The sequence below is a fragment of the Pseudoduganella ginsengisoli genome, assembly GCF_009720865.1.
GTDB lineage: Bacteria > Pseudomonadota > Gammaproteobacteria > Burkholderiales > Burkholderiaceae_D > Rugamonas > Rugamonas ginsengisoli.
The window spans coordinates 57,672-980,417 of record NZ_WNLA01000001.1 but is presented as its reverse complement, the minus strand read 5'-3'; the positions used below and the strand labels follow the sequence as shown (position 1 = coordinate 980,417).

Annotated in this window: 803 protein-coding genes, 7 tRNA genes, 1 other RNA gene and 4 pseudogenes (2 of these 815 running past the window's edge); 435 read left to right on the top strand and 380 right to left on the bottom strand. The window is 60.4% G+C overall.

The annotated features are described in order from the left end of the window. The 4 genes in view from GM668_RS04300 to GM668_RS04285 are tightly spaced (at most 50 nt apart) and all read left to right on the top strand, a layout consistent with a single transcriptional unit that may run on beyond the window. On the top strand, nt 1-773 hold the final stretch of the coding sequence (locus GM668_RS04300) for an amylosucrase (protein ID WP_155437640.1). The gene continues 1,120 nt to the left of window position 1, outside the view; 773 of the gene's 1,893 nt are visible here — the last part of the coding sequence; its start codon lies beyond the left edge, outside the window; it ends in the stop codon at nt 771-773. Nucleotides 774-790: 17 nt separating this feature from the next. Next, a complete protein-coding gene (locus tag GM668_RS04295) occupies nt 791-1,723 on the top strand; it encodes a PfkB family carbohydrate kinase (RefSeq protein ID WP_155437639.1) in 933 nt (310 codons plus the stop codon). Between the two features lie 18 nt (nt 1,724-1,741). Beyond that, the gene (locus GM668_RS04290; RefSeq protein WP_155437638.1) at nt 1,742-3,079 is read left to right on the top strand and encodes an MFS transporter; all 1,338 of its coding nucleotides are present in this window, start codon (nt 1,742-1,744) and stop codon (nt 3,077-3,079) included. A gap of 50 nt (nt 3,080-3,129) precedes the next feature. Then, nucleotides 3,130-4,761 (top strand): hypothetical protein, encoded by a 1,632-nt coding sequence (locus GM668_RS04285; RefSeq protein WP_155437637.1) that lies wholly within the window; start codon nt 3,130-3,132, stop codon nt 4,759-4,761. A 47-nt stretch (nt 4,762-4,808) separates the two neighbouring features. Here GM668_RS04285 and bfr read toward each other — a convergent pair whose 3' ends face one another. Continuing rightward, nucleotides 4,809-5,285: a bacterioferritin gene (gene bfr / locus GM668_RS04280; protein ID WP_155437636.1), complete on the bottom strand. Its 477-nt coding sequence runs from the start codon at nt 5,283-5,285 to the stop codon at nt 4,809-4,811. Between the two features lie 244 nt (nt 5,286-5,529). Between bfr and GM668_RS04275 the strand changes: the two genes are divergently transcribed. Then, a complete protein-coding gene (locus tag GM668_RS04275) occupies nt 5,530-6,210 on the top strand; it encodes a Fe2+-dependent dioxygenase (RefSeq protein WP_155437635.1) in 681 nt (226 codons plus the stop codon). Between the two features lie 36 nt (nt 6,211-6,246). On the opposite strand, the gene GM668_RS04270 is transcribed toward GM668_RS04275, so the two are convergent. Together GM668_RS04270 and GM668_RS04265 are read right to left on the bottom strand one after the other, a co-directional pair. Next, nucleotides 6,247-6,954: an energy transducer TonB gene (locus GM668_RS04270; protein WP_155437634.1), complete on the bottom strand. Its 708-nt coding sequence runs from the start codon at nt 6,952-6,954 to the stop codon at nt 6,247-6,249. Nucleotides 6,955-7,065: 111 nt separating this feature from the next. Beyond that, nucleotides 7,066-7,272 (bottom strand): (2Fe-2S)-binding protein, encoded by a 207-nt coding sequence (locus tag GM668_RS04265; RefSeq protein WP_155437633.1) that lies wholly within the window; start codon nt 7,270-7,272, stop codon nt 7,066-7,068. Between the two features lie 205 nt (nt 7,273-7,477). Between GM668_RS04265 and GM668_RS04260 the strand changes: the two genes are divergently transcribed. The 3 genes from GM668_RS04260 to GM668_RS04250 are packed head-to-tail and all read left to right on the top strand — an operon-like array spanning nt 7,478 to nt 9,938. After that, a complete protein-coding gene (locus GM668_RS04260) occupies nt 7,478-7,741 on the top strand; it encodes a FeoA family protein (RefSeq protein ID WP_155437632.1) in 264 nt (87 codons plus the stop codon). Between the two features lie 3 nt (nt 7,742-7,744). Next, nucleotides 7,745-9,634 carry a ferrous iron transporter B gene (gene feoB, locus GM668_RS04255; protein ID WP_155437631.1) on the top strand — a complete coding sequence of 630 codons (1,890 nt, stop codon included), beginning with the start codon at nt 7,745-7,747 and terminating at the stop codon, nt 9,632-9,634. Nucleotide 9,635: 1 nt separating this feature from the next. Continuing rightward, nucleotides 9,636-9,938 (top strand): DUF6587 family protein, encoded by a 303-nt coding sequence (locus GM668_RS04250; protein ID WP_211923340.1) that lies wholly within the window; start codon nt 9,636-9,638, stop codon nt 9,936-9,938. A gap of 394 nt (nt 9,939-10,332) precedes the next feature. On the opposite strand, the gene GM668_RS04245 is transcribed toward GM668_RS04250, so the two are convergent. Continuing rightward, nucleotides 10,333-12,627 carry a catecholate siderophore receptor Fiu gene (locus GM668_RS04245; protein ID WP_229498882.1) on the bottom strand — a complete coding sequence of 765 codons (2,295 nt, stop codon included), beginning with the start codon at nt 12,625-12,627 and terminating at the stop codon, nt 10,333-10,335. A 233-nt stretch (nt 12,628-12,860) separates the two neighbouring features. Between GM668_RS04245 and GM668_RS04240 the strand changes: the two genes are divergently transcribed. The 3 genes from GM668_RS04240 to GM668_RS04230 are packed head-to-tail and all read left to right on the top strand — an operon-like array spanning nt 12,861 to nt 14,875. Further along, nucleotides 12,861-13,580 carry a glutathione S-transferase family protein gene (locus GM668_RS04240; protein WP_155437629.1) on the top strand — a complete coding sequence of 240 codons (720 nt, stop codon included), beginning with the start codon at nt 12,861-12,863 and terminating at the stop codon, nt 13,578-13,580. Nucleotides 13,581-13,634: 54 nt separating this feature from the next. Continuing rightward, nucleotides 13,635-14,414, top strand: a complete 780-nt coding sequence (locus GM668_RS04235) for a 5'-3' exonuclease (RefSeq protein ID WP_155437628.1) — start codon at nt 13,635-13,637, stop codon at nt 14,412-14,414. A 23-nt stretch (nt 14,415-14,437) separates the two neighbouring features. Further along, on the top strand, nt 14,438-14,875 hold the full coding sequence (locus tag GM668_RS04230) for a response regulator (protein WP_155437627.1): 438 nt from the start codon (nt 14,438-14,440) through the stop codon (nt 14,873-14,875). Between the two features lie 138 nt (nt 14,876-15,013). Here GM668_RS04230 and mnmA read toward each other — a convergent pair whose 3' ends face one another. Then, on the bottom strand, nt 15,014-16,108 hold the full coding sequence (gene mnmA, locus GM668_RS04225; protein ID WP_155437626.1) for a tRNA 2-thiouridine(34) synthase MnmA: 1,095 nt from the start codon (nt 16,106-16,108) through the stop codon (nt 15,014-15,016). 29 nt (nt 16,109-16,137) lie between these two features. Next, the gene (locus GM668_RS04220; RefSeq protein WP_155437625.1) at nt 16,138-16,617 is read right to left on the bottom strand and encodes an NUDIX hydrolase; all 480 of its coding nucleotides are present in this window, start codon (nt 16,615-16,617) and stop codon (nt 16,138-16,140) included. Nucleotides 16,618-16,966: 349 nt separating this feature from the next. Between GM668_RS04220 and GM668_RS04215 the strand changes: the two genes are divergently transcribed. From GM668_RS04215 to GM668_RS04205, 3 genes are read left to right on the top strand one after another with little or no spacing between them, the layout of a single operon-like run. Continuing rightward, entirely contained in the window at nt 16,967-18,079 is a 1,113-nt protein-coding gene (locus tag GM668_RS04215) for a Re/Si-specific NAD(P)(+) transhydrogenase subunit alpha (protein WP_155437624.1), read from the top strand. 11 nt (nt 18,080-18,090) lie between these two features. Next, entirely contained in the window at nt 18,091-18,393 is a 303-nt protein-coding gene (locus GM668_RS04210) for an NAD(P) transhydrogenase subunit alpha part 2 (protein ID WP_155437623.1), read from the top strand. After that, a complete protein-coding gene (locus tag GM668_RS04205) occupies nt 18,390-19,856 on the top strand; it encodes an NAD(P)(+) transhydrogenase (Re/Si-specific) subunit beta (RefSeq protein WP_155437622.1) in 1,467 nt (488 codons plus the stop codon). Before GM668_RS04210 ends, GM668_RS04205 begins: the two co-directional genes overlap by 4 nt. Before the next feature lie 64 nt (nt 19,857-19,920). On the opposite strand, the gene GM668_RS04200 is transcribed toward GM668_RS04205, so the two are convergent. The 6 genes from GM668_RS04200 to GM668_RS04175 form a co-directional block, all read right to left on the bottom strand. Then, nucleotides 19,921-20,352: an STY0301 family protein gene (locus tag GM668_RS04200; protein ID WP_155437621.1), complete on the bottom strand. Its 432-nt coding sequence runs from the start codon at nt 20,350-20,352 to the stop codon at nt 19,921-19,923. Between the two features lie 3 nt (nt 20,353-20,355). Then, nucleotides 20,356-20,739: a BPSL0067 family protein gene (locus GM668_RS04195; RefSeq protein ID WP_155437620.1), complete on the bottom strand. Its 384-nt coding sequence runs from the start codon at nt 20,737-20,739 to the stop codon at nt 20,356-20,358. Between the two features lie 98 nt (nt 20,740-20,837). Then, entirely contained in the window at nt 20,838-22,037 is a 1,200-nt protein-coding gene (locus tag GM668_RS04190) for an FAD-dependent monooxygenase (RefSeq protein WP_155437619.1), read from the bottom strand. Further along, complete coding sequence (gene pepP, locus GM668_RS04185; protein ID WP_155437618.1) at nt 22,034-23,374, bottom strand: Xaa-Pro aminopeptidase; 1,341 nt, start codon at nt 23,372-23,374, stop codon at nt 22,034-22,036. The genes GM668_RS04190 and pepP overlap by 4 nt, the downstream gene beginning before the upstream one ends. Continuing rightward, on the bottom strand, nt 23,371-24,078 hold the full coding sequence (gene murU / locus GM668_RS04180; RefSeq protein ID WP_155437617.1) for an N-acetylmuramate alpha-1-phosphate uridylyltransferase MurU: 708 nt from the start codon (nt 24,076-24,078) through the stop codon (nt 23,371-23,373). Before murU ends, pepP begins: the two co-directional genes overlap by 4 nt. Nucleotides 24,079-24,088: 10 nt before the next feature. Next, nucleotides 24,089-25,138 (bottom strand): aminoglycoside phosphotransferase family protein, encoded by a 1,050-nt coding sequence (locus tag GM668_RS04175; protein ID WP_155437616.1) that lies wholly within the window; start codon nt 25,136-25,138, stop codon nt 24,089-24,091. Between the two features lie 94 nt (nt 25,139-25,232). Between GM668_RS04175 and GM668_RS04170 the strand changes: the two genes are divergently transcribed. The 4 genes from GM668_RS04170 to rsmA are packed head-to-tail and all read left to right on the top strand — an operon-like array spanning nt 25,233 to nt 30,844. Next, nucleotides 25,233-27,509 carry an LPS-assembly protein LptD gene (locus GM668_RS04170; RefSeq protein ID WP_155437615.1) on the top strand — a complete coding sequence of 759 codons (2,277 nt, stop codon included), beginning with the start codon at nt 25,233-25,235 and terminating at the stop codon, nt 27,507-27,509. A 12-nt stretch (nt 27,510-27,521) separates the two neighbouring features. After that, nucleotides 27,522-28,955 carry a peptidylprolyl isomerase gene (locus GM668_RS04165; protein WP_229498880.1) on the top strand — a complete coding sequence of 478 codons (1,434 nt, stop codon included), beginning with the start codon at nt 27,522-27,524 and terminating at the stop codon, nt 28,953-28,955. 18 nt (nt 28,956-28,973) lie between these two features. Further along, a complete protein-coding gene (gene pdxA, locus GM668_RS04160) occupies nt 28,974-30,053 on the top strand; it encodes a 4-hydroxythreonine-4-phosphate dehydrogenase PdxA (protein WP_155437614.1) in 1,080 nt (359 codons plus the stop codon). Nucleotides 30,054-30,064: 11 nt separating this feature from the next. Further along, entirely contained in the window at nt 30,065-30,844 is a 780-nt protein-coding gene (rsmA, locus tag GM668_RS04155) for a 16S rRNA (adenine(1518)-N(6)/adenine(1519)-N(6))-dimethyltransferase RsmA (RefSeq protein WP_155437613.1), read from the top strand. 218 nt (nt 30,845-31,062) lie between these two features. Here the strand turns inward: rsmA and GM668_RS04150 are convergent, their stop codons facing one another. From GM668_RS04150 to GM668_RS04140, 3 genes are all read right to left on the bottom strand, one after another. After that, nucleotides 31,063-31,674, bottom strand: coding sequence for a hypothetical protein (locus tag GM668_RS04150; protein WP_155437612.1), 612 nt, complete (start codon nt 31,672-31,674; stop codon nt 31,063-31,065). Nucleotides 31,675-31,685: 11 nt separating this feature from the next. Continuing rightward, entirely contained in the window at nt 31,686-32,261 is a 576-nt protein-coding gene (locus GM668_RS04145; RefSeq protein WP_155437611.1) for a hypothetical protein, read from the bottom strand. A gap of 129 nt (nt 32,262-32,390) precedes the next feature. Then, nucleotides 32,391-33,812 (bottom strand): metallophosphoesterase family protein, encoded by a 1,422-nt coding sequence (locus tag GM668_RS04140; protein ID WP_229498878.1) that lies wholly within the window; start codon nt 33,810-33,812, stop codon nt 32,391-32,393. 60 nt (nt 33,813-33,872) lie between these two features. On the opposite strand from GM668_RS04140, the gene GM668_RS04135 reads away from it, so the two are divergent. Further along, the gene (locus GM668_RS04135) at nt 33,873-34,583 is read left to right on the top strand and encodes an HAD family hydrolase (protein WP_155437609.1); all 711 of its coding nucleotides are present in this window, start codon (nt 33,873-33,875) and stop codon (nt 34,581-34,583) included. 75 nt (nt 34,584-34,658) lie between these two features. After that, the gene (gene hrcA, locus GM668_RS04130) at nt 34,659-35,675 is read left to right on the top strand and encodes a heat-inducible transcriptional repressor HrcA (protein ID WP_155437608.1); all 1,017 of its coding nucleotides are present in this window, start codon (nt 34,659-34,661) and stop codon (nt 35,673-35,675) included. A 58-nt stretch (nt 35,676-35,733) separates the two neighbouring features. Here hrcA and fur read toward each other — a convergent pair whose 3' ends face one another. Continuing rightward, a complete protein-coding gene (fur, locus tag GM668_RS04125) occupies nt 35,734-36,165 on the bottom strand; it encodes a ferric iron uptake transcriptional regulator (RefSeq protein ID WP_155437607.1) in 432 nt (143 codons plus the stop codon). A gap of 78 nt (nt 36,166-36,243) precedes the next feature. Here fur and GM668_RS04120 point away from each other — a divergent pair, with 78 nt between their 5' ends. The 5 genes from GM668_RS04120 to GM668_RS04100 are packed head-to-tail and all read left to right on the top strand — an operon-like array spanning nt 36,244 to nt 39,145. After that, nucleotides 36,244-36,882 (top strand): outer membrane protein assembly factor BamE, encoded by a 639-nt coding sequence (locus tag GM668_RS04120; protein ID WP_155437606.1) that lies wholly within the window; start codon nt 36,244-36,246, stop codon nt 36,880-36,882. Nucleotides 36,883-36,889: 7 nt separating this feature from the next. Then, nucleotides 36,890-37,696 carry a 4-hydroxy-tetrahydrodipicolinate reductase gene (gene dapB, locus GM668_RS04115; RefSeq protein WP_155437605.1) on the top strand — a complete coding sequence of 269 codons (807 nt, stop codon included), beginning with the start codon at nt 36,890-36,892 and terminating at the stop codon, nt 37,694-37,696. Between the two features lie 2 nt (nt 37,697-37,698). After that, entirely contained in the window at nt 37,699-38,394 is a 696-nt protein-coding gene (locus GM668_RS04110; RefSeq protein ID WP_155437604.1) for a MotA/TolQ/ExbB proton channel family protein, read from the top strand. A 2-nt stretch (nt 38,395-38,396) separates the two neighbouring features. Next, nucleotides 38,397-38,819: an ExbD/TolR family protein gene (locus GM668_RS04105; protein ID WP_155437603.1), complete on the top strand. Its 423-nt coding sequence runs from the start codon at nt 38,397-38,399 to the stop codon at nt 38,817-38,819. Continuing rightward, entirely contained in the window at nt 38,819-39,145 is a 327-nt protein-coding gene (locus GM668_RS04100) for a barstar family protein (protein ID WP_155437602.1), read from the top strand. Before GM668_RS04105 ends, GM668_RS04100 begins: the two co-directional genes overlap by 1 nt. Nucleotides 39,146-39,203: 58 nt before the next feature. Here the strand turns inward: GM668_RS04100 and map are convergent, their stop codons facing one another. Further along, entirely contained in the window at nt 39,204-39,995 is a 792-nt protein-coding gene (map, locus tag GM668_RS04095; RefSeq protein WP_155437601.1) for a type I methionyl aminopeptidase, read from the bottom strand. Next, complete coding sequence (locus tag GM668_RS04090; RefSeq protein ID WP_155437600.1) at nt 39,988-40,218, bottom strand: ParD-like family protein; 231 nt, start codon at nt 40,216-40,218, stop codon at nt 39,988-39,990. The genes map and GM668_RS04090 overlap by 8 nt, the downstream gene beginning before the upstream one ends. Before the next feature lie 116 nt (nt 40,219-40,334). Here GM668_RS04090 and GM668_RS04085 point away from each other — a divergent pair, with 116 nt between their 5' ends. Further along, the gene (locus tag GM668_RS04085) at nt 40,335-40,757 is read left to right on the top strand and encodes a hypothetical protein (RefSeq protein ID WP_155437599.1); all 423 of its coding nucleotides are present in this window, start codon (nt 40,335-40,337) and stop codon (nt 40,755-40,757) included. A 93-nt stretch (nt 40,758-40,850) separates the two neighbouring features. Then, entirely contained in the window at nt 40,851-41,252 is a 402-nt protein-coding gene (locus GM668_RS04080) for a hypothetical protein (protein WP_155437598.1), read from the top strand. On the opposite strand, the gene GM668_RS04075 is transcribed toward GM668_RS04080, so the two are convergent. Further along, nucleotides 41,249-41,614 carry a VOC family protein gene (locus tag GM668_RS04075; protein WP_155437597.1) on the bottom strand — a complete coding sequence of 122 codons (366 nt, stop codon included), beginning with the start codon at nt 41,612-41,614 and terminating at the stop codon, nt 41,249-41,251. The genes GM668_RS04080 and GM668_RS04075 overlap by 4 nt on opposite strands. A gap of 260 nt (nt 41,615-41,874) precedes the next feature. After that, nucleotides 41,875-42,621 carry an AraC family transcriptional regulator gene (locus GM668_RS04070; protein ID WP_155437596.1) on the bottom strand — a complete coding sequence of 249 codons (747 nt, stop codon included), beginning with the start codon at nt 42,619-42,621 and terminating at the stop codon, nt 41,875-41,877. A 111-nt stretch (nt 42,622-42,732) separates the two neighbouring features. Between GM668_RS04070 and leuS the strand changes: the two genes are divergently transcribed. The 13 genes from leuS to GM668_RS04005 all read left to right on the top strand — a co-directional run bounded on the left by leuS (nt 42,733) and on the right by GM668_RS04005 (nt 60,611). Then, nucleotides 42,733-45,375, top strand: a complete 2,643-nt coding sequence (gene leuS / locus GM668_RS04065) for a leucine--tRNA ligase (protein ID WP_155437595.1) — start codon at nt 42,733-42,735, stop codon at nt 45,373-45,375. A gap of 2 nt (nt 45,376-45,377) precedes the next feature. Then, on the top strand, nt 45,378-46,079 hold the full coding sequence (locus GM668_RS04060; protein ID WP_308506805.1) for an LPS-assembly lipoprotein LptE: 702 nt from the start codon (nt 45,378-45,380) through the stop codon (nt 46,077-46,079). Nucleotides 46,080-46,172: 93 nt separating this feature from the next. Beyond that, nucleotides 46,173-47,189 carry a DNA polymerase III subunit delta gene (gene holA, locus GM668_RS04055; RefSeq protein WP_155437594.1) on the top strand — a complete coding sequence of 339 codons (1,017 nt, stop codon included), beginning with the start codon at nt 46,173-46,175 and terminating at the stop codon, nt 47,187-47,189. Nucleotides 47,190-47,205: 16 nt separating this feature from the next. Continuing rightward, nucleotides 47,206-48,471, top strand: coding sequence for a glutamate-5-semialdehyde dehydrogenase (locus tag GM668_RS04050; RefSeq protein WP_155437593.1), 1,266 nt, complete (start codon nt 47,206-47,208; stop codon nt 48,469-48,471). A 14-nt stretch (nt 48,472-48,485) separates the two neighbouring features. Next, nucleotides 48,486-48,911, top strand: coding sequence for a CopD family protein (locus GM668_RS04045; protein WP_155437592.1), 426 nt, complete (start codon nt 48,486-48,488; stop codon nt 48,909-48,911). 61 nt (nt 48,912-48,972) lie between these two features. Then, nucleotides 48,973-50,175 carry a THUMP domain-containing class I SAM-dependent RNA methyltransferase gene (locus GM668_RS04040; protein WP_371868624.1) on the top strand — a complete coding sequence of 401 codons (1,203 nt, stop codon included), beginning with the start codon at nt 48,973-48,975 and terminating at the stop codon, nt 50,173-50,175. A gap of 50 nt (nt 50,176-50,225) precedes the next feature. After that, nucleotides 50,226-51,512 (top strand): multidrug effflux MFS transporter, encoded by a 1,287-nt coding sequence (locus GM668_RS04035; RefSeq protein ID WP_155437591.1) that lies wholly within the window; start codon nt 50,226-50,228, stop codon nt 51,510-51,512. 216 nt (nt 51,513-51,728) lie between these two features. Continuing rightward, nucleotides 51,729-53,876, top strand: coding sequence for an HDOD domain-containing protein (locus GM668_RS04030; protein ID WP_155437590.1), 2,148 nt, complete (start codon nt 51,729-51,731; stop codon nt 53,874-53,876). 8 nt (nt 53,877-53,884) lie between these two features. Continuing rightward, nucleotides 53,885-56,161 carry a putative bifunctional diguanylate cyclase/phosphodiesterase gene (locus GM668_RS04025; protein ID WP_155437589.1) on the top strand — a complete coding sequence of 759 codons (2,277 nt, stop codon included), beginning with the start codon at nt 53,885-53,887 and terminating at the stop codon, nt 56,159-56,161. A 9-nt stretch (nt 56,162-56,170) separates the two neighbouring features. After that, nucleotides 56,171-57,766: an SEL1-like repeat protein gene (locus GM668_RS04020; RefSeq protein WP_155437588.1), complete on the top strand. Its 1,596-nt coding sequence runs from the start codon at nt 56,171-56,173 to the stop codon at nt 57,764-57,766. 106 nt (nt 57,767-57,872) lie between these two features. Beyond that, complete coding sequence (locus GM668_RS04015; protein ID WP_155437587.1) at nt 57,873-59,318, top strand: flagellin N-terminal helical domain-containing protein; 1,446 nt, start codon at nt 57,873-57,875, stop codon at nt 59,316-59,318. A 134-nt stretch (nt 59,319-59,452) separates the two neighbouring features. Continuing rightward, nucleotides 59,453-60,466, top strand: coding sequence for a TraB/GumN family protein (locus tag GM668_RS04010; protein WP_155437586.1), 1,014 nt, complete (start codon nt 59,453-59,455; stop codon nt 60,464-60,466). A 71-nt stretch (nt 60,467-60,537) separates the two neighbouring features. After that, a tRNA-Gly gene (locus GM668_RS04005) sits at nt 60,538-60,611 on the top strand. Between the two features lie 10 nt (nt 60,612-60,621). Here the strand turns inward: GM668_RS04005 and GM668_RS04000 are convergent. The 3 genes from GM668_RS04000 to GM668_RS03990 all read right to left on the bottom strand — a co-directional run bounded on the left by GM668_RS04000 (nt 60,622) and on the right by GM668_RS03990 (nt 63,113). After that, nucleotides 60,622-60,828, bottom strand: a complete 207-nt coding sequence (locus tag GM668_RS04000; RefSeq protein ID WP_155437585.1) for a hypothetical protein — start codon at nt 60,826-60,828, stop codon at nt 60,622-60,624. Nucleotides 60,829-60,979: 151 nt separating this feature from the next. Beyond that, the gene (locus GM668_RS03995) at nt 60,980-62,461 is read right to left on the bottom strand and encodes a DUF4214 domain-containing protein (RefSeq protein ID WP_170305470.1); all 1,482 of its coding nucleotides are present in this window, start codon (nt 62,459-62,461) and stop codon (nt 60,980-60,982) included. Nucleotides 62,462-62,603: 142 nt separating this feature from the next. After that, complete coding sequence (locus GM668_RS03990; RefSeq protein ID WP_155437583.1) at nt 62,604-63,113, bottom strand: hypothetical protein; 510 nt, start codon at nt 63,111-63,113, stop codon at nt 62,604-62,606. 155 nt (nt 63,114-63,268) lie between these two features. Here GM668_RS03990 and trmB point away from each other — a divergent pair, with 155 nt between their 5' ends. Next, a complete protein-coding gene (gene trmB, locus GM668_RS03985) occupies nt 63,269-63,949 on the top strand; it encodes a tRNA (guanosine(46)-N7)-methyltransferase TrmB (RefSeq protein ID WP_155437793.1) in 681 nt (226 codons plus the stop codon). Nucleotides 63,950-63,952: 3 nt separating this feature from the next. Here trmB and GM668_RS03980 read toward each other — a convergent pair whose 3' ends face one another. Next, the gene (locus tag GM668_RS03980; RefSeq protein ID WP_155437582.1) at nt 63,953-65,713 is read right to left on the bottom strand and encodes an amidohydrolase; all 1,761 of its coding nucleotides are present in this window, start codon (nt 65,711-65,713) and stop codon (nt 63,953-63,955) included. Nucleotides 65,714-65,722: 9 nt separating this feature from the next. Then, nucleotides 65,723-66,625: a DMT family transporter gene (locus tag GM668_RS03975; protein WP_155437581.1), complete on the bottom strand. Its 903-nt coding sequence runs from the start codon at nt 66,623-66,625 to the stop codon at nt 65,723-65,725. 161 nt (nt 66,626-66,786) lie between these two features. Here GM668_RS03975 and GM668_RS03970 point away from each other — a divergent pair, with 161 nt between their 5' ends. Together GM668_RS03970 and GM668_RS03965 are read left to right on the top strand one after the other, a co-directional pair. Beyond that, nucleotides 66,787-67,704, top strand: coding sequence for a helix-turn-helix transcriptional regulator (locus GM668_RS03970; protein WP_155437580.1), 918 nt, complete (start codon nt 66,787-66,789; stop codon nt 67,702-67,704). 22 nt (nt 67,705-67,726) lie between these two features. Beyond that, complete coding sequence (locus tag GM668_RS03965; RefSeq protein ID WP_155437579.1) at nt 67,727-68,170, top strand: hypothetical protein; 444 nt, start codon at nt 67,727-67,729, stop codon at nt 68,168-68,170. Here GM668_RS03965 and recQ read toward each other — a convergent pair. Together recQ and GM668_RS03955 are read right to left on the bottom strand one after the other, a co-directional pair. Then, nucleotides 68,167-69,987: a DNA helicase RecQ gene (recQ, locus tag GM668_RS03960; protein WP_155437578.1), complete on the bottom strand. Its 1,821-nt coding sequence runs from the start codon at nt 69,985-69,987 to the stop codon at nt 68,167-68,169. The genes GM668_RS03965 and recQ overlap by 4 nt on opposite strands. Before the next feature lie 14 nt (nt 69,988-70,001). Beyond that, nucleotides 70,002-70,835, bottom strand: coding sequence for an undecaprenyl-diphosphate phosphatase (locus GM668_RS03955; RefSeq protein WP_155437577.1), 834 nt, complete (start codon nt 70,833-70,835; stop codon nt 70,002-70,004). A gap of 235 nt (nt 70,836-71,070) precedes the next feature. On the opposite strand from GM668_RS03955, the gene GM668_RS03950 reads away from it, so the two are divergent. The 3 genes from GM668_RS03950 to GM668_RS03940 all read left to right on the top strand — a co-directional run bounded on the left by GM668_RS03950 (nt 71,071) and on the right by GM668_RS03940 (nt 73,585). Then, complete coding sequence (locus GM668_RS03950; protein WP_155437576.1) at nt 71,071-72,051, top strand: aldo/keto reductase; 981 nt, start codon at nt 71,071-71,073, stop codon at nt 72,049-72,051. A gap of 161 nt (nt 72,052-72,212) precedes the next feature. Further along, nucleotides 72,213-73,310, top strand: coding sequence for an alpha/beta hydrolase (locus GM668_RS03945; protein ID WP_155437575.1), 1,098 nt, complete (start codon nt 72,213-72,215; stop codon nt 73,308-73,310). Further along, entirely contained in the window at nt 73,310-73,585 is a 276-nt protein-coding gene (locus GM668_RS03940; RefSeq protein WP_155437574.1) for a DUF6881 domain-containing protein, read from the top strand. The genes GM668_RS03945 and GM668_RS03940 overlap by 1 nt, the downstream gene beginning before the upstream one ends. 13 nt (nt 73,586-73,598) lie before the next feature. Here GM668_RS03940 and GM668_RS03935 read toward each other — a convergent pair whose 3' ends face one another. The 3 genes from GM668_RS03935 to GM668_RS03925 form a co-directional block, all read right to left on the bottom strand. Then, entirely contained in the window at nt 73,599-74,243 is a 645-nt protein-coding gene (locus GM668_RS03935; protein WP_155437573.1) for a GNAT family N-acetyltransferase, read from the bottom strand. After that, nucleotides 74,231-74,488 carry a YkgJ family cysteine cluster protein gene (locus GM668_RS03930; protein ID WP_155437572.1) on the bottom strand — a complete coding sequence of 86 codons (258 nt, stop codon included), beginning with the start codon at nt 74,486-74,488 and terminating at the stop codon, nt 74,231-74,233. The genes GM668_RS03935 and GM668_RS03930 overlap by 13 nt, the downstream gene beginning before the upstream one ends. A gap of 81 nt (nt 74,489-74,569) precedes the next feature. Further along, nucleotides 74,570-75,199, bottom strand: a complete 630-nt coding sequence (locus GM668_RS03925) for a biotin/lipoyl-containing protein (RefSeq protein WP_155437571.1) — start codon at nt 75,197-75,199, stop codon at nt 74,570-74,572. Nucleotides 75,200-75,389: 190 nt separating this feature from the next. Here GM668_RS03925 and GM668_RS03920 point away from each other — a divergent pair, with 190 nt between their 5' ends. Both GM668_RS03920 and GM668_RS03915 read left to right on the top strand, forming a co-directional pair. Beyond that, complete coding sequence (locus GM668_RS03920; RefSeq protein WP_170305468.1) at nt 75,390-77,528, top strand: 7TM-DISM domain-containing protein; 2,139 nt, start codon at nt 75,390-75,392, stop codon at nt 77,526-77,528. After that, nucleotides 77,525-78,226 (top strand): response regulator transcription factor, encoded by a 702-nt coding sequence (locus tag GM668_RS03915; protein ID WP_155437569.1) that lies wholly within the window; start codon nt 77,525-77,527, stop codon nt 78,224-78,226. Before GM668_RS03920 ends, GM668_RS03915 begins: the two co-directional genes overlap by 4 nt. Before the next feature lie 71 nt (nt 78,227-78,297). On the opposite strand, the gene GM668_RS03910 is transcribed toward GM668_RS03915, so the two are convergent. Genes GM668_RS03910 through GM668_RS03900 form a run of 3 tightly spaced genes read right to left on the bottom strand, consistent with a single transcriptional unit; the run spans nt 78,298 to nt 81,404 of the window. Then, nucleotides 78,298-79,206, bottom strand: a complete 909-nt coding sequence (locus GM668_RS03910) for a sterol desaturase family protein (protein WP_170305467.1) — start codon at nt 79,204-79,206, stop codon at nt 78,298-78,300. After that, a complete protein-coding gene (arsN2, locus tag GM668_RS03905; protein ID WP_155437567.1) occupies nt 79,206-81,035 on the bottom strand; it encodes an arsenic resistance N-acetyltransferase ArsN2 in 1,830 nt (609 codons plus the stop codon). Before arsN2 ends, GM668_RS03910 begins: the two co-directional genes overlap by 1 nt. Nucleotides 81,036-81,092: 57 nt before the next feature. Next, entirely contained in the window at nt 81,093-81,404 is a 312-nt protein-coding gene (locus GM668_RS03900; RefSeq protein WP_155437566.1) for an ArsR/SmtB family transcription factor, read from the bottom strand. A gap of 118 nt (nt 81,405-81,522) precedes the next feature. Here GM668_RS03900 and GM668_RS03895 point away from each other — a divergent pair, with 118 nt between their 5' ends. The 7 genes from GM668_RS03895 to GM668_RS03865 all read left to right on the top strand — a co-directional run bounded on the left by GM668_RS03895 (nt 81,523) and on the right by GM668_RS03865 (nt 86,309). Continuing rightward, entirely contained in the window at nt 81,523-81,876 is a 354-nt protein-coding gene (locus tag GM668_RS03895) for an ArsR/SmtB family transcription factor (RefSeq protein ID WP_155437565.1), read from the top strand. Then, entirely contained in the window at nt 81,873-82,349 is a 477-nt protein-coding gene (locus tag GM668_RS03890; protein ID WP_155437564.1) for an arsenate reductase ArsC, read from the top strand. The genes GM668_RS03895 and GM668_RS03890 overlap by 4 nt, the downstream gene beginning before the upstream one ends. Further along, on the top strand, nt 82,346-83,053 hold the full coding sequence (locus GM668_RS03885; RefSeq protein WP_155437563.1) for an aquaporin: 708 nt from the start codon (nt 82,346-82,348) through the stop codon (nt 83,051-83,053). The genes GM668_RS03890 and GM668_RS03885 overlap by 4 nt, the downstream gene beginning before the upstream one ends. Nucleotides 83,054-83,099: 46 nt before the next feature. After that, complete coding sequence (locus GM668_RS03880) at nt 83,100-83,798, top strand: TetR/AcrR family transcriptional regulator (protein ID WP_155437562.1); 699 nt, start codon at nt 83,100-83,102, stop codon at nt 83,796-83,798. A 170-nt stretch (nt 83,799-83,968) separates the two neighbouring features. Next, nucleotides 83,969-84,622, top strand: coding sequence for a protein-L-isoaspartate O-methyltransferase family protein (locus GM668_RS03875; protein ID WP_155437561.1), 654 nt, complete (start codon nt 83,969-83,971; stop codon nt 84,620-84,622). Nucleotides 84,623-84,634: 12 nt separating this feature from the next. Beyond that, entirely contained in the window at nt 84,635-84,958 is a 324-nt protein-coding gene (locus GM668_RS03870; RefSeq protein ID WP_155437560.1) for a rhodanese-like domain-containing protein, read from the top strand. A gap of 40 nt (nt 84,959-84,998) precedes the next feature. Beyond that, nucleotides 84,999-86,309 (top strand): TolC family outer membrane protein, encoded by a 1,311-nt coding sequence (locus GM668_RS03865; RefSeq protein WP_155437559.1) that lies wholly within the window; start codon nt 84,999-85,001, stop codon nt 86,307-86,309. A gap of 58 nt (nt 86,310-86,367) precedes the next feature. Here the strand turns inward: GM668_RS03865 and gloA are convergent, their stop codons facing one another. Next, the gene (gene gloA / locus GM668_RS03860; RefSeq protein WP_155437558.1) at nt 86,368-86,778 is read right to left on the bottom strand and encodes a lactoylglutathione lyase; all 411 of its coding nucleotides are present in this window, start codon (nt 86,776-86,778) and stop codon (nt 86,368-86,370) included. A gap of 69 nt (nt 86,779-86,847) precedes the next feature. Further along, entirely contained in the window at nt 86,848-87,318 is a 471-nt protein-coding gene (locus GM668_RS03855; RefSeq protein WP_155437557.1) for an Lrp/AsnC family transcriptional regulator, read from the bottom strand. A gap of 147 nt (nt 87,319-87,465) precedes the next feature. Here GM668_RS03855 and GM668_RS03850 point away from each other — a divergent pair, with 147 nt between their 5' ends. Together GM668_RS03850 and GM668_RS03845 are read left to right on the top strand one after the other, a co-directional pair. After that, entirely contained in the window at nt 87,466-91,017 is a 3,552-nt protein-coding gene (locus tag GM668_RS03850; RefSeq protein WP_371868623.1) for an indolepyruvate ferredoxin oxidoreductase family protein, read from the top strand. A 301-nt stretch (nt 91,018-91,318) separates the two neighbouring features. Further along, nucleotides 91,319-93,958 carry a M1 family metallopeptidase gene (locus GM668_RS03845; RefSeq protein WP_155437556.1) on the top strand — a complete coding sequence of 880 codons (2,640 nt, stop codon included), beginning with the start codon at nt 91,319-91,321 and terminating at the stop codon, nt 93,956-93,958. Between the two features lie 68 nt (nt 93,959-94,026). On the opposite strand, the gene GM668_RS03840 is transcribed toward GM668_RS03845, so the two are convergent. The 3 genes from GM668_RS03840 to GM668_RS03830 all read right to left on the bottom strand — a co-directional run bounded on the left by GM668_RS03840 (nt 94,027) and on the right by GM668_RS03830 (nt 96,281). Then, nucleotides 94,027-94,623: a PRC-barrel domain-containing protein gene (locus tag GM668_RS03840; protein ID WP_155437555.1), complete on the bottom strand. Its 597-nt coding sequence runs from the start codon at nt 94,621-94,623 to the stop codon at nt 94,027-94,029. Between the two features lie 72 nt (nt 94,624-94,695). Further along, nucleotides 94,696-96,009, bottom strand: a complete 1,314-nt coding sequence (locus tag GM668_RS03835; RefSeq protein ID WP_155437554.1) for a PQQ-dependent sugar dehydrogenase — start codon at nt 96,007-96,009, stop codon at nt 94,696-94,698. Between the two features lie 14 nt (nt 96,010-96,023). Beyond that, nucleotides 96,024-96,281 carry a hypothetical protein gene (locus tag GM668_RS03830; protein WP_155437553.1) on the bottom strand — a complete coding sequence of 86 codons (258 nt, stop codon included), beginning with the start codon at nt 96,279-96,281 and terminating at the stop codon, nt 96,024-96,026. A 145-nt stretch (nt 96,282-96,426) separates the two neighbouring features. On the opposite strand from GM668_RS03830, the gene GM668_RS03825 reads away from it, so the two are divergent. After that, nucleotides 96,427-97,329, top strand: coding sequence for a DUF3667 domain-containing protein (locus GM668_RS03825; protein ID WP_155437552.1), 903 nt, complete (start codon nt 96,427-96,429; stop codon nt 97,327-97,329). Between the two features lie 39 nt (nt 97,330-97,368). On the opposite strand, the gene GM668_RS03820 is transcribed toward GM668_RS03825, so the two are convergent. Beyond that, nucleotides 97,369-97,749, bottom strand: a complete 381-nt coding sequence (locus GM668_RS03820) for a VOC family protein (RefSeq protein ID WP_155437551.1) — start codon at nt 97,747-97,749, stop codon at nt 97,369-97,371. 168 nt (nt 97,750-97,917) lie between these two features. Between GM668_RS03820 and GM668_RS03815 the strand changes: the two genes are divergently transcribed. From GM668_RS03815 to GM668_RS03730, 18 genes are all read left to right on the top strand, one after another. Then, a complete protein-coding gene (locus GM668_RS03815; protein ID WP_155437550.1) occupies nt 97,918-98,820 on the top strand; it encodes an NAD kinase in 903 nt (300 codons plus the stop codon). Between the two features lie 26 nt (nt 98,821-98,846). Then, nucleotides 98,847-100,526 (top strand): DNA repair protein RecN, encoded by a 1,680-nt coding sequence (recN, locus tag GM668_RS03810; RefSeq protein ID WP_155437549.1) that lies wholly within the window; start codon nt 98,847-98,849, stop codon nt 100,524-100,526. 84 nt (nt 100,527-100,610) lie between these two features. Continuing rightward, nucleotides 100,611-101,720, top strand: coding sequence for a ferrochelatase (gene hemH, locus GM668_RS03805; RefSeq protein WP_155437548.1), 1,110 nt, complete (start codon nt 100,611-100,613; stop codon nt 101,718-101,720). Nucleotides 101,721-102,085: 365 nt separating this feature from the next. Further along, nucleotides 102,086-102,637 carry a nucleotide exchange factor GrpE gene (gene grpE, locus GM668_RS03800; RefSeq protein WP_155437547.1) on the top strand — a complete coding sequence of 184 codons (552 nt, stop codon included), beginning with the start codon at nt 102,086-102,088 and terminating at the stop codon, nt 102,635-102,637. A 79-nt stretch (nt 102,638-102,716) separates the two neighbouring features. After that, entirely contained in the window at nt 102,717-104,663 is a 1,947-nt protein-coding gene (gene dnaK, locus GM668_RS03795) for a molecular chaperone DnaK (RefSeq protein ID WP_155437546.1), read from the top strand. Between the two features lie 102 nt (nt 104,664-104,765). Next, complete coding sequence (gene dnaJ / locus GM668_RS03790) at nt 104,766-105,890, top strand: molecular chaperone DnaJ (RefSeq protein WP_155437545.1); 1,125 nt, start codon at nt 104,766-104,768, stop codon at nt 105,888-105,890. Between the two features lie 138 nt (nt 105,891-106,028). Next, the gene (gene can, locus GM668_RS03785; protein ID WP_155437544.1) at nt 106,029-106,697 is read left to right on the top strand and encodes a carbonate dehydratase; all 669 of its coding nucleotides are present in this window, start codon (nt 106,029-106,031) and stop codon (nt 106,695-106,697) included. Between the two features lie 144 nt (nt 106,698-106,841). Next, the gene (locus tag GM668_RS03780) at nt 106,842-108,095 is read left to right on the top strand and encodes a putative DNA modification/repair radical SAM protein (protein WP_155437543.1); all 1,254 of its coding nucleotides are present in this window, start codon (nt 106,842-106,844) and stop codon (nt 108,093-108,095) included. Beyond that, nucleotides 108,071-109,606, top strand: coding sequence for a UdgX family uracil-DNA binding protein (locus GM668_RS03775; protein ID WP_155437542.1), 1,536 nt, complete (start codon nt 108,071-108,073; stop codon nt 109,604-109,606). Before GM668_RS03780 ends, GM668_RS03775 begins: the two co-directional genes overlap by 25 nt. Nucleotides 109,607-109,688: 82 nt before the next feature. Next, complete coding sequence (locus GM668_RS03770; protein WP_155437541.1) at nt 109,689-110,288, top strand: ANTAR domain-containing response regulator; 600 nt, start codon at nt 109,689-109,691, stop codon at nt 110,286-110,288. Nucleotides 110,289-110,505: 217 nt separating this feature from the next. Beyond that, nucleotides 110,506-111,648 (top strand): CmpA/NrtA family ABC transporter substrate-binding protein, encoded by a 1,143-nt coding sequence (locus GM668_RS03765; RefSeq protein WP_155437540.1) that lies wholly within the window; start codon nt 110,506-110,508, stop codon nt 111,646-111,648. Between the two features lie 17 nt (nt 111,649-111,665). Further along, on the top strand, nt 111,666-112,349 hold the full coding sequence (locus GM668_RS03760; RefSeq protein WP_155437539.1) for a methyl-accepting chemotaxis protein: 684 nt from the start codon (nt 111,666-111,668) through the stop codon (nt 112,347-112,349). Between the two features lie 10 nt (nt 112,350-112,359). Beyond that, nucleotides 112,360-113,118: a uroporphyrinogen-III C-methyltransferase gene (gene cobA, locus GM668_RS03755; protein ID WP_155437538.1), complete on the top strand. Its 759-nt coding sequence runs from the start codon at nt 112,360-112,362 to the stop codon at nt 113,116-113,118. Between the two features lie 313 nt (nt 113,119-113,431). After that, nucleotides 113,432-114,727: an MFS transporter gene (locus GM668_RS03750; protein ID WP_155437537.1), complete on the top strand. Its 1,296-nt coding sequence runs from the start codon at nt 113,432-113,434 to the stop codon at nt 114,725-114,727. 20 nt (nt 114,728-114,747) lie between these two features. After that, entirely contained in the window at nt 114,748-117,282 is a 2,535-nt protein-coding gene (gene nirB / locus GM668_RS03745; protein ID WP_155437536.1) for a nitrite reductase large subunit NirB, read from the top strand. A 69-nt stretch (nt 117,283-117,351) separates the two neighbouring features. Next, nucleotides 117,352-117,699 (top strand): nitrite reductase small subunit NirD, encoded by a 348-nt coding sequence (gene nirD / locus GM668_RS03740; protein WP_155437535.1) that lies wholly within the window; start codon nt 117,352-117,354, stop codon nt 117,697-117,699. Nucleotides 117,700-117,701: 2 nt separating this feature from the next. Next, complete coding sequence (locus GM668_RS03735) at nt 117,702-118,910, top strand: NAD(P)/FAD-dependent oxidoreductase (protein ID WP_155437534.1); 1,209 nt, start codon at nt 117,702-117,704, stop codon at nt 118,908-118,910. Between the two features lie 27 nt (nt 118,911-118,937). Continuing rightward, a complete protein-coding gene (locus GM668_RS03730) occupies nt 118,938-121,664 on the top strand; it encodes a molybdopterin-dependent oxidoreductase (protein WP_170305466.1) in 2,727 nt (908 codons plus the stop codon). An 844-nt stretch (nt 121,665-122,508) separates the two neighbouring features. Here the strand turns inward: GM668_RS03730 and GM668_RS03725 are convergent. The 6 genes from GM668_RS03725 to GM668_RS31715 all read right to left on the bottom strand — a co-directional run bounded on the left by GM668_RS03725 (nt 122,509) and on the right by GM668_RS31715 (nt 127,518). Beyond that, nucleotides 122,509-122,871, bottom strand: a complete 363-nt coding sequence (locus GM668_RS03725; RefSeq protein WP_155437533.1) for an NTF2 fold immunity protein — start codon at nt 122,869-122,871, stop codon at nt 122,509-122,511. A gap of 108 nt (nt 122,872-122,979) precedes the next feature. Then, nucleotides 122,980-123,222, bottom strand: a complete 243-nt coding sequence (locus GM668_RS03720; RefSeq protein WP_170305465.1) for a hypothetical protein — start codon at nt 123,220-123,222, stop codon at nt 122,980-122,982. Between the two features lie 90 nt (nt 123,223-123,312). Continuing rightward, a complete protein-coding gene (locus GM668_RS03715; RefSeq protein WP_155437531.1) occupies nt 123,313-123,651 on the bottom strand; it encodes a hypothetical protein in 339 nt (112 codons plus the stop codon). Then, nucleotides 123,648-126,884, bottom strand: coding sequence for an RHS repeat-associated core domain-containing protein (locus tag GM668_RS31555; RefSeq protein WP_155437530.1), 3,237 nt, complete (start codon nt 126,882-126,884; stop codon nt 123,648-123,650). The genes GM668_RS03715 and GM668_RS31555 overlap by 4 nt, the downstream gene beginning before the upstream one ends. 24 nt (nt 126,885-126,908) lie before the next feature. After that, on the bottom strand, nt 126,909-127,139 hold the full coding sequence (locus tag GM668_RS03705; protein WP_170305464.1) for an RHS repeat domain-containing protein: 231 nt from the start codon (nt 127,137-127,139) through the stop codon (nt 126,909-126,911). After that, nucleotides 127,096-127,518, bottom strand: coding sequence for a DUF6531 domain-containing protein (locus tag GM668_RS31715; protein WP_371868622.1), 423 nt, complete (start codon nt 127,516-127,518; stop codon nt 127,096-127,098). The genes GM668_RS03705 and GM668_RS31715 overlap by 44 nt, the downstream gene beginning before the upstream one ends. A gap of 561 nt (nt 127,519-128,079) precedes the next feature. Here GM668_RS31715 and GM668_RS03700 point away from each other — a divergent pair. Together GM668_RS03700 and GM668_RS03695 are read left to right on the top strand one after the other, a co-directional pair. Beyond that, nucleotides 128,080-128,829: a gamma-glutamyl-gamma-aminobutyrate hydrolase family protein gene (locus GM668_RS03700; RefSeq protein WP_155437528.1), complete on the top strand. Its 750-nt coding sequence runs from the start codon at nt 128,080-128,082 to the stop codon at nt 128,827-128,829. Between the two features lie 82 nt (nt 128,830-128,911). Next, the gene (locus tag GM668_RS03695; protein WP_170305463.1) at nt 128,912-130,282 is read left to right on the top strand and encodes a glutamine synthetase family protein; all 1,371 of its coding nucleotides are present in this window, start codon (nt 128,912-128,914) and stop codon (nt 130,280-130,282) included. A gap of 37 nt (nt 130,283-130,319) precedes the next feature. Here the strand turns inward: GM668_RS03695 and speB are convergent, their stop codons facing one another. Next, nucleotides 130,320-131,261, bottom strand: coding sequence for an agmatinase (speB, locus tag GM668_RS03690; RefSeq protein ID WP_155437527.1), 942 nt, complete (start codon nt 131,259-131,261; stop codon nt 130,320-130,322). A gap of 154 nt (nt 131,262-131,415) precedes the next feature. Further along, a complete protein-coding gene (pdxR, locus tag GM668_RS03685) occupies nt 131,416-132,906 on the bottom strand; it encodes a MocR-like pyridoxine biosynthesis transcription factor PdxR (RefSeq protein WP_155437526.1) in 1,491 nt (496 codons plus the stop codon). A 100-nt stretch (nt 132,907-133,006) separates the two neighbouring features. Here pdxR and GM668_RS03680 point away from each other — a divergent pair, with 100 nt between their 5' ends. From GM668_RS03680 to GM668_RS03665, 4 genes are all read left to right on the top strand, one after another. Beyond that, nucleotides 133,007-133,759, top strand: coding sequence for a gamma-glutamyl-gamma-aminobutyrate hydrolase family protein (locus GM668_RS03680; protein WP_155437525.1), 753 nt, complete (start codon nt 133,007-133,009; stop codon nt 133,757-133,759). A gap of 68 nt (nt 133,760-133,827) precedes the next feature. After that, on the top strand, nt 133,828-135,198 hold the full coding sequence (locus GM668_RS03675) for a glutamine synthetase family protein (protein ID WP_155437524.1): 1,371 nt from the start codon (nt 133,828-133,830) through the stop codon (nt 135,196-135,198). Nucleotides 135,199-135,210: 12 nt separating this feature from the next. After that, nucleotides 135,211-136,593: an aspartate aminotransferase family protein gene (locus tag GM668_RS03670; protein ID WP_155437523.1), complete on the top strand. Its 1,383-nt coding sequence runs from the start codon at nt 135,211-135,213 to the stop codon at nt 136,591-136,593. A 10-nt stretch (nt 136,594-136,603) separates the two neighbouring features. Further along, on the top strand, nt 136,604-138,091 hold the full coding sequence (locus tag GM668_RS03665; protein WP_155437522.1) for an aldehyde dehydrogenase: 1,488 nt from the start codon (nt 136,604-136,606) through the stop codon (nt 138,089-138,091). A 44-nt stretch (nt 138,092-138,135) separates the two neighbouring features. On the opposite strand, the gene panB is transcribed toward GM668_RS03665, so the two are convergent. The 8 genes from panB to GM668_RS03625 form a co-directional block, all read right to left on the bottom strand. Beyond that, nucleotides 138,136-139,017 carry a 3-methyl-2-oxobutanoate hydroxymethyltransferase gene (panB, locus tag GM668_RS03660; RefSeq protein ID WP_211923339.1) on the bottom strand — a complete coding sequence of 294 codons (882 nt, stop codon included), beginning with the start codon at nt 139,015-139,017 and terminating at the stop codon, nt 138,136-138,138. 101 nt (nt 139,018-139,118) lie between these two features. Further along, nucleotides 139,119-139,466 carry a DMT family protein gene (locus GM668_RS03655; RefSeq protein ID WP_155437520.1) on the bottom strand — a complete coding sequence of 116 codons (348 nt, stop codon included), beginning with the start codon at nt 139,464-139,466 and terminating at the stop codon, nt 139,119-139,121. A 78-nt stretch (nt 139,467-139,544) separates the two neighbouring features. Beyond that, the gene (locus tag GM668_RS03650) at nt 139,545-139,925 is read right to left on the bottom strand and encodes a 50S ribosome-binding protein YggL (RefSeq protein ID WP_155437519.1); all 381 of its coding nucleotides are present in this window, start codon (nt 139,923-139,925) and stop codon (nt 139,545-139,547) included. Continuing rightward, nucleotides 139,922-140,419 (bottom strand): 2-amino-4-hydroxy-6-hydroxymethyldihydropteridine diphosphokinase, encoded by a 498-nt coding sequence (folK, locus tag GM668_RS03645; protein WP_155437518.1) that lies wholly within the window; start codon nt 140,417-140,419, stop codon nt 139,922-139,924. Before folK ends, GM668_RS03650 begins: the two co-directional genes overlap by 4 nt. Further along, entirely contained in the window at nt 140,409-141,806 is a 1,398-nt protein-coding gene (pcnB, locus tag GM668_RS03640; protein WP_155437517.1) for a polynucleotide adenylyltransferase PcnB, read from the bottom strand. Before pcnB ends, folK begins: the two co-directional genes overlap by 11 nt. Further along, on the bottom strand, nt 141,799-142,470 hold the full coding sequence (locus GM668_RS03635; protein ID WP_155437789.1) for a histidinol-phosphatase: 672 nt from the start codon (nt 142,468-142,470) through the stop codon (nt 141,799-141,801). Before GM668_RS03635 ends, pcnB begins: the two co-directional genes overlap by 8 nt. Next, nucleotides 142,470-143,138, bottom strand: coding sequence for a DnaA regulatory inactivator Hda (gene hda / locus GM668_RS03630; protein WP_155437516.1), 669 nt, complete (start codon nt 143,136-143,138; stop codon nt 142,470-142,472). Before hda ends, GM668_RS03635 begins: the two co-directional genes overlap by 1 nt. A gap of 33 nt (nt 143,139-143,171) precedes the next feature. Further along, complete coding sequence (locus tag GM668_RS03625) at nt 143,172-144,254, bottom strand: AI-2E family transporter (protein WP_155437515.1); 1,083 nt, start codon at nt 144,252-144,254, stop codon at nt 143,172-143,174. A gap of 148 nt (nt 144,255-144,402) precedes the next feature. Here GM668_RS03625 and purM point away from each other — a divergent pair, with 148 nt between their 5' ends. Genes purM through GM668_RS03600 form a run of 5 tightly spaced genes read left to right on the top strand, consistent with a single transcriptional unit; the run spans nt 144,403 to nt 147,936 of the window. Then, on the top strand, nt 144,403-145,446 hold the full coding sequence (gene purM, locus GM668_RS03620) for a phosphoribosylformylglycinamidine cyclo-ligase (protein ID WP_155437514.1): 1,044 nt from the start codon (nt 144,403-144,405) through the stop codon (nt 145,444-145,446). A gap of 47 nt (nt 145,447-145,493) precedes the next feature. Further along, nucleotides 145,494-145,952 carry a type VII toxin-antitoxin system MntA family adenylyltransferase antitoxin gene (gene mntA / locus GM668_RS03615; RefSeq protein ID WP_229498876.1) on the top strand — a complete coding sequence of 153 codons (459 nt, stop codon included), beginning with the start codon at nt 145,494-145,496 and terminating at the stop codon, nt 145,950-145,952. Then, entirely contained in the window at nt 145,930-146,364 is a 435-nt protein-coding gene (hepT, locus tag GM668_RS03610) for a type VII toxin-antitoxin system HepT family RNase toxin (protein ID WP_155437513.1), read from the top strand. The genes mntA and hepT overlap by 23 nt, the downstream gene beginning before the upstream one ends. 20 nt (nt 146,365-146,384) lie before the next feature. Further along, nucleotides 146,385-147,167, top strand: a complete 783-nt coding sequence (locus tag GM668_RS03605; protein ID WP_155437512.1) for a type 2 periplasmic-binding domain-containing protein — start codon at nt 146,385-146,387, stop codon at nt 147,165-147,167. A 16-nt stretch (nt 147,168-147,183) separates the two neighbouring features. After that, nucleotides 147,184-147,936, top strand: a complete 753-nt coding sequence (locus GM668_RS03600; protein WP_155437511.1) for a hypothetical protein — start codon at nt 147,184-147,186, stop codon at nt 147,934-147,936. 9 nt (nt 147,937-147,945) lie between these two features. Here the strand turns inward: GM668_RS03600 and GM668_RS03595 are convergent, their stop codons facing one another. The 7 genes from GM668_RS03595 to GM668_RS03565 form a co-directional block, all read right to left on the bottom strand. Continuing rightward, nucleotides 147,946-149,160 carry a 6-phosphofructokinase gene (locus GM668_RS03595; RefSeq protein ID WP_155437510.1) on the bottom strand — a complete coding sequence of 405 codons (1,215 nt, stop codon included), beginning with the start codon at nt 149,158-149,160 and terminating at the stop codon, nt 147,946-147,948. Nucleotides 149,161-149,196: 36 nt separating this feature from the next. Beyond that, nucleotides 149,197-151,227 carry an alpha/beta hydrolase family protein gene (locus GM668_RS03590; protein WP_155437509.1) on the bottom strand — a complete coding sequence of 677 codons (2,031 nt, stop codon included), beginning with the start codon at nt 151,225-151,227 and terminating at the stop codon, nt 149,197-149,199. 8 nt (nt 151,228-151,235) lie between these two features. Further along, complete coding sequence (locus GM668_RS03585; RefSeq protein ID WP_229498874.1) at nt 151,236-153,224, bottom strand: alpha/beta hydrolase family protein; 1,989 nt, start codon at nt 153,222-153,224, stop codon at nt 151,236-151,238. 129 nt (nt 153,225-153,353) lie between these two features. Continuing rightward, nucleotides 153,354-155,393: a sodium:solute symporter family protein gene (locus GM668_RS03580; protein WP_155437508.1), complete on the bottom strand. Its 2,040-nt coding sequence runs from the start codon at nt 155,391-155,393 to the stop codon at nt 153,354-153,356. Beyond that, complete coding sequence (locus tag GM668_RS03575) at nt 155,390-155,671, bottom strand: DUF4212 domain-containing protein (RefSeq protein ID WP_155437507.1); 282 nt, start codon at nt 155,669-155,671, stop codon at nt 155,390-155,392. Before GM668_RS03575 ends, GM668_RS03580 begins: the two co-directional genes overlap by 4 nt. Further along, nucleotides 155,658-157,169, bottom strand: coding sequence for a sensor histidine kinase (locus tag GM668_RS03570; RefSeq protein ID WP_371868621.1), 1,512 nt, complete (start codon nt 157,167-157,169; stop codon nt 155,658-155,660). The genes GM668_RS03575 and GM668_RS03570 overlap by 14 nt, the downstream gene beginning before the upstream one ends. An 8-nt stretch (nt 157,170-157,177) precedes the next feature. After that, nucleotides 157,178-157,870, bottom strand: a complete 693-nt coding sequence (locus GM668_RS03565; RefSeq protein ID WP_155437506.1) for a response regulator — start codon at nt 157,868-157,870, stop codon at nt 157,178-157,180. A 161-nt stretch (nt 157,871-158,031) separates the two neighbouring features. Here GM668_RS03565 and recA point away from each other — a divergent pair, with 161 nt between their 5' ends. The 7 genes from recA (at nt 158,032) to GM668_RS03530 (ending at nt 164,102) form a co-directional block, all read left to right on the top strand. Continuing rightward, entirely contained in the window at nt 158,032-159,111 is a 1,080-nt protein-coding gene (gene recA, locus GM668_RS03560; protein WP_155437505.1) for a recombinase RecA, read from the top strand. A 169-nt stretch (nt 159,112-159,280) separates the two neighbouring features. Continuing rightward, nucleotides 159,281-159,736 (top strand): recombination regulator RecX, encoded by a 456-nt coding sequence (recX, locus tag GM668_RS03555; RefSeq protein WP_155437504.1) that lies wholly within the window; start codon nt 159,281-159,283, stop codon nt 159,734-159,736. 244 nt (nt 159,737-159,980) lie between these two features. Then, nucleotides 159,981-160,580, top strand: a complete 600-nt coding sequence (locus GM668_RS03550) for a DUF2889 domain-containing protein (protein ID WP_155437785.1) — start codon at nt 159,981-159,983, stop codon at nt 160,578-160,580. A gap of 63 nt (nt 160,581-160,643) precedes the next feature. Beyond that, nucleotides 160,644-161,810 (top strand): ADP-forming succinate--CoA ligase subunit beta, encoded by a 1,167-nt coding sequence (gene sucC, locus GM668_RS03545; protein WP_155437503.1) that lies wholly within the window; start codon nt 160,644-160,646, stop codon nt 161,808-161,810. Nucleotides 161,811-161,824: 14 nt separating this feature from the next. Continuing rightward, the gene (sucD, locus tag GM668_RS03540) at nt 161,825-162,706 is read left to right on the top strand and encodes a succinate--CoA ligase subunit alpha (RefSeq protein ID WP_155437502.1); all 882 of its coding nucleotides are present in this window, start codon (nt 161,825-161,827) and stop codon (nt 162,704-162,706) included. 104 nt (nt 162,707-162,810) lie between these two features. Beyond that, on the top strand, nt 162,811-163,419 hold the full coding sequence (locus GM668_RS03535; protein WP_155437501.1) for an FHA domain-containing protein: 609 nt from the start codon (nt 162,811-162,813) through the stop codon (nt 163,417-163,419). 212 nt (nt 163,420-163,631) lie between these two features. Then, nucleotides 163,632-164,102, top strand: a complete 471-nt coding sequence (locus GM668_RS03530; protein ID WP_155437500.1) for a pilin — start codon at nt 163,632-163,634, stop codon at nt 164,100-164,102. 70 nt (nt 164,103-164,172) lie between these two features. Here the strand turns inward: GM668_RS03530 and GM668_RS03525 are convergent, their stop codons facing one another. Both GM668_RS03525 and moaC read right to left on the bottom strand, forming a co-directional pair. Next, nucleotides 164,173-164,886 (bottom strand): flagellar brake protein, encoded by a 714-nt coding sequence (locus GM668_RS03525; RefSeq protein WP_155437499.1) that lies wholly within the window; start codon nt 164,884-164,886, stop codon nt 164,173-164,175. Nucleotides 164,887-164,979: 93 nt separating this feature from the next. After that, nucleotides 164,980-165,483 (bottom strand): cyclic pyranopterin monophosphate synthase MoaC, encoded by a 504-nt coding sequence (gene moaC / locus GM668_RS03520; protein ID WP_155437498.1) that lies wholly within the window; start codon nt 165,481-165,483, stop codon nt 164,980-164,982. On the opposite strand from moaC, the gene GM668_RS03515 reads away from it, so the two are divergent. Then, on the top strand, nt 165,482-167,095 hold the full coding sequence (locus GM668_RS03515; protein WP_155437497.1) for a M48 family metalloprotease: 1,614 nt from the start codon (nt 165,482-165,484) through the stop codon (nt 167,093-167,095). The genes moaC and GM668_RS03515 overlap by 2 nt on opposite strands. Nucleotides 167,096-167,128: 33 nt before the next feature. Here GM668_RS03515 and GM668_RS03510 read toward each other — a convergent pair whose 3' ends face one another. Genes GM668_RS03510 through GM668_RS03495 form a run of 4 tightly spaced genes read right to left on the bottom strand, consistent with a single transcriptional unit; the run spans nt 167,129 to nt 169,318 of the window. Next, entirely contained in the window at nt 167,129-167,692 is a 564-nt protein-coding gene (locus GM668_RS03510; protein ID WP_155437496.1) for a DUF2946 family protein, read from the bottom strand. Nucleotides 167,693-167,694: 2 nt separating this feature from the next. Beyond that, on the bottom strand, nt 167,695-168,666 hold the full coding sequence (locus GM668_RS03505) for a YheT family hydrolase (protein ID WP_155437495.1): 972 nt from the start codon (nt 168,664-168,666) through the stop codon (nt 167,695-167,697). A 2-nt stretch (nt 168,667-168,668) separates the two neighbouring features. Continuing rightward, nucleotides 168,669-169,094 (bottom strand): YybH family protein, encoded by a 426-nt coding sequence (locus GM668_RS03500; RefSeq protein ID WP_155437494.1) that lies wholly within the window; start codon nt 169,092-169,094, stop codon nt 168,669-168,671. A gap of 32 nt (nt 169,095-169,126) precedes the next feature. Then, nucleotides 169,127-169,318, bottom strand: a complete 192-nt coding sequence (locus GM668_RS03495; protein ID WP_155437493.1) for a zinc-finger domain-containing protein — start codon at nt 169,316-169,318, stop codon at nt 169,127-169,129. 162 nt (nt 169,319-169,480) lie between these two features. On the opposite strand from GM668_RS03495, the gene GM668_RS03490 reads away from it, so the two are divergent. The 13 genes from GM668_RS03490 to GM668_RS03430 all read left to right on the top strand — a co-directional run bounded on the left by GM668_RS03490 (nt 169,481) and on the right by GM668_RS03430 (nt 183,861). Beyond that, nucleotides 169,481-170,236: an AzlC family ABC transporter permease gene (locus tag GM668_RS03490; protein ID WP_155437492.1), complete on the top strand. Its 756-nt coding sequence runs from the start codon at nt 169,481-169,483 to the stop codon at nt 170,234-170,236. Beyond that, the gene (locus tag GM668_RS03485) at nt 170,229-170,561 is read left to right on the top strand and encodes an AzlD domain-containing protein (protein WP_170305461.1); all 333 of its coding nucleotides are present in this window, start codon (nt 170,229-170,231) and stop codon (nt 170,559-170,561) included. Before GM668_RS03490 ends, GM668_RS03485 begins: the two co-directional genes overlap by 8 nt. Nucleotides 170,562-170,624: 63 nt before the next feature. Then, on the top strand, nt 170,625-171,833 hold the full coding sequence (locus tag GM668_RS03480) for a phosphoglycerate kinase (RefSeq protein WP_155437491.1): 1,209 nt from the start codon (nt 170,625-170,627) through the stop codon (nt 171,831-171,833). Between the two features lie 128 nt (nt 171,834-171,961). Then, nucleotides 171,962-173,410 (top strand): pyruvate kinase, encoded by a 1,449-nt coding sequence (pyk, locus tag GM668_RS03475; RefSeq protein ID WP_155437490.1) that lies wholly within the window; start codon nt 171,962-171,964, stop codon nt 173,408-173,410. Nucleotides 173,411-173,443: 33 nt separating this feature from the next. Next, entirely contained in the window at nt 173,444-174,508 is a 1,065-nt protein-coding gene (fba, locus tag GM668_RS03470) for a class II fructose-bisphosphate aldolase (protein WP_154375999.1), read from the top strand. A gap of 98 nt (nt 174,509-174,606) precedes the next feature. After that, entirely contained in the window at nt 174,607-175,503 is an 897-nt protein-coding gene (locus tag GM668_RS03465) for a phosphoribosylaminoimidazolesuccinocarboxamide synthase (RefSeq protein WP_155437489.1), read from the top strand. 2 nt (nt 175,504-175,505) lie between these two features. Then, nucleotides 175,506-176,009 (top strand): 5-(carboxyamino)imidazole ribonucleotide mutase, encoded by a 504-nt coding sequence (gene purE, locus GM668_RS03460; RefSeq protein ID WP_155437783.1) that lies wholly within the window; start codon nt 175,506-175,508, stop codon nt 176,007-176,009. Continuing rightward, nucleotides 176,006-177,181, top strand: a complete 1,176-nt coding sequence (locus GM668_RS03455) for a 5-(carboxyamino)imidazole ribonucleotide synthase (protein WP_155437488.1) — start codon at nt 176,006-176,008, stop codon at nt 177,179-177,181. Before purE ends, GM668_RS03455 begins: the two co-directional genes overlap by 4 nt. Nucleotides 177,182-177,198: 17 nt before the next feature. Next, complete coding sequence (locus GM668_RS03450) at nt 177,199-178,326, top strand: L-threonylcarbamoyladenylate synthase (protein WP_155437487.1); 1,128 nt, start codon at nt 177,199-177,201, stop codon at nt 178,324-178,326. Between the two features lie 138 nt (nt 178,327-178,464). After that, complete coding sequence (locus GM668_RS03445) at nt 178,465-180,051, top strand: alpha/beta hydrolase family protein (RefSeq protein ID WP_155437486.1); 1,587 nt, start codon at nt 178,465-178,467, stop codon at nt 180,049-180,051. A gap of 39 nt (nt 180,052-180,090) precedes the next feature. Beyond that, nucleotides 180,091-181,608, top strand: a complete 1,518-nt coding sequence (locus tag GM668_RS03440) for an alpha/beta hydrolase family protein (protein WP_155437485.1) — start codon at nt 180,091-180,093, stop codon at nt 181,606-181,608. 149 nt (nt 181,609-181,757) lie between these two features. Then, complete coding sequence (locus GM668_RS03435; RefSeq protein WP_155437484.1) at nt 181,758-183,137, top strand: SGNH/GDSL hydrolase family protein; 1,380 nt, start codon at nt 181,758-181,760, stop codon at nt 183,135-183,137. A 31-nt stretch (nt 183,138-183,168) separates the two neighbouring features. Further along, entirely contained in the window at nt 183,169-183,861 is a 693-nt protein-coding gene (locus tag GM668_RS03430) for an OmpW/AlkL family protein (protein WP_155437483.1), read from the top strand. Nucleotides 183,862-183,997: 136 nt separating this feature from the next. Here the strand turns inward: GM668_RS03430 and GM668_RS03425 are convergent, their stop codons facing one another. Together GM668_RS03425 and GM668_RS03420 are read right to left on the bottom strand one after the other, a co-directional pair. Further along, nucleotides 183,998-185,182 carry an acyl-CoA dehydrogenase gene (locus GM668_RS03425; protein ID WP_155437482.1) on the bottom strand — a complete coding sequence of 395 codons (1,185 nt, stop codon included), beginning with the start codon at nt 185,180-185,182 and terminating at the stop codon, nt 183,998-184,000. 98 nt (nt 185,183-185,280) lie between these two features. Continuing rightward, the gene (locus GM668_RS03420; RefSeq protein WP_155437481.1) at nt 185,281-185,784 is read right to left on the bottom strand and encodes a flavin reductase family protein; all 504 of its coding nucleotides are present in this window, start codon (nt 185,782-185,784) and stop codon (nt 185,281-185,283) included. Nucleotides 185,785-185,894: 110 nt separating this feature from the next. Here GM668_RS03420 and msrA point away from each other — a divergent pair, with 110 nt between their 5' ends. From msrA to GM668_RS03405, 3 genes are read left to right on the top strand one after another with little or no spacing between them, the layout of a single operon-like run. Beyond that, entirely contained in the window at nt 185,895-186,422 is a 528-nt protein-coding gene (gene msrA / locus GM668_RS03415; RefSeq protein WP_155437480.1) for a peptide-methionine (S)-S-oxide reductase MsrA, read from the top strand. A 30-nt stretch (nt 186,423-186,452) separates the two neighbouring features. Then, the gene (locus GM668_RS03410) at nt 186,453-187,517 is read left to right on the top strand and encodes an HD domain-containing phosphohydrolase (RefSeq protein WP_155437479.1); all 1,065 of its coding nucleotides are present in this window, start codon (nt 186,453-186,455) and stop codon (nt 187,515-187,517) included. Nucleotide 187,518: 1 nt separating this feature from the next. Next, nucleotides 187,519-189,732, top strand: coding sequence for an ATP-binding protein (locus GM668_RS03405; protein ID WP_155437478.1), 2,214 nt, complete (start codon nt 187,519-187,521; stop codon nt 189,730-189,732). Here the strand turns inward: GM668_RS03405 and GM668_RS03400 are convergent, their stop codons facing one another. Together GM668_RS03400 and pdxH are read right to left on the bottom strand one after the other, a co-directional pair. Further along, nucleotides 189,733-190,905 (bottom strand): class I SAM-dependent methyltransferase, encoded by a 1,173-nt coding sequence (locus tag GM668_RS03400; protein ID WP_155437782.1) that lies wholly within the window; start codon nt 190,903-190,905, stop codon nt 189,733-189,735. Nucleotides 190,906-191,007: 102 nt separating this feature from the next. Continuing rightward, a complete protein-coding gene (gene pdxH, locus GM668_RS03395; RefSeq protein ID WP_155437477.1) occupies nt 191,008-192,237 on the bottom strand; it encodes a pyridoxamine 5'-phosphate oxidase in 1,230 nt (409 codons plus the stop codon). Between the two features lie 62 nt (nt 192,238-192,299). Here pdxH and tcdA point away from each other — a divergent pair, with 62 nt between their 5' ends. Continuing rightward, entirely contained in the window at nt 192,300-193,154 is an 855-nt protein-coding gene (gene tcdA / locus GM668_RS03390) for a tRNA cyclic N6-threonylcarbamoyladenosine(37) synthase TcdA (RefSeq protein WP_155437476.1), read from the top strand. Here tcdA and thpR read toward each other — a convergent pair. After that, nucleotides 193,151-193,675, bottom strand: coding sequence for an RNA 2',3'-cyclic phosphodiesterase (gene thpR / locus GM668_RS03385; RefSeq protein ID WP_155437475.1), 525 nt, complete (start codon nt 193,673-193,675; stop codon nt 193,151-193,153). The genes tcdA and thpR overlap by 4 nt on opposite strands. Nucleotides 193,676-193,708: 33 nt before the next feature. On the opposite strand from thpR, the gene GM668_RS03380 reads away from it, so the two are divergent. Both GM668_RS03380 and cysK read left to right on the top strand, forming a co-directional pair. Beyond that, a complete protein-coding gene (locus tag GM668_RS03380; protein ID WP_155437474.1) occupies nt 193,709-194,224 on the top strand; it encodes an FKBP-type peptidyl-prolyl cis-trans isomerase in 516 nt (171 codons plus the stop codon). Between the two features lie 42 nt (nt 194,225-194,266). After that, nucleotides 194,267-195,205, top strand: a complete 939-nt coding sequence (gene cysK / locus GM668_RS03375) for a cysteine synthase A (protein ID WP_155437473.1) — start codon at nt 194,267-194,269, stop codon at nt 195,203-195,205. A 7-nt stretch (nt 195,206-195,212) separates the two neighbouring features. On the opposite strand, the gene GM668_RS03370 is transcribed toward cysK, so the two are convergent. The 4 genes from GM668_RS03370 to GM668_RS03355 form a co-directional block, all read right to left on the bottom strand. Next, on the bottom strand, nt 195,213-196,220 hold the full coding sequence (locus GM668_RS03370; RefSeq protein WP_155437472.1) for a cation diffusion facilitator family transporter: 1,008 nt from the start codon (nt 196,218-196,220) through the stop codon (nt 195,213-195,215). A gap of 4 nt (nt 196,221-196,224) precedes the next feature. After that, a complete protein-coding gene (locus GM668_RS03365; protein WP_155437471.1) occupies nt 196,225-196,527 on the bottom strand; it encodes an ArsR/SmtB family transcription factor in 303 nt (100 codons plus the stop codon). Between the two features lie 322 nt (nt 196,528-196,849). Continuing rightward, nucleotides 196,850-197,773, bottom strand: coding sequence for a metallophosphoesterase family protein (locus GM668_RS03360; RefSeq protein WP_155437470.1), 924 nt, complete (start codon nt 197,771-197,773; stop codon nt 196,850-196,852). Beyond that, a complete protein-coding gene (locus GM668_RS03355) occupies nt 197,770-198,252 on the bottom strand; it encodes a CinA family protein (RefSeq protein ID WP_170305460.1) in 483 nt (160 codons plus the stop codon). The genes GM668_RS03360 and GM668_RS03355 overlap by 4 nt, the downstream gene beginning before the upstream one ends. Before the next feature lie 202 nt (nt 198,253-198,454). Here GM668_RS03355 and GM668_RS03350 point away from each other — a divergent pair, with 202 nt between their 5' ends. From GM668_RS03350 to GM668_RS03340, 3 genes are read left to right on the top strand one after another with little or no spacing between them, the layout of a single operon-like run. Then, a complete protein-coding gene (locus tag GM668_RS03350) occupies nt 198,455-199,021 on the top strand; it encodes a TOL_0243 family YfiR-like periplasmic protein (RefSeq protein WP_170305459.1) in 567 nt (188 codons plus the stop codon). After that, nucleotides 199,018-201,066, top strand: a complete 2,049-nt coding sequence (locus GM668_RS03345) for a sensor histidine kinase, YfiR-like protein-associated (protein WP_155437468.1) — start codon at nt 199,018-199,020, stop codon at nt 201,064-201,066. Before GM668_RS03350 ends, GM668_RS03345 begins: the two co-directional genes overlap by 4 nt. After that, a complete protein-coding gene (locus tag GM668_RS03340; RefSeq protein ID WP_155437467.1) occupies nt 201,063-203,726 on the top strand; it encodes an EAL domain-containing protein in 2,664 nt (887 codons plus the stop codon). Before GM668_RS03345 ends, GM668_RS03340 begins: the two co-directional genes overlap by 4 nt. A gap of 37 nt (nt 203,727-203,763) precedes the next feature. Here GM668_RS03340 and thiL read toward each other — a convergent pair whose 3' ends face one another. Genes thiL through GM668_RS03325 form a run of 3 tightly spaced genes read right to left on the bottom strand, consistent with a single transcriptional unit; the run spans nt 203,764 to nt 205,216 of the window. Then, entirely contained in the window at nt 203,764-204,741 is a 978-nt protein-coding gene (gene thiL, locus GM668_RS03335) for a thiamine-phosphate kinase (RefSeq protein ID WP_155437466.1), read from the bottom strand. A 39-nt stretch (nt 204,742-204,780) separates the two neighbouring features. Beyond that, nucleotides 204,781-205,011, bottom strand: a complete 231-nt coding sequence (locus GM668_RS03330) for a hypothetical protein (protein WP_155437465.1) — start codon at nt 205,009-205,011, stop codon at nt 204,781-204,783. Next, nucleotides 204,992-205,216, bottom strand: coding sequence for a hypothetical protein (locus GM668_RS03325; RefSeq protein WP_155437464.1), 225 nt, complete (start codon nt 205,214-205,216; stop codon nt 204,992-204,994). The genes GM668_RS03330 and GM668_RS03325 overlap by 20 nt, the downstream gene beginning before the upstream one ends. A gap of 324 nt (nt 205,217-205,540) precedes the next feature. On the opposite strand from GM668_RS03325, the gene GM668_RS03320 reads away from it, so the two are divergent. The 5 genes from GM668_RS03320 (at nt 205,541) to GM668_RS03300 (ending at nt 212,300) form a co-directional block, all read left to right on the top strand. Then, nucleotides 205,541-207,868 carry an NADP-dependent malic enzyme gene (locus GM668_RS03320; protein ID WP_155437463.1) on the top strand — a complete coding sequence of 776 codons (2,328 nt, stop codon included), beginning with the start codon at nt 205,541-205,543 and terminating at the stop codon, nt 207,866-207,868. 170 nt (nt 207,869-208,038) lie between these two features. After that, nucleotides 208,039-209,082, top strand: a complete 1,044-nt coding sequence (gene gmd, locus GM668_RS03315) for a GDP-mannose 4,6-dehydratase (RefSeq protein WP_155437462.1) — start codon at nt 208,039-208,041, stop codon at nt 209,080-209,082. Continuing rightward, nucleotides 209,082-210,017 carry an NAD-dependent epimerase/dehydratase family protein gene (locus tag GM668_RS03310; RefSeq protein ID WP_155437461.1) on the top strand — a complete coding sequence of 312 codons (936 nt, stop codon included), beginning with the start codon at nt 209,082-209,084 and terminating at the stop codon, nt 210,015-210,017. Before gmd ends, GM668_RS03310 begins: the two co-directional genes overlap by 1 nt. Nucleotides 210,018-210,021: 4 nt before the next feature. Beyond that, on the top strand, nt 210,022-211,137 hold the full coding sequence (locus GM668_RS03305) for a glycosyltransferase family 4 protein (RefSeq protein WP_170305458.1): 1,116 nt from the start codon (nt 210,022-210,024) through the stop codon (nt 211,135-211,137). 11 nt (nt 211,138-211,148) lie between these two features. Continuing rightward, nucleotides 211,149-212,300: a glycosyltransferase family 4 protein gene (locus tag GM668_RS03300; RefSeq protein WP_155437459.1), complete on the top strand. Its 1,152-nt coding sequence runs from the start codon at nt 211,149-211,151 to the stop codon at nt 212,298-212,300. A gap of 116 nt (nt 212,301-212,416) precedes the next feature. Here the strand turns inward: GM668_RS03300 and GM668_RS03295 are convergent. Then, nucleotides 212,417-212,501: transfer RNA gene (locus GM668_RS03295), tRNA-Leu, on the bottom strand. A 163-nt stretch (nt 212,502-212,664) separates the two neighbouring features. On the opposite strand from GM668_RS03295, the gene GM668_RS03290 reads away from it, so the two are divergent. Further along, a complete protein-coding gene (locus tag GM668_RS03290; protein WP_155437458.1) occupies nt 212,665-214,626 on the top strand; it encodes an APC family permease in 1,962 nt (653 codons plus the stop codon). A 23-nt stretch (nt 214,627-214,649) separates the two neighbouring features. Here the strand turns inward: GM668_RS03290 and GM668_RS03285 are convergent, their stop codons facing one another. Beyond that, entirely contained in the window at nt 214,650-215,117 is a 468-nt protein-coding gene (locus tag GM668_RS03285; RefSeq protein WP_155437457.1) for a GNAT family N-acetyltransferase, read from the bottom strand. 502 nt (nt 215,118-215,619) lie between these two features. Here GM668_RS03285 and GM668_RS03280 point away from each other — a divergent pair. The 3 genes from GM668_RS03280 (at nt 215,620) to GM668_RS03270 (ending at nt 217,274) form a co-directional block, all read left to right on the top strand. Further along, entirely contained in the window at nt 215,620-216,039 is a 420-nt protein-coding gene (locus GM668_RS03280; RefSeq protein WP_155437456.1) for a hypothetical protein, read from the top strand. A 140-nt stretch (nt 216,040-216,179) separates the two neighbouring features. Beyond that, complete coding sequence (locus tag GM668_RS03275; RefSeq protein ID WP_155437455.1) at nt 216,180-216,584, top strand: hypothetical protein; 405 nt, start codon at nt 216,180-216,182, stop codon at nt 216,582-216,584. A 309-nt stretch (nt 216,585-216,893) separates the two neighbouring features. Next, nucleotides 216,894-217,274, top strand: coding sequence for a hypothetical protein (locus tag GM668_RS03270; protein ID WP_155437454.1), 381 nt, complete (start codon nt 216,894-216,896; stop codon nt 217,272-217,274). Between the two features lie 45 nt (nt 217,275-217,319). On the opposite strand, the gene GM668_RS03265 is transcribed toward GM668_RS03270, so the two are convergent. The 9 genes from GM668_RS03265 to hutC form a co-directional block, all read right to left on the bottom strand. After that, nucleotides 217,320-219,230 carry an AAA family ATPase gene (locus GM668_RS03265; RefSeq protein ID WP_155437780.1) on the bottom strand — a complete coding sequence of 637 codons (1,911 nt, stop codon included), beginning with the start codon at nt 219,228-219,230 and terminating at the stop codon, nt 217,320-217,322. Nucleotides 219,231-219,461: 231 nt separating this feature from the next. Next, nucleotides 219,462-220,217, bottom strand: coding sequence for a substrate-binding periplasmic protein (locus GM668_RS03260; protein WP_229498872.1), 756 nt, complete (start codon nt 220,215-220,217; stop codon nt 219,462-219,464). 56 nt (nt 220,218-220,273) lie between these two features. Next, entirely contained in the window at nt 220,274-222,010 is a 1,737-nt protein-coding gene (locus GM668_RS03255) for an ArnT family glycosyltransferase (RefSeq protein ID WP_155437453.1), read from the bottom strand. Between the two features lie 91 nt (nt 222,011-222,101). Further along, nucleotides 222,102-222,371, bottom strand: coding sequence for a type B 50S ribosomal protein L31 (locus GM668_RS03250; RefSeq protein WP_155437452.1), 270 nt, complete (start codon nt 222,369-222,371; stop codon nt 222,102-222,104). Between the two features lie 231 nt (nt 222,372-222,602). Further along, entirely contained in the window at nt 222,603-223,865 is a 1,263-nt protein-coding gene (gene rho / locus GM668_RS03245; RefSeq protein ID WP_155437451.1) for a transcription termination factor Rho, read from the bottom strand. A gap of 133 nt (nt 223,866-223,998) precedes the next feature. After that, nucleotides 223,999-224,325 (bottom strand): thioredoxin TrxA, encoded by a 327-nt coding sequence (trxA, locus tag GM668_RS03240; RefSeq protein WP_155437450.1) that lies wholly within the window; start codon nt 224,323-224,325, stop codon nt 223,999-224,001. A gap of 266 nt (nt 224,326-224,591) precedes the next feature. After that, nucleotides 224,592-225,020, bottom strand: a complete 429-nt coding sequence (locus GM668_RS03235) for a response regulator (protein WP_229498870.1) — start codon at nt 225,018-225,020, stop codon at nt 224,592-224,594. Beyond that, the gene (locus GM668_RS03230; RefSeq protein ID WP_155437449.1) at nt 225,020-229,648 is read right to left on the bottom strand and encodes a PAS domain S-box protein; all 4,629 of its coding nucleotides are present in this window, start codon (nt 229,646-229,648) and stop codon (nt 225,020-225,022) included. The genes GM668_RS03235 and GM668_RS03230 overlap by 1 nt, the downstream gene beginning before the upstream one ends. Before the next feature lie 112 nt (nt 229,649-229,760). Further along, complete coding sequence (gene hutC, locus GM668_RS03225) at nt 229,761-230,480, bottom strand: histidine utilization transcriptional repressor HutC (RefSeq protein WP_155437448.1); 720 nt, start codon at nt 230,478-230,480, stop codon at nt 229,761-229,763. A gap of 176 nt (nt 230,481-230,656) precedes the next feature. Between hutC and ada the strand changes: the two genes are divergently transcribed. The 5 genes from ada (at nt 230,657) to GM668_RS03200 (ending at nt 235,949) form a co-directional block, all read left to right on the top strand. After that, nucleotides 230,657-231,712 (top strand): bifunctional DNA-binding transcriptional regulator/O6-methylguanine-DNA methyltransferase Ada, encoded by a 1,056-nt coding sequence (ada, locus tag GM668_RS03220; RefSeq protein ID WP_229498868.1) that lies wholly within the window; start codon nt 230,657-230,659, stop codon nt 231,710-231,712. Nucleotides 231,713-231,738: 26 nt separating this feature from the next. Beyond that, nucleotides 231,739-232,440, top strand: a complete 702-nt coding sequence (locus GM668_RS03215; RefSeq protein ID WP_155437777.1) for a 2OG-Fe(II) oxygenase — start codon at nt 231,739-231,741, stop codon at nt 232,438-232,440. A 122-nt stretch (nt 232,441-232,562) separates the two neighbouring features. Continuing rightward, on the top strand, nt 232,563-232,973 hold the full coding sequence (locus tag GM668_RS03210; RefSeq protein WP_155437446.1) for a type 2 periplasmic-binding domain-containing protein: 411 nt from the start codon (nt 232,563-232,565) through the stop codon (nt 232,971-232,973). A 27-nt stretch (nt 232,974-233,000) separates the two neighbouring features. Further along, nucleotides 233,001-234,164, top strand: coding sequence for a hypothetical protein (locus tag GM668_RS03205; RefSeq protein WP_155437445.1), 1,164 nt, complete (start codon nt 233,001-233,003; stop codon nt 234,162-234,164). A gap of 123 nt (nt 234,165-234,287) precedes the next feature. Then, a complete protein-coding gene (locus GM668_RS03200; protein ID WP_155437444.1) occupies nt 234,288-235,949 on the top strand; it encodes an amidohydrolase in 1,662 nt (553 codons plus the stop codon). Between the two features lie 50 nt (nt 235,950-235,999). Here the strand turns inward: GM668_RS03200 and GM668_RS03195 are convergent, their stop codons facing one another. After that, a complete protein-coding gene (locus tag GM668_RS03195; RefSeq protein ID WP_155437443.1) occupies nt 236,000-236,998 on the bottom strand; it encodes a hypothetical protein in 999 nt (332 codons plus the stop codon). Between the two features lie 202 nt (nt 236,999-237,200). On the opposite strand from GM668_RS03195, the gene hutU reads away from it, so the two are divergent. The 8 genes from hutU (at nt 237,201) to GM668_RS03155 (ending at nt 249,191) form a co-directional block, all read left to right on the top strand. Further along, entirely contained in the window at nt 237,201-238,904 is a 1,704-nt protein-coding gene (hutU, locus tag GM668_RS03190; protein ID WP_155437442.1) for a urocanate hydratase, read from the top strand. Between the two features lie 9 nt (nt 238,905-238,913). Then, entirely contained in the window at nt 238,914-240,479 is a 1,566-nt protein-coding gene (hutH, locus tag GM668_RS03185; RefSeq protein WP_155437441.1) for a histidine ammonia-lyase, read from the top strand. 11 nt (nt 240,480-240,490) lie between these two features. Further along, a complete protein-coding gene (gene hutG, locus GM668_RS03180; RefSeq protein WP_155437440.1) occupies nt 240,491-241,282 on the top strand; it encodes an N-formylglutamate deformylase in 792 nt (263 codons plus the stop codon). Continuing rightward, nucleotides 241,279-242,658 (top strand): formimidoylglutamate deiminase, encoded by a 1,380-nt coding sequence (locus tag GM668_RS03175; RefSeq protein WP_155437439.1) that lies wholly within the window; start codon nt 241,279-241,281, stop codon nt 242,656-242,658. The genes hutG and GM668_RS03175 overlap by 4 nt, the downstream gene beginning before the upstream one ends. Then, nucleotides 242,655-243,239 carry a HutD/Ves family protein gene (locus GM668_RS03170; RefSeq protein ID WP_155437438.1) on the top strand — a complete coding sequence of 195 codons (585 nt, stop codon included), beginning with the start codon at nt 242,655-242,657 and terminating at the stop codon, nt 243,237-243,239. The genes GM668_RS03175 and GM668_RS03170 overlap by 4 nt, the downstream gene beginning before the upstream one ends. 98 nt (nt 243,240-243,337) lie before the next feature. Then, nucleotides 243,338-244,540: an imidazolonepropionase gene (gene hutI, locus GM668_RS03165; RefSeq protein WP_155437437.1), complete on the top strand. Its 1,203-nt coding sequence runs from the start codon at nt 243,338-243,340 to the stop codon at nt 244,538-244,540. Between the two features lie 85 nt (nt 244,541-244,625). Beyond that, nucleotides 244,626-247,475 carry a zinc-dependent metalloprotease gene (locus GM668_RS31035; protein ID WP_229498866.1) on the top strand — a complete coding sequence of 950 codons (2,850 nt, stop codon included), beginning with the start codon at nt 244,626-244,628 and terminating at the stop codon, nt 247,473-247,475. Nucleotides 247,476-247,562: 87 nt separating this feature from the next. Then, entirely contained in the window at nt 247,563-249,191 is a 1,629-nt protein-coding gene (locus tag GM668_RS03155) for an ABC transporter permease/substrate-binding protein (RefSeq protein WP_371868619.1), read from the top strand. 139 nt (nt 249,192-249,330) lie between these two features. Here GM668_RS03155 and GM668_RS03150 read toward each other — a convergent pair whose 3' ends face one another. The 3 genes from GM668_RS03150 to GM668_RS03140 are packed head-to-tail and all read right to left on the bottom strand — an operon-like array spanning nt 249,331 to nt 251,212. Continuing rightward, nucleotides 249,331-249,810: a GNAT family N-acetyltransferase gene (locus GM668_RS03150; RefSeq protein WP_155437436.1), complete on the bottom strand. Its 480-nt coding sequence runs from the start codon at nt 249,808-249,810 to the stop codon at nt 249,331-249,333. Continuing rightward, on the bottom strand, nt 249,776-250,735 hold the full coding sequence (locus tag GM668_RS03145; protein WP_155437435.1) for a DMT family transporter: 960 nt from the start codon (nt 250,733-250,735) through the stop codon (nt 249,776-249,778). The genes GM668_RS03150 and GM668_RS03145 overlap by 35 nt, the downstream gene beginning before the upstream one ends. Nucleotides 250,736-250,774: 39 nt before the next feature. Then, the gene (locus tag GM668_RS03140; RefSeq protein ID WP_155437434.1) at nt 250,775-251,212 is read right to left on the bottom strand and encodes an Mpo1 family 2-hydroxy fatty acid dioxygenase; all 438 of its coding nucleotides are present in this window, start codon (nt 251,210-251,212) and stop codon (nt 250,775-250,777) included. 79 nt (nt 251,213-251,291) lie between these two features. On the opposite strand from GM668_RS03140, the gene GM668_RS03135 reads away from it, so the two are divergent. After that, entirely contained in the window at nt 251,292-251,777 is a 486-nt protein-coding gene (locus tag GM668_RS03135) for a DNA-deoxyinosine glycosylase (protein ID WP_155437433.1), read from the top strand. Between the two features lie 6 nt (nt 251,778-251,783). Here the strand turns inward: GM668_RS03135 and GM668_RS03130 are convergent, their stop codons facing one another. Continuing rightward, nucleotides 251,784-252,539 carry a DeoR/GlpR family DNA-binding transcription regulator gene (locus GM668_RS03130; protein WP_155437432.1) on the bottom strand — a complete coding sequence of 252 codons (756 nt, stop codon included), beginning with the start codon at nt 252,537-252,539 and terminating at the stop codon, nt 251,784-251,786. Nucleotides 252,540-252,614: 75 nt separating this feature from the next. Between GM668_RS03130 and GM668_RS31030 the strand changes: the two are divergent. The 3 genes and pseudogenes from GM668_RS31030 to GM668_RS03115 form a co-directional block, all read left to right on the top strand. Next, nucleotides 252,615-253,184: pseudogene (locus GM668_RS31030) on the top strand (GDP-mannose pyrophosphatase); the annotation flags it as partial. A gap of 812 nt (nt 253,185-253,996) precedes the next feature. Further along, the gene (gene infA, locus GM668_RS03120; protein ID WP_155437430.1) at nt 253,997-254,266 is read left to right on the top strand and encodes a translation initiation factor IF-1; all 270 of its coding nucleotides are present in this window, start codon (nt 253,997-253,999) and stop codon (nt 254,264-254,266) included. An 80-nt stretch (nt 254,267-254,346) separates the two neighbouring features. Beyond that, on the top strand, nt 254,347-254,682 hold the full coding sequence (locus GM668_RS03115; RefSeq protein WP_155437429.1) for a carboxymuconolactone decarboxylase family protein: 336 nt from the start codon (nt 254,347-254,349) through the stop codon (nt 254,680-254,682). Between the two features lie 60 nt (nt 254,683-254,742). Here the strand turns inward: GM668_RS03115 and GM668_RS03110 are convergent, their stop codons facing one another. Continuing rightward, a complete protein-coding gene (locus GM668_RS03110; protein WP_155437428.1) occupies nt 254,743-254,988 on the bottom strand; it encodes a DUF3297 family protein in 246 nt (81 codons plus the stop codon). Between the two features lie 121 nt (nt 254,989-255,109). Between GM668_RS03110 and GM668_RS03105 the strand changes: the two genes are divergently transcribed. Both GM668_RS03105 and GM668_RS03100 read left to right on the top strand, forming a co-directional pair. Beyond that, complete coding sequence (locus tag GM668_RS03105) at nt 255,110-255,940, top strand: alpha/beta hydrolase (protein ID WP_155437427.1); 831 nt, start codon at nt 255,110-255,112, stop codon at nt 255,938-255,940. 113 nt (nt 255,941-256,053) lie between these two features. Continuing rightward, a complete protein-coding gene (locus tag GM668_RS03100) occupies nt 256,054-257,448 on the top strand; it encodes a wax ester/triacylglycerol synthase family O-acyltransferase (RefSeq protein ID WP_155437426.1) in 1,395 nt (464 codons plus the stop codon). Between the two features lie 86 nt (nt 257,449-257,534). Here the strand turns inward: GM668_RS03100 and GM668_RS31025 are convergent, their stop codons facing one another. The 5 genes from GM668_RS31025 to GM668_RS03075 form a co-directional block, all read right to left on the bottom strand. Then, nucleotides 257,535-259,418 carry a methyl-accepting chemotaxis protein gene (locus GM668_RS31025; RefSeq protein WP_155437425.1) on the bottom strand — a complete coding sequence of 628 codons (1,884 nt, stop codon included), beginning with the start codon at nt 259,416-259,418 and terminating at the stop codon, nt 257,535-257,537. Nucleotides 259,419-259,591: 173 nt separating this feature from the next. After that, complete coding sequence (locus GM668_RS31550) at nt 259,592-261,532, bottom strand: methyl-accepting chemotaxis protein (RefSeq protein WP_155437424.1); 1,941 nt, start codon at nt 261,530-261,532, stop codon at nt 259,592-259,594. Nucleotides 261,533-261,652: 120 nt separating this feature from the next. Next, nucleotides 261,653-262,834, bottom strand: a complete 1,182-nt coding sequence (locus GM668_RS03085; RefSeq protein ID WP_155437423.1) for a tetratricopeptide repeat protein — start codon at nt 262,832-262,834, stop codon at nt 261,653-261,655. Between the two features lie 83 nt (nt 262,835-262,917). After that, complete coding sequence (locus GM668_RS03080; protein WP_155437422.1) at nt 262,918-264,111, bottom strand: DUF2863 family protein; 1,194 nt, start codon at nt 264,109-264,111, stop codon at nt 262,918-262,920. Continuing rightward, nucleotides 264,112-264,978, bottom strand: a complete 867-nt coding sequence (locus GM668_RS03075) for an HDOD domain-containing protein (RefSeq protein ID WP_155437421.1) — start codon at nt 264,976-264,978, stop codon at nt 264,112-264,114. Nucleotides 264,979-265,193: 215 nt separating this feature from the next. Here GM668_RS03075 and GM668_RS03070 point away from each other — a divergent pair, with 215 nt between their 5' ends. After that, nucleotides 265,194-265,766 (top strand): DNA-3-methyladenine glycosylase, encoded by a 573-nt coding sequence (locus GM668_RS03070; protein WP_155437420.1) that lies wholly within the window; start codon nt 265,194-265,196, stop codon nt 265,764-265,766. A gap of 1 nt (nt 265,767) precedes the next feature. Here GM668_RS03070 and GM668_RS03065 read toward each other — a convergent pair whose 3' ends face one another. Both GM668_RS03065 and GM668_RS03060 read right to left on the bottom strand, forming a co-directional pair. After that, nucleotides 265,768-267,423 (bottom strand): methyl-accepting chemotaxis protein, encoded by a 1,656-nt coding sequence (locus tag GM668_RS03065; RefSeq protein ID WP_155437419.1) that lies wholly within the window; start codon nt 267,421-267,423, stop codon nt 265,768-265,770. 7 nt (nt 267,424-267,430) lie between these two features. Continuing rightward, on the bottom strand, nt 267,431-267,889 hold the full coding sequence (locus tag GM668_RS03060) for a cache domain-containing protein (protein ID WP_155437418.1): 459 nt from the start codon (nt 267,887-267,889) through the stop codon (nt 267,431-267,433). Nucleotides 267,890-268,110: 221 nt separating this feature from the next. Here GM668_RS03060 and GM668_RS03055 point away from each other — a divergent pair, with 221 nt between their 5' ends. The 3 genes from GM668_RS03055 to GM668_RS03045 all read left to right on the top strand — a co-directional run bounded on the left by GM668_RS03055 (nt 268,111) and on the right by GM668_RS03045 (nt 271,850). Then, nucleotides 268,111-269,487 carry a KamA family radical SAM protein gene (locus GM668_RS03055; protein WP_155437417.1) on the top strand — a complete coding sequence of 459 codons (1,377 nt, stop codon included), beginning with the start codon at nt 268,111-268,113 and terminating at the stop codon, nt 269,485-269,487. Nucleotides 269,488-269,743: 256 nt separating this feature from the next. Further along, complete coding sequence (locus GM668_RS03050; RefSeq protein ID WP_371868631.1) at nt 269,744-271,051, top strand: MFS transporter; 1,308 nt, start codon at nt 269,744-269,746, stop codon at nt 271,049-271,051. Beyond that, complete coding sequence (locus GM668_RS03045; protein WP_155437416.1) at nt 270,999-271,850, top strand: fumarylacetoacetate hydrolase family protein; 852 nt, start codon at nt 270,999-271,001, stop codon at nt 271,848-271,850. The genes GM668_RS03050 and GM668_RS03045 overlap by 53 nt, the downstream gene beginning before the upstream one ends. Here the strand turns inward: GM668_RS03045 and GM668_RS03040 are convergent, their stop codons facing one another. Beyond that, entirely contained in the window at nt 271,851-273,218 is a 1,368-nt protein-coding gene (locus GM668_RS03040; RefSeq protein ID WP_155437415.1) for an aspartate aminotransferase family protein, read from the bottom strand. It abuts the gene before it with no gap. A 94-nt stretch (nt 273,219-273,312) separates the two neighbouring features. Between GM668_RS03040 and GM668_RS03035 the strand changes: the two genes are divergently transcribed. The 4 genes from GM668_RS03035 to GM668_RS03020 all read left to right on the top strand — a co-directional run bounded on the left by GM668_RS03035 (nt 273,313) and on the right by GM668_RS03020 (nt 277,858). Next, nucleotides 273,313-273,879, top strand: a complete 567-nt coding sequence (locus GM668_RS03035) for a carboxymuconolactone decarboxylase family protein (protein ID WP_155437414.1) — start codon at nt 273,313-273,315, stop codon at nt 273,877-273,879. Nucleotides 273,880-273,959: 80 nt separating this feature from the next. Next, nucleotides 273,960-274,622 carry a 2Fe-2S iron-sulfur cluster-binding protein gene (locus GM668_RS03030; RefSeq protein ID WP_155437413.1) on the top strand — a complete coding sequence of 221 codons (663 nt, stop codon included), beginning with the start codon at nt 273,960-273,962 and terminating at the stop codon, nt 274,620-274,622. Between the two features lie 30 nt (nt 274,623-274,652). Then, nucleotides 274,653-275,645: an FAD binding domain-containing protein gene (locus GM668_RS03025; protein WP_155437412.1), complete on the top strand. Its 993-nt coding sequence runs from the start codon at nt 274,653-274,655 to the stop codon at nt 275,643-275,645. Further along, entirely contained in the window at nt 275,642-277,858 is a 2,217-nt protein-coding gene (locus tag GM668_RS03020) for a xanthine dehydrogenase family protein molybdopterin-binding subunit (protein ID WP_155437411.1), read from the top strand. Before GM668_RS03025 ends, GM668_RS03020 begins: the two co-directional genes overlap by 4 nt. Here GM668_RS03020 and GM668_RS03015 read toward each other — a convergent pair. From GM668_RS03015 to yjgA, 3 genes are read right to left on the bottom strand one after another with little or no spacing between them, the layout of a single operon-like run. Next, nucleotides 277,848-278,522, bottom strand: coding sequence for an alpha/beta hydrolase (locus GM668_RS03015; protein WP_155437410.1), 675 nt, complete (start codon nt 278,520-278,522; stop codon nt 277,848-277,850). The two genes, GM668_RS03020 and GM668_RS03015, sit on opposite strands and share 11 nt — an antisense overlap. Nucleotides 278,523-278,538: 16 nt before the next feature. Continuing rightward, the gene (mog, locus tag GM668_RS03010) at nt 278,539-279,141 is read right to left on the bottom strand and encodes a molybdopterin adenylyltransferase (RefSeq protein ID WP_155437409.1); all 603 of its coding nucleotides are present in this window, start codon (nt 279,139-279,141) and stop codon (nt 278,539-278,541) included. Next, on the bottom strand, nt 279,131-279,736 hold the full coding sequence (yjgA, locus tag GM668_RS03005; RefSeq protein ID WP_155437408.1) for a ribosome biogenesis factor YjgA: 606 nt from the start codon (nt 279,734-279,736) through the stop codon (nt 279,131-279,133). Before yjgA ends, mog begins: the two co-directional genes overlap by 11 nt. Nucleotides 279,737-279,828: 92 nt before the next feature. Here yjgA and pmbA point away from each other — a divergent pair, with 92 nt between their 5' ends. Both pmbA and GM668_RS02995 read left to right on the top strand, forming a co-directional pair. Beyond that, entirely contained in the window at nt 279,829-281,181 is a 1,353-nt protein-coding gene (gene pmbA, locus GM668_RS03000) for a metalloprotease PmbA (protein ID WP_155437407.1), read from the top strand. A gap of 118 nt (nt 281,182-281,299) precedes the next feature. Next, a complete protein-coding gene (locus GM668_RS02995; protein ID WP_155437406.1) occupies nt 281,300-282,394 on the top strand; it encodes a TRAP transporter substrate-binding protein in 1,095 nt (364 codons plus the stop codon). Between the two features lie 86 nt (nt 282,395-282,480). Here the strand turns inward: GM668_RS02995 and GM668_RS02990 are convergent, their stop codons facing one another. Together GM668_RS02990 and GM668_RS02985 are read right to left on the bottom strand one after the other, a co-directional pair. Next, complete coding sequence (locus tag GM668_RS02990) at nt 282,481-284,709, bottom strand: TonB-dependent receptor plug domain-containing protein (protein ID WP_155437405.1); 2,229 nt, start codon at nt 284,707-284,709, stop codon at nt 282,481-282,483. A 59-nt stretch (nt 284,710-284,768) separates the two neighbouring features. Next, nucleotides 284,769-285,896, bottom strand: a complete 1,128-nt coding sequence (locus GM668_RS02985; protein ID WP_155437404.1) for a M14 family metallopeptidase — start codon at nt 285,894-285,896, stop codon at nt 284,769-284,771. Between the two features lie 175 nt (nt 285,897-286,071). Between GM668_RS02985 and GM668_RS02980 the strand changes: the two genes are divergently transcribed. Continuing rightward, nucleotides 286,072-287,157 carry a TRAP transporter substrate-binding protein gene (locus GM668_RS02980; RefSeq protein ID WP_155437403.1) on the top strand — a complete coding sequence of 362 codons (1,086 nt, stop codon included), beginning with the start codon at nt 286,072-286,074 and terminating at the stop codon, nt 287,155-287,157. 83 nt (nt 287,158-287,240) lie between these two features. Here the strand turns inward: GM668_RS02980 and GM668_RS02975 are convergent, their stop codons facing one another. Beyond that, nucleotides 287,241-288,707: a serine hydrolase domain-containing protein gene (locus tag GM668_RS02975; protein ID WP_155437402.1), complete on the bottom strand. Its 1,467-nt coding sequence runs from the start codon at nt 288,705-288,707 to the stop codon at nt 287,241-287,243. Nucleotides 288,708-288,893: 186 nt separating this feature from the next. Between GM668_RS02975 and GM668_RS02970 the strand changes: the two genes are divergently transcribed. Then, nucleotides 288,894-289,157, top strand: a complete 264-nt coding sequence (locus tag GM668_RS02970) for a hypothetical protein (protein ID WP_155437401.1) — start codon at nt 288,894-288,896, stop codon at nt 289,155-289,157. A gap of 32 nt (nt 289,158-289,189) precedes the next feature. Here GM668_RS02970 and paaX read toward each other — a convergent pair whose 3' ends face one another. After that, entirely contained in the window at nt 289,190-290,119 is a 930-nt protein-coding gene (gene paaX / locus GM668_RS02965; RefSeq protein WP_155437400.1) for a phenylacetic acid degradation operon negative regulatory protein PaaX, read from the bottom strand. Nucleotides 290,120-290,320: 201 nt separating this feature from the next. Here paaX and paaA point away from each other — a divergent pair, with 201 nt between their 5' ends. Genes paaA through paaZ form a run of 12 tightly spaced genes read left to right on the top strand, consistent with a single transcriptional unit; the run spans nt 290,321 to nt 302,119 of the window. After that, complete coding sequence (gene paaA, locus GM668_RS02960) at nt 290,321-291,310, top strand: 1,2-phenylacetyl-CoA epoxidase subunit PaaA (RefSeq protein WP_155437399.1); 990 nt, start codon at nt 290,321-290,323, stop codon at nt 291,308-291,310. A 10-nt stretch (nt 291,311-291,320) separates the two neighbouring features. Then, nucleotides 291,321-291,605, top strand: a complete 285-nt coding sequence (gene paaB, locus GM668_RS02955) for a 1,2-phenylacetyl-CoA epoxidase subunit PaaB (RefSeq protein WP_155437398.1) — start codon at nt 291,321-291,323, stop codon at nt 291,603-291,605. An 8-nt stretch (nt 291,606-291,613) separates the two neighbouring features. Beyond that, on the top strand, nt 291,614-292,366 hold the full coding sequence (gene paaC, locus GM668_RS02950; protein ID WP_155437397.1) for a 1,2-phenylacetyl-CoA epoxidase subunit PaaC: 753 nt from the start codon (nt 291,614-291,616) through the stop codon (nt 292,364-292,366). After that, nucleotides 292,366-292,926 (top strand): 1,2-phenylacetyl-CoA epoxidase subunit PaaD, encoded by a 561-nt coding sequence (paaD, locus tag GM668_RS02945; RefSeq protein ID WP_308506804.1) that lies wholly within the window; start codon nt 292,366-292,368, stop codon nt 292,924-292,926. Before paaC ends, paaD begins: the two co-directional genes overlap by 1 nt. A gap of 7 nt (nt 292,927-292,933) precedes the next feature. Beyond that, the gene (gene paaE / locus GM668_RS02940; RefSeq protein ID WP_155437396.1) at nt 292,934-294,010 is read left to right on the top strand and encodes a 1,2-phenylacetyl-CoA epoxidase subunit PaaE; all 1,077 of its coding nucleotides are present in this window, start codon (nt 292,934-292,936) and stop codon (nt 294,008-294,010) included. A 10-nt stretch (nt 294,011-294,020) separates the two neighbouring features. Next, nucleotides 294,021-294,812, top strand: a complete 792-nt coding sequence (paaG, locus tag GM668_RS02935; protein WP_155437395.1) for a 2-(1,2-epoxy-1,2-dihydrophenyl)acetyl-CoA isomerase PaaG — start codon at nt 294,021-294,023, stop codon at nt 294,810-294,812. 2 nt (nt 294,813-294,814) lie between these two features. Next, nucleotides 294,815-296,389 carry a 3-hydroxyacyl-CoA dehydrogenase PaaH gene (gene paaH / locus GM668_RS02930; RefSeq protein WP_155437394.1) on the top strand — a complete coding sequence of 525 codons (1,575 nt, stop codon included), beginning with the start codon at nt 294,815-294,817 and terminating at the stop codon, nt 296,387-296,389. After that, complete coding sequence (gene paaI, locus GM668_RS02925; protein ID WP_155437393.1) at nt 296,382-296,840, top strand: hydroxyphenylacetyl-CoA thioesterase PaaI; 459 nt, start codon at nt 296,382-296,384, stop codon at nt 296,838-296,840. The genes paaH and paaI overlap by 8 nt, the downstream gene beginning before the upstream one ends. 23 nt (nt 296,841-296,863) lie before the next feature. After that, on the top strand, nt 296,864-298,183 hold the full coding sequence (gene paaK, locus GM668_RS02920) for a phenylacetate--CoA ligase PaaK (protein ID WP_155437392.1): 1,320 nt from the start codon (nt 296,864-296,866) through the stop codon (nt 298,181-298,183). A 9-nt stretch (nt 298,184-298,192) separates the two neighbouring features. Next, entirely contained in the window at nt 298,193-299,413 is a 1,221-nt protein-coding gene (pcaF, locus tag GM668_RS02915; protein WP_308506803.1) for a 3-oxoadipyl-CoA thiolase, read from the top strand. 36 nt (nt 299,414-299,449) lie between these two features. Then, nucleotides 299,450-300,061 (top strand): phenylacetic acid degradation protein PaaY, encoded by a 612-nt coding sequence (locus tag GM668_RS02910; protein WP_170305456.1) that lies wholly within the window; start codon nt 299,450-299,452, stop codon nt 300,059-300,061. Between the two features lie 12 nt (nt 300,062-300,073). Further along, nucleotides 300,074-302,119, top strand: a complete 2,046-nt coding sequence (gene paaZ, locus GM668_RS02905) for a phenylacetic acid degradation bifunctional protein PaaZ (RefSeq protein ID WP_155437391.1) — start codon at nt 300,074-300,076, stop codon at nt 302,117-302,119. Between the two features lie 303 nt (nt 302,120-302,422). On the opposite strand, the gene GM668_RS02900 is transcribed toward paaZ, so the two are convergent. The 12 genes from GM668_RS02900 to GM668_RS02845 form a co-directional block, all read right to left on the bottom strand. Then, complete coding sequence (locus GM668_RS02900; RefSeq protein ID WP_155437390.1) at nt 302,423-303,652, bottom strand: M24 family metallopeptidase; 1,230 nt, start codon at nt 303,650-303,652, stop codon at nt 302,423-302,425. A 109-nt stretch (nt 303,653-303,761) separates the two neighbouring features. Beyond that, nucleotides 303,762-304,286, bottom strand: a complete 525-nt coding sequence (locus GM668_RS02895) for a type II secretion system protein (RefSeq protein ID WP_155437389.1) — start codon at nt 304,284-304,286, stop codon at nt 303,762-303,764. Further along, on the bottom strand, nt 304,286-304,657 hold the full coding sequence (locus tag GM668_RS02890; RefSeq protein WP_155437388.1) for a type II secretion system protein: 372 nt from the start codon (nt 304,655-304,657) through the stop codon (nt 304,286-304,288). The genes GM668_RS02895 and GM668_RS02890 overlap by 1 nt, the downstream gene beginning before the upstream one ends. Nucleotides 304,658-304,662: 5 nt before the next feature. Next, nucleotides 304,663-305,145: a type II secretion system protein gene (locus GM668_RS02885; protein ID WP_155437387.1), complete on the bottom strand. Its 483-nt coding sequence runs from the start codon at nt 305,143-305,145 to the stop codon at nt 304,663-304,665. Continuing rightward, complete coding sequence (locus GM668_RS02880) at nt 305,145-307,061, bottom strand: secretin GspD/PilQ domain-containing protein (protein ID WP_229498862.1); 1,917 nt, start codon at nt 307,059-307,061, stop codon at nt 305,145-305,147. Before GM668_RS02880 ends, GM668_RS02885 begins: the two co-directional genes overlap by 1 nt. After that, nucleotides 307,058-307,594 (bottom strand): hypothetical protein, encoded by a 537-nt coding sequence (locus GM668_RS02875; protein ID WP_155437386.1) that lies wholly within the window; start codon nt 307,592-307,594, stop codon nt 307,058-307,060. Before GM668_RS02875 ends, GM668_RS02880 begins: the two co-directional genes overlap by 4 nt. Next, the gene (locus GM668_RS02870) at nt 307,591-308,148 is read right to left on the bottom strand and encodes a hypothetical protein (RefSeq protein ID WP_155437385.1); all 558 of its coding nucleotides are present in this window, start codon (nt 308,146-308,148) and stop codon (nt 307,591-307,593) included. The genes GM668_RS02875 and GM668_RS02870 overlap by 4 nt, the downstream gene beginning before the upstream one ends. Then, nucleotides 308,136-308,726 carry a hypothetical protein gene (locus GM668_RS02865; protein WP_155437384.1) on the bottom strand — a complete coding sequence of 197 codons (591 nt, stop codon included), beginning with the start codon at nt 308,724-308,726 and terminating at the stop codon, nt 308,136-308,138. The genes GM668_RS02870 and GM668_RS02865 overlap by 13 nt, the downstream gene beginning before the upstream one ends. Next, nucleotides 308,717-309,595 (bottom strand): hypothetical protein, encoded by an 879-nt coding sequence (locus GM668_RS02860; protein WP_155437383.1) that lies wholly within the window; start codon nt 309,593-309,595, stop codon nt 308,717-308,719. Before GM668_RS02860 ends, GM668_RS02865 begins: the two co-directional genes overlap by 10 nt. Beyond that, nucleotides 309,582-311,267, bottom strand: coding sequence for a GspE/PulE family protein (locus tag GM668_RS02855; RefSeq protein WP_155437382.1), 1,686 nt, complete (start codon nt 311,265-311,267; stop codon nt 309,582-309,584). The genes GM668_RS02860 and GM668_RS02855 overlap by 14 nt, the downstream gene beginning before the upstream one ends. After that, entirely contained in the window at nt 311,267-312,487 is a 1,221-nt protein-coding gene (locus tag GM668_RS02850) for a type II secretion system F family protein (RefSeq protein ID WP_229498860.1), read from the bottom strand. The genes GM668_RS02855 and GM668_RS02850 overlap by 1 nt, the downstream gene beginning before the upstream one ends. A gap of 124 nt (nt 312,488-312,611) precedes the next feature. Further along, on the bottom strand, nt 312,612-315,143 hold the full coding sequence (locus GM668_RS02845) for a M4 family metallopeptidase (protein ID WP_155437381.1): 2,532 nt from the start codon (nt 315,141-315,143) through the stop codon (nt 312,612-312,614). 714 nt (nt 315,144-315,857) lie between these two features. On the opposite strand from GM668_RS02845, the gene GM668_RS02840 reads away from it, so the two are divergent. Next, nucleotides 315,858-316,523, top strand: coding sequence for an ACT domain-containing protein (locus GM668_RS02840; protein ID WP_155437380.1), 666 nt, complete (start codon nt 315,858-315,860; stop codon nt 316,521-316,523). 11 nt (nt 316,524-316,534) lie between these two features. Continuing rightward, the gene (locus GM668_RS02835) at nt 316,535-317,206 is read left to right on the top strand and encodes a DUF6445 family protein (RefSeq protein WP_371868617.1); all 672 of its coding nucleotides are present in this window, start codon (nt 316,535-316,537) and stop codon (nt 317,204-317,206) included. A 45-nt stretch (nt 317,207-317,251) separates the two neighbouring features. Here GM668_RS02835 and argH read toward each other — a convergent pair whose 3' ends face one another. Then, nucleotides 317,252-318,649, bottom strand: a complete 1,398-nt coding sequence (argH, locus tag GM668_RS02830; protein ID WP_155437379.1) for an argininosuccinate lyase — start codon at nt 318,647-318,649, stop codon at nt 317,252-317,254. Between the two features lie 142 nt (nt 318,650-318,791). On the opposite strand from argH, the gene GM668_RS02825 reads away from it, so the two are divergent. Beyond that, a complete protein-coding gene (locus GM668_RS02825) occupies nt 318,792-319,223 on the top strand; it encodes a GNAT family N-acetyltransferase (RefSeq protein WP_155437378.1) in 432 nt (143 codons plus the stop codon). A gap of 152 nt (nt 319,224-319,375) precedes the next feature. Here GM668_RS02825 and GM668_RS02820 read toward each other — a convergent pair whose 3' ends face one another. Together GM668_RS02820 and GM668_RS02815 are read right to left on the bottom strand one after the other, a co-directional pair. Further along, nucleotides 319,376-320,761, bottom strand: coding sequence for a YfcC family protein (locus tag GM668_RS02820; protein ID WP_155437377.1), 1,386 nt, complete (start codon nt 320,759-320,761; stop codon nt 319,376-319,378). Nucleotides 320,762-320,768: 7 nt separating this feature from the next. Beyond that, nucleotides 320,769-321,884 carry a succinylglutamate desuccinylase/aspartoacylase family protein gene (locus GM668_RS02815; protein ID WP_155437768.1) on the bottom strand — a complete coding sequence of 372 codons (1,116 nt, stop codon included), beginning with the start codon at nt 321,882-321,884 and terminating at the stop codon, nt 320,769-320,771. A 233-nt stretch (nt 321,885-322,117) separates the two neighbouring features. Between GM668_RS02815 and GM668_RS02810 the strand changes: the two genes are divergently transcribed. Both GM668_RS02810 and GM668_RS02805 read left to right on the top strand, forming a co-directional pair. Beyond that, the gene (locus GM668_RS02810; protein ID WP_155437376.1) at nt 322,118-323,323 is read left to right on the top strand and encodes a cyanophycinase; all 1,206 of its coding nucleotides are present in this window, start codon (nt 322,118-322,120) and stop codon (nt 323,321-323,323) included. Nucleotides 323,324-323,388: 65 nt separating this feature from the next. Further along, nucleotides 323,389-324,810, top strand: coding sequence for an IgA Peptidase M64 (locus GM668_RS02805; RefSeq protein ID WP_155437375.1), 1,422 nt, complete (start codon nt 323,389-323,391; stop codon nt 324,808-324,810). A 3-nt stretch (nt 324,811-324,813) separates the two neighbouring features. On the opposite strand, the gene GM668_RS02800 is transcribed toward GM668_RS02805, so the two are convergent. The 4 genes from GM668_RS02800 to GM668_RS02785 are packed head-to-tail and all read right to left on the bottom strand — an operon-like array spanning nt 324,814 to nt 331,903. After that, a complete protein-coding gene (locus tag GM668_RS02800) occupies nt 324,814-325,080 on the bottom strand; it encodes a PAAR domain-containing protein (protein WP_155437374.1) in 267 nt (88 codons plus the stop codon). Nucleotides 325,081-325,108: 28 nt separating this feature from the next. Continuing rightward, nucleotides 325,109-326,890 carry a type VI lipase adapter Tla3 domain-containing protein gene (locus tag GM668_RS02795; RefSeq protein ID WP_155437373.1) on the bottom strand — a complete coding sequence of 594 codons (1,782 nt, stop codon included), beginning with the start codon at nt 326,888-326,890 and terminating at the stop codon, nt 325,109-325,111. Then, nucleotides 326,887-329,112 (bottom strand): T6SS effector phospholipase Tle3 domain-containing protein, encoded by a 2,226-nt coding sequence (locus tag GM668_RS02790; protein ID WP_155437372.1) that lies wholly within the window; start codon nt 329,110-329,112, stop codon nt 326,887-326,889. The genes GM668_RS02795 and GM668_RS02790 overlap by 4 nt, the downstream gene beginning before the upstream one ends. A gap of 1 nt (nt 329,113) precedes the next feature. Then, complete coding sequence (locus GM668_RS02785) at nt 329,114-331,903, bottom strand: type VI secretion system Vgr family protein (protein WP_155437371.1); 2,790 nt, start codon at nt 331,901-331,903, stop codon at nt 329,114-329,116. 217 nt (nt 331,904-332,120) lie between these two features. Here GM668_RS02785 and GM668_RS02780 point away from each other — a divergent pair, with 217 nt between their 5' ends. From GM668_RS02780 to GM668_RS02770, 3 genes are all read left to right on the top strand, one after another. Further along, complete coding sequence (locus GM668_RS02780) at nt 332,121-332,609, top strand: hypothetical protein (protein WP_155437370.1); 489 nt, start codon at nt 332,121-332,123, stop codon at nt 332,607-332,609. A gap of 208 nt (nt 332,610-332,817) precedes the next feature. Then, the gene (locus GM668_RS02775) at nt 332,818-333,894 is read left to right on the top strand and encodes a porin (protein WP_155437369.1); all 1,077 of its coding nucleotides are present in this window, start codon (nt 332,818-332,820) and stop codon (nt 333,892-333,894) included. Nucleotides 333,895-333,899: 5 nt separating this feature from the next. Continuing rightward, nucleotides 333,900-335,879: a sensor histidine kinase gene (locus GM668_RS02770; protein WP_155437368.1), complete on the top strand. Its 1,980-nt coding sequence runs from the start codon at nt 333,900-333,902 to the stop codon at nt 335,877-335,879. 3 nt (nt 335,880-335,882) lie between these two features. Here the strand turns inward: GM668_RS02770 and GM668_RS02765 are convergent, their stop codons facing one another. From GM668_RS02765 to GM668_RS02750, 4 genes are all read right to left on the bottom strand, one after another. Then, a complete protein-coding gene (locus tag GM668_RS02765) occupies nt 335,883-336,752 on the bottom strand; it encodes a phosphate/phosphite/phosphonate ABC transporter substrate-binding protein (RefSeq protein WP_155437367.1) in 870 nt (289 codons plus the stop codon). Continuing rightward, the gene (locus GM668_RS02760) at nt 336,749-338,173 is read right to left on the bottom strand and encodes a GGDEF domain-containing protein (protein ID WP_155437366.1); all 1,425 of its coding nucleotides are present in this window, start codon (nt 338,171-338,173) and stop codon (nt 336,749-336,751) included. The genes GM668_RS02765 and GM668_RS02760 overlap by 4 nt, the downstream gene beginning before the upstream one ends. A 118-nt stretch (nt 338,174-338,291) precedes the next feature. Further along, nucleotides 338,292-340,694 carry a DNA topoisomerase IV subunit A gene (gene parC, locus GM668_RS02755; RefSeq protein WP_155437365.1) on the bottom strand — a complete coding sequence of 801 codons (2,403 nt, stop codon included), beginning with the start codon at nt 340,692-340,694 and terminating at the stop codon, nt 338,292-338,294. Nucleotides 340,695-340,709: 15 nt separating this feature from the next. Next, nucleotides 340,710-342,710 (bottom strand): DNA topoisomerase IV subunit B, encoded by a 2,001-nt coding sequence (locus GM668_RS02750; RefSeq protein WP_155437364.1) that lies wholly within the window; start codon nt 342,708-342,710, stop codon nt 340,710-340,712. A gap of 215 nt (nt 342,711-342,925) precedes the next feature. On the opposite strand from GM668_RS02750, the gene GM668_RS02745 reads away from it, so the two are divergent. After that, nucleotides 342,926-343,756, top strand: coding sequence for a PleD family two-component system response regulator (locus GM668_RS02745; protein ID WP_155437363.1), 831 nt, complete (start codon nt 342,926-342,928; stop codon nt 343,754-343,756). Between the two features lie 5 nt (nt 343,757-343,761). Here GM668_RS02745 and GM668_RS02740 read toward each other — a convergent pair whose 3' ends face one another. Both GM668_RS02740 and tssK read right to left on the bottom strand, forming a co-directional pair. Continuing rightward, on the bottom strand, nt 343,762-344,472 hold the full coding sequence (locus GM668_RS02740) for a PA4824 family protein (RefSeq protein WP_155437362.1): 711 nt from the start codon (nt 344,470-344,472) through the stop codon (nt 343,762-343,764). Nucleotides 344,473-344,556: 84 nt separating this feature from the next. Further along, on the bottom strand, nt 344,557-345,918 hold the full coding sequence (tssK, locus tag GM668_RS02735; protein WP_155437361.1) for a type VI secretion system baseplate subunit TssK: 1,362 nt from the start codon (nt 345,916-345,918) through the stop codon (nt 344,557-344,559). Nucleotides 345,919-346,088: 170 nt separating this feature from the next. On the opposite strand from tssK, the gene tssF reads away from it, so the two are divergent. The 7 genes and pseudogenes from tssF (at nt 346,089) to GM668_RS02700 (ending at nt 356,209) form a co-directional block, all read left to right on the top strand. Then, nucleotides 346,089-347,843 (top strand): type VI secretion system baseplate subunit TssF, encoded by a 1,755-nt coding sequence (tssF, locus tag GM668_RS02730; RefSeq protein WP_155437360.1) that lies wholly within the window; start codon nt 346,089-346,091, stop codon nt 347,841-347,843. Next, nucleotides 347,807-348,811 (top strand): type VI secretion system baseplate subunit TssG, encoded by a 1,005-nt coding sequence (gene tssG / locus GM668_RS02725; RefSeq protein WP_155437359.1) that lies wholly within the window; start codon nt 347,807-347,809, stop codon nt 348,809-348,811. Before tssF ends, tssG begins: the two co-directional genes overlap by 37 nt. Before the next feature lie 13 nt (nt 348,812-348,824). Continuing rightward, on the top strand, nt 348,825-351,599 hold the full coding sequence (locus tag GM668_RS02720) for a type VI secretion system Vgr family protein (RefSeq protein WP_229498858.1): 2,775 nt from the start codon (nt 348,825-348,827) through the stop codon (nt 351,597-351,599). Nucleotides 351,600-351,670: 71 nt separating this feature from the next. Further along, nucleotides 351,671-352,929 (top strand): annotated as a pseudogene (locus GM668_RS02715) (IS3 family transposase). Nucleotides 352,930-352,986: 57 nt separating this feature from the next. After that, a complete protein-coding gene (locus tag GM668_RS02710) occupies nt 352,987-354,903 on the top strand; it encodes a phospholipase D-like domain-containing protein (RefSeq protein ID WP_229498856.1) in 1,917 nt (638 codons plus the stop codon). Next, complete coding sequence (locus GM668_RS02705) at nt 354,900-355,907, top strand: tetratricopeptide repeat protein (protein WP_229498854.1); 1,008 nt, start codon at nt 354,900-354,902, stop codon at nt 355,905-355,907. The genes GM668_RS02710 and GM668_RS02705 overlap by 4 nt, the downstream gene beginning before the upstream one ends. Nucleotides 355,908-355,933: 26 nt before the next feature. Continuing rightward, nucleotides 355,934-356,209: a PAAR domain-containing protein gene (locus tag GM668_RS02700; protein ID WP_170305454.1), complete on the top strand. Its 276-nt coding sequence runs from the start codon at nt 355,934-355,936 to the stop codon at nt 356,207-356,209. A 10-nt stretch (nt 356,210-356,219) separates the two neighbouring features. Here GM668_RS02700 and GM668_RS02695 read toward each other — a convergent pair. From GM668_RS02695 to GM668_RS02665, 7 genes and pseudogenes are all read right to left on the bottom strand, one after another. Then, a pseudogene (locus tag GM668_RS02695) lies at nt 356,220-356,450 on the bottom strand (AAA family ATPase); the annotation flags it as partial. 230 nt (nt 356,451-356,680) lie between these two features. Next, nucleotides 356,681-358,027 (bottom strand): serine hydrolase domain-containing protein, encoded by a 1,347-nt coding sequence (locus tag GM668_RS02690; protein WP_155437358.1) that lies wholly within the window; start codon nt 358,025-358,027, stop codon nt 356,681-356,683. A gap of 24 nt (nt 358,028-358,051) precedes the next feature. After that, the gene (locus GM668_RS02685) at nt 358,052-358,627 is read right to left on the bottom strand and encodes a hypothetical protein (RefSeq protein WP_155437357.1); all 576 of its coding nucleotides are present in this window, start codon (nt 358,625-358,627) and stop codon (nt 358,052-358,054) included. A gap of 2 nt (nt 358,628-358,629) precedes the next feature. Continuing rightward, entirely contained in the window at nt 358,630-359,172 is a 543-nt protein-coding gene (locus GM668_RS02680) for an RNA polymerase sigma factor (protein ID WP_155437356.1), read from the bottom strand. Nucleotides 359,173-359,299: 127 nt separating this feature from the next. Beyond that, a complete protein-coding gene (locus GM668_RS02675) occupies nt 359,300-360,469 on the bottom strand; it encodes a vWA domain-containing protein (protein ID WP_155437355.1) in 1,170 nt (389 codons plus the stop codon). A gap of 2 nt (nt 360,470-360,471) precedes the next feature. Beyond that, nucleotides 360,472-361,068: a GNAT family N-acetyltransferase gene (locus GM668_RS02670; RefSeq protein WP_155437354.1), complete on the bottom strand. Its 597-nt coding sequence runs from the start codon at nt 361,066-361,068 to the stop codon at nt 360,472-360,474. Next, nucleotides 361,068-361,934 (bottom strand): AAA family ATPase, encoded by an 867-nt coding sequence (locus GM668_RS02665; protein ID WP_155437353.1) that lies wholly within the window; start codon nt 361,932-361,934, stop codon nt 361,068-361,070. The genes GM668_RS02670 and GM668_RS02665 overlap by 1 nt, the downstream gene beginning before the upstream one ends. 205 nt (nt 361,935-362,139) lie before the next feature. On the opposite strand from GM668_RS02665, the gene GM668_RS02660 reads away from it, so the two are divergent. The 4 genes from GM668_RS02660 (at nt 362,140) to GM668_RS02645 (ending at nt 365,561) form a co-directional block, all read left to right on the top strand. Beyond that, nucleotides 362,140-362,475, top strand: coding sequence for a c-type cytochrome (locus GM668_RS02660; RefSeq protein ID WP_155437763.1), 336 nt, complete (start codon nt 362,140-362,142; stop codon nt 362,473-362,475). An 11-nt stretch (nt 362,476-362,486) separates the two neighbouring features. Continuing rightward, nucleotides 362,487-362,828 (top strand): c-type cytochrome, encoded by a 342-nt coding sequence (locus tag GM668_RS02655; protein WP_155437352.1) that lies wholly within the window; start codon nt 362,487-362,489, stop codon nt 362,826-362,828. 124 nt (nt 362,829-362,952) lie between these two features. Next, nucleotides 362,953-363,420: a (2Fe-2S)-binding protein gene (locus tag GM668_RS02650; protein ID WP_155437351.1), complete on the top strand. Its 468-nt coding sequence runs from the start codon at nt 362,953-362,955 to the stop codon at nt 363,418-363,420. Then, nucleotides 363,417-365,561: a xanthine dehydrogenase family protein molybdopterin-binding subunit gene (locus GM668_RS02645; RefSeq protein ID WP_155437350.1), complete on the top strand. Its 2,145-nt coding sequence runs from the start codon at nt 363,417-363,419 to the stop codon at nt 365,559-365,561. The genes GM668_RS02650 and GM668_RS02645 overlap by 4 nt, the downstream gene beginning before the upstream one ends. A 119-nt stretch (nt 365,562-365,680) precedes the next feature. Here GM668_RS02645 and GM668_RS02640 read toward each other — a convergent pair whose 3' ends face one another. Together GM668_RS02640 and GM668_RS02635 are read right to left on the bottom strand one after the other, a co-directional pair. Beyond that, nucleotides 365,681-366,106, bottom strand: coding sequence for a DUF1841 family protein (locus GM668_RS02640; protein ID WP_155437349.1), 426 nt, complete (start codon nt 366,104-366,106; stop codon nt 365,681-365,683). A 124-nt stretch (nt 366,107-366,230) separates the two neighbouring features. Then, nucleotides 366,231-366,932 (bottom strand): RNA pyrophosphohydrolase, encoded by a 702-nt coding sequence (locus GM668_RS02635; RefSeq protein WP_155437348.1) that lies wholly within the window; start codon nt 366,930-366,932, stop codon nt 366,231-366,233. 203 nt (nt 366,933-367,135) lie between these two features. Between GM668_RS02635 and GM668_RS02630 the strand changes: the two genes are divergently transcribed. After that, complete coding sequence (locus tag GM668_RS02630) at nt 367,136-368,857, top strand: proline--tRNA ligase (RefSeq protein ID WP_155437347.1); 1,722 nt, start codon at nt 367,136-367,138, stop codon at nt 368,855-368,857. Nucleotides 368,858-368,940: 83 nt separating this feature from the next. Next, the gene (locus GM668_RS02625) at nt 368,941-369,546 is read left to right on the top strand and encodes a lytic transglycosylase domain-containing protein (protein ID WP_155437762.1); all 606 of its coding nucleotides are present in this window, start codon (nt 368,941-368,943) and stop codon (nt 369,544-369,546) included. 190 nt (nt 369,547-369,736) lie between these two features. On the opposite strand, the gene GM668_RS02620 is transcribed toward GM668_RS02625, so the two are convergent. Next, entirely contained in the window at nt 369,737-370,102 is a 366-nt protein-coding gene (locus GM668_RS02620) for an SWIB/MDM2 domain-containing protein (RefSeq protein ID WP_154378272.1), read from the bottom strand. Between the two features lie 249 nt (nt 370,103-370,351). Between GM668_RS02620 and GM668_RS02615 the strand changes: the two genes are divergently transcribed. Further along, nucleotides 370,352-372,001 (top strand): hypothetical protein, encoded by a 1,650-nt coding sequence (locus GM668_RS02615; RefSeq protein WP_155437346.1) that lies wholly within the window; start codon nt 370,352-370,354, stop codon nt 371,999-372,001. Nucleotides 372,002-372,106: 105 nt separating this feature from the next. Here the strand turns inward: GM668_RS02615 and ffh are convergent, their stop codons facing one another. Together ffh and GM668_RS31545 are read right to left on the bottom strand one after the other, a co-directional pair. Then, nucleotides 372,107-373,474 (bottom strand): signal recognition particle protein, encoded by a 1,368-nt coding sequence (ffh, locus tag GM668_RS02610; RefSeq protein WP_155437345.1) that lies wholly within the window; start codon nt 373,472-373,474, stop codon nt 372,107-372,109. 83 nt (nt 373,475-373,557) lie between these two features. Next, nucleotides 373,558-375,630: an NHL repeat-containing protein gene (locus GM668_RS31545; protein ID WP_155437344.1), complete on the bottom strand. Its 2,073-nt coding sequence runs from the start codon at nt 375,628-375,630 to the stop codon at nt 373,558-373,560. A 185-nt stretch (nt 375,631-375,815) separates the two neighbouring features. Between GM668_RS31545 and GM668_RS02600 the strand changes: the two genes are divergently transcribed. The 12 genes from GM668_RS02600 to GM668_RS02545 all read left to right on the top strand — a co-directional run bounded on the left by GM668_RS02600 (nt 375,816) and on the right by GM668_RS02545 (nt 389,372). Next, nucleotides 375,816-376,790, top strand: coding sequence for an ABC transporter substrate-binding protein (locus tag GM668_RS02600; protein WP_155437343.1), 975 nt, complete (start codon nt 375,816-375,818; stop codon nt 376,788-376,790). 9 nt (nt 376,791-376,799) lie between these two features. Then, on the top strand, nt 376,800-377,615 hold the full coding sequence (locus GM668_RS02595) for an ABC transporter permease (RefSeq protein WP_155437342.1): 816 nt from the start codon (nt 376,800-376,802) through the stop codon (nt 377,613-377,615). Next, nucleotides 377,615-378,412, top strand: coding sequence for an ABC transporter ATP-binding protein (locus tag GM668_RS02590; protein ID WP_155437341.1), 798 nt, complete (start codon nt 377,615-377,617; stop codon nt 378,410-378,412). The genes GM668_RS02595 and GM668_RS02590 overlap by 1 nt, the downstream gene beginning before the upstream one ends. 48 nt (nt 378,413-378,460) lie before the next feature. Then, a complete protein-coding gene (locus GM668_RS02585; RefSeq protein WP_155437340.1) occupies nt 378,461-379,258 on the top strand; it encodes a cytochrome C assembly family protein in 798 nt (265 codons plus the stop codon). Next, entirely contained in the window at nt 379,258-379,545 is a 288-nt protein-coding gene (locus GM668_RS02580; RefSeq protein WP_155437339.1) for a PP0621 family protein, read from the top strand. Before GM668_RS02585 ends, GM668_RS02580 begins: the two co-directional genes overlap by 1 nt. A gap of 9 nt (nt 379,546-379,554) precedes the next feature. Continuing rightward, a complete protein-coding gene (locus tag GM668_RS02575) occupies nt 379,555-381,240 on the top strand; it encodes a sensor histidine kinase (RefSeq protein WP_170305453.1) in 1,686 nt (561 codons plus the stop codon). A 9-nt stretch (nt 381,241-381,249) separates the two neighbouring features. After that, nucleotides 381,250-382,791, top strand: coding sequence for a sigma-54-dependent transcriptional regulator (locus GM668_RS02570; RefSeq protein ID WP_155437338.1), 1,542 nt, complete (start codon nt 381,250-381,252; stop codon nt 382,789-382,791). Then, on the top strand, nt 382,785-383,387 hold the full coding sequence (gene ampD / locus GM668_RS02565) for a 1,6-anhydro-N-acetylmuramyl-L-alanine amidase AmpD (protein WP_170305488.1): 603 nt from the start codon (nt 382,785-382,787) through the stop codon (nt 383,385-383,387). Before GM668_RS02570 ends, ampD begins: the two co-directional genes overlap by 7 nt. A 275-nt stretch (nt 383,388-383,662) precedes the next feature. After that, complete coding sequence (locus GM668_RS02560) at nt 383,663-386,563, top strand: ribonucleoside-diphosphate reductase subunit alpha (protein ID WP_155437337.1); 2,901 nt, start codon at nt 383,663-383,665, stop codon at nt 386,561-386,563. Nucleotides 386,564-386,635: 72 nt separating this feature from the next. Then, the gene (locus GM668_RS02555) at nt 386,636-387,742 is read left to right on the top strand and encodes a ribonucleotide-diphosphate reductase subunit beta (protein ID WP_155437336.1); all 1,107 of its coding nucleotides are present in this window, start codon (nt 386,636-386,638) and stop codon (nt 387,740-387,742) included. A gap of 77 nt (nt 387,743-387,819) precedes the next feature. Continuing rightward, the gene (locus tag GM668_RS02550; RefSeq protein ID WP_155437335.1) at nt 387,820-388,554 is read left to right on the top strand and encodes a HipA family kinase; all 735 of its coding nucleotides are present in this window, start codon (nt 387,820-387,822) and stop codon (nt 388,552-388,554) included. Further along, entirely contained in the window at nt 388,551-389,372 is an 822-nt protein-coding gene (locus GM668_RS02545; RefSeq protein ID WP_155437334.1) for a DUF3037 domain-containing protein, read from the top strand. Before GM668_RS02550 ends, GM668_RS02545 begins: the two co-directional genes overlap by 4 nt. Before the next feature lie 97 nt (nt 389,373-389,469). On the opposite strand, the gene GM668_RS02540 is transcribed toward GM668_RS02545, so the two are convergent. The 11 genes from GM668_RS02540 to GM668_RS31540 all read right to left on the bottom strand — a co-directional run bounded on the left by GM668_RS02540 (nt 389,470) and on the right by GM668_RS31540 (nt 399,973). Further along, nucleotides 389,470-389,895 (bottom strand): DsrE family protein, encoded by a 426-nt coding sequence (locus GM668_RS02540; protein ID WP_155437333.1) that lies wholly within the window; start codon nt 389,893-389,895, stop codon nt 389,470-389,472. Continuing rightward, nucleotides 389,892-390,710, bottom strand: coding sequence for an MBL fold metallo-hydrolase (locus GM668_RS02535; protein ID WP_229498852.1), 819 nt, complete (start codon nt 390,708-390,710; stop codon nt 389,892-389,894). Before GM668_RS02535 ends, GM668_RS02540 begins: the two co-directional genes overlap by 4 nt. A 200-nt stretch (nt 390,711-390,910) precedes the next feature. Further along, a complete protein-coding gene (locus GM668_RS02530; protein WP_229498850.1) occupies nt 390,911-391,336 on the bottom strand; it encodes a thioredoxin fold domain-containing protein in 426 nt (141 codons plus the stop codon). 5 nt (nt 391,337-391,341) lie between these two features. After that, on the bottom strand, nt 391,342-393,060 hold the full coding sequence (gene soxB / locus GM668_RS02525) for a thiosulfohydrolase SoxB (protein WP_155437330.1): 1,719 nt from the start codon (nt 393,058-393,060) through the stop codon (nt 391,342-391,344). A 6-nt stretch (nt 393,061-393,066) separates the two neighbouring features. Beyond that, nucleotides 393,067-393,672 carry a sulfur oxidation c-type cytochrome SoxX gene (gene soxX / locus GM668_RS02520; RefSeq protein WP_155437329.1) on the bottom strand — a complete coding sequence of 202 codons (606 nt, stop codon included), beginning with the start codon at nt 393,670-393,672 and terminating at the stop codon, nt 393,067-393,069. A 14-nt stretch (nt 393,673-393,686) separates the two neighbouring features. Beyond that, nucleotides 393,687-394,538 (bottom strand): sulfur oxidation c-type cytochrome SoxA, encoded by an 852-nt coding sequence (gene soxA, locus GM668_RS02515; RefSeq protein WP_155437328.1) that lies wholly within the window; start codon nt 394,536-394,538, stop codon nt 393,687-393,689. 10 nt (nt 394,539-394,548) lie between these two features. Next, entirely contained in the window at nt 394,549-394,860 is a 312-nt protein-coding gene (soxZ, locus tag GM668_RS02510; protein WP_155437327.1) for a thiosulfate oxidation carrier complex protein SoxZ, read from the bottom strand. A 30-nt stretch (nt 394,861-394,890) separates the two neighbouring features. Next, the gene (gene soxY, locus GM668_RS02505) at nt 394,891-395,343 is read right to left on the bottom strand and encodes a thiosulfate oxidation carrier protein SoxY (protein ID WP_155437326.1); all 453 of its coding nucleotides are present in this window, start codon (nt 395,341-395,343) and stop codon (nt 394,891-394,893) included. Nucleotides 395,344-395,362: 19 nt separating this feature from the next. Then, nucleotides 395,363-396,535, bottom strand: a complete 1,173-nt coding sequence (locus tag GM668_RS02500; protein WP_155437325.1) for a c-type cytochrome — start codon at nt 396,533-396,535, stop codon at nt 395,363-395,365. Next, nucleotides 396,535-397,878 (bottom strand): sulfite dehydrogenase, encoded by a 1,344-nt coding sequence (gene soxC / locus GM668_RS02495; protein WP_170305452.1) that lies wholly within the window; start codon nt 397,876-397,878, stop codon nt 396,535-396,537. The genes GM668_RS02500 and soxC overlap by 1 nt, the downstream gene beginning before the upstream one ends. A gap of 985 nt (nt 397,879-398,863) precedes the next feature. Beyond that, nucleotides 398,864-399,973, bottom strand: a complete 1,110-nt coding sequence (locus GM668_RS31540) for a hypothetical protein (protein ID WP_155437324.1) — start codon at nt 399,971-399,973, stop codon at nt 398,864-398,866. A 115-nt stretch (nt 399,974-400,088) separates the two neighbouring features. Here GM668_RS31540 and GM668_RS02485 point away from each other — a divergent pair, with 115 nt between their 5' ends. Beyond that, complete coding sequence (locus GM668_RS02485) at nt 400,089-400,604, top strand: YggT family protein (protein ID WP_155437323.1); 516 nt, start codon at nt 400,089-400,091, stop codon at nt 400,602-400,604. Between the two features lie 81 nt (nt 400,605-400,685). Here GM668_RS02485 and GM668_RS02480 read toward each other — a convergent pair whose 3' ends face one another. The 8 genes from GM668_RS02480 to GM668_RS02445 all read right to left on the bottom strand — a co-directional run bounded on the left by GM668_RS02480 (nt 400,686) and on the right by GM668_RS02445 (nt 407,965). Next, nucleotides 400,686-401,627 (bottom strand): carbohydrate kinase family protein, encoded by a 942-nt coding sequence (locus GM668_RS02480; RefSeq protein WP_155437322.1) that lies wholly within the window; start codon nt 401,625-401,627, stop codon nt 400,686-400,688. 7 nt (nt 401,628-401,634) lie between these two features. Further along, nucleotides 401,635-403,221 carry a DUF3426 domain-containing protein gene (locus GM668_RS02475; RefSeq protein WP_155437759.1) on the bottom strand — a complete coding sequence of 529 codons (1,587 nt, stop codon included), beginning with the start codon at nt 403,219-403,221 and terminating at the stop codon, nt 401,635-401,637. 15 nt (nt 403,222-403,236) lie between these two features. Further along, nucleotides 403,237-404,175 (bottom strand): 50S ribosomal protein L11 methyltransferase, encoded by a 939-nt coding sequence (prmA, locus tag GM668_RS02470; RefSeq protein WP_155437321.1) that lies wholly within the window; start codon nt 404,173-404,175, stop codon nt 403,237-403,239. A gap of 69 nt (nt 404,176-404,244) precedes the next feature. Beyond that, complete coding sequence (accC, locus tag GM668_RS02465) at nt 404,245-405,603, bottom strand: acetyl-CoA carboxylase biotin carboxylase subunit (protein ID WP_155437320.1); 1,359 nt, start codon at nt 405,601-405,603, stop codon at nt 404,245-404,247. Nucleotides 405,604-405,703: 100 nt separating this feature from the next. Then, nucleotides 405,704-406,183, bottom strand: coding sequence for an acetyl-CoA carboxylase biotin carboxyl carrier protein (gene accB, locus GM668_RS02460; RefSeq protein ID WP_155437319.1), 480 nt, complete (start codon nt 406,181-406,183; stop codon nt 405,704-405,706). Between the two features lie 81 nt (nt 406,184-406,264). Next, a complete protein-coding gene (gene aroQ / locus GM668_RS02455) occupies nt 406,265-406,702 on the bottom strand; it encodes a type II 3-dehydroquinate dehydratase (protein WP_154378240.1) in 438 nt (145 codons plus the stop codon). An 85-nt stretch (nt 406,703-406,787) separates the two neighbouring features. Continuing rightward, nucleotides 406,788-407,339, bottom strand: coding sequence for a TlpA family protein disulfide reductase (locus tag GM668_RS02450; RefSeq protein ID WP_155437318.1), 552 nt, complete (start codon nt 407,337-407,339; stop codon nt 406,788-406,790). After that, nucleotides 407,339-407,965, bottom strand: a complete 627-nt coding sequence (locus GM668_RS02445) for a hypothetical protein (protein ID WP_155437317.1) — start codon at nt 407,963-407,965, stop codon at nt 407,339-407,341. The genes GM668_RS02450 and GM668_RS02445 overlap by 1 nt, the downstream gene beginning before the upstream one ends. An 87-nt stretch (nt 407,966-408,052) precedes the next feature. On the opposite strand from GM668_RS02445, the gene mpl reads away from it, so the two are divergent. From mpl to corA, 9 genes are all read left to right on the top strand, one after another. Next, nucleotides 408,053-409,432, top strand: coding sequence for a UDP-N-acetylmuramate:L-alanyl-gamma-D-glutamyl-meso-diaminopimelate ligase (gene mpl, locus GM668_RS02440; RefSeq protein ID WP_155437316.1), 1,380 nt, complete (start codon nt 408,053-408,055; stop codon nt 409,430-409,432). Beyond that, on the top strand, nt 409,429-410,007 hold the full coding sequence (locus tag GM668_RS02435; protein WP_155437315.1) for a YqiA/YcfP family alpha/beta fold hydrolase: 579 nt from the start codon (nt 409,429-409,431) through the stop codon (nt 410,005-410,007). The genes mpl and GM668_RS02435 overlap by 4 nt, the downstream gene beginning before the upstream one ends. After that, a complete protein-coding gene (locus GM668_RS02430) occupies nt 410,004-410,600 on the top strand; it encodes a chorismate--pyruvate lyase family protein (protein WP_371868613.1) in 597 nt (198 codons plus the stop codon). The genes GM668_RS02435 and GM668_RS02430 overlap by 4 nt, the downstream gene beginning before the upstream one ends. 6 nt (nt 410,601-410,606) lie before the next feature. Further along, a complete protein-coding gene (locus GM668_RS02425; protein WP_155437314.1) occupies nt 410,607-412,664 on the top strand; it encodes a ribonuclease catalytic domain-containing protein in 2,058 nt (685 codons plus the stop codon). Between the two features lie 61 nt (nt 412,665-412,725). After that, nucleotides 412,726-413,610 carry a TonB family protein gene (locus GM668_RS02420; protein ID WP_155437313.1) on the top strand — a complete coding sequence of 295 codons (885 nt, stop codon included), beginning with the start codon at nt 412,726-412,728 and terminating at the stop codon, nt 413,608-413,610. Then, on the top strand, nt 413,611-414,444 hold the full coding sequence (gene aroE, locus GM668_RS02415; RefSeq protein ID WP_155437312.1) for a shikimate dehydrogenase: 834 nt from the start codon (nt 413,611-413,613) through the stop codon (nt 414,442-414,444). It begins immediately after the preceding gene. A gap of 2 nt (nt 414,445-414,446) precedes the next feature. Further along, nucleotides 414,447-415,163, top strand: a complete 717-nt coding sequence (gene mtgA, locus GM668_RS02410; protein WP_155437311.1) for a monofunctional biosynthetic peptidoglycan transglycosylase — start codon at nt 414,447-414,449, stop codon at nt 415,161-415,163. A gap of 26 nt (nt 415,164-415,189) precedes the next feature. After that, on the top strand, nt 415,190-415,585 hold the full coding sequence (locus tag GM668_RS02405) for a DUF4124 domain-containing protein (RefSeq protein ID WP_155437310.1): 396 nt from the start codon (nt 415,190-415,192) through the stop codon (nt 415,583-415,585). A 105-nt stretch (nt 415,586-415,690) separates the two neighbouring features. Next, nucleotides 415,691-416,656 (top strand): magnesium/cobalt transporter CorA, encoded by a 966-nt coding sequence (corA, locus tag GM668_RS02400; protein ID WP_155437309.1) that lies wholly within the window; start codon nt 415,691-415,693, stop codon nt 416,654-416,656. Between the two features lie 38 nt (nt 416,657-416,694). Here corA and GM668_RS02395 read toward each other — a convergent pair whose 3' ends face one another. Further along, on the bottom strand, nt 416,695-417,609 hold the full coding sequence (locus GM668_RS02395) for a LysR family transcriptional regulator (RefSeq protein WP_229498844.1): 915 nt from the start codon (nt 417,607-417,609) through the stop codon (nt 416,695-416,697). Nucleotides 417,610-417,701: 92 nt separating this feature from the next. Here GM668_RS02395 and GM668_RS02390 point away from each other — a divergent pair, with 92 nt between their 5' ends. Beyond that, a complete protein-coding gene (locus tag GM668_RS02390; RefSeq protein ID WP_155437308.1) occupies nt 417,702-418,283 on the top strand; it encodes a cysteine hydrolase family protein in 582 nt (193 codons plus the stop codon). On the opposite strand, the gene GM668_RS02385 is transcribed toward GM668_RS02390, so the two are convergent. The 4 genes from GM668_RS02385 to thiD all read right to left on the bottom strand — a co-directional run bounded on the left by GM668_RS02385 (nt 418,264) and on the right by thiD (nt 422,247). Then, a complete protein-coding gene (locus GM668_RS02385; protein ID WP_155437307.1) occupies nt 418,264-418,761 on the bottom strand; it encodes a hypothetical protein in 498 nt (165 codons plus the stop codon). The two genes, GM668_RS02390 and GM668_RS02385, sit on opposite strands and share 20 nt — an antisense overlap. A 34-nt stretch (nt 418,762-418,795) precedes the next feature. Beyond that, a complete protein-coding gene (locus GM668_RS02380) occupies nt 418,796-419,737 on the bottom strand; it encodes a hypothetical protein (RefSeq protein WP_155437306.1) in 942 nt (313 codons plus the stop codon). 255 nt (nt 419,738-419,992) lie between these two features. Then, the gene (gene hemL / locus GM668_RS02375) at nt 419,993-421,279 is read right to left on the bottom strand and encodes a glutamate-1-semialdehyde 2,1-aminomutase (protein ID WP_155437305.1); all 1,287 of its coding nucleotides are present in this window, start codon (nt 421,277-421,279) and stop codon (nt 419,993-419,995) included. A 20-nt stretch (nt 421,280-421,299) separates the two neighbouring features. Continuing rightward, a complete protein-coding gene (gene thiD, locus GM668_RS31000; protein ID WP_371868612.1) occupies nt 421,300-422,247 on the bottom strand; it encodes a bifunctional hydroxymethylpyrimidine kinase/phosphomethylpyrimidine kinase in 948 nt (315 codons plus the stop codon). Between the two features lie 95 nt (nt 422,248-422,342). Between thiD and GM668_RS02365 the strand changes: the two genes are divergently transcribed. The 6 genes from GM668_RS02365 to GM668_RS02340 all read left to right on the top strand — a co-directional run bounded on the left by GM668_RS02365 (nt 422,343) and on the right by GM668_RS02340 (nt 432,310). After that, a complete protein-coding gene (locus tag GM668_RS02365) occupies nt 422,343-422,495 on the top strand; it encodes a rubredoxin (RefSeq protein ID WP_155437756.1) in 153 nt (50 codons plus the stop codon). A gap of 94 nt (nt 422,496-422,589) precedes the next feature. Further along, nucleotides 422,590-422,991, top strand: coding sequence for a response regulator (locus GM668_RS02360; RefSeq protein WP_155437304.1), 402 nt, complete (start codon nt 422,590-422,592; stop codon nt 422,989-422,991). A 15-nt stretch (nt 422,992-423,006) separates the two neighbouring features. Beyond that, nucleotides 423,007-423,375 (top strand): response regulator, encoded by a 369-nt coding sequence (locus GM668_RS02355; RefSeq protein ID WP_155437303.1) that lies wholly within the window; start codon nt 423,007-423,009, stop codon nt 423,373-423,375. 3 nt (nt 423,376-423,378) lie between these two features. Beyond that, entirely contained in the window at nt 423,379-423,996 is a 618-nt protein-coding gene (locus GM668_RS02350) for a chemotaxis protein CheW (protein WP_155437302.1), read from the top strand. A gap of 57 nt (nt 423,997-424,053) precedes the next feature. Beyond that, nucleotides 424,054-426,378: a methyl-accepting chemotaxis protein gene (locus GM668_RS02345; protein ID WP_155437301.1), complete on the top strand. Its 2,325-nt coding sequence runs from the start codon at nt 424,054-424,056 to the stop codon at nt 426,376-426,378. Nucleotides 426,379-426,394: 16 nt separating this feature from the next. Further along, a complete protein-coding gene (locus GM668_RS02340) occupies nt 426,395-432,310 on the top strand; it encodes an Hpt domain-containing protein (protein ID WP_229498842.1) in 5,916 nt (1,971 codons plus the stop codon). Between the two features lies 1 nt (nt 432,311). On the opposite strand, the gene GM668_RS02335 is transcribed toward GM668_RS02340, so the two are convergent. Next, nucleotides 432,312-433,727: a cryptochrome/photolyase family protein gene (locus tag GM668_RS02335; RefSeq protein WP_371868611.1), complete on the bottom strand. Its 1,416-nt coding sequence runs from the start codon at nt 433,725-433,727 to the stop codon at nt 432,312-432,314. Here GM668_RS02335 and GM668_RS31710 point away from each other — a divergent pair. From GM668_RS31710 to GM668_RS02305, 7 genes are all read left to right on the top strand, one after another. Continuing rightward, nucleotides 433,657-433,806, top strand: a complete 150-nt coding sequence (locus tag GM668_RS31710; RefSeq protein WP_371868610.1) for a DUF2690 domain-containing protein — start codon at nt 433,657-433,659, stop codon at nt 433,804-433,806. The two genes, GM668_RS02335 and GM668_RS31710, sit on opposite strands and share 71 nt — an antisense overlap. 136 nt (nt 433,807-433,942) lie before the next feature. Then, a complete protein-coding gene (locus GM668_RS02330) occupies nt 433,943-434,599 on the top strand; it encodes a YqgE/AlgH family protein (RefSeq protein WP_155437300.1) in 657 nt (218 codons plus the stop codon). Between the two features lie 17 nt (nt 434,600-434,616). Beyond that, entirely contained in the window at nt 434,617-434,997 is a 381-nt protein-coding gene (ruvX, locus tag GM668_RS02325; protein ID WP_170305485.1) for a Holliday junction resolvase RuvX, read from the top strand. 19 nt (nt 434,998-435,016) lie between these two features. Further along, on the top strand, nt 435,017-435,541 hold the full coding sequence (pyrR, locus tag GM668_RS02320) for a bifunctional pyr operon transcriptional regulator/uracil phosphoribosyltransferase PyrR (protein ID WP_155437299.1): 525 nt from the start codon (nt 435,017-435,019) through the stop codon (nt 435,539-435,541). Beyond that, complete coding sequence (locus tag GM668_RS02315) at nt 435,534-436,499, top strand: aspartate carbamoyltransferase catalytic subunit (protein ID WP_155437298.1); 966 nt, start codon at nt 435,534-435,536, stop codon at nt 436,497-436,499. Before pyrR ends, GM668_RS02315 begins: the two co-directional genes overlap by 8 nt. Then, nucleotides 436,496-437,806 carry a dihydroorotase gene (locus tag GM668_RS02310; RefSeq protein ID WP_155437297.1) on the top strand — a complete coding sequence of 437 codons (1,311 nt, stop codon included), beginning with the start codon at nt 436,496-436,498 and terminating at the stop codon, nt 437,804-437,806. Before GM668_RS02315 ends, GM668_RS02310 begins: the two co-directional genes overlap by 4 nt. A gap of 8 nt (nt 437,807-437,814) precedes the next feature. Further along, entirely contained in the window at nt 437,815-438,558 is a 744-nt protein-coding gene (locus tag GM668_RS02305; RefSeq protein WP_155437296.1) for a lysophospholipid acyltransferase family protein, read from the top strand. A 2-nt stretch (nt 438,559-438,560) separates the two neighbouring features. On the opposite strand, the gene GM668_RS02300 is transcribed toward GM668_RS02305, so the two are convergent. After that, nucleotides 438,561-439,418, bottom strand: a complete 858-nt coding sequence (locus tag GM668_RS02300; protein ID WP_155437295.1) for a symmetrical bis(5'-nucleosyl)-tetraphosphatase — start codon at nt 439,416-439,418, stop codon at nt 438,561-438,563. A gap of 98 nt (nt 439,419-439,516) precedes the next feature. Between GM668_RS02300 and rfbB the strand changes: the two genes are divergently transcribed. The 12 genes from rfbB (at nt 439,517) to GM668_RS02240 (ending at nt 452,093) form a co-directional block, all read left to right on the top strand. Beyond that, the gene (gene rfbB / locus GM668_RS02295) at nt 439,517-440,581 is read left to right on the top strand and encodes a dTDP-glucose 4,6-dehydratase (RefSeq protein WP_155437294.1); all 1,065 of its coding nucleotides are present in this window, start codon (nt 439,517-439,519) and stop codon (nt 440,579-440,581) included. Continuing rightward, nucleotides 440,578-441,477, top strand: coding sequence for a glucose-1-phosphate thymidylyltransferase RfbA (gene rfbA / locus GM668_RS02290; RefSeq protein ID WP_371868609.1), 900 nt, complete (start codon nt 440,578-440,580; stop codon nt 441,475-441,477). The genes rfbB and rfbA overlap by 4 nt, the downstream gene beginning before the upstream one ends. After that, nucleotides 441,474-442,019 carry a dTDP-4-dehydrorhamnose 3,5-epimerase gene (gene rfbC / locus GM668_RS02285; RefSeq protein ID WP_155437293.1) on the top strand — a complete coding sequence of 182 codons (546 nt, stop codon included), beginning with the start codon at nt 441,474-441,476 and terminating at the stop codon, nt 442,017-442,019. The genes rfbA and rfbC overlap by 4 nt, the downstream gene beginning before the upstream one ends. Beyond that, nucleotides 442,016-442,873, top strand: a complete 858-nt coding sequence (rfbD, locus tag GM668_RS02280; RefSeq protein WP_155437292.1) for a dTDP-4-dehydrorhamnose reductase — start codon at nt 442,016-442,018, stop codon at nt 442,871-442,873. Before rfbC ends, rfbD begins: the two co-directional genes overlap by 4 nt. A 196-nt stretch (nt 442,874-443,069) precedes the next feature. Continuing rightward, nucleotides 443,070-444,164 carry a glycosyltransferase family 4 protein gene (locus GM668_RS02275; RefSeq protein ID WP_155437291.1) on the top strand — a complete coding sequence of 365 codons (1,095 nt, stop codon included), beginning with the start codon at nt 443,070-443,072 and terminating at the stop codon, nt 444,162-444,164. 79 nt (nt 444,165-444,243) lie between these two features. After that, nucleotides 444,244-444,546, top strand: a complete 303-nt coding sequence (locus tag GM668_RS02270) for an H-NS histone family protein (RefSeq protein WP_229498838.1) — start codon at nt 444,244-444,246, stop codon at nt 444,544-444,546. A 164-nt stretch (nt 444,547-444,710) separates the two neighbouring features. Next, a complete protein-coding gene (locus tag GM668_RS02265; protein ID WP_155437289.1) occupies nt 444,711-446,093 on the top strand; it encodes a phosphomannomutase/phosphoglucomutase in 1,383 nt (460 codons plus the stop codon). 41 nt (nt 446,094-446,134) lie between these two features. Beyond that, on the top strand, nt 446,135-447,124 hold the full coding sequence (gene waaC, locus GM668_RS02260; protein WP_371868608.1) for a lipopolysaccharide heptosyltransferase I: 990 nt from the start codon (nt 446,135-446,137) through the stop codon (nt 447,122-447,124). A gap of 9 nt (nt 447,125-447,133) precedes the next feature. After that, the gene (gene waaA / locus GM668_RS02255) at nt 447,134-448,435 is read left to right on the top strand and encodes a lipid IV(A) 3-deoxy-D-manno-octulosonic acid transferase (RefSeq protein ID WP_155437287.1); all 1,302 of its coding nucleotides are present in this window, start codon (nt 447,134-447,136) and stop codon (nt 448,433-448,435) included. Between the two features lie 112 nt (nt 448,436-448,547). Further along, on the top strand, nt 448,548-450,353 hold the full coding sequence (locus GM668_RS02250; protein WP_155437286.1) for a CIA30 family protein: 1,806 nt from the start codon (nt 448,548-448,550) through the stop codon (nt 450,351-450,353). 23 nt (nt 450,354-450,376) lie between these two features. Then, nucleotides 450,377-451,483, top strand: coding sequence for a sensor histidine kinase (locus GM668_RS02245; protein WP_229498829.1), 1,107 nt, complete (start codon nt 450,377-450,379; stop codon nt 451,481-451,483). A gap of 1 nt (nt 451,484) precedes the next feature. Further along, on the top strand, nt 451,485-452,093 hold the full coding sequence (locus GM668_RS02240) for a response regulator transcription factor (RefSeq protein WP_155437285.1): 609 nt from the start codon (nt 451,485-451,487) through the stop codon (nt 452,091-452,093). 1 nt (nt 452,094) lies between these two features. Here GM668_RS02240 and GM668_RS02235 read toward each other — a convergent pair whose 3' ends face one another. The 9 genes from GM668_RS02235 to GM668_RS02195 form a co-directional block, all read right to left on the bottom strand. Continuing rightward, the gene (locus GM668_RS02235; RefSeq protein ID WP_371868607.1) at nt 452,095-452,961 is read right to left on the bottom strand and encodes a M48 family metallopeptidase; all 867 of its coding nucleotides are present in this window, start codon (nt 452,959-452,961) and stop codon (nt 452,095-452,097) included. A 260-nt stretch (nt 452,962-453,221) separates the two neighbouring features. Beyond that, complete coding sequence (locus GM668_RS02230) at nt 453,222-453,914, bottom strand: lysophospholipid acyltransferase family protein (protein ID WP_155437749.1); 693 nt, start codon at nt 453,912-453,914, stop codon at nt 453,222-453,224. 65 nt (nt 453,915-453,979) lie between these two features. Then, complete coding sequence (gmhB, locus tag GM668_RS02225; RefSeq protein WP_155437284.1) at nt 453,980-454,528, bottom strand: D-glycero-beta-D-manno-heptose 1,7-bisphosphate 7-phosphatase; 549 nt, start codon at nt 454,526-454,528, stop codon at nt 453,980-453,982. Nucleotides 454,529-454,541: 13 nt separating this feature from the next. Then, nucleotides 454,542-456,647: a glycine--tRNA ligase subunit beta gene (gene glyS, locus GM668_RS02220; protein ID WP_155437283.1), complete on the bottom strand. Its 2,106-nt coding sequence runs from the start codon at nt 456,645-456,647 to the stop codon at nt 454,542-454,544. 4 nt (nt 456,648-456,651) lie between these two features. Beyond that, nucleotides 456,652-457,566: a glycine--tRNA ligase subunit alpha gene (glyQ, locus tag GM668_RS02215; protein ID WP_155437282.1), complete on the bottom strand. Its 915-nt coding sequence runs from the start codon at nt 457,564-457,566 to the stop codon at nt 456,652-456,654. A 101-nt stretch (nt 457,567-457,667) separates the two neighbouring features. After that, a complete protein-coding gene (gene lnt, locus GM668_RS02210) occupies nt 457,668-459,212 on the bottom strand; it encodes an apolipoprotein N-acyltransferase (RefSeq protein WP_155437281.1) in 1,545 nt (514 codons plus the stop codon). Continuing rightward, nucleotides 459,212-460,090, bottom strand: a complete 879-nt coding sequence (locus GM668_RS02205) for a CorC family transporter (protein WP_155437280.1) — start codon at nt 460,088-460,090, stop codon at nt 459,212-459,214. Before GM668_RS02205 ends, lnt begins: the two co-directional genes overlap by 1 nt. Before the next feature lie 108 nt (nt 460,091-460,198). Then, nucleotides 460,199-460,666 carry an rRNA maturation RNase YbeY gene (gene ybeY / locus GM668_RS02200; RefSeq protein ID WP_155437279.1) on the bottom strand — a complete coding sequence of 156 codons (468 nt, stop codon included), beginning with the start codon at nt 460,664-460,666 and terminating at the stop codon, nt 460,199-460,201. Further along, complete coding sequence (locus GM668_RS02195; protein ID WP_155437278.1) at nt 460,650-461,708, bottom strand: PhoH family protein; 1,059 nt, start codon at nt 461,706-461,708, stop codon at nt 460,650-460,652. Before GM668_RS02195 ends, ybeY begins: the two co-directional genes overlap by 17 nt. A gap of 164 nt (nt 461,709-461,872) precedes the next feature. On the opposite strand from GM668_RS02195, the gene GM668_RS02190 reads away from it, so the two are divergent. Next, on the top strand, nt 461,873-462,175 hold the full coding sequence (locus tag GM668_RS02190) for a hypothetical protein (RefSeq protein ID WP_155437277.1): 303 nt from the start codon (nt 461,873-461,875) through the stop codon (nt 462,173-462,175). Between the two features lie 245 nt (nt 462,176-462,420). Then, the gene (locus GM668_RS02185) at nt 462,421-462,765 is read left to right on the top strand and encodes a hypothetical protein (protein WP_155437276.1); all 345 of its coding nucleotides are present in this window, start codon (nt 462,421-462,423) and stop codon (nt 462,763-462,765) included. Nucleotides 462,766-462,885: 120 nt separating this feature from the next. Here the strand turns inward: GM668_RS02185 and GM668_RS02180 are convergent, their stop codons facing one another. After that, a complete protein-coding gene (locus tag GM668_RS02180) occupies nt 462,886-463,731 on the bottom strand; it encodes an HDOD domain-containing protein (protein ID WP_155437275.1) in 846 nt (281 codons plus the stop codon). Further along, nucleotides 463,728-464,072 carry a hypothetical protein gene (locus tag GM668_RS02175; RefSeq protein ID WP_155437274.1) on the bottom strand — a complete coding sequence of 115 codons (345 nt, stop codon included), beginning with the start codon at nt 464,070-464,072 and terminating at the stop codon, nt 463,728-463,730. The genes GM668_RS02180 and GM668_RS02175 overlap by 4 nt, the downstream gene beginning before the upstream one ends. A 175-nt stretch (nt 464,073-464,247) precedes the next feature. Here GM668_RS02175 and GM668_RS02170 point away from each other — a divergent pair, with 175 nt between their 5' ends. The 3 genes from GM668_RS02170 to GM668_RS02160 all read left to right on the top strand — a co-directional run bounded on the left by GM668_RS02170 (nt 464,248) and on the right by GM668_RS02160 (nt 466,879). Continuing rightward, the gene (locus GM668_RS02170; protein ID WP_155437273.1) at nt 464,248-465,834 is read left to right on the top strand and encodes a sensor histidine kinase; all 1,587 of its coding nucleotides are present in this window, start codon (nt 464,248-464,250) and stop codon (nt 465,832-465,834) included. A 78-nt stretch (nt 465,835-465,912) separates the two neighbouring features. Continuing rightward, on the top strand, nt 465,913-466,461 hold the full coding sequence (locus GM668_RS02165) for a DUF1697 domain-containing protein (protein WP_155437272.1): 549 nt from the start codon (nt 465,913-465,915) through the stop codon (nt 466,459-466,461). A gap of 16 nt (nt 466,462-466,477) precedes the next feature. Continuing rightward, a complete protein-coding gene (locus GM668_RS02160) occupies nt 466,478-466,879 on the top strand; it encodes a DUF3224 domain-containing protein (protein ID WP_155437271.1) in 402 nt (133 codons plus the stop codon). Between the two features lie 16 nt (nt 466,880-466,895). Here the strand turns inward: GM668_RS02160 and GM668_RS02155 are convergent, their stop codons facing one another. Continuing rightward, entirely contained in the window at nt 466,896-467,750 is an 855-nt protein-coding gene (locus GM668_RS02155) for a LysR family transcriptional regulator (RefSeq protein ID WP_155437270.1), read from the bottom strand. Nucleotides 467,751-467,826: 76 nt separating this feature from the next. On the opposite strand from GM668_RS02155, the gene GM668_RS02150 reads away from it, so the two are divergent. The 7 genes from GM668_RS02150 (at nt 467,827) to urtE (ending at nt 475,960) form a co-directional block, all read left to right on the top strand. After that, nucleotides 467,827-469,221, top strand: coding sequence for an MFS transporter (locus tag GM668_RS02150; RefSeq protein ID WP_155437269.1), 1,395 nt, complete (start codon nt 467,827-467,829; stop codon nt 469,219-469,221). Nucleotides 469,222-469,351: 130 nt separating this feature from the next. After that, nucleotides 469,352-470,437, top strand: a complete 1,086-nt coding sequence (locus tag GM668_RS02145; RefSeq protein WP_155437748.1) for a porin — start codon at nt 469,352-469,354, stop codon at nt 470,435-470,437. Nucleotides 470,438-470,458: 21 nt separating this feature from the next. Further along, nucleotides 470,459-471,706, top strand: a complete 1,248-nt coding sequence (gene urtA / locus GM668_RS02140) for an urea ABC transporter substrate-binding protein (protein WP_155437268.1) — start codon at nt 470,459-470,461, stop codon at nt 471,704-471,706. Nucleotides 471,707-471,721: 15 nt separating this feature from the next. Then, entirely contained in the window at nt 471,722-473,356 is a 1,635-nt protein-coding gene (gene urtB / locus GM668_RS02135) for an urea ABC transporter permease subunit UrtB (protein ID WP_155437267.1), read from the top strand. Then, nucleotides 473,353-474,474: an urea ABC transporter permease subunit UrtC gene (gene urtC / locus GM668_RS02130; protein ID WP_155437266.1), complete on the top strand. Its 1,122-nt coding sequence runs from the start codon at nt 473,353-473,355 to the stop codon at nt 474,472-474,474. Before urtB ends, urtC begins: the two co-directional genes overlap by 4 nt. After that, the gene (gene urtD, locus GM668_RS02125; RefSeq protein ID WP_155437265.1) at nt 474,471-475,253 is read left to right on the top strand and encodes an urea ABC transporter ATP-binding protein UrtD; all 783 of its coding nucleotides are present in this window, start codon (nt 474,471-474,473) and stop codon (nt 475,251-475,253) included. The genes urtC and urtD overlap by 4 nt, the downstream gene beginning before the upstream one ends. An 8-nt stretch (nt 475,254-475,261) precedes the next feature. Next, complete coding sequence (gene urtE / locus GM668_RS02120) at nt 475,262-475,960, top strand: urea ABC transporter ATP-binding subunit UrtE (RefSeq protein ID WP_155437264.1); 699 nt, start codon at nt 475,262-475,264, stop codon at nt 475,958-475,960. A 92-nt stretch (nt 475,961-476,052) separates the two neighbouring features. Here urtE and GM668_RS02115 read toward each other — a convergent pair whose 3' ends face one another. After that, a complete protein-coding gene (locus GM668_RS02115) occupies nt 476,053-477,009 on the bottom strand; it encodes a response regulator transcription factor (RefSeq protein WP_229498825.1) in 957 nt (318 codons plus the stop codon). Beyond that, a complete protein-coding gene (locus GM668_RS02110; protein ID WP_155437263.1) occupies nt 477,006-480,482 on the bottom strand; it encodes an ATP-binding protein in 3,477 nt (1,158 codons plus the stop codon). The genes GM668_RS02115 and GM668_RS02110 overlap by 4 nt, the downstream gene beginning before the upstream one ends. A gap of 75 nt (nt 480,483-480,557) precedes the next feature. Between GM668_RS02110 and GM668_RS02105 the strand changes: the two genes are divergently transcribed. Both GM668_RS02105 and GM668_RS02100 read left to right on the top strand, forming a co-directional pair. Beyond that, entirely contained in the window at nt 480,558-481,379 is an 822-nt protein-coding gene (locus tag GM668_RS02105) for a ChaN family lipoprotein (RefSeq protein WP_308506802.1), read from the top strand. Between the two features lie 25 nt (nt 481,380-481,404). After that, nucleotides 481,405-481,728, top strand: a complete 324-nt coding sequence (locus tag GM668_RS02100) for a thioredoxin family protein (RefSeq protein ID WP_155437746.1) — start codon at nt 481,405-481,407, stop codon at nt 481,726-481,728. An 18-nt stretch (nt 481,729-481,746) separates the two neighbouring features. Here GM668_RS02100 and GM668_RS02095 read toward each other — a convergent pair whose 3' ends face one another. The 4 genes from GM668_RS02095 to GM668_RS02080 form a co-directional block, all read right to left on the bottom strand. Then, the gene (locus tag GM668_RS02095; protein ID WP_155437261.1) at nt 481,747-482,712 is read right to left on the bottom strand and encodes a response regulator; all 966 of its coding nucleotides are present in this window, start codon (nt 482,710-482,712) and stop codon (nt 481,747-481,749) included. A 109-nt stretch (nt 482,713-482,821) separates the two neighbouring features. Beyond that, complete coding sequence (locus GM668_RS02090; protein WP_155437260.1) at nt 482,822-483,403, bottom strand: HD domain-containing protein; 582 nt, start codon at nt 483,401-483,403, stop codon at nt 482,822-482,824. A 59-nt stretch (nt 483,404-483,462) separates the two neighbouring features. Further along, nucleotides 483,463-483,539, bottom strand: a tRNA-Met gene (locus GM668_RS02085). 100 nt (nt 483,540-483,639) lie between these two features. After that, nucleotides 483,640-483,716, bottom strand: a tRNA-Met gene (locus tag GM668_RS02080). A 133-nt stretch (nt 483,717-483,849) separates the two neighbouring features. Here GM668_RS02080 and GM668_RS02075 point away from each other — a divergent pair. After that, on the top strand, nt 483,850-484,248 hold the full coding sequence (locus GM668_RS02075) for a VOC family protein (RefSeq protein WP_155437259.1): 399 nt from the start codon (nt 483,850-483,852) through the stop codon (nt 484,246-484,248). A 64-nt stretch (nt 484,249-484,312) separates the two neighbouring features. Here the strand turns inward: GM668_RS02075 and miaA are convergent, their stop codons facing one another. The 3 genes from miaA to GM668_RS02060 are packed head-to-tail and all read right to left on the bottom strand — an operon-like array spanning nt 484,313 to nt 488,206. Next, the gene (miaA, locus tag GM668_RS02070; protein WP_371868606.1) at nt 484,313-485,275 is read right to left on the bottom strand and encodes a tRNA (adenosine(37)-N6)-dimethylallyltransferase MiaA; all 963 of its coding nucleotides are present in this window, start codon (nt 485,273-485,275) and stop codon (nt 484,313-484,315) included. Further along, nucleotides 485,272-487,251 carry a DNA mismatch repair endonuclease MutL gene (gene mutL / locus GM668_RS02065; RefSeq protein WP_155437258.1) on the bottom strand — a complete coding sequence of 660 codons (1,980 nt, stop codon included), beginning with the start codon at nt 487,249-487,251 and terminating at the stop codon, nt 485,272-485,274. The genes miaA and mutL overlap by 4 nt, the downstream gene beginning before the upstream one ends. 34 nt (nt 487,252-487,285) lie before the next feature. Continuing rightward, on the bottom strand, nt 487,286-488,206 hold the full coding sequence (locus GM668_RS02060) for a peptidylprolyl isomerase (RefSeq protein WP_155437257.1): 921 nt from the start codon (nt 488,204-488,206) through the stop codon (nt 487,286-487,288). Between the two features lie 88 nt (nt 488,207-488,294). Here GM668_RS02060 and GM668_RS02055 point away from each other — a divergent pair, with 88 nt between their 5' ends. Both GM668_RS02055 and GM668_RS02050 read left to right on the top strand, forming a co-directional pair. Next, on the top strand, nt 488,295-488,957 hold the full coding sequence (locus tag GM668_RS02055) for a VTT domain-containing protein (RefSeq protein WP_155437256.1): 663 nt from the start codon (nt 488,295-488,297) through the stop codon (nt 488,955-488,957). 123 nt (nt 488,958-489,080) lie between these two features. Continuing rightward, entirely contained in the window at nt 489,081-490,169 is a 1,089-nt protein-coding gene (locus GM668_RS02050; protein WP_155437255.1) for a carbonic anhydrase, read from the top strand. A gap of 68 nt (nt 490,170-490,237) precedes the next feature. Here the strand turns inward: GM668_RS02050 and GM668_RS02045 are convergent, their stop codons facing one another. From GM668_RS02045 to tsaE, 3 genes are read right to left on the bottom strand one after another with little or no spacing between them, the layout of a single operon-like run. Then, a complete protein-coding gene (locus GM668_RS02045) occupies nt 490,238-491,035 on the bottom strand; it encodes a D-hexose-6-phosphate mutarotase (protein WP_155437254.1) in 798 nt (265 codons plus the stop codon). A gap of 51 nt (nt 491,036-491,086) precedes the next feature. Next, nucleotides 491,087-492,583 (bottom strand): N-acetylmuramoyl-L-alanine amidase, encoded by a 1,497-nt coding sequence (locus GM668_RS02040; protein ID WP_155437253.1) that lies wholly within the window; start codon nt 492,581-492,583, stop codon nt 491,087-491,089. Continuing rightward, nucleotides 492,547-493,032, bottom strand: coding sequence for a tRNA (adenosine(37)-N6)-threonylcarbamoyltransferase complex ATPase subunit type 1 TsaE (tsaE, locus tag GM668_RS02035; protein WP_155437252.1), 486 nt, complete (start codon nt 493,030-493,032; stop codon nt 492,547-492,549). The genes GM668_RS02040 and tsaE overlap by 37 nt, the downstream gene beginning before the upstream one ends. A 54-nt stretch (nt 493,033-493,086) precedes the next feature. On the opposite strand from tsaE, the gene queG reads away from it, so the two are divergent. Next, nucleotides 493,087-494,184: a tRNA epoxyqueuosine(34) reductase QueG gene (queG, locus tag GM668_RS02030; RefSeq protein WP_155437251.1), complete on the top strand. Its 1,098-nt coding sequence runs from the start codon at nt 493,087-493,089 to the stop codon at nt 494,182-494,184. A gap of 5 nt (nt 494,185-494,189) precedes the next feature. Here the strand turns inward: queG and GM668_RS02025 are convergent, their stop codons facing one another. Together GM668_RS02025 and GM668_RS02020 are read right to left on the bottom strand one after the other, a co-directional pair. Continuing rightward, a complete protein-coding gene (locus tag GM668_RS02025; RefSeq protein WP_155437250.1) occupies nt 494,190-494,777 on the bottom strand; it encodes a response regulator transcription factor in 588 nt (195 codons plus the stop codon). Nucleotides 494,778-494,789: 12 nt separating this feature from the next. Then, complete coding sequence (locus tag GM668_RS02020; RefSeq protein WP_155437249.1) at nt 494,790-496,817, bottom strand: sensor histidine kinase; 2,028 nt, start codon at nt 496,815-496,817, stop codon at nt 494,790-494,792. A gap of 130 nt (nt 496,818-496,947) precedes the next feature. On the opposite strand from GM668_RS02020, the gene GM668_RS02015 reads away from it, so the two are divergent. The 6 genes from GM668_RS02015 to GM668_RS01990 all read left to right on the top strand — a co-directional run bounded on the left by GM668_RS02015 (nt 496,948) and on the right by GM668_RS01990 (nt 501,939). Continuing rightward, nucleotides 496,948-497,934 carry a TRAP transporter substrate-binding protein gene (locus GM668_RS02015; protein ID WP_155437248.1) on the top strand — a complete coding sequence of 329 codons (987 nt, stop codon included), beginning with the start codon at nt 496,948-496,950 and terminating at the stop codon, nt 497,932-497,934. Between the two features lie 120 nt (nt 497,935-498,054). Next, nucleotides 498,055-498,609: a TRAP transporter small permease gene (locus GM668_RS02010; protein ID WP_155437247.1), complete on the top strand. Its 555-nt coding sequence runs from the start codon at nt 498,055-498,057 to the stop codon at nt 498,607-498,609. Further along, entirely contained in the window at nt 498,606-499,886 is a 1,281-nt protein-coding gene (locus GM668_RS02005) for a TRAP transporter large permease (protein ID WP_155437246.1), read from the top strand. The genes GM668_RS02010 and GM668_RS02005 overlap by 4 nt, the downstream gene beginning before the upstream one ends. Before the next feature lie 399 nt (nt 499,887-500,285). Beyond that, nucleotides 500,286-500,801: a methylated-DNA--[protein]-cysteine S-methyltransferase gene (locus tag GM668_RS02000; RefSeq protein WP_308506801.1), complete on the top strand. Its 516-nt coding sequence runs from the start codon at nt 500,286-500,288 to the stop codon at nt 500,799-500,801. Then, nucleotides 500,777-501,679: a site-specific tyrosine recombinase XerD gene (gene xerD / locus GM668_RS01995; RefSeq protein WP_155437244.1), complete on the top strand. Its 903-nt coding sequence runs from the start codon at nt 500,777-500,779 to the stop codon at nt 501,677-501,679. Before GM668_RS02000 ends, xerD begins: the two co-directional genes overlap by 25 nt. A gap of 62 nt (nt 501,680-501,741) precedes the next feature. After that, entirely contained in the window at nt 501,742-501,939 is a 198-nt protein-coding gene (locus GM668_RS01990) for a hypothetical protein (protein ID WP_155437243.1), read from the top strand. Nucleotides 501,940-501,958: 19 nt separating this feature from the next. Here the strand turns inward: GM668_RS01990 and GM668_RS01985 are convergent, their stop codons facing one another. Then, on the bottom strand, nt 501,959-505,075 hold the full coding sequence (locus GM668_RS01985) for an efflux RND transporter permease subunit (RefSeq protein ID WP_155437242.1): 3,117 nt from the start codon (nt 505,073-505,075) through the stop codon (nt 501,959-501,961). 3 nt (nt 505,076-505,078) lie between these two features. Further along, entirely contained in the window at nt 505,079-506,323 is a 1,245-nt protein-coding gene (locus GM668_RS01980; RefSeq protein ID WP_155437241.1) for an efflux RND transporter periplasmic adaptor subunit, read from the bottom strand. A gap of 224 nt (nt 506,324-506,547) precedes the next feature. On the opposite strand from GM668_RS01980, the gene GM668_RS01975 reads away from it, so the two are divergent. Then, nucleotides 506,548-508,632, top strand: a complete 2,085-nt coding sequence (locus GM668_RS01975; RefSeq protein ID WP_229498823.1) for a putative bifunctional diguanylate cyclase/phosphodiesterase — start codon at nt 506,548-506,550, stop codon at nt 508,630-508,632. Here the strand turns inward: GM668_RS01975 and GM668_RS01970 are convergent. Then, nucleotides 508,624-509,607 (bottom strand): endonuclease/exonuclease/phosphatase family protein, encoded by a 984-nt coding sequence (locus tag GM668_RS01970; RefSeq protein ID WP_155437240.1) that lies wholly within the window; start codon nt 509,605-509,607, stop codon nt 508,624-508,626. The genes GM668_RS01975 and GM668_RS01970 overlap by 9 nt on opposite strands. 141 nt (nt 509,608-509,748) lie before the next feature. Between GM668_RS01970 and ybaK the strand changes: the two genes are divergently transcribed. From ybaK to GM668_RS01910, 12 genes are all read left to right on the top strand, one after another. Next, a complete protein-coding gene (gene ybaK, locus GM668_RS01965; protein WP_155437239.1) occupies nt 509,749-510,240 on the top strand; it encodes a Cys-tRNA(Pro) deacylase in 492 nt (163 codons plus the stop codon). Between the two features lie 72 nt (nt 510,241-510,312). After that, entirely contained in the window at nt 510,313-510,945 is a 633-nt protein-coding gene (plsY, locus tag GM668_RS01960; protein WP_155437238.1) for a glycerol-3-phosphate 1-O-acyltransferase PlsY, read from the top strand. Nucleotides 510,946-511,021: 76 nt separating this feature from the next. Then, complete coding sequence (locus GM668_RS01955) at nt 511,022-511,669, top strand: DsbA family oxidoreductase (protein ID WP_155437237.1); 648 nt, start codon at nt 511,022-511,024, stop codon at nt 511,667-511,669. Nucleotides 511,670-511,754: 85 nt separating this feature from the next. Further along, nucleotides 511,755-512,807: a sensor domain-containing diguanylate cyclase gene (locus tag GM668_RS01950; protein WP_155437236.1), complete on the top strand. Its 1,053-nt coding sequence runs from the start codon at nt 511,755-511,757 to the stop codon at nt 512,805-512,807. Nucleotides 512,808-512,836: 29 nt separating this feature from the next. Further along, nucleotides 512,837-513,127, top strand: a complete 291-nt coding sequence (locus GM668_RS01945; protein ID WP_155437235.1) for a DUF427 domain-containing protein — start codon at nt 512,837-512,839, stop codon at nt 513,125-513,127. Between the two features lie 58 nt (nt 513,128-513,185). Continuing rightward, entirely contained in the window at nt 513,186-514,133 is a 948-nt protein-coding gene (locus GM668_RS01940; RefSeq protein ID WP_155437234.1) for a GGDEF domain-containing protein, read from the top strand. A gap of 75 nt (nt 514,134-514,208) precedes the next feature. Further along, entirely contained in the window at nt 514,209-515,432 is a 1,224-nt protein-coding gene (locus tag GM668_RS01935; protein ID WP_155437233.1) for a metal-dependent hydrolase, read from the top strand. 277 nt (nt 515,433-515,709) lie between these two features. Further along, on the top strand, nt 515,710-516,633 hold the full coding sequence (locus GM668_RS01930; protein WP_155437232.1) for a LysR family transcriptional regulator: 924 nt from the start codon (nt 515,710-515,712) through the stop codon (nt 516,631-516,633). Then, a complete protein-coding gene (locus tag GM668_RS01925; protein WP_155437231.1) occupies nt 516,615-517,547 on the top strand; it encodes a LysR family transcriptional regulator in 933 nt (310 codons plus the stop codon). The genes GM668_RS01930 and GM668_RS01925 overlap by 19 nt, the downstream gene beginning before the upstream one ends. Before the next feature lie 190 nt (nt 517,548-517,737). Then, nucleotides 517,738-518,979 (top strand): CmpA/NrtA family ABC transporter substrate-binding protein, encoded by a 1,242-nt coding sequence (locus GM668_RS01920; protein ID WP_155437230.1) that lies wholly within the window; start codon nt 517,738-517,740, stop codon nt 518,977-518,979. Between the two features lie 25 nt (nt 518,980-519,004). After that, nucleotides 519,005-519,913: a nitrate ABC transporter permease gene (gene ntrB, locus GM668_RS01915; protein ID WP_155437229.1), complete on the top strand. Its 909-nt coding sequence runs from the start codon at nt 519,005-519,007 to the stop codon at nt 519,911-519,913. Then, the gene (locus tag GM668_RS01910) at nt 519,910-520,710 is read left to right on the top strand and encodes an ABC transporter ATP-binding protein (RefSeq protein ID WP_155437228.1); all 801 of its coding nucleotides are present in this window, start codon (nt 519,910-519,912) and stop codon (nt 520,708-520,710) included. The genes ntrB and GM668_RS01910 overlap by 4 nt, the downstream gene beginning before the upstream one ends. A gap of 76 nt (nt 520,711-520,786) precedes the next feature. On the opposite strand, the gene tsaD is transcribed toward GM668_RS01910, so the two are convergent. Continuing rightward, complete coding sequence (tsaD, locus tag GM668_RS01905; protein ID WP_155437227.1) at nt 520,787-521,827, bottom strand: tRNA (adenosine(37)-N6)-threonylcarbamoyltransferase complex transferase subunit TsaD; 1,041 nt, start codon at nt 521,825-521,827, stop codon at nt 520,787-520,789. 127 nt (nt 521,828-521,954) lie between these two features. After that, entirely contained in the window at nt 521,955-523,013 is a 1,059-nt protein-coding gene (locus GM668_RS01900; protein WP_155437226.1) for a 3-deoxy-7-phosphoheptulonate synthase, read from the bottom strand. 103 nt (nt 523,014-523,116) lie between these two features. Here GM668_RS01900 and ybiB point away from each other — a divergent pair, with 103 nt between their 5' ends. From ybiB to GM668_RS01860, 8 genes are all read left to right on the top strand, one after another. Then, complete coding sequence (gene ybiB, locus GM668_RS01895) at nt 523,117-524,073, top strand: DNA-binding protein YbiB (RefSeq protein WP_155437225.1); 957 nt, start codon at nt 523,117-523,119, stop codon at nt 524,071-524,073. A gap of 307 nt (nt 524,074-524,380) precedes the next feature. After that, entirely contained in the window at nt 524,381-525,589 is a 1,209-nt protein-coding gene (locus GM668_RS01890; protein ID WP_155437224.1) for a BaiN/RdsA family NAD(P)/FAD-dependent oxidoreductase, read from the top strand. A 191-nt stretch (nt 525,590-525,780) separates the two neighbouring features. Further along, nucleotides 525,781-525,993: a 30S ribosomal protein S21 gene (gene rpsU, locus GM668_RS01885; protein WP_005665410.1), complete on the top strand. Its 213-nt coding sequence runs from the start codon at nt 525,781-525,783 to the stop codon at nt 525,991-525,993. A 125-nt stretch (nt 525,994-526,118) separates the two neighbouring features. Further along, entirely contained in the window at nt 526,119-526,568 is a 450-nt protein-coding gene (locus tag GM668_RS01880; RefSeq protein WP_155437223.1) for a GatB/YqeY domain-containing protein, read from the top strand. Nucleotides 526,569-526,683: 115 nt separating this feature from the next. Next, on the top strand, nt 526,684-528,483 hold the full coding sequence (gene dnaG / locus GM668_RS01875; RefSeq protein ID WP_155437222.1) for a DNA primase: 1,800 nt from the start codon (nt 526,684-526,686) through the stop codon (nt 528,481-528,483). Between the two features lie 464 nt (nt 528,484-528,947). After that, the gene (rpoD, locus tag GM668_RS01870) at nt 528,948-531,134 is read left to right on the top strand and encodes an RNA polymerase sigma factor RpoD (RefSeq protein WP_371868605.1); all 2,187 of its coding nucleotides are present in this window, start codon (nt 528,948-528,950) and stop codon (nt 531,132-531,134) included. A gap of 817 nt (nt 531,135-531,951) precedes the next feature. Further along, nucleotides 531,952-532,191, top strand: coding sequence for a DUF2442 domain-containing protein (locus GM668_RS01865; RefSeq protein WP_229498821.1), 240 nt, complete (start codon nt 531,952-531,954; stop codon nt 532,189-532,191). A gap of 81 nt (nt 532,192-532,272) precedes the next feature. After that, nucleotides 532,273-533,076 (top strand): nuclear transport factor 2 family protein, encoded by an 804-nt coding sequence (locus tag GM668_RS01860; protein WP_155437220.1) that lies wholly within the window; start codon nt 532,273-532,275, stop codon nt 533,074-533,076. Nucleotides 533,077-533,115: 39 nt separating this feature from the next. Here the strand turns inward: GM668_RS01860 and GM668_RS01855 are convergent, their stop codons facing one another. Further along, nucleotides 533,116-534,327 (bottom strand): right-handed parallel beta-helix repeat-containing protein, encoded by a 1,212-nt coding sequence (locus tag GM668_RS01855; RefSeq protein ID WP_211923337.1) that lies wholly within the window; start codon nt 534,325-534,327, stop codon nt 533,116-533,118. A 347-nt stretch (nt 534,328-534,674) separates the two neighbouring features. Here GM668_RS01855 and lpxO point away from each other — a divergent pair, with 347 nt between their 5' ends. After that, entirely contained in the window at nt 534,675-535,574 is a 900-nt protein-coding gene (lpxO, locus tag GM668_RS01850; protein WP_155437219.1) for a lipid A hydroxylase LpxO, read from the top strand. Here lpxO and GM668_RS01845 read toward each other — a convergent pair. Then, nucleotides 535,561-535,872, bottom strand: coding sequence for a hypothetical protein (locus tag GM668_RS01845; protein ID WP_155437218.1), 312 nt, complete (start codon nt 535,870-535,872; stop codon nt 535,561-535,563). The genes lpxO and GM668_RS01845 overlap by 14 nt on opposite strands. Nucleotides 535,873-535,907: 35 nt before the next feature. Beyond that, nucleotides 535,908-537,197 carry an NRAMP family divalent metal transporter gene (locus GM668_RS01840; RefSeq protein WP_155437217.1) on the bottom strand — a complete coding sequence of 430 codons (1,290 nt, stop codon included), beginning with the start codon at nt 537,195-537,197 and terminating at the stop codon, nt 535,908-535,910. A 153-nt stretch (nt 537,198-537,350) separates the two neighbouring features. On the opposite strand from GM668_RS01840, the gene GM668_RS01835 reads away from it, so the two are divergent. Next, nucleotides 537,351-539,069 carry a methyl-accepting chemotaxis protein gene (locus GM668_RS01835; RefSeq protein WP_155437216.1) on the top strand — a complete coding sequence of 573 codons (1,719 nt, stop codon included), beginning with the start codon at nt 537,351-537,353 and terminating at the stop codon, nt 539,067-539,069. On the opposite strand, the gene GM668_RS01830 is transcribed toward GM668_RS01835, so the two are convergent. Together GM668_RS01830 and GM668_RS01825 are read right to left on the bottom strand one after the other, a co-directional pair. Further along, entirely contained in the window at nt 539,070-539,255 is a 186-nt protein-coding gene (locus GM668_RS01830) for an oxidoreductase-like domain-containing protein (protein WP_155437215.1), read from the bottom strand. Beyond that, nucleotides 539,252-542,362 carry a diguanylate cyclase domain-containing protein gene (locus GM668_RS01825; RefSeq protein WP_229498819.1) on the bottom strand — a complete coding sequence of 1,037 codons (3,111 nt, stop codon included), beginning with the start codon at nt 542,360-542,362 and terminating at the stop codon, nt 539,252-539,254. Before GM668_RS01825 ends, GM668_RS01830 begins: the two co-directional genes overlap by 4 nt. A gap of 288 nt (nt 542,363-542,650) precedes the next feature. Between GM668_RS01825 and GM668_RS01820 the strand changes: the two genes are divergently transcribed. The 3 genes from GM668_RS01820 to GM668_RS01810 all read left to right on the top strand — a co-directional run bounded on the left by GM668_RS01820 (nt 542,651) and on the right by GM668_RS01810 (nt 545,805). Then, nucleotides 542,651-543,454, top strand: a complete 804-nt coding sequence (locus GM668_RS01820; RefSeq protein WP_211923336.1) for a glycosyltransferase family 2 protein — start codon at nt 542,651-542,653, stop codon at nt 543,452-543,454. Then, nucleotides 543,451-543,786 (top strand): DUF2304 domain-containing protein, encoded by a 336-nt coding sequence (locus GM668_RS01815; RefSeq protein WP_155437214.1) that lies wholly within the window; start codon nt 543,451-543,453, stop codon nt 543,784-543,786. The genes GM668_RS01820 and GM668_RS01815 overlap by 4 nt, the downstream gene beginning before the upstream one ends. 243 nt (nt 543,787-544,029) lie before the next feature. Further along, on the top strand, nt 544,030-545,805 hold the full coding sequence (locus tag GM668_RS01810; RefSeq protein ID WP_229498817.1) for a DEAD/DEAH box helicase: 1,776 nt from the start codon (nt 544,030-544,032) through the stop codon (nt 545,803-545,805). A 114-nt stretch (nt 545,806-545,919) separates the two neighbouring features. On the opposite strand, the gene GM668_RS01805 is transcribed toward GM668_RS01810, so the two are convergent. From GM668_RS01805 to GM668_RS01790, 4 genes are read right to left on the bottom strand one after another with little or no spacing between them, the layout of a single operon-like run. Next, on the bottom strand, nt 545,920-547,830 hold the full coding sequence (locus GM668_RS01805; RefSeq protein ID WP_155437213.1) for a glycosyltransferase family protein: 1,911 nt from the start codon (nt 547,828-547,830) through the stop codon (nt 545,920-545,922). A gap of 57 nt (nt 547,831-547,887) precedes the next feature. Further along, a complete protein-coding gene (locus tag GM668_RS01800) occupies nt 547,888-548,229 on the bottom strand; it encodes an SMR family transporter (protein WP_155437212.1) in 342 nt (113 codons plus the stop codon). Nucleotides 548,230-548,241: 12 nt separating this feature from the next. Continuing rightward, complete coding sequence (locus GM668_RS01795; RefSeq protein WP_155437211.1) at nt 548,242-549,702, bottom strand: UbiA family prenyltransferase; 1,461 nt, start codon at nt 549,700-549,702, stop codon at nt 548,242-548,244. A 19-nt stretch (nt 549,703-549,721) separates the two neighbouring features. After that, the gene (locus GM668_RS01790; protein WP_155437210.1) at nt 549,722-550,930 is read right to left on the bottom strand and encodes a right-handed parallel beta-helix repeat-containing protein; all 1,209 of its coding nucleotides are present in this window, start codon (nt 550,928-550,930) and stop codon (nt 549,722-549,724) included. A 114-nt stretch (nt 550,931-551,044) separates the two neighbouring features. Here GM668_RS01790 and GM668_RS01785 point away from each other — a divergent pair, with 114 nt between their 5' ends. Beyond that, nucleotides 551,045-553,159: an ArnT family glycosyltransferase gene (locus GM668_RS01785; protein ID WP_155437209.1), complete on the top strand. Its 2,115-nt coding sequence runs from the start codon at nt 551,045-551,047 to the stop codon at nt 553,157-553,159. Nucleotides 553,160-553,204: 45 nt separating this feature from the next. On the opposite strand, the gene GM668_RS01780 is transcribed toward GM668_RS01785, so the two are convergent. The 9 genes from GM668_RS01780 to GM668_RS01740 form a co-directional block, all read right to left on the bottom strand. Next, entirely contained in the window at nt 553,205-553,618 is a 414-nt protein-coding gene (locus GM668_RS01780) for a GtrA family protein (RefSeq protein WP_229498815.1), read from the bottom strand. Next, entirely contained in the window at nt 553,602-556,805 is a 3,204-nt protein-coding gene (locus GM668_RS01775; protein WP_155437208.1) for a glycosyltransferase, read from the bottom strand. Before GM668_RS01775 ends, GM668_RS01780 begins: the two co-directional genes overlap by 17 nt. Nucleotide 556,806: 1 nt before the next feature. Next, nucleotides 556,807-558,204: an FkbM family methyltransferase gene (locus GM668_RS01770; protein ID WP_155437207.1), complete on the bottom strand. Its 1,398-nt coding sequence runs from the start codon at nt 558,202-558,204 to the stop codon at nt 556,807-556,809. Beyond that, nucleotides 558,201-559,424 (bottom strand): ABC transporter ATP-binding protein, encoded by a 1,224-nt coding sequence (locus GM668_RS01765; RefSeq protein WP_155437206.1) that lies wholly within the window; start codon nt 559,422-559,424, stop codon nt 558,201-558,203. The genes GM668_RS01770 and GM668_RS01765 overlap by 4 nt, the downstream gene beginning before the upstream one ends. Continuing rightward, nucleotides 559,424-560,215 carry an ABC transporter permease gene (locus GM668_RS01760; RefSeq protein WP_155437205.1) on the bottom strand — a complete coding sequence of 264 codons (792 nt, stop codon included), beginning with the start codon at nt 560,213-560,215 and terminating at the stop codon, nt 559,424-559,426. Before GM668_RS01760 ends, GM668_RS01765 begins: the two co-directional genes overlap by 1 nt. A gap of 97 nt (nt 560,216-560,312) precedes the next feature. Further along, nucleotides 560,313-561,035 (bottom strand): Crp/Fnr family transcriptional regulator, encoded by a 723-nt coding sequence (locus GM668_RS01755; RefSeq protein WP_155437204.1) that lies wholly within the window; start codon nt 561,033-561,035, stop codon nt 560,313-560,315. A gap of 31 nt (nt 561,036-561,066) precedes the next feature. Further along, on the bottom strand, nt 561,067-561,408 hold the full coding sequence (locus GM668_RS01750) for a VanZ family protein (protein ID WP_155437203.1): 342 nt from the start codon (nt 561,406-561,408) through the stop codon (nt 561,067-561,069). Nucleotides 561,409-561,442: 34 nt separating this feature from the next. Further along, complete coding sequence (locus GM668_RS01745; protein WP_155437202.1) at nt 561,443-562,672, bottom strand: tetratricopeptide repeat protein; 1,230 nt, start codon at nt 562,670-562,672, stop codon at nt 561,443-561,445. After that, on the bottom strand, nt 562,669-564,426 hold the full coding sequence (locus GM668_RS01740; protein ID WP_229498813.1) for a CHASE2 domain-containing protein: 1,758 nt from the start codon (nt 564,424-564,426) through the stop codon (nt 562,669-562,671). Before GM668_RS01740 ends, GM668_RS01745 begins: the two co-directional genes overlap by 4 nt. A gap of 312 nt (nt 564,427-564,738) precedes the next feature. Between GM668_RS01740 and GM668_RS01735 the strand changes: the two genes are divergently transcribed. From GM668_RS01735 to GM668_RS01700, 8 genes are all read left to right on the top strand, one after another. Further along, nucleotides 564,739-566,148: a FecR family protein gene (locus GM668_RS01735; protein WP_155437201.1), complete on the top strand. Its 1,410-nt coding sequence runs from the start codon at nt 564,739-564,741 to the stop codon at nt 566,146-566,148. Nucleotides 566,149-566,601: 453 nt separating this feature from the next. Beyond that, on the top strand, nt 566,602-571,152 hold the full coding sequence (locus GM668_RS01730) for a hypothetical protein (protein ID WP_155437200.1): 4,551 nt from the start codon (nt 566,602-566,604) through the stop codon (nt 571,150-571,152). A gap of 156 nt (nt 571,153-571,308) precedes the next feature. After that, nucleotides 571,309-572,850, top strand: a complete 1,542-nt coding sequence (locus GM668_RS01725) for a class I SAM-dependent methyltransferase (protein ID WP_155437199.1) — start codon at nt 571,309-571,311, stop codon at nt 572,848-572,850. A 240-nt stretch (nt 572,851-573,090) separates the two neighbouring features. Further along, on the top strand, nt 573,091-574,971 hold the full coding sequence (locus GM668_RS01720; RefSeq protein WP_155437198.1) for a type I secretion system permease/ATPase: 1,881 nt from the start codon (nt 573,091-573,093) through the stop codon (nt 574,969-574,971). A gap of 3 nt (nt 574,972-574,974) precedes the next feature. Beyond that, nucleotides 574,975-576,333, top strand: coding sequence for an HlyD family type I secretion periplasmic adaptor subunit (locus GM668_RS01715; protein ID WP_155437197.1), 1,359 nt, complete (start codon nt 574,975-574,977; stop codon nt 576,331-576,333). After that, entirely contained in the window at nt 576,330-577,664 is a 1,335-nt protein-coding gene (locus GM668_RS01710; protein WP_371868604.1) for a TolC family outer membrane protein, read from the top strand. Before GM668_RS01715 ends, GM668_RS01710 begins: the two co-directional genes overlap by 4 nt. 7 nt (nt 577,665-577,671) lie before the next feature. After that, nucleotides 577,672-577,875: a DUF6447 family protein gene (locus GM668_RS01705; RefSeq protein ID WP_155437196.1), complete on the top strand. Its 204-nt coding sequence runs from the start codon at nt 577,672-577,674 to the stop codon at nt 577,873-577,875. A 118-nt stretch (nt 577,876-577,993) separates the two neighbouring features. Further along, nucleotides 577,994-580,267 (top strand): DUF4214 domain-containing protein, encoded by a 2,274-nt coding sequence (locus GM668_RS01700; protein WP_155437195.1) that lies wholly within the window; start codon nt 577,994-577,996, stop codon nt 580,265-580,267. A gap of 5 nt (nt 580,268-580,272) precedes the next feature. Here GM668_RS01700 and GM668_RS01695 read toward each other — a convergent pair whose 3' ends face one another. Then, nucleotides 580,273-581,172 carry a sulfurtransferase gene (locus GM668_RS01695; RefSeq protein ID WP_155437194.1) on the bottom strand — a complete coding sequence of 300 codons (900 nt, stop codon included), beginning with the start codon at nt 581,170-581,172 and terminating at the stop codon, nt 580,273-580,275. 119 nt (nt 581,173-581,291) lie between these two features. Between GM668_RS01695 and dnaE the strand changes: the two genes are divergently transcribed. From dnaE to GM668_RS01680, 3 genes are all read left to right on the top strand, one after another. Then, on the top strand, nt 581,292-584,819 hold the full coding sequence (gene dnaE, locus GM668_RS01690; RefSeq protein WP_155437193.1) for a DNA polymerase III subunit alpha: 3,528 nt from the start codon (nt 581,292-581,294) through the stop codon (nt 584,817-584,819). Between the two features lie 61 nt (nt 584,820-584,880). Continuing rightward, a complete protein-coding gene (locus GM668_RS01685) occupies nt 584,881-586,452 on the top strand; it encodes a DUF4214 domain-containing protein (protein WP_155437192.1) in 1,572 nt (523 codons plus the stop codon). 71 nt (nt 586,453-586,523) lie between these two features. Beyond that, on the top strand, nt 586,524-588,938 hold the full coding sequence (locus tag GM668_RS01680; protein ID WP_155437191.1) for an Ig-like domain-containing protein: 2,415 nt from the start codon (nt 586,524-586,526) through the stop codon (nt 588,936-588,938). Nucleotides 588,939-588,968: 30 nt separating this feature from the next. On the opposite strand, the gene GM668_RS01675 is transcribed toward GM668_RS01680, so the two are convergent. Further along, nucleotides 588,969-589,199 (bottom strand): DUF6139 family protein, encoded by a 231-nt coding sequence (locus GM668_RS01675; protein ID WP_155437190.1) that lies wholly within the window; start codon nt 589,197-589,199, stop codon nt 588,969-588,971. A gap of 80 nt (nt 589,200-589,279) precedes the next feature. Beyond that, nucleotides 589,280-590,245: a DUF535 family protein gene (locus GM668_RS01670; protein ID WP_155437189.1), complete on the bottom strand. Its 966-nt coding sequence runs from the start codon at nt 590,243-590,245 to the stop codon at nt 589,280-589,282. 132 nt (nt 590,246-590,377) lie between these two features. On the opposite strand from GM668_RS01670, the gene GM668_RS01665 reads away from it, so the two are divergent. Continuing rightward, the gene (locus tag GM668_RS01665) at nt 590,378-591,940 is read left to right on the top strand and encodes a sensor histidine kinase (RefSeq protein WP_155437188.1); all 1,563 of its coding nucleotides are present in this window, start codon (nt 590,378-590,380) and stop codon (nt 591,938-591,940) included. A 59-nt stretch (nt 591,941-591,999) separates the two neighbouring features. Further along, nucleotides 592,000-592,599 (top strand): response regulator transcription factor, encoded by a 600-nt coding sequence (locus GM668_RS01660; RefSeq protein WP_170305449.1) that lies wholly within the window; start codon nt 592,000-592,002, stop codon nt 592,597-592,599. Here the strand turns inward: GM668_RS01660 and GM668_RS01655 are convergent, their stop codons facing one another. Further along, entirely contained in the window at nt 592,600-593,475 is an 876-nt protein-coding gene (locus tag GM668_RS01655) for a glycosyltransferase family 2 protein (RefSeq protein ID WP_155437186.1), read from the bottom strand. A gap of 330 nt (nt 593,476-593,805) precedes the next feature. Here GM668_RS01655 and GM668_RS01650 point away from each other — a divergent pair, with 330 nt between their 5' ends. The 3 genes from GM668_RS01650 to GM668_RS01640 all read left to right on the top strand — a co-directional run bounded on the left by GM668_RS01650 (nt 593,806) and on the right by GM668_RS01640 (nt 597,460). Then, nucleotides 593,806-594,795 (top strand): O-antigen ligase family protein, encoded by a 990-nt coding sequence (locus tag GM668_RS01650; RefSeq protein WP_170305448.1) that lies wholly within the window; start codon nt 593,806-593,808, stop codon nt 594,793-594,795. 2 nt (nt 594,796-594,797) lie between these two features. After that, nucleotides 594,798-595,835, top strand: a complete 1,038-nt coding sequence (waaF, locus tag GM668_RS01645; RefSeq protein WP_170305481.1) for a lipopolysaccharide heptosyltransferase II — start codon at nt 594,798-594,800, stop codon at nt 595,833-595,835. Nucleotides 595,836-595,897: 62 nt separating this feature from the next. After that, nucleotides 595,898-597,460 (top strand): sensor domain-containing diguanylate cyclase, encoded by a 1,563-nt coding sequence (locus tag GM668_RS01640; RefSeq protein WP_155437183.1) that lies wholly within the window; start codon nt 595,898-595,900, stop codon nt 597,458-597,460. Nucleotides 597,461-597,463: 3 nt separating this feature from the next. On the opposite strand, the gene GM668_RS01635 is transcribed toward GM668_RS01640, so the two are convergent. Further along, nucleotides 597,464-598,945: an HD domain-containing phosphohydrolase gene (locus tag GM668_RS01635; RefSeq protein WP_155437182.1), complete on the bottom strand. Its 1,482-nt coding sequence runs from the start codon at nt 598,943-598,945 to the stop codon at nt 597,464-597,466. An 88-nt stretch (nt 598,946-599,033) separates the two neighbouring features. On the opposite strand from GM668_RS01635, the gene GM668_RS01630 reads away from it, so the two are divergent. Beyond that, complete coding sequence (locus GM668_RS01630; protein WP_155437181.1) at nt 599,034-599,504, top strand: hypothetical protein; 471 nt, start codon at nt 599,034-599,036, stop codon at nt 599,502-599,504. A gap of 9 nt (nt 599,505-599,513) precedes the next feature. Here the strand turns inward: GM668_RS01630 and rng are convergent, their stop codons facing one another. From rng to GM668_RS01565, 13 genes are all read right to left on the bottom strand, one after another. After that, a complete protein-coding gene (gene rng, locus GM668_RS01625) occupies nt 599,514-600,977 on the bottom strand; it encodes a ribonuclease G (RefSeq protein ID WP_155437180.1) in 1,464 nt (487 codons plus the stop codon). 72 nt (nt 600,978-601,049) lie between these two features. Then, nucleotides 601,050-601,670: a Maf family protein gene (locus GM668_RS01620; protein ID WP_155437179.1), complete on the bottom strand. Its 621-nt coding sequence runs from the start codon at nt 601,668-601,670 to the stop codon at nt 601,050-601,052. 47 nt (nt 601,671-601,717) lie between these two features. Beyond that, the gene (rlmH, locus tag GM668_RS01615; protein WP_155437178.1) at nt 601,718-602,188 is read right to left on the bottom strand and encodes a 23S rRNA (pseudouridine(1915)-N(3))-methyltransferase RlmH; all 471 of its coding nucleotides are present in this window, start codon (nt 602,186-602,188) and stop codon (nt 601,718-601,720) included. 6 nt (nt 602,189-602,194) lie between these two features. Next, nucleotides 602,195-602,938, bottom strand: a complete 744-nt coding sequence (gene rsfS, locus GM668_RS01610) for a ribosome silencing factor (protein WP_155437177.1) — start codon at nt 602,936-602,938, stop codon at nt 602,195-602,197. Between the two features lie 2 nt (nt 602,939-602,940). After that, entirely contained in the window at nt 602,941-603,579 is a 639-nt protein-coding gene (locus GM668_RS01605) for a nicotinate-nucleotide adenylyltransferase (protein ID WP_371868630.1), read from the bottom strand. Next, complete coding sequence (hemF, locus tag GM668_RS01600; protein ID WP_155437175.1) at nt 603,579-604,490, bottom strand: oxygen-dependent coproporphyrinogen oxidase; 912 nt, start codon at nt 604,488-604,490, stop codon at nt 603,579-603,581. Before hemF ends, GM668_RS01605 begins: the two co-directional genes overlap by 1 nt. Before the next feature lie 75 nt (nt 604,491-604,565). Next, the gene (locus GM668_RS01595; RefSeq protein ID WP_170305447.1) at nt 604,566-606,614 is read right to left on the bottom strand and encodes a TonB-dependent receptor; all 2,049 of its coding nucleotides are present in this window, start codon (nt 606,612-606,614) and stop codon (nt 604,566-604,568) included. A 22-nt stretch (nt 606,615-606,636) separates the two neighbouring features. Next, nucleotides 606,637-607,836, bottom strand: a complete 1,200-nt coding sequence (locus tag GM668_RS01590; protein WP_155437173.1) for a type III PLP-dependent enzyme — start codon at nt 607,834-607,836, stop codon at nt 606,637-606,639. Then, nucleotides 607,833-609,656 (bottom strand): IucA/IucC family protein, encoded by a 1,824-nt coding sequence (locus GM668_RS01585; RefSeq protein WP_155437172.1) that lies wholly within the window; start codon nt 609,654-609,656, stop codon nt 607,833-607,835. Before GM668_RS01585 ends, GM668_RS01590 begins: the two co-directional genes overlap by 4 nt. Nucleotides 609,657-609,691: 35 nt before the next feature. Next, nucleotides 609,692-610,876, bottom strand: a complete 1,185-nt coding sequence (locus GM668_RS01580; protein ID WP_155437171.1) for an MFS transporter — start codon at nt 610,874-610,876, stop codon at nt 609,692-609,694. Continuing rightward, entirely contained in the window at nt 610,873-612,729 is a 1,857-nt protein-coding gene (locus GM668_RS01575; protein WP_155437170.1) for an IucA/IucC family protein, read from the bottom strand. The genes GM668_RS01580 and GM668_RS01575 overlap by 4 nt, the downstream gene beginning before the upstream one ends. 211 nt (nt 612,730-612,940) lie before the next feature. Next, a complete protein-coding gene (gene purD, locus GM668_RS01570; RefSeq protein WP_155437169.1) occupies nt 612,941-614,209 on the bottom strand; it encodes a phosphoribosylamine--glycine ligase in 1,269 nt (422 codons plus the stop codon). Between the two features lie 154 nt (nt 614,210-614,363). Next, complete coding sequence (locus GM668_RS01565) at nt 614,364-615,089, bottom strand: YebC/PmpR family DNA-binding transcriptional regulator (RefSeq protein ID WP_155437168.1); 726 nt, start codon at nt 615,087-615,089, stop codon at nt 614,364-614,366. Between the two features lie 209 nt (nt 615,090-615,298). On the opposite strand from GM668_RS01565, the gene GM668_RS01560 reads away from it, so the two are divergent. Continuing rightward, on the top strand, nt 615,299-617,821 hold the full coding sequence (locus tag GM668_RS01560; RefSeq protein ID WP_155437167.1) for an alkaline phosphatase D family protein: 2,523 nt from the start codon (nt 615,299-615,301) through the stop codon (nt 617,819-617,821). On the opposite strand, the gene GM668_RS01555 is transcribed toward GM668_RS01560, so the two are convergent. Further along, complete coding sequence (locus GM668_RS01555) at nt 617,822-618,520, bottom strand: DUF2459 domain-containing protein (RefSeq protein ID WP_155437166.1); 699 nt, start codon at nt 618,518-618,520, stop codon at nt 617,822-617,824. Between the two features lie 89 nt (nt 618,521-618,609). On the opposite strand from GM668_RS01555, the gene GM668_RS01550 reads away from it, so the two are divergent. The 5 genes from GM668_RS01550 (at nt 618,610) to GM668_RS31420 (ending at nt 622,737) form a co-directional block, all read left to right on the top strand. Then, complete coding sequence (locus GM668_RS01550) at nt 618,610-619,518, top strand: DMT family transporter (RefSeq protein ID WP_155437165.1); 909 nt, start codon at nt 618,610-618,612, stop codon at nt 619,516-619,518. A gap of 27 nt (nt 619,519-619,545) precedes the next feature. Continuing rightward, entirely contained in the window at nt 619,546-619,929 is a 384-nt protein-coding gene (locus GM668_RS01545) for a methylglyoxal synthase (protein ID WP_155437164.1), read from the top strand. Nucleotides 619,930-620,008: 79 nt separating this feature from the next. Continuing rightward, the gene (locus GM668_RS01540) at nt 620,009-621,604 is read left to right on the top strand and encodes an alpha/beta hydrolase family protein (protein WP_155437163.1); all 1,596 of its coding nucleotides are present in this window, start codon (nt 620,009-620,011) and stop codon (nt 621,602-621,604) included. A gap of 12 nt (nt 621,605-621,616) precedes the next feature. Next, on the top strand, nt 621,617-622,591 hold the full coding sequence (locus GM668_RS01535; RefSeq protein WP_155437162.1) for a quinone oxidoreductase family protein: 975 nt from the start codon (nt 621,617-621,619) through the stop codon (nt 622,589-622,591). Between the two features lie 11 nt (nt 622,592-622,602). Further along, on the top strand, nt 622,603-622,737 hold the full coding sequence (locus tag GM668_RS31420; protein ID WP_260115488.1) for a hypothetical protein: 135 nt from the start codon (nt 622,603-622,605) through the stop codon (nt 622,735-622,737). On the opposite strand, the gene GM668_RS01530 is transcribed toward GM668_RS31420, so the two are convergent. Continuing rightward, nucleotides 622,728-623,144: a type II toxin-antitoxin system death-on-curing family toxin gene (locus GM668_RS01530; RefSeq protein ID WP_155437161.1), complete on the bottom strand. Its 417-nt coding sequence runs from the start codon at nt 623,142-623,144 to the stop codon at nt 622,728-622,730. The two genes, GM668_RS31420 and GM668_RS01530, sit on opposite strands and share 10 nt — an antisense overlap. Next, nucleotides 623,141-623,323: an AbrB/MazE/SpoVT family DNA-binding domain-containing protein gene (locus GM668_RS30995; RefSeq protein ID WP_170305480.1), complete on the bottom strand. Its 183-nt coding sequence runs from the start codon at nt 623,321-623,323 to the stop codon at nt 623,141-623,143. The genes GM668_RS01530 and GM668_RS30995 overlap by 4 nt, the downstream gene beginning before the upstream one ends. A gap of 250 nt (nt 623,324-623,573) precedes the next feature. Here GM668_RS30995 and GM668_RS01525 point away from each other — a divergent pair, with 250 nt between their 5' ends. Then, the gene (locus GM668_RS01525; protein WP_155437160.1) at nt 623,574-624,536 is read left to right on the top strand and encodes a DUF2157 domain-containing protein; all 963 of its coding nucleotides are present in this window, start codon (nt 623,574-623,576) and stop codon (nt 624,534-624,536) included. Next, the gene (locus GM668_RS01520) at nt 624,533-626,128 is read left to right on the top strand and encodes a GDYXXLXY domain-containing protein (protein WP_155437159.1); all 1,596 of its coding nucleotides are present in this window, start codon (nt 624,533-624,535) and stop codon (nt 626,126-626,128) included. The genes GM668_RS01525 and GM668_RS01520 overlap by 4 nt, the downstream gene beginning before the upstream one ends. Nucleotides 626,129-626,181: 53 nt before the next feature. Here GM668_RS01520 and GM668_RS01515 read toward each other — a convergent pair whose 3' ends face one another. Continuing rightward, nucleotides 626,182-626,829 (bottom strand): DUF4136 domain-containing protein, encoded by a 648-nt coding sequence (locus GM668_RS01515; RefSeq protein ID WP_155437158.1) that lies wholly within the window; start codon nt 626,827-626,829, stop codon nt 626,182-626,184. A gap of 225 nt (nt 626,830-627,054) precedes the next feature. Here GM668_RS01515 and pepN point away from each other — a divergent pair, with 225 nt between their 5' ends. The 4 genes from pepN to GM668_RS01495 all read left to right on the top strand — a co-directional run bounded on the left by pepN (nt 627,055) and on the right by GM668_RS01495 (nt 632,310). After that, nucleotides 627,055-629,700 (top strand): aminopeptidase N, encoded by a 2,646-nt coding sequence (pepN, locus tag GM668_RS01510; RefSeq protein ID WP_155437157.1) that lies wholly within the window; start codon nt 627,055-627,057, stop codon nt 629,698-629,700. Nucleotides 629,701-629,744: 44 nt separating this feature from the next. Further along, nucleotides 629,745-630,746 (top strand): class 1 fructose-bisphosphatase, encoded by a 1,002-nt coding sequence (locus GM668_RS01505; protein WP_155437156.1) that lies wholly within the window; start codon nt 629,745-629,747, stop codon nt 630,744-630,746. 95 nt (nt 630,747-630,841) lie between these two features. Then, a tRNA-Thr gene (locus GM668_RS01500) sits at nt 630,842-630,917 on the top strand. 178 nt (nt 630,918-631,095) lie between these two features. Then, nucleotides 631,096-632,310, top strand: a complete 1,215-nt coding sequence (locus GM668_RS01495) for a tyrosine-type recombinase/integrase (RefSeq protein WP_155437155.1) — start codon at nt 631,096-631,098, stop codon at nt 632,308-632,310. Between the two features lie 535 nt (nt 632,311-632,845). Here the strand turns inward: GM668_RS01495 and GM668_RS01490 are convergent. The 4 genes from GM668_RS01490 to GM668_RS01475 form a co-directional block, all read right to left on the bottom strand. Next, nucleotides 632,846-634,177: a hypothetical protein gene (locus GM668_RS01490; protein WP_155437154.1), complete on the bottom strand. Its 1,332-nt coding sequence runs from the start codon at nt 634,175-634,177 to the stop codon at nt 632,846-632,848. Beyond that, the gene (locus GM668_RS01485) at nt 634,177-635,397 is read right to left on the bottom strand and encodes a hypothetical protein (RefSeq protein WP_155437153.1); all 1,221 of its coding nucleotides are present in this window, start codon (nt 635,395-635,397) and stop codon (nt 634,177-634,179) included. The genes GM668_RS01490 and GM668_RS01485 overlap by 1 nt, the downstream gene beginning before the upstream one ends. 250 nt (nt 635,398-635,647) lie before the next feature. Then, nucleotides 635,648-635,848 (bottom strand): helix-turn-helix transcriptional regulator, encoded by a 201-nt coding sequence (locus tag GM668_RS01480; RefSeq protein WP_155437152.1) that lies wholly within the window; start codon nt 635,846-635,848, stop codon nt 635,648-635,650. Between the two features lie 62 nt (nt 635,849-635,910). Then, nucleotides 635,911-636,777 (bottom strand): phage integrase N-terminal domain-containing protein, encoded by an 867-nt coding sequence (locus GM668_RS01475; RefSeq protein WP_155437151.1) that lies wholly within the window; start codon nt 636,775-636,777, stop codon nt 635,911-635,913. 257 nt (nt 636,778-637,034) lie between these two features. Here GM668_RS01475 and GM668_RS01470 point away from each other — a divergent pair, with 257 nt between their 5' ends. The 4 genes from GM668_RS01470 (at nt 637,035) to GM668_RS01455 (ending at nt 639,729) form a co-directional block, all read left to right on the top strand. Next, nucleotides 637,035-637,244, top strand: coding sequence for a hypothetical protein (locus GM668_RS01470; RefSeq protein WP_155437150.1), 210 nt, complete (start codon nt 637,035-637,037; stop codon nt 637,242-637,244). An 852-nt stretch (nt 637,245-638,096) separates the two neighbouring features. Next, nucleotides 638,097-638,888: a PEP-CTERM sorting domain-containing protein gene (locus GM668_RS01465; RefSeq protein WP_155437149.1), complete on the top strand. Its 792-nt coding sequence runs from the start codon at nt 638,097-638,099 to the stop codon at nt 638,886-638,888. Nucleotides 638,889-639,037: 149 nt separating this feature from the next. Then, nucleotides 639,038-639,313, top strand: coding sequence for a hypothetical protein (locus GM668_RS01460; RefSeq protein WP_155437148.1), 276 nt, complete (start codon nt 639,038-639,040; stop codon nt 639,311-639,313). Then, nucleotides 639,301-639,729 (top strand): lysozyme inhibitor LprI family protein, encoded by a 429-nt coding sequence (locus tag GM668_RS01455; RefSeq protein ID WP_155437147.1) that lies wholly within the window; start codon nt 639,301-639,303, stop codon nt 639,727-639,729. The genes GM668_RS01460 and GM668_RS01455 overlap by 13 nt, the downstream gene beginning before the upstream one ends. A gap of 146 nt (nt 639,730-639,875) precedes the next feature. Here GM668_RS01455 and GM668_RS01450 read toward each other — a convergent pair whose 3' ends face one another. The 6 genes from GM668_RS01450 to GM668_RS01425 are packed head-to-tail and all read right to left on the bottom strand — an operon-like array spanning nt 639,876 to nt 647,038. Then, the gene (locus tag GM668_RS01450) at nt 639,876-641,279 is read right to left on the bottom strand and encodes a sensor histidine kinase (protein ID WP_371868602.1); all 1,404 of its coding nucleotides are present in this window, start codon (nt 641,277-641,279) and stop codon (nt 639,876-639,878) included. Further along, nucleotides 641,276-642,652: a sigma-54-dependent transcriptional regulator gene (locus GM668_RS01445; RefSeq protein ID WP_155437146.1), complete on the bottom strand. Its 1,377-nt coding sequence runs from the start codon at nt 642,650-642,652 to the stop codon at nt 641,276-641,278. The genes GM668_RS01450 and GM668_RS01445 overlap by 4 nt, the downstream gene beginning before the upstream one ends. Nucleotides 642,653-642,658: 6 nt before the next feature. Next, on the bottom strand, nt 642,659-643,858 hold the full coding sequence (locus GM668_RS01440) for an ABC transporter permease (protein ID WP_155437145.1): 1,200 nt from the start codon (nt 643,856-643,858) through the stop codon (nt 642,659-642,661). After that, nucleotides 643,858-645,105 carry an ABC transporter permease gene (locus tag GM668_RS01435; protein WP_155437144.1) on the bottom strand — a complete coding sequence of 416 codons (1,248 nt, stop codon included), beginning with the start codon at nt 645,103-645,105 and terminating at the stop codon, nt 643,858-643,860. Before GM668_RS01435 ends, GM668_RS01440 begins: the two co-directional genes overlap by 1 nt. 9 nt (nt 645,106-645,114) lie before the next feature. Next, entirely contained in the window at nt 645,115-645,780 is a 666-nt protein-coding gene (locus GM668_RS01430) for an ABC transporter ATP-binding protein (RefSeq protein ID WP_155437143.1), read from the bottom strand. A gap of 10 nt (nt 645,781-645,790) precedes the next feature. After that, nucleotides 645,791-647,038 carry an efflux RND transporter periplasmic adaptor subunit gene (locus GM668_RS01425; protein ID WP_155437142.1) on the bottom strand — a complete coding sequence of 416 codons (1,248 nt, stop codon included), beginning with the start codon at nt 647,036-647,038 and terminating at the stop codon, nt 645,791-645,793. A gap of 218 nt (nt 647,039-647,256) precedes the next feature. On the opposite strand from GM668_RS01425, the gene GM668_RS01420 reads away from it, so the two are divergent. Further along, nucleotides 647,257-647,475: a hypothetical protein gene (locus GM668_RS01420; RefSeq protein WP_155437141.1), complete on the top strand. Its 219-nt coding sequence runs from the start codon at nt 647,257-647,259 to the stop codon at nt 647,473-647,475. 3 nt (nt 647,476-647,478) lie between these two features. On the opposite strand, the gene GM668_RS01415 is transcribed toward GM668_RS01420, so the two are convergent. From GM668_RS01415 to GM668_RS01400, 4 genes are all read right to left on the bottom strand, one after another. Then, nucleotides 647,479-648,138: a PEP-CTERM sorting domain-containing protein gene (locus tag GM668_RS01415; protein WP_229498809.1), complete on the bottom strand. Its 660-nt coding sequence runs from the start codon at nt 648,136-648,138 to the stop codon at nt 647,479-647,481. A gap of 180 nt (nt 648,139-648,318) precedes the next feature. After that, nucleotides 648,319-649,395 (bottom strand): branched-chain amino acid ABC transporter substrate-binding protein, encoded by a 1,077-nt coding sequence (locus tag GM668_RS01410; protein ID WP_155437736.1) that lies wholly within the window; start codon nt 649,393-649,395, stop codon nt 648,319-648,321. A gap of 222 nt (nt 649,396-649,617) precedes the next feature. Then, nucleotides 649,618-650,403, bottom strand: coding sequence for a substrate-binding periplasmic protein (locus GM668_RS01405; protein WP_155437139.1), 786 nt, complete (start codon nt 650,401-650,403; stop codon nt 649,618-649,620). Nucleotides 650,404-650,530: 127 nt separating this feature from the next. Then, nucleotides 650,531-653,014: a coiled-coil domain-containing protein gene (locus tag GM668_RS01400; RefSeq protein WP_155437138.1), complete on the bottom strand. Its 2,484-nt coding sequence runs from the start codon at nt 653,012-653,014 to the stop codon at nt 650,531-650,533. A gap of 188 nt (nt 653,015-653,202) precedes the next feature. Between GM668_RS01400 and GM668_RS01395 the strand changes: the two genes are divergently transcribed. From GM668_RS01395 to GM668_RS01370, 6 genes are all read left to right on the top strand, one after another. Next, entirely contained in the window at nt 653,203-655,971 is a 2,769-nt protein-coding gene (locus GM668_RS01395) for a glycosyl hydrolase 115 family protein (RefSeq protein WP_229498899.1), read from the top strand. A gap of 134 nt (nt 655,972-656,105) precedes the next feature. Beyond that, nucleotides 656,106-656,516, top strand: a complete 411-nt coding sequence (locus GM668_RS01390; RefSeq protein ID WP_155437136.1) for a hypothetical protein — start codon at nt 656,106-656,108, stop codon at nt 656,514-656,516. A 55-nt stretch (nt 656,517-656,571) separates the two neighbouring features. Further along, nucleotides 656,572-658,863 carry a catalase gene (locus tag GM668_RS01385; RefSeq protein WP_229498807.1) on the top strand — a complete coding sequence of 764 codons (2,292 nt, stop codon included), beginning with the start codon at nt 656,572-656,574 and terminating at the stop codon, nt 658,861-658,863. Between the two features lie 241 nt (nt 658,864-659,104). Beyond that, a complete protein-coding gene (locus tag GM668_RS01380; RefSeq protein WP_371868600.1) occupies nt 659,105-660,673 on the top strand; it encodes an MFS transporter in 1,569 nt (522 codons plus the stop codon). Further along, entirely contained in the window at nt 660,673-661,800 is a 1,128-nt protein-coding gene (locus GM668_RS01375) for an HlyD family secretion protein (protein ID WP_155437133.1), read from the top strand. The genes GM668_RS01380 and GM668_RS01375 overlap by 1 nt, the downstream gene beginning before the upstream one ends. After that, nucleotides 661,797-663,212 carry an efflux transporter outer membrane subunit gene (locus GM668_RS01370; protein WP_155437132.1) on the top strand — a complete coding sequence of 472 codons (1,416 nt, stop codon included), beginning with the start codon at nt 661,797-661,799 and terminating at the stop codon, nt 663,210-663,212. The genes GM668_RS01375 and GM668_RS01370 overlap by 4 nt, the downstream gene beginning before the upstream one ends. 2 nt (nt 663,213-663,214) lie before the next feature. Here the strand turns inward: GM668_RS01370 and GM668_RS01365 are convergent, their stop codons facing one another. Genes GM668_RS01365 through GM668_RS01350 form a run of 4 tightly spaced genes read right to left on the bottom strand, consistent with a single transcriptional unit; the run spans nt 663,215 to nt 669,768 of the window. Further along, nucleotides 663,215-666,349, bottom strand: a complete 3,135-nt coding sequence (locus tag GM668_RS01365) for an efflux RND transporter permease subunit (protein WP_170305446.1) — start codon at nt 666,347-666,349, stop codon at nt 663,215-663,217. A 9-nt stretch (nt 666,350-666,358) separates the two neighbouring features. Next, complete coding sequence (locus tag GM668_RS01360) at nt 666,359-667,528, bottom strand: efflux RND transporter periplasmic adaptor subunit (RefSeq protein ID WP_155437131.1); 1,170 nt, start codon at nt 667,526-667,528, stop codon at nt 666,359-666,361. Between the two features lie 12 nt (nt 667,529-667,540). Further along, a complete protein-coding gene (locus GM668_RS01355) occupies nt 667,541-669,097 on the bottom strand; it encodes a TolC family protein (protein WP_155437130.1) in 1,557 nt (518 codons plus the stop codon). Continuing rightward, nucleotides 669,097-669,768 carry a TetR/AcrR family transcriptional regulator gene (locus GM668_RS01350; RefSeq protein WP_155437129.1) on the bottom strand — a complete coding sequence of 224 codons (672 nt, stop codon included), beginning with the start codon at nt 669,766-669,768 and terminating at the stop codon, nt 669,097-669,099. The genes GM668_RS01355 and GM668_RS01350 overlap by 1 nt, the downstream gene beginning before the upstream one ends. Nucleotides 669,769-669,982: 214 nt before the next feature. On the opposite strand from GM668_RS01350, the gene GM668_RS01345 reads away from it, so the two are divergent. Beyond that, on the top strand, nt 669,983-671,386 hold the full coding sequence (locus GM668_RS01345) for a DUF1800 domain-containing protein (protein WP_155437128.1): 1,404 nt from the start codon (nt 669,983-669,985) through the stop codon (nt 671,384-671,386). 2 nt (nt 671,387-671,388) lie between these two features. Next, nucleotides 671,389-672,672 carry a DUF1501 domain-containing protein gene (locus GM668_RS01340; RefSeq protein WP_155437127.1) on the top strand — a complete coding sequence of 428 codons (1,284 nt, stop codon included), beginning with the start codon at nt 671,389-671,391 and terminating at the stop codon, nt 672,670-672,672. Nucleotides 672,673-672,676: 4 nt separating this feature from the next. Here the strand turns inward: GM668_RS01340 and GM668_RS01335 are convergent, their stop codons facing one another. The 6 genes from GM668_RS01335 to GM668_RS01310 form a co-directional block, all read right to left on the bottom strand. Further along, the gene (locus tag GM668_RS01335; RefSeq protein WP_170305445.1) at nt 672,677-673,306 is read right to left on the bottom strand and encodes a PEP-CTERM sorting domain-containing protein; all 630 of its coding nucleotides are present in this window, start codon (nt 673,304-673,306) and stop codon (nt 672,677-672,679) included. A gap of 251 nt (nt 673,307-673,557) precedes the next feature. Further along, nucleotides 673,558-674,355: a response regulator gene (locus GM668_RS01330; protein WP_155437125.1), complete on the bottom strand. Its 798-nt coding sequence runs from the start codon at nt 674,353-674,355 to the stop codon at nt 673,558-673,560. Nucleotides 674,356-674,369: 14 nt separating this feature from the next. Continuing rightward, a complete protein-coding gene (locus GM668_RS01325) occupies nt 674,370-675,719 on the bottom strand; it encodes a hybrid sensor histidine kinase/response regulator (RefSeq protein ID WP_170305444.1) in 1,350 nt (449 codons plus the stop codon). 134 nt (nt 675,720-675,853) lie between these two features. Beyond that, nucleotides 675,854-676,585: a 2OG-Fe dioxygenase family protein gene (locus GM668_RS01320; protein ID WP_155437123.1), complete on the bottom strand. Its 732-nt coding sequence runs from the start codon at nt 676,583-676,585 to the stop codon at nt 675,854-675,856. 77 nt (nt 676,586-676,662) lie between these two features. Continuing rightward, entirely contained in the window at nt 676,663-677,007 is a 345-nt protein-coding gene (locus tag GM668_RS01315; RefSeq protein ID WP_155437122.1) for a hypothetical protein, read from the bottom strand. 33 nt (nt 677,008-677,040) lie between these two features. Next, nucleotides 677,041-677,508: a MarR family winged helix-turn-helix transcriptional regulator gene (locus GM668_RS01310; protein WP_155437121.1), complete on the bottom strand. Its 468-nt coding sequence runs from the start codon at nt 677,506-677,508 to the stop codon at nt 677,041-677,043. 185 nt (nt 677,509-677,693) lie between these two features. Between GM668_RS01310 and GM668_RS01305 the strand changes: the two genes are divergently transcribed. The 3 genes from GM668_RS01305 (at nt 677,694) to GM668_RS01295 (ending at nt 681,270) form a co-directional block, all read left to right on the top strand. Further along, entirely contained in the window at nt 677,694-677,933 is a 240-nt protein-coding gene (locus GM668_RS01305; protein WP_155437120.1) for a hypothetical protein, read from the top strand. Nucleotides 677,934-677,997: 64 nt separating this feature from the next. After that, the gene (locus GM668_RS01300; RefSeq protein ID WP_155437119.1) at nt 677,998-679,086 is read left to right on the top strand and encodes an HD-GYP domain-containing protein; all 1,089 of its coding nucleotides are present in this window, start codon (nt 677,998-678,000) and stop codon (nt 679,084-679,086) included. A gap of 165 nt (nt 679,087-679,251) precedes the next feature. Then, complete coding sequence (locus GM668_RS01295; protein ID WP_155437118.1) at nt 679,252-681,270, top strand: CHASE domain-containing protein; 2,019 nt, start codon at nt 679,252-679,254, stop codon at nt 681,268-681,270. On the opposite strand, the gene GM668_RS01290 is transcribed toward GM668_RS01295, so the two are convergent. Together GM668_RS01290 and GM668_RS01285 are read right to left on the bottom strand one after the other, a co-directional pair. Further along, nucleotides 681,258-682,076, bottom strand: coding sequence for a sugar phosphate isomerase/epimerase family protein (locus tag GM668_RS01290; protein ID WP_155437117.1), 819 nt, complete (start codon nt 682,074-682,076; stop codon nt 681,258-681,260). The two genes, GM668_RS01295 and GM668_RS01290, sit on opposite strands and share 13 nt — an antisense overlap. Then, the gene (locus GM668_RS01285; RefSeq protein WP_155437116.1) at nt 682,076-682,909 is read right to left on the bottom strand and encodes a phytanoyl-CoA dioxygenase family protein; all 834 of its coding nucleotides are present in this window, start codon (nt 682,907-682,909) and stop codon (nt 682,076-682,078) included. The genes GM668_RS01290 and GM668_RS01285 overlap by 1 nt, the downstream gene beginning before the upstream one ends. Nucleotides 682,910-683,017: 108 nt before the next feature. Between GM668_RS01285 and GM668_RS01280 the strand changes: the two genes are divergently transcribed. After that, complete coding sequence (locus GM668_RS01280) at nt 683,018-683,938, top strand: LysR family transcriptional regulator (RefSeq protein ID WP_229498805.1); 921 nt, start codon at nt 683,018-683,020, stop codon at nt 683,936-683,938. A gap of 37 nt (nt 683,939-683,975) precedes the next feature. Here the strand turns inward: GM668_RS01280 and GM668_RS01275 are convergent, their stop codons facing one another. After that, nucleotides 683,976-685,019, bottom strand: a complete 1,044-nt coding sequence (locus GM668_RS01275) for a hypothetical protein (RefSeq protein ID WP_155437115.1) — start codon at nt 685,017-685,019, stop codon at nt 683,976-683,978. A 188-nt stretch (nt 685,020-685,207) separates the two neighbouring features. Here GM668_RS01275 and GM668_RS01270 point away from each other — a divergent pair, with 188 nt between their 5' ends. From GM668_RS01270 to GM668_RS01240, 7 genes are all read left to right on the top strand, one after another. Next, nucleotides 685,208-685,666, top strand: coding sequence for a hypothetical protein (locus GM668_RS01270; protein ID WP_229498803.1), 459 nt, complete (start codon nt 685,208-685,210; stop codon nt 685,664-685,666). Between the two features lie 244 nt (nt 685,667-685,910). Next, on the top strand, nt 685,911-687,521 hold the full coding sequence (locus GM668_RS01265; protein ID WP_155437114.1) for a zinc ribbon domain-containing protein: 1,611 nt from the start codon (nt 685,911-685,913) through the stop codon (nt 687,519-687,521). Between the two features lie 5 nt (nt 687,522-687,526). Beyond that, nucleotides 687,527-689,080, top strand: coding sequence for a hypothetical protein (locus GM668_RS01260; RefSeq protein ID WP_170305443.1), 1,554 nt, complete (start codon nt 687,527-687,529; stop codon nt 689,078-689,080). Nucleotides 689,081-689,087: 7 nt separating this feature from the next. Next, nucleotides 689,088-689,561 (top strand): hypothetical protein, encoded by a 474-nt coding sequence (locus GM668_RS01255; RefSeq protein ID WP_155437113.1) that lies wholly within the window; start codon nt 689,088-689,090, stop codon nt 689,559-689,561. A 10-nt stretch (nt 689,562-689,571) separates the two neighbouring features. Beyond that, nucleotides 689,572-693,258, top strand: coding sequence for a tubulin-like doman-containing protein (locus tag GM668_RS01250; protein ID WP_155437112.1), 3,687 nt, complete (start codon nt 689,572-689,574; stop codon nt 693,256-693,258). 20 nt (nt 693,259-693,278) lie between these two features. Then, complete coding sequence (locus tag GM668_RS01245) at nt 693,279-694,706, top strand: hypothetical protein (RefSeq protein ID WP_155437111.1); 1,428 nt, start codon at nt 693,279-693,281, stop codon at nt 694,704-694,706. A 9-nt stretch (nt 694,707-694,715) separates the two neighbouring features. Further along, a complete protein-coding gene (locus tag GM668_RS01240) occupies nt 694,716-695,414 on the top strand; it encodes a hypothetical protein (protein WP_155437110.1) in 699 nt (232 codons plus the stop codon). Here the strand turns inward: GM668_RS01240 and GM668_RS01235 are convergent. The 7 genes from GM668_RS01235 to GM668_RS01205 form a co-directional block, all read right to left on the bottom strand. Further along, nucleotides 695,398-696,756, bottom strand: a complete 1,359-nt coding sequence (locus GM668_RS01235; RefSeq protein WP_155437109.1) for a hypothetical protein — start codon at nt 696,754-696,756, stop codon at nt 695,398-695,400. The genes GM668_RS01240 and GM668_RS01235 overlap by 17 nt on opposite strands. After that, the gene (locus GM668_RS01230; RefSeq protein WP_155437108.1) at nt 696,757-698,112 is read right to left on the bottom strand and encodes a hypothetical protein; all 1,356 of its coding nucleotides are present in this window, start codon (nt 698,110-698,112) and stop codon (nt 696,757-696,759) included. Beyond that, on the bottom strand, nt 698,109-698,942 hold the full coding sequence (locus GM668_RS01225; RefSeq protein WP_155437107.1) for an ABC transporter ATP-binding protein: 834 nt from the start codon (nt 698,940-698,942) through the stop codon (nt 698,109-698,111). Before GM668_RS01225 ends, GM668_RS01230 begins: the two co-directional genes overlap by 4 nt. Next, nucleotides 698,935-699,321 carry a GntR family transcriptional regulator gene (locus GM668_RS01220; protein WP_155437106.1) on the bottom strand — a complete coding sequence of 129 codons (387 nt, stop codon included), beginning with the start codon at nt 699,319-699,321 and terminating at the stop codon, nt 698,935-698,937. The genes GM668_RS01225 and GM668_RS01220 overlap by 8 nt, the downstream gene beginning before the upstream one ends. Nucleotides 699,322-699,324: 3 nt before the next feature. Continuing rightward, on the bottom strand, nt 699,325-699,675 hold the full coding sequence (locus GM668_RS01215; protein WP_155437105.1) for a DUF6404 family protein: 351 nt from the start codon (nt 699,673-699,675) through the stop codon (nt 699,325-699,327). Nucleotides 699,676-699,906: 231 nt separating this feature from the next. Next, complete coding sequence (gene phaP / locus GM668_RS01210; RefSeq protein ID WP_155437104.1) at nt 699,907-700,488, bottom strand: phasin family protein; 582 nt, start codon at nt 700,486-700,488, stop codon at nt 699,907-699,909. Between the two features lie 321 nt (nt 700,489-700,809). Next, entirely contained in the window at nt 700,810-703,020 is a 2,211-nt protein-coding gene (locus GM668_RS01205; RefSeq protein WP_155437103.1) for a molybdopterin-dependent oxidoreductase, read from the bottom strand. A 114-nt stretch (nt 703,021-703,134) separates the two neighbouring features. Here GM668_RS01205 and GM668_RS01200 point away from each other — a divergent pair, with 114 nt between their 5' ends. Beyond that, nucleotides 703,135-703,488, top strand: a complete 354-nt coding sequence (locus GM668_RS01200) for an apolipophorin (protein ID WP_155437102.1) — start codon at nt 703,135-703,137, stop codon at nt 703,486-703,488. Nucleotides 703,489-703,491: 3 nt separating this feature from the next. Here the strand turns inward: GM668_RS01200 and GM668_RS01195 are convergent, their stop codons facing one another. The 4 genes from GM668_RS01195 to phaP (GM668_RS01180) form a co-directional block, all read right to left on the bottom strand. Continuing rightward, a complete protein-coding gene (locus GM668_RS01195) occupies nt 703,492-705,564 on the bottom strand; it encodes a tetratricopeptide repeat-containing diguanylate cyclase (protein WP_229498801.1) in 2,073 nt (690 codons plus the stop codon). 222 nt (nt 705,565-705,786) lie between these two features. After that, nucleotides 705,787-707,568 carry an ABC transporter ATP-binding protein gene (locus GM668_RS01190; protein WP_229498798.1) on the bottom strand — a complete coding sequence of 594 codons (1,782 nt, stop codon included), beginning with the start codon at nt 707,566-707,568 and terminating at the stop codon, nt 705,787-705,789. Beyond that, nucleotides 707,555-709,324: an ABC transporter ATP-binding protein gene (locus GM668_RS01185; protein WP_155437101.1), complete on the bottom strand. Its 1,770-nt coding sequence runs from the start codon at nt 709,322-709,324 to the stop codon at nt 707,555-707,557. Before GM668_RS01185 ends, GM668_RS01190 begins: the two co-directional genes overlap by 14 nt. Nucleotides 709,325-709,435: 111 nt before the next feature. After that, nucleotides 709,436-710,074: a TIGR01841 family phasin gene (gene phaP, locus GM668_RS01180; RefSeq protein ID WP_155437100.1), complete on the bottom strand. Its 639-nt coding sequence runs from the start codon at nt 710,072-710,074 to the stop codon at nt 709,436-709,438. A gap of 266 nt (nt 710,075-710,340) precedes the next feature. Here phaP (GM668_RS01180) and GM668_RS01175 point away from each other — a divergent pair, with 266 nt between their 5' ends. From GM668_RS01175 to GM668_RS01165, 3 genes are all read left to right on the top strand, one after another. After that, nucleotides 710,341-711,624 carry an amidohydrolase family protein gene (locus GM668_RS01175; protein WP_155437729.1) on the top strand — a complete coding sequence of 428 codons (1,284 nt, stop codon included), beginning with the start codon at nt 710,341-710,343 and terminating at the stop codon, nt 711,622-711,624. 107 nt (nt 711,625-711,731) lie between these two features. Beyond that, a complete protein-coding gene (locus GM668_RS01170; RefSeq protein WP_155437099.1) occupies nt 711,732-712,241 on the top strand; it encodes a GNAT family N-acetyltransferase in 510 nt (169 codons plus the stop codon). Nucleotides 712,242-712,316: 75 nt separating this feature from the next. After that, nucleotides 712,317-713,930 (top strand): methyl-accepting chemotaxis protein, encoded by a 1,614-nt coding sequence (locus GM668_RS01165; RefSeq protein WP_155437098.1) that lies wholly within the window; start codon nt 712,317-712,319, stop codon nt 713,928-713,930. 9 nt (nt 713,931-713,939) lie between these two features. On the opposite strand, the gene GM668_RS01160 is transcribed toward GM668_RS01165, so the two are convergent. Continuing rightward, nucleotides 713,940-716,543, bottom strand: a complete 2,604-nt coding sequence (locus GM668_RS01160) for an alpha-amylase family glycosyl hydrolase (protein ID WP_229498796.1) — start codon at nt 716,541-716,543, stop codon at nt 713,940-713,942. 160 nt (nt 716,544-716,703) lie between these two features. Here GM668_RS01160 and GM668_RS01155 point away from each other — a divergent pair, with 160 nt between their 5' ends. From GM668_RS01155 to GM668_RS01145, 3 genes are all read left to right on the top strand, one after another. Then, nucleotides 716,704-717,666, top strand: coding sequence for an alpha/beta hydrolase (locus GM668_RS01155; RefSeq protein ID WP_155437097.1), 963 nt, complete (start codon nt 716,704-716,706; stop codon nt 717,664-717,666). Nucleotides 717,667-717,921: 255 nt separating this feature from the next. After that, complete coding sequence (locus tag GM668_RS01150; RefSeq protein WP_155437096.1) at nt 717,922-720,738, top strand: TonB-dependent receptor; 2,817 nt, start codon at nt 717,922-717,924, stop codon at nt 720,736-720,738. Nucleotides 720,739-720,811: 73 nt separating this feature from the next. Then, a complete protein-coding gene (locus GM668_RS01145; protein WP_371868599.1) occupies nt 720,812-722,311 on the top strand; it encodes a tryptophan halogenase family protein in 1,500 nt (499 codons plus the stop codon). A 104-nt stretch (nt 722,312-722,415) separates the two neighbouring features. On the opposite strand, the gene GM668_RS01140 is transcribed toward GM668_RS01145, so the two are convergent. Next, nucleotides 722,416-723,912, bottom strand: coding sequence for a tryptophan halogenase family protein (locus GM668_RS01140; RefSeq protein WP_155437094.1), 1,497 nt, complete (start codon nt 723,910-723,912; stop codon nt 722,416-722,418). Nucleotides 723,913-724,080: 168 nt separating this feature from the next. On the opposite strand from GM668_RS01140, the gene GM668_RS01135 reads away from it, so the two are divergent. After that, a complete protein-coding gene (locus GM668_RS01135; RefSeq protein WP_155437093.1) occupies nt 724,081-725,439 on the top strand; it encodes an alpha-amylase family glycosyl hydrolase in 1,359 nt (452 codons plus the stop codon). A gap of 2 nt (nt 725,440-725,441) precedes the next feature. On the opposite strand, the gene GM668_RS01130 is transcribed toward GM668_RS01135, so the two are convergent. Together GM668_RS01130 and GM668_RS01125 are read right to left on the bottom strand one after the other, a co-directional pair. Further along, a complete protein-coding gene (locus tag GM668_RS01130) occupies nt 725,442-725,825 on the bottom strand; it encodes a hypothetical protein (RefSeq protein ID WP_155437092.1) in 384 nt (127 codons plus the stop codon). Between the two features lie 38 nt (nt 725,826-725,863). Beyond that, complete coding sequence (locus tag GM668_RS01125; RefSeq protein ID WP_211923335.1) at nt 725,864-726,547, bottom strand: PEP-CTERM sorting domain-containing protein; 684 nt, start codon at nt 726,545-726,547, stop codon at nt 725,864-725,866. Nucleotides 726,548-726,678: 131 nt separating this feature from the next. On the opposite strand from GM668_RS01125, the gene GM668_RS01120 reads away from it, so the two are divergent. Then, nucleotides 726,679-727,077, top strand: coding sequence for an ester cyclase (locus GM668_RS01120; RefSeq protein ID WP_170305442.1), 399 nt, complete (start codon nt 726,679-726,681; stop codon nt 727,075-727,077). A 44-nt stretch (nt 727,078-727,121) separates the two neighbouring features. On the opposite strand, the gene GM668_RS01115 is transcribed toward GM668_RS01120, so the two are convergent. The 3 genes from GM668_RS01115 to GM668_RS01105 form a co-directional block, all read right to left on the bottom strand. Next, nucleotides 727,122-728,963 (bottom strand): M2 family metallopeptidase, encoded by a 1,842-nt coding sequence (locus GM668_RS01115; RefSeq protein ID WP_371868597.1) that lies wholly within the window; start codon nt 728,961-728,963, stop codon nt 727,122-727,124. A gap of 78 nt (nt 728,964-729,041) precedes the next feature. Continuing rightward, nucleotides 729,042-729,446 carry a GFA family protein gene (locus GM668_RS01110; protein WP_170305441.1) on the bottom strand — a complete coding sequence of 135 codons (405 nt, stop codon included), beginning with the start codon at nt 729,444-729,446 and terminating at the stop codon, nt 729,042-729,044. Nucleotides 729,447-729,487: 41 nt separating this feature from the next. Next, a complete protein-coding gene (locus GM668_RS01105; protein ID WP_155437089.1) occupies nt 729,488-729,763 on the bottom strand; it encodes a hypothetical protein in 276 nt (91 codons plus the stop codon). An 84-nt stretch (nt 729,764-729,847) separates the two neighbouring features. On the opposite strand from GM668_RS01105, the gene GM668_RS01100 reads away from it, so the two are divergent. Beyond that, a complete protein-coding gene (locus tag GM668_RS01100; RefSeq protein ID WP_229498794.1) occupies nt 729,848-730,636 on the top strand; it encodes an AraC family transcriptional regulator in 789 nt (262 codons plus the stop codon). On the opposite strand, the gene GM668_RS01095 is transcribed toward GM668_RS01100, so the two are convergent. The 6 genes from GM668_RS01095 to GM668_RS01070 all read right to left on the bottom strand — a co-directional run bounded on the left by GM668_RS01095 (nt 730,633) and on the right by GM668_RS01070 (nt 736,554). Continuing rightward, on the bottom strand, nt 730,633-730,977 hold the full coding sequence (locus tag GM668_RS01095; RefSeq protein ID WP_155437087.1) for a DUF3325 domain-containing protein: 345 nt from the start codon (nt 730,975-730,977) through the stop codon (nt 730,633-730,635). The two genes, GM668_RS01100 and GM668_RS01095, sit on opposite strands and share 4 nt — an antisense overlap. Next, entirely contained in the window at nt 730,974-732,536 is a 1,563-nt protein-coding gene (locus tag GM668_RS01090; RefSeq protein ID WP_155437086.1) for a PepSY-associated TM helix domain-containing protein, read from the bottom strand. Before GM668_RS01090 ends, GM668_RS01095 begins: the two co-directional genes overlap by 4 nt. Then, complete coding sequence (locus GM668_RS01085; RefSeq protein ID WP_155437085.1) at nt 732,533-732,802, bottom strand: DUF3649 domain-containing protein; 270 nt, start codon at nt 732,800-732,802, stop codon at nt 732,533-732,535. Before GM668_RS01085 ends, GM668_RS01090 begins: the two co-directional genes overlap by 4 nt. Before the next feature lie 113 nt (nt 732,803-732,915). Next, the gene (locus tag GM668_RS01080; RefSeq protein WP_155437084.1) at nt 732,916-733,101 is read right to left on the bottom strand and encodes a hypothetical protein; all 186 of its coding nucleotides are present in this window, start codon (nt 733,099-733,101) and stop codon (nt 732,916-732,918) included. Nucleotides 733,102-733,239: 138 nt separating this feature from the next. Then, on the bottom strand, nt 733,240-734,139 hold the full coding sequence (locus tag GM668_RS01075; RefSeq protein ID WP_155437083.1) for an alpha/beta hydrolase: 900 nt from the start codon (nt 734,137-734,139) through the stop codon (nt 733,240-733,242). 12 nt (nt 734,140-734,151) lie between these two features. Continuing rightward, nucleotides 734,152-736,554: a glycoside hydrolase family 31 protein gene (locus GM668_RS01070; protein ID WP_155437082.1), complete on the bottom strand. Its 2,403-nt coding sequence runs from the start codon at nt 736,552-736,554 to the stop codon at nt 734,152-734,154. A gap of 200 nt (nt 736,555-736,754) precedes the next feature. Between GM668_RS01070 and GM668_RS01065 the strand changes: the two genes are divergently transcribed. The 3 genes and pseudogenes from GM668_RS01065 to GM668_RS31705 all read left to right on the top strand — a co-directional run. Beyond that, a complete protein-coding gene (locus GM668_RS01065; protein ID WP_155437081.1) occupies nt 736,755-738,104 on the top strand; it encodes an MFS transporter in 1,350 nt (449 codons plus the stop codon). 131 nt (nt 738,105-738,235) lie between these two features. After that, on the top strand, nt 738,236-739,867 hold the full coding sequence (locus tag GM668_RS01060) for an alpha-D-glucose phosphate-specific phosphoglucomutase (protein WP_155437080.1): 1,632 nt from the start codon (nt 738,236-738,238) through the stop codon (nt 739,865-739,867). Between the two features lie 15 nt (nt 739,868-739,882). After that, nucleotides 739,883-740,362, top strand: a pseudogene (locus GM668_RS31705) (alpha-amylase family glycosyl hydrolase); the annotation flags it as partial. A 1,202-nt stretch (nt 740,363-741,564) separates the two neighbouring features. Here GM668_RS31705 and GM668_RS01050 read toward each other — a convergent pair. Together GM668_RS01050 and GM668_RS01045 are read right to left on the bottom strand one after the other, a co-directional pair. Further along, nucleotides 741,565-742,329, bottom strand: coding sequence for a LytR/AlgR family response regulator transcription factor (locus tag GM668_RS01050; RefSeq protein WP_155437078.1), 765 nt, complete (start codon nt 742,327-742,329; stop codon nt 741,565-741,567). Continuing rightward, on the bottom strand, nt 742,308-743,348 hold the full coding sequence (locus GM668_RS01045) for a sensor histidine kinase (RefSeq protein WP_155437077.1): 1,041 nt from the start codon (nt 743,346-743,348) through the stop codon (nt 742,308-742,310). Before GM668_RS01045 ends, GM668_RS01050 begins: the two co-directional genes overlap by 22 nt. Nucleotides 743,349-743,483: 135 nt before the next feature. Here GM668_RS01045 and GM668_RS01040 point away from each other — a divergent pair, with 135 nt between their 5' ends. After that, a complete protein-coding gene (locus tag GM668_RS01040; protein WP_155437076.1) occupies nt 743,484-744,320 on the top strand; it encodes a DUF2306 domain-containing protein in 837 nt (278 codons plus the stop codon). A gap of 16 nt (nt 744,321-744,336) precedes the next feature. On the opposite strand, the gene GM668_RS01035 is transcribed toward GM668_RS01040, so the two are convergent. The 9 genes from GM668_RS01035 to GM668_RS00995 all read right to left on the bottom strand — a co-directional run bounded on the left by GM668_RS01035 (nt 744,337) and on the right by GM668_RS00995 (nt 755,916). Further along, the gene (locus tag GM668_RS01035; RefSeq protein ID WP_155437075.1) at nt 744,337-744,735 is read right to left on the bottom strand and encodes a hypothetical protein; all 399 of its coding nucleotides are present in this window, start codon (nt 744,733-744,735) and stop codon (nt 744,337-744,339) included. 35 nt (nt 744,736-744,770) lie between these two features. Beyond that, nucleotides 744,771-745,274, bottom strand: coding sequence for a glycoside hydrolase family protein (locus tag GM668_RS01030; RefSeq protein WP_155437074.1), 504 nt, complete (start codon nt 745,272-745,274; stop codon nt 744,771-744,773). 85 nt (nt 745,275-745,359) lie between these two features. Next, complete coding sequence (locus GM668_RS01025) at nt 745,360-748,104, bottom strand: alpha-1,6-glucosidase domain-containing protein (RefSeq protein ID WP_155437073.1); 2,745 nt, start codon at nt 748,102-748,104, stop codon at nt 745,360-745,362. A gap of 202 nt (nt 748,105-748,306) precedes the next feature. After that, nucleotides 748,307-749,722, bottom strand: coding sequence for a sigma-54-dependent transcriptional regulator (locus tag GM668_RS01020; RefSeq protein WP_155437726.1), 1,416 nt, complete (start codon nt 749,720-749,722; stop codon nt 748,307-748,309). 2 nt (nt 749,723-749,724) lie between these two features. Next, a complete protein-coding gene (locus GM668_RS01015; protein ID WP_155437072.1) occupies nt 749,725-751,512 on the bottom strand; it encodes a sensor histidine kinase in 1,788 nt (595 codons plus the stop codon). A 20-nt stretch (nt 751,513-751,532) separates the two neighbouring features. Beyond that, nucleotides 751,533-752,330: an ABC transporter ATP-binding protein gene (locus GM668_RS01010; protein WP_155437071.1), complete on the bottom strand. Its 798-nt coding sequence runs from the start codon at nt 752,328-752,330 to the stop codon at nt 751,533-751,535. 2 nt (nt 752,331-752,332) lie between these two features. Beyond that, complete coding sequence (locus GM668_RS01005; protein ID WP_155437070.1) at nt 752,333-753,151, bottom strand: ABC transporter permease; 819 nt, start codon at nt 753,149-753,151, stop codon at nt 752,333-752,335. A gap of 12 nt (nt 753,152-753,163) precedes the next feature. Continuing rightward, nucleotides 753,164-754,135 (bottom strand): ABC transporter substrate-binding protein, encoded by a 972-nt coding sequence (locus tag GM668_RS01000; protein ID WP_155437069.1) that lies wholly within the window; start codon nt 754,133-754,135, stop codon nt 753,164-753,166. A gap of 167 nt (nt 754,136-754,302) precedes the next feature. Next, entirely contained in the window at nt 754,303-755,916 is a 1,614-nt protein-coding gene (locus tag GM668_RS00995) for a POT-type proton-dependent oligopeptide transporter (RefSeq protein WP_155437068.1), read from the bottom strand. Nucleotides 755,917-756,178: 262 nt separating this feature from the next. Here GM668_RS00995 and GM668_RS00990 point away from each other — a divergent pair, with 262 nt between their 5' ends. The 3 genes from GM668_RS00990 to GM668_RS00980 all read left to right on the top strand — a co-directional run bounded on the left by GM668_RS00990 (nt 756,179) and on the right by GM668_RS00980 (nt 760,353). Then, nucleotides 756,179-757,801: an alpha-glucosidase gene (locus tag GM668_RS00990; RefSeq protein WP_155437067.1), complete on the top strand. Its 1,623-nt coding sequence runs from the start codon at nt 756,179-756,181 to the stop codon at nt 757,799-757,801. Nucleotides 757,802-757,984: 183 nt separating this feature from the next. Further along, entirely contained in the window at nt 757,985-759,859 is a 1,875-nt protein-coding gene (locus tag GM668_RS00985) for a glucokinase (RefSeq protein ID WP_155437066.1), read from the top strand. A 116-nt stretch (nt 759,860-759,975) separates the two neighbouring features. Then, a complete protein-coding gene (locus tag GM668_RS00980; protein WP_155437065.1) occupies nt 759,976-760,353 on the top strand; it encodes a nuclear transport factor 2 family protein in 378 nt (125 codons plus the stop codon). A gap of 84 nt (nt 760,354-760,437) precedes the next feature. On the opposite strand, the gene GM668_RS00975 is transcribed toward GM668_RS00980, so the two are convergent. Beyond that, nucleotides 760,438-761,211 (bottom strand): hypothetical protein, encoded by a 774-nt coding sequence (locus GM668_RS00975; RefSeq protein WP_155437064.1) that lies wholly within the window; start codon nt 761,209-761,211, stop codon nt 760,438-760,440. A 128-nt stretch (nt 761,212-761,339) separates the two neighbouring features. Between GM668_RS00975 and GM668_RS00970 the strand changes: the two genes are divergently transcribed. Both GM668_RS00970 and GM668_RS00965 read left to right on the top strand, forming a co-directional pair. Next, complete coding sequence (locus GM668_RS00970) at nt 761,340-761,876, top strand: PadR family transcriptional regulator (RefSeq protein ID WP_155437063.1); 537 nt, start codon at nt 761,340-761,342, stop codon at nt 761,874-761,876. 9 nt (nt 761,877-761,885) lie between these two features. Further along, complete coding sequence (locus GM668_RS00965; RefSeq protein WP_155437062.1) at nt 761,886-763,124, top strand: MFS transporter; 1,239 nt, start codon at nt 761,886-761,888, stop codon at nt 763,122-763,124. Between the two features lie 42 nt (nt 763,125-763,166). Here the strand turns inward: GM668_RS00965 and GM668_RS30990 are convergent, their stop codons facing one another. From GM668_RS30990 to GM668_RS00940, 5 genes are all read right to left on the bottom strand, one after another. After that, nucleotides 763,167-763,709: a hypothetical protein gene (locus GM668_RS30990; RefSeq protein WP_229498790.1), complete on the bottom strand. Its 543-nt coding sequence runs from the start codon at nt 763,707-763,709 to the stop codon at nt 763,167-763,169. Nucleotides 763,710-763,824: 115 nt separating this feature from the next. Further along, nucleotides 763,825-765,471: a chaperonin GroEL gene (gene groL, locus GM668_RS00955; RefSeq protein WP_155437061.1), complete on the bottom strand. Its 1,647-nt coding sequence runs from the start codon at nt 765,469-765,471 to the stop codon at nt 763,825-763,827. 46 nt (nt 765,472-765,517) lie between these two features. Continuing rightward, the gene (groES, locus tag GM668_RS00950; protein ID WP_154371745.1) at nt 765,518-765,808 is read right to left on the bottom strand and encodes a co-chaperone GroES; all 291 of its coding nucleotides are present in this window, start codon (nt 765,806-765,808) and stop codon (nt 765,518-765,520) included. A 166-nt stretch (nt 765,809-765,974) separates the two neighbouring features. Continuing rightward, nucleotides 765,975-767,408, bottom strand: a complete 1,434-nt coding sequence (locus GM668_RS00945; protein WP_229498788.1) for a sensor histidine kinase — start codon at nt 767,406-767,408, stop codon at nt 765,975-765,977. Then, entirely contained in the window at nt 767,408-768,088 is a 681-nt protein-coding gene (locus tag GM668_RS00940; RefSeq protein ID WP_155437060.1) for a response regulator transcription factor, read from the bottom strand. Before GM668_RS00940 ends, GM668_RS00945 begins: the two co-directional genes overlap by 1 nt. 141 nt (nt 768,089-768,229) lie before the next feature. Between GM668_RS00940 and GM668_RS00935 the strand changes: the two genes are divergently transcribed. From GM668_RS00935 to GM668_RS00915, 5 genes are all read left to right on the top strand, one after another. Continuing rightward, entirely contained in the window at nt 768,230-773,131 is a 4,902-nt protein-coding gene (locus tag GM668_RS00935) for a beta strand repeat-containing protein (protein ID WP_170305440.1), read from the top strand. Between the two features lie 166 nt (nt 773,132-773,297). Beyond that, nucleotides 773,298-773,555: a hypothetical protein gene (locus GM668_RS00930; protein ID WP_155437059.1), complete on the top strand. Its 258-nt coding sequence runs from the start codon at nt 773,298-773,300 to the stop codon at nt 773,553-773,555. Then, a complete protein-coding gene (locus tag GM668_RS00925) occupies nt 773,552-773,863 on the top strand; it encodes a cell division protein ZapA (protein WP_170305439.1) in 312 nt (103 codons plus the stop codon). Before GM668_RS00930 ends, GM668_RS00925 begins: the two co-directional genes overlap by 4 nt. Before the next feature lie 47 nt (nt 773,864-773,910). After that, nucleotides 773,911-774,089, top strand: a non-coding RNA gene (gene ssrS / locus GM668_RS00920) — 6S RNA. 67 nt (nt 774,090-774,156) lie between these two features. Beyond that, nucleotides 774,157-774,615 (top strand): EVE domain-containing protein, encoded by a 459-nt coding sequence (locus GM668_RS00915; protein ID WP_155437058.1) that lies wholly within the window; start codon nt 774,157-774,159, stop codon nt 774,613-774,615. 30 nt (nt 774,616-774,645) lie between these two features. Here the strand turns inward: GM668_RS00915 and GM668_RS00910 are convergent, their stop codons facing one another. The 3 genes from GM668_RS00910 to GM668_RS00900 form a co-directional block, all read right to left on the bottom strand. Then, a complete protein-coding gene (locus tag GM668_RS00910) occupies nt 774,646-775,428 on the bottom strand; it encodes a PEP-CTERM sorting domain-containing protein (protein ID WP_155437057.1) in 783 nt (260 codons plus the stop codon). Nucleotides 775,429-775,586: 158 nt separating this feature from the next. Beyond that, nucleotides 775,587-776,405 carry a prolipoprotein diacylglyceryl transferase gene (gene lgt, locus GM668_RS00905; protein ID WP_155437056.1) on the bottom strand — a complete coding sequence of 273 codons (819 nt, stop codon included), beginning with the start codon at nt 776,403-776,405 and terminating at the stop codon, nt 775,587-775,589. Between the two features lie 5 nt (nt 776,406-776,410). Next, nucleotides 776,411-777,307, bottom strand: a complete 897-nt coding sequence (locus tag GM668_RS00900; RefSeq protein WP_155437055.1) for a LysR family transcriptional regulator — start codon at nt 777,305-777,307, stop codon at nt 776,411-776,413. A 121-nt stretch (nt 777,308-777,428) separates the two neighbouring features. Between GM668_RS00900 and ilvD the strand changes: the two genes are divergently transcribed. Continuing rightward, nucleotides 777,429-779,291 carry a dihydroxy-acid dehydratase gene (gene ilvD, locus GM668_RS00895; RefSeq protein WP_155437054.1) on the top strand — a complete coding sequence of 621 codons (1,863 nt, stop codon included), beginning with the start codon at nt 777,429-777,431 and terminating at the stop codon, nt 779,289-779,291. A 44-nt stretch (nt 779,292-779,335) separates the two neighbouring features. On the opposite strand, the gene GM668_RS00890 is transcribed toward ilvD, so the two are convergent. Continuing rightward, complete coding sequence (locus GM668_RS00890) at nt 779,336-779,557, bottom strand: TIGR04438 family Trp-rich protein (protein ID WP_155437053.1); 222 nt, start codon at nt 779,555-779,557, stop codon at nt 779,336-779,338. A 139-nt stretch (nt 779,558-779,696) separates the two neighbouring features. Here GM668_RS00890 and GM668_RS00885 point away from each other — a divergent pair, with 139 nt between their 5' ends. Then, nucleotides 779,697-780,008: a c-type cytochrome gene (locus tag GM668_RS00885; RefSeq protein WP_155437052.1), complete on the top strand. Its 312-nt coding sequence runs from the start codon at nt 779,697-779,699 to the stop codon at nt 780,006-780,008. 54 nt (nt 780,009-780,062) lie between these two features. On the opposite strand, the gene GM668_RS00880 is transcribed toward GM668_RS00885, so the two are convergent. The 7 genes from GM668_RS00880 to folD all read right to left on the bottom strand — a co-directional run bounded on the left by GM668_RS00880 (nt 780,063) and on the right by folD (nt 787,121). Beyond that, nucleotides 780,063-781,184, bottom strand: a complete 1,122-nt coding sequence (locus GM668_RS00880; RefSeq protein WP_155437051.1) for a branched-chain amino acid ABC transporter substrate-binding protein — start codon at nt 781,182-781,184, stop codon at nt 780,063-780,065. A 111-nt stretch (nt 781,185-781,295) separates the two neighbouring features. Continuing rightward, nucleotides 781,296-782,438, bottom strand: coding sequence for a branched-chain amino acid ABC transporter substrate-binding protein (locus tag GM668_RS00875; RefSeq protein WP_155437050.1), 1,143 nt, complete (start codon nt 782,436-782,438; stop codon nt 781,296-781,298). 204 nt (nt 782,439-782,642) lie between these two features. After that, entirely contained in the window at nt 782,643-783,035 is a 393-nt protein-coding gene (locus tag GM668_RS00870; RefSeq protein WP_155437049.1) for a DUF2486 family protein, read from the bottom strand. Beyond that, nucleotides 783,032-783,457, bottom strand: coding sequence for a DNA polymerase III subunit chi (locus GM668_RS00865; protein ID WP_155437722.1), 426 nt, complete (start codon nt 783,455-783,457; stop codon nt 783,032-783,034). Before GM668_RS00865 ends, GM668_RS00870 begins: the two co-directional genes overlap by 4 nt. An 82-nt stretch (nt 783,458-783,539) precedes the next feature. Then, on the bottom strand, nt 783,540-784,172 hold the full coding sequence (locus tag GM668_RS00860) for a glutaredoxin family protein (protein ID WP_155437048.1): 633 nt from the start codon (nt 784,170-784,172) through the stop codon (nt 783,540-783,542). Nucleotides 784,173-784,174: 2 nt separating this feature from the next. Next, a complete protein-coding gene (locus tag GM668_RS00855) occupies nt 784,175-786,268 on the bottom strand; it encodes a M3 family metallopeptidase (protein WP_371868596.1) in 2,094 nt (697 codons plus the stop codon). A gap of 7 nt (nt 786,269-786,275) precedes the next feature. Continuing rightward, complete coding sequence (folD, locus tag GM668_RS00850) at nt 786,276-787,121, bottom strand: bifunctional methylenetetrahydrofolate dehydrogenase/methenyltetrahydrofolate cyclohydrolase FolD (RefSeq protein WP_155437046.1); 846 nt, start codon at nt 787,119-787,121, stop codon at nt 786,276-786,278. A 328-nt stretch (nt 787,122-787,449) separates the two neighbouring features. On the opposite strand from folD, the gene aceE reads away from it, so the two are divergent. Genes aceE through lpdA form a run of 3 tightly spaced genes read left to right on the top strand, consistent with a single transcriptional unit; the run spans nt 787,450 to nt 793,629 of the window. Further along, nucleotides 787,450-790,146, top strand: coding sequence for a pyruvate dehydrogenase (acetyl-transferring), homodimeric type (gene aceE / locus GM668_RS00845; protein ID WP_155437045.1), 2,697 nt, complete (start codon nt 787,450-787,452; stop codon nt 790,144-790,146). A 20-nt stretch (nt 790,147-790,166) separates the two neighbouring features. Continuing rightward, a complete protein-coding gene (gene aceF / locus GM668_RS00840) occupies nt 790,167-791,846 on the top strand; it encodes a dihydrolipoyllysine-residue acetyltransferase (RefSeq protein ID WP_155437044.1) in 1,680 nt (559 codons plus the stop codon). A 10-nt stretch (nt 791,847-791,856) separates the two neighbouring features. Further along, nucleotides 791,857-793,629: a dihydrolipoyl dehydrogenase gene (lpdA, locus tag GM668_RS00835; protein WP_155437043.1), complete on the top strand. Its 1,773-nt coding sequence runs from the start codon at nt 791,857-791,859 to the stop codon at nt 793,627-793,629. A 122-nt stretch (nt 793,630-793,751) separates the two neighbouring features. On the opposite strand, the gene GM668_RS00830 is transcribed toward lpdA, so the two are convergent. The 4 genes from GM668_RS00830 to GM668_RS00815 form a co-directional block, all read right to left on the bottom strand. Then, entirely contained in the window at nt 793,752-794,042 is a 291-nt protein-coding gene (locus GM668_RS00830; RefSeq protein WP_170305438.1) for a DUF3144 domain-containing protein, read from the bottom strand. A 76-nt stretch (nt 794,043-794,118) separates the two neighbouring features. Then, nucleotides 794,119-795,351 carry an RNA polymerase sigma factor gene (locus GM668_RS00825; protein ID WP_155437041.1) on the bottom strand — a complete coding sequence of 411 codons (1,233 nt, stop codon included), beginning with the start codon at nt 795,349-795,351 and terminating at the stop codon, nt 794,119-794,121. 98 nt (nt 795,352-795,449) lie between these two features. Then, nucleotides 795,450-795,632, bottom strand: coding sequence for a hypothetical protein (locus tag GM668_RS00820; RefSeq protein ID WP_154371765.1), 183 nt, complete (start codon nt 795,630-795,632; stop codon nt 795,450-795,452). A 90-nt stretch (nt 795,633-795,722) separates the two neighbouring features. Continuing rightward, nucleotides 795,723-796,454 (bottom strand): TetR/AcrR family transcriptional regulator, encoded by a 732-nt coding sequence (locus GM668_RS00815; RefSeq protein WP_155437040.1) that lies wholly within the window; start codon nt 796,452-796,454, stop codon nt 795,723-795,725. Nucleotides 796,455-796,599: 145 nt separating this feature from the next. Here GM668_RS00815 and GM668_RS00810 point away from each other — a divergent pair, with 145 nt between their 5' ends. The 5 genes from GM668_RS00810 (at nt 796,600) to GM668_RS00790 (ending at nt 802,578) form a co-directional block, all read left to right on the top strand. Next, nucleotides 796,600-797,811 carry an HlyD family secretion protein gene (locus tag GM668_RS00810; RefSeq protein WP_155437039.1) on the top strand — a complete coding sequence of 404 codons (1,212 nt, stop codon included), beginning with the start codon at nt 796,600-796,602 and terminating at the stop codon, nt 797,809-797,811. A gap of 182 nt (nt 797,812-797,993) precedes the next feature. Beyond that, nucleotides 797,994-799,589 carry a DHA2 family efflux MFS transporter permease subunit gene (locus GM668_RS00805; RefSeq protein ID WP_155437038.1) on the top strand — a complete coding sequence of 532 codons (1,596 nt, stop codon included), beginning with the start codon at nt 797,994-797,996 and terminating at the stop codon, nt 799,587-799,589. Between the two features lie 14 nt (nt 799,590-799,603). Next, nucleotides 799,604-801,070 carry an efflux transporter outer membrane subunit gene (locus GM668_RS00800; protein ID WP_155437037.1) on the top strand — a complete coding sequence of 489 codons (1,467 nt, stop codon included), beginning with the start codon at nt 799,604-799,606 and terminating at the stop codon, nt 801,068-801,070. Nucleotides 801,071-801,228: 158 nt separating this feature from the next. Then, on the top strand, nt 801,229-801,864 hold the full coding sequence (locus GM668_RS00795) for a DUF3471 domain-containing protein (protein WP_155437036.1): 636 nt from the start codon (nt 801,229-801,231) through the stop codon (nt 801,862-801,864). A 114-nt stretch (nt 801,865-801,978) separates the two neighbouring features. Continuing rightward, the gene (locus tag GM668_RS00790) at nt 801,979-802,578 is read left to right on the top strand and encodes a short chain dehydrogenase (RefSeq protein ID WP_155437035.1); all 600 of its coding nucleotides are present in this window, start codon (nt 801,979-801,981) and stop codon (nt 802,576-802,578) included. On the opposite strand, the gene GM668_RS00785 is transcribed toward GM668_RS00790, so the two are convergent. Beyond that, nucleotides 802,563-803,480, bottom strand: coding sequence for a LysR family transcriptional regulator (locus GM668_RS00785; protein WP_155437034.1), 918 nt, complete (start codon nt 803,478-803,480; stop codon nt 802,563-802,565). The two genes, GM668_RS00790 and GM668_RS00785, sit on opposite strands and share 16 nt — an antisense overlap. 104 nt (nt 803,481-803,584) lie before the next feature. Between GM668_RS00785 and GM668_RS00780 the strand changes: the two genes are divergently transcribed. The 5 genes from GM668_RS00780 (at nt 803,585) to GM668_RS00760 (ending at nt 809,112) form a co-directional block, all read left to right on the top strand. Beyond that, entirely contained in the window at nt 803,585-804,187 is a 603-nt protein-coding gene (locus tag GM668_RS00780) for a short chain dehydrogenase (protein ID WP_155437033.1), read from the top strand. Between the two features lie 59 nt (nt 804,188-804,246). Continuing rightward, a complete protein-coding gene (locus tag GM668_RS00775; RefSeq protein ID WP_155437032.1) occupies nt 804,247-805,947 on the top strand; it encodes a dipeptidyl-peptidase 3 family protein in 1,701 nt (566 codons plus the stop codon). Between the two features lie 142 nt (nt 805,948-806,089). After that, a complete protein-coding gene (locus GM668_RS00770; protein ID WP_155437031.1) occupies nt 806,090-806,773 on the top strand; it encodes a hypothetical protein in 684 nt (227 codons plus the stop codon). 112 nt (nt 806,774-806,885) lie between these two features. Then, entirely contained in the window at nt 806,886-807,695 is an 810-nt protein-coding gene (locus GM668_RS00765; RefSeq protein ID WP_155437030.1) for a BON domain-containing protein, read from the top strand. A gap of 118 nt (nt 807,696-807,813) precedes the next feature. After that, nucleotides 807,814-809,112, top strand: a complete 1,299-nt coding sequence (locus tag GM668_RS00760; RefSeq protein WP_155437029.1) for an MFS transporter — start codon at nt 807,814-807,816, stop codon at nt 809,110-809,112. 7 nt (nt 809,113-809,119) lie between these two features. Here GM668_RS00760 and GM668_RS00755 read toward each other — a convergent pair whose 3' ends face one another. Next, nucleotides 809,120-809,563 carry a hypothetical protein gene (locus tag GM668_RS00755; protein WP_155437028.1) on the bottom strand — a complete coding sequence of 148 codons (444 nt, stop codon included), beginning with the start codon at nt 809,561-809,563 and terminating at the stop codon, nt 809,120-809,122. A gap of 119 nt (nt 809,564-809,682) precedes the next feature. On the opposite strand from GM668_RS00755, the gene GM668_RS00750 reads away from it, so the two are divergent. Continuing rightward, nucleotides 809,683-810,720 (top strand): lysozyme inhibitor LprI family protein, encoded by a 1,038-nt coding sequence (locus GM668_RS00750; protein WP_155437027.1) that lies wholly within the window; start codon nt 809,683-809,685, stop codon nt 810,718-810,720. 57 nt (nt 810,721-810,777) lie between these two features. On the opposite strand, the gene GM668_RS31700 is transcribed toward GM668_RS00750, so the two are convergent. Further along, nucleotides 810,778-811,968 (bottom strand): basic secretory protein-like protein, encoded by a 1,191-nt coding sequence (locus GM668_RS31700; protein WP_155437026.1) that lies wholly within the window; start codon nt 811,966-811,968, stop codon nt 810,778-810,780. 104 nt (nt 811,969-812,072) lie between these two features. Beyond that, nucleotides 812,073-814,226 carry a S9 family peptidase gene (locus GM668_RS00740; RefSeq protein ID WP_155437025.1) on the bottom strand — a complete coding sequence of 718 codons (2,154 nt, stop codon included), beginning with the start codon at nt 814,224-814,226 and terminating at the stop codon, nt 812,073-812,075. Between the two features lie 342 nt (nt 814,227-814,568). Between GM668_RS00740 and GM668_RS30980 the strand changes: the two genes are divergently transcribed. Beyond that, nucleotides 814,569-817,139, top strand: a complete 2,571-nt coding sequence (locus GM668_RS30980) for a chemotaxis protein CheB (protein WP_155437024.1) — start codon at nt 814,569-814,571, stop codon at nt 817,137-817,139. A gap of 11 nt (nt 817,140-817,150) precedes the next feature. Beyond that, complete coding sequence (locus tag GM668_RS00730; RefSeq protein ID WP_308506809.1) at nt 817,151-818,290, top strand: sensor histidine kinase; 1,140 nt, start codon at nt 817,151-817,153, stop codon at nt 818,288-818,290. Between the two features lie 170 nt (nt 818,291-818,460). Here GM668_RS00730 and GM668_RS00725 read toward each other — a convergent pair. The 4 genes from GM668_RS00725 to GM668_RS00710 all read right to left on the bottom strand — a co-directional run bounded on the left by GM668_RS00725 (nt 818,461) and on the right by GM668_RS00710 (nt 821,803). Further along, a tRNA-Lys gene (locus tag GM668_RS00725) sits at nt 818,461-818,536 on the bottom strand. A 62-nt stretch (nt 818,537-818,598) separates the two neighbouring features. After that, complete coding sequence (gene tfpB, locus GM668_RS00720; protein WP_155437022.1) at nt 818,599-820,368, bottom strand: type IV pilus assembly ATPase TfpB; 1,770 nt, start codon at nt 820,366-820,368, stop codon at nt 818,599-818,601. Between the two features lie 18 nt (nt 820,369-820,386). Continuing rightward, on the bottom strand, nt 820,387-821,208 hold the full coding sequence (locus GM668_RS00715) for a spermine/spermidine synthase domain-containing protein (protein ID WP_155437021.1): 822 nt from the start codon (nt 821,206-821,208) through the stop codon (nt 820,387-820,389). A gap of 79 nt (nt 821,209-821,287) precedes the next feature. Then, nucleotides 821,288-821,803: a glycine zipper 2TM domain-containing protein gene (locus tag GM668_RS00710; protein ID WP_155437020.1), complete on the bottom strand. Its 516-nt coding sequence runs from the start codon at nt 821,801-821,803 to the stop codon at nt 821,288-821,290. Between the two features lie 305 nt (nt 821,804-822,108). Between GM668_RS00710 and GM668_RS00705 the strand changes: the two genes are divergently transcribed. The 6 genes from GM668_RS00705 to GM668_RS00680 all read left to right on the top strand — a co-directional run bounded on the left by GM668_RS00705 (nt 822,109) and on the right by GM668_RS00680 (nt 828,345). Beyond that, entirely contained in the window at nt 822,109-822,507 is a 399-nt protein-coding gene (locus tag GM668_RS00705; protein WP_155437019.1) for a barstar family protein, read from the top strand. Between the two features lie 91 nt (nt 822,508-822,598). After that, nucleotides 822,599-823,207, top strand: a complete 609-nt coding sequence (purN, locus tag GM668_RS00700) for a phosphoribosylglycinamide formyltransferase (RefSeq protein WP_155437018.1) — start codon at nt 822,599-822,601, stop codon at nt 823,205-823,207. 13 nt (nt 823,208-823,220) lie between these two features. Further along, nucleotides 823,221-824,516 carry an RsmB/NOP family class I SAM-dependent RNA methyltransferase gene (locus GM668_RS00695; protein ID WP_155437017.1) on the top strand — a complete coding sequence of 432 codons (1,296 nt, stop codon included), beginning with the start codon at nt 823,221-823,223 and terminating at the stop codon, nt 824,514-824,516. Nucleotides 824,517-824,647: 131 nt separating this feature from the next. Next, the gene (locus GM668_RS00690) at nt 824,648-825,964 is read left to right on the top strand and encodes a mechanosensitive ion channel family protein (RefSeq protein WP_155437016.1); all 1,317 of its coding nucleotides are present in this window, start codon (nt 824,648-824,650) and stop codon (nt 825,962-825,964) included. A 151-nt stretch (nt 825,965-826,115) separates the two neighbouring features. Beyond that, nucleotides 826,116-827,315 (top strand): DesA family fatty acid desaturase, encoded by a 1,200-nt coding sequence (locus GM668_RS00685; RefSeq protein ID WP_155437015.1) that lies wholly within the window; start codon nt 826,116-826,118, stop codon nt 827,313-827,315. Between the two features lie 226 nt (nt 827,316-827,541). Then, nucleotides 827,542-828,345 carry a prohibitin family protein gene (locus tag GM668_RS00680; protein ID WP_211923334.1) on the top strand — a complete coding sequence of 268 codons (804 nt, stop codon included), beginning with the start codon at nt 827,542-827,544 and terminating at the stop codon, nt 828,343-828,345. Nucleotides 828,346-828,395: 50 nt separating this feature from the next. Here the strand turns inward: GM668_RS00680 and rpmG are convergent, their stop codons facing one another. From rpmG to GM668_RS00660, 4 genes are all read right to left on the bottom strand, one after another. Beyond that, entirely contained in the window at nt 828,396-828,563 is a 168-nt protein-coding gene (gene rpmG, locus GM668_RS00675; RefSeq protein ID WP_154371792.1) for a 50S ribosomal protein L33, read from the bottom strand. A gap of 14 nt (nt 828,564-828,577) precedes the next feature. Then, on the bottom strand, nt 828,578-828,814 hold the full coding sequence (gene rpmB / locus GM668_RS00670) for a 50S ribosomal protein L28 (RefSeq protein WP_093559101.1): 237 nt from the start codon (nt 828,812-828,814) through the stop codon (nt 828,578-828,580). 172 nt (nt 828,815-828,986) lie between these two features. After that, on the bottom strand, nt 828,987-829,661 hold the full coding sequence (gene radC, locus GM668_RS00665) for a RadC family protein (protein ID WP_155437013.1): 675 nt from the start codon (nt 829,659-829,661) through the stop codon (nt 828,987-828,989). Nucleotides 829,662-829,725: 64 nt separating this feature from the next. Further along, the gene (locus tag GM668_RS00660; protein ID WP_155437012.1) at nt 829,726-830,691 is read right to left on the bottom strand and encodes a hypothetical protein; all 966 of its coding nucleotides are present in this window, start codon (nt 830,689-830,691) and stop codon (nt 829,726-829,728) included. A gap of 148 nt (nt 830,692-830,839) precedes the next feature. On the opposite strand from GM668_RS00660, the gene GM668_RS00655 reads away from it, so the two are divergent. The 9 genes from GM668_RS00655 (at nt 830,840) to GM668_RS00615 (ending at nt 839,394) form a co-directional block, all read left to right on the top strand. Continuing rightward, nucleotides 830,840-831,295, top strand: coding sequence for an FKBP-type peptidyl-prolyl cis-trans isomerase (locus tag GM668_RS00655; RefSeq protein WP_155437011.1), 456 nt, complete (start codon nt 830,840-830,842; stop codon nt 831,293-831,295). 9 nt (nt 831,296-831,304) lie between these two features. Continuing rightward, nucleotides 831,305-832,237, top strand: a complete 933-nt coding sequence (gene ispH / locus GM668_RS00650) for a 4-hydroxy-3-methylbut-2-enyl diphosphate reductase (protein WP_155437010.1) — start codon at nt 831,305-831,307, stop codon at nt 832,235-832,237. Between the two features lie 356 nt (nt 832,238-832,593). After that, complete coding sequence (locus GM668_RS00645; RefSeq protein WP_155437009.1) at nt 832,594-833,523, top strand: branched-chain amino acid ABC transporter permease; 930 nt, start codon at nt 832,594-832,596, stop codon at nt 833,521-833,523. A gap of 10 nt (nt 833,524-833,533) precedes the next feature. Further along, nucleotides 833,534-834,751, top strand: coding sequence for an ABC transporter permease subunit (locus tag GM668_RS00640; protein WP_155437008.1), 1,218 nt, complete (start codon nt 833,534-833,536; stop codon nt 834,749-834,751). 10 nt (nt 834,752-834,761) lie between these two features. Continuing rightward, the gene (locus tag GM668_RS00635) at nt 834,762-835,532 is read left to right on the top strand and encodes an ABC transporter ATP-binding protein (RefSeq protein ID WP_155437007.1); all 771 of its coding nucleotides are present in this window, start codon (nt 834,762-834,764) and stop codon (nt 835,530-835,532) included. Next, nucleotides 835,532-836,254 carry an ABC transporter ATP-binding protein gene (locus tag GM668_RS00630; protein ID WP_155437006.1) on the top strand — a complete coding sequence of 241 codons (723 nt, stop codon included), beginning with the start codon at nt 835,532-835,534 and terminating at the stop codon, nt 836,252-836,254. The genes GM668_RS00635 and GM668_RS00630 overlap by 1 nt, the downstream gene beginning before the upstream one ends. Before the next feature lie 194 nt (nt 836,255-836,448). Then, nucleotides 836,449-837,474: a M14 family zinc carboxypeptidase gene (locus GM668_RS00625; RefSeq protein ID WP_155437005.1), complete on the top strand. Its 1,026-nt coding sequence runs from the start codon at nt 836,449-836,451 to the stop codon at nt 837,472-837,474. 34 nt (nt 837,475-837,508) lie between these two features. Beyond that, the gene (locus GM668_RS00620) at nt 837,509-838,258 is read left to right on the top strand and encodes an alpha/beta fold hydrolase (protein ID WP_155437004.1); all 750 of its coding nucleotides are present in this window, start codon (nt 837,509-837,511) and stop codon (nt 838,256-838,258) included. A 38-nt stretch (nt 838,259-838,296) separates the two neighbouring features. Then, entirely contained in the window at nt 838,297-839,394 is a 1,098-nt protein-coding gene (locus GM668_RS00615; protein ID WP_170305437.1) for a serine hydrolase domain-containing protein, read from the top strand. 137 nt (nt 839,395-839,531) lie between these two features. Here the strand turns inward: GM668_RS00615 and GM668_RS00610 are convergent, their stop codons facing one another. Further along, complete coding sequence (locus GM668_RS00610; RefSeq protein ID WP_155437002.1) at nt 839,532-840,089, bottom strand: phasin family protein; 558 nt, start codon at nt 840,087-840,089, stop codon at nt 839,532-839,534. 399 nt (nt 840,090-840,488) lie between these two features. On the opposite strand from GM668_RS00610, the gene GM668_RS00605 reads away from it, so the two are divergent. The 3 genes from GM668_RS00605 to GM668_RS00595 all read left to right on the top strand — a co-directional run bounded on the left by GM668_RS00605 (nt 840,489) and on the right by GM668_RS00595 (nt 843,287). Further along, nucleotides 840,489-841,358 carry a DMT family transporter gene (locus GM668_RS00605; protein WP_155437001.1) on the top strand — a complete coding sequence of 290 codons (870 nt, stop codon included), beginning with the start codon at nt 840,489-840,491 and terminating at the stop codon, nt 841,356-841,358. Nucleotides 841,359-841,363: 5 nt separating this feature from the next. Further along, the gene (locus GM668_RS00600) at nt 841,364-842,059 is read left to right on the top strand and encodes a nitroreductase (RefSeq protein ID WP_155437000.1); all 696 of its coding nucleotides are present in this window, start codon (nt 841,364-841,366) and stop codon (nt 842,057-842,059) included. Between the two features lie 118 nt (nt 842,060-842,177). Next, nucleotides 842,178-843,287 (top strand): serine hydrolase, encoded by a 1,110-nt coding sequence (locus tag GM668_RS00595; protein WP_155436999.1) that lies wholly within the window; start codon nt 842,178-842,180, stop codon nt 843,285-843,287. 66 nt (nt 843,288-843,353) lie between these two features. Here GM668_RS00595 and GM668_RS00590 read toward each other — a convergent pair whose 3' ends face one another. Continuing rightward, complete coding sequence (locus GM668_RS00590; protein WP_155436998.1) at nt 843,354-844,133, bottom strand: IclR family transcriptional regulator; 780 nt, start codon at nt 844,131-844,133, stop codon at nt 843,354-843,356. Between the two features lie 138 nt (nt 844,134-844,271). Between GM668_RS00590 and GM668_RS00585 the strand changes: the two genes are divergently transcribed. The 9 genes from GM668_RS00585 to GM668_RS00545 all read left to right on the top strand — a co-directional run bounded on the left by GM668_RS00585 (nt 844,272) and on the right by GM668_RS00545 (nt 853,339). Continuing rightward, nucleotides 844,272-844,667: a diacylglycerol kinase gene (locus GM668_RS00585; protein WP_155436997.1), complete on the top strand. Its 396-nt coding sequence runs from the start codon at nt 844,272-844,274 to the stop codon at nt 844,665-844,667. Nucleotides 844,668-844,777: 110 nt separating this feature from the next. Further along, entirely contained in the window at nt 844,778-845,782 is a 1,005-nt protein-coding gene (locus tag GM668_RS00580) for a sulfate ABC transporter substrate-binding protein (protein ID WP_155436996.1), read from the top strand. 97 nt (nt 845,783-845,879) lie between these two features. After that, the gene (locus GM668_RS00575; protein ID WP_155436995.1) at nt 845,880-846,518 is read left to right on the top strand and encodes a peroxiredoxin; all 639 of its coding nucleotides are present in this window, start codon (nt 845,880-845,882) and stop codon (nt 846,516-846,518) included. Nucleotides 846,519-846,719: 201 nt separating this feature from the next. After that, nucleotides 846,720-847,493 (top strand): sulfite exporter TauE/SafE family protein, encoded by a 774-nt coding sequence (locus tag GM668_RS00570; RefSeq protein ID WP_155436994.1) that lies wholly within the window; start codon nt 846,720-846,722, stop codon nt 847,491-847,493. Between the two features lie 323 nt (nt 847,494-847,816). Further along, nucleotides 847,817-848,629 (top strand): sulfate ABC transporter permease subunit CysT, encoded by an 813-nt coding sequence (gene cysT / locus GM668_RS00565; RefSeq protein ID WP_371868629.1) that lies wholly within the window; start codon nt 847,817-847,819, stop codon nt 848,627-848,629. Beyond that, nucleotides 848,630-849,523 carry a sulfate ABC transporter permease subunit CysW gene (gene cysW / locus GM668_RS00560; protein WP_155436992.1) on the top strand — a complete coding sequence of 298 codons (894 nt, stop codon included), beginning with the start codon at nt 848,630-848,632 and terminating at the stop codon, nt 849,521-849,523. After that, nucleotides 849,523-850,596: a sulfate/molybdate ABC transporter ATP-binding protein gene (locus tag GM668_RS00555; RefSeq protein WP_155436991.1), complete on the top strand. Its 1,074-nt coding sequence runs from the start codon at nt 849,523-849,525 to the stop codon at nt 850,594-850,596. The genes cysW and GM668_RS00555 overlap by 1 nt, the downstream gene beginning before the upstream one ends. After that, a complete protein-coding gene (locus GM668_RS00550; RefSeq protein WP_155436990.1) occupies nt 850,593-851,525 on the top strand; it encodes a CysB family HTH-type transcriptional regulator in 933 nt (310 codons plus the stop codon). The genes GM668_RS00555 and GM668_RS00550 overlap by 4 nt, the downstream gene beginning before the upstream one ends. A gap of 113 nt (nt 851,526-851,638) precedes the next feature. Then, the gene (locus GM668_RS00545) at nt 851,639-853,339 is read left to right on the top strand and encodes a methyl-accepting chemotaxis protein (protein ID WP_155436989.1); all 1,701 of its coding nucleotides are present in this window, start codon (nt 851,639-851,641) and stop codon (nt 853,337-853,339) included. A gap of 64 nt (nt 853,340-853,403) precedes the next feature. Here GM668_RS00545 and GM668_RS00540 read toward each other — a convergent pair whose 3' ends face one another. The 5 genes from GM668_RS00540 to GM668_RS00520 form a co-directional block, all read right to left on the bottom strand. Further along, nucleotides 853,404-854,450 carry an aldo/keto reductase gene (locus GM668_RS00540; protein ID WP_155436988.1) on the bottom strand — a complete coding sequence of 349 codons (1,047 nt, stop codon included), beginning with the start codon at nt 854,448-854,450 and terminating at the stop codon, nt 853,404-853,406. Between the two features lie 2 nt (nt 854,451-854,452). Then, nucleotides 854,453-855,499, bottom strand: a complete 1,047-nt coding sequence (locus GM668_RS00535; protein ID WP_155436987.1) for a quinone-dependent dihydroorotate dehydrogenase — start codon at nt 855,497-855,499, stop codon at nt 854,453-854,455. 76 nt (nt 855,500-855,575) lie between these two features. Continuing rightward, nucleotides 855,576-856,307: an arginyltransferase gene (locus GM668_RS00530; RefSeq protein WP_155436986.1), complete on the bottom strand. Its 732-nt coding sequence runs from the start codon at nt 856,305-856,307 to the stop codon at nt 855,576-855,578. A 91-nt stretch (nt 856,308-856,398) separates the two neighbouring features. Further along, on the bottom strand, nt 856,399-857,127 hold the full coding sequence (gene aat / locus GM668_RS00525; RefSeq protein ID WP_155436985.1) for a leucyl/phenylalanyl-tRNA--protein transferase: 729 nt from the start codon (nt 857,125-857,127) through the stop codon (nt 856,399-856,401). 12 nt (nt 857,128-857,139) lie between these two features. Continuing rightward, entirely contained in the window at nt 857,140-857,715 is a 576-nt protein-coding gene (locus GM668_RS00520; protein ID WP_155436984.1) for an NUDIX hydrolase, read from the bottom strand. Between the two features lie 195 nt (nt 857,716-857,910). On the opposite strand from GM668_RS00520, the gene GM668_RS00515 reads away from it, so the two are divergent. The 5 genes from GM668_RS00515 (at nt 857,911) to GM668_RS00495 (ending at nt 864,303) form a co-directional block, all read left to right on the top strand. Beyond that, nucleotides 857,911-857,987, top strand: a tRNA-Met gene (locus GM668_RS00515). 224 nt (nt 857,988-858,211) lie between these two features. Then, on the top strand, nt 858,212-859,294 hold the full coding sequence (locus tag GM668_RS30975; RefSeq protein WP_229498786.1) for a PEP-CTERM sorting domain-containing protein: 1,083 nt from the start codon (nt 858,212-858,214) through the stop codon (nt 859,292-859,294). Between the two features lie 138 nt (nt 859,295-859,432). After that, complete coding sequence (locus GM668_RS00505; RefSeq protein WP_170305436.1) at nt 859,433-861,220, top strand: serine hydrolase; 1,788 nt, start codon at nt 859,433-859,435, stop codon at nt 861,218-861,220. A gap of 45 nt (nt 861,221-861,265) precedes the next feature. Then, nucleotides 861,266-862,060, top strand: a complete 795-nt coding sequence (locus tag GM668_RS00500) for a hypothetical protein (RefSeq protein WP_155436982.1) — start codon at nt 861,266-861,268, stop codon at nt 862,058-862,060. Next, entirely contained in the window at nt 862,057-864,303 is a 2,247-nt protein-coding gene (locus GM668_RS00495) for a hypothetical protein (protein WP_155436981.1), read from the top strand. The genes GM668_RS00500 and GM668_RS00495 overlap by 4 nt, the downstream gene beginning before the upstream one ends. 1 nt (nt 864,304) lies before the next feature. Here GM668_RS00495 and GM668_RS00490 read toward each other — a convergent pair whose 3' ends face one another. The 4 genes from GM668_RS00490 to GM668_RS00475 all read right to left on the bottom strand — a co-directional run bounded on the left by GM668_RS00490 (nt 864,305) and on the right by GM668_RS00475 (nt 868,073). Next, nucleotides 864,305-865,147, bottom strand: a complete 843-nt coding sequence (locus tag GM668_RS00490; protein WP_155436980.1) for a class I SAM-dependent methyltransferase — start codon at nt 865,145-865,147, stop codon at nt 864,305-864,307. Nucleotides 865,148-865,199: 52 nt separating this feature from the next. After that, the gene (locus GM668_RS00485) at nt 865,200-866,096 is read right to left on the bottom strand and encodes a DNA-3-methyladenine glycosylase 2 (protein WP_155436979.1); all 897 of its coding nucleotides are present in this window, start codon (nt 866,094-866,096) and stop codon (nt 865,200-865,202) included. Continuing rightward, nucleotides 866,096-866,986 (bottom strand): DMT family transporter, encoded by an 891-nt coding sequence (locus tag GM668_RS00480; RefSeq protein ID WP_155436978.1) that lies wholly within the window; start codon nt 866,984-866,986, stop codon nt 866,096-866,098. The genes GM668_RS00485 and GM668_RS00480 overlap by 1 nt, the downstream gene beginning before the upstream one ends. A 70-nt stretch (nt 866,987-867,056) precedes the next feature. After that, nucleotides 867,057-868,073: an XdhC family protein gene (locus tag GM668_RS00475; protein WP_155436977.1), complete on the bottom strand. Its 1,017-nt coding sequence runs from the start codon at nt 868,071-868,073 to the stop codon at nt 867,057-867,059. Between the two features lie 273 nt (nt 868,074-868,346). Between GM668_RS00475 and GM668_RS30970 the strand changes: the two genes are divergently transcribed. Then, on the top strand, nt 868,347-868,955 hold the full coding sequence (locus tag GM668_RS30970; protein WP_155436976.1) for a PEP-CTERM sorting domain-containing protein: 609 nt from the start codon (nt 868,347-868,349) through the stop codon (nt 868,953-868,955). Here GM668_RS30970 and GM668_RS00465 read toward each other — a convergent pair whose 3' ends face one another. The 15 genes from GM668_RS00465 to GM668_RS00395 all read right to left on the bottom strand — a co-directional run bounded on the left by GM668_RS00465 (nt 868,956) and on the right by GM668_RS00395 (nt 886,322). Then, the gene (locus tag GM668_RS00465) at nt 868,956-869,372 is read right to left on the bottom strand and encodes a surface-adhesin E family protein (RefSeq protein WP_211923333.1); all 417 of its coding nucleotides are present in this window, start codon (nt 869,370-869,372) and stop codon (nt 868,956-868,958) included. Nucleotides 869,373-869,377: 5 nt separating this feature from the next. Continuing rightward, a complete protein-coding gene (locus GM668_RS00460) occupies nt 869,378-870,475 on the bottom strand; it encodes a M48 family metallopeptidase (RefSeq protein ID WP_155436975.1) in 1,098 nt (365 codons plus the stop codon). A 12-nt stretch (nt 870,476-870,487) separates the two neighbouring features. Next, nucleotides 870,488-870,937: a dUTP diphosphatase gene (gene dut / locus GM668_RS00455; protein ID WP_155436974.1), complete on the bottom strand. Its 450-nt coding sequence runs from the start codon at nt 870,935-870,937 to the stop codon at nt 870,488-870,490. A gap of 8 nt (nt 870,938-870,945) precedes the next feature. Beyond that, nucleotides 870,946-872,172 (bottom strand): bifunctional phosphopantothenoylcysteine decarboxylase/phosphopantothenate--cysteine ligase CoaBC, encoded by a 1,227-nt coding sequence (gene coaBC / locus GM668_RS00450; protein ID WP_155436973.1) that lies wholly within the window; start codon nt 872,170-872,172, stop codon nt 870,946-870,948. Nucleotides 872,173-872,181: 9 nt separating this feature from the next. Next, nucleotides 872,182-872,691 (bottom strand): signal peptidase II, encoded by a 510-nt coding sequence (gene lspA, locus GM668_RS00445; RefSeq protein WP_155436972.1) that lies wholly within the window; start codon nt 872,689-872,691, stop codon nt 872,182-872,184. 145 nt (nt 872,692-872,836) lie between these two features. Beyond that, complete coding sequence (ileS, locus tag GM668_RS00440; RefSeq protein ID WP_155436971.1) at nt 872,837-875,692, bottom strand: isoleucine--tRNA ligase; 2,856 nt, start codon at nt 875,690-875,692, stop codon at nt 872,837-872,839. An 82-nt stretch (nt 875,693-875,774) separates the two neighbouring features. Continuing rightward, nucleotides 875,775-876,746: a bifunctional riboflavin kinase/FAD synthetase gene (locus tag GM668_RS00435; protein WP_155436970.1), complete on the bottom strand. Its 972-nt coding sequence runs from the start codon at nt 876,744-876,746 to the stop codon at nt 875,775-875,777. A gap of 173 nt (nt 876,747-876,919) precedes the next feature. Then, a complete protein-coding gene (locus GM668_RS00430) occupies nt 876,920-878,137 on the bottom strand; it encodes a tetratricopeptide repeat protein (RefSeq protein WP_229498782.1) in 1,218 nt (405 codons plus the stop codon). Nucleotides 878,138-878,201: 64 nt separating this feature from the next. Continuing rightward, nucleotides 878,202-878,633, bottom strand: a complete 432-nt coding sequence (locus GM668_RS00425) for an ExbD/TolR family protein (RefSeq protein ID WP_211923332.1) — start codon at nt 878,631-878,633, stop codon at nt 878,202-878,204. A 56-nt stretch (nt 878,634-878,689) separates the two neighbouring features. Next, nucleotides 878,690-879,118, bottom strand: a complete 429-nt coding sequence (locus GM668_RS00420; protein ID WP_155436969.1) for an ExbD/TolR family protein — start codon at nt 879,116-879,118, stop codon at nt 878,690-878,692. Nucleotides 879,119-879,124: 6 nt separating this feature from the next. Beyond that, on the bottom strand, nt 879,125-880,036 hold the full coding sequence (locus GM668_RS00415) for a MotA/TolQ/ExbB proton channel family protein (protein WP_211923331.1): 912 nt from the start codon (nt 880,034-880,036) through the stop codon (nt 879,125-879,127). Between the two features lie 91 nt (nt 880,037-880,127). Continuing rightward, the gene (locus GM668_RS00410; RefSeq protein ID WP_155436968.1) at nt 880,128-880,790 is read right to left on the bottom strand and encodes an energy transducer TonB; all 663 of its coding nucleotides are present in this window, start codon (nt 880,788-880,790) and stop codon (nt 880,128-880,130) included. Nucleotides 880,791-881,386: 596 nt separating this feature from the next. Further along, on the bottom strand, nt 881,387-882,925 hold the full coding sequence (locus GM668_RS00405; RefSeq protein ID WP_155436967.1) for a SpoVR family protein: 1,539 nt from the start codon (nt 882,923-882,925) through the stop codon (nt 881,387-881,389). A 129-nt stretch (nt 882,926-883,054) separates the two neighbouring features. Next, nucleotides 883,055-884,323, bottom strand: coding sequence for a YeaH/YhbH family protein (locus GM668_RS00400; RefSeq protein ID WP_155436966.1), 1,269 nt, complete (start codon nt 884,321-884,323; stop codon nt 883,055-883,057). Between the two features lie 76 nt (nt 884,324-884,399). Next, the gene (locus tag GM668_RS00395; RefSeq protein WP_155436965.1) at nt 884,400-886,322 is read right to left on the bottom strand and encodes a PrkA family serine protein kinase; all 1,923 of its coding nucleotides are present in this window, start codon (nt 886,320-886,322) and stop codon (nt 884,400-884,402) included. A gap of 472 nt (nt 886,323-886,794) precedes the next feature. Here GM668_RS00395 and GM668_RS00390 point away from each other — a divergent pair, with 472 nt between their 5' ends. Next, a complete protein-coding gene (locus GM668_RS00390; RefSeq protein ID WP_155436964.1) occupies nt 886,795-887,808 on the top strand; it encodes an adenosine deaminase in 1,014 nt (337 codons plus the stop codon). 171 nt (nt 887,809-887,979) lie between these two features. After that, the gene (locus GM668_RS00385) at nt 887,980-890,502 is read left to right on the top strand and encodes an ABC transporter permease (RefSeq protein WP_155436963.1); all 2,523 of its coding nucleotides are present in this window, start codon (nt 887,980-887,982) and stop codon (nt 890,500-890,502) included. Nucleotides 890,503-890,512: 10 nt separating this feature from the next. Here GM668_RS00385 and GM668_RS00380 read toward each other — a convergent pair whose 3' ends face one another. Further along, on the bottom strand, nt 890,513-891,823 hold the full coding sequence (locus GM668_RS00380; RefSeq protein ID WP_155436962.1) for a HEAT repeat domain-containing protein: 1,311 nt from the start codon (nt 891,821-891,823) through the stop codon (nt 890,513-890,515). Nucleotides 891,824-892,039: 216 nt separating this feature from the next. On the opposite strand from GM668_RS00380, the gene GM668_RS00375 reads away from it, so the two are divergent. After that, complete coding sequence (locus GM668_RS00375) at nt 892,040-892,426, top strand: group II truncated hemoglobin (protein ID WP_229498780.1); 387 nt, start codon at nt 892,040-892,042, stop codon at nt 892,424-892,426. Beyond that, on the top strand, nt 892,426-893,688 hold the full coding sequence (locus GM668_RS00370) for a DNA recombination protein RmuC (RefSeq protein ID WP_155436960.1): 1,263 nt from the start codon (nt 892,426-892,428) through the stop codon (nt 893,686-893,688). Before GM668_RS00375 ends, GM668_RS00370 begins: the two co-directional genes overlap by 1 nt. Before the next feature lie 116 nt (nt 893,689-893,804). On the opposite strand, the gene moeA is transcribed toward GM668_RS00370, so the two are convergent. The 5 genes from moeA to GM668_RS00350 all read right to left on the bottom strand — a co-directional run bounded on the left by moeA (nt 893,805) and on the right by GM668_RS00350 (nt 900,908). After that, a complete protein-coding gene (gene moeA, locus GM668_RS00365) occupies nt 893,805-895,694 on the bottom strand; it encodes a molybdopterin molybdotransferase MoeA (RefSeq protein WP_229498778.1) in 1,890 nt (629 codons plus the stop codon). Nucleotides 895,695-895,770: 76 nt separating this feature from the next. Beyond that, nucleotides 895,771-896,877 (bottom strand): GTP 3',8-cyclase MoaA, encoded by a 1,107-nt coding sequence (gene moaA, locus GM668_RS00360; RefSeq protein WP_155436959.1) that lies wholly within the window; start codon nt 896,875-896,877, stop codon nt 895,771-895,773. 109 nt (nt 896,878-896,986) lie between these two features. After that, nucleotides 896,987-897,109: a hypothetical protein gene (locus GM668_RS31415; protein ID WP_260115486.1), complete on the bottom strand. Its 123-nt coding sequence runs from the start codon at nt 897,107-897,109 to the stop codon at nt 896,987-896,989. Nucleotides 897,110-897,146: 37 nt separating this feature from the next. Next, nucleotides 897,147-897,611 carry a hypothetical protein gene (locus GM668_RS00355; protein WP_155436958.1) on the bottom strand — a complete coding sequence of 155 codons (465 nt, stop codon included), beginning with the start codon at nt 897,609-897,611 and terminating at the stop codon, nt 897,147-897,149. Between the two features lie 129 nt (nt 897,612-897,740). Next, nucleotides 897,741-900,908 carry an Rne/Rng family ribonuclease gene (locus GM668_RS00350; RefSeq protein ID WP_155436957.1) on the bottom strand — a complete coding sequence of 1,056 codons (3,168 nt, stop codon included), beginning with the start codon at nt 900,906-900,908 and terminating at the stop codon, nt 897,741-897,743. A 572-nt stretch (nt 900,909-901,480) separates the two neighbouring features. Here GM668_RS00350 and GM668_RS00345 point away from each other — a divergent pair. From GM668_RS00345 to GM668_RS00330, 4 genes are read left to right on the top strand one after another with little or no spacing between them, the layout of a single operon-like run. Continuing rightward, nucleotides 901,481-902,500 carry an RluA family pseudouridine synthase gene (locus GM668_RS00345; protein ID WP_155436956.1) on the top strand — a complete coding sequence of 340 codons (1,020 nt, stop codon included), beginning with the start codon at nt 901,481-901,483 and terminating at the stop codon, nt 902,498-902,500. Nucleotides 902,501-902,531: 31 nt separating this feature from the next. Beyond that, on the top strand, nt 902,532-903,191 hold the full coding sequence (locus GM668_RS00340) for an HAD-IIIA family hydrolase (RefSeq protein WP_155436955.1): 660 nt from the start codon (nt 902,532-902,534) through the stop codon (nt 903,189-903,191). Then, nucleotides 903,191-903,565: a Rieske (2Fe-2S) protein gene (locus GM668_RS00335; protein WP_155437716.1), complete on the top strand. Its 375-nt coding sequence runs from the start codon at nt 903,191-903,193 to the stop codon at nt 903,563-903,565. The genes GM668_RS00340 and GM668_RS00335 overlap by 1 nt, the downstream gene beginning before the upstream one ends. A 13-nt stretch (nt 903,566-903,578) precedes the next feature. Continuing rightward, nucleotides 903,579-904,628: a S49 family peptidase gene (locus tag GM668_RS00330; RefSeq protein ID WP_155436954.1), complete on the top strand. Its 1,050-nt coding sequence runs from the start codon at nt 903,579-903,581 to the stop codon at nt 904,626-904,628. 173 nt (nt 904,629-904,801) lie between these two features. Here the strand turns inward: GM668_RS00330 and GM668_RS00325 are convergent, their stop codons facing one another. Continuing rightward, the gene (locus tag GM668_RS00325) at nt 904,802-905,092 is read right to left on the bottom strand and encodes a hypothetical protein (protein WP_155436953.1); all 291 of its coding nucleotides are present in this window, start codon (nt 905,090-905,092) and stop codon (nt 904,802-904,804) included. 142 nt (nt 905,093-905,234) lie between these two features. Here GM668_RS00325 and GM668_RS00320 point away from each other — a divergent pair, with 142 nt between their 5' ends. Further along, on the top strand, nt 905,235-905,948 hold the full coding sequence (locus tag GM668_RS00320; protein WP_155436952.1) for a pseudouridine synthase: 714 nt from the start codon (nt 905,235-905,237) through the stop codon (nt 905,946-905,948). A 585-nt stretch (nt 905,949-906,533) separates the two neighbouring features. Next, complete coding sequence (locus GM668_RS00315) at nt 906,534-908,906, top strand: SLBB domain-containing protein (RefSeq protein WP_229498776.1); 2,373 nt, start codon at nt 906,534-906,536, stop codon at nt 908,904-908,906. 415 nt (nt 908,907-909,321) lie between these two features. Here the strand turns inward: GM668_RS00315 and GM668_RS00310 are convergent, their stop codons facing one another. The 6 genes from GM668_RS00310 to GM668_RS00285 form a co-directional block, all read right to left on the bottom strand. Next, nucleotides 909,322-910,758, bottom strand: a complete 1,437-nt coding sequence (locus tag GM668_RS00310; protein WP_155436951.1) for a hypothetical protein — start codon at nt 910,756-910,758, stop codon at nt 909,322-909,324. Beyond that, a complete protein-coding gene (locus GM668_RS00305) occupies nt 910,712-911,530 on the bottom strand; it encodes a glycosyltransferase (RefSeq protein ID WP_155436950.1) in 819 nt (272 codons plus the stop codon). The genes GM668_RS00310 and GM668_RS00305 overlap by 47 nt, the downstream gene beginning before the upstream one ends. A 140-nt stretch (nt 911,531-911,670) precedes the next feature. Beyond that, nucleotides 911,671-912,939, bottom strand: a complete 1,269-nt coding sequence (locus GM668_RS00300) for an O-antigen polymerase (protein WP_155436949.1) — start codon at nt 912,937-912,939, stop codon at nt 911,671-911,673. Further along, complete coding sequence (locus tag GM668_RS00295) at nt 912,936-914,429, bottom strand: lipopolysaccharide biosynthesis protein (RefSeq protein WP_155436948.1); 1,494 nt, start codon at nt 914,427-914,429, stop codon at nt 912,936-912,938. The genes GM668_RS00300 and GM668_RS00295 overlap by 4 nt, the downstream gene beginning before the upstream one ends. A gap of 106 nt (nt 914,430-914,535) precedes the next feature. Continuing rightward, nucleotides 914,536-915,750 carry a GNVR domain-containing protein gene (locus GM668_RS00290; RefSeq protein ID WP_229498774.1) on the bottom strand — a complete coding sequence of 405 codons (1,215 nt, stop codon included), beginning with the start codon at nt 915,748-915,750 and terminating at the stop codon, nt 914,536-914,538. A 30-nt stretch (nt 915,751-915,780) separates the two neighbouring features. Beyond that, a complete protein-coding gene (locus tag GM668_RS00285; RefSeq protein WP_170305435.1) occupies nt 915,781-916,290 on the bottom strand; it encodes a hypothetical protein in 510 nt (169 codons plus the stop codon). Between the two features lie 467 nt (nt 916,291-916,757). On the opposite strand from GM668_RS00285, the gene GM668_RS00280 reads away from it, so the two are divergent. The 6 genes from GM668_RS00280 to GM668_RS00255 all read left to right on the top strand — a co-directional run. Continuing rightward, complete coding sequence (locus GM668_RS00280) at nt 916,758-916,952, top strand: hypothetical protein (protein WP_155436946.1); 195 nt, start codon at nt 916,758-916,760, stop codon at nt 916,950-916,952. After that, entirely contained in the window at nt 916,939-918,261 is a 1,323-nt protein-coding gene (locus tag GM668_RS00275) for a class I SAM-dependent methyltransferase (RefSeq protein WP_155436945.1), read from the top strand. The genes GM668_RS00280 and GM668_RS00275 overlap by 14 nt, the downstream gene beginning before the upstream one ends. Nucleotides 918,262-918,328: 67 nt before the next feature. Further along, a complete protein-coding gene (locus tag GM668_RS00270) occupies nt 918,329-919,363 on the top strand; it encodes a polysaccharide biosynthesis protein (RefSeq protein WP_155436944.1) in 1,035 nt (344 codons plus the stop codon). A 4-nt stretch (nt 919,364-919,367) separates the two neighbouring features. Next, on the top strand, nt 919,368-920,474 hold the full coding sequence (gene wbjC / locus GM668_RS00265; protein ID WP_155436943.1) for a UDP-2-acetamido-2,6-beta-L-arabino-hexul-4-ose reductase: 1,107 nt from the start codon (nt 919,368-919,370) through the stop codon (nt 920,472-920,474). Between the two features lie 2 nt (nt 920,475-920,476). Further along, nucleotides 920,477-921,610, top strand: a complete 1,134-nt coding sequence (gene wecB / locus GM668_RS00260; RefSeq protein WP_155436942.1) for a non-hydrolyzing UDP-N-acetylglucosamine 2-epimerase — start codon at nt 920,477-920,479, stop codon at nt 921,608-921,610. Nucleotides 921,611-921,620: 10 nt separating this feature from the next. Beyond that, nucleotides 921,621-922,746 carry the 5' portion of a glycosyltransferase family 4 protein gene (locus tag GM668_RS00255; RefSeq protein ID WP_155436941.1) on the top strand. Its footprint extends 101 nt past the window's final position, so only the first 1,126 of its 1,227 coding nucleotides appear in the window; it begins with the start codon at nt 921,621-921,623; the stop codon falls past the right edge of the window.

Here is a 922,746-nt window from a genome sequence, read left to right as displayed (position 1 = left end):
CCGTGATAGCCCGCACGCCGGCATTGCCGCCGGCGGCGTCGTGGCTGTCGTATGTGCGCTGCCATGACGATATCGGCTGGAATGTGTTGAAGGCGGAAGCGGCGGAAGCGCCGCCCGGTGGTGATCCCGCCGCGCGTCTTGCCCGTATCGCCCGGTTTTACACGGGCGAAGGAAACAGCTACGCGGCGGGCGCCTCCTTCCAAAGCAGCGATCCGAATGCAGCGCATGGCAGCAACGGCGCCACGGCATCGCTGCTGGGGTTGCAGACGGCGCGCGATGATGTTGAGCGCCGCGCGGCGCTGCGGCGCGATTTGCTGCTGCACGGGTTGGCGCTGGCGTTTGGCGCACTGCCGGTGCTGTACATGGGCGACGAACTGGCGCAGCAAAATGATGACAGCTACCGCGAGCGCCCGCAGCATGCGATGGATAGCCGCTGGCTGCAGCGCCCGTATCTGGACGAAGTGGCATTACAACACCGCCACGATGCCTCGACCGCCGCAGGCCAGATGTTTATGGGTTTGCGCGCGCTGCTGAGTGCAAGGCGCCGCTTGCCCGCGCTGGCGGCCGGTGCGCCGCGCACGGTGCTGCCATCGCCCCCGTCCGTGCTGGCGCTGGCGCGCGGCGACGATTTTATTTGCCTGTGCAATTTCTCCGCGCAACGCCAACCGCAGGGATTGGATGGCGTATGGTCCGATTGCTTGACCGGACAAGCCTTTTCAGGTGAAGTGGTGCTGGAGCCGTACGCCCTGCTGTGGCTGGAGCGTGCCGCATGAATGCACAGGAGAAGACGATGGACAGGCAGGCAATTGCAGTATTCGGTGAAGCGCTGGTCGATGATTTCGGCAGCGTGCAAGTGGTCGGCGGCGCCCCCTTCAACGTGGCGCGCCACCTGGCCGGATTTGGCTTGCAGCCGTTGATGATTACGCGCATCGGCAACGACGCCAATGGGGCGCTGGTGCGCGGCGAATTCGAGCGTTACCGCATGGATGGCATGGGCCTGCAAACAGGCGAGGGCGAAGCAACGGGCCGCGTGGCGGTGGAAATGGCGGCCGATGGCAGCCACCGTTTCGACATCTTGCCGCACCAGGCGTATGACGCCATCGATGCGCAACGTGCAGCACAAGCGGTGGCGCAGGCGCAGCCGGACGTGCTGTATTTTGGCACTCTGGTGCAGCGCGAAGAAACGTCGCGCGCTGCCCTGCTGGCGGTACAAAAAGCTGCCGGCGCGCTGCGCTACCTGGACTTGAATTTGCGCGATGGCCAATACACGGAGCGCACCGTGTTCGACTCGCTGTCGCAGGCCGACATCCTCAAAGTCAATGAAGACGAACTGGCGCAATTGTTCGACTGGTACAGCCATATGTGCCCGCCGCTGGACGACATGGCCAGCCTCGACGTGCGCATGGCGTGCGCACAGCTGATGTCGAACTTCACGCTGCAAGGCATGATCGTCACACTGGGCGCGCGCGGCGCCGTGCATTTCAGCGTGGATGGCGGCATGACGGCAGCCGATGGCGTCGTGGTGGAGCAGCTGGCCGATACCGTCGGTGCGGGCGATGCGTTTTCGTCGATCTACCTGCTGGGCCGTGCGCGCGGCTGGCCGCTGGACACCACGCTGCAGCGCGCCAGCGCCTTTGCCGGCGCCGTGTGCGGCCTGGCCGGCGCGGTCCCATCCAACCTGTCCTTTTATGCAGACTGGCGCCGCCGCTGGCAGCCAGACTGACTTTACCGGAGCATTCCAATGGCGCAGTACAAACCTCGCCTGTCGTTCTGGCAAGTGGTCAATATGAACGTGGGCTTTTTCGGCATCCAGTTCAGCTTTGGCCTGCAACAAAGCAGCATGAGCCCCATCTACAAATACCTGGGCGCCGATGAAGCCAGCCTGCCCTATCTATGGCTGGCCGGGCCGGTGACGGGGCTGCTGGTCCAGCCGTTTATTGGCGCCATGAGCGACCGTACCGTGTCGCGCTGGGGACGGCGCACGCCATACTTCCTGATTGGCGCCATCCTGTGCAGCCTGGGTTTGCTGGCCATGCCGTTCAGCCCCGCGCTGTGGATGGCGGCCAGCCTGCTGTGGATACTGGATGCAGCCAATAACGTGACAATGGAACCGTACCGGGCTTTTGTCAGCGACCGGCTGGACCAGGAGCAGCATTCGATCGGCTTCCTCACGCAAAGCGCGTTCACGGGACTAGGGCAGACGCTGGCCTACCTGACGCCGTCGCTGCTGGTGGCGTTCGGCATGAACCGCGATGCCGTCAACAGCCACCACATTCCCCATACGGTGATTGCCGCGTTCCTGATTGGCGCCGTATTTTCGCTGGCGTCCGTCTTGTGGACTGTGAAGACCACGCCGGAATTGCCGCTGGAACCTGCCGAGCTGGCGCGCATGAAAGCGGCGCCCGGCGGCTGGCGCCATACGCTGGCGGAAATTGCCGATGCATTGCGCGACATGCCGCTGACCATGCGCCAGCTGGCGCTGGTGAAACTGTTCCAGTGGTATGCGATGTTTTGCTATTGGCAGTACATCATGCTGTCGCTGTCGTCGACCTTGTATGGCACGACGGATTCAGCCTCAAGCGGCTTCCGCCAGGCGGGCTTGCTGAACGGGGAAATCGGCGCGTTTTATAACTTCATTGCGTTTATTGCCGCCTTTGCACTGGTGCCGTTCACGCGCCGTTTCGGACCGAAGAACATGCACAGCGTGTGCCTGTCGCTGGCGGGGATCGGCATGCTGTGCCTGCCGCTGATCACGTCGCCGGCGCTGCTGTATGTGCCGATGATCGGGATCGGCCTGGCGTGGGCCAGCATGATGGGCAACCCATATGTGATGCTGGCCGGCAGTATTCCGCCACACCGCACAGGGGTCTACATGGGCATCTTCAACATGTTCATCGTGATCCCGATGATCATCCAGATCTTTACGCTGCCGCTGGTATATCAGCCGCTGCTGGGCGGGCATCCGGAAAATGTGATCCGGCTGGCCGGTGCGTTGCTGCTGTGCGCAGCGGTGGCGGTCTTGTTTGTCAAGGTGGCGGGGCGCCGCGAAGAAACCGTATTGGCGCCTTCGCACGCGTGATGGCCAGTCTGTAGTGGGATACAATTGCCTTTTATCTAACTAAGGCGATCTTGAATCCCACCCTGTCTTTCGCTTTGCTTGGCGCGGCATTGGCATTGCCCGTCTGCCAGGCTGCCGATGTCGAAGTGTCTGTCCGCCTGGCGGAACCCGATGCACTGGAAGTCAGCTATCAATTGCCGCCTGGCTGCGACAGCCTGCCTTTTGTGGACAGCAGCGTTGCCCGCGCCAACTGGGCGCCGGCAGGCCAGTGCGGCAAGGTGGAGGCGGGCGCCCTGGTGCGGACAGACAGCGCTTGCACGGCGCTGGCCTTCCGTATTCCTGCCGCGGCGACATTCCGCGGTTATCCTGCCGCCTATCCAATGGGCGCCGGGGAAGGGATTTACCTGCACACGTCGCTGTATGCGCCGGCAGACCGTTGCGGCGCGGTCCATTACCGCTTTGGCGCGCCGGGCAGCATTGTCACGGGGGCGCAAGCCCACGCTGGCCGAGCCGCGCTGGACGGGCCGCAGGCGGGCGATACGGCGGTATTGTTATTGCAGAAAAAGCTGGCGCCATCGGACGGTGCGCTGCGCTACTTTGACTCGCGCCTTTCACCTGCGGCGCGCGCCCAGGTGGCGCGGGTGGCCGACGGCACGGCGGCGTATTTGCGCAAACGCTTGCCCGACGTGCCTTTTACGCAGCCGGCATTGGCAGCGTCGATCGCCACGGCGCCGGGCGGGCCGGAAGTCAATGGCAATGGCGGCGACTTGATGCGGCTGATTTTCTTCAACTGGCCGGAGCAGCCCGGTGTTGACGAGCAATACAAAATGACCTTGCTGGTGGCACATGAAATGAGCCACCGCTTTCAATTGCGCGACGCGCTCGATGGCTATCCTTCAGGCCGCCTGATCCATGAAGGCGGCGCGGAATTCCTGCGTTGGATGGCATCGATCGGCAATGGCTGGATCACGCCTGAGCAGGCTGCGCAAAACCTCGACGATGAATTAGCGCGCTGCATGGTGCAGGTGGAGGGCCGCAGCTGGGGCGAGCTGCCGCAACGGTTTATCAGCGGGAATACGCTGGAATATGCATGCGGCTTGCCGGCGCTGGTCTATGCGCTGGCTGCCCGCCAGGGCAACGACACCGTCTGGTCGCGCATCGGCGGATTTTATCGGGAACTGCGCCAGGGCAAACAGCCGGATTTCAGCCGCAGCCTGGAGTGCGGCAATGACGAGGCTTGCCAGCCGCGCTGGCTGCCGGCGCTGACGGGCAGGCAGGGCGCCATGGCTGACCACTGGCGCAAGCTGTTCGCGGATACCGGATTGGCCCATCCCCGCGAACCGGGGCCGCGCACCCGCAAGGCCATCTTGCTGAAGGCGGTGGGCCAATTGATGGAAGACGATTGTGGCGGGCACAAAGGCACGATGGATACGCCGCAGGGCATCTTCCTGTTTGGCCGCAGCGAGTGCAAGACGCTGAAAACCAATGTTGAATTGCGCAGGACGGAAGGCCACCCGCTGACTGGCGATCCGGCTGCCATGCCGGCCATGGCGGCAGCGTGTGCGGCACGCGGCGCCGTGCAATTTGAATCAAAGGATGGCGGCACGCTGCAATTGTCTTGCCAGCGCTTATACCGCGCGCCGGACGTGTTTTATGGCGCCGATATCGGCAAAGTGCTGGCGCGCCTGCGGGACAAAGAATAAGAAAAGGGGCGCTGAAGCGCCCCTTGAGTCTCGTGCGGGATGGCGGCTTATTCGCCAGGCGCCATCTGGCTTTGCAGGTAATTCTGGATGCCGATCTTGCCGATCAAGTCGATCTGGGTTTCCAGCCACTCGATGTGTTCTTCGGTATCTTCCAAAATCATCAGCAGCAAATCGCGCGACACGTAGTCGGCAGCTTTTTCCGCGGTGGCGATGCCTTCCTTGATGGTGACGTGCGCGGCGCGTTCCAGTTTCAAGTCGCATTCCAGCATTTCTTGCGTGGATTCACCAATCAGCAGTTTATGCAGCGCTTGCAGGTTCGGCAGGCCGTCCAGCATCAGGATGCGGTCGATCAGTTTGTCGGCGTGTTTCATTTCGCCGATCGATTCTTCGTATTCCTTCTTCGCCAGCTTTTCAAAGCCCCAGTGACGGTACATGCGGGAATGCAGGAAGTACTGGTTAATCGCGGTCAATTCATTGGTCAGCTGAGCATTCAGCAGACGGATCACATCTTTATCGCCCTTCATGGGATCGCCTTTTTTGTTAGATATCGGTGTGCCGGCCTTCAGGCCGGGCATCCGCATCTCAGTTAACGGAGCAGGATTTTTCGCCATTTTGCCACGAACCTGCTGATAACTGTAAGCAAATGTTTGAAAAATGACTAGATGACAGTGGTGGCAAAAATGCTGGTGAGAGCGCGAATAATAATCGTTCTCATTATGCTGGCGATGCCGCATAATGACGGCTGAGCTAATTGGAAGGGATCGCTACATGATGCTGCACATACCCGGCATTTTGACGCCGGATCAAGTCAAATATTTTCGCGAAAAGATGGCGGCCGCAGAGTGGGTCGATGGCCGGGCCAGCGTCGGGGCGCAGGGCGCGCAAGTGAAGCAAAACCGGCAACTAGCGGAAGGGTCGCCGCTGGCGCTGGAATTGGGCAATATCGTCACGCGTGCGCTGACGGCCAATCCACTGTTCTTTTCCGCCGTGCTGCCGCACCGCATTTTGCCGCCGTATTTCAACAGCTATGCCGGCGGCGAGCAATATGGCTTGCACATCGATGGCGCCGTGCGCGTCAACAGCACAAATATGCAGAGCATGCGGGCGGACGTGTCGACCACGGTATTCCTCAGCGACCCGGATGAATATGATGGCGGCGAACTGACTGTCATGGATACGTATGGCGCGCATGAAGTGAAATTGCCGGCGGGCGATGCGATTGTGTATCCGTCCAGCAGCATCCACCGCGTCAATCCGGTCACGAAGGGGGAGCGGGTGGCGTCATTCCTGTGGACGCAAAGCATGGTGCGCGATGACTGGAAACGGTCCATGCTGTTTGACCTGGACCAGAATATCCAAAAACTGCGCGGGCAGATCGGCGATGGGGATGCAGTGGTGGGATTGACGGGCCATTATCACAACCTGTTGCGGATGTGGGCCGACATGTAAAAGAAAGGGGCCTTGGCGGCCCCTTAACTTATTGGATCAGCTCAGCGAGAAGTTGATCGGCACCAGCACATACACTGGCACGGCTTTGCCATCTTCCATATAAGGCTTGAACAGTGCGCGCATGGCAGCCTGGCGGCCGGCTTCATCCAGGTTTGCGTAGCCGGATGATTTATTGATCTGTACTTGCTCCGGCAAGCCTTTTTCACTGACCAGCACACGCAGCATGACGACGCCTGTTTCGCCCAGGCGCTTCGATACCGATGGGTAGATCAATGCAGGCGGACGGACATACTCAACGCCTTGCACGGTGCGGGGGGACGCTGGTGCTGGCGGAGCAGGCGGCGCCGGTGGTGCGGACACCACGGCAGCCGGTGCGGCGGGCTGCTCTTGGGCCACGCGCGGCGCGGGTGGCGGCAGCGTAATCGTGTTTTCCACCACCGTATTTAATTGTGGCAGTGGCGGCGGCGTGACAGTCGGCGCTTTGGCGACTTCCACTGTCTTCGGCTGTGGCTTGCTTTCAGCAGGCGGGGGCGGCGGCGTCACGAACGTGACCATGACCGGCTCCGGCATGACGGCTTGCACAGCGCTGTGCAGCATGCCCGATTGCAGCATGGCAGCCAAGCCTACGTGCAAACCCACAACGACGGATACCTTGGTGATCTTGCTGCGATTCCCGCGCCAAAAAGCAGACAAACCAGACAGCGAACTCTCGGCATTATGCGCCGGCATCGTCATTGTGTTCATAGCATCCTTATCAAGTCGTTTCAAAAACGCCCACAGCGTTGTTGCAGCTCCTTGCCGTGCAGACGCACTGTCTTCGTCGCTGCGCCTGGCTACGGTCGTTTTGCAACAACTTTAGGCAGTAAATGATGGGCGCTTGAGCACAGTTTCGTTCAAGTTGCCCAGGTGTTCATTCAGGATTTCTGCGGCGGTATCGGCGCACTGGCCACAGCACGTGGCGAGGCCGAGGTCGCGGCGCAATTCATCCAAAGAAGTGATACCCAGTTCGATGGCTTGACGGACTTCGCGGTCGGAGATGTTGTTGCAGACACAAACGATCATTGCGGAACCTTCTGGCTAAAAACGGGATGGTTTCAATAACGATTTGCTACTGTTGCTCTCTGGTTAATGAGAATCGTTATCATTACGTTTCCTATTCTGCCCAACTCCGGCGTACAATGCAAGAAAATTCTGAGAATACAAACCATTCCCATTTACGCTTTATAATGACTGCTCAAAATTTCCTCACAGAACCCTCGGAATGACCATGACGCAAGCTCCAACCTTGATCCAGCTCGACACCCTGGCGGTCGGCAAGAGCGGCACCGTGGTCCATGTTGCTCCGGGCAATTACGAAGATGGCCACGACCTGGCGCGGCGGCTCATGGAGCTGGGTTTTGTGCCAGGTGAACGTATCCGCATGCTGAAACGCGGCATGCCGGGCGGCGAACCGCTGGCCATCAAAGTTGGCAATGCGACATTCGCTTTGCGCCGCTTCGAAGCGGCGCTGATCTCTATCCAACCGGAATAAAAAATGGGTGCAGTAGAAAAGCCGGCACAAGCCGTGGCGCAGACGCCGATGGTGGCACTGCTGGGTAACCCGAACTGCGGCAAGACGGCCCTGTTCAACCGCCTGACGGGTGCGCGCCAAAAGGTGGCGAACTATGCGGGCGTGACGATTGAACGCAAGGAAGGCCAGTTCACGTCGCCGGCAGGGCGCCCATTCCGGTTGCTGGATTTGCCGGGCGCATATAGTTTGTCGGCCCACACGCCGGATGAGGAAATCACGCGCGACGTGGTGGCGGGGTTGCGCAAAGGCGAATCGGCGCCGGACGTGGTGGTGTGCGTGGTCGATGCCACCAACCTGCGTTTGAACTTGCGCCTCGTCTTGGAAATCAAGCGCCTGGGGTTGCCGATGGTGCTGTCGCTGAACATGATGGACGTGGCAAAAAAGCGCGGCATCGCCGTGGATGCGAACAAGCTGTCGCGTGAACTGGGCATGCCGGTGGTGGAAACCATTGCCGTGCAAAGCGGCGGGGAAAAAGCGCTGCTGGAACAGTTGGACAGCATGTGGCCGATGCAACTGGGGACGCCGAATCCGCTGGCAGCCATTGATGCGGTGCCGGTCGAACAAACGCAGCAGGAAGTGCGCCGCATTTTGTCGCTGGTAGTAAATAACACGGCGGACACGGGCAATTTCTCTGAAAAGATCGATGATGTGGTGCTGCATCCGGTGGCGGGGCCCGTCATTCTTGCGGTGCTGATGTTCCTGGTATTCCAGGCCGTGTTCAGCTGGGCCGCCGTGCCGATGGACTTCATCAAGGAGAGCGTGGAAGGCGTCGGTGCGGTTGTGAAAGACCATATGGCTGACGGTGTGCTGCGCTCGCTGCTGGTCGATGGCATCCTGGGCGGCGTGGGCAGCGTGCTGGTGTTCCTGCCGCAGATTCTGATTTTGTTCTTCTTTATCCTCGTGCTGGAAGATTGCGGCTACCTGCCGCGCGCCGCGTTCTTGCTGGACCGGCTGATGGGCGGCGTGGGTTTGTCGGGCCGCGCATTCATCCCGCTGTTGTCCAGCTTTGCGTGCGCGATTCCCGGCGTGATGGCGGCGCGTACCATTCAAAATCCCCGCGACCGGCTGGTCACCATCATGATTGCGCCGCTGATGACGTGTTCCGCGCGCCTGCCTGTGTATGCGCTGGTGATTGCCGCATTTATCCCTGACCGTATGGTGGGGGGGCTGGTGAACTTGCAGGGGCTGGTGCTGTTTGCGCTGTATGTGTCCGGTATTGTCTCCGCGATGGCTGTGGCGTATTTCATGAAGCGCACGATGGGCGCGAACCGCCAGCAGCCGCTGATGCTGGAACTGCCCAGCTATCACATTCCCCACCTGCGCAACCTGGGCCTGGGCCTGTGGGAGCGCGCGAAGATTTTCCTGAGCCGCGTGGGCACCATCATTTTGACGCTGATGGTGTTGCTGTGGGCCTTGTCCAGCTTCCCGGGCGCACCGGAAGGCGCGACGCATCCGGCGATCTGGTACAGCGTGGCGGGCATGCTGGGCCGCGGCCTCGAATACATCTTTGCGCCGATCGGCTTCAACTGGCAGATTTGCATTGCGCTGGTGCCAGGGCTGGCGGCGCGCGAAGTGGCAGTGGGCGCGCTGGGTACCGTGTATGCGCTGTCGCAGACGGGCGATGAGCTGGCCGCGCAGCTGGAACCGATCCTGTCGCAAAGCTGGCCCCTGCCGACGGCGCTGGCGCTGCTGGCGTGGTACGTATTTGCGCCGCAGTGCATTTCGACTTTATCCGTGGTGCGCCGTGAAACGGGCCATGTGCGCTATGCGCTGATGATGGCCGGCTACATGTTTGCGCTGGCGTACACGGCATCGTTCCTCACTTACCGTATTGCTCTGGCCCTGGGAGGCTGATATGTGGCAGCAGATGATTGTTGGCGTGATTGTGGCCGTGTGCGCATTGCACGCTTGCGCGCGGTATATGCCGCTGGCGTGGCGCCAGCAGGTGGTGTACGCACTGACGCGCCGGGGTTTGGATCAGGCCCGGCTGGCCAAGTTGTTCAAGACGGAATCGAGCTGCGGCAGTGGCTGCGGCAGCTGCGGATCCGCATCGTCGTCCAAGGCCGCCGCTTGCGGCACGCCGTCATCCTCCGGCCCCACCGCGCCAATCGACTCCACCACCACCCGCCGCGTAATCCGCCTGCACGTACAGCGCTGATTTTTTTCACCCCCCATGGGGTCAGACGTGCATTGATGCGTCCCCCCGCTGGGGTCAGGCATGCATTCATGCATTCGCAGCGCCACCCAGCCAGCGATGCAGCTGCTGGCCACACGGAGGCGCCCGTAGCGCCTGCAGTTAAAAGAGTTTTGCAGATTGCAGCACGTCCATGGCGCAGCGCGGCGGAACGCCAGGCCGCAGCATAATCCAGTTCCTTCACTTGCTTGGGCGAGCATGCGGCAACGCAGGTGCCTCGGAGGCCCCGCCGTATAAGGCTCGCTGGAGAATGCATGAATGCACGTCTGACCCCACGTGCTGTGTGCACGAATGCACGCCTGACCCCACCATGAAAAACGCCACCCGAAGGTGGCGCTGGTTTTGATGCGTTGTGCTATCAGAAGCGGATATTGGCCGTCAGGCTGCCCGAGCGTGGGGCGCCTGGGGTATAGCGGTAGCCGGACTTGTTGATGGCCTGGATGTAGTCTTTGTCGAACACGTTGTTGATGTTCAGTTGCAGCTCGATGTTGCGTGTCACCTGATACGCCGCCATCGCGTTGACTACCCAGTACGCATCCGCATATGCCGGCGTGCCCACCGCGCCGTCCGTGCCGCGCTGCAGCTTGCCCACGTAGTTGGCGCCGCCGCCGATTTTCAAGCCCATCGGCAGCGTGTACGACGTCCACACGGTGAACGAATCCTTGGGCGTGTAGCTCAACACGTTTTCGTTGGAAGCCGTCATGACTTTACCGGACGTCACGCTGGTCTTCATGTGCGCGTAGCCGCCCGAAATCAGCCAGTTGCGGGCAATCTCGCCCGTCAGGCTGATTTCAACGCCATCCACGCGCTTCTTGCCGGTCTGGTAGTACAGCAAGTCGGTTGGATCCTGCTCGATCTCATTGCGCACGTCGGTGCGGTAAATCGCGGCGGCCAGCGCCAGCTTTTGCTTCAGCAAATCCCACTTGCCGCCGATTTCCTTGGTGGTGGTCGACTGTGGATCAAACTTCGGATTGGACACGCTGTTGGCCGTCGTGCTCAGCACCAGCGTGCCGCCGCCAGGCGGCTGCTTCGACGTCGCCACCGTCGCATACACGCTGCTGTTTGCCGTCGGCTTGTACAGCGCCGAGAATTTGCCTGTCCACAGCGTATCGCCCAGGTCCAGCTTGACCGGCAAGAATACGCCGGCAGGCGTGCCTGGATTCGACGTCGCCGTGGTCAGCACCGTGCCGCTGTAATTCGTCGTGTAGTGGTCCGCACGGATACCGCCGCTGAACATCCACTGCTCGCCCAGCTTGGCCGTGTCGAACAGGTACAGCGCCTGCGTGTTGACGGTGGTGTCGCCATAGACGGCGTTGCGCTTGGGCGCAGGCGCCGTTTCAAACGGCGCGTTGGGATCAGGGTGGTACAAATTGGCTGGCGCCAGTTTGCCCAGGCTTGCCGCGTCATACCCGTACGTCAGCTGCTTTTCATTGATGAATTCCAGGCCCGCCACCGCCGTGTGCTTCATGCCCGCACCATCGAAATCAAAGGTCACGGTGGTCTGGTTGGTCAGCAGCTGGTTTTCCTGGTCCTTGATGGTGCGCAGGTCAGGGCGCGCCAAGGTCCATTCGGAGGCCGGCAAGACCACGCCTGCTTTGGTTTCCGTTACCAGGTTGGCCGCGTTGCCACGGAAAGCGCTCAGCAGGTAATCCTGCTGCGTTTTGCCGTAACGGGTCATGTTCTGCAATTTCACGGCAGGCGAGAAATCGTGTTCGAGGCGCACAGTCGCCATGTCGGCCTTGACCTTGTCGTAATCGCTGGTCGAGCCATAGAAGCCGCGCGGATCGACGCGCTGCGCGTCATTCAGGTACGGGCGGCGTTTCGCCACGACAGGATTGGCGCTGTCCGGGCTGGTATAACCAGGCAAACCAATGGTCGGCACGCCGCCATCCGGGACGTTGTCCTGGTCCACGTGCAGCAAGCTCAGCGACACGCGGGTCGGGCTGCCGATGCCGAAGCCGATGGTCGGCGCCACGGCCCAGCGCTTGTTCTTCACCACGTCGCGGGCCGGGTTGCCGGAATCTTGCGCCAGCAGGTTGAGGCGGAAAGCCGTGCCGCTGTTGTAGTCGATGACTTTATTCAAGTCGGCGGTGGCGCGCTGTTGCTTGCCGCTGCCAGCCGTCACGATGCCCGAGTACGCATCTTGCATCATGGCTTGCTTCGAGCTCAGGTTGACGGAGCCGGTCGGCGAACCACGGCCGCCATCGGTACCCGCCGGGCCTTTGACGATGTCGATTTGCTCGACGTTGAAGATGTCGCGCGAAATCGAACCCATGTCGCGGATGCCATCCACGTAAATGCTGGACGAAGCGTCAAAGCCGCGCATGTAAATCGCGTCGCCGGTGTTGGTGCTGCCGTTTTCGCCGAGGAAGAAGGCGCCCACGCCCGGCGTGTTGCGCAGCGCGTCCGCCAAGGTCACGGCGCCTTGCTGCTCGATCAGTTCTTTTTTGATGACGGTAATGGTTTGCGGCGTATTAACGAGCAATTCCGTGTATTTGGCGGAAGTTGCACGATCTGCCTTGAAATCGTTTTCTTTGCTGCCTTCGACGCGCACTTCCTGCATCACGCCACCGGAAACGGGGGGCGCTGGAATGGCGTCTGCGGCGTGTGCTGCTGCAGCAGGCAACAGCATGGCAGCCAGGACAGTACTCATCTGGGTAACAGCTGGAGTCGAGTGTTTGCGGCTCTTGATTGCCATGATTGATCTATGTCATTGGTGAGTGAATATCCGAAAGATGATAGCAACTTCTCCCAGTGAAGTAAATGTGAATTATTATCATTTGCATTGAGTTTTGCGTATGTGACGGCCGTTTGCCGACGGAAACCGGGCGGAAATGCTAAGCTGGAGGATTGCGGCGCACGGCCGTGCTTTTTCGAGAAAACGCCATGATCGTTGTTCATCACCTCAATAATTCCCGGTCGCAGCGCGTGTTGTGGCTGCTGGAAGAACTGGGTTTGAAGTATGAAATCGTGCGCTACCAGCGCGATGCGAAGACCATGCTGGCGCCGCCATCGCTGCGCGCCATCCACCCGCTGGGCAAGTCGCCTGTCATTACCGATGGCGACGTGACGGTGGCGGAATCGGGCGCCATCATTGAATACCTGGTCGAGCGCTACGGCAATGGCAAGCTGGTTCCCGCCGCCGGCACGCCGGACAAGCTGCGCTGGCGCTATTTCATGCATTACGCGGAAGGCTCGCTGATGACGCCGCTGTTGATGAAGCTGGTGTTCGACCGCGTGGAATCGGCGCCCGCGCCATTTTTCGTCAAGCCAATTGCAAAAGCCATCGCGCACAAGGTGAAAAGCACGTACATCCAGCCGCAAATCGCTTCGCACCTGGATTACCTGGAAGGGGAGTTGGCGAAGGCGCCATGGTTCTCCGGCGCGGAATTCGGCGCGGCCGACGTGCAAATGAGCTTCCCGCTGGAAGCAGCTGCAGCCCGCGGCGGCTTAAGCAGTGTTGGCGGCAAGACTGCTGGATCGGCATCCGGCGGCGCCAGCGCGAACAGCCATCCGAAGCTGATGGCGTTCCTGGAGCGCATCCATGCGCGCCCGGCGTACAAAAAAGCGCTGGAGGCCGGCGGCCCTTATGAATTGCTGAAGTAAGCCGCCACGGCAGCGCGGGTACAATAGCCGTATTTGCAATGTGCTAGTTTTATTATGGCCAGACTCCTCGCCATTGACGGCTTGAACATTGTGCGCCGCGTGTATGAAGCCAGTCCCGAACCGGATTCGGACTTGAAGGCCGACATCGCGCTGCGCCATGCGCTGTCGTCGTTCCGCCATTTGATCAACGGCCACGAGCCGACCCACGTGCTGCCTGCCTTTGATTTCGGCGGCCGCACGTGGCGCCACGACCTCTATGAAGGCTACCGCGAAGGCCGCGCACCGATGCCGGACCCGCTGCGCGCCGCGCTGCCGGGCTTTTATGATGCGCTGTCGAAAATCGGCTTGCAGCCTGTCTCGTTGCCTGGCGTGGAAGCCGACGATGTGATTGGCACCGCTGTCATGCGCTGGCTGAACGAAGGGCGCGGCGATGCCGTGGTGGCCAGCACCGACAAGGATTTGCACTGCCTGATTGCCCATGGCGCCCTGGTCTGGGACCACTTCAAGGGCGAATGGCACGATGCCACATGGGTGGAAAACAAGTGGGGCGTACCGCCGGAACAATTGCCGGACTTGCTGGCGCTGATGGGCGATGCCACCGACAGCATCCCCGGCGTATCGCGTGTTGGCCAAAAGACCGCGGCCAAGCTGTTGCGCACATACGGCACATTGGATGCGATTATGGCCGGGGCTGGTATATTGAAAGATACTCTGGGCGAAACCTTACGAAAAGAACGGGAAATGCTGTATCTTTCGCGGCAGCTAGTGCAATTGAAAACCGATGTGAAGGTCGGCGTCAGCTGGAACATGCTGGCCTGGCAACAGCATCCATAACAACGATAAACAACGGGGATAAGATGTTAAAGGCGGTCATTATCGATTCCAGTGCGGTGGCGCGCGGCTTGCTCAATACCGTACTGATGGATGGCAGCTACGACGTGGTGGGACAAGGCCATACGGCCGCCAGCGCCAACGTGCTGATGGTCAAACACCAGGCGCAAATTGTCTGCATTTCGCGCGACGTGGTGGAAGCGGATGAAGCCGCGATTGCCGAGTTGCGCAGGAATTGGCCGAAAGCCATGCTGTTCATGGTGTCCAGCGAATTCGACGCGCCCACCGTGCAAAAAGCCCATGCGATGGGTTTTATCGGCTTTATCGTCAAGCCATTCAATGCGGGCACCGTGTTGAAGACCATCCGCAGCACCATCATTGCGACAGTGAAGCGGCAGCAAAAGGCGCAGGCCGACATGCAGGCCGCGGCCGGGGATGCGCCGCAGGCAGGCGCCGCCGAATGAAAAACGGCCCGGGTTTGCCGGGCCGTTTCATAAGACGACGGTTCAAGCCGTCGTCGTGATCCCGCCAATCATCCCGCCCCCAGGCACACGTCGCCGTCGTACAGCAATCTGCAGATTACCCTGGGCCAATAGTGCGAATTACGAGATAATCCCGCCGCCTAAACAGACCTCGCCATCATATAGCACGGCCGACTGGCCCGGCGTCACGGCCCATTGGGCCTCCGGGAAGGCCAGCGAGAAGTTCAGCAAGCCATCGGCCACCACGTCGCACGGCACGTCGGCCTGGCGGTAGCGGGTTTTCGCGGACAGGCGGCCCGCAGCCGGCGCTTCACCAGCGACCCAGCTGGCCTGGCCAGCCTGCAAGCCCGGCGACAGCAGCCATGGATGGTCATGCCCCTGCGCCACCCACAACGTGTTGGTGGCCACATCCTTGCGCGCCACATACCACGCGTCGCTGCTGCCATCAGCTTTCTGGTACGACTTCACGCCGCCAATGCCGATACCCTTGCGCTGGCCCAGCGTATAGAACGACAGGCCGATATGTTCGCCGACGACTTTGCCGTCCGGCGTTTTCATGGGCCCCGGCTTGTGCGACAGGTAGCGGTTCAAGAATTCGCGGAACGGGCGCTCGCCAATAAAGCAAATGCCGGTGGAATCCTTCTTGGCCGCGTTCGGCAACTTTAATTGTTCGGCAATCTTGCGCACTTCGGTTTTCGGGATGTCACCGAGCGGGAACAAGGTTTTTGACAGCTGCGCCTGGTTCAAGCGGTGCAGGAAATAACTTTGATCCTTCGTGTGGTCGAGCGCTTTCAGCAGCTCGAACTTGCCCGATGCCTGATTCTGGCGCACGCGCGCATAGTGGCCGGTGGCAATCAAATCCGCGCCGAGGTGCATCGCGTGGTCCAGGAAAGCCTTGAATTTGATTTCCGCGTTGCACAGCACGTCCGGATTCGGCGTCCGGCCGGCCTGGTATTCACGCAGGAATTCCGCGAACACGCGGTCCTTGTATTCGGCCGCGAAGTTCACCGCTTCGATATCCACGCCCACCACGTCAGCCACGCTGGCCGCGTCGATCCAGTCCTGGCGGGTCGAGCAATATTCGGAATCGTCGTCGTCTTCCCAGTTTTTCATGAACAGGCCAATGACTTCATAGCCTTGTTCTTTCAGCAGCCATGCCGAGACCGAGGAATCCACCCCGCCAGACATCCCGATCACGACTCGTTTCTTACTCATAATGACTCTTTTCGTTGATTCAGCTCAAATTACACATCGTCAAAGATCGACGAATGCGTGTGCAGCAGGTCTAATGGCGCGCGCTTGCCCGCCAGATACTCATCAATACACGTCAACAGCAGCGGACTGCGATGGCGTTCCGGGCAGGCGGCGATTTCTTCGCGCGTCAGCCACATGGTGCGCAAGATGCCGGCGTCGAGCGGGCGGTCCAGTTTGGCGCCCACTTCGCCGCAAAAGGCAAAGCGCAAGTACGTCACCGCTTCACCGGTGCGGGCGGAGCGGTAGCGCGACATGTACATGCCGACCAGTCCGGTCGGCTTGAATTCATGCGCGGTTTCTTCCAGCGCCTCGCGCACCACGGCTTGCTCCAGCGATTCATGCGGGTCCAGGTGGCCGGCCGGCTGGTTCAGGCGGATGCCTTCGCTGGTTTCTTCTTCAATCAGCAAAAACTTGCCATCTTTTTCAATGATGGCGGCAACAGTGACAGAGGGTTTCCAGGTTCGCGGCATAAGGTCGTCCATGAAAGAGCCGCCATTTTAGCGTGTTCCGCGGACGAAGCTCTGAAAAGCTTTTGTTTTCCGATGCAAATCCGACATCACGTCTTAACGGACTACGATCAGTACTGAATTTACATATATCTTCTATTAAAACCGGTTAATTGCACGAAGTGAGATATTGCTCTCACGCTATGAAAAATGCGGTTGGTCATGCGCTACAGAATATGGTTTATGCGCTCTAAAAAGGGGTAACTTTCGCGAAATTCATGTTATGGTCTTAGCAGAACGTCATACTTTTGCAACTTTTACCATCCATAATCATTTAATAATTTTCATATTCAACATCACACCGGAGGTAGTTATGAGGATAGGCATACCGGCCGAAACAAGGCCGGGTGAAACGCGGGTGGCGGCAACGCCCGAGACGGTGAAAAAGCTGGCGGCGAAACATCAGCTGCTGGTCCAATCCGGCGCGGGCTTGCAGGCATCGATCACCGATGAAGCGTACGTCGCGGCAGGCGCCACCATTGTGTCGGCTCAAGAGGCGTTCGGCGCAGATATCGTGCTGAAAGTGCGTGCTCCAAATGACGCGGAACGGGCGCAGATCAAGTCCGGCACTGTCGTCATCGGCATGCTGAACCCGTTTGATGCGGATAACACGGGTTTGATGGCGCAAGCGGGCTTGACCGCGTTTGCGCTGGAAGCGGCGCCCCGTATTACCCGTGCGCAATCCATGGACGTGTTGTCGTCGCAGGCAAACATTGCCGGCTACAAAGCCGTCATGATGGCGGCCAATACGTACCAAAGGTTTATGCCGATGCTGATGACGGCTGCCGGCACCGTGAAAGCGGCCCGCGTGCTGATCATGGGTGTGGGCGTGGCCGGTCTGCAAGCCATTGCTACCGCGAAACGCCTGGGCGCCGTGATTGAAGCCTCCGACGTGCGTCCGCCGGTCAAAGAGCAGGTGGAATCGCTGGGCGCGAAATTCATCGATGTGCCATACCTGACCGATGAAGAAAAAGAAATCGCGCAAGGCGTAGGCGGCTATGCCCGTCCAATGCCGGCCGAGTGGATGAAGCGCCAGGCGGAACTGGTACACGAGCGCGCCAAACTGGCCGACATCATCATCACGACCGCACTGATCCCGGGCCGCAAAGCCCCGGTCTTGATTTCCGAAGAGACCGTCAAAGCCATGAAACCGGGTTCCGTCATTGTCGACCTGGCAGCCGAGCAGGGCGGTAACTGCCCGCTGACGGAAGTCGGCAAGACCGTGACCAAACACGGTGTGCACATCATTGGCGAGCCGAACCTGGCCTGCCTGGTGGCGGCCGATGCATCCGCGCTGTATGCGCGCAACGTGCTGGACTTCCTCAAACTCGTCATCGACAAGGAAGAGAAGCTCGTCATCGACCGTGAAGATGAAATCATTAAAGCCACGTTGATCGCCTATGGCGGTGAAGTGCTGCGCAAATAAGGGGAAGCGACATGGAAGTCAGTCACACCATCATCAATCTCATCATTTTCGTGCTGGCCATCTACGTGGGTTACCACGTCGTGTGGACGGTGACGCCTGCGCTGCACACGCCGCTGATGGCCGTTACCAACGCGATTTCCGCGATCATCATCGTGGGCGCCATGCTGGCGGCCGCGCTGACGCAAGGCAAAGTGGGCCAGATTGCCGGCACCGTGGCCGTGGCGCTGGCCGCCGTCAATGTGTTCGGCGGATTCCTCGTCACGCAGCGCATGCTGGAAATGTTCAAGAAAAAAGATAAGGGGAACAAGGCATGAGTTTCATCAGCTGGAATCTCGTTACCCTGCTGTACCTGGTGGCATCGGTTTGCTTCATCCAGGCACTGAAAGGTTTGTCGTCGCCGGCCAATGCCCGCCAGGGTAATGCGTTCGGCATGATCGGCATGGCGATTGCCGTGGCCACCACGGTGGCGCTGATCGCCAAACTGCAGGCGGAAGCGCAAGCGTCGACCGGCGGCATGGGCTTTGGCCTGGTGGCGCTGGGCGTGGCGGTAGGCGGCGGTATTGGCGCTACCTTGGCCAAGCGCGTGGAAATGACCAAGATGCCGGAACTGGTCGCGGCCATGCACTCGCTGATTGGTCTGGCAGCCGTGTGTATCGCGGTGGCGGCCGTATCGGAACCGCAAGCATTCGGCATTGCTGCCGCAGGCGAAGCGCTGCCGATGGGTAACCGTATCGAACTGTTCATCGGTACCTTCGTGGGCGCGATAACGTTCTCCGGTTCCGTCATCGCATTCGGCAAACTGGCCGGCAAATACAAGTTCCGCCTGTTCCAGGGCGCGCCCGTGGTGTTCTCGGGCCAGCACATGCTGAACCTGATCCTGGCGACCGTGATGGTGGGCCTGGGCCTGGTGTTCGTGTTCGCTGGCGGCACCGAGCCTGCATGGACCCCGTTCCTGATCATGACGGCGATTGCCTTCGTGCTGGGCGTGTTGATCATCATCCCGATCGGCGGCGCCGACATGCCGGTGGTGGTGTCGATGCTGAACTCGTATTCGGGCTGGGCGGCGGCAGGCATCGGCTTCTCGCTGAATAACTCGATGCTGATCATTGCCGGTTCGCTGGTGGGTTCGTCGGGCGCGATCCTGTCGTACATCATGTGCAAGGCCATGAACCGTTCGTTCTTCAACGTGATCCTGGGCGGCTTCGGCGGCGATGCGGCTGCTGCTTCGGCTGGCGGCGGCGCACAGGCAGCCCGTCCGGTGAAATCCGGTTCGGCTGACGATGCGTCGTTCATCATGGCCAATGCGGAATCCGTCATCATCGTTCCAGGCTATGGCCTGGCGGTGGCCCGCGCACAGCACTCGCTGAAAGAACTGGTGGAAAAGCTGACGCACAAAGGCGTCAACGTGCGCTACGCGATCCACCCGGTGGCAGGCCGTATGCCGGGCCACATGAACGTGCTGCTGGCGGAAGCGGAAGTGCCATATGACCAGGTGTTCGAGATGGAAGACATCAACGGTGAATTCGGCCAGACCGACGTGGTCTTGGTGCTGGGCGCGAATGACGTAGTGAACCCGGCTGCCAAAGATCCGAAGTCGCCGATTGCCGGCATGCCGATCCTGGAAGCGTACAAAGCCAAGTCCATTATCGTCAACAAGCGTTCGATGGCGTCCGGCTACGCTGGTCTGGACAATGACTTGTTCTACCAGGCTAACACCATGATGGTGTTTGGCGATGCGAAGAAAGTCATTGAGGATATGGTGAAGGCGGTCGATTAAGACTGGCTGTCATCGATGAAAAACGGGTCCTGCGCGGACCCGTTTTTTTTTTAATATTTGCATGCTATTGGCACGTAATTTCGAATGCATTTTCGCCCGCATGCGGCCCTTTTCTTCCTTTAACAGTGCAGGCTTTGATGTCATCTGGAAGACGCACAGCCATGGCGACTTCTCCCAGCATGCCATAGTCGCACCGCAGCCATTTTCCTTCCGGGTAGGCTCCTTCCAGTGAATACTGATGCGTCCAAGACGACTTGGTCCGCTTCACGTCTTCTCCTCGAAGAATTCCCAGCCGTTCTGGCGGGCCATCAGCTGGGGCTGCGTTGCTCAAGTACAGTGGTGAGGCTACATAAGGCGTCCAGCCGGGAAATGGATTGTCCACTTTTATGGCATTTGCTGGCAGCGCGGCCGGGCATTCAAATCGAGATGGGGCGGCCTTGAGCGGAGCGATCATCACGAGGCAGAATAGCGCGGGCAAGATTCGGCATTTTTTCATGGTCTACTCGATGACGAAAAATGCGTCAGCATTGTCCGTAGGATTGATGAAGTTGCCCTTGGCATCTTTGCCTTTGCGGCGGATGAAGCGTTTCCCAATCTTTTGTCTGTCTACCCACTGGTCTACAACATAGATGCCGTCAGAAACCTGGCCCAGATAAAAGGCAGCGTGATTGCCATGAGATTTACCTGGCCATTTCCCGTCGACGAAATTTGCAATGGCAGTGCCGGGCGCAATGCTTTGGTTGCCGACGACCGATTCTCCCTGTTGCCATCGGCCGGTCCAGCCTGCATCAGTGTAGTGTTTAATGAGGGTTACACACTGGCCGTTGCCAATCTTGGGTTTTCCGTCCAGTTCTCGTGCAGCCGTGTAGATGTATGGTCCCATGTCGAATCCTCCTGATCATTGCGGGAGGATTCATCATCTATTCTTGTTGCTGCATTGCATTGATCTAGCTACATAATCAGCGTGTACTACCTCAAACGTTAGCGTCTGCCGTACATCATCAATTCTGCCAGCACGCCACGGGCCGGACTAACCAGATCAATCGCAGCCAGCGACGCCCCCAGCACCGCCTGCAATGGCGAGCGGCCGGCAAACAGCGTGGCCATGGCATCGGTCAGGTGCACGGTGGTCGAGCGGTCCTTTTCGCGCTGGCCGTGGAATTGCGCCAGATTGAAAGGGTTGGCGCCTTGCGATAGCAGGCGCGCCAGCACGGTGGCGTCGCGCAGGCCGAGATTTAATCCTTGCCCTGCCACGGGGTGCAAAGTCTGCGCGGCATTGCCAATGGCGGCAATGCGCGCGGTTCCTTGTGCACCTGCATTCAATCCCAGAGGGAAGGCGACGCGGCGCGATGTATTGGTGAACGTGCCGAGGCGCGAACCGAACGCCGTGCCGAGGCGTTCCAGGAACGCGGCATCATCGAGCTCCATCAATTCTTCCGTCGTGTGCGGCGTGGCGCACCAAACCATTGAATATTCATCGTCTTGCGGCAGCAGGGCCAGCGGGCCTTCATCCGTAAAGCGTTCATAGGCGCGGTGGGCGACGGGACGGCTGGCGCGCACTTGCGCGATGATCGCGGTCTGGCCGTAATCGCGCAGCATGGATTTCACGGTCTGTTCGCCAAACAGGCCGCCTTCGGCCTGCACTACGATGGATGCTGTAATCGTACGGGACGGCGCCTGCATGCAGGCGACAGTACCGCGGTCGCTGCCCGCAGCTTGCCCGCCTGGTAGCTCCTCTGCCAAGTACAGCGCCACATGGCCGCTGGCTTCGCGCAGCGCTGTCACCAGCGCAGGACGCAGCGCGGCAATGCCCAGCCGCTCGCACGCTGCACCCAGTTCCGCCACCAGCGCACCATAGCGCGTCACATAGCCCAGCGCCGGCAACTTGTGCTCACTGCTGGTGATCATGCTGCGGCCAAACTGGCCGCGGCGCGAGACGTGGATTTCATTGATGGCCGTGGCGGGAATCGGCCAGCAGCCGATTTCTTCCAGTATCTGGCGGCTGCCATACGACAGGGCCAGTGAACGGGGATCGTTGCATGCCTGCTGCAATGTGCGCGCATCGATCAACGCAATGCGGGAAGGAGTGACGCCCCGTTTGACCAGCAGCGCCGCCAGCGCCATGCCGGCCGGGCCTGCTCCGCAAATGGCGATATCGTATTCCGTAACCAACTCAGTCATGCTGCCATAGCCTGTTCAATTTCATCGACAGTCTTCGGTGCACCCGCGCTGAGGATGCTGTAACCGTCGTTCGTCACCAGCACATCATCTTCAATGCGGATGCCGATGTTCCAGTATTGCTGCGGCACGTCGTCGCCAGGACGCACATAAATACCCGGTTCCACCGTCAACACCATGCCGGGGCGCAGCGGACGCGAAGGCTTGCCCGGCGTGTGCACGTCGCGGTACTGGCCCACGTCGTGCACGTCCATGCCCAGCCAGTGCCCCGTGCCGTGCATATAGAAGCGCGTGTATGCCTTGGTGGCGATGATTTCATCGACAGTGCCATGCTTGCCGCCATTGAGTAAGCCCAGGTCCAGCATGCCCTGCACCAGCACGCGCACCGCCGCGTCATGCACGGACTGGTAAGGCTGGCCGGGACGGATCGCTTCGAATGCGGCAGCCTGCGCCGCCAGCACCAGTTCATACAGCGCGCGCTGCGGCGGGGTGAAACGGCCGTTGGCCGGATACGTGCGCGTGATGTCGGACGCATAGCCATCCAGTTCGCAGCCCGCATCAATCAATACCAGATCGCCATCCTTGATTTCATCATTGTTGGCGACATAGTGCAGCACGCACGCATTGGCGCCCGACGCCACGATCGATGTGTAGGCAGGCGATTGTGCGCCATTGCGGCGGAACTCATGCAGCAGCTCCGCTTCGATTTCATATTCGCGCATGCCGGGCCGCGTAGCCTTCATCGCGCGCGCATGGGCTTGCGCGGAAATCGCGGCCGCGCGGCGCATGGTGGCGATTTCCGTATCGTCCTTGAACAGGCGCATTTCATCGAGCAGCGGCAGCAGATTGTGCGCCGTATCGGGCGCCGTCACGCCGCCGCGTGATTGCGCACGCACCGCATCGAGCCAGCGCTTCACTTGCATATCGGTTTTGCGGTCGCGGCCCACCGGGTAATACACGGCAGGTGCATCGGCCAGCAGCCTCGCCATTTCCGCATCGAGTGCGGCAATGGCAAACGCAGCGTCAAAACCAAACGCGGTGCGGGCCGCTTCCGGGCCATAGCGGAAACCGTCCCAGATTTCACGCTCCGCATTTTTTTCACGGCAAAACAGCAGCGCCTGCGCAGGCTTGTCCGCCAGCGCGGCAACCAGGACCACAACAGCTTCCGGTTCCGGGAAGCCCGTCAGGTAAAAGAAATGGCTGTCGTGGCGATAAGGATAATCACTGTCGGCATTGCGCGCGACTTCGGGCGCCGTCCCCAGTACGGCCACGGCGCCGGGCGCCATTTGTTCCAGCAGGCGAGTGCGCCTTGCGGCAAACGCCGCCGGATGACATGTCATTGTGGTTTGCCCCCATTGAGCTCGTCCAATTGCTGCACCGTGCCGACGTTGACCCACTCGCCTTCATACAGTTCGCCGCCCACCTGGCCCAGGTCCACGTACTTGCGCAGCAGCGCACCCAGTCCGGCCTTGGCGCCCGGTTCGATACCGTCAAACATTTCAGGGCGGTACACGCCGATATTGCCGAAGTTGTACATCGTGTCGCCGGTATTGGCCAGCGTGTACATGTTCATGGCGAAGTCGCCCTTGGTGTTGTGCCACGGGTTCGGCGTCAGGTACAGCCATGCGATGTCGCGCTTTTCCGCCGGGTACGGATTGCCCCACATATCCTTGTCGTGCAACACATCCTTGACTTGCTCGAAGTCGAAGTACGGGCAATAGATATCGCCGGAAATCGCGAGGAATGGTTCGTCGCCCAGCAAGTGGCGCGCATACGCGATGCCGCCTGCTGTTTCCAGCGCTTCCGCTTCGCGCGAATACTGGATCTTTGCGCCATACTTACTGCCGTCACCGAGTGCTTCTTCAATCATGTGGCCCAGGTGGGCGTGGTTGATGACGATGTCCGTGATACCGGCACGCACCAGGTTCAGGATGTGCCACACGATCAGCGGGCGGCCCCGCACTTTCAGCAGGGGCTTCGGGATCGTGTCCGTCAGCGGACGCATACGCTCGCCGCGGCCGGCGGCAAAGATCATTGCTTTCATGCCGGATCCTTTAGAACGTGTAGCCCACTTGAGGCGCTTTGTTTTCCAGCGTATCGAGCAGCTTGACCAGCGGACGCAAATCCTTGTAGCGGTTGGCGGTCTTGCGCACGTAATCCATCACGGTCGGCAAATCATTCATGTAATTGGCTTTGCCGTCGCGGTAGTTGAGGCGGCAGAAGATGCCAAGGATCTTGATGTGGCGCTGCAAGCCCATGTATTCCATGTCCTTGTAGAACGAATCGATATCGCGGTGCACTGGCAAGCCTTCGGCTTTCGCGTGCTGCCAGTAGCGGATCGCCCAGTCGAGCACCAGTTCTTCATCCCACTGGATGTACGCATCGCGCAGCAGCGACGCCACGTCGTACGTGATCGGGCCATACACGGCATCCTGGAAGTCCAGGATGCCCGGGTTCTTTTTGCCGTCTTCCATCCACATCAGGTTGCGCGAGTGGTAATCGCGGTGCATATACACCTGCTGCTGCGCCAGGCAATTGGCGAGGATGGCGTCGAACACTTTTTGCAGTTCCGCGCTTTGCGCATCCGTCAGTTTGACGCCCAGGTGTTTTTCGATATACCACTCGGGGAACAGATTCATTTCGCGCAGCATGAACGCGCGGTCGAATTCCGGCAGTACGCCCGGCTGGCTGGCTTTCTGGATTTTCACGAGGGCGCCCAGCGCTTCCGCGTACAGGGTGGCGGCATTATCGTGGTCCAGGACTTGCAGGTAAGTGCTCACTCCAAGGTCGGACATCAGCACGAAACCCTGTGCCGCATCCTGCGCCACGACGTTTGGCACGGTGACGCCGGCATCGAGCAGCAATTGATCGACTTTCAGGAACGCCGGCACGTTTTCCCGCTCGGGCGGCGCGTCCATGGCCACCAGGGTGGCGCCATGTGTGGCCTGGTGGTCGGGCAGTACGTCGACGCGGAAATAGCGGCGGAAGCTGGCGTCGGCCGATGCGGGGCGGGCGCTGGCTACGTCGACCAGGCCGGTTGCGGTGAGCCACGCTTGCAGCGAAGCGAAACGGGCGTCTTGTGATGAATTAGGCAATAAAGACATGAAACAAAGTCTGACAAAAGCAGTTGAAGTCGCAGATTCCCATATAATAAGGGATTAACCTTAAAAAATCGCCAGTGTTACGACCCAACCATTCATGAGCCGGTTTAAAGCCCCACCCAACGCGCACCGCTGGGCGTTCGCCTTCACCGCGCTTGTTACTGCAACGACAAGTCACGCCCAAACTCCGTCTAAACAACAACGTCCGCAGCACGTGACGGACAAGGATGCGCCTACCATCGTGCAGGCCGAAGACATCACGGGCCGTCCGGACCGCGAACTGAACCTGGACCGTAACGTCGAACTTGTGCGCGACAAGACCCGCGTGATGGCGGATATCGCCTGTTTCCGCCAGATCGAAGACGAGGTGGAAGCGCAGGGCCATGTGCGCATCTGGCGTTATGGCGACTATTACACGGGCGATGAGGTCAAGCTGAACCTGGAATCGGGCAAAGGCTATATGCTGAACCCGACGTACAAGCTGGAATTGAATCAGGCGCAGGGCAAGGCCAACCGCATCAACTTCATCAATGAGGATGAAGCGGTGGTCATTGATGGCACGTACAGCACGTGCCAGGGCCCAAACCCGGACTGGTATTTGAAATCGTCCACCTTGACGCTCGACTCCGGGCGCGACGTGGGCGTGGCCGGTAAAACCGTCGTGTATTTCAAGGGCGTGCCGCTGATCGGGACGCCTGCGCTGTCGTTTTCGCTGTCGGGCGCGCGCCGCTCCGGCTGGCTGCCGGCGATCCCCGGCTTCGGCTCCAAGGGCCGCGCTGAATTGACGGTGCCGTATTACTTCAATATCGCGCCCAACCGCGACTTGACGCTGTTCCCGCGCTTGATTGCGCGCCGCGGCTTCCAGCTGGGCGCCCATGGCCGCTACATCGGCGAGACCGATGCCGGCAGCTATGCGGGCGACACGTTCATTGAATACCTGCCGAACGATAGCCAGGCGCACAAAGACCGCTGGATGATCAATTCCAATCACACGCAAGCCATTGCGAAGGATTGGACGTTTGGCTGGAATGCGCGTGCCGCGTCGGACAACAACTACCCGAATGACTTTTCCAAGACCGTATCGGGTAGTGCGGAGCGCCAGTTGCTGCGCGAATTGCGCAGCGACTACCGGGGCGAGTACTGGAGCTTGTCGGCCCGCGTGCAAAAGTACCAGGTGCTGCAAGATCCGGCGTCCGACAAAGATCCGTCGCTGTTCGTCACGCGCCCGTATGACCGCCTGCCAGCCATCAATTTCCATGCGGCGCGCTATGACGTGGCCGGCTTTGACTGGACGGTGGACAGTGAGCTGACCAGCTTCTGGCACCCGACGTCGATCCGCGGCAGCCGCTTCGTGGCGATCCCGCAGCTCAGCTATCCGATCATCGGCCCCAGCTTCTTCATCACGCCGAAAATCCAGCTGCATGCCAGCGCGTACCAGCTCGATGCGCACACGGAAGGGACGACGCACACGCCTGAGCATTCGCTGACGCGCGCCGTGCCGACCATGTCGCTGGACTCCGGCCTCGTGTTCGAGCGCGATACCAGCATGTTTGGCCGCGCCGCCACGCAAACGCTGGAGCCGCGCCTGTTCTACGTGAAGACGCCGTACCACGACCAGAAAGATTTCCCGAACTTCGACACGGCCGCGTCGACGTTCAACTTTTCGCAGATTTTCAGTGAAAACCGCTTCGTCGGCTCCGACCGCATTGGCGACGCCAACCAGGTGACGGCCGCCATCGTGTCGCGCTTCCTGGAAGAGAGCGGCGCCGAGCGCCTGCGCCTCGCGTTTGGCCAGCGCTTTTATTTTGCCGACCAGCGCGTACAGCTGGACGCCAGCACGTCGACCAAGGATGCCAAGTCCGACATGCTGCTGGCTGCGCAGGGCCGCATTTCTGACGCGTGGGGCGTGGACAGCGCCGTACAATACAATCCGTCGGACAAGCACGTGGTCAGCTCGAACTTCATGCTGAACTATATGCCGGCGCCGAAAAAGGTCGCGAACCTGGGCTACCGCTATCTGCGCGACACGTTCAACAGTACCACCGGCACCCGCAATAACGATGGTTTCCGCAACGTTGATTTGTCGAGCCAGTGGCCGCTGTCGCAGCGCCTGTTCGGCGTGGGCCGCATCAGCTACTCGCTGAAAGACAAGAAAATCCTTGAAGGCTTGATGGGCCTTGAATACAACGGTGATTGCTGGGTCTTCCGCATGGGCGCGCAGCGCTTCGTGACGACGGCCAAGCAAGCGTCGACCTCGACCTTTTTCCAGCTAGAGCTGAACGGCCTGTCCAAGTTCGGCATCGGCAATTCACTGGAAACGCTGCGCAACAGCATCCCCGGTTACCAGCGCCTGAACGACGGCAACCGCCATTAATCCACGAACCACATGAGCGTCACTTTTATGCGTAATGCCCGTATGCACCAATTGAAGATCGCAGCCTTGCTGTGCGCACTTGCCGCCGGCGCTTCCGGGGAAGCGCTGGCGCAGGCTGCCAAACCTGCCAATCCGCAGCCTGCCGCGGCAACGCCAGGCAAAGGTTTCACGCCGCCAGTGCCGGTCGGCCAGACGTCCAATGCGCCGATCGATTCGATTGCCGTGGTGGTCAATGACGACGTCATCACGCGCCATGAATTGACGGACCGCGTGAAAACCGTGATGCAGCGCATGAAGGCGCAAAACGTGCAGCTGCCTTCCGAAGCGGATTTGCAGCGCCAGATCCTGGAACGCATGATCGTGGAACGCGCGCAGCTGCAACTGGCCAAGGAAATGGGCGTGCGCGTGGATGACAGCCAATTGGACCGCACCATCAGCCGCATCGCCGAACAGCAAAAAATGACGGTGCAGCAGATGCGCAACCAGCTGGAAAAAGAAGGCACGACCTTTGCTGCCTTCCGCGAAGAGATTCGCGAAGAAATCATCATGACGCGCCTGCGCGAACATGAAGTGGACGCGAAGATCAATATTTCCGAAGCTGAAGTGGATGCCCACATCGCGGCGGAAAAGGCTGCCGCGGCCGAGCAGTTTGAAATGAATATTTCGCAGATCCTGATCCGCATTCCTGAAAATGCTTCCGCAGAAGTCATTGCGCAGCGCAAGGCGCGCGCCGATGAAGTCATGCGCCAGCTGCGCGTGGGCGCGGACTTCGCAAAAATGGCGGCCACGTATTCGGACGCTTCCGATGCACTGAAGGGCGGCGAGGTGGGCTGGCGTACGGCCGACCGTTTGCCGCCCGTGTTTGCGGAAGCGCTGTCCAAGCTGAAGCCGGGCCAGACCACGCAAGTGATGAAGAGCGTGTCGGGCTTCCACATCATCAAGCTGGTGGACAAGCGCAGCGTGGCCGAAGCGCAGGCTGCGGCGGCCGTGCAGCAGACGCACGCGCGCCACATCCTGATCAAGGTGACGCCGGCCGTGTCGGCCGCGGACGCCAAGCGCAAGCTGACGGAATTGAAAGAGCGCCTGGACAACAAGGCCGCCAAGTTTGAAGAATTGGCGCGCCTGTTCTCGAATGATGGTTCGGCCAACAAGGGCGGCGATCTGGGCTGGCTGTATCCTGGCGATACCGTGCCGGAATTCGAAGCGGCCATGGCTGGCTTGAAGATCGGCGAAGTGTCGCAGCCGGTTGAGACCCAGTTTGGCTTCCACCTGATCGAAGTCCTGGAGCGCAAGACGGAAGACGTGTCGAAGGAAAAAGAACGCAATGCCGCCCGCAATGCGATCCGCGAGCGCAAGCTGGAAGAAGCCACTGAAAACTGGCAGCGTGAGGTGCGTGACCGCGCGTACGTTGAATACCGCGCGGAAGACTTGAAAGACACCAAGTAACAAAGGAGGGAACGTTCCATGAGCGCCCATTTGCAAACCCGGCGCCGTGGAGCGCGCCCTGTGATTGCCGTGACCACTGGCGAACCGGCCGGCATTGGTCCGGAAATCGCCATCCGCGCAGCGTGGGCATTGCGCGATCAAGTCCATTGCGTGCTGCTGGGCGATGCCGCATTTCTCGCCATGACGGCAGCGGACATCGATCCCGCCATCCGTATTTCTTCGCTGTCGATGATGGCCGTGCGTAATGCCGGCGTGCCGCATTTCGGGCCGGACCGCATTACCGTCATCGATATCCCCGTCTCTGCCCACGTCCGGCCCGGTGTGCTCGATAAGGAAAACGGCCGCGCCGTGCTGGCCACGCTCGATGCCGCCATTGAGGGCGTCCAGGCTGGCTGGTTTGAAGCGGTGGCCACTGCGCCGCTGCAGAAAAGTACCATCAACGATGCGGGCGTGCCATTCTCTGGCCACACGGAATATTTCGCCGACAAGACCGGCACGCGGCAAGTCGTGATGATGCTGGCGGGGCAGCCTTTTGCGCCCGCCGATGCGCCGCCGCTGCGCGTGGCTTTGGCCACTACGCACCTGCCATTGAAAGACGTGGCCGGGGCGCTGACGCAGGCCGGCTTGGGCGACATCCTCGACATCATCGACCATGATTTGAAAACCAAATTCGGCATCGCGCAGCCGCGCATTCTGGTGGCCGGTCTGAATCCGCACGCGGGTGAAAATGGCTATCTGGGGCGCGAAGATATCGACGTGGTGCAACCTGCCATTGCGGCTGCGCAGGCGCGCGGCATCGCCGCCACCGGCCCGTATCCGGCCGATACGCTGTTCCAGCACAAGTACCTGAAAGATGCGGACTGCGTGCTGGCCATGTACCACGACCAGGGCTTGCCGGTGCTGAAGTACGCGACGTTTGGACGGGGCGTCAATATCACGCTGGGCTTGCCGCTGATCCGCACGTCGGTCGATCATGGCACGGCGCTGGACCTGGCGGCCCGTGGCCTGGGCCATGCCAATAGCGACAGCATGATCGAAGCCATCGCCACGGCAGTCGCGATGGCCGATGCCGTGCACGCTGCCCGCACCAACCAATAAGACTAAAGAACATGAAACACATCGCACGCAAACGCTTCGGCCAAAACTTCCTGCAGGATGACCACGTCCTGGGCCACATCATTGAATCGATCAACCCGCAAGCCAACGACGCCATGGTGGAAATCGGCCCGGGTCTGGCTGCCATGACGGATTTGCTGCTGCGCTCCGTCAAGCACATGCACGTGGTGGAACTGGACCGCGACCTGGTGGCGCGGCTGGAAAAGCAATATCCGCGCGAAAAGCTGACGGTCAATTCGTGCGATGCGCTGAAATTTGACTTCGGTTCGATTCCCGTGCCGGAAGGGCAAAAGCTGCGCGTGGTGGGCAACCTGCCGTATAACATTTCCAGCCCGCTGCTGTTCCACCTGGCGCAGTACGCGCCGCAAGTGCAAGACCAGCACTTCATGCTGCAAAAGGAAGTGGTCGAGCGCATGGTGGCGGAACCGGGCAGCAAGGCGTATGGCCGCTTGTCCGTGATGCTGCAGTGGCGCTATCACATGTCGCTGCTGTTTATCGTGCCGCCGGAAGCATTTGACCCGCCGCCGAAAGTCGATTCCGCCATCGTGCGCATGATCCCCGTCGCCAATCCGCTGCCGTGCGATGAAGCGACGCTGGAAGCCGTGGTGCAAAAAGCGTTTTCACAGCGCCGCAAAGTGATCCGTAACTGCCTGTCCGGCATGTTCACGGAAGAGCAAATCATTGCAGCGGGCGTCACGCCGACGGACCGCCCTGAAACCGTGCCGCTGGAAGGCTACGTGGCGTTGGCCAACCTGTTGAAGCCGGTTGCTTGAGAGATTCTGACTATCGTTTGCCTAGCGAACGATAGTACAAAAGGGGCCAGGCCCCGAGGCTAGTTGCAACATTTTCCGCAAAAAAAAGCCCGCTACAGGAGCGGGCTAAATCCAATTCTTGGTGAAGAAGTGGAGGAGACGGGTTCATTATGCTGCGGCGCGGCATATGTGGCCAATTTATTTTGGCCATACCAATTATTCTCCTCGTGAATATCTAATCAGATATTGGTGCAGGTAACGATAATGTTAGAGCGTCCCGCTTCACCCATCACATCGGTGCCATTGGCCACCGTGCACTTTTGGCCAGTAGGCTGCGTCAGCACCGTGACGCCATAGACCGTACCGTCCGGTACGTTGGAAGGCATCGTGAAGTCCACACTGGCTGCGTTGTTTGCATTGGTGACCGACACTTTATCCGTGCCATTGACCAGCTCCAGCGTGCCGCTGCCCAATCCTTGAACTTTGCCGCCAATCGGATAAGCATTTTGGTTGCAAATCAGCGCTGCGGAAATCGTCGCCGTGCGGCCTGCCGTGCCCACCGAACCGGAGACGAACGAGCAGCTCATGTGGCGCGGCTGCTGCGATACCGTGATCGCATAGGTATCGCCATACGAAATCGATTGCGGGAATTTGAACGTGGTGGCGCCGAGCGGCACGATCAGGCGCTGGTCGCCATTGGCCAGCACCAGGCCCTCATTGGCCAGCGGCTTGGGTTCGCGGAAGGCATCCACGATGGTGCCGGACAGTTCAAACGACGCCTTGCCGCCGCAGGCGCCCAGCGCCAGCAGCATGGCCAGCGCAGCAGCGGTGCGCACAGGGATTGCTTTCATTGGATAGTCTTTCAAATGCAAGTGATGGTGACGTCGTTCTTGTCGCCGATCGGCATGATGCCGCTGCCGTTTTGAACGGTACAAGTCTGGCCAGTTGGCTGCGACAGCACGGTTACGCCATAGCTCTGTTTGTTCGGTACGGTTTTACCGAAGGTGAACGATTTGGCGCCGGCTGCGACGGCCACGGTCAGCGAACCATTGGCCAGCACCAGGCCGGTGTTCGTCAAGCCGGTGACCGTGCCGCTCAGCGTGTAAGGATCCGTCGTGCAGGTGATGATGGTCTGCGTGTATGAATAATAGTTGGCGCGGCCTTTGTTATTCGATGGCGTGCAAACCTGGCCTTCCGGGTTGGTTTTCACGAGGATTTCAAACTCGGAATCGCTGGCGACCAGGTCGGTGAACTGGAACGTGGAGGCCGAATCCGGCACCGCAAAATCCTTGCCCTTGTTGGTCAAGACCAGCCCTGCGCGGTTCAAGCCCGAAATCTGGCCGCTGAGGGGAATACTGCCGCCGCTGCTGCCACCGCATGCTGCCAGCGTGGTCGCGCACAGCGCGAGGGCGGCGCAACGCATCGTCAAACTATTCATCAAACTCTCCAAAACAAAGGCCGGAAGGCCGGGGTGTGGCGGCATCGTGGCGCGCTTGCGCGTAAACGGCGCGGCGCTATTCTAGTGCATCCACAAGATTGAACTTGTAACAGCTTGTGACCAAACCGGCTATTTTACCTGCGCCACGCCGCATACGGAGTGCCGGCCAGCGATCTTGCAGCGGTTTTTTATCTGGCCATGCCGGTCAAACACAGTCACGTCCCAGTCGCCGGGGCCCGTGCGCTCCAGCCCCATGAAACCAAACCCGTCGATCCACGTGCTGAAATGTTCGATGGCGACACCGGGCGCGGGCAAAACTTCCGGCGGCAAGACGGGCGGCATTGGGACGGTGTCTTCCAGTGAACCGGAAAAACCCGCAATGAACTGGCTTGGGTGGCCGCTGGAAAAACTCAGTTGTTCCCACAGGTGTTCGTGGCCGGATAAAACGGTTTGCACGTTCTTGGGCAGCAGGCCCGGGTTGAGCGAGCCAAAACTTTGCTGCAAGCCCAGGTCGCCCTTGTGCCATAAATAGCCGCCATCGGGTTTGAGTTCCACGCCCACGCCGAGGATGGGGTGATGCATCAGGGCGAAGTTCCACGTGGCTTGCTGCGACAAGATATCGAGTTTCCGGTACGCGTCGCGGTACCGTTCGAAACCGGGGGCGCCGGGCTTGAAGCCTTTCCACGTGGTGGCGGCCGAGTCGACCACCAGCAGTTGAGCATCGCCGCCCAGCGGCACGGCGTAGGGATCGCTGTAGTCGCCCAGGCTGTCATCGGCGGCGGCGTTGCAGTCGCGGCCAGGCTGCAGCGGGCGCGGATCGAGCAGGCGCCACCAGCCTTGGCCAGCCCGCTGGCAGCTTTCATGGTTGCCACGCAGTACCACCCACGGCGCAGCTTGCAGCAGCGGCGCGGCAGGCTGGAACAGGTCGGCGTGCCATGCATCCCAGCCATAGCCCCACGGGCTGCCCGCGCATCCCGCCTTGCCGTCCGGGCACGCATTTTCGCGGTACAGGTAATCGCCCACGTGCACGACGAGGTCCGGCTTCCACGCGGCGGCCGCAGCTGCCACAGTGGCCAGCGGGAATTGCTGCACGTCGTGACAGTCCTGGAATTCGTTATCTTTCTTTTTCATGCGGCAGCCGGAGTCGCCGATGACGGCAATGCGGCGCGGCGCTGCGCGCGGCACAGGCAATGGCTGGCCATACACGCTGGCCGATGCCGTACCTGCCGGGAGCACGGCTTCGCACGTCAGCATGGGGAAGACCGATGCCTTGCTGTCTTCCGGTTTCGACGCGGTGGGACGCTGCGCCAGCGTGGCGGGCAGCGCGCGCACCGTCATTGCCAGCGCCTTGCCATCGGACGCCAGCGCCGGGCAGTTCGCGGCGCTGGTCACGACGCGGGCTACCGCGGCGCCTTGCTCGCCCATGACGACATATGCCGAGAATTCAGGCGGCGGGCTGGCGGCAGGCGGCGTGGCGCAACCGGCCAGCAAGGCCAGCGCCGCCAATGGCGGCAGTGCGGCAGGCAGGCGGAACGGAATAGGCGAAGGCAAAGGCGGCTCCATATGGGTAATCCGCTAATTTACCATGGCGTACCGTGAGACAATACGTACATGAATCCCGCACCGCCCATCAAAGCCATCCTGTTCGACCTCGACGACACGCTGTGGCCTATCGCCCCCGTGATTGCCCAGGCGGAAGTCACGTTGCACGCGTGGCTGGCCGAACATGCACCGAAGGTCGCACAACAGTTTTCCATCGAGACGTTGCGGGCGCGCCGCATGGCGTTGCTGGCGCAACAGCCTCATTTGCATTTCAACCTGGCGCAATTGCGCCGTATGGGCCTGGAAGCGGCCTTTGCAGAGGCCGGCGAAGACGTTGCCCATATCGATGGCGCCATGCGCCACTTCCTGGCGGCCCGCAATGCTGTGACACCATATGATGACGTGTTGCCGGGCTTGTTGAAGCTAAAAGACCGGTTGATGCTGGGTACGGTCACCAATGGCAACGCAGACCTTGAAGTCGTGGGGATGGCCCACCATTTCAAGGTATCGCTGGCGGCCTGCAATTTCGGTACGGCCAAGCCGGATCCGTCGATCTTCCTGGCGGCGTGTGAAGCGCTCGGTGTTGCGCCTCAGGAAACGGTGTACGTCGGCGATGACTTGAAATTCGACGTGGATGGTGCGCAAAAAGCCGGGCTGCGCGCCGTGTGGATGAACCGCACGGGCAGCACGGCCCATGCCGCCTTGGGGATCGTGCCGGATGCGATTTGCACCACACTGGATGAATTGCTGGCGTGGCTGGAAGCGCAACTGGAACAATGATTGCCCCACGGCCTGTGGCTGCGTGCATAATAGACGCATCAAACCGATGCAGCGTAAGCTTGGAAGTTTAGAAACATGCAACTCGATACCCGTGCCCAAACCCTGCTGAAAGCGCTGGTGGAACGCTATATCGCCGACGGCCAGCCGGTCGGCTCGCGCGCCCTGTCGAAGATTTCAGGGCTGGAATTGTCCCCGGCAACCATCCGCAACATCATGGCCGACCTCGAAGAAATGGGGTACGTGGCCAGTCCGCATACGTCGGCAGGGCGCATTCCCACGCCGCGCGGCTACCGCATCTTTGTCGATACCTTGCTGACGGTGCAGCACATCGATGAAAGTTCCGTCGAAGCGCGCATGCGCCTGCAAAGCCAGCAGCCGCAAAAGCTGATCGCCAATGCTGCGCAAATGCTGTCGTCGCTGTCGCAATTTGCCGGTGTCGTGATGACGCCGCGCCATGAATCCGTGTTCCAGCAAATTGAGTTTTTACGGCTGGGTGAAAAACGCATCTTGCTGGTCATCGTCAGCCCGGGCGGCGACGTGCAAAACCGCTTGCTGTTGACGGACGTGGATTACACGCCGGCCCAGCTGATCCAGTCGGCCAATTACATCAACCAGCATTTCAGCGGCCTGGCGTTTGACGATATCCGTAGCCGCTTGCAGGGTGAGTTGCGCCAGCTGCAAAGCGATATGGGCCGGCTGATGCAGGTTGCCGTCGAAGCGGGCAGCGAAGCCATGGCGGAAAGTGCGGAAGACATGGTGATTGCCGGCGAGCGCAACTTGCTGTCCGTGAGCGACTTGTCGTCGAACATGACGTCGCTGCGCCAGATGTTCGACATGTTCGAGCAAAAGACGGGGCTGATGCAATTGCTGGACGTGTCCAGCAAAGCGTCCGGCGTACAGATTTTCATTGGCGGCGAATCGAACCTGGTGCCGATGGATGAAATGAGCGTGGTGACGGCGCCTTACGAAGCCAATGGCAAGATCGTCGGCACGCTGGGCGTCATTGGGCCGACGCGCATGGCGTATGAACGGGTGATTCCCATTGTCGATATCACGGCCAAGCTGCTGTCGAATGCACTGAGCCACAATTAAAATGTAAAAAGACGTAAAAAAACCGGGCATTGCCCGGTTTTTTTATTGGCCGCCTTGCTTAGTGCGGGCGGTGCGGGCAATCCTTTTTCGTGCAATTGCCGTAAATTGCCAGCGCGTGTTCCGCAATATGGAAACCGCGTTCTTCCGCGATCAAATGCTGGCGCTTTTCGATTTCTTCATCGACGAATTCTTCCACGCGGCCGCAATCGAGGCACACCAGGTGGTCGTGGTGGGTGCCGGCATTCAATTCAAAAATGGCTTTGCCGGACTCGAAATGGTTACGGTGCAGCAGACCGGCTTGCTCGAATTGGGTCAGCACACGGTAGACCGTCGCCAGCCCCACGTCCATATTGTCGGCCAGTAAAATCTTGTAGACATCTTCCGCCGTCAGGTGGCGCACTGGGCTGTTCTGGAAAATATCGAGGATCTTCAGGCGCGGCAGGGTCGCTTTCAGGCCGCTTGCCTTCAGGTCTGCAGGATTGTTACTCATGTTTCTTACTCGGTTGGGGGGCAAAGTGCTTTATCATATAGTGTTTTGGCACTTATGCTCAAATGAATTGAGGTCTTTATGCGCGTCACCCAGGCTTTCCCGCAGTCCCTGTTGCACCGTTTCAAACGCCGTGTACCCGTCGTTACCGGCATGATTTGCGTCGCTTTCGCCATTGGCGGCTGCGCGTCCACGAACAAGCTGGGCGCTGCCGATACGAAGGAAGAATCGACCGTGGTCGCCAGCCAGGGCGCGCAGGTAAGGACCATCAGCCAGCTGCAAAAGTTCATGTGGTTCTTCTCCCCGTACCGCCCGACTATCCAGCAAGGCAACTTCATTTCCGAGGAAATGGTGCAGCAACTCAAAGTCGGCATGACGCGTGACCAGGTGCGCTTTATCCTGGGCACGCCGCTGCTGACGGACATCTTCCACGCCGACCGTTGGGACTACCCGTTCCGTCTGGCGCGTGGCAATGGCGAAGTCATCGAAAGCGCCGTGGTGGTTTACTTCAAGGAAGGCGTCGTGGAGCGCTTCGACGGCGGCAATCTGCCGACGGAGAAGGAATACATTGCCCTGATCGCCAATCCCGCCAAAAGCGCGAAAGAAGTATTGAGGGAACAACGGACGGTATTGCCAGCGCAAGGCGCGCCATTGCCGGCGGGGACGGATACAGCGCCGGCACAGCCGGTGGACGTCACGCCGAAGATCGAAAAGAAATAAGGACATCATGAGTCAGTTGAAAATCGCAATCGCAGGGGCAGGCGGCCGCATGGGCCGCATGCTGATCGAAGCTGTGCAAGCCGCGCCGGACATGGTGCTGGCGGGCGCCCTGGACGTGCCGGGTGCGCCAGGCATCGGCCTTGACGCTGCTGCATTCCTCGGCAAACCTGCCGGCGTCGCCATTGAATCGGACCTGGCTAAAGGCTTGGCTAACGCCCAGTTCCTGATTGATTTCACGCGCCCGGAAGGCACGCTGGAACATTTGAAGTACTGCGCCGAGCACGGCATCAAGGTCATCATCGGCACCACGGGTTTCGATGACGCAGGCAAGGCCGCCATCGCGGCAGCTGCGCAAAAGACCGCCATCATGTTCGCGCCGAACATGAGCGTAGGTGTCAATGTCACGATGAAGTTGCTGGAATTTGCGGCAAAGTTGATGTCCACCGGCTATGACATTGAAATCATTGAAGCGCACCACCGCCATAAGGTCGATGCACCATCCGGCACCGCGCTGAAGATGGGCGAAGTGATTGCCGACGCCATGGGCCGCGACTTGAAAGAGTGCGCTGTCTATGCGCGCGAAGGCGTGACGGGCCCGCGTGACCCATCGTCGATCGGCTTTGCCACCGTGCGCGGCGGCGACATCATTGGCGACCACACGGTCTTGTTTGCCGGTGACGGCGAGCGCATCGAGATCAGCCACAAGTCCAGCAGCCGCGTATCGTATGCGCACGGTTCGCTGCGCGCGGCACGCTTCCTGGCAGACAAGAGCACGGGCCTGTACGACATGTACGACGTGCTGAACCTGAAGTAACAATGGATACGGGCCTGGTCGAAAACCATTTCAGCCTGGCGCGCTACTGGGCGCAGGGCGATGCCCTGAGCCATGCCGTCGCGTATATTTTGCTGGCGATGTCGCTGGTCAGCTGGTACTTCATCCTGTCCAAGGCGCTGATGTCGGTGCGCGTGCGCCGTTCTTCGCGTGCGGTCGACGCCTTCTGGGCTGCCCCCAGCATCGGCGATGGCCTGGCGGCGCTGGCGGCGTCCGATCCGGAACAGATTTATGTCGGGCTGGCGCGCCAGGGCGAAGCGCAAATGGCAGTGGGTACCAAACACACGCTGGCCGGTGAAATGGGGTATGCGGAACAAGTGACGCGCGTGCTGCGCGGCGCCATCCACCGCTCCACCATGAAACTGGAAAGCGGCCTGACCCTGCTGGCATCGATCGGCGCCACGGCGCCATTCGTGGGCTTGCTTGGTACGGTATGGGGCATTTATCACGCGCTGGGCGCCGTGTCGTCCGGCGGCGCCGTGCAAATCGATAAAGTCGCAGGGCCGGTTGGCGAAGCGCTGGTCATGACGGGCATCGGCTTGATGGTGGCGATTCCCGCCGTGCTGGCATTTAATGGCTTCAACCGCATCAACCGTTTGACCTTGTCTGAGCTGGATGCCTTTGCCTACGACTTGCACGCGTACCTGACGACGGGCGACCGCGCCCATCTGAAAGGCTGAACATGTCGTTCGGCGCATTCAATCACCATCGGCAAAAAGAATCGATGTCGGACATTAACGTCACGCCGATGGTGGACGTGATGCTGGTGCTGCTGGTGATTTTCATCCTGGGCGCGCCGGCGTTCACGGGCGCAGTGAAGCTGGATTTGCCGCAGGCGGAAACGCAGGCGGCGCAGCAGCCGGCTGCCTCCGTGACGGTGGCGATAGACGCTGCCGGCAGCCTGTATTGGAACAATGAAGCGGTCACGATGCCGGTGCTGGAGCAGCGCCTCAACGATGCCGCAAAGCTGGCGCCGCAGCCGGAATTACAGCTGCGCGCCGATAAAGACACCCGTTACGAAACGGTCGCCCAGGTGATGGCCGCTGCGCAGGCGCGCGGCCTGGAAAAGATGGGCTTCGTCACCGACCCGAAGGATAAAAAATAATGGCTACCGCAGAATTGAACGGCGCAGCAATCAAGGATTTCGCTACTTTTCACACTGAATGCCGCGCTGCATTCGGCTTCCCCGATTCCTATGGCGACACGATGGATGCATGGGTCGACTGCCTGTCGTACCTGCGCGATGAAGATGGCATGACGAAGTTCCGCTTGAAGCCGAACGAAGTGCTGGAAGTCGTCATCAAGGATGCCGCCGCCATGAAAGCGGCGGCGCCGGACATCCTTGAGGAAATCACGTACTGCATCGGTGGGATCAATGAGCGGTACGAAGATTACGGCGAAAAGCCTGCGTTGAAACTGACTTTACGCTAACTTCACATGGCGCCAGGTACCGCAGGCGCCTGGCGCCAAACCAACGGCGCCAATGGCCTTAGCTGGCTTGCTCCCCCGGCGCCAACGTCAACACATCAAACCCCGTCTCCGTCACTGCCACCATATGTTCCCACTGGGCCGACAGTGACCGGTCCGCCGTCACGACCGTCCAACCGTCCGGCATCTGGCGCGACTGCGGTTTGCCCGCATTGATCATCGGTTCAATCGTAAACAGCATGCCCGGCTGCAGCACCATGCCCGCGCCCGGGCGGCCGTAATGGCGCACTTCCGGTTCTTCGTGGTACACAAGCCCGATGCCGTGGCCGCAATAATCGCGTACGACGGAATAACCGGCTTCCTCGGCCAGCTTTTGGATCGCATAACCGACGTCGCCCAGGGTGGCGCCGGGTTTGACGGCGCGGATGCCGGCCCACATCGACTGGTACGTGGTTTTCACCAAGCGTTCCGCCTGCTTGGACGGCTGCCCCACGTAATACATGCGGCTCGTGTCGCCATGCCAGCCATCCTTGATGACGGCAACGTCGATATTGATGATGTCGCCATCGCGCAAGATGCGCTTCGGCGAAGGAATGCCGTGGCAAATCACTTCATTGACGGACGTGCAGATCGACGCCGGGAAACCTCCATAGCCGACATTGGCTGCCGTGACTTTCAATTCATCGACAATGTATTCGTGGCAGATCTTGTCCAGATACGCGGTGCTGACGCCGCCTTGAACGTGCGGGCCGATCATGGTCAGCACGTCGGCGGCCAGTTTCGCCGCCACGCGCGCTTCTTCAATTTGCGCAGGGGTTTTGATGAGGATGCTGTTGTCTTTCTTCTTACGCATGCACGCCTCCCGCCATGGCGTCTGCCAGCGTGAGGCCGCCTTCGTTGGCGGCGGTGCGCATCAACATTTGGCAAATGTCGCTGTAGCGCAAATCAGGATTGGTTTCGGCCAGCAAGCCGATACGCAGCCAGTGCTCGGCCTGCGCATTGATCGAACGGTTCAGCGCCGTACTCGCAACGCGCAGGTTTTCATGCATCTGGTCGGAGATTTTTACGATGCCCATGGCTATATAAAGTGTATATGTTGTGTATATGAATCGTATATTAACACGGGTCTGAAGATTTGGCTGATAAAGCTGGATGTGCTAATTTGTGGTTGTTTTGCTAATTAGAGGTGCCTATGTGGAAGGTGATGGCATTGCTCTTCATGCTTGCAACGGCCGGTTGTGGTGAGGCATATCGATACTTGAAAAGCGGCGAAGTTAGCTGGGCATTGAAGCACGAGTTGCGCGATAGGAAGGCCGAAAAAATTGAATTGGCTAAGCTGACCAAATTCCAGTGGGATGAGTTTTTTCTGTTTGGGCCGTACGAGTCGAAGGAGGAGGTGTGTGGACATTTGACGCTGAGCGGAGTCGAATGTCAGAACGAGATTAAAGACGAGTCCACTGATGACGCCGAAATGCTGATGGTATTCCGCCTGAAAGGAAAAATTGTGCATACCGAAATGCATATACGGTGGCATGGTGATTTTGAGCCCGACGCAGTGCAGCGATTTACGCCTATCACTGCGGTTTTCCTGGTCTCACCGGAGGGAAAGAGCTGATCAGGCGAGGATTGGTTGAAGTTGACTCCCGACAGAAGTGCGATATAACCAGCCGGTCATGAATCTTAGTTGAACGAACACGGAGTAAGGGACATGCCAGCAGGTGCAGCACATCCAGAGCTGGGTTACGCAGCGTTTGTCGCGATTAAATTTGTTGGATATACCGCCGGCGCCCGTTTTCTCAACGCGTGGTATGGGAAGCGCGTCAATGTGTGGCTGCTGGGCGGCATCCGCACGCTGGTAGGAATGGTGGTGGGGGCTGTCTTTTACGCAACCATGACGGCAATGTCCATTAATCCGCTAGGTGTTTATATCTTCCTGATTCCAGTGCGCATACTGGAGTGGGGCGTGGTCATTGCACCGTTTTACGACTGGACCCTGCGGGATCGGGCCCGGGTGTTGAAATATTCTGCGACAGGAACCGTCCTGTCGTTCGTGCTCGATATTCCGGCGGGAATCGTTGGATTCATTTCCGCCGGCGTGTGGGTCTGTTAGCGCACATCTTCCACTTTGAACAGCGGGTTGTAAATCAGCCCGACCAGATTGCCAAACGGATCGGCCAGTTCCGCCACTTTGATGCCTTCGCCGACATCTTGAATGGCCGCATGCACGGAAGCGCCCAGCCCGACGATGCGCTCGACTTCCGCTTCAATGTTGTCGACGCCCCAGTACGCACAGCAGCCTGCCGTACCGGGCTCGCCGTCCGGCACCAAGCCTAATTCGAATCCGCCGATGGCAAAGCCGACGTAGAACGGCTGGTCGAAATAAGGCGCCGTGCCGAATACTTCCGTGTACCAGGCCTTGGCTTTGGCCAGGTCGCGGACGGGGTATTTCACGGTGCGCAAGCCTTTGATCATGGGTGTCTCCAGTGGTGTGGGTGAATGGAGAAATGATGCCATGGCACAGGCGGGAATGATTGGAAAAATGGAAAGCGGCGAGCAGAGGGGAGGGGCGCCCACGACCTGTCTGGCAAACTGTCTGGAGTAGCTTCTGAAGTTGTCTGCTTTGGTTGGAATTGGCCTGGTGATTAAAAATCCAGACGGGAAAAGTATGAAGCAGATGGAAACAGGCAGCTTTCCAGACAGTTCGCCCGACAGGCCAGGAGAGGGGACTGCCCTTACCGGCCAAAGCTTTCCGGCGTACAGTCCGCAAACTCGCGGAAGTCATTGATTAAGTGCGACTGGTCGAAATAGCCGCAATCCAGCGCCAGTTGCGCCCAATCGACGGTGGCAGGGCTGGGTTGCTTCAGCAGATCGGTAGCGCGGCGGAAGCGCTGGATACGGGCGTACAGTTTGGGCGATAAGCCCACGTGGGTGCGGAATTGCGCCGCCAGGTGCTGGCGCGATACGCCTAGTTGCTCAACCAATGACTCGATGCGCAGTGCGCCGCCGCTGTGGTCGAGCGCCGCCAGCGCAGCGCCGACCAGCGCGCCGGCCGGTGCAATGTATTGCAATCGGGATAATAAATGCTGCTCGATCAGCCGCAGCCGCCCCGCATCGCCGATGCCATCCAGCCACAATTGGTCCGACAAACGCCCGACGTCGCCCAATGCGCGGAATTCCGTTACCGCCACATCCAGGTCCGTCAATTCATGCAGCGGCACGCCAAGAAACAGCCCCGCCGCACCCGGCCGAAAGCGCACCGCCACAGTCCGGACCGGCAAACCCAGCGGCACGTGGATGGCCCGCGTCATCATGCCCACCGCAAATGCCGCCCGCCCGGCATCCTGCCACAGGATATCAATGCAATTGTCCGGCAATACCCGGTGCGAAGCCCCTGCCGGAGCGCCTGCAGACGCGCTGCGCCACAGGCAAGCCACATACGGGCGCAAGGCCGGGGAAGGGGAAAGTTCTTCGTAGTACATCCGCTATATGACGCTACATCGACGCTACATGCTAACAAAGTGCGCGAACCAGTATAATGAAAGGTTCATATTCACCAATATCCACCAATATTCCTACTGGCCGCAACCATCATGCAAGATAAATATAGTCCCGCCGACGTTGAAAAAGCCGCCCAGGCCCACTGGAAAGCCATCGATGCCTACAAGGCAGTCGAAAACGACCCGCGTTTCCCTAAAGGCAAGTATTACGCTTGCTCGATGCTGCCTTACCCTTCGGGCAAGCTGCACATGGGCCACGTGCGCAACTATACGATCAATGACGTGATGTACCGCTACTTGCGGATGAATGGCTACAACGTGCTGATGCCGATGGGCTGGGACGCGTTTGGTATGCCGGCGGAAAACGCGGCAATGGCCAACAACGTGCCGCCCGCGAACTGGACGTACTCCAACATCGCCCACATGCGTTCGCAAATGGAGATGATGGGCCTGGCCATTGACTGGTCGCGTGAAATGACCGCGTGCAAGCCTGAGTACTACAAGTGGAACCAGTGGATGTTCCTGAAGATGCTGGAAAAAGGCATCATCTACAAGAAAACCGGTACCGTGAACTGGGACCCGATCGACCAGACCGTGCTGGCCAACGAACAAGTCGTCGATGGCAAAGGCTGGCGTTCCGGCGCGCTGATTGAAAAGCGCGAAATCCCGATGTACTACGTGCGCATCACGGACTACGCGGATGAATTGCTGGACTACGTGGACAACAAGCTGCCAGGCTGGCCGGAGCGCGTGCGCACCATGCAGACCAACTGGATCGGTAAATCCACCGGCGTGCGCTTTGCGTTCACGCACGATATCCGCGGCGACGACGGCGCGCTGATCCAGGATGGCAAGATGTACGTGTTCACCACGCGTCCTGACACCATCATGGGCGTGACGTTCTGCGCCGTGGCGGCCGAGCATCCGCTGGCTGCGCACGCCGCCAAGGACAAGCCGGAACTGCAAGCATTCATCGCTGAATGCAAGATGGGTTCCGTGATCGAAGCCGACATGGCGACGATGGAAAAGAAAGGCATGCCGACCGGCCTGTTCGTCACGCACCCGCTGACGGGCGAACAAGTGGAAGTTTGGGTGGGCAATTACGTGCTGATGACGTATGGCGACGGCGCCGTGATGGGCGTGCCGGCGCACGACGAGCGCGATTTCGCGTTTGCCAACAAGTACAACCTGCCAATCAAGCAAGTCATCACGACCGCTGACAAACCTGAATACTCGACCGCGAAATGGGAAGAGTGGTATGGCGACAAGGAAGTATCGATTGTCACCAACTCCGGCAAATACGATGGCTTGAATTACGCTGCCGCAGTCGATGCGGTTGCGGCCGACCTTGCGGCGAAGGGCCTGGGCGAAAAGAAAATCACGTTCCGCCTGCGCGACTGGGGTATCTCGCGCCAGCGCTACTGGGGCACGCCGATTCCAATGATCCACTGCGAGTCGTGCGGTTCCGTGCCGGTGCCGGAAAAAGATTTGCCGGTGGTGCTGCCGGAAGATTGCGTACCGGATGGCACGGGCAACCCGCTGAACAAGCATGAAGCTTTCCTGAAGTGCGATTGCCCAAGCTGCGGCAAGCCAGCGCGCCGTGAAACCGACACCATGGATACGTTCGTGGATTCGTCGTGGTATTACATGCGCTATACGTCGCCAGGCGCCGACACGATGGTCGATGCGCGCAACGATTACTGGATGCCGATGGACCAGTATATCGGCGGTATCGAACACGCCGTCATGCACTTGCTGTACGCGCGCTTCTGGACCAAGGTCATGCGCGACTTCGGCCTCGTGAAATTCGATGAGCCATTCGTCAACCTGCTGACGCAGGGCATGGTGCTGAACGAGACGTACTACCGCGAAGATGAAGCAGGCAAGAAAACCTGGTTCAACCCGGCCGACATTGAATTGACGACCGACGACAAAGGCCGTCCGCAAAGCGCCGTGCTGAAGGCCGATGGCCAGCCAGTGCAAATTGGCGGCACGGAGAAAATGTCGAAGTCGAAGAACAATGGTATCGACCCGCAAGCGCAGATCGAACAGTACGGCGCCGACACGGCCCGCCTGTTCACGATGTTTGCATCACCTCCAGAGCAAACGCTGGAATGGTCCGGCTCCGGCGTGGAAGGCGCGAACCGCTTCCTGCGCCGTGTGTGGGCGTTCGGCTATGCACAGAAAGGCGCGATTGCCGCCGCTGGCGCTACGCTGGCTGGAAATGCCGTCACGGACGCGCAGAAAACCCTGCGCCGCGAAGTGCACAAGATCTTGCAGCAAGCCGATTACGACTTGAAGCGCATCCAGTACAACACGGTGGTGTCGGCATGCATGAAGATGCTGAACACGCTGGAGTCGGCCAAGCTCGATGATTCCGCGGAATCGTCCAGCGTGATCTCTGAAGGTTTTGCGGTCTTCCTGCGCTTGCTGAACCCTGTCGCACCGCACATCACGCACGTACTGTGGGAAGAACTGGGCTACGGCAAAGCCGCCGGCGATTTGCTGAACGCGCCATGGCCGCAAGTCGATGCATCCGCGCTGGAACAGTCGGAAATCGACATGATGATCCAGGTGAACGGCAAGCTGCGCGGCTCCGTCAAAGTGCCGAAGAGTGCCGACAAGGCAGCGATCGAAGCTGCGGCGCTGGCGGAAGAAAGCGTGCAAAAGTTCATCGAAGGCACGCCGAAGAAGGTCATCGTGGTGCCGGGCAAGCTGGTTAACATCGTGGTGTAACAATGGCAAAGTTTTCCGACAACCGCCACCAATTATTCGTCATTCCCGCGCAGGCGGGAATCCATACGCCGCGTGCGGGCCTGCGCAGCATGGACCCTCGCGTGCGCGAGGGTGACGGGGAGGCGCGTGCGTCGGGGCATGGCCGCCGCGCCGTGGCTAAGTTCATGCTGGCCGCTGCACTGGCCGGCTCGTTGACGGCCTGCGGCTTCCACTTGCGCGGCGATGGCGGCCATTACCGGCTGCCATTCCCGACCATGTACGTGGGCTTGCCGGAATCGTCGCCATTGGCGATCGACTTGAAACGCAACATCCGCGCCAATGGCAGCACCGAGGTCGTCAACGACCCCAAGCTGGCCGATGGCGTGATTGAAGTGTTGACCGATCCCGAGAAGACCCGCACGAAATCCATCTTGTCGCTGAACAGCAATGGCCGTGTGCGTGAGTACTTACTCGCATATAACATTGTGTTCCGTGTGCGCGACCGGCTGGGCAACGAGTTGCTGGCGCCCACGCAAATCTCGCTGAACCGCCCGATTACGTTCAATGAAACGCAATTGCTGGCGAAAGAGCAGGAAGAAGCGCTGCTGTACAAAGACATGCAGACGGACCTGGTGCAGCAAATGATGCGCCGCATGGCGGCCATCAAGCCGGTGGCGGCTTTGTCGCTGGCGCCTGCCGTGCCAGTGACGGCGCCAAGGGAGTGACATGCAGTTAAGGCTGGAAGCGCTGGATGCGCATGAAGCTGATGGACTATGGCTCGCATTTAGCGGCGCCTTGGGAATCATGAGGCAAGTGCAATGCAATTAAGGCTGGAAGCGCTGGATGCGCACGTCGCGAAAACTCTGGCGCCCCTGTACGTGATCACCAGCGACGAGCATTTGCTGGCGCTGGAAGCGGCGGACAAGATCCGCCGCGCGGCCCGTGCACAGGGCTATTCCGAGCGCGACGTGCTGACCGTCGAGCGCAGCTTCAAATGGGGCGAGCTGCTGGCGGCCAACCAGGCGCTGTCGCTGTTTGGCGATAAAAAACTGATCGAGCTGCGCATCCCGTCCGGCAAGCCGGGCAAGGATGGCGGCGCGGCGCTGCAAAATTACGTGAAAGACCTCAGCCCGGACAACCTGACATTGATCACGTTGCCGAAGCTGGACTGGCAGACGCAAAAAGCCGCCTGGGTGGCGGCGTTGCAGCAGACTGCCGTGTATATCGACATCCCGAATGTCGAGCGGGCGCAATTGCCCGGGTGGATAGGCTCGCGCCTGGCCGCCCAGGGGCAGGGCGCCGACCGCCAGAGCATTGATTTCATTGCCGACCGTGTGGAAGGCAATTTGCTGGCGGCGCACCAGGAAATTCAAAAACTGGGCTTGCTGCATGAACCTGGCAAGCTCACTTATGAGCAGGTACACGATGCCGTGCTCAATGTGGCGCGTTACGACGTGTTCAAACTCAGCGAAGCCATGCTGTCCGGCGATCCCGCGCGGCTGGTGCGTATGCTCGAAGGGCTCAAGGGCGAAGGCGAAGCTTTGCCGCTGGTTTTGTGGGCTGTCTCCGAGGAAATCCGTACGCTGCTAAAATTAAAGGCAGGCATGGCGCAAGGCCGGCCACAGGGAGCGCTGCTCAAGGAGTACCGCATCTGGGGGCCGAAGGAGCGCATGATGGAGCCTGCGCTGCGCCGTATTTCTTTGGCAACCCTGGAAGGGGCGATGCAGGAAGCAGCGCAGATCGACAAGATGATCAAAGGCTTGCGCGCCAAAGCCTATGCGGGCGACCACTGGGACGCGATGCTGCAATTGGCGCTAAGAGTTGCACGTGGTTGACGACTGAGGAATGGAAATGGATATCAAGCAGTACATGGAACAAGTGGGCAAGCAGGCACGCGTCGCATCGCGCGCCATGGCCCGCGCCGATTCCGCGCAGCGCAACCGCGCGCTGCTGCTGATCGCCGATGCGATCGAACGCGAAGCGGACGCATTGCGCGCCGCCAACCAGCAAGACCTGGAAGCGGCCAAGGCAAACGGCCTGGCCCCGGCCATGCTGGACCGCCTGGCGCTGTCGGATTCCGCCATTAAAACCATGGTGGAAGGCTTGCGCCAGATCGTTGCGCTGCCGGACCCGATTGGTGAAATCTCGAACATGAAATTCCGCCCGACCGGCATCCAGGTCGGACAAATGCGTGTGCCGCTGGGCGTGATCGGCATTATTTACGAGGCCCGTCCGAATGTGACGGTGGACGCGGCCGGCCTGTGCATCAAGAGCGGTAACGCGACGATCCTGCGCGGCGGTTCGGAAGCCATCCACTGCAACCGCGCGCTGGCGAAATTGGTCAAAGAAGGACTGGCCGGCGCCGGCTTGCCGGAAGACGGCGTGCAAGTGGTCGATACGACGGACCGCGCTGCCGTTGGCGCGCTGATCACGATGCCGCAATACGTGGACGTGATCGTGCCGCGCGGCGGCAAGGGTTTGATTGCGCGCCTGATGGAAGAAGCCACGGTGCCGATGATCAAGCACCTCGATGGCATTTGCCACGTGTATATCGATGCCAAGGCCGATATGCAGAAAGCGCTGGATATCGCGTTCAATGCGAAATGCCACCGCTATGGCACGTGCAATACGATGGAAACCTTGCTGGTGCACCGTGCGATTGCGCCGCAAGTGTTGCCGGAACTGGCCAAGCTGTACGCGGCCAAGGAAGTGGAATTGCGCGCCGATGCGGAAGCGCATGCGATCCTGGCTGGCTATGCGCACCTGGCGCAAGCGACGGAAGAGGATTGGGCCACCGAATACCTGGCCGCGATCCTCGCCGTGAAAGTCGTGGGCAGCCTCGATGAAGCGATTGACCACATCAACACGTGGTCGTCCAAGCATACGGAAGCCATCGTGACGGAAGACTATACGGATGCGCTGCGCTTCCTGCGCGAAGTGGATTCGTCGTCCGTCATGGTCAATGCATCGACGCGCTTTGCCGATGGCTTTGAATATGGCCTCGGTGCGGAAATCGGCATTTCCAACGACAAGCTGCATGCACGCGGCCCGGTTGGCCTGGAAGGCTTGACGTCGTTGAAATACGTGGTGTTCGGCCACGGTGAAGTTCGCAAATAAGGGATTCAAAACTCATGTTGTGGGTAAAAGCTTTTCACGTCGTCTTTGTGATTTCCTGGTTTGCCGGCATGTTTTATTTGCCGCGCATTTTCGTGAATCTGGCGATGGAAAAAGAAACCGTGGCCACCGAACGGTTGCTGCTGATGGCGCGCAAGCTGTACCGCTTCATGATGATGCTGTCGATTCCGGCTGTGGGACTGGGTGCGTGGTTGCTGTGGGACTGGTACCTCGCCAACGGTGGCGCGATGCCGCTCTGGCTGCACGTGAAACTGGCGCTGGCCGCGCTGGCCATTGGCTATTCGCACGCGTGCGGCAGCTTGCTGAAGAAATTCGAGATGGGCAAGAACCAGCGCAGCCACACCTGGTTCCGCGTGTTTAACGAAGTGCCGGTATTTCTGCTGATTGGCATTGTGATACTGGTGATTGTGCGGCCCTTCTGATGCAAACAATGGGGCTTCGGCCCCATTTTGATTTTTAATTTAACGGATAAAAGGTACCCCTATGGCTTCCTATTTTTGCCCATGCCCGCGCGGCATGGAAGCGGCATTGGCCGAAGAACTGGGCGAAATCGCCCAACTGCCTGGCAGCACGCTGAAAGTGCACAACCAGGTGCCGGGCGGTGTGCACTGCTCCGGTACGCTGGAAGATTCGTACCGCGTCAACCTGCATTCGCGCATTGCGTCGCGCGTGCTGATGCGCATGGCGGCGGGCGGCTACAAGAATGAAAACGATATCTACGACCTGACCCTGGAACAGCCGTGGGAAGAGTGGTTCGGTACCGACCATACGATCCGCGTGGATATCACGGCCGTGAAGTCGCCGCTGAAAAGCCTGGAATTCACGACCTTGAAAATCAAGGATGCGATCTGCGACCGCTTCCGTGACATGTATGGCCGCCGTCCTTCCGTCAATACGCGCGAACCGGACATGCGCATTGTCGGCTTCCTGGACCAGCACCAGTACATCGTTTACCTGGACACCTCCGGCGAAGCACTGTTCAAGCGCGGCTGGCGCGATGAGACGGGCGACGCGCCGCTGCGTGAAAACCTGGCCGCCGGCTTGTTGCGCGTGTCGGGCTGGAAGCCGGGCGTGCCGCTGTTCGATCCGATGTGCGGTTCCGGCACCATCCTGTGCGAAGCTGCGCAAATGGTGCAGGGCATTCCGCCGGGCGCGCGCCGCCGCTTCGCGTTCGAGAAATTCCATGACTTCGATCCGCAGCCGTGGATGGACATGAAAACCGCGATCAAGCCCAATCCGCTGCCTGCCGAGCCGACCATTTTTGGTTCCGATATTTCCGGCGACATGGTGGCAATGACGCGCCATAACTTGCGCAGCGCCGGTATCCTGTTCGAGGTGCCGTTGAAGCAGATCGAAGCGCAGCAAGTGCAGGCGCCCACCAGCACGCCGGGCATCATGTTGACCAACCCGCCGTATGGCGAGCGTATCGGCGTGCGTGGCGACAGTTCGATGGGTGAAGATGAATTGGCGAAGTCGTTCTATTCGGCTTTCGGCACGACGCTGAAGCAGCGCTTTGCCGGGTGGACGGCATTCCTGTTCACGGCGGATCTGGGCTTGCCGAAGCTGCTGCGTTTGAAGGAAGCGCGCAAGACGCCATTCTTCAACGGCGCGCTGGAGTGCCGCCTGTTCCGCTTTGATATGGTGGCCGGTTTCAACCGCCGCGAAGAAGCGAAGCCGAAAGCATAACGCTGTATGACCAGGGGCCGCGTGTTGGCGGCCCCAATGAGGAATCCCTGATGTTCCCAGACTCCCCCTCCAGCACACCTTCCGGCGATGACGTCAAAGTCCCGCCGCCCGCACCCAGCCACCACAAGCCGCTTCCCAGAGTCGCATTAGCCTTCGTGCTGGCGTCCTTGTCGATGCTGGGCCCTTTTTCCATCGATGCCTACCTGCCAGCGTTCCCTGACATCCAGGCCAGCCTGAACGCGTCGCCGCTGGAAGTGCAGCAAAGTTTAACGGCCTACATGCTGGCGTTTGCCGGTATGGTGCTGTGGCATGGCGCACTGTCCGATGCATTCGGGCGGCGCAATGTGGTCCTGGTGTCGCTGGTGCTGTTCGCCATTGGCACCATGGGATGCGCGGCGGCCGCCACGGTCCACTATTTATGGTTCTTCCGCGTGCTGCAGGGCGTATCGGCCGGCGCCGGTGTCGTCGTGGGGCGGGCGATTATCCGCGACCGCTATTCCGACGCGCAGGCCGCGCGCCTGTTGTCGATGGTGACGATGATCTTTTCCATCGCCCCCGCGCTGGCCCCCATCTTTGGCGGCTATATCGTCAAGCACTTGAACTGGCGGGCAATCTTCCTGACCCTGTTTGTCTATACGATAGCCCTGTTCATCGTGTGCTGGCGGCGCTTGCCGGAAACGCTGCCGCCGCACAAGCGCCAGCCATTTAATCCCCGCTATTTGCTGCACAACTACCGCACGGTACTGGGTTCGCCGCTGTTCCACATTAAAGCCACCGTGGTGGCGCTGAATTTCGCAGGCTTGTTTGTTTATATTACGGCGGCCCCCGTCATGCTGCCGCAGCAGCTGCATTTGGGACCGGACCAGTTTGGCTGGCTGTTCATTCCCGCCGTGAGCGGCATTTTCCTGGGCGCGCTGTTTGCCAACCGTATCGCGGGCAAGGTGACGTTTGCGCGCCAGATCGCGATAGGCTTTGCCTTTATGCTGGCGGCCGCCACGTGCAACGTGCTGTACCACCAGTTCCAGCCGCCTGGCTTGCCCTGGACAGTGGCGCCTTTATTTTTTTACACGATCGGCATGTCGACGGTATCGCCAGCGGCAACCTTGCTGGGATTGGACTTATTTCCGCATTTACGGGGAACTGCCGCGTCTTGCCAGTCTTGCACGTCGACGCTGCTGGCGGCTGTCGTGGCGGGGGCGATTGCCCCGGCGCTGTCGCACTCGGTGTTGTGGCTGGCCTACGGTCAACTCACGTTTACGTTGACAGCATTGGCATTATGGTTGACGTCAAGACAATACCGTAGCATGCTACTACGCCAGCCAGACGGAGAGTTATAACGGCAACTTTAGAAAATAGTTTAGGGTAATGCCCGTTGCTGATAAGTTACCGGCTTCGTTTGTGCTAGTATGGTTTTTCAACTAAAAATATTGCCACACATCACTATTTGTGGTCAGATGGCTTTTTGTAATTTGCTAAGCACCGATGCCGTTGGGTGCGCAGCAACCTTGGTCGACGTCCCCCACGTTCTAAATTAGCGGCAAATGCTTGATACGATGCATCAATCAGACAATGACATCCGCAATCGCTTGTTGATTGCCCGTCTGCCGGCCATGCCGCAGATATTGATCAAGTTGATCGAGCACTTGCAGGCGGACGACGCCGGTATGCCGGAGCTGGCAGCCTTGATTGCCAAGGACGCCGGCATGACCAGCAAAATCCTGGCTGTCGCCAACAGTTCCGCCTATCACCGTAACGGCCGCGCCGTGGGGTTGGAACAATCGCTGGTGTCGCTGGGCACGGACATGATCAAGACGCTGGTCATCAGCGAATCCGTATTCCAGACCTTTAACAGCTTCCCCCATTCCGGCAGCACGGATTTGCGCTCGTTCTGGAAAAGCTCGCTGACGACAGCGGTGATTGCGCGCGATATTGCCAAACACCTGGAATACCCGCACGTGGAAGAAGCCTACCTGGCGGGCTTGCTGCACAACGTGGGACGTTTGGCCTTGCTGGCTACTGCGCCAAAGGAGTATGCATTTAACTTCACGGCGCGCGACGATGAAGACTTGTGCGCTGTCGAGCAGCGCACTTTGCAAATCACGCATGCCGAAGCCGGCGCCTGGCTGATCGAACGGTGGAACCTGGATTCGTTCCTGGCCGACTCCGTGCTCTATCACCATGAGCCCGTGAGCCGCCTGGAATCCGCCCATCCGCTGATCCGCATCGTGCGCCTGGCGCACGTGCTGGCCAATCACGCGGATGTAGAAGAAGCTGTCGCCATGGGCGCAGGCTTGTGCAACCTGGATGACGAAACGCTGCATGCCATCGTCAAGCATGCCGCGCGCCAGGTGGAAAAATCCGCCGATTACCTCGGCATCGATTTGACGGGCGCCGACGATATCGTGCCGCCGCCCGCTTACATGCCGCCTGCCGATCCGGTGCAGCAGCGCCTGTCCGAAGAAGTGCGCAATATGGTGCTGGTGCAGGAGATGGGCCAGACGTTTGCGCGCCAGCAGGGTGAAACCGGCATGCTGGAAGCCATGACGCGTTCCGCGCGCATTTTGTTTGATTTCAGTTCGTGCGTGATCTTGCTGGAGAACCCGACGGGCCAGGCGCTGGTCGGCGTGGCCGCGGGTGAACACCAGCAGCGTCTCGCGGAATTCGCGATTCCACTGGCTAAAGGCGGCGCCATTGCCACCAGCGCGCAGCAGCGCAAGCTGGCATTGCTGACCCGTGCGGGACCCTCTCCGCTGGGGATCCCCGAAGAACAATTGTTCCGCATCCTCGGTACGGAAAGCCTGATTTGCCTGCCGCTGGTGGCAGGCCAGCGCTGCCTTGGCGTGCTGATTGGCGGTGCCGCCGCCTGGCAGCTGCCGTCGTACCAGAAGCGTGAGCGCTTCCTGCAAGCGTTCGGCAACCAGGCCGCATCGGCGCTGGAAACCGCCATGAGCGAGCGTGGCCACGCACGGCGCCAGATTGCGCACGTGGCGGAGGAATACCGCGAAGCGTCGCGCCGCGTGGTGCATGAAGTAAACAACCCGCTGTCGATCATCAAGAATTACCTGTCCGTGCTCGATTCCAAGCTGGCCCGCCGCGAACCCGTGGTCGGCGAGATGTCGATCCTGAACGAGGAAATCGACCGCGTGGGACAGCTCATTAATGGTTTGGCTGACTTGCAGCCGACCGATTCGACCCTGGTCACCAACGTGGCGCGGGTGGTGGATGACGTGTTGCGCCTGTTCCGCGCGACGGAATTCGTTCCGGCCTCAGTGCAAATCCTGGTGCGCATGCAGGATGAACCGGCGGAAATCGACGGCGATGCGGACATCCTCAAACAAATTTTGGTCAACCTGATTAAGAACTCGGTGGAAGCATTGCGCGACGGCGGCAAGATTGAAATTGCCAACCGCGGCCATGTGAACCGCGAGCGCCGCCTGTACCTGGAACTGGTGGTCAGCGATAACGGCCCCGGTATGCCGTCTGATGTGCTGGCCAACTTGTTTACGCCGGTACGCAGCGATAAAGAAGGCAAACACCATGGGCTGGGACTATCGATCGTCCACAGCCTCGTCAAGAAGTTGAACGGCATGATTACATGCCGTAGCGGGAAAACCGGCACCACTTTCGAAATCCTGCTGCCGGCCCGCGGCAGCTCCAGCCAAATCGCCAGCGTACAAGCGCGGGCGATGGATTCAGTCTAAAACCCACGATGAACGCGACTTCTGCCAACGCCCAAACCCTGCACCTGGCAACTGACGCGCCGCACGCGGTACCGCTCACCAGCGATTACTGCCCGCGGCTGTTACTGGTGGACGATGAACCCCGATTGTTGTCGTCGCTGTATGAATTACTGCGCGACCGCGATTACACCCTGGTCACGGCCACCTGCGGCAGCGAAGCGCTGGCGCAGTTGAACCGCCTGCATTTCGACCTGGTGCTGCTCGACCTGCGCCTGCCCGATATGAGCGGCCATGAAATCATGGATTTCATGAACGGCAAAGGCATCGATGCGGACGTGATCGTGATGAGCGGCGATGTCGGCATTGAAGCCGCCATCGGTGCGCTGAAGCGGGGCGCCTATGATTACCTGCGCAAGCCGTACAGCCGCGAAGAATTGCTGAAGACGGTGGAAAACGCGCTGCAAAAGCGCCGCCTGGCCGTCGATAACCAGCAAATCGCGCAGCGCCTGGAAAATTCCGAGCGCATGTACCGCTACCTGGTCGACAGTTCGCCGGACATCATTTATACGCTGAACCACGAAGGCCACATCACCTTCGTCAATGACCGCGCTTACCAGTTGCTGGGCTTTACGCGCGATGAATTGATCGGCAGGCACTACTCGGTGCTCGTGCACGACGAAGACCAGGAACGGGCCCGCTACGTGTTCACGGAGCGCCGCACGGATGAACGCGCGTCGCGCAATGTTGAATTGCGCCTGCGCTGCAAAGGCAATGGCATCGAGCGCACGTTCAGCAATACGTTGATGACGATACCGCTCAATGCGATCGGCATGCACGTGCCGGATATCGACCAGATGCGGGAGCAGACGCGCGACCACATACGCCACCAGCACTTCGGCATCTATGGCGTGGCGCGCGACATCACGGACCGCAAGCGCGCGGAAGAAGTGATTTCATATCAGGCGTACCATGACATCCTGACCGACCTGCCGAACCGCATGCTGTTCAAGGACCGCCTGGGCCTCGCAGTCATTCAGGCCAAGCGCAAGTTGACGGAACTGGCCGTGATGTTCGTCGACCTTGACCGTTTCAAGCTGGTCAACGATACGCTGGGCCACGTAAAGGGCGACGAGCTGCTGCAGCAGGCCGCACTGCGCCTGAAGGAATGCCTGCGCAAGGGCGATACGCTGGCGCGCCAGGGCGGCGATGAATTCACCATCGTGCTGCCGGAATTGCGCGACCGCCAGGATGCGAAAGTCATCGCGGAAAAGTTTTTGGAAACGCTGCAAAAGCCATTCGACCTCGATGGCCACCAGGTGCACATTTCCGCGTCGATCGGTATCGCGATTTATCCATCCGATGGCGAGACCATCGATGAACTGCTGCGCCATGCAGACATCGCCATGTACCAGGTGAAAGCGCTGGGCAAGAATGGCCACAGCTTCTATCACAACTCGATGCTGGACATGTCGCACCAGAAGATCGCGCTGGAGCAGGCACTGCGCCGCGCGCTGGAAAACAATGAGCTGGAAATGTATTACCAGCCGCAAATCGACGTGAACACGGGCCGCATCACTGGCGCGGAAGGCTTGATGCGCTGGAACCATCCGCAGCGCGGCTTGCTGTCGGCCGGTGAGTTCCTGCCATTCGCGGAAGAAAACGGCTTGATGCTGCCGATTTCGGACTGGATGCTGGGCGCGCTGTGCCGCGACCTGCTGCAGTGGAATGCTGCGGGCGGCGAGCATATGCGCCTGTCGCTGAACTTGTCGCCGCAATACCTGGACCGTGGCGATTTCTTCGAAAAGATGCGCGGTGCGCTGACGCGCTATGGCATTTCGCCGGCGCAGATCGAAGTGGAAATCACGGAAAACATTTGCATCCGTAATCCGCTGTATGCGATCGAGCAGCTGAACAAGCTGTGCCAGCTGGGCGTGTCGGTGGCCATCGATGACTTCGGCACCGGCTATTCCTCGCTGTCGTACCTGCACCGCTTCCCGATCCACACGCTGAAGATCGACCAGTCATTTGTAAAGGAAATCCACGACGAGCATGGCCACTATCCCGTCATCCTCGCCATCATTTCCATTGCGCGTGGACTCGGTTTGCATCTGGTGGCGGAAGGCGTGGAAACTGCGACGCAGGCGCGCTACCTGCAGGCGAATGGCTGCACGACGATGCAGGGCTATCTGTACTATCGCCCGATTTCACTGACAGACTTCATCACAGTGCTGCAAAAGCAGGAAGCGGGCGACCTGGCGCCCCAGGTATTGCACGCTGCGCCATCGATGGTGGCGATCCAGGCATAAGGCAACAGCATGCGTACTTATTCGGCCACGGAAGCGGATGCTTCAGGCGCCAGCACATACACTGCGGAATTTTTGCGGGTAAAGGATCTGGCGGAACGGGGCGTGGCCAATGCCCAGCACAGCCTGGGCTTCATGTACTTCAATGGGCAGGGCGTCGAGCAAAGTTATGAGCTGGCGCTGGCGTGGTACCGGCAAGCCGCCAACGCGGGGCTGGAACATGCGCAATACAACCTGGGCGTCATGTACCAGAAAGGCCAGGGCGTCGCCATGGACTTGACGGAGGCGGCGCGCTGGTACCAGCTGTCGGCCGAGCAGGGCTATGCTGCCGCCCAGTACAACCTGGGCTGGATGTATGCAAAAGGCCAGGGCGTGCCGAACGATACGCAGCAAGCCATGTACTGGTTCAGCAAGGCGGCCGAACAGGGCGACGCGGGCGCGCAAAACAACCTGGGCATGATGTATGACACCGGCAAAGGTGTGCCGCAGGATTTCAGGCAAGCGATCCACTGGTACCGCAAGGCGGCGGAACAAGGCTATCCGCGTGCGCAATTCAATCTGGCGCTGCGCTATGACAATGGCCAGGGCGTGCCGCAAGACGTGCACCAGGCAATTTCATGGTTCCGCAAGGCGGCCAACCAGGGCTACGCACCGGCCCAGTTCAATCTCGGCCTGCGCTACGACAAGGGCGACGGCGTGCAGCAAGACAGCCAGCAAGCCATCCAGTGGTACCGCTGCGCGGCGGAGCAGGATCACGCGAGTTCGCAATTCAACCTGGGCCTGATTTACGACAATGGCCACGGCGTGCCGCGCGATGAACAAAAAGCGCTGCACTGGTACCGCAAAGCGGCAGACCTGGGCCACGCGGCCGCGCAAAACAACCTGGGCTTGCGCTATGACCATGGCCAGGGCGTGGCGCAGGATTACCAGCGCGCGGAACAGTGGTACCGCAAGGCGGCGGAACAGGGCTTCCCTGCGGCCCAGTACCATCTGGGACTGCTTTACGATAATGGCCACGGGGTGCCGCAAGATGCGCAGGAAGCCGTGTTTTGGTACCGCAAAGCAGCGGACCAGGGCCATTTGCGCGCGCAGTTCGACCTGGGTTTGCGCTATGAAACAGGGCGCGGCGTGCCGCAGGATGCGCGCAAGGCGCTGGCGTGGTACCGTAAGGCGGCTGAACAGGATTACGTAGCGGCGCAATACAACCTGGGCTGCCTGCTGGACCGCGATGACGGCCCTGCGCCCGATCCGGCGCAGGCGACGCAGTGGTTTGCCAAGGCAGCGGAGCAGGGCCATGCGCTGGCGCAGTTTGAAATCGCGCTGCGTTTCGACACGGGCCAGGGCGTGCCCCGCGATTACGGCCAGGCGCTGACGTGGTATTTGAAGGCGGCCGAGCAGGGCCACGTGCGGGCCCAGTTCAATGTGGGCCTGATGTATTACAGCGGCCAGGGTGTACCGGCCGATATGGCGCAGGCGTGGCTTTGGCTGGCCATGGCGGACAAGGGCGGTGCGCAAGGCGCGGCCCGGTATATGCAGGCGGCGTCCAGCCGCATGGATGAGGCGCAACTGGCGGTGGTCCAGCAGCGCATGGAATTATTGCCAGCCTGACTTTCTTGACAGCAAATCAATTGCTGATTGTTTCCGGCAGTTAAAGACCTGCCGGTTTTTTGCCGTTACCCAGCGTAGAAGCGCCTTCCCCTGGGTAATTGGCAAAATGCAAATAAACTCCAACATCGATGCAATGAATGCCGGTCGCAGCTTGCTGCGCTCGGGTTCCGATGTTGGCGTCAGTTTGGCGCGGCTGTCGTCCGGCTCGCGCATTAATTCCGCCAAAGATGATGCGGCGGGGCTGTCGATTTCCGAGCGGCTGACGGCCGGTGTCAATGGCATGAACCGGGCGGCAAAGAACGTCAATGACGGGATTTCGCTGGTGCAGGTGGCCGATGGCGCTGCCAGCCAGCTGGCTGAGAATTTCCAGCGTATCCGCGAATTGGCCGTGCAGGCAGCCAATGGCACGTACACCAGCGACGACCGCAAATCGATCCAGGGCGAAGTCAATTCGCTGATGAAGGCCAATTACGACATCGTGCGGGGCGCCAAATTCAATAACTTGAATTTGCTGGATGGGTCGTTCCGCGAAGATTTCCAGGTGGGCGATAAGGTGGGGCAGACTGTGTCGCTGGCTATTCCCGCCGTGCTACCCATTAACCAGACCCAGGTCAGCCTGGTGGACACGCCGGTCATGCAAGTCAAGGCGATTGGCCAGGTGCAGGGAGCGCTGGCTGCGGGCAGCCTGGTGTTGAATGGCGCCGTGATTGGCGCGTCGACTGCCGGTGTGAACCCGGGGCAAAACAGTTTTTCCGCGTGGTCGGTGGCGCGCGCCATCAATAATGCGAATCCGCCGGACGTGACGGCGCTGGCGGAAAACAAAGTCACCGGCACGGCTGGGGCTGGCGGTGGCGCCGCGGCGGGCGATTTAACCATCAACGGCGTCAGTATTGGCGCTTTTGCCGGCGCCACCCCGGCAGCATTGGCTGCGGCGGCGGCCGGCGCCATCAGCGGCGCCAGCGGCGGCTCAGGCGTCGTGGCCAGCGCCAGTGGCGCCACGATTACTCTGGAAGCCACGGATGGCCGCGACATTGCGATTGGCGGCCCGGCAGCGGCAGCGCTGGGGCTGGCGGCGACTATGTACCATGGAACGGTTACCCTGACCAATACTGCGTCGGTCGATGCGGATAACCTCACCATTGCGGGCAGCAATCCGGGCGCGGCAGGGTTTGCGGGAGGCATCGTCAAGCCGCAGGCGACCGGCGCCACGCAAATGGTATTGCGGGCGGTAGGCTCTGGCGACCCGCCGATTGATTTGAGCACGGCAGCCAGCGCGACAAGCATGCTGGACTTCATCGACGGCAAGCTGGACAAAATCAACGCCATGCGGGCATCGCTGGGCGCCACGGAAAACCGGCTGACGCACGCACACGATAACCTCGTCAACAGCGTGGAAAACGCCAGCGCCGCCCGTTCCCGCATCCTCGATACGGACTACGCCGCTGAAACCATGCAATTGACGCGCAACCAGATCTTGCAGCAGGCCGGCATGGCGATGGTGGCGCAGGCAAATTCATTGCCGAATCAGGCGCTGTTGCTGCTGCGGGCTTAATGCCTGTGGTGACACCTCAGGACAGGTTCGAAGTCCATTGTACGGCCGCCACCTTGAACAATTTGTAACGAATTCGTTGTTAGATTTAAATTTCTCCGATGTAACATCAGCTTCCCACTTCCAGGAGATGACTGATGTTGAAACGCTTGCTCCCCGCCCTGTGCCTGTGCGCCGCGATGGCGCCGGCCTGGTCCCAGTCCGAGACCGCGCCTGCTGAAACCCAGCCTGAAACAGCAGCCTCCGAACTGCAAACCGTTCAAATCTCCGGCCAGCGTCCGGGACCGGGGCTGTGGAAAGTCTCCAGCGGCGACCATGTGCTGTGGATCTTCGGCACCTATGGCCCGCTGCCGGAAAAAATGGAATGGCGTTCGCAGCAAGTGGAATCCATCCTGGCGCAATCGCAGGAATATATCGGCTTGCCGGGGGTATCGATCGGCGTCGGCTTTTTTCGCGGCCTGACGGTACTGCCATTCCTGCCCGGCGTACAAAACAATCCCGATGGCGCAAAACTCAAGGATGTGGTGCCGGCCGAAACTTATGCGCGCTGGCTGGCGCTGAAAGAAAAGTATATCGGCAAAGATGACGGCATCGAGCGCCAGCGCCCGTTCTTTGCCGCCGAAGCGCTGATGCGTAAAGGCTTGTCGCACGCGGGCTTGTCGAATGGCTCCGACGTGGCCAAGTCGATCGATAAGCTGGCCAAGCAGCACAACGTGAAATTCACGTCCATGCATGTGGAGCTCGAATTTGAAGACCCGGTCAAGACGGTCCGAAATTTCAAGAAGTCGCCGATGGATGACGCGGCGTGTTTTGCCAAGACGCTGGACCGGCTGGAAACCGACATCGGCGTCATGCGCGCGCGGGCGGCTGCGTGGGCCATCGGCGACATGGATGTGATCCGCAAAGTCGATTTCAATACAGTGGAACAGGCATGCAAGGACGCCATATTTGGCGCCGGCGGCATGCGCGACCAGACTGCGCTGAAAGAAACCGAGCAGCGCCAGCGCAGCAAGTGGCTGGGCGCGGCGGAAAAAGCGCTGGCAGCCAACAACAGCACGTTCGCACTGTTGTCGATGCGCGAGTTAATGAATCCAAACGGCTTGCTGGCGGAGTTGCAGGCGAAGGGCTACAAGGTACAGGCGCCCGAATAAATCCTCTTGCGCGCAGCAGGCACATTGCGGATTTGCCAATGCCGCGCTTTACCGCGTAGAATGCGAGGCATGCGGGTGTAGCTCAATGGTAGAGCTGAAGCTTCCCAAGCTTATGACGAGGGTTCGATTCCCTTCACCCGCTCCAGACATTCCCTTCAGCGCGCGCCAGCGTGCACCGGCACGATTCGGCGCCGGCCATTTCCCACGATACGTTTGATGGTTTCAGGCGCGACGTTGAAACGCCGCAGGTAGCGTGCCGCTTCTTGAACGCCGGCGACGGACATCAGCGCGATCGCATGCTGGACGATGGCTTCCGTCCGTTGATCGGTGCGCTGGCAAGATTTCGGACCATGCTTTGTCATGAGACTCTCCTTTAAAGCGCACGAGGTGAGCATCCGGCGCCCTTTGCTGCTTGCACCGGAATAAGAAATCTTTCGATTTGATATTACTATCGTAAAGTTACGCTTTACAAGCTGTTAATGGTACCAACATGGCAGCCACGCCACAGTGGCGTCAGTTATATGGGGTATAGGCAATGCCGGTCAGGATGGCCGGCAGCACGGCTGCCTGGTTTTCCGCACTGTCGCTGAAAAAGCCCAGCATGTCGGACGTCGATACCAATTTGCGGTTCAGCACGTCAAGCCAGTATGCAAAGCCGCCCGCATCCGGATCGCGATGCAGCGCATTGTGGTAAAAGCTCGTCACCAGGGCGTCATTGGCCGGATTGGCGCCATACAACGCCTGGAACTCGGCGGACTCCGTGAAGTAGCGCGCCATGGTTTGCAGGGCCAGGCCATTGTCCACTTGCTTGATCCAGTAACCGAGGCCGCCCAGGTCGGGTACGCGGTTGAAGGCTGCCTGGTACAGGCGGAATACCTCGCCCGCATTGCCCGCGATATCCAGCGCCACGTAGGCGTTGTCAAACTGGATGCGCTCGATGCCGGACAACGTATCGGTGGCGCCGCCGATGGCCGCGACCGTGCTAGTTCCCGTAACCGTGGTGCTGGCGGCCACGGCATACGATGCGCGCGCGCCGCTGAAGATCGCGCTGTCCATGCCCGCGCCGCCTGTCACCGTATGGCCATGGTCGCCCAGCACGAACGTGTCGTCGCCGTTGCCGCCATTGGCGGACAGCATGCTGCCGCCGCCTGTGATGGTAATACGGTCATTGCCATCGCCGCTGTTGACGGCATAAGCGGTGGGCAGGGTGGCCGGCATGGTCACGCTGATGGTGTCATTGCCGGAGAAATACGTGCTGTCGGACAGCAGGCGTTCATCGAGCGCCATTGCGCTGGTGGCGGCGACCGTACCGCTGAACGTGAAGGTACTGCCATCCGTGTAGGTTTGCTGCAGCGATGTCACCGTGCCGCTGAGCATGGCGCTGGATGTGCCCAGACCGACGTCGGCGGTATTGCCGGAAGCGTTGATGGTCCCGGCGATTTTGGCCGACGCCAGCACATTGTCCGCGCTGAGGTTGATGGCGTTGATCGTGCTGTTGAACTGGACGGCATTGTCGCTGGACAGCGTGCCGCTCAAGACCGTCGTGGTATTGCCAAATACCTTGTCGTACTTCGCATCATCGGGCGCCAGGCGGGATTCCAGCGTGACGCGGGTGACGGCGCCGCCCTCGTTGGTGAGCACCACGCCGTTGTCCGCATTGGTCGTATAGCTGAATTTCAGCTGTCCCTCATACACCAGCCGGTAAGCATCCGGCGCATAGTCTTCCAGCATGGTGGCGGTAATGGCGCCGCTGGTGGCGCCGGTCTTCGTCATGCCATAAAAATACTGGTAGCCGCCATCCGGGTACGTCAGCCAGCTTTCCGGCGTGGCCAGCAAGATGTCGCTGTAAAAATAGTGGTTGGCAGAGAAGCTATAGCCGGCCTGGATTACCTGGTCGATGGCCTTGCCCAAGGTGGGTGCTGCGGGAGCACTGGCGCGCTGCGCTGCCAGTGCATCGATGGTCGCTTGTGAAAAATTGATTGCGACGGTGGCCATACTCACTCCATGAAAACACGCCGTCATGGCACGTCCATGCAGCTTACGGGGATTCCACCATTATACGAACCGGCCCGCCTGCTGTCGTTATCGGCGGGCTGGGAATGAACTCGAGGTCAGAATTGCAACAACACTGCAAGCTTTACCGTTGTGGTTCGATATCGAGCCATACAGCATAAGTCAGCCGTTTGCCATTCCACAGTTTGCCGCCGCGGATGGCTGCGTCGCACGACACGGCCTGGCCCACGATGTCTTGCCGCACCTGCTGCTGGCGGAACGCTTGCGCATCCTTGGCCGCCAGGTAGCCGACCATGCGGCCACTGATAAAAACAGCAACAGGCTTGTCGTCATACGGATTCGCCTGGTCGACCATCAACACCGCTTGCAGGCGCGTGTCGGCGCCATCATCGCCATGTTCACCGGCCAGTTCGCGTACGGTGTCCGCATAGCGCGATTCGGCCACCACTTCCGTTTGCAGCCGGCCGCCGTCGGACCAGTGTGCACCCGGCGCCGGCGGCGCAGGCGGCGTGTAGGCGCGCATGTCTTTCAGCGCCGATGGCGGCGGCGCAGGCGGGCGGAAGCCGCCTTTCAGCAGCCACGCCATGGCGGCCAGCGACAGGGCCATGGCGGCCAGCAAGAGTGCATCGATCATAGGAGTCACAGTGGAGATAACAAGGCCGCTATTATCGCAGGCTGGAGGAAGATGGCGGCAACGGACGTATAATGGTGGATTGTCTCTGATTTTTATGCACATCCATGTCTTCTGATACGCCTGATAACAAGCCGAATACCAGCCCTGTGCGCGGCATGCTGTATGACCCGACCGAGCACCGCATCCGCAGTTTCGTTACGCGCGCCGGCCGCCTGTCGACCGGACAGGCGCGTGCGCTGGAAGAGCAGGGTCCGAAATTCCTCGTTGAATACAACAAAGCACCGCTGGACTACGAGCAAACGTTTGGCCGCAAGGCGCCCGTGATCCTGGAAATCGGCTTTGGCATGGGCGGCACCACGGCGCACATTGCCGCCGCCATGCCGGAAAAAGATTTCATCGGCGTTGAAGTGCACACGCCTGGCGTGGGCAGCCTGTTGAAACTCATCGGCGAGCAAAACCTGTCGAACTTGCGCATCATCCAGCATGACGCCGTGGAAGTGCTGAACTTCATGATTGCCGATCATTCGCTGGCCGGCGTGCACATCTTCTTCCCGGACCCGTGGCACAAGGCGCGCCACAACAAGCGCCGCCTGATCCAGGCGCCATTCGTCAAGCACCTGGTGCAAAAGCTGGCGCCGGGCGGCTACCTGCACTGCGCAACGGACTGGGAAGACTATGCCGTGCAAATGCTGGAAGTGCTGGGCGCCGAGGAGGGGCTGCAAAACACGGCGGACGGCTATGCGCCGCAACCGGCTTACCGCCCGCTGACCAAGTTTGAAAACCGCGGCCTGAAACTGGGCCATGGCGTGTGGGACCTGGTGTTCACCAAAAAATAATCTTCACGGCCAGACGGTGCGTCCTCCCACCACCGTCTGCTCCACCTTCACGCTGGCCAAGTCTTCCGGTGCAATGTCGAACACATTGCGGTCCAGGATGATCATATCGGCCAGCTTGCCCACTTCCAGCGATCCGGTCTGCTGTTCCATGCGCAGCGTGTAAGCCGCATTGATGGTCATGGCCCGCAATGCGTCGGCCACCGTCATGCCGGGTTGCTGCGTCAGCCGGCCCGCATATTCGGGTCCGGCGTCCGGCGCCGCCATGCGGGTCACCGCCACTTTCAAGGCAAACCACTGGTCAAGCGGATCAACCGGCCAGTCGCTGCCGAAGGCTATCCGCGCGCCGGCCGCTTGCAGCACGGCTTGCGGCTCCACGGTTTCATAGCGTTTCGGGCCCATGTAATCCTTCAGCGCACCGATCGTGTCCGGCGCCGGCTTGGCCCACTGGAAGGACAGCACCGGTGTCGCATCGAGTTGTACGAAACGGGGATAGTCGGCGGGGTCGATGATTTCTCCGTGCGCCAGCGCGGCCCGCAAGGCTTTGCCTGCGGCAGTCTTGCGCACGTCTTGCAAGGCGTCGAGCGTGTCGCGCACGGCGCGGTCGCCATCCGTGTGGATGTGCGGATCGAGTTTGGCCTTGGCCAGCGCGTTGAGCGTGGCGCGCAGCAGTGCGGGGCTGAAGTAGCTTGCCGGTCCGTTGTCCGTGCCCGGCCCCCAGTCCGGCTGCTCAGCCGTACCCCGGTTGACCCAGTACGGTTCCAGCATCGCGCCAGTGAAGGCGGGCGCGGAAATCACGCCATCCATGAACAGCTTGGCGTGGCGCACTTGCATCGATGGGGCGGGGCGGACGGCGCCCTGGTCGAATTGCTTTGCCAGCTTGACGGCGGCAGCCACCCGTTTGCCGGGAGCGTCTTTATCGTGATCGATCAGCACGGCGAAATGCGCGCGGGCCGTGAGTTTGCCTGCGCGCTGCACGTCGCGGTAGGCCGTCAAGGTTTCCGGGTCCGTGAACGCATCGAGGAAGGTCGTCACGCCCTGGCGCCGCATGGCGTCCAGCGCGGCTTTGGTGGCGGACAGGTTTTCTTTCGGCGTCAGCGGCGGCAGCAAATCCATCGCCAAATCCTGCGCTGCATCTTCCAGGATGCCGGTCGGTTCGCCTTGCGCATCGCGCGCAATCTTGCCGGCCGGCGGCGCCTTGGCATCGCGCGTGACTTTGGCCAGCTGCATTGCTTTACTGTTGAGCAGCACGGAGTGGCCGAATGACGAGCGTACGACAATCGGGCGGCTGGTCTTCAGCACATCGAGCGCGGCGTGCGTCATGTCCACGTTTTCCGGCTGCATGCCTTGCTGGAACCAGTTGACGACGATGAGCCACCGTTTCGGGTCATCTTTTTCTTTGTCCAGGCACGCCTGGATGCGGGCCTGGAATTGCGGCACCGTCAGGCGCTGGTAATCCAGGCTGCAATTGAGTAAGCGCGAACCGCCCGATTGCGGGTGCATGTGCGCGTCGATCAAGCCGGGCATCAGCATGCGGCCCTGCAAATCAATCACGCGGGTTTTCGGGCCGATATGCGCGCCGGCGCCGTCATCATCGCCGACATAGGCGATGCGGCCGTTGCGCACGGCCAGCGCTTGCTGCACGCTGTTGTGCGCATCGATGGTGTAGACGTAGCCGTTGCGGTAGACCGTATCGGCGGGCGCGGCCCAGACGGCGGCCGGCAGGAGGGAGAAAAGTAACGCGAGGGTCCTGCCAGCTGCTGCCATGCGGTGCTCCTATTCCAGTGCGGGTTTATTATTGAAGGGCCAGCGCAGGCCCGGCATGAAGGCCAGCAGGTTGCCAGCCAGGACCAGCGCCAGCCCGCCCAATGCGGCGGCGCTCCAGTGATAGCCTTCAAATACCGTGGACACGGTCAGCGCCACGATGGGGAATAATACTGTGGAATAGGCGGCGCGGTCCGGACCAATGCGGCCCACCAGCAACAGGTACGCCGTGAACGCAATGACGGAGCCGGGAATTGCCAGGTACAGCAGCGACCCGAGATAGCGCGCGCCGGGCTCGAATGTGAATGGCATGCCCAGCGCCAGCGCGCCGCACGTGAGGACGGAGGCGCCGATCAGCATGGCCCAGCTGTTGGTCATCCACGGCGTCAGGCCCAGCGCCTGCATGCGGCTCGACAGCAAATTCCCCGTTGAAAAGAACAACGTGCCCAGCAGCGCCAGCGCCAGGCCGGCCAGCATGCCGCTGTCGTTCCAGTGGCCCTGCATTTGCGGCAAGAACAGCAGCGCAATCCCCGTTAAGCCCAGCAGCGCGCCTGCGATGACTTGCGGCTTGATGGCGCGGCCCAGGAACAGGCGGCCATTCAGTGCATTCAAGATCGGCGCCGTGGAAAACACGACGGCGACTAAGCCGCTCGGCACCCACTGGCTGGCGTAATAAAAGCACAGGAAATTACAGCAAAACAGGGCCAGACCCTGCGCCAGCAAGTAGCGCCACGCGGCGCGCGGCGGCCATACCGGCTTGCGCAGCACGTTCAAGACGATGAGCAGCACGGCGGCGGCCAGCCAGAAACGGTAGGCAATCGACACGGGGGCGGGGACGGCGCCCAGCTGGAATTTAATGGCAATCCACGTGGTGCCCCAGATCAGGACAGTCAGCAGGTAGAGAAAGATATTCATGATGGTGCTCCTTGATGCGATGCCGCCATCTTGCGTGCGCCAACTGCGCCGGACTTGTCTCAGATTGCGCAAATGCGGCGGGTTTTCAGGCTGATTGTCTGATCTTGCGCACTTTTTTCCAGTGTCCGGCAAACAGGCTTCGCGGATGCTAGACTGGCTGCATGGCCACCTTTTCCCCTTCCGCTGCTGCTTCCTTCGCACCCGGTGCGGATGCGATTTCACACGCCGTCTTCAAGACGATGTGCGGCACGGATGCGACCCTGGAGCGCTTCGCGTGGCTGGGCGATGGCATGGCGGCAGCCATCTGGCAGCGCGAAACCATTGAAGCGGAAACCATTTATTCGCAGCCTGGCCACCACACGTTTTCTTGCTACCTGGGCGGCGGCTACCGCACGGAGCGCAATGGCACGCCGGGCCTGTATGGCGGGCCAAACCGGCTGTGCACGTTGCCGGACTGGCATGAGTCGTCATGGCTGGTGCGGGGCAACTTGCGCCTGCTGCACGTGTACTTCATGCCGGAACACTTCACCAGCCGCGCCGTACTGGAACTGGACCGCGAACCGCGCGAACTGACGCTGGCTGACCGCACGTATTTCGAACATCCGAAGTTGCTGGCGCTGTGCGAGCAATTAGTGGCGACGCCGTGGCAGGGGCCCGATGCCCTGTTGCGCGTGAATGAAATCACGCATGCGGCGCTGTCGGAACTGCTGCAATCGCAGGCCATGACGGATCCCGGTGCGCGCTTGCGGGGCGGCTTGTCGGTGGCCGTGCGGCGCCGCCTGGCCGAGTACATCGACGCCAACCTGGCGCGGCCCATTACCTTGGGCGAACTGGCGCAGATTGCCTGTTTATCGGAATTCCATTTGGCGCGCATGTTCCGCGTATCGTTCGGCATGCCGCCGTCAAGCTGGGTGGCGCAGCGCCGGCTGGACCGCGCGCGGGCGCTGTTGAAGGAAACCGTGCTGCCCTTACAGCAAGTGGCGGATTTGTGCGGCTATGCGGACCTGAGCCACTTCAGCCACCGTTTCAAAGCCGGCGTTGGGGCGCCGCCTGGAAAGTACCGGCTGGCGCTGGCATGAGGTTGCGCAGTATGATGCGCATATGACAATATTCTCAATCATGAAACGCGGCGCCTGCGCACTGGCGGCGCTGCTGTGCGTTCCCGCCCACGCCGGGCAAGACAACTACAACATGTCGGCCGTTTGCGACTATATTTTGGCCCGCTACGCTGAAGCGGCGGACTTGGCCGCAGACAGGGCGGAACAGGCCAAATCAACTGCCAAACTGGAGGAGATCGAACTCTTTCGGCTTGAGCATAATGGAACGACCGTGGAATACTTCGTGCGCGACGGGCGGCAGCACGTGATGTCCGTGCAGCAGCGCCTGATGACGGGTGAAAGCAAGCGCGCCTTGCTGCAGCGGCTCGGCGTCAAGCCTGCCCGTGTCGGCGGCCATTTTGAAGCCGGCTGCGACATGAGCACATTGACATTGGACTTCAAGCAGGGGAGGCTGGTGGAAATGCAGGCCAGCTCGCAGCTGGATTAAGACATCTCCGCCACGATGGCGAGAATCTGGTCGCCATATGACACCAGCTTTTTCTCGCCGACGCCGCTGATGCCGCGCAGCTCTCCCAAGGAGTTGGGCTGGATTTTCGCGATTTCCCGCAGGGTCGCGTCGTGGAAGATCGTGTACGCGGGCACATTGTGTTCGCGCGCGGTTTCCACGCGCCACCAGCGCAGCTTGTCGAAGATCGCCTGTTCGCCGGACGACAGCGCGGTTTCCTGGTAATCCCTGGCAGCCGATGCCGACGTGCGTTTGTGCTTGACGGGTTTCTGGTACTGGCGCAGGCGCACTTTATGTTCGCCCTTCAGCACGGGGCGCGCCGCATCCGTCAGCTTCAGCGAACTATATTGTTCGTGGTCGACTGTCACCAGGCCCAGCGCAATCACCTGGCGCAGAATCGAGCGCCATTCCTGTTCCGAAATATCGGCGCCAATGCCGAACACGGATAATTTATCGTGGTGCCACGTCTGCACCCGCTCACTCTCCACGCCGCGCAACACGTCCACCACGTGGCCGGCCGCGAAGCGCTGGTCGACGCGGTAAATCGCGGACAGCAGCTTTTGCACTTGCACGGTGCCGTCAAACGACACGGGCGGAATCAGGCACGTATCGCAATTGCCGCACGGGGTGGCCGGCTGGCCAAAGTATTCCAGCAGCCGCATACGGCGGCAGCTGAGCGTTTCGCACAGGCCCAGCATGGCGTCCAGCTTCATGCTCAGCACGCGTTTGAAATTTTCATCCGCGTCGGATTCGTCAATCATGCGCCGCTGCAGCACCACGTCTTGCAAGCCATACGCCATCCATGCGGAAGCCGGCATGCCATCGCGGCCCGCGCGGCCGGTTTCCTGGTAATAGCCTTCGATCGATTTCGGCAAGTCCAGGTGGCACACAAAGCGCACGTCCGGCTTGTCGATACCCATGCCGAACGCAATCGTGGCCACCATGACGATATTGTCTTCGCGCAGGAAGCGGGCCTGGTTATTGGCGCGCTTCGCGTGTTCCATGCCGGCGTGGTACGGCAGCGCCTTGATGCCGTGTTCGACGAGGAATTCCGCCGTCTCTTCCACCTTCTTGCGCGACAGGCAGTACACGATGCCGGAATCGCCCTGGTGCTCGGCCGTGATGAAGTCGATCAGCTGTTTGCGGCCATTAGCCTTTTCAACGATCTGGTAACGGATGTTGGGGCGGTCGAACGACGACACGAACTGGCGTGCATTGTCGAGCGCCAGGCGGTGCACGATTTCCGCGCGCGTTTGCTGGTCCGCTGTCGCCGTCAGCGCAATGCGGGGCACGTCCGGGAAGTATTCGTGCAGGACCGACAGCTTGATGTATTCGGGCCGGAAGTCGTGGCCCCATTGCGATACGCAGTGCGCTTCATCGATGGCGAACAGCGCAATCTTCGAATCCTGGAACAGGTCGAAGCAGCGCTGCGTCATCAAGCGTTCCGGCGCCACATACACGAGGTCGAGCTGGCCGGTGCGCACCAGCCGCTCGATGCGGCTGGTTTCTTCAAAGGTCTGGGTAGAATTCAGGAAGGCGGCGCGCACGCCCACTTCTTCCAGCGCGTCGACCTGGTCTTGCATCAGCGCGATCAGCGGCGAGATGACGACGCCGACGCCGTCGCGTACCAGCGCGGGAATCTGGTAGCACAGCGATTTGCCGCCACCGGTCGGCATCAAGACCAGCGCGTCGCCGCCATTGCCGACATGCTCGACAATTTCCGCCTGTTGGCCCCGGAAAGCCGGGTAGCCAAAGACGGTTTGCAGCAAGTGCAGCGAGCGGTCGGCGATGTCGTTCATTACTTCTTGGAAAATCAGTCAGCCCAGACAACCAGACCCGAATAGGCGCTGGCGATCACTACCAGACCAAACACGATACGGTACCAGGCAAAAATCGTAAAGTCGTGGGAACTGATGTAGCGCAGCAGCCAGCGCACGCACAGGAACGCGGAAATGAAAGCCGAAATCAGGCCGATGCCGAACATCGGCAAATCCGTCGCCGACAGCAGCGCGCGTTCCTTGAACAGCGAATACGCAGTGGCCATCAACAGCAGCGGGATCGCCATGAAGAATGAAAATTCCGTCGCAGCCTTGCGCGACAGGCCAAACATCATGCCGCCGATAATGGTGGCGCCGGAGCGGCTGGTGCCCGGGATCAGCGCCAGCGCCTGTGCGCAGCCGACCTTGAAAGCATCCATCGGGCTCATATCGTCCACCGAGTGAATGCGCACGGCATGCGGCGCATTCTTGGCGCGCTTTTCCACCCACAGGATGATGAAGCCGCCAACGATGAACGCCAGCGCTACCGGCACAGGCGCAAACAGTTTGGCTTTGATGGCTTTGTTGAACAGGAAGCCGAGGATGGCAGCCGGCAGGAAGCCGATGATCAGGTTGAAAATGAAGCGCTGCGAGCGGTTGTCGCTGAACATGCCGGACAACACGGTGGCGATGCGCACGCGGTACTCCCACATGACGGCGACAATGGCGCCAGCCTGGATGACGATTTCAAACACTTTGACTTTTTCGCCGACAAAATTCAGCAGGCTGCCGGCCAGAATCAGGTGGCCGGTGGAGGAAATTGGCAAAAATTCGGTAAAGCCTTCTACCAGGCCCATGATGAAGGCCTGTAATGCGAGAGTGATATCCATGTTTATTGTCAATCAGGAAACGGCGGGGAGTCGAAGCTTACCATGTGGAACGCACTGCCAAGCTGTACCGTGCGCAGGAGGTCGGTATTTTACCCTGTTACCCGGCCATGCCGGACGCCGAGTTGGGCCGCGGTAGAGGATTTACAACTGTCAGTTGTTAGTCTTATCACTCTATGCATCTAGTGAGCGTGGCGGAAGCAGGTTATATTGACTTTCCCATAACTCGGAGAATGCTATGGAATACGTCAACCTGGGCCGTACGGGCCTGAAAGTTTCCCGCCTGGTACTGGGCTGCATGACCTTCGGCGTGCCGGACCGCGGCGGCCATGAATGGACGCTGGATGAAGACAAGAGCCGTCCCATCATCCGCCACGCACTGGAATCCGGCATCAATTTCTTTGACACGTCGAATTCGTATTCGGACGGCACCAGCGAAGAAATTACGGGCCGCGCACTGCGCGATTTTGCGCGCCGCGATGAAGTGGTGATTGCCACCAAAGTGTTTTTCCCGCAGGGTAAAGGGCCGAACCAGCGCGGTCTGTCGCGCAAGGCGCTGATGGCGGAAATCGACAACAGCTTGCGCCGCCTGGGCACGGATTACATCGACCTGTACCAGATCCACCGCTGGGATTACCACACGCCGATCGAAGAAACGCTGGAAGCGCTGCATGACATCGTCAAGGCCGGCAAGGCCCGCTACATTGGCGCGTCGTCAATGTATGCGTGGCAATTTGCCAAGGCGCTGCATATTGCCGAGCGCAATGGCTGGACCCGGTTCGTCAGCATGCAAAACCAGCTGAACCTGATCAACCGCGAAGAAGAGCGGGAAATGCTGCCGCTGTGCGCGGATGAGCAAATCGGCGTGATTCCATGGAGCCCGATGGCGCGCGGCCGCTTGACGCGCGACTGGGATGAGGCGAGCCACCGTTCGGAGACGGATTTGATTGCCAAGGAAATGTACACGGCAACGGAAGCGGCGGACCGCATCGTGGCGGAGCGTGTCAAACAGGTGGCGCAAGCGCGCGGCATTCCCCGCGCACAGGTGGCGCTGGCATGGGTGCTGCAAAAGCCGGAAGTGACGGCGCCGATCATCGGTGCGGCGAAAAACAGCCATATCGATGACGCGGTGGCGGCGCTGAAAGTCAAATTGACGAAGGAAGAAATCCGCTTGCTGGAAGAAGCGTATATCCCGCACGCGGTGGCGGGCTTTAATTAATACGGGTTAGCCACCGTGGCCAAGCGACTTCAGCAATGCAGTTTTCTCCTGGTTGATGAGGGAATTATAGGCAACCAAAGGTAGCGTATCGCGTGTTGATTGCGGGGCAATGTTGCTCGTGTCACACTGTCGGCTTCGTTCAATCACACGGGGGACGCAGGATGAAGAAGCTGGCGGTGGCAATGATGTTGTTGATGGCGCAGGCATCTTACGCGCAGCAATGCGCGACGAGCGACAGTGGTTGCAAGGAGCGGGCCGTGGTGGCGGACCTGGGGCGGATCCTGACGCCGGGCGGCATTCAGGAAACGTACAAGACGCGTATCGGCGGCATCGACCAGTGGCTCAATGTACGCGGCCAGGATCAAAACAATCCCATCATCCTGTTCGTGCATGGCGGCCCCGCCTCAACAGCCATGCCAACCCTGTGGCAATTCCAGCGTCCCATCGAAGAATATTTCACGGTGGTGCACTGGGACCAGCGCGGCGCCGGTAAAACCTACCGCGAAACAGATCCCGCATCGATTGCCGGCACCATCCACATTGACCGCTATGTCGATGACGCGATTGAAGTAGCGGAATATGTGCGCAAGCGCTATCACAAGGACAAGGTGATTTTGCTGGGCCACAGCTGGGGCACGATCGTCGGCATGCACGCCGCGATAAAACGGCCGGATTTGTTCCATGCCTATGTCGGCGTCGGGCAAGTCATCAATGTGCGCGACAATGAACGCATCCTCTACGACTATGCGGTGAAGACGGCGAAGGAAAAGGGCAATGACGAAGCGCAGAAGGAACTGGCGTCGATTGCGCCCTATCCGGGCGACCAGCCGATCACGCGCGAGCGCATCATCATTGCGCGCAAGTGGCCGCAATACTATGGCGGCATGACGGCCTACCGCGATTCGTCGCTGTATTTCTTCGACGGGCCGCTGCTGTCGCCTGAATATGACAAGGCCGATGTGAAAGCCATCGATGAAGGCAACGTATACACCCTGGAAAAAATCCTGCCGGAATTCGTGGCCGTGGATTTCAAAGGCGTGCGCACGTTTCCGATTCCCGTCGTGATGTTCCTGGGCCGCCACGATTACACGACACCGGCTATGCCCACCGTCGAGTGGATGGGCAAGGTGAAGGCGCCTTATAAACGCACGGTGATGTTTGAACATTCCGCCCACATGATGCCGTGGGAAGAGCCGGGCAAGATGCTGGTGAGTTTGCTGGATTATGTGCGGCCATTAGCGGTGAAGACGAAGCGGTGATGTACGTCGACGTACTGTGGCTGCATACGGATGATGAACGGCCGGTGCGCATCGTGTCGGAACTCGATGCGCACCGGTACGAAGTGCGCAAACTGGAATTTTTCCGTACGCGTGGGGTAGGGTATGCGGAGGCGGATTTTGCGTTTGGCAGCACGGAGCTGGATGCGGCGCCGGTGCCGGAGCTGGAGCGCATCAACGCCGATCCGCAGCGGCATGGGGCGGTGATCAGTGCGGAGGAATTTGCTGTGCTGTGGGACCAGTACACGCGTGGTTGAACTGCCCGCCAAGTTAATCTCCGCACAACCCCACAGTCGCATACGGTGACAACACGGTCCAACCCAGTGCCAGGTATAAGGCCCGGCCATCTTCCGTCGCCACCAGCACGCGGCGCGACAACGGATTTTGCTGCGTGGCGCCCAGAGCCGCCATCAGTGCTTTACCTAGTCCCCGGCGCTGGTGCGCTGCTTCCGTCACGATAGTGTCGAAGATAAATACGCCATCGTGTTCGATGGCAAAGCCGCTGGCAGCGGCTGAACCGTCTTCAAAGAAAATGCGCGCAACGGTTGCCGCCCCTTCCACGGAAACCGCGAGCCGGTAACCGGCAGGCAGCGGCGCTGCCGCCATGGGCGCACCTTCGTGCGTCATCAGGTAACCCATTTGGCGCAGCTGCCATCCCGGCGGCATCAGCGCCAGCAATTGTTCGCCCGAGCCGCACATTTTGATGACGGTGAGGGGATCATTTACCGTCAATGCCAGTTCGCGCAGGCGTGGCGACGGTCTGGCGAAGACGTAGCGGCGGCGCTCCTGCGGCGACCCGGTATCGACCCGCAGGCCGCCATGATCGGGAACGGGGAGCGGCAATCCACGGGCGACCGAGCGTGCCGTCAGCCAGCGGCGAAGCAATGCTGGGTCGACGGACGTCAGTTCGGACATGTCGCCCGCTCCAATTCCCCCAGCCAGCGAATCGCATATGCCCGGCTGTCACCGCACATGTCAGCCGCCGGCTGCAGCCCGCCGCAAAACGCGGGCCGTTCCGGCTTGCCGAATATCAGGCAGCGGTTGTCATCGGCCAGTTGAATGCAGCGGACACCGGCAGGCTTGCCGTTCGGCATACCAGGGATAGGGGACGTGATGGACGGCGCCGTGCAGCAAGCGCCGCAGTTGGGACGGCATTCCATAAGAACCAAAAAAACTAGCGGGCTAAAGGGTGATTGTACCGCACACCCCGCACCCGCTATCTGAAGTTCTGACGATGCTAATTACTTGCCGGAAGTGAAATTCGCCCGTGCCAGCTGGCCTGGCTGCAGGCCGCTGGTGGCCCCCAGTTCCAGGTACACCTTGGCCATTTGCATCGGGCGTTCAGCCTGCGAAATCACCATGACTTTGTGTGCGGTCATGCGCTGGTTAACCGATGGGAATTCAATTTCCACCGGCTGGTCCAGGTTCACGTCGCGCAGCTTGGAGCGGGGAATCGACGCCACCACGCGCATGCGGGTTGGGTCGAAGACCGTCAGCAAGTGGCGGCCCGATGACGCGGTTTCGCCGACATGCGCCAGCACGGCAGACACCATGCCGTCATACGGCGCAGTGATTTCCGAGTGGCCGACACGCGCCAATACCTGGCCCGCTTTCACCTTGTCGCCTGCGCGCACCAGCATGGCGGTGATTTCACCGCTGGCTGCGGCGCGCAGCGTGCACAGGCGTGCTGATTCCGTATAGCCTTCCGTGTTGCGTAAATCCACCTGTTCCTGGTAGGACGGGCGGGCGGCTGCCAGCGAGTTGCCGGCGCCTGCACTGGCGTTCTGCATCGGCAGGATCAGGGCCGCGATGGCGCCCAGTGCGAATTTGGCCAGCAATTGTGGGGCTGGCGCCTTTGAAGCCTGTAGCATGTTTGTGTCATCCCAAAAGCGTTGTTGTCGTTATTGCCAGCCGCACGCAGTGGTCTGGGCGTGACGTTCAGGCAGGTTGGTGAGGATACAAAACAGTTGTGGAGAAATTGTGAACATTCAATCCATAATGTGGAGAGTGTTGTATGTCTGCGTTACAATTTCTGTTTCAATAATGCAAAGGGCGCGTGCGATGCCCTCGCTGACGGTCTGGCTGTTCCGCCTGTTTTTCCTCTTGTTCGCTCTGGGCGCATCGTCCGGCGCGCTGGCCACGCGCACCGTCATGGAATTGCCGGACAACTTTCCGCTGCGGTTAGAAGGAAAGCTCGAATATGTGGAAGACCCGTCCGGCCAGATGACGCTGGACCAGGTGCGCGCGCTGCCCGCGCCGAGTTATACGGAACTCACGGCGGATAACTTTACCAAAGGCTTCACGGCTTCCGCTTACTGGATCCGTTTTACGCTGGCCAATCCTGACCCGCGCCCGGTGGTGTGGGTATTGCAGCACCGCTTGCCCTTTACGGATTACGTGGAGACGTGGGTACTGTCGGGCTTCGTGCGCATGCATGAAATCGCGGGCGACCGCACCCGCGTGGCCGAGCGCCAGTTGCCTGCGCATTTGCCCAGCTTTAAATTCACGTCGGCGCCGGGCGAAAGCGTGGAAGTGTATGTCCGCCTTAGCAACATTAATAAAGCGGAAATGCAAATGGTGTTCCGGCTCGATACGCTGGCATCGTTTGTGTCGAACATGGCCAGCAGTGAAAACCAGCTGGGCATCCTGTATGGCGTGCCGCTGGCGCTGGCGTTTTCCTCGATGGTGGGCGCCGCCGTGGCGCGCGACCGGCGCTTTTCCACCTACGGCTTGTATGCGCTGGCCACCATCGCCACGTGGATCGGCTTCAATGGCCACTTCGCGCGCTTCCTGCATTTCGACGATCCGGACTTGTTCAACAATTTGCTGCACATGCTGATGCTGGTGCAGACGATCTTCCTGATCTTGTTTGCCCGCGAATTCCTGCAAACGCGCACCCGCATGCCCCGTTTCGACCGCATCTTCGTGGCCATGATGACGGCATCGTGCATCGGTATCGGCATGCGGCTGGCCGGCATATTCACACCCGTCACGCAACTGACGCTGGTGCTGATGTCGATGTCGTCAATCACGGCGGTGGCGGCATGGCATGCGTGGCGCATGGGCATGGTGCATGCGCGCTGGTTTTTCTTTGCGCAGCTGTGCAGTACGGTGCCGGTGGCGGTCGGGCTGGCCGGCATCCGCATGGGCTTGTATGCGTATGACGGCTTCGTGAATTTCCAGGGCATTTATTTTGCAGAATTGCTGTTGCTGGCCGTGGCGCAGCACGACCACGTACGGCGCACGCAAGACCGCCAGCGCAAGCTGGAACGGGACCATGAACGGGCGCTGGCCGAACGCAATGCCTTTCTGGAAGCAGAAATGGTCAACCGCACCAATGCGCTGGCGGCGATGGAGCGGCGCGCAGCCTTTATCGCGGAAGTGGGCGCCGTCACGCAGCGTGTGGCGGGCGGCGAATTCACGGCGCGCCTCGCTTTGCCTGAAGATGGCGCCATGCAGCCGCTGGCCGTCAGCGTCAATGCGATGGCGGAATCGCTGGCCCGCCTGGAAGGAGCGCGGCGCCACTGGATCGCGGAAATCAGCCACGAACTGCGCACGCCGCTGGCCGGGCTGGTGGGCGAAATCGAAGCCATGCTCGATGGCGTGCATCCGATCGACATGGCGCACGTGGAATCGCTGTACCGCACGTGCGACCGCTTGACCAGGCTGGTCGATGACTTGCACGAGCTGGCCATGAGCTATTTGCGCCCGCTGCGCTGCAAATTCGCGCCGCTCGACTACCAGCAATTGCTGTTGGATTTGTCGCCTTATTTTGCCGGTGAAGCCCGCAAAAAAGGGCTGGTATTGGAAGTCCATTGCGATGCACCTCAAACCACGGCAATATGGGACAGCGCACGAATCAACCAGTTGCTGATCAACCTGCTGTCGAACAGCATTGCGTACACGGACGCGCCGGGCCGCATCGAGGTGCGGGTCACGCCGCTGGAAGAACGGGTGCGCATCGTGATTGAGGACAGCGCGCCGGGCTTGTCGCGCGACGAACTGGCGCAAGTGTTTGAACCGCTGTTCCGCGCAGAAGCGGCGCGCAGCCGCCGCAGCGATGGCAGTGGCCTGGGCATGAAGATTTGCCGCGCCATCGTCGATGCGCACCATGGCACCATTGGCGTCGCCGGTTCCGCGCTGGGCGGCGTGCTGGTGCGGATTGAATTGCCGTACACCCCGGAGGACAACGCGTCATGAGTTACCGAGTGCTGATCGCAGAAGACGATGACCAGATCGCGGGCGTGCTGTCGGACTACCTGGTGCGCGAAGGATTCAGTGTGCAGCGCGTTGCCGACGGCAGGGATGCGCTGCGCGCCATTGTCGATGACGAACCGTCTGTCGTGATCCTCGACGTCACCTTGCCATCAATGGATGGCATTGAAGTATGCCGCGCCGCGCGCCAGACCAGCGCCGTACCGATCCTGATGCTGACAGCGCTGTCATCGGAAGAGGACCGGTTAAATGGCCTCAATTCCGGCGCCGACGATTATGTGTGCAAGCCATTTTCTCCACGCGAAATCGTGGCCCGCGTGCATGCGATGCTGCGGCGCGCCGACCCGTCATTGAAGGTCAAGCCGGTGCAAACGGGGTTCGTGATTGGTGACGCCAATGAGCGCGTGCAGTTTGATGGCCAGCCCGTGCCATTTACCCGCATCGAGGAACGCCTGTTCCGCACGATGGCTGCCGCGCCACGCCGCGTCTTTACGCGTGAAGCGCTGATCAATGCGATGAGCGTGGAAATGCGCGATATCGGCGACCGCGCCATCGACACCCACGTGAAGAATTTGCGGCGCAAGCTGAAACAGCTGGCGCCGGACCGGGGCTTTATTCACGCAATGTATGGCGTTGGTTACTACTTTGAAGAGAAGGCGGAATCGTCGTCGCAGCGGGCGTAGCTTGTTACTGAGGCGGCAATATGCAGGTACGGCTGCATGGCGTGCCGCGAGCGCTGGACCTGGAAATTCCTTCAGCCTGCCGCCCTGCAGCAGGCGGGTAAAAACATGGACGACACCTGGCGCCAGTACGAAGCCCGCGCAGGATAAGCATCACCTGCATACAGCCCGATGGTCCGCGGCAGGTTGGCGCCTTGTGGCTGGTAGCGGAATGTGCCGAACACGTGGTCCCACAGCACCAGCACGCGGCCAAAATTCCTGTCCCCTTCGGCTGGCGCCGCTGAATGGTGCCAGCGGTGTACCTCGTTAGTACTGAACACGTAATTGAGCCAGCCGCTGCGCAGCGGCAGGTTGGCATGCTGCAGCATCAGCACCGGGTATGACAGCGCCAGGTAGCCGAATAGGGCATCGGATGGTGTGCCGAGCACCAGCAGGGGCAACATGCCCAATGCATAGTTCAATCCGTAGTTGAGCGGGTGCAGGCGGAAATTGTTGACGGAATACAGGCGCTCGCTGCCATGGTGCAGCGCATGCAGCCACCACAGTGCCTGCCGGCTGTGATGCAGCCGGTGCGCCCAATAAAAGCCGAATTCCGCGATCGCTGCGGCGATCGCCACTTGCAATGCAAACGGTAGCGACGTGGGGAACAAGCCTGCTGGGACATCCAGCCGGGCGTAGAGGGCGGCCGCCAGCAGCGGGCCGCCCCATTTCAGCAGTGGGTCGATCACTGCCAGCAGCGCCGCCATGCTGAGCCAGTCGGTTGTTGCATCTCCGCGTGGCCGGTTCCATTCAGGCTGGAATGGCATGCGCCGTTCCAGCAGCATGGCGGCAATCAGCGTTATGACGCTTGGCGCCATGACTGCGAGCCGCAGGTCGCCACCGGCCGCATGGGCCATGGCAAAAGTCAGCAGGCTGGCCAACAGCGCGGCCGGGAAAAACACGCGGGCAATGATGGTATGCATGGCATTGATCTCGCTATCCATTATGCGCAGCCGCAGCCCGCCTTGCCCTGTGCCTTGGCGGTGGCATCGAGCACACAGCATGCGTCTGTTTCAACAGGCGCGGGACCGCCACAGCAGCCGGACGCGGCCACTGGTTTCACGCAGCACGCGGCGGCGCCTGATTCGCCGCCAGCGATTCCGATATGGCACACGCCGGTTTCCGGCAGTTCCAGCTGCACGTTATCGGCTGCGGCAAAATCGCCAGCCAGCGCAGCTACCACGGAGCGCACTTGCTCGTAGCCCGTCGTCATCAGGAAATTTGGCGCGCGGCCATAACTTTTGGCGCCCACTGCGTAATAGCGCGGTTCCGGATGCGCCAGTTCGGCATGGCCATGGGGCCGTACGGTGCCGCAATTGTGCTCATTCGGATCGATCAGCGGGGCCAATGCGCTGGTGCTTTCCAGCCACGGATCGTTGTGTACCCGCAGCTCGCGCGCCAGCGACAAGTCAGGACGGGCGCCGGTCGCGGCGATGATTTCATCGATGCCATCAACCGGCTTGCTGCCGGGTTGCCCGTTGACGCGCAGTTTGCTGCCGTGCCGTTCTATGGATTGGATGCGCAGGCCGGTATGCAATTCCAGGCGGCCGGAATCCATGAGGGCCTTCAGGCGCGTGCCCAGTTCGCCCCGCGCCTGCAAGCCATCATTGGCGCCGCCACCGAAAATGCGCTCGAAACTGGTGCCGCGTATGGCCCATGCAATGCGCGTTGCCGGTGCTTCGCCGGCCAATTGCGCCAGCGCCAGCAAGACTCCCGCCGCTGAATGGCCGCTGCCCACCACCAGCACACTGCGCCCCGCGTAACGCGCCCTGGCGGCGCCCGCCACGTCGGGCATACCGTAGGTAATCTGTTCGCGGGCAGCCTGTTCACCCTGTGCCGGCAGACCGTCCGCGCCGAGCGGATTGGGCTGGTTCCATGTGCCGGTCGCGTCGATCACGCCGCTGGCCAGGAACGTGTGTTCACCGTTCGGCGTCATGGCGCGGATGACAAACGGCGCGTGTTCGCGGCCACGTGTTTTCACCTTGTCAGTGCCCAGGCGGGTCATCGCGGTGACGCGATGCCGCAGTTTCAGCGCAGAGGCGATGGCCGGCAATGCCGCCAGTGGCTGCAAATAGTGCTGGACCAGCTCATCGGCAGTGGGCAGCGCCTCGGGATCGGGGCTGCGCCAGCCGGCCGCTTCCAGCAGGGTTTGGGCGGCTTTATCGATGTTGTACCGCCATGGCGAGAACAGGCGCACATGGCCATAGCTGACCAGGTTGGCCGCCGCCGTGGCGCCCGCCTCCAGGACCAGCGGTGTCAATCCCCGTTCGAGCAGGTGTGCGGCGGCGGCCAGGCCGACCGGTCCTGCGCCCAGCACGGCGACTGGCAGCAAATCTTTCAGCATGACGGTGGCCGATGCCGGACATACCCCCTGAAATTCGCGCGAGGCCAGCATGGTGGCCGGTGCGGCATCGCGGGTGATGGTGCGGAAGCCCCGCTTGGCAAAGAAGGCAGCGGCAGTCGTGGTCAGTAAAACCAGGCGGTGGATTCCCTGCGCCACTGCACGTTGTGCCAGTTCGTGTTGCAGCAATGCGCCTATGCCTTGTCCGCGCAAGGCGCTATCCACCACGACCGAGCGCAATAGTGCAGCGTCACCGTAGGGTTCCAGTCCGGCTGCCGCTACAACGCGGCCATGCTGTTCTCCCACGATGAAGTGCGCCACATGCTCTTGCGCCCCTTCAAGGGGCAAGTTCGATGCCGCCAGCAGTGCGGCGATGGCATGCCAGTCGGCGGACGTGGCGGTGCGGATGGCAATGGCAGATGGGGCGGTCATGGCGGTTCTCCTGTTTGCTATTCGTCGAATTACGAATAAGTGGGCAAATTTTTTAGCCTACAAAGCAGCTACCAACGCTTTCAGCTGGGCGATACGCTCCGGATTGACGCAGTAGCATACGCGCTGCTCGTCCGATGAACCCAGGATCAGGCCGGCCTGCTTCAGTATCGTGACGTGCTGCGAGATGGTCGATGGCGCCAGTGGCAGCACATCGGCCAGGTTGCCGAAATAGCAGGCGCCATACGCCGCCAGATACTTCAGCAATTGCACGCGGGCCGGATGCGCGAGCGCCTTGCACAGCATGGCAATCTCTTCGGCATTGACTTCGATGGCGTTGTCGCCGGTCCCTACGGTGCAACAGTTGGTCATATTCGTTGTTCGTCACTTAACGAACAAAGGGTACGGCCAACGTCATGGTGCTGTCAATATATTTCGATATTCTTCGAAATATCGTATCATTGGCGCTTACTAATCATCGCCTGCATGCATGGAAACCAAACAAGTCATTGCCGCGCTGGCGGCCCTGGCGCAGGAGTCGCGGCTGGCTACCTTCCGCTTACTGGTGCAGACCGGTCCGGCGGGGCTGGCAGCGAGCCGGATTGCTGAACACCTTGGCGTGGCGGCCTCGTCGCTATCGTTCCACTTGAAAGAGCTGACCCATGCCGGTTTGATTTCGGCACGCCAGGATGGCCGCTTCGTGATTTACAGCGCGAACTTCGACACGATGAGCAGCGTGCTCGCGTTCCTGACCGATAACTGCTGCGGCGGCGCCCCATGTAGTGTGCCGAGCGCCTGCTCGCCAGCCCAAGGCTGCGCTTCCACCAAAGAGAACCTGACATGAACATATTAATGCTCTGCACTGGCAACTCGTGCCGCTCCATCCTGGCCGAGGCGACTTTCAATCACTTGGCGCCGCAAGGCTGGCGCGCGCTGAGCGCCGGCAGCAAGCCGGCCGGCTACGTGCATCCGCGCTCGATTGCGCTGCTGCAGCGCGAAGGCATTGCCACAGAGGGCTACCACAGCAAATCGTGGGAAAACCTGCCGGTCACGCCGGACATCGTGCTCAGCGTATGTGGCAATGCCGCGGGCGAAACCTGCCCGGCTTACCTGGGCCCGGTGCTGCGCGCACACTGGGGTGTGGAAGACCCGGCCCATGCAACCGGCACGGACGAGGAAATCGATGCGGCGTTCATGACGGCTTACCGCATTTTGCGCACCCGTATTGAGGCGTTCCTGGCGCTGCCGCTGGCGGAACTGGTAAATGACCGCGCACGGATGAAGGCAGAACTGGACCGTATCGGAGGTTTGGCATGACGCTGGCGCGGCGCATCGTTGCCGAAGGGCTGGGCACGGCGCTGTTGCTGGCCGTGGTGGTAGGGTCCGGCATCATGGCCGAGCGCCTGGCGAGTGGCAACGTCGCAATCGCTTTGCTGGCCAATGCGATTGCCACCGGCGCCGGGCTGATCGCACTGATCCTGATGTTGGGCCCGATATCGGGCGCGCATTTCAATCCGGTCGTGACGTTGTCGGAAGCCTGGCAAGGCAACGTGGCTGGCCGAGAAGTGCTGCCATACATGGCGGTGCAAGTCATCGGCGCCTTCGCCGGCGTGGCGGCTGCGCACGGCATGTTCGGCGAGCCGCTGTTCTTCGCGTCGCAGCACGTGCGTACGGGGCCCGCGCAATGGTGGAGCGAAGGTGTCGCGACGTTCGGCCTGATCGCTGTCATCATCGGCACGTCGCGCAGCCGCCCGGCCGTGACGCCGTTTGCCGTGGCCGCCTACATCGTGGCCGCATACTGGTTTACATCATCGACATCGTTCGCCAATCCGGCAGTCACGCTGGCGCGCGCGGCAACCGATACGTTTGCCGGCATCCGCCCAGCCGATGCGCCTGGCTTTATCGTCGCCCAACTGGCTGGCGCGGCCGCCGCGTCTGCCCTGTTCTGCTGGCTGTACCCGGCGCCGCGCCAGCCCGTTGCCGCCAGCCTTGACGCTCTGAAAACAGCGGACTACCATTAATGACTGTTGAGTAAGTAACCTTCAAGTCATTGGGCAGTCCGCCACCATGCACAATCCAACTGAATCCAAGCCGCGCTGGGAGCGGCGCAAGGACGCGCGGCCGCAGGAATTGCTGGCGGCGGCGCTGGATTTGTTTGTCAGCCGCGGCTATGCGGCCACGCGGCTGGAAGATGTGGCGCGCAGCGCGGGCGTCTCCAAGGGCACGCTGTATTTGTATTTCGCCAACAAGGAAGAATTGTTCAAGGCCGTCGTGCGCGACGCCATTGTGCAGCCGATCGGCGAAGCGGAAATGGATTTTGCCGCCATCGATGGCCACAGCGCGGACTTGCTGCGCACCTTGCTGATGCGCTGGTGGGACAAGGTCGGCGCCACCAAGGCGTCCGGCATCACCAAGCTGATGATCGCGGAAGCGGCGAATTTCCCGGAGTTGATGCAGTTTTATAACGAAGAAGTCATCGCCCGGGGCAACGCGCTGATTGCCAATATCTTGACGCGCGGCGTGGCCCGCGGCGAATTCCGCGCGGTCGATCCGGACGTCATGATGCCGGTGCTGGTGGCGCCGGTCTTGATGCTGATGCTGTGGTCGCAGTCGCCGCAGCTGTGCGCCGGGGCCACGATTGACCCGTATGCCTATCTCGCGGCCTACATCGACACCACGTTGCGGGGCTTGCGTCCCGCCTCTGCGCCAGAGGGGGCGCCTTACTGCATGCCCGCTGCACCGGCTACTGGTTTGCACAATAAATGAGCAGATTTAGATCAAATTTGTGCATTCAACCCCGCCAAACTGCAGACTGTCGCAATTTCCTGCCTGCCGCCGCCGATATAGTTAATATGCCGTCCAGTGCAGTTCAACGATAAAATGGCGGATTGAAGTATTTGAACAACCAATCCTCCATTGAGTCTACGAGTCTAAAGATGAATATCGAACAAGCCCGCTTCAACATGATCGAACAGCAAATCCGTCCTTGGGACGTCCTGGATACGGACGTGCTGGATGCGCTGCAAGTCGTCAAGCGCGAGAAATTCGTCCCGGCTGCACATAAAAACCTGGCGTTCGTGGATACCGAAATCCCTCTGGGCGGCGGCGAATTCATGTTCACCCCGAAACTGGAAGCGCGCATCCTGCAGGAACTGCAACTGAAAAAACATGAAAACGTGCTGGAAATCGGTACCGGCAGCGGCTACCTGGCAGCTCTGCTGGCGCACCGCGGCCGCCACGTGACCACCGTTGAAATTTCGCCGGAATTGAAAGCCCAGGCAGAGAAAAACCTGGCGGAAGCCGGTGTCACCAACGTGACGGTCGAGCAGGGCAATGGCGCCCAAGGCTGGGCGCAAGGCGCGCCATTCGACGTGATCGTCATTTCCGCGTCGGTGCCGGTGCTGCCGGAAGCGCTGCTGAAGCAAGTCAAAGTAGGCGGCCGCATTTTTGCGATTGTCGGCGAAGCGCCTGTGATGTCGGCCCACATCATCACCCGTACCGGTGAAGCGGGCTACGACACCGTGAAAGTATTTGAAACCAATGTGAAGCCGCTGCAATCGGCTGTCACGCCGTCGCACTTCACGTTCTAAGGACGGCGCGCCATGCAGCACATCACCGCACCTGAACTGGCCGACTGGCTGGCCGACGAAGCGCGTCCCAGCCCGTTTTTGCTGGACGTGCGTGAAAACTGGGAATACGAAACCTGCCACATCGCAGGCTCGACCCTGATGCCGATGAATACGATTCCGGCCCGCATCGACGATCTCGATGAAGAGGCCACCATCGTGTGCATTTGCCATCATGGGGCGCGCAGCATGAATGTGGCGGCATTCCTGGAACATCACGGCTTTGGCAAGGTCATTAACCTGACCGGCGGTATCCACGCATGGGCTGTGCAAGTCGACAGCAACATGCCAAAATACTAAGCTGTCTTTTCCAACAACGATGACTCCCACGGAGAACGCAATGCAGAAACCCTTACTCGCCATGCTGATCGGCAGCGCAATGTTGACGATGAACGCACAGGCGGCTGACCTCCTCCAGGTATACCAGCAGGCGCTCGCCAACGACGCCACGTATGCCAGCGCGCGCGCGGCACTGGTTGCAGGCCAGGAGCGGACCACGCAAGGGCGTTCCCAGTTGTTGCCGGTCATCGGCCTGGGTGGCAGCAGCACGAAAACCACGGGCGACTTCGACACCAAGAATCCGCTGAATCCAAGCCACTCGCTGGACAGCAATAACAACCGGTATGCGTTGCAGCTGACGCAGCCATTGTTCCGCTGGGACCGCTGGGAAACGTACCAGCAAAGCAAACTGTCGCAAGCTGCTGCCGAAGCTACGTTTGCCCAGGCCCAGCAGGATTTGATCGTGCGTGTCTCGCAAGCGTACTTTGACGTGCTGACGGCGCAAGATGCGCTGACGTCGATCCAGGCGCAAAAGACCGCGACGACGGAACAGCTGGCATCGGCCAAGCGCAACTTCGAAGTGGGCACGCAAACCATCACCGATACGCATGAAGCGCAAGCCGCGTATGACCTGGTGGTGGCGCAGGAATTTGCTGCGCAAAGCGACCTGGAGGTCAAACGCGCAGCGCTGCAGCAAATCATCGGCGCGCCTGCCGGTACGCTGGCCACGCTGCGTCCCGGCGTGAAGATCGCGGCGCCGGAGCCAAGCGCCATGGAGCCGTGGGTATCGTCTGCTGAACAGCAAAACTATGCGGTGGTGGGCGCCCAGTTGAACGTGGAAATCGCCAAGCGTGAAATCAGCCGTAACCGCGCCGGCCACTTGCCGACCGTGGACTTCACGGCCAGCAAAGGCCGCGACAGCACCACGGGCGTAGGTGTCAACAAGGCCGGCTCGATAGGCGTGACGTGGAACGTGCCGATCTTTACCGGCTTTGCCGTCACCAGCAAGGTGCGTGAATCGATCGCACTGGAAGACAAGGCCCGCAATGATTTGGAAGCGACCCGCCGCGCTGCTGCTCAGGGCGCGCGCACCGCTTACCTGGGCGTAAACAGCGGCCTGGCGCAAGTGCGCGCACTGGAAGCTGCGGAAGTGTCGAGCAAATCCGCGCTGGAATCGAACAAGCTGGGTTACCAGGTCGGCGTGCGTATCAACATCGACGTGCTGAACGCGCAGCGCCAGCTGTACTCGACCCAGCGCGACCTGTCCCGCGCACGTTATGAAACGCTGATGAATGGCTTGCGCCTGAAGTCGGCGGCCGGTTCGCTGAAGGAAGCGGACCTGGCGCCGATCAATGCGCTGCTGCAGAACTAAGTCCCTGACAGGATGCTGAATCGGTTGGGCGGGTTTTACAAACCCGTCCAACGTGTACTTAGCGCAGACCTGCACCCGCACCATCAAACGTGCGTTCAATCAGTTCAATCTTGTAGCCGTCCGGGTCCGTCACGAAGGCAATCACCGTGGTGCCGCCTTTGACCGGACCGGGTTCGCGCGTCACGTTGCCGCCATTGGCTTTCACGGCGTCGCATGCCGTGTAAATATTTTCCGCTGCGATGGCGATGTGCCCGTACGCGGTACCCATCTCATACTTGTCCACGCCATAGTTATACGTCAGTTCCAGTTCCGCATGGTCTGGATTGCTGCCATAGCCGAGGAAGGCCAGCGTGTATTTGTATTCGGGATTATCGCTGGTGCGCAGCAGTTTCATGCCCAGCACCTTGGTGTAGAAGTCAATGGAGCGCTGCAGGTCGCCGACGCGCAGCATGGTGTGCAAAATTCGCATGGTGTCTTTGCCTTGAAGGGAAAGACCCGATTGTAGGCGCTTTAGGCAATCCGCGCCGGGCAGGGGCAATTAAGCCAGCGGCAAGGCCGTCTCGTACTTCACTTCGCGCAGCGCCACGCTGGTATTGACTTGCGATACGCCGGGCAACTTCAACAGCACATTGTGCAGGAAGTCGTGGTACGCATTCATGTCCTTGACCACCAGCTTGACCATGTAATCGGAATTACCCGTCACTTCATAGCACTCCATGACTTCGGGGCGCAGCATCATGGCGTTTTCAAAGCCCGCCACCACGGCGGCGTCGTGCCGCGTCAGCGAGATATGCAACATGCAACATTGCGACAATTCCACCTTGCGCCGGTCGACGATGGCGGCATAGCGCGTGATGACGCCTTTCTCCTCCAACTCCTTTTGGCGGCGCCAGCACGGGGTGGCCGACATGCCTACTTTTTCAGCAAGTTCGTTGGTGGAAATGCGGCTGTTTTGTTGCAATTCGCTAAGAATTTTCAGCGAAACCGCATCAAAAGTGGAATTTTCCATGAAAGCCTAAAAATAAAAATCTTGTACTTTTTTATGCCGTTTTTGACTTAAAGCAGAAAAAATATTCCACCCCCCGGCTCCTACTATCTCCGGATCAATGTTACAGGCGATTCGCCTGCCTAGACAAGTTGGCACGGAGACAAAAAAATGGGTTCGATGAATGATGTGAGCGAGGTAAAGCAGGTACCGGGACCGGGCGAACTGGCCGATCCGGATTACCGCCTCGACGACAATATGCGCCGTGAAACGGGCCGTATTTTCATCACCGGTACGCAAGCACTGCTGCGCATGATGATCATGCAAAAGCGCATGGACGAGCGCCACGGCTTGCACACGGCCGGCTTTATTTCCGGCTACCGTGGTTCGCCGCTGGGCGCCGTGGACCAGGAAGCATGGCGCATCGCGCCGCTGCTGAAAGAAGCCGCCATTGAATTCTTGCCAGCGATCAATGAAGACCTGGGCGCCACTGCCGTGCTGGGTTCGCAGCAGGTGGAATCCGATCCGACCCGTACCGTCGAAGGCGTGTTCGCCATGTGGTATGGCAAAGGCCCGGGCGTCGACCGTTCCGGCGATGCGCTGAAACACGGCAACGTGTACGGTTCGTCGCCGCACGGCGGCGTGCTGGTGGTGCTGGGCGACGACCATGGCTGCGTGTCGTCGTCGATGCCGCACCAGAGCGAACAGGCGCTGATGGCATGGCAAATGCCCGTCGTGAACCCCGCCAATATTGAAGAATATTTTGAATTCGGCCTGTATGGCTGGGCGCTGTCGCGTTTCTCCGGCAACTGGGTGGGTTTCAAGGCGATCTCGGAAACCGTCGAAGGCGGCGCTGTCGTGGAATTGCCGGAACCGCGCGACTTCACCGTGCCGGCCGATTACCTGTACCCGCCAGGCGGCTTGCACTACCGCTGGCCGGATTTGCCATCGCTGGCATTGGAACAGCGCCTGGCCGCCAAGCTCAATGCCGTGCAGGCGTTCGCCAAAGTCAATTCCATCGACAAGCTGGTCGTTAAAGCGCCGCAAGCGAAACTGGGCATCATCAGCGCCGGTAAAGCTTACCTGGACCTGGTGGAAGCATTCCAGCGCATGGGCGTGTCGTTCGAGTTGCTGGAGCAATTGGGCATCCGCCTGTACAAGCCAGGCATGACGTATCCGCTGGAACGCACCCGCCTGTTCGCTTTCGCGGATGGCCTGGAGCAAATCCTCGTGGTCGAAGAAAAAGGCCCTGTCGTCGAAGACCAGCTGAAAGGTTTGCTGTACAACATGCCGGCCGCCAGCCGCCCCGTCATTCTCGGCAAGACCGATGCGCAGGGCGAACCGCTGCTGTCAAGCCTGGGCGAACTGCGCCCGTCGCGCATTGCCCCGGCGCTGATCCGCTGGCTGGCGCCGCTGCTGCCGCAACTGGGCCTGGAGCGCCAGTTGCCATCGTTCTGCGCAGCCGACTTGCTGTCGAACAGCGCCGACGCCGTCAAGCGCACGCCATACTTCTGCTCCGGCTGTCCGCACAATACGTCGACCAAATTGCCGGAAGGGTCGCGCGCGCTGGCTGGTATCGGTTGCCACTTCATGGCCACGTGGATGGAACGCGATACGTTCAACCTGACGCAAATGGGCGGCGAGGGCGTCACGTGGGTGGCGGCGTCCCGCTTCGTCAAGGCGCCGCACGTATTCCAGAACCTGGGCGACGGCACGTATTACCACTCGGGCTACCTGGCCGTGCGCCAGGCGATTGCCGCGAAAACCAATATCACTTACAAGATCCTGTATAACGACGCCGTTGCGATGACGGGCGGCCAGCCGGTGGACGGCGGCTTGTCGGTGCCGCAGATTGCGCAGCAAGTGGTGTCGGAAGGTGCGGCCAGGGTTGTCGTCGTGACGGACGATGTGTCGCGCTATGCAGGCGTCACTTTACCGGCCGGTGTGCCCGTGCGTCCGCGTGAAGAACTCGACGTGGTGCAGCGTGAATTGCGCGATACGCAAGGCGTGACGGTGCTGATTTATGACCAGACGTGCGCCGCTGAAAAGCGCCGCCGCCGCAAGCAGAACAAGCCGGGCAAGACCGTGTTCCCGGACCCGGCACGCCGCATGATGATCAATTCCGCCGTGTGCGAAGGCTGCGGCGATTGCGGTACGCAGTCGAACTGCCTGTCTATCCTGCCGCTGGAAACGGATCTGGGCCGCAAGCGCCAGATCGAGCAATCGTCGTGCAACAAGGATTACTCGTGCGTGGAAGGTTTCTGCCCATCGTTCGTGTCCGTGCTGGGCGGCGCGCCAAGAAAGCCGGCTGCCGCGCAAATCACGCTGCAACAGTTGGAAGACATGCTGGCGGCGCATCCGCAGCCTGCGCAATATGGCTTTGCCAAGCCGTTTGAAATGCTGGTGGCCGGCATTGGCGGTACCGGCGTCGTCACCTTGGGCGCGTTGATCACGATGGCGGCGCACCTGGAAGGCAAGGGCGCTTCCGCGCTGGACTTCATGGGCTTCGCGCAAAAGGGCGGCGCCGTCATGTCGCACGTGCGGGTGGCCGCTTCGCCTGCGCTACTCAATCAGGTTCGCATCGACTTGCAGCAGGCCGACGCCTTGCTGGCGTGCGACCTGGTGGTGGCCGCCATGCCCGATGCGCTGTCCGTCATGCGCCGCGGCCATACGCAAGTGGTGGCCAACGAGCGTGAAACGCCGACGGCGGAATTCACGCGCAATCCCGATGCGGACATCAACAAGGATGGCTTGATGGCCAAGCTGCGCCACAGCGCGGGCGACGGCAATGTGTTCGGCATCAATCCCGCCGACCTGGCGCTGCGCGCACTGGGCGAGCAAATCACGGCCAACATCGTGATGCTGGGCTATGCATGGCAGCGCGGCCTGGTGCCGGTCGGCTTGCCGGCAATGATGCGCGCGATTGAATTGAATGGCGTGGCCATTGATTTGAACAAGCGCGCCTTTATGCTGGGCCGCCTGGCCGCTGCCGACATTGGCGCCGTGGACCGTTTGGCGCAGCCGCAGCAAGTGATCCAGTTTGCGCAGCCGAAATCGCTGGAAGACATGATTGCGCTGCGCGTGCAACTGTTGACGGACTATCAGGACCGCCAATACGCGGACCGCTATGTGGCGCTGGTGCGCCTGGTCGAGCAAAAGGAGCGCATGCTGGAAGGCGAAGGGTCGAAGCTGGCGCTGTCGAAAGCCGTGGCGCGCAGCCTGTACAAAGCCATGGCGTACAAGGATGAATATGAAGTGGCGCGGCTGCATGCGGATCCGGCGTTCCGCGCGCAAATCTCGGACCAGTTCGACGGCGACTACAAGCTGCAATTCCACATGGCGCCGCCGCTGCTGCCCAAGAAGAAGCCGGGCACGGACATTCCTGCCAAGCGCACGTTCGGCGCGTGGATGTTGCCGGCCATGGGCATGCTGGCCAAGCTGAAAGGCTTGCGCGGCACGGCACTGGATATCTTTGGCTACACGGAAGAACGCCGCCTTGAGCGTGCGTGGCGCGACCAGGTGATGGCGCTGGCGGAAGAATTGGCGGGCAGCCTGAATGCCGACAACAAGCCGGTGGCGCTGAAGATGGCGCAACTGCCTGAAAAAGTACGCGGCTTTGGCCACGTCAAGCTGGCCAACCTGGAAAAGGTGCAGCAAGAACTGGAAGCGCTGCGTCCGCAACTGAGCGCGAAAAGCCAGTTCGTCATGATGAAGCGGGCATAATCCATTACGCGATCACCCTGCTGGACGCTCAGCTGTAGGGCGGATTAGCCGGCGAAGCCGGCGTAATCCGCCATGCCTGCGCTATCGCCATGCCAGCATGGCGGATTTCGCCTTCGGCTAATCCGCCCTACAGCACGCAAGCACCGCGCCGCCGTGTGCACATTGAGCCGGACACACGGCGGACGTCCGCCGCGCCCATGCGGACACCGCCCGCGCCCCTGTTTCCCTTGAAAACTTATCTGGCATGCAATTTGCTGAGATAACTGCCGTCAGTATTTCAAGCACACTCGAAAGGTAGTCAATGCAACGCACCCTGCTCTCGGCGCTGATCGCGCTCGCCTGTGCCGCCCCGCTGGATTTCAGCTATGCGGCAGCCAGCCCCGCACTCGCCACCACCCAGCTGCCGCGCGATACGCGGCCCCTTCATTACGACTTGTCGCTGACGCCGGATGCGCAACACCTGAGCTTCACGGGCAAAGTTGATATTGACTTCGAAGTGCTGGCGCCGGCTGGCGCCATCACGTTGCAGGCGGCGGACCTGGACATCGCCAGCGCCACGCTGCGCACACCGGACGGCAAGACACTGGATGCCGCGATTAAGCTGGACGCGGCCGAGCAGACCGTCCGGCTGCAATTCCCCCGCAAGCTGGCCAAGGGAACATACCGTCTGGCCATGGCGTACTCGGGCAAGATCGGCACGCAGCCGTCCGGCATGTTCGCGGTTGACTATGAAACAGCGGAAGGCAAGAAGCGCGCGCTGTACACGCAATTTGAAAATGCCGATGCGCGCCGCGTGATGCCAAGCTGGGACGAGCCGGCTTACAAGGCCACGTTCACGGTTTCGGCCACGATACCAAGCGGCGAAATGGCCGTGTCGAACATGCCGGCCGAGCAGACGACGGAAATTGGCGGTGGCAAGAGCCTGGTGCGCTTCCAGCGTACGCCCAAGATGTCGACGTATCTGCTGTTCTTCGCGCTGGGCGATTTCGAACGGGTCAGCACCATGGCCGATGGCACCGACGTCGGCATCATCACGAAGAAAGGCAGCACGGCCCACGCCGGTTTCGCGCTGGACGCGGCGAAGTCGGTGCTACGCGAGTACAACGATTATTTCGGCATCCGCTATCCGCTGCCCAAGCTGGATAACATTGCCGCGCCGGGCAGCAGCCAGTATTTCGAAGCAATGGAAAACTGGGGCGCGATTTTGACGTTCGAGTATTCGCTGCTGGTCGATCCCGCGTTCACGACGCAGGCGTCGCAGGAGCGTTCATTCCAGACCAATGCGCACGAAGTGGCGCACCAGTGGTTCGGCAACCTGGTGACGATGGGCTGGTGGGATGACTTGTGGCTCAACGAAGGCTTCGCGTCCTGGCTCGATGGCCGCACGACGGACCGCCTGCATCCGGACTGGAATTACCGCCTCGGCTCGATCGCCAAGCGTGACCTGGCGATGGGGCAGGATGCGCTGTCGACCACCCATCCCGTGGTGGCGCACATTGCGCGGGTGCAGGATGCCAGCCAGGCGTTCGACAACATTTCCTATGAAAAGGGCAAGGCGCTGGTCGACATGCTGGAAGCTTATGTCGGCGAAACCGCATGGCGTGACGGCGTGCGCGCGTACATGCGCAAGCACAGCTACGGCAATACGCGCAGCGACGATTTGTGGGCGGCCGTGGAATCGGTCACGCACAAGCCGATCAAGGCGATTGCCCATGATTTCACACTGCAGCCTGGCGTGCCGATGATCACGGCAGGTGAGCCGGTATGTGCGGCGGGCCGTACGACGGTGGAATTGACGCAGGGCGAATTTTCCAAGGATGCGCCAAACAAGCAGCCGCTGCGCTGGCGCGTGCCCGTGCTGGTGCAGGTGCTGGGCCAGAAAGAGGGGCAGCGCGTCGTGGTGGAAAATGGCAAGGCCAAGGTCACGATGCCAGGCTGCGGCCCGGTCGTGGTCAATGCCGGCCAGGCCGGGTATTTCCGCACCGCGTATTCGGATGGGAATTTCGCTGCGCTGGCCGGGCAATTCAGCCAGCTCAATACGATCGACCAGCTTGGCCTGCTGTCGGACAGCTGGGCTATGGGCCTGGCGGGCCAGCGTCCGCTGTCGAACTTCCTGGGCTTGAGCCGCATGGTGCCGGCCGATGCGGACCCGCAAGTGTGGGGCAAGGTGGTCGCATCGCTGGCCGGCATCAATGGTTTGCTGGACGGTGAACCGGAGCGCCAGGCCAACTTCGCGCGCTATGCACTGTCGCAGTTGAAACCCTTGATGGCGCGCGTGGGATGGGAAGCCAAGGCAGGCGAAGCGCCGACCGTGGCCACCCTGCGCAACGACTTGATCAACACGCTCAGCTACCTGAACGATCCGGAAACCATTGCGGAAGCGCGCCGCCGCTTTGCCGCGCAAGCCAGCGACCCGTCGGCCGTGCCGGCGCCGCTGCGCAAGACGATCCTGTCGAGTGTCGCCTATCACGCCGACAGCGCGACGTGGGAACAATTGCATACGATGGCGCAAAGCGAAAAGAGCACCGTGGTGCGCGACTACCTGTACCGCATGCTGGGCATGGCCAAGGATGCGGGCCTGGCCCGGCGCGCACTGGAGCTGGCGCTGTCGTCCGAACCGGGCGCCACCAACAGCGCGCCCATCATGTCGGCGGTCGCCGGACGCCACCCGGACATGGCGTTTGACTTTGCGTCGGCCAACCTCGAGCAGGTGCGCAAGCTGGTGGACGCGGATGCCACGGCGATCTTCCTGCCAAGACTGGCGGGCGGTTCGCATGACGCCAGCATTCTCGGCAAGCTTGATACGCTGGCGCAGACGCATATTCCAGAAGGCTCGCGCATGACGCTCAACGCCACCATTGCGCAAGTCAAGAACACGATCCGGATGCGCAAGGAGCGCATGCCGGCCGTGGACACGTGGCTGGCGAAGCACGCCAGCTAAGCGGTAGAGCGGTGCAGGGCCGGGATGGCGTATCCCGGCCATTCATCAATACATCAATACATCAATAATCAATACTTGCCCGTATCCTGATCGCGCAAGTGCAAGTCTTTTGCATCATCCGTCGATGCACTCTGGCTTGATAATCCGGAGCCGCGGCCGACGTTGCCCTGGCCGCTGCTATAGGTGGCCGACGTCTGCGCCGTGCTTTGCATGGTGCTGGTGCCTTGCCCCATCACGCTGCCGGTCGACGTGCGGTAGCCGGCGTCCGGGTGCGTGCCATAGAACCCGTGCACTTGCGACGTGAACTCGCTGCTGGCCATGTCCGGCCAGCGGTCCTTGTCGAAGCCCGGCGCGTTTTCCAGCCGGTCCTTGCTGACGTCGAGGATGAAGCGCTTATTGGTGGTATCGAGTTCCAGCGCTTGCCATGGCACGGCAAACAGCTTGTCGCCCATGCCCAGCAGGCCGCCGAACGACAGCACGGCATAGGCAATGCGGCCGCTCTGCATGTCCAGCATGATTTCCTTGATGTCGCCCAGGTCTTCATCCTGGCGGTTGTAGACGTCTTCACCCAGCAGGGTGTCAGCGCCCATCAGGCGTGGTCCGGGGCCGTCGTTGTCGTCGCGGTCACGGTAAATGCCGAATTTATCTCTGTCCAAGTAGCTCATTTCGCTCTCCATGAAAGGCCGGCCGGGCTGCACCGGCGAAAGTCAAAAGTCCGTTAGCCCGCTGCCGATGGTTCAGCTTCCCTTCGGCGTGACGCGCCAGACGGCGTTTGCCACGTCGTCCGCCACCAGCAATGCGCCCGCCTTGTCCACTGCGACGCCGACCGGCCGGCCACGGGCCTTGCCGTCAGCGCTGAGGAAACCGCTGAGGAAGTCTTGCGGCGGCCCGGATGGCTGGCCGTTGGCAAACGGCACGAACACCACCTTGTAGCCGCTGTAAGGCTTGCGGTTCCACGATCCGTGCTGGCCGATAAACGCGCCGCCACGGTAGCTTGCGGGGAATGCCTCCCCTTCATAAAAAACCAGTCCCAGCGATGCCGTATGGCCGCCCAGCGCATAGTCCGGTGCGATGGCCCTGGCCACCAGGTCTGGCCGCTGTTCTTTGACGCGCGTGTCCACGTGCTGGCCGAAGTAGCTGTAGGGCCAGCCATAAAAGGCTCCCTGCTTCACGGACGTCAGGTAATCCGGCACCAGGTCATTGCCCAGCTCATCGCGCTCGTTGACAACCGTCCACAGCGCCTTCGATTGCGGTTGCCAGCCCATGCCATTGGCATTGCGCAGGCCGGTCGCGTACAGCGTGGCTTTGCTGGTGGCCAGGTCCAGCTGCCAGATCGCGGCGCGTCCCGTTTCTTTATCGATGCCGTTTTCCGCCACGTTACTGTTCGAGCCGACTGTCGCATACAGCGTCTTGCCGTCCGGGCTGGCAATGATGTTCTTGGTCCAGTGATGGTTCAGCGGGCCGCCCGGCAAATCCATGACTTTCACGCCGCGCGCCGTGATGGAAGTCTGTCCCGTCTGGTACGGGAATTTCAGCACGGCGTCCGTATTGGCCACGTATAAGTCATTGCCGACCAGCGCTACGCCAAATGGCGAGTTCAAGCCTTGCAGGAACGTGGTGCGGGTTTTTGCCATGCCATTCGCATCGATATCGCGCAGCAAGGTGATGCGGTTGGCGGAGTCCGACACGGCGCCCGCCTTTTTCATTTGCGATTTGACGATCATGCCTTTGATGCCCGTGTTGTCTTCCGGCCGTTCCGGCGCATTGGTTTCCACCACCAGCACGTCGCCGTTCGGCAGCACATAGACCCAGCGCGGATGGTCGAGGTTGCGCGCATAGGCACGCACGGTGAAGCCGGGCGCCGCGACCGGGGAATCGCTGTCCTTGAAACGCTCGACAGGCGCCACATTGACGGTCGGGATCAGCGTGCGTTCCGGTTGGGGCAGGGCGGGGGATGGGCCGAAGCCAGGCGCATAGCCTGGCTGCTGCGCCCATGCGCCGGGATAGACTGAGGCCAGCAATAGCACGGTTGGCATCAAGGTGAACTTCATTCACGTCTCCAAGGTTAATCGCGTTTGTTTCCTGGTTGTGGCGCCGCTGTGCCAGGCGGTTGAGGTTGCACTTTTTCCACACCGCGAATCCCATGCATATCGGTATCGACCAGCCCTTGTTCAAGGTCGCTGGCCGCTTGCCGGATCACACTGCGGGTTTTCTGTTGATGGCCATCCGGCGATTCGTCGCGCTCATGCGGCAAGCGTTTACCGTCGTCGCTCTTGGCTGGCAGGGCTGTATTGACCTGGCGGTCCTTTGCTTCCGTCACCATGGTGGGTCCTCCTGTCTTCGCTTCGCGGCCCATCATAGTCCGGCGTACTGTGCGCAGTCGCCCGTTTGAACTTTTTTGAAACAGTGCAATGACAGCTTGAAGTCATGTAACATTTCCCGGCTGAAGAACCTGCTCAGGAATAACAATGAAGAACGACGTCGCCGTCCACCACGACATCCCCGCCATTTGCCCGAACTGCGATATCGCTACGACGGGCGGCAATTACTGCCAGAACTGTGGGCAGGAAACGCGCATGCATGCCCCCAGCTTCAGCGAGTTCGCGCATGAATTCATCGGCCATTACGTGGCGCTGGAAGGGCGCTTGTGGGGCACGTTCACGCGGCTGCTGTTCCGTCCAGGCTTGCTGACGCTGGAATATATGCGGGGCCGCCGCAAGCGCTACGTGGAACCGCTGCGCATGTACCTGACGTTGTCCGTGCTGTTTTTTGCGCTATTGAAATTCACGAGTGTGGAGCCGGTCAAACTGGACGGCAACGACACCATCAAGGTGAAAGAACATGCGGCTGACATCCGCGATGAGATCATCCGTAATGGCCGCACTGTCGATGCCCATGGCAACCAGATTGAATTACCGGACACGTTGCGCGCCAAGGCCCCCGGCCTCGCCAAACAAGTCGATCATTTCAGTGACCTCGACACGGCCGGGCGGGGCAAAGTGCTGTCGGATGGCTTCTTCAATTACGGCCCGTACGCGATGTTTGCCCTGATGCCGCTGTTTGCGCTGTACCTGAAGTTTTTGTACCTGGGTTCGGGCAAGCGCTATGGCGAACACTTGCTGTTCGCGCTGCACAGCAGTGCGTTTGCCTTTGTGCTGTTTGCCGCCATCAAACTGACGCCGGACGGGCTGATCCAGTTCGCGGAAATATGCTGGCTGGTCGGCTACCTGCCGTGGGCCATGCGGCGCGTGTATGGCGGCAGCCGCTGGGCCACGTTCTTGCGCTGGTCGCTGCTGATGCTGGCGCACTGCCTGTCGATGGCGATTGCCATCGGGATTGCCGTGGGCATGGGCGTTGCCACTGCCCATTAAGTACAACGGCGGGGTCAGTTCATTGACCCCGCCGTTGCTTTATTCAGCTTGGGTGACCGGCTGCCACAGCTCCACCTTGTTGCCATCCGGGTCCATGAACCAGCCAAAGCGCCCGTAATCAAACGATTGCGGATCGCCGACTAATTCCGCGCCGCCTTGTTTCACTTGTTCCAGCGCCGCATCGAGGTTATCGACAATCAGGTTGAACATGAAATCGCGCTTCGATGGCGCAAAATAACCAGTGGTGTCCTTGAAGGGACTGAAGACCGTACCACCGCCATCCGGCATGGTGGCCGGGAAAAAGGTTGCGTAATCCGTGGATTCCGTGGAAAAGCCCAAGTGTTCCTGATACCACTGCATTAACGCTTGCGGATTGCGCGACTTGAAGAAAATGCCGCCCACGCCCAGCACTTTTGCCATTGTTTTCTCCCAATTGAGTGTGCTTGCAGTCTGCTGCCGCACAAATTATACTGTTTGCATGTACAGTATGCGTGCGTGGCAGAAGGTTGCATTATGGGTTACTCTGCCGGGTGTTACCACCCCAGTGTTGTAACCTGGTTTTTGCGATCCCATCCGACTGAGAGATTTATGCCTGCTACGCAAGTTCTGTTTAAAACAATCGCCCTGGTCGTGCGCCAGAATACGGCGGGCATTGAAGAGTCTGTCAGCAGTTTGCTGAAATTTTTAAGAGACGCCGGCCACCACGTCGTGTTCGAAGAAGAAACGGCGGCGCATTTGCATATGCCGGGCGTTGCAGCGATGTCGGCAGCACAGATTGGTGAACATGCGAACGCCGCCATTGTCATGGGCGGTGATGGCACCATGCTGGGCATGGCGCGCCGCCTGGCGCCGTTCGATGTGCCGCTGATCGGCATTAACCAGGGCCGTCTTGGTTTCATGACGGATATCCCGCTTGACGGCATGTTGCCCGTGCTGCAGCAAATGCTGTCGGGACGTTACCAGGCTGAGCGCCGCACCATGCTGGAAGGCCGCGTGGTGCGCGATGGCCAGGACATGTTCGTGGGGCGCGCATTCAATGATGTGGTCGTGTCGCGCGGCGCCGGCGCCGGTATGGCCGAGCTGCGTGTCGACGTCGATGGCCAGTTCATGTACAACCAGCGTTCCGATGGCTTGATCATGTCCACGCCGACCGGCTCCACCGCGTATGCGCTGTCGGCCGGCGGGCCCTTGCTGCATCCGACCCTGGGCGGCATCGTCATGGTGCCGATTGCCCCGCACGCGCTGTCGAACCGGCCGATTGTCTTGCCGGATTCCAGTGAAATCGTGGTGGAAATCATGCGCGGCCGCGACATCACCGTGAACTTCGACATGCAAACCTTTGCCAGCCTGCAGGCGCATGACCGCATCCTCATCCAGCGCTCGCCGCACACTATTACGTTCCTGCATCCGGAAGGGTGGAGTTACTACAATACGCTGCGCGAAAAACTGCACTGGAACGAATACCCGTCAGGCGAAGGCAAACTGGCCTGATCCCATCAACTTCAACCCCGCTGCCTATGCTTCGTACCCTGTCCATCCGCGACTTCGTCATCGTCGATACCATCGAACTGGAATTCTCAAGCGGCTTTACCGTCTTCACAGGCGAGACCGGCGCCGGCAAATCCATCTTGATCGATGCGCTGTCCCTGGCGCTGGGGGGCCGCGGCGATGCCAGCATGGTGCGCGAAGGCGCGTCCAAGGCGGATATCACGGCGGACTTCGCTGTCACGGAAGCGGCAAGCGCATGGCTGGCAGCCAATGAATTTGCGGTCGAAGAAGGCGGTGCGCTGCTGCGCCGCGTGATCGACAATGCGGGCCGCACCAAAGCGTATATCAATGGCGTGGCCGCCACGGCGGCGCAGTTGCGCGAGCTGGGCGATTTGCTGGTGGATATCCATGGCCAGCATGCGCACCAGTCGCTGCTGAAAGCCGATGCGCAGCGCGCATTGCTGGATAACTATGCGGCGCTCGATGGCGCTGAAAGCGGCGTTGATGTGGCCGCCCAGCTGAAAAGCGTCGGCACGGCTTACCGCGCGTGGCGCGCACTGGCCAAACAATTGCAGGAATACGAAGCCAACGCGGCCAACCTGGCGTATGAGCGCGAGCGCCTGGAGTGGCAAGTGGCGGAACTCGATAAACTGGCGCCCAAAGCCGATGAGTGGCAGGACGTGTCGCTTGAACACAGCCGCCTGTCGCATGCAGCCAGCCTGATGGAAGGTGCGCAGGAAACGCTGGCCGTGCTGTCGGAATCGGATGATCACCCGGTCGTGTCGCAACTGTCGTCGCTGCAGCAAAAGCTGGGCAAGCTGGCCGCCATCGATACGGAATTGCTGCCGACCGCTGAACTGATTGAATCGGCCCGCATCCAGTTACAGGAAGCCGTGTATGCGCTGAACAATTACCTGGACAAGGTGGAACTGGACCCGGACCGCTTGCGCCAGGTCGATGCGCGCCTCGAAGCGCTGCATTCCGCCTCCCGTAAATTCCGCGTGCAGCCGGAAGAACTGCCGCAGGAACATGCGAAGCTGTCGGCCAAACTCAGCCAGCTGGCCGATGCGTCTGACCTGGACGGTTTGCGCAAGCAAGAGGAAAAGCTCAAGGCTGCCTACATGGGCGAAGCGCGCCAACTGTCGGCCATGCGCGAAAAGGCTGTGCACCGGCTCGGCATTGCCGTCACGGCCGCCATGCAGGAATTGAATATGACGGGCGGCGTGTTTGCCATCGGGCTGCATCCGTGCGAACCATCCGCGCATGGTGTCGAGCAAGTGGAATTCCTCGTGGCAGGCCATGCGGGGGTGTCGCCGCGGCCGCTTGCCAAAGTCGCGTCCGGTGGTGAACTGGCCCGTATTTCGCTGGCCATTTCCGTGATTACGTCCCATGCGACCACCGTACCGACACTGATCTTTGACGAAGTCGACAGTGGTATTGGCGGCGGTGTGGCGGAAGTCGTGGGACGCCTGCTGAAGCGCCTGGGCCAGGCGCGCCAGGTCTTGTGCGTGACGCACTTGCCGCAAGTGGCCAGCCAGGCCAACCAGCACTTCCAGGTGGCGAAAGGGTTGACGGACTCGGGCAAGACCGCCTCGCGCATCAACGTGCTGGACCAGCGCGCCCGTGTGGAAGAAGTGGCGCGCATGCTGGGCGGGCTGGAAATCACCGCCACGACGCGCAAGCATGCGCAGGAATTGCTAGCTTTATAAAATGCGGATGCCCGGCCTGAAGGCCCGGCACCCATGTTGAATAATAAATCTATAATGACGGCTCCCATCCGTCATTGCAGATTCATGGCCTTCCAAAAAGAACCTCCACACACGCACGGCACCGGCTCCACCAGCGCAGTCGTGCTCGTTAATCTGGGTACGCCGGACGAGCCGACCCGCTCCGCCGTGCGGCGCTACCTGAAGCAATTCTTGTCCGACCCCCGCGTGGTGGAAATTCCCCGCGCGCTCTGGTGGTGGATCTTGAACGTCTTCATCCTGCCATTCCGCTCCGGCCAGTCCGCAAAAAAATATGCGTCGATCTGGACCGAAGAGGGCTCGCCATTAAAAATCCACACGCAAAGGCAGGCGCTGCTGTTGCGCGGCGCACTGGGCGAACGGGGCCACCGCGACGTCACGGTGGCGATGGCCATGCGCTACGGTTCGCCGTCGCTGCCGGATGTGCTGGCGCGCTTAAAGGCCGATGGCTGTACCCGCATTGTCGTGCTGCCTGCGTATCCGCAATATTCCGGCACGACCACCGGCTCGATTTATGACGCTGTCTTTGGCCACTTCAAAACCGTGCGCAACGTGCCGGAATTGCGCCTGGTGCGCGATTATCACGATGACGACGGCTATATCGATGCGCTGAAAAAGACCGTGCTCGCCCATTGGGAAACCCATGGCCGCGGGGAAAAGCTCGTCATGAGTTTCCATGGCGTGCCGAAGCGTACCTTGCTGCTGGGCGACCCGTACCATTGCGAATGCCACAAGACCGCGCGCCTGCTGGCAGCCAAACTCAAGCTCAAAGAAGACGACTACATCGTTACGTTCCAATCCCGCTTCGGCAAGGCGGAATGGCTGCAGCCCTATACGGCGCCCACGGTGCAGGCATTGGCCAAACAGGGCGTGCGCCGCCTGGACGTGATTTGCCCGGGCTTTACCAGTGATTGCCTGGAAACGCTGGAAGAAATCGCGATGGAAGTGCGGCACGACTTCCTGTCGGCCGGCGGCAAGGAATTCCACTACATCCCGTGCCTGAATGAGTCGCCGGCGTGGATTGCCGCGCTGGCGGAGTTGGCGGAACACCAGATGATCGGCTGGCCGACGATGATCACGGGCGCCCAGCAGGATGTTGCAAAAAAAGACTTGGAGAAGGCCCGCGCGGCCGCCCTCAAACTCGGCGCAGAAAACTGACAACAATTATTAGCACTTGCCGCCGGTGAGTGCCAGCCTGTTAAAATATCCGGTTTGCAGGGCTGGTCACGTTTCATGGAATCAGTTCCGTGTAGCAAAGCCAAGCCACCACGAGGATGGTGTAGGCAAGGATGGATGCTGCAATGAATGGCAATTTCATAACGACCTCCTTGATTTCATCTTAGCGGGCAGGCATGAAATAACCATCTCTCGATGTGACTGATGTGTAACTTGTTGGTTACATCACACGCCGGAGAAAGTAAGAGCTGGGGAAAAACCCCTTGAAATTGAAGGTTATAGCCCCACTTGCTGCCCGTGCTGCAAGCAGTAATGTCAAACAAACACGATTTGTAGGAGTCTTTTAGATGCAAGATCAAGAAAATCAAACGGTCCCTAATCCAGAGGTGGACCAGGCGCCGGCCGATTCGACTCCCGCCGAAGCCCAGGCAGAAGCTACTCCGTCGCTGGAAGAACAGCTGGCCGCTACCGAAGCGCGCCTGGCTGAAATGCATGAAGCCTTCATGCGCGCCAAGGCGGAAGGCGAGAACATCCGCCGCCGCGCCCAGGAAGACGTGGCCAAGGCACACAAATTCGCTGTTGAAAGCTTTGCCGAAGCCATGCTGCCAGTCAAAGACAGCCTGGAAATGGCGCTGAAAGTCGAAGCACCGACGCTCGACACCCTCAAAGAAGGTGTCGAAATGACCCTGAAACAGTTGAATTCCGCCTTCGAACGCAACCGCCTGCTGGAAATCCAGCCGGCGCAAGGTGAAAAGCTGGATCCCAATAAACACCAGGCCGTATCGGTCGTTCCGGCCGACCAGGAAGCGAATACCGTCGTGACGGTGTTGCAAAAAGGTTACATGATTGCTGACCGTTTGCTGCGTCCAGCCATCGTCACCGCCGCGCAAGCCAAGTAATTAACGAAACGCTTGAAACTGCAAGGCAATTCCCCAATATACGGTTCAACAGAAACTTCGCTTACAAGGAAAATAAATCATGGGCAAAATCATCGGTATTGACCTCGGCACCACCAACTCCTGCGTTTCCATCATGGAAAACGGCCAGCCGAAAGTCATTGAAAACGCGGAAGGCGCGCGTACCACGCCTTCGATCATTGCTTACCAAGAAGACGGTGAAATCCTGGTTGGCGCACCTGCCAAACGCCAGGCTGTCACCAACCCGAAAAACACGCTGTTCGCAGTCAAGCGCCTGATCGGCCGCCGCTTCGAAGAGAAGGAAGTACAAAAAGACATCGCGCTGATGCCGTACGAAATCACCAAAGCCGACAACGGCGACGCATGGGTGAGCGTACGCGACAAGAAACTGGCTCCTCCGCAAATTTCCGCGGAAGTGCTGCGCAAGATGAAGAAAACCGCGGAAGACTACCTGGGTGAAGAAGTCACCGAGGCCGTGATTACCGTTCCAGCGTACTTCAACGACTCGCAGCGCCAGGCAACCAAAGACGCCGGCCGTATCGCTGGCCTGGACGTCAAGCGCATCATCAACGAACCAACTGCAGCGGCGCTGGCATTCGGCCTGGACAAGACCGACAAGGGCGACCGCAAGATCGCCGTGTATGACCTGGGCGGCGGTACGTTCGACGTGTCGATCATTGAAATCGCTGACGTGGATGGCGAGAAGCAGTTCGAAGTGCTGTCGACCAACGGCGACACCTTCCTGGGCGGCGAAGACTTCGACCAGCGCGTGATCGACTACATCATCGACGAATTCAAGAAGATCAATGGCCTGGACCTGAAAAAAGATCCAATCGCCCTGCAGCGTATCAAGGCATCGGCCGAGCGCGCGAAGATCGAACTGTCGTCGTCGCAGCAGACTGAAATCAACGAGCCGTACATCGCGATGGCAAACGGCGCGCCAGTCCACCTGAACCTGAAGATTACCCGCGCCAAGCTGGAATCGCTGGTGGAAGAACTGATCAACGCCACCATCGAGCCATGCCGCATCGCCATCAAGGACGCCGGCGTGAAAGTGTCGGACATCGACGACATCATCCTGGTCGGCGGTATGACCCGTATGCCGAAGGTGCAGGAAAAGGTCAAAGAATTCTTCGGCAAGGATCCACGCAAGGACGTGAACCCTGACGAAGCCGTGGCCGTGGGCGCTGCAATTCAAGGTTCCGTGCTGGCCGGCGACCGCAAAGACTTGCTGCTGCTGGACGTGACGCCACTGTCGCTGGGTATTGAAACCCTGGGCGGCGTGATGACCAAGATGATTCACAAGAACACCACGATTCCGACCAAGTTCTCGCAAGTGTTCTCGACCGCTGACGACAACCAGCCAGCCGTGACCATCAAGGTGTATCAGGGCGAGCGCGAAATCGCCGCCGGCAACAAGGCGCTGGGCGAATTCAACCTGGAAGGCATCCCGCCAGCAGCACGCGGTACGCCACAGATTGAAGTGACCTTCGACATCGACGCCAACGGTATTCTGCACGTGGGCGCGAAAGACAAGGCCACCGGCAAGGAAAACAAGATCACCATCAAAGCCAACTCGGGTCTGTCGGAAGACGAAATCCAGAAGATGGTGAAGGACGCTGAGCTGAATGCGGAAGAAGACAAGAAGCTGAAGGAACTGGCTGAGTCCCGCAACCAGGCTGACGCGCTGGTGCATTCGACCCGCAAATCGCTGACGGAATACGGCGACAAGCTGGAAGGCGGCGAGAAAGAAAAGATCGAAGCGGCCATCACTGACCTGGAAGCATCGATCAAGAACGGCGACAAGGCTGACATCGACGCTAAAGTGGCTGCGCTGTCGACTGCTTCGCAAAAGCTGGGCGAAAAGATGTACGCTGACATGCAAGCACAGCAGGCAGCCGCCGGCGGCGCTGAAGCTGGCGCACAGCAGGCTGGCGCGCAAGGCGAAGCGAAGAAAGACGACGACGTCGTTGACGCTGACTTCAAAGAAGTTAAAGACAGCAAATAATCCGCCACGTAATTGTTGGCAGAAACGCCGAGCCGAGTTCCTGTTTCAAGGCCGGCTCGGCTTTTTCGCGTAATCAGTACATCAGTATGTTAGGCCCAGAACATGGCAAAGCGTGATTTTTACGAGATCCTCGGGGTCGCAAAGAATGCGTCCGAAGACGAGATCAAGAAAGCCTATCGCAAACTGGCGATGAAATACCATCCGGACCGCAATCCGGACAGCAAAGAATCGGAAGAGAAGTTCAAGGAGGTCAAAGAGGCCTACGAGATGCTGACCAATCCGGAAAAGCGCGAGGCTTATGACCGCTACGGCCATGCCGGCGTCGACCCGAACATGGGCGGCGGTGGCGGCGGCTTTGGCGCGGGTGGCTTCGGCGACGCGTTCGGCGACATCTTTGGCGATATCTTTGGTGGCGGCCGCAGCCGCAATGCCGGTCCGCAGGTGTACCGCGGCGCCGACCTGCGCTACAACCTGGAAATCACCCTGGAGCAGGCGGCCAATGGTTTCGACACCACCATTCGCGTACCGTCGTGGGACAAATGCGATACCTGCCACGGTTCCGGCGCCAAGCCCGGCACGTCGCCAGTGACGTGCTCGACTTGCGGCGGCCACGGCCAGGTGCGCATGCAGCAAGGCTTCTTCAGCATCCAGCAGACTTGCCCCAAGTGCCACGGCACCGGCAAGATCATTACGGACCCATGCTCGCCTTGCGGCGGCGCCGGCCGTATCAAGCGCAACAAGACGCTGGAAGTCAAAATCCCCGTCGGTATCGACAACGGCATGCGTATCCGTTCGTCCGGCAACGGCGAACCGGGCACCAATGGCGGGCCGCCGGGCGACCTGTACGTGGAAATCCACATCAAGCCGCACGCGGTGTTCCAGCGCGAAGGCGACGACCTGCATTGCGAAATGCCGATCTCGTTTGCCCGCGCGGCATTGGGCGGCGAAATCGAAGTGCCGACCCTGTCCGGCAAAGTCGCGTTCACGATTCCTGAAGGCACCCAGTCGGGCAAAACCTTCCGCTTGAAAGGCAAGGGCATCAAGGGCGTGCGTTCTGGTTATCCGGGCGACCTGTTCTGCCACGTTGCCGTGGAAACGCCGGTCAAGCTGACGGACAAGCAGAAAGAACTGTTGCGCGAGTTCGAGAAGTCCACCACCGAAGGCGGCGCCAAGCATTCACCGCAGTCGAAAACGTGGCGTGACAAGGTGAAAGACTTCTTTGAATAACGTGGATCAATTCTGGCCGATGTCGCATCGGCCTGATTGAGGTACCATAGCGGCAAATCCCCGGACCGCCTGTTGCTTTCCCGGCAACAGGCGGTTTTTTGCGCGCCGGTAAAGCGCACACGTTATCAGAGGACATACATGAGCGACATCAACACGACTTCCCCACTGGCCAACCTGCTGGAGAACAATCGCGCCTGGGCGCACCTGAAGGTTCAGCACGACCCGAACTATTTCAAAGACTTGACCCAGGTGTCGCCTGAATACCTGTGGATCGGCTGTTCCGACAGCCGCGTTCCGGCAAATGAACTGCTGGGTCTGCCACCAGGCAAAGTGTTCGTGCACCGTAATATCGCCAACGTGGTCGTGCATACGGACTTGAACTGCCTGTCCGTGCTGCAATTCGCGATTGAACAAATGAAGGTCAAGCACGTGATCATCGTGGGCCACTATGGCTGCAAGGGCGTGCATGCCGCCATGACGAACACCCGCGTGGGCCTGGCCGACAACTGGCTGCGCCACGTGCAAGACGTGCACCAGAAACATGAGCGCTACCTGGGCGCCGTGCTGCCGGAAGGCGCCCGCGCCGACCGCCTGGTCGAATTGAACGTGCAGGAACAAGTCGTCAACGTGTGCTCGACCACCATCGTGCAAGATGCGTGGGCCCGTGGCCAGGACTTGACCGTCCATGGCTGGGTCTATGGCTTGCAAGACGGCCACCTGCGCGACCAGATGGCCGTGTCCAGCCTGGAGCAACTGGCGCCGGCGCAGCAAAAGTGCCTGGCGCTGTACGCTGAACTGGATAACTGATCGGCCCCTGCGCGCTGCAGCGCGCCCGCCTGCCAAGCCCGTCGCCGCCATGCGGTGGCGGGCTTTTTCATTGCCTGTCCCGGACAAACCACCGCAATTCCGTCCAAATGCGATAGACTGTGTTTTTATACAGTGTTTATTGCCATGGAATTGCTGGACAAGCTGGAAATCCTGGCCGATGCGGCGAAATATGATGCTTCCTGCGCCAGCAGCGGTGCGCCCAAGCGGTCGTCCCAAGGGCAGGCCGGGCTGGGCGCCACCACCGGCATGGGGATATGCCACAGCTATACGCCGGACGGCCGCTGCGTATCCCTGCTGAAAATCCTGCTGACGAATTTCTGCATTTACGATTGCCAGTATTGCGTCAACCGCCGCACGTCCAACGTGCCGCGCGCCCGTTTCACCGTGCACGAAGTCGTGAAGCTGACGGTGGATTTTTATTTGCGTAATTACATCGACGGCTTGTTCCTCAGTTCCGGCGTGATCCGCTCATCCGACTACACGATGGAACAGCTGGTGGCGATTGCCCGCGCCTTGCGCGAAGAGCACCAGTTCCGCGGCTATATTCACTTGAAAACCATCCCCGATGCGGATCCCGCGCTGATTGCCGCAGCAGGGCGCTATGCGGACCGCCTCAGCGTGAATATTGAATTGCCGTCGCCGGACAGCATTGCGCGGCTGGCGCCGGAAAAAAATGTCCATACCATCAAGCTGGCCATGGGGACCATCCGCCGCCGCCTCGATGAAAAAGCCGAAGAACCGGCCGCGCCCGCATTTGCGCCGGCCGGGCAAAGCACGCAAATGATTGTGGGGGCGGACGCCAGCGATGACCGTCATATCTTGGGGACTGCGCAAACGCTGTACGGCAGCTATAAGCTCAAGCGCGTGTATTACTCGGCCTTCAGTCCGATCCCCGACAGTCCGTCCACCGTGCCGCTGGCGCCGCCGCCGTTGTTGCGAGAACACCGGCTGTACCAGGCGGATTTCCTGTTGCGCGCCTATGGTTTTCGCGCCGAGGAATTGCTGCCGCCGGCGGCCGGCGCGGCCGGTGCGGCGCAGGCCAACCTGGCGCTCGATATCGACCCGAAACTCGCGTGGGCGCTGGCGCACCGCGAACACTTCCCGCTGGATTTGAACCGCGCTGACGTGACCATGATCGCGCGCGTGCCCGGCATCGGCTTGCGCAATGCGCAGCGTATTGTCGAGCTGCGCCGCCTGCGGCGCGTGCGCTATGCGGATTTGTCGAAACTGCGCTGCAGCATGAAGAAAATCGCCCCGTTCATTATCGTGGCCGACTACCGGCCCGCCAATGATGCGGCGCCGTCGGACGCATTGCGGCGCGCACTGGGCACGCCTGCTGAACAGATGAGCTTATGGCCGGAATTGCAGACCGGCTGAACGGGCCGGAGCCGCGTGCCGGCCACGCCGACGAACCACCGCCACAGATGCCGTTGCTGCCGTTGCCGGCCGCAGCAGGGCGCGTGGCCGTGGCGGCTGACAGTTTTGACGCGTGGCGCGCCGCCGTACGCGTGTTGATCGTGCGCTGCCAGCCGCCCGAATCCGTAGAATGGCTTTCCAGTACGGGGATGGACCGTGGCGGACTGTTTGCCGAAGCGGCACAGCTGCTGCATGCCGATGCGGATGCGCCGCTCTTGCGCCTGCCGCGCACGCTGGTGGACATGCTGGGCAGCGCTGCCTGCTTCCGCGCGGAAGACCGCTGGGCTTTCCTGTACCGCGTGGTATGGCGCTGGCAACAGGGACAACGGGAGGTGGCGACAATGGCCGACGACGATGGCGGCAGGCTGCAGCGGATGGTGAAAGCCGTGCAGCGCGAAGAACATGACATGCATGCCTACCTGCGTTTCCGCGAACGGCCGGAACACGCGGGTGCGCCGCGCTTCATTGCGTGGTTCGAACCGGCGCATGACGTGCTGCCGCGGGTGGCCCGCCATTTTGCCGGCCGCATGGGCGGCGCCACGTTCATGATCGCCACGCCGCAAGCGACGGTGCTGTGGGATGGCGCCCGCCTGCATGACGCGGCGCCGCTGCCGAATGGCGCGGCCAGCCTGGACCAGCTCGATGACCAGGGTGAAGCGCTATGGCTGGCGTATTACCGCAATATCTTCAATCCCGCGCGGCTGAATCCGGACGTCATGCACAGCCACGTACGCCACCGGTTCTGGAAACACATGCCGGAAGCCGCGCTGGTGCCGGAACTGGTGTCGCAGGCGGCTGCCGGCGCGCGCCGCACGGGCCAGTCCGATGCCGTGGGCAAGCGCCATGGCGCCACCATTCCCATTGCGGCGGACGAGGCGCAGCCGCAGCGCCAGCAGCCGCATAAACTCGATGAATGCCGCCGCTGCGACTTGTGGCAGCACGCGACGCAAGCGGTGCCGGGCGAAGGCGCCAAGCATGCGCGCATCATGCTGGTGGGCGAGCAGCCGGGCGACCAGGAAGATTTGCAGGGCCACCCGTTTGTCGGCCCGGCCGGTACGCTGCTGGACAAGGCGCTGGAACAGGCCGGCGTAGACCGCGCCAAAGTGTACGTCACCAACGCCGTCAAGCATTTCAAGTGGGAGCCGCGCGGCAAGCGCCGCCTGCACAAGACGCCGGCGCAAAAAGAAGTCGCCGCCTGCCATTACTGGCTGGAAGCGGAACTGGCCAAAGTGCAGCCCGACGTGGTGGTGGCGCTGGGCAGCACGGCGCTGAAATCCGTGCTGGAAGATGGCCGCGCCCGGCTGAAAGATTTCATGGAAGCGCCGGTGCGGCACGGCAATGTGCTGGTCGTGGCCACCTATCACCCCGCTTTCATCTTGCGCGTGCCGGAACAGGAGGCGCGCGAACAGGCGATGGAAGCGCTGGTCCATGCGCTGCGCACGGCGCACGAGTTGACGTTGTCTTCTGTGTGACCGGCAGATTTCTCAACTGAATTCCGGCGTAAAATGGGGCTCAGCGCCCCTACTTGGCACGTTTATTGCTTGCAAATGAAGCATGAGCCGCAAATTACGCATCGTTTTAGTTCATCCGCCTGACGAGAGTGACGCCTCGCTGCGGGCCCATGCTGTCCAGGCGGGCCTGAAAAAAGCCGGATACCAGCTGGTCGCTTCACTGCCGGCCGACTTTCATTTGCCTGAACGGATTGCAGAAATCCAGCCCGATATGATCATCGTCGACGCGGAATCCGATGCGCGCGATGTGCTTGAACATATCGTCATTGCCACACGCGATGAGCGCCGTCCCATCGTCATGTTCACGGAAGATGAGACGGAATCGAGCATGGAAGCCGCCATGGCGGCCGGGGTGTCGGCCTATATCGTGGCAGGCTTGCAGCCGGAACGCATCAAGCCAGTACTCAATGTGGCGCTGGCCCGCTTCGCGCAAGAGCAGAAATTGCTGGCCGAATTGGACGACACCCGCATGAAGCTGGCCGAGCGCAAAATTGTCGAGCGGGCCAAAGGCTTGCTGATGGCGCGCCATGGCGTCACGGAAGACAAGGCGTATCAAAAGCTGCGCACCATGGCCATGAACAAGAATTTGCGGCTGGCGGAAATCGCCCAGCGCATCCTCGATGTGGAAGATTTGCTGGGCTGATTTGGTGCATTGCAGCCCCTTTGCACTGCCATGGTGCGCTTTTTTAGCCGATTTTCCCCGTCCGCCCGTGTGTTTTCACTGGCACGCTCCTTGCAAATAACAAAGTGTGGACACCGCCAACGGCGGCGGTGGGCCATACAGACAATGGCGTCTCGACAGTACGAAATGGGTTTCGTGCCGTAGGGACGCTTTTTTTATTTGCAATGGAGCGAAGACGATGATGAACAAGGTGCAAGCGGAAAAGCAGGTCGTGAAAATCGGTTTCAATGCATTGACCGACTGCGCCTCCATCGTCATGGCTGCCGTGCTGGGCTTCGATGAAAAATATGGCATCAAGATTGTGCCCAGCAAGGAATCGTCGTGGGCCAGCGTGCGTGACAAATTGCTGACCGGGGAGCTGGACGCCGCCCATGCTTTATATGGCATGGTGTATGGCACGCAGCTGGGCATCGGCAGCACGGCCCGCGACATGGCGGTGCTGATGAATTTGAACCGCAATGGCCAGGCCATCACGTTGTCGCGCCGTTTGGCAGAGCAGGGCGCCACGGACGGCGCCACCCTGGCCAAGCTGATGGCGCAGGAGCCGCGCACGTACACGTTTGCGCAGACTTTCCCCACTGGCACGCACGCGATGTGGCTGCATTACTGGCTGGCCGCACACGGCATCGATCCGCTGCGCGACGTGCGCGCCATCACGGTGCCGCCCGCGCAAATGGTGCCGTACCTGAAGGCTGGCCATATGGATGGCTTTTGCGCGGGTGAGCCGTGGAACCACCAAGCCATCATGGAAGGCGTGGGTATCACGGCGGCCACCAGCCAGCAAATCTGGCCGGAACATCCGGAAAAAGTGCTGGCCGCGTCGCGCGACTTCGTGCGCAGCCATCCCAATACCAGCCGCGCCATGATTGCCGCCGTGCTGGAAGCGAGCCGCTGGATCGATGCGTCCTCCGCCAACCGCATGGCAATGGCGGAAATCATCTCAAGCGCCGCGTATGTCAATACCGGCAAGGACGCGATCAGCCAGCGCATACTCGGCCATTACCAGGACGGCATGGGCAACAGCTGGGAAGATGCGCACGCCTTGCGCTTCCACCATGAAGGCGCCGTCAATTTCCCTTATCTGTCGGACGGCATGTGGTTCATGACGCAGCAGCGCCGCTGGGGCTTGCTGAAATCCGATCCGGATTACCACCACGTGGCCAGCGCAGTCCAGCAGACCAGCTTATATAAAGAGGCGGCGGAATGGACGGAGACACCCGTGCCGCAAGGCGTATTGCGTAGTTCAACCCTGATGGACGGCAAAGTGTGGGACGGGCGCGACCCGGCGCGCTACGCGGCGTCGTTCGCTATCAGGCAGTAAATCACGGAGAGGTGCATATGGCACACGGATCGGCAGCAGCAGCCGTCAATGGGGACGCGGCGAAGGACGCGCCCAAATTGTCGGGCGAAGTGTTTGGCGCATTGATCAACTTGTCCGGCCGCCGCCGGTTCACATCGCAACGGCTGGTGCTGTATGCGGTGCTGGCGGGGCAGGGACAGGAAGGTGCTGTTGACGTGGCGCGCGACGCGCTGAAGCTGTTCCGCGATGCGCACCAGGTGCTGGTCAACGGCAGCGATACCTTGCCGGGGATTTTTTGTCCGGCGCTGGAAGAAGCGTATTTCGGCCGTACGGGCGGCGACCGGCAGATCCGTGAATTCATTGAACTGGCTGAACGCACGTTGAATGCTGCGGAAAGCGGTTTTCGCAGCAAGCAAGAGTTGCTGGACGAACTGGTGTCCAGCACCACGCCGCTGCTGGCGCTGCTGAACCAGGTGACGGCCATTTATGAAGAACAATCGAAACGGTATGCAATGAAGATGAAAAATCAATTGCGCACCGTGATCACAGACATTGAAACCATCGCCAAGCAGGCGCGCATGGTGTCGTTCAATGCCCGCGTGGTGGCGGCGCGCGCCGGTACTGCAGGCAAGGAATTTGCCGTGGTGGCGGGCGTGATGTCGAACATTACGGGTGAAATCGACGACATGGTGAAAACCGCGCTGGCCACGGCCAGCGCTTAAGGAGTGCGTGATGAATAAAGTGACTTTGGTGGGCGCGGGCCCCGGCGATCCGGATTTGTTGACGGTAAAAGCATTGAAAGCCATCCAGGCGGCCGACGTACTGCTGGTCGATGACCTGGTCAGCGGCGGCATCATGGCGCTGGCGCCGCCGTCGGCGCGGGTGGTCTACGTCGGCAAGCGGGGCGGCTGTGCGCAGACGCCGCAGGCATTCATCGAGCGCCTGATGATTGCGGAAGCGAAAGCGGGCCACCACGTGGTGCGCTTGAAAGGCGGCGATCCCTATATGTTTGGCCGTGGCGGCGAAGAACGTGCACATTTGATGGCGCAGGGCGTGGACGTTGACGTCGTGCCCGGGATCACCAGCGGCCTGGCCGGCGCCGCATCGATCGGCATTCCATTAACGCACCGCGACTGGAGCCAGGGCGCCGTGTTCGTCACGGGGCATGGCAAGGATGCGCAGTCGGAACCAAACTGGCCGGCGCTGGCGCAAAGCAGGCTCACGCTGGTTATCTATATGGGCGTGGCGCGCTGCGCGCGCATCCAGGCGGGCTTGCTGGCTGGCGGCGCTGCGCCGGAAACGCCGGTGGCCGTGGTGCAATCGGCAACCCGCAACGCGCAGCGGCAACTGATCACGACGCTGGGTGCTTTGCCGGAAGCGCTGGCGGCCAGCGGTATTGGCAGCCCGGCTGTCATTGTCGTAGGTGACGTCGTGCGCTGTGCCGATGCATGGCCAGGCGAAGGCATCGCTGAAACCCGCAACGCTGCCTAATCTCGCAGGGCGGGCTTGTGAAGCCCGCCTGCGGGTTTTTCGTCGCACCACATTGATGCACCATAAGCGTGCGCTGTTGCACCGCAATATGCCCGCAAGCGGCGCTTTCTTTCTCGCGTAGCAAGGAAACCCCCGCAAAATGCCTGCTTAGTGCCTGGCACACCTCTTGCAATAGCTAAGGCATAGGATCAATGGCGATCCTCCCAAACATTTCGCTGGTCCAACGGAGGAACAGCTAAGGACAACGGCGTCCGCCCAGACTGGTTGATAAATCAGTACTGTGCGGACGCCGTTTTTATTTCGGGATAAAAAAATGGCCAGCAAAGCTAACAGCATCAACCTGTTCTCAATCTCTTCGGCGCCAATGCGGGCGTTCCACCTGACGTGGATGGCATTCTTCGTCTGCTTCTTCGCGTGGTTCGCCTGCGCACCGCTGATGCCCATCATCAAAGGTGAATTCGGCCTGACCCCGGCGCAAATTGCCAACATCAACATCGCGGCAGTGGCCATCACCATTGTCGTGCGCCTGATCATCGGCCCGCTGTGCGACCGCTACGGCCCGCGCAAGGCGTACACCGGCCTGCTGGTACTGGGTGCTATCCCTGTGCTGGGCGTGGCGTTTGCGCAGACGTATGAAACGTTCCTGTTCTTCCGCCTGCTGATCGGCGCGGTCGGCGCAAGTTTCGTCATCACGCAGTACCACACGTCCGTGATGTTTGCGCCGAAAGTGGTTGGCACCGCCAACGCGGCATCGGCTGGCTGGGGCAATGCGGGTGGCGGCGCGGCACAGGCTGCGATGCCGCTGTTGATGGCAGCCATGGTGATGCTGGGCGTGAATGAAACCATCGGCTGGCGCGCTGCCTTGATCGTTCCGGGCGTGCTGATGCTGATCATGGCTGCCGTGTACTACAAATTTACGCAAGACTGCCCGGAAGGCAACTACAGCGACTTGCGCGCCGCCGGCCTGGCCATTGAAGGCGGCAAAAAAGGCGGCTGGGACAGCTTCAAACTGGCTGCCGCCAACTACCGCGTGTGGCTGCTGTTCGTCACCTACGGCGCGTGCTTTGGCGTGGAAATCTTCATCCACAACATCGCTGCCACGTACTACGTTGACCACTTCAAGCTGACCGTCGGCCAGGCTGGCATGGCAGCTGGCAGCTTCGGCCTGCTGGCGCTGTTTGCCCGTGCACTGGGCGGCTATATCTCGGACAAGGCAGCCTTGCGCGGCACGCTGAACAGCCGTGTGACCGTGCTGTTCATCATGATGATCGGCGAAGGCATCGGCCTGCTGTGGTTCGCGAAAGCTGACAGTGTGACGCTGGCCGTGGTTGCCATGCTGATCTTCGGCCTGTTCACCCACATGGCTTGCGGTTCGACTTATGCGCTGGTGCCGTTCATTGACAAGCGCGCCCTGGGCGGCGTGGCCGGCATCATCGGCGCGGGCGGCAACGTGGGCGCCGTGGCGGCTGGCTTCCTGATGAAGGGCATGGGCGATACGCAGCAAACCCTCAGCATTCTCGGCGTATTGGTGGCGGCATCGGCCCTGTGCGCAATCGCAGCGCGCTTTGGCGCGGAAAAAGTAGAAGAAACGGCGCTTGCCGCCGCTTAAAAACCTCAAGGAGTAAGAACATGAAGATCATCGTCATCGGCCACGGCATGGTAGGCCACAAGTTCCTGGAAAGCCTGGCGACGCACAAGGCGCCTGGCATGAATGTGCAAGTGACGGTGTTGTGCGAAGAACCCCGTCCGGCGTACGACCGTGTGCACTTGTCGGAATTCTTTGCCGGTAAAACTGCGGATGACTTGTCGCTGGTGAAAGAAGGCTTTTTTGACCGCGACGACATGGTGCTGCGCCTGAATACGCGCGCCACCGCGATCGATCCGGCCGCCAAGACCGTGACCACCAATGACGGTGATGTTCTGTCTTACGACAAGCTGGTGATTGCCACCGGTTCCTATCCTTTCGTCCCGCCGCTGCCGGGCAAGGACCGCAAGGATTGCTTCGTGTACCGCACGATTGAAGACCTGGAAGCCATGGCCGAATGCGGCGCCCGTTCGAAAACCGGTGTCGTCATCGGCGGCGGCCTGCTGGGACTGGAGTGCGCCAAGGCGCTGCGCGACATGAACCTGGAAACCCACGTGGTGGAATTCGCACCGCGCCTGATGGCGGTGCAAGTCGATGACGGCGGCGCCCGCGTGCTGCGCGCAAAAATTGAAGCGCTGGGCGTGACCGTGCATACGGCAAAGAACACGACTGCCATCGTCGATGGCGCCGATGGCACGCACCGCTTGGAATTTTTCGACGGCACGCACCTGGACGCCGACATGGTGGTGTTCTCCGCCGGTATCCGTCCACGCGACATGCTGGCCAAGGAATGCGGCCTGGAAACCGGCCCGCGCGGCGGCATCGTCATCGACAACAATTGCCTGACGTCGGACCGCGACATCTACGCGATCGGCGAATGTGCGCTGTGGGGCGGCTTGATCTTCGGCCTGGTGGCCCCCGGCTATGAAATGGCGCGCGTGGCCGTCAAGCACATGCTGGGCGAAGTGGCCGAGTTCAACGGTGCCGACATGAGCACCAAATTGAAATTGATGGGCGTCGATGTGGCATCGATCGGCGACCCGCATGGCAAGGAAGAGGGGGCGCGTTCGTACCAGTTCATGGATGAACGCAAGCAGGTGTACAAGAAAATCGTCGTGTCGAGCTGCGGCCGCTATCTGCTTGGCGGCGTGCTGGTGGGCGATGCCAGCGAATACGGCACCTTGCTGCAAATGATGCTGAACAAAATGGAATTGCCGGAATCGCCGGAATTCCTGATTCTGCCGCAATCGGATGGCAAGGCCAAGCCGGGCCTGGGCGTTGATGCGCTGCCGGACACCGCGCAAATTTGTTCGTGCAACGACGTGTCGAAAGGCGCGCTCTGCGAAGCGGTGGCCGGCGGCTGCACGACAATTGGTTCGCTGAAGTCGTGCACCAAAGCGGGTACTGCGTGCGGCGGCTGCGTGCCGCTGGTGACGCAAGTGATGAAGGCTGAGATGAAAAAACTTGGCATGGACGTCAACAACCACGTGTGCGAGCACTTTGCCTACTCGCGCCAGGAACTGTTCCATCTGATCAAAGTGGGCAACATCCGCACGTTCGGCCAGCTGCTGGCGCAGCACGGCAAGGGCCTCGGCTGCGACATCTGCAAACCGCTGGCGGCATCGATCCTGGCGTCGTGCTGGAATGACTTCGTGCTGAGCAAAGAGCACGCGAGCCTGCAAGATTCGAACGACTACTTCCTGGGCAATATCCAGAAAGACGGTACGTATTCCGTCGTGCCGCGCATGCCGGGCGGCGAAGTGACGGCCGATGGCTTGATCGCCGTGGGTATGGTGGCCAAGAAGTACGGCTTGTACACGAAGATCACCGGTGGCCAGCGTGTCGACTTGTTCGGCGCCCGCGTGGAACAGCTGCCATCGATCTGGGAAGAATTGATTGCCGCCGGCTTTGAAACGGGCCACGCCTATGGCAAGTCGCTGCGTACCGTGAAATCGTGCGTGGGTTCGACGTGGTGCCGCTATGGCGTCGATGATTCCGTCGGCCTGGCGATTGAGCTGGAACACCGCTACAAGGGCTTGCGTTCGCCGCACAAGATCAAGTTCGCCGTGTCCGGCTGCACCCGCGAATGCGCGGAAGCGCAGGGCAAGGACGTGGGCGTGATCGCCACCGAAAAAGGCTGGAACCTTTACGTGTGCGGAAACGGCGGCATGAAGCCGCGCCATGCGGAACTGATTGCGTCAGACCTCGATAAACCGGCCCTGATCAAGTACATCGACCGCTTCCTGATGTTCTACACGCGCACGGCGGACCGCCTGCAGCGCACCAGCGTATGGCGCGACAACATGGAAGGCGGCCTGGATTACCTGAAGGACGTCATCATCAACGACAAGCTGGGTATCGCTCAAGAACTGGAAAAAGACATGCAGCACGTGGTCGACACCTATGCATGCGAATGGAAACTGGCCGTGACCGATCCGGAAACCCGCAAGCGCTTCCGCACCTTCGTCAACAGCGACAAGGCGGATCCCAACGTGGTGTTCATGGAAGAACGGGGCCAGATCCGCCCAGCCACCCTGGAAGAACGCAAGGCCCGCATCATCCCGATCAAAGCAGCGTAACCCTGCAGCATGGCGTGCCGGGCCTTTAGGCCGGGCATCCACAAGCTTGAGACTAACTGGAGAATCATCATGCATCGTGACAACCTGAACGCCAACTGGACCACCGTGTGCGAACTGGACGACATCGTGCCGAATACCGGCGTGTGCGCCCTGCTGAACGGCGAAGCCGTCGCCGTGTTCCGCCTCAACGATAGCGAACAGCGCGTGTTTGCCGTGTCGAACTTTGACCCGAATTCCAACGCGTCCGTGCTGTCGCGCGGCCTGATCGGCAACCTGGGCGAGCGCATCGTCGTGGCTTCACCAATTTACAAGCACCACTTTGATTTGCAGACGGGTGAGTGCCTGGAAGCGCCGGAACATTCGATTGCCACGTACCCGGCGCGTATTGAAAACGGCAAAGTGCTGGTCGGGGCGTGATCATGAAACCCGCGCTGGTAGTGATCGGCAACGGCATGGCTGGCATGCGTACCGTCGAAGAGTTATATAAACTCGCGCCGGACCTGTACGACATCACGGTGTTTGGCGCGGAGCCTTACGGCAATTACAACCGCATCTTGCTGTCGCCGGTGCTGGCCGGTGAAAAGACGGTGGACGACATCATGCTCAACACGCGTGAATGGTATGACCGCCATAACATCACGCTGCATGCGGGCGATCCGGTGGTGCACATCGACCGTTCGCGCCGCATCGTGCGTGCGCAGTCGGGCAAGGAAGTGCGCTATGACCGCCTGTTGCTGGCGACTGGTTCCAAGCCGTTCATCATTCCCGTGCCGGGCCATGAATTGCCGGGCGTGATTGCATTCCGCGATATCCAGGACGTGGAAACCATGCTGGAAGCATCGCGCAACCACCGCCATGCCGTGGTGATCGGCGGCGGCTTGCTGGGACTGGAAGCGGCCAATGGCTTGATGCGCCAGGGCATGGATGTCACGGTGGTGCACGTGACGGACAGCCTGATGAACCAGCAACTGGACAAACCTGCCGCGGCGCTGCTGCAAAAGGCATTGGAAGCGCGCGGACTGCGTTTCCTGCTCAATGCGCAGACGGCGGAAATCACGGGTCCGGACCGCGTGACGGGTGTCCGTTTCAAGGATGGCTCCGAAATTCCTGCGGACCTGGTGGTGATGACGGCCGGTGTGCGTCCGAATATCGCGCTGGCCAAAGAGGCCGGCTTGCATTGCGACCGCGCCATCGTCGTCGATGACACCATGCAGACGTACGATCCGCGCGTGTATGCGGTGGGTGAATGCGTGCAGCACCGCAGCGCCACGTTTGGCCTGGTGGCGCCGATCTGGGACCAGGCGCGTGTTTGCGGTGCGCATTTGGCGGGCGCCGGCCACCGCCGCTACGTGCAGCAGGCATCACCGACGCGCCTGAAAGTCACGGGTGTCGACTTGTATTCGGTCGGCGATTTTATCGGTGGCGAAGGCAGCGAAGATTTGGTGCTGCGCGACCCGCGCAAGGGGGTGTATAAGCGGCTGGTGTTGAAGGATGGCTGCGTGATTGGCGCCGTGCTGTATGGCGATGTCAAAGATGGTCCGTGGTACTTTGACCTGATCCAGAAGAAGGCGGATATCACGCGCATGCGGCAGACCTTGTTGTTTGGTGAAGAGTTAAGCGCCGCGTAAGTTGAAATAACCTGAGTGAGAAATATCGTGAACCTGTCCCCCGTCCCCCTCTCCGTACAAACCACGTGCGCCTATTGTGGCGTCGGCTGCGGCGTGAAGGCGACGCCGAAGGCTGACGGCGGATTCGAGATTGCCGGCGATACGGCGCATCCTGCCAACGCGGGACGCCTGTGCGTCAAAGGTTCCGCGCTGGGCGACACCATCAGCCTGGAAGGGCGCCTGCTGTATCCGATGGTGCGCGGCGAGCGCGGTTCGGATGTACTGCGGCGCGTATCGTGGGATGACGCGCTGGGACAGGTGGCCGATAAATGGCAAGCCATCATTGCTGAACATGGTCCGGATGCCGTGGCGCTGTATGTGTCCGGCCAGTTGCTGACGGAAGACTATTACGTCGCCAACAAATTGATGAAGGGTTATGTCGGCAGCGCGAATATCGACACGAACTCCCGCCTGTGCATGTCGTCCGCCGTGGCCGGCCACAAGCGCGCGTTTGGCGAAGATGTGGTGCCGGTCTGCTATGACGACCTGGAACTGGCCGACATGATCGTGCTGGTGGGCTCGAACGCGGCATGGTGCCACCCGATCCTGTTCCAGCGCATTGCCAAGGCCAAGGAAAAGCGTCCAGACCTCAAACTGGTCGTCATCGACCCGCGCCGCACGGCCACGTGCGAACTGGCGGACTTGCATTTGCCCGTCAAGCCTGGCACGGACGTGTGGCTGTTCAATGGCTTGCTCAGCTACCTGAATCAAATCGGCGCCGTTGATCCGGAGTTTATTGCGGAACATACGAACGGTTTCGATGCGGCGCTGGCCGTCGCCAATGAAGAATGCGGCGACATCGCGAAAGTCGCAAAAATCTGCCGCGTCAGTGTTGAGGCGCTGACGGAATTCTATGAATCGTTTGCCGCCACGCAGAAAGTCATTACCGGCTATTCGATGGGTGTGAACCAGTCGTCGTCCGGTACCGATAAAGCCAACGCCATCATCAATTGCCATTTGATTGGCGGCCGTATCGGCAAGGAAGGCACGGGGCCATTTTCCATCACGGGCCAGCCCAACGCGATGGGCGGCCGCGAAGTGGGTGGCCTGGCCAATATGCTGGCGGCGCACATGGACCTGGAAAATGCGGAACACCGCCATGCCGTGCGTACGTTCTGGGATTCGCCGCGCATGGCGGACAAGGGCGGCTTGAAAGCCGTGGACTTGTTCCGCGCCATTGAAGAAGGCAAAGTCAAGGCCGTGTGGGTGATGGCGACCAACCCCGTCGTCAGCCTGCCGGATGCCGACCAGGTGCGCCGTGCGCTGGCCAGGTGCGAACTGGTGGTTTCAAGTGACATCATCGAGCGCACCGACACCAATGCCTTTGCCGACGTGCTGCTGCCTGCGCTGGGCTGGGGTGAGAAAGATGGCACGGTCACCAATTCCGAGCGCCGCGTGTCGCGCCAGCGCGCGTTCTTGCCGGCGCCGGGCGAAGCGCGTGCGGACTGGCTGATCATTGCGCAATTCGCGCAGCGCATGGGTTACACGGGCTTTGATTTCGCCAATGCGTATGAAGTGTTTGATGAACACGTGCGCCTGTCCGCTTGGCGTAATGACGATAGCGATCTGCCCCGCAAATTCAACATGGCTGGGCTGGCGGGCCAGGGCGCGCAGGCGTATGACGCGATGGCGCCGGTGCAGTGGCCGATCCTGGCGGGCGAAAAGGAAGGGGCCAAGCGCATGTTCGCTGACGGCTCTTTTTCCCACCCGGACCGCAGGGCGCGCTTTATTGCCACGGCGCCGCGCTTGCCTGCCAACCTGCCGGAAGAGGATTTCCCGTTGTCGTTGAATACGGGCCGCGTGCGCGACCAGTGGCACACGATGACGCGCACCGGTCGTTCCGCCAAGCTGGCCGACCACATTCCGGAATCGTTCATCGACATGCACCCGCAAGATGCGCTGATTTATGGCGTGCGCGAAGGTGAGCTGGCCCGCATCACCAGCAAATGGGGGGCGATGGTGGCGCGCGTACAGCATGGCGGCGGCATCGCCCGTGGCAGCGTATTCGTACCGATCCACTGGAATAACCAGACGTCGTCCGATGCCCGCGTTGGCGCGCTGGTGAACCCCGTGGTGGACCCGGTATCGGGCGAGCCGGAATTCAAGCACACGCCGATCCGTATCGAACAATTCCGCGTGAACTGGCATGCGTTCGTGCTGTCGCGCACGGAACTGGACCTGGAATCTGTCGCGCACTGGACCCGTATCCAGGGCAAGGAATTTGCCCGTTATGAAATGGCGGGCCGCAGCAACATCGATGATTTCACGGCCTGGGCGCGCGAGCTGCTGGGTGTGACGGATCCCGATGCGGACTGGCTCGAATATGCGGACAAGAGCGAGCGCATGTACCGTGCCGTGCACGTGGTCAATGACCGTATCGAACAGTGCGTATTCCTGTCGCCGCGCCTGGACTTGCCGGCGCGGGGCTGGCTGGCTGGTTTGTTTGCGGAGGAAAAGCTGTCCGACATGGACCGCGCCGGTTTGCTGATTGGCCGCCCGATGAAGAAGGGTGTCGATGCGGGGCCAACGGTGTGCTCGTGCTTTGGTGTCGGCCGCAACACGATTTGCTCGGCCATCCGCGACAAGGATTTGAAGGCTGTGCCGGAAATTACCGCTTGCGTGAAGGCGGGCGGCAATTGCGGGTCGTGCGTGCCGGAATTGAAGAAGATTTTGATTGAAACGCGGGCGCAGATCAGCGCGGAAATGCCGGCTTAAAGTATTTGGAGAGGCGCAGCAATGCCAGGTAGCCAGCTGAGTTGACTGGCCGCTAGGCAAAGAGTACGACCTACTGGGAGAAATGGCGGGCAATGATCACCAGCACCGGCAATGCTCCTGATAAACCACAAGAAAGGACAAGCCAAGAAAGCCGTCTTCGTTTGCGCCGCTTCAAGAGGTGCTGAATTGTGAGCCAACACACACATACCAGCTCAATGCAACTGGCTCCAAGCGTGACGATTCCCGCAGTCATACTTGCAAACGATCGTTTTGGCAACATGCCGCTATAAATCGTCATGGTTAATAGCAGAACCAGCAAGGCAATGGCGAGGATAATGTTCTCCAGGCGAGATAGAGACGCTGGTATTAATGCGGACTTATTTGTTTCCACCGGTACATACTCCACCGTTCCGCTCACCCATGGAATCAAGGGCAGTGAGCTTGGCTTCCGTTGCCGTTCAATACGATCCTACCAGGAGCATTACGATCAACACATAGGCCATGAAGATGGCTGCGGCAAGTAGCATTCTGCGCAAATAGTATTGCTCCTCGGGGGGATCTGCGCGCATTATTAATCGTGTCCAACTCCCCGCGAAATCATGCAAACAGTCAACCAAGGTCGTTTTACGCGCTAGCCGTAGCCGAATGTACCGCGCCGTGTAAAAAAACAAACGCCGCCAGCGACGACACCGCTGGCGTGAATATCGCAACTACTGTCATCGCAATTTTTAGGTCGTTCATAGCGTCGAGGTCTCTATAGGCCTTTTAGGAACGGTATCAGATTGTTCCGAAAATCCGTTTCGTTCACTCTCGATCATCAATTCACTGAGCGCACCTTCCTTCGTTATTTTCCATGGGTCACTCTAAGAATCGCACCAGTACGTTTGGAGAGGTCCACTTCAGCGGTTCCAGTTCCACTTTCTATCGAACCTTGCACGACCCACACATCTCCTCTTAGATCTGCCGTAAACGGTTTTTGCTTTTCTATTTGATCAGCACCATATATCGGATCTAGCACAAGAAGAGCAATTCCGATTGCGGTTGCGGCATTGGGTATGAATCCCTCTTTAGGCTTTATTCCATCCTTGGGGACGTAGCCAGTCTTGGAAACCTGCTCTTGTTTATATTGGTTTCGCTCGATGGCTAGTGCCAACAATGGAATAGAAAGCACAAAAACTGTCGCGATTGCAAGAAACTTGTCCTTCATTTTGTTACTCCGATCTGCGTTGCAGCTCCTCCGTAAGGAGTTCCATTGGGCGAATATTTGAGGATCTTTCGATCTGTTGTTCCCAAGTAGCCTGGACCAAATTTGTTATCACTCGTAGGGCACGGGCTTTAGCCCGAACGAAGTTGCATTATGTGTGACCAGTTCCAAGGGGGGGATGGCCCACCGCTGCCGGCCGCGCTCGGCGGTTGAAGAAATTTGCGCGATCAGCGGACGCGAGCGCTGCCGCTCACGCGGCTGCATGAAGCCCCGGGCCAGCGGTGCGCGCACGGCGAGCACAGCCGCGATTTGCGAGGCATCGCGCGCGTCCACGTCGTGGCGCAAACCACGCAATTTGCGCTCTCGGCCTCGATCTCGGCCGAGCGCGCGGATCGACTTCGGCCAATTCCAGTGCGTCGGCCGAAGCTTCAGCTCAGTGCACAATTACGCCGTCGGCGTGGATCTATTAGAACGAAGGCGATCGTAAAAGGCCGCAGCCTGTGCCACGACAGCCAGCAGGGCCAAGTAAATCACCACAAGATAACTCGGCAACAGTGCGTCCTGCAATCTCCGAATACCAATGTAGAACACTTCCTCACTTGTTCCTTCAGGTGGCCCCGGCTGAACAACAAAACGAGCGACAGTTCCCGTATAAAAGAAAAGTATGTAGCTGATCATCAAAAGAATAACTGCACTGACCAAAATACAAAGCCACCTCTTCCGAACCAAAATACCGATGGCGGTTAGGACCGTGGCTATAATCGGCAACACTAGAAAATTCACTTACCACCTCCGCAAGAGCAAACACCGCCAAGTCGGTTTGCCTTCTTATCCCCCGCGCCAAGCTTTGCGCCAAGCGCGATATAAGGTTGGCTACTCTTGTCTCCGTCTCCATTAAGGCCGTTGTCAAAGAAATTGGCTGCTTTTCCCACTCCTCCAACGATGGCACCTCCCCTTTTCTCTCCGAACATGAATCCCCCCGTGTAGCCGGCCAGAACATTGCCAAATTCGTGAGCATTGTATGTTCTGTCTGCAATAGTCCAGTTGTCGTTGCGATTTGGTCCATAGGCAAAGTCAAATTTTCCTCCGCCCCTATGATTCTTATAGGCATCAGCCAAGGATTGTAACTGCGCCTCTGCGAAGAAGCCGGCGGTTTCGCACTCACTAAACGTCTTAAGTCCTGTCGGGTCGACTAGACTTATTGGGTTACCAAGAACATATGCATAGGTATTGATGCCACCTTGCAGTCCAATCGGATCACTCTGTAAATACCTTCCCAGCGATGCATCATAGTACCGATGCCAGTTATACCAAATCCCAGTCTCACCATCGAAATACTGACCCGGCAGGCCAATGTTCATCCCACCGACACTATCGGTAATAATCTTCCGGTCAAACGGCGCATTCTCTGCCCGCCAAGCCACCGTGCCGGCAGCAGTAGTCATCACCTCCGGCCGTCCCAAGTGGTCATTATGGCTGGCATAAAACTGTCCATTGCGGTACATGCCTAACAATTCTCCGCCAATCCAGACATAGCTGGTATTGATGGTACCTGCTTCAGCCAGCAATTCGCCACCAGGACCGTACAGCTGTGCCGTGCCGCCATTGGCGATCTTGTACGCACGCTGGTTGAATGCATTGTTGCGGTAATCGCCAACCAATACGCCATTGACTCTTGCACCCGTCAAGCGGTTGAACTGGTCGTAGTCATAACCGCGCGTGCCGTCATTGCGCGTCTCGGCACTGACATTGCCGATGGCGTCGTAGGCGAAGTTGCGGTATTTGCCGCCGCCACTCCAGTTCGACAGGCGATTGCTCTGCGTATCCAGCGTATAGGTATAGCTGACTCCCTGGCGGCTCTGTGTGAGGCGGTTTCCCACGTCGTCCAGCGTGAAGCCCTGGGCATCGCTGGCGCGCGATACGGATTCCAGGCGGCCGACTGGGTCGTAGCCCATGTTGACGACTTCGGCAGGGTTATAGACTTTGTCTTGCAGCGTTTTCAGGTAGCCGATGTTGTCGTACCCCACTGCCACATTGTGTGCACCGCCACTGGCCATTTGGCTGACGCGGCCATCGTTGTTCAACGTGACCAGACGGGACAGGCCATTGTTGAATCGCCAGGCATAGCGCTGTCCGCTGACCGGCTGGTACAGGAAGGTATCGGCCAGTGTGGCCCAGGTGCCGCTGATATTACTCGCTACTTTCGAAATACGGCCATAACTGTCAAAGCTGTAAGTCAGGGCCAAGCCGCTTGGATAGTTCAGCCCGGTCAAACGGCCTGCCGTGTCATACGTCCAGGTGAAGGTATAGTTGGTGCCATACACATTGCTGGTCTTGTTGGTCAACTCGCCAGCAGAGTTATAGGTGAATTTCGTCGATCCCGTCACGTCGGTGGCGCCGGTGAGGCGGCCTTTTCCGTAAGTGCCTTCATCATAGGTGAAGGATTCGGTGACGCCGCCGCTGGACCTCGATGTCGGCCGTCCCAGTTTATCCCACGTGTAGGTAATGGTTTTTCCGTTGGCGCCGGATTCAGAGTCCAGGCGGCCAACAGCATCGTAGTGATAGCTGGTGACCCCGGTATCCGGACTGGTGCGGGAGGTGACCGCGCCAAAGCCATTATAGGTATAGGAGGTGGTCAGCGAGCGCTGGTCCTGGACCGACTTCAGGTTGCCCTCGTAGTCGTAATTCGTGATGGTAATGCCGCCATCCGGTGCGCTTACCTTGATGATGCGATCCTGCGCATCGTAGTCGTAATAGGTGGTGCGATTGGCGGTATCCGTGCGCGTTTTGACGTTACTGTTACCATCGTAGGTGTAATCGACGCGCTGGGTTTTATCGCTGTTGTAGACGGTTTTGGCCCGTCCGAGGGAATCGCGTTGTGTAATGGTGGAGAACACACCAGAGACGGCAGCCGTTAGCAACGTGCCTGCGCCAGGAACCTGGCGCTCGACGCTGGTGGTGACGGTGTTCGTCGCAACGTCAATGGCAGTGGTGATGAACTTGCCTTGACTATCACCGACTTGCTCCAGCCGGTCATACCCTCTATAACGGTACCTTTCGGCGCTACCGTTGGCATAGACGATGTCCGTGACCTGGTGATTGTTATTAAACGTGTAGGTGGTGACGCGTGGCCCGGACGCCAGATTCTGGGTTGCCTTCGACAGGTTGCCTTTGAGGTCGTAAAGGTAATCCGTCGATACCCCATTGATATCGACATACCGGCCAGGTAATCCCAAGCCATTGTACGAAGACCATGTCTCGGTCTGGTTCAAGGCATTGGTTCGCGACGTGATATTTCCCTGCGCGTCGTAGATAGTCGTGGTGATGGCCGGGCCTTCTGGCAAGGATAGCGTCTCCGTGCGGGATGCCACCGTGCCGTTCGGATTCAAGGTATAGCCGTAGGTCAGCTTGCGCTGGGCGCCACCCTTCAAGTCGTCCCAAGTTTCTGTTTCCAGCTGCGTGCCGTTATAGGTATAGGTGACACGCTTGTATGCGCCCCCGTAGGCGCCACGATACTCGGTGGTGGCAATGTCGTCCCCCTGCCAGGTGTGGACAACACTCAGCGCGTCAGGCGTGTCGGCTGCCGTTGTATAGCCTAGCAACCGGCCCGCATTGTCAAAGTTGTAGTCGGTACGGTTGCCATTCCAGTCATCCTCGAAATCGATGTTGCCGTTCGCGTCGTATACTGTCGCGGCACTCGCGGCACTGCAAGTGCTGGTGGCTTGGCGGGAAACCGAGCGGACTTTCAAGGTACCCTGGATGTTTTCAAAGGTGTAGACCGAAGTCTGGCCGCGAACGTCAGTCACGTTCGTCGTCAATGGGCCATAGCTGAACGTCTCCTGCTCCTCACCACTGGCCAGACCACTGGTCTTGACGCGGCGATCCGGATAATAGGTATAGTTACTATAGCTCGTTCCATTGATTTTCAGCCCAGCCAGCAATGTTGCATCAGTTGGCGAATAGGTATATTCCCGAATGTCCGGCGATGTGCCCGGCGACGTTACTTTCGACAGCATGCCGCTGGCGTTGTACTCATAGGTCTACAAGTTCCCGGCTGGATCGCGTACCGTGCTGACCCGGCCATTGCCGCCATAAGTAAATTGCAGCGTTTTCCCGGTTGGGCTGGTAACGGTAGTGAGCCGGTTATTTTGATAAGTGAGACTGGTCGTTGCTCCCAGCGGGTCCGTAATGTATTGCAGCGCGTCGCCGATATACAGGTAGCTGGTTTTACCGCGGACCAATTCCCACGACGTACCGGGCGTGAGGATCATGACACCCGCATCGACACTGGCCGTGGTTGTGCTGCTGGGGTGAACCGTATATATATACGTGTCGGCCATGCTGGTCGTACGGGGGGGGCACGGCGGCACTGGCGCTACGTGAAACAGGTTTGCTGATGCTGGTCACACCTGATGAACCGGACAAGCTGTATACAAAGCGCGCGCCGTCGGGCTGGGTCACGGTCACGGTTTTGGGCACACATACCATGTTGCGGTCGCACGTCATGCTTCCGACAATCAGCCGGGGATAATCGAAATTCGACAGCCATTGCGGACCAAACAAGCTGCCGTAAGCATGCATGCTGCGGTATTGGCGGTGCAAGCCCAGGCCCTGGTCGCCGGCGGCCTGAAAGTCGGTTTCCGGTAACAATTTTCCCCGGTGGCGATCACGACTGGATGGGGAGAGACTGGCGATGCTTTGCTGGCATTACCGCACGAGGTGTCGGAATTGCCGGTTGATGGCGCGGCAGCCGTTTTTCCTTGGGCAGGAAGGCCACCTCCGCCACGCGGGGCATCGTGCCTGAATGCTCCCGTATCGAGGCGGCCTCCTACTGGAACAGGGTCTAGGGACGAACGAAGAGGGCGTTCTTCCGAGACGGTAACCCTTTGTATATCAGGATCCTTTTTCACGTCAGCAAGCGCATTGGTCATCGATAGCAACATGGTCAGTGTCGCTAGCGAGTAAAGCTTTTTCATCTAACTTCCTTATTGAAAGAAGCATTAATAAAAAACAACCCTGACATAATACAGAAATCTTGTACTTGTTGCTAAAATTGAAATGAGAACGCAATCAGTTGCGCTGGCAAGGAACTTATTCCCGTATCTCATTCACAAGTGATTCGACCGTCGTTGTGATCAGACAGTTATAGGAATGAAAATGTGATAAATTGGCTTATCGCTCAACAGAGGCCTCTGCCCAGAGACTGACGCCATGCGCCGCCCCATCGTTATTGTTCCAGCCTGTAAGCGTAGCAAGGGCGACCATCCTACGCACACTGTGCAAACCAAGTACATCGATGCCGTTGTACAAGGGGCGGGGTGCATGCCGCTGATTGTGCCGGCGCTGGGCGGCCAGACGGATATTGATGCCGTGCTGTCCGTTGCAGACGACGTAATGCTGACGGGCGCTACTTCCAATGTCGATGCAGCCTTGTATGGCCAGGCCGTGCATGATCCTTCGCTGCCGCTCGATCCTGCGCGCGACGCCACCACGTTGCCGCTGCTGCGCGCCGCCATCGAGCGGGGCATTCCCCTGTTCGGTATTTGCCGCGGCTTCCAGGAAATCAATGTCGCGCTGGGCGGCACGTTGCACCAGGCGGTGCAGGAAGTGCCCGGCATGATGGACCACCGCGACCGTCCCGGCGATCCCCTTGACGTCCAGTATGGCCCCGCGCACCGCGTGCGGCTCGCCGAAGGCGGCTTGTTGGCGGGGCTGCTGGACGCGCGTGACATCACGGTCAACTCTCTGCATGGTCAGGGCGTCGCCCTGCTGGCGCCGGGCTTGACGGTGGAAGCCGTGGCCGATGATGGCCTGGTGGAAGCGTATACGGTCGATGGCGCTGCCTTCGCACTGGCTGTGCAATGGCACCCGGAATGGCGCGTCACCGGTGATGCCGTGTCGATGAAACTGTTCCATGCGTTCGGCCTTGCGTGCCACAGCTATCAGGAACGCATCCCTTAGGTACGCCGCTCGTTGTCTGCGCGTAAACAGGAGCGCGGCCCTCATTTGGCCGCGTCCGATCAAGACACTATGAGAGGCTGACGTGGCTATTCGAGAAAATTTTACTTATACCGACATGGATTTGTGGCTCAATGAAAACAGGGTCACGGAAATTGAATGCCTGGTGCCCGACTTGACGGGCGTTGCGCGCGGCAAGATCCTGCCCCGCGTGAAATTCACACAAGAACGGGGCATGCGCATACCCGAAGCGGTATTGGGCATGACCGTCACGGGTAATTACCCGACGGATGACGTGGCCTATGACCGCGCCATTTCCAACACGGACCGCGACATGATTTTACGGGCCGATCCCACCACCATCACGATGGTGCCCTGGGCCGCGGACCCCACGGCGCAAGTGATCCACGATTGCTATTTCGCCGATGGCGCGCTGGTGGATTTCGCGCCCCGCACGGTATTGCGGCGCGTGCTGAAACTGTATGCCGATAAAGGCTGGCAACCCGTGGTGGCGCCGGAACTGGAGTTTTACCTGACGGCGAAAAATGCGGATCCAGACTTGCCGTTAAAGGCGCCGATCGGCCGCAGCGGCCGGGCGGAAACTTCCCGCCAGGTGTACAGCATCGATGCCGTCAATGAATTCGATCCGCTGTTCGAAGATATCTACGATTACTGCGATTTGATGGGCCTCGACGTCGATACCTTGATTCACGAAATCGGCGCGGGCCAGATGGAAATCAACTTCCTGCATGGCGAGCCACTGAGCCTGGCGGACAAGGTATTTTTCTTCAAGCGCACCTTGCGTGAAGCGGCGCTGAAGCACGATATGTATGCGACGTTCATGGCCAAGCCGATGGCAGGCGAGCCGGGATCGGCCATGCACGTGCACCAGAGCGTGGTCGATATCAAAACCGGCAAGAATATTTTCAGCAATGACGATGGCTCGCCTTCGCCGCTGTTCAAGCATTACATCGGCGGCTTGCAGCGCTATATGCCGCCGGCCTTGGCGATCGTCGCGCCGTACGTGAATTCCTACCGCCGGCTGGTGCGGCATACGGCTGCTCCCATCAATATCCAATGGGGCGTCGATAACCGCACCGTGGGCTTCCGTGTGCCGGAATCCGGTGTGCAAGACCGGCGCGTGGAAAACCGCATCATCGGCGCCGACGCGAATCCGTACCTGGCGCTGGCCGTGACGCTGGCGTGCGGCTACCTGGGCATGACGGAACAGCTGGAGCCGACGATGGCGACCACGGGCAGCGCGTATGAATTGCGCTATGAATTGCCGCAAAGCCTGTCGGAAGCGTTATCGGCGCTGCGGCGCGAAGATAAATTGCGCTTTGTGCTGGGCGACCGCTTCATTGACGTCTATGCCGCCATCAAGGACCTGGAGTACCAGGAATTCATGACCGTCATCAGCCCGTGGGAACGGGAACACTTGCTGCTGCACGTGTGAAGGCAGGGCGGCGGTGCGCCGCCCGGCTTGTTTGCGTTTATTTGCGCTGCGCGATCAAGCCGCACAAATACGTCCACACGAACATGGACGCCGCCTGTGCCGTCAACTGTGCATGGTCATAGGGCGGCGACACTTCCACGCAATCCATGCCGCACCAGTTCAAATCCGCCAATTCTTCCAGGATGGTCATCACTTGCGGCGTCGTCAGGCCGCCTGGTTCCGGCGTGCCTGTGCCGGGTGCAAAAGCCGGGTCCAGGCAATCAATATCGAGCGACAGGTAGACGGGCGGATTGCCTGCCTTGTCCATGCGGGCGCGGATTTCATCCAGCACGGGCGCCAGCTGTTCCGGGCTGGCCAGCCCACGCAATTGGCGGCCGGTAAACACGCGGCCCCCCATGTCATTCACGTATTCGCGCGCATCCCGCTCACCAGTGGAGCGGATGCCGATCTGGATCGCTGCCTGTGGAATCACCAGCCCTTCCTGGAATGCTTCATACACCCATGTGCCATGGCCCGAAGGTTCGCCGAAATGGTCGACCCACGTATCGCAATGCGCATCGAAGTGGAGCAGCGCCACGGGGCGGCCATGCACTTGATTCAGCGCGCGCAGCAGCGGCAGCGTGATGCTGTGATCTCCGCCCAGCCAAACCATGTGGTGGTTGCGGAATAACTCCAGCGCATGCGGCATCAGCGCCGCGCGCATGGCTTCCAGGCTCGTGTTCGGCAAGGGCACGTCGCCCGCATCGGACAATAAACCGTGCGGCGTTGTATCGAAATAGGGGTGGATGGCTTCGCACAGCATTTGCGAAGCAAGGCGGATGGCTTGCGGGCCGAAGCGGGCGCCGGGGCGGTTGGTGACGGCGCCGTCATACGTGACACCGGCGATGGCGAATGGCGTGCTGGATGAGGCGGACTGCGCAAGGTGCGGCGCATTCAGGTAAGTGCCGCTGGAGCGGTACGCGAATTCGTGGCTGGACATATCAGCTGCCTCCGACGCAAATGTATTGAATGACCTTGCGGGCTTGCAGTTCTACCTGGTTCATGATGGACCTTTCAGGGGTGATTGGTCCAGCCATACTAGCGCTGCCGCCCGGTTGCCGACAGGTCCACCGGCGAATAGTTGATGGTGCCACTCACAGGTTATCCCGGATCAGCGTAGCCAGCACTTTGCCATACCGTTTGATTTTTTCTTCCGTTACGTAAGCGTAGCCAGCCAGCAGTCCTTTGCGCACGGGCGGCGCCAGGTAATATGCCGAGAGTGCATTGACGGCCAGTCCGGCTTCCCGCGCCAGTGCGTGCAGGGCGGCGTCGTCGGCCCAATCCGGCAATTCCACCACCAGGTGCAGGCCGGATTCCTGGCGGCTGATGGTGGCCAGCTCGCCAGCGTGCCTGCCCAGATGCTTTTGCAATGTGCGCCGCAACAGTTCGCGCCGCGCACCATAAATTTGCCGCAATTTGCGCACGTGGGTCGTGAAGTGGCCCAGCGCGATAAAGTCCGCCAGTGTCGCCTGCACCATCATTTGGCCGGGACGCTGCAAGTCATACAGCGCGCTTTTGAACGGTTCCACCAGTGCCGGCGGCGCTACCAGGTAGCCGACCTTAATGCCCGGATACAGCACCTTGGAAAACGTGCCCATATAGACGACGCGGTTGCCGCCATCGAGCCCTTGCAGCGAAGCGAGGGGGCGGCCGCTGTAACGGAATTCGCTGTCGTAATCGTCTTCCAGTATCCACGCATTCTTGCGCGCGGCCGCTTCCAGCAACGCGCGGCGGCGGGCCAGGCTCATGACAGCGCCGGTCGGGTACTGGTGCGACGGCGTCACGTATATCAGCCGCGGCACTGTCGCCAGGTCATCCGCATCAAGCGCCATGCCATCTTCATCGACGGTTACCGGATGCAGGTGCAGGTCGCGCGCCTGGAACACGCGGCGGGCGCCCCAGTAGCACGGGTCTTCCACCCACGCGGTATCGCCGGCATCGGCCAGCAACTGGGCGCACAAGTCCAGCGATTGCTGGGTGCCGGAGGTAATCAGCACCTGGTCCACCGACACGCTGACGGAGCGCGACAGCCGCAAGTATTCCGTGATGGCCTGGCGCAGCGGCAGGTAGCCGCCGGACTGTCCATAGTCGAGCAAATCAGCGCGTCCTTCACGCCACACGCGGTTTTGCAGGCGCTGCCACTGCTTGACGGGGAACGACGAGAAATCCGGATCGCCCGGTGCGAACGGCTGGATTTCATAGCGGGCGCCGGCGGCAAATTGCGTCAATTCAGCGCCGCGGCGGGACAGCATGGCAGGCGGCAGCATACGGATGTCCGCCGGTTCCGCACCCGCATCATGTGCGGGCGCCATGGCTTTGACGTTGGCGACATAGGTGCCACTGCCCGCTGCGCTGACGACATAACCTTCCGCCGCCAACTGCTCAAACGCGGCAATCACGGTATTGCGCGCGATCCCCAGGTCGGCAGCCAGATCGCGGCTGGACGGCAGCTTGCTGCCTGCCGCCAGCCGGTTCTGGTAAATCGCTGCTTTGGCCGCTTCATACAGGCGGCGCTGGCGCGGCAGGCGCGCGTGGAAGTCCGCTTGCGCCAGCATGGCGGCCAGCATTTCCGAGACGGGCGTCATAAAAGTGGTTCTATCGATTTGTAAAAAGTGGCGCTCGCCATCATACCAAAACAGGCATATGATGGAACCAGCTGGTTAAACAACGTCAAAGAAGCCACCCATGCGCCATCCCATCGTTCTCGTTCCATCGTGCAGCCATCAGATTGGCCTGCACCCTTATTACGCGGCGCAGCACAAGTATGTGGACGCCGTCGTAAAGGGCGCAGCCTGCACGCCGGTGATCGTTCCGGCGCTGGGTGAAGCACTGGATATCGATGCGCTGCTGGACATGGCCGATGGCGTCATGCTGACCGGGTCGCCATCGAATGTGCATGCCAGCCTGTATGGGCAGGATGTGCGCGATCCATCGTTGCCGCAAGATCGGGCGCGCGATGCCACCACGTTGCCGCTTATCCGCGCTGCGCTGAAAAGGGGTGTACCGCTGATGGCGATTTGCCGCGGCTTCCAGGAAGTCAATGTGGCGCTGGGCGGCACTTTGCATCAGGCCGTGCACGACGTGCCGGGCATGAATGACCACCGTGAAAGCAAAGGCGAAGCGCTGGACGTGCAATATGCAGCGGCGCACAAGGTCGTATTGCAGGCAGGCGGTATGCTGGCGCGTTTATTACAAGGCCAGAGCGAAATTAACGTCAATTCCCTGCATGGCCAGGGCATAGATGAACTGGCGCCAGGCTTGCAGATTGAAGCCGTGGCGGAAGATGGGCTGGTCGAAGCGTACTCCGTCATCGATGCGCGTTTTGCGCTGGCTGTGCAATGGCACCCGGAATGGCAAGTGGCCAGCAACCCCGTTTCGATGCGGCTGTTCACCGCTTTTGGCGACGCCTGCCGCGCGCACCGCGACCGTATCCCTTAGCGCTTCTCTCGAACAGCGGTGTTCCAGCCCTGTTGGCTGGAATCTTCACAACTATTTGAGAGAACAACATGGCGATACGCGAAAACTTTACTTATACCGATATGGATGCGTGGCTCAATGAAAACAGGGTCACGGAAATTGAATGCCTGGTACCCGACTTGACGGGCGTTGCGCGCGGCAAAATTCTGCCGCGCGGGAAGTTCACGCAAGACCGCGGCATGCGTATTCCGGAAGCCGTGCTGGGCATGACAGTGACAGGCAATTACCCAACGGAAGACGATGCTTACGACCGCGCGATTTCTTCGACGGACCGCGACATGATTTTACGGGCCGACCCCACCACCATTACGATGGTGCCGTGGGCGACCGACCCCACGGCGCAAGTGATCCACGACTGCTATTTTGCGGACGGCAAGCTGGTGGACTTCGCACCGCGCACCGTGCTGCGGCGCGTGCTGAAACTGTATGCGGATAAAGGCTGGAAGCCCGTGGTGGCGCCGGAACTCGAGTTTTACCTGACGGCGAAAAATGCGGATCCAGACTTGCCGTTAAAGGCGCCGATCGGCCGCAGCGGCAGGGCGGAAACCTCGCGCCAGGTGTACAGCATCGATGCCGTCAATGAATTCGATCCGCTGTTCGAAGATATCTACGATTACTGCGATTTGATGGGCCTCGACGTCGATACCTTGATTCACGAAATCGGCGCGGGCCAGATGGAAATCAACTTCCTGCATGGCGAGCCACTGAGCCTGGCAGACAAGGTATTTTTCTTCAAGCGCACCTTGCGTGAAGCGGCGCTGAAGCACGATATGTATGCGACGTTCATGGCCAAGCCGATGGCAGGCGAGCCGGGATCGGCCATGCACGTGCACCAGAGCGTGGTGGACGCGAACACAGGCAAGAATATTTTCAGCAATGAAGATGGTTCGCCTTCGCCGCTATTCAAGCATTACATTGGCGGCCTGCAGCGCTATATGCCGCACGCGCTGGCCATCGTGGCGCCGTACGTGAATTCCTACCGCCGGCTGGTGCGGCATACGGCTGCTCCCATCAATATCCAATGGGGCGTCGATAACCGCACCGTGGGTTTCCGCGTGCCGGAATCCGGTGTGCAAGACCGGCGGGTGGAAAACCGCATCATCGGCGCCGATGCGAATCCGTACCTGGCGCTGGCCGTGACGCTGGCATGTGGTTACCTGGGCATGACGGAACAGCTGGAGCCGAATGCGGCCACCACCGGCAGCGCCTACGAACAGCGCTATGAATTGCCGCAAAGCCTGTCGGAAGCGTTGATGCTGCTGCGGCGTGAAGACAAATTGCGCCACGTACTGGGCGACCGCTTCATCGATGTCTATGCCGCCATCAAGGACCTGGAGTACCAGGAATTCATGACTGTGATCAGCCCGTGGGAGCGCGAGCACCTGCTGCTGCATGTGTAAAAGGAGAGGACCATGACAACGCATGACACTCATACCCTGCGTGAACTCGACCATGCGCACTACCTGCACCCGTTCACCGACCACAAGGCGCTCGGCGAAAAAGGCGTGCGCGTCATGGTGCGGGGCGAAGGCATTTATTTGTGGGACTCGGAAGGCAACAAGGTATTGGATGGGATGTCCGGCCTGTGGTGCGTGGCGATTGGCTATGGCCGCTCGACGATGACGAAAGCCATCAGCGAGCAAATCGATACGCTGCCGTTCTATAACAGCTTCTTCAATACGACGACCGTGCCGGCAGTGAACCTGGCGCACCGCCTGTCGCAACTGGCGCCGCCAGGGTTCAAGCACGTGTTCTTTACGGGTTCCGGCTCCGAAGCCAACGACACCAACGTGCGCATGGTGCGCCGCTATTGGGATTTATTGGGTTATCCCGACCGCCACGTCATCATCAGCCGCCACAACGCATATCACGGCAGCACGATGGCGGGTGCGTCACTGGGCGGCATGAGCGGCATGCACGAGCAGGGTGGTTTGCCGATCCCCGGCATCGTTCATATCGGCCAGCCGAATTACTATGAGTCTGGCGCCGGCATGACGCGCGAAGAATTCGGCGTGCAGGCCGCGTCATGGCTGGAAAAGAAGATCCTCGACGTGGGCGCGGACAAGGTGGCCGCGTTTATCGCGGAGCCCGTGCAGGGCGCGGGCGGCGTCGTCATTCCTCCCGATACCTATTGGCCGGAAATCCGCCGCATTTGCGACAAGTACGGCATCTTGCTGATTGCCGATGAAGTGATTACCGGCTTTGGCCGCCTGGGCCGCTGGTTCGCATCTGAACCGTATAAGCCGGACTTGATCACTTTTGCAAAAGGCGTGACGTCCGGTTATATCCCGCTGGGCGGCGTCATGGTGTCCGACCGCGTGGCCGACGTGCTGATACGGCAGGGCGGTGAATTCAACCATGGCTTTACGTATTCAGGCCACCCGGTCGCGTGCGCGGCAGCGCTGGAAAACTTGCGTATCATTGAATCGGAAAACCTGGTGGGCCGGGTGGCCGGTGAAACGGGTGCGTATTTAAAGCAAAAATTTACTGCACTGGCGGACCACCCGCTGGTGGGCGTGGCGGAAACCAGCGGCTTTGTCGCCGGCTTGAACCTCGTAAAACGCAAAGCGGAAAACGTGCACCAGCAGGTTGCGTTTGATGCCGATTTGGCGGTGGGCATGGTGTGCCGCGCGCACATGTTCAACAATGGCGTCATCATGCGCGCCGTGGGCGACCGCATGATCATTGCCCCGCCACTGGTGATGACGCATGCGCAAATCGATGAAATGGTGGGATTGATCCGTCACGCGCTGGATTTGACGCTGGAAGAAGTCAAACAGCGCGGCTGGCTGTAAAGGAGAAGACATGACAATCATTAACTGGCACGACCGCGCCGCCCATTTGAAAATTGATGGCCGCGCGTTGATCGGCGGCCAGCGCGTGTGGCCGCGCAACGAGCAGCGCTTTGACAAGACGTCGCCCATCGATGGACGCAAGCTGGCCGAAGTGGCGCGCTGTGGCAGCGCCGACGTGGATGCGGCAGTGGCGGCAGCCCGCGCGGCATTTGATGATGGCCGCTGGGCCAGTGTGGCGCCCGCACAGCGCAAGCGCACGTTGATCCGCTTTGCCGATTTAATGGTGCAGCACCAGGAAGAACTGGCGCTGCTGGAAACGCTCGACATGGGCAAGCCGATCAAATACAGCCAGAGCGTGGACGTGGCGCTGGCCGCCAATTGCATACGCTGGTATGGCGAAGCGATCGACAAGATTTACGATGAAATCGCACCGACCGCCGCCAATTCGCTGGCGCTGGTGACGCGCGAACCGGTCGGCGTGGTGGGCGCCATCATCCCGTGGAATTACCCGATGCTGATGGCGGCATGGAAGATAGGCCCGGCGCTGGCGGCTGGTAACAGCGTGGTGCTGAAGCCGTCAGAGAAAGCGCCGTTGACGTCGATGCGGCTGGCCGAGCTGGCGCTGGAAGCAGGCATTCCTGCGGGAGTGTTTAACGTGGTGCCCGGCTTTGGCAATGAAGCGGGCAGCGCGCTGGCATTGCACATGGATGTCGACACGATCGGATTTACCGGCTCCACCCGCACGGGCAAGCTGATCATGCAGATGGCGGGGCAGTCGAATTTGAAGCGGGCGTGGACGGAATTGGGCGGCAAGTCCGCCAACATCGTATGCGCCGATTGCCCGGACCTGGATGCGGCCGTATCGGCAGCCATCGGTTCGATCTATTTCAACCAGGGCGAAAGCTGCAACGCGCCATCACGCCTGTTTGTCGAAGAAAGCATCCGCGATGCGTTCATTGAAAAAGCGTTGAAGCTGATTCCGTCGCACATGCCGGGCGACCCGCTGGATAGCGCCACGGAAATGGGCGCGCTGGTCGATGACCAGCAAATGAACACGGTGCTGGGTTATATCGAGTCCGGCAAGTCCGAGGGGGCGCGCCTGCTGGCGGGTGGTGAACGCGTGCGCATGGAGACGGGCGGCTATTATGTGGCGCCAACCTTGTTTGACCAGGTCAGCCAGAACATGCGCATCGCGCAGGAAGAAATCTTTGGTCCCGTGCTGTCCGTGCTGACGTTCAACGACGTGCACGAAGCGGTCAGGCAGGCCAATGCGACGCCATATGGTTTGCATGCAGCCGTATGGACTGCGAACCTGAGTAAAGCCATCCAGGTATCGCGCGCCTTGCGGGCCGGCACGGTGCACGTGAACCAGTACGATGGCGACGACATCACGGTGCCATTCGGCGGCTATAAACAGTCAGGCAATGGCCGCGACAAGTCGCTGCATGCGTTTGACAAGTACACGGAGTTGAAGACGACCTGGATTCAGGTCGGCTAATAGCTGAGGAAAAAGCGGGCGGGCCATTGCGGCCCGCCTTTCCATCAGAAGCAGTGTTCCAGTGCCGGGAAACTGCCATCCTTCACCGCCGTCACGTAGGCAGTGACCGCAGCGCCAATGCTGGTCTGGCCTTCCATGAAATTGCGCACGAAGCGCGCCTTACGGCCCGGGAATACGCCCAGCGCATCGTGCATCACCAGCACCTGGCCGGAGCAATCCGGGCCGGCGCCAATGCCGATGGTGGGAATGGCCAGCAAGTCCGTGACTTCCTTGCCCAGTGCAGTAGGAATGGCTTCCAGCACCAGCAGCGCGGCGCCGGCTTGCTGCAATTTCAGCGCATCGGATTTCAACAGCTCCGCGCTTTCCGTCGTCTTGCCCTGCACCTTGTAGCCGCCCAGCTGGTGCACGGATTGCGGCGTCAAACCCAGGTGGGCGCAGACAGGGATCGAACGCTCCGTCAGGAAGCGCACGGTATCAGCCAGCCATGCGCCGCCTTCGATTTTCACCATGTGCGCGCCGGCCTGCATCAGTTTGACGGCATTGTCGAACGCATCTTCGCGGGTGGCGTAAGTGCCGAATGGCATATCGGCCAGCACCAGCGCCGACTTGTTGCCACGGGCTACGGCGCGGGTGTGGTAGGCCACTTCATCCAGGGTGACCGGCAAGGTGGAGTCGAGGCCATTGCAGACCATGCCCAGCGAGTCGCCGATCAGCAAGACTTCCACGCCGCAGCTATCCATCAGCGATGCGAAGCTGGCGTCGTAGCACGTCATCATGGTGATCTTGTCGCCAGCGGCGCGGCGCGCATTCAGCGCTGGCACCGTCACGGCTTTGCTGGCAACCGGTTTTGCCGGTGCGGGAGTCGTGCCTGCGGCCGGGGCAGGGGTGCTGGCGGCCATCTCATTTCCTTGCAAATAACCAGACATGGTGTTCCTCGAGTAAAGATCGCGGCGGACCGCGGACCGCGTATTCTAACTCTGAACGGTCATTCTTTTCTGAGCGCGGCCTCGAAGTTTCTTATTTGCAATTAGTTGCGGAAAATGAAGTAGACGGCGCCGATCAGGCACAAGGCCGCCCAGATATAGTCGGTTTTAAATGGCTGGCCCATGTAAATCATGGCAAACGGCACGAACACGGCGAGGGTGATGGCTTCCTGCATGATTTTCAGCTGGGCCAGCGAAAACTGCGTATAGCCGATGCGGTTGGCCGGGACTTGCAGCAGGTATTCAAACAGCGCAATGCCCCAGCTGACGATGGCCGCGATATACCATGCCTTGTTGTTCAGGCTTTTCAGGTGGCCGTACCAGGCTACAGTCATGAAGATGTTGGACAGGATCAGCAGGCCGGCCGTTTGCAGGAGGACGGGGATGTTCATGGGAATGTCGGGGTGAGGTGTATCCCAAATAGAGACGATAGTCTCCGTTTGGGATACGGAATGGTGTTACTGAAGGAATTACTCGACGGACTTGAACTCGTCGTACGTTGCATCGCGCAGCACCGCTTGCGTGACTTCCGCCACTTCCGGACGGCCTTTCAGCCATGCCACTGCAGCGTCGAGCTGTTCCTGCGTCAGCGATTTTTCGCCAATCAGCATGCCGTCGGTAGCGGCAAAAGGCTGGCCGCCGCCGAAGCAGGCCACGTACAGGTGGTTCGCTTCGACCCACTCGATCCACGCGCCCAGCCACGCTTCAAAGGCCGCGCTGTCCAGCACGTGCTTGAAGCGCACGGAGATGTCGCCGCGCAGCTGTTTATAGTCGCCCAGGTGCAGTTTCTTTTGCTGGCGGTTGTTGGTGTTGCGCAGGCGGCGCTGCGATGGTTGGCGCAGGGTGGTCATACAGTCTCCTTGGTGATGGCCTGGTCTTGGACAGATGATGCAAAACAGCGCGCAGCGGCGCGGCCTGGAATGTGGATATCGGGAGCGATTTCCAGCAGCGGCACCAGCACGAAGGCGCGGTCGCACATGCGCGGGTGCGGTACGGTCAGCGTGGGCGACGCGATCTGCTCTTGCCCAAACAGCAGCAAGTCCAGGTCCAGCGTGCGCGGCGCATTGCGGTACGGGCGCTCGCGGCCATGGGCTTGCTCGATATCGTGCAGGGTTTGCAGCAGCGCGTGCGCGTCCAGCGTCGTGTCGACGCAGGCCACCGCATTGATGTAATCGTCGCCGGACGAATCGATGGGCGCCGTGTGGTACAGGCTGGAGACGGCCGTCACCACGCAGCCGGGCGCCCGTTTTAAGCGCTCGACCGCGTCGAGCACATTGGCGCGCGCATCGCCCAGGTTGGCGCCGATGCCGATGTAAGCAATCACCGCCATGCGGTCACTCGCCATCGGAATGTACTGGTGCGCTGTCGCTGCGGCTGTCGTTACCGCCTTCCCGGTCACGGTTGCGCGGGCCACGGCGCGGCGGGCGTTTGCGTTTGGCGCCGCCGCCACCGCCATGCGATTGCGTGTGCAGGCCGGCAACCAGGTTTTCGCGCACAGTCTCGTCGCCCTCGTAGAATGCGGTCCACCACTGGCCCAGTTCCGCATCGATTTCGCCGGACGCGCAGCGCAGCAGCAGGAAGTCGTAGCCGGCGCGGAAGCGCGTGTGTTCCAGCAGCTTGTACGGGTTTTTGCCGGTACGGCGCTCGAAGCGCGGCTGCATGGCCCAGATGTCGCGCATGTCGGAACCAATCTTGCGCTGCAAGGCCAGTTTTTCCGTTTGCGAATCCAGCACGTCGTCCGCTGCCTGGTGCAGGGCAGGGATAGGGAACTCGCCCGCAGCCAGATACGCGTTCCACTTTTCCAGCACCTGGTGCCACAGCAAGGACGCAAACAGGAAGCCCGGCGATACGGTCTTGCCAGCATGGATGCGGCGGTCGGTGGAGTCGAGCGCCAGGGTGACGAACTTGAAGCCCAGCGGCTGTTCCAGGACAACGTCCAGCAGCGGCAGCAGGCCGTGGTGCAAGCCTTCCTTGCGCAATTGCTGCAGGCAGGCCAGCGCCTGGCCCGACATCAGCAACTTCAGCATCTCATCGAACACGCGCGCCGCCGGCACGTTGTTGATCAGCGGCGCCATCACGCGGATCGGCGCGGCCGTGTGTGGCTCGATCGTGAATTGCAGCTTGGCGGCAAAGCGCACTACGCGCAGCATGCGTACCGGATCTTCGCGGTAGCGTGCTTCCGGCACGCCAATGATGCGCAAGGTCTTGGCGCGGATGTCTTCGATCCCGCCATGGTAATCCAGCACTTCCTGCGTGGCCGGGTTGTAATACATGGCGTTGACGGTGAAGTCGCGGCGTTCCGCGTCTTCCGCCTGCGTGCCGAAAGTGTTATCGCGCAGCACGCGGCCGTGTTCATCTTTCGGCGCGTTATCGACGGCAGGACCGCGGAAGGTCGTCACTTCCAGCAAATCCTGGCCAAACATCACGTGCACGATCTGGAACCGTTTGCCGATGATGAACGCACGGCGGAACAGGCGCTTGACTTGTTCCGGCGTGGCGTTGGTGGCGATGTCGAAGTCTTTCGGCTTCACGCCCAGCAGCAGGTCGCGCACGGCGCCGCCAACCACGAAGGCTTGGAAACCCGCTTCCTGCAGGGTGCTGGTGACGCGCACGGCGTTATTCGACAGCAGCTTCGGGTCGATGCCATGCTGTTGCGGGCCCAGGATCACAGGGCCGCGCGAAGCTTCCTTGCCTTTGACACCAAGGATTTTGCGGATCAGTTTCTTAATCATTGAACAAATGGATGGTAGGCCAGCCTTGTGCGGCGGCGTGGCTGGTCAGGGCGGCGTTCGGGTTGCAGGCAACCGGATGCGTCACCACCGACATCAGCGGAATGTCGTTGTGCGAATCGCTGTAGAAATGCGAGCTTTCAAAGTCTTCCAGGCGCTTGCCCAGCTTTTCCAGCCACGCTTTGGTGTGGGTGACTTTGCCGGCGCCTTGCGTCGGCGTGCCCAGCAGCTTGCCCGTGATCGTGCCGTCCGCCGTGGTTTCCGGCATGGCGGCAATCAAGTGCTCCACGCCCAGCGCATCGGCAATCGGTTTCGTCACGAAGTGGTTGGTGGCCGTCACGATGGCCACCAGGTCGCCCGCGTCCAGGTGCTGTTGCAGCAGCGCTTTCGCGGCAGGGCGGATCGCCGGGGTAATCACTTCGCGCATGAATTGCGCCTGCATGTCATCGAGCTTGGCGCGCGGGAAGCTGGCCAGGGTACCCAGCGAAAATTCCAGGTATTCGACCGGATCCAGGGTGCCGGCCTGGTATTGGGCGAAAAAGCCTTCATTGCGGCGGGCGAATTCTTGCGCATCGACGGCGCCGATGCGGCACAGGAATTGTCCCCATTCGAAATCGGAATCAATCGGCAGCAGGGTGTGGTCGAGGTCAAACAGGGCGAGTTTCATCATTTTTCAGCTTGTTCCTGCAGCCACTCGCGCAGCAGCGGCAGGGTAATCGGGCGTTGGGTTTCGAGGGAATAGCGGTCCAGCGCATCCAGCATTTCAGACAGTGAACTCATGTCACGCCGGTAATGGGAAAGCAAATAGGGTAACACGCCGGCCGACAGCGTCAATCCCCGGGCCGCCGCCGCTGTGGTCAAAGCGGCAATCTTTTCATCGTCCGTCAGGCTGTGCAAACGGTAGATCAGACCCCAGCCCATGCGGGTCCGCAAGTCTTCACGGACAGGCAGCACGGCCGGCGCGACGGCCCCGCTGCACACCATGAAGGCGTTATTGGCGCGGATTTCATTGAACAGCGCGAATGCGTCGATCTGCGCCAGCGGCGACAGCTTTTCACAGTCATCGAGCAGGTACAGGTCGATGTCCGGCGAATAGACGAATTCCGATTCAATGGAAAACGGCGAGATGTAGCGGGCGCGGTCGGCCGCGCCCAATGCACGCAGCAAGTGGCTCTTGCCGGCGCCCATGTCGCCCCAGATATAGGCGAAATGCTCGCGCGACGTGCGGTCTTCGAACTGGCGCATCAGCGCCGCGACTTCCGCATTTTGTCCCACTTCGAAAGAATCGAGGGTGAGCACCGGCTCGGCGCCTAAATCCAGCACCAGTTGTTTCATTGCCTTTGCCCTTGCGTCGTATTCTTCATCACACTACGCATTATAAAAGCTGGAAGACAGGTAGTGGCGGCGCAAGTGCTTGAAAGCCACCATCAGGATGGCGGAAGCGGGCAGCGCCAGCAGTACGCCGACGAAGCCAAACAGTTGTCCAAACGCCAATAATGCGAAAATCACGGCCAAAGGATTCAAGCCGATGCGCTCGCCCACCAGGCGCGGCGTCAGGAAAAAGCCTTCGATGACTTGTCCTGAGCCGTAAATGATGGCCACGGCAATCAAGCCGCTCCAGTCGGTAAATTGCAGCACGGCGGCAATCAGCGCCAGCACCAGGCCCAGGCCGAAGCCCAGGTAGGGAATAAACACCAGCAAGCCGGTCAGGATGCCGACCGGCAGCGCCACGTCAAAACCGGCAATCATCAGCGACACCGAGTAATACACGGCCAGCACCAGCATCACCAGCAACTGGCCGCGCAGGTATTGCGCCAGCAGCGAGTCGACTTCTTCCGCCATGGCGATGGTGCGGCCGATATAGCGGCGCGGCACGCAGTCGGCAATGCGGGCAATCACCTTGTGCCAGTCCAGCAGCAGGTAAAACAGCAGCACGGGCACCAGCAGCACAATAAACAGCCAGCCCAGCACAGCGGTGCCGCCGGCGCGGCCCCACGTCAGCAGCGAACGCCAGATTTCATCGCCGGACGACGCCAGTTGCTGTGTCATTAACTCTTTGATACCGGCGCTGTCGGTGGGCACGTTGATGCCCATTTCGCGCAGGCGCGGACCCAGCGTGTCATTGGCCTTGGCCATGAAGGCGGGAATTTGCGCCTGCAGCAGGGGAATTTCACGCTGCAGCACGGGCGCCACGATCAGGCCCAGCGCCATGATGGTGGCCAGGAACAGCACGACGACAATCACGACCGCCAGCGCGCGGGGCACGCCGACTCGTCCCAGCCGCACGCGTTCCAGCCGGTCGACGCCGGGATTTAATGCATAGGCAATGATGGCTGCCGCTAAAAAAGGCGTCAAAATCGGCCCGAGCGCCAGTAAAAGCAGCCAGAATGCGCCCCAAACCGCCACCCAGAATACCGTCTGCTTCTGTTCTACCGAGAGGGGAAAAGGCATGGGGATGGGGATTTTTGGCTAAAAATGGGTGATTGCACAGTCGATGAGCAGGCATTTTGATAGAATAGCGGTCTTGCCGTTGCTAATGTCAAAAGCGTTAGAAGCGGCCACCGCCTTCTATTTTACCGCCTCCGCTGCGAAATACACCATGAGCCAAACTTCTAATGTTTCCTTGTCCTACCGTGACGCCGGCGTCGATATCGACGCGGGTGACGCCTTAGTTGATGCGATCAAGCCGTTTGCCAAGCGCACCATGCGCGAAGGCGTGATGGCAGGCATTGGCGGCTTTGGCGCCATGTTCGAGATCAGCAAGAAGTACAAGGAGCCAGTCCTGGTGTCCGGCACGGACGGCGTCGGCACCAAGCTGAAACTGGCATTTGAACTGAACCGCCACGACACCGTCGGTATCGACCTGGTGGCCATGAGCGTCAACGACATCCTGGTGCAGGGCGCCGAGCCGCTGTTCTTCCTCGACTACTTCGCCTGCGGCAAGCTGGACGTGCCACAAGCGACTGCCGTGGTCAAAGGCATCGCCCAGGGTTGCGAACAAGCCGGCGCCGCGCTGATCGGTGGTGAAACCGCTGAAATGCCGAGCATGTACCCGGCCGGTGAATACGACCTGGCCGGTTTCGCGGTCGGCGTCGTGGAAAAGGCCAACATCATTGACGGCACCAAGATTGCTCCGGGCGACGTGGTACTGGGCCTGGCGTCGTCGGGCGCCCACTCGAACGGTTATTCGCTGGTACGCAAGATTATCGAAGTGGCAAAACCAGACCTGGAAGCCGACTTCCACGGCCGCAAGCTGGCTGACGTGCTGATGGAACCAACCCGTATTTACGTGAAACCGCTGCTGGCGCTGATGGCTTCGATGGAAGTCAAAGGTTTGGTGCACATCACCGGCGGCGGCCTGGTGGAAAACATTCCACGCGTGCTGCAAGAGCACCTGACGTGCGAACTGGATGGCAAATCGTGGACCATGCCACCGCTGTTCCAGTGGCTGCAGCAACACGGCGGCGTGGCGGATGCGGAAATGCACCGCGTGTTCAACTGCGGTATCGGCATGACCGTCATCGTATCGGCTGAAAACGCAGATGCGGCGGAAGCGCAGCTGAAAGCCGCCGGTGAAACCGTGTACCGCATCGGTAAAATCCGCGCACGCCAGGATGGCGAGCACCAGACGATCGTGGTGTAATGTTGGCAAGGCGCTTGCGCCTGTGATGCCTGAGAGCGGACCATGCCTTGGCATTGTCCGCTTTTTTCTTGTTGGGAGCTTTTTTATGGACCGAGTGCCGGAACAGGAAATCGTGGCTTTGCTGCGAGCGGCACTGCCGTCCGTGCAAGCCATCTATTTATTTATTTGGCAGCCATGCGCAGGGCACGGCGAACCGCGGCAGCGACCTGGACCTTGCAGTCTTGCCGGGCGCGCGGCTGGACCCGCCACAAGTATGGAATATCGGGCAGGGGCTGGCGTCAACGCTCGACTGTGATGTCGACCTGGTGGATTTGCGCAGTGCTTCGACAGTCATGCAATACCAGGTGGTGACGACAGGCCGCCGTTTGTGGAGCAGCGGCTTATCCACTGAGCAGTTTGAATGTATGGTACTCAGTGAGAAAACTGCATTGGATGAGGCGCGGGCGGGATTGATGCAGGACATTCAAAAGGATGGAAGTGTGTATGGCAGCACAGCGCATCAGTGACGACATTATCATCGATAAGGTGGCAACGATCGAACGTCGCGTTGCCCGCGCGCGCGAAGAATATGCCAAGGACCCTGCCACGTTTGCCATCGATCAGACGCGCCAGGATGCGGCTATTTTGAATATCCAGCGCGCCTGTGACGCGGCCCTCGATGTTGGGCAGCATCTGGTACGGCGCGACAAGCTGGGTGTTCCGCAAAGTTCCCGCGATGTCTTTACACTGTTGGCGGCAGGAGGCTGGATTGCCACGCCGCTGGCAGAGGTGCTGAAACGTATGGTCGGCTACCGCAATATTGCAGTTCATGACTACCAGGCGCTGCAGCTGCCTATTACCATGGCAATTATTGAAACGCATCTGGATGATTTTCTGATGTTTTGCCGGGCCATCCTGACGAAGGACCGTGGCGGCTGAAACCTGTTCGGGGAGCGAACATGGCTGGATACAGGATATGTGCTGCAGCAGCGCTGTTTGCACTGGCGCCCGTTTGCCACGGGCAGGCGCAGCCCGCGTTGCCTGCCGCCGCGGGCGGCACGCCGGCCGATACGCGTCCCGTGCTGGTGCTGGGCGGCTCCCAGGAAACCTATAATGCGGTCGGCCCCTGGCTGACCCTGATCTACACGGATGCGCTGGGCCGCCTTGGCTACCGGCTTGACTACCGGCCCTATCCTGCCAAGCGCTCCAGTGTCATGTCCGATACGGGCGGCGCTGATGGCGAAATGCACCGGGCCGCCGGTTACGCGCTGCAGCATCCGGAAATGGTGCAAGTGCCGGTATCGCATTTTTCCTTCAACTTCGTGGCTTATGCGACCCGCCCGTTGGAGTTGCGGGGCGGCTGGCAGGCATTTAAAGATACCCCTTTGCGCGTGGAATACCGCAGCGGCGTCTACCGCGCGGAACAGCATTTGCGGCAACTGGTGCCAGCAGGCCGCCTGTCCACCGCGAATAATTCGCTGTTGGGGCTGCGCAAGCTGCAAGTCGGGCGCAGCGATGTCTACATCGACGTGGATGTATTGATCGAGCCGCTGCTGGCGCAGGAAGAATTCCGCCGGTCGGGCATCCGCAAGGTGGCGCTGATCGAAACGACAGACATGTATGTCCACCTGAACAAACGCCACGCCGGCCTGGCTGTCAAACTGGGCCAGGTACTGGCAGACATGAAGAAGGAAGGCTTGATTGAAAAATACCGGGTCCAGGCAGGTGTGGCGAAATATTAGCGCGGGGAATAACAGGATGCGTATCCGTACGGCGGCATGCATTGCGGCAGGGCTGGTGTGTGGCGCGTGGCCAGCGTGGGCGCAGGAGCAAGCCGATACGCGGCCGGTGCTGGTATTGACTGGCGCGGCGGAAATCCACAGCACGTTCGGGCCGTGGCTCAAGCTGATTTACACGGAGGCGCTGGGCCGCCTGGGGTACCGGCTCGATTACCGCGCTTATCCCGCCAAACGTTCCAGCCTGGTGTCTGACAGCGGTGAATCCGACGGCGAAATCAACCGGATCGCCGAGTACAGCCAGTTGCATCCTGAATTGCTGAAAGTACCGGTGCCGCATTTTGCTATCCGCTTCTCGGCTTACGCGGCGCGTCCGCTGGCGCTGGGGAATGGCTGGCAAGCGCTGAAACAGACGGATTTCCGCGTCGAATACCGCAATGGCGTCGCATTGCCCGGCGTGCAGTTGCCGCAAGTGGTGCCGCCAGAACGCCTGACGGTTGCCAACAGCGCGCTGCTGGGCATGCGCAAGCTGCAAGTGGGACGCAGCGATATTTACGTCGACGTGGAAATGGTGGCCGATGCCGTGCTGGCCAATGAGGAATTCCGCAATACGCCGATCCGCAAAGTGGCATTAATGGACAGCGCCGACGTGTATGCGCATTTGCACAAGCGCCATGCCGACCTGGCGCCGAAGCTGGGCCAGGTGCTGGCAGACATGAAGAAAGAAGGGTTGATCGAGAAATACCGCGTGCAGGCCGGTATTGCCCGCAATTAGCCTGCCCGTTCAGGGCTTGAGGATCTTAGCCACCGGCGCCGGCCGCAAGCGGTAGGCATCCGGCATGCCCGATCCCAGCAAAGGCCGCAAGTACAGGCGGAACGCATCCGTCACATCGGTCCCTTCCGGCGTGATGAACGCATCGTCCATGGTGCGGGTCTTGCCCGCCACCGTTTCCAGCGGCAGCAATGTATATTCAACGGAGTAATAGCCGGTGCGCTTGATGGCGACGGAGCCATCACGGTCGCCCCACATGGCAAATTGCACGGCTTTTTCGCCCACCTCGCGCGCTTCGCGCTGGTCCACGTCGGAGACGCAGCCAATAAAAGAGCGCTGCAAATAGCCAAACGTATCGCCGCGCACGCGCTTGATGCCCAGCTTGTCCTTGATTTCATCGCACAGCAAATCCGCCAGCGCCCCCGTGCCGGACAGTTGCACGTTGCCATGCGCATCGCGCTCCACTTCCTTGGCCAGCAAGGTGGCAATCGGCTCGCCGGAGGCATCGTGGATACCTTCCGAGACGGCGATTACGCAGCGCCCATGTTTGGCATACATGGCTTTCACGTCGGCCAGGAAACGCTCCAGTTCAAAGACCCGCTCCGGCATATAAATCAAGTGCGGGCCATCGTCGGGGAATTTCTTGCCCAGCGCGGAAGCCGCCGTTAAAAAGCCCGCGTGGCGGCCCATGACGACACCGACGTAGACGCCCGGCAGCGATGCGTTATCGAGGTTGGCGCCCGCGAATGCCTGGGCGACAAAACGGGCGGCGGACGGGAAGCCCGGCGTATGGTCATTGCCGACCAAATCATTGTCGATGGTTTTGGGGATGTGGACGCAGCGCAGCGGATAACCGGCGGCCTGCGCCTGCTGGCTGACGATGCGCACCGTGTCGGACGAATCGTTGCCGCCGATATAAAAGAAGTGTTCGATTTCGTGTGCGCGCAATACTTCAAAAATTTGCGCGCAATACTTTTCGTCCGGCTTGTCGCGGGTGGAACCCAGCGCGGAGGAGGGCGTGGCCGCCACCAGTTCCAGGTTATGGCTGGTTTCCTGGGTCAGGTCGACGAAGTCTTCATTGATGATCCCGCGCACGCCGTGCAGCGCGCCATACACGCGGGTCACGTGGCGGTGGCGCCGCGCTTCCAGCACCACGCCCACCAGCGACTGGTTGATGACAGCGGTCGGACCGCCTCCCTGCGCCACCAGAATTTTTCCAGACGACATGCACATCTCCTTCAACGAAGTTGGCCAGCCGTCAGGTTACTCTTTTTTCGCCTCCGCGCCGATATGCTTGCCGAGGAATTTCTCGACGCGGGTCCAGAAGTCGATGCGGTTCTTTGGCAAGGCCCAGCCGTGGCCTTCTTCTTCGTACACGATCCACTCCACTTGCTTGTTATAGGGCGCGATGGCATCGCGGAATTTGTTGCCGTGGTAGAGCGGCACGCGCTTGTCCGCGCCGCCATAGGCCAGCAGCAGCGGCTGCGTGATGCGCGCCGCCTGCAGCAGCGGCGACGTGGCCTTCAACTGTTCGGCATCCTTGACCGGGTCGCCCACCAGAACGGGAATGCCGTACTCTTTCCACATGTCGCTCAAATCCGAGACATAGCTCCAGTGGCCATTGGCCATCAGGCTGATATCCGTCACCCCGACCCAGTTGACGCCGCATTTGAACAAGTCCGGATTGTTCACCAACCCCATCAAGGTGGCATAGCCGCCATAACTGGCGCCCGCGATGCAAATCCGCTTGGGATCGGCCAAGCCTTTATCGACCGCCCATTTCACGCCATCGGCAATGTCATCCTGCATTTTCAAGCCCCATTGCTTCCAGCCGGCCTTGAAGTGATGGTCGCCAAAGCCCGTGCTGCCGCGGTACTCCGGCTCCAGCACGGCATAGCCGCGCGATGCGAGGAACTGGGCTTGCGGGCTCCAGCCCCACTCGCCGCCGCGCACATAAGGACCGCCATGCACCAGCACTACCATCGGCAAGTTTTTGCCTTCGCCTTTAGGCGTCGTGACCCAGGCAGGAATCTGCAAGCCGTCGCGCGCCTTGTAGCGGATAGCATCCTGCTGCGCCATTTGCTCGGGTTTGATGGACGGGCGGGTCTGGCCCACCAGATTCAATGTTTTGGTTTCGCGGTTATAAACCAGCGTGATACGCGGCTGCACGTCCGAATACGATTCCACCAGCACATTGGGTGTTTCTGCGTGGCTTGGCGGCGTCACCAGGTTGATGGTATTGGGCAGCTTGGCATCGATTTCCGCCTGCATGGCTTTCATCGTGTCGTCGAACCACATCGTACCCTGGGCATCGGTTGTGTAGCGCACGCCCAGCAGCTTGCTGTTGCTGAAGATGAGGTGGCCCGTGAAGTCGTAGCCAGCCAGTTCCACCACGGGTTTGTCACTGAGTTTGGCAGTTTCCAAATCCAGTTTGAAGACGGCTGCCTTGTCGCGGCCCGCATGGGCCACCACGTAAAACACGCCGTCCGGGCCGAATGCCAGCGGCATGAAAGCGTTTTTGCCGCCCGTGTAGGTCGCAAAATCCACCAGCATGCGCCATTCGCCAGTCTTGGGGTCACGCAAGTGGATGGCGCTTTTGCCTTTGCTGGCGGTCGTGGCGATGCGTGGCTCGCCTTTTTCATCCAGCAGCCAGCCGGTGGTATCGGGCGGACGCTGGATCGCGGTGTGATGGCCTGTCAGCGTGTTCAGGCGCAGCAGATCGGTTGCCCCCCAGTCGCCAGGACCATTGTAAACACTGCGGTTGACGTAGACATATTCGGAGTCTTGCGCGCCCCGCTGGCCCATCATGTACGTGTACCAGGGCAGCAAGTTGCTCTTGATATGGGTACCGGTTTCGAAGTTTTGCCAGGTGCGATTGGCCAGCTGGCGGAATTTTTCCCCATCGCGGTTCACGGCATACAAGCCGGCGCCAAAGCGGCGGTCGCCCTCGCCCAGCTGTTTATCCGTCGTGTCGAACAGCAGCCGTTCGTCATTGACCCATCTGAAGCTGCCAACGTCGGCGTCGGTGAAATACGCGACCGACTTGACGGAATTGGTGTTCAAGTCCACCACCGCCAGCCGCTCACGCCCGTTGGGGGCGGCCAGCTTGGCGGCCAGATACCGTCCGCTGGGCGATATTTTTGCGCCGCTGAATTCCGGGTTGTTGAAAAAGTCTGCCAGTGACGGCAGCGCCTGCGCTGCAGCGGCAGGCGCCGTGGCGGGCGTGGTTGCGTTGGCAGCCAGCGGCAGGGCGAGCATCAGGGCGGCAATGTGCCGCATAGCGAGATGTTTCATGGTGCGTCTTATTGAGATTGCGTTGTAGTGGCGGAAGATGCGGCAGCGCCGCCGATATGCTTGTCGAGGAATTTCTCGACGCGGGTCCAGAAATCAATGCGGTTTTTCGGCAAGGCCCAGCCGTGGCCTTCTTCGCTGTATTCGATCCATTCCACCTGCTTGTTGGCGGCGCTGACGGCATCGCGGAATTTCGTGCCGTGGATGATGGGGACGCGCATGTCTGCGCCGCCATAGGCCAGCAACAGCGGTTGTGAGATGCGCGCCGCCTGCTGTAGCGGCGACGTGGCTTTGAATTGCTCGGCATCCGTGACAGGATCGCCCACCAGTTCCGGCATGCCGTATTTCTTCCACAGCGGTGAAAAATCGGACGTGAAGCGCCAGTGGCCGGTAAACATCAGGTTGATGTCGGTGACGCCGACCCAATTGACGCCGCACTGGAACAGGCCCGGATCATTGACGAGGCCCATCATGGCAGCATAGCCGCCATAGCTGGCGCCCGCGATGCAGATGCGTTTCGGATCGGCGATGCCTTGCGCAATGGCCCATTTGACGCCATCGGCAATGTCATCCTGCATTTTCAGGCCCCATTGCTTCCAGCCTGCGCGGAAGTGCTGGTAGCCATAGCCTTCGCTGCCGCGGAATTCCGGTTCCAGTACCGCATAGCCGCGCGAGGCAAGGAATTGGCTTTCCGGGTGCCAGCCCCACTGGCTGCCGCGGGCGTACGGGCCGCCATGCACCAGCACGACCATTGGCAGGTTTTTATCGGCGCCGGCAGGTTTGGTCAGCCAGACAGGGATCCGCATGCCGTCGCGCGCCGCATAGTACTGCAAGTCTTGCGCGCCCATTTGCGACGGCTTGATGTTCGGATGCGAGTGGCCTGCCAGGTTCAGCGTCTTTTTGTCTTTGTCATAGATGAAGTACGCGCGCGGCTGGCGGTCGGAATACGCCTCCACCAGCAGGTATGGGGTTTCCGCGCGCACGGGCGGCGTCACGACATTGGCCGTGCGGGGCAGCTTGGCGTCGATTTCCTGCTGTATCGCCTGCATGCCGGCATCGAACCATTGCGTCCCTTCGCCATCGGCAACGAAGCGCACGCCCAGCAATTTCCCCTGGCTGAATATCAGCTTGCCTTTGAAATCATAGCCATCCAGCCTCACCAGCGGCTTCTGGCTGATGACGCCAGTTTCCAGGTTCATTGTATGGACGGCCGCAACGCCTTTGTCTTCGCTGGTGCTGGTGCGGACATACAGCGTACCGTCGCTGCCAAAGGCCAATGGTTCGTAATAGCCTTGGCCGCCTTTGAAAATGTCGGCGCTAGCCACCTTGCGCCACTTACCATCTTTCGGCTCGCGGTAATGCAATACCTGCTGGTTGCCTTCAATCGTGAGGGCAATCCGGGGCTCGCCTTGAGCGTCCAGCAGCCAGCCACGCGTGTCGCCAGGGCCTTCGACAGTGGTGTGGCGCAACGTGCGTGTGTTCAGCTTCAGCAACTCAACATGGTCATAATCGCCGGGCGCGTTGACGTTGATGTTCTCAACATACACCTGTTCGGAATCCTGGGCGCCATCCTGGTCCAGCATGAAGGTGTGCCAGGGCAGCAAATCTTTCACGTCGTCGCCAAAGCGGAAAAATGGATTGTTGTGCCGCGCCAGCTGGCGGAAAGACTGCCCGTCGCGGTTCACCGCATACAGGCCGGGACCATAGCGCAGTTCGCGCTGGCCGATTTGCTTGTCAGTCGTGTCGAACAGCAGGCGCTCGTCGCTGATCCACGCAAAGTTGCCGACGTCCGCGTCCTTGAAAATAGCGACCGATGCCGCGGTCGTGTTGACCAGGTCCACCACGGCAAGCTGCTCGCGGCCATTTTGCGCCACGCGCTTGGCCGCCAGGTAGCGGCCGCTGGGCGACAGCTTGGCGCCGCTGAAGTCTGGATTATTAAAGAAATCCGCAGCAGGTATCCGTGTGGCGCCGGCGGCATGGCAGGGGAGGGCAACGGACAATGCGGCGGCAACGGCTAGCGCGCATAAACGGCGGGATGGGAACAGCACGGCGAAAGTTATAAAGAAAATAATTTCTCTAGATTAACATCGCGCTGTCATTTTGGCTAGCCCATTTGATAATCTTCTCGGTTAAGCTTCCGGCGTCCGGATATGTTCAATCAGCGCCAGCACGTCCTTGCCCGGCGGCGGCGTCAGCCAGCTGACGACGGCCATGGCCAGTACGCCGGCCGGCACGCCGAATATCCCTGCGGAGACAGGGGCAATCTGGAACCATTGCCCGGCTGCGCTGCCGCCCAGGATGGGATTGGTATGCAGCATGTAATACACGCAGACGAGGAAGCCCACGGCCATGCCGGCCACGGCGCCCTGGCGCGTGGCCCGCTTCCAGAACACGCCCAGTACCAGCGCGGGGAACAGCGTGGAGCCGGCCAGCGAAAAGGCTGCCGACACCAGCGACAAGATATCAGCGGGTTTGGTCGATGCGGCATAGGCGGCAATGAAGGCCACGGCCAGCAACAGCAGCTTGGAAATCGTCACGCGCTTTTGCGTGGAGGCGTGCGGATCGACGGTCTGGTAATAAATGTCGTGCGACAGCGCATTGGAAATCGCCAGCAGCAAGCCGTCCGCCGTGGACAGCGCCGCCGCCAGGCCACCGGCCGCCACCAGCCCGGAAATCACATACGGCAAGCCGGCGATTTCCGGCGTAGCCAACACCAGCACGTCGCCATCGAATGCAATTTCCGCCAGCTGCACGATGCCGTCGCGGTTGACATCGGAAATATTGATCAGCGGGTGTACGCGGTCCACATTGGCCCAGTACGACACCCACGTGGGCAACTGCGAAAATTTGCTGCCCACCATGGCTGTGTACACGTCATATTTGACCATCACGGCCAGCGCGGGGATGGTCAGATAAATCAGCAGGATAAAGAACAGCGTCCAGAACACGGACACCCGCGTTTCATGCACGGACGGCGTCGTATAAGCGCGCATCAAAATGTGCGGCAGTGCCGCCGTGCCCACCATCAGGCAAAACACCAGCGCGAGGAAGTTATTGCGTTTGACGTCGGAAGCCTGTTTTGCCGGCGCGGCGAACGGTTCCGCATGCGGCGCAGGCGGGATCGCCCGCTGTTCGTAATAGCGGCGCGCGGAATCCCACGCTTCCTGTGCTTCTTCCACGGTTTTTGGATAGGCCAGCAGGGCTTTTTCCGCCAGGCGGATTTCCAGCAAGGTGCCATTGCGCTGCTTGACGGTATCAAGCTGGCGCTGCGCTTCGAAACGGCCCGCATCCCACGTGCTGGGCAAGCCTTCGACTTTTTCCCGGTATTCGGCGGCGCGCTGCAGGAAAATGCGGCGCACTTCCTGCTCCTTCGGATCGTTTCGCAGCGCCTGTTCGCGGGCCGTCAATTGCGGCAGCAACTTGCCATAAGCTACTTGCGGCACGGGATTGCCGCCATGCTTGGCCGACAGCCAGATCGCGGGCATTAAAAACGCGACCAGGATGATGATGTATTGCGCCACTTGCGTCCACGTGATGGCGCGCATGCCGCCCAGGAACGAGCAGACGAGGATACTGGCCAGCCCGAGGAAAATACCGACGGAAAAATCCACGCCTGTGAAGCGCGAGGCAATCAATCCCACCGCGTAAATTTGCGCCACCACATACGTGAACGACACGATGATGGTGGCGGCCACCGCCATCATGCGCACGATGCGGCCGTGATGTGGTCCGCCATAGCGGGCAGCGAGGAAATCGGGAATCGTGTACTGGCTGAACTTGCGCAGGTAGGGCGCGATCAGCAGCGCCACCAGGCAATAGCCGCCGGTCCAGCCCATGATGTAAGCAAGGCCGTCGAAGCCGTGCAAATACAGCGTGCCGGCCAGGCTGATGAAGCTGGCGGCGGAAATCCAGTCGGCCGCCGTCGCCATGCCGTTGAACAGGGCCGGGACCCGCCGCCCCGCCACGTAATATTCCGCCACATTCGATGTGCGGCTGACCAGCCCGATGAATGCATACAGGGTGATAGTGGCCAGCATGAATAAATAGCCGATCCACACGCGCGGCATGCCTTCTTTTTCCAGCATGGCCAGCGCCAGCAAAAAGCAGGCGAAGCCGCCCGTAAATAGCAGGTAGTAGCGCGACAGGCGCTGGAAGAAAGTGCGCTTCATCGCGTCGATCGCGCGATGGCGCGGTAGCGCTGGTCCAGTGCGCGCATGCGCCACGCGTAACCGCCGATGATGGCGAGGAAGACCAGCAGCGCGCCCTGCGCGGCCAGGTAAAACGACAGGGGCCAGCCAAACAGCGTCATGCCGCTCATTTCACGGGCAAAGAAGACCGCGCCAAAGATCGTGGCGGCCCACAGCAGCAACAGCACGGCGGTAATCTGCCGGGTTTTTCTCCAGTGTTCATTGCGCAGCTGGCGCAGCAGTTCGTTATTCATCATCATTTGGCTCGGGAGGAGCCGGCGGCATGTAAATAGGGAAGGTCAGGCGGAACAGGCATCCCGGCATCTTTGGCGCCGTGCTGCGGGGATTGGACGTGAGTTCCACCGTGGCGTCATGCTGCTGCGCGATTTCGCGCACGATGGCCAGGCCCAGGCCGGAGCCTTCCGCCGTGCTGCCCAGGATCCGGTAAAAGCGTTCAAACACGTGGCCCCGTTCTGCTTCCGGAATGCCGGGCCCCGTGTCTTCCACTTCCACCACGGCCATGCCGCCAGCGCCTTTGACGCGTACCGTGACGGCGCCGCCCTGTGGCGTATAGCGCAGCGCATTGTCGATCAGGTTGGACAGCATTTCCCGCAGCATGGTGGGGTTGCCGGCAATGAGCAGTCCATCGTCCGGCCCTTCGTAGCCCAGGTCGATACGGTGGTTGAATGAGGCGGGCACCCAGTCGCGCACGGCGCTGCGGGCCAGTTCCGGCAGATCCAGCGGCAGCAGCGAGGCGCCCGCCTGCGGCTGGTTTTCCGCGCGCGCCAGCGCCAGCAACTGGTTGACGAGGCGCGTCGCTGCTTCCGAACTTTTCGCCAGCTGTTCCAGCGAACGGTGGATCTCCCCCTGGTCGGTCTGGCGCAGCGCCAGTTCCGACTGCATGCGCATGCCGGCCAGCGGGGTTTTCATCTGGTGCGCCGCATCGGCAATAAAGCGCTTTTGCATGTCGATCGACAGCGACAGCCGCTCCAGCATGTCGTTCAGCGAACGCACCAGCGGCGTGATTTCTTCCGGCACCTGGCGGGCATCGATGGGGCTCAAATCATCCGGGTTGCGGGCGCGTATGCGTTCCTGCAATTGCGCCAGCGGCGACAAGCCCCGCGACAGCGCAAACCACACCAGCGCCAGCACGATGGGCAGCACGATGAATTGCGGCAGGATCACGCCCTTGATGATTTCATTGGCCAGCTTGGCGCGTTTTTCCAGCGTTTCCGCCACCTGCACCAGCGCCAGCCGGGTTTCTTCCGCGCCCCGGTCTTCCAGCACGACAAACGAATACGCGACGCGCACCGGCGTGCCGTGCATATTGCTGTTCCTGAAGTGCACGGCGCCCGGGCGGTCGCGGTCATCTTCGGGCGGCTGCGCCAGTTCGCGGTCGCCATCCTGCACTTCGCCATTGGGCGCGACGATCTGGTAATACACGGTGTCGACGTCGTCGGCCCGCAGCAAGTCGCGGGCGGAACCGCCGGTGCGGGGTACGATGCGGCCATCGACTTCGCGGATTTGCTGGGCCAATACCGTGACGCTGTCTTCCAGCGCGTGGTCGAACGGCTGATTGGCGATGGACTTCGCCACCAGGTACGTGATGGCGATACTCATGGGCCACAGCAGCAGCAAGGGCGCCAGCATCCAGTCGAGGATTTCGCCAAACAGCGAATGCTGGATTTCCTCGCTGCCGTCGTGGTGGTCCGCCTGCCAGTCGGACTGGCTGTCATGAAGGGCGGGACCGTTGCTCACTGCGTGCTTTATTTCGAGTCAGGGCGCGGGGCGTCGCTGAACTTTTCCAGGCAATAGCCCAGTCCGCGCACGGTGGCAATGCGCACGCCGCCCACTTCGATCTTTTTGCGCAGGCGGTGCACATACACTTCAATGGCGTTGTTCGACACTTCCTCGCCCCATTCGCACAAGTGGTCGACCAGCTGTTCCTTCGACACGAGGCGCCCGGTGCGGGCCAGCAGGATTTCCAGCAAGCCCAGTTCACGGGCCGACAAATCCAGCATCTGGTCATTGATGTACGCGCTGCGGCCGACCTGGTCATACGTCAGCGGGCCATGCTTGATGACGGTGGAGCCGCCGCCCTGGCCGCGCCGCGTCAGCGCCCGCACCCGCGCCTCCAGTTCGGACAGCGCGAATGGCTTGGCCATATAATCGTCGGCCCCGAGATCGAGGCCGTTCACCCGCTGTTCGATGGAGTCCGCCGCCGTCAAGATCAGCACCGGCAACAGCGAACCTCGGGAGCGCAGCCGGCGCAACACTTCCAGTCCTGGCATTTTTGGCAAGCCCAGGTCCAGGATCAGCAAGTCGAATTCCTGGGTGGACAGGGCGGTATCCGCTTCCTGGCCATTCTTGACGCAATCAATCGCATAGCCGGACTGGCGCAGCGAACGGGTGAGGCCGTCGGCCAGGACGCTGTCGTCCTCGGCAAGTAAAATACGCATGGTTGATTCGAATCAGCTGCGGGAATTGGTATTTTGTAAGAGTTTGCATAACATTGCCAGCTTTTGCGCGGTTTATCGATTTCTGAAAACAGCGCTTGCAAAAACCACTGGATTTTTATACAGTACACCCTGTACCCATTATCAGACGCTGAGAGATCATCATGGACGACAAGAAAGCCGTAGTACCCGCATCGGAAAAAGCCAAGGCGCTGGCTGCTGCATTGGCGCAAATCGAAAAGCAATTCGGCAAGGGCTCCGTGATGCGCATGGATTCCAGCGCGCCGATTGAAGAAGTGCAAACTGTTTCCACCGGCTCGCTGGGCCTGGACATCGCGCTGGGCGTAGGCGGCTTGCCACGCGGCCGCGTGGTGGAAATTTACGGTCCGGAATCGTCCGGTAAAACCACGCTGACGCTGCAAACCATTGCGGAAATGCAAAAACTGGGCGGCACGTGCGCGTTCATCGACGCGGAACACGCGCTGGACGTGGTGTACGCACAGAAGCTGGGCGTGAACCTCAATGAATTGCTGATTTCGCAACCGGACACGGGCGAACAGGCGCTGGAAATCTGCGATGCGCTGGTGCGCTCCGGCAGTGTGGACATGGTGGTGGTGGACTCCGTTGCCGCCCTGACGCCACGCGCTGAAATCGAAGGCGACATGGGCGATTCGCTGCCAGGTCTGCAAGCGCGCCTGATGTCGCAGGCACTGCGTAAATTGACAGGCTCCATCAACCGTACCAATACGCTGGTGGTGTTCATTAACCAGATCCGTATGAAGATCGGTGTGATGTTCGGCAGCCCTGAAACCACGACCGGCGGTAACGCGCTGAAATTCTACGCATCCGTGCGCCTGGATATCCGCCGTACCGGTTCCATCAAGTCCGGCGACGAAGTCATCGGTAATGAAACCAAGGTCAAGGTCGTCAAGAACAAAGTGTCGCCACCGTTCCGCGAAGCGCACTTCGACATCCTGTATGGCGAAGGCACGTCGCGCGAAGGTGAAATCCTGGATCTGGGCGCCGAGCACAAGATCGTGGAAAAATCCGGTTCGTGGTACAGCTATAACGGCGAACGCATCGGCCAGGGTAAAGACAATGCCCGTATGTTCTTGAAAGAGCGCCCAGCCCTGGCGCGTGAAATCGAGAACAAGGTGCGTGCAGCGCTGGGCGTGCGTGAATTGCCGCGATCGGCGGAGGATGAAGCTGCAGCGCCGGCGCCAAAACTGAAAGCTGTCGACTAATGTAGGGCGGATTAGCGCGGAGCGGACTAGGCGTCCCCCTTATCCGCCATGCATGCGTCATCGCGACGCTTGCCGGATTACGGCGCGATGCGCCTAATCCAGCCTACATCTCACTAAAGGCGGATGAGCGCATTTGCGTCGTCCGCTTTTTTACATCTGGAGTCATGTCATGCCCATGCCCCCCCTCAGCCTGAAGGCCCGTGCCTTGCGCCTGCTGTCCACGCGCGAGCACAGCCGGCTGGAACTGGGCCGCAAGTTGTCCCGTTATGCGGAAGAGGGCGACGACGTGGAAGCGCTGCTGGATTTCCTGGAAAAGAATAACTGGCTGTCACAGGAACGCTTTTCCGAATCGCTGATCCACCGCCGCGCCGCCCGCTATGGCGCCAGCCGTATCGTGGCCGAATTGCAGAGCCACGGCATCCAGGGTGAAGCGCTGCAAGAATTAAAAGCGGGGCTGAAGGAAGATGAAACTGCGCGCTGCATCGAAGTGTGGCGCCGCAAATTTGGCGTAGTGGCCGAAGATGCACAGCAAAAAGCCAAGCAAATGCGCTTCCTGATACAGCGTGGCTTTTCCCAGAAAGCCGTGCGGGAAGCACTGAAGGGCAGCCCCGACGATGACGAGTAAATAGCCCGGAGTGCGTCAAAGTGGCGGCAGCCAGCCTGCCATAAATATTTACTACGTAGTGAGAATTTGCCTTCTAGTTGATATAAGGCACATCGCAACTCGCGCAATCGTGTGCTACACTTTGACGGTTTTTGCAGCACCGCGGGGGCGGTGGTTGTCCGTAGAAGCTGCGGCAACGTGCTTTTTGATGCTTAAAAGTACATGGCTGCTTTTTAATTTCTGCCGCGAAAGCGGCATCGGTATTATGTCCTTGTCAACTCCAGTCTCTCGACGTGCGCTACGGCACACGCGTGCCATAGACATCCAGGCGTACGCGCGCGAGGATGGCCTGTGGGACCTCGACGCCCATATCACCGACATCAAAGAAAACGACACCCTGCTCGCTTCCGGCCTGCGTCCGGCTGGCCAGCCACTGCACGACTTGTGGCTGCGCATCACAGTGGACCGAAAACTGAACATCGTTGCAGCCGAAGCCGATTCCGCCTCCGTTCCGTATCCAGGTTTTTGCGACACCATTGCCCCTGCTTACCAGGCGCTGGTGGGACTGAACTTGATGTTGGGTTTCCGGCATGAACTCAAGCAGCGCTTGTATGGCATGTCTGGTTGCACCCATTTGACGGAATTGGCCCTGGTCTTGCCAACGGCGGCAATCCAGGCTTTCGCCAACGACGTCTGGCCCACGCATGACGGGGCCAGCGCCGATGTGCCGCATTCCAAGCCGTTCCAGCTTGATAAATGCCATGCCTTGCGCACGGATGGCGGGGCAGTCGCCCGCTACTATCCGCGCTGGGCAGTGAAAAGGACTGGCCAGGCGCCCGCAGCAGAAGACCCCCCGGTAGTTTAACGACGCAGTTCAACCCTCGCAGTTTAATCTTTTATATCAGTACCAATCAGAAGGGAAGCCAGCATGAAAATCCATGAGTATCAAGGCAAAGAGATCCTCCGAAAATTCGGAGTGACGGTTCCGCGCGGCATTCCGTGCATGACCGTGGAAGAGGCAGTGAAAGCTGCTGAAACCCTGGGCGGCCCAGTGTGGGTTGTCAAGGCTCAGATCCATGCTGGCGGCCGTGGTAAAGGCGGTGGCGTGAAAGTCGCCAAGTCGATGGAACAGGTTAAAGAATACGCTGACCAGATCATGGGCATGCAGCTGGTGACCCACCAGACCGGCCCTGAAGGCCAGAAAGTACGCCGCCTGCTGATCGAAGAAGGCGCGGACATCAAGAAAGAACTGTACGTTTCGCTGGTTACCGACCGCGTCACCCAGCGCGTTGTGCTGATGGCGTCGTCCGAAGGCGGTATGGACATCGAAGAAGTCGCTGAAAAGCACCCAGAACTGATCCACAACGTGGTGATCGATCCAGCGGTCGGCCTGACCGACGCGGATGCCGACGCTGTTGCTGCGAAAATCGGCGTGCCAGCCGAGTCGATCGCGGACGCACGCGCCAACCTGCAAGGCTTGTACAAAGCGTACTGGGAAACCGACGCATCGCTGGCTGAAATCAACCCGCTGATCCTGACCGGTTCGGGCAAAGTCATCGCCCTGGACGCGAAGTTCAACTTCGACTCCAACGCGCTGTTCCGTCATCCAGAAATCGTCGCTTACCGCGACCTGGACGAAGAAGATCCAGCCGAAGTCGAAGCATCGAAATTCGACCTGGCTTACATCTCCCTGGACGGCAACATCGGCTGCCTGGTGAACGGCGCCGGCCTGGCCATGGCAACCATGGACACCATCAAGCTGTTCGGCGGCGAGCCAGCCAACTTCCTGGACGTGGGCGGTGGCGCTACGGCTGAGAAAGTAACCGAAGCATTCAAGATCATGTTGAAGAACCCAGGCTTGAAAGCCATCCTGGTGAACATCTTCGGCGGCATCATGCGTTGCGACGTGATCGCTGAAGGCGTGATCACCGCATCGAAAGCCGTTTCCCTGCAAGTGCCGCTGGTCGTGCGCATGAAGGGCACCAACGAAGATCTGGGCAAGAAGATGCTGGCTGACTCCGGTCTGCCGATCATTGCCGCTGACACCATGGAAGATGCTGCCAAGAGCGTTGTTGCCGCTGCAGCTGGTAAATAATTAAGGGAACCAACATGTCTATTCTGATCAACAAAGACACCAAAGTCATCACCCAGGGCATCACCGGTAAAACCGGCCAGTTCCACACCCGCATGTGCCGCGACTACGCCAACGGCCGCGAAGCTTTCGTCGCTGGCGTGAACCCGAAGAAAGCCGGCGAAGATTTCGAAGGCATTCCAATCTACGCTTCCGTGAAAGAAGCTAAATCGGAAACCGGCGCCACCGTTTCCGTGATCTACGTGCCGCCAGCAGGCGCCGCTGCCGCGATCTGGGAAGCTGTGGAAGCTGAACTGGACCTGGCGATTTGCATCACCGAAGGCATTCCAGTCCGCGACATGATGGAAGTCAAAGACCGCATGGCTAAAGCTGGTTCGAAAACCCTGCTGCTGGGCCCGAACTGCCCTGGCCTGATCACCCCTGACGAAATCAAGATCGGCATTATGCCTGGCCACATCCACAAGAAAGGCCGTATCGGCGTCGTGTCCCGTTCGGGCACGCTGACCTATGAAGCAGTGGGTCAGCTGACCGCACTGGGCCTGGGCCAGTCGTCGGCAGTGGGTATCGGTGGTGACCCGATCAACGGCCTGAAGCACATCGACGTGATGCGCATGTTCAACGAAGATCCTGATACCGACGCCGTCATCATGATCGGTGAAATCGGTGGTCCAGACGAAGCCAACGCTGCACGTTGGATCAAGGACAACATGAAGAAGCCAGTGGTTGGCTTCATCGCCGGCGTGACCGCGCCTCCAGGCAAACGTATGGGCCACGCTGGCGCGCTGATCTCCGGTGGTGCTGACACCGCGGAAGCCAAGCTGGAAATCATGGAAGCCTGCGGCATCAAAGTCACCAAAAACCCGTCCGAAATGGCGCGTCTGCTGAAAGCAATGCTGTAATTCAAGCTTTTGGTGAATAATAAGGGGGAGCGTTCAGCTCCCCTTTTTTTTGCCATGTGCCTGATACCCTGGTGTCAGGTGCATCATTTTCCTGGAGGCGTTGGTTGGGGAAGATCATCATTGCGCGCGAAGGCGTGGTCGAGCAGGAAGTTGCGCTCAGCAAGGAGCGCATGACGATCGGCCGCCGCAGCCACAACGACATCGTGCTCAGCCATCCGGCAGTCAGCGGTGAACATGCCGTCATCACGACCATCCTCGATGATTCATTTTTAGAAGACTTGCACAGCACCAACGGCACGTTCGTAAACGGCCAGCGCATTGGCAAGCATTTCCTTCAGCACGGCGACACCATCAAACTGGCCAAATACCTGATTGAATACCTGGCCGATGGCGTGCGGCCTCACACCGCAATATCGCCAGACGCGACTGTGCCATTGCCACAAGCGGGCATACCGGCTGGCCGCGTGGAAGTCTTGAATGGCGCGAATGCAGGTAAGCAGTTAGCACTCACTAAGGCTCTGACGACGCTGGGCCGTCCTACCGTTCAAGTCGTCGTGATTTCCCGCGGCGTGGACGCATATTCCATCGCCCAGGTCGAGGGCGATGCCCCCACGTTGCTGAATGGCGCGTTGCTGGGCAAGCAGCCAGTGCGGCTGAAAAATGGCGACGTCATTGACCTCAGCGGTACACAAATGGCGTTTAAACAAGATTGAACTGACAAAATCTGTCAGTTGCCAATTTTTTTCCATCGGAACTGACAATTTCTGCAGCGCGATTGACAAAAATCGTCAGCCAGACGGGCTAGATTGACGGAAATTGTCGGGAATCGGGTTCTCCAATGGCAAAAAACAGGCTGGCACGCCACTTGCACTTACTCAACCGTGGCACCAACAACCTGTTCCATCACCGTATGAGGAGAATCAAAATGAAATCCATTAAACAAATCAAGAAGCAAGCTCAAGCCGGCTTCACCCTGATCGAACTGATGATCGTTGTGGCCATTATCGGTATCTTGGCGGCCGTGGCAATTCCTGCTTACAGCGATTACACGATCAAAGCCAAAGTTGGTAACGCACTGGGCGCTGCAACGCCGCTGCGTACTGCAGTCGGCTTGTGCGCCCAGGAAGCGGGCGGGGTGCTCACTGGTTGCAATACCACTGCTGCTGGCGCCGTGACCGTTGTTCCAGTCTTTACTCCGACCAAAGAAGTGGCGTCGGCGACCGTTGCTGCTGGCGTGATTACGCTGACCCTGGCAAGCGGCATCGGTACCGGCGTCGATGGCATGACCATCACCATGACCCCGACCGTTGCAGCCAACGGCACGGCAGTGACCTGGGCGAATACCACGACGGTCACCAACACGGCTGCGGCGGCGGCGATCACGAAAAACAACTAATCTGATTAGTTGACGCTGCCTCCGATGGGGGGCAGCAACAAAACCGGGCTGCGGCCCGGTTTCTTTTTTGTCAGACGATTTTTTGCCGGTCCGCGATGAGCGCTTCGTAGGTGAGATTTTGCAGCAACGTATAGTGCGTTGGATCCAAGCCGGAAAATTGCACGCCGTACGTATGCATGGCCGGCCGGTCAGCCGTGGCGGGTTTGATGGCGTTGGTATTGCGCACGTGCGCATAGGTATTAACCAGCACTTGCCGGTTATCGGGCGGCGCCAGCAAGGTGAATGACAGGGCCACTTTGGAATTGCCTGTCGGTAGTGGTCCTTCGGATTCAATCAGTGCGCCGGAGACGCTGAGATTAACGAGGAAGACGTTGGTTTTGATGCCGCCTGCAGATGCCAGTTGGGCAGGAATATCGACTTTTACGCGCATGGCCGTGCGCAAGCTCGTGCCCTGGATTTGCGTGGGGAAAGCGACATGCGCATACAGCAGCGGACGGTCAAATACGCGCAGCACGACAGTGGAAAAAGCGCACACGTTGACACCGGAAAACACACGGATCGTCAGCTTGTCGCCTTCGGCAAGCGAGACCGGGGCGCCGTTTTCCAGCGGCACCTTGACGATCATGTATTCATCCTTGATCCAGCCGATGACCGTGGAAAAATGCTGGATAGGCTTCAGCGTACGGTGCGTGATCAGCTGGATCCGCCCGCCCACCTGCAGATTCATCTGCTCGAACTCATATTCCTGCGTCCGCGCTTCCGCTGCCGCTGTGCTGCTGCTCATGCCCTTCCTTTGCTGTAACCGTGTCCGGGCGGCAATTATATACCGGTGGTTGCAAATAAAGCATGGACGTGCATGATTTGCAACGGCGAATTATTAACTGGTTGCGCTCCAGTCGCCCGACTTGCCGCCATGCTTTTCCAGGACGCGGATATTGGACATGACCATGCCGCGGTCAACGGCCTTGCACATGTCGTAGATGGTGAGCAGGCCCACCTGCACCGACGTCAGCGCTTCCATTTCCACCCCGGTCTTGCCGTAGGTTTCCACTTGCGCGCGGCAGTGGACGGTGGCGTTGGGTGCATCGACTTCAAAATCCACGGCGACCCGCGTCAGCGCCAGCGGGTGGCATAGCGGAATTAAATCGCTGGTACGCTTGGACGCCATGATGGCGGCGATACGGGCAATGCCCAGCACGTCGCCTTTCTTGGCTGAGCCAGAGACAATAATGGCCAGGGTTTCCGGCTTCATTTTGATGCTGCCGCTGGCCACGGCGATACGGTGGGTTTCCTGCTTGCCGCCCACGTCCACCATATGCGCCTGTCCGGCCGTGTCAAAGTGGGTCAGTCCTGCATTCTCGTCATTGCTGTCGGTGTTCATGTATATTGTGAGGCTCTTAGCTGGTGTTGACAGGTATCATAGCATCGTGACTCTCAAACGTTTCTCATCGCGCCTGATAATCCCTCTCGCGATTTCCCTCTTGTTCGCTGCGCCACAAGCCAGCACGCAAGTATTGCCATCGAAGCCGATCAATTTGCCTAACCTGGGCGATACGGAACGGCAGGAATTGTCGCCCCTGATCGAACGCAAGCTGGGCGAGCAAATCATGTACGAGATCCGCAGCAACAAGGATTACCTCGATGATGAACCCATCCTGGAATACTTGAATGAGCTGGGCAATAAACTGGTGGCCGCGCACCCGGGAGCTCGGGGCGAAGCCAGTTTTAACTATGGATTCTTTGCGGTGCGCGACAACCAGCTTAATGCCTTTGCATTGCCGGGAGGATTTATCGGGGTGCACTCGGCGCTGCTGCTGGCGGCGCAAAATGAATCGGAACTGGCGTCCGTGCTGGGCCACGAAATCGGCCACGTCGCGCAGCGCCATATTGCGCGCCAGCTGGGACAGCAAAAAACGGATGCGCTGATTCCGCTGGCTGCCATGGTGCTTGCCGCGCTGGCCATGAAATCCAGTCCGGATGCGGCCATGGGTGTCATGATGGGCGGGCAGGGCCTGGCGATCCAGCGCCAGTTGAATTTCGGCCGCGACGCGGAACGGGAAGCAGACCGCGTGGGTTTCCAGATCATGGGCGAAGCGGGGTATGACACCAGCGGCATGGTGGCGTTTTTCCAGCGTATGCAGACGGCCACGCGCAATTACAGCGATAACGTGCCAGCCTACCTGCTGACGCACCCGCTGACGACGGAACGCATTGCCGATATCCAGGCGCGTATCCGTGAACAGCCTTACCGCCAGCGCGCCGACAGCCTGGCGTTTCACTTGATCCGCGCCCGCGCCCGCGTGCTGCAGGATGAAAGTTCACAGGGGCTGGCGGAATCCATCCGCTATTTCCAGGATTTGCTGCTGCAGGATAACCGCCAGCAAAAGACGGCCGGTCAATATGGGCTGGCGTTTGCCATGTTGAAGAAAGGCGATTTCGCTGCCGCGCAAAGCTGGCTCGACAAGGCGCTGGCCACCGTCAATGCGCCGGCGCCGGCCGGGGCGCTCGGCGTGGCGCGGCAAGATGTGGCGCCCACGGTCTTCACCAGCCTGTCGCTGGACATCAAGCTGGCGCAGGAAAGCAATGCGCCGCTGATCAAGGCTGCGCTGGCGGAAGCGGAAAGCGCGCACCAGAAATATCCGCTGTCGCGCGGCATTGCGCATCAATATGCGAAGGCCATGATCGTGGCGGGTAATACGGAAGAAGCCGCCCGCTTCCTGCGCGACCAGGTGCAGCAATACCGGGAAGAGCCGGAAGGGTTTGATTTATTGGCCGAAGCGTATGCGAAGCAGGGCAAGATGGCATTGCAGCATATGGCGCTGGCGGAATCGTACATGCTGCAAGGTGGCATGCTGGCGGCCATTGACCAGCTGGGGCTGGCGCGCAAATCGCCCGATGCGTCGTTTTATGACCAGTCGCAGATCGATGCACGCGAGCGGGAGTTCAAGCAGCGGCGCAAGGAGGCGATGGGGGACAAATATAAGGAGCCGTGATGGCGCATGCATGGCGGTTTCGTGGAAACCGCCCTACGGAGTTGGCGTTGGCTGGAAATGGAATTTTTCCGCCATTTCGGCCGCGCTCAGCCGCTGCAACGGTACCGGGCCTAATTGCAGCGGGATGTCTTGGCCATCCAGCCAGGCAGCCAGCGCCTCGTCGCCTGCGGGCATAAATTGCATCATGGCTTGCGCCAGATCGCGGTCATCCAGTTGCGCCACCACGGCGCCGCTGCGCAGCACCAGGTGGCCATCATCGGTCAGCCACGCTTCATCGATCGCGCCCAGCGGCGCGCCTGTGTGCAGCACATAGCCGTGTGTTGGATCCGTGCGCACGATGTGCGGCGTCGCTTCCAGATTCACATACACGCGCTGCGGCCCATTCTGGAAATACCAGCAGCCCCGTTCATCGCAGTCGTAATTGCGGACTATAAACCCCACCAGTGCAGGATTGGTCAGCTTGTCGCCCGGTAAATTGAAATGCTGGGCGCGCTCGTCGCGCATGCGCCAGTTGCCCCGCGCATCGAGGCTCAGCCAGCCGTAGCAGTGGGGGACATTCGGCCACTTTGCCAGCGCCTGTTTGACGATGTCATCCATGCTCATGCCTCGCAAGTTTGAATGGCCTGGTTTTCCAGGAAGTGCAGCAAACGCTGCGGCAACCACGCCAGGCTGCCCGGCACGCAGCCGGCGGCGAAGCCCACGTGGCCGCCATGTTCAGGATAGTCCAGGGTCACGCACGGCGCGGCTTTGCGCGGCAAGTGTATGCCGGGCAGGAAAGGATCGTTCAGCGCATTCAATACCAGCGTCGGTACCGTAATATCCGTCAGCACGTGCTTGGCGCTGGCGCGGTGCCAGTAATCGTCCGTATCGCGGTAGCCGTGCAGGGGCGCCGTCACCACGTTATCGAAAGCATATAAATCGTTTGCCGCTTGCAGTGCGTTGAGATCGTACAGGCCGGGGAATTGCTTCAGCTTGGCGACGCACTTCGGCTTCAACGTATTTAAAAACATGCGCGTGTAGACGCGGTTGAACCCGCGCGACAGGGCATCGCCGCCCCGCGCCAAATCCAGCGGCGCGGAGACCGCGGCGGCGGCATCGACAAAACCTGCCTGCGATTGCGATTCGCCCAGCCAGCGCAGCAACGCATTGCCGCCCAGCGATACGCCTGTCGCGTAAAAACGCGAACAGGCATTGCTCATCGCGTGCTGGTGCAAGCGCCGCACGATCCAGTCGACTTCCTGCGCATCGCCGGAATGGTAAAAGCGGGGCGCCAGGTTCGGTTCACCGGAACAGCCGCGGAAATGCGGCACGGCGCCGGACCAGCCCCGCGCCCGCAATTCCGCCATCAGCGCGCGCGCATAGTGGCTGTCCGACGATCCTTCCAGCCCATGGAACAGCACGACAAACGGCTTGCCCGCATCGCCATCGACGAAATCCACGTCAACGAAATCACCATCCGGCGCAGTCCACCGCTCGCGGCGGAACTTGACGGCCGGCTTGCTGATGCACGTGGCTGGATAAATCGTTTGCAGGTGGCCGCTGGGGAGCCAGAAGGGAGCCGTGTATTTCATGTTTAATGCAGGATTTGCGCCGGCGTTTCTACCGGCACCGGGCCCGGCGCCACCGACACGTGGTGCAGCACAATGCGCCAGCCTTTGGGCGTCTTGATATAGACGTTACTGGCAATCAGGTGCGCCGGTTCGCCACTGGCGGCAGTGACGCCTTCCACCACGGAATGAATAGAGCTCATCAGGTTATGTGTTTCATGCAGCACGGACGGCATGATATGCAAGCCGCCATGCTCCAAAATGATGGACCACGATTCGCGGATGGCGCGGTGCCCGACCAGGCGGGGCCCGCCCGGATGGATGCAGGCGATTTCATCGTCGTCGGCCCACAGCGCCATCAAGGCATCGACGTCGGCCCGGTTCAGCGCATCATAAAAAGCAGCTTCGACTTCAGCGGCGCTGCCGTTCAACTGCTTTTTCTTGGTAGGCATGATGCGCTCCGGGCGGGGTTTAACTATTACTATTAATGATGAGGAACCACCGTGCCTGGCTTCAGGCGGTAAGCGGTGCCGCAGTATGGGCACTTGGCTTCGCCGTCATGGAAGTCGAGGAAGACGCGCGGGTGCGACGACCACAGCGGCATGGCTGGGTTCGGGCAGTGTGCCGGCAAGTCTTTGCCTTCGAGTTCGACGGCTGGGGTGGTGGCGTTGCTCATCTTTTGATCTCCGGAAGCGGTAACTGATAAAGCACAGATTCTAACGGATTCGGGCAGCGAGCAAAAATCATCGGTAGAATAGCGGCTGATTCCAGCACCAGCCTGCGGCGATACATTTCATAATTGCAAACATCTTGCATCGTGCATGGCAGATTTTTCGACATGAACGAACCCCATCGCGCGCCGCCGCCGCAACTCTCCGACGTAGATGCCCACGATGAAGCCGCCTGGCGCGAGGGGCTCAAGGATGGCATGCCGACCCTGTTCGGCATCGGTGCGTGGGGCATTGTGGTCGGTGTGGCCATGGTCAAGGGTGGCTTGACGGTGGTGCAGGCGCTGGGCATGACGTTGATGGCGTTTGCCGGTTCCGCCCAACTGGCCGCGTTGCCGCTGATTGCCGCCGGCGCCCCGATCTGGGTGGTGTTTTGCACGGCAATTGCCGTCAACTTGCGCTTCGTGATTTTTTCCGTATTGCTGGCCCCGCACTTTCAGCATTTGCCTTTGCGTCAACGTTTCCTGCTGGGCTATGCATCCGGCGACATGACGTCCGCGCTGTTCCTGCAGCGCTATCCGTCAGAACAGCCGCAGCGGGGCAAACTGTCTTATTTAAAAGGACTGATGTACCCCAACTGGGCGGCATGGCAAATCGGTTCGATAGCCGGCATCTTTGCCGGCAGCGCCATCCCGGCGGAATGGGGGCTGGGTTTTGCCGGTACGCTGGCGATCCTGTGCATCCTGGTGCCGCTGATTGCCAACCGGCCGGCGCTGGTGGGCGTGCTGGTGGCCGGCTTTGTGGCAGTCTGGGGCCACGCGCTGCCGTATAAGCTGGGCTTGCTGGCCGCCGTGGTGGTGGGCATGGTGTCTGCCATGGCGGCTGAAGAATTAAGCGACAAGATCAAGGAGATGCGCCGTGGCTGACTGGGAAATCTGGCTGACCATCGTGGCGCTGGCGGCGGCCACGGCCGCCACGCGCGCATCGTTCTGGGTCGTGGGCCACCACATCAATATCCCGAAACGCGTGCATGAAGTGCTGCGCTATGCGCCCGCGTGCGCGCTGGCCGCCATCGTCGCGCCGGACTTGCTGCTGGATACGGCCGGGCACGTACAGTTCGAATACAGCAATCCGAAACTGGTGTCCGCACTGGTTTCTGTTGTTTTTTATTTACTGCGCCGTAACATGCTGGAAACCATTATTTTTGGCATGGCCTTCTTCACGGCACTCAGGTTGTTGCACGTTTTTTAAACGAATCCGGTGCTGCATTGCGGTAGAATAGCGGCTTTCCAACAATTTGCCCCTAGACTCGCCATGCAAGCTGTCCTGAATTTCACCCGCCTGCAAGACCTGCTCCCACAACTGCAAGGAAAACGCGTTTTCATCCGCGCTGATCTGAACGTGCCGCAAGATGACGCTGGCAACATCACTGAAGACACCCGTGTTCGCGCTTCCGTACCGGCCATCCGCGCCGCAGTCGACGCCGGCGCCAAAGTCATGGTGACGTCGCACCTGGGCCGTCCGACCGAAGGTGAATTCAAGGAAGAAGACAGCCTGGCGCCCGTCGCCAAGCGCCTGTCCGAGCTGCTGGGCCAGCCTGTTGAACTGAAACAGAACTGGGTCGATGGCGCTGGCCTGGAAAACCTGCAAAACGGCCAGGTTGTATTGCTGGAAAACGTCCGCGTGAACAAGGGCGAAAAGAAGAATTCCGACGAACTGGCCCAAAAAATGGCCAAGCTGTGCGACGTGTATGTCAACGACGCATTTGGCACCGCGCACCGTGCGGAAGCCTCGACCCACGGTATTGCCAAGTTCGCACCGATCGCCGCTGCCGGCCCGCTGCTGGCTGCCGAACTGGATGCGCTGGGCAAGGCGCTGGGCGCGCCAGCCCGTCCGCTGCTGGCCATCGTGGCGGGTTCCAAAGTGTCGTCCAAGCTGTCCATCCTGAAAGCCCTGTCGGAAAAAGTCGACGGCCTGATCGTTGGCGGCGGCATTGCCAACACGTTCATGAAAGCCTCCGGCCTGAATATTGGCAAATCGCTGGTGGAAAACGACCTGGTTGATGAAGCCAAAGCCATCATCGACATCATGGCCAAGCGCGGCGCGGAAGTGCCGATTCCTGTGGACGTCGTATGCGCCAAGGAATTCTCGCCAACCGCCGTGGCGACCGTGAAAGCCGTTGCCGACGTGGCCGATGACGACATGATCCTGGACATTGGCCCGCAAACGGCCAAGCTGCTGGCAGAGAAAATCGGCGCCGCCGGCACCGTCGTGTGGAATGGCCCGGTCGGCGTGTTCGAGTTCGACCAGTTCGGCGAAGGCACGAAAACCTTGGCGCTGGCCATTGCCGGTTCCAAAGCATATTCGATTGCCGGTGGTGGTGATACGCTGGCAGCGATTGCAAAATATGACATTGCCGATAAAATCGGTTATATCTCTACCGGTGGCGGCGCATTCCTGGAGTTCCTGGAAGGCAAGATTCTGCCGGCAGTGGAAATCCTGACTCAGCGTTATACCAAGTAACGCTGGTAGGGCGGATTTGACGGGGACGCCTAGTCAAATCCGCCATCGCGTCACCGTAACGCATGCACGGCGGATTCGACTCGGTGCCCCGTAGAATCCGCCCTACGTCCAACAAAGGAGCCCTTCCTATGTCCCGCGGTACAAAAATCGTCGCCACCATCGGTCCAGCTTCCACCGACTTTGATGTCTTGTGCAAAATGATCCGTGCCGGCGTCGATGTCGTGCGCCTGAATTTCTCGCACGGTAAAGCGCAAGACCATATCGACCGCGCCAACCTGGTGCGCCGCGCAGCCGCCGAATGCGGGCGCGAAGTGGCGATCATGGCAGACATGCAGGGCCCGAAAATCCGCATCGGCAAGTTCGAAGGCGGCAAGATCGAACTGGCCAACGGCGACAGCTTTATCCTCGACGCAAAATGGGGCGAAAACGGCGAACTGGGCAACCAGGAAAAAGTCGGCCTTGATTACAAGGCGCTGCCGCAGGATGTGCATCCGGGCGACACCTTGCTGTTGAACGATGGCTTGATCGTGCTGACCGTCGTGCGCGTGATTGGCAGTGAAATCCACACCACCGTGAAAATCGGCGGCGAACTGTCGAACAACAAGGGCATCAACCGCCAGGGCGGCGGCCTGACTGCCCCGGCGCTGACCGCCAAAGACATGGAAGACATCAAGACTGCGATGAGCTTCCAGGCTGATTACCTGGCCATTTCCTTCCCGAAGAATGCCACCGACATGGCGATGGCGCGCCAGCTGGCCAATATCGCCGGCGAACCATTCCGCCACAAGCCGATGATGATCGCCAAGATCGAGCGCGCGGAAGCGATTCCCGCGCTGGCCGAGATCCTGGGCGCATCGGACGGCATCATGGTGGCGCGCGGCGACCTCGCCGTGGAGGTAGGCAATGCCGCCGTGCCGGCGCTGCAAAAGCGCATGATCAAGATGGCGCGCGAAGCCAATAAACTGGCGATCACGGCGACCCAGATGATGGAATCGATGATCGTCAATGCGGTGCCGACCCGCGCCGAAGTGTCGGACGTCGCCAATGCCGTGCTGGATGGCACCGACGCCGTGATGGCGTCGGCAGAAACCGCCGCCGGCAAATACCCGATTGAAACCGTCGAAATGATGGCGGCCATTTGCGTCGAGGCCGAGCAATCCGAATACAACAAGCTAGACGCCGACTTCCTCAACGTCCAGTTCACCCGTATCGACCAGTCGATCGCCTACGGCGCCCTGTTCACTGCGCACCATTTGCGCGTGAAAGCCATTGTGGCGCTGACAGAATCCGGTTCCACTGCATTGTGGATGAGCCGTCACAGCATCGATACGCCGATTTTCGCGCTGACGCCCAGCGTGACCACGGCCCGCAAGGCATCGCTGTACCGCAATGTGCGCGCTTACCAGCTGCAGCAGGGTACCGATAGTGCCGTCGTGCTGCGTGAAGCCGAAGAGTTGCTGGTCGAATATGGCATCGTCCGCAAGGGCGACATGATCGTCGTCACATGGGGTGAACCCATGGGCCAGGTGGGGGGCACCAATGCCCTGAAGATCGTGCGCGTCGGCGAGTTCAGTTAAAAATTTCTTTTTTCTTGTTATTGGAGTTTTACCATGTCCCTCGTATCCATGCGCCAGCTGCTGGACCATGCCGCAGAAAACGGCTATGGCATCCCAGCCTTTAACGTCAACAACCTGGAGCAAGTGCAAGCCATCATGGCTGCCGCCGACGCGCTGAACAGCCCGGTGATCATGCAAGCATCGGCCGGCGCCCGCAAATATGCCGGCGAAGCGTTCCTGCGCCACCTGATCGACGCTGCTGTCGAAGCGTACCCGCACATTCCAGTCGTCATGCACCAGGACCACGGCCAGTCGCCGGCAGTCTGCATGGCTGCGATCCGCTCGGGCTTCACGTCCGTCATGATGGACGGTTCGCTGGAAGCGGACGGCAAATCGGTGGCTTCGTACGAATACAACGTCGACGTCTCCCGCGAAGTGGTGAAGTTCTCGCACGCAATCGGCGTGACGGTGGAAGCAGAACTGGGCGTGCTGGGTTCGCTGGAAACCATGAAGGGCGACAAGGAAGACGGCCACGGCGCCGACGGCACCATGACCCGCGAACAATTGCTGACCGACGTGGCCCAGGCTGCCGACTTCGTGGAAAAGACCCAGTGCGACGCGCTGGCTATCGCGATCGGCACGTCGCACGGCGCGTACAAGTTCACGCGCAAGCCAACCGGCGACATCCTGGCGATCGACCGCATCAAGGAAATCCACGCCCGCATCCCGAACACCCACCTGGTCATGCACGGTTCGTCGTCGGTTCCTCAAGAATTGCTGGCCATCATCCGTGAATTCGGCGGCGACATGAAAGAAACCTATGGCGTGCCAGTCGAAGAAATCCAGGAAGGCATCCGTCACGGCGTTCGCAAGATCAACATCGACACCGACATCCGCCTGGCGATGACGGCTGCGATCCGCAAGTTCATGTTTGAAAACCCATCGAAGTTCGACCCGCGCGACTACCTGAAGCCAGCCCGTGCTGCCGCTGAAGAAATCGTCAAGGCCCGCCTGCTGGCGTTCGGCTGCGAAGGCCAGGCTGGCAAGATCAAGCCGCTGCCGCTGGAAAAAATGGCAGAGCGCTACAAGGCCGGCTCGCTGGCGCAAATTGTGAAGTAAAATTCTGTTTTTGGACGGGCTCACCACGGCCCGATTCTTCAGCCGGCGGCGCTTTTGACAGGTCCGCCGGTTTTGCATATCTATAAATCCCCTCCGCTATGAACAGCCTCTACCAATCCTCCATCAAGTCCCTGCCATTGCTGGGTCACGGCAAAGTCCGTGACAACTACGCCGTAGGCGACGACAAGATCCTGATCGTCACCACCGACCGCCTGTCCGCTTTCGACGTCGTCATGAACGAACCGATTCCCGGCAAAGGCATGGTGCTGAACCAGATGAGCGATTTCTGGTTCGAGAAACTGGGTCATATCGTGCCAAACCACTTGACCGGCGTGGCGCCAGAGTCGGTCGTGGCGCCGGACGAAGTGGAGCAGGTCAAAGGCCGCGCTGTTGTGGCCAAGCGCCTGAAGCCGATCATGGTGGAAGCTGTCGTACGCGGCTACATCATCGGTTCGGGCTGGAAAGATTACCAGGCAACGGGTTCCGTTTGCGGCATCAAGCTGCCGGAAGGCTTGCAACAGGCTGAAAAACTGCCTGAGCCGCTGTTCACTCCAGCGGCCAAGGCGGACCTGGGCGAACATGATGAAAACATCAGCTTTGCTGAAATGGAAAGCCGTATCGGTGCCGAGCTGGCCGCGAAAATGCGCGACGTATCGATCGCGCTGTACAAAGCCGCTTCCGAATACGCGGCCACCAAAGGCATCATCATTGCCGACACCAAGTTTGAATTCGGCCTCGATGAAAACGGCGTCATGCACTTGATGGATGAAGTGCTGACGGCTGATTCGTCGCGCTTCTGGCCTGCCGATTCGTACAAGCCAGGCATGTCGCCGCCATCGTTCGACAAGCAATTCGTGCGCGACTACCTGGAAACGCTGACCGGCTGGGGCAAGACCGCGCCGGCGCCAGCGCTGCCGGCTGACGTCATCAGCAAGACCCAGGCCAAATACTTTGAAGCCATTGAACGCCTGACCGGCGAAAAGCTGAAGGTGTAATGATGACGGACGTGAGCAAACCACTGGTCGGCGTCATCATGGGTTCGTCCTCGGACTGGGACGTGATGCAAAATGCCACCAACATCCTGAAACAGTTCGGCGTGCCGTTCGAAGCGCAAGTGATTTCCGCGCACCGCATGCCCGATGAAATGTATGCGTACGCCAAGTCGGCGCGCGAGCGCGGCCTGCGCGCCATCATTGCCGGCGCCGGCGGCGCCGCCCACTTGCCGGGCATGGTGGCAGCGATGACCATCGTACCGGTGCTGGGCGTGCCTGTGCCATCGAAATACCTGCGTGGCGAAGATTCGCTGTTGTCGATCGTGCAAATGCCGAAAGGCGTGCCGGTATCGACCTTCGCCATCGGTGAAGCGGGCGCCGCCAACGCGGCGCTGACGGCCGTTGCCATCATTGCCACCACGGATGATGCGCTGGCGGGCAAGCTGCAGGAATTCCGCGCCACGCAAACCGCTGCGGCGCAAGCCATGACGTTACCGGTGAATGAATGAACGACGTAGTTAACAACCCGCCAAGCTGGCTGGGTGTCATGGGCGGCGGCCAGCTGGGCCGCATGTTTGCGCAAGCTGCGCAAAGCATGGGTTACCAGGTGGCCGTGCTGGAGCCTGCCGCCGATTGCCCGGCCGGGCAGGTAGCGCAGCGCCTCGTCAATGCCGGCTACAGCGATGCCAACGGCCTCGATGAACTGGCCAGGCAGTGCGTAGCCGTCACCACCGAGTTTGAAAACGTGCCGGCCGACTCGCTGTCGCGCCTCGCGCAATCCGTGTTTGTCGCGCCGAACGCCCATGGCGTGTCGGTGGCGCAAGACCGCATTGCTGAAAAGCGTTTCTTTGTCGGCTGCGCGCCGAAGTCCGGCGTCATGCCGGCGCCGCACAAGGTCATCGCGGCCTTGGAAGATATCGATGCAATCAGTGATGATTTGCTGCCCGGCATTTTGAAAACCGTGCGCATGGGCTACGACGGCAAGGGGCAAGTCCGCGTGAAATCGCGCGACGACGTGCGCAATGCGTTCGAAGCCATGGGCCAGGTGACGTGCCTGCTGGAGAAAATGCTGCCGCTGGCATATGAAGTGTCGGTGCTGACGGCGCGCGGCGCCGATGGCGAATCCGTCGTCTATCCGATCGCGGAAAACGTGCACCGCGACGGCATCTTGTTTACCACCACCGTGCCGGGCCCGAATGTGTCGGCGCAATGCGCAAAGGCGGCACAGGATGCGGCCACCGCCATCGTGGCGGAACTGGGATACGTCGGCGTGCTGTGCATTGAATTCTTCGTGCTGACGGACGGTACGCTGGTGGTCAATGAAATGGCGCCGCGTCCGCACAACAGCGGCCACTATACGATCGATGCGTGCGCCACCAGCCAGTTTGCACAGCAAGTGCGCGCCATGGCGCGCCTGCCGCTGGGCGACGTGCGCCAGCATTCGCCGGCCGTGATGTTGAACATCCTGGGCGACGTGTGGTTTGAAGACGGTTCCGACACGCCGCGTACTCCTGCGTGGGACAAGGTATTGGGTTTGCCGGGCGCGTGTTTGCACCTGTATGGCAAGGATGATCCGCGCCGTGGCCGCAAGATGGGCCACATCACGTTCATCGCCGCCACCCTGGACGACGCGCAGCGCCAGTTGAATGCTGCGTGTGCGATTCTGGGTATTCCTGCGTGAGTCATACCGTGAGCGCGATGGACCCAAAAGTACTCGGCCAGGCTTGCGCGATTCTCGAATCCGGCGGCCTGGTGGCGTTCCCGACCGAGACCGTCTATGGCCTCGGTGCGGACGCGGAAAATCCCGCTGCCGTGGCGCGCATTTATGCCGCCAAGGGCCGTCCCAATGACCATCCGGTGATCGTGCACGTGGCGCCTGGCGCCGACCTCGATTACTGGGTCACGGATATCCCGGACACAGCGCGCAAGCTGGTTGCGGCCTTTTGGCCCGGCCCGCTGACCTTGATCATGAAGCGTCATCCGCAGATTCCCGACGCCGTGTCCGGCGGCCAGGATACCGTGGGCCTGCGCTGCCCGTCGCACCCGGTGGCGATTGCGTTGCTGTCCGCGTTTAAAGGCGGCAAGGGCGGCGTAGCGGCGCCGTCGGCGAATAAATTCGGCAATGTCAGCCCGACCACGGCGCAGCACGTGCGCGATGAATTCGGTGCAGACGTGCTGGATGCTGCCGGCATGGCGGAAACTGCCGCGCATGCGGTGGCGGCCATGATTACAGCGCGGATGGAAAATCCTGGCGCGCACGTGCTGGATACGGCGCGCAGCCTGCGCGTCGCCGTGCTTGATGGCGGCTCCAGCCAGGTAGGCATTGAATCGACGATCCTGGATTTGTCGCGCCTCGACACGCACGGCCCCGTGCTGCTGCGTCCCGGCCATATCGGCGCACAGGATATTTGCGACGTGATTGGCGTGATGCCGAACTTGCCGGACCAGAGCGCCCCGCGCGCTTCCGGCACGCTGGAATCGCACTATGCGCCGAAAGCACCGGTGGCCCTGGTGGAGGCGGCGAAGCTGGCCGATGTGCTGGTGCAGCTGGCCGCCAAAGGCCACAAGACAGCCGTTATCCATTATTGCGACAACGCTGCGCTGCCGGCCGGGACGTTCACCGCGCACCAGCATATGCCTTCCGATGCGCCAGGCTATGCCTACGGCTTGTATGCAGCGCTGCGCGCGATGGACCAAAGCGATGCGCAGCTGATCCTGGTGGAAGCGCCGCCGCAAACGGATGCGTGGCTGGGCGTCAATGACCGCTTGCGCCGCGCAGCATTTGGCGCGACGGGCATCGTTGAAAAGCTGCTGGCTTCGTCCTAAATCTTGTGCTGTGTGCGGCCACGCACACAGCGCGCACGCGCAAGTCTCTTGTATTCTGGTATTGTTGAGTGGCGTCCTTGAACAAGGCGCCACGCCGGTTTCCGGCCGGCGCGCATTACAAGAATATGGAGGCCAGCCATGGTCTTGCGCTTGTGTGCATTCCTCCTTGCCAATGCTGCTATTGCGGCAACGGCCACCGCTGCTGAACGTCTATCCGATCCCATCGATGCATCGCCTGTCATCAGTGCGGCGCTGTCTTACGCGCCGGCCATGGCGGGCGGCAGCGCATCGGCTGCGGCAGGGACGGTGGCGGCGCAACTGGCGCGGCAGTTGCCCGCGCGGGGGACGCTGCTGTCCGGGCCAACCCTGGTGCCAATTGATGTCGTCGTGGATACGATCGATAAACTGGAGCCGCCGCTGCTGCGCTCGCTGCTGAAACGGCGCGATGGCTTGCTGAAAATTACCGGCGAACCCCGCTGCACGATTTCCATCCACAGCCTGCGCTACCAGACCGTCGGCGGGCAGGGTGAACCGGCCGATGCGGGCGCCGTCATCATGGCGCCGTCCGGCAAAGATCCCGCGTGCAACGGGCCCCGTCCCGTGATGCTGTATGCGCACGGCACGGTACTCGACCGGGCGTTCAGCATGGCGCACTTGAATGGCGAAGCGCGGCTGGTGGCGGCCATGTTTGTCGCGCAAGGCTATATCGTCGTGGCGCCGGATTATGCGGGCTATGGCGTGTCGTCGCTACCCTACCACCCTTACCTGAATGCGGAACAACAGGCGGCGGACATGGTCGATGCGCTGCGCGCCGCCCGCGCCGCCTATGGCGTGCTGGGATTGCAGACGTCGCAACGGCTGTTCTTGACGGGGTATTCGCAGGGTGGTTTTGTTGCGCTGGCCACGCAGCGCGCCATCCAGCAGCACCACGCGGATGAATTCAAGGTCACGGCCGTGGCGGGGCTGTCCGGACCTTACGCGCTGGCGCAAATGGCGGACGATACGTTCAGCGGCCGCCCCAGCACGGGCGTGACGGCATATTTGCCGCTGCTGACCACGTCTGGCCAGCGCGCCGGTGCAGCGCTGTATGCGGCGCCGGAAGATTTGTATGAATCCCGTTATGCGAATGGCATTGAAACGCTGTTGCCAACGAAAGTGAAACTGGATGACCTGGTTAGCAAAGGAAAATTACCGAAAGGGGCGCTGTTTGCCCGCGATTCGCAGCCACAGGCAGCCGATGCCTCGGCGTTCTTTGCCGATATGAACCTGGTGCGCACCAGTTACCGCAATGCCTACCTGGCCGATATGGCGGCGCATCCGTGCCACAGCGACAGTGTGGAACCGCTGTCTTGCGCGCCGGAACATAGCTTGCGCAAATGGATGGTGAAAAACGACTTGCGTACGTATGTGCCGCAAACGCCGCTGCTGTTATGTGGCGGTGCGCGCGATCCTGTCGTGCCGTTTAGCAACGCAGAATATACGCAGGCGTACTTTACCGCGCATGGCGCTTCCACGGTGCTGGTCGATCTGGAAACCATCCAGCCGCAAGATGCGTATCTGGTGCAAAAGCAGGGGTTTGCCCATGAAGTCCAGGCGCTGGCGCAGGAAGCGGCCAAAAAAGGTAATGATCCTGGCAAGGCAGTGTCTGACCGGTACCACAGCCGGCTGGCTGCCGGCTTTTGTCTGATGACTGCGCGCGACTTTTTCAATTCCGCAAGTGATTGATCTGCTATTCTGGCCCGATTGTCTCATCGGGAGCAGGACATGCGTCACACATTCACGTTGCTAGCCGCGCTGGCGCTGACAGCCTGCGGCGGCGGCAGCGGCGGCAGTAACACGCCACCCAGCAGCAGTGGCGGCGTCGTCGTGTTACCGGAGCCGCCAGCGCCGCAGCGGGGCACCGTGGTTGGCAGTCCGTCCGCCGTGCCCATCGTGGTCAACGGGATTGCCATCAATACCCTGGAGCCGCAGCAATTCAAGCAATTGCTGGACAGCGCCCAGTATGGCGCCAGCGGAATTACCAGCACGCCGGTGTGCGCCGTCTCCGTGCAAACCGTGCGCTACAACACCGTGGGTTCCGCGCATGAAGCAACGGAAGCGTCAGCTGCCGTGTATCTGCCGTCCGGTACGGACCCGGCGTGCACAGGACCGCGCCCCGTCGTGCTGTATGCGCACGGCACGTCGCCGTTGAAATCATTTGATATGGCCAATCTGGCCGGGACGGAAGCACGCCTGGTGGCGGGTATTTTTGCCGCGCACGGCTACATCGTCGTGGCGCCGAATTACGCGGGCTATGCCGGTTCGTCGCTGCCGTATCACGCGTATCTGGACGGTGAACAGCAGGCGGCCGACATGATCGACGGGCTGCGCGCATCGCGCAAAGCGTTTGCGCAAGTGCTGGGGGCATCGAAATTGTACGTGACGGGGTATTCGCAGGGCGGCTATGTGGCGGTGGCGACGCAGCGCGCCATGCAATTGCGCTACCCGACAGAATTTTCCGTGGCGGCTGCGGCAGGCTTGTCCGGTCCATATTCCCTGTTGAAGTTTGGCGAAAGCATCTTTGGCGGTGCGCCCACCACGGGCGCGACCGCATTCTTGCCGATGCTGGCGACTGCCGGCCAGCGCGCCGGTGCGGGCTTGTATGCGAATAGCGCCGATATGTATGAAAGCCGCTATGCCACGGGCATAGAAACGCTGTTGCCGGGGACGCAATCGCTGGGCGAACTGGCGGCATCGGGCCGCTTGCCGGAAAAAGCCCTGTTCGCAGGCAATTCCGTGCCGCAAACGGCAGGCTATGAACCATTCTTTGGCGACAATAACCTGATCCGCACAGCGTACCGCGACAGCGTGACGGCGGACATGCGCAATAACCCGTGCAATGCCACGGCAGAATCGCCGCTGTCCTGCTCGCCTGTGCAGCCGCTGCGCAAATGGCTGTTGCGTAATGACTTGCGAAATTATGGACCAACGGCGCCACTGTTGCTGTGCGGCGGCGATAACGATCCGATTGTTCCGTTTTACAACACTATGGCAGCGGGGGATTTTTACCGTGCGCAGAAAACCGGCGCGGCGTTGCACGTGGTGAATGTCGATAGTACGCCGGGCTTGAACGATGACTATCTCCAGCCCAAGCTGGGGTTCCTGGCCGCCAAGAGCGCAGTCAAGCTCAATGCCGCCGTCAGCGGCGGTTCCGGCGATTCAGCAGTCCGGGACGCCTACCACGCTGGCCTGGTGGCGCCTTTCTGTCTGCGTGCTGCGCGGGACTTCTTCCGCGCACGTTAACCAGCCGTTAGAATACCCCCTCGGATAGTTGGGCAATTTACAAAATCGCCCTATACAAGGATGTTTCCGGCTGGCATATTACGCGGATTGCTAATAGCACGTACGTTCGATTAGTAGAATAAATTTCTAAGAATTTCTAAGGAGACACAATGCGACAAACGAAAATTGCGCTCGCAGTGATGGCCACGGCGGCCATTCTGGCCGGTTGCAGCGGCAACAGCGGCAAACCTGATGCAGGCGACCAAACCCTCAAAGTTAAATTCGCATCGCAAGTCTCCTTCGGTGACAGCTTGTCCGACGTCGGCACGTATGCCGTAGGCGGCGTTAAGGCGCTGGGCGGCGGCAAATATACGATTAACGGCGCCACCGGCACCGGTCCTGAATTCTCCGGCAAGATCTGGCTGGAATTGCTGGCAGCCCAGTTCGGCCTGCCAGCGCCATGCGCAGCCATGACGGGCCTGGACGGCGACGCCACCAAAGGCTTCAAAGTCCCCGTAACCACCAATGCCGGCTGCTATGGCTATGCACAGGGCGGCGCCCGCGTGACCAGCCCGGTTGGTCCTGGCAATAAATTGACGGGCAGCCCGCTGGGCCTGTTGACGGTGCCGGTGGCGCAGCAAGTGAAAAACCACCTGGCGGCAGTGGGCGGCAAGTTCAAAGGCGATGAAATTGTTTTCGTCATGGCTGGCGGCAATGACGTGCTGTTCAACCTGGGCGCGCTGTCGGCAGCGGCTACCGCAGCCGGCACGTCGGCAGGCACGACGGCCTTCGCCAACAGCCTGATCGCGCAACTGGCGGCCGGCGCCACCAATCCGCAAACGGCAGCCCAGGCGATCGGCCTGGCCATGGCAGCGGAATCGGCCAACCCATCGCACACGGATGCCACCGTTGTCACGGCGGCAGTGACTGCTGCGGTCAAGGCTGGCAATACCGCGGCGGCATCGCCAACCGTGTATGGCCCGATGGTCGCCAAGGCGCAAGCTGACGCGACGGCGGCCGGCACCAAAGCCGGTACGGACTACGCTGCAGCCCACTCGGCAGAGCAGGTGGCGGCCATGGCGACGGCGGGTAAAGAATTGGTGGCCATCGTCAAGAACCAGATGCTGACGAATGGCGCGAAATATGTGGCCGTCGCCAACCTGGGCGACGTGGCAACCACGCCGTCGGGCCTGGCGCAGCCGTCCAGCAGCCAGCAATTGATTGCGGCGATGGTGAAAGCGTTCAATGACGAACTCGATAAAGGCTTGAGCGGCCTGGACAACGTGCTGCTGATCGACGTCTGGACGTCGTCGCATGACCAGGCGACCAATCCGGCGCCGTATGGCTTGACCAACGTAAAAGACACCGCTTGCGATCTGAGCGCTGCGAAAAACCCGCTGGGCATTGCGCTGACCTGCAACCTGAACAACCTGAAGACGGGTGATGTGGGCCGCTATTCCTTCGCAGATGAAACGCTGCCGACGCCATACAACTACTGGCTGCTGGCTCGCTTCGTTTCGGAAAAAATGATCGTCAAGGGCTGGCTGTAAGCCGCGGCACCATACGGATACTGGAGACACAATGAACAAACAAATCAATAACGCAGTGAAATTGTTGGCGCTGGCCGCGGCGCTGGGTGCGGCGTCTGGTGCTTCGGCACAGTCGGCTGGTCAATATACGGTCAAGGTCGGCCTGAACAATGTGATGCCGGATGTGAAGAGCGAACCGGTGTCCGCGCCGGCATTGCCGAACAGTAAGGCTGACATTGGCGACGACATGCAGCCTATCGTTACCATCGCCCGCATGTTAACTGACAACATTTCCGCGGAAATGGATTTGGGCGTGCCATACAAGCACAAGATTTACGGCGCCGGCGCGCTGGAAGGCACGGGCAAGATGGCCACGTCGGAAGTGTTGCCGCCGACTGCGTTCATCAATTACCACTTGTTCCAGCCAACCAGCATGATCCGTCCTTACGCTGGCCTGGGTATCACGTATGCGATGTTCCGCAATGAAACGGGTTCCGGCCAGTTGACGGCTGTACTGGATCCAGGCGGCAAGCCAGTGACGTTCTCGATGAAAAACAAGTGGGCGCTCAGCTACAAACTGGGCACCACCGTGTCGTTCAAACAAGACTGGTTCGTGGACGTGAACGTCATCAAGACCAAGTTGAAGACCACGGCAACGTATTCGACGGGCCAGACCCAGGTTGCGCGCCTGGACCCGACCGCTGTGGCCATCTCGATCGGCCACAACTTCAACTGGAAATGGTAAGCCGCTTCCGGGTCTGAAAGTAAAACGCCGCAGCGTGCAGAGCGCTGCGGCGTTTGGTTTGGTGCCAGGCACCAAACCAAAAAGAAACACGCCGCAGGGATGACCCTTGCGGCGTTGTTGTTTCAGGCGTTTGCGATTACTGGAATGCCTGGATACCCGTGATGGCGCGGCCCAGGATCAGCGCGTGGATATCGTGCGTGCCTTCGTACGTGTTGACCACTTCCAGGTTCACCATGTGGCGCACGATGCCGAACTCGTCGGAGATGCCGTTGCCGCCCAGCATGTCGCGGGCCGTGCGGGCGATGTCCAGCGATTTGCCGCAGGAATTGCGCTTCATGATCGACGTGATTTCCACGGCAGCCGTGCCTTCATCCTTCATGCGGCCCAGGCGCAGGCAGCCTTGCAGCGCCAGCGTGATTTCCGTTTGCATGTCGGCCAGCTTCTTTTGTACCAGCTGGTTCGCCGCCAGCGGACGGCCGAATTGGTGGCGGTCCAGCGTGTATTGGCGGGCAGTGTGCCAGCAATCTTCGGCAGCGCCGATGGCGCCCCACGCGATACCGTAGCGTGCCGAGTTCAGGCAGGTGAACGGGCCTTTCAAGCCGCGCACGTCCGGGAACGCGTTTTCTTCCGGGCAGAACACGCTATCCATGACGATTTCACCAGTCACCGAAGCGCGCAGGCCGAATTTGCCGTGGATGGCCGGGGCGCTCAAGCCCTTCATGCCCTTGTCCAGGATGAAGCCGCGGATCGCGCCTTCGTCATCCTTGGCCCACACGACGAACACGTCGGCCACCGGCGAATTGGTGATCCACATTTTCGAACCGGTCAGCTCGTAGCCGCCTGCCACTTTACGGGCGCGCGTCACCATCGAGCCAGGATCGGAACCGTGGTTCGGTTCGGTCAGGCCGAAGCAGCCAATCCATTCGCCAGTAGCCAGTTTTGGCAAGTATTTTTGTTTCTGCGCTTCCGTGCCGAATTCATAAATCGGCACCATGACCAGCGACGACTGCACGCTCATCATCGAGCGGTAGCCGGAGTCAACACGCTCGACTTCGCGCGCGATCAAGCCATAGCTGACATAGTTCAGGCCCGGACCGCCGTACTGTTCCGGAATCGTCGGGCCCAGCAGGCCCAGTTCGCCCATTTCGCGGAAGATGCTGGTGTCCATGCGCTCGTGGCGGAAGGCTTCCAGGATGCGGGGCGCCAGTTTGTCCTGGCAATATGCCGCGGCGGCGTCGCGCACCATGCGCTCGTCGTCGCTCAGCTGGCTATTCAACAACAGGGGATCATCCCAGTGGAATTGCGCGCGGGCTTGGCTCATCGTAATAGTCTCTCGTTATGGTGGATGATCCCGCCATTCTAGAACGGTGTTTCCGGCGCGGCTTTTCAAATGGCGACACCAAATTTCCGTTTTTGACACTACTTCAGCTTGCCGAACTGTCCACCATGGAAAATCAGCGGTTCCTGGGGGGCAATTGCACATTCTTCCACTTCGCCGACAAAAATCACGTGGTCGCCTTCCGGGTAGCGGCTGCGGTTGTGGCATTCAAACCACGCAATCGCCCCTTTTAAAATCGGCATGCCGGTGCGCGACAATTCATATTCGACGCCCTCCCACGGGTCATCGGTCCGGCGGGAAAACAGCTTGGCCAGGTGCGCCTGGTCCGCATTGAGCACATTGATGACGTAATGGGAATTGCCGCTGAAAATCGGCAAACTGTTGGCGGACGTGCCCAGGCTCCACAGCACCAGCGGCGGGTCCAGCGACACGGAATTGAAGGAACTGGCCGTCAAGCCGCGAAAACTGCCGTCTTCGAGGCGCGTGGTAATGACGGTGACGCCTGTGGCGAATTGCGACAGCGCCTGCCGGAAATGCAGGGAATCGAATTCACGCGACTCGGCGCGGGGGGAGCTTATATTCATAGGAGATGCCTGTATCTTTCCGCCATTATGCCAAAGAACGCAGGGATGCAGTCTGGACCCATTTGCGTTACAGTAGCCTTTATGAAAGTGATCTCTGTTCAGGGGGCTGTATGACCATGGAAACCGCTGTCTTGGGAGGCGGCTGCTTTTGGTGTATCGAAGCGGTTTACCTGGAGGTGCGGGGCGTCACAGCCGTGGAATCTGGCTATACGGGCGGGCAACAGCCCAACCCCACGTATGAACAGGTGTGCACAGGCGGCACCGGCCATGCCGAAGTGGTCAAGCTGGAGTTTGACCCGGCCGTCATCTCGTACCGCGATATCCTGGAAATTTTCTTCACCATCCACGATCCCACCACGTTGAACCGCCAGGGCAACGACGTCGGCACCCAGTACCGCTCCGTGATTTATTACCAGTCGCCGGAACAGGAAGCCACGGCGCGCCAGGTGATGGCGGAAATGGCGGCGGTGTGGGACGCGCCCATCGTCACGGAATTATCGCCGCCGCAACCATATTACCGCGCCGAAGACTATCACCAGAATTACTTTGCCCAGCACCCGCTGCAAGGCTATTGCGCGTTCGTGGTGGAACCCAAAGTCGTCAAATTCCGCAAAATGCACAGCAACCGCCTGAAGTAGCGGGCTGTTACCAAGGGGGAGCGCGGGTTGATGAATGTAGTCATCGTCGACGATACCCACATCAACCTGGTGTTGATGTCGCGCCTGATCGGCAAGCTCGATGGCGTGCAAACCGTGACGTTCCAGGCTGCGCAGCCGGCGCTGGACTGGTGCAACAGCCATCCGTGGGACTTGCTGATCATTGATTACATGATGCCGGACATGGATGGGCTGGAATTGATCGCCCGGCTGCAGGGCGATCCGCGCGAACGGCCGCCTGTGCTGATGGTGACGGCCAGCATGGATGTCGAAGTGCGGCACCGCGCGCTGGAAAACGGCGCCAGCGATTTCCTCATCAAACCCATCGACAAAGTCGAATTCCTGGCCCGCACGCGCAATATGCTGCAACTGCGGCGCGCCACCGCCAGCCTGCAGCACCGCGCGCGCTGGCTGGCCGATGAAGTGGCCAAGGCCACGGCCGAATTGCGCGACCGCGAGCAGGAAACCATCATGCTGCTGGCGCGTGCATCGGAATACCGCGACCCGGAAACCGGCGCCCACATTTTGCGCATGGCGCATTATTCACGCCTGATTGCCGAAGAACTGGGCTTGCCGCCGCAAGAGCAGGAAGACATTTTCAATGCGGCGCCCATGCACGACGTGGGCAAAGTCGGCACGCCCGACCAGATTTTGCTGAAGCCGGGCCGGCTGACGGACGAGGAAATGGCGGTCATGCGCCAGCACGCGCAAATCGGCTATGACATCCTGAAAAGCAGCCAGGCGCCCATGCTGCAGCTGGCCGCCACCATCGCGCTGACGCACCACGAGCGCTATGACGGCACCGGCTACCCGAATGGCGTGCAGGGCGACGCCATTGCGCTGGCCGGCCGCATCGTGGCGGTGGCCGACGTATTCGATGCGCTGACCAGCCGCCGTCCTTATAAACGCGCGTGGACCATGGATGCGGCGCGCCAGTACCTGTTGGATAACAGCGGCAGCCACTTTGATCCCCGCTGCGTGGCGGCCTTGCTGGCGCGCTGGGATGACGTGCACGCTATCCGCGCCCGCTACGAAGATCCCGGGCACGCAGCGGAACCCGCCGCCGGCGGGGCCTGACATGCAGTACTTCCGCCTGCTGAAACTGATCCGGCGGGCGCTGGGCGCCGTCAATGAAGAAGAAATGGCGCACCGCCTGGCGTCGTTGCGGGCGATTGGCGAAACAGCGCTGGCCAATGGCCTGGTGGCGCTGTTGCAGGAAGGCGAACGGGCCGACCCTGGGCTGGAACCGCGGCTGCGCGAAGTGGAAGCGGAGCTGGCGCTGGTGCGCGCGGAAAACCTGCTGCTGCACCAGGAAGCAGCCCGCCACGGCCTCGGTACGCGCAGCGGGCGCGAAGAAGCGCGCCGGCTGGCATCGCTGCTGCAGGATTTGCAGTTGAACCGCGAAGACGATGCGCTGCACAACCAGCAATTGACGGAACAAATCCTCGACCAGTTGCCGATTCCGATCTTTCTTAAAGACCGCGCCGGCCACTACCTGCGCTTTAACAAGCGGTTCGAGGAATATACGCAGCGCACGCGCGAAGAAATCCTGGGCCGCACCATCGAGCACATCGCGTCGCCGCGCTGGGCGGAAGCGACACGGCGCGAAGATGCGCTGGCGTGGCAGGGCCAGGCCGTCCAAAGCGAGCGGCGCCTGATGGGCTTTGATCCGCCCCGCGACGTGATTGTCTCGCGCAGCGTCATCAGCAGCGGCGGCAGCGAATACATGCTGGGCTATTTCACCGACATCAGCGAACAGCGCGCCGCACGCGACGCCATGCAGCGGGCCGTGGAATCGGCGGAAACCGCCAACCGCGCCAAGAGTGAATTCCTGGCCAATATGAGCCATGAAATCCGCACCCCGATGAATGGGATTATCGGCATGACGGAGCTGGTGCTGGAGTCGGACCTGACGCCGCAGCAGCGCGCCGATATCGGGCTGGTCAAGGCGTCGGCGGAAGCGCTGATGAACATCGTTGACGGCATCCTGGATTTTTCCAAGGTGGAGGCGGGCAAGCTCGACATCGAAGATGTGCCGTTCGACTTGCGGCAAATGGTGGAAGACGCCGTGCGCGTGATGGCGCTGCGGGCGAACCAGAAAGGATTGGAGTTGCGTTGCGTGCTGCCGCCGTCGCTGCCGCGCAATGTGCGGGGCGATCCGGGGCGCTTGCGCCAGGTATTGATCAACCTGATCGGCAATGCCATCAAGTTCACGCCGGCCGGCTACGTGGAAGTGGCGCTGGCGCTGGAGCGCGATGACGATCAGCAGTGTGAAATCTGCTTCACCGTGCTCGATACGGGCATCGGCATCCCGGAAGATAAGCTGCAATTGATTTTCGAACCATTTGCCCAGGTCGACGGTTCCACCACGCGCCAGTTTGGCGGCACGGGGCTGGGGCTGACGATATGCAGCCGCCTGGTGATTTTGATGCAAGGGGAATTGCGTGTCAGCAGTGAGCCAGGTCAGGGCAGCCGGTTTTCGTTCACGGTGCCGCTGCGCCATACGGGACTGGCGGCCGTGGCGCTGCGTCCGGCCGCAACGGCGGCGGATGGCGCCATGCTGGCGCAAGATGTGGAGCAGCCGGAGGCGGGCGAGGCGCACGCGGCGTCCCCGGGGAGCTTGCGCGTGCTGCTGGCCGAAGACAACCCCGTCAACCAGCGCCTGGCGTTGCGCCTGCTGGAAAAGCTGGGGCACCGCCCAACCTTGGCCGGTACCGGCGTGGCTGCGCTGGAGCTGGCCACCCGCCACGAATTTGACGTGGTGCTGATGGATGTGCAAATGCCGGTGCTCGATGGCCTGGCCGCCACGCGCCATATCCGTGAATGGGAACATGGCGGTAAGCGCCACGTGCCCATCATCGCCATGACGGCGCGGGCCATGGCGGGTGACCGTGAGCGGTGCCTGGAAGCGGGCATGGATGATTATCTGTCGAAGCCTATTGACCTGGCCCGTTTGCGGCATGCGCTGGCGCCGTATGTGGCGCAAGCGGCGGCGCCGGTGCTGGACTGGCATGCCGCGCTGTTGCGGCTCGATGGCGATGAAGATTTATTGCATGAACTGGCTGCGCTGTTCTTGCAGGATGGGCCGCAGCTGTGGCGCGAAGTGCTGGCAGCGCGGGAGGCCGGCGACGATGACCGCGCGTCCCGCGCCCTCCACAGTTTGAAGGGCGTGCTGGTGAACTTTGGCGCGCAGCGGGCCATTGCAGCGTCCGGCGTGGGCGATCTTGATGCGCTGGAGGCGGCGCTGCAGGACGTCTACAGCGAACTGAAAGCGGTGATTGAGCGCGCATAGCTAGCGATACATATACCGCCGCGACCACGGCAGCCCCTGCGAGTGCCGCCCCGCCTTGCCGCACACGATCTGGTACAGGCTGATCCAGTCCTGGTCAAACGCATAGCTGCACCCCGCCAGATAGACGTGCCAGATGCGGTAGCGCTTGTCGCCGCCCATGGCGCGCATTTGTTCCGCTTGGGCTTCCGCATTGTCGGTCCACAGTGCGCACGTGCGGGCGTAATGGCGGCGCAGGTTTTCCACGTCGTACGCTTCCAGTCCGCCCTGCTGCATGGTCTTCAACACTTCGCCCACATGCACCAGTTCCCCTTGCGGGAACACATATTTATCGATGAACTCGCCGCCGCCATAGGGTGTTTCCCCGCTGTCCGGATCCGTGCTCGTGATGCCATGGTTCATGGCCACGCCATCGTCGGACAGCAACCGCGCGATGGCGGCGAAATATTCCGGCAAATGGCGCCGTCCCACGTGCTCGAACATGCCGACGCTGGTGATGCGGTCGAACGTGCCCCGGATATCGCGGTAATCCTGCAAGCGGATTTCCACCAGGTGCGCCAGCCCCGCCTGTTCGACGCGCTGGCGCGCCAGTGCATACTGGTTTTCCGACAGTGTAATGCCGACGCAGCGCGCGCCGAAACGCTGCGCTGCGCGGATCACCAGCGCACCCCAGCCGCAGCCGATGTCGAGCAGCATATGGCCCTGCTGCAACCGGATTTTGGTGAGGATATGGTCAATCTTCTTTTGCTGCGCAGTGGCCAGGTCTTCATCGCCATGTTCGAAATAAGCGCACGAATACACCATGGCGGGATCGAGGAATTGCGCGTAAAACTCGTTGGATACGTCGTAGTGGTAGCGGATGGCTTCCGCATCTTTGGCTTTGCTGTGCACAAAGTTGCGCACGACTTTGGCGGCGCGGCCCGGCTGGGCCAATGTGGTGCGGGCCAGCGCATTGACGATGGCGATCATGTCGCGCGCGGCGCCCCGCACTTCGATCGCTCCTTCCACATAGGCCGAGCCCATGTTGTCCAGTGACGGCGACAGCAGGTAGCGTGCGGCGGAAGGGTGCGGGATACGGATCGTCACACGGGGAATGTCGGAAGAAAAGTCCAGTTGCTGGCCATTCCACAGTTCGATGCGCAGCGGCAGCGCCATTTGCTGCCGCACTTGCGCCATCCATGCAGTGATCCGCGATTGAAAGATCGATTGAAAAAACACGCTGCCCTCCGGCCATCTTGGCTGTGCCGCGGCCGGAGGGGCTGGATGGACTGGGGCGGATCAGGGTTGGATCCGCTGCCTGGTCCAGCTGCCGTCCGGCTGCAAGGTGAATACGATGCGGTCATGGAAGCGGGAAGCGCGGCCTTGCCAGAATTCCACGCGCTCCGGGATCAGCCGGTAGCCGCCCCAGTGTGGCGGACGCTGCGGATGACCGCCGCTGGCCGCTTCCACGGCCGCATAATTCGTCTCCATCTGCTCGCGGCTGGCAATTGGTTCGCTTTGCTGCGAAGCCACCGCCGCCAGCTGGCTTTTTACGGGACGGCTATAGAAATACTTGTCGCTGTCCTCGCTCGTGGTTTTTTCCACGCGCCCTTCGATACGCACCTGGCGCTCCAGTTCACGCCAGAAAAACAGCAGTGCCGCGTTAGGGTTTTCCGCCAGTTGCCGGCCTTTCTGGCTGTCGTAATTGGTGTACCACGTGAAGCCGCGCTGGTCGTATTGCTTGATCAGCACGATGCGCGAACTGGGTTTGCCATCGCGGCCAACTGTTGCCACGCTCATCGTATTGGCTTCAAATACTTCCGCTTTCATGGCTTCATCGAACCATTTGGCGAACTGGTCGACCGGGTGGTCCAGTACATCGCTTTCATCGAGGCTGGCGCGGCCGTAATCCAGGCGCAAGTCCGCGATATCGACGCCGCTGGCCACCGCCGTATGCGGCGACGGCGGTGGCGCTTGCACCGCCGGCTGCGCGTTGGGTTCAATACCGCGCCGCTGCTGCATGGCGTCGCCCAGCGTGCGCATTTGCCCGTCGCTGAACAAGCGTTTCGCCATCGGTGCAATGTGCGTTTCTTCGATGTCCATGTGCGCTGTATACGCATCGACAAATTGCTGAACGGATGCTGCCGTCAATACGCGGTCTGCTCCTGTGGCAATTTTGTCAAGTTGTGCTTTTATTATAAGCCAATCGCTATCCATTTGCTGGTGCTGTGCAAGGATGCGCGGCGCCAGGTCTTGCAGCAAGGCGGCATCGTCGCCTTGCGCCGTTGCCTGCAGCATGGGCAGCAAATTGATTTCTTCATCTTCGTGGTGCAGGTGGGCTGCATTGTTGAAATATTTCAAAATGGCCTGGGCTGCCTGCTGTGCCTCTTGATCGGCGCCGTGCTGCGGCAAGTGGGCCTGCAGCTTTTGCAGGGTGGCCAATTGCTTGCGGATGCGGTCGTGGCAGTGCTTGAGGACGGCGATGGGCTGGCTGAAATCGGGGGCGGTGTCGAACAGGGATGTGCTCATGATGGTGGGTGGCTGGAATGGCAATAGGGAGATTCTAAAAGATTGTCCGTTAAAATGACGGGATGAATGCCTTATCTAGCCCAGAAAACTTGTCCGGCAGCCAGCCGGACTTGGAAGAAATTGATTTTGACCGCCGTTTTGGCGGTATCGGCCGTTTATATGGCCAGGCCGCGCTGCAGCGCTTCCGCGACGCCCGCGTGTGCGTCGTGGGCGTGGGCGGTGTCGGTTCGTGGATCGTGGAAGCGCTGGCGCGCAGCGCGGTCGGCCACCTGACCTTGATTGACCTCGACAATGTGGCGGAATCGAACATCAACCGCCAGATCCAGGCGCTGACCGGCACCATCGGCCAGGCCAAGATCCATGCGCTGGCTGAGCGGATTGCGCAAATCAATCCGTATTGCAAAGTCACGCAAGTGGAAGACTTTGTCACGCCCGACAACCTCGATGAAATGATCGGCGCGCATGGCTATGATTACGTGGTCGACGCGATCGACAGCGCCAAGGCCAAAACGGCGCTGATCGCGTATTGCCGCCAGAAAGCCATTCCACTGGTGATCATCGGCAGCGCGGGCGGGCAGACGGATCCGACCAAGATCGCCATACGCGATTTGGCCAGGACCGAACAGGAACCGCTGTTGAAGAAAGTACGGCGCCGCTTGCGCAGCGACTACGGCTTCCCGCGCGGCGAGAAAAACAAGTTCAATGTGGATGCCGTGTTTTCCATGGAACCGCTGCAATATCCGGAAACCGGCGAAGTGTGCTCGGTCGATGGCGATGACCGCGCGCCCGGCGTCACGGGCTTGAACTGCGCGGGCTTTGGCTCGTCGATGGTAGTCACTGCGACTTTTGGCATGGTGGCGGCCAGCCACGTGCTGCGCAAATTGGCGGACCAGGTGAAGCCGGTGCAGGCTGATTAAGGTTTGAAGGCGACAGGTACATATTCCCCTGTCGCCACCACCGACTCCACCAGCGCCACTTGCGGCACATCCCATCGCACGGGTGCAAACCCTGCATCGCCTGGCGCCTGTTTTGCCTCGCGCGCCAGCGTTATGTGCGGCTTGAACGCCCCGTGCGTGGCCGGATCAAACCCGGCCGCCGCCAGCTCGGCCATCAATTGTTCTTGCATGCCGAGCAACGCCTGCGGCGGCTGCGCCATGCCCGCCCACGCAATCCGGGGGCGGGCGAAATACCCGAAACAGTCAATTTGCAGCCGCATGGGCGGCACGGAAAGCCGCTTCAGGATAGACAGCAGCATAGGCAGCCGCGCTTCTTCCTGCTGTCCCAGAAACGCCAGCGTCAAGTGCAGCTTGGCCGGCGGAATGTGGCGTCCCTGCACCAGCGGCAGCAGCCCGGCCAGTGCTGCGCGGGCGCCGGGATCCGGCCACAGCGCGAAAAAAAGCTTGCGTTTGGCGGCAGTGGGGGAGTCATTTGATATCATTCGCGCACCTTAATTTGAAGGAATCATTACATCATGACCCGTAGTTTGTTTGCATTTGTTTTCGCTGCGGTGGCCGCGACCCAGGCTTGCGCCCAAGCGCCGGCCAGCCAGCAAGGCGTCGCCCAGGCAGAAGAAACCCCGGCCGCCGCATCGGCAGCCGCGTCGGCGCCCGTGGTCGCCGGTTCCGCCCAGCCAGGCCCGGCGGCGGACCAGTTGATCGTCACGGACCATAAAGTCGGCACCGGCAAGGAAGCCATGGCCGGCAGTACCGTGCGCGTGAATTACACGGGCTGGCTGTACCGTCCGCTGGCGAAAAACCAGCGCGGCAAGAAATTCGATTCGTCGGTGGGCCGCGAGCCGCTGGAATTCACCGTGGGCCGCGGCCAGGTGATCAAGGGCTGGGACCAGGGCGTGCAGGGGATGAAAGTGGGTGGCAAGCGTACCCTGATCATCCCGGCGGAACTGGCGTACGGTTCGCGCTCCATGGGCAACGACATTCCTGCCAATTCCGCACTGATCTTCGACGTGGAACTGGTCGGCGTGAAATAAAGCGCGTACATTAGGGGCTCCCGCCAACCGTTCGGAGCCCCTATGAAAATAGCCAATGACGTCACGGAACTGATCGGCAATACGCCCCTCGTTCGCATTAACCGGATGGCCGCCGGCGCCCCTGCGCAAATCCTGGCCAAACTCGAATTCTATAGCCCCGCCCACAGCGTCAAGGACCGTATCGGCTTGTCGATGATTGAGGCGGCGGAAGCAGCCGGGCAAATCCGTCCCGATTCCATCATCGTCGAGCCCACCAGCGGCAATACCGGCATTGCGCTGGCCATGGTGTGTGCTGCGCGCGGCTACCGCTGCACCCTCGTGATGCCCGATACCATGAGCCGCGAACGGCGCATGCTGTTGCGCGCATATGGCGCGCAGCTGATTTTGACGCCGGGCAGCGAAGGCATGCTGGGCGCGATCCGCAAGGCGGAAGAATTGGCGGACGCCGACCCGCGCTACCTGATGCTGCAACAGTTTAATAACCCGGCCAACCCGGAAGTGCACCGCCGCACGACGGCGGAAGAAATCTGGCGCGATACGGAAGGGCGTGCCGACATTCTCGTGGCCGGCGTGGGCACGGGTGGCACGATTACCGGTGTCGGCGAAGTGCTGAAAGCGCGCAAGCCGTCTTTCCAGTGCATTGCCGTGGAACCGGAGGCGTCGCCCATGCTGTCGAAAGGAACCAAGGGGCCGCACCCGATCCAGGGGATCGGCGCGGGCTTTGTGCCCGGGGTGCTGAACACACACGTATACGACGAAGTGATCTGCGTGAAAAACGATGATGCGTTTGAAACCGCGCGCCTGGCCGCTTCGCAGGAAGGCTTGATGGTGGGGATATCGTCGGGCGCCGCGCTGTGGGCTGCGATGCAAGTGGCGCAGCGCCCGGAAAACGCGGGGAAACTGATCGTGACGATCATCCCGTCGTTTGGCGAGCGCTATTTGAGTACGGCCTTGTACGCTGGTTTGGCGGACCAGCCTTAAAGCAGCCTTAGCTGGATTTCAGGCAGCACGCATGTTCAGTGGTGCCCTTTTCCACCTGTAACGTGCAGTGGTGGATGGAGAATTCCGCTTTCAGTTGCGCTGCAATGTCATCGATAGCCTGGTCGCCCGGATAGCCGCCAGGGATCACCAGGTGGGCCGTGAGTGCGGTTTCCGTCGTGCTCATGGCCCAGATGTGCAAATCGTGCACGTCGCGCACGCCTTCGCGGCTGCGCAGGAATTGTTCAATGGCGTCCGCATTGACGGAATCCGGGACGCCGGCCATCACCATCTTCAGCGATTCTTTCAACAGCGACCACGTGCTCGCCATGATGATGGCGACAATGGCCAGGCTGACGGCCGGGTCCAGCCACGTCCATCCGGTGAACATCACAGCGACGCCGGACAGCAGCACGCCCAGTGAAATGGCGGCATCGGCGGCCAGGTGCAGGTAAGCGCCCCGCACATTGATGTCATCCTTGCTGCCGGACATGAACAGCATGGCGGAACCGCCGTTGACGGCTATGCCGATGGCGGCCACGATGGACACGGTGGCGCCGGCCACCGGCGACGGGTGCATCAATTGCAGCACGGCTTCCCACGCGATGGCGCCGCAGGCAGCCATCAGCAGCATGGCGTTGAACAGCGCCGCCAGCATGGAACTGCTGCGCAAACCATAGGTATAGCGTGTCGTGGGCGCCTGCCTGGCCAGGATGGCGGCGCCCCAGGCCAGCGCCAGGCCCAGTACGTCGGACAGGTTATGGCCCGCGTCAGCCATCAGCGCGGTGGAATTGGCCAGGAACCCGTACGTGAATTCAATCGCGACGAAGATGGCGTTGAGGGCAATGGCAATGGCGAAGGCGCGGCCCTGGCTGTTGGGATCGCCGTGGTGGTGATGGCCGTGCCCGTGGCCATGGTGGTGTCCGTGGCCGTGGTCATGCTTGCCGTGGCTGCAGCCTTTGTGGCCGTGATCGTGGCCATGGTCATGGCCGTGTGCGTGGTGGTGGTCGTGGCCCATGGTGTCAGTCCGGTTCGGCAATGTGTTCGAGCATATCGTGGAGGACGCCGCTGATGTGGGCATCGGCGGCGGAATAAAAGACTTGCTTGCCCTGGCGTTCCGATTTGACGATGCGCGCGGCGCGCAGCAGGCGCAAGTGGTGCGACACCAGCGAGCCGGACAGTTGCAGCGATGCAGCAATCTCACCGACCGCGATAGGCTCTTTCAGGCACGCCAGCACGATGCGCAAGCGGGTCGGATCGCCCAGCAAATGAAATAAATCCGCCAGCTGCGCAACGGCGGCGTCGGAAACAGGGGAGGTTGTCATAATAAACATTTGAATAGGTATTCATATGTTACCACAATGGGGTCAGACGTGCGTTCGTGCGTCCCCCCCGCGGGGTCAGACGTGCATTCGTGCATTGTCAAATCGAGCGGCATGGAAATGCCCAGGTAACCGCAGCAAGGGACCTGGGCACATATTGTTACGGCCAGGCCCGGCCCCCGCGCGTGCAATATCGGTGTGGCTGCTGCAAGGGGCTTTTGGCCATAGCGCCTGCAACAGCAGGGGGAGCGCAGGAAGCCGGATGCACGAATGCACGACTGACCCCAGCCGGGGAATGCATCAATGCACGTCTGACCCCACGGGGTTAGTGGCAGCGGGCGCTGCCGCTGTCTTGCTGGAGGGGGGCGGGGAATTCTGGGGCGGGGCCGCCGGGATCGACTGCCGTGAATTGCCAGCGGTAGCCGTCATCCAGTAATTCCAGCTTCAACACGCCGTGGCCGCTGTTGAGCCGCACGGCGCTGCCCGGTTGTGGCCACAGGAATGGCGTCAGGTACGCGCCGCCCGTGCCGACCACGAATTGGCGCATGCCTCTGGGTAAGTCAACCCGCCCGTCCGCATCCATCGGCTCGAACCGTTCGTAATCATGGTCATGGCCGGACAGCACCAGTTCCGCCCCCGCCGCATGCAGCAAGCGCCACGCTTCGCGCATGTGCGTATCGGCCGCATGCCCTCCCGAGCTGTACAGCGGCACGTGCCAGTACGCCAGCGTGCAGCGGGCCGGATGATATGCCAGTTCATCCTTCAGCCATTGCAGCTGCGCCGCATGGTCGGCCCCCTTCAAATGGCTGTTCAGCGCGTACAGGCGCCAGTTGCCCAGCTCGAAACTGTAATAGCCCCGCTTCGGCGGCCCCGCTTGCGCACCGAAATACTGGTAATACGCATCAGCCTTGCCCCCCGCATAATCATGGTTGCCCAAGACAGGCCGCGTCCGCTCGCGGAACGCTCCCCACGTCGCGTCATAACAGCCGTGCAGCGTAGCGGAGGTAGCAACAGGATAGGCATGGTCGCCCAGGCTCAAAACAGTCGCGTCAGCAGGCCCGGCCTGGATCAGCGCCGCCGTGCGCGCCGCACCGGAATACGGTGCGCGGCTATAGCGGCAATCCGCAATGTCGCCGGCTGCAAAGACTGTGGCGCGCACAGGCCCGCCGTCCTGGACGGCCGCACGCGCATGCATGGCCGCGCCCAGCAGCAGCCAGCCGCACAGTACAAACCCGCGCCGCACTGTCATGCCAGCCGGCGCAGCAAACCCTGCAGCGCGTGCGCGACGGCCTGCTCACGCACCGCCTGGCGGTCGCCATCAAATATCACGCGCTCCGTCTGCACCACGCCAGCCACCGACCAGCCAAACCATACGGTGCCAACCGGTTTGCCCGGCACTGCGCCGCCAGGTCCTGCAATGCCGGTGGTGGAGACGGCAACCTGCGCTGAACTGCTGCCGGCCGCGCCAGCCGCCATGGCAGCCGCCACTTCTTCACTGACCGCACCATGCTGCGCAATCAGCGCCGCCGGTACGCCCAGCATGGCGGTTTTCGCCGCATTGGAATACGTGACAAACCCCCGGTCAAACCATGCCGACGAACCGGCTATATCCGTAACGGCTTGCGCCACCCCGCCACCGGTGCACGATTCCGCCGTGGCCAGCATCCAGCCTTTGTGCTGCAGTGCTGTACCCACGTTGATGGCCAGCGCTTCCGTTGCCTTGTTCACTTCTTGCTCCGCATATTTGGACCGCGCCCATTCTAGCCCAGCCACACAGATTGGGAAGTCCCCGACAATCAAATTGCAAGCCAGCAATGACGCACAGACGTCTCTGATCAGGTGCACACATGTGCGATGGAGCGATACAATAGTCGATGCGGCACAGCGGTGCCGGGCACAATCCGATTGCCGTTTCCTGGGCCGATTATCCATGGCGTATTTGCCCCCGCGTTATCTGTTCCAACTCTGGAGCCTGCTACTGGCGCTCACCTGCCTGCCCATATTCGCCTACGCCGATCCATCCGGTCCTGTCGAGCGCCAGATCAAGGCCGCCTACCTGTATAAATTCGCTGGTTTTGTCGAGTGGCCCGAAGGCAGCTTCGTGCGGCCGGACAGTCCCGTCGTGATTGGCGTCATGGCGGCCGATGCGCTGGCGGATCAGCTGGAACAAACCGTGGCAGGCCACACCGCCAACGGCCGTCCATTGGTCGTGCGCAAATTAAAGAAGGGCGAAGCGCCCGGCAACGTGCACATCCTGTTTCTTGGCGCGATGGACAAGGCTGCGCTGGCCGAAGTCATGAATGCCACCCGCAACCAGCCATTGCTGACGGTTTCCGACAGTGAAGAAGCCTATGCCTATGGCAGCATGATTAATTTTGTCGTGGCGGATGACCGCCTGCGTTTTGAAGTTGCATTGAAACCTGCGGCGACGGCGCGCATCCGCATCAGCGCCCGCATGCTGTCCGCTGCCTACCGCGTGAATACGGGGGCGTCATGATTGCCTTGCGCTCATTACGGCAAAAATTGCTGGGCGTGGTGATGTTGTCCACGCTGGTGGCGCTGCTGGTGTCGCTGGCCACCATCATCGCGTATGACTTGCGCGCCTACCACCAGAGCGTGACGGCCGACATGGCCACGCAGGCGGAATTGATCGGCCATATGTCGACGGCCGCGCTGGCGTTTGATGACCAGCGCCTGGCCAAGGAAACCCTGGCGCTGCTGCGCTTGCGGCCGAAAGTCAACGCCGGCGCCATTTTCAATGCCAAGGGCAAGCTGTTTGCCAGCTATGTCGCGCCTGGCCAGGATGAGCATTTCCCCACCGGTGTGGAGGAAGAGGGCGTGCGCTATCAAGCGGGCAAGCTGACGTTGTTCCGCCATATTGTCGACAATGGCGAAAAACTGGGCACCGTGTATTTGCGGGCCGATTATGAAATGGTGGGCCGCCTTGGCGACTATTTGACGATTGCGCTGCTGGTGATGCTGCCGGCCATGGTGATCGCCTACCTGATCATGAGCCGCACCGACTTCATCATCACGCGCCCCATCCTCGATATCCGCGACGTGGCGCGCGACGTGATTGCCACCGGCGATTATTCGCGCCGCGCGCCGCGCACCAGTGAAGATGAAGTGGCGCAGCTGGTGGAATCGTTCAATACCATGCTCAGTGAAATCGAAGCGCGCGCCAAGGAACTGGAAGCACGCAAGCACGAACTCGAGTCGTCGAACCTGGAGCTGGCGCGCGAAATGGAACAGCGTGAAGAAGCGCAGCATGAAGTCATGCGCCTGAATGAAGCGCTGGAAGAACGCGTGCATGAACGCACCTTGCAGCTCGAAGCCATCAATGGCGAACTGGCGATGGCGATGGAAGAAGCCAAGAGCGCCAACCAGGCCAAGTCCGCGTTCCTGTCGTCGATGAGCCACGAATTGCGCACGCCGCTGAACGCCATCCTCGGTTTCGCGCAAATCCTCACGTCGGACAAGCTGCCGTCGACGCTGGCGCAAAAGAAGGAATTCGCCAGCCACATTTTGAAATCCGGCCGGCATTTGCTGACCTTGATTAATGAAATCCTCGACCTGGCCAAGATTGAGTCGGGCGCCGTGGCGCTGTCGATGGAACCGGTCGACCTGGGCGAAATCCTGCAGGAATGCCAGACCATGACGGCGCCGCTGGCGGGCAACCGCGGCATCCGCCTGCTGTTCCCGCCCGCGTGCAACATCAATGTTGCGGCGGACCGCACGCGCCTCAAGCAAATCCTGCTGAATTTGCTGTCGAACGCCATCAAGTACAACCGCGAAGGCGGCGCCGTGGTGGTCGATTGCTCGATGCAGGCGCCCGACATGGCGCGCTTGTCCGTGCAGGATACGGGCATGGGACTGAAGCCGGAACAGATCGCCCAGCTATTCCAGCCATTTAACCGCCTGGGCCAGGAAACCGGCGCGGAAGAGGGGACCGGCATCGGCCTGGTGGTGACCAAGCGGCTGGTGGAATTGATGGGCGGCGTGATTGGCGTATCCAGCAGCCAGGGCGTGGGCAGCATGTTCTGGATTGAATTGCGGGCCGCCGAGCCGCTGCGCCTGTTGCCGGATGCGGGGCAAGCCATTGCCGATGCGATGCCGGCCGACTCGCCTGCGATGTCGCGTCCCACTACCCTGCTGTATGTCGAAGACAATCCCGCCAATTTGAAGCTGGTACAGGAAATCATCAGCTTCCGGCCGGATTTGCAGCTGGTAGCGGCGCCGGACGGCCATTTGGGCATCGAACTGGCGCGCGCGCACCAGCCAGACATCATCCTCATGGATATCAACTTGCCGGGCGTTAATGGTATCGACGCGCTGAAATTGCTGAAAGCCGATCCCCGCACCAGCCACATTCCCGTCATTGCGCTGACAGCCAATGCCATGCCGCGCGACGTGGAAAAAGGAATTGCGGCAGGATTCTTCCGTTACCTCATCAAACCCATCAACATCGATGAGTTCACGGATGCCATCAACAGTACGGTGGCGTACCTCAATGACAGAAAGGACGGCAGGGTAGGCACATGATTACGCAAGCGGACATTCTGGGCGCCAGGATTTTGATAGTTGATGATCAGGCGGTCAATGTCCAGCTTCTTGAATACCTGCTAACTTCTTCCAATTACACGGCCGTCAGTTCCACGACGGACCCGCGCGTGGTCGCGCCGTGGCACGAGCAAAACCGCTACGACTTGATCATCCTGGATTTGCAAATGCCGGGCATGGATGGCTTTTCCGTCATGGAAGCGTTGAAGCCGCTGGAGACGGACGGGTATTTGCCTGTGCTGGTGGTGACGGCGCAGCCCGACCACAAGCTGGCCGCGCTGGAAGCAGGGGCGCGCGATTTCGTCAGCAAGCCGTTTGATCCCATTGAAGTGCTGACGCGCATCCGCAGCATGCTGGAAGTGCGGCTGATGCACCGCGAAGCGAAGAACTATAACGCGCTGCTGGAACAGACGGTGCGTGAACGCACGGCGGATTTGCAGCGTTTCCGCAGCGCGATGGATGCCACGGCTGACGCGATTTTCCTGATCGATCCCGCCACGCTGGCGCTGGTCGACATCAACGACGGCGCCTGCCGCATGCTGGGTTTCCGGCGCGAAGAAATGCTGGCGCAAGGCGCAGCGGTTCAATCCGGCGCGTTGCCGGGAGCGCTGCTGTCCGCGTCCGCCGCCATGCCGGTTGCCGCGCCGCTATTGACCCGCATCGGCCTGGGGGCGCGCGATGAACTGGCCCGGCGCATTCACCAGGCGCGCGATGCGGCCTGCGACGGCGCCCGCGCGCCCCAGCTGTTCGAGCAAGACTTGACGCGCAAGGATTTGACAACGGTTCCGGTGGAACTGTACTGGCAAGTGCATATGGCGGACAGCGCCAGCACGGTGATCTGCGTGGCGCGCGACATTACCGAGCGCCGCCAGGCGGAAGAACGGCTGCGCCATCTGGCCCATTACGACACGCTGACCGGCTTGCCGAACCGTACGCTGTTTTTCCAGACACTGCATGACGCCATCGATGTCGCGCGCGATAAAGCGTGGCAGATCGTCGTGCTGTTCATTGCACTGGACCGCTTCAAGAGCGTCAACGATACGCTGGGCGCCAGCGCGGGCGACGCATTGCTGCGCGAATTCAGCAGCCGGCTGGTGCAGTGCGTACGGATCCGCGATACCGTGGGCCGCCTGGGCGGCGATGAATTCGGCCTGATCCTGACCATGACGCGCGACCAGCAAGACGTGCTGGCGGTCGTCAATGAAGTGCGCGAAGCGCTGCACGCGCCGTTTGAACTCGATGGCCACCCCGCCGCATTGACGGCATCGATCGGTATAGCCATGTACCCGGACGATGCGACGGACCCTGAAACCCTCGTCAAATATGCCGATACGGCGATGGAGCGGGCCAAGCAGGCGGGCCGCGACGGCTACCGCTTCTTCACGGCCGGCATGAATGTGCAAGTGCTGGCGCGGCTGGACCTGGAAATGGCGCTGCGGCGCGCGCTGGACGAAGATGAATTCGTGCTGCATTACCAGCCTAAGGTCAACTTGAACACAGGCCGTATCAGCGGCGTGGAAGCGCTGATCCGCTGGCAGCGCCCCGGCGTGGGGCTGGTATATCCATCGGAATTCGTGGCAGTGCTGGAAGACACCGGCTTGATCACGCGTGTCGGCGCCTGGATTATCGATGCCGCGTGCCGGCAGATCGCGGCATGGAACCGCTCGATGGTGGGGCCCGTGCACGTGGCCGTCAACGTGTCGAGCCGCCAGTTCATCGAAGGGGACATGGAGCAGGGCGTGCGCGCGGCGCTGGAGCGGCACCGTGTCCCGCCGGATTTGCTGGAGCTGGAATTGACGGAAACCGCGCTGATGTCAAATGCGGAGCGCACCACCGCCATGCTGACGCGGCTGAAGGAACTGGGCGTCCAGTGTGCGATCGATGATTTTGGCACCGGCTATTCCAGCCTGTCGTATTTGCAGCGCTTCCCCATTGATAAGCTGAAGATCGATATCGCGTTTGTGCGCGACATCACGACCAATCCCAACGATGCGGCCATTGCCCTGGCCATTATCAGCATGGCGCACAGCCTGAAATTACGCGTGATTGCGGAAGGTGTGGAAGCGCGCGCGCAGCTCGAATACCTGCGGCGCAACCGCTGCGATGAAATCCAGGGCTACTTCTTCAGCCGTCCGCTGGCGGCCGATGAATTGGGACAACTGGTGGAAGCCGGCAAAGCGTTGCCGCCCGATGCGAGCCTGTCGGCGGAAACGCCGCAAACGCTGCTGATCGTCGATGACGACGTCAATGTGCTGTCATCGCTGCACCGCCTGTTCCGGCGCGACGGCTACCGTATTTTGACCGCCGTGTCGCCGGCGGAAGGGTTTGAATTGCTGGCGCTATATCCCGTGCAAGTGATCCTGTGCGACCAGCGCATGCCCATCATGAGCGGCACGGAATTCCTCAGCAAGGTCAAGGAAATGTACCCGGACACGATACGCATCATCCTGTCCGGCTATACGGGTGTGGAAGCCGTGCTGGACTCCATCAACCGGGGCGCGATTTACCGCTTTTATACGAAGCCGTGGGACGATACGCAGTTGCGGGACAATGTGCGGCTGGCATTCCACCATTACTGGCTGATGCATGGCACGGGGCGCCAGGTGGGCAATCCCGACCAGGACCATACCGCGCTGGCCTAGCGTGGATGTTGCCCGGCCCCAGACCGTAGGGCGGGGTCTACGAACCCGCCGTGCCCGCAAAGTGGTCAAATCCTTGCAGCTGCAACGCCAGCGTCCCTCCATCCGCATCGACCAGCCTTAACCCCGGCGCCGCGTCAATAACACCGACCCGTGTCACAGCCGTACCGCACTGCGCGCCGGCCGCGATGATCGCATCGCGCGACGACACTGGCGCCGTAAAGCACAATTCATAATCATCGCCGCCCGCCGCCATGAAGCGCCGCCGCAAGCCGATGTCCTTGGTGGCCAGCACCGGCCCGCAAGGCAGCGCATCGGCATTGAGCGTGGCGCCCACCTGCGACTTCTTCAGGATGTGCCCCAGGTCGCCCACCAGTCCGTCGGAAATGTCCAGCGCGGCGCGGGCCAGGCGCTGCGACGCCAGCAGCATGCCGAGCGCCACGCGCGGTGCCGGCAAGTGCATGCGCAACCCGGCTGCCTCTTGTTCTTCCGCAGTCAAGGCCAGTTCATTGTTATAACCGGCCAGCGCCAGGCGTGCATCGCCCAGCGTGCCGGAAATCCAGATATCGTCGCCCGGCTGCGCCGCATCGCGCCGCAGCGCGTGGCCGGGCGCCACTTCGCCAAAAATCGTGATGCAGATATTCAGCGGGCCCTTGGTGGTATCGCCGCCGATCAATTCACAGCCGTGCGCATCGGCCAGTGCAAACAAGCCTTGTGAAAAGCCTTGCAGCCACGCCTGGTCGGCGGACGGCAATGCCAGCGCCAAAGTAAAGCCCACGGGTTTTGCCCCCATGGCGGCCAGGTCGGATAAATTCACGGCCAGCGATTTATGGCCCAGACGCCGCGCATCTTCACCGGCAAAGAAATGGCGGCCTTCGACCAGCATGTCGGAGGAAATGGCGGTCTGCATGCCGGGCGCGGGCGCCAGCAGTGCGCAATCGTCGCCGATGCCCAGCACGGCTTTACCTGGGCGGGAGCGATCGAAGTATTGTTTGATGAGGTCGAATTCGGAGAGCATGGCGGCATTGTACCGCCGCCGCGCAGCACGATTGCTGCATCAATCACTGCTACTGCCGCTGCCGCCGCCACTGCGGCTGTGACGCACCAGTAACCACACGCAGGCGATCAGCGCCCAGATGGCCACTCCCAGCACGGCCACAAACATGGCGCTGCTCAATGGCACTTGCACGACAATGAGCATTGCGCCGATGGTGGCTGCGGCGAAAATGCCAGCGGGGTAATTGCCGGTAGCGGATGGGCGGCGGCGCTTACGCACGGTGTTCGTCATCCAGCTGCATGGGCGCGTAGCTGACGTTGGGGCGCCTGCGCTGGCGGCGCGCGCTGTATTGCCACAGCATGGCCGAGGCGACGGACGTGGCGGCCAGCATGGCGGCCATATCGCTACCTTGCTGGGCGAACAATAAAAGAATAAACGTGAGGGGGAACAGTATGCGGGAAGTGAGGAAGCTGCGGTGCCAGAACTGGTTGCTCATTGCGTCCCCTTTCAAAGAATGCAATGGAGCCAGTCTATGCCTGGGACGAGCCAGTGTCCAGCAGGAATAGCGGGCTAAAACGCCCTGTTGCAGGCGCTATACCGGTATATGAAACAACTTATTTTATAAATGCACTTTCTGAGATAAGTCTGCACTGGTTATATGTTTATGATATTAAGGAGTGTGCCTGTATATAAAAAATCTATTACAACCTTTAAGTCAATAGTTTTTCACCCGGAGTTGGTGAAAATACCTAGGGAATTAGAAGTAGCCCTCTGCTAAAATTTGGCCTTTCCGATAGACAAATAGGAAGGCCACATCAGCATGGACTCGTCATCTGATAAGAAAGAGGAAATTCGTCAGCAATTACGTCAAGCTGCACTTGAGTATCACGAATGTCCCAAACCCGGTAAGATCAGCGTCACCCCCACCAAGCAACTCACCAATCAGCGCGACCTAGCGCTCGCGTACTCCCCCGGCGTAGCAGCCCCTTGCGAAGAGATCGTTGTCGATCCCGCTAATTCCTACAAGTACACTTCCCGCGGCAACCTGGTAGCAGTCATTACCAATGGTACGGCTGTGCTCGGCTTGGGCAATATCGGCCCGCTGGCGGCGAAGCCTGTGATGGAAGGCAAGGGGGTGCTATTCAAAAAGTTCGCCGGCATCGATGTGTTCGACATCGAGATCAATGAATCGAACCCTGACAAGCTGTGCGACATCATCGCTTCGCTGGAACCAACGTTCGGCGGCGTGAACCTGGAAGACATCAAAGCGCCAGAGTGCTTCTATATTGAACGCCAGCTGCGCGACCGCATGAAGATCCCGGTCTTCCACGACGACCAGCACGGCACGGCGATTATTGTGGGCGCGGCCATCCTGAACGGTATCAAAGTCGTTGGCAAGAACATCAAGGAGTGCAAACTGGTGGTATCCGGCGCCGGCGCCGCGGCACTGGCTTGCCTGGACTTGGTGGTCGACCTGGGCTTCCCGATTGAAAACATTACGGTGACTGACCTGGCGGGCGTGGTCTACAAAGGCCGCACCGAGCTGATGGATCCGGACAAGGAACGCTTTGCGCGCGATACCACTGCCCGTACGTTGGCTGAATGCATTGCCGGCGCGGACATCTTCCTGGGCCTGTCGGCTGGCGGCGTGCTGAAGCAAGACATGGTCAAGCAAATGGCGCCGAACCCGATCATCCTGGCGCTGGCCAATCCGAATCCGGAAATCCTGCCGGAAGACGTCAAGGCCGTACGCGGCGACGCCATCATCTGTACCGGCCGTTCGGATTACCCGAACCAGGTCAACAACGTGCTGTGCTTCCCGTACATCTTCCGCGGCGCGCTCGATTGCGGCGCCACGACGATTACCCGTGAAATGGAAATCGCCGTGGTGCACGCGATTGCCGACCTGGCGCACGCCGAACAGTCGGACATCGTGGCGACCACGTATGGCATCCAGAACCTGTCGTTCGGTCCAGAATACCTGATCCCGATGCCGTTCGATCCGCGCCTGCTGACGAAGATTGCACCGGCCGTGGCACAAGCAGCATTTGATTCCGGCGTCGCAACCCGTCCGATCAAGGACCTGGATTCGTACGCGGACCACTTGCAGCAATTCGTTTACCGCTCCGGCACCTTCATGAAGCCGGTCTTCGCGATGGCCAAGCAGACCCCGGCCGAATTGAAACGCATCGTGTATGCGGAAGGCGAAGAAGAGCGCGTGCTGCGCGCCGTGCAAGTCGTGGTCGATGAACGTCTCGCGCGTCCTATCCTGGTGGGCCGTCCGGCCGTGCTGGAATCGCGCGTGCAGAAATTCGGCCTGCGCCTGCGCCAGGGCGTTGATTACGATGTCATCAATCCGGATTACGACGAGCGTTACCGCACTTACTGGCAAGAGTATTACAAGGAAACCAGCCGCAAGGGCGTCACGCAGGAATACGCGCGTCTGGAAATGCGCCGCCGCCATTCGCTGATCGGCGCCATGATGATCAAGAAGGGCGATGCGGACGGCATGATCTGCGGCACCTTCGGCACCACTGACCTGCACTTGAAATATATCGACCAGGTACTGGGCAAGAAACCCGGCGCCAATGTGTACGCGGCCATGAACATCCTGGTGCTGCCGGAACGTCAACTGGCGATGCTCGATACCCACGTCAATGAAAACCCCACAGCTGAACAGCTGGCGGAAATGACGGTGATGGCGGCCGATGAAATGCGCCGCTTTGGCATGGTGCCGCGTGCAGCACTGCTGTCGCACTCGAACTTCGGTTCGTCCAACAGCGAATCTGCGCAAAAAATGCGCAAGGCGCTGTCGCTGGTACGCGAACAGGCTCCTGAATTGGAAGTCGATGGCGAGATGCACGGCGACACGGCACTGGACAGCAAACTGCGCCAGAAAATCATGCCGGATTCGTATTTGCAGCAAGACGCGAACTTGCTGGTGATGCCGAATATCGATGCTGCCAACATTGCGTACAACCTGGTGAAGACGGCGGCCGGCAACGGCATTGCCATTGGCCCTATCCTGCTGGGCTGCGCAGCGCCAGTGCACATCCTGACGCCATCGGCCACCGTGCGCCGTATCGTCAATATGACGGCACTGTGCGTCGTCGATGCTGTGGCGCAGCGTAAAAACAGCGGCACATAAGTACTGGCCATAGGTGCACTGCACAAACCCCGGCTAAAAACCGGGGTTTTTTTTTCTTTCTATGTAACAATATGTAATTTCTGTAATGCGCCAAACGTGCTGACGGGGCCTGTTGGGCTCTCTGTTACAATATCCGGCTATTCCATTTTGTTTGTCATAAATTCAATACCATGCAAAAGACCAAAAAAGCGCTCATCACGGGTATCACCGGCCAGGACGGCGCCTATCTCGCCGAATTGCTGTTGAGCAAAGGTTATGAAGTGGCCGGTACTTACCGCCGCACCAGCTCGGTTAACTTTTGGCGTATTGAAGAGCTTGGCATTCAAAATCACCCGAACCTGCGCCTGGTTGAGTACGACTTGACGGACTTGTCGTCGTCGATCCGCCTGTTGCAAAACGGCGGCTTCGATGAAATCTATAACCTGGCGGCGCAAAGCTTTGTCGGCGTTTCGTTCGAACAGCCTGTCACCACGGCGGAAATCACGGGCGTCGGCGTCGTCAACCTGCTGGAAGCCATCCGCATCGTTAATCCAAAGATCCGTTTCTACCAGGCATCCACGTCGGAAATGTTCGGCAAGGTGCAAGCGATCCCGCAAAAGGAAGATACGCCGTTTTACCCGCGCAGCCCGTATGGCGTGGCCAAGTTGTATGCGCACTGGATGACTGTTAACTACCGCGAGTCGTATGGCATTTTCGGTTCGTCCGGCATCTTGTTCAACCACGAATCGCCGCTGCGCGGCCGCGAATTCGTCACCCGCAAGATCACGGATTCCGTGGCCAAGATCAAGCTGGGCAAGCTGGACGTGCTGGAACTGGGCAACCTGGACGCCAAGCGCGACTGGGGCTTTGCCAAGGAATATGTGGAAGGCATGTGGCGCATGCTGCAGGCCGACAAGCCGGATACTTATGTGCTGGCGACCAACCGTACGGAAACCGTGCGCGATTTCGTGACGATGGCCTTCAAGGCTGCCGGTATCGCGATTGAATGGCAGGGCAGCGCCGACCAGGAAACGGGCCATGATGCGCAAACCGGCAAAGTGCTGGTGCGCGTGTCGCCGAAGTTTTACCGTCCTGCCGAAGTGGATCTGCTGATTGGCGATCCGGCCAAGGCCAGGGAAGAACTGGGCTGGGAACCGAAAACCACGCTGGAAGAACTGTGCCAGATGATGGTGGAAGCGGACCTGCGCCGTAACCAGGCTGGTTTCTCGTTCTGATGGACGCAACCCTGCAATGTCTGTCGCCGCGCCGTGAAGGCGAAGGCAAGACCGCGCTGGTGACCGGCCTGGCGGGATTTACCGGCCGTTATGTGGCCGCGGAATTGCAGGCGGCCGGTTACCGTGTCGTGGGTACGTCGGTGCCGGGCCATGCGGAAGGCGAAGGCTTGCTGGCGGTTGATTTGACTGACCGCGCCGCCGTGGCGGCAGCCGTGGCGCAAGTGCAGCCGGACGTGGTGGTGCACCTGGCCGCCATTGCGTTTGTCGCGCATGCCGACATTGGCCAGTTCTACAACGTCAATGTCATGGGTACGCGCAATTTGCTGGAAGCCCTGGCTGCGCAAGCGAAAAAGCCGTCGGCCGTGCTGGTCGCATCCAGCGCGAATATTTACGGCAATGCGGATCTGCCGCTGCTGGACGAACAGACGCCGCCGGCGCCGGCCAATGATTACGCTGTCTCCAAGCTGGCCATGGAATACATGGCGCGGCTGTGGATGGACAAGCTGCCGATTATTATTACGCGCCCGTTCAATTACACGGGTGTGGGCCAGCATGAAAACTTCCTGCTGCCGAAGATCGTCGCGCATTTCCGCCGCAAGTCGCCCACCATCGAGCTGGGCAACCTGCACGTGTGGCGCGACTTTTCCGATGTGCGCATGGTGGCGGCCAGCTACCGCGCATTGCTGGACCATGCGCCCGCAGCGGCGGGCCATGCCTACAATATCTGTTCGCGCACCGCGTATTCGCTGGGTGAAGCGCTGGCCATGATGAATGACATTGCCGGCTACGACATCGACGTGCGCGTCAATCCCGCCTTCGTGCGCGCCAACGAAGTAGTGCGCCTGGTGGGGGACAACAGCAAGCTGGCCGGCGTGGTTGGCGCCATCAACCCAGTGCCTTTGGCCCAGACGCTGCGCTGGATGTACGAGGCTTGATACCGTGCGCATCGGCATTTCCACGACAACGATCGAACCCGCGCTGACTGGCGGGCGGCTGGACGGTATTGGCGTCTACAGCCGCGCGCTGCTGCGCCGCCTGCCGCGCCAGGGCTGCGCCGTGCAGCCGTATTCGTTCGCCCGGGGCAGCACGCCTTTGGTCGCCGGCGCGCGCCTGCCGTCGGCATTTGCACTGGCGACGCTGCGCGACTTGATCTTGCCGGGCGCCGTGCGCCTGAAAATGCCGGATGTCGACCTGTATCACGCCACGGATTACCGTATCGTGCGCATGGATTGCATGGTCGTGGCCACGCTGCACGATGCGCTGACCATCAAGCATCCTGAATGGTGCAGCCCCCATTTGCGCAAGATGAAGAACTGGTTGCAGGCGAAAGCTGCCCGCAAGGCCAACCACGTGATCGCGCATACGCAATTTGCGATACGCGAACTGGTGGAGTGCTTTGGCGTCGATGAGCGCCGCATCAGCGTGGTGCCATGCGGGATGGATGAAGAATGGCTGGAAGCGCCCGATCCTGCAGACGTGCAAGCCACGCTGGCGCTGCATGGTTTACAGCCGGGTTACTATCTGACGGTGGGCACGCTGCAGCCCCGTAAAAACATGGGGCGCGTGCTGGAGGCTTACCTTGCGTTGCCGCCAGTGATGCGCGCCAAGCGACAGCTGGTGATCGTGGGGCAGCCGGGCTGGCGCAGTGCAACGCTGCAGGCGCAAATCCGCGCGGCGCAGCAAAACGGTGAAAACGTCGTCTGGCTGGACAACTTGATCAGCCACGATCAATTGCGGCACGTGTATGCGGCGGCAGGCGTGTTCGTATTTCCATCGCTGTATGAAGGGTTCGGCATTCCCGTGGCGGAAGCATTTGCTTCGGGTGTTCCTGTGATTACGTCGAACACGACATCGCTGCCGGAAGTGACCATGGGCGCCGCAGTGGAAGTGGACCCGTTGTCGGTGGCGGAAATCGGCGCCGCCATGCTGGAACTGGCGCGCGATGATGCGCTGCGCGCGCGCCATATTGCCGCAGGCAAAGCGCGCGCGCTGGATTTGACGTGGGCCGAATGCGCACGCAAGACGGCTGCGGTTTACAACCAATTGCTTTCCTGACCCGGGCCGGTATGCGCGTACTTCATTTCTGCAAGACTTACTACCCAGATTCGTGGGGCGGCATCGAACAGGTGATCCGCCAGATCTGTGTGGGGACGGGACGTCTTGGCGTCACGAATGACGTGCTGACGTTGACGCGTGACGGCGGCCCGGCGCAGCTGGAATTTGAAGGCCATACTGTACACCGGTCGCCGTTGAATTTTGAAATCGCGTCCAACGCCATGTCGCTGGCGGCCATCCGCAGGCTGGCGCAACTGGCCGACAAGGCGGACGTCGTGCATTACCACTTCCCTTGGCCGTTCGCCGACATGGCGCATTTCCTGGCGCGCATCGACAAGCCCACCGTGGTGACGTACCACTCGGACATCGTGCGCCAGAAAACCCTGATGAAGGTGTATACGCCGCTGAAGCGCCGTTTCCTGAACAGCGTCAGCGCGATTGTCGCCACGTCGCCGAATTACCTGGCGTCGTCGCCTGTGCTGACGCGCTACAAGGACAAGACGTGCGCCATTCCCATCGGTCTCGATAAAGCCATTTACCCCCGTCCCCGTGCGGAAATCAAGGAACAATGGCGCCAGCGTGTCGGCGACCGTTTCTTCCTGTTCGTCGGCGTGCTGCGCTATTACAAGGGCTTGCACATCCTGCTCGATGCCGTGGCCAATACGGAATTCCCGGTGGTCATCGTCGGCGCCGGTCCGATCGAACTGGAATTGAAGCAGCACGCGCAGCGCCTGGGCTTGAAGAATGTGATGTTTGTCGGCGCGCTCGATGAAGAAGACAAGGTGGCGCTGCTGGAGCTGTGCTATGCGCTGGCGTTCCCGTCGCACCTGCGGTCGGAAGCGTTCGGCATTTCACTGCTGGAAGGCGCCATGTACGGCAAGCCCATGATTTCCAGTGAAATCGGCACGGGCACCACTTACATCAATATCGATGGCGACACGGGGCTGGTGGTGCCGCCCAGCGATTCCAATGCGTTCCGTGCAGCCATGCGTACCTTGTGGGATAACCCGCAACTGGCAGCGAAAATGGGCCAGCGCGCGGAAAGGCGCTATTGGGAACTGTTCACGGCGGAACGCATGGCCTACAACTACATGCAGTTGTACCGCGAATTGAAAAAGGCGGCCGGCGTGCCGCAAATTATCTATCCCCCGCTTTCTCCTTAATCTTGCTGACGGGCATCGGATGCCGGCTCTGTCGCGATGGCGCCGGATCGGGGAAGCGGGAAAACAAAAAACCCGCATACCGGACGGTAATGCGGGTTCAGTGCGATGCAGATTGTTGGTGCCCCGGGCCGGAATCGAACCGGCACGCCTTGCGGCGGCGGATTTTGAGTCCGCTGCGTCTACCAATTCCACCACCGAGGCAGGTAAGTTCGTGCAAGAGCCACATTATAGTGCACTCCAAACAAAATTGTAATGGGTTATACGCGAATTTTGCGCGCTGTCTTTAAGTTCATTACTTTAGGTTGATGCCCGTCACTAGCATTTGTGTCATCATTGCTACCCCTGCCGAACGCTTGCAATCCGCATGAAGTACAAGAAGATACGCGAAATCATCCTGGGCAAAGCCCTGGACCCCATGAAAAGCGAAACGCGCCACTCGATGGCCCTGGTGGCGTTCCTGGCCTGGGTCGGACTGGGCGCCGACGGCCTGTCCTCTTCCGCATACGGCCCGGAAGAAACCTTCAAGGCGCTGGGCGCACATACGCACCTGGGGCTGTACATGGCGATTGCCACAGCCGTCACGGTCTTCATCATTGCGCTGGCCTATAACCAGGTGATTGAACTGTTTCCCACCGGGGGCGGCGGCTACCGCGTCGCCACCAAGCTGGTGGGGCCTTATCTGGGATTGATTTCCGGCTGCGCGCTGGTGCTCGACTATGTGCTGACCATTGCGATTTCCATTGCGTCCGGCGTCGATGCGCTGGCGTCGTTCCTGCCATTAGGGTTCCAGCCCTATAAATTGTGGGCCGAAGCGTTCTTTATCGGCTTGCTGATCGTGATGAATTTGCGGGGCTTGAAGGAAGCCATCCAGATTCTGCTGCCGATCTTTATTGGCTTTGTCATTACCCACCTGGTCCTGATTGTCTTCGGCATTTACGCGCATGCGGAAAATTTGCCGGGGCTGGTGCCGGGCACCATCAATGAAACCGTCAGCCTGGCCGGCAGCATGGGCTGGACCGGCGTGGCCGGCATGCTGCTGCTGGCGTATTCGCAGGGCGGCGGTACGTACACGGGCCTGGAAGCCGTATCGAACAACGTCAACTTGCTGGCCGAGCCGCGCGTCTGGACGGGCAAGATGACTATGCTGTATATGGCGCTGTCGCTGGCGTTCACGGCGGGCGGCATCATCATGCTGTACCTGCTGTGGGACGCGCAGCCGATCGAGGGGCAGACGCTCAATGCATCGACTTTCGCCAGCATCATCAGCCATATGAATCCCGGTTCGCCGGTCGCCAACCAGGTGATGCTGGCCGTGGTGCTGGCGTTTGAAGCGGGCCTGCTGTTCGTGGCCGCCAATACCGGCTTCCTGGGCGGCCCGTCCGTGCTGTCGAACATGGCCAGCGATTCGTGGGTGCCGCACAAATTCCGCTACCTGTCGACGCGCCTCGTGACGCAAAACGGCATCCTCGTCATGGGTATCGCCGCACTGGCCATCCTGTTCTGGACGGAAGGCAGCGTGACCTTGCTGGTCGTGCTGTATTCCGTCTCCGTGTTCCTCACGTTTGCCATTTCCCTGTTTGGCCTGTGCCTGTACTGGGTGCGCAACCGCGACTCGGACGGCAAATGGGTGGCGCGCCTGCTGCTGTCGTCGGTCGGCTTTGTCATTTGCGCCGGCATTCTCGGCGTGCTGCTGGTGGAAAAATTCATGGATGGCGGCTGGGCTGCCGCCGTGATCATCGGCGGCATTGCCGCGCTGTGCGTGTGGGTGCGCAATCACTACCGCGAAACCAAGCGCGCCATTCATTCGGTCGATGAAGTGTTTGCCAGCCAGCCGTTCGGCCCCAATCCGGATGCCGTCGTGCCGGACCCGGACAACCAGACTGCCGTGTTCATTGTCGGTTCGTCGAAAGGGGGCGGCTTGCACGCGCTGCTGTGGGTACAGCGCATGTTCCCCGGCCACTTCAAGAACTTCATTTTCGTCAATGCCCGCACCGTGGATTCCCATGCGTATGGCGGCGAAGGCGCGATGGAAGCCATGCGGCGCGACGCGGAAAGCACCCTGGAATACTTCGTGGACTTTTGCCACAGCCACGGCATGGCGTCGTCGTCTTACCTGGGCTTCGGCACGGACGCCGTCGATGAAATCACGCGCATGTGCGAAGAAATCAGCAATGAATTCCCGAACGCGATTTTCTTCACCAGCAAGCTGATTTTCGCCAGCGATAACTGGATGAGCCGCCTGCTGCACAACCAGGCGGCATTGGCCGTGCAGCGCCGGTTGCACCTGGAAGGGCTGCAGATGGTGATTTTGCCGATGAAGGTTTGAGCGCAAGGCGCCATACCACCGGGTTAGGGCGCCAGCATCCTGCTCATGGTGGCGTTGTCGAGTTCGACTCCGCGCACTTTGACGTGGTTGCGCGTTTCCACGAGAAAGCCGTGGCGGGCAAAGAATGGTTCCGCCGTCAGGCTGACATCGGACCGTAGCACGCCGATGGCCCGCGCGCCCGCCATGGCCATGATATGGCGCAGCAGCGCGCTGCCGATGCCGCGCCGCGCATAGAGTGCATCAACAAAAAACATGTCGATGTACCCGGACGGCTGCAAATCCGCAAAGGCGACAGCGCGCCCATCCAGTTCCGCCACCAGCGTTTGGTTGGCGCGCATGCGCTGCGACCACAGGGCGCAGTCATAGTCTTGCGGCGCCCATGCGTGTAACTGTTCGGCCGAGTAATCGCACCGCGCCAGGCCATGCACGGCAGAGTGGAATATCGCATGCAGCTGCGCTTCTTCGCCGGGGTAATAAGAACGGATCAGCATCGCGCTATCTTACCCCTGGCCTGCTGGCTTGTCAGTGCAGCGGGCGGATATGACGGCTTTTTTTACCCTTTAAGTACGGACTGTATCGCATTGCTGTGGGGCTAGATTTCAGGCATGCAGTTCGTCCGTCCTGCTTGCATTCTGTCCCACCAAAATTGCCGTTTGTCGCGCGTATTGCGCAAGTTTTGTAGCGCTTTGCTATCTTGACCTTGTCCCCGCACATTACAGAAGGTGCCGGGGGCGCCCAGGCCCACCCATTAGGAGAAGTATCATGAGCAACCTGCTTACCGCAGCGGTTTCCGCTGTCGCCTTCAGCCCACCCCCATTCCCCACTGCGCGGCACGGCGCCGGATAATCTGTATTGGACAGACTATGGGGTTTCCTTCTTGCATAGAAATTATCAGCCTAGCCTGATCTGTTGTTAGCGCAACAGGCTGCTAGTATGAAGATGTCGCGCCTAGAGGAGCGACATTGCTGTATGTGCTGATAAAGGGAGGCAAGCATGAAACCTACGGCTACCAGCGCGGTGGCTGCGGCTTTGCTGGCGGGGTGCTGGTGCACCGCGTTAGCCCAGACCGCGGAATCCGGCGCTGCACCGCAGGTACAGATCAGCAGGGCAGATGCCGCACCGGCTTACAAGCTGGCGCCGCATGAATTTGATACTTATGCCCGCCCGTACCTGCTCGACAACGGCATCGTGATTCATTTTTTCCAGCGCCGCCGCCAGTTCTTTACACAGATGTATAACGAAGCACCCGTTGAACTCTTTCCTCAGGAGCCCGGTAAATTCAGTACCGCGCAAGGAGCGAAAGTTGAATTCATGGAAGAAGGCGACACAATCGCCGTGACCCATCTGGACCGCATTCCCTACACGGGGCTGGTGCCTGTCTCGCCTGATCGCGTCTATATCGCGAGCCGCTAACCGGTAGCACGGGCGGCCTGCCCAGACGCCGGTAGTCGGCGTACCGGCTTTTAAAAAATTATTCGGTTGACTGTGCCGCAGTGCGCGGCGGTGCAGTCGCGCGCTTGCACGTTGCAGAGCGCCACTCAAAGGAGAACATTATGAAAAACGTCGTCCACGCTATTGCTTTTGCCGCTGCAGCTTTCGCCATGACCGCCGCGTCCGCCGACCCGCAAGTCACGTCCAAAGTGGACGGCACTGTGCAAATCAAGGCGCCCGCCAAGTATCAATTGAAAAACAATGAATTCGATGCGTACGAAACCACGTATATGCTGGAAGATGGCAATCGCTTGAAATTCACGCATCACGCGTCCCACTACTACGCAAAACTGGAGGGGGAAAAACGCGTTGAAATGGTGCCGCAGGCGCCGGGCGTGTTCATGACGGTGAGCGGCGCCTATATCGAGTTCCGCGATGACGGCGAAACGGTGGGTGTCGGCAATTATGCCAAGCTGGCGGTCAACAGCAAGGTGCCTGCTGACACCATGATGTTGGCCAAGCGTTAAGCGTTGGGCCGCGCAGCGCCCGCGTGTTCGGGGGCGCTGCGCGCGCAAGGAGTAAAAGCTAAATCAATGGAAGATGGCGACACAATCGCCATGACTCATCTGGACCGGATTTCCTATACGGAGCTGGTGCCTGTCCCACCTGATCGCGCCTCTATCGTGAGCCGCAGCGATCCACCCTGACGCCCGAAGCCGGCGTACCGGCTTCTCACAATCAAATGGTTGACTGTGCCGCAGTGCGCGGCGGTGCAGCCGCGCGCGCCCGCAGCCGCGGTGGCGCGCTGTCACATCACAATAGGAAATACATTCAAAATGAAAAAAGCAATTTACGCAGTCTTTCTCAGTGCAGCATGCATGGGCGCCGCTTCGGCCGAGCCTGTGGGCCATGGCGTTACGCAAGCCCCGGCTGCTAGCAGCTATCAGCCGGGTCCTTCGGAGTTCGATGATTATGCGAAAAAATTTATGCTGGAAGATGGGCGCCTGGTCGAATTCACGCAAATCGGCCGTACCTATTATGTGAAGCTTGGCCGGGAGCCAAAGATGAAGCTGGTTCCGCAATCGGCCGGTGTATTCTTGACGGCCAACGGGGTGCGCATTCAATTCCGCGATTACGGCGATGAAGTGGTGATCAGCGACTACGACAAGCTGGCCGCCAAAAGCAATGCTGATCCGATGGTGATGGCGAAGCGCTAAGTACCGGGATGGAACGCAGCGCCCGCCCTGAGTGGAGCGCTGCTGTTATGCCACGCTGGCCGGCACAATATCGTCACGCTGCGCCAGCAGCGCAAAGATATCGTCTTTCGACAGCACATAGCGCTCCATCAGCACATCCTTGATGGCGTCCATGGCGGCGCGGTAATCGCCAATGGCGCGCAGCGTATAGCTGTACAGTTCATCCGCCTTGGTTTCCACCTGCAACAGCGTATGTTCCGCGCTGGCTTCCTGCTTGAACTGGCTATAGTCCAGCTTGGAGCGCGAATACATCGACAAGCGGTTGACCATGGTGTCCAGCATGCTCGTGGCTTTTTCAATGTCGTTTTGGCTGCCGACTGAAATGCCCCGTGCGCCATAAAACAATTCTTCCGCCGCCACGCCGCCATACAGCTGGATCACGTCGCGTTCCAATTCTTCCAGCGTGCGCAGCGACATATCGTCGCCTGCCGACAGCACATAGCCCAGCGCGCCCAGCTTGGAAACGGATTCCGTACTGATCTTCAGCAAGTGCGACTTTTCCTTGATGTCGGACAGCGCCATGCCGGCCCGCAAATACGGGTCGATTTGCATGAAGAAGTGGCCCAGCTCATGCAATGCAATGCGTTCGCGCTGGCGGGTTTTTTCCGCTGTCGTCGCACGGTCCGTCAAACCGATGGTGGCCCGTTCAAATGCGCGGAACATCATGTCGGTATCAATGACTTTGCCTTCCTGGATGGAAATCATGCTGGCCCGTTCCACGACGGTTTCCAGCAGTGCCGGACTGAGGTTGGCCGTGATGTCCGCCACCTGGTCCAGATTCATGTCGTCCCAGTTCACGCAGCCATCTTGCTTGCGTTTCAGGAACGATTCCACCAGCGCGCGCCGCTCGCTCTTGTTGGGTAAACGGAAATTGATCTTCACGGAAAAGCGGCGCAGCATGGCTTCATCCATCTGCGAATTGTTGTCGTCGAAGTTGGATGCCACCACCCAGATTACGCCGGCGCCTTCATCGCTTTTCACACCGTCGAGCAAGCCCAGCAACGTATTTGCCGTATCGTCTTCCCACTTCTTTTCACCACGGCCACGGGGCATGAACAACGCTTGTGCTTCATCGAGGAAGATGATGCAGTTGCCACGCGCACAAGCCTTGCGGTACAACGCGTTCAATGCCTTGGAACCGCCGCCGATATAGCCGGACTCCAGCGCGGAACCGGACGCCTGGATCAATGGAATATTGAGGCGCTTGGCCAGATAGCCGGCCAGCTTGGTTTTACCGGTGCCGGCAGGACCCGTCAGCATCACGTTAAAAGGTTTATCAATGTTGTGCGACTTGTAAACGCGGCGGTTGCGGATCATGTCTTCCAGGTGCAGCACTTCCTGCTTGATGTCTTCCATGCCGATCAAGTCATCGAGGCTGCCTTTCAACTTGTCGGGCGACAGCACGGTGGCGCTGGGATTCATGCCAGGCAAACCGAATTTCAACACAAACAGCAGCAGCACGACGACGAGGATATCGAATGCATGGCGGCGCAGGAATTCCGTGGCGCCCGCCATCGGGCCCCCTTCGTCTTGCAGTACGGCCTTGTGCGACGCCAGCCACGCATCTTGTGCAATCGCATACGGAATGCCATTGCGTAGCAATACTTCGCGCTCCAGGCTCAGATGGGACGTGCTAGGCACTTTCACCACGTGCAGCACGGGGGCATTCTTGAATTTGACAATGTAGCGGGGCGCTTCCGACAACGGCTTGGCGACCACCAGATACTCGAGCAAGTCTTTCTGCGCCGCCAGTGCCGTGATGCGGGAAATATCCTGCGTGCGCTCGATCGGGCTCGTGTCTTGCGGCACGTCCGTGCTCCACACGGCCAACGCAATTGTCAGTGCTATGCCGGCCAGCAAAGCAATACGCACCCAGGTGTTTTTCAGCGCAAGCTGTAATTTGTATAAATTGAACATGGCAGCAGAGTAAGCAATCGTGGACACGCCGCCGCGCAATGGTGGGGCGCAGCGGGACGCGGCCGGTCGGGCTGGCGCGCGGAGCGGGGCGTGGCCAGCGACTATGCCGGGAGGCAACGGGATCTACACGCGACTATAGCGGCGTTTGCCTCATTTGTGGGCGCTTCAGGAAAGAAAAAAATGCTTGCCGCAACACAGTAGAAAGACGTGCAACACTTTGATTGCAAAGACTTATTTCTTCTTTTCCAATTCCGCGTATTTACGTTCCAGTTTGGCAAAAGTGCCGTCGCGGCGCATGGCGTCCAGTGTCGTGTTCATGCGCTCCACCAGCGTATCGGGTACGCTGGGATTGCACGCCAAATATACTTTGACGCGGTGAAAAGTCAGCAGGGGAATGATTTCCCCTTTGTCACCCGCGAACTCCGCAGGAATGGAGGCGCCGGCCCGCATGCCCACTGCCCACAGGTCGATGCGGTTCAATAACAGTTTTTTGGGGTTGGATGCATTGTTCAGCGCGGGTTCCACATTGAAGCCACGCGCGCGCAGGAAATCATCGCGGGCGTCGCCGTGATACGTACCGATACGCAGCGAGCGGGCATCGTCAAGCGTGCGCAACTGGAATTTGTGGTCAGCGCGGCCTACGAATACCCATTCCGCTTCATCTGTGGGGCCGATCCATTTGAATTGCTTTTCCCGTTCCGGCGTGCGTGACGTTGAATAAACGCACGTGTTTTTTTGCTCCTGCGCCATCGTATAGGCGCGCTTCCACGGCAGGATGTCGATTTTATAAGGGATGGCCAGGCGGCCCAGCATGTCGCGGATTTTTTCCGTTTCGCGGCCTGTAATTTCATCGCCTTCTTTCATGCTGGCGGGCGGGGAGTGCTCGGCAACGATGAACAACGATTCCTGCGGCGCCCGGGGCGCGGCCATCAAGGCTGGCGCTGTTGCCAGCAGCGCCATGCAGCAATATCGTTGAAAGGCGTTCATGGTCGGTACAGCATACCATGGCGCCTTTGATAGTTGCCACGGTGAATAGTCCGGGCTTATGGCGTAGCCGCGTCGCCCCGGCGGTACAGGCGGAACCGTTCCTGGCGGTCGGAAATACGGCGGCCTTCCCACAGCAAAGTCCAGTGCGGCGCGCGGTATGCCGGTACGATTTCCTGTTCGTCCGGGATGCGCAAATTATCTTGCAGCAACAAGATATTGCAGCGGCCGCCTTTGACACCAACAAATGGCAAGTGGCCAAAGTAGGCGAACGATGCGCGCTGCGCGGGACCGGCGTTGGTTTCAATGCAATCCGTATCTTTTGGCAAATTGGCGGCCGCCTGGTGCGCCACCGTTGCATAGCTCTTGCTGTAGTTCATATCGGGCAAGAACAAGGTCATCAGCAGAATCCACACGAGAATCACGCCGCCGGACGACAGCACGACCGCGCGCCACAGCACGGAAGGGCGGCGCGACAGGCGCCAGTGCACCAGCACAAACCAGCCGGCCGTGGCCAGCACTGCCACCAGCACGGCCATGGTGTCGAATTGCGGCACGAAACCCGGCACCAGTTTCAGCGCGTTACGCGATGCCTTGGCAGGCCAGCCATTGAGCTTGGCGTTCCAGAACAGCCATAGCGTGGCGGCGCACAGGGTCAGCACCATGACGGAGAACCAGTCGATGGCATTGATGGCGCCCCGTTTCATCGTCAGCAAGCCAAAGGCCGCCATGATGGCCAGCGGCGGCAGCAACAGCAGCAGCTGGCCTTGTTCCGGCGATGGATGGAACAGCGCCAGCAGCGCGGCCATGCTGACAAAAGTGACGGGCACGACAATGTGCAGCACGCGTTTCTGGCGGCGCCACGCGTAAATTGCCCAGCTGGCAAATGGCCACGCAGGCCAGAAGAACCATACGCCGACACGGAAGAAGTAACTGACGGACGTGCCGGACACGGGCGCGATCTGGGCCAGGTTCCATTGCATCCAGCCCGGCAGCGGCGATGCGCCATACGGTTGCGCGACAGCCGAGACGATGACCCATGGTGTGATCAGCAGCGCAGCAATCACGACGGCAAACGCCAGGTCGCGCACGGTGCGGCCCAGCGGTTTTTCCAGGAAGGCGCCGCACAGCAGCAGCGCCAGTGTAAAGAAGGCGGGCGCAATCCAGCCGCGCACCAGCGCCATCAAGCCCAGCGCCATGCCGATCAGCGCGGCATTGCGCAGCGATGGCAGTTCCATATAGCGCACGGAGCGGTACAAGGTCAGCGCCAGCAGCGACACTTGCAGCGGCTCGGACGTGGTCATATGGCTGTGCACCATCAAGCCCAGGCAGCCCAGGTAAATCAGCACGGCCGCGTCGGCCAGCGTGCGGCCAAACGAATCCGGGTCGGGCTGGCCGCCAAAGGCCAGCTTCAATGGCTGGGCATCCTGGCGGCGGCCCAGTGCAAACGTCACGTACCACAGCGACAAGGTGCCGAGCAGGAAGACGCAGACGGTAGCCACACGGGCAGCCAGCACGTCGCCCAGCAGCCAGCCAAACAGTTTGATGCACAGTGCGCCGAACCAGAAAGCCAGCGGGCCTTCATCGGGAATGGACAGGCCGGCAATGTTGGGCCACAGCCAGTCTTGCCACGTGCCTTGCGCCATCGTCCACATGATGCCGAAACTGGCGGCATCGTCATTCTTCCACGGTTCACGGCCAATCAGGCCCGGCAAGATATACAGCATGCCCAGGGCGAACAGCGCCCAGCGGGGCAGCGCAAGCGTGGCGGAGGCGGGAAGACGGACTGGCTTCATTGGTACAGTGAATTATGCAGAAAGGACAAGTATGACGTGCGGGTGAAAAAAAAGGCAGCCGAGGCTGCCTTTTTTAGCGCTACAAGGCTGATTAGCCTGCTGCAACGGCGGTTTTCGAACCGACTTTGCCGAACTTCTGGCGGAATTTTTCCACGCGGCCGGCGGTGTCGACGATCTTGTGCTGGCCCGTGTAGAACGGGTGCGATTCCGACGAAACCTCGATCTTCACCAGAGGGTATTCTTTACCTTCGTGGGTGATGGTTTCACGGGTCTGGATGGTCGAACGGGTGATGAATTTGAAATCGCAGGACACGTCGTGGAACAGGATTTCGCGGTATTCTGGATGGGTATCAGCTTTCATGTGCTTCTCTCTATCAGTAGGTAGCCAAACAGCACTTCGGCGGTCAGTACTTCATCTCGACCCGATTGCCACTCACTTGCCTGGGTTTAAAAACAACCTGCGATTATACAACGAAAGCCCAGCGTAGTAAACGCAGGGCTTTCGCGGAATCAACAAACAGTTAAGGTTTAACCGCCGCGCCTGCGCAACGGCCTGGCCTTGCAAAGCCAGGTTCCTTGGCGTCTTGCGGGTTTACCCGCCGCGGCGCATCAAGTCAAAGAACTCGACGTTGGTCTTGGTCGCCTTCATCTTGTCGAGGATGAATTCCATCGCTTCGATTTCATCCATCGAGTACAGCAGCTTGCGCAGAATCCAGATCTTTTGCAGCTGGTCGGCCTTGATCAGCAATTCTTCGCGGCGGGTGCCGGACTTGTTCAAGTTGATGGCAGGGTAGGTACGCTTTTCAGCCAGGCGGCGTTCCAGGTGCACCTCCATGTTGCCGGTACCCTTGAATTCTTCGTAAATCACGTCGTCCATGCGCGAACCGGTTTCAATCAGCGCGGTGGCCACGATGGTCAGCGAACCACCTTCTTCCACGTTACGGGCGGCGCCGAAGAAACGCTTCGGACGCTGCAGCGCGTTGGCGTCGACACCACCGGTCAGCACTTTGCCGGAGGCCGGAATCACGGTGTTGTATGCGCGCGCCAAACGGGTGATCGAGTCCAGCAGGATCACCACGTCTTTTTTCATCTCGACCAGGCGCTTGGCTTTTTCCAGCACCATTTCCGCAACCTGCACGTGGCGGGTCGCCGGTTCGTCGAAGGTCGACGCCACCACTTCGCCGCGCACAGAGCGCTGCATCTCGGTAACCTCTTCAGGACGTTCATCGATCAGCAGCACGATCAGCGTGACGTCCGGGTGGTTGGCCGTAATGGCGTGCGCAATGTGCTGCAGCATCACGGATTTACCGGACTTCGGCGACGCCACCAGCAAGCCGCGCTGGCCTTTGCCGATCGGCGAAATCAAGTCGATGATCCGGCCCGTGATGTTTTCCGCGCCATTCATTTCGCGTTCCAGGCGCAGCGGCTGGTTCGGGTGCAGCGGCGTCAGGTTCTCAAACAGGATGCGGTGTTTCGAGGCTTCCGGCGATTCGCCGTTGACCTTGTCTACCTTGACCAAGGCGAAATAGCGTTCGCCATCTTTTGGCGTACGCACTTCACCTTCGATGGAATCGCCGGTGTGCAAATTGAAGCGGCGGATCTGCGACGGGGAAATATAGATGTCGTCCGTCGAAGCCATGTAGCTGGCGTCTGGCGAGCGCAGGAAGCCGAAGCCGTCAGGCAGCACTTCCAGGGCGCCGTCGCCGAAAATCTGTTCGCCGGCTTTCGCGCGCTTTTTCAAAATCGCAAACATCAATTCCTGTTTGCGCAAGCGCGCCGCGTTGTCGATATCCAGGCCGATCGCCATCTCCAACAGCTGGGAGACGTGTAAGGCCTTCAGTTCAGATAGATGCATATTGTCTGAGTGTCCCGTGACGGGAAAGTAAAGGTAGGGGAGGGAACTGCGTGGGTTTAATCAAAGAAGCGGCAAGGTCCGCTCCTAGTCTTCTTGGGCAGCGCTGCGGGCGCAACGCTGCCTGCTATCTTAATCAAATATTGCTGTCGATGAAAGAGGTCAACTGGCCTTTTGCCATCGCACCGACTTTTTGTGCTGCAGCGACACCGTTCTTGAACAGAATCAGGGTCGGGATGCCGCGGATGCCGAACTTGGCTGGTACGGACTGGTTCGAGTCCACATCCAGTTTGGCGATCGTCAGCTTGCCGTCGTATTCTTTGGCTACTTCTTCCAGGATCGGGGCAATGCTCTTGCAAGGACCGCACCATTCAGCCCAGAAGTCGACCAGCACAGGGCGGTCGGATTTCAGGACGTCGGCCTCGAAGGATGCATCGGTGATGTGTTTAATGTTTTCGCTCATGTTGATCTCACGTTATGGGAATGTCGCCTGGATGATTATGCCATTTGTCTTAGATGCCGTCCCGGGGCTGCCTGGATGACAGGCTGCAAATGGCGACCGTATCCAGGATTTCAACAGTGTGCAACGAAATGGGAGGCAAACTGGAAGTAGTGGACTAGCGGATAGCAGGCGGGGAATGGCTCAAATAATAACGCATTTTTGCCGCGTGTGCGGATTTTGCGCAAATTGTCCCGTGGAATTTGAGAAATATCAAAATTGCCCAAACATCACGCCGTGCGGCGGGGACGCCGGTGCATGCGCGCCAGGCTGACCAGGTCGCCCAATTCCACGGCCGACACGGGCTTGGCGCACGCGCCCAGTATCGTCAATCCCTGCGCCATGGCAAGCCGCTCCGCCGCCTTCAGCACGCCGCTTTCCATGCCGGACAACAGCACGACTGTGCCATCGTAGCCTTCTTCCGCCACATGGCGCAGGAACTCGATGCCATCCATATCCGGCATCGACAAGTCGCACACCATCAAATCAGGCGGACTGGTTTGCAGCATGGCCAGCGCGGCTTGCGCAGCGTTGGCGGTAAAGACAGTGAAATCGCCCAGGTCTTCCAGCATGTCTTCCAGCATCGCCAGCTGGAAAGGATCATCGTCAAGCAGCAATACGCGCAAAGGATCTGCAGAGGCGCGGTCATTCATATTCATCAATCGTCGTTGGCAAAAGTCGTGTTGGTCATGATTTGTTCCGTGACCATATCCAGCAGCGGCCACAGCCGTGCCATTAAATTGCGGGCCTGGATGGCCCCAGCTTCGCCCAAGGGCAGGTTTTCCAGATCCTCGCACATATCCGCCATACCCAGCGCGCCAACGGTGCGGGCCGCGGATTTGATGCGGTGACCCAGTTCGCGTACGCGTTCCAGGTTGCCCGCCTTCATGCAGGTTTCGATTTCATCGAAGCCATCCTTTGTGGTCTGCAAGAATTTAAACGCAAACTTGCGGATTTTTTGCGGATTGTAGCCCAGCAACTGCGCCAGTACCGACAAATCAATAATCGCTGGATCGCCCGCCAGTGTCGGCCGGTAGCTGCTGCCGAAGCGCTGCGCGGCTTTGGCTTCCGCGTCATCGACACGCTGCGCCGGCAGCCAGCTGGCAATGGTCTGGTACATCAGCGCTGGCTGGATCGGCTTGGAAATAAAGTCATCCATACCCGCGTCGAGGCAGCGCACGCGGTCTTCGCTGGTGGCCGTGGCGGTCATGGCCAGCACGCGCAAGTCCGCCAGCTTGGGATCGGCACGGATGCGGCGCGTGGCTTCCAGCCCATCCATCAGCGGCATTTGCACATCCATCAGCACGCAGTCAAAGCTGGCCTGGCGCAGCAATTCCAGCGCTTCTTCGCCATTGTTGGCCAGGCATACGGACGTGCCCGCTTCTTCCAGCATTTCCAGTGCAATTTGCTGGTTGAAGGTATTGTCTTCCACCAGCAAGATGCGGGCATGCTTCAGCGATTGCATGACGGCGGCCGTGCGCGCAGTGGTCACCAGCTCGGCCGCGGCATCGCTGACGGAATTGATAATTTCCGGCACCGCGCGGCTGGACACGCCCAGCTGCGCCGTGAACCAGAACGTGCTGCCTTCGCCCGGCACACTGGATACGCCCACTTCGCCGCCCATCAATTGCGCCAGCTGTTTGCAAATCGCCAGGCCCAGGCCGGTGCCGCCATGTTCGCGCGTGGTGGACGTGTCCGCTTGCTGGAATGACTGGAACAGCTTGGAAATTTCCTGCGCCGACAAGCCGATGCCATGGTCATGCACTTCGAAGCGCGCCAGGCACTGGTTGGCGTCGGCCAGCACATTGACCACCTTGATGATGATGTTGCCCTGCTCGCTGAACTTGATGGCGTTGTTGGTGTAATTGATCAGCACCTGGCCCAGGCGCAGTGGATCGCCCCGCAGTACGGGCGGCAAGGTCGTGTCGATGTCGAACACGAGGTTCAAGCCTTTGCCGGCTGCTTTCGGCGCCACCACCGTGGTCAAGGTCTGGATCACGTGGTCCAGCGCGAAGTCCACGTGTTCGATTTCCAGCTTGCCTGCCTCGATCTTCGAGATATCGAGGATGTCGTCAATAATGCCCAGCAAATGCTCGCCGGCGAAGCGGATCTTTTCCAGGTAATCGCGCTGGCGCGGATCGAGGTCGGTTTTCAGCGCCAGGTACGCCATGCCGATCACGCCATTCATCGGCGTGCGGATTTCATGGCTCATGTTGGCGAGGAACTGGCCCTTGGCCTGGCTGGCTTCTTCCGCCAGCTGCTTGGCCTGGTCCAGCTGCATGGTGCGCTGCGCAACCCGTTCTTCCAGGTGTTCATTCAATTCGCGCAATTCGTTTTCCGTACGCTTGCTGTCCGTGATGTCGATCGACATGCAGATCAGGTATGCCGGCTGGCCCCGGTCATTGAACACAGGCTTCTTGAACGTGCGCAGGTGGCGCTGTTCGCGCAAGGTCGGGTTCCACACGGTTTCTTCGTAATCGATCAGCACGCCGCCCGCAAACGCTTCACGGTCGCGCGCGCGGATGGCTGCCACCACGTCCGGCGAATGGAACGGCGCATCGTCGCCACTGTTCAATTCGTCGAAGCGGAAGCCGAATTGCGCTTCGCAGGCCGGGTTCATCAACTGGAAGCGGCCGTCCGGCGCCTTGATGTACAGGCCAATCGGCATCATCTTGATGATTTCCTGCAGCCGCTGCTCGCCCTGGCGCAGCGCATCTTCGCTGCGCTTGCGGTAACTGATGTCGGTCAGGCCGACGACTGCCATCGGCGCGTCGCCCAGCTCATCTTTCATGGGTTCCGCATTGACGGACAGCCAGCACTGCGTGCCATCGGCCTGGCGTACGCCCATGACGACGTCGCGCACCGAACGGCCTGACACCAGTGCCAGGTAGACGGGGTGTTCGTCGCGGGCAAACACGCTGCCATCTTCATGCACGCCGGGCCACAAGCCCGCGCCGGGCTGCGCGGCTGCGCCCAGCATGCGGGCTGCAGCGGCATTACTCTCCAAAATCAGGCCGTCGCCATTCAACACGACGAGGCCATTGGTGACGGCATTGAATACGGACGCCATGCGGCGGCTGGAATTGCGCAGCGCCAGGTCGGCCAGGCGGCGGTCCGTGATATCCGTGATCATGGCCAGCATGCCGGCATAGGCGCCGTTTTCATCGTTGACTTGCGTGGTCGACAGCAAGCCCCACATCGTCGAGTGGTCTTTGCGGAAAAAGCGCACGTCGCCCTGTTCCGCATGGCCGGACGGACGGCGGCGCTGGTGCTGGCGCAGCAAAGCCTGGCCATCGTCATCCATGAACGACGCCATCGGCCGGTCGATCATTTCATCGACGTCATAGCCCAGCATGCGCGCCATCGTGGGGTTGACGAACGTGGTGCGGTCTTGCGCATCCGTCATCCAGATGCCTTCTGCTGCTGTCTGCACGATCTGGCGGTAGCGCTCCGTGCTGGCCTGCATGGCTTCTTCCGCGCGCTGGCGCTGCGTGACGTCGCGCAGCGACACGATCGACAAGCCTTGTCCTGCCAGCTGGATCGGCGCGATGTGCACCATCGCGGGGAACTGGTTGCCATTGTTGCGGTGCGCCGTCAGCACGCGGCCCGGCAAGCCGGGACGGGATACCAGTTCGCGCGGACGGCCCGGCGTGCTGCGCATGGTGTCGGGCACCAGCAAATCCAGCGACAGGCCCGCCATGCTGTCATAGCCGAACGTTTCCGCGCACACGTGATTGGCCTGGCGCACGATACCGTTGCGGTCCGCCACCAGCATGGCCGACGGCGCTGCTTCCAGGATGGCTGCCACCCTGGCTTCTTCCGCTGCCGCGCGGTCGCTGATATCGCCCAGCGTGCCCGTCATGCGCATTGCGCGGCCATCGCTGGCGCGCGACACCACCATGCCCCGGCCCAGCACCCACTTCCAGCTGCCGTCCTGGCAGCGGATGCGGAATTCGCACGACAGCGCGGCCCGGCCCTCAGCCGGCCCCCCCGACCGCACCATGAATTCCTGGTCGACCCGGGCGCGGTCGTCAGGATGCACCATGTCGAGCACGTCCTGTGCAGTCGGTTTGAAATGCTGCGGGTCATAGCCGAGGATTTCGCAATAGCGGGGCGACACGGTCAGGATATTCGCTATCGGCTGCCAGTCCCATATGCCTTCGCCGGTACCTTCCAGCGCGAATGTCGTCAACCGGTCGGATTTGGACGCGCGTTCATCGGCCTCTTGCAGCGCCAGCTGCATGCGGTGGATACGCCACCAGGCTACGCCGCCGAACAGCAGCGCCATGAAAGCCAGCGCGACGCCGAATTGCCACGCGCGGTAATCAGGCGGCGGCTGGTACAGGAAGCCTTCCAGACTGGTATTGGCCGGCATCATGTCCAGCTGGGCAAACGTGGCGGCAATGGCTTGCCACCGTTCCGGATTGCTGTAGCCCAGTTCAACCAGCCGCTGTTCCAGCAGCGGGATGGTTTGCTGCGCTTCATACATCAAATGTTCGCGCGTATAGGTGCCCGGGTAGCGCGCGCGGATCAAGTCGGCGATTTCGCCCGGATGTTCCATCGCATATTGCCAACCCTTCAGCGTGGCCGCGCGCATGGCGGCAGCCCGCAGCGGGTGTTCGCGCAACTCGCTTTCCGTCGTGTACAAGATGTCGCCATAAAAATCAATGCCGGCCGTGCGAGGCGACAAAATGTCGTATTTCAAATTGTTGCGGTCCAGCGTGTAGGGCGTCCACGTCGAATAGGCGGACATGGCGTCGACCTTGCCGCTGATTAAATCGTCCAGGTTATAACTGGGTTGAACGCGCTGGTATTTATCCTTGGTGATGCCGAAGTTATTCAGGTAAGCCTGCAATTCCTCATTGCTGGGCGATAGCATGATGCGCTTGCCGGCCAGGTTCAAGGCTTCGCCATTGTCGCCGCGGCGGGCAATCAGCACGGCAGGGGAGTGCTGGAAGATCGATGCCAGCACCACGACGGGTTCGCCGGCCGCCCGTTTCAGCAGCAGGCTGCTATTGCTGACGCCATACTGGGCTTTGCCTTCCACCACGGGACGGGTGGTATCTTCGCCAGGCTTGCCTTCAAGCAAGGTCACTTCAAGGCCGGCGTCGCGGTAAAACCCTTTGTCTTGCGCTGCGTAATAACCGGCAAACTGGAATTGGTGGCGCCATTTCAATTGCAGCGTGATATGTTCAACCGCCCACGCCGGTACAACGGCGCAGGCAATAGCCGCTGCGGCCGCGATGCGGCTCAGGCGCGGCAGGAACAAAAGACGGCGGTGCTGCAAGGAGCTTCCCTTTCGATTGGTCGGAGCGGGAGCGAGCCCGGGTCGATCAACTATAGCATCGTTGCAGGGAGGCCGGTGTCAGAATTTACTGACGGCAAACTCCATGGGAATATCAGGCTTGCATGCTGCCAGTAAACTGGTAGCGGTGGCCTGGATGCCACATGGTGGCGATCGACGCCACGATGCCGGCCGAGCGGGTTTGCCGCTTCAATACCAGGCATGGCTGGCGCGTATCGATGGCCAGCATGTCGGCAATGTCGCGCGGCGGGCTCAGCGCTTCCACGCTATACACGGCGCCAGCCAGCGGCGCGGCAGCCATCAGGTATTCATTGGGCGTGGTGGCGGCGAAATCCTGGCTCATGTAGTCGGGCGCACAAGCGGGGTTGACCCAGCGGTCTTCCACCTGGATCGGCACGCCGCTTTCAAAATGCACGATCACCGAGTGGAATAAAATAGTTCCAGCTGGTAATTCGAACTGTTTTGCCAGCAATTCGCCTGCCTTGGTTTGCTCCAGCAATTGCAAACTGCTGCGGTGGACGTGGCCGCGGGCGCGGACTTCGTCGGCAATGCTGCGGATTTCCAGCAAGGTTGCTTGGAATTTCTGCGCGGCAACGAATGTGCCGGAACCCTGGCGCCGCGTCAGCACCTGTTCCGCCGTCAATTCGCGCACCGCGCGGTTGACGGTCATGCGCGACACGCCAAACTGTTTGACCAGCGCCTGTTCAGAAGGGATGACGTCGCCTTCCTTCCACTGTCCGGCAGCGATCTGGGCCAGCAAATAATCCTTGATGCGCTGGAAGATGGGGGTATTGTCTGTTGCTAATTGTTCCAAAGCCTGTCTCCATGGCAGCGCCTGAGCCGGCGCGGGCAAGTGACGATTTTAGCATTGCTGCGCCGCATCAATGCATCGTCATTGCATATGAGGGGAATTCAAAAGCAAGGCGCGGAGTGTGACCGGGGCTTGACCTGCCTAACATGGGGCATACTTTGGAACTCAGGGAGCAGAACATGTTTGTGAATGACGACGAGCGCTGGGCCGCCGTGCAACAGCGCAGTGCCGAGGCCGATGGCCAGTTTTATTACGCGGTACGCACCACGGGCGTGTATTGCCGCCCATCGTGTCCGTCGCGCCACGCGCTGCGGGCCAATATCAGCTTTCATTTGACGGCGCAGGATGCGCGGCAGGCGGGATTCCGCCCGTGCCTGCGCTGCAAGCCGGACTTGCCGCCGCTGGCGGAACGGCACGCCGCGCTGGTGGCGCAAATGTGCCGCCTGATCGAAGAAGCGGAAACGGAACCGGATCTGGCCAGCCTGGCGGAAGCATCGGGCGTCAGCCGCTTCCACTTTCACCGGATTTTCAAGGCGCAGACGGGATTGACGCCGAAAGCGTATGCGGCCGGCGTGCGCCAGCGGCGTATGCAGGCGCAGCTGGCGCAGTTGACTGACAGCGGTAAGGTCACCGATGTGATCTATGCGTCAGGCTTTAATTCCAGCGGCCGCTTTTACGCGCAATCGAACGGCGCGCTGGGCATGCAGCCCAGCGCTTACCGGGGCGGCGGCCATGGCGAAACCATCCGCTTTGCCATTGCCCAGTGTTCGCTGGGCGCCATCCTCGTGGCCAGCACGGACAAGGGCATTTGCGCGATTTTGATCGGCGACGATCCGGATGCGCTGGCGCGCGATTTGCAGGACCGTTTCCCCAAAGCGGAACTGGCCGGGGCGGAAGCGGATTATGAACGTGTAGTAGCCGCCGTGATCGGTTTGGTGGAGGCGCCAGAGATCGGCCTGGATTTGCCGCTGGATGTGCGGGGGACCGCATTCCAGCAGCGCGTATGGCAAGTGTTGCGCAGTATTCCCGCGGGGCGGACAGTCAGTTATACGGAATTGGCGGAACTGGTGGGGGCGCCCAATGGCGCGCGCGCCGTGGCCAGCGCCTGCGCAGCCAATGCGATTGCCATTGCGATTCCATGCCACCGTGTGGTGCGGACTGACGGGTCGCTGTCGGGGTACCGGTGGGGTGTCGAGCGCAAGCAAGTGCTGCTGGAGCGTGAGGGCGCCAAGTGAACGCGCCGGCATCAGCGTATGCGGACATGGCGCTGCGTTGCACATCGCTGGACTGGGACGCCATTGGCGCGGAACTCGACGCGTGGGGCTGCTTTGTGGCGCCGCAATTTTTCAGCGTGGAAGAATGCACGCGGCTGGCGGCAGCCTATGCGAAGCCGGAACTGTTCCGCAGCCGCGTCGTCATGCAGCGGCATGGCTTTGGCAAAGGCGAGTACCAGTATTTTGCCTATCCGCTGCCGTCGCCCATCGCGCGCTTGCGTGCCGCGCTGTATGCGCCGCTGGCGGAGATTGCCAACCGCTGGCATGAGGCAATGGGGATCGGCGTCCGCTTTCCTGCAGCGCATGCGGAATTGATCCAGCGCTGCCACGCGGCCGGGCAGTTGCGCCCGACGCCACTGCTGCTGCAATACCGGCCCGGCGATTACAACTGCCTGCACCAGGATATCTATGGCGAACATGTGTTCCCGTTGCAGGCGGCCATGTTGCTGTCCGCGCCTGGAAGGGATTTTACGGGAGGCGAGTTCGTGCTGACGGAGCAGCGCCCCCGCATGCAGTCGCGCGCAGAAGTAGTGCCGCTGGAGCAGGGCGGCATGGTGATTTTCCCCGTCCACCACCGGCCCGTGAACGGGACGCGGGGCGTCTACCGCGTCAATATGCGGCATGGCGTGTCGCGTTTGCGCAGCGGGATGCGCCATACGCTGGGCATGATCTTCCACGATGCGCAGTAGCTGTTGTTTTACAGAAACGCTGAATGGAAATTGTGTCGTTCATGTCACAATTTTTATCATTTCAAGCGGGTGTGCTTGTTAGACTGGACTCACCGGATTGTTATCCATCTGAGGGAGTACCGATGAGACGTCTGTCCAAGCGACTTGTTCCGGCCCTGCTGTTGACCGCATTGGCGGCGCCGGCCCGGGCTGAGCTGGTCATCATAGTCAACCCGCAAAATCCTGCGACCCGCATGTTCCCGTCGCAAGCTGCCCAATTTTTCCTGGGGGGCTCGGTGCAATTCACGCCCGTGGAACAGGCGGAAAACTCGGCGATCCGCGCCGAGTTTTACAAGAAAGTCCTGGAAAAAACACCAGCCCAGGTCGAAGCGATCTGGTCCAAGTTATTGTTCACGGGTAAGATCAAGGCGCCCAAAGAGTGCCATTCCAGCGCCGAGGTAAAAAAGACCGTCAGCGAAAACGTCAATGCCATCGGGTACATCGAAAAGGCGGCGGTCGACGACACGGTCAAGGTCATCGCCACCATACCTTGATTCATGACCCGCAGAACGGAGACACGCATGAAAAAACACATTTTGGCCCTGGCGGCCATGCTGGCGGCCGGCAGCGCCGGCGCCATCGATCTGGGCGGTGACGGCAGCCTGCGCTTGACGGGCTTTTACAACATTACGGCTGGCAAGGTCTTGAGTGGATCAGCCCAGGGCAGCAGCGCCCCGTGGCAATACCAGGAATGGAAGTGCCCGTGCTCGATGCAGGCATGGGAATATGCTGCTGTGTATGAAAAAGGCGAGGGCTGGCAATTCGACCAGGAATCGCTGCTGGGCCTGCAGCTGCGCAAGGAATTCAGTCCCACGTTGTCCGCCACGGCACAAGTGGTGATGCGCGCCCGCAATCCCAACCACCATTCCACGCCGACCGTCGACTGGGCCTATGCGACGTGGCAGCCGCACGCGGATTCCGCCTGGACGTTCCAGGCAGGCAAATTCCGCATTCCCCTGTACTACTACAGCGACTACCTGTACATCGGTTACGCGTACCCATGGGTGCGTCCGGCGCCGGACGTGTATGGCTGGCCGATCTATGCCTACGTGGGCGCCAACGCCAGTTACCGCACGCAGCTGGGGGAGTCGGGCTGGGCTGCCACGGTGCATGGCTGGGCCGGCGGTTATGAGCAAAAGAACGATGCGTATGACACGCTGATTTACTACACCACGCCCACGCACGAGAAATGGAAAAACATCACGGGGCTGTCGGTTTCCGCGAACAATGGCATCTTCGACGTGCGCGGCATGTTCATGACGTACAAGGACACGCTGTGGCAGGATGGCGCCACCGGGCCGGTCACGCTGATCGACCGCCAGCGCACGCGCATCAAGGGCTTGTCCGCCAACATGGATTACCAGGACTGGCTGGTGCGCACGGAAGTGGACCGTTATGAGCAAATCGATCCTGGTAAAGGATTGAATGGCGTCTACAAGTACGCGCTGTTTGGCGTTGGCTACCAGATCGGCGCGTTTACGCCGATGCTGACGTATTCGCGCTATACCACGGTGGCCGAACCCATCGAAGCGCGCAGCACGAAATATGCGTCGCTGCGGTGGGACTTCCGCAAGAACATGGCGTTCAAGGCGCAGTACGACATCAGCAAGGACAAGTCGCATTACAGCTATCCATTCTTCGGCGATTCCAAGCTGCTGTCGCTGTCGCTGCAAGGCACGTTCTGACGCGATTGCCGGCGCCATTGCCGCCGGCGCTGCAGGGCGGCGGCAATGGCTAAAGTAGTTCGCGCCGCAACGGAATTTCGCTACACTCTGTGGTCTTGCTTTTGAATCCGACCCGGAGATTTCATGCGATTGACCCCGCTCGTCCTGGCCATGGCTGCCGCAGCGATCCTGCCCGCCCATGCCGCCACCATCATTGACCACGCCAACGGCTACACATTGAACAGCACTGGCAAGCTGGTGCGCTTTACTGCCCTTGCTTATGACGATGCGGGCCGCATTCTCGCGGTCGGCAATGCGAAAACCGTGGCGGCCAAAGCCCCCGGCGCCAGGCGCATCGATATGCAGGGTAAAACCGTGCTGCCGGGCTTGATCGACGCGCATGGCCACGTATTCGGGCTGGGCGACATTTCCACGGCAGCGCTGTTATACGGTACGCCATCGCTGGACGCCGCGTTGAAAGCCGTCGCCGATTTCAGCAAAGCCAATCCGCAGCGCGCGTGGGTGCTGGGCAATGGCTGGAACCAGGAAATCTGGAAGCTGGGCCGTTTCCCCACGGCGCATGAACTCGATAGTGCGGCGCCTGAACGTCCGGCCGTCATGACGCGGGTCGATGGCCATGCCGTGTGGGCCAATACCAAAGCGCTGCAACTTGCCGGCATCACGAAGGACACGAAGGACCCGGCAGGCGGCAAGATCGAACGCGATGCGCAGGGCAATGCCACCGGCATCCTCGTTGACGCGGCGATGGATCTGGTGCGCGCCGTGATCCCGAAGCCAACGGAAGCGGAAGCCCGCGCGTCGCTCGATGGCGCGCTGGCGGAACTGGCGAAAGTGGGGCTGACCAGCGTGCATGACGCGGGCATCGGCGTGCTGGAAGACCGCTTGATGCGCAGCTATGCGGACCAAGGCAAGCTCACTACGCGTGTGTACGCGATGATCGGCGATACGACGGATGATTTTGACCAGCTGTCGAAGAATGGCCCGCTGAAATCGTATGCCGACGATGTGTACGCGCTGGCCGCCGTCAAACTGTATTCCGATGGCGCGCTGGGCAGCCGTGGCGCCGCGCTGATTGCCCCGTACACGGACGCGCCGCATACGCACGGCCTGCTGTTCTACAAGGATGCGGAAATGCGCGCCAAGATGGAAAAGGCGCTGAAGGCCGGCTATCAAGTCAATGTGCACGCGATTGGCGATGCGGGCAACCGGCAAATTCTCGATGGCTATGAAGCGCTGCTGAAGCAATATCCGCAGGCTGCCGGCATGCGCCACCGCATCGAACATGCGCAAGTGGTGGCGCTGTCCGATATTCCCCGCTTCAAGGCGCTGGACATCATTCCGTCAATGCAGCCGACCCATGCCACGTCCGACCAGAACATGGCGGAACAGCGCGTGGGGCCGCAGCGCATCAAGGGCGCCTACGCGTGGCACACGTTCCTTAAGCAAGGTTCGAAGATTGCCTGCGGTTCGGATTTCCCGATCGAGGCGCCGAATCCATTTGAAGGCTTGCATGCGGCCGTGACGCGCCAGGACAATGCCCAAGTGCCGGCGGGCGGCTGGTACAAGAATGAAGCGATGACGTTGCAGCAGGCGTTCCGCTGCTTCACGCTGGATGCAGCGTATGCGGCCCATCAGGAACAAGTCATCGGGTCGCTGGAAGCAGGTAAGTGGGCGGACTTTATCGTGACTGATGCGGACTTGTTTACAGTCCCGGCCACGCAGATCGGCAAGATCAAGGTGTTGCAGACCTGGGTGGCGGGCAAGCAGGTGTACGGCAAGCACTGAGGCTTGCCGTTGGCGGTGGCTAGCCTGGCAGCCACCGTGATGGCGCAACCTTAGCGCGGGTCAGCGCAGTTGAGCGCCGGGTTTTGCACGCTGCACTTCCACTGCCATACCACATTGACTTCTTCACGCAGGTTGGCGGTGAAGGTCAGGCCAGGTACCGAGACCGTGATGGTCAGTGCGTCGCCCGCCAGGTTGCGCGGCGGCTCGTTGACGCCAACCACCGGCGACAGGTTGACGCCGCCGCCCAGTTTCATCGTAATCTGGCCGTTCGAGATCAGGTACGACAGGTTGTTTTGAACATATTGGCCGATGGCAAACGTGCTGCCGTCTGCGAAAACAATGACTTTATCCGCTGGAATCAGGCGGTTCAAGCCGACTTGCCAGTTTGCGTCGCGCTGGAAGAACATTTTCTGCGTCACGCTGGACATGCCGCTCTGGATGCCGCTCACGAGGCGGGCATCCGCGTAACCCTCAAGCTTATTGACCAGGTAGTTGCTCAGCAATGGCATCACCCAGGTCAAGTTGCTGTCGCAATCCGTCGACGACGATGGGGTGCCCGTGACGCCGACCTTGTCCGACGGGATCAAACCATTGCTGGTACCGTACTGGGCGGTGATGGAAATGTTGTCGACTGCCGTGGTGTTGGTGCAGTCGAGTTTGATGATGCCGCCCAGCTTGGCGGCATAACGAGCGCGGATCTTATAGCTGAGGCCCGACATGTTGACGAATACCACCCCCGAGGCATCGGGACGCATGGTTAAGGTAGGGTAACCCTTGAGTTCCCCGCTGAGGAACGTCACGCCGCTGTAGCTGTTCACTTGCGGAGCGATGATGCCATTGAGCGTCGACTGGATTTGATACGGCGTATAAGCGGCGTCAATGATCAGGCCGCCCAAGGGGCCATTGCCGCGTGGCTCGCTGTAGGAGAGCGAGCGGTTATTGACGGTGACGGTGGCCACGTTCTGGCCGGATTTAACGATCGGGATGAAATCCGCGTGTGCGGCGCCGGTGGCCAGCAGGGCTGCCGCGATGAAAATGGACTTGCGCATTCAAACTCCAAAAATAAGTTGCGGACGGCAATGTTTTCATAATGGAATTACAAAATCAATAATTATTTATCTTTTTTTAACATTGACTTGCAGGAACGAAGTGACTGACTGTGCCAGCCAAAAAGCATTTGACTTAGTTGTATATACAACTTATCCTTGAAACATCCGCGAACTCCGCGCACCCTACCTTCAAGGAGATGACATGAGCACTTCCCTCGCCAACGATCCACGCTTTGACGGCACCCGCGACATCCGCGCGCCACGCGGCCCTGAGCGCGTGTGCAAAACCTGGGGCGCGGAAGCGGCCTATCGGATGATCCAGAACAACCTGGATAAAGAAGTGGCGGAAAACCCGCAGCACCTGGTGGTGTACGGCGGTATCGGCCGCGCAGCCCGCAACTGGGAATGCTTCGACCAGATCCTGAAGTCTTTGATCGAACTGGAAGCGGACCAGACGCTGCTGATCCAGTCCGGCAAACCCGTCGGCGTATTCCAGACGCATGAAGATGCGCCGCGCGTGCTGCTGGCCAATTCGAACCTGGTGCCGAAGTGGGGCAACTGGGAACACTTCAATGAGCTGGACCGCAAGGGCTTGTTCATGTATGGCCAAATGACGGCCGGTTCGTGGATTTACATCGGCACGCAAGGCATCGTGCAGGGCACGTATGAAACCTTCGCGGAAGCGGGCCGCCAGCATTTCGGCGGCGACATGGCCGGCCGCTGGATCTTGACGGCGGGTTTGGGCGGCATGGGCGGCGCGCAGCCGCTGGCCGCCACGTTTGCCGGCGCTGTGTCGCTCAACATTGAATGCCAGCAAACGTCGATCGACTTCCGCCTGCGCACCCGCTATCTGGACAAGCAAGCCGCGTCCATCGATGAAGCCCTGGAACTGGTCAAGTACCATACGGAACGCAAGGAAGCGATCTCGATTGGCCTGCTTGGCAATGCTGCGGAGATCTTGCCGGAACTGGTCAAGCGCGCCAAGGCCGGCGGCCTGGTGCCGGACCTGGTGACGGACCAGACGTCGGCCCACGATTTGATCAACGGCTACCTGCCGCGCGGCTGGAGCGTGGCGGACTGGAAATCGGCGCAGCAAGACCCGGAACGCCACGAGCGCCTGAAAGCCGCAGCCGCCGATTCGTGCGCGGCGCACGTGCAGGCCATGCTGGACTTCCAGCAACTGGGCGCAAAAGTCGTCGATTACGGCAACAATATCCGCCAGGTGGCGTTTGACCAGGGCGTGAAAAACGCGTTTGACTTCCCGGGCTTCGTTCCGGCATATATCCGCCCGCAATTCTGCGAAGGCCGCGGCCCGTTCCGCTGGGTGGCGCTGTCCGGCGATCCGGAAGATATTTACAAGACTGACGCGAAAATCAAGGAACTGTTCCCGCACCACGCGCACGTGCACCGCTGGCTGGACATGGCGCGCGACCGTATCGCGTTCCAGGGCTTGCCGGCCCGTATCTGCTGGCTGGGCCTGGGCGAGCGCCACATTGCCGGCCTGGCCTTCAATGAAATGGTGCGCAACGGTGAATTGAAAGCGCCGATCGTCATTGGCCGCGACCACCTGGACACGGGTTCCGTCGCCAGCCCGAACCGCGAAACGGAATCCATGAAAGACGGCACGGACGCCGTGTCCGACTGGCCGCTGCTGAACGCCATGCTGAACACGGCCGGCGGCGCAACGTGGGTATCGCTGCACCACGGCGGCGGCGTGGGCATGGGGTATTCGCAGCACTCCGGCGTCGTGATTGTGGCTGACGGCACCGATGCCGCCGCCAAGCGCCTGGCCCGCGTGCTCGTCAATGACTGTGGCTCGGGCGTGATGCGCCACGCGGATGCCGGCTACGAGTCCGCCATTGAATGCGCAAAACGTAATAAGCTGAACCTGCCGATGATTAAGTAAGGAATGACCATGACTGCTATTAACGCTACCAACAATACCTGGACCCTGAACCCCGGCAAGATCGCCCTGACTGAATTGCGCGCGGCGTGGGCTGCGCACGCACCGGTGACCTTGTCGGCGGAAGCGTATCCCGTGATTAAAGCGTCGGCTGCCGTGGTGGAAGCCATTGTGGCCAAGGGGGACGCCGCTTACGGCATCAACACGGGCTTTGGCTTGCTGGCCAAGACCCGCATTCCCGACAATAAACTGGAAGAATTGCAGCGCAACCTGATCTTGTCGCACTCGGTCGGTACCGGTGATCTGATGTCGGACGCTGTCGTGCGCCTGATCATGCTGATGAAGATCGGCAGCCTGTCGCGCGGCGTGTCCGGCGTGCGTCCGCTGATCGTCGAGACGCTGATCGCGCTGTACAACGCGGGCATCATGCCGGCCATTCCATCCAAAGGTTCCGTGGGCGCGTCCGGCGACCTGGCGCCGCTGTCGCACATGACGCTGGCCATGCTGGGCGTCGGTGAAGTGCGCGTCAACGGTGAATTGATGCAGGCGGCCGATGCATTGAAAGCTGCCGGTATTCCACCAGTGGTCTTGGCCGCCAAGGAAGGTTTGGCGCTGATCAACGGCACGCAAGTGTCCACGGCGCTGGCGCTGCACGGCTTGTTCATGGCCGAGCGCCTGCTGGAAGCGGGCATGGTGACGGGCGCGCTGTCGCTGGATGCCGCCAAAGGGTCCGATTCGCCATTCGACGCCCGCATCCACGAAGTGCGCGGCCAGCCGGGCCAGATCGCCGCGGCAGGCATTTACCGCCAGCTGGTGGCGGGCAGCGCCATCCGCGCGTCGCACCTGGTGGGCGACGAACGCGTGCAAGACCCATACTGCCTGCGCTGCCAGCCGCAAGTCATGGGCGCTTGCTGGGACTTGATTGCCAATGCCGGCCGCACCCTGCTGATCGAAGCCAACGCTGTCACCGACAACCCGCTGCTGTTCACGAATGACAAGGGTGAAGCCGAGGTGCTCTCGGGCGGCAACTTCCACGCGGAACCAGTAGCGTTTGCCGCCGATACGCTGGCGCTGGCCATTGCGGAAATCGGCAGCATTTCCGAGCGCCGCGTGTCGCTGCTGATTGACGCGACCTTGTCCGGCCTGCCGCCATTCCTCGTGCGCGAGCCGGGCCTGAATTCCGGTTTCATGATTGCCCACGTGACGGCGGCCGCGCTGGCGTCGGAAAACAAGTCGATTGCGCATCCCGCGTCGGTGGACACGATCCCGACGTCCGCCAACCAGGAAGACCACGTCAGCATGGCCACCTACGCGGCGCGGCGCCTGGAAGACATGGCGCAAAACACGGCAGCCATCGTGGCCATTGAATTGCTGGCCGCGGCACAGGGCATCGACTTCCACCGTCCTTTGAAAACGTCGGCGCAGCTGGAACACGTGCACGCGCAATTGCGCCAGCACGTCCCGTTCTACGATGCCGACCGCTTCTTCGCGCCGGATATCGAAGCCGCCAAGCAGCTGGTATTGAAAGGTGAGTTGAGCGCCACCTGCAAGAGCCTGTTTGCCTCGCTGCACCCGTAAGGAGAGGGACCATGGATTTCCAGTTTTCGGAAGGTAAGCTCCCGCTGCTGGTGTCCATGCCCCACGTGGGCACGGACATCCCCGACGACATCGCGGCCACGTTTGCACCGGCCGCCAGCGTCAAGACCGACACCGACTGGCATTTGGTGCGGCTGTACGATTTCCTCAAGGAAATGGGCGTGTCCGTGCTGTCGGCGCGCTGGTCGCGCTATGTGATTGACTTGAACCGTCCGCCGGAAAACACGAATCTGTATCCGGGCCAGGACACGACGGGCCTGTGCCCGGTCGATACCTTCGGCCGCGAAGCGCTCTATCCGGAAGGCGGCACGCCAACGGAAGCGGAAGTGCAGCGCCGCCTGAAACTGTACTGGCAGCCGTACCATACGCAATTGCGCAGTGAACTGGCGCGCCTGAAAGCCATCCACGGCAAGGTGGCGCTGTGGGATGCGCATTCGATCGCATCGCACGTGCCCCGGTTCTTCGAAGGCAAGCTGCCGGACTTGAATTTCGGTACAGCCGATGGCGCGTCCTGCGATACCGGCATGACGGACGCCATAGTCTCCGTGGCGCGCCGGCACGGCGGCTATTCACTGGCCGTCAATGGCCGTTTCAAGGGCGGCCATATCACGCGCCATTACGGCAAACCGGCCGGCAACGTGCATGCGATTCAGCTGGAAATGTGCCAGTCCACGTATATGGATGAAACGGCGCCGTATGCGTACCGCGAAGACTTGGCGCGTGACGTGCAGCCGCTGTTGAAAGAACTCGTGCAAACCTGCGCCAACTGGGTGGGCGCCAAATGACCGCCTTGTTTGCAAAGAACGCGCTGCTGCCGTCAGGCTGGGCGCGTGATGTGCTGCTGCAGTGGGATAGCGCCGGCAACTTGACGGCTGTGACGCCCGGCTCCGTTCAGCCGGCCGGTGCCGAAGCTGCCGAATATGTGTTGCCCGGCATGGTCAATCTGCATTCGCACGCATTCCAGCGCGCGCTGTCGGGGTTGACTGAAATTGCCGGAGGTGGGGAAACTGCGGCGAAAGACAGCTTCTGGACGTGGCGCGACTTGATGTACCGCTTTGCGCGCAATATCACACCGGCGCAAATGGAAGCCATCGCCGCGCAGCTGTATGCGGAATGCCTGCGTCATGGATACACATCTGTCTGCGAATTCCACTACGTGCACCGCTCGCCTGATGGCGCCATGTATCCGCGCGTGGCGCAGACGGCGGAAAGCGTGATCCAGGCAGCCAGCCTTACGGGTATCGGCATGACCATGCTGCCCGTGCTGTATAACTGGTCCGGCTTTGGCGAAGCGCCGCTGACTCCCCAGCAAAACCGCTTCAAGACGGATGCGGCCGATATTTTGAACATCATTGGCGCGCTGGAACCGCTGCGCAGCGGGCAAGTGGAAGTGGGCGTCGCGCCCCATTCGCTGCGCGCCGCATCCAGCGCGCAAATCCGCGAGGTCGTGGCGGCGTTGCCACGTTCGCGGCCGGTCCATATCCATATCGCGGAACAGCAGGGCGAAGTGCAGCAATCGCTCGCTTACAGTAAACGCCGCCCCGTGGAATACCTGTATGATGAACTGGACGTTGACGCGCGCTGGTGCCTCGTGCACGCGACCCATCTGGTTGAGGCGGAAGTCACGGCGATTGCCCGCAGTGGCGCCGTGGCCGGCATTTGCCCGACCACGGAAGCGAATTTGGGCGATGGCTTGTTCCCGCTGGAGTCGTTCCTGGCGCAAGGCGGCGTGTTTGGCGTGGGCAGCGACAGCCATGTGTCGCAGAGCCCGGTGGAAGAATTGCGCTGGCTGGAATATGGCCAGCGGCTGCGCGAGCAGCGCCGCAATATTGCCGTGTCGGCAAAGCAGCGCCATGTGGGGGAGTTCCTGTGGCAGGGCGCGTTGCTGGGCGGGGCGCGGGCAAGCGGGCGTGCCGTGGGCGCGCTGGCGGCCGGCAAGCGCGCGGATGTGATTGTGCTGGATGCGGACCACCCGAATCTGTATGGGCGTACCGCAGATGAAGTGCTGGGCAGTCTGGTATTTAGCGGTAACGATAATCTGGTGAAAGACGTGTTGGCCGGCGGCCAGTGGGTGGTGCGCGGCCAGCAGCACGTGGCGCAACAGGCCATCGCCGCGCGCTTCAAGCAGACCTTGGCCGAGCTGAGGGAGTACCGCCGATGAGCAAGCTGATACAGTACGCAAGCCTGCACGCCACGCCGTGGAAAAACGGCGGCGGCAGCACCACGGAAATTGCCATTGCCCCGCAGGGCGCCACCTTCGACGACTTCGACTGGCGCATCAGCCTGGCCACGATTTCGCAAAGCGGTCCGTTTTCCACGTTTGCCGGTATCGACCGCACGCTGACGCTGGTTTCCGGTCCGGGCGTCGTGCTGGACGTGGGCAATGAGCGGCAAGTGGCGCTCAGCGACCGGGAGCCGACCGTGGCCTTCCCCGGCGAAGCGCAGGTGGCGGCCACTGTATCGTCCGGCTCGACCACGGATTTCAATGTGATGACGCGGCGCACTGCTTGCCGGCACCAGCTGGAGAGGCGCGACGTGCGCGACTTTTCCACGCTGGAGCGGCGCAGCGACATCACCATCGTGTTCCTGGCCGAAGGCGAAAGCCTGTACCTGTCCAGCAGCAAAGAGCGTATCGCCATGGTGCGCTATGACGCGGTGATCCTGGATGATGAAGATGTGTGGACGCTGGAGGCTGGGCAAGCCACGGTGTTCATTGTCGACATCATCGAAAACAACGACTAGTACGTCATCATCCCTGAGGCGGTCTATGGATTCCCGCGTGCGCGGGAATGACGAGTTGGCGATGGCTGGATGGCATGGCAATGATGGAGAGAAGCGGTATGGCATTGTGGGATTTGCTGGTGACAAACGTGCACCTGGCAACAATGGTGGATGGTTATGGCGAATTGCGCGATGGCGCCATTGCCGTGAAAGATGGCCGCATTGCGTGGCTCGGTGCGGCGGCGGATGCGGACCGCGCGCAGGCGGCTGATGTGCGTGACGGCGCCGGTTGCTGGCTGACGCCGGGCTTGATCGATTGCCACAGCCACATCGTCCACGCGGGCAACCGCAGCGATGAATTCGAAGCGCGCCTGAACGGGGCGACGTATGAAGATATTGCCCGCGCCGGCGGCGGCATCATGTCGACCGTGCGCGCCACGCGCCAGGCGTCCGACGATGAATTGCTGGCGCAAAGCCTGCCGCGCGTGCGTTCGCTGCTGGCCGAAGGCGTGACGACGCTGGAAATCAAATCCGGTTATGGTTTGTCGCTGGAATCTGAAGCGAAAATGCTGCGCGTGGCGCGCCGCATCGGCAAGGAATTGCCCGTGAACGTGGCCACCACGTTCCTGGGCGCCCATGCGCTGCCGCCGGAATTTGCAGGCCGCGCCGATGATTACGTGGCAGAAGTGTGCAACATGATTGCACCGCTGGCGGAACAGGGGCTGGCCGATGCGGTGGACGCGTTTTGCGAACGCATCGGTTTTTCCCGCGAGCAAACGGAAAAAGTGTTCCAGGCTGCTGCCCGCCATGGCTTGCCGGTGAAATTGCACGCGGAGCAATTGTCTGACCAGCAGGGCGCGCAATTGGTGGCGCAATGTGGCGGCTTGTCCGCCGACCACCTGGAGCATTTGACGCAGGAAGGCATCGACGCCATGGCCAAAGCAGGTACCGTGGCCGTGCTGTTGCCGGGCGCTTATTACTTCTTGCGCGACACCACGCCGCCGCCCGTTGCCGCGTTGCGCGCCGCCGGGGTGCCGATGGCGGTTGCTACCGACAACAACCCGGGCACGTCGCCGATGGCGTCGCTGTTGCTGGCGCTGAACATGGTGTGCACATTGTGGCGCCTGACGCCGCTGGAAGCGCTGGCCGGCGCCACGGTGCACGCCGCCAGGGCGCTGGGCCGCCAGGACGATATCGGTACGCTGGAAGTGGGCAAGCGCGCCGACTTCGCGCTGTGGAACATCGCCCGCCCGGCGGATTTGTCGTATGCGTTTGGTTTCAATCCATGCCGGGGTGTCATCTTCGGCGGGCGGTTTGTGTAATTAGAGGGCGAATTCCGACGCAGCGCCCGTGTGTTCGTGTACAGTAGGGGGATCCCCGTACCACCGCACCTGCGTCAGAATCATCATGCGTCAGCCAGTCCTGAAAGCCGTCAGCGCCGCCCTTCTGTTAGCCCTGAGTGTTCATGCAGCAGGGCAGAACACGCCGGTTCCCCCCACGCCAACGCCTCCGGTTCCCACGCCGCCCGTGCCGGTGCCGGAAGGCCCGGCTGCGCCACAGCCGGCCACGCCGGCGGCGCCTTCCGCCGCCACGATCGCGGCCGCCGCTGCGGCGGCAGCTGCCGCGGCCCGTGCCGCCGATCCCGGCGCAGCCAAGCCGTTTGCCGACATGGTCAAAGGCACGCACCATTTACAGGGCTTTTTCCATCTGTACCAGAAAGATGAAAAAGTGTGGATGGAATTGCGTCCAGAGCACTTTGACAAGCCATTCTTCATGACCGTCAATACGACCAAGGGCGTGGGCGAGCGGGGCATTTATGGCAGCCAGATGGGCCGCAGCGAAGTGGTGGTATTGCGCAAGCTGGGCAACACGGTGCAATTGGTGGCGCTGAATACGGATTTCCGCGCCAAGCCGGGAACGGCGCTGGGCCTGGCCGTGTCGCAAGGGTTTTCCGACAGCCTGCTGGCCGTGGCGCCGATTGCCAGTGCACCGCACCCGCAATCGAAAGGCGTGCTGGTGGAAGCCAATACGCTGCTGTTTGGCGACATTCCCGCATATTCCACGCAACTGGAACACGCATTCCGCATGCAGTATGCGATGGATGCCCGCAACAGCAGTTTTACCAGCATCCGCAGCGATGACAGCATGACGGGCTTCGCCGTCAATGCCCATTACTTTGTGCCGCGCGTGCCGGCCGCGCCGCTGGTCTATACGCCAACATACGTGCCGCCGCCCTACACGGTGCCGGATCCGCGCAGCCTGTTCCTGGGCCTGTATTACAGCTTTGCGCCGCTGCCGGAACATGTCATGCATAGCCGCCTGGCCGATGACCGTATCGGCCACTTTGTCAGCACCACGTACGATTACACGGACGACGTCAAACCATCGATGTTCACGCATGTGGTGAACCGGTGGCGGCTGGAAAAAGCCGATCCTTCGCTGCCGCTGTCGGAACCCAAACAGCCGATCACGTATTGGCTGGACCGCAATATCCCGGAAAAATACCGCGAGTCCGTCAAGCAGGGCATCCTCGCGTGGAACGATGCGTTCGAGCGCATCGGCTTCAAGAACGCGATCGTGGTCAAGCAGCAGGGACCGAATGATACGTTCGACACGATGGACGTGCGCCACGCATCCGTGCGCTGGTATATCGGCACCGATGCCGGTATTGCCATCGGCCCGCGCCAGGTCGATCCGCGCAGCGGCGAAATCCTCGATGCGGACATTGCCATGTCCGACATCTTCGGCCGCAATGCGCGCCGCCTGGCCAGTGAAGACTTGCACTGGACGTCGGCACTGTCGGCGTATGGCATGGCGCCCGGCGTACCGGGTCTGGCCGCGCCGGAAGGCGTGTCCGGCGCAGTACCGCCGCCCATGGCGCCAATGACGCCGTGGGCACAGCAGGCTGCGCAGCCATTCCGTCCTTGGCCGCAAAGCGCATTGGCACGCGAATCGCATTGCGAATACGCGCAGGAATCCGCGCAGGAAATGGATTTCGCGCTGGACTTGATGGAAGCGCGCGGCGAGTTCGACATGGACAGCCCGAAAGCGGAAGAACTGGCGCAAGCGTACGTCAAATCCGTCATCATGCATGAAGTGGGGCACACGCTGGGATTGCGCCACAACTTCCGTTCATCGACGATTTACAGCCTGTTCCAGCTGCGCGATAAAACCTTCACGGACAAGCATGGCATCAGCGGTTCCGTCATGGATTACACGCCGTTCAACCTGGCCATCAAAGGGGAAGAACAGGGCGCATATGTGATGGATCGCCTGGGCCCGTACGATTACTGGGCGATTGAATATGCCTACAAGCCGATAGCGGAAGACCAGGAAAAAGATGAACTGGCCCGTATTGCCAGCCGCTCCAATGAACCGCTGCTGGCCTTCGCGACGGACAATGAAGCGTACAACGGCATGTCGGACCCGGAAGTCAATTTGTTCGACCTGGGCAGCGACCCGATGGCGTATGCGCAAAAGCGGCTGACGATATCCCGCGAATTGTGGGACCGCGTGCAGGCGCGCCAGTTGAAGCCTGGCGAAAGCTATGAAGCGCTGCGCCGCAGCTTCGTGTATGGCATCGACCAGTTCGCGCGGTCCGTGCCGGTGGTGGTCAAGTATGTGGGCGGCGTCGTGCACGTGCGGGACCACGCAGGGTCGGGACGTACGCCATTCCAGCCCGTGCCGGCCGTGCGCCAGCGGGAAGCGCTGTCTTTGCTGACGAATAACCTGTTCAAGGCGGACAGTTTTAAATTCGCGCCATCGCTGCTGAGCCGCTTGTCCGGCAACCAGATGATGTTCAGCTACCGCCCCGACATTTCCATCAACACGGTGGTGCTGTATTTGCAGACCATGGTGCTGGACCAGTTGCTGTCTGAAGCCGTGGCGGGGCGCTTGCGCGATTCGCAGGAAAAGCTGGACAACCCCAAGCTGGCGCTGTCGCTTGATGAGCTGTATACCACCTTGCAGTCGGCCGTGTGGAGCGAATTGAAAGCGGGTAAAGATATCCCCGGCATGCGCCGCGATTTGCAGCGCGAGCATTTGAAGCGTGTGACAGCAGCATTGGTGCGCACGTCGCCACTGATGCGCGCCGATGGCCGCAGCTTGCAGCGCTTGCATGCGCAGGAATTGCAGCGCGATATACAGCGGGCGATGGGCAACAGTGCGCTGTCGCCTGAAGCCAAGGCCCACCTGGCGGAAAGCTATGAAACGCTGAGCCAGGCGTTGAAGGCGCCGATGCTGCGCCTGGGACTATGAGCGTCGTCACCGCAAACCAGGCTGTGACAGCGCCGTTGTTGCGCGCGGGTGCCTGACTTGCCGCGCGGCGCCGCTGGTTGGACAGCGTTGCTGCTCTGGCTGATCGCGGCTATCCCTGCGGCAGCCGATGACACGCTGCGCATCGGCTCCAAGCGTTTTACGGAATCGTACATACTCGGCGAATTGCTGGCGCAGGCGGCAGCGCCCCACGTGCGCACGGAGCACAAGCAGGGGCTGGGCAATACGGCTATCGTGCTGGCGGCGCTGAAGGCGGGCGAGATCGACGTCTACCCCGAATATACGGGCACCATTGCGCTGGAAATCCTCAAACATCCGCAAGTGCCGGAACTGGCGCAAATGCGCCGCGAACTGGCGGCGCTGGGCCTCGGCATCGATGTGCCGCTGGGCTTCAACAATACGTATGCATTGGCGGTGCGGGGCGGAACGGCTGGCGCGCGCACCGTGGGCGACCTGGCGCGGCAAGGCGGCTACCGTTTCGGCCTGTCCCATGAATTCATTGGCCGCGCCGATGGCTGGCCCGGACTGGCGCGGCGTTACGGCTTGACGCAGCCGCCGCGCGGGCTCGACCACGGCATCGCGTATGAAGCGCTGCAACAGCGGCAAGTCGATGTCATCGATATTTATTCGACGGACGCGAAGATCCGGCAATACGGCTTGCACGTGCTGGAAGATGACCGAGGCTACTTTCCCCGCTATGACGCCGTGCTGCTGTACCGGCTCGACGCGGCGCAGCGTTTCCCGGCTGCGTGGCAGGCGCTGCGCCGCTTGCAGGGACGGATACCGGCCGGCGACATGATCGCAATGAATGCGGCGGCGGAAATCGATGGCAAGGATTTCGCGTCGATTGCGCGCGCGTGGCTGGCGGTGCATCCGGTAGCGCAGGGCGGGGCGGTGTCCGCTTTACCGGCTGGGACAGCACGCGCCACGGCCGGCGGCCCGGATGCGGCCTTGACTGCAGCGCTGCCCCTTGCCGCCAAGCCGGAGGTTGCCTCGGCCACAGCGCCGCCCCTTGTCGCCAAGCCGGATGTTGCCCCGGCCACAGCGCGTGCCCGGGACGCTGCTGCCAGCCGCCCGGCACTGGCGGAGCGCCTGTTTGCCGACGACTTTTGGCCGCTGACGCGCCAGCACGTCACGCTGGTCGTGCTGTCCGTGGCGCTGGCTTGCCTGTTCGGCATTCCGCTGGGTGTGCTGGCTGCTTACGTGCCTGCAGTGCGGCAGCCCGTGATGGCGCTGGCCGGCGTGCTGCAAACCATCCCGTCGCTGGCGCTGCTGGCCATGCTGATTCCATTGATGGGTTCCATTGGCACGGGGCCCGCATTGGTGGCGCTGGTGGTTTATGCGCTGCTGCCTATCGTGCGCAATACGTGTACCGGCCTGGCCCAGGTGCCGGACGGATTGAAGCTGGCGGCGCAAGCGCTGGGCTTGCGGGCAGGGCAGCGCTTACGCCATGTGGAATTGCCTCTGGCCATGCCTGTACTGCTGGCCGGTGTGAAAACTGCCGCCGTGATGAGCGTCGGCACGGCCACGATCGCCGCGCTGATCGGTGCCGGAGGCTACGGCGAACGGATTACGACGGGGTTGGCCTTGAATGACCAAACGCTGTTATTGGCCGGCGCCATTCCCGCCGCAGCGCTGGCGTTACTGGTGCAAGGCGCGTTTGAAGTGCTGGAAAAGCTTTCCAGAAAACAAATGTAAGAGAAATCTGAACCGAGTAAGAGTTTGTAAGGGACGAGGAAATGCTTGGCGGGCGCGGCTATATTGAACTCGTCGCTCCATTCTCCCCTCCCCAAATGACAATGGGTTCCAACCGCGCAGACCACTGCGCGGTCTTTTTTTATTCGGACGCCAATTGCGTCAGCGCTTCGCCCGTCACGCGGCAAATACGCCAGTCCGGCATCACGGTCGCGCCCATGCCCTGGTAGAAATTGATGGCGTTTTCATTCCAGTCCAGCACGGACCATTCAAAGCGGCCGCATTGGCGTTCGACGGCCAGTTGTGCCAACGCCACCAGCATTTGCTTGCCGTAACCTTTACCGCGCGCATTTTGCTTGACGTACAAGTCTTCCAGGTACAAGCCCTTCTGGCACAGGAAGGTGGAAAAGTTATGGAAGAACAAGGCAAACGTCACGACTTCACCATCTTCTTCGCCTACCAGCGCTTCCGCGGCAGGGTGGGCGCCAAACAGGCTTTCATGCAGTTTGGCTTCGTCAGCAACGACAATGTGTTCGAGTTTTTCAAATACCGCCAGCTCGAAGATCATGCCAAAAATGGCGTTCACATCATGCGGTTCGGCTGGACGTATGGTCAGGCTCATGGATAGCAGTTTTTTCTGTTGGAATTTTTTTGGCCGCAGGCGATTTCAATACCCAGGCCACACTGGACAAGCACAATACCATACCCAGCCATTCAACCAGACCAGGGCGGTAATTTTCCAGCTGGATCGATAGCAGCACGGATATTACCGGCGTGACTACGCCGATATATACAGCCTTTTGCGCCCCCCAGCGGTGGATCAGCGTGAAATACGCGGAAAACGCAATGACGGAGCCGGCAATCGACAAATACACGAGCCCGCCCCAGTAACTGGCCGATGCCGGCAGCGTGAATTGCACGCCCGTGGCCAGCGCAAGTGCGGCCACGAACATGGTGCCCCACAGCATGGCCCATGCCATTGTCAGCAAGACATTCGATGAATGTTGGCGCACTTTTACGACCATCATGTTGCCCACCGTGCCGGAAATGGTGGCCGTCAATGCCAGCCCCAGTCCCAGCAAGAAGTGGCCGGCGCCGCCTGCCATGATATCTTTCCACGAGTCATGAATCGAGTCATAGAACAGCATGGTGACGCCGATGATGGCGACCGCCGCAGCGCCCCACGTGCGCCACGTCAGCGGCGTGCCGTACATGATGCGGCTGCAAATCGGCGTCCAGATCACCATCAAGGCAAACAGCACGGCCACCAGCGCGGAAATCAAATACTGTTCCGACGTGTACGTGCACAGGTAACTAATGGCAAACGTGGCCAAGCCTTGCGCCATGATCCAGCGCTGCACTTTCCATGGCAGCATCAGCTTGTCGCCACGCAGCAGGCAGCACGCGAACAGTGTCACGGCAGCCAGGCCGAAGCGGTAAATAATGGAAACAGCCGGCGCGACGTGGCCCAGTTGCAGAGTGATGGCCCAGAAAGTGGAACCCCAGATCAGGCAGGCGGCGGAAAACAGGACGGGAGAAGAAAACATCCGGCCAGTATAGACATATTCCTACAACCTTGCTTCCGGTCAGTAGGCGACATTCAGGCGGCGGTACAGGAAGCCCAGCACAAATAGCGGGCCAATCAGCAGGAAGCGGATATCTTCGAAAAACGACGGTTTTTTGCCCTCGATCTTGTGCCCGATAAACTGGCCAATCCATGCCACGACAAAGACTGTGACGGACATGGGGAAGATCAGCGGCGGCTGCAGCGATGCCAGTACGGCCAGCATGACGCCCGACATCATCAGCATGCCGACCGCGAATGGAATCGATAGCGTGACGTAATACGCCAATGCCAGGAAGCTGGCGCCCACGGCCGCCATAGGATTCGCATGCCAGATCAGGCCCAGCAGGGAAAACACGATCGCCGGCACGCAAACGAAATGGATCAGTTCGTTTTTGGGATGGCGGTGGCTTTCGCTGTATCGTTCCAGCAGCCTGTCAATTTGGCGTGGTTCGCTCATGACGGTGATCTCCCGAATAGTCTTGTTATGTGGAACTATCGTTCGATTCTACACTGGTTCGCTGGGCTAAAATGCCGCCATGAGTTCGTCCATTCCCCTGACCGGCCTGGCGCCCGTTATCGATCGCCATACCCGCATTTTGATACTCGGCAGTTTTCCGGGCGAGGCGTCGTTGAAGGCACAGCAATATTATGCGCATCCGCGCAATGCTTTGTGGCCCATCCTGTCGGCGCTGACCGGGGAAGACCTCGCCGGCTTGCCCTATGCAGAGCGCTTGCCGCGCTTGCTGGCGCACCGGATTGGCTTGTGGGATGTGCTGGGTGCGTGCGAGCGCAAGGGCAGCCTGGATTCCGCCATCCGCAAACCGGCGGCCAATGATTTTGAACGGTTACACCGGTTATGCCCTGAATTGGAAACCGTGGGTTTCAATGGGCAAACGGCTGGCAAATTTGCACCGCAATTTGCCGCCGCCGGTTATCGCACCGTGGTGCTGCCATCGACATCGCCCGCCCATGCCGCGATGGCATTCGATGACAAGGTGACAAGTTGGCGCCGGTTGCTGTAAGCCCGTCTAAGCCAGGTGCACAGCAATACCGCGTTGCTGGTACGGTTCCAGTAACTCATCCGGCACACTGGCAACGGTAACCAGCCCGGACAATTCTTCCAGCGGAATCACTTGGTACGGTGACGCGGTCGCCAGCTTTTCCGGCGACGCGAGGACGATGGTTTCACCCGCCGCGGCGCTCAGCGCCCGTTTGACGCAGGCTTCCTCATAATCGCCCGTTGACAGGCCCGCCTGCGGGTGCACGCTGCACACGCCCATGAAATAAATGTCGGCCCGGACCTGGCGGATGGCTTCCACGGTTGCCGCGCCCATGTTGACGACCGAATGCTTGAACAGGCGCCCGCCCAGCATGATGACGTCGATGCCCGGGTGGGTGCTGAGGCCGACCGCGACGGATGGGCTGTGGGTAATCACCGTCGCGTGCAAGTCTTGCGGCATGTGCTGTACCAGTTGCGCCGACGTTGTGCCGCCATCGATAAACACCACCTGGCCCGGCTGGATCAGGTGCGCGGCCGCGCGGCCGATGGCGCTTTTATCGTCGATGGCGATATGCTGGCGCGCTGCGAAATCGCCCATCGCGGGCGAAGCGGGCAGGGCGCCGCCATGCACCCGCTGCAGCAAGCCTTCCCGCGCCAGTTCGCGTAAATCGCGCCGGATCGTGTCTTCCGAAACGTCGAGCGCCGCGGCGGCCGCCGTGGCGATCACTTTGCCATCTTGCTTCAGCATGTCCAGCAAGATCAGTTTGCGTTGGGATGTCAGCATAGTTTTGCACGTTTTTTCTTGATATTGCACGATTATGCATGATAATTTGTATTTAACGCAAATAATTTGGAGGAAATCGTGCAGGATTATGTACGCATTCAACGTGAGCAATTGCTGTCCGATGACTGGTTTGTGTTGAAAAAGACCACGTTCGACTATCGCCGCCGGGATGGCCGCTGGCAAACCCTGACTCGTGAAACATACGACCGGGGCAATGGCGCCGTGGCGCTGCTGTATAACCGGGTGCGGCGTACCGTGCTGTTGACGCGGCAATTCCGCTTTCCCGCCTACGTCAATGGCCATCACGGTTTCCTGATTGAAGCGGCGGCAGGTTTGCTGGACAGCGCCAGCCCGGAGTTGCGCATCCGTGCGGAACTGGAAGAAGAAACCGGCCGCCGCATCGCGCATTTGCAGCCAGTGTTCGACGTCTTCATGAGCCCTGGATCGGTCACGGAACGGCTGCATTTTTTCATCGGCGAATATGATGCGGCATCCCGTATCGGCGATGGCGGCGGCCTGGAAGCGGAAGGGGAAGATATCGAAGTGCTGGAACTGGATGCGGACGAAGCGCTGGCCATGGTGGCGCGCGGCGACATCGCCGACGGCAAGACCATCATGCTGCTGCAATACCTGCATTTGCACGTACTGAAGCCGCGCAGCATGATGATCTTGATTGCGGGTCCTTATCGTTCGGGAACGGGAGACGATCCGGCGCGGCTCGCCGCCAACGTGGCGGCAATGGAAGCATATGCGCTGCCGCTATACCAGCGTGGACATATGCCGGTGCTGGGCGAATGGCTGGCGTTACCAGTGGTGCAGGCGGCAGGATCGCAAGCCATCGGCGATGCCGTGTATGACGATGTTTTCCATCCGCACTGCGAACGGCTGCTGTCGCATTGCGATGCGGTGCTGCGTATTGGCGGGCCGTCCGCCGGAGCGGACCGCATGATGGCGGCTGCCGCGCGGCGCGGCTTGCTGATTTACCATGACCTGAACCAGATCCCGGCCGTTGCCGTCAACTGAACCGTGTCGTGGCGCTGCTGTTCGATCAAAAACAGGTGGGGTGGCGCCGATTGATGGACGCCTGAAAGTATTTTGTGCGGCGCACAAAAAACGTGATACACTCTGTTCATCGGTGAAGCACTTGTGTCTTGCCGGTCCCGCGACAGCAAGCGGTGCGGCATGTGTAACGCCGCCCTGTGACCATGCAAAGCGGTTGTCATTTCGAATACATTGGTCGGTCTACACGATGGGGGCACTATGCAGATAGCATAGGCGTCCGGGGTGCCGCACCATGCAGATAGCATGGGCAGGCGCAGCGATTCAAGCATTGGTAATACATTGAACGAAGCCCGCAGGACGCGGGCTTTTTTTCTTTCGCGACAAGCAGCAGCTCCGCAACGCATCCTTTCCTGGCGATGCGTCCTATCCCCCCGTTGTCTCACCGGAACCCCCGTATGGCTAAAGAAGAACTCATTGAAATGAATGGCATTGTCACGGAAGTGTTGCCTGACTCCCGCTACCGCATCGACTGCGACAACGGCCACCGTCTGGTTGCGTACACGTCCGGAAAAATGCGGAAGAACCATATCCGGATCCTGGCCGGCGACGCGGTTCGCCTGGAACTCTCGCCCTACGATTTGAGCAAAGGACGGATCACTTTCCGGCATATTGAAAAGCGCAGCGGTGCGCCATCGGCCAGGCCAGCGTTCCGGCCGCGCCGCTAAGCCGTGAATCCTTTCCAGCGTTGCGCGCCTCTTAGCCACGGCAGGCATGTGCCTGTTAAGACACGCATAGAAAGGAAATCATGTCCGGATACCAGCGCCCCGAGGATTTAGCCCTTGCCAAAGACCTCATCCAGCTTGCGCCGAAGGAAGCGCAAGCGTTCCTGTCCCTGAAATCCGCCGCTGAACGCAGCGACGGCGCCATTCCCGCCAAATACCGCGAACTGATATCGATCGCGGTGGCGTTGACTACGCAGTGTTCTTACTGCATCGATGCCCATGCAAAAAATGCTGTCGCAGCAGGCGCGACGCGGGAAGAAATTGCAGAAACCGTGTTTATTGCTTCCGCGCTGCGGGCTGGCGCGGCAGTGGGGCATGGTTTGCTGGCGCTGCGCTTGTTTGACGAAGCGGCGCGCTAAATAAAAATGGCTGGCCCGGTTGCCCGGCGCCAGCCATTTTTTCCTGTGCCAAGCGCAGGATTATTTGTAGAACACTTCGACTTTGCCCTTGAGCTTCAGCAGCATCGGATTGCCGCGGCGATCCAGTGCTTTGCCGTGAGGAACTTTGATCCAGCCTTCGCTGATGCAATATTCTTCAACGTCAGTGCGTTCTTTTTCATTGAATTTAATGCCTACTTCGTGTTCAAACACGGCAGGGACGTGGAATTTGCTGCGCGGATCGATCGACAGATGGTCCGGCAGGTCTGGGCGGGTAGTATCGTTCATAACTCGGAATTATCTGATAGAAAGGCGGTTGGCACAACGGTTGCATCGTTTTTACGCCGGTAGTTGTCTATACCTTGATAGCCAACTAAACTTGCCAATTCGATATTTCCGGGAGGTCACAATGGCAAGCAGGCGGCAAGTACTTGGCTGGGCAGTGGCAGGCATGGCGATGGCAACGGGCGCGCAGGCGGCGATGGCGCCTGCCACGCCCTTGTCGATAGGCGACACCTTCACGATTGATTCAAAACTGCTCAATGAAACCCGCCGCATTAACGTTTATGCGGCGCGCGCGTGGGATACCGCGCCGGATGCGCCGTTGCCCGTGCTGTACATGCCGGATGGCGGCCTGGCGGAAGATTTCCTGCACGTGGCGGGCTTGCTGCAAGTATCGGTGGCCAACGGCACCATGCGTCCGTTCATGCTGGTCGGCATTGAAAACACGCAGCGCCGCCGCGACATGACGGGGCCGACCGACAATGCGGAAGACCGCAAGATCGCGCCGGTAGTCGGTGGCTCGGCTGCCTACCGTGCGTTTATCCGCGATGAACTGATGCCGCAGGTTCAGGCGCGCTACAAGACTGCCAAAGAGCGCGCCATCATTGGCGAGTCGCTGGCCGGCTTGTTTGTCATGGAAACCTTTGTCCATGAGCCGGAACTGTTCGACACGTATATCGCGATTGATCCTTCGCTGTGGTGGAACAACCGCGCCTTGCTGGCCCAGGCGGCGGAACGCCTGCGCGCCGCCAAGCGGCTGGATAAGACGCTGTATGTGGCGGCCAGCGGCGAGAAGGGCATGCCGGAACTGGCCAAGCAATTGGAACAGGCGCTGTCCGGCAGCCAGGTGCAGGGCTTGCGCTGGCAACTGGCGCCGCTGCCCGATGAATCCCATTTGACGGTTTATCATCCGGCGGCGTTGCGGGCGTTTCGTGCTGCGTTCAAACCGGCAACATAACTGACGTAAGACGTCGCAATTTCGCACACCCCGCAAAACCTGAGGATTCCTTCCTTGACTGCCGCTTTAACAGCACGAGATACTGGTTTTTCATTACATTTATAGTAAGTTCCATGAGCCAACTCTCACTCCTCGATCTCGGGTTCCTGATCACGGAATCGGAAGCCAGTCCCAAGCACGTTGCCGGTTTGCTGATCTTCAAGCGCCCGACTGGAGCACGTGCGACGTTTGCCAAGAAACTGTATGAAGAATATCTGGCGGCCACTAACGTGGAAGCGCCATTTAACCGCATCCTCGCGTATTCGCTGACGGCGCTGCCGCACTGGGCGGAATGCGCGGACATCGATATGGAACAGCATGTGTTCTTCCATAAGATGCCGAAAGATGCCAACCGCCGCGAAGACTTGTACAAGTTCGTGGCGGAACTGCATACGCCGGTGCTGGACCGTTCGCGCCCCATGTGGGAAATGCACGTGATCGACGGCCTCGAAGGCGGCCGTTTCGCGCTGTACCAAAAGATGCACCACGCGTATGCCGACGGCATGACGATGACGCGCTGGTTTGCGCAAAGCATGTCGGAATCGCCCGGTGAGGATGAGCTGAAGCCGATCTGGTCCGTGCGGCACAGCAGCAGCGAAGGGCGCTTGCGCAAGAAGCTGGGACAGGACATGGTGGAAACCGTGCTATCGAAGGCTGTTGGTGGCGCCAAGGGCGTCAGCCAGCGGCTGTTCGGCATCGGCCGCTTGTCGGCCATGCTGCTGCTGGAATCCATGAAATTGACGAAGAACGCGATTTCACTGCCATTCGTGGCCAGCCGCCACACGCCGCTGACAGGGCAAGTCACATCGGGCCGGGAATTCTCCGCCATCACGATCCCGATGGAACGCGTGGCCCGCATCCAGGCCGCCACCCGTTCGACCTTGAACCACGTGGCGCTGACGTGCCTGGACGGTGCGCTGCGCCGCTACCTGGAAGAGCAGGGCGTGGAACTGGAACAGCCGATTGTGATTCAAATGCCCGTCAACTTGCGCAAGGAAGGTGAAAAGTCGGCCGGCAACAAGATCGGCATCGTGCAGGTGGAACTGTCGCCGCCGACGGATGATCCCTATGTTCGCCTGCGCAATATTGGTTTTTCGCTGCGCAACGTGCGCGTCATGGTGGATTCCGTGGCGCCGGCTGCGATTGAAACGTACACCATCGTGACGGCGCTGATCGGCCAACTGGCGGAAATGCTGAAACTGTCGGAACGCGTGCCGCCGATGGGCAATACGCTGGTGTCGAATGTGCCGGGACCGAAGCAGCGCATGTACCTGAAGGGGGCGCTGCTGGAAGAAATGCACCCGATTTCCACGCTGCCGCCTAGCAACCTGCTGAACATCACGCTGTTCAGCTATGGCGGCTTGCTGCACTTTGGCTTGATTGCGACGGACCAGTTGCCGAACCTGCAATCGCTGAGCGGCTATATCGGGCAAGCATTTGACGACCTGGAAAAGGCTGTTGGCGTTTAAAGCCGCAGGTTTCCCCAAGGGGCCTGGCCCCTTTAGCACTATCGTTCGCACAGAATACGATAGTGCTAAAAGGGCCAGGCCCCGCATTACACCTTGAAGAATTCCATGGTCTCCTGCAAGCTTGCGGCCTGATCATTCAATTGTTCAGCCGTCGCCGCCAGTTCTTCCGATGACGCCGCATTGGTCTGCGTGCTTTCACTCAAGTGCGCCATCGCGGCGTTGATCTGGCCGATGCCCAGGCTTTGCTCCTCGGAGGCGGATGAGATTTCCTGCACCAGTTCCGACGTCTTGCGGATGGCCGGCACGATTTCACTGAGCAGCGCGCCGGCTTTTTCCGCCATGCCCACGCTGCTGGCCGCCACTTCGCCAATTTCCTGCGCGGCCACCTGGCTGCGCTCGGCCAGCTTGCGCACTTCGGCTGCCACCACGGCAAAGCCTTTGCCATGTTCGCCCGCACGGGCCGCTTCGATGGCAGCATTGAGCGCCAGCAAATTGGTTTGGTAGGCAATGTCATCAATGATGATGATTTTCTTGGCGATTTGCTGCATGGCTTCCACGGTCTGTTTGACAGCGCCGCCGCCGGCTTCTGCCGACATTGCCGCCCTGGTCGCGATGTCCGCTGTCACCTTGGCATTGCTGGTGTTTTGCTGCACGGATGCGTTCATTTGTTCGATCGATGCCGACGTCTGTTCGACCCCCGCCGCCTGCTGGCTGGCGCTTTGCGACAACAATTGCGCCGTATCCGCAGTTTGCTGCGACGCCGTCATCATGCTGTCGGCCGTCTCGCGCACCTGTCCCACCGTGCCTGCCAGCTTATTCACCATGACTTTCATGGAATAAGCCATGCTGGATTCATCGCCTTTGGCCACGACGATTTCTTGCGTCAAGTCGCCTTGTGCCACGCGCAGCAGCGCATCCGTCACATACGATGGCTCGCCGCCCAGCTGTTTGATCAGGTGGCGCGTGATGTACCAGCCCAGCACCGCGGCGACCAGGCCGATGGCAGCCATCAGTGCCGCCATCGCGTTACGCGCACTGCGCTGGCCGGCAATGCGGGCATCGATCAGGCCGGACAATTCAGCCATGCCGGCATAGATGGCGTCATATTGCGTATCGATGGCGCGGGTGGCGAAGGCAATGTAATCCGGCGACGGATATTCAATGGTGGCGGCCGCGGCGACTTTGGTGCGCGCCAGTTCCGACGCCTCTTGCGCCATTTGCGTAGCGCTGGCGACTTTTCCGCCCAGCTTGCGCTGCACATCCGCATTGCCCGCGTAGCTTTTCTGAAAAGAACGCACCGCGCTGTCGATGGCGACGCGCTCTTTGGCCAGCAAGCCATACATGGCAGCGCGGCCATCGGCATCGATTTGCTTGGCGGCCAGGTAGCCGGCGCCCTTGGCGCGCAACTGGCCCGTGGATTCCGTCAGTAGAGGCAAGTCGAACAGTACACCGCGCATCAGGTAATAACTGTCGGCATCCGGATCCAGCGCCAGGCCATAACGGTCCGCCACGCCTTCCAGCAGCAACAGCACCACTTCGCACAAGTCTGTATGGCCCTTGTAGCTTTCCGCCGTGGTCAGGTTGCGCGCCGCCACGCGGCTGTGCAGCGCTTGCCAATCGCTGCGCACTTGCGCCAGTAACTTGCTGGTGGCGGGATTATCCCCTTTCAACAGGGTTTCCACGTCCGCCAGGGACTTGTTGACTTCAGCGGCTTTGGTGCTGCGCTGTTCCGCCAGTTGCCCGGTCGTGACAAAGGCGGCGGATAAACCGCGGTGCTGCTGTATCCGCTGCAACAATTGCAGCGTGGCTTCGCCCGGCTTGATGCCGCTTTGTTCCGTGATAGAGAATTCGATGTCTTTATTGCTGCCTTGGAGGTAGAGGAAGAGGGGCGGCAGCACCAGTAATACGCCCAGAATGCCCAGCAGTGTAAAGCGCTGCCATAATTTCATGCCATCCAATATTTTCGACACACGGCCCCCTTTGATTATTTTGTTTCCGCATATGAATGTACCGTGTCCCTGAGTGCAGCAAAATGGACTATTGGTCGCTCCAGCCGAGTTCGTTGCGCTGTCCCCACAGGTATCAATCAATTGACATAACAGCGCTTGCAGACCGGCACGGCGGCGCCAGGCTGGGTGCGGTGCTAATTGACGCGCTGGTCGTCGAGCATGAACACGCCGACCACGCCAAGCAGCGCTTCACACTGCTGCTGCAGGGCAGCGGCTGCAGCGGCTGCTTCCTCCACCAGCGCGGCATTTTGCTGGGTCACGTCATCCATTTGCACGATGGCTTGATTGATTTGCGCAATACCGTCCGACTGTTCCGCGCTGGCCTGCGTGATTTCACTGACCACGGACGTCACGCGGCTGATGCTGCCCAGCACTTCCTGCATTGCGCTGCCGGTGTTGCCGGCCAGCCGGTTGCCGCTTTCCACGCTGGCCACGGCGTCGGTAATCAAAGTCTTGATTTCCCGCGCCGCGCCGGCAGAGCGTTGCGCCAGTGTGCGCACTTCAGACGCCACCACGGCAAAGCCGCGTCCCTGTTCGCCAGCCCGCGCTGCTTCCACGGCGGCATTGAGCGCCAGGATATTGGTCTGGAACGCAATGCCGTCGATGACGCCAATGATGTCGACGATTTTGCGCGCGGCCTGGCTGATCGCATCCATAGTGCCGACCATTTCACCGACGGCGTCGCCGCCGCGCGCGGCAATGGACGATGCGTCGCCGGCCAGCCGGTTGGCTTGCTGCGCATGGCTGGCGCTTTGCTGCACGGTGGCCGTCAACTGTTCCATGGACGAAGCGGTCTGTTCCAGTGCGCTGGCTTGCTGTTCGGTACGCGCCGATAAATGGCTGTTGCCGCTGGCGATTTGCTGCGATGCGGTGGCGATCGACGCGGTGCCATCGCGCACTTGCCGCACGATGCGCACCAGCCCGTTGTTCATTTCGCCCAGCGCCTGCAACAGCTGGGCCGATTCATCGCGGCCGTGAGACTCGAAGCGGGCGGTCAAGTCGCCTTCGCTGATGCGGCGCGCCACGTGCACAGCTCGCTGCAGCGGCCGGATCACGGCTTGCATGATCAGGTAGCTCAGCCACGCAGCCACGGAAAACAGCGCCACGACGGTGCCCAGTGTCAGCCATTCCGCTTGCTGTGCACGGGCTTTTCGCGCAGAAAGCAATTGCACCAGCGCATCCATGGCTTTGTTGCTGGCCGCCTGCTGCGCGTCGATGGCGCGTGTAAAACGGGAAAAATATTCAGTCGATGGATACTCGGGCGTTTCCACCTGTAGCAATTGCTGCCGCGCCAGATCCAGCACCTGGGCGCCCTGGCTGCGCGCAGTTTGCACGGCCTCCTGCAATGTTGCCTGCACGGCGGGATTCGCCTTGAATGCCTTGTCCATGGAATTGGCGTACAGCCCGGAGAAATACGTGGCGCTTTCCTGCAGGGTGGCAATGGCGACGCGGTCATCCAGTGTCAGCGCATGGGCGGCCAGCAGGCCGGCGCCGCGTGCGCGCAGGCGGCCTAGCGCTTCCGTCAAGTGTGGCGATTGCATCAGCGACGCATAGATCAGGTTATACGAATCGGTATCCGGGTCGAGGTTGAGCTTGTAATGGTCAACCAGCAACTCTGAAATTTTCAACAGGTTGCCGATCAGCTCGGTATGGCGCTTGAAGCTGTCCGCGGGCTTCAAAGTACCTTGGTCGACCTGGGCCGCCAATTCCGGCCAGCCAGCCTTGGCCTGGTTCCACCGGTCACTGATGGCGGGATGGTTGAGCGCCTGGAGCGCCGCATCGACGGCGGCCATGCCCTGGTCAACGTCACGCCGCTTGGCGCTGCGCTGGTCCGCCACACTGGCATTGCCGCCCAGCTGGATGGCGGACAAGCCGCGGTGGCGCTGCACGTCGGTAGCGAGGGCCAGCGCCGCGCGGATTGGCGGCAAACCGCTGACTTCCAGCGCGACGGTATTCGTGATGCGCAGTGACGCCTGGATAAACAGCGCTAGCGGCACGATGGCGATCAGTGCGCTGATCGCACCCAGCAAGGCAAATTTTTGCCACAGTAGCAAACGTCCCAGGAAAGCAGTCATCAGCGGCTCCGGTACAGGAAGTGCAAGGATTGAGTATAGCCAATCCTAATTTTCCGTACGTTTTGCTGCCGACGCCTGTAGTTAAGTGACAACTTAAGCACGTTTGCAGGATGCGGCGGGTCAGTTCGCGGAAATGCGTTTGCGCTCCAGTCCCTTCAGCTTGTCCAGCTTGGCCGCATACAACTCATGGTCGCGCGTGGTGGTACTGTTTTCCAGCGCCAGTTCCATCTGCTTGTCAGCCATTTTCATGTCGCCCAGCTTGTAAGCTGCCACGGCCAGCCAAAAGTGGAATTCGTGGTAATACGGCGCGCGGTCCACTTCGCGGGCGAACAGGCTGCGGGCGCGGCGGTAGTCGCCTTCGCGCATGGCTTTTTGGCCAAGGTTGAAATAATAGAATGGCGGATGGGGTTCCAGCCGGGCCAGCGTATCGCGCAGCGCTGTGGCTTCGTCTTTTTTGCCTTGCGACTCCAGCACCTGGGCCAGATTGAACATGGCGATCGTGCTGTTGGGCTGCAGCGCATACGCGTAGCGCAGCGCGGCTTCTGCTTCGGGCAAGTTGCCGTGGTGCTGGTAAATTACGCCCAGCGTGTTGTACGAATTGATGAAGCCCGGATCCGATTCAATGGCTTTGCGGACAAACCAGTAAGCGGAATCGAAGTCTTTCTGCACCAGCGATTCAGCCGCGCGGTTATTCATGTACATGGCCACCACCGTGCGCTCTTCAATGGGCACCGTGACGAGATTGGAAATTTCTTCCGGCGGCTGGAAGTCAATGACCATGAACTTGTGGCGGTCAAAGCCGCGCGAATCGTCCGACAAGCGGGTCTTGCCCAGCAAAATGTTCACATGGCCGCTGGAAAAATACAGGTTGTCCGTGCGGCTCCACGTTTCTTCCACCGTGACGGCCTGGAATTGCGTCGACATGCCCATTTCGCGGGCCAGCGCCGCCGTCATGATGACCAGTGACAGGCAATTGCCTTTACGGGCAGCAAAGGTTTCAGCGGCATTGCGTGTGACGGCTGCATCATAATCCAGTTGCAGCTTGTCTTTCTTGTACAGCGCGTCGAACAGCACGGTTTGCGGTTCTTTCTTTTCGTGCCCGCGCGTAATCTCGGCTGCATATTTGACCATCTCCGGCGTGACGGCAAAGATTTGCGCCACCGTCGTTTGCTGCGACGGTTTGCCGAACAGCTGGTCTTTGAATAATTGGGCCGATGGCGCAGGCAGCGCCGTGGTGGCCGCGCACCCCGTCAATAGTTGCAGCGACAGGGCGGACAACAGCAGCAGAAGATAACGTTTCATAGTGGCCTCACTGATGAAACCAGTATCTGCCCGCGCTGTGCCGCTGTCAAAAAGTTGTTATGCCGCAGTGCAGCGAACGCGTATCAAGATGCCATCGGGCGCGCATCCATCGGGCGGCCCATGTTGTCATAGCCGGCCGCCAGTTCGATTGATTCGGCCGTGATGCCCAAGGTGGACAGGGCATCGGCCACGTCATCGGCTTCCGCGCCGACATCGCAATCCGGATCGACAGGCTTGTCGCACGCAGCCAGGCGGCTGCCATCGGCGCCATACAGCACGACGCGCAGCACGGTTTCATTGCGCGCCTCGGCAGGAGCAATGACGATGCGGGCCGGCGTGGCGCCACTGTCCAGCACCGCGCGCAATTGCGCCAGCATTTCCAAAGTCGCGTGTTCCAGCCGGCCCTGTTCCAGCGCGCCATAGAACAAATCCTGGTACAGGAAGTTCAGCTGTATTTCACGCTGGCCGGCCAGGCAGCGCGCCACCAACGGGGCGACGTCCGTGCTCCACTGGCGGTAGCGCTCCAGGCGGGCCGCGAAGTAGGCATCCTGCGCCGCTTCCTGTTCCGGTATGGCGTAGAACGGATCATCAGCGCGCTTCAGTGCAAAGCCCAGCAGGAAGCGCAGTTCGACGGCGCTGTCGTCCGGACCGAATTCGTTTTTCGGCCAGCCGGCAATGCTGCGGTCCAGCGCCGGCGCGGCAACGACTTTTTTATCCATCATGGCGCTGGCCGCTTCGCGCACCATGGCATTCAAGTGGCCGTAGCGGATGCGGGTCATTTCGTCCAGCGCATACGCATGGCGTACCAGCACCACGCGCGCCTTGGGCGCTTCCAGTCCTGCCGCCGTAAACGAGGCCAGCAAGGCGTCATACGCAGCGTCATCGGCGAAGGCTTGCTCTTGCTGCAAGCCGCCGGTGCTGTGCACGAAGACGGGAATAGCAAATGCATTGATTTCCATGTCCGGCGCGTTATCGCGGCGCACGTGGATGGTGCCGGCTGCTTCTTCCACGGTTTCGCGCAGCAAACGCCAGGCTGCCACGTCTTCGTCGCGCGCCTGCATGACCGCTGTGTACAGCAGCTCATCTTTTTGCTGCTGCACGTATTTGCGCACCAGGCGCACGAAGTCATTGTGCTTGCGCCGCAGTTCAGCGCCTTCGGTTTCAGCGTCTTCCTGTTCGGCCAGTTCCAGGGCCAGCGCGCACAGGGCGTCGCTCAGCACATCATCTTGATCTTCTTGAGGGGTTTTGCGGGGGGCAGGGCGCTTCTTGTTCTGCATTTATTGTTCGATATGGAAAGTGTCGTGCAACTCGTCCAGCAAGTCGGCAACTTCATCGTCGTTCAGGCCCAGGTGCGCGCAAGCGTAGTCGCCGCCTTTGTCCCATTCCAGCGAATCCGTATAGCCGTGGTAGCGGCGGATGCCTTTTTCTGCGATGACGGACAGGGCCACCAGCGAGCGCACGGCGTCGTCGGTGGCGGCATCTTCCATCACTTCGTAATCATGGTGGTGCAGGATGGCCCACGACACGTCGGGCGACAAGCCCCAGTTGCGGGCCAGCAGGCAGCCGATGGCAGCATGGTTGGTCGCATGGCGGGCATCTTCAATGGCCGTGATTTTACCAACCGGTTCTTGCTGTGCAAGGGCGAACGTGTCTTTGTAATCCGGGAAGCGGTCCATCAGCAATGGCACGCCGATATCGCAAAACAGGCCGAACGTATGGGCGATGTCGGGCGGCGCGATGCGCAGCTTGCGCGATGCAAACACGACAGCTTGCGCGCGCCGGGCCGACGTTTCCCAGAATGTATTCAACGCGCTGTCATTGCCGCCGATGGCTTCCTTTGCCAGCAAGCCCGTCAGCAAGGCCGCACAGTGGTTGATGCCCAGGAAGTTGATGGCCTGTTCGACGGATTTTGCCTTGCGCGCCGCGCCAAAGAACGGCGAGTTGGCCAGCTTCAGCAGCGCGCCCGACATGCCGACGTCATTGCCGATAATGCGGGCGATCTTGCGCGGCGACGGATCTTGCACCGCCAGCTCCTGTTGCAAGTCCACCAGCAGGCTGGGACGCGGCGGGATACGGATGGAACGCAACAAGGCGTCTTCCACCGACGTTTCAATTACCTGAGCTGGGACTGCTACTGTGGTCATGATGGCAAGCTGGTGATGATTTTAATCTCGTCCGTTAGGAGCACTATAGCCTACTACGGCTGCGCCTGCCGGACAGGCAAGTGGAGATTATCGCCTGATCCTGGTTACCGCAGTGCAAATAAAATTTGAAATTCCCTGTAAAAACGATGAATTTGACGTAATTGTGACAGATGAAGATGGCGCTTTTGTCACGATAGCCGCGCTATCATGCCGGAATGACAGCATCTTCCATTCTTGCCAACATCGACTTTGCCCAGCCGTCCGCGCTCGTTGCGCCGCAGCTGATCGGCGTGACCGTGCTGGTCAATGGCGTAGGCGGCCGCATCGTCGAAGTGGAAGCGTATGACCGCGACGATCCGGCTTCCCATACGTATAACGGTCCCACGGAACGCAACGGCTCGATGTTCGGGCCGCCGGGCCATGCCTATGTGTACCTGTCGCACGGTATCCATTGGTGCCTGAATTTTGTCTGCATGGAAGCGGGGCATGGCGCCGGTGTGCTGATCCGTGCGCTGGAGCCGCTGCATGGACTCGGGGCGATGCGTGTGCGGCGCCGGCAGGACGATGAACGCATGCTGTGCTCCGGGCCGGGCAAACTGTGCCAGGCGCTGGCCGTTACGCGTGCGTATAACGGCTTGTCGCTGGCGGCGCCGCCGTTTGAATTGATTGCGCGGGAGCGGGAGCCGGATGTGGTGATTGGCCCGCGCATTGGCATTTCAAAGGCAGTGGACGTGCCATGGCGCTTCGGTGAAGCCGGCTCGAAGTTCGTCAGCCGCCCGTTCCGGTAGACTACGCAGTCCGTACCTGCCGCTGCATGCCGCTGCCCAGCGCCCGCATGGGACTGCCCGGCGCGCGCCGTTCGCGCGGCGCATACCCTTCCGGCAGCGCTGGCGCCACTTCTTCCGCCACCTGGAACACGCCCACTGCCCGCGTCAAATTCACGGCCTGCTCTTGCAGGCTGGCCGCTGCCGCTGCCGCCTGTTCCACCAGCGCGGCATTTTGCTGCGTCACGTCGTCGATCTGGCACACGGCGTGATTGACTTCTTCGATGCCCTGCGCCTGCTGCGTGCTGGCCTGGCTGATGTGTGCGATGACGTCATTGACCTGGCGCACGGAATCAACGATATCGCCCATGCTGGCGCCGGCCGCGTTGACGCAGGCGGCGCCGCTGTCGATGGTGGCGACGGACGCGCTGATCAATGATTTGATTTCCTTCGCCGCCGCAGCGGAGCGCTGCGCCAGGGTGCGCACTTCAGACGCCACCACGGCAAAGCCCCGTCCCGCTTCGCCCGCCCGCGCCGCTTCCACGGCGGCATTGAGCGCCAGGATATTGGTCTGGAACGCAATGCCATCGATGACGCTGATGATTTCCACGATGCGGCGCGAACTGGCCCGTATCGATTCCATGCTGGCCACGGCCTGCGTGACGGACTCGCCGCCCAGGCCCGCGAGGCTGCTGGCGCGCGCCGCCAGTTCGCACGCGGCGCGCGCATGGTCGGCATTGCTGCGCACCGCTTGCGTCAGGCTTTGGATGGCGCTGGCGGTTTCTTCCAGCGACGCGGCCTGGCGCTCCGTGCGGTTCGATAAATCCATATTGCCGCTGGCGATTTCATGCGAAGCCGTGTCGATGGTGCTGACTGCCTCGTGGATGGTGCGCAGCGTGCCGTTGAGCTTGTCCATGGTTTGGTCCAGCAATCGGCCCGTCTCGGCAATTTCATCGCGCCCCGCGCACGTCTTGCCGGGCGCCAGCCGGCCCGCCGCCAGGTTGCGCACGACGTCCGCAATGCCGTGGATGCCGCGCAGCATGGCGCGCCGCAGGAATAGGGTCACCACCAGCGACAGCGCTGCCGACAGCAGCACCATGCCCGCCATGGCGGCCCCCAGCGCGTGGAATTCATCTTTGGCCTGCACTTGCGCCTGCGCGCTGAGCGCCTGTTCCAGCGCGGCCAGCTTGCCCAGTTCCCCGTTCAATGCTTCGAACTGGCTCTCGGCCTTGGCCATGGAATTGGTGGCAATCGATTGATCGACTGCCGCAATTTCCATTGTTTCCAGCACCGCCTTGCGGTATGACGCCAGCGCGCGTGTAGAGGCTTCCACGATGGCCAGCTCAGCCGGTTCTGCCACGCTGGCCAATTGCGCCAGCTGCTTTTCAATGGCGCCATGCCGCGTGCGGATTTGCGCTGCCAGCGCATCGAGCCGCGCTTGCGCAAAGCTGCCGTTGATCCATGCCAGCAACTGGTAAATGTGTGCATGCGCATAACGCGCTTCGCCTGTGACGGCGGCGGCGGCCTGCAGGCGCGCGGCGCGCACCTGCACCAGGTTTTCCATGGTGGCGTTCTGGCGTACCAGCCCGTAATACGCACCGCCCGCCGTCGCCATCAGCAGCGCCACCGCCAGTGCCGGCGCCAGCAACAGCTTGGGCGCAATCCGCAATTGGTTCAGCATGGCGGCCTCATTTCTTATAAATGCCGGCTTCCAGCACCACGTCGCCGACCCGCAAGATGTAGGTGGTCTTCGGTTCGATCTTGCCGGTCACAGGGTTCTTGTACATGTAGTCGACCCAGCCTTTGCCTTTGGACGCCGCCAGTTCAATGATTTCGCGCCGGTACTTCTTGCCGCTGGCATCGGGGACGTCTGTCAAATCTTTGCCCACGATGGATGGGTTGATGGGATGCGCCAGCACGATGCCCGTGTGCAGGTCGCGCATGTCGACATACAGCGGTCCCTGTACAAAATCCGCATCTTTGGCGGAAATCTTTTTCATCATTTCTTCCTTGCCATGCGCTTTCACATAAGCGGCGCCCCGTTCCGCCATGGCGATGGCATCTTTCTCGGTGGGCTCCGCGCCATAGGCGGCAGTGGCGGCAGTCATGGCAAAGGTCAGCAGGGCGGCGGTCAGCAAACGGTTCATGGTGGGCTCCTCGGTGAATTGCGCACAAGTAATTTACGCCTCGTGCTTGCAGGAAAAATTGCGCTTTCGCAAGGACAGTGCGTGCCAGGGGGAAATGTGCGTGGGCGTGTCAACGTTGGTGGGAATTGGTGAGAATTTCCATATGGATATTGATGTTTGGCAATTCGACAGCGAACGCGACGCCTACGATGAAATCCGGCCCACCAACCAGGAGAACTGCCATGCAACCCGCCAAATTCAAGCCTTACACCCGCCAGACCATCCGCCAGGCCAGCCAGTGGGATTTGATCCCGCAAGAATTGCAGGAAGCCGTGCAAGTGGTATCGCACGTGCTGCCCTTCCGCACCAATGAATATGTGCTGGACCAGCTGATCGACTGGAACAACATTCCGGACGACCCCATTTACCGTCTCGTGTTCCCCCACCGCGACATGCTGCCTGCGCAAGAATACGCGCAGCTGCGCGACCTGGTGCTGGCGGACACGCGCGATGAAGCCGCCATTGCGCAACTGGTGCACGGCATCCGCATGCGCATGAATCCCCATCCGGCCGGACAAATGACGCACAACGTGCCGCGCGTGAATGACGCGCCGCTGAAAGGCTTGCAGCACAAGTACAAGGAGACGGTGCTGTTCTTTCCCAGTGCGGGCCAGACGTGCCATGCGTATTGCACATTCTGTTTCCGCTGGCCGCAATTCGTCGGCATGGACGACATGAAGTTCGATGCGAAGGAAACCACGCAACTGGTGTCCTACCTGCGCGCGCATCCCGACGTGACGGACGTGCTGATCACGGGCGGCGACCCGATGATCATGAATACCCGCTCGCTGGCGGAATTCATTGAACCGCTGCTGGCGCCGGATCTCGCGCATATCCAGAACATCCGCATCGGCACCAAGTCGGTTGCGTACTGGCCGCAGCGCTACGTCAGCGACCGCGATGCGGATGATTTACTGCGGCTGTTTGAAAAGGTGGTTGCCAGCGGCAAGAACATGGCCATCATGGGGCATTACAACCATGCGGTGGAATTGCGGCAGGATGTGGCGCAGCAAGCCGTCAAGCGCATTGTCGGCACTGGCGCTACGCTGCGCATGCAGGGGCCGCTGATTCGCCACATCAATGAAGATCCGCGCAGCTGGGCGGAATTGTGGACCACCGGTGTTCGGCTGGGCGCGATCCCATATTACATGTTCGTGGAGCGGGATACGGGGCCGCGCGAATACTTCCAGCTGCCGCTGGCCCGCGCGCATGAGATTTTCCGGCAGGCGTACCAGATGGTGTCCGGCTTGTCGCGCACTGTGCGGGGACCGTCGATGAGCGCCTTTCCCGGCAAGGTGGTGATCGATGGCGTGGCTACGATCGGCGGTGAGAAAGTGTTTGCGCTGCAGTTCCTGCAGGCGCGCAATCCCGACTGGGTGCGCAAGCCGTTCTATGCGAAGTTCGATCCGAACGCCACGTGGATGGATGACCTGGTGCCGGCGTTTGGCAAGGAGCGCTTCTTCTTCGAGGAAGACGAACCGATGCCGCGCAAGGTGATTCCGCTGGCGGCCGTGCGTGGCAATTCCCACGACTGTGCAGTGCAGAGCAACGCCGCATGAGGATCGCGCCATGGATGACCACTATCACGGCGGCAAGGCCGCCGCCCAGGGGGCCGCCTTGCCCATCGCCGGCGCTTGCGCCTCTCCCGCGACCGCCGGCAGCATGGTCCAGCCCACGTTGATGCCACCGGAGGCGCGCCATGGTGTTAGCGCCGGCCAGCATGAACCCCAGCCCATTCAGCCGGATTGGCTGACCTTCGGCGTCCCGGCCTTTATCGGGCGCGTGCGAATTCCCGGCACGCTGTCTCCGGCGTCGATGTTTTGCCTCGTGTTCCTGCCATTCGCACTGGGCCACTTCATGTCCAGCCTGCTGCGCAACATCAATGCCATCCTGGCGCCGCAATTGACCGAAGCGCTGGGGCTCAATTCAGCGCAGCTGGGACTCCTCACCAGCGCGTACTTCTTCACGTTCGCCGTGGCGCAACTGCCGGTCGGCATGGCGCTGGACCGCTTCGGGCCCCGCCTCGTGCAATGCGCGATGCTGTGGCTGGCCGTGCTGGGGGCGCTGGTGTTTGCCGGCAGCCGTGAATTTATCCAGCTGGTCGTGGCGCGCGCCATCATGGGCCTGGGACTGGCGGGCTGCTTCATGGGGGCAGTGAAGGCCGTGTCCACGTGGATTTCGCCGGCCAAGCTGCCATCCGTGCAAGGCTACCTGATCGCCGTGGGAGGGCTGGGCGCGGCCAGCGCCACGCTGCCGGTGCGGCTGGCCTTGCACTACATGGACTGGCGCTGGCTGTTCGTCATGCTGGCGGCAGGCTGCGCCATCATCGCGCTGCTGATCTGGCTGTTGGCTCCCACGCCGCCTGCTACGCCGCGCAAGCCCTTCAACCGGCGCATGTTTTACGACATCTGCATCCACCCCGTGTTCCGCTCCACGGCAGCGCTGATGCTGTTGCCCCATGCCGTGTTCTTCGGCGTGCAAGGATTGTGGATCGCCCGCTGGCTGCAAGACGTGGGCCGCTATTCGCCGCAGGCAATAGCGTGGCTGCTGTACCTGGGCATGGCGGCCGTGGTGTTCGGCGCCATTGCCACCGGCATGATCACCGAGTGGGCGGCAAAGCGCGGCATTGCACCGCTGTCCGTTGCCGCTTGCGGCACCGCGCTGTTCATCGCCGTGCAACTGGGGATTGCGCTGGACTGGCGGCCGGCCGCTGCACAGCTGGCAGTGCTGTTCACGCTGACGGGCACCATCACGGGCATCGACTACGCCATCGTTGCGCAAGCGATGCCGCCTGCACTGACCGGGCGCGCTTCGACTTGCCTGAACCTGTTTATTTTCCTGGCCGCGTTTTGCGTGCAGGCGGGCTTCGGCCTCGTGCTCGGACAGTGGCAGCCGGATACGCTGCAACACTATCCCGCCATTGCCTATCAGGCCGCGTTTGGCGCGCTGGCAGTGCTGCAGTTGCCGGCATTGCTGGTCTTCGCATGGCGCCACTGGCGTCCGTTGCAGTGCTGCGCGGAGCACTTTCGCGGCATCCGTTACAATGTCGGCCTCACGTTGAAGGATATGTATGAAACTGGTTCGTTACGGCCGTCCCGGCAAAGAAAAACCCGGCCTGATTGATGATGAAGGCAAACTGCGCGACTTGTCCGGCGTGATCGATGATATCGGTCCCGAACAATTGTCGGACAAGGTGCTGCGCAAGCTGGACAAGATTCCACACGCAGACTTGCCGCTGGTGCGTGGCAATCCGCGCTTTGGCGTACCGGTATCGAAGATCGGCAAATTCATCGGCATTGGTTTGAACTATTATGACCATGCGAAGGAAATGGACTTGCCGATTCCAACGGAACCCATCGTGTTCATGAAAGCCATCAGCTGCCTGTCCGGTCCTGACGATCCTGTCATGCTGCCCAAGGGTTCGAAGAAGACGGATTGGGAAGTGGAGCTGGGCGTCATCATCGGCACGCGCGCCCGCCACGTGACCGTCAAGGATGCGGAAAAACATATTGCCGGCTATTGCGTGGTCAACGATATTTCGGAACGCGAATTCCAGTTCGAGCGCGGTTCGCAGTGGGACAAAGGCAAGGGCTGCGATACGTTCGGTCCAGTCGGCCCGTGGCTGGTGACGCGCGATGAAGTGTACTTCCCGGACAAGCTGGATCTGTACCTGGAACTCAACGGCAAGCGCATGCAGTCGGGCAGCACGGACAACATGATTTTCTCCGTCCCGCAAATCATCAGCTACCTGTCGCAATTCATGACGCTGGAACCAGGCGACGTGATTGCCACCGGCACACCGCCTGGCGTGGGCAATGGCCGCAAGCCGAAGCGTTTCCTGAAGAAGGGCGACTTCATGCGGCTGGGGATTGCAGGGCTGGGCGAACAGCAGCAAGATGTCATCGCCTTCCAGCAGTATTGATCATGCCGCGCGGATGCCGGCATAAGCAAACGACGGGGCGCCGACGCTGATCAGCGCCGTGTCCAGCGCTTCCTGCAACCGCGACACAATTTCGCCCAGGTCGGCATCCGTGGCGATGAACGGCGGCGCCAGCAAAATATGGTCGCCCCGTTCACCATCGATGGTGCCGCCCATCGGGTACACCATCAAGCCGCACGCCATCGCTTGCGCGCGCACTGCTTCATGCAGTTTCAGCGACGGCGCAAACGGTTCCTTCGTCTCGCGGTCGCGCACCAGTTCCAGCGCCCACAGCAAACCACGTCCCCGGATATCGCCCACGTGCGGGTGTTCGCCGAATGCGCCGCGCAGCATGCGGCGCAGCGTGGCGCCCCGGACCGTGACGGCGCCCAGCAGGCAATCGCGCTGGATCACGCGCTGCACGGCCAGCGCTGCGGCCGCTGCCACCGGGTGGCCGACATACGTGTGCCCATGCTGGAACACGCCGCTGCCATTGCGCAGCCGCTGGACGATGGCGTCGCGCGCCACCACGGCGCCGATCGGCTGGTATCCTGCTCCCAAGCCTTTGCCCAGCGTGACCAGGTCCGGCAACACGTTTTCCTGTTCGATCGCGTATAGCGTGCCGGTGCGCCCCATGCCGCACATGACTTCATCGGCAATGAACAGGATGCCGTATTTGTCGCACAATTCGCGCACGCCGGTGAAATAGCCGGGCGTGGGCGGGATGGCGCCGCCTGTCGCGCCAACCACGGGTTCCGCGCAAAAGCCAATGACGTTTTCCGGGCCGGCTGCGATGATGGCCATTTCCAGTTCCGCCAGCAGGCCCGCCGTATAAGCAAACACACTTTGGTCTTGCTGGCGGTCGCGGTATTCATAGCAAGGCGCCACGCGCGTCACGTCCATCAGCAGCGGTGCATATGGCTTGCGGCGGAAGGCGTTGCCGCCCAATGCCAGCGCACCGAGCGTATTGCCGTGGTAACTCTGGCGGCGCGCAATGAACAGGCGGCGCTGCGGCTCGCCGCTTTCCACGAAATACTGGCGCGCGAGTTTCAGCGCGGTTTCCATGGCTTCCGAACCGCCCGACACCAGGTACACGTGATCGAGGTCGCCCGGCGCGTCATAGGCGATGCGCGCCGCCAGTTCTTCGGCCGCGTCGGTTGTAAAGAATGACGTATGCGCATACGCGAGGCGGTCGATTTGCGCGTGCATCGCATCGATGACGTCGGGATGGCCATGGCCCAGTGACGACACGGCGGCGCCACCGCTGGCGTCCAGGTAATGGTTGCCTTTGCTGTCGATAATGGTGATGCCGTCTCCGCCGACGGCAACAGGTGGCGTGCGGCGCAGGCTGCGGTGGATAATGTGGCTCATGTTCGTCCCTTGTTGTTAGTAAGAAATTCGGACGATAGCGTGCGCAAACTTGCCATCTTTTGATTTTTATCCAACCCTGTGCGAATATGGCCTGATGAGTGAACGCCTTGGCCCCATTCCCCACGAACTTATGACGCCGCTGCAACAGCAGGCGGCGCAAGCCATCATTGACGGTCCGCGCGGCGCGCTGTATGGCCCGTTTGTTCCGTTGCTGCGCAGTCCCGAAATGATGGCGCATGCGCAGCGGCTGGGTGAGTACTTGCGCTACCGCAGCGCGATAGGCACGCGGCTGTCGGAACTGGCGATACTCGTCACGGCACGCTACTGGGACCAGCAAGTGGAATGGGCGATACACGCGCCGATTGCCGCGCAAGAGGGGATTGCGGCAGAAGTGATTGACGCGATTGCGCATGGCCGCCGGCCGGACGGCATGGCGGACATCGAGGCCGCCGTGTATGACTTTTGCGTGGAATTACAGCGCGATAAGCGCGTGTCGGACGCCACCTATGCCGCCGCGTTGGCGCATTTTGGCGAACATGGGGTGGTGGATTTGATGGGCTTGAACGGGTATTACACGTTCCTTGCCATGGTCATGAATGGGGCGCAGACGGCGCCGCCGCCATCGGCCGCCGCGCCATTGCCGGATTTGCCGCCCGGATAGCCCGGCCCTGGTGCTGTGTGCGCCAGCGTACCGACGCGCGGCTGCGCAGCCGGATAATCGGCGCATTCTTCGGAGGCGCCATGAATGATGAATCGACCGGGAAGCCTGGATGCGTCACGCGGCGCGGCTTTCTGCAATCCGCGCTGGCGGTGGCCGCCACCAGCAATACTGTGGCTGCCGCCGCTGGCGCCGATATTCCTGCCGGCCCATCTGCCGAACCCGCGGCGCCTGCCGTGCCCGTCCGCCTGTCCGTCAATGGCCAGTCCCACAGCCTGGTGCTGGAGCCGCGCGTGACGCTGCTCGATGCACTGCGTGAATCGCTGGGTTTGATGGGTACGAAGAAGGGCTGCGACCGCGGCCAGTGCGGCGCATGCACGGTACTGGCCAATGGGCGGCGCATCAACAGTTGCCTGTCGCTGGCGGTCATGCATGAAGGCGACGATATCGTCACAGTGGAAGGACTGGCTTACCACGGCGAGCTGACGCCGCTGCAGGCGGCGTTCATCGAGCATGACGCATTCCAGTGCGGTTATTGCACGCCCGGGCAACTATGTTCCGCCACGGCGTTGCTGGCGGAAGTCCATGCCGGTGACGCCAGCGCGGTCTCGCCCGACGTGCGCAAAGCCGCGCCGGCATGGAGCGACGATGAAATCCGCGAACGGATGAGCGGCAATCTGTGCCGCTGCGGCGCGTATCCCAACATCGTGGCGGCTGTGCGCAGCGTCGCGCTGAAGCCTGCTTGAAACTGCCTGAAAATTTCATAAGGGGCCGCCATGCAATCGATCTTTTACGAACGGGCGCGCGACGTGCCGCACGCGCTGCAATTGGGCAGCCAGCCCGGAGCCCGCTACATCGGCGGCGGCACCAATTTGCTGGACTTGATGAAGGGCGACGTCGAACATCCGGCCCGGCTGGTGGATGTGACGCATGCGGGGCTGGACCGGATCGAAGCGTTGCCGAACGGCTGGCTGCGTATCGGCGCCGTTGCCCGCAACAGCGATACCGCCAACCATCCGCTGGTGCGTACGCGCTATCCCTTGCTGACGCAGGCGCTGCTGTCGGGCGCGTCGCCGCAATTGCGCAATATGGCCACCATGGCAGGCAACCTGCTGCAACGCACGCGCTGCCCTTATTTCACGGACACGGCGTTCGATAAATGCAACAAGCGCATGCCTGGTTCCGGCTGCGGCGCGCGGGAAGGATGGCAGCGCATGCATGCGATCCTTGGCGCCAGCGATGCGTGTATTGCCGTCAATCCTTCAGACATGAACGTGGCGCTGGCCGCGCTTGATGGCGTGGTGGCCGTGGCTGGGCAGCGTGGCGAACGCCGGATTCCCGTCACGGAGTTTCACCGCCTGCCGGGCAATACGCCGCAATTCGATACGGTGCTGCAGCCGGGGGAATTGATCACCGGCGTGGAATTGCCTCCACCCCAGTTCAACCGTTACCACTACCTGAAGCTGCGCGACCGGGCCAGTTATGCCTTCGCGCTGGTATCGGCTGCCGTGCTGCTGCAAATGGACGGCAATACGATAAGCCATGCCCGTGTGGCGCTGGGCGGTGTCGCGCACAAGCCCTGGCGTGTGCCGGCTGCGGAAGCGCTGTTGACAGGTGTGCAGCTGACCGATGACGTGGGGCGGCAGGTGGCGGCCGCCATGCTGGCCGGCGCCAGTGCGTACCGGGACAACCAGTTTAAAGTGGAACTGGCGCAGCGCGCGGTGGTGCGCGCGTTGCGCAATGCGGCAGAGGGCAGGGAGGCGGCATGACAACAATCATTGGGCAGCCGCTGCACCGCACGGACGGTGTGGCGAAAGTTACGGGCACGGCGCGCTTTTCCGCCGAACATCCGCTGGCCCGCATGGCGTACGCCGTGCTGGTGCAAAGCACCGTCGCCAAGGGAAAAATCACGGCCATCGATACGGCGCGCGCCGGCGCCATGCGCGGCGTGCTGCTGGTCATGACGCACAAGAACGCGCCCCGGCTGCCGACGCCCAAGCCGCCCGGCAAGGATGAACAGCCTCCCAACCCCAAACTGAGCCTGCTGCAAAGCGATGAGGTCCTGTACAACGGCCAGCCCATTGCCGTGGTGGTGGCCGATACGCTGGAACATGCGCAAGATGCGGCCCGCCATGTGCTGGTACGGTATGCGGCACAACCCGCTGCGCTGGACTTCCAGTCCGCCAAGCGCCAATCCCGCGCGCCGAAGCCGCAGCCGGACAGGCCCTCGGAGACGGCGCGCGGTAACGCGGAATCCGAGTTGGCGCGGTCTGCCGTGCGCATCGATACGGTCTACATGACACCCATGGAAAACCACAATCCCATGGAGCCGCATGCCACCATTGCCGCGTGGGCCGGCGGCCAGCTGACGCTGCACGATGCCACGCAAAACGTGTCCGGCGTGCGTAAGGCCGTGGCCAAGAACCTGGGCATCGCTCCGGAGCAGGTACGCGTGATCTGTCCATTTGTCGGCGGCGGCTTTGGCTGCAAGGGTTCCACCTGGTCGCACGTGGTGCTGGCGGCAATGGCGGCAAGGCAGGCGGGACGGCCCGTGAAGCTGGTATTGGAACGCACGCAAATGTATGGCCCGGTCGGCGCCCGCCCCATGACGGAACAGCGTTTGCGGCTGGGCGCGCAGCCCGATGGCGGTTTGCAGGCGGTCATGCATGACACGGTGTCGCATACGTCGTTTCTCGATGACTTCACGGAGCCGTGCACGTCACCGACTCGCATGCTGTACGCCAGCGCTGCGCTGCGCACCACCCAGCGCCTTGCTACGTTGAACCTGGGCGTACCCACGTATATGCGGGCGCCGGGCGAAGCGTCCGGCAGCTTTGCACTGGAATGCGCGATGGATGAAATGGCGTATGCATTGAAAATGGACCCGGTGGCGCTGCGGCTGCGCAATTATGCGGAGCGCGATCCGGAAAAGGACGTGCCGTGGTCATTGAAGGCGCTGCGCGAATGCTATCGCGTAGGCGCTGAGCGGTTTGGCTGGGCGCGCCGCGATCCTCAGCCGGGTTCCATGCGGCAGGGGCGTACGCTGGTTGGTTATGGCATGGCGACGGCGACGTATCCCGCCAACCGTCTTCCCGCGAAAGCGTCAGCCATGATCCGGCCCGACGGGACGGCGCTGGTGCGCAGTGGTTCGCATGACCTGGGCACGGGAACTTATACGGTGATGACGCAAGTGGCGGCCGATGCGCTGGGCTGGCCCGTGGACAAGGTGACGTTCGAGCTGGGCGATACCGCCATGCCGCAAGCGCCGGTTTCCGGCGGCTCGATGACGGTGGCCAGCGTGGGGCCTGCCGTGCAGGCGGCGGCCCGAGCAGCACGGGACAAGCTGATTGCGCTGGCCCTCGGCGATGCGATGTCGCCGGTGCACGGCGTTCCTGCCGATGACGTGCTGGTCGAAAACGGCTGGCTGGTGCGCAAGTCGCAACCCGGCCGGCGTGAACCAGCCGCCGCACTGATTGCCCGCAACGGCGGCGCCCCGGTGATGGCGGACAGTGAATCGAAGCCGGGCGATGAAAAGAAACAGGTGTCGCTGCACTCCTTTGGCGCCGTGTTCGCGGAAGTGCACGTCGATGCGGATCTCGGCATCGTACGCGTTCCGCGCATCGTCGCGGTTTATGACGTGGGGCGGCTGATCAACCGCAAGACCGGGCATAGCCAGCTGATGGGTGGCATTGTCTGGGGCGTCGGCATGGCGCTGACGGAAAAAACGGAAATGGACTGGCGCGTGGGGCGGGCAGTCAATGCCAACCTGGCGGATTACCACGTGCCCGTGAACGTGGACATCGGCGCGATCGACGTGACGGTGCTCGATGGGCATGACCCCTATATCAATGCGCTGGGCGCGCGCGGGATCGGGGAAATTGGGATTACCGGAGTGGCGGCAGCCATTGCCAACGGGGTGTATCACGCGACCGGCAAGCGCATACGCGACTTGCCGATCACGCCGGATAAACTTATTGCATAACTTTCTTCAGCCACGCGGAAATGTGCTGCACTTCTTCCGCGCATGCCGAGTGCTGCATCGGGTAGTCGTGCCACTCGATGTTGTAGCCCAGCCGGGCCAGCAAATCGCGCGACGCGGTGGCGCGGCTGATCGGGATCACCGGGTCCATCGTGCCGTGCACCATGAAGATCGGCGTGTCCTGGTTGGCGGCGCTGCGTTCGGCGGCGGCTTTGTCCGCCAGCGGCAGGTAGCCGGACAGGCACATCAAGCCCGCCAGTTTTTCCGGATGGCGCAGGCCGGCCTGCAACGTCATCGCGCAGCCTTGCGAGAAGCCGCCCAGCACGATGCGGCTGGTTGGAATGCCACGCGCGTTTTCACGGGCGATCAGCGCTTCCACCAGCTTTTGCGATTCGCGCAAGCCGTTTTCATCTTCCCTGCGGTTGGTGCCTGCGTCCAGGCTCAAAATGTCATACCAGGACCGCATGACATAGCCATTGTTCAGCGTCACTGGCTGCATGGGCGCATGCGGGAATACAAAGCGGATGCCAGGCAAACCATCGAGGTTCAGCTCATTGACGATAGGCGCCCAGCCGTCGCCGCTGTCGCCCAGGCCATGCATCCAGATCACGGCCAGTTCAGGGCTGGCCGACGTGTTGATTTCAATAGAGTCCAGAACAGTCGTCATTCAGGCTTGGTCCTTATCACTTGTTACGGATGGCGGATTTCGGGCGGAAAGCCTTGCACACCGCCGGGTTGGTTTCCATGTACGGACCGCCGATCAAATCCACGCAATATGGCACGGCGGCAAACACGCCACCGACCAGCTGTTTGCCGTCGGCGTCCTTCAAGCCTTCCAGGGTTTCCTTGATGGCTTTGGGCTGGCCCGGCAAGTTGATGATCAGCGCAGCGTGGTCCGGGGTTTCGCGGATCACGGCCACCTGGCGCGACAAAATTGCGGTCGGCACAAACGCCAGGCTGACTTGGCGCATTTGCTCGCCGAAGCCCGGCATTTCTTTCGTTGCAATGGCCAGTGTGGCTTCCGGCGTCACGTCGCGGCGCGATGGGCCGGTGCCGCCCGTGGTCAGCACCAGGTGGCAGCGCGCACTGTCCACCAGTTCCACCAGGGTGGCTTCGATTTGCGCTCGCTCGTCGGGAATCAAACGCGTCTCGATGCGGAATGGCGTGGTGAGACAGGCCGCCAGCCAGTCCTGCAGCGCCGGGATGCCCTGGTCCTGGTAGACGCCGCCGCTGGCGCGGTCGGAAATCGACACCAGGCCAACGATCAGCTCAGGTTCACTCGTCATCGTCTTCGCCTTCTTCGCCACTGTCTTCATCGGCGGCGGCAGCAGCCTTGGCGCTCTGGGCGGCCAGGTCTTTAAGGATCTGGAAGATTTCGCGGTAAGCCTTCGGCGGCTTGTTTTCCGCCTGCTCTTTGCGGGCATTGCGGATCAGCGCGCGCAAGTGCTGCACGTCCAGTTCCGGGTGCTCGGACAGCAATACCGTCAGCGCGCCATCGTCGGCCAGCAGCTTGTCGCGGCGGCGTTCCAGCGCGTGCAGCGCGGCGGTATCAGCCTTCGAAGCGCCTTTCCAGCCTTCAATGGTGCGGCGGATCACGGCGATTTCTTCTTCATCCAGCGTGCGCATTTTCTTGCCCACGAATTGCAGCGCGCGGCGGCGGCCTTCGTGGTCTTTGATACCCTGGGTTTCCAGGATGACTTCCTTGACGTCTTCCGGCATCGGCACGCGTTTCACGCGGTCGCGCGGCGCATTGACCAGTTCCGTGCCCAGTTCCTGCAGTGCATCGGACTGGCGTTTCATTTCGGTTTTGGAGGGACGCTCGTATTTTTCTTCGAATTCGGACGAGTTGAAGCCGACAGAGCCACGGTTAGGATTTGGCATAATGACAAAAGGCCAGGGAGACCTGACCTGTAAAAACTGTAAACGGCTGCTATGATACCTCCTTTACACGTTCTCCCTGAAAAAAGCCACTCATGAGCGATTCCTTCTTCACCCACAGCCAGGACCAGTTGAAACAGATTGCACGCGATGTTTTGCAATACGCGCGCGAAAAGGGCGGCACCGATGCGGCGGTGGAGATCAGCGAAGGCAGTGGTTTGTCCGTGTCCGTGCGCAAGAGCAAGATCGAAACCATCGAGCAAAACAAGGATAAAGGCTTGGGCGTCACCGTGTTTGTCGGCCAAAAACGCGGCAATGCCAGCACGTCGGACTTTTCCCCCGCATCGCTGCGCGCTACCGTGGAAGCGGCCTACAACATCGCCCGCTTCACGGCCGATGACGATTGCGCCGGCCTGGCCGATGCCGACATGCTGGAAATGAATCCCCAGGATTTGCAACTGTTTTACCCATGGAATATCAGTACGGAAGAAGCCGTGGTGCTGGCGCAGCGCGCTGAAGCAGCGGCCTTTGCCGTCGATCCCCGCGTAACGAACAGCGAAGGCGCCGGTGTGCACGTACAGCAATCGCACTTCGTGGCCGCCAATTCGCGCGGCTTTATTGGCGGCTACCCGTATTCGCGCCACACGATTTCCGTGGCGCCGATTGCCGGCAAAGGTGCAAAAATGCAGCGCGACGACTGGTACAGCTCCGTGCGCGACGCGAAAAAACTGGCGCAGCCGGAAGCCATCGGCCGTTATGCGGCCGAGCGCGCGCTGGCCCGCTTGAATGCCCGCAAGCTCGATACCCGCACGTGCCCGGTGCTGTTTGAAGCCCCATTGGCGGCCGGCTTGCTGGGCGCATTCGTGCAGGCAACGTCGGGTGGTGCGCTGTACCGCAAATCCACGTTCCTGCTCGATACCCTGGGCAAATCCATCTTCCCGTCCCATATCCAGGTCAGCGAAGACCCGCACGTCATCGGCGCCATTGGTTCCGCGCCATTCGATGAAGAAGGCGTGCGCACGACGGCGCGCGACGTGGTCAAGGATGGCGTGTTGCAGGGCTATTTCCTGTCCACGTATTCGGCCCGCAAGCTGGGCATGAAAACCACGGGCAATGCGGGCGGTTCGCACAACCTGTCGCTGACGTCGTCGCGCACGAAGCAAAGCGATGATTTCGTGGCCATGCTGAAAAAAATGGGCACCGGCTTGCTGGTGACGGAATTAATGGGCCAGGGCACCAATTATGTGACGGGCGATTATTCGCGCGGCGCGTCCGGTTACTGGGTGGAAAATGGCGTCATTCAATATCCGGTCGAAGAAATCACCATTGCCGGCAATATGAAAGAGATGTTCCAGGATATCGTGGCCGTGGGCGCGGACGTACTGGTGCGCGGCACCAAGCAGACCGGCTCGATCTTGATTGAGAAAATGGTCGTCGCCGGTAATTGATATTTGGTCAACATCTGCCGCAGTGTAGATGGTGCACAGCGGCACGATATTTTCGTTGCAACCTTATAGTTGTTTCCATACACTGTCTCCGCAATAACACCACCGAGGAGACCAAAGTATGGAACGCCGTTCCTTCCTGAAAAAGGCAGCAGTAGGCGCCTCCGCAGGCGCTGTTGTAACGCCGGCGCTGGCGCAGTCGCTTCCCACCATTAACTGGCGCCTGGCGTCCAGTTTCCCGAAAACGCTGGACACCATTTATGGCGCCGCCGACACCTTCGTCAAGCGCGTGTCCCAGCTGACGGGCGGTAAATTCAATATCCGCGTATTTGCCGGCGGCGAAATCGTGCCGGGCCTGCAAGTGCTGGACGCCGTGCAGGCGGGCACCGTCGAGTGCGGCCACTCCGCTTCGTACTATTACTTCGGCAAAGACGCAACGTTCGCGTTTGACTGCGCCGTGCCATTCGGCCTGACGTCGCGCCAGCATACCGCGTGGTATGAACAGGGCGGCGGCCGCGAACTGACCCGCGAATTCTTCAAAGGCTATGGCGTCATCAACTTCCTGGGTGGTAACTCGGGCACGCAGATGGGTGGCTGGTTCCGCAAAGAGATCAAGTCCGTGGCGGACTTGAAGGGCACCAAGATGCGGATCGGCGGCTTTGCCGGCAAAGTGCTGGAGCGCCTGGGCCTCGTGCCGCAACAGCTGGCGGGCGGCGATATTTACCCGGCGCTGGAAAAAGGCACCATCGATGCGGCTGAATGGGTCGGTCCGTACGACGATGAAAAATTCGGCTTCTACAAAGTCGCGCCATACTACTACTACCCTGGCTGGTGGGAAGCGGGCGCTTCGTTCTCGTTCTACGTGAGCCTGAAAGAATGGGAAAAGCTGCCGAAGGAATACCAGGCCGCGATTGAAGCGGCGTCGTATGAAGCGCACGTGGTGATGCAGGCGGAATACGATGCGCGCAATCCGACCGCATTGGCCAGCCTGTTGAAGAAAGGCGTGAAACTGCGCGCGTTCCCGAAAGACATGCTGGACGCCAGCTACAAGGCCGCCGTGGATGTGATGAATGAGGAAGCGGCGAAGAACGCGAAGTTCGCGAAGATTTACGAGCCGTGGAAACAGTTCCGCAAAGACCAGAACCAGTGGGCTTCGGTGGCGGAAGCGCCGATGCAGAACTTCCTGATCAGTTCGACCAAGAGCGGCGGCAAATAAGCGCTTAAGATGAGGATGCCCGGCCTGAAGGCCCTGCACCCTGATGCTAAAGAAAACGGGCCGGTGTCAAAACCGGCCCGTTTTCTTTAGAACTTCATTTCCATCAAGGCCCGTACGATCGCCACCGTCGGCGTGTACGTGGTATCGGCATTCAAGCCGCCCGGCGTCAGGAATGCGTTTTGCGCTACGTTGGTCTGGTGCAGCAAGTTCGACACCGACACGCGCAGCTGCGTTTTCGGGCTGAATTTCATGACGCCATACCAGTCCAGCGTGCGCTTCGGCGCCGACCACGAAAACTGCTTATCCGACACGCGCACCGGGCCGCCCGACTGGAAGCTGAAGCTGGCGCCCGTCGTGACAGGCAGCGTGTCCATCTTGTAGTCAAAGCCCACGGTGCCGCTGACAGGCGTCTGGCCGTCGAGGCGGTTGTTCGGTCCCGGCACGGAATCGAGCGTGGACCAGTTGCGCGTCACGTTGGCCCGCACTTCGACGGCAGGCGCTTGCGCGTACAGCGAACGCAGTGGCAGCTTGGCTTCCAGCTCGATGCCGTGGGTATTGGCAGTGCCCGCATTGACGGGGTGCGAAATCCACAAGGTGTCGATCAAGTCCACGCGGTTGCGGATACTGTTGTCGATGCGGCGCATATACGTGCTGGCCGTCATCAGGCCGCCGCCCGGCAGGTAGTGTTCATAGGCCAGGTCCAGGCCCCACGCCAGTTCCGGCTTCAGTTGCGGGTTGCCGGAGAAGTCCGGCTGCGTCGGCGAGTTATTGTTCGACGCAAAGCGGCGCGGAATCAGCTGGTTGACGCCAGGCGCCTTGTACGTGCGGGTCACGCCCAGCCGCACCTGGTCATTTTTTGTGTCCGGCAGCTTCCACAAGGTCTGGAACAGGGGGCTGAACACGCTGGACTTATTGTCTACGGCCGCATAGTCCGAACCTTCGCTGGTGGTCTGGATCCCTTCCCAGCGCAACCCGAAATACGCGGACCAGCGGTCCGTGATTTGCCACTCGTCTTGCGCATATAAGGCCAGGCGCTTGATGTCGGCGCTGAAGACCTGGTTCAAGTCTTCCGGTCCCTTCGGCTGGTTCTGGCCCGGTTGCGGCGGCGGTGGCGGCAGCAGCGCCGTTTCATCCTGGATGCGGTCTTCGTTGCGCTTGCTGACACCCAGGTCCCAGCCCATCGCCAGTGCGTGGTGCTCGATGATCGGTGTCGAATATTTGCCGGTCGAGGTCAAACCTTTTTCCGTCTGTGTGGACGTCACCAGGCGTTGCAGCGCAGGCTTCATGCCCGGCGCGTATTGCAGGCTGGGCGCATCCGTATCGCGGTTGTTGTAATTGATGCCGCCCTTGATTTCCAGCTTGGCGCCCGCGGCCAGCTTGCGGGTCCACGTCACGTCGCTGCGGGCCATGATGAAGTCCGTGGCCACGCCGACATCCGTGCCCACATACTGGGCCTGGCGGTCGCCCTGCAACTGCGTAAAGCGCTCCGTCGTGTTGAATCGCACCTGGTTGGCATTGACGAAGCTTTGCCACGTGACGATGTCGCCCGGGCCCAGGTTGAAGTTCACGCGGGGCGACAGGCCCAGCGCCTTGAACGTGCCCTGGTTGGTTTGATCCGCGCGGCGCCATTGCACGCGTTTTCCGGCCAGGTCGAATTCTTCCTGCACCAGTTCCGACGGGCGGTCGAAATGCGCATACGTGACGTTGCCGCCAATCGCGTACGACATGATGCCGCTCTTGTCGGACAGCTGGAAGTTCGTGTTGGTGCCGAACTTGTGGTTATCGTCCTGCAGGCCCACTTTCAATTCGCGCTGCGCCGATTGCACGGCGCGCTTCAGCACGATGTTGATGCCGCCGGCAATGGCTTGCGTGGAATATTCCGCCGTGGCGGCGCGCATTACTTCGATGCGCTCGACCATGTCCGGCGAAATCGAGTCCATGGAAAAGCCCGGTGGCGCCGGTTCGCCGTTGAGCAGGATTTGCGTATAGCCGGCGCCCAGGCCGCGCATGCGGATATCGCCGCCACGGCCCTGCACGCCGCCGATGGTGACGCCGGGCAGGCGCTTGAGCACTTCGCCAATCGTCGTGTCGCCGTTTTTCAGGATTTCTTCCTGCGTCACGACAATCTTGGTGGCCGTGTCATTGCGGCGCGCATCGTATTGGGCGGCTGCGCCCTTGACTTCGACTTGCTGGATCTTTTCGTCCTTTTTCGCAGGCGGCTCTTCCGCGGCATGGGCGTGGAGGGCGCCTATCAAGGCAGGCGTGGCCGCGAACAGGCGCAGCAAAGTCGGGGAAGGGCGGGCAGTTGGCTTCATTGTTATCAATATAAAAAGCCCCGCAGTGCGGGGCTTGATCGTTGACGCTAGGAAAAAAATCAGGCGCGCAGCGATTGTAATACAGGTTGCAGGATATCCGCACCAAGGCGGGCGCTGCGGGCGCCATCCCAGCCCACGGCTGGATCCGGATCGTTGGCGTTATCCTTGAACGGCATTTCCAAAGTCAGCGACAGGCAGCCGAACGCGTGCGTGATGTGCGGCGAACCCATGGTCAGCGTTTCCGGCGTAAATGGCGTCACGCCATAGCCGTGCACGTCCTGGAAGTCCGGGCTGGCGATCTTGAACGCGTCGATGAAGCGCTGCTGTTCGGCCAATTCCTTGTCGCCAAACGTTTCCAGCGATTCGGAACCTGCCACGAACACGTAGGGCAAGCCTTCGTCGCCGTGGATGTCGAGGAACAGGTCGCAACCGGTCTGCTTCATCTTGTTCAGCACCAGGAACACTTCCGGGCTGCGTTCCATGGTCGGGTTCATCCACTCGCGGTTCAAGTTGGCGCCTGCCGCATTGGTGCGCAGGTTGCCGCGTACGGAACCGTCCGGGTTCATGTTGGGCACGACGTAGAAGACCGCTTCTTTCAGCAACTGGCGGCCGTGCGGGTTGGCGTCGTCCAGCAGCGCATCGAGCATGCCTTCGACGAACCATTCGGCCATGGTTTCACCCGGGTGCTGGCGCGCGATGACCCACACTTTCTTTTTGCCTTCGGCGGGTTCGCCCACGACCAGCAGGTTCATGTCGTGGCCATCGAGCGTGCTGCCCAGGTCTTCCATGCGCACGTGCGGCGACAGCTGTGCGCTGTCCAGCAGGGCCAGGTGGCGTTCCCACGAATAGGGCTCGAAGTAAGCGTAGTACACGCTGTCGAATTCCGGCGTGTGGTTGATGGTCATGACCTGGCCGTCAAACGAGGTCGGCACGCGGAACCAGCTGCTGCGGTCATAGCTGGCCACGGCCTGGTAATCTTTCCAGCCGTCCGGGTAAGCGGCCTGGCCGGCATTCTTGAAGTTCATCGTCAGCGGCGTCGCCTTGGCGCCCTGCACGCGGAAATAGAACCACTGGATGATGTCAGCGGCGGAGTCCTTGCGGATGTTCAGATCGATCGCGGACGGGTCATCCGCGCGCAGAACCTCGATGGCGCCAGCATCGAATTGGTGGCTGATTTTGATAGGCATGGAAATCCTGAATTGTAAAAAGAAGCGTGGCCGATATGATAACCGCTTTGACCAGTGCTATATAGAAGCCGGGATTGCAAGCTTGTCATTTCAGACATAAACTATCTTTCCCAAGATGTGGGTGCCTGGCCTGAAGAGACCCGGCGCCCATTTACCCACAACATCGGAGACCCGCATGGAGCGTCGTTCCTTCCTGAAACAAGCCACTGTCGGCGCCACTGCCACCGCAGCGGTTGCCGCGCCTGCCCTGGCCCAGGGCCCTGCCATCACGTGGCGTCTGGCGTCGAGCTTCCCGAAAACGCTGGACACGATTTATGGCTCGGCTGAGCGCTTCGTCAAGCGCGTGGCGGAATTGACGGGCGGCCGTTTCCAGATCCGCCAGTTTGCGGCCGGCGAAGTGGTGCCGGGCTTGCAAGTGATGGATGCTGTTCAAGCGGGAACGGTGGAAATGGGCCATACGCCTGCCTACTATTATTTCGGCAAGGATGCGACCTTCTGCTTTGATTGCGCCGTGCCGTTCGGCCTGACGTCGCGCCAGCAAACGTCGTGGTTCGACCAGGGCGGCGGGCGCGACCTGTTGCGCGAGTTCTACAAAGGCTACGGCATCATCAATTTCTTTGGCGGTAACACGGGCACGCAAATGGGCGGCTGGTATCGCAAGGAAATCAAGACGGTGGCCGACGTCAAAGGCTTGAAAATCCGCATCGCCGGCTTTGCCGGCCGCGTGATGGAGCGCATGGGCGCCGTGCCGCAGCAAATTGCCGCCAGCGACGTGTATTCGGCGCTGGAGAAGGGCACGATCGATGCGGCCGAGTGGGTAGGTCCGTACGACGATGAAAAACTCGGCCTGGCCAAAGTCGCGCCGCACTACTACGCGCCAGGCTGGTGGGAAGCGGGGCCGCAATTGTCGTTCTATGTGAACATCAAAGAGTGGGAAAAGCTGCCGAAGGAATACCAGGGCGCGATTGAAGTGGCCAGCTATGAGTGCCATGTGGCGATGCAGGCTGAATACGATGCCCGCAACCCGAAAGCGCTGGCCCGCCTGCAAAAGGCCGGCGCCAAGGTGCACACGTTCTCGAAAGAGATCATGGAAGCGGCGTATAAGGTGTCGAACGACGTGATGGAAGAGGAAGCTGCGAAGAACGCCAAGTTCAAGAAGATTTATGAACCTTGGAAGAAGTTCCGCCACGACCAGAATATGTGGGCGTCGGTGGCGGAATCGGCGATGCAGAATTACCTGATCAACGTGGCGCGGAAGTAAGCGCTGCCGGCGGGGACACACGGTCACGTGGTTCCCGTCTCAATCCATCGATACGCATCGGAATCTGCCTTCCTTGGAATGGTCTAAAAATCCGCCTGTGCCGGTCCTGTGCCGGCCGTCTTGCGCTTGCCGGGCCGTTCCCGGCCATCGGTAAAGGTCAGCGTTTGCACCGGTCCATTGCCTTCCGGGTGGAACCGTACGGTGGCATCTTTCTCCCGGATGAAATAGTCATAGTCGCCGGCAGCGATCAATTCCACCGGTGCAGGGCCCAGCGGCGGCGCGGATGCGTACAGGCGCTCGCCGTCGCGGTGGATGCGCAAGGTGATGTTGGAGACGCTGTAGTCGCCAATGAAGCGGTCATGCAGCGCCGGGTTGGCCGCCACGGCACTGCGCTGCAGCGGGCGGTAATCTTCCCAGCCATATTCCGCGGCAATGCTGCGCATCAGTTCTTCGATCAGCGGCCAGCCATAATCACCATTGGTGAGGATCACGGCGCCCTGTCCGGTGCGCGTATAGGCAAACAGCAGCGCCTTGTAGCCGGCATTGGAACCACTGTGATGGAACGCCTGCTCCTTTCCCGCATGATCGAGTTCGAACCCGAGGCCATAGCCGTTTTGCACGGGCGTCAGCAGCGTGGCGGCCTGTTGCTGCGTCAGCAGGCGCGTGTCTTTTCCTTGCGCGGCACGCTGGATGGCGATGGCAAAGCGGGCCAGGTCGGTTGCCGTACTCCATGCGCCCGCCGCCGTTAATTCCGGATAACGCCGCCAGTTGCCTGCCACCGGGCTGCCGTCGAGTTCATGGCCGGTGGCGGCGCGCTGCGCCAGACCGGCGGGCAAGTCTGGCGCAAATACCGTGTCGTGCATGCGCAGCGGCGCCAGCACCTGCTGCCGCGCCAGCGTGGTGAAATCCTTTTGCGTGGCATCCATCAAGTATTGCTGCAATACGGCGTAGCCGAGACCGGAATAGCCATATTGGCTGCCGGGTGGCGTTTGCACTGCGGCGGGAGGCGTCGTAGCGGGCGGCGCGCCGCGCAGCACTTGCAGCAGGCTGGGTTGCGGCTCGCCGCTGCCATAGCCAGGCAAGCCGTTTTCAGGCAAGCCTGCCGTGTGGCTGAGCAGCGCGTGCGGCGTGACGGGTTGTCCTGCGGCCAGTTGCCAGGATCGGAGGCGCCGATTGACGTCTTCATCCAGATGGATTTTGCCTTGCGCTGCCAGACGCAGCGTTGTGACCGCGGCAAGTGGTTTGCTGATGGAGGCTGCCTGGAACAACGTGCCGGTGGTGACGGGGCGGCCGGTCCGCACATCCATTACGCCATAAGCGCGGGCCCATTCAATGTCGCCGTGGTTGATGACGGCAATGCTGACGCCAGGCACGTGCAGCTCACGCATGCGCTCTTCCAGCCGCATGGTTTGCGGCGGCGCATCCCGCACCGCCACCGGCGCCAGCAAGCCGTTCTCGACACGGGCAATCCGCTCTTCGACGGACTGGCTTTGCGCGGACGCACCGCAAGCCCACCATACGATAGACAGCAAGAAGACCCGACGCAGCATGGCTCACCTGTGGTTGCAAGAAAAGCCATATGCTAATGCCCGAGCCCGGCCAGGACAAGCCATCAATGTCTCGCGCTTTGCAAGGTTTACCTGCGCCATATCAATCCCGCCAGCCACCGGCTTGATAAGTTGGCTTGTGCGGCCTCCCGCATTGTGCGGCCGTGCCGCGCTTTTTAGGAGAGCATCATGGACACAGAAAAATGCGGCCCAGACCACATTGACGTGCTGGACAAAAAAATCACCGCCCTCAGCGATGCGCTGGCGCACCTGGGAAAAGGGGAGTCACTGAAGGAATTACTGCGGATTATCCGTTTCCCCGGCTATACGACGCCTGCGGAATTCGCATTCACCGCGTCGATACTCGATGGCATGGCCATGCAAATCCGCCTGCTGGAAACCACGGGTGAGCACTTGCTGGCAGCGGCCAAGCAAGTTGGCCAGCAAGGCTGACGGGAAGGCGGCGCCGCAGCGGGCGCCGCTGTTTACTTCAAGCCGCCGAAGCGCTGGTACAGGCTGTCATCCGCCTCGGGCGCTTCCGGATCTTCGCGCCGCAACGCCGCCGTGATGTGGTTTTCTGCGGCTTCATACACTTGCAGGTACAGCGCCCGCGCCAGGTCATACGCTTTGGCGCCAGGCCACGGTTCCGGCAGTAATTCCACCGGCAATTGCGGATCGTGCAGCTGCACGCGGCGGTACGCGTGCATCAGCAGCGTGCGGATCACGAATGCCTGTTCCGGATGCGGCGCCGGACCGGCCTTCAGCAACGCCAGCAGCGGTTCAAACAGCGCGATGAATTGCTGGTAGCCGTCAATGACGCCGGATAAATCCCAGCCGTCGGCCACCATTTCACGCAGGGGTTTCGCATAGCGCACGCCCGGCAAATCGGCAGTCTGGCACACAAAGAGTTTATGTTGCGTGCCCGTGCGGACCAGTAATTCATCGAGGGTTTCACGGTCGCCGGCCGGGTGGGCCGCCAGGCCGGGGGCCAGGATGCTGTAGCCCTGCCACAGCAATTCCTTGCGCAAATTGCTGCGCTCCGACGCCGTTAAGCCATCATGACTGTGCATGACCAGGGTCCACTGGCCATCCCAGTCCACGTGCAGTGGCGCATATATGCGGCGATAGGCGCGGGTAAAGCGGGCAATCGTGTCCGATGGCACAGCATAGGAAGACCGGCGGCCATCGCGCTGGGATTCCAGCCAGCCTTCCTGCGCCAGGCGGAAGACCGACGTGCGTACCAGCCGGTCATTCACGCCAAACGGCGCCAGCAATTCAATCAGGCTACCCAGCCAGACCGTTCCGCCATGCGGCACGATACTGTCGCCGAATATTGTCATGACCAGCGACTTTGAGCGGGGCGGGTCGGTAGCCAGGAAGTGCGCAATCCATTCGTTGCTGTTCAGGATGTTCATCGTGCAGTGCAATAAGTGTCTCTCAGGCGAGAGTTTACTTTGCTCTGGGTTCGGCGCAGCATTATTTTTCTTATAGTCGCCCAAACAGTCCATGTTGCGCCTCTACGAGATACAGAAAAATGATTTGAGTCAAAAAAAATGTAGTCTTCATGATTTTTGTATCGTATCATGCAGTCATACCTTGATGAAGGAGACAAGTCCATGTACGCACAGATGGTGGAAACCGGCCTGAAGAAGGTCCAGACCAGCGACGACATGAGCGCCGAAGAACGCGAGTTTCAGGCTCGCATCGATGCCGGCGTGAAAATCGAAGCGAAAGACTGGATGCCGGATGCCTATCGCAAGACGCTGATACGCCAGATTTCGCAGCACGCACACTCGGAAATCGTCGGTCAGTTGCCTGAAGGTAACTGGGTGACCCGCGCCCCGACCTTGAAACGCAAATCCATTTTGCTGGCCAAGATCCAGGATGAGGCCGGCCATGGCTTGTACCTGTACAGCGCCGCCGAAACCCTGGGCGTGTCGCGCGATGAATTGCTTGACGCACTGCACAGTGGCAAAGCCAAGTATTCCAGTATTTTTAACTATCCGACCTTGTCGTGGGCGGACATGGGCGCCATCGGCTGGCTGGTCGACGGTTCGGCCATCATCAACCAGATCCCCCTGTGCCGCTGCTCGTATGGCCCGTATTCGCGCGCCATGATCCGCGTCTGCAAGGAAGAATCGTTCCACGCGCGCCAGGGCTACGACATCATGATGGCCCTTAGCAAGGGCACCCCCGAGCAAAAGCAAATGGCGCAAGATGCGCTGAACCGTTGGTGGTGGCCTTCCTTGATGATGTTCGGCCCTTCCGACGCGGCGTCCGTCAACAGCGCCCAATCGGCGCAATGGCGCATCAAGCTGTTCTCCAACGATGAACTGCGCCAGCGCATGGTCGACCAGACCGTGCCGCAAGCGGAATACCTGGGCTTGACGATTCCCGACCCGGACTTGAAATGGAATGAGGAACGGGGCAGCTACGACTTCGGCGAAATCGACTGGGAAGAATTCCATCAAGTCTTGAAGGGCAATGGCCCATGCAACAAGGAACGCCTGCGCACCCGCGTCAAAGCGTGGGACGATGGAGAGTGGTTCCGCGACGCGCTGGTGGCTTACGCCGACAAACAACAAGCAAAACAGGCGGCTGCCTGAGGAGAACAAGATGAGCAAAGAATGGCCATTGTGGGAAGTATTCATTCGCAGCCAGCACGGCCTGGCGCATAAGCACGTAGGCAGCCTGCACGCACCGGACGCCGGCATGGCGATCAACAACGCGCGCGACGTGTACACGCGCCGCAATGAAGGCGTCAGCATCTGGGTGGTGCGCGCCACGGACATCGTTGCCAGCGCCCCTGGCGACAAGGATGCGCTGTTCGAGCCGTCCAACAGCAAGGTGTACCGCCACCCAACCTTCTTCCCGATGCCGGAAGAAGTCAAAAACCTGTGAGCGCAGCCATGGATGCAAAGGTAAATTATCTGCTGCGCCAAGGCGACAATGCCCTGATCCTGAGCCAGCGCCTGTCGGAACTGTGCGGCAAGGGGCCGGCGCTGGAAGAAGACATGGCGCTGACCAACGTGGCGCTGGATTTGCTGGGCCAGACCCGCATGTGGTACACGTATGCCGGCGAGCTGGAAGGCCAGGGCCGCGACGAAGACCGTATCGCGTACCACCGCGACGCGCACGACTTCAAGAATTGCCTGCTGGTCGAGCAAAACAACGGCAACTATGCCGATACGATGGTGCGCCAGTTCTTCTTCGATACGTGGCACTATTTCCTCATCGGCGCACTGACAAAGTGCAGCGACCAGCGCATCGCGGAAATCGCGGAAAAGTCGCTGAAGGAAGTCACGTACCACCTGCGCCGCAGCGGCGACCTGGTGGTGCGCATGGGTGACGGCACGGAAATCAGCCACGCGAAAACGCAGGCGGCCGTCAATGAACTGTGGCCGTACACGGGTGAATTTTTCAATTACGACGACGTCGACCGGGCCATGGTGGATGCGGGGATTGCCCCGGCAGCGGACGAACTGCGCGCCCAGTGGCTGGCCCACGTGTCGGACATCCTGGCGGAAGCTACGCTGACGATGCCGTCGCCGGACGCCTGGATGCAAAAAGGCGGCAAACAAGGCCGCCATACGGAGCACCTGGGCTACCTGCTGGCCGAGATGCAGTTCCTGCAGCGCGCGTATCCCGGCGCGCAGTGGTAATGGATCCCGCGTTCGCGACTGCCGCCATGGATACTCAATTAAGCGCCGCTCAGGTTTGGACTTGGCTCAATGACGTGCCCGACCCGGAAATCCCCGTGATTTCCGTGGTGGACCTGGGCATCGTGCGCGGCGTCCAGGTGACAGGGGACAGCGCCTGCACCGTCACCATCACGCCGACCTATTCCGGCTGTCCCGCCATGCAAGTGATTGCCGATGCCGTCACGTCCGCATTGAAAGAGCGGGGCGTGCAGCAGGTGGAACTGTTGACGCAACTGTCGCCCGCATGGACCACGGACTGGATGAGCGAATCTGGCAAGGCCAAGCTGAAAGGGTATGGCATCGCGCCGCCGGCGCAGCAAGTGATCGACATCAGCGCTCTGCGCGCTGGTGGCTTGGCTGCGGGCGTTAAACGTCACGCCATCGCGGCGCCGAAAGTCGCGTGCCCCCACTGCGGCTCCGGCCATACGGAACTCACCAGCCAGTTCGGCTCCACGCCCTGCAAAGCCTTATATAAGTGCCTCGATTGCCGCGAGCCTTTTGACTACTTCAAGTGTCACTGAAAATAATATGAGCAAATTCTATCCGCTGTCCGTCGCCGCGGTGACCCATGAAACGCGCGACTGTATCGCCGTCACCTTCGCCGTGCCGCCAGAGCTGCAGCAAAGTTTCCAGTACCAGCAGGGCCAGCACCTGACCTTGCGCACGCATATCAATGGCGAAGATGTGCGCCGTTCGTATTCGATCTGCTCCGCCGTGCAGGACAACCGCCTGCGTGTGGCCATCAAACGCACGCCGGGCGGCCTGTTTTCCACGTGGGCAAACGAAGCCGTGAAGCCGGGCACGATGTTGGAAGTCATGCCGCCGATGGGCCACTTCAACGTGCCGCTCGATGCCGCCAACCGCAAGCAATACATGGCATTTGCCGCCGGCAGCGGCATTACGCCGATGCTGTCGATCATCAAGACCACGCTGATGACGGAACCGAACAGCAGCTTCACGCTGTTCTACGGCAACCGTGCATCGTCGTCCGTGATTTTCAAGGGCGAGCTGGGCGACCTGAAAGATATCTACACGGACCGCCTGAACATCGTCTATGTGATGAGCCGCGAACAGCAGGACATTGAATTGTTCAACGGCCGCATCACGAAAGAAAAGACCAAACAATTCCTGCGCCTGTGGGTCAATCCCGCCGATTACGACACGGCCTTTATCTGTGGACCGGAAGACATGATGCATGGCGTGTCGGAAGCGTTGCAGGAAGCCGGTATGCCAAAGGCGAACATCAAGATCGAACTGTTCGCGGCCAGCATCCCCAAGCACCAGCACAAGCCGCGCGCCGCGGCGGAACTGGGTACCGGTCTGACGGAAGTCACCGTGGTCCTGGATGGCAACCACACGACGTTCACGATGGACAAGGACAAGGAATCCATCCTCGATGCGGGCTTGAAAGCCGGGATCGACATGCGCTACTCGTGCAAGGGCGGCGTGTGCTCGACGTGCCGCTGCAAGGTGCTGGACGGTAAAGTCGACATGGACGTCAATTACGCACTGGAAGACTATGAAATTGCACGGGGCTTTGTGCTGAGCTGCCAGAGTTTCCCGGTCACAGATAAAGTGGTGGTCGACTTCGACCAGGCAGAATAAGGAGACACCAATGACCTACGAAAATATCTTATTCGACATCAGCAACGGCATTGCCAAGCTGACGCTGAACCGTCCCGATAAACTCAACAGCTTCACGCAAGCGATGCACCTGGAAGTGCGCGATGCGCTGGGCCAGGTGAAAGCCGACAAATCCGTGCGCGTGCTGGTGCTGACAGGCGCGGGCCGCGGTTTCTGCGCGGGCCAGGACTTGTCCGACCGCGCCGTGGAACCTGGCGCCAAAGGCGTGGACCTGGGCGAATCCGTGGAAAAATTTTATGCGCCGCTGGTGATGGAATTGCGCAACCTGCCGCTGCCGGTCATTTGCGCCGTTAACGGCGTGGCCGCCGGCGCAGGCGCCAACCTGGCGCTCGCGTGCGACATCGTCATTGCCGGCAAATCGGCCAGCTTCGTTGAAGTCTTCTGCAAACTGGGCCTGATTCCCGATACGGGCGGCACGTGGCACTTGCCGCGTTTGATCGGCCTGGCGCGCGCCACCGGCTTGGCCATGCTGGGCGAAAAGCTGACGGCGGAACGCGCCGAAGAGTGGGGCATGATCTGGAAATCCGTGCCGGACGAAGTGCTGATGACGGAAGCCATGGCCATGGCTGCACACTTTGCCACCGCGCCAACCAAGGGCCTGGCGTTCACGAAGAAAGCGCTGCAAGCCAGCTATGGCAACAGCCTGCAAGACCAGCTGGCGCTGGAAGCCGACATGATGCGCGAACTGGGCTACTCCCACGATTACCGTGAAGGCGTGTCGGCCTTCATGGAAAAACGTACGCCTGAATTCAAGGGGGAATAATCATGGCGGCCATCCAGAATGGGAGTGTGGTTGCCGTCATCGGCAGCGGCGCCATGGGTTCCGGTATTGCGCAAGTTGCGGCAAGCGCGGGCCATATCGTCAAACTGTATGACACGCGCCCGGAAGCCGTGGCGAAAGCCATTGCCGACATCGGCGCCGTGTACCGCAAGCTGGCCGACAAGCAGAAAATGTCGGCGGCCGATGCCGATGCCGCCACGGCCCGGTTGAAATCCGCATCCAGCCTGGGCGACGTGGCCGATGCCGCGCTGGTGGTGGAAGCCATCGTGGAAAACCTCGACGTCAAGCGTTCGCTGTTTGCTGACCTGGAAGGCGTCGTTTCCGACGACTGCATCCTCGCCACCAACACGTCGTCGATTTCCGTCACCGCCATTGCCGCCAGGCTGCGCCGCCCTCAGCGCCTGGTGGGCATGCATTTCTTTAATCCAGTGCCGTTGATGGCGCTGGTGGAAGTCATCAGCGGCCTTGCCACTGACAGCACCGTGGCGCAGACCGTGTATGACACGGCAGCCGGCTGGGGCAAGAATCCCGTCCACGCGAAATCCACGCCGGGCTTCATCGTCAACCGCGTGGCCCGTCCGTACTATGCGGAAGGCTTGCGCCTGCTGAATGAACAGGCGGCCGATCCGGCCACCATCGATGCCGTGCTGCGCGAGGCGGGCGGTTTCCGCATGGGCCCATTCGAGCTGATGGACTTGATTGGCCATGACGTCAATTACTCCGTCACGCAATCGGTGTTCAACGCGTATTACAACGATCCCCGCTTTACGCCATCCGTGATCCAGCAGGAACTGGTGAACGCGGGTTTCCTGGGCCGCAAGTCGGGCCGTGGTTTTTACGCGTATGGCGAAGGCGCCGTGGCACAGCAACCCGCCGCCGAGGCGCCGCAGCCGAATCCTGAATATGCGAATGTCAGCATGGGGCTGGATGCCAGCGGCGCCCTGGTATCGACGCCCATGATGGATGCGCTGATGGAACGCTTCCGCGCGCATGGCGTGGAAGTCGGCTTGAAAAAGCATTTGGAAGGCCATGGCCACGGCACTGAAAGCGCACCAGCCATCCACTGCAACGGCGCCGCCATCTACTTGACGGACGGCCGCACCGCGACCCAGCGCGCCCGTGACAACAAGCATCCGGATACCGTGCTGTTCGACCTGGCGCTGGATTATGGCAAGGCGCCGCGCATTGCGCTGGCATGCTCGGACCAGTGCAAGCCGGCCGTGTGGCATTCCGTCGTGGGCCTGTTCCAGGCAGCCGGCTTCACGGTGACGAAGCTCGATGACGTACCCGGTATGGCCGTCATGCGCACGGTTGCCATGCTGGCCAATGAAGCGGCCGACGCTGTCAACCAGGGCGTGTGCAGCGCGCAAGGCGCGGATACGGCCATGCAAAAAGGTGTCAATTACCCGAAAGGCCCGCTGGCGTGGGCCGACAGTATCGGCATCGGCCACGTCGTCACCGTGCTGCACAACCTGGCCGCCAGCTATGGCGAAGACCGCTACCGCGTGTCGCCGCTGCTGCGCAGGAAACTGGCGGCGGGGGGCAAGTTCCATGCATGACCATTTGAATCCGCAACAGGCGCAGGCGCTGGCCGAAGCAGCGGGGGCGTCCATGTTCGAGCGTGACCGCGCCAGCCAGGCCATGGGCATGGTGCTGGCAGCGATCCGCCCCGGCTATGCGCGCATGACGATGCCGGTGCGCGACGACATGCTGAACGGCCACCAGACCTGCCATGGCGGCTATATCTTCGCGCTGGCCGACAGCGCCTTTGCATTTGCGTGCAACAGCCATAACCACGTGACCGTGGGCGCTGGCTGCACCATCGAATACCTGGCGCCGGGGCGCCCGGGCGACGTGCTGGCGGCCGAAGCGCAAGAACAGGCGCTGGCGGGCAAAACCGGTGTCTACGACGTGCGGGTTTCCAACCAGGACGGCAAGCTGATTGCACTGATGCGCGGCAAGTCGCACCGCATCGGCGGCGAAGTGGTCCATCAGGCTGCAGCGCAATAAACTCACCAGACGGAGGTTGCATCATGGTTCAACGTACCCCTGCCCCGAACGACCTGGAACCGATCGAGCGGGCCAGCCGCGACGAACTGCAGGCGCTGCAGCTGCAGCGCATGAAATGGTCGCTGACGCATGCGTATGAAAACGTGCCGCACTACCGCGCAGCCTTCGATGCGGCCGGTGTTCACCCGAATGACTTGAAAACGCTGGCGGACCTGGCCAAGTTTCCGTTCACGGACAAGAAGACACTGCGCGACAATTACCCGTTCGGTTTATTTGCGGTGCCGCGTGAAAAAGTCGCCCGCGTGCATGCGTCGAGCGGCACCACGGGCAAGGCCACGGTGGTGGGCTATACGCTGAAAGATATCGATACGTGGGCCAATGTGGTGGCCCGCTCGATTCGTGCTGCAGGCGGCCGCGCGGGCGATATGGTGCATATCTCTTACGGCTACGGCTTGTTCACGGGCGGCCTGGGGGCGCACTATGGCGCGGAACGCCTCGGCTGCACGGTGGTGCCGATGTCCGGTGGCCAGACGGAAAAGCAGGTGCAGCTCATTGCCGACTTTAGGCCCGACATTATCATGGTGACGCCGTCATACATGTTGAACATCATCGAGGAATTCCAGCGTCAGGGCCTCGATCCCGCTGCGTCGTCGCTGAAGGTCGGCATCTTTGGCGCGGAACCGTGGACCGATGCGATGCGCGCGGAAATCCAGCAGCGCGCCGGTATCGATGCGGTGGATATCTATGGCTTGTCGGAAGTGATGGGCCCTGGCGTGGCCAGCGAATGCATTGAATCGAAAGACGGCCCGGTAATCTGGGAAGACCATTTCTATCCAGAGATCATTGACCCGGAAACCGGCGAAGTGCTGCCGGACGGCTCAGAAGGGGAACTGGTATTTACTTCGCTGACGAAGGAGGCCATGCCGGTGATCCGCTACCGCACGCGCGACTTGACGCGTCTGCTGCCGCCGACGTCGCGTTCGATGCGCCGCATCGGCAAGATCACGGGCCGTTCGGACGACATGCTGATCATCCGCGGCGTCAACGTATTCCCGACCCAGATCGAAGAATTGATTTGCAAGATGCCGCCGCTGGCGCCGCAATACCAGCTGGTGGTGACCCGCGACGGCCACCTGGACAAGCTGGAAGTGCTGGCCGAGCTGCGCCCTGGCGGTTCGCTGGCGCCGGGCGACGTGGCCAGCCTGGCGCGCGAACTGGAACACCGCATCAAGACCAATGTCGGCGTGTCGACGCGCGTCACGCTGAAAGAACCCAATAGTATCGAGCGCACCTTGACCGGCAAGGCCAAGCGCGTGATCGACCAGCGCCCGAAAATTGTTTAAGGAATGGAAATGAACGAAGCCGCATTGAATACCGCATTTATCTGTGACGCAGTCCGTACTCCCTTCGGCCGCTATGGCGGCGCCCTGGCGTCCGTGCGCGCCGACGATCTGGCCGCCGTGCCGATCGCCGCGCTGATGGCGCGCAATCCCGGCGTGGATTGGACCCAGGTGGATGACATTTACTATGGCTGCGCCAACGGCGCCGGTGAAGACAACCGCAATGTCGGACGCATGGCGGCGCTGCTGGCCGGTTTGCCGGTCGAAGTGCCGGCCAATACCATCAACCGCCTGTGCGGTTCCAGCCTCGATGCGGTCGGCATTGGCGCCCGCGCCATCAAGGCTGGCGAAGCGCAGCTGGTCATCGCCGGCGGCGTGGAAAGCATGACGCGCGCACCGTTCGTCATGGGCAAGGCTGACAGCGCATTTTCCCGCAGCGCGAAAATCGAAGACACGACCATCGGCTGGCGCTTCGTCAACCCGCTGATGAAAGCCAAATACGGCATTGATTCGATGCCGGAAACGGCGGAAAACGTGGCGGAGGAATTCAGCATCAGCCGTGCCGACCAGGATGCGTTTGCCGTGCGCAGCCAGCAGCGCTGGGCCGCCGCCCATGCGGCCGGCCACTTCAAGGCGGAAATCGTGCCGGTCACGATCCCGCAAAAGAAAGGCGATCCCAAGGTGATCGATACGGATGAACATCCGCGTCCGGATACCACCATCGAGATGCTGGCCAAGCTGAAAGGCGTGGTTAAGCCGGATGGTTCCGTGACGGCCGGTAATGCGTCCGGCGTCAATGACGGCGCGTGCGCGATCTTGCTGGCGTCCGGCGCTGCCGTCGACAAATATGGCTTGAAGCCGCGTGCGAAAGTGCTGGGCATGGCCACTGCCGGCCTGGCGCCGCGCATCATGGGCTTCGGCCCGTCGCCCGCGTCGAAGAAAGTGCTGGCGCAACTGGGCTTGACCATCGAACAGATGGATGTGATTGAACTCAACGAAGCCTTTGCCGCGCAAGGATTGGCCGTGACCCGCGACCTGGGCCTGGCCGATGACGCGCCGCACGTGAATCCGAACGGCGGCGCCATCGCCATCGGCCACCCGCTGGGCGCGTCGGGCGCGCGCTTGGTGACGGCGGCCGTCAACCAGCTGGAACGCACGGGCGGGCGCTATGCGCTGTGCACCATGTGCATCGGCGTGGGGCAGGGCATTGCGCTGGTGATCGAGCGCGTGTGACCGCGCCTGCGCAAGGCATATTGAAGGAGCAAGCAAGTGGTCAAAGTATATGAAATCAACGGCATCCGCCCCGTCGTGCACCCGACCGCTTTCGTGCACCCGACGGCCGTGCTGATCGGGGACGTCATCGTCGGTCCCCGATGCTACGTGGGCCCGCTGGCATCGCTGCGCGGCGACTTCGGCCGCCTGATCCTGGAAGAAGGCGCCAACGTGCAGGATGGCTGCGTCATGCACGGTTTCCCCGGCTGCGACACGGTGGTGGAAACCGATGGCCATATCGGCCATGGCGCCGTGCTGCATGGTTGCCGCATCGGGCGCAATGCGCTGGTGGGCATGAATGCCGTCGTGATGGATAACGCCGTGATTGGCGCGGAAAGCATCGTGGCCGCCATGAGTTTCGTGAAGGCGAACATGGAAGTGCCGCCCCGTTCAATGGTGGTGGGCATGCCGGCCAAGATTATCCGCGCCGTGACGGATGACGAAGTGAAGTGGAAGAGTAGCGGCACGTCGCAATACCATGAACTGGCCGTGCGTTCGCTGGCCACCATGCGCGAAGTCGATGCCTTCGACGCGCCGGAAGAGGGGCGCAAACGGATGGAATGGGAAACGTCGCTGCCGCTGCATCAACATAAAAAAACTGCTGAATAACTGGAGAGACACATGCCTCAAACTTTGCAAAGCCTGATCGCGGGCCGCTGGCACGGCAAGGAAGCCGCCACCCCGCTGTACAACGCATTGAACAACAGCGTGATTTACCACACGCACGCTGAAGCCATTGATTTTTCGGAAGCCGTGACCTATGCGCGCAAGACGGGCGTACCGGCGCTGATGAAGCTGGACTTCCAGCAGCGTGCGCAGCGCCTGAAGGCACTGGCGCTGTACCTGATGGAACGCAAGGAAGAGCTGTATAAAATTTCGCATCTGACGGGCGCTACCCGCGCCGACAGCTGGGTGGACGTGGAAGGCGGCATCGGCACCTTGTTCGCGTACGCTTCGATGGGCAGCCGAGAATTGCCATCGTCGAACGTGCTGCATGAAGGCCCGGCCATGGCGCTGGGCAAGCGCGGCGGCTTTGCCGGCACCCACATCCTCGTGCCGCGCGGCGGCCTGGCAGTGCACATCAATGCGTTCAACTTCCCGATCTGGGGCTTGCTGGAAAAATTTGCACCGACCTTCCTGGCAGCGATGCCATGCATCGGCAAACCTGCCACTGCCACCAGCTACCTGACGGAAGCCGTGGTGCGCATGATCCATGAATCCGGCCTGATGCCGGATGGCGCATTGCAGCTGGTGATTGGCAGCACGGGCGACTTGCTGGACCGCCTGACGGGCGCCGATGTGGTGACCTTCACGGGTTCCGCTGATACAGCCGCCAAGCTGCGCGCCAACCGCAACCTGATCGCCAATTCGATTCCGTTCGCAGCCGAAGCGGACTCGCTGAACTGTGCGATCCTGGCCCCGGACGTGACGCCGGACGATGCGGAATTTGACTTGTTCGTCAAAGAGGTTGCCCGTGAAATGACGGGCAAGGCGGGCCAGAAATGTACGGCGATCCGCCGCATCATCGTGCCGCGCAACCGCGTGGACGCCGTGGCGGAACGCTTGCGCGAGCGCCTGGCGAAAGTCACCGTGGGCGACCCTTCGGTTGAAGGGGTGCGCATGGGTGCGCTGGCATCGAAAGACCAGCAGCGCGACGTGGCCGAGCGCGTGGCCATGCTGGCGCAGGGGAATGAAATCGTGTTCGGCGAACGTGACGGCTTCAAGCCTGTCGGCGAAGGCGTGCATGACGGCGCCTTCTTCTCGCCGACCTTGCTGCTGTGCCGCAATGCGTCCAGCAACGATGCGGTGCACGACGTGGAAGCGTTCGGCCCCGTATCCACGATGATGACGTATGACGGCATCGATGAAGCGCTGGAGCTGGCGGCGCGCGGCAAGGGTTCGCTGGTGTCGACCTTGGTAACGAAAGATCCGAAGACGGCAGCGTACGCGGTGCCTGTGGCTGCCGCATCGCACGGCCGCGTGCACATCCTCGACAAGGAAGCATCGGTTGATTCCACCGGCCACGGTTCGCCGCTGCCGCAGCTGAAACACGGTGGCCCTGGCCGCGCCGGCGGCGGTGAAGAGCTGGGCGGCATCCGCGCCGTGCGCCACTTCCTGCAGCGTTCCGCCGTACAGGGTTCGCCCACGATGCTGGCCGCTGTCACGGGCGAATACGTGCGCGGCGCGGTTGTCAATGAAAGCGACGTGCACCCGTTCCGCAAGTACTTCGAAGATTTGCAGATGGGCGACTCGCTGCTGACGCACCGCCGTACCGTGAGCGAAGCCGATATCGTCAACTTTGGCGGCATTTCAGGCGACTATTTCTACATGCACTTCGACGAGATTGCCGCCAAAGACACGCAATTCGGCAAGCGCATTGCGCACGGCTACTTCGTGCTGTCGGCAGCGGCAGGCTTGTTCGTGTCGCCGGCGCCAGGTCCTGTGCTGGCCAACTATGGCCTGGACAACCTGCGCTTCATTACCCCCGTGGCGATTGGCGATACGATCCGCGCGCGCCTGACGTGCAAGCGCAAAGTCGACCGCAACCGTACCGATGACCAGGGCCGTGGCCAGGGCGTGGTGGCTTGGGATGTGCAGGTGACCAACCAGAACGATGAACTGGTGGCGTCGTATGACATCCTGACGCTGGTGATGAAAAAATCGTAACCCCGATGGGGTCAGACGTGCATTCGTGCGCGCCGCCACTGGGGTCAGACGTGCATTGATGCATATGAAAAAAAGCCGCAGCTGCCTGCGGCTTTTTTCTTACGTCTTATGGGACCAAGCTCCGTGCGTGGAAATGCGTCAAATTGCGTGGAACGCCGCGCGCGGGACGCTTCTTTCGAAGCCGAAGCGCCAGCTATAAGCCCGCCCGCTATCGGTTGCCCTGCTATTTCCCTAGCGAATGCACGAATGCACGTCTGACCCCACGGTTTTAACGCATCAATGCACGTCTGACCCCACGTGGGGTTACTGCGCCAGTCCGAATGGATCGTCGATGCTGTGTGCGGGCTTGGTGAACCAGCGAGGACCGTCTTCCGCCATATAGAAATGGTCTTCGTGGCGCACGCCGAATTCTCCCGGCACCACGATCATTGGTTCGTTCGAGAAGCACATGCCCACGTCCAGCGGCGTCTTGTCGCCACCGACCAGATACGGCCACTCGTGGATATCAAGGCCGATGCCGTGGCCCGTGCGGTGCGGCAAGCCTGGCAGTTTGTAGCCGGGGCCGAAACCGTCGGCTTCCAGCGAGCGGCGCGCGGCCTGGTCCACGGACTCGCACGGGGCGCCCAGTTGCGCCGCTTCGAACGCGGCGGCCTGCGCTTTCTTTTCGCTGTTCCACACGCTGCGCTGGCGCTCGGTCGGCTCGCCAAACACATAGGTGCGCGTGATGTCGGAAATGTAATTGTGCACTTTGCAGCCGGTGTCGATCAGTACCGTGTCGCCCTGCTTCAACGTTTGCACATAGCTGACGCCATGCGGATACGACGTCGCCTCGCCGAACAGCACGATGACGAAGTACGAGCCCGAAGCGCCCACTTTGCGGTGCGCCTGGGCGATGAATTCTTCCACTTCTTTTGTCGTGATCCCTTCGCGCAGCATCGACGCGGTAGCCACGTGCACGGCCAGGGTCATGTCCTTGGCGCGCTGCATCAGCGCGATTTCCGCTTTGGACTTGCGCATGCGGCAGTGCGCCGTCACCGGGCGGGCATTTTCCAGCGCATAGCCTTCCGCCAGCGGGCGGATGCCGTCAAAGATAAAGAACGCGGCGCTTTCGCAAATGCCGATGCGCGGCGGCTGGGCAGCATTGGATTCAATGCCCATGCGCTTTAACGTATCAATGAACAGCTGATACGGGCTTTCATGCTCGTGCCAGCCGTTGACTTTACCTTCGATCAGCATGAAGTCCAGCAGGGTGCTCTCTTCAAATGCCGGGGCGATGTATTCCACTGCGCCGTGCGCGGGCAGGATCGCGCCCACCATGCGCTCGCTCGGGTGCCAGCGCGTGCCGGTGAAGTACAGCAGGTTGGAACCCGCATTGATGTAAATGGCCGCGATGCCATTGGCTTGCATGTAAGCCTGGGCACGCGCGATGCGCTGCTGGTGTTCGTCTTTGCCGATGGGGGTGGCGCCTGCCGTCATGTCAGACAGCGTCGCCAGGGCTTGTTCTGCGGTTTTGCCGCCTACGCCGATGGTCATTGTGATAACTCCTGGTCATTACCGTGGCGGCGATGATAGCAGCTTTAGCGGCGGGCAAATCAGCTTGTGCCGCGATCGTATATGCGGACGAGGAAAGCGGCACAGCGTGTCAGCCGCCCGTCATCTGGTTGCGCACCGTGCCTGGCTGCGGTGCTGCCTGCGGCCCCGTGTACATGTCGGAAGGATAGGTGAATACCCAGTCCGCATAGCGGCCCTTGCCATTAAAGACCCGGTCATCGTCGAGGAAATTGCCTTGTTTGATCGGGGCCTGTTCAGAAAGTGAATGGATGCCGACGATGCGCCCCTGCTGCCGCACCAGTCCCCATTCCGCCTTGCCAGTCATCGGGTCCGCATACAGCCGCCGCAAATGGCGCTTCGCACCGGGGAAGCGGGGATCTTGCAGCAATTCTTCCAAGGTCAGCGGATATTGGGCCATGCCGCCCGCGCCTTGCGCTTGAAGGTAGCGCCCCAGCGCCTGGCGGAATTCATGGCCAATGAACAGCAATTGCGCCTCCTTGTCACGCCGTACGGACGTTGCATACAGTTCGCCGCCGATGGCCAGCGCAGTACCCATCAGCGCAACCAGCATCAAGCTCCAGATATAGGCAAAGCCGCTGGCGTGACGTTTCTTCATCACAGCTGGTTGTAGGGCGTGCCGTCGTGCGTCTTGCCTTGCGCGCCGCTGCGCACGTCGGCGATGCCGGACATGCCTGCCGCTTGCGGACTGACGGCCTGCCACGTCTTGTCGGAATCCGTCATCGGATCCAGCGGCACGGCGCGGAAATATTGGTTCGTCACGAGGTCGGACAAGGCTGACGGATATTCACCCTTGTCCGCGTAATACTTGTCGATACCGATCCGCAGCACGCGCAAGTTTTCCTTCAGCGCGGCTTCTTTCGACTTGTCGACGGAACCGAAGTAGCGGGGCAGGGCTACCGTCAGCAACAGGGAAATGATGGCCAGCACCACCAGCAATTCAATCAACGTGAAGCCGCGCTGTTTCATTGAGATCACCATGCCTTGAGGGGAACGCCATTCAGCCCGGTCAGGTCCGAGCGGCTGGCCACGTCAAATACGTCGGCGCCTTCCATCGGGTTATCGGGGGACGATGAGTAGGCGCGCTTGGCCCACGTATCGGCAGGCGCCGCGATGGATGGCGGCGCAAACGGGTCGCGGGGAATGCGGCGCAGGAAATACATGGAACGTTTTTGCGGGTGGCGCTGGTCCGGTACGCCTTCCGCCAATTCTTCCAGCATTTTCGGAAATCCCGAGTCGCCCAGGCTCAGTTTGATGCTGCCATTGTCGGACGCCCGCTTATACGCATCGATGGCTTCGCGGATCTGTTGCAAGGCCAGGCGCAATTCCCGCTCCTTGTCGCGCTGGATGGCCACCTGCGCCATCGGGACGGCGACCGTCGCCAGCACGCCCATGATGGCCAGCGTGACGATCAGTTCAATAAACGTGAAGCCGCGTGCGCGGCGCAACACCGCCATCACTGCACCTTTTTCGGTCCCGGCCCCGCATTGGCGGGTTTATCGGCAGGGAGGGATTGCGGAGACGGCGTACTGTCATTCCCACCCTGCACCGGCGGCTGCGTGAACGGTGGCGGTTCAGCCGCAGGCGCCACGCCCAGGTCAGGGCCGGCAACGGATGCGCGCGCGCCTATCGCCCCCTCCGTACCGGACAGGAATTCCGCTTCGTTCAAATCAGGACGGCGCACGGTGCGCAGCAGGCGCGGCGTGATCGACAATACAATTTCACTGCGCGATACGTCATCCTTTTGCGTGCCAAACAAACGGTTCAGGATCGGCAAGTCACCCACGCCGGGCACCTTGCTGCCCACCTTGCGGTCTTCATCATTGATCAATCCCGCCAGCACTTGCGTCTCGCCATCGCGCAGGCGCAGCACCGTGGACGCGCTGCGGGTGCCGATCTGGTATGCCTGCGTGCCGGATTTGCTGGTGACTTCCTTCACCACGTTCGACACTTCCAGGTTGATCTTGATGGCCACTTCATCATCGAGGTGCACGTTGGGTTCCACGTCCAGCTTCAGCCCCACGTCCACGTAGTTGACGCTGTCCGAACTGACGCCGTTGTTCGTGGTGACCGTGATGACAGGAACGCGGTCGCCAATCAAAATCTTGGCCTTGTCTTTGTTGCGCACGCGGATGCGGGGATTGGCGAGGAGGTTATTGTCCGTGTCTGTGGCGCCGGCATTGATGGTGGTGCTGCCCAGCCCCAGGTTGATATTGCCGCTGTTGATGCGCTTTAAATCCCTCACTTTCAGCTGGGGAGTGCTGGTGCTTGTTCCGCTGGCGCCCGCCAGGCTCAAAGTTGCCTGTTCCGGCCAGTGAATCCCCAATTCCTGCAGGCGCGAACGTTTCACTTCCAGCACTTCCACTTCCAGCATGACTTCCGGATCCGCCAGGTCTTGCACGGCAATGATGCGTTCAGCCATGCGCACCATGTCGGGCGTATCGCGCATGATGATGGTGCCGAGACGTTCATCGGTGACGATGTCGCGTGCTTTCAGCAGGGTTTTCAGCGTCGATGCGACTTGCTTGGCTTCCGCATTGGCGAGGAAGAACGTGCGCACCATCAGCTGCTGGTAATCCTTCACCTTTTGCGGAGTGTTGGGGAAAATCGTGATTGAACGTTCGCCTGTCACGGCTTGTTCCAGTCCGGTGGACGACAGCAGCATGGCAATGGCTTCTTCAATGCTGGCGTCGCGCACGGAAATCGTGGCGCGCAGGTTGGGATCGACTTCGCGGTCGAAGGCGAAGTTCAGGCCGGAGACCTTGCCGATGAAGTCAAATACGGAGCGGATCGGCGCATCACGGAATTGCAGGGTCACGGGTTTGCGGAATGCAGCGGACAGCCTGCCAGTACCTTTCTGCGCCTGGGCATCGGCAATGCGGGCTTTCAGGCGCAGCGCGTCGCGCTGCCCGGGCTTTTCCTGCAGCACGGGGCGCAGCATGTCCAGCGCTGCGGCCGTATCGCCCCGCTGGAACTGGTTTTCCGCCTCCAGCACGATGGCGCGGTGGCGGCGTTCCTGCGTCAGCGCCGCCAATCCCTGCTGCGCCACCATGTTGTTCTGGTCAACGCCCAACGCCTGGCGGTACAGCGCTTCCGCTTCCGCGTCATTGCCCTGCTCGCGCTGCGCTTGTGCGCGGCTGATGTAGCCATTGGCCAGTGCCGCTTTGCGGTTCATCAGCGCAAGACGGAACTGCACATTGTTCGGGTCTTCACGCAGCGCCTGTTCCAGCTTGGCCATGCCCTGTTCGACCTGGCCAGCATCGAGCAGTGCGTTACCTTCCCTGAAACTGGGGTTGCCGGCGCAGGCAGCCAGCAGCACGGCCATGGAGGCTGCCACGCCCAGGCGTTGCAGCATGTCTTTCGGATGATTCAATTGGCTTCCCCTGTGGCGTGTGTGAGAGCAAGTGTCATGGACTGGTTGCGGGGCAGGTACGTAAAGGACAGCGCGCTGTCTTGCGCGGCATCGAGACGGTAGCTCCCCGCGATGGTGTCGCCGACCCGGGCAACGATGTCTTGTCCATCCGCTTGCAGCAGATACGTGGTTTGTCCGCCTTCGCGGTAGCTGCCGAGGAAGGTGAACGGCAGCGCCGGCTCGCCCGCTACGGCTTGCGCGGGAGCGGCTTGCTGCGCTTCGGCCCTTGCTGCGGCAGGCTTTAGTGGCGCTGGCTGAGCCGGCTGCGCTTCTGCGCTGCCGCCAAACAGGTTGCCGCCATCTTCGCCTTCGATACGGCGCTGGATTTGCAGTTCAGCGGGGATCGATGGCGCTTGCACGGCCACCGGCAAAACGGTTTCTGCAGGCGGCGCAACGCGCGGCGTGGCTGCGGCTGCCGGCACCACGTCATCGTCGGGGGCAAACCACGCCAGCGCCACAGTGGCGGCGCCTGCGGCAATAATCCATTTCCTCATGGCTGGCTCCTCACCAGCAAGATGAACTGGATGCGTGCTTCGACCATGGTGGAATCTGACCGTTCGCGCTTGAAGGCGACGCTGTCCAGGGTTAGCGCCGGCATGGCTTGCAGCGCCTCCAGCATGAATGCCTGCACGGCGGCGTAATCCGCTTTGACGGGTAAATTGATCTGGTAGCGCATGAAGCCGGCGCGGGGTTCCGCCTGTGGTTTGTATTCCGCCTTGGCCAGCGGCACATGGTGCTGGTCCGCGATTTTCACGAGGGTTTGCAATTGCTCGGGGATGGCGGCATACGCGGGCAGGTGGCGGTAAAACGCGGCCAGGCCATCGGCGGCTGTGGGCGGTGCTGCCACCGGCTGCGCAGCCGTGCGCGTGGCGGCAGCCAGGTGCGCTTGCAGTGTGGGCAGTTGCTGCGTCAGCACTTGTGTATGCCACAGCATGGACAGTGCGCAGGCCAGCGCCGTCACTCCAGCGGCAGCCGGCGCACCCAGGCGGCGTGCTGCACGGCGCGCTTCCCATTTTGCGCGGGGGGCGAGGGATGTCACTGCCGCCATTGCGCCTCCAGCTGGAACCGGTAAGGGCGGGCTTCACCGTTGCCTGCCATTTCATGCTTGACCAGGTAGACGGAGCGGAACAGCGGCTGCTGGCTGAGGAAAGCCAGGTAATTCAGCATGTCTTGCGCCGTCTCCGCTTCAGCGGCGATTTTCAGGCTGCCGGCGGGACCATGCGGCGCCGGCGCTGCCTTGGCCGCGGCGGGTTCAGTGTTGTCTTGCGATGGCTGGCCATTCAAGTCCACCCCCAGCAGCGCCACGTGCATGTCGGCCGGCGCTTGCAGGGTTTTCAACAGGCGGGGTACAGGCAAGTTCAATTGCCGGATTGCCTCGGCCACCACTTTGACTTGCTGTTCCTGTTCCTTTTGCATGGCAGGCGGCAGTGCTGCAGGCGCCGCACGGCGTGGCTGCACTGCCGCAATGCGCGCCTGCAGCGCTTGCACTTCGCCATGGACGCGCAGCCAGTGCGCACCGGCTGGCAGCAGCGCCACGATGCCGAGCGCCATCAGCGCCAGGCGCCAACCGCCTTGCGGCGCCGGCGCGGGCGTAAAGGACAGGCGGTGTTCTTGTATCAGGCGCATAAAGCCTCCTGGGCCTTGGCTGAAACCAGCGCCGATGCCGGACCGAATGGCGACTCCACCAGCTGGAACAGGGGCGCCAGCGCATGGCGCGCAGGCGGCTGGCACGTCAGGTCGATCACGGCAACCGTGGTGATACTTTCCAGTTCAGGCAGGCGCAATGCCCAGCGCTGCCACGCCTGGCCCAGCTCCACGTGCCATGCGGGCCCGCATGGCTGGGAGCAGATGGCGGCAAGGCGGCCGTGCGCCATGGTGGCCATGGTCAGCTTGCCCGGTTCCACGATGGCGAATGCCGCGAAGCCGGTCTGCATGCGGCTGGCCGTGCCGATGATGGGTTCAATGGCGCCGCACCGTTTGCCCAGGTCTGTGCGCAGCGCCTGCAGCAAGTCGGCATCGATGCCGCATGCGGCGCGCGGCTGGCCATATGGTGCGTCATCGCTGGCGATGTTCCAGCCACGGGCCGCGTCGCCGTACACTGCCGACAACTGCATTTGCAGGAAGCGCGTGGCCGCAGGTTCGGCCAGCAGCGCATCGCTCCACGGCGCCATGACGGACTGGCACCAGCGGCCGGAAAGGCTGATGGACAGCGGCGCCTGGGCAGTGAGCGCGGCCAATATGATTTGAGCGGCGCGCTCTTCGGATCCCGACAGTATCTCGCCGGGATGCTCCATTAATCCCCGCAGCGTCGCCAGCGGCGCTTCCCAATGGCCGCCCGGGTTGGCGACAGGCAGCGTGACGGCCCCTGTAACACGGCCGCCATCGGCGGCAGCGATCACCACGTGTTGCGGCGCCAGGTAGATGCGCAAGCTGCGCCGGGTAACAGGCGGCAGCAGGGCGCGCAATGCAGCCGTCAAACGTTCAGTGAGTGACACGGTTCAGCTCCATCAACGTGGATTCGCCATGGCGCACCAGGTCCAGCGCCGCATCGCGCGCCAGCCGGAAGCCCATGCGGGCCGCTTCTTCTTTCATGCGGCTGACAGGGGCGCGCGTGCAAATCATTTCGCGCATGGCGTCATTCAAGACCAGTACTTCCGCAATGGCTTTGCGGCCTTTATAGCCGGCGCCGCGGCAGTGGCCGCAGCCTTTGCCGGCGCGGAAACGCCAGCCCCGCACCTGTTCCAGCGTCAAGCCGCTGTCGGCCAGCTCTTGCCGATCCGGCGCCACATCGGCGGCGCAATGTTCGCAATTGACGCGCATCAGGCGCTGCGCCACGATGCCGTTCAAGGCTGCGGCAAAACTGTACGCATCGACACCCATGTGCAGGAAGCGGCCCACGACGTCAAATACGTTGTTGGCGTGCACGGTGGTGAACACCAGGTGGCCGGTCAGCGACGCTTGTACGGAAATTTGCGCGGTTTCGTCATCGCGGATCTCACCGATCAAAATCTTGTCGGGATCGTGGCGCAGGATCGAGCGCAGCCCACGGGCAAACGTCAGTCCTTTCTTTTCATTGACGGGGATTTGCAATACGCGGGGCAGCCGGTATTCGACCGGGTCTTCGATGGTGATGACTTTGTCGCGGCCTGTGTTTATTTCCGTCAGCGCCGCATACAGGGTGGTAGTTTTGCCGGAGCCAGTAGGGCCCGTGACCAGCAGCATGCCGTGCGGACGTGCCGCCAGGCGGCGCACCTGCTCGATCGCATCGGCGTTCAAGCCCAGGCTTTCCAGTGTCAGTGCATTGGCGGCAGCCGTCAGCGCGCGGCGGTCCAGCAGGCGCAGTACCGCGTCTTCGCCAAAGATGTTCGGCATGATGGATACGCGGAAGTCGATTTCACTGCCTTTGATGCGGACCTTGAAGCGGCCATCCTGCGGCACGCGGCGTTCGGCAATATCGAGGTCGGCCAGCACTTTGATGCGGGACACCACCTGTTCAGCCATATGCAAGCCCTGCACCTGGCCCGCCTGTATCAGCACACCGTCGACGCGGTATTTGATGACGAGGCTATTGACGTCGCATTCAAGGTGGATATCGCTGGCCTGGAATTTCAGCGCATCGTAAATCGTCGAATTGACCAGCTTGACGACGGGGCTGCTGTCGCCGCTGATGCCGATCAGCGAGATGTCGACAATGGCCTGGTCCAGGTCCGCCGTTTCACCATCGCCGTCTTCCGCATCCTGCATCATGTCGCGCATCGCTTGCTGCGCGCTTTCCTGCTGGGACAGATACGCCGCCAAATCATCCGTGTGCGCCAGCGCCACCGTGAACGCCACGCCGGTGGCATATTGCGCCCATTGCTGTATATCGTCGGCAAACGGATCGGCAATCACCAGCGTCGGCACATCGCCTGCCATCAGCACGCAGCCGCGCTGCGCGCAATCCGTATAGGGCAGCAAGCCATATGCCGGCTGGGCCGCCTGCAGCATGGCCATGGTCCACGCCGGATAGCAAAACAGGGCGGCCAGCTGCTGCGTGAAATCGTCCGGCGCCAGGTTGGCCATTTCTTCCAGTACGGCCAGTTGCGGACGGCCTTGCGCCAGCGCGGCGGCAGAAGCCTGTCTTAGCAGTGCTGTGGTCAGGGAAGGCAGGGGTGCGCGTGCATTCATCAGCTCAAACTCCCGGCAAGTTCAAAGATCGGCATATACATCAGCACCACGACGCCGCCAATGACGACGCCGATGACCGTCATCAGCATCGGTTCCAGCAGGCGCGACGCCCAGTCCACCCAGCGGGCGAATTCTTCATCGTGGAAGCGCGCCGAGCGCTCCAGCATGTCGGACAGGCGGCCCGTGTTTTCCCCCACTTTCAACAGCGATTGCGCGACCGGCGTGGCCAGGCCGTGCTGGTCCAGCGCCGTGGAAAATGGCAAACCTTCGCCGACTGCGCGGCGCACTTCCGCCAACTGGCGCTGCTGCGCGGGCATCAGCATGCCGCTGACCATGGCCAGCGCCTTCGACAGTGGAATGCCCGCGTGCAGCAGCAGCGACAGCGCGCGATAAAAGCGCGCCAGCCGGAATTCCGCCGCCCTGGCGGCCAGCACGGGCAGGCGCAGCAAATAGAGAACCACTTGCGCGCGGATCGCGGCATTGGCGGCGCAGGCGACAGCGCCTGCCACCACGGCAGCCAATACGCCCGCGCACAGCCATGGGTGGGCCGCCAGCGACCGGCCAAAGCCCAGCAGCATTTGCGACATCCACGGGATATCACGGCCGGAACTTTCATACACGGCGCTGAATTTCGGGACCACGTAGCCCAGCAAGAACAGCGTCACCAGCGTGCCGACCGCCAGCAGCATCACGGGATAGATCGCGGCGGAAATCAGCTTTTTACGGATGGCGTCGAATTGCAGCTGGTACGCGACATAGCGCGCCAGCGCTTCCGGCAAGTTACCGGAGCGCTCCGCCGCATGCACGGTGGAGACGTAGAGTTCGGGGAAGATGGCGGGATAAGCCGCCAGCGTTTCGGAAAAACTTTGGCCCTGCGACAGCGCGCGGCGTATGTCGCCGAGAGTCGCCTTGGCGCCCGCTTTGACTTCCTTGCTGTGCAGTGTAGCCAGCGCTTCGGACAAGTTCAGGCCCGCTTCCAGCAGCGCCAGTAATTCCTGTGAAAATTGCAGCAGCGGGAAGGGTTGCGCGCGGCCGCGCAGCAGACCGCCCGATGCAGGTTCGCTTGACGCAGTAGTGGCGCCGGCGATGGCCAGCACGCGCCAGCCCTGGCGCAGCGCTGCGCGGATGGCATCGGCTTCGGAGGCGGCATCGATGGTGATGGTGCGGCGCGCCTGTGCGCCGGCGCCGCCCTGGACTTCGAGCTGGAACTGCAGGGACATCAAACGGTCACAATCTATAAAACAGTCATGCAAACAGTCATGCACCAACGGGTGTGGCGGACCGGCAGGGATGAGAAACCAGCCGGTCCGCCACTTACATCAAGCGATTATCTACATCAGATAATTACTTGGTGATCACACTGACTTTGTCGACCACGAACGAGGTCTGTGCCGACGAGTCTTCCGTCATCGAGAACGACAGCGTCACGGTCTGGCCTTTGTATGGCAGCAGGTTGAACGTGCGCATCTGGTAGCCGGTTGCCTTGTTCAGGTTCGAATAGGTAGCCAGCGTGCCCAGCGTCGTGCCAGCGCTGTTTTTCACCGTCACAGTCAGCTTGTCGTAAGCCGTCGTGGTGGTGGTTTCAGCGGTGTCGATGTGCAGTGCGAACGACAGGTCTGCTGCGGTGGCGGTCGATGGAATCACGACAGCCTGCGTCAGGGTTTCCGTCGCGGTGGTGCCGTTACCGCCCAGCCATGCGAACTTGGTGCCTTCGTAAGCAGTCTGGCCGCTGAAGGAGCCGATGACGCCGGTGGTGCCGCCCCAGCCGGTGGTGCCGGATTCGAAGCCACCGTTGGTGACGCGCTCGGTGCCGCCGCTGATGCCCACGGTCAGGGTTGCGCTGCTCGACGTTGCAGTCTTCGCTGGCGACGATGCATCGGTTACCACTGCGTAGAAGGTCGCGCCGTTGTCGGTGCTCTGCGCGGTCAGCGAGTAGGTCGACGACGTTGCGCCCGAGATGGCTGCGCCATTGCGGTACCACTGGTACGTGTATGGTGCGGTGCCACCGGTAATGCTGCCCACGCTGAACGACGCAGACTGGCCGGCAGTCACGGTGACGTTGGCCGGCTGCGTGCCGATCACGACGCCTGCTGCTTCATCCACGTCGGTGCCCACGTTGATCGCTGCGTATGCACGTTTAACGGCAGTCGCTTCTTTCGAACCTACGCCATACAGTTCTTCAGCAGCGGCGATCATCTTGGTGCGCGCGTCAGCATAGTTGGTCGACGACGTGAACTTGGTGGTCGCTGCCTTGAACCAGATGCGGTAGGCTTTGTCGTTGCCGATACCGGTCATGGCCGCTGGCTGCTTGGTCAGGTAGGCGCTGTAGTAGTCGCTGGAAGACGACGAGTTCGAGCCTTGCGACAGGAAGTAGAACATGCGGTTGTTCGGGCCGGAGCTGTAGTGCACGTTCAGGTTGCCCAGCGTCGAGCTCCATGCGTCCTTCGACGAGCCGTCTTTCGATGGCTTGTACATCCAGCGCAGTGGCTGGCCGGTTTTGGAAATCTCTTTACCCATCATCCAGTCGTTGCCGGATGGGATCACGCTGCCGGTGCCGCCGTTGCGGGCATAGGCTTCCACCATTTCGCCGTTGATGTCGGCAAACGATTCATTCAGGCCACCCGATTCGCCCGAGTAGGTCAGGTTCGACGTTGCGTCCACCACGCCGTGGCCCATTTCGTGGCCGATCACGTCGATCGAGCCCAGGCTGTAGAACGACGAGCCGTCGCCGATGTACATGCACTTGCAGTTTGGATCGAAGAAGGCGTTGTCGTAGTTGTTGTCAACGTGAACAGCGATGTAGGTCGCAGTGTTCTGGCCGTCCAGCGACTGCCAGCCCAGTACGTTCTTCAGCGAATCGTACGTGTTCATCAAGCCCCACAGCGCGTTCACTGCGGCGGTCTGGCCGTTGGCGTTGGTGGTGCTGCCGCCGGAGATGTATTGCTGGCCGTCGCCCCACACGTTGGTGCTGTTGGTGTAGATGCTGCCGGCTTGCGGGTTCGATTCTGGCGAGTGGTTGGCGTTGGTGATGGCCATGCCGCCGAAGGTGCCGCCTACGCCGCGGGTCGAGTCCAGCATCTTGTAGGTGGAGCCGGACAGCGTGGTCTGGATAGGCACGTCGCCGTTGTACTGGCTATGGCCGGTGCCAACCACGGTTTGCAGGGCTTGCCATTTGTTGATGATGGCGCCGGTTTTCGCGTTGACGACGGTGTCCTGGTATACCAGCTTGTTGCCGTCAAACATACGGGTCTTGACCATGTAGGCCAATTGGTAGTTGTCCACCACTTCTTCCAGGTCCATTGCATTCAGCTGGGACTCGGCCTTGTTGACAGCGGATGGTACGCGCACCGACTTCATCACTGGGTAGATCATCAGTTCGGCGCTTGGCTGCCAGCGGTGCGTGCCGCTTGGCGATGCGGATTTGACGGCGATGGCAATAGCCTGGTCGCTGGTCAGTTTTGGCGTCACGTCAGGCGCGCCGGCGCGGGCGGAAGCGCTGGCAGCCAAGCCTTGCGAGCCATTGGCGTTCAGGCCGGCGCGGCGGTCCGATACGGATTCGCTGATGATGTCGCCGGCATTGTTGGTGACCACAACAGATTCCGAACCGAAGATGCGCAGGCCCTGGAAGGTATGGTTAACGCGGGAAATCTTGGTGTTGTCGGCGCCTGGGTGCTGGGCGGCGACGGCGAAGCCGTGTGCCGAACCCAGTGCTGCGGCGGCCGGACGTGCGGCCAGCTTGTTGACCAGCGAGGCTTTCTCTTGTGAAGTAGCCTGGGCGATCGGGGCGGCCATCATTTGGCCTGCGGTTGCGTGGCTGGTGAACATCATTGGCAAAGCAGCGATGGATGCAGCAAGCAAAGTCTTACGTAAATTCATCTCTTCTCCATAGGTTTTTAAAAGGAATGCACTGGGTGTCACCTGGCCGCATGGTTGCGAGGCCAGCCTGGCGTCGGGCACAGCGCGGACGGATAGTCCTGCGTGGTTTGGAATTGCAAAAACGCCGGGGAGCTTCGACACTATTCCTGTCGGGATGGGCAAGTCAAAAAACTTGCTAAATGAGTCGCGCACCGAATTTTTGTTAAAAATGGGACAAAGATGCAAAGTAAATGTGAGCAAATATAGTGTTTTCGCTTAATGCCTTCTGGATAAAGTTGGCGCACGATAGGGGCAGGAAGCAGGGATTTTGTATGAAAAAAGCAACGAACTAGAAGTTATGCTCTAAATTCGTGAAGAACGCGACAGATTGCAAACTAATTCGTCGCGCTGTGGTTGCAATCCGATTATGTTGCGTCATACACTAGGCGCGGACTCAGGCATACAACTCCTGACCATACAACTAGAAGCGGCAGGCAATGACTTGACGCATACCGGGAGACCGGACCGGGAATTACAGGGACAGAATATGATGAAGACCAGCATCACCATGGGCCGTGCTTTGCGCACGAGCTTACCTAGCCCTTCATAGGGTATCGCCGCCGCCAACGAATATCAGTTCACGCCGTCACGCCGCTATCCGGCCAGCCGGCGACGTCGCGCACTTACGCCATATGCGGCGCAGGTGTGCAGGGACAGCTTTTAACTGTGCTTACTATGCTCTCGATATCTACCAAAGTTGAGCGGCTGGTCATGGAATCGCCTTTCCTTACTGAGGGACTGGGGCGTGGCCTGATCAACCTTTCTGAGCTGGCAAGGCAGCTGCAGCCGCAGCTGGAGACGGATCTGTGGAAACCGGTGGGCCAGGCCGCCGTCGTCATGGCGCTGCGCCGTGTCGCGGAACGGTTGCCACAGCACGAGACGGGGCCGCTGGCGGAATTGCAGCTGGCGCGCAAATCGGGCGAGCTCACCACGCGCACCGACCTGACGATGACCACGTATAAGTATTCTGAGAATACGTACGAATGCCATCGCCAGTTGCTGGAAATGGTGGCGCCGCAGCAGGGCGCGTTCGTCACCGTTACGCGCGGCATCAATGAAGTGATGGTCATTTGCAGCCGGCCGCTGATCAATGTGGTCGACCAGGTTTTCGTGCACGAGCGCGAACTGGCGCGGCTGGAAAGCCTCAATGCCGTCACGTTGCACTTGAATCCTGACACGCTGGATATGCCGGGCATTTACCACGGCATCCTGAAAAAGCTGGCGTGGGAAAAGATCAACCTGGTCAACATGATCTGCACGCACACGGAATTGACCGTACTGCTGGAGCAGCGCCATACGGGGGCGGCGATTTCCGTGTTGTCACGTCTGGTGGCGCATTGAAGGCGGCGCCTGTGCAGCGTACGGGCTTGCCGCGGCTGGTTTACCGCAAGCCCATGCTGGGACGTGATTTCTGGGTCAATGACGCCATCTTGCCGGATCCCGATGCGGTGTCGCGGCGCTGTTTCGCCCATGAGGAATGGGAATTCGGCGCGCCGCGCAAGCCCATGCCGTGGCCAGGCATGCGCAGTCCCGGTGCATTGCTGCCGGATGAACTGGCGGCGGTCGAAGCATGGGTCAAGAAAGTCACTGGCGCCAAGCGGCTGTGGCAAGTCACTGCGCCGGAAGGGCATCAGTTGAACCACAACTATGTGCAACTGGTGGGCGGGGCGGAATCAGGACCGCGTCCCCATACGGATTCGCGCAAATTGTGCCGTTATGCTGCTGTGATTTACTTGTCGCCGGATCCGCTGGCGTCGGCCGGCACGTCGTTTTACCGGCTGCGTTATCCGGATGGCACCTTGGGCGGCAATATCTGCAGCCCGCCACATGCGAACTTGCGCGAAGCGCTGGGCGTGACGGGGTTGCCACAGGAAGCGTGGCATGAAGAAGTCATGGTGGAAAACCGCTACAACCGCATGCTGCTGTACCGCGCGAACCTCGTGCATTCGGCCAGCGGTTATTTCGGCACGGGCCATGACGACAAGCGCATGACGGCCGTGTTTTTCTGGATGGCGGACGCGTAATTGTTGCAAATCCCGCTGGTGCCTGGCACCAACGGGAAAAGCAATTTACTCAGCCAGCTGGGAACGTACGCGGGCGATTGCTGCGCGCACCTGGTTTGGCGCCGTGCCGCCCACGTGGTCGCGGGCTGCCACGGAACCTTCCAACGTCAGTACGGCAAACACATCCTGCTCGATCAGCGGCGAGAAGGCACGCAGCTGGTCCAGCGACATGTCCGCCAGGTCGATCTTCAAGCCGTCGCAAGCGCGCACCGCATGCGCCACCGCTTCGTGCGCGTCGCGGAATGGCAAGCCTTTCTTCACCAGGTAGTCCGCCAGGTCCGTCGCCGTGGCGTAGCCCTGCAGCGCGGCCGAACGCATGGCTTCCGGCTTCACGGTGATGCCGCCCGCCATGTCGGCGAAGATGCGCAGCGTGTCGACCAGCGTGTCCACCGTGTCGAACAGCGGCTCTTTATCTTCCTGGTTATCCTTGTTGTACGCCAGTGGCTGGCCTTTCATCAGGGTCAGCAGGCCCATCAGGTGGCCATACACGCGGCCCGTCTTGCCGCGCGCCAGTTCCGGCACGTCCGGGTTTTTCTTTTGCGGCATGATCGACGAACCGGTGCAGAAGCGGTCCGCGATGTCGATGAAGCCTACGCGTGGGCTCATCCAGATGATCAATTCTTCCGACATGCGCGAAATGTGCGTCATCACCAGCGAGGCGGCCGCCGTGAATTCAATCGCGAAGTCGCGGTCCGACACGGCGTCCAGCGAGTTGTGGCACACGTCGTCGAAGCCCAGCGTCTTGGCCACGCGCACGCGGTCGATCGGGAACGTGGTGCCGGCCAAGGCAGCAGAACCCAGCGGCAGGCGGTTTACGCGCTTGCGGCAATCGGCAAAGCGCTCCGCGTCGCGGCCAAACATTTCAACATACGCCAGCATGTGGTGGCCAAACGTGATCGGCTGCGCCACTTGCATGTGGGTGAAGCCCGGCAAGATGGTGTCCGCGTGCTTTTCGGCCAGGTCCGTCAGCGCGCCGCGCAACTGCTTCAGCAGGCCGGTCACGTCGTCGATGGCGGAGCGCACGTACAGGCGGATGTCGGTCGCCACCTGGTCGTTGCGGGAGCGGCCCGTATGCAGGCGCTTGCCGGCGTCGCCAACCAGTTCCGTCAGGCGCTTTTCAATATTCAGGTGCACGTCTTCCAGGTCCAGCAGCCATTCAAACTTGCCGGATTCGATTTCCGCGCTGATCTGCGCCATGCCGCGCTGAATGTCGGCCAGGTCGGTGGCGCTGATGATGCCTTGCGCCGCCAGCATGTCGGCGTGGGCCAGCGAACCCTGGATGTCGGCCTTGGCCATGCGGTTGTCAAAAAAGACAGAAGCGGTATAGCGCTTGACGAGGTCGGAGACAGGTTCGGAGAAGCGGGCCGACCAGGCTTCGCTCTTTTTGGAAAATTGATCAGTCATGGTAAATATGTGGGTGGGCGTGCGGGTGAGGAACGATTATAGCCAAGGTTGGGCTGTCAGGCTTGGCAGCTGGCATTTTTGCACTATGCACGCAGCGCCATAAGTTGTTAATCTTGCAGTATTTTCCCGGAAGGAGTCTGCTTTGAACCCATTGGAAATCAACACCGATAAAGCACGGCTTGACGTCGCACTGATCCACCGCTTCCTCAGCGGCCAGTCGACGTGGGCCAAGGGGCTGCCGTTGTCCGTGCTGGAAAAAGCCATTGCCAATTCGTTATGCTTTGGCGGCTATGCGGACGGCGCGCAAGTGGCGTTTGCCCGCGTGGTGACGGATGGCGCCACGTTTGCCAATTTAGTCGATGTGTTTGTGCTGCCGGAATGCCGTGGCAAGGGCTATAGCAAGCAATTGATGGCGGCCATCATGGCGCACCCGGATTTGCAGGGACTGCGGCGCTTTACGCTGGCGACAGGCGATGCGCACGGCTTGTATAGCCAGTACGGCTTTACGTCGCCACAGCGGCCGCAGACCCTGATGGAGCGGTATTTCCCGGATATTTATAAGCAGGAAGCTTAAATATCACTGCCAGTTCATCAGGCATGGCGGCACCAGCAACAGCAGCGCCAGCACGGCATAAATCAGCTGCAGCGGCACCATCCATTTGGCCCACGTGATCCACGGAATAAGCGTCCATTATCCAGGACGCCCGCAGTGCTATTGTCACGCGGTTATTGCCAGTTCATCAGGCACGGCGGCACCAGCAACAGCAGCGCCAGCACGGCATAAATCAGTTGCAGCGGCACCATCCATTTGGCCCACGTGATCCACGGTATGCGGGCCAGGGCCAGCACGCCGACGGTAATGCCGGAAGTCGGGATCATCGGCGTCGTGAATTCGCCGAACTGGTAGGCGAGGATGGCCGTTTGGCGCGTCACGCCCACCAGGTCCGCCAGCGGCGCCATGATCGGCATCGTCAGCGCGGCCTGTCCCGTGCCGGAGTGGATAAAGAAATTGATGACGGTCTGGATCGCGAACATTTTATGGGCCGCGAACACCGGGCTGGATGACTGCACCAGCGGCATCAAGCCATGCAGCATGGTGTCGATGATTTGCGCATCGCGGGCGAGAATCACCGTGCCGCGCGCCAGCGCAATCACCAGCGCCGTACCCACCAGGTCTTTCGCGCCATGCATGAAGGCGCCCATGAATTCATCGGAATTGAGCCGGCCTACGACGCCGACAACGATGGTCATGGCTAGGAACAGCGCGGCAATCTGTTCGATATACCAGTCGAATTTCACCACGCCCACCACCATGCCCAGCAGCGAACCGGCAAAAATGAACAGCACCAGCTTGTGCTTGAAGGTCATGCCAGTGAAGTTGCTGAAGTCGACCGGATGTTCCTTGCGCCGGGCCAGGTCCATTTCATAGGTCGGCGACAGTTGCGGGGTGCGTTTGATGCGCGCCGCGTACCACATCATGAAGGCTATCGTCACGGCCGTCATGATGACCCACACGATCAGGCGGTAGCCCATGCCGGAAAACAGCGGCACGCCGGCAATGCCTTGCGCCACGCCGACATTGAAGGGATTGAGGAATGCCGCGCCAAAGCCGATTTGCGTGCCGAGGAAGGGCAGTGACACACCGGTCACCGTGTCATAACCCAGCGCCAGCGCCAGCGGCACGAAGATCAAAATGAACGGAATCGCTTCCTCGTTCATGCCAAATGTGGCGCCGCCCAGCGAAAACAAGGTCAGGAACACCGGAATCAAGGCCACGCGCACGAAGGCTGAGTGGTCGTGCGCCTTGGCGATCGACTTGATCATGGCGTCGATGGCGTCGGTCTTTTGCAGCACGGCGAACGCGCCGCCCGTGATCAGCACGAAGCCAATGATCAGCGCCGCTTCGACAAAGCCTTTGATGGGCGCCATCAGCAGCGCGACGATGCCCTGCGGCTTGCTGGCCACGTAATGGAACGTGGCCGGATCGATCAATTGCTTGCCATTGACCAGGTGCGTATCGTATTTGCCGCCCGGGACCAGCCACGTGGAGACAGCGATCAATGCCAGGATGGCGAAGATCAGGACGTAAGTATTCGGAAGACGGAGTTTCATGCGGTCCTTATTGCGAGAGCAGGTCGCCGGAACGGTAGGCGGACGCTCCCGCCACTTTGCCAATATTCATACCGCGCAATACGTGGCGGTGCGCGCTGCGGGCAAAGAATACGCCATCGACCGTGCAGCGGATGGTCGTGGTTTCGCCCGTGACGGGATCGATCACGTCTGCCAGCCCGTCGCCTGCCTTGACCTTGTCGCCCAGCTTGCGCGTGTAGACCAGCACACCAGGGTGCGGCGCCAGCAGCGGTTCCACCCCTTCCAGCGGCGTGGCGGCGCACAGCGGCGCCGGCAAGTCGCCCACTTCGCGGGCGATCACGCCATTGTGCGCGAGGAAGCGCAGCAAGCTGTCCGCATCCTTTTCCGCCAGGCCGTATTCCACTTCCATTTCGCCCCGCAATTCCACGGTGGTCGATACGCATGCCGGCGGAATCGGGAAATCCGGGAAATGCGCCTGCAAGTCCCACCACAGGCGGCTGCACGCTTCGTCAAATGGTTCGCCGCCCGCAGCCAGCGCCAGCAGCACGGCGTGCGCGCCCATCAAACGGGACAGCGGCTCGACAGCATCCGCCAGCGGCGTGCCGCAATATATATGCAGCACGGCTTCGTTATCGCAGTGCAAGTCCAGCACGATGTCGGCATCGATCGCCATTTCCAGCAAGGTTTTCTTCAGCGTGTCGGCATCCGTCTTCGGCTGCTGCGCCTGGACGATGGCCAGCGCCTGGCGGCGGATTTCCGCCACGTTGGCTGCCGCATCCTGGCTTAATTTGCCTTGCAGCGACGCTTTCAATTCATCGGCCACGTGTTTATACGAGCGGTTGAAATTAATGCCGGTGGTGATATCGAAGCGGCCAAATGGGGCGCCCTGGATGGCTTGCGACAGGCCGATGGGGTTGGCGGCCGGCACCAGGATGATTTCACCGTGGATTTTGCCGGCAGCGTCCAGCGCATCGAGTTCACGGCGCAGGAACTGGGCCACCAGCATGCCCGGCACTTCATCCGCGTGCAGCGCGGCCTGGATATAAATCTTTTTACCGGTTCCCGGCGTGCCGTAGTGGTAGCTGGTCAGCTGGAATGATGTGCTGCTTTGGGGCGCAGACAGCGCGTGCTTTTTCACTTGCATGGTCGGACCTGTATAGATGATTGCAATCAGGGCACTCATTATGCCGTCCCCACCATGCCCGTGGCGAGTCGTTTCGGACGGTCATGCAGGTGCTGGCGGAGGCTGCTTTGCTGTATATTTGGAAACTGTACGGCAGAATGCACGCATTTTGCCTTCTTCCTCAGCGAATGGATTGCAACATGGGCGCATTGAAGCAAGTTTTCAGTAATTTGAAGTCGAATTTGAGGTGCTGTATGGCGGGATTGGCACTGATCTGGTTATCGTTGGCGACTGCGCAGGCGGCGGATCCGCCAGAACCCAAAGGATCGCTGGTGATTATTGGCGGCGGCTTGCGTGGCGATAATGCCGATATCTGGCAGCGCATCGTCCAACTGGCAGGCGGCAAAGGCGCCCGCATTGCCGTATTCCCGTCTGCCGCCGGCGCACCGGAGCGCACGGGCCAGTCCATCATGGGTTATCTGAAGCGCTATGGCGCCGACCCGTTTCTGGTGCCGATTGCCGTGAAACTGGCCAACAGCGATTACCGCAAGGCCGCCGATGACATGACCCTGGCGGACCGCGTGCGCCGCGCCGGCGGCGTGTATTTTGCCGGTGGCGACCAGGGCCGTATTACGCAGGCGCTGGTACGCCCGGACGGCACGCGCACCGCGGCGCTGGATGCGATCTGGGACATTTACCGCCGTGGCGGCGTGATTGCCGGCACCAGCGCGGGCGCCGCCATCATGAGCAGCACCATGTTTTATGACGCGCGCCGCGTATTGGCGACCTTGCAGGAAGGCGTAGCGGACGGCAAGGATATTGCGCCGGGCCTGGGCTTTATTGGCGACGATATTTTCGTCGACCAGCACTTGCTGATCCGTGGCCGCTTTGCCCGCATGATCCCTGTGATGCTGAAGAAGGGCTATCAACTGGGCCTGGGGATCGATGAAAACAGTGCGATGGTGGTCAACAGCAAGCGCGAAGTGGAAATCGTCGGCTACAAGGGCGCGCTGCTGCTGGACTTGTCGCGCGCCACGATGGATTCCGACGCCAGCGCCTTCAATGTCAGCAATGTCTTGATCAGCTACCTGGACCGGGGCGACCGCTTCAACATCGCCACCAAGGTTTTCACGCCGGCGCCGGACAAGGCGGACGGACGCCTCGATAACACGCGCCCGGCGCGCCGCGGTCCCGTGTTCAGCAACGATATCCTCGGCAATAGCGCCGTCAGCGACTTGATGGAACGGTTGATCGACAGCGACCAGCAAGACGCGATTGGTATTGCCTCGGGCGATCCGCGCGGCACCTCGCCGGAAGTGGGCTTTGAATTCCGCTTCTCGAAGACGCTGGAAAGTGAAGGCTACCTGTCGTCCGTGTCGGACAACTATTCGATCCTGAACCTGCGCCTGGACATTCGTCCCATAGAAGTGCAACGTCCGCTGTATAAATACAAGAATTAATTCGGCGGTGGCGGAATTAGAATGTTGGCCACCTTAGCCAACATTCATGATCAGGATTCCGCCCCATGACCACCTTCTTGAAGGCCGCAATGGCCTCCGCCTTGGCAGCATGTTCTTTCGCTGCTGCCGCCTCTGCAAATCCTCCCGCTACCGTCCGCGTCGACTACCTGCACAGCGGGAATGCGCTGGCCGAACAATATGCGATCGACCGCGTCGTCATCGAGCCGCTGCCATGGGCCGGCAATTTGTCGCGCAATATTGATGACACGGACCGTGGCGTCAACAAGGTGGAAGTGGTCGATGCCAAGACGGGCGACGTGCTGTACACGCGGGGCTTTTCCACCATCTTTGGCGAGTGGCGCACGACGGATGAGGCGCAAAAGGTCACGCGCGGTTTCCAGGAATCTGTGCGCTTCCCGAAGCCGGACCGTCCGGTGCGCGTGCGCATCCTGAAGCGCGATGAGCGCAACCAGTTTTCCATCGTGTGGAGCGTGGACGTCGATACGGATGCACAGGATGTCGTGCGCAAGCAGGATCCCGCGCCCGCCAAGCCGATTCCCATCCGCGTCAATGGCGCGCCCGGCGACAAAGTGGATTTGCTGATCCTTGGCGATGGTTACACGAAGGCGGACATGCCGAAGTTCGAGCAAAGCGCGCGCAAGCTGGCCGATTACCTTTTCTCCGTATCGCCATTCAAGGAGCGTGCGAAAGACTTCAACGTATGGGGCATCGCCGTGCCGACGCAGGAATCGGGCGTGTCGCGCCCATCGACGGGCCAGTATCACGCATCCGCGCTGGGCACCCGCTACGACATCTTTGGCAGCGAGCGTTACGTGCTGACCCTGGACAACCGCGCGCTGCGTGAAATCGCCCAGCATGCGCCGTACGAATTCATTGAAATCCTCGTCAACAACGACACGTACGGCGGTGGCGGCATTTATGGCCAGTTCAGCACGGCGGCCGCCAACAGCGACTGGGCCAATTACCTGTTCGTGCACGAATTCGGCCACCACTTCGCGGGCCTGGCGGACGAGTACTACACGTCGCCGGTGGCGTATGCATCGGGTGGTGCGGACCGTCCGGAACCGTGGGAACCGAATGCCACGGCGCTGAAAGATCCGTCCAAACTGAAGTGGAAGCACTTGGTGACGCCCGGCACAGCGCTGCCGACGCCATGGCCGAAAGCCACCTACGAAGAACATTCGCGCGCCTACCAAAAGACCCGCGCCGCGCTGCGCAAGGACAACCGTCCGGAATCGGAAATGAGCGCGCTGTTCAAGGAAGACCTGGCGTATACGAATAAACTGTTTTCGACGGCGCCCAACAAGGATGCCGTGGGCGCGTTTGAGGGGGCGAATTATGAAGCGACGGGATATTACCGCCCGGCGCAGCAGTGCCTGATGTTCGACCGCAGCGAGAAGTTCTGCGCGGTGTGCAAGGAGGCGGTGAATCAGACGATTGATTTGTATTCCCGCCCAGCGAAATAAGACCTAAGCCGTGCTGAAGTTATCTCGGCTGGCGATCAGCACGGCGCCACAACTGGTTTTGTCGCCGTCAAATGCCAGCCGCTTTCCGTTGACAGTATGGCGCGGAGAGCCGCTGATGATCTTGCATCCGCAATGGCCGGGGATGGGACAGGTACAGGTGTCGCCTTCGCAGGCCACGGGAATGCCATCGATGGTGAAATGTGTGAGACTGCATTGAATCACTTTGCCGCCGTGTGACGTGTCGTCGCCGAGGCGGATGACGTTGCGCATGATGGCTCCTGTTTGCGTGTGGGGTTACTTATTTATTGGCCACTCCGGCCTGTTGTGCTTGTAGTAGCGCTTCAACAGAAGGGGCCTTGTAATTGTCTGGATCAATTTGTGGCTGGACGTCGTGGACAAATGGATCCCGCTGCAATCTGCGCTTTTCATCCGGCGCTGGGCTGATCAATACGATGCTGGCTTCATCTGGATCCCGCAGGTTGATAGCTGCGCTAACGCCGCCCTCCTTGTAGCTGCCCATCATACCCAACGCCATTTGCATGAAGAAGGTCGCCGCCCCCGTGTTGCCGAGGCGGCGGTCGGTATCGATGAATTGCGCGGTTTTGGTGATGTCGAAGGCGGGGCCACCGGCGTGTTCGTATTGATGCAGCATGGTGGTGAGCATGATTAACTGGTCTTTGTTGTTATTGGTGCCGGCAATGATGCGAGCTGGGCCTTTTTCGCGTCCGGAATCAGGCAGTGTTTGCAAGGCTTGCTGCCAGCCTGCCATGATGATTTGCTGGCGCTGGTCGCGGCGTTTGACGGGGTTGCCGTCGGCATCACGGAAGGGGATGAAAACCGGGCGGTGCAGATAGCCGAGGGTGGGTAGGCTATCGAAGGCACTTAACTGGCCGGACGTCCAAGGGATGGGAAACCAGGGTGTGGGTTTCCATGATTTGGGTGGTTTATTCCGGTATGCCGTCATCTTTGTAAGAAACTCGTCGTGTCCTTCCGGATGGGCTTCAGGGTTCTTTGCGAAGACAGCGGCAGCGTGGAGCCACTCGGTCGAGGTCGGTGGACGAGCGATTTTTGTTCCATAACCATATGTGGCATTGGTTGGAATGGAATCCATCAATTTGTAATACATTTGGCGGAATTCCCATTGCAAAAAATTGTCGTCCAAGTCGTACCATGCATAAGGACGAAGCGGCTCGACCCGTTCCCGGCGCGCGAGAATAAAGACAGCGGCGGCGTCGGGCATCGCAGGAACGTAATAGCCATCCTTTACCAGGCTGGGAGTGCCGGGCGGAAGTGATTGGTCCCGGTACGAATAGCTGTCGTCTGCTGTCAGCACGACGAATGGCACATCCGGGTACTGATCAAAAAAATCAAACACTTGCTCCAGCAAGCGGTCCGGCCGTTCGGCAAGTTTCCACGCGCCGTTGACCCATAGATGGAAGGAGAGTCCTGTACCTTGTGTGTTGCCTGCAAGGCCCATTACGGGATCTTTTGGTAGCACATAAGATGGTGCACCGGCATAAAATGATGGCAAGCCCCAGTACATAGGCGTGGATTTTGCGGCATTTTCAAAGGCATCGAGTATGCGTCCTCCACTGATGCCCATTTTATCGGTGTCGCTCCAAGCATATTTTTTGGGATCCAATTCCCTGATGCTTGAATAAGGCCCACCTTTCTGTAGCGCATCCCACACTTTGTTTTGTCTGTGTTTGTCCAGAGAAATTCCCAAGTTGATTATCTCCAGCACATATTCAGTTCGTTCTTTTTCATTCTTGGCGGTGAGTTGTTGTTGGTGCGTCAGCGCTGCCTGCAGTTCGTCATGAAGTTTTTCCGCTTGCTTTTCTTTCGCTCTCGCGTTGGCGGCGACGATCAGAAAGCCGATTGCGAATGCAGCCCCTACAAAAAGAATCAATTCAATCCAGCGTATCAATGCCATCTTGAGCTCCGGGGAAGTTAGCGTGGCGCGGGCAAGTTGAAACAGCCCGAATATAGCCAATGCAGCAAGCACGATCAGCATGGTTTCGGGAAGAAAGTTACTGAAAATAAAGAGTGGAACCGACCCGAGGCTGTGAATTTCGCTCATGATCGGGCCTCATTTTTCGGTAGTACTCGGTTACCGGTGACGCTCTCAGCAATAACGATTTCCCATAATGGACCGCCATCCGGCAAAGGCAGGTCGGGCAAGGTGCCTGAGCTGTAGTAGCTAGAATTTCCAGCGATGAGATCTTTACGCCACGACGGTTCGATTGACCAATATGATGAATGCTTAGTTATAAATTTTTCCCATGACAATATTCCAGGACGTAGCATTTCTCCATTACGAAGTTTCTTCAGCCGCCAATCGGCCACATCGCATAGATACGCATAAAACATCGGATCAGTAGATGCCTTTCCCTGTCCGATCGCGACATCGTATGCGGTTACGTGCTGATGATTTTCCTTGTTCCCGATGATGGAGCCGTGAAATGATTTCGCGCTCACCTCATGCTGCCATCGCTTCCTGGCTTCATTTGGGCTTTCCTGTACCTGGATCTTGAGTTTCCCATCCTTGTAGGCAGCGGCAAGGATAGAGCGCTGGTCATCACCTTCCCAATTTCTTGCCTTGTTGTATTGCTCAGTTAATTTCCTTCGCTCGTCGGGGGGCATCATCCTTGCCGTCGTGGACATCCCACTTCCCATTGCAGCGCTGCCGCCTGCAGATTTGTCGGGGTGGTCCTCAAACCATGTCCTGCGACCACCCTCGCTGGTAATTGCAATTGCAGCGTCGATAGGGTCGACTTCTTCACATGGGCCTCGGTTTGGCGGCGTGATTTCTTTGGCGTTGCTCAGGACTGCAGCTACAGGCTTGCGTAACTCTTCACCAGTGATTGTGCGGATGCCATTTCGCTGATCTTGGGGCTTGTCATGCGGATCAATAGGCCACGTAGCCACCGGAAAATTTGCCCGTAGTTTGCGCCCTGAGCTATCGACATGCCCGTGATCATCTTCCCCCTTGACGCGCAAAGCATAGTCATAAGGAGGTCTGGCCCCTACCAGTACAGCGGCTGGCGTCTGGTTTGCGGGACTGGTTCGCAATTTGTTGGTAAATACGCGCTGGAAGAACCTTTTACCCAGTTTTTCCAACGGGTTCAGGGTAACGTCTTGAGCCTTCAGGGATCTTTCTGATTTTTCATCCTTGCCGGGAGTAGCGACCCATTGCGTGCCTGTTATATATTCCGGCACGCCTTGCCAGCCTATGCCTTGCATATTGTCGAGTGCCACCGTCATGTCTTGCGGGCAGAAATACAGATAGACCTTGCCGCGATTATCGCGATCGCTCCCGGCATTCCATTGCGAACCAACAGCGCCATCATGCTGTTTGTGATCAGTCAGCGTATTGAATTCTGGTTCAGATGGAGTGGGCTTACGTCCGGTAACGTAGCTCACGATATTGGCAAGTGTCTGCAAGCGGGCATGCAAGCATTGCATCCCGCCCAGATTTGCATAATGACGTTCCATCACGGTATCACTTCCTCCGGTCAGATGGCTGCTGCCCTTCGATACATACGAAAACGTATCGACCAAGCTGTATGGTGGGTGCGTCAAGATCAATGTATCGGCGGGCCGTAGTCCTTTCTCTGACAGCATGGCTTGCGCCAATAACGTCACCAGGCAGCCTTGGCTGTGGGCGACGACTGTAACAGTATCTCCTTCGTCATAATCCCGGATCATGGAAATCAATGCTGCGAGCCGTGACGCAGCCAGCACCATGTATAGTCTCCCAGGACAGTTCAGCAGAGGTCGAACTGGATCGCCGCCGACATCCATCGGCACGGTGCCAAAACCTTTGTTCCACATATCAGGCAAATTGCTGGTGGCATTGGCAAATGGTCCGCCTCCCTTGGACTTATCCTTATCGAGGCGGTTGCCATAGCGATCAACAAATTGGCCGCGTTGAATGCGTACCTTGTTATCCAGCTCCCGATATCCCCAGTAGAACGGAATAACCGGACTGTCTGTGTTTTCATCTACACTGCGCTTGAAAAACACCGCATCGGGGTCAGGCTCCAGCTTCTCTTTATCCGCTGCCTCCGGCATCCGGTAACTGGCCGGCTTGAACGTGCGATGCAACCGTTCTTCCAGTCCTTTGCAAAGCCCCAGTTCGACTGCGTCAAACGAGGTTCCTACATCGTTGACCCCATGGATAACAATGATATTCCCCGGCAAACTGCGCTTCACATCGACCGGTTTGTTGGCTGTGCGATTAGCCTTCAGGACAGACGTGGCCTTGCCCTTGGCGCGCTTGGGTTGCGGATACAGTCCCATGTCATTCCCCTTTGGTCGATACGGTTACCTTCACCAGCTTCATGGCGTCGCGTAGAATTTCTTCAGCCTTGCCGCCGCTATCCGTCCTGGCCTGCAGTTCGCTGCCGTCATCAAATAACAAGTCCAGTTGCTGGTTGGGGGCTACATCGTCTTCCGTTTCGCCATCTGCAAAAGTGCCGCCCCGGTAGCGCGTCGTGAATTGTTCGCTGGCCTGTCCTTCTTCAAAAGCCGGGAATTGCGCCTCCATGGATTCCGGATCGTTGAACACAAAGCGTGGCGCGTTGAACTTGAGCGGCTTGTCGCTACCGAGCGTTATGCCATCACCCAGCCGGATGAAGGATCCGTCTTCGCAAATGAGCTCGATGGTTGGCGCCATTGCAGTCAGCTTGCCTTCGGTAGCCGTCAGCCGCAGTGATTTCGCCGCATTCACGTCGGTATCATCATGCTGGCTCTGCACCAGCAGCTTGCCGAAATGCGCGATGGCCCTGAGTCCATCGTGGTGTGAAAATAGTGAAATGCCTTTGCCTGCATTGACGTTAAAGCGCTGGCCGGAGGTGAGCTGCAAATGTTGCTGGGCGACCGTATCGATATTGGCGGCTGCATAGGTAACGATGGTCTTTGATGTGGCAAAGCTGATGCCGTCAGGAGCGGTTAAACCAATCACTGGCGCTCCTCCTTCATGGCCTTTCGGGGCGGTGTTACTGCCGTTTTCCCACTGCTTGAACGAGGATGTCAATTTGTCCTGCGCCTGCACATCAAGCGGCAGTGCCTGATGTCCGGCAGCATGCTGGCCGAGTGAACGGAATAGTTCCAGGCATTCTTCCATCAGCGCGAGGTAGTCAGCGCGGTCCAACTGCCGGTCATTGCGCTTAAGGCTTTGCCATGCTGACAGCAGCATGCCTTTGCCTGCCCGCAGCGCCAGATGTTCATTGGTACGTAGCTCGACGCCTTCGCCACGTGCCATCGCGGGACCCTTGTCACGAGGCTGGGCCAGCCAGCCCAGGTTCAGTTCACTGAGGCCATGCTCACTGCTTAACTGTGCGCTGATTTGTCCGGGCGTGTCGTCAAAGCGAAGCTGGTTGGCACGTAGGCCACGTATTTCCCGGCTTTTCATGCCGGACAGATAGCGGTTATCGGGCAAGCCTGCCATGCCGAGGCGAGGTGGCAGTGCTTCGGCGTTGTACAGTTGCGCGATGATGATGGGCTTATCGGGATCACCGCCCAGAAATGCCAGTAACACTTCGGTACCGGCACGGGGCAGATTCAACATGCCAAGATTGTTCCGCTGGGTACCGATATTGCCGGCCCAACTGCTTGCCACCCGCACCCAGGCTGAGGTCTTGCTATCAGTTCGTGCCATGGTGCCGGTAAATTGCACCTTGACCCGTCCGAATTCGTCGCAATGCACATCTTCGCCCGGAGGTCCTGCCACGACGGCACTTTGCATTTGCGGATGAGGAAGGTCGGCTTGGGGATCGTACGCGGGAGCGAAGCGTATGCCACGCCGCACGCACGTGAGCCTGGTCAGGTAGCACAGGCCGTAGAGGGTATCACCCGGGGTAGCTGCGGGCAGAGCTGCGGTATCAATGTTCCAGCGGCTGCGTGCAAACAACCGTTCCACGCGCATATCAATGCCCTTGGGCAGATTATTGCGGGCAGTGATGTGCTGTGCGATGACGATAAACTGGCGCTCACTGTCGGCATGCCGATCGAGCTCAGGATGACCATCGAGACTGAAGTATTCACCAGGACCGATGTCGCGCAAGCCGCCTTCCGCATGAAAGCATTTGGATTCGAAGTCCGCGCGGGCCTGGCGTAATAGCGCCAGCGACTCATGGTCGCGGGAATCGCCGCCAATGTGCGGCGCTTCCACCAGATAGTGTTCCAGCCCCTGTGCCAGCCAGTTGCCATAGTCGCCCTGGTTCATGATGGTCTGGGCACTCCGCGTCAGGTATCCCGGACTGGATGGATTGCGGTAGTCCCAACTGAAACGACAGGTTCTGCCCCGGCTGAGTTTGCGCATGCCACCCCATGCTGTAATCGTGTCGCGTTGCTCGGTTGCGCTGTCACGGTGGAAGCGCACGCTTCCGGCGGAACTGGAGCGCAACCGGTTGGCATCATGGAATAAAACCATGGTGTGGCAGGGAGTTGAATTCGGCAGGGGGTGCTCGTGATCTGGGCTGATATGGGGGCGCCCTGCGCGGAAGTACCACGAAATGCCGCGGCGTTTCAACAAGCGCCGGATAAAAGCCGCGCTGCTTTCGTTATGCTGAATGATTTGCGCCCGTGCAGGATGCTCTTGGATAGCCAGCGACTGATCAATTTCAAGGTGAAAAGCGCCAGCTATGCGTGGCATCTTGCAGCGGGTTTCGAAGACCAGTGCCTCGATAACTTTCAGCTCCGTCGTATTTGTGAATACGCGGGTGTTCATATCGAGGTCGAGGATCGACAGCGCATCGCGCATCACCAACTGATACGTGGCGAGCCCGCCATCGCTTTCTCCCTGGCTGGCTTCGGTGACAATGCCGCAAATGCTGCGCAGATTGCCTTCATCTGTGACGATTTGCAGCTCAACCGGCGCGCCGATGAAAGTTTTCAGGGGAATGCAGGCGTCCAATGCGACGCAGTAAACGCGCAGATCGATACCGTCGCATATCGCGGTGACACCACTGACCTGATGGGGCAGCAGCAGGTCGTCGTGCACGCCGTCCGCCAGGCAGAGTCTCAGCCTTAGTGGACGGTGGCTGGTATTAAGCTGTTCCAGTAGCGTGGTATAGCCATGATCGTCCATTGGTGGCCTCGCTGTCCTTTGACGTGGAGCCCCATTATTTGTCCGCATGAGTTACAGGGAATTGCTGCTACGCAATGTCGGTGAATTTTCCAGTTACGTCTGCTTACGTTTGATAAATTTTGACTGTGCGTTTGCGTACAGAAGGTATGGCGGCCCCGACCTATTCTGTCTCCGTGACAAGTTCAGACACCAACACAGAGACAGAAAGGTCAACCCTATGAATAAGCTGATTGCTACCCTGATCGCGGGCCTGTTTGCCACCGGCGCCATGGCGCAAACCACCGCTACCCCTGCACCGACGCCGGAAGTCGCGAAAGCGCAGGCGAAAGCGGATGAAAAGATTGCCAAGGCAGAAGCCAAGGAAGTGAAGAAAGCTGCCGAAGCAGATCAGGATGTGGCGAAGGCGCAAGCCAAAGCCAACGAAAAAATCGCCAAGGCGCATCATAAAGCGGACAAGGAGCATGCAAAAGCGGCTGAAAAAGTCGCCAAGGCTGATCCGGAAGACCGCATGAAGGCGGAAGCGAAAGCGGAAAAGAAAGACGCCGCCGCAGAGGCAAAACTGGATAAATCCATCGCCAAGGCCGACGCCAAGGTAGCGAAGGAAAAAGCGGAAGCCGCTGAAGAAAAAGCCATCGCTGCCGCCAATACGGCGGAAGTGAAGGCGAAAGCCAACGCGGACATTAAAACCGCCGCTGCCAAACATTAACTAAGCAGTTTCTTCGCCGTGCGGGGCCGGTAATACCGCATTAGTATCACGCCGCCGCGGGGCCGGGAATACCGTGGAATCTTCGGGCGCCCATGGCGCCCGTTCTTCTTTCTGATGCGCCACTCTGGCAACAATGCGCATGGATTTCTTGCATGGTGACAGTAACAGTGGCAGCATAGAATGATCTGTCAGGAAACCCGGGGGAGCCATGGCGCGCATTGCTGCTGGTGTTGTGATCCTGCTGGGTCATGTTGCGTTTGCCGCTTTCGGGCAAACCAATGTCGTGCTTTATGGCAAGATCAATGTCAATATGGAGCACGTCAGCCTGTCCCGGCCGGCCCAGTCGCAGGCCAGGCTGTCGAGCAACTCTTCTGCGCTCGGCTTCCGCGCCAATGAAGACCTGGGCGGCGGCTGGGCTGCCATCATGCAAATCGAAGGCGCAATTGGCGTCGATACGGGCGCGGGCGATATCAATGGCAAGGACAGTTTCGTCGGCTTGCAGCAGCGCGACCTGGGGACCATTGCGCTGGGGCGCGAGTCGACCATCATCAAGAAAATGAATGTGTATACCGACCGCTTCGAAGGCAGTGGTATTGCCGATGATTCCGGTGTGGCGCTGTTGCAGGGCGAAGGCAATCCGCTGGGCTTCAACCGCCGCTCCGGCAACCAGGTGCGCTATGACAGCCCGGACATAGGCGGCTTTCTGCTGACGTTGTCGCGCGCGGCGGAAACCGAAGAAGGGCCGGCCCGTTCCGTGATCCGCGCCGCCTGGCTGCAATACCGTTACGGTCCGTGGAAGGCGGCCGCCGCTTACGAGACGCATCACGGATTGCGCATGGGTTTTGACGACAGCATTGTGCGCCTGGCCGGCGCCTACACGGCGTCGTGGGGCGATATCAGCCTAGGCTGGAACCGCCTGACCTATGGCGTGGCAGGCGGCGACCTGCAGCGCAATTATTTCACGTGCACGGGCGCCTACAAGGTCCCGGGCGGCAGTATCGCGTGGCGCTATGGCAAGGCAGGCGACATCGGCGGCAGTGCGCCTGCGGGCGCCGTGCTGTCCAGCGCAGCGGGCAATTTAAGCAAGGGCGCCGATACCGGTGCGGTGTATGCCACGCTGGGCTATAACTACGTGCTGTCGGCGCGCAGCTACCTGTACCTGTATACCACCCAGGTACGCAACGACGCGCGCGCCAATTTCAACTTCGGCACCAATGCCTATGGCACGGCAAGCGCGGGTGCGACTGTCCGCGGTTCTGCGCTGGGCATCGTGCACCGGTTCTGATCCCGATGAAGCTATTGGCACGCTTGCGCCCCGACTCGCTGCGTGCGCGCCTGATCCTGGCCAGCGTGGTGGTGGAGATTTTGCTGCTGTCGCTGCTGATTGCCAATTCGCTGAGGCTGATTGATAAAGCCGCGAAAGCCGGCATCGAAGCGGCACTGGGGCAGGCTGTCCCCATGCTCAATGCGGCAGCCGTGCCTTACCTGATGGAGCGCGACTATTCCGGCTTGCACGACTTCCTGTCCGCCACCCTGCGCGAAGAAGGCCGCGAACTGGCGTATGTGATGGTGCGCGATGCCGATGACAAGGAAGTGGTGCGGGTTGGCTTGCCGCATAACGCCGCATTGCCGCCGGTTTCCGCCAGCATCGGCGACGGCATCGCCAGCGGCATGTACAGCGTCGACCGTCCGCTGGCGGTCGGCGGCATCCGCATGGGCAGCATCCGGCTGGGGCTGTCCACGGCCATTGCCGGTGAAACCCGCGCCGCGCTGCTGCGCCAGGGGTTGTTGATCGCGGCAGCGGAAGTCGTTGCCAGCATGGTCATTCTCAGCGTGGTGGCGGTGTGGCTGACGCGCCACCTGGCGCAGGCGGCTGCGGCCAGCCGCGCCATTGGCGATGGCGACTATACGCGGCGCCTGCCGGAAGATGGCGGCCGCGAAGTGGCAGAACTGGCGCGCGCCGTGAACCGCATGGGGCAGGAAGTGGAACACCGCATCCATGCTTTGTCCGACTTGAATACGGAACTGGAAAACCGGGTGGCCGAACGCACGGGCGCGCTGACGCAGATCGTGCAGGAACAGCAGATCTTGCTGGATAACGTCATTGTCGGCATCCTGTTCCTGCGCGACCGCATCGTCATGCGCTGCAACCGGGGCTGGGCGGAATTGCTCGGCTATACGCCGGAAGAAATGCAGGGCCAGCCCACGCGCATTTACTACGTCAGTGATGAAGCCTACCGTTTGCAGGGCGAGCAAGTCTATCCGGATATCGTGGCCGGCCGCACGGCGTTTGGCGAAAACCAGTTCGTACGGCGCGACGGGGGCGTGATCTGGTGCAGTTTCCAGGGCCGCGCCATTGATCCTGCCCAGCTGGAAAAAGGCAGTATCTGGATTTTCCAGGACATCACCGCGCGTAAACTGGCCGAACAGGCGCTGGCCCAGCGCAGCCAGGCACTGGAGCATTCGCTGGTGCAGTTGCACGACACCCAGGCCCAGTTGATGCAGGCGGAAAAACTGGCGGCGCTGGGGCGGCTGGTGGCCGGCATCGCGCACGAATTGAATACGCCGATCGGCAATGTGCTGACCATGGCCACGTCGCTGCGCGACCGCATCGATGCCATGGCGGCGGCGTACGACCGGCGCCAACTGACCGTCAGCATGCTGCAGCGTTTCGTGGATGACAGCCGCAATGCCAGCGACGTGGTGGTGCGCAATGCCATCCGCGCCGGCGACCTGGTGGCGAAATTCAAGCTGGTGGCGACGGACCAGAGTCACGACAACCGCTGCCGCTTTGATTTACGCGCCCACGTGGACGATATTTTGTCCGCGCTGGCGCCCACCCTGAAGGCTGCAGGCGTCAGCGTGACGGTGGACGGCGATGGGCCGCTGATCATGGACAGCTTCCCGGCCCTGCTGGCGCAAGTGCTGATCGGGCTGGTGGGCAATGCCATCGACCATGCGTTCGATGGACAGGAAAGGCGGACCTTCCGCATCAGCTTGCGGCCACTGCCGCCATTCCAGGTGGAGATTGTGTTCGCAGATAATGGGCGCGGCATTGCGCCGGATGTGTTGCCGCATGTGTTTGAACCGTTTTATACGACACTGCGCGGCACCGGCCACACGGGCCTGGGCTTGCATATCTTGTACAACGTCGTGACGGTGGCGCTGGAAGGCAATATCAGTGTCGAAGTGGACAACGGCACGCGTTTCACCGTGACGCTGGCGCGCGAACTGGCAGTGCGCCCGAAGGCGCCCAGCCTTGCTGAATAAGGATTAGTCTTTCTTTTCCAGCTTGTCCAGCAAGTGTTTGGCGGCCCGCACGCTGTCGAATTCTGCGTCGCGGCCTTCCGCAAAGCCGCGCACGGAAGCCTGGGCCAGCAGTTTTTTACCTTCCGCGCTGTTGGCAATTCTCATGATGGCTGCCGCCAGCTGCTTGCGGTCTGCTTCCGCCATATCCGGCCGGGCAATCCATGCGCCATGGGGAATCGGCGCGGACTTCCACAGCACTTTGATGTCCTTGAGCTGGACGCCATATTTTTCATTGAGCTGGTTGTCGGCAATGGCGCCGGCATCGGCCTGGCGCGAATACACGGCAATGGCGGCATTCGGCTGTTTTTTGACGAAATCGGCCTTGCCCAGGTCCTTGAGGTCGATCCCTGCCTGCTGCATGGCCAGTAGCGGGAGCAGGTAGCCGGACGTGGATTTGGGGTCCGTGAAGGCAAAGCGCTTGCCGCGCAGGCCGGCCAGGCTGGTGATGCCGGAATCGGCGCGGGTGATGATGAGGGCGTGATACGAGTCGCCATCATCTTCGACGTAGCGCACGATCAGGTGCGCGCCAAACGATTCGTTGGCGCTGACATAGCCGAACGCGCCAGTGCCGGCAATATCGACCTTGCCTTCCTTCAGCAGCTTGAGCGTATCGTCATAGTCGCGCCCCGCCACCAGCTTGACGGGCACGCCCAGTTCTTTTTCCAGCGCGCGGGCAAACGCGCCAAAATTATTCAGCAATTCCAGCGATGACAGGTTGGGATTGGCGCAGATGGTCAGCTGCTTGAGCTCAGCGGCAGCAGTCAGCGGCCATGTCGGCAGGGCCAGCAGGGCCAGCATGGCCACAGTAGCGGCGAATTTGCGAAAGGTATTCATGCGAGTTCCACTCGATTGCGCCCATTTTCCTTGGCGCGGTACAGCGCTGTATCGGCTGCCGACAGCATGGCGGCGATATCGTTTTCTATGCGCGGCGCACAGCAAACGCCGATGCTGACGGTATTGTTCAATTGGCGGCCATCGCGCAGGGCGACGGTGTGCGCGGCAAACGCATCGCAAATGCGCTGTGCAATGGTGTACGCATCCTGCGCGGAACAGCCGGGCAGCAGCACGGCAAATTCTTCACCGCCCAGCCGCCCCAATAAATCGCCGCCCCGCAGGCAGCTTTGCGCCACGGTGGCAAAGCTGGCCAGCACCTGGTCGCCGCCGTCATGGCCATACGTATCGTTGACCTTTTTGAAGTGATCGATATCCATCATCAGCACGGCGACGGGATGCCGCAGCAATTGGGGTGTCGCCAGCAATTCGCCAGCTTGCGTGAGGAAGCCGCTGCGGTTCAGCACATGGGTGAGGAAATCGTGCGACGCCGCGTGCTGCAAGCGTTCCAGCAATTCATTGCGCGCTACCATCACGCTGGCCACGGTCAATGGCGCCAGCGCCGTCAGCGACAGGCCCACGCGCAGCGACATCACGGCCAGAGGCGAGTCCACGGCAGCGCCGATTTGCAGCACGCCGCTGGAAATCGCCAGCAGGGTCCACATGCAAAAGAACAGTGTAATGCCGGCCGTGGCAAACAGGCTGTAAGTCAGCGCGCACCACAGCATGGCGGGCACCGCATACAGGATGGCGCCGGGGCCGCCCCAATGCACACCGAGTCCCAGGCTGACGGCAAAAGCCAGCAATGGCGCCAGCAAATCCAGCCGGAAGCTGGGCCAGTCGGCGCGGCGCCGGTGGTCTTTGAGCCAGCGCTTGACGTTGGGCATGGTCAGCAGCACCGGCAAGATACCCATGTAGCTGACCAGTTCCGTGCAAAACCAAAACGCAAAGCCATAGGCGGGGCTGCCGCCAAACAGGATGGGGTGCACGAATATACCGGAGGTTCCTGCCGCGGCAGAAGCACCCAGCACGCCCAGTACGAAGCGCGGCATGGCGCGCGGATGGCGCAGCGTGCGATATGGCTTGGGCTGGCGGGAAAAAATCAGGTAGCCGGTAATCACGCCGGGCAAATTCGTGCAGATCAGCAGTAAGCCCTTCGACAGTGAATGGGCCATGACGAGGTCCGACACGAGGTAGCCGGCAAAGGCGGACAGCCAGTCCAGCCAGTTCGGCGGGCGGCTGCGGCGGATCAGGATGCCAAGCAAGACTGCATTGGTGGGCCAATACGCGGCCAGCACACCGGGCGGCGACGTCAGGATACCGAAGATGGAGCAAAAATAGACCACCACGCCCACGAAAAGCGCGGCCCGGAACTTGTCGCCGGATGTAGGCAGCACATCGCTTGCTGCCGGGTTTTCGGTCATATAAGGTCTCCCTGTCCAGGCATTGTCCCGCCCCTGATAGACCAAGTCAATCGAAGGAGGGCAGCCTGTCGCAGGAAGGCGATGAGGAGCCCGTCCGGGGACGCCGGACGGGAGGGGATTACATCGGCGCCAGCGAAGACGGCTTGATACGCTGCACCAGTTCCTTACCCTTGCGGGCGCGTTTGCCGAAGTGCGGCGCCAGCAGGTTGCCGGACATTTCCAGCGCGCGCGGCTTGGCGGCCATCGTGCCATGCACGACCACCCCTTTTTGCGTGATGGCCTGGGCCGAGATCAGCTGTTCTTTCGGCTCCAGTTCCATCATGATGACGCCACGGCCGCCATTGGCCAGCACTTTCATTTCCGACAAGCCGAATACCAGCAGGCGGCCATTGCTGGACAGCGCCGCCACGGCGCTGGCTTCCTTGCCGATGACCGATGGCGGCAGCGGCAGGTCGCCTTCATCGAGCGTCATGAAGGACTTGCCGCCTTTCTGGCGGCTGACCATGTCGGCAGCTTTCGCAATGAAGCCAAAGCCTGCCGTGGACGACAGCATCAGCTGCGTATCCGGCTGGCCGGCAAAGTAATGCTTGATGCGGGCGCCGCCGGACAGGTCGACCAGCGTGGTAATCGGCACACCATCGCCGCGTGCATTCGGCAGCGCCGATACCGGCACGGAATACACTTTGCCATTGTCGCCAAAGCCCAGCAGGGTATCGACCGTGCGGCATTCAAACGCGTCATGCAGCGAGTCGCCCACCTTGAACGTGAATTGCGACTTGTCGTGGCCAATGCCGGTGCGGGCGCGCACCCAGCCTTTTTCGGAAATGATGACGGTGACAGGTTCGTCGATGACTTTCTGTTCCGCGGTGGCTTTTTGCGCTTCTTCGATCAGCGTACGGCGCGCATCGCCAAAGGTTTTCGCATCGCCTTCGATTTCGCGGATCACCAGGCGCTTCATCGACGACGGGTTTTCCAGCAAGTCCAGCAGCGTCTGGCGTTCCTTGCGCAGTTCCGCCAATTCTTGCTGGATCTTGATGGCTTCCAGCCGCGCCAATTGGCGCAGGCGGATTTCCAGGATGTCTTCGGCCTGGATAGGCGACAGGTTGAAGCGTTCGATCAGCGCGGCTTTCGGTTCGTCCGAATTGCGGATGATGGCAATCACTTCATCGATGTTCAGCAGGACGGTTTCCCGGCCTTCCATGATGTGGATGCGGTCTTCGACCTTCTTCAGGCGGAATTGCGAGCGGCGCGTCACGGTTTCGAAGCGGAAGCCGATCCATTCGGACAGGATTTCGCTCAAGCCCTTCTGGCGCGGACGGCCATCGGCGCCGATCATGACCAGGTTGATCGATGCCGACGTTTCCAGCGACGTATGTGCCAGCAGCAGCATCATGAATTCATCTTTGTCCTGGTTCTTCGACTTCGGTTCGAACACCAGGCGCACCGGCGCCGCGCGGCCCGATTCATCGCGGATCGTGTCGAGCGCACCCAGGATCAGCTGCTTCGACGCCAGCTGTTCCGGCGTCAGTGCTTTCTTGCCCAGCTTGACCTTCGGATTGGTCAGCTCTTCGATTTCTTCCAGCACTTTCTGTGCCGACGTGCCCGGCGGCAGTTCATGCACGACAGCCTGCCACTGGCCGCGCGCCAGTTCTTCGATCTTCCAGCGTGCACGCACTTTCATCGAGCCGCGGCCCGTCGCATACATGTCGTGGATTTGCGCGGCAGGGGTGATGATCTGGCCGCCGCCCGGGAAGTCCGGGCCCGGGATCATGCCCATCAATTCCGTGTGCGAGATCTTTGGATTGCGGATCATTGCAACCGCCGCTTGCGCCACTTCCGACAGGTTGTGCGACGGGATTTCCGTCGCCAGGCCCACGGCAATACCAGATGCGCCGTTGAGCAGCACCATCGGCAAGCGGGCCGGCAGCAACGTCGGTTCTTCGGACGAACCGTCATAGTTCGGTGCGAAGTCCACCGTGCCCTGGTCGATTTCATCGAGCAGCAGGCGGGAAATCGGCGTCAAACGGGCTTCCGTGTACCGCATCGCGGCAGCGCCGTCGCCATCGCGGGAACCGAAGTTGCCCTGGCCATCGATCAGCGGATAGCGCAGCGAAAAGTCTTGCGCCATACGCACCAGCGCGTCGTACACCGACTGGTCGCCGTGCGGGTGCAGCTTACCCAGTACGTCGCCGACGACAGCGGCGGATTTGCGGGGCTTCGCGGTCGGGCCCAGGCCCAGTTCATTCATCGTGTACAGGATGCGGCGCTGCACCGGCTTCTGGCCGTCGGACACGTCCGGCAGCGCGCGGCCTTTGACGACGGAAATCGCGTAGTCGAGGTAAGCGCGTTCGGCAAAAGTGGACAGGGTCAGCGTTTCGCCGCCATCACCGCCGTCGCCGCCGAAATCATCGCCGCCACGGCCATCGTTGCCGCCGTTGCCATTGTTGTTACCGTCATTGCCAACTGCGGTTTCAGCTGCATCGGCCACGGCTTCTTCAAAGAGGTTTGCTTGTTGAGTCATGATTGCGGGTATTCGTTAAATGTCGGCTTCCACTTCATTGCCATGTTCTTCAATCCATGCGCGGCGGGCGGCGGCTTCGCCTTTACCCATCAGCATATTGAAGCGGGCAGCCGAAGCGCTGTGGTCGAAGTCGCCCAGCGCAACGGGCAGCAGGCGGCGCGTGTCGGGATTCATCGTGGTTTCCCACAGTTGTTCCGCATTCATCTCGCCCAGACCCTTGAAGCGGGAAATCGACCAGCTGCCGTCTTTCAATCCATCCTTGCGCAGCTTGTCTTCAATGGCGACCAATTCACCGTCATCGAGCGCATACAGCTTCTGGATCGGCTTCTTGCCGCGCGCCGGCGCATCAACGCGGTACAAAGGCGGACGGGCCACGCAAATATGGCCCTTCTGGATCAGCGCCGGGAAGTGGCGGAAGAATAAGGTCAGCAACAGTACCTGGATGTGCGAACCGTCCACGTCCGCATCAGAGAGGATGCAGATTTTGCCGTAGCGCAGGCCGGACAAATCCGGATTGTCGCCATAGTGGTGCGGATCGACGCCGATGGCCACGGCGATGTCGTGGATTTCATTGTTGGCGAACAGGCGGTCCTTGTCGGTTTCCCACGAGTTCAGCACCTTGCCGCGCAGCGGCAGGATGGCCTGGAATTCCTTGTCGCGGCCCATTTTCGCGGAACCGCCTGCCGAGTCGCCCTCGACCAGGAACAATTCCGTGCGCGTCACGTCGGACGATTCGCAATCGGTCAATTTGCCCGGCAACACAGCCACGCCGGACGATTTTTTCTTTTCGACTTTTTGCAGCGAACGCAGGCGCGATTGCGCCTGTTTGATGACCAGTTCCGCCAGTTTTTTGCCATAGTCGATGTGCTGGTTCAGCCACAGTTCCAGCGGCGGCTTGGCAAACGTCGACACCAGGCGCACGGCGTCGCGCGAGTTCAGGCGTTCCTTGATCTGGCCCTGGAACTGGGGATCCAGCACCTTGGCCGACAGCACGAATGACACGCGATTAAATACGTCTTCCGGCAACAGCTTGACGCCTTTCGGCAGCAGCGAGTGCAATTCCACGAAGTTTTTCACGGCGCCGAACAAGCCGTCGCGCAGACCCGATTCGTGCGTACCGCCGTTCGGCGTGGGGATCAGGTTGACGTACGATTCGCGCACTACGGCGCCTTCTTCCGTCCACGCCACCACCCACGCGGCGCCTTCGCCTTCGGCAAAGCCTTCCGCGTCCGGACCGGCGAATTGCGCGCCTTCGAACATCGGAATCAAGGTTTCGCCGCCGTTGGTGGTCTGCGCCAGCGCTTCGACCAGGTAGCCGCGCAAGCCGTCATCGTATTTCCACGTTTGCGAGTCGCCCGTCTTGGCGTTGTTCAAGGTGACGGTCACGCCCGGCAACAGCACGGCTTTCGAGCGCAGCAGGCGTTGCAGTTCGACTTGCGAAATCAGCGACGAATCAAAGTATTTCGGGTCAGGCCACGCGGTCACGCGGGTACCGGACTTTTTGCCGTCGCGCGGGGCCGGCATGGAAGCCAGCGGTTCCACCAGGTCGCCATTTTCAAATGCGATGGTGTGGTAGCCATTGCCATTGTCGTCCTTGCGCCACACATTGATTTCCAGGCGCTTCGACAGCGCGTTGGTTACCGAGACGCCGACGCCGTGCAAGCCACCGGAAAACGCATAGGCGCCGCCCGAACCCTTGTCGAATTTACCGCCCGCGTGCAGGCGGGTGAACACGATTTCCACGGTCGGGACGTTTTCTTCCGGGTGCAAGCCGACGGGAATGCCGCGGCCGTCATCTTCCACGGTGATGGAACCGTCCGCATTCTGCGTAACGATAATATTTTTGCAATGGCCGCCCAATGCCTCGTCCGAGGCATTGTCGATCACCTCCTGGATGATGTGCAGCGGATTCTCCGTGCGGGTATACATGCCGGGCCGCTGTTTGACGGGCTCCAGGCCTTTGAGGACGCGGATGGATGATTCGCTGTAGTCGGAAACTGGTTTTTTAGTGGCCATACGAGGTCGAAGGTGCTTATCAGGCAAAAAATCTGGCAAAACGCTGTGATTATATACAGTCTTTTCGTTCCGTTACGGCGTTTTTACACGACAGGGCGCGGAACGCCGCCGGTCCGGGAGCTTGCGCATTCTATCCGCAACGGGCGGCAGTGGCTGAAAAATGCCTTTTTCAAGTTGCCTGATGCAAGCGTCAACTGTGGTTAAATGGGGAAATCATGGATAAATTTCCCTTTGCCGTACGGCTGGCAGGCTTTCCCCGCGAAGCCGCGCAAGCACTGGAAACTACCCTGCGGGCCGCGCCGGCGCACGGGCCGCAGTATTTTTGCCTGTCCGAACACAGTTTGCAAGAGCCGGATCTGGTGCTGGCCTATGGTCCCGACTTGAAAGCCATGGCAGAACTATCCGCGCAGGCCGACGTGCCGGGGGAGCTGGATTTGCGTCCTGCGCTGGTGTTGGGGCAGCCGGCCGCGCCGTTGCCATATCCCGGCCTGCCGCTGGCGTTTGATCCTGGCGCGTTCCACATCCAGCTGGCGCTGCTGGTGGCGCGCCGCGCCGACGCGCTGGCCCGTCTGGCGGGCGAGGGTTTGCCGCCCATCCCGGAACGGCGCCGCATGCCGCGGCTGGACTTCGACTTGACCGATCCTGCCGAATATGAAGCCATGCGGGGCAAGTCGCGGCGCGGCGCCGTGCTGGTGGTCGATGGCGGCGGACGCCTGGCGGCCCAGGCCAGCCAGCTGATGAAGCCTTACCGTATTACCGTGCTGGCAGCAAGCGATGAAGCATCGGCGCTGGCGGCAGGCGCCGAGGCGCCGTTGTCTGTGGTGCTGATCAACACGTCGCTGCCGGGCATTGACGCGTACCGCGTGAGCGCCGCACTGCGGGCGCAGGCCGATGCGCAGCCGCCGGAAGTCGTCCTCGTGGTGGCGCCGCCGTTCAAGTATGACGGCAAGCGTGGCCGCGCGGCGGGTGTGGCAGGGTTATTGGACAAGCCGGTGGCCGATGCGACACTGCGCACGGTGCTGAAGCGGCAGATGCATATCGCCTGATGTGGTCAGGGCGGGGTGGTATAGATAGTCAATCCGGCCGCGTAATAATGTTCGTGCCTGCCGGCGCCCGCTTTGGCGCCCCACGCGATATCGACGTCGGCCCGTCCTGGCATGACGGAATAGCGCGCACCCAACTGGCGCCAGGAACCGCCGCCTCGGGTGCCGTAAGTTTCCACCGTCAGCGCTGTCCGTTCGCCGACCGCCGCCTCCAATGCGGTCGCCCACGTTGCTGCGGGCGCGCCGTGGCGCTCGCGCCGCCAGCCGATATTGGTGTGCCATTGCAGGCGGTCGCCATTCAAGTCAACGGTCACCGGTACGTAAGCCGTCCAGTCGCCGGCCAGGCCGCGTGCCGGATCAAACTGGTCCGCCACGGCGATGCCGGCGCGCCACCAGCCGTCTTTGGGCGCGGCCAGCACAGTTTTGGCCTGGATCACGGCTTGCGTCAGGCTATTGCCGCCGCTGTGTCCTTGCAGGCGCGCGGCGCCCACGCCCACTTCCCAGTTGCCATTGACATTGCAGGCGGGAACCATCCAGAAGTGCGTATGCTGGAGATCGTGCTGTACCCACGTCTCCAGCTGGCACTGGCCGGGATCGAGTATGGGCGCATCGTCAGTGGCCAGCGGACGGGCAGCCCATGCTGCCGGCGCGCTGCCGCCGCACAGCATCAGCAACCCTGCGAAAATGCAGCCCGTGTCCAACGGCCGATGTCTGGTCATGCATGGCTCCCGGCGTCTTTCCGATGCCCCAGTATAACGGCGTTGCAATAAACCCGCGGTAATAACCCGCGTTATTACCCCGTGTTATCCCAGCTCGCCCGCCTGTCCCTTCAGTGCAAACAGTTCCACTTTCAGCGCTTTCATCCCGTCCGGCGCATATAGGGCCAGCGCCTGCGCCTTTAGCATCGCGTCATATAAATCATTGCGGTGGTCGAACGTGAAGTAATACGTGTTGGGCCGGATCGGCACGTCATGCGGCACTTGCGCCATGTGCGTGAGGGGAATGCCGGGCAGCGCCATGCCGACCATGCGTTCCACATCGTCTGGTGCGCCGCACTTGAAGCGCAGTGGCACGGCGGCCACCAGTTCCAGCGCCGGCATGTCTGCGCTGACGGCCACGCACAGGGCCGCGTTGCGGTCGACCTGGGCTGGGTCGATGCGGGTGCGGTAGCGGCCGGGCCGGTCGGGATCGGGCGGCAGGGGAATCGTGAAGTAGCGCGATGACAGCACCGTGTCGGCCAGGTCGCGGATGATGGCGGCCAGTTTGGCGAAGCCGGGACCAGCATCCGCATGGCGGTAGTGGGGCAAGTCCGCCAGCGCATAGCGGGTGGAAAACGACATCAGGCCGCCCGCCAGCGTTGTCATGCGTTCGAACAGGGTTTCCGGGTGGTGCTGGCCGTGGCGTGCGCAGTGCACGAGCGCGGCGCCGCTGGTGCTGATGGCGTTAAGCATCAGGTACGACGTGATGTCGCCGCTGTGGAATGATACGACATCTTTTGCCGGCTGCCGGTGCCGTTCGTGCAGCGCATCGACTTTCGCTTGCAGCTTGTCGACCAGGCCCTCGAGCATGCGGTGCAGCCGCGTGGCCGCCAACGTCACGGCGGGCGGGATGAAGGAGGGATCCACTTCGAACCCGCCGGTGGCCTGGCGGCGGATGCGGATCACGGGGAAGCCGATGGCGCCGTCAACTGCTTCCGCCTGCGGCGCCAGGCGCACCACCTTGTGCAGGTAGGCGATGTGCTCGGACGGTGCGCCGGCATATAAATCCAGGGTTTCCCGCTCGTGGCGCGCATAGCGCACGGGGGCGGTGCCGGCCGCCTGTACATTGCCGCCATGCGCATGCAGCGCCGGCAACAGTGCGCAAATAGTGAACGTTTGCTCGTCCGGCGCCAGCCGGTCCAGGTCCAGCGGCGGAGGCAACGGGTCCGCGCCGGGGGCGTCATAGCATTCGCCATCCGGAAAAACCAGTGATAAAGCTTCCGCCTGCAGCGTGCCGTTGCGCAAACTTTCGTCATTCCATTGCGCGTCGCGGATGCCCCACAGGTACGGCTGCAGCATGGTCGCCATGCGCCGCGTGCGCGCTTCGTGGTAACGGTCTTGTTGCTGGAAATGCAGTGGTCCCAAGGTCAAGCCTTCGGTCCACAGTACTTTTAAGGGCAGGCTCATGGTGTGCTCCCGGACGTGGCGGAACCGGCAGCTTGCTTCGCGCAGCCGGGTAGAGCTTTGCGCTGCCGCAAGCGATTGCCGAACCGAAATCTTTCTCGAGCGAATTTGCATTTGCGCAAGTTGCTGTGCGGATAGGTAGCAATAATGGCCTCTTCACAGACGGAGGGGCGATGGAACGATTGCTGCCGTACTACGAACGCGAACTGGTCATGTTGCGCCGCCATGCGGGCCAGTTTGCCGCGCGCTACCCGAAGGTGGCGGCGCAGCTGCAGCTCGACGGCGGGCAACAGGCGGACCCGCAAACGGAGCGCCTGATCCAGTCCGTCGCGCTGCTGGCGGCCCGCGCCGCCATGCGCATCGATGACGGGCATGTGCATGTGACGGAAGCGTTGCTGGAATTGTTATTGCCGCACTATTTGCGGCCATTTCCTTCGTGTGCGATTGTGCAGCTGGTGGCCGGTGCAAGCATTGCGCGCGGCATGGAACTGGAATCGGCGCCCGTCAACGGCATACCGTGCAAATTCCGCGCCGTATATCCGGCCGATGCGGCTGCCGTATACGTGCGCTCGGCCAGCTTTTCGCCGCTGATGGCGGCGCCGCCCGCAGTGCTATTGCCGCCCGATGCGGGGGCGGGGCTGCGTATCGAGCTGCATGCGCCGGCCGTGGACCGGGTGCGGCTGTATATCGATGGCGAAGCGCCGCTGTGCGCCGCGCTGCGCGATGCGCTTTGCATGCAGGCTGTCTGCGCGTGGGTAGAGCAGGGCAGCGCGTGGCGTGCATTGCCGGCGCTGCCATTGGCCGCAGCCGGTTTCGCGGCCGATGAAGCACTGTTGCCGCATGATGGCCGTTCGCACCCCGCGCAGTGCCTGCTGGCGGAATACTTTGCGTTTCCTGCGAAATTCAACTTCATCGATATCGACGTGGCGGCGTTGCGGGCCTGTGCGCCGGCGCACGATGACACCTATGTGCTGCACGTGGCGCTGGTGGGGGCGGGCAGCGATACCCGGTCGGCGCGCATGCTGCGCCATGTCTCGGCCGCCAATTTGCTGCCCGGTTGCGTGCCAGTGGTGAATGTGTTCCAGCAGCCGGGCGAACCGGTCGACGTCACGCATGAACAGCTCGATTACGCAGTGCTGGCGCATCCCAATTTGCCTGCAGCGTATGAAGTACTGTCCGTGGACAGTGTGCACCTGGCGGAAAAAGGCGGTGCGCCGTCGCCACCGGTGGAATTCCTGCCGTTTTATTCGCTGCGCCATGGTGAGCAAAGCACGGGATGCTACTGGATGCTGCACACGGATGACATGCTGGCGTCCACCAGTCCCGGATATGAAAAGCGGCTGTCGCTGGTTGATGCGCGCCGCACGCCGCTGGCGCTGGAACCGTGCACCTTGTCGCTGCGGCTCACGTGCAGCAACCGGGACTTGCCGGAACAATTGCGCGATGGCGTATTGCAGGGGGACGGCGTTGCCATGCGTTGCGTGCGCATGCCGTCGGCGGCATTGAGGCCGCCCTCGGGCGCCGCGCTGCACTGGCGGCTGATATCCCACCTGGCGCTGAACCAGCGCGCGCTGGCGCCGCAGGGCGTGCAGGCGCTGCGTGAAATGCTGGCGCTATATGACTTGCGGCAGGACGCCATTTCGCGCCGCCAGATTGCCGGCATCGTGGCGCTGCAACAGGCCCATGCCACGGCGTGGCTGCGCCACCCGCACGGCGCATCGCTGGCGCACGGCATGGAAGTGCGCATCACGCTGGAAGAAGAGGCGTACGCGGGCAGCAGCATCAGCCTGTTTATTGATGTGCTGGACCATTACTTCGCGCTGTATGTGCAGGTCAACAGCTTTGTCGAGCTGGTGGCGTTGTCGGCGCGCACGGGCAAGGAATTGAAGCGATGCGCTCCACGCAGCGGCTACGCCAGCCTGGCGTGATCCAGCGTTTGCTGGATGAGCCGTGGCGCTTTTCATTTGCGCAGGCCGTGCGGCTGCTGTTGCGCCAGCTGGCGGCCCTGGGTGTCACGCAAGAGGAAGCCTATGCGCAAGTGCTGACGTTCCGTAACAGCCTGTCGCTGGCTTATCCGGCCAGCGAACTGGCGGCGCTGGAAATGGCTGGCGATCCATTCAACGTTGCGCTGACGCCTGCGTATATCGGCTTGCTGGGCGCGGCGGGCGCGCTGCCGCTGCATGACACGCAGCACATCGCCGACTTGCCGCCCGGTGAACAGCGCGACGGCGTGTGCGCGTTCATGGATCTGGTGTCGGCGCGGCTGATGGCGCTGCATTGCCAGGCGGGCGAGTTGCGGCGGCTGGAACACGGCTTGGCTACGGGCGGCGCGGATGGCTTGCTGCCGCTGTTGCTGGCACTGTCCGGCGCCCAGCCCGCGCCCAGCCATCCTTATGACCACGTGGCGGCTTATTACGCCGGCCTGCTGCGCATGCGGCCCGTCAGTGCGCAAGCGATCGGGCAAATGTTGGCCGGGTATTTCGCTGTTCCCATCGCGTGCAGGCAATTTGCCGGCAGTTGGGAAGTGGTGCTGCCGGAGCGGCGTTCGGTACTGGGGCAAAACCGCCCCCGGCTGGGTGGCGGCGCCATGCTGGGCAAGCGCCTGTTCCGGCCAGAGCAGGGCGTACGCATCGACATCGGCCCGCTGGCGCGCACGCAGCTGGATCGTTTTTTGCCGGGCGGTGATGCATCGGCAGCGCTGGCGGCGTTGCTACGGCTATGCGCGGCGCCGCTGGTGACGTTTGAAGTGTGCTTGCTGCTGGCCCCGCAAGCCATCCGGCCGCTGGTACTGGGGCCGCCGGGCCAGCGCCGCCGGCTGGGCTGGGATACGTTTTTGCCGGACCAGCAGGGCCACGTGGAAAAGCCGGAAATCCGTTATGTGCTGGATCTCGATTAGCGAGGAGGCGGGTATGGATGGCGCAAGAACGTGGATACAGTCGGTGCTGGACAGCGAAAGCCAGCATGGCCGTTTGCTGACCATGGCTTTCCCGCGCGGCGATGGGCCGGAATACGCGGTACTGTTGGTGAATACGCTGCATGCGCGCGAAGAGTTGTCGCGTTCTTTCCGCTATGAGGTGGAATTGCTGTCGGACGATGCGCACATTGCGCTGACCGACATGATGGCGAAGCTGGTCACCATCTCTCTGGTGCGCAATGATGGTTCGCAGCGGTACTTCAATGGTTACGTGACGGAGTTTAGCCTGCTGGGCGCCGATGGCGGGCAGGCGACTTACCGCATGGTGCTGGAACCGTGGATGGCGTTGACGCGGCTGCGCCAGGATTGCGTCAGCTTCCATGGCCGCACCGTGGCGCAGATCACGGAACTGACGTTGCGCCACTGCGTGCAGCACGACTGGAAAACGCGTTTGACGCGCGACGACCCGCCCATCACGTGCGCCATTCAATACAACGAAACGGATTACAACCATTTGCACCGGCGCTGGGAAGCGCTGGGCTGGCATTACTGGTACGAGCACCGCGCCGATGGCCATACATTGTGGCTGGCTGATGACACCATGGGCGCCGCCGCCATCGATGCGCGGGAAGGCACGTTCGCTGCGGACGGCATGCCATTTCGCAGCGAGGCTGGTTCGCAGGAAGACGACAGCATCCACCAGTGGCAAGCCATGCGCCGCCTGGGCGCCAGCGTATTGACGTTGTCCACGTTTGACTACAAGTCCCCGTCCCCGCGCCATATTTCCGCGCGCACCCGTTATCCGCAGGGTGACCGCTTCGACCATGAAGTGCATGAATATGCAGGCGCCAACGCGTATCACGGCAGCCGCGAAGGCGAACCCTTGGCGCAGCGCCGCAGTGATGGACGCGAAGCGCTGTACCAGTACTTTGAAGCGTCCGGCAATGACCGCAGTGCGCAGCCGGGGCGGTATTTCAGGCTGGAAGAGCATTTCAGCGCGGAGGCTCCCCTGGCGGAAATCGGCGATCCGTCGCGCGAAGGCCGCTGTTATTTGATTCTGTCCGTCGAGCATACGGCCACCAACAATTATCAGGACGGGCGGCACGCGGAGTCGAAATACACGAACCGCTTTACCTGCATCCGCCAGCAGCGGCGCTGGTATCCGGAGCGGGGGTATCACAGCACGCCGTGTCCTGATCCGGGTGTGCAGACGGCCATCGTTGCCGGGCCTGCGGGAGAGGAGATTCATACGGATGCATTAGGGCGCATCAAGGTGCAGTTTCATTGGGACCGGTTAGGAAAAGGGACGGGTGGGAATTCGCCGTGGGTGCGAGTGGCGATGCCGGTGGCTGGGGCGGGGTTCGGGCAGATCGGGTTGCCACGGGTTGGGCAGGAAGTGGTGGTGCAGTTTGTGAATGGGAATGTGGATCATCCGATTGTCACGGGGGTGGTTTATAACGGGGCGAATGCGGTGCCGTGGGCGTTGCCGGAACAGCGGGCGTTGTCGGGGTGGCGGAGCCGGGAGTTGGGTGGTCAGCGCGGGAATCAACTGGTGATGGATGACACACGGGATCAATTGCAGGCGCAATTGCGCAGTGATCATTTGCATAGCCAGTTGGGGCTGGGGCATATCGTGCGGGTGGAGAGTGTTTCCGGTCGCGGTGAAGCACGCGGGGATGGGTTTGAGTTGCGGACGGATGGGCACGGGGTGGTGCGGGCGGGGAGGGGGATGCTGGTGACCACGGAGGAGCGGGCGGGTGCTCGCTCACATATCACCAGCATGGAAGAAACCGCGATGCGCTTGGACCGGGCGCAGGCCAGTCATGCCAGTTTGGCGGAACTCGCCCAGCCCCATGATGGTGATGCGGCACGCCGGCAGGCCGACGTCATTAAGGCGCTGGAAACCCAGCAGCATGCGGTCACTGGCAAAGACGCCAAGGCTCTTGCGTCGCATCTCGTGTTTGCCAGTCCGGCAGGCATTGCCAGTTCCACTGCAGGCAGTACGCATATCGCCAGCGACCAGCATACGGCGCTCAGTTGCGGCAAGAGTTTGTCGCTGTCCAGTGGGGAGAGCTTGTTCGCTACGGTGAAACGGTCATTGCGGCTATTCGTGCAGCAAGCCGGGATGAAGCTGGTGGCGGCTGCGGGGGACATCGATATTCAGGCGCTCTCGGACAATATCCGGTTGCTGTCCAAGCTGGAGATATCCCAGACGGCTAACCGGATTCTGATAACAGCGAAGGAAGAGGTGGTTATTGATGGCGGTGGAAGCTATTTGAGATTCAGTGCTGACGGCATCGAGCAGGGAACCAATGGTAATTACGTGGCGCATGCGGCGAAGCACAGCTTTGTGGGGCCGAAGAATCGTGATGTGGATTTGGTGATGCCACCGCTGTCCAAACTAAAAGGCAAAGGCGTGCCGCATCTGGGATCGCACCCGGCCGCCAGTGGCAGGGCTTGTAAGGGCTGGCCATGCAAATTGTTCAAGGACGGTGCGCTGTTAGAGGAAACGAAGCTTGACGAGGAGGGGACGCTGCAGTTCAAGCATGACTTGGACGAAGAGTCGATATACCACCTCGAATTGCCTGGCGGTCAGCGCTATGAAATTACCCCTGACGACATGCAAGAGCCGCACACGATGAATACCGCGATCGGGTATCACGGGTATTGCAATCCAGGTGGGTCGATTGTTGAGGACAGTCCGAGCGAAGAACAAGAGCGATTGGACGCGAACCCATTGACGCGAGGAGCCGAGGATCATGGACGATAAATGAGATAGCCCCCTGAATCGCCAGACACCGTCTATGCATTATCCTTACGACTAGGAATAGGACTAGGCATATGACTAAGAGCAGGCAAACAATAGAAGTGGTAACGGTCAGCGACGAGAAACGTCGTCGCTGGTCCGCGGCTGAAAAGGCAACGCTGGTGCGCGAAACGTACGAGCCTGGAATGAGCGTTTCACTGGTGGCGCGTAAGCACGGCGTCAGCGCGAGCCAACTGTTCAACTGGCGAAAACTGGAACGTGAAGGCGCGCTGGTGGCCGTCCACGCTGGAGAGTCAGTTGTGCCTGCCAGTGAACTTGCGGCCGCTCGTGCCCAAATCGCCCAGCTGCAACGCATGCTCGGCAAGAAGACCATGGAAGCTGAAATCTTGAAAGAAGCCGTGGACTTCGCCCGCGAAAAAAAGTGGATTGCGCGCGCGCCCTTGTTGCCGAAGGACGACCAGTGAAACCGGTCTGCCGGGCCTTGGGCGTGGCGCGCTCGCACATAATTGACTTGATGACGCGCTCTGCGGATTGGGTTGATGGTCGTACTGTTCGCCAGATCGACGTGCTTACCGACCTTGCCCTGGTGGAGGCTGTGCGCGCGGAGATTGGCCAATTGCCGACGTACGGCTATCGACGCGCGGGGGCGCTGGTCAATCGTCGGCGTATGGCAGCAGGTCTCGCGCTGTTCAACCACAAACGCTTCTACCGGGTCATGAAGGCTTACCGGTTGTTGCTCCCCAAAGCCCCTAAGCGGGTCGTGAGCGCGCGCGTGCACAACGGTGTGGTGGCCGTTCAGGAATCGAATCGACGGTGGTGTTCTGACGGCTTCGAGATCGGTTGCGACAATGGTGATGTGGTCACTGGCGTGTTCCTGAAAGACTGCTGCGACCGCGAAATCATCTCGTGGCGTGCTTAGTCTAATCGGGGACTGCCTGGCGAACCTGTTCGCGACATGCTGGTCGAGGGTGTTGAAGCGCGCTTTGGCGAGGCCAGAGTCCGCAGCGGCATTGAGTTGGAATTCTTGAGCGACAATGGCGGCGCCTTTCGCGCCAAGGATACGCACTGGTTGGCCAAGGATCTGGGCATTAAGCCAGTTCACACGCCGGTGTGCAGCCCGCAGTCCAATGGCATGGCCGAGAGCTTCGTGAACACGTTTAAACGCGACTATGTCAGCCAGATGGACCGTAGCAGCGCCGAAATCGTGCTGCTGCAAATGCCGGCCGCGTTTAAGCATTTCAACGAGATTCATCCGCATTCGTCCTTGGGCTACAAGTCGCCAAGCATGTTTCGGGAAGAGCTAATGCGCCGGGCTCAAATCGGCGCAAACTAAGAGATAGGCTGTGTCCGGAGGTGGCGGGGCAAGATCAATAAATATGAATATCTGCCAATGAATAAGCATGCCGCGTTGTATGAGCAGCGGTCATTCTACGTGCGAAATGGCAGGCCCTACCAGTCGCTATCGTTGCCTTGGTGGGTCAAATCGACCGAACGTACCTATCCAGTAAGGCATGGCAACCGATTGGAGCCACTTATTTGTGGTGAAGCGGTATTCAGGCAGGTAGAAATCGATCTTAGAAATGCCCAAAGCTCGGTTGATCTTATTTCGTGGGGCTTTGATCCTGGAATGGTTTTAACTCGAAGTGAGGTGGGCGACGGTGTGAGGTTTGGTGACTTATTGATAGAACTGGCTACGCGAAAGAATAATCCCGTTTTTATTAGGCTTTTGATTTGGCATGATGACGCTGCGTCAGAATTTCTAATGAAAAACATGCCTGGGTATTATGGTCAGAGCTTGAGTGACATGATGTCGATGTCAAATGGCTACTACAACAAGGAACATCAAAAATACAATTGCGAATGGTTTGCGAAAGTTATTTCAAGAGAATTTCCCAAAATTCACTTGGCTACGAGGCTGATTGCAAGTTTAACCGCAATCAGATCGATAAAAGATGAAAAGGTCCCGGAAAATTTAAGTGCAAATGTCGCAAAAAAATATGCGGCACACCATCAGAAGTCAATAATCATTGACTATGAACGAAAGAGTAGAGCCATCGGGTACGTAATGGGGCATAACTGCGTGACCGACTTCTGGGATACCGCTAATCATATTTTTCAAGATCCGAGAAGAGAGCGGTTTTATAAGGAGCCGGAACAAAACTCTATTTGCAACGAGGAAAGTCTAAGAGCAAAAATAATGGAGCAATTCTTTCCTGAGGATGAGATGAGGCGGCGGCAAAAAGAATTGAATGATTTTATTTTGAGAAACACCGTTGTTGCCAAGCCATATCAAGATATTTCTTGCAGAATTTCAGGCTCGCTATTGCATGACTTAAATCATAATTTTTGTCAAGCATGGAAGGATTCTCATAGGGCGGGAGATTTGTGGGAGAGAGCAGTGCACGTAGCATTCACACCATTGCGGCCGATAACTGATGCTGTTGATGAGAAATTGCATCAAAGTGGAAAAAATTATCTGGAAGAATCGCGGAAAAATATTCGCCCTGAGGATTTGTCTCATCCCAGTTACCCGCATAGCGCCCAATTGCTTCGAACGCAACCTCAGTATGAAGAAAAGACAATAAAAGAATGTTATGCCAATCTTACACGACTGATGCATAACTATATGTTTATTCAAAATCAGTATATCCAATATGAGCCTTGGGCTGAGTTGTTGATGGCGAGTATAGAGAGAAAGCGGAAAGCCGGGTATCTCGAGCCGATTTATATTTTTGTTATCACATCAACTCCAGAGCGGCCTGGCATGGATTTGCCGACGTATGACGTAGCCAAAGTGATTGGATATAGTGAAGCAATGAAAGTGGAGCATGAGGAAACAGTGAAGGAAGTCAAAAAAAAGAAATTGGATATGCCTCTTGATCCAGTTGCTCTATCAAAAAATGGGATCAACGTGCTGATGGGATCGATGTGGACATGCAGTAGAGATAAGAAATGGCTAGAGCCTGAAGATTATGAAGAAATTTACATCCACGCGAAGGTAGCCATAGTGGATGATGTAGCATTTACAATCGGCTCGGCCAATTTGAATGTGCGCAGCATGGCAATGGATAGCGAGCTGAACTTGATTAGCCAAGCTGCGGACGTGGCATATGACTTGAGAAGAAAACTTTTTGATCAATGCCTGAAAGTTACTAGTAACGCTCCTTACGTTGGTATGAGAGAAACGTATGGGGAATGGATGTCCGAAATGAAGAGAAATTTTTCTAGGATGAGGGCGGGAGGAAAGTTGGTTGGTGGTTTAGTTTCCTTCTATGTGGATAGAAAGCCTGCGGATCCTGTTGTATGAGATTGATCTTAAAAGTAACTTGGCCGCTTATGTTGGCAACTGGGATTGTCTTCCTTGCTTGCTCTTTTTCTCAATGGAAAGGCGACAAGAAAATGAATGAGATGCCGAAGGGACTGGTTGTATTCTCTGTCAATGATAAGCCTCCACTGTGTGCCAAGTGGAAGGATAATATGCCGAAAGTTAGAAACGAGGATGCTTATAGAAAATACATTGCGGCTAGAAAATTGTTCCGAAGCAAGGTAGAGTACCAGTTTTCCCGAGAGGAACTCGAGTGGATTTTTGATAATGTGAAGATTGCAGCGGATAGGGGAGATTGGGGTGCGAAAGCTTTGTTGGCAAAATTCTTGAGAGAAGGGCTTGGCCCACTGTCCAGCAATAGGGTCTTAGAACAGCATGCTGAACGTGCAGTTAAAATCTCCCTAGAAGCGATGGAGGCAGGTCAGCCATGGGGCTTTTATGATTTGGGAGTGGCATACGAACATGGTTATGGTGGAATCGAATATAGTCCATCAATTGCGTGGGCATATTATTTGAAGGCTGCAAAACTAGGTAGTCCTGATGCGCAAATGGCACTAAGTCAAGCATACATGGATGCTGGTAAGCGAGAGTTTGCGCTGACTATGATGGAGTGTGCATATCGGCAAGGACATGGTGCTGCCGCGTATGAATTGGCTCTCTTAAATGATGTAACAGGAAAGCCAAGCGAGGCACTTGCGCTATACCATGCTGGCGTAAAGTTTGGAAGTCAACCAAGCGCATCATTTCTTAGTATAGCTTTTCGAAGTCAAAGGCATGAGGAAGAGATACTGAAACCGTTGGGTTTTGCCATTGATGTAGAACGTGCACGCCGCTACGACATCATCGCTGATGCCCTCGCAATCAACCCCGACCTACGATTTAGCCGGCTCGATGAAGTGTTGCCTTTGCCGCCCAAGCCACTACCAGAATGGCGCGGTATTGAAGCCGCAATGACCCCGGAGCCGGAGGGGCCTCCGACTTATTGACAGCAATTCTGATCAAGGAGATCGTTGTGTCCCTGCAAATCATTGTGGTCGGCGACGTCACCGACCACGGAGGTAAAGTCATTACCGGCTCGCCCAAGCATGACATCGACGGCAAAGCCATCGCCCGCCTCGGCGATAAAGTGGAATGCCCGCAGTGGTACCCGGGTGGCAAACCGCATGGCGTTAACAAAATCGTTAGTGCTCACAATGCCGTGACGGTGGACGGCATTCCAGTTGCCATCCATGGCAGCACTACCGAGTGCGGCTGCAAGCTGATCGGCCGCAGCAGAGCAGATGTGTAAAGCCCCCCGCTCAGCGCTCCATCAAAATTCGCAGCATCCGCTTCGGATCTGCCAGAAAATCCCGCGTAACCCGGAAGTGTTCCGTCTCTTCATACGCAATCTGCGAAATACCCTGCGCAGTGAACTGGTAAATACACGCATCAGGATAGGCCAGCAGGATCGGCGAGTGCGTTGCGATGACGAATTGCGAGTCGTTTTCAATCAAGTCGTGCATGCGCGACAAAACTGCCAATTGCCTTTGCGTTAAGGGCAAATGGATGTCGGTCGAATGAATCGACCTTATCCCTGCGTAACGTAATGCGGCTGATGTACTGGGACGAGATCATTGGAAGCCTGTTGTGGAGAATGCAATAACCGTAACACAGACTGGAAAATAGCATGCGGTATCACGATCCCGTACGTTTTAGTATCCGATAGTAGCCGTTATTAATTCCGGCTTTTGGGACATAGCTTCCGCCTCGCCCAAGCCAGTCACTCGATCCGCTTACCCGGCATCTCTTGCCCATGCTGGCGCAGCACCACACTTTCCACACTGCCTGCCGCATTGCGCTTGAAAACAAGCTGTGCCTCAACTGCGGCAACAACAAATTCATCACGCGCCGTTGCCTCCGCATCAAATGGCGGCTGCCCCTTTGCCTGCACTTGCAAGCCCTGGCGCAGCGGCTGTATCGACAGCACGAAGCCCGGCGCCAGCTGATATTTGCCGGTGTAACTGGCTAGTACATCCGGCGCCAGCGCCACCGTCGCAACGGCCCTCGCGCCAGACACCAGCGCCGCATGCGCAATATCATCGATGGGGAAGGATGTATTGGCCAGCACCACGACGCCCCGCTTGCCATCGGCTGTCACGCCGGCATACGACGCGTAGCCGCCCGTCATGCCGTTGTGCCAGATTATGCGCGTGCCCCGCAACTCGCTCAAATGCCAGGCCAGCGCGATATCGGTACCCGGCATGGCAGGGCGCTGGCGCTGAACAGCCAGTGCGTACGGGGAGCCAACTGCAGCGGGCATCAACATCTTCAGGTAGCGCAGCATGTCCGAAGCCGTCGAACGTATCGCGCCGGCGCCCGCCATCGTATCGAAATCCCAGTTGCCGGCAGGCTTGCCCGCACTGTCGTGGCCGGGCGCCAGCCGGGCGCGCATGGCTGGCGTCAGGGCTACGCCCGTTGATGGCATCCCGAGCGGCCCGGTAATGTGGTCGCGTACCAGCGATTCATACGATTTTCCCGCATGGGCTGACAGCGCCACACCCAGCAAACCAAAGCCCAGATTCGAATATTCATACGAGGCGCCTGGCTTGCGCGCCAACCGGTGGCCGCGCAGGAAGGCTTGCAGGTCGGCGGGACCATAGGCCGCATAGGGATTCGCCATATCGGGCGGCGTAAAGCCGGTCGGTAAGCGGGGCAGGCCGGATGTTTGCGTAGCCAGGTCGCGCAACGTGATGGCCTGGCCTTGCCACGCGGGGATCGTGTAATCCGGCAGCAGGAGCTGCACCGGGTCATCCAGCTTCAATACACCGCTGGCGGCTTGCTGCGCCAGCAGCAACGCCGTAAAAGTTTTCGTAATGGAGCCGATTTCGTACACCGTGTCGCCATCGGGGAGGCGGCCGGCAACTGAGCCGAAACCATACACGGCAGGCTCGCTGCCCTGTTCCACGATGCCGATGACAATACTGGCGACTGAGCCATTGCCGGTGCGTTGCGTGGCGAGTCGCCGGGCGTTGTCATCCAGTGCGGGCGCGGCGACGGCGGTAACAACGGATGCGGCGAGGGCGCAGGCGAGCGCCGTCCGTCCCGCCACAAGGGGGAAACGTTTCATACAACCTCCAGGTGAAGTGAAAAGTTACGAGTCGATTTGATCGAGCTGGTCGATCTGGCGCTGCAGCTTGTGGGCGCCATACAGGTTCAGCAAAATCACGCCCAGGATCACGCAGGCAATGAAGCCTTCAGCCGCCCAGCCCCGGGCAAACGGCAGTGAGGGATCTGGATTGGCATTGACGCCCATGCGGAACACCACCATGCCTGGCACCAGCGGCCCCACATACCACAGCCACACGGAGCGCAGCGCATCGCGCTGGCGCACCAGTTCTGCGCGGTGGAAGTCGCGGCTGGGCAGGGCGGATTCCTCGCCCGGCATCGGGCGGCTGGACGCGCGCCGGTGCAACTGCCACACGACGACCAGCGTGCCGAAAATCGATAGCAGGCTGCCCGCGCGCATCAGCGGATCTGGAAATTCCCACAGATAGAAGACAAAGCCCGCGCACACCAGCAACGCTGCCGCATATTCGGTGAAGTTGCGGAACGCGATGCGGCGTTGAAAGCGGCGTGCGCGTTTGGCCAGGTCCGCTTCCTGCAATGGCGTCACGCTGCCGGCGGCCGGCGCAGAGCGCCACAGATTCTTGATATCGTCTTCGTTCATGATTAATCTTTCGTTCCCAGCTGGCGGGCCAGCAGCGCCTTGATGCGGTGGATCTTGGTGGCGACATTGCGCGCGGAAATGCCTGTCACGTCGCCGATGGAAGCGGCATCCAGGTCTTCCAGATACAGCAGCATGACTTCGCGGTCCAGTGGCGCCAACTGATGGATCAGGGCCAGCAGCCGTTCCAGATCCATGCGCCGCTCAACGTCTGCAATGCCGTCGCGTTCATCCGCGACCTGTTCTGCTTCGTCGAGGTCCAGGCTGATACGGTCAGCCATACGGAACGTGCGCTGGATATGCGTGGCGCCGACGTTGTGCGCAACCCGGTACACCCACGTGCGCAGTGAACACTGTTCCTTGTAATTGGCAAAGCTTTGCCACAGCGCGACGTGGATTTCCTGCACCAGCTCCTGCCGCTTGGCGGCATCGCGCTCATAGCCCATGGCGAAGCGGGCGATGTCCGGGCCAAAGCCGGCAATGGCTTGCCTGTAGCGGTTGTTCTGGCTGGCGCTGGCGTCGTTCAACGGCGGGGGGCGTGCGGTCATGGCGTGGCGGGATGAGCTGTACTTGAACAGGTAGTCATCGCCTTTGGGGATTTCTTACAAAAAAATTTGGCAATACCCCATGCCTCGTCAATCCCGCATGCGCGGGAATGACGAGGCATCTGCTAACTTATTTGCTCAGCGTCCGCATCGCCCGCTCCAGCCCCTCGATGGTGATGGGGAACATGCGGTTATTCATCAATTGCCGGATGATGTTGACGGATTGGCGGTACTGCCACAAACCTTCCGGTTCGGGATTGAGCCAGATGAACTTCGGGAACGCATTGGTAAACCGCGCGATCCACTCGGCGCCCGCTTCTTCGTTGTTGTACTCGACGGAGCCGCCCGGCTGCAGGATTTCATAGGGACTCATGGTGGCGTCGCCGACGAAAATCAGCTTGGTGTCCGGCGTGTACTTGCGCAGCACGTCCCACGTGGAAAAGCGCTCCGCATTGCGGCGGCGGTTGTTCTTCCACAGGTAATCGTAGACGCAGTTATGGAAATAGAAGAACTCCATGTTCTTGAATTCCGTCTTCGAGGCCGAGAACAATTCTTCCGTGCGCTCGATGTGGTCATCCATCGTGCCGCCCACGTCCAGCAGCATCAGCACCTTGATGTTGTTCTTGCGCTCGGGCTGCATCTTGATGTCGAGGAAGCCTGCATTGTTCGCGGTGGCGCGGATGGTCTGGTCCAGCGCCAGTTCTTCTTCGTGGCCTTCGCGGGCAAACTTGCGCAGGCGGCGCAGCGCCACCTTGATGTTGCGCGTGCCCAGTTCACGGTCGCCGTCGTAATCCTTGTACGCGCGCTGTTCCCACACTTTGACGGCAGTGCGGTTGCCGCCCTTGCCGCCTATGCGCACGCCTTCCGGATTGGTGCCGCCATTGCCAAACGGCGACGTGCCGCCCGTGCCAATCCACTTGCTGCCGCCTTCGTGGCGTTCCTTTTGCTCCTTCAGCAATTCGTTGAGGCGGTCCATCAGCTTGTCGTAGCCGAATTTTTCCAGCGCCGCGATTTGTTCCGGCGTCAGTTCCCGCTTCATGCGCTGCAGCAGCCAGTCCAGCGGAATGCCCGCATTGGTATCGAAGGCGCCATTGACGCCTTTGAAGTATTGGGCAAACGCGCGGTCGAACTTGTCGAAGTGCGCTTCATCCTTGACCAAGGTGAGGCGGGCCAGGTAATAGAAATCGTCCAGCGACGTATCGATGACGTTCTTTTCCATCGCTTCCAGCAAGGTGAGGAATTCCTTGATGGAGACGGGGATTTTCGCTTCCTTGAGCGTGAAGAAAAAATCAATCAGCATGATTAGCCTCGCTGCAACCGGTAGCGCAATTGCGCTTTCACTTCAGGCCATTCGCCCTGCATGATGCTGTACATGACGGTGTCGCGCACGGTGCCGTCGCGGCGCTGCGCGTGGTGGCGCAGCACGCCGTCTTTCCTGGCGCCGAGGCGCTCGATGGCGGCCTGCGACGTGAAATTGAAGTTATCCGTCCGGAAGCCCACGACGGCGCAGCCCAGCGTTTCAAATGCATACGACAGCAAGAGCAGCTTGCACGTCGTGTTGACAGACGTGCGCTGGCGGCTGCGCGCATACCACGTGTAGCCGATTTCCACGCGGTTGATCGCGGGCACAATGTCGTGGTAGCTGGTGGTGCCGATCACGGTATTGCTGAGCGTATCGATGACGGCAAACGCGAAGCGGCCCGGACGCATGTCCAGCGCCGTCTGGATGTAGGCGTCGGTGTCCTGCGGTTCCGGCACGGACGTGATGCGCAGCTTCCACAATTCGCCATCGGCCGCGGCAGCGCGCAAGCCGTCGGCGTGCTGCGGCCCCAATGGCTCCAGCCGCACGCCGTTCAGCTCCAGCCTGCAGTTCTCTAACTGCGTTCCTAACTCAGTCATCAGCGGCTGTTCCGGTTCATGAATACCAGGCGCTCGAACAGGTGCACGTCCTGTTCGTTTTTCAGCAGCGCGCCATGCAGCGGCGGCACGATGGCTTTTTGATCTTTGCTGCGCAGCGCTTCAGCCGGGATATCTTCGGCCAGCAGCAATTTCAGCCAGTCGAGGAATTCCGACGTCGATGGCTTTTTCTTCAGGCCCGGCACGTCGCGTACTTCATAGAAGGTTTGCAGCGCCTGCGCCAGCAATTCCTGCTTCAAATTCGGGTAGTGGACTTTGACGATGGCTTCCATCGTGTCTTTGTCCGGGAATTTAATATAGTGGAAGAAGCAGCGGCGCAGGAACGCGTCCGGCAATTCCTTTTCATTGTTGGACGTGATGATGACTAGCGGGCGGTGCTTGGCCTGCACCATTTCACGCGTCTCGTATACATAGAATTCCATGCGGTCCAGCTCACGCAGCAAGTCGTTCGGGAATTCAATGTCGGCCTTGTCGATTTCATCGATCAGCAGCACCACCGGTTCCGGCGCCGTGAACGCTTGCCACAGCACGCCCTTGACGATGTAGTTATGGATGTCGCGCACGCGCTCATCGCCCAGCTGGGAATCGCGCAGGCGCGACACGGCGTCATATTCATACAGCCCTTGCTGGGCCTTGGTGGTGGATTTGATGTGCCACTGCATCAGCGGCATGTCCAGCGCGGCGGCCACTTCTTCTGCCAGCATGGTTTTACCGGTACCCGGTTCGCCTTTGATCAGCAACGGACGCTGTAAAGTCAGCGCGGCATTAACGGCCAGCTTCAGGTCATTGGTGGCAACGTAATTGTCGGAACCCTGGAAACGGGGCGACTGGCCTTGGTTCGCATGCATATTCAACTGCTCTCGTAAGGGAAAATAATCCCTCGAGTATATGCCAGAACGCTATACCACACTGCGTCCTGATGATGTGGACTGGTGGCATTTTATTAGGTTAGAATCGATGATTATTAGCGTAAAAGTCAACTTTTATGCTGTGGCAGTATTAATTGTTGTGCCTGCAGTGCTTTTATTTACTGACGTTAACCTAGTCCTCACTATGAAAAAAATCTACGCAGTTCTCGTGCTCGCGGGCCTCGCCAACGTAGCCGCAGCGGCCGACGTGGTAGGAGACCCTAAGGCTGCTCCAGCCAAGATCGAAATGTGTGTCGGTTGCCATGCCATTCCAGGCTACAAAGCTACGTTCCCTGAAGTGTTCCAGGTTCCGATGATTGGCGGCCAATCGGCGAAGTACATCGAGAATGCGTTGAAGGCATACCAGAAAGGTGAACGCAAGCACCCATCGATGAAGGGCATCGCGGTCAGCCTGTCCGACCAGGACATCGCCGACATCGCTGCGTACTATTCGCAGCAATCCAAAACCGCGCAGAAATGAGGCCACTTCACATGAAAAAAATCATCATCGCCCTGGCCTGCGCCGTTCTGCCATTCGCAGCGTCCGCTGGCGGCAATATCGACAACGGCAAAGCCCTGGCTGAAAAAGCCAATTGCGCTGCTTGCCACGGCAAGGATTACAACTCCCCGATCGACCCAAGCTATCCGAAGCTGGCCGGCCAGCACCAGGATTACCTGGCGCACGCGCTGACTGCTTACAAGCGTGGCGACAAGGCCAATGGCCGCGCCAACGCCATCATGGGCGCGCAGGCGCAAAACCTGTCCGGCCAGGACATCAAGGATATCGCAGCCTACCTGCATAGCCTGCCAGGCACGCTGGTATTGAAGCGCTGATTGCCGCTTCCCTGCCTGTTGCAAGAAGCCCGCTCCCATGCGGGCTTTTTGCTATTTAAGCATGCCTTAATTCAATTGTTCTTCACCCCGGTGATAAGCTGGCCCCTCCTTTATGGGGGAGACCATGACATACCAGTTAAATATTAACGGCGCGGCCCACAAGGCTGACGTCGAGGGAGAGACGCCGCTGTTGTGGGTGTTGCGCGATACGCTGGGCCTGACCGGCACGAAATATGGCTGCGGTGCGGGCGCCTGCGGCGCATGCACTGTCCACATTGACGGCAACGTCGTACGCAGTTGCGTGATGCCCGTCAGCGCCGTGGGGAAAGGCAAAGTGCGCACCATCGAAGCGTTGTCGCCGGACCGCAAGCACGCGCTGCAGCAGGCGTGGATCGCGGAACAGGTGCCGCAATGTGGCTACTGCCAGTCCGGCATGCTGATGGCTGCCGCCGCCCTGTTGAAGTCCACGCCGAAACCCACCGATGCGCAAATCGATGCGGCCATGACGAATTTGTGCCGCTGCGGCACGTATCCCCGTGTGCGCCGCGCCATCAAGCGCGCGGCCGGCATGAAAGCAGAGGATGCAGCATGAGCGGCCGCCGCGACTTCCTGAAAACCCTGGCAGCCGGGGGCTTGCTGGTGGCCGTGGGGCCGGGCGCTGCCGCTGATGCGTCCCAAGTACAGGCGCCCGGCTGGGTGCGGATTGCGCCGGATGGCGCCGTCACGATCCTGTCGAATACCAGTGAAATCGGGCAGGGTACCGGTACCGCCATTGCCCAGATGCTGGCCGATGAGCTGGACCTGGACTGGAAAACCATCCGGGTCGAGATGGCGCCGGTGGAAAAACAATTCATCAACGCGGGCTGGGGCGAGTACGCCACGTATGGCAGCGGCGGCGTGGCGCGCCAGTACAAAGAGTTGCGCAAGGCGGGCGCGCAGGCGCGCGCCATGCTGGTTGCCGCCGCGGCGGCGGAATGGAATGTGCCTGCCGCTGAATGCGATACGCAAGCGGGCGCGGTCCTCCACGCTGCCAGCAGCCGCAAGCTCCCTTACGCCAAACTGGTGCAGCAAGCCGCCATGCAGCCGGTGCCCGCCGATCCGCCGCTGATGCCGAAAGAACGGTGGCGCCATATGGGCAAGGACGTGGCACGGCTCGACTTGCCCGCGAAAACGGATGGCAGCGCCATCTTCGGCATCGACGTCAAGGTGCCCGGCATGCTATATGCGGCCATCGTGCAGTGCCCGCATTTCGGCGGAAAACTTCAATCCGTTGATCCGAAACCGGCGCTGGCCCGGCGCGGCGTCAAACAAGTCGTGCAATTGCCCGACGCGGTGGCCGTCGTGGCGGACAGTTACTGGCGCGCGCAACAGGCGGTCAATGCATTAAAGCCGGAATGGGATTTGTCTTCCGCCAGCAAGCAAACCAGTGCTGCGTACATCGCCATGCTGCGCGAAGCCGTGCAAAAGGATGGCGACCTGATAATCCCCCGCGCCAAGAAAGCCGAGCAAGTGCAGGGCGACTATGATGCGGCAGCCGCCAAAGGCAGCCTGGCGCTGGACCGCACGTATGCGGCGCCGCTGCTGGCGCATGCGACGATGGAGCCGATGAATGGCACGGCCCGCGTCAAGGATGGAAAGGCGGAACTGTGGCTGCCCACGCAGGCGCAACAGACGGCGCAGGCATCTGTTGCGAAAGCGCTGGGCATTGCACCGGAAGCCGTGACCATCCATACCACGCTGAGCGGCGGCGGTTTTGGGCGCCGCATCGAAGCCGATTTTGCCGTACAGGCCGCACTGATTGCGAAAGAAGCGGGTGTGCCCGTCAAGCTGCTGTGGAGCCGCGAAGAAGACATGCGCCACGGCTACCACCGTCCCGCTGTTGTGCAGCGCCTGCGCGCCCATACGGACAGCACGGGCGCTATGACGGCCATCCGCGTCGACTGGGCGTGCGATTCGATTTTCAATTATTCCCGATTTGGTGCGGACAAGGCTGCCGCCAAACCGTTTGACCGCAGCCCGATCGGCATGCCGCTGACGCAGTACTACACGATCCCCGCGTGGCTGGGGCGGGTAACCACCATCGAAGCGGGAGTGCCGCTGGGTTACTGGCGTTCGGTGGCATCGTCGCAGAATGTCTTTGCGTCGGAATCATTCATCGACGAACTGGCGTTGCTGGCCAAAGCCGATCCGTTTGATTACCGCCGCAAGATGGTGAAGCCGGGCGGCCGCGAGCTGCGCTTGCTTGATACGCTGGAAGCCAAGTCCGGCTGGCGCACGCCCGCTCCGGCAGGCCGCAAGCGGGGCATGGCGTTTACGCATGCGAATGGCAGCTATATCGGCCAGGTGGTGGAGCTGTCTGTTGATGGCGGCTCGCGCGTCAAATTGCATAAAGTCACGACAGTCATTGACTGCGGCACGGCAGTCAATCCCCGTAATGTGCGGGGCCAGGTTGAAGGCGGCAATATCTTTGCGCTGACAGCCGCGTTTTATGGCGAAATCACCGTGAAGGAAGGCGCCGTGGAACAGTCGAACTTCACGGATTACCGTTTGTTGCCGCTGGCGGAAACGCCTGCGATCGATGTCACGGTGATCGACAGCACGGAGGCGCCTGGTGGTGTGGGCGAGGAAGCCGTTGGCCCGCTGGCGCCGGCCGTGGCTAACGCGTTGTTTGCCGCCACGGGCAAGCGGGTGGTGGAATTACCGTTGTCCAAGGCGGGGTTCCAGCTTGGTTAAGTAGCAGCAGCCTCGTCATCCCCGCGCAGGCGGGGATCCATGCTGAGCGGATTTGTTCAGCGGCCTATGGATTGCCGCGGGGACGCCGGGCCCTGCGCGGGAATGACGAATTGGCGCTATCACAAGCGGCGCTTGACCGCCTCCACATAAGCGTCGCCATCCAGCGGCAACCCGCTGCGCTGCGCATTCCAGATCATCTCGCCCAGGCACTCCATGATCTGGTGCTGTGCTTCGTGCGCGGAATCGAGTTTCAATGTCAGCGCTGTCGCGGCGGCGCGGATGCCGGGCGGCTGGTCGATGGAAATCTGTTCATCGATCGACAAGTGCATCGACAAATGCAGGAAGGGATTGGTCTGGCCGGAATCGACCGCATAGTCGCGCGCCAAAGCAGACTCCACGTTGGCCAGCACGTCATGGTATTCAGGGTGGTGGCGGATCCAGTCGGACGCCATGGTTTCCAGCGGCGTCAGGATTTCCTGGGCGCGCTGCTTGCGGAATACGTCGCAAAAGAAGCGGCGCACATCGCTTTGGGATGGGTTGAACATAAGCTGGGACAATACAGACAATCCGCCATTGTACCTGTTCCGGCCAAGGGCCTGCCTGCACACTATGCGGCAGTGTGAATGAAAAAACGGACGCCGCAGCGTCCGTTTCAATCTTGCATCAGCATCATTCCTTCCCTGGAACAATGATCTGGGGCGCGACCGCCAGTGCTTCTCCCGTGGCAGAAACCAGTTCCGGCGCAGCCCCAGGATTGGCGGCAGGGGGGAGGGCCTGAGTGCCTGCATTGGCCGCATTGCCTTTGTTGGCATTGTTGGCATTGTTGCCATTTTGCCCACGTGCATGCGGTTGGCGCAGGTAGCGCGACGTGTGGTGACGGTGCCGTTCGCCATGCGGCGGCCACGTCAGGAAGCGGGACAATTCCTGCAAGGCCCGCTGGTACACTTCGCGCTTGAACTCAATCACCACATCGAGCGGTACCCAGTATTCATGCCAGCGCCAGGCGTCGAATTCCGGGTGGTCGGTCAAGCGCAGGTTCACGTCATTGTCGCGCGCACACATGCGCAACAAGAACCAGATCTGTTTCTGGCCACGGTAATGGCCACGGATTTCCCGCTTGATAAAGTGATCTGGCACCTCGTAGCGCAGCCAGTCGCGGGTCCGTCCGATGATCTTGACGTGTTCTGCCCGTAATCCTATTTCTTCTTCCAGCTCCCGATACATTGCCTGTTCAGGCGTTTCACCGTATTTAATTCCGCCCTGCGGGAATTGCCACGAATGCTCGCGCACCCGTTTGCCCCACCACACCTCGTTATGGGCGTTAAGCAGGATGATGCCGACGTTGGGCCGAAACCCTTCACGGTCGAGCATAGTGCACCTCAAACTTTCTGCTGCCGCGCGCCCTTCTTATATTTTTGCCCACAAACCTGCGCGCCGACACCGCCGCCGTGGTACGACAGCGGCCGGCAAGCCATCCAATGAACGCATTTGTATAAAGTTTGGACGCATCAGCCAGCTAATCCTTTAAAATTAGGTTGATTATAACTCTCTCTTTTTGAAAAAGAATTCAACGTATGCGCGCCTCACGATTTTTTATTTCAACTCTCAAAGAAGCTCCGTCCGATGCTGAAATCGTCAGCCACAAGCTGATGATGCGCGCGGGCATGATCAAGCGCCTCGGTTCGGGTATCTATACGTACATGCCGATGGGCTTGAAAGTGATCCGCAAGGTCGAAGCCATCATCCGCGAAGAGATGAACAAATCCGGCGCCATTGAGCTGCTGATGCCGCTCGTGCAACCCGCCGAGCTGTGGCAGGAAACGGGCCGCTGGGACAAGATGGGCCCGGAATTGATGCGCGTGAAAGACCGCCATGGCCGCGAATTTGCCATTCAGCCAACGTCGGAAGAAGTCATCACGGATGTTGTTCGTTCGGAAATTAAATCCTACAAGCAGCTTCCGTTGAATTTTTACCACATTCAGACGAAATTCCGCGACGAACGCCGCCCACGTTTCGGCCTGATGCGTGGCCGCGAATTCACGATGAAGGATGCGTATTCGTTCGACCGCGACCTGGAAGGCATGCAAAAGTCTTACCAGATCATGTTTGACGCGTACGTCAAGATCTTCACCCGCTTCGGCCTGAAGTTCCGCGCCGTGGCGGCGGACAATGGCGCCATCGGCGGCACCGGTTCGCATGAATTCCACGTGATCGCATCGACTGGCGAAGATGCACTGGTGTATTGCCCAACGTCGGACTATGCGGCCAATATCGAAGCGGCTGAAGCGCTGGCGACCGGCACGCGTGCCGCACCTGCCGCCGCGCTGGAAAAAACGTCGACTCCGAAAGCGCAGAAGTGCGAAGACGTGGCCAAGCTGTTGAAGATCGACTTGTCGCGCACCGTGAAAACCATTGCGCTGACCGTGGAACAGGAAGGCAAGAAGCAGTACTTCATGCTGCTGCTGCGCGGCGACCATGAACTGAACGAAATCAAGGTCGGCAAAGTGCCTGGCCTGGCGCAGCACCGCTTCTCGACCGAAGAAGAAATCCAGGAAGTCTACGGCTGCGTGCCTGGCTACCTGGGCCCGATCGGCACGAAGGCGCCTGTCACCGTGGTAGCGGATCGCACCGTGGCGCTGATGTCGGACTTCGTGACCGGCGCGAATGAAGCGGATTACCACTACACGGGCGCCAACTGGGGCCGCGACGTCGCCGAACCCGCTATCGTGGCCGACTTGCGCAACGTGGTGGAAGGCGATGCATCGCCGGACGGCAAAGGCGTGCTGGCCATCGAGCGCGGCATCGAAGTGGGCCACGTCTTCCAGCTGGGCACCGCGTATTCGCAATCGATGAACGCGACGTTCCTGGACGAGCAGGGCAAATCCGCGCCGCTGCAAATGGGTTGCTACGGTATCGGCGTGACCCGTATCCTGGGCGCCGCGATCGAGCAGAACTTCGACGATAAAGGCATCATCTGGCCGACCGCACTGGCGCCGTTCGAACTGGTGCTGTGCCCAATGGGTTACGACCGCAGCGACATGGTCAAGGAAGAGACCGACAAGTTGTATGCGGCAGCGGAAGCGGCCGGCATCGACGTGATCGTGGACGACCGTGGCCTGCGTCCGGGCGCGATGTTCGCGGACTGGGAATTGATCGGCGTGCCGCACCGCGTCGTGATCGGCGAGCGTGGCCTGAAAGAAGGCAACCTGGAATACCAGGGCCGCCGCGATGCCGAGGCGACTGCCGTGCCGGTGGCGGACATTATCAACTTCATCAAGGCTAAAGTGCAGCAGTGAACAGGCGACACCATCAGCGGCCTGGCGCCGACCGGCGCCGTCCTTGGGCGCAGCCCCTGCGCTGGTGGTACAGCTTGGCCCTGATGACCGGTGTGCTGGCGGCGCCCTATGGCTTCGCCGGCAACCAGCAGGAAGAAGCGCTGGCCGATTCTGTGCGGCTGGCGCTGTCCAACGCCATTCTCGATGCGCGGCCTCCCAAGCCTTCCTTTGCCAATGTGCTGGACCGCCAGCGTTACCAGACGTGGTTTGCGGATTTATCCGCGCGCCTGCAGCGCAAGCTGCCGGATGACCAGATGCGCACGGAATTCCTGGAAACCCTGTGGTATGAAGCCAAGCGGGCAGGGCTCGATCCCGGCATGGTGCTGGGACTGATCCAGGTGGAATCCGCGTACCGCAAGTATGCGGTGTCGGTGGTCGGCGCACGCGGCTACATGCAAGTGATGCCGTTCTGGACCAACGTGATTGGCGACTCGGACCGCAGCAAGCTGTTCAACATGCAGACGAACTTGCGCTATGGCTGCGCGATCTTGCGCATGTACATCGATATGGAAAAGGGCAATTTGTTCCTCGCGCTGGGCCGCTACAACGGTTCGCGCGGCAAGCCGGAATACCCGAATGCGGTGCTGGCGGCGTGGAACAAGTGGAAGCACACGCCCGGCGCCGGCGTCAGCCTGGCGGCATCGCCGTAAAGCGCCAGATTCGTCATTCCCGCGCAGGACTCGGCTTCCCCGCGGCAATCCATGGGCCGCTAGCGGTAATCGCTCAGCATGGATCCCCACGTTCGCGGGGATGACGATTCATCGTATCCGTCGTCAATAAAAAAACCCCGCGCTTCGCAGCATCGGGGCTTTTTTGCGTGCGTTGCGCAACGCGCAGCGTTTAGCTCAGGTGATCGGAGATCAGCTTGGTCATTTCGAACATCGACACTTGGGCTTTGCCGCCAAATACGGCTTTCAGCTTGTCGTCCGCATTGATCATGCGGCGGTTGGCCGCGTCTTGCAGGTTGTGCTTCTTGATGTAGTCCCAGACTTTTTTCGTGACTTCAGTGCGTGGCAGAGGATTTGCACCCACCACAGGAGCCAGCGTTGCCGACGGCTTCATTTCTTTCATGAAAGCCGCATTAGGTTTGCGTGCTGGCGCTGCTTTTGCTGCAGGCTTGGCCGCTGGTGCCGCTTTCTTGGCTGCAGGCTTGGCCGCCGCCGCTTTCTTTGCTGGTGCTGCTGGGGTTTTCTTGGCTGTTGCCATATTCGAGCCTCCTTAACGAACACTGTAATAGTTGCGCAATTCAATCGCACGGCTAATATTGGCGGGGGTTTGCTCAGTATGCAAGTGTTTTTCGAGTTTTTTCACGGAAACGATACGGAAATGCTCGTCACTGTGGAAACCATGCATTCAAGGGCTGTGATAGGGGTATTTGGCTGTGACGGTAGCGCGGCAGCGATAAATTGTGTACCTTGTAATATTTGCAACTTATCGACAATTGCCATGAATCGAATGTTGACCCTCAGCGCGCTGACTTTGTCGGTTGCGTTGCCGGCGTATGGCGCGGCGCCGGGAGGTTTAAAAGATGCGCTGTCCGGCGAACGCCTGGGCCTGCTGCCGGCCGATCATTTCCGCGTGACCAGCGGGCGCTGCACGGATTGCCCCACCTTGAAACAAGGCTTGTGGTACTTCCGTGACCAGACCCTGGCTGTGCCGCAAGGCGCGCAAGCGCTGTCGTCGCATGGCGCCACCAGCGACATCGTGCGTGATGTGCGTGACTGGTCCGCGTCTGCCGAAGCGGGCAAGCTTGATTATCCGGGACTGGTATGGGTGGCCGCGCCGCAGATCCTCGACGATGCCGCCATCCTGCCTTCAGGCGGTGCGTTGAGTAGCGTCGATGGCGCGCAGACGGGTTTCCGGCTGACGCCGAAAATCGCCAGCAACCGCTCATTCTGGGATAGCAAGACCACGGCGTTCTTTGCACAAAGGCCCGTGCGCATGCGGGGGACGTACGCCGGGCAGCAAGGCGCCTTTGTTGCCCGCACCGTGTGGCCCAAGGATTTCGTCATTGATGGGCCGAAGCTGAACACGCAGCCGCTGGCGGCCAATGAAACGCTGCGCTCCTTTGTACAGGCGGAAGGCGGTGGCGCATCCAGTCCGTATGCCACGCGCTTGCTGTGGGAGCGCCAGCCTGGCCAGGCTCGCCAGTGGCAAGACAAAGCCGTTATCGGCATCATGCTGAACGGCGCGCAGGGCGATGATGACGAAGCGTTCGGCGGCCACTTCGGCATCGCGACGGGCCGCATGGGCAAGCATGGCGAATGGTCGGACTGGGTCGTCAATAATTTCTATAACCTGGATTCGTACAGTGAAAAGGGCACCATTGCCGCGCCGGTGCCGATGGATAACTACCTGATGGACGTGAACAGCGGCCAGAGTTATTACCGGCCGTCATACATGCTGGTGGCCGTGCTGAATAACGCCCGCACGGCGGTCGCCTACCAGGGCGGCGTGCAGCGCGTGTTCAACCATTTTTATCGCCACGACTTTAACTACCGCCATGCGCAAGCCAATTGCGCGGGCATCAGCGTCGACGTGTTCAAGGCGCTGGGCTGGCAAGTGCCGGAACGGGGGCCGACCAGTGCGCTGAAAGCCGTGGGCGCGTATGCGTACCTGGCGGCCAAGGATGGCAGCCTGGCCAGCGGCCGCAAGATTTACGACTACCTGACGGAAGAACAGGTGCGCTTGTATCCAGCCGTGGCGTTTGAAGCGTTGGGCGACGATTTACTGCAGCTGGTGGGGGCGCGTCCGGGCTTGAACCGTGCACTGAGCGCTTATGAAAAGCAGTTGCAAAGCGATGTCGACGCGCTGGTGCTGGTGCGCATACCGCAAATTCCATCGAGCCGCGTCATGGGAGCGCATCCCGTGTTTTCGTTTGATGAATTCATGCAGCGCACGCCGCCGGACCGGGCGGACTGGAAAATTGTGCCGGTCGATGCACGGCCGTTTCCGGACGAGTTGCGCGATCCTGCCGTGACGCCGGTGGCGGCGCCTGCGCTGGTGCCGTGGCCGGTCGGGGTGATCGTGGCGGGCGTGATTGGCGTGGCGGGATGGATGCATCGCAGGCGGCGCCGTGCGGTGCGTGCCGATATCGCCGCCTGACCGGTATCTGGAGGCCCGCCCTACGGAACGAAGACACAGGCCGCATCATGCAAAACGGCCCGGCAGCGCTTAGCGGCCGGGCCGTTCTCTTGAGGCAGGCGATGCTTAACGCATCCCCGGCATCATGCCCTTCATGGCGCGCATCATCTTCATCATGCCGCCGCCGGACAGCTTCTTCATCATGGTCTGCATTTGCTCGAACTGGTTCAGCATGCGGTTTACTTCCTGCACCTGTACACCGGCGCCCGCTGCAATACGGCGCTTGCGGGTGGCTTTGATCAGTTCAGGCTTGGCGCGTTCCGCCGGCGTCATCGAATCAATAATGCCGACCATGCGGCGCACTTGCTTGTCCGCCTGGTCCATGTTGGCGCCGCCTGCCGCTTGCTGGAATTGCGCCGGCAATTTATCCACCAGGCTGGCCATGCCGCCCATTTTTTTCATCTGGCCCAGCTGCGCCTTGAAGTCATTCATGTCGAACTTGCCGCCCGACTTGACCTTGGCCGCCAGGTCGGCAGCGGCTTTCGCATCGACGCCTTTGCGCGCTTCTTCCACCAGCGCCAGGATATCGCCCATGCCCAGCACACGGTTGGCCATGCGGGCCGGATCAAACGCTTCCAGGCCGTCCAGTTTTTCCGACACACCGGCAAACTTGATCGGCTTGCCCGTCACATGGCGTACGGACAGCGCCGCACCGCCGCGCGAGTCGCCATCGAGCTTGGTCAGCACGATACCCGTCAGCGGCAGCGCATCGTTAAACGCCTTGGCCGTGTTGATGGCGTCCTGGCCCAGCATCGCATCCACCACGAACAGGGTTTCAATCGGCTTGATCGCGCCATGCACGGCAGCGATCTCTTTCATCATTTCTTCATCGATACCGAGGCGGCCCGCGGTGTCGACGATCAGCACGTCGTGGTAATGCTTTTTCGCCCAGTCCAGCGCGGCCAGTGCGATATCAACCGGCTTGTCTTGCGGCGTGGACGGGAAGAAGTCTGCGCCAGCCTGGCCGGATACGGTTTTCAGCTGGGCGATTGCAGCAGGACGGTACACGTCGGCCGATACCGTCAGCACTTTCTTTTTCTTTTCTTCCTTCAGGTACTTGGCCAGCTTGCCGACGGTGGTGGTCTTACCCACACCTTGCAAACCTGCCATCAGGATAATGGCGGGCGGTTGCTGGGCAAAGCTCAGCTGGGTGGCTTCCGGGCCCAGGTCGGCGCCCATCAGGGCAGCCATTTCGCGCTGGACCACGCCGACCAGTGCCTGGCCTGGCGTCAGCGACGAAATCACTTCTTCGCCCATGGCCTTTTCTTTGACCTTGGCAATGAATTCCCGTACGGCCGGCAAGGCAACGTCGGCCTCCAGCAGCGCCATGCGCACTTCGCGCAGCATTTCCGCCGTGTTGGCTTCCGTCAGGCGCGCCTCGCCGCGCATGGTCTTGACGACCTTGGCAAGGCGTTGAGTCAGATTGTCTAGCATGTCAAGCCTACTAATAATAGAGGGTACAAATGGCTGCGGCGCCGGCCCTGGGGCACGGCGCCGCCAAATCCCGCCATTTTACCTTAGTGCGGGAGGACCAGCTTCAAGATCGCGGAACCGGAGATCACCGCAAAACTGTACGGACCGGTTGGCGTGATCATCTGGTGAGAGCCATTGCCGGTTGGCGCGGCCAGTCCGCCCGGCAGTGCGCCCAACAAGGTGCCGAAGTGGCCGGGAACGCCTGCCACCACATCGTTGCCGCTGGCAGTGGTGCGATAGATCGCGCCGTTGTCCGCCGTGTAGGTATAGCCGTCCGGCGCCGCGCCTACACCGGCGGGCAATGCCGGGATGGTCGTGACCGTGCCATCCGGCGCGATTTTGCGGATCGCGCTGGCGCCCTGGTAGGCATCGCGCACATACAGGTTACCGCCGGTATCGACACCCGCCAGTACCGGTGCGATAAAGCGCGCCGCCGCACCGGGGCCGTCCACCGGCTGGCTGCTGGAGCCGGCGTTGACTGGCTGGCCTGCCAGCAGGCTCAACGTACCGTTTGGCGTGACTTTGTAAACTGCACCGCCAGGGTTCCGGATCCGGCCTGACCATGGCGCCAATTCGCTGACATACAGGTTGCCCGCCTGGTCCGCCACGATACTGCCAGGCTCGCCAAAGTCCTTGCGCACCAGCAGGGTCGTGACGGTACGGTCCGGTGCGATCTTCCGCAGGTACAGGCCGCCCTTCCGGTTCAGCATTGGCCCCTCTTGATACGCGTCCGGGTAGTCGGACACGTAGAGATTGCCGGCGCCATCGGCTGCCAGTAGTTCCGGATTGGCGAACCGGGCCGCGGCGCCAGGACCGTCAATGTCGGTCAGGCTGTCTTGGGACAGCCCGGCAAACGGTTGCGCAGTGTTGTCCTGCAACTGGCGGATGTCGGCGCGGCGCGCCAGCAGGATCTTGCCACCGGCAACGCGCAATTGCTTCGGTATGGTTTGTCCCGTCGGGTCGCTTTGCTCGCCCAGGTACGTCCCTTCAAACAAGACATCTACGGCGCCGGTCAGCTTCAGCCGCCTTACCGCATAGGTGTTGGGAGACGCTGCGCGCACCAGCACCAGCGGATGATTGTCGGCGTCCAGCGCGAGGCTGAGCGGCGTTTCCGAGTTATTCGTGCCGCCCGTCGCTGTCTGCAAGACAGTCGTCACCATGCCGCCCGGCGAGACTTTACGCAGGGATTTATCCTGGGCCACCAACAGGTTGCCATCGCGGTCCAGCGCCATCGCGGCCAGGGTTGCGAAGCGCGCCACGCTACCCTGGCCATCGGCTTGCGAGAAGCTGGTGTCGTTTTCGTCGCCTGCCAGCACGGTGGCCGTTCCCGTACCCGCCAGCACGATACTGCGGTCGCGCATGACATAGACGGTGTTGTTGGGGCCTGCCACCAGCGCCTTGGCGCCGGCCAGCAGCGGATGCTGGAGCAGCGTGGTGACACTGCCGTCCGCCGCCAATTGCCTCAAATAATACGTATCGGCGCCCACGCTGTCGATGAACAGGACTGCGCCATTATTGCCGGCAGCAATGGCGCGGAGGGCGCCGACCTTTGCCTGTCCGCTGTCCTTCATGGTCAACGTCGTGACCACGCCAGCGGCCGAGACTTTGCGCAGCATGCTTTGCTCAAGAACATACAGGCTGCCGGTACTGTCGGCGGCCAGGTCGGCAATGGCATTGAAGCGTGCCGCAGTGCCGGCGCCGTCAACGTAGCCCTGGCCGCCCAGGCTGCCGGCAATGTGGCTCAGGCCAGGTGCGCCCGGTTCCGGATACAGCGTGACGCTGACGGTCTTGCTGGCGCCGCCTGCCTTGGCCACGATGTCCACGCGCGTAATGGCCGTGACACTGGCTGGCGGCACATAACTGACGGCGTTGCCGCTGGTAGCCGACAGGCTGCCCGGTGCTCCCGCTGCCAGTTCCCATGTCACGGCATCGCCGCTCGACACGGTGGCGCTCAGCGCCACCGGCTTGCCCCCGGACAAAGTCTGGCTCGAGGTAGATGCCAGCGTAATGGACGGCGGCGTGGGCGCCGGATTCGGCGTGGAAGATGAGCCGCCACCGCCGCCTCCGCAGGCAGTCAGGGCCAGCGCCAGCGCGGCCGTCATCAGGGATAAGCGCATGTGCAACAGTCTTTCGGCAATATTGAAAAAAATAGAATTATCCATTAGTGGAGAACTTGCTAAATTCACACAATGTAACGTTGCGCATGTTTTTTTGATTTCCTTGCTTTAAATCTATTAGCGCTTGGTATGATCTGTTCACAATCTGATTCGGCTGGTTGACTATTCCTGGAGATACAAACGCAATGAAGAAGACAACGATCGTGAAAGCCATGGTGGCGGCAGCGCTGGTGCTGGCGGGTTCTGTTCAGGCGCAAGAAGTGGTGCGTCTGGGGAACCTGAAATTCGCGCACTATGGCGCCGTGTCGTACATCAAGGAAATCGCCCCCAAGTGCGGCATCAAGGTCGAAGAACACATGTTTGCCAAAGGGCTGGACGTGATGCAGGCCATCATTGCCGGTGAACTCGACGTCGGCACCACGGCGTCGGAAGCGGCCATTTCCGGCCGCGCGGGTGGTGCACCGATTTATGTGGTGGCGGGTTTTGCCAAAGGCGGCGCGCGGCTGGTGGGCCGCACGGACTTGAAATTGAAGTCGCTGAAAGATTTGAAGGGCAAGAAAGTCGGCGTGACGCGGGGCGGCATCCAGGAAGTGCTGCTGCTGGCGGAATTGCAGCAGGCGGGCTTGACGGCCTCGGACCAGCCGGGCAAGGATGTGCAACTGGTGTTCCTCGCTTACGCGGACTTGAACCAGGCGCTGCTGGGCAAGAATATCGACGCCATGATGCAGTCGGAACCGCAATCGTCGCAAGCCATCAACAAAGGCTTTGGCACGGAAATGCTGAAGCCGTACGACACGCCAATTGGCGAGCCGATCCGGACCATGGTGATGACGGAAAAGTTTTATAAAGAAAAGCGTCCCGTCGCGGAAAAATTCATGCGCTGCTTCGTGGAAGCCACCAAGACTTTTATCGACCAGCCAGCCACGGCGGAAAAGTATGTGCGTGAAGTCGTGTTCAAAGGACAGATCACCAGCGACGATTTCCAGGACGCCATCAGCAACTCGCCGTATTCGTATGACATCACGCCGGAACATATCCAAGTCACGACTGATGTGATGGTGAAAACCGGTGTGGGGCGCATGGCGCGTCCGCCGGTGGCGAAGGAATGGGTCAAGACGGATTTGCTGGATGGCGCGAAAAAGAGCCTGGGCGTCAAATAAGGAGTAGTAATGGGGAAGTGGCGTGAAGTAATCGTCGGTATGGTCGTCCCGGCCATTGCCATCGCCATCTGGCAAGTGGTGGCGATGAATGGCTGGGTCAACCCGCAAGTGTTGCCGGCGCCGGTGGCCGTGGTGGAAAAATGGATTGCTTACCTGCTGCCGCTGCAGCCGTATGCGGCAGAGCAGGGCAGCTGGCTGGCGTGGGCGTTTTCCGGCGAGTTGATCCATGACGCCATGGGCAGCATGTACCGCGTGGGCTTGGGCTTTATCATAGGCGGCGGATTGGCTTTGCCGCTGGGCTTGCTGATGGGCGCCAGTCCCCGCGTGTATGCATGGATGAACCCGCTGGTGCAATTGCTGCGCCCGATTCCCCCTATCGCGTATATTCCCTTGTCGATCCTGTGGTTCGGCCTGGGCAATCCGCCGGCCGTGTTCCTGATTGCGCTGGGCGCGTTTTTCCCCGTACTGATGAATACCATTGCCGGTGTGCGCCAGGTTGACGGTATTTATATCAGGGCGGCCCGTAATTTAGGCGCGTCCGGCTCCACGCTATTCGTGCGCGTGATGCTGCCGGCCGCCGTGCCTTACATCTTGTCGGGCGTGCGGATCGGTATCGGCACGGCATTCATTGTCGTCATCGTGTCGGAAATGATCGCCGTGAACAATGGCCTGGGCTTCCGCATCCTGGAAGCGCGCGAATACTTTTGGTCGGACAAAATCATTGCCGGCATGATCACCATTGGTTTGCTGGGGCTGGCCATCGACGTGGCCATGAACCGCCTGAATAACTACTTGCTGCGCTGGCACCGGGGATTGGAACACTGATGAGCGATACGCATATCCACATTGAACATGTCCATAAAGTGTTCAAGACCGCAGAGCGCGACGTGGTGGCGCTGCAGGATATTCAACTGGACATTCCCCGTGGCCAGTTCGTTTGCCTGCTGGGGCCATCCGGCTGTGGCAAGTCGACCTTGCTGAATGCGATTGCCGGATTTGCGCCGCCCACCAGCGGCCGCATCATCGCCGATGGCAAAACCGTGCAAGCGCCAGGTCCGGAGCGGGGCATGGTGTTTCAGGAATACGCGCTGTTCCCGTGGATGACGGTGGAAGAAAACGTCGCGTTCGGGCTGGAAATCAAAGGCATGGCGAAAGCGGACATCCGCGCGACGGTCGGCCGTTTGCTGCACATGCTGTCGCTGCAGGATTTCCGCCACCGCTATCCGAAGGATTTGTCGGGCGGCATGCGCCAGCGGGTCGCCATTGCCCGCGTACTGGCGCTGGATTCGCCCATCATGCTGATGGATGAACCGTTTGGCGCGCTCGATGCGCTGACGCGGCGGAACTTGCAGGACGAATTGCTGCGCATCTGGGCGGAATTGAAAAAAACCATCATCTTTGTCACGCACAGTATCGAAGAAGCCATTTACCTGGCCGACCGCATTGTCGTCATGACGTACCGCCCCGGCACCGTCAAACGGGATTCCATTGTGGCGTTGCCCCGTCCGCGCGATCCGGCTGATCCGGAATTCAATGCGCTGAAGCGTGAGCTGGGCATGCTGGTGATGGAAGAACAGCAACGCCACCACAACGATGAACTGAGGATGGCCGCGGTGGACTGACGACGGCGCCCCCACCTGCACGGGCGGGCGATGGTAAACTAAACCCTTATGCAAACAATTTTCCTGATTGCAGCCACGCTGCTGTATGTTGTCTGCGCTTTCCTGCCATCGCGGCGGGGGACCGCCATTGCTTCCGCCACCGCCGTGGCCTGGCTGCTGCATGGCGCCGGCCTGTGGATGGCTGTCTTGACGCCCGGGTTCTTGCGCATCGGCTTTGCCACCATGCTGTCGTCCGCGCTGTGGATTTCCGTCGGCGCGTATTGGCTGGAAAACCGCAATTTTTCACTGGATGGCTTGCGCCGCCTCGTCATGCCGGCAGCGGCCGTGGCCGTGGCGCTGCAAGGCGTGTTCCCCGGCGCGCTGGTGCCGCTGGGCACGGCCATGCTGGGCTGGCACATTGCCATTGCCACGCTGGCCTATAGCACGCTGACCATTGCCGCGTTCCACGCCGTGCTGATGGCGCTGCAGGAATCGCGGCTGCATACGCGCGGCGAAGGGGGCGGTTTCCTGTCGTCCGCGCTGGACCAGCTGCCGGCGCTGCTGACGATGGAAAAACTGTTGTTCCGCATGATCACGCTGGGGTTTGTCTTGCTGTCGCTGACGGTCTTGTCGGGCATTGTGTTTTCTGAAGAATTGTTCGGCAAGGCGCTGAAGTGGGACCACAAGTCCGTGTTCACGCTGCTGTCATGGATGCTGTTTGCCGCCTTGCTGGCGGGCCGCCATTTCCGCGGATGGCGCGGCAAGACGGCGCTGAGTTTTACGCTGGCCGGTTTCGCCACGTTGTTGCTGGCGTATGTTGGCAGCCGTTTTGTGCTGGAAGTCGTATTGCATAGGGGAGTTGCCTGATGTCGCGGTTATTGTTCTGGATCGCCCTGGCCATCCTCGTGGTGGCGGCAGTCCGTAGTAAGTTGCGGCAGGCGGCTAAACGCCACCAGCAAATGAGCCAGCCAATGAATGGGCCAGATGCGCATGAGCAGTTGCGTCCGCAGCCAGCCCGCGCGGCGGCCAAGGCCGAAGCGGAAACCATGCTGTGCTGCGCCCACTGCGGCGTGTATTTCCCCGCTTCTGAAAATGTACCGGCCGGCGGCCGCGATTACTGCAGCGCCGCCCATTCCCAGCTCGCGCCGCAATAACCTCCTCACGTGGTCGCGCGCCTGCACTCCCTGAATAGCGATTCGCGGGCCACCTTCTGGCGCTCGCTGGATGCGCTCAATGGCACGCGGGTGGTGATTGCCATCGTGCTGCTGATTTACCAGAGCCTCGATGCGCGTGCGATTCCACTGCTGGTGGGCCAGTCTGTGTATTTGCAGGCATGCCTGGGCTATTTGCTGCTGGCCGTGGCGTTCGTGCTGGTCACCACTTACCTGCGCCAGCGTTTCCTGTTGCAGCTGCTGACGCAGATCGCGTGCGACCTGGCCATCATTTCGCTCTTATATATAGGGGCCGGCGGTATCCGCAGCGGGCTGGCCATCCTGTATTTATTCCCGCTGGCCGGCATGGCGATCCTGGCGCCGCTGATGCTGGCGCTGTTTTCCGCGTCGCTGGTGGCGCTGTTCATGCTGGGCGCCAGCGTGTGGCATTTGTGGACGGGCGGCGAAGCCACCATGCTGCCGTCGGGATTGTTTGGCGCCTCGCTGCTGTCCGTGGTGGTGGTGGTCAACCGCATGGCGGCGAAACTCATCGGCCAGGAAGAGTTGGCGGTGCAGCGCGGCGTGGAAATCGGCGTGCAGCAAGCCGTCAACCGGCTCGTGATGTCGCACATGAGTGACGGCATCGTGGTGGTGGGCGCAGGCGGTGAAGTCCATGCCGGCAATCCGTCGGCGCAGCAAATGCTGGGATTGGCGGGTTTTGATTTGGCCACGCGGCTGTCCGATATGCCGTCGCTGTTGCCGATCGCCCAGGCGTATGACGAGTGGCATGCGGACCGCAGTCTGGCCACGGCGTTTGTCACGATCAAGCCGTACACCGATCCCGCGCTGCAGGAAATCACGGCAGCCTGGAGCGCGCGGCGCGATATGGTGTCGCATTTAAAAGTGCGCTTCGCGTCTGTCGACACGGAAGGGCTGGGCGTGGAGCGCAGCGTGATTTTCCTGCAAGACGTGACGGGCATAGAAAACCAGGCGCAGGAATTGAAGCTGGCGTCGATGGGCCGCCTGACGGCCAGCATTGCCCACGAAGTGCGCAATCCGCTGTCGGCCATCGGCCACGCGACGTCGCTGCTGACGGAAGATTTGACGGCGCCCGTGCACGTGCGGCTGCTGAAAATCATCGGCGACAACGTGGCGCGCGTGAACCGCATGGTGGAAGATATTTTGCAGCTGTCGCGCAAGGTACAGCCGCACTGCGAACCGCTGGCGCTGGATAACTTCCTCGCTGAACTGGTGGCGGAATTCGAAGAAACCCACGGCCTGGCGCCGGACATCATCGACTTGCAGCACGCGCCGAAAGCCATGGTGCGCTTCGATCCGCTGCACTTGCGCGAAGTGGTGCTGAATTTGCTGAACAATGCCGTGCGCTATGCCAGTGCGGGACCGGCCAGCATCCGCCTGTTCGTCGTGACGGACCGCATGCGCCGCATGGAATTGCATGTGCAGGATGACGGCCCCGGTATTTCACCGGAAGTGCGGGCGCACTTGTTTGAACCGTTTTACACGACGTCCAGCAAGGGGACGGGGCTGGGCCTGTATCTGGCCCGCGAATTGTGCTTGAATAACGAAGCCATGCTGGACTATGAATACCGCTTTGGCTCCGATCAGCATGCCGATGGCAGCCGCAAATCCAGCGGCCGCTTTGTTATTACGTTTGCCGGCGCCACGCCAAAACAATAAAGGTTGTCAATGAATACTGCCCGCAGTTCTCCCCGCGTACTGGTCGTCGATGACGAGGCCGACCTGCGCGAACTGCTGGAAATCACGCTGCTGAAAATGGGGCTGGACGTGGACAGTGCGGAAAACCTGGCGCAAGCCCGGGCATTGCTGGCCCAGCATGAATATGCGCTGGTGTTGACGGACATGCGCTTGCCCGACGGTCTGGGGCTGGAACTGGTGCGCGAAGTGTCGGCCGCGTTCCGCAATACGCCGATTGCCGTCGTGACGGCGTATGGCAGCACAGACAATGCCGTGGTGGCGCTCAAAGCCGGCGCATTTGATTACATCAGCAAGCCGGTGGCGCTGGACCAGTTGCGGCTGATGGTGCAATCGGCGCTGCGTTTGAACGCGCCGGCATCGGAAACCCACAGTGCGCCGGCGCCGCCCAGCCGCTTGCGCGGCGAGTCGGCCGTCATCCAGGCGCTGCGCGCGCAAATTGCGCGGCTGGCCCGCTCGATGGCGCCGATTGCCATCACGGGCGAATCGGGCAGCGGCAAGGAATTGGCTGCGCGCGAAGTGCATGCGCTGGGCTCGCGCGCAAGCAAACCGTTTATTGCCGTGAATTGCGGCGCGATTCCCGAAGCGCTGATGGAAGCGGAATTCTTTGGCTACCGCAAGGGCGCGTTCACGGGCGCCAGCGATGAGCGCGACGGCTTTTTCCAGGCTGCCAATGGCGGCACCCTGATGCTGGATGAAGTGGCGGACTTGCCGCTGGCGATGCAGGTCAAGCTGCTGCGCGCGATCCAGGAGCGGCGCGTGCGCAAGATCGGCGCGACCGTGGAAGAACCCGTTGACGTGCGCATCATCAGCGCCACGCACAAGAACCTGGAAAAGCTGGTGGATGAGGGCCACTTCCGGCAAGACTTGTTTTACCGCCTGAACGTGATTGAGCTGGCATTGCCGCCGCTGCGCGAGCGGCTCGATGACCTTGGCGTGCTGACGGATGCGATCCTGGAGCGGCTCGGCACCTTTGACCAAAAAGTGCGGCTGGGCCCCGGCGTGCTGGAAGCGCTGCGCGGCTATTCGTTCCCCGGCAATGTGCGGGAACTGGAAAATATCCTGGAACGGGCGCTGGCGTTTGCCAATGACGGTGTCATTGAAGTACGCGACCTGGCATTGAAAGGGGCGAAGCTGGCCGATACGCCGCCCGGCTACGTGCCGCCGCCGCAAGACGTTGAAGGCATGGACGCGCCGGCGTGGGTGAAGTCACCGCAAGCGGCGGCTGCGGCGATTACCGCCACTTATGACGGTGGCAATACTATTAATAGCACTAATGCTATGCCGTCGCCTGCCGCGGACGTGCCTCACGTGCAAATGCCGCCGCTGCCCGTGCTGGATATCTTGCCCAGCAACTTGCCGGAATACCTGGCCATGGTGGAAAGGGAAATCATCCTGCGCGCACTGGCGCAAACCCAATATAACCGCACGCAGGCCGCCAGCCTGCTGGGCATCAGCTTCCGGCAGCTGCGCTACCAGATGCAGAAATTGAATATCCAGGAACCGGAATCGTGACGTTCTTTATTGATGCGGACGGCTGGTGCGACGGCGCGTTCCGCTATGACTCGCCGCATTGTAATACCCGCCCGGCCGATGCCGAAATTAATTTATTAGTCGTGCATAACATCAGCCTGCCTGCCGGGCAGTTTGGCGGCCACCACGTGTCGGACCTGTTTACCGGCCGGGTAGACTATAATGCTGACCCGTCGTTGGCGGACTTGCGCAACGTGCAAGTGTCGGCGCACTTTTTTGTGCGGCGCGATGGACGGGTGGTGCAATATGTTTCTTGCAACGAACGGGCCTGGCATGCGGGTGTCTCGCAATTCCAGGGGCGGGCCAATTGCAATGACTTTTCCATCGGTGTCGAGATGGAAGGAACTGACAATGTTGCTTTTTCGTCAGAGCAATATGAAGTGCTGGCGCAACTGGCCCAGGCATTGCAGAATCGCTACCCGTTGCGCTGGATCACGGGCCATGAGCACGTGGCGCCGGGCCGCAAGACGGATCCGGGACCATGCTTCGACTGGCTGCGACTTGATGCTCTGCTGAAAGAAAAGGCAGGGGCAAATCGTGCGTTAGTGCTTGCTCACCGGGTAACGCCTGCTGTTTAAGGCGTCTCAAAATGTCAATGAAAAAATAGGCATCCGGTAGAAATTTAGCGCTTGCCGGGTCCCGGTGCCGTCACTACAATTAGTGCCAACAGTTGTACGCCGCACTAGATTTAGTGCAAACAGTTGTTAGTTATTCAAAGCTGGCTTTAGAGTAACAACAAGAAACCCCAAACAAAATGACGCCCAGCCAGCTGAAGCTTATAGCCTGGCCGCATCATTTTGTCTGTTACAAAAACACGCGATAGCGGCCACGTAGTCTTAAATCGGGAGCTTCAATGCAATCTATTCACTCTTCTGACATTTCCGTTCAGCCGGCAGCCCCGGCAGGCGCCAGCCTGGCGTCCGTAGCAGGCGCCTTGGGCGACTACCGCATCATCCGGCGCAATGGCGCCGTGGTGGCGTTCGAGCCGTCGAAAATCGCCGTTGCCATGACCAAGGCTTTCCTGGCAGTGCAGGGCGGCCAGAGCGCGGCGTCGGCCAGCGTGCGTGAAATCGTTGAAGAGTTGACCCGCAGCGTCGTGGCTGCGCTGGTGCGCCGCCAGCCATCGGGCGGCACCTTCCATATCGAAGACGTGCAAGACCAGGTGGAACTGGCGCTGATGCGCTCCGGCCAGCATGACGTGGCGCGCGCTTACGTACTGTACCGCGCCAAGCACATGGAAGAACGCCGCCTGAAGAAAGAAGCGGCCGGCGCGACCGCGCTGGTGGAGCCACAATTGCACGTGACGGAAAACGGCGAGCGCCGTCCACTGGTGATGCAGGAAGTGCGCGACCTGATCAACGCCGCCTGCTCCGGCCTGGAAAAGCACGTCGATGCCGACGCGATCCTGGCTGAAACCGTAAAAAACCTGTACGACGGCGTACCGGTTGAAGAATTGCACAAGTCCGCCATCCTGGCTGCGCGCGCGCTGATGGAAAAAGACCCGGCCTACTCGCAAGTGACGGCCCGTATCCTGCTGCACACGATCCGTAAAGAAGTGTTCGGCAAGGAAGTCGCGCAAGCCAAAGCCGCTGCGGAATACATCGAGTACTTCCCGAAATACATCGCCAAAGGCATCGAAGCAGAATTGCTGGATGCCAAGCTGGCTGAATTCGACCTGGCCAAGCTGGCCAAGGCACTGGTTGCCGACCGCGACTTGCAGTTCGGCTACATCGGCCTGCAAACCCTGTACGACCGCTACTTCCTGCACGTGCGCGATATCCGCATTGAAATGCCGCAGGCGTTCTACATGCGTGTCGCCATGGGCCTGGCCCTGAATGAAACCAACCGCGAAGCGCGCGCTATCGAGTTCTACAACCTGCTGTCGACCTTCGACTTCATGTCGTCGACGCCGACCTTGTTCAACTCGGGCACCCAGCGTTCGCAGCTGTCGTCGTGCTACCTGACCACCGTGTCGGACGACTTGGAAGGCATCTACGACGCCATCAAGGAAAACGCACTGCTGGCCAAGTTCGCCGGCGGCCTGGGCAACGACTGGACGCCAGTGCGCGCCCTGGGCGCCCACATCAAGGGCACCAATGGCAAGTCGCAAGGCGTCGTGCCATTCCTGAAAGTGGTTAACGACACCGCCGTGGCGGTGAACCAGGGCGGCAAGCGTAAGGGCGCAGTGTGCGCATACCTGGAAACGTGGCACCTGGATATCGAAGAATTCCTGGACCTGCGCAAGAACACGGGCGATGACCGCCGCCGTACGCACGACATGAACACGGCGAACTGGATTCCCGACCTGTTCATGAAGCGCGTGATGGAAAAGGGCGAGTGGACCTTGTTCTCGCCATCGGAAACGCCTGACCTGCACGACAAAGTCGGCAAAGCGTTTGAAACCGCGTACACCGGCTACGAAGCCAAGGCTGCTGCCGGCGAAATGCGCAATTTCAAGAAAGTTGCCGCGCTGGACCTGTGGCGCAAGATGCTGTCGATGCTGTTTGAAACCGGCCACCCATGGATCACGTTCAAGGATCCTTGCAACATCCGTTCGCCGCAGTCGCACGTGGGCGTGGTCCACAGCTCGAACCTGTGCACGGAAATCACGCTGAACACCGGTCCGGACGAAATCGCGGTCTGCAACCTGGGTTCCGTCAACCTGCCTGCCCACATGAAAGAGGGCAAGCTGGACCACGTGAAACTGCAAAAAACCATCCGCACCGCGATGCGCATGCTGGATAACGTGATCGACATCAACTACTACGCTGTCGAAAAAGCCCGCAACGCCAACATGCGCCACCGTCCGGTCGGCCTGGGCATCATGGGCTTCCAGGACTGCCTGCACGTGATGCGTGTACCGTTCTCGTCGCAGGAAGCGGTGCAGTTTGCCGATACGTCGATGGAAGCCGTGTGCTACTACGCTTACCTGGCGTCGACCGAACTGGCGGAAGAGCGCGGCCAGTACGCATCGTACAAAGGTTCGCTGTGGGACCGCGGCATCCTGCCTCAGGATTCCATCAAGCTGCTGGCCGAAGAACGTGGCGGCTACCTGGAGCAAGACCAGACGGAATCGATGGACTGGTCCGTAGTGCGCAACCGCATCAAGCAGTTCGGTATGCGTAACTCGAACTGCGTGGCGATCGCGCCGACCGCGACGATTTCGAACATCATTGGCGTGTCCGCTTGCATCGAGCCGACCTTCCAGAACCTGTACGTGAAGTCGAACCTGTCCGGTGAATTCACCGAGATCAACACCTACCTGGTGCGCGACCTGAAGGCGCGCGACCTGTGGGATGAAGTGATGATCGCCGACTTGAAATACTTCGACGGTTCGCTGACCAAGATCGACCGCGTGCCGCAAGACTTGCGCGACCTGTACGCGACGGCCTTCGAAGTGGAGCCAAGCTGGCTGGTGGAAGCTGCTTCGCGCCGCCAGAAGTGGATCGACCAGGCGCAATCGCTGAACATTTACATGGCCGGCGCATCGGGCAAGAAACTGGACGAAACGTACAAGCTGGCCTGGCTGCGTGGCTTGAAAACCACGTACTACCTGCGCACCATCGCTGCGTCGCACATGGAGAAATCCACCACCAAGACGGGCGCGCTGAACGCCGTGGCCGTGGATTCGGGCGCCGCTGCCGTGAGCGCTGCAGCGCCGGCCGTTGCGCCTGTGGCTGAAGTGCAGGAAGGCGCCGCTTGCTACCTGCGTCCAGGCGACGATGGTTTCGAGGAATGCGAGGCTTGCCAATAAGCTGCCGGTAATGAATTAAGTGTGACCGCGCCTTGTGCGCGGTCTTCTGTCTAATATAAGGAAAAGAAAATCATGTTGTCCTGGGATGATGAAGCCGCCGCGCCAGCCGCGCCCCTCCAACCTCAAGCCGCCAATAGCGAAGCGAGCGCCGACCAGATCGCGATGCGCGTCAATGCTGACGACAAGCGCATCATCAACGGTAAAACCGACGTCAACCAGCTGGTGCCGTTCAAGTACAAGTGGGCCTGGGATAAATACCTGGCCGGCTGCGCGAACCACTGGATGCCGCAGGAAGTCAACATGCAGCGCGACATCGAGCTGTGGAAGAACCCGAACGGCCTGTCGGAAGACGAGCGCCGCCTGGTGAAGCGCAACCTGGGCTTCTTCGTGACGGCTGACTCGCTGGCCGCCAACAACATCGTGCTGGGCACCTACCGCCACATCACGGCGCCGGAATGCCGCCAATACCTGCTGCGCCAGGCGTTTGAAGAAGCCATCCACACCCACGCTTACCAGTACATCGTGGAATCGCTGGGCCTGGACGAGAAGGAAATCTTCAACGCGTACCACGAAATCAAATCGATCCGCGACAAAGATGAATTCCTGATCCCGTTCATCAACACGCTGACCGACCCGGCCTTCACCACCGGCACCGTGGAACAAGACCAGAAGCTGCTGAAGTCGCTGATCGTGTTTGCTTGCCTGATGGAAGGTTTGTTCTTCTACGTGGGCTTCACGCAAATCCTGGCGCTGGGCCGCCAAAACAAGATGACGGGCGCTGCCGAGCAGTACCAGTACATCTTGCGCGACGAATCCATGCACTGCAACTTCGGCATCGACTTGATCAACACGATCAAGATGGAAAACCCGCAGCTGTGGACGCCTGCATTCAAGGAAGAAATCAAGAACCTGTTCCTGCAAGCCGTGGAACTGGAATACCGCTACGCGGAAGACACCATGCCACGCGGCGTGCTGGGCTTGAACGCCACGATGTTCAAAGGCTACCTGCGCTTCATCGCCAACCGCCGTGCGACGCAGATCGGCCTGGAAGCGCTGTTCGACCAGCCGGAAAATCCATTCCCATGGATGAGCGAAATGATCGACTTGAAGAAAGAGCGTAACTTCTTCGAGACGCGCGTGACGGAGTATCAGACTGGTGGTGCGCTGAACTGGGATTGATTCCTGATTGCCATGAAAAAGCCCCGCCATGCGGGGCTTTTTGATACCTAAGTGGTCAAATATCAGTCCGCGAGGCTATGTCGCTGCAAATTATTGAAATCCTGGGGCGGTCTGAACAAGGCGTGACTAAGCCATTTATTTGTCGCGCTGAAAATAACGAAATCTATTTCGTTAAGGGGCGAGGTGCTGGGCGGCGCAGCTTACTTTGTGAGTGGATCGCGAGTAGCATGGCGCAACGCTTTGGACTGCCGGTTGCACCGTTTGAAATTGTCGAAGTCCCGCAGGAACTTGTTGAGATTGCTACGAGAGACGACATTGGTGATCTTGGAGCTGGTCCGGCTTTCGGGTCCAGGCGGATGCAGATCACTGAGCTGACGGTTTCCAATGTTTTCGAAATCCCCTTGGAAGTGCAAATGGATGTTTTGGCATTTGACTGGTGGATACGGAATGGAGATAGGAACCTCAGTGACCAAGGCGGGAATCCAAACCTCTTTTGGGATGTGGTTGAAGAAGGTCTGGTTGTCCTTGATCACAATCAAGCGTTTGACGACGACTTTTCTGCTGAAAATTTTGTTGAGCTCCACGTGTTTCGCAACGTCCGTGACGCAATTTCGAGGGATCTGTTTACTCGCGTACAGCTGGAAGATCGATTTGAACAAATTTTGGTAGACTTTGACAGTATCTGCGATACTAGTCCACCTGAGTGGTGGTTCCTCGATGCTGAGCAGACCATTCCCGTTAATTTCAGTCGGCATCAAATCAAATTGGCACTCGAAGCCCGTAGGGGCAACGAGTTTTGGAGTTTCACATGACGAAAGTAGGCTGCTTGTACGCTATCGTTCGCTTCTGTCCATTCGTGGAGACGGAAGAGTTCGCTAACGTCGGTATCGTCATGCTCGCTCCACAGCAACGTCGTCTGACTTTCAAACTAATGACGAAAAAGCATGCCAGGGTCACAGGCTTCTTTGAGCAGTTAGACGGCACTGTTTTCCGAGCAGTGATTAGCGGCTTGCGTGAGGAGTTAGTTCGCACGGCCGACATGATTAACGGTGCAGATACGGACGTAGAGACTGCGAAGGCACTATTTCATGAGATTGTTCGCGCCAGAGAGACTGTGGTGAAATTTAGTGCTGTCCGTGCAATTCTTGCCGATGATCCTAAAAGCACTCTAGACGACCTCTATGGGCATTATGTTGAACGCGACTTTGTGACTAAAGAATATCGTGAAACGGTCCTCGAACGTGTGATGCGAAGGTGGCTCAAAACAGCCGGCTTCGGCGAGCGGTTTGAACGTATGGAGGTTGGGAATGCAGAATATCACGCAGTATTCCCCTTTGTTGAAGCCTGTGGACCGATTCAAGTCACTGCAATAAAGCCGCTCAATCTTGCACAAGATCAACCAAGCAAGATTCTTGATCACGGTGGCAACTGGCTGTTCCGTGTGCAAACGCTTCGTCGGAAAGATCTTCTGCCACAAAAAGTGCTGTTCCCGGTCGAAGGGCCAAGCGATGATGGTCCGAGGGGAAAAGCCTTCCGTGAGATTGTTGGCGAGTTGTCTGAAGTTGGCGCAACCGTCCTGGACTATAACGACAAGCTGGCTCTTGCTGAATCACTGGTGATTGCTCATTAGGTCCTGGCTGCACAACGGTTTGTTAGTCCCTTCTGTTTTCCTTAGGGATATGCCACTGGCGCAGTTTGTGATTGTCGTGACGTTGTCACGACAATTCTTAGGGCTTGATATACGCATAACCTTCCAACGCCTGCAACCGGCTGATCTCCGCCACACCAGACGGCACGATGCTGGCCTCCGGCAATACTTTCTCTTTCGCGATGTTGCGCCCCATCAGCGTGTTATTACAGACGCGGAACTGCACCTTGCGGGCGGCCAGTTCCTGCACCGTCACTTCATATGGATTGCCATTCTTGTCCATGGCCCCTTCCAGCAGGAAGTCGATGCCGGCGCCCAGCGCCACCACGACGATTTGCGCTTTCGGGCTGGCATCCAGGTGATTGCGGATATTGCGCAAGCCGCCCATGGCATTGCTGCTGTCGGAAAAGTGGTAGACGACTTTTTCCACGCGGGGCGCTTCAGCGTGGGCCGCCATATTCATCAATAAAAACAGGGGCAGCAGCAAAATACGGATCAGTTTCATTTCGAAGGCTCCTTGCTGGATTCCAGCGATTCTTGTTCCATGAGAAGGTAAGTGCCATAGGCATTGAGCCGGTTGGCCTGGGCGAAGGCGGGGTAATCTTTGAACGGGGTCCAGTCGGTGCGCGCGTAGGCTTCTTCAAAGGATAGCAGTTCCTGTACCGCATTACCCATCTGTTCCCGCAGGTAGCGCAGGTAGCGCTGGGTCAGCAGCATGTCGTCGCGCGGGTTGGTGGACGCGGGGCCGTGGCCGGGGATGACGACGGCGGGCTGCACGTCCAGCATGCGGTCCAGCGCCTGCAGCCAGCGCTTGCTGTCGGCATTGCCGACAAACGGGATGCGGCCGCTGAAAAACAGGTCGCCGGCGAACAAGACCTTGTCTTCCTCCACCAGCAGTTGCAAATCTTCCGGCGAGTGGGCGCCGCTGCTGTCCAGCACGCGGAAGTGCAGGCCGCCCAGCTCGAAACGCCATGGCTGGCCATCGGCGAAGTCCAGCCAGCGGTCGGCTGCCACCAATTCTGTCTGTTCATTGACCCAGGGCGCCAGTTCGGCGCGGCGCTGGGCCAGCCGTTCTTTTGCCGCATCGGACGCCAGGTAGGCGCGCCCGTTGCGGTGGGCGGCAATCGTCACGCCTTTGCCGCGCAGCGCTTGCAAGCCATAGATATGGTCGGCGTGGTAGTGGCCGACGATGACGACTTTCACGGGAACCTTGGTGACTTTGCGGATGGCGCGCAGCATGGCGGCGCCCAAGGCCGGCGTGGCCAGTGCATCGTAGACCACGACGCCGTCGCGCGTCACAGTGAAGCCTGCGTTGGACATGAAGCCCCGGTTGGCGTGGCTGGCAGCGCCTGTTTCACCTTGAAAATAATATGTGTGAGTACTTACTTTCAGTGGGGTTAGCTCAATATCCGGGGGCGATGCTGCCTGGGTGGAGGGCGGCAGGGTAGCCAGTACCAGCAGGAAGGTCAGAACCACAGCCAGAACCGGGGCCGGCAACGGCGAAACTCGGTGCATCAGTGTCATTGGGCGTCCTTGGGCGAGGTGAGGGCGGTTGCCTGCGCCTGCTGCAGGCGGCCCTCCAGATAAGCGCCATAAAAGCCTGCCTGGTCCAGGCCCACCAGTGGCTCGGCCAGCGTGCGGCCACCGGCTCCCAGGAACAGGACGGTGGGGAAAAAGCGCACGCCCAGCTGCTTCAGTATGTCGGCTGTGGGACGGCGCTGGCCTGCAGCATCAGCAAGATCCGTGACGGTATCGCTTTCCAGCTCGCGCAGCACCAGCCGTGGCGACTCTTCGCGCTGCAGCGGCGCCAGGTAATTGCGGCGCACCTCTGCGCAAAACTGGCAGTCATGGCGCGACACCAGCAAGACCAGCACGGCGCGCCGGGGCGCCAGCGCGGCCAGTTCCGCACGCAAGTCGCGCAAAGGCGGCAGCGTTGCGCCAGCCATGGCCATCAGCCAGCCAGCCCTGCGTTACCCGCCATGCCCACCAAGGCGGGCTGGTAAGGCTGCCGTGGCCGCACCACGGGGTGCGCACGGAAATAGCTTTCCATCACGTCCCAGATCGGCGTCCCCGCAGCCCCTTCCGCCACGGGCGCCCAGCCGGCCACCTTATACAGCTTGTCGGCATCGAGCAGCTTGCCATTGAGCCGCATGTCGCTGATGCGCTGCCCGCTGGCGGCGCCCGGCGTGCACGTGTACGTCATGCCGCCCACCCGCACCATGTCGCCACCTTGCTGGTAATACGGGTCCGGGTGGAACAGGTTGTCGCACACGTCTTCCATGATGGTCTTGATGGTGGCGCCGCTCATTTCCGTCAGCGTGGTGGACGGATACGTAATGGCCACCTGATCCATTAGTAAGCCGCGCGTAATCGTGTCGCCCGGCAGCAAAGACGTGCCCCAGCGGAAGCCTGGCGAAAACGCCATGTCGGCGCCTTTGACTTCGCGCAGCGCATCGACGATCACCTGGTCCCAGCTGCCATTGAAATTGCCCCTGCGATACAGCAAGCCTTCCGTCACGGCCAGCTTTTCATCGAGCTTGGCCTTGTAGGGCGCGCGCACGGCATCGATATGCGCTTGCATGGCGGGATCAGGCGGCAGCAAGTTGGAAAACACGGGCAGCAAGCGGTATTGGTAACCGTGGATGCGGCCGTCGCGCACGTCGAAATCCAGCACGCCGAGGAATTTGCCATTCGAGCCCGCGTTGGTGACCAGAGTCTGGCCACCCCGGTTCGATACCACCACTGGCGCCGGGATGCCGTCATGCGTATGGCCGCCGAGGATGGCGTCGATGCCCGTCACGCGGCTGGCCAGTTTCAAATCCACGTCCATGCCATTGTGCGACAGCAGCACGACCACCTTGGCGCCCTTGGCGCGCACTTCCGCAACCAATGCTTGCAGCCGCTCTTCCTGGATGCCGAAGCTCCAGTCGGGCACCATGTGGCGCGGGTTGGCAATCGGTGTGTACGGGAACGCCTGGCCAATCACGGCCACCGGCACGCCATTGATTTCACGCCAGCTGTAAGGCGCGAAGACGGCGTCGCCGAAATCATTGGTGATGACGTTTTGCGCCACGAAGTCGACCTTGCCCTGGAAATCGTTTTGCACGATCTCTTGCACGCGCCTGGCGCCCAACGTGAATTCCCAGTGCGGCGCCATGATGTCGACGCCAAGCAGCTTGGCGGCATCGACCATGTCTTGCCCGCTGGTCCACAGCGACGTGGCGGAACCCTGCCATGTGTCGCCGCCGTCGCACAGCAATGCGTGCGGACGGCTGGCGCGCAGTTGTTTGATTAATGCCGCCAGGTGCGCGAAGCCGCCCACCTTGCCATAGACTTTGGCGGCCGCCGCGAAATCCAGGTACGTGAAGGCGTGCGCGCGGGCAGTCTTGGGCGCGATCTGGAAATGCTTGAGTAATTTGTCGCCGACCAGGTGCGGCGGCTTGCCTGCCGCGCCGCCGACGCCCAGGTTGACGTGGGGTTCCCTGAAATACAGGGGCAGCAGTTGCGCGTGGCAATCGGTAAAGTGCAGCAGGCTGACATTGCCGAAGCGCGGCACGGCATAAAGCTGCTCGGCGGCGCCCGGCGTGGCAGCCAGCGCATCGGTGTCGGCCAGCGCGAGGCCGCCGGCGCTGGCAATGGCCAGCATCTGTAAAAATTCGCGGCGCTGCATGGTGGTCTACTGGTTGACGGGCGATTCAGGCGCCAGCAGCAGCGCCATCACGTCCCGGATTTGTTGTTCAGTCAAGATACCGGCTGCGCCAAAGCGCGGCATCACGGAGCAAGCCTGGGCCGAATGCGAGTTATAAATCTTGGCCCACGTATATTTGAGGATGTCCGGCGTGGCGCCGCCGCGCAGCTTGCCGTACTGGTACAGGCTGGGGCCGATATTGCCGAAGGCGATTTCTTTCTTGTCGACCTGATGGCACGCATAGCAATTGCCGCCTGCCACGGTGCCTTTCGGATCGGACGATTGCATGCCGCGCCCATTTTGCGCGATCTTTTCGCCTTCCTTCCAGTCGCCCAGGTAATTGCCGTCCGCCGGGTAGCGCACGCTGGCCTGCGCCTGCTGTTCGATTTGCTTGCGCTGCGCCGGTTTCAGCGGACGCTGCGCGTCCTGCGTACACAGGCGCTGCGCTTCGCTTTGTTCCAGCCGGTCGACCGTGGCTTCGTTCTTGTCGCGGAAAGACGCTTTGAAGCCGGCCAGCGCGGCGGCGTCGTTGGAGGCGGCCGTGGCGGTGGCCGCAACGGAGAATAGCAGGGCGGCGATGACGATAGGGTGCATGGTGCTCTCCTGGATCAGCGTTTCAAGCCCGGCGCCGCCATCTCGCCACCCTTGGCGTTAACGCCAAGATAGGTGATCAAGTCGATGGATGCCTGCGACAGGTAGTCGAGTTGCGGGAAGCGCTGCTGGCGGAAGCAGTCGGCCATGCGCCATTGCATGGTGCGCACGGCGCCCTGGCTGACGCGGTACGCGGGCCAGCTGGAAAACGCGCCGCGCGATGCTGCCGCTTGTTGCAGATTGGGCAAGTCTTGCAGGCGGATGCGCTGGTTATCTTTCGAGTGGCACGACGCGCACGAAAAGTCATACGGGCCGGCGCGGTAATAAAACGCTTGCTTGCCGCGTGCATAGGCGGCTTTTTCTTCCGCATGCTGTTGCGGCACCTTGATGGCGGCGCCGCGCGAAGCGGCAGCCACGTACGCGGCCAGCGCTTCCATGTCGGTGGCGCGCTCGCCCTGTTCGGAAAACGGTTTGCGTACGATGTCGGCCCGTTCCAGGCCCTGCAGCGTCACCATGCAATGCACGAGGCGCGATTCCGCATCCATCACCTTGCCCGTATCCTTGAAGTAGCGCGGCAGTTCGGCATAGGCGCCCGCGACAACACCGGGACCTTTACCCAGGTCGCAGCCTTCCAGCGTGGCTTGCCTGGGACCCCGTTTGGTGGTCCACAGCGCTTCCCCTTGCGCTTCGACCAGTTCGGCGGGATTGCCATCGGCCAGCATGGCGCGGTATTTCGCAATTTCATCACTGGTGGATTGGGCGGCGGCGCTGCCGGCAATGGCCAGCCCCAGCAGGCTGGCCCACGCGCGTCGCGTGGAACGTTTGGCATGTGAAGCGGGGCTGGCCCACGCGAGTCGGGATGGATGCATGATGGTGGCCTCAGGCTATGGTGGCTTCGTCGGTGCGGGAATCGCCTTTATTGTCTTGCCAGCTGACGGTGACTTTTTCACCTTTGGCGCCGCCTTTGAATTTGAAGGCGAGGTAAGGGTTTTGTGAAACCGACTGCCCCCACATGCATTGCAGCACGACTTTGTCGCCGTGCTTGACGGTGACGTCGGTAATGTAATGGGCCGGCACCACGTTGCCGGATGCATCCTTGCGCATGCCGCCTTCCATCGGGTGCGCCATCAAGACTTTTACTTCCGTCATGCCATTGGCGGCATTGGCGCGGATTTTCATTGGGTCTGCCATGTCTGCTCCTATTAATTAGTGGGGAGCGGGTCAGCCGCCGCAACCGCCCAGCGTGACTTTGGTTTCCTTGGTGGCGGAATACAGCTTGCCATCCGCCGTCTTGACGACAGCCAGCACGTTGGTGCTCTGGCCCATCTTGACGCGGCTTTGCACAGCCGCATTGGTGTCGTCGGGAATCTTGAAGATGGCGGCCAGCGGGTTCGGGTTCTTTTCTATAAAGATATAGATTTCGCTGGTGCCCGCGATATTGGATGCAACCGACACGGGCACCACGGCGCCGTTTTCCGCAATGTCGGGCGACGTGATGACGATGTCTTTGCTGTCGGCCGGAGTGCCGCCCAGGCTGGCCAGCGCATCGGCCAGGCTCTTGGCGCCAAAGCCTTCACGGCCGGCCGCCGCTTGCGCTTGCCCCATGGTGACCATGCCGCAAGCTACCAGCATGCCAAGGGCCGAGGTGGTCTTTAATAGTGAACGTCGATTCATGCCGTCTCCTGTGGTGAGTTTATTGCGCGCCATTGGCCAGCCACTTTGCAATGGCTTGCGCGTCGGCTTCCTTCAATTGGCCTTGCGGCGGCATGGGGACATTGCCCCAGGCGCCGCTGCCGCCATTGCGGATCTTTGCTAATAGATAGGCTTCGCGGTCGGCGCGGCCCTGGTATTTCGTGGCGACATCGCGCAGCGCGGGGCCGAGCACTTTATTGTTGACGGCGTGACAACCGGTGCAGCCGTTTTTGCCGAGCAGGGCCTGGGCAGCCTGCGCTGCCAGTTGCGCTGCTTTGGCGGATGCCGGACCAGTAGCCGCCCCTGCATTGGCCGCGGTACCAGGGGAAGCACCTGCCGCCGTAGCGCCAGGGGTGGCCCCGGCACTCGCGCCGGCGCCCGGCGCCGCTGTGCCGGCGAGCGCCGCGTTGGCCGCCATCACCAATGTGGCCGGAGCAGCGCGCGTCGTATCCGCGCCGCGCACCGGACCGACGAGGCGGTTTTGCTCGGCCAGGTTGCCATGCGCATTGCGGGCAAAGTCCGGCAGGGCCGACGTGATCTTGCCATCGGCCGGGCAATGGCTCATGCACGCTGTATTGCTGACGTCGGGCTTGCCCTTGGTTTCCCACAGCCCGGGCTGGCGCACCAGGCCGTTGCGGTTGGGCAGGCGCTGCTGCACTTGCGCGATGTTTTCATCACTCAATATAAAGTCAGCCGGGACGATGCCGCCCAGGTTCAGGATGTGGGCGGTGACGGCATACACTTCATCCGGTGTCAGCGACTTGGGCGCATTCCACGGCATCGCGCGGTTGATGTAATCCCACAGCGTGGACAAGTGCGCGACCTTCATCAGCGTAGTGCGCTGGGGCACGCTGCCATTGGACAGGGCGGCCACGCGGCCATTTTTCATGTCGGCTTCCGTGATGCCGCCCACGATAGGCGGAAACACTTCATTGGATTCGCCAAAGCTGCCATGGCAACTGGCGCAGCGGCTTTCCCACACCTGTTCACCCTGCGCCACCGAACCCCGGCCTTTGGGCAGGCCGGCAAAGTCGGCGCGCACGTCGATATCCCATGCCTTGATTTCAGCCGGGGTGGCGGCGCGGCCGATGGCTTGCCATGGCGGCGGCTCCGCAGCGTGCGCAAAGGCGGCAACACTAATAGAGAAGAGGACGGCAGCGATCCGGTTATGCATCAGCTCACCTGTACATTGGACACTTCACCGTTCGGCGACACCTTCCACGACTGGATGGCGTTGTTGTGATAGATCGAGCGCGTGCCGCGTACGGCGCGCAGCTGGTTGATCTTCGGCTGCACGTAGCCGGTTTCATCGATGGCGCGGCTTTGCAGGATGGCGGGGCTGCCATCCCACACCCAATCAAGGTGGAAGCGGGTCAGCGCTTTGTTGTGTACCGGACCATCGATGCGCGCCGTGCGCCAGTTGCGGCCACCGTCCGTGCTGACGTCAACCCGCTTGATGCGGCCCCGGCCCGACCATGCGAGGCCGCTGATGCTGTAATAGCCGCGGTCGAGCAAGGTCTGGCCGCCGGACGGCGTCGTGATGACGCTCTTACATTCCTGAACCGATGTGTACTGGCGGTGTAAGCCATCCGGCATCAAGTCCACGTAGTGGATGGTTTCATCCTTGGTATCGTACGGCTGGTCGCCCACTTCGATGCGGCGCAGGTATTTGACCCAGCTGACGCCCTGCACACCCGGCACCACGAGGCGCAGCGGATAGCCATTTTCCGGACGCAGCATTTCGCCGTTCTGCCCCCACGCCACCACCACGTCGTCCAGCGCGCGGTCGATGGCGATGGTGCGCGTCATGCTGGAACCGTCGGCGCCCTCCGCCAATATATAGCGCGCGCGTTGGCGGTCGATGCCGCACATGTCCAGCAAGGTGGACAGCAGCACGCCCGTGTATTCCGAACAGGCCAGCATGCCGTGCGTGTACTGGACGGTGGGCAGCGCCACGTTGGCCCACTCGGCCCCGGTATTGGCGCCGCACTCAATGAAGTGGATGCGCGATACGGACGGCAGCCGCATCAAGTCATCCATGGTAAAGACGCGGGCTTCGCGCACCAGTCCATTGATCATCAGGCGGTGCCGGGACGGATCGATGTCGTGCCAGCCCTGGTGGTGGCGCTCGAAGTGCAGGCCGCTGGGTGTGATGATGCCGAACAGTCCCTGCAGAGGGGTGAAGCTGACTGACGCCTGGCGCACGCGCGTCAGGCCCGGGCTTTCGCGGCGCTGCAAATTGGCTTCCCATTTCGAGGGCAAGCCATACGGCATGGCGGCGACCGGCTGGCCCAGCGTCTTGCTGTGTTCGGGCAGCGTGAGGATGGCGTCATCGCCTGCTCCTCCTTGCGCCACTTGGGCGATGGCGCTGCCGCCGGCCGCGACACCCGCGCCCATGGCCAGCGCCTTGCTCATGAAACCGCGGCGCGTTTTGCGCGCCTGCTCCAGTTGCGCCTCGCTGAAGATATTTTCAGGGGCGCGCACTAGCCTTCCGATGGTCCGCATAAGGTCCGTCACGGCTGGTCTCCTTGATTTTTATGCTGGCAAGCTTAGCCCGCAATAGTTCTGGCACGCAATCGTTTTCGCGCACGGCGCCATGCGTTGTGCGCGCCGCACGGAACACACGATGCACGCGCATGGCCCGCGCGATGTGCCGCTGATGCGTGCGGCCGTCGTGGCCAATGTGCGCGTAGCGCCTGATGTGGCAGGCCGCATCGCATGGCGTCGCATGCGTTGGCCGATGCATTGAAGATGGCTGGACACTGCATGCGCGGACGTGCTGCTTATGCTGCCGGACCGCGCGACTTGCAGCGCTTGCGCAACAGATCGCACATCGTGTGTGCAAAGCTGCGCCAACTCGCGGACCACGTGTGTGAAATCGGCAGTGTATATCCGGCCTGCGCCGCGCGGGGAAAAGTGCGTTTCAAAGTAAGCCTTATGCCATAAGGTTTTCTTTGGAGCGGGGTGGCGCGGCGCACCGCATCGGATGCCGCTGGTGCGCGCATTGGCGCGCGGTGATTACTGCGGTGAGCCGCACTTTTTCTTTTATTCGCATGCTGTTTTACCTTGCTATCGTGCGTTACAGCGCTTATACCTAAAAAAAGCATGCGAAATCGTATCGTGCAGGTTGCGCATTAATAAGGTTTTCGTGTACTTTACGAACTTGAATTTGCGTGAATTATCACAGAAGGTTTTTTGGACTGGATGTACCCGCAAAATGATTAACAACATGGGATACAGAGCACGCACAAGTATGCACAAGACCACGACGTTTTTACCTGGCCGCCTCGCCTGAATAGAATCGGGCCCGGGCGGTTTTTTCTTTGAAAAAGAAAACAGGGAAACCGTGCAGTCGAAGTGAAGTCGAAGTGAAGTGAAATTCTGGAGCTGAAGACACGCCCGCTTTTCGCACATTCGAAGAACAAGATTTAGCAGGCCGCCGCCAACATATCGCGGAGGCCTCGATAGCTGAAGCGCTGCAAACGTGAGGAGTTGCAGCAGTTCAGCTGATGCCGAATTCATTAGCGCAAACGCCGCGTTTGTGCCGATGAATAATTCGCCCGGACTTTTCGCCGGACGGGTTTAAATCTTGTGCGTAATTCTCATCTCTAGATGAAGGAGAGATCAAAATGGCTACAGCAAAAGCAAAAAAACCAGCAGCGGACAAAGCTGCTCCAGCTGCAAAGAAGGCAGCAACCGCAACCAAACCAGTAGCTAAGAAAGCTGCTGCCGCTAAACCAGCAGCGAAACCAGCCGCTAAAGCCGCTGCGAAACCAGCTGCAAAGCCTGCAGCGAAGAAAGCCGCTGCTAAACCAGCTGCCAAGCCAGCAGCGAAGAAGGCCGCCGCAAAAGTGGCAACTAAGCCAGCAGCAAAACCAGCAGCGAAGAAAGCCGCAGCTAAGCCAGCAGCAAAACCAGCAGCAAAACCAGCAGCGAAGAAAGCCGCAGCTAAGCCGGCAGCCAAACCAGCAGCGAAGAAAGCCGCAGCTAAGCCGGCAGCCAAACCAGCAGCGAAGAAAGCCGCAGCTAAGCCGGCAGCCAAACCAGCTGCAAAGAAAGCCGCAGCTAAGCCGGCAGCCAAACCAGCTGCAAAGAAGGCCGCAGCTAAGCCAGCCGCTAAGCCAGCTGCCAAAAAAGCTGCAGCTAAGCCAGCCGCTAAACCAGCTGCCAAGAAAGCCGCTGCAAAGCCAGCCGCTAAGCCGGCCGCGAAGAAAGCTGCTGCGAAACCAGCCGCTAAACCAGCTGCGAAAAAAGCCGCTGCAAAACCAGCCGCCAAACCTGCCGCCAAAGCCGCTAAACCAGCCGCTGCCAAGCCAGCTGCTAAAGCTGCCGCTAAACCTGCCGCAAAAGCAGCGAAGCCAGCAGCAAAAAAAGCGGCGGCTAAACCGGCTGCAGCACCGGCCGCCGCTCCTGCACCAGCCGCTGCAAAACCAGCTCCTAAAAAAGCTGCTCCTAAAAAAGCCGCTGCGCCTAAAGCTGCAGCTCCTAAAGCCGCAGCCCCAAAAGCTGAAGCACCAAAGGAAGAAGCTAAACCAGCAGCCGTAGCCGCTCCGGCGCCAGCTGCTAAAACTGTGTTGACCCCGGCCGCCGCATGGCCATTCCCAACCAGCACCCGCCCATCCTGATTAATATTTAAGGGGTAACTCCCCTATGGGCAAAGGCCGCTGTGTGAGAGAATCACACGGCGGCTTTTTATTTATCGGAGGGACTTTGTGCTGAGTATCGTCATGCTGATTGTTAACACCATCGCTGGTTTGCTCGGGGCGGTGCTGTTACTGCGTTTCTGGATGCAAGCTATTCGTGTCCGTCCGCCATCGTCCGTGGCGCAATTCACTTTTCAATTATCGGACTGGCTGGTGCGGCCGCTGCGCCGGATTGTCCCGGGCGTCGGTGGTTTTGACTGGGCCAGCCTGATTGGCGCCTTCCTGATAGTTTTCCTGGCCACGTCCGTCATGTTTATTGCCGGCGTTTCGTGGCAGGTGGTGCTCTTAATGGCCTTCCAGCGTTTCCTGGAATGGATCTTGTACGGCTTTATGGCGATGCTGGTAATTGAAGCGATCTTTAGCTGGGTCAATCCGCATGCGCCGCTGGCGCCGTTTATCCGGGCGTTAAATGAACCGCTGCTGCGTCCGATTCGCCGTGTGGTGCCGCTGGTGGGGAATCTGGACTTGTCGCTGCTGGTGGCGCTGATCCTGCTGCAAATTGCGCAGCAAGTGCTGGCCATGGTGTTTGGCGGCCGCTAGAAAATGCCGCACTAATTAAAAAGGGCAGCCCAGGCTGCCCTTGTCGTATCCGCCGGTCCGGTTACTCGCGCTTATTCGCGCTTATTCGTATGCGTAGCCGAACGCCGCCTTAAAGCGCGCTGCCAGCTGTTCTTTGGTCAGCACGTGGTTTTGGCCGCCTTTGTGGGCAATCTTGATGGCGCCCAGCAGGCTCGCCAGGCGGCCCGTGGTTTCCCAGCCCAGGTCGTGCGTAATGCCGTACAGCAGGCCGGCGCGGTACGCGTCGCCGCAGCCGGTCGGGTCCAGCACGGCTTCCGCTGCCACGGCGGGAATATCGATGCGCTTGCCGTCCGTGTAAATTTCCGAACCCTTTTCACCGCGCGTGACAATCAGCGCTTCCAGGCGCGACGCGATTTCCGGCAGCGACAAGCCGGTCTTCGACATCAGCAATTCGATTTCATAATCGTTGCAGGTGACGTAGGTGGCTTTGTTGATGAAGTCGATCAGCTGCTCGCCATTGAACATCGGCATTTGCTGGCCCGGGTCGAACATGAATGGGATCTTCAATTCAGCCAGGTCGGCCGCATGCTTCAGCATGCCCAGGTGGCCGTCCGGCGAAATGATGGCAACGCGGGCCGGGCCGGCGTTGGCGACCGGGTTTTCATGGGCGAACGACATGGCGCCCGGGTGGAACGCGTTGATCTGGTTGTTTTCAATATCGGCCGTCACGAAGCACTGCGCCGTGTACGAGTCGCCCTTGATCAGGATATTGTTGGTCGAAATGCCCAGCTTTTGCAGGCGCGCCAGGTACGGGCCGCTATCCTGGCCCATCACGCCGACGATGCGGCCGTCGCCGCCCAGCATATGCAGGTTGTACGCGATGTTGCCGGCGCAGCCGCCGTATTCGGTACGCATGGTCGGCACCAGGAACGATACGTTCACTTTGTGCAGCTGGTCGGCCAGCAGCGTGTCGCCGAAGCGGCCTTCGTGCTGCATGATGTAGTCGATTGCGAGCGAGCCGCAAATCAGGGAAGTCTGGTTCATAGTGTCGTTAAGGGTAAAAAACCGCGATGTGGTAGCCCGACGCTTTGACGCGGGACAGTTCGAAGTACAGTTTGACCGGCTGTTCGGAACGGGGCAGGAAGCCCGAGGCGAAATCAGCGTTGGGCGGCAGATAGTCGCGCGGCGCGAAGACGCGGCGCAGCACGGGTTTGTCGGCGCTGTCGTTGAGGATCAGTTCAATGTGCGGCCAGTTTTGCGCGGTGGCGGACTGGTTGCGCAGCGACGTCGAGAAGCTGAAGATATTGTCCGCCATGGTTTGCAGCTCGCCCTGTTCGATCGACAGCGCATCCAGCTGCGATGGCAGTTCCACTTTGCAGCCAACGATGGCGCAGGCGGAAACCAGCGCCGGCTTCAGTGCAGGCACGGCGGCGGCCAGCGGATTGCGGAACGTGGCGACGGCCTGGTACGCGAGGCCGGCCAGCAGCAATGGCGTCGCGCAAGCCATGGCAATGCGCGACGCCTTGCCCCACTGTTCCTGGCGGCGCGAGCGTTTGACGAAACCTGGTTCTTCCGGCTCGCGCGCGGAGACGGGCGTGGCGGGCGCGCTGGGTTCCGGCGCCAGCTTGGCGCCGGCTGCGGATGACAGCGTGACGATGTCGTCGTCGCCATCGTCATCGTGCATAGCGGACGCTGTTGCCGGGGCGTCCTCGCTGGCAAGGCTGTCTACCGCGTGCGCTCCGATGGCTGCCGGTTCATCGCCGAAATGGTGCGTGTCATCGCGGCTGCGCCATACGCCGGTATCGAGCGTATGGCCGTGTTCACCCGCGCTGTGCAGTTCCTGGCCGTGCTGATCGTGCTGATCGTGCTGGTGCGGGTAGGCATCCAGCTCGAAACTGTCGTGCAGGGCAACGGCGGCCAGGTGTTCGTCCGGGATATCCAGCGTCGGTTCGCGGCGGCCGTCAAAGCGGTGGTCCGCAGGTTCTGGCAGCGGCCCTTCGGCGGCGGGGATGTCTGCCAGCGGGTCTGGCTGCAGGGCCGGCTGCGTATCGGCGCTTTCGCCGTGCAGCGCAGCGTCCACTGGCGCGGGCTGGTCGATATCCAGGTCGAGGTCGAATGCGTCGTCTTGCGCCAATGCCGGCAGTGCGGCGGTTGGCCCGGCAGTGAATGCCGACTCGGGTTCTTGCTCCTGTGCTGCCGTGGCAGGCAGTTCATCGCCATTCAAGTCCAGGTCGAAATCATCGGCCAGGTCGAGGACGGGCTCGGGTTCCAGGACGGACGCCTGCAGTGGTTCAGGCGTGGATACGGCAGCGGTTTCCGGCGCAGGTTCTTGCGCAGGTTCGTCGTGATCCGGCGCTGCCGCTTCCACTGCGGGCGGCAGGACGTCAGCGGTACCGGTATCAGCAGCCGGCTGAGGCGCCGCTTCCGCCACTGCAGGCGCTGCGGCCGGGCGGTCTTGAACTGCTTCAGGGAGATCAATGATGACGGGCGTGCGCGGCGCCGGATCGACCAGCGCGGCATTGCCGTCAAAGACTTCGTTGCAGGCGCCGCAGCGGACTATGCCCCCGCGCAACTTCAACTGGTCGTGCGCGACCCTGAACGTCGTGTTGCAATGGGGGCATTTGGTGGCGAGCGCCATCGGCGATGAAGCGGGTTAAACCCGTGCGGGCGGAATAGTATCGCTGCCCAAGACGCCGTGCAGCGCAACCCAGCCATCATGCTCGGCCCAGACGCCCAGCTTGATGAATGGTGCATAGGCCGCCGCGACTTCTTCCGCCTGGCGCGCCAGCACGCCGGACAGGATCAGCGAACCGCCGTCAGCCACGCGGCCGGACAGCATCGGCGCCATCAATTTCAATGGGCTGGACAGGATGTTGGCCACGACGATGTCGAAGCGCGCATTGGCGTGCGCCGATTGCGCGAACGCGTCCGGCAGGAAGTATTCAATGTCGGCCACCTGGTTGCGCTGCGCATTGTCGCGTGCCGATTCGATGGCTTGCGGGTCGATGTCGACACCCGCCACAGCCCCTGCGCCCAGCTTTTTGGCCACCATGGCCAGGATGCCGGAACCGCAGCCGTAATCCAGCACGGCTTTGCCCGGGGCAGGGTGGGCTTCCAGCCATTCCATGCACAGGCGCGTGGTCGGGTGGCTGCCGGTGCCGAATGCCAGGCCCGGATCCAGTTCCAGGATCAGCGCATTTTGGTCAGGCGCTTCGTGCCAGCTTGGCACAACCCAGATGTTCTTGCCGATGTGGATAGGGTCGAACTGCGATTGCGTCAGGCGCACCCAGTCTTGCTCTTCCACACCGCGCAGCGTGTACTTCGGTACGTCGGCCAGGCCGATGCCTTCAGCGGCATCCGCAACGATGGCGGCCTGGTCGGCGTCTTCCGCCGTCAGCGCCACCACGCGCGAGTGATCCCACGCGGCTTCTTCCGGCTCCATGCCCGGTTCGCCGAACAGCGGCTTTTCATCTGCCGTGCCTTCATCGGCATCTTCCACGGAAACGGACAGCGCACCCGCTTCCATCAGCGCGTCGGACAGCGCCTCAGCGTGGTCGCGTGCGACTTCGATGACGATTTCTACGTAGTTCATTGCTTGCCTGCCTTACTTAATCAGTGGTACCTGACACCTGTGGTATCAGGCACCATGAAGTTGAATTGCTTAATTACCAGCCTTGGGCATTGCCGCCAGCTTTTGTTCCAGATAGTGGATGTTGGTGCCGCCTTCCATGAAACGCGCATCGACCATCAGTTCGCGGTGCAGCGGGATGTTGGTCTGGATGCCTTCCACCACCATTTCCGACAGCGCGATTTGCATGCGGCGGATCGCCTGTTCGCGCGTTGCGCCGTAGGCAATCACCTTGCCGATCATCGAATCGTAGTGCGGCGGTACATAGTAGCCCGCATACGAGTGCGAGTCCACACGGATGCCAGGGCCGCCCGGCGTATGCCAGCCGGTGATGCGGCCTGGCGACGGCGTGAACTTGAACGGGTCTTCCGCATTGATACGGCACTCGACGGCGTGGCCGGCCAGCATCACGTCGCGCTGGCGGAAGCGCAGTTTTTCGCCAGCGGCGATGCGGATCTGTTCTTGCACGATATCGATGCCGGTGATCATTTCCGTGACCGGGTGTTCCACCTGCACGCGGGTGTTCATTTCAATGAAATAGAACTCGCCGTTTTCATACAGGAATTCAAACGTACCGGCGCCGCGGTAGCCGATCTTGCGGCAAGCTTCCGCGCAGCGGTCGCCGATTTTTTCAATCAGCTTGCGTGGGATGCCTGGCGCCGGCGCTTCTTCAATGACTTTCTGGTGGCGGCGCTGCATCGAGCAGTCGCGCTCGCCCAGCCATACGGCATTTTTGTGTTCGTCGGCGAGAATCTGGATTTCAATGTGGCGCGGATTCTCCAGGTATTTCTCCATGTAGACTTCCGGATTGCCAAACGCGGCGCCAGCTTCTGCCTTGGTCATTTGCACGGCATTGATCAATGCCGCTTCCGTGTGCACCACGCGCATGCCACGGCCACCGCCGCCGCCTGCCGCCTTGATGATGACGGGATAGCCGATCTTGCGCGCAATTTGCACGATGGCTTTTGGATCTTCCGGCAACGCGCCTTCAGAACCTGGCACGCATGGCACGCCGGCCTTGATCATCGCTTGCTTGGCCGACACTTTGTCGCCCATGATGCGGATCGAATCAGCGCGGGGGCCAATGAAAACGAAGCCGGATTTTTCCACGCGTTCCGCGAAGTTCGCGTTCTCCGCCAGGAAGCCATAGCCAGGGTGGATGGCTTCCGCATCCGTCACTTCAGCCGCGCTGATGATGGCAGGCATGTTCAGGTAGCTCTGAGGGGACGGCGCCGGGCCGATGCAAACCGATTCATCGGCCAGCTTTACGTATTTGGCGTCTTTGTCCGCTTCGGAGTGGACTACCACCGTCTTGATGCCCATTTCACGGCAGGCGCGCTGAATACGGAGCGCAATTTCACCGCGATTGGCAATGAGGATTTTTTCAAACATGGCAGGTTCTGTGTTTGTGGGGAGCGGCAGCTCCGGATGTAGGGGACGTGGGCTACGGATGGAGCCGCGGCGCAGGCAGCGCGCAGCTCGCGTGAACGTATTAGCCGATCACAAACAGGGGTTGGCCGTACTCGACCGGCTGGCCGTTTTCAACCAGGATTTGCGTGATGGTGCCGGTTTTATCGGCATCGATTTCATTCAGCAGCTTCATCGCTTCGATGATGCACAGCGTGTCGCCTTCTTTGACCGACTGGCCCACTTCGACAAACGCCGGTGCGCCTGGAGCGGACGAACGGTAGAAGGTGCCCACCATCGGCGACTTCACGACGTGGCCGGTTGGCTCGGCGGCTGCGGCGGCAACTGCCGGGGCGGCTGCTGGTGCTGCGCTGGCTGCGGCAGGCGCGGCCGGGGCAGCAAATTGCGGTGCAACGCCTTGCGACGGCATCATCACCACTTGATTCTGAGGCATAGCGGAGGACTTGACGATGCGTACTTTGCTCTCGCCTTCGGTCACTTCGAGTTCTGCGATATCCGATTCAGCGACCAAGTCGATCAATGTCTTGAGCTTGCGTAGATCCATCTGAGACTCCCTGGAATGTTCTGATTTGTTTATTGGGGCAGCGGCGGGTAAGCCGCGATAATTGCACGCAGATCGCGTAGATTAACGTTTTTTAAGTGCAAAGTCGATGGCCAGACGATATCCGTCCACACCTAGGCCGCAAATCGTACCCTGCGCGATCGCACTAAGAAAAGAATGGTGGCGAAATTCTTCGCGCTGATAAATATTCGAGATGTGGATTTCAACAAACGGGATCGCCACGCCGGCCAGCGCATCGCGCAACGCCACGCTGGTATGCGTCAGGCCACCCGGATTGATCACGATCATATCCACGCCTTCGGTACGGGCAGCGTGAATGCGGTCGATCAATGCGCCTTCATGATTGCTTTGAAAGCAAGAAAGCTGGGCTCCCGCTGCTGCGGCTTGCGCCTGTGCGGCCTGTTCCACGTCCGCCAGGGTACTCGCACCATACACGCCTGGTTCACGCGTACCCAGCAAATTCAGGTTGGGGCCATTCATCAGCAGGATGTTTTTTGCCATGCGCTTGAGCACCGTTTTCCACAAAAGTTCCGCATTTTGCCGTCAACAGCGACCCTTGGCAAGTAAAAATATCTTGCCTAAGTTCTCACATCCTTGCAAGATCTGCACGCAATTCACCGAACTTAATCCTGCCAAGATAGGTCTTCACGACCTTGCCGTCGGCGCCCAGCAAGACCGTGTAAGGCAGCCCGCCCTGGGCATTGCCGAACTTGCGCGACAGTTCCGTACCGCTCAGTCCGGCTACATAAACGGGGTAGTCGATTTTGTTCTTTTCCGCGAATTCCGCGATGTTGGACGGACTGTCGATACCGATACCAATGACCTGGATATTCTTGGCGCGGATTTCCTCCTGCAGCGCTGATAATTCAGGCATTTCCTCAACGCAGGGACCACACCACGGGGCCCAGAAGTTCACGATCAGCGCCTTGCCCTTCCATTGCGCCAGCGCTTGCTGCACGCCTTTCGCATCTTTCAATTGTTGCTGGAACAATTCATCGACGGGGGCCACGGCGGCGGGATTGCCGGCAGCAGCCGGGGCGGGGACGGATGGGGGGGATTTTTGAACGCTGACCCATGCGCCGGCTGCGGCAAAAGCAAGCGCAACGGCGCCGATTACTACTTGATTCTTTTTCAACATTATATGGTTGGGTGAGTATTTGGTATTAATAAGGCGCGTACGGCAGCGATGTCGGCGCGCATCAGCCGGCCATCGCCACGGGTTTTGACGGCGCCCCGCAAATCATCGATTTCATACAGTTCGGCGTGGACGCCTTCTTTATGCCACATGAAGCTGACCCGTTCGACCGTATCGAAGCGCGGGCCTTTGAAGTGCGGCGCTTCGGAAATGTCGATGTTCAGGTTCTTGTTAAGAAGAAAGATTTCAACTTCCTTCGCACTGTCGGCAAACAGTTGCAAATGAATGTCGTCATGGGGGCCGGCGCTGCCATTGAGCACGGAGCCGGTCAGGAACGGGTTGAAGCGTTCCAGCATTTCCATGACTTGCAAAGCCACGCTGCGCAGGCGGAACAGTACCGCGGCATGGGTATCGGCATTAAATAATGCGTGATACTGCCGCACTTCTTCTTCAATTTGTTGATTGTCGGGCAAGACATCGGATGGCCCGTCACTGTCGCCCAGCACCTGGCGCGCTGCCTTGCGCCGTGCTGTGCCATAGTCGGCGCCATCCTGCGCCACCATGCGGGCAGCCGCCACCGCGATTTCTGCGCGCAGCTGTTGGACTTCATCTAATGGAGTAGGCATCATGACCGTGATCATACTCTGAACCGATACAAGGCACCGGTCGGGTAAAATCGCATACTTGTTTTGCTTTTCGTTCTGCGCACCCTCAACATGCATATTCATATATTAGGTATTTGCGGCACCTTTATGGGCGGTCTGGCCGTGCTGGCCAAAGAAGCGGGGCACCGCGTCACGGGCTGCGATGCCAATGTGTATCCGCCGATGAGCACCCAGCTGGAAGCGCAGGGCATAGCACTGATCCAGGGATTCGGGCCGGAACAGGTGGCGCTGAATCCGGATTTGTATGTAATTGGCAACGTTGTGTCGCGCGGTAACCCGCTGATTGAAGAAATCATGAACCGGGGCTTGCCATACGTATCGGGCCCGCAATGGATGGGCGAGCACATCTTGCGTAATAAATGGGTGCTGGCCGTGGCCGGTACGCATGGCAAGACCACGACGTCGGCCATGCTGGCGTGGATTTTGGAAGATGCCGGCTACGCGCCGGGTTTCCTGATTGGCGGCGTGCCCATGAATTTCGGTATCTCTGCGCGATTGTCCGGTAAAGGCGTGGATTCCGACTTCTTCGTCATTGAAGCGGATGAATATGACACGGCGTTCTTCGACAAGCGCAGCAAATTCGTCCATTACCACGCAAAAACCGCGATCCTTAATAACCTGGAATACGATCACGCCGACATCTTCCCGGATTTGGGCGCGATTGAAACGCAATTCCACCATCTGGTCCGCACGGTGCCGGGCATCGGCAAAGTCGTGTTCAATGCCGATGAAGCGGCGCTGGACCGCGTGATCAAGCGCGGCTGCTGGAGTGAGCGCGAATCGTTTGGCGCCGCCGAGGGGGCTGACTGGGCGCTGACGGAATACGATGACGGCAGCTTTGACGTGCTGTTCAAAGGTGAAAAGTCCGGCACCGTGCGCTGGGAATTGACCGGCAAGCATAACCGTTCGAATGCGTTGGCCGCGATTGCTGCCGCCCGCCACGTCGGTGTGCCGATTGCGCAGGCGGCTGAATCGCTGGCGCGCTTTGTCAGCGTCAAGCGCCGCATGGAAGTGCGGGGCGTCGTCAATGGCGTCACCGTGTATGACGATTTCGCGCACCATCCAACGGCTATCGCCACCACGGTCGGCGGCTTGCGCCAAAAATTGCGCGCGCAAGGCAAGGCCGGCCGCATCCTCGCTGTACTGGAACCCCGTTCCAATACAATGAAGCTGGGCGCCATGAAAGAGGCGCTGCCGGGCAGCTTGAAAGATGCCGACCTGGTGTTTGGTTTTGGCAGTGAAAAAGCGCTGGGCTGGAGCCTGGCGCAGGCTTTATCGCCGATGGGCGGCGTCGCCAGCGCATATGAAGAGATCGATGCGATGGTGCAAGCCATCGTCAAGCAGGCGCAGCCGGGCGACCATATTGTCGTCATGAGTAATGGCGGCTTTGGCGGCGTGCATGGCAAGCTGCTGGAGGCGCTGGCGCAATGATCCTGTATTTGCATGGCTTCCGCTCGTCGCCGTCGTCGATGAAGGCGCGGCTGGTGGGAGAACGCATGGCGGCCCTGGGCCGGGCTAATGAATACCTGTGCCCGCAATTGCCGGCGTCGCCCAAGCTGGCAATGGAACTGGCGTTGTCGCTGATCGATGGCGTGCCGGCGGATCAGCTGACGTTGATCGGCTCGTCGCTGGGCGGCTATTACGCGACGTGGCTGGCGGAACGGCTGGGTTGCCGCGCCGTGCTGTTGAATCCCGCCATCGTGCCGCGCCTGGATTTGGCGCCGTACGTGGGCGTGACCACGCAATATCACTCGGATGAACCGTTTGAATTCAAGCACGCCTATATAGAAGAGTTGCGTGCGCTGGAAGTGGCGCGGATTACGCAGCCGGAGCGCTATTTCCTGATTGCGGCCACCGGTGATGAAGTACTGGATTACCGCGACATGGTGGCGCACTATGCGGGGGCGCGGCAGCATGTGATAGCCGGCAGCGACCACGCCATCAGTGAATTTGCTGACTATGTGGACGACGTTCTGGCTTTTTGCCGAATGGATGGTGCACAGTGAAAGGACGCTCGCTGCGGATGGCGCACTGGCGCGCCCACGTGAATACAGTCAATGCGCCCGCCGCACTGCGGCACTGGCTGACGGGCGGCGGTTCGCTGACCGCCAAACTCAAGGCGCACAGCATGGCATTCCGCGTGCAAAAGCTGCACCAGCACCCGGCGCTGTGCCTGGCCGATGAAGCGCAGGCGATCAGCTTGCACCGTTCCAGCCGCGTGGTGGAGCGTGAAGTGTTGCTGCGCTGTGATGGCGTGCCGGTCGTGTTTGGCCACACGGTCGTGCCGACCAGCGCCACGGCCACGGACTGGCCCGCGTTCAGCGCGCTGGGTGAAAAGTCGCTGGGATCGACCTTGTTTGGCGATCCGCTGGTGCATCGCGGCGCCCTCGAATATGCGCGCCTGCGCGCCACCCATCCGCTGGCCATGCGCGCGTGCGCGGCGGCAGGCGTGGTGCTGGCGGAAGGTGAAATGCTGTATGCGCGCCGCTGTTTATATCGCCGTCACCATGGTGTGCTGCTGGTGACGGAAGTGTTTTTGCCGCAAGTGCTGGACTTGGTCCCGGGTGGCGTAAAGATCGAATTGAAGAAAGCTGCATAAAACATAATGAACGTATTTTTCGAAGAATCCGGCGACTTCAAAGTCGGCAGTGTGCTGTCCCAGGCTGGCGAGGCGTACCAGGTAGAGATGGCCAGCGGCAAGCGCAGCAAGGTGAAAGCCAAAGATATCCTGCTGCAATATGAAAAGCCGGCCCCGGCAGAACTGATGGAACAGGCGAAAGCCATTGCCGCCGACGTCGATCTGGAATTCCTGTGGGAAGTGGCTGGTGAAGACGAGTTTGGTTTTGCCGAGCTGGGCGAAGAGTATTTCGGCCATGCGCCGCTGCCGAAAGAAGCAGCGGGATTGATCCTGGCGCTGCATAACGCGCCGATTTATTTCTACAAGAAGGGCCGTGGCCGCTACAAGAAAGCGCCGGAACAATCGCTGCGCGCCGCCCTGGCCGGCATCGAGAAAAAGAAACAGCAAGCGGTGATCCAGGCGCAATACGTGGAAGAGTTGAAGGCGGGGACCTTGCCGGCTTCCATGCAAAACATCGTGCAGCAATTGCTGTACAAGCCGGACAAGAACACCATTGAATTCAAGGCGCTCGATGCGGCGTGCAGTGAGTTGCACCAGAGCCCGCAGCGCTTGATGCTGGCCGTGGGCGGCGTGGCGTCGCCGAAAGACCTGCACATGAACAAATTCTTGTTCGAGAACTTCCCGAAAGGCGCGGGTTTCCCGGATGTGGCGGTGCCTACGCCTCCGGCGGGCTTGCCGCTGGCTGCCGTTGAAGCCTTCTCGATCGATGACGTGACCACCACCGAGATCGACGATGCATTCTCCGTCGTGCACCTGGACGATGGCAAAGTGCGCGTGGGTATCCACATTGCCGCGCCGGGCCTGGGCATCCGCCCGGACGATGCGATCGACAAGATTGCCCGTGGCCGCATGTCGACCGTGTATATGCCGGGCGATAAGATCACCATGCTGCCCGATGCGGTGGTGGAAGCGTTCACCCTGGCCGAAGGTAAAACCTGCCCGGCCCTGTCGCTGTATGCCACGCTGGATCCCGCGGACTGGTCGGTGCTGTCGACGGAAACCCGTGCGGAACTGGTGCCCATTGCTAATAACTTGCGCCATAACGACCTCGATGACCTGGTCAATGAGGAAACGCTGGCCAGCGGCGCGGGCGACTATCCGCGCAAAGCCGAGCTGGGCTTGCTGTGGCAGTGGGCGTTGAACCTGGAAGCGGGCCGCATGAAAAAACGCGAAGCGTTTGGCCTGAAGCCGGAACAAAACAACCGCGTGGACTTCAACTTCTACGTGGAAAACGATGTGGTGACGATTACCCGCCGCAAGCGTGGCGCACCGCTCGACAAGATCGTGGCCGAGCTGATGATCTTCGCCAACAGCACGTGGGGCAAGTACATGCACGACCATGGCGTGCCGGGTATTTACCGCAGCCAGGGCCAGGGTGTCGGCGGCTGGGCCGCCAAGATGCAGGTGCGCATGCTGACGCAAGCGGCGCCGCACCAGGGCCTCGGCGTGGACCAGTACGCATGGAGCACGTCGCCGCTGCGCCGCTATACGGACCTGGTGAACCAGTGGCAAATCCTGGCCGTGGCAGAGAAGGGCGTGGCGGCGCCATTCGTGGCGCCGTTCAAGCACAAGGATGCCAACCTGTTTGCGATTGTGTCGGCATTCGATGCGGCCTACTCGGCATACAACGATTTCCAGAGCACGATGGAACGCTACTGGTGCCTGCGCTGGCTGGGCCAGGAAAACGCCAAGCAAGTGGACGCCGTGGTGTTGAAAGATGAAGTGCTGCGTTTGACGGACATTCCACTGGTGATCCGTCTGCCGGGCATGCCATCGGCGCCGCGTGGCGCGCACGCGAAACTCGATGTGCTGCGCTGGGATGAAGTCGACCTCGACCTGGAAGCCCGTTTGCTGGAAGTGGTGGCGCCCGCGGCTGCGGAAGAACTGGACTTTGAGGAAGAAGAGGAAACGGCAGCCGTGGCGCAAGGCGATGACACGGTGGCCGTGGAACCTGCCGATCCTGCCGCCGCGGCAGGTGTGCAGGAAGAAGTGGCGGAACAGGGCGAAGCCCCGGCGCAGTCCTGAAGCGCGGGCTTTGTCGTAGAATCCACCATCTTTAACGCCTGTTCGTAACGGTTCCCGCGTGATGTCTTTCCAACAAAACCGCCTGCTGTACCTGGCCACCGGCATTTCCCTGCTGGTGCACGCCATGCTGCTGGCGGTGCACTTTGTGTCGCCGAAAAACTTCAAGGTGGAACCGGCCGATCCGGGGCTGGAAGTCATCCTCGTCAATGCCAAGCACGCCAAAGCGCCATTAAAAGCGGACGCGCTGGCGCAAGCGAACCTTGATGGCGGCGGCAACGCCGACACGGGGCGCTCCAAGTCGCCATTGCCGGACATGCGCAAGACCGAGATGGGCGACAGTGTGAAAGCCACGAAGCGCCGTATCGCGGAACTGGAAGAAGCGCAAAAGAACTTGTTGACACAAGTGCACAAGTCGCCGTTTGCCGCCGCGCCCATTACAGAACGGGACCGCCCCGATCCGCTGCCGACCGGTGCGGATTTGCTGGACAGTAGCAAGGCCATTGCGCGGCGCGCGGCGGAAATCACGCAAGTCATCGAAGACCAGAACAAGCGGCCTAAAAAAACGTTCATCACGCCATCCACGCGTGAAGTGGATTATGCCAGCTATTACAAGACGATGCAGAAACGCATCGAAGAAATGGGTACGCTGAACTTCCCGTCGAAAAACGGCCGCAAGCTGTATGGCGAACTGGTGGTGTATATCCCCGTGTTCCAGGACGGCAGCATTTATGAAAAAGACGGCGGCGTCCGTATAGAAAAAAGTTCCGGCAATGACGCCCTCGATGCGGCGGCGCTGGCCATCGTGCGCCGGGCGGCGCCGTTTGGCAGGTTCCCGCCGAATATGCTGTCGAGTGAACGGGATGATTTGTGGGTGATCATCACCCGCTTCAAATTCACGAGGGAAGACAAGATGGAAACCAATTTGAGCAGCGGCGGAGTGCACTGAATGACGGCAAATGTGACGGATAAATATTGCGTATTCGGGAATCCCATTGCCCACAGCAAGTCGCCGGAAATCCATGCGGCCTATGCCGCGCAAACCAGCCAGCAACTGACTTACGATAAGCGTCTGGCCCCGCTGGATGGTTTCACCGCTGCCGTGCATGCCTTCATTGCGGAAGGCGGCAAGGGCGCCAATGTCACGGTGCCGTTCAAGCTGGAAGCGCACAAGCTGGCGGGCGCGCTGACCATGCGCGCGCAGGCGGCAGGTGCTGTCAATACGCTGCTGTTCACGGAACAAGGGATCGTCGGCGACAACACGGATGGCGCCGGCCTGGTCAACGATATCGTCGTCAATGCCGGCGTGCCGGTCACGGGCAAGCGCGTGCTGCTGCTGGGCGCCGGCGGCGCCGCGCGGGGCGTCGTGCTGCCGCTGCTGGAACACCATCCTGCTGCGCTGACGATTGCCAACCGCACGGTGGCGACAGCGCAAGCGCTGGTGGCGCAATTTGCCGCCCTGTCGGCCGGTGCGGCCTTGTCCGCCTGCGGTTTTGCGGACATTGAAGGCGCCTACGACATCGTCATCAATGCCACGTCGGCCAGCCTGTCGTCGGATTTGCCGCCCGTGCCGCCTGCCGTATTCGGTCCCGGCACGCTGGCGCTGGACATGATGTACGGTAAAGAGCCGACAGTATTCATGCAGTTCGCGCAACAACACGGCGCGATCGTGCGCGATGGCCTCGGCATGCTGGTGGAACAGGCAGCGGAAGCCTTTGCCGCCTGGCGCGGCGTGCGCCCACAGACTGCCGATGTGCTGGCGCAATTGCGCGCGAAACTGTAATCATGGCCAAGTCTGGTAAAGCCGGAGCGGGCTGGAAACGGTGGCTGAAGTGGCTGTTCATCATCCCTGCGCTGCTGTTTTTAGGTGTGCAGTTGTATTTCCTGTTGCAGATCTGGTGGTGGGTTGACCATAACCCGACCATGACGTCGTTCATGCGTGAACAGCAGGCAGCGTTGAAGGAAAAAGACCCCAAAGCCAACATACGCCAGCAATGGGTGCCCTATAACCGGATTTCCGGCAATTTGAAGCGCGCCATCATTGCATCGGAAGATGCGAACTTTTCCGAGCATGAAGGCGTCGACTGGGACGCGCTGCAAAAAGCCTACGAAAAGAATGCGAAAAAGAAGAAGGTCGTGTCCGGCGGTTCCACCATCACGCAACAGCTGGCAAAAAACTTGTTCTTGTCGGGATCTCGGAGCTATTTGCGTAAAGGCCAGGAATTGATCATTACGTACATGCTGGAAGCGCTGATGGATAAAGAGCGCATTTTCGAGATTTATTTGAACGTGGTGGAATTCGGCAAAGGCATCTTTGGCGCAGAAGCGGCGGCGCGCCACTACTATGGCGTCAGCGCCGCCAGCCTGGGCGCTGCGCAGGCTGCCAAGCTGGCCGTGATGTTGCCCAATCCCCGTTATTACGATGCGCACCGGGACAGCAGTTACCTGGCGCGGCGTACCGCAACTATTCTCAAACGCATGGGATCCGCTGAGTTACCATAAGGAATCTCACCGTTGGGGAGCGTCTTATGTTGAAACGTCAGCGAGGCATCAGCTTGATTGCCGTGGCAATGATCATGGCGGGCTTGGCGGCCGTCGTCATGGCCGCCTTGTTTTCAATGAAGAAAGAACGCAATTTATTTGCCGAAGGGGCAGACAAATTGATGAAAAAAACCGGCGCGGAAGCCGTCGTGCAGCAAGGCGCCAAAGCCGTACAGCCTGCTGGCGCTGCCCTGCGCCGCTGCGTCATTGACGGGAAAACCGTGTTTTCCGACACAGAATGCAAGGCCAGCAATCCGACGTCAAAGGCCGTCGTCGTGCATGAAACCCGGGGCATCGAAGCGCCCAAGGTGCCCAAGCCGGACCCGGCTGCTTCGGGACCGGAATCAATACGGGAAAAGATGATCGAAAAAGCCACTCAATAGCGGCAAAAATAAGCACACAAGGGTGGCCGGGAAAAGGCCTTTCCGAGTACACTTGCGCTGTTTCAAATTTCGCGCTTCTGCGTCTGACCCTGCCCGAGAGTGCCTATGATCAATGTTTTCGTCTTACAAAATGGCCGTCTCAACCAGGTTCCTATCGAGACGCGCGAAGATCTGGAAAAAGTCGAGCCGGTATGGGTGGATCTGACGGATCCCAACGACGACGAGCGCAACTGGGTCAAGGCCATTTACGGCGTGATTTTGCCGGGCGAAGACGAAGTCAAGGACATTGAAGCATCGGCCCGCTATTACGAAGCGGAAAACGGTGATTTGCACTTGCGGACCGACTTCCTGTTGGAAGAAGACGATGGCCCGTCGCGCGTTGTGACGGTGGCGTTCATCCTCGCGAAAAAGATGCTGTTCTCCGTGCATACGGACGATTTGCCCGTATTCCGACTGGTGCGCATGCGCGCCCGTTCGCGTCCCGGTTCGATTGCCGACTACATGGACGTGCTGCTGGATTTGTACGCGACGGATGCGGAATACTCGGCAGATGCGCTGGAAGGCATCTATAAAAAGCTGGAAGACGTGTCGTTCCGCGTGCTGCAAAAGGAATTTACCGACAAAGACGCGGCCGATGCGCTGAGTGCGATCGCCCATGAAGAAGACTTGAATGGCCGTATCCGCCGCAACATGATGGATACGCGCCGCGCAGTCAGCTTCCTGATGCGCGGCCGGCTGTTGAATTCCGAGCAGTTCGAAGAAGCCCGGCAGATTTTGCGCGACATTGAATCGCTGGACGGCCACACGTCGTTCTTGTTCGACAAGATCAACTTCCTGATGGATGCGACGGTCGGCTTCATTAACATTAACCAGAATAAGATCATCAAGATCTTCTCCGTGGCCAGTGTGGCCTTCCTGCCGCCTACGCTGATTGCCAGCGTCTATGGCATGAACTTCGACAATATCCCGGAATTGCACTGGGCCGCCGGCTACCCCTGGTCGCTGGGCTTGATGGTCACCAGCGCGATTGCCCCATTCCTGTACTTCCGCCACCGTGGCTGGCTGAAATAACGGTCAGATCTTGCGCGAACGATAGCGCGGCCAGGTTCCTATTCAGCAAGCAAGCCGGCACGATAGGCCGCGCTGTCTGTTTGTAAGCGGGCCAATCCCAGGTAGCGCATCAGCATGGCGCAGGCGGGTTGCCGCGCCACACCCGGTAATGCTGCAATGACGAACTGGCGCCGGGCGGCGACCGGTAACGGCTGTATTTGCACGCCATCCGGCAGCGGGTGCACCGCCAGGCGGGGCAGGAAGGAATAACCAAGGCCGCGTCCGATCAGTGCGGCAATCGCGCTATCCGTTGCCAAGGTCCGGTCTGGCTGCGCAGTCCATCCGGCTGCGCGGCAACGCGCCGCGATATCACGCGCGCCGGCGCAATCGAGTTGCAGATAGGGCAGCGCATCGACCTGTTGCCAGCTGATTGGCGCAGGCAGCGCCAGGGAGGCCGGCGCCACCAGCACATAGTCGTCCGCCACATATGGCCGTGTCACCAATCCTGCACCGACAGGCAATTGTGCAATAGCCACATCGGCGCCCCCGCTGCGCAGCGCCTGTACCAGCGCATCGCGCTCTTCGAAACTGTCATCGATATCGATGCGAATGCCGGGCTGTTCTTGCGCCAGCGCGGCCAGCACCGGCGGCAGCACGTGCGTGCTGATACTGCGGAAGCAGGCCAGCCGAAGGCGGCCCGCCAAGGCGGCATCCGAAGCGCCCAGGCTGGGCAGGGTCGCGGCCAGCTGTAATATTTGACGCGCCGCAGCCAGCACACGCTGGCCGGCCTCCGTCGGCTTACACCCTGTGCGCGACCGCTGCAGCACGCGGAAGCCCAATGCGGCTTCCAACTCACCGATGCCATGGCTGATGCGCGACTGCGTACAATCCAGCGCGGCCGCAGCGCCGCCAAAGCTGCCATGGTCGGCCACCGCCACCAGCATTTCCAGCTGGTTCAATTTGGGCTTGGTCATCGAAATCCTTCATGTGTGGAGCGTCAACTATACGGGATATCGGTTGTGCGCGCAGCGGCAAGGGCGGAACAATGAGGTTTTTGGGAGCTGATATGAACGTATTGCCGCAAGATGCCGTATTAATCCTCGTCGATGTCCAGCAAGCTTTTAACCACCCGGTGTGGGGCCGGCGTAATAACCCGCAAGCCGAATTGCATATTGCAGCGTTACTGGCCGCGTGGCGCGCGTCGGACCGTCCGCTGATCCACGTGCAGCACCGCTCGCGCCGTGTGGACAGCCTGTTTCATCCCGATACGCCAGGATTCCGCGTCAAACCGGAAGCGGCGCCGCTGCCAAACGAGCCCGTCATTTATAAGGAAGTTAACAGTTCATTCATCGGCACGGATCTGGAACAGCGCTTGCGTGCGCAGGGCGCCACGACCGTCGTCATTTGCGGGATTACCACGGATCACTGTGTATCGACCACGACGCGCATGGCCGGCAATTTGGGATTTGCAGCACTGATCGTGTCTGACGCCACGGCAACCTTCGAGCGCACGGGGCCGGATGGACGCCATTACTCAGCCGAGCTGATGCACAACACGGCGCTGGCCAGCCTGCATGAGGAATTCGCGCAAGTGGTGGATACCGCCACCGTCCTGGCGGCGCTGGCAGTTAAACCGGACGCGGATTGAAGTCCAGCGACAGCGACTTGTGGAACGGGGTTTCTTGCCATTGGTTGAACAACGCCAGCGCCCGTTCGTACAGGCTGGCGCGCACGTCAACACCGGACAAATCAAACGCCCGCTTGCCGCGCGCTGCGCATGCGGCGTCGGCTGCCGCGATAAACATGTCATGGTCGAAATCACCAGCCCATAACTGGGTTTGCAAACCTTCGACGATGGCTTCCACTTGCGCAGCTTCTTCGTCCACCGTGGACTGGTCATAATTGTGCACTTGCTGGATCACATATTCTGCATCCGCGCCGCGCGCCACCTGGCTTAAAAAGCCGTGGCGCAGCGGTAATGCAGATTCCACGACGAAATGAATTAAGTCGTGCGGCAAGATACCCTGGCGCGGCATTTGCGCGGCGCTGGTGGTGCCGTTATTGCGGACGAAACGGAGAAAGTCGTATTTGTCGCTGCTGGAGCGTTTTTCGGCAATCAGTAACATCTGCCTAGTGTATCTTTTTTAATGGTGTTGAATTCTATCCAACATTCACACTTGCAGCCTGAATAAAGCCATCCGGGTCATCCAATCCCAGGTAAATCGCGGTCAACGGTTGCGCGCGCCCCAGGAAATCCGGTAACTGCACATTGGGCTGCAATTGAATGCTGATATTGATTGCTCCCATTTGTTTATAACGGCGCACGCCTGGCTGGCGCCTTACCTGCTCAGTGGTTTTTCCTATCGATCGGATTTGATGCCATGGAATGACGGTATCCACAGATAAGGTGCCGCAGCGAATATACAAATGCTCACTGTCTATGGAAACCGGACGCACCAGCGTAGCGCGGTATTCACTGATCAGATAAACCATACTCCAGGCAGTCAGCGCCGTGGCAATCCATGCAGCTTTTGGCGACCATATAAAGTGCAACAGCATATGCGCCAATGGCAATTCAAACAGAATCGCAATAATGAATCCCAATTGATTGGAGGCGTTACTATTTTGTTTGGCATACGTAAAATGCTGCCGGCCTGCATAGCTGGCATTTATGGGTTTATATAAAGCATATAGCCAGATGCGGGCTTCCCATAAAGCCAGGTGGCTGGATACCGTTGTACCCAATTTACGGGTTATGCCATCCTGCAGAGCCCGATCAATATTGCCATCCAATTTCGCCAGTTTCCATACGCTGTAGGCAATCATCGACATCACTGCCAGTTCAACGGGAATCAGCAAGCCTGTTGCTGCTGTACGAACTTTTTCCAGCATAGGCCAAATAACGCGCGATGATTCGGGAATAATGAAATGGCCAAGAATAATCCCGAGGCTGGTTAATTGGAACCAGCGGAATAGCCAGCGTTTCAGCGAAGGGCGGAATAACAGGTAGTGCAATAGCGGCAGCGAGATAGAGAAATCCGCCAGCAGCATCCAGTCGGGAAGGTGGTGGCGGTTAAATGCCGCCGCATAGATGGCAGCCATGATTGCTATGCTGCCGACAAACCACGTATTGCGATTCCAGTATCGATGCATTGTTATCTCCGCCAAATGTGGCTGAAATTGTAACATGGCCGCCAACAACAAAGATTGGCGCTGAAAATTGGCTTGATCACGCTAATACTTGGCACGAAGTGGCGGGAAATTAAGGACTTTTAGCCATTTTGTTGCTTTTCGGAATTCTGATGGGCATTAAAAAAGCCGGGGTAAACCCGGCTTTTAAAACAGGATGGAATACAATCAGCCGAGGGTGGTGAATACTTTGCGTGCTGCCTCGATAGTGGCGTCAATCACTGCATCATCATGCTGGATCGATACAAAGCCCGCTTCAAACGCGGCAGGTGCAAAATACACGCCTTCATCCAGCATCTTATGGAAGAAGACATTGAATTTGGCACGGTCGCCCGCCATCATTTCCGCGTAGTTATTTGGCGGCGTTGCACTGAAATACAGGCCAAACATACCGCCTTCCGAATCCGCGCAGAAAGTCACGCCGGCCTCTTTTGCTGCGGCCGTTAAGCCTTCCGCCAAGCGTTTTGCCGATGCGGCCAGTTTGTCGTAAAAGCCCGGCTGTTGAATCAGTTTTAAGGTCGTCATGCCGGCCGCAACCGCCACCGGATTACCTGACAACGTTCCTGCCTGATATACCGCTCCCAATGGCGCCATCTTTTCCATTAAATCTGCGCGGCCGCCAAATGCCGCCACTGGCAAACCGCCGCCAATGACCTTGCCCAGCGCCGTCAAATCCGCCTGTATGCCATACAGCTCTTGCGCGCCTTTTAAGCCGACGCGGAAGCCGCACATGACTTCATCGAAAATCAATACCGCACCGTGCTCCGTGCACAAACGGCGCAAGGCTTGCAGGAATTCCGGCGTGGCTTTAATCAAATTCATATTGCCGGCCACTGGCTCGACAATGACGCAGGCAATTTCATCGCCCATATTCGCAAACGCTTCTTCAATTTGCGCAATATTGTTGTAATCCAAAACCAGCGTGTGTTTCACGAAATCTTCCGGTACGCCGGCGGAGGTTGGATTGCCGAAAGTCAATAAACCGCTGCCGGCCTTTACCAATAAGGAATCAGCATGGCCGTGATAGCAGCCTTCGAACTTAACGATTTTATCGCGCCCGGTGGCGCCGCGCGCCAGGCGCAATGCGCTCATCGTGGCTTCCGTGCCAGAGGAAACCAGGCGGACTTGTTCAATGGACGGCACCAGGCGGCAAATTTCTTCCGCCATATCAATTTCCGCTTCCGTCGGTGCGCCAAACGATAAACCACGGGTGGCCGCGTCTTGTACGGCTTTCACGACTTCCGGATGGGCGTGGCCGACAATGGCCGGGCCCCACGAACCAATGTAATCAATATAGCGCTTGCCGTCGGCATCCCAGAAATAAGGACCTTCAGCGCGCGTAATAAAACGGGGGGTGCCGCCTACCGAACGGAATGCGCGTACCGGCGAATTAACGCCGCCCGGCGTAGTTTTCTGGGCGCGGGCAAACAGAATATCGTTTTTGGATTCAGTCATGTTTCAATCGCTTATGAAAGTTATATGGCTTGCATGCGGTACGTGCGGTTTGGCACCAGTTTGCCCATGCCGTAGCGCTGGGCATGTTCGAGCGCGCCATGTGTGTAATCCTGCGCCAGCCGCACGGCATTCGGCGTGTCGGCGCCCTGGGCCAGGAAAGCGGCAATGGCTGCCGACAGCGTACCGCCCGCACCAATGAATGGTCCTGGCAAGTTACGCCAGCCATCGTGGCGCACCACGCCGTCTGCACTATATAAGGTATTGGCGCGGCCGCCATCGCCTTCGCCGATGGTGCCGGTGACCAGCACGAATTCACATCCCAGGCGTATCAGGTATAGCGCATCGGCTGCCACCGGGTCATGGTCTTCTTCACGCACGATGTCGCCGCCGGGCGGCAGCGGAATGCGGGCCGGGGCTTTGCTGGCGGTTGCGGGGGCGTCATCGTCACCGTCGCCGGGTTCGTCGTCATCGCTGTCTTCATCGTCGTCCGAGCCGCTGTCGCCGCCGCGCCAGGTTTCCGCCAGCCGCGCCAGTTCATCGCGCGACAGCACCAGCACCGATGCCTGCGGCACCAGCAATTGGCGCACAACGGTCAGCATTTCTTCCACATCGTCGCCGATATCGGGCAAACGTGAACCAAACGGATCGAGTACCAGCGCCGCATCCGGGTAGTCCGAGACGATTTCCGCGATGGCCGATGCGTGTTCCAGGTCGTGCAGCGCGCCAATCTTGAAGGCTGCGACAGCGGCGTCTTCCAGCAGCACGCGGGCTTGGTCCGCTACCCAGTCCGGATCGACTTCCTGCATATCTTCCACACTGGCGCTGTCTCCGATCAGCAACGCGGTCGTCACCGCCAGGCCATTGCAGCCGAGGGCGGAAAACACGGCCAGGTCAGCGGTCACTCCGGTGGCGCCGACAGGGTCAAAGGTGCCGAATGTCAGGATAAGGGGAGAAGTTTGGTTTTGCACGGCGGGTAGATTAAGATACCTGATTCGGCATTTTACTTGATAGAAGGAAGGACAACGTGAGTAGCAATGAATCGACGCAGGCATTTCAAACCTGGATGTGCCTGATTTGTGGCTGGATCTACGATGAAGAAGCAGGTTTGCCGGAAGAAGGCTTGGCGCCGGGTACGCGCTGGGCCGATGTCCCGATCAACTGGAGCTGTCCTGAGTGCGGCGCCCGTAAAGAGGACTTCGAAATGGTGGCGATCTGACGCCATCGCGCGCTAATTGCTTGTACAGCAACACGGTCGTGCCAAATCGCAGCGCCCTATGCTATCGTGTCGATACGTATACCGGTGAGCGAATATGACAATGACGCCGCAAGCGACAGGTTTGAAGATCATGGTGATCGACGACAGCAGCACCATTCGGCGGTCGGCCGAGATTTTCCTGGGCCAGGCTGGCTACCAGGTGGTGCTGGCGGAAGATGGTTTTGATGCGCTGGCCAAAATCAATGACCATCACCCGGATTTGATCTTTTGCGACATTCTGATGCCGCGCCTGGACGGTTACCAGACGTGCGCACTGATCAAGAAAAGCACTAAATTCCATACCACGCCCGTGCTGATGCTGTCGTCCAAAGACGGCTTGTTTGACCGCGCGCGTGGCGCCATGGTCGGCTCTGCCGCCTACCTGACTAAACCATTTACCAAAGACAGCTTGCTGGCGGCCGTGCGTGAACATACCGCAGGCCAGGCCGGCACCTGACACTGCGAGGGGAACATGGCCATACAACGTATCCTCATAGTCGACGACTCCCCGACCGAGCGTTACTATTTGACTGATATCCTGGTCAAAAACGGTTTTACCGTCACCACTGCCGAAAACGGCGAACAAGCGCTGGAGCGCATCAGGGCGGACAAGCCGGAACTGATATTGATGGACGTCGTGATGCCGGGCGCAAACGGCTTCCAGGTGACCCGCTCCATTGCGCGCGATCCGGACTTGCAAAATGTGCCGGTGATTATCTGCTCCAGCAAGAACCAGGAAACCGACCGCATCTGGGGCATACGCCAGGGCGCCAAGGATTACCTGATCAAGCCGGTTGATGCAGCCGAGCTGCTGGCCAAAATAGCCGCGCTTGGCGGCTGACCGATGAGCAGCGCGTACGGCGATATCACTTCCGCAGCGGACAGCGTCACCGATGCTGTTCCGTCCTCCACTCTGCCTGCCGCCGCGCCGGCCGAAGGCAAAAGCCCTGACCGGCGCAGCCGTTTGCGCCGCTACCAGGCGCAATTGCTCGAACGCATGCATGCGGCCCAAAGCGGCGCGCTGGCGTCCGGCCGCCAGCTGGGCGTGCAACTGGGAACCGTGCGCTGCCTGCTGGATTTGACGCAAGTATCGGAAATCGTGCCGCTGCAAGCCATCACGCCGGTGCCGCTGACGCACGACTGGTACCTTGGGCTGGCCAATATCCGGGGTAATTTAACGGGGGTGGTGGATTTGGCCCGGTATTGCGGCGAAGCTGCCGTCGCGCAGACGGGCGAGTGCCGTATCGTGACGTTTGCGCCGGGACTGGGCTTGCACGGCGCGCTGCTGGCGTCGCGCGTGCTGGGTTTGCGCAATGTGGAAACCATGCAGGCGGAAGCGGCGGATCCCGCCATATCGCGATGGTGTGCGCAACAGTATACGGATGCGGAGGGGCAGCGCTGGACACGGCTGGACCTGGCGTTGCTGGTACACGAAGAACGGTTCCTGCAAGTCGGCCGGTAATTTTTACCAGTTGGCTGCCGTTATGGCTATCAAGGACCAGGACTAAACGAGGGTGTAATGGGATTGTTCTCCAAGCTGTTGCCGCGTTCACAGCAGGCCGAAACGCCTGAGCCTTCTGCCGCGCCGGATTCCGAATTTGCCAACTACGCACCGGCCGCAGCCCCGGCTGCCGCTTCCGCCGCGGCGCCTGCGGCGGCTGTCCCGGAGCAGGAAACGCCGGCTGCAGCGCCGCTGCGTTTGCGCGATGCACTGCGCAGCGCGGGTGCGCGGCCCGCAGCGGACGCAGGGCCCGGCATCCGTTTGCCGCTGATCGGCCATTTGCCGGCCCAGCGCCAATTGAACATCTTGTCCACGGCGCTGGCTGTCTGCATGTTGCTGAGCGTCGCCGCCGTCGGCCTGAATATCCGCAGCAACAGCATCCGCTCTGCGCAAACGCAGATTGCCAGCGATGCGCTGATGCACTCGCAGCGTATCGGCAAGGCCGCGCCGAACGCCGTGCAGGGTAATGAAGAAGCCTTCCGCCAGCTGGCGGAGAGCCGCAAGGAGTTGAACCGCGACTTCAACCTGATGATACATGGCGGCGACTTCCAGGGCACGACGATCCCGCAGCCCCCTGCGGCGCTGGGCAAGGCAGTGGCGGCAGCGCGCCACAAATGGCAGGCATCGGACCAGGCGGCTGGCGCGATCCTGGCGATGGATGCTGAATTGCGCAGACTGGATAAAACCCTGAAGCAGCTGGACCGCCTGTCGCCGCAATTGCTGTCCATGGTGGAAGACTTGCAGGCGCAGCGCCTGCAGCGTGGCGCCGGCGTCAAGGAAGTGGCGGCACTGGGCAAGCTGGCCATGCTGACGCAGCGTATGAGCCGCAGCGCCAGTGAATACATTACGGCGGGCGGCATTTCGTCAGAGACCGCATTCCAGCTGGGGCGCGATACGACGGTATTCCGCACCACGCTGGACGCCTTCCTCAATGGCAGCGACCAGTTGCCGGCCATCCGTGACGGGGAATTGCGCGAACGGGTCAAGACGCTGAAAGGACAGTTCGAGGAATACCAGAAGCTGTTGGCCTCGATCCTCGACCGGCTCGATAAATTCAGCACAGCCAAGACGGCCGAGCGCACCATCTTTGCCGGCAATGAAGAATTGCGCGGCTTGCTGGGCGGCTTGCTGCAATCCTACCGGTCGGAACAGGACGCGCTCAACCTGACGTTCTGGCTGATGGTGGCGGGTGGCATGCTGACCCTGATGACGGCGGCCGCCATCGGCCGCGTGCTGCTGCAGGATTCGCAAAACCGCACGCGCAGCGCCGAACGCCGCCGCCAGGAAGCGGAAGCCATGCGGATCCAGGCGCAGCAAAAGGAAGAAGAAGCGAAAGCCATGAATGACCAGAACCAGGCGGCGATCTTGCGCCTGATGAATGAGTTGCAGGAAGTGGCGGACGGGGACTTGACGGTACAGGCGACCGTCTCGGAAGACATCACGGGCGCCATTGCCGACTCGGTCAACTATACGGTGGAAGAGTTGCGCGGCCTGGTGGGACGGGTGACGACAACGGCGGAACAGGTGCGGCTGGCGTCCGCGCAGGCGCAAGGCATTTCCAGCGACTTGCTGCTGGCATCGCAGCAGCAGTCGCGTGAAATCCAGGACGCCAGCGCCACCGTCGTGAAAATGGCCAATGAAATTACCGACGTCTCGCGCTCCGCAGCGGAATCGGCCGACGTGGCGCGCCAGTCGGTGGCGGCGGCGGAGCAGGGCGCGACCGCCGTGGAAAACGCCATCAAGGGCATGCATGAAATCCGCGAACAAATCCAGGAAACGTCCAAGCGCATCAAGCGGCTGGGCGAATCGTCGCAGGAAATCGGCGAGATCACGGAACTGATTTCCGATATTACTGAACAGACCAACGTGCTGGCGCTGAACGCGGCGATCCAGGCCGCGGCGGCGGGCGAAGCGGGGCGCGGTTTTTCGGTGGTGGCGGAAGAAGTGCAGCGGCTGGCGGAACGGTCGGCCGAAGCGGCCAAGCAGATCGGCGCGCTGGTGCGCACGATTCAGACCGATACGCACGACGCCGTGGCCGCAATGGAAAAATCCACGCAAGGCGTGGTGGAAGGGGCGCGCCTGTCCGACGCGGCCGGCGCTGCGCTGTCCGACATCTCGAACGTGTCGAACCGGCTGGCGGAACTGATCCAGGGCATCTCGTATGCGACGGGCACGCAAGCCACGTCGGCCACCGGCGTGGCGCAAAACATCCGGCATATTTTGTCCGTGACGCAGCAGACGCAGAACGGCACCCAGCAAACCGCGCAATCGATTCACAAGCTGTCGGTGCTGGCGCAGGAACTGAAAAACTCGGTGTCGCGCTTCCGCATCACGGCATCCTGAACACATGGAACAAGCAATGACCAACCTCGAAACTTCCAGCGCGGCGCAATTTGATACCGGTCCCCTGTCGTGGGTGATGGCGGAAATCCGCGAAGCACTGGGCCGCTCCCGTACCGCCCTGTTCGAGGCAGGCGGGCGCGAACAGGATGACCAGTCGACCGCGCTGCAGCACGCGCGCTCGCATTTGCACCAGGCGCACGGTGCGCTGCAGATAGTCGATGTCGACGGCGTCACCCTGATGACGCAGGTGGCGGAAGAGGCGCTGGACCGCTTCAAATCCGGTGCGCTGAAATGCAATGCGGACAATGCCCGCACGGTCGCCAACCTGTACCAGGCGATCACGGAATTCCTGGAAGAGTTGCTGGCCGGCGCGCCATTCCAGCCGGTGCGCCTGTTCCCTTATTACCGTGCCGTACAGGAAATGCTGGGCGCGGAACGCATCCATCCGGCCGACCTGTTTTTCCCTGATTTGTCGGCGCTGGCGCGCATGCCGGCCGCCACGACGGTGGAAGCGCCTGACTACACAGCCTATCGCCAGCGTTTTGAGCGCGCACTGCTGCCTTATATGAAAGCCACGGAGCCTGATGCGCAAACGGCGCAGACGGGCGCATTGCGCGACGCGGTGGCGCAAGTGGCGGAAGCGCAGTCTGATCCGAAAGCGCGCACGTTCTGGCTGGCGATGCAGGCATTTGCCGAACTGGCGGCAGCGGGACAGCTGGACCATGGCCGCTACGTCAAGCAATTGTTTGGCCTGATTAACCTGCAAATGCGCCGCCTGGCGCAAGGCGATGCATCGCTGCCGGACAACATGCTGCGCGAAGCGCTGTTCTTCATTGCCGGTGCGGATCACGACCATGTGTCGCCGCTGGCGCACCATTTGTGCAGCGTTTTCGGCATCGAAGGCACCGTGCCTGCCGACGTGGAAGCGAAGCGCTATGGCCGCATCGATGCGGAAGCGCTGGCGCGCGCCAGGGAAGCCATGGCGGCTGCCAAGGCCGCGTGGCAGCGTTTGCTCGATGCCGTCATCGACCCGCAACTGGATGCGGAATTCAGCCAGGCGCTGGCCGTGGTGGCTGTTGCGTGCGACAAGCTGGGCGTGGCCGCGCTGGCAGCGCTGATGCGCCAGCTGGCGCAAGTGGCCAATGCCGCGGTGACCAAGGGCCGTAGCGAAGCGCTGTCGCTGGAAATGACGACCGCGCTGCTGTTTGCAGAGCATGGCCTTGAACATATCCGGCACTTGCCGGACACGTTCCCGGCCCATGCCGACACCATCGGCGTGCGCCTGCAAGCGCTGCTGGCGGGCGACGGCGATGGTGCGCCGCCGCCGGCGCAATGGCAGCTCGGCCTGGCCCACCAATTGCAGCAGGACGATACGGTGGCGGCACTGGCGGGGGAAATGAAGACGGGCCTGCGCCAGGTGGAAAAGGTGCTGGACGATTACTATGGCGACCCGTCGCTGCGGCCATCGCTGCGCAGCCTCGACAGCGTGCTGCATCAGCTGCATGGCGCGCTGGCCGTGCTGGACCAGGAAGATGCAGTGTTCGCGACGGAACACGTGCGCAAGGAAATCGCGAAACTGGCTGGCGGCCAGGGCGATCCGGCGCAGGAACCGCGTGTGCTGGACGACATTGCGCAAAATGTCGGGGCGCTAGGCTTCTTTGTCGACATGCTGGCGCAAAATCCGTCCGGCGCAAAAGAGCGCTATGCATTCGATGCTGCGCAGGGCACATTCCGCGCAGTGCCATTTAAAAAGCTCGCCGCCAGCGCGCCCGTGCCGGTGCTGGAAGAAGAAGTCGAATCGCCCACGTCGCCGCCGACGCCTGCGCCGCAGGCTGCCGCGGCATCGCCGAGCGATGCGGCAATCGAAGAAGAATTGCTCGACATCTTCATCGCGGAAGCACAGGAAGTGCTGGTGTTCGTCAATGAAACGCTGGCCAAGCCGCGCTCCGAGGCTGGCACGCTGGAACATTTGACGATGCTGCGCCGCTCGTTCCACACGCTCAAGGGCAGTGGACGCATGGTGGGGTTGAACCAGTTTGCCGATGGCGCGGCCGCCATCGAGCGTACGATGAATACGTGGCTGGCTGAAGAGCGGCCCGCCACGGAAGCGCTGTTTGGCTTGCTGGAGCGCGCTGCGCGTGATTTGACGGCATGGGTGGATGAATTGGTGGCCCATGGCGTTTCGCAGCGCAATGCCGATGCACTGGTGGCGGCTGCGGCACAGGTGCAGGCGGGAGGGCCGTTTGACATGGCGGACGAAGCAGCTGCAACTCCGGCCGAGCCCGCCGCAGGATTGGAAAGCGTGCCGGAAGCTGCGGTGGACGAGCCCGCGCCAGGCGCTACCGCGGCGGAGCCGCAGGACGCTGCGCCGGTGGAATCCAGTGCGCAAATCGTGGACTTCACGCCGCCGTCGCCCACGCGCGATGAAGATGCCAGCCATGAGCTGGGGCAGGTGATTGCATTCCCGGTGGCGCCGCCACCGACGGCTGACGTGATTGAATTCCATCCGAACGTGGCGCCATTGCTGCCGCCGGAGGACGACGACGTCAAACACGTGGGCGCGCTGACGATCCCGCTGCCGCTGTATAACATTTACCTGGCCGAGACGGATGAACTGGCGCGCCTGCTGGCGCGCGACTTTGGCGAATGGCGCCATGAACCGGGGCGCCCGGTCAGTGCGGATGCATTGCAGGCAGCCCATACGCTGGCGGGAACGTCGGGCACGGTGGGCTTTACCGCGTTGCGCGATTTGGCGTATGCACTGGAAAGCACGCTGGAAGGTTTGCGTGCGCCGGCGCCGCAGCTCGATCCGACCCAGCACGATTTGCTGGACTTTACGGCCGAGCGCATGCACCAGATGCTGCTGGGCTTCGCTCAGGGCGAAGTGGCGCCGGACCAGCCGGAACTCATTGAAGCATTGCAGCGCATGCGCGATGAACTGGCGCGGCTGCAAACGCCGGATGGCGCTTTTGATGCGCACATGGACGCGGTCTTTGCCGATGCCGATGCGCAGGCTGATGCCCGGGCCGACGCAGTTCCGGCCGCGCCTCAGGAAGGCGAAAGTGCACTGGCGGCGCAGCTTGATGCGCTGTTTGCCGAAGCCTATAACGATTTGTCCGGCAAGCCGCCGCCGGAATCGGACTTTTTCAACCGTGAACCGGTCTTGACGCGGGCGCCGGAAGCGAAGACGGCGTCACCCGTCAACGATGATATCGACGACTTGTTCGATACCGCGTTTGACGATGCGTTTGCCGCGCCGCTGTCGCAGATCGCTGCGCCTGCGCCGCAGCCGCAAGCGCCGGACTTGCAGGATGAGTGGGCGGCGCAGCAACAGCCGGCAGCGCCGCAGCCATTGCCGCCATTGGACGAACTGCCGCCTGCGCCAGAACCGCTGCCGTTGGCGCAGCAGGAACCGCTGGCGGACACGCCGCAAGACGAGCCGTTGCCTGCGCCAGAGGCCGAGCCTGTGCCGGTGCACGAACTGGCGCTAGAGCCGGAACCCGAACCAGGACTTGCGGACGCCACTGTCCCGGAAGAGCAGCTGCAGGCGCTGGCGGATTTGGAACCGGAAATGCCGGAACTGGCTGTACTGAGCGTGGAACATGTACCGGCTTCGCCGCCGGAGACGCTGCCATCCTCGCCCGACGTGCAAGTGCTGGAATTGCCCGATGCGCCGGCTGAGTTGGCGGTGGCGCCGCCAGGCAGCTATACGGACGAAATCGATGCGGACTTGCTGCCCGTGTTCCTGGAAGAGGGCGCGGATTTGCTGCCGCAAGTGGGCCACGCATTGCGCGCCTGGCAGCGCAACCCGACTGACTTCAGCCACGCGCACATGCTGCAGCGGGTGCTGCACACGGTGAAAGGCAGCGCGCGCATGGCGGGCGCCATGCGTTTGGGCCAGCATGCGCATGAAATTGAAACCCATATTGAAAACATGGTGCACGCCAACAGCGCGACGCCTCATGCGTTCGAAGAATTGCTGACGCATTATGACCATGCGCTGGTGCTGTTCGAGCAGTTGCAGCACCCACAGCCGGTACAGGCGCCGGCAGCCGAAGCGGCGCAGGGAGAACCTGCCGCAGCGCCGGCAGTGGCAGCGCAGGAAGATGACAGTGCGTCGCGTACGCCGCTGGTGCGTGTGCGCGCCGACATCCTGGACCGGCTAGTCAACCAGGCCGGTGAAGTATCGATCCTGCGCTCCCGGCTGGAAAATGAAGTGGGCGCCTTGCGCACGTCGCTGAACGACTTTTCCGAAAACCTGGCGCGCTTGCGCCGCCAGTTGCGCGAAGTGGAAATGCAGGCGGAATCGCAAATCGCGTCGCGCATGTCGATTTCCAGCGACCGTGAATTCGATCCGCTGGAATTCGACCGCTTTACGCGCTTGCAGGAATTGACGCGCATGATGGCGGAAAGCGTCAATGACGTGGCGTCATTCCATGAAAGCCTGCTGCGCAGCGTCGATACGGCCAGCACGGACTTGACGCAGCAGGCGCGCATGACGCGTGAATTGCAGCGCGATTTGATGCGGGTGCGGATGGTGCCGTTTGCCAGCATTTCCGAACGCCTGTTCCGCGTGGCGCGCCTGGCTGCCAAGGAAACGGACAAGCGCGTCAACCTCGATATCCGGGGCGGCGCGGTGGAAATCGACCGTGGCGTGCTGGAGCGGATGGCTGCGCCATTTGAACACTTGCTGCGCAACGCCATCGTGCATGGCGTCGAACCGCGCGCCGAACGCCATGCCGCGGGCAAGGATGAAACAGGTGAATTGCTGATCCAGGTGAGCCAGCAAGGCAATGAAGTGGTGCTGGCGTTTTCCGATGATGGCGCGGGGCTGGACCTGGACCGCATCCGCGCCAAGGCGCGCAGCGTGGGCTTGCTGGACGATGGCGAAGAAATTTCCGATGCGGACGCGGCCTGCCTGATTTTCGAACCGGGCTTTTCGACGGCGGAGACGCTGACGGAGCAGGCCGGGCGTGGCGTCGGCATGGACATCGTGCGGTCGGAAGCGCAATTGCTGGGTGGCCGCGTCGATACGGCCTCAGAGCGCGGCAAAGGCGCGTGCTTCACGATCCGCCTGCCATTGACCTTGGCCGTGACGCAAGTGGTGCTGGTGCGCGCCGGCGGACGGCCATTTGCCATGCCATCGACCTTGGTGGAACAAGTGCTGCAAATGAAAGAAAGCGCGCTCAGTGACGCGCGCAGCAAGGGCCACGTGGTGATCCAGGGGATGCCGGCGCCGCTGCACTACCTGCCGACAATGCTGGGTGATGCGCAGGCGCAGCCGGCTGCACAGCGCTCGTCGCCAGTACTGATTTTGAAAGCGGGCGACGACCGCCTGGCGCTGCAAGTCGATGACGTACAGGGCAACCGAGAAGTGGTCATTAAGAATATCGGACCGCAGCTGGCGCGCATGGCCGGGATCGCGGGCGCCACGGTGCTGGGTTCCGGTGAAATCGTGTTGATCCTCAATCCGCTGGCATTGGCGCGCCATCTGGCCGAACATCCGGAATTGCGCGTTGAACCGGTAGACGGCGGCTTGCAAATGGTGGCGGCCACCGGGCGCACGATCATGGTGGTCGATGATTCGCTGACGGTGCGCAAAGTGACGCAGCGCTTGCTGGAACGGGAAGGCTACCAGGTGGTGCTGGCCAAGGATGGCGTCGATGCGCTGGAACAGATGCGCGACAGCTTGCCTGACATGATGCTGGTTGATATTGAAATGCCCCGCATGGATGGCTTTGATTTGACGCGCAACGTGCGCGGCGACGACCGCACGCGCGACATCCCCATCATCATGATCACGTCGCGCAGCGCGGACAAGCACCGTAATTACGCGATGCAGCTGGGCGTCAACGCGTATTTCGGCAAACCGTTCCAGGAACCGGTGCTGCTGGGCGCTATAGAAAGCCTGCTGTCGCAGCAGGCCGCGTAAATCAGCCGGGTTTTTTTACCACGGCATAGCGTTCCAGCGTGCGCTTGCGCGCTTCATCATGCATCACCAGCGGCTGCGGATAATCGCGGCCGAGGGTGATGCCTTTTTCTGCCAGCACCATGCGCGGCACCTGCCATGGCGCGTGGATCTCGCGCGGGTCGAGCGCGGCCAGTTGCGGCAGGTAGCGCTTGATGAATTTCCCTTCCGGGTCGAATTTCTCGGATTGCGTGATGGGATTGAAAATGCGGAAGTACGGCTGTGCGTCGCAGCCGGACGATGATGCCCACTGCCAGCCGCCATTGTTGGCCGACAGGTCGAAGTCATTCAAATGCTGCGCGAAATACGCTTCGCCGCGGCGCCAATCGATGCCGAGGTCTTTGATAAGGAAGCATGCCGTTACCATGCGCAGGCGGTTGTGCATGTAGCCGGTACGGTTCAACTGCGCCATGGCGGCGTCCACCAGCGGATAGCCGGTGCGGCCCTCGCACCATGCGGCAAACAGTTCGTCCGCGTCCGGCCCCGTTTCCCATTCAATGGCGTCATACGCGGTCTTGAACGATGACTGCGCCACATGCGGATGGTGGTACAGGATCATCATGTAAAACTCGCGCCAGATCAGTTCCGACAGCCATACGGCGCCGCCATCGCCGGCCTGGCCCCGCGCCGACAGGTCCGACACGGTGCGCACCAGGTGGCGGATCGATACGGTGCCGAAGCGCAAGTGCAGCGACAGGTAAGACGGCCCCTTGACGGCCGGGTAGTCGCGCGCCATGCCATAGCCGGCTATGCGCTCCAGGAAGTCCTCGAACAGTTGCGCGCCGCCGCGCATGCCGGTGGGGATGGCCAGTTGCGCGAGGTTGGTGCGCTCGAAACCCAGCTGTTCCAGTGTCGGCAGCGGGCTGTCCGGCAGCGCCGCCAGCTTGCGGACATGGGGATCGATGGGCCATGGCGCCACACTGTCCGGCTGCGCCTGCAAGCGCTTCAGCCAGGCGTTCTTATAAGGCGTGAAAACGGAAAACGGCGTGCCCGATTGCGACAGTACGTCGTTTTTTTCAAAGATCACCTGGTCCTTGAACGTGAACAGCAGACGGCCATCGGCAGCCAGCGCCTGCGCCACGGCAGCGTCACGGGCAATGGCTTGCGGTTCATAATCATGGTTGGCAAACACCGCATCCGCGTTCAGCTCAGCCGCCAGGCGGGGAATTTCCTCTTGCGCCAGCGCGTGGCGGACGATCAGGCCGCCGCCCATCTGTTGCAAATCCGCCGCCAATTCCGCTATGCATGCGTGTATAAATTCCACGCGGCGGTCTGCGCGTGGCAAGGTGCCGAGAATATCCTTGTCATAAATGAAAGCGCAAAACACGGTTTCGCTGCGTTGCAGCGCGTGGTGCAGGGCGGCATGGTCAAAGTTGCGCAAATCGCGGCGGAACCAGACCAGCGCAGTGCGGAAAGTTGGATTATCAGATGGCATCGTGGCAGGCATTACGTGGCCATAGCGGCAATTGAAGCAATTCATAGTAAACTATCGGCTACACATGCCCCTTTTAACTGGTGGCAGCACCGACAAGCCGTGAGATATTACCTTAAAGTCTACAAATTCAATTCCCCCAGAACTGCAGAGAGAGCACGCGTATGAAGAAAACTAAGGCCGGCCAACCTCTGCCCACGCCAGGCTTGCTGCAGGAAGCCGCCGACCCGCTGGCGCCTGCCGCCGCTGCGGCGCCTGCGTTGAACCTGGCCAACCATTTCCTGATTGCCATGCCGTCGATGCAAGATCCCGTCTTTGGCGGCACCGTCGTTTATGTGTGCGAACACAATGACAATGGCGTGCTGGGCGTGGTCATCAACAAACCCACCGACATGACGATGGAAACGCTGTTCGAGCGTGTCGACCTGGAACTGTCGTCGGACGTGCCGCGCAGCGTCGTCGATGAACCCATCATGTTTGGCGGCCCGGTGCAGGATGACCGCGGCTTTGTATTGCACACGCCGGGCGCGCGTTTTTCGTCGTCGCTGACGGTGACGGATGAGGTGGCGTTCACCACGTCGATCGACGTGCTGGAGGCGGTGGCCCGTGGCACGGGCCCGTCGCGCATGCTGGTGTCGATCGGCTACGCCGGCTGGAGCCCCGGCCAGCTGGAAGATGAAATCAGCCGCAATGGCTGGCTGACGGTCAGCGCCGATACCCGCATCCTGTTTGATGTGCCGGTTGAAGAACGTTATATGGCTGCCATCAAACTGCTGGGCTTTGACCCGCTGATGCTGGCTTCCGAAGCAGGGCACGCGTGAATGGTCCAGCTGTGACGATTGAAACCATCCTGGGCTTTGACTTCGGCATCAAGCGGATCGGTGTGGCCATGGGCAATACGCTGATCCGCCAGGCGGCGCCGCTGGCTGTCATCTCGGCGCAAGCGAACGACGTGCGCTTCGCGGAAATCGCCGCACTGATAGAAAAATGGGGCCCGGTCCGCTTTGTCGTGGGTTTGCCCAGCCATCCGGATGGCACGCCCCATGACATGACCGCGCGCTGCCGCAAGTTCGCCAATCAATTGCATGGCCGCTTCAACTTGCCCGTGGAACTGGTCGATGAACGCTATTCATCGGCCGTGATTCAAGCCAAGCGGGGCGAAATCATTGATGACAAGGCCGCTGCCATCATCCTGCAACAGTATTTTGAAACCCTCTGACATTCAACGAGATTCGACCATGTCCAATCCCATGAAACCATCCGGCCTGGATGCGGAAGCGCTGTACGCGAATCTGCTGCAACAGGTCAAAACGGGCCTGACCGGTGCTCACGACCCGTGCATCGTCGGCATTCACTCCGGCGGCGCATGGCTGGCCGAACGCCTGGCCAAAGACCTCGGCATGACGGCGCGCTGCGGCGTGCTGGACGTGTCGTTTTACCGCGACGACTACGCGAAGAAAGGCTTGCCGGCGGAAGTGAAGCCGACCCACATCACGTTCGACGTGGCCGGCGCCACTGTGCTGCTGGTCGATGACGTGCTGTACACCGGGCGCACCACGCGCGCCGCCATCAACGAGCTGTTCGACTACGGCCGTCCGGCGCGCATCATGCTGGCCGCACTGGTGGACCGGGGCGGCCGCCAGTTGCCAGTCGCGGCGGACTTCGTTGCCGCCACGGTCAAGGTGGACCAATGCGAAGCGCTGCGCCTGCAGCGCAACGACGCCGGACAATTCACGCTCACCATTGAAGAAAACCATGCTTAATCCGCAACTCACCAAAAACGGCGAACTGCAGCACTTGCTGTCCATCGAAGGATTGCCCAAGTCTATCGTCAATCATATCCTGGACACCGCATCGTCGTTCGTCGGCGTGTCGGACCGTGAAGTCAAAAAAGTGCCGCTGATGCGCGGCAAGAGCGTGTTCAACCTGTTCTTCGAGAATTCGACCCGCACGCGCACCACGTTCGAAATTGCATCGAAGCGTTTGTCGGCGGACGTCATCAACCTGAACATGCAGGCTTCGTCGACCAGCAAGGGCGAATCGCTGCTCGACACCATCGACAACCTGTCGGCCATGCATGCGGACATGTTCGTCGTGCGCCACGCGCAGTCGGGCGCGCCATACATGATCGCCAAGCACTTGAACGACACGAAGCAAAACCACGTGCACGTGGTGAACGCGGGCGATGGCCGCCATGCGCACCCGACCCAGGGTTTGCTGGACATGTACACCATCCGGCATTTTAAAAAGGACTTCACCAACCTGACGGTGGCGATTGTCGGCGACATCTTGCACAGCCGCGTGGCCCGTTCCGACATCCATGCGCTGACCACGCTGGGCGTGCCGGAAGTGCGCGCCATCGGCCCGCATACGCTGCTGCCGGGCGGCCTGGAACAGATGGGCGTGCGCACCTTCACCAACATGAATGAAGGTTTGAAGGGCGTGGACGTGATCATCATGCTGCGCTTGCAAAATGAACGCATGAATGGCGCGCTGCTGCCATCCGTGCAGGAATACTTCAAGAGCTATGGCTTGACGCCGGAACGCCTGGCGCTGGCCAAGCCGGATGCCATCGTCATGCACCCGGGCCCGATGAACCGCGGCGTGGAAATTGATTCGGCGGTGGCCGATGGCCCGCAGGCAGTGATCTTGCCGCAGGTGACGTTCGGTATCGCGGTCCGCATGGCGGTGATGAGCATTTTGGCTGGGAATCAAGGATGAGCTTACATATCAAAAACGGCCGCGTGATCGACCCGGCCAACGGCATCGACGCCGTACAAGACTTGTTTATCGTGGACGGCAAAGTGGCGGCGATCGGCGCCGCGCCGGCTGGTTTCAGCGCTGCGCGCACGATCGACGCCACCGGCCTCGTGGTGGCGCCGGGTCTGGTGGACTTGTCCGCCCGCCTGCGCGAGCCGGGCTATGAATACAAGGCTACCTTGGATTCGGAAATGCAGGCGGCCGTGCAGGGTGGCGTGACGTCGCTGGTGTGCCCGCCGGATACGGATCCCGTGCTGGACGAGCCGGGCCTGGTGGAAATGCTGAAGCACCGCGCCAGGCGCTTGAACCAGGCGCACGTGCACCCGCTGGGCGCGCTGACGATGGGCTTGAAGGGCAAGGCGCTGACGGAAATGGCGGAATTGACGGAGTCGGGCTGCGTGGGCTTTTCGCAAGCGGAAGAACCCATCGAAGACACCAACGTGCTGCTGCGCGCGCTGCAATACGCGAAAACCTTTGGCTACACCGTATGGCTGCGTCCGCAGGATGCGCACATTGGCCGTGGCGGCGTGGCGCACAGCGGCCCGCTGGCATCGCGCCTGGGCTTGTCCGGCGTGCCGGTGATGGCGGAAACCATTGCGCTGCACACGATCTTTGAATTGATCCGCTCGACGGGCGCACGGGTTCACCTGTGCCGCATTTCGTCGGCTGCCGCACTGGACTTGATCCGCGCCGCCAAGGCGGAAGGTTTGCCCGTCACGTGCGACGTGGGCGTGCACCACGTGCACCTGACGGATGCGGACATCGGCTTCTTCGACCCGAATGCGCGCGTGACGCCGCCATTCCGCAGCCAGCGTGACCGCGATGCGATCCGCGCCGCCGTGCTGGATGGCACGATCGACGCCGTGTGTTCGGACCACACGCCGGTCGACGACGATGAAAAACTGTTACCGTTCGCAGAAGCATCGCCGGGCGCCACCGGCCTGGAATTGCTGCTGTCGCTGGCGCTGAAATGGGCCGACGATTACGCATCGGCGCAGCCGGGCAATGCGCTGTCGTTGGCGCTGTCGCGCATCAGCCATGACGCGGCGCGCGTGGCCGGCCTGGATGCTGGCCAGCTGGCAGTGGGCAGCACGGCCGATATCTGCATCTTCGACCCAGCCGCGCGCTGGACCGTGGAAGGTTCGGTGCTGGCGTCGCAAGGCAAGCACACGCCATTCCTCGGCTATGAACTGGCCGGCCGGGTACAGGCCACCATCGTGGCGGGCCACGTGGCTTATGAACGCAGCAATACCCGCAACGTCAGCTAAGAGGTCCCATGTTGTATCTGCGTCTGGCGCGCCTGGTCGTGCATCTGTTGTATGGCATGCTGGTGTGCGCCGTGATCTTTCCATGGATCGGCACGGAAGGCCGCAACGGCCATATCCGGCGCTGGTCGCGCCAGTTGCTGAAGATGTGCAACGTGACGGTGGAGATGGCGCCCGGCTCCAGCCAACCACTGGTGCACGCGATGATCGTTGCCAACCACGTGTCGTGGCTGGACATTTTCGTCATCGATGCGCTGTATCCATGCCGCTTCGTGGCCAAGGCGGAAATCCGTTCGTGGCCGCTGGCCGGCTGGCTGGTGGACAAGGCTGGTACCGTGTTCATTGCGCGCGGTAACCGGCGCGACTTGCGGCATATCTTCAAGGGCCTCGTCGCCAGCCTGCAGGCTGGCGAGCGCGTGGCGTTCTTCCCCGAAGGGACGACGGCCGCGCAAGGCACCTTGCTGCCATTCCACGCCAACCTGTTTGAAGCGGCCATCGATGCGGAAGTCATGGTGCAGCCGTTTGCGCTCAGTTACGTCGATGACGCGGGCAAGCTGCATCCGTCCGTGGATTTCATTGGCGACATGACGTTCGCGCAAAGCGTGGTGGCGATCCTGGGCGGCAAACCGGTGCGGGCACGTTTGCATTGCCTGCCGGCGATGCCGGCAGCGGGCGCGCACCGCCGCGAACTGGCGCAGGCGGCGCATGATGCGGTGGCCGGTGCGCTGGGCGTGCAGAACGCGGCCGCCGCGTAAGTTCAGGCGCTTTTCTTCCCCGAGTGCTCGCGGTACTCGGGGCACTGCTGCTGGAGCAGCGAACGGTCTTCCAGGCACACGGCGGATAAATAGCCGCCCCACACGCAGCCCGTATCCAGCGCAATCAAATTAGGCCGCAGCAACAATCCCAGTGCGGACCAGTGGCCGAACACCACCGTCACGTCTTCTGTTTTCCGACCCGGCACGTCAAACCATGGCATCAGTCCGGAAGCCGGATCCGCTTTGGCCGACTCCTTCATCTTGAAATCCATGACGCCGTCTTGCGTGCAAAAGCGCAGGCGCGTCAGTGCGTTGACGACACAGCGCAAGCGCTCCATGCCTTCCAGCCCGGCGTCCCAGTGGTCTGGCTGGTTGCCATACATTTGCGCGAGGAAACCGACCCAGCCGGGGCCGCGCAGCACGGTTTCCACTTCAAGCGCCAGCGCCATCACTTGCTGCGCGTCCCACTGCGGCAGCACGCCGCCGTGCACCAGCAAGTGCTTGCCGCGCAAGATCGCCATCGGACGGGTGCGCAGCCAGTCCAGCAGGGCGGCGCCATCGGGCGCTTGCAGGATGTGGCTGAGCGTATCGGATGGATGGGCCGGGCGTATGCCGTTGGCCACGGCCAGCAAGTGCAGATCGTGATTGCCCAGCACGGTGTCGATGCGGCCGCCGCTCTCTTTGGCCAAGGCATGCACATAGCGCAAGGTGGCCAGCGAATCGGGGCCGCGGTTGATCAAGTCGCCCGTGAACAGGATGGCAGGGGGCGTGGATTCCTGCGCGAAAATGCGTTCAACCAGCGCGACAGTCTGGTCGTGGCACCCTTGCAGGTCGCCTATCACATACGTTTTTTGCGTCATAGATGTTATTTAAACTATTTTCTGCCGCTATTTTCCCCGATTTGATGCGGGCATCACATAGAATAATAAGCATGACAACACGCAACCCTGGGTGCTAAATGATTTTTGTGACTGGCGGGGCCGGCTTTATCGGCTCGAATTTCGTTCTCGACTGGCTGGCGCAATCGGACGAAGGCGTTTTGAATTACGACAAGCTGACGTATGCGGGTAATTTGAACAACCTGAAATCGCTGCAAGGCGATGCGCGCCACATTTTTGTGCGAGGCGATATCTGCGACCAGGCTGGTGTACTGGCCCTGCTGCAGCAACACCAGCCCCGCGCCATTGTCCACTTCGCCGCGGAAAGCCACGTGGACCGCTCAATTCTCGGCCCTGGCGAATTCATCCAAACCAATATCAATGGTACGTTCAGCTTGCTGGAAGCTGCCCGCGCATACTGGAGCGCGCTGCCTGACGATGAAAAAGCAGCATTCCGCTTCCTGCACGTGTCCACCGATGAAGTGTATGGCACGCTGGGCCCGGACGATGCGCCATTCTCGGAAACCACACCGTACGCACCGAACAGCCCATATTCGGCTTCGAAGGCTGCGTCGGACCACCTGGTGCGCTCCTACCATCATACCTATGGCTTGCCGACCCTGACGACGAATTGCTCGAACAATTACGGCCCATATCATTTCCCTGAAAAACTGATTCCGCTGATCATTTCCAATGCATTGGGCGGCAAGCCATTGCCGATCTATGGCGATGGCCAGCAAGTACGCGACTGGCTGTACGTGGGCGACCACTGTGCGGCGATCCGGCGCGTGCTGGCGGAAGGCCGCTTGGGCGAAACGTACAACGTGGGCGGCTGGAACGAGATGGCCAATCTCGACGCCGTGCACACGCTGTGCGACATGCTGGACAAGTTGCGTCCGAAGGCTGCAGGCAGCTACCGCGACCAGATTACATTCGTCAAAGACCGTCCCGGCCATGACCGCCGCTATGCGATCGATGCGCGCAAGCTGGAGCGGGAGCTGGGCTGGAAACCAGCGGAAACGTTCCAGAGCGGGATTGCGAAAACCGTGCAGTGGTACCTGGATAACCAGGCTTGGGTACAGGATGTGCAATCGGGCGCCTATGCCAAATGGGTGGAGACCAATTATCAGAACAGGGAGGCATGATGACACTTCCGCGCCGTAAAGGCATTATCCTGGCCGGTGGTTCCGGTACGCGCCTGTATCCCGTGACGATGAGCGTGTCCAAGCAATTGCTGCCCATTTATGACAAGCCGATGATTTACCATCCGCTGACCACCTTGATGCTGGCGGGCATGCGTGAAATCCTCATTATTTCGACGCCACAAGATACGCCCCGCTTCAAGGAATTGCTGGGGGATGGCAGCCAGTGGGGCTTGCAGCTCAGCTATGCGGTACAGCCATCGCCAGACGGGCTGGCGCAAGCGTTCATTATTGGCCGCGATTTTGTTGGCAATGACCCATCCGCATTAATTTTGGGCGATAACATTTATTACGGCAATGACCTCGATGCGCTGCTGCGTTCCGCGGCTATGCGGGATGATGGCGCCACCGTGTTTGCGTATCACGTCCATGATCCTGAGCGCTATGGCGTAGTGGAATTCGACGCGGACCGCAAAGCTTTGACGATTGAAGAAAAGCCCAAGGCGCCCAAGTCAAATTATGCTGTGACGGGCTTGTATTTCTACGATAACCAGGTGTGCGATATTGCCGCGAACATTAAACCGTCGGCACGCGGTGAGCTGGAAATTACTGACGTCAATAATGTCTACCTGCAGCAAGACCAATTAAAGGTGGAATTGATGGGGCGCGGCATGGCGTGGCTGGATACCGGCACGCATGAGTCGCTACTGGATGCTTCGCAATTCATTGCCACCATTGAAAAACGCCAGGGCTTGAAAGTGGCCTGTCCGGAAGAAATCGCTTATCGCAAAGGCTATATCGATGCGGCGCAATTGGCTAAGCTGGCGGAACCATTGAAAAAGAATAATTATGGCCAGTATCTGTTACAGATTTTAGAAGATAAGGTCATCCCGCGATGAATGTGATCAAGACGCCTCTGGAAGGCTTGCTGGTGATTGAACCCACTGTGTTTGGCGACCAGCGTGGTTTTTTCTACGAGAGTTTCAATGCGCAGCGCTTTGCCGAGCAAACCGGTGTCAACGTGCAATTTGTGCAGGATAACCATTCGCGCTCCGCGAAAGGCGTGCTGCGCGGATTGCACTATCAAATCCAGCAAGCGCAGGGCAAGCTGGTGCGTGTGACCAGCGGCGCCGTGTTTGATGTGGCAGTGGATTTGCGGAAAAGCTCGCCCACGTTTGGACAATGGTATGGCCTGGAACTGTCGGAGGAAAACAAGCGCCAACTATGGATTCCAGCGGGATTTGCGCATGGCTTTGTCGTCACCAGCGAGTTCGCGGAATTCCTGTACAAGACCACGGATTACTATGCGCCAGCCTTTGAGCGGTCAGTGATCTGGAACGACCCCGCCATTGGCATTGAGTGGCCGCTGGATGGCGAGCCGCTGCTGTCTGCCAAGGATAAGGCGGGCGTGCCGCTGGCGCAGGCCGAGGTCTATCCATGAAGATTTTACTGACAGGGTGTTCAGGCCAGGTGGGCTACGAGCTGGAGCGCAGCCTGCAAGGGCTGGGTGAAGTGGTGGCCGTGGACCGCGCACGCATGGACTTATCGGACCTGGACCAGGTGCGGGCGGTCATTCGCGATGTACGGCCAAGCCTGATCGTGAATCCGGCGGCTTACACGGCAGTCGACAAGGCGGAAAGTGAAGCGGAACTGGCGCACCGCATCAATGCGGAAGCGCCGGCTGTCATGGCGGAGGAAGCGAAACGGCTCGATGCCGCACTGGTGCATTATTCGACGGATTATGTGTTTCCCGGTACGGATCCCGCGCCCCGGCTGGAAACGGATGCGACTGGCCCTGTCAACGTGTATGGCGCCAGCAAGCTGGCTGGCGAACAAGCCATCGTCGCATCCGGTGTGCGCCATTTGATTTTCCGCACCAGCTGGGTGTACGGCATGCGTGGCAAGAATTTCTTGCTGACGATGTTAAAGCTGGCCCGGGAACGGGACGAATTGCGCATCGTGGCGGACCAGCACGGCGCCCCGACGTGGAGCCGCACCATTGCGGACAGCACGGCAACGGTTTTGGCGCAAGCGAAAGCGGGCGGCGCGGACTGGTGGCGTGCGCATGGCGGGGTCTATCATTTGTCGAGCCAGGGGCAGACTACGTGGTTTGAATTCACGCAAGCCATCCTGGAGGAGGCGGGGATTGCCTGCAAGCTGACCCCGATTGCCACAGCAGACTATCCCACGCCGGCCAAACGGCCTGCTTATTCCGTAATGTCATCGCAAAAGCTCGGGCAAGATTTATGCGCGTTGCCGCATTGGCGCGACGCGTTGCGGCTGTGCATGCGCTGACGGTGTATCAAACGGTAAGGATGGCAAGGCTGGGCAGCGGGATTTGCTAGAATTCCGACCGCGCGTTGCGGGAGCGCATATCCCCGCTTGATTCTTGTCATGTCAATACTGGGTTCCGGTATAGTCGCTGGTTGGCATTAACTGGCGTAGACCGCAGAGTCCGCACTTTGTACCGGACCGGTATTGATAATTAATAATGTTTTCTTTCCTCATAAGCTTTGTCGCTTCCGCGCTGCTGACCCTGCTGGTTATCAAGGAAGCGAAGCTGCATGGCCCCGCGATGGATTCTGATTTCCGTGGCGTGCAGAAAAACCATGCACACGCGGTCTCCCGCATTGGCGGACTTTCGATTTTCTTCGCTGTCATTGTTGCCGCATGTATTTCCATCTGGCGCGTTCCTGCCATGACCAGCTGGCTGATGTCGCTGCTTGTATGCGCGATGATTGCCTTCGCTGGCGGCATAGTCGAGGATTACACGGGCAATGTCAGTGCGGCGCGGCGCCTCGTGCTGACCATTGTCGCTGGCTTATTGGCGTATTTTTTGCTCGATGCCCGGATAGACCGGCTCGACCTGCCTTTTTCCACCTGGGTGATTCCATGGTGGTGGCTAGCATTGCCGGTATCTGTGTTGGCGGTGGCAGGGATCGCCAATGCAGTCAATATTATTGATGGCTTTAATGGCCTCGCCAGTGTGGTGACGATTTGCATGTTGCTGTCACTGGGTTATGTGGCGTTGCAAGTGAACGATATGTTTGTACTAGTGGCAGCCCTGATTGTAGCCGGCGCCACGGCTGGCTTTTTAGTCTGGAATTATCCAGTCGGCCTGATTTTTATGGGTGACGGCGGCGCCTACTTCATCGGCTTTATGCTGGGCGAGTTGGCTCTGCTGCTGGTAATCCGCAACCCTCAAGTATCTACGTGGTATGCGGCACTGCTGTTAATTTATCCTGCGTTTGAAACATTGTTTTCGGTGTACCGCCGCATGTTTGTGCGAGGCAAATCTCCCACGATGCCAGACGGAATTCATTTGCATAGCCTGATCTATCGCCGCATCGTGCAATGGGCCATTGGGCGCAAAGAAGGACGGGCGTTATTGCGCCGCAATTCATTGACTTCTCCTTATTTGTGGGCCTTTTCATTGATGGCTGTAATCCCTGCAACTATGTTTTGGAGCAATACCTCACTGCTGATGGTATTTTGCCTCCTGTTTGTTGTGAGTTACTTATGGTTGTACGCACGTATAGTTCGTTTCAACGCGCCGCGCTGGATGATGCGTCACAAGAAACGTTAGGATAATCGGAATTTCGTGTATATTTCCGGCAGAATCGTAACCTCACTTTTTTAAAGGGATATTTATGGATCTGTCGAATATGTCTACTGCTCAATTGCGTCAATTGCAGGAGCAATTAAAAAAGGAATTGACGCAACGTGAAACCCAGGAACGTGCGCAAGCCATTGAAAAAATCCTGGCGATTGCTAAAAGCGTTGGCGCTACCGTGGAAGAATTGGTGGCTGGCGCCAAACTGAAAGCGCCAGGCGCGGAAGTGGCGCCGCGCTACCGTAATCCTGCCGATGCTGGCCAGCAATGGACGGGACGCGGCCGCCAGCCGAAGTGGGTGAAGGACTGGGTGGAAGCCGGCAACGATATCGAAGGCTTGCGCATCGCGGCCTGAGTTATCACTGAATTATCAGGAAGGCAGGGCTTGCCTGCCGCAGTTATCGCACTTACTATACCCGTAGTTTACGGCTGGGCAGACCAAGACAGCCGCCATCCCACTCAGCATACCGTCACTGCCTGGCGCCTTGGCGCCGGGCGTGGCTGCGTCCAGTTAATATTATGACCACACTCTCGAAATCGATTTTCAAAGCATACGATATCCGCGGCATCGTCGGTAAAACGCTGGACGCCAACGTTGCGCGCCAGATTGGCCACGCGTTCGGCCTGGCGGCCTTGGCCAAGGATCAGCGTAAAGTCGTGATTGGCCGCGATGGCCGCCTGTCCGGCCCGGAATTGGCTGCCGCGCTGGCGCAAGGTTTGCAATCGGCGGGTGTGGATGTCATTGACCTGGGCGTGGTGGCGACGCCGATGGTGTATTTCGGTACGCAAGTGCTGGGCGCCCAGTCGGGCATTATGGTGACCGGCAGTCACAACCCGCCAGACTACAATGGTTTCAAGATGGTGCTGGCCGGCGAAGCAATTTATGGCGACGCCATTACCGGCCTGTATGACAGCATCCTCGTCAATGGCGGCAAACTGGCCGGCACGCCGGGTTCGTACAGCACGCACGACATCAAGGCCGAATACCTGCAACGCATCATTGGCGACGTGAAGATTTCCCGTCCCATCAAGATTGCCGTCGATTGCGGCAATGGCGTGGCCGGCGCATTCGCGGGCGATTTGTACCGCGGCATGGGTTGCGACGTGATTGAACTGTTCTGCGACGTAGACGGCAATTTCCCGAACCACCACCCGGACCCGGCCCATCCGGAAAACCTGCAAGACTTGATCCGCTGCCTGCAGCAGACGGATGCTGAAATCGGCCTGGCATTCGATGGCGACGGCGACCGCCTCGGCATCGTCACCAAAGATGGCCAGATCATTTTCCCGGACCGCCAAATGATGCTGTTCGCGGAAGATGTCTTGACGCGCCACCCTGGTGAACAAATCCTGTACGACGTGAAATGCACGCGCCACCTGGCGCCGTACATTGAAAAGAGCGGCGGCGTGCCGCTGATGTACAAGACCGGCCACTCGCTGGTGAAAGCCAAGCTGAAAGAAACGGGCGCGCCGCTGGGCGGCGAAATGAGCGGACATATCTTCTTCAAGGACCGCTGGTATGGCTTCGATGACGGTTTGTATGCCGGTGCCCGCATGCTGGAAATCCTCACTAAACATGCCGACCCGTCCGCGCTACTGAACGCACTGCCGCAATCGGATTCCACGCCGGAACTGCACCTGGAATTGAAAGAAGGCGAGAACTTTGCGCTGATGGACAAGCTGCGCAGCGACGCGCGCTTCCCAGGCAATGAACGCATCATCACCATTGATGGCTTGCGCGTTGAATACGCGGACGGTTTCGGCCTGGCGCGTTCGTCGAACACGACCCCTGTCATCGTGATGCGTTTTGAAGCGGAAACGCCGGAAGCGCTGGCGCGCATCCAGGGCCAGTTCCGCGATGTGATCCTGGCTGCCAAGCCGGACGCTGTATTGCCATTCTGATCCCGGTAGCGACAATGACGAGCCGGGGCAGTTCGGATGGGATGCAGCCATTGAACATTTTGCTGGTGCGCGTCTCCTCGCTGGGGGACGTGCTGCACAATATGCCCATCGTGGCTGACATCGTGCGCCACTATCCGAACGCGAATATTGACTGGGTGGTGGAAGAGGGCTACGTCAGCCTCGTGCGCATGAATGCACGCGTGCGCACCATCATTCCATTTGCGCTGCGGCGCTGGCGAAAAAGCCTGGGCAACCCGGCCACGCGCGCGGAGATTGGCGCCTTCTTTTCCAAGCTGCGCGAACAGCGTTATGACTATGTGTTCGACACGCAGGGTTTGCTGAAGACGGGCATCATCATGGGCGCCGCCAAAGGGCGCCACAAGGTGGGCCTGGGTAATGGCAGTGAAGGTTCCGGCTATGAAGGCATTTCGCGCATTTTTCACACCCGCAGCGTGAAGCTCGATCCGCGCACCCATGCGGTGGCGCGGGGCCGCCTGGTGGTGGGGGCGGCACTGGGCTACAACGTCGACTACCCGGCCGATTTCGGCTTGCCGGATGTGTCGCCCAATGATCCCCGCCCTGACTGGATGCCGGCGGGACCATATTGCGTGTTCTTCCACGGCACGGCGCGCGACGCGAAGAAGTGGGCGCCTGCCAACTGGATCGAGCTGGGCGCCGCACTGGCGCCCATGCCGATCTTGCTGCCGTGGGGCTCGCCCAAGGAAAAGGCCGAGGCAGAAGCACTGGCAGCCAGCCTGCCCAATGCGCGCGTCTTGCCGCAATTGCCTATGGCCGATGCCGTGCTGCTGGCGCGCCATGCGGCGCTGGCAATCGGCGTCGACACGGGCCTGACCCATATCGCGGCAGCTTTCGTCCGTCCCACTGTGGAAATCTACGCGGACTCGCCGCGCTGGAAGACCGAAGGCAACTGGTCGCCGAAAATCATCAACCTGGGCGACCGCGGCGCGCCGCCGCCCGTGGCTGACGTGCTGGCTGCCGCGCGCGCATTGCTGGCCGCTGGCCGCGCTTGAGGAGCCGCCATGGTCCGACTCTATTCGTTGCTGTGGTGGCTGGCATTGCCGCTGGCGCTGGGCCGCTTATGGAAGCGCGGCGCGCAGGAACCCGGTTACCGCCAGCACTGGAATGAGCGGCTGGCCCTGTACCGCGAACGCGCCGCCAACGATGAACCGCACACGATCTGGGTGCATGCCGTCTCCGTCGGTGAAACGCGCGCCAGCGAGCCACTGGTGGAAGCGCTGCTGAACGCTTATCCCCGCAGCCGCATCCTGCTGACGCATATGACGCCGACGGGCCGCGCCACCGGCAAGCAATTGTTTGGCAAGCACGGTTCGCGCGTCGTGCAGTCCTATCTGCCGTATGACACCTTCAGCATGGTGCGCCGTTTCATCCGCCATTTCGAACCCCGCATCTGCATTTTGATGGAAACGGAAGTGTGGCCATCGCTGATCGCATGCTGCAACGAAGCGCGCGTACCGGTGGTCTTGGCCAACGCGCGCCTGTCGGAGCGCTCACTGCGCAAGGCGCAACGCCTGGGCGCCCTGATGCGCGGCGCTGCGCGCGGCATTTCGCTGGTGGCGGCGCAAACGGATGCCGATGCGGACCGGGTGCGCTCGCTGGGCGTGGCCAACGTCGATGTCACGGGCAGCATTAAATTCGACGTGCAGGTACCGCAAGCCGCGCTGGCGCTGGGTAGCCAGTTGCGCATGCAGGTAGGTGCGCGTCCCGTGCTGCTGTGCGCCAGCACGCGCGAAGGCGAAGAAGAATTGATCCTCGATGCATACCAGCGCGCGCTGCAGTCGCAGGCATTGCCTGCCGATGTGCTGTTGTTGCTGGTGCCGCGCCACCCGCAGCGTTTCGACGCGGTAGCGGAGCTGGTATCCGCGCGTGGCCTGACAGTGCAGCGCCGCAGCGCGCTGGCGCAGCCGGGATCCACTGTGGACGGCGGCGTGCAAGTGTTGCTGGGTGACTCGATGGGCGAAATGTTCGCCTATTATGCGTTGTGCGACGTGGCGTTCATAGGCGGCAGCTTGCAGCCACTGGGTGGCCAGAATCTGATTGAAGCCGCAGCACTAGGCAAGCCGGTGCTGATTGGCGAGCACACGTTCAATTTCGCGCAAGTGACGGAAGATGCGCTGGCTGCTGGCGGCGCCCTGCGTATTGCCAGCGCGGATGCGTTGATGGCGCAGGCCGCGCGCCTGTTGCGCGACGATGGCGAGCGCCAGGCCATGGGCGGCCGTGCGCGCGATTTCGCGGGACAGCACAAAGGCGCCACGCAGCGCACGCTGGCGCTGTTGCCGCCGTTGTTGCAGGCGGCAGCGTAATTTGGGGAATGGCATGCCGTGACATTTGTCATGTGAAAATTGTGTCATTTTGCTCTGGCTGCAAGATGTAAAAAAATCCATACTCTGTCCCATTCCAACCAAGGAGACAGAAATGATTCAACGCCGTTTGCAATCCCTGCTGTGCACTTGCGGCCTGGCCGCTTCGGCCCTCATCGCCGCGCCTGCGCTGGCCGCCACGTGGCTGATCCAGGACGTGCGCGTGTTTGATGGCGAAAAAATGCAGGAACACCGCTCGGTGCTCGTCGATGGTGCGCGCATTGCCGACGACAATTTCCACGGCAAGGCGCCGGCCGGCGCCACCGTCATCGATGGCAAAGGGCGCACGTTGCTGCCCGGCCTGATCGATGCGCACGTGCACGCCTTCCGTTACTTTGACTTGCCGCTGTACTTTGGCGTGACCACGCAAATCGACATGTTCACCGGTGTGCAAGCGATGCAGGACGTGACGGCGAAAATGGCGCGGGGCGACAATGCGGGCCAGGCTGACATGTATTCTGCAGGCACCCTGGCCACCGCACCAGGCGGCCATGGCACCGAATATGGCATGGTGATTCCGACGCTGAGCAAGCCGGAAGAAGCGCAGGCGTGGGTCGATGCCCGCGTGGCGGAAGGCTCGTATTTCATCAAGATCGTCATGGAGCAAGGCCATGGTTTTAAATCACTGGATATCGCCACGGTCAAAGCGCTGATTGAAGCGGCGCACAAGCGCGGCAAGCTGGCCGTGGTCCACATCAGCAACCTGGCCGATGCGCGCGCCGCATTGGAAGCCGGTGCGGACGGCCTTGTGCACCTGTTTGTCGGGCAGAGCATCAGCAAGGAAGACCTGGACAGCTTTACGCAGCTGGCAAAGATTAAAAAAGCGTTCGTGATCCCTACCTTCAGCGTGATGGAAAGTATTGCCGGCGTGCGCGCTGCAGACATCATCGGCGACGCCTCGTTCAGCAGCTTGCTGGACAAGGCGCAAAAGCAGCAACTGGGGGCGCCATATGGCGCCAACGCCAAGCCGGAATTGCTGGCGGCGCCGCAAGCCGTAACGGCAGCATTGTCCAAAGCAGGTGTACCCGTGCTGGCTGGCACCGATGCGGGCAACAGTGGCACGCAATATGGCATCAGCTTGCACCATGAATTGCAAGCCCTGACGCAGGCAGGGCTAACACCATTGCAGGCGCTGGCTTCCGCCACGTCCGCGCCGGCGCAGGCATTTAAATTGCCGCAGCGGGGCCGCATTGTGAAAGGCTACAAGGCGGACTTGCTGCTAGTCGATGGCGATCCATCGGCAGACATTACCGCTACCCGCCGTATCGTCGATGTGTGGAAGGACGGTGTATCCGTTGCGCCGCTGCGCAAGCAGCAAATGGCGGCCGTGGCCATAGAAGCACTGCCATCCGCGGGACAGGCGCTGCCTGCCGACGGCCGCATCAGCCTGTTCAGCAAAGACCAGATGGGCAGCCCGTTCGGTGCGGGCTGGATGCCATCGCATGATGCCTTCCTTGGCGGGAAATCGTCCGTCGACATCAAGCTGGTCGACAATGCGTCCGGTGCGGCGGCACAGGTCAATGCCAACGTCGCGGCAGGTTTTGCCTACCCGTGGGCGGGGCTGGCGTTCATGCCAGGCCGGCAGCCGATGCAGGCGGCGAACCTGAGTTCCGCAAAAGTGTTGAAATTCCGCGTGCGTGGCGATGGCCAGCAATACAGCGTGGCGGTGATGTCGGGTGAGAACCGTATTCCAGCCAGCCTGCCATTCCAGGCCGGCACTGAATGGCGCGAAGTGGCGATGGCGCTGGCGGATTTTAAAGGCGTCGATACCAGCACGATTTCAATGATCGGCTTTAATGCTGGACCGAAGACTGGAAGCTACCGCTTCGAGATCGCCGACGTGCGCTTGCTGGCGCAATGAGCCACGCCGCGATGTCAGCCGCAATGTGGCGGGAATCCCGGGCCACGCTGATGCGGGTGCTGCGAGGACCATGGATACCGCCAAGGCTGGGGCGCGCGCCTTACCTGTGGCTGATATCGCTGGCATTTTTCGGCTGGAAGTATTTTTACGTGCGCCCCTCTGCGCTGGAACTGGTGGGGCTGCTGGCCACGCTGGCCGTGTTCTTGCCCGTGTACTTCGCCAGCTTCTGGGCCCGCGACCGGGCCGCCATTCCATATATGGTTGTCACGTTCGTGCTGGGTATCGCGTGGGCGCCACTGAATTTCGGCGCTTGCACGTTCTTCATCTTCGCCGCGGCCATGTGCGCCCGCTTTGACCGGCAAATCGTCGCGTATGGAACGCTGGCCATGATTTTAGTGTCTGCCGCTGCCATTGCGCTGCTGGTGGATTTGCCCCTGAGCTTCCTGATGCCGACCTTGGCGACGGGTACGCCGGTCGGCATCGCTGCCATCATGGAAGCGCGGATACGGCGCTCGCGCGAGCAGTTGCTGATGAAGCAGGAAGAAGTGGAGCACCTGGCGCGCATCGCGGAACGGGAGCGCATTTCGCGCGATATGCACGATTTGCTGGGCCATACGCTGTCGCTCATTACCTTGAAGGCGGAGCTGGCGGGGCGCTTGCTGGACCGCGATCCGGCCGCCTGCCGCAATGAAATCCGCGATATCGAACACAGCGCGCGGCAAGCGCTGTCGGAAGTGCGCCATGCCGTCAGCGGCTACCGGGAAACGGGGTTGGCGCATGAACTGGCGCGGGCCAAGGCCGCGCTGTCGGCGGCTGGCGTGGCGCTGGAAACGCAGGTACAGCCGCTGGCCATACCGGCTGTCGCGGAAAACGTGCTGGCACTGGCCTTGCGCGAAGCCGTCACGAATATCCTGCGCCATGCGGATGCGCAAGCGTGCACCGTGCAGTTGGCGCTGGAAGACGGCATGCTGGTGCTGCGTATCCGGGATGACGGCAAGGCCGCCAGTGTGGCTCCTGGCAATGGCTTGCGCGGCATGCGCGAGCGCGTCGAGCATTTGGGCGGCTGGCTGGCGCTGGCTGTGGAACAAGGTGTAGCTCTGGAGTTACGCCTGCCGATGGCAAAGGAATGACATGACGATCCGCATCGTAATCGCGGAAGACCAGACGCTGTTATTGGGTGCGCTGGCGGCTCTGTTGAAACTCGAAGGCGACCTTGATGTGGTCGGGCAGGCGCGCAATGGCGAAGAAGCGCTGGCGCTGTGCCGCCAGTTGCAGCCGGATATCGTGCTGACCGATATTGAAATGCCGCGCATGACCGGGCTGGAACTGGCCGCGGCGCTGCGTGACGAATACCCTGCGGCACGGGTGGCCATCGTCACGACGTTTGCCCGCGCCGGCTATTTGCGGCGCGCGATGGCGGCCGGCGTGCGGGGCTACCTGTTGAAAGATGCGCCGGCAGAGACCTTGGCGCAAGCCATCCGCACCGTGCATGGCGGCGGGCTGGCGATTGCGCCGGAACTGGCGCTGGAAAGCTGGGGCGGTGCACAAGACCCGCTCAGTGAACGGGAGCGGCAAGTGCTGCGGCTGGCGGGGGAAGGGCGCAGTGGCGCCGATATCGCGAAGCAGCTGTCGCTGTCTGAAGGCACGGTGCGCAATTACCTGTCCGAAGCCATCAGCAAATGCGGTGCGGGCAACCGTGTCGAAGCCTACCGTATGGCCCGCGATGCGGGCTGGCTGTAGCCTAATTGAACAGCGTCGGCAATTCCTGCGCCCGTTTGCGCAGCAATTCGCGCGCTTCGTCATAGGCTGGATAAATGCGTCCCACTTCAGCCCAGAAGCGGGGGCTATGGTTCATTTCCAGGATATGCGCCAGTTCGTGCGCCACCACGTAATCAATCAGCGGCAGCGAAAAGTGGATCAGCTTCCAGTTCAGCCGGATCACACGCTGTGCCGTACAAGAACCCCAGCGCGAACCCGCCGACGACAAGGCAAACGCGCTGTATTCCACGCCGAGACGCGCCGCGTATAAATCCAGCCGCTGTACAAACAGGATTTTCGCCTGCTGCTGCATCCACGATTTCACCCGTTCCTTCAACAGCAGCTCCGTGGCGCCCTGCACCAGGCCCATATGCAATTCGCGCGTATCCGGGTTGTAATCCGTGCGGTTGCGCGTGGCCGTGTACAGCCGCAATTTGATGTCCGCGCCCAGGTACGGCACCTGTGCACCATCGACCCATTCCATCGGCGGCTTTTGCAGCCGCGCGGCGCGCCGTTCGCGCCGTTCTTCCAGCTTGGACAAGATCCAGTGCTGCTTGGCGCGGATCGCATCGTCGATGTCGGCCAGCGACACACGGCGCGGCGCCGTCACGCGCAAGCCGTCATCATCGACCATGAAACCGATCGAGCGGCGCGAAGATCGGCGCAGCGCATATTCCAGCACATAGCCGCCCACCAGCAATTGGCGGCGCGGCAGCGGATCGGCTGGCGGCGGCGCTACCGGTGTGGGTGCGCGCAATGGCACCGGTGGCGTCAGCAAGCCATGCGGCGCGGTATGGGCGGAAGCAGCGGAAGGGGAGTCCAGCGGTGCTGCTGCATGGTGTTCTGGCACGGAGCAGGGGGAAGGCGGGGAATGATGCGATGCGGCCGAAGCGCCGGATAAAGTGGATGAGGCGGATGCTGGAGCAGCGTTGGATGGCGGTGACGGGAAGGTCGGAATGGAAGGGCGGGGCGCCTGCCAAGACGAAGGATCCGGCGGCGCGGGCCTGGAAGGCGGCGTAGAGGGCAGCTTCGGCGCCGGTGACTCGGCGCCGAAAATAGGTAACTGTTCGCCCGGACTGGCAGACTGCCGGGACGAGCCGGCAAGGCTGTCTAGCCAGCGCTGTAAGCGTGGGGCGAAATGACGCGCATTTCTGATTCGATCCACTGTTCCACCTGCTCCATCAGACTATCGGGTGTTTCACCTGCGGACGGTATAGGCTTGCCGACGGAAACCGTCACCTTGCCAGGCCGCTTGATAAACGAATTCTTGGGCCAGCACTCTCCCGAGTTCAATGCGATGGGAATCACGCAGGCGCCGGTTTCCACCGCCAGCCGCGTACCGCCGCTCTTGTACTTGCCGGCCTGGCCGACAGGGATGCGCGTACCTTCGGGGAACATGATAATCCATTGGCCGTCTTTCAGGCGACGCTTTCCATGTGCGACCACCTGTTTGAATGCATGCTTGCCCTGTTTGCGGTCGATCGGGATCATGCGCAGCATGGCAATGCCCCAGCCGAAGAACGGGATGTACAGGATTTCTTTTTTAAACACGAATACCAGCGGGCGTGGCAAGTTCGCCAACAGGAAGATGGTTTCCCATGCCGACTGGTGTTTTGACAAGACTATTGCCGGCGCATCCGGGAAGTTTTCCGCGCCCTTGATTTCATATTCAATGCCGCAAATGGTTTTTGCGCACCAGATGACGAACACGTTCCAGCGCGACACGACCCAATAGCGTTTGTTATAAGGCAGCGGCGCTACCAGGATGCAGACGCCGGACCAGATGATGGTGGCGATCACCATCAACACGGTAAACAACAGTGAGCGCAGGAATAAGACAGATTGGTGCAACGCGGTTCTCCGGTAAATCACCCCTGGGCAGGGGTTTTCAGCAAGTGGTCGACAGTGGCGGCCAGGTCGGGGAAGACCATGGTGCCGGGCGGCAGGCCGCCCGTTTCATGGGTCTTTTCGCCTTTGCCCGTCAATACGAGGTAAGGCACGCAGCCGCTGACGAAACCGGCCTGCAAATCGCGCAGCGAATCGCCGACGGTCGGCACGCCTTTCAGGCTGACCTGGTAACGCTTGGCGATCTCCGCGAACATGCCCGGCTTCGGCTTGCGGCAATCGCAATTGTCGGCCGACGAATGGGGGCAAAAGAAAATCGCTTCAATCTCGGCGCCCGCCTGCTGCGCCAAGGTATGCAGCTTTTGGTGGATGGCGTTCAAGGTGCCCATGTCGAACAGTTCACGGGCAATGCCGGACTGGTTCGATGCAATCACCACGCGGTAGCCTGCCTGGTTCAGACGCGCGATGGCTTCGAGCGATCCCGGGATCGGGATCCACTCGGCAGGCGATTTGATGAAGTCCGGGGAGTCATGGTTGATCACGCCATCCCGGTCCAGGATGATCAACTTCATCGCCACGCCCATGTCAGGCCGCCAGTTTCGAAATGTCGGCCACGCGGTTCATCATGCCATGCAGCGACGACAGCAGGGCCAGGCGGTTGTTGCGCAGTGCAACGTCTTCCGCCATCACCATGACGTCGTTGAAGAAGGCATCGACGTCGTCGCGCAATTGCGCCAGCGTTTTCAACGTGCCGGCGAAATCGCCCTTGGCAAATGCTGCGTCGACTTCCGGCTGCACGCGGGTAATGGCTGTGAACAGGTTTTTCTCGGCCGTATCCTGCAGCAGTTCCGGTTTGACACCGCCTGCCACTTGCGCCAGCGCTTCTTCGTTTTTCTTCAGGATGTTGGTGATGCGCTTGTTGGCGCCGGCCAGCGAGGCCGACTCCGGCAGCGCGGCAAACGCTTGCACGGCTTCCAGGCGCTGCACGATGTCGTCCAGGCGGTCCGGATTCTGTGCCACCACGGCTTCGATTTCATTTGGCGTGAAGCCGCGTTCGCGCAAGATGCCGCGCAGGCGGTCCAGCATGAAGGCGGTGACTTCGCCCGATGGATCCTTGAAACCAGCCACGGAACCGAATTGCGCTACGGCGTCGGCCAGCAGGCCGGAAATCGACAGCGGCAGGCGCTTTTCAATCAGCATGCGCAGCACGCCCAGGGCGTGGCGGCGCAGTGCGAACGGGTCTTTGTCGCCGGTTGGCTGCAGGCCGATGGCCCAGATGCCGACCAGGGTTTCCAGCTTGTCGGCCAGTGCGACGGCCAGGCCGGCGCTTGACCCTGGCAGAGCATCGCCGGCAAAGCGCGGCTGGTAGTGTTCACTTGCTGCCAGCGCGACTTCTTCGTGCTCGCCATCGTGGCGCGCATAGTACGTGCCCATGATGCCTTGCAGTTCAGGGAATTCACCGACCATATCGGTCAGCAAGTCGGCTTTCGACAGGCGCGCGGCGCGTTCCGCCAATGCCACATCGGAACCGAGCTTGCCGGCAATAGCGCCAGCCAGCGCGGTTACGCGCTCACTGCGTTCGGCCTGCGTACCCAGCTTGTTGTGGTACACGACGTTTTTCAACAGCGGCAAACGCGATTCCAGCGTTTTCTTCTTGTCTTGCTCGAAGAAGAATTTCGCATCCGACAGGCGCGGACGCACGACGCGCTCATTGCCGCCAATGATGGCTTCCGGCGTGGCGGTGGCGATGTTCGACACGATCAGGAAGCGCGAACGCAGCTTGCCTGCCTTGTCAGTCAGCGCAAAGTATTTCTGGTTGGTCTGCATCGTGAGGATCAGGCATTCCTGCGGCACGGCCAGGAATTCTTCCTCGAAGCGGCATTCATACACCACTGGCCATTCCACCAGCGACGTGACTTCTTCCAGCAGCGCTTCCGGCATCAATACCAGGTCGTCGCCGGCTTTGGCCAGCAGGGCGGCGCGGATTTGTTCCTTGCGCTCGTCGAAGCCGGCAATGACTTTGGCTTTGTCAAGCAGCGTCGCCGCATACGCATCGGCGTGCGGCACTTCCACCAAACGCTGGCCCGGTGCGGTCAGGAAGCGGTGGCCATCGGTGATTTTCGCAGCGGCCAGGCCCAGCACCGTCAATGGCAGCACGGTTTCGCCATGCAATGCGATCAGGCTGTGCGCAGGACGCACGAACTGCACGGTGGCGCCGTCCGGGCGCTGGTAGCTCATGACTTTAGGAATCGGCAGCTTGGCCAGCGCTTCTTCCAGCGCAGCTTGCGCGCCGGTTTCCAGTTTCGAGCCCGGAGCCGTGTACGTGTAGAAGAAGCTCTCGGCTTTGCCGTCTTGCGCGCGTTCCAGGTCCGACACGTTCAAGTCGGGGAAGCCCAGCGCGGCCAGTTTCTTGGCCAGCGGCGCGGTCGGGTTGCCATCCTTGTCCAGGGCCACGGTGACGGGCAACACTTTTTCACGGATGGATTTGTCCGGCGATACGGCGCGCACGTCGGTAATGGACACCGCCAGGCGGCGCGGGGTGGCGTAGGTGGTGGCCACGCTGCCATCTTCCAGGAAGCCGCGTGCCTTCAGGCCGTTGACGATGACCGTGGAAAACGCGGCGCCCAGCTTGGACAGCGCCTTCGGTGGCAATTCTTCGGTCAGCAGTTCGATTAACAGGGTCTGGTTCATATTCTTACTCTTTCGGCAGCATCGGGAAGCCGAGGCGTTCGCGGGAATCGTAGTAGGCTTGCGCAACCATGCGCGACAGGTTGCGCACGCGGCCGATGTAGGCGGCGCGCTCTGTCACGGAAATGGCGCCGCGGGCGTCCAGCATGTTGAAGCTGTGCGACGCTTTCATGATCTGCTCATAGGCAGGCAACGTCAGTTGCAGCTCGATCAGGCGCTTGGCTTCGGATTCGTGATTCGCAAATTGCGCGAACAACAGGTCCGTATTGGCGTGCTCGAAGTTATACGTGGATTGCTCCACTTCGTTCTGGTGGAACACGTCGCCGTAGGTCAGGCGTTTCGTCACCGGATCGCCGGCCGCGTCCTTCTCTTCCCACTCGGTCCATACCAGGTCATACACGTTTTCCACGCCCTGCAGATACATGGCCAGACGTTCGATACCGTAAGTGATTTCGCCCAGCACCGGCTTGCAATCAAGGCCGCCCACTTGCTGGAAGTACGTGAATTGCGTCACTTCCATGCCGTTCAGCCAGACTTCCCAGCCCAGGCCCCAGGCGCCCAAGGTCGGGCTTTCCCAGTCATCTTCAACGAAACGCACGTCGTTCTGCTTCAAATCCAGGCCCAGGGCGGCCAGCGAACCCAGATACAGGTCCAGGATATTTTCCGGGGCAGGCTTCAATACCACCTGGTACTGGTAATAGTGCTGCAAACGGTTCGGGTTTTCGCCATAGCGGCCATCTTTCGGGCGGCGCGACGGCTGCACGTAGGCGGCGCGCCATGGCTCCGGGCCGATCGCGCGCAGGAAGGTGCCGGTGTGGAAGGTGCCGGCGCCCACTTCCATGTCATACGGCTGCAGCAGGGCGCAGCCCTGCTTGTCCCAGTAGGATTGCAGCGTCAGGATAATCTGTTGAAAGGTAAGCATCTTATTTAATCTTTGCGCTGGACGGTTGCGAGCGTGGGTTGCGGGCGTTATACGACGCCAAAACGGCTAATTTTAGCCGTTTTTACATCAAACGTAAGGGATCAAGCCATATTTTTACGGGACCACAGCCATGCGCCGCCCACTGCCAATGCCGCCAGCAGCAGGAACAGCTTGTTGCCCAGGATGATGTACGGCGTCGTGCCTTCCATGCCTTGCACGGATGCTTTCAGCACGCCGGCCTGGTAATACGGCAGGCTGGATACGATGTTGCCGTGGCTGTCGATGACGACGGTGGCGCCACTGTTGGTGGCGGCCAGCAGCGGGCGGCCGGTCTCGATGGAGCGCATTTGCGACATTTGCACGTGCTGCGGGATAGCGATGGATTCGCCATACCATGCCAGTTCCGACACGTTTAACAGGATCGTTGCCGGTTTTGGATCGGCTGCCAGCTGGTCGGCAATTTCTTCGCCAAACACGTTTTCATAGCAAATATCGGGCAAGACGCGCTGCGATTTGACCTGGAATGGCGGCTGGATGGCCTTGCCGCGGGTCTGGTCGCCCAATGGAATTTGCATCAGGTTGGTGAACCAGCGGAAGCCCGGCGGAATGAATTCGCCAAACGGCACCAGGTGATGCTTGTCGTAGCGGTACGTCGGCAAGCCGGATTCCGGCGGGATGCCGATCACGCTGTTGGCATACTGGGTCGGGCTGTCCATCAACGGAATACCAACTACCAGGTGGCTGCCGGAACGTTTGGCAAACTGGCCCAGGCTGGGCAGGTAATCCGGCGGCAGCTGGTGCGGGAACAGCATGACGGCGGTTTCCGGCGTGGCGATCAAATCCGCCGCTTCGCTGGTAATCGTGCGCTGGTAGCGGCGCAACGTGGCTTCCGTGTGCGATGCGTCGAATTTTTGCAACAGCGGCGTATTGCCCTGGATCAGGCGCACGGAAATCGGCTGGCCCACAGGATGGGTCCAGTCCACGGTGCGCAGCGCAAAGCCGATGACCAGCACGGCTGCCGCAGTGCCCAGTGCGGCCCAGCGGATGCGGTGCATGCCCAGCAGCAGGGCGCCGGCGCACATGGCCGCCAGCATGGACACGCCATACACGCCGACGACCGGCGCAAAGCCGCCCAGCGGCGCGGCATTGTGCGCATAGCCGCTGGTGGCCCAGGGGAAGCCTGTAAACAGCCAGCCGCGCACCCATTCAAAGGTGGCCCACAGCGCCGGCAAGACCAGTAAATTTGCGGCAGGCAGCGGCAGCGACCAGCGGCGGCGCAGCCACAGCGCGCCATACATGGCCATGCCGGCATAGGCGCCCATGCCGGCCGCCAGCAGCGCAATGGCCATGACGGCCAGCGGCAGCGGCAAGCCGCCAAACTGGTTCAGCGCAATCACCAGCCAGTGCGTATTGGCGAGGCACCAGCCAAAGCCGAACGCCCAGCCGACCAGCGCGCCGGCCTTCAGCGTGTCCGTGCGCAGCACCTGGTAAAACAGCAGCGCGAGGCAGAGGAATTGAACCGGCCACCAGCCAAACGGCGCAAACGACAGCACGCTGGCCGCGCCGCTGATTGCGGCGATGGCCATGCGGCTGCGGGTGGAGCGGGGAGTGGTCGTTTCGCCGGGAGCGGCGCGCCTGAAACGCATCAGTCCTGCTCGTCGATGGACGGCGGCAGTTTTTCGACCAGCAGCACGTGGATCTGGCGTGCATCGGCGCGCAGCACTTCGAAGCGCAAGTTGTCGATGTCGAATTTATCGCCCTTGTGGGGCATGCGCGCCAGGTGTTTGACGACGAAGCCGCCAATGGTGTCGGCATCTTCATCGGACAGACTGGTGTCCAGTTCATCGTTGAACTGTTCGATTTCCGTCAGCGCTTTCACGCGCCAGCGGGGGCCCTGGCGGCCTTCCTTGATCGACAGGATATTGTCTTCTTCTTCGTCGAAATCGTATTCGTCTTCGATATCGCCGACGATTTGTTCCAGCACGTCTTCAATGGTGATCAGGCCGGCCACGCCGGAATATTCATCGACGACGATGGCCATGTGGTTGTGGTTGGCGCGGAAGTCGCGCAGCAGCACATTGAGGCGCTTTGATTCCGGGATGAATACGGCCGGGCGCAGCATGTCGCGCACGTCGAACGATTCTTCCGCGTAGTAGCGCAGCAAATCCTTGGCCAGCAGGATACCGACCACTTTATCGCGTTCGCCTTCGATGGCAGGGAAACGCGAGTGCGCCGTTTGCAGCACTTCGGGCATCCATTCATCGATGGGCTTGGAGATGTCGATGACATCCATTTGCGAGCGCGGGATCATGATGTCGCGCGCCGACAAGTCCGATACCTGGAATACGCCTTCAATCATCGACAGCGCATCGGCGTCGATCAGGTTGCGTTCATGGGCATCGTGCAGGACTTCGAGCAGTTCCGCGCGGTTCTCGGGCTCGGGGGAGATCAGTGCAGTGAGTCGCTCAAACAGCGACCGGTGGGGTTTGGCGTCAGTCTTGACGCCACTAGAGTGCTCTTGCATGGCAGGCGGGTGCCGGTTGTTTCGAAGTGCTATAGCATACACTAAATGCCCCCGCCGGTCCGTAAATGGCATTTCCGCCAAGTATTTATCCGGACTTATTGTCCAGACTTACTGCTCAGCGTAAGGGTCAGCGTAGCCCAGTTCCTGCAAGATTTCCGTCTCGATCCCTTCCATCTCTTCCGCCTCTTCATCATCGAGGTGGTCATAGCCTTGCGCGTGCAGCACGCCGTGCACGATCAAATGCGCCGTGTGTTCTTCCACGGACTTCTTTTGCTCGGCAGCTTCACGCTGCAGCACGTCCGTGCACAGGATGATGTCGGCGCGGGTCGGTTCATCTTCCGCGATCTCTTCACCCTCGTTGTAGGCAAACGTCAGCACGTTGGTGGCGTAATCCTTGCCGCGGTATTCGCGGTTCAATACCTGGCCTTCTTCCGCATCGACAAAGCGGATCGTCAATTCAGCCGGCGCGAACAGCGCCGCCTTGATCCACTTGCGGATCAACGGGCGGGTAATGGTGTCTTGCAGGCGGGTGTCGGCGTATTGGACCGACAAATTCAATTTATTTTTTTCGGACATGTTTAACGGCAGCAGTTTTAACGGGGTGCAGCAGCGGGGCGATTTCCGCGCTGGCATTGTGCGCGCTTTCATACGCATCGACGATGCGGGCCACCAGCGGGTGGCGCACCACGTCGGCGCTGGTAAATTGCGTGAACGCGATGCCGCGTACGTCGCGCAGCACGTGGGTGGCGTCGACCAGGCCGCTCTTCGTGTGTTTCGGCAAATCGATCTGCGTAGTGTCGCCCGTCACGACGGCCTTGCTGCCAAAGCCGATACGGGTCAGGAACATCTTCATTTGTTCGACCGTCGTGTTTTGCGCTTCATCGAGGATCACGAACGCATGGTTCAAGGTGCGGCCGCGCATGTACGCCAGCGGCGCGATTTCAATGACGCCCTTCTCGAACATTTTTTGCGTGCGGTCGAAGCCCAGCAAATCGTACAGCGCGTCATACAAGGGACGCAGGTACGGATCGACTTTCTGCGCCAGGTCACCCGGCAGGAAACCCAGGCGCTCGCCTGCTTCCACGGCAGGGCGCGTCAGGATGATGCGCTTGACGGCGTCGCGCTCCAGTGCATCGACGGCGCAGGCGACGGCCAGGTACGTCTTGCCGGTACCGGCCGGGCCGATGCCAAACGAAATATCGTGGTCGAGGATGTTGCGCAGGTATTTGATCTGGTGCGGCGTGCGCCCGCGCAAATCACTGCGGCGGGTTTTCAGCACGGGGCTGGTGATGTCCGGCTCGTTGAACGGCGGTTCTTCGTGGCTTGGTTCAGCCGGCGGCGCCAGGCCCGCGCGCTGTTCCACCAGCGCCAGCTGCACTTCTTCCACCGGCACGACTTTTTGCGCGACCGCGTAAAACTGTTCGAGGATTTGCACGGCGCGTTCGGCATTGGTGCCGCTGACGATGAACTTTTCACCACGGCGGAAAATCGTCACATCGAGCGCGGCGGAAATCTGGCGCAAATTTTCATCGAGCGGACCACACAGGTGCGCCAGCCGCGTGTTATCGAGCGGCTCGGGGATGAAGTAATGCGGCTGTACAGGGGTCTTGGTTTTCAAAGCAACAATCAGAGTGGGTTATACTGCAAAGCGTTAGTTTACCGTAACCGCGTGGCCAAAGCGCCGCGCAGCGGCATTTTCGGGAGCTTTTTCCCGTCCTGTTGAAGTTCTGGCATTGCCTTTCGCGCAAGATGCCCTAGAGTCGAAATATTAAGGAGAGCGCCATGGCCGTCGGATCCATCTCAGGCGTGGGGAGCAGCCCCGCACAACTTACCAGCGTCACCAACGACCAGCGTGCCGAACAGGCGCGCCAGGCGCGGCTGGAAGAGCAGCAGCGGACGGAGCAGGCGCAGGCCGATGCCGCAACCCAGGCGACGCAAGCGGCTGACGCGCAGCGTGCCGAGCAGGCCCGGCAATCGCAGGAAGCGGATAATTCCAATCAGCAACGTCAAGAATCGTTGCTGGCCAGCCAGACCTTGAGCCCGCTGGCTTCCCGCATCGGCCAAAACATCAATACCACGGCCTGACCCCCGGGCGCCATATCGTTCGAAATGGCGCCGTCATTCCCCCGTAATAATTTCCTGCTGTCCTTTCGTGCGCCACGGAATATCCTCGTGTGTTGAAATGGCATTGTTGCTAAGAATTCTAGCGAATCGTTGATAACTCCCAACTTCCGCTAGTCGCGACTTGGCTGAAACGGGCTGGAGTAAGCATAGTATTTGAATTGCAACACGCTCCAGAATCTCGACAACTCACTTAGACGAGGACTACCATGGGACACCACGCTTTATCTTCCCAGGAAAGCTACAATCCTAACCATTTGCTGGACATGCTGCTCGGCAAGATGCAGCTGAAAAACGATGCAGCGCTGTCACGCATGCTGGAAGTGGCGCCGCCAGTCATCAGTAAAATCCGCCATCACCGCTTGCCGGTAGGCGCTTCGCTGTTGATACGCATGCATGAAGTCACTGGCATGAGTATTCGCGACTTGCGCGATTTGATGGGCGACCGCCGCACCAAATATCGCTTGTCCGACGCACAGGGCCGTCCAAAACCAGAAGACCGTCCGCAGCAGGCTGCACCGCAGGAAACTGCGGATGCTGGTATGTCTCACTGAAGGGAATGGGCTGCGCTGCGGGGCCGGCCAGATTAGCCGACCAGGGCCGGCTAATCTGGCCTTGGGCCCCATCGTATGACCGGCACTCCGCCGGAGTGCCTTTTCGGCCGGAGCGTCAGCTTAGCTGAGCAGTACCAAAGCAATTTCTTCGTATTGCAGTTCCGTTTCGCGGAACAGTTGTAAATACACTTCTTCATCCAGACCCAGCGCCGTCCAGGCCACGGTCGATACGGGCGGCACCAGTCCGTCCGGCATTTGCGCCAAGTCCAGCGCATGGGCAACGGCGTCCGCCACGTGAATAATGGCAGAAAGGAAGCCTGCCCCTTGGGCTTCCGGCGTGTGATGGTGGGCGATGGCCAATTTCATCGTATCCGAGAAATTCCAATGTCCCGCCAGCGCCATGCCCGCTTCCACGTGGTCGATTCCCAGCACGGCCCGTTCCGCTTCGATCATGTAGCAATCTTTTTCATCGCGGTATACCAGGGCTTTCTCATATTCCTTAGGGAAGCAGGCCACTAGCACGAGGCGGCCGATGTCGTGCAGCAAACCTGCCGTGAATGCGTAATCCTGGTTGAAGCGCATTTGCCGCGCCAGTACACGGGCACAAGCCGCGCTGGCAATCGAATGGCGCCAGAACGCTTTGTGGTCGAAGCCTTTGCAATGTTTTTCCGCGAAGCATCCTGTCACCGCTGCGGCAGTGATCAAGTTGCGTGTGGTCTGGAAACCCAGGAACGTAATGGCTTGCTGGATCGTCGTGACTTTCACTTGCAAGCCATAAAGCGACGAGTTGGCCAGCCGCAGGGTTTTTGCCGTCAGCGCCTGGTCGTGCGATACCTTCTTGGCCAGCACGGAAATATCCACATCTTCCTGGTCTATGCTGTTGAGCAATTCCATCACGACGGCAGGCAGTGATGGCAAATCTTCCAGGTTGTTAACAATATCGTCGTAATTCAGCATGGAGGTCATTCTTCTTTAGGCAGCGAGCCGAGGCGGTAATCTTTGACGAAGCGGAACAACAGGCCGGTGGCCCAATCCTGATCGCTGTCCGGATCATTTTTGCGGAACAAATGTGCCAGGCGTTCCAAATGGCGCTGCTGGACAGCTGCCAACTCTTCTTCAGTCGGCTCTTCCGATATGGCAATCGGCAGCATGGTGATACCGTGCCGCGGCATCAAGTCGAGCATCGATTGCGTCAGAACGGTGCCTTGTGGCAATAAAATATGGCCTTGCACGTCCAATAATTCATCGGACAGGACCATGCCAGGCTCGACCTGGGCCAGCGGCAAGTGCTGGTAACTGGCTGTCATTAGGGGCTCCTCAAACGTTGACCGATCTTACCATCGGGCATACCGCATGTCTCGCCGTGTATCTTCAATGCAAGGAGATCGCGTTGCAAGGGCCACGCACTGTGTTAAATCTTGCCAAGAAGCTAGGCTTGCAGGTACATTGGGACCTTGCCATTAAATAGGCTGGGGAGCAGTAATGTTTGGTATACAGGGTAGGCTGACCTTCCTGTTCGTCGTCATCGTGACACTGGTCCTGGCGATTTCGGGTACGTACGCGCAATACAGCCTGAGCCATGAACTGGAAACCAGTAACTTGCGCTTGCGCCAGGGCGTGCTGACGCGCTTGCAAACCAGCTTGCCGTCTGCGCTGTGGGACCTCGATAAAGCCAAGGTCGACAACATCGTCGCGGCGGAAATGCTGCCGCCGGAACTGGTGTCGATCCGCGTCTACGATACGTCGGTCGGTTTATTTTCCGGCAAGCTGCGTAAGGAAAACGGTTCGATTATTTCAATCGAGCATGATAGCCAGATTGCCGGCACCCCGGTGGTGGCAGACCTTGCTTACCGCGATGCCGGCGCCGCAGGCAATGCCCCGAAACCCGTGATTGTCGGCCGCGTGGTCGTCAATTTCAGCCGTGCGCAAATCGACGCCACCCTGGCGGCGGAAGTGCGCCGCAAAGTCATTGAAGTGCTGTTGCTGGACTTGATCCTGGTGGCGGCGCTGGCGCTGAGCTTGCGCATAGTGTTCGACCCGCTGAAGCAGTTGCGTGACGGTTTGCATGATTTGGCCACGCGCGGCTCCGATGAAGTGGGCGAGTTGCCCGATAACCGGCGTGACGAACTGGGCGACGTGATCCGCGGCTTCAACGCGATCCAGCGCCGCGTGAAAGCCATTATTGCCCGCACGCGCGAAGCGGAAGATGAAGCGCGGCGCGCCGCGGCGGCGACCGCGAAAGCCATGGCGGACTTGCAGCGTACGCAAGAATCGCTGTTGCAGGCAGAGCGCCTGGCGTCGCTGGGTAGCCTGGTGGCCGGCGTGGCCCACGAAATCAATACGCCGGTCGGCATTGCGCTGACGTCCGCGTCGATCTTGATGGAAGCGACGGAAAAAGTGCACAAGTCCGTGGCCGATGGCGCCATTAAAAAGTCCGACATCTTGAAATACCTGGAAACTGCGGAGGAAAGCACGCGGCTGATCATGAACAATGCGTACCGCGCCGCGCACTTGATCCACAGCTTCAAGCAAATTGCCGTCGACCAGGTCAGCGAAGCGCGGCGCCGCTTTGAATTGCGCGAATACATCGGTGAAGTGGTGTCCAGCCTGCAGCCGAAGTTAAAGAAAACACATATCCAGGTCGATATCGACTGCCCGCCGGACATCGTGCTCGACAGCTATCCCGGCGCACTGGCGCAAGTCATTACCAACTTGACGTTGAATTGCGTCGAGCACGCGTTCGATGCAGATTCCGAAGGCCATATCGGTATCAATGTGAAACCCGATGGCGACTGGATTGAAATGCAAGTGGTCGACAATGGCAAAGGCATTCCGCCCGACATGCTGGACAAAGTGTTTGACCCGTTCGTCACGACCCGCCGTGGCCAGGGCGGCACGGGCCTGGGCTTGAACATCGTCTTCAACCTGATCGCCAAGCAATTTGCCGGCACAATTTCCGTCGCCAGCGTGCTGGGCGAGGGCGCCAGCTTTGTGCTGCGTATCCCCCGCGTGACGCCATCCGAAGGCGATCACCAGGAGCCGCATGCGGATACCCGCCTGCATGCGTGACCGCCAGCCGCCAAGCGGCGCGCCGCACCAAGTCCATCTGCCGCATACTTGCGGCTGGTAACATCAGGAGAGGCTGGTATGGGTACACGCAGGCAGATTGCGTTGCTGCGAGGAATTAACGTGGGCCGCGCCAAGCGCGTGGCCATGGCGGACTTGCGGGCGCTGCTGACCGGGCTGGGATTTACTGGGGTGCGGACATTGCTCAACAGCGGCAATGTCGTGTACGACTGCCCCCAGGCGCGCGCGGACGGCGCCGCCACGGAAATCGAAGAAGCACTGGTATTGAAATTGGGTGTGGCGTCGAAAGTCACGGTATTGGATGCCGAGCAATTGATGCACGTGGTGCAGGATAATTGCCTGAACAGCGCGGCGGGCGACCCGTCGCGCTTGCTGGTGGCCGTGTTGAATAATCCCGCTGACCGGGAAAAACTGGTGCCGCTGGCGAACCAGCACTGGGAACCGGAAGCGTTTGCACTGGGCCGCTGGGCGGCTTACCTGTGGTGCGTCGATGGCGTTTTGGCCAGCCGCGTGGCGGCGGCCATGGGGAAGTTGCTGGGCGATGGCGTGACGACCCGCAACTGGAGCACCATCAGCAAATTGCATGCACTGGCATGCGAACCAGTTTAATTTTTGGAGGAGCCGTATGCCTGTCGTGACCGGAGAATTTGACGTCACCATGTCCGCGGAACGGATGTCCGTCGGGGCATCGGGTTTTGGCCTGGGCCGCATGGTGCTGGACAAGCGTTACCACGGCGCCCTGGCCGCCAGCGGCAACGGTGAAATGCTGAGCTTTATGGGTTCCCAGCCGAACTCGGCCGGTTATGTCGCCATGGAGCGGGTCGAAGGCACGCTCGATGGCATGAAAGGCGGTTTTACGCTGCAGCACAACGGCATCATGGACCGTGGCACGCGCAGCCTCAGCGTGCTGGTGGTGCCGGATTCCGGCAGCGGCGACCTGACCGGGCTCAGTGGCAAGCTGAATATCCGCATAGAGAACGGCAAGCACTATTACACGTTTGACTACGTGCTGGCGCCACTGGCGTAGGGATGCCAATGCGCGGTTAAAACGCGGCGGCAAACGCTGCGCGCGCCGGGTGGTGCACGACATCGCTGCGCCACACCAGCATGGTTTGTACGCGGGCGATATGTTCCGGCAACGGATGCATGGCCACCGTGCCACGGTAATCCCTTAACTGCATGATCTCTTTCGGCATCACGGCCACGCCCATGCCGGCCGCCACGCAGCCGATAATCGCTTCAAACGTGCCGAATTCCGACACCCGCGCCAGCGGCACGCTGCTTTCCGCAAACCACGCTTCCAGCCGCCGCCGGTAGACGCACCCGCTACGGAACGCCAGGATGACGCGGCGCGCGACATCGTGCGGCGACGCCACGGGCGCATGGGTGGGATCCGTCAAGAGCACCAATTCTTCATCAAACACGGCGTGCTGCGCCAATTCGTCGCGTTCAATCGGGGCCGCCACCAGCGCCACGTCGAGCTTGTAGTTCAGTACGCTTTGGACAAGTGGATCCGTCGGGGCCGTTTCCAGTTGTAAATCCACGTCCGGATACGCACTGTGGAAGGCCGCCAGCACTTTCGGCAAGCGCGCTGCCGCCGTGGTTTCCATCGCGCCGATGCGCAGCAAGCCGGATGGCGTGCCAGCATTGGCCACGGCTGCCTGCGCTTCCTCGGCTAATTGCAACAGGCGGTCAGCGTACGAAAGTAAGCGCTCGCCTTCGCTGGTGATTAACATGCGCCGCCCGGAGCGGTGAAACAGCGCGACGCCCAAACCTTCTTCCAGCTGGCCCAGGCGGGCCGATACATTCGATTGCACGCGATGCAGCCGGGCTGCCGCCTGCGTGACGCTGCCTTCTTCCGCCACGGCTTTGAATATCCGCAATGCCGACAAATCCATAAGATTCTCAATTTAAGATGGTTTAAATCATTATTATTCATTTTATGGGATGTGCAAGGGCGGCTACAGTGTAGGCATGAAAACCGCACATCCATCCCCTCTCATCTTGTTGGCATGCAGCTTTGCCTTCGTCATAGTCCAGCTCGACGTCACCATCGTCAATGTCGCGCTGCCGCGCATTGCCGCCGAACTCCACGCGCACGTGGCGCAATTGCAATGGGTAGTCGATGCGTACACGCTGGGCTTTGCCGTGTTCCTGCTGTCGGCCGGCGTGCTGGGCGACAAATCCGGTTCGCGCCGCGCATTCCTGGCCGGCTTTGCCCTGTTCACTGCGGCATCGGTGGCGTGCGCATTGGCGCCCACCGCAATGGGCTTGAACCTGGCCCGCGCCATACAGGGCGTGGGGGCGGCGCTGCTGGTGCCCAGTTCGCTCGCGATACTCAATGCCGCCTATGGCCATGACAAGCCGTTGCTGGCGAAAGCCGTGGGCTGGTGGACGGCGGCCGGCGGCGTATCGATTGCCGCCGGTCCCGTGCTGGGCGCGGCGCTGTTGGAATGGATGGGCTGGCGCAGCATCTTCTGGGTCAATGTGCCGCTGTGCCTGGCAGGCTTTTGGCTGACCGTGCGCTCCGTCAAGGATGGTGGACGGCGCGATCCGCAGCGTGCCTTTGACTGGCCGGGGCAAATATTGGCGGTGCTTGGCCTGACTGCGTTTGTCGGCGCCGTCATTGAAGTACATGCGCTGGGGTTGCAGCATCCGCTGGTATGGGGCGCCTTTGTGTTGGCCGGTGCGGCCTGTGCACTGTTTGTCGTGGTGGAGTCGCGCAGTGCCGCGCCCATGTTGCCGCTGTCGCTGTTTGCCAGCGGCGCCTTTTCCCGCGCCGTCATGTTTGGCGTATTGGTGAACTTTGCCTATTACGGCGTGGTCTTCATTTTCAGCCTGTATCTGCAGCAATTGCGCGGCATGGGCGCGATGCAGGCCGGGTTTGTTTTTCTGCCGCTGACTGGCACGTTTATCCTGTCCAACCTGGCCAGCGGCAAAGTCGTAGCGCGCCACGGCACGCGGCTACCGATGATGTTAGGTGCGCTGATTGCCGCCACCGGCTATGGGTGGCTGGCGCTGGCCGGCATTGCGGCCGATGCGCCGGTGGCGGCCATGGTGCCGGGACTGGTATTGATCCCGGCCGGCATGGGCCTGGCGGTGCCGCCCATGACGACATCGATCTTGTCGGCCGTGGAACCGCGCCTGGCCGGTACCGCGTCCGCCGTGTTGAATGCTGCCCGGCAAGTGGGCGGGGCGCTGGGTGTAGCGGTCTATGGCGCGCTGGCCGCGTCGCCGGTGGCGGCTGAGGCGCTGGCCGGTACGCGCCATGCCGTGCTGGTGTCGTGTGTCCTGTTGCTGGCGGCAGGTGCGATGGCTGCCGGTCCGGCTGCGCTGTCGGCAGCCACGCGGGCGTTGCGGCAGCAATAGTTTGTGTTGCGGCGTACGTCAGTTGACGTATGTGCAGTGCAGCATAGCGTGGTTAATCTCATGTCATCTGATCACCACCACATGAGAGAGGCCCGGAATGAAGGTAACACCGTTATCCCCAGCGTCGCTGATGCTGTTGTCCGCCCTGGCGGCAGCGCCCTGGTCTGCGCACGCGGGCGCCACCGTCCCGTTCGGCGACGGCCAGTCCGTCAGCGTCGGCTTTGGCATGCGCGCCAGCTATACCAGCATGGAAGATGCGGCGCCGAACGGCACGTCGCGTTCCAATGACTTCAACCTGGACAGCGCCCGCTTGTTCTTCGGCGCCAAGCTGAACAAGCAAATCGGCGGCATGCTCAACACGGAATGGGATGGCAGCCAGGTGCGCGTGCTCGATGCGGCCGGCCAGTTTGCCATAGCGCCCGAATTCAATATCTGGGCCGGCCGCCTGCTGTCGCCCAGTGACCGCGCCAACATGGCCGGCCCGTATTATTCGCTGGGTGGCGGCTACTGGGCCGGCGTCGCATCGCGCTATGGCTATAACGGCGGCATTTTCCGTGGCCGCGACGATGGCGTGGTCGCGTGGGGCAATGCTGCCGACGGCAAGCTCGGCTATTCGTTTGGCGCGTTTGAAGGCCACACGTTCGGCATAGCGTCGTTGACGCAAAACCAGGCCAAGGCGGCGGGCGTGAAAGCGTCGGACAGCCTGATGTATGCGGGCCGCGTGCAATACGATTTCTGGGATGCGGAACCTGGCTACTACGGCACCGGCAATTACCTCGGCAGCAAAGATATCCTCGCCATCGGCTTTGCCGCGCGCCAGCAATCGAAAGGCGTGCTGACGGCCGCGCGCACCGGTGATTACAGCGCGTGGAATATCGACTTCCTGCTGGAGAAACGGGTGCCGGGCGGCGCCTTCTCGGTGGAAGCCGCGTATTACGACTATGACACGGATGGCGTCATCAAGTCCGAGCAGGGCAAGGCGTATTCCGCGGCGGCCGCTTACCTGTTCGCGGCCGGCGCCGGCAAGCTGCAGCCGTTTGTGCGCTACCAGAAATTCTCCCCCGACACCAATATCGATACGCGCCAGGCCGACGCCGGCCTGCACTACATCATTGATGGCTACAACGCGCAAGTGAGCGCCGTCTACAGCCGCACCAAAGTCACCAGCAGCCCCAGCCTGTCGAAATTCGCCGTGGCGCTGCAACTGCAGTACTAACCAAACCCAAGGAGAGACACCATGCACGCACGCCGTACGTTCGTTACCCGCATTGCCGCCGCAGCCGCGCTGCTGGCCGCCGGCTTGCCGGCCTACGCCGCCGACACCATCAAGGTCGGCATCCTGCATTCGCTGTCGGGCACGATGGCCATTTCTGAAACGTCGCTGAAAGACGTGGCGCTGATGACCATCGATGAAATCAATGCCAAGGGCGGGGTGCTGGGCAAGAAGCTGGAACCGGTGGTGGTGGACCCGGCATCGAACTGGCCACTGTTCGCGGAAAAAGCCCGGCAACTGATCGCCAATGACAAGGTGGCCGCCGTATTTGGCTGCTGGACGTCCGTGTCGCGCAAGTCGGTGCTGCCTGTCTTCAAGGAGTTGAATGGCTTGCTGTTTTACCCGGTCCAGTATGAAGGCGAGGAACTGGAAAAGAACGTGTTTTACACGGGCGCGGCGCCGAACCAGCAAGCAATTCCCGCCGTGGAATACCTGATGAGCAAGGAAGGCGGCGGCGCCAAGCGTTTTGTCTTGCTGGGCACGGACTACGTGTACCCGCGCACCACCAACAAGATCTTGCGCGCTTACCTGAAGAGCAAGGGCGTGAAAGACAGCGACATCGATGAAGCGTACACGCCGTTCGGCCACGCGGATTACCAGACCATCGTTGCCAACATCAAGAAATTCTCGGCCGGCGGCAAAACTGCCGTGATTTCCACCATCAATGGCGATTCCAATGTGCCGTTTTATAAGGAACTGGGTAACGCGGGCTTGAAAGCCACTGACGTGCCGGTGGTGGCGTTCTCGGTCGGTGAAGAAGAGTTGCGCGGCGTTGACACGAAGCCGCTCGTGGGGCACCTGGCGGCATGGAATTACTTCGAATCCGTGAAGAACCCGGTGAATGCGGAATTCATCAAGAAGTGGAAAGCGTACGCCACCGCGAAGAAATTGCCGAATGCCGCCACGGCCGTCACCAATGACCCGATGGAAGCCACGTACGTCGGCATCCACATGTGGGCGCAGGCTGTGGAAAAAGCCAAGTCCACCGATACCGACAAGGTGATTGCCGCGATGGGCGGCCAAAGCTTCCAGTCGCCATCGGGCTTCACGCTGACGATGGACGCCACCAACCACCACTTGCACAAGCCCGTCATGATTGGCGAGATCAAGGGCGACGGCCAGTTCAACGTGGTATGGAAAACCAAGCAGCCGCTGCGCGCGCAGCCGTGGAGCCCTTTCATCAAGGGTAACGAAGGCAAACAAAGCATGTAACGGAGGAGGCTGAGCATGAAAACCTGGCGCTACCTGCTGTGCAGTGCCGCGCTGGTCCTGCAGGGCAGTGTAGGGCCGGTGGCATATGCCGCTGTCGCCCCCGCCGCCTTGCAGGCGCTGGCGGGCGACGACCCTGACGCGCGCGTGCAAGCCGTATCGGACATTGCGGCGCAAGCCGATGCCGATGCGGCCCGCGTGCTGCAGGCTTTGAAAAATGAAACGCTGTATGCAACGCCGGATGGCAAGGTGTTTGTCGCCGAAGGCGGCAGCACGCTCGATGCGTCCACCGGCAAGGCTGTGGCCGCGCCGGCGGGGCTCGACGGCATTGTCGTCAACAACCGCTTGCGGGGCGCGGTCGATGCCGCGCTGTCCGGGCTGGCGCTGCTGTCGCCGCAACGCAATGAGCGGCTGGCTGCTGCGCGCGCGTTGCAGGGCACGGAACCCGATGCGGCGCAAAGTACGCTGCTGCGCAAGGCCGCCAAGGTGGAAACGGATGGGGAAATTGCCGTGCTGCTGCAGCAGTTGCTGGCCGTGGCGGATTTACATGCGCCCGAGGCGGGCACGCGCAAGCAAGCGGTAACGGCGTTGGCAGGGAGCATGGATCCGAATGTGCGGAGAATCTTGCAGGCGATGGTGGCGCGTGGACCGGGTAGTGATGCGGGTAGCGATGCGGGTAGCGGCGACCCTGACCCCGGCGTGCGCGCTGCCGCCAAGGCTGCGCTGGACACTATCGACAGCCGCGCCGCGCGCACGGAATTCGTCGGCAACCTGTTTTACGGGATTTCACTGGGCAGCGTGCTGCTGCTGGCCGCGCTGGGCCTGGCCATCACGTTTGGATTGATGGGCATCATCAACATGGCGCATGGTGAATTACTGATGATCGGCGCCTATACGACGTACGGTTGCCAAGCGCTGTTCCGCCACTATTTGCCGGGCGCCGTGGACTGGTACCTGGCGGCCGCGCTGCCCGCATCCTTCATCGTGGCCGCGCTGGCCGGCATGGCGCTGGAACGCACGGTGATCCGCTGGCTGTATGGCCGCCCGCTGGAAACCCTGCTGGCCACGTGGGGCATCAGCCTGATGCTGATGCAGCTGGTGCGCACGCTGTTTGGCGCGCAAAACGTGGAAGTAGCCAATCCGGCATGGATGTCGGGCGGCGTCACTGTGCTGGGCACCCTGGTGCTGCCGTATAACCGCATCGCCATCATTGCCTTTGCCTGCATCGTCGTGGCAGCCGTGTGGCTGGTGCTGACGCGTACGCGGCTCGGGCTGTTCGTGCGGGCTGTCATGCAAAACCGCCGCATGGCTGATTGTGTGGGCGTGCCCACCGGCCGCATCGACATGATGACATTCGGCCTCGGTTCCGGCATTGCCGGGCTGGGTGGCGCCGCACTGTCGCAACTGGGCAATGTGGGGCCGGACTTGGGCCAGGCGTACATCATTGATTCATTCATGGTGGTGGTGCTGGGTGGCGTTGGCCAGCTGGCTGGCACCGTGATTGCCGCGCTGGGGCTGGGTGAAGTCAACAAGCTGCTGGAACCGGTCGCGGGCGCCGTGCTGGCCAAGATTGCCATCCTTGTCTTCATCATTGTATTTATCCAGCGCCGCCCGCAAGGCTTGTTTGCGCTGAAGGGAAGGAGTGTCGAATGAGCAGCCCTGTGATGTTTTCGCGCCCGGCGTGGACCGTGCTGGCGCTGGTGGCGGGGGCAGCCGCGCTGCTGCCTGTGCTGCACCTGGCGTTCCCGCCCGGCCATGCGCTGCACGTGTCGGCCTATGCGATGGGTTTGACGGGCAAATTCATGTGCTATGCGCTTGCCGCGCTGGCGCTGGACCTGGTGTGGGGCTACACAGGCATCCTGTCGCTGGGCCACGGCTTGTTCTTCGCACTGGGCGCGTATGCGCACGGCATGTACCTGATGCGCGCCATCGGCCGCGACGGCGTGTACCAGAGCGATTTGCCGGACTTTATGGTGTTTCTCGACTGGAGCGCCTACCCATGGTACTGGGCCGGCACCGGCAGCTTCTGGTATTGCATGGCGCTGGCCGTGCTGGCGCCGGGATTGCTGGCGTCCGTATTTGGCTATTTCGCATTCCGCTCGCGCATCAAGGGCGTGTACTTTTCCATCATCACGCAAGCAATGACGTACGCCTTCATGCTGCTGTTCTTCCGCAACGATACCGGCTTTGGCGGCAATAACGGCTTCACGGACTTCAAGCGCATCCTCGGCCACAGCGTGACGGCGCCGGAAACCCGCGCCGCGCTGTACCTGGCCACGCTGGCCTGCCTGGTGGGCGCGCTGCTGCTGTGCCGCTGGATCGCCCGCTCCAAGCTGGGCCGGGTGCTGCAAGCCGTGCGCGATGCGGAATCGCGGCTGATGTTCATCGGCTATGACCCGCTGCGCTTCAAGCTGTTCGTGTGGACGCTGTCCGCCATGCTGTGCGGCGTGGCCGGTGCGCTGTACGTGCCGCAAGTGGGTATCGTCAACCCGTCGGAAATGTCGCCGGCCAATTCCATTGAAATCGTCATCTGGGCTGCGGTGGGCGGGCGTGGCACCCTGGTCGGGCCTATCCTGGGCGCGTTCACCGTCAACGGCTTGAAAAGCTGGTTCACGGCAGCGTTCCCGGACTTGTGGCTGTTCGCGCTGGGCCTGCTGTTCATCCTCGTGACCTTGTTCATGCAAAAAGGGATGCTGGGCCTGATCAAGCGCAGGGAAAAAGCCGTGGCGGAACCTGTTTCCGTGGCGGCAGTGGAAAAGGAGGCCGCATGAACAGCGTCGTCAAACGCGACGGGCTCGATACCGCGCATGGCGTAATCCTGTACCTCGATGACGTCACGGTGTCGTTCGACGGCTTCCGCGCGCTCAATAAGCTGAACCTGGAAATCGAAGTGGGGGAGCTGCGCTGCATCATCGGCCCCAATGGCGCGGGCAAGACCACGATGATGGATGTCATCACCGGCAAGACGCGGCCCACGTCGGGCAGCGCCTACTTTGGCCAGACCATGGACTTGTCGCGCATGAGCGAGCCGGAAATCGCCACGGCCGGCATCGGCCGCAAATTCCAGCGCCCCACGGTATTCGAACAGCACACGGTGTTTGAAAACCTGGAACTGGCGATCCGCATGGACAAGGGCGTGCGCCGCACCTTGTTTGCGCGGCTCGATACGGCGCAGCGCGACCGCATTGCCGGCGTGCTGCGGCTGGTGCGCCTGCATGGCCACGAAAACCGGCTGGCCGGGCTGCTGTCGCACGGGCAAAAGCAATGGCTGGAAATCGGCATGCTGCTGATGCAGGAACCGCAATTGCTGCTGCTCGATGAACCGGTGGCCGGCATGTCCGATGCGGAAACCGCCCGCACGGCGGAATTGCTCAATGAATTGCGCGGCAAGCATTCGATCGTCGTGGTGGAACACGACATGGGGTTTGTCGCGGAGATTGCGCAGCAGGGCAAAGTGACGGTATTGCACGAAGGGTCGGTGCTGGCGCAGGGCCGCATGGACCAGGTGCAGGCCGACGATAAAGTCATTGAAGTGTACCTGGGACGATAGGAGCGCTGATGCTGCAAGTGGAACATTTGAACCAGTATTACGGCGCCGCGCATACGCTGCGCGGCGTGTCGCTGTCGGTCCCGCAGGGCCAGTGCGTGGCGCTGCTGGGGCGCAATGGCGTGGGCAAAACCACGCTGCTGAAATGCCTGATGGGCGTGCTGCCGGTGGCGCGCGGCAAAGTGTCGTTCGATGGACGCGACATCACGCGCTGGCAGCCGCACCAGCGCGCCGCCGCCGGGATTGCGTACGTGCCGCAGGGGCGGGAAATCTTTGCGCGGCTGACGGTGGAAGAAAATCTTTTGATGGGCATGGCCGTGCTGCCGCGCCGGGAAGCGGCAGCCATCCGCGACGACGTGTTCGAGCTTTTTCCCGTGCTGAAGGAGATGCTGCACCGGCGCGGCGGCGACTTGTCGGGCGGCCAGCAGCAACAGCTGGCGATTGCGCGCGCTATGCTGTCGCGGCCCCGCCTGATTATTTTCGATGAACCGACGGAAGGTATCCAGCCGTCCATCATCAAGGATATCGGGCGTGTCATCAGCCTGCTGCGGGAACGGGGCGACATGGGCATTTTGCTGTGCGAACAGTATTTCGACTTCGCGCGCGAACTGGCGGACCGGTTTGTCGTGCTGTCGCGCGGCGAAGTAGTGGCGGAAGGCGTGCAGGCCGATATGGATAGCGAACATGTGCGGCGGCATCTGGCGGTGTAAGGTGCTGTAGGGCGGATTAGGCGAAGCCGTAATCCGCCAATGCCGGCATTTCGGCGGCCCATGCGATGGCGGATTACGCCGGCCTTGGCCGGCTAATCCGCCCTACGCAGCCGCTGCATGGCCAGCGCGGCGGCGGCCGTGCGCGTTTCCACGGCGAGCTTGGCAAAGATATGTTCCAGGTGCTTGTTGACTGTGCGCGGACTGGTGCCGAGGATATCGCCGATGTCACGGTTGGTCTTGCCTTTGGTGAGCCAGTGCAGTACTTCGCCTTCGCGCAATGTCAGCTTGAACAGCGCCATCAGCGCCTGCACTTGCGCCGCGTCGGATTCTTCCCGCAGCACCACCATCCATTGGTCGCCATCACTGCTTTCCGTGGCGGTGAAAATCAGCCGTTCCTGGCCGCGCTGCACGGTCAGCGGTGCGTGGCTGCGTCCGGCGCGCTGCGCATCGCCGGCGGCAGCCAGCCATTGCGCCAGCACGGGAGGCGTTTCCGGCACGCCGGGGCCATCGAGGTCGAAATAGCGCTGCAGCCACTGGCGCGCCAGCGGTGTTTGCCACACGATGCGGCCGTCATGCGGCGTGACGGCCAGCGCGGCGTTGCCAAAGGCGTCCAGTGCGCTGCGCGCCTGGCGCATCAGCGCCGACGTTTGCAAGTGTGCGCCGATGCGCGCCAGCACTTCGCTTTGCCGCACGGGTTTCGTCACATAATCGGTGCCGCCGGCGGCAAAGGCGGCCAGCACATGCTCGGTGTCCGTCAAGCCCGTCATGAACAGTACGGGGATGTGGCGGGTGGCGATGCCGGCGCGCAGGCGGCGGCACACTTCAAAGCCATCCATGCCGGGCATGACGGCGTCCAGCAAGATAATGTCCGGCGCCATGTCATTGGCGCGCGCGACTGCGGCCGCGCCGTGGTTGGCGACCAGCACCGTATAGCCGGATTCGTCGAGCGCATCGTGCAACACGGCCAGGTTTTCCGGCGCATCGTCAACGATCAGCACGACGTGGCTGGCGCGGTTTCCGGGGGCAAGCGTCATTGGTCCTGCGTTCATGGTGATTCTCCCTGTTCCAGCAATTGCGCCATGGCGTCCAGCCGGAAGGCGGCAGCGTGGCCGCGCATGGCGTCGATAAACGGAGCGTAGCCGGGATCCAGCGCGGCCAGCGCGTCGAGCTGGCGCTGCACGCCGCGTATGTAGCCGGCGGTGACTTGCTGGCGCAGCGCGTGCAGTTCCGCGGCGGGCGGGATCAGCAGCGCCGCAAGCGGCGCGGACGCCGGCACTGCCTGCGCTGCCGGCGCTGCATATCCGTCCGCCTCCTGCCGCGCGCCGGTGTGGCCGGATGGCGGCGCGCAAGGCGCCTGTCCCGCGCCATCGCCCTCGACGATCCACTGCAGCTGCAGCCGCCGTCCTATCCAGTCCAGCAATTCCGCCACATTGACGGGCTTGACGAAGAAATCGTCGGCGGGGATTCCGGCCGGGTTGTCCAGCCCTTTGTCATAAGCGTTGGCCGACACGATGGCGATCGGCGTTGCCGCGCCGTGCACGTCGCGCAGCAGGCGGCTGGTTTCCCAGCCATCCATGCCCGGCATGGCCAGGTCCATCAAGACCAGATCCGGGCGGCACGCTGCATATTGGCGCAGGCAATCGGCGCCGGACTCCGCCTGTTCCACGGTAAAGCCCAGCGGCGCCAGGATTTGCACCAGCAATTCGCGGTCCACCTGTTCATTGTCGACCACCAGCACCCTGCGGCGCGGGCCCGCGTAGCCGGTGCGTACCGGGTCTGGCGGCGCCGCATGGGCTTCCGCGTGGATGCGTGGCAGCATCAGACGCACCTGGAACGTGGCGCCCGCGCCGGGCGTGCTGGCCAGCGTCAGCTCGCCGCCCATCAATTGCACCAGCATTTTGCAGATCGGCAGGCCCAGGCCGGTGCCGGACGCCGCGCCATTGTCGCTGGCGCTGCCGCGTGAAAATGGTTCGAAAATATGGTCGGCTTCTTCCGGCAAGATGCCCGGGCCGCTGTCCTCGATTTCAAACACGGCCAAGTCGCGCGCATAACGCAGCCGGAACACGATGCCGCCGCGCTGCGTGAATTTCACGGCATTGCCGAGGATATTGATGAGGATTTGCCCCAGCCGTTTGCGGTCGGCCCGCACCTGCGCCGGCAGGTCGCCCTGCTGTTCATAGCGGAACGCCAGTCCCTTGCCGGCCGCCTGCTGTTCAAACATGCGCACGATCTGGTGGATGAATTCCGGGAACGCCAGCGGCCGGATATCGAAACTCAGCTTGCCGCCTTCGATGCGGGCGATATCGAGCGTGCCTTCGATCAGCGACAGCAAATGCTCGCCGCTGCCGCGGATGACGCGGATGGCCTGGCGCCGGTGTTCGGGAATGGCGGCATCGCCATCGAGCAGTTGCGCGTAGCCGAGGATACTGTTGAGCGGGGTGCGGATTTCATGGCTGATGCCGGCGATGTAGCGGCTTTTCGCGCGGTTGGCCTGTTCCGCCAGTTTTTTGGCTTGCTGCAGTTGCGCGTCGGTCTGGCTGTGCAATTCGATTTCCCGCGTCAGCAAGCCGGTCTGGCGGTTCGATTCTTCCTGCGCCACGCGCCGGCTTTCGCTGGTCAGCACCAGCCACCACGCGACGATGCCGCTGGCCAGCGCCAGCGCGCCAAACACCTTGATGAAGGCCAGCTGCAATTGCGGCAGCAGCGCCGGCGCCGACGCGCGCAGCACGGCTTCTTCATGCACATAGACGAGGCCCAGCAAGCCGGCCAGGAATAGCGCGGTGACGATCATCAGCAACAGGTAATGTCCGAGTCCGCTGGTGATGTAGCGCCACGCGGAACGGGGCAGCAGCGCCTTCATGGCGCCTTCCCACTGTTCGGAAAAGCGCGCGTGCGGCTTGCAGGCATCGTTGCAGCGCGCGTCGAGGCAACAGCACAGCGAGCAAATCGGCCCCTGGTAGGCGGGGCAGTGCGCCATGTCTTCGCCTTCGTACTCTTTTTCGCAAATGCTGCAGGTCTGCGCGGCGTGGCTGGCAGGCACCGGACGGGCAAGGTAATAGCGTCCGCCCGTGGCCCATGCGATCAGCGGTGCGGTAACAAAAGCCGTGGCCAGCGCGATAAACGCCGACAGTGCTTGCGCCAGCGGGCCAAACGCGCCGCTGTGGGCCGCCAGCGACAGCGCCGACGCCAGCGCCATCGCGCCGACACCGACCGGGTTGATGTCATACAGGTAGGCGCGGCGGAATTCGATGCCTTTCGGGCTCAGGCCCAGCGGCTTGTTGATGACCAGGTCCGCCACGACGGCGGCAATCCACGACAGCGCGATGTTCGAATACAGGCCCAATACCTGGTCCAGCGCCTGGAATACGTCGAGTTCCATCAGCAGCACGGCAATCAGCGCATTGAACACCGCCCACACGACGCGCCCCGGATGGCTGTGCGTCAGGCGCGCAAAGAAATTCGACCAGGCCAGCGAGCCGGCATAGGCATTGGTCATGTTGATCTTGATTTGCGAGACCACGACAAACACGGTGGTGGCCAGCACGGCCAGCCCGCCATGGCTGAACACCAGGCCAAAGCCGGCCAGGTACATTTGGCTGGGATTGGCCGCTTGCGCCAGCGCGATGCCGCTGTCGATGGCCAGCAGCGCCAGCAGCGCGCCGCCCAGCATCTTGGCGATTCCCAGCACGATCCAGCCGGGACCGGCCGCCAGTACGCCCGCATGCCACTGCCAGCGGTTGGCGGCAGTCTGGCGCGGCATGAAACGCAGGAAGTCCACTTGTTCGCCGATTTGCGTGACCAGCGCCACGCCCACGGCGCTGGCGGCGCCGAACAGCAGGACGTCGAACTTGCCATTGCCGGGAGAGCCGCCGGCAAAGGCTGCCAGTTGCGCGGGCAAGTCCGGCCGCTTGGCGAGGATGAAGATAAACGGCAGCACTTGCAGCACCAGCCACACCGGTTGCGTGATCATCTGGATACGGCTGATCAAGGTGACGCCGTGCGTGACCAGCGGGATCACCACCAGCGCGCTGGCCAGGTAGCCCAGCCATAGCGGCACGCCGCCGTACAGTTCCAGCGCATACGCCATGATGGCCGCTTCCAGCGCAAACAGGATGAACGTGAACGATGCGTAGACAAACGATGAAATGGTGGAGCCGATATAGCCAAAGCCGGCGCCGCGCGTCAGCAAATCCATGTCGAGGCCATGGCGCGCCGCGTAATAACTGATCGGCAGCCCGGTCAGGAATATCACCAGTCCCACTGCCAGGATGGCCCAGAACGCATTGACGAAGCCATAGTGGATGGCAATGGCGCCGCCGATGGCTTCCAGCACGAGGAAGGAAATCGCGCCCAGCGCGGTGTTGGCCACGCGAAATACCGGCCATTTGCGGAAGGCGCGCGGCGTGTAGCGCAGCGCGTAATCTTCCATGGTTTCACTGGCGACCCACGTGTTGTAGTCGCGCCGGATCTTGACGATGCGCTGTGGCGGTTCAGCCGTAGGGGAGGGCGGGAGGCGTGTCATGCCCGAACTGAAAGCAATATTTACGCCAATGCGGCATACTAGAGCCCATCCGCATGGGCATTTTCAGGAACAATGATGAGCGCGTTGAAATTATCGGCCGCTGTGGCTGTGGCTGTGGCGGCGGTACTGTCCGGTTGCGCAGGCAGCCGTCCCGCCGCTGAAGCGGCTAATCCCCAGGTATTGTTGCTGGGAGAAGTGCATGACAATGCCGATGGCCACAAGCTGCGCTATGAACAATTGCGCCAGCGTGTGGACGCGGGCTGGCGTCCCGCCATCGCGATGGAACAGTTCGACCGCGAAAACCAGGCATTGCTGAACAAGGCGCAAAAGGATTGCCGCGATGCGCAGTGCGTGATCCTCGTCATGCAATCGCCGCGCTGGGACTGGGCCCAGTACAAGCCCATTATTGATTTGGCGCTGCGCTACCAGTTGCCGCTGGTTGCCGCCAACCTGTCGCGCGCCGATGCATCGAAAGTCGTGCGCGATGGCGTGGCGTCGTCGTTCGATGCCGACACGGTGGCCGCCTACAAATTAAAGGACGCGCTGCCGGCTGATATCGTGCAGGGCCAGCGCAAGGAAATCGTGTCCGGCCACTGCGGCATGCTGCCCGATGAAATGGTGCCGGGTATGGTTCATGCGCAAATTGCCCGCGATATCTGGATGGCCAAGCTGTTGCGGGCGCAGCAGCCGCGTGACGTGGTGCTGATTGCAGGCAATGGCCATGTACGCAAGGATGTCGGCGTGCCGCGCTGGCTGGCGGCCGTGGAACCGAAGTTGACGGTGCGCAGCATCGGTTATGTGGAACAGGCGCCGGAGCGGGGCGAGTACGACAGCCACGTGAAGATTGCCGTCAAACAGCGCGGTGATGCGTGCGCCGGGGTGAAGTCCAAATCGTAGACACTACCCAGCAGGGAGAGCAATGATGGAAACAGTGTATAAAGAAGCGGCGCCCACGCGTGCCGACATCGATGCCTTGCAGGGCGCGGCATTGCTGGAATTCGGCACCAACTGGTGCGGCTATTGCCGTTCCGCGCAGCCGCTGCTGGCGCAGGCATACCACGGTTACGAACAGGTGCCGCATTTCAAGGTGGAAGATGGGCCGGGCCGCGTGCTGGGCCGGTCGTTCCGCGTGAAGCTGTGGCCGACGCTGATTTTCCTGCGTGACGGCAAAGAAGTGGCGCGGGTCGTGCGGCCGGAAGATGCCGATGAAATCATTGAAGGCTTCGAGCAAATCGCCAAGCCTTGAATTGATCCGCGCCGTGGCTTAGATCAGCGCCTCCGCCACGCCTGCCCGCAAACGGTCCATTGCCAGCGCTGCCGCTGCCCCGCGCGTTTCCACGTGCAGCTTGCTGCAAATCTGTGCGCAATACGAATCCACCAATTGCGGCGTCGCACCCAGCAGCAACCCGATGTCTTGCGTCGTCCGCCCCCGCGACAGCCAGTGCAGCACTTCCGCTTCCCGCAGCGTCATCCGGAACAGCGCCATCAGCGCCTGCACTTGCGCGCATTCCGATTCTTCGCGCAGCACGATCATCCATTGCTCGTTATTGCTGAGGTCAGCTGCGGTAAATTCCAGCCGCGACACGCCCCGCATGACGGACAGCGGCGGATAATCATGCCCCTGGCGGCGCGCTTGCGCCGTTGCGGCCAGCCACGCTGCCAACGCCAGCGGCATGGTGCGCAATTCAGAACCGCCGCCTGCGCCTTTCAGTGCAAAGTATTCCTGCATCCACTGCCGCGCCAGCGGTGTTTGCCACACGATGCGGCCATTGTGCGGCGTCACGGCCAGCAGCGCATTGCCAAACGCATCCATCGCATTGCGCGCCTGGTTTTGCTTGCGCGCGGCAGGCATGTGGGCCGCTACGCGCGCCAGCATGTCGTTTTGCCGGATTGGCTTGGTAATGTAATCGGTGCCGCCCGCATCGAATGCGGCAGCGGTTTCGCCGGATTCCACGGGGCCGGTCATGAAAATCACGGGAATATTGCGCGTGGCTTGCTGCGTACGGAGACGGCGGCACGTTTCAAAGCCATCCATATTCGGCATGGTGGCGTCGAGCAAGATCAAGTCAGGCAATTCACGGGTAGCCTGATCCAGTGCGGCAGTACCGCTGGTGGCAGCCAGCACGGTATAGCCGGATTCATCCAGCGTATCGTGCAAGGCGGCAAGGTTTTCTGGGGCGTCGTCTACGATGAGAACGACATGGCCGGGGCGGCGCGGGTTGATCGACATAAAGACTCCTGTTTCTGGTGCGGCCATGCGCTAAATTGGTGCGCGCATGCCGTGGGCGCCACTCGTGATGGCGCACTGTCTTTACGCTTGCAAGAAGCGGGCCTAGCCTTTATTGGGTGGTTTGAGCCGCAGCCCGTTCGCGCGTCGTGGCGTCTACCAGTTCGCGCAGCGCCGCCAGCAGCGGGTGGCGGGCCGTATGCTGCGTGCCGTAATCCAGGTTGAAGGCGTAATCAAAATCCGGGGGATTGTTGCCCTGGTTGTGCTGGATCATGGTTTCCAGTTTGTCCAGGCCCTTGACGATGCGCGCTTCCGGCGTGGCGGCGGCATCGTATTCATCCCATAGCGCCAGCAATTGTTCGCGCAGGCGGGCGGGCAGCGGTGCGGCCAAGGTGGCGAGGTCGGCACGTTCGCGGGCGGATTTGTCCGGCGTGCCGGGTGTCTGGTGGATAGCGGGGATATCGCCATGGATGGCTTCGCCCAAATCGTGAATCACGCACAATTTGAGGATGCGGGCAAAGTCCAGGCCCGGCAACTCCTCTTCCAGCAGCATGGCAAACAGCGCCAGCCGCCAACTGTGTTCCGCCGTGCTTTCCGGGCGCCCGCCGGATGTGTGGCCGCTGCGCAGCGTGTCTTTCAAGCGTTCGGCTTCTTGCAGAAAAGTGATGTAGCCAGCCAATCCTGAGTGGTCCATATTTTCTCCCGGCGAAAACCAAAAAGCCCTGGACCGTTTCCGGCACAGGGCTTGAATTCTGGTGGTGATAGCTGGACTTGAACCAGCGACCCTCGCATTATGAATGCGATGCTCTAACCAACTGAGCTATATCACCAGAGCCATGCATTATGACGCCTCTTGAAAAGGCTGTCAACAGCGAGGCTGATACATGGGGGCAGGGCCTTTAGGCCGGGCATCCACCTATCAAAAAGCTGTGGTGGTGATAGCTGGACTTGAACCAGCGACCCTCGCATTATGAATGCGATGCTCTAACCAACTGAGCTATATCACCAAGACGGCCAGCATTATCGACGCTCATGCTGCGCCATGTCAAGGCAGCCCGCGAATTATTTGTCTCGGCGCGCTTTTGCCGAGGCTGCTATGCTGGCGGTCCTCGTGTCATTTCCATAACAGGAGACGTTTGCATGGCCACCAAGATCTTTGTCAATTTGCCCGTCCGCGACTTGCAGAAATCCATCGCGTTCTTCACCAAGCTGGGCTATACGTTCAATCCCCAGTTCACCGATGAGACTGCCACGTGCATGATCATTTCCGACACGATTTATGCGATGCTGCTGACGCATGAAAAGTTCAAGGGCTTTATCCCCACCACGGAAATCGCCGATGCCAAGAAGCAGACGGAAGTGTTGATTTGTCTGTCGCAGGAAAGCCGCGATGCCGTCGATACGCTGGTCAACAAGGCATTGGAAGCAGGCGCGACCGAGCCGCGCCCGGCGCAGGATTATGGCTTCATGTATGGCCGCGCGTACCAGGATTTGGATGGGCACATTTGGGAAATCATGTGGTTGGATGCGTCCGCGTAGGGCGGGTTTTACGGGGGCGCCCAGCCAAACCCGCCGTGCGTGAACCGCGTTGACGCATGCATGGCTATGGAGCCAACCGATTGCGAATGGCGCCCAGCACGCTGTTGACGGCATCCGGCTGCAAGCAGTCAATCACCACCCGCTCCGGCATGGCGCGCAGCCACGTCAGCTGGCGCTTGCACAGCTGGCGCGTGGCGATGATGCCGGTTTCGCGCATGGTGGCGTAATCAATCGTGCCGTCCAGGTATTCCCACGCCTGGCGATAGCCCACGCAGCGGATCGATGGCAAGCCCGGATGCAGGTCGCCCCGTTTGCGCAGCGCTTCCACTTCCGTGATCAGGTTGCCGTCCGGGCTGTCGGCCAGCATTTTGTCGAAGCGCAGCGCGATCCGTTCGTGCAGCACGCTGCGGTCGGACGGTTCCAGCGCCAGCGGCAGCACGTCAAATGGCAGCGTGGTTTTTTCCTTTTGCGCCAGCAGCGCGGACATCGGCTGGCCGGACAGCGTAATGATTTCCAGCGCGCGCTGGATGCGCTGCGCATCGTTGGGTTTTAAACGGGCCGCGGTCGGCGGGTCCAGTTGCGCGAGGCGCGCATGCAGCGCGGGCCAGCCATCGCGGGCCGCTTCTTCATCCAGTGCCGCGCGCACTTCAGGATTCGCACCCGGCAAATCATCGAGGCCATCGGCCAAACCTTTGAAGTACAGCATGGTGCCGCCCACCAGCAGCGGCAGTTTGCCGCGCGCGACGATGTCATCCACCAGGCGCAACGTATCGGTGCGGAATTGCGCGACTGAATACGCGTCCAGCGGGTCGATGATGTCGATCAGGTGGTGCGGCGCGGCGGCCAGTTCGTCACGGGTCGGTTTCGCCGTGCCGATATCCATGCCCCGGTACACCAGCGCGGAATCAACGGAAATGATTTCAGACGGGATGCGCTGGGCGATGGCCAGCGCGGCGGCGGTTTTGCCGGAAGCAGTCGGGCCCATGATGGACACGGCCAGCGGGCGTTGCAAAGTTTTAGTCATCATTGGCCGCGCAGGAACAGCTTATCCAAGGCGCTGATTTCCACTTGCACCCACGTCGGACGGCCATGGTTGCACTGGTCCGCGCGTTCCGTGCTTTCCATCTGGCGCAGCAGCGCATTCATTTCCTGCACCGACAAGATGCGGTTGGCGCGCACGGCCGTGTGGCAGGCGAGGGTGCCCAGCAATTCATTACGGCGCTCGATCAGCACGCGCGAGCCGCCATATTCGCGCACGTCGCGCAGCACGTCGCGCGCCAGCGTTTGCACGTCGGCGTTTTTCAACAGCGCCGGTACGGTGCGCACGGCCAGCGTCGTGGGCGACAGCGCGGCAATATCAAAGCCCAGCGCTTTCAGCGTCTCCTGCTGCTCATGCACGGTGCCCACTTCCACGCCGTCCGCATAAAACGTCACGGGAATCAGCAATTGCTGCACCTGCATGGCCTGGCCTTCGACTTGCGCATCCAGCGCATTTTTCAACTGTTCATACAGGATGCGTTCGTGCGCCGCGTGCATGTCGACCAGCACCAGCCCCTTGGCGTTTTGCGCGAGGATGTAAATGCCGTGCAGCTGCGCCAGCGCGAAGCCCAGCGGGAATTCTTCCTGCGCCATCGCGGCCGATGATGCGACAAACGGCTTGGCTTCCGGGATCGCATACGACGTGCTGCGGCCGGCCTGGGCCGACGCGGCAAAGCTGCCTTCGGCACGGTTGTCCACGGTGTCGTCACCAGCCGCGCCGTCGCTGCGGAACAGCGCCCCATAGCGCTCCATGCTTTGCGCCACGCCGGGCAAATTGCCATGGCGGCGCTCATCCTGGCGCTGGCCAAATGGCGAGGGCGAGAACGTGGCGGGATAGTCCGGCGTCAGGATGGAACCAAACGATGCCTGTTCGTGCGGGCGCATCACCGGCGTGGTGGCTTCGATGCCCTCGGCAGCCGGCAGCGGCGATGGCGTATTGCCGTGCGACGTGGCCGACGTGGCGGCCAGCGCACGCTGCACGGCATGGAACACGCACTGGTGCACGGCGCGGCTGTCGCGGAAGCGCACTTCGATTTTCGACGGGTGCACGTTGACGTCCACCAGCGCCGGGTCCATGTCCAGCGACAGCACGTAAGACGGGAAGCGGTCGCCGTGCAGCACGTCTTCATAGGCGGCGCGCACGGCGTGCATCAGCACTTTGTCGCGTACGAAGCGGCCGTTGACATAAAAGAACTGGCCATCGGCGCGGGCTTTCGATGCAGTCGGCAAGCCGACAAAGCCACGGATGCGCAGCGGACCGACGGTTTCATCGAGCGGCAGGCGCGCGCCGGCAAAGCCGTCGCCGAGGATTTGCGCGCTGCGGCGGGCAATTTCACTGACGTTCCAGTGTTCGACCGTGCGGCCATTGTGCGTCAGCGTGAAGGCGACATCCGGACGCGCCAGCGCAATGCGGCGCACCACTTCCGCGCAGTGGCCATATTCCGTTTGCTCGGATTTCAGGAACTTGCGGCGGGCCGGCGTGTTGTAGTACAGGTCGCGCACGTCCACCGTGGTGCCGGTGGGGCCGGATGACGGCGTCACGGTGCCCAGGTGCGAACCGACCAGTTCCCACGCGTGCGGGGCGTCGGCCGTGCGGGTGGTCAGCGTGACATAGGCAACCGACGCGATGGACGCCAGCGCTTCGCCGCGGAAGCCCAGGGTGCCCACATGTTCCAGGTCGTCCAGCGACGCGATTTTCGACGTCGCGTGGCGCGCCAGCGCCAGCGGCATCTGGTCGGGTGGAATGCCGCGTCCGTTATCGGTGATGGCGATGCGTTTGACGCCGCCTTCTTCCAGCCGCACGGTGACTTGCGTGGAACCCGCGTCCAGTGCGTTTTCCAGCAATTCCTTGACGACGGCGGACGGCCGCTCGACGACTTCGCCGGCGGCGATCTGGGAAATCAGCTGGTCGGGCAGGGCCTGGATGGGGCGCGGGGTGATGGGTTCGGTGGCAGGGGCGTTCATCCTGCCATTATAAATCACCCGCACCGGGCCAAAATCAGCGGGCCTGTTCGCGGACGGGGATCGTCACGTTGCACAGCTCGATGTAGCCGGCCGGGACTTTGGTCCACGGGCCCGGGCGGTTACGCTGCGATTCCGCCACGGCCTTGAAGCTGGCTGAATCCGTGCGCATGACTTCCAGGTGCGAGCGTTCCGCTTCCGGCACATCGGCAGCCAGCCGCACGGATTTGATGGGCACATTTTGTTCCGGTTTTTCATAGAAGCCCAGCGGGCCCGTGCCCCGTGGCAGGCTGGACAACAGAGGCATGCCGGACACGACGCGGCCCACCACCGTGATATTGCGGTCCAGGTGGCGCGGCGCATGGCCCGTCACGGCGTACAACGAACTGCCGTTGCCGCTGTCGGCTTCCACGTCGCGGCCCACGCCGACCATGCCATAGCAGTGCGCCAGCCACGTGGTTTTGGACTTCGGATCGCGTCCCACGGGGAAGCCGTTCGAATGGCCCACTTGCGGCGCGTAGCCGTCCCGGTCTGGCAAGCGCGTGAAATGCTTGTCATTGGACATCGGCACGGTGAACTCGGCCGGCACGGTTTTCAATGCGGAGCCCAGCGGGCGAGGATTTTTCTCATCTGCATCCCCCCATTGCGCGACATAGTTATCATGCGACCGCAAGACTACCAAACCGTCAAAATAGTGTTCTTTGACCAGTGTGCGGATGTTGGCCGTGGTCTTCGGGGCAAAGTCCGGCGCCAGTTCGATCACCACGCGCCCATTGGGCAAATCCATGTACAGCGTGTTGGCGGGATCGAGGGGCCGCCATTCGGAAGGCTGGGATGCCTTGATGACATCGCTGGCGGATAATTTGTTGGGCTTGGCGGCAGGGGCAGGTTCGGCAGCTTGTGCGATGGCGCTGGTCAGCGCGAGCGCGGCAAGCAGAGCGGGGGTGTTCGCGTGCATGCAGGGGATCTCCGGGTTTTAATGTGTCTGGATTGTAAATCACTGCTCAGTGTGGTGTATGATTCCGGCGCTACCTTTCGGGAATTTTATGGATTTCATGCAATTACTGGACATGCTCGTGCATGTCGACAAGTCGCTGGACATGCTGATTTCGCAGTACGGCACTCTGATTTACCTGGTGTTGTTCTTCATTATCTTCGCGGAAACAGGGCTGGTGGTCTTGTTTTTCTTCCCAGGTGACACCCTGCTGTTCATTGCCGGCGCCCTGTGCGCGACGGACCAGATGAACTTGCCAGCGCTGATCGCGCTGCTGATTACGGCGGCAGTGACGGGCAATACGACGAATTACTGGATAGGCGAAGCCATCGGGCAGCGCGTGTTCACGCACAATTACCGCTGGATCGACAAGGATGCGCTGAACCGCACCCACATGTTCTTTGAAAAGCACGGCGGCAAAACCATTATCCTGGCCCGTTTCATCCCCGTGGTGCGCACCTTCGCGCCATTCGTGGCCGGTGTGTCGGACATGAGTTTTTCGCGGTTCCAGATGTTTAATATCGCGGGCGCCGTGGCGTGGGTCGTGTCGCTGACGGTGGCGGGCTATATCTTTGGCAACGTGCCCATCGTACGCGACCATTTGACCACCATTGTCATGGTCGGGGTGGGGTTGGCGCTGGGGCCGCTGGCATTAGGTGCTGTGTGGAAACTTTGCCGCCGCATGCTGAACCGCCGCCGCGCAGCCGGCCGCTGATCTTCCCCGAGGGCGGCGCCATGCCGCCCTTTCTGCGTGTGCAGGATGAATTTCGTCCTGCACATCTCAAGTTTTCCTTCCGTGCAACCGTATACCGGGGTAAGTATTCATCCCTGGAATCTCATGCGTAACCTCATCGCCCTGATTGCCTGCTGGTGTGCTGCCCACATGGTATCCGTGGCCAGCGCTGCCGACAGCACGTATGCGTCACCGAACGCAATCAGATTTAGAGCCAGTCTCGACGGTATCCGCCCTGTCAGCCCCATGAAAGTAGGTGGCGGCAATGCGTCGTCTAGCCGTTATGGCAAGGATGATGAAAAAGGCGACGGCAAGACCAAAGCCGGCGGCAAGCCGCGGCCATTGACTGAGCGGGAAAAGGAAGAACAGGCGGAAGCGGAGCTGCAAGCCCGTATTGCCGAGAAACTGGCCGCCATGAAGGCGCAGCAGGCCGCCCGTGCCGCCGCCGCTGCCAAGGCCAAGAAGGAAGCGGACGCGCGTGCCAAAGCGCTGGCCCTGATGCCGCCGCCGCGCGCCAATGGCACCGTGTGGGGGTACGAAGGTGAAATCGGCCCGGCCAACTGGCACAAGATCAATTCCGACTGGATCAAATGCAGCATGGGGAACCGCCAGTCGCCGATTGATATCCGCGATGGCATGAAAGTCGAACTGGAACAGATCGCGTTTGATTACCACCCGTCGGCCTTCAATGTGCAGGATAACGGCCACACCGTGCAAGTGACGATGGGCGGCGGAAATTTCATCACCGTGGGCAACCGCGCCTATGAACTGGTGCAATTCCACTTCCACCGGCCATCGGAAGAGCGCATTAACGGCAAGGGCTTTGAAATGGTGGTGCACCTGGTGCACAAGGATGGCGAGGGCCGCTACGCGGTGCTGGCGCTGCTGCTGGAGCGCGGCAAACCGCAACCGGCGATCCAGACCGTGTGGAATAACCTGCCGCTGGAAAAAGGCGACGTGTCGGCGCCTGCCATTGTGCTGGACCCGAATGATTTGCTGCCGCAGCGGCGCGACTATTACACGTACATGGGATCGCTGACGACGCCGCCTTGCACGGAAAATGTGCTGTGGCTGGTGATGAAGGAACCGGTGCAGGCGTCGCCGGCGCAGATGGCGCTGTTCTCGCGGCTGTATCCGCTCAATGCACGGCCGATCCAGCCCACTTCTGGCCGGATGATCAAGGAATCCATGTAATAACATAGGGCGGGCTTGTACAGCCCCTCCCTATAGGTCCAGGAATGGCGGAAGCGGTGTGGTCCGGGTCAGGCCCGCAATACCGTCACGCTGTGCGTGCCGCGCCACTCGGCGCCGGCCGCCAGCGGTTTCTTGTCCACGCGGGCGGGTTCGATGCACAGGAAGGCGCTGTGTTCATGGTCCGCCAGATCGGCAATGGCCGCCGCGCCCTTGGCGCCCGGATTCCACACCACCCACTCCGTAAAGCCCTGCTGTTGCAATCGCAGGCGGCTGTCTGCCGTCTGCAATTCCAGCGCTGCGGTGGCAGGGTGGATATCGTCCAGCGCATCGGCAAAGTTGACTGTGCCGCAGGCTAAGCCATGCAGCGACGTCTTCGTGAATTCGCCCACCGCATAATACGTGTGCAGCGCGCACGCGAAATCCCAGCTGGCGCCGCTCGTGTTGTGCACGTGGTAATCCATGCGCAACGTGTCGCCATCCAGCGTAAAGCGCAGGCTCAACGCAAAGCGGTGCGGCCAGCCTTGTGCGAGGCTGGAAGGCACATCGTCCTGCGTCAGCAGGAATTCCGCGGACGCCTGGTTGCCCTCATCGCCCGTGCTGCCCAGCTGCCACGCCGACAGGCGCGCCACGCCATGGCGCTGGCCATCGCCGCGCGTGGCAAATTGCGGGAAGATCACCGGCACGCCGCCGCGAATGGCCGCGCTGCCATCGAGCGGCGAGCGCTCCGACATGAACAGCCGCTCGCGGCCATCCGGGGTTTTCCATGACAGCAAATGCGCGCCATACAGCGCCACCAGGGCCTGGGCGCCGTCTGGCGCGGTAATGCGGATGGCGGGCAGGGCGCCCACGGTTTCCTTGCTGATCATGAAAGTCCTTAATAGGTGGATGCCCGGCCTGAAGGCCCGGCACCCAGGTGTTTAGACGGTGCGGCTCTTGGCGAGCGGCGGGTTTTTCGCGAAATAGTGGCGGATGCCGGACATGACGGCGTCTGCCAGCTTTTCCTGGTAATCAAGGTCGCGCAGTTTGGCTTCTTCTTCCGGATTTGAAATGAACGCGGTTTCAATCAGGATCGATGGAATGTCCGGCGCCTTCAGCACGGCAAAGCCGGCTTGTTCGACAGCGCCCCGGTGCAGGCGGTTGATGCCGCCGATTTCACCCAGCACGGCCTTGCCCAGTTTCAGGCTGTCCGTGATTTGCGCCGTCGTCGACAAGTCCAGCAGCACGCTGGCCACTTGCGGATCATGGCGCTGCACATTGACGCCGCCAATGTTGTCGGCCTCGTTTTCCTTGTTGGCCAGCCAGCGCGCCGCGCTGGAGCTGGCGCCTTTTTCAGACAGCACGAACACGGACGAACCGCGCGCCGATGGCTGGTTGAATGCATCTGCGTGGATCGACACAAACAAGTCGGCCTGCACCTTGCGGGCTTTTTCCACGCGCGTGCCCAGCGGCACAAAATAATCGCCGTCGCGCGTCAGCATCACGCGCATGTTTGGATGCTGTTCGATGCGGCCTTTCAAGCGCTTGGCAATGGCCAGCACCACGTCTTTTTCACGCAAGCCGGTGGCGCCCAGCGCGCCCGGGTCTTCGCCGCCATGGCCCGGGTCGAGCACCACGGTAATCATGCGCGTGACCTTCGGCGGCTTGTCCGCATGTTTTTCCGCCGGCGGCGTACGCTGCGCCAGCGCTTCGGTTTTGGGCGGCGGTTCGCCCTTGGCCGGCGCTTCTGCCGGAGGCGCGGCCGGAGCAGGGGCAGGCGCAGGTTCCGGCTTCAGGATGACCGGCGCTTGCGCCGCCTGGGTTGCCTGATTGGCTTGCACCGCCGTGCCGGGCGCTGCGACCGCCGGCGCGGGTGGATGGGACGGCAGCGCAGGCGTACTGCCCGGCTGGTCGCTCCAGTCGCCTTTTTCAATCATGGCGGCAATCGGGTCGGCTTCCTGCACCGGGTACAAGTCAAAGATCAGCCGGTGCTTGTACTGGCCGGCCGGTTTCAGCGTAAACACTTGCGGCTTGACTTCCGCTTTCAAGTCGAATACCAGCCGCACGACGGTCGGCGTGAACTGGCCCACGCGCACTTGCTTGATGTACGGGTCGTTGGACTGGATCTTTGCCACCAGGCTTTTCAGCGTCGGCGTCAGCTGCAAGCCTTCGATGTCGACCACCAGCCGGTACGGATCTTTGACCATCAAGTGCGTGGCTTTCAAGTCCGAGTCGTTTTCCAGCGTGACGCGGGTATAGTCTTCCGCCGGCCATACGCGCACGGCCAGGATCTGGGCCGCCGCGGCAGGCAGCGGGGTAAAGACGGATAACAGCAAAGCGCCGCCCGCTTTCAGCACGGTACGGCGGTTGGCAGGACGGCGAGGCGTAGCAGGCGACCCGGTCAGAGATTCGGGGCGAATTTGAGGCGTTCCAGGCATGACAAACCTAAGGCAGAGGACGCCTGCAATTCTACATCACGTCCATCGCCTGCCACAGCCAGGAAAATGCTGAGATCGGCCGGCGGCAGCACGGAACCGGCTTTTTCTGGCCATTCCACAATGCAAACATTGTCGCCATTGAAATCTTCACGGAAACCCGCATCGAGGAATTCTTCCGGGCTGCTCATGCGGTACAAGTCAAAATGAATCACATTGACGTCGCGCCCCTCCATTTTCACGCTGTAGGGTTCGGATAGCGTATACGTCGGGCTTTTCACGTTGCCCGTATGGCCGGCCGCATGCAGCAGCGCGCGGGTGAGGGCAGTTTTGCCTGCGCCCAGGTCGCCGTGCAGGTAAATGGCCATGCCCGGTGTAATGGCGCGCGACAGTGCCGCGCCGAGGGCAGCGGTGCCGGCTTCGTCATGGAGGTGGGATTTGAAGTGCTGCATAGCGTCAGTCTGTAAAATGGTGGTTTGTACTGGTATGCCGCAATTTTAAAACCAATGTCCGCTGCAATTTCCGATTCTTACAATTTAGACGAACTGGCAAGTTCCATCAAGGAATGGGGACGCGCGCTGGGGTTTGCCGAGTTGCGCATTGCCGACATTGATTTGTCGCACGCGGAAGCGGGGCTGCAAGCGTGGCTGGACGCGGGCATGCACGGCGAAATGGATTATATGGCCGCGCACGGCATGAAGCGTGCCCGTCCGGCCGAACTGGTGCCGGGCACGGTGCGCGTGATTACCGCCCGCATGGATTATTTGCCGGCTTCGCAAGATGACGACTGGCGCGCCCGGGAAATCGCCCGCACGCACGATCCGCAGGCTGCCGTGATTTCCGTCTATGCGCGGGGCCGCGATTACCACAAGGTGCTGCGGGCCCGCTTGCAGCAATTGGCGGACCGTATCCAGCAAGCGATCGGTCCGTTCGGTTTCCGCGTGTTTACGGATTCCGCCCCCGTGATGGAATTGCCGCTGGCGGAAAAGTCCGGGCTGGGCTGGCGCGGCAAGCATACGTTGCTGCTGAACCGCAGCGCCGGCTCCATGTTCTTCATGGGGGAAATCCTGGTGGATATCCCGCTGCCGGTCGATACGCCGGCCGATGCCCGCTGCGGCCAGTGCAGCGCCTGCATCACTGCGTGCCCGACCCAGGCCATCCTGGGACCGGGCCGGCTTGATGCGCGGCGCTGCATTTCATACCTGACCATTGAATTGAAAAACGCGATTCCCGTAGAGTTGCGTCCGTTGATCGGCAACCGCGTGTATGGCTGCGACGATTGCCAGACGGCGTGCCCGTGGAACAAGTTCGCGCAGCGCGCCGTGCTGCCGGATTTCGATGAGCGTCACGGTTTAGGCGGCGCGGGCATGGTGGAATTGTTTGCGTGGACGGAAGCGGAATTCAACCAGCGCATGGAAGGGTCGCCGATCCGCCGCATCGGGCATGAGCGGTGGCTGCGCAATCTGGCCGTGGGATTAGGGAATGCGGCGGCGATGGGGGCGAAAGGCGATCCGCAGATTGTCGCGGCATTGCAGGCGAAGCTGGAGCACCCCTCCGCGTTGGTGCGCGAGCATACCGAGTGGGCGCTCGCACAGCATCGCTAACTCCGTTATTTCAATAATCCCGCCAATTCCACCGCCGTCTTCACCTGCATCTTGTCAAAGATATGCGCGCGGTGCACTTCCACCGTACGCATGGAAATGCCCAGTTCATCGGCCACCACCTTGTTCATTTTCCCGGCCAAAATCAAATCCAGCACTTCCCGTTCCCGCTGCGACAGCGTGGCCAGCCGCGCGTGGATGGCCGCCTTTTCACTGGCCTGGCGCGAGTTGGCCAAGCCTTCTTCGACCCGGTCCATCAACTGGTTATCGTTGAACGGCTTTTCAAAGAAATCAAACGCTCCCCGTTTCAGCGTATCGACCGCCATCGGCACGTCGCCGTGGCCCGTCAGGAAAATCACGGGCAAGCGCTGCGTGACGTTGCGCGCAGCGAGCTGGTCGAACACGGCCATGCCATTCATTTCCGGCATCCGCACATCGAGCAGCAGGCAGTCGCCTTGCGCATCGAATTCGCCTTTCTCCACCCAGGCCAAAAATTCAGCGACCGTGCCATAGGCTTTGGCAGGAATGGCGCGCGATGAAGCCAGCCATGACAGCGAATCCCGTACTACGGCTTCGTCATCCACGATGTGCAGCATGGTTAAATCCTTTCAAGTTGCCGCTGCGGCGGTCACGGCAGCCGGCAGCGTAAAGGTAAAGATGGTGCCGCCGCCGGGATTGGCGCGGTGGGTCAGGGTGCCGCCGTGGAATTCAATCGCCGTGCGGCACACATTCAAGCCCATGCCCATGCCTTCAGCTTTGGTCGAGAAGAATGGTGAAAACAGGCGTTCGGCCACGTCGTCGGGAATGCCATGGCCCTGGTCGGCCACTTCGACTGCCACCATGCCCGTTGCCGCGTCAAGGGTGGCCGCGATGCGCAGCATGCGCCGTTCCGGCGGCACGTGCGCCATGGCTTCAATGGCATTGCGGGTCAGGTTCAGCAGCACCTGCTCCACCATCACGCGGTCGGCCAGCACCGGCGGCAAATCTGCCGGAATCACCACTTGCAAGTTCACATGCTTGTTGCGGGTCTGTAGTTCGATCAGCGCGCCGATGCTGTCCAGCAGCGATTGCACGGCGACTTCCTGCCGCTGCGGTTCGCGCTTCTTGACGAATTCGTGCACGCTGCGGATGATCTGGCCGGCCCGCTGCGCTTGCGCGCCCGCCTGTTCCAGCGCGGGTTTCAACACCTTGCAATCCAGGGCTTCGCCTTTGCTGTCGGCGCGCGCCATCATGTTCAGCGCGCCAGTCGTATAGCTGGAAATTGCGGCCAGCGGCTGGTTCAATTCATGCGCCAGCATTGACGCCATTTCACCCATGGTGGCCAGGCGCGCGCTGGTTTGCAGTTTTTCTTCCTGCTGGCGGTTCAATTCTTCAATGCGCTTGCGGTCGGAAATATCGAGGATGGATCCCATCCAGCCGGTCTGCTTGCCATCGCTATCGACCAGCGGCGCTTCAAAGATCAGTACCGGGATGCGGGTGCCATCCGGCCGTACGAACACGGTTTCCACCTGCGGTTCCACGTTGCCGGCCAGGATGCCGGCAAAGCGGTGCTGGTATTCGCCGATGGCTTCCGGCGCCCAGTATGGCATCGGCGGCTTGCGGCCCACCAGTTCATCGGCGGGGTAGCCGACAATCTGGCAAAACGCCGGGTTCACATATGTGACGCGGCCTTCCAGGTCGCGCGCCCGCAAGCCCGTCACCAGCGAATTTTCCATCGCCGTGCGGAACAGCATTTGCTGGCGCAGCGCGCCCTCCGCCTGCAGCCTGCGTGAAATGTGGATCCATAGCGCAATCAGGCTCCACAGCAACCCCAGCGACAGCACGATGACGGAACCCACCAGCAAATTCGGCAGCAGCTTGGGCTCGCTCTTGACGCTGTCGGTCATCAGGGTCACGACGGCGCCGGGCAAGTCCAGCGCCCGCTTGTGGGTATAGACGCCATGGCCGGGACCGGCCGCGGTGCGCCGCGCCAGCACTTTGTCATCGCGGTCCAGCAGCGAGATCTGGTTATCCTGCGCGAACCACCACGGCACCATCTCATCGAGAATGGCGTTGGCGTCAAAGGTGGCGGCCAGCGAGCCCAGGTATTGCTCGCCACGCCAGATGGGCGTGTAATAGTCAATGGTGGCTGAACCGGCCCCTTGCGGCGTGCTCTGGCTATAGACACCGCGGCGGGCCCGCCGCGCGTGGTCGGCCGCGTCGCGCGCTTGCGCATCCAGGCGGGCTACTACGGAATCCGGGGCCACTGCACCGTCGCTGCTGGCCTGGATCCGGCCCTGTTCATCAATCCACTGCACGCGCTGCAATTCACGGCCATTGCGCAGCAGGCGCGCCATTTGCGCCTGCAAGCTGTCGCGTGCGGCGCGCCCGGAGCCAATATCTGCAGCCAGCGTGCGCAATGCTTCCTCATGGCGGCCCAACTGGAAGCGGATGGTCTGCTCCACCCACAGCGTGTCGGCAATTAACTGTTCCTGGCGTTCGTTGCGTTCCATCTGGCGTGCCTGCCAGGGCAGCCAGATCAGGACAGCAAGGAAAAACAACACCAGCACCACCGGCAGCAGCCAGCGCCACGGACTGGCAAAGCGCCCCGGCGGCACTGTGGCGCCAGCGGATTGAGGGGCGATGTGCGAATTCATGACCCGAGCATATTCGGCTGCGGCAGATCGGATATTGTGGGTTTCCACAGTTGTATTTTGTTATGGTATAGGAAGAAACTGCTGGGTAAAGACATAATAAGTGATTCTACTAATACGGAGACTACCCTCGATGAATTTCAAACCAGCCTTGGCAGTATTGTGCGCGGTAGCCAGCTTCAGCGCTTTTGCGCAAAATCCGATTGTCATTAAGTTCAGCCACGTGGTGGCGACTGATACGCCCAAAGGCCAGGCCGCCGAGCGTTTCAAGGAATTGGCGGAGAAAGCCACCAAGGGCCGCGTCAAGGTCGAACTGTACCCGAACAGCCAGTTGTATAAAGACAAGGAAGAATTGGAAGCACTGCAGCTGGGCGCGGTGCAAATGCTGGCGCCGTCGCTGGCGAAGTTCGGGCCGCTGGGCGTGAAGGAGTTCGAAGTCTTTGACTTGCCCTATATTTTCCCCAACAAGACTGCGCTGTACAACGTCACTGAAGGGCCGATTGGGAAGGGCTTGCTGAAAAAGCTGGAAGGCAAGGGCATTACCGGCCTGGCCTATTGGGATAACGGCTTCAAGGTGATGTCGGCCAACAAGCCGCTGCACATGCCGGCGGACTTCAAAGGCTTGAAGATGCGCATCCAGTCGTCCAAGGTGCTCGATGCGCAAATGCGGGCGCTGGGCGCGAACCCGCAAGTACTGGCGTTCTCTGAGGTGTACCAGGCGCTGCAGACGGGCGTGGTCGACGGCACGGAAAACCCGCCGTCGAACATGTACACGCAAAAGATGCATGAAGTGCAAAAGCACGTGACGGTGTCCAATCACGGCTACCTGGGGTATGCGGTGATCGTCAACAAGAAGTTCTGGGATGGCTTGCCGGCAGACGTCCGTACGGCGCTGGAAGGCGCCATGCGCGAGGCCACCACGTTTGAAAAAGCCATTGCCCAGCGCGACAATGACTTGGCGCTGGAAGCCATCAAGAAAGCCGGCAAGACGGAAATCTATACGCCAAGCGCAAAGGAACAGGCTGAGTGGCGCAAGGCGCTGTTGCCGGTACAAAAAGACATGCAGGGCCGGATCGGCAAGGATTTGATCGAAGCGATCAACAAGGAAGCCGCGAAGTAATACCTGGCAAGGCCAGGTCAGCATTGCAACACGGCAGGTCCGGCGCTGGCCGGCCCGCCTGTACGGGGCGGCTGCCGCACATCCCGCTGTTTCCCCCACTTACGGGAAAGACCTCACCTGATGAAATTCCTCGATCACCTGGAAGAGTGGCTGATTGCGACCTTGATGGCGCTGGCCACCTGCATCATTTTCGTTGCGGTGGTACACCGCTACCTGGCTGGTTTGCCGATACCTGGGCTGCAAGACTGGCTCATACAAATCAATACCAGCTGGGCGCAAGAGCTGTGCATCTACATGTTCGTGTGGATGGCGAAGTTTGGCGCCGCGTATGGCGTGCGCACCGGCATCCACGTGGGCGTCGACGTGCTGATTAACCGCCTCAGTACGCCGTTGCGTAATAAATTCATCATTTTCGGCTTGCTGGCCGGCGCGCTGTTTACCGGCATCGTCGGCACACTGGGCGCCAGCTTTGTGTGGGAAATCGGCCACACCGACCAGACGTCGGCCGACCTGGAAGTGCCGATGTGGATCGTGTACCTGGCCGTGCCCAGCGGCTCTTACCTGATGTGTTTCCGCTTCCTGCAAGTGATGGTGCAGTTCATCCGTACCGGCCACCTGCCCAAACATGACCACTCGCACGTCGAAGGCCTGGAACAGGAAGGAACGCAAGCATGAACGCCGCCATTATTTTTGTCCTGTTGCTGGTGCTGATGCTGACCGGCATGCCGATTTCGATTTCGCTGGGCCTGACGGTCTTGACGTTCTTGTTCACCATGACGCAAGTGCCGATCGAATCCGTGGCGCTCAAGCTGTTCACGGGTATTGAAAAGTTCGAGATCATGGCGATCCCGTTCTTTATCCTGGCTGGCAATTTCCTCACGCACGGTGGCGTGGCGCGGCGCATGATCAATTTCGCCACGTCGATGGTGGGCCACTGGCACGGCGGCCTGGCATTGGCCGGCGTACTGGCCTGTGCGCTGTTTGCTGCCGTATCCGGTTCGTCGCCAGCCACAGTGGTGGCGATTGGTTCCATTATCCTGCCGGCCATGGTGCGCCAGGGGTATCCAAAGAATTTCGGCGCGGGCGTGATCACCACTTCCGGCGCGCTGGGCATCCTGATCCCGCCGTCGATCGTCATGGTGATGTATTCCGTGACCACCAATACGTCGGTTGGCAAGCTGTTCATGGCCGGCGTGGTGCCTGGCGTGATGCTGGCTTTCCTGCTGGGGCTGACCACGTGGTATTTGGCGCGCAAGCACAATTACCCGCGCATGCCCAAGGCCACCTGGAGTGAACGGTGGCGCACGTTCCGCGCCAGCGCGTGGGGCTTGCTGCTGATCCTGATCGTCATGGGCGGAATTTATTCCGGCGCTTTCACGCCGACGGAAGCGGCTGCCATGGCAGCCGTGTATGCGTTCTTTATTGCCGTGTTTGTCTACAAGGACTTGCGCCTTAAGCAAGTGGGCAAGGTTTTGCTGGATTCCGCGTCCATGTCGGCCATGCTGCTGTACATCATTACCAACGCCGTGCTGTTCTCGTTCCTGATGACCAGTGAAAATATTCCGCAAGCAATGGCTGAATGGCTGACGGGGCAAGGCTTGGGGGTGATTACCTTCTTGCTGGTGGTGAACATCCTGCTGTTGCTGGCAGGGAACGTCATGGAACCATCGTCCATTGTCTTGATCATGGCCCCCATCCTGTTCCCGGTGGCGATGAAGCTGGGCATCGATCCTGTGCATTTCGGCATCTTGATCGTGGTAAACATGGAAGTGGGGATGTGCCATCCGCCGGTTGGGTTGAACCTGTATGTGGCGTCCGGCATCACGAAAATGGGGATCACGGAACTCACGGTGGCCGTGTGGCCATGGCTGTTGACCATGCTCATTTTCTTACTGGTGGTGACATACATACCACAAATTTCCACCTGGTTGCCTAACTTAATTTACTCCTGAATGAAAAATATAATTGCTTCAAAAAATACAGCAAAAATTTTTCAGGTTCAGTTATGATGGCGTCGCTCCAGCAGTCATGGCCGTATATCAATATGCAGCTGGCGAGCAAAGGACACGCCGTCAGGCACAAGGTTTTAGTGGGGAGAGTAAATAATAACGGTAGCCAATACCGCGAATATACTTGAGGAGACACACGGCATACAGTATGTCGTTGGAAGACCACCGGAGGCAGCCACAAGCTTGCTACGGAGGCGCCAAACGACCGGTGCTGTGACAAAGATTGAAAGCGCACCTTCACGGTGCGCTTTTTTTTTGTATGCTAGGCGCCGTGGAGGCCCGCGCCTCCATCCCAATCAATGTGGTACTAGTACAACAACTCTAAAAAATGTTGTGATGAATATGCAACAGAACTTTGATATTTTTAGTGCCATTGTGCCAACGCCGTTTGGCGCCATGGGGATCCGGACTGCCGGCGGCCTGGTCACGCAAATGGCGTATCTGCCGCCGGACACGCTGGAAAAGGCGCCGCAAGACGCTGTCGCTGAACTGGCCGCACAGCAAGTGCAGCAATATTGCGCCAACGCGGATTTCCCGTTCACGTTGCCGCTGGCCGCTGTCGGCAGCCCGTTCCAGCGCCGCGTATGGGAGGCGATCCGCAGCATTCCCCGTGGCCAGGTGCGTACCTATGGCGAACTGGCGAAATACCTGGAATCGGCGCCCCGCGCCATTGGCCAGGCGTGCGGCGACAACTGGTTTCCGCTGGCCGTGCCATGCCACCGCGTCACCAGCGCCAGCGGCATCGGCGGTTTTGCCCACACCAGCGAAACCAATGGCTACCTGTTGAACGTCAAGCGCTGGCTGCTGGCCCACGAAGGACACATGGAATACCAATGGCGGCAGACAACCTTGCTCTGATCGACGCCTTTTGCGACGCGCTGTGGCTGGAAGACGGGTTGGCGAAAAATTCGCTGGAAGCATACCGGCGCGACATGCGCCAATTCGCACAGTGGCTGGAAAGCCAGCATCCGGAAGTCGACGGCTTGCACGCGGTGGCCGACCACCATGTGAGTGCTTACTTCAGTGCGCGCCATGGCGATACCAAGGCCAGTTCCGCCAACCGGCGCCTGTCGGTGCTGAAGCGCTTTTACCACTATGCGCTGCGCCAGCGCATGATCGCCGAAGACCCGTGCCTGAAAATGCCGGGGGCGAAGCAGGCCACGCGCCTCGTGAAAATCCTCAGTGAAGGGCAAGTGGAAGCGCTGCTGGCGGCGCCGGATGTGCGCACGCCGCTGGGGCTGCGCGACCGCACCATGCTGGAACTGATGTATGCCAGCGGTTTGCGCGTGTCGGAACTGGTGGACTTGAAGACAGTTGAAGTGAGCCTCAACGATGGCACCGTGCGCTTGACGGGTAAGGGCGGCAAGACGCGCCTGGTGCCGTTTGGCGAGCAGGCGCACCAGTGGATCCGGCGTTACCTTTCCGAAGCGCGCGGGGCGATCCTCAACGGCCAGCAAGATGACGCGCTGTTCGTGACCAGCCGGGGCGGCGCCATGACACGGCAAATGTTTTGGGTCGTCATCAAAAAGCAGGCGCAGCGCGCCGGCATCACCAGCCCGCTGTCGCCGCACACGTTGCGCCACGCGTTTGCCACCCACTTGCTGAACCACGGCGCGGATTTGCGCGTGGTGCAGCTGTTGCTGGGCCACGCGGATATCTCCACCACGCAAATCTATACGCACGTGGCGCGCGAACGCTTGAAACAGTTGCACGCAGTGCATCATCCGCGCGGCTGAGCCCCTCTGCTTGAAACAGGTTCATAATGGGGGGATCGCATTCCCCCGGGCGGAGGTGTCGCATGGCCAAGACCAATTTCCAGTACGAGAAGCGCCAGCGCGAGCTGGAGAAAAAGAAAAAAGCGGAACAAAAGGCGGAAGAAAAAGCCCGCCGCAAGCTGGAAGCAAAGAATAATCCGGGCGGGGAGCAAGACGGGGATATGGCGGATGAAGATGCGCCGGAAGAAGAAGGGGCGGACCAGTCCGGCACGCCCCCTTGACGCTTGCGAATCCTGCTGATTACGCGGTTTTGCGCTCTTGCAGCGATGCCGCTTCCGCCTTGGCATGCCTGCCGCTGAACCAGCGTGCGCAGCGCTTGCCCAGGCTGTCCAGGTACGTGTAAGCCACCGGCACCACCACCAGGGTCAGCAGGGTGGACGTAATGACGCCGCCAATCACGGCGCGGCCCATCGGCGCCTGGATTTCACCGCCATCGCCCATGCCGATGGCCATTGGCAGCATGCCGAAGATCATCGCCAAGGTCGTCATCAGGATCGGACGCAGGCGCACCTGGCCTGCTTCCAGGATCGCGGTACGCTGGTCCAGGCCGTGCTGCTGGCCGTGGTTGGTGAAGTCCACCAGCAAAATCGCATTCTTCGTCACGAGGCCCATCAGCATGATGAAGCCGATCACGGAAAACACGTTCAGCGTTGAACCCGTGATCAGCAGCGCTGCCAGCACGCCGATCAGCGACAGCGGCAGCGACATCATGATGGCGACCGGCTGCAGGAAGCTGCCGAACTGCGAAGCCAGCACCAGGTAAATGAAGATCACGGCCACGCCCAGCGCCGTCATGGCGCCGCCCATAGTTTCTTCCATTTGCTGCGCATTACCCGCCACGTCGAAACGTACGCCGGCCGGCAATTCAATGGAATCCATGGCTTTCTTCACGTCCTTGTCGACGTCGCCGGCAGGGCGGCCTTCGACCGCCGCATAGATCGCCACGCGGCGCTGCAGGGCCTGGCGCTTCAACACCTGTGGGCTCGATGATGGAATGAATTCCACCACCTGGCGCAGCGGCACCATGCGTGGCGTGCCGTCCGCCGTGACTTTCGACGACGCGATCGACAGGTCGGACAAGTCCGCCACGCGCTGGCGGCCCGACTTCGGCAACTGCACGTTGATGTCATAGTTCTGGCCATCGGCCGCCAGCCAGTGGCTGACGGTTTCACCGGCCACGAATGGACGCAGCGCGGAACCGATTTGCTGCGTGCTCAGTCCCAGGTCGCTGGCCAGTTCATTGTTGATCTTGATGCGGGTCGACGGGTTCGCGCCTTCCTGGCTGTATTCCAGGTCGGCCACGCCCTTGATGTTGCGCATCTTGTCCATCAGGCGGTGCGCCACGGCGTCCAGTTTGGCTTCATCGGTGCCGAGAATCGCAATAAAGATCGGCTTCTGGCCCACTGACAGCGTGATGCCGGCAATTGGCGCCATCCGTTCACGGATGGCTTTTTCCATGGCTTTCTGCGAGCGGCGGTGCGTCTTCTTCAAGTCCGTCAGCTTGACGATGACGTCCGCCGTATTGCGGCCGTCGCGGGTGCCGATGTTCGCCACCACGGTGTCGATTTCCTTGAACGGCTTCAGCGCAGCTTCCACTTGCTTGACCTTGCTGTCGGTGTATTCCAGGCTGGAACCGACCGGCGTTTTAAAGCGCATGAAGATCTTGCCGTCGTCGGTTTCCGGGAACATTTCACCGCCGATCATGGGCACCAGCATCAGGCTGCCCACGAACAGCGCCAAGGTCAGCGCCAGCGTGGTCTTGCGCCAGTTCAGCGCGACTTCCAGGACTTTGCCATACCACACATGCACCTTGTCGACGCCGCGCTCCACGAAGTCCATAAAGCGGCCCAGCCATGGCACATATTTGAAGCGGCCTTCTTCCGGATCGGGCCACACGGATGACAGCATCGGGTCCAGCGTGAACGATACGAACAGCGAAATCAGCACCGCCACCGTCACAGTAATGCCGAACTGCAGGAAGAAGCGGCCGATGATGCCTTCCATGAACGCTACCGGCACGAACACGGCGACAATCGCGAACGTGGTCGCCATCACGGCCAGGCCGATTTCATTGGTGCCGTCTTCCGCTGCCTTGTGGTGGTCCTTGCCCATGCCGAAGTGGCGCACGATGTTTTCACGCACCACGATGGCATCGTCAATCAGCAGGCCGATGCACAGCGACAGCGCCATCAGGGTCAGGAAGTTCAGCGTAAAGCCAAATGCTTTCATCGCGATAAAGCTGGCCAGCACGGCGATCGGCAGGGTCAGGCCGGTGATGATCGTGGAGCGCCACGATTTCAGGAAGAAGAACACGATCAGCATGGTCAGTACGGCGCCTTCCCCGATCGTGTGCTTGACGTTGTCCAACTGGCCCTGGATGATATCCGACTGCGAATCCATGATGCCGAGCTGGATATCGGACGGCAGCGATTTTTTCAGTTCAGCGACTGCCTTGAACACGCCGCTGCCCACCTCCACCACGTTGGCATCCTGCACCTTGGTGATTTCCAGCGTCACGCCTGGCTGGCCATTGATGCGTGAATACGATTGCGCTTCTTCTTCGCCATCGATGATACTGGCCACCTGATCCAGGTAGACCGGGCCGGATGCGCGGCGCGCGACGATAATCTTGTTGAATTCGCGCGCTTCCTTGATCTTGCCTTCCACGCGGATCAATTGTTCCGATACGCCCTCGCTGACGTTACCGGCCGGCAGGTTGGCATTGGTGTTCTGGATGGCGCGGATCACTTCATCCACCCCGACCGCCTGGGCGCGCATATCGTCCGGGCGCAGGCTGACCCATACCTGGCGTTTCGTCGTGCCGGTGACCCGGACCTGGCCTACGCCGGCCACGCCCTGAAAGCGTTTCGAGACGATCTGGTCCGCCATCGTCGACAATTCGCGCAAGCCGCGTTGGGTCGACGTCATCACGACTGTGACGATCGGGCGGTCATTGTCGCCTTCGGCGCGGATGATGAACGGGTCTTTGGCTTCCTTCGGGAAGCGCGGGCGCACCAGCGCCACCTTGTCGCGCAACTCTTGCATCGCGCGGTCCATATTGGTGGACAGCTGGAACTCCAGGTAAATGCCGGCGCGGCCTTCCCACGAGTTGGCGCGGATGGTTTTCACGCCCGACACCGTGTTGACGATGTCTTCCACCGGGCGGGTAATGTCATTTTCCACCTGTTCCGGCGAAGCGCCCGGATACTGGATTTCAATCGCGGCAAACGGGATTTCCACGTTTGGCATGCTTTCCACGCCGAGGCGCTTGTACGACGACAGCCCTAGCACCATCAGCGCCACCATCACCATGGTGGCAAAGACCGGGTGCTTGATACTGATTTTAGTGATCCACATGGCTTAACCCCGCTGCGCCAGTGCGGCGGTTTGCTGTACGTCGGACGATGGCTGCTGCGGCGACGGGGCGGCCGCAGGCGCTTTGACTTTGACGCCGGGTTTGACGCCTTCCAGCTTGGCGACGATCACTTGCGTGCCCGCCGTCAAGCCTTCCGTGACTTCCGCATAACCCTGGTCTTCATTGCGCAAACCCAGTTTGATGGGCTGCGCCACCACGTTGCCCTTGTCGATCTTGTACACCACTTGCTTGCCCTGTTCTTCGCGCACGGCCGACAGCGGCACCAGCGGCATCACTGGCGAGCGGGCCGTCACGATGCCGCCTTTGGCGAACATGCCGCCCAGCAGGGCGCCGTCGTGGTTGGCCACGGAAATGTAGACCAGCATGGCGCGCGAACCGGCTTCCGCGGCCGGATTGATGCGGGCTACTTTGCCGGTAAATTCACGCTGCCGGAAGCCATCGACAGTAAAGGCGACTTCCTGGCCCACTTTCACGCGCGGGATGTCGGAGGCCGGCACTTGCGCTTCCAAGGTCAGTTCGGACAAGTTGACGATGGTGAAGACAGGCATGTCAGGCGCGACTTTTTCGCCCGCCTGCACATGACGTTTGGATACCATGCCGCTGAACGGGGCGCGGATCACGCTGTCATTGAGCGCGATACGGGCCAGGTCCAGCTGCGCCTGCGCGGCCTTGACGGCGGCGCGCGCCAGTTCGACGGCGTTGGCCGTGGTGTCGAACTGCGTTTGGGAAATGAAATTTTGCTTCAGCAAAGCCTGGCTGTTGGCGTGGTTGCGGTTCGCCATGGCCAGGCGCGCCTGCGCTTCTTCGACAGCGGCTTGCTGCTGGCTGGCGCGGGCTTGCCAGTCGGCCTGGTCGAGGCGGGCCAGCACCTGGCCGGCCGTCACGGCCATCCCTTCGCGTACCGTGGTTTCCCGCACTTCGCCGGACACTTTCGCCTTGATGGTGGCTTGCGCGACGGGCGCCAGCGAGCCGGACAGCGGCAAGCTGACGGACAGCGCGCGCGCATCGATGGCGGCCACGTCGCTGGAAGCCAGTTCAAACGTGTCCGGACCTTTCTTTTCCGCAGCTTTTGCAGCGGCTGGGGCGGGGGCAGGCGCCTTCTTCGCCTGCATCACGGTCCAGCCGCCACCCGCCAGGGCCAATACGACCACGGCAATAGCCGGCTTTTTCCAGCGCCGGGCGGCAGGAGACGGGGATTTCGGGGACAAGGGCAGAGTTTCCAGTTTCATTATAGGTTCTCGGTTGGGCGCCGCTGCCGGCGGATGGTGACACTGTAGAAAATTCCAAGAGCCCGTACCACGGCAGTGCGATAAAGCGTGGGATCGGGCGGCTGGAATGCAGAAAAACGGGGGTGGATTGCGCCCGATCAGTTGGAAAATTGATTATTTGCAAACTCACAATGTTGCATGAGCCGCACTGATGGACGTCAACCGCGGCGCTGGCAGGCGGCAGGATGATGGAGCAAACCGCCATCACTTGCGAGGACATTGTGGACAAGACCGTCATGCCGAGTAACAGCCCGGTGCAAGACGCACTGGAATTGATTTCCCATCTGGTGGGCGCCATGGAGTTGACGCCGCTGGTCGCCGTGCATTGCATCGACGATGGGCGCACCGTACGCTTTTGGAATGATAGTTGCGGCTTGCTGTATGGGATCAATGGCGCCAGTGCGCTGGGTAAACCTTTGTCAGGGTTGTTCACATTTGACGACCAGGATGGGCATGACGCCGTGCTGGAGCAAGTCTGGACCAGCGGCCAGCCCAGCGTGGCCACGGACTGGCGCGTGCGCACGGGCGACGGCCGCGAACTGTGGGTGTATTCCATGATGTTCCCAGTGAGGCACGGAGATGCTGTGCGGCAAGTATTTTGCATGGACGTGGATGTGACGGCCCGCAAGCAGCTGGAATTGCAATTGCAATTGTCGTCGCAAGTATTTGAATACAGCCGCGACGCCATCGTGCTGATGAACCCGCAGCGCCGCATCGTTGCCGTGAATCGCGCGTTTGCCCAGGTGACGGGCTACACGGAACAGCAAATGCTGGGCGAGGATTTCATCAGTGCGCAAACCGGTTTCGATGATCCGGTGCTGTGCCACCAGATGTGGCGCCAGGTGGATCAGGATGGCCACTGGCAAGGCGAGGTCGCGTCGCGCCGCGCCGACGGCGATCCATTCCCCGGCTGGCTGGCGTTGACGGCCATCCGCGATGCGCAGGGCAAGGCCGCCAATTACATGGGCATCCTGTCCGATATTTCCGACCGCAAAAAATCCGAAGAACAGACGCGCCACATGGCCGAGCATGACTTTTTGACGGACTTGCCGAACCGCGTGCTGTTCCTGGACCGGCTGTCGCTGGCATTGATGGCGGCGCGCCGCCATCAATCCATGCTGGCCATTTTGTACATCGACCTGGATCACTTCAAGCAAGTGAACGATACGCTGGGCCACCATGCCGGTGATGCGCTGTTGAAGGAAGTCGCGCTGCGCCTGGTGCGCTGCGTGCGCAGCGCCGATACGGTCAGCCGCTATGGCGGCGATGAATTCCTCGTGCTGCTGGCGGATGTGGGCGGCAGCGACCAGGCGGCGCATGTGGCGGGGTCGATATTGCAGGCGCTGGCGCAGCCTTGTACCGTGGATGGGCATGTGTTGCCGATTGCCGCGTCGATCGGCATCAGCATGTACCCGACTGACGGCGGCAACATTGATGATCTCATTGCCCGGGCCGACGCAGCCATGTACCACGCAAAGAACAGCGGCCGTAACAGCTTCCAGTTCTTCAATCCCCACATGCATGCGCAAGCCAGCGAGCGTGCCGGCCTGGAACAGCGCCTGCGCACGGCGCTGGACGCGGGGGAATTCACGTTGCACTACTTGCCGGAAATCGATGTGCGTTCAGGCCGTCCCGTTGTCATGGAAGCGCTGCTGCGGTGGCGCGATCCGGCGCGGGGCGTGCAAGCGCCGGAACAGTTTCTTGCCGCAGCGGAAGCGGCCGGCCTGATGCCGGCCATCACCCAATGGGTATTGCGCGCTGCGTGCGGGGCGGCGCAGCGGTGGCGTGCCGCGGGACAGGAATGGGTGGTGGCCGTCAATGTATCGGCCGTCCAGTTTGCGCAATTGCCGCACGTGGTGGAGCAAGCGCTGGCCGCCACCGGCTTGCCGGCGGAAGGACTGGAACTGGAATTGACGGAAGAATTGCTGATGAAATGTCCGGATGCCCAGGCGGTGCTGCAAGCGTTGCACGGGCAGGGCGTGCGGCTGGCCATCGATGATTTCGGCACCGGCTATTCGCGGCTGGGGTTATTGAAGGATTACCCGGTCGGCAAATTGAAAATCGACCGCTCTTTCACGGGCGCGCAAGACGATGCGGTGATCAGCGCCACCATCGCGGTAGCGCGCAGCCTGCAGATGCAGGTGGCAGCGGAGGGGGTGGAAACAACGGCGCAACTGGAATTGCTGCGCCAGCATGGCTGCGATCTTTATCAGGGACTGCTGGCCGAGCAGCACATCAAAGGCAGCAAGCTGGCGCAGCTGCTACGGTAGGGCGGGTTTTACGGGGCGCAGCCGCAAGCGTGCGCGTACTTGGCCATGGTCGGATACCTCCGCCCGCATATCCGCCAAATGGTCATTGAGGTAAGCGACATCCAGCACGTCCGCGATGGCCCGCGCCGATTGCGGATGGAAATGCTCCGATACAAGGATATGGTCGATCGTGTTGTAGCGTCCTTCATGCATGGTGGTGTACGACACGTGCCGCAATAAATCCTGCCGCAACTGGATTTGTGCGCAATCGAACATGCGCCCCTTCAATTCCTCACCGGGTTCGCTCGCGCAGCCGGCGCCCATGACGATGGTGGTGGTGACGGCATCGGCCGTGTCGTTGAAGTCGCCCATCGCCACACACGGCCGGTCATTGGTCCGCATCAGGTTGGCCAGCAGTACCCGCAGCGCCACGGCTTCTGTGCCGCGCCACACGAGTGAGCGCAAATTGGCCAGCGCATACTGCAGCGGATCTGCGTTGCCATCGCCATTGCGGTAATCCGGCCGGCGCGATTTCAAGTGCACCACCACCACGTCCGCCACCACGCCATTGGGCAGCAGCACTTGCGCATGCAGCGGCGCGCGGGCGAAGCGGTCCGCATCAGGGTTGCCTGAGTCCGACGAAACGCCTTGCGGGAAATCGGCATACACGATGGGTTCCGCCGCCAGCGGCAGGCGCGAGACCAGCGCCACGTTGGGTGTCAGGCGTGTCGCATTGGGATCGGGATCAAAGCCCGCGTGCACGGCATCGCGGTAGTTGCGGGTGCGGGACAACACGTCGCGCAGCGCCGCCTGGGAAAAGATTTCCTGGAACCCGATCACGTCAGCATCGAGCAAGTCGATCTGCCGTGCGGTCCAGTTGGCCTTGGCTTCGTACTCTTCCGGCGTCAACGGCGCCAGGTTGTCATACAGTTGCGCGCCCGCCGGGGCCAGGTTGCAGACATTGAAAGTGGCAAAGCGGATTTCCTGCTGCGTCATCCAAGATTCCCTCCTGTGGGCTTAGCCTATCACGCCCTTCAATCGACAGGCAATTTTGCCGCTTTGTGCCGCTTGTCTATATGAGCCGGTGCGCGGGCTGAACCGGTACAATGGCGCACCGTTAGAACAGCATCATGCGCCATGGCCAAGAAAGAACATATTTCCGAGACACCCGCCACCCAGCTGCTGCGCAAGCATAAGGTGGCGTTTTCCGAACATCCGTATGAATACGAAGAGCACGGCGGCACGTCGGTGTCGTCGCGCGCACTGGGCGTGGACGAGCACCATGTCGTGAAAACGCTCGTCATGCAGGATGAAGCGGCCAAGCCGCTGATCGTGCTGATGCACGGCGACTGCAAAGTATCGACCAAGAACCTGGCGCGCGGCATCGGCTGCAAGTCGGTGGAGCCGTGCAAACCCGAAGTGGCGCAACGCCATTCCGGCTACCTGGTGGGCGGCACGTCGCCGTTCGGCGCCAAGAAAGCCATGCCGGTCTATGTGGAAGCCTCGATCCTCGAGCTGGAAACCATTTATATCAATGGCGGACGGCGCGGCTACCTGGTCGGCATCGCGCCCGGCGTGCTGACGGAGTTGCTCGGCGCCAAGCCTGTGCATTGCGCACTGGCTGATTGAGTCCTCTAGCGAGGCTGGTGTATAGTCCTGCGGCCCGCGCACGCGGGCGCTCCCCCAATAAGAAGGAAAAGAATGAATTCTGTACTGATGACAGTAGCGCTGGCAGTGGGCGCTTACTTGATTGGCTCGATCTCGTTTGCCGTGGTTTCGAGCAAGCTGTTCGGTATAGCCGACCCGCGCACGTATGGTTCGAAGAACCCTGGCGCCACCAATGTGTTGCGAAGTGGCAACAAAAAAGCAGCAATCGCCACCTTGATCGGTGATGCCGCCAAAGGCTGGCTGCCGGTCTTCCTGGCTGTGTTGTTGCAAGATAAATACAACATCAGCGACCTCGATATCGCGCTGATTACCATTGCGGTATTCCTGGGCCACCTGTGGCCCGTGTTCTTCAACTTCGTCGGCGGCAAAGGCGTGGCGACAGCAGCCGGCGTCCTGCTGGGCCTGAATGTATGGCTGGGTGTGGCAACCTTGGTAACGTGGCTGGTGGTGGCGTACGCGTTCCGGTATTCGTCGCTGGCGGCGCTGGTGGCGGCCCTGTTTGCCCCGTTTTACTATGGCCTGCTGTTCGGTACCGACCCGCAACTGGGCGCCGTGATTGTCATGAGCATCCTGCTGGTGCTGCGCCATAGCCAGAACATCGCGAACCTGGTGGCGGGTAAAGAAAGCCGCATCGGCAGCAAGAGCAAAGACGCCCAAAAGAAGTAAACGCCCGGCCATCGGGGCTTGAAGCTGCCGCTGCAAGCCCCATCTGTTCACGATCCCCACTGAACAGGACCGCACCATGGCCACTCCCCTCAAAATTGATTTCGTTTCCGATGTGTCGTGCCCATGGTGCGCGATCGGCTTGAATGCGCTGGAACAGGCGCTGGGCCGGATCGGCGGCGAAGCGTCGCTGAACATGCAATTCCAGCCGTTCGAACTGAACCCGAACATGGGCCCCGAAGGCCAGGACATCACCGAACACTTGCAGCAAAAATACGGCGCCACGGCGGAGCAGCAAGAGCAGACGCGCGCCATGATCCGCCAGCGCGGGCAAGATGTCGGCTTTGATTTCGCCATGGGCAAGCGCAGCCGCATTTACAACACGTTCGATGCGCACCGTTTGCTGCACTGGGCAGGCGAGCAGGGCCGCCAACGCGAATTGAAACACGCCTTGTTCGAAGCGTATTTCACGCTGGGCGAAGACCCCAGTTCGCATGCCGTGCTGCAAGCGGCCGCCGTCAAGGCCGGGCTCGATGGCGAACAAGCCGCGCAAGTCCTGGCGTCCAGCCGCTATGCGGACGACGTGCGCCGCGATGAAGAACATTACCGCCGCCTCGGTATCAATTCCGTCCCGGCCGTCATCATCAATGACCGCCATTTGATTTCCGGCGGCCAGCCCGCTGACGTTTTTGAGCGGGCATTGCGCCAGATTATGGCGGAGGCATAGCAAGGGTTTCTGGACTGGCTTGCAAGTGCTGCGCTAAACTTGTCTATGCAGCACTATCTATTAACAGCCGTTAAAGGAAATTCCTATGCTCGCCGCACAGAACGTACTTCCGCTCACGCCCATCCAGCCGGCGGACGATGCGCGCCGGGCGGCGGCATTGCAGCGCAGCGGCGCGCTGGACGTGGCGGACGGCGAGCCTTACCGCTTCCTGGCGGGACTGGCGGCCCGCGTGTGCGGCGTGCCGTATGCATGGATCGCACTGGTTGGCGCGGATACCGCCCATCTGTGCGCCGTATCCGGCATCCCGGCAGGTTTGCTGCCGCGTGAACTGCCCCGTGAACACAGCTGCAGCGCCCTGGCGGTCCAGGCCGGCGCATGGGAAATCGAAGACTTGCGCGCTGACGGCCGCACCGCGTTCATGCCTTATACGTCCGGCGAACCGCGCCTGCGCATGGCCAGTTCCGCGCCGCTGGTGACGCTTGACGGCTGCACCATCGGCACGTTGACGGTGGCGGACAGCAAGCCCGGCCGCCTCGACCATGAACAGCGTACGTTGCTGCGAGGCTTGGCGGAGCAGGCGATGGCGCTGGTCACGGCGCATGGCCGCGAACGCGCGCTGGCCGCCGCCCGCGCCGAACTGGATGAACTCACGACGACCGATGCCCAGACGGGCCTGCATAACCGCCGTTCGCTGTTGTCGAAACTGCACTTTGAAATTGCCCGCACGCGCCGCTTCCGCACGCCGCTGACGGCGCTGGTGATCGGCATCGACCAGTTCCGCGACATTAACCAGCGCCACGGCGAAGCGGCTGGTGATATGGTGTTGGCCAATATCGCCCGCGTGGTGAAAGACAGCGTGCGCGTCATTGACGTGGCCGGCCGTTATGGCGGCGATACCTTATGCGTCTTGTTGCCCAGCACGCCGCCTGACGGTGCGCGCAAACTGGCGGAAAACCTGCGCATGAAAATCGCGGGCCTTATCCACCGCGAAGCGGGGCGTCTGACGCCAGTGACGGTCAGCATCGGTGTCGGCGCCTTTAATCACATGGATATCAGCGATGGCGATGCCTTGCTGGAACAAGCGGAACAGGCGCTGCGCAATGCCAAGGCCAATGGCCGCAATTGCGTAGCGGGATGAATCTCAACGGATAGCATCAGGAGGCACGCATGCCGAAGGCAATCTGGAATGGCGCGGTCATCGCGGACGCACGCGATGACGAAGTGGAAATCGTGGAAAACAACGTGTATTTCCCGATCGATAAAGTAAACCGTTCTTACTTGCAAGATAGTACGCACAGCACGGTCTGTCCATGGAAGGGTACGGCCAGCTATTACAGCGTGGTGGTAGATGGCAAAGTCAATGAAAATGCCGCCTGGTATTACCGGCAGCCGTCAGAGAAAGCGCAGCAAATCAGGGACCACGTGGCGTTTTGGCGTGGTGTCGACGTGCAACGCTAGGCGTGCTGGAAACGTTTATAATCGGTAACACTTCCCGGTTCACTGCGTTACCGTAGCCATGCAACTAACCCGTCTCCACGATGAAATTGCCCAGACCCGGCTGTTCGCGGGCGTCAGTTTCGATGCCATCGAGCGGCTGCTGGAACACTGCAGTGTGATCGAAGTGCCGGAAGGCGTGGTGCTGATCGAGCCGGGCAAAGCCAATGACAATCTGTACGTGCTGCTCGAAGGGCAGGTCGACGTGCACCTGACGACGCCGGACCAGCCGTATAACTTGCGGTTGGGGCAGGGCGAATGCGTGGGTGAAATGTCGTTGATTGAAGCGTGCGAACCGTCCGCCTATGTCATTGTCAGCGCTGCCAGCCGCATGCTGGTGTTGTCGCGCGACACCATGTGGTCGCTGATCAATGCTTCCCATGCGCTGGCGCGCAATATGCTCATCACGTTGTCGGGCCGTGTGCGGCAAGGCAATGACGCGGTGCGCGACAGTATCCACCGCCAGAGTGAATTTGAAAGCCTCGCGTTTGTCGATGGCTTGACGGGCTTGCACAACCGCCGCTGGCTGGACCAGGCGTTCCGCCGCCAGGTCGAGCGTGGCCAGCGCGATGGCAAACCGCTGGCCGTGCTGATGCTGGACATCGACCGCTTCAAGCTGTTCAACGATACTCATGGCCACCTGGCGGGCGACCGCGCGTTGCGCGCCGTGGCAATGACCTTGAACGAAAATATCCGTCCGGGGGATTTGCTGGCCCGCTTCGGCGGTGAAGAATTTGCGCTGCTGTTGCCGGATACCGCACTGGAGCCGGCGCTGTCCATTGCCGAGCGCTTGCGCCGCGCCGTGGCCAACCAGACGTCGCACCATATGGCGGGCTTGCCGGCCATGTCCATTTCCATCGGCGAAGCGCAGCTGCGCGTGGGCGATACGTTTGAACCGCTGCTGGAGCGGGCCGATGACGCGCTATATGCGGCGAAGACAGCCGGGCGCGATTGCGTGCGCTGGGCGTGACCGGCACGGTGTGCTAATCTGAAGCGCAGCTTAAAGCGCCTGCGCATCGCCGCATGCCTGCGGTAGCATGCGGGAATGGATAACATTACCCACTCTGTCGTCGGCCTTGGCGTCGGCGAACTGGTGCAGCGCAGCCTGCGGCCCGAACCCGATGACGCCAGCCAGCGCACGCGGCACCGCTTGTTGCTGACGGCGTGTGCGCTGGCCAGTAATTTTCCCGACCTCGACTTGTTCCTCGCCAGCCTGTTGCCCGCGCCGCTGGGCTACCTGCTGAACCACCGCGGCCACACGCACACGCTGCTGTATGCGTTGCCGCAGGCGCTGCTGCTGGTGGCGCTGCTGTGGATAGGCTGGCCCCATGCCCGCACGCTGCTCAAGCGCAGCAGCGTGGCGCGCACCGGGCTGCTGCTGGCCGTAGCGGCGGGCTTTGCGCTGCATATCGGCATGGACTTCCTCAATTCATATGGCGTGCACCCGTTTTACCCGTTCGATGGCCGCTGGTTTTATGGCGACGCGGTCTTCATTATCGAACCCGTGTTCTGGGTCGCGTTTGGCGTGCCGCTGGTGATGGCGGTGCCGGCGCGGGCGCTCCGTTGGGTATTGATGGCAGGGCTGTTCGCAGCGCTGGCGTATTTCCTGCGCAAGGATTATTTGACGCCGCTATCGTTTGGCGTGCTGCTGGCGCTGGGCATCGGCCTGGCGGCGCTGCGCAGCGTGCGCGCCCACAGCCGGTGGGTGATGGCGTCGGCATTGCTGGCCAGCGTGGTGTTTGCCGGGGGGCAGGGCGTGGCCTCCGCCGTGGGCCGGGCGCACGTGGAAGCGGCGCTGCGGGCGCAGGATGCGGGGACGCGCGTGCTGGATGTATCGATGACGGCATTCCCCGCGCAGCCGCTGTGCTGGATTTTTGTGTCGGTGGAAAGCTCGCAGGACAGCTACCGTTTGCGGCGCGGGCTGGTCAGCGTGCTGCCATCGTTGCTGCCTGCAGCTTCGTGCCCTGCCGGACTGGCTGACCCGTCGCCTTCGGTGGCGCTCGATGCTGGCGGCGTACTGCAGTATCGCCAGATCCAAGGCAGCCTGGCGTCGCTGCGCCAACTGAAGGAAAGCAATTGCTGGTTTGATGACTGGATGCGGTTTGCCCGTGCGCCCGTGGTGGAACATGGCGTGGCGGCGGATTGGCGGTTTGCCACCACGCCCCGGGGGAATTTTACGGCGATGCCATTGGCCCAGGGCGGGAAAGAGTGTCCGGCAGGCGTGCCGAAATGGGCATATCCGCGTGGTGATTTGCTGGGCGGTGCGTGAGCCGCATGCGCCGCAGGGCCTCGGCGGCCCTGCGAAGTTGCGCCGGTTATGCCGCCAGCGCGGCCTTCATGGCGTCATCATGGCCGGTGGACATGGCCACATCCACCCACTGCGCCAGCTCTTGTTCGACAAACGCATTCTTCATCGACGAAGCGTCGAGGAATCATGTCCGTCTCCTGGGGATAGGTCGGGGTGGTTGATGGAGAGCAGTGTAGGCACGTGCGGCCTGCTACACTAGACACTGTAAAGGTGTTTGATTATCAACCATGGGTTGTAAATGGATAAATCGCGGGTGTTGACCCTGTTTATCGGCGTCGTGCGCGCCGGCAGCTTCAGCCAGGCGGCGCTGGAAGCCGGGCTGTCGCCGCAAGCCGTCAGCAAAGCCGTGCGCCAGCTGGAAGACCACCTGGGCGTGCGCCTGTTCCACCGCACCACGCGCAGCCTGACCCTGACGGAAGAGGGCGAGCGCCTGTTTGAACTGGCCAACCCCGGCATGCGCTTGCTCGATGAAGCCATCGACACCGTGCAAAACAGCCGGCGCGACATGGATGGCGTGATCCGCATTGCCGCGCCCACGTCGTTCGGCCAGCACGTCGTGGTGCCGCTGATCCGCGATTTCCAGGAACGCTATCCCGGCGTGCGCTTTGACTTGGTCCTGGAAGACCAGTTCACGGACCTGGTGGAGTCGCGTATCGACGTGGGTTTCCGGGGCCGCAATCCGCCCGAACGCAACCTGGTGTCGCGCCGCGTGGGCGACTTGTGGCTGGTAGTGTGTGCGTCGCCCAGCTATATTGAAAAGTATGGCGCGCCCGATTCCATTGATGCGCTGCGTTCTCACCGCTGCACCGGCTTCCGCCAGCCGAATACGGGGCGCATGATCCCGTGGGAATTCCGCGTTGATGGCGCCACCGTCTACTGCGACATCCAGTCCGTGGCCAGTTTCAACACGGCGGAAGCGGAAGTGGCGGCCGTGCTGGCGGGGATGGCCGTGGGGCAGCTGGGCTGGTATATGGTAAGGGACGACATCCAGGCTGGCCGCCTGCGGCATTTGCTGCCGCACACGACAGCGCCGTATGGGGGCATTTACATGTATTACCAGCAGCGTACGCAAATGCCGCAGCGGGTACGGGAATTCATTGATTACGCGGTCGAGCGTGCGCCCGCACTGTTTGCGGGAGGCCCATGGACCGGTTCCACCTGATTACTGTCTATATCGCTGTCGCGGAAGAGCAAAGCTTTGCCGCCGGCGCGCGCCGGCTCGGCATGTCGCCGCCGGCCGTTACGCGCGCCATTACGGCGCTGGAAGACAAGCTGGGCGTGCGGCTGCTGGAGCGCACGACGCGCCATGTGCGCGTAACGGAAGCGGGGCGGCGCTACCTCGATGACGCGCGCCGCATCGTGGCCGAACTCGATGAAGCCGATGACGCGGCAGCCGGCAGCAGCGCGGCGCCCCGCGGCCATTTGTCGGTGACGGCGCCGCTGCTGTTTGGCCGCCTGTACGTCACGCCGGGCATTGTCGATTATTTACAGCGCTATCCGCAGATGGAAGTGTCGGCAATGTTTGTCGACCGCGTGGTGAACCTGGTGGAAGAGGGCATCGACGTGGCCGTGCGCATTGGCGACTTGCCCGATTCGACCATGCGCGCGGCGCCGGTGGGGCATGTGCGGCGCCTGCTGGTGGCGTCTCCTGCCTATCTGGAACAGCACGGCGTACCCCGCACGCCGCAGGAACTGGCTGCCCACACCATCATCGGTTCCAATGGCGCCAGCGTGGGGCCGGAGTGGCGCTTCCTGCAAGATGGCGCCGTCCGCACCATGCGCATGCGGCCGCGCCTGACGCTGAACAGCAATGACGCCGTGATTGACGCGGCGAAGCTGGGACTGGGCATTGCGCGCCTGCTGTCGTACCAGGCTGCCGCTGCGCTGGCGGCGGGCGAACTGCAACTGGTGCTGGAAGATTACGCGACGGCGCCGGTGCCGGTCCACATCGTGCACCGCGACAGCCGCCAGGGTTCCGCCCGCATCCGCAGCTTCGTGGATTTGATGGTGGAACGCTTGCGCGCGGACGCTTTCCTGCAATCCGAACATACTTTATTCCCCGGATCATCCCGTTAACTGGCCTTGCTGGAAAATGGTGCGCCTGATGTTGGTGCGCCGCACAAAAGCAGTGCCATTTGTAACCCCTGAAGCCACTGTTTTTCCCGCATTTGCCCCACGCCTGCCTCCGATTGGCGCTGGCACGCCTATTGCAAAGCAGTAGGCAGGGCAGGCAGCCGCCTGCTATTCGCTACGGGGACTCTACAGGATGGATCACTTCAAACTTAACCGCCGTACCTTATTGAAGGCCGGCGGGGCAACGGCAGTGTCAGGATTGGCCAATGGCTTGTTGACTAAGGGCGTGTGGGCAGCCGGCTCGGACAAGCCGGAAAAAGAAGAAGTCAAGGTCGGCTTCATTCCACTGACCGATTGCGCATCCGTCGTCATGGCGTCGGTGCTGGGTTTCGACAAGAAATACGGCATCAAGATTGTGCTCAGCAAGGAAGCGTCCTGGCCCGGCGTGCGCGATAAGCTGGTCAATGGCGAACTCGATGCGGCCCATGTGCTGTATGGCCTGGTGTATGGCGTGCACCTGGGCGCGGGCGGTCCGAAAAAAGACATGGCTGTGCTGATGAATTTGAACCATAACGGGCAAGCCATCACGCTGTCGAAAAAGCTGGCCGATAAAGGCGCCGTCGATGGCGCATCGCTGGCCAAGCTGATGAAATCCGAGCCGCGCGAATATACGTTTGCGCAAACCTTCCCGACCGGCACGCACGCGATGTGGCTGTACTACTGGCTGGCCGCGCACGGCATCAACCCGATGCATGACGCCAAAGTCATCACGGTGCCGCCGCCGCAAATGGTGGCCAATATGCGCATCGGGAACATGGATGGCTTTTGCGTGGGCGAACCGTGGAACCACCGCGCGATTGTCGATGGCGTCGGCATCACGGCCACCACCACGCAAGATATCTGGCGCGACCATCCGGAAAAGGTATTGGGCACCAGTCTTGATTGGGTCAAAAAATATCCGAACACGGCGCGCGCGCTGGTGGCAGCCGTGCTGGAAGCGGGGCGCTGGATCGATGCGTCGCTGTCCAACAAGCTGAAAATGGCGGAAACCATTGCCGACAAATCGTACGTCAACACGACGGTGGACGTGATCAACCAGCGCATCCTGGGGCGCTACCAGAATGGCCTGGGCAAGACGTGGGATGACCCGAACCCGATGCGCTTCTACAACGATGGCGCGGTCAATTATCCGTTCCTGTCGGACGGCATGTGGTTCCTCACGCAGCAAAAGCGCTGGGGCTTGCTGAAGGGCGAGCCGGATTACCTGGCCGTGGCCACGCAAATCAACCAGGTCGATGTGTACAAGGATGCGGCGAACCTGGCCAAGGTATCGCTGCCGAAAACGAATATGCGGTCCATCAAGCTGGTCGATGGCGCCACTTTTGACGGCAAGAATCCAAAAGCGTTTGCCGACTCATTCAAGATCAAAGCCTGACATAGCCTGACTACGGGAGAATATGATGAATGCAGTGTTGAAGAACGTCGCCGATGCACCGGTTTCCCCTGTGGCTGCGGTGACGCCGCTGGAGCGTCCCGCGCGCAGCGAGCGGCTTGCCGCCAAGGGCGTGACCCTGGCGCCGGGCAGCCAGCGGTTGCGCGCGCTGGTATTGAAGTTTTTGCCGCCAATGGCGGGGCTGGCGCTGCTGGTGCTGGTGTGGCAAATCCTGGCGGCGAAGAATGGCAATTTTCCCACGCCGCTCGCCACCTGGGACGAGGCCGTGCATTTGTTCTCCGATCCGTTTTACCGCAAGGGCCCGAATGACCAGGGCATAGGCTGGAACGTGCTGGCGTCGCTTCAGCGCGTGGCGTTCGGCTTTGGCCTGGCAGCGGCGGTTGGCATTCCGCTGGGCTTCATTATCGGCCGCTTCAAATTCATGTACGGCATGTTCGGCCCCATCATCAGCCTGTTGAAACCTGTGTCGCCGCTGGCATGGCTGCCAATCGGGCTGCTGGTGTTCAAGGCGGCCAACCCTGCCGCGATCTGGTCCATCTTCATTTGCTCGATCTGGCCGATGATCATCAACACGGCTGTGGGCGTGCAGCGCGTGCCGCAGGATTACATGAACGTGGCGCGTGTGCTGTCGCTGTCGGAGTGGAAGATTTTCACGAAGATCCTGCTGCCGTCCGTGCTGCCCTACATGCTGACGGGCGTGCGGCTGGCGATCGGTACCGCGTGGCTGGTGATCGTGGCGGCGGAAATGCTGACGGGCGGCGTCGGCATCGGCTTCTGGGTGTGGGATGAGTGGAACAACTTGAATGTGCCGCACATCCTGATTGCCATCGTGGTGATTGGCGTGGTGGGCTTGCTGCTGGAACTGGCGCTGGTATCGCTGGCGAAAGCATTCACGTATGAGGAGACTTCGGTATGAGCGCGAAATTCATCGACATCAGCCATGCGGACATGGTGTTCAACACGAAGGCCGGGCGTTTCCATGCGCTGTCGGATGTGAACTTGACGGTGGAGCAGGGCGAGTTCATTACGCTGATCGGGCATTCGGGCTGCGGCAAATCCACGCTGCTCAATTTGATTGCGGGACTGACGCGCGCCACCGGCGGCGCGCTGATTTGCAATGGGCGGGAAATTGCAGGTCCCGCGCCGGAGCGCGCCGTCGTATTCCAGAACCATTCGCTGCTGCCATGGCTGACGTGCCAGGAAAATATTTACCTGGCCGTGGAGCGCGTGTTTGGCGCGAAGGAAAGCACGGAGCAGCTCAAGGAACGCACGGCGGCGGCGCTGGAGCTGGTGGGGCTGTCGCATGCGGCCAATAAGCGCCCGCATGAAATCTCGGGCGGCATGAAGCAGCGGGTCGGGATTGCGCGGGCGCTGTCGATGGAGCCGAAGGTGCTGTTGATGGATGAACCATTCGGCGCGCTCGATGCGCTGACGCGGGCGCATTTGCAGGATGAATTGCTGCGCATCGTGTCGGCGACGGGTGCAACCGTAGTGATGGTGACGCACGACGTGGATGAGGCGGTACTGTTGTCGGACCGGATCGTCATGATGACCAACGGGCCTGCCGCGACGATCGGCGACATCGTCCACGTCCGCCTGCCGCGTCCCCGCGACCGGCTGGCGCTGGCGCAGGATCCACTGTACATCGACTACCGGACGCGGGTGCTGGAATTCCTGTACCACCGCCAGGGCCGCCCCGCCAAGGCAGCATAAATTTCCAGACTCCCAGTGCCAGGGACCGCTGCTGCGCAATTCTTGCGTTCGCGCGTGAAGGTCCAGGGCACTGATCTTAAATAACTTTTAACTCATCCAAAGGCCACCGTGGCCGCACGTTGAACGAGTAGTCTTTCTTTGCGGCCTGTGGATTAATCTGCAGCCGCATAGCGCCCGCAAACGCAATCATGGCGCCGTTGTCCGTGCAGAATTCCAGTTCCGGGTAATACACTTGGAACCGCTTCTTGGCCGCCGCCGCATTCAGCGATGCCCGCAATTGCGCATTGGCGCCCACGCCGCCGGCAATCACCAAGCGCTTCAAGCCCGTATGCTTCAGCGCCGACACGCACTTGGCCGTCAGCACTTCGACAATCGCATCGACAAAGCCGCGCGCAATGTTGGCCTTGTCCTGCTCGCAGATATTGGCAATCCCTTGCGCCGGATGATTCTTCACCACTGTCAGCACAGCCGTCTTCAAGCCGGAAAAGCTGAAGTTGAAATCCTTGGTATGCATCATCGGGCGCGGCAGCTTGTACGCCAGCGGATCGCCAAAATCGGCCAGGCGCGAAATCGCCGGGCCGCCCGGATAGCCCAGTCCCAGCAGCTTGGCGGATTTGTCAAACGCTTCGCCGGCCGCATCGTCCAGCGTCTCGCCCAGCAACGTGTACTGGCCCACGCCATCGACGCGCATCAGCTGCGTATGGCCGCCCGATACCAGCAGCGCAATAAACGGGAATTCCGGCGGTTTCGACGCCAGCAGCGGCGACAGCAAATGGCCTTCCAGGTGGTGCACGCCCAGCACCGGCTTGTCCAGCGCCAGCCCCAGGCTGCATGCGATCGACGAGCCGACCAGCAGCGCGCCCGCCAGGCCGGGGCCCTGCGTATACGCGATGGCATCGATGTTGTGCTTGGCCACGCCGGATTTGTCCAGCACCTGTTCCAGCAGCGGAATGGCGCGGCGGATATGGTCGCGCGACGCCAGTTCCGGCACCACGCCGCCATATTCCTCGTGCATGGCCACCTGCGAATACAGGGCATGCGACAGCAGGCCGCGCTCCGTGTCATACAGGGCCAGGCCGGTTTCGTCACAGGAGGATTCAACGCCGAGAACGATCATGGGAAGTGCACAAAGTGAATAGGGTAATCTGACATTGTAATAGAAACGGGCGGTGCGGCGCTGTTGCACCGGACCGCCCATTGTCGGGGTGCCGGGCCTTTAGGCCGGGCATCCCCAGATCAAGCCATCATGGCCGCGCCAGCAATTCCTTGTGCGCCGCGCGCAGCATGTCGGCCGTCGTATCCCAGTCGATGCAGCCGTCCGTTACGGAGCAGCCGTATTTCAATTCCGACAGGTTTTGCGGGATCTTCTGGTTGCCACCCACGATGTTCGACTCGATCATGACGCCCACAATCGACTGGTTGCCGTGCGTGATCTGGTTAACCACGTCGGCCATGACCAGCGGCTGCAATTCCGGCTTTTTGTAGCTGTTGGCGTGCGAGCAGTCGACCACCACGTTGGCCGGCAGCTTGGCTTTTTCCAGCGCCTGGGCGGCAATCGCCACCGATACGGAATCGTAGTTCGGACGGCCATCGCCGCCGCGCAGCACCACGTGGCCATAGGCGTTGCCGCGCGTGCGCACGATCGCCACATTGCCTTCGCCATTGATGCCGAGGAAAGCGTGCGGGTTGGCGGCTGACAGGATTGCGTTGATGGCAATGCTGATGTCGCCGTCGGTGCCATTCTTGAAGCCCACCGGCGTCGACAGGCCGGACGACATTTCGCGGTGCGTTTGCGATTCAGTGGTACGGGCGCCGATTGCAGTCCATGCAATCAAGTCGCCCAGGTACTGCGGGGAAATCGGGTCCAGTGCTTCGGTGGCGGTAGGCAAACCCAGTTCGCACACGTCCATCAGGAACTGGCGGGCTTTTTCCATGCCCACGTCGACGCGGAACGAGTCATCCATGTCCGGGTCGTTGATATAGCCTTTCCAGCCGGTGGTGGTGCGCGGCTTTTCGAAATACACGCGCATTACCAGCAGCATGGTGTCGGCAACTTCTTCCTGCAGCGCCTTCAGGCGGCGTGCATAGTCGAGACCGGCTACCGGGTCGTGGATGGAGCACGGGCCCACGACGACGAACAGGCGCTTGTCCTTGCGGTCGAGGATGTTGCGCAGGTCAGCGCGGCCTTTCATCACGGTGTCCGATGCGGCATCGGTCAGCGGCAGCTTCGCGTGCAGCTCTGCCGGAGTCGGCATGGACGCAAAGTTGGTAACGTTAATGTTTTCGATATCTGGCGAAATCATGGTGCTTTATCTGGTTTTAACTTCGTAAGGAACTGTCAAGTGTAGCCGAATTGACGCAGCTCTGCCCGATGGCCCCACTGTTGATGTAGTAAGCTTGCGCTCTATGACGACACCACACACCACTCCCTATCCTGCGGCCCACATCATCAAAGAGATTGGCCGCGGCAAGAAAGGCGCGCGCAGCATGTCGCGCGAGGATGCCCGTGAACTGTACACCGCCATGCTCGACGGGCGGGTCAGCGACCTGGAGTTGGGCGGCATTTTGCTGGCCATGCGCATCAAGGGCGAGTCCGTGGAGGAAATCGCCGGTTTCCTTGACGCGGCGGAAGCATCGTTCGCGCCGCTGAGGGCGCCAGCAGGCAGTAGTGCGCCCGTGATCATCCCCAGCTATAACGGTGCGCGCAAGATGGCAAATTTGACGGCGCTGCTGGCGCTGTTGCTGGCGCGCGAAGGCGTGCCGGTATTAGTGCACGGCGTGCCGCATGACCCGGGGCGCGTGGCGACGGCGGAAGTGCTGGCGGAACTGGGGATTGCCCCGGCGTGTACGCATGCGGAAGCGGAGGCGCTGATGGCGGCGGGCAAACCGGCGTTCATCACGATTGATGCGCTGGCGCCGAAGCTGGCGCACATGCTGTCGCTGCGCCGGGTGCTGGGCGTGCGTAATTCGACCCATACCCTGGTCAAAATCATGCAGCCATTCGCGGGGCCTGCACTGCGGCTGGTGTCGTATACGCATCCGGAATACCTGGAAATGCTGGGTGAATATTTCACGACGGCAGTGGATCCGGCGCGTGGCGATGCCTTCCTGATGCGCGGCACGGAGGGCGAGACGGTGGCCAATGCCAACAAAGGGCAAAAGATCGACTGGTTCCACAACCATGAGCGGACGGTGCTTGTGGAGAAAGCCGTGGAAGCGGAAGAGAACATCGTGCTGCCTGTGGATAAAAGTGCCACGGCGACTGCCGAATGGATCGCTTCCGTGCTGCGCGGCGACGTGCCGATTCCCGCCTCCATAGCGGAACAGGTAGCGCAATGCACAAAAGCCGCCCGCGCCATGTAGATCCTTCTAGCCTAATGGGGCCTGGCCCCTTTTGAACTATCGTTCGCTGAGGTTTTGATAGCTCATTTGGGGCCAGGCCCTAATGCCGTTCAGTTAAGTGCGCCACACCTCGTCATCCTCGCGAAAGCGAGGATCCACGCTGAGTGAATTCAGACGCGGTCTATGGATTCCCGCCTGCGCGGGAATGACGAATTCGGCGCTAACTTAACGGCATTAGGGCCAGGCCCCAAAATGTCGAGTAGTTTTTGGGGTTTGGGCAACTTCTTGCGCGGGTTTACAATGGCGGGTTTTATGTTGCGGGACGGGTATGAAACAGTTTGATGTAGCAGTGATTGGTGCGGGGGCGGCGGGCATGATGTGCGCGGCGGAAGCGGGCAAGCGCGGGCGGAAAGTCGTGCTGATCGACCATGCCGACAAGCTGGCCGAGAAAATCCGCATCTCTGGCGGCGGCCGCTGCAACTTTACCAACGTCAATGCCGGCCCGGCCAATTTCCTGTCGCAAAACCCGCATTTCTGCAAAAGTGCACTGTCCCGTTTCACCCCGCAAGATTTCCTCGCAATGGTGAAAAAACATCGCATTGCGTACCACGAAAAACATAAAGGCCAGCTGTTCTGTGACGGCTCTGCTGAAGACATCATTGGCATGCTGAAAGCTGAATGCGCGGTTGGCAACGTGCACTGGCGCATGCCGTCCAAAGTCGACAGCATCGAACCCAGCGAGGGCGGCGGCTTTACTGTTTATACCGATACCGGCGTCGTCAACGTGCAAAGCGTCGTCATCGCCACAGGCGGCCTGTCGATCCCGAAAATCGGCGCCACGGATTTTGGCTACCGCATCGCCAGGCAATTCGGCCTGAAACTGGTGGAAACCCGCCCCGCGCTGGTGCCGCTGACCTTTGATGCCAACGACTGGGCGCCATTCGTGCCGCTGGCCGGTATTTCGCTGGAAGTGGACGTGGAAACCGGTACGTTGAAGGGCCGCAATCCGGACGGCGCCCGCTTCCGCGAAGATTTGCTGTTCACGCACCGCGGCTTGTCCGGTCCCGCCATCCTGCAAATTTCATCGTTCTGGCAGCCGGGCAACCCGATCACCATCAACCTGTTGCCGGAAATGGATGTGGCGCAGGAATTGATCGAAGCCAAACATTCAACAAAAAAACAGTTGGGTAATGTGCTGTCGCAATGGCTGCCCGCGCGTCTGGCCGATGGCTTGCTGCTGGCCCACAGTTTTAACAGCGAAGCCCGCCTGGCCGACATGCCCGATGCGCAATTGCGCAAGCTTGGCCAACTGTTAAACCAGTGGACCATCACGCCCAACGGTTCCGAAGGCTACCGCAAGGCTGAAGTCACGCGCGGCGGTGTCGATACCAAGGAGTTGTCGCAGCAAACCATGATGGCCAATAAAGTGCCGGGCCTGTATTTCATCGGTGAAACGGTCGATGTGACCGGGTGGCTGGGAGGCTACAACTTCCAGTGGGCGTGGGCATCGGGAGTGGCAGCGGGGCAATCGGTCTGATATACTTGCCATCCCGGTGACGAAGCACACTGCCGGGAACCGATGTTGGCGGGACGAAAAGATTGCTTAAATCAGACAGTTTCACCGTGAAACTGGCCTGTTGAGCCGGTTTGGCGTCCAAAGCTCTTCCCAATTGGGCCAAAAGCTGCTAATATCTTCTTCTTCCTAAATCTAACGGTTTGAATTTTTACATGACCACCATTCGCCTCAAAGAAAACGAGCCGTTCGAAGTCGCAATGCGTCGCTTCAAACGCACCATCGAAAAGACCGGCCTGCTGACCGAACTGCGCGCTCGCGAGTTCTACGAAAAGCCAACGGCTGAGCGCAAGCGCAAGCTGGCAGCTGCAGTGAAGCGTCACTACAAGCGCATCCGCAGCCAGCAACTGCCTAAGAAACTGTACTAATTCTGCCATTCAGGATGGCCCGGCAGTACGGCATAGCGCCGCGGGCTCACCTGTGCAGTTGAATGCCCGCTCGGTTTGTGCCGCAGCGGGCTTTCGTTTTTTGCGCCACTCTCCAGGATACCGACATGACTTTGAAAACCCAGATCTCCGATGACATGAAAGCCGCCATGCGCGCCAAAGAAGCGGGCAAGCTGGCCACCATCCGCCTGCTGCTGGCTGAAATCAAGCGCAAGGAAGTGGATGAACAGATCGAATTGAACGATGCGCAGACCGTTGCCATCGTGGAAAAAATGATCAAGCAGCGCAAGGATTCGATCACGCAATTCGAAGCGGGCGGCCGTCAAGATCTGGCGGACATTGAAAAAGCCGAACTGGTGGTGCTGGCGGCGTATATGCCTGCCGGCCTGTCCGATGAAGAAGTGGCGGCCGAAGTGGCGGCGGCCGTGGCGGCGTCCGGTGCGGCCGGTCCGCAAGACATGGGCAAAGTCATGGCCATCGTGAAGCCGAAGCTGGCCGGCCGTGCAGACATGACCGTGGTATCGGCGCTGGTGAAGAAGGCGCTGACGCCGGCGTAATGCGGGCGGTGGTGGTGGATTACGGCTTCGCCTAATCCACCCTGCAGTTCGATGTAGGGCGGATCATGGTCCGCCATAGGTGCACCACAATTTGTTTTAGGCAGACCGATCGCCGATGATCCCTCAATCTTTCATTTCCGATCTGCTCAACCGCGTCGATATCGTTGACGTGGTCGGCCGTTACGTCCAGTTGAAAAAGGGCGGCGCCAATTACATGGGCTTGTGCCCATTCCACAGTGAAAAATCCCCCAGCTTTACCGTCAGTCCCACCAAGCAGTTTTATCACTGCTTTGGTTGCGGCGCCCACGGCACGTCGATTGGTTTCTTGATCGAATATTCCGGCATGGGCTTTGTCGATGCCGTTAAAGACCTGGCGCAAGGCGTGGGGATGGTGGTCCCGGAGCAGGATGACCGCATCCCGCCCGCGCAGCGCGCGCAAATGCAGGCGCAAAGCCTGGCGCTGTCCGACGCGATGACGCAGGCGGCCGAATACTACAAAATGCAGCTGCGCCAGGCGCCCGCCGCCATTGGCTACCTGAAAGGCCGCGGCCTGACCGGTGAAATTGCCGCCCGTTTTTCGCTGGGTTACGCGCCGGATGGCTGGGATAACTTGCGCAGCGTGTTCCGCGACTACGATGCGCCTGTGCTGGCGGAAGCCGGTCTCGTCATCGATAAAGTCGATGAAGAAGGCCGCCGCCTCAAACGTTATGACCGCTTCCGTGAGCGCGTGATGTTCCCGATCCGCAATACCAAAGGGCAAGTGATTGCGTTTGGCGGCCGGATTATGGAGCAGGGCGAGCCCAAGTACTTGAATTCTCCCGAGACGCCCCTATTTTCCAAAGGCCACGAGTTGTATGGCTTGTTCGAAGCCCGTCAGGCAATCCGCGATGCGGGTTACGTGCTGGTGACGGAAGGCTATATGGATGTGGTGGCACTGGCCCAGATGGGTTTCCCTCAAGCAGTGGCAACCCTGGGTACGGCTTGTACCACCACCCACGTGCAAAAGCTGTTGCGTCAAACAGACAATGTGATCTTTAGTTTTGACGGCGACAAGGCTGGCCGCCGCGCCGCACGGCGCGCGCTGGAAGCGTGTTTGTCGCATGTGTCGGACAACAAGACCATTAAATTCCTGTTCCTGCCGGCCGAGCACGATCCAGACAGTTATATCCGTGAATTTGGCGCGCCTGCATTTGAGCAGCAAGTGGCTGAGGCCATGCCGCTGTCGCAATTCCTGTTGAAGGAAGTGGCGGCGGACTTTGATTTGAGTGAACCGGAAGGCCGCGCGCGCGTGCAGTTTGAAGCCAAGCCGATGCTGCAAGCGATGGCGCCGTCTGCACTGCGTTTGCAAATCGTGCGCGGGCTGGCAACCATGACACAAAGCAGCCCCGGTGAAATCGAGGCGCTGTGCGAATTGAGCAAGCCGGTGGCGGAAGTGCGCAGGGCGCCGCCGCGGTCGGCGCGGCCAGAGCCGATGGGCCTGGAGTTGCAGATTGTGCGGCATTTGGTGGCGCATCCGGCGCTGGCGCTGGAAATCGATGAATCGGGCCTGGCGGCGTTTGACAGTTTTGGCCCGGAACAGTCGGAACGCTTGCGCCAGCTGGTATCGGCGGCGCGGGCGCTGGGGCCGCAAGGCAACTTTGCTTCGCTGGCCATGCATTTGAAAGAGCAGGGCAATGAGTACGACGCAATCATTACCGAGATTTCGTCGGAAAGTGCGGAATCGGATTTTGAAGCCGATCGGCAATATGTAGCCAGCGCAATTCGCCAGATCAAGTTGGACGCGCTGAAAGCCGAGCTGGACCAGTTATTTACGTCCGGCAAAACGGCAGCGGAAATTGGCGACCGCTACCGTGAAATTTCTGCAATGCAAGACCAGCTGCGCAAGGAAGCGGAGGTGGGCTTGCCAGGGCGGTAATGGGTTTTTATAGCACGCTGCATATAGGGGGAGCCGGGGGCGTTCCCTCTGGAATTTGCAAAGTGGCGTGCTATAATAAAACGCTAAGTGTTGACTTTTCGCTTAGCTTTGTTTAGGCAAAATTTGGTTTGATTTCAGTAAGTTAGGCTCTTGATCGGCACAGCAGGATGGTGGCCGGCGGCCAGGGCCAGACTTCAGGCACGGAGAGCATTCGAATCCGGTGTCTGCCAGGCTCTAGCCCCCACGCGCTGTCATACAGTAGAATTTCTGCCAAGCATGGCCTAGGGTTGAGGTCGTGACTGCGGAGATTCCTGCTGTGCGAGCACGGTTAGGAGCTGGAAGGTATAAGTAGTAGCATTGTTGCAAGAACTTTATCCTAACCCGTAAAGCAAGTCGTTGTGTAATCGAAAGCGCCTGTGCCAACAAAGAAACCTGAATCCCAAGCGGCTGACAAGCCCAGCAAAGTGACTGCCAAGGCCGCGAAATCGGCCGACAAATCGGAAACGCGCACCAACGCGCCTCCGGCAGTCAGTCAGACCACGGATGCCGCAGCCCTGGCTGCCATCGACACTTCCGGCTATGTTTTGCCGTCCGTGAAAGTGCCGGGGCGGAGAGGCCGCAAGCCCAAGGAATTCACGCCGGAAAACGACGAAGTCGCCGCATTGAATGCGGTCGAGCGCGCCGAGCTGAAAGCCGTGGACAAAGCGAAGGCCAAGGATCGCAAGGCCAAGGAAAAGGCGTTGCTGAAGGACGCGTTTTCGTCCGACACGGAAGCGACCGAGGAAGAACTCGAGCGCCGCCGCCAGAAACTCAAGACCCTCATCAAGTTCGGCAAGGAACGCGGTTTCCTGACGTACGCCGAAATCAATGACCACCTGCCAGAAAATATCGTCGATCCGGAAGCGATCGAAGGCATTATCGGCACCTTCAACGACATGGGCATTGCCGTCTACGAGCATGCGCCCGATGCGGAAACCCTGTTACTGTCCGACAGCGTGGCCAACGTGGCCAGCGATGATGAAGCGGAAGCCGCTGCCGAAGCGGCGTTGTCGACCGTGGATTCCGACTTCGGCCGCACCACCGACCCGGTCCGCATGTACATGCGTGAAATGGGTTCGGTCGAGCTGTTGACGCGCGAAGGCGAAATTGAAATTGCCAAGCGGATCGAAGATGGGTTGAAGGACATGATCCAGGCGATTTCCGCCTGCCCGGTGACGATTGCGGAAATCATTGCCGCTTCCGACCGTATCCGCAACGATGAAATCAAGATCGATGAAATCGTTGATGGCCTGGTAGACGAAAACGAAGAAGAAGCTGCCCCTGCCGCCGCGTCCGACGACGAAGACGACGACGAGGAAGACGAGGAAGAGGAAGAAGAGGAAGAAGAAGAGGCCAGCCCGGCCGCCGCTGCCGCCGGCTACTCGGCGGAACAGCTGGAACAGATGAAGAATATTTCTCTGGAAAAGTTCGACCTCATCTCGCAGCAATTCGACAAGATGCGCCGTGCCTTTGAAAAGGACGGCTACAACTCGAAAGCCTACGTCAAGGCGCAGGAAGCGATTTCCAACGAATTGCTGGGCATCCGCTTCACGGCGAAAGTCGTGGAAAAACTGTGCGATACCTTGCGTGGCCAAGTTGATGAAGTGCGCCACATCGAGAAGCAAATCCTCGACGTGGCCGTCAACAAGTGCGGCATGCCGCGCGCCCACTTCATCAAAGTCTTCCCGGGCAATGAAACCAACCTGGAATGGGTCGATGGCGAAGTCGCTGCCGGCCACGCGTACAGCGCGATCCTGGGCCGCAACATCCCGACCATCAAGGAATTGCAGCAGCGTCTGATTGACTTGCAAGCGCGCGTCGTGTTGCCGCTGCCGGACTTGCGCAACATCAACCGCCAAATGGCGGCCGGTGAAATGAAGGCGCGCAAGGCCAAGCGTGAAATGACGGAAGCGAACTTGCGTCTGGTGATTTCCATCGCGAAGAAATACACGAACCGCGGCTTGCAATTCCTGGACTTGATCCAGGAAGGCAATATCGGTTTGATGAAGGCGGTGGACAAGTTCGAATACCGCCGCGGCTACAAGTTCTCCACGTATGCAACGTGGTGGATCCGCCAGGCTATCACCCGCTCGATCGCCGACCAGGCGCGCACCATCCGTATTCCAGTGCACATGATCGAGACCATCAACAAGATGAACCGCATCTCGCGTCAAATCTTGCAGGAAACGGGGGCGGAGCCGGATCCCGCCACGTTGGCGATCAAGATGGAAATGCCGGAAGATAAGATCCGCAAGATCATGAAGATCGCGAAAGAGCCGATCTCCATGGAAACGCCGATCGGTGACGACGACGATTCCCATCTGGGCGACTTCATCGAAGACAACAACACGCTGGCGCCATCGGATGCGGCCTTGCATGCTTCGATGCGCGGTGTCGTGAAGGACGTGCTGGATTCGTTGACGCCACGCGAAGCCAAAGTGCTGCGCATGCGTTTCGGTATCGAAATGTCGACTGACCATACTTTGGAAGAAGTGGGTAAACAGTTTGACGTGACGCGCGAACGTATCCGCCAGATCGAAGCCAAGGCACTGCGCAAGCTGCGCCATCCATCGCGTTCCGACAAGCTGAAGAGCTTCCTGGAAGGTAATTAAGGCTTGACTGCGAGCGGTGTAGCGCCTATGCTCCTGTGTCCGTTTTGTAACGGATCAGGAGCGAGTTGCTAAACCGTTGCCTGTTGTAGTATCCCTTTAAGGGCCTCTAGCTCATGCTTGGTTAGAGCAGCGGACTCATAAAATTTGTGCCATACGTTTGGAAACTGCGTATGGGATGGTGTCAAATTCGGTGAAACCTAAGCGCAGTGATGCGTATGGCAATGCCGAGCCAAGCTTCAGCGTGAAAGCGTTGTTGAAGGTGTAGAGACTAGACGGCACCCACCTAAGGCGCAAGCTATGGTGAAGGCATAGTCCAGGGAGTGGCGAAAGCCACACAAACCAGAATCCGTTGGTGCCGTGTTCGACTCACGGGAGGCCTACCAAATACTGAAAAGCCCAGCCTTCATGGCTGGGCTTTTTGCATCTTTTTTCCAAAACGTGGAACTAAATCATCGGCAGGCAGTCAAAGTAATTGGTGCACGCGGAAACAGTGCATCATCCCGAGGGCGTAATGCCGGAATAGCGGCAATGTTGACCTTGGAATAAGAAAGTGACGCAGTTCAGGCTGCTCATTTTCCGTCACGGACGTGTGACGCCGGTGGCAGGAGTCACTGCTTGTAAAGAGTGGAGACGTCAAAATCCTTTGGTCGCGGATAATGCGCACACAACGGTTGGAAGGGCTCAGCCGCGCAGGCTGAGCTTCTTCTCACTTCGAAAGCAACGATGTCGCACGCGCATAAGGTACTCGACTTTTTGGAAGTCAATCATGGCAATTTCAAATATAGATTTCAAAGCAGCGAACCAGCGGGGGCGCGCGATGAAGCGCGCATTTCCTGCTGTGATAGACGTGCGCTATGACCGTCGCGTTTCCCGTATCGTTCTGTCTCTGGCCTCCGGTCTGCCGCTGCATTTTGCGCCCCGCGATGTGCCCGGCTTGCAGCATGCGCGACCAGCCGAGCTCGCTAACGCGCAACTGAGTCCTTCCTGCCTGGGTGTGCATTTTCCCCATATCGATACGGATGTATATTTGCCGGCCTTGCTGGACAGCTTCCTTTAGCAAGCCTTCACCCACCCTTCATCAACTCTTCATGTACCGAACCTAGACTGAAGCCTCCCTCAACCACACAGGAAGGCAACAATGAAAAAGGTTGGTACGCTGGCTGCATGCTCGGCCGTGGCAGCCATTGCGGCAGTTGCAGTATTCGCTGCGCCGCACGCGGCATCGGCAGATCCCACGGCGATTCAGGCGGAAATCAAGGCAGCCGATGCCGCGTACTGGAAAGCCTATAACAGCTGCGATTTCAGCGGACTCGATGCGCTGACGGCGGACGACGTGGAGTTTTATCATGACCTGGGCGGCATCACAAAAGGCCGCGCGGACTTGACGGGCGCTGTGCGCAACAATATTTGCGCGGACAAGGATGCCAGCGTCCGCCGCGATGCAGCGCCGGAGGAAACGCAGACGTTCCTGTTGCGCCGTGGTGACGAAGTGTACGCCGCGCTGGTCACGGGCCAGCACCACTTCTTCCGCGTCATGAAAGCCAACGGCGCCGCTGTGCCTACCGATAACGCACGCTTTTCCCAGCTGTGGATGAAGCAGGATAAAGGCTGGAAGCTGTCGCGCGTGATGAGCTACGACCACCAGCCAGTCGCTCAAGCCGGCGAGCGCAAAGCCATTCAATTGAGCGCGGCAGACCTGGACAGTTTTACCGGCCGCTATAACGCGAAGATCCAGCCGGTCCTGGTGTTCCAGCGCGCAGGCGGCAATTTGTCTGTGGAGGTGGGCGGCAATGCCGTGACGTTACACCCGATGTCCGCCACCAAATTCTTCATGAAAGAACGCGACATCGTGGTGGACTTCAAGACGGCTGCCAACGGCAAGTCGCCGGGCTTTGTCGTGCTGGAAAATGGCGCCCCCGTCGATGAGGGCGTGCGGCAATAACATCGAAGTGCGCCGCCGGGCAGGCGGCGCGCAGTGAATTCAGTTCTTCAGGATGTTATACCAGGGTTTCTTGCTCTCCTGGACAATCACCGTCTGGTAAGCCCCCACATCCAGCGCGCCAATCACAGGACGAGGCTCACCAGCCGCCACGTGCTTGTACTGGCGCGTCGGCACCAGCGAAATGCCGGATTCCAGCTTCGGCGGTTCTGCGCCGGCATTGATGACGCGGCGGTTGTCATTCGGGTGCAAGTCATACACGGCGCGGTTGACGAAGTCCGCTTCCGTGCCCTGGTAATTGGTGACCTGGGTCGCGCGCTGCTGGTTGGTGATATTCCCTTTGCCGGAGAAGAAGTTGTTCTGCAATAGCGCTGCCGCCGTGACCTTGTCGCCAATCAGCACGAACGTCCCAGCATGGGCATCGTTGATAAACGTGTTGTTGATGACATAAAGCTTGTCGCCAGGTTTGCCGGGCGCTTCCAGCCCATAGGCCAGCATGTTGCTATTGCTGTGCTCAGCCGGCTGCTGGATCACGTTGCCGATGATGTACGCATTGCCGCCATTCGAGATATCGATTTCATAGCTGGGTTTGCCCGCTGCCGTCGAACCCGTCTCACCCTTGTTGAGGCTGGAGAAGCGGTTGTACGCCACCATGTTGATTTGCGCACGCGACTTCAAATTGTGGCCGATGTGCGCATCATGCGAATAGTTGTGGCGGAATACGAGGCTGGCGACCTGGCCCACGTACACGTTGTGGCTATAACCGTCGCCATTGCCGTTGTGGCCGAATTCATTGAATTCCATCACGAGGCGGCTGGTCGGGGACGCGCCTGTCAGCACGCCATTTTCATTGTCGTGCAAGAAGCTATTGCGCAGCGTGAAGTTGTTACCCTCGACACGGATGGCCGCGCCGTTGCGGTCTGAGACGGCCGAACCAAACATTTCCACGTTGTCCACGGTGACATCGTTGCCGGTAATAACCCACGTCCCTTTGCCATCGGCGTTCTTGCCGCCAGCGTCAATTTTCGGGCGGCCGCGCACGCCTTTGATGGTGAGATTGCTGGCAGTAATGCGGCAAACGTCACCACGGTACGTTTGCGTCCCGTCGATTTCCACCGTGTCAAACGATTGCGCTTTGGTCAGCGCTTCGCAAGGCCGCGAATACGCCAGTCCTGGGCCAACCAGCAACGTTGCCGCAGAAGCGATTCCTGGCAAAGCAGTGGCAAGCAGCAGCGGCAAACGGAATCTGGTCACAATGGCCTCTCAATCTGTAAATTGCCAGATTGTAAGCCAGCTTACTGTTCAATAGGAATTCCCAGAGCCATGTGCGCCATAGAACATACACACGGACGCGGTGGCTCTACACTGGCCCCACGTTCCCCAACCATTGGAGGCCATCATGCGACTCCCCGGAGGCATGCAGCCGCGCCGCGGCCGCCACCTTGCCAGCGTGCTGGTGGTGTTGTTCTTGTTGATGCTGCTGTTAATGTTTATTCCATGGTGATAAGATTGACTTCCTGACATCACTATGGCAGTGATTTTGCGCGGCTACCCGCATTTGGCGGTATCATTACCGATTGCTCAAATGCTGGAGTGGTTTGATGAAGTTCGCGCTGGTTGCTATTTATTTGTTGTCTGTTTTTCATATTCACTTCCGTGGCCGGGTGCGCCTGCCGTTCATGCGGCAACTGTTCGACCATTCGTCGTTCATGGCGCCAATCAACTGGTTCATGCACACGTTTTCCCGCGTGCCATCGAAGCCTTATCTGCCGCTGGAACAGTTCAAGGAACTGGAACCACTGCAGCAAAATTGGGAAGTGATCCGTGCGGAAGCGGAAGCGTTGCGGAATTTGCAAAAAATTAAGGCAGCGGAACAGAATGACGATGCCGGCTTCAATTCCTTTTTCAAGAATGGCTGGAAGCGTTTTTACTTGAAATGGTATGACGCCAGCCATCCGTCGGCCGAACAACTGTGCCCGAAGACGTATGAGTTGTTGAAAAACATTCCGTCCGTGAAGGCGGCCATGTTTGCGGAATTGCCGCCGGGCGGCAAACTGAACCCGCACCGCGACCCGTTTGCCGGTTCGCTGCGCTATCACCTGGGCTTGGCCACACCGAACGATGACCGCTGCTTTATCGATGTCGATGGCGAGCGCCACAGCTGGCGCGATGGCCAGGGCGTGATGTTCGATGAGACGTATATCCACTGGGCCATCAACGGCAGTGACAGCAACCGCATCATCTTGTTCTGCGACGTCGAGCGGCCGATGCGTTTCGGCTGGGCGCAAGCCATCAACCGTTTCCTGGGCCGCACGATGATGACGGCAGCCAGCTCGCCCAATGAAACGGGCGACCAGACCGGCCTGGTCTCGAAGCTGTTCAAGATTTCGTTCTACATGGGCCAGTACCGCCGCCGCTTCAAGGCGTGGAACAAGACGGTCTACAAGATCACGAAATTCGGCCTGATCATTGGCTTGGCGGCTGCCATCATTTTCCTGTGATGCGGGCTTCTTCCGGCGTCAATATCCACACATTGAAAATCAAGCCGTCGCGGTCTTCCTCATAATTCACGACGATATTTTGCCCGCGCAGGCTGGCCGGCATTTCAATCAAGTTGTCCTGGTTGAAGATGCGCGCGCTGGGCGCCAGGCGGCGCGGTTTGCCATCGATGAAGATGTCGGGGGCGTAGGCCGGTGTCATCAATCCCCGCTTGGCGCCGGCGGGGAAGGGGCGGTCTGCCCAGGCGGGCAGGGCGGTGAGTAATGCCAGCGCGGCGGCAAGGGCGGAAAAGAGTCGCATCGCCCCAGCTTATCGAAGTCCGCTGCCCCCCGCAATTACTTCCCCGCCGTCATGAACATGGCTGCAACAGCGGCCGCCATCGCCACCGTGCACGCCCAGCCCAGCGCTTTCAGCCAGCCCGGCAGCATTTGCTGGCCCATCACGGAGCGCAGGCTGCCCAGGTGCATCATCACGGCCATCACGGGCACGGCAATGACGCCATTGATGACCGCGCTCCAGTACAGCGCCTTGATCGGGTCAAAATGCGCAAAGCCCAGCGCGACACCCGTCAACGTGGAGGCGGCAATGATGCCGTAAAACTTGCGTGCCGCGGATGGCGCCAGTTCCAGGCTGTTACGCCACTGGAAAGTCCCTGCCACGGCATACGCGGCGGAACCAGCCAGCACGGGGATTGCCAGCAAGCCCGTGCCGATTATCCCTGCCGTGAACAAGATGAACGCGAATTCACCCGCCACGGGACGCAGCGCGGAGGCCGCCTGCGCCGACGTGGCAATGTCGCGGATACCGTGCGTATGCAGCGTGATGGCCGTGGTCAGCATGATGCAAAACGCCACCAGGTTGGAAAAGCCCATGCCGATCAGCGTATCGAGCTTGATGCGGCGGTATTCCTGTTCCGCCTGCTCCGGCGCCCGCTTCAATGCTTCCGCCTGCGGGTCGGCATGCAACTCTTCCACTTCCTGCGACGACTGCCAGAAAAACATATACGGGCTGATCGTCGTGCCCAGCACGGCCACCACGGTGGTCAGCCAGGCGGGAGTCCAGTGCAGGCGGGGCAGCACGGTTTCATGCAGCACGTGCAGCCATGGCACGCGCACCACCAGCAGTGTCGCCACATACGCCAGCAGCGCCAGTGTCAGCCATTTCAAAATGCGCACATAACGCTGATACGGAATGAAAATCTGCAGCACCAGCGACAGCAGGCCAAAGCCGGCTGCATACAACGGCGCGGGGCCGCCTGCCAGCAATTGCACGGCCTGGCCCATGGCTGCCATGTCGGCAGCAATGTTGATGACATTGGCCACGACCAGCAACAGCACAATTGCATACAGCAGGGGCGCGGGGTAATGGCGCCGGATATTCGACGCCAGCCCGCGCCCCGTGACGCGGCCGATGCGGGCGCTGGTCATCTGGATGCCGACCATCAGTGGATACGTGAGCAGCACGGTCCACAGCATGCCGAAGCCGAATTGCGCACCGGCTTGTGAATAGGTAGCGATGCCGCTGGGGTCGTCGTCCGCCGCACCGGCAACCAGGCCGGGGCCCAGTTTGCTGGTCCACGAGCCGTGATCGGCGCCGGGCGATGATGTTTTTCGAGGTGGTGTCATGTCCATGGCAGCAATGTAGATGCCGCGTGCATGCTCGTCCGTTAAGGGCCGAACATTGTTGCGCCTGCGGTCTTGCTTTGTGTGCATCCGTGGCCCATGATGTAAGCCTGTAGTTGCCGTTCTGCATACTCATCCATACAACAAGGAGAGATAATGAAGTGGTTCTACAACTTGCGTATTGCAAGAAAGCTCAATCTCACCTTCGGGGTCGTACAGCTGCTGACCCTGTTCCTCGGCGTCAACGCCATCATGGCCATGAGCCGCATTCATAGTTCGTCGGAAGAACAGGCCACAGACTGGATGCCCAGCGTACAGTCCGCCATGGTCATGCGCACCAATGTGGGCGATTTCCGGCGCTGGGAATTGGCGCACATGCTGGCCGACAGTGATACCGCTTATGCCGAATATGAAAAGCGCATGGCCGCCACGCAGGCGGAACTGCAGCAGGGCATAACGAATTACACCAAACTGGTTTCCAACAAGGATGAACAGGGGCTGTATGACCAGTTCAAGAAAGCGTGGCAGGATTTCCTGGTGGAGCATGACAAGCTGGTTGCCTTGTCGCGCAAGGGCGCCAAGGATGAAGCGCGCGCCTTTGCCGCCGGTCCTTCCACGCAAAAGCTGGTGCAACTGACGGAAGCACTGGACAAGCTGGTCAAGCTGAATGCGGAAGGCGGCGATGCCGCCAACAAGGCAGCCGATACCGTGTTTGACCGTTCCATGTGGTCGATCGGCGCGCTGGTGGCGGCCAATATGGTCATCGGCATCATCATGCAATTGTGGCTGGCCAGTATCGTATCCAGGCCGCTGCAGGAAGCTGTGACCGTGGCGCGCCAGGTGGCCGCCGGCGATTTGACGGTGGCCATCGACGTCAAGAGCAAATGCGAAACGGGCGACTTGATGCAGGCGCTGAAAGACATGCTGGCCAGCCTGCAATCGCTGGTGGCCCAAGTGCGCACCGGTACCGATACGATTGCGACAGCGTCCACGCAAATCGCGTCGGGCAACCAGGATTTGTCGGCCCGTACGGAACAGCAGGCAGGTTCGCTGGAAGAAACCGCATCGTCGATGGAGCAACTGACGTCCACCGTCAAGCAAAACGCGGACAATGCACGCCAGGCCAACCAGCTGGCGCAGTCGGCATCCGGCATTGCCGTGAAAGGCGGCGATGTGGTCAGCCAGGTGGTGGGCACGATGGCATCGATTAACGAATCGTCGCGCAAGATTGTCGACATCATTGCCGTCATTGATGGCATCGCGTTCCAGACCAATATCCTTGCGCTCAATGCCGCCGTGGAAGCTGCGCGGGCCGGTGAACAGGGCCGGGGCTTTGCTGTCGTGGCGTCGGAAGTGCGGTCCCTGGCGCAACGCTCGGCGGCAGCGGCAAAAGACATCAAGACCCTGATCGGCGATTCCGTCGACAAGGTGGAAGCGGGGTCGAAACTGGTCGATGAAGCGGGCGCCACGATGAATGAAATCGTCGCCAGCATCACGCGCGTGACCGACATCATGTCGGAAATCACAACTGCCAGCCAGGAGCAGAGCGGCGGCATTGCGCAAGTCAATGAAGCCATTACACACATGGATCAATCGACGCAGCAAAATGCGGCGCTGGTGGAGCAGGCCGCTGCGGCGGCGGAAGCCATGATGGAACAGGCCGCGCATTTGAGCCAGGTGGTCAGTGCGTTCAAGCTTGATGCCGGTGCGATGGCTATAGGCGCGGTGCAGGCGCCTGCGCCGAAAGCAGCAGTAGCATCGGCGCGCGCAGTGGTGCTGGCCAAGCCGGACCCGAAACCTGTGCAACAGGCTGCGCGGCAGCCGGCCCGCAAGCGGGCCAATGCGCCGGTGGCCGATGAGTGGGAAGAGTTTTAATCAGGGCGCGGCATCAGGGTGCCGCGCCAACCAGGCCGCCAGCTCTTCGCGGTACTTGTACAGCGCCTCCGTATATAAATCCTCCACGCAGTATGCGCAGCCGCTATGGCAGCAATCGCCTTCCTGCGGCGGTACCGGTGGTTCGGGGCGGGGATCGGCGTCGGCCGGTGTCGGTTGAGTCGTCATGCTGCTTCTGCTTTATCCATGGCCAGCAACGCCTGGTTGCGGCCTTTTTGTTTTGCGCTGTATAGCGCTTCATCTGCCAGTTGCACCAGCATTTCCGGGCTGTTCGCATCGCCCGGCGCCAGCACGGCCACGCCGATACTGATGGTGACGACGCCAAACGGCGACGCCGCATGGGGCAGGGCCAGGCGCTGCAACTCCTTGCAAATGGCCGCTGCCGTGCCATATGCGTCGGCTGCATTGGTGCTGGCCGACAGTAGCACGAATTCTTCCCCGCCATAGCGCGCCACCAGGTCCGTTGTGCGGCGCCCGTGCGACGTGATCAAATCCGCCACCCGGCGCAGGCACGTGTCGCCCGCCTGGTGTCCATACAGGTCGTTGTATTTCTTGAAGTGGTCCACGTCCAGCAGCATCAGCGCCAGCGATTGTCCGGTGCGCGCGGCGCGCCGCCATTCGGCTGCCAGCGCCGTATCGAAGCCGCGCCGGTTGCCGACACCCGTCAAGCCATCCGTCGTGCTGAGCGCTTCCAGCTTGCGGTTCGACTCTTCCAGCTGCGCTGTGCGGGCCGCCACCAGCTGTTCCAGCAAGGTGCGCTGCAGCTTCAGGCGGCGGATGCGCCAGCGGTGCGCACAAATCAACGCGCCCAATATGGACACGCCGGCGGCCAGGCGGAACCACCAGCGCTTCCAGAATGGCGGCGTGATGGTAATGGACAAAGTGGCCGGCTGCTCGCTCCACACGCCCCGGTGGTTGGCGGCGCGCACGCGGAACGTGTAAGTGCCTGGATTGAGGTTGGTATAGCTGGCGCTGCGGTGCGCCGCATCCGCGTAGACCCAATCCGGATCGAAGCCCACCAGCTGGTATGCATAGCGGTTTTGCAGCGGTTCCGTGTAGTGCAGCGCGGCGAATTCAATGGAAAACACGGAGGCTTGCGACGACAGCGTCAGCGCGCGCGGCGCCGTCAGCGGGCCATCCAGCTTGATGCCTTCATCGCGGGCGCTGTCGCCCAGCGAGCGGTTGAATACGGTGACATCCGTGATCGCCACTTGCGGCGCCACCGACGTGCTGCGCACGGCTTCCGGCGTGACGGCGGTCATGCCATGCACACCGCCAAAATACAGCGTGCCATCCGGTGCACTGGCCACGGAATTGACGTTGTAGCCATCGGTCAGCCCGTCCGATGGCGTGTACAGCACGGACTGGCCGCTGGCCGGATCCAGCCGGTACAGCCCCGTGATCGTGCTGGCCCAGATATGGCCGGCGCGGTCGCTGCGTATGGCCAGCACCTTGGCGCTGCCAACCGCCTGCGCCCACGAGCGCAGCGTGAGTTTGCTACCGCCATTGCCGGCGCTGGTGGTCAGCTGGTTCAAGCCTTTGGCCGTGCCGACCCACAGCGCGCCGTGCGCATCTTCGTGCAGGCTCGAAACGTTATCATCCAGCAGCGACGCCGCATCGCCCGCCACATGGCGGAAGTGGCGGAAGCGGCCCGTGGCGGGATCGAGCATATCGAGGCCGCCGCCATTCCATTCCGAACCAGCCCACACGCGGCCGCTGCTGTCTTCCAGCACAGTGGACGTGCCATTGACGGCGCGGCTGTCTGGATCGGCCGCTTCATTGAAATACAGGCGATACTGGCCGCTGCGCATGTCATACCGCACCAGGCTGTTGCCGGTGCCCAGCCACAGCACGCCATGCTTGCCCGGCGCGATGGCGTTGATGTAATCGCTGGCGGTATTGCCGAAGCGGATCACTTGCACGCTGCCGTTGTGCAGGCGGTTCAGCCCGGTCGGCGTGCCCACCCACAGCGGACCCTCCGTTTCCTGGTACAGGCTGTAGACGATGCTGTTGCTGAGTTTGCCCTTCCGGCCCGGTTCGCCTTGCCACTGTTGCAGCACGGTGCGCGTGGCCGGGTCATACAAGCTCAGGCCCAGGTTGCCACCCAGCCAGACTTTGCCGCCAGGCGCCGGTGCCAGGCTCAGCAGGGCATTCGATGCGGCCTGGTCGCGGTGATCCAGTTTGTGCGGCACATGGCGGCGGAAACCGGCCGTATTCAAGTTGGCCAGGCTGACACCATCCGTAAACGACGCCACCCACAGCATGCCGCTGCGGTCTTGCATGATGGCGCGCAAGTTATTGCCGGGCAGCGAGTGCTGGTCGCCTGGCTGGTGCTGGTATTGGTCGAAGCGCTGCGCGGCTTCATTCCAGCGCAGCAAGCCTGCCGACAGCGTGGTGGCCCACAGCACGCCATCGCGGTCGATATAAAAGCCTGTAATGCGGGTGACAGGGGAGGCCGCCAACTGGCGCAGTTCCCATGCCTGGCGCGTATCCCACACAATGACGCCGGCTTCCGTGCCGATCCACAGCCGGTGCCGGCTGTCGAATTGCAGTGCGCGCACGATGTTGAGGCGGGTGTCCGGCTTGTCGGCGCGGTCCACTTTAAAGTGGCGGAAACCCGTGGCGCCGGGCGCCAGGTAATCGAGCCCGCCCGGCCACGTGCCGGCCCAGACGCCGCCCGCACTGTCGACTGCCAGCGCATTCAAGTCATTGCTGGCCAGGCTGCCTGCTTCCTGTGGATTGTGTTCATACGTGGCGGTAAATTTTCCCGCGGCGGGATCGAAATGCTGCAGGCCGCCCCAGGTCGCAACCCACATGCCGCCTTTGCCGTCCGATACGATGTTCTTGACGATGCCCTTGTTGGGCGGGCCGCCTTCCGGTAAAAACGGCGTGAAATCATTGCTTTCCGGGTTGTAGCGGACCAGGCCGTTTGACGTGCCGGCCCACAGGCGCCCCTGGTTATCCTCGTACAGCGCGGCGACGCGGTCATGCGGCAACGTGCCTTGCTTATCTTGCTGGTGCGCAAATTTGACGGCCTGATAACCGTTGTAGCGGTAGAGGCCATTGCTGTGCGTGCCGATCCAGACAAAACCTTGCTTGTCTTGCAATAATGCCAGCATCGATGGTTCATCATTGCCCAGCGCGCCCAGTTTGCGGAAACGCAGCGATGGCGCATCGGCGGCTGCATTGGAGGGGGGCGCCGCTGCCAGGGTGGGCATGGGGCCAGGGGCGGCAAAGGGCGTCGGCATCACTGCAGTCGTCAGGGGCAATGCCATGGCCAGGGCATGTGCGCAGCGCCGCAACAGGAGAAGGGTAGAGGGAATGGCCATCCCCGCAATTATACGTTGAGCAATATTCCCCTGGGAACCGTCGAGCGCGGGCACTAAGCCCTATTGCTGTGGACGTATGGTATCATCCGTCGACCGCCCATCAGTAGCGCCGCCATATGGTTCTGACCATATCTCGACCTGGTTTGCCGATCTTGACTTCTTCTGCAAATAAGGTCTACGGGGAATTTCCGGACTTCTATTACTTGGCACCTGCCCTCTTTGGCAGGCTACCTGTTGCGTGCTATTGCTAGCCGCGGATTATCAGGGCGCGACGGAGGCGGACGACTGCAACGCTGGGCCGCATGGCCGGTCAAGGCAAGGTGCAACTGGCGGTGTTGCCGAAGCGATGATATGGAGATCGAGATGGACAGTGTGTGGGTGATTATTCCTGCATTTAACGAAGAAATGGTAATTGCGGACGTCGTGCGTAAAGTACGCGCCCGGTTTCAGCATGTCATCATCATCGACGATGGCTCACGCGACGCCACGGCCGCGCGCGCACGCGAAGCCGGTGCGTGGGTGGTGCGCCATCCCATCAATTTGGGGCAGGGCGCAGCTTTGCAAACCGGCTTCAATTTTGCATTGAAAAAAAATGCTGAGTACGTGGCAACTTTTGACGCCGACGGCCAGCATGATATTGACGACGTGGTGCGCATGTTTGCCATTGCCCGCGAACATAACGTCCAGGTTGTGCTGGGAAGCCGCTTCCTGGGCCGGGCACAGGGCATTTCTGCCGGCCGCCGCCTGTTGTTGACCATGGCGACGGTCTTTACCCGCCTGACGACCGGCTTGAAATTGTCGGACGCCCACAATGGATTGCGCCTGATACGGCGCGACGCCGTGCAGGCGATCAAATTGACGCATAACCGTATGGCGCATGCCTCGGAGATATTGAACCAGGTGGCACGGCTGAAATTGAGCTACCGGGAGTGTGGCAATACCGTCACCTATACCGACTATTCCCGCGCCAAAGGACAGCGTGCTTCGAACGCTATCAATATTTTGGTGGATCTGTTTGCGGAAAGGTTATCCAAATGATCGTGCAGATATTGCTGTCGATAGCGCTGGCTTGCGCCTGGATTTATGTGCTGACCCAAGGGCGCTTTATCGCCAGTTTGCGCTTTGCATTATATGGCGTCATCGTCTGTGGGACGTACTTCGTGTGGTGGCCTGACGATTCGACCCGCCTGGCGCATATGCTGGGGGTAGGGCGTGGTGCAGACCTGGTGTTTTATGTATGGGTCGTGCTGTCTTTCGGCATATTTATCAATATTCATAGCAAATTGCGCCAAAACCAGCAGCAATTAACTGAATTGGCGCGGCATTTGGCCATTGACCGCGCTGAGCGGCCTGCAGACGACGCACGTTGATCGCTGCCATGGCGTTTTCGATGGAGGGTAAAGGCGCCGGTCCATCGAAAATGCTGTTTTCGTGTACAGTTGCCGGAAATTAGGGTATCGTTTAGGCCGCTGAATTTGTGTCCTTCCGCGCGGGCGCTCCGGCTGAGAGCCTGCATTTAGCGCACTTCCCGCCATTTCCCCGTATCCGGCGACGTCTGCCGGGGACGGTGAGTCCAGGCTTGTATCCCGCACGGAAACATTGTGAATAATTTTATGTCCGAACTCCAGAATACTTCCGCCGCACCTGCACCAGTTCCCGCACCGGCGCCAGAAACTGCGCCCTTGCCGGACATCGTTGAACCGGCTGTTGCGCCGGTTGCCACCGTGGCCCAGGCCGAACAGCCTGCCGCTGAGATTGTCGCCACTGCCGCGAGCGCCGTGCCGCAGGCAGTTGAGCCAGCTGCCGCCGCAGAGCCGGCCGCTGGCGCCGTTCCTGCGGCAGCGCCTGTTGAACCGCCTGTTGCCGCCGCACCGGTAGTCGCTGCGGCTGCCGCATCCGCCGTCGCCGCCCCGGCCACTGCCGCGCCTGTTGCCGCAGACGTTCCCGGCGCCGCGCCGGCGCAAGTGCGCTTTGCCGACTTCGGCCTGTCGCCAGACATCCAGCGCGCGCTGACGGCGCAGGGTTATGTCTATCCAACGCCGATCCAGGCGCAAGCGATCCCGATCGTGCTGAAAGGCCGCGACGTGATGGGCGCCGCGCAGACGGGTACCGGTAAAACCGCCGGCTTCTCGCTGCCGATCATTCAACTGTTGCTGGCGCATGCCAACAGCAGCATGTCGCCCGCGCGCCACCCGGTGCGTGCATTGATCCTGACGCCGACCCGCGAACTGGCGGTGCAAGTGGCGGAAAACGTGCAGGCGTATAGCCAGTTCACGCCGCTGCGCACGTGCGTCGTGTTTGGCGGCATGGACATGAAACCGCAAACGGAAGCGCTGCGCCGCGGCGTGGAAATCGTCATTGCGACACCGGGCCGTTTGCTGGATCACGTCGAGCAAAAAAACATCAGCCTGGCGCAAGTGCAGATGCTGGTGATGGATGAAGCAGACCGCATGCTGGACATGGGTTTCCTGCCCGACCTGCAGCGCATCATCAACCTGTTGCCCAAGCAGCGCCAGAACTTGATGTTCTCGGCCACGTTCTCGCCAGAGATCAAGAAGCTGGCCAACAGCTTCCTGACCGACCCGGTGACCGTGGAAGTCGCGCGCAGCAATGCGACGGCTGACCGCGTGACGCAAGTGGTGTACAAAGTCCAGGAAGACCATAAGCGCGACCTGGTGGCGCACTTGTTGCGCCAGCGTGAATTGAAACAGGTGATCGTGTTCTCGAACACGAAGATCGGTGCATCGCGCCTGGCGCGCGGCCTGGAACAAGAAGGCATGAAAGCGTCCGCCATCCACGGCGACAAGACGCAGCAAGAACGCATGGCCGCCCTGGAAGCGTTCAAGAAAGGCGAAATCGACATCCTCGTCGCCACCGACGTGGCGGCGCGCGGCCTCGATATTTCCGATTTGCCGTGCGTGATCAATTTCGACTTGCCGTATAACGCGGAAGACTATGTGCACCGTATCGGCCGTACGGGCCGCGCCGGCGCATCCGGCGATGCGATTTCGATTTATTCGGACAAGGACGAGCGCCTGCTGGCCGATATTGAAAAGCTGATCAAACAAACCATCCCGCGTGGTGATTTGTCCGGCTTTACGCCATCGTCGTCCCGCGTCGGCCGCGATGACCGCCATGGCGAACGCCGTGCCAGCGGCAGCAGTTCCGCACCGCGCCGCGAATTCGAAGGCCGTGGCGAGCGTGGCGACCAGCGCACCGGCGAGCGCCGTCCAGGCAGCCCGGTGCGCCGCGAAAAAGTCGATCCATGGTTCTTGAAGCCGTATGAACCAAGCAAGAGCAGTGCACAAGTGCAGGCTGCGCAGCCTGCGGCGCCAGCCAAGCCGAAGCGCCAGCTGGCCGCGCTATTGGGCGGTTTGCGTAAGCTGTAATTTCAAGGGGCCGCCAATGCGGCCCCTGTCGTTTTACGTTAAAAGGGCCGCTAATCAGCGGCCCTTTGCACAACAACCTGGGCCGGGCCGTTAGGCCGGACCCCTGCCTGTCAGTTAGCGCATGACGATCTCATTGAGGAAGAAGGCCAGTTGGCGCGGATCCTGTGCGCCCGGTGGTGGCGGCGGCAAATCATGTTCCAGTTCCAGCAGTACGGTATCGCCGGCGTTCTTATTGGCCGGGAGCGCAATGCTCCACGCCTTGTTCAGCCGCATCATACCCAGGTCCTTGCCATCGATTTTCACGCGCGTGTGCGTCAGGCTGCCCAGGTAATGGCCGCTGAACGAGACCTTGCGCAGCCTTAAGTTGGCTGGAATCACCAGGCGCAGCTGGGCTTTCGGGCTGATGGTCCAGGCGCCTTTCCACGTGCCAGGGCCTTCTTCCAGGTCGCCCCAGCCGCTGACCATCAAGTTCGGGCCCAGTTCGCGGAATTGCGCCATGCGCCAATGTCCGGAATTCGTGCCTTCCGGCTGGCATGTCACGGGACCATCGACATAGCTCCAGTCGCGGTACGTGTACGTGACCTGGTTGCCTGGGGCCAGTTCCTTGCCAGCGCCGCACAGATTGACTTCACCCAGCGGGTGGGCGCGGTTGTACACATGCTTGATCGGCGTGCCTGTGGCGGGGTAACGGTACACTTGCGCCGCGTCGATATATTCATCGTTGTGGTTGGCGCGCTCAACAAAAATTTCCGGTTCCGGGTGGTAGTGCTCGGGCCATTTTTCCAGCACCCATTCCGCCAGCGGACTGAATTCCGTGTATTTGTAGCTGATCACATAAGCCGTGCTGGCGGCCTGGGCCAGCAGGACGGCAGCGCACAGGGCAGCCGGCCAGCGTGGCGCCGTTTGCAGGCGCCACAGCAGGGCAAACAGCAGCGGCATGGCGGACCAGAATGCGTAGCGCATCACGCCGTGGGCATCGGAATTCCAGTTGAACACCGCCATCGCCGGAATGCACAGCAGCAGGGTGAAGGCAATGCAGCCAGCCAGGATGACGGCCTGGCGTCCGCCTTGTTGGCGCCAGCCCCACAGCAACAGCATGGCGGCCACGGCCGGGATACCCAGCAACATGCCCTGGTTCAAGTCAAAGAAGAACGATTGCAGGCGCGTGAAGCTGATGAATACGGATTCGGAATACAGTTTGGCGATAATGTTGGGCACGCCGAACTGGTACAGATTAAACAGCGGCGGCAAGGCCACCAGTGCGATACCGAGCGCCAGGCCGGCCAGCTGGCGCAGGCCGACCAGACGCTTGATGGCGGCCAGCAACGGTTCGCCGGCTGTACGCGCCACGCACAGGTGCAGCAGCGGTGCAAAGCCGAAGAAGAACAGGATGGTCGGGTTTTGCCACGCTGCCAGGCCGGCCACCAAGCCGCCCCACACGGGCGCCCCCGTCACATACAGGATCAGGCCGGCCAGTAGTAAAGAAGCGCTGACCATTTCCGGGCTGCTCCAGGCCCAATACTGGAAGCCGCCGCAGCCAATGAACAGGAGCAGGCCGAACCACGCCTTGCCGCTGCTGCCGAACAGGCGGTACAAGGCCAAGCCCAGCACAAACAGCGCGGCCAGGTTAACGGCCTGGAAGCATTTGAACGGATCCAGCCCCAAACGCGTCAATACCTTGTAGGGCAAGACCGCCAGGGCCGGATAGCCGAAGAAGTGCACCGAATACACGGCGTCGTGTTTACCGCGCACGAATGCGGCATAGACGTCTTGCTTGTTTTGGCGTATGTCCTGTTCGAGGATATTGAACACGTGCGCATGGTCGGGTGACAAGCGTTTGCCGGTTGCTATATCCGACAGGCGGATTTCCGGCGACTTGTGCTCGGACAGCGCGACCGTCACCAGCATGTATTCAACCACGTCGCCATGGTGCTGCGGCTTGCAGCTAAAAAACATGGCCGTAATCACAACCAGCAAACTCAGCACGAAGCTGCGGGGCTTGGCCAGTACAGAAAAAACAGTCAAATCAGACTCCGTAAAACGAGGGGATGGGTTCGCGGTCTGTCCGCGCAGCGCGCCCATTCAGCGCGCCAGCAAAAATGCGCCGGCGCCCACCAGCAAAATGCCGGCCAGCTTGGCGGCGGACATCGGCTCTTGCAAAGCCGCATAGCCGGTCACGGCCACCAGTGCCAGCGTGATGGCTGTCATCACGGGATAGGCGAGGCTGATCTGCAATTTTTGCAAGGCAATCGAATAGCAGATGAAGCCCAGGCCGTAGCTGGCGCACGCGCTGCCGAGCCAGGCCAGGCGCGCGATATTCCAGTCGCTGCCGGCCTGGCCGGACAATTTGATCAGGAAGGTGGACAAGGCGCTGGCCAGGGCCGCGCCGGCGCACCACAGGTAACCGGTAAAAGCAGGATTCATAAGGAATTCACGTTAAATGGCGGCCATGATGACCAGCAAGCCGCACAGGCCGATCAAGACCAGGCTGACTGGATCCTTGCTGACGTACAGCACCGGATCTTCGTTGACCTGGCCGCGGAATGCCAGCATCCACAGGCGGCCCAGCCAGAACACCAGCAGCGGCACAATGCCCAGCAACAGCGGGGGCGTATGGTAGCGGGCCAGCACGTCGTTGGAATTAAAGTACAGCATGAAAATCAGCACCGACAGGAAGCCGCTGTTTATCCCCATCATGGCGATCGGCGACTTGTCTTCCACCGTATAACCACGGCCGCTGGTTTTTTCCTTGCCGCGCCGTTTCAGGTTGTACAGTTCGCTGTAGCGCTTCAGCAGCGCCAGGCTGAGGAAAATGAAGAACGAGAATGCCAGCAGCCAGAACGACGGGACAATGCCGGTGGCGGCGGCGCCGCCCAGCACGCGAATCGTGTAGAGCAGCGACAGCGCGACGATGTCGACCATCATCACGCGCTTCAGGTGGAATGAATACGCTAACGTGCTGGCGAAGTACACCAGCACCACCAGCAGCAGCACGGGATCGAATACGGCGCACAGGACGATGGAGGCGGCCGCCAGCAGCGGACTGGTCACCATGGCCAGCGGCAGCGGCAGCTTGCCGGAGGCGATCGGACGCTTGCGCTTGGTCGGATGCAGCCGGTCATCCTGCGCATCGAGCGCGTCATTGAGCAGGTAAGCACTGGATGCGCACAGGGAAAACGCAACGAACGCCAGCATTGATTGCAGCAGGGTGTCGGCATGCAGCGCGTGGCCGGCCAGCATGGGCAGGAACACCAGCAGGTTTTTCAGCCACTGGCGCGGGCGCATGGCTTTGAACAGTGCGGCCAGTGGATGGCCACGGCGTTCGCCCATGCGTTCCGTGCTGCGGCCGTTTTCCAGCGTGAAGGGGCGATTGGTGACGGAGTAGGCGTGACGCGCTGCTTCCCACACCGGGATGTCGACTGTGGAATTGCCGATGTAGTCATAACCGCGTGCGCCATAGCGCTGCACCAGCACGCCAGCCTTGTTGCGGGACGTGAGGTTCAGCGCGCCATCGGTGGCGTGGACTTCATCGAAGACGCGCAAATGCGCGGCGATACCTTCGGCCAATGCGCGCTGGCTGCCGGTGGCCAGCACGATGCGGCGGCCATCGTCATATTGCGCGGAAATATCGGCCAGCAGCGTGCGGTCATAGGGCAGGGTGGCCGGGTTGGGCTGCACCCGTTCCGCGATCCTGGCTTTGAAGCCGGCCTTGCCCAGCAACAGCCACATGGGCAGGCGCCAGATTTGCCAGAAATGCATGCGCAGGAACAGCAGCAGCGATTCCCACAGCATATCGGTGTAAATCAGGGTGCCGTCCAGGTCGACGACCAGGGGCGGCTCGCTGGCGCGGCGGTTGCCGCGCCCGGCGGACGTCAAGAGTGGGGGGATGCCAGACATTACTTGCTACTTACATGAATTAGTTGATGCAATGATCGGTACTCTGCACCAGCGGGTTGATCTCAACATTATTTTGGAAATTGCGCCCCCATTTAACGGGCGCGAATTTCGGATCGCGCGACAGCGGGACCGATACCACGGACAAAATAGGCTTGAAGCATTTGACGGCGGCCTTGTTCCATTTTCCTTCAAAGAAATTGCCGCCAATATACATGGCCTGGCCGGTCTTACGGATGCCGGCGACATTCATGCCGATCAGGCCGCCGCGCACCGTGTTGCCGGTGACGGTGCCGCCAACCAGTTCCAGGTTTTCCGGATACCACGGGCGCGGGCCAATGTTAACGCCAAAATCGCACATGCCTGGCGCACAATCGATGATGTTGCCGGACACCGTGGTGTCGGTAAAATCGCCCGTGTCCAGCGAGTCCAGCATCAGGCCGGCAAAGGCTGGCATTTTTTCCTGGCGGATCACATTGTTTTCCACCACGGAGTGGCTGGAGCCAAAGAAGATCAGGCCGATGTCGCTGTTATCAGTAAAGCGGTTGCCGCGCACCACCGTGTGGTTCGACAAGTGCATTGACAGGCCGTCGGCCCATTCGAGCACGATGCGGCGGTTGCCGTTATTGATGAAGGCATTGTTTTCAATGGTCGCGTGGTCGCCCCACCATTCCATGCCCGTGCCGCACAATGCATTCATGGAGGCAGAATAGGTCATCGTGCAATTGGTGCAGTTTTTCATGCGTGCATTGAAGCCGTACGCATTGCCATGACCGCCTTTCAGGCATTGTTCATGGGCCGTTCCCGTCAGGCGGGCGGCGCGGTTGCCATCCAGCGTCACGTGATCCAGCGTAACATGGTTGACGTGCTGGTCGTCCGCACCCACCGATACCAGGCCATGCGGGGCGGAAAAGCCGGGGGCTGCTTTCAGCGTCGCGCATTCCGTGTCGAGCGTGCAAGTGGCATGGACGCCGGCCAAGCCCTGGGTGCGCAAAGTGAACGGGAACGTGATTTTCAATTGCTGGTCCAGCAAATACGTACCCTTTGGCAATTCCAGCGTGCCGCCGGCGCCAGCCTGGTTGATGCACGCCTGGATGGCTGCCGCTGCCGGCGCGGCGCCGGTCGCGTCAGCCTGTTGGCCGGGACAAACTTCCACTGCCAATGCATTGTGGCAAAGCAAGATCAACGGGAACCATGGCAGTTTTCGGGACAGTTTGTTCAGGATGTGCATCTCTTCCTTTCGGCGATTTTGAAAGCCAGTTCTGGTAAAATAGACAATTTTGGTGTCGGCTCGTGAAGCCGGGCATTCACCAATCAAGTGGTCTTGTTCTTAAAAAAGCAATCTATGATTTTACTACGTAATGCGAGCCGGTTCCACGCGGGCAAGGCGAACTATGGCCTGGCCGCTGCCATGGCATTGGCCATGATTTACTTAATTTCACGGGGTTTTGGCTTATATCCCGCCATCTTCGCGGACGAATGGCTGTACAGCAGTTCATCGCGCCTGATGCCGCTGGCGGAGTCGCTGTTGCCGTCGTATCTGTACCTGGCGCTGTATGGCCATACCAGCGCCTGCGGCACGGGTTTCCTGGAATGTGCGCGGATCTTGAACGTGGTGCTGTTTATCGGTTCCGCCCCGTTCCTGTATCTGGTGGCGCGCCGCCTGTGCAGCCCGCCCGTAGCGGCGCTGGTGGCCATGCTCAGCCTGCTGGGTCCGGTCAATTCCTACACCATGTATTTCATGCCGGAAGCGATGTATTTCTTCGGCTTTGTCGTGCTGTCGTGGATCGCGCTGAACTGGCACGATATGCCGCCGCTGCGCTACGGCCTGGTCATCGGCGCCGTGCTGGGCTTGATGAGCCTGGTGAAAATCCATGCGCTGTTCTTGTCGCCCGCGCTGGTCGGATTCTTGCTTTACCTGTGCTGGTCGCAATTCCGCGCTGACTGGCTGCGCCGCTTCATGACGATGGCGCCGTTGGCCGTGATGACGATGGCGGCAACCAAATTCCTGGTCGGCTACCTGTTGGCGGGCCAGGCCGGCACCACGCTGTTCGGCACGTTCTACGGCAACCAGGCCCATAGTAACGGTACGGCGGGCCGCCTGCTGCACATGGTGCCGGATGCTTTCATCAATTTCAGCGGCCATGCGCTGGCACTGGCGTTGCTGCTGGGCGTGGCCATTGCCTGCATGGTGCTGCAAGCCGCCAGCCCGGCTGTGCGCCAGGAAACCGCGCCGCCGCAGCGCTTGCTGCAAGCCTATGCGGTACTGACGCTGGGCGCCACGCTGGGCATGACTGTGATGTTTACCGCCAGCCAGGTGTACGAAGTCGGTCCTGCCGAGTTGATGCGCCTGCATTTGCGCTACTACAGCTTCGTCTTCCCCTTCCTGCTGATTGCCGCCGCCGCCACGCTGTCGGCGCAGGACCGCGACAGCAAACTGCAGCGCTGGCTGGTGGCGGCGCCGCTGGCGGCGCTGATCCTGTTCGGTATGTGGAAGCTCAATGCCTTGTACAAACCATTGATTTCGGATGGCCCGGAAATTTACGCGATGGCTCACCGCCGCGTCGGCTTCCTGGCGCTGGCGCTGGTGCATCTGGTGGTGCTGGGTGTCTGGGTGTGGCGCCGCCGCCTTGGGGTTGCGCTGTTCCTGTTCGGATTCTTGCCGCTGTTGCTCATCAAGTCTGAAGTGGATATGCGGGCCCATGCCAAATTGATGCGGCAGCCTAATATTGTCGACCAGGCTGGCGAAGCGGCGCACCACTATTTAACAAGAGAGCAATTGTCCAAGCTGGTGGTCGTGGGCGACATTGGTTCGGGTACGCCGCAGCGCGCGTTATTCCAGGTCGATGCGCCTGGCGCCGACTGGATCGCAATTCCACCGGATTCGCCGTTTGACAGCTCGGAAATTCCGCCGGGCCGCGACTGGGTACTGATCCTGGGTAACCATGCGTTGCAGCCGGAATTGAAACCCGTCCTTGCCAATGGCTACTATGCGCTGGTCAAGGCGGCAGGACTGGCCGGCAAGGTGTCGCCGGTGGCGATGCAGCAAGCGTCCGACAGCAGCAAGACCATCGGCCCGGATGCGCCGCCGGGCGAAGCGCTGACGGCGCGCGTGGAAGGCTTGTCCGGTTCGGAAAAGTGGGGCGCCTGGTCCGAGGCCAAGCACATCCGCTTCCAGTTCGACCAGCCGCTGCCGGCCAAGCTCAGTGTGACATTGAAAGGCAATGCGTTTGGCCCGAACATCGGCCGCGACTTTATCCTGGAAGTGGGCGGCCAACGCCAGCGCTTCAAGCTGACGGATCAGGCGGAGGAGCGTTTGCTGGTGTTTGATACCGATGGCACGGTGAAGAATATGACGATTGAAGTGCCGGAACCGGTCTCGCCGCTGGAACTGGGTTTCGGTCCGGATGGGCGCAAGCTGGGGATGGCGCTGCACACGTTGGCGATCGGCACGCGCTGATGCGCTGACGCGCTGACGCGTTGCAGCAGGCAGCCGCTTAAGCGATTAAGCCGGCTGCCGGAAAATCCAGAATTTCCCTAGCATGTAGCCGTTGACGGCAACCACGGGCAGCGAGATCAGCTTGCCGGCCAGTGCGCTGTGCAGCATCCAGTCGGTCAGCGCCACGATGCCGATGGTCAGCAGGTAATTGGCCGCCACCACACAGCCATAGCGCAGCGCGGAGCCGGCCGAGGCGCGGCCGCCAAATGTGACTTTCGCATGAAAGGCATAATTCACCAGCAAGCCTGCCAGGAAGCCGCCGGAAGCGGCGGCAACCGGCGCCAGGCCCCGGCTCAACAGCATTTGCATGGTGCCGATATCAATGGCGGCGCTCAGCACACCGCCCAGCACATACACGAGGAATTGCGGACGCAGCAGCGCGGACAGCTTATCCATGGCGATTTCACTGTGCTGCTTCATATTCTGGCTGCGCGGTGTGGCTGGCGGCGGCGTGGGCCGGTGAAATATCGCGGTACCAGTGCTGGCCAAACAGCGCCTGCTTGAACTGTTCCGCGCTGTCGTTCCAGGTCAGCCAGCGCATGCCGGTTGACGTTGGCGCTTCGCCCTTGGCGTACAGGTCGAGCCAGGCGCGCAGGCGGGTGGCCAGCGCTTCCGGCTCCTTGCCGCTGAAGTAAAACGCGTGTTCGCCCGCCACTTCCCGGAATACCGGCAAATCGCGCGCCACGATCGGCAGGCCGCGTTGCGCCGCTTCGATCAGCGGCAAGCCGAAGCCTTCGCCTTCCGATGGCGCCAGCAGCGCATTCGATGCGGCATACAGCTTGACCAGCATTTCATCGGATACGCCCGGCAGCCAGAACAGGCGCTTGCCATTTTCACCGTGGCTGCGCAAGCGCGTGGCCAGCGCGTCCGATTGCCAGCCTTGCTTGCCGACGATGACCAGGTTGGCCTGCACTCCCTGTTTCCACAGCACGTCGAACGCAGCCAGCGCCTGTGCGTGGGCTTTGCGCGGCTCCACCGTGCCGACCATGATGAAGGTCGGACGGCTGGCCAGCTGTTCCAGGATTTGTTCCGCGCCGGCCGGCAAGCCGGTCGATGGTGCGCTGTTTTCAATATCCGCGCCCAGGTGGAAGTAGCCCAGGTGCAGGCGGCTGGCGCGGTGCGCCGGATTGTCCGCCAGCCAGTCGCCCATTTCGTCAGCCACTGCGCGCGAAATGCACAGCAGGCCATTGGACAGCTGGGAAATCGTGTGCAGCCAGCGCGCGAAATCGGCTTCCGCGCCGAATGGGAAGCATTCGGGCCGCTGTACCGGCAGCAAGTCATACACGACGAAGTAAATGTGCGCGCCGCGGGTGCGGTAATCCTGCAGGATGTGGCGGTTGTTGTACGTCAGGTGCATCAGCAAGTCCAGGCCGACGAACATGTCGCCTTCGCGCACTTCGATCGGCGCGTCGTCCAGGTCGTGCACCGGGGTTTTCAGCTGCGACTGCATGTGGCGGCGCGCATAGCGGTATTGCTGGCCGCCGCCGGGGCTGTACACCGGTTCCACGCGGTAGCCGGCCGGCGGGTTGGCCAGCAGTGACTGCAGGATACTGCGCACTACGCGCTGGATACCGGTTTTCAGGTCGGTATGGACCATCGCGGAAATGTCCACGTACATCATGCGCGGCGGCGTGACCGGCAGGTTGCGGGCAATCGACTTGGCGGCCAGGATCAGGTCCGCTTCGCTCGGCTGGTGCACAGTTTCGACCGCATTGACAGCGTTCAGCAGACGCGCATAGGTGCGTTTCGGGCTGTGCTGCGCGTAGTGCTCGATGGCGTCGCGGTACAGTTCACCTACATGTTCCGGCGCATGCTCGGTGGCGATGAAGTGGGCGGCGGCTTGCGACAGCTGCTGGCGCAGCGCACTGTCGCCACGCAGGCGTTCCAGCGCGGCGCCCAGGTCGGCGGTGTCGAATTCATCGGCGAGCTTGACCAGCACCTGTTCCGGCAATTCCGCAATGGAGCCGTGCGCATTGACCACGGTCGGCAAACCGTGCAGCAGGCAGTCCAGCACGGCGGCCGACGTTTCGCCGCGCGTATTGCTGCGCAGCTGGACCGCGACGTCGCTGGCGGCCAGATACGCCTGGTACTGCTTGTGATCGACAAAGCCCGTCACGACGGGGCGGCGCGCCGGTTCGCGCACCGCGTTCAGGCGCGCCAGGAAGTCGCGGCCATAGGCGCCGGTGCCGGCATCGCCGACAAACACCAGGCGGCATTTGGCGTCCTGCGCCAGCGGCGAGGCCAGCCACGCGTCCAGCAATTTGTCATTGAGCTTGGTCGGGCCCAGCATGCCGAAGGTGCAGACCATGATATCGTCGTCGGCCAGGCCCAGCGCCTGGCGCGCGGCGCGGCGCGCTGCGGCGCGGTCGCCGGTTTCCGCATGGCCGCGCAGCAGGGGAATGGTGCGCCACTGCGCCGCCATGTCCGGGCCATACCATTCCGCTGCCAGCTTCCTTGGATAATCGGAGTGCACGATGACGCCTTCGGCCTGGTCCAGCACCATTTTATTGCCGGGGAACTTCCACACTGCCGCATTTTCACCGATGCGGTCGCGCTCCATGACGGCGCCAAAGCCGTGCGACGCGTACAGCGCATTTTGCAGCGCATCGGTCTTGTAGCCGGTGTGGTGCATGGTGTGCAGCACGTGGCCGAAATAAAAGTCGTGCAGCACGACGACGCCGGGATGGCGTTCCAGCATGTCGAACATGTGGCGGTGCATGACGGAATTGCCGAAGTGGTAGACCACGCGCTCGAATTCGTGCGCATGGGCGTCGAACCACGCCGGGTCGTGCAGCGCCAGGTTGGTCTTGACCCAGCCATCGGCCACGGCAGGCTGGTCGACGATCACGGTGATGTCGTAAAAGCGCGCCAGCTGTGGCAACAGTTCCGCGCTGTAGTCGGAGATGCCGGACTTTTCCGGCGGCAGCGGCGAGACATACGCCATGCGCGGACGCTGGGCACTGGCGGCCGGGCGGGCAGCGGCGTGGCGCTGCGCCAGCGCTTCGAAATGGCGCCACAGGGCGGCGGCATCCTGCATGTCGAGTACCGCCACGTCGGCGTCTGGCAGGCATTGCAGCAGGCGGGCGCGCACGTCCTGCGTCGGCGCCAGCAACTGGTGCGCGCTGGCCAGCGCGCCTTGCTGGTGTTCGTGCACCAGGCGCAAGTCCGGCGCGGTTGGCAGCGGGTATGCCAGTTCCGGCGCCGCCGTGCCGATCACGTAGGTATAGCTGTCGAACAGCGGGCTGGCCACGGCAATGGTCGGCAGGCCGGGCAGGTCGGCAATGTTCGGCGCGAATACCAGGTCGGCGTTTTGCGCGGCGAAGAAGGCTGCGCGCAATTGCTGCGACACCCCTTCCAGCCACGCGCGCGCACCCGGTTCCATGTCGGGCAATTCGGGCACGTCGTACACCAGTACGCGGCCGGCCGGCAGCACGCCGCTAAAGGTCGTGCGCAAATGGTCGATGCGGTCCGGCAGGCGGCCATTGAGCGCAATTTGCACGTGATGGGCGCCGGCCTGGCGCGCCAGGTTCAGCGCCAGGGCCAGCGTGGCGTCCATGCTGGCCGCGCTGCCGGTCTGGCAGCCCTGGAGGTCAATGATGATACGCATATTATTTCGCTACGGTGGTGGCAGCGCGCAAGCGCTGCAGGTCGGCCAGCACGGTACGCGCGGTGCCGCTCAAATTCATCAGGTGCGGCGGTACTTCCGCCACGCGCACCGTGGACAGTGCCGGCGCCGGCGGATTGATGACGGCACTGACACGGCTTTTCACTTTGCTTTCCAGCGCGGGGAAGCGCGCCAGCGCCTTCAACGCGATACGGCGCACGCGCTCGTTGCTGGCCGCCTTGACGGCAACCTTGCGCACCAGGCCGCGCAGCGCCGCGCGCGGACGCAGGCGCGCGACAAAGCGCAGCGGCGCGGTGCCGCGCCACAGCCAGCTGGAACGGATTTCGATCAGCTGGCGCTCCAGGCTGTGGCCCCACACGCTGGCGCCCTGGCGCTCGGCCTGCGCCTGCGCGCATTCTTCTTTCGCGCTGGCCGCCTCGGCTTGCGCCTCCAGCAACTGTGCGCGCAGCGCATCGGCTTCCGCTACGGCTTCCAGCATGCGCTGGCGTGCATCATTGGCGCTCTTTTCCATGTGATAGCTGTAGCGCTCCGCTTCCAGCTTGCGCTCGTCCGCCTGGCGCAGTTTTTCAAACGCTTCCAGCGCCGGGCCGATCTGGCTTTGCAGCGCTTCCAGGCGCTGTTCCAGCGTGCCGCGCGCTGCATCGGCCTGTTGTGCAGCCTTCAATGCGGAATCGCAGTTTTGCCACGCATCGTGCAGGTGGCGGCTGATAAACGCATCGAACACGTTGGCTTGCACCGACAGCGCTGGCAGCAATTCCGGGTGTTCTTCCGCCACGTAGTAGCGGTTCAGGCCATCGAAGTAGGCGAACGTATAGCGGTGCTGCGTCAGCAAATGTTCCCAGTCCTCGTGGTCGGACTCCTGGCTGTTCGGACGGATGGCTTCCACCAGCACCACCCACGGGCGCCAGCGCTGGAAGTCCATGCCGCGCAAGACATCGCCTTCCCAGCCTTCCACGTCGACTTTCAGGAAGTGGATATCGCCGCGCGCATGCTCGGCGCAAATCGATGCCAGCGTGCGCATCGCCACCGTGGTTTCCACCACGTCGGTGCCTTGCGCACGGTGTGCGGCGGCGACATCCGGGTCGACCGAGGCCCAGCCATTGACGGCAGGCGTGTCGTACAGCGTGATGCTGCCATCGGTGGCGCCGGCCGCGATGGCCAGGTTGACGTCGCGCGGACGGTCGCGCAGGAATACTTGCACATACGACGGCATCGGTTCGACATTGATGCCCCACCAGCCGGCGTCATAAAACGCCTTGGTGACGGAATGCTCGACCGGGTCGTTGGCGCCGACGTCGATATAAAAGCCGTTCTTGATGTGGCCCAGCGCGCGCCACAGCAGCACGTCTTCAAAATTCTGGGCGTAAGAGAGGAAAGTCATGGGCGTTGAATCTCAATGTGCGGGTCCAGCCAGGCGCTGCCCTCGAAGTGGGGGCGGCGCATGTTCATGACCGTAAATACCAGCGCCAGGTCGCGCCATTCATAATTGTTGACCAGGTGGGTGTCCGTGCTGACGATGGCGGTGGCCACCGAATACGTACCCGGTCCCAGGTTCATCGGAAAGCTGAAGCGGTAAGTGACTTCTTCGCCAGGCGCCATATTGTCCAGCGGCAGTTCCTTCAAATGCGTATTGGTGCCGTACATCGGCTGTCCCAGGCGGTCCTTGATCATATAGCCCAGCACCATGCGGGGAATTGGCGCATGGACGCGGACTTTCACTTGCAGGATGCAGTGGCTGCCGACGTCGACCACTTCGGCCCGTGCACCGCTTTCATCGAACAGCGCGATGTCCGCCACCCGCGCTTCGCCGGTGCCGGAAATGGTTTGTACTTTGCCGCTGTCGTGCACGGATTGCTGTACGTTCTGGTTTTCCCGCTCGGCGATCAGTGCATTGTAGTAATCCATGATTTCTTCCGGATTACCACTGCGCGCCAGGCGGCCGCCATCTAGCAGGATGGCGCGGTCGCACACGGACTGGATGGCCTGCTTGTCGTGCGACACGATCAGCAGCGTCGTGCCCTGGTTGCGGAAGCGGCGGATGCGGTCGAAGCTCTTGTGCTGGAAATACGTGTCGCCGACCGACAGCGCTTCGTCAACGATCAGGACGTCGGGGCGGCGCGCGGTGGCCACGCTGAAGGCGACGCGCATTTGCATGCCGCTGGAATACACGCGCACCGGCTGGTCCATGTAATCGCCGATTTCCGCGAACGCTTCGATGTCCGGCATCAGCGCCGTGATTTCATCGACCGTCATGCCCAGCAGCTGGCCGGCCATGTAGACATTCTGGCGGCCCGTGAAATCCGGATGGAAACCCATGCCCAGTTCCAGCAGCGCGGCAACTTTGCCTTCAATGTGCACGCCGCCCGTGGTGGGCTGGGTGGTGCCGGTGATCAGTTTCAGCAGCGTGCTCTTGCCGGCGCCGTTAATGCCGATCAGGCCCACGGCTTCGCCCGGCGCGACATGGAAGCTGATGTCTTGCAAAATCCATTTCAGGCTGTGGCGCGGGCCCATGAAGGGGAGCAGCCATTCGGCCAGGCGCGACCAGCGGGCAGGGTATTGCTTGTACGCTTTACCCAGATGTTGAACAACGATCGCTCCCATTACAGTTCATCCACCATTTCACCCGCCCGTAAGCGGAACAGATACAAGCCCAGCGCGCACAGCAGCAGCGCCAGCAGTGCGGCAGGCGCCAGCGTATTCCAGGCGGGCGCCTTGCCCGTCACCAGGATCTCCTGGCACGCCTGGACCGGCCCGGCCAGCGGGTTCAAGTCCAGCAGCCCCCGCACTTCCTGCGGCACGATGGAAACAGGGTAGACGATGGGCGTCAGCCAGAACCAGAATTGCAGGAAGATGGTGAAGAATTGGCCGACGTCGCGGAAAAATACATTCAAGATGCCCAGCACCAGTCCCAGGCCCACGGCCAGCAGCATCATCACGCCGATGACCGGCAGCAGCAGGGCGAACACGGCGCCAGGGAATTGGCCGGTCAGCAACAGGAAAATAGTAAACAGGCCAAAGATGATGGCGAAATTGGTCAGCGCATTCAGCACCACGATGACCGGCAGGCAAATGCGGGGGAACGCGACTTTTTTCAGCAAATTCGCGTTTTCCAGGAACATGTTCTGGGCACGCGCGAGGATTTCCGAAAACAGGCCCCAAGTCAGGATGCCCGCACACAAATAAATACTGTAGCCATATTGGCTGCTATCGCCCGGCAACTTGCTTTTCATGACTTGTGAAAAGATCATGGTGTAGACCATGATCATGGCCAGTGGGCTGAGAATCGCCCAGGCCGCGCCCAGCATGGTGTTGCGGTATTTGGCTTCGAATTCGCGGCGAACGCTGCCGAGTACAAAACCCCGGTACGACCAGAGCGCCTGCATCATGCCCATTTTGAAAAGCGCCGTGTCGCGGCATTGCCTAAGTTGAAAGGACGGCTATTATAGCGTAGCTCGCCGGGCTTCCCGCAGGCCCTAACAACTTGTCACACTAACCTTGTATCAGTTTTTGCAAGGCGTCCGGATTCTTGATGACCAGCCGGTGCTGTTCTTTTTCCACGATACCTTGTTGTACTAGTGTTAATAACGCACGGGTCACGGTTTCCCGGCTGGTATTAATCATGTTGGCAATGTCTTGGTGGGTCGGCAAGTTTTCCACCACGGTGCCATCTGGCTTTTTCTTTTGCATCAGCGCCAGATAGGTATAGATGCGCTTGGCGGTGTTGTTAATGCTGAGCAGGGCGCGGAATTCGGAATCGCGCTGGATTTTCTGCGCCAGGTGTTGCAGCATCTGGCGCGCCACGGACGGGCTGTGGGAAAACAAATGCATGGCGATCGGCGTGGGCAGGAAGCCAACCAGCACATCGGTCAGCGCCACGACGGACGCCGAGCGCGTAGTGTTATTAATCAGCGCGATTTCGCCAAAGAAATCGCCGGGCGCCAGCATGCGCAAGCCGATCGCACGGCCGTCTTCCGTCACGTCGATCACTTGCAGCTGGCCGCTGAGCAGGAACAGCAGGCCATCGCCACTGCCCCCTTTATGCAAGACGACCTCCCGCTTGGAATACGTGCGGATGCGCAGATTGTTCTTTACCGGCAAGATTTCATCATCGTTCAACTCGGCCAGCAGCGGGATCTTGCGCAGGTGAATTTGGAACGTGTGTTCCTCGGTTGCGGCCGTGTCGGCTTCAGGAGTACGAGGGGTCGGCTTCATGCGCTCGGATAAAAATGGCTGTGACGATGCGTTAGATTACAGCACAGATGGCGCCATAAGCGGCGGAACACAAGGCGGCCGCGGCAATGCCGGCTGCATTGGCAGCGATATCAGGCCAGGAAAAATTGCGGTCCGGAATAAGCTTTTGCAGGCATTCAATGATCCAGCCCGCAACCAGCAAGCCACCCAGGCACAGCAAGATGTCATTACGGTCATGCGCCAGCCGCAGCGCCAGCAAGGTCAGCCCGGCGAACGCGGCAAAATGCAGCAATTTATCGTTCGGCATATTGGCCGGCAGCCACCGGTTCGGCACCAGGCAGCCAGCCACGAGCGCCAGGCCGGCGCCGGCAAGCATCATCCAATCCCACATCATATTTACTGTATTAGTCCTGACGGTGCACAGAACGTTACAGTCCCTGCCATTGCCAGCTTAGTTGCAATTGGCGGTTATTGTACTGAAAGACGGGAATATTTTCCTTGTTTATGACTTGCCGTCCTTCCACGACCAGATATTGGTTGCGGGTCAGCGGCCACGTCATGGTGGCGCGCAACACGTGCGTGGCCTGGTCACGCGTTTCATTCAAGATGCCGGCGCTGTAAACGGATTGGCCCTTCCATTTTTGCAGACTGTACGCCAGTTCAGTCGTTGCGCCGTCTTCATAGCGGCGGCGCCAGGACAGGTTGGCCACAAGCCCGCGCCGGTCGCCGCCGGGACGCAGGTCGGTGGCTGCGTGGTCCCGCTGCAGGCCGATACCGGCCACGACGGAAGTGGCGCCGTTTTGGCGGCTTAACTGGCCGCGCAATTCCGTGGTGGTGGCGTCAAAGTTCTGCAAAGTCACATAACTGGTGTGGCTGATACCGCCCACCACGTGAAATTGCAGGCTGTAGGGCAGGGGCACGGGTGGCCCCACGCGTGCCTGCAACTGGTATTGGCGCTGGTAAAACTTGCTGCCCAGGGTCATGTAGCCAGCCATGGCCGTGGTGCGGGCGGTCCAGCGGCCCCAGCTCCAAGGCGTTTCCACGCCAAAGAACAGGGCCGTGTTGTTGAATTTGCTCAACGTGTCATTGCGCCGGTCTTGCAATTGAATAAAACCCAGCGTGCCATTTTGTGTCAGTTCGCGCAGGTATTCACCAGACAGCATCGTGTACTGATCGTGCTGGGGACGGAACTCCGGCGACAGCGACAAGTCCGGGTGGTCGGACAAGTCCAAGGTGGAACCCTGGTTAACGTTCTGGTCTATGCCGCGCGACAAGGTCACCGTGTACTGGGTAAAGGCGGTGGGGCGGTGGCAGCCATTGCTGCGGGCGTCGGCAATCACTTGCACGATACCTGGCGGCGGATCGAAGCGCTGTTCAATGACGGTGAACAGGCGCTCCGCTTCCTTGGCGCTGCCCAGGCTGCATTGCAGCAGCGCCAGTTCCAGCCACGCGCCCGCATGCAGCGGCACTTCTTCAATAATACGCTGCAGCAAGGCACTGGCGTCGCCCTTGCGGCCTTCCGCAATCGAACGCAGCGCTTCGTCGTACATGCTTTGCGCCGGATCCACCGGCGTGGCCGGCGCTGCAGGCGGCTGTGCCAGGGCGGGCGCCTGCAGCGCGGCCAGCAGCACGATGATGCGGCTATAGCGCAGCGTCATTGCGCCGACTCCGTGACGGGGCGGGACGATGTTGTAGATGGTGCTGGGGCAAGCGTATACAAAGTCGTGGTTTTTTCTTTACCCCGCAACTGGCGTTCGCCCAGCGACAGGAATTGGTGGCGGCGCGCATGCAGGACAGCGCCCTCGCCGATGATTATGTCATGCGGATAATCGCGCGCCGCCTCTTCCAGGCGCGACGCGGTGTTCACACTGTCACCGACGGCAGTATATATACTGCGGAAGCCGGTGCCAAAGTCGCCTGCAAACGCGGGGCCGCTGTCGATGCCGATCCGCACCCGCAATTTGGGGCGTCCCATCCGTTCGCGCTCTGCGCTGAACGCACGCACGCGCTGCACGATGGCGGTGGCGGCGTCCAGCGCCAGGTCGGCATGGCCCGGCGTTGGCAGCGGGGCGCCCCAGAATGCGACCAGGCCGTCGCCTGTGTATTTGTCCAGCGTGCCGCCAGCGGCAATCACGGGACCGGTCAGGCATTCGAGGAAATCGCGCGTCAGCTGGGCGGCATCGGCCACAGGCAGCGATTCCACTTGCGTGGTATAGCCTTCCATGTCGGCAATCAACGTGGTGATTTCCAGGTGGCGCGGCGCCAGCGGGTCGTCGATATCGCTGCGCAGCAATTGTTCGACCACGGCTGGCGCCACATATTGACGCAATGTATCCAGTAAGTGGCGCGAGCGGCGCTGCGTCTGTTGCCAGTGATACGGGATCGCCACCGTCAGCAGGAATAGGTTGCAGGCCACCGGGCCGCCGGGAGAAAACAGCGCGTCATGCGGCGTGATGACGTAGGCCAGGCCCAGCCAGGCCACGGTCAGCCCGGCCAGCAAGGCTGCGCCCAGCACCGCGGGCAGGCGCGGCAGCGCCCACATGGCTGCCGCCACGCACAGCGCCGCATACAGGCTGGCAATCCAGCGCCCCGGCCAGGCGGCCGGAGTGTGGCCTTGTTGCATATCCAATAAGGTGGACAGCATGGCGGCCTGGGCGCCCAGGCCCGGACGGTTGGTGCCCAGCGGTGTCGTCACGCGGTCCGCCAGGCCCAGCGACGATGAACCCACCAGTACCAGCCGTCCGCCGGCGCTGTCGGGGACGATGCGCTCCTTGAGGATATCGGCGGCGGACACCACGGTATAGGCTGACCAGTCGCGGAGGTAATCAATCCGATGCATGCCGGATGGAATCGGCGATAGTCCGCCGCCGCAGCAGCGCAGCAGCGCCACGCTCAGCGCCGGATATAACTTGTCCTGGTACGCCGTCAGCAGGGGGAGCCGGCGCAGCACGCCGTCCGAATCGGGTATAAAGCCGATGTTGCCGATATGGGGCACGTATGTCCACGCCGCCTGGTTGGCGATATAGCCGGTGGCGGTGGCGCCGGCTGCCGCCAGGTCGCCGGCAATGGCGCCGCCGATATGGCCTTCCTGCAAATTCAAGGGGCGCATGACGCTGTAATCAAATGCCTGCGCCAAGACCAGCGGGCCATGCTGGGCAAGCATGCCCAGGCGCAAATCGCCTTCCACGTCGGCCGCATTCTGGAATACGATGTCCAGCGCCACACCTTTGGCGCTGTACGTGGTCAGCAGGGTTTCGACCAGGTCGGCCATGCGCGCGCGCGGCCATGGCCATGGGCCCAGTTCCGCCATGCTTTGTTCATCGATGTCGACCAGCAAAATGCGTGGATCCGGTGCTGTCGTCTGTTGTAACTGCACATAGCGGTCACGCAACCATTCATCGGCAAAAGCCATGCTCCCCGGCGGCAACATCCATTGCGCCCACAAGGCCAAGATGAGCGCGGGAATGGCAATGCCTGCGCGCGCCATAGCGGGCGGTATGCGCCAGAACAGGTTAGTGAGCGCTTCCTTCAAGGGCGGGAGTCAGGGAAAGTTGGTTCGCGACAGAGCAAACAAGGCGACAGTATATCTTGTTGGAAATTGATCGGCAGGCTTTGCTACAAAGTGTAACCATTGTAGGGCCACGCAATCCATTTCCTGGAGAATGTGACGGCGGTCACCGCATTTTGTCGTGTGGGAGGGATAATGCCCACAAAGGGGAAGATCATGTTACGTCCAATCTATGCCGCCGCCAGCCTTGTTCTGTCGGCTTTTGTCGCTTCGTCCGCTTATGCGGGAGAAGCTGGCCGCATTATCCTGGTAGCCGGTTCGGCCCAGGTCGGTGATCGCGCCGCAGTGCTGAATGCCCCGGTGCAAGAAGGCGACATGCTGGTGACAGGCAAGGATGGCTATATATATGTGAAGACCATCGACAATGGCCTGTTTATTGTGCGCAACTCCAGCAAGGCGCGCATCACGGCTTACCATGTCGACCAGAAAAATCCGCAAAATACCCGCGTCAAGCTGGAGTTGCTGAGCGGTACCGCCCGCAGCCAGTCCGGCGAAGCAGTCAAATTGGCGCGCCAGAATTTCCGTTTCAATACGCCGGTGGCCGCCATCGGCGTGCGCGGCACTGACTTCACAGTATTTACCGACCAGGATACGTCGCGGGTTACTGTGTTGTCCGGAGGCATTACCATCAGTGGCTTTGATGGCGGCGCCTGTCGTCCTGACGGGATTGGTCCCTGCGAAGGTAGTGCGGCGCGTGAACTGTCCGCCATGCAAAAAGGCGTGCTGATGCAATTCCGCCGTGGCCAGAGTGCGCCGCAACTGTTGCCAGAATCCAACATCAACATGCCGCCAGACGCGATTGCGCCGCCGCGTTCGGATGAACCGGGCCGTCAGGGTGGGGCTGCGGCGGTGCCGGTCCCAGGCCAGCCTGACCTGGAAGTGCATAAAAACGCGGCGCTGCAACAGGTGGCGTCGACCGCCAAACCTAACGAACCAGGCAATACTGGCGGGATTGTGACGGTGCCGCCGGTGGAGCCGAAGCCGGTCGATCCAGTGGTGACGCCACCGGTGGTGACGCCGCCTGTGACGCCGCCCGTGCCGGAAGGCCAGATTGTTTGGGGCCGCTGGCAAGCGGTGCTGGATCAGCCGGCGCAGCTGGATTTTGTTACCGAATCGGCCAAACACTCTACACCGATCGCCACGAATAAATATTTTGCACTGATGCGCAGTGCAGGGCGGGAATATACGGTGCCGGAACGTGGTGAAATCGGCTTCACCCTGAATAAAGGGGAGGCGTACATGCTTAGTGACAACCCGTCGATCCCATTGCAGGCTATGACACTGGAAAACGGTTCGCTGAATCTTAATTTCGACAGGCGCACGTTTACCACGGCATTTGACTTGGTCAGCCCAAGTGAACGCCTGGCCATGAAGGCCGCAGGTGACGTGGCGTATGACGGCCGCTTTGTCGCGGACGCTGGCCGGGCCAATACGATGTCGGTGAATGGTTTGCTCAGCTCGGAAAAAGGCGGTGCTGCGGCTTACCTGTTTGAAAACCGTTTCGAGGGCACGCGCCGCACCGTATATGGCGCAACCTATTGGACAGCAGCACCGCCCACTAAATAACCCGCTCCTGTCCGACGGGCCTGTACCGCTTTGCGGCGGTATGGGCCCGTTTGCATTGACGCGCCTGCAGTGGTGCGTGACGCATATCTGCAACGCCTGCCTCATCTTACATTTTCTTACGAAATTCCAGCTATCAAGATATAAGCTAACTGATGTCGTCTTGTTAAGTTAATTTGGCTGGCAAATTTGGTGAAAAGTTAAGTAAAACCAGGCTCTACACCCTGAATACCCCATAACTTCCGCGATTCTTGCGTTGCATGCAAAGTTCCCAGATAATGGCCCGCCGTTTCATTATTAGTGAACTTTTTACTACTACGCAGCGGAACTTTGAACATTTGTGATGGCCATCACATCGGCTCGCAATTGCATCTGACATCATTCGCTTCGTTAGATTGCAGTGGCTACCAAATGTTCTGCAAGTAACTCTATCAAATCATCCTTTAGGAGCTTTAAATGGGTATCTACGCTACTCAACTGCAACAACTGTATGTTGCGTACTTCAACCGTCCAGCCGACACCCTCGGCCTGGCATACTGGGAAAACGCTATCGCCACCGCTGTTGGCTCGGCTCCTACCCCAGCTAAAGTGCAAGCTGCTCTGGACTCGGTAGCCGCTGACTTCGGCAAATCGGCCGAATACCTGAACCTGTTCAAGGGCAAAACCAACACCGAGAAAGTTGACGCCATCTACGTCAACCTGTTCGGCCGTAAGGCAGAACTGAAAGGTGGCCTGGACTACTGGGTACCGCTGCTGGATTCCGGCCGCATCACCATCGATTTCGCAGTAAAAGTTATCGCTGAATCCGCTCTGAAGAGCGAAGGTTCGGACAAAACTTCGATCGAATCGAAAGTTGCCGCTGCTGAAGCGTTCACCGCTCAGCTGGAAAAAGTTGAAGGCGGCGTAGTTGCCTACAACGGCGACGCTGCTAACGCAGTGGGCAAAGCCTACATCACCAGCGTGTTCGACGCTGCATCGAAAGCCGCGGCAATCACCGCTGTTAACTCCACCGTGCAAGACGTGGTTGCCAAGACCGATCCTTCCCTGGCTGCTTCTGTTGCTGCACAGAAAGCTTCGGAAAAAGCTGTTGCTGACGCTGCTGCCGCTGCAACCAAAGCCGCTGACGCTGCTAAAGCTGTTGACACCGCCAAAGCAACCCTGGCTGCTGCAACCAAAGCCGCTGCTTCGGACGCTGACGACCTGACCGCCAAAGCTACCGACGCTAAAGCTACCGCTGACGGCGCTGTTCAAACCCAGAAAGATCAAGTTGCCCTGATCGACAGCCTGAAAGCTGACCTGAAAGCTGCTCTGGACGCGAACGACCTGACCAAGTACAACGAAATCAACGGCAAGCTGGGCGCCGCTAACAACGCGTTGGCCTTCTACAACGAGCGCGTTACCGTTACCGCTAAAGCATACACCGACGCTAAAGCCCTGGCTGACGCCGCTGTTAAAGCTGACGCTGACCTGGTGACCGCAACCTCCGGCCTGGCTACCGCTGTTTCCTCCGCCAGCACCGCTGCTGCCGCTGCTACCACCGCTGCTGCTGACGCGCAAACCAAAGCTGCTGCATTCGCTGCTGCTGCTGACAAGACCGCGATCTCGAGCGACAACGTTGCTGCTGCTGCACAAGTTGCTAAAGCTGCTGACTCCGTTAAGACCGCTGGCACCGCTGCTGCAACCGTTGACGTGATCGTTAAATCCAACGAATACGACGCTGCCAAAGCAATCGCTGACACTTCCGCCGGCACCCTGGCAACCGCTGCTGCCGACGCTCTGGCTGCTGTGAACGCCATCAAGACCGCTGAAACCCAAGCTGCTGCTGTTGTGAAAGCCACCGCTGAAGTTAAAGCTGCAACCCTGGCTAAAACCGACGCTGACGCTGCTAAAGCTGTTGCTGACAAGTACAACGCTGCTGCTGTTGCAACCGCGGACAAAGGCGACGACGACGCTGCCGCCGCCGCTGCTAAAGCTGCTGCTGCCGCTGCTGACGCTGCCGCCAAAGCGGTGGACCTGGCTAACGCACACCTGAAGACTGCAACCGACGCAGAAGCCACCTTCAAGACCATGAACTTCACCCTGACCGTGGGCGCCAACAACGGCACCGCGTTCACCGGTAAAGCTGGTAACGACAACTTCGACGCAAGCACCCTGAACACCCTGTCGGCATTCGACGAGCTGGAAGGCGGCGACGGCACCGACACCCTGTTCGCGCTGGTGGATACCGCCACGCTGCCAGGCCTGATCAAGATCAACAACATTGAGAAGGTTTCGCTGAACTCCACGAAAGAAGGCTTCACCGTGGACGTGTCGAACTTCAAGGGCATCACCGACCTGACCGTCAACGATTCGAAAGCTGGCGGTGCTGTTTCCGTGACCGGCGTTGAAGCTACCACCAACGTTTCCGTTGCTGCTACCGGCGCTTCCGCTACCGACACCATCACCGTAACCGGCGGCCTGAAGCAAACCGTTGCCGCTTACGGCGCAGTGACCCTGTCCAAAGCAGCTGGTGAAATCGACGCAACCTCGACCAACCTGGCCGCAGCTACCTCGACCATCGATGGCGGCACCAACGTCAAGTACACCGCTACCGGCGCAACCAACAGCGGCGCCATCACCGTTGGCTCGACCACCGCTCCTACCGGCACCGTGACCATCGCTGAAACCGTGACCCTGACCGCTGGCGGCGCAGCAGCTGGCGCGATCAACGTGACCGGCGGCACCGTTGTGTCCGTGACCGAAACTGCAACCACGACCGGCAACGGCGCTGGCGTGACCCAGTCCGCAGTGAACGTGAACGGCGGCGCGAAAACCACCACCGTTTCCATCAAGGAATCGGCTGCTGTTACCGGTAAAGCTGAAGTGTTCAAAGCAACCTTCAAAGCAATGGCTGCTGGCGAAACCGTGATCTTCGACGGCTACACCCTGACCGCTCCAGGTGGTGGCTACACCGCTGCTCAAGCTGCAACCGCATTCGTTGCTGCTTACACCGCGACCACCTTCACCGCTGCTGACGACCTGGCTGGCGGCGTGACCTTCACGGCAAAAGTTGCTGGCGCAATGGCCGACAAGACCACCGCTGACTTCACCGGCACCGCTGGCGTGGCTTCCGTGGCAGCTCCAACCACCCAGGGCGTAACCGGCCTGGCTGGCGGCACCATGACCGTGACCGACGCTAACTCCTCGTCCGCAACCACCGCCAACACGATCACCTCGGTGACCCTGTCCGGCTTCGGCGCTGGCTCGGCTGTTAAGTCGAACGCACTGACCACCCTGTCGCTGGCTAACTCGTCGAAAGACGTAACCGTGACCGACAACGGCACGACCGCACAAACTGCTCTGGCTGTGACTGTTGACAAGCTGGCCTCCGGCGCCAAGCTGACCGACGCAACCGTGAAGACTGTGACGATCACCACCGCTAACAACGCTTCGTCGATGGCTCTGGCTGCTGCTGCCGCCACCACCGTGAACGTTGCTGGTGACAAGGGCCTGACCCTGAACACCACTGGCGCTGTCTACACCGCGTTGAAAACCGTGAACGTATCGGGTTCCGCAGCGCTGACCGCTGACCTGAGCGGCGCGGCTTCCCTGACGACCGTTGCTTCGACCTCGTCCGGCAAGCAGACCCTGACCCTGGCTAACACCGCCACCACCGTGACCACCGGCGCAGGCAACGACAGCGTCAAGTTCACCGGCGCATTGGGTGCTACCGCCAAGGTAACCCTGGGTGCAGGCGACGACACGCTGACCATCGGCGGTATTTCCGCAGCTGGCGCAACCATCGATGCTGGCGCTGGCACCAACACGCTGGCTGTTGTAGACGGTTCGTACCTGACCGGCGCAGTGACCTACTCCGGCTTCCAGACCCTGGCAATCGGCGGCGGCACCGGTGCCTACGACCTGGCTAACGTGGCATCGTCGTTCAACGCTGTTACCGTGAACTCCGCTCTGGCTGGCGCAGCAACTGTTTCGAACGCATCGGCTGCTACCGCCGTATCGTTCACCGCAACGGCTTCGACCAACCTGGCAACCACCAACGGCCTGACCTACTCGCTGAAGGATGCTACCGGCACCACCGACAGCACCACCTTCACGCTGACCGCTGTTGACGGCGACAACGATGGCGTGGCCGCTGGCCAAGTGACCGTTGCTGGCCTGACCATCAACAACGCCATCGAAACCGTGAAACTGGTTTCCGCTGTGACCAGCGCTGACGTTGACGATACTTCGACCGTTGCTGACGAATCCGTGGCAGCCACCGCTTACCAGAACACCATCACGGCACTGACGCTGAATGCTGGCACGACCACCCTGGACGTGACCACCGGCACCAAGCTGTCCGTAGGCACCCTGGCAGGCGCAAGCGGCCTGGCAACCCTGAAAGTGGCAGGCGCTGGCGCCTTCACCCTGACGGCTGCTACCGCCACGAACCTGGCTTCGGTGGATGCATCGGCTTCGACCGGCAAGATCACGCTGAACGCAACCGCTACCACCAAGGCAATCAGCTACGTTGGTTCGGCAGGCGTGGATGACGTGACCGTTGGTACCGCAGGCAGCTCGATCTACTCCGGCAAAGGCGCGGACAAGATCACCCTGAACACTGGTGTTGACACGATCGTTCTGAAACTGGCAACCGACTCGTTCATGACCGACAACCAGACCACCAAGGATGGCAAAGTGTCGATCGCTAACGATACCGGCTACGATGAAATCATCAGCTTCGGCACCGGCACCGACAAGATCGACGTTACCAACCTGGGCTTCACCGCTGCACAAAAAGGTCTGGTTGACGTGTCGGCTAAAGTGGCTGCTGCTACCGACCTGACCAGCATCGCTAACCTGTTCGCTGATACGGCAGGTAACCGCGGTGTGGCCGTTTCGGTTATCGCTGGTGACTCCTACGTGTTCGTTGACGTGAACAAAGACGGTAACTTCAACGCAGCTAACGACATCGTCGTGAAACTGACTGGTGTAACCGGCCTGAACTCGACCGACATCGGCTTCTAATCCAAGCTTTCGGGGGCGTCCCGCCCCCGTGTCGTGTTGCAAAAACCCTGGTCCGCTTCGCGGGCCGGGGTTTTTTTCTTTGTATCGCGCATCGCTTGAGGACGTAACCTGCTAGCATTGTTTTTTTATCAAAACAATCTTGTATGGAGGCAGTGCATGAGCTGGACCGGCGGATACGTATCTGACATCGAATACACAGGCGGTTATTACTCGGAACAAAATCCGGTTTTGCTGAATTTTGCCGCCTTGCTGGAAGGCTTTGAGCCGGTGGCGGCGGGGCAGGAATACACTTATTTCGAGCTGGGCTTCGGCAAGGGCCACACCGTCAACCTGCTGGCGTCAGCCAATCCGCTGGGCCGGTTTTATGCGGCCGATTTCAATCCCGCGCACGTGGCGGGCGCCCGCGCGCTGGCCCAGGCGGCGCAATTGCCGAACGTGACGCTGCTGGAAAACAGCTTTGCCGAACTGGCGCAAGGCGCCGTTGAACTGCCGCAGTTCGACTACATCACGCTGCATGGCATTTATACGTGGGTCACCAGGGAAAACCAGCAATGCATCGTCGACTTCATCGCGCGCTACCTGAAGCCGGGCGGCATTGTCTACGTCAGCTATAACGCGATGCCCGGCTGGTCGTCGGTGCAGCCGCTGCAGCGCCTGCTGGTGGAATATGGCGACGCCTTCCCCAACCGCAGCGACGTGCAGGTCAGCCATGGCGCTGAATTCATCAAGAAACTGGTGGCGACCGACGCCGCCTATTTCCAAGGCGGCGGCACCCTGCAAGTCCGGCTCAAGGGCTTGAACAGCCACCACCCGAATTACCTGGTGCATGAATATATGCACAAGCACTGGCAACCGATGTATCACGCGGACGTGGCGCGCGATTTCAGCGAAGCCAAGCTGGATTATGTTGCGTCGGCGGATTTGCCGATGGCTTACAACAAGCTGTACTTGAATGACGAGAAGCAGGCGCTGGTCGATACCTTCCCGAATTCCGCCATGAAGGAAACCATGAAGGACTATTACCTGAATACGTCCTTCCGCAAGGATATCTATGTGCGTGGCGCACGCCACCTGCCGTCATTGCGCCGGGCAGCGATGCTGCGCGAATTCGGTCTGGCGCTGATCATCCCGCGCGATGACGTGAAGCTGGACTTGTCGCTGGGTATCGGCAATATCAGCGCCAAACCTGAGTTGGCCTTGCCGCTGTGCGATGCGCTGTCGCGCCGTCCCCATACGCTGGCGGAGCTGGAAGCCTTGCCTGCACTGCAAGGGCGCAACCTGGAAGATATCGTGCAACTGGCGGCGCTGTTGACGGCGTCACGCCAGACCGTGCTGTATCACAGCCGCCATGAAACCTTGCCCACGGACGCGGTGCAGCGCATGAATGTGGCCATTGCCGCCGACACGCGCTATGGCGACGAGTGCCACTTCATGGCGTCCGCCCTGACTGGCGGCGCGATCACGGTGGGCTTCCTGTCGCGGCTGGCGTACTGGCTGCTGGCGGGTGAGCGGATGGAAGCTGAACCGCGCGCCTTGGCTCAGGCAGGTTGGCCTATCCTTAAGGCGCAAGGGCGGGTGATGGTCAGAGACGGTAATAAATTAACGGAAGACAGTGATAACGTGGCGGAATTGCAAGCGCGGATGGAAACAATCGTGCGTGAAGAAGTGCCGATCTGGCGCAAGTTGAAGATGCTGTAACGTTGTGACAGAACAGGGCGCCCTTCACGGCGGGGCGCCTTGTCAGCTGTGCTGTTACCCGCGCTGTTACCCGTGTTGTTACCTTTGGATACAACATTCCCGCCGCCCGCCTTTATAAAAAATGTGACGCAGATCACATTTTTTGCCGCTTTTCGGCGATAATGTCTCGTCTTTGATGACTGGGGGTGCACGCATCCCTTGCGCCTGCCCCCTCTCTGTATCGAGCAAGTCTCAACTCACATGAAAAAATTATTGAATCCGAAAAGCGAAATCGAACAGGTACTGTTGCGGTTTAAGAGCACGTTTTATACGGTGGGCGCCTTCAGCGCCTTCATCAATTTGCTGATGCTGACGCCGTCGCTGTACATGCTGCAAGTCTATGACCGCGTGCTGGGGAGCCAGAATGAAATTACGCTGTTGATGTTGACCCTGATCATGCTGGGTGCGTACCTGCTGATGGGCGCACTGGAACTGATCCGCAGCTTCGTGCTGGTGCGCGTGGGCGCCAAATTCGACATGGAATTGAACCGCCGCGTCTATACCGCCGCGTTCGAGCAAAACCTGAAACAGGCCGGCGGCAATGCCGGCCAGGCGCTCAGCGATCTGACCAGCCTGCGCCAGTTCCTGACCGGTAACGCGCTGTTTGCTTTCTTCGATGCGCCATGGTTCCCCATCTACCTGATCGTCATTTTCCTGTTCCAGCCTTCGCTGGGCATCTTTGCACTGTGCGGTACGGTGCTGCTGGTGATCCTGGCCTATGTCAACGAACAAGTGTCGCGCGAGCCGCTGTCCCAGGCCAATTCGATGGCCATCGCTTCCAGCCAGCTGGCCACCAATAACTTGCGCAATGCGGAAGTCATTGAATCGATGGGCATGCTGCCTAACCTGATGAACCGCTGGTTCAAAATCCACGGCAAATTCCTGCACTTGCAGGCGGAAGCCAGTGAAAAGGCGGGCCTGGTGGGCGCCGTGACCAAGTTTGTGCAAGTGTCGCTGCAATCGCTGGTGCTGGGCTTTGGTGCATTGCTGGTGCTGGAACAAAAGATTACCCCGGGTATGATGATTGCCGCGTCTATCCTGGTCGGCAAGGCGCTGGCCCCGGTGCAGCAAGTGATTGGCGTATGGAAGAGCTGGGCCTCGACCCGCAGCGCCTATGAGCGCTTGAATGCGTTGCTGGCTGCCAATCCGGCACGCGAAGCTGGCATGCCGCTGCCCAAGCCTCAAGGTCAATTGACGGTGGAAGGGGTGATCGCGGCGCCACCAGGGTCTAAAGTGCCACTGCTGAAAAACGTCAGCTTCGGCATCATGCCTGGCGACGTGCTGGGTGTGATTGGCCCGAGCGGCGCCGGTAAATCCACGCTGGCCCGCCTGATGGTCGGTATCTGGCCGGCGCAGGCTGGCAAGGTGCGCCTGGACGGCGCGGATATCTTCCACTGGAATAAAGGTGAACTGGGTCCGAGCATCGGCTACTTGCCGCAGGATATCGAATTGTTTGCCGGTACCGTGGCGGAAAATATTGCCCGCTTCGGCGAAGTGGATGCGGAAAAAGTCGTGCTGGCGGCCAAGCGCGCCGGTGTGCATGAAATGATCCTGCGCATGCCGGACGGCTACGACCACAAGCTGGGCGATGGCGGCGCCGGCCTGTCCGGCGGCCAGCGCCAGCGTCTCGGCCTGGCGCGCGCCATGTACGGCGACCCGTCGCTGATCGTGCTGGATGAACCGAACTCCAACCTGGACGATGTCGGCGAGCACGCACTGCTGCAAGCCATTGCGGACTTGCGCCAGCATGGCAAGACCATTGTGCTGATTACGCACCGTACCAGCGCGATCGGCATCACGAATAAATTGCTGCTGCTGCGCGACGGCGCGTCGGAAATGTTTGGCCCGACGGACCAGGTGCTGCAGGCATTGAAGAATCAGCAGGCGCAGGCGCAGCAACAGCTGGCCCACCAGCAGGCGCAAGCCCAGGCTCAAGCGCAAGCCCAGGCCCAGGCCCAGCAGCAAGCAGCACAGCAGCAAGCAGCCCAGCAAGCAGCCCAGCAAGCTGCGGCCCAGCAAGCCGCGCTGCAGCAGGCGCACATGCAGGCGGCCGAAGGCCAGCCGAAGACGGAACAGGAGTAAATCATGAAATTAATCGATCGCAAGGCTTTGGCCACCGACGTGGTGGCGCATGACGTCGACGCGGAAACCGTGCACACCGATGCCCGCGCCTACAGCCGCCTGGGCTGGCTGATTGTGCTGGCCGGTGTGGTGGGCTTCCTGCTGTGGGCCACGTTTGCACCGCTGGACAAAGGCGTACCGATGTCCGGCAATATCGCCAAGGAAGGCAACCGCAAGTCCGTCCAGCATTTGTCGGGCGGCACCGTGCAAGACATCCTGGTCAAGGATGGCGAGCAAGTCAAAAAAGGCCAGGTACTGGTGCGCATGAATGGCGTACAAGTCAACGCCCAGGCGGAAGTGACGAAATCCCAGCTGTTCACGGCGCGCGCCACGGAAGCGCGCCTGATCGCGGAGCGTGACGGCAAGGGCGCCCCGGTGTTCCCGCCGGCGCTGAAGCAATACCAGCAAGACCCCCGTGTGGTGGAAAACGTGGCGCTGCAAAACCAGCTGTTCGCCACCCGCCAGGCATCGCTGCAAAGTGAACTGGGTGCTTTTGAAGAAAATATCGCCGGCTTGAAATCCCAGTTGGCCGGGGTGGAAGCGTCGCGTGAGAGCAAAAAGGAACAGCAAGCCATCTTGAAAGAACAGGTGGATAACTTGCGCGACCTGGCCAAGGACGGCTATGTGGCGCGTGCACGCCTGCTGGAAGTGGAACGCAACCTGGTGCAAGTCAAAGGGGCGATTGCGGAAGATGTCGGCACGATTGGCCGCTTGCAGCGCCAGATTGCAGAAACATCGATGCGCCGCTCGCAGCGCATGCAGGATTACCAGAAGGAAGTGCGTACCCAGCTGGCCGACGTGCAGCGTGAAGCGACGGCGCTGACCAACCGCCTGACGGCGGAACAGTATGCGGTGGAAAACACCGACGTGGTGTCGCCGGTCGACGGCGTGGTGATGGGCATGACCGTGTTCACCAAGGGTGGTGTAGTGAGCCCTGGCTTCAAAATGATGGATGTGGTGCCGCTGGACGATGCGCTGGTGGTGGAAGGCCGCCTGCCGGTCAACCTGGTCGACAAAGTCCATGTCGGCTTGCCGGCAGAATTGATTTTCTCTGCCTTCAACAGCAATACCACGCCGCACATTCCTGGCTCGATCATCAAGGTGTCGGCCGACCGCCTGGTCGACGAGCACACCGGCCAGCCGTATTACAGCGTGCTGGCAAAAGTATCGCCGGAAGGCTTGAAAATCATGCAGCACAAAAAGATGGAAGTGCGTCCAGGTATGCCGGTGGAACTGTTCGTCAAGACGGGTGAGCGCACCATGATGAATTACCTGCTGAAGCCTATCTTTGACCGCGCCAAATCATCGATGACGGAGGAGTGATTTTGAAATTCCTGCGAACCAAACGCGGCCTGCTGGCGCAGGCGCTGGGCGCTGTGATGGCGCTGCATGCTTCCGGCGCCAGCGCGCTGGATTTGATGCAAGCGTATGAAGCGGCCCTGAAAAATGATCCGCAGTACCGCGCCGCCATCTATGCCAACGAGGCGGGTGCGGAAAACCGCATCCTGGGACGTTCCGGATTGCTGCCCAGCCTGTCTGCCAGCGTCAGCGGCAGCAAGAATAAAAGCGACATCACGACCACCACCACCCGCCACGAAGATTACACCAGCAAGAGTACGGTATTGCAGTTGCGCCAGCCGGTGGTGAACTTCGATGCGCTGGCCCGCTACAAGCAGGGTGTGCTGCAATCCGAGCTGGCCAGTGTCGCTTTCCTCGGCGAAGGGCAGCAAGTGGCCTTGCGCGTGCTGGGCGCCTATGTGGACTTGCTGTTCCGCCAAGACCAGCTGGATGTGGCCGTGCGTGAACGGGACATGTTCATCGAGCGCATGAAGGTCAATGACCGTCTGTTTACGAAAGGCGAGGGCACCCGTACCGACATGCTGGAAACCCGCGCCCGCCTCGATGTGGCGGAAGCGGCCGTGCTGGAAGCGCAGGATGCGGTGGCCAGTGCGCGCACCACGCTGGAAGGCGTGATTGGTGGTCCCGTGGACCAGGTGGCGCCGTTGGGCGCGCAGTTCAACTTGCGCAAGCCTGAGACGCAAAGCTTTGATTCCTGGCTGCAAAAGGCCAAGGAAAACAACTTCGAAATCCAGAGCCGCCGCCTGGGTGTCGATATCAGCCAGCAGGAAATCAACAAGCAGCGCGCCGGCCATTATCCGCGCCTGGACGTGGTGGCGTCGCTGTCCAACAGCAAATCCGAATCGATCACCACCATCAACCAGGATTACAAGACGAAGAGCGTAGGCTTCCAGCTCAACATTCCGATTTATAACGGTGGCGCCGTCAGTGCATCCACCCGCCAGGCGGTGGCCAACCGTGAACGCGCGAAGGCGGAATTGCAGGCGGAAACGGACAAGCAGACGCTGGAATTGCGCAAGGATTATGACCAGCTGGTCAGCAGCGCTGCCCGTATCACCGCGCTGGAAAAGGCGGTCGAGTCCGGTAAATTGCTGGTGACAGCCACGGAGCAAAGTATCCGTGGCGGCGTGCGCATCAACCTGGACTTGCTGGATGCCCAGCGCCAGTTGAGCGTGACGCTGCGCGACCTGGCGCAAGCCCGCTATACGTACATCCTCGCGTATGTGAAATTGCGTGCTGCCGCCGGCATGCTGCAACGCGATGACGTGCGCGAAATGGCCGCGTATTTCCGTTGAGGTGCTGATGGACGAACAAGAAGAAGTCACGATAGATGGCGTCAGCTACCGCGTGGATGAACTCAGCGAGGAAGCCCGCACGCAAGTGACGAATATCAAGTTTGTCGACAACGAAATCGCCACGCTGAATGCCCGGCTGGCGGTATATGCCACGGCACGCAAGGCTTATGAGAATGCCTTGCGTCTTGCAATGCCCCGCTCGTTGCAATAGTGAATCAGGTAGTGGGGCTAAGATAATTCCTACTTCAAATAGGAATTGTTTTAGGCATACAATGAAAAGGCGCTGATGAGCCGCTTGAGCTTGCTGCGCCCTTCATTGTGGAGTCGCCATGCCATCGCCCAGTTCCGCCAGCACTACCACCAAGGTAGCCCAAACTTCCCAACTGATCATCAATGCGCTGCTGGCAGGAGAGAAATGGGGAGGGGCGGCCGGTACCGGCGTGATGCTGACGTACAGTTTTCCGTGGGCTGATAGCGGCTTTGCCACGTTTTCCGGCCCGGACAGCAATACGGCGTATTCAGAGAAAGCGGAACAAAATGCCGCGACCGCTTCCGGGCTGACCGCGGTCCAGCAAACGGCGGCAGTGCGGGCCCTGGATGCATGGGCCTCGGTGGCCAACCTGACTTTTACCAAATCTGCCGATACCTCGGCCACAGTGGGCGACATCCGCTTTGCATGGTCAAGCAATGTGGATCCCAACTCATCGGCCTGGGCGTATTACCCGGATGCGACCTACCCGAGCGGCGGCGACGTCTGGCTCAGCGCAGGCAATGCGCCTACCGTTGCAGGCACATGGAATGTCGGTGATTATAATTTTTACACGCTGCTGCATGAAATCGGCCATGCGCTGGGCTTCAAGCACTCGTTTGAAGACACACCGGTACTGACAGGCGCGCAGGATACGCAACAGTACACGGTGATGTCGTATACCAACGGCGCGCACAGCAAATACGGCTATATCACGACGTCGGGGAACAGCCGCACGTACCATACCCAAACCATTGTGCCGGACACGCCGATGGTCGATGATATTGCCGCCATCCAGTACCTGTACGGCGCCAATACCCGCTACAAGACTGGCAATGACACGTATACATTCGACCCTGCCACACCGTTCATGCGGACCTTATGGGATGCAGGCGGCACGGATACGATTTCCGTTGCTAATTTCACCAAGGGTTGCATGATTGATTTGCAGGCTGGCCATTATTCGAAAATCACCATTGAGTCCGCGTCCACGGATGGCTTCAACTTTAGCGGATCGGCGCCGGTGATTACCTACGATGGCACGGACAACCTGGGGATTGCATTTGGCTGCGTCATTGAAAACGCGGTGGGCGGCAGCGGCAACGATATCCTGATCGGCAATGACGCCAATAACAACCTGACCGGTGGCGCCGGCGACGATACACTCGATGGCGGCGCCGGCAGTGATACTGCAAGTTTCAGCGGATTATCGACGGCTGCCACCATTACCTATGATGCCGTCACGACCAAGGCGCGCATCGTCACGGCGGGCGGCGGCGCCGACACGCTGACCAATATCGAATTTGCCGCCTTCAGCGACAAGGTGGTGGATTTGCGGACGCTGGGCGGCGCGGATGTGACGGCGCCGACGGTGTTGACGTTCAATCCGGTGGATGGCGCCACCGGTATCGCGCTGAACAGCCATATTGCCCTGACGTTCAGCGAAACCGTCAAGCGCGGTACCGGCACGCTGCAGTTGCAACTGGTGAACGGCACGCTGGTGGAAAGTTTTGATGCGGCCACCAGTTCGCGCCTGATTGTCAGCGGCTCCACGTTGACCGTGGACCCGACCGCAACGCTGATGGGGGACCAGCAATACAAGCTGGTACTGGCAGCCGGCAGTTTTACTGACTTGGCCGGCAACAGCTACGCCGGCACCAATACCTATGACTTCAAGACGCGCAGCGCGCCGGCGGCGCAGTCCGGCGCCATCATTGGCACAGCAGGCGACGACGATTTACTCGGTGGCAGCGGCAACGATACGGTGACCGGCAGTACCGGCAGCGACTGGATCGATGGCGGCGGCGGGCTGGACGTGGTGCGTTATGCCGGCGCGCGCAGCGCTTTCACGGCGTCCCGCAGCGGCGACAATTTCCTTATCGATAAAGCCGGTGGCGGCACGGATGTGCTGACCCATGTCGAGCGGGTACAGTTCAACGATGGCGCGATCGCGTTCGACACGGGCAGCGATGGCGTGGCCGGCAAAGCCTATCGGATGTACCAGGCCGTGTTTGACCGCGCGCCGGACCAGAGTGGGTTGGGTTTTTGGATCAACACATTGGACCAGGGCATCAGCCTGACGACGGTGGCAAGCGGCTTTGTCAGCAGCGATGAATTTGCCGCACGGTATGGGGGCGCCAATCCCACCAATATTGACTTCATTTCCAAGCTCTACAACAACATCTTGCACCGCGCACCGGAGCAGACCGGGTTTGAGTACTGGCTTGACGTGCTGACTCGAAATTTGTCGCCGCGGGCGCAAGTGCTGGCCGATTTCAGCGAGTCGTCTGAAAACCAGGCCATGGTGATCGGTTCGATCACCAATGGCGTGCATTACATTCCCTATACGGGATAAGCAGCTTAGGCCGGGGTGCTGGCGGCAGCTGCCGATGCGGCTTCCGCCTTCGGCGCGCAGTGCGGGCACTGCTTTTCATAGATGTACAGCGGCGACAATTGCTCGCGCGGCGTCACCACGGCGCGGCAATTGAAGCATTGCGTGGTTTCCGTCGGTTCCAGTTTCGGGTTCAGCGCGGTGCGGTAGTCAAACACGAAGCAGTCGCCCGTGTAGTGCGCGCCGCCCACTTCTTCGAAATACTTCAAAATGCCGCCTTCCAGCTGGTACACATTGTCGTAGCCAATGTTTTGCATGTGGATCGCGGCTTTTTCGCAGCGGATGCCGCCCGTGCAGAACGTCACCACGGTCTTGCCTTCGAAATCGGCCTTGTGCGCGGCAATCACTTCCGGGAATTCCGTGAATTTGGTCAGGCGGTAATCCACCGTGTTCTCGAACGTGCCGACGTCGACTTCATAGTCGTTGCGGGTATCGACCATCACAACGGGCTTGCCATTGTCGTCGTAACCCTGGTCCAGCCAGCGCTTCAGGGTTTTCGCTTCCACGTGCGGTGCGCGGCCTTCTTCCGGCTTGATCAGCGGCATGCGCATGGTGATGATTTCTTTCTTGATCTTCACCAGCATGCGCTTGTGCGATTGCTCGGCCGACAAGCTTTCCTTCACTTCAATATCGCTGAAACGCGCATCCTGGCGCAGCCAGGCCAAGTATTCATCAATGTTCGCGCGGGTGCCGGACAGGAACATGTTGATGCCTTCCGGCGTCAGCAAGATGGTGCCTTTCAAGTCCAGGCGGGCGCAGACTTCCTGGAAACGGGGGCGCTGGGCTTCCGTATCGTTGAAAGTGATGAATTTATAAGCAGCGATATTGACGAACTGCGTGACGAATTGTGAAGATTGGGAGGTAGACATGATGTTGTCGGCCCGCTTGGAAGGCGTAGCCGCCGATGCTGAAAAAAGAAGCATTATAAGGCACCCTGCGCACACGGTAAAATAGCGGTCTTTGACATCAGCAGCATCGGCACATCGGTATGGAAAATCAGGAACAGCAAGCGGCGCCAGCACCCAAGGATCCGGACTTCGTCCACCTGCGGGTGCACACGGAATACTCGATCGTCGATGGCCTGGTGCGGATCGATGACGTCATCAAGGCTGCCGTCAAGGATAAGCAGGGCGCGCTGGCCGTGACCGACCTGGCCAACCTGTTTTGCATGGTGCGCTTCTATAAGGCCGCACGCGGCAAGGGCATCAAGCCGGTGGTGGGCGTCGACGCGTGGATCACCAACGATGACAACCGCGACAAGCCGCACCGCGTCATGCTGTATGCGAAGAACCGCATGGGTTATCTGCAGCTGTGCGAATTGCTGTCGGAAGCGTGGCTGACCAACCAGTACAAGGGCCGCGCGGAAATCCGTACCGAATGGCTGCGCGACTTGCCCAACAAAGAATACCCGCTGCTGCCGGACCAGGATCCGCGCAACGCGCTCATTTGCCTGTCCGGCGCGCAGTTCGGCGATATCGGCCAGGCCATCGACAATGGCGATATCGAGCTGGCCGAAGCGCATGCCCGCAAGTGGTCGGAAATCTTCCCTGGCCATTTTTATATCGAGATCCAGCGCGCAGGACAAGCCAACCAGGAAATGCAGGTGCGCCAGTCGGTGGCGCTGGCGTCGCGCCTGGGCTTGCCCGTGGTGGCCACGCACCCCGTGCAATTCATGTCGAAAGATGAATTCATTGCGCACGAAGCCCGTATCTGTATCGCGGAAGGCGAGATGATCGCCAACGCCAAGCGCGTCAAGCGCTTCAATGAACAGATGCGCTTCCTGACGCAGGCGGAAATGCGCGAACTGTTCCACGATTTGCCGGGCGCGCTTGCCAACACGGTGGAAATCGCCAAGCGCTGCAACCTGACCCTCACCTTGGGCAAGCCGCAATTGCCGAACTTCCCAACGCCGGGCATGACGATTGATGAATTCCTCGTCGCGGAAACCCAGAAGGGCCTGGAAGAACGCTTGATCCACCTGTTTCCCGACCCGGAAAAGCGGGAAAAGGAACGGCCGCGCTACGAAGCGCGCCTGAAGTTCGAGAACGAAACCATCATCAAGATGAAGTTCCCGGGCTACTTCCTGATCGTTGCGGAATTTATCCAGTGGGGCAAGAACAATGGCGTGCCGATCGGCCCGGGCCGGGGTTCCGGTGCAGGTTCGCTGGTCGCGTATGCGCTGAAAATTACCGACCTGGATCCGCTGAAATACAACTTGCTGTTTGAGCGTTTCCTGAACCCGGAACGGGTTTCGATGCCCGACTTCGACATTGACTTTTGCCAGGAAAAGCGCGAGCTGGTGATCCAGCACGTGAAGGATTTGTATGGCCGCGAAGCGGTGTCGCAGATCGCCACGTTCGGCACCATGGCGGCCAAGGGCGCGATCCGCGACGTGGGCCGCGTAATGGACTTCGGCTACATGTTCTGCGACGGCGTGTCGAAGCTGATTCCATTCAAGCCGGGCAAGCCGGTATCGATTGCCGAGGCCATCGAAGAAGAACCGATGCTCAAGGAGCGCCAGGAAAACGAAGAAGAAGTGCGCCAGCTGCTGGACCTGGCGCAGCAAGTCGAGGGCATCACCCGTAACATCGGTATGCACGCCGGCGGCGTGCTGATCGCGCCGGGCAAGCTGACGGACTTCTGCCCGCTGTACACGCAGTCGGGTGACAGTGGCGTGGTGTCGCAGTACGACAAGGACGACGTGGAAGCCGTCGGCCTCGTGAAGTTCGACTTTTTGGGTTTGACCACGCTGACCATCCTGGACCGCGCCGTCAACTACATCAAGGACCTCGATCCCGCCATGGCCGACTTCGACCTGGCGAAATTGCCGCTGACGGACCGGGCATCGTATGACTTGCTGACCAAGGCGAAAACAGTCGCCGTGTTCCAGCTTGAATCGCGCGGGATGCAGGGCATGTTGAAAGATGCGCGTCCCGACCGCTTCGAAGACATTATCGCGCTGGTGGCGCTGTACCGTCCCGGCCCGATGGACCTGATCCCGGACTTCTGCAAACGTAAGCACGGCGAGAAATTCGAATACCCCGACCCGCGTACGGAATCGATTCTGTCCGAAACCTACGGCATCATGGTGTATCAGGAGCAGGTGATGCAGATGGCGCAGATCGTCGGCGGGTACTCGCTGGGCGGCGCGGACATGCTGCGCCGTGCGATGGGTAAAAAGAAAGCGGAAGAGATGGCGGAGCACCGCGAAATCTTCCGCAAGGGTGCGGCAGTCGGCGGCCTGACCACCGAGAAGGCCGACGAGATTTTCGACTTGATGGAAAAGTTCGCGGGCTACGGTTTTAATAAATCGCACGCTGCCGCCTATGCTTTGCTGTCGTATCACACCGCGTACCTGAAGGCCCACCATCCCGCCGCATTCATGGCAGCCAACATGTCGCTGGCCATGGACGATACGGAAAAGGTGAAAATCCTCGTTGAAGATTCGATCGAGGTGTGCGGCCTGACGATCTTGCCGCCGGACGTCAACCAGTCGTCGTACCGCTTCCGTCCGGACGGCCCGCCGCCTTCCGTCACGGGCAAGAAAGTCACGCAAATCCGCTATGGCCTCGGCGGCGTCAAAGGCGCGGGGCAAAATGCCATTGAAGCGATCATCGCGGCGCGCGAGGCGGGCGGTCCGTTCACGAGCCTGTTCGACTTCTGCAAGCGCGTCGATAAAAAACAGATCAACCGCCGCACCATTGAAGCGCTGATCAAGTCTGGCGCATTTGATTGCCTGAATGTGGACCGTGCGATTTTGCTGGCATCCGTCAGCTTCGCCATGGAATGCGCGGAACAGGAAGCCAAGGCCGCGAACCAGGTCAGCCTGTTTGGCGGCGATGATTCCGACCTGGTGGCGCCGCCGGAATATGTGAAAGCCGTGCCGTTTACCGACCGGCAAAAGCTGGCGGAAGAAAAGACGGCGCTGGGCTTTTATTTGTCCGGCCACATGTTCGATTCCTACCAGACGGAAGCGCGCCGCTTTGCGCGCACCAAACTGTCGGAGCTGGAACCATCGCGCGAACCGCGCATGCTGTGCGGCGTTATTACGGGCATCCGTCCGCAAATGACGCAGCGCGGCAAGCTGTACATCATCACGCTGGATGACAAGAGCGCCGTGGTGGAAGTCACCGTGTACAGCGAAGTGTTTGATGAAAACAAGCGCATGTTCAAGGATGACGAATTCCTCGCCGTTGTTGGCAAAGTATCGGAAGACCGCTTCTCCGGCGGCTTGCGCATTTCCGCGGAAAAGGTGTACGACATCATTGCCGCGCGCATCCAGTTTGGCCGCCAGGTCGGCTGGGCCATGCCGACCTCCGTGACCGCCGCGAAATTGAAGGAAGTGCTGGAGCCGCACCGCGACGTCAACGGCTTGCCGGTGGCCATGCGCGTGCAGCCGCAGGGTGTGGAGTGCGTGCTGCAACTGGGGGATGAGTGGCGGGTGGCGCCGTCCGATGCGCTGAAACTCACGCTGGAACAGCAATTGGGGGCACGCGAAGTCGCATTTGAATATTAAGGTTCAGCGCCAGGGATGCAGCGCTATAATGGTTGCCTTATGAACATCTGTTTTTGTCAACATGATGGCCACCATCCCTGACGTGACCCAGCCGCAGTTGTCCGGCCTGAACTATATCGATGCCTTGCTGGGCAAGGGCCCGCACTGGAATTATGTCGGCGCGGGCAATAGCATCAGCTATACCTTTTCCATTGCCAGCGGCAATCAGGCCAGCAACAACCACCTGCAAAGCCCCATCTCGGTGTTCAGCGCCCAGCAACAGGATGGGGCGCGCGCCGCGCTGGCTTATTTGTCCAGCGTGACAGGCATACAGTTTATCGAGACCAGCGATGGCGAAGTGGCCCAGCTGCATTTTGCCAACGCGGACGTGGTCGATGACTATTCCGGTTGGTGCTCATGGACGTACCGCTATCACTACGACGGTAATCAGGAAATCACGTCCTATACAGCCAGCGCGTATGTGTATCTCGACAATGTGCAATACGCGCGCACCACCAGCGTGCTGACCAGCGGTTATGGCCAGGAACTCGTGCTGCATGAGCTGGGCCATGCGATGGGCTTGAAACACTCGTTTGACGGCGACATCGTGCTGCCCGCGGCAACCGACAACAATGAGCATACGCTGATGTCGTACACTCACATCGGCCCCAACAAGACGGCTTATAGCGAATATGACCTTGCCGCCCTCAAATGGCTGTACGGCGGCGATGGCCTGGGTGGTGCGTTGGGCGAAGGCACGGGTGCGCGCTGGCTGGCGGGTACCAGCGTGGCCGATGCGCTGACGGGAACTGCCGGCAACGATACGCTGGAAGGCGATGGCGGCAACGATCTCCTCAATGGCGGCGATGGTACCGATACCGCCTATTACAACGGTGTGCGCAGTGCGTATGCGATTGCGCAGGTCGATGCCGTTACGTGGAGCGTGACGGGGGCGGAGGGCACGGATACGCTGACCAATATGGAAATGCTGCGCTTTGCCGATATGACGATCCCGTTGTCCCTGGCCGCGACGGCGAGCGTGACCGGCACCAGCGCAAACGATGTACTGGCAGCCACCGCCGGCAACAATACAATCGATGGCGGCGCTGGCACGGACACCGTGGCATTCAGCGGCAACCGCGCGAATTTCACAGTCACGAAGAGCGCTGCCGGCTTTACCGTGACAGACGATGCAGGCAATGGCGGTACCGACCAGCTGGCCAACGTGGAGCGCCTGATGTTTGCCGACAAAATGGTCGGGTTAGACATTGACGGTGTGGGCGGCCAGGCATACCGCTTATATCAGGCGGCATTTAACCGTGCGCCGGATTTGAAGGGCCTCGGTTACTGGATCAGCCAGATGGACCACGGCGCCAGCCAGCGCGATGTGGCGGCCAGCTTTGTCGCCAGCAGCGAGTTTACAGCGTTGTATGGCGAGAATCCCACCAACTTTGCCTTCCTTACCAAGCTGTATAACAACGTGCTGCAGCGTGCGCCAGAACAGGCGGGACTGGATTACTGGCTCGATGTCATGAACAAAGGGGCTGCCACCCGCAGCGAAGTACTGGGCTTTTTCAGCGAAGCCAATGAAAACAAAGACCTGGTCATTAAAATCATCGCCAACGGCTTTGATTACACGCTGTGGCAAGGCTGATGCGGCGATTGACTTTGTCATGACTCAGGGAAATACTGAGGAGACTTTGACACTCCTCAGTGATTCCCGCCATGGCAACTGTTACCCAAGTAAATACTACCACCACGTCAGGCCAGAATTATATTGACGCGCTGCTATTTCCCAGCAAGTCGCCTGACTGGAATTATGTGACTGGCGGTACGGCCAACACGATTTACTACACGTTTTCCGTGGCCGGGAATAACGAGACAAACAATAGCGATATCCTCAGCGCGCCGCTGGCGTTCAGCACGTCGCAGCAGGCGGCCACCCGCACTGCGATAGCGTATTTGACGCAACTGACGGGGATTACATTCACGGAAACCACCGACACGGCAAAGGCACAGGTACATTTTGCCAACATCAATATCAGTGGCGCCAACACAGCCGGCCTGTGCAGTTCCGGCTACAGCTATTCGTACCAGAGCAATACCGTCACCAGTTATTCGGCCAGCGCGTATGTTTATCTCGATAACGTGGAATGGGGCAGCGACAATGCCAACCTGACGGCCGGCACGCAAGGCTATGAAACCTTGCTGCACGAACTGGGACACATGCTGGGCTTGAAGCACCCGTTTGATGACAGCCCGAACTTGCCGACGGCAACCGATAACACGAATTACACGCTGATGTCGTACACGCAGACCGGCGCCACCAAGTCCGTGTTCCAGGAATACGACATTGCTGCGTTGAAGTGGATTTATGGCGGCGACGGTCTCGGTGGCGCGCTGGGCGTGAATTCCACGACGGGTGCGCGCTGGCTGGCCGGTACCAGCACAGCGGATGCACTGACGGGTACCAGCGGCGACGATATCCTGGAAGGCGATGGCGGCAACGATACACTGAATGGCGGCGCCGGTACCGATACCGCTTATTACAACGGCGCCCGCAGCGCGTACACTGTTTCGCAAGTCAATGCCACCACGTGGACCGTGACCGGTTCGGAAGGCACCGACACGCTGGCCAACATGGAAAAACTGCGCTTCACGGATGGCACGATTACACTGGCCAGCCTGGTCGCCGATACCACACCGCCGGTCGTGCCGACCTTGGCTGTCAGCGCCGGCACGTCGAATGCCCGTCCGCTCTTTTCTGGTACGACGGAAGCGGGCGCCAAAGTCGAAGTGTTTGACGGTACGGTGAGCCTGGGGACGGCAACGGCCAACAGCAGCGGCACGTGGCTGCTGACGCCGGCAACCCTGGCGGACGGCTCGCACACGATTACCGCCAAGGCGACCGATGCGGCGGGCAATACGTCGGCAGCTTCCACGCCGAAATCCGTGATCATTGACGCCACGCCGCCTGTCGTGCCGACCCTGGTGGTGGGGTCGGGTGTCTCCAATACGCGGCCATCGTTCTCCGGCGTCACGGAAGCGGGCGCCAAGGTCGAAGTCTTCGACGGCACGGTCAGCCTGGGTACGGCGACCGCCAACACCAGCGGCGCGTGGAGCCTGACGCCGTCAGATTTGGCCAGTGGCACGCATAGCATCACGGCCAAGGCCACGGATGCGGCGGGCAACACGTCGGCCGCCACCGCCGCGCAGTCCATATCGGTTGTGACCACGGATACCACGGCGCCGGATGCGCCAACCGTGAACGTGAGCGCCGGCATCGCTTCCAACCGTCCGCTGATCTCCGGCATTGCCGAAGCCGGGTCGAAAGTTTCCGTGTATGACGGCACGCAGAGCCTGGGAACAGCCACGGCCGGCGCCAATGGGACATGGAGTTTGACGCCGGACTTGCTGGCCAACGGCAACCACAGCATTACAGCGAAAGCAACCGATGCGGCCGGTAATACGTCGCTGGCGTCGGCGGTGCGCGCCGTGACCATCGCCAGCCCCCTCAACATCACGGGTACTGCCGAAGGCAATACGCTGTCAGCCACCGCCGGTAACAATTACATTGATGGCGGCGCCGGTACGGATAGCGTGAGTTTCAGCGGCAACCGCGCAAACTTCACCGTGAAGAAAACTGCCACCGGCTTCACTGTCACGGATACGGTGGGCAGCGGCGGCACGGATACGCTGGTCAACATCGAGCGGCTCACGTTCAGCGACAAGCTGGCCGTGGGGCTGGATATCGACGGCAACGGCGGCCAAGCCTACCGTATTTACCAGGCGGCATTTGACCGCGCACCGGACTTGGCCGGACTGGGTTACTGGATCGGGCGGATGGATGCCGGGGCATCGTTGCGCGAGGTGGCACAAGGCTTCGTTGGCAGCGATGAATTTGCCATCCGATACGGCGGCGGCAATCCGACCAACTTCGATTACATCACGAAGCTGTATAACAACGTGCTGCATCGCCCGGCAGAGACGAACGGATTCAATTACTGGCTAGATGTCATGGACACGAACCGGGCAACCCGGGCGGAAGTCTTGGCCTACTTCAGCGAGTCTTCGGAAAACCAGGCGCAGGTGATCGGCTCGATCACCAACGGCTTTGATTTCACGCCCTATACGGGATAGCAGCGGACGGCGGCACGCCGTCCGCCTGCATCACATGTCTTTCAGCCCCGTGATGGCGTAGCCTTTATCGCCGATCTGCTGCAACGGCCGTTCGATGTGGTATTGGGGCAGGGCGGTGGCGCCATCGTCGACTTCCAGGGCCTTGATGGCAGGTTGCCAGTCAGTATTGATCGCTTCCTGAGGAATTGGTTTTCCTTCCGGCACAGCCAGATAGGACAGAATGCCATCGTGTTCGGCTCGTTGGTAGATATCAAGACGCATCGCGTTTCCTCCTGTGGGATTAAACTTGGCTTGCACAGGGATTCTACCGCGCATCGGACGACAATGGCGTTTAAGACAAGTTAAGCGGCTGCCAGCACGGCCGTATTGGCTGCGTCCACCAGCAGCGGCATGGCCGGTGCGGACGCCGGCGCCGCAGCCATGCGGGGCTGGGTCATACCGGCCAGCACCATGGCCACCACGTCGCACAGCAAGTCATGGCGGCGGCGCGCTTCGGCCCGCTTTTTCGATGGAATCTGCTCCAGGTCGGGAGCTGCCAGCGGGATGCAGCGCAGTGCATAGTCGCCATCGCTGCGCTGGGTGGCGCCCATTTCTTGCCAAAAAACATCATAGTCTGCATGAACCCGTCCTTTACGCAACTGTTTGCGTACAGGGCGGTTATCATTCCCGACCATCAACATTTGGCTGCAGCCATAAGCAAAGCCCAATTGGTGGACAAGGCGCACCAGCAGGTTTTTAGGACGCAAGCCATGCAAGTCGCGGGTAGCGTTGCGCGCCAGTTCCAGCCCGGCGCCGCATTGCGGACCTTGCAGGCAGCCAATGCCGATGCTGGCCTGAACGCCGTCAAAGAAGAAAGAAAATGCCACGGATTGCACCAGGGCGTTGTTACAGCGCAACTGCAACACCAGTTCGCCTTCCCGTTCCATGGGGACGATGGCATGCAGCACGACGGTGTAATGCGCGCCGGACTTGCCGGCAAAGGCCGCCAGTTCCACGCCGCCCTGGATCGCCCGCGCCGTCAATCCTGCCAGGTCATGCTGCAAGATAAAACGGTAATGGCTGGCCAGCGCCGACAGCCGCTCGCTGCTGTTGAGCCGGTTGCTGAGGTAAGGGCGGTAAATTTTGTGCAGCAGGCGCGGCTGTAATTCTGCGATATTGGCCAGGGCCGGGTGGGAATTCAGCACATCGAGCCAGCCCATGGTCAACCGCGGCGATGCCAGCGCGCGCGCATGCAATTTCACGGCGGCACAGGCACGTGAAGCAAAGGATTTCCGTTCCAGGCCGGCACGGAGGGTAATCTGATGCATGATGGAAGTTTCCGGTGAAGTTGACTGGGCCTGGCGGGGATTTGGCTAGGAAACAATGCGTTACAATCAGCAATATTATGGATAGAAATTGTGTATCGGCACAATTCGCGGAACGGCTTACGTGAAACACCTATGATTCCAACCCTGTCGCGCACGCACCTGTACTGGTTTCCCGCGCTGTATTTGTTGCTGGACTGGGCAACGTATATTGACCCCCTGTATGGCTTGAACATCACGCCATGGAATCCCGATACAGCGCTGGGGCTGGTCTACTGGCTGCATTTCGGGCGGCGCGCTGCGATTCCGTGGTTTATTGCGCTGGTGCTGGGGGAAATCCTCGTGCGGGGCATGTCGGCGGGACCGCTGTTCACCGTGCTGGGCGCGGTGGCGCTGACCATGGGCTATGGCTTGCTGGGCGAAGGCTTGCGGCGCAATTTCAGTACGCGCGTAATGATCGACAGCCGCAGCCGCCTGACGCTGTGGCTGGCCGTGGTAGCGGCCGGTATTTTGCTCAACAGTGTCGCCTACATCTGCGTGCTGTCGATGTCGGGACAAATCCCGGCCGGGCAGTGGGCGCTGGCGGTGTGGCGCTTTGCCATTGGCGATGCGGTGGGCGTGGTGGTGTCGATGCCGCTGCTGTGGATGCTGGCCAGCGAAAATAACCGTGAACGCTTGCGCGAAGCCGTGTGGCGCTGGGAAAGCCTGGGTTACCTGGCACTGGCGTGTATCGTGCTGTGGGCCGTGTTTGGCTATATCGCCAGTTCAGAATTCAAGCATTTTTACTTTGTGTTCCTGCCCGTGATCTGGGCGGCTGCGCGCCAGGGTGTGTATGGTGCGGCGGCCATTGTGTTTTCCGTCCAGCTGGCCATCGTCACGCTCGTGAAGTGGAACAATGCGGTCGACATTGAAGTGTCGGAATTGCAAATGCTCGACGCCATGCTGGCGCTGGTCGGCTTTTTCATTGGCATTGCCGTCGATGAGCGCAAGCAAGTGGCCGATGAATTGAAGCATACGCTGCGCCTGGCCGCTGCCGGTGAAATGGCGGCGGCGCTGGCGCATGAATTGAACCAGCCGATCACGGCGCTGACGGCGTATGGCAAAGCGTGTGAACACTTGCTGGAGCGGGGCGAAACCGGGGAATTGCTGAAAGGGGCGATCCAGCGCATGCTGGTTGAGTCGAACCGCGCCACCGAGGTGGTGCGCCGCTTGCGGGATTTTTTCCGCACGGGCGCGTTGCGGCTGGAACCCGTGCAGGCAGCAACGCTGCTGGCGTGCGTGCCATCGCAATTCCTGGCGCAATGCCGCGAGCAGGGCGTGGAACTGACCATCGAGCGGGCGCCGGACAAGGTGGTGCTGGCCGACCGCATCCAGCTGGAACTGGTGTTGCGCAACCTGGTGGCCAATGCGCTGGACTCCGTGGCGGCGCAGCCGCCTGGCCAGCGCCGCATTACCGTGTTGGCGCAAACCATGCCGGATGGCAAGCTGCGCGTCACAGTGGAAGACAGCGGCACCGGCGTGTCGGCCGCGCTGGCGTCGCGGCTGTTCGAGCCTTTTGTGTCATCGAAGGCCAGCGGGCTGGGCTTGGGACTGGTACTCAGCCGTGCCATTGTCGAAGCGCATGGCGGAGAATTGTGGGCGGAAGTTGCCGATTACGGCATTTTCCGATTTATACTGCCAGCCCTTGAGGCGGAATAGCAAGTCACCGTGCCGGAGTAACTGGCGAGTGGCTGGGGAAACGGGAGGATATTTTGGCAATGGCATTGACTGTTTTTATTGTGGACGACGATCCGTCGGTGCGCGATGCGCTGGGCTTGCTGCTGGGCGTGCGCGGTTACCGCACGGCGGTGTTTTCCAGCGGCGAAGCCCTGTTGCAAGCCTGGCAGCCCGATTGGGCCGGCTGCCTGCTGATCGATATCCGCATGGGTGGCATGGATGGCCTGGAAGTGCAGCACAAGCTGGCGGAAATCGGCAACCGGATTCCTGTCGTGATCGTCACGGGGCACGGCGATGTGTCCAGCGCGCGCGCCGCTTTCAAGGCCAACGCCATTGATTTCCTGGAAAAGCCATTTGATGACGCCAAGCTGGTCGCTGCCATCGAAGAAGCGTTTTCCTGCGAGCGGCGCCAGCGCCAGGAATTGCAGCAGCGCGAAGATGGCCGCAACTTGCTGAAGGAATTGACGCCGCGCGAGCGCGAAGTCATGCGTCTGGTCGTGCTGGGCCGCCACAACCGCGAAATCGCCCCGGAACTGGGCATCAGTGTGCGCACGGTGGAAGTGCACAAGGCGCGCCTGATGAGCAAACTGGGGGTCGGCAACGTGGCCGACCTGGTGCGTATTTCGATGCTGGGTGAATAATTAAGTGCGTGCGTAGCGGATATCCTGGGCGGCAGGCGCCGCCGGGGAGGCATCCGCTGCGTGCTGGTCCAGGCCGGCCAGCGCTTGCGTGGTCTTGTCCGCGGCCCGCTGCAGCACGGTGGTGCGGTTCTTGTTTTCCATGCTGCGTTCATTTTCCTTGTGCCACAGGTGATACACCTCGGTTGCAAACGCGCCTTCCTTGCGCATCACGCCCGCATTGAACAGGCGCACCACCAGGTCGGAATCTTCATGGCCCCAGCCATGGAAACTTTCGTCGAAACCATTGACCCGCAGCAAATCGTTACGCCACACGCCCAGGTTGCAGCTCTTGATGCGGCGCCACGTGAAGCGGCGGCTGTTGCGGCCCACGTCGGGCAAGGTCAGCACGGTTTGCAGGAATTTATTCAAGTCGCCAGTCAGGCGCAATTTCAATTTATCGCTGAACGTTAACTTGCCCAGGTCAATACGTTCGCCCAGGATGCGCAGCGTGTAACCGGGCGACAGCAGCACGCGGCTGCCCGTCACCAGGTGGCCGGCGCTGGCCAGCCGGCGGTGGCGGCTGACAAAGTCCGGGCGGGGGATGCAATCGCCATCGAGGAACACGACATAGTCGCCGCTGGACGCCATGATGCCCAGGTTGCGGGCGCGCGCAGCGCGGAATCCCTCATCGGCCTGCCACACGTGGGTCAAAGGCACGGGCGCGCGCTGCATCATGTTTTCGATGACCTGGCGCGTGTTGTTCGTGGAGCCGTCATCAGCGATAATGATTTCGAAATTGCTATCGTCCTGGCAAAAGCAAGCATCGAGCACGGCCGCCAACGCATCCGGCCGGTTGTAAGTAGTGATGATGATCGAGATTTTTGATGCTTGTTGCATGACTTCGCTACTGCCGGATTGATCCTGCAAGCATAGGCTCACAAAACATTAATGAATAATACTCTTACAGAAAAACACATTCTTAAAGGCAACGTTAATACTCCCGTCTCCTACCTCACCCTCAGTCTTGTTTTCTTGCTACCAAGCCTGGTCTTGATCACCAGGTTTGGTGTCGGCCTGACCAGTTTTGGTTTCTTGCTTGTTGGCATATTTTGCTGGCGGAAAGCATCGCTGGTCCGCCATCTTACTGAGATTCGCTGGGTTTTAACAGCACTGCTGCTGAGCCTGGGCTTTGCTTTACTGGGTATGTGGTTACATCCCGAGATGCACTTGCGGTCGCTGGAAAAGCCGTTTCGCATGCTGTCGTGCGTTACCGTGCTCATGGCTGTCCTCGCGGTACGTCCCAGCCGGAAGGCGCTGTGGTACGGGCTGATCGTTGGCACGGTCTCGGGCGCCGTGTTCATTTGCTATCAGCGCTGGGGCCTGGGCATCGAACGCCCGGGCGGCCTTATCAATTCTATCACGTTCGGTGATCTCGAACTTTGCATGGGCATGATGAGTCTGGCCGGGGTGCTGGATTTCAAAGGCCGCAACGTGCTATGGCCTGCGCTGGGCGCCGTTGCCGGCCTGGTCGGCTCGGTGGCGACAGGCACGCGGGGCGGCTGGATCGCCGTGCTGTTTGCCGCGCTGCTGTTCCTGCGGTATGGCCATTTTTTGCGGACCCGTGTGGCCCGTGCATCGGCATTGCTGGTATTTAGTTTGTTGGTGGGGACTTACTTCGTTGATCAAACGGGCGCGCGCGAGCGCTTCAACCAGGGCATCAGCGACGTCAAGACGTATTTTGATGGCGGCCAGGCGTTTACCAACGTGGGGGTGCGCCTGGAATTGTGGAAAGGGGCAGTGATGCTGATTGAACAGCACCCTTTCCGCATTGCCGGTACGCGCCAGGTGGAAGCAGAAATGAAGCAACTGGTCGACGCGGGCCACTTGCAGCCATTCGTGCTCAATGCTGAACATTTTCATAACGATATCTTGCAGCAGCTGGTATTCGGCGGCATTCCCGGCTTGCTGGTGTGGCTGGCAACGATGATTGCGCCCTTGCTGTTTTTCCTGCGCATCTTGCGCACCCATGAATCGGCCAGTCCGTCCGTGGTTGCGCCGGCGCTGGCCGGACTGTTGCTGGTCATCGGCTATTTCAGCTTCGGTCTGACGGAAGTGATTTTCTGGTCAGTGATGTCGTGCATGTTCTATGCGCAAACGCTGTTCCTGTTGATGGGCCTGTGCCTGAATGCCCGGGATGAAGCGGAGGTGGCGGCATGAGTGTGCAGCGTACGCTGGTGATTTCGCCGAACTGGATCGGCGACGCCGTCATGGCGCAGCCATTGCTGCAATTGCTGAAAGCAGCGCATCCGGAACGCCCGATCGACGTGCTGGCGCCGCCGCCCGTGGCGCCTGTGTGGCGCCAGATGGCGGAAGTCGATGAAGTCATGGTGACCCCGTTCCGCCATGGCGCGCTGCAGTTGAAAGAGCGCTGGCGCTACGCGCGCGAACTGCGCCGGCGCGGCTATGCCGATGCCTATGTGCTGCCCAATACGCTGAAATTTGCGCTGATACCGTGGCTGGCCGGGATAGCCCGCCGGGTCGGGTACAAGGGCGAGAGCCGCTATGGCTTGATCAACGTGATGCACCATGACGATGCGCCGCCGCGCCCGATGGTGCTGTTTTACGCGGCGCTGGCGCTGCCGGCCGTGGCGCCGCTGCCGCAGGCGCAGCGCGCGGCCGTACCCCGTCCAAAGCTGGTGGCCAGCGGCGAACAAATTGCCGCCGCGTGCGCGAAGGCCGGGCTCGACCCACGGCGGCCGCTGGTGGCGTTTGCACCGGGCGCGGAATTCGGCACGGCCAAGCGCTGGCCGCCCGGCCACTTTGGCCAGCTGGCGCGCGAAGTGCTGGCGGCGATGCCGGACGCGCAAGTGGCGCTGCTGGGCTCTCCGAAAGACCGCGACACCTGTGAAGACGTGGTGCGGGCGGCAGGTTCCCCACCGGGGCTGTTCAACCTGGCGGGCGCCACGTCGCTGGGCGAAGCCGTGGCGCTGATCGCCCATGCGGGCGCCGTGGTCAGTAACGATTCTGGCTTGCTGCACATCGCGTCCGCGCTGAACCGGCCAGTGATTGCCATTTATGGCCCGACCGACCCGGGCCACGCACCGCCATTTTCCGACATGGCGGCGTCGATTTCACTGCGGCTTGCGTGCTCGCCGTGCAAGCAGCGCGAATGCCCGCTGGGCCACCAGGATTGCATGCAAAAGATCGCGCCGCAACAAGTGTGGCAAACGTTGCAGCCCATGCTGGCGCGGACATAAAGTTAACTGCGGCCGGGCTGGAAATGCGGTATAAAAGCCAGATCCGCCCGCCAAAATCCAATATGCTGAAACGGCTACCCGTCACGTTCTGGGCCACCGTGTTCGTGGCTATCGTCTGCCTGTCGCTGGTCGCCATTGACGGCTGGCGCAGCCTGAACGCGCGTACGGAATTGCTGGCGTCCGCCGAACGCGCGACCGCCAACCTGGCCCGCTCGATGGCGCAGCATGCGGACGACACCATCAAGGCTGCCGACATTTCACTGGCCGACGTGGTCGAGCGCATTGAAGTGGATGGCACGGGGCCGCAAGCGCTGGCGCGTATGCACGCGCTGATGGAAGAACAGGTGCGCCAGGTGGAGCAGTTGCAGGGCTTGTTCGTCTATGACGCGACGGGGCGCTGGGTCGTCAATTCGCGCCCTACGATGAACCTCGGCTTGAATAACGCGGACCGGGAATACTTCGTCTATCACCTCAATAACACGGACCGGGGCGCGCACGTGGGCGTGCCTGTCGTCAGCCGTTCGACAGGCAAATGGGTGTTGCCGGTTTCGCGCCGCCTGAACCACAAGGATGGCAGCTTTGCCGGCGTGGCGCTGGCCACCATCGACATGGAGTATTTCCGCGAATTTTATGAAAGCCTGGATGTGGGCAAGCGCGGCGCGGTGGGGCTGGCGCTCAATAGCGGGGTATTGGTGCTGCGTGTGCCCTACGACGGCAAGCGTATTGGCGCATCGCTCGTCAATACGCCGCTCTATCACGCCTTTGTCCGTTCCGGCGATGCGGGCACAGGATATTTCCCGTCATCGCAGGATGACGAACTAAGGCTGAACAGCTATCGCGCGCTGGATCGCTACCCGCTGTTCGCATCGGCGGCGCTGTCGCGCGAGGAATTGCTGGAAGTGTGGTGGCGCGACACCTTGCTGCATTCGTTCGGCGTACTGGTACTGGCGGGTTTGCTGGCGCTGTTCGGGCGCCGCCTGATCCGCCAGATTGAATTGCGGCTGCAGGCGGAAAAGGAATTGATGCAGGCGCGCGATGCGCTGGCCAGTTTGAATGAAACGCTGGAAAAGCTGGCGCTGCAGGACGGCTTGACGGGCCTGGCCAACCGGCGCCAGTTCGATGTCACGCTTGGCAATGAATTCAACCGCGCCATCCGCGGCGGGACGTCGCTGGCCTTCATTATGATCGACGTCGATTGTTTCAAGCAGTACAACGACATGTATGGCCACGCGGCGGGCGATGATTGCCTGCGCGCCGTCAGCAAGACCATCCGCATGGTGACGCCGAAGCGTCCCGGCGACCTGGCGGCCCGCTATGGCGGTGAAGAGATCGGCATCCTGCTGCCGAACACGGATTTGCCAGGAGCCATGGCAGTGGCGGAGCGGGTGCGCCGCGCCGTCGCCGACATGCTGTTTCCCCACGCCGCCAGCCCCCACGGCATGGTGACCATCAGCGCCGGTGTGGCCGCCATGACGCCGCAGCGGGGCGGGGACACGCCGGCCATGCTGATGGAAATGGCGGACAAGGCGCTGTATGCCGCCAAGTCAATGGGGCGCAACCGGGTCTGCAGCGAGAACGATTGCGGGCATGATCCTGAACGGCACCAGACGGATTACCACATCTGACGGCTAGGAACCGATCAGCCCCAGCGCCGCAGCCTTCAACGTCGCCGCCGCCCGGCTATTGCACTCCAGCTTGCGGAACAGGTTTTCCATATGCGTGCGCACCGTGGACGGGCTCAGGCCCAGCTGCCGCGCTGCTTCCTTGTTGCTCATGCCGCGCGCAATCACGGCCAGCACTTCGGTTTCCCGTGGGCTGAGCAGGCTGCCGGCGCGCGCCGCAGCAACCGGCGCCGGCTGCCCCAGCATGGCCGCCACCACTTGCCCATCCAGCCGCCCCACCTGCACGTCGCCTTGCAATTGGGCGGCTGCCGTATCGGCATCGAACGCACCCCGCCAGGGCCGTGCTGCGCGCAGCGCCAGCCAGCATGAAGCGGCGGGCAGGATGCGCGCCGCCAGCGCGGTGGCGCCGCCCGCGCCACGGTAATAGCCGGAACCATCGAGCCGTTCGCCGATATGCGACGCCAGTTCCGCTTCTTCGGCCAAGTCACGCAATGAACCCAGCGCACGCGCCGTGCGGTATGGGTACAAACGCACTTGTTCCCATTGCGCGGAGTTCAGCGTACCGGCGGCATTCCATACCCGCTGCGGAATCGCGACCCGCCCCAGTCCCTGCAGCAAAGCGGCGCGCGCCACCGGTGCGGGCGCGATACCCAGCGCCTGTGCGGCAGCGGCAGCGCTGCCTGCCATTGCGCGCGAATGGCCCACCAGCCAGGCCAGCTTCAAGTCGCACAAATCCGCCACCAGCGCCAGCGGCACGTGGCGCGCCGCATCGGGCAACAGCTCCGCCTGCGTCAAGCCGGCAGCGGGGCCGCCGGGATCGCGTGCGCCGGGCGGGCGCGGCATCGGTTCCTTCGGCTCTGCGCCGGCCTTCCAGCCCTGTTCCAGCAATGCCAGCAGTGCCGGATCATGCGTGCCGTCCCCGTGCGTGCGCAGCATGGCGATACCCAGCTCGGAACCATACTCGCGCGACAGGATTTCCATGTCGCTGGCCAGCACGGCAACCCGCGTGGCCAGCGGAATCGCATCGCCGCCGCCCAGTTGCGAATAGCCGCCGCCATCCCACCGTTCAAATACGTGGCCCAGTGCGCGCGCCACGTCCGGCGACAGCCCCAGCATGGTGGCCACCAGCGACGCCACTTCGCAGTGGATGTCGCTGGCCTGCTTGCCCGCCTGCCGCGCTTCCGGCAGCGGCAGGCGCAAACCGATTTTGTCCGGCCGCAGCGCCAGCATGGCGCGCCGTCCCGCGACGTCATCGTCCAGCAAGGCTGCAATATTGTCTGCATTGGCCGTGCAGCCCACCCACCGCAGCAGCGCAACTTGCACGCAGGCGGCAACATCGGCGCCCGCTTCCCGCGCCAGCCACGCGGCGCAGGCGGCCGCCTGTTCGGAATGGTCGATTGGCTGCCCCATGCTGAGATCCCCCATGCGGGCCAGCAGGGCGAGGGCGGTGGACAGTGGGACAGTGAGGTTATCGACGGTATCGGTCATGGGGTCGGTTATTCATCCGATGGCGGGGCAGGGGGCGCAAACTTATAGTAACGCATCGGTTGCAAACATTGACCCCAAGGAGAACATCATGTCCGGTATTACCCTGTTTGGCACTTTTCACACTGTGATCGGCCTTGGCGCCGTGATTGCCGGCGCCCGCGCGCTGCTGCGCGATGGCGCGATCCGCACCACGTCAAGCATGGGCAAGGTTTATGCGGGATTGACCCTGGTGACCAGTGTCAGCGCACTGGCCATTTTCCATCACGGCGGCTTCGGTGTGGCGCACGTGCTGGCGCTGATCACGCTGGCGACGATGGCGCTTGCCGCGCTGGCGCAGCGGTTCGGCAAAACCACGGCCGCCATGCTGGCGTGGAGCGCCACGTACCTGTTTCACTGGGTGCCGGCGGTAACGGAAACCTTGACCCGCGTACCGGCCTTTGGCCCCCTGACGGTGGAATCGCCAGCCGTGAAAAACGCGCATGCGACATTGCTGGTGCTGTTCCTGGCGGGAGCCACGTGGCAGTTCCTGCGGCGTGGCCGCCTCGCGGCGGCACGCTGAGCAGGCGGGTTACATCAGTATGACGTCGTACTGTTCCTGATGGTAGGAGTTTTCCACCTGCAGTGAAATCTTCTTCCCAATGAAATCCCCCAGCATCGCCAGGTGCTGGGATTCTTCTTCCAGGAACAGGTCCACCACTTCCTGCGACGCGAGGATGCGGAATTCGCGGGGGTTGAATTGCTTGGCTTCGCGCAGCAGTTCGCGCAGGATTTCATAGCAGATCGTGCGCGATGTTTTGACTTGTCCCTTGCCGCCGCAAGCGGGGCACGGTTCGCACAGGATGTGGGCCAGCGATTCGCGGGTGCGCTTGCGCGTCATTTCCACCAGGCCCAGCGCCGAGAAGCCGGATACCGACACTTTGGTGCGGTCGCGCGATAAGGTCTTCTTCAACTCGGCCAGCACGGCGTTGCGGTGCTCCGTGTTTTCCATGTCGATGAAGTCGAGAATGATGATGCCGCCCAGGTTGCGCAAGCGCAGCTGGCGGGCAATCGCGTGCGCCGCTTCCAGGTTGGTTTTAAAAATCGTGTCGGCGAAATTGCGCCCGCCGACGAAGCCGCCCGTGTTGACGTCAATGGTCGTCATGGCTTCCGTCTGGTCGACGATCAGATAGCCGCCCGATTTTAAATCCACGCGGCGGCCCAGTGCGCGCAGGATTTCTTCTTCCACGCCATACAGGTCGAACAGCGGGCGCTCGCCCGTGTAATGGTGCAGGCGCGGCAGCACGCTCGGCGTGTACGTCTTGCCGAATTCCGTCAGGTTGATGAAGTTTTCGCGCGAATCAACCTGGATACTGGCCGTCTCGTCATGCACAAAGTCGCGCAGTACGCGCTGGGCCAGGCTCAAATCCTGGTGCAGCAGGCTGGTGGCAGGCAGGGTGCGCGCGCCGTGCGTGATGGCGGCCCACGTCTTGCGCAAGTATTCAATGTCGGCCGCCAGGTCGGCGTCCGTGGAATCTTCCGCCTGCGTGCGCACGATGTAGCCGCCTTTTTCGTCAGGCGGCAACAGGCTTTGCAGGCGCGTGCGCAATTGCTCGCGCTCCGCTTCCTTTTCAATCTTTTGCGAAATGCCGATATGGTTATCTTGCGGCAGGTACACCAGCATGCGGCCGGCTATGGAAATCTGGGTGGACAGGCGGGCGCCTTTGGTACCAATCGGATCTTTGATGACTTGTACCGTCAGTACCTGGCCATCAAACAGGATTTTCTCGATCGGGGTGGGGGCGGCGTTCTGGCCGTCGTGGGGACGGGCTTCCCAGATATCGGCCACGTGCAGGAACGCGGCGCGTTCCAGGCCAATGTCAATGAAGGCAGACTGCATGCCGGGCAGCACGCGCACCACCTTGCCGGAATAAACGTTGCCTGCCAAACCGCGCGTCAGGGTGCGCTCGATGTGCAATTCCTGCACAGCGCCCTGTACGATCAGGGCAACCCGCGTCTCCTGCGGGGTGATGTTAATCAGTATGTCTTCGTTCATGTTATGTAGACCGCCATATTTCTTGAAGGACGATCATACACACATTGCAAGTTGTTACCAAATGCTGGCGGATTATGGCAGCGGCAACCCTGCCTGGCGGAGCAGCTTGGCGGTTTCATAAATGGGCAAGCCCATGATGCCCGAATGGCTGCCTTCGATGTGCTCGATGAACACGGACGCCAGCCCCTGGATGCCATAGCCGCCTGCCTTGTCATACGGTTCGCCCGTCGCGCAATACGCCTGGATCGACGCCGGCGTCAGTTCGCCAAAGCGCACGTCCGACACTTGCGTGATTTGCGCTTCGAATCTCGTGTGTTTGACGGCGATGGCGGTCATGACCTGGTGCGTACGGCCCGACAGTTTTTCCAGCATGGCGATGGCTTCTGCCGTGTTGGCAGGTTTGCCGAGGATGGCGCCATCGATGGTGACGGTGGTATCGGCCGCCAGCACAGGGCGCGGCACCAGGTGGCGGCGCTGCAGCATGTTCCATGCGCATTCGGCTTTTTCCATCGCCACGCGGCCCACGTAGGTATAGGCGTCTTCGTTGGGATTGACTTCTTCCGTCACGTCGGCGCCGCGCGGGCCATCGCTGCGCAACAGCAGCAATTCAAAGTCCACGCCGATTTGCCGCAGCAATTCGCGGCGACGTGGGCTTTTCGAGGCCAGGTAAATTTTCTTGTCGACCGGTTTCATGTTTTTTTTATACCCTGGGTGCCGGGCCTTCAGGCCGGGCTTCCACATCATACTCGGTGATAAGGATGGTTTTGCGTGATGGTCCACGCACGGTACAGCTGTTCGGCCAGCATCACGCGCACCATCCCATGCGGCAGCGTCATGCTGGAAATACGGATCATGCCTTCGGCGCGCGCTTTCAAGGCTGGGTCGAGCCCGTCCGCGCCGCCGATCAGGAAAGCCGTATCGCGGCCATCCTGCTGCCACGTTTCCAGCGCCTGCGACAAGCCGACGCTGGTCAGATCCTTGCCCCGCTCATCCAGTGCAATGATGCGCACGGATTTTGGCAGCGCCGCTTCGATGCGCTCGCGTTCCAGCGCCATGGCGGTGGCCGCCGTTTTGCTGCCGGAACGCTCGACCGGCTTGATTTCCTTCAGCACGATGCGCAATTCCGGCGGCATGCGCTTCGCGTACTCGGCAAAGCCGCTTTCGATCCAGGCCGGCATTTTGTGGCCGACAGCGGCAATGATCAACTGCATGCCGGCTTACTCTGCGGCGGCCTTGCGGATACGCTTGATCACGGTCTTGGCTGGCGCTTCGGCGGCAGCCTTGACCTTGGCGGCGAGCTTGGCTTTTTCTTCCTTGTTGGCTTTGGTCGAAGCCGTCAGCGTCTTGGTCGCTGCAACTTTGACTTTCTTGCCTTCCGGGACCACCATGCCTTCCGGGATCACTGGCTCGACAGCTTTCTTGGCAGCGGACTTGCGGGCGGCCGGTTTCTTGGCCACCACTTCACCGTCGGCTGCCTTGACCTTCGACACGCCAGGCTTGCGCGCGGCGACTTTCTTCTCGATGACCGGTTCCGCAGCTTTTTCCTTCTTGCCGGCGGCCATGTGGCTGCTGGTCTTCTTCGGCGCCGCGTCAGCGGCTTCCTTGGTCGACTTGCGCTTGGCGGCGCCCAGTTTCACTGGCTTGTCGCCCCAGATTTCTTCCAGGCGGTAGTAGGCGCGGATCGGCGCCTGCATGATGTGGACGATCATGTCGCCCAGGTCGACCAGCACCCATTCGCCGGTCTCTTCGCCTTCCATGCCAACCACGTCGCCGCCGGCGTCCTTCACCTTGTCGCGCACCGACGCAGCCAGGGCCTTGGTCTGGCGGTTGGAGGTACCGGAGACGATGGCAATGCGGTCAAACAGGCTGGTCAGGTGGGTGGTGTCGAACAGGACGATTTCCTGGCCTTTCACATCTTCCAGGGCGTCAACGACGATGGTTTGCAGTTTTTTGATATCCATTATTATTTGTAAAGATTATGTTGTTCAATATAGTCTAGCACCACCGGGGAGATAAGCGAGTCTGGCTGCTCCCCCCGTTGTAATGCGGCACGAATGCCGGTGGACGACATGTCCAAAGCCAGATCGGGCGCCAGGCAAATGCAGCCTGCCGGCGTGGTGCGTACCCGCTCCGGGGTGGCCATGCGGCCGTTTAATTCATCCTGTACCGCTTGCGGCAATTGTTCCAGTGAGAAGCCGGGACGGGCTGCCGCGCAAATGTGCGCCAATTCAAACAGCGCTTGCCAGTCGCGCCACGTATCGAGCTTTTGCAGCTGGTCGGCGCCCATCAGGAACGCCAGGGAAACACCCGTTCCCAGTTGACGGCGCAGGTTACGCAGCGTATCGACTGTAAAGGTCGGCGTGCCCCGTTCGATTTCCTGGCAATCGATCACTACCGGGTACGGCTGGCCTGTAAAAGCCAGTTGCGCCATGTCGGCCCGCTGCTGCGCCGTGGCGCCCAGCGATGCTTTTTGCCATGGCAGGGCAGGCAGCACACGCAATTCGTCAGCGCCCAGCAAATGCATCCAGTGCGTTGCCAACGCCACGTGGCCCAGGTGAACCGGATCGAATGTGCCGCCCAGCAGGGCAATGCAGCGCACTATTATGCTAACCAGTCGCGGTGCGGCAGGAAGTCCGAATACAGCGCGGCTTCCGGGGTGCCTGGCTCGGGATGCCAGTCGTAGCGCCATTTGACGACCGGTGGCATCGACATCAGGATCGCTTCCGTACGGCCGCCGGACTGCAGGCCGAACAGCGTGCCGCGGTCGAATACCAGGTTGAATTCAACATAGCGGCCACGGCGGTAAGCCTGGAAATCGCGCTCGCGTTCACCGTATGGGGTGTCCTTGCGGCGTTCCAGGATCGGCAGGTACGCAGTGAGGAAGGCATCGCCCACGCTGCGCATCATGGCAAAACTGTCATCGAAAGGCGCTGCGTTGAAGTCATCAAAGAAGATGCCGCCCACGCCGCGCGCTTCCTTGCGGTGCTTCAGGTAAAAATACTCGTCGCACCAGCGTTTAAAACGCGGATGCAAATCGCTCCCGAATGGAGCGAGTGCATCGCGGCACGTGGCGTGGAAGTGCTTGACGTCGTCCACATTGCCGTAATACGGGGTCAAGTCCATGCCGCCGCCGAACCACCAGACCGGCGTGCCGTCATTGGTGGTGGTCGTGAAAAAGCGCACATTCATGTGCACGGTCGGGGCATACGGATTGCGCGGGTGCAGCACCAGCGACACGCCCATGGCTTCCCACGGCTGGCCGCCCAGTTCCGGACGGGCTGCCGCTGCCGAAGGCGGCAATTTGGCGCCCATCACGTGGGAGAAATTGCAGCCGCCGCGTTCCAGCACATTGCCTTCTTCCACCAGCCGCGAAATGCCGCCGCCGCCTTCCGGACGCTGCCACTCGTCGCGCAAGAACGCCTGGCCATCCAGCGCTTCAAGCGCTTCGACGATGCGTTGCTGCAGGCCGATCAGGTAGGCTTTAACGGCGGTAGGCGTTGGGATGGAAGACATCAGCTGGCGGTGAAAAAGGAAGGGGCGGATTATAGCATGGCCGCCTGCGCGCCAGTACGCCCCCGGGCCAGGCCGTCACATCTGCGTCCGTATGAATACTGTCACCCCGCGCGATGCGCCGGGCTGGATCTGGAAGTTGTTGTTGGCCGACTCGTAATACGTGCGGTTCGCCAGGTTGGCCAGATTCACACCGGCCTGCCAATTCTTGCCTTGGTAGCCGAACATGGCATCGAAGCGCACATAGCCGGGCAAGGCCACCGTATTGTCTTCGGTGGCAAAACGCCGGCCCGCGTAAAACGCGCCGCCGCCTACGGTGAAGCCCTGTCCCAGTTCATAGCTGGTCCACAGGCTGGCTGCCCGGTCCGGGATATTGGCGGGCCGGTTACCTACCGGATAGGTATGCGATTGCGTAATGCGGGCGCGGTTCACGGTCACGCTGCCATTCACTTTCCAGCCCGGCAACAGCGTGCCCGACACATCGGCTTCGAAGCCCTTGCTTTGCTGCTCGCCCGTTTGCACCTGGCGCAAGCCGGCCGGATCGCCGGGGTCGCGCGTCACGATATTGCGCTGCGTGATCTGGTACAGCGCCACGTTTGATACCAGCCGGCCGCCCAGCCACTCGCTCTTGGCGCCGGCTTCCCGCTGCAATGATACGAGCGGCTTAATGTGCGCCATATCCTGGCCGTTATAAAACAAGTCATTGCCCACCGGCAAAAACGAGCGGCTGACATTGCCATACAGCGCGTGTGCCGCAGTAGGCTGGTAGACCAGGCCCACGCGGGGGCTCCAGTCACGGTCCGTGCGGCGCTGCGCCAGGCCGCTGCGGTGGTCGTCCTGGCCTTGCTGGAAGCGGTCGAAGCGCACGCCCGCCAATGCTTTCCAGTGGGCGGCAAACGACAGCAAGTCTTGCAGGTACAGCGCGGCCGTGCGCCCGCTGTACCTGCTGTCGATCGTCATGGGGAGCGACGCCAATACGGGCGCCGCCATCACGGCTTGCGGCGCTTGCAGGCTGACGGGCGTGGCGGCGGCAGCGCGCACCACGCGGCCAGCCGTTTGGTAGCCCAGTTCGACCCCTGCCAGCAACGCGTGCTGCACGCTGCCGCCATCGAGCAGATAAACGGCTTCCGACTGGTTCAAATAATTGGTCTGGTCTTGCGGGAAAGACGTGATTTGGCGCCGCACTTGCGTGGCGTCGGCGGTCAAGCCCAGCGTGCGGGTATTGATGGCATCCAGATCCAGCGATGAATATTGGAAATTGTTGCGCAGCGTTAATTTATCGTTGACTGCGTGTTCCACGCTGAAGCGGGCGTTGCGCCCTTCGGTGGTGGCGTCGTCGTAGCGTTCGCCATAGAAATGACCCACCGGTACCGGTGCGGGACGTCCATTCAGCGAAGGAATGCCGCGGTCCGGCGTGCGGTCCTGGTGCAGGAACTCCGCTTGCAGCAGGAACGACGTGGCATCGCCTGCCGACCAGGCCAGCGATGGCGCCAGCACCGTGCGTTTTGAGTGCACGACGTCGCGGTAGCTGTCGCCCGACTCGACCGCGCCCGTCAGGCGGAACGATGCCTGGGCGGCCAGCGCGCCGCCCAGGTCCACGTCGAGCCGGCGCAATGCGTTGCTGCCGAAGGTCAGCGCCGCTTCGCGCAGCGGTTTGGCGACAGGTTTTTTCGTCACGCGGTTGATGGCGCCACCTGCCGAGCCGCGGCCATACAGTACGGCGGCCGGCCCCTTCAGCACTTCGATGCGCTCCACGTTGCCCAGGTCGCGGAAATACAGGCTGTCGTCGCGCATGCCATCGATCAGCGTATCGCGGGTGGCGTCAAAGCCACGGATATAAAACTGGTCGCGCCGCCCTTCGCCCTGCGCCGGTGCGACACCGCTGACATTGCGCAGCACATCTTTCATGTCCAGCACACCCTGTTCCCGGATCAATTCCTTGCCGGCCATTTGCACCGCTTGCGGCACGTCGCGCAGCGGTACGTCCAGCTTGGCCGCGCCGCTGGCGCTGCCGGACGCCGTCACGTGGACCGGCGCCATTTCAGCTTCCGCTGCGTGGGACGTGTGTGAAAACAGGGCCGCAATCGCGATGGCAAGGATGCGGGGCTGGCAGTAACGGGAAGGCATGGCGTGGCTCTTTCTGTTGACGTTAAAAATAAATGTGCTGCGGGTGCGGATGGCGCAGGAAATCGTGGTGCGAGATGTGCCATGCGTAGGCGCCCGCATACGGGAACAGCAGCAAGTCGCCCACGCGCACATGCGCGACCGGCGCATCGGTGGCCAGCACGTCTTTCGGCGTGCACAGCTGGCCCGCCACGGTGACGGTGCAATCCGTCACGCCCGGGCGCGGATAGGGGCGGTCCCACCTGTCAACCGGCAGCACGTGGAATGGATGGCTGTGGCCCTGTGCATAAGGCGTGCGGAACTGGTGGGTGCCGCCCCGCACGACGGCAAACGTGCGGCCGCCCGCCTGTTTGATGTCGATGACTTCGGCTGCGTAATAGCCGCAAAACGCGCTGACGTAGCGGCCCAGTTCAAAGCGCAGCCTTGGTGCGCCCGCACGTTCCGGCTGCGCCAGCAACTGCGCCAGACTTGCACTGAAGCGTGGCCAGTCGAATTGCTGGACCGGATCGCGGTAATTGACGCCGATGCCGCCGCCAACGTTGATGTGCTCAATGTGTAAGCCGTATTGCGTGCACCACTGGCGGCTCTGCTGCAGGTAAGCGGACAGCAATTGCACGTGGCGGTCCGCGTCCAGCTGGTGCGACAGCAAGTGGAAGTGAAAGCCGCGCAAGTCCAGCAGCGGTTCTTGCCGCAAGCGCTGCAGGCAGGCCGGCAAGTGCTCGATGGCGATGCCGAATTGCGTCGGCTTGCCGCCCATGACCAAGGTGGTGGTGGCCAGTTCCGCCAGCGGCGGATTGACCCGCAACAGCAGCGGCACGCGCTGGCCGCCGGCGCGCGCCAGCGCGGCCAGCCGTTCCAGTTCATGCAAGCTTTCCACGTGCACGGTCACGCGTTGTTCGATGGCCAGCGCCAGTTCCGTATCGAGCTTGCCGGGACCGCTGAAAATCAGCTGCGTGTGCGGGAACTGTTCACGCAGCCACGTGATTTCACCGCCGGACGACGCTTCGAATCCATCCACGTGCGGCGCCAGCGCATGCAGCAGCGGCGCATCGGAATTGGCTTTGACGGCATAAAAGAAGTCGCACTGCGGCGGCAAGCCTTCGCGGATGTGCGCCGCATGCCGCGCCAGCGCCTGCAGGTCATACAGGTAAGCGCTCCACGGGCCCTCCGCTGCCCCATGCGCTGCGCGCACTGCGGCGGTGACTTTGTCCCAATCGGGCTTCATGCGAGGCTCCCCGATACGAAGGGATTGGCAAACGGCGCATAGTCCGCCGCGCGATCCGCCTGCTTGAGGAAGCGGTTGGTTAAATTGCCTTTGCTGGGCAGTGGTTGTCCCGCCAGCACGGCTGCTATGCGCGGCGTCGATTCGGCGCAGCCAAATTCGCTTTGATAGCGCTGCAAATGGTGGCGCACCACGTTCCACAGGCGCTGCTGCATGGCGGGCTGGCCGGCCGCCAGCTGGTGGATCGCTTCGCAAAAATTATTGACGAACAGGCAGTACGCGATGCGCTTCCATCCCGCTTCGCGGCCATACCACAGCGCTTCCCGTGCACGCTGGCTGACACCGGGCAAGGCGTCGGCCGGATAGCGTTCAGCGACCAGTTTGACGCCTTCGAAATCGCGCAGGAATACCTGGGCGGGCTGATGGTGGACCAGGCCGATGACGACGTTTTGCAAATGCGGCTCGAACACGATGCCGTGCGCGAAATAGCAATACAGCACGGGATACATGACTTGCTGCACGTAGCGCGAGAACCATGTTTCCATGGCCGCTTGCGGCGCGATGTTTTCATGGCCTGCCGCCTGCTGCAGGATGGCCGCCAGCCGCGCTTCGCCCAGCACGTGGTTGCCGAACAGGGCGCCGGCCAGCAGCGGCGTCGCACCGGGCAACAGGTTGCCGTCATCAAAACCGCGGCGCAGGATCAGGCCGAAGCCTTCCGTGATGTCGCGGTTAAGCTGGGTGTCGGCATCCTGCAAATCCACCGACAGGAACGCCGGCTCTTCCATGATGGCGGCGCCCGGGAAGTGGCCGCGCAGCTCGGGCAGCACGCGCTGCATGATGCGGTTCACTTGCAGCGCGCCTTCCAGTTCATAGACGGCATTTTTGCGCACGCAATTAGTCAGGCGCACGTGCAGCGAGAATTTATAGAAATACGGATTGCCCGGCTGGTACAGCGTCCGCACCGACGACGTCGGGTAATACGGCTTCCCCTGCGCACCCAGGTGGCGGATGCGGCCGTCGCGCATGGCGTCCGCGATCAGTGGCTTGTCCAGCAGCCAGCGCGCCTGCCACGGGTGGGCCGGCACCAGCAGGTAGCCGTCATCCACCGTCAGGCCGGGCGGCGCGTGTTGCGCAAGGATGGCGCTGCACGGCTGGCCTGTCGTGGATTGCTGGGTTACGGCGTCGTGCCGCACGGCGAAATAGTGCAGCGGGAAGCCGCCCCGTAATTCCGGCGAATAGCGGCGCAAGTCATCGGCGGAAAAGCCCTGGCGGCTTTTTGGCGCCGGGTGGAAAGGGTGGCCATAGGTCAGCGACTGTTCCGAATCCAGGTATGCCTGCAGCGGGTCGGACGGTACGGTGTTGGCCCAAGGCGCTTCAAGGATGGTGGCCGTCACGTGCACGCTGTCTTCGATTTGCGCCAGCAATTCAGTGTTGTACGGCTGTCCCGTCTTCGCGGCCAGGTCGCGGATCACGAGGTCGGCCAGGCCGCGCCAATCCAGCATGGCCCAGCCATGGCCGGCCGTCTTGCCATACAGCGCAGACAGATAGCGGTAATTGCCGCTTGGTGAATCGTGTTCCACGGCGATGACGACGCGGGTGTCCAGGCGCGGCAGCAGGATGTGCAGCGCGTGGCCGCTGGCCAGTGCGCAGCGCAACGCCAATGGCCAGTCATTTTGGCCAAACAGCGGGCCGACGCTGGCCTGTCCCTCGGGAATGGCGACTTCGCGGCAATAGCAGTTGAGCAGCGTTTCCAGGCTGCGTTGCGCGGCGGCGCAATAGGCGGCCGACAACGCGGGCCGATGGTGCAAGGATAAATCCGGCATGACAACTCCAATAGCAGTAGTGGCTGGCCGCATGGTTAATCGGTGCTGCGCGCTGGCGGTTGATAACAGGCCCGGCGTGGCCGGGCGATAAAAATCAGGGTAGTGCTCAAGCCGATCGCGGCGGCGCCGATCAGGAATGGCGCGTGCGGGCCCCATTGCGTAGCTGCGCCGCCGGCCATGGCGCCGGCGGCAACGGCGCCCCACTTGGTGCTGGCTTCCAGCGAACCGAAACGGCGGCCCGCGTTGCCTGCATCGGTGATGGCGGCAACCAGTCCGTGCAGCGCGATATAGCAAGCCGTCATGGCTGCGCCCATCAGGCTGCGCAATACGATCAGCGTCGGCAAGTCGTGGCTGTGCGCCTGTCCCAGCAAGGCCGCAGCCAGCAATGCCTGGCTGGCCAGCAAGGTGGGAAGCAGGCGCCGGCGTCCAATGCAAGGCGTCATGGGCAGCGCAAACAGCAGGTACGCCAGGTGCGGCAAGCCAAACAGCCAACCCGGCGCGGACGGCGGCAAGTCCGCCAGCGCGTGTTCGGCAAACGGCACGAAATACGGGAACGTGATGACCGTGCCAAAGATGAAGGCAAAATTCAGCGCATACACATGGGCGGGCGCGACCGGTGGCGTCGTGCCGGTTGTTGTCCGGCCTGTTGGCGGCGTTGCCGCCGCCGATGGCGGGGCAGGCATGCACCAGACCAGCGCGGCCGACAGCAGCGGCAGCAGCGCCAGCCAGCGGTACATCTGTAATGGCTGTGCGCCCTGCGACAGTACGCCCATCAGCGCCGGACCGGCAAACAGCGCCGCCCGCGCTGAGCCCTGCATCAGCGTCAATAAGCGCGTCAGGCGATGGCCGCTGGCCACGGTGGCGAGATACGCATTGGATGCCGCAAAGGTGCCGCCGAGGATACCCTGCAACGCCAGCGCCGCGCCGAATTGCCACACGTTGTCCGCCAGGCTGGTGAGCCAGAAACTGACGGCCAGTCCGAGGTGGGCGCGCAGCAGCAGGCGCTTCTTGCCATAGCGGTCCGCCAGCGCGCCCCACCACGGATTCGACAATGCCGCCAGCAAGGTCGGGATGACGAAGAACCAGCCGGCCAGCCATGATGCGCCGCTGTGCAGCGTTTCGCGCAAAATGCGGTCGTAAAACGGCGGCATGCCCAGCGCGGCAAAGGCGGCGGCAAAGTGGCCCGCCAGGGTGGCGGCAATGATGCGGCGGCTGGTCATCGGGCCGGGGTGCCAGCGCAATGGACGGCCATGGCGCTGCGGTGCCGGTGTAACGGATTGGCCACGGTCTGCAAGCGGGCTTCGGTTTCCGCAAACAGGCGGCGCTTTGCCAACTGTTCCACGACGATCGCGGGCGCGAACAAATCCATGGCGGCAAAGCGCTCCGCCAGTTCAGGATGGCGTGCCTGGTAACGGTGGATGCAGGCGGCGATGCGGGCCCAGAAGTCCGCTTCCATCAAGCCGTAATGGCGGCGCAGGAACAGCGACAGTTCGCCGAAATTAATGAAGAACACGGCATCGTGGAAATAGTCGCGCACCTGTTCCGGCGTGGCCGCTTCCATGCCGGCCGTGGCGTTAACTTGCTTGCGGAATGACGGTGTGGGCGCCAGTGGCGGACAGCGGCCGGGATGCTGCAGGCAGGACGGCAGGAAGCGCAAGCCGCCCGGCAAATCTTTCAGCGCGATCCGTTGCGGCAAGCCTGCACGGTGAATCAGCACGATGTTTTGCGCATGCGCTTCCATGCCGATGCCATGCGCATACAGCAAGTGGACCAGCGGCGCAATGCTGGCTTCAAACAGCGCGTCCAGCCAAGCCGTCAATCCATGCCGCGCCACCCATGGCGCAATGAATGGCTGGCCATCCGCTTCGCACTGGCACAGGCCGGAAAACGGCGCCGCGGCCTCGCCTGCGTGCAAGTGCATGTCCACGCTTTCGCGCCATACTGCGCCCAGCATGCCGTATTGGCGGGCCTGCATCGACAGCGGCAAACCGGGCGGCCGGTACGTGATGCCCACCACTTCGCGCAAGAACACCAGCCCATAGCCGCGCAGCGCGGCATCGTCAGCCAGGATGCCGCACAGCCAGTCCGACACCAGTGGGGCGTTTTCTACGTTGTGGCAAGACAGGATGCGGTCGGCCGACGTGTTGACGATGCTGATCGGCAGCTTGACGTGCGCACCTTTGGGCCGGCTCGCATTGGCCAGCGAGCGGATCGATTGCAGCGGACGGTAGCGGTCGTCGCCTTCACCGAGCAGCACGAGGTCGCGGCTGTGCAGCAAGGGGAACAGTTCCGCGGCGATTTTCTCGCGCCATTGCCAGGGGTGGGCGGGCAGCAGGTAATAGTCGTGCGGGTCGAGCCCACGCTCGTGCAACGCCGCCATAAAGCGGGCATGCCGTACTTCCCCCAGTTCGGCGCGCACAAATGCGGCGGCATCGATATCGCTGCACGCTGCCAGCGATGCAAGCGGTTTGCGGATGGCCAGCCAAATCAGGCGCACGGCGGGTGCGAATTCCGGACCATACGCGAGGTTATCGAGCGGATCAAAGCCGACCCGGGATTTGTAGCATGGGTGGTACGGATGGCCATCCTGTAATTGCCCTTCCAGCGCCGTCAAGTCACGCTCGCCGTGGCGGATCTGGCGCAAGTGCAGCGACACCGTGTCCTTCAACAGCGTTTGCTGCAATTCGTGCAGGAAGCGCGCCAGCAATGGTTCATCGGCATGGATGACGGGGCCGGTTTCCAGCACAAATTCCTGGACCGACGCGGCCGGGCGCATGCCTTCGGCACTGATGCGCAGCAGCGGCGTATCGTCGAGGCGGATACGTTCAAAGCTGTCGCTGATGTAGCCGTGGCAGCGGAACGTGACCGGCTGTCCCGCGCTGGTTTGCGCATCGATGTCGAACGTGACGTCGTCCGGGCCGTTGACCGTCGTGCGGACATTCAAGACCCGCTCGAACAGCAGTGCTTCAATCAATTGGCGCAGCACGCGGCGCTGCGCCGTCTGGTAGCTGGGTGACGCGATGGCGTCGGTCAGCGCCATCCACGATGGCAAGGTATCGCTGTTGTCCCGCATGGAGTTCCTCTGGAAAGCGTGTCTGCCCGCGCGGCTGCGGGGCAGGGGTGACTGGCGGCTTTCCAGGGAAGGGAAAAACAGGCTGGCTTGAAAATTCTGAAACGATATCAGAAAAGCTACTGTATATTAAATGAGAATCATTTGCAATAGAGGGGGAAAAAAAACGGGCATCTTTTTCAAGACGCCCGTCCGGTGTGCGCTGGCTGCTGAATTAATGCTTCAAGCCACGCCAGCCGATGTCGCGGCGGTATTGCACGCCATCGAAGTGGATTTTTTCCACGGCGTCATAGGCGACTTTCTGCGCCATCTTGACGTTGTCGCCCAGGCCGACGACGCACAGTACGCGGCCGCCATTGGTCAACAGCTTGCCGTCCGCTTCCGTCGTACCCGCGTGGAACGTGACAGATTCCGGCGTTTCCGCAGGAATACCGGCAATGACGTCGCCTTTTTTCGGATCGTCCGGATAGCCGGCCGCTGCCAGCACCACGCCCACCGCTGTGCGGCGGTCCCATTCCAGTTCCACGGCATCGAGCGTGCCATTGACAGCGTGTTCCATCACGGACACCAGGTCCGTCTTCAGGCGGGCCATGATGGGCTGGGTTTCCGGATCGCCCATGCGGCAATTGAATTCCAGCGTTTTGGGATTGCCCGCTGCATCGATCATCAAGCCGGCGTACAGGAAGCCCGTGAATGGAATGCCATCCTTGTGCATGCCCGCGATGGTCGGGTTGATGATTTCACGCATGACGCGCGCATGCATGGCCGGCGTGACGATCGGGGCAGGGGAGTACGCGCCCATGCCGCCCGTGTTCGGGCCCTGGTCATTGTCTTGCAGGCGCTTGTGGTCTTGCGACGTCGCCAGCGGCAAAATGTTTTTGCCATCGCACATGACGATGAACGACGCTTCTTCGCCGGCCAGGAATTCTTCGATGACGATGCGGGCGCCCGCGTCGCCAAAGCGGTTGTCGGACAGCATGTGGTCCACCGCCTGGTGCGCTTCGGCCAACGACATGGCCACGACGACACCTTTACCCGCCGCCAGGCCGTCGGCCTTGATGACGATCGGCGCGCCTTTGGCGTCAATGTAGGCGTGGGCTTGCTGCGCGTCGGAGAAGGTTTCGTATTCCGCGGTAGGAATGCCGTGGCGCTTCATGAAAGCCTTGGCGAAATCCTTGGACGATTCCAGCTGCGCCGCCTCTTTGGTCGGGCCGAAGACTTTCAAGCCCTTGGCGCGGAACAGGTTGACGATACCGCCCGCCAGTGGGGTTTCAGGACCGACCACTGTCAGCGCAATGTGCTCGCGCTCGACGAACGCTGCCAGCGTGTTCAAGTCACTGATGTTGATGTTTTGCAGGCGGGCATCGCGTGCCGTGCCGCCGTTGCCCGGGGCAACGTAGACCATTTGCACTTTTTCCGATTGCGCCAATTTCCAAGCCAGCGCATGTTCACGGCCGCCGGAGCCGACTACCAAAATTTTCATAAGAACTCAACAAATTAAAGAAATCCGGTAGGCGGCATACTGGCCGCCGTAGGGCGGATTAGCGCGCAGCGCGTAATCCGCCATGTTTGAGCCGCCGTGCAGCTTGCCGGATTACGCTGCGCTAATCCAGCCTACAATATGGGGTCCCAGTCGCTTATTCTTCGATAATGGCGTTGGTATAGACTTCCTGAACATCGTCCAGGTTTTCCAGCAAGTCCAGGATCTTTTGCATCTTGATCGCATCTTCGCCGGTCAGCCTGGTTTCCGTCGCGGGTTTCATGATGACTTCCGCCACTTCAGCCTTGAAGCCGGCCGCATCCAGCGCATCCTTGACGGCGGAGAAATCCAGCGGCGCGCACAGCACTTCGAAACCGCCTTCTTCGTCGGCAATCACGTCTTCCGCGCCGGCTTCCAGCGCCGCTTCCATCAGCTTGTCTTCATCCACGCCCGGCGCGAACAGGAACTGGCCGCAATGCTTGAACATGAACGACACGGAGCCTTCCGTGCCCATGTTGCCGCCGTGCTTGCTGAACGCGTGGCGGACTTCCGCCACCGTGCGCACGCGGTTATCCGTCATGCAGTCCACGATGATGGCGGCGCCGCCCAGGCCATAGCCTTCGTAGCGGATTTCTTCATAGTTGGCGCCGTCTTCACCGCCGGTGCCGCGCAAGATCGCGCGGTTCACATTGTCTTTCGGCATATTTGCGTCGGCGGCCTTGTCGATGGCCAGGCGCAGGCGCGGGTTGGCGCTGGGGTCGCCGCCGCCCATGCGCGCGGCAACGGTGATTTCCTTGATCAGGCGTGTCCAGATTTTGCCGCGCTTCGCGTCTGATGCAGCCTTTTTATGCTTGATATTGGCCCATTTGCTGTGTCCAGCCATGTTCAATCTTCCTTCGACGGTATCCCAGTGAGGCCGGTATTTTAGCATAAGGGCATGCCGGTTTTACCGCCTCCGAGAGGGAGGTCGCCTGTTGCGATGTGTTGTATGGCTTCCAAAGTCATGCGAAAAACACGGGAATTGTTATCTGGTTGAAATGTGAATTCGTTAATATCTTCCGATCGTACTTTTTTTGATAGGCGGGCATGAAAATGGATAGAAGGCAATTTATTAAATTCAGCGGATTTATCACTGCTTCGGCAGTCACTGGCGGCCTTGCGGGTTGCGGTGGCGGCAGTGATTATGTTCCGCCCGCCAATCCGCCAGTGACGGGCAAGGACTGGAAGTTCCCTCAAAGCGTAGCTTCGGGCGACCCGCGCGCTGACAGCATTTTGCTGTGGACCCGCGTGGTGCCGGCCGCGATGGACGCCGTGGCCACCGTACCGGCCACTAACAAAGATGTCGTGATTCAACTGCGCGTCACCGCCGACGCCAATACGGCAGGCAGCAATGCAGCGCTGGCCGGCACCATGGTGACCGACATCAGCCTGCCGGCCCAGGCGCAATATGACAACACGATCCGCCACAAGTTGACGGGCCTGCAGCCGGGCACTACTTATTATTATCAATTCGTCGCAGGCGATGTCCGAACCAATATCGGTCGCTTCAAGACTGCCCCGGCAGCCGGCACGTCTGTCAGCCAGCTGCGCTTTGCGTACATGACGTGCCAGGACTGGAGCATCAACCACTGGGGCGCAATGGCGCATATCGCTGCCAACGAAGACCTGGACTTCATCATCCACCTGGGCGACTACATCTACGAAACCGTGGGGGAAGCGTTCCAGGCTGGCGCCGTGGAAACGCGCCATGATGCGCTGCAATTGCCGAACGGCGTGTTCAAGAATGGCACGTCCGGCGCGAAATACGCATCGACCTTGGCCGACTACCGCTACCTGTACAAGAAGTACCGTACCGACAGCCGCCTGCAAGCCGTGCACGAGCGCTTCGCGTTCATCGCGATCTGGGATGACCACGAATTCACGGACGACGCGTGGCAAGATGCGCAAACCTATGACGGCCAGAACGCTGCCGACGGCGGCAACGTCAAGGACACACCGCGCCGCCGCAACGCCAACCAGGCGTGGTTTGAATTCATGCCGGCCGACGTGTCGTTTGACGCGGCCAATGCATCGTTCCAGAACATTAAGATTTACCGCGACTTCCAGTTCGGTAACCTGATGTCGCTGATCATGACGGACGAGCGGCTGTACCGTGCCGACCACGTGATTCCGGAATCGTCGCCGAACCCTGCCGATGGCAAACCGATTGGTTCGATTGGCTCGCGCTACCTGGTGCCGCAGGATTTGCTCAATGCCGTGGAAGCGCAAAAGATGGCGGCAGCCGGCAAGGCTGGCGCCGACCCGCTGACGCCAGTGTCGATGCTGGGCAATACGCAGCGCGACTGGTGGAAAGACAAGATGAAGTCGGCCACCGGCACGTGGAAACTGTGGGGCAATGAAGTATCGCTGCTGCGCATGGGCATGTCCGGCGTGGATGCCGTGGCCACGCTGCTGGCGTTGAATGCCGTGGGCACGCTGGCCACCACCATCGGCACGACGGCCGCATCGACCGGTGGCAACGTGCCGCTGGCGGCCGCCATCGTGTCGGGCGCCACCTCGGGCGCCACGCCTGCCGTCGCACAGGCGGCTGCGCAAGCGATTGCCGGCGCGGGCCTGAGCCAGATCGTGCAGGGCGCTGCCGCCATCCAGGCCGGCCTGACGGAAGCGCAGGCGCGCATTGCTGTCGGCACCTATGGCGCCGCGAAAGATGCACTGGCAGCCAATGCCGCCGCCGGCGCCGCCGCTGCAGCGCAAGCTGCTGCCGTCGCTGGTGCGCAAATCATCGCATTTGGCTGGATCAAACCCGACATCCTGGCCAAGAAAGCCGAGTCGCCATTCGTGGCCGCGTCCGGCAAGCTGGCCGCGCTGGGCCCCTACATGCGCCGCTTCCTCGTCAATTGCGACCAGTGGGATGGCTATAACAGCGAACGCAAGGCGCTGATGTCGCACCTGAAGTCCAACAGCATCACCAACGTGGTGGCGCTGACGGGCGATATCCACTCGTTCTTTGCCGGTACCGTCAACGATGACTACGATGCGGCCAATGGCGGCACGCCGGTGATGGTGGACCTGGTGTCGGCAGGTATCAGCTCGGACTCGTTCTTTGTCTACCTGCGCGATGCGGCGGCCAGCCTGGGCGACCTGGCGACGCTGGTGTCGTACCCATTGGCGCTGCCGGTGCCGAACCTGGGCACGGTCAGCATCGACGTCAACTTGCTGGACTACACGCTGGGCAAGGCAGCGCCGACCGTGGACAGCTTGCTGGACCAGATCAAGATACGCCTGCGCGGCGTGCTGGCCTCAAAAGGCGTGCCGGAAGCGCAGCTCGACGCCACCGTGGCCGCGCTGCAAGGCGGCCTGAAAACCAACGCCGCGTTCACGGGCCAACTGGTGCCGCTGGCGCAGCAACTGGCAGGCTTGAACAGCAACCCATGGCTCAAGCACATCAATACGGATGCGCAGGGCTATACGGTGGTGACGGTGACGCCAGGCAGCGTAGCGGCGCAGTTCAAGCAGGTGAACAAGCTGGTGGGCGGCAACGCGCCGGCCAACACGATTGCCAACGTGACGTATGCCACCGTGCTGGCGGGTTCGCCTTCGGTGATTATCGCGTAATCATCGGGTGACTGAGGGCGGCGGATTCTTGAAATCCGCCGCCGCTGCACGCTGGCGTGCGGAAATGCGCTGCGCCTGCTCGATCACGCTGGTGGCTGTCAGGTTAAAGCCGGAGAACGGCAACCCGGCAGCTTGCAGCGCGCCGACGACCCACGAATTGCAGTTGTTGAACAAGCTGTAATTGCCCGTGGCCTGGTAGTACAAATTCAAGTTTGCTTTGGGCTGGCCCAGATAAATGGGCTTGCCGTCGGCATCGGCGGCAATGGTGCGGTCGATATACGCGGCCAGTTGCTGGTAGCCGCGCTCCGTGACAGCCAGCACAATACTGGTGGCCTGCGCGACATTGGTGGGCGGATTGTCCGCGGCGCCAAACACTTGCAGCGCCGGGAAGTCCGAAGCCACCATGGCTTTCACTGCCTGTTTCCAGCCCGGGCTATCCTCGACAAAGTATTGCCCATCTCCCCAGCCCACCACCAGGTACCGATGGCCGTGAAAATCGCGCCCGAGTTTGACGCTGCGCGCGGCAATCGCGTCGCCATCCAGCAGTAACGCGGTGTGCCAGTCGTTTTGAATCAGGTAGATGTGGTGCGGGGCCGGTTCCGCCGCAGCAAGCGCGCGGTCCTGCAGATTGCTGCAGCCAGGCAGCAGAACAATAAATGCCAGGATGGCAAGACGTTGGGCAATGGTGCTGACACTCATAAATGATTTGCGGTGAGATAAATTTCATTGATTTGCCGCTATTTTATGCCGCCCAGCATTAAAACCGGTTTGGCCTTACAATCTGGCGCATGAATAACAGTGCAACACCGCCATTGCCCCGCAGCGCCTATCTCGGCGGATTGGCAATTGCCATTGGCGGCGCGATCCTGTTTTCCACCAAGGCGGTCGTCGCCAAGCTGATGTACCGGTACCAGCTCGATGCCGTCACGGTCATCGCCTTCCGCATGCTGTTTTCCTTGCCCGTGTTTGCGTCCATCGCCGTATGGAAAATGCGCACCGGCGCGCCATTGTCGAAGGCGGACCGCTGGCGCATCGTCATCATGGGCGCGGTCGGGTATTACCTGTCAAGCTTCCTGGATTTCCTCGGGCTGCAATACATATCGGTTGGCCTGGAACGGCTGATCCTGTTCCTGACGCCCACCTTTGTATTGCTGATCTCCACGCTGTTCCTCAAGCATCACATCAGCCGCAAGCAGTGGCTGGCGCTGGCGATTTCCTATGCGGGCATTGTGCTGGTGTTCCTGCATGATTTAAAGGGCGGCGGCGCCGATGTCGCGCTGGGCTCGACGCTGGTGCTGGGCTCGGCCATGGCGTATGCCGCGTATCTGCTGCTGTCCGGCGAAATGGTGCAGCGCCTGGGTTCCTTGCGGCTGGTGTCGTATGCGATGTGCGTGTCCAGCGTCGCGTGCATAGGCCAGTTCTTTATCTTGCGGCCCGCGCACCTGCTGGTGCAGCCGATGGCCGTGTATGGACTGTCGCTGGTCAATGGCATTTTTTGTACCGTGATGCCCGTATTTATGACGATGATGGCGGTGCAGCGCATCGGCGCGGGCACGGCGTCGCAGGCCGGCATGATCGGCCCTGTATCGACCCTGTTTCTCGGCGCGCTGGTGCTTGGCGAGCCGGTGACGAACTGGCAGTTGGCCGGCACCGGACTGGTGCTGGCTGGTATTTATCTGCTGTCGCAAAAGAAGTAATCCCACCACTTACCTTGGAACCACGACATGACTCCCCGCATTGCCCTGATTGCCCACGATAAGAAAAAAGATGACATGGTTGCGCTGGCGCGCGAATACAAGGACTTCCTGCTGGGCTGCAAACTGTGCGCCACCGGCACCACGGGCGGGCGTTTGATCGATGAAGTGGGGCTGGTGGTGGACCGCAAGCTGTCCGGCCCGATGGGGGGCGATTTGCAAATCGGTTCGCTGCTGGTGGAAGGGGAAATCGATGCCGTGATTTTCCTGCGCGACCCGATGACGCCGCAGCCGCACGAACCGGACATCAATGCGCTGGTGCGGTCTTGTGACGTTCACAATGTTGCCTGCGCGACCAATCTTTCGACAGCCCACCTGGTGTTGTCGCAATTGCAGGCCAGCGCCGCAAAATAGCAGTCTGTCGCACGGATGTGGTCCAGCGCCTTGTGCGCTGGCAATGTAGCGCCCTCAAATAACATAACAGGGGAGAGACATGAAAACCATTCTGGGCGGCGTTGCCGCCGCCGCTATTTCCACCGCCGCCTTCGCTGCTCCTGCCGCCACAGGGCTGCCTGGCCACTGGGCCGGCACCTACGAAGTGGGCAAGGACATCAACTTTATTCGCCCATACTTTGGCGCCGATGGCAAAGCCACGGTGGACTTGCCTTCGATGGAAAAGAAGGGTTTGCCGCTCGATGGCGTCAAGCAAGAGCAGGGGAACGTCCAGTTCGCGCTGCCCGGTCCGGACGGCGTGCTGCAATTTGACGGCAAGGTGCAGGGCGATTTGCTGGCCGGTAAAGTCACGCTGAACGGCAACGAAGGCAAGTTCGCATTCCGCCGCACGTTGTCCGATGATCCGCAGCGCCATCAGCCATTGCTGGGCGCTTACCAATTCCCCGACAAGCACATCGTCGTGCTGTCCGAGTGGGGCGATTTCCCGCAAATCTTTTACAGCGACATGAGCAGCGGACGCTATGCATCGATGTTCGCGGAAAGCGATACCACGTGGTATGCGGGCAAGGGCAACTTCAATCTGGAAGTGCGTGAAACCACAATGCGCTTTGAAAAAGACAAGGCAGGCCATATCGCGCGCATGGTGTGGCAGCAGGACGGCAAGCAGCAAACGGCGCGCCGCCTGCAATTCCGCTCGGAAGAAGTCACGTTCAAGAATGGCGACGTGACCTTGTCCGGTACGCTTGTGCTGCCGGAAGGCAAGGGACCATTCCCTGCTGTCGTGTTGACGCAAATGTCCAGCCCGGCGCCGCGTGGCGCGTATGCACTGCAAGCGTATTACTTTGCCGCGCATGGCATGGCGGCGCTGATGTATGACAAGCGCGGCGTGGGCAAATCCACGGGCGAATTTAACAAGGCCACCATGGAGCAATTGGCCGACGACGCCATTGCCGGCATCAATTTGCTGGGCCAGCGGGCCGACATCAAAGCCAATGCCATCGGTACGTGGGGCCACAGCCAGGGCGGCTGGCTGGCGCCGCTGGCGGCCACCCGGTCGCAAAAGGTCGCGTTTGTCATAGCCCAGGCGGCGTCCGGTGTGCCGCCTGCCGAGCAAGAGGTTTACCGTATAGAAAATTCGCTGCGGGCATCCGGTTTCAGCGAGGAAGAAGTCAAGGCGGGCGCGGCTTATCAGGAAAAATTGATGCGCTGGGTGACCAGCAATGGCGCCAACCGCGCGGAATTGCTGGCATCGGCGCGCGCCAATGACCATGCGCGCTGGGCCAGCCAGGTGGAAATCGTGCCGGACACGTTCCGCGAGAAACCGCGCGCGGAATCGCTGGCGTTTTACAGCTATGATCCACTGCCGGAATTGAAAAACCTGAAAGCGCCGATCGTGTACATTTTGGGCGAGAAAGATGCGTTCGTACCGGTGCATAAAAGTGCGGTACTGTTCAAGGAGACGCTGGACAAGGCCGGGCACAAGGATCACCAGGTGTGGATGCTGCCCCGCGCGGCGCACGGCCTGTGGGAAACGGATATCGACGGCGGCAGTGCGTACATCAATTCCACGCACTGGGCCCGCGACCATTACCCGCGCATGACGCAATGGCTGCGCGAGCGCGGGTTTGTGAAATAGAAAGGGACGACGATGGTTAAGGCAATTCGCATGACCCGCACGGGCGGGCCGGAAGTGATGGAATATGTGGATGTGGAACTGGGGCCGCCCGGTCCTGGCGAAGCAACGGTGCGCCATAAAGCCATCGGCTTGAATTTCATTGACGTGTATTTCCGCACGGGCTTGTATCCGCAACCGCTGCCGGCCGGTCTCGGCATGGAAGGCGCGGGCATCGTGGAAGCGGTGGGCGAGGGTGTCACGGAAGTCAAAGTAGGCGACCGCGTGGCCTATGCCGGCCGTCCGAACGGCGCCTATGCGCAGGCGCGCAATATGCCGGCGGCGCTATTGCTGGTGTTGCCAGACAAGATAGATTTTGAGACCGGCGCCGCCATGATGTTGCAGGGCATGACGGTGCAATACCTTTTCCACCGTACCGTGCCGTTGAAGGCGGGCGACACGGTCCTGTTCCATGCGGCGGCGGGCGGCGTGGGCTTGATTGCGTGCCAGTGGGCCAAAGTCATGGGCTTGAACTTGATCGGTACTGCGGGCTCGGAAGAAAAAGTCGCGCTGGCCATTGAAAACGGCGCCAAACACGTCATCAACTACAACAAGGAAAACTTTGTCGAGCGGGTCAAGGAGATTACGGGCGGGGAAGGCGTGGCCGTGGTCTTTGATTCGATCGGCAAGGATACTTTCACGGGGTCGCTTGATTGCCTGCGCCCGCTGGGCACCATGGTCAGCTTTGGCAATGCCTCCGGCCCCGTGCCGCCGTTCAGCCTGAATGAATTGCAGTCGCGCGGTTCGCTGTTCATTACCCGCCCCACCTTGATGACGCACACGGCCAAGCGGGAAAACCTGGAAGCCATGGCGAAATCCCTGTTTGGCGTGGTCAAGAGCGGCGAAGTCCAGGTACCCGTCAAGCAGCGCTATAATCTGGCCGACGTGGCGCAAGCCCACATCGACCTGGAAGCGCGCAAGACGACCGGGTCGACCATCTTAATTCCTTGAATTGAAACGACATGAGCGATATCAGCCAGCAGCAGCACGACGAAGATGACGGCACCCCGAAATTCGGCCGGTTGTTGATCGTGCTGGTGCTGGCGGTATTGCTGGTGGTGGCGATTACGTTTGCTTCCGAGGCGTATTACTCTTGAGATCTCGGCAGGCTCATGGTTTCGGGAACAATACGTTGCCTGATCCAATCTGACGTCTCTACTTCATCCTTGCTTCCGCTTGCTACTGCCCGCATGAAATTAATGGCATCTACATGGGTAAACTGGAGCTTGATATTGTTAATCGCGAGGAATAACCGGCCTATCACCCATGCTGTGCGCTTGTTTCCATCACTGAACCCGTGATTGGTAGCCAGGTCATGAATATAAGCTGCGGCGAGGTCGGCTGCATCGTGAGGCAGTTTGCCATAGGCAGCAAGATTCTGGGCTCGGCTGAGTACAGATTCCACTGCGTTCAAGTTGCGCACACCTGACGAGCCGCCGTGCGCTGACAATTGCTTGTCATGAACTGCGTACACCGTGGCAGGTTGAACCCAGTTCCACGTCATTTAGCCAACACTCTCAGGATTTCGCGGTCGTCATGCATTATGGCTTCAGCCAATGCCATTTGACGCTCAAACTCCGGATTGTAGGGCGTAGTACGCATGGCGTCATCCGGAGCTTCAGTCAAATAAAGGGTATCCCCCTTTTGCACGTTCAGTATCCGCTTGGCTTCCTTGTTCAGGATTAAGCCCTCGGAAGAGCCAACGGTAGTTTAATGTCAACAGAATGGCCTCGCTGTATATAATTTTTATTATATAGCGGTGCATTCGAGTGCCAGACGTATCGTGACCGGATAGCTTGCTTGAGCTGTGCCATCGCGCAAATTATTGATCATTTCGGCTAAAGCTTTGTTAATTTCTCTACAGAATGCCTGGGGCGCATAAACGCGTTGCCGGATTAAGCCGGCTCCTTTCTAGCAACTTTCAGGAGAAAACATGAGTTTGAGATACACGCTGTACGAACAGGCAGCCCGGCATCAGCTCGATGCCGACGCCACAGCTGAGTTGTTGCGGCTGGCCGGATTGCAGGGCGAGCCGCCAGCGTTAACGCGCCGTATGGCGCAGGGATTGGCCATTGCCGCCACCGCGCTGGGCGGGCTGGCCGTGATTTTTTGTGTAGCGGCCAACTGGGATGGGTTTGGCCGTTTTGGACGTTTTGCACTAGTCCAGTCGTTGCTGGCCGTGGCATTGTTCGGCGCATGGCGTCTTCCAGCTGCCCGTATCCCACTCAGCCTGCTGGCTCTGCTGACCATCGGTGGCTTGCTGGCCTGCGTGGGACAGACTTACCAGACGGGCGCGGATCCATGGCAATTGTTCGCCGCCTGGGCGGTAATGGGCTTGCCGATGTGCTGGGGTGTACGCAGCGATGCGTTATGGGCGCCGTGGATCCTGGTCGTGAATACAGCGGCCGCACTGTGGGTGGTTGCCATGACGTCCCGCTGGCAGATGGGAGCGGATGACGCGCTGACGCACGTACTGGCCTGGGTAGCCTCGGCGGCGTTTTTGCTGCCTGCGCATCCAGCGTTGCGGCGCCATACCGGTGCGGGAAACTGGATGGTACGGTTTGGTGTCACCGTATTGCTGTCGCAGGCAGTGTGGGGCGTCTTGCAATCTGTATTCCGCGAGTTTGGCATGCCCCTGCTGTTTCTGGCGCTGGTCTTGGCAGTTGGCATTGTCTTGCTATTCAAGAGCCAACTTTGGTCGGATGGCTATTGCGCGGGCGCGGGTATTGTCGCTACAGATATTCTGCTGTTGGCGGGGCTTTATCGCGTGATATTGCAAGTCCATAGCGACATTCTTGGCACTACGTTCATGCTGTGCCTGGCGACTATGGCGCTGGCCTATGGCAGTTCGCGTTTGCTGTTGCCGTCCCGGTCACCGGGGGGAGAAAAACCATGAACCGGGACCAATTCGACGCGATCCTGCATCAAGCAGCTATAGAGCGCAGCGAAGGCGGCACACCATGGCTGGCCACCGCGATCCTGGCGGTAGGCGCATGGCTGGCCGCGCTACCGCTGATCGCCTTTGTCGTGGCAGGTGTGCTGATGGCCGCATCCGGCAGCGAAGGCGGATCATGGCTGCTGGGTCTCGCCGGCGCTGGCATGCTGGCGGGAGGCATGATGTTGCTGTCGTTAGCCCGACCGCATTCATTCCATGAACATGCCTCCGCACCGTTAATGGCGGCAGGGATTGCCTGTATTGCCGGCACACTGGCCATGAATCACCAAGAAGACCTGATGTTTGCGGTGGCCTTGGTGCTGTCGCTGGCGATTATTCCTTTTTTGTCCAGGCTGTGGCTGCGGACCATGTTTGGCGCCATTGCTGCGGGAATGCTTCCGGGAGCCGTAGTCGTGCTGCACGATTGGGAGGGCGGCCTCGCGGTAGCCGGTCATCTCGCGCTACTGGCGTGGCTGGCGGCGTTCATCCTCGTGCACAGCTGCATCCAGGCGGGCGACCCGGGACGGGCAGCCGGGATTGAAGCGGCGGCCAGTGGCTGGCTGGCCGTGACGCTACTGATGCTGGCGGCAGGCGCAGGGCAAGCCATGTTCATGCATACCTTTTCCCCGCTTTCCGGCACAGCGTCACACCAGCAAACCACATCCCTGTGGTCGCCGCCACTGGCGCTGGCGGCAGCCATTGTGCTGGCGCGGGCCTGGTCATCGTTGCAGCAACTGTGGTTCGGTATCGTCACCGTGGCAGTCGCGGCGATGGCGTACTTCATGCCGCAACTGGGGGCGGTGCTGCTTGCGCTGGCTATTTGTAGTGCAACGGGACGCTGGCGCATGGCCATGGCGTCGGCATTGGCAGCCGCCTGGGTGGTTGGAGCCTGCTATTATCAGTTGAACAGTTCATTGCTGGAAAAGGCGATGCTCTTTGCAGGGGCGGGGATCACGGTGGCCATCGCTGCCGCCTTGGCAAGGCGCACGGCCACAGCAGTGCAGCCATCGCCATCGGAATGGCGGTCCCGCATGCTGCTGGAGCCATCACCGGTACAGGTCGCATCACCCCAGCCAGCGCGGCTGTGGTGCATCGGCCTGTGCGCCGTAGCTGTTCTCGGTTTGGTGAACTTCACAATTTGGCAGAAAGAACAGTGGATTGCGCAAGGGCAGCAAGTCTTTGTCCGGCTGGCGCCAGCCGATCCCCGTTCACTGATGCAAGGGGATTACATGGTGCTGCGCTTTGATTTGCGCCTGCCTGATGGTGCGGTGCCTCGGGTGATGATGGATGCAGCGCAAATCGTGATGCAGAAGAATAGCGAAGCAATTGCGCAGCCGGTGCGTATGCATCGTGCAGCGCAGCCGCTGGCCGCCAATGAATTACTGATTGATCTCGTGTACAAGCGGGGCGAATTCACGCTGGGGACCGATGCATGGTACTTCACGGAGGGTGAAGCGGCCCGCTATGCCGGTGCGCGCTACGGTGAATTTCGCGTGCATGATGGTCGAGCTGTGCTTGTTGGAATGAGAGGGGAGAATCTGAAGCCGTTGTAAAGCAGCAGTTGGATGAGAGAGCCCGGCAGTCATTGCAACTGCCGGGCTGTTGTTTATTCGACTTGCAGCTCGACCTGTTTCACTTTGCCGTTTTCTCCCGGGAACCCCGCAAACGCACTCTGCACCAGCGCCGGCATCACGGCCGGCGTCGACTGGCGGCGGCTCGTGTTTTGCACCGTCACGTCAAACAATTTTTGCCCATCAATGGTATTGATCGACACGCGCAGCTGGCGTTCATAGTTGTGGCGGATGGTTTCCTGGACTTCCAGCGGACCATACCAGAATGGGTCGTAATACGGGCCCCAGCCGGCCCAGCGGTAGGGGCCCCAGTAAGGACGGTAAAATCCCCGGCCCACATAGCGCGGCCCCCAGTAGGGGCCCATCCAGAACGGATCGGTGGCTTGCAGTACCTTGACAGGGCGGTCGATGGTGCTGAAGTGAACACCTACTTTCAATTTGGGATTGGCATTGTCCGGCACTTGCGTAAAGCCCAGCTTGGCCAGCTCCGTGCTGACCATATTCTGGTAAGTCTTCAATTCCAGCGTGTTTTCCGTCGGCGGCGGGTTGTCGAACACATAGGACTTGTCCGGCACGCCCGCAGCCGGCCATTGCTGGAATGTGGTCACGTCGCTGCGGATGGTGGTGGCGCATCCGGTCAGCAGCAAACCGGCTGCCGCAGCCAGTATCGCAAAAGTTTTCATGATGGTTGCTCCCGATGGATATTTAAGTGTATGGCGGCACGCTATGTTGCGCATGATTATTACAGTTTGTAACAGCAAGAAGAAGAGCAGCAAAAATCTCCGTTGAATCCGCCGCCACTGCGATGGAAAGGGACCCGGCTGTAACTGGTATTACCGCTGGCGCGCGTCGCACAGGGGCGGTATTGGTAAAATAGCCTTTTCCATCAACGTCCGGTCGAATTTCTCATGCGCACAGACAGCCCTCAGACGATCTTCCGTAAAGACTATACCCCTCCCAGCTACCTGGTACACACGGTAGAACTGGGTTTCGATCTGGACCCGGCCCGTACCATTGTGGCCAGCCGCGTCACGTTAACCCGCAATCCCGACGGCAAGAGCAAAGACATTGTTTTGCACGGTGAAGACATCGAACTGGTCGCCTTGCGGATGAATGGCAAGACGCTGGAACCCGGCCAGTACCTGCTGGGCGCGAACACGCTGACGATCCCCAAAGCGCCGCAACAGGCGACCCTGGAAATCGAAACGCTGTGCGCACCCGTCAATAACACGACTCTGTCCGGCCTGTATGTGTCGAACGGCAGTTTTTACACGCAGTGCGAAGCGGAAGGCTTCCGCCGCATCACGTATTTCCCTGACCGGCCGGACGTGATGGCGAAATACACGGTGATGCTGCGCGCCGACAAGGAACGCTATCCCGTGCTGCTATCGAACGGTAACTTGCTGGAGCAAGGCGACCTCGGCGATGGCCGCCATTACGCCAAATGGGAAGACCCGTTCAAAAAGCCGTCGTATTTGTTTGCGCTGGTGGCAGCCAAACTGGTGTGCCAGGAAGAGACGTACACGCTGAAATCCGGCCGCGAAGTGCTGCTGCAAGTGTGGGTCGAAGAGGGCAACCTCGACAAGACCGACTATGCGATGCAGTCGCTGAAAAACTCGATCCGCTGGGATGAGGAACGCTTCGGCCTGGAACTGGACCTGGACCGCTTCATGATTGTCGCCGTGGGCGACTTCAACATGGGCGCGATGGAAAACAAGGGATTAAACATCTTTAATACCAAGTTCGTGCTGGCCAATCCGCGCACGGCCACCGATATCGATTACGCCGGTATTGAAGCCGTGGTCGGCCACGAATATTTCCACAACTGGACCGGCAACCGCGTCACATGCCGCGACTGGTTCCAGCTGTCGCTGAAAGAAGGCTTGACGGTATTCCGCGACCAGGAATTCTCGGCTGACATGATCGGCACGGCCAGCGGCCGCGCCGTGACCCGTATCGACCAGGTGCGGACCTTGCGCCAGGCGCAATTCCCGGAAGACGCGGGCCCGATGGCGCACCCCGTGCGGCCCGATTCGTTTGTCGAGATCAATAACTTCTACACGGTGACTGTGTATGAAAAAGGCGCGGAAGTGGTGCGCATGTACCAGACCCTGCTGGGCCGCGAAGGCTTCCGCAAAGGCATGGATTTGTACTTCCAGCGCCATGACGGCCAGGCCGTGCAGTGCGACGACTTCCGCGCCGCGATGGCTGATGCGAATGGCGTCGACCTGACGCAGTTCGAGCGCTGGTATAGCCAGGCCGGTACGCCGGTTGTCACGGCGACGACCCAATATGATCCGGCTGACCAGACGTATGAAATCACGCTGCGCCAGCGCTGCCCGGATACGCCGGGCCAGACCAATAAACTGCCGTTCCACATCCCGGTGGCGGTCGGCTTGCTCGATGCCGAAGGCAACGATATTGCGCTGGCCGTGGATGGCAAAGTTGTGGGCGCGACCACGGCAGTGCTGGATTTCACGGAAGAAGAACAGACCTTCCGCTTCACCAACGTGAAAGAAAAGCCGGTGCCATCGATCCTGCGCGATTTCTCCGCGCCGGTCGTGCTGGAATACGATTACACGGACGCTGAATTGCTGCACCTGTTCCGCTACGACAGTGACGCCGTCAACCGCTGGGAAGCAGGCCAGCGCCTGGCCATGGAACGGCTGCTGAAGCTGGCGAAAGCTGCCGCCGCGGGCGCCGAACTGGCGCTGGACGACACCTTTATCGCGGCACAGCGCGCCGTGCTGGCCGATGCGTCGCTGGACCCGGCGTTCCGTGAACAGGCATTGATCCTGCCATCGGAAACCATCATTGCGGAAAGCATGGATGTCGTCGATCCGCAAGCGATCCACGCGGCGCGCCAGTTCATGCGCCGCACGCTGGCGCGCGAACTGGCGCCGGAATTGCTGGCGCAGTACGAAGCGAACTTGACGCCCGGCCCATACAGCCCGGATGCGCAGTCGGCCGGCAAGCGCGGCTTGAAAAACCTGGCGCTGGCTTACCTGATGATCGAACCGGGTCCGGCAGAATTGAAACTGGCGCAGCAACAGTTTGATGACGCATCCAACATGACGGACCGCGCGTCGGCCCTGGTGTCGCTGATCCACAGCGGATCCGATGCGGCGCCGTACCTGCAGCGTTTCTATGACGAATTCGAGAACGAGGCGCTGGTCATCGATAAATGGTTCGCGATGCAGGGCGCCAGCCCGCATACGGGCATCGCCAAGGTGCGCGAGCTGATGCAGCACCCAGCCTTCAATATCAAGAACCCGAACCGCGCACGCAGCCTGCTGTTCAGCTATTGCAATGCAAACCCTGCGCAATTCCATGCGCACGATGGCAGCGGCTATGCGCTGTGGGCGGAAAACGTCATCCAGCTCAACGCCATCAACCCGCAAGTGGCGGCCCGCCTGGCGCGCAGCCTGGACCGCTGGCGCCGCTATGTGCCGGACTTGCAGGATCAAATGCGCCGCGCGCTGGAAAAAGTCGCCGCCAGCCCGGGCCTGTCGAATGACGTCAATGAAGTGGTCAGCAAAGCGCTGGCGAATTAACGACTCGAATTAACGATTTTCAACGAAACCAAACTAGGAAAACAATGAAACGCATCAGCCTGACCCAATACCTGGTCGAAGAACAACGCAAGCACAACTCGATCCCGGCCGAACTGCGCCTGCTGATCGAAGTGGTGGCCCGTTCCTGCAAAACCATCAGCCACAGCGTGGGCAAAGGCGCCCTGGGCGACGTGCTGGGCGCATTGGAAACGGAAAATGTGCAAGGCGAAGTGCAAAAGAAGCTGGACGTGATTTCCAACGAAATCCTGCTGGAAGCCAATGAGTGGGGTGGCCACCTGGCCGCGATGGCGTCCGAAGAAATGGAAACCATCCACCGCATCCCGAACCGCTACCCAATGGGCGAATACCTGCTGGTGTTCGATCCGCTGGACGGTTCGTCGAACATCGACGTCAACGTGTCGATCGGCACCATCTTCTCCGTGCTGAAAGCGCCGGAAGGCATGAAAGACCCTAGCGAGCAGGATTTCCTGCAGCCTGGCAGCAAGCAGGTCGCCGCCGGCTACGCCGTGTACGGCCCGCAAACCCAGCTGGTGCTCACCACCGGCAATGGCGTCAACTGCTTCACGCTGGACCGCGAAATGGGTTCGTGGGTGCTGACCCAGCGCGGCATGCAAATCCCTGCCGCCACCAAGGAATTCGCCATCAACATGTCGAACTCGCGCCACTGGCACGCACCAGTCACGCGCTACATCGATGAATTGCTGGCCGGTGACACGGGCCCGCGCGGCAAGAACTTCAACATGCGCTGGATCGCCTCGATGGTGGCTGACGTGCACCGTATCCTGAACCGCGGCGGCGTGTTCATGTACCCGGCCGACTCGCGCGACCCGTCGCAGCCAGGCAAGCTGCGCCTGATGTATGAAGCCAACCCGATGGCGTTCATCGTGGAGCAGGCAGGCGGCGCCGCCACTGACGGCAAGCAGCGCATCCTGGATATCCAGCCCGCCAAACTGCACCAGCGCGTACCGGTATTCCTGGGTTCCCGCGATGAAGTGGCGGTGGTGACGGGCTATCACGCAGAATAATTAAAAAACACCCTTGCGCATTTCGAAAGTTGTTTGTTAGAATGCGAGCCTCTTGCAGCGAACCACTCAGTGGAACGTAGCTAAGAAAAGGTTTCGCCGCTGTAGCTCAGTCGGTAGAGCAGCGCATTCGTAATGCGAAGGTCACCAGTTCGATTCCGGTCAGCGGCACCAATACAGTAGTACAAGCAGTATCAGGAAGTATCAGAAACCCGCCTCTCTCATAGGGAGCGCGGGTTTTTTGTTGTCTCCGGCAGTCCCACGGCGTAGCATGAAAGCTCGCAGAAATGGCGGTACCTGTGGCGGTATCTGGCTCGTAACGTAAAACGAGATACCGCCAGCGGAGGCGAACATGGCGCTGACTGATACTTTCGTCCGGCTGGTCAAGCCGGGCAAGCCCGGTGGCGAAAAATACACCGATGGGGCCGGTATGTACCTTCTTGTCAAAGAGACAGGAAAGTACTGGCGGATGAATTACCGTTTCCTTGGCAAGCGAAAGACGCTGGCACTGGGCGTCTATCCGGAAGTATCGCTGGCCACTGCCCGCAAGCGGCGTGATGAGGCCCGCAAACTACTGGCGGAGGGCATCGACCCGAGCCAGGCCAAGCGGAACGACCGCAGCGCCAGAGCTGCCGCCGCCGAACAAACCTTTGAAGTTATTGCCCATCAGTGGCTGTCGAAAATTGCGCCCACGCGGACAGCCAGTACCCAAGAGAAGGTGCGGGGCTGGCTGGAGAAGAATATCTTCCCCGCCATTGGGAAAAAGCCGATTACCGAAATCAAGCCGCGTGACGTCCTTGCCGCCGTGCAAAAAATGGAAGCGCGGGGCGCAGTCGAGTCCGCTCATCGGGTCAAACAGGTCTGTGGCCAGATCTTCAGGTTCGCGGTGGCGCTCGATCTGGTGGAGCGCGATATCACGGCCGACTTGCGCGGCGCGCTCGCGCCGACCGTGAAAGGCAATTTCGCCGCCATCACCGAGCCGAAGCAGGTTGGGGCGCTGATGCGCGCCATTTACGATTACCACGGCTTTCCTGCGGCCGTGGCGGCGCTCAAGCTGGCGCCCTTGGTGTTTGTCCGTCCCGGTGAACTGCGGGCCGCAGAGTGGGCGGAAATCGATTTGGATGCGGCAGAGTGGCGGATACCTGCGGCCAAGATGAAAATGAAGGTCGAACACCTTGTGCCGCTCAGCACGCAGGCAGTGGGGGTTTTACGCGATCTGTACCCGATCACTGGCGATGGACGGTATGTCTTCCCCAGCCTGCGCAGCAAAGCCTGCATGAGCGAGAACACGATTAATGCCGCCTTGCGCAACATGGGCTACAGCAAAGAAGTCATGACCGGCCATGGCTTTCGCGCCATGGCCCGAACCATTCTGGATGAAGTGCTTGGAGAGCGTCCGGACCTGATCGAGCACCAGCTTGCCCATACGGTACGTGACCCGCTGGGGCGTGCCTACAACCGCACGTCGCATTTGCCAGCACGACGGGAAATGATGCAGCGGTGGGCTAATTATCTGGATAAACTGCGGGTTGGTGCTGAGGTTATTCCAATCCATGGCGGCGCGTAGGAGAGGGGGAGTCATATCTTGGACTCAATCGTAGATAGACTTATAGTTTTCAAAAAATATAAAAACAATCCCCCCCTAAAAAATCTACTCCGTATGTTCAAGGTATGAAACTTATTGATTATTTCATACCCCCCAAGATCCTGATGTCGAACGCGTAAATAATCGATTTCGTCCATCAGGAAATTTACTTTTAATTTTGAAAGCAAAAAATAAATAAATTTTCTTGCTAAGAGATTGTTGCAGGAAATATCGGTTTGCCTCAGATGCACGTTTTCTAAGCTCAATTTCCTCTCTCGTTATTCGAAAGAACTTATCTTCAAATAAGCCTGTGATCTGAATCCAGTCCGTTGTTTGTCATTTATTATACTAGTATTATTTAGCCTTTGTGGGTTGCTTCGTTAACTATGGGATCACTAAATCAACAAGCCCAGGCAACGCCATAGCCATAGCATCATCATAATGTTATGGTGCCAATCTGATATGTAACGCCGCAACTCACTAGGCCTTTCGTAGATAGTGGAATTCCAGAACAATTTTAATATAGTTGCAGCACCGGGCCAGAATACCACACGCGGCTGGTTTTATCGCTAATCACTTTAAAGACCAACCCCTCTAATGGTTTCATAATAATTTCATCAATCAAATATATTAATGTTTTTGATAGATTAAAGTGCGAAATATGGAGTTCGGTTTCACTATTGTGAACAATGGCGCATCTTACTTTATAAATTAATAAAGAATATTTGGTGGATGTGCACCCATTGCTCAACTGAGTAGCTCCGTTCGTATCAAATACCTCTAGCTTTGTTAAAAGCAAATCCATATCCTCCTTCACATATCCAGGGAGCGTTTTGGTAGATTTAATCGCATTCTCAACAACTTTTGAAAATGCGATAGGTCCAATGTTTACATCCCAAAATATCTTAAAAATTTCTTTAATTGCAGCTGTTTCATTGACATCTACCGTATTGTATAGACGTTTGAAATCACGTATAGAAAACATTTTTCCATTGTTATTTTTCCCCAAATCGACCAAAGGGACTTTGTGCATAAAACCTTCAATGACATGGTACAAGCTAAGGAATTTATTTAGAATATCTGATCTTGCATTAAATTCACTTAAGATAAGTATTGTTTCATTGAATTGTTGGTAATGATTCTTGGGGGAAATCAAGCCTGTCCCGTTAAGTGATGGATTGATAGTACTCTCTATAGGAATATGAATTGTTTTTCCTTGACTAATAGCATGCAATCTTAATGCAGCTTCCACCGCTTTTACGTCATCGGCATCGTCCCTGACCAATATATATGCTGAATTAAATATTAATGAGGTATCAGAAGAAACGACATGTAAAATACAACCTAGCAACTGGTTGTTAAATTTTGACTCGCCAAGCTGCTGATGCCACGTCTCATCACGGAATTCAATGTAAGCCATTGAATCTTTAGGGGTACTTATATTAGCTACTCCAAATGATTTGAACGGCAACATTGGCCCAGTATCAGATAGCAATTTGAATGATTCAACAGGAAAATCAATCTCCTTATCGAGGTCCAGGCTTTGATCGTTTTCGAGCAAGGTTGCCAATGTTAGAATTGCAATTGTTTTCTTGAAATAAATAGGATCTATTTTTTCGATTTCCACTGAGTTTTGTGGAAATCTGAATAAACTAAACACATCGTTTAAAAACGGATCTGCTCCAGGCGTAGCGATTGCTGCATCAACAATAGCAAGCATCTCATCAATGCTCGTCACTATGTCTAAAAGAGTGTCGTTTTCTCCACTATCTAGAAAGTCATTTATTTTTTGACTGTAACTAGCTAGCAGCCCTCGAACAGAGCTATAGACAATTTCGTTGTACTTCATTAATTACCCCCGAAATATGTCTTCCAACCTTGAAACTTGATGCCGCGAAGAAGATCATGAACGGCTTTAAATACAGCACGTTTATTTACATTTCCGACATTCACCTTGTTCAATTCAACTTTATTTCGTTCTTGCTCAAAGCTTGCCAGTTGCAGGGATTTCACAAGGGAATGTAATTGCAATTCAAGCCTGGAAAAAACTTTTACGAGCGCTTCAGGCTGCTCTTCAGAAAAATCTCCAATCGCTCCAAACATGCCAATTAGAACAACTTCCCGCCCCAGCCATTTAACTCCAACATCACCATATACAGAATTAAGGGACTTATCTAAAGAAAATAAGAATTCTACAAATGTTTTGATAAGCCTAAGGTTAAATCCTTCAATTAAATCAATATAATCATTTTGATTTGATTGCATATCACTTACCAAATCACTGTTGGTATTTACGATCTTGCCTGCGCTTAAAGCTATTAGTGCAGAAATAACGTGGGCGAAATGATATTCGCCAACATTTCTTGATTTGCTATACTGAATTGCACTTTGTTCTTTTTCTCGAATAAAGCTGACGCCGTCAGGAGCTATGTCTTCCAAGCGGAAGAGCATATTTAAAAATAACAATTCCAGTTGATGTTTAATATTTACAGATTTGTGTCCCGCATTTAGAAGGAGCATTTTCTCAACTTGCTCAGATCGCCCTAAATTAGTCCACACCTCAATCCAGAGTGTATTTTCATCGAAAAATTCTTCCTGAGTTTCAAGCTCTGCACATCCCAATTCAATCAGATTGCGAACTAATTTTACATCCCCGCCGAGAGATTTTATATTTGCAGAATTGGAGCGAGTAAATTTGCTTGGATTATTTAAGGCGACAGATTTATCAATGGCATTGACTAGAAATCCCACTATGTCCCATATTATTTTTAGTCTATGTGTTCGTTGAAGGCCATCTAGAATTCTATAATCGTCTATTTTCAAAAAACGATTACTAGTACTTTTTGTGATAGAAACCTCATCAGTAACTAAAACGATAGAAGGAATGTGTCTTTTTTTATTAATGGTTTCAGCAAGATGATCTAAATATTTATTTGAAACAATTCCTCGTTGAACATCAAATTCGCGATATGTAGTTGGAATAGAATTGACATAACTGATTAGGTCAATTTTGCATAAATAGCAGATGGCATCCGCTTCGTTTTTTTCGTCAAGAATAGTAAGTTTCATGCGGATTGCTCTTCATATAGAGTTAAATGAAACAAGTGATGCTAACATTCAAGAAAATAAAGCAAGTCGCGCGTATTTCTTTGATTAAAGTTGTTCGAATTCTTGGTATTCGTCATCCAGTATGCACATGTTTACTTCTGGTCGGCGCTAGAAAAGTTGCAGCATATCATCTTGCTCAAGTGTAAAGCTCACACTTTGTCACTAAATGCCATGCACGAACTGCGGAGTGATATGCCGACCCAGAATTTGTTCAACCGACTCCACGGCTGGCATCAATGCAGCGCTGCTGCCACTGGGCGATTTCCTCTGCATCCCAAGCGATGGACTTGGGACCGATGGGAATCGGCGCTGGCAATACGCCAGCCTTCACTTTCCGCCAGATTGTCGCGCGGGACCATCCGGTAGCTTCGATCACCGCTGGTAAGCGGAGGAATTTTTTGGTCGTGGTCATGATTGTTCCTGTTGTTCTTGAAAAGAGGTTGGCGAGGAAAGAGTAGTGCGTGAACTGATCTGTCATCTGCCTAAATAAATCGAGGTGACCTGTTCGCGAAAATGACCCATCTCCTTCGATAACTTGAGCCGCGCATCGTGATCAGCTTGCTTGTCGGCGGCAGCCAGTTGCTTCGATGTGCTGCCACCATTTGCAGGACACGGCCAGCCAGTCAACTCGGCATAGCGCCGCTGTGCATACTCGTGCCGCAATCCGTGCACGCCATGGATGCCCGCCTTATCGCACTGCGCTCGGAAACGATTCAACTGATCTCGATACCGCAACTGCGCCGGAATCAAGCTGCCTTTCCCCGCCAGTGCTTTGGCCGCATCCAGCACGGCCTGCTGCTGCGCCGTGGTAATCGGCACCTCACGATATTTGCCGCCCTTGGTCCAGCTATCCTGCAACCGCAAGAAGCTCCCGCAGTCCGCCCACCCCGGCTTGATCTTGATGCTTTCCTCTCGCCGTAATCCAAACGCCGCCTGCAACTGTAGGGACATTCGCGTATAGGGATCAGTCACACGGGCCAGCATGTCGCCGTCCAGCACCTTGGCCTTCGAGACATTGGTGACAAACACCCGCTCAGCGATCCCGTATTCGCTATTGGAGCGCGCAATGACGTTGTCCTTGCCGACCTTTTCGGCCCACCAGCGCAAGGCGCTCATGCGGTTTTTAATCGTGCCGGTACTGATGCCGTCCTGCTTCCATTTTTCGAGCAGCGCCGTCACATGCTTCGGTTTCAGGCTGTCCGCGTTCAAATGCTGGAAACCGCGTGCGGTCAGGTCGTTCGCGCACAGGGTCAATAAACGCTCGCGGTCGGCCTGCGTGGCAAAGCTGCCGTCGCGGTTGCGGTGACACAGTTGCTTGAGCTGGTAGTTCAAGTCGCGCATGGCAAAGTCCTCCTCTCGATCTATGGGGTTCAACACAACATCGATGCCGCATGGTGTAAGTCAGTCTGGTCAGTGTTTCTGGCCACCCGTACTGCCGCAGCAGGACAGGTTTGAATAAAGGCCCCGGGGCACCACCCCCGTGTTTGCGGTTGCTGTACTGCCTGCCCGCGCCGCATGCGCGTGTGGCACCGCTGCGCGTTCCCGGGGGGAACTGCCACAGCGGGGACCAATCACCCAGGGTCCATGGAGTGCACCTCGTGCACGTATCGAAACAATTAACCAGCCCGAAGCGGGCGCAGGACTTCGCAAGGCTTGCTGGCGAAGTGGGCCGCTTGGCCCCATCACTGACCACCATCACGCGGCAAAATGCCGCTTGCCGCCAGGGTTTATGCCCCATGCGGCGCGTCGTCACTGGCAGCACGCCGCCAGTAACGACGCGCGTGACCGTACCCATGACAACCCTCTGAGGTGATGCCGCTATCGCACGATGTGCGACGAACGCGGCCAATCGGAAGCGCCTGCATAGTCGATTCATGCGTGTGCTGGCTTCCAGCGATACCGCTACTGGAGGGGCGTGCCAGCCGCGCAGAATGCAACGCAGGGCTTGAGGCGGCCCGCAAATCACAAGGGACGTGCGGGCTTATCGATGCAAGAAACTTGTCCTTGCCATATAGCGCCGTAAGGGCGCTGACCGGTAAAGCATGCCACCGGATTCCGGCGGCTTTTTCTAAGTCGCTGGCCACGTTGCCGTGTGATGCCAGCTTAATCGACTTATGGGAGCGCACTTGGCGCTCTTAATCTGAAGGCGGGTGACGACCGCAACGCCTATGCCGCTAGAGCATAGGGACATGCTCGATGCATGCCCTCGTGGGAGCGATTCCCACATATGAGGGCTTCATTCTATGCCGCAAACCGGCGTTTGCAAGTGATTCGTTTGGGCGGGACCGTTTTTCCGGTGCACATGGCCGAGGCGCGAAGGGGGCCGGAAATTCCAGGCACGCAGCACTTGAAGTTTTGGCGGTATTTTTGGCGGTACTTTTCTGAAAACGCCGCCAATTCCTCCTCTGTCGTTGGATTCCGGTCAGCGCACCAAATAAAAAGGGCAATCCTTCGGGATTGCCCTTTTTGCTTTAGGGTTACAGGTTTGCGCCTGTAACCCTTTTTTGTTGCTAGGAAGTGTCGGAAATATTAACATTATCCATAAGGCAATATTTGTTTCTTGTTTATTTTCAATGGCTTAGCTATTTGGCACGGTTTGTGCTAATGGTTAAACCGGCAACATTATAATTTTTCCATTGATCAATAACTAAGGGACGGCCATGAAACTTTCCAAATTAGTACCAGCAGCGCTGCTGCTTGCTTTCGCCAACTTTGCCAACGCAACCGCCTTCGTCAACGGCGGCTTCGAAGACGGCAACGCCAACGGCTGGACGGTCGGCGGCGGCTTCCGCGGCGGCGTGTTGAACTCGGGTATGTCGACTGCCGACTTCCTGCCAGGTGGCAGCCTGTATGACGCTGGTTCGTCGCGTTCGGGCATCAATGCAGCCGGCACGGTGGACGTGAATGTCGGCGCTGCGCTGGGCTCGACGGTTTATTCCGGCAACTATTCGTACCGCGCTGAAGACCAGACCTGGGGCGGCTACGCTTCCGTGATCAGCCAGAAAGTCATGAACTATACGGACGCCAACATCTTCTTCGCGTGGAAAGCTGTCCTGGAAAACGGCGGCCACACCGAAGATGAATCGGCAGCGATCTTCGTGTCCCTGCACGACGATACCACTGGCACCCAGCTGATCAGCCGCGTGTACAACGCTGGCGCCGGCGGTGGCGGCGTGGATTCGCGCTTCTCCAGCATCGGCAGCATTTTCTACACACCTGATTGGCAAATCGAACAGCTGGCCATCGATGCGGGCCTGGCTGGCCACGATTTCACGCTGTCGCTGCTGGCTGCAGACTGCAACCCAACCGGCCACTTCGGCTATGCGTACATCGATGGTTTCGGTGCAGTGATTCCACCAGTACACGTACCTGAGCCACAAACCGCAGCACTGATGCTGCTGGGCGCAGGCGCCATGCTGGCTGCCCGTCGCCGCCGCAACAACAATTCGTAATTGCTAAACCAGCCTCGTGCTGGATAAAAAAGGCAGCTCGGCGGAGCTGCCTTTTTATTTTCAGGTTCGGGTCTGGTGATTTGTCTCAAGTCCGTGACAAAGCGCAGCGCCAATAATTTTCTTCCTGACCGATTTGATGGAGGAATGTGATGGCGACCTTGTCCAAGAGTGGTTTTGAGAAATGGCAAGACGGAATAAGTAAGGCTGCTGGTGACAGCAAATGGAATGCCTGGGACTGCGATTTGCGCAGGGCCGTGAAGTATCAGCGCACATCGATCCAACAAGTCATTATCGGCTGGCGGCCCATTTCCACGTCCATGGTTGCGCATCGATATAACGGGGGAGGGGACCCCAATTATGCGAAGAAGCTCGACTTTGCTTTAAGTCTGATACGCAAAGGGAAGGAAGCCTCATGCGTGCGCTAATTGCAGCTGCCAGCCTGATTTTTTCGGCACCGTTACTTGCTGCGCCTCCTCTGCCAGCGGAAAGGGCGTTACGCGAGGAATGCAGTGCGTTTTCGGAAGCCGGTATGCGGGATTGTTTGGTGCATCATGCGGCGCAGAGCGCGAAAGTGTTGAAGCAGGCTGAGGAAAGTGCCAGTGCAGCGCTGGCTAAATGGGATGAGGATGCAAAGTTTGTCAGGGCTGCGAAAGTGCGTTTGGAAACATCCGGACGCGAGTTCCTGCGCTACAGGGACGCCCATTGTGCATTTGCGGCATCCCTTGGAGGCGGGGCAATTGGTAATGCGCTGGAGATGATGCGGCTGGCTTGCGTGGCAGAGTTGAATTACCGCCGGGCCGGTCAACTAACCAACGCTGTTGCAGACTTACCTGCCTCCTAATCCGTGCAAGTGTTGAGGGCTCCGCAGCCTGCGGAGTTCTCGCAGTTCATTTTTAAATCGCCACGCGCCTCAAGGCGCAAAATGGCATTCCATGCTGCAGATCGGAACCACGATGCTGAAACAATCCAGCAGCATGCCGCAACTGGTCACGCCGCAGGTGCAGTAAGCCACAATTCGAAACACGTATCACCGTGTTCATCGGCAGCCAGCCGGTGGCTGTAGCCGTGCCGGTTCAAGACTTCGCGCACGAACAGCAAACCAATACCCTGGCCGCCCTTCTTCGTGCTGAAGAAGGGCGTGAACAGCTGGCTGGCCGGCACGCCGGCCAAACGGCGGCCGCTGTCGGTGATGGATAAATGCACGCTGCCATCTTCCCTATGCAAGGCCAGCGTGACCGTGCCCGCGTTTAAACCCTGTTCCTGCATCGTGGCTTCCACGGCTTCCATCGCATTTTTCACCACGTTCAACAGCGCCTGTTCCATCAGCTGGCTATCCATGGCCAGTAAGGGCACGGTGTCGCGCCGCGCCCATGCCAGCGTAATGCCACGGCTGCGGCAAGGTTCCCGGTACAGCGCCACGATGCCGTCGAGCAGGGCGGGCAACTCCACCGGGCGCAATTCCGGCGCCGGCATTTTCACCACGCGCGTAAAGCGTTCAATGAATTCCCCCAGCTGCACATTGCGCCGTTTGACCGCCACGATGGCAGTGCTGAAGTCATCGGCATCGCCTTCTGCCAATTGATCGCGGTAATACAGCAGCGAGTCCAGCACGGACGCCGTGGCCGCCACCGTGTTGTTGACTTCATGGCCCATCACGCGGATCAGCTTGTCGTAGGTCGCGTGTTCGGAATCGGCCAGTTCCGCCGTCAATTCATCCACCAGCAAGAACTGGCGCTTGAAACCCCGGTCATGGAAGTGGCCGCGCTGGCCACGGTAGCGGCGGCCCGCGCTGTCGCTGAGTAACGCGCCCGAGTCGGCGGGAATCCGGTCCAGCTGTTCCAGCAGCGCGGCACAGCGGGCGCGGCGCTCCGTGGGCGCGTCCAGCCAGTAGTGCAAAGGTTTGCCGATTGGATTGTCAACGCCCAGCAATGCCGACGCGGCAGCATTCAAGACACTGATGCGGCCATCGAAATCAAACACGATGACCGCGCTGGGCGTGGCTTCCAGCAGCCGGTCCAGCAAACCCTGCTGCTCGCCCAGCTTCAAGCGTTCTTCGTACAGGCGCGACAGCATGGCGTTGAACAGCTGGACCAGCTGCTCCAGTTCCGGCTGGCGCCGGTGGCCGGGCGCCAGCAGGCGCGCCGCGTATTCGCCGTCTTGCAGCAGGCTGTGGAAGTGCTGCGTGTAGGCCAGCGGTTCCAGTGCGCGCGCCAGCAGGCGGTAGCCGATCACGCAGCTCACCAGCAGCGCCGCTTCCAGCGACACGAACAGCCACGGACGGGAGCGTGCGAAAGCCAGCACGGCGGCCAGCAGCGCCACGTGCAGCAGCGCGAGGTACAGGCCGAATTGCAGTTTCAGGCGTGGCGCGCGGCCGGGCAATGGCGCATTCACGGGTTGTCCCGCGATTCCGCATCGAGTCCGTGCCGCTCCAGCCGCCGGTACAGCGCATTGCGGCTCAAGCCCAGCGCCTTGGCCATGCGCGAGATATTGCCCTGATATTGTTGCAGCGCCTGAGCGATCATGTGGCGCTCCACCTGGTCGATCGTCATGCCATCGATGCTCAGCCGCGGTGCGCCGGCGCTGTCTTGCTGCTCCGCCGCGCTGAAGTCCGCCTGCGCCAGCACGGTTTTACCGGACAGCAGCATGGTGCGCTCCAGCGTTTGCCGCAGCTGGCGGATATTGCCCGGCCATGGCTGCTGCGTCAGCCAGTCCAGCGCGCTGGGCGACAGCGTCATTTCGCTCAACCCGTAACCAGCCGCGATCGTCGTCACGAGGTGGCGCGCCAGCAGCGCAATATCGCTGCGCCGCTCGCGCAGCGGCGGCAGCCGCAACGTGATCAAGTTCAAGCGGTAAAACAAGTCTTCGCGGAATTCGCCGGACGCCACCAGTTCCGCCAGTTCGCGGTTGGTGGCGGACACCACGCGGACATCGGCCTGTTCGCTGCGGCTGGCGCCCACCGGCAGATAGCTTTGATCTTGTAGCACGCGCAGCAGCTTGACCTGGTCGGCGCGGTTCAATTCGCCAATTTCATCCATGAACAGCGTGCTGCCATGGGCGGCAGCCACGTGGCCTTGCCGGTCAGCGCGGGCATCCGTGAACGCCCCTTTGACATGGCCAAACATTTCGCTTTCAAACAGCGAAGGCGTAATGGCGCCCATGTTGATTTTCACGGCGGCCTTTGCCGCGCGGGGGCTGTTGCGGTGGATCGCGTCCGCGATCAATTCCTTGCCGCAGCCGCTTTCGCCGAGGATTAATACCGGCGCGCGCGTGGCGGCCACCTGGCCGACAGTGGCCAGCACTTTCAATAAGGCCGGATGTTCGCCCACGATGCCGCTGAAATCATAGCGCTGGTCCAGCTCGCGCCGCGCCGCCGTGGTTTCCGCATCGTGCGGCGTGGCCGACAACGTGGCGCGGATCAACTGCACCAGCTGGCTGTTGTCCCACGGTTTCGTAAAGAAGTTGGCGGCCCCGGCCTGCATGCCTTTGACGGCCAGTGCAATCGAGCCCCATGCTGTCATCAACAGTACAGGCAAGGCAGGGCGCAGTGCGCGGATGTGCGCCAGCAATTGCAAGCCTTCATCGCCGCTGGTTTGCAGGGAAAAATTCATATCCTGCAGCACCAGGTCGAACGGTTCCTGTTCCAGCAACGCCAGTGCGGCGCGCGGCTCGTCGCACGTGCGCGCCGTGAAGCCGGATTGTTTTAACAGCAGGCTTAACGACGCCAGCACGGCAGCGTCGTCATCAACGATAAGGATGCGGGTCATTCCGGATTATTCGTAGCGCAGGGCGGTGGTCGGTGTCATGCGGCTGGCGTGCCAGCCTGGGTAAAGCGAGCACAGCAAGGATAGCAGATAGATCAGTCCCATCGACAGGCCCAGTGCGCAAATAAACACGTGCCAGTTCAAGTGCTCGCCCAATACGCCCGTCAGCGGCAACTGCACCAGCAACGCCAGTCCGGCCAGCATGGCGCCTGTGCTGAGCAGCATTTGCTCCGTGATGATCTGGCGCCAGATGGCGCCAGCCGGCGCCCCCATGGCGCGCCGCAAGCCGATTTCCGGTATGCGGCGCGTGGTGTTTTGCCACAGCACGCCGAACAGGCCGAACGCCACCATCGCCAGCAGGAAGGCGGCAATCACGGCCAGGATCATCATGGGCGCCAACTGGTTTTTCAGCAGGCTGGCGCGCAAGTCCGCCATCGGCGAGATCGTGTAGCTCCAGTCATTGCGCACCAGCTTTAATTGGCGCTGCAACGTGGTTTCAAAACTGCGCGGCGTGCCGGCCTTAACCCGTAGCACCATGGCGCTCAGGTTGGACAATTTGCTGTCGGAGACATGGCGCATCAGGATGATATCGGCGGTCGGATCCAGTTCGCCTTTGGCGCGATAGGCTTCCACCACGGCTGTCACGCGGAAGCGCGCGCCAGGGCCATTGGTTTCATAGCTGTTGAAGGTTTGGCCGACAGCTGACTGGCCGGGGAACCACTGGTCTGCCAAGTGCCGGTTGATTACCACGGGAATGGCGTCGGCCCCGTCATCCGCGCTGCTGAACCATTGTCCAGCCAAGGGGGTCATGTCATTGGTGGCAAAAAAGTCGTCGCTGACTTCCATCGTTTGGATGACTTCTTCGGGACCGTTGGCCGAGCGGCCATAGCCAGTAGTCATGGTGGCCATCGTGTATGGCGAAAACGTAATGTAGGCCGCCTGTTCGACTTCCGGCAATTCACGCACGGCCTGGCGTAAGCGGTTGTAGAGGTCGTTGTCCTTCGGCATGCGCTGGCCGTCACCCGGGTTCAGCGACACGGTCCACAGGTTGCGGTAGTCGTAGCCAACTGGTTCGTGGTACAGCTGCCAGCAGCGGACACCGGCAGCCGACAGTGCAAACACCAGCACGAACGCCAGCAGCAATTCCAAACTCAGCATCAGGTTGCGCGTTTTGCGCTTCCACATCAATTTCAGGCAATGGCGCAGCATCACGCAGTTCCTTTCAACGCATGCACAGGGTCGAGGCGGGACATTTTCCAGGCCGGGATCACGCCTGACAGCACGCCAAATACGATGGTCAACAGCAAGCCATAGCCGAATACGGCGCCGTTCAGGCTCACCTTCAGGTAGGGGACCACGCCGGAATGCTCGATCCACATCAGCGCCAGCGCGGCACAGGGCAGGCTGAGCAAGCCTCCGGCCAGGCACAGCATGATGTTTTCCGTTAGCAGCTGGGCCGCCAACTGGCGGTTGGTGGCGCCAAATGCCTTGCGGGTGCCGATTTCCGTGCTGCGCTCCATGATGCGGCCCATGTTCAAGTTCACCAGGTTCAGCGCCGGCAACAGCATGAACAGCACGGCCAGCAGGCTCAATACGGCAACAATGGCGCCGGCGCCGGAATCCAAGGTCTGGCTTTGCGTGATGGTGCGTGCGAAGACGTCGAGCTTGTCGTCCGCAAACAGGTAAGCGCGGTTCCACTCTTTGGGATCATCGAATTGAACGTTGCGGGCCACTTGCGCAACTTCACGGCGGATGGCATCGGCCCCCGCCGGGCTGTCCGCCATCAGCAGCGCCGTGAACGTGCCAAAGATTTGCTGGCGGTAGGCGCTGTCCGGGAATGTCGTGACCGGGACCCAGATGTCGGATAGCGCATTCAAGTGCAGCGCATCTTCAACCACGCCAATGACCTGGAATGGCTGGTTGCCCGCGTCAAACTGGCGGCCTACCGCGCTGGCTATGCCGGCGCCGGGAAACAGCTTGCGCGCCGTGCTGTAGTTAATCACGGCTACCATGCGGCCCTGCGCCACGTCATCCGGGGTATAGACCCGGCCGGCCAGTACGTGGAAATCCATGATGCGCCAATACTCGGCGTCCGAGCGGCGCATCTGCAATTCGCTGACCCGGCCGTCCTGGTACACGGATACGGTTTGCGGCATCGTGACGGCCGACACCACGGTGGCGGATTGTACGGGTTTTAAATATTGCTCGACGACTTTGTAGCCCAGCGGGCCGTAATAGCGGCTGTTGCTGCCTTCCCGGCGCGCTTCAATGGCAAACACTTGCAGGAAGCGGTCGCTGCGGCCTTCCACGCCTGCCGGGTGGAATGCTTGCTGCAGCAAGGCCGTTGCGACCAGCAGCACAACCAGGGTCAGCATGATGCACAGCAGGCTCAATGCCGTGTACAGCTTGCGCCGCAGGCACACTTTATAGGCCATCACAATGTAATTCTTCAGCATGCGTGCTCCTTACGCGACCAGCTGGCCGTCAAACACGCGCACTACGCGATGCGCCCGCTTCGCTTGCCTTTCATCGTGCGTCACCATCACGACCGTGGTGCCTTCGCTGTTCAGGCGCAGCAGGATTTCCATGACTTCGTCGCTCATGCGGCTATCGAGGTTGCCGGTGGGTTCATCGGCCAGCAGCACTTGCGGCTGGCCGGCAATGGCGCGCGCAATGGCCACGCGCTGTTGCTGGCCGCCGGATAGCTGGTTCGGGTAATGGTCCATGCGTGCACCCAGCCCGACTTTTTCCAGTGCGGCTGCCGCCATGCGGCGCCGGGCGGCGGCATTGACGCCGGGGCGGTACAGCAGCGGCAATTCCACGTTGTCGATGACGCGCAAGTCGCTGATCAAGTGGAAGCTCTGGAAGATGAAACCGAACGTGCGGTTGCGCAGGCGGGCCACGTCCTGGTCGCGGTATGTGTGCACGGGTTTGCCCGCCACGTGGATGGCGCCCGTGCCGGGACGGTCCAGCAAGCCGATCACGTTCAGCAGCGTGCTTTTGCCGCAGCCGCTGGGACCCATGATGCACACGAATTCCGCTTCTTTCACATGCAGGTCGATGCCGCGCAGGGCCAGCGTTTCAATTTTGTCGGTCTGGTAGGTTTTACTGATTTTGTCGAGTTTGATCATGGACGTCCCCTTAATTGGTAATGCGGAGCGTGTCGTGCTCCTTGTAGCGGCTGATATCGGAAATGATCAGGCGGTCGCCGGCCTGGGCGCCGGACACGATTTCCACGGCCTTGCCATCGCTGGCGCCGATATCCAGCGTGACTTTGCGCGCGACGCCGTCGCGCAGCACGTAGCCTTGCTGGCGGCCCTGGCCGTTGAAGGCGGCGCCGTTGTCGGCCAGCAGTACGCCTTGCTTTTGATCCGTGATGATCCGCACGTCGACCCGCATGCGGTTGCGCAGCATGGGGTTGCCGGGCTGGTCCAGGGTTGTCAGGACCGTGACTTTGCCATCGCGGATTTCCGGCAGCACCGTGTGCACGCGGCCGGACAGCACCTGGCCATTGTGCTCGACTTGCACGGCCAGGCCGGAGCCAAGGCGGCGCGCATGGAAGTCCGAGACGGCCGCTTCCACCCGGTAGTGCTGCAAATCCGCCACCTTGGCCAGCATTTGGCCCGTCACCACGGCGGCGCCTTCATCGGCCGCCAGCGACGTCAGCATGCCGGCAAATGGCGCGCGCACCTGCGTTTGCTGCTGCACCAGTAATTGCTGGTCCAGCTGTTTTTGCAGGATGGCTTTTTGCAGGCGCGCATCGGCAATGGTGCTGGCGTTGACGCGGGCCGTGTCATCGATGAATTCCTGTTGCTGGCGCAATTGCACTTCAATGCGCTTCACGTTCAATTCAGCCGCCAGCATGTCTTCGCCGGAAATGCCGCCCGCCTTGCGCAACAGTTGCGAGCGGTTCAGCTTGGCGCGGGCGCTTTGTAAATCCAGTTCCAGCAATTCCATCGCGGCTTTGGTTTGCTTGCGCTTTTGTTCCAGTTCCACGCGCAAGCCCGTCATGCGGTTTTCCTGTTGCGCCAATTGCTCCTGCAGGCTGGCAATGGTCACGCGCACACTGCCGTCATCCAGCGACAGCAGCAAGTCGCCCGCCGCCACTTGCTGGCCGGGCTTGGCGTGCACGTGGGCGATGCGGCTGGGGATCGGCGCCGGCACGGTTTCTTCGCGCTCCGGCACCACGACGCCGGTGGCGCTGATGCTGTTGGCGATATTGCCGCGCCTCACTTCCGCGACTGCAATGTCGCGCGTGCTGGCGCTGGGACTGGCGTAATAGCGGAGTCCCCAGGCTGTGCCGCACAGCAAAGCCAGGCCGGCGGCGACCGTACCCGCCGTGCGGCGCCGGCGCTGCGCCACGATGGCAGGGGAAAGTGCTTGATCCATGATGGGTCTGGGCAGGTTGATGTTGCGTTTCATAATTGCAAACACCATGCCAGCCGAGGCGATTGAAAAATCGCTGATGTTTCAAGGGCTTGTGTGGCGAAGAGTTAACGGGGCAGGGGTAGGAATTGCCCGCGTCAGGGCAGCACTGCCCGGATCCGGGCACTTTCCTAAGGGTATCCTGCGCCGGTGATCGGGCCGCTGGCTTTAGACTTGGCGCCATGACGCGCCGACTTGATGATTTTACTGCCGAGAAAGTGGCAGTTGCTTTGCTGACCCGCGCCGCTTTTGGCGAGGGCACAGCGTATACCTATGCCGAATTGGCGGGCATTCCTTCCCGCCTGATCGATGACGTCCTGGGACGCCCGGTGGGGCGTCTGCGGGAATACTCGTCCATGCTGCAGCCGCCGCCAGACCGGCGCAACAGCAGCCGGATCTGACGGTCAAGCTTGTTTGCGGCGGCGTGCTGCCAACAGGCCGGTCATGCCCAGGCCCAGCAGCGCCAGGCTGCCCGGTTCCGGCACATTGCTGGCGCCGATATCCAGGTTATCCATGGTGAAATAGGTGCTGTCCGATGAGATGCGCAGCGACGTCAGGTTCTTGAAAGCCGCACCGCTCGTGAACCGTTCAAAGTCGTTGCCCGTCACCGAGTTATAGTTGATGCCTGTCAGGGAAAACGTTGCACTGGCCGTGCTGCCGTCGGCATGTTGCCCGGTGATTAACAGTGGCAGGCTGCCATAGCCTCGTACGAACCAGCTGCCCCAGGAACCCAGGTCGACGCTGTTCAGGGAGAAAGGCTGGTGGGTGTTGCTGGTAATGGTGACGTTGGTGGCCAGCAGGTAATCGGTGCCGTTATAAGGCAAGTCGGAGTAATCCGAATTCGAATAAGCGGTGCCGATCCAGTACTGCGTGTTATTGGACGAAAAGGTGTAACCGCCCTGCGAAAAACTGCTGTTCAGGAAGTACGTATAGCTGCCGCCCTGGTAACCATTAGGCGCTGCCGTACCGGCCAGGTTGTTGAAGTCAATCACAGTCGCGTTGGCGGTGATGGCAAAGCATGCGAACAGGGTGCTGGCGATGGTGCGGATGGCTGGCTTGTTCATAATTCCCTCTGGAAAGTTTGGTTTCCATACATCAAGCATGTTTCATGCCTGAAATATTTTCTTCCATTCAATCAGGGAGTTACATATGCGGTGCGGCGGAAGCGGTTGTGAAGTGTAAAATTTGCCGACACGGCGCCCGTTCAGGCGCCGTGAATAGCGGTTTTTAACGGAAATTAACAGTTAATAGCTGGTAATTGGCGCTGGAGCGCCATTTTTGAAGTTAAAGATGGTCACCAGCGATTCTTTCATGTCACCCTTCGCATCGAATGCGTAGGTGCCCATCACGCCCTTGTAAGCACCGGCGCTAATGGCGGGGCCGACCTTGGCAGGATCCGTGGAATTCACTTTTTGCATGGCATTGGCGTACATCATGGCCGCGTCGTAATACGTGGCGGCATAGACGTCGGGATCGCGGTTATAGCGTTTCTTGAACGCCGCCTTGAATTGCGGGCCGGCTGCCGCTTTGTCGAGAATGGCGCCGCCTTGCGAGCACAGCACGTTGTCGCCTACCGCATCGCCGCCCAGCTTGCCCATCTCCGCCGTGCAGATAGTGTCGCCGCCCAGCAGCTTGGCATTGATGCCCAGCTGTTTCATCTGGCGCGCCATCGGCGCCGCTTGCGGTGCATAGCCGCCGAAGAAGATGGCTTCCACGTTCTTGGCTTTCAGCTTGGTCAGGATGGCGGTGAAGTCGACTGCTTTGTCCGTCGTGTATTCGTGGCCGGCCACTGTCAGGCCCGATGCCTTGGCCTGCTTCTTGAATTCTTCCGCCAGGCCCTGGCCGAATGCCGTGCGGTCGTCAATCACGGCCACGGTTTTGAATTTCAATTCTTTGGCGGCATACAGCGCCATTTTCGAACCCAGCTGCGTATCGCTGGCATTGACGCGGAATACGCCTTTATAGCCTTGCTGCGTGACCTTCGGGTTGGTGGCCACGGTGGCGATCAGCGCACCCGCGTCGTTGTAGGCGCGGGAAGCCGGGATGGCGACGCCGGAGTTATAAGGACCGACCACGTAGCGCACGCCGCTGTCGATGAATTTCTGCGCCACTTGCACGCCGGCTTTCGGATCCCCCTGGTCGTCTTCCGACATCAGTTCGAATTTGATCTTCTTGCCGCCCACGGTAATGGGTTTGGCATTCAATTCTTCAATGGCCAGGCGGGCGCCATTTTCATTGTCCTTGCCGGAAAACGCTTGTGCGCCCGACAGGGGGCCGGTGTGGCCAATCTTGACGGTTTCCTGTGCCGCTGCGTTGGTCATGGCGCTGATGGCGCCAAGCAGGGCGAATGCATATTTTGTGTACTGCAACGGTGTCTCCTTGGTGAGGGTCGGTCTGCGCGAGCATTATCCTTAAGGCCAAATGGCAGGGCAAGCGCAAACTGCTGTGCCGAAGCTCTGCCATGCAGCTCTGCGCGGCGCTATGCGGAAATGTGCAAAATCATGCGGAAAACCGCCTATTGTGCGGAGCCGGCATGAACGGCGTCACCGTTGTGCAGTGCGGCGGCGCTGGCGGACCAGCGCGGTATTGATGCGGTCGATCAAACCGTGGTCCTGTCCATACGCGATGGCGAAGTGTTCGCCGCTTTCCGCCAAAACGGGTTGCGGCAGCACGGACAGGCTCACGTCCGGCGGCAAGCCCATTTCTTTGATGTAAGGCGCAATAAAGGTGCGCAGTTCGGCTTCGATTTCCGGCGCGGTTTCCCATCCGGGCTGGACCAGCAGCACGGCATCGACCCGCTTTAACAGCAAGCGCTTCAGCCGCGCTGAGCGCGATGGAATATCGTCTTCGACACGGAACGTTGTATTACGGCGCCGTTCGAATTCCTCGCCATATGTATAACCGCGCACGGCGCCTACGGTTTTGCCGCGCAAGTCATCCAGCGTGCTGAATGGGAAGGTGGCGTCACTGCGCGTGACCAGCCACAGCGTATTGTTGCCCACAATGTCGGAATAGTGGAGGTCGCGCAAGCGCTCTTCGGTTTTCGGCAGGCCAAAGATCAGGCCGGCGCCACTGCGGGCGTTGCGCTCGGCGCGTGGCCATGGATAACTCTTGATTTCAAAGGCGATATTTAACTCTTGCTCGAGATAGTCGAACAATTTACGCCGCCACGGTTTCAGCGGCTTTTGCCGGCCTTGCGCGTCGAGCGCATCGCCCAGCAGCAGCGTGACGGTTTGCGGTGCGGCGTGGGCCGTCGCGGGGCCCAGGGCCAGCATGCCGGCAGCCAGCCCGAACGCTGTCAAAAATGTGCGCTTGCTTTCGGATGTCATCAGATATCCATACTGTAAGGCGCCTCCCGATTGCCGGCGGAAGGGGGCGGGTACCAGCCGATTATTGCAGAGAATGATTTAAATGACGTCAAAAACCCTATTTTGTCGTGTAATTGATGTTCATTAGTTATCTTTGCCGTTGCTTCTGTGCTGTATCGCCGTTGTTGACGCCTGCCTCGGCAGTTTCACCAACCGGCTGGACCGGGCGTGCGGGAACAACCGGCGCTGCAGTAGGGATGGCCGCAGCCTGTGCCGCGGGCAATGGCGGGCGGGCACTGGCCGCTGCCATCGCGGGGGCGTTGTAAGCAGCGATCGCGGCAGCCAGGGCCGGATCGGCTGCGCTGGGCTGGGGGCGGGCATCGGCAGACCGTTGCAGTTGCGTGGCAGCGCCGGCCTGCGCTGCCGCATCCCGTTCCGCCTGCACTTGACGCGCGGCGTCGGCGGCGTCGCGTAACTGGCGTTCCAGCTGCGCCTGCTGGTTGGCGCCGCCCCTTGCAGTTTGCTGTTCCTGCGCCAGGCGCTGTTCCGCCGCGCGCTGGGCGGCAGCCATGGCAGCAGCGCTTTGCGCTTCCGGTGGCGTGGCGTACTGCTGCCGTTCGGCGGCCTGTTGTTCAGCCTGGCGGCTGGCGGCGGCGCGTGCGGCCGCTTGACGTTCCTGCTGGTCCGCGGCAGTCTGCGCAGTGGTGCGTGACGTGGTTTGTATCGCGGTTTCCGAGCGCCCGCGGTCGCTGTTGACGCGCTGTTCAAAGGCGTCAACGGTCTTGCGTTCGTCAGCGGCACGCTGCGCTTTGCGTTCGGCGCGGCGCTGTTCTTCCATCCGGTCTGCCAGCGCATTGGCTTGGGCGCGCAGGTTCGATTGCCCTGCCGTGGTGATGCGCACATTGTCGGCACGGTCGGCGATGGCGCGCTCTTGCCGGGCTTCCTTTGCTGTGCGGGCCGCTTGTTGCGCAGCCAGTTCGCGCAGCCGGGCTTGCGTGAGGCTGTCTTGTTCTTGCGTCACTTGCCGGCGTTGCAGTACCTGCTGTTGATGTGCCGCCATGGCGTCGGCGGCATCACGGTTCGTTTGCGTTTCCGCAGCTGTTTGTTGCCGTTCCTGCTGTGCGCGGTCACGGTCCGCTTGAGTCTGTTGTGCGGCCTGTGCCGTCAGCCTGGACTGTTGAGCCGTTTGCTGCTGCGCCTGGATGGCTTGCGCTTGTTGCTGTTCCTGCTTGATCCGGGCGCCGTCAGCCGCCTGCGCCGCTTGCCGTGTTGCCTGTTGTGCCTGCTGCGCCTGCCGTAGCTGCGCTGCCCGCTGTGTCGCCTGCTGTGCTTGTTGCGCCTGCTCCGCTTGCCGCTGCGCGGCCAGGCGCGCCGCCACCATGGCTTCGTCGCGCGCCTCCGCAATGGCGGCCGTATTACGCCGCGCCGTGGCGAAAGCGGCTGCATCGCGCGCGGCAGTTTCCTGCTGCGAAGCCAGTGTGCGGTCTTGCGCCTGCCGTGCCGCATTGGGCTGCGTACCTTGCTGCGTGGTACGGGTTGCCGGCTGTTGCTGCGCCGCGCGCGCGGCCTGCTGCTCGCGCAGCCGTTCATCTTGATTGGCTGCCGCCTGGTTCGCGCTCAATGTCCCGCTCAATTGCTGTTGCTGCCGCAATTGCTGTTCCAGCTCCGATTGCACGTGGTCGAGCTCTTGGCGCAGCGCGGCGGCCCGCTGCGCCAGGCCGGTGGTTTGCTGCGCAGCGGCGTCCGCTTGCCGCTCTGCCGCCATGCGCTGTTGCAGTGCTGTGGCCGCCAAGTCTTCCTGCGCCGATACCTGCAGCTGGCGTTCCGCGGCAGCGCGGTTGGCCGCCAGCCGGTCGGCCTGCGTTTCCGCCTGCGCCGCGCTGTCAGCCGCCGCTTCGCGCGCCGCCGCCAGTTGCTGCTGGCGCTGCAGTTCCGCCGGGGTGGCAGCAATGGCGTCATTGAACGCCAGGTGGGCCAGCGTGGAATCCGATGCCGGCAACGCTGGCGGCGCGGTGGCGGGCGCCGGTGTCGGCGCTGCCGTGGCTTCTGCTTGCGCCACGGCAGTCCCCAGCGCATTGAATTCATCCGTGGTGCGTGCCAGCAGCGCCAGCGTGCCTGCGCGGTCCACGGCAAAAGCGGCGCGCAGCAGCGGTGCTTCTACGTTCAGGATGTCGGCGCTGGAAGCGGGCGCCAGCGGATCGAGCGTGATGCCGATACCGGCCAGCGTGCTGGTGGAAATGGGACCGCCCCGTCCCGCCGTGGCGCCCAGCTGCTGCAGCACGAGGGCCAGCCGCTCGCCCAGCGTGCCGCCCTGGCTGTCGGGCAACGGCGGCAAGGTGTCGAGGGCCAAGGGCGGCAACTGGTTGAACGATTGCGTCAGGTTGGTGGCTGCCGTGGCCAGCAGCATCAATTCCGCAGCGGTCGGGGTATTGCTGGCGCCGCCTTGTAATTGCTCCAGCTGGCGGCGCGTCAGCGCGATATTCGACAGGAATTGTGCCAGGCCGGAAAACTCCACGGCCGAAGCGTTGTCGGCCAGTGCGTTGGCGGCAGCCAGCGCGGCGGCCGCGGTGACAGATGGATGGACCGGTGCAACGGTGGAAACTGCATCGGCGGCATGGGTTACAGGCAGCATAACGTCACCTTCAGGCGGGAAGTTGTCACCCTTGTACGAAAGAGTCCCGCCAGCATGCGCGCCGGCCCGCCCCGTGTCTGTGGGCTGGGCCACATTATGGCTCCGCCGGTCAACGGTGCGCTGCGGCATTGCGTTGATACGGCGATAATTGATCCTTTGAAATAAATCAGGAGTACCGCGTGACATTGATGCGAAGGGTTGCGCTGGGCGCGAGCCTGGCCGGTGCGCTGCTGGGCGCGCCGCATGCGTATGCGCTGGGACAAAAGCGCTTTGTCGGCTATGACCAGCCGCCGGCCACGGCATTCGGGCTGGTGCGCGGCAGCGATGCGGCGCCGCTGTATACCGACAGCAGCGATTTTCCCGCCGTGCTGCGGGCCGTGGCGGATCTGCAGACCGATATTGACCGCGTCAGTGCGCGCCGTCCCGCGCTGGCCAAAGGCACGCCGTCCGGCGCCGACGTGGTGATTATCGGCACACTGGGCAAGAACAGCGTCATTGACCGGCTGGCGCGGTCCGGTGCGCTCGATGTTGCAGGTATCAAGGGCAAGTGGGAAGCGTGGCATGCGCAAGTGCTGGTGCGTCCGCTGCCCGGCGTCGAGCGCGCATTGGTGATCGCGGGCAGCGACCGGCGCGGCACGATTTACGGCGTGTATGAATTGTCTGAACAGATCGGCGTCTCGCCGTGGCACTGGTGGGCCGACGTGCAGCCGCAGCGCCACCGCCAGCTGTATGTGGAAGAGGGCACGAATGTATCGGAAGCGCCCGTCGTGAAATACCGGGGCATGGCGCTCGATGGCGAAGCGCCGGGGCTGGCGGCGTGGGCGAAGCAATCGTTTGGCGGCTATAACGCGAAGTTTTATGAGCGGGTCTATGAACTGCTGCTGCGCATGCGCGGCAATACGTTGTGGCCTGCCACCAGTGAAGCGGCGTTTCTGTCGGACGACAGGCAAAATGCGCAGCGCGCGGAAGATTACGGCGTGATGCTGGGCACGCCGCCATCGGACAGTAAAGCCAAACGCTTGTGGAAAGGGCCGCAGGTGGCGGCCATGTGCGGCGGCGAAGGCAAGGCGCCGCCGGACGACGCGCTGATGCTGATGTGCGACGACGGGGCGGGCTACGTGCGCCGCCTGCCGGCGCATGATGAACGCAAGCGCGCAGGCGGCGCCGGCATTGAATACCACATTGCGCGCGATGGCGCGCACCGCTCGTGGCTCAATGCGGCGCCGCTGTCGAAAGTATGGGAACAGTTGCACCTGGCATGGCGCCACGGCGCGGACCGCATGTGGATTGCGCACGTCGGCTCGCTGAAACCCTTTGAAGTGCCGGCCGAATTCTTTTTCACGTATGCGTGGAATCCTGAAGCATGGCCTGCCGAACGTTTGCCGGATTATTTGAAACTGTGGGCGGGCCGCGAGTTCGGCCCGCAATACGTGGACGACGTGGCCGACATTGTCGGCAAAACCGCGCAATACAATGCGCGCCGCCCGCCGGAACTGCTGGCCGTGGGCGATTACAGTGTGCTCAATGGCGAAGAGGCGGCGAAGGTCGTGGGTGAATACCGCGCCATTTCCGGCAAGGCGGAAAAGATCGATGGCAATTTGCCGTCGGATTTGCGCGACTCGTTTTACCAGCTGGTGCTATACCCGGCGCAAGCCAGCGCCGTCGTGGTCGACATGCTGACTGCCGCTGCGCAAAACCGCATGCAGGCGGAGCAGGGCCGCGTGGCCGCCAATGACCTGGCCTCCAAGGTGCGCGACTTGTTCAAGCAGGATGGCGAACTGGCGCGCGTGTACCACGAAGACATCAGCAGCGGCAAATGGAACCGGCTGATGTCGCAGGTGCACCTGGGCGGCGCCCTGCGCAATGTAATGCCGGCCGTGGCGGAAGTGCAGCCCAGCCGCGTAGCCGACATGGGCGTGGCAGTGGAAGGCAGCGCAGCCGTGTGGCCGGAAACGGGCGGCGGCACGCTGGCATTGCCGAAGATGGATGCGGGCGGCAAGCAGCAGCGCTATGTCGACATCTTCAACCGGGGCCAGAACCCGTTCAAGTTCACGATCGCAGCCAGCGCGCCATGGATCAGCTTGAGCCGGTCGAGCGGCACGGTGGCCAAATCGCAGCGCATCACGGTCGATGTACGCTGGGCCGAGGTGCCACCCAATGCAGAGATGGCGGGGCTGGCGATCCTCGGGCCGGATGGCGCCAAGGCTGCGGTGCGGGTGCCGTTGCGGCCGATGGCAGCGGGCGGCAAGCCAGCGTCGGGCAGCTACGTGGAATCGCAGGGCGCGGTAGCGGTGGAAGCGGAGCACTTTGCGCGGGCGCTGGCGCCGGAAGGGCGGCAATGGCTGCGTATTCCGGGACTGGGACGGACGCTGTCCGGCATGACGGCATTGCCCGTGGTGGCGCCACCACCGCCGCCACCGCCGCCTGCGCCGCCACCGAAGCCGGAAGCCGTGCCGGCTGAAGAGGAAAAGCCGGCAACTGATGAGCAACAGGCCAAGCCTGCCACGGACGACGAGGCGCCTGCGACATTCTCTGCAGCACCGGCGCCGGATCCTGTTCCGGTCACACCGCCCGCACCGCCGCCCCCCAAGCTGGCCGACTTGCGCCTCGAATACGACGTGCACCTGGCCACGGCAGGCAAGGTGGCCGTGCAAGCCGTGCTGTCGCCCACCCGCGCGTTCATGCCCGGCCAGGGCTTGCGCTATGCCGTGGCGATCGACGATGAAGCGCCGCACATCGTCGATCTCCATGACGCGTCCCAGTCCGCCGCGTGGGCCACGGCGGCGCAAGACAATGCCGTCGTACTCAGCACGGTGCACACGGTCGCCCGTCCCGGCGCCCATGTGCTGAAATTCTGGTCCATCGACCCCGGGGTGGTATTGCAGCGCCTGGTGGTCGATACAGGCAGCCTGAAGCCTACACTGCTGGGCCCGCCGGAAAGTCCCAAGGCGCCTTAAGCGTTCGTGTTGCGGAGGGGAATATTGTGTCCCCTCCCGTGACTCTGTTATGTGCCGCACGGTACACAACAAGCGATCGTCCTATCGTTTATCAGGCAATGCAGCCCATTTACTAAACGACGAGGACACCGACCATGGACAACATTTCTTCCGGCACCAACAAATCCAGCGATACCGTGACGTCGATTGGCCGCGACCTTTCGAAGGATACGCACGAGGCCATCGACCGCACTGCCGACAAGGCGCAACCGACGGCTGACCGCCTGGCCAGCTCGGCCCATGCAGCCGTCGACCGCATCGCCGACAAAGTCCAGCCAACTGCCGACAAACTGGCATCAGCTGCCCACAGCGCTACGGACAAAGTCGCGACTACCGCCAGCAAGCTGAGCGACACGCTGAGCGACAAAGGCCAAAAAATCGGCGCTGCGGCCAAGCAATATGCAGAACAGGGCCGCGGTTACGTGCGCAGCAGCCCAGCCATTTCCGTACTGGTGGCCATGGCCGCCGGCTATGGCTTGTCGAAACTGCTGAGCTCCCGCAAGTAATTCCTGAAATCGTACGCGAAGGCATGGCAATGACGCCATGCCTGAAAGGACGTCAATGACCCGACCAGACCCTGCCGCCAGCGCACTCGACCTGGCAAACCAGATTACGCACAATCCCAACAAGGCCGCCGAGCATGGCGACGCGTCCCGTACGCCACCGGCAGGCAAGCATATACCGGCAACGCCTGAAGCCACTGCCGGCACCCAGTCTGAATCCCAGCAATCACCCAAGACCGGCGCGCCGCCCCCTCCGGGTACGAACCCCAACGATGGTTCGCTGGAGCGCGTGCGCGCCGATTCCGCCGGACAGCGCCTGACGACCAACCAGGGCGTTCCAGTCGCCGACAACCAGAATTCGCTGAAATCCAGCGTGCGCGGCCCCACGCTGATGGAAGACTTCATCTTGCGTGAAAAGATCACGCACTTCGACCATGAGCGTATTCCGGAGCGCGTCGTGCATGCGCGGGGCTCCGCCGCCCATGGCTATTTCGAAGCCTATGAAGATTTGAGCAGCTTGACGCGCGCCGCGCCATTTGCGCAGGCGGGCAAGCGCACGCCGGTCTTCGTGCGGTTTTCCACGGTGGCGGGCGAGCGCGGTTCAACCGACACGGCGCGCGACGTGCGGGGCTTTGCCGTCAAGTTTTATACCGATGAAGGCAACTGGGATCTGGTGGGCAATAACATTCCCGTGTTTTTCATCCAGGACGCGATGAAATTCCCGGACCTGGTGCACGCGCTCAAACCGGAACCGCACAACGGCATACCGCAGGCTGCCAGCGCGCATGACACGTTCTGGGACTTCACGTCCCTGATGCCGGAATCCATGCACATGCTGATGTGGGCCATGTCGGACCGCGCGATCCCCCGCAGCCTGCGCATGATGCAGGGCTTTGGCGTGCATACGTTCCGTCTCGTGAATGCGGACGGCGGCTCTGTGTTCGTCAAGTTCCACTGGCTGCCGCTGGCCGGCACGCACTCGCTGGTGTGGGATGAGGCCATGAAAATCTCGGGCGCCGATTCGGATTTCCACCGGCGCGATTTGTGGGAAGCCATCGAGGCGGGCTGCTATCCGCAATGGGAGCTGGCGCTGCAAACGTTCACGGAAGAACAGGCTGCGCAATTCCCGTTTGACGTGCTGGACGCCACCAAGATCGTGCCGGAAGAACTGGTGCCGTTGAAGGTGGTGGGGCGCATGACCTTGAACCGCAATCCGGACAATTTCTTTGCCGAGACGGAGCAGGTGGCTTTCTGCACCGCGCACATCATCCCCGGCATCGACTTTACCAACGACCCTTTGCTGCAGGGACGCATCCATTCATATGTGGATACGCAGATCAGCCGCCTGGGCGGACCGAATTTCCATGAAATCCCTATCAATGCGCCGGTCTGCCCCATGCACAACAACCAGCGCGATGGCATGCACCGGCAAACCATCAACCGGGGCAAGGTGGCGTATGAGCCTAATTCGCTGGGCGGCGGCTGTCCGCACCAGGCGGGGATGGCGGGGTTCACCAGCGTGCGGGTGCAGGAAGCGCAGGAAGACAAGGTGCGGGGCAAGCCGGAATTGTTTGCCGACCATTATTCGCAGGCGCGCCTGTTCTGGCAAAGCCAGACGCGCCATGAGCAGCAGCACATCATCAATGCATTCCGCTTTGAATTGAGCAAGGTGATGGTGCCGGGCATCCGCGTGCGCATGCTGTCGATGCTGGCCAATGTCGATGATGCGCTGGTGTCCGCTGTTGCCGCGGGACTGGGCTTGCCGGTTCCACCGCCGCAGCCGCTGGCCACCAGTTTGCCGCTGCCATCGTATCCGCCATCGCCGGCGCTGTCGCTGATGGCGCGGCCGGGATCACAGGGCATCGCATCGCGGCAGGTAGCGATCCTCGTGGCCGATGGCGTCGATGGCGACGGCGTGCGGGCGATCCAGTCTGCACTGGAGGCGGATGGCGCCGTGCCCCACATCGTGGGCCCATGGCTGGGGAATGTGGTGGGTGCGGACGGCGGAACCATTGCAGTGGAGCGGACGCTGGAAAATGCGCCGGGCGTGCTGTTCGATGCAGTGGCGATTCCCTGCGGCGAGCAGGGCGCAACGACGCTGTCGGCCGATGCCCATGCGCTGGATTTCGTGCGGCTGCAATACCGCCATTGCAAACCCATCCTGGTCGTAGGCAAAGGGGCGATTTTGCTGGCCAAGGCGCAGATTCCAGCGCAATTGCCGGACGGCTCGCCGGATCCCGGCTTGATCGGCACCGAGCCTTCCGACTTGCAAGACGCGCTGCCTGCCTTCAAGCAGGCATTGGCCGGCGGCCGTGCCTGGGTGAGGGAAACCGACCCGCCCATCGTGTGAACGAACGTCCGTGCTTTTGGGGCCAGGCCCCAAAATGTCAACGTCCGTGCTTTTGGGGCCAGGCCCCAAAATGTCGACTAGTTTGTTGGGGCTGAGAATTTTTAACGTGGGTGCGGCATAGTGCTATCCTGCTCCCATGGACGTCTATGCCCCGCAAACATGGCTTCCCCACGAGCGTCCGGCGTTGCCGGGCTCTCCGTCCACGCCTCACCATCCGGGGCCGCGGCGGGCGGCATATCTGGTGATTGGTTTTATCGTCGCGCTGACGGGCGGCCTCGGTAATGCGCTCGTGACCGTCAACCTGCCTTACCTGCAAGGTTCCCTTGGCGTGTATGCCGCGGAAATCGCGTGGCTGCCGGCCGCCTATGTGATGGCCAACGTGTCGATGAATTTGCTGCTGGTGAAATTCCGCCAGCAATATGGCTTGCGCCTGTTTACGGAACTGTTCTTGCTGCTGTACGTGATGGCCACTGTCGCGCACCTGTTCGTGCACGGGCTGGCGTCGGCCATTGCCGTGCGGGCGGCGCACGGCATGAGCGGCGCGGCGTTGACGGTGCTGGGCCTGTATTACGTGCTGCAAGCGTTTTCCAAAGAACACCGGCTGAAAGGCGTCGTGATCGGCGTCGGCTTTGCGCAATTGGCGCTGCCGCTGGCGCGGCTGTTTTCGTCGGAATTGCTGGAAATCAGCGAATGGCGCGGCCTGTATTTGTTTGAACTGGGCATGGCGCTGCTGGCGCTGGGCTGTGTGCTGCTGTTGCCGCTGCCGCCCGGCGACCGCGTGCGCGCCTTTGAAAAACTGGACTTTGCCACCTTTGCCTTGTTCGCGCCCGGCATTGCACTGCTGTGCGCCGTGCTGGCGCTGGGACGCATCGTGTGGTGGCTGGAAGCGCCATGGCTGGGCTGGTGCCTGGCCGCCTCCATCGTGCTGATCACGGGCGCGCTGATGATCGAACACCACCGCGCCACGCCGCTGCTCAATACCCGCTGGCTCAGTACCGCCAGCATGCTGCGGCTGGCTGCTTCCGTCCTGTTGATCCGCATTGTGCAATCGGAAGCGTCCGCCACGGTCGGCTTGCTGCAATCGCTGGGCATGAGCAATGACCAGATGCAGACCCTGTGGCTGGCGACGCTGGCGGGCAGCGTGGCCGGTATCATGGCCAGCGCGTGGACTATTACCCCGGCGCGCATCCAGCCGTCACTGATCTTTGCGCTGGCATTGATGGCGATCGGCGCATTCATGGATAGCCGCGCCACCAGCCTGGTGCGCCCCGAGCAAATGCTGGTGAGCCAGTTCCTGCTGGCGTTTGGCGGCACGTTCTTCCTGGGACCGACGTTTGTTTCCGGCTTTGGCGCCGTGATTGCCGCTCCGCGCAATTTGATCAGCTTTTCCCTGATGTTCACCATCGCGCAAAACCTGGGGGGCTTGCTGGGTTCAGCACTGGTCAATTCCGTGCAAGTGGTGCGTGAAAAATACCATTCCAGCCAGCTGGTCGAACACTTGACGATGCTGGACCCGCAAGTAGCGGCGCGCATCCAGGGCAGCGCGGCCGCACTGGGCGGCGCCGTGGGCGACCCGGCCGTGCGCAGTGCGCAAGGCGTGGCGTCGCTGGGCGCGGCAGCCACGCGCGAAGCCAATATCCTGGCGTGGAACGATGTTTTCCTCGCCATCGGCGTGGTGGCCGTGGCGACCATCGCATGGATGCTGGCGCATCAGCTGTGGAACAGGTGCACGGCCAGCCAGGTAGCGCCTGCATCCAACCCGCAGGCGGGATTGTCCCATGTCGCCCTCAATAACTCAGGATCGTCGTGATGAGCACACCTCCCGAAACTGTATCCACCGCCCCCGCCGCCGCACTGGACACGCCGCCCGCTGACACCCGCCAGCAGCGCTTTGCCGTGGCAGGCTTCCTGCTGGTGGCGATCATCGGCGTGTTGGTCGTGCTGTATGCATGGCGCCTGCCGCCGTTCAGCACGCCCATCGTGACGACGGAAAATGCACTGGTGCGTGGCCAGGTCACGCTGATCGGCACCCAGCTGCCTGGCTATGTCACGGCCGTCAAAGTGCAGGATTTCCAGCACGTCAAAGCAGGTGATTTGCTGGTGCAGCTCGATGACCGCCTATACCGCCAGCGGCTGGAACAGGCGCAGGCGCAACTGGCTGCGCAGCAGGCTGCGCTGGCCAACTGGGAACAGTCGCGCCGGGGCGCCCATGCGACGGTGGCGCTGAACGAGGCCGCGCTGGCCAATGCGCAGGCGCAGGCCACGCGGGCGCAGGCCGACCTGGCGCGCGTCGATGTGCTGGTGGCCGATGGTTCACTGTCCGTCCGTGAACAGGATGCGCAAAAAGCCGCCCGTGCGCAAAGCACGGCTGCCGTGGCGCAGGCGCGGGCCGCGCTCGACATCGCGAAGGAACAGGCGCAAGCCGTGACCGTCAACCGCCAGTCGCTGCAAGCGGCAGTGGACAGTGCGGCCGCCGCGCTGAAGGCTGCGCAAGTAGACCTCGACAATACCCGCATTACCGCGCCGTCCGATGGCCAGCTGGGACAAGTCACCGTGCGCCAGGGCGCTTACGTCAATACGGGCGCCCAGTTAATGGGCCTGGTGCCGCGCCAGTTGTGGGTGGTGGCGAATTTGAAGGAAACGCAAATGAATAACGTGCGCATCGGCCAGAGCGTGACGTTCCGCGTCGATGCGCTGGATGGCGCGCAAATGACGGGGCAGGTGGAACGTATTTCTCCCGCCACAGGATCGGAATTCGCCGTACTGCCTGCCGATAATGCGACGGGCAATTATGTAAAGATTGCGCAGCGCATCCCCGTGCGCATCCGCATCGACCAGGGGCAGGGCGAAACAGAGCGGCTGCGGCCCGGCATGTCCGTCATTGTCAGCATTGATACGTCGTCCGTGCCGAAGGATGCGCCGGGGGTACAGAAATGAATGGCGGCATCAGGGCGGGCGCTGGAAATGCCGCGCTGGCTGCAACAGTGGCGGCGATCGCGGCAGCCATACTTGCCGGGTGCGCCGCCAAGACGCCTCCGCCGCCACCGTCCGCATTGCAGGCGCCTGACGGATGGCGCACGGCCGTGGCTGCAGGCATGGCCGCCCCAGCCGATACCCGCTGGTGGCAGTCTTACGGCGACCCTGCGCTGGCCGCACTGGTAGACGCGGCACTTCAGCACAACGGCGACTTGCGCATCGCGCAAGCCCGCGTGGCCGAATACCGCGCCCGCGTTGCAGTGGCCCAGTCGGCGCAGCAGCCGAACGTCACCTACGATGCAGCGCCGGCCCGCGCCCGGGCGCTGACAGCCACCGGTGCACCCCGCACGGCCAATGCCTACGTAGCGGAATTCCAGGCCGCCTACGAAATCGACGTGTGGGGCAGGCTGCAGCAGCAAACCGATGCGGCGCAGGCCAGCTACCTGGCCGAGCAGGCGGGCCTCGATGCGGCCCGCCTGTCGATTGCCGCCACCATTGCCTCGGGCTACCTGAATTTGCGGGGCCTCGATGCGCAGCTGGAACTGGCGCGAGCCACGCTGGCATCGCGTGAACGTTCGCGCGACCTGGCGCGCCGCCAGTTCGAAGTGGGATACAGCTCGAAGCTGGAGTGGCTGCAGGCGCAATCGGAATACCTGGCCGCCAGCGAACAGGTGCCGCTATTGCAGCGCCAGGTGTTTGAACAGGAAAATGCATTGGCCATGCTGGCTGGCGGCAATCCCGGTCCCATAGCGCGCGGCAGGGCGCTGGCTGATCTGGCGCCGCCGCAAGTGGGCGCCGGCCTGCCGTCGGAACTGCTGCAGCGCCGCCCCGACATTGCCCGCGCGGCCCGCAATGCGCAAGCCGCCGTTGCCCAGCTGGCGGCTACCCGCGGCCAGCTGCTGCCATCGTTCCGCCTGACCGTGCAAGGCGGCCTGCAATCAGCCACCTTGCACGATTTGCTGGCCGACCCGGCGCATTTATGGAAGCTGGCCGGCATCGTGGCCGGCCCCCTGTTCGATGGTGGCCGGGGGCAGGCGCAAATGGAAGCCGCCGCCTACCAGCGCGACCAGGCGCTGATTGCCTATGAAAACACGGCGCGCGCCGCGTTTGCGGAAACAGACAATGCGCTGGGCGCCATTGCCCGCCTGCGCGAACAATTGACGGTCAACGAGGAACGCCGCGCACAGGCGGAAGAAACGCTGCGTATTGCGCGCAACCGCTACCGCAATGGCTATGCGCCGTACCTGGAAGAGTTGGATGCGCAGCGCACGTTGTACGCTGCGGATGTGGCGCGCCTTCAGTTGAAAGCGCGCCTGCTGGTGGCGACGGTAGACCTTTACCGTGCCCTGGGCGGAGGGTGGGGACCTGCCTAACGCTATTTCGATGGAATGACGTCGTTCTGGATTTGCTTGTGCGTTTCATGCGGCGCCGCTGCGGCATGCTTGTTCTTGCGCAGCATGCCCAGGCAGCGTTTCATGAAGTGTTCCAGGTCGTCGATGTACGTGAATACGGCCGGCACCACCAGCAGCGACAGCAAGGTGGACGTGATCAAGCCGCCGATCACGGCGCGCGCCATCGGCGCACGGAAACTCGGATCCGCACCCATGCCCAGCGCCAGCGGCATCATGCCGGCGCCCATGGCGATGGTGGTCATCAGGATCGGGCGCGAACGCTTGTGGCACGCATCGACCAGCGCGTCGAAACGTTTCATGCCTTCGCGGCGCGCAATGATGGCGTAATCGACCAGCAGAATCGAGTTCTTCGTCACGATCCCCATCAGCATGATCAAGCCGATCATTGATGGCATCGACAGCGCGCTGCGGGTAATCAAGAGCGCGACAAAGGCGCCGCCGATCGACAGCGGCAGCGCCGCGAGAATCGTGGCTGGCTGCATGAAGTCCTGGAACAGCAGCACCAGCACGCAGTAAATGCAAATCACGCCGATCAGCATCGCGATACCGAAGCTGGCAAACAGCGCCTGCATTTCCTGCGCGTCGCCCAGTTCCGCGATGTGCACGGATGGCGGCAGCGCTTTCATCGATGGCAGCGCGCGTGCTTCTTCATTGACTTCACCCAGCGAGCGGCCATTCAATTCCACTTCCAGCGTGACGTTGCGTGAACGGTCCAGGCGGTTGATTTGCGCCGGGCCGGATTCCATGGAAATGTCCGCCACGGTCGACAGCATCACGGGGCCATTCTTGCCCGGCACCGTCAGCCGGCCGATGGCGTCGAGGTCGGCGCGCACGGCGTCCGGCAGCTTGACGCGGATCGGCACTTGCCGCTCCGGCAAATTCATCTTCGTCATGTCGAAGTCGTAGTCGCCGGCCGTCGCCACGCGCACGGTTTCGCCGATGGCGGCCGACGTCACCCCCAGGTCCGCCGCACGGGCAAAGTCAGGGCGCACAATGATTTCGGGACGCACCAGCGATGCGCTGGAATTGACGTTGCCGATGCCTTTCAGCGTGCGCAATTCGCGCTCGACTTTTTGTGCCGATTCAATCAGCGCCTGCGCGTTTTCGCTTTGCAGCACCAGCTGCATTTTCACACCCGTATCTTGCGGCCCCACGGTGAAGCGGGCGCCGGGAATGCTGTTGAGGCGCGTGCGGATTTTTTCTTCCATTTGCGCGACGGTTTCCTTGCGGTCGTTGCGGTGCACGGTAGTCAAGGTCAGCACGGCGCGGCGCGCTTCGGCTGCGGCGCCCGGCGCAAAGGCGTCGCCGGACGAGCCGCCGCCGATCGAGCTGAAGATGCCGACCACGCCTTTGACTTCCATGGCGGCCACGCGGGCCTGCTCGGCAATCGCGCGCGTTTCCTTCAAGGTCGAACCCGGCGGCAATTCCACCGTCACTTGCGTCTGGCCACGGTCGGCCGGCGGCACGAAGCCGGTCGGCAGCAGCGGCACCAGCATGATGGAGCCGACAAAGAAAGCTGCCGACGCGATGGCCGTGATCAGGCGATGCTTCAGGCACCACTGCATGACGCGCATGTAGCGCTGCATGACGGGGCCGTCCACTTCATCGGTGTGCGCGACCGGCTTCAGGATATAGGCCGCCATCATCGGCGTCAGCAAACGGGCGACCACCAGCGACGCCAGCACGGCCAGCACGGCGGTCCAGCCGAACTGCTTGAAGAACAGGCCGGGGATGCCGCCCATGAACGCGGTCGGCAGGAACACGGCCACCAGTGCAAACGTGGTGGCAATCACGGCCATCCCGATTTCATCGGCAGCTTCCATCGCCGCTTCATACGGCGATTTGCCCATGCGCAGGTGGCGCGAAATATTCTCGATTTCCACGATGGCGTCGTCCACCAGCACGCCCACCACCAGCGCCAGCGACAGCAGGGTCACGGTGTTGAGCGTATAGCCGAACAAATAAATGCCGAGGAAGGCCGGCAGCACCGACAGCGGCAGCGCCGCCGCTGCAACCAGCGTGGCGCGCCAGTCGCGCAAGAACCACCACACCACCAGCACGGCCAGGATCGCGCCTTCATACAGCAGTTCCATCGAGCCTTCGAAGTTTTCATGGATAGGCGCGGCATTGTCGATCGACATGTGCAGGTCGTACGTCGGATGCGCCTTGCGCATTTCTTCGATGGCAGCTTTCACATCATTGGCCACCTGCGTTTCACTGGCGCCCTTGGTGCGGAAGACTTCAAACGCCACCACCGGCTTGCCATCCTGTTCCGCCACGGCGCGCCTTTCCGCCGTCGTGTCGGTGACGGTGGCCACCTGGTCGAGGCGGATATGACGGCCTTCCGGCAGCGGGATATCCAGCTCCGCCAGCTCGGCCGCGCTTTTCACGGTGCCGATGGTGCGCACGGACTGCTCCGCGCCGGATACGTCGCCACGGCCGCCCGGCGCTTCACGCTGCACCATGCGCAGCTGGCGCGATACGTCGAGCGCCGACACCTTCAGCGCCGCCATACGGCTGTCGTCGAGTTCCACGCGGATTTCACGCAGGGCGCCGCCGATGCGCTTGACCTGGCCCACGCCTTTCACCGTCAGCAGGCGCTTGGTCACGTCATTGTCGACGTACCAGCTCAATTCCTGGATGTCGGTCGCCTTGCTGTCCTTGGCCGATGCGGTATAGGTCAGCACGGAGCGGCCTGCGGTCGACACCTTGTTGACGACCGGGTCGCGCAATTCGCCCGGCATGTCGGCCCGCACCTGGGCCACGGCGTCGCGGATTTCATTGACGGCGTCGGAGACATTCTTCTCCAGGTTGAATTCCACCGTCACGGTGGCGACACCGTCCAGCACGGAGGTGTGGATGTGTTTCACGCCTTGCAGCGGCGCGATCGCATCTTCGATCTTGCGCGCCACTTCGGTTTCCAGCTGGGCCGGCGCAGCGCCCGGCAAGCTGGCGGTGACAATCACCACAGGCAGCTGGATGTCCGGGAAGTCTTGTACCGGGTTGGCTTTATAGGCCAGCAATCCTGCAAACGACAGCAGGAAGAACAGCATGATCGCGGGGATCGGGTGCTTGATCGATAAGGAAGATAAGTTCACAGCGGCTCCTTATCGGGGCTTGGCGGCTTTTGCCGCGCTGCCTGCCGGGACGGGCGCCGGAGCGGGGGCCGCCGCCACACTGACCACGTCGCCATCATTGAGGAAACCGGCGCCGCTGACTACCACTTGCGAGTTCGCGTCAATACCGGACACGATTTCCACCTGTTCGCCGATGCGGCGGCCTGCCGTCACCTTGATGCGCGACACTTTCTTGTCAGGGTTGACGCGGAACACATAGCTGAAGCCATCACGCACGACGACGGCCTGCTGCGGCAAGGTCAATGCTTCGCTGGCGCCCAGCTCGAAACGGCCACTGGCAAACATGCCGGCCTTGAAGGCGGCGCCGTCTTTGCCTTTCACGGCAGGCAGGTCGACATACACCAGCGCAAAGCGGTTTTGCGGATCGACGGTCGGCGCCACCATGCGCACCTTGCCCGTCAATTCCGTGCCGTTCGCGGCTTTCACGATAGCGGTAGCGCCGGTGCGGATTTTCGGCAAATCCGCTGCCGTGACTTCCGCGCGCCATTCCAGGCGGCCCTGGCGGATCATGCGGAACAATTCCGTGCCCGGACCGGCGACGGCGCCCACGGTGGCCATGCGGGCGGAAATCACGCCGCTGTCGGGCGCCGTCACTTGCGTGTATTTGAGGCGCAGCGACTGGCTGGCCACGGCGGCTTTGGCCGACGCCACGCGCGCCTTGGCCATTTGTTCGTTGGTCAGGTATTGGCTGATCTGCTGGGCCGACAGGGCGCCGGACGTGTCGAGTGCGCGGGCGCGCTGTGCATTGGCGGTGGCTTCGGCCGCACTGGCTTCCGCTTCCATCAGCGCTGCCTTGGCTTGCGCCAGGTCGGCATTCACGGTTTCACTGGAAAACGTGGCCAGCACGTCGCCCTTGTCGACCACGTCGCCCACGTTGACTTTTACTTCCGTCAGGCGCAAGCCATTCGATTCGCTGCCGATCGACGCTTCCTGCCATGCCGTGATATTGCCGTTGGCGCCGATGGTGATCGGCAGGCGGCTGGTGGACGGCTTGGCAGTGGTGACGGTCAGCGCGGCTTTCGGTGCGGCGGCGGCTTTGTCGTCCGCCTGCGCGGAAGGAGACAGCGCGGCATGCAGCGCAAAGGCGGCAGCCATCAGCACCAGCAGTGGGCGGAGACGGGTTTGCAGGGTATTCTTCATTGGTCGGTTCCGTTATTGTTTATTCGCTGTGGTTTCGGCGGCTTGGCCAGGATTCCAGCCGCCGCCGGCCGCGCGGTACAGCGCGACCCAGGCTGCGCTGCGTTCCTGTTGCAACGTGATCACCGTGTTTTCTGCAGCGAGCCGCATGCGGCGCGCATCTTCCAGTTCCAGCAGGCTGGCCATGCCGTTCTTGTAGCGGTCTTCGGTGGCCGCAAATGCGGTACGGTAGCCTGCCAGCGCCGTATGCGCGTCCGCCGCGCGCTCGCTGGTGGCGTTCAGCGTTACCAGTGCCTGTTCCACTTCGCGCACGGCATTGCGGATCGTGGCGCGGTACGCCACCACGGCAGAGTCATAGCGCGCTTGTGCCGCATCGATATTGGCGCGGCGGCGGCCGGCGTCGAATACCGGCAATTGCAGCGCCAGCGGGCCCACGGTCCACGTATCGAGCTGGGTATTTTGCCCGCCGGTGTGGAAATTCGCCGCACCGATGGAACCCGACAGCGCCACGCGGGGATAGCGCTGCGCCTGCGCGCCGCCCACTTCATAGCTGGCGGCAGCCACGTCGCGCTCAGCCGTATAAACGTCCGGGCGCTGGCTCAGCACCTGGGCCGGCAGCGATGCGATGGCAATTGCCGGGCTGGCGTCTGTCATGGCAGGGGGAGCGGCGGTAGCAGGAGCTTGCGTGCTGCCGGCGGCCGTACCGGTGGCGGCAACGGCGGCGTTGCGGGCGGCCGCAGGCAATGCCGCCTGTGCCGCGGCATACGCGGTGGCTGCGCCATCGGCCAGTTTGGCGCGCAGCTCTGCTTCAGGGATCGCCGTCAGCGCCGACAAGCCTTTGACCGCGATATTGCACGTGGCGCGCTGCGCCGTGGCGCGGTTGCGGCCATCGGCGGCGCTGGCGCGGGCCATAGCGGCATCGGCCGGCGACACGAAGCCCGCCTTGGAACTGAGTTCCGTCAGGCGCGCCGTGTGGGCGCGCGAGCCTGCATCTTGCACGGCCACCGTCTGCATTTGTTCGCAGGCGCGCAGGCTGTAATACTGGTTGGCTGTTTCCGCTGCGATCGACACGCGCGCTTCATGCCAGCCTGCGTGCGCTCCTTCCAGGCGGGCCTGTGCGGCATTGCGGGTCGCGCGTCCGGCGCCGAAGATGTCGATTTCCCACGACGCCTGCAGCGCGCCTTGCACGGTGGTGCCGGTCGGAACGGCCGACTGCTGGCTCATGCGCTGCGCGCTGGCCACCAGGTCCACATTGGGCGCCAGCGCGGCGCCGGCCGCCACGCGCTCGGCGCGCGATTGTGCGATGCGCGCGGACGCCTGCGCGACCGTCGGGCTGGCAGCTTGCGCCGCGTCGACCAGTTGCGCCAGCAGGGGATCGCCCTGGTTGCGCCACCACTGGTTCAAGTCCGTGACGTCGCCATTGTGAGGCAGGGCGGCCTGCCATTGCGCTGGAATGGGCGCATCCACTTTGGCCGATGGCGCCGTCAGCGAGCAGCCGCCCAGCGCCACGGCAACAGCCAAAGCCAGCGTGGTACGCCTGGCGTTGGCTGCCGTGAGATGAGTTGAATTCATCAAGAGTCCTTTTTTTGGGTACGTATATTTCTCTCTGCCTCGATCATCGCTTCGGCAAAACTGGTAAACCGTGTGATCCATGGGCCGATCGCATCGGGCCCATTCAACAGTTGCGGCGTGAGTGTCTTGACCACGTCGCTGCCAACCATCAGCAGCAGCGCCTGCGACGCTACGCAAAAAGTCAGCCGGTGGATTTCATCATCCGGCTCGGCCAGGCCCAGGTGGCGGCAAATGATGCGCGCCATGGCTTCATGTTCGGGCCGGATATTGTTTTCAATTTCATTGGCCCACAGCCCTGTCGGTTCCAGCATTTCGCGGAACCACAGGCGGTTGCACAGTTGCGAGATGTCGCCTTCGCGCAGCGGCGCCAGCATCTGGGTGAAAAATATTTCCAGCGACTGGCGCAGCGTTAAATGCGGCTGGTCATACGACGCGATGTTCTGGTGCGGGTCCAGCGACATGGCGGCAAAAGCGGCCCGGTACAAGCCGGCTTTATCGCCAAAGTAATAACTGATCGCCGCTACATTGGCGCCCGCCGCGAGGGCGATTTCGCGGGTGGAGGCTTTGGCATAACCCTGTTCGGCAAACAGCCGCATGGCGGCCAGCAGCAGCCGTTCGCGCGACTGTTCTCCGTCGGAGCGCGATTTTTTTATTTTGTTTCGATCGTTCATCTTGACATTTAACCACAAGATTCAAACGATTGATATAAGTCAATCGATCGTTTGATTAAATATTCAGCCGAACGTAACATTTGCTTACGATCTAAACATGGCAGAGGCGGTTGTGGCAGATGGCGGCGGCTACACTGGCAGTTCAGAGTCTTGGTTATGTCCTGACAATCTTATGGCGACAGCACGGGAGGCAAACATGCGAGCATGGAGCAAGATGCTGCTCTTATTCTGGTTTGTGGCGGGGGCCGTGTTCGCGGAAGACCCGGCGCCGCTGGAAGGAACAAAGGATGAGCGGGAAACCGCGCTGCATGTGCTGAACCGGCTGGCGTATGGACCCGCGCCGGGCGACATCGGCCAGGTGGTGCGCATGGGACCGCAGCAGTGGATTGCCCGCCAGTTGCAGCCGGAATCCATACCGCTGCCGGAAGCGCTGACGGCGCGGCTGGCCGCGCTGTCCACCGTGCAAATGCCGGCCGGTGCCGTGCTGGGCCAGTTCCAGGCCGCGCAGCAAGCCGTGCGGGGCGAAGAGGAAGGCGCAAAGGAGCAGCGCCGTGCCGTCGTGGCCCGTATTGCACAGGAAACCGCCGAGGCGCGCTTGCTGCGCGCCGTCGCCAGCCCCCGCCAGCTGGAAGAAGTCATGGTGGATTTCTGGTTCAACCATTTCAATGTGTATGCCGGCAAGGGCCAGGACCGGGCGCTGGTCGCCAGCTACGAGCGCGACGCCATCCGTCCCTACGCGATGGGCAATTTCCGCGCATTGCTGGGCGCCACGGCCAGGCATCCGGCCATGCTGTTTTATCTCGATAACTGGGTGTCGAAGGCTGGCGGCTTGAATGAAAACTATGCGCGCGAGCTGATGGAACTGCATACGCTGGGCGTCGATGGCGGCTATACGCAGCGCGACGTATTGGCCCTGGCGCGCATGCTGACGGGGTGGACTTATGCGCCGCGCCGCCTGGCCGACAGCAATGAAACGTTTTATTTCGACGCGCGGCGGCACGATAACGGCGTCAAGCAGTGGCTGGGCCGGACGGTAACGGCAGCGGGCCAGGCGGAGGGGGAAATGGCGCTCGATATCCTCGCGGCCCATCCCGCGACGGCGCACCATATCGCCTACAAGCTGGCCCAGTATTTCGTGCAAGACCAGCCGCCGCCTGCACTGGTGGACCGGCTGGCGCAGCGCTTCACGGAAACCAATGGCGACATCCGCAGCGTGCTGCAAACGCTGTTTGCCAGCAGTGAATTCATGGCGCCGGCAGCGCGGGGTGCGAAATTCAAGACGCCTTACCAGTACGTCGTCTCGGCCTTGCGCGCGGCCGGTGCGCCAGCCGATAGTTCGAAAGCCGCGCTGGCTGCGCTGAACCGCCTCGGCATGCCGCTGTATGGCTGCCAGACGCCTGACGGCTACAAGAATACGCAGCAGGCGTGGCTGAACCCGGACGCGCTGGCCATGCGCATCGGCTATGCGGTCTTGCTGGGCAAGGATGCCGACACGGCCGCGCTGCGTACGGCGCTGGGACCGGCCATCACGCCGGCCACGTGGAGCACGGTCGATACGGGAGCGCCGCGCGTGCAGGCGGCGCTGTTGCTGGGCAGTCCCGATTTTATGGAGCACTGATCATGGAACGACGCGACTTTTTAACGCTGCTGGCGGCGGGCGCGGGCAGCATGGCGCCGCTGGGGCGCGCTGCATGGGCCGCCACGGCGCCCGCGTCGCAGGATACGCGGCGCAAGCTGGTGGTAGTCATGCTGCGCGGCGCGGCCGATGGCTTGAACATCGTCGCGCCCGTGGCGGACGCCGATTATGTGCAGGCGCGGCCCAATATCGCACTGGCCGCACCGGGCAAGGACGATGGCGCGCTGGACCTGGATGGCTATTTTGGCTTGCATCCGGCGCTGGCGCCGTTGATGCCGCTGTGGCAAGAACACAAGCTGGCGTTTATCCACGCCTGCGGTTCGCCGGATCCGACCCGGTCGCACTTTGATGCGCAAGATTATATGGAGTCCGCCACGCCGGGCATTAAAACCACGCCGGATGGCTGGATGAACCGGCTGGCGTCTGCGTTGCCCGGCATGTCCACGCCAACGCGCACGCTCAGTATCGGCCCGGTGTTGCCGCGTATCCTGGCGGGGCCGGCGCCCGCTGTGAATTTGGCCAGTGTCGCGTCAGCCGGCAAGGCGGGAGTGCTGGAACGGCCTGCGCTGGCCGGCGGGTTTGACAAGCTGTACCTGGGCCATCCGCGCTATGGCAAGGCGTACCAGGATGGCCGGGAAGCGCGCCGCGAAGTGATGGCGGCAGCGGAGGCGCAGCCCGGCATGCAGGCGGAAACCTCGTCCGGCATGCAGCGCAACTTTCAGCAGGAAATGCTGGCCGCGAACAATGGCGCACCGCTGCCGGCGGGTTTTCCCGACGATGCGGCGCGGCTGGCCACGCTGATGCGCAACGACCCGAATATCCAGCTGGCGTTCTTTGCGTTGGGTGGCTGGGATACCCATGCGGGGCAGGGCGCCGGAACCGGGCAACTGGCAAACCGCCTGTCGCCGCTGGCGCTGGGCCTGGCGCAATTTGCCAAGCGGCTGGGGCCCATGTTCAACGATACGGTGGTAATGGTGATGTCGGAGTTCGGCCGCACCGTGCGGGAAAATGGCAACCGGGGCACGGACCACGGCCATGGCAACGCCATGTGGGTCATGGGTGGCGGTGTGTCGGGAGGCAAGGTGCTGGGTGACTGGCGCGGCTTGTCGGCTGGAGCATTGCACGAAGGACGCGATGTGCCGGTGACGACGGATTTCCGCGCTGTGCTGGCGCAGGTGGCGGAACAGCACTTGCGGCTGGACGCGCGCCAACTGGCGCAAGTGTTTCCCGGTTTGCCAGCCGGCAGCCGGCTGGCCTTGCTGGGCTAAGCGTTTAGCTGCGGCGGCGGCGCGCTGCCGCCATGGCCAGCAGTGCTGCGCCGGCCAGCGCGAGGCTGCCCGGTTCCGGCACGGTAGCGTCGGGAATATCGGACACGAGGAATTCCAGGCCGATGCCGTTGATGCCGGCGCCGCCCAGGTTATCCACCGTAAAAGCCAGGTCGGCGCCGGCAAATTTGCCATCCCATGCACCCGAAAACAGTGCGCGGTAAGTGTCTGCCAAGTCTTCCGTGGTAAAGACGTCGGCGCCGTTGATGTAGAAATGGATGAACGCGTCTTCCAGGAAGACATTGCCCAGTAAATCCAGGCCATTGCCATCGATGCCGATGCCGGTGTTGCCGGCTTCGAACGGCACGGGGAACAAGTCGCCCGTGGCGTCGACATTGACAGTGATGCGGTGCAAGCCGCTTCCCAGGCCGGTTTCCGTATCGTTGACGGACAAAGTTTCACCCGCCCGCGTAAAAGTTTCCGTCATTCCATCAAACGTATTGGTCATGTGCAGGCCATTGCCGCTCAATTGCCCAGCAACGTAGACGGAATAATCCGACCCGGCTGCCACGACAGGTGCTGCCTGGGCTGCCCCGGCCAGCACCAGGAAACCTGCCGCGTACAGTGATTTTTTCATGATGGACTCCATTTGCTGTTGTGGTTATGTTGCATTAACAGCAAATTTTATGCCATCAAGTAAAAATGTTAAATATCAATCAAGTAGCTATTTGGAAATATTTGTTATTGGTCAATGTGTAAAACTTTGCGACAGGCAAAAAAATGCCCGCATCCAGTGCGGGCGAATCCAATGTTCCGAGAACCTTTGGAGGAGACAGGTTCAATATAGGTACGCCTCCCGCACATTGCAATACCGTAGAACTACGATAGTTATGCCGATGGCAGGGCTGCGGCCAGTGCGGCAGCGAGGCTTTGCGGTTCGAGGGGATGCGCCAGCAGGATCGGCGCCGGGTGGCGGGCAGCGAGGGCGGCAGGCGCCGCGTCGCCGTCGGCAGCGCGGATCGCCACCATGGGCAATGCAGGCCAGTGGCGCGCTGCCGCCGCCAGCAAGGCGTCCGCATGGGCAACCGCACCGTCCAGGTCGCACAGCAGCAGGTCAAACGGCTGGCCGGCACAGGCGTCCGCTTCGCCGCTAGTGGTGGCGACCGTGACAGCATAGCCAAGGTGCTGGGCAATGCTGGCTGCCAGGCCGCAATTGTCGGGGGCGGCGTCAAGCAGCAACAGGCGCAGCGTGCCGGGTTCGCCGGACGCAGCGTGCGGCGCTGCGTCATCATCATGGCTGTCGGGCAATACGCCCCGCTGGTGTGGCGCCAGCCATGCTTCCAGCGACGGGATCAAGGCATCGGGTTCCAGCGACTTCGGCAAATGGCCGTCGAAACCTGCTGCGCGCAATGCCGCACCGCCATCGGTCACCGGCAGCGCACTGGCGGCCAGCACGGGAATGGCGCGGGTAGCGGGATCGCCTTTCAATGTACGCACGACGCCATAGCCATCGAGCCGTGGCAAATGCAAGTCGCAGACGATCAGGTCGGGCAGGGCGTCGCGCGCCAGTTCCACGCCTTCCACGCCGTCATAGGCGCACAGCGGCTGGTGGCCGAACGCGGACAGCAGGTAGGCCAGCAAATCCATGTTGGGCTGGTTGTCTTCAATGATCAGCACGCGCGCCATCTTGGCTCCTGCGACTATTTGTTTTTCAGCGCCAGCGTAAAGGTGCTGCCGTGGCCGAAATCGCTGCTGAAAAATAGCGAGCCGCCAATCAGGTTGGCCAAATTCTGGCACAGGTACAGGCCGAGACCCGCCCCTTCCGCGTGGCGGGTCGAGGTCGAGTCGAGCTGGGAAAACGCCTGGAACAGCTTGGCCTGGTCTTCTTCGCGGATGCCGGCGCCGCTGTCGGCCACGGCGAATTCCGTCACCGTGCCATCGCCATCGGCGCGCTGCAGCAGGCTGACGCGCACTTTGCCTTTTTCCGTGAACTTGATGGCGTTGTTGGCCAGGTTGATGAGGATTTGCGTCAGCGCGCGGCGGTCGGTATGCAGCACGATGGGCTGCGGCGCCACGTCGACTTCCAGCGCCAGCCCCTTTTGCAGGGCCAGCGGGCGCAAAGTTTCGGCCACTTCCGCAATTAAATCCTGGCACTGCACATCTTCCATCGACAGCGTGACTTTGCCCGCTTCGATCTTGGCCACGTCGAGGATGTCATTAATCAGCGACAGCAAGTGGCGCGCGCTGTTGCGGATGGTATTGAGCTGCTTGTCCTGTTCCGCCGTCAGCGGGCCTGGCAGCTTCATCAGCAGCGCGCCCGTGAAGCCAATGATGGCGTTCAGCGGTGTGCGCAATTCGTGCGACATATTGGCGATGAACGCGGATTTCATGCGCGATGCTTCCGCCAGTTCCAGGTTTTTCAGCGCGATTTCGCGGTTGATGGTTTCCAGCTCGCCCGCGTGGTGGGCCAGCCGCATGTTCAGTTCTATCACTTGCCGTTCGCGCGCCTGCAATTCACTGTTGACCTGTACCGCCTGTTCGTAAGTGGAAATCAGCAAGTCGAGGATTTGCTGGCGCTCGGCATTGATGAAGTGCTTTTGGTCGCCCAGGTACAGCGCAATGCCCACTTCCATGTTCTGGGCGCGGCGCAGCTTTTGGTTGACCAGCATGTGGCCGATGCGGTTCAGCAGATAATCTTCCGCATACGGTTTGCGGATGAAGTTATCGGCGCCGCACTCGATGCCTCTGATGATGTCTTTGGGGTCGGTCAGCGACGTGACGAGGATGACGGGGATGTCGCGCAGGTCGTTGTCGGATTTGATGGCGCGGCACAGTTCATAGCCATCCATTTCCGGCATCACGATGTCGGACAACACCAGATGGGGTTTGCGTTCGCGGATGGCTTCCAGCGCGAGCCGTCCGTTGGCGGCCACGCGCGCTTTGTAGTGCACCGACTGGATCAGCCGGCGCAGCCGCTCTGCCTGTGTCGGGCTGTCCTCGACAATCAGTACTTCTATTTCACCAGGTTCGATTTCGTAGCTCGAATCCACTGACAGCCCTCCAATAAGTTTTCACGTGACTATATCGGATTTGTCTGAAAAGCAGGAAACTTTTGGCCGGGCCGCGCAGGTCGCGCCGCGCAGGCCGGGCCGCGCAGGTCGTGACGGATATAACACTGATGAGTTTATTCTCCCTGGAAGCCGCCTGCGCGGAAAGTCAGCACCAGCGTATCGCGGTGGCCATGCTGGTCCACTGGCTGGATCGGCGTGGATTCATGAATGACAGTCGCATCGTCCAGCAGCAGCATGGTCCACGGTTCCGTCATCGTGAAGCGCTTGCCATTCGGGCCGGAGGCTTCAAAAATGCGGGTTTCGCCACCCTTGATGCCATGGCGGCCGATCAGCAGCACAGCCACGTAATCGACGCCATCGCGGTGCGCGCCTTCCGGCGTCGGACGGCCTATGCCATCGGTGGTATCGATGCGGAACTGGTGCGCTTCGATATACCACGGCTGTTTACCCCGTACGGCGGAGCAGATGCCGGCAATCGATGACAGCAAGCCGCGCCATGCGGGATCAGCTGCGGTTTCCGGCAGCACCGGTTCAAACAAACGGTGCATGCCGCCGTGCAGCGCGTTGTATTCCAGCGGTTGCCAGTGCGCGCGGTGCGGGCTTTGCGCCAGCTTGGCTTCATCGTGGATAAAGCACGAGTGGCGGCGGCGGCGGTAGCGGCCCCCATCTTTGAGGTAATTGTCGAGTTCCAGCGTATCCCAGCTGGGGATCAGGGCATTCAGTCCGGCCAGCGAACAGCCGGCCAGGGCAGCCACGTCTTGCGGGTGCATCAGCGCATAGCCTTCGCTGCGCAATGCTTCAGTAACGCTTTGGGGATGGGTGTAAATCGGGGCGTAAGTCGTCATTGTGATGGGGCCGTTCAGTGATGCCCCTATTCTACGACGCTTGCCGCCCCCTTGCTGGGCAGCTATTGTTAAAGCGGTTATACGCGTTCCGAGAAGACAATGTCGAATGGCGCATCTTTCGCGATGCCCAGCTGCGCTTCCTTGGCTTCCAGTGCGAAATTCAATTCAAAGATGGTGCGCGCATCGCCATCGACGCGCATGATCATTTGGCCGGACGGCCCGGGATGGCTGATGGAGCTGGGAACGATTTCCTGGTCGCGGCGCAGCACTTGCTGGTGCTCGCGCAACACTTGGCGGGCCGCTTCGACATGCAGGGCGACGATTCCGGGCGCAACGCCAAAACGTGCCAGCGCTTGTTCGTTATCATCACTATAAACAGACTTGCTCATCATGAACTCCAGGCTGTTGAATACATTCATCATAGCCCGAAAATTCCAGTTTGAATTAAATCCGCCTTAGGCATTCTTCATTAAACTGTCCCGCAGCGTATTCAACTGTTCTTTCATGCCGACCACTTGTTCCAGCGTGCACTGGGTGGCATTGATGATGGCTTCAGGCAATTTCGCAGCTTCGTGGCGCAGCGCATCGCCGTGCGCCGTCAGCGCAATAATCACTTGCCGTTCATCGTTGGGGCAGCGCGTGCGGGTCAGCAAGTCAGCCTGCTCCATGCGCTTGAGCAGCGGCGTCAGGGTCGCGGAATCCAGGAACAGGCGCTCGCCCACTTCCGACACGGTTTGTTCATTTTTTTCCCACAGCACCATCATGACCAGGTATTGCGAATACGTGAGGTTCAGGCGGCGCAGCAGCTTGCGGTACAGCTTGTTCATGGCCAGCGACGTCGAATATAGCGCAAAGCACAATTGCGCATCCAGGCGCGGGACTTGGCCCAGGGCAGGCAGCGAAGGTGATGGGTTGGTTTCCATGGACGCAGTATAGATAGCGCGCTATTAGATTGCAAGCTCGCGGCAAAAAATCGCTTGCCAGATTTTGCTAATTTGTCTATTGTTTAAGCAGGTCTGTCTCTACGCAAAGCAACGTTGGATTTACCTCAAGGGATGTCTGGAAAATGAAATGGTCGCCAGAACATAGGAGCGAAGCGCCGCCCCTGATGCTAGTTGAACTCGATCCGCAAACTGTTATCGATGGCGAACGCTTCGATGACACGTACCTTGCGCAAGATGTCGTCTCGTGTGGTGCGATGCGTGAATTTTGCCCGGCTTGCCGCAAAGGCCAGCTGCAACTGGTGCTGCGCCAGGATAATGTCCGGGTTGCCCATTTGTTTTGCTACCATTGCACGCGCTGCTTTGGTGCGCTGCTGGAAGATGGCACGCCGGCGCTGTGTGAGTAACCGCTACGCTGTCCCGGAAGGAACCTTGCGGTATGATGCTGTCTGGTAACTAACGGGGACCTCGATGAATGACCAGCCCAAGGCGACTGTGCTGATCGCCGATGCCGTGCAGGATAATTTGCTGTGGCTTAGCAGCCTGCTGCACGAACAGTATGACGTCAAACTGGCCGCAGACGGCCATGCAGTGCTGCGCATAGCGCAAGAAGTGCCCCGTCCCGACTTGCTGCTGATCGATGCCGCGCTGCCGGAAATCGATGGCCTTGAAGTGTGCCGCCAGTTAAAGCGCAATCCTGATACGGCCGCCATCCCTGTCCTGCTGGCCATCCCGCAAGGCCAGGCCGCCGAAGAACAGCACAGCTTTGCCGCTGGCGCTGCCGACGTGCTGCATACGCCGCTGCTGCCGGAAACGGTCTTCGCACGCGTGGCCACGCACCTGCAGCTGACCCGTTCGGCTGAATTGCTGCGCCACCAGCGCCTGCACCTGGAAGAAATGGTGTCGGAAACCACGCAGGAATTGACGCAAATGATCGATGCCGTGGTGTGGGCCATGGCGTCGCTGGCCGAGACGCGCGATTACGAAACCGCCAACCACTTGCGCCGCGTCCAGCATTACATCACGGCGCTGGCGCGCCAGTTGCAAAACCATCCCCGCTTTTCGCACGAATTGTCGGCCCGTAATATCGGCTTCCTGTACCAGGCTGCGCCGCTGCACGATATTGGCAAGGTCAGCATCCCTGATGCGATTTTGCTGAAACCGGCGCCGCTGTCGAATGAAGAATTTGCGCAAATGAAGCTGCACACGGTGTATGGCCGCAATGCCATTGCCGACGTTGAACAGCGGCTGGGCTTTTCCAATAACTTCCTGCGCTTTGCCCGGGAAATCGCGTATTCGCACCAGGAAAAATATGATGGTTCCGGCTATCCGCAAGGGTTGTCGGGCGAAGCCATTCCCGTGTCGGCGCGGCTGATGGCCGTGGCGGACGTGTATGACGCGCTGATTTCCAAGCGCGTCTATAAACCCGCCTTTACGCATGAAACCGCCATTGAATTGATCCGCCAGGGCAGCGGCGAACATTTTGACCCGGATGTGGTCGATGCTTTATTGATGGTGGAAGAGCAATTTATGGCAATCGCAGCGGAATTCCAGGACTAAGCTTCCCGGGACTCGTTGCAGGACCTAACCTGACACAGTGCTTACACGGAAGCATTAGTCAGTAGCAGTGTTGTAGCCACGGTAGTTGACCGATATCAATTGAACGTCACTATGCTATAGTCAGCGCATCTGACGGCGATGCCGTTGAGCAATCGTGGAGCTCGCATGCGGATACACGGTTACCTGGCTTTTCTCCTGGGACTCTGCGTCACGGTATGGGTATGCCTGTTTGTTGCAGATGCCCAGCAGCAAATCGTACGTACCAACTTCCAGCGCGATGCCGACAAGATCGCCCGCGATACGTCGATCCGCCTGCAAACGTATTTCGACATGCTGCTCAGTATCAAGGGCTTGGCAGCCGTCCAGCATGACGTCACGCGCGTCCAGTTTTCCCGCTACGTCCGTGAATTGCACCTGACGGAACGCTATCCGGGTTTCCAGGCCATCCAGTTTGTGCGTGTGGTTCCTGCCGAGGATTTGCCCCGCTATACGGCCGCCATCAAGAGCGACGCCACGCTGGTGCCGGGCGGCTACCCGCAATTCAATATCCATCCCGCCGCCGCCCGCGACCTGCATTACATCATTGAATTCAACGAGCCGATGGCCGGCAATGAAAATGCGTTCGGCCTCGACCTGGGTGCGCTGCCGCCGCACCGGCGCGCGCTGGAACTGGGGCGCGACATCAACCGTATTGTCGCCACCGAGCGCATCACGCTGGTGCAAGACACCAGCGGCCAGCCGGGCTTTGTCGCCCGGGCGCCGGTTTATCGCCCGGGGGCGCCCATCGATACCGTGGAAGAGCGCCGCGCCGCGCTGGTGGGATTTGTCGCCATTGTGTTCCGCGTGCATAACCTGATGCGCGAAGTGGTCGATACGCCGCTGCTGGCCCATATGACGATCCGCATCAATGACGCGGGCTACCAGCAGGACCGCACGCCGGCCCCGCCGACGCTGGACAATCTGATGTTCGACAGCGCCGGCAAAGTCGGCAGCGCGCCGCGGCCCGCCGTGTTGCCCGGCCTGACGTCCGATATCGGCCTCGATGTGGGTGAGCGGCGCTGGGTCATGCATTTTGAAGGCCATGCCGGGACGCGCTACCCGGATGGCTCGGTCTATGTCACATGGATAGGCGCGGCGGGTACGTTGATCAGCGCCTTGATTGCCATGCTGCTGGTGACGGCGCTGAAGCGGCGCGCGCTGGCCGAGCAGCTGCAGCGCGATATCAAAGTGCGTGAACAGGCGGAAGCGGCGCTGGTGGAAACCCAGCGCGGGCTGGAGCGCAGCCTCGATGAAGTGGCGGCGCAGAAGGCCAGTGCGGAACTGGCGCACCGTGATTTGACGCTGGTGCTGGCGACCTTGAAGCAGGCGCAAAACAATTTGATTACGTCGGAAAAAATGGCGTCGCTGGGCGCGCTGGTGGCCGGTATTGCGCACGAATTGAATACGCCGATCGGCAACAGCTTGCTGACGGCGTCCGCGCTGGACGACATGGTGGTGGCGTTTGAACGCCAACTGGCCGAGAGCGGCGGCATCAAGCGTTCCGCGCTGGAACTGCACCTGAAGGACACCCGCCATGCGTGTTCGATCCTGGCAGGTTCGCTGAACCGCGCGGCGGAGCTGATCACATCGTTCAAGCAGGTGGCCGTGGACCAGACCAGCGGCCACCGGCGCCGCTTTGACCTGGCCGGTGTCGTGCGCGATACCGTGGCCACGTATGCCGCCCAGCTGCGCCGCGCCAACTGCGAAACCACCATCGACATACCGGACATGCTGGAATTCGATTCCTATCCGGGCAGTGTCAGCCAGGTGCTGTCGAACCTGATCAGTAATGCGCTGCTGCACGCGTTTGACGGCCGCCATGGCGGCAAGCTGACTATTCGCGCGCATGAAATGGAGCCGGTGCCGGGGCATGAACGGCAAGTCACGCTGGAATTTTCCGATGACGGCGTCGGCATGTCGCCCCGCACGCTGCACCAGATTTTCGATCCCTTCTTTACCACCAAGATGGGGCAGGGCGGATCAGGGCTGGGCATGAATATCGTCTACAACATCGTCACCGGTGTGTTGCGGGGAACGATTTCCATCCAGTCCGAACCCGAGCAAGGCACCACCGTGACCATTGTGATACCGATGGTGGCGCCTGTGCGGGCCGTGGAAAACGAAGAACAAACTCAGTTGCCGTAACGGGAACGCAGCAAGTCTTTCATCGCGACATTGAGTTCCCACGCATTGCTGACCGGTTGCCCGGTGTACGGCAAAGTTTGCGTATAAGGGGCCGGGCCGAATTCCGGCGTGAAGGTCATCAGGGGGCAAGCCGCGGCGCGGCGCAATTCCACCACGCGGTCCCACCAGCTTAAATGCGCGGCCAGCGCATCGGCATGTTCCGGTGCGCGGAAGTCCGCCACTTGCGGGCCCTGGCTGTGGCCGACGCGGGCGTGGATATGGCGCACGTGCGGCAGCGTGGCGTCCAGCGTATCCGGCTGGTCTTCCAGCAGCGACTCGCATGCGCAGCACCAATGCGACAAGTCCGCCGTCAATGCCAGTTGCGGCAAGTCGCGCAGGTAAGGCAACAGCAGCATCGGGTGGCCGGAAAAACGGCTGCGGTGGATTTCATGCACGATCGTCACGCCATACTCCTTGGCAATGCCATCGGCCAGCGCCAGCAGTTCCAGGTTTTGTTCGCGCGAATACCAATCCTTGCCCGTATGCGAATTGACCAGCACGGGCTTCGCTTCGCACGCATTGCGCAGCAAGCGTTCCAACGCCGCCTTGTGTTCATCGAACTGCGGGTGGAACACGGTTTCCCATTGCGCGGCAATCAGCTGCAAGCCCGCGTCGGCCATGCGGGCCGCCCATTCCGCGCGCACGGCGGCATCCATCGGCACCGACATTTCAATGCCGTCAAACCCTGCGGCTTTGACTTTCGGGACGAAGACGCTGGCCGGCAATTCATTGCTGCCCCACTGGGGGGCGAAGATACGGATGTCCATCAGATGAAACCCCGCACAGGGAAGGCGGCATCGCGCTGGATCCAGTTTTGCGGCGAATACGCGGTGCGTCCATCCGTCACGTGCAGGGTGTACGCGTGGCGCGAAACGGGGGAGCGGTTCGGCGCACTGTAGTGCGGCAGCAAGCCATGGAAGCAGACCAGGCTGCCTGCCTTGCACTCCAGCGGCACGGCTGTGGAGTCATCGGGCCACGGCGTGCTGTCCAGCTTTTCCATGCGGATCTCATCGCCATTGCGCAGGAAGCGTTCGCGCAGCGGCGTGCGGTGGCCACCCGGTTCAGCCCACAGGCAACCGTTTTCCAAAGTCGCATCTTCCAGCGCGAACCAGAACGTGGTGACGCTGATGGGCGTCGTGTCGAAATACGTGGCGTCCTGATGCCAGCGCACTTCGCCGCCGATGCCGGGCTGCTTGAAGATATACATCGATTGCCACACTTGCGGCACTTCCAGGCCCACGCCTTGCGCCACGGCCGCCAGGCGCGCATCGGTGGAAAACGCGCGGAATACGGGGTCGAGGTCGTGCATCGCATGGCCGATCTTGTTGATCGACAGCGACTTGTCCTGTTTCAGGTTGCCCTCGGCGTCAAACGCTTCTTCTTCAAAAAAGCAGCGGATCGTATTGTCGGAGCGGAGGAAGTAGTCGTCCGCCGCCTGGTTTTTCGTGGAAAACACGCCTTGTGCGACCGACGGATCGAATTCGTTGACAATCTGCGCGGCGCGTTCGCGCAGGCGGGCGATCTCGTCCAGGCTTTTAAAGTTGGGGATGACGACGTAGCCGTCGCGCTGGAATTGCTGTTTTTGTTCAGTGGTCAGCATGGCAAGGCACTCCTGGTTTATGCATGGCGCCCATTGTAGGGCGGTCTTGCGGGCGCGAATACCGCCAAACAGTTGACACATTGTCTCCAAAATGTTGACAATCGCTGCATGGACCAATTAAAAGCCATGGAAATCTTTGCCGAAGTGGCGCAATTGCGCAGCTTTAGCGCGGCCGCGCGCAAGCTGGGGCTGACGCGCGCCATGGTCAGCAAACAAGTGCTGCTGCTGGAAGAGAAGTTGCAGGCGCGCCTGCTGCACCGCTCCACCCGCGAAGTCAGTTTGACGGACGTGGGGCAGGCGTATCTGGCGCCGTGCATGGCGGCGGTGGCGCAGGCGCGCGAAGCAGCCAGGGTGGTGTCGCACGCGGGCATGGGGCTGGCCGGGCCGCTGCGCATCCAGGCGCCATCGAGTTTCGGCAGCCTGTGGCTGGCTAATGCCGTGGCGCGCTTTGCCGCGCCGCACCCGCAATTACAGCCGATGCTGTACGTCGATGACGCGCTGCTGGATCCGATTGCGCATGGCTTTGATTTGACGGTGCGGGTGGGCGGCATACCGGACAGCCATGCGCTGTCGCTGCGGCCACTGGCGCCATGCCACGGCGTGCTGTGCGCCAGTCCTGCTTACGTGGAAAGGATGGGCCGTCCGCAAGACCCGGAAGACTTGCACCGCCACCGCTGCCTGCACTTCAGTCATTTGACCGATGGCGCCACCTGGCATTTCCAGCGCGGCAAAGAACAGCGCACGGTGCGCATCGATGCGGCGTTCACGGCCAACAATGGCCTCGTGCTGCACCAGGCGGCGCTGCAGGGCCTGGGGATCGTGTACAGCACCACGTTCCTCGCGTGGCAGGCGTTATTGGATGGTTCGCTGGTGCGGGTGCTGGGCGACTGGCAATTGCCGTTGAATCACCTCAGCGCACTGTACCCGGCCAGCCGGCAGCCCAGCCCGAAGGTGCGGGCATTGATTGATTTTTTGGTGGCGGAATATCAGCCGGTGCCGCCATGGGACAAGGCGCTGGAAGGCATATAAGCTGAAGGGTGCCGGGCCTTTGCCGGGCATCCTCATCTCAGGGCTGCCAGGCGCCGTTTTGATACACGGCCTGTTCACCCAGATATACCGCCTCCGTCACGGCAAACACGTCGACGTGATAGCGCGCATCCTTGCGCTTGAATTGCGGCTTCTGGTATTGCCCGTGCTTGGCCCCCAGCGACAGGTGGATGCCGCACATGCGTTCATACGTACCGATATCGTTGACCATGCAATCGCGCGAAAACGCGCGGTTCATGCCGAAGCCCAGTTCGCGCAGCCACACTTCGCCTTCATGTTCGCGGATGATGGCCAGCATGTTGTCAAATTCCGGCGTGGAATCGATGGCGCCTGTTACGCGGCCTTTTTCCACGATCATGGTAATCGGCTGTTCCGGCTTGTTGACGAGGAAGTGCGTGTCGCCAAAGACGAACACGCGCACGGCGCCGTTGACGGCTTCCAGGTCTTGCGCTTCCGTAAACACTTCGCCTATGGGGAATTGGCCGCCGATATTGTTCATGCCCGTGTAATCGCCGATATTGACCTTGGCGCCTTCCAGCGGGCTGTCGAAACGCAGGATGGCGCCGTTGCCGCTGTCAACCACGGCATACGGCGCCGCATTGATGCGCTGCTGCAGCTTGCGGCCCACGCCGCGGTAATATGCGGGGTCATACGCCAGCGATGCAATGTAGTGCAGCCCCTGTTCGCCCGGCATGCGCGACAGGTGGATATGCTCGATGACTTTCAGCCCCCGCTTGAACAGTTCGATGCGCAGCCGGTACGCTTCCAGCCGGAAACTGGTCGATTGCACCAGCACCACCAGGTCGCGCGCGGCCAGTTGCGCAAACGCTGCCAGCACGTCGTCCGGCGCCACCGTATCGAAATCAATAAAACGGGCGTCCGGCAACGCGCGGCGGTAAGCTGTTTCCAGGATGCGGCTCAATTCCGTGCGGCGGTCATACACGACCAGCGCATGGTGCGCCGGGCCGTGTTCCATTGCCAAATTGACAGTATCGGCCACGTTGCGGGCCGCTGTTTCCACCGCGTCGGGCGGCAGGCTGGATAGATTGATACCCTCAGTCATGTTGCATTTTCCAAGAAGAATCCTGCCATTATAAGTGGCCGCTGTCGCATCCCTGACGGACTCGGGTGTTTATTCTTGTATGGTGCAAGTGCCCGCTGTAGAATCGTTCAGATATAGCCGAACGGAAACATTTGCATTTCTCTTATCAAACCGGTAATCGGCACTGACCATACAGCGCGGAGGGAGTGATGACAGTACAGAAGGGGCAGGATTTACCAATGGGGCGTCCCGATGAACCGGACGGCCGTGCCGCCCTGTTTGTTCCGACGTCCGCCATCAAGGAAGAAACCCTGACTGCAGTGCGCAAGGGCGCCGCCATTGTCGGTTTCGGCAACCATGACCGGACCCTGACGATTTATTACGAAAGCAACCGTTTTAACGAACCCACGCTCGTCAAGTGGGAACAGAAAGCCCGCAAAGCGTTTGAGCGCTTGCTGGATAACTTGCCCACCACGTCGAAGATGACCGTGAAAATGGAGCATTTCGAGCAAGTCGGCTACGTCAGCGCCAAGGGCATCATCATCCGCCGCATGGAAAAGCTGCGCGGCTGGCTGGAAAAGTCCGATGCGCTGGAAACGGCGCCGGAAGCGGAAACCATTGAGTGGGCGCCGCCGCCGCCGCCGAAGAAAATTGTCGCGGACGATTAAGCTTTAGTTCCACCGGCGCGCAACGCGCAGCACAAGACGCCCCGCATGCCGGGGCGTTATCTTTTCAGCCATGCGGTGGATCATGGCGGTGGCTTGATCGCCGTCTATACCTTCTATCCGGCAATTCATCCGTATTCCGCCTGGATTACACCCCGGCAGCGGGTGGCATCGGTTATGATGGAAAGTGCAACACGGGCCTGCTTTTGACGGGCGCGTGGCGGGCAAGACCTGAATGAGCGCATACATGGCAAACAGATGGGAGACTTCCGACAGCGTCTGGCTGGAGGATGAACGCAACGGACAATTCGAATTGGCGCAAAGCCGGGGCATCAGCCGCATCGAGTGGCAAGCCCACGCGCGCGGCCGCCTGCCCGACGTGGCGCAATTGCTGGGGGCATCCGAACCCGCTTGCGGCCATGGCAGCATTTATCCTGAAGGTTTTGTGTATTGCCCCGAGTGCGGCGCGCCGCTGCGCATGCATGGCGGCAGCCACTTGCCGCCATGGTGGGGACCTTCGACGGCGCCGCTGTCTGCCGACGCATATCCTTTGCCGAAATACCTGCCGCTGGGCTTGCCGCTGACGGCGCAGCCGCTGGCTGCCGCCTTGGAAACCCGCAAGCCGGAACCGGAAGTAGGGACGCCCGATGAAAAAATCCCCGCGCCGCCCAATGCCGTATGCGTATTCGCGGCCGGGAACTTTGGCTATGCGGCGCAGCGCCTGCTGGCGCTGGCTTACACGCGCAACGTGCTGCAATACTGGGATCCGCTGGCGCGCCGCTGGCATTTGATGGCGGCGGAGGGCACGGCGGCTGACCTGTCGTTTACGGCATCGGCCTATGCCTGGCTGCCCGCAGCGGCGGGCCAGCGCGGGGAAGTGGGTATTGTGCCGGGCGCGCATGGCCTGGCGCGGCTGATCGTCAATCCTGTCAATGAAAGCTACCGCACGGAGACGTTGCTGTCCGCGCCGCTGGCCAGCAGCCCCGGCATGGCGGCCGGACGCATTGCGTGCCTGCTGGCCGCGCCTGCCGGCGTGCGCTTATGGACTGCCAATGCGGACGGCGCCGATGGCGAGACGCTGGAAATTGTTGCAGTGGCTGCGCATGGCGGGTCCGCTGCCGGGTCCGTGACGGCAGGCGATATCCCCGATCCGGATGACGATGCGGCGATGCCTGGCAATGCTGGTCCAGCCGCGCCGGCTGCGCATGCCGCCATTCCCGCTACCGGCTGGTCGCGCCCCGTCAGCTACGACGGCAAGCTGGTGTGGCTGCATGAACTGGGTGAAATCTGGTGGCATCCCGGCAGCGCGCCGCAATGGCTGCCATGGCCGGCCGGCTGGTCGCCCCGTTTGCAATTCGGCGGTCCCGTGCGCAGCCGCGATGGCCGCCTGTGGCTGATCGGCCATGATGGCCAGCGCTATTCGTACCGCGAGCTGGGCGCCGCCGGTGCGCAAATCCAGCCGCTGGACGGTGCGCGCCTGGGCTTTTGCACCTTGCTGTTCCGCCGCGGCCACCAGGTCAAGGATGAACCGTGGGCGGTGGAAAACGTGGAAGACCAGGGCGGCAGCCATGACCTCGTGTTGCCGCTGCTGGAAAACGCCAGTTCCACGCGCGCCCAGCCCACGGGCCTGGTGCTGCGTGTGGAAGCGTACTCCGGCAAAGCTGAAGCCGCGCTGGAAGACATGGTGCTGCCCCGCGTGCAAATTGAATGGGTAGGCCAGCGCAACGTTATCCTCGACGAAGCCGTGCGTTTAAAGCAGCCAACGGATTGCCAGCCCTTCGTCTACGATAACTGCCTGTGGCTGCACCACCCGTCATGGAACGACATGCGTGGCTGGCGCCTGGAAGCCCAATCATGATGCGCATGAGCGAACACCCCCAACTGAGTAAGGCGGGTTTTACAAACCCGCCATTGCGTGCCAGGCAAGCGGCGGCGGCATTGCTGCTGGCCGCTGCGGCTTCGGCCCAGGCCACGTCCCAAGTCTTCCTGGTGCAAAACTCCGGCTGGATGGAGTCCTTCTACACCGACCCCGCGTCGCAATACAAGCCGCTGGTCACGGAAGTGGTGCTGGCCGCCGTCCAGCCCGGCGATGCGCTGGTGCTGGCGTCGTTCAACCAGTCCCAGCCTGGCGCGCCTTCGCCGAAAGCCCTGCTGGCCACGAAGGTGGAACAGGCGTCGCAGCGTGCCGCCGTGCAGGGCGTGCTGGCCCCGCTGGCCGTGGCGAAAAAGCCCGGCAGCACGGCGCTGGCCGACACGGATCTCGGTGAAGCCGTCAGCAGCGCCATCGGCACGGCGCTGGGCAACAAGCCCGGCCTGGTCTGGCTGTTCACCAACAACAAGAACAGCCCGAACAATGACCAGGCCACGTCCAGGCGCAACCGCGAATTCTATGAATTGATCCACCACGGCGCGGCCATCAAGAAGGCGCTGGCCTTCCCGCTGCACATGCCTGTCAAAGGCCGCTACAGCGCCAATGGCTTGATGATTTACGTGTTTGCCATTGGCGATGAAGGCGCGCGCGACCTGGACAAGCTGCTGCGTTCGGGCCGCTTGCAGCAAGTGATTACGGAAACGCCGGCGCGCCTGAAACCGCTGGATCAGGACACCGTGCGCCTGACGCCCGTGAAAGTGGAAAACGTGCCCGGCGTGGCGTTTTCCACGCAAGCCAATGGCGTGCTGCGCGCCGATATCGACGCCGGTGCGCGAGGCGCCACTGCCAGCCACGAACAGGCCAGCAATGCCGCCCGCATCGGCTGGCGGCTGGAAAACACCGTGTATCCGTACACGATCACCAGTGCGCGGCTGGAAGCCCGTTCGCTGCTGGCCGGTGCGCACATGCCGATCTTGCTGGGCGCCGACGCCATTGCCGGCCTGTCGCCAGGCAAGCCGCAGCCGCTGTCGTCGGCCATGCAATTGCCGGTGGCGCACTTGCCGGGAAAATGGTCGCTCGATGCTGTCAAGGCGGCCGGCTCTGCAGCCGTGTTGCCAGGCGCGATAGAAGTGAAGTTATCGGAACAAAAGCTGGAATTGTCGCAGGCGTTCCGCCAGCGCATGGCCAGCCTGTTCCCCGGCGACCCGCTGCCGGATATCTTCACGCCGCCGGAACAGGTGCAGGGTTCGCGCGCCGTGCTGCCGCTGGAAGTGCGGATACGTTATGGCGTGGGGCCGCTGCTTGGGCTGCTGGGCGGCGCGGCTGCCTTGCTGGCCGCGGCGGCGGGATTGGCCGTTGCCGCCACCCGCACGCGCAAGGTATGGGTGACGATAGAAGGCGAGCCGCGCGTGGTGCACGCGAAACCGGGCGCCGTGCAGCCGCTGCATGACCGCGCCGGCAACAAGGTGGCCGAGTTGCATGCATCGATGTTTGGAACCACATTGACGGACGTGCGCCAGGGTGCGCAAGTCCGGTTAGGCAAATAGGAAAACCATGAAAGAACAAAACACTATCCAGCTGGCGCAAGCCAATACTGATCCGGGCTTCAAGATTCCAGGCGGCGACCAAAAGCCGGCCAGCGCCCCTGCCAGCGGTCCTGCGCTGTCGGATACCCCGCCGGCAGCGCAGGGCGGCACGCCGATGGAAGTGTCGCCCGTGCAGGGCGCACCGGCCACGGACACGTCCACGCGCGACGTGGCGGTCGGCGGTGCGATCTTCCTGGTCTTGCTGGTGGTGTTCTTCTTTGCCCGCAATGCCTATGCGAACCACCTGGTGCGCCGCCGCGTGGCGCCATCGTCGGCCGATACGGCGGGCTGGCTGATGTTCTTCGGCCTGTCATTCCTGTCCGGCGCCCTGGTGCTGGCGATTATCAATTCCAGCAAATTCCTCAGCCTGGCCGTAACGGGCACGTTGCTGCTGGCCGGCGTCGGCGCACTGGCGGGCGCGTTCTTCACCGGCCGCCGTTAAGGAGAACCATATGGCGGACTTCCCGAACACCGGCACGGAAAAGAAGGCGGAACTCAAAGTCGACTTGCGGCCCACGCTGTTTATCGGCGCGGGCGGCACCGGCATGGAAGTGATGATGCGCATCCGGCGCCGCATCCTGTCGGCCGTATGGAACCGCCATCACCCGACACGGGTGGAAGCCATCGGCCAATTCCCTGTGGCCCGCTTCCTGCACGTGGACCTCGACTCCGGCGCGGTCATCGATGAAGGCAAGTCGCAGCGCACGGACCCGTGGTATGAGCTGGTGAAACTGTCCGATGAAGAACGGCTGGTGGAATCCATCGACCTGACGCAGTACCACGAGTCGGACGACAGCCTGGCGCGGTTCCCGCTGATTGAAAACTGGATGCCGCTGCGCCCGAAAAAACTGCGTTCGCTGGGCATCGACCCATCGAAAGGCGCTGGCCAGATCCGCGCCGTGGCGCGCCTGTATTTGTACGATAAATATCCGAAGCTGCGGGGCCGCATCAAGGGGGCGCTGAATTTCCTCAGCAGCAATGCGGGCAATGAGCGCAAGGAAAATTACCAGCGCCTGGGCCTGCAAGTCGATACGTCTAAATTCCGCATCGTCGTCATCGGTTCCAACGCAGGTGGTACGGGCGCGGGGACAGCGATCGATCTGGGCTGGGTGGCGAAAGCCATCGCACGCCAGGAGGTGTCGGACAGCCAGGTCGACCTGGTCATGTTCATGCCGTCCGGCTATGCCAAAGCCAACAAGGAACGCACGGAAGCCAATGCGTATGCGACGTTGATGGAACTGGAAACGTCGATGCGCGACATGAATGCGCAAGTGCGCTGGGCCGATCCGGATAGCCTGGTGGGACGCGGGGCGCCGTTTGACGACGTGTATTTTGTCGACACGGCCAACCTCGCGAACAAGGCCACCAGCGACGTCAAGGACGTGTACCAGATGGTGGCTGATTCCCTGTTTGAAGACTTCGCGTCGGCTGATTTTGCCAACCGCAAGCGTTCCGTGGCCGTCAACCAGCAGCAGCACAAGCTGGGCCCATTCAATCCCCGCGTGCCGGAAAACCGTTTTGGCGACATGCGCCTGTCGTACTCCAAAGTGTATTCCGCATTTGGCCAGGCCGTGCTCGATACGCAGCAGGGTTTGCGCGACGATATCCGCGCCTATGAACTGGCGGGCCTGATGGTGAAAGCTTTCTTCGGCATTCTCGGCACCGATGGCGCGCCCGCGCGCCGTGCCGGCGACCAGGAACGCGATGCCTTCATGCGCGAGCAAATGGCGCTGGCCGAGCGGCCGTTTGCGGAATTCCCCGACTTCCGCAAAGGCACGGTTGATGTCGCGCCATTCCAGGAATATGCGCTGACCGATCGCCTGTTGCTGGACAAGGATGAACGCTCGCTGCTGGAGCGCGTGGAATCGAAGGTCCAGCTGGAAATCGACCGCATCATGGCCGATTACGATTTAAAGCAGTGGCGGGAAAAGGTCGCGGAATTGTTGCCGCACCTGGAGCGCGACGCGATCCGCGAAGCCGGCGCCACGGCGGAAACCAGCGAAGACCGCTTGAAGCGCCACACGTCCGAACTGCTGGTGAAATTGAAAACCCGCGCCCGCGACCAGCTGTATGCGCTGCTGGACGACCGCAAGCAGGGCGGCCTGGAATTCGTGCTGTCGCTGCTGGAACAAATCAAGGCCCGCATCGCGCAGCGCGACCTGGGCCACATGGAGCGCAACGGCAAGCGTTACCGCGACATCCGCGATGCGCTGCGCACGCGCCAGGTGGAAGAATCGCTGAACAACCTGTCGCAGGCAGCCAATAAACTGTTTGGCAAGGATGCCCAGGCGCGCGAAGTGATGGCGCACTTGAAGCGCGATATTGCCGACTACTTGCGCTTCCACTTGCTGGCTGTCGCGGCAGGGCAGGCGGTCGAAGTATTGAAAGCCATGTCGTCGTGGCTGGGCGATACGCAATCGGTCGATGACAAAGGCCAGCCGGTATGGAGCGGCATTGCCGGTGAATTCCAGGAAGGGCGCCGCTGCGTGGAAGCCATGCTGGGCGCCGTTGACCAGCGCATTGCGCAATTGCGCGCGGACGCGCAGCACGAACACGCGACGTACATGAAACTGGCCAGCGACAGCGTGCCGGAACCCGTGAAGCTGACGGGCGACGTATCGTCGTGGAGTGAAGAAGTGTTGCTGGAATTTGGCGGCTCCGCGCGCCTGTTCCCGCAACTGGGCGACGACAAGCTGCGTGCCGAATTGCTGCTGAAACTGTTCCGCCGCGCGCAGACGCAATTGAGCAGCGAAGGCTTGCAGGAAGCGCAGCCGGCCGATCCGCTGCTGGAACGCCTGATGGCCATGTCGCCGCAGGAACGCCAGCACATTTTCAATGAATGGATCCGCAGTGCGATGCCGTGGGTGAATGCGCGCTTCTCGGCGGAATTCACGCCCAGCGCGGACCAGTTCAAATGCTTTATCGGTGTCGGCGACGTCAATGCATGGCGCAAGGTCGAGCATGAAATCAAGGCGGCCGTGCCGACGGGCTTCTTCCACGGCGACCTGGTTTCCATTGTCAATACCGGCATCAGCGGGCGTGCCGTGTGCTACATCGAATTGTCCGGCGTGCCGATGACGGTGCTGCGCGGCTTGCCGACGTGGCGCACGTCGTACCAGATTGAAAACCCGAAAATCCCCACGCATTTGCACTTTGATTCCACGCGCTTCCGCCATCCGATCGCCCCGTCGATGGATGAATTGAACCGCCTGGCCGATGATTACGAATGGTTCCTGCAAGCGATTGCGCTCGGCGTCGTCAAGCGCAAGGCGGATCTGGCGGACCGCGAAGCGCTGTTCCAGCCCAAGGGCCAGTACCTGTTTGAAGTGGAGCCGGGCTCGGGCGAATGGCTGCAAATCGGTAATGAATATGCGATCCGGTCCAACGGCTTGCCGCCGTATTACCGCGACCAGGTGATTGCCGCCGTGCGCCTGCGTTTGGGCACGATGGGGCCGCACCAGTTTGCGCTGCTGGCGGCATTGATGCGCCACTACCAGTTGCGCGTGTATCAGCCGAAGCTGGAAGTCGATGAAACGGGTGCGGAATTGCCGTCGCCATCACTGCCGAATATCACGGCCAAGCGCTTGCACGATGCGTGGGTCAAGCGCGCGCAGGCGGCGGCTGCCGCGTTGCCGGAAGCATTTGTCGAACGCGCGCTGGCAGCGCTGCCGCAGTGGAGCGAGACGGTGCCGGGTTCCGCTACCGATGCGTATAGCTGGGAAGTGCAGCAGCCTGCGGAAAAGCGCGTGCTGAAGGCAGAATACCTGTCCAGCGATGCGCTGGCGGCATCCGTGTTTGCGCATGATGCGGCGGCTGCGCCGGTGCAGGGCGCGCAAGCGGCGCCGGTGGCCGCCGTGTATGTTGCGCCCGCAGTGGCGGCTGCTTCCGTGGCGGCTGCGCCGGCCGCGGGGCCGCTGTATAAAGTGTTCGTCAACAAGACGCAGCAGGGGCCTTATACGTTGCACGAACTGGCGCAGCGCATCGCGCTGGGCGAAGTCACGGGCGCCACCAAGGTGTGGAATATGCAGTGGGTGCCCCGGGTCGACCAGTGGAAGCTGGCCAGCGACATGGCCGATATTGCGCCGCTGTTGTCGGCCGCGATTCCCGACCCGCATGACGATATCCCCGATCCGGAGTAAGGACAGCAGTGGAAGCAGCGATGTACCGGTGTGTAGCAGAAGTGTGCGGCAAAGGTTTTCCGCGCAAGGTCAACTATTGTCCGTTTTGCGGTACGCGGCAGGGAGCGGCGTCGTCTGATAAAGCCCCGCCTGCCGCGCGCTGGGCCGACAGTGGCGGCAGCGCAAAGGCGGACGCCGGCGCCAAGGCTGCCGCCGCATTGGCTGCTGCCAAAGCGGAAGAGGCGCAGGCCCGGCTGGATGAACGGGTGAGGGCTGACGCGCAGGCGAAGGCTGACGCGCTGGCCAAGGCGGAAGCCAGCGCTAAAGCGGAGGCGCAGGCCAAAGCTGATGCGGCGCGCGCTGAAGCGCTGGCGCAGGCCCGCGATACCGGCGCTGGCAGCGCCGCTTCGCGGCAGCCGCCGGAGCAGTTGACATCGGACCAGCAAAACGCACTGGAGCGCTTGAACAAATTGCGCGGCGTGAATCAGCCTGCCGCGCCGGCTGCGAATCCATTCCAGCCGCAGCAAGGTAACAACGCGCAGCCATCGCGTCCGCCGCTGCGCAAGCCGATCAGCAAATCCACGTGGGTGTCGGTGGCCATCGTGCTGGGTTTGATCTGGTTCCTGGCGCGTCCTTCAGACCCCACGAAAAAACTGCAGGCGCGCGTGGATAAAGCCGTGGAAATGGTGCAGGACTGCAAGATCGATGCGGCGCGTAATGAACTGGCGTCGCTGAAGTCGGACAAGGCCAGCGCGCAGCAATTGAAAACGCTGCAAGACGCGATCAACGCCAACGCGAAGAAGTGCGACGCCAAACGCCACCGCGCCAAGGCGTGGTCGGACTTGCGCCCGCAGCTGGAAAGCGCGCTGCAAAGCGGCGCCATTGATTTGGCGGACCGCCGCCTGGCCGCGTTCACCAAGACGTGGGGCGCCGATGATGAAAGCCGCGAAATGGATGGCCGTATCGACGTGCGCAAGGGCGAACGGCTGTTGAATGAAGCGGACGCGTGCATCAAGCGTGCGGACCGCGCGTGTGCGGAAGCCAAATTGCAGGCGGCGGAAAAGCTGCAGCGTAGTGAATTGAAAACCCGTGTCGAATTGCTGCGGGAATCGCTGTCGGAATTGTTGAAGCGCACCGTGCTGGAGCAGGCCGTGCCGGCTGCCGCCGCACCGGCAGCGATTCCCTCGTCTGCGGCGCCGGCACGTCCGGTGTCGCCCGCTCAGCCTGCCCCATCCGCACAGCCATCGCAGCAGGCCCAGCAAGGCCGCAAGCTGCTGGCGGAAGCCCAGCGTGAACTGGCGCAAGGCAATTACAAAGCCGCCATGGACAAGGCGAATATCTGTGCCACCATGATAGATGAGGGCAACCGCGAATGCATCGCACTGAAGAACCGGGCTGAGCGGATGAACCGCGATTTAATGAATTGCGTGGCGGCCGGGCGCGACTGGATCGACGACCGCTGCCAGTAAGGAGGAATCATGAAGCGTATCATGTGCAGCGCTGTGGTTGCCGCGCTACTGGCAGGCTGTGCGGCGCAAGGCGGTTACCAGAGCCGCAGCGAGCCGTCGCGCGAGCAGGGCGGCAGCCAGGCCGGCAATGCAGCCGCGGGCGCGGCGGTTGGCGCGGTGGCAGGCTGCGTGCTGGCCAAGGCATTGGGCAAGAAATGCGCGGAAGGCGCCGCCGTGGGCGCCGCACTGGGCGCGGCCATCGGCTGGACCACGTATTCGGAAAAAATCGCCCCGGCGCAGACCGTCAACGCGGAAGCGCAGCGCGAGGGCCTGGCGGTGCCCCGCAATGAAATCCGGCTCAAGGATTATCAGGTGTATTCCACGGCCGGCACGGTGCGTGGCGGCGGCGAGCCGGTCAAGGTGGTCGGTGAAATCAAGCTGTACGGCCAGGCGCAGCGCGTGCCGGAAGTGGTGCAAAGCATGACCTTGTACAAGGCCAATGGCGAGCGCGCATCGGACACGCCGCAAATTGCAAAAGTCGAGCGCGTCGATGGCGCGGGCCAGTACCGTGCAGTGGGCGTGTATAAAATCCCGCGCGGCATGGAGCAGGGCCAGTACACGGTGCAATCCGTGCTGCTGCTCGATGGCCGCGAAGTGGCGCGCCGTTCCGCCATGTTCCAGGTGGCGTATGGCGGCGACGGGCAAGCAATGTTTATCGCGTCGCGCTGAAGGCGGACAGGCTGACGGGCCGCTCCGGCAAATAAGGCAGCAGTTTGTTTGGCGTCCACAGCCGCTTAGCCGCCAGCATGACCAGCGCGGACAATGCCACCATTGCCGCCGCATACGCCGGGCCGGCATGCAAGCCAGTGATGGGGACGTGATACAGCTGGCCCAGGTGGATGGCGGCCAGCACTACATAGGCCGCTATCAGCGTGCCCCATGTGGTCCGGCGCGGGTCCGGTAATGCGCTCAGCAGCACGGTCAAGGCGACCAGCAGCGGCGCCTGCATGCCGAACACCAGCCACTTTTCCATGTTGTGCACAGTGTTTGCCCTATCCTGGCCCAGCAAGGCATCCAGCGCTGCCTGGCCGAACATCAAGACCAGCAGCAGGAACAGGGCGATTTTCAGCGAAGTCCGGTAAATCTGCATGGCCAGCGCCCCTTGTCTGCCTGGCATCAGCATTGTGCGCCAGTGTAAATTGCGCATGGCAACCATGCTCATGGCAGCCGGCAACCACGCGGTCATTGCCAGCACATGGCCGGCTGTCAGCGTACTGCCCAGCGTGAGCGCGGGCATCGTAGTCCAGCCCAGCGCGGCCGTACCCATGCGCACGCCACTCAGCATGCTGGACTGTATTTTGTTGTCTTGCAAAAAACGTGGTTGCAGCAATCCGTAGCGCATGATTTTGCTGCTCCATGCGGGGGCGTCTGCCGCCTGCATGGGCGGCTGCACGCCGGGCATGATGCGCCAATAGCGCTGCAGCATCAGCGACATCACTGGCCATCCGGCCGCGAGCGCCAGCAATACCGCTGCCGGCAACCTGGCCAGTGCAGCTACCGCGGCATCGCTATACACAGCAAACGCCACCAGCGCGATCAAGCCTGCCGTGTACACGGTGCGGTTGCGCAAGCGGGGCAGCAATCCTGAGCGCAGAGTGGAAAACAGGGTGCCGGTACAGGCAGCCAGCGACAATGCGGCAGCCGTGGCCAGCGTCGGCGCTTGCCCATTGGTGACGGCAGGCGCCGCTGTGGCGGCCAGCAGCGCAAGGCCCTGGGCCCACACGCTGGCCACGCGCAGCTTGACGCTGTCATGCCACAGCGCATTCGGGACACGGCGCTGCCCCAGCACTTGCGCAGTCTCCGCCAGCCGTGTCGCAGCGCTGCTAGACAGGTAAATCATGAATCCGGCCGCGGCTTGTGTGCACGCAGACAGCCGTAAGCCCAGCAAGCCGGCGCCGGTAATGGCGGCAAACGGAAAGGCCAGCCACGGATCGCGGCGCAGGGCGTGGATCAGTGAAGAAAACAGCGTCACGAATGACTGCATGGGCGTGGTGTACATGAGGGTAGTCACTTATGCGATGGTCAGCGCTTCCAGCAAGCGCTTCGGCGTCCAGCGCCGGTTGGCGATGAGCTGGGCTACGCAAGTGACAGCAGCCAGCAGCAGTGTATAACCGATACCGATTTGCCACGTTGCTTGCGGCACGTCCAGTTTGAACCACATCGGGATGTACGCATAAGACATGGGCAACAGCTGGCATAACAAGCCGGCTACCTGCAGGCGGCGGGGCAGCGTGCGCAGCAGCGTCATCAGCGATGTGCAGCAAGCCAGTTCCAGCAGCGGGATGGCGACGGACGCCAGGCTGTGCCAGCCTGGTCCGGCATGCGGGGCCAGCAGCATACTGCCCAGTGCAGCCAGGATGACCACTGGCGCCTGGAACGACATGGTGGACAGCACAATGCGGGTGCCCAGATACCGCAAGCGCGTCCCGCCCGGCAACAACAGCGAGCGCCAGTGCAAGTCGCGCACCAGCAGCGCGTTGGCGCAGGTCATGCAAACCAGCATCAGCCGCGCCATGCGGATGGGCGTCGCTTGCTCACCCCATTGCACGGGAAGCAGCTGGGCAAAAAAAGCCAGGTTTTGCACCATGGCGACCACCAGCAGCACGCGGGGATTGAGCATATGCGTGTCCGGATCCGCGCCAAACATGCGCAGCGGCTGATAGCGGCCAGCCCAGCGCGCGAGGGCGTTGCGCATGCGGCGCAGCACATTGGTTTGTGAACCGGTCACTGTGCGCAGCGCATCGGACTGTGCATGCATGATCCAGCCAGCCATCACGGGCCAGGCCAGCGCACATGCAGCCAGCATAAAACCAGGCAGGGCTGCGAAGTTATCGAGAGTGCGATTGAACTGGCTGGCCGCCATCAGATAAACCAGCAGCGCCGCCAGCGAAACTTCTACGACTGTTGCAAGCCGTCGAGGCAGCAAGCCCGCCCGCGCCAGCACTGCCACCATGCCCACGCACAGCAGCAGCGACAGCAAGGCGGGCGCCATCAGCCAATGCCGGGGAGATCCGGGCGTGAGCATCAGCACAGCGACGGCGATACTGAGCAGCGCCCAGTAACGGGTGACGGACTGTAGCCACTGGCGCAGCCACGCTTGCCACAACGCGTTCGGGGCCCGCTGGACCTGGAGCACGCTGACACTACGGCCCAATGCCTGGCCCTGCAGCGCCACGGCAATTAATTGCACGAAACAAGCCAGCAGTAGCGTGCTATCTTGCGCGGCGACGCTTTGCTGCTTGCCGATCACCAGCAAGCCAAACAGGATGCTCGCGCACAGTACGCCGACTAATGCCGCGCCGATTTTGCCGAACCGGACGAAACTTGGCGGATACAATGGCAGGGAAGGGGTTGCAGCCGCGTTCACGAATTGAGCTCCACAAACAATTCATCGAGCGACAGCGAACGGCCTGTCTGCGCCAGCGCCGGCGCACGGCGCGTATCGATCAGGCGCTGCCCGCTGCGCGTGTAATGCACGACGGCGTCCGGCGGCACGGGGCCATTGGCCACGGCCTGCGGAATGAGGCGGTAGCATTCCAGCATCGCATCCCAGTCGTCGACCAGTTGCAGCTGGCCGTCGCGGATAAATGCCACGTGCGTGACCACCCGCTCCAGGTCCGACAGGATGTGGCTGGAAATGATGACGGTGCGTTCCGTAGCGCGCTCGCCGCTGAAGATGGCGCGCATGAATTCGCGGCGCGTCATCGGGTCCAGGCTGGCCACCGGCTCGTCAAACAACAGCACGTCCGGATCATGGGCCAGCGCCAGCACCACCGACAGCTTTTGCTGGTCGCCGCCGGACAGCGCTGTCACGCGCACATTGAGCGGCAAATTCAGCCGCGCCGCCAGCGCCAGGCAGCGTTCCTCAGTCCAGCGCGGATAGGCGCGGCCGATGGTGAACAAGTGTTTTTCCACTGTCATCCATTCAAACAAGTCGGGTGTTTGCGCCACGTAGCCGATGCGCTCGCGCACGGTGTCGGTCAATTGCAGCGATGGGCAGCCCAGCAGGGATGCATTGCCGCTGTCCGGCGCGGCCAGCCCCGCCAGGCAGCGCAGCAGCGTGGATTTGCCGGCGCCATTGCGCCCAACCAGGCCGACCACGGCGCCGGCTGGAATGTCGAGCGTCACATTGTCCAGTACCTTGGCGCCGTTGCGGCGCAAGGTCAGCTGGCTGGCGCGTATCGTGAAGTCATTCATGGGTCTGTTTCCGGTTCAGATATTCTTCAAAAAGTTGCAATGCTTCTGCCGTGGTGAAGCCCAGCTGGTGCGCCGTCTGCGCTGCTGCCTCCAATGCCGGGCGCAGCAGGGCGGCTTTATCGACGGGCGCGGCGCCGCCTTGTCCGTCCGCCACCGCCATGCCGACTCCGCGACGCCGCACCAACAAGCCTTCCGTCTCCAGCATGCTGTAGGCTTTGCTGACGGTCATCGGGTTGATGGCGTGCAGTTGCGCGACCGCGCGCACGGACGGTAATTCTTCGCCGGGCTTCAGCTGTCCGCCTGCCACCAGACGCCGCACCTGTTCGACGATCTGGCGGTATATCGGCACCGGCGACGCCGGCGCGATGTCAAATTCCATGGATCAGTTATCCGGCAACTCTTGCCACAGGGGGAGCTTGTATTTGCGCCGGCCATAGGCGTAATACGTGGCCATCGACAGGCCGAATGCGCAGCCGGCGCCCGCCGTGGCAATCAGCGCAACCATGGGCGGCATCTGGTGGCGCCAGATGGCGAACCACATCAGCGCACCCCAGGCCGGACCAAAGAAGCCGCCGCTGACCAGCGCCACGCGGCCAAAGCTGGCGAAATGGGGGAGTGGCAGGTGGACGCCCATGCCCCACAGCAGGCGCAGGATGGGCGGGTAGTAATTGCTCTTCATGATGCCGGTTTTCGCCATGATGGCCAGGGCGGCATCGCGTTTGGTGATGGTCATAGTCTTTCCGAAGTGTCAATGTGTGAATCAGTGTATCACTACAATAATACACTTGCAACAAGCGTATCACACGCGTCAGGAAAGAAAGGAAGGGGTAATAAATTGCTGCGTTGCGCCATGATAATTAATTAAATTAACAGACGCTAACGATGATATTCAAAACGATATCGTGCCTGATATGAAAAAGCCGCAGCGCCATCGGCGTTGCGGCTATCCATGTTGAATGCCTGATTATTGATTAGGCTGTTTGTTTGCACCTTGGATATGGGTGCCCGATCCGCCCTGAACATTACCGCCCGGCGCGCTTTGCATGCTGGCGCTGCCGCGTACCGTCGTACTGGTTGCCTTTTTGCCGCTGCCCTTGATGAACGGGTCGCTGAACTGGTGCAGCGATTCTTCCTGTTTCTGGATGTGGCGCTCGGTTTCTTCTTCAGCGGTACGGGCGACTTCTTCCGCCAATGCTTTGGCCGTTTGCGATGTTTCCTGCACGTGCTCTTCAGCCACGCGGGACAGTTCAACCTGGGTATCTGCCGCCAGGCGCGACAGGTGCTGCTGGTACGTACGCACCTTGTCGGCAGCAGGACGTGCCCGTGAAGCTGCGGCGTCGATCAGTTCCGTATGGTGGTCGGCTGTCAGCATTTGCTTGCTGGCCAGCGTGGTTTCTTCCAGCATGGTTTGCACTAATTGCATATTCAGGTTTTGCAGTTGTTGGAAAGAATTGAATATGGATTTGGACAGGTCGTTCAAGAACGCGGTTTGTGCGTCCAGGTGATTGCGTACAGCGGGTGTGACATTTCGCGAGTAAGGAAACATAAATACCTCAAGTAAGTTGAATTAGATAAAGATACTTTGCTGAAATAACTTATGGCCTTAATTGAATTGCTCAGCTATAAGGTGTTAATTGATGAGTTCGTTTTGATGGTTTAAAACGGGCTGGTTTCAAATAACACAGGGCAGAATAATATATTAATAATTCAGTGCTTACTTGGTTTTGCTTAAACGTGCGTGCTATTTAATTTTTGTATATCAAAAGGAAATAAAAGCAGTGGGAGTTATTGCAATGCACCAAGCTGGTGGCGGAACGGAAAGAGGGGCGGGCGGCTTGTGCTGAGGCAAGCCGCCGTGGGAAGTGTATCAGGCAGCGGGCGTCAGCTTGACGGGAATGCCGGACAGGACCGCGTTGCCGGATAAGGGGTCGCGCAAGCGGTCGTCGAGGATGGCGTTCAAGTTGGCGCCGGGCCGCTCTGCCGCCACCTGCATGTGCGTGCCCGGCAAATCATGGCCCCAGCCATGCGGCAAGCTGACCACGCCGGGCATCATGCCGTCGTCGATTTCCACCTGTACCGTGATGGTGCGCCCGTTGGCGCTCAACTGCGCGCTGCCGCCGCCGGCCAGGCCCAGGCGGGTGGCATCATGGCTATGCACGAGCGCCGTGCAGCGGTAGGCGCCCTTGGCCAGCACGGGCAAATTGTGCATCCAGCTGTTATTGGAGCGCAGCTGGCGGCGGCCGATCACCACCAGGTCCGGCTGCCCTTCATGCAGCGCCGCCGCCACGCGGGCCAGGTCATCGACCAGCAACGGCGGCGCCAGTTCAATCTTGCCCGATGGCGTGCGCAGCACCTCGGGGATACGCGGCGTCATCGCACCCAGGTCAATGCCGGACGGCGCGGCGCGCACTTTTTGTAAATTCAAGCCGGCCGGCTGCTGGCCAAACTGGTCGCCATACGGGCCGCTGCGCAGCCCCAGGTCCAGCAAGCGTTCGACACCACGCTGCGGCGCCAGCATGGCCATGATTTGCCCCGCCAGCGGGCCCGCGCTTTTATCGAGGTCCTCCTGCAACAGCGCGTCGTCGAGCTGCCCGATATCGGCATCCGGGCCGCGGCCCTGGATGATGGCGGTCAGCCGCAGCAGGCTTTCCCATTCGTCGGGCGTGCCGCCCGTGCGGGGCAGTACGGGCGGGCTATAGCGCGCGTGGTTGCGGTGCGAGAATTGCGTGAAGGTGACGTCGTAATGGGCATCTTCCAGCGGCGACACGCCAGGCAGGATCACGTCCGCATGGCGCGACGTTTCATTCAAATAAATGTCCATGCTGACCATGAACTCCAGGCTGTCGAGCGCTTTTGCCAGCCGCGGCCCGTTTGGCGCGGACAGCACGGGATTGCCGGCAATGGCAATCAGCGCCTTGACCTGGCCTGGGCCCGGCGTATCGATTTCTTCAGCCAGGCACGTGACAGGCAATTCCCCCGCCACTTCCGGCGCGCCGGATACGCGGCTGCGGTAGCGGCCATAGGCCACGCCGCGTCCCGTGCCCGGCTTGCCGCGCGTATTGCCGGCAAAGGCCGCAGCTTTCGGGAACATCATGCCGCCTTCTTCATCGAGGTGGCCGGTAAGGATATTGAGCACGTCGATCAGCCACGACGCCAACGTGCCGTATTGCTGCGTGCACGTGCCGATGCGGCCATAAATCGCGCCGCGCTGCGCACCGGCCAGGTCGCGCGCCAGATGGCGGATCGTGGTGGCGTCGATGCCGCAGCGGGGCGCCACCAGTTGCGGCGCGTAGGGCTGGACAGCGGCCTGCAAGGCGTCCAGTCCCGTGATGTGTTCCGCCAGGCGGCCCGGCATGATGAGGTCTTCGGCAAACAGCGTATGCACCATGCCCAGCAGCAGGAACACGTCGGCGCCGGGGCGGATGAAATGGTGTTCGTCTGCCACCTCCGCCGTCTCCGTGCGGCGCGGATCAATGACGATCATGCGGCCGCCGCGCGCCCGCAGCGCCTTGGCCTTGCCGCGGAAATCCGGCACGGTCCACAGGCTGCCGTTCGACACCATGGGGTTCGCGCCCAGGATCAGCAAATAATCGCTGCGTTCGATGTCCGGCACGGGAATCGACAGCCAGCCGCCATACATCAAGCCGCACGACAGCATTTTCGGGATCTGGTCGACGCTGGACGCGGAATACATGTTCTTCGTGCCCAGCGCCTTGGCCAGGCGGGGGAAGTACAGCATCAGGCTCATTTTGTGGGCGACAGGATTGCCCAGCACCGTGGCCACCGCGTCGGGGCCGTCGCGCTCGATAATCGGCGGCAGGCGGCGCGCAATTTCCGCATACGCTTCTTCCCACGTGGCGGTTTCAAAGCGGCCGTTACGCTTGATCAGCGGCGTGCGCAAGCGGTCGCCATCTTCGTGCAAATCCTTGAGGCTGACGGCTTTCGGGCACAGGAACCCGGCACTGAACACGTCCGCCTCATCGCCCCGGATTTTTTTGACCTTGCCATCTTCGTGTTCGATTTCCAGGCCGCAGGCGGCCTCGCAGAGTGGGCAAATACGGCGGGCGATGGCAGCCATGGCAGCTCCTGATAAAAAAGTGAACGGTCGTACTATTGTCGAATTTTGTTACACCCTTGTCAATCGTGTTGCGCTGGGTCAGGTGTATGCTGGAAACCACAAAGGAGAACTATCATGAAACCAGCAAATGTCCTTTATGCCGCGCTGGCGATTGCCATTCTGGCGGCTGTGTTGTCCGGTTGCCAGCGCCGTGAGGCGGGTTCAGCGGAGCAGGCTGGCCGCAAGATCGATGAAGCCACGCAGCAGGCCAATGCCGAGCTGAAACAGGCCGGTGCCGAGCTGAAGCAGACTGGCGCGGAGTTGAAAGATGCGGCGCATGAAGCGGGCCGGGAATTGAAGGAAGCTGCCGCCATCACGCGCGACAAGATCAATGACGCGACGGAAGTGGCGGGCCAGAAGCTGGAAAAGGCGGGCGAAAAGATGCAGGAATCGGCCCGCGAAGCCAAGGAAGAAGCGAAGAAGAAGTGACGCTCAGTTCCCCGCTTTGAACGCGGATTTGAGCGGCACGACATTGCTGCCATGCGCCCCGGCCGGCGGCGTGCCATCCGGTGTGCCGCCCAGCACCACGGACAAGTCGACAAACCCTGCCCGCCATGCGCGTTCCAGGTCTTGCTCGATGGCTTCCATCGACGTGTCCTTGAAATTGTCGAAGCCGCGCACGCCGTAGGCGCGGTTGCGGCCATGCGCTTTGGCCAGGTACAGCGCCATGTCCACCAGGTTGACGGCGCGCTCCCATGGCAGCGGCGTATCGGCCGGGATCAGCGGGAACGGCGCGAAGCCGACCGACACATTGACGCTGAACGTGTGGTTCTGGTACTCGATCTGCTGTGATGAAATCGTCGTGAGGATGCGCCGCGCCACTTCATCGACGCCGTTGCGGGGAATGGCGGGCAGGAACGCGAGGAATTCTTCGCCGCCCCAGCGCACGATCATGTCGGTTTCACGCAGCGCCACACGCAGGTTTTCCGCGATCATTTTCAACACAATGTCGCCGGCCGCGTGGCCATACGTGTCGTTGATGTGCTTGAAGTGGTCGACGTCCAGCAGGAACAGGGCGCCGACGATATCTTCGCCACCCGTGCCCCGGCGCTCCACGCAGTTATGGGCGCGCATGTATTCCTGGAAGTGGCGGCGGTTGTACAGCGACGTCAGCGGGTCCAGCGAACTTTGCGCTTTCAGTTCCAGGTTCTTCACTTCCAGCTGCGCATTGGCGTGCCGTACTTTGCGGTACAGCAGGCCCACCACCGTGGCGGCCAGTGCAAACACCAGCGCCAGCAGCCACCACACGCGCTGCTGCAAACGGCGGTTGTCGATTTCCGCACTCTTGACCTGGTTTTCACGGCTCAGCAGCTCGATGCGGCGCTGCTTCTTCTCCATCTCATACTTTTCCTGCAATTCCCAGATGGCTTTCTGGCGCTGCTTTTCAAACAGCGCGCTGGTGATGTCGCGTTCGCGGTGGTAAGCGGAAATCGCGCCCTGGAAATCGCCGGCCCGTTCCAGCGCCTGGCCATATTCCAGCAGGACGGCTTGCAGTTCCGGCTTGTTGTTGGTCTTTTCGTAAAACGCCATGCCCGCTTCGAAGTTCTTTTTGCCTTCGGCGGTCTTGCCCATGCCCATGTAGGCTTGGCCGATGTTGATCAGGGCTACGGCTTCCGTCGTGGCGTCACCGATTTCACGCGCCACCGCCAGTGATTCGCTGGCATAGCGCACCACGCGCTGGTAATCGCGCTCTTTCAGGTAATTGTCGGACATGTTGACCAGCGTGTCGGCAATCAGTCCTTTGGCGCCCATCTTGCGCGCGACTTCCAGCGCCGATTGCAGTGCGGCCAGTGCGCGGCGCGGCTGTTCGGAATCCATGGCCAGCACATATTCGGTCTGGCGCGCCTGCGCAATACGGCCGGGCGAGTTGAGCTTTTCCGCCGCTTGCACGGCTTCTTCCAGCACAGCCCAGCCCTTGTCGTATTCCTTCATGCGGTCATACAGCGAAGCCAGTGCATTGAGCGCCGAGGCCAGCGGCAGCAAATCGTCCAGCTGGCGCGCGGTTTCCACTGCCGTTTGCAGTTTCAGCAGCGCGACGGGGAAGTTGCCCTGTTCCGCATAGGATTGGCCGGACGTGATGGTGGCTTGCACGCGCAGCGGAATGTCTTGCGTCTGGTTAGCCAGCTTTTCCGCTTCAAATGCCAGTTCGTGCGCACTTTTCGCGTCCGTCATGGCCGACACCGTATACGCCTTGGTCAGCAAGCCTTTCGCGAGGATCGACGTATTGCCCTGGGCGCGGCCAAAGGCAATCAATTCTTCCGCCAGTTGGAGCGCAATGTCTTTCTGGCCCAGCTTGACACGGGCGCTGCTCAGTTGGGCGAGGAATTCAGCTTTGGTGGCGGGCGGCGCCGAGCGGGCCGCGCTTTCCATTTTTTGCAATTGCACCAGCGCTTTTTCTGGCACGTAGCGGACCTGGTCGCGGATTTCCGCAATGCCGGCATCGAGCACGGACGTACCCTGGCCCCAGGCCAGTACAGGCGATAAGATGCAGGCGAGCGCCAGCATCCGCATGCCATGCGTAAACGTCCGATCCTGAGAGCCTGCCAACTGATTGTCCTTTGCATGTCTTTGAACGGAAGCCGCTCAAAGTGTCTAGACAATTATATTCTTGTTGCAGGCGAGAAATCGAAAGACATCGGCATTTGAGACAAATCCGCCACAGTAGCAATTAAGCAATTTTGTAAGAACTTAATCGCCGTTGCGTCACATTTCATGGCAAGTTGATAATTATGCCGCCAACTGTTGCAACAGGTACAAGCGCTGGTACAGGCCGCCGTCGATTTGCATCAGCGCATCGTGCGGGCCGGATTCGCTAATCCGTCCATGGTTCAGCACAATGATGCGGTCGGCTTCACGGATGGTCGACAAGCGGTGAGCAATGGCAATGATGGTGACTTGGCCGCGCAATTCATGCAGCGCCGTCTGCACGATCTGCTCGGTCTGGCTATCGATGCGCGACGTCGCTTCATCGAGCAACAGCACGCGGGGTTTGCCGGCCAGTGCACGGGCAATGGCAATCAATTGTTTTTGTCCGCTCGACAGACGCGAACCGCCTTCGCCCAGCGGCGTGTCATAACCGTGTTCCAGCGCGGAGATAAAACCGTGCGCATGGGCGGCCTTGGCAGCTGCCTCGATTTCCGCGAAGGGCAAGCCGCGGCCCATATCGATGTTTTCCCGTGCCGAGGCCGCCAGCAAGAAGGGTTCTTGCGGCACCAGCCCCACGTCGTTGCGGAAGCGGTCATTGGGAATTGTGGCCAGCGCTTCGCCGTGCAGGCGGATGCTGCCGGTACTGACGGGGTAATAGCGCAGCAGCAGCGACAGCAAAGTGGATTTGCCGCTGCCCGTGTGGCCGACTATGCCGATAAAGGCGCCTGGCGGAATGTCCAGCGACAAGTCGTGCAGCACGGGCTGGTTGTCGGCGTAGGCGAACGTCAAATGGTCGATGGCGATAGCCGGCGCATGGGCGTCCGTTGGCGTCTGCGTGATGTGCGCGGCAGCCTGGTGTTCCGGCGACAGCGGTTCCTGCAGCAAAATCGCCACGCGCGACGCGGCCACGACGGATTGCTGCAATTGGGAGAATTGCATGGTGATTTGAATCAGCGGCTCAATCACGCGGGCGATATAGCTGATGAACGCATACAGTACGCCGACTTCCGCCGCACTCATTTCGCGCTGGCCGAACATCCAGATGACGGCAGCCAGCAAGATCACGTTCAGCAAATCCAGCGCGGGGCGCAGCAGCCACGCATTGGCGCGGATTTCCGCCACGCGCTGCGTATAGTGGTCTACATTGGTGCGGCCAAAGCGTTCGGCAAAACGCGTCTCGGCGTTATTGGCCTGCAGCACTTGCATGCCGCTGATGGATTCCGCCATTTGCCCATTGATTTCACTGCGCAGCTGGCGCGCCCGCGTGACGGCGGGTGCGCTCCAGCGCTGGTACAGCCACACGATGCCGAGAACAAAGGGCAGCAGCGCCAGCACAATCAGCATCATGCGCCAATCCAGCCACGCCATGGCAATCACGGTACCGGCCAGCACGATGGTGCTGTCGAGCATGACGAACAGCACTTGCACATACAGGCTTTTCACGGCTTCCGTATCGTTGGTGACGCGCGAGACCAGCTGGCCCGTGATGGCGCGGTCAAAGAATGCCATCGGCAGGCGCAGCATGTGGCCATACACTTGTTCGCGCAGGCGCTGCACGGAACGCATGGCCAGCCCGGACAGGCTCACCAGTTGCCAGTAGCGCAGGCCGGTGGCAATCCAGCCGGTACCCAGTACGGCGCCCAGCAGCAGCCACATGCGCGGCCAGTCCAGGTGGCGGGGCAGCAAATGTTCATCGATCAGCGCCTTGCCCGCAATCGGGCCCAGCACTTCAAGGAAGGCGGCCGCCACCAGCCACAGCAGCGCCCAGTACAGGCGGCTCAAGTCGGGGCGGGCCGAGTGGTGCAGCAAGCCAAACGCTACACGCGTTTGCTTGCCCGACGACACGTGGTCAGGATGCTTCAATGCTGGCCTCCAGTTGCTGGTAGCGCCACTGGCTGGCATACCAGCCATCGAGCAGCAGCAATTCGGCATGGTTGCCGGTTTCGACGATGCGGCCGTCGCGCAGCACGATGATCTGGTCCGCATGGACGACAGCGCTGAGGCGGTGGCTGGCGATGATGGCGCTGCGGTCAGCGCCTGTCTGGTGGCCGGCCACGCGCAGCGCTTCCAAATGTTCGAGGATGCGGGTTTCCGTGCCCGTGTCGACAGCGGACAGCGCATCGTCCAGCAACAGCAGCGCATTATTGGCCAGCAGGGCGCGGGCGATGGCCACGCGCTGGCGCTGGCCGCCTGACAAGGCAATGCCTTTTTCACCCACTTCGGTGTCATACCCTTGCGGGAACAGCAAGATGTCATCGTGGATGGCCGCCAAGGCCGCCGCATGTTCGATTTCCGCGCGGGTGGCGCCGGGTTTCGCCAGCGCGATATTGTCGGCAATCGATGCGGAAAACAGGAACGATTCCTGCGGCACCCAGCTGATGGCGCTGCGCAGGGTGCGCAGCGTGTAATCGCTGAGCGCATGGCTGCCCCATTGCACGTGGCCGCGCTGCGGCGTCAACTGGCGCAGCAATACGCGCAGCAGCGTGGATTTGCCGGAACCCGTAGCGCCCACCAGGCCCAAGGTCTGGCCAGGCTTCAGGCGCAAGCGGATATCGTGCAGTGCATGCACGTTGGCAGCCTGGCCCGGATACGCATACGTGACGCCATCGAGCAGCAAGTCGCCTTTGGGCGCCTGTTCAATCTTGCCCTGGTCGGCGATGGCCAGCGGCGCATCGAGCATCGGCTGCAGGCGCGCATACGCGGCGCGGCCCCGTTCAATCAGCGACAACACCCAGCCGGCGGCAAACATCGGCCAGATCAGCTGGCCCAGGTACATGGAAAAACTCGTCAACGCACCGATCGTCAATTCGCCTTGCCACACGAGGTAGCCGCCCAGGCCCAGGGTCAGGCCGGTGGCCGCAGTCAGGGTCAGGCCCACGGCCGGTTCATAGGCGGCTTCCCACACTTGCGCGGACAGGCTGGCTTTTTGCGCATGGGCGGCCAGTTCACTGAATTGCTTGGCGCTGCGCTGTTCCAGGCCCAGTGCACGCAGCGTGCGCACGCCCGACAAGGTTTCCTGCACGTGGCCATTCAGCGCGGCAAAGCGCTTCAGCGAATCCGCCGACGCCGTGTGGATATGGTTCGAAATATGCCAGAACGCCCATCCCATCAAGGGGAAAGGCAGCAGGGCAATGCACGCGAGGCGCCAGTCAACGCCCAGCATCATGATGCCCAGCACGGTGACCAGGGTCAGGGCGCCGTCAAAGCCGGCCAGCATGGCTTCGCCGGCCGTCATTTCAATTGCATCGATATCGTTGGTGGCCAGCGCCATCAAGTCGCCGGTGCTCTGGTTCTGGTAAAACGCGGGTCCCTGGCGCGTCAGGCGCGCATAAAAGCGCGTGCGCAACTGCACGCCCAGTTGATAGGCGACCGCGTACAAGGTCATGCGCCAGCGCGCGCGCAGCAGGTAATTGCCGACGCCCAGCAGCAAAAGCAGGCCCAGCTGTTTCATCAGCCCGTGCGCGTCGAGCGTGTGCGCTGCCAGGCCGTCAATCATTGCGCCGATCTGGCGGGGTATCCAGATACTGATCAGCGCCACGCCGGTAAGCATGGCCGCCGCAGCGGCATAAGCAGGCCAGTGCTGACGCACAAAGCCGGCAAGTAGCCTCGATAAACTCATGGGTGTCCTCGGACTGTGTCGAGCCCGGTAGGATACATCAGGAGGGAATTTGCTGCCGGGCGTGCTCAGCGAGCACACCCGGAGTAGACATCGCGCGAGCGAAAGGAGAAATTACTTCTTGGGAGAAACCGACTTCAACACGACAGGTTTGGCTTCCTGCACGTCAGCCACGGGCGCCGCCACCGGCTTGCTTTCTTCTTCCACATGGCCGCCGCTCAGTTCAGCAACGGCTTCAGCCAGCGGCTTGGCGGCAGGCTTGCCTTCGGCTTTGGGCGCTTTGGCAACTTTTGGAGCAACAGCCGGTGCATCGGCGATTTCCGATTCAGCAGGCTCATTGTGCGCAGGGGCGGCAACCGGCTGGCTGGCTACTTTGGCAGCCAGCTCCAGCGGCTTGGCGGCAACGGCTGCGACAGTCGCGGTGGCTTCCTTGAACTGGTCTTTCACCAGTTGCGCCAGTTCAGCCTGGGTTTTGCTGGTGATGCTGTACAGCTCGCGGCTATAAGCCAGCAAGTTTTCCAGGTCCGGTGCTTGCACGATGAAGTCGCGTGGGTCGCGGGCTTCCAGGAACTGGCGGGCAACGGCCGACGATTTCTCAACCGAAGCGCGGGTCGTGCTGAAGTTCAGTGCGATGACTTGCTGGACGCCGGCAAAGGCGGTGTTGGCGTAGTGGCTGGCGAGGTCCAGCTGGGATTCGATTTGCGATTTGGCGGAAGCAGTAGCTGCGGAAAACTGATCAGTGAAAGCGTTCATCCTTACTTCTCCTGGCGACGGTTTGACGGTTTATATTGCGCTGCAATATAAATCATTCTAGCGGTGATTTCTGGCCGTGAAAAGTTATTTTTTCCACTATCCCTGCGGCTTGCACGACGCTAGCATGAATGAATGACAGGCGCTACAGGCTGTAGCGGACGATACGTCATAGTGCGGCGCAGCAACAACAGTGGCTTAATGGAGCCGTCTGTGCCTTTAGAATAAAAACAACATCACCTGGGAGGGAATGCATGAATGCCGTGAACATGGACGTAGTGGTACGCAACGCCAGCCTGCCCGATGGCCGGCGCGGCATCGATATTGCCATTCAAGGGGAGCGCATTGCCGACGTGGGGCCGCAGCTGGCGCTGCGGGGCGCGCGGGAAATCGATGCGGGCGGCGACCTGGTGGCGCCGCCATTTGTCGATGCCCACTTTCATATGGACGCCACGCTCAGCTATGGCTTGCCGCGCGTGAACCAGTCCGGCACGTTGTTGGAAGGGATCGCGCTGTGGGGCGAACTGAAACCCCACTTGACGCAGGAAGCGCTGGTGGAGCGCGCGCTGCAATACTGCGACTGGGCTGTCGCCAAGGGCTTGCTGGCGATCCGCACGCACGTTGATGTGTGCGACGACCGGCTGCTGGCCGTTGAAGCGCTGCTGGACGTCAAACGCAAGGTGGCGCCGTATCTCGACATGCAGCTGGTGGCGTTCCCGCAGGATGGCTTGCTGCGCAGCCCCACGGCACTGGCCAATTTAAAGCGTTCCATTGCCATGGGCGTCGACGTGGTCGGCGGCATTCCCCATTTCGAACGCACGATGGCCGATGGCGCGCAATCCGTGCGCATCCTGTGTGAATTCGCGGCGGAGCAGGGGCTGCGGGTCGATATGCATTGCGATGAATCGGACGATCCGCTGTCGCGCCACATAGAAACCCTGGCCAGTGAAACGCACCGCCTTGGCTTGCATGGCCGGGTGGCTGGTTCGCACCTGACGTCGATGCATTCGATGGACAATTACTATGTCAGCAAATTGCTGCCGCTGATGCGCGAAGCGGGCGTGGCGGCAATTGCCAATCCACTGATTAACATCACGCTGCAGGGCCGCCACGACACGTACCCGAAGCGGCGCGGCATGACGCGCGTGCCGGAAATGATGGCGGCCGGCATAGCCGTCGCGTTTGGCCACGATTGCGTGATGGATCCGTGGTACAGCCTGGGTTCCGGCGACATGCTGGAAGTGGCGCACATGGGCTTGCACGTGGCGCAAATGACGGGGCAGGACGCCATGCGCGCGTGCTTCACGGCCGTGACGGAAACCCCGGCCCGCATCCTGGGGCTCGATGGCTATGGCATAGCGCCGGGCAGTTATGCGGATCTCGTGCTGCTCGATGCCGCCAGTCCCGTGGAAGCCATCCGCCTGCGCGCTGCGCGGCGCATGGTGATGCGGCGGGGGAAAGTCGTCAGTGAAATGCCGCGCACGGCGGCGGCGCTGAATTTGCCGGGGCGTCCGTCCAGCGTGGATTTCCGCTTGTCCCGTCGTGACCGGTGAGCCGTTGAACCGTTGCGGCTGCGCTGCACTGGATCAAAGGGCATCAGATCCGCACACAAATCCTTCTCGCGGTAACATGGCAGATCATCTTCTTTACTGCGAGCATTATGCTGATCTTGTCCACTGAACGCCTGAACTTGCGCACCGTGAATGCGGACGATGCGCCGTTTTACCTGGAACTGGTGAATGACCCGTCGTGGATTGCCAACATTGGCGACCGCAATTTGCACACGGTGGAAGCGGCCCGCGCGGCCTTGCTGGAAGGTCCCGTGGCGATGCAAATGCGGCTGGGATACTCGCTATACCTGGTGGAGCGCCGCAGCGATGGCGTGCCGATGGGATTGTGCGGCTTGCTGAAACGCGATTTTTTACCCGGCGTCGATATTGGCTATGCACTGGCCCCACGCTACTGGGGCCATGGCTATGCGCTGGAAGCCGCCACCGCTGTCATGCACCAGGCGCGCGACCAGTTCAAGCAGCCGTGCCTGCTGGCGATTACGCATCCGGATAACCAGGCGTCGATCGCCTTGCTGGGGAAGCTGGGCTTGCAGTTTGTCGAGCGCAAGCAATTGCCGGGCTATGACGGTGATAGCAATATCTACCGTAAAGACTTCTAAACCGGCTTAACATCCGATCAATTGTTGCATGGCTGCAAAAGTCCTGACACAATCCCGCCCCGAGGGGGAATACCAATGAAACTCGCAGACCTGAAAATAGGCGTGCGTCTGAGCTTGCTTAGCGGCTTTTTCTTAATCGCGTTACTTGCCGTCGGCCTGACGGGCTGGCGCGCACTGGCGGCCATCAAGCACCGCGACGCGCAGGGTATACAGCGCACGGCCATGCTGACGCAGGCCGTCGATATCGCGCGCAGCTCGCAAGTGGAATTCAAGATCCAGGTGCAGGAGTGGAAGAATATCCTGGTGCGGGGGAGTGACCCGGCCAGCTTTGACAAGTATTCTCAAGCGTTCACCACAACCGGACAGAAAGTCAACAGCGAGCTGGCCCGGCTGAAGGCATTGCTGGACAAATTGAACTTGTCCACGCCACTGGTAGCCGAAGCGCAAAAGCTGCATGAAGAACTGGGCGTCAATTACATGAAGGCGCTCAAGCAATACGACACGGCCAATCCGGAAAGCTATAAGCTTGTCGATGGCCTGGTGAAAGGCATGGACCGGGCGCCCACTGCGAAGATCGATGAAATCGTTGCCTATATCGGCAAGCAGGCAAACGATGAAAACAAGGATATGGTGGCGGACGCCGAAGACGCTTATCGCGGCGCCGTACTGTGGCAGGGCGGCATTGTCGCGCTGGCCCTGGTGGCGGGCGGCGTGCTGATGGTGTGGCTGACCCGCAGCATTACGCAGCCGTTGGCGCAGGCGCTGGATTTGGCCAAGACGGTGGCAGCGGGTGATTTGCGGTGCGAGATGGCGTCGTCGCGCAAGGATGAAATCGGCGATTTGCTGCGGGCGCTGCAGGAAATGACGGATAACCTGGCGCGCATCGTTGGCGACGTGCGGCAGGGGACGGATACCATTGCAACGGCCAGCACGGAAATCGCATCGGGCAATATGGACTTGTCGGCGCGCACGGAACAGCAAGCCAGTTCGCTGGAAGAAACCGTGGCGTCGATGGCGGAACTGACGTCCACCGTGCGCCAGAACCATGAAAATGCGGGCCAGGCGCAGCGGCTGGCGGAAGAAGCATCGCATGTGGCGGAAAAGGGCGGCGTCACGGTGTCGGAAGTCGTGCAAATGATGGGGCGGATCAACGAGTCGTCGCGCAAGATTGCCGACATCATCAGCGTCATTGACGGCATTGCGTTCCAGACCAATATCCTGGCGCTTAATGCGGCAGTGGAAGCGGCACGCGCCGGTGAGCAGGGGCGCGGCTTTGCCGTGGTGGCGTCGGAAGTGCGCAGCCTGGCGCACCGCTCGGCTGCGGCAGCCAAGGAAATCAAGGAATTGATCGTCGATTCCGTGGCGCGGGTTGATCAGGGCAGCTTGCTGGTGACGCAGGCCGGCGACACGATGACGGACGTGGTGGCCAGTGTCGGGCGGGTGGCCGCTATCATCCGTGAAATCGCGCAGGCCAGTACGGAACAGCAGGATGGCATCGCTGAAATCGGCGAAGCCATCAACCAGATGGATGGCGTGACGCAGCAAAATGCCGCGCTGGTGGAGCAGGCCAGCGCCGCGGCCGATGCGTTGCGCCAGCAGGCGCACAGCCTGGCGGAGGCGGTCAGCATCTTCAAGCTGCACGAAGAAGAGCGCCGGCAGGCACAGGCCCGGCGCCCGCTGCTCAACTAGACTTGGCCATCATTGGGCTGGGAAAAACCACTGCAGCGGCAAGTGCACCCGCTCCGCCCACGATTTCTCGTTGTGGATGCCGCCCTGCGCTTCGTAGTAATACAGGTTGCGGCCAAACGTAAAGCCTTTGGACAGCATCGCGTCGCGCATGGCGCGCGTGCCTTCCACGCCATCGTTGCTGGTGCCGGCATCGATATAAAACTGGACGCTGGCAGGCTGAGGCGCCTGGCCGATCATGGCGCCATTGTTCCACCAGAATGAACTGGAAACGCCGCCCGCCTTGCCAAAGACGTCAGGCCGGTGCGCGGCCATGTGGAGCGATGCGATGCCGCCCAGCGACGACCCCATGATGGCGGTATGCTCTGGCCCGGTGCGCGTACGCAGCGTGCGGTCGATGTACGGTTTCACGGTATCGACAATGAATTGCTCGTATTGCTCGATCTTGCCGCCGCCATGCTGGGGATCGCAGCACGGCGTGTATTCGGCGATGCGGTCCGGCGTGTTGTCGATGCCGACCACGATGGTTTCCGCCATCTTGCCTTCGGCAATCAGGCGGTCTACGGTTTTAGCTATCCCCCATTCCACGCCATACGCGGCAGTTTTTGCATCAAACAGGTTTTGGCCATCGTGCATATACAGGACCGGATAGCGCGCGTCCGGGTGCGTGGCATAACCGGGCGGCAGGTAGACGCGCAGCTTGCGGCGGTTGCCCAGTTGCGGCGATTCGATGTCGTCGATGATGCGCACGGCGCCGCCGGCAATGCGCGGCGCATCCAGTTCCAGCACCAGCGCAGAGCGGGCCGGCAGCGTCACTTCGTCATGCAAGCCGTAGCGCTGGCCGCTGATGACGTCGCGGCCGCCGTCCACGCCTGCCAGCATTTCCCGGAAGCGCGCGGTTTTCAAAGGCATGGCTTTTTCATTGAGGTTAATGGCTACCATCACCTTGTGCGCACCGTCATAGCGGAAGTACACATACGTATCGTTTTCCGGCCCGAAGTGCATCAGCTTGCCGTTGTGGATGACGCTCTGGCCCTTGCGCCAGTTCAGCAGGTTTTTCACGAACGCCTGTGCGTCGCGCTGCTGCTTCGTCAGCCCCTGGCCCGTGAACGCATTGACCTTGTCGCCGGCCCAGCCGCCTGGGAAGTCGTGGCGGTATGACGGGTCGTCGCGGCCCTTGGTGGTGCTGGGCATCTGGATTTCCGTGCCATAGTACAGCTGTGGAATGCGCGGCATCGTCAGCGTGTACGCCATGGCAATGCGGAACAGCGCATCGTCATGCTTGACGACGCTGAACAGGCGCGGCATGTCGTGGTTGCCCTCGAACAGCGTCATGTTGGACGCATCGGGATACTGGTAATCCTGCGACACGGTTTCATACAGCGTCTTCAGCGAGTAGCTGCTTTCGCCTGCCAGTACACGGCGCAATGTGTCGTTGAGCGGGAAATCCATCATGCTGGGCATGCTCGACACATAGCCGTCGAAATTCTGCTTGTTTTTCAGCCAGTGCGCGACCACGGGCACCTGGCTGCTCCACTCTTCGCCCACCATATTCAGGTTCGGGTATTCCGCCAATATGTGGCGCGACCAGTTGGCCAGGAACGCGGTATTGGAATAGCCGTACGTATCGACGCGCAATCCGGCCAGCCCCGCATATTCAATCCACCACACGGCATTTTGCATCAGGTAAGTCGCCAGGTAAGGATTGGCCTGGTTTAAGTCTGGCATGTTGGGCGAAAACCAGCCCGTGGTGAAATCCTTGCGGTCCGCTTCCGATGCATACGGGTCTTGCACCGCCAGCCGGTGGTGCTGCGTGGGCGCGTAGCTGCCGTTGTGCGTAATCCAGTCCGGCGTGGGCAAATCCCGCATCCACCAGTGCTGCATGCCGATGTGGTTCAGCACGACATCCTGGATCACGCCGATGCCTTTTTCACGCGCCTTGGCGGTAAAGGTGCGGAAGTCGTCATTGGTGCCGAAGCGGGCATCGATCTTGTACAAGTCTGTGCCGGAATAGCCGTGGTACGAATACGCCGGCATATTGTTTTCCACCAGCGGCGTCGGCCAGATCATTGTGTAGCCCATGTCGGCGATGTAGCCCAGCGCATTGGTCATCCCCTGCAAATCGCCGCCGTGGCGGCCGGAGCCATTTTTGCGGTCCAGCTTGTCCGGCATGCCGGCCACGGTATCGTTGGCGGGGTTGCCGTTGGCGAAGCGGTCCGGCATCACGTTGTAAATCACATCGGCGCTGGAAAACCCTTTGCGCTGGGCGGAACCTGCTGCACGCGCTTGCAACGCATAGTTGTAAATCACGGAACCTTTGCCGGGCGCGGCAAACGCGATATCGAATTTGCCGGGCTGGGCTGCGTCGTCGATGGCCAGGTCGATAAACAAATAATTGCGGTTGGCCACGCGGTTGACGGCGGCAATGCGCACGCCCGGGTAGCTGAGACTGGGTTCCAAGTCGGCGATATGGTTACCGTGCACCATCAGCTGCAGTGTCTTGTGTTGCATGCCGGTCCACCAGAACGCGGGTTCCATGTGGTCGATGCGGTAATCCTGGGCATAGGCCCCCAGGCAGGCGGCTGCCGCCAATACTGCCAGCACGGTACGTTTCATGCTATCTCCGATGGTAGTTGTGCTACATGATTGTTTATAACTTCATAGTATGAAAGGAAGGTGATGCGGAAGCAACGGATTTTGCAATCTAGTTCAGTTACATTGTTGGGGTGTTGCCAGCGCCGCGCTATGCTGTGACTTTATTGCGCCAAGGATATGTATGGCAGGGTTGGGCAGGCGGGCGGTATTAAAGGCAATGATGGCTTGCGGCACAGTGGCGGCGGCGCCGGTGCTGGCCCAGGCGCAGGGTGGCGATGGCGCATTGGTCGTGCTGGATGCCTTGCCATCGAAGTTTGTCGCCTCGCGCAAGGTCGTGGTCTGGCTGCCGCCCGGCTATGACGGCGTGTCCCGGCGCTACTCCGTCGTCTATATGCATGATGGTCAAAACCTGTTCGACTCGGCTAAGGGCGGCCAGGCGTGGCAAGTGCACCAGGTGCTGGCCTCGCTGATAGCTTCAGGGGCAACGCAGCCCGCCATCCTGGTCGGCATCTGGAGCAGCCGCGACCGCGCCCGCGAATATGGCCCGGCTGCCGCCGTGGAAAAGCTGGCGCCGGAATTGCGGGCGTCGCTGCTGGGCGATCCGCCTGTCCCCGGCGGCTTGCCAGCGCTGTCCGACCAATACTTGCGCTTCCTGGTGGAAGAATTAAAACCCGCCATCGACAGCCGCTTCCGCACGCTGAAAGAGCGCGCCTACACTTTTACGCTGGGCGCATCGATGGGCGCCGTAATTGCGCTCTATGCCACGGTGCGCCATCCGGAAGTGTTTGGAGGCGCCGCGTGCCTGTCCACGCACTGGCCCATCACGACGAACTTCAACCTGCTGCGCGATCCCGACGATATGCGCCCGGTGCGCATCGCGTCCGCATGGTTCGACTGGCTCGGCAATGCGCTGCCCCGTGCCGGCCTGCTGAAGCTGTATTTCGACCATGGCGACGCCACGCTGGACGCGCTGTACGGACCCTATCAGCAGCAAATGGATGGGATTTTGCGGGCCAAAGGATACCGGCAGGGTATCGACTTGCTGAGCAGGGTGTTTCCAGGTGCCGACCACAGCGATGCAGCATGGCGCAGCCGCGTGGACTTGCCATTGCGGTTTCTGCTACCGGTTTCAGTTGCTTTGTAGTCGTACTACAAAGTAAAAATTTGATCGTGTAGCCCTAATACAACGTCAAGGCTGTGCAAGGGTGACGTAAAGATAAGAAAAACTGTTGTTTTAGGTAGGTTTCATCAACTCCGATTGACACTCAATCTAGTTTTAGTACAAAATTTCTCCCAAGACGTGTAATAAAGCGTTTACATCCAGGATCCCGTGTAGTCGAACTAACTCTTCGGCGGCAAGTCAGGGCGGGAATTTTTTATGATGAGTGGGGGAGATTTGATGAATATCTTTGCTGGCAAGCGCACGAAGAGCGCTGCTTTTCAACTGAAGCCGGTTGCTGCAGGTTGCGCCGTGTTTCTGTCCGCGCTGACCGGTACCGCTGGCGCGCAACAGGCTGCTGACGCACCGGTGCAATCCGTTGTCGTGTCGGGCATCCGTTCCGGTATCGAAGCTGCTATCTCGATCAAAAAGAATTCCACGTCCATCGTTGAAGCGGTTTCCGCTGAAGACATTGGCAAACTGCCTGACTTGAGCGTGGCGGAATCGCTGTCCCGCCTGCCTGGCGTCACCGCGCAGCGTTCGCGCGACAGCGGCAAGCCTGCCGACATTTCCGTGCGCGGCCTGTCCCCAAGCTTTAACGGCTCGCTGCTGAACGGCCGCGAACAGGCATCGACCGGCAATGCCCGCGCCCCTGAATTCGACCTGTTCCCAGCTGAACTGATCAGCTCCGCCATGGTCTACAAGTCGCCAGACGCGACCCTGGTAGGCCAGGGCCTGGCATCGACCATCAACCTGACCACCCGCCAGCCGCTGGACTTCGGTTCGCGCGTGCTGGCCGCTTCGGCCCGTACCGAGCGCACTGGCGTTAATTCCGGCAATCCGGAAGGCGACGGCCACCGCTATTCGTTCTCCTACGTTGACCAGTTCGCCAACCGCACTATCGGTGTGGCGCTGGGCGTGACCAAGCAAAAAGACGTCGGCGGCGGCCAGGCCAAGTTTGAAGGCGGCGGCACCAATATCTATGATCCAAAAACTGCGGCCAATCCCAACGGCCTGAACGTTGTCGTGCCGAGCGGCTTCAAGGCCGACACGGAAACCACCGCTTCCGACCGTACCGGCGTGATGGCAACGTTCCAGTACCGTCCGAGCCGCGACTTCAAGACCATGGTCGACATCTTCCATTCGTCGGGTTCGCACAGTCTGAAGAAAACCGGCCTGGAAGGCTCGATTTCCGGTTCGTGGGGCGGCTATGACCCTGTGGGCAAGCTGATCAATCCGACCATCGCCAATGGCGTGGCGACCTCCGGTACCTTCACTGGCTTCAAGGGCGACGTGCGTAACCACATGGAAGCGTACGATGACAAGCTGAACGCAATCGGCTGGAACACGCAGTGGAAAACCGGCGAATGGACCCACATCGCCGACCTGTCGCACTCGAAAGCGCACAAGGACGCGGTGCGCTATGAAACCACCGCGGGCCAGGCCGGCAATACGCCAGAAGCCCAGGTATCGAACATTTCCTGGACCGGCTTCAACGGCACCGACCTGTCGTCGATGCACTTGACGTCCAACCTGGATTATTCCGACCGCAGCAAGATCTTCCTGACCGACACCGATGGCTGGGGCGGTGGTCCGAACTCGCCGCAGGCCGGCTACGTGGCCATGCCGAAAGTTGACGATAAAGTCGACAGCCTGCGCTGGTCGTCCAAGCGCAACGTGGAAGGCTGGGGTCCAGTGGCTGCCGTGCAGTTCGGCGCCAACTACACCAAGCGCGACAAAGTGCGCGCCGGCGAAGAAGGCCGCCTGGTCGTGAAAGGCGGCAATGGCTACGCGACTGCCACCGTGCCAGGCACCGAAGTGGGTACCGCAGGCACCACCGGCATTCCTATCGTGAAGTTCAACCCGATCGGTACCCTGGGCTCGATCTATGACATGGTGCAGTGGATCGACTCCGGCGTGCTGGCCAAGGACTGGTCTGTTTCCGAGAAAGTCAGCACGCTGTTCGCCATGGGCGACCTCGATGGCGAACTGGGTTCGATTCCATACCGCGGCAACTTTGGCACGCAATTCGTGCACACCAGCCAGCACACCACGGGTAACAAAGTGGACTTGGCAACCTGCACCGGCATCACCGCCGCCACTTGCCCATTCTCGAAGATTTCCGATGGCACGTCGTACAACGACTTCCTGCCAAGCGCCAACGTCACGTTTGACCTGGGCAACGACCAGGTCGTGCGTCTGGCGGCCGCCAAAGTGCTGGCCCGTGCCAACCTGGACGATATGCGCGCCAGCTCGGCCTTTGGCGTGAGCAAGAACGGCGCCGTGCAAATCCTGACCGGCTCCGGTGGTAACGCCAAGCTGGAACCGTTCCGCGCCAAGCAGCTGGACCTGTCGTATGAGAAGTACTTCGGCAAGAAGGGTTACTTCAGCGGCGCGCTGTTCTACAAGAAACTCGACACCTACATCCTGCGTGTGCCACGTGCATTCGATTTCAAGGATCAGGTCGGCCCGAATACCCCGCTGCCACAGGATGGTCCGTACAAGAATTCGACGGTGGGTCTGCTGACCACGCCTGAAAACGGTGACGGCGGCAACATCAAGGGTGTGGAATTCGCAGTGAACGTGCCGTTCTCGCTGCTGACTTCGTACCTGGATGGCTTCGGCGTGATGGTGAACTACTCGAATACGTCGAGCGGCGTGACCCTGCCAGCGAGCGGCTTCGCGACCAAGGACGTGACGCCGATTAAGATTCCGCTGCCAGGCTTGTCGAAGCAAGTGACCAACCTGCGTGCGTACTATGAAAACCACGGCTTCCAAATTGCATGGGCAGCGCGCAAGCGTTCCGACTTCCTGGGCCAGATCAGCGACTACCAGGATAATTCGCAGCTGACCTTCGTACGTGGCGACACCATCATCGACATGCAAGTGTCGTATGAATTCCAAAGCGGCGTGATGAAGGGCCTGTCCGTGTTCGCCAACGCGAACAACTGGAACAACACGCCATACCGCGAATTCAACGGTGTTGACCGCAACGCGTTCGTGTTCAAGACCACGTATGGCCGTACCTACCAGTTCGGCGCAACTTACAAGTTCTAAGCACGTATAGCGTAGCGTTACAATCAGCCCCGGCAGGCAATGCCGGGGCTGTTTTTATTTCGGGGTAATGAAGATGCATGCACCTATCAAAGAGATCGTCATCGTCGGCGGCGGCACGGCCGGATGGATGAACGCCACCGCGCTGTCGATGGCATTGCGCGGGCAATACCGTATCCGCGTGGTTGAATCCGATGAAATCGGCATTGTCGGCGTGGGCGAGGCAACGATCCCGATGATTGCCCGCTTTAACCAGCTGGCCGGCATCGATGAAGCCGCATTCATGAAGGCTACGCAAGGCACGTATAAGCTGGGTATTGAATTCGTCAACTGGGGCAGGGTGGGTGACCGCTACATGCACGCGTTTGGCGCGATCGGCCAGGATATGTGGACCTTGCGCTTCGACCAGTACTGGCGCCGCATGCGCGAGCTGGGCAAGGCGCGCGAATTGGGCGCCTACACGATCACGCGTGAAATGGCGCGCCGTAACAAATTCATGCCGGCCCGCCACGATGCGCCGAACTCGCCGCTGTCATCGATCGCCCATGCGTATCACTTCGACGCCAGCCTGTATGCGCGCCATTTGCGCAGCCTGTGCGAACAGCGCGGCGTGCAGCGCATCGAAGGCAAGATTACGCAGGTGGCGCAGCGCGCCACTGATGGCTTCGTGGAAGCTGTCGTGCTGGAATCCGGCGAGCGGGTGGAAGGCGATTTATTCATCGATTGTTCGGGCTTTCGCGGCTTGCTGATCGAAGGCGCGCTGCAGACCGGCTATGAAGACTGGAACCACTGGCTGCCGTGCGACCGCGCACTGGCTGTGCCGTGCGCATCGGTGGCGCCGCTGACGCCGTACACGCGCGCCACGGCGCACCGCGCGGGCTGGCAATGGCGCATTCCGCTGCAGCACCGCACCGGCAATGGCCACGTGTATTGCAGCGCAGCCGTCAGTGATGAAGAAGCCAGCACGGTGCTGATGAAAAACCTCGATGGCATGGCGCTCGATGACCCGCGCATGATCCGCTTCCGCACCGGCATGCGCAAGAAAAGCTGGAACAAGAACGTGGTGGCGATGGGCCTGGCCAGCGGCTTTTTGGAGCCGCTGGAATCGACCAGCATCCACTTGATCCAGGCCGCCATTGCGCGCCTGATCCGCTTCTTCCCGGACAGTGGCTTCGACCAGGCGCAAATCGATGAATTCAACCGCCAGAACCGCTTTGATTACGAAAGCGTGCGCGATTTCGTCATCCTGCACTACAAGCTGAACCAGCGCGACGATTCCGACTTCTGGCGCCAGTGCGCCGCCATGCCGGTGCCGGACACGTTGCAGGCCAAGCTCGACTTGTTCATGGCGCGCGGCGACATCGTGCGGCGCGACAATGAACTGTTCACGGAAGCGGGCTGGGCGCAAGTGCTGTATGGCCAGAATGCGTGGCCGGAACGCTGCCATCCGCTGGCGGAGTTGATCACGGAAGCGCAGGGGATGGAATACATGGAAAACGTGGCCGACGTGGTGGCGCGCTGCGTTGAGCAGATGCCGGACCACGCAGCCTTTATCCAGCGCTATTGCGCTGCGTAGGGCGGGCTGTAGGGCGGATTAGCGCGCAGCGCGTAATCCGCCATGTATGCTCCGCCGTGCCGCTGCCGGATTACGCTGCGCTAATCCGGCCTACATCTCTATGATTATCTGGCCTTGCAGTGGGCCGCGATGTATTCTTCATGGGGCGGCATGTGGTCCACGCAGTGGCGGATCACTTGCTTGAAGTTGGCCAGCATGTCGGCAATGTCCGCCTTGCTGCGCTGGTCCACCAGCGGGTTGTAGCCGCGCGCCCGCAAGCCCTGGCCGTGCATGACTTGCATCCAGCTGGTTTCAACGAACAATTCTTCATTGTCGCGGAAGATACGGCCATTGCTCTGGAACAGGTCCAGCTTGCGCTGCAGGCTGGCCGGGATGTCCATGTCGCGGCAATGCGTCCAGAACGGCTCCGTACGCTGGTTGGCCTTGTAGTGCAGGATCAGGAAGTCGCGGATGCTTTCATATTCGCGGTTGTATTGCTGGTTGTAGCAATCAATGTCGGCCTGGTCGAAGCCACCGTTCGGGAACAGCATCAGCATGCGCGTGATGGCGCTCTGAATCATGTGGATGCTGGTCGATTCCAGCGGTTCCATGAAGCCGCTCGACAGGCCGACAGCGACGCAGTTCTTGTTCCAGCCCACGGTGCGCTTACCGGTCTGGAATTTAATGTGGCGCGGCGCCGCCAGCGGTTCGCCATCGAGGTTGTTCATCAGGATCGTTTCCGCTTCCTGCTTGTCCATGAATTTGCTGCAATACACATGGCCATTGCCGATGCGGTGCTGCAGCGGGATGCGCCACTGCCAGCCTGCCGTGTGCGCGGTGGAGCGGGTCACAGGCTGCAGTGGGCCGCTTGACGTGCATGGTACGGCAATCGCGCTGTCGCACGGCAGCCAGTGGCTCCAGTCTTCATACGGCGTTTCCAGCGTCTTGCCGATCAACAGCGCCGCCATGCCGGAACAGTCGATAAAGAAGTCGCCGGTAATGCGCTCGCCATTTTCCATCGTCAGCGATTCAATGAAGCCATCGCCGGCGCGCTGGCCGACGCTGACGATCTTGCCTTCGGTGCGGATCACGCCGCGCTGTTCGGCGCGGCGGCGCAGGTACGCCGCGTACAGGCCGGCGTCGAAGTGGAAGGCATGCGCAATGTCGGCAAACGGCGAATCGCCATGTTCACTGGTGGCGCGCATGAACTTGTTATGGCGCGGCATCACCGTGTTGATGGAATAGTGTTCCAGTTCATCGGCTTCGCCAGCCTGGTACATCTTCAGCCAGTACTGGTAAAACTTGGCCAGCAGCTGGTCGCGGCCAATGGTGCCGAAACCGTGGATGTAGTTGTCGCCCACCTTGCCCCAGTTGCGGAATTCAATCCCCAGCTTGAACGTGGCCTGCGTTTCACGCATGAATTCGTTTTCATCCACGCCGATCAAATCGTTGTAGCCGCGGATCAGTGGGATCGTCGCTTCGCCGACGCCGATGGTGGAAATTTCATCGGATTCCACCAGGCGGATGCGGTGGTTCGTTGCAACCAGTTCGGACAGGGCGGCGGCGGTCATCCAGCCGGCTGTGCCGCCGCCGACGATGACGATGTCTTGTACGTGATTCATAAATGTAGGACGACTACGAAGAAAAGAATTCCGACAGGCTAGCACACATAAATAGAGAAACCTATTGAGATAAAGGGCAGTCTGTTGCTAATATGTTGCAAACGATTGCAGTGCTGTAGTTAAGCTACATTTGATGTAAAAATAATTAATACCTGACACGGAGACCTTATGCGCACCCTGACCCGTTTTGCCCCATTGACCCTGGCTGCCACGCTGGCCCTGACCTTCGCCTTGCCCGGTGCTGCCGGCGCAGCTGGCGTTCCCGCTGTTCCGGCGGCCGAGGCGCCATCTGTCATGGAGCACGTGGCGTGGTCGCGCAACGCCACGCTGTACCAGGTCAATGTGCGCCAGTACAGCAAGGAAGGCACGTTCAATGCGGTGACCCGTGATTTGCCGCGCCTGAAAAAACTGGGCGCAGACATCCTGTGGCTGATGCCGGTGAACCCGATCGGCAAGGACAAGCGCAAAGGCACGCTGGGCAGCTATTACGCGGTATCCGATTACACGGGTGTCAATCCGGAATTCGGTACGCTGGCGGATTTAAAGCGCCTGGTGAAGCAGGCCCACGGCATGGGCATGAAAGTCATCCTGGACTGGGTGCCGAATCATACGGCGTGGGATCACCCGTGGGTAAAGCAGCATCCCGAGTATTACAAGAAAAACGCGGAAGGTAACGTCTATCCGGTGACGTATGGCGAAGGCCCGACCCAGGAAATCTGGGAAGACGTGGTGGGGCTCGATTACACCAGCAAGGCGCTGTGGCCGGCCATGACGGAGGCCATGGCGTACTGGCTGCGTGAAGCCGATATCGATGGCTTCCGCTGCGACGTTGCCAGCGGCGTGCCGCAGGCGTATTGGCAGCAGGCCGTGGCGGATCTGAACAAGATCAAGCCGATTTTCATGCTGGCTGAAGGCGACTGGGTGGAAATGCACGACCGCGCATTTGACGCGACGTACAGCTGGGATTTGGCCGACACGATGCGCAAGATCGCAAAAGGCGAAGGTGGCGCGCAATTGCTGCGCGACTGGGTCGCCAAGCCGCCGCGCGTCTATCCCGCCGACGCGTATCGCATGCGCTTCACCAATAACCATGACTTCAATTCGTGGGTCGGCACCGACCGCGAATTGTATGGTCCCGCCTACCAGGCCATGGCCGTGCTGACGTTCACGTTGCCCGGCATGCCGCTGGTGTACAACGGCCAGGAATCGGGCATCGACAAGCGGCTGGAATTCTTTGAAAAAGATCCGATCGACTGGAAAAAATATGAACTGACGCCGTTCTATGCGGGCTTGGCAAAGCTGAAGCACGCCAATCCGGCGCTGTGGAATGGCCAGTACGGCGGCGACATGGTGGTGCGCGACGCGGGCAACGAGAATGTGTTTGCGTTTACCCGTACGCGTGGCGCCAACGTGGTGGACGTGGCGGTGAACTTGTCCGGCGCGCAGCAGCAGTACACCGGCAAGGATGGCAAACCGGCGGCCCTGGCGCCATGGCGCTGGACGATCAGCGCGGGCAAGGCGCACTAAGGTCAGCGGCCGGTTTGCTGGAAGCGCTGCACGGATAAGCCGCACGGCAAATCCACTTCGGCCCAGCCGGTCCACCCTGGCTGGGCGCGCTGGGCGCCGGTCAGCAGCGGGGCCGGTGCCGTAAAGGCGGGGTCGCTGGCATACAGCAGTTGCGGTCCCGCCCAGATCAACGTGCGCGCCGGTTCATGCGCGGCCAGTTTGGCGCCGATCGTGCGGACCTGGTCCGCGTCGCGCGACACGGGGCACACCTGGCGCAGCACTTCCTGCGCGCGCTGGCGGTTGGCCATTACTGGATCGCCGGAGTGGTTGCGCCAGGTGCTGAAAGCCAGCGCAGCGAGTGTCGCCGCTGCGGCCAGCGCGGCAAATAATAAACGTCGTGTTTTCATGGCCGCGAGTGTAGCAGCGCAGCCATGTCCAAGTCAGCCTAAGCGCGGCGGCGCCGGCGCCACGCCAGCCATCCCAATCCCGCCGCCAGCATGGTCCACGTCGCTGGCTCCGGCACATTCGACACTTCCGCAAACTGAAAATCATCCGCGACCCAGTGGCCGCTTTGCGTCCCCAGTTCATGCCGGTCAATGCGGTAGCCTGTGATGCCGGACAGCGATGCAAAGCTGCTGGTGTCAATGAAGGAAAGTGGTTCCGGCAAGCCGGGATGCGTATCGGGCAAGTTGAAGACGATGGAAGCCAGGTCCGTGCCGCCAGCCACCGCCACAATGGTGACTTGGTCCGCGCCGCCTTCGCTGTAGCCGTAATACTGGTTGCGCCCGAACCACGCTCCCGTCAGCACTTTATCGGTGGTGATGGTGAGGCCGGAATTGCCATCCTGGTTGGTGACGAAATAATGGCCGGAATGGGCAATGCCGAATGTGGGGCCGGATGGGCCGCCCACGCGGTATGCGTCGCCCACCACGGAAAAGCGCGCATCCCACGTGACGCCCGCGTAGTCGAGGCTGTTGGTGAAGTTGGTGTACTGGAGACCGGTGCCGGTATTGATGGCTGGCGGGTTGGGCAGGTCGTCAAATGTGGCAATGGCGGCCGCCGATGCGTGCAGCGCTGCACCCAGCAGCATTGCTGCCAGCGCAGGTTTTATGAGGGTAGCAATTTGCATGGCCTGATCTCCGTTAAATGTTGTTGAAATTTTATCGCAAGCAAATTGATAAGATGAGTGGTAAGTTAATGATCTGTGTCTTTTCGTCATCACAAAAGACACATTTCGAATACTTTACCGAGGAGTAACACGTGAGCGACAACAAGCAAGTGATCCGCAAGCTGTACGACGAAGGGTTTAACACGGGTGATGTGGAAGTAATGAAGGCGCTGGTGTCCGATGATTTCCAGGGCAGCCGTGGCGAAAAGGGACCGGAAGAATTCGCGGCCAGTATCGTGTCGCTGCGCAAAGGTTTTCCCGACGTGCGCTTCACCATCGAAGACGTGATTGCGGAAGGCGACAGGGTAGCGGTGCGTTGGCGCTTTGACGCCACGCACAACGGCCCGTTTGCCGGCACGCCCGCAACGGGCAAAGCCGTGACGCAGACAGCCAATGTGATTTACCAGTTGCGCGACGGGCGCATCACCCGCGCCTGGCAACAGGTGGACAGGCTGGGATTGCTGCAGCAGATCGGCGCGGTGGCCGTATAAATAAAAAACGGGCCTGTTTTCACAGGCCCGCTTGCTTTACGCTATTACTTCTTGTCGGCAGCCGCCAGCTGGCGGTTTTGCTCATCCAGCCACGTCTTCAGCGGCGCGAAATAATCCACCAGCGCCTGGCCGTCGATGCGGTCTTCGCCGGAAATGGCTTTCAGCGCTTCCGGCCATGGCTTGCTGGCGCCCATTTCCAGCATCTTCTGGAATTTGGCGCCGGCTTTTTCATTGCCATAGATTGAGCAGCGGTGCAGCGGTCCCGTGTAGCCGGCTTCCTTGCACAGCGCGCGGTGGAACTGGAACTGCAGCATGTGCGCCAGGAAGTAGCGCGCGTACGGTACGTCGGCCGCCACGTGGTACTTGGCGCCCGCATCAAAGCCATTGGCCGTGATCGGACCTGGACGCGACATGCCCATGTACTGTTCGCGCAGCTGCCACCACGTCTTGTCGTAATCGGCCGGCTGCACTTTGCCGGCATAGACATCCCAGCGCCATTTGTCGACCATGTACGCGAACGGCAGGAACGCGACTTTCGCCAGCGCGCGCTGCATCAGTTCGGAGACGTCGTCGCCTGCCTGCTGGTTCTGGTCCATCAAGCCGATTTTCTTCAGGTAGTCCGGCGTGATCGACAGCGCCACCGTGTCGCCGATGGCTTCGTGGAAGCCGTCATTGGCGCCGCCCTGGAACAGGAATGGCTGCTTGTTGTAGGCCAGGTCGTAATAGATGTGGCCCAGCTCATGGTGGATGACCTTGAATTCTTCATCGGTCGGGCGGATGCACATCTTGATGCGCACGTCTTCTTTGCCATCCAGCGTCCAGGCGGAAGCGTGGCACACCACTTCACGGTCGCGCGGCTTGGTCAGCAGCGAACGCTCCCAGAACGTTTCCGGCAGCTTGCGCATGCCCAGCGACGTGTAGAATTTTTCCGCGTACTGCGTCATTTGCTTGGCGTCGGTCTTGCGCTCTTCCAACACCTTGGTCAAGTCATAGTTGCCGGCGTTGGCGGCAGGCTTGAGCAGCGGGTAAATGTTTTCCCAGCTCTGGCTCCACATATTGCCGAACAGGTGGGCAGGAATCGGGCCGGTGGCCGGCACCACGTCCGGGCCATACGCTGCGCGCAGTTTATAGCGGGTGTAGGTGTGCAGCGAGTCGTACAGCGGCTTGACTTGCTGCCAAATGCGTTCCATCTCGGCGGCAAAAGCCTCTGGCGGCATGTCATACTGCGAGCGCCACAGGGCGCCCGTATCGGCAAAGCCCATTTCGCGTGCGCCCTTGTTGGACAGCGCCACGTAATCAACGTACATCTGCTTGTAGGCCGGCGATTGCGCGTGCCAGCCAGTCCAGATTTCTTTCAGCTTGGCCGGGTCGCGGCTGGTGGCCAGCACTTTTTCCAGTTCGCCCAGCGGCATGCATTCGCCGCCCGGCGGGCAGTATTTGCCTTTGCCGTAAGCCGCGTTCAGGCCGGCCTGCTTGGCGGCATACGCTTCACGCTCTTTGGCGTCCGGCAGCATCAGCGTCAGTTGCAGGAACTTCAGCTTGCGGGCGTAATCGTCTTTCAGTTTCAAGCCATTGTAGCGGCGCGCCGCCAGCGCGGCATCACCCGCCAGCGACAGCTGCTTTTCGCCGAAGTACGTGGCCAGCGCTTCGGTGTCTTCCGTGATGAAGTTCTGCGCAACCCACTGGGCGCGGCCGCCGTCGAGGTTAAGTTTCTCCATCTTGGCTTCCGTCTCATTGAGGAAGCGTTCCGCCTCGGCCACGGTCGGCTTGCTTTTGGCAGCCGGTTTGGTGGCGCTCGCCGTTTCAGCGGCATGGGCGATCTGGAAAGCGCCCACGGCCACCATCACGGCGACGGGGAGAGCTTTCAGGTACAGGGGTTTGGTCACCGGTGTCTCCTAGTGGTTTTATAAAGCGCGTAATATACACCGGCGTGCGCAGAATTCTGTCTTGAAAATGGCCCGGTGTTACAAATGGCGCGTCTCTTCCGGCGCGTTCCACCAATTGTTATGCCGTCCGTCCATATACTTGACGGGCCCGCTGGTCAATTCTTCCGGCGTCGCATCGTCCAGGCAAGCTACCTGGATCGACACATAGGCGCCGCCGATCTCTTCGATATAGCCGCGGCTAAACGAATGGACGCCGCACGTGCGGCAAAACACGTGATGGCCGCTCTTCGTGTTGAACTGGTAGTCGGACAGCGTGTTTTCATCGCTCTGCAGCCGGAAGGCTTCCGGCTTGACGATGGTGCTCCAGTTGCGCAACTTGGTGCAGATCGAACAATTGCACTTGCCGGTGCCGGCAGCCAGGTCGATATCCGCTTCAAAGCGCACCGCGCCGCAATGACAACTGCCGTGGTAGGTCTTTAGCACAATGGTCTCCTTGGATAGGTGAGAGCGCCAGTGTAGCCAAATCACTTGGTGCAGGCGCACGGCTGCTGCTTTGCAGCCAGCCATGCCGCCAGATGGGGATCACGCGGCAGTAGCACGTCAAACACACCGATGGCGGCCATCGCAGGCAAGGCTTGCGCCATATCCGTTTCGGCTTGTGCGCGCTCGGCTGTTGTGCTGTCTGGATTGAGCCAGCAGCGGGCGTTGGCGAGGAAGGCGGCGATCGTACCTTTGCGGACTTCCATACCATTGAATTGCGCGGTGCTGGCGCCGGCAGGGAGGATGTCGTGGGCTTGCATGATGGCTCCTGTGCGAGTGGGGATGGCGCCAGTATCGGCGCATCCTTGTGGCGTGGCTTGCGTATTTTGGCCATAATGTGTCGAATGTGCGCCACATCCGAATCGCCATTGCTGCCTGTGAACGCTGCCAACCGCCTGGATGGGCCGCCGGTCATTGCCGTGCTGGCGCAGGGGGCGCCCCGGGATACCGCCATGCACCGGCATGCGCGCGGGCAGGTGCTGGCGTCGATGAACGGATTGCTGGTGGTGGAAACGGAAGCGGGAAGGCTGTCCGTTCCACCCGGCTGTGCAGCGTGGCTGCCGCCGAAATGCCGGCACGGCATGCGGGCGCACGGACCATTTCACGGCTGGAGCGCGTATATCGTGCCGGGGGCGGGATTGCCGGGCGAAGCTTGCGTAATGCAGGTGCCGGAGTTGCTTCGGGCTGCAGCGCTGCGCGCCGCGTCGTGGCAGCTTGATGGCGCGTGGACGGCGGCACAGCAACATATCGCGGCCGTCATCATCGATGAATTATCCAATGCGCCGTCGCAGGCGTGGACTTTGCCGTTGCCGCATGAGCGGCGCATGCTGAAGCTGGCGCGGCATGTGGCGGATCATCCAGGGGACGTGCGCAGGATGCCGGAGTTGGCTGCGTGGGCTGGTATCGCACCACGGACGTTGACGCGCCGCTTTGCCGCAGAAACCGGGATGGCGTTTGCCGCGTGGCGCCGCAGGGCGTGCGTACTGCGTGCGATGGCGCTATTGGCGGAAGAGTTGCCGGTGACGGCTATTGCATTGGAACTGGGCTATGACAGCCTGAGTGCTTTCATTGCCATGTTCAGGCGGGAAACAGGCGTGACGCCGTCGCAGTACGCAATGGCGCGGCAGCGTTAGTGCAGTATTGCCGGCAGGGTTGACAGCAAACCTGCCACACATGCCGCCACCGTGCTGATACGCAGTGTTCGCGGCGCATAGGCCAGTTGCAGCATGACGGCAGGCGCGGTCACCGTCAGCGCGCCGATACACAGCAGGACGCCTTGTGCGCTTCCTGCCTGGTGCATGGCAATGGCCAGGGCCGCCAGCAGGCATGCCGCGGCGCCAAGGCGCAGTGCAATGCGCAATTGCGGAGAGCGCGGTACCCTGTATGCCACCACCGCCGCGTGATGGCGCGCCATCGACTGGCTCATGGCGCTCAGTCCTGTGTAAGCAAGTGCGAACAGGGCCAGTGCGTTCATTTTGAAATCTCTTGCATGGTCGAGAGCGGAGTAAGTGTCTCACCCTTGTACTTGCGCTTGCGCCCCAGCCGCAGCGCCGCTACCGCCAGCAGCATGCCCAGCGCCAACGCCGTGAAATCAAACGCCGCCACCGCCAGCGGCGCGTTGTGGCGGAACAGCACGGCCAGCGCATGGGTTGCAGTCGTCATGGCGTTGAGCACCGGCAGCCCGCCCAGCAATAGCGCGCCGCATGCCAGCTGTGCGCGCCACATGGCGCGGCCCTGGCGCCATTGCGCCAGCAGCAGGGCGGCGCCCCACGCGGCAAAGAACACAGCCACTTCGCGGTCGGCCCGCTGCGCCAGTTGCAGCGGCAACAGGCGGTTGGCCCAGAAGTAAGCGCCATACGCAATCGGCAAGCCGGCAATGCAGCCGATATTCAAGCCATGGACGAGCCGCGCGCCGAAGCCGCTGTGCCGCTGGCGTTTGGCGGCCCACAGCAGGGCGCCTGTCGCCACCATCGCGCATCCCGCCAGGCCGGAAATAAAGAACAGCCAGCGCAGCAGCGGTTCCGCAAAGCGCGCAATGTGCAAACCATACAGCACGCCGTGTGCCGCCAGCGCCGTGCTGGCGCTATCGCCGCTGGCTGCCAAAAGCGCGCCGCCAGCGCCGTCGAATTGCATGGCCGGCTGTTTATTGGACAGGTCGCCCCCTGCCGCGCGGGTCACAGAGATGCGGGCATTGGCGTCATTGGGATGGGCGATGCTGATGGTGCCGGCCGGACGTCCGCCCCAGTGGCGCTGCGCCTGTTCCAGCATGGGGCCGACCGGCGCCAGCGGCGCGCTGATACCCGCCGCCGTGGCAGGTTTGCCGACGCTGGGATAGATGTCCGACAGCAGCGCGCCTTTGTCATCCTTGTACACGGCCTGGCCTGCGAACGGCATGTACATGAACATCAGCGTCACCAGCCCCGTGTACGTGACCATCATGTGGAACGGCAGTGCAAACACGCCCACTGCATTGTGCGCATCCTGCCACGAGCGTGCGCCTTTGCCTGGCCTGAATGTGAAGAAATCGCGGAAGATGCGGCGGTGGGTAACGACGCCGGACAGCAGCGATACCAGCAGCACCATGCCGCACAAGCCTGCAATCCAGCGGCCCGTTTGCGGTGGCACGTAATACAGGTCGAAATGTAGGCGGCTGAGGAATGCGCCGGCGTGCGTGTCGCGGGCCGGCGCCAATTCGGCACGGGTGGCGGGATCGATGAGCGCTGTATTCAATTTGCCATCCGGGCCGCTCCACGTGGCGCGAATATAGGGTGTACGGCCGGTTGGCAGCGTGATGAACCAGTGTTTGGCCTGGGCCGCACGCTGCTGCATCACCTGTATGGCCGCTACACCTGCCTGCGTGTTCGATACCGGTTGCATGGCGGCGCCGTGCAATTCCGGCTTCATCCACAAGGTGATCTCGTCGCGGAAGTAGCTGGCCGTGCCGGACGAGAACATCAGCAGCAACAGCCAGCACACCAGCAAGCCTGTCCATGTATGCAGCGACGCCATTTTCTGGCGGAACGAACCCGTCATGCGAGCCCCTTCACCGCCAGCGCCATGGCCGCCGCGGGCAGCAATAATTCCCCCCACGCGCGCCACGCGCTGGGCGCGGCAAACGCGCGCAAGGCGGCAGCGGCATACAGGGCAAATGACAGCAGCGTGGCTGCCACGACGGCGTCGGCGCGGGTCAATGGCAGGCAAGTGGCCAGCAGTGCGGAGGAGGTGGCGGCAAATGCATAGCCACCGATGAGGGCAGCGCATGCACGTGATACGGCGATGGCAAGGGGAGAGCGCGGCATGGTGTCAAAAAACCTGGAATGCCGCGGATTCTAACGATGGGTGGTCAAAACAGCAACGGGCAGCACTGTGCTGCCCGTGTTGTGTTGTTAAAGGACCTCGCTGAGCGGCCGATTCAGTAATCGAGTCTGCGCTGTTTGCCCGTACTGTAGGGGAGGTCTTCGTCGCGCGGCAAGCGCTGGTGGCGGTCGGTTTCGCCGATAGCGCCACCGTTGGCTTTTTCATCGGCTTTTTCCGACGTGCGGTGGCGGCGGTTTGCATCGCTGGTGCTGGCTGGCTGAGGTTTCTTTGAGTCAATCATTATCGGCTCCCTCGTCGATATATCACAGTATGGAAATCTTAGCGCGAGCCGGTAGTATGCCATGTCGGAATGGCGATTGGTGTGGTGTAGGAAAAAGTGACGAAAACCCGCCACCCAGCCGTGGCGGGACAGCAAATATTACTTTGCTAGCAAGAATTCCAGCGGCGTGGCCAGCCTCGCCGCCCACGATTTCTCGCTGTGGTCCGTGCCGGGATACGCCTTGCTGAGGAAGTGCTTGTCGTCATACCCATGCTCGCGCACGAGGATATCGGCGAACGCCTGGTGCACACCGTACAGCGCGTCGATGGTCTGGTCGCCGTGGTCCATGTAGATGCGGTGCGTCTTCGCATCCGGCAGTTTGGCTTGCATGTAGTTGAAGAAGCCCAGCGGCATCACGGCGTTCTGGCCGCCTGCGCCGGGCCAGTGCGTGGACACGCAGCCTGCCGCGCCAAACACGTCAGGATATTCGCTGATGGCGTACAGTGAAATCAATCCGCCCATGCTGGAGCCCATGATGGCCGTGTCATCGCGGCCGGTCAGCGTCGCATATTTCTTGTCGATGGCCGGCTTCAATTCCTGCACGAGGAAGCGCAGGTAATCGTCCGCGCGCGGCTTGCCGCCCAGCGCGCGTTCGATAATGTTTTTGCGCGCTTCCTGCGGCACATAGTCCAGCGCCTTTTGCGGGAAGTATTCGGGATGGCGGTATTTATCGCTGTTCCACACGCCGACCACGATGGTGTCCGGCACCTTGCCGTCGCGGATCAACTTGCCCAGTACTTCATCGACTTGCCACTCTTGCTTGTTCCACGTGGTGGCCGCGTCGTACAGCATCTGGCCATCGTGCATGTACAGCACCTTGTAGCGCTTTTTACCGTCATAGCCGGCCGGCAGCCACACATCGACATTGCGCGCATCAATAAAGCGCGACGGGAATTGTTCCAGCCGCTCGATGTGGCCGGATTCGACTTTGGGCACTTCGGCGGCAAACGACGGCAAGGCTGCCAGCAGGGCTGCGGACAACAGTAATGGTTTCAACATCAGCGGCCCCCGTTACAGTGAAATGGCGACAGCAGCATGGTCACGCTTGCCCATATCGATGCCGATGTTGAGATTGTGCGTCTTCGCATCCCACGTGGACTTCACCGGCAGGCCGTCGACCAGCACGCGCGCAGGTTTGGCGTCCACGTTGTGTACGGTCAGCGCCACGGAACGGTCCGTGCGCTGGTAATGCGCCCCCGTTTCCGAAGCCACGCTGATCGCCAGTTCCTTGCCCTTCAACGCACTGGTAAAGCGCACGATTTCATACTGGCCTTTGGCGTACGCATCCGGCGTGGCGCCATCATCGTCATACAGCTTGCCATTGCCGGAGGCGATGGCCGCGTCGTGCCAGTAATGCAGTTCCAGTTTGCGCGTCGAATAATCCCGCGTGCTTTGCACCGGCTGCACCATCGGGATAAACGCGCCGCCTCGCACAAATACGGGGATATGGTCCAGCGCCAACGGCACCACGGCCGTAATGCCGCCGTTGTAGCGGCGGCCTGTATTGAAATCAAACCACGCAGCGCTGGTCTTGGGCAGATACACTTCCTTGCGGCGCGCGCCCGGTTCCGTGATGGGGGCGACAACGAAGTCGCGGCCCCACAGGTAGGAAGCAGCATAGCCGCGGGCGTTTTCATTGTCCGGCTCTTCAAACAGCATCGAGCGCATCAGCGGCGCGCCAGTCTGGCTGTTGTCGAAAGCCGCCGTGTAGTTATAGGGCAGCAGGCTGTAACGCAGGCGGATCGCAGCGCGGGCCAGTTCTTTGGTTGCCTGCTCGCGGAACACGGCTTCGGACGGCACTTCCTGCTGGGCGTGCGGACGGAACATCGGCGTGAACACGCCATATTGCAGCCAGCGCGTGTACAGTTCGTCGTCCAGGTAGGCATTGGCAAAACCGCCCAGGTCCGAATGCATGTAACCGATACCCTGCATGCCCATTTGCAGTGCAATTTCCGGCTGCGACGTCAAACCGCCCCAGCTGCGGTTGACGTCACCCGTCCACGGGATCAGGCCAAAGCGCTGCGAACCCGAGTAGCCGGCGCGCATCAGGATGAATGGGCGTTCGTTCGGGAAGTCCTTGCGGTAGCCTTCATGGATCAGGCGCGCCCAGTCGTGGCCATAGATGTTGTGGACCTGATCGGCGCCCAGCGCCCCATTGGCGCCATGGCGCACCCACGTTGGATGCACTTCCGGTTCGCCCAGGTCGCCCCACCAGCCGGCTACGCCGTATTCATTGCGCAGGTTCTTATAAATATTCCAGAACCAGTCGCGCCCTTCGGCTTTATATAAGTCGACGATGCCCGTGTTGCCGAAGTAAAAATCATATTTGGCCGGTGCGCCTTTGCCATCGGTGGCCAGCACTTGCTTATCCACGGCTTCCTGCCATTTCGACGACGTGGTCAGCACGAATGGCTCCGTAATCAGTACGGTTTTCACGCCCTGTGCCGCGAAGTCGGCCACCATTTTTTTCGGCGTCGGGAAGTTATCCTTGTCCCACGCCAGGTTGCCCATCGTGCCTTTGATGTCTTTGCCGAACCAGTACAAGTCAAACACGATGGCATCGACCGGGATCTTGTCGGCCTTGAATTTGCCAATGACGTCGCGCGCCTCCTGTTCGCTGTGATAGCCGAAGCGGCTGGCGAAGTTGCCGAACGCCCAGCGTGGCGGCAGCGGCTGGCGGCCCGTCAGGCTGGTATAGCTGGCAACGATATCGTCCCAGTTGTCGCCCGCAATGACCTGGTACGTCTTGCGGCCGCTGATCGTTTCATACGCCAGCGTATTGTCTTTCTTGCTGTCGAAATCAAGGTGGCCGATGGCGGCATTATCAAAGTGCAGCGCATACAGCTTGGACGACATCGCGATCGGCAGGGTGAAATTCATCAATTCCGAATGGTCGTCATAGCCATAATGCGCGCGGTTGTACAAGGCAAAGCGATGGCCGCGGCGGTTCATGCCAGTGGCGCGGGCGCCTGCGCCGTACAGCGCTTCATCCTTATCCAGCTCAAAATCGATGGCTTCGGCCCCATCTTTCTTCACGTAGCCATGTTTTTCCGCCACCAGCGGCTTGCCCTTGTACGCGTAGGCGATGCGGAACGGCGATTTGGTAATAGTGACCGTGATGCCGCCCGTCTCATACGTCAACTGCCTGCCGTCATCCTTCAGCGCCGCACTGTCTTTGGATGGCGCCAGCACCACGGCGTGCGAAGCCGGGTCGAACGCTTCGCCTTTCGGCACGAACGACGTTTCCATGATGTGCGGCGAATACGCGCGGATCAGGTAAGCGCCATCGGACGTGGCAACTTCCAGGCGGCCATTGTTGATCGCAGCGGATTCAAAGGTGCGGCCTTGCTGGGCCATGGCCAGCGGTGTTGTCATCAAAAGCAGGGGAAGGGCGATGCGGGCAGGGAATGTCATATGGATTCAGCGGCTGGGTGTGCGTTTATGAATATAACTGCGCCATTGTAATCCTGCTGTACAGGAAAACACCATTTTTATGTTGTTCGACTACATTTCTGTCTTTTGCTGCACAATTTGTCCAGTATTTTCACGTTGACACCCCATATGGACAGTGTTACTTTACTACAAATTGATTCTTATAAGCGGGGACAGGCAGCATGCAAACGACTTCCACCAAGCCCAGGCTGACGTTCTGGCAGCTCTGGAACATGAGCTTTGGCTTCTTCGGCATTCAGTTCGGCTTTGCGCTGCAAAACACGAACACCAGCCGCATTTTCTCCACCTTGGGTGCGGGCCTGGAAGACTTGCCGCTGTTCTGGCTGGCCGCTCCCGTGACAGGCTTGCTGGTGCAGCCGGTGATTGGCTACCTTAGTGACAATACGTGGCACCCGGCCTGGGGCCGCCGCCGTCCGTTCTTCTTTATCGGCGCCATCCTGGCGTCGATTGCGCTGTTCCTGCTGCCCAATTGCACGGCGCTGTGGGCGGCATTTGCCGTGCTGTGGATGATGGATGCATCGATCAATGTGTCGATGGAACCGTTCCGCGCATTCGTTGGCGACAAGCTCGATGAATCGCAGCAGACCACCGGCTTTGCCATGCAAACGTTCTTCATTGGCTGCGGCGCCGTGATTGCCTCGCTGCTGCCGGCCATTTTTGCCGATATCCTCGGCGTGTCCAATGTGCCGGTCAATGGCTCGATTCCTGACACCGTGCGCTACTCGTTCTATGTGGGCGGTGCGGCGTATGCGATTGCCGTGCTGTGGACCACGTTCACGACGACGGAAATCCCGCCGGACGACGTGGCAAAGTTCCGCGCCGAGCGCCAGCTGGGCGTGGGCCACGCGATGGCGGAAATCTTCGGTGGCCTGTTCCGTATGCCGAAGACCATGGTGCAGCTGGCGTTTGTGCAATTCTTTACGTGGATCGCCCTGTTCGCCATGTGGATCTATACGACGGGCGCCGTGGCCGACAACGTGTTCGGCACCACCGATGCGCAATCGGCGGCTTACCAGGAAGCGGGCAACTGGATCGGCAAGATGTTTGCCGTGTACAGCGGCGTATCCGCACTGGCCGCCTTTGTTTTGCCGGTCTTCGCCCGCTACACCAGCCGCCGCTTCGTGCACATGGTGTGCCTGGTGATTGGCGGCGTATCGCTGATGAGCATCATGGCCATCCACAGCATCAATATGCTGATGGTGCCGATGATCGGTGTGGGCATTGCGTGGGCATCGATCCTGACCATGCCTTACTCGATCCTGGCAGCAGCCTTGCCTGCGCACCGCATGGGCTTTTACATGGGCGTATTCAACTTCTTCATCGTGATCCCGCAAATCGCTTCCGGGCTGTTGCTGGGCTTTGTCACCAAGAACATGTTCGATGGCCACGCCGCCAGCACGCTGGCGCTGGGCGGCGCCTCGATGATCATTGGCGGCCTGCTGTCTATGATGGTGCGTGAACCGGTGGCGCGCCGCGCCAGCGCGCCGGAAGCGTTGCAAAAAGCGTCGTAATTCCTCTTTCCTGCAATCGCGGCAGTCTTCGGGACGCCGCTTTGCCTGCAAAAATGCTAAAAAGGCAGCACGCCGCCGGGCTTTGAAACTCCTTAGCCCGGGCGGCAACCTACACTTACGCGAGGCAGAGCATGGCGATCCAGACGATTGCAACCCAACCTATTGCGGGCCAAAAACCCGGCACTTCCGGACTGCGGAAGAAAACTGCGGTATTCAGCCAGCCGTATTACCTTGAAAACTTCGTGCAAAGCGTGTTTGACACGTTAGGCGATTGCACCGGCAAGACGCTGGTGCTGGGCGGCGATGGCCGCTACCACAACCGCAAGGCTATCCAGACCATCTTGAAAATGGCGGCGGCGCACGGCTATGCGTCCGTGCTGGTGGGGCAGGGCGGCATCCTGTCGACGCCGGCCGCCAGCTGCGTGATCCGCAAGCGCGGCGCGGCGGGCGGGCTGATTTTGTCGGCCAGTCATAACCCCGGCGGCGCGGACGGCGACTTCGGCATCAAGTACAACATTGCGGCGGGCGGCCCTGCGCCGGAAAGCGTGACGGACGCGATTTACAGCCGCACGGAAAGTATCACGCAGTACCGCATCAGCGATGCGCAGGATATCAACATCGACACGATTGGCGTCGCGCAGATCGAAGGCATGCGGGTTGAGGTGTTCGATCCGGTTGCCGACTACGCGGAACTGATGTCGCGCCTGTTCGACTTCGATGCGATCCGCAAGCTGTTTGCGGGCGGCTTCACCATGCGCTTTGATGGCATGAGCGCTGTCTCCGGCCCTTATGCGCATGCGATCCTCGAAGGCATGCTGGGCGCGCCAAAGGGTACGGTCATCAATGGCACGCCGCTGGAAGATTTCGGCGGCCATCACCCGGATCCCAATCCCGTCAATGCGGCGCAACTGATCGCACTGATGGCGCAGCCCGATGCGCCGGACTTCGGCGCCGCTTCCGACGGCGACGGCGACCGCAATATGATCGTTGGCCGCAAATTCGACGTGACGCCATCGGACAGCCTGGCCGTGCTGGCCGCCAATGCCACCGTGGCGCCAGGCTACCGCGCAGGCTTGAAGGGCATCGCCCGTTCGATGCCGACGTCGCGCGCAGCCGATAAAGTGGCGCAGGCGCTGGGTATCCCGTGCCATGAAACGCCGACCGGCTGGAAGTACTTCGGCACCTTGCTCGATGCGGACATGGCGACGCTGTGCGGCGAAGAAAGCTATGGCACGGGGTCAAGCCACGTGCGCGAAAAAGATGGCGTGTGGGCCGTGCTGTTCTGGCTGAATTTGCTGGCCGCCACCGGCAAGAGCGTGGAAGACATCGTGACGGCGCACTGGGCCCGCTTTGGCCGCCATTACTATTCGCGCCACGATTACGAAGGCATCGATGCGGCGGCTGCGAACCTGTTGATGAATGATTTGAGGGTCAAGCTGCCGGCCTTGAAAGGGCAGAACTTGAACGGCCACACGGTGGAGCTGGCGGACGATTTTTCGTACACGGATCCTGTCGATGGCTCTACGGCCGCGAAACAGGGTATCCGCATCGTCATGGCGGACGGTTCGCGCATTGTGCTGCGCCTGTCCGGCACCGGCACGGAAGGCGCGACCTTGCGTGTGTACTTTGAATTGTATGAACCCGATCCGGCGCAGCAGCGCCGTCCCGTACAGCAGGCGCTGGCGTCGCTGATTGCAGCGGCCGACAGCGTGGCTGCCATTTCCTTGCAAACCGGGCGTTCCAGCCCCTCCGTTATCACTTAATCACGAAAGGATGTTATGAAGCGTACTCCCATCGCCCTGTCCCTGGCCCTGCTGCTGGGCGCCGCCGCTCCCGCCAGTGCGGCAGCCCCGGTCAAGACAGCAGCAGCCAAGCCATTCCTGTGGGAGAACGCTACCGTCTATTTCATCGTGACGGACCGCTTTCAAAACGCCGATAAAAGCAATGACCTCGCTTATGGCCGCAAGGCGGATGCGGCGCCGCTGCGCGGCTACATGGGCGGCGATTTAAAAGGCGTGACGGAGAAAATCAAGTCCGGTTATTTCGACAGCCTCGGCATCGACGTACTGTGGCTGACGCCACCGGTGGAACAGGCGCACGGCAGCACCGATGAAGGCACGGGCCGTTCGTACGGTTTCCACGGCTACTGGACGCATGACTGGACGGCGGTTGACGCCAACCTGGGCACGGAACAGGATTTCCGCGACATGGTGGAAGCAGCCCACGCGCGCGGCATGCGCGTGCTGCTGGACGTCGTGATGAACCACACGGAGCCTGCCGGCGCCGCATTACCTGACGTGTGGCCGGCCGAATGGGTGCGGATGGACCCCACGTGCACGTTTAAAAGCACGGCCACGAATGTCGACTGCACGCTGGTGAAGGGTTTGCCGGACGTTCGCACGGACAGCAATGCCAACGTGGCGCTGCCGCCTTTCCTGGTGGCGAAGTGGAAGGCGGAAGGGCGCTATGACAAGGAAGTCAGTGAACTCGATGCATTCTTTGCCCGCACCGGCTATCCGCGCGCGCCGCGCTATTACCTGATGAAGTGGCATGCGGACTGGGTGCGCAAATTTGGCGTGGACGGCTTCCGCGCCGACACCGTCAAGCACGTTGAACCGGCCGCGTGGAAGGAATTGCGCACGGTGGCGGAGGCGGCGCACGACGACTGGAAGCGCGCCAACCCGGCCAAGGTGCTGGGCGACGGCAAGTTCTTCATGCTGGCGGAAGTTTATGGCTACAACATCTCTGATGGCCACGGCTTCAATATGGGCGATGGGGAGATGGTCGACTTTTACAAGTTCGGCTTCGACAGCATGATCAACTTTGGCCTCGTGTGGGATGCGAAGCAGGATTACGAGACGCTGTTCAGTAAATACAATGCGGCGCTGCAAGGGCCGCTGGCGGGCAACTCGGTATTGAACTATACGGCGTCGCACGACGATGGCGGCCCGTTCGACCCGGCGCGCGTCAAGCCGTTCGAAACAGCGAACAAGCTGCTGCTGGCGCCGGGCGCAGCGCAAATTTATTATGGCGACGAGACGGCGCGTCTGTTGAACTGGAGCGATGCGCAGGGCGATGCGAAGCTGCGCTCGTTCATGAACTGGGACGAACTGGCGCTGAATGCACGCCGCGAAGGCTACAGGATTGCCGACGTGCGCGCCCACTACAGCAAGCTGGGATTGTTCCGCAGCGCGCACCCGGCCGTTGGCGCCGGCGTGCATGAAAAGATTGCCGACGGCCCGTACACGTTCAAGCGTACGTATTCGAAAAACGGTATCAGCGACCAGGTGGTGGTGGCGCTGGATGTGCCCTCTGGTGCGAAAACCACCATCAAAGTGGGCGGTGCTTTTGCCGATGGCACGAAAGTGAAGGATTACTATTCGGGCGGCAGCGCCGTGGTGAAAGACGGCGTGGTGACGTTGCCGGTGAAGGGCGGCGTGGCGCTGATAGCGAAGTAAGCCTACATTTGCCGGAAGTGGTGCAGGTAGCTGCGGCTGACCGGCAGCACTTCCGGCCGGCCCCGCAAGTGGACGTCAGCCGTTTCATTCACGCCGCGTACCACTTCCTGCACGTAATGCAGGTTGACGATGGCGGAGCGGTGTATTTGAACAAAGGTGTCCGGGTCGAGTTCTTCTGATAATTCCTTGATGCCTTTGCGGATCAGCGCTTCGCCGCCGCCCCACGCCACCAGCGTGTACTTGTCTTCCGCCCGCAGGAACGCCACCTCTTCAACGGGAATCAGGCGGATGCCGCTGCCAACGGACGCCTTGATCCATTGCAGCCATTTGCGCGGCGCCGCCTGGCTGCCGGCTGACATTTTTTTCAGCAGCGCATCGAGCGCTGCATTGGCCGCGAACGGGGCGGACACGCGTTCCTGCAGGCGCGCGATGGTGTCCGACAGCCGTTTCGGTTCGAGCGGCTTGAGCAGGTAATCAATGGCCCCTTGCTCGAATGCCTGCACCGCATATTGTTCGTAGGCTGTGATGAACACGATGTGGGCACGGCGGGCCAACGCGCGCGCCGCGCTGATGCCATCCATGCCGGGCATGCGAACGTCGAGAAACACAATCTGCGGCTGGTGCGTTTCGAACAGTTCCAGCACTTCCATGCCATTGCGGGCATCCGGCGTCAATATGAGGCTGGGCCACAGGTTCGCCAGCTGGCTGCGCAAGTGTTCACGCAGCAGCGGTTCATCGTCTGCGATTAGTGCTGTGATTGGAGACATGCTGGTTCCTTTGTGAAGTGCAGTTCGACTCGCAGGCCCTGCGGCTCGGCTTCATGCATTTCCAACCGCGCGCTGTTGCCATAGCAGGCTTGCAGCCGCGCTTTAACGTTGGCCAATCCTGTGCCGGGAGCAGCAGATTCCGATATGCCTACGCCACTATCCTCGACCCACAAGGCCACGTTGCCGCCATCGTTCTTGCCGCCGACTTCAATTTTTCCGCCTGCCATGGATGGGTCGATACCATGCTTCACTGCGTTTTCCACCAGTGTCAGCAACGCCATGGCGGGAAAGCGCAATTGGTGCAGCGCTGGATCTACGGTGACGGCGAATTGCAGCCGGTCCGGCATCCGCATGCGCATCAATTCCAGATAGGCGCGCACCAGCTGCAGTTCCGTGTCCAGTGTGGCATCCGCATCGGTCAAGCGCGGCATGGCGGCGCGCAGGTAGGCAATCAAGTGCCGCAATACGGGCGCTGCCTGCGCTGATCCGGATTCCACCAGGACCAGCACATTTGCCAGCGTGTTGAACAGGAAATGCGGTTCGATTTGCGCCTGCAGTAACCGCAGACGCGCATCCAGTAAATCGCGTTCCAGCGCCAGGCGTTCGCGTTCGGCCTGCCGTTCACGCTCCTTGCGTTGCAGGTAAAGCGCCACGGCAGTAAACAGCAAGCCGAATACCAGCGCGATCAAGGTCAGCATCACGACACTGCCCGCGCCCTGGGCTGTCGCCAGATAGGCAGCGGCGCGGCCATAACGGGGCAGCGCGATCATTGCCAGCGCCGCGAAGGGCGCCATGACCGCAACCGCGATCAACCTGGCGAGCGACAGCGGCATCCAGCGCGGCTGCCATGCGGTTGCCGCGGTATAAGCTGCGAGCTGGGCCAAGCTGACGGGAACAAGGTGCCGCAAGCATTCCAGAAATGGCTGGCGCGTCAGCGTGGCCAGTATCCAAGTCAACACGACCGTGTACAGTTCGACAGCGGCAATTTGCCGCCAGGTGGGAAGGGAGGCGCGGAGCATCCGGCAAGAATAACCCTATGCCGGCCGTCGTTCAAGCATCGAAAACCGTCGCTGGTCGCATGATTTCGCCGTCACCGCCCGTCGTCCCGCGGCCGCTGTCTATGATTTCCTTACCTTCATTGACGGAGCTACCTCATGTCCACTGTTTTGTCTCCCGGCCAGCCGGCCACTGATTATCTGTCCCTGCAATCGGCCAGCCGTTTGCTGCAGCAAGCCGTCAGGCTATGGTGTGGCGTTGCCATCGCGGGGCAATGGCTGTTTGCGTATTATGCCGTTGCATTCTATGGCGGCGCCCTGGTGCGGGGGATGCCGCAGGACTGGAACAAGGTACTGCCACATGGGTATGTTGCGGGCGACACGGCGGGCAATGTGGCGCTGGGAGCGCACATGCTGCTTGCCGCCGTTGTCATGCTCTGTGGAGCGCTGCAGCTGATGCCTTGCGTGCGTAGCGTGGCGCCGCGCGTGCACCGGTGGAGCGGGCGGATTTATGTCACGCTGGCGGTGATCGGCAGCCTGACGGGCTTGTACATGGTGTGGTTCCGGAGTGAAGCAGGCCACGCTGTCCAGCACACCGGCATCAGTATCGCCGCAGTGTTGATATTGTTTAGCGCGGCAATGGTGGTGCATCACGCGCGCCGGCGCCAGTTGAACGAACATCGGCGCTGGGCCCTGCGGCTGTTCCTGGTAGTGAGCGCCGTGTGGTTCTTCCGCGTGGGGCTGATGTTCTGGGTTTTCGTGAACAAAGGGCCGGCCGGTTTTGACCCAAAAACCTTTACGGGGCCATTCCTGGATTTCCTGTCGTTTGCGCAGTTCCTGGTGCCGCTGGCCGTGCTTGAGTTGTATTTGCGGGTGCAGGCGCACGGTGGTGTGGCAGCGCGGCTGGCGATGTCATTACTGATGCTGGTACTGACTGGCGCCATGGCCATTGGGATTGGCGTGGCAGCGATGGGAATGTGGCTGCCACGCTTGTAGTTCAGGAGCGCGATGGCTATGGATTCCCGGTCACTTTGGCGGCTTCCAGAAAGTAGCCTTTCCAGTTAAAGACAATCACCCCGCCGCCCTTGAGGAAAACGTCGGTACAACGTGCATCGATGACTGTCACGCGATCGGGTAGTCCAAGATTTCCCGATCGCGCATGCCAGGACTTCCGCAGGTAATGAGCGGTTTCCTGTTCGCTCTCTGCAAAGCTCGGTCTTTTGCACGTCATATTTTGGAAGCGGAAACCATCTGCATTGATATGCAGTACCTGGCCGACATAAGAGCGCGCACGCTGCTCTGAAACCCCGGTAATTTCAGCAGAATCGAGAACCGACACGACGCGCCACTTGCCATGGATATCGGTGCCGGTTGCTGGCGCAGCACGGCTGACATATGGAACAGTCACCATGATGGTAACCGCCAAGTATGTAATAGGGCGCATGGTTATTTGCGAAATGGTGCGCTCTCTTCGGCCCGCCGCGTGACCAGACCATGGGCAATGACTGGCTTAACTCCTGTTTTGACCTTTACCCTGATCATTGACTTCATTTCCGCGACCGCACCGTCGAAATCGCCGTCATCGATCAGTTCAAGCGCCTTTGATGCGCCCCGCTGGCCCAGGTTATAGGTATAGCTGACCAGCGCGTCGTATTGGTCTTGTGTCAGCGGTTGGTGGGTGATTGCGTTGCGGACGGTTTGTTCTGCTTCAGTGACGCGGGATGCAAACTCGGCATCAACTGCGGCTGGAGTTACTGGTGTGTTGAGTTCTTCCTGCGTGCTTGGGCCGCGATGCGCAAGAATGCCGGCGCCCCATGTGCAATTGCCGCGGCCCGGCCCCATGTCGTCGTAATATTTATAAACTTCCCTTTCGCGCAGACGCAGTCGGGTGCGGGCGGTTGAACTGAATTTAAATGATGGTTTTAGTGCCGCGGCGCTGTTGGCGGACATAACTCTTCCTCAGTTGTTTATGGGAAAGAACCCCAACTGTAGAGCTGTCGGCCAACTGCGCTTTGGCCAGCGTCAAAGACGCGTATTACTCGACAAATACCACAGCCGTCCGCGCTGGCACGGTGAATTTGCCGCTCGCCGCATCATAGCGTGCCTCCTTCGCGCGCTTGTCCGCTGCGCCAGGCGCTGCCAGCACCGGATGCAGCTTGTACCGCTTGCCCTTTTCAGATTCCGCAGTAACGGACTGTTCAACTTTATCCACGTTGATCAGGTACGTGACAGTCTTGAAGCCCGCGCCCGGGTAACCCGCGCCTTCGATACGCGCGGCAATCACGGTCGGCACCTGCATGGATCCCGTATTGAAGAAATGCAGCCGCTGCCTGATGTCGCTTGCTGTACGCATGCGGAACAGCGAGGAACTGGAACGGATCTTCAGCCAATCACGGAAGGCATCGCGGGCAAACGCGATATCGGCAGGCGTGGGCTTGATGGCGGAATTGGCCAGCACGGGCTTCAGCAGCGCGTAATCCTTGCCATTGTCTTCCTGTGGCGGCAAGCCTGTGCCGAAGTAATTGTCCTGGTACGACCAGTCCAGGCGGTTGAACCAGTCGCCTGATTCAAAGCTGTTGCGGTCGAGGGATTTCGAACGCAGGATATCCTGGCCCGCGTGGAAGTACGCCACACCCTGGCTGAACGCATTGATGGCGGCGCCCAGCACTTGTACGCGGGCGCGGTCGGCACTGCTGGTGGCGGCAGGCAGTTTCAAGGCATTGGCATCGTACAGCGTCTGGTTATCGTGGTTCTCCACGTAGTTGACCACTTCCGATGGCTCGCTCGCATAGCCGGCCGGCTGGCCTGCGTAATCGATGGCCTGGCCTTCCACAATTTTGTCCTGGTACGTCGGCAGTGGATAGCTGCGCAGCGTACCCGCCAGGCCCAGGCGCACCATATCGGCAGCACGCAGCAAATCTTCTTTTGGACGCTGCGGCGCTTCCGCATTCGGGTCGTACACGAGGCCATTGATAAAGCCCTGGCGTGCAAACATATCCTTGCCGGAGTCGCCTGCGCCGCCGCCGCGCACGGCATCGCGGCCACGGTCGCTGAAGGTGCCGATGGCGCTGCCGTTCAGCGACAGTTGCGACGCCTGCACGAAGCGCTTGCCGCTTTCCACTTCACCGAAATTCCAGCCTTCGCCGATCAATTGCACCGGGCGGCCCGCCACTTTGTTGACGCGCGCTTGCAGCGCTTCCATCGCGGCACGGGGCTGGTGGCCCATCAGGTCGAAACGGAACGAATCGATCTTGTAATGGCGCGTCCACAGTTCCGCCGAATCAATCATCAGCTTGGCCATCATGCGGTTTTCCGTGGCTGTGTTAAAGCAGCACGTCGACATTTCAATGGCGCCCTTGTCGCTGAGGCGGTGGTAATAGCCGGGCACGATGCGGTCCAGTACCGACTGTTTATCCTGGCCTGCGCGGTACGTGTGGTTGTACACGACGTCCATGCCGACCCGCAGATTGGCCTTGTGCAGCGCCATCACCATCTGGCGGAATTCCACGATACGGCGCGCGCCGTCGGCGGCGTCCGTCGCATAGCTGCCTTCCGGTGCGCTGTAGTGGAACGGGTCATAGCCCCAGTTGTAGCAATCGGTATGGCGGGTCTTGCCAACCAGCGCTTGCTGGCTGTCGCTGTCGGCCGCACCGGAAGGTTGCGGCACGGCGCAGCCTTTTTCCGGCACGGAGCCGAGATCGTACACAGGCAGCAAATGGATGTCCGTCATGCCGGCTTTACTGAGCGCAGCCAGGTGCTTCATGCCGTTGGATTGGGTTTCCGTGAATGCCAGGTACTTGCCCCGGTTGGCGGCGCTGACAGTCGCATCGTTGATGGAAAAGTCGCGCACGTGCAATTCGTACACGGCCATGTCGGTCGGCGCGGCGACTTTCTTCGGCGCTGCCACCTTGTCCCAGCCGTTCGGTTTAAGTTTCGGCGCATCCAGGTCGGCAATGTAGCTGCGCTGCGAGTCCGTGGTCAGGCTGACGGAATACGGGTCGGTGACGAGATTGCGCACCAGCCCCACGTTCGGCACGTTTACGTCCACCACGTATTGGTAATACTTGCCCGACAAATCGGCGTGGCGGCTGGCGCTCCACACGCCGGTGGCCGCATCGAAGCGCATTGGTTCGATGGCGGACGCCTTGGCATAACCATTGTCGTACGTGCACACCGCCACATTGTGCGCCGTGGGCGCCCACAGCTTGAAGCGCGTGGCGCCACGGGCAGGGGCGGCGCCGAGGTCCGTGACTTTTTCCGCAGCCGCATACAAGTCATCCAGCGCACCGGCGCCTTGCACCGCCGTGGCATCGATCACCGTGCCATCCGGGCCCTGCTGTACCAGCACCAGTTGCTGCTTCAGCAGTTTGCCTGCATCGGCACTGGCCGGCAGCGACAAGACTGCGCCATCCGCCACGTACTTGAAGCGCTGTACCGTGGCGGCATCGGGCTGGCCCGCAAAGCGCTCCAGCGCCACGGAACCGTCAGCCCCGGCGACTTTGCCGCCTGCCGCCGCGTTGACGGCGCCCGCTGCCGAGTAATAAAGCTGGTAAGACGCGGTGGCATCGGCGCCGGGCCACTTCAGCAACTTGCGGTCCAGCCATATGGCGCGCGCGTCGTATTTTGCCGCAGCCGCTTGCAGTACCGTCTGGTGGGGAGCATCGCAAGCCGATTGCGGCATGGCTTGCTGCGCTTGGGCGCCAAAGGCAGACAGCACCAGTACGGCGCCCAGCGAGAGTCGGACGGAAGGCGCTGGGGCGCGCTGCAGGGATGCTGGCATGGGGTGTCTCCTCGGTAGTATCGCTACAAATATTGGAAATTAAACGCAAATTACCGCCATATGGTAATGCAATTTATGTAGCTTTACTACTTAATGGCAGGGCTGGCATCTTTTTCACCTGTTTCTGCCAATTTCTGTTCACGCGGATTATTCCCTTATATATTGGTGTATAGATGCGATATTCTTCTATGGTTTGGTGTATCTATGCATCAGGTTGATACTTGCGTCCCGTTCCGATCTGATACTTCTTCAACTTGTCATATAGCGTCTTGCGCGGCACGCCCAGGTTATCCGCTGCCAGCGCCACGTTATGTCCTGCGGCAGCCAGCGCCCGTTCAATCAGCGTGCGTTCGAAATCGTCGACTTGCTGCGGCAACGACGCTGCATTGTCTCCGGTAACGGGACTGGCCACGGCATCCGGCGAGGCGCCAACGGGTGGTGAAAGCGGCATGCCCGCCGTGACAAACGCGGGCGCCGCCAGCGGCGCGGCAGGCGCCATCTGCACCACGCCCAGCACCAGCCGTTCCGCGAAGTTGCGCAATTCCCGCACGTTGCCCGGCCATTCCGCTGCCTGCCACGCCGCCATTTGCTCAGCGCTCCACGTTGGAACGGGCCGCTGGTAGCGCAGCGCCGCTTCCTGCACAAAGTGCGCCAGCAGCAGTGGAATATCGTCGCGCCGGTCGCGCAGCCGGGGCAAGTCCAAGGTTACGACGCCGATGCGGTAATACAAGTCTTCGCGGAACAAACCCTGGCTGGACAGCGACAGCAAATCCGCTTTGCTGGCCGCGATGATGCGGCAATCGAGTGGAATGCCCTCATTGCCGCCCAGGCGTTCCAGCTTGCGCTCCTGTAGCACGCGCAGCAATTTCACTTGCAGCGCCAGCGGCATGGTTTCAATTTCATCGAGGAAGACGGTGCCGCCATTCGCATATTCCAGCTTGCCGATGCGGCGCTTTTGCGCGCCCGTAAAGGCGCCCGCTTCGTGGCCGAAGATCTCGCTCTCAAATACGGATTCTGGCAGCGCGCCGCAATTGATGGCGACGAAGTTGCCCTTGCGGCCACTGGCCGCATGCAGCACGCGCGCCAGCACTTCCTTGCCGGTGCCCGTCTGGCCATTGATCAGGATATCGACGCCGGCCGGCCCGACGTTGCGCACCAGGGTTTTCAAGCGTTCCATGGCGCTTGAACGGCCAATCAAATCCGGCGTGTCGGGATGCAGCGCGCGGTCCGAACGCAGGCGGCGGTTTTCCAGTACCAGCGTGCGGCGTTCCTGCGCGCGCCGCACGGCATCGAGCAGGCGTTCCGCCGCAAACGGCTTTTCAATGAAGTCGTACGCGCCGGCGCGCATGGCGGCCACCGCCATTTCCACATCGCCGTGGCCCGTCACGACAATCACGGGCAGTTCGCCATCGAGCGCCGTAACCTGTGCCAGTACGTCCAGCCCGGATTTGCCGGGCAGGCGCACGTCCGTCACGATGACGCCTTCATAATCCGCGCGCAGCAGCGCCTGCGCCGCTTCCGCACTGGCGGCGGCTTGCACCGTGAAGCCGCCCAGTTCCAGCGTTTGCTGTGTCGCCAGCCGCAGCGCGGCTTCGTCTTCTATCAGTATCGCTTGCATAGTCATGGTTCGTTTGCCTGCAAGGGCAGGCGCAAGATGAATTGCGCGCCGCCTTGCGGAAGATTTTGCGCCGCCAGCTGGCCATTCATCGCTTGCACAATCGATGAGGAAATCGCCAGGCCCAGTCCCAGGCCCTGGCCCGATGGTTTCGTTGTGTAAAACGGTTCAAACAAATGCGCGGCCACCTGTTCCGGTATGCCGGGACCGGTGTCGCTGATGCGCACTTCCGCCCATCCATCCGCGCGCGCCAGCGTGACAGTGACGGCGCGGGGATGGCTTTCTTCCATGCCTGCTACGGCGTCGAGCGCATTGCGCAGCAGGTTGATCAGCACTTGTTCAATGCGCACGGCGTCGCCCGCCACGGTAATGCTGTTGCCGCCGATATCGCCCGTTTCCAGCGCCACGCCGCGCCGTTTGAAATCGTTATCAACCAGCAGTGCCGACGCCTGCACGGAGCGCGCCAGGTTCACTTGCGTAATGGCTTCATCCTTGCGCGCAAAGCCTTTCAACTGGCTGATGATGGCGCCCATGCGCGCGCTGGCGTCGCTGATGTGGCCAAGGTTGGCATCGGCCTGTTCGGGACGGCCCCTTGCCAGGAACGTTCGGGCATTGTCGGCAAAGGCGCGGATGGCGGCCAGCGGCTGGTTCAATTCATGCGTGATCCCTGCCGCCATCTGGCCCAGCATGGCCAGCTTGCCTGCCTGGACCAGTTCATTTTGCGTGGTGCGCAGCATGTGTTCCGTTTGCTGCAGCTTGGCGTATTTACCTTCCAGGTCGGAGTTGGTGGCTTGCAGTTGCGCCGTGCGTTCGGCGATGCGCAGTTCGAGGTCGCGCGCCGCCTGGCGCAGCGCGGCGCGCGATTCCTTTTGTTCTTCCAGGCGCCGGCGCCGCTGGTGCAGCGCCCACCATAATGCGCCGCCACAGGCCAGCAATAGCGCCATGCCGGCCGCCGACAGCAGCGCCGCGCGCTGCACCCGCACTTGCGACGGGAACAGCATCAATTGCCATCCCAGCTTGCCGACCGGGCGCACCGCATATTCCGGCAACGGCTGCGGCAGCGAGGCAATGTGCTGCCCCGCGTATTGCTGCGTTTGCGCGAGTTCTTGCTGCGCACCCTTGTCGAGCGGACGCAGGCTGCGGTAGCGCCAGTCCGGCTGGTTGCTGAGGAAGATGACGCCGTGCCGGTCCGCCAGCGCGATCGTATGTTCGCTGGAACGCCACGTCTGTTCAAAGTCAGCCAGGCTGATTTTCACGGCCACCACGCCTGCCACGGGCCCGCCGTCCGTGCTGTCGCGGTACACGGGTTGCGCGATGAAATAGCCCGCTTCCGCCGTGGCGGTACCGATGCCATAAAACAGGCCGGGACGGCCGCGCTGTGCTTCGCTGAAATACGGCCGGTATGAAAAATTCTTGCCGACGAAAGTAGTAGGCTGGTCCCAGTTGCTGGACCCTAAAGTCAGGCCGCTGCGGTCCATCAGGTAAATCGCGCCGACCTGCGATTGGCGCTGGATGGTCTGCAGGGTGCGGTTCAGGCGCGCAATGATGGCCGCGTCGCCGGGGTGCGCGATGGCTTCCGCCAAATCAGGCTGGAAACCCAGCACGAAGGGCAGGGTTTCATATTTGTCGATGGCTGACTGCAGGTCGGGCGCCATCAGTTCCAGCTGGCGCCCTCCCTGTTCCAGCAAATCAGCCCGCGCCCGCAATGCCCCCAGCGCGTACGCACCCGCCACCAGCAGCAGGGCGGCAATGATCGCCAGGGAAGTAAGCGGAGTGTGCGGTTTTGTTCGCATGCCCTGATTTTACATTGCGTTCAATCGACTGCCGCCATCCGCATTTCATCATTGTGGTGGCGCTGCTGCTCTTCCATGACCAGCATGCCCAGTTCCCGCTTCAGCGCATTGAACTCGGACGACGATGGGTCGCGCAAGCGCGGCAACTCCACCATCATGTCGCGCTTCACGGTACCGGGGCGGTACGTCATGACGATGATACGGTCCGCCATGTAGATTGCTTCTTCGATACTGTGCGTGACGAAGATGATGGTCTTCTTCAGTTCCGCCCAGATGCGCAGCAATTCATCCTGCAAATTGCGGCGGGTCAGCGCATCGAGCGCCCCGAAGGGTTCATCCATCAGCATGATCGGCGAATCCAGCGCCAGTACGCGGGCGATCGCCACGCGCTGGCGCATGCCGCCGGACAGGTCCTTCGGATAGCGGTGGCGGAAATCCGTCAGCGACAGCATGCGCAGCAGCTGGTCCACGGTTTCATTGATGCGCTGCGGCGCCATGCCTTTGATTTCCAGGCCAAACGCGATGTTCTTTTCCACGGTCATCCACGGGAACAGCGCATATTCCTGGAATACCATGCCACGCTCCGGGCCGGGGCCCGTCACCAAGTGGCCATCGGCCATGATTTCGCCTGTTGATGGCAGCGAGAAGCCGGCAATCGCATTGAGCAGCGTCGACTTGCCGCAGCCCGATGGGCCCAGCAGGCAGACGAATTGGCCTTGCGGGATTTCCAGGTTGATGTCTTTCAGCGCGACCACGTCGCGGCCGCCCGTCGAGAATACCTTGTTCACGCCACGGACTTGGATATGGTTTTTGTTCATGATCAGTTCTCCAGGCCGCGGTGCCAGCGCAGCAAATGGTTGTTCAATTTATTCATGCCGATATCGATCATCAAACCCAGCAAGCCAATGCTGATCATGCCGGCGATGATTTTGTCGGACCAGAAGTACTCGCGTGCTTCAAGGATGCGGAAACCCAGGCCATTGTTCACGGCGATCATCTCGGAGACGATCACCACGATGAAGGCGGTACCAATGCCGATCCGTACGCCGGACAGGATGTACGGCACGGCAGCGGGCAGCATCACACGCACAAACATGGCGCGCTGGCTGACACCGAGGTTGCGGGCTGCGCGGATATAAATGCCATCAACCTGGCGCACGCCGGCAATGGTATTCATCAGGACAGGGAAGAACGCGCCGATGGCAATCAGGAACACGGCCGGTGCATTGCCAAGACCGAACCACAGGATCGACAGCGGGATATACGCAATCGGCGGAATCGGGCGCAGCACTTGCAGCAGCGGGTTAAACCACGAATAGGCGCGCTTGCTGGCGCCCATCACGAGGCCGAATGGCAGCGCCAGTCCTGCGCCGATGGCAAAGCCCAGCAGCACGCGGTACATACTGCCGACCGTGTCGGCCCACAGCTCGCCGGACAGGGCCCACATCAGCCAGGAACTCTGCATGGCATCGTAAGCCTGCAATGGCAGCGCATATTCAATCCACTTTTGTATGACCGCCAGCGGCGATGGCAGCACTTGCGGATTCACGAGGCCCAGCGTGGCGGCAGCCTGCCACAGGGCGATAATGGCGACCGGCGCGACGGCGCCTGTCGCGACACTTTTTATGTCTTTGTTCATGATCGCGTCTCCTTATTTAATGCCGAGGCTTTTTTTGGCGTCGTCCAGCAAATCGGTTTTCACCCAGTCTTTCGCCAGTGGCGGCACGCGCATCTTGCCCGTGCCGAAGCGGGCCATGACGTCCGTCGTGACCTGGATGTGCTGCGGCGTGATGTCGTACGTGTAGGGTGAATTGGCAATCGCGTCCTGGAAATCGTCTGCCGTGATCTGGTTTTTAAACAGCGATTCGCGCACGTATTTTTCCGCAGTCTGTTTGCTGTCGATGAAGGTTTTGGTGGCCAGCACGAAGCAATTCATGAAGCGGGCAGCGGTGGCGCGGCGGTCTTTATAGAATTTCTCGCTCATGACCATGGTGCGCACCGGTTCACCGATCGGCGTGTCGTACGGCTTCATGACTTCCACGCCATAGCCTTTGTTGATGGCTTGCGACGATTGCGGTTCGCTTTGCATGATGGCGTCCAGGTTCTTGCCCATCAGCGCCTGGTTCAAGTCGGCAAAGGCGAGGAACACCAGCTGCACATCCTTGCCCGGCTGGTCAGAGGCGGTCAGGCCGGCTTGCGCCAGTTCCGCCACCAGCAAGACTTCATGGATGCCGCCGCGCGTGACGCCGACTTTTTTACCCTTTAAATCCTTGACGGATTTGATGTTGCTGTCGGGGCGCGCGACCAGGCGCGCGCCGCCTTTGGCGAAACCTGCCACCACGTAAATCGGCGCGCCGTTGGCACGGCCCTGGATCGCCGCTTCGGATGCCGTGGCGCCCACGTCCAGTTCACCGGCCAGGATCGCTTGCATGACGTCCGGGCCTTTGGCGAAGATGTGTTCTTCGACCTTGATGCCGCACTTGGGGGCGATTTCCTTGATATACGAGACGGCGCCGTAATGGGCGAATTTCAGGTTGCCGAGGCGGACGACTTCTTCGGCGCCGGCGGTGGCGGCGGCAGCGGCGAGGACGGCGGCGAGAATGGTGGCACGGATACGTGACATGCTGGTCTCCATTTTGTGGTTGGTATGACCAGCTATAGAGCAGCAAGCGTGCCAGCTTGATGTGAAATGCTAAGTGCTTGATTTATAAAAGCCCGCGCCGGAAGGGGGCGCGGGCAGGGCGGAAAACCAGAATAATGCGTGCGGTTTTCCGCCGTGGCGGGAGGAATTTAAGCCTGCTTTTCCACGCGATAGTTATCAACCATCTTGTATTTGGTCGCATAGAACCCGAACACGAGCGCCGTCAACAGTGCAAACCCGGCAAAGAAGAACATCTGGAACGCGATCAGTCCGAACCCGCTGCTGGCAATATGCCCCAGCACCGCGTCATTCTTCACGCTGGAATTGACGATCAACACCCACAGGTTGCCGACCGTCGTGGTCAAAATCCAGAAGCTCATGATCGAGCCCTTCATCGATGCCGGCGCCTGGCTGTACGCGAATTCCAGGCCGGTGGCCGATACCAGCACTTCGCCCATGGTCAGCAGCACATAGGGCAGCAATTGCCACAGGATCGACATCGGCGTGCCGCCATCCATTTGCAGCTGCACCCAGCCGATGACGATCCACGCTGAACTGGTAAACACCATGCCGGCCGTCATGCGGCGCAGCGGCGTCGGCTCCACGCCGATCTTGCGCAACACGGGGAAGAACAGCAGGTTATTCAAAGGGATCAGCAGCATCACGAGAATAGGATTCACGGCCTGCATTTGCGCCGGCAGCAGCTGGAATTCGAAGCCGAACACGGACAGCATCGGGCTGACCATATTGTTTGCCTGCAGCACCCACGTGGAAGCTTTCTGGTCGAACAGCGACCAGAATGGCGTCACCAGTGCAAACACGATCAGGATGCGCAGCACGGCGCGCACGCCTTCCACCGCATAATCCGGGTGCAAGCCGCGCGCGCGCTCCAGCTGCATGCCGGTACCGATACCGCCAAACGCCAGCAGCAAGACCAGCGCCAGGCAGGCGGCAATGACGAAGCCCCACGATGGCGTCATGCACAGCGAGGCGATCGCACCAGCCACGCCGATGATGGCGACGGCCAGGCCAGGACGGCCCTGTCCAGGCTTTTGCGCCAGCAGCGCAGTGCGGGCCACGCGCGTAAACGAATCCGGATTCGGTGCGGCAGGCGGCACGTGCACATAGCGTTTGCGGCCGGCCCAGAACACCACGCACGCCACGGCCATCAGCAAGCCGGGAATGCCAAAGGCCACGGCCGGGCCATAGTTCTTCAGGAACAGCGGCATCAACAGCGACGCAAAGAAGGAACCGAAGTTGATCGACCAGTAAAACGCGTCGTAGACGACTTTCGCGCGCTTCTTGTTGGTCTTGTCAAACTGGTCGCCGACGAAGGCCGACACCAGCGGCTTGATGCCGCCCGCCCCGAGCGCAATCAGGAACAAGCCAAAGTAAAAGCCTTGCAGGTTGTCTTCAAAGAAGGCGAGACACGCGTGGCCGGCCACGTAAACAAGGCTCATCCAAAAGATCGTGTTGTACTTGCCGTAGAAGCGGTCGGCCAGCCAGCCGCCCAGCAGCGGGAAGAAATACACGCCGATCACGAACGTGTGGAACACGTGTTTGGCTTCGCTGGCGCGGTCCGCCTGTGGCAGGAATAGCAGCAAGGTACTGACGAGGAATGGCGTCAGGATATTGCGCATCCCGTAAAAACTGAACCGTTCGCACGCCTCATTGGCAATGATGAACGGGATCTGGCGGGGCAGCGGTCCGTTGCCGGACTCTTGATCCTCTACGGGCGCCGCTTGTACAGCAGGGTTGGCCATATAACCTCCATATTTCAACTGACCGCGATGCTATGCCGGATGGGTTGCCGTTGGCAACCGGTATATGCAAGTTGCAGGAACGCTACGGTTTGAAAATTTTATGTAGTTTGACTACTTGATGGCGGCGCGGGGATGGCCGTTATTTGCAATATAAGTTATTGAATAAATTGAGATTTGCTTGCGTTCCCGTGCATTCAAACCGATTTGAATAAACAAAATGATTGATGTATATTCTCTACAAACCCTATCCTATGGACGAAATATGACCAAACAACTGTCCCCGAACTGGTGGCGCGAAGCGATCATTTACCAGGTTTATCCCCGCAGCTTTAACGATACCAACGGCGATGGCGTGGGCGATATCCCCGGCATTACTGCGAAACTCGATTACATCGCGCAGCTGGGCGTGGACATTGTCTGGATTTCGCCCTTCTTCAAGTCGCCGATGAAAGACTTCGGCTACGACATTTCCGATTACTGCGACGTCGACCCGCTGTTCGGCACCCTGGCGGACTTCGACGCCATGATCGCCAAGGCGCACAGCCTGGGCTTGAAAATCATGATTGACCAGGTGATGTCGCACACGTCCGAGCAGCACGCGTGGTTCGCGGAAAGCCGCAGGAGCCGCGATAACCCGAAAGCCGACTGGTACGTGTGGGCCGACCCGCTGCCGGACGGTAACCCGCCGAATAACTGGATGTCCGTGTTTGGCGGTTCGTCGTGGCAGTGGGATACGCGCCGCCGCCAGTACTACCTGCACAACTTCCTCGTCAGCCAGCCTGACCTGAATTTCCACAACCCGGAAGTGCAGCAGGCGCATTTGGATTGCCTGCGTTTCTGGCTGGAGCGCGGCGTCGATGGCGTGCGCATGGATGCCTGCAACTTCCACTTCCACGACCGGCAATTGCGCAGCAACCCGCCGGCGCTGGTGCGCGATACAGCCACCGTGTCGGACGTGAACCCGTACGGCATGCAGGCGCACATCCACGACAAGACCCAGCCGGAAAACGTGGCGTTCCTGCAGCGCATCCGCAAGCTGCTCGATGAATATGGCGCGGTGGCCATTGGCGAAGTGGGCGCAGATGATTCGCTGGCCGTCATGGCGGAATACACGGAAGGCGGTGACAAGCTGCACATGGCGTACAGCTTCAATTTGCTGACGCCGCAGTGCTCCGCCAAGCACATCCGCGCGCAAGTCGAGCAATTCGGCGCCCGTGTAAAGGATGGCTGGGCTTCGTGGTCGGTGGGTAACCACGACGCCGTGCGCGTCATGACGCGCTGGGGCGGCGACAATCCCAATCCGGAATTTGCCAAGCTGGTATTGGCGATGCAGCTGTCGCTGAAAGGCACGCCATGCCTGTACCAGGGTGATGAACTGGCCTTTACGGAAAGCGATGTGCCGTTTGAATTGCTGCAAGACCCGTATGGCATCACGTTCTGGCCTGAATTCAAGGGCCGCGACGGCTGCCGCACGCCGATCGCCTGGGAAGCAGCCACGAATGGCGGTTTCACGGAGGGCAAGCCGTGGCTGCCGGTCGATGAAAAGCACATTGCGCGCGCCGCGTCCGTGCAGGAACGCGATCCGCAATCGCCGCTGGCCTTTGCCCGCCACTTCATCGCGTGGCGCCGCACGATGCCGCAACTGACACGCGGCGAGATCACTTTCTTCGACGCCCCGGAACCCGTGCTGGCGCTGCGCCGCGACGTGGAGGGCGAGCGTTCCGTGCTGGCGGTCTTCAACCTGGGACGCGATGCAGTCACGCTGCCGCTGCCGCAGGCGGCCGGCGCGCAAACCATCACGGAGCCGGGCTTGCCGGGTTCCGTAGCAGCGGATGGCACGGTCACGCTGCCGCCTTACGGGGCCTGGTTCGGCTGCGTACAATAAGTGCGTAGGGCGGGTCCCGCGCTGCGGCACCCGCCATGCCGGTACGGCTGCCAGCGCGGCCAGTACCGGTAAGCAGGCAGAACGGCGCTGGGCTTCATGCAGTGCCGATATGTTAAGCATCGTATAAATCGGGTATCCTTGCCGGCTTCAAGGGCATTCCCGGTATGAGAGTTAAACGAGACGATGAAACAAGCTGAAGCTGACCAAAAAACAAGCCGCACCGCGTTTGCCGACGGTCCGCGCCTGCTGGCCGATATCGGGGCCACCCATGCGCGTTTTGCTCTCCAGACGGGACCCTCCGAGTTCCGCGCTGTGCGCGTCCTGAAGTGCGACGACTTCACCGGCATCGTGCCGCTGCTGCGCACTTACCTGGCCGACCACCAGGGCATTACGCTGAACCACGCGGCGCTGGCTGTCGCCAACCCTGTCAGCGGCGATTATGTCCGCATGACCAACCGCGACTGGGAATTTTCCACGGATGAAGTGCGCCGCGTGCTGGGCTTGCACACGCTGCTGGTGGTCAATGACTTTACCGCGCTGGCAATGTCGCTGCCGGGCCTGAAGCCGGCCGACCTGATGCAGGTGGGTGGCGGCAAACCGGCCGGTAATTCCGTCATTGGCGTGCTGGGGCCGGGTACCGGCCTCGGTGTGTCAGGCGTGATTCCCACCGTGGATGGCTTCGTGACGCTGGGTTCGGAAGGCGGCCACACCAACTTCGCTCCCGCCGATGAGCGCGAAATCGCGATCCTGCAATATGCGTGGCAAACGTGGCCGCACGTATCGACTGAGCGCCTGATTTCCGGCCCCGGCATGGAAATCATTTATAAGGCGCTGGCCAAGCGCAATGGCCGCAACGTGCGCGACTTGAATGCGCAGGAAATCATGTCTGGCGCGCTGACGGACAAAGACCCGCTGTGCGTGGAAGTGCTGGAATGCTTCTGCGCCATGCTGGGCGGCGCCAGCGCCAACCTGGCCGTGACCTTGGGCGCATTTGGCGGCATCTTCATTGGCGGCGGTATCGTGCCGCGCATGGGCGAGTGGTTTGCGCAATCGCCATTCCGCGCCCGCTTTGAAGCCAAGGGCCGTTTCACCAGCTACCTGGCTGAAATCCCGACTTACGTCATTACCACGCCGAACCCGGCGTTCTACGGCGTGGCGACGATCTTGTCGGAGCACTTGCGTGGCCGCAGCGGCGCCAACACGCTGATGGAACGCGTGCAGAACTTGCAGCACGAATTGACGCCGGCTGAACAGCGTGTGGCGCAACTGGTGATCGAGCAGCCGCGCCTTGTCCTGAACGAACCGATTGCCGACATCGCGCGTTTGGCCGACGTGTCACAGCCAACCGTGATCCGCTTCTGCCGTTCGATGGGCTTCTCCGGCCTGGCCGACTTCAAACTGAAATTCGCCAGCAGCCTGACGGGCGCCATTCCTGTGCGTCACAGCCAGGTGCGCGTGTCGGACAGCACGCATGACTTGAGCGCGAAAGTCATCGACAACACGGTGTCCGCCATCTTGAAATTCCGCGACCAGCTGGACGTGCGTTCGCTGGACAAGGCGATTGCGCTGGTGGCGAAAGCCAAGCGCATCGAGTTTTACGCGATGGGCAATTCGCGCGTGGTGGCGCTGGACGGCCAGCACAAATTCTTCCGCTTCCGCATTCCGACGGCCGCCTATGGCGATTCGCACTTGTTCAACCTGGCGGCCGAGTTGCTGAAACCGGGCGACGTGGTGATTGCGATTTCCAATTCGGGCAAATTGCCGGAGCTGGTGGAGGCGGTTGATGCGGCCCGCGCTGCGGGGGCGGACGTGATTGCGATTACCACCAGCCAGTCGGCGCTGGCCAAGAAAGCCACCGTGTGCCTGGCGGTGGATCACAGCGAAGACAGTTCAACGTTCCTGTCGATGATTTCGCGCATCTTGCAGTTGCTGCTGATCGATATTTTGTCGGTGGGAATTTCGCTCGATGAGCAGAATGCGTCGCTGGTGCTGGAGCATAAGGCCAGCGGGGATGCGCAGGAGAATCGCAGGCTGTTGATTTCGCATTTGGATAGCTGATCCGGGTCCGGCGGGCTTTCTGCTTCCAGGTTAGTGAACAACCTTCGCAGGTGTAGCAGGCGCTGCCCAAACGCCCTTCATGCTACCGTCGTTTTTTGATCAAGCGGAGGTACAGAATGGCTACGCAAGCTGAGATCATGAGTCTGGAACGCAAGTTCTGGCAATCCATGGTGGACATGGATGTCGACACCGCTGTTTCGCTGCTGGATGACCAGGCCGCCGCCGCTGGCACGCGGGGCATTCATCACTTCAAACCCGATGAGTACAGGGCGATGGCCCTGTCGGATACGGCGCGAATCACGTCGTTTGAATTCTTTGATGAGCGAGTGATTTTTCCTGTCCCGGATGTGGCCATCGCTTCCTACAAGGCTAAGCAATCGTTCACCATGGACGGCAAGAGCCATGAAATGGTCGTGTATGACACAACCACTTGGGTCAGGAAAGATGGCAGGTGGGTAGCTTCTGCGCATACCGAGACACCTGAACAGCACTGAAGACTTTTAAGCCACTCAGGCAGGTGTGATGGCCGTACGATGGTGGCAAAGGGCGGATTAGCCGGTCCTGGCCCGCCTTGGCCGCTAATCCGCCTTCGGCCGCCCCTGCCGCACTATCAAATCCAGCAGCTTCTGCGCGCCCTGCAAAACGGGCGCCGTCTGCTTGCCGGTGGCAATGGCTTCAAACGCGCCTTGCCCCACATACAAGCCATCGGACACCAGCGCCGTCAGCCGCACGTCGCCTAACGTGGGCGGCGCCTGGCGGCGGCGGGTGCCAACCGGCTGCTGTTTCACCATGCCCTGCGCGGTTTCCACGATTTCCTTGGCTTGCGCGGCGATTTCCGCCGGGTGGCTTTCATACACGCTGATCGAACCCATGTGATTGATGTAGCGTACCGTGCCATCGGCATAGGCGGCCAGCACGTCGAGGCCCTGTTCCAGCGGCACTTCAATCACCACGCCCAGCGTTTCCTTTGGCGGCACCGGCTGCGCATTTTCGTGCAGCCAGTTATACGCCAGCATGCGCACGCGGCTTTCTTCGTCGCGGTCGTCCGCAATGGCGCGCACGACCTTGGGTTCCGTGCCGTCCGCGAACAGCGAACGGGTGGCGTCGTCCGTGGTCTTGAACAGCGACGCATCGTCGCAGAACAGCAGGTTGTAGACCAGGTTTAAATCTTCACGCGCATAAGGCGCGATGGGGCCGGGCGGCGATCCGGGCGCTGGCCAGCCATCGGGCGCAGGCGGCGCACCAGCGGGCAGGCCGGCTGCCGCCGGGTTTGGGGCAGGCTCGGGCGTGCCGGTATCGGGCGCAGCCGGCGCGGACTTGAAACCCAGCAGGGCAAGCAGTTTCTTGAACATCGGTTATCAAAGCGTGCGTGGAATCATCACCATCATACGGCAAGCTGGCAAAAGAGAAAAAAATCCCTTGAAACAGGACTGAAATAGTTTAAGATATATCTTACTTCGATATATCTTATGGAGGTTTTATGTTCCACTTCTTCAAAGGTCACCGCCATTTCCACCCGCACATGCACGGCCACGGCTTCTTTGGCCACCACCGGGGCGGTGGCGGCCGAGGTCCGAAAATGTTTGATTCTGGCGCCATGCGCTATGTGGTGCTGCAACTGATCTCTGAAAAGCCGCGCCATGGCTATGAAATCATCAAGGAACTGGAAACCCGTGCCGGTGGCAGCTACACGCCCAGCCCGGGCGCCATTTACCCATTGCTGGCGATGCTGTATGACATGGGCCACGTATCGATTTCCCATGAAGGGGCAAAAAAGCTGCACACGATCACACCGGAAGGGCAGGCTTTCCTCGATGAAAACCGGCAAATGGTGGACGCCATCATGGCGCGGCTGTCGGAACCGGGCGAGGGCGGCGGTGACTTGCGCGCACTGACGCACGCGCTGAAAGAAGCCGTCATCGTCCGCGCCCGCGATGGTTCTGCCACTGAAACACGCCTGGACGCAATCCGCGCTATCCTGCGCAAAGCTGCGGCCGATATTAACGCACTCGATTAAAGGAGGCTTATGCCTACAACCGAATTAACTCCCGCGCGTGAGCGCGTCATCCTGTGGCTGCTGGCGCTGATCCAGTTCACCGTCATCATGGACTTCATGGTCATGATGCCGCTGGCGCCGCAAATGATGGAAGCATTTCAAATCGGCCCGGCCAAGGTGTCGGGCGCCGTGTCCGTGTATTCGTGGTGCGCGGGTGGGTCTGGCTTGCTGGCCATGGCCTACATCGACCGCTTTGACCGCAAGCGCCTGATGCTGGCCATGTTTGCCCTGTTTTCGCTGTCCAACCTGGCCTGCGCGCTGGCGCCGAATTTCCACGTGCTGGTACTGTCGCGCGCCTTCGCCGGGCTGACGGGCGGTGTGCTGGGGGCGATCGGCATGGCCATCATTGCCGACGTGATTCCGCCAAACCGCCGTGGCGCGGCGACGGGCATCGTGATGACGTCGTTCAGCTTGGCGGCCGTCGCCGGCGTGCCGGCCGGCGTCATGCTGTCGGCGCACTTTGGCTGGGCTTCCGCGTTTTATTTGCTGGTGCTGTTTTCCGTGCCGATCTGGTTTGCTGCGGCCAATGTGCTGCCATCGCTGACGGCGCATTTGAAAACCGCGCCGACGCCGCTGTCGCAAGTGCTGCCTGAATTGGTGGGTATGTTCCGCGTGCCGGAACATTTAAAGGCGTTTGCACTGTCTGGCGTGAATATGGTGTCGGGCATGTTGATCATCCCGTTTATTTCACCGGTGCTGGTGGCCAATTATGGCGTCAAGCCTGCCGAGATCACGTGGGTGTATCTGGCGGGCGGCTTGACCACGCTGGTATCGGCCCGCGTGATTGGCGCCTGGTCGGACCGCGCCGGTAAACATTTTGTCTATCGCTGCCTGGCCGGTTTTGCAGTGGTGCCGATGCTGTTGATGACGCATTTGCCGCACTGGCCGCTGTGGGGATTGATGTTCCTGTTCCCGCTGTTCATGATGGTAGTGTCGGGGCGGGGGATTCCGCTGCAGGCGCTGTTGACCACTGTGCCGCATCCGTCGCGCCGTGGGGCGTTCCTCAGCGCCAATGCGGCGCTGATGCAGATCGGCACGGGGTGCGGGGCGATGCTGGGCGGGTTGATGCTGTCGACCGATACGGCAGGCCATATTGAAGGTTACGGCACCATTGGCTGGGTGGCGGCGGCATTGTCGATCGTGACGCTGCTGTGGGTCAGCAAGGTGCAGGGCGTGCAGGCCGCACAGCCGGTCAAAGGCGCTGCATAAGTTCCGTGGGGCGGGTTCTACGAATCCGCCGTTGAGTCTACATCACGTTCCCGGGCCGCTGCGCTGCAGCGGTTTTTTTGTTTCCCGCCACTGGGCCAGGCTCAATACTGTGCCATCGATATCGTCATCGACGAGGATATCGCCATCGGTCAGGCTGACGAGGAAGCTTTCCCAGCGCTGGGCGGTGTCATCGCTGTTCTCAATGAAGCTTAACTGGTAATAGCGTTTGCCATCATGTTCACGCAGCTGGTTATCGTATTCAATGATGGCGCCGTGCGCTTTGCCGCCGGACGCTTTTTCAATCTGCTTTGACCACGCCTGCAATTCCGGCAAGGCCATCAACGTCGCCACCGCTTGCTCGCGGCTCAGCGCGCCCTTGTGAACAGGAGCGGTTTGAGTGGCGGCTTGCGCCGCCACGGACGCCTGCATGGCATCGGCCAGTGCCGCTGCCATCGGGGCGGGGCGTTCCTTGGTTTCCGGCTGTTTATTCCAGTACAGGTAATACCCGAGCAGCCCGGCTGCCAGCAAGCCAGCCAGGGTGCCCGCAATTGCGGCGGAAGTCGAAGAATTCTTGCGTGCTGCCATGAGTAAGCCTGAAATCAATGGGTGCGAAGGGTGCGGCCATACTAAACGAAAAAAGCCTGCAAGGCGAACCTTGCAGGCTTTGTCAGCGTGAGGGCCGAGCCTTACGGCGAGGCAATTACATCATGCCGTCCATGCCGCCCATGCCACCCATACCGCCCATGCCACCCATACCGCCGGCTGGCTTGTCTTCTACGACTTCAGCCACCATGCAGTCGGTGGTCAGCATCAGGCTGGCCACGGATGCTGCGTTTTGCAGCGCCGAACGGGTCACTTTGGCTGGGTCCAGAACGCCCATTTCAACCATGTCGCCGTAGGTGCCGTTGGCAGCGTTGTAGCCGTAGTTGCCGGTGCCGCCCAGAACTGCGTTCACCACCACGGAAGCTTCTTCGCCGGCGTTTTGAACGATCATGCGCAGAGGCTCTTCCATTGCACGCAGAACGATCTTGATACCTGCGTCCTGGTCTGGGTTGTCGCCTTTGATGTTCAGGGCAGCGCGGGCACGCAGCAGGGCAACGCCGCCGCCTGGCACGATACCTTCTTCAACGGCAGCGCGGGTTGCGTGCAGTGCATCTTCAACGCGTGCTTTCTTTTCTTTCATTTCAACTTCGGTGGCAGCGCCAACCTTGATCACGGCAACACCGCCAGCCAGTTTGGCTACGCGCTCTTGCAGTTTTTCACGGTCGTAGTCCGAGGTCGCTTCTTCGATCTGAACGCGGATCTGCTTGACGCGTGCCTGGATCGCTGGAGCTTCGCCGGCGCCATCGATGACGATGGTGTTTTCTTTGCCAACTTCGATGCGTTTTGCCTGGCCCAGTTCTGCCAGGGTGACTTTGTCCAGGGTCAGGCCAACTTCTTCAGCCACAACCTGGCCGCCGGTCAGGATAGCGATGTCTTCCAGCATGGCTTTGCGGCGGTCGCCGAAGCCAGGCGCTTTCACTGCGCAGGTTTTCAGGATGCCGCGGATGTTGTTCACAACCAGGGTCGCCAGTGCTTCGCCTTCGATGTCTTCAGCGATGATCAGCAGTGGACGGCCGGCTTTGGCAACTTGCTCCAGGGCTGGCAGCAGGTCACGGATGTTCGAGATTTTCTTGTCGCACAGCAGGACGAATGGGTTGTCCAGGATGGCAACTTGCTTTTCCTGGTTGTTGATGAAGTATGGCGACAGGTAGCCGCGGTCGAATTGCATACCTTCAACGATGTCCAGCTCGTCGTTCAGCGACTTGCCGTCTTCCACGGTGATGACGCCTTCTTTGCCGACTTTTTCCATGGCTTCAGCGATACGCTCGCCGATCGATGCGTCGGAGTTGGCGGAAATCGAACCAACCTGGGCGATTTCTTTCGACGTGGTGCATGGACGGGCGATCGAAGCGATCTGCTCCACGGTCGCAGCAACAGCTTTGTCGATGCCGCGCTTCAGGTCCATTGGGTTCATGCCGGCAGCAACGAACTTCATGCCTTCGCGCACGATTGCCTGGGCCAGCACGGTTGCGGTGGTGGTACCGTCACCGGCGTTGTCGCTGGTTTTGGAAGCAACTTCCTTCACCATTTGCGCGCCCATGTTCATCAGCTTGTCTTTCAGTTCGATCTCTTTGGCGACCGATACACCGTCCTTGGTAACGGTTGGGGCGCCGAACGAACGCTCCAGCACCACGTTGCGGCCTTTCGGGCCCAGGGTGACTTTAACGGCGTTGGCCAGAATGTTTACGCCTTCAACCATCTTGGCGCGCGCTGCGTCGCCGAATACTACGTCTTTAGCTGCCATCTTGATTACTCCTGTATTTTGTCAGTGTGGATGTTTTAACAAGTAATTACTTGTTCACAACAGCCATGATGTCTTCTTCGCGCATAACCAGCAGCTCTTCGCCGTCAACTTTGACAGCCTGGCCCGAGTATTTGCCAAACAGAACGCGGTCGCCCACTTTCACTTCCAGTGGACGCACTTTGCCGTCGTCCAGCACTTTGCCATTGCCCACAGCCAGAACTTCGCCCTGGTCTGGTTTCTCAGCAGCAGCGTCAGGGATGATCAGACCGGATGCGGTCTTGGTTTCCTGGTCGAGACGCTTAACGATTACGCGATCGTGCAATGGACGCAGATTCATACAAAACTCCTTTAGATAACGGCAATGGATGTCGAGCTATTGGGACTGCGGCCGCGTACGCGCCAGGCCGCAGCCCCAGAATTCTTGTTAGCACTCTCGTCTAACGAGTGCCAATTATAGGGATGGTGTTTTGGTATTTCAAGAAGTGCTTACAAAAGTATTTTGCTTATGCGATGGGCAAGGTGAGGCGGAAACATACTTTTCCGGGGCCAGGGTCGGCCAATTCCAGTGCGCCGCCATGGGCGCGCGTGATGTCGCGCGACAGCGACAAGCCCAGTCCGACGCCGGAAATCCGGCGGTTGTGGGCTTGGTCGGCGCGGTAAAAGCGGTCAAACAAGCGGTCCCAGTGTTCCGGGGCAATGCCTTCCGACGCGTTGGAGATGTCGATTTGCCAATGTTGCCCGTCTGCGCGCGCTTCCAGTGCGATCCAGCCGCCCGCCGTGCCATATTTAATGGCGTTGCTGACTAAATTGTGCAGCACTTGGCCCAACAGCTCGGCATCGCCATTGACGTGCAGGTGCGGCGGCAAGTCCAGCCTTACGGGGCGGCTGTCATCCATCAGCTCAATGTCTTCCGCCAAATCTTGCAGCATCGGCAAGAGATTCACGCGCGCCATGGGGATGTGCAACTGGCCTGCATCGGCCCGCGCCAGTAATAATAATTTGCGGACGATGGAATCCAGGCGGCGCACTTCGTCGAGCATATTCGCCAAGCCTTGTTCCAGCGTGGGGTCGTGGACCGCGCGGGCAAAGCTGCGTTCCAGTTCGCCCTGCAAAATCGTCAGCGGGGTTTTCAATTCGTGGGCCGCATCGCCGGAAAAGCGCACGGCTTGCTGGTAGCTGCGCTGCAGCCGGTCCAGCATCGCGTTGAACACGGCAATCAGTTCGGCAAATTCGCGGTCTTCGTGTTCGGATGACACGCGCCGGTCCAGATCCAGCGCATTGAGGCGCACCATGACGCGCGTCAGCCGTTCCACCGGACGCATGGCGCCGCCTGCCAGATACCACGACAGCAAGCCGATCAGCGCCGCCAGGCCGACGAGGGCAAAGGCGAATTTGCTGAAGGATGCACGCAATTGCACATTGGACAGGCTGCGGTTAATCGCGATCCACACCGTCACCGGGCCATTGGTAACGGAGCCGACGCGCCAGCTGTGTTCAAACGTGTCAACGGTTTGCAAGCCGGACGCCGGACGGGGCGCCAAATCCGTGGGCCAGTCGCTGCTGCGGTACAGTTCCTCCGTATCCGCATGCAGCACGCGCAAGACGACGAAGCCTTCCGGGGAATTTTCCGGCGCAAAGCCTGCAAACGTGGCATTGAGGTTGGCGTCGATGGCGGACCACGGCGTTTGCAACGTCAGTTGGAACAGCGGCGCCGCCAGTTGGGCGGCCAGCATGCGGTCAATGATGCTGGCGCGCCGCTGCACGATGATGTAGCCGGTGGAGGCGTACAGTGCGGTAATGGCCGCCAGCGCCATGACGGTCGACACCAGCGCAATGCGCAGCCGGAACGAACGCAATTGCGGCCAGCGCTCCAGCATGGGCGCAATCAGGGAACGGCGGCGTGCCCGCCCGGCAGGCGCCGGTGTATGAGTAGGCATCAAGGTGCGCCGTCAGGCTTGCGCAGCCGGTAGCCGACGCCGCGCACGGCTTCAATCGCCACGTCTTCCGGCAAATCCAGCTTTTTGCGCAACCGCTGTATGCACACGTCAACCATATTGGTTTGCGGTTCGAAATCGTAGCCCCACACGTGTTCCAGGATTTGCGTGCGGGTATACACGCGCCCCGGCGAGCGCATCAGGTATTCCATCAAATTGAATTCGCGGCTCGTCAGCTCGACGGAGCGGCCATTGATTTCCGCCACGCGGCTCAAGCGGTCCAGCCGCACGGGCCCGACCGCCAGCATGTTTTGCCGCTCGCCGCTGACCCGGCGCAGCAGGGCATGGATGCGGGCAATCAGTTCTTCGACGAAAAATGGCTTGGCCAGGTAGTCATCGGCGCCCAAATTCAAGCCTTGCAGGCGGTCGTCCAGTTCATTGCGGGCGGTCAGCAGGATGACGGGCGTGTCGCGGCCTTCGCGGCGCATGGCTTTGAGGATAGCTAAACCGTCACGGCCCGGCAGCATGATATCGAGCAGCACTACGTCATATTCGCGGCTCAGCGCATAGTCATAGCCCAGGTTGCCATCTTCGCAATGGTCGACCAGGAAGCCGTGTTCGCGCAATCCCGCGCAGACAAAGCTGGCGATGCGCTGTTCATCTTCAATCAGTAGGGCTTTCATGTCGATATTGTCCCGGTGGCTCCCGGCTCCGTCAATCGCGGCCCGGATAAATTACAAAGCTGTAATCCAATTGTCATGCGTCTTGTCATTTTCCATTGTTTTAATGCAAGTGTGTAAAAACATGGAGAAAGGTCAGACACGATGAGTATCGGCAGCTGGTTGAAAAAGAATGTGGTCAAGCCTATTGCCAAGGTGGTCGACAAGGTGGGCGACACCATCAAGGATCTCGGTGGCGACTTGAATGGCATCGGCGAAGCCTTTGAAAGTGTCGGCGACGATATCGCGGCTGCGGCCAAGAAGATTTCGGAACTGGGCTATACGAAGAAAAGCCTGGGCAATGGCGACAACAGCTATACGGCGTCGTCGCTGGGCGCCAACATCATTCACGGCGATGGCGGCAACGACAACATCACGGTAACGGCGGGCGCCTACAACAACCTGTATGGCGATGACGGCAATGACACCATCACTGTCAAAGTGGGCGGCTACAACCGTATCGACGGCGGTAATGGCGACGACACCATCAAGGTGGAAGTGGGCGCCTATAACAAGATTTTTGGCGGTAACGGCAATGACACGGTAACGGTTTCCGCAGGGGCGGCAGCCGACGTTGACCTGGGCGAAGGGAATAACACCTTGTCCGTGAACAGCGCCTACAACGAAATCGACGCGGGCAATGGCGACGACAACGTCACGGCGAACGGTGGCTGGAACGACATCGACCTGGATGGCGGCAATAACACCGTGGTGGCCAACGGCGGCTCCAACAAAGTCTCCACCGGCGATGGCCGCGACAACATCACCGTCAAAGGCGGTTCCAACGTCGTTAATGCAGGCCATGGCAACAACACGGTCTATGCGGGCGGTGCGTCGAACGTCATCAACACGGGTAACTGGGACGATACGGTGACGGCTGATGGCGCAAGCAACATCATCAATACTGGCGGCGGCCATGACCGTGTCACCGTCAATGGCGCCTACAACCAGATCAATGTCGGAGATGGCAATAACACCGTGGTGGCCAATGGCGGCAGCAACAAGGTCACGGCCACCGGCGATGGCTCCGACAACATTACCGTCAATGGCGGCTCCAACATCGTTGACGCGGGCCACGGCAACAATACCGTGACGGCAGGCGGCGCGTCGAACGTCATCACCACCGGCAACTGGGACGACGTGGTGACCGCGGATGGCGCGAGCAACGTCATCAACACGAATTACGGCGCGGACCGCATCACCGTCAAGGCAGCCAACAACCAGATCAATGCTGGCGAAGGCAATAACGTCATCAATGCTGAAGGCGGCCGCAACAAGATTACTGCGGGCGGCAACGACGACACCATCACGGCAGGCGGCGTATCCAATGAAATCAACGCTGGCAACGGCAACAACACTGTGACGCTGAACGGCGCCAGCAACGTGCTGAACGCTGGCGATGGCGCGGACCGCGTGGTCGCCAATGCCGCGTCGAACGTGATCAACGTCGGCAACGGCAACAATAACGTCACCGTCAACGCGGCATCGAACGTGGTCACCACGGGCAACGGCGCCGACAAGGTCGATGCCAAGGGTGGCGCCAACGTCATCAACAGCGGCGCAGGCAATGACACGGTGACTGCGATTGGCGGCCTGAATGTCATCAACGCTGCCGAAGGCAACGACACCGTGCTGGCGCTGGGCGGCGGCAATGGCGTCAATGCCAATGACGGCAACGATACGGTTGTCGTTGGCGGCGGCGCCAACGTCATCGTCGAAGGCGGCGGCAGCAGCACCATCGTGGCGGGCGGCGCAGTCAACATCGTCTACACGGGCGGCGCCAACAACAAGGTCGGCGCAGTGGGCAACACCAATGCGCTGATCAGCAACCAGGGCGGCAACCTGCAGGCGGCAGTCGGCATGAACAACGTGGTCATTGCCAATGGTTCCGGCAACACCACCTTGGGCCTGGGTGCAGGCAACCTGATCGCCACGGCAGTGGGCGGCAACACGACGGTCGCCCTGGGCGGCACCAACGTGGTGTTGACGGAATTGGGCGGCATGGTCAAGGCAGCCACGGGCGGCCTGGGCAAAGTGCTGGCCGACGTCATGCCAAGCAAAGACGCTGCCCAAGCCGTCAGCAACGCCACCGCCAAGCTGACCGCCGCCATCAACAGCGGCGCGGGCAACGACACTGTCGTGGCAGTCGGCGGCAATAACGTGATCTACACGGGCGCCGGCAAGGACGTGGTGACGGCGGCAGGCGGCAACAATATCGTGCTGGCCAACGGCGGCGACAACATCACCACGGCCATTGGCGCGAACAACATCGTCGTCAACACGGCAGGCAGCAACGTGGTGACAGCAGCTGGTTCCAACAACGTGCTGGTGACGGGCCTGGGCGAAGGCGTGGCCGATGTGACGGCCAAGCTGGGCAGCGCCGCAGGCGGCGCCACCAAAGCCGTGACGACCTTCATCGGCAATACGCTGGCCAACACGGCCGGCAACGACGTGGTGACGGGTATCGGCAACACCAACGTCGTGTACACGGGCGGCGGCAATGACGTGGCCACCACGATCGGCGCCAACAACGTTGTGTGGAGCGGCACCGGCAATGACGTGATCACGGCCATCGGCGCGCGCAACGTGCTGTGGGGCGACGCGGGCGCAGATACCATCACGGCGGCCGGCGCGAATAACTTGCTGGTCTCCGGTGATTACAAGGAAGTCGGCGCAACGGCCGTCGGCCTGGTCGATTCCATTGCAGCCGGCGTGGCGGCAACCGACCTGGTGTCGAAAGCTGGCCTGGCCGGCGCAGCGTCGAGCCAGACCGGCCGCGACACGATGACGGCGTTTGGCAAGAACAACGTGCTGGTGGGCGGCAGCGCAGCCACCACGGCGACGGCGCTGGGCATCAATAACCTGATCGTCACGGGCGCGTCGAACGACGTCGTCACGTCGGTCGGCAGCAAGGCCGGCATCGTGTCCGGTGCGGGCAGCGACGTGGTGACCGTGATCGGCACGTATGACGCCGTCGTGGCAGGCGAGGGTAACAATGTGGTGACGGCGCTGGGCAAGGCCAACATCATTGAAGGCGGCAGCGGCGACGACGTGCTGACGGCGCTGGCCTTTGGTTCGGCCGCCAAGTCGGTCAACGCCAACGGCAACCTGATCGTGGCAGGCGACGGCAATAACGTGGAAACCGTGGTCGGTGTCGACAATGCCGTGATTGGCGGCAGCGGCAAGGACGTGATGGTGATGGTGTCGTACGGCGGCTCCAACACCAAGACCACCACCACGCAGCCGGAAGGTTCGCAGCAAACCACCACCAGCAACACGACGGGCAGCGTGCAATTGAACGTGGGCTGGACCGGCGCGGGCAATGACACGGCGGTCGTGTATGGCGACCATAACGTGGTGCTGGCCGACAGCGGCGATGACTTCCTCGTGGTCGTCAATGCAGGCAGCAAGCTGTCGTACAGCAGCACGACGACGACGGCCATCGAAGGTGCCGACAAGCCGCAAACCACCAGCAGCTCCAAGGTCAGCCTCGATACGGGCATGAACTTCGTGCACGCCGGCGACGGCAATGACACGATGATCCTGGCCGGCACCACCACCATCGGCATGGGCGGCGCAGGCAATGACTTGATCGTGTCGTCCGGCCAGAACAATATCGCCGTCGGTGGCGCGGGCAATGACACCATCATCGGCCTGGCGGAAATCACGGTGTTCAATGCAGCCGAAGCACTGGTGGAAAACGACTATGAATCCGCCGGCGACTGGGTGGGCGCGGCCATGAATGCGAACTTCATCCGCTCGCAATATGGCGCCCTGTCGAAAGGCGATTTGTCCAAGCTGAACCTGGTGGGCAACGTGATTGTCGGCGGTGACGGCGACGACACCATCTTCGCCACCAATGCCGGCACTTACGTGGGCGGCGGCAATGGCAACGACACCATGATGGGTCTCGGCTGGGGCGTGATCGACCACCTGCTGGTCGGCAAAGCCAATACGCTCAACGCCGCGTGGACGGATGCCGGTAAAGGCTTTGACGCCATTACCAAATACCTGAACACGACGCTGACCGATGAAATCAGCAAAGGCTGGAATGGTATTGCCGCATCCATGAAGTCGGAACTGGATAAAGCCACGGCCAGCGCGGGCAAGCTGGTGGACAGCATGAACAGCGCGGGCAATTCGGCCGTATCGGCCATCACGGGCGCCACCGGCCTGTCGTCGGCAGACTTCGACATCGCTTCGCCATTGAAGACGGCCCTCAATGACGGCAAGAGCGGTTTGAACACCGCCATCAATGGCATCACCAGCGGCGTCAGCTACGTGGCCGATGCCGACGTGGGCAGTGCGTTGTCGACGTCCGTCGAGTGGCTGGGCGATGCGCTGAAGACGGCATCGAATGCCAGCGGCGATGGCATCAACTGGCTGGGCAAATACCTGGGCATCGATACGCACCTGTCGGAATTCAAAGGCGCGGACTTCTTCATTGCCGGTTTCCTCGCCTACGCGCTGGGCTACAAGTACGCAGGCAATAACCGCCTGTGGGGCGGCGCTGGCGACGACACGTTGTATAGCGGCATGGGCAACGATGACTTGCGCGGCGGCGATGGCAAGGATACGTATGTGATGTCGATGGGCGATGGCAAGGACACCATCCACGACACGTCGGGCGGTGGTGAAATCCTGAAGTTCACCGCCAACAAGGTGTTCTCCAGCGTCACCATGAGTGCTGATAACGTCAAAGCCAACATCGATGGCAGCGACTTGGTCATCAATTACGTCAGCGGCGGCAAGTCGTATGCGCAATTCACCATTGCCGATTATGCGAAAGGCAGTTTCAGTGAGCTGGACTTGATCGACGCATCCGGCAAGCAGGTGGCCGCGCTGAACATGGCGGACTTGATCGCGCATGCGGACCAGGGCAGCAGCCCGTATGACATGGCGTCCGGCTGGACCGTGGACCGCTTGCATACGTTTGCCGACTTGTTACAGGCATCGATTACCGGCGGTTCCGCAGGGGTTGCGCTGGTGGGTGTCAGCAACAGCTGAATAACGGCTAAAGCTTAGTGCCTGCTTAATACATCGCCATTCCTGCGGCGCGGGAATGGCGATTTTTATTACCTTTTTGCCTACATAACCGAGCGCGTATTCAAATATGCGCATCATTCACGCGCCACTGTTGACGCGGCTTTGCAAGGCATCCTATAGTGGCGGGATGATTTCAGAATTCCAAGAACTTTCCGATAAAATCGACCAGTTGGCCGAAATGACGATGGCGCTGCGCCGTGAAAATGCCGAACTGCGCCAGCGTAATGCTGCGCTGTTTGCGGATGCCCAGGCATACCAGTTGCGTCTGGCCGAAGCCTCCCGGCGCGTGTCGGCCTTGCTGGAGCAGATTCCGCCAGAGACCGCCGAAGCCGCGCCGCCAGCACCGGACCAGGCTGCGCCGCAACCTCAGAGTGAAACCCAGTGATTCAAATTGACGTAACCATCATGGGCCAGCCATACCGCCTGGCTTGTAAAGAAGAGGAAGAGCGCGCGCTGCGTGAAGCGGCTGCCTTCCTGGATAAAAAAATGACAGGCATCCGCGATGCGGGCAAAGTCAAAGGCAATGACCGTATTGCCGTGATGGCTGCGCTGAGCATGGCTGCTGAGTTCCTGTCTTCCAAAGCGCCATCCGGCCCGCTGTCTTCCATGTCCATGCTGGAAGTGCAGGAAAAGATTGCGGCCATGCACAAAGTGCTCGACAGTGCGCTGACGCCGCAAGAAATTCTGTTTTAATCGCGTCTTTCCCCTTTCCCGAACGCGCAAGGAGGAGTAAACTGCGTCTCACCCTGCGGTGTTCGTGGATGCCTTATATTCCTTGAACCATTTGTTTGCAACGGTCGCGGGAATTTGTTTGATGGGAGTGAGCGTCGCTAGCCCGATGAACCCGAAATTGAACTAACTGTGACCACCTGAGCCGTCAGGTTCGGGATGCCGGCATAGCGGCACAGGCGGGGCACTCATTCCTATAAAAGCGGTTGCGCATCGACGTGCGTTGCCGCTTTTTTCATTTCGTCTAAAGGAATGCAATGGCCTACTGGTTGATGAAATCCGAACCCGATGAAGTCAGCATTGATGATGCGCTGGCGGCGCCCAATCAAACCGTGCCGTGGTTCGGCGTGCGCAACTACCAGGCCCGCAACTTCATGCGCGACGGCATGCAAGTGGGCGATGGCGTACTGTTTTATCACTCCAGCTGCCCGGAGCCGGGCATTGCCGGGTTGGCGGAAGTGGCCAGTGCGGCTTATCCGGACGATACGCAGTTCGATCCCAACAGCCATTACTACGATGCGAAGTCCAAGCGCGAAGAACCGCGCTGGCTGATGGTGGACGTGAAAGCCGTGCGCAAGACCCGCTTGTTATCGCTGGCGCAATTGCGCACGATACCGGAACTGGACGACATGGTGGTGCTGCAAAAGGGCAGCCGGCTGTCAATTACTCCCGTGACGCCGGCGCAGTGGAAGACGCTGCAAGCGCTGCTGAAGTAAGGCGCTTGGCGTTGCAGTGCGCGCTGTCAATCAGCGTGCTTTGCGGCGCATGTTGACCATCAGCGCCAGGCCGAGGCCCATCAACAGGAAGGACGCCGGCTCCGGTACGTTATTGACGTTGTTGTCGAGCGTATCGCTGCCATAGATGCGCACAGCCAGGCTTTGCGTGGAATAGCCGCCGAGCGAGCGGACAGACGACGTGAAGTTACCGTTGGTCTCGGCATTCGCGTTGCGGAAGTAGCCATTGAACAGCGCGGCGCCGACGGTTGGTGCATCGTTGAGTGCGATCACGTCGGTCAGTCCGTTGACGCTGCTGTAATTGACGCCATCCTGGGTACCCTGGAAGTTATAGGTGATGCCAATCACGGTATCGTTGAGCAGCAGCGGCGCTGCCAGGTTTTCTTTGATGGAGTAGTAGTAGCCCGATGCAACCGTCATCGGGGACGTCGTAAACGAATAAGACCCCAGCAGGTTGGAAAAAGCTGGATTGGCGGCATTGGCCGTCCCGGTATTCACCGTGTCCCACACCCAGATGTTGACCTTCAGGCCGGAATAGGTGGCATTGGTGGAATTGGCGGCGTAGAAATCAAAGCCGGAAATGCTCTTGGTGCCGGCCTTCAGTTGATAGCCCCCGCCCATGAACGTATTCGGGTTGGCCCCGGTCACGGCCACGCGCGCAGTGGCAGAGCCACTTTCAAATGCCTGCATATTGTCGAAAACGATAGGCGTTGCATGCCCCAGGCTTGCCGCTGCGCTCAGGATGAGCGAGGAAGTGAACAAAACAGCTGTCTTCAAGGTCTTGGTCGGAATCATGGCGGCGGCGCAGTGGAAATATTGGCGATAATTTGTGTAATGCAATTACTGTACCAGTGAAAAATTATTGTTTAAGAACAGTAACTTAAATTGCCTTGTGTTAATGACTAAGTTCTTTTTGTAAAGTTTTTCGACAGGGTGCGGCGGCCCTGCCGCAGTCATGCGGCTGGCGCTGCACCGGCGAATACCTTGCGCTGGTACGACCATGCCAGCATCAGCAGCGCGCCGATGATCATCGGCAGCGACAGGATTTGGCCGGACGAGATATCGATGCCGGCCACATTGATGCTCCAGTCGGGCGTGCGGAAATACTCGGTGAAGAAGCGCGCGCAGCCATACAGCAGCACGAACAGTGCACCAACCGCCAGCCGCGGACGGGCCTTGCGGGCAAAGGGCCACACGATGGCAAACACCAGCAAGCCATCGACCAGCAACTGGTAAATCGGCGACGGGTGGCGCGGCAGCGCATCGACGTTGGGCCAGATCATCGCCCACGGCAAATTCGCATCGGCCACGCGGCCCGGCAATTCCGCATTGATGAAGTTCCCCATGCGGCCGCACGCATACCCGAGCGGCACCAGCGGCGCGATGAAGTCATACACATCGAGCACATTGAAGCCTTGCTTGCGCGCCCACAGCCACATGGCCAGCAGCACGCCGAGGAAACCGCCGTGGAACGACATGCCGCCATTCCACACGGCGAAGACTTCCAGCGGGTGGTGGAAGAAGTAGCCGGGGCGGTAGAACAAGACTTCGCCGAGACGGCCGCCCAGCACCACGCCCAGCATGCCGTAAAACAGCATGTCGTCCAGGTGCTGGTTGGTCCACCCTTGCCTGGCGATGTGCGGCTGCCTGATGCGCACCCGGCCCAGCAGGATGAACAGCGCGAATGCCAGCACGTACATCAGGCCATACCAGTGGATCTTGACGGGGCCCAGCGCAATAGCGACAGGATCGGGCATCGGGTGGATCAGCATGCAGCTCAGTTCCTTAATTGGTTTCGTAATAGTTCGAGGAAGCCCAGCAGCACGGGCGACGGATTGTCGCGGCGCCAGGCCAGGCCGGTTTCAACCAGCGGTGTCGGGTCGGCCAGCGCCCGGTATTCTACGCCGGGGCGCATTAAATTCGACACGGATTGTGGCACAAGCGCGATGCCCATGCCAGCCGACACCAGGCTGACGATGGTTTGCATCTGGATGGCTTCCTGGCCGATGGCCGGGGTCAGTCCCGCTGCGCGGAACACGGACAGGATCGCGTCATACAGGCCGGGTGAAATGGCGCGCGGGAAGATAATCAGCGGCAGCGCCGGCAACGCTTTCAGGGCAACCTTGCCGCGCCTCGTGATCAAGCCCAGCGGCGCGGCCAGCACCAGCGGTTCTTTCAGCACGGGCAGGTAGTCGAGTTCCGTCCTGGCCTTGTCGGGCAGGGGAGGGATCAGCAAGCCCGCATCGATCCGGCTGTGTAATAAATCTTCCAGCTGCAAGTCCGACGTGGCTTCCTGCAGCGCGATTTGCACTTGCGGGTAGGCGGCGCGGTAGGCGCGCAGGAAGGGCGGCAGCACGCTGTAATCGGCAGACGACACGAACGCCAGCGCCAGGCGGCCTGTCTCGCCCGATGCGGCCCGCTGTACAAGGGCCGGCAATTCCTGCGCCTGTGATAATAGCCGGCGCGCTTCCGGCAATAGCGCGCTGCCGGCCGGCGTCAGGGCCACACCCCGGCGGTTGCGGTCGAACAGCGGGGCGCCCAGTAACTCTTCCAGCTGCGCGATGGCTTGCGACAGTGGCGGCTGCGTCATGTGCAGGCGCTGGGCGGCTTTCCCGAAGTGCAGTTCTTCGGCCACGGTGATGAAATAGCGCAGCTGGCGCAATTCAATGTTCATATGGGAATCATTTGAAATTTTGCTCTGTGATATTTATAGCGTATCACAGGAGTGTAAAAACCATATTTGACTTGTGGGCATGGGCGAGGCAATCTGGCGTCATCAAAATAAGGAGTAGACCATGCCGCAATACCGTTCCCGTACCACCACCCATGGCCGCAATATGGCCGGCGCGCGCGCGCTGTGGCGCGCCACCGGCATGAAAGATGGCGATTTCGATAAGCCGATCATCGCCGTGGTGAACTCGTTCACGCAATTCGTGCCAGGCCACGTGCACTTGAAAGACCTGGGCCAACTGGTTGCCCGTGAAATCGAAGCGGCAGGCGGCGTGGCCAAGGAATTCAACACCATCGCCGTTGACGATGGTATCGCCATGGGCCACGGCGGCATGCTGTATTCGCTGCCATCGCGCGACCTGATCGCCGACTCTGTGGAATACATGGTCAACGCGCACTGCGCGGACGCCATGGTCTGCATTTCCAACTGTGACAAGATCACGCCCGGCATGCTGATGGCTGCCATGCGCTTGAACATCCCGGTGGTGTTTGTGTCGGGCGGCCCGATGGAAGCCGGTAAAGTCGTCAAGGTCGTCAACAACACGCAAAAGATCATCAAGCTGGACCTGGTGGATGCGATGATCAAGGCCGGCGACAACACCGTGTCCGACGCGGACGTGGCGGAAATCGAGCGTTCCGCCTGCCCGACTTGCGGTTCGTGCTCCGGCATGTTCACGGCCAACTCGATGAACTGCCTGACCGAAGCGCTGGGCCTGTCGCTGCCAGGTAACGGCACCATCGTGGCGACTCACGCTGACCGTAAAGAATTGTTCCTGCGCGCAGGCCGCCTGATCGTGGACCTGGCCAAGCGCTACTACGAACAGGATGACGCCTCGATCCTGCCGCGCAATATCGCCACCATGGCAGCATGGGAAAACGCGATGGCGCTGGACGTGTCGATGGGCGGCTCCACCAACACGGTGCTGCACTTGCTGGCGGCCGCGCATGAAGCGGGCGTACCGTTCACGATGGCCGACATCGACCGCATTTCGCGCAAAGTGCCATGCCTGTGCAAAGTTGCGCCAATGACGGACAAGTTCCACATCGAAGACGTGCACCGCGCCGGCGGTATCGTCGGCATCCTGGGTGAGCTGGCGCGCGCCGGCCTGCTCGACACGTCGGTGCCGACGGTACACGCAAAGACGCTGGGCGAAGCCATTGAAAAGAACGACATCAAGCGCAGCGACGACCCTGCCGTGCACCAGCTGTTCCGCGCGGCGCCGGGCGGCGTGCCAACGCAAGTCGCGTTCTCGCAATCGGAACGCTATGACGCGCTGGATACGGACCGCAGCACGGGCTGCATCCGCGACCTGGAGCACGCGTATTCGAAAGATGGCGGCCTGGCGGTGTTGTACGGCAATCTGGCAGAAAAGGGCTGCATCGTTAAAACGGCGGGCGTGGATGAAAGCATCCTGAAGTTCTCCGGCAAGGCGCGTGTGTTTGAAAGCCAGGATGCGGCAGTGGAAGCCATCCTGGGCGACACCGTGCATGCGGGCGACGTCGTCATCATCCGCTACGAAGGCCCGAAAGGCGGCCCGGGCATGCAGGAAATGCTGTACCCGACGTCGTACATCAAATCCAAAGGCTTGGGCAAGGCGTGCGCACTGTTCACTGATGGCCGCTTCTCGGGCGGCTCGTCGGGCCTGGTGATCGGCCACGCTTCGCCGGAAGCGGCGGAAGGCGGCGCGATCGGCCTGGTGGAAGAGGGCGACATGATCGACATCGATATCCCGAACCGCACCATTGCACTGCGCGTTTCCGATGAAACGCTGGCGGCCCGCCGCGCGGCCATGGAAGCGAAAGGCTTTGACGCGTGGAAGCCGGTCAACCGTGACCGCGTGGTGTCGCAGGCGCTGCAAGCGTATGCGGCGCTGACCACGTCGGCGGACCGCGGCGCGGTGCGCGACTTGTCGCAGTTGAAGCGTTAAGTCTTAACTGCTCTACAGAAAAGCCGGCTGCGTGCCGGCTTTTCTTATTTCTTGTCGAAATTCTTTTTCACCCGGTCCTTGCGGCGCTGCTCATCGACGTCATGGGCCTTGCGCTTGTCGAGCCCCAGCATTGGTTCCAAAAACTCGAACCAGACGAAGGCAAACACCATCAGGCCGACAATGTACCACCATGAAATTTCGGCAAAACGCCAGACCTCAAAATAGCGTAAGCCAACCAGTGCAACAATCAGTATAATAATCGGCATAGAAGTTCTCCCTGGATACATCATCTTACAAAAGAATGGGCTATACCGGGTGCGATATTATTGCGAGGGTCAACCAGGGCTATGATCCCCGCGTTGTAAGAACGAGGTAGAATAGATTGTAGTTACTATGGAGAAAACGATGAAACGTATCTTGGTGGTAGGTATCGCGGCCGTTTCGGCCTTCGCAGCACAAAGCGCCATGGCCAATGCCGATCTGGCCAAAGCAAAGAATTGCATGGCATGCCATTCGGTTGCCAATAAAGTGGTGGGCCCGGCATTCAAGGACGTGGCCGCTAAATACGCCGGCCAGAAAGACGCCGAAGCCAAGCTGGTGACCAAGGTCATGAAAGGCGGCTCCGGCTCGTGGGGCGCGGTGCCTATGCCAGCCAATCCGCAAGTCAACGAAGCGGAAGCCAAGACCCTGGTGAAATGGGTCCTGTCGCAGAAATGATGTAACTGTGCAGTTAAAGAGAAAGGGGCCGATGGGCCCCTTTTGTTTTACTGCTTACTTCACCACTTCCAGCAACTGGCGGCGGCCATCCTTGAACGTGTACAGGGTCAGCGCGCCATCCTTGATGTCGCCAAACTTGTCGAACGCGATGGTGCCCGTAATGCCCTGGTATTGCACCTTGGCCAGGTAGGGCAGGTATTTCGCCGGGTCGGCCGATTTGGCTTGCTGCATGGCCGTTGCCATGGCCATCACGGCGTCATACACGTACGGTGCGTAAATCTGCACGTCCGAGTTGAATTTCTTCTTGTAGCGCGCGGAAAATTCTTCCATCTGCTTTTTCTGCGAAGCCGGTACGCCGCCTGCCTCTGCGCACGTCACGGTGTCATCCGCACCACCTGCCAGTTTCGGCAAGGCTTCCGTGCAGATGCCGTCGCCGCCCATGTATTTGGCTTTGAGGCCCAGCGAGCGCATTTGACGCAGCAGCGGGCCGCCCACGCCATCCATGCCGCCGAAGAAGACCAGGTCTGGATTCTTGGCCTTGATGGCAGTGAGGATCGCGTTGAAGTCCGTGGCCTTGTCCGTCGTGAATTCCTTGGCGACGATTTGCGCGCCTTTTGCACCCTTGGCGAATTCCGACGCGACGCCCTGGCCATACGCGGTACGGTCATCAATGACGGCGATTTTTTTCGCCCCCAGCTTGTGCACGGCATATTTGCCCAGCACGCTGCCCAGCTTGTTGTCGTTGGCGACGACGCGGAATGCTGTGTTATAGCCCTGGTGCGTATAGACCGGGCTGGTGGCCGACGCAGAGATTTGCGGAATGCCTGCATCGTTATAAATCTTCGATGCGGGAATCGTCGTGCCTGAATTCTGGTGGCCGATCACGCCGTTGACTTTGGCGTCGACCAGTTTCTGTGCGGCTGCCGTGCCCTGTTTCGGGTCTGCGGCATCGTCTTCCGGCAACAGCACGAACTTGACAGCTTTGCCATTGATCTTGAAGCCTTGCGCATTCAAGTCTTCCACGGCCATCCTGGCGCCGTTTTCATCTTCCTTGCCCAGGTGGGCGGAAGGGCCCGACGTGGCGGCCACGTGGCCGATCTTAATGATTTCTTGCGCCTGTGCGCCTGCTGCCGAAAACACCATGGCCAGCGCCACAGGTATGAACTTCATTTGCATTGTGTGCGTACTCCAAAAAATAAGGCCGTCCAGTGGTGTGGACGGCCCCGAATGATCTCATCTGTACGTTACGCAGTCAGCGATTGTTTCTTTATTTGCTTATGCAGCTGATTACTTCACGACTTCCATCTTGGTCTTTTTGCCATCGGTGTACGTGAACAAGGTCAGCGTACCATCCTTGATGTCGCCTTTGGAATCGAACGAAATCGGACCCGTAACGCCCTGGTACTTGATGTTGGCCAGGTATGGCAGGTACTTGGCTGGATCAGACGATTTGGCTTCAATCATGGCCTGCGCCATGACCATCACAGCGTCATACACATATGGCGCGTACAGCTGGACTTCCTGGTTGAATTGCTTCTTGTAGCGGGCGCGGAAATCATCCATGTTCTTTTGCAGGTCCGCCGTCACGCCGCCTGCTTCAGCGCAGGTCACGACGCCATTGGCTGCCGCGTCGCCGGCCAGGCGTGGCAGCGCGTCCGTGCACAGGCCGTCGCCGCCCATGTACTTGGCTTTGATGCCCAGTGCCTTCATCTGGCGCAGCAGCGGGCCGCCGACGGAATCCATGCCGCCGAAGAAGATCAGGTCAGGGTTCTTGGCTTTAATCGACGTCAGGATCGCGTTGAAGTCGGTGGCTTTGTCGGTGGTGAATTCTTTCGCCACCACTTGCACGCCTGGCGATGCTTTCTTCGCGCCTTTGACGAATTCGCCCGCCACACCCTGGCCGTATGCGGTACGGTCATCGATCACGGCGATTTTCTTGGCGCCCAGTTTTTGCACGGCGTACTGGCCCAGTGTACCGCCCAGTTTATTGTCGTTGGCGACCACGCGGAACGCGGTCTTGAAACCTTGCTTGGTGTAGTCAGGCGACGTGGCGGCGGGGGAGATCTGCGGAATGCCGGCGTCCATGTAGATTTTCGATGCCGGAATCGTGGTGCCGGAATTCAGGTGGCCCACCACGCCTTGTACGTGCGCATCGACCAGCTTTTGTGCAACCGTGGTGCCTTGTTTCGGGTCGCCGCCATCGTCTTCCAGTTGCACGACGAATTTGACTGGCTTGCCATTGATCTTGATGCCTTTGGCGTTCAAGTCGGCAATGGCCATGTTGGCGCCGTTTTCATTGTCCTTGCCCAGGTGGGACGAAGGGCCGGAGACAGGGGCCACGTGGCCGATCTTGATGATGTCCTGCGCGCCGGCGCTGCCTGCGAATGCCAGGGCAATGGCGAATGGAATCAGCTTGGTGTTGAACTGCATGTACGTTCTCCGAAAGTAGTAACGGCGGTAAGTAGTAACGGCGGTAATCACGGCGGCGTGCAACGTTGCAGCGCCATTAACAAGGCTACGGCGTGAAGTTACAACAAAAAGGCAACACTGCAAAGCAGTCGCCGGCGCTTTTTTCCGTAAACGTCTGAGAAGTGGGACCGGTTTACGGGGCGTAGTATGGGTTTTTGGACTATTTCACTTCTTTTGCGCCTGCAGGTGCAGCAACTCCTGCGAAACTGCGCGGCTGACAATGGCGCCCAGCGCCTCGTGCAAGCCGTGGCGAATTTCCGACGTCAAGCCCTTGATTGCCTGGTTCAGCGCCTCTTCCATGCTGTCGCGGATGCGCTGTTCCAGCACGAAGTCCACGCGCGACTGCAATTGCTGCAGCACTTTTTCCGACAGGCGCCGCTCCAGCGCAGCCCACTGCGCGTCGTCCAGCGCCTGCGTGTCTTCCGCCTGGTGCGCGGCGGCGGCAGGGAAGTGGGCATGGTGCGGGGGATGCGCGGCGGCCGGCGGCTCAACAGGCGTTTCCTGCAGCACTTCCGTCAGCACGGGAATTGAAGCGTCGTAGGGATGGGCGGGGCTCATGATTTATTGGCCACGAAGTGGGTGGGTTGATAGTCTTGCTGTTTATACGATTTATACCGCTGGCGGCCAGCCGCCGCATCGGTTTCTTCCGCCGACACCACTTCAATGACGCGGTTGAAGCGCTCAAAGCCGGCCGGCATGCGGCGCGACAGGTTGACCAGCAAGTCCGTGTGCGGCAATGGCGCACTGTCTTCACAGGTGAGGATGATCGTCGTTTGTGCGGCCAGCGCATCGCCGGCCGCCACGTGCGGCAAGAATTCCGTTGGCGCGAACGACCACAGTTGCGCATCGAGCGCCTGCTGCTGCACCGCGTCGTCCATCAGCAGCACGATGCGGTTGTTGGCTGCACTGGCCTTGCGCACCAGGCGGCACGCATAGGCAAGTTTGTCAGGCACATTGGTATGGAAATCGACGCGGGTCATGCTGGCAGTGGGATCGGTTGATACTGCCATTATTGTAACCGCATGCAAGGGTGCGGCGACGGGAAAAACCGGCGCCGCCTGCCTAGAACTGAAAGTCGGGCGGTGCGTTGACGGGAGCGGGACGCCGTACTTCAGCGGGCGGCGCCTTGGCTTGTGCGGAGGTGGCGCGGTCGGCATCGGTCGGCAGCGGTGGAGGCGCTGCGGACGCGGGGGCGCGGTATGCATAATTTGGCGGCAGCATGCTTTGCGCCGGATAGCCTACCGTCGTGAGCGCGTCATCCCATGCCGCCGAGTCATAGCCCACCAGGCGCATGCGTCCGATCGTCAGCAAAGGCAAGCGTCCATTGCCCCCGGCGCGCTTCAGCGCTTCCATATCGGCAGCCGTCAGCACGGTTTTTTCGTTGTAGGGGATGCCCCGTTTGCGCAATTGCGCGCGGCCCTGGTCGCATGCGGCGCATGCCGCCGTCGTGTACAGGGTGACGGGATGGTCGCGGACCGCCAATTGCAGTTCATATGGCAATTCCTGCGTGCCGCCGCCGGTGTCATACGTCTTCAGTTCCACCGCCTTTGCGGCGCTGGCTGGCGGCGGCGTATCCGAGAAATGCGTGACGCCTTTCTCATCTTTCCACTTGTAGACATGCGCGTCTGCGACTTGCGCACCAGCCGTCCCCAGGGCCAGCAACAGCAAGGCAGGGAGCAGTTGGCGCGCTTTCATGATCAGGCTGCCATGCCGCTGTGGCGCAGCAGCGCGTCTATCGACGGTTCTCGGCCACGGAAGGCCGTGAACGATTCCAGCGCGGGACGGGAGCCGCCCACGGCCAGGATCTCTTGCTGGAAGCGCTTGCCGGTTTCCTTGCACAGCACGCCCACATCCTTATCCAGTGCCGCCGCTTCTTCAAACGCGGCATAGGCGTCCGCCGACAACACTTCCGCCCACTTGTAGCTGTAGTAGCCCGCCGCATAGCCGCCGGCGAAGATATGGCCGAACGAATTCTGGAAGCGGTTAAAGGCTGGCGGAATCACGACGGAGAATTTGCGGCGCACGCCGTCGATCATTTCCTGCACGGATTGCGGCCCGGCCGGGTCGAAGTCGAAGTGCAAATGCATGTCCAGCAGCGAGAATTCCACCTGGCGCAAAGTCTGCATGCCGGACTGGAAATTCTTTGCAGCCAGCATCTTGTCGTACAGCGCGCGCGGCAGCGGTTCGCCTGTCTCGACGTGCGCCGTCATGTGCGACAGCACATCCCACTCCCAGCAGAAGTTTTCCATGAATTGCGATGGCAGTTCGACCGCATCCCACTCGACGCCGGCAATGCCGGACACGCCGATTTCATCGACTTGCGTCAGCATGTGGTGCAAACCATGGCCGAATTCGTGGAACAGCGTGATGACTTCATCGTGCGTGAACAGCGAAGGCTGTACTTTGCCATCGACCGTGGCAGGCTCCGTGAAGTTGCACGTCAAATACGCAACCGGCGTCTGCACGTCGCCATCGGCGCGCAGGCGGCGGCCGCGCGCATCATCCATCCACGCGCCACCGCTCTTGCCGGCGCGCGCATACAAGTCCAGGTAAAACTGGCCGATCAATTTGCCATCGCGTTCAATGCGGTAGAAGCGCACATCCGGGTGCCACGTGGCAGCCACGTCGGGCGCGATGGTGACGGAGAACAGCGACTGGATCAGACGGAACAAGCCATCGACGACTTTGTGCTCCGGGAAATACTGTTTGACTTCCTGCGCCGAAAACGCGTACTGGCGTTCCTGCAGTTTTTCCGATGCGTACGGCAAGTCCCACGCCTGCAAATCATCCAGGCCCAGTTCATCCCTGGCGAAAGTACGCAGCTGTTCGAAATCTTTTTCCGCATACGGACGGGCGCGCTTGGCCAGGTCTTCCAGGAAGGCAATCACGTGCTCCGGCGATTGCGCCATCTTCGGCACCAGCGACACTTCAGCGAAATTCTTGTAACCCAGCAGCGCCGCTTCTTCCGCGCGCAGCTTCAACAGGGTCACGATGTTTTGCGTGTTGTCCCACTCTTCACGCTTGCTGAACATGGCGCCCTGTTCGGACGCCTTGGTGGCGTTGGCGCGGTAGACGGTTTCACGCAACGCGCGGTTGTCCGCGAATTGCAAAATCGGGTAATACGAAGGGAAGTGCAGCGAGAACATCCAGCCGCTTTTACCTTCTTTTTCCGCCAAGGCTTTGGCGGCTTGCTTGACGTCATCCGGCAGGCCGGCCAGATCTGCTTCGTTTTCCACCGTCAACTTATAGTCATTGGTGGCATCGAGCACATTTTCCGAAAAGCGCGTCGACACTTTCGCGTGCTCTTCCTGGATGTCGGCAAAGCGTGCTTTCTTGTCTTCCGGCAGTTCTGCACCACCCATGCGGAAATCGCGCACGGCATTGTCGACGATGCGTTTGCGGGCCGGCGTCAGGCTGTCGAAGCCGGGGCTGGCCCTCAGGGCCTTGTACTTGTTGAACAGCGCTTCATTTTGCGCCAGCGCGGTCCAGAATTCCGTGACTTTCGGCTGGTTTTCATTGAACGCGGCACGCAATTCCGGCGTATCGACGACATTGTTCAAATGACTGACGATGCTCCACGCGCGGCCCAGCAATTCCGTGGCGCTTTCCAGCGGCGCCACGAAGTTGTCCCACGTAACAACCTCCGATGGCGCTTCCAGCTGCGCCACCACGGCGCTGCTTTGCGCCATCAAATGATCAATGGCGGGGGTGACGTGCTCCGGCTTGATGAGGTCAAAGCGTGGCAGTCCGGAAAAGTCCAGCAGCGGGTTGTTTGTGGTGTCAGTCATCATTTCTCTCTTATTTGCGTTCGGCCGATTCAATGGTGTTCATCAACAGCATCGTAATCGTCATTGGGCCCACACCGCCTGGTACTGGCGTGATGTGCGAGGCAACTTCCTTGATGCCGTTGAAGTCCACGTCGCCGCACAGCTTGCCGTTATCGTCGCGGTTCATGCCCACGTCGATCACAATCGCGCCAGGCTTCACCATATCAGCAGTCAGCGTATTGCGGCGGCCGACTGCGGCCACCACGACGTCTGCCTGGCGGGTGAATACGCCCAGGTCCGGAGTTGCACTGTGGCAGATGGTGACGGTCGCGTTGGCTTGCAAGAGCAGCAGCGCCATCGGCTTGCCCACGGTGTTGCTGCGGCCGATCACGACAGCGTGCTTGCCGCGCAAGTCGGTCCCGGTCGATTCAATCAATTTCATGCAGCCGTATGGCGTGCACGCGCGGAAGCCGTCCAGGCCCGTCATCATTTCACCGGCCGACAGCACGGAATAGCCATCCACGTCTTTCGAGGTGGCAATCGCTTCAATGACTTTATGCGGGTTGATGTGCTTCGGCAGCGGCATTTGCACGAGGATGCCGTGGATGGTTGGATCGTTGTTCAGTGCAGCGATACGGTCCAGCAATGCCTGCTCGGTCAAGTCCGCATCATATTTCTCCATCACGGAACGGATACCGACGTCACCGCACGCTTTGACTTTATTACGCACATAAACCTGGCTGGCCGGGTCTTCGCCAACGAGGATCACAGCCAGGCCGGGCTGTTTGCCCTGGGCGGTCAGGGCAGCGGCGCGCGCGGCGATTTCAGCGCGGAGTTTCTGGGAGAGGGCGATACCGTCGATCAATTGAGCAGACATGATTGAACTTATGGGGAGGGTGGGAAGAAAGACCACATTATAAAACGGATACCGTGCGCCGAAAAATGACAGAAAGATTTCAACTTTTAGAGTTGAAATCCAATCAATTACGCGACGGAGTCCCGACAGTCCAGCTTAAAAAATACGTAATTCCCACAATGTGAAATGCGTTATCGTAATTTGAAAAATGCGGAAAACGCTGTTAGAATCCTTTCACTAATTCAGTAATACCAGAAGTCTGATTTCCGAAGTCTTAGTAAATTAACACGCAGCACCGCCCTCGCGATCGGTGAATCGGGTGGGCGTCTCACACTAGGAGACTTATTACATGGCAGCTCAACTCGACCAGGTCACGGCACTAACCGCCCTCGATCCTGACGCGCAGGAAACCAAGGAATGGCTGGATGCGCTGGAAGCCGTTCTGCAAAACGAAGGTTCGGACCGTGCCCACTACCTGCTGGAGCGCCTGATCGACCTGGCCCGCCGCAATGGCGCGGACATCCCGTTCTCCGCCAACACCGCTTACATCAACACCATCCCTGCCGACCTGGAAGCGCACTGCCCGGGTAACCTGGAATATGAAGAGAAGCTGCGTTCGTGGATGCGCTGGAATGCGATGGCGATGGTGGTGAAGGCCAACCGCGTTGACGGCGATTTGGGCGGCCACCTGTCTTCCTTTGCTTCGCTGGCGAATATGCTGGGCATCGGCTTCAACCACTTCTGGAAAGCCCCGTCGGATAACCACGGCGGCGACCTGCTGTACATCCAGGGCCACTCGTCGCCTGGCATCTACGCGCGCGCCTTCCTGGAAGGCCGCCTGACCGAAGAACAATTGCTGAACTTCCGCCAGGAAGTGGACGGCAAAGGCTTGTCGTCGTACCCGCACCCGAAACTGATGCCGGATTTCTGGCAATTCCCGACCGTGTCGATGGGCCTGGGCCCGCTGATGGCGATCTACCAGGCGCGCTTCCTGAAGTACCTGCACGCGCGCGGCATTGCCGACACCACCGGCCGTAAAGTGTGGGCCTTCTGCGGCGACGGCGAGATGGATGAACCAGAATCGATGGGCGCGATCGGCATGGCCGCGCGTGAATCGCTGGACAACCTGGTCATCGTGGTCAACTGCAACCTGCAGCGCCTGGACGGTCCGGTGCGCGGCAACGGCAAGATTATTCAAGAACTGGAAGCGGACTTCCGCGGCGCCGGCTGGAACGTGATCAAAGTGATCTGGGGTCCGGGCTGGGATGCGCTGCTGAAGAAAGACAAAGACGGCATCCTGCAAAAAGTCATGATGGAAACCGTCGATGGCGAATACCAGAACTACAAAGCCAAGGATGGCGCGTACGTTCGCAAGCACTTCTTCGGCAAGCATCCAAAGCTGCTGGAAATGGTGGCCAACCTGACCGACGACGACATCTGGCGCCTGACCCGCGGCGGCCACGATCCACACAAGATCTACGCTGCCTTCAAGATGGCCACCGAGTCCAAAGGCCAGCCTACCGTGCTGCTGGTGAAGACCGTCAAGGGCTTCGGCATGGGCAAATCCGGCGAGGCGCGCAACACCGCGCACCAAACCAAGAAACTGGACGACGAAGCCATCCGCGAAATGCGCGACCGCTTCAGCATTCCTATCCCTGACGACAAGCTGGCGGAAATCCCGTTCTACAAGCCGTCCGACGACGCACCGGAAATCAAGTACCTGCACGAGCGCCGTAAAGCGCTGGGCGGCTACCTGCCATCGCGCCGCGTGAAAGCCGACGAAACCCTGGTGGTGCCGCCGCTGGAATCGTTCAAGGCCGTGCTGGAGCCGACCGCTGAAGGCCGTGAAATCTCCACCACGCAAGCGTACGTCCGTATCATCACCGCGCTGCTGCGCGACCAGTCGCTGGGCCAGCGCCTGGTGCCAATCATGGTGGACGAATCCCGTACCTTTGGTATGGAAGGCTTGTTCCGCCAGATCGGTATCTTCAACCAGCAAGGCCAGTTGTACGAGCCGGTCGATAAAGACCAGGTGATGTACTACCGCGAAGACAAGGCCGGCCAGATCCTGCAGGAAGGCATCAACGAAGCAGGCGGCATGAGCTCGTGGATTGCCGCAGCAACGTCGTACTCGACCAACAACCGCGTGATGATTCCATTCTTCACGTACTACTCGATGTTCGGCCTGCAGCGCGTTGGCGACCTGGCATGGGCAGCCGGCGACATGCGCGCCCGCGGCTTCCTGATGGCAGGTACCGCCGGCCGTACCACGCTGAACGGCGAAGGCTTGCAGCACGAAGATGGCCACAGCCACCTGGTTGCCGCCACCATCCCGAACTGCGTGCCATACGACCCGACGTTCGCGCATGAACTGGCAGTGATCATCCATGACGGCCTGCGCCGCATGGTGACCAACCAGGAAGACGTGTTCTACTACATCACGATCATGAACGAAAACTACGCTCATCCAGGCATCAAAGCCGGCCAGGAAGAGGGTATCTTGAAAGGTATGTACCTGCTGCAAGAAGGCGATAAAAACGCCAAGCAGCGCGTACAGCTGATCGGTTCGGGCACTATCCTGCGTGAATCCATCTTCGCTGCTGAACTGCTGAAGAATGACTGGAATATCGCGGCCGACATCTGGTCCGCACCGTCGCTGACCCTGGCGGCACGCGAAGGCCAGGATTGCGAACGCTGGAACCTGGTGAATCCGTCGAAAGAGCAGCGCGTGCCATACGTGACCAGCCTGCTGAAGGACACCACCGGTCCGATCGTGGCTACCACCGACTACATGAAAGCATTCGCGGAACAGATCCGTGCGTTCATCCCGAAAGACCGTACCTACAAGGTCCTGGGCACCGATGGTTTCGGCCGCTCCGACAGCCGCGCGAAACTGCGCGAGTTCTTCGAAGTGAACCGTTACTATATCGTCGTAGCGTCGCTGAAAGCGCTGGCGGAAGAGGGCAAAGTACCTGTTTCGACCGTGGAACAGGCGATTGCCAAATATGGCATCGACGCTAACAAACCAAATCCGGTGACCCAATGAGAGAATACGGAGCGAACGCTATGAGCATTGTGGAAGTTAAAGTACCGGACATCGGTGATTTCAAGGAAGTTGAAGTCATCGAACTGCTGGTCAAGGTCGGCGACACCATCAAGGTGGACCAGTCGCTGGCGACCGTGGAATCGGATAAAGCGTCGATGGAAATTCCGTCGAGCCACGCCGGTGTCGTGAAAGAATTGAAAATCAAGATCGGCGACAAAGTCTCCGAAGGCTCGCTGATCTTGCTGGTGGAAGATGCGAATGCCGGGGTGGCTCCAGCCTCTGCGCCTGCGGCCGCACCTGCTGCCGCTGCGGCGCCAGCCGCACCTGCACCGGCTGCTGCCCCTGCAGCGCCTGCGGCGCCAGCCGCAGCGCCGGCCGCCGCTGGTCCGGTGGAAGTCAAAGTGCCCGATATCGGCGACTTCAAGGAAGTCGAAGTCATCGAACTGCTGGTCAAAGTAGGTGACACCATTGCTGTTGACCAGTCGTTGATCACTGTGGAATCGGACAAGGCGTCGATGGAAATTCCATCGAGCCACGCCGGCGTCGTCAAAGAGTTGAAAGTCAAAGTCGGCGACAAAGTGGGCGAAGGCTCGCTGGTGCTGATCGTTGACGCGGTGGGCGGTGCTGCTCCTGCGGCCGCTCCTGCTGCTGCGGCGCCTGCGCCTGCCGCCGCACCGGCTCCGGTGGCTGCTGCTCCAGCCGCTGCCGCGCCTGCTGCCGCTGCTCCGGCTCCTGCTGCTTCGCACGGCTCCGTCCAAACCGGCAAGCTGGCGCACGCTTCGCCATCGATCCGCAAGTTCGCCCGCGAACTGGGCGTGGATCTGGGCAAAGTGGGCGGCACCGGCCCTAAAGGCCGCATCACGCAGGCTGACGTGCAAGCGTTCGTCAAAGGCGTGCTGTCCGCGCCTGCCGCAGCCCCTGTGGCTGCCGGCGGCTCGATTGGCGGCGGCGGCAACTTCAGCGTGCTGCCATGGCCATCGCTGGACTTCAGCAAGTTCGGCGAAACCGAACTGCTGCCGCTGCCGCGCATCAAGAAGATTTCCGGCCCGAACCTGCACCGCAACTGGGTACAGATTCCCCACGTGACGACCTTCGACAAGGCCGACGTGACGGACCTGGAACAGTTCCGCGTGGATTCCAACGCGGCCAACGCGAAGAACAAGGATGCCGCCAAGCTGACCATGCTGGCCTTCGTCATCAAGGCTTCCGTGGCGGCGCTGAAGAAGTTCCCGGTTGTGAATTCGTCGCTGGATGAAAAGGGCGAAAACCTGATCATCAAGAAGTACTTCAACATCGGTTTCGCTGCCGATACGCCAAACGGCCTGGTGGTGCCGGTCGTGAAGAACGCCGACCAGAAATCCGTGTCGCAGATTGCCCGCGAAATGACGGAACTGTCGCTGCAGGCGCGCGAAGGCAAGTTGAAGCCAGCCGACATGCAAGGCGCAACGTTCACGATTTCGTCGCTGGGCGGTATTGGCGGCACGGCGTTCACGCCGATCGTCAACGCGCCGGAAGTGGCGATCCTGGGCTTGTCGAAGTCGGCCATCGAGCCGGTATGGGATGGCAAGCAATTCCAGCCACGCCTGATGCTGCCGCTGTCGCTGTCGTTCGACCACCGCGTGATCGACGGCGCCCTGGGCGCGCGCTTCAACGCGTACCTGGCCGAAGTGCTGGCCGACCTGCGCAAGATCTTGCTGTAAGGAGCCCCGGATGACCGAAGTTAAAGTACCGAATATCGGCGACTTCAAGGAAGTCGAGATCATCGAAGTGATGGTCAAGGTGGGTGACACCATCAAGGTTGACCAGTCGCTGGTGACCGTCGAATCCGACAAGGCGTCGATGGAAATTCCATCGAGCCACGCGGGCGTGGTCAAGGAATTGAAGGTCAAAGTGGGCGACAAGGTTGGCGAAGGGTCGCTGGTGTTGCTGGTCGAGGAGGGCGCTGCAGCGGCAGCAGCTCCGGCTGCGGCCGCACCGGCCCCTGCGGCTCCGGCCGCAGCACCGGCAGCGCCTGCCGCGCCAGTGGCGGCGCCGATCGCTGGCGGCTACAGCGGCCAGGTTGACATCGACTGCGACATGATGGTGCTGGGCGGTGGCCCAGGCGGCTACTCGGCTGCCTTCCGCGCTGCCGACCTGGGCATGAAGACTGTCATCGTGGAGCGCTACGAAACGTTGGGCGGCGTGTGCCTGAACGTGGGCTGCATTCCATCGAAAGCGCTGCTGCACGTGGCTTCCGTGATCGATGAAACGGCGCACATGTCCAACACCGGCGTGACTTTCGCCAAGCCGACGATCGACATCGACCAGGTACGCAAGTACAAGGAAGGCGTGATCAAGAACATGACCGGCGGTCTGGCCGGTATGGCCAAGGCGCGCAAAACGCAGATCGTGGTCGGCGTCGGCCAATTCCTGAGCGCCAACCACATCGAAGTGACGGCCAAGGATGGCACCAAGAAAGTGGTGCAGTTCAAGCAGGCCATCATTGCGGCCGGTTCGTCGGTCGTGAAACTGCCATTCGTGCCGGAAGACCCGCGCATTGTGGATTCGACGGGCGCGCTGGAACTGCGTCAGATTCCTAAGCGCATGCTGGTCATTGGCGGCGGCATCATCGGCCTGGAAATGGCGACGGTGTATTCGACTTTCGGCGCGCGTATCGATGTCGTGGAAATGATGGACGGCCTGATGCAGGGTGCGGACCGCGACGCTGTCAAAGTATGGCAGAAGTACAACGAGAAGCGTTTCGACCGCATCATGACCAAGACCAAGACGGTGGGTGTCGAAGCCCTGCCGGAAGGCATCAAGGTGACGTTCGAGGCAGCGGAAGCCGGTGTCACCGCACCGGAGCCGCAGCTGTACGACATGGTGCTGGTGGCCGTTGGCCGCAGCCCGAACGGCAAGAAGATCGCCGCCGACAAGGCTGGCGTGATCGTCACCGATCGCGGCTTCATCCCGGTCGACAGCCAGATGCGCACCAACGTACCGAACATCTTCGCCATTGGCGACCTGGTTGGCCAGCCGATGCTGGCGCACAAGGCGGTGCATGAAGCGCACGTGGCTGCGGAAGCGGCGCACGGCGAAAAAGCCCACTTTGACGCCAAGATCATTCCTTCCGTCGCGTACACGGATCCGGAAGTGGCATGGGCCGGTATCACGGAAGATGAAGCGAAAGCCAAGGGCATCAAGGTCGAGAAGGGCCACTTCCCATGGGCTGCAAGCGGACGCGCGGTGGCCAATGGCCGCGCGGAAGGCTTCACCAAGCTGCTGTTCGATGCGGAAACGCACCGCATCATCGGCGGCACCATTGTCGGCACGCACGCTGGCGACATGATTGGTGAAATCGCACTGGCGATCGAGATGGGCTGCGATGGCGTCGACATCGGCAAGACCATCCACCCGCACCCAACCCTGGGTGAGTCGATCGGTATGGCGGCGGAAGCTTACGAAGGCGTCTGCACGGACTTGCCGCCACCGCGCAAGAAGTAATACTGATAGGAAAGCAAAAAGCCCGGTTCAGAAATGACCCGGGCTTTTTTGTTTGATGCGTTTAATCGACATTTCGGGGCCTGGCCCCAAACGTACTATCGTTCGCTTGCTACGCGATAGGTTTAATTGCCGCGGTATTTGTCGAAGTTCGTTTCGAAATCTTTGAAGTTGTCCGCCATCATTTTTTCATGCTGCTCCAGGTAGTACTTGCGGGCAGGCTCGGACTGTTGCTTGAATTCTTCCACGTTGCGGGTGGACATGGCCAGCATATAGGCGTTAAAGCGGGTCGCTGCAAACATCATTGCAGGTCCGATGACGTTGCGGTCCATGTTCTGGGCCTTTTCGTTCGCAGTGGTGATGAAGGTGTCAACCAGCTGCATGAACTGTTCGTCGGTGGTAGGAGTAGTGCTCATAATAAAAACGCCTTGGGTTGGTGAGACTGGCATCCTGCCATGAATCGCCTGATGTAACAACTTAGGTGTTGTTTTATCAAATGAGATTCAAGGTCATGTCGATCTGGTCGGCCACCGGTGCACTGCGCACCAGCGTGCGCGCCTTTTGCAGGGCGGCACGGGCTTCCGCATTGCGGCCCAAACGGCGGAACAGCAGGCTGCGCAAGCTGAAGTAATACGCATAGCCGGCCAAATCCTGTTCCAGCGGTTCCAGCATGCGCAGCGCGGCCGAGGGCCCGCGCAAATGTTCAATCGCTACGGCCCGGTTCAGCGTCACGATAGGCGAGGGGTGGACAGTTTCCAGCACACCATATAAACGGTCGATTTCCGCCCAATCCGTCTTGCGCGCACTGGCCGCTTGCGCATGGACGACAGCCACCGACGCCTGGATTTGATAGGGCCCCAGCGGCCTGCAATTGGCTGCCCGCTGCGCCAGCGGCACAGCTTCGTTGATCAGCGCGCGGTCCCAGCGGGTGCGGTCTTGCTGCGCCAGCGGAACGAGGGCGCCGTGGGTGTCGACGCGGGCATGGGCGCGGGCGTGCTGCAGCATCAGCAGGGCGGCGAGACCCAGCGTGCCGCTGTCATAGGGATACAGCCGCGCCAATAGTTTCGCCATCTTGATGGCTTCGTCGCACAATTCCGTGCGGATGCCATGGCGGCCATTGCTGCTGAAATAGCCTTCATTGAACAACTGGTAAATCATGGTCGACACCGTGGCCAGGCGCTCGGCGCGCTGGTGGTCCTTGATGTCGTCAAACGGCGTCGCTTCTTCCGATACGCGGCGCTTGGCGCGCAAGATGCGCTGCACCATGGCGGCTTCGCGGATCTGGAATGCGTGGGCAATGGCGGGTACCGGCACGCCCGAGACGAGGCGCAGGGCCAGCGCCATCTGGTGCGACGGCGGCAAATCCTTATGGCAGCAGATATACAGCAGGCGCAACGTGTCGTCGCGGTAGGGGATGTGGCTGTCGGGGTCGAGCATATCGGCGCCGGCGCCGAACAGCAATTCCGCATCGGGCAGGGCCATGGTGGCATAGCGGGCGCCCAGTGCTTCCTGGCCGGTGTTGCGGCCCGTGGTGACGAGCCAGGCCAGCGGATCGCGGGGCAGCCCCGAGCGTGGCCACAATTGCAGCGCGCCCAGGGCTGCTTGCTTGTGGGCGTTAACGGCCAGGTCGAGGTCGCGGAAATGCCGCAACAGCGCCGCCATCGCCTGGGGCCGCGTGGCGGCCAGGGTGGCGTTGATGATGTCGCTGTTGGCGTGATGTCCCATACCTCAGCTTACCCCAAATTACGCTACGGAAAGCACACCCGACAAAAAAACCGGGCAGTGCCCGGTTCCGTAGTGGGTGCATACCCGCGTAGTTTGTTTTAATTGGCAATAAAGCTGGTCGGGATTTCTATCCCGCCAGAGCGCGCCGCTTCCGCGTATGCGCGTAATTCGTCTATGGCTGCCTCGAGCTGTTCCTTGGTTGGGTTTGATTGGAAACCCTTGATACGCTCATTCAGCGAGGCCACTTTCCTGCTCCATTCGAGCCGATCACACTTGCTCATATAACCTCCCAATTGAAAGGTATAGGATGCGCCCAACAGGAAAAATGCACAGTGCGTTTCCGCACATTCGGCTGTGTCAGCGTGGAAAAGTTACGCTGAAGCAGGGGCAGGGCGGCGCAATGCGCCGCCGAGAAACATGTCGAGCCCGATATTGAGCTGGCGCTGCATCACTTCCGGCGCCGGCGCGCTGTCCGGCTGGAACAGCAAGCGGCCCATATGGTCGCCCATCAGGCAGTTGAGGAATTGCACAGCCAGCATTTCCACCGGCACGTCGTCACGCAGCTGGGCCCGGATGTCCGGACGGGAAAGCAGCCGCGCAATCTGTTCCCGCGTCTGGCGCGGCCCCACGTCGTAATACGCTCGCGCCAGTTCCGGCGTCGACTGGGATTCCGCAATCACAATCCGGTGCAGCGCCACCGCTACTGGCGACGTCACCAGGTCCAGGAAATGCAGGCCAAAGTCCGCCAGTACGTCGCGCAGCGGCCGCGTGGTGGTGTCGAGGTCGTCCATGTCGGCAAAGAAATGGGTACGCCCCGCAGCAATGACAGCGGAAAACAGCCCCGCCTTGCCGCCGAATTTCACGTAAATCGTGCGTACTGCCACCCTTGCTTGCTTGGCAATCATTTCCAGGCTGACCTTGTTATAGCCCTTTTCCATGAACAGCTGGGCTGCAATCACGATCAATTCTTGCAAGCGCGCTTCCGCGTCGGCGGCTTTGGGGCGTCCCTGCGCCTTGCGCTGGCACGGCAATACATGCTCGCCCGGACATGGGAAGTTAAGTTCTTGTTTGGAAAGCAAATCTTGAATAGTGGCGTTAGACATGGCGTACAGGCTGGAAGAGCACAGACATCTTATCAGATAGGGACTTTAGTCCAAAATAAAATGAAATGCAATCGTTTCATTTCTTGACTTCGCCTAAGACTTGACGAATAATGCACCTATCCCATTTCATTATTTGGAGCGCGTAATGCCGACCCAGCAAAGCCAACAAGCAGAGCAAAAAGTGCTCAGCGCCGTCCCAAGCCCCAATGCAAACCCAGCGGCCCAAGCTCAAGCCGCAGGCGCGCCCCCATCGAACAAGCGTGTCGTGCTCATTGCCGGCCTGATCGCCTTGGCAGCCGCAGGCGCCGGCGGCCGCATGTGGTACCGCAGCCATAACTTTGTTGAAACGGAAAATGCCTATGTCGCCGGCCACGTGCATCCGGTGTCGAGCCGTATCGCCGGCGTCGTCAGCAAAGTGCTGGTCGACGATAACCAGGTAGTCAAAGCAGGCGACGTGATTGCTGAACTGGACCCATTCGACCAGACCGTGCGCGTCGAACAAATCCAGGCGCAAATCGCCGCCACCGAACAGCAGGTGCTGCAGGCCGATGCGCAAATCGCGCAAGTCAATGCACAAGCTTCCGCCGCCGCTGCGCAAGTGGCGCAGTCGCAGGCGCAGCTGGTGCGCGCCACGCAAGACGCCGAGCGTTTCGGCCAGCTGTATACGAGCCAGATGAAAGCCGTATCGAAAGCCGAGCTGGATGCCGCCAATGCCGCCCGCGCCAGCGCGACGGCCGACCTGGCAGCCCGCAAGGACAGCGCTGCTGCGGCCAAGGCGCAAATCGGTTCCGCCACCGCGGCGCGTGAAGTGCTGAAGGCGCAAGTGAACGTCTTGAAAGTGCAGTTGAAAGACGCGCAGCAGCAATTGGCGTACAACCGCATCGTCGCGCCAGTCGATGGCCGCATCGGCAAGCGCACGCTGGAAGTGGGGCAGCGCGTCCAGCCCGGCCAGCAATTGACGGCCATCGTGCAAGACAACGTGTGGGTGACGGCCAATTTCAAGGAAACCCAGTTGGCTGAACTGAAAGCAGGCCAGCCAGTGCACTTGACCGTCGATGCGCTGCCAGGCAAAGAACTGGTGGGCCGCGTGGACAGCTTCTCGCCCGCATCGGGCGCGCAATTTGCGCTGCTGCCGGCCGATAACGCGACCGGCAACTTCACCAAGATCGTGCAGCGCGTGCCAGTCAAGATCACGTTCAAGCAGGAAGATTTGAAAGCACTGCAAGGCCGCCTGGTGCCAGGCATGTCGGTGATCGCCGAAGTGTCGCTGAAAGAAACCGCCGCGTATGAAAAGGCGCAGGCAGCGGCGAATGCGCAAAAGACCGCGCAAGCGAACGCACAGAAGACTGCCCATTAATTGACCCATTAATTGGCCCATCAATTGACCCATCAATTGACCCATCAATTGACCCATCAATTGACCCATCAATTGACCCATCAATTGACCCATCAATTGACCCATCAATTGACCCATCAATTGACCCATCAATTGACCCATCAATTGACCCACTAATCGCCCATTGAGTTCGGGAGCGTGTAATGAGCAGTGCAACCCTCGATAGAGCGCCGCAACTGGCCGTGGAAGGCCAGAAGGTCGACGCCCGCACGTGGATCGCCGTGGCCGCCGGCATGCTGGGCGCGTTCATGGCGGTGCTCGACATCCAGATCACCAACGCGTCGCTGAAGGATATCCTTGGCACGCTGAACGCCACGCAGGAAGAAGGTTCGTGGATTTCCACCGCCTACCTGGTGGCGGAAATCATCGTGATTCCGCTGACGGCGCTGCTGACGCGCGTGTTCGGCCCGCGCCGCTACATGATCGGCACCACGGCGCTGTTCCTGCTGTTCTCGACGATGTGCGGCGCCGCGTGGAACTTGCAAAGCATGATCGTGTTCCGCATGGCGCAAGGCTTTACTGGCGGCGCACTGATCCCGATGGCGATGACCCTTGTCATGGCCAAGCTGCCGCCATCGAAGCGCGCGGTCGGCATGGCGGTGTTTGGCTTGACGGCCACGCTGGCGCCATCGATGGGCCCGACGCTGGGCGGCTACCTGAGCGACCTGTATGGCTGGCCATCGATCTTTTACATCAACTGGGTGCCAGGCATCCTGCTGATCTGCGGTATCGCGTATGGCCTCGACAAGGAAAAAAACCAGCTGCACCTGCTGTTCAAGGCAGACTGGATCGGCATCGGCTTCATGGCGCTGGGCCTGGGCTCGCTGACGATTTTCCTGGAAGAGGGCAACAGCAAGGACTGGTTCGATTCCGCATTCATCGTGACCTTTGCTGCGCTGGCGCTGGTCGGCTTGCTGGGCTGGATTGTCACCAGCGTCACCCGTCCCGACCCGTTCGTGAACCTGGGCCTGTATGGCCAGCGCAACTTCCTGGTGGCGACCGCACTGTCGGCAGTATTCGGCATGGCGCTGTATGGTTCGTCGTTCCTGCTGCCGCTGTACCTGGGCCAGATCGCCAACTACACGCCAATGCAAATTGGTGAAGTGATCATGTGGGCCGGCTTGCCGCAATTGTTCATCATGCCGTTCGTGGCGAAGCTGTCGTCGAAAATCGATAACCGCATCCTGTGCTCGTTCGGCCTGTTCATGTTCGGCGTGTCGTGCCTGATGAATGCGTACATGGATGCATCGACGGGTTACGACCAGCTGCTGCTGTCGCAAGTGGTGCGTGCACTGGGCCAGCCTTTCGTCATGCTGACGTTGTCGAACTTCGCGATGCAGGGTATTGCGCCAAAGGACATGCCGTCCGCATCGAGCCTGTTCAACATGACCCGCAACCTCGGTGGTTCCGTCGGCATCGCACTGCTGGCCACGTCGCTGACGCAGCGCGAACACTTCCACTCGGAGCGTCTGGGCGAAGCCATCACGTCGTTCTCGCCTGCCGTGCAGGAACGCCTGGCCGCGATGACGCAATCGTTTATCGCCAAAGGCATTGATGCCGCCGCGGCAAGCGATAAGGCGCTGAAAGCCATCGACAGCATCGTGCGCCGTGAATCGTATGTGATGGCCTACAACGACGGCTTCTTTATTGTCAGCGCGATCCTGATGGCGTGCATCCTCGTGATGTGGCTGTCGGATGAAGTGAAATCCCCTTCCGGCGGCGGCGCCGGCGCACACTGAAAAAGGATAGCATCATGTTTAAACGTATTACTCTGGCTGCTGCCGTTACTGCTGCGACGCTCGCGCTGACTGGCTGCGCCACGGTCGGTCCTGAATTTTCCGCACCCAAGAATGTCGCGGATGCGAACTTCCGCCATGCGCAAGGCGCCGCGTCAGAAGCGCACCTGCCGGCGCAGTGGTGGACCGTGTACGGCGATGACACGCTGAACCGCCTGGAGCAAAGCGCGCTGCGTGACAACCCGACCGTCAAAGCCGCCGCGCAGCGCTTGCTGCAGGCGCAGGCGCAGCTGGGCGTGGTGAAGTCCAGCCAGGGCCCCGCGGTCAGCGTTGGCGCGGGCGTATCGAATTCGCGTACATCGGCCAACACGTCGCAAGGTATCGCGCTGGGCCACCGTTCCATCCATGGCGACAACTACACGGCCGGCGCATCGCTGTCGTATGAAATCGACCTGTGGGGCCGCGTGCGCCGCCTGGTCGAAGCGTCCGATGCGCAAGCGCTGGCGCTTGAGGCTGACCGCGACGGCGTGATGCTGATGTTGTCGGCGCAAGTGGCGTCGAATTACTGGCAATTGCGCGGCCTCGATGCGGAAATCGCCATCTTGAATGGCGCACTGGATACCCGCCGCGAAACGGAAGAACTGGTCAATGCGCGCTTCAATGCGGGCCTGTCGAATGAACTCGATACATCGCGCGCCCGCATCGAACGCGCCAATGCGGAAGCGGATTTGCAGGAAGCGCAGCGCCAGCGCAATGCATTGGAACACAGCCTGGCCGTGCTGACGGGCGCTTCGCCGTCCAGCATGCAACTGCCTGCTGGTACGGCAGCCTTGCCGCAGCCGCCATCGATTCCCGTCGGCTTGCCGGCCAGCCTGCTGTCGCAGCGTCCTGACCTGGCGGGCAGCGTGGCGGCGCTGCGCGCATCGAATGCGCAGATCGGCGTGGCCGAAGCCGCGTTTTATCCGTCGATCAGTTTGACGGGCAATTTCGGCTTTGCTTCCGAGAGTCTGGGCGACATCACCAAAGGTGCGTCGCGCCAGTTCAGCATTGGTCCTCTGGCCTTGTCGCTGCCCGTGTTTGACAGTGGCCGCAATGACGCCAACCTGAAGCTGGCCAAGGCGCGCTATGAAGAAGCGCTGGCCAACCACGAAGGCAAGCTGTTGACGGCGCTGCGCGAAGTGGAAGATGCACTGTCCGACGTGCAGCAAAAACAGAAGCAGCAGCAAGTGCAGGCACAGTCGCGTGACGCGGCCACCCGCGCGTATCTGGTGGCGCGGGCCCGCTATGAGCGCGGTTTGTCGACGTACCTGGATGTGACGGATGCCCAGCGCAGCGCGCTGGCAGCCGACCGCGCTGCCGCGCAAATCACGACGCAGCGCTTGCTGGCCACGGTGGCAGTGGCGCGCGCGCTGGGCGCGGGCTGGCAGCCTTCGCCGCAACTGGCGCAAGTTAACCAGCAAGTGAGCCAGCAAATAAGCCAGTAAATAAAGCCAGTAAATAAGCCAGTAATCAGTTACGCTGATGAGGCCAGCGGCGCGGATGCCGCTGGCCCAAGGCTATGTTTGGCGTGCGGTGACAATTTGCGTATGTGCCGCCGCACGAATTCCGCTATCCTCGCGGCTGACCTTTTTCGGGAGCCGCCGTGCCAATTCTCCGCCACACCATCCTGTGCGCAGCCTTCGCCTGCGTTGCCACATCCGTGCAAGCACAAACCGATACCGCCGCGCTGGCAGCCTATAACGGCGTCTACCGTCTCGAAGGGAAAGGCGCATTCACTTTTGTCGCGCAAGATGGGCAGTTGTATGGCCGCCTGACAGGCCAGCCGTTTATGCCGCTGACGGCAGCTGCACCGGATGTCTTCACGTTCCCGGGCGCCGGCGCGGAATTCACGTTCACGCGCGAGCAGGGCAAGGTCGCGGCGGTGACGTTGCGCCAGCGTGGTGCGGTACTGGAAGGCCAGCGCACTGGGAAAGCGCCGCCCGCGCAAGCCATGGATCCTGCCGTGACGCAGGAAGCGTTTGGCGGCGCCTACGTGTCAGCCATGCCGCCGCTGAATTTCAGCGTCCAGGCCCGCGCAGGGCAATTGACCGTCAAATTGAATGAGCAGCCCGCGCTGCCTGTTTTTGCGATGGAAGGCAGAACAGACCGTTTTGCCTATGACGTGGTGACCGCTGAAATGCAGTTCGAGCGCGATGCCGGCGGCAAGGTGACGGGACTGGTGCTGTACCAGAACGGCCAGGTATTGCGCGCCGCGCGCCAGGTGCACGCAGCGCCTTGATTGCTAATTTTTGGTTAGCAAATTAGTTCCTGTACACGCATTTATTCCTTCGGTGATTGCAACGATACTGGCTGCGCATTGCAACCTTATCAACAACACACTAAAGGAGTGGGCATGAAAGTTATCGTCATTGGCGGCGCCGGCACAGTCGGCAAGGCCATCGTGGAAGAACTGGGACGCCGCCACGACATCGTCACGGTTGGCAAGAGCAGCGGCCAGCTGCAGGCCGACATCACGGATTACGGGCAGGTCCAGGCGCTGTTCAAGCGGGCAGGCAAGGCCGATGCGGTGGTAGTGGCGGCCGGCATCATGGCGCTGGAACCGTTGGCCGGCATGACGCCGGAACGTTTCCGCGTTGGCCTCAACAGCAAGCTGATGGGGCAAGTCCACGTGGCGCTGGCGGCCCAGCATGCGTTGAACGATGGCGGTTCCATCACGCTGACCAGCGGCATCGACGTGTATCACCCCATCAACCATGCGACCAATGCCGTCACGTCGAATTCCGCCGTGGAAGGCTTTGTGCGGGGCGCCGCGATTGAACTGGCGCGCGGCATCCGCATCAATGCAGTGGCGCCGGGCTTGCTGACGGAATCGAAGGAAGCATACGGCCACTTGTTCCCCGGCTTTGAAACAGTGGCGGCCAGCCGCGTGGCGCTGGCGTATGCGCGCAGCGTGGAAGGCGCGCAGACCGGACAGACTTATAAAATCTGGTAAGGAAGCGGAGCGGAAGGGCCAAACCGCTCCAGCATAAATTCAATGAACGTCGCCAGCTTCGGCGTAGGCTGGCGGTCGCGCGGATACACCAGATGCATGGGGCGGGGCACCGGCAGGCAGTCGGCCAGCACAGGCACCAGCCGTCCCGCAGCGATATCCTGCGCCAGCAATAACTCAGCCTGCATCACCAGGCCAAAACCGTTGAGCGCCGCCATGCGCAACGCTTGGCCGCTGCTGGAGCGGAAGCGGCTTTCCCGTGGTTTTGCCGCACTGCGCTCGCCATTGGCTTCGCGCAGCCGCCAGCGCATTTGCGGCGTCCACTGCATGAAGTCCAGGCATTCGTGGTGCACCAGATCGGCCGGCGTGCGCGGCACGCCATGCTGTTCCAGGTAGGCGGGCGATGCACAAATCGCCATCGCGTACGGCCGCAATGGCCGCGCCACCATCGATGAGTCATCGAGGTCGCCAATGCGGATGGCCGCGTCGTACCCTTCATCGACCAAGTCCACCACGCGGTCATTCAAATTCAAATCCAGGCTCACTTCCGGGTGCGCGCGCAAATAATCGGTCATGGCGGGGCTGACCCACTCGCTGCCAAATGACACGGGCGCCGTGATTTTCAACTTGCCCCGTGGTGCGGCCCGCATGGCTTCCGCCCCGGTTTCCGCCTGCCGTATTTGCGCAAGAATGGCGCGGCACTGGTCCGCGTACTGGCGGCCGATTTCCGTCAAGCTTTGGCGGCGCGTTGTGCGCGCCAGCAGCCGCGCACCCAGCAAAGTTTCCAATGCCTTGATGTGCTTGCCCACCATGACGGGCGAAATGCGGAAGGTGTCGGCGGCGTGCGTAAAGCTGCCCGCATCCACGACAGCGACAAAGATTTCCATGCTGCGCAATTTATCCATGATTACTAACTAAAATTTAGGAATGTTGTAAATCCTAACGCATTTATTCCTTCTGTGACGGAAGCGATACTGGCTGCACTTCAACACAACCCAAGGAGAACAGCATGAAAAAAGTTATCGTCATCGGCGCCACCGGCACCATCGGCAAAGCAGTGGTGGAAGAACTGGGCAAGCGCAATGAAATCATCACGGTAGGCGCCACCAGCGGCCAATACCAGGCGGACATTTCCGACATTAACCAGGTGCGCGCCCTGTTCGACAAGGTCGGCAAAGTGGACGCCGTCGTGGTGACGGCCGGTGCGCTGGCGTTTGCGCCGCTGGCTGAATTCACGCCGGAGCAGATGCAGGTGGGTTTGAACAGCAAGTTGATGGGCCAGGTCAACGTGGCGCTGGTGGCGCAGCACGCGCTGAAGGATGGCGGTTCCATTACGCTGACCAGCGGCAGCGTGTCGGAACTGACGATCCGCAACGGCGCCAGCGCATCGATGGTCAATTCCGCGCTGGACGGTTTTGCCCGTGGCGCCGCAATTGAACTGCAGCGCGGCATCCGCATCAACGTCGTCAGCCCAACCTTGCTGACCGAGTCGCTGGAAGCGTATGGCGCGTACTTCATCGGTTTTGAAACCGTGCCGGCTGCCCGCGTGGCGTTGGCATATAGCCGCAGTGTCGAAGGGGCGCAGACGGGACAGACGTACAAAGTCTGGTAAGCCGCCCGCGGGAGTGTCACAATTGGCGCCTTTCCACTTTCCATAAGAAAGGCGCTTTGATGAAAAAGCTGTTGCTGCCCCTGCTGTTAGCCACGCTGGGTTCCGCTGCCACCGCGGCCCCAGCCAGTGTCGATGAGTTGCAAAAAATGACCAAACGCTTCGCGCCCGTGGCGCTGAAAGCGGATGCGTCCAAACTGTCGGCCGGCGACAAGAAAGCCATCGCGAAACTGATCGAAGCGGCCAAGATCATCGACGTGCTGCAACTGCGCCAGCGCTGGGCCGGCAACGAAGCGCTGTGGGCAGCGCTGCAAAAGGATAAGACTCCGCTGGGCAAGGCGCGTCTCGACTACTTCTGGCTCAACAAGGGACCGTGGTCCATCATCGATGGCAATACGTCGTTCCTGCCGCAGCATGTCGGCAATATCGCGGTGCCGGACAAGAAACCGGAAGGCGCGAACTTCTATCCGGCGGGTGCGTCGAAAGAAGCGCTGGAAACGTGGATCAACGGGCTGCCCGCTGCCGATAAGGAACAGGCGCAGTGGTTCTTCACCACCATCCGCGCCGGCGCGGACATGAAATTCAAGACCGTCAACTATTCGGATGAATACCAGCCGGAGTTGCAGCGGCTGGCCAAGCTGCTGAAGGAAGCGGCCGCCGCCACGGACAACGCATCGCTGAAAAAATTCCTGGACTTGCGCGCCGACGCTTTCCTGTCCAATGATTACCTGGCTTCCGATTTCGCGTGGATGGACCTGGATTCTCCGGTTGACGTGACGATCGGCCCATATGAGACGTATAACGATGAACTGTTTGGCTACAAGGCCGCGTTTGAAGCGTACGTCAGCATCCGCGACCAGAAAGAAACGGACAAGCTGAATTTCTTCGCGCAGCACATGCAGGAACTGGAAGACAATTTGCCGCTCGACGCGCAATACCGCAACCCGAAAGTGGGCGCGCTGGCGCCGATGGTGGTGGTCAACCAGGTATATGGCGCCGGTGACGGCAACATGGGTGTGCAAACAGCCGCCTACAATTTGCCGAACGATGAAAGAGTCATCAGCCAGCGCGGTTCCAAGCGTGTGATGCTGAAGAACGTGCAGGAAGAAAAATTCAAGGCGACGCTGACGCCGATCTCGAAACTGGTATTGAGCCCGCAAGACCAGAAAGACCTGGATTTCGACTCATTCTTCACGCACATCCTTGCGCATGAAATCATGCACGGCCTGGGCCCGCACGCCACGAAAGTCAACGGCCAGCCATCGACGCCGCGCCAGGATTTGAAGGATACGTATTCCACCATCGAAGAAGCGAAAGCCGACATCACGGGCCTGTATGCGCTGATGTACATGATGGACAAGGGCCAGTTGAAAAATTCGCTGGGGCAGGGCGAGGCAGCCGAGCGCAAGCTGCATACGACGTTCCTGGCATCGGCCTTCCGCACCTTGCACTTCGGCCTGACGGATTCGCATGCACGCGGCATGGCTATCCAGGTGAATTACCTGCTGGACAAGGGCGGCTTCGTGTCGCATGGCGACGGCATCTTCTCGGTGGACTTCAAGAAGATCAAGCAGGCCGTATTGGACCTGGACCGTGAATTCCTGACCATTGAAGCAACGGGCGACTATGCGCGCGCAAAAGACATGATGGCCAAGTACGTGGTGATCCGTCCTGACGTGCAAAAAGCGCTGGATAAGATGAAGGCGGTGCCGAACGATATCCGTCCATCGTTCCCGACAGCGGAAGGGTTGTTGAAGCATTAATTGAAGCAATGAGCGGTCGCCGCAAGTAGTTGTCGATGTTTCTATAAGCTGTTGATTTTACAAGGAAATATTTTGTAACAGCGGCGGCAATTTGCTTACATCTTGACGATAGGCATGTATAGTTTCTTCGAGGAGAAACGTCATGCTGAAACTTGCGACTGTGTTACTGGCTGTACCCGTCATGGCATCCGCTGCGCAACTGACGGACATGGAAACGCGCTGGCTGCAGGCCGGCGCTTCCGTGCTGGCTTATGCGAAAGGACCGCTGCAGTTGCCGATCGATATCGTCGTGCAGCCGCAGGCCGCGCCCGGCGCCGTACCGCTGGCCATGGGGTTTGATGGCGGCCGCTGCAAGCTGGTGTTTTCCATGCGGGGCAACGACACGGCCGAACAGGTGCTGAATGGCGTGCCGCAGGAACGCCAGGCGCTGATGATTGAAGCCATGACCGCGCATGAAGTCGGCCACTGCTGGCGCCATGCGCAGGGCAGCTGGCATTCTGTTCCGGTTGGATTCCAGGAACCTGCCGCCGATCCTGCCGCCTCCACTGACATCCTGCAAATGACGCAGCAATTGCGCGATACCCGCCGTGAAGAAGGGTATGCGGACCTGGCAGCGCTGGCGTGGATACAGCAGCGCCGTCCTGCCGATTACGCGGCGGTCTACCAATGGCTGCACCAGGTGCGTGCGGCGCAGCCGGATACCCACATTTCCCACGATACGCAGGCATGGCTGCAGCTGGCTGCCGATGGACGTGTGCTGTCCGGAAATGCCCCATTCGAACAGGCAAAAGCCTTGTGGAACAAGGCGATGCTGGCTGCCGACTGATCCATGCAGCTGTTGTGCGAACCCGACAGAGCTTATGTTGGGTAGCGTACAGAGGGCTGTCCTTGTCAGGAGTTTAATGGTTGCGTACACCATCACTTAGGGAGGACGCACCATGAACAAATTCGTGATCCTGGCGTTGGCCGGGGCCCTCAGCAATGCCTATGCTGCCGACACCGACAAGGCGGCCTATGATGCTGCGAAAGACAAGGCCACAGCCGATTACAAAGCTGCCAAGGCGCAATGCAAAAGCTTGAAAGGCAATGCTGAAGATGTCTGCATCGAGGAAGCCAAGGTAGCGCGCGCCCGCGCCGAAGCGGATGCGGTGGCGCAGCACAAAGCCGGTGATACGCGCGATTACCGCAAAGCCCGCGAGCATGTGGCCAAGGCTGAATATGACCTGGCCAAGGAAAAATGCGATGACCAGTCCGGCAATGCGAAAAAAGCCTGTAAGCTTGACGCCAAAGCGGCAAGGGACGCCGCCCTGGCTGATGCCAAACGCGCTGACCCGACTCCAACCATTGGTGAACGCACTGCGGCAGCAGTCGACACAACCCGAGACCGCACTACAGCAGCCGTAGACACGGCCCGCGACCGTACCGCCACGACGGCCGATACGACCCGCGACCATGCGGTCGCCGCCACCAACACGGCCGCCAACACCGCCGCCAACACGGCCCGCAATACCACGGCCGCTGCCGGCGACGCGATGAGCGACACCATGATCACCACCAAGGTCAAAGCCGACCTGGCTGCGGATCCTGGCGTGAAAGCCATGGATGTGCACGTGGAAACCGTCAAAGGCGTCGTCATGCTGAGCGGCTTCGTGCCGTCGAAAGCGGAAGCGGATAAAGCTGTGCAACTGGCCCGCGGCGTCAAAGGCGTGACGGAAGTGAAAAGCTCGATCCAGGTAAAAAACAAGTAAGCCGCGGTCACTGATCGCCTTGCCCCGCCCGCTGACGCGGTGCGGGGCAAAATTTTGGTTGTTTAAATGATGATCATAATTTAAACTGGGCTGCATTCATTCATAACCGGAGTGCGCTATGTTGTCTGCTGCCCTATCTGCCCGGCTGGAGCGCCGTGGCATCCATTACGCGTGGGTGATCGTTGCCCTGACTTTCATGACGGGCCTGGCGTCTTCCGCCGCACTGGGCTTGCCTGGGGCATTGCTGCAGCCGCTGTCGAAAGAATTTGGCTGGAGCGTGGATACGATTTCCTCCGCACTGGCGGTGCGGTTTGCACTGTTTGGGCTGATGGGGCCGTTCGCGGCGATCTTGATGGAGCGTTTTGGCTTGCGCAATGTCGTGGCCACGGCGCTGGGGCTGATTGCCACGGGTTCGCTGCTGGCCACGCACATGCGCGCATTGTGGCATCTGGTGGCGCTGTGGGGCGTGATGCTGGGCGTCGCGTCCGGCATGACGGCGCTGGTGCTGTCGGCCGTGGTATCGAACCGGTGGTTTGAAACACGGCGCGGCCTGGTGGTGGGCGTGCTGACGGCCAGCGCCGCGACGGGCCAGCTGGCGTTCTTGCCGGTGGGGGCGTGGCTGGTGGAGCACCATGGCTGGCGCATGGCCGTGTGGCCGGTGTTTGCCGCGTGCGCCGTGGTGGCGGTGGCGGCTTTGCTGCTGATGCGCGACCGGCCTGCCGACGTGGGGCAGGCGCCGTATGGCATGGCGCCCGGCGCCCAGCCGCCGGCGGCAGCACCGCAGCGCGTGACGTGGACCACGCCGTTCGCGGTATTGAAGGAAGCATCGGGATACCGCGCGTTCTGGCTGCTGGCCGGCACTTTCTTCATTTGCGGCTTGAGCACCAATGGGTTGATCCAGACCCACTTCATTTCACTGTGCGGCGATGCGGGCCTGTCCGCTGTGCCTGCCGCCTCCGTGCTGGCCATGATGGGCGTGTTCGACCTGGTCGGCACCATCTTGTCCGGCTGGCTGTCGGACCGCTATGACAACCGCAAGCTGCTGTTCTGGTATTACAGCTTGCGCGGCTTATCGCTGCTGTGGCTGCCGTATTCGACTTTTACGCTGTATGGCTTGTCGCTGTTTGCCATGTTTTATGGGCTGGACTGGATTGCCACCGTGCCGCCCACGGTGCGGCTGACGGCCGCCACGGTCGGCCGCGAAAAAGCAGGGATGGTGTTTGGCTGGATCTTCGCCAGCCATCAATTGGGGGCGGCGGTGGCGGCATTTGGGGCAGGCAAGGTGCGGGCCGCGCTGTTCACGTATAACCCGGCCTTGTTTGCGGCGGGCGCTGCGTGCCTGGTGGCGGCCTTGCTGGCGCTGGCGGCGCGCCGCAAGGAAGCGGCGGGATCAGAAGTGGTTCGCCAGGCTGCCTGACGCGGGTTCAATTGGCGCCGACAGCGACTTGCTGGACCAGCGTGTCATCGGGGCGGCGCGGCACAGCGCGCGCATTGCCGCCCTTGGCCATCAGGTTTTCCCAAAAATCGCGCTCCACGCGGGCCGACGCCAGGCGGCCATACGCCTGGCCTTTGCTGTGCTGGATCGTCGCGGCGATCCACGCTTCATGCTTGGCTTTGACTTGCTGGTATTCGCGGGAAGCGGCCACCATGTCGTCCACATTCTGTTGCTGTGCCGCCGCAGTGCGGAAACAGGCACGCCACGCTTTCAATGATTTCTCAACACGGCGTACACTCTCGGTGGAAGTGGAGCGGGCCGGGAAGTCCGGTTGCGGACATTCGGCATGCTGTCTCGGGTCGATTTCAGCACCAGCCGCCAGGGCCGGGCCACACAGGATGGCTACGGATAACAAGACAGCGACCTGCTTCATCAAGACCCCCGTATATGAATGAGTTGCCATTTTAGCTTGTCCGTGCGGAAACTAAGTAATTTTTTTGTAACAATGCCGTTCTTATATACTGGCAAAAGTGTGTCGAATGGGGAGCGTGAATGAAGCGAGCAATGGTCAGTATCGTGGCGGGAGTGATGTTGCCGGCGATGGCACAGCCGCCGGAATATCCGAACACGTCGGCCATGGGCAGCAAGGGCGATACCGGCGCGGCGTGGTATCGCCAGTGCATGGCGGTCCAGCATGAACAGCCGCCCGCCCGTGACATGCCTGCTGCAAGCTCGCTGCATGCGATGCGCAATTGCGGCGCGCAAGACCGTTATTACGATACCCGCCAGCGCGTGGCGGCCAGCCCCATGCAATGGGACCAGGTGCGCCACTGCGCGCTGGCCGAGCACGACGTGTCCGTGCTGATGATGCTGTACGCGAATGGCTTTGGCGTATCGCGCAACCATGGCCTGGCGCTGAAATATGCGTGCTCGATGCCAGCCGCGCCGGCGGAAATGGATGCCCGCGTCGCGCACTTGAATGAGCGCGCAGACCACCATGACCCGGCCGTGTTTGACCAGTGCGACGACGTTTCCAGCAGCCATATGGGGGGCTTTTGCGCCGCCATCCAGGAGCGCCTGGACAACCGCGAACGCAGTGGCAAAGTCAGCGCCATCATGAAGGGCTGGCCGCTGGCGCAGCAGGCGGTGGCCATGAAACTGCAGGCGGCGCTGGATGTGTTTGCCTCCAGCCGCGCCGACCAGGAAACGGACATGAGCGGCGGATTGCGCGCGGCCCTGTCGATCGAGGCGCGGGGCTTTGAACTGGACCAGTTTGCGCGCGATTTGCAGGAAGCGGAAAAAGGACGGTTGCCCCGCTACACGCCGCAGCAATACCAGCAGCTGGAGCGCAAGATGGGCGAAATATTTGAACGCTTGATGGAGCGGGGCGCCGGCAAGCCGGGTGCGCATCTGATTGGCCACGGCACCATCACCAAGGATGGCGTACGCACGACGCAGCAAGCATGGCTGGCGTTCCGCGATGCGTGGGTGGCGCTGGGTGCGGCACGTTATCCGAACGTGGCGCCCCATGCGTGGAAAGCGCTGCTGACACAGCGCCGGATTGAACAGTTGCAGGAACTGGAGCAGTAACGGACACCCCGGCTGCCTGTAGGCCGTTGCCCGGGGGCCGTCGCGCCATTCAGCGGATCAATGCGCCGTTGGCTGGAACACCACGGCGGGCTGCTTGATGGCGTCATCAAACATCGCCGCGTCGATTGGCGCGTGCTCGCGTTCACTGCGTTCGCGCAGCGTGCGCCACACTTGCTTGACGTCTTTGCCGCTGCGCAGGTGACGCGCATAGCCACAGGCGTAAATGCCGTCATAGGTGCCGGTGGTGTCGCCCAGTTTGCCGCACGTGGCCTGCTGCTGGTCCGCAAAGGCTTGCACCTGCGCAGCCGTCCACAGTCCCGTGTGCAGCAGCGCATCCATGGCCATGGCGTCGGCGCCGCCTTCGTAGACCCATGGTGCATGGCCATCGACGCTGATATGGTCGCCGCTCAATTGCCAGATATGCGCCATTTCATGGGCGATTGTTTTCATCACGGCTTTGCGTTTTTCCGGATGGTCGCCTTTGATCTGCTGGCCGCGGAAGGTGTATACCAGCATGCCTTGCACTGCGCCGCCTTTCAAACTGAATCCGGGCGTGTCGTATCCGGCAATGGCGGCCTGCAGGCGTAGCCGCTGCTTCAATTTGTGGCCGTACGCTTGTTCATAGTATTGCGACAGGCGCGCCGTGGCGTCGGTCATGGTTTCTTTCAGCCATGGCTCGGCGGCCGGATCGATGATGGCGTCGGCGACACCTGCAGGCGCTGGCTGTTGCGGGCCGAAGTACGCATAGCCGCGCATCGGCATGGCTGCGGTTCCGGCAGGAGGCGCCATGGCCGATTCCTTGCCCAGCCCCTGCAGGCGGAAGTCGGCCGCCATGTCCACCGTTTGGCCGGCTTCCCGGACTTCGCCCTGGAATTGCCCTAAAAACAGCGACACGCCGCCATCGCTGAAGCGGCTGGCCGGCAGGTATTCTTTTTCAATGAGCTCGCTGTAGGCGTGCACGTCGATGCTCACCGTGTCGAACGGCTTGCCCGCTGCCGACAGCACGTCGGCGTCCTTGTCGCGCTGCAAGGCCATGCCCGGCGTGGCAACGGTCCACGCTTGCTGGCGGTATGGCCCGATGGCGTGATAAACGATGGCAGTCACGGGACGGGCGAAGCGGTAATGCAAGCGCCACGTGTCCGGCGCGGTATGGGTGACTTCAATGGTGACGGGGGCGGGAGACGCCACGGGTTCGGCGTGCAGGCCGGCGGTGGCGGCCAGGAAGAGCAAGGCAAAGCGGCGGATCACGTCACACTCCTGTTTTTTTGATAACAGGGCATGTTAGCAGCGCCACAGCCGGAGGGGAAGCGCCGGCCCTGCATTTGTCAGCAGGGCCGGCGCGCGGCGCGTAATTATTGTGCGTCGTTCAGGTACTTGTTCAGCCAGCCATGCACTTCGCTGTAGAAGTAGCGGCTGTTTTCCCCTTTGAGGATCCAGTGGTTTTCATCCGGGAAGACCACCAGCTTGCTCGGTACGTTGAGGCGCTGCTGGGTCGCGAAATTCATCAGCGCATTGTTGACCGGCACGCGGTAATCCAGTTCGCCCACCGTGATCAGGATCGGCGTCTTGAAACCGGTGCCTTTCTCGTGGTTCCCCGCCTGCATGACCGGGCTTTGCTCGCGCCATACCGGCAAGTTGCTCCACACGGGGCCGCCGGCATTGACTTCGCGGCCATGGATGCTGTCGCTGGTGCCCCACTGCATGACGAGGTCCATTTCACCCGCGTGCGACACGATGGCCTTGTAGCGCGTGGTGGTCGCCTGCAGCCAGTTGGCCAGGTGGCCGCCATAGCTGGCGCCGCCCGCTGCCAGTTTATTGGCATCGATGTAGCTGTATTTTTTAATCGCTTCGTCGACTGCCTGGTTCACTTCATCGCCTGGACCCTTCAGCGGATCGAACTGGATCGAGCGGGCGAATTCTTCGCCATAGCCGGTCGAACCTTTGTAGTCCGTCAGCAGCACGATGTAGCCTGGCTTGGCCAGCAAGTGGTAATTCCAGCGCAGCACGAACTGGTCGCGCCACATGTTGGCGGCGCCGCCGTGGATCACGGCAAACAGCGGGTACTTTTTATTCGGGTCGAAGTTGGCAGGCTTGACCACCATGTTGTGGATCTGGCGGCCGTCCGGCGTCTTGAACCAGAAGTGTTCCGGCGCCTGCCAGTCAATCGTGGCAGCCTTGTCCACGTTGAACGACGTCAGGCGCTTCGGACCTTGTGCCGTAAAGGCATGCACTTCCGGCGGGTTGATCGACGATTCCCACACACCCACCAGCATCTTGCCGCCCACGGACAGCGAATTGATGCTGCCCGTCGCGTGATTCGCTTCGGTCTTGACGTCGCCGCCGCTGTAATTCATCGAGTACAGTTGTTCCAGGCCAGCGTGTTCGTACGTGAAATAAATGCGCTTGCCGTCGGCCGGCAGCACGTAGCGGGAAATCGAGCGGTCCAGCGCTGCCGTCAGGACTTTGCGTTCCAGGTGTACGGACGGCCACGTAAAGCTGGCCAGGCGCTCCAGGTCATAGACTTTGCCCGGCGTCTCATCCTGTGTCAGCGCGAACAGCGTCTTGCCGTCCGGTGCGAATTGCAGCGAGCCATAGCTGTACTTGTCGTTGGTCAGCTGCAGCGCTTCGCCGCCCTTGGCCGGCACGAGGAAAATTTGCGTGAAGGCCGCCGCGCGCGCCATTTGATCGCGGTTGGTCGACGCGGCAAACACGATGGTCTTGCCATCCGGCGCCCAGACTGCATTGAGGGACTGGCCTTCATCGCCCTGGCCGCCGCCAAAGCCTGGCAGCGCCGCCAGTTTGGAATTGGCCAGCAAGTCGCGCGGCGTGGCGCCGGCTTCCGCATCCATGACGAACAGGCGCACTTTCTTATCGTCGAGCCACTTGTCGAAGAAGCGCGGCGGGAATGATTCATATGCGCGGGCGCTGTATTTGCGGTCCTTGCGTTCCTTGGCGGCCTTCTTGATGGATTCTTCATCCGTGGCGCCAGGGAACACGTCGGACACGAACAGCAATTGCTTGCCGTCCGGGCTGAAACGGGGCGAGCGGGCGCCCAAGGTCAGCGTCGTCAGGCGCTGCGCTTCGCCGCCGCCGGCGATATCGATGCGGTAAATCTGGCCGGCTTCGTCGCCATCGCGTTTCGCGACAAACACCAGCGACTTGCTGTCGGGCGCCCAGTTCACGCTGGATTCGCCGCCTTTCGAAAAGGTCAGGCGGCGCGGTGCGCTGTCGTCCGCCAAAGATTTGATCCACAGGTCGGCCCACTGTTCCTTGCTGTCATACGATGGCTCCGTGACGGAAAACACGGCCCAGCGGCCGTCCGGGCTGACGGAAGGGGCGCCGACGCGCTTCATCAGCCACACGTCTTCGTGGGTGATCGCATGTTTGGCGGCAGTGGCCGATGTTGCCGTGGTTCCGGCAGCGGTTGGCGCGGTAACGCCATTGGCCAGGGCGCCCGAAGCGGCGGCCAGCAGCAGGGCGGAGACGGAGAGGGGAAGTAATTTCATCAGGGGGCCTGTGACGGTAGTTAAGCAGTCAAGCGAAGCAGAATATGGTCAGTTAAAACCTTGCCCACTGTCAATCGGCCATATGTTATGCAAATGTATCAGGCCGCGCTGGCAGCAAGGATTGCAGCGGCGTCATCCTGCCTGCTTTGGGGCTGCGCCATGGCACGGCCAGGCGTACAGAAGGCCATTTACTGCCGGGGCAGTGGGGATGTCTTGCAGTTGCCCATGGGGCTGTGCGCGGAAGTGAACTGACTTCTCCACGAGGCGTCCCTGCGGGGCGGCTCTTGGTGATTCTGGCCGCATATGTTAAGTTCACCTGCTCAATTACCAGAAAGATCAAGCATGGCTCAAGCGCCTCTGCCTAAACAACCATCTCAACCCCGGGGCAAGCGCACGGCAAAGGCGGCAACGACAACACCAAGCATTCTGCGCATTGCCGCCATTGGCGCATCGGCAGGCGGCCTTGAAGCCCTGGAGCAGTTTTTCCGCCCGGCCCCCACGCACACCGGCCTCGCCTTCGTCGTCATCCAGCACCAGGACCCCAGCTACCAGGGCATGCTGCCCGAATTGCTCAGACGGTTTACCAGCATGCCCGTGCTGCAGATTAGCCACGGCATGATTGCCGAGGCGGATCATATCTACGTGGTGCCATCGGGGCAGCAAGCGTCGATGAGCAAAGAAATGTTTGTGCTTGAAGCGCTTTCCGGCCGCCCAGGGCTGGCTTTGCCGATCGACCAGTTCTTCCTGTCCCTGGCGCAGGAACACGGCGCCAACGCGATCGGCCTGGTCCTGTCGGGCATGGGAGCCGACGGCAGCCTGGGCTTAACGGCCATCCGTTCCGAAGACGGCCTGACGCTGGTGCAGGAGCCGTCGGATGCCAAGTTCGACAGCATGCCGTCCAATGCCATTAAGGCCGATGAAACGGCGATTGTTGCGCCGGCAGACAAATTGATGTCCGAATTGCTGCGCCAGCTAACACACGAAGCCGGATATGCCGCGCCGCACGGCCATGCCGCGCACGAGTCGCCGCTGCACGCACTAATTGCCCTGTTGCATAGATATACGGGCCATGACTTCTCTTCGTACAAGACCAATACGCTGTACCGCCGCATTGGCCGGCGCATCGCGCTGCACCAGCTCGCCGATATGGGGGCTTATGTGGATTTCTTGCATGCCAATCCGCAGGAAATCCACCTGCTGTTTAAAGAACTCTTGATCGGGGTAACCCATTTCTTCCGTGATGAGCCGCTGTGGACGGGCTTGCTTGAAAGCAGCATGCCGGCCATTTGCCGGCGGCATGGGGAAACGGACCGTGTCATGCGCGCCTGGGTTCCAGCCTGCTCGACCGGCGAAGAAGCCTATTCTCTCGCCATCATCTTCAAGGAGACGCTGGAGCAAATGGGGGGCGGACTGCGCCTGACCCTGCAAGTGTTTGCGACGGACCTGGACGCCGATGCGATTGCGCGGGCCCGCCTTGGCCGCTATCCGGAGGAGATCGAGGACGACGTCAATGCGCAGCGCCTGGAGCGATACTTTATCAAGGAAGAAAAGTCCTACCGTGTCTGCAAGGAAATTCGTGACATGGTGGTGTTTGCCCAGCAAAACATGATTAGCGATCCCCCGTTTACGAAGCTTGATGTGCTGATGTGCCGCAACCTGCTGATTTATCTGGACGCCGACATCCAGGCCAAGCTGATCCCGTTATTCCACTATGCGCTGAATCCGGGCGGCTTGCTGATCCTGGGCAGCGCAGAAACGATTGGACGCTACACCAATTTGTTCGCCAGTATCGATAGCAAGGCGCGTATCTATCGGCGCATTGACAGCCAGGGCCGCCAGTCCTTGCAGTTCCCTACCAGGACCTTGCCTGCCATGCCGCCGGATACGGTCGAAGTCAACCGGCACCTCGTCCATCGGGATAGCTTGCAGCAGCAGGCAGAGCAATTCCTGCTCGATCGCTATGTCCCCGCCGCTGTTCTGATCAATGCTGAAGGCGACGTCATCTACATCAATGGGCGCACCGGAAAATACCTGGAACCCGCCGCTGGCAAGGCCAACTGGAATATTTATGCGATGGCCCGGGAGGAGTTGCGCCATGCCCTGTCGAGCTGCCTGCACCGGGCCATGCGTAACAACGAATCCAGCAAGGCCGAAGGGGTTCGCCTGGACACCGGCGGGAGCGGTTCCTCCATCAATGTGGTTGTCCACCCCACTGAAGGACTTGAGCATTTGCGCGGCATGTATATGGTGGTCTTCGAGGAAATCAAAGAGACGGCGCTCAACTTGCGCAGCCGCCGCCCCAAGACGGCAGATGCCGCCTATCTGGCTGAACTGAAGCGCACGCGCGAAGACATGCAATCGATGCGCGAAGAATTGACGTCGGCTAATGAGGAACTGCAGTCAACCAATGAGGAATTGCAGTCGACCAATGAGGAATTGACGACGACAAAAGAAGAAACGCAGTCTATGAATGAAGAACTGCAAGTGGTCAATGCCGAATTGCACGCCAGGATGGAAGACCTGGCACATGCCAATAACGATCTGAAGAACCTGTTAAATAGCACAGAAATTGCGACGGTCTTCCTGGACGAGGCGCTCAATGTGCGCCGCTTCACGACGCACTCGACCCACATTTTTCGGCTGATTCCCAGCGACGTGGGCAGGCCGCTGTCGGACATCACCAACATCTTGCTTTATCCTGAGTTGCAGGACGATGCGAAACAAGTCCTTGCCACCAGCACTCATAAGGAGAAGCAGGTGTCGACCAAGGATGGCCAGTGGTACAAGGCACGCATCATGCCCTACCGCACATCGGAGAACGTGGTCGATGGCCTGGTGATGACTTTCCTGGAAATTACCGAATTGAAGGTGATGGAGGCGGAAATGCGCAATGCAGCAGGGCGCTCGAACTAGATTTTAAGGCGATGCCAATGGACGATTGGGAAGTACGCCGCCAATTGCACCAATTGCAGGTGCGCCAGCTCGACCTGGAAATCCAGAACGCTGCCTTGCTTGAACTGCAGCAGCGCAGCACGGACGCCGGCAGGCCAGATCTGTTTTCCTTACCGTTGATGGGCTATTTGCTGGTCGATCCGGCGGGGCGGGTCATCGACTGCAATGGCGCCGCCATGGATTTGCTTCATTCCCAGCAAGCCGACCTGCTGGGCGCCAGCCTGGCCGATAAACTCTGTCCGGGCAGCCGGACGGCGTTGCGCGCGCACATCGAGCGGGTTTTCTCCACCCCCATCAAGCACCAATGCGAATTGCAAGGTTTTAGCTTGCAGGATCGTAATCGGCGCGTACGCCTTGACAGCATTGCCGATGCACAGAACCAGTACTGCCACATCGTGATCCAGGACATCGGTGAGCGCTGCGGCATGGAAGCCGGCGTGGATCCCCTGCTGGCGCGCATGAAGAAGAAAGAAGAACAACTGCGTGCCTTTGCCACGCATTTGCTGGGCATGAAGGAAGACGAGCGCAAGCGCGTTGCCAAAGAAGTGCATGACGAACTTGGACAAAACCTGCTGGCCCTGCGCCTGGAAGTGTCGATGCTGGCAGCGCGCGATGGCATGCAAGACAATTCGGCTTTCGCGCTCAATATCATCGATACCTCGATGCGTTCTGTACGCGGCATCATCAATTCCCTGAGGCCGTATACGCTCGATTTGGGCTTGCCAGCAGCACTGGAATGGCAGGTGCGTCAATTTGAGCAGCGCATGGGCATTTCTTGCCATTTACAGGCCGACCTGGACGATCCCGGCTATCGGATCGACGAACAGATCACCTTGTCCGTCTTTAGGATTTTGCAAGAAGCGCTCGCCAATGTGTATCAGCATGCCCATGCCAATGCTGTCCAGGTGCGGTTGCGGCTGCGCGCCAAGGAGCTTTACCTCAGTGTCAGCGACAACGGGGTCGGCCTGAAGGCGGCAGGCTGGCGTCCGCGCACGGCATTTGGCGTGCTCGGCATGCGCGAACGCGTCAGGCAGTTGGGTGGACGGATGCGCTTGTGCAGTGGCAAGCAAGGAGAGGGGACAACGCTGGCAGTGACCATTCCGCTGAGTTGAAACCAAGCCTTGGTTTGTGATGGCTGAATTCCAGGCTGGCAATGCGGCCTTCGTGTCCCCAGTACGGTGCACCCATGAAGCAGGCGAGGCCGGCGCTTTCAGATAGCCATAGCGCGGCCAGAAACAAAAAAGCCCACGAACCGTAATTCGTGGGCTTCTCTGATGATTCGTGGTAGGCCGTGCGGGATTCGAACCTGCGACCAACGGATTAAAAGTCCGCTGCTCTACCAGCTGAGCTAACGACCCGAAAGAGGCCGTATTATATACAGGTCAAAACCCGGTTGCCAAGTGCTTTTTTCACGGACCGGTCATAACAGCGATGACGTGACTTTCAACACTTCATCGGAACTCGTCGTGCCTTCAAGGATTTTATGGGCGCCCGCAATGCGCAAAGGCTTCATGCCGTCGGCCACGCTCTGGCGGCGCAGCGCGGCAATATCGGTTTCTTCCTGCACCAGTTTGCTGAAGCCTTCCGTCACGGTCAGCAATTCATAAATGCCGGTGCGGCCACGGTAGCCGGTCTGGCGGCACTCGGGGCAGCCGACCGGGCGATATACGGTGGCCGGCTTGGGCAAGTCCCAGCCGCTCACCATGGCTTGCCACACGTCGTCGCTGATGGCGCCATCGGGCGCTTTGCAGTCCGGGCACAGCGTGCGCACGAGGCGCTGCGCCATGATGCCGATCAGCGTGGCTTCCAGCAGGTAGTACGGCACGCCCAGTTCCAGCAGGCGCATGACGGCCGATGGCGCGTCGTTGGTGTGCAGCGTCGACAGCACGAGGTGGCCCGTCAGCGCTGCCTGGATCGCCATCTCTGCCGTGGCAAGGTCGCGGATTTCGCCCACCATGATGATGTCCGGATCTTGCCGCATCAGCGCCCGCACGCCGTCGGCAAACGACAGGTCGATACCCGGCTGCACCTGCATTTGATTGAACGATGCTTCCACCATTTCTATCGGGTCTTCCACCGTGCACACGTTGACTTCGGACGTGGCCAGTGCTTTCAGCGTCGTGTACAGCGTCGTGGTTTTGCCGGAACCGGTCGGGCCCGTGACGAGGATGATGCCGTGCGGGCGCTTGGTCAGCATGTCCCAGCGCACGGCGTCGTCTTCAGGGAAGCCCAGCTCCGGCAGGGTTTTGACGACGACGTCCGGATCAAAGATACGCATGACGAGCTTTTCGCCAAACGCCGTGGGCAATGTCGACAGGCGCAGTTCGATTTCCTGGCCGCCGGCCGTGCGCGTCTTGATGCGGCCATCTTGCGGGCGGCGTTTTTCAATCACGTCCATGCGTCCCAGCAGCTTGATGCGGGCCGTCATGGCCAGCATGACGACAGCGGGAACCTGGTACACCTGATGCAGCACGCCATCGATGCGGAAACGGATGGCGCCCATGTCGCGCTTGGGTTCCAGGTGGATGTCGGAGGCGCGCTGCTCGAATGCGTATTGCCACAGCCAGTCGACGATATTGATCACGTGCTGGTCGTTGGCATCAACCTGGCGGTTGGCCTTGCCCAGTTCCACCAGCTGTTCAAAGTTGTTGCGCAGCGCGACGTCCTGTCCCGTCGACTTGTTGGCCTTTTTAATGGACTTGGCGAGGCTGAAGAATTGCGACGTGTATTGCGCGATATCGAGCGGATTGGCAATCACGCGGCGGATGGTGCGCCGTGAAATCTTCGCGATTTCCGCTTCCCATTCCAGCGCATACGGATCGGCAGTGGCAATCACCAGCGTATCGACCGTCATTTCCACCGGCAGGATATTGAAGCGCGCTGCATAGCTGGCCGACATTACGTCCGCCACGCGGGTGAAGTCGATTTTCAATGGGTCGATGCGGTAAAACGGCAGGTGCACGTGGCTTGCCAGCCATTCCGTCAGCACGTCCAGCGTCAGGTGCTTGTGCGGCGCGCTGGTGGAAACCAGTTTGCAGTGCGCCACCGCGCACAACGGATGCATGGAGCCGACCGTGTTGCGCATGATGCCTTGCGCCTGCGCGAAGTGGGCTTTGACATGGGCTTTATCAACCATGCCGTCTGCCAGCAGCCAGGTGAAGATTTGTTGCAGGTCGAGTGCTTTATTCATCTGGCGGCGGTCCTTTGCTTAGTTCTGTGCCAAACCTTTGACCCACGATTTCGCGGGCAATTTTGTTTCGGCCACGATGTGCGCCGCGCGCTCTTTCAATGCCGCGAGGTCGATCGCGCGTTTTTGCCTGAAGGCGATCGCCACGACATTGCCTTCATGGACGGGCGGCAGGCACACCACCTGGGCAAAGGCGAATTTCATGGCCTTCAGGTTTTTCGCATAGCTGGGATGGTCGCCGAACAGGTTGACGGTCATGATGCCGTCGTCCGTCAGGCATGCCGCGCACGACTGGTAAAACTCGGGTGTATCAAGCACGGGACCGCGCGCCGTCGCGTCATACAAATCCACTTGCAGCACATCGAGCGAAGCGTAATTGGCTTTGTCGGTCACGAAGTCCATCGCATCCATTTCCAGCACGTGCAGCCGTTCGTCGTCAGGCGGCAGTTTGAACATGGATTGGCAAACGGCGATCACGTGCGGGTTCAATTCCACTGCCGTGACATCGGCTTGTGGAAACTGTTTATAACAAAACTTGGTCAATGCCGCCGTACCCAGGCCCAGCTGCGCAATGCGGCGCGGTTCGGCCAGCCACAGCAGCCAGGCATTCATTTGCTGCGCATATTCCAGTTCCGGCCAGTCCGGTTTGCGGATGCGCATCGCGCCTTGTACCCATTCGGTACCGAAATGCAGGTAACGCACACCGTCCAGTTCAGACAAGGTGACCGGCGCGAACTTCGGTTTGCGGGGTTTGGCAGCAGGTTTGGACGAAGCGTTGGCCGGTTTTGCCGCGGCAGGGCGCGACGATTCGACTTTTTCGATGGATTTGCGTTTGATGAGCATAAATACGGCGGGCAGGAAGGATCGCCGTATTATCCCGCGGCGGCTTCCGGCATGGCAAGCCGCCGCAGGCAGAGCGGGCTCAATTCAGGATGGGATCGACCTGGACACGCAGGCGCACGCGCTGGCCCGGGTCGTAAGGCATGACGATATTATAAGTACGGCCGCGGTAGTCGTACGACACGTCATAGCCGTTGGTGCGTTCTTCCACGTGATCGACCATGCGGCACTGTTTCACGGCTTGCTCTGTCACACCGCCTGGCTGCACATTCTGGTTGTCGACCCGGTCGCCCACGACGGCGCCGGCAATCGCGCCGGCCGCGGTGGCGGCAGTGCGGCCATTGCCGCGGCCGACCGTGCTGCCCAGCAGCGCGCCGGCAATGCCGCCGACGATGGAACCACCGGCGCTGCGCTCGGCTTGCTGCTGCACCTGGACATATTCAGTGCGGCATTCCTGGCGCGGGCGGTTGACTTGTTCGATACAGGGCTGCACGCGCAGCACGCGGCCGTAATCTTCGAAGTCGGGGCGTTGCGCCTGAGCCAGTGGCAGGGCGCCTACGCACAGAACGGATGCAATCAGTTTGGTTCGCAGGTTCATGGTATTACCTCTTGAGCAAGTCGATACAGTGGTACTAAGCAATGGTATTAAGCAGCGGTATTGAAGCATGGTAATCCCGGCCCTGCTTAATAGTTGCAACCGATGGCAACAAAATGTAACGAAGGGCAGGGTTGATAGCGCCATCATGCGCGCATAAATTCAGAGGAAATGTTCTATTTCTAACAAAACGGTCGTCCAGAGCCACAATCGAGTTGATTAGAGACATACAACACGTTACCCTAACAAGTGTATGGAATTAGATTGACTGAGAGAAACGTTCACTGCCGCGGGCTACCCAAATAAATATGAGTTTGTTGACCACTGTGCCGCCCAATCTCGTGCAGTCGATCCGGGCCTTCCGGGTGCCGGACTTGCAAGACGAGGCAGCCCGCCTTGGGCAGCATTTTCTGTATGCCCACTGCAATGCTGGTTTCACCAAGCAGCAAGTGCTTGGCATCATCGCTGAATCCTTCCTCTTCCCTAAGCCTTGCGGCAAGAATTTCGAAGCATTACGCGTTTGCCTGACCGATACCATGCAGCAGGCCGGCCCGCAAACGGGCTTTTTGGCTGTGCTGGAGCAATTGCCCAATACGCAAAAATTCGACCGTGAAGCGCGCGAAACCCTGCTCGACGTGTTCCGCGATGCCGCCGATTACTGGGCTGAAAAAAACGTGCCATTCCGGGTATTTTACTCGTTTGAATAGCGCTTGCTACCGGGTCTTGGGGCCGCTTAGTGGCCTGCCGATGGCTTAACCGGTACAATAGAGGGTTTTTGACGTCCCTTTCCGTGACCCGATGAAAAACATCGTCATCCTCATTTCCGGCCGTGGCAGCAATATGGAAGCCGTTGTGCGCGCCGCCCAGGCCGAACAGTGGCCCGCTAAAATTGCCGCCGTGATCAGCAACCGCGCCGACGCCGGCGGCCTGCAATTTGCAGCCAGCCATGGCATTGCTACCGCCGTGGTCTCCAATAAAGCGTACCCGTCGCGCGAAGCATTTGACGCGGCGCTGCAAGCGGAAATCGACCGTTTTGAACCGGACCTCGTGGTACTGGCCGGCTTCATGCGCATTTTGACGCCGGGCTTCGTGGATCACTATGAGGGCCGCATGCTGAACATCCACCCGTCGCTGCTGCCGCTGTTCCCTGGCTTGCATACGCATGAACAGGCGCTGGCGGCCGGCGTGAAAGAACATGGCGCCACCGTGCACTTTGTCACGGCGCAGCTGGATCATGGCCCGATGGTGGGCCAGGCGAAGGTCGACGTGCTGGAAGGCGACACCCCCGATACCCTGGCCGCCCGCGTGCTGGTGCAGGAACATCAGTTATATCCGCGCTGCATCCGCTGGTTTGTTGAAGACCGGCTGACGATTGCCGACGGCAAGGTCGTCATCGACCAGAACTAATTAAAGGAACACTATGCGATTGTCACCTATGGTGCTCGCCAACGCTGAAGAAGTGTTGCGCGAGATTTTGCGCTTTACCGCGCCAGCCGACACGACGTTGTCGCGCTTTTTCAAAGAACGCCAGCGTCTGGGCGGCCGCGAGCGCGGCGCCATCGCTGAATGCGTGTACGCCGTGCTGCGTAACAAAGCCTTCTTCACGGATTTCTCGGCGTCGGGCAGCGGCCCTGACATGCGCCGCCTGGTCTTGCTGGGCATGATGGATGCCGTGGGCATCGGTGCGCTCCCTAGCCTGTCGCCGGAAGAATCGGCCTGGCTGGAACGGGCGGCCAATATCGACCGCAAGCTGCTGCACAAGTCGATGCGTTCGAACATGCCGAAGTGGCTGTACGAAAAGCTGGTGGCGCAATATGGCGAAGAAGAAGCGCTGGCGCTGGCCGACGCACTGAATACGCCGGCGCCGCTGGACTTGCGCGTCAACGCCATGAAAGCCGACCGCGACGCCGTGATGGCGGAACTGGCGCAAGCGCCAATCGCCGCCGACCCGACGCCGTATGCGCCGCTGGGCCTGCGCGTGCATAAAAAGCCTGCGCTGCAAAACCTGCCGCTGTTTAAGAGCGGCGCCATTGAAGTGCAGGACGAGGGTAGCCAGGTGCTGGCCCAGATCCTGGGCGCCAAGCGCGGTGAAATGGTGGTGGACTTTTGCGCCGGCGCGGGCGGCAAGACCCTGGCGCTGGGGGCGCAAATGCGCAACACCGGCCGTTTGTATGCGTTCGACGTGTCGGAAAAGCGTTTGTCGAAGCTCAAGCCGCGTCTGGCGCGCAGTGGCTTGTCGAACGTGCATCCAGTACTGATCGCGCACGAGCGCGATGCGAAAATCAAGCGCCTGGCCGGCAAGATCGACCGCGTGCTGGTCGATGCGCCATGCTCCGGCATGGGCACGTTGCGCCGCAACCCGGACGTGAAATGGCGCCAGCAAGAAGGCGCGATTGCCGAGATGCACGACAAGCAAATCGCCATCCTGGATGGCGCATCGCGCCTGGTCAAGGGCGGCGGCCGTCTCGTGTACGCGACGTGCAGCTTCTTGAACGAAGAAAACGATAACGTGGCGGCTGAGTTCCTGGCATCGCATCCTGACTTCGAACTGGTGCCGATGAGCAAAATCCTGGCGGAACAGAAAATCGCGCTGGAAATGGGCGATTACTTGAAACTGTTGCCACACAAGCATCAAACGGATGGCTTCTTCGCCGCCGTGTTCGAGCGCAAGAAAATGGCCAAACCTGCGAAAGAAGAATCGGACGACGCAGAATAAGCGTTCCCCAAGCCGGCCCAGCGCCGGCTTTTTAATTTGGTCGACATTTCGGGGCCTGGCCCCAAAAGTGCTATGAATGGTGCAAAATTCATAGCATATTTGGGGCCAGGCCCTTTCATTGATCACTGCTGATGAAACAAGAACCACTGAAAAACCTGATTTCCGACTTATTCAACGACATGCGCGACCCCGGCTTGCTATGGCAGCTGGCGGCGTTGGTGGCGGCTGTTTTGCTGGGCTGGCTGATTTCCAGCCTGTTGCGCGCCCGCGTAACGGCCCGCGTGGCGGAAGCAGCGCCGGAAAGCGGTATCGCGCATTTTGGTGCGGAAAGTTTTTCCCGCGTGGTGGGACCGCTGGCTGTCGTGGCCGTGCTGTATGGCGCGCAATTGATGCTGGGACGGTGGCAAAAAGTGCATTTGCTAAAGGTGGCCGTGCCGATTTTCCTGTCGCTGGTGTTGATCCGCTTTGCCTTTGTCTTGCTGCGCCGTATTTTTGCCCGCCAGGGCCAGATTGGTCAGACCATCCGGACTTTTGAAAAGATTTTCCAGTTGCTGGTGTGGGCCGGCATGGCGCTGTATATCACGGGGCTGTGGAGTGAGCTGTATCTCTACCTGGACCAGACCCTGCTGCCGTTGGGCAAGCATAAGGTGTCGATAGCCGATGTGCTGGGCGGCGCCGTCTCCGTGGCATTGATGTTGATGCTGGCGCTGTGGGTGGGCGCCGTGCTGGAGCAGCGCTTGATGAGCGTGGAATCGATGCACCTGAGCATGCGCGTCGTGCTGGCGCGCTTTGGCCGCGCGATCTTGATTGTCGTGGCGGTATTGCTGAGCTTGTCCGCAGTGGGCATAGATTTGACGGTGCTGTCCGTGTTTGGCGGTGCGCTGGGCGTTGGCCTGGGCCTGGGTTTGCAAAAGATCGCCAGCAATTATGTTTCCGGCTTCATTATCTTGCTGGACCGCAGCCTGACCATCGGCGACATGATCACCGTCGATAAATACAGTGGCCGCGTGATGCAAATCAACACGCGCTATACCGTGCTGCAAGGGCTCGACGGCGTAGAGTCGATTGTTCCCAATGAAATGCTGGTGTCGGGCGCGGTGCAGAATTCCACGCTGAGCAACAAGAGCGTGTTGCTCAGCGCCAAGGTGTCCGTGGCTTACGATACGGACCTGGACCTGGCGCTGCGTCTGCTGGAACAGGCGGCCTTGTCCGTCGAACGCGTTGTCAAAGACAAGGCCCCTTCGGCCAATCTCGTCAATTTCGGCGCCGATGGACTGGACTTGCAAGTCAATTGGTGGATTGCCGATCCGGAAAATGGCCGGGGCGGGGTGATTTCCGACGTCAACCGGGCAATTTGGAAATTGCTGCAGGAACACCAAATCTCCGTGCCGTTCCCGCAACGGGAGATGCGCATTATCGGTCCCGCAAGGTTGCCGGAAGGGTCCTGATGTGGCACGCACCGCCTAAAAAATAATCAGTTCCGATGGGCAATCCGTCCTCAGCAGGGCGGATTCGGCGTACAATACGGTCCATCATGAGAAGTCGCGCCTGTTCAATGGGGACAGGTTCGCGAACGATATCCCCCCTACTGGAGCAGTAATGATCCCTAGTTTACAAGCAGTACTGGCCTTCCTCGACACGGGCCTGTTGGGCCTGTCTGGCTGGCAGATTTTTGCCTATACCATGGTGGTGACGCATATCACCATTGCCAGCGTCACCATTTATTTGCACCGCCATCAAGCGCACCGCGCATTGGAGCTGCATGCGATTCCTTCGCATTTCTTCCGTTTCTGGCTGTGGCTGACGACTGGCCAGGTCACGAAAGAATGGGCGTCGATTCACCGCAAGCATCACGCTAAATGCGATACGGACGAAGATCCGCACAGCCCGGTGACCCGCGGCATTAAGAAAGTATTCTGGGAAGGCGCTGAACTGTATCGCGCTGAATCGAAAAACAAGGAAACGCTGGAGAAATACGGTCACGGTACGCCAAGTGACTGGATCGAGCGCAACCTGTACACCAAATATAGCGCTGCCGGCGTATCGGCTTTGCTGGTCGTGAACGTCATGCTGTTCGGCGTGATCGGTATTACCGTGTGGGCAATTCAAATGATCTGGATCCCCGTGACGGCGGCCGGCATTATTAATGGTATTGGCCACTACTGGGGCTACCGCAATTACGATTGCGCCGACGCGGCAACCAACATCATTCCATTCGGCCTGATTATCGGCGGCGAAGAATTGCACAATAACCACCACACGTTTGCCACGTCGGCGAAACTGTCGTCGAAATGGTATGAGTTCGATATCGGCTGGTTCTATATCCGTGTATTGGAAACTTTGGGCTTGGCGAAAGTTAAAAAGGTTGCGCCAGAGCCAAAATTCCAAAAAGGTAAAATGCAGGCCGACCTGGAAACCCTGCAATCTGTGATTGCCAACCGTTACGATGTGATGGCGAAATATGCGAAAACCATCAAGGCAGCATGGAAAGATGAATTGCAGCACTTGAATAAAGCGGAACTGGAAGCGCGCTTCCTGAAATCGTCCCGTAAATTGCTGCAGCGTGAACCTGCTAAACTTGAAGCGCCACAAAAGCAGCAATTGGTGGAATTGTTTGAGCACAGCAAAGTATTGGAAACCATGCACACGATGCGCGTGGAATTGGGCGTGATTTGGGAACGTTCGCATTTCACCCGCGATCAATTGCTGGCCAAACTGCAAGACTGGTGCGATCGTGCGGAAGCGTCCGGTATTAAATCGCTGCAGGAATTCTCCCTGCGCCTGCGCAGCTACGCATAAGTATTCAACGCTTCATTCCAAACGGCCCTGCGGGGCCGTTTTTATTTGCCCGTTCAAATCGCCAACTGACCTTGCGGGACGCTATCGTCCCTGATTATGCTAATAAGTGGCGTGATCATGCTCATTTCTGCCTTAAGATGCGGTTAAATGGCCCGCCGATTACCATTGCTCATGCGCATCCTTCTGCTACCATGAATCCATTGCATTTTTTGAAATGGGAGAAGACATGCAATTCAGGTGGATTAAAAAACTCGGTTTGGCAATTGCCGCCATCATTGTGTTGTTTATGCTGACGCCTTTTGCGATTGTCCCGGCCGGGCATCGCGGCGTATTAACCACGTTTGGCAAACCATCCGAACAGGTTTATGACGAAGGTTTGCATTTCCGCTGGCCATTGGCGCAAGCCATGCATTTAGTGGGTGTGGCGATTGAAAAAGGCGAGGGTGAAGGCGATGCTGCCTCGAAGGATTTGCAGCGCGTGCAAACCCGCGTTGCCATTAATTACCATGTGAAGCCGGAAGCCGCCGTGGCGGTATATCGCGATTTGGGCAATCAGCCTGGCGAACGGATTATTGTGCCGGCCGTGCATGAGGCAGTCAAAGCGGTAACAGCCCGTTATACGGCGGAAGAATTGATTTCCAAACGCGCCGTCGTGCGTGACGATATCGTGGCGGCATTAAAGGAACGTATGTCGCGCCATGGATTGGTCATCGATGAATTTTCAATTATCAGCTTTAATTTCAGTAAAACTTTTGATGAAGCTATTGAAGCAAAAACCACGGCGGAGCAATTGAAAATGAAAGCCGAACGGGATTTGCAGCGGATTGAAGTGGAGGCCCAGCAAAAAGTTGCACGTGCTAAAGCGGAGGCGGATGCATTGGCATTACAGCGCCAGCAAGTGACGCCGGAATTACTGCGCTTAAGGGAAGTGGAAAACCAGGCAAAAGCCATCGAGAAATGGGATGGCCATATGCCATCGACCATGACGGGAAATGCCGTGCCCTTTATTAACGTTCCAGCAGCCAAGTAAGAAATAAAAAAGCCACTCAATGAGTGGCTTTTCTTTGAAACAAGGATCAATTATTTGATCTTGGTTTCTTTGTACAGAACGTGCTTGCGAGCTTTAGGATCGAACTTCATGATCTCCATTTTAGCTGGCATAGTGCGCTTGTTCTTGTCGGTCGTGTAGAAGTGACCCGTACCTGCGGTCGATTCCAGTTTGATTTTGTCGCGGCCGGTTTTTGCCATGATCTAGCTCCCTATTAAACTTTCTCGCCACGAGCACGCATGTCGGCCAGGACGGCGTCGATGCCTACCTTGTCGATGGTGCGCAGACCGGCGTTCGAAAGACGCAGGGTTACGTAACGGTTTTCAGATTCTACGAAGATGCGGCGGTTCTGCAGGTTAGGCAGGAAACGACGCTTGGTTTTGTTGTTAGCGTGGGAAACATTGTTGCCGACCATCGGCTTCTTCCCAGTGACTTGGCAAACACGTGCCATGGCGCACTCCTAAAGTTACTTCCGAAATTGGAAAACCGAGACTATAGCAAAAAAAATTAGGTTTTTCAACGACTTACAGAAAACAATTGTGTCATGAATTTCTAAAATATTTAACAATTTGCGCAAGGTGTTGTTTACAAAGGTAAACTGCCTGTTGAACGTGCAGCTTTCATTAGAGCTGGCCGTGTTCTGCGAACGAATGCACTTGATGTCCCGCCACGACAAAATGGTCGAGCACGCGCACATCGACCAGTGCCAGCGCCTGGCCCAGTGCCCGCGTCAACAGCAAATCCGAATCGCTGGGCTCTGGCGCCCCCGATGGATGGTTGTGCGCCAGCATCACACTGGCAGCGTTACGGTGCAGCGCTTCCCGCACCACTTCACGGGGATAGACGCTGGTATGCGATAGCGTGCCACGGAACAGTTCGCAGGCATCGATCAGGCGGTTTTTCACATCCAGGAACAAGACGTGGAACGATTCGTAGGGTTGGCGCGACAGTGAAAGCCGCAAATATTGTTTCACGGCATGTGGGGAATTCAACGCGACGCCCGCCTGCATTTGTTCGGCCAGTGCGCGGCGTGATAATTCCAGTACTGCTTGCAACTCCGCAAAGCGCGCGGCGCCAAGGCCGTGTATGGCGGAGAAGTCGCGTACGTCCGCCGACAGCAAGCCATGCACGGAACCAAAGTGGCCGACTGCATCGTAAGCCAGCGCAATGGCGCTCTTGCCGCGCACGCCGACGCGCAAGAACACGGCCAGTAATTCAGCGTCGGAAAGGGTATGGGCGCCTTCGCGCAGCAAGCGTTCGCGCGGACGCTGGTGTAGTGGCCAATCGGAAATGCCCATGCTGAACCTCCCGCAGGGAAAATCCCATTATCGCCACCACCCCCGCGCCAGGGTTTGCAACAGATCAGCGGGACGGTTGCGGTTGCAAGAAACGGGGTACCGTGGCGGCAATCGCAAACGGGATCAGCATCGGGTACAGGCTCCAGACCACCCGTCCCTCAATCCGTACGCTCAGCGCCGCGTACAGTGGGGGCAGCGCCATCAAGATCAGCAAACTTTTCAAGGGCTGCAACTGGCGTGGTGCGCGCGGCATGCCGTACAGCGCCATGGGCAACACGATGCCCGCGCACAGCACCAGCGAGACCAGCGAGCGCCAGTCGCCCCTCAGTGTGTAAATCACGTGCTGCATGCTGGGCTTCCACACGTACGATGGCAAGCCGGCCACGAGCCACCAGCGCACGGCCAGCAGCCACGCCCCCGCCAGCACCAGGGCGGCCAGTCCCGCGCGCCAGCCGATCTGGCGCGCCGCCAGCAGCCACACCAGCAGCAAAATATTTTCTTCCCGCGCCGCCGTAGCGGCAATGCCGGACAGCGCCGCCAGCCACGGCTGCCCCGATACCACTGCCAGCACGAATGCCGCGCGGGCGCAAATGGATCCGGGATCGACCACGAGATAAGGTGCATACCAATACGTGGGCACCGCCAGCACCATCATGACACCCGCCAGGTAGCCCAGCCGGCGCGCATAGCCGAGGCGCACGACAGTCAACGCCATCATGACGCCGGCTGCGCTGACCAGCAGCCAGTTCAACATGGCAAAGCTGTTGTGCAATTCACCAGGCAATGCCGAGGCCACGGCCGGAATCAGCAAACGGTAAGGGAAGGGCGCCTGCAGCGCACTGAATGGCAATTCGCCGCGCAGCCACAGGGCGGTATTGAAATAGGCCAGTGAATCTTCAATGGTGCCGCCCCAGCGGTGCCACATCAGTGCCAGCGACAGGGCTGACAGCGCCATCATCAGTGACAGCAATTGGATGCTGGTCAAGGTGCGGATCGTGGAATAGCGGTAGGGACTGGGGAAAATTTGCATGGCCAGGATTATAAAGAACCGTGCCACAACCCGCATGAAAGGCAACAATTGTTCACATTTGAAGGCAGGGAGGCGGCCGAAGGCCGGGGCGCGGCAGCGCAAGGTGGCTTACAATGTCGGCTCTTCGGTAATTTAATCCAGAAATATCATGTCTAACGAGCAACCCAACGTCGTCACGCCATCGGCTTACCTGACCCTGCATTACCGCCTCGCCAAGCTGGACGGTACTGACATTGTCACCACTTTTGATGGCACGCCTGCCACTTTGATGCTGGGCCAGGGCCAGTTGGCGCCGGTGCTGGAAGAGTTGCTGTTGGGAATGCCGGAAGGCACGCACAAGACTTTCGACCTGGAACCGGGCGTCGGCTTTGGCCCGCGCAATCCGGAACTGGTACGTCCCGTGTCGCGCGCCACCCTGGAAGCGAACTCGGCGCCAGGTGTGGAATACCAGATCGGCGACCTGGTGGATTTCGCTGCGCCAGGTGGCGGCCGCTTTGCCGGTGTCTTGCGCGAACTGCGTGAAAACGATGCGATTTTCGACTTCAACCACCCGCTGGCCGGCCAGCCGGTCAAGTTTGAAGTGAAGCTGATCTCCGTCCTTTAAGGATTCAATATGGATAAAGAATTATTGCTGGCGCAACCGCGCGGCTTTTGTGCGGGCGTAGACCGCGCCATTGAAATTGTTGAGCGTGCGCTGGCCCAGTTTGGCGCGCCGATCTATGTGCGTCACGAAATCGTCCACAACGCGTATGTCGTCAACGATTTGCGCAACAAAGGCGCGATTTTCATTGAAGAACTCGATGACGTGCCGGCAGGCAATACGCTGGTATTTTCCGCCCACGGCGTGTCGAAAGCCGTCCGTGCGGAAGCGGAAGCGCGCGGCTTGTCGATTTTTGACGCCACGTGCCCGCTGGTGACGAAGGTGCACGTGGAAGTGTCGAAGATGCGCAAGCAGGGCTGCGAAATCATCATGATCGGCCATGACGGCCACCCGGAAGTCGAAGGTACGATGGGCCAGACGGAAGAGGGCATGTATCTGGTGGAAACCGTGGAAGACGTGCAAAAGCTGAACGTCAAGAACCCGGATGCGCTGGCGTACGTGACGCAAACCACGCTGTCTGTGGATGACACCATCGACATCATCGCCGCGCTGAAAGAACGCTTCCCGAACATTATCGAGCCGAAGAAGGGCGATATCTGCTACGCCACCACCAACCGCCAGGAAGCCGTGAAATTCATGGCGCCACAAGTGGAAGTGTTGATTGTCGTCGGCAGCCCGAACAGCTCGAACTCGAACCGCCTGCGTGAAGTAGCGGAAAAGAAAGGCACGCCGGCCTACATGGTCGACAATGCCACGCAAATCGACGCTGCCTGGCTGGAAGGCCGCCAGCGCGTCGGTGTGACGGCGGGCGCCTCCGCGCCGGAAGTGCTGGTGCAGGCAGTCATTGACCGCCTGAAAGAATTGGGCGTGAAAAGCGTGCGTACACTCGATGGCGTGCAGGAAGCGGTGACGTTCCCGCTGCCTAAAGGGCTCGATAAAGGTTAATGGTGGTAAAAGCGCAACAGTTTGACGCATAAAATTCGGGGCCGATGGCCCCGGTTTTTTGCTGTTTTGTGCAGATTTCCGCATGAATTCCAACGGATTGGATCAGTCTCCGGCCGGTTTTCCAATTTTTGAGTGAGATTTTGCGCGAAACCCCTCTGGACTTAAATTTAATTCTGTGGACTTAATTTTTTTCCGATATTAGTTTTTGTTAAACATCGCTATCATTGCGGACGCTTGGCAACATGCATACGCAATAGTTAGACGTACAGCGTCTGATCAACTGCGGCACTGCGGGGATATCTCCGGGTGCCGTTTTTGTTATGCGCTTCATATAACGCGAACGAAGAGGCAATCCGATGGATACATTTATCCAACAAATAATCAACGGCCTGGTGCTGGGCAGCATGTATGCGCTGGTCGCACTGGGCTACACCATGGTCTATGGTGTGCTGAACCTGATCAACTTCGCGCACGGCGACGTATTGATGATCGGCGCCATGGCAGGTTTGACAATCTTGAACTTGCTGAACCATGTGGCGCCTGACTTGCCAGGTTTCGTCAAACTGGCAATTGCCATCATCGGCGCGATTCCCGTCTGCATGATCGTCAATGTGCTGATTGAGCGGGTCGCGTACCGCCGCCTGCGCAATGCGCCGCGCCTGGCGCCGCTGATCACCGCCATCGGCGTATCGATCCTGCTGCAAACGTTCGCCATGATGATCTGGGGCCGCAACCCGCTGCCCTTCCCGCAAATGCTGTCGACCGACCCGATCATGGTGGGCGGCGCCGTGATTTCGCATACGCAGGTGCTGCTGCTGGTGCTGGCAGCCGCCGCCATGTTTGGCCTGGTGATGCTGGTGGAGAAAACCAAGATGGGCCGCGCCATGCGCGCCGTGGCGGAAAATCCCCGCGTGGCTGGCCTGATGGGCGTGGATTCGAACCGCGTGATTGTCGCTACCTTTGCCATCGGCGCCGGCCTGGCTGCCGTGGCGGGCGTGATGTGGGGCGCGAACTATGCGTCGATCCAGTTCGCCATGGGCTTCGTGCCCGGCCTGAAGGCTTTCTCGGCCGCGGTGCTGGGCGGTATCGGCAATATCTATGGCGCGATGATCGGCGGGATCGTGCTGGGCATTATTGAAAGCCTGGGCGCCGGCTACATCGGCGATTTGACGGGCGGTTTCCTGGGCTCGCACTACCAGGACATCTTTGCCTTCGTGGTGCTGATCCTGGTGTTGACGGTGCGTCCGTCCGGCATCATGGGCGAGCGCGTAGCGGACCGCGCATAAGGAGGACACCATGGCACTGTTGAATTTCGACGTACAAAAAGATCCGAAAAAGGCTTACACCAGCATGGCCATCGTGCTGGCGCTGCTGATTGTGTTCCCGTTCGCGGCGGCCCCATTCGGCAATTCGTGGGTGCGCATTGTCGACCTGGCGCTGCTGTACATCATGCTGGCGCTGGGCTTGAATATCGTGGTGGGCTTTGCCGGCCTGCTGGACCTGGGCTACATCGCGTTTTACGCGGTGGGCGCTTACATGACGGGCATGCTGGCGTCGCCGCAATTTGCCACCCTGCTGGAATCGGTCATCAACAACTATGAACCGCTGGGCAATGCGCTGGTGGCATTCTTTGGCGAAGATATCCGCACCAACGGCATCCACTTGTCGGTGTGGGTGATCGTGCCGCTGGGCGCGGCGCTGGCCGGCCTGTTTGGCGCCATCCTCGGCGCGCCGACGTTGAAACTGCGCGGCGACTACCTGGCCATCGTGACCCTGGGCTTCGGTGAAATCATCCGTATCTTCATGAACAACCTGAATGAGCCGATCAACTTCACCAACGGCCCGCAGGGGATCAACCTGATCGACCCGATCCGCGTATTCGGCGTGTCGCTGGCCGGTGAAGCGGGTTCGCGCGCCACCGTGTATATCGGCGGCTTCGGCATGCCGTCGGTGAACGCGTATTACTTCCTGTTCCTGTTGCTGACGATCGCCGTGATCTTCGTGACGGGCCGCTTGCAGCATTCGCGCCTGGGCCGTGCATGGGTGGCGATCCGCGAAGATGAAATCGCAGCGAAAGCCATGGGCATCAATACCCGTAACGTGAAACTGCTGGCGTTTTCGATGGGCGCATCGTTTGGCGGTATTGCGGGCGCCATGTTTGCGTCGTTCCAGGGCTTCGTGTCGCCGGAATCGTTCTCGCTGACGGAATCGATTGCCGTGCTGGCGATGGTGGTGCTGGGCGGTATCGGCCACATCCCAGGCGTCATCATGGGCGGCGCACTGCTGGCGGCGTTGCCGGAAGTATTGCGCCATGTGGTGGAGCCGTTGCAGCAACAGCTGTTTGGCCACGTGATCATTGAGGCGGAAGTGCTGCGCCAGTTGCTGTACGGCCTGGCGATGGTGGTGATCATGCTGACGCGTCCTGCCGGCTTGTGGCCGTCGCCTAAGCATGAAGACCGTCCGGATGGTGATTCGGATACCAAACAGCAATCGTCCGGCGTCATGCCCGCTTAAGGAAGTCAAGATGAGCGACAAAGTTATGTTGAATATCGCCGGCGTCAATAAGCGCTTTGGCGGCCTGCAGGCGCTGACCGATGTGGGCATCAAAATCATGCAGGGCCAGATTTACGGCTTGATCGGCCCGAACGGCGCCGGCAAGACCACGTTCTTCAACGTGATCACGGGCTTGTACCAGCCGGATACGGGCACGTTTGAATTGGCGGGCAAGCCGTATTCTCCATCGGCGCCGCATGAAGTGGCGAAAGCCGGCATTGCCCGCACGTTCCAGAACATCCGCCTGTTTGGCGAAATGACGGCGCTGGAAAACGTCATGGTGGGGCGCCACGTGCGTTCGCACCAGGGCGTATTTGGTGCGATCTTCCGCCACAAGGCGGCGCGTGAAGAAGAAGCGTCGATCCGTGCCCGCGCCCAGGAATTGCTGGACTTCGTCGGTATCGGCGCGTTTGCCAACCGCACGTCGAAGTTCCTGTCGTATGGCGACCAGCGCCGCCTGGAAATCGCCCGCGCGCTGGCCACCGACCCGCAATTGCTGGCGCTCGATGAACCGGCGGCCGGCATGAATGCCACGGAAAAGCTGGCGCTGAAAGAGCTGCTGGTGAAAATCAAGGCGCAAGGCAAGACCGTGCTGCTGATCGAGCACGATGTGAAGATGATGATGAGTTTGTGCGACCGCATCACGGTGCTGGAATATGGCAAGCGCATTGCGGAAGGCTTGCCGGCAGAAATACAAAGCAATCAGGCGGTGATCGACGCCTATCTGGGAGGATCGCACTGATGTCGGAAAATGTATTAAAAGTTTCGGGCCTGAAGGTCGCGTATGGCGGCATCAAGGCCGTCAAAGGCATCGACCTGGAAGTCAACAAGGGTGAATTGGTCACGCTGATCGGCGCCAATGGCGCTGGTAAAACCACCACCTTGAAAGCCATTACCGGTACGCTGCCGGCCTGCAAGGTCGAAGGCACAGTGTCGTATCTGGGCGCGTCGCTGAAGGGCGCGCAATCGTTCCACCTGGTGGAGCGCAAGCTGGCGATGGTGCCGGAAGGCCGCGGTGTCTTTACCCGCATGACGATCCTGGAAAACCTGCAAATGGGCGCGTACACGCGTGACGACAAGGCGGGGATCGAGGCCGACATCGCCAAGTGGTTCGATGTGTTCCCGCGCTTGAAAGAGCGTGCGGGGCAGCTGGCGGGGACGCTGTCCGGCGGCGAACAGCAAATGCTGGCGATGGCGCGCGCACTGATGTGCCATCCGACCTTGCTGTTGCTGGATGAACCGTCGATGGGCCTGTCACCGATCATGGTGGAAAAAATTTTCGAAGTGATCCGCAATGTATCGAAAGAGGGCATCACGATTTTGCTGGTGGAGCAAAACGCGAAGCTGGCCTTGCAGGCCGCGCACCGCGGCTACGTGATGGAATCGGGGCTGGTGACGATGACGGGCAATGCGAAGGACATGCTGGACGATCCGCGCGTCAAGGCGGCATACCTGGGCGAATAAAGTACCTCCATACTGTTGGAGCCTGTTCCACGCCGGACAGGCTCCAAATTTCTTTAAAGCCAGGCTATTCAGGCTTTTGCTATCGCCACTACGCCGCACGATAGTGCTTTTGGGGCCAGGCCCCGAAGTTCGATGCGGAAATTGTGGCGTTTCCTCTATACTGGCGCTTCCCCTGCCTTGGAGGCGCGCCGGCCATGCCCGTCAAATCCCTGCCTGAACTGGACTTGCTGGAACAGTTGATCGACGAGGGCAGTCATTGGCTGGCTGTGGATAACGTCTGCACCGTCGCCGCCGACAGCAAGCAATTTCCCGTCTATGTATTAACCCTCGGCAGCCCCGATCCCAATGCCCCCGCGCTGGGCATCTTTGGCGGCATCCATGGCCTGGAACGTATCGGCACCCAGGTCATCCTGTCTTTCCTGCATTCGCTGGTGGCGCGCTTGCCGTGGGATGACGTGTTGCAGCGGCAACTGTCTGAAATCCGGCTCGTGCTGATGCCGCTGATTAACCCGGGCGGCATGTACCTGGCCACCCGCGCCAACCCGCAAGGCGTCGACTTGATGCGCAATTCGCCCGTGCAAGCCAGCGAGCGTGTGCCTGTGCTGCTGGGCGGGCAGCGCTTGTCTGCCCATTTGCCGTGGTACCGGGGTGCCTTTGGTGCCCCCATGGAAGCTGAGAGCCGCGCCGTGTGCGCCATTGTTGAACGGGAATTGCTGGCGCGCCGCTTCAGCCTCACGCTGGATTGCCATTCCGGCTTTGGTTTGCGCGACCGCATCTGGTTTCCCCACGCGCACACGCGCACGCCCATTGCCCACTTGCCGGAAATCGCTGCACTGGAAGAGTTATTCACGCGCTGCTATCCGAACCACCCGTACACGTTTGAACCACAAAGCCTGCAATACCGTACGCATGGCGATTTGTGGGATTACCTGTATTTGAAAGCAGGGCGCCAGGCCGGCACGCTGTTCCTGCCGCTGACCCTGGAAATGGGATCGTGGCTGTGGGTGAAGAAAAATCCCCGCCAGCTGTTCTCGCGGCTGGGCGCGTTCAATCCTACGCTGGCACACCGCCAGCAGCGCGTATTGCGCAGCCATCTGGTGTGGTTTGAATTCCTGATGCGGGCCGTGGCCGCCCACGCGCGCTGGCTGCCGGATGAGCCTGGGCGGCAAATGCAGCGCAAGCGTGCGCTGGCCAAGTGGTATGGGTTGGGCGCAACGTGATGGGCGCCATGCACAAGCACGCGCAGGCCGCCGTATGAACTCACCAGTGTGGGTGCTGCTGCGCGGCCTGGTGCGGGAACGCCGCCATTGGGGAACATTCCCTGCCCAGTTGCAGGCAGCACTGCCGGGCAGCGTCATCATTACGCCGGATATGCCCGGCAACGGCAGCCGCTGCCACGAAACCAGTCCTGCCACCGTTGATGGCATGGTTGACGCACTGCGTGCGGATTTGCAGGCGCGGCGCATCAGTGGTCCCGTGAATGTGCTGGCGCTATCATTGGGCGCCATGGTGGCCACGCAATGGCGCGCGTCGTATCCGGACGACGTGGCGCGCTGCGTGTTGATCAACACCAGCATGCGCCCATTCAGCCCGTTTTATCAGCGGCTGCACTGGCGCAATTACCCGGCCATCGTGCGCGAACTGGTGACAGGCAGTCCCGCCAGCCGCGAAGCACTGGTCTTGCGCCTGACCAGCGCACGCCATGGCACGGATGACGCGCTGTGGCGCCAGTGGGCCGCCTGGCAACAGGAATGTCCCGTAACACGCGCCAATGCGATGCGCCAGTTGCTGGCGGCGGCCCGCTTTCGCGCTCCTGCCCATGGCGGCGGATGTCCGGTATTGATCTTGAACGGCGCCAGCGACAGGCTGGTCGATCCCCGCTGCTCGCACGGCCTGGCGCACGCGTGGCAGGTACAACTGCGGACACACCCGGATGCCGGCCATGATTTACCGCTCGATGACGGGGCGTGGGTGGCAAGGCAGGTCGCCACCTGGAGCAAATGAGATACTATGCTTCACCTTTCTTTTTTAATAAGATCATCATGCGACGCACCATACTTGCCGTCTCCACGCTATCGCTGTTTGCCCTGTCCGGATGCGCCGTGTCCCACCTGCCGACTGAGCAAGGCGCCACATTAAAAGCCTTGGCGCAAGCACACCACGTTTGCGCCGTGGCGGTGGCGGTCATCAGGAACCGGCAACTGGCGGCAGTCGATACCGCTGCCGGATGCCAGCCCGAGCCGGCGCTGCGGCCTGACAGTGTTTTTCAAGCGGCATCGCTGGGCAAACCGGTCTTTGCGTATGCCGTGTTGCAGCTGGCGGCGCAAGGCCGGCTGGCGCTTGATGTGCCGCTGGTAACGTATTTGCCGCAGGGTTACCGCCACCAGTATTCTCCAGTGCAGGCGGAGCCGTCCGAACTGGTGACCGATCCCCGCTTACAGGCCGTGACTGCGCGGATGGTGCTGAACCATACGTCGGGCCTGCCCAACTGGGCGTCCGGGCCATTGCGGTTCGACGCGGAACCGGGAATCAAATGGGGCTATTCCGGGGAAGGATACGTCTTGCTGCAGCGGGCCGTGGAAGCATTGACTGGCTTGCCGCTCGATCAATTCATGGCGGTCCAGGTCTTCGAACCCCTGGCCATGCACCACAGCAGCTATGCCTGGCATGAAGGCATGGCGCCGCTGCCGGGAACCAAAGCCAATGGATCGCTGCGCCCAACCCGGAATGTGACCACGCCGGTGGCCGCCTTTTCCCTCTACACGACAGCGGAAGACTATGGGAAATTCTTTGCCAGGCTGCTCGCCGATGACTCGGTGCTGAGGCAATTGACTGCGTCACCCGTCACGGTGGAGCCCGGCCTGGGGCTCAGTTGGGGGCTGGGATTGGGCATGGAGCAGGACCGGCAAGACACCTACGTTTGGCAGTGGGGCAATAACCTGGGATACCGTGCCTTCGTCATTGGTTCGGTTAGCACCGGCGATGGCCTGGTGATGCTGACCAACAGCGAGAATGGATTGGCATTGGCGGAACCGCTGACACGCCAGGTATTGCCGGGAGAGCACAAGGTATTCCAGTTTTCTTACCTGGGAGGCGGCATGCTCAACCGCCTTTGCAACACGTTGCACGTGTGTCTGTAAGTACAGGCGAAAAAAAGCCCCGGACCAAGCCGGGGCAGTGAAGGACATCCGCCTGAGAGGACACCACGGATGCCGAGGAGACCTGAATCAGCGGATCCAGCCGCCTGCAGCAGGGCAGGGGCCGGAAGCTTCATTCATTACTTCTTCGGCGCAACCTTGGCAGCAGCAGCGGCGAACTGGTTCACAGCGGCGTTCAGGTTGGTTTCGATTGCTTCAGCAGCTTGCTTGGTGGTCTTGGTGAACTGTTCGTAGCCGGCGCTGGCGTTGTTCAGGGTGGACTTCAGCAGAGCGATGGCGTTTTCCGTGCCAGCTGGTGCGTTTTTGCTGACTTCGTCAACCAGCGAGATGACTTTGCGGTTGGTTTCAGCGATTTGGGTTTCAGCAGCTTTGGAAAATTCAGCCTGGGTGCCGGAAGCGATGGCAGCCAGGTGACGGCCGTAAGCAATGGCTTTTTCAGCGGTTGGCTGAGCTTGGGCAGCGGTCAGGGAGAAGAATTCTTGTGGGTCTTTAGCGGCCAGCAGTTGCTTGGCGGCGATCGACGACTCTTCCAGCGAAGCTTTAGCGGCGCTCAGGTTCAGGTCAACCAGCTTTTCCACGCCTTCGAAGGCTTTGTTGGTCAGCGACGAGAAGATAGCAAACTGGCTTTCGAAGTTGGCTTTGGTGGCGTTGGAAAATTGTTCAGGAATAGCAAACATGTAAATCTCCAGTTTTGAGTGGATCAAGCGTTTATACCTGTAGTCAACAACTTTACGTCTGGTGATTCAGGCTAAGAAATGAATTGTGCATCGCAACAAGGCCGATTTTACGGACTTCAATTTTTAAGTCAAGCGATTTTTGTGCGTTGCACAAAGGTATTAAATGCAAGTCTCCATGCGGGATTGCGGCTTCCTGAGTGCAAGTATTAGCGCAGCCCTGATGAGATCAGCAGTTGTTAAAAATAGAACGGTCATGCTGCACTTGCGAACTGGAAATGTCCGTTGCGCGACAATGTTGTTTGCTGCGCAGTTCCGCAACGTTTTTTCTGCCGTGCTAGACTCGTGGCCCCCGGCGCCGCTACTTCAGCCATGCCGTTGATTTGAAACTATTGGTTGCAAATGTCCCGGCCTGCTTCGTTCCTGTCCCCCATCCCCATTTTCTTTGTATTCCTGTGGAGCACTGGTTTCATCGTGGCGAAGTTCGGTTTGCCTTATGCGCCGCCACTGATGTTCCTGCTGCTGCGTTTTACAGGCGTGCTGGCGCTGTTGCTGCCGGCCGTGCTGATCTTGAAAGCGCCTTGGCCGACGGGCAAATTCGGCCACGTGGCGCTGGCTGGCGTCTTGCTGCAGGCGGGCTACCTGTCCGGCGTGTGGGTCGCGATTAAACTAGGGATGCCGGCCGGCGTCACGGCACTGATCGTCGGCATGCAGCCGATTTTGACGGCCGTGTCGGCGCCGCTGATTGGCGAGTCGGTCCGCCCGCGCCAGTGGCTGGGACTGGTGTTTGGCCTGGCCGGGGTGGCGCTGGTGGTGTACGCCAAGATAACAATGATCGGCTTGTCGTTAGCCGCGATTGCGCTGTGCGTGTTGGCGCTGCTGTCGATCACTGCCGGCACCATGTACCAGCGCCGCTTTTGCCCGCAATTTGACTTAAGGACGGGCACCATTATCCAGTTTGCCGCGTCCTTCATCGTCGTGTGGCCGTTCGCCGTGTACTTTGAAGAATTCTCTGACATACAATGGACGCCGCGCGTCATCGGGGCGCTGGCCTGGGCCGTGCTGGCCCTGTCGATTGCCGCGATCTTCCTGCTGTTTGCACTGATCCGCCGCAGCGACGCCACCAAGGTGACCAGCCTGCTGTACCTGACCCCGCCAACCACCGCCGTGATGGCCTGGCTGATGTTTGGCGAAGCCTTCAGCGCCCTGGGCGTGGCCGGCATGGCGCTGGCCGTGACCGGGGTGATTTTCGTTGTGAAACAGACTAAATGATATTTATGATTTCCACACCCGACCAGCAGGCGGTGGATGCCGCCATCACATCCCGCCGCTCGATCCGTGCTTTCCTGCCAACGCCGGTGGCGCGTGAAGACATAGCAAACATCCTCGAAGTGGCCGCGCGTGCGCCATCGGGCACCAATACGCAGCCGTGGAAAGTGTACGTGCTGACGGGCGATAAAAAGCGGGAACTGACGTCGCGCATCCTGGCTGCCCATGCGGATCCGGAGCTGGCGAAGCAGCACACGGAAGAATATGCGTACTACCCGCGTGAATGGCAGTCGCCCTATATCGACCGCCGCCGCAAGGTCGGCTGGGATTTGTACCAATTGCTGGGCTTGACCCGCGATAACAAAGCCGGCATGGCAGCCCAGCATGGCCGCAATTACGCGTTCTTCGATGCGCCTGTCGGCCTGATGTTTACCATCGACCGCGTGATGGAGCAGGGCTCGTGGCTGGACTATGGCATGTTCTTGCAAAACATCATGGTGGCGGCGCGCGGACGGGGGCTCGATACATGCCCGCAAGCAGCGTTCACGCAATACCACACCATCATTCGTGCGGTGCTTGATTTGCCTGATAATGAAATGGTCGTGTGTGGAATGTCGTTGGGCTACGCCGACCATAATAAGATTGAAAATACGCTGGTCACTGAACGTGAGCCAATAACCAACTTCGTGAAGTTTGTGGACTAGACAACCTGTGGTTTTACGACCGCGCAGAGTGAAAAAATGCAGCCTGTGGTGCTTGCTTGCGGGCTACCTTTTGCTACACTGCAACAGGGATAGTCGCACTGCATCTGTGGGGTATGGAATGAATAAGTTTGCCATTAGCGCGTTGTTATCGGCGTTGTGTGTCACGTTGCCTGTGACGGCCGTCCAGGCCAAGGAAAGCACACGCAAAACTTCGGTCAAGAAGGTCAAGAGTGAGGGCAAGGCAGGCAAGTTGCCGCTGCGCGTTGCCGCCGCGCCGGATGCCGAACGCAAAGTACGCCGCGTCATCACGGTCAATGGCAAGCGCAAAGTGGTGTACCAGCGCGTGCTGGCTGCCGCACCGGCGGTCGCCGCCGCACCCACGATGGGCGAACTGGCGGGCTTGAACCAAACGCCGGACCCGCTGGCGCTGCAATCGAATGTGGCCTATGTGCTGGACCAGGCCAATTCGGAAGTGTTGTTTGAAAAAAATGCCAACGTGGCATTGCCGATCGCATCCATTACGAAAATGATGACGGGCCTGGTGGTGGTGGAGTCCAACCAGGACATGGATGAGATGCTGACCATCACCGATGACGACATCGACCAGGAAAAGCATACGGGGTCGCGCCTGAAAGTGGGGACGCGCCTGACCCGTGCGTCCATGCTGCAACTGGCGCTGATGAGTTCGGAAAACCGCGCCGCGTCCGCGCTGGGCCGCAATTATCCGGGCGGGTTGCCTGCGTTTGTCGAAGCCATGAATGCCAAGGCGCGTTCACTGGGCATGACGGATACGTATTATGTGGATTCCAGCGGGCTGTCCAAGCGCAATATGGCCAGCGCCCGCGATTTGGGCAAGCTGGCCATGGCCGCTTACCAGCATCCAGTACTGCGTGAATATTCGACCACGCCGAAAGCCGTGGTGGAAGCCAATGGCCGTCCCATGCACTTCGGCACCACCAACCGCCTGATTGCCACGCCAGGCTGGGAAATTGGCTTGCAGAAGACTGGTTTTATTAACGAAGCAGGACGCTGCATGATGATGCAAGCCGTGATCCAGGGCCGCGCCGTCATCATGGTGCTGCTCGATGCAAAAGGCTCGGCCGCCCGTGCCGCCGATGCCGGCCGCGTGCGCAAGTGGCTGGAAGCGCTGCGTCCATCGAGCATCGTGGGCGGGGCTTCCGTGGGCAGTGGCGCCACGGCGCCGCAAGCGTATTCGTCGGGCATGTAATTTCGCCCCACCGCAAACAGCAAGGCCGGCATTTGCCGGCCTTGTGCATTCCAGGGAAAGCAGCCTCTATTCCTGCTGCGTATAGCCCAAGGTGGCGGAAATCTGGTTGGCCGTGTTGACCAGGTCTTCCAGCCATTCATCTTGCAGGCGGTCGGCCGGCGCCGAGATCGACAGGCCGGCGATCAGCTTGCCGGAATCGTCGCGGATGCCGGCCGCCATGCAGCGCACCCCCAGTTCCAGTTCTTCATTGTCACGCGCATAACCACGGGCGCGCACCAGGCTCAGTTCGCGTTCCAGCTTGGCCAGGTCCGTGATGGAATTCTTGTTGTGGCCGGCCAGGCCCGTGCGGGTGGCGTAGGCGCGGATCGCTTTCGGATCATCGACGGACAGGAACAGCTTGCCGGTCGACGTCAAATGCAGCGGACCACGGCCGCCGATAGCGCGCACCACTTGCATGCCGGAGCGTTCGGAAAAGGCGCGGTCGATGTACACGATTTCATCGCCCTGGCGCACGGACAGGTTGATGGTTTGCTGCGTCTTCTTGTGCAGGGTGCGCATGAAGTCCAGCGCCGCTTCGCGCACGGACAGGCGGCTCTTCACCACGTTGCCCAACTCCAGCAGGCGCATGCCGAGGCGGTACGTGCCTGGCTCGATCCGGTCGACAAAGCGGGTGATCACCATATCGTTGAGGATGCGGTGTGCGGTCGATGGGTGCAAGCCGGACACTTTAGAGAGTTCCTTCAAACTCACGGGGTCCGGGTACTTGGCCAAGGCGTCGAGCAGTGCAACCATGCGCTCGATGACTTGAATCGTCGTCTTTTGCTCGGGAACAGGTTCCATTTTCATAATATGGTTGGTGCGGTGCGGTATAAGATACGTAATTTATACCATGATGTGAAAAAAATGGGAATTCCCGCCCACGGGTGCGCTATGAAGCGTGCATAATGGCGCACTGTGTCAATGACTCCTCTACTATTCTGTGCTATGGCCCAACCTGATCAGCCCGTTAGTGAATTCAAAAGTAAAAGCGGTCTCAAGCGGATCGTGTCCGCGCTGTTTTATTCGTTCGACGGACTGCAGACGGCGCTGAAGACGGAACATGCATTCCGCCAGGAATTGATGTTGCTGGCCGTGGCGGCGGTAGCGGCGTTTGCGCTGCCCGTGTCGGCTTACGAGCGGCTGGCCATGCTGGGTTCCATCGTGCTGATGCTGATTGTTGAGCTGATCAATTCGGCAATTGAAGCCGTGGTGGACCGCGTGTCGCTGGAGCGCCATCCATTGTCCAAGAATGCCAAAGACTTCGGCAGCGCGGCGGTATTGCTGGCCGGCGTGCTGGCGGGTGCTGTGTGGATCACTATTCTGGTACAGCGTTTCGCGTAATTCCATCTTTATGCCGCCAGTGCATATGGATGCTTGAAATGCTTAGTTCTCAAGTATAAGCTGCCCCCGTAATCTACAGCTTCCAAAGCTTAACTAACGGGGTTAATAAGATGCTGTACAAGAAACTTTTCGCTGCACTGGCTGTTTCCGTTGTCGCCATCGCGCCGGCAATCGCTGCTGAATACAATTTGCTGAACGTATCGTACGACCCCACCCGGGAACTGTACCAGGACGTCAACGCTTCCTTTGCCAAGTATTACCAAGCCAAGACGGGCGATACCGTGAAAATCAAGCAATCGCATGGTGGCTCCGGCAAGCAGGGCCGCGCGGTCATCGATGGCTTGGAAGCGGATGTGGTCACGCTGGCGCTGGCTTACGATATCGACGCTATTGCCGAGCGCAATTTGCTGGCCAAAGACTGGCAAAAACGCCTGGGCCACAACAGCACGCCGTACAGCTCGACCATCGTGTTCCTGGTCCGCAAAGGCAATCCGAAAGGCATCAAGGACTGGGGCGACCTGGTGAAACCGGGGGTGTCCGTGATTACGCCGAATCCGAAAACGTCCGGCGGCGCCCGCTGGAACCATCTGGCCGCTTACGGCTATGCGCTGCGTTTGCCTGGCGGCACCCCGGCTTCCGCCAAGGATTACCTGAGCAAGCTGTATAAAAACGTGCCGGTACTCGATTCCGGCGCCCGCGGCGCCACCACCACCTTCGTCGAACGCGGTATTGGCGACGTGCTGCTGGCATGGGAAAACGAAGCGCTGCTGGCCATCAAGGAACTGGGCCCAAGCAAGTTCGACATTGTCGCGCCATCCGTGTCCATCCTGGCGGAACCGCCAGTGGCCGTGGTCGATAAAGTCGCCGACAAGCGCGGTACCCGTAAAGTCGCGGAAGCGTATTTGAACTACCTGTACACGGACGAAGCGCAGGAAATCATTGCGAAGAATTACTACCGTCCAACGGTGGAAAAAGAAGCCAAGAAATATGCGGCGCAATTCCCGAACGTGAAACTGTTCACGCTGGCGCAAGTGTCGGGTGACTGGGCCAAGGCGCACCAGACCCACTTTGCCGATGGTGGTTTATTCGACCAAATCTATCAGCCAGGTAAATAACCGTCAGGCGCATAGCCATGTTGCCAGTGCGGCCATATCAGGAGCACAATGCGCATTCGGCAACATGACCATTGTTTAAACTTTTCAGGAGACTCGTATGACCCTGCGCCTGGGCGATACCGCCCCAGATTTCGAGCAGCAATCCTCCATCGGCCCCATCAAATTCCATGAATGGGCTGGTAATTCGTGGGTGGTCCTGTTCTCCCATCCGGCTGACTTCACGCCGGTCTGCACCACCGAACTGGGCCTGACCGCCAAGCTGAAACCTGAATTCGACAAGCGCAACGTGAAAGCCATCGCGCTGTCCGTTGACCCGGTTGAATCGCACACGTCCTGGATCAAGGATATTGAAGAAACCCAGAAAACCGTCGTGGGCTTCCCCATCATCGCGGATGCGGACAAGAAAGTCGCGAATCTGTACGACATGATCCACCCGGAGCAGTCGGCCACCGCCACCGTGCGTACGCTGTTCGTGATCGACCCGAACAAGAAAATCCGCCTGTCCATCACTTACCCGATGAGCACTGGCCGCAACTTCGATGAAGTGCTGCGCGTGATCGACGCCCTGCAACTGACCGACAGCCATACCGTGGCAACGCCAGGCAACTGGAAAGATGGCGACGACGTCATCATTCCGCTGACCGTGCAAGATCCGGAAGTCATCAAGCAGAAATATCCAAAAGGTTTCAAAGCTGAACGCCCATACCTGCGCGTGACGCCACAGCCGAATAAGTAAACGGCAGCCGCGCTGTCATTCCCGCGAAAGACTTGGTCCCCGCGGGAATCCATGCTGAGCTGGCTTCGGATGCTCAGCATGGGTCTTCGCTTTGTCATTTTCCGCATATGCAAATACGTCACTTCTGCATAAGCAAATAAGCACTCTGTTGTTTGCTACCCAGGCAACCTCCCGTACTCTTGCGAACTCTAGGAGGATTGCATGGATATTTCGTTTGTCATTTCGGGTTTTGCAGTAGGCATCCTGGTCGGCATGACCGGTGTCGGTGGCGGTTCGCTGATGACCCCGCTGTTGACGTTGATATTCGGCATCAATCCCTCCGTGGCCGTGGGCACTGACCTGGCCTTTGCTTCCATTACGAAAACCGCCGGTACCGTGACGCACCGCGTACGCGGCACCGTACGCTGGGATATCGTGCGCCTGCTGTGCTACGGCGCCTTGCCGGCCGCAGTGGTTGCAGCAATTGCACTTAAACAATTTGGCGCGCTGGACAAGGAAATCGGTCAAGTCATCCGCTATTCGATTGCCGGCTCCGTGATGCTGACCGTGGTGGCGCTGCTGTTCAAAAAGAAAATGCTGGCCTGGATCACGGCGCATCCCGAGCGCCAGTTGCAAGGCCGTACGCTGGCAATTGCCACGGTGGTGGCAGGCGCGGTGCTGGGCACGCTGGTGACAGTGTCGTCGATCGGCGCCGGCGCGGTTGGCGCGACCTTGCTGGTCTTGATGTATCCACAACTGAGCTCGGCTGAAGTGGCTGGCACCGACATCGCTTATGCTGTGCCCCTGACCGCGATTGCCGCAGTTGGCCACTGGTGGCTGGGTTCGATCAACTGGATGTTGCTGCTGACCTTGCTGGTCGGTTCCGTGCCGGGCATTACTATTGGCGCATGGTTTGCCCGCGCTGTACCGGAGCGCATCTTGCGCGGCATGCTGGCCATGACCTTGATGGGCGTGGCAGCAAAGCTCATCGCATAAGCAGTTCCAATATATTCGTTATATCCATATATGCAGGGCGGTAGTGCTGACAAGCACGCCGCCCTGTTGCTTTTCCAGTGCAAGCCGCGCCGCTACTGGGGAAGCGCCTGTCCGGGCGATTTTTCCGCGATGTGTATATAGCGCCAGCGACTATGCAAATGATTAATCATTCGTTGGTTCTATGCGTTCTGGATGCGATTATGGCGCCTTCATAGAAGGATTTGTAATAAGGGCTTTCCATGTCTGCAACCTATGCGCAAGCGGCCTCGCCAACGGCCGCAGCGGTCCAGCAACCGGCCAGGCGGCCGGCGCCGTACCGCGTGATGCCGGGCTTTAACCTGTCGCTGGGCTTTACCCTGCTGTACCTGACATTGATCGTGCTGATCCCGTTGTCGGCCGTGTTCCTGAAAACCTTCACGATGGACTGGGAACACTTCGTGCGCACCGTGACGTCCGAGCGCGTGATGGCGTCGTACCGCCTGACGTTCGGCGCTTCGCTGATTGGCGCCACCATCAACGCCGTGTTCGGCTTTATCGTGGCCTGGGTACTGGTGCGCTACCAATTCCCCGGCAAACGCATAGTAGACGCGCTGGTGGACTTGCCATTCGCTCTGCCCACCGCCGTGGCCGGCATCACGCTGACGGCGCTGTATTCGGCCAATGGCTGGTTTGGTTCCATCATCGAAGGCAAGTTTGGCTTGAAAATCGCCTTTACGCCGATCGGCGTCATGGTGGCGCTGACGTTCATAGGCTTGCCTTTCGTCGTGCGGACCGTGCAGCCGGTGCTGGAAGATGCGGAACGCGAACTGGAAGAAGCGGCTGCCAGTCTGGGCGCCAGCGCATGGCAAACCTTTACGCGCGTTGTGTTTCCTACCGTGCTGCCATCGCTGCTGACGGGTTTTGCACTGGCCTTTGCCCGCGCCACGGGCGAGTACGGTTCTGTCATCTTCATCGCCGGCAATATGCCGATGGTGTCGGAAATTACGCCGCTGTTCATCATCACCAAGCTGGAGCAATACGACTACACGGGCGCCACGGCAATCGCTGTCGTCATGCTGCTGATTTCGTTCGTGCTGCTGTTGAGCATCAACCTGCTGCAGGCATGGGCCCGCGGCAAATCCGGTAAGGGGAAATAAATGAGTGGAGCACCTGCAACTGTCCCCGTGCGCCGGGGAGAACTGCCTCAGCAAAACAATGTGCTGGAACCCGCATGGGTCAAAGGCGCGTTGATCGCGGTCGCGCTGATTTTCCTGACCCTGTTCCTGTTCGTGCCGCTGGTGGCCGTGTTCACTGAAGCGCTGAAGAAAGGCTGGGAAACGTACATTGCCGCCATCCGTGAAGATGATGCGCTGGCTGCCATCAAGCTGACCCTGATTACTGCATCGATTGCGGTACCGCTGAACCTGGTGTTTGGCGTGGCGGCATCGTGGTGCATCGCCAAATTCGAATTCAAGGGCAAGAGCTTGCTGCTGACCCTGATCGACTTGCCGTTTTCCGTGTCGCCCGTGATTTCCGGCCTGATTTACGTGCTGCTGTTTGGCGCGCAGGGCTGGTTCGGCCCATGGCTGCAAGAACACGACATCAAGATCCTGTTTGCCGTGCCGGGTATTGTGCTGGCCACGATTTTTGTCACGTTCCCGTTCGTGGCGCGTGAATTGATCCCGCTGATGCAGGCACAGGGCAGTGAAGAAGAGGAAGCCGCCATCGTGCTGGGCGCGTCGGGCTGGCAAACCTTCTTCCGCGTGACCCTGCCGAACATCAAATGGGGTCTGCTGTATGGCGTGATTTTGTGTAATGCCCGCGCCATGGGCGAGTTTGGCGCCGTATCGGTCGTGTCTGGCCACATCCGCGGTGAAACCAATACGGTGCCGCTGCAGGTGGAAATTCTCTACAACGAATACAACTTCGCGGCTGCATTTGCTGTCGCCTCGCTGCTGGCCCTGCTGGCGCTGGTGACTTTGGCCCTGAAATCCTTTATTGCATGGCGCCTCCATGAAGACTACGCCGGCGCCGACTCTGGAGAACACTGATGACTATCGCTGTTAAAAACATCAACAAGCGTTTTGGCGATTTCGTCGCCCTGAACAATGTGTCGCTGGACTTCCCGACCGGCGAATTGACGGCGCTGCTGGGCCCATCGGGCTGCGGCAAGACCACCTTGCTGCGCTGCATTGCCGGCCTCGAGCATCCGGATTCCGGCCAAGTGCTGCTTGACGGTAAAGATGCGTCGGACCGCCACGTGCGCGAACGCCAGGTGGGCTTCGTGTTCCAGCACTATGCACTGTTCAAGCACATGACCGTGTTTGAAAACGTGGCGTTTGGCTTGCGTGTGAAATCGCGCGCCGAGCGTCCGTCGGAATCGCAAATCCGGCAAAAGGTCATGGACTTGCTGGGCCTGGTGCAACTGGACTGGCTGGCTGACCGCTATCCGCCGCAATTGTCCGGCGGCCAGCGCCAGCGTATCGCGCTGGCCCGCGCACTGGCCGTGGAACCGCGCGTGCTGCTGCTGGATGAACCATTTGGCGCATTGGATGCGAAAGTGCGTAAAGAGCTGCGCCGCTGGCTGCGCCGCCTGCACGATGAATTGCACGTGACGTCGATTTTCGTCACGCACGACCAGGAAGAAGCGCTGGAAGTGGCGGACCAGGTGGTGTTGATGAACAAGGGGCAAGTCGAGCAATTGGGCGCGCCGGATGACGTGTATAACCACCCGGCGTCGCCGTTCGTATATGGCTTCCTCGGCAACGTCAACGTGTTCCATGGCCGGGTGCACGAAGGCGTCATCACCAGCGGCGATATCGCGCTGGATATTCCCGCCCATGGCGCCGTGCAGGATAGCAAAGGCACCGCGTACATCCGTCCGCACGACCTCGATGTCGACCGCTACACGCCGGATGCGGAAGGCATCGTCGTCAAGCTGCGCCGCGCCCACGCGATCGGTCCGCTGGCGCAGCTGGACCTGGAACGCTTTGACAACGCCGAGCTGATTGAAGCCGTCATCCCGAATGACCGCTACCGCCAGTTGGGCTTGAAAGATGGCGAAACCCTCGTGGTGCGCCCGAAACGTTTGCATGTGTTTGTCGATGAAGGAGCAGGGGTATGAACTTCCAGCAATTACGCTCGATCCGTGAAGCGGCCCGCCGCAACTACAACCTGACGGAGGTCGCCAACGCGCTGTACACGTCGCAGCCCGGCGTGTCGCGCCAGATCCGCGAACTGGAAGATGAACTCGGTGTCATCATCTTTGAACGCAACGGCAAACGCCTGACGGGCCTGACGGAGCCGGGCAAAGGTATTTTAAAAATCGTTGAACGCTTGCTGGTGGAAGCGGAAAACCTGCAGCAGGCCAGCCTGGAATATGCAGGCCAGAGCAGTGGTACGTTGACGATTGCCGCCACCCACACGCAGGCGCGCTATGCATTGCCGAAAGTCGTACAGACATTCCGTACGGCTTTCCCTGATGTGCGCATTGCTTTGCAACAGAGCTCGCCGGAACACATCGCGGAATGGGTCTTGTCGGGCAAAGCCGACATTGGCATTGCCACGGAAGGCTTGTCGCAATTCCCGGATCTCGTGTCATTCCCGTGCTACCGCTGGAGCCACTTGATCGTGGTGCCGGATAACCATCCGTTGCTGTCGCGCTCACCGATCCACCTGGAAGATCTGGCGGAATTCCCGCTGATTACGTATGACGTGGGTTTCACGGGCCGGGGCCACCTCGATGCCGCGTTTGAGCGGGCAGGCTTGCAGCCGGACATCGTGTTGACGGCCATGGATTCCGACGTCATCAAGCAATACGTGGCCATGGGCCTGGGCGTCGGCATCGTGGCGTCGATGGCATTCGATCATGGCCGCGACAAAGGGCTGCGCGCCGTGGAAGCGTCGCACTTGTTTGCCGCCAATACCACGCGCCTGGCCGTGCGCCGCGGGGCTTACCTGCGCGCCTATGCACAGGAATTCATCCAGCAGTTCGCGCCGGAACTGAGCCGCCGTGAAATCGAACGCACGCTGGCGGGGGAAGAGGCCGCATAGCTGTGGCGGACAAACTGTGGCGGAAATGTCAGTCCGCCATAATTTCCTGAAGACATTGCCGATTCCGCCATATACTGAATTCCACCATGTAACCTTCTCTAAGGGAGCGTCAAATGGGTATCAGTAACTGGAAAATTGGCGCCCGGCTGGCTGCCGGATTGGGCGTATCACTGGTGTTTATGATCGGCATGTCCGTGATTGGCATCACGAATCTGAGCCGGGTCGCCGACGCCACTGCAGACCTGGATGCCGACAAGGTGCCCAAGGTAATCGAGTCTTATGAAATGATCGGCGGCGTCAACGATATTGCGCGCGCGATGCGCAATGCGATGCTGTCGACCGATCCCGCCACAGTCCAGAAGGAACTGCAGCGTGTAGTGGATAAACGTGCGGAAATTGCCGGCCACCTCGACAAGCTGACCAAACTCATTGCCGACGATACGGATCCCGAAAGCAGCGCCAGGCTCAAAGCCGTGGTGGAGGCGCGCGAGCGCTATCTGGCTGTGCAGAAGACATTCCTGGCCATGTCGGCAGACAGTGAAAAGCGCGACGAGAGTGTCAAGTACCTGCTCACCACCGTACGCAAGGAGCAGACCGCGTACATGGACACCCTGCAAGCAATGGTCAAGTACCAGATCGGCGCGGTTGATAAAGCGTCGTCGGACGCCCATGCCGCCTATCTCTCCGTGCGCAACATGATGATTGCACTGACAGTGATTGCCGCCGTGCTGGCGTCGCTGGTGGTGTATTGGATTACGCGCAGCATTACGCAACCGCTGAACGAGGCAGTGGGCGTGGCGGAAGCCGTGGCGGGCGGCGATTTGACGATGCAGATTGAAGGAAAGACCAACGATGAAACAGGCCAGTTGCTGCGCGCCTTGCGCAACATGACGGACAGCCTGGTGCAGACTGTCGGCCGCGTGCGGTCCGGTTCCGACACCATTAACACGGCGACCAATGAAATTGCGACCGGCAATATGGATTTGTCGACCCGCACGGAAACCCAGGCATCCAGCCTGGAGGAAACCGCATCGTCGATGGAAGAATTGACGTCCACCGTGACGCAGAATGCGGAAAACGCGCGCCAGGCGACGGCGCTGGTAGTGGCGGCATCGGATTTCGCCACCAAGGGCGGCAAGGTCGTGGGCGACGTGGTGGTGACGATGGGCGCCATCAAGGAAAGCTCGAACAAGATTGTCGACATCATTGCCGTCATCGATGGCATCGCGTTCCAGACCAATATCCTCGCACTGAATGCGGCCGTGGAAGCGGCGCGCGCCGGAGAGCAGGGCCGGGGCTTTGCCGTGGTGGCGTCGGAAGTGCGGGCGCTGGCGCAGCGCTCTGCAGCGGCGGCCAAGGAAATCAAGGCATTGATCAGCCAATCGGTGGAAACCGTCGACACGGGGACGCGCCTGGTGGATGAGGCGGGCGCCACGATGGATGGCATCGTCACGGCCGTCAGGCAGGTGGCGGACATCATGACGGAGATTTCCGCCGCCAGCCAGGAGCAGAGTTCCGGCATTGCGCAAGTCAATGAAGCCATCGTGCAGATTGACGACGCTACGCAGCAAAACGCGGCGCTGGTGGAAGAGGCGGCGGCTGCCGCGCAATCGCTGAGGGACCAGGCCAGCCTGCTGGCCGAAGCGGTCAGTGTGTTCCGGATTGCGGGGCACCAGTATCAGGTGCCGTTGACGGTGGCGCCGCCGGTGAAGCAGCCTGCTGCGAAGATGCTGGTGAAAGTCGAGGCAAAAGCAAAGCCTGCGTCCAAGCGTGCGGTAGCCGCTGCTCAGGATGACGGGTGGGAAGAGTTTTAACTAACTGATGCTGAATCCATGGGGCGGGTTCGTAGAGCCCGCCCTGCGCATTGTATGCCGCCAATTACTGTCCTGGATTCGGGCCTTGCGCATGCACGGCATCGATGGCAGCGATCAGATCCGCCGGCAGCACCGTGCCATACGCATCAATGTTTTCTTTCAACTGCTCCATCGTCGTCGCACCGATGATGGTGGACGCGACGAACCAGCGCGTATAGCACCACGCCAGCGCCATGCGCGCCGGTGTCATGCCTGCTGCGCGCGCCAGTTTGGCGTACTTGCCGGCCGCCTCGAAAACGGCTGGCCGCACATAGCGTGGACTCCAGTTGGCCGGGAAGATGGTCAGGCGGCCGTGCGCTTTGGGATTGTCCACGTACTTGGCGGACAACTGGCCAAACGCCAGCGGGCTGTAGGCCAGCAGGCTGACGCTGTCGCGGTAGCACGTTTCGTCCAGCAGCGACGTTTCATAATGCCGCGCCGTCAGGTTGTACAGGTTCTGGATCGTCGCGATGCGCGGCAAGCCTTTTAATTCAGCCTGTTTGATGAATTCACTGACGCCCCACGACGTTTCATTGGAAATGCCGATGTGGCGGATCTTGCCTTCATCGGCCAGTTTGCCCAGCGCGGCCAGCGTGTCTTCAATCGCAACCGCCGTGCGCTCCTTGGCCGGGTCAAACACCGACGCGCCAAAGATCGGCACATTGCGGCTGGGCCAGTGCAATTGGTATAAATCGATATGGTCTGTCTGCAGCCGTTTCAGGCTGGTCTCGACTGCCAAGCGCAAATTCGCTTCATCGAAATTCTGCCGGCCGCCACGCACCCACACCATATTCGGATTTGGTCCCGCAGCCTTGGTCGCCAGCACCACCTTCGCGCGGTTGCCCGGCTTGGCCAGCCATGACCCGATGTAGCGTTCCGTATTGCCCTGCGTGTGCGGGCTGGGCATGACGGGATACATCTCTGCCGTGTCGATGAAATTGATACCACGCTCGAGCGCGTAATCGAGCTGGCGGTGCGCATCCGCTTCACTGTTTTGTTCGCCGAAGGTCATCGTGCCGAGGCACACTTTGCTGACCTTCAAGCCGGTCTTGCCGAGCGTGGTGTAGTCCATGCTTATCCTTTGCTGCCGCGAATCGCGTCCGCGCAATCGCGCACGAGGGCAGGGCCGGCGTAAATCAGACCAGAATACAGTTGCACCAGCTGCGCGCCCGCATCCATTTTGACTTTCGCGTCGGCGCCTTTCATGATGCCGCCCACGCCGATGATCGGCAGCGCATCGCCCAGTTCCGCTTTCAACAAACGAATGACCTTGTTCGACAGTTCAAACACGGGGGCGCCCGACAGGCCGCCTGCTTCCGCGCCATGCTGCATGCCTTCCACGGCTGTGCGCGACAGCGTGGTGTTGGTGGCAATGACGCCATCGATGCGGTGGCGGATCAGTGCATCGGCAATGTTCTTGACCTGGTCGCCATCCATGTCCGGCGCGATTTTCAGGGCCAGCGGCACGTAGCGCTTGTGCTGGTCGGCTAAACGCTGCTGCGCTTGCTTCAATTGCGCCAGCAAGCCGTCCAGTTCCGATCCGCCCTGCAGCTGGCGCAAGTTCTTCGTGTTGGGCGACGAAATGTTGACCGTCACATAGCTGGCGTAAGGGTAGACTTTTTCCAGGCAGTGCAGGTAGTCGTCGGATGCGCGTTCGATCGGCGTGTCAGCGTTCTTGCCGATGTTCAGGCCCAGGATGCCTTCCTTGTTTTGATAAAAGCGCGACGACTGCACGTTGGCGACAAATGCATCGACGCCGCCGTTATTGAAGCCCATGCGGTTGATGATGCCTTGCGCGGCGGGCAGGCGGAACATGCGCGGCTTGGGATTGCCCGGCTGCGCGCGCGGCGTCACGGTGCCCACTTCGATGGAGCCGAAGCCCAGGTCCGACAGCGCGTCAATGAAGGCGCCGTCCTTGTCCAGGCCAGCCGCCAGGCCCACCGGGTTCTTGAACGTCAGGCCCATCACGGTGCGCGGATCGGCTTTCGGCTGGCACGCCATGGCGCGCAGCAGGCCCAGCGAAGCGGCGCGCTTCATGGCCGGCAGGGTGAAATGGTGGGCGTCTTCCGCGTCCATGGAAAACAGCAACGGACGGGCGAGGGAATACAGGAATTTGGACATTTGGGAACCGGGAAAATACGGGGAAATTTGGGGCAAATAAGAAAAATTGCCCGTATTTTACCCTGCGCGGCCAGCCTTACGTCCTGGGCATGACTGCCCATGAACCTTTAATGCGCGCCTCCAATGGCTGGAAGTTGATCTTATAAGACATCTTCTGGCTGTCGCGGATCCAGTAGCCGAGATACACGTAGGGCAGCCCCAGTTCCTGGGCTTGTGTAATTTGCCACATGATGTTGTACGTGCCGTACGATGCGCCCGGCACGTCCGGGTCGAAGAACGTGTACACGGATGACAGGCCATCCGATAGCACATCGATAATGGAAATCATGCGCAGCATGCCATCCGGTTCGCGGAATTCCACCAGCCGCGTATTGACGCGGCTTTGCAGCAGGAATTGCGCATACTGGTCGCGGCTGTCCTGGTCCATGCCGCCGCCCGCGTGGCGCGTGCTCTGGTAGCGCAGGTACAGTTCATAGTGTTCGTCCGAGAACGATAAGGTTGCCACGCCTGCCTGCAAATTCCCGTGCTTGGTCCACGCGCGGCGCTGGCCGCGCGTCGGCACAAATTCGCCCGCCACCACGCGCACTGGAATGCAAGCCTGGCAGCCGTCGCAATATGGCCGGTAAGTAAAGATGCCGCTGCGGCGGAAGCCGTTGCGTACCAGTTCGGAATAGACGTCCGCGTTGATCAGGTGGGACGGGGTGGCAACTTGCGAGCGGGCCTGGCGGTCGTCCAGGTAGCTGCAAGGATAAGGCGCTGTCGTATAAAACTGCAGCGTCGCGAATGGCAGGTCATTCAAGTGGGTCATGCACGCATCCCATCAGTGATTGCTAATCTCCGTGGTCCTATCATAACGCGGCTTCGGGGAATATGTGAAATCGCATGCAGCATACTGTGGTTCAGTTCACAGAAGGATAGGGCGGCAAAGGCTGCCAGTCGCGGATGGCCGGCTGCGTGATGGCGCGGCGCAGGTGGGCAATGAAGTCGCTGCGGGGGATCGGCGATGCGCCCAGCGATTTCAAGTGGCCGGTCTCTTGTTGGCAATCCACCATCTCCACGCCATGGTGGCGCAGGAAATGCACCAGGTATGCCAGTGCGATCTTGGATGCGTCCGGTTCGCGGGCAAACATGGATTCGCCGTAAAACATGCGGCCGATACACACGCCGTACGCGCCGCCCACCAGTTCGCCGTTGTGCCACAGTTCAGATGAGTGGGCATAACCGAGGCGGTGCAAGCCGCTGTAGCCGGCAATGATGTCTTCGGAAATCCACGTGCCGGGGCCATCGCGCCGCGGTGCGGCGCAGCCGCGCATCACTTGTTCAAATGCGCTGTCGAAACGCACTTCCCATGGGCCGCCTTCCGCCATGCTGCGCTGGACCTTCCTGATCGACTTCTTCAAACTGTCGGACACTTTGAAGCGGCTGGTCAGCAAGACCATGCGCGGATCCGTGCTCCACCACAGGATGGGCTGGCCTTCGGAAAACCACGGGAAGATACCGCGCTGATAAGCCGCCAGCAGCCGGGGCGGCGACAAATCCGCGCCCGCGGCCAATAAGCCGGGTGCATCGGTCGTCAGCGCCTCGGAGACGTCAGGGAAAGGTGTATGCGCGTCCAGCCAGGGGATCATGGCCCGCAGTTTTCAAGAATCGCCGCGCATCGGCTTGGAAATATCCATGGTGTGGAAGCCGTACGTGCCGCCGTCGGCGCGCATGCGGGCGCGGTCGGCAAAGAACAGTTCCAGGGTCGAACGGATCGTCGGGAAGGCCAGGTCTTCCCATGGAATCTGGTCTTCCGTGAACATTTGCACGTCCAGGCTTTCCTCGCCCGGCGCGAAGTCCAGGTCGCGCAGAGTGGCCAGGTAAAACATATGGACCTGGTGCACGCGCGCCACGTTCATCAATGTAAACAGCGGGCCCAGTTCAATATGGGCGCCCGCTTCTTCCGACGTTTCGCGCAGCGCGGCTTCCCCCGTGGTTTCATTGTTTTCCATGAAACCTGCCGGCAAGGTCCAGTAACCATAGCGCGGTTCAATCGCACGCTTGCACAGCAACACTTGCAACTGGCCATCCTTTTCCCATACCGGAATCGAGCCCAGCACCATTTTTGGATTTTGGTAATGAATGGTGGTGCACGACGTGCACACGTAGCGCGGCCGGTTATCGCCGGCTGGAATCATCAGCTCGACTGGATGGGCGCATTCGGAACAGAATTTCATGGGTGGCGGCATCGAAAGGATGTGATCTGGACTCGGTAACTCTTCTAGTGCTTACTTTACACCTAATGTCGGTGCGGCGCGAAGCGCGCGCCAGCGTTATGCACTTATCGTGCCAGATATATAAGTTCTATGGTCGGGCTTTTTAAGATTGATATTGCCTAAATCCTGCGCCTGCCCTATAATACTTACATCAGACGCGGGGTGGAGCAGTCTGGCAGCTCGTCGGGCTCATAACCCGAAGGTCACAGGTTCAAATCCTGTCCCCGCAACCAAATTCTAAAAGCCGCTGAATCGCAAGGTTCAGCGGCTTTTTTCATTGGCGTGCTCCGTGCGCAGACGGGCTCATGCGGCAGCCCAGCTTACCAGCCGCCGGCCCGCGCACGGCTCACACAAAATCACCAAGTTAAAAATATAATTTTGACAATCGTGCATTATTTGCAATGAATTATAGTGACGCTCTGGCTGCAAGGGCAGCCGATTTTTGAAGGAGCAAGTCATGTCAATGCGTTTGAAGTTGCCAGCCCTGCTGCTGGCAATGGCGTCATTTTCCGCGGTGCAGGCCGCACCGCTGTACAAGGTCAGCATTTTGAGCGGCCCTGGCTATGACACTACGAAGGCCATCGATCTGAATAATGCCGGGCAGGTGGTTGGCTGGACGAATAGCGGTTCGTACTTGTGGACGGATCAGGGCGCCACCCAGCTGGACAGGGATTTCAGGGCAACCGGCATCAATAACCATGGCGTGGTGGTCGGCACCATGTTCAACCTGCCCGGCACCCACTATGACGAGACCAGTTACCATGCGTATACGTATTCCAGCCAGGGTTACCAGCGGGTCACACCGCCCACGTCTCACGCCAGCAATCCCCACAGCTATGCCGAGGACATCAATGACAGCGGCACCGTGGTCGGGGCCAATTTCGACGGGTATGCCTACCTGCCGGCGCGCTTCCAGCAAAAGCAAATCACGGAATTCCCTCTCGGCTACGGTGATGCCAGCGCGATCAATAATTCCGGCACCATTGTCGGCACGTTTGAATACGACGAGCCCGGCTGGTTCCGGCACCACTCGTTTATTTACTTGAACGGCAAAGTGCAGGATATCCCGGTACAAGGGATCGACAGCATCTATGCGGAAGACCTCAACGATGCCAACAAGGTCGTGGGCCGCATCACGGCGGCAACCGGCGGCGGTGGCTACGCTTATATCTATTCTGAAGGCCAGGTGCAAAAACTCGATGTGTTCGGCGCGTTCTACAGCCAGGCGAGCGGCATCAACAACCGGGACCAGGTGGTGGGCACCTATGGCGCAAGTTACAACGACCAGAAGCCGTTCCTGTATGACGGCGGCACGGCGTACGATTTGAACGCGCTGGTGAGGCCCGGAAGCGGCGTGACCATTACCGGCGCGGCCGCCATCAACGATGTGGGCCAGATTGCCGGCCAGGGGTGCGACAAGAGCGGCAATTGCTATGCCCTACTGTTGAGCGCGGTACCGGAACCGCAAACCTGGGGCATGCTGCTGGCTGGCCTGGGGCTGGTGGGCTGGATGGGACGGCGCCGGTTGCCTGCTGACTGACCGGGGGAGTGCTGCGGCTGGTTTTGCGCAGGCAGCAAGCATTATTGTTTGACCGGGTATTGTTATAATTTAATTTCAAAATAACAACTCGGAGAAAGTCTGATGTCATTACCCATGACTGCAAGGCGTTGCGCAATAGTGTTTGCTGTTACCGCAGCATTTTCCGGTGCGGCCTTTGCCGGCTGTGCCACGGTGCCTGTCACGTTCCGCCTGGCGGATGCAGGCGCCATCGACGGCGAAAAACTGTACATCAATGGCGACCTTGCGGCGCTGGGCAACTGGAGTACGGGTGAACGCAATGCCATGGTGCGCAGCTCGCCAGGTGGCACGGGCTGGGAAGCCACGTTGCAATTGCCACCCGCCACGCCAATTCAATATAAATTCGTCAGGCAAGGCAGTGCAGGCCCGGTTTGGGAAGGGGAAATCGCCACGTTCAGCGGCAACCGCCAGGCATTGACCCCGGCTTGCGGCGGAACGCTGGTGCTCGACGCAGGCCATTTCGTGGTCCCAGCGCCGGATAATGACACGATAGCCGACCAGCCTTCCTCTGCGTTGCCTGCAGCGCTACAGCAGCATTTGCAAGCCTTTGCCGCTGCCTTCAACAGCAAAGACCCGCAGCGCATGCAGCGCTTTATCGAACAGCATGGCACGCCGGAGCTGGCCAATGCGGCGCCATGGGCCACACAGCAGCTGGCGCTGGCCAAAGCCCAAAAAGCCACGGCAGGGCTTGATTTGCGCGCCGTGCGCACGTATACGCCGACGCGCGATGGCATCACTGCCCTGTTCCAGGACCGTATTTATGGCGGCTGGTATGCCGCCAAGGTCACGGTGGAAGAGGGCGGCGCGCAGCGCATCAAGTCCCTGATGCTGTCGCCGGCGCGCCCGGCCCAGTTGCCGGCCCAGCCTGTCGCCAATGAAAAAGCCATGCTCGGCATGGTGGAAGCGGCAGTCAAACGCGGTTGCAGCGCAGGTGCGTTTTCCGGTTCCATCCTGGTGGCGCACAATGGCCGTGTGAAGTTTGAACAGTCATGCGGCGAATCGAGCAAGCGCTATCACGTCCGCAACAACATGGAAACCAAGTACAACCTGGCGTCCATGAACAAAATGTTCACGGCTGTCGCCATTGCCCAGCTGGCGGACCAGGGCAAGCTGTCGCTTGACGACAAGATCAGCCGCTTCGTCGATGAATCGTGGCTGCCCCGCGACGTCACGGACCGCATCACGGTGCGTCATTTGCTGACCCACACGTCGGGCCTGGGCAATTTCTTCAATGAGAAGTTCATGGCGTCGTCGCGCGACCAATACCGCGAAGTGGCGGATTACAAGCCGCTGGTGCGCGGCGACAAGCCTGCTTTTGAACCGGGCCAGCAATTCATGTACAGCAATATCGGCATGCTGCTGGCAGGTGTCATTGTGGAGCAGGCGTCTGGCGACAATTATTTCGATTACGTGCGCCAGCACGTGTTCCAGCCGGCCGGCATGCGCAATACGGACAGCTATGCGCTGGACGAGCCGGTGGAAAACCTGGCCATGGGTTATACCCCGGCGGAGCGCTCGCCCTACGGCTGGAAAGAAAACACGTTCATCCACGTGTTGCGCGGCGGCCCTGCCGGCGGCGGTTATTCCACTGTGCGCGACTTGAACCGCTTTGCCACGGCGCTGTCGAACGGCGCCCTGTTGCCGAAGTCCAGTGTCGAGCGCCTGTGGAAGCGGCAAGAGCAAATCGATTATGCGCTGGGCTTTGAATCGTCCGTGGGCAAGGTGGGCCGTGTGGTGGGCCACAGCGGCGGCTTCGCCGGCATCAATGGCGAGCTGAATATGTACGTGGACCGTGGCTATGTGGTGGCTGTACTGGCCAACCAGGAAGAGGGTGCGTCGCCGTTGGCCGAGCATATCGGCGGCCTGATCGCCCGCATGCCGCAGTAAGAAACCACGCGTGGCGCGGATCAGACGTCCCGCCAGCATGGTAAGTTGGCAACGTTTGCCGCCATCCTTTATGCTGGCAACATGATCCGCGTCGTGTTTCTGTTCCTGGCAGCGCTCGGGGCCAGCGTGGCGCTGTCTGGCGACGATACTTTGCCGGACGGCCATCCCGCGCTGGCGCGCCTGCCTGCGCGCATGGTATGGGCGTGGGAGCGGCCGGAAGATTTGCGGTGGCTGCCGCCCGATGTCGGTGTCGCTTACGTGGCGTCGTCCATCATGCTGCAAGGCGAAGATGCGCTGGTGCGGCCCCGCACGGCGGCGCTCTACCTGCCGGAACACGCGGCCGTGGTGCCGGTGCTGCACGTCGATGTGTCGTGGCGCAAGCCGCCCAAGCTGACGGACAAACAGCAAGAGCGCATCGTGCGCGAATTGCTGCGGGTGGCGCAGCGGGGCAACCGCCGCGTGGTGCAGCTGGATTTTGAAGTGCGCCGTTCGCAGCGGCCTTTCCTGGGCAAAGTCATGGCCGATATCCGCCGCCGGCTGCCGCCGAATGTCGCGCTGTCGATGACGGCGCTGGCGTCATGGTGCCTCGATGATCCCTGGCTGCCTGCCGCGCATGCCGATGAAGTGGTGCCGATGGCGTTCCGCATGGGCGGCGATGGCCAGGCGCTGCGCAACCGGCTCGATGGCTCGGGCTTTACGCGGCCATATTGCCGCGGCGCGATGGGCCATGCAACGGATGAACCGCTGGTGCGCTCGTACGCGCCCCGCAATTATTACTTCTCCCCCAAACCATGGACGGCCGAGCGCTGGCTGGCTGTTCAATCCAGGAGCCCTTCATGAAAAGACTGCTGACCGCAAGCCTGCTGGCCGCCGTGTGTTCGTTGCCGCATTGGGCCCATGCCAGTGGCGGCGACGGCTTCAGCGCCAACCGCTTCGCCTCTGAATACCAGGTAGCGCCGGCTTTCCTGCAGCAATATGCGGCCGGCAACCTGGGCGTGGTGCCAGGCAGTTATTGGCGCGTGTTCCACTACATGGCGTACCAGGCCGCCAAAGGCAAGCCGTTGACGCAGCAACAGCTGGCGGCGCTGGATCTCAATGAGTGGCGCATCGGTAAAGGCAGCACGTGGGACTATTCGTATGAAGCGGACTTGAATGGCAGCGGCGCATGGCTGAAGGAGCGCGCTGCCTATGCGAAGCAGTGGGGTTTGCCGCTTGACGTGAAGCTCGACGTGATGGGGGAGACGGATAACGCCAGCTACGTCAATTGCCATTTCGATGCATTCAAGCAGGCGGCCGTGACCTTGAAAGCGCGTGCCGCGCTGGGCGCCGGCGGCAAGCCCGATGCGTGGCACAAGGCGTGGCTGCAGGGACAGGACGCCGTGTTTGCCAATTGCGCGGAACCGCCGCATGAATATGGCAAGCCGCTGCCGAAGCGCGTGACGCAATTGCCGCCCGCGCCGCCGGCCAATGCGCCGGACTGGCTGAAGGCGGACTATGCGTACCAGTCTGGCGCCGCGCATTTCTATGCGCGTAACTTTGGCGAAGCGCGCAAGCAATTCCAGGCCGTCGCGCAAGACAGCAAGTCGCCATGGAAAAACCTGGGCGCGTACCTGGCGGCCCGTTGCCTGATCCGCAGCGCCACGCTCGATGACGAAGGCAAAAGTAAAATCAGCAAATTGCAGCAAGCCCGCAAGGAACTGGAAGCGCTGGCGCCAACGTTTGCGCCGGCACGCCAGTTGCTGCCGCTGGTCGATGCGCGCATTGATCCGCTGGCGCGGATTGCCGCATTGGCGCGCCAGCTCGACAGTGAACCATTCAATGCCGACACGCCCCGTTTGCTCAGCGATTACCTGGTATTGATGGACAAGCAGCCGCGCAGCGTGCTGCTGGCGGCGAAAGAGCCGATGACGGCATGGATCGCCACCATGCAAGCGAATGTGCCGGCCGACGTGTATTCGGATCCGGACAGCAATGACGTGAAAGAACAGCGCAAGCATGCACTGGAAGGCTTGCACCAGCGCTGGCTGAAGGCGCAGGCGGCAGATCCGCTGTGGCTGGCGCCGCTGGTGTCGCTGGCCGGGCCGGGTGAATTGAATGAGGCGGAGCGCAAGGCCGCGCAGGCGGTACCGGCCAAGCATCCGCTGTATTTGACCGTGCAATACCATTTGGCGCGGCTGGAACTGGCGGAAAAGCAGGGCGCGCAGGCAGACAAGGATATCGACCGCTTGCTGGCCACGTATGGCAAAACCATGTCGATTGCCACGCACAACCGCTTCCTTGGCTTGAAAATGGCGTCGGCCGGCACGCTTGATGAATTTGTCAAGGCGGCGCAGCGCAAGCCCGATGGTGTCGACAATGGTGAAGCCATCGATGCCAAGGCGGTGGAAGGCGAAACGGATGAGGACTTCCCGCTGGCGGTATTCCGCTACCTGCCGCTGTCTGAATTGAAAACCTTGCTGGCGCATCCACGCCTGCCAGCCAAATGGAAGGCGCCGCTGCAGGAAACCATGCTGGCGCGGGCGCTGATTTTGAATGACGAGGCGACGGCCTTGTCGCTGCTCGATGCTGTGGCGAAGGGCCGCAAGACCACGGAACACTTATATGCGCGCTACCGCAACGCCAAGCCGGGCGACGAGCGCAAGCTGGCCGGCGCACTGCTGTTGGTGAATACGCCGGAATTGAATCCGAAAGTTTATGACGGCTTTGGCGCCAGCCGTGACTGGGGTTGCGCGTACGGCGCGAAAAAAGATGAAACGCCGCCAGCGCCGCAGCCGCCACGCTACCTGACCAGCGAACAGGTGGCGGCGGCGGCCCAGGAACAGCAGGCTTACATGAAGCTGCCGCTGCGCAGTGAATTCATGGCGCCGCCGCTGCTGGCGTGGGCCAAGACCAAGCCTGCCGATGACGAAGCGCCGAAAGCGCTGCATTTCCTGGTCGCTTCCACGCGCATGGAATGCCCGTATGGCACGGACAAGGAAGAGAAAGACCAGTTGCGCGGCCGCTATTCGAAGGAAGCGTTCCAGCTATTGCACAAGAATTGGCCGGGCAACAAGTGGGCGAAGGCGACCAGGTACCATTTTTAAGCTAGACCGTGGCGCGGATCAGGCGGGTGGCGCCGCCCAGGCGCAGGCTGTCGCTGCGGCCGGACAGGTACAGTTCAGTGAGGCGTTCGCGGTCAAAGTGTTCGACTTCGCTGAAACCGGCTTCACGCAGCATCTGTTCCAGTGCTTCCGGCGTAAAACTGCTTTTCCAGGGTTCGCCACCCTGCGCCAGGCTGGCCGCCATGGCTTCCATGACACTGCGCTCCTGCGGTTCCAGCAATTCCGGCGCCAGCACGTAGTCGAACACGACGGAGGTGCCGGGCGCGCAGCCGCCAATGTACTCCAGCGTGCGCTTGACGTCGCTTGGTGTGAGGTAGAGCGTCACGCCCAGCCACGTGAAGCAAGCCGGCGTTTCAGCATCAAATCCCGCCTCTTCCAGCGCATCTTCCAGCTGGGTTTCATTGAAATCCACGCCGACGTAGTGCACCTGTTCGCGCTCGCTGATTTTCGCCAGCTGCAACAAGTCGCGCTTCCACTCCAGTGCGCCGGGCAAGTCCACTTCATAGACTTCGGCTTCCAGCGGCAAGTCCATGCGGTACGGCGACGTATCGAGGCCCGCGCCGAGGATCACCAGCTGCGGCGCTTCGCTGTCGTGCCACGTGTCTTCCGCCAGGCGGCTGCGCACGGCCAGGATGGCGCGCAGGGCGGTGCGGAACGGGGTATTCAATTCGCCAAGCGAGGCGCGCAAACCCGCTTCGGCTTCCTTGCCGAGGATGCGCAGCGCCAGCGGGTCGTCCAGCACCAGCGGCTTGTCGAGCAGCTGGTGGGCGGCGCGCAACGTGGCGGTGAGCAGGGCGCTGGGTTTCGGGGTGGCGTCGGTCGTCATGGCTTACCTTTCTGTGATGAGGCGTGAGTCTAACGTAAAGCCGCCCCCGGCGTCAGCCATTGCCGTCGCCGCGCGGATGCAGGCTGGCCCACAGGTGGGCGGCGGCCATCGTGCGGTGGGGCGCGTAGCGCTGCAGGAAGCGTTCGGTGGCGGCAATATCTGGCCGTTCATCGCCGCCCAGCAGCGGCTGCAGGGCAGTGCGGATGGCGACGTCGCCGTGCAGCGAGCAGTCTTCGTAGCCATAGCCGCGCAGCAAGCCATAGTTCACGGTCCACGGGCCGATGCCTTTCACAGCCAGCAGCGCTTCGCTGATATCGGCGATGGTGTTGGCGGGGCCGGGCTCCAGGTCCAGCGCGCCATCGGCCACCAGCGCAGACAAGCGCAGCAGGGTTTCCGCCTTGGCGCGCGAAAATTTGCGGCTGGTCAAGTCATCCACGCTGAGCCGCGCGACGCCGGCCGCATCGGGATAGCACCACAGGCCGCCGCTGTGCCGGGGACCGGCCAGCTGGATCAACGTGCGGCGCAGCGCAATGGCAAAGGCCAGGTTGATTTGCTGGCCAATGACGGCCCACGTCAGCGCTTCAAACACGGTGGCCGATTGCACGATGCGCAGGCCCGGCTGGCGCTTGGCCAGCGGCCCCATCACAGGATCGCCGGCCACCATGTCGGTAAATGGTTGCGGGTCGATGCGCAGTCCCAGCACATTGCGCAGCGCGCCGCGGATGGCGCTGTCCACCGCATCCGTGGGTTCACCATCGGCCAGCGCCGAGCAGCGGGCCACGGCGCCTTCGAAGGCCACGTCGAGCAGCACGGGTGTGCCGGCCAGCACCACTGCCTTGCGCAGGCGCTGCGGCGTCACGTGTTCCGCAACGTTTTCCGCATCGCGCTGGTGAAAGGCCAGCACGTCATGAAGCCGGTAACCGTCCGGCAGCGCAATGTCCCACGCCATTACACGGGCTCCGTCCGGCGCAGCCAGCCGAAGTTCGGTTTAAAGCCTGTTACCAGCGCCGTACCGGCAATGACGATGGCGGATCCTGCCAGCGTGTGCCAGCCCACGGTTTCGCCAAGGAACAGCACGCCCCACAAGATGCCGAACAGGGGGCTGAGGAACGTGACGGTCAGGGCGGACGTGGCGCCCACGTCGCGGATCAGCTTGTAGTAAATCAGGTACGCCACGCCGCTGCACAGCACGCCCAGTGCGAACGCTGCCGCCATAATGCCCATCGTAGGCGAACCGGGCGAAGGCATCAGCGGCACCAGCGGCAAGGTCAGCAGCGCGGCGGCCCACATGCTGCCGTGTGCATTGGCGAACGGCTCGACGGCTTGCGCGGTTTTCGCATACGTGCTGGCAATGCCATAGTTGAACGATGCCAGCAGGGCGGCGGCAATCGCGAGAGCCGCGCCGGCGCGGGCGCTGGCGTGGTCCAGTCCCACCAGCAGTGCGACGCCGCACGTACCCAGCACGAGACCGGCCAGCACGCGGCCCGACACCATTTGCCGCTGCCACACCGCGCCAATCAGCGCACCCCACATGGGGGCCGTGGCATTCAATACCGACAGGACGGAAGCGGGCAGCATGCGCGCCGCATAAGCAAACAGCACGAAGGGAATCGCGGAATTGAACAGCCCGAGGATGAAATAGTGCTTCCAGTGCGTGCGCCAGCCCAGCGGCTTTTTCATGACGAAACCAACCACGGCAAGAAAACCCGCGGCAAATATCAGCCGGTATTCAATCAGCACGGCCGGCCCGAGCACCGGCGCGGCAATGCGCATAAACAGGAAAGAGCCGCCCCAGATCGAGGCCAGCAAAACAAGACGCAGCAAGTTGGCAGTGCTCATAGCGGTAACCGATTAAGTTGAACCGCTATTGTGGCCGACCCGGCCCATATCTGCTTGTCGATTCTTGCTTTTAAACTGCCCCCACCATGCAAGCGCTGCCGGATTGCGGCTGCGGAGCGGCGGCGTGGTTGACTTGCATGCTGGACGGGACGCCGTTTTTCACGGCCGTCATTTCCGCCAGAATGGAAATCGCGATTTCCGCCGGGGTCTTGCTGCCGATGTACAGGCCGATCGGGCCGTGCAGGCGGTCCAGCTGTTCGGGCGTCACGTCGAATTGCACCAGCCGTTCGCGCCGCTTGCTATTGTTTAAACGCGAGCCAATGGCGCCCACGTAAAACGCATCGGATTTCAGCGCTTCCATCAGCGCCAGGTCATCGAGCTTGGGATCGTGCGTCAGCGCCACGACAGCGCTGCGGTGGTCCAGTTTCATTTCCAGCACCAGGTCATCGGGCATCGCGTGCACCAGTTGCACGTTATCGACGTGCCAACCTTGCCGGTATTCCTCGCGCGGGTCGCACACCGTCACGTGGTATTCCATGGCCGTGGCGATTTGCGCGAGGAAGCGCGACAGCTGGCCGGCGCCGATGATCAGCAAACGCCAGCGGGGACCATGCTGCGTCACCAGGGAATTGCCGATGCGTTCCAGGATATTGCCCGCCACGGCAGGGGCCAGCGTGACGGCCCCCGTGTCGAGATCCAGGCGCCGTTCAACCAGGCGGCGCTGTTCCAGCATGTCCAGCAATTCCGCGATGCGGCTGTGCGGACCCAGTGGTTCCAGCGCCAGTTCAATGGTGCCGCCGCACGGCAAGCCGAAGCGATGCGCTTCGTCTGCCGTGATGCCATAGCTGACCACTTCCGGCGTATCGCGCGTAATGCCATGGTTGCGTACGCGGGCAATCAAGTCATCTTCGATACAGCCGCCGGACACGGACCCCACCACCGTGCCATCGTCGCAAATGGCCAGCGTGGCGCCGATCGGGCGGGGGCTGGAGCCCCACGTTTTCATGACAGTAACGAGTTCGGCCTTGTGGCCTGCGGCGATCCAGGCGGCGCTGGTTTTCAGTACTTCGAGGTCTATGCTGTCCATCGCATGACTATACACCGCTGCATCAGCGCGCGCGCCGGAGGTTGCATATACCAGTCATCGTCGTAGTGCAGGCGCCGGCATCTGGTTCACAGTGCAGCGCATTGCGGTAGAGTGCCGTGACCGGTGTTTGTCGGAAATTTTTACATTCCCGCTGACAAAGATTTTGCATTGGAAATCTAAGTTTCTGATTAGAAATAATAATTTCCAAATGAAAATATCTGGCATGGTAATTGCATTGGACATGGCATCCTCATCCCATAAAGGAACTACGCCATGAAAGTTACCAGTTTTGCGCGCTACGCCATCGCCACCATTGCTTCAGCTCTTACGCTGAATGCGTCCGCAACGGTGCTGACAACGCATGCGAGTGTCGACAATGGTTATGCCATGTATTTGTCGACGTCCGATAGCGTGACGGGAACGAGTTTCGGCAATGGCGCCGACTGGACGACGTCGTACACCAATAACGTTACCCTGGCCCAGGGCACCAATTATTACTTGCACGTCTATGCATTCGATCTGGGCGGGATTGCCGGCTTCCTCGGCGACTTTTCGCTGTCCGGCACGGGCCACAAATTCGCCAACGGTTCGACGTTCCTGACGACCGATACCACCAACTGGAAGGGCAATAACACGGGTTTCAACGGCGCCTATGGCGTTCTGCAAGACCTGGGGCCGGATGGCGTCAACCCATGGGGCGATCGTTCCCTGATCAACAACAGCGCCCACTGGATCTGGGCCGGCGATGCCAATAATAATGACTACGCTTACTTCACGACAAAGATCAGCGCCAACAATGTGCCGGAACCGGGCAGCGTTGCGCTGCTGGGCCTGGGCCTGGCCGGCGTGGCACTGTCGCGCCGGCGCAAGCAGGGGCGTTGATCAGCGGCGCGGCTTGCGCAGCTTCTTGCGGCAGACGCGTTTCGACACGCTGTCCATCGCGCTGCCGGACGCGATTTTTTCCGCGTCATATTGTTCATATTTGAAATTCCCCACCGCTTCGCCTTTACCCATCGCGTCCGGATAAAACGATTGCGCCTGCAACGTGGCTGTGTGGTCCTTGCACGCATAGACATGCTGCGTGCGCACCGAGCGGTAAGGTTTGCCATCGGGCGCCGTCTGGCCCTTGCTGTAATTGCGCATGACCCACGCGCTGCGGCCGTTGGCTTCTTCCTTGACGGACGCCAGGTCGACATACACTTCGGGATTGGCGCCGCGCCCGATGCGCGTCCATTCGGCGCCATGCGCGCCGGGCAGGGCGCTGGCGGATGCTGCCAGCAACAGGGCGGAAGACCACATGCGCATCATGGCACCAGCGGCTTTTTCGCGGCCAGCTTGGCTTTGACGTCCGACACGGCTTTGTCCAGCGCAGCCATGCGCACGGCAACGGCAGGGTGGGCAGCCGTGTAGCCATTCAGTACGGTGGCCGGATACTGGTTCGACAGGCGTTGCCAGAACGGCTTGGCGTGGTCGATGTTGTAGCCGGCGCGCTGCAGCATATAGATGGCCAGCGTGTCAGCCGCCGCGTCGAGGTCTTGCGGCACCGGCTTGATGCCGCCGCCGCCAATCAGCAGCGACGTATCCGGTTTCGCGCGTACCAGGTTGTCGATCATGCTGCCTTGCGTATTGGTCTGGCGCATGGCGCCCGCGTGGCCCAGCACATTGTGGGCGATATCGCGCGCCAGCACATAGGCAATGGCTTCATCGCTTTGCGCATAATTCATCATGCCGCGCGTGATGGCTACGCGCTGGCCATCCGCATACGAATTGATATTGTCGCTGTTGCCCAGCTGGATGCGGATTGCGCACGCCCGCGTGACGGGCACGTTCATGGTTTGCGACAGGCCGCTGCGGGCAATGGTGAGGTTCAGCGCGGCGCGGTTGCCGACCAGCGGGCCCAGTACTTCCGCCGCATGCGCTTCCGCATCCGGGCCGCCATGCAGCGGCTTGTCTTCGACGGCAATCAGGCTGTCGCCCTTGCGCAAACCGGCGCGTGCGGCGCCGCTGCCGGCCAGCACGGAACTGACTTGCAGGCGGTCGCCATAACCGAGCACGGCGGCTGCCGCTTCACTGTATTCACCGGGATACGAATAACGGTTTTGCGCCGTGAACCCGAGCAGGTTGCGGGCCTGGGAGCGGCACAAGTCTGCATTGTTGATCAACAGGGGCGCCGATACGCGCGACAGGCGGTCTTGCAGCGCCACCATGGTTTTCAGGGATTCCTGCGCCGCCACGGCGCGGGCGGACAGCACAGGCTCCTGCGGGGCGGCCGGCGTGTAGGGCGCCGGGCCGGGTTCTGGAACAGGCTTGCCGGGCCACAGTGTTGTGGAACAGCCCGTCAGCAAGGTGGCGGCGCCTGCCGCAGTGATATAAAACGCCCAACGCCTTGCCTTGCCCATCATGTTCCAGTCCTCTTAATGTTTGCCGGTGCTCCCGAAACCGCCTTCGCCGCGCTCGGAATTACCGAATTCTTCCACCACGTTGAAGCCCACTTGCAGCACCGGCACAATGATCAACTGGGCCAGCCGTTCCATGGGATTCAGCGTAAACGAATTGTGTCCGCGGTTCCAGGTGGAAACCATTAGTTGTCCCTGGTAATCCGAGTCAATCAAGCCTACCAGATTCCCCAGCACGATGCCGTTCTTGTGGCCCATGCCGCTGCGCGGCAGGATCATCGCGGCGTAGCCCGGATCGGCAATGTGGATCGCCAGGCCGGTTGGAATCAGCACGGTCTGGCCCGGCTCGATGACCATCGGTGCATCGATGCAGGCGCGCAGGTCGAGGCCGGCGCTGCCCGGGGTTGCATAGGCCGGCAGCTGGTCTTTCATGCGCGGGTCGAGGATTTTGACGTCTACGGTTTTCATTGGATTGCTTATTGAGGCGAGAATAACGAGTGTTTATCGATGCGCTTGGAGATTTCAGAAATCAAGGCGCGCGCCAGGGTTAGCTTGTCGGCACGCGGCAAGATCGTGTGGCCGTTTTCATCGAACAGGATGATGGTGTTGTCGTCCTGGCCGAACGTCTGGTGGCCGATATTGCCGACCAATAGCGGGATGCCTTTCTTTTCCCGTTTGGCGGCGCCATATTCCAGCAAGTTTTCCGATTCCGCGGCAAAGCCCACGCAATACGGATAACCGGCCAGGCTGGTGCGCTGGGCCACGGTGGCCAGGATGTCCGGATTTTGTTCGAACTTCAAATCCGGCACGGTACCGTCGCCTTTCTTTTTCATCTTTTGCGTGCTGGGGTTGGCCACGCGCCAGTCCGCCACGGCAGCCACCGAGACGAACACGTGCTGGCCATGGATGGCGCGCATGACTTCGTCGTACATTTGCTGCGCGCTTTGCACATTAATGCGCTGGACGCCGAACGGCGTCGGCAATGCGGTCGGGCCGGAAACCAGCACGACTTCCGCACCTGCCTCGCGGGCCGCGCGCGCCACGGCGTAGCCCATTTTGCCGGACGACAGATTGGTAATGCCGCGCACCGGGTCGATGGCTTCAAAGGTCGGACCGGCCGTGACGAGGATGCGTTTGCCGGCCAGGACTTTGGGCTGGAACGCCGCCACCAGTTCCGCCAGCAATTGTTCCGCCTCCAGCATGCGGCCCAGGCCCACTTCGCCGCACGCCTGTTCGCCGGCAGCGGGGCCAAAGATGACGATGCCGTCATCCTTCAGTTGCTGGACGTTGCGCTGGGTGGCCGGGTTTTGCCACATTTCCACGTTCATGGCCGGCGCCACCAGCAGCGGCACGCTGCGTGGACGGGCCACGCACATGGTCGACAGCAAATCATCGCAGGCGCCGTGCGCCAGCTTGAACATGAAGTCGGCCGAGCAGGGCGCCACGAGGATCGCGTCGGCATTGCGGGTCACGTCGATGTGCGCCATGTTGTTGGCCACGCGCGGGTCCCACTGGCTGCTGTACACCGGCTTGCCGGACAGCGCCTGCATGGTGACGGGCGTGATGAAATGTTCGGCCGCATCCGTCATGACCACTTGCACGGATGCGCCTTCGCGCGTCAGCGCGCGGCACAGTTCGGCAGCCTTGTAGCACGCGACGCCGCCAGACAGGCCCAGGACGATTTTTTTGCCATCGAGTTCCATAGTCGCTCCTTATTTGTTCACGCGGCGCAGTTCATCGAGGATGAACAGGCCGGCGCCAATACAAATCGCCGTATCCGCAATATTAAATGCGGGGAAGTGGCCGATAGTGGGCCAGTGGAAGTCCAGGAAGTCCACCACGTGGCCATACAGCACGCGGTCGATCACGTTGCCGATCGCGCCGCCCATGATCAGCGCCAGCGCCCAGCAAAACATGCGCTGGCCCGCGTGGCGTTTCAACAGGTAGACGATGTACACGGCAGCGGCAATGCCGATGCCGGTAAACAGGTAGCGCTGCCATCCGCCCGCGTGTTGGAGGAAACTGAATGCGGCGCCTTTGTTGTACGCCAGCGTGATATTGAAGAACGACGTCACCAGCAAGTCTTCGCCGTAGCGGAAGGTCTTGTTGATGGTGATCTTGCTGATCTGGTCCAGCAAAATGATGATAGTGGCAATGCCCAGCCACGGGGCCAGCCCGCCGCCGGATGAGGATTTTGCTGCGATTGGTTTGGATTTAGCCATGTAGTAATGAAGTGGTAGGGCGGGTTTTACGGGGACGCCGAGTTAAACCCGCCGTGTATGCGTTTCGACGGCGCCAGGGCGGATTTATAAAATCCGCCCTGCGGTTTCGCGACGCGGGCCGGTTTTTGCATACCGGCCGGAGGCGTTACGCGAACTTGCGCTTCTCGCCCGCGCCAAACAGGTTGCTGTGGCAGCGGCCGCACAGGCCCGGATGGTCCGCGTGCGAACCGACGTCCGCGCGGTAGTGCCAGCAGCGCTCGCACTTGGCGGCTTCCGATGCCTTCACTTCCACGGCTTCGTCCGCAGCGTCAGCCACGTGCGCCACGTGCGCCTGCGACGTGATGAATACGAATTTCAAGTCGTCTTCCAGGCTGGCCAGCAGCGCATATTTGTCGCCGGCAGCTTTAATGGACAGTTCCGCCTGCAAGGACGAACCAATCGCGCCCGAACCGCGCACTTCTTCCAGCTGCTTGGTGACGTCGGCACGCACGGCGCGCAGCGCATCGTACTTGGCCAGCAGTGCTTGGGCGTCGGCCACGGCCGGGAATTCCCAGTACGTTTGCGTGAAGATGGTTTCATCGCTGGCGGCAAAGGCTTCCTTGCCGGCGAAGACTGCCCACGCTTCTTCCGCCGTGAACGACAGCATCGGCGCCATCACGCGCAGCAAGCTTTGCGTGATGTGCCACAGGGCCGTCTGTGCCGAACGGCGCGCGTGCGAATCCACGGCGGACGTGTACAGGCGGTCTTTCAGGATGTCGAGGTAGAAGCCGCCCAGGTCTTCCGAGCAGAAGTTCTGCAATTTCGACACGACCGGGTGGAATTCATAATTCTCGTAGTGCGCGGCGATTTCTTTTTGCAGCGCATCCGTTGCGGCCAGCGCATAGCGGTCGATTTCCAGCAATTCGGCCACCGGCACGGCATTTTTGCCGTGGTCGAAGTCCGACGTATTGGCCAGCAGGAAGCGCAAGGTATTGCGGATACGGCGGTACGATTCCGTCACGCGCTTCAGGATTTCGTCCGAGATCGACAGCTCGCCCGTGTAATCGGTGGCGGCCACCCACAGGCGCAGGATGTCGGCGCCCAGTTTATTCGACACGTCTTGCGGCGATACGGTGTTGCCGATCGACTTGGACATTTTCTTGCCTTCGCCATCGACGACGAAACCGTGCGTCAGCAGCGCTTTATACGGCGCCGAGCCATTGAGCATGGCCGACGTCAGCAGCGACGAGTGGAACCAGCCGCGGTGCTGGTCCGAACCTTCCAGGTACAGGTCAGCCGGGAAGTGGCTCTGTTCCTGGTGCGAACCGCGCAATACCGTCTGGTGCGTGGTGCCGGAATCGAACCAGACATCCAAGGTGTCCTTGTTCTTTTCGTAGATGGCCGCGTCGTCGCCCAGCAGGGTGGCTGGATCGAGCGCCTGCCAGGCATCGATGCCGTTCTTTTCAATCAGCTGCGCCACTTGTTCCAGCAGCTCCGGCGTGCGCGGATGCAGTTCACCGGTTTCCTTGTGGATGAAGAAGGCCATCGGCACGCCCCACTGGCGCTGGCGCGACAGGGTCCAGTCAGGACGGTTGGCGATCATGCCGTGCAGGCGCGCCTGGCCCCAGTCCGGGAAGAAGCGCGTCGCATCGACGCCTTTCAGTGCGGTCTGGCGCAAGGTCGGGCCGCCATCTTTGGGATGCGCGTCCATGCCTGCGAACCACTGCGACGTGGCGCGGTACACGATCGGGGTTTTATGGCGCCAGCAGTGCATGTAGCTGTGGTCGAACATTTTCAGTTCGAACAGCGCGCCCGCTTCGCGCAGCGCGTCGCAGATCGGCTTCGACGCTTCCCAGATCGTCATGCCGCCAAACAGCGGCAGGGTCGGCACGTATTTGCCGTCGCCCATCACTGGTTTGAGGATTTCATCATCCTTCATGCCGTGCGCCTTGCACGAGATAAAGTCGTCCAGGCCATAGGCCGGCGCCGAGTGCACGACACCGGTACCGCTTTCCGTCGTCACGTATTCCGCCAGGTACATCGGCGAGTAGCGGTCGAAGAAGGCATCGCGCGCGTGCAGCGGGTGCTTGAAGCGGATGTTGGCCAGTGCGGCGCCGGTGGCGGTGCCGATCGTCGTGCCTTCCAGCTTGTAGCGGTGCAGGCACGCTTCCACCAGGTCTTGCGCCAGGATCAGCAGCAATGGCTGGCCGTCGCGCTGCGTTTCCACCAGTGCGTATTTGACTTCCGGGTGCACGTTCAGCGCCTGGTTGGACGGGATGGTCCATGGCGTCGTGGTCCAGATCACGATGAAGCCGTTTTCCGTCGGCAGCTTTGGCAAATCGAAGGCGGCGGCCAGCTTGTCATGCTCGGCAAACGGGAAGCCCACGTCGATGGCCGGGTCGCGCTTGTCCTTGTATTCGACTTCCGCTTCCGCCAGCGCGGAACCGCAATCGAAGCACCAGTTGACCGGCTTCAGGCCACGGTACACATAACCCTTTTCATACATCTTGCCCAGTGCGCGCAACTCGTCCGCTTCATTACCGAAGTTCATTGTCAGGTACGGGTTTTCCCACTCGCCCAGCACGCCCAGGCGGATGAAGTCTTTCTTTTGGCGCTCGATTTGTTCGTGCGCATAGGCGCGCGCCTTGGTCAGCACTTCCGCCGTCGGCAAATTCTTGCCATACAGTTTTTCGATCTGGATTTCGATCGGCATGCCGTGGCAATCCCAGCCCGGCACGTAAGGCGCGTCAAAGCCGGCCATGGTGCGCGATTTCACCACCATGTCTTTCAAGATCTTGTTGACGGCGTGGCCGATGTGGATGTCGCCGTTGGCGTATGGAGGACCGTCGTGCAGCACGAATTTCGGACGGCCTGCGGCAGCCTTGCGGATACGCTGGTAAATCTTTTTGTCTTGCCAATCCTTGACCCAGTTTGGTTCGCGCTTGGCCAGGTCGCCGCGCATCGGGAATGGGGTTTCGGTCATATTGACCGGATATTTACTTTTTTGGGACTTGTCAGACATGGATCGATCTTTAATGTTGGAGTATCGGTTGGCGCCCTGCTTCGATAGCAGGGCGCCGAGATTCGGTTGAGCTGAATAACGCTCAAATTCGGTCGGTGGCGGTGACGGCGCCGCTGCGCTGGGCAAACCAGGCGCGCGCCTCGCGGGCATCCTGTTCAATGGCCGCGGTCAACGTGGGCAAGTCGATGAATTTTTCTTCGTCACGAATTTTCTTGAGGAATTCAACGCGCACGTTTTCGCCATAGCAGGGGCGGTTGAAATCAAAAATATACACTTCCAGCAGCACGCGGCCCGCGTTTTCCACGGTCGGACGCACGCCCAGGCTGGCCACGGCCGGCAGCGGCCCTTCGGCCAGGCCATGCACTTGCACGATGAAGATGCCGCCCAGCGCAGGGCGGTGCGGTACGCGCAAGTTCAAGGTCGGGAAACCAATGGTGCGGCCCAATTTGGCGCCGTGGATCACGTGGCCGGAAATCGAATACGGGTGGCCGAGCAATTGTTCCGCATGCGCGAAATCGCCATCGGACAGCGCGACACGGACGGCGGAACTGGAAATGCGGTGCTCGCCATTCATCACGGTCGGCAGGATTTCCACTTCAAAACCGTATTGGCGGCCGGCTTCCTCCAGCATGGCGACATTGCCGGCGCGCCGCGCGCCATAGCAAAAGTCGCCGCCCACCATCAGCCATTTCACGTGCAAGCCTTCGACCAGCACTTTTTCCGTGAATTCCTGCGGGCTCAACGACGCAAATGGCGTACTGAAGTGTTCGACGATGACGCGGTCGATGCCATTGTTGGACAGCGATTGCAGCTTGTCGCGTAAATTCGCGATGCGGGCCGGGGCTTTCGACAAGTCGCCGGACTTTTGCGCAAAGAATTCGCGCGGATGCGGTTCAAAGGTCATCACGGCCGCTTCCAGGCCCAGCCGGTCGGCGGCAGCCCGTACGCGCGCCAGCAACGCCTGATGGCCACGGTGGACACCGTCGAAGTTGCCTATAGTCAATGCGCAGGGCGCGCGCGCTGCAGCATTGGGAAGTCCGCGAAATACCTTCATAGGATTTTTGCGCTAAAAACTGGGCTTAAATAACGGATTATACGTTCTGACAGCCAATTTGACCTAAGTTAAGGATGGAAGGGAACTTCCAGGCCCTTCGTGGTGCCAGGCACCAAAGCAAAAAGCAATAAAAAAAGCTGCCCGGAGGCAGCTTTTTTGTGCAGTGCGGGGGATTAACCCTTGTTCTGCAACACGAAGTAGCGGGCCACTTCGGCTTCGCCGTTGGTGCCTTTAACGGTTTTCAGCGTAGCAATGCCGGCAGCTTTCTTGCCTGCATTGATCTGGCCCAAGCCGAAGTGCAGCTTCATTTCTTCAGGACGTTTGGCGGTACCCAGTTTGACTGCCTGGTCCATCAGTTTCAGGCCCTGGTCAGCCTTGCCGGACGACACCAGTGCAAAGCCCAGGTTGAACAGGGCGTCAGCGTCCTTGTTCTTCTCGGCTTCAGCCTGGGTGGTCGCTTGCTTGGCAGCGAACTCGGCTTCGGTTTTCAGCGCCAGGTCTTTCAGGCGCTTATGACGGTCCGCGTCGGAACCCTGGCCCAGGGCGCCTTTTTTGTAGCCTTCGTCAATGATTTTCAGCGCTTCAGCCGGGTTGCCGGTTTGCAGTGACAGCTGGCCCATTTCCATGAAGTCGGACGGCTTGTTCAGCAGGCCCAGCGCCAGTTTCAGGCGCAGGATGTCCAGGTTCAAGGTGGAAGAGAAGCCAGGCTTGGTCACCACGCGCTGCAGCAAGTCAGCCCAGTAGCTGGTTTTTGGATAATTGCCAGCCAGCTTTTCCAAGGTGTTGACGTAGCCAACCTTGTCGTTTTGCTTCAGCTGGATGTTGGCCAGCATTTGCAGCTGGGCTTCCGATGCGCGGCCGTTCGATTGCAGTTCCTTGGCTGCTTCAGCGTACTTGCCCGACACGTAGTACGTCTGGGTCAGCAATTCCTGCAGCTGTGGATTGCCTGGATTGTCTTTCAGCGCGCGCTGGATCCAGATAATGGCTTTGGGATAATCCTTGGCCTGGTAGTACAGGCTGGCCAGGGATTGCGTGAATTTTGGCGCTTCCGCCGCGGACAGCTTGCCGGAATTGATCACGGCTTCAAAGGCGCGGGCTGCGGTTTCATGGTCGCCGGCAGCTGCTGCTGCCGAGGCGCGGGTGCGCTCGATCAGGTATTTCTCGTGTTCGGATTTGCCGCCGACTGCGTCGGCTTCCTTCAGCTTGGCCAGCGCATCTTTATTCTTGCCTGCCGCCGCCAGTTTCTGCGCTTCCTGCAGTGGTTTGCCGACTTCTGGGCGGACTGCATCCGCAGCGTAGGCAACCGACGTCATGCCGACCATAGGGGCTGCGGCATTGAAACCGATAGCGGCCATCACCAGGCCGAGATGCGCGAGACGAAACTTGGTCATAAGGAAGTGTTCTTTCTAAAAAAACAATAGGCAGGATGGCCTGCCTATTGTACATACATACGGATTACTGGAACTGTTCGTTACCGACCAGGCCAATCTTGGTGACGCCCAGGCGCTGGGCCGCAGCCATCACGCCTGCCACTGCATCGTACTGAACCAGCTTGTTCGGACGCAGGTGAACTTCAGGCTGGTCAGCTTGCGCTGCCACGTTCATCAGTTTGGCTTCCAACGTGCCACGGTCAGGAACGACCTGGTTATCCCAGAGAATCGTGCCGTCAAAGTCCACGTCGATCGTCACCACAACTGGTTCCTTGGTTGGCGGCGGCGGGGTGCCGACCGGCATGTTCAAGTTCACCGAGTGGTTAGCTTTTGGAATGGTGATAATCAGCATAATGATCAGCACCAGCATGACGTCGATCAACGGCGTCATGTTCATTTCCATCATTGGTTCCGGATCGGCGCTAGGAGCCTTACCGCCACCGACATTCATACCCATGAGTTATTCCTTTCTTGAAATCCGCCCGGGCGGAAACCGTCCGGGCGGCGAGGGCGTCAGCCCCTGTCAGGCGGCTCGGTAATGAAGCCGACCTTCTGGATGCCTGCACGCTGGGTGGTGTAGATCACCTTGCCGATCGATTCATAACGGGCATCTTTGTCGCCACGTACATGAACTTCCGGCTGAGGCACTTTCACCGCCTGTTCCTTCAGAAAATCGAACAACTCGTTCGTGTCGGCCATCCGTTTCTGATTCCAGTAAATGTCGCCATCCTTGTTAACAACGATGTTGACGTTTTCTGGCTTCGCCTGGATCGGCTGGTTGAGCTCTTTCGGCAGTTCAATTTTCTGCAGTTTCAGCACAACCGGGCTGGTCACCAGGAAGATAATCAGCAGAACCAGCATCACGTCCACGAGGGGCGTGGTGTTGATCTCTGACAGGACGGCGTCGTCATCTCCGCTATCGGAGCCTACGGACATACCCATGATTAATTAACCAATCTTTTTAGCAGCAGCAGCGCCAGCCTGGGAGGTCGACATTGCGCCGGAAATCAGCACGGAGTGAACGTCAGCGGAGAACGAACGAACGTCTTCCATTGCGGTCTTGTTGCGGCGTACCAGCCAGTTGTAGCCCAGAACGGCAGGAACTGCAACCAGCAGACCCAGCGCGGTCATGATCAGTGCTTCACCCACTGGACCTGCAACTTTGTCGATCGATGCGTTACCGGTCATACCGATGTTGGTCAGCGCGCCGTAAATACCCCAAACGGTACCGAACAGACCGATGAACGGGGAGGTCGAACCAACGGTTGCCAGGAACGACAGGCCATCTGCCAGGCGGGACTGTACTTTTTCAACAGCGCGCTGGATGGACATGGTTACCCAGGTCGACAGGTCGATTTGTTCCAGCAGGGCACCGTCGTGGTGAGCGGTTGCCTTGGTGCCGGTTTCAGCGATGAAGCGGAATGGCGAACCGTCGGTCAGCTGAGCGGAGCCAGCAGCGATCGACGAAGCTTTCCAGAACTTGGCAGCGGTTTCTTTCGACTGCTTGAAGATTTTTTGCTGGTCGATCAGCTTGGTGATGATGATGTACCAGGAACCCATCGACATCAGGGCCAGAATGATCAGGGTAGCACGTGGAACGAAACCACCGGCCCAAACAGCAGCGAAGCCGAATGGGTTTTCCACTTCTTCTTTACCGCCGTGTGCGGCAGCTGGAGCTGGGGCTGCTGCGTCAGCAGCTGGAGCCGCTGCTGGTGCGTCCGCCGGAGCCGCTGCAGGTGCCGAAGCGGCAGCCGATGCAGGCGCGTCAGCCATTGCCGGGGCGCTCACCAGAGCGGTGGCTGCGGTCACCGAGAACAGCACTGCGGCCAGTACAGCGGACAAACGGGTATTCTTAAACATGCTTCCTCCAAATTGATAAAATAATCAGTTCGCTGGATCTTTCAGCGAGCTGGTACTACTTAAGAGAGACTTTTTAGTTCGTCTCGGTTTTTTATTCCAGCGTCCAAAGGTATTGCACTTTGGTCCATTCTTGTACCGGATGGCCGTCTGCAGTTGCCGGCTTAAAGATGCACTTGCTCAGACCAGTTTGTGCTGCTTTGTCCAGATCACGGAAGCCAGAGGATTTCTCGACGCGTGATTCAACGACGCGGCCATCCACACCCACCAGGAATGCCACCGTCACGGTACCGGTTTCCTCGTTACGCAACGACGATTTTGGCCATTCTGGTTTGCACTTTTCCAAGTCGCCTTTCGGCAGGGTCGCAGCCACTTTCGCAGGAGGCGCTGGCGGTGCCGGTGGTGCGGCAGCTGGCGGGGCCTTCTGGATTTCCGTCGTCGCAGGCTTGACGTTAGTCGCATTCGAAATAACGTTTTGCGCTGGCGGCGGGGTTTGCACGTTCACCTCAACCGGAGGGATGAATGGCGGTGGTGGCGCCTTCATTTCTGGCGGTGGTGGCGGTGGTGGCAGTTCTTTTGGCGGTGGTGGTGCCACTTCTTCGATGATCTTGGTTTCAACCGGCTCGGTCATTTTGGCGACCAGCCGCTTGCCCAAGCCCGTTACGATCCCGTAGCCAATCAGGATGTGCAACAGGACCACGATCGTAATACCTGTGTAATTCTTCCCGGTATCTTTCTCGTTATGCGTGAAATTCATGCCTGCTTTCTCCAATACCAACTCTCTTTGTACTACTTGAACCCCGTCAAAACGGACCGTGAAAGCTACTGGACCGGCATCCGGGACGTCGCGGAATTATACATACGAATTCTCAGAATTACATAGAAATTTGGCTCCTAAAACCGGTTAAATTTCATGTGCTTAGGCCCATTTGGGGGTTCAGACCTGCACCTTTCTGGCACAAAAAGCAAGCTTTTCAAGCGCGATTTTCATGGTCGAGCTTGCCAGGCTTGATGAAGTTTTCTCAACCGCGAAAAAACGGAATTTCATTACAACGGATGAGGTATTTTCATCGCAAAAGTTTTGCGTCAGGCGTTGCTCCTCCACAACTGCAAGCCTCTTGCTTAATAAGCAGTATAGAAGAATTTCGCAGACAGAGACCCGCAGGCCAAGGCTGAATTTTCTTCTAATGTTATGCAACCGGCATGTTTTCGGCGGGTTTCAGGGCCCGTCCTACGGTCGCGGAAAGTACTTTCATACACACGGACCTGAAATCCGGCTTAAAGCCAGCGGGCATCATCACTGTAATAGATAACGCTCATTACGACAGCCGATGACGGCCCGCCCAGGCAGCATCAAATGCTGCGATTGCGCTTTTCGCGCTTGACTTCCATCGAGTTGATGACGTTGCCATGCGGGTCCACGGTTTCCAGGTGCACGTCGAAACCCCACAGCCGCGCCACGTGTTTCAATACTTCATTTGCTTGCTGGTTCAGCGGCCGGCGGTTGAATTGCGTATGGCGCAAGGTCAGCGCGCGGTCGTCCCGTGTATTGACCGACCAGACCTGGATATTCGGTTCGCGGTTGCCCAGGTTGTACTGTTCCGCCAGCTGCTGGCGCAGGTAGCGGTAGCCCAATTCATCGTGGATGGCCGATACCGCCAGCTTTTCATTCTTGTCGTCATCGAGCACGGCAAAGAAGTGGAACTCGCGTATCAGTTTAGGCGACAGGTATTGCGCAATAAAGCTCTCATCCTTGAAATTGCGCATCGCGAAGTCCAGCGTCTTGCGCCAGTCGCTGCCGGCAATGTCCGGGAACCATTCGCGGTCTTCGTCGGTTGGGTTTTCACAGATGCGGCGGATATCCTGCATCATTGCAAAGCCCAGCGCGTATGGGTTGATGCCGTTGTAATAGGGGCTGTGCACGGGCGGCTGGAACACGACATTCGTGTGGCTCTTGAGGAATTCCATCATGAAGCCGTCGCCGACGATGCCTTCATCATAGAGCTGGTTCAAGATCGTGTAGTGCCAGAACGTGGCCCAGCCTTCATTCATGACCTGGGTTTGCCGCTGCGGGTAGAAGTATTGGCTGATCTTGCGCACGATGCGCACCATTTCACGCTGCCACGGTTCCAGCAGCGGTGCGTACTTCTCTATAAAATACAGCAGGTTTTCTTCCGGCTCTTGCGGGAAGCGCGGAGGAGGGCGGTCGACTTCCTCTTCCTCACGGCGGGGCAAGGTACGCCATAAGTCATTGATTTGCGACTGCAGGTATTCTTCCCGTTCCTTTTGCTTCAGCTGTTCTTGCGCCAGCGACAGCTTGGCCGGGCGCTTGTAGCGGTCCACGCCATAGTTCTGGATCGCGTGGCACGAATCCAATAACAGTTCGACCGCATCGATGCCGTGCCGCTGTTCGCACTCGGCAATGTAATTCTTGGCGAACACCATGTAATCAATAATGGCTTCCGCATCCGTCCACGTGCGGAACAAGTAATTACCTTTAAAGAAAGAGTTATGGCCATACGCCGCGTGCGCAATGACCAGCGCCTGCATCGTCAGGCTATTCTCTTCCATTAAATAGGCAATGCACGGATTCGAGTTGATGACGATTTCGTAAGCCAGGCCCATCTGACCTCGCTTGTAGCCTTTTTCCGTGCTGAGGAAGTGCTTGCCAAATGTCCAGTGGTTATACGACACGGGCATGCCGACCGACGTATAGGCGTCGATCATTTGCTCAGCAGTGATGATTTCCAGCTGGTTGGGATAGGTATCCAGGCCGAAGTTTTCAGCCACGCGGCGGATTTCTTCATGCGCCTGCTCGATCAGCTCGAATGTCCATTCAGACTGTTCGGGCAGGGCGCGCGGGTGGGGAACGCGTTTGGTCATTTGGTTCATACAGGCGCTCTCAGGGCTAGCCGCCAAACTCGTCATTCCTGCGCAGGCGGGAATCCATAGGCAGCGGACACAATTCGCTCAGCATGGATCCCCGCTTCCGCGGGGATGACGGGGAATTTGACAGCATTTCTATTTAGGTTGCTTCTTAAACAGTTCGCGGAACACCGGATAAATATCCGCCGGTGTCACGATCTTTTGCATCGCAAAGTGCGGGTGGTGGTCAGGCACCAGCGCATATTGTTCCCACAAGTTTTGCGGCGGCCCGTCCGTGATTTCCACATAGGTGTAGTACTGCACTTTCGGCATGATGCTATTGACCAGCAATTGCTTGCACAGCACGGAATCGTTATCCCAGTTGTCGCCGTCCGACGCCTGCGCGACATAAGAATTCCATGAACCGCCGCCATAGCGTTCATCGATGATCTTGTTCAGCAAATGCAGCGCCGATGACACGACGGTGCCGCCTGATTCGCGCGAATGGAAAAATTCGTTTTCATCGACTTCCGCTGCCGCCGTATGGTGGCGGATGAACACCACTTCGATTTTTTCGTAGACGCGTTTCAGGAATAGGTATAGCAAGATGAAGAAGCGCTTGGCGGTGTCTTTGCGGCTTTCATCCATGGAACCGGACACGTCCATGATGCAAAACATCACGGCTTGCGTCATCGGCTTCGGCACCTTGATGCGGTTGCTGTAGCGCAGGTCGAACGGGTCGATAAACGGGATCGCCAGCAAACGCGTATGCAAGTGGTGGATCAGCTTTTTTAATTCCAGCACGTGCGGATCGTCGAGCGGGGCGCCCGCCTCCAGCAGCGCGGACAATTCGTGTTCCGCTTCCGTCAAGCGTTTGCGGGAATTGCCGCCGACGGCAATGCGCCGGCCCAGTGCGCCGCGCAGCGAACGCAGCACGTGGATATTCGACGGGGTGCCGGATACGGTATAGCCGGCGCGCTGGTTCTTGAATTCCGTGGTAGCCGTCAACTGGGTTTTCACCATGTGCGGCAATTCCAAGTCTTCGAAGAAATAATTCATGAATTCTTCGCGCGACAATTCGAAGATGAAATCATCTTCCGTGGTCTGGTCGCTGTTGCCTGCCTTGCCGCGGCCGGAGCCGCCGCCGCTTTTGGGGCGATTGATCTGGTCGCCTTTCTGGTATTCCTGGTTGCCGGGATTGATGACTTCCCACACGCCGCCATGGGCGTGGCCAAACGTGGGTTCGTTCACGTCCTTGACGGGAATTGAAACTTTTTCGCCATTCTCGACATCGGTAATGGAGCGGCCTTTAATGGCGCGTCCTACCGCATCCTTGATCTGGCCTTTGTATCGCCGCAGGAACCGTTCGCGGTTGACCGCGGACTTGTTCTTGCCCTGCAAACGACGGTCGATGAGGTGAGTCAAAGTGCCTCCTGCTTCTATTCCGGCTGGCGCCGGATTCGTGGGGGATCATGATCCCCCACGCCCCATTATGCACCTCTTACGACGACTTCCTCACGCGCAGGTACCATTCGCACAGTAACCGCACCTGTTTCGCCGTATAGCCTTTTTCCACCATGCGTGCGACAAAGTCTGCGTGCTTGTTGGCGTCTTCGGCAGAGGCTTTCGCATTGAACGAAATCACCGGCAGCAGCTCTTCCGTATTTGAGAACATTTTCTTCTCAATCACCGTGCGGAATTTCTCATAGCTGGTCCACGCCGGATTCTTGCCGCCATTATTGGCGCGGGCGCGCAAGCCGAAATTGACGATCTCATTACGGAAGTCTTTCGGATTACTGATGCCGGCCGGCTTTTCAATTTTCTCCAGCTCGTTATTGAGCGCTTCGCGGTCAAACGATTCGCCCGTATCCGGATCGCGGTATTCCTGGTCCTGGATCCAGAAGTCGGCGAACGTCACGTAACGGTCGAAGATATTCTGGCCATATTCGGAATAGCTTTCCAGGTACGCGGTCTGGATTTCCTTGCCGATGAATTCCACGTAGCGTTGCGCCAGGTGTTCCTTAATGTACGACAGGTATTTCTGTTCTGTCTCTGGCGGGAATTGCTCGCGTTCGACTTGCTGTTCCAGCACATACAGCAGGTGCACGGGATTGGCCGCCACTTCGGTATTGTCGAAGTTGAAGACCTTGGACAGGATCTTGAATGCAAAGCGCGTCGACAAGCCGCTCATGCCTTCATCCACGCCCGCATAGTCGACATACTCGTGGATCGACTTGGCCTTGGGATCCGTATCCTTGAGGTTTTCGCCATCGTAGACGAGCATCTTGGAGAAGATCGACGAATTTTCCGGCTCTTTCAGGCGCGACAGGATCGCGAACTGCGCCATCATGCGCAAGGTGCCTGGCGCGCATGGCGCTTTTTCCAGCGACGAGTTGGCCAGCAGCTTGTCGTAAATCTTGATCTCATCCGTCACGCGCAGGCAATACGGCACTTTGACGATATAGATCCGGTCCAGGAATGCTTCGTTGTTGCGGTTATTCTTGAACGCTTTCCATTCCGATTCATTCGAGTGCGCCAAAATGATGCCTTCGAACGGGATCGCGCCAAAGCCTTCCGTCCCCTTGTAGTTGCCTTCCTGCGTGGCAGTCAGCAATGGGTGCAGCACTTTGATGGGCGCCTTGAACATTTCAACGAATTCCATCAAGCCCTGGTTGGCCAGGCACAGGCCGCCGGAATAGCTGTACGCATCCGGGTCATCCTGCGCGTAATCTTCCAGTTTGCGGATATCGACTTTACCGACCAGCGACGAAATATCCTGGTTGTTTTCATCGCCTGGTTCGGTTTTGGAAATCGCGATCTGTTTCAGGATCGATGGATAGCGGCGCACCACGCGGAACTGGTTGATGTCGCCATTGAATTCATGCAGGCGCTTCACGGCCCATGGGCTCGGGATATTGCGCAGGTAGCGGCGCGGGATGCCGTAATCTTCTTCGAGGATGGTGCCGTCTTCCTGTTCGCTGAACAGGCCCAGCGGCGACTCATTGACGGGCGAGCCTTTCAGGCAATAGAACGGCACTTGCTCCATCAGCGATTTGAGTTTTTCAGCGATGGACGATTTACCGCCACCGACCGGACCCAGCAGATACAGGATCTGCTTGCGCTCTTCCAGGCCCTGCGCGGCATGGCGGAAGAAAGACACCACTTGTTCAATCACTTCCTCGGTGCCGTAAAACTCGCGGAATGCCGGATAGATCTTGATGACCTTGTTGGCGAAGATGCGGGACAGGCGCGTATCGTTGCGCGTGTCAACCAGCGTCGGTTCGCCAATGGCAGCAAGCATGCGTTCCGCGGCGGAAGCATAAGTGAGCCGATCCTTCTTGCAAAGCGCCAGGTATTCGGACATGGACATTTCCTCTTCCCTGGTGCGTTCATACCGTGCTGCGTAGTTGTCAAAAATGGTCATTTGAATGTCCTTTATTGAATAAACCTGCTAGTCACTTGGTCGGCAGTGGTGCCTGCTGGCCTTTGCGTTTGGTGAGTGTGTTTCTCCCTATTGTTTTATTGATTTGTACTTCCAGCGACCTGCGGAGGCACGGATTGCCCGTGCCGCGGTGCTGTGTTGTTGGGCCGTGCGGAGGATGTTTGACGGCATAGTTTTGCGCTCTGTGTAACGCATCTTACGTTGATGAAATTTATTATTGCTCCACTGCTTCAGGAAGTCAAAACATATGTCGCAATATCGTTAATAGGTTTCTGTAAGACGTTGAATTTAAATCGGAAAATATAAGTTTCCGATGTGTTTTTCTACGCTTTTTTACAGCTATTCCGGTGCCTTTTCGCCACATTATCATGGCTGAGGCGTGCATGCCTGCACGCATGGAATTTCGTGCGTGCGATAAACTGCGCTCATCCTGTCCAACAATGAAAGAACCAATATGATGAACAGTCAGTTGCGCACCGTCGTGCAAGGCATGCCGAAAGCCGAATTGCACATCCATATCGAAGGGTCGCTGGAACCTGAACTGATCTTTGCGCTGGCCGAGCGCAACGGCGTCAAGCTGACTTATCCCTCCGTCGATGCGCTGCGCCAGGCGTATGCGTTCACGGACTTGCAATCGTTCCTCGACATCTATTACGCCGGCGCCAGCGTGCTGTTGAAGGAACAGGATTTCTATGACATGACGGCCGCTTACCTGAAAAAAGCGGAAGCGGACAATGTGCGCCACACGGAAATTTTCTTTGATCCGCAAACGCACACGGCGCGCGGCGTGCCGATGGAAACCGTCATTAACGGCATCTACAACGCGTGCCAGGACAGCCCGGTGTCCGCGTCGCTGATCTTGTGCTTCCTGCGCCACTTGTCCGAAGACGATGCGATGGCCACGTTGGAGCAGGCGCTGCCGTTCCGCGACAAGTACATCGGCGTGGGGCTGGACTCGTCCGAGGTGGGCCATCCGCCGGAAAAATTCGCCCGCGTGTTTGAACGCTGCCGCGGCCTGGGCTTGCACATTGTCGCGCATGCGGGCGAAGAAGGTCCGCCGGCCTATATCCAGTCCGCACTGGATGTGCTGAAAGTCGAGCGGATCGACCACGGCGTGCGCATCCTGGAAGACCAGGCGCTGACGGAGCGCGTCGCGCGCGAAGGCATTGCGCTGACCGTGTGCCCGCTGTCCAATACCAAGCTGCGCGTGTTCGACCAGATGAAGGACCACAACCTCGTGCAATTGCTGGATGCGGGGCTGGTGGCGACCGTGAATTCGGATGACCCGGCGTACTTTGGCGGCTACATGAACGACAATTTCCTGGCCGTGTTCGAGTCGCTGCCGCTGGGCTTGTCGCATGCACAGCGCCTGGCGCGCAACAGCTTTGCCGCCGCGTTTTTGCCGGACGCGCAAAAGCAGGCATTCCTTGCCGAAGTGGATGCCTATTTCAATGCCTTGCCTGCCTAAAAATCGGTAGGGCGGGTTTTGCGGGGGCGCCGAGCCGGGGGCGCCGAGCCGGGGGCGCCGAGTCAAACCCGCCCCACGGGATCCTGCCGCATGGCATTCCCGTATTAAGCCACCCTTAAAAATCCCCCGCCATGATTTAACCTTGGTCAACTTTGCCCACCAGGGAACCCGATGTTTGCTCAAGCAATCCGCATGACTTTGCGCGACTGGCGTGCCGGCCAGTTGCGTTTCCTGCTGGTGGCGCTGGTGGTGGCGGTGGCAGCCTTGTCCGCTTCCGGCTTTTTCATTGACCGCCTGCGCGCCGCACTGGACCGCGACGCCCACCAATTGCTGGGCGCCGACATGGTCATTACTGCGGACCAGCCCGCGCCGCAAGCGTGGCGCGATGAAGCCCGCAGGCGCGGCTTGCAGCAAGCCTTCACGGTAGTTTTTCCCAGCATGGCGCAGGCCGGCGAGGGCGACGCGTCGCTGTCGCAACTGGCCTCGATCAAAGCCGTGACCAGCGGCTACCCGCTGCGTGGCCGCGTGCGCGTGGCCAATAACGCGGAACAGGCCAATGACGGCCTGGGTGATCCCGCTGCCGATATCCCTGCCGCCGGCACCGTGTGGGTCGATGCCGGCCTGCTGCCGGCATTGAATACGCAAGTGGGCGGCACGATCCGGCTGGGCGACCAATCCTTCACCATTGCCCGCCTGATCGCGGCAGAACCCGACCGTGGCGCGTCATTCATGAATTTCGCGCCGCGCGTCATGCTGCGCGAAGATGATTTACAGGCGACGGGGCTGGTCCAGCCAGGCGCGCGCATCACGTACCGCATGCTGGTCGCGGGGCAGGACATCCAAGCCGTGCAGGCGTTTGACGGCTGGCTGCAGGCAACCATCAAAGCCGGTAACTTGCGCAATGTGCGGCTGGAATCGCTGGAAGCCGGCCGCCCTGAAATGCGCGCGACGCTGGACCGTGCGGACCGCTTCCTGTCGCTGGTGGGCTTGTTGTCGGCCATGCTGGCTGCCGTGGCGGTGGCGATGGCGGCACGCCGCTTCATGGCGCGTAACCTCGACGCGTGCGCCATGCTGCGCTGCCTGGGCTTGACGCAAAACCAGGTCACCGCGCTGTACCTGATTGAATTCGCGCTGGTGGGTTTGCTGGGTTCGCTGATCGGCGTGGCGCTGGGCTTTTTGAGCCACTTCGTGCTGTTGAAATCACTGGGCGCCTTGATGGTGGCGGACTTGCCGCCCGCGACCATCGTGCCTGCGCTGCAGGGCATGGCGGTTGGCATGCTGCTGCTGGCAGGCTTTGCCTTGCCGCCTGTTCTGCAATTGCGCAATGTGCCCCATAACCGCGTGATCCGCCGCGAAGCCGCCGCACCGCAACCCATGGCGCTGGCCACGTATGGCCTGGGCCTGGCCAGCTTCTTTGCGCTGCTGCTGTGGCAGGCGCGCGATGTGAAACTGGCGTCGCTGACGGGATTGGGCTTCCTGGCAGCCTTCGGCATCTTTGGCTTGATCGGCTGGCTGGGACTGAACGTCTTGAAGCCGCTGCGTGGCGCCGTACATAGCCAGGCATGGCGTTTTGCCGTGACGTCGCTGCAGCGGCGTCCAGGCGCCACGGTGGTGCAAGTGGTGTCGCTGGCGCTGGGCTTGATGGCATTGCTGCTGCTGACGGTGGTGCGGGGCGATTTGATGACAGCCTGGCGCAACGCCACGCCGCCTGACGCGCCGAACCGCTTCATCATCAATATCCAGCCCGACCAGAAAGAACCGATTGCCGCCAAGCTCGCCGGCGCCGGTGTCGCGAACGTGCCGCTATATCCGATGATCCGGGGCCGCCTGACGGCCATTAACGACAAGCCGGTCACGGCCACCACGTACACGGACGAGCGGGCCAAGGGCCTGGCCGAGCGTGAATTCAACTTGTCGACGATGGCGGACATCCCGCCGGAAAACAAGATCGTGGCCGGGCAGTGGTATGCGGATCAAGAGGGCAAGCCGGAAGCATCGGTGGAAGAGGGAATCGCCAAGACACTGGGCTTGAAGCTGGGTGACCGCATGCGCTTCGATATCGCGGGCTCACCGGTGGAAGCGACGATTACCAGCTTGCGCAAGCTGGAGTGGGGCTCCATGCGCGTGAACTTCTTTGTCGTCATTAACCCGAAAGCCATGGCGGACACGCCGCAGAGCTGGATCACGGCCTTCCACTTGCCGAAGCAGCACGCGGCCATGGGCAATACGCTGGCGCGCGACTATCCGAATTTGACCGTCGTGGACGTGGGCGCCGTGCTGCGCCAGGTGCAGGGCGTACTGGACCAGGTCATGCTCGCAGTGGAGTTTTTATTTGGCTTTACGCTGATTTCCGGCGTGCTGGTGCTGTACGCGGCGCTGATGGGGTCACAGGATGAGCGTACGCGCGAAGCTGGCTTGTTGCGCGCGCTGGGCGCCACGCGCCAGCAATTGTCGCGCGCACAGTTGATTGAATTCCTGCTGGTGGGGGCGCTGGCAGGCGTGCTGGCCGCCACGGGCGCCGCCGCCATGGGATGGGGGCTGGCCACGTACCAGTTCAAATTCGACTGGGTCTTTAATCCCGGTGTGTGGGCCGCTGGCCTGGCGGCAGGCGCACTGTGCGCCATCATTGGCGGCTACCTCGGCTTGCGCAGCGTGCTGAAACATCCGCCGCTGCAGACGCTGCGCAATGCGTGAGCTGATGTTGCTAGCGGGCCATGTCGGCAACCGACTGGGCCAGCGCACTGGTCCGGGGCGGTGCCTCGGCCCGTATGCGGCTTGCGAACAGCGCTGCTTCCCGCTTTTGCATGGCGTTTGAATAAGGGATGGCGCCTTTCAGCACCAGCAGCAAGTTGTAGCGGCCATCTTCGCTGGCGTGGTGATAGATCCTTTGCACGGCATCGATAGTTCGCGGGTCGCCCAATTCATACAGGAATTCGGACGCGTAGACGCGGATGGTTTTGTCTTCGTCGGCAACGGCATCGGTCAGGCGCCGGATATCGTCTTCCGATAATCTGCCGATGATTTCGGGGCGCATGCTTTTGTTCTTGCGGATCATTTCCGTCAGTGTGACCACCGTGCCCAGGCGGGTCTGGTAATTGTCATGGCCTTCCGCAAAATTGCTCAGCAACGGTTCAACCGCCGGCAAGCCTTCTTCGGCCAGGGACGTGCGGGCCGAGCGCCTGACGTGGCTGGTGCCGGACGTGAATTGTTCGAAGTAGGGACTATAGCTGCGGTTCTGCGCTTGCGGTTTGGCGGACCCCGCTGGCTGCGCATAGGCGGCGGGAAGCCACGCTGTCAGCAGCGCCAGGCCGGACTGCACCCATGATGCCTGCTGTGCAGCAGCTTCACGGCACTGGCCAATATCTGCAATCCGTTTGTTATCCATCGAATTGATGAGGATGCCTTTTTCCTTGTAAAACCTCCACGATAGCGTGCTGCCGGAAGCCAGTTGCGGGGAGATGGCGTCCCTGGAAATGCATTCGAACAGAAACTCCCGTTTGTCGGCAGTGGTGATGTACAGGGACAAATAGGGACGTTTGATTTCACTGCCGAAGATAATGAAGTCATAGAAGTGTTCGGATTTCTGGAAGGCGCCCAGATAATTTCTGTCGCCGACAAACTCGACTTGCGCATCGACGATGTCGCCGCCGATGGTGACGCGGACGTAGCGTTCGGCCAGCCTGTCGAGCAACATGGAAAACAGGAAGACAGTAATGCCTGCAACGCCGACCACCGTTACGCTCTGGATGGGAATGCTGATCGTCACGACGGAACCGAACGCGCCCAAAATGATGCCCAGTCCCGCGCATATGACGAGGATGGCAACCACGCTGTTGAGCAGGACCAGCTTGATCGCCACCATTCCCAGTGCGATCAGGGCAAATCCTACGGCCAGTCCGAATTTGAATAGCGGACCGGCCCGCTGATTCCAGTCCACGGCGCCTGCCGCCGCATGTGGCCGTTGTGTATGCGCCGCAGCGGGCGCTGCATTGGTATCCGTAACAGTATCCGGCATGATCGCCTCCTATCCAGCATCCCCTGGAGACATCGTGGTGTCGTGCCTCCTCTTTATAAAAGAACACTATAGGCCACGAATGCCGATATAAATTCACACTTTGTCACAGTTTTCGAGCGGAAATTTGCTGGGAATTAATAATGCGTTAGCAGTGGCATCTGCCCGGCCATATTGCAGGTGCTGTATAAATCCACAGGTGGTATGATGTCAGGCACTATGACTGAACAAACGATCTACGAAGCCATCGGCGGCGAGTTGAAATTGCGCGAGATGGTGGACCGCTTTTACGACTTGATGGAACTGGAGCCGGAATTCGCTGTCATCCGCGCCCTGCATCCACCGTCGACGGAAGGTTCGCGCGACAAGCTGTTCTGGTTCCTGTCCGGCTGGATGGGCGGCCCGGATGCGTTTGTCGAACGCTTTGGCCACCCGCGTTTGCGGGCGCGCCACTTGCCATTCCCCATCGGTACCACGGAACGCGACCAGTGGCTGCGCGCGATGGCGTGGGCCATGGAAGATGTCGGCATCAACGAAGAATTGCGTGTGCGGCTGATGCAATCGTTTTACCAGACCGCCGACTGGATGAGGAATCACCCTCACTGATGGGCGCGCTGGAATTCTGGGTGTTGCTGGCGCTGGGTGTCATCATCGTGGCGCTACAGGTTGCCAGCCTGCTGCGTGCCCGCGCACCGCAGCAAGACAAGGGCATGGCCGAGCTGGCGTCGGGGCTGGAGCGTGTCGAGCGCGAAGTGCGCTTGCAATTGCAGGCCACGGCGCAAGCGTCGCGCCAGGAAACCGCACAAATCCTCGCGCAATCGCATGCCGCCACCGTGCAGCAGCTCGACGTCATGCGCCGCCAGATCGAAGCATTGACGGAATCGTCCGCGCGCCGCCTGCTGGAAGTACGCGCCACGCTGGAAGTCAAAATGCGCGAGCTGCAAGCCGACAATGGCGCGCGGCTGGAAGAGATGCGCAAGACAGTCGATGAAAAGCTGCATGCGACGCTGGAAGAACGGTTGTCCGCTTCATTCCGCCAAGTGTCGGAGCGGCTGGAGCGCGTCCATCAGGGCCTGGGGGAAATGCAGCAGCTGGCGCTGGGCGTGGGCGACTTGAAGCGGGTGCTGACCAACGTAAAAACCCGTGGCACGTGGGGTGAAGTGCAGCTGGAAATGCTGCTGGAACAAGTGCTGACGCCGGACCAGTATGCGAAGAACGTGGAAACCGTCGCCGGCTCGAATGCGCGCGTGGAATTCGCTTTGAAATTGCCGGGCAAGCGCGATGGCGAAGCGCCGGTGTGGATGCCGATCGACGCGAAATTCCCGAAAGAGCAATACGAGCGCCTGCTCGATGCGGCCGAACGCGCCGATGCGGATGGCGTGGCGCAGGCCGGCCGCGAATTGGAACGCGCTGTGCGCGGCGAAGCGAAAACCATCGCTGATAAATACCTGGCGCCGCCGGCCACGACAGACTTTGCCATCCTGTTCCTGCCGACGGAAGGCTTGTATGCGGAAGTCATGCGCCGTCCCGGCCTGGCCGACGAATTGCAGCGCGTGAACCGCATCAGTATTGCCGGGCCATCGACCTTGATGGCGTTGCTGAACAGTTTGCAGATGGGCTTCCGCTCGCTAGCGCTGGAAAAACGCTCGTCGGAAGTATGGCAAGTGCTGGGGGCCGTGAAGACGGAGTTTGCCAAGTTTGGCGATGTGCTGGCAACGACGCGCCTGACGCTGGAAAAGGCGGCGCGCAATATTGAAACGGCGGAAGTGCGCAGCCGGCAGATGGCGAGAAAACTGAAATCCGTTGAAGCTTTGCCGGATGGGGCGGCGCAACAGTTGCTGGGGCAGGGCGACAGCGCGGAAGACTGACGTACGGCGGGTTCAAGGGGAGGGGGGCGCCTGGCCAACCCGCCTGCATGCGTTTCGACGGCGCTGAGGCGGAGGTGACTCGGCGTCCCCGTAAAACCCTCCCTGCGGCGCCGGTTTTAGATCAGCCCTTCAAACATGACGACTTCAACCAGCTCGCCCGCCGCCACATCTCCCTGCTCGTGCGGCAAGATCACCATGCAGTTGGCCTCCGACATGGACCGCAAAATACCCGACCCTTGCGAGCCTGTGATGCGCACTTCGCGCTCGCCATTGGGTGCAATGTAAATGATGCCGCGCTGGTACTCGGTACGTCCCGGCTTCTTGCGCAACGCGACAGCACTGCGCGCACGCACCGTGAAATGGCTGGCCGTGGTCCCCATCATTTTCATCAAGCCGGGCCGGACAAAAAAGTAAAACGCCACCATGGCCGCGACTGGATTGCCCGGCAAGCCAAACAGCCAGGATTGCCGGCCTTCCGATGCAATGCGGCCAAACGCCATTGGGCGTCCCGGCCGCATGTCGAGGTTCCAGAAGCCGACGTCGCCCAGTTCCGCCATGATGGATTTGATGTAATCCGCTGCGCCCGCAGACACGCCGCCGCTGGTGATGACCGCATCGGCGCTGGTGCATGCCGTGCGCAGCGCTTCTTCCAGCGCGGCAGGGTCGTCGCGCACGGCGCCCATGTCGATCACGTCGCATCCGAGGCGCGTCAGCATGCCATACAGCGTGTAGCGGTTGCTGTCATAAATGCAGCCCGGTTCCAGCGTTTCGCCGATCGAGCGCAATTCATCGCCGGTGGAAAAGAACGCCACGCGCAGGCGGCGGCGCACCGGCACTTCCGCCAGGCCCAGCGACGCCAGCAGGCCCAGGTCGGCGGGCGTGACGATCTTGCCCTCGTGCAGCGCGGGCTTGCCGCTGGCCAGGTCTTCGCCTTTGAAGCGGCGGTTGGCGCCGGGTGTGATGGAACGTGGCGCAATCGTGACACTGTCCGCGCTGATGGCGGCGGCAAGTTCCTGCGGCAATACGGTATCGAGGCCGTCCGGCATGACGCCGCCCGTCATGATGCGTGCGCACTGACCGGCCGGGATGTGCACGCCGGACGGGCGGCCTGCCAGCACGGTAGCGGCCACGCGCAACGTCGTCGGGCCATCGGCCAGCAAATCCGCGCTGCTGAACGCATAGCCATCCATGGCAGAGTTGTCGTGCGCGGGAACATCGATCGGGGAAATGATGTCGCTGGCCAGTACCCGTTCCAGCGCCTGGCGCAGTGCGACTTTTTCCACGGCGGTGACGGGTGTGATGGCGTCGCGGATGATGCGCTGCGCTTCGGCTGCCGACAGCGACGCCTTGCGGTCAAAGCCTGTGGCGGCAGGCTCGGACAGCTTTTCCATGTCTTTCAAATCCGTCAGCGTATTAATGTTGCGGAACGCGCCCGCATCCTGGAACAAGACTTCCGTGACTTTGATGGCGCCGTACCAGCCGTCCATGCGGCGTCCGCCGCTTTCCATGTAGGCGTCCAGCTTGGGCAGCACGGATTTTTTCATCAGCGCGAATACCGGGTGCACACGGCGGTAGGCATCGCCGCTTTCATCGGCATCCATGGTGACGGCGACCGCCAGGTCGGCATCGTCGCGCAGCAGTGCTTCGGCCAGCCGGGAGGCCAGGTCGTCCGGTACGAAAGGCGAATCGCAGGGGACGGTCAGCAGCCAGTCGGTTTCGCAGCGGCGCAAGCCGGTTTGCAGGCCGGCCAGCGGGCCTTCAAACCCCTGCAAGTCATCTTGCCAGACGGGGGCATCCGAGTTGGCTGCGACAGCAATCGATGCGTAGGCGGCGTGGTTGCGGTTGGCGTTGATGGCAACGTCCGCCACTTGCGGCGCCAGCCGTTGCAGCACGTGGGCTGCCAGCGGACCGCCACGGAATGGCTGCAATCCTTTGTCGACCCGGCCCATGCGGGTGCCGCGGCCTCCGGCCAGTATCATGCCGGTCATTTTATGTTTGAAAGTCAAACCATCCCCCTAAGTCGCATGCTGGTAAGCCGCCAGTCTATCCGGCGGCGCGCAGCCTGTCGATCAGCACAAAGGGTTAGCCGCCGATGTAGGACATTTCCACTTTGCGGGCAGAGGCGGGCAGGGAAGTCTGGCTGGTGCGCAATTCCGAATAGCGGTCGCCCCGCGCCTGCCACAGGTGGCTGACGGCGCCGCTGATTTCCGCATCGGACGCGCCGCTGCGCAGCAGGGCGCGCAAATCATGGCCGCGGGTGGCAAACAGGCACGTGTACAGTTTGCCTTCGGTGGACAGGCGCGCACGCGAGCAATCCTTGCAGAAGGCTTGCGTGACGCTGGAAATCAGGCCGATTTCACCGCCGCCATCGAGGTAGCGCCACCGTTCAGCGGTTTCGCCCGTGTAGTTGGCGGAAACCGGCTCGATCGGCATTTCCGCACCGATGCGCCGCGCCACTTCGGCCGAGGGCACGACTTCATCGAGTTTCCAGCCATTCGACGCACCCACGTCCATGTATTCAATGAAGCGCAGAATAAAGGGGCTGCCTTTGAAATAGCGGGCCATGGGCAGGATTTCCTGGTCATTCATGCCGCCTTTGACAACCATGTTGACCTTGATCGGGCCCAGTCCCGCTTTGTGCGCGGCATCCAGGCCTTGCAGTACGTCGCTGACAGCGAAGTCGACGTCGTTCATGCGTTTGAAGACCGCATCGTCCATGGCGTCCAGGGACACGGTGACGCGCTGCAAACCCGCATCTTTCAGCGCCTGCGCTTTGCGGGCCAGCAGGGAACCGTTGGTGGTCAAGGTCAGGTCGAGCGGTTTGCCGTGCACAGTTTTCAGCTGCGCCAGCATTGCTATCAATTTTTCTATGTTTTTACGCAGCAGCGGTTCGCCGCCCGTGAGCCGCAGCTTTTCCACGCCGTGCTCGATAAAGACTTGCGCGATGCGGGTGATTTCTTCAAAGCTCAGCAGGGAAGAGTGGGGCAGGTAGCTGTAATCCTTGTCGAACACTTCCTTGGGCATGCAATACACACAACGGAAATTGCAGCGGTCCGTGACGGAAATGCGCAAGTCATGCAGCGGACGGTCAAGCCGGTCGCGCAAGCTGCCGGTTGGCGCTTGCAGCACGTCGGGCACATATGCAGCCTGGGCCCGTTGATCAGTAAAAACAATGATTTTCTCAGACATACCGCAACGATAGCACGGCGCCAGTAACGTCGTTGGCTGCTCGCTCGGATTTCCGCTGTATGCCGCCGGACATACCTTGGCAGCGTCGCAGGCGAGTGGGGCGCTTCAGTTACAGCTTGATAACGATCATCATCCCTGTGACGATCGCCACTGTGAATACCAAGCCCAGACCCACCATGACTTTGGCGAATTTTGCATCATCCTGGGTAATTAATAGCATTTTCTGCAACATGATAGAGCTCCTGTTTCCTGTGAACGAGTCTAGCACACTAGGCGAATGAGAAGTGCACTGCGGGGTAGAACCCGCAAAGGGCAAGCGTTAGCCAGATGGATAGCCCAATGACATACCAATTTGTGGTTCCGCTTGTTGCTGTTCGCAGCGTACTAAAGCCCACCAGTACAGTGCATACGAACCCTGCAACGAGGCAAATGCCAACGGTCCAGCCAATTTCCTCATGCAGCGCTGGGTGTTTATCCCATGCCGCCACCGCATCATAAGCGGTGGCGGCAAGCATGGAGATGGCTGTCCAGAAGAGCTGGCCGGTATCGACGGACTTACGCAGCAGCGTACGCCATGTCGTTGCTCCAGTTCCCGCCGAAGTGTGGGTTGCCTGGTCGATGGCGATCAACACCAGCATCAAATAAGGCAGTAAAACCGGGACCGCAATGTTGATGGACAGCCATAACGCATTGCTGACGACGAATTGATATAGCGAGGAAATGAGCTCAGGCATTGCGGCACCCTGCTGGTAACGGTCAAGTGGCTATCCGGTTATTGATAGCATCGCAATGCAATCGACAGTGTGCTAAACGTCAAAAAGGGAAGCCGAAGCTTCCCTTTTTGATTTCACTGCTGAACGCAATTAACGCCGGGTGCTGACCTGAACCAGCGGTTCATTCGATTGCGGCGGCAGCGGCTTGCGCTCGCGTGGCACCCGCACCGGCGCGGCCACCTGGGCGGCAGCTTCCTGTGCTGCGCGCAGCTTGGCCGGATCGGTCGATGCCAGGGTCAAACCGGCAGCTTCCAGAATCGCATTCAAGTCCGTTTGCGGCTTGGCAACTGGCGCTGGCGCAGCTGCCGGTGCAGCTTCCACCACGGGTGCGGCTTCAGCGGCTGGAGCCGGAGCGGCTTCCACTGCAGCCGGGGCGGCAACTGGTTCAGCAGCCACTGCAAGAGCCGGTGCAGCTTCCACGGCCGGTGCAGTGAAGGCGTACTCAGCAGCAGGCGCCGGTTCCGGCACGACTGGAGCAGCTTGTGCAACTGCAACAGCTTGCTCGATGATCGATGCTGGTGCTGGTGCTGGTGCTGGTGCTGGTGCTGGTGCTGCAGGAGCCGCGTCCGCCACTGGCGCAGTTTCAGCAACCGGTGCGGCAACTTCAGCAGCCACTGGCGCTTCTACTGCCGCCGCCACTGGCGCAGCAGTTTCAGCGGCAGGCGCTTGCGCTACTGGAGCTGGTGCAGGTTCAGCAACTGGCGCCGCCACTTCCGCAGCAACCGTTTCAACAACTGCAGCTTCCGCCACGGGCGCTACCGCAGCAGGCGCAGCCTCAACGGCAGGAGCGGCAACTGGTGCAGGCGCAGCCTCAACAGCCACAGGTGCAGCAGCCTTGGCCTCGACAGCAGCCGGCGCCGCTTCTTCGCCTTCAGCCGGCGCCACAGTGAACGTAATCACTGGACCGCCTTCCGTACCCTCAGCGCCCTCGGCACCTTCGCGCTCACGGCGGTTGCGATTGCGGCCGCCACGACGGCGGCGGCGGCGCGGCTCATCGCCGCCTTCCGTACCTTCGTCTTCACCTTCTGGTCCGGTATTGGCTGCCAGCTTCTGTGGCGCTTCCACCACAGGCGCCGGTGCACCCGGTGCGGCAGCCGTCAGCGCCACCGCGCCGGCGGCCAATGCTGCGACGTCCTCGGTTTTCGCTTCAACAACAGCTTTGTCAGCGCGCGGCTGGCGTTGTGGGCGCTCGCCACGTTCCGCGCGCTCACCACGCTCGGCACGTTCACCGCGTTCGGCGCGCTGGCCTTGCGCTTCCGCTGGCACGCCTTCGCGTGCTTCACGTGGCTCGCGTGGCGGACGAGGCTGGCGGGCTGGACGGCCCTGCGCCTCCGCTACCGGCTTCGATCCTTCTTCACCGGCGGCACGGGCGCCTGGCTCACGCTCTTCGCGCGCAGGCTTGCCATTGCGCTCATTACGGTTGCGGCCGCGCTGGCCACGGGCATTGCGTTCCTGGCGGTCGCCGGCCGGCTTCGTGGTCACGATGGTCGGCGCCACCGGCATCACAGGTGCGGCAGGTTCTTCCTGCTTGCCGGAGAAGAACGAGAACAGACGGGCAAAGAAACCTTTTTCCGCTGGCGCGGCAACCGGTACGGCCACTGGCGCAACTGGTTTAGCGGCTTCAGCAGCCTTGCGGTCCACCATCGGCGCAGGCTGTTCCGGCGTAATGGTTTTGACCACGGCTTCCTGGCGTGGCTTGGCTTCTTCCTTCTGGCGTTTTGCATATGCCATGTCGGTTTCAGCGGACTCGGCCAGGGTGTAGCTGGCCGCATGGTCTTCCAGGCGCGGATCGTCGTGCTTGATGCGTTCCAGCTTGTAGTGCGGCGTATCCAGATGCTTGTTCGGGATCAGGATCACAGCGATACGGTGGCGGTTTTCGATCTTCAGCACTTCGCCGCGTTTTTCATTCAGCAGGAAGGCTGCCACATCCACCGGCACTTGCACGTGGATAGTGGCCGAGTTTTCCTTCATCGCCTCTTCCTGGATAATGCGCAGCACTTGCAGGGCGGACGATTCGGTATCGCGGATGTGGCCAGTGCCGGAGCAGCGCGGGCACGTCACGTGCGAACCTTCGGACAGCGACGGACGCAGGCGCTGGCGCGACAGTTCCATCAGGCCAAAGCGGGAAATCTTGCCCATTTGTACACGGGCACGGTCGTGGTGCAGCGCATCCTTGAGGCGCTGTTCCACTTCGCGCTGGTTCTTCGACACTTCCATGTCGATGAAGTCAATCACGATCAGGCCGCCCAAGTCACGCAGGCGCAGCTGGCGGGCGACTTCTTCCGCAGCTTCCAGGTTGGTATTAAAAGCAGTGGTTTCAATGTCGGAACCGCGGGTGGCGCGGGCCGAGTTGACGTCGACCGACACCAGTGCTTCCGTGTGGTCGATGACGATGGCGCCGCCAGATGGCAGCGGTACCGTGCGGCTGTATGCGGTTTCGATCTGGTGCTCGATCTGGAAACGCGAGAACAGCGGCACGTCGTCGCTGTAGCGTTTCACACGGTGCACCATGTCCGGCATCACGTGGCTCATGAACTGGTGAGCCTGCTCGTAAATGTCGTCCGTATCGATGAGGATTTCGCCGATGTCCGGCTGGAAATAATCGCGGATGGCGCGGATTACCAGCGACGATTCCTGGTAAATCAGGAAGGCGCCGGATGCGGCTTTCGACGCGCCTTCGATCGCGCGCCACAGTTGCATCAGGTAATTCAAGTCCCACTGCAGTTCTTCGACCGTGCGGCCGATACCTGCGGTGCGGGCAATCACGGACATGCCTTGAGGCAAGTCCAGCTTGTCCATGGTTTCACGCAATTCCTGGCGTTCTTCGCCTTCCACCCGGCGCGATACACCGCCACCGCGTGGGTTGTTCGGCATCAAGACCAGGTAGCGGCCGGCCAGCGAGATGAACGAAGTCAGGGCTGCACCTTTATTGCCGCGCTCTTCCTTTTCCACCTGCACCATGATTTCCTGGCCTTCGCGCAGCGCTTCCTTGACGGAGGCGTTGCGGACGTCGACACCTTCGCGGAAGTAGCTGCGGGCCACTTCCTTGAACGGCAGGAAACCGTGGCGGTCTTCGCCGTAGCTGACGAAGCAGGCTTCCAGCGATGGTTCGATACGGGTGATGACGCCTTTGTAGATGTTGGACTTGCGCTGCTCGCGGCCGGCGGTTTCGATGTCGATGTCGATCAATTTCTGACCGTCGACAATCGCTACCCGCAGTTCCTCTTGCTGCGTAGCATTAAACAACATGCGTTTCATTTTTTATAAACTCCGCGGCCCCATAGGCCTCTCAAGCCGCTCCCGTAGGAACGGCGCAGTACATGGGATATACGCGGGAGTAAGGAGGCTGTGGAAAATGCCTCGTCATGCGGCACAGCAGGATAAACCCGCTGCCACAAAGGGCGCATGAAGCCAATCGTCATGCCGAGTGCGCGCACTGCCTGCATGTTCAGTTTCGCGGCTCCGGGCAGTTGCAATCTGCGGGGAGGGGCGGCAACTTCAGCAGCAAGCGTGCGCAAATCGTCGAGCCAGCGCATCCGCGCCTGGCGAAAACGGCAGCGTTATCAGCTTCATCAAACCAGCGAGCAACGACTATGGGCTTGCTCACCGGACTCATCCTAACAATCCAGCCAATCTAATCCCAGCACCCGTGTCCTGTACCCGATGACAACAACGGTTGCCACCCTGATATGTGCACGAGTGTGCGTATACGTTTTTTTCCACTGAATTTGCAAGTTGGCGAGGCCAGTGGATACGCCCCTGTGTAAAATGTGCTTTTATTCTTACACTTGCAGCAGGGTTACCCGCAGCGAAACGATTATATATTCAAAATGAAGGACTTAGAGAGATTTTCTGGGAAGATAGGCAAGAAACAGCCTGAAAAGGCGCCTCAAGCTTCCCCCACACAGGTCCTGCCGCAAGCACAATTCCTGACGATCACCGAAGAAGAAGCCGGACAGCGCATAGATAACTACCTGTTGCGGATCTGCAAAGGGGTCCCGAAAAGCCATATCTACCGCATCTTGCGTTCCGGTGAAGTGCGCGTCAATAAAGGCCGCATCGACCAGTTATACCGTTTGTCGGAAGGCGATATCGTACGCGTGCCGCCGATCCGCCTGGCTGAAAAAGCGGAAGCTGCCGTGCCGGCTTGTGAATTTGATATTATTTTTGAAGACAGCCATTTGCTGGTCATCGACAAGCCGGCCGGTGTGGCCGTGCATGGCGGTTCCGGCGTGTCGTTTGGCGTCATCGAACAATTGCGTGCATCCCGTCCGGACGCGAAATTCCTGGAGCTGGTGCATCGGCTGGACCGCGACACGTCCGGCTTGCTGTTGCTGGCCAAGAAACGTTCGGCACTGACTAACTTGCACGAACAAATGCGCGACGGGCATACGGATAAGCGATACCTGACCCTGGCGGTAGGCGATTGGAAGAACGCGCGCCAGCATGTTAAATTGCCATTGCGTAAATATTCCACGCCGGATGGCGAGCGCCGGGTGTCCGTGTCCGAAGATGGCTTGCCGTCGCACACGGTATTTTCGCTGTTGAAGAAATATGAGGGCTTTGCATTGCTGGAAGCGGAATTGAAGACGGGCCGGACGCACCAGATTCGCGTTCATCTGGCATCGTCGGGCTTCCCCATTGCAGGTGACGATAAATACGGCGATTTTGCATTGAACAAGGCACTGCAGAAAGCAGACGCGACGCGTGGCGCGCTGAAGCGGATGTTCCTGCATGCGCACCAGATTACGTTTACTCATCCGGAAACAGGCAAGGTCATGACTTTGCGCGCGCCATTGGCCGCCGAATGCGAGCGATTCTTGGTAAGCTTGGGCAAACCGTTGAACTAATAGAGGAGCCGGCGCGAATGCGCCGGATGTCATGCCAAGAAAGCAATTTGATCTGATTGTCTTCGACTGGGACGGGACGTTGATGGACAGCACATCAACCATCGTCAAATGTATTCAGGCATCAGCGCGCGACCTGGGCTTGCCGGTGCCCGGTGAAGATGCTGCATCGCATGTGATTGGCCTGGGCTTGTATGAAGCCATGCAAGCCGTGCTGCCGAACGTCGACCCGAAATACTATCCACGCATGGTGGAGCGCTATCGCTACCATTTCCTGTCAAAAGACCATGAATTGACGTTATTTGACGGCGTGGCGGAGATGCTGCAAGAGTTGTCAGCGAGCGCTTACTTCCTTGGTGTGGCGACGGGCAAGAGCCGGGTCGGCTTGAACCGCGCGCTGGCGGAAGCGGGTTTGCTGTCGATGTTCGATGCAACGCGTTGTGCTGACGAAACGTTTTCCAAGCCACATCCCGCGATGTTGCAGGAATTGACGCGCGAACTGGGCCAGGATATGAAGCGCACGGTGATGATCGGCGACACCAGCCACGATATCCTGATGGCCAATAACGCGGGTGCAGCAGGCGTCGCGGTTGAATACGGTGCGCATCCTGCCGACCAGTTGCATGCCTGCAATCCCATGTACTCGGCCAAATCCGTGCAAGAGTTGCACGCTTGGCTCAGCGAGTACGCCTGATGGATGCAGCCGAAGACATTTTGATTTGCGCGGCTGCCGACGTGGAAGATGGCGGCACGGGCGTGCGCTTCCCCGTCACGGCTTTTGGCGGCGATGCGACGGGCTTTGTCGTGCGCTACGGCGGGGTCGCCTACGCGTACCTGAACCAGTGCGCCCACGTGCCGATCGAGCTGGACTGGGTGAAGGGTGAATTCTTCGAATCCAGCAAACTTTATATTATGTGTTCCACGCACGGCGCGATTTACGTGCCGGACAGTGGCTTTTGCGCCGGCGGCCCGTGCCGAGGCGGACGGTTGCGTCCCATTAAGATCGTGGAGCGCGACCAGCAACTCTATTGGCAGCCAGACGAATTCATCCGTCCTCCGCGCGCCTGACTGACGAATAATAATGAGCGAAAACACAAGCGATAACGCGCCTGGCGCGGATCTTCCACCCACGCCTGCACCCACACCGGCGCCCACGTCTGCGCCAACGCCGCCGCCACGCGAGGTGGGCGGACTGAACTGGGAACGCGAAGTGCTGGAAAAGCTGGTGCTGTCCACCGTGCGCGAGCGCCGCGCGCACCGGCGCTGGGGCATCTTCTTCAAATTCCTCACGTTGTTGCTGATCCTGTTTGCGGTGGCCACGTATTTCGATATTTCCTGGCCTGGCAGCGACAGCGAAGCGCTGGGGCGCCATACGGCATTGATTGAAATTGACGGCAATATCGAGACAGAAGGCAGCGGTTCGGCTGCAGTTGTCATCCCGGCATTGAACAAGGCGTTTGCCGACAGCGGTTCGGTGGCGGTCGTGTTGCACATTAACAGCCCGGGCGGCAGTCCGGTCCAGGCTGGCATGATCGTGGATGAAATCCATCGTTTGCGCAAAGGCTATCCGAACAAGCAGCTGTATGTGGTGGTCAACGAGATCTGCGCATCGGGCGGCTACTACATTGCGGCGGCGGCGGACCAGATTTACGTCAACAAGGCCAGTATTGTCGGCTCCATCGGCGTGCTGATGGAAGGGTTTGGCTTTACGGGCATCATGAGTAAAGCGGGTGTCGAGCGCCGCTTGCTGACGGCCGGCGAGCACAAAGGCTTCATGGATCCATTCCTGCCGCTGACGGATAAACACCGTCAGCATGCGCAAAGCATGCTCAATGAAATTCACCAGCAATTCATTGGCGTGGTGCGCGCGGGCCGTGGCAAACGCTTGAAAGAGACGCCGGAAACGTTCTCGGGCCTGTTCTGGACGGGCGAACGTGCCATCAGCATGGGTTTGGCGGATGGCTATGGCACCGTCGATACGGTGGCGCGCGATGTGATCCATGCGGAAGATATTGTGGACTACACGCAACATGAAGGCTTGCCGGAGCGTGTGCTGAAGAAATTTGGCGCATCGATGGGTGAGGGCGCGTTCAAGGCTGCGGTTCGCAATGCAGGCCGCGAAATCCGCTAGGCAAACTTATAGCAGAGCTGATCCGCATCAGTGCGTTGAAGCACAGACGACGTTAGCATTTATGCCTTTTTTGGCCTTGCAATCGTCGGGAGGTGGACTATATTGGTGGTGTAGTTCATTCCAAGGGAGGCCGCAAAACAACCTAACTCGTTGTCTGCACTGTCAGAAACGAACTACTCAACCGCATCGCGAATGCGGACTCGAGTGAATTTCAGTTCCTCGCATTGTGTCCCGGGATGGGGCAGGAGAACGGCGGCAGAAGTGCCGCTGTTTTCGTTTGTGCTGTCCTGTTTGTATTTCTCGTCCGATTCCGAACGGAAGCCGCCGGCGCCCAGCCAGTCAAGAAATTGCCCTTGTATTTCCCTTCTCCATATTGCTTGTGCTGAGCTGTTGCTGTCCTTCGCATGAATAAGGATCAGCTCGCCTGTGTGCTGCGCCATGAAGTGGAATGCAGATCGGGTCATGCTGACCTCCTGATTCTTACAGCGGTTAGGGAAATTCCTACGGTAAATTCAGTGTAATCGTGAAGGCGTTGCAATCTTTGATCTGCATCAATTGACTTTTTGCTGCAGGTCAGCATCGTGGATTCTGGTAAAGTGCTGCCCCATGAGCAAATTATCACTAGACCGCATATTGCAGTCCCAAGGGTTTGGCACCCGCAAGTATTGCCGTAGCCTGATTGAGGATGGGGACGTCCTGATCGATGGCGTGGTGCATGACAATTTTAAGGAGACGCTGGAAACCGATGGCCTGGTGCTGACTGTCTTCGACGAGGAGTGGGTGTACCGGGAAAAGGTATATATCGCACTGTATAAGCCAGCCAATTATGAGTGTTCGCGCAAGCCAAGCCACCACCCGGGTGTGCTGGAGTTGTTGCCTGAGCAGTTTACCTGGCGTGATGTGCAGCCAGTGGGGCGGCTGGATCATGACACGACGGGATTGTTGCTGATGTCAGATGACGGCCCGTTCATCCACGCGCAATCGTCGCCGAAGCGGCATGTACCTAAGGTCTACCAGGCAACCACGCATGATCCGGTGACGCCGGAACTGGTAGCGCAGTTATTAACGGGGGTGCAGTTGCATGACGAGCCTGGGCCGTTGGCAGCGCTAACTTGCGAGCAGCGCGCCGAGCGCCAGATTGAAATCGTGCTCGAGCAGGGCAAATATCACCAGGTCAAGCGCATGCTGGCGGCTGCGGGTAACCATTGCGCAGCGTTGCGGCGCTCTGCGGTCGGGGGACTGACGCTTGATGCATTGGGGCTGGAGGAAGGCGAGTGGTGCTATCTGGACGAAGCGCAACTGGCACTGTTGGCGCCGTAAGGCGGATCAGCGTAGCGTTGTCCGGCGCGACCGGTGCCAACTGGCGCCAGGACCCAGGGATAGGTGCATTCAAACCACCCAGCGTGCAGATGATCTGTGCCGGGTTGGTTCGGGCCGCCCGGTTCATGTGTTTGGCAGTGCAGGGCCGGACGAATTCATCCGGCTCTTAACTGGAAATATACAACTTTGTCATAACGGTCGGTAATTGCCCTATTGCTGAATGGTGCCGCGCCATTGGTCTGGCCCAGTAACCGAATTTAAGACATTAATGCGTCGAATCGGACGCCTTTTCAATCGACGGACGCTTGGCGAAATAAGCCGCACACTACCCGGATGTCAATAAAAGTACCGGCGACAGTTATGGCCATGTTATGGCAGCGTCGGAAGGTGTTCTGTGCGGTTATGGCTAATGAAAAAAAATGAAATCCAGGCGCTCCGGCCGATGCGGTAAATGTGGACGATTTTCTTCAATGATTGCAATTCGTGGAGCCGGAAAAAACTTCACTCTCGCTTCGATCCCGAGTAAGATGTTCCCGTTAAGTTTTTTGCACTGCTAACGCGTTTTCTTTACTTCAGAAGTTATCCATGCGCCAAATCTCCCGTTGTGCCCTGGCCGTTGTTCTGGCCTCGGCAAGTATTTTCGCTGCCGCTCAAGAACTTAAGGATAAGGGCGCACCTTCCGACGCCTCCTCTATGTTTGATCAAGGACCAGTTGGTACCGGAGATGCAATGGCACCGCGGCCGAGATCCAAGATCACCAATGCAGCTGTGAACGACCAGGTGCCCCGGGGCGAGACGGCAGGGGGGCGTGATACGGTTCCGAACAAGACTCCCTTCGGCAGTGCAGTTAACCGCCCTAGTCCCGTTCCAAGCGAATTCCAGAAGTTTGTCCTCGAAAGTACTGGCAAATCCCTGCCGGTTTTCGGTGCAGAGTACTTCGCCAACAGTCCGTCTACGTTTGCGCCAGTTACCAATACGCCGGTGCCGGCTGACTACCCCATGGGCCCGGGGGACGAGGTGCTGATCCGCGGCTGGGGATCGATCGATATTGATTATCGCGCCGTCATTGACCGTAATGGAATGATCACTATCCCGACGGTTGGTTCCATCGTGCTGGGCGGCGTCAAGGCCGGTGACGTGGAAGCTGTCGTACGCGGCGCCGTCGGGCGGCTGTACAAGGGGGTTACGCTCAACGTGACCTTCGGGCAATTGCGAGCTATTACGGTGTACGTGGTCGGTCAAGCCAATCGTCCGGGTACTTACACGGTATCGAACATGGCAACGCTGGTGACAGCGCTGTTTGCAAGCGGGGGGCCGAACGCAAACGGGTCGATGCGACGCGTGCAAGTCAAGCGTGGCGGCAAGATTGCGGCGGAACTTGACCTGTATTCCTTCATCGCCCGAGGCGACAAGTCTTCCGATATCAAGTTGCAGGACGGCGATACGATTTACATTCCTGCGGCCAGCGGCTATGTCGCCATAGTCGGGAAAATTAATAATTCGGCCATTTACGAGTTGCGCAGTGCCAACGATACGATCGAATCGCTGATCGACTACGCAGGCGGACTTCCAGTGGTGGCCGACCCGCGCCGCGTATTTCTCGAACGGATCGATCCGAAGGCCAACAAACCGAGATCGGTCGAGCAGTTTGCGCTTGACGGTGCTGGTCTGAAACGCGCGATGAAGGATGGCGACATCCTCAACATTACGTCGATTACGCCCGATTTCCTGAACGCGGTTGTCTTGCGTGGTAATGTCGACCAGCCCGTCCGCGCCCCATTCAAACCCGGCATGCGTATCAGCGATCTGATCCCCAGCCGTGAATACCTGATCTCGCGCAGCTCGACCCAGCGCCAAAACGCCGCTGTCATCGCTGGCAGCAATGACAAAGTCTCTGGCGAAAGCGCCTCCGGTGAAAAAAATTCCGGCGAAAACGCCAATTCTATCGCTTCGCGCATTGGTGGGCTGATGGATGAAATCAACTGGGAATATGCCGTTGTCGAGCGCCTCAATCGTACCGACCTGACGGTCAACCTGATTCCGTTTAACCTGGGGCAAATTTTCAGCGATCCGGCCAATCCGCAGAATATTGTTCTGCAGCCTGGCGATACGGTCACGATATTCTCCCAGAAGGATGTGGCCGTGCCGCTCGACAAGCGGCGCGTGTTCGTTCGCGTAGAGGGGGAAGTAAACGCTCCCGGTGTTTATCAGATGTCACCAGGTGAGGACTTGCAGTCGCTGCTCGCTCGCGCAGGCGGCCCGACCCGTAACGCGTATCTGTTCGGCACAGCCTTTTATCGCGAGCAAGTACGCATTGATCAGCAGGCGAACTTGGACAAGGTCATCGACCGGCTAGAGACGCAGTTGCGCCTCGACCAAGCCAAGGCTGCCCTCGAGGTGCGAGGTCAGACGGAGTCGGAAGTGCAACTCTCGAGATTGCGGCGAGAGGCGGAACTGGCGTCCGCACGTGAAACCATTCAGCGCATGCGCAAACTCGCTGCCACCGGGCGGATCGCGTTCGGACTCGATCCGGCTGAGCGCTCGTTTAACCGGCTGCCTCAGCTCAAGCTAGAAAATGGTGATCGCCTGGTGGTGGCCTTCCGTCCCGAGTTCGTGCACATCATGGGTGCAGTCAATGCGGAAGCGTCGGCAGTGTGGCGCCCAGGCCGCCGCGTGAGCGATTATCTTGACAAGGTCGGCCTGCGGCAGGAAGCCGATACCGATGCGATGTTTGTGATTCGTGTCGACGGTTCCGTAATCGGGGGGGAATCGCGTAGCTGGTTCGCCGGCAAGTTCACCAATACCGAAGTGTACCCCGGCGACACGATTGTCGTACCGGAAAAGAGCTTCGCTAAGGAAAGCTTGTGGTCACAATTTACTACCGGGGCCAAAGAGTGGACGCAGATTTTAGCCAACTTCGGTCTGGCTGCGGCTGCCCTTCAGGTGCTTAAGAAATAAGTTAAATCGAGCGGTAAATTCAAATACGATGCTGCGCTTGCCCCAAGCTGAAACGGGCGAGCGCGGCATGATGCACTGGATGCTCTACCGGAAGGAATGCAGTGCAGAAATTCAATTGGGCATGCCAGAAAAATGTTCCGGTTGAATTGCCTTTCGCATCGAAGCGAGCCGGGCTTGACGACATGCTTTATGCGAAAAAGAAAGGCTATGTCACCACAAACCACGGAAAGTGCCCAATCGTTGCTTTCAGCATACTTTCCGGCGTATCAATGAGATTTTAGCCGGCTGGTCGAAACGTTTACACCATGCCGCGTAGTTTATCCATTTCAGCGCGGCGTAGAAAAATTCAGAGTGGCAATTGCTGGCAGTATCTAACCCAGCAATCAATGATCAATCATGGCCCGCCCCCGGTTCGCTATCGGCGAGCCGCCCGTAATAAATCAGCTGCTTCAAACATGTTGTTGATGCCGTCCAGGGGCGGCGGCAGTGCCGGGGTCGCCACCAGCAGCGGTACTTGGCGCGACATAAATTCCGGGCGCAGGCGGCAATCACCTGTGGCATAACGTGCCATCGGACACCAGACCTCAGGCCGCAGCGAGTGATCCGATGAAATCACCAGCGCAAACCGATCGCCGAACGCGACGCGCAAGCGCGCGCTGAGAGCATCGATGTAGTCGGCGGCGCTAACCAGATTAGCTGCATAGTCGGCATCAAGCGAGGCGCTGCCACTGGGCCCCGGCGGATGCGGTAATGGGATATGCACAAACAGCACGCCGCCCTGCCGCCAGAAAGGTGCGCTGGCAGCGGCCTGCTCAATGTCGCGCCGTGCCGCATTCATCTGGGACACTGTCAGGAGCCGCCGATCACATAGGCCGATAGGCCGACGGTAGGCCGAGCTCATCATTGAACAAGCAAACCAGACGAAGGGGTCTTCGAAGCTGGGGCTGATAGTTTTATGGCAAAATCGCAGCCCGACAATTCTGCAGTACGGATGATGAAAGCCAATAATATCAAGCTGCGGCTCGAGGCTCGACATCCGGCTAAAGTCAAGAATATTGGTGTCGCTACAGATCGCGCTCAAGGAACATGGCTGAGCGTTCGAAAAATCGCGTCCGGTTAGCAAGGCCGGAATTACATTGACAGTGTTGGCGCCCAGCGGAGCAAGGGACTTGTGGCGTACCTGCAGGCCTTGGCGCGTGAGGGCCGCGGCGATCGGCGCGCTGGCGGCGTCGCCCAATTCATCGAGTAGAATGATCGCCACATTCGGCGCCGCCTGACTGCCTGCACGAAGCGGGAAGGTCCGTGTTTCCGCCGTAAGCTCCACTGCGGCGAACGGCGCCAGAGTAAACATCACTCCGGCTGCCAGTATACCGTTGAGCATACGCACCCGATATGCCTTTCCCAGCCGGCGCAATAGCCAAAGCGCACCTCCGACGGTGCCGACCACTAACGCCAGCTTAAGCGGCAGCGGCAAGGCACCATCGAGTAGCTTGAGCCGGCGCATGCTGCGCAACGCCACCAACCCGAACAACTGTAAGCTGAGAAAGTCTAAAACCCAGACGGTACCCAACGGCCAAGCGCGGGACGCAAGCCTGGCGAAGCCGTACAACAGTGCCGCATAACTTGCCGTGACCGCCACCAGGATCAGTGGCGGGTGGGTGTAATGGTAGAGCGCCGGCCACAGATAGTCGCCACCCATGACCAGCAGCATGACTTCGAAAACAGCAACGCTACGGCCCAGCAGGGACGGCGAACTCATCGCTTTTTCAGAATTTATCAAAGAACGCCAATTCACCAGTGCGATGTTAAAGATATTGTCGATACTTCGGATAGGACGCTCTCGCAAATTCATACGTTGTTCGCGACGGCAGCTTTGACAGCGTTGCACTTTCAGCATGATGAACGGTCAGCGCAGCATCATAATAGGTCTTGCCTCCCACCGACATTACCTGACCTGCCAATAGCGCTTCTTCGCCATATAGAAATACAGAATCATCAAGGCGCTTAAAATGCTGGAAGTAGCGCTCGGTCAAAATGTAGCATGCGCCGATTCCCATATGAATATACCGTGATGTGCCAGCCAACGTATTCATCCTTCCGCCACGCAGTGCCTTGAGCTGTGCCGAAGCGAAACCCATCAGCGCACCCAGCCAATAATGCGAAAAATATAAACGATAAAGAAACTTACGCTTTTTCGAGACACGCCGCGGGCAATGGGGGTTTTGATGATACCCATCGGCTGTGATCACGTCTGGAGCGACAACATACACGTCGTCTGGATAATTGGACGCGACCAGCGTTTCAATAAAGTCGGGTGGAAAGGTTAGGTCATTATTGCCAATCATGACCAAGTCACCAGGTTTTCGATCAATGCTATCGAGGCCGATGTTCAGACCCCCGAAATATCCTGCGTTTACCTCAGACCGAATCAGTACAACATTTTCGTGTTGGCCACATATCATCTTTAACTTTGCGAAATCAGCATCATTGGAGGCATTATCGACAACTACAGTAACGATGCGACAGGCTTTCGACGTCAGGGCATTAGCATCGAGGCTAGCCAAGGCTAATTTAGTAAAATGCGAATTATTGTAATTCACACATATGAAGTAGAAAGTTTTCAAGACCAAACTCCGCAAGAGCGCAAAAGACAGTGTAAGTTGCAATATTGATTGGTTACAGCAAGTTCAGCTGTAAACAATCAGAAATTTCAATTTTCAAACTCGAAGGACAATTCAGGCGAAATTGCCATAGTGGCGGTTAATCATAGTTTCACTATCCTCTTCCCCTCGCCCTGCAATAAATATAATATATATAGCCAGGGGAAAAACATCGCCACCAAAAATGAATTGAAATATGTCAGGGATGCCATCGGAGCAAAGAAAGCCCATGAATATACTCCAATCAAAGGGCCGAAATATTGAACGTCACCATGGAGCGAGCGCGAAAACAACCGCCCGCTTCCATAACCAAACAGCAGACAAAAAATTGCCCCGCCGATAAGATGAAAGTCATCGATCAATGATCGAAATGCCGTATAAATGTTCGATACCTCGCCTAGCTGAGAAATCGGCGCATATTGGTCATATATGCCTGTCTCTTGCGCATACAATCCCAAGGCTTGATATAAGGAAGAGAACGTATACCGGCCCCAACTGACTTGGGCGTCTACCATCCAATAATCCACATAGTGTGAAAAGGCTGACACACCACCAAACATGTAGCCGCGCAGATGCAAAAAAATGCGGAAAACATCTTCGACCTTTCCTTCGCCCCCCTCCCTTAGGATTTGTCCTCCAACAAATATCAAGAAAGCAACGGCAAGCAACGCCATAGTCCGATACCCCAATCTCTGCGCTGCATTTCGCTTTCCATTGTACAAATCCCGAAAATACATCGCAGAGAAACTTTGCAACAAAATGATGATAGTTCCGGCCCTTCCGGACTGGCTGAAGCCAAACAAAACGACACTGATGATCGGTAAAATCAAGAACCAACGCCAACCAAAAAGAATCCAGTAGACCAGTGCAAGAATCACGCCGGCATACGCCATCGTTATTCCTACCTTGATGAACATGGGCAGGGGAATTCCATCACCAGCTAGGACTTCGCGAACACCTGATATGATTATTGATTCCTCTTCCCCGGTTGAATACCCTTTTAATAGTTGATAATAGTCAACCATCGCGACAAGCGAATACAGCCCGACGATTAGAACCACTATTAACAAATTCTTTCTAAACTTCTGCGATAAGATAAGATCTCGCGCAGAAAGCTCTGCCAACGTATTTATTCGCACATGCTGCAACCCGCTTAAACCAAAATATTCGCCTACAATAAAGGCTGAGCAGAACACCAGTACAATGACTCCGCCGAACCACGAGAAATACATGTCAGCGGCGAATATGCCTTGGGTAACACACACAAAAGACCACGACCCAACAAGGCAAAGTCCGGGCGTCAGCCTCTTCTCATAAGAAATGTACAGCGTGCACGTGATAATTAAAAGAATCGCACCAAAGATCAACATCATAGACCCTCGCGGCAATCACTTCCAATACCAGTTGCGGTAGTTCGCGAATAAAACATACTATTTATTTCGGGAAACGATAGAATTGCCATCAAAGAGATAATTACCCCGGCAAGCAGTCCCCAGGGAAGTGGTAGCATTGTGCTAATTGAGTGGGGGTAGTTGAAATCGATTAACCAGCAGATAGTCCACACAACTGCTGCTGCCAGTATTGTCGTGATGATTCTCTTCATCGAAACATGCACTTTCCACAATTTTCGTGAAAGATAAGCTGCGCCAAAATAATAGATCATCTGACTTAGCAACCCAATTAATATGACAGCCGTTAGCCCAAAGCCGCGTATCACGACTGCGTTAGCTAACAAGCTAAACAACGCCACCCCGCCTCCGAGTGCAGCCATCTTCATGGTTCCCCCTGTCACCTCAAGCGCCTTGTGCGCATACATGGAGGCCACAGAAAAAAATATTGCCGCTCCAATCATGGCATATTCATAGTTCTGCAGTTGATACTTTGCCGGTAAAAACATCGACAGTGTTGGAGCGCCATACAGATAAAGCATGAGGCAAAAAAATGTTCCGACAACAAAAATTTTTGTTAAATTATTTTGTATTATCTGGCCAATCTCGGCGGCATCCTTTCGCTCTGCCCACACGCGCATGATCATGGGATGTGCTACCATTAACAGGGGCATTGCGAAAATGCTGGCTGAACCAAGCAACAAGTCACGGGTAGCCGAGTATTTCCCCACTTCATGCGCCAAACCTGCCCAACTTAACAAAAATCTGTCGGAATATGTGAAAATTTGGGAAAATAAAAACCAGAGGGAAAAAGGCCCGCCGTAAAAGAAGGCAAGCTTTGTATAACGCAGAAAATTTTTTGTCTGGATCCCGGAAAAATCAACTGTTGCGCGGCCACTTTCACTTTTTTTCTGAAAAAACACCAACCCCGCAGCGAATCCTATAAAAACAGTGAAGAGTGCACTGGATGCTGATATTGCATTAAAAAAATACAATGAGAAAATTACTAAAATTTGCAGCGACACCTGGCAGATAGTCGCGATCAACTGGATTCGCGGCCGCTCCAAGGATTGATACAGTGTCGACAAATAATTCCAGTAAGTTTGAGCAAAAAAGACAGCGCCGCCAACGAACGCCATTTTCACATCAATTTCAAATAACGGAAGTAGACCCGTCACTATCAGGGAGCCGACGACGGCAACCAGAAAATTTATCTGGCCGAACCAACTTGCCATGCCTGTTGCCTGTCCTGCGCACTTAGGCAAGAAGAAAAATAGCGCCTGAGTTAACCATGATCCAAATACTTGGTTTACAAGTAATATCAGCGTAATCGCGAGTGAGTATTTCCCGTAATTTTCCGGTGTAAGTGATTTTGCAATTAGATAGACGTTCAAGAACCCCAATAAAGCGGGCCCCAGTTTTGCTGCGAAATACATTGCAAAATCGGAATTGTTATTTTTTATAGTAATTCTCATTCTGGACTACAGCCTTGGAGCACTGCCTTTACTTCATAACCAATTAAAAGTCGTCCGTGCAGACGACAAGCCGCAACGACGCCGCACTGCTGTAAGGCTGTATTAATTATACTTTCCCAAAACGAAGATTGCGCTTGAACTGCGTCCATTTCGCCGCAAGTTCCGGATCGCGCAATGCCTTCTTCTTGGCCGCCAAGAAAAGCGCCAAGCCCAAGGCCACAAAAAATGCCATCATCGTTGATGTTAAAACAATCACCACACGGCCTGGCTTGAACTTCCGTTCAGGTTCAATCGCGCTATCTAACACTTGAATCATTGGTGCATCTTTAGCCTCATCAAGCCGTGCTGCCTCATATTGTTTTGATAAGAGCTCAAATAACATTTGATGATACTTTACCTCGCGCAGAATCTTGATGTTCTTGAGTCCCTCTTGCCCCTTTGTACTACCTGCGGCGGTTTCCAACGCGCGAGCTGGATTTCCATTTTGCAATTTATTGAGTTCGTCACGCAAACTGCTCAGCTGTTCCTGGGTGCGTTTATATTCGTGGTTATCCTTGGTAACAAACGCTCGCATGGAGTTAAGCTCGATCTCCTTGGCAGCAATTTGTGCACGCAGCCGGCTTACCATCTCGACAATTGCACGGCTGTCGCTGTCAACACTAATTACGCCGTTTGCTTCCAAAGAACGGTTCAACGCCAACTCAGCCGCTGCGAGATTGTCCTTGGAAAGGGCCAGTTGACGCTCGAAAAATACCCTGCGTTGGGAAGACTCGGTCAACGCGAAGGCTTGCGTCAGTTTTTGCAATTCCTCCACATATGAGTTCGCCAGCCTGGGCGCAAGTTTTTTATCGTGGTCCAGAACTTCTACAAGGATCACGCCATCCTTTCCAGTGGAAATCAGGGTATTGTCCGCCAAACGCTTACGGACCTTTTCCATGGAATCGTTTTCATAAACCTTAGGCAATTCATAACGGGCGATGAGGTTGTCGGCGACTCGGCGACTTTTTAACATTCCAATGAACAGATCGTTCGGATTTTTGATGCCTGCAACGCCGGCTACCGCGCTGGCCGCACCACCTAATTGGGAAAGCAAGGCCGCAGCGCTAGACTGCGCCTGTTGCGGAGGAAGTATTTTAGTGCTTGCCTTATAGATGTCTTTCATTGTCAGACATATCCCAACAGTAACGATCGCTATTACTGCAGGGAATCCGATAATAAGTTTCTTGTATTCGGACAGGGCAATCAGTTTGTCAATAATAGCGTGTCCAATGACATTGTCGCTTTGCTGTAATGTGGTGGCGCTGGTCTGCATTTCATTCATGTTGGAAAGACACTTAATTTGTACATATCATTAATGAAACTGTTCACGAGTATTTCGCCACAGTAGGCCGTTGACCAGTCCCTGCGACCTGGTCAGTACTTGAATGGCGACCGCGCACAGTACGAAGCTGGCAAATTTCTGCGCAAGGTCTACGGTGCGTTCGTAAGTCGCAAGCGGCGACTCTCTCGTTTGATTTTTTACATGTGGTGCTGGCGCAATCGATACGAGGAAATGTGCGCAATCCTCGGCCTCAAGAGTAAAATTCGCCCTTGCTGTTTCCCGCGGCGCTTTTTCTGGCACAACAATGCTATCGACTGCCATCATAGCGGTATTTTCCGCTCGGTTGAATACCACATGTTGGAATCGACAGAAATAATCGGCGGAAATCACGGGGCCATCCGCTCGAATCAAGAAAACATCGTTAATGTGACCTTCTGGCGTGACACCTGATTTCTTAAGGTGCGCTGCAAGTGCTGGTGTTCGATCGTTCCAGTGTTTCCGAGTCAGTGACGCAGCAGTGCGCCGTAACAGCTTATGCAAGCCAAAGCCCAGTTCGTCCCGCAGTCCGGTCAATGTCCAGGCCGGACGTAACGCCTGAGATCGGGTTTGCGGCGATTGAGGAACATGCCATTACTGTAATTCTATTTCACAAGATTGTAAACATAACTTATTGAAAGTACGGGCTTACATGCTACCTAAGTCTTTGATATGTAAGAGAGTCGGAGCGGCCGGAAAGGAGGATCGGGCCCGGAACTGCCGGACTCGGGTGTTTGTTGTTGTGGAAAGTTGTAGTATGCATGTGCATTCTTGGCCACATTTTTTGGGGCTAGGGAGGGGGGCATGCTAAACTGATAGCTTGGGGTATGTCGTAGTTGGCTGATACTGCCATCAGTGCGGAGAGTGGGGCCTTGCGCAAGCAGCGTAAGCATGGATATTGCGATGACTGGAATTGCAGATATGTCGTCGCCCTATGTTCACGAATAATGGATTTGGATAGAGTAACTTCGATGAAATATAAACTACTTTTGATCTTGATGCTGGTGCAGACCTCCGCCTATGCATACGTGGACCCTGGCACTGGTTTGCTGATGCTTCAGAGCTTATTTGCAGTGGTTGGTGCAGTGGTGTTCTTCTTGAAAAATCCCATCGCGTCGATTTCCCGTTTGATTGCCAAGTTGCGGAAGCGTGATGAGAGATCCTGAAGGTGAAGTGGTTTTAGTAGGGCAAGAGCTGATACGCCGTGTATACAACCCAATCACTCCTGGTCATTTCCTGCACAGTTTGACAGCTGCATCGTTGGTCAGTAGCGGAAAATTAGTGCCGTTTGAAATTGTCGGTCCGCAGGAGGTTCGTGCGTCGCGTGTAGAGTTTGTCAGCTTGCCACTGGAGTGGTCAGATGCACAGCTGCGTGCTGCGGCAGACATCACGCTTGATATTTCGCGAGAAGTCTTTTCCGCAGGATACGAGTTAAAAGATGCATCGGCTTGGAATGTGATCTTTGAAGGCACTCAGCCGCTTTTTTGTGATCATCTTTCGTTTCAGACTATTTCATCCAAGCAATGGTGGGCATTCGGGCAATTTGCCCGTCATTTTATTTTCCCATTTGGTGTTTCGAATACGGCCGGAATACGGGCTTACCAGTCATTTCGTCTGAATCGCGACGGTATTTCATTACCGGATGCGCGCAAGATTATGGGGTGGAGGCGCTTCCTTACCCGTTTATGGCCAATGTTGACGTCACTTTCGACGTCTGACGGAGGTGTGAAAACATCGACGCCGTCAAAGGGCGAAGAGCCGCTGCACCGTAATTTGTATGACTTCTGTGGCTGGACGTTAGGACGTTATGGTAAAGCCAACAGGAAAAACAGGAACTGGCAAAAATATACGGAAACGCGCCAGCACTATCAGGACATTGCAAGTAGTGAAAAGCGCCGGCAGGTACAGGAGTGGCTGCGGGAAGCAAAGGCTAAGTGGGTAATTGACCTGGGATGCAATACTGGTGAGTTTTCCCGTCTCGCAGTAGAGGAAGGCGCCCGTGTGATTGCAGTTGATTCGGATCATGATTGCGTTGAACAGCTGTTCATGGAATCAATGGGGAATCGCGCAATTTATCCGGTCATTGCCAACCTGGCCGATATGGCTGGGGGGGGCGGATGGTGTGGCAGTGAATATAGCAGCCTTTTCCAGCGGCTCACCGGTGCGGGTGATGTTGTTATGATGCTTGCGTTGATTCATCACTTGGCGATATCCGAATCGATTCCGTTTGAAAATATCGCCAAGATGGCTTGCCAGATGTCAAAACAGCATCTGATTGTTGAGTTTATTGGCCAAGATGACCCGTTGTTGCAGCATCTGGCGGCCCTGCGCCAGCGTAGTCCGGCTGAGTTTTCAATCATGTCGCAAGAGCGCGCGTTTGCGCTTTATTTTAAAACCAAGGCAATATTTAATATTCCAGGGACTAGCAGGCAATTAGCTTATCTGGAGAAGTTGCCGTACGCTCACGTGTCCTGATCTACGCGGTAATCCGAAAGACTTCGTTCCGTGTGTTTTGTTGTTAATTGTTTAATTTTGGAAGCTTATGTTCAAAGATAAAGTATTGCTCATCACAGGTGGCACTGGCTCCTTTGGTAATGCAGTGTTGCGCCGCTTTTTACATACGGATATCGCAGAAATCAGGATCTTTAGCCGTGATGAAAAGAAGCAAGATGATATGCGCAAGAAATACAATAACAATAAGCTGAAGTTTCACATTGGTGACGTGCGAGACTTCCAAGCCTTGTTGAATGTAACTCGCGGTGTTGATTTTGTTTTTCATGCTGCAGCATTAAAACAGGTGCCATCTTGCGAGTTTCACCCAATGGAAGCGGTGAAAACCAATATTCTTGGTACTGAAAATTTGCTGGAGGCTGCAATCCAGAATGGCGCTAGCCGTGTGGTATGTCTGAGTACTGATAAAGCTGCTTACCCGATCAACGCCATGGGGATTTCCAAAGCCATGATGGAAAAGGTCATGGTAGCCAAATCGCGCGGCCTCGACGACAAGAAAACTGTTATCTGCGGCACGCGTTATGGCAATGTGATGGCTTCCCGCGGCTCCGTCATTCCATTGTTTGTTGATCAGGTGCAGCAGCAGCGCGCATTGACTATCACCGATCCGGCCATGACCCGTTTCATGATGACGCTGGAAGATGCTGTTGACCTTGTGCTGTACGCCTTCGAGCATGGTAGGAATGGCGACATCTTTGTGCAGAAGGCACCGGCGGCAACGGTGGAGACCTTGGTGAAAGCATTGCTCGCGATTCTCGAGCGGCCTAATCATGAAGTGAATGTGATAGGGACGCGCCATGGCGAGAAATTGTATGAAACCCTGTTAAGCCGCGAAGAAATGGCGGCGGCAATCGACCTGGGCCGCTACTATCGGGTTCCGCCAGACTTGCGCGACTTGAATTACGGCAAGTTCGTTGAGCAAGGCGAAAAGCGTATTTCGGACTGTGATGACTACAATTCCCACAATACCGAGCGGCTCGACATCGATGGCATGCGCGATCTGTTAATGAAGTTGGAGTTCATCAAAGCCATCCGTCGTGGCGAAGCCCCGGAATTGGAGGGCTGAGTCCATGAAGATCCTGATAACCGGCGCCAATGGGTTCGTAGGCAGGAACCTGCGGGCGCATTTGCGCGAGCGCAGTGGCTTGGAGGTACAGACTTTTTGCCGCGGTGATTCGCTGCAAGACTTGTATGCGAAGGTGGCGCAAGCTGAGTTTGTGTTTCACCTTGCTGGTGTTAATCGGCCGCAAAATGAACAAGAGTTTACTGAGGGCAACCTTAACCTGACTCAAGAGCTATGCACAGCAATCCGTGAATCAGGGCGGCCAATTTCGGTCGTGTACACCTCGTCAATTCAAGCTGCGCATGACAATCTCTACGGCAATAGCAAACGCGGAGCGGAAGATGCGTTGCGCACCATGGCACAAGTAACAGGTTCCAAGCTTTATATATATCGTTTGCCGAATGTATTTGGTAAGTGGTGCAAGCCGAATTACAACTCGGCAGTTGCGACGTTCTGCCACAATATTGTTCATGGTCTGCCAATTAAAATCAACGATCCTGACGCCATAATCAACCTGGTCTACATCGATGATGTGATTTCTGATTTCCTTGAAGTTATGACGCAGGCGCCTGCTGCGGAGGAGTGGCGTGAGGTAGCGCCGGTATACCGTATTACCGTCGGTGAATTGGCTGAGCAACTGCAGCGTTTCCGTGAGAGCCGCGAAACGCTGATTACTGAGGCTGTGGGTACGGGGCTGGTGCGGGCATTGTATTCAACTTATATTTCCTACTTCAGGCCGGAGAATTTTGCTTATGCCGTGAAGAAGTATGAAGACCCGCGTGGCGTGTTCGTGGAAATGTTGAAGACGCGCGACTCGGGCCAGTTTTCCTTCTTTACTGCGGGCCCTGGCATTACCCGCGGCGGCCATTACCATCACTCAAAGAACGAGAAATTCCTGGTTATCAAAGGCGCCGCCCGCTTTGGCTTCCGCCACATTGATACCGGGGAATTTTATGAGTGCCACACGAGTGCGGCAGAGCCGCAGATAGTGGAAACTGTGCCGGGTTGGTCGCACGATATTACCAATGTTGGCGAGGATGAATTAATCGTCATGCTCTGGGCAAACGAAATCTTCGATCGTGCGCACCCTGACACGGTCACTCATCGCGTATAAATATGAAGAAAATGAAAGTTATGACTGTGGTCGGGACGCGGCCGGAAATTATCCGCCTGTCCCGCGTTCTGGCGAAGCTTGATGAGTTTTGTGACCATATTTTAGTCCATACGGGACAAAACTACGACTACGAACTAAATGAAATCTTTTTCCAGGATTTGCAGGTTCGCAAGCCGGACTATTTTTTAAATGCTGCAGGCAGCAATGCAGCGGAAACCATTGGTAAAGTCATTATTTCTGTTGATGAAGTCTTGGCTAAGGAACAGCCTGAGGCGCTGTTGGTTCTGGGTGATACCAATAGTTGCCTGGCAGCCATTCCTGCAAAGCGCCGCAAGGTACCGATTTTCCATATGGAGGCGGGTAACCGCTGCTTTGATCAGCGTGTTCCTGAAGAAAGTAACCGTCGGATCGTCGATCATACGGCGGATATTAATTTGACCTACAGCACAATTGCTCGCGAGTATTTGCTGCGGGAAGGATTGTCGCCGGAACGCGTGATCAAGACCGGCAGTCCGATGTACGAAGTCTTGCATCATTACAAATCTGGCATTGATTCGTCGGATGCTCTGGAACGGCTGGGTGTCACAGCGGGACAATACTTCGTAGTCAGTGCACACCGTGAAGAAAACGTTGACTCTGACGTGAACTTTGCGAAGCTGGTGGCGGTCCTGAACGGGGTGGCAGAAACCTACGACATGCCGATTATCGTGTCGACTCATCCGCGCACGTTGCGCCGCATTAATGATAAAGAGGCTCAATTCCACCCTAAAGTGCAACTGCTGAAGCCGTTGGGCTTTAAGGATTATGTCAAGTTGCAAATGCACGCACGGGCAGTCTTGTCGGACAGCGGCACCATCACGGAAGAATCCTCCATCCTTAACTTCCCTGCATTGAATATCCGGGAAGCACATGAGCGCCCGGAAGGTATGGAGGAGGCTTCGGTCATGATGACAGGCTTGGAGCTCAGCCGTGTCATGCAAGGTTTGGCTATCCTCGCTGCCCAGGCGCGCGGTGAGCAGCGCCAGTTGCGTCTGGTAGAGGATTATTCGATGCCGAACGTCGCGGACAAAGTGGTACGCATCATTCACAGCTATACCGACTATGTAAACCGCGTTGTGTGGAAAAAAGTAATTTAAGGAATTTGCAATGCGAATCATGCTGCTGACCCAGTTTTTTGAACCGGAACCTACGTTCAAAGGGGTGGTTTTTGCCCGCAAGTTGCAGGAGTTGGGGCATGAAGTGGAAGTCATCACGACATTTCCCAACTATCCAATCGGGAAAATTTACCAGGGTTACAAGCAGAAGTGGCGCAGCAAGGAAGTTGTGGAAGGCATCAATGTGGTGCGGGTTCCTATTTATGCGAGTCACGACACCTCCCGCGTGCGGCGTTCGCTGAATTACATTAGTTTTGCTGCCAGCTCCCTGATCTACGGTCTGTTCTTTGCGAAGAAAGCGGACATCATTTATGTCTACCATCCGCCTATGACGGTCGGTGTGGTTGGGGCGCTGATCGGCATGATGCGCCGCATTCCATTCGTATGTGATATTCAAGATTTGTGGCCTGACACGTTGCGTGCCACTGGCATGGTCAGCAGTGAAAAGTTTATCCGTTTTGTTGGACACGTTTGCCAATGGATGTATGCGCGGGCAGCCCATGTGGTGGTGTTGTCGCCGGGCTTCCGGCGGCGGCTGATTGAACGTGGTGTGCCAGAAGAGAAGATTTCAATTATCTACAACTGGTGCAATGAATCTGCGCTAGAAGTGCCAGCGGAGTCTGGTCTGGATCTGGGCTTTATGGATGGCCGTTTTAATGTCGTCTTTGCCGGTAATATGGGTAAAGCACAGGCATTAGGTTCGGTTATCGAAGCTGCACGACGGGTAGAGGCTGAGAATGCCAACATTCAATTTGTTTTCATTGGTGGTGGCCTCGAAGTGGACGCTTTGAAAAAACAAAGTGCAGGTCTGGGTATTACCAATGTGCGTTTCCTGCCACCAGTACCAATGACCGAAGTGGGAGTCGTGCTGGAGCGCGCAGATGCATTGCTGGTGCACCTGAAAAATGACCCTTTATTTACCATCACAATTCCATCCAAAACCCAGGCTTATATGGCGGTGGGCAAGCCGCTGCTGATGGCGGTCGATGGCGATGCGGCTGAGCTGGTCCGGGAGTCGAAAGCGGGGCTGGCGATTGTATCGGAAGATCCACACTCTATCGCGGAAAAGGTCCTGCAACTGGCTTCAATGCCGCCGGAGCATCGTGTGGCAATGGGGC

What these genes read in the sequence shown, in the direction of transcription:
- GM668_RS03290 (WP_155437458.1), top strand. Translation starts at nt 212,665, where the DNA reads ATGAAGTACAAGAAGATACGCGAAATCATCCTGGGCAAAGCCCTGGAC.
- GM668_RS03890 (WP_155437564.1), top strand. Translation starts at nt 81,873, where the DNA reads ATGAACATATTAATGCTCTGCACTGGCAACTCGTGCCGCTCCATCCTG.
- paaI (WP_155437393.1), top strand. Translation starts at nt 296,382, where the DNA reads ATGCATGACCATTTGAATCCGCAACAGGCGCAGGCGCTGGCCGAAGCA.
- GM668_RS01095 (WP_155437087.1), bottom strand. Translation starts at nt 730,977, where the DNA reads ATGAACGCACTGGCCCTGTTCGCACTTGCTTACACAGGACTGAGCGCC.
- GM668_RS00540 (WP_155436988.1), bottom strand. Translation starts at nt 854,450, where the DNA reads ATGGACTACACCACGCTCGGCAAGACCGGCTTGAAGGTCAGCAAAGTG.
- glyS (WP_155437283.1), bottom strand. Translation starts at nt 456,647, where the DNA reads ATGAACCAGACCCTGTTAATCGAACTGCTGACCGAAGAATTGCCACCG.
- GM668_RS02690 (WP_155437358.1), bottom strand. Translation starts at nt 358,027, where the DNA reads ATGAAACGTTTCCCCCTTGTGGCGGGACGGACGGCGCTCGCCTGCGCC.
- GM668_RS03760 (WP_155437539.1), top strand. Translation starts at nt 111,666, where the DNA reads ATGGCACACGGATCGGCAGCAGCAGCCGTCAATGGGGACGCGGCGAAG.
- GM668_RS03325 (WP_155437464.1), bottom strand. Translation starts at nt 205,216, where the DNA reads ATGAGCAACCAGTTCTGGCACCGCAGCTTCCTCACTTCCCGCATACTG.
- GM668_RS00520 (WP_155436984.1), bottom strand. Translation starts at nt 857,715, where the DNA reads ATGAAATTCTGTTCCGAATGCGCCCATCCAGTCGAGCTGATGATTCCA.
- GM668_RS00530 (WP_155436986.1), bottom strand. Translation starts at nt 856,307, where the DNA reads ATGACCCACTTGAATGACCTGCCATTCGCGACGCTGCAGTTTTATACG.
- GM668_RS00635 (WP_155437007.1), top strand. Translation starts at nt 834,762, where the DNA reads ATGAGCGACAAAGTTATGTTGAATATCGCCGGCGTCAATAAGCGCTTT.
- GM668_RS03285 (WP_155437457.1), bottom strand. Translation starts at nt 215,117, where the DNA reads ATGCTGATCCGTTCTTATTACCCCGGCGAAGAAGCGCAGCTGCATGCG.
- ada (WP_229498868.1), top strand. Translation starts at nt 230,657, where the DNA reads ATGTTTGTGAATGACGACGAGCGCTGGGCCGCCGTGCAACAGCGCAGT.
- GM668_RS01315 (WP_155437122.1), bottom strand. Translation starts at nt 677,007, where the DNA reads ATGATGAATGTATTCAACAGCCTGGAGTTCATGATGAGCAAGTCTGTT.
- GM668_RS02980 (WP_155437403.1), top strand. Translation starts at nt 286,072, where the DNA reads ATGGAGCGTCGTTCCTTCCTGAAACAAGCCACTGTCGGCGCCACTGCC.
- GM668_RS03935 (WP_155437573.1), bottom strand. Translation starts at nt 74,243, where the DNA reads ATGTCCGAACTGACGTCCGTCGACCCAGCATTGCTTCGCCGCTGGCTG.
- GM668_RS00490 (WP_155436980.1), bottom strand. Translation starts at nt 865,147, where the DNA reads ATGACGACCGACGCCACCCCGAAACCCAGCGCCCTGCTCACCGCCACG.
- miaA (WP_371868606.1), bottom strand. Translation starts at nt 485,275, where the DNA reads ATGATGACTAAAACTTTGCAACGCCCGCTGGCCGTGTCCATCATGGGC.
- GM668_RS01505 (WP_155437156.1), top strand. Translation starts at nt 629,745, where the DNA reads ATGAAACGCATCAGCCTGACCCAATACCTGGTCGAAGAACAACGCAAG.
- GM668_RS03705 (WP_170305464.1), bottom strand. Translation starts at nt 127,139, where the DNA reads ATGATCCTCACGCCCGGTACGTCGTGGGAATTGGTCCGCGGTAAAACC.
- GM668_RS03380 (WP_155437474.1), top strand. Translation starts at nt 193,709, where the DNA reads ATGACCCGTAGTTTGTTTGCATTTGTTTTCGCTGCGGTGGCCGCGACC.
- wecB (WP_155436942.1), top strand. Translation starts at nt 920,477, where the DNA reads ATGAAGAAAATGAAAGTTATGACTGTGGTCGGGACGCGGCCGGAAATT.
- GM668_RS30990 (WP_229498790.1), bottom strand. Translation starts at nt 763,709, where the DNA reads ATGGCAGCACGCAAGAATTCTTCGACTTCCGCCGCAATTGCGGGCACC.
- GM668_RS31555 (WP_155437530.1), bottom strand. Translation starts at nt 126,884, where the DNA reads ATGCTGTCGAAAGTAACGTCGCCGGGCACATCGCCGGACATTCGGGAA.
- GM668_RS00820 (WP_154371765.1), bottom strand. Translation starts at nt 795,632, where the DNA reads ATGAGCAAGTGTGATCGGCTCGAATGGAGCAGGAAAGTGGCCTCGCTG.
- GM668_RS31035 (WP_229498866.1), top strand. Translation starts at nt 244,626, where the DNA reads ATGCGTCAGCCAGTCCTGAAAGCCGTCAGCGCCGCCCTTCTGTTAGCC.
- GM668_RS03590 (WP_155437509.1), bottom strand. Translation starts at nt 151,227, where the DNA reads ATGAAACATCTCGCTATGCGGCACATTGCCGCCCTGATGCTCGCCCTG.
- GM668_RS00555 (WP_155436991.1), top strand. Translation starts at nt 849,523, where the DNA reads ATGACTATCGCTGTTAAAAACATCAACAAGCGTTTTGGCGATTTCGTC.
- GM668_RS02315 (WP_155437298.1), top strand. Translation starts at nt 435,534, where the DNA reads ATGCTTAATCCGCAACTCACCAAAAACGGCGAACTGCAGCACTTGCTG.
- GM668_RS01590 (WP_155437173.1), bottom strand. Translation starts at nt 607,836, where the DNA reads ATGAAGCCCGATTGGGACAAAGTCACCGCCGCAGTGCGCGCAGCGCAT.
- GM668_RS03575 (WP_155437507.1), bottom strand. Translation starts at nt 155,671, where the DNA reads ATGATGATGAATAACGAACTGCTGCGCCAGCTGCGCAATGAACACTGG.
- GM668_RS02530 (WP_229498850.1), bottom strand. Translation starts at nt 391,336, where the DNA reads ATGGCTGGCGCAACGCTGCCGCCTTTGCGCGACTTGCGTGCGGAACTG.
- paaD (WP_308506804.1), top strand. Translation starts at nt 292,366, where the DNA reads ATGGATCCCGCGTTCGCGACTGCCGCCATGGATACTCAATTAAGCGCC.
- GM668_RS03855 (WP_155437557.1), bottom strand. Translation starts at nt 87,318, where the DNA reads ATGGAAAATTCCACTTTTGATGCGGTTTCGCTGAAAATTCTTAGCGAA.
- lpdA (WP_155437043.1), top strand. Translation starts at nt 791,857, where the DNA reads ATGACCGAAGTTAAAGTACCGAATATCGGCGACTTCAAGGAAGTCGAG.
- pepP (WP_155437618.1), bottom strand. Translation starts at nt 23,374, where the DNA reads ATGACATGTCATCCGGCGGCGTTTGCCGCAAGGCGCACTCGCCTGCTG.
- GM668_RS00710 (WP_155437020.1), bottom strand. Translation starts at nt 821,803, where the DNA reads ATGAACCTGCGAACCAAACTGATTGCATCCGTTCTGTGCGTAGGCGCC.
- corA (WP_155437309.1), top strand. Translation starts at nt 415,691, where the DNA reads ATGATCAATGTTTTCGTCTTACAAAATGGCCGTCTCAACCAGGTTCCT.
- GM668_RS02345 (WP_155437301.1), top strand. Translation starts at nt 424,054, where the DNA reads ATGGGATTGTTCTCCAAGCTGTTGCCGCGTTCACAGCAGGCCGAAACG.
- GM668_RS00780 (WP_155437033.1), top strand. Translation starts at nt 803,585, where the DNA reads ATGAAAAAAGTTATCGTCATCGGCGCCACCGGCACCATCGGCAAAGCA.
- GM668_RS01890 (WP_155437224.1), top strand. Translation starts at nt 524,381, where the DNA reads ATGAAACAGTTTGATGTAGCAGTGATTGGTGCGGGGGCGGCGGGCATG.
- GM668_RS00535 (WP_155436987.1), bottom strand. Translation starts at nt 855,499, where the DNA reads ATGTCCAAATTCCTGTATTCCCTCGCCCGTCCGTTGCTGTTTTCCATG.
- can (WP_155437544.1), top strand. Translation starts at nt 106,029, where the DNA reads ATGAGCGACATCAACACGACTTCCCCACTGGCCAACCTGCTGGAGAAC.
- GM668_RS03140 (WP_155437434.1), bottom strand. Translation starts at nt 251,212, where the DNA reads ATGAGCGAACCACGCCAAATTGACAGGCTGCTGGAACGATACAGCGAA.
- dnaE (WP_155437193.1), top strand. Translation starts at nt 581,292, where the DNA reads ATGGAAAATCAGGAACAGCAAGCGGCGCCAGCACCCAAGGATCCGGAC.
- GM668_RS02010 (WP_155437247.1), top strand. Translation starts at nt 498,055, where the DNA reads ATGAAATTCCTCGATCACCTGGAAGAGTGGCTGATTGCGACCTTGATG.
- lnt (WP_155437281.1), bottom strand. Translation starts at nt 459,212, where the DNA reads ATGCGTTTCAGGCGCGCCGCTCCCGGCGAAACGACCACTCCCCGCTCC.
- GM668_RS00325 (WP_155436953.1), bottom strand. Translation starts at nt 905,092, where the DNA reads ATGACCCGATCTGCATTCCACTTCATGGCGCAGCACACAGGCGAGCTG.
- GM668_RS01285 (WP_155437116.1), bottom strand. Translation starts at nt 682,909, where the DNA reads ATGCTGACCACTGAACAAAAACAGCAATTCCAGCGCGACGGCTACGTC.
- GM668_RS03505 (WP_155437495.1), bottom strand. Translation starts at nt 168,666, where the DNA reads ATGAAATACACGGCTCCCTTCTGGCTCCCCAGCGGCCACCTGCAAACG.
- GM668_RS02180 (WP_155437275.1), bottom strand. Translation starts at nt 463,731, where the DNA reads ATGACCTCCATGCTGAATTACGACGATATTGTTAACAACCTGGAAGAT.
- GM668_RS01840 (WP_155437217.1), bottom strand. Translation starts at nt 537,197, where the DNA reads ATGACACCACCTCGAAAAACATCATCGCCCGGCGCCGATCACGGCTCG.
- GM668_RS03925 (WP_155437571.1), bottom strand. Translation starts at nt 75,199, where the DNA reads ATGCTACAGGCTTCAAAGGCGCCAGCCCCACAATTGCTGGCCAAATTC.
- GM668_RS02795 (WP_155437373.1), bottom strand. Translation starts at nt 326,890, where the DNA reads ATGAGCGAAATTCACAGCCTCGGGTCGGTTCCACTCTTTATTTTCAGT.
- GM668_RS01730 (WP_155437200.1), top strand. Translation starts at nt 566,602, where the DNA reads ATGGGTATCTACGCTACTCAACTGCAACAACTGTATGTTGCGTACTTC.
- GM668_RS01255 (WP_155437113.1), top strand. Translation starts at nt 689,088, where the DNA reads ATGAAAGAACAAAACACTATCCAGCTGGCGCAAGCCAATACTGATCCG.
- GM668_RS03170 (WP_155437438.1), top strand. Translation starts at nt 242,655, where the DNA reads ATGAGCAAGCTGATACAGTACGCAAGCCTGCACGCCACGCCGTGGAAA.
- GM668_RS01630 (WP_155437181.1), top strand. Translation starts at nt 599,034, where the DNA reads ATGTCCGGTATTACCCTGTTTGGCACTTTTCACACTGTGATCGGCCTT.
- plsY (WP_155437238.1), top strand. Translation starts at nt 510,313, where the DNA reads ATGAATTCTGTACTGATGACAGTAGCGCTGGCAGTGGGCGCTTACTTG.
- pcaF (WP_308506803.1), top strand. Translation starts at nt 298,193, where the DNA reads ATGAACGAAGCCGCATTGAATACCGCATTTATCTGTGACGCAGTCCGT.
- GM668_RS00600 (WP_155437000.1), top strand. Translation starts at nt 841,364, where the DNA reads ATGATTTCCACACCCGACCAGCAGGCGGTGGATGCCGCCATCACATCC.
- ybaK (WP_155437239.1), top strand. Translation starts at nt 509,749, where the DNA reads ATGGCCAAGAAAGAACATATTTCCGAGACACCCGCCACCCAGCTGCTG.
- queG (WP_155437251.1), top strand. Translation starts at nt 493,087, where the DNA reads ATGTCCGCTGCAATTTCCGATTCTTACAATTTAGACGAACTGGCAAGT.
- hda (WP_155437516.1), bottom strand. Translation starts at nt 143,138, where the DNA reads ATGAAACAACTGGTGCTGGATTTAGGCGCCGAGCCGGTGCTCACCCTC.
- mtgA (WP_155437311.1), top strand. Translation starts at nt 414,447, where the DNA reads ATGGCCAAGTCTGGTAAAGCCGGAGCGGGCTGGAAACGGTGGCTGAAG.
- paaG (WP_155437395.1), top strand. Translation starts at nt 294,021, where the DNA reads ATGACCTACGAAAATATCTTATTCGACATCAGCAACGGCATTGCCAAG.
- GM668_RS02355 (WP_155437303.1), top strand. Translation starts at nt 423,007, where the DNA reads ATGGCCATACAACGTATCCTCATAGTCGACGACTCCCCGACCGAGCGT.
- GM668_RS04245 (WP_229498882.1), bottom strand. Translation starts at nt 12,627, where the DNA reads ATGAGTACTGTCCTGGCTGCCATGCTGTTGCCTGCTGCAGCAGCACAC.
- GM668_RS04215 (WP_155437624.1), top strand. Translation starts at nt 16,967, where the DNA reads ATGAGGATAGGCATACCGGCCGAAACAAGGCCGGGTGAAACGCGGGTG.
- urtC (WP_155437266.1), top strand. Translation starts at nt 473,353, where the DNA reads ATGAGCAGCCCTGTGATGTTTTCGCGCCCGGCGTGGACCGTGCTGGCG.
- GM668_RS03765 (WP_155437540.1), top strand. Translation starts at nt 110,506, where the DNA reads ATGATGAACAAGGTGCAAGCGGAAAAGCAGGTCGTGAAAATCGGTTTC.
- GM668_RS03635 (WP_155437789.1), bottom strand. Translation starts at nt 142,470, where the DNA reads ATGAAACTCGCCCTGTTTGACCTCGACCACACCCTGCTGCCGATTGAT.
- GM668_RS01085 (WP_155437085.1), bottom strand. Translation starts at nt 732,802, where the DNA reads ATGCCGCGCTCTCCCCTTGCCATCGCCGTATCACGTGCATGCGCTGCC.
- GM668_RS02650 (WP_155437351.1), top strand. Translation starts at nt 362,953, where the DNA reads ATGACATACCAGTTAAATATTAACGGCGCGGCCCACAAGGCTGACGTC.
- GM668_RS02425 (WP_155437314.1), top strand. Translation starts at nt 410,607, where the DNA reads ATGAACGTATTTTTCGAAGAATCCGGCGACTTCAAAGTCGGCAGTGTG.
- tcdA (WP_155437476.1), top strand. Translation starts at nt 192,300, where the DNA reads ATGAATGCCTTATCTAGCCCAGAAAACTTGTCCGGCAGCCAGCCGGAC.
- GM668_RS00865 (WP_155437722.1), bottom strand. Translation starts at nt 783,457, where the DNA reads ATGACCCGCGTCGATTTCCATACCAATGTGCCTGACAAACTTGCCTAT.
- GM668_RS03465 (WP_155437489.1), top strand. Translation starts at nt 174,607, where the DNA reads ATGAACAGCCTCTACCAATCCTCCATCAAGTCCCTGCCATTGCTGGGT.
- GM668_RS03885 (WP_155437563.1), top strand. Translation starts at nt 82,346, where the DNA reads ATGACGCTGGCGCGGCGCATCGTTGCCGAAGGGCTGGGCACGGCGCTG.
- GM668_RS02895 (WP_155437389.1), bottom strand. Translation starts at nt 304,286, where the DNA reads ATGAAGAAACGTCACGCCAGCGGCTTTGCCTATATCTGGAGCTTGATG.
- GM668_RS01575 (WP_155437170.1), bottom strand. Translation starts at nt 612,729, where the DNA reads ATGCGGGACAACAGCGATACCTTGCCATCGTGGATGGCGCTGACCGAC.
- aroQ (WP_154378240.1), bottom strand. Translation starts at nt 406,702, where the DNA reads ATGGCAAAAAACATCCTGCTGATGAATGGCCCCAACCTGAATTTGCTG.
- GM668_RS01270 (WP_229498803.1), top strand. Translation starts at nt 685,208, where the DNA reads ATGACAGTACAGAAGGGGCAGGATTTACCAATGGGGCGTCCCGATGAA.
- GM668_RS02760 (WP_155437366.1), bottom strand. Translation starts at nt 338,173, where the DNA reads ATGACCGAAAACCCGGCAGCAAGCGATGTGCTGCCTACATCCGGCGAC.
- GM668_RS01680 (WP_155437191.1), top strand. Translation starts at nt 586,524, where the DNA reads ATGGCAACTGTTACCCAAGTAAATACTACCACCACGTCAGGCCAGAAT.
- GM668_RS03365 (WP_155437471.1), bottom strand. Translation starts at nt 196,527, where the DNA reads ATGACAACCTCCCCTGTTTCCGACGCCGCCGTTGCGCAGCTGGCGGAT.
- GM668_RS03950 (WP_155437576.1), top strand. Translation starts at nt 71,071, where the DNA reads ATGGAATACGTCAACCTGGGCCGTACGGGCCTGAAAGTTTCCCGCCTG.
- GM668_RS03910 (WP_170305467.1), bottom strand. Translation starts at nt 79,206, where the DNA reads ATGGATAGCGAGATCAATGCCATGCATACCATCATTGCCCGCGTGTTT.
- GM668_RS01105 (WP_155437089.1), bottom strand. Translation starts at nt 729,763, where the DNA reads ATGCAAGCCCACGACATCCTCCCTGCCGGCGCCAGCACCGCGCAATTC.
- ybiB (WP_155437225.1), top strand. Translation starts at nt 523,117, where the DNA reads ATGACGACACCACACACCACTCCCTATCCTGCGGCCCACATCATCAAA.
- GM668_RS01745 (WP_155437202.1), bottom strand. Translation starts at nt 562,672, where the DNA reads ATGACGCTGCGCTATAGCCGCATCATCGTGCTGCTGGCCGCGCTGCAG.
- GM668_RS03060 (WP_155437418.1), bottom strand. Translation starts at nt 267,889, where the DNA reads ATGAACCGTTTGCTGACCGCCGCCCTGCTGACCTTTGCCATGACTGCC.
- GM668_RS00480 (WP_155436978.1), bottom strand. Translation starts at nt 866,986, where the DNA reads ATGAGCACTGCCAACTTGCTGCGTCTTGTTTTGCTGGCCTCGATCTGG.
- GM668_RS02000 (WP_308506801.1), top strand. Translation starts at nt 500,286, where the DNA reads ATGCAACAGAACTTTGATATTTTTAGTGCCATTGTGCCAACGCCGTTT.
- GM668_RS04020 (WP_155437588.1), top strand. Translation starts at nt 56,171, where the DNA reads ATGCGTACTTATTCGGCCACGGAAGCGGATGCTTCAGGCGCCAGCACA.
- GM668_RS03445 (WP_155437486.1), top strand. Translation starts at nt 178,465, where the DNA reads ATGGTCTTGCGCTTGTGTGCATTCCTCCTTGCCAATGCTGCTATTGCG.
- GM668_RS01345 (WP_155437128.1), top strand. Translation starts at nt 669,983, where the DNA reads ATGCTGCTCTTATTCTGGTTTGTGGCGGGGGCCGTGTTCGCGGAAGAC.
- GM668_RS03655 (WP_155437520.1), bottom strand. Translation starts at nt 139,466, where the DNA reads ATGAACATCCCCGTCCTCCTGCAAACGGCCGGCCTGCTGATCCTGTCC.
- trxA (WP_155437450.1), bottom strand. Translation starts at nt 224,325, where the DNA reads ATGAGCGAAAACATTAAACACATCACCGATGCATCCTTCGAGGCCGAC.
- GM668_RS31545 (WP_155437344.1), bottom strand. Translation starts at nt 375,630, where the DNA reads ATGCGCTTATCCCTGATGACGGCCGCGCTGGCGCTGGCCCTGACTGCC.
- GM668_RS02805 (WP_155437375.1), top strand. Translation starts at nt 323,389, where the DNA reads ATGACCACCTTCTTGAAGGCCGCAATGGCCTCCGCCTTGGCAGCATGT.
- GM668_RS00595 (WP_155436999.1), top strand. Translation starts at nt 842,178, where the DNA reads ATGAATAAGTTTGCCATTAGCGCGTTGTTATCGGCGTTGTGTGTCACG.
- GM668_RS02445 (WP_155437317.1), bottom strand. Translation starts at nt 407,965, where the DNA reads ATGATGCCTACTCCATTAGATGAAGTCCAACAGCTGCGCGCAGAAATC.
- GM668_RS01810 (WP_229498817.1), top strand. Translation starts at nt 544,030, where the DNA reads ATGTCCGAACTCCAGAATACTTCCGCCGCACCTGCACCAGTTCCCGCA.
- GM668_RS00640 (WP_155437008.1), top strand. Translation starts at nt 833,534, where the DNA reads ATGGCACTGTTGAATTTCGACGTACAAAAAGATCCGAAAAAGGCTTAC.
- GM668_RS03820 (WP_155437551.1), bottom strand. Translation starts at nt 97,749, where the DNA reads ATGGCAAAAGTGCTGGGCGTGGGCGGCATTTTCTTCAAGTCGCGCAAT.
- GM668_RS03895 (WP_155437565.1), top strand. Translation starts at nt 81,523, where the DNA reads ATGGAAACCAAACAAGTCATTGCCGCGCTGGCGGCCCTGGCGCAGGAG.
- GM668_RS00310 (WP_155436951.1), bottom strand. Translation starts at nt 910,758, where the DNA reads ATGAATTTGCGAGAGCGTCCTATCCGAAGTATCGACAATATCTTTAAC.
- GM668_RS03650 (WP_155437519.1), bottom strand. Translation starts at nt 139,925, where the DNA reads ATGACCACCCTGCGCCAACCATCGCAGCGCCGCCTGCGCAACACCAAC.
- GM668_RS00375 (WP_229498780.1), top strand. Translation starts at nt 892,040, where the DNA reads ATGACTGAACAAACGATCTACGAAGCCATCGGCGGCGAGTTGAAATTG.
- GM668_RS04295 (WP_155437639.1), top strand. Translation starts at nt 791, where the DNA reads ATGGACAGGCAGGCAATTGCAGTATTCGGTGAAGCGCTGGTCGATGAT.
- GM668_RS01675 (WP_155437190.1), bottom strand. Translation starts at nt 589,199, where the DNA reads ATGCGTCTTGATATCTACCAACGAGCCGAACACGATGGCATTCTGTCC.
- GM668_RS02685 (WP_155437357.1), bottom strand. Translation starts at nt 358,627, where the DNA reads ATGAACGAAGACGATATCAAGAATCTGTGGCGCTCTGCGCCGGCCGCC.
- GM668_RS04120 (WP_155437606.1), top strand. Translation starts at nt 36,244, where the DNA reads ATGCGCGTCACCCAGGCTTTCCCGCAGTCCCTGTTGCACCGTTTCAAA.
- GM668_RS00355 (WP_155436958.1), bottom strand. Translation starts at nt 897,611, where the DNA reads ATGCCTGAGCTCATTTCCTCGCTATATCAATTCGTCGTCAGCAATGCG.
- GM668_RS02270 (WP_229498838.1), top strand. Translation starts at nt 444,244, where the DNA reads ATGTCTACTGCTCAATTGCGTCAATTGCAGGAGCAATTAAAAAAGGAA.
- GM668_RS04190 (WP_155437619.1), bottom strand. Translation starts at nt 22,037, where the DNA reads ATGACTGAGTTGGTTACGGAATACGATATCGCCATTTGCGGAGCAGGC.
- GM668_RS03360 (WP_155437470.1), bottom strand. Translation starts at nt 197,773, where the DNA reads ATGACAGTGCGGCGCGGGTTTGTACTGTGCGGCTGGCTGCTGCTGGGC.
- rfbB (WP_155437294.1), top strand. Translation starts at nt 439,517, where the DNA reads ATGATTTTTGTGACTGGCGGGGCCGGCTTTATCGGCTCGAATTTCGTT.
- GM668_RS04260 (WP_155437632.1), top strand. Translation starts at nt 7,478, where the DNA reads ATGACGCAAGCTCCAACCTTGATCCAGCTCGACACCCTGGCGGTCGGC.
- GM668_RS02360 (WP_155437304.1), top strand. Translation starts at nt 422,590, where the DNA reads ATGACAATGACGCCGCAAGCGACAGGTTTGAAGATCATGGTGATCGAC.
- GM668_RS03920 (WP_170305468.1), top strand. Translation starts at nt 75,390, where the DNA reads ATGCCCTCGCTGACGGTCTGGCTGTTCCGCCTGTTTTTCCTCTTGTTC.
- paaC (WP_155437397.1), top strand. Translation starts at nt 291,614, where the DNA reads ATGGATGCAAAGGTAAATTATCTGCTGCGCCAAGGCGACAATGCCCTG.
- GM668_RS00495 (WP_155436981.1), top strand. Translation starts at nt 862,057, where the DNA reads ATGAAAAGACTGCTGACCGCAAGCCTGCTGGCCGCCGTGTGTTCGTTG.
- GM668_RS03990 (WP_155437583.1), bottom strand. Translation starts at nt 63,113, where the DNA reads ATGATCGATGCACTCTTGCTGGCCGCCATGGCCCTGTCGCTGGCCGCC.
- dnaK (WP_155437546.1), top strand. Translation starts at nt 102,717, where the DNA reads ATGGGCAAAATCATCGGTATTGACCTCGGCACCACCAACTCCTGCGTT.
- GM668_RS00315 (WP_229498776.1), top strand. Translation starts at nt 906,534, where the DNA reads ATGCGCCAAATCTCCCGTTGTGCCCTGGCCGTTGTTCTGGCCTCGGCA.
- GM668_RS01900 (WP_155437226.1), bottom strand. Translation starts at nt 523,013, where the DNA reads ATGATTTCGCCAGATATCGAAAACATTAACGTTACCAACTTTGCGTCC.
- GM668_RS03940 (WP_155437574.1), top strand. Translation starts at nt 73,310, where the DNA reads ATGTACGTCGACGTACTGTGGCTGCATACGGATGATGAACGGCCGGTG.
- GM668_RS00385 (WP_155436963.1), top strand. Translation starts at nt 887,980, where the DNA reads ATGTTTGCTCAAGCAATCCGCATGACTTTGCGCGACTGGCGTGCCGGC.
- sucC (WP_155437503.1), top strand. Translation starts at nt 160,644, where the DNA reads ATGAAAATCCATGAGTATCAAGGCAAAGAGATCCTCCGAAAATTCGGA.
- GM668_RS01535 (WP_155437162.1), top strand. Translation starts at nt 621,617, where the DNA reads ATGGTTAAGGCAATTCGCATGACCCGCACGGGCGGGCCGGAAGTGATG.
- GM668_RS03780 (WP_155437543.1), top strand. Translation starts at nt 106,842, where the DNA reads ATGGAATTGCTGGACAAGCTGGAAATCCTGGCCGATGCGGCGAAATAT.
- GM668_RS04135 (WP_155437609.1), top strand. Translation starts at nt 33,873, where the DNA reads ATGAATCCCGCACCGCCCATCAAAGCCATCCTGTTCGACCTCGACGAC.
- GM668_RS01485 (WP_155437153.1), bottom strand. Translation starts at nt 635,397, where the DNA reads ATGAAACTTACTATTCTTGACGAAAAAAACGAAGCGGATGCCATCTGC.
- GM668_RS04080 (WP_155437598.1), top strand. Translation starts at nt 40,851, where the DNA reads ATGCCAGCAGGTGCAGCACATCCAGAGCTGGGTTACGCAGCGTTTGTC.
- GM668_RS02620 (WP_154378272.1), bottom strand. Translation starts at nt 370,102, where the DNA reads ATGGCAACAGCCAAGAAAACCCCAGCAGCACCAGCAAAGAAAGCGGCG.
- GM668_RS03050 (WP_371868631.1), top strand. Translation starts at nt 269,744, where the DNA reads ATGTTTTGCCTCGTGTTCCTGCCATTCGCACTGGGCCACTTCATGTCC.
- soxB (WP_155437330.1), bottom strand. Translation starts at nt 393,060, where the DNA reads ATGCAGCGCCGCGAATTTTTACAGATGCTGGCCATTGCCAGCGCCGGC.
- GM668_RS01920 (WP_155437230.1), top strand. Translation starts at nt 517,738, where the DNA reads ATGGATCACTTCAAACTTAACCGCCGTACCTTATTGAAGGCCGGCGGG.
- GM668_RS02190 (WP_155437277.1), top strand. Translation starts at nt 461,873, where the DNA reads ATGGCCGTCGGATCCATCTCAGGCGTGGGGAGCAGCCCCGCACAACTT.
- GM668_RS01175 (WP_155437729.1), top strand. Translation starts at nt 710,341, where the DNA reads ATGGACGTAGTGGTACGCAACGCCAGCCTGCCCGATGGCCGGCGCGGC.
- GM668_RS03020 (WP_155437411.1), top strand. Translation starts at nt 275,642, where the DNA reads ATGACAACAATCATTGGGCAGCCGCTGCACCGCACGGACGGTGTGGCG.
- GM668_RS01240 (WP_155437110.1), top strand. Translation starts at nt 694,716, where the DNA reads ATGAAGCGTATCATGTGCAGCGCTGTGGTTGCCGCGCTACTGGCAGGC.
- GM668_RS03150 (WP_155437436.1), bottom strand. Translation starts at nt 249,810, where the DNA reads ATGAGCCTGACCATACGTCCAGCCGAACCGCATGATGTGAACGCCATT.
- moaA (WP_155436959.1), bottom strand. Translation starts at nt 896,877, where the DNA reads ATGTCTGAGAAAATCATTGTTTTTACTGATCAACGGGCCCAGGCTGCA.
- GM668_RS01010 (WP_155437071.1), bottom strand. Translation starts at nt 752,330, where the DNA reads ATGAACAAAAACCATATCCAAGTCCGTGGCGTGAACAAGGTATTCTCG.
- GM668_RS02045 (WP_155437254.1), bottom strand. Translation starts at nt 491,035, where the DNA reads ATGATCAGCAAGGAAACCGTGGGCGCCCTGCCCGCCATCCGCATTACC.
- GM668_RS02870 (WP_155437385.1), bottom strand. Translation starts at nt 308,148, where the DNA reads ATGGCGGCAGTGACATCCCTCGCCCCCCGCGCAAAATGGGAAGCGCGC.
- GM668_RS00660 (WP_155437012.1), bottom strand. Translation starts at nt 830,691, where the DNA reads ATGCAAATTTTCCCCAGTCCCTACCGCTATTCCACGATCCGCACCTTG.
- GM668_RS04030 (WP_155437590.1), top strand. Translation starts at nt 51,729, where the DNA reads ATGCATCAATCAGACAATGACATCCGCAATCGCTTGTTGATTGCCCGT.
- GM668_RS01410 (WP_155437736.1), bottom strand. Translation starts at nt 649,395, where the DNA reads ATGACCAACGCAGCGGCACAGGAAACCGTCAAGATTGGCCACACCGGC.
- GM668_RS00420 (WP_155436969.1), bottom strand. Translation starts at nt 879,118, where the DNA reads ATGGGTATGTCCGTAGGCTCCGATAGCGGAGATGACGACGCCGTCCTG.
- GM668_RS02850 (WP_229498860.1), bottom strand. Translation starts at nt 312,487, where the DNA reads ATGTCCCTGCAGTTCCAGCTCGAAGTCCAGGGCGGCGCCGGCGCACAG.
- GM668_RS01990 (WP_155437243.1), top strand. Translation starts at nt 501,742, where the DNA reads ATGGCCAAGACCAATTTCCAGTACGAGAAGCGCCAGCGCGAGCTGGAG.
- soxY (WP_155437326.1), bottom strand. Translation starts at nt 395,343, where the DNA reads ATGAATCGACGTTCACTATTAAAGACCACCTCGGCCCTTGGCATGCTG.
- GM668_RS03045 (WP_155437416.1), top strand. Translation starts at nt 270,999, where the DNA reads ATGAAACTGGTTCGTTACGGCCGTCCCGGCAAAGAAAAACCCGGCCTG.
- GM668_RS02185 (WP_155437276.1), top strand. Translation starts at nt 462,421, where the DNA reads ATGGGACACCACGCTTTATCTTCCCAGGAAAGCTACAATCCTAACCAT.
- GM668_RS03420 (WP_155437481.1), bottom strand. Translation starts at nt 185,784, where the DNA reads ATGAATATAAGCTCCCCCCGCGCCGAGTCGCGTGAATTCGATTCCCTG.
- GM668_RS03530 (WP_155437500.1), top strand. Translation starts at nt 163,632, where the DNA reads ATGAAATCCATTAAACAAATCAAGAAGCAAGCTCAAGCCGGCTTCACC.
- paaE (WP_155437396.1), top strand. Translation starts at nt 292,934, where the DNA reads ATGAGCAAATTCTATCCGCTGTCCGTCGCCGCGGTGACCCATGAAACG.
- GM668_RS01635 (WP_155437182.1), bottom strand. Translation starts at nt 598,945, where the DNA reads ATGACCGATACCGTCGATAACCTCACTGTCCCACTGTCCACCGCCCTC.
- GM668_RS01860 (WP_155437220.1), top strand. Translation starts at nt 532,273, where the DNA reads ATGAAAAAGGTTGGTACGCTGGCTGCATGCTCGGCCGTGGCAGCCATT.
- GM668_RS03345 (WP_155437468.1), top strand. Translation starts at nt 199,018, where the DNA reads ATGATTGCCTTGCGCTCATTACGGCAAAAATTGCTGGGCGTGGTGATG.
- paaK (WP_155437392.1), top strand. Translation starts at nt 296,864, where the DNA reads ATGGTTCAACGTACCCCTGCCCCGAACGACCTGGAACCGATCGAGCGG.
- GM668_RS02150 (WP_155437269.1), top strand. Translation starts at nt 467,827, where the DNA reads ATGAAAACCGCACATCCATCCCCTCTCATCTTGTTGGCATGCAGCTTT.
- GM668_RS02985 (WP_155437404.1), bottom strand. Translation starts at nt 285,896, where the DNA reads ATGCCTATCAAAATCAGCCACCAATTCGATGCTGGCGCCATCGAGGTT.
- GM668_RS02555 (WP_155437336.1), top strand. Translation starts at nt 386,636, where the DNA reads ATGTTGTCCTGGGATGATGAAGCCGCCGCGCCAGCCGCGCCCCTCCAA.
- hemL (WP_155437305.1), bottom strand. Translation starts at nt 421,279, where the DNA reads ATGACTGAATCCAAAAACGATATTCTGTTTGCCCGCGCCCAGAAAACT.
- GM668_RS01595 (WP_170305447.1), bottom strand. Translation starts at nt 606,614, where the DNA reads ATGCCTTCCCGTTACTGCCAGCCCCGCATCCTTGCCATCGCGATTGCG.
- prmA (WP_155437321.1), bottom strand. Translation starts at nt 404,175, where the DNA reads ATGAACTACGTAGAAATCGTCATCGAAGTCGCACGCGACCACGCTGAG.
- GM668_RS02100 (WP_155437746.1), top strand. Translation starts at nt 481,405, where the DNA reads ATGGAAACAGTGTATAAAGAAGCGGCGCCCACGCGTGCCGACATCGAT.
- soxX (WP_155437329.1), bottom strand. Translation starts at nt 393,672, where the DNA reads ATGCACCCTATCGTCATCGCCGCCCTGCTATTCTCCGTTGCGGCCACC.
- GM668_RS31550 (WP_155437424.1), bottom strand. Translation starts at nt 261,532, where the DNA reads ATGACTGCTTTCCTGGGACGTTTGCTACTGTGGCAAAAATTTGCCTTG.
- GM668_RS30980 (WP_155437024.1), top strand. Translation starts at nt 814,569, where the DNA reads ATGGCTCAAGCGCCTCTGCCTAAACAACCATCTCAACCCCGGGGCAAG.
- GM668_RS03515 (WP_155437497.1), top strand. Translation starts at nt 165,482, where the DNA reads ATGTATATTGTGAGGCTCTTAGCTGGTGTTGACAGGTATCATAGCATC.
- GM668_RS04150 (WP_155437612.1), bottom strand. Translation starts at nt 31,674, where the DNA reads ATGAAAGCAATCCCTGTGCGCACCGCTGCTGCGCTGGCCATGCTGCTG.
- GM668_RS04025 (WP_155437589.1), top strand. Translation starts at nt 53,885, where the DNA reads ATGAACGCGACTTCTGCCAACGCCCAAACCCTGCACCTGGCAACTGAC.
- GM668_RS01425 (WP_155437142.1), bottom strand. Translation starts at nt 647,038, where the DNA reads ATGGATCAAGCACTTTCCCCTGCCATCGTGGCGCAGCGCCGGCGCCGC.
- GM668_RS03235 (WP_229498870.1), bottom strand. Translation starts at nt 225,020, where the DNA reads ATGAATATGAATGACCGCGCCTCTGCAGATCCTTTGCGCGTATTGCTG.
- GM668_RS00615 (WP_170305437.1), top strand. Translation starts at nt 838,297, where the DNA reads ATGCGACGCACCATACTTGCCGTCTCCACGCTATCGCTGTTTGCCCTG.
- GM668_RS01515 (WP_155437158.1), bottom strand. Translation starts at nt 626,829, where the DNA reads ATGAAAACTTTTGCGATACTGGCTGCGGCAGCCGGTTTGCTGCTGACC.
- GM668_RS01550 (WP_155437165.1), top strand. Translation starts at nt 618,610, where the DNA reads ATGAATAACAGTGCAACACCGCCATTGCCCCGCAGCGCCTATCTCGGC.
- GM668_RS00605 (WP_155437001.1), top strand. Translation starts at nt 840,489, where the DNA reads ATGTCCCGGCCTGCTTCGTTCCTGTCCCCCATCCCCATTTTCTTTGTA.
- GM668_RS01740 (WP_229498813.1), bottom strand. Translation starts at nt 564,426, where the DNA reads ATGGCTTTTGCCGATGAATGGTTGCGTGACCGCTATGTGCAGTTACAA.
- GM668_RS31710 (WP_371868610.1), top strand. Translation starts at nt 433,657, where the DNA reads ATGAAAGCGCAAAACACGGTTTCGCTGCGTTGCAGCGCGTGGTGCAGG.
- pyk (WP_155437490.1), top strand. Translation starts at nt 171,962, where the DNA reads ATGTCCCGCGGTACAAAAATCGTCGCCACCATCGGTCCAGCTTCCACC.
- GM668_RS04175 (WP_155437616.1), bottom strand. Translation starts at nt 25,138, where the DNA reads ATGTCTTTATTGCCTAATTCATCACAAGACGCCCGTTTCGCTTCGCTG.
- holA (WP_155437594.1), top strand. Translation starts at nt 46,173, where the DNA reads ATGCAATTAAGGCTGGAAGCGCTGGATGCGCACGTCGCGAAAACTCTG.
- wbjC (WP_155436943.1), top strand. Translation starts at nt 919,368, where the DNA reads ATGAAGATCCTGATAACCGGCGCCAATGGGTTCGTAGGCAGGAACCTG.
- GM668_RS02770 (WP_155437368.1), top strand. Translation starts at nt 333,900, where the DNA reads ATGAAGCTATTGGCACGCTTGCGCCCCGACTCGCTGCGTGCGCGCCTG.
- rfbA (WP_371868609.1), top strand. Translation starts at nt 440,578, where the DNA reads ATGATGACACTTCCGCGCCGTAAAGGCATTATCCTGGCCGGTGGTTCC.
- GM668_RS01295 (WP_155437118.1), top strand. Translation starts at nt 679,252, where the DNA reads ATGCGGATACACGGTTACCTGGCTTTTCTCCTGGGACTCTGCGTCACG.
- GM668_RS04050 (WP_155437593.1), top strand. Translation starts at nt 47,206, where the DNA reads ATGGATATCAAGCAGTACATGGAACAAGTGGGCAAGCAGGCACGCGTC.
- GM668_RS01280 (WP_229498805.1), top strand. Translation starts at nt 683,018, where the DNA reads ATGGACCAATTAAAAGCCATGGAAATCTTTGCCGAAGTGGCGCAATTG.
- GM668_RS00300 (WP_155436949.1), bottom strand. Translation starts at nt 912,939, where the DNA reads ATGATGTTGATCTTTGGTGCGATTCTTTTAATTATCACGTGCACGCTG.
- GM668_RS00940 (WP_155437060.1), bottom strand. Translation starts at nt 768,088, where the DNA reads ATGAAAGCCCTACTGATTGAAGATGAACAGCGCATCGCCAGCTTTGTC.
- GM668_RS00645 (WP_155437009.1), top strand. Translation starts at nt 832,594, where the DNA reads ATGGATACATTTATCCAACAAATAATCAACGGCCTGGTGCTGGGCAGC.
- GM668_RS04210 (WP_155437623.1), top strand. Translation starts at nt 18,091, where the DNA reads ATGGAAGTCAGTCACACCATCATCAATCTCATCATTTTCGTGCTGGCC.
- GM668_RS02110 (WP_155437263.1), bottom strand. Translation starts at nt 480,482, where the DNA reads ATGACACGCCTCCCGCCCTCCCCTACGGCTGAACCGCCACAGCGCATC.
- GM668_RS01400 (WP_155437138.1), bottom strand. Translation starts at nt 653,014, where the DNA reads ATGCTGCCTGTAACCCATGCCGCCGATGCAGTTTCCACCGTTGCACCG.
- GM668_RS00765 (WP_155437030.1), top strand. Translation starts at nt 806,886, where the DNA reads ATGAACAAATTCGTGATCCTGGCGTTGGCCGGGGCCCTCAGCAATGCC.
- GM668_RS02585 (WP_155437340.1), top strand. Translation starts at nt 378,461, where the DNA reads ATGCAAACAATTTTCCTGATTGCAGCCACGCTGCTGTATGTTGTCTGC.
- GM668_RS02800 (WP_155437374.1), bottom strand. Translation starts at nt 325,080, where the DNA reads ATGCGCAACGTCATCCGCCTCGGCGACGACACGTCACACGGCGGCAAA.
- pcnB (WP_155437517.1), bottom strand. Translation starts at nt 141,806, where the DNA reads ATGATTAAGAAACTGATCCGCAAAATCCTTGGTGTCAAAGGCAAGGAA.
- GM668_RS02865 (WP_155437384.1), bottom strand. Translation starts at nt 308,726, where the DNA reads ATGCGCCTGATACAAGAACACCGCCTGTCCTTTACGCCCGCGCCGGCG.
- GM668_RS04250 (WP_211923340.1), top strand. Translation starts at nt 9,636, where the DNA reads ATGTGGCAGCAGATGATTGTTGGCGTGATTGTGGCCGTGTGCGCATTG.
- GM668_RS02670 (WP_155437354.1), bottom strand. Translation starts at nt 361,068, where the DNA reads ATGACTGAGTTAGGAACGCAGTTAGAGAACTGCAGGCTGGAGCTGAAC.
- leuS (WP_155437595.1), top strand. Translation starts at nt 42,733, where the DNA reads ATGCAAGATAAATATAGTCCCGCCGACGTTGAAAAAGCCGCCCAGGCC.
- GM668_RS03340 (WP_155437467.1), top strand. Translation starts at nt 201,063, where the DNA reads ATGATTACGCAAGCGGACATTCTGGGCGCCAGGATTTTGATAGTTGAT.
- GM668_RS00900 (WP_155437055.1), bottom strand. Translation starts at nt 777,307, where the DNA reads ATGAACATTGAATTGCGCCAGCTGCGCTATTTCATCACCGTGGCCGAA.
- GM668_RS01420 (WP_155437141.1), top strand. Translation starts at nt 647,257, where the DNA reads ATGACGCGCCGACTTGATGATTTTACTGCCGAGAAAGTGGCAGTTGCT.
- GM668_RS00335 (WP_155437716.1), top strand. Translation starts at nt 903,191, where the DNA reads ATGGATGCAGCCGAAGACATTTTGATTTGCGCGGCTGCCGACGTGGAA.
- GM668_RS04090 (WP_155437600.1), bottom strand. Translation starts at nt 40,218, where the DNA reads ATGGGCATCGTAAAAATCTCCGACCAGATGCATGAAAACCTGCGCGTT.
- GM668_RS03215 (WP_155437777.1), top strand. Translation starts at nt 231,739, where the DNA reads ATGGCGCTGCGTTGCACATCGCTGGACTGGGACGCCATTGGCGCGGAA.
- GM668_RS02390 (WP_155437308.1), top strand. Translation starts at nt 417,702, where the DNA reads ATGAACGTATTGCCGCAAGATGCCGTATTAATCCTCGTCGATGTCCAG.
- GM668_RS02025 (WP_155437250.1), bottom strand. Translation starts at nt 494,777, where the DNA reads ATGCTGCACATCGTGGATGACGAAGCCGTAGTACGGGATTCGCTGTCA.
- pmbA (WP_155437407.1), top strand. Translation starts at nt 279,829, where the DNA reads ATGAGCGATTCCTTCTTCACCCACAGCCAGGACCAGTTGAAACAGATT.
- GM668_RS01640 (WP_155437183.1), top strand. Translation starts at nt 595,898, where the DNA reads ATGCTGAAACGGCTACCCGTCACGTTCTGGGCCACCGTGTTCGTGGCT.
- GM668_RS01620 (WP_155437179.1), bottom strand. Translation starts at nt 601,670, where the DNA reads ATGAAACCGGTCGACAAGAAAATTTACCTGGCCTCGAAAAGCCCACGT.
- phaP (WP_155437104.1), bottom strand. Translation starts at nt 700,488, where the DNA reads ATGTTTCCTTACTCGCGAAATGTCACACCCGCTGTACGCAATCACCTG.
- GM668_RS02890 (WP_155437388.1), bottom strand. Translation starts at nt 304,657, where the DNA reads ATGAAACAGCGCGGCTTCACGTTGATTGAATTGCTGGTGGTGCTGGCC.
- GM668_RS03105 (WP_155437427.1), top strand. Translation starts at nt 255,110, where the DNA reads ATGGCAAGCAGGCGGCAAGTACTTGGCTGGGCAGTGGCAGGCATGGCG.
- GM668_RS00405 (WP_155436967.1), bottom strand. Translation starts at nt 882,925, where the DNA reads ATGAACCAAATGACCAAACGCGTTCCCCACCCGCGCGCCCTGCCCGAA.
- GM668_RS04040 (WP_371868624.1), top strand. Translation starts at nt 48,973, where the DNA reads ATGGCTTCCTATTTTTGCCCATGCCCGCGCGGCATGGAAGCGGCATTG.
- GM668_RS04165 (WP_229498880.1), top strand. Translation starts at nt 27,522, where the DNA reads ATGAGCGTCACTTTTATGCGTAATGCCCGTATGCACCAATTGAAGATC.
- urtB (WP_155437267.1), top strand. Translation starts at nt 471,722, where the DNA reads ATGAAAACCTGGCGCTACCTGCTGTGCAGTGCCGCGCTGGTCCTGCAG.
- GM668_RS02230 (WP_155437749.1), bottom strand. Translation starts at nt 453,914, where the DNA reads ATGGTGATCGCCACCATCATCTGGTCCGGCGTCTGCATCCTGGTAGCG.
- GM668_RS03195 (WP_155437443.1), bottom strand. Translation starts at nt 236,998, where the DNA reads ATGCGCAAGTCCATTTTCATCGCGGCAGCCCTGCTGGCCACCGGCGCC.
- GM668_RS03280 (WP_155437456.1), top strand. Translation starts at nt 215,620, where the DNA reads ATGAAACCTACGGCTACCAGCGCGGTGGCTGCGGCTTTGCTGGCGGGG.
- GM668_RS03500 (WP_155437494.1), bottom strand. Translation starts at nt 169,094, where the DNA reads ATGCCTACCAAGAAAAAGCAGTTGAACGGCAGCGCCGCTGAAGTCGAA.
- GM668_RS02635 (WP_155437348.1), bottom strand. Translation starts at nt 366,932, where the DNA reads ATGCTCGACCGTGAAGGGTTTCGGCCCAACGTCGGCATCATCCTGCTT.
- GM668_RS00275 (WP_155436945.1), top strand. Translation starts at nt 916,939, where the DNA reads ATGAGAGATCCTGAAGGTGAAGTGGTTTTAGTAGGGCAAGAGCTGATA.
- GM668_RS02450 (WP_155437318.1), bottom strand. Translation starts at nt 407,339, where the DNA reads ATGTTGAAAAAGAATCAAGTAGTAATCGGCGCCGTTGCGCTTGCTTTT.
- GM668_RS02815 (WP_155437768.1), bottom strand. Translation starts at nt 321,884, where the DNA reads ATGCAAGTGAAAAAGCACGCGCTGTCTGCGCCCCAAAGCAGCACATCA.
- GM668_RS00885 (WP_155437052.1), top strand. Translation starts at nt 779,697, where the DNA reads ATGAAACGTATCTTGGTGGTAGGTATCGCGGCCGTTTCGGCCTTCGCA.
- GM668_RS00695 (WP_155437017.1), top strand. Translation starts at nt 823,221, where the DNA reads ATGCGATTGTCACCTATGGTGCTCGCCAACGCTGAAGAAGTGTTGCGC.
- hutU (WP_155437442.1), top strand. Translation starts at nt 237,201, where the DNA reads ATGAGCACTTCCCTCGCCAACGATCCACGCTTTGACGGCACCCGCGAC.
- GM668_RS03370 (WP_155437472.1), bottom strand. Translation starts at nt 196,220, where the DNA reads ATGGGCCACGACCACCACCACGCACACGGCCATGACCATGGCCACGAT.
- GM668_RS30975 (WP_229498786.1), top strand. Translation starts at nt 858,212, where the DNA reads ATGTCAATGCGTTTGAAGTTGCCAGCCCTGCTGCTGGCAATGGCGTCA.
- rsmA (WP_155437613.1), top strand. Translation starts at nt 30,065, where the DNA reads ATGAAACACATCGCACGCAAACGCTTCGGCCAAAACTTCCTGCAGGAT.
- GM668_RS01555 (WP_155437166.1), bottom strand. Translation starts at nt 618,520, where the DNA reads ATGAGTGTCAGCACCATTGCCCAACGTCTTGCCATCCTGGCATTTATT.
- GM668_RS01750 (WP_155437203.1), bottom strand. Translation starts at nt 561,408, where the DNA reads ATGATGTGGGATTGGATGATGCTTGCCGGCGCCGGCCTGGCGCTCGTG.
- GM668_RS01735 (WP_155437201.1), top strand. Translation starts at nt 564,739, where the DNA reads ATGTTACGTCCAATCTATGCCGCCGCCAGCCTTGTTCTGTCGGCTTTT.
- GM668_RS04015 (WP_155437587.1), top strand. Translation starts at nt 57,873, where the DNA reads ATGCAAATAAACTCCAACATCGATGCAATGAATGCCGGTCGCAGCTTG.
- GM668_RS03100 (WP_155437426.1), top strand. Translation starts at nt 256,054, where the DNA reads ATGAGCCAACTCTCACTCCTCGATCTCGGGTTCCTGATCACGGAATCG.
- GM668_RS01090 (WP_155437086.1), bottom strand. Translation starts at nt 732,536, where the DNA reads ATGACGGGTTCGTTCCGCCAGAAAATGGCGTCGCTGCATACATGGACA.
- recQ (WP_155437578.1), bottom strand. Translation starts at nt 69,987, where the DNA reads ATGAACGACATCGCCGACCGCTCGCTGCACTTGCTGCAAACCGTCTTT.
- GM668_RS01950 (WP_155437236.1), top strand. Translation starts at nt 511,755, where the DNA reads ATGCTCGCCGCACAGAACGTACTTCCGCTCACGCCCATCCAGCCGGCG.
- GM668_RS00280 (WP_155436946.1), top strand. Translation starts at nt 916,758, where the DNA reads ATGAAATATAAACTACTTTTGATCTTGATGCTGGTGCAGACCTCCGCC.
- GM668_RS03725 (WP_155437533.1), bottom strand. Translation starts at nt 122,871, where the DNA reads ATGAAGGACAAGTTTCTTGCAATCGCGACAGTTTTTGTGCTTTCTATT.
- murU (WP_155437617.1), bottom strand. Translation starts at nt 24,078, where the DNA reads ATGAAAGCAATGATCTTTGCCGCCGGCCGCGGCGAGCGTATGCGTCCG.
- GM668_RS02055 (WP_155437256.1), top strand. Translation starts at nt 488,295, where the DNA reads ATGGATTTCATGCAATTACTGGACATGCTCGTGCATGTCGACAAGTCG.
- cysT (WP_371868629.1), top strand. Translation starts at nt 847,817, where the DNA reads ATGCCGGGCTTTAACCTGTCGCTGGGCTTTACCCTGCTGTACCTGACA.
- gloA (WP_155437558.1), bottom strand. Translation starts at nt 86,778, where the DNA reads ATGCGAATTTTGCACACCATGCTGCGCGTCGGCGACCTGCAGCGCTCC.
- nirD (WP_155437535.1), top strand. Translation starts at nt 117,352, where the DNA reads ATGCATCGTGACAACCTGAACGCCAACTGGACCACCGTGTGCGAACTG.
- GM668_RS02705 (WP_229498854.1), top strand. Translation starts at nt 354,900, where the DNA reads ATGAGATTGATCTTAAAAGTAACTTGGCCGCTTATGTTGGCAACTGGG.
- GM668_RS01195 (WP_229498801.1), bottom strand. Translation starts at nt 705,564, where the DNA reads ATGCTGGCGCTCGCCTGCATCTTATCGCCTGTACTGGCCTGGGGCCAG.
- hemF (WP_155437175.1), bottom strand. Translation starts at nt 604,490, where the DNA reads ATGTCTTCCATCCCAACGCCTACCGCCGTTAAAGCCTACCTGATCGGC.
- GM668_RS01825 (WP_229498819.1), bottom strand. Translation starts at nt 542,362, where the DNA reads ATGGCATTGCCCCTGACGACTGCAGTGATGCCGACGCCCTTTGCCGCC.
- hutI (WP_155437437.1), top strand. Translation starts at nt 243,338, where the DNA reads ATGGCATTGTGGGATTTGCTGGTGACAAACGTGCACCTGGCAACAATG.
- GM668_RS03980 (WP_155437582.1), bottom strand. Translation starts at nt 65,713, where the DNA reads ATGGCAGCAGCTGGCAGGACCCTCGCGTTACTTTTCTCCCTCCTGCCG.
- paaX (WP_155437400.1), bottom strand. Translation starts at nt 290,119, where the DNA reads ATGAACATCCTGAACAGCAACGAATGGATTGCGCACTTCCTGGCTACC.
- GM668_RS02615 (WP_155437346.1), top strand. Translation starts at nt 370,352, where the DNA reads ATGTTGACCCTCAGCGCGCTGACTTTGTCGGTTGCGTTGCCGGCGTAT.
- sucD (WP_155437502.1), top strand. Translation starts at nt 161,825, where the DNA reads ATGTCTATTCTGATCAACAAAGACACCAAAGTCATCACCCAGGGCATC.
- GM668_RS03085 (WP_155437423.1), bottom strand. Translation starts at nt 262,834, where the DNA reads ATGAAACGTTATCTTCTGCTGCTGTTGTCCGCCCTGTCGCTGCAACTA.
- GM668_RS01030 (WP_155437074.1), bottom strand. Translation starts at nt 745,274, where the DNA reads ATGTCCGCCAACAGCGCCGCGGCACTAAAACCATCATTTAAATTCAGT.
- GM668_RS03270 (WP_155437454.1), top strand. Translation starts at nt 216,894, where the DNA reads ATGAAAAAAGCAATTTACGCAGTCTTTCTCAGTGCAGCATGCATGGGC.
- rng (WP_155437180.1), bottom strand. Translation starts at nt 600,977, where the DNA reads ATGAACGAAGACATACTGATTAACATCACCCCGCAGGAGACGCGGGTT.
- GM668_RS02810 (WP_155437376.1), top strand. Translation starts at nt 322,118, where the DNA reads ATGGCGGGATTGGCACTGATCTGGTTATCGTTGGCGACTGCGCAGGCG.
- GM668_RS03350 (WP_170305459.1), top strand. Translation starts at nt 198,455, where the DNA reads ATGGCGTATTTGCCCCCGCGTTATCTGTTCCAACTCTGGAGCCTGCTA.
- GM668_RS03580 (WP_155437508.1), bottom strand. Translation starts at nt 155,393, where the DNA reads ATGAAGCGCACTTTCTTCCAGCGCCTGTCGCGCTACTACCTGCTATTT.
- GM668_RS00580 (WP_155436996.1), top strand. Translation starts at nt 844,778, where the DNA reads ATGCTGTACAAGAAACTTTTCGCTGCACTGGCTGTTTCCGTTGTCGCC.
- GM668_RS00350 (WP_155436957.1), bottom strand. Translation starts at nt 900,908, where the DNA reads ATGAAACGCATGTTGTTTAATGCTACGCAGCAAGAGGAACTGCGGGTA.
- waaC (WP_371868608.1), top strand. Translation starts at nt 446,135, where the DNA reads ATGCAGCCATTGAACATTTTGCTGGTGCGCGTCTCCTCGCTGGGGGAC.
- GM668_RS01775 (WP_155437208.1), bottom strand. Translation starts at nt 556,805, where the DNA reads ATGCGTATCATCATTGACCTCCAGGGCTGCCAGACCGGCAGCGCGGCC.
- GM668_RS01050 (WP_155437078.1), bottom strand. Translation starts at nt 742,329, where the DNA reads ATGTCTCCAATCACAGCACTAATCGCAGACGATGAACCGCTGCTGCGT.
- GM668_RS01335 (WP_170305445.1), bottom strand. Translation starts at nt 673,306, where the DNA reads ATGAAAAAATCACTGTACGCGGCAGGTTTCCTGGTGCTGGCCGGGGCA.
- GM668_RS02435 (WP_155437315.1), top strand. Translation starts at nt 409,429, where the DNA reads ATGATCCTGTATTTGCATGGCTTCCGCTCGTCGCCGTCGTCGATGAAG.
- GM668_RS00990 (WP_155437067.1), top strand. Translation starts at nt 756,179, where the DNA reads ATGACCAAACAACTGTCCCCGAACTGGTGGCGCGAAGCGATCATTTAC.
- GM668_RS00685 (WP_155437015.1), top strand. Translation starts at nt 826,116, where the DNA reads ATGATCCCTAGTTTACAAGCAGTACTGGCCTTCCTCGACACGGGCCTG.
- GM668_RS03900 (WP_155437566.1), bottom strand. Translation starts at nt 81,404, where the DNA reads ATGACCAACTGTTGCACCGTAGGGACCGGCGACAACGCCATCGAAGTC.
- fba (WP_154375999.1), top strand. Translation starts at nt 173,444, where the DNA reads ATGTCCCTCGTATCCATGCGCCAGCTGCTGGACCATGCCGCAGAAAAC.
- GM668_RS02155 (WP_155437270.1), bottom strand. Translation starts at nt 467,750, where the DNA reads ATGGATTTGTCGGCATTGCGGATATTCAAAGCCGTGGCGGAAGAAGGC.
- GM668_RS01355 (WP_155437130.1), bottom strand. Translation starts at nt 669,097, where the DNA reads ATGAATTCAACTCATCTCACGGCAGCCAACGCCAGGCGTACCACGCTG.
- cysK (WP_155437473.1), top strand. Translation starts at nt 194,267, where the DNA reads ATGAAAATAGCCAATGACGTCACGGAACTGATCGGCAATACGCCCCTC.
- GM668_RS03850 (WP_371868623.1), top strand. Translation starts at nt 87,466, where the DNA reads ATGGGTTCGATGAATGATGTGAGCGAGGTAAAGCAGGTACCGGGACCG.
- GM668_RS03070 (WP_155437420.1), top strand. Translation starts at nt 265,194, where the DNA reads ATGACAGCATCTTCCATTCTTGCCAACATCGACTTTGCCCAGCCGTCC.
- GM668_RS03625 (WP_155437515.1), bottom strand. Translation starts at nt 144,254, where the DNA reads ATGCCTTTTCCCCTCTCGGTAGAACAGAAGCAGACGGTATTCTGGGTG.
- GM668_RS01035 (WP_155437075.1), bottom strand. Translation starts at nt 744,735, where the DNA reads ATGGTGACTGTTCCATATGTCAGCCGTGCTGCGCCAGCAACCGGCACC.
- phaP (WP_155437100.1), bottom strand. Translation starts at nt 710,074, where the DNA reads ATGAACGCTTTCACTGATCAGTTTTCCGCAGCTACTGCTTCCGCCAAA.
- xerD (WP_155437244.1), top strand. Translation starts at nt 500,777, where the DNA reads ATGGCGGCAGACAACCTTGCTCTGATCGACGCCTTTTGCGACGCGCTG.
- GM668_RS01800 (WP_155437212.1), bottom strand. Translation starts at nt 548,229, where the DNA reads ATGAATCCTGCTTTTACCGGTTACCTGTGGTGCGCCGGCGCGGCCCTG.
- GM668_RS03260 (WP_229498872.1), bottom strand. Translation starts at nt 220,217, where the DNA reads ATGAACGCCTTTCAACGATATTGCTGCATGGCGCTGCTGGCAACAGCG.
- GM668_RS01405 (WP_155437139.1), bottom strand. Translation starts at nt 650,403, where the DNA reads ATGACATCCGAAAGCAAGCGCACATTTTTGACAGCGTTCGGGCTGGCT.
- GM668_RS02675 (WP_155437355.1), bottom strand. Translation starts at nt 360,469, where the DNA reads ATGCTGATTGATTTTTTCTTCACGCTCAAGGAAGCGAAAATCCCCGTC.
- GM668_RS02680 (WP_155437356.1), bottom strand. Translation starts at nt 359,172, where the DNA reads ATGACCGCACGCCCCCCGCCGTTGAACGACGCCAGCGCCAGCCAGAAC.
- GM668_RS03275 (WP_155437455.1), top strand. Translation starts at nt 216,180, where the DNA reads ATGAAAAACGTCGTCCACGCTATTGCTTTTGCCGCTGCAGCTTTCGCC.
- GM668_RS02475 (WP_155437759.1), bottom strand. Translation starts at nt 403,221, where the DNA reads ATGGCGCTCGCCACCAAATGCCCCCATTGCAACACGACGTTCAGGGTC.
- GM668_RS01480 (WP_155437152.1), bottom strand. Translation starts at nt 635,848, where the DNA reads ATGACCACGACCAAAAAATTCCTCCGCTTACCAGCGGTGATCGAAGCT.
- GM668_RS00625 (WP_155437005.1), top strand. Translation starts at nt 836,449, where the DNA reads ATGCCCGTCAAATCCCTGCCTGAACTGGACTTGCTGGAACAGTTGATC.
- GM668_RS04085 (WP_155437599.1), top strand. Translation starts at nt 40,335, where the DNA reads ATGTGGAAGGTGATGGCATTGCTCTTCATGCTTGCAACGGCCGGTTGT.
- paaH (WP_155437394.1), top strand. Translation starts at nt 294,815, where the DNA reads ATGGCGGCCATCCAGAATGGGAGTGTGGTTGCCGTCATCGGCAGCGGC.
- GM668_RS01530 (WP_155437161.1), bottom strand. Translation starts at nt 623,144, where the DNA reads ATGACGTGGAACTGGGTTCAACCTGCCACGGTGTACGCAGTTCATGAC.
- GM668_RS01880 (WP_155437223.1), top strand. Translation starts at nt 526,119, where the DNA reads ATGACTTTGAAAACCCAGATCTCCGATGACATGAAAGCCGCCATGCGC.
- GM668_RS01250 (WP_155437112.1), top strand. Translation starts at nt 689,572, where the DNA reads ATGGCGGACTTCCCGAACACCGGCACGGAAAAGAAGGCGGAACTCAAA.
- GM668_RS01260 (WP_170305443.1), top strand. Translation starts at nt 687,527, where the DNA reads ATGAGCGAACACCCCCAACTGAGTAAGGCGGGTTTTACAAACCCGCCA.
- GM668_RS01390 (WP_155437136.1), top strand. Translation starts at nt 656,106, where the DNA reads ATGGACAACATTTCTTCCGGCACCAACAAATCCAGCGATACCGTGACG.
- tssF (WP_155437360.1), top strand. Translation starts at nt 346,089, where the DNA reads ATGGAACGATTGCTGCCGTACTACGAACGCGAACTGGTCATGTTGCGC.
- GM668_RS00425 (WP_211923332.1), bottom strand. Translation starts at nt 878,633, where the DNA reads ATGGGTATGAATGTCGGTGGCGGTAAGGCTCCTAGCGCCGATCCGGAA.
- lpxO (WP_155437219.1), top strand. Translation starts at nt 534,675, where the DNA reads ATGAAGTTCGCGCTGGTTGCTATTTATTTGTTGTCTGTTTTTCATATT.
- GM668_RS00830 (WP_170305438.1), bottom strand. Translation starts at nt 794,042, where the DNA reads ATGAGCACTACTCCTACCACCGACGAACAGTTCATGCAGCTGGTTGAC.
- GM668_RS02480 (WP_155437322.1), bottom strand. Translation starts at nt 401,627, where the DNA reads ATGAACCAGACTTCCCTGATTTGCGGCTCGCTCGCAATCGACTACATC.
- GM668_RS01795 (WP_155437211.1), bottom strand. Translation starts at nt 549,702, where the DNA reads ATGTCTGGCATCCCCCCACTCTTGACGTCCGCCGGGCGCGGCAACCGC.
- paaB (WP_155437398.1), top strand. Translation starts at nt 291,321, where the DNA reads ATGAGCAAAGAATGGCCATTGTGGGAAGTATTCATTCGCAGCCAGCAC.
- GM668_RS00320 (WP_155436952.1), top strand. Translation starts at nt 905,235, where the DNA reads ATGAGCAAATTATCACTAGACCGCATATTGCAGTCCCAAGGGTTTGGC.
- GM668_RS03495 (WP_155437493.1), bottom strand. Translation starts at nt 169,318, where the DNA reads ATGAGCAACGCCACCACCCCAGCCGTCGAACTCGAAGGCAAAGACTTG.
- GM668_RS02205 (WP_155437280.1), bottom strand. Translation starts at nt 460,090, where the DNA reads ATGCAAGAGCACTCTAGTGGCGTCAAGACTGACGCCAAACCCCACCGG.
- GM668_RS01695 (WP_155437194.1), bottom strand. Translation starts at nt 581,172, where the DNA reads ATGTCTACCTCCCAATCTTCACAATTCGTCACGCAGTTCGTCAATATC.
- GM668_RS01060 (WP_155437080.1), top strand. Translation starts at nt 738,236, where the DNA reads ATGGCGATCCAGACGATTGCAACCCAACCTATTGCGGGCCAAAAACCC.
- GM668_RS31420 (WP_260115488.1), top strand. Translation starts at nt 622,603, where the DNA reads ATGAGCGATATCAGCCAGCAGCAGCACGACGAAGATGACGGCACCCCG.
- tsaE (WP_155437252.1), bottom strand. Translation starts at nt 493,032, where the DNA reads ATGCAGCACTTCAAATCCCACCTCCATGACGAAGCCGGCACCGCTGCC.
- GM668_RS04195 (WP_155437620.1), bottom strand. Translation starts at nt 20,739, where the DNA reads ATGGGACCATACATCTACACGGCTGCACGAGAACTGGACGGAAAACCC.
- GM668_RS01460 (WP_155437148.1), top strand. Translation starts at nt 639,038, where the DNA reads ATGGCGACCTTGTCCAAGAGTGGTTTTGAGAAATGGCAAGACGGAATA.
- GM668_RS00760 (WP_155437029.1), top strand. Translation starts at nt 807,814, where the DNA reads ATGTTGTCTGCTGCCCTATCTGCCCGGCTGGAGCGCCGTGGCATCCAT.
- pdxH (WP_155437477.1), bottom strand. Translation starts at nt 192,237, where the DNA reads ATGAGCACATCCCTGTTCGACACCGCCCCCGATTTCAGCCAGCCCATC.
- GM668_RS01935 (WP_155437233.1), top strand. Translation starts at nt 514,209, where the DNA reads ATGGATAACATTACCCACTCTGTCGTCGGCCTTGGCGTCGGCGAACTG.
- hepT (WP_155437513.1), top strand. Translation starts at nt 145,930, where the DNA reads ATGGCAGCACAGCGCATCAGTGACGACATTATCATCGATAAGGTGGCA.
- GM668_RS01565 (WP_155437168.1), bottom strand. Translation starts at nt 615,089, where the DNA reads ATGGCTGGACACAGCAAATGGGCCAATATCAAGCATAAAAAGGCTGCA.
- GM668_RS01395 (WP_229498899.1), top strand. Translation starts at nt 653,203, where the DNA reads ATGCGAAGGGTTGCGCTGGGCGCGAGCCTGGCCGGTGCGCTGCTGGGC.
- msrA (WP_155437480.1), top strand. Translation starts at nt 185,895, where the DNA reads ATGACCATGGAAACCGCTGTCTTGGGAGGCGGCTGCTTTTGGTGTATC.
- aceF (WP_155437044.1), top strand. Translation starts at nt 790,167, where the DNA reads ATGAGCATTGTGGAAGTTAAAGTACCGGACATCGGTGATTTCAAGGAA.
- GM668_RS02095 (WP_155437261.1), bottom strand. Translation starts at nt 482,712, where the DNA reads ATGTCGATCAACCCGCGCCGCCCCGGCCATGTCGTTCTCATCGTAGAC.
- GM668_RS00985 (WP_155437066.1), top strand. Translation starts at nt 757,985, where the DNA reads ATGAAACAAGCTGAAGCTGACCAAAAAACAAGCCGCACCGCGTTTGCC.
- GM668_RS03130 (WP_155437432.1), bottom strand. Translation starts at nt 252,539, where the DNA reads ATGCTGACATCCCAACGCAAACTGATCTTGCTGGACATGCTGAAGCAA.
- recN (WP_155437549.1), top strand. Translation starts at nt 98,847, where the DNA reads ATGCTTCGTACCCTGTCCATCCGCGACTTCGTCATCGTCGATACCATC.
- GM668_RS01940 (WP_155437234.1), top strand. Translation starts at nt 513,186, where the DNA reads ATGCAACTAACCCGTCTCCACGATGAAATTGCCCAGACCCGGCTGTTC.
- GM668_RS02240 (WP_155437285.1), top strand. Translation starts at nt 451,485, where the DNA reads ATGACGATCCGCATCGTAATCGCGGAAGACCAGACGCTGTTATTGGGT.
- GM668_RS04290 (WP_155437638.1), top strand. Translation starts at nt 1,742, where the DNA reads ATGGCGCAGTACAAACCTCGCCTGTCGTTCTGGCAAGTGGTCAATATG.
- panB (WP_211923339.1), bottom strand. Translation starts at nt 139,017, where the DNA reads ATGTCTGGTTATTTGCAAGGAAATGAGATGGCCGCCAGCACCCCTGCC.
- GM668_RS01955 (WP_155437237.1), top strand. Translation starts at nt 511,022, where the DNA reads ATGGCCACTCCCCTCAAAATTGATTTCGTTTCCGATGTGTCGTGCCCA.
- GM668_RS02660 (WP_155437763.1), top strand. Translation starts at nt 362,140, where the DNA reads ATGAAAAAAATCTACGCAGTTCTCGTGCTCGCGGGCCTCGCCAACGTA.
- GM668_RS03015 (WP_155437410.1), bottom strand. Translation starts at nt 278,522, where the DNA reads ATGACGACTGTTCTGGACTCTATTGAAATCAACACGTCGGCCAGCCCT.
- GM668_RS00970 (WP_155437063.1), top strand. Translation starts at nt 761,340, where the DNA reads ATGTTCCACTTCTTCAAAGGTCACCGCCATTTCCACCCGCACATGCAC.
- GM668_RS03435 (WP_155437484.1), top strand. Translation starts at nt 181,758, where the DNA reads ATGCGACAAACGAAAATTGCGCTCGCAGTGATGGCCACGGCGGCCATT.
- GM668_RS01330 (WP_155437125.1), bottom strand. Translation starts at nt 674,355, where the DNA reads ATGGCGCGCGTGCTGATCATTGAAGACAACCAGCCCAACATGGATTTG.
- GM668_RS00590 (WP_155436998.1), bottom strand. Translation starts at nt 844,133, where the DNA reads ATGAAAATGGAACCTGTTCCCGAGCAAAAGACGACGATTCAAGTCATC.
- GM668_RS02250 (WP_155437286.1), top strand. Translation starts at nt 448,548, where the DNA reads ATGATTCAACGCCGTTTGCAATCCCTGCTGTGCACTTGCGGCCTGGCC.
- GM668_RS02845 (WP_155437381.1), bottom strand. Translation starts at nt 315,143, where the DNA reads ATGAATTTACGTAAGACTTTGCTTGCTGCATCCATCGCTGCTTTGCCA.
- hutG (WP_155437440.1), top strand. Translation starts at nt 240,491, where the DNA reads ATGGATTTCCAGTTTTCGGAAGGTAAGCTCCCGCTGCTGGTGTCCATG.
- GM668_RS02900 (WP_155437390.1), bottom strand. Translation starts at nt 303,652, where the DNA reads ATGACCATCGGCGTAGGCGGCAAAACCGCAGAACAAGCCCTGGCGACG.
- GM668_RS01225 (WP_155437107.1), bottom strand. Translation starts at nt 698,942, where the DNA reads ATGAATGACTTCACGATACGCGCCAGCCAGCTGACCTTGCGCCGCAAC.
- GM668_RS04270 (WP_155437634.1), bottom strand. Translation starts at nt 6,954, where the DNA reads ATGAACACAATGACGATGCCGGCGCATAATGCCGAGAGTTCGCTGTCT.
- GM668_RS01545 (WP_155437164.1), top strand. Translation starts at nt 619,546, where the DNA reads ATGACTCCCCGCATTGCCCTGATTGCCCACGATAAGAAAAAAGATGAC.
- GM668_RS00270 (WP_155436944.1), top strand. Translation starts at nt 918,329, where the DNA reads ATGTTCAAAGATAAAGTATTGCTCATCACAGGTGGCACTGGCTCCTTT.
- GM668_RS02535 (WP_229498852.1), bottom strand. Translation starts at nt 390,710, where the DNA reads ATGTCCAACGCAGGCTTCACTGTGACGCGCGACGGCGTCGTGGTCTAC.
- GM668_RS01700 (WP_155437195.1), top strand. Translation starts at nt 577,994, where the DNA reads ATGCCATCGCCCAGTTCCGCCAGCACTACCACCAAGGTAGCCCAAACT.
- accB (WP_155437319.1), bottom strand. Translation starts at nt 406,183, where the DNA reads ATGGATCTACGCAAGCTCAAGACATTGATCGACTTGGTCGCTGAATCG.
- GM668_RS01980 (WP_155437241.1), bottom strand. Translation starts at nt 506,323, where the DNA reads ATGAAACTGGAAACTCTGCCCTTGTCCCCGAAATCCCCGTCTCCTGCC.
- GM668_RS01290 (WP_155437117.1), bottom strand. Translation starts at nt 682,076, where the DNA reads ATGGACATCCGTATCTTCGCCCCCCAGTGGGGCAGCAATGAATTGCCG.
- GM668_RS03670 (WP_155437523.1), top strand. Translation starts at nt 135,211, where the DNA reads ATGACAACGCATGACACTCATACCCTGCGTGAACTCGACCATGCGCAC.
- GM668_RS02625 (WP_155437762.1), top strand. Translation starts at nt 368,941, where the DNA reads ATGACCGGTGTGCTGGCGGCGCCCTATGGCTTCGCCGGCAACCAGCAG.
- GM668_RS01985 (WP_155437242.1), bottom strand. Translation starts at nt 505,075, where the DNA reads ATGTGGATCACTAAAATCAGTATCAAGCACCCGGTCTTTGCCACCATG.
- paaA (WP_155437399.1), top strand. Translation starts at nt 290,321, where the DNA reads ATGTACGCACAGATGGTGGAAACCGGCCTGAAGAAGGTCCAGACCAGC.
- GM668_RS03310 (WP_155437461.1), top strand. Translation starts at nt 209,082, where the DNA reads ATGGACGCAACCCTGCAATGTCTGTCGCCGCGCCGTGAAGGCGAAGGC.
- GM668_RS01160 (WP_229498796.1), bottom strand. Translation starts at nt 716,543, where the DNA reads ATGAAACGTACCGTGCTGGCAGTATTGGCGGCAGCCGCCTGCCTGGGG.
- GM668_RS00585 (WP_155436997.1), top strand. Translation starts at nt 844,272, where the DNA reads ATGGCCCAACCTGATCAGCCCGTTAGTGAATTCAAAAGTAAAAGCGGT.
- GM668_RS03915 (WP_155437569.1), top strand. Translation starts at nt 77,525, where the DNA reads ATGAGTTACCGAGTGCTGATCGCAGAAGACGATGACCAGATCGCGGGC.
- GM668_RS03970 (WP_155437580.1), top strand. Translation starts at nt 66,787, where the DNA reads ATGGCCACCTTTTCCCCTTCCGCTGCTGCTTCCTTCGCACCCGGTGCG.
- GM668_RS02060 (WP_155437257.1), bottom strand. Translation starts at nt 488,206, where the DNA reads ATGCACGCGAACACCCCCGCTCTGCTTGCCGCGCTCGCGCTGACCAGC.
- aceE (WP_155437045.1), top strand. Translation starts at nt 787,450, where the DNA reads ATGGCAGCTCAACTCGACCAGGTCACGGCACTAACCGCCCTCGATCCT.
- GM668_RS01300 (WP_155437119.1), top strand. Translation starts at nt 677,998, where the DNA reads ATGAATGACCAGCCCAAGGCGACTGTGCTGATCGCCGATGCCGTGCAG.
- GM668_RS01025 (WP_155437073.1), bottom strand. Translation starts at nt 748,104, where the DNA reads ATGCCAGCATCCCTGCAGCGCGCCCCAGCGCCTTCCGTCCGACTCTCG.
- GM668_RS03320 (WP_155437463.1), top strand. Translation starts at nt 205,541, where the DNA reads ATGGACTCGTCATCTGATAAGAAAGAGGAAATTCGTCAGCAATTACGT.
- ffh (WP_155437345.1), bottom strand. Translation starts at nt 373,474, where the DNA reads ATGCTAGACAATCTGACTCAACGCCTTGCCAAGGTCGTCAAGACCATG.
- GM668_RS03255 (WP_155437453.1), bottom strand. Translation starts at nt 222,010, where the DNA reads ATGAAGCCAGTCCGTCTTCCCGCCTCCGCCACGCTTGCGCTGCCCCGC.
- GM668_RS02300 (WP_155437295.1), bottom strand. Translation starts at nt 439,418, where the DNA reads ATGACGCAAAAAACGTATGTGATAGGCGACCTGCAAGGGTGCCACGAC.
- rsfS (WP_155437177.1), bottom strand. Translation starts at nt 602,938, where the DNA reads ATGGATATCAAAAAACTGCAAACCATCGTCGTTGACGCCCTGGAAGAT.
- pyrR (WP_155437299.1), top strand. Translation starts at nt 435,017, where the DNA reads ATGTCCAATCCCATGAAACCATCCGGCCTGGATGCGGAAGCGCTGTAC.
- GM668_RS03490 (WP_155437492.1), top strand. Translation starts at nt 169,481, where the DNA reads ATGAACGAACCCCATCGCGCGCCGCCGCCGCAACTCTCCGACGTAGAT.
- GM668_RS03965 (WP_155437579.1), top strand. Translation starts at nt 67,727, where the DNA reads ATGACAATATTCTCAATCATGAAACGCGGCGCCTGCGCACTGGCGGCG.
- coaBC (WP_155436973.1), bottom strand. Translation starts at nt 872,172, where the DNA reads ATGGAACTCGATGGCAAAAAAATCGTCCTGGGCCTGTCTGGCGGCGTC.
- GM668_RS00290 (WP_229498774.1), bottom strand. Translation starts at nt 915,750, where the DNA reads ATGAATGAAATGCAGACCAGCGCCACCACATTACAGCAAAGCGACAAT.
- GM668_RS01705 (WP_155437196.1), top strand. Translation starts at nt 577,672, where the DNA reads ATGGACGAACAAGAAGAAGTCACGATAGATGGCGTCAGCTACCGCGTG.
- GM668_RS02885 (WP_155437387.1), bottom strand. Translation starts at nt 305,145, where the DNA reads ATGGCGGTGTTGCGCCGCGCACGCGGCTTCACGTTTATTGAACTGATC.
- glyQ (WP_155437282.1), bottom strand. Translation starts at nt 457,566, where the DNA reads ATGCTTACCTTTCAACAGATTATCCTGACGCTGCAATCCTACTGGGAC.
- GM668_RS01430 (WP_155437143.1), bottom strand. Translation starts at nt 645,780, where the DNA reads ATGATCAAACTCGACAAAATCAGTAAAACCTACCAGACCGACAAAATT.
- GM668_RS04000 (WP_155437585.1), bottom strand. Translation starts at nt 60,828, where the DNA reads ATGACAAAGCATGGTCCGAAATCTTGCCAGCGCACCGATCAACGGACG.
- gmhB (WP_155437284.1), bottom strand. Translation starts at nt 454,528, where the DNA reads ATGAAGTTGATCATCCTGGACCGGGATGGCGTGATCAACCATGACTCC.
- GM668_RS02720 (WP_229498858.1), top strand. Translation starts at nt 348,825, where the DNA reads ATGGATGGCGCAAGAACGTGGATACAGTCGGTGCTGGACAGCGAAAGC.
- GM668_RS00965 (WP_155437062.1), top strand. Translation starts at nt 761,886, where the DNA reads ATGCCTACAACCGAATTAACTCCCGCGCGTGAGCGCGTCATCCTGTGG.
- GM668_RS02385 (WP_155437307.1), bottom strand. Translation starts at nt 418,761, where the DNA reads ATGTTACTGATTGCCGAAAAACGCTCCAGCAGCGACAAATACGACTTT.
- soxZ (WP_155437327.1), bottom strand. Translation starts at nt 394,860, where the DNA reads ATGGCAGACCCAATGAAAATCCGCGCCAATGCCGCCAATGGCATGACG.
- GM668_RS01015 (WP_155437072.1), bottom strand. Translation starts at nt 751,512, where the DNA reads ATGCGAACAAAACCGCACACTCCGCTTACTTCCCTGGCGATCATTGCC.
- GM668_RS00460 (WP_155436975.1), bottom strand. Translation starts at nt 870,475, where the DNA reads ATGATGGGCAAGGCAAGGCGTTGGGCGTTTTATATCACTGCGGCAGGC.
- ntrB (WP_155437229.1), top strand. Translation starts at nt 519,005, where the DNA reads ATGAATGCAGTGTTGAAGAACGTCGCCGATGCACCGGTTTCCCCTGTG.
- GM668_RS04230 (WP_155437627.1), top strand. Translation starts at nt 14,438, where the DNA reads ATGTTAAAGGCGGTCATTATCGATTCCAGTGCGGTGGCGCGCGGCTTG.
- GM668_RS02630 (WP_155437347.1), top strand. Translation starts at nt 367,136, where the DNA reads ATGCGCGCCTCACGATTTTTTATTTCAACTCTCAAAGAAGCTCCGTCC.
- GM668_RS01790 (WP_155437210.1), bottom strand. Translation starts at nt 550,930, where the DNA reads ATGCACATCCTGAACAAACTGTCCCGAAAACTGCCATGGTTCCCGTTG.
- GM668_RS03975 (WP_155437581.1), bottom strand. Translation starts at nt 66,625, where the DNA reads ATGAATATCTTTCTCTACCTGCTGACTGTCCTGATCTGGGGCACCACG.
- GM668_RS03870 (WP_155437560.1), top strand. Translation starts at nt 84,635, where the DNA reads ATGCAGCACATCACCGCACCTGAACTGGCCGACTGGCTGGCCGACGAA.
- dnaG (WP_155437222.1), top strand. Translation starts at nt 526,684, where the DNA reads ATGATCCCTCAATCTTTCATTTCCGATCTGCTCAACCGCGTCGATATC.
- GM668_RS01765 (WP_155437206.1), bottom strand. Translation starts at nt 559,424, where the DNA reads ATGGGAGCGATCGTTGTTCAACATCTGGGTAAAGCGTACAAGCAATAC.
- mog (WP_155437409.1), bottom strand. Translation starts at nt 279,141, where the DNA reads ATGACGAGTGAACCTGAGCTGATCGTTGGCCTGGTGTCGATTTCCGAC.
- yjgA (WP_155437408.1), bottom strand. Translation starts at nt 279,736, where the DNA reads ATGCCAAATCCTAACCGTGGCTCTGTCGGCTTCAACTCGTCCGAATTC.
- GM668_RS01665 (WP_155437188.1), top strand. Translation starts at nt 590,378, where the DNA reads ATGATTCCAACCCTGTCGCGCACGCACCTGTACTGGTTTCCCGCGCTG.
- GM668_RS00390 (WP_155436964.1), top strand. Translation starts at nt 886,795, where the DNA reads ATGATGAACAGTCAGTTGCGCACCGTCGTGCAAGGCATGCCGAAAGCC.
- GM668_RS03080 (WP_155437422.1), bottom strand. Translation starts at nt 264,111, where the DNA reads ATGCAGAACAAGAAGCGCCCTGCCCCCCGCAAAACCCCTCAAGAAGAT.
- GM668_RS02595 (WP_155437342.1), top strand. Translation starts at nt 376,800, where the DNA reads ATGGGGAAGTGGCGTGAAGTAATCGTCGGTATGGTCGTCCCGGCCATT.
- GM668_RS00570 (WP_155436994.1), top strand. Translation starts at nt 846,720, where the DNA reads ATGGATATTTCGTTTGTCATTTCGGGTTTTGCAGTAGGCATCCTGGTC.
- rlmH (WP_155437178.1), bottom strand. Translation starts at nt 602,188, where the DNA reads ATGCAGTTGATCATTGCCGCTGTCGGCCACAAAATGCCGGCCTGGATC.
- GM668_RS02840 (WP_155437380.1), top strand. Translation starts at nt 315,858, where the DNA reads ATGCTCTCGATATCTACCAAAGTTGAGCGGCTGGTCATGGAATCGCCT.
- rpmG (WP_154371792.1), bottom strand. Translation starts at nt 828,563, where the DNA reads ATGGCAAAAACCGGCCGCGACAAAATCAAACTGGAATCGACCGCAGGT.
- GM668_RS04275 (WP_155437635.1), top strand. Translation starts at nt 5,530, where the DNA reads ATGATGCTGCACATACCCGGCATTTTGACGCCGGATCAAGTCAAATAT.
- GM668_RS01075 (WP_155437083.1), bottom strand. Translation starts at nt 734,139, where the DNA reads ATGTTGAAACCATTACTGTTGTCCGCAGCCCTGCTGGCAGCCTTGCCG.
- GM668_RS00870 (WP_155437049.1), bottom strand. Translation starts at nt 783,035, where the DNA reads ATGAGCCCCGCCCATCCCTACGACGCTTCAATTCCCGTGCTGACGGAA.
- GM668_RS30970 (WP_155436976.1), top strand. Translation starts at nt 868,347, where the DNA reads ATGAAAGTTACCAGTTTTGCGCGCTACGCCATCGCCACCATTGCTTCA.
- GM668_RS02050 (WP_155437255.1), top strand. Translation starts at nt 489,081, where the DNA reads ATGCGTAACCTCATCGCCCTGATTGCCTGCTGGTGTGCTGCCCACATG.
- GM668_RS02040 (WP_155437253.1), bottom strand. Translation starts at nt 492,583, where the DNA reads ATGCCTGGAACGCCTCAAATTCGCCCCGAATCTCTGACCGGGTCGCCT.
- GM668_RS03145 (WP_155437435.1), bottom strand. Translation starts at nt 250,735, where the DNA reads ATGTTTTCTTCTCCCGTCCTGTTTTCCGCCGCCTGCCTGATCTGGGGT.
- GM668_RS01945 (WP_155437235.1), top strand. Translation starts at nt 512,837, where the DNA reads ATGCCGAAGGCAATCTGGAATGGCGCGGTCATCGCGGACGCACGCGAT.
- GM668_RS00750 (WP_155437027.1), top strand. Translation starts at nt 809,683, where the DNA reads ATGAAGCGAGCAATGGTCAGTATCGTGGCGGGAGTGATGTTGCCGGCG.
- GM668_RS00790 (WP_155437035.1), top strand. Translation starts at nt 801,979, where the DNA reads ATGAAAGTTATCGTCATTGGCGGCGCCGGCACAGTCGGCAAGGCCATC.
- GM668_RS02485 (WP_155437323.1), top strand. Translation starts at nt 400,089, where the DNA reads ATGCTGATTGTTAACACCATCGCTGGTTTGCTCGGGGCGGTGCTGTTA.
- GM668_RS02750 (WP_155437364.1), bottom strand. Translation starts at nt 342,710, where the DNA reads ATGGCCACTAAAAAACCAGTTTCCGACTACAGCGAATCATCCATCCGC.
- GM668_RS00620 (WP_155437004.1), top strand. Translation starts at nt 837,509, where the DNA reads ATGAACTCACCAGTGTGGGTGCTGCTGCGCGGCCTGGTGCGGGAACGC.
- GM668_RS02775 (WP_155437369.1), top strand. Translation starts at nt 332,818, where the DNA reads ATGGCGCGCATTGCTGCTGGTGTTGTGATCCTGCTGGGTCATGTTGCG.
- argH (WP_155437379.1), bottom strand. Translation starts at nt 318,649, where the DNA reads ATGACTGATCAATTTTCCAAAAAGAGCGAAGCCTGGTCGGCCCGCTTC.
- GM668_RS02105 (WP_308506802.1), top strand. Translation starts at nt 480,558, where the DNA reads ATGAGCGCGTTGAAATTATCGGCCGCTGTGGCTGTGGCTGTGGCGGCG.
- GM668_RS00330 (WP_155436954.1), top strand. Translation starts at nt 903,579, where the DNA reads ATGAGCGAAAACACAAGCGATAACGCGCCTGGCGCGGATCTTCCACCC.
- tfpB (WP_155437022.1), bottom strand. Translation starts at nt 820,368, where the DNA reads ATGAATAAAGCACTCGACCTGCAACAAATCTTCACCTGGCTGCTGGCA.
- GM668_RS03675 (WP_155437524.1), top strand. Translation starts at nt 133,828, where the DNA reads ATGGCGATACGCGAAAACTTTACTTATACCGATATGGATGCGTGGCTC.
- GM668_RS00340 (WP_155436955.1), top strand. Translation starts at nt 902,532, where the DNA reads ATGCCAAGAAAGCAATTTGATCTGATTGTCTTCGACTGGGACGGGACG.
- GM668_RS02550 (WP_155437335.1), top strand. Translation starts at nt 387,820, where the DNA reads ATGTCGCTGCAAATTATTGAAATCCTGGGGCGGTCTGAACAAGGCGTG.
- purN (WP_155437018.1), top strand. Translation starts at nt 822,599, where the DNA reads ATGAAAAACATCGTCATCCTCATTTCCGGCCGTGGCAGCAATATGGAA.
- GM668_RS01070 (WP_155437082.1), bottom strand. Translation starts at nt 736,554, where the DNA reads ATGACATTCCCTGCCCGCATCGCCCTTCCCCTGCTTTTGATGACAACA.
- GM668_RS01440 (WP_155437145.1), bottom strand. Translation starts at nt 643,858, where the DNA reads ATGCTGCGCCATTGCCTGAAATTGATGTGGAAGCGCAAAACGCGCAAC.
- GM668_RS03040 (WP_155437415.1), bottom strand. Translation starts at nt 273,218, where the DNA reads ATGAGCCACATTATCCACCGCAGCCTGCGCCGCACGCCACCTGTTGCC.
- GM668_RS00880 (WP_155437051.1), bottom strand. Translation starts at nt 781,184, where the DNA reads ATGCAAATGAAGTTCATACCTGTGGCGCTGGCCATGGTGTTTTCGGCA.
- GM668_RS01150 (WP_155437096.1), top strand. Translation starts at nt 717,922, where the DNA reads ATGAATATCTTTGCTGGCAAGCGCACGAAGAGCGCTGCTTTTCAACTG.
- dnaJ (WP_155437545.1), top strand. Translation starts at nt 104,766, where the DNA reads ATGGCAAAGCGTGATTTTTACGAGATCCTCGGGGTCGCAAAGAATGCG.
- GM668_RS01760 (WP_155437205.1), bottom strand. Translation starts at nt 560,215, where the DNA reads ATGGGCATGATGCAGGCGCTCTGGTCGTACCGGGGTTTTGTACTCGGC.
- GM668_RS01670 (WP_155437189.1), bottom strand. Translation starts at nt 590,245, where the DNA reads ATGCATCAGATTACCCTCCGTGCCGGCCTGGAACGGAAATCCTTTGCT.
- GM668_RS00545 (WP_155436989.1), top strand. Translation starts at nt 851,639, where the DNA reads ATGGGTATCAGTAACTGGAAAATTGGCGCCCGGCTGGCTGCCGGATTG.
- GM668_RS03425 (WP_155437482.1), bottom strand. Translation starts at nt 185,182, where the DNA reads ATGAGCCAAGCCCGCGCGCAATTCCACTGGGATGATCCCCTGTTGTTG.
- GM668_RS00980 (WP_155437065.1), top strand. Translation starts at nt 759,976, where the DNA reads ATGGCTACGCAAGCTGAGATCATGAGTCTGGAACGCAAGTTCTGGCAA.
- GM668_RS01265 (WP_155437114.1), top strand. Translation starts at nt 685,911, where the DNA reads ATGGCAAACAGATGGGAGACTTCCGACAGCGTCTGGCTGGAGGATGAA.
- GM668_RS02015 (WP_155437248.1), top strand. Translation starts at nt 496,948, where the DNA reads ATGAATTTCAAACCAGCCTTGGCAGTATTGTGCGCGGTAGCCAGCTTC.
- GM668_RS01045 (WP_155437077.1), bottom strand. Translation starts at nt 743,348, where the DNA reads ATGCTCCGCGCCTCCCTTCCCACCTGGCGGCAAATTGCCGCTGTCGAA.
- GM668_RS00610 (WP_155437002.1), bottom strand. Translation starts at nt 840,089, where the DNA reads ATGTTTGCTATTCCTGAACAATTTTCCAACGCCACCAAAGCCAACTTC.
- GM668_RS01520 (WP_155437159.1), top strand. Translation starts at nt 624,533, where the DNA reads ATGAACCGGGACCAATTCGACGCGATCCTGCATCAAGCAGCTATAGAG.
- GM668_RS03865 (WP_155437559.1), top strand. Translation starts at nt 84,999, where the DNA reads ATGCAGAAACCCTTACTCGCCATGCTGATCGGCAGCGCAATGTTGACG.
- GM668_RS02005 (WP_155437246.1), top strand. Translation starts at nt 498,606, where the DNA reads ATGAACGCCGCCATTATTTTTGTCCTGTTGCTGGTGCTGATGCTGACC.
- GM668_RS00805 (WP_155437038.1), top strand. Translation starts at nt 797,994, where the DNA reads ATGAGCAGTGCAACCCTCGATAGAGCGCCGCAACTGGCCGTGGAAGGC.
- GM668_RS04200 (WP_155437621.1), bottom strand. Translation starts at nt 20,352, where the DNA reads ATGAAAAAATGCCGAATCTTGCCCGCGCTATTCTGCCTCGTGATGATC.
- GM668_RS01970 (WP_155437240.1), bottom strand. Translation starts at nt 509,607, where the DNA reads ATGACGCAGCAGGAAATCCGCTTTGCCACTTTCAATGTCTGCAACCTG.
- GM668_RS02745 (WP_155437363.1), top strand. Translation starts at nt 342,926, where the DNA reads ATGGATAAATTTCCCTTTGCCGTACGGCTGGCAGGCTTTCCCCGCGAA.
- rpsU (WP_005665410.1), top strand. Translation starts at nt 525,781, where the DNA reads ATGACCACCATTCGCCTCAAAGAAAACGAGCCGTTCGAAGTCGCAATG.
- GM668_RS02765 (WP_155437367.1), bottom strand. Translation starts at nt 336,752, where the DNA reads ATGAATACCTTTCGCAAATTCGCCGCTACTGTGGCCATGCTGGCCCTG.
- GM668_RS03055 (WP_155437417.1), top strand. Translation starts at nt 268,111, where the DNA reads ATGCAACCCGCCAAATTCAAGCCTTACACCCGCCAGACCATCCGCCAG.
- GM668_RS02855 (WP_155437382.1), bottom strand. Translation starts at nt 311,267, where the DNA reads ATGAATGCACGCGCACCCCTGCCTTCCCTGACCACAGCACTGCTAAGA.
- GM668_RS03030 (WP_155437413.1), top strand. Translation starts at nt 273,960, where the DNA reads ATGAATGATGAATCGACCGGGAAGCCTGGATGCGTCACGCGGCGCGGC.
- GM668_RS00800 (WP_155437037.1), top strand. Translation starts at nt 799,604, where the DNA reads ATGTTTAAACGTATTACTCTGGCTGCTGCCGTTACTGCTGCGACGCTC.
- GM668_RS01720 (WP_155437198.1), top strand. Translation starts at nt 573,091, where the DNA reads ATGAAAAAATTATTGAATCCGAAAAGCGAAATCGAACAGGTACTGTTG.
- GM668_RS01185 (WP_155437101.1), bottom strand. Translation starts at nt 709,324, where the DNA reads ATGAGTTTATCGAGGCTACTTGCCGGCTTTGTGCGTCAGCACTGGCCT.
- GM668_RS02790 (WP_155437372.1), bottom strand. Translation starts at nt 329,112, where the DNA reads ATGGGACTGTATCCGCAACCCAAGCGCGCCAAGGGCAAGGCCACGTCT.
- hrcA (WP_155437608.1), top strand. Translation starts at nt 34,659, where the DNA reads ATGCAACTCGATACCCGTGCCCAAACCCTGCTGAAAGCGCTGGTGGAA.
- GM668_RS03450 (WP_155437487.1), top strand. Translation starts at nt 177,199, where the DNA reads ATGGACCCAAAAGTACTCGGCCAGGCTTGCGCGATTCTCGAATCCGGC.
- GM668_RS03175 (WP_155437439.1), top strand. Translation starts at nt 241,279, where the DNA reads ATGACCGCCTTGTTTGCAAAGAACGCGCTGCTGCCGTCAGGCTGGGCG.
- GM668_RS03440 (WP_155437485.1), top strand. Translation starts at nt 180,091, where the DNA reads ATGCGTCACACATTCACGTTGCTAGCCGCGCTGGCGCTGACAGCCTGC.
- nirB (WP_155437536.1), top strand. Translation starts at nt 114,748, where the DNA reads ATGAAGATCATCGTCATCGGCCACGGCATGGTAGGCCACAAGTTCCTG.
- GM668_RS02405 (WP_155437310.1), top strand. Translation starts at nt 415,190, where the DNA reads ATGTTGAAACGTCAGCGAGGCATCAGCTTGATTGCCGTGGCAATGATC.
- recA (WP_155437505.1), top strand. Translation starts at nt 158,032, where the DNA reads ATGGACGACAAGAAAGCCGTAGTACCCGCATCGGAAAAAGCCAAGGCG.
- GM668_RS03815 (WP_155437550.1), top strand. Translation starts at nt 97,918, where the DNA reads ATGCCTGCTACGCAAGTTCTGTTTAAAACAATCGCCCTGGTCGTGCGC.
- GM668_RS02645 (WP_155437350.1), top strand. Translation starts at nt 363,417, where the DNA reads ATGAGCGGCCGCCGCGACTTCCTGAAAACCCTGGCAGCCGGGGGCTTG.
- GM668_RS02640 (WP_155437349.1), bottom strand. Translation starts at nt 366,106, where the DNA reads ATGTTCAACCCATCCCAAAGCGATGTGCGCCGCTTCTTTTGCGACGTA.
- GM668_RS03400 (WP_155437782.1), bottom strand. Translation starts at nt 190,905, where the DNA reads ATGGCGCAAGTGCGGCAGCAAATGGCGCTGCCGCTGCGCATCGAACTG.
- GM668_RS02020 (WP_155437249.1), bottom strand. Translation starts at nt 496,817, where the DNA reads ATGAATTCGCACATCGCCCCTCAATCCGCTGGCGCCACAGTGCCGCCG.
- GM668_RS01910 (WP_155437228.1), top strand. Translation starts at nt 519,910, where the DNA reads ATGAGCGCGAAATTCATCGACATCAGCCATGCGGACATGGTGTTCAAC.
- GM668_RS01375 (WP_155437133.1), top strand. Translation starts at nt 660,673, where the DNA reads ATGAGCACACCTCCCGAAACTGTATCCACCGCCCCCGCCGCCGCACTG.
- pdxR (WP_155437526.1), bottom strand. Translation starts at nt 132,906, where the DNA reads ATGACGCCCGTCTCGGAAATGCTGGCCGCCATGCTGGCGCAAGCGGAC.
- GM668_RS02545 (WP_155437334.1), top strand. Translation starts at nt 388,551, where the DNA reads ATGACGAAAGTAGGCTGCTTGTACGCTATCGTTCGCTTCTGTCCATTC.
- GM668_RS01310 (WP_155437121.1), bottom strand. Translation starts at nt 677,508, where the DNA reads ATGGAAACCAACCCATCACCTTCGCTGCCTGCCCTGGGCCAAGTCCCG.
- GM668_RS03075 (WP_155437421.1), bottom strand. Translation starts at nt 264,978, where the DNA reads ATGACCACAGTAGCAGTCCCAGCTCAGGTAATTGAAACGTCGGTGGAA.
- GM668_RS03835 (WP_155437554.1), bottom strand. Translation starts at nt 96,009, where the DNA reads ATGAAGTTCACCTTGATGCCAACCGTGCTATTGCTGGCCTCAGTCTAT.
- GM668_RS02160 (WP_155437271.1), top strand. Translation starts at nt 466,478, where the DNA reads ATGCCTGTCGTGACCGGAGAATTTGACGTCACCATGTCCGCGGAACGG.
- GM668_RS00860 (WP_155437048.1), bottom strand. Translation starts at nt 784,172, where the DNA reads ATGAAAGCGCGCCAACTGCTCCCTGCCTTGCTGTTGCTGGCCCTGGGG.
- GM668_RS03955 (WP_155437577.1), bottom strand. Translation starts at nt 70,835, where the DNA reads ATGGATATCACTCTCGCATTACAGGCCTTCATCATGGGCCTGGTAGAA.
- GM668_RS03405 (WP_155437478.1), top strand. Translation starts at nt 187,519, where the DNA reads ATGCAGTACTTCCGCCTGCTGAAACTGATCCGGCGGGCGCTGGGCGCC.
- GM668_RS03605 (WP_155437512.1), top strand. Translation starts at nt 146,385, where the DNA reads ATGGCTGGATACAGGATATGTGCTGCAGCAGCGCTGTTTGCACTGGCG.
- GM668_RS00935 (WP_170305440.1), top strand. Translation starts at nt 768,230, where the DNA reads ATGAGTATCGGCAGCTGGTTGAAAAAGAATGTGGTCAAGCCTATTGCC.
- GM668_RS01685 (WP_155437192.1), top strand. Translation starts at nt 584,881, where the DNA reads ATGATGGCCACCATCCCTGACGTGACCCAGCCGCAGTTGTCCGGCCTG.
- GM668_RS01435 (WP_155437144.1), bottom strand. Translation starts at nt 645,105, where the DNA reads ATGCTGAAGAATTACATTGTGATGGCCTATAAAGTGTGCCTGCGGCGC.
- GM668_RS01780 (WP_229498815.1), bottom strand. Translation starts at nt 553,618, where the DNA reads ATGAAGCAGCACAGTGAAATCGCCATGGATAAGCTGTCCGCGCTGCTG.
- GM668_RS03845 (WP_155437556.1), top strand. Translation starts at nt 91,319, where the DNA reads ATGCAACGCACCCTGCTCTCGGCGCTGATCGCGCTCGCCTGTGCCGCC.
- GM668_RS02340 (WP_229498842.1), top strand. Translation starts at nt 426,395, where the DNA reads ATGACCAACCTCGAAACTTCCAGCGCGGCGCAATTTGATACCGGTCCC.
- GM668_RS00945 (WP_229498788.1), bottom strand. Translation starts at nt 767,408, where the DNA reads ATGCCTACTCATACACCGGCGCCTGCCGGGCGGGCACGCCGCCGTTCC.
- GM668_RS03770 (WP_155437541.1), top strand. Translation starts at nt 109,689, where the DNA reads ATGAGCCGCAAATTACGCATCGTTTTAGTTCATCCGCCTGACGAGAGT.
- GM668_RS00730 (WP_308506809.1), top strand. Translation starts at nt 817,151, where the DNA reads ATGCCAATGGACGATTGGGAAGTACGCCGCCAATTGCACCAATTGCAG.
- GM668_RS03035 (WP_155437414.1), top strand. Translation starts at nt 273,313, where the DNA reads ATGAGTGAACGCCTTGGCCCCATTCCCCACGAACTTATGACGCCGCTG.
- GM668_RS04170 (WP_155437615.1), top strand. Translation starts at nt 25,233, where the DNA reads ATGAGCCGGTTTAAAGCCCCACCCAACGCGCACCGCTGGGCGTTCGCC.
- GM668_RS01490 (WP_155437154.1), bottom strand. Translation starts at nt 634,177, where the DNA reads ATGAAGTACAACGAAATTGTCTATAGCTCTGTTCGAGGGCTGCTAGCT.
- GM668_RS00775 (WP_155437032.1), top strand. Translation starts at nt 804,247, where the DNA reads ATGAAAAAGCTGTTGCTGCCCCTGCTGTTAGCCACGCTGGGTTCCGCT.
- GM668_RS02990 (WP_155437405.1), bottom strand. Translation starts at nt 284,709, where the DNA reads ATGAAGCCAACTGCCCGCCCTTCCCCGACTTTGCTGCGCCTGTTCGCG.
- GM668_RS02165 (WP_155437272.1), top strand. Translation starts at nt 465,913, where the DNA reads ATGGGTACACGCAGGCAGATTGCGTTGCTGCGAGGAATTAACGTGGGC.
- pepN (WP_155437157.1), top strand. Translation starts at nt 627,055, where the DNA reads ATGCGCACAGACAGCCCTCAGACGATCTTCCGTAAAGACTATACCCCT.
- aroE (WP_155437312.1), top strand. Translation starts at nt 413,611, where the DNA reads ATGACGGCAAATGTGACGGATAAATATTGCGTATTCGGGAATCCCATT.
- GM668_RS01145 (WP_371868599.1), top strand. Translation starts at nt 720,812, where the DNA reads ATGCATGCACCTATCAAAGAGATCGTCATCGTCGGCGGCGGCACGGCC.
- GM668_RS01320 (WP_155437123.1), bottom strand. Translation starts at nt 676,585, where the DNA reads ATGACGACTTACGCCCCGATTTACACCCATCCCCAAAGCGTTACTGAA.
- GM668_RS00855 (WP_371868596.1), bottom strand. Translation starts at nt 786,268, where the DNA reads ATGATGACTGACACCACAAACAACCCGCTGCTGGACTTTTCCGGACTG.
- GM668_RS03700 (WP_155437528.1), top strand. Translation starts at nt 128,080, where the DNA reads ATGCGCCGCCCCATCGTTATTGTTCCAGCCTGTAAGCGTAGCAAGGGC.
- GM668_RS01245 (WP_155437111.1), top strand. Translation starts at nt 693,279, where the DNA reads ATGTACCGGTGTGTAGCAGAAGTGTGCGGCAAAGGTTTTCCGCGCAAG.
- GM668_RS01475 (WP_155437151.1), bottom strand. Translation starts at nt 636,777, where the DNA reads ATGCGCGACTTGAACTACCAGCTCAAGCAACTGTGTCACCGCAACCGC.
- GM668_RS01540 (WP_155437163.1), top strand. Translation starts at nt 620,009, where the DNA reads ATGAAAACCATTCTGGGCGGCGTTGCCGCCGCCGCTATTTCCACCGCC.
- GM668_RS02975 (WP_155437402.1), bottom strand. Translation starts at nt 288,707, where the DNA reads ATGCTGCGTCGGGTCTTCTTGCTGTCTATCGTATGGTGGGCTTGCGGT.
- GM668_RS03680 (WP_155437525.1), top strand. Translation starts at nt 133,007, where the DNA reads ATGCGCCATCCCATCGTTCTCGTTCCATCGTGCAGCCATCAGATTGGC.
- GM668_RS00890 (WP_155437053.1), bottom strand. Translation starts at nt 779,557, where the DNA reads ATGCCGATTATTATACTGATTGTTGCACTGGTTGGCTTACGCTATTTT.
- GM668_RS01845 (WP_155437218.1), bottom strand. Translation starts at nt 535,872, where the DNA reads ATGCGACTCTTTTCCGCCCTTGCCGCCGCGCTGGCATTACTCACCGCC.
- GM668_RS00755 (WP_155437028.1), bottom strand. Translation starts at nt 809,563, where the DNA reads ATGAAGCAGGTCGCTGTCTTGTTATCCGTAGCCATCCTGTGTGGCCCG.
- GM668_RS01495 (WP_155437155.1), top strand. Translation starts at nt 631,096, where the DNA reads ATGGCGCTGACTGATACTTTCGTCCGGCTGGTCAAGCCGGGCAAGCCC.
- tssK (WP_155437361.1), bottom strand. Translation starts at nt 345,918, where the DNA reads ATGAGCCTGCCCTTAAAAGTACTGTGGACCGAAGGCTTGACCTTGGGA.
- GM668_RS01275 (WP_155437115.1), bottom strand. Translation starts at nt 685,019, where the DNA reads ATGACTGAGGGTATCAATCTATCCAGCCTGCCGCCCGACGCGGTGGAA.
- GM668_RS03550 (WP_155437785.1), top strand. Translation starts at nt 159,981, where the DNA reads ATGTCCTTGTCAACTCCAGTCTCTCGACGTGCGCTACGGCACACGCGT.
- GM668_RS01465 (WP_155437149.1), top strand. Translation starts at nt 638,097, where the DNA reads ATGAAACTTTCCAAATTAGTACCAGCAGCGCTGCTGCTTGCTTTCGCC.
- GM668_RS03525 (WP_155437499.1), bottom strand. Translation starts at nt 164,886, where the DNA reads ATGAGCAGCAGCACAGCGGCAGCGGAAGCGCGGACGCAGGAATATGAG.
- GM668_RS01140 (WP_155437094.1), bottom strand. Translation starts at nt 723,912, where the DNA reads ATGAATCACGTACAAGACATCGTCATCGTCGGCGGCGGCACAGCCGGC.
- GM668_RS03330 (WP_155437465.1), bottom strand. Translation starts at nt 205,011, where the DNA reads ATGACGAACACCGTGCGTAAGCGCCGCCGCCCATCCGCTACCGGCAAT.
- GM668_RS02380 (WP_155437306.1), bottom strand. Translation starts at nt 419,737, where the DNA reads ATGGCTGCCATCTATGCGGCGGCATTTAACCGCCACCACCTTCCCGAC.
- GM668_RS04045 (WP_155437592.1), top strand. Translation starts at nt 48,486, where the DNA reads ATGTTGTGGGTAAAAGCTTTTCACGTCGTCTTTGTGATTTCCTGGTTT.
- GM668_RS04110 (WP_155437604.1), top strand. Translation starts at nt 37,699, where the DNA reads ATGGATACGGGCCTGGTCGAAAACCATTTCAGCCTGGCGCGCTACTGG.
- purM (WP_155437514.1), top strand. Translation starts at nt 144,403, where the DNA reads ATGAGCCAAACTTCTAATGTTTCCTTGTCCTACCGTGACGCCGGCGTC.
- GM668_RS02500 (WP_155437325.1), bottom strand. Translation starts at nt 396,535, where the DNA reads ATGCATAACCGGATCGCTGCCGTCCTCTTCTCTATTAGTGTTGCCGCC.
- GM668_RS02540 (WP_155437333.1), bottom strand. Translation starts at nt 389,895, where the DNA reads ATGAAACTGATCCGTATTTTGCTGCTGCCCCTGTTTTTATTGATGAAT.
- GM668_RS01925 (WP_155437231.1), top strand. Translation starts at nt 516,615, where the DNA reads ATGGACCGGTTCCACCTGATTACTGTCTATATCGCTGTCGCGGAAGAG.
- GM668_RS02600 (WP_155437343.1), top strand. Translation starts at nt 375,816, where the DNA reads ATGAAGAAGACAACGATCGTGAAAGCCATGGTGGCGGCAGCGCTGGTG.
- recX (WP_155437504.1), top strand. Translation starts at nt 159,281, where the DNA reads ATGCCCATGCCCCCCCTCAGCCTGAAGGCCCGTGCCTTGCGCCTGCTG.
- GM668_RS01415 (WP_229498809.1), bottom strand. Translation starts at nt 648,138, where the DNA reads ATGAACAAGCCAGCCATCCGCACCATCGCCAGCACCCTGTTCGCATGC.
- cobA (WP_155437538.1), top strand. Translation starts at nt 112,360, where the DNA reads ATGAATAAAGTGACTTTGGTGGGCGCGGGCCCCGGCGATCCGGATTTG.
- GM668_RS03840 (WP_155437555.1), bottom strand. Translation starts at nt 94,623, where the DNA reads ATGAGCTACTTGGACAGAGATAAATTCGGCATTTACCGTGACCGCGAC.
- GM668_RS00690 (WP_155437016.1), top strand. Translation starts at nt 824,648, where the DNA reads ATGAAACAAGAACCACTGAAAAACCTGATTTCCGACTTATTCAACGAC.
- GM668_RS01445 (WP_155437146.1), bottom strand. Translation starts at nt 642,652, where the DNA reads ATGACCCGCATCCTTATCGTTGATGACGACGCTGCCGTGCTGGCGTCG.
- GM668_RS02310 (WP_155437297.1), top strand. Translation starts at nt 436,496, where the DNA reads ATGAGCTTACATATCAAAAACGGCCGCGTGATCGACCCGGCCAACGGC.
- GM668_RS02995 (WP_155437406.1), top strand. Translation starts at nt 281,300, where the DNA reads ATGGAACGCCGTTCCTTCCTGAAAAAGGCAGCAGTAGGCGCCTCCGCA.
- GM668_RS00370 (WP_155436960.1), top strand. Translation starts at nt 892,426, where the DNA reads ATGGGCGCGCTGGAATTCTGGGTGTTGCTGGCGCTGGGTGTCATCATC.
- GM668_RS00465 (WP_211923333.1), bottom strand. Translation starts at nt 869,372, where the DNA reads ATGTGGTCTTCCGCCCTGTTGCTGGCAGCATCCGCCAGCGCCCTGCCC.
- rfbD (WP_155437292.1), top strand. Translation starts at nt 442,016, where the DNA reads ATGAAGATTTTACTGACAGGGTGTTCAGGCCAGGTGGGCTACGAGCTG.
- mpl (WP_155437316.1), top strand. Translation starts at nt 408,053, where the DNA reads ATGCATATTCATATATTAGGTATTTGCGGCACCTTTATGGGCGGTCTG.
- GM668_RS01080 (WP_155437084.1), bottom strand. Translation starts at nt 733,101, where the DNA reads ATGATTGACTCAAAGAAACCTCAGCCAGCCAGCACCAGCGATGCAAAC.
- GM668_RS02590 (WP_155437341.1), top strand. Translation starts at nt 377,615, where the DNA reads ATGAGCGATACGCATATCCACATTGAACATGTCCATAAAGTGTTCAAG.
- GM668_RS01100 (WP_229498794.1), top strand. Translation starts at nt 729,848, where the DNA reads ATGTGCGCCACATCCGAATCGCCATTGCTGCCTGTGAACGCTGCCAAC.
- urtE (WP_155437264.1), top strand. Translation starts at nt 475,262, where the DNA reads ATGCTGCAAGTGGAACATTTGAACCAGTATTACGGCGCCGCGCATACG.
- grpE (WP_155437547.1), top strand. Translation starts at nt 102,086, where the DNA reads ATGCAAGATCAAGAAAATCAAACGGTCCCTAATCCAGAGGTGGACCAG.
- rho (WP_155437451.1), bottom strand. Translation starts at nt 223,865, where the DNA reads ATGCATCTATCTGAACTGAAGGCCTTACACGTCTCCCAGCTGTTGGAG.
- moaC (WP_155437498.1), bottom strand. Translation starts at nt 165,483, where the DNA reads ATGAACACCGACAGCAATGACGAGAATGCAGGACTGACCCACTTTGAC.
- trmB (WP_155437793.1), top strand. Translation starts at nt 63,269, where the DNA reads ATGCTGTATGACCCGACCGAGCACCGCATCCGCAGTTTCGTTACGCGC.
- GM668_RS00680 (WP_211923334.1), top strand. Translation starts at nt 827,542, where the DNA reads ATGCAATTCAGGTGGATTAAAAAACTCGGTTTGGCAATTGCCGCCATC.
- GM668_RS00485 (WP_155436979.1), bottom strand. Translation starts at nt 866,096, where the DNA reads ATGGCGTGGGACATTGCGCTGCCGGACGGTTACCGGCTTCATGACGTG.
- urtA (WP_155437268.1), top strand. Translation starts at nt 470,459, where the DNA reads ATGCACGCACGCCGTACGTTCGTTACCCGCATTGCCGCCGCAGCCGCG.
- GM668_RS02665 (WP_155437353.1), bottom strand. Translation starts at nt 361,934, where the DNA reads ATGCATGCGAACCAAGGCCAGTCGCCCCGTTTCCAGGGTTCCGACAAT.
- GM668_RS00915 (WP_155437058.1), top strand. Translation starts at nt 774,157, where the DNA reads ATGGCCTACTGGTTGATGAAATCCGAACCCGATGAAGTCAGCATTGAT.
- GM668_RS03410 (WP_155437479.1), top strand. Translation starts at nt 186,453, where the DNA reads ATGAATGTAGTCATCGTCGACGATACCCACATCAACCTGGTGTTGATG.
- GM668_RS03750 (WP_155437537.1), top strand. Translation starts at nt 113,432, where the DNA reads ATGGCCAGCAAAGCTAACAGCATCAACCTGTTCTCAATCTCTTCGGCG.
- GM668_RS03665 (WP_155437522.1), top strand. Translation starts at nt 136,604, where the DNA reads ATGACAATCATTAACTGGCACGACCGCGCCGCCCATTTGAAAATTGAT.
- GM668_RS02875 (WP_155437386.1), bottom strand. Translation starts at nt 307,594, where the DNA reads ATGAGGAAATGGATTATTGCCGCAGGCGCCGCCACTGTGGCGCTGGCG.
- map (WP_155437601.1), bottom strand. Translation starts at nt 39,995, where the DNA reads ATGCGTAAGAAGAAAGACAACAGCATCCTCATCAAAACCCCTGCGCAA.
- mnmA (WP_155437626.1), bottom strand. Translation starts at nt 16,108, where the DNA reads ATGAGTAAGAAACGAGTCGTGATCGGGATGTCTGGCGGGGTGGATTCC.
- GM668_RS03930 (WP_155437572.1), bottom strand. Translation starts at nt 74,488, where the DNA reads ATGGAATGCCGTCCCAACTGCGGCGCTTGCTGCACGGCGCCGTCCATC.
- GM668_RS00930 (WP_155437059.1), top strand. Translation starts at nt 773,298, where the DNA reads ATGATTTCAGAATTCCAAGAACTTTCCGATAAAATCGACCAGTTGGCC.
- GM668_RS04105 (WP_155437603.1), top strand. Translation starts at nt 38,397, where the DNA reads ATGTCGTTCGGCGCATTCAATCACCATCGGCAAAAAGAATCGATGTCG.
- GM668_RS02655 (WP_155437352.1), top strand. Translation starts at nt 362,487, where the DNA reads ATGAAAAAAATCATCATCGCCCTGGCCTGCGCCGTTCTGCCATTCGCA.
- GM668_RS01155 (WP_155437097.1), top strand. Translation starts at nt 716,704, where the DNA reads ATGGCAGGGTTGGGCAGGCGGGCGGTATTAAAGGCAATGATGGCTTGC.
- purD (WP_155437169.1), bottom strand. Translation starts at nt 614,209, where the DNA reads ATGAAAATTTTGGTAGTCGGCTCCGGCGGCCGTGAACATGCGCTGGCT.
- GM668_RS31415 (WP_260115486.1), bottom strand. Translation starts at nt 897,109, where the DNA reads ATGTTGCAGAAAATGCTATTAATTACCCAGGATGATGCAAAATTCGCC.
- GM668_RS00430 (WP_229498782.1), bottom strand. Translation starts at nt 878,137, where the DNA reads ATGACCAAGTTTCGTCTCGCGCATCTCGGCCTGGTGATGGCCGCTATC.
- GM668_RS02115 (WP_229498825.1), bottom strand. Translation starts at nt 477,009, where the DNA reads ATGAACGCAGGACCAATGACGCTTGCCCCCGGAAACCGCGCCAGCCAC.
- GM668_RS02710 (WP_229498856.1), top strand. Translation starts at nt 352,987, where the DNA reads ATGAATAAGCATGCCGCGTTGTATGAGCAGCGGTCATTCTACGTGCGA.
- GM668_RS04070 (WP_155437596.1), bottom strand. Translation starts at nt 42,621, where the DNA reads ATGTACTACGAAGAACTTTCCCCTTCCCCGGCCTTGCGCCCGTATGTG.
- GM668_RS03595 (WP_155437510.1), bottom strand. Translation starts at nt 149,160, where the DNA reads ATGTCGTCTGGAAAAATTCTGGTGGCGCAGGGAGGCGGTCCGACCGCT.
- lspA (WP_155436972.1), bottom strand. Translation starts at nt 872,691, where the DNA reads ATGGCTAAATCCAAACCAATCGCAGCAAAATCCTCATCCGGCGGCGGG.
- GM668_RS03510 (WP_155437496.1), bottom strand. Translation starts at nt 167,692, where the DNA reads ATGGATGACATCGTCAAACAGGCGCTGGCAAAGTGGCCGAATGTCCCC.
- accC (WP_155437320.1), bottom strand. Translation starts at nt 405,603, where the DNA reads ATGTTTGAAAAAATCCTCATTGCCAATCGCGGTGAAATTGCGCTCCGT.
- GM668_RS02265 (WP_155437289.1), top strand. Translation starts at nt 444,711, where the DNA reads ATGACCACACTCTCGAAATCGATTTTCAAAGCATACGATATCCGCGGC.
- GM668_RS01770 (WP_155437207.1), bottom strand. Translation starts at nt 558,204, where the DNA reads ATGACTTTCCTCTCTTACGCCCAGAATTTTGAAGACGTGCTGCTGTGG.
- GM668_RS00550 (WP_155436990.1), top strand. Translation starts at nt 850,593, where the DNA reads ATGAACTTCCAGCAATTACGCTCGATCCGTGAAGCGGCCCGCCGCAAC.
- dapB (WP_155437605.1), top strand. Translation starts at nt 36,890, where the DNA reads ATGAGTCAGTTGAAAATCGCAATCGCAGGGGCAGGCGGCCGCATGGGC.
- GM668_RS02090 (WP_155437260.1), bottom strand. Translation starts at nt 483,403, where the DNA reads ATGGACCACTCAGGATTGGCTGGCTACATCACTTTTCTGCAAGAAGCC.
- GM668_RS01340 (WP_155437127.1), top strand. Translation starts at nt 671,389, where the DNA reads ATGGAACGACGCGACTTTTTAACGCTGCTGGCGGCGGGCGCGGGCAGC.
- GM668_RS01220 (WP_155437106.1), bottom strand. Translation starts at nt 699,321, where the DNA reads ATGGAATTTGACATCGCGCCGGCGTCGCCGGTGCCGATATACCGCCAG.
- GM668_RS02245 (WP_229498829.1), top strand. Translation starts at nt 450,377, where the DNA reads ATGTGGCGGGAATCCCGGGCCACGCTGATGCGGGTGCTGCGAGGACCA.
- GM668_RS01040 (WP_155437076.1), top strand. Translation starts at nt 743,484, where the DNA reads ATGTCCACTGTTTTGTCTCCCGGCCAGCCGGCCACTGATTATCTGTCC.
- GM668_RS01130 (WP_155437092.1), bottom strand. Translation starts at nt 725,825, where the DNA reads ATGAAAACACGACGTTTATTATTTGCCGCGCTGGCCGCAGCGGCGACA.
- GM668_RS00995 (WP_155437068.1), bottom strand. Translation starts at nt 755,916, where the DNA reads ATGGCCAACCCTGCTGTACAAGCGGCGCCCGTAGAGGATCAAGAGTCC.
- GM668_RS01205 (WP_155437103.1), bottom strand. Translation starts at nt 703,020, where the DNA reads ATGGCTGCCATCGCCCGCCGTATTTGCCCACTCTGCGAGGCCGCCTGC.
- GM668_RS03600 (WP_155437511.1), top strand. Translation starts at nt 147,184, where the DNA reads ATGCGTATCCGTACGGCGGCATGCATTGCGGCAGGGCTGGTGTGTGGC.
- lgt (WP_155437056.1), bottom strand. Translation starts at nt 776,405, where the DNA reads ATGCTGATCCACCCGATGCCCGATCCTGTCGCTATTGCGCTGGGCCCC.
- folK (WP_155437518.1), bottom strand. Translation starts at nt 140,419, where the DNA reads ATGGCGAGTGACCGCATGGCGGTGATTGCTTACATCGGCATCGGCGCC.
- speB (WP_155437527.1), bottom strand. Translation starts at nt 131,261, where the DNA reads ATGTCCAGCCACGAATTCGCGTACCGCTCCAGCGGCACTTACCTGAAT.
- GM668_RS02305 (WP_155437296.1), top strand. Translation starts at nt 437,815, where the DNA reads ATGTTGTATCTGCGTCTGGCGCGCCTGGTCGTGCATCTGTTGTATGGC.
- GM668_RS01165 (WP_155437098.1), top strand. Translation starts at nt 712,317, where the DNA reads ATGAAACTCGCAGACCTGAAAATAGGCGTGCGTCTGAGCTTGCTTAGC.
- GM668_RS01655 (WP_155437186.1), bottom strand. Translation starts at nt 593,475, where the DNA reads ATGCAACAAGCATCAAAAATCTCGATCATCATCACTACTTACAACCGG.
- GM668_RS01975 (WP_229498823.1), top strand. Translation starts at nt 506,548, where the DNA reads ATGATGGAGCAAACCGCCATCACTTGCGAGGACATTGTGGACAAGACC.
- GM668_RS04205 (WP_155437622.1), top strand. Translation starts at nt 18,390, where the DNA reads ATGAGTTTCATCAGCTGGAATCTCGTTACCCTGCTGTACCTGGTGGCA.
- GM668_RS02075 (WP_155437259.1), top strand. Translation starts at nt 483,850, where the DNA reads ATGGCCACCAAGATCTTTGTCAATTTGCCCGTCCGCGACTTGCAGAAA.
- rfbC (WP_155437293.1), top strand. Translation starts at nt 441,474, where the DNA reads ATGAATGTGATCAAGACGCCTCTGGAAGGCTTGCTGGTGATTGAACCC.
- tsaD (WP_155437227.1), bottom strand. Translation starts at nt 521,827, where the DNA reads ATGATCGTTCTCGGCGTTGAATCCTCCTGTGACGAAACCGGCCTGGCC.
- fur (WP_155437607.1), bottom strand. Translation starts at nt 36,165, where the DNA reads ATGAGTAACAATCCTGCAGACCTGAAGGCAAGCGGCCTGAAAGCGACC.
- GM668_RS01005 (WP_155437070.1), bottom strand. Translation starts at nt 753,151, where the DNA reads ATGAACAAAGACATAAAAAGTGTCGCGACAGGCGCCGTCGCGCCGGTC.
- GM668_RS01135 (WP_155437093.1), top strand. Translation starts at nt 724,081, where the DNA reads ATGCGCACCCTGACCCGTTTTGCCCCATTGACCCTGGCTGCCACGCTG.
- GM668_RS00785 (WP_155437034.1), bottom strand. Translation starts at nt 803,480, where the DNA reads ATGGATAAATTGCGCAGCATGGAAATCTTTGTCGCTGTCGTGGATGCG.
- hutH (WP_155437441.1), top strand. Translation starts at nt 238,914, where the DNA reads ATGACTGCTATTAACGCTACCAACAATACCTGGACCCTGAACCCCGGC.
- GM668_RS00575 (WP_155436995.1), top strand. Translation starts at nt 845,880, where the DNA reads ATGACCCTGCGCCTGGGCGATACCGCCCCAGATTTCGAGCAGCAATCC.
- GM668_RS04060 (WP_308506805.1), top strand. Translation starts at nt 45,378, where the DNA reads ATGGCAAAGTTTTCCGACAACCGCCACCAATTATTCGTCATTCCCGCG.
- GM668_RS03565 (WP_155437506.1), bottom strand. Translation starts at nt 157,870, where the DNA reads ATGCGTATTTTACTTGCCGAGGACGACAGCGTCCTGGCCGACGGCCTC.
- rpmB (WP_093559101.1), bottom strand. Translation starts at nt 828,814, where the DNA reads ATGGCACGTGTTTGCCAAGTCACTGGGAAGAAGCCGATGGTCGGCAAC.
- GM668_RS02170 (WP_155437273.1), top strand. Translation starts at nt 464,248, where the DNA reads ATGTTTGGTATACAGGGTAGGCTGACCTTCCTGTTCGTCGTCATCGTG.
- hemH (WP_155437548.1), top strand. Translation starts at nt 100,611, where the DNA reads ATGGCCTTCCAAAAAGAACCTCCACACACGCACGGCACCGGCTCCACC.
- GM668_RS02580 (WP_155437339.1), top strand. Translation starts at nt 379,258, where the DNA reads ATGTCGCGGTTATTGTTCTGGATCGCCCTGGCCATCCTCGTGGTGGCG.
- GM668_RS01020 (WP_155437726.1), bottom strand. Translation starts at nt 749,722, where the DNA reads ATGCAAGCGATACTGATAGAAGACGAAGCCGCGCTGCGGCTGGCGACA.
- GM668_RS03945 (WP_155437575.1), top strand. Translation starts at nt 72,213, where the DNA reads ATGAAGAAGCTGGCGGTGGCAATGATGTTGTTGATGGCGCAGGCATCT.
- GM668_RS01385 (WP_229498807.1), top strand. Translation starts at nt 656,572, where the DNA reads ATGACCCGACCAGACCCTGCCGCCAGCGCACTCGACCTGGCAAACCAG.
- GM668_RS04265 (WP_155437633.1), bottom strand. Translation starts at nt 7,272, where the DNA reads ATGATCGTTTGTGTCTGCAACAACATCTCCGACCGCGAAGTCCGTCAA.
- GM668_RS03065 (WP_155437419.1), bottom strand. Translation starts at nt 267,423, where the DNA reads ATGCTGAACCAATTGCGGATTGCGCCCAAGCTGTTGCTGGCGCCGGCA.
- GM668_RS01865 (WP_229498821.1), top strand. Translation starts at nt 531,952, where the DNA reads ATGAAGCGCGCATTTCCTGCTGTGATAGACGTGCGCTATGACCGTCGC.
- GM668_RS04035 (WP_155437591.1), top strand. Translation starts at nt 50,226, where the DNA reads ATGTTCCCAGACTCCCCCTCCAGCACACCTTCCGGCGATGACGTCAAA.
- GM668_RS03115 (WP_155437429.1), top strand. Translation starts at nt 254,347, where the DNA reads ATGTCCGGATACCAGCGCCCCGAGGATTTAGCCCTTGCCAAAGACCTC.
- GM668_RS01830 (WP_155437215.1), bottom strand. Translation starts at nt 539,255, where the DNA reads ATGACGACTCAACCGACACCGGCCGACGCCGATCCCCGCCCCGAACCA.
- GM668_RS01580 (WP_155437171.1), bottom strand. Translation starts at nt 610,876, where the DNA reads ATGACCAGCCGCCGCATCATTGCCGCCACCCTGGCGGGCCACTTTGCC.
- ybeY (WP_155437279.1), bottom strand. Translation starts at nt 460,666, where the DNA reads ATGTCCGAAAAAAATAAATTGAATTTGTCGGTCCAATACGCCGACACC.
- GM668_RS00740 (WP_155437025.1), bottom strand. Translation starts at nt 814,226, where the DNA reads ATGAAATTACTTCCCCTCTCCGTCTCCGCCCTGCTGCTGGCCGCCGCT.
- GM668_RS03480 (WP_155437491.1), top strand. Translation starts at nt 170,625, where the DNA reads ATGCAAGCTGTCCTGAATTTCACCCGCCTGCAAGACCTGCTCCCACAA.
- GM668_RS00770 (WP_155437031.1), top strand. Translation starts at nt 806,090, where the DNA reads ATGCTGAAACTTGCGACTGTGTTACTGGCTGTACCCGTCATGGCATCC.
- GM668_RS02350 (WP_155437302.1), top strand. Translation starts at nt 423,379, where the DNA reads ATGAGCAGCGCGTACGGCGATATCACTTCCGCAGCGGACAGCGTCACC.
- ileS (WP_155436971.1), bottom strand. Translation starts at nt 875,692, where the DNA reads ATGTCTGACAAGTCCCAAAAAAGTAAATATCCGGTCAATATGACCGAA.
- mutL (WP_155437258.1), bottom strand. Translation starts at nt 487,251, where the DNA reads ATGAACGCCCCTGCCACCGAACCCATCACCCCGCGCCCCATCCAGGCC.
- arsN2 (WP_155437567.1), bottom strand. Translation starts at nt 81,035, where the DNA reads ATGACCGCCCCATCTGCCATTGCCATCCGCACCGCCACGTCCGCCGAC.
- GM668_RS01455 (WP_155437147.1), top strand. Translation starts at nt 639,301, where the DNA reads ATGCGTGCGCTAATTGCAGCTGCCAGCCTGATTTTTTCGGCACCGTTA.
- GM668_RS00655 (WP_155437011.1), top strand. Translation starts at nt 830,840, where the DNA reads ATGTCTAACGAGCAACCCAACGTCGTCACGCCATCGGCTTACCTGACC.
- GM668_RS00810 (WP_155437039.1), top strand. Translation starts at nt 796,600, where the DNA reads ATGCCGACCCAGCAAAGCCAACAAGCAGAGCAAAAAGTGCTCAGCGCC.
- GM668_RS03250 (WP_155437452.1), bottom strand. Translation starts at nt 222,371, where the DNA reads ATGAAAGCTGATACCCATCCAGAATACCGCGAAATCCTGTTCCACGAC.
- GM668_RS04145 (WP_155437611.1), bottom strand. Translation starts at nt 32,261, where the DNA reads ATGAATAGTTTGACGATGCGTTGCGCCGCCCTCGCGCTGTGCGCGACC.
- waaA (WP_155437287.1), top strand. Translation starts at nt 447,134, where the DNA reads ATGGTCCGACTCTATTCGTTGCTGTGGTGGCTGGCATTGCCGCTGGCG.
- GM668_RS03875 (WP_155437561.1), top strand. Translation starts at nt 83,969, where the DNA reads ATGAATATCGAACAAGCCCGCTTCAACATGATCGAACAGCAAATCCGT.
- GM668_RS03110 (WP_155437428.1), bottom strand. Translation starts at nt 254,988, where the DNA reads ATGAACGATACTACCCGCCCAGACCTGCCGGACCATCTGTCGATCGAT.
- GM668_RS01215 (WP_155437105.1), bottom strand. Translation starts at nt 699,675, where the DNA reads ATGACCATCACCAAACGCGATGCCGCCCTGGCCATCATGGCGAAAACC.
- GM668_RS03775 (WP_155437542.1), top strand. Translation starts at nt 108,071, where the DNA reads ATGGCCGGAATTGCAGACCGGCTGAACGGGCCGGAGCCGCGTGCCGGC.
- GM668_RS00825 (WP_155437041.1), bottom strand. Translation starts at nt 795,351, where the DNA reads ATGGGACATCACGCCAACAGCGACATCATCAACGCCACCCTGGCCGCC.
- GM668_RS02175 (WP_155437274.1), bottom strand. Translation starts at nt 464,072, where the DNA reads ATGACAGCCAGTTACCAGCACTTGCCGCTGGCCCAGGTCGAGCCTGGC.
- radC (WP_155437013.1), bottom strand. Translation starts at nt 829,661, where the DNA reads ATGGGCATTTCCGATTGGCCACTACACCAGCGTCCGCGCGAACGCTTG.
- cysW (WP_155436992.1), top strand. Translation starts at nt 848,630, where the DNA reads ATGAGTGGAGCACCTGCAACTGTCCCCGTGCGCCGGGGAGAACTGCCT.
- GM668_RS02740 (WP_155437362.1), bottom strand. Translation starts at nt 344,472, where the DNA reads ATGACCAGACATCGGCCGTTGGACACGGGCTGCATTTTCGCAGGGTTG.
- GM668_RS03135 (WP_155437433.1), top strand. Translation starts at nt 251,292, where the DNA reads ATGAGTTCGTCCATTCCCCTGACCGGCCTGGCGCCCGTTATCGATCGC.
- GM668_RS00975 (WP_155437064.1), bottom strand. Translation starts at nt 761,211, where the DNA reads ATGTTCAAGAAACTGCTTGCCCTGCTGGGTTTCAAGTCCGCGCCGGCT.
- GM668_RS01725 (WP_155437199.1), top strand. Translation starts at nt 571,309, where the DNA reads ATGAGCTGGACCGGCGGATACGTATCTGACATCGAATACACAGGCGGT.
- GM668_RS01585 (WP_155437172.1), bottom strand. Translation starts at nt 609,656, where the DNA reads ATGCCGGATTTATCCTTGCACCATCGGCCCGCGTTGTCGGCCGCCTAT.
- urtD (WP_155437265.1), top strand. Translation starts at nt 474,471, where the DNA reads ATGAACAGCGTCGTCAAACGCGACGGGCTCGATACCGCGCATGGCGTA.
- gmd (WP_155437462.1), top strand. Translation starts at nt 208,039, where the DNA reads ATGCAAAAGACCAAAAAAGCGCTCATCACGGGTATCACCGGCCAGGAC.
- GM668_RS03210 (WP_155437446.1), top strand. Translation starts at nt 232,563, where the DNA reads ATGAGACGTCTGTCCAAGCGACTTGTTCCGGCCCTGCTGTTGACCGCA.
- GM668_RS01000 (WP_155437069.1), bottom strand. Translation starts at nt 754,135, where the DNA reads ATGTCACGTATCCGTGCCACCATTCTCGCCGCCGTCCTCGCCGCTGCC.
- GM668_RS00475 (WP_155436977.1), bottom strand. Translation starts at nt 868,073, where the DNA reads ATGGACAGCATAGACCTCGAAGTACTGAAAACCAGCGCCGCCTGGATC.
- GM668_RS00875 (WP_155437050.1), bottom strand. Translation starts at nt 782,438, where the DNA reads ATGCAGTTCAACACCAAGCTGATTCCATTCGCCATTGCCCTGGCATTC.
- GM668_RS02970 (WP_155437401.1), top strand. Translation starts at nt 288,894, where the DNA reads ATGGACACAGAAAAATGCGGCCCAGACCACATTGACGTGCTGGACAAA.
- GM668_RS00380 (WP_155436962.1), bottom strand. Translation starts at nt 891,823, where the DNA reads ATGCCGGATACTGTTACGGATACCAATGCAGCGCCCGCTGCGGCGCAT.
- GM668_RS03880 (WP_155437562.1), top strand. Translation starts at nt 83,100, where the DNA reads ATGCACAATCCAACTGAATCCAAGCCGCGCTGGGAGCGGCGCAAGGAC.
- GM668_RS00410 (WP_155436968.1), bottom strand. Translation starts at nt 880,790, where the DNA reads ATGAATTTCACGCATAACGAGAAAGATACCGGGAAGAATTACACAGGT.
- GM668_RS03830 (WP_155437553.1), bottom strand. Translation starts at nt 96,281, where the DNA reads ATGGTGACGGAAGCAAAGGACCGCCAGGTCAATACAGCCCTGCCAGCC.
- GM668_RS01170 (WP_155437099.1), top strand. Translation starts at nt 711,732, where the DNA reads ATGCTGATCTTGTCCACTGAACGCCTGAACTTGCGCACCGTGAATGCG.
- GM668_RS01815 (WP_155437214.1), top strand. Translation starts at nt 543,451, where the DNA reads ATGATCGTGCAGATATTGCTGTCGATAGCGCTGGCTTGCGCCTGGATT.
- parC (WP_155437365.1), bottom strand. Translation starts at nt 340,694, where the DNA reads ATGACTCAACAAGCAAACCTCTTTGAAGAAGCCGTGGCCGATGCAGCT.
- GM668_RS00705 (WP_155437019.1), top strand. Translation starts at nt 822,109, where the DNA reads ATGAGTTTGTTGACCACTGTGCCGCCCAATCTCGTGCAGTCGATCCGG.
- GM668_RS02330 (WP_155437300.1), top strand. Translation starts at nt 433,943, where the DNA reads ATGAAGAAAACTAAGGCCGGCCAACCTCTGCCCACGCCAGGCTTGCTG.
- GM668_RS01755 (WP_155437204.1), bottom strand. Translation starts at nt 561,035, where the DNA reads ATGAAGCCGACCCCTCGTACTCCTGAAGCCGACACGGCCGCAACCGAG.
- GM668_RS01125 (WP_211923335.1), bottom strand. Translation starts at nt 726,547, where the DNA reads ATGCAAATTGCTACCCTCATAAAACCTGCGCTGGCAGCAATGCTGCTG.
- paaZ (WP_155437391.1), top strand. Translation starts at nt 300,074, where the DNA reads ATGCCTCAAACTTTGCAAAGCCTGATCGCGGGCCGCTGGCACGGCAAG.
- thiL (WP_155437466.1), bottom strand. Translation starts at nt 204,741, where the DNA reads ATGCTCTCCGAATTCGACCTCATCAAACAATACTTCGATCGCTCCCGC.
- GM668_RS04235 (WP_155437628.1), top strand. Translation starts at nt 13,635, where the DNA reads ATGGCCAGACTCCTCGCCATTGACGGCTTGAACATTGTGCGCCGCGTG.
- GM668_RS03300 (WP_155437459.1), top strand. Translation starts at nt 211,149, where the DNA reads ATGCGCGTACTTCATTTCTGCAAGACTTACTACCCAGATTCGTGGGGC.
- GM668_RS01305 (WP_155437120.1), top strand. Translation starts at nt 677,694, where the DNA reads ATGCTAGTTGAACTCGATCCGCAAACTGTTATCGATGGCGAACGCTTC.
- GM668_RS00435 (WP_155436970.1), bottom strand. Translation starts at nt 876,746, where the DNA reads ATGAAGGTATTTCGCGGACTTCCCAATGCTGCAGCGCGCGCGCCCTGC.
- thpR (WP_155437475.1), bottom strand. Translation starts at nt 193,675, where the DNA reads ATGATATCAAATGACTCCCCCACTGCCGCCAAACGCAAGCTTTTTTTC.
- GM668_RS03200 (WP_155437444.1), top strand. Translation starts at nt 234,288, where the DNA reads ATGCGATTGACCCCGCTCGTCCTGGCCATGGCTGCCGCAGCGATCCTG.
- groES (WP_154371745.1), bottom strand. Translation starts at nt 765,808, where the DNA reads ATGAATCTGCGTCCATTGCACGATCGCGTAATCGTTAAGCGTCTCGAC.
- aat (WP_155436985.1), bottom strand. Translation starts at nt 857,127, where the DNA reads ATGATCCCCTGGCTGGACGCGCATACACCTTTCCCTGACGTCTCCGAG.
- GM668_RS04100 (WP_155437602.1), top strand. Translation starts at nt 38,819, where the DNA reads ATGGCTACCGCAGAATTGAACGGCGCAGCAATCAAGGATTTCGCTACT.
- GM668_RS00910 (WP_155437057.1), bottom strand. Translation starts at nt 775,428, where the DNA reads ATGATTCCGACCAAGACCTTGAAGACAGCTGTTTTGTTCACTTCCTCG.
- GM668_RS01785 (WP_155437209.1), top strand. Translation starts at nt 551,045, where the DNA reads ATGATTTTACTACGTAATGCGAGCCGGTTCCACGCGGGCAAGGCGAAC.
- tssG (WP_155437359.1), top strand. Translation starts at nt 347,807, where the DNA reads ATGCGCTCCACGCAGCGGCTACGCCAGCCTGGCGTGATCCAGCGTTTG.
- GM668_RS00395 (WP_155436965.1), bottom strand. Translation starts at nt 886,322, where the DNA reads ATGACCATTTTTGACAACTACGCAGCACGGTATGAACGCACCAGGGAA.
- GM668_RS01350 (WP_155437129.1), bottom strand. Translation starts at nt 669,768, where the DNA reads ATGAACGATCGAAACAAAATAAAAAAATCGCGCTCCGACGGAGAACAG.
- feoB (WP_155437631.1), top strand. Translation starts at nt 7,745, where the DNA reads ATGGGTGCAGTAGAAAAGCCGGCACAAGCCGTGGCGCAGACGCCGATG.
- GM668_RS02275 (WP_155437291.1), top strand. Translation starts at nt 443,070, where the DNA reads ATGTTTTCTTTCCTCATAAGCTTTGTCGCTTCCGCGCTGCTGACCCTG.
- folD (WP_155437046.1), bottom strand. Translation starts at nt 787,121, where the DNA reads ATGTCTGCTCAATTGATCGACGGTATCGCCCTCTCCCAGAAACTCCGC.
- GM668_RS04075 (WP_155437597.1), bottom strand. Translation starts at nt 41,614, where the DNA reads ATGATCAAAGGCTTGCGCACCGTGAAATACCCCGTCCGCGACCTGGCC.
- infA (WP_155437430.1), top strand. Translation starts at nt 253,997, where the DNA reads ATGGCTAAAGAAGAACTCATTGAAATGAATGGCATTGTCACGGAAGTG.
- groL (WP_155437061.1), bottom strand. Translation starts at nt 765,471, where the DNA reads ATGGCAGCTAAAGACGTAGTATTCGGCGACGCAGCGCGCGCCAAGATG.
- GM668_RS00630 (WP_155437006.1), top strand. Translation starts at nt 835,532, where the DNA reads ATGTCGGAAAATGTATTAAAAGTTTCGGGCCTGAAGGTCGCGTATGGC.
- GM668_RS01560 (WP_155437167.1), top strand. Translation starts at nt 615,299, where the DNA reads ATGGATAGAAGGCAATTTATTAAATTCAGCGGATTTATCACTGCTTCG.
- soxA (WP_155437328.1), bottom strand. Translation starts at nt 394,538, where the DNA reads ATGCATCCATCCCGACTCGCGTGGGCCAGCCCCGCTTCACATGCCAAA.
- GM668_RS01200 (WP_155437102.1), top strand. Translation starts at nt 703,135, where the DNA reads ATGAAACCAGCAAATGTCCTTTATGCCGCGCTGGCGATTGCCATTCTG.
- pdxA (WP_155437614.1), top strand. Translation starts at nt 28,974, where the DNA reads ATGAGCGCCCATTTGCAAACCCGGCGCCGTGGAGCGCGCCCTGTGATT.
- GM668_RS03825 (WP_155437552.1), top strand. Translation starts at nt 96,427, where the DNA reads ATGAAGAACGACGTCGCCGTCCACCACGACATCCCCGCCATTTGCCCG.
- GM668_RS02820 (WP_155437377.1), bottom strand. Translation starts at nt 320,761, where the DNA reads ATGAAACTCCGTCTTCCGAATACTTACGTCCTGATCTTCGCCATCCTG.
- GM668_RS01370 (WP_155437132.1), top strand. Translation starts at nt 661,797, where the DNA reads ATGAATGGCGGCATCAGGGCGGGCGCTGGAAATGCCGCGCTGGCTGCA.
- GM668_RS01835 (WP_155437216.1), top strand. Translation starts at nt 537,351, where the DNA reads ATGAAGTGGTTCTACAACTTGCGTATTGCAAGAAAGCTCAATCTCACC.
- GM668_RS01525 (WP_155437160.1), top strand. Translation starts at nt 623,574, where the DNA reads ATGAGTTTGAGATACACGCTGTACGAACAGGCAGCCCGGCATCAGCTC.
- GM668_RS02570 (WP_155437338.1), top strand. Translation starts at nt 381,250, where the DNA reads ATGAATACTGCCCGCAGTTCTCCCCGCGTACTGGTCGTCGATGACGAG.
- GM668_RS00295 (WP_155436948.1), bottom strand. Translation starts at nt 914,429, where the DNA reads ATGAGAATTACTATAAAAAATAACAATTCCGATTTTGCAATGTATTTC.
- GM668_RS03735 (WP_155437534.1), top strand. Translation starts at nt 117,702, where the DNA reads ATGAAACCCGCGCTGGTAGTGATCGGCAACGGCATGGCTGGCATGCGT.
- GM668_RS01360 (WP_155437131.1), bottom strand. Translation starts at nt 667,528, where the DNA reads ATGAAGAATACCCTGCAAACCCGTCTCCGCCCACTGCTGGTGCTGATG.
- GM668_RS00345 (WP_155436956.1), top strand. Translation starts at nt 901,481, where the DNA reads ATGAAGGACTTAGAGAGATTTTCTGGGAAGATAGGCAAGAAACAGCCT.
- ilvD (WP_155437054.1), top strand. Translation starts at nt 777,429, where the DNA reads ATGCCGCAATACCGTTCCCGTACCACCACCCATGGCCGCAATATGGCC.
- bfr (WP_155437636.1), bottom strand. Translation starts at nt 5,285, where the DNA reads ATGAAGGGCGATAAAGATGTGATCCGTCTGCTGAATGCTCAGCTGACC.
- GM668_RS03455 (WP_155437488.1), top strand. Translation starts at nt 176,006, where the DNA reads ATGAACGACGTAGTTAACAACCCGCCAAGCTGGCTGGGTGTCATGGGC.
- GM668_RS02420 (WP_155437313.1), top strand. Translation starts at nt 412,726, where the DNA reads ATGTCTTTCCAACAAAACCGCCTGCTGTACCTGGCCACCGGCATTTCC.
- GM668_RS04220 (WP_155437625.1), bottom strand. Translation starts at nt 16,617, where the DNA reads ATGCCGCGAACCTGGAAACCCTCTGTCACTGTTGCCGCCATCATTGAA.
- GM668_RS03205 (WP_155437445.1), top strand. Translation starts at nt 233,001, where the DNA reads ATGAAAAAACACATTTTGGCCCTGGCGGCCATGCTGGCGGCCGGCAGC.
- ispH (WP_155437010.1), top strand. Translation starts at nt 831,305, where the DNA reads ATGGATAAAGAATTATTGCTGGCGCAACCGCGCGGCTTTTGTGCGGGC.
- GM668_RS01065 (WP_155437081.1), top strand. Translation starts at nt 736,755, where the DNA reads ATGCAAACGACTTCCACCAAGCCCAGGCTGACGTTCTGGCAGCTCTGG.
- GM668_RS01715 (WP_155437197.1), top strand. Translation starts at nt 574,975, where the DNA reads ATGAAATTAATCGATCGCAAGGCTTTGGCCACCGACGTGGTGGCGCAT.
- GM668_RS01930 (WP_155437232.1), top strand. Translation starts at nt 515,710, where the DNA reads ATGGATAAATCGCGGGTGTTGACCCTGTTTATCGGCGTCGTGCGCGCC.
- GM668_RS00715 (WP_155437021.1), bottom strand. Translation starts at nt 821,208, where the DNA reads ATGCTCATCAAACGCAAATCCATCGAAAAAGTCGAATCGTCGCGCCCT.
- purE (WP_155437783.1), top strand. Translation starts at nt 175,506, where the DNA reads ATGACGGACGTGAGCAAACCACTGGTCGGCGTCATCATGGGTTCGTCC.
- GM668_RS02560 (WP_155437337.1), top strand. Translation starts at nt 383,663, where the DNA reads ATGCAATCTATTCACTCTTCTGACATTTCCGTTCAGCCGGCAGCCCCG.
- GM668_RS02365 (WP_155437756.1), top strand. Translation starts at nt 422,343, where the DNA reads ATGTGCCTGATTTGTGGCTGGATCTACGATGAAGAAGCAGGTTTGCCG.
- GM668_RS01660 (WP_170305449.1), top strand. Translation starts at nt 592,000, where the DNA reads ATGGCATTGACTGTTTTTATTGTGGACGACGATCCGTCGGTGCGCGAT.
- GM668_RS02780 (WP_155437370.1), top strand. Translation starts at nt 332,121, where the DNA reads ATGAATAAGCTGATTGCTACCCTGATCGCGGGCCTGTTTGCCACCGGC.
- GM668_RS03025 (WP_155437412.1), top strand. Translation starts at nt 274,653, where the DNA reads ATGCAATCGATCTTTTACGAACGGGCGCGCGACGTGCCGCACGCGCTG.
- GM668_RS03265 (WP_155437780.1), bottom strand. Translation starts at nt 219,230, where the DNA reads ATGTTCAATTTATACAAATTACAGCTTGCGCTGAAAAACACCTGGGTG.
- GM668_RS04240 (WP_155437629.1), top strand. Translation starts at nt 12,861, where the DNA reads ATGATCGTTGTTCATCACCTCAATAATTCCCGGTCGCAGCGCGTGTTG.
- dut (WP_155436974.1), bottom strand. Translation starts at nt 870,937, where the DNA reads ATGAAAACCGTAGACGTCAAAATCCTCGACCCGCGCATGAAAGACCAG.
- GM668_RS02395 (WP_229498844.1), bottom strand. Translation starts at nt 417,609, where the DNA reads ATGACCAAGCCCAAATTGAACCAGCTGGAAATGCTGGTGGCGGTGGCC.
- GM668_RS04010 (WP_155437586.1), top strand. Translation starts at nt 59,453, where the DNA reads ATGTTGAAACGCTTGCTCCCCGCCCTGTGCCTGTGCGCCGCGATGGCG.
- GM668_RS02785 (WP_155437371.1), bottom strand. Translation starts at nt 331,903, where the DNA reads ATGGACGATCATGGCTATACCACGCTACTGGAACAGCTTAATACCAGC.
- GM668_RS03995 (WP_170305470.1), bottom strand. Translation starts at nt 62,461, where the DNA reads ATGGCCACCGTCGCAATCAATTTTTCACAAGCGACCATCGATGCACTG.
- GM668_RS00415 (WP_211923331.1), bottom strand. Translation starts at nt 880,036, where the DNA reads ATGTTTAAGAATACCCGTTTGTCCGCTGTACTGGCCGCAGTGCTGTTC.
- GM668_RS02145 (WP_155437748.1), top strand. Translation starts at nt 469,352, where the DNA reads ATGCTGTTGTCCGCCCTGGCGGCAGCGCCCTGGTCTGCGCACGCGGGC.
- GM668_RS00815 (WP_155437040.1), bottom strand. Translation starts at nt 796,454, where the DNA reads ATGTCTAACGCCACTATTCAAGATTTGCTTTCCAAACAAGAACTTAAC.
- GM668_RS03430 (WP_155437483.1), top strand. Translation starts at nt 183,169, where the DNA reads ATGAACAAACAAATCAATAACGCAGTGAAATTGTTGGCGCTGGCCGCG.